The sequence below is a fragment of the Actinoallomurus acanthiterrae genome, from assembly GCF_054775715.1.
On record NZ_BAAHCO010000001.1, the window covers coordinates 9,016,556 to 9,921,767 of the forward strand.

At 71.2% G+C, this 905,212-nt stretch carries 829 protein-coding genes, 2 tRNA genes, 31 pseudogenes and 5 riboswitches (2 of these 867 cut by a window edge); of the genes and pseudogenes, 362 read left to right on the forward strand and 500 right to left on the reverse strand.

Annotation, left to right across the window (positions count from 1 at the left end; genetic code table 11):
• The 3 genes from hemE to ACYVF7_RS42425 form a co-directional block, all read left to right on the forward strand.
• A protein-coding gene (gene hemE, locus ACYVF7_RS42415; RefSeq protein ID WP_460351644.1) for a uroporphyrinogen decarboxylase crosses the window boundary here: on the forward strand, positions 1-172 show its final stretch. Its footprint begins 959 nt before the window's first position; only the last 172 of its 1,131 coding nucleotides appear in the window; its start codon lies off the left edge, out of view; the stop codon is at positions 170-172.
• Positions 173-279: 107 nt separating this feature from the next.
• On the forward strand, positions 280-990 hold the full coding sequence (locus tag ACYVF7_RS42420) for an AzlC family ABC transporter permease (protein WP_460351645.1): 711 nt from the start codon (positions 280-282) through the stop codon (positions 988-990).
• A 13-nt stretch (positions 991-1,003) separates the two neighbouring features.
• Positions 1,004-1,315 carry an AzlD domain-containing protein gene (locus ACYVF7_RS42425; protein ID WP_460351646.1) on the forward strand — a complete coding sequence of 104 codons (312 nt, stop codon included), beginning with the start codon at positions 1,004-1,006 and terminating at the stop codon, positions 1,313-1,315.
• A gap of 57 nt (positions 1,316-1,372) precedes the next feature.
• On the opposite strand, the gene ACYVF7_RS42430 is transcribed toward ACYVF7_RS42425, so the two are convergent.
• Positions 1,373-1,915 carry a CGNR zinc finger domain-containing protein gene (locus tag ACYVF7_RS42430; protein WP_460351647.1) on the reverse strand — a complete coding sequence of 181 codons (543 nt, stop codon included), beginning with the start codon at positions 1,913-1,915 and terminating at the stop codon, positions 1,373-1,375.
• Positions 1,916-1,962: 47 nt separating this feature from the next.
• On the opposite strand from ACYVF7_RS42430, the gene ACYVF7_RS42435 reads away from it, so the two are divergent.
• A complete protein-coding gene (locus ACYVF7_RS42435) occupies positions 1,963-2,892 on the forward strand; it encodes a 2-dehydropantoate 2-reductase (protein ID WP_460351648.1) in 930 nt (309 codons plus the stop codon).
• A 40-nt stretch (positions 2,893-2,932) separates the two neighbouring features.
• On the opposite strand, the gene ACYVF7_RS42440 is transcribed toward ACYVF7_RS42435, so the two are convergent.
• The 6 genes from ACYVF7_RS42440 to ACYVF7_RS42465 all read right to left on the reverse strand — a co-directional run bounded on the left by ACYVF7_RS42440 (position 2,933) and on the right by ACYVF7_RS42465 (position 9,117).
• Positions 2,933-3,934 (reverse strand): M24 family metallopeptidase, encoded by a 1,002-nt coding sequence (locus ACYVF7_RS42440; RefSeq protein WP_460351649.1) that lies wholly within the window; start codon positions 3,932-3,934, stop codon positions 2,933-2,935.
• On the reverse strand, positions 3,931-4,782 hold the full coding sequence (locus ACYVF7_RS42445; protein ID WP_460358414.1) for an oligopeptide/dipeptide ABC transporter ATP-binding protein: 852 nt from the start codon (positions 4,780-4,782) through the stop codon (positions 3,931-3,933). Before ACYVF7_RS42445 ends, ACYVF7_RS42440 begins: the two co-directional genes overlap by 4 nt.
• 108 nt (positions 4,783-4,890) lie before the next feature.
• On the reverse strand, positions 4,891-5,667 hold the full coding sequence (locus ACYVF7_RS42450; protein ID WP_460351650.1) for an ABC transporter ATP-binding protein: 777 nt from the start codon (positions 5,665-5,667) through the stop codon (positions 4,891-4,893).
• Positions 5,664-6,509, reverse strand: a complete 846-nt coding sequence (locus ACYVF7_RS42455; protein WP_460351651.1) for an ABC transporter permease — start codon at positions 6,507-6,509, stop codon at positions 5,664-5,666. Before ACYVF7_RS42455 ends, ACYVF7_RS42450 begins: the two co-directional genes overlap by 4 nt.
• The gene (locus ACYVF7_RS42460) at positions 6,506-7,531 is read right to left on the reverse strand and encodes an ABC transporter permease (protein WP_460351652.1); all 1,026 of its coding nucleotides are present in this window, start codon (positions 7,529-7,531) and stop codon (positions 6,506-6,508) included. The genes ACYVF7_RS42455 and ACYVF7_RS42460 overlap by 4 nt, the downstream gene beginning before the upstream one ends.
• Positions 7,528-9,117, reverse strand: a complete 1,590-nt coding sequence (locus ACYVF7_RS42465; protein ID WP_460351653.1) for an ABC transporter substrate-binding protein — start codon at positions 9,115-9,117, stop codon at positions 7,528-7,530. The genes ACYVF7_RS42460 and ACYVF7_RS42465 overlap by 4 nt, the downstream gene beginning before the upstream one ends.
• 144 nt (positions 9,118-9,261) lie before the next feature.
• Between ACYVF7_RS42465 and ACYVF7_RS42470 the strand changes: the two genes are divergently transcribed.
• Positions 9,262-9,918, forward strand: a complete 657-nt coding sequence (locus ACYVF7_RS42470) for an Lrp/AsnC family transcriptional regulator (protein ID WP_460351654.1) — start codon at positions 9,262-9,264, stop codon at positions 9,916-9,918.
• A gap of 63 nt (positions 9,919-9,981) precedes the next feature.
• On the opposite strand, the gene ACYVF7_RS42475 is transcribed toward ACYVF7_RS42470, so the two are convergent.
• From ACYVF7_RS42475 to ACYVF7_RS42485, 3 genes are all read right to left on the reverse strand, one after another.
• A complete protein-coding gene (locus ACYVF7_RS42475; RefSeq protein WP_460358415.1) occupies positions 9,982-10,332 on the reverse strand; it encodes a hypothetical protein in 351 nt (116 codons plus the stop codon).
• 434 nt (positions 10,333-10,766) lie between these two features.
• Complete coding sequence (dhaL, locus tag ACYVF7_RS42480) at positions 10,767-11,378, reverse strand: dihydroxyacetone kinase subunit DhaL (RefSeq protein WP_460351655.1); 612 nt, start codon at positions 11,376-11,378, stop codon at positions 10,767-10,769.
• Between the two features lie 17 nt (positions 11,379-11,395).
• Positions 11,396-12,400 carry a dihydroxyacetone kinase subunit DhaK gene (locus ACYVF7_RS42485; RefSeq protein ID WP_460351656.1) on the reverse strand — a complete coding sequence of 335 codons (1,005 nt, stop codon included), beginning with the start codon at positions 12,398-12,400 and terminating at the stop codon, positions 11,396-11,398.
• A gap of 159 nt (positions 12,401-12,559) precedes the next feature.
• Here ACYVF7_RS42485 and ACYVF7_RS42490 point away from each other — a divergent pair.
• A pseudogene (locus ACYVF7_RS42490) lies at positions 12,560-13,267 on the forward strand (IclR family transcriptional regulator); the annotation flags it as partial.
• 320 nt (positions 13,268-13,587) lie between these two features.
• On the opposite strand, the gene ACYVF7_RS42495 reads toward ACYVF7_RS42490, so the two are convergent.
• From ACYVF7_RS42495 to ACYVF7_RS42505, 3 genes are read right to left on the reverse strand one after another with little or no spacing between them, the layout of a single operon-like run.
• Positions 13,588-14,517: an RluA family pseudouridine synthase gene (locus ACYVF7_RS42495; protein WP_460351657.1), complete on the reverse strand. Its 930-nt coding sequence runs from the start codon at positions 14,515-14,517 to the stop codon at positions 13,588-13,590.
• On the reverse strand, positions 14,517-15,464 hold the full coding sequence (lspA, locus tag ACYVF7_RS42500; protein WP_460351658.1) for a signal peptidase II: 948 nt from the start codon (positions 15,462-15,464) through the stop codon (positions 14,517-14,519). The genes ACYVF7_RS42495 and lspA overlap by 1 nt, the downstream gene beginning before the upstream one ends.
• An 8-nt stretch (positions 15,465-15,472) precedes the next feature.
• Complete coding sequence (locus ACYVF7_RS42505) at positions 15,473-15,883, reverse strand: TraR/DksA family transcriptional regulator (protein WP_460358417.1); 411 nt, start codon at positions 15,881-15,883, stop codon at positions 15,473-15,475.
• A 612-nt stretch (positions 15,884-16,495) separates the two neighbouring features.
• Here ACYVF7_RS42505 and ileS point away from each other — a divergent pair.
• The gene (gene ileS, locus ACYVF7_RS42510; protein WP_460351659.1) at positions 16,496-19,681 is read left to right on the forward strand and encodes an isoleucine--tRNA ligase; all 3,186 of its coding nucleotides are present in this window, start codon (positions 16,496-16,498) and stop codon (positions 19,679-19,681) included.
• A gap of 42 nt (positions 19,682-19,723) precedes the next feature.
• Here the strand turns inward: ileS and dxs are convergent, their stop codons facing one another.
• The 3 genes from dxs to ACYVF7_RS42525 all read right to left on the reverse strand — a co-directional run bounded on the left by dxs (position 19,724) and on the right by ACYVF7_RS42525 (position 22,793).
• Positions 19,724-21,637 carry a 1-deoxy-D-xylulose-5-phosphate synthase gene (gene dxs / locus ACYVF7_RS42515; RefSeq protein WP_460351660.1) on the reverse strand — a complete coding sequence of 638 codons (1,914 nt, stop codon included), beginning with the start codon at positions 21,635-21,637 and terminating at the stop codon, positions 19,724-19,726.
• A gap of 55 nt (positions 21,638-21,692) precedes the next feature.
• The gene (locus tag ACYVF7_RS42520) at positions 21,693-22,328 is read right to left on the reverse strand and encodes a GntR family transcriptional regulator (RefSeq protein WP_460351661.1); all 636 of its coding nucleotides are present in this window, start codon (positions 22,326-22,328) and stop codon (positions 21,693-21,695) included.
• A 75-nt stretch (positions 22,329-22,403) separates the two neighbouring features.
• On the reverse strand, positions 22,404-22,793 hold the full coding sequence (locus tag ACYVF7_RS42525; RefSeq protein ID WP_460351662.1) for a nuclear transport factor 2 family protein: 390 nt from the start codon (positions 22,791-22,793) through the stop codon (positions 22,404-22,406).
• A 138-nt stretch (positions 22,794-22,931) separates the two neighbouring features.
• On the opposite strand from ACYVF7_RS42525, the gene ACYVF7_RS42530 reads away from it, so the two are divergent.
• The 4 genes from ACYVF7_RS42530 to ACYVF7_RS42545 all read left to right on the forward strand — a co-directional run bounded on the left by ACYVF7_RS42530 (position 22,932) and on the right by ACYVF7_RS42545 (position 26,540).
• Positions 22,932-23,498, forward strand: a complete 567-nt coding sequence (locus ACYVF7_RS42530; RefSeq protein WP_460351663.1) for a PadR family transcriptional regulator — start codon at positions 22,932-22,934, stop codon at positions 23,496-23,498.
• A gap of 2 nt (positions 23,499-23,500) precedes the next feature.
• Positions 23,501-24,265, forward strand: coding sequence for an SGNH/GDSL hydrolase family protein (locus tag ACYVF7_RS42535; RefSeq protein WP_460351664.1), 765 nt, complete (start codon positions 23,501-23,503; stop codon positions 24,263-24,265).
• Positions 24,266-24,419: 154 nt separating this feature from the next.
• Entirely contained in the window at positions 24,420-25,127 is a 708-nt protein-coding gene (locus ACYVF7_RS42540; RefSeq protein ID WP_460358418.1) for a DUF1707 SHOCT-like domain-containing protein, read from the forward strand.
• A 303-nt stretch (positions 25,128-25,430) separates the two neighbouring features.
• Entirely contained in the window at positions 25,431-26,540 is a 1,110-nt protein-coding gene (locus tag ACYVF7_RS42545; protein WP_460351665.1) for an epoxide hydrolase family protein, read from the forward strand.
• Positions 26,541-26,821: 281 nt separating this feature from the next.
• Here ACYVF7_RS42545 and ACYVF7_RS42550 read toward each other — a convergent pair whose 3' ends face one another.
• From ACYVF7_RS42550 to mraZ, 20 genes and pseudogenes are all read right to left on the reverse strand, one after another.
• Positions 26,822-28,045 (reverse strand): DEAD/DEAH box helicase, encoded by a 1,224-nt coding sequence (locus ACYVF7_RS42550; RefSeq protein WP_460351666.1) that lies wholly within the window; start codon positions 28,043-28,045, stop codon positions 26,822-26,824.
• Positions 28,046-28,578: 533 nt separating this feature from the next.
• A complete protein-coding gene (locus tag ACYVF7_RS42555; RefSeq protein ID WP_364393392.1) occupies positions 28,579-28,782 on the reverse strand; it encodes a cold-shock protein in 204 nt (67 codons plus the stop codon).
• A 461-nt stretch (positions 28,783-29,243) separates the two neighbouring features.
• Positions 29,244-30,923: a prolipoprotein diacylglyceryl transferase gene (locus ACYVF7_RS42560; protein WP_460351667.1), complete on the reverse strand. Its 1,680-nt coding sequence runs from the start codon at positions 30,921-30,923 to the stop codon at positions 29,244-29,246.
• 94 nt (positions 30,924-31,017) lie between these two features.
• A complete protein-coding gene (locus tag ACYVF7_RS42565) occupies positions 31,018-31,956 on the reverse strand; it encodes a DivIVA domain-containing protein (protein ID WP_460351668.1) in 939 nt (312 codons plus the stop codon).
• Between the two features lie 50 nt (positions 31,957-32,006).
• Positions 32,007-32,288 carry a YggT family protein gene (locus ACYVF7_RS42570; RefSeq protein ID WP_460358420.1) on the reverse strand — a complete coding sequence of 94 codons (282 nt, stop codon included), beginning with the start codon at positions 32,286-32,288 and terminating at the stop codon, positions 32,007-32,009.
• 21 nt (positions 32,289-32,309) lie between these two features.
• Positions 32,310-32,828, reverse strand: a complete 519-nt coding sequence (locus ACYVF7_RS42575) for a cell division protein SepF (RefSeq protein WP_460351669.1) — start codon at positions 32,826-32,828, stop codon at positions 32,310-32,312.
• A 101-nt stretch (positions 32,829-32,929) separates the two neighbouring features.
• Positions 32,930-33,628, reverse strand: coding sequence for a YggS family pyridoxal phosphate-dependent enzyme (locus tag ACYVF7_RS42580; RefSeq protein WP_460351670.1), 699 nt, complete (start codon positions 33,626-33,628; stop codon positions 32,930-32,932).
• A gap of 2 nt (positions 33,629-33,630) precedes the next feature.
• Positions 33,631-35,057, reverse strand: a pseudogene (ftsZ, locus tag ACYVF7_RS42585) (cell division protein FtsZ).
• A gap of 325 nt (positions 35,058-35,382) precedes the next feature.
• Positions 35,383-36,168 carry a cell division protein FtsQ/DivIB gene (locus ACYVF7_RS42590; RefSeq protein WP_460351671.1) on the reverse strand — a complete coding sequence of 262 codons (786 nt, stop codon included), beginning with the start codon at positions 36,166-36,168 and terminating at the stop codon, positions 35,383-35,385.
• Between the two features lie 126 nt (positions 36,169-36,294).
• A complete protein-coding gene (gene murC, locus ACYVF7_RS42595; protein WP_460351672.1) occupies positions 36,295-37,692 on the reverse strand; it encodes a UDP-N-acetylmuramate--L-alanine ligase in 1,398 nt (465 codons plus the stop codon).
• Entirely contained in the window at positions 37,689-38,786 is a 1,098-nt protein-coding gene (gene murG, locus ACYVF7_RS42600) for an undecaprenyldiphospho-muramoylpentapeptide beta-N-acetylglucosaminyltransferase (protein WP_460351673.1), read from the reverse strand. The genes murC and murG overlap by 4 nt, the downstream gene beginning before the upstream one ends.
• A 45-nt stretch (positions 38,787-38,831) precedes the next feature.
• Positions 38,832-40,085, reverse strand: a complete 1,254-nt coding sequence (gene ftsW, locus ACYVF7_RS42605) for a putative lipid II flippase FtsW (protein WP_460351674.1) — start codon at positions 40,083-40,085, stop codon at positions 38,832-38,834.
• A gap of 248 nt (positions 40,086-40,333) precedes the next feature.
• A complete protein-coding gene (gene murD / locus ACYVF7_RS42610; RefSeq protein ID WP_460351675.1) occupies positions 40,334-41,740 on the reverse strand; it encodes a UDP-N-acetylmuramoyl-L-alanine--D-glutamate ligase in 1,407 nt (468 codons plus the stop codon).
• Complete coding sequence (gene mraY, locus ACYVF7_RS42615; RefSeq protein ID WP_460351676.1) at positions 41,725-42,783, reverse strand: phospho-N-acetylmuramoyl-pentapeptide-transferase; 1,059 nt, start codon at positions 42,781-42,783, stop codon at positions 41,725-41,727. The genes murD and mraY overlap by 16 nt, the downstream gene beginning before the upstream one ends.
• Complete coding sequence (locus tag ACYVF7_RS42620; RefSeq protein ID WP_460351677.1) at positions 42,780-44,177, reverse strand: UDP-N-acetylmuramoyl-tripeptide--D-alanyl-D-alanine ligase; 1,398 nt, start codon at positions 44,175-44,177, stop codon at positions 42,780-42,782. Before ACYVF7_RS42620 ends, mraY begins: the two co-directional genes overlap by 4 nt.
• 93 nt (positions 44,178-44,270) lie before the next feature.
• Complete coding sequence (locus ACYVF7_RS42625) at positions 44,271-45,803, reverse strand: UDP-N-acetylmuramoyl-L-alanyl-D-glutamate--2,6-diaminopimelate ligase (RefSeq protein WP_460358421.1); 1,533 nt, start codon at positions 45,801-45,803, stop codon at positions 44,271-44,273.
• A 47-nt stretch (positions 45,804-45,850) separates the two neighbouring features.
• On the reverse strand, positions 45,851-47,614 hold the full coding sequence (locus ACYVF7_RS42630) for a peptidoglycan D,D-transpeptidase FtsI family protein (RefSeq protein WP_460358423.1): 1,764 nt from the start codon (positions 47,612-47,614) through the stop codon (positions 45,851-45,853).
• A 224-nt stretch (positions 47,615-47,838) separates the two neighbouring features.
• Positions 47,839-48,867, reverse strand: a complete 1,029-nt coding sequence (locus ACYVF7_RS42635; RefSeq protein WP_460351678.1) for a hypothetical protein — start codon at positions 48,865-48,867, stop codon at positions 47,839-47,841.
• A complete protein-coding gene (rsmH, locus tag ACYVF7_RS42640) occupies positions 48,864-49,931 on the reverse strand; it encodes a 16S rRNA (cytosine(1402)-N(4))-methyltransferase RsmH (RefSeq protein ID WP_460351679.1) in 1,068 nt (355 codons plus the stop codon). Before rsmH ends, ACYVF7_RS42635 begins: the two co-directional genes overlap by 4 nt.
• Positions 49,932-50,256: 325 nt before the next feature.
• Positions 50,257-50,688: a division/cell wall cluster transcriptional repressor MraZ gene (mraZ, locus tag ACYVF7_RS42645; protein ID WP_460351680.1), complete on the reverse strand. Its 432-nt coding sequence runs from the start codon at positions 50,686-50,688 to the stop codon at positions 50,257-50,259.
• A gap of 569 nt (positions 50,689-51,257) precedes the next feature.
• Between mraZ and ACYVF7_RS42650 the strand changes: the two genes are divergently transcribed.
• Genes ACYVF7_RS42650 through ACYVF7_RS42660 form a run of 3 tightly spaced genes read left to right on the forward strand, consistent with a single transcriptional unit; the run spans position 51,258 to position 55,934 of the window.
• Positions 51,258-52,232, forward strand: a complete 975-nt coding sequence (locus ACYVF7_RS42650) for an AAA family ATPase (protein ID WP_460358424.1) — start codon at positions 51,258-51,260, stop codon at positions 52,230-52,232.
• Between the two features lies 1 nt (position 52,233).
• A complete protein-coding gene (locus tag ACYVF7_RS42655) occupies positions 52,234-53,469 on the forward strand; it encodes a DUF58 domain-containing protein (protein ID WP_460351681.1) in 1,236 nt (411 codons plus the stop codon).
• Positions 53,466-55,934 (forward strand): transglutaminase family protein, encoded by a 2,469-nt coding sequence (locus ACYVF7_RS42660; protein ID WP_460351682.1) that lies wholly within the window; start codon positions 53,466-53,468, stop codon positions 55,932-55,934. The genes ACYVF7_RS42655 and ACYVF7_RS42660 overlap by 4 nt, the downstream gene beginning before the upstream one ends.
• 411 nt (positions 55,935-56,345) lie before the next feature.
• Here ACYVF7_RS42660 and ACYVF7_RS42665 read toward each other — a convergent pair whose 3' ends face one another.
• From ACYVF7_RS42665 to ACYVF7_RS42720, 12 genes and pseudogenes are all read right to left on the reverse strand, one after another.
• The gene (locus tag ACYVF7_RS42665; RefSeq protein WP_460351683.1) at positions 56,346-56,747 is read right to left on the reverse strand and encodes a DUF3040 domain-containing protein; all 402 of its coding nucleotides are present in this window, start codon (positions 56,745-56,747) and stop codon (positions 56,346-56,348) included.
• Positions 56,748-56,896: 149 nt separating this feature from the next.
• Complete coding sequence (locus tag ACYVF7_RS42670; protein WP_460351684.1) at positions 56,897-58,201, reverse strand: DNA polymerase IV; 1,305 nt, start codon at positions 58,199-58,201, stop codon at positions 56,897-56,899.
• A gap of 10 nt (positions 58,202-58,211) precedes the next feature.
• Positions 58,212-58,931, reverse strand: a complete 720-nt coding sequence (locus ACYVF7_RS42675) for a methyltransferase domain-containing protein (RefSeq protein WP_460358427.1) — start codon at positions 58,929-58,931, stop codon at positions 58,212-58,214.
• 72 nt (positions 58,932-59,003) lie between these two features.
• Positions 59,004-59,420 carry a transcription antitermination factor NusB gene (nusB, locus tag ACYVF7_RS42680; RefSeq protein ID WP_460351685.1) on the reverse strand — a complete coding sequence of 139 codons (417 nt, stop codon included), beginning with the start codon at positions 59,418-59,420 and terminating at the stop codon, positions 59,004-59,006.
• A gap of 3 nt (positions 59,421-59,423) precedes the next feature.
• The gene (efp, locus tag ACYVF7_RS42685; RefSeq protein WP_345431221.1) at positions 59,424-59,981 is read right to left on the reverse strand and encodes an elongation factor P; all 558 of its coding nucleotides are present in this window, start codon (positions 59,979-59,981) and stop codon (positions 59,424-59,426) included.
• A gap of 36 nt (positions 59,982-60,017) precedes the next feature.
• Entirely contained in the window at positions 60,018-61,085 is a 1,068-nt protein-coding gene (locus tag ACYVF7_RS42690; protein ID WP_460351686.1) for a M24 family metallopeptidase, read from the reverse strand.
• A gap of 259 nt (positions 61,086-61,344) precedes the next feature.
• Positions 61,345-62,391: an LLM class F420-dependent oxidoreductase gene (locus tag ACYVF7_RS42695; RefSeq protein WP_460351687.1), complete on the reverse strand. Its 1,047-nt coding sequence runs from the start codon at positions 62,389-62,391 to the stop codon at positions 61,345-61,347.
• Positions 62,392-62,486: 95 nt separating this feature from the next.
• Complete coding sequence (gene aroQ, locus ACYVF7_RS42700) at positions 62,487-62,933, reverse strand: type II 3-dehydroquinate dehydratase (RefSeq protein ID WP_460351688.1); 447 nt, start codon at positions 62,931-62,933, stop codon at positions 62,487-62,489.
• A 23-nt stretch (positions 62,934-62,956) separates the two neighbouring features.
• On the reverse strand, positions 62,957-64,024 hold the full coding sequence (gene aroB / locus ACYVF7_RS42705; RefSeq protein WP_460351689.1) for a 3-dehydroquinate synthase: 1,068 nt from the start codon (positions 64,022-64,024) through the stop codon (positions 62,957-62,959).
• The gene (locus ACYVF7_RS42710; RefSeq protein WP_460351690.1) at positions 64,021-64,521 is read right to left on the reverse strand and encodes a shikimate kinase; all 501 of its coding nucleotides are present in this window, start codon (positions 64,519-64,521) and stop codon (positions 64,021-64,023) included. The genes aroB and ACYVF7_RS42710 overlap by 4 nt, the downstream gene beginning before the upstream one ends.
• Positions 64,518-65,696: a chorismate synthase gene (gene aroC / locus ACYVF7_RS42715; protein ID WP_460351691.1), complete on the reverse strand. Its 1,179-nt coding sequence runs from the start codon at positions 65,694-65,696 to the stop codon at positions 64,518-64,520. Before aroC ends, ACYVF7_RS42710 begins: the two co-directional genes overlap by 4 nt.
• A 117-nt stretch (positions 65,697-65,813) precedes the next feature.
• Positions 65,814-65,921: pseudogene (locus tag ACYVF7_RS42720) on the reverse strand (transposase); the annotation flags it as partial.
• Between the two features lie 166 nt (positions 65,922-66,087).
• Between ACYVF7_RS42720 and ACYVF7_RS42725 the strand changes: the two are divergent.
• Positions 66,088-67,233 (forward strand): annotated as a pseudogene (locus ACYVF7_RS42725) (RNA-guided endonuclease InsQ/TnpB family protein); the annotation flags it as partial.
• Between the two features lie 926 nt (positions 67,234-68,159).
• On the opposite strand, the gene ACYVF7_RS42730 reads toward ACYVF7_RS42725, so the two are convergent.
• From ACYVF7_RS42730 to ACYVF7_RS42745, 4 genes are all read right to left on the reverse strand, one after another.
• Positions 68,160-68,681 (reverse strand): hypothetical protein, encoded by a 522-nt coding sequence (locus ACYVF7_RS42730; protein WP_460351692.1) that lies wholly within the window; start codon positions 68,679-68,681, stop codon positions 68,160-68,162.
• A 189-nt stretch (positions 68,682-68,870) separates the two neighbouring features.
• Positions 68,871-69,434: a prepilin peptidase gene (locus tag ACYVF7_RS42735; protein ID WP_460351693.1), complete on the reverse strand. Its 564-nt coding sequence runs from the start codon at positions 69,432-69,434 to the stop codon at positions 68,871-68,873.
• A gap of 10 nt (positions 69,435-69,444) precedes the next feature.
• A complete protein-coding gene (locus ACYVF7_RS42740) occupies positions 69,445-70,131 on the reverse strand; it encodes an SseB family protein (RefSeq protein WP_460351694.1) in 687 nt (228 codons plus the stop codon).
• Positions 70,132-70,152: 21 nt separating this feature from the next.
• The gene (locus tag ACYVF7_RS42745; RefSeq protein WP_460351695.1) at positions 70,153-71,316 is read right to left on the reverse strand and encodes a pyridoxal phosphate-dependent aminotransferase; all 1,164 of its coding nucleotides are present in this window, start codon (positions 71,314-71,316) and stop codon (positions 70,153-70,155) included.
• Positions 71,317-71,392: 76 nt separating this feature from the next.
• Between ACYVF7_RS42745 and ACYVF7_RS42750 the strand changes: the two genes are divergently transcribed.
• The gene (locus ACYVF7_RS42750; RefSeq protein WP_460351696.1) at positions 71,393-72,181 is read left to right on the forward strand and encodes a carbon-nitrogen hydrolase family protein; all 789 of its coding nucleotides are present in this window, start codon (positions 71,393-71,395) and stop codon (positions 72,179-72,181) included.
• Here ACYVF7_RS42750 and ACYVF7_RS42755 read toward each other — a convergent pair.
• The 3 genes from ACYVF7_RS42755 to ACYVF7_RS42765 form a co-directional block, all read right to left on the reverse strand.
• Positions 72,117-73,214, reverse strand: a complete 1,098-nt coding sequence (locus ACYVF7_RS42755; RefSeq protein ID WP_460351697.1) for an APC family permease — start codon at positions 73,212-73,214, stop codon at positions 72,117-72,119. The genes ACYVF7_RS42750 and ACYVF7_RS42755 overlap by 65 nt on opposite strands.
• Positions 73,196-73,495: a hypothetical protein gene (locus ACYVF7_RS42760; RefSeq protein ID WP_460351698.1), complete on the reverse strand. Its 300-nt coding sequence runs from the start codon at positions 73,493-73,495 to the stop codon at positions 73,196-73,198. The genes ACYVF7_RS42755 and ACYVF7_RS42760 overlap by 19 nt, the downstream gene beginning before the upstream one ends.
• 139 nt (positions 73,496-73,634) lie before the next feature.
• The gene (locus tag ACYVF7_RS42765) at positions 73,635-74,264 is read right to left on the reverse strand and encodes a DsbA family oxidoreductase (protein WP_460351699.1); all 630 of its coding nucleotides are present in this window, start codon (positions 74,262-74,264) and stop codon (positions 73,635-73,637) included.
• An 82-nt stretch (positions 74,265-74,346) separates the two neighbouring features.
• Here ACYVF7_RS42765 and ACYVF7_RS42770 point away from each other — a divergent pair, with 82 nt between their 5' ends.
• On the forward strand, positions 74,347-74,721 hold the full coding sequence (locus ACYVF7_RS42770) for an FKBP-type peptidyl-prolyl cis-trans isomerase (RefSeq protein ID WP_460351700.1): 375 nt from the start codon (positions 74,347-74,349) through the stop codon (positions 74,719-74,721).
• Between the two features lie 107 nt (positions 74,722-74,828).
• Here the strand turns inward: ACYVF7_RS42770 and ACYVF7_RS42775 are convergent, their stop codons facing one another.
• Positions 74,829-75,464 (reverse strand): NAD(P)-dependent oxidoreductase, encoded by a 636-nt coding sequence (locus tag ACYVF7_RS42775; protein ID WP_460351701.1) that lies wholly within the window; start codon positions 75,462-75,464, stop codon positions 74,829-74,831.
• Between the two features lie 120 nt (positions 75,465-75,584).
• On the opposite strand from ACYVF7_RS42775, the gene ACYVF7_RS42780 reads away from it, so the two are divergent.
• The 3 genes from ACYVF7_RS42780 (at position 75,585) to ACYVF7_RS42790 (ending at position 78,078) form a co-directional block, all read left to right on the forward strand.
• Positions 75,585-76,169 (forward strand): TetR/AcrR family transcriptional regulator, encoded by a 585-nt coding sequence (locus tag ACYVF7_RS42780; protein WP_460351702.1) that lies wholly within the window; start codon positions 75,585-75,587, stop codon positions 76,167-76,169.
• 119 nt (positions 76,170-76,288) lie between these two features.
• Positions 76,289-77,119 (forward strand): polysaccharide deacetylase family protein, encoded by an 831-nt coding sequence (locus ACYVF7_RS42785; protein WP_460351703.1) that lies wholly within the window; start codon positions 76,289-76,291, stop codon positions 77,117-77,119.
• A 95-nt stretch (positions 77,120-77,214) separates the two neighbouring features.
• Complete coding sequence (locus ACYVF7_RS42790; protein WP_460351704.1) at positions 77,215-78,078, forward strand: polysaccharide deacetylase family protein; 864 nt, start codon at positions 77,215-77,217, stop codon at positions 78,076-78,078.
• A gap of 132 nt (positions 78,079-78,210) precedes the next feature.
• Here the strand turns inward: ACYVF7_RS42790 and ACYVF7_RS42795 are convergent.
• Positions 78,211-79,023, reverse strand: a pseudogene (locus ACYVF7_RS42795) (alpha/beta hydrolase); the annotation flags it as partial.
• A gap of 82 nt (positions 79,024-79,105) precedes the next feature.
• On the opposite strand from ACYVF7_RS42795, the gene ACYVF7_RS42800 reads away from it, so the two are divergent.
• The gene (locus ACYVF7_RS42800; RefSeq protein WP_460351705.1) at positions 79,106-79,684 is read left to right on the forward strand and encodes a PadR family transcriptional regulator; all 579 of its coding nucleotides are present in this window, start codon (positions 79,106-79,108) and stop codon (positions 79,682-79,684) included.
• Positions 79,685-79,796: 112 nt separating this feature from the next.
• On the opposite strand, the gene ACYVF7_RS42805 is transcribed toward ACYVF7_RS42800, so the two are convergent.
• Genes ACYVF7_RS42805 through deoC (ACYVF7_RS42815) form a run of 3 tightly spaced genes read right to left on the reverse strand, consistent with a single transcriptional unit; the run spans position 79,797 to position 82,991 of the window.
• Positions 79,797-80,651 carry an aldehyde dehydrogenase family protein gene (locus ACYVF7_RS42805; RefSeq protein ID WP_460351706.1) on the reverse strand — a complete coding sequence of 285 codons (855 nt, stop codon included), beginning with the start codon at positions 80,649-80,651 and terminating at the stop codon, positions 79,797-79,799.
• Entirely contained in the window at positions 80,648-82,072 is a 1,425-nt protein-coding gene (locus ACYVF7_RS42810; RefSeq protein WP_460351707.1) for an aldehyde dehydrogenase family protein, read from the reverse strand. Before ACYVF7_RS42810 ends, ACYVF7_RS42805 begins: the two co-directional genes overlap by 4 nt.
• Positions 82,073-82,079: 7 nt before the next feature.
• Positions 82,080-82,991 (reverse strand): deoxyribose-phosphate aldolase, encoded by a 912-nt coding sequence (gene deoC, locus ACYVF7_RS42815; protein ID WP_460358430.1) that lies wholly within the window; start codon positions 82,989-82,991, stop codon positions 82,080-82,082.
• A gap of 364 nt (positions 82,992-83,355) precedes the next feature.
• On the opposite strand from deoC (ACYVF7_RS42815), the gene ACYVF7_RS42820 reads away from it, so the two are divergent.
• The gene (locus tag ACYVF7_RS42820) at positions 83,356-83,847 is read left to right on the forward strand and encodes a hypothetical protein (protein ID WP_460351708.1); all 492 of its coding nucleotides are present in this window, start codon (positions 83,356-83,358) and stop codon (positions 83,845-83,847) included.
• Here ACYVF7_RS42820 and ACYVF7_RS42825 read toward each other — a convergent pair whose 3' ends face one another.
• On the reverse strand, positions 83,848-84,714 hold the full coding sequence (locus ACYVF7_RS42825) for a bifunctional 5,10-methylenetetrahydrofolate dehydrogenase/5,10-methenyltetrahydrofolate cyclohydrolase (protein WP_460351709.1): 867 nt from the start codon (positions 84,712-84,714) through the stop codon (positions 83,848-83,850).
• Positions 84,715-84,737: 23 nt separating this feature from the next.
• Positions 84,738-84,820: riboswitch (ZMP/ZTP riboswitch) on the reverse strand.
• Positions 84,821-85,174: 354 nt separating this feature from the next.
• On the opposite strand from ACYVF7_RS42825, the gene ACYVF7_RS42830 reads away from it, so the two are divergent.
• On the forward strand, positions 85,175-85,480 hold the full coding sequence (locus ACYVF7_RS42830; protein ID WP_460351710.1) for a hypothetical protein: 306 nt from the start codon (positions 85,175-85,177) through the stop codon (positions 85,478-85,480).
• A gap of 294 nt (positions 85,481-85,774) precedes the next feature.
• On the forward strand, positions 85,775-86,518 hold the full coding sequence (locus tag ACYVF7_RS42835; RefSeq protein WP_460351711.1) for a TSUP family transporter: 744 nt from the start codon (positions 85,775-85,777) through the stop codon (positions 86,516-86,518).
• Between the two features lie 4 nt (positions 86,519-86,522).
• On the opposite strand, the gene ACYVF7_RS42840 is transcribed toward ACYVF7_RS42835, so the two are convergent.
• The 4 genes from ACYVF7_RS42840 to ACYVF7_RS42855 form a co-directional block, all read right to left on the reverse strand.
• Entirely contained in the window at positions 86,523-86,921 is a 399-nt protein-coding gene (locus ACYVF7_RS42840) for an NUDIX hydrolase (RefSeq protein ID WP_460351712.1), read from the reverse strand.
• Between the two features lie 105 nt (positions 86,922-87,026).
• On the reverse strand, positions 87,027-88,424 hold the full coding sequence (locus ACYVF7_RS42845) for a uracil-xanthine permease family protein (RefSeq protein WP_460351713.1): 1,398 nt from the start codon (positions 88,422-88,424) through the stop codon (positions 87,027-87,029).
• Between the two features lie 239 nt (positions 88,425-88,663).
• Complete coding sequence (locus ACYVF7_RS42850) at positions 88,664-89,653, reverse strand: AraC family transcriptional regulator (RefSeq protein WP_460351714.1); 990 nt, start codon at positions 89,651-89,653, stop codon at positions 88,664-88,666.
• A 72-nt stretch (positions 89,654-89,725) separates the two neighbouring features.
• Positions 89,726-91,435: a PucR family transcriptional regulator gene (locus ACYVF7_RS42855; RefSeq protein ID WP_460351715.1), complete on the reverse strand. Its 1,710-nt coding sequence runs from the start codon at positions 91,433-91,435 to the stop codon at positions 89,726-89,728.
• A 210-nt stretch (positions 91,436-91,645) separates the two neighbouring features.
• Here ACYVF7_RS42855 and ACYVF7_RS42860 point away from each other — a divergent pair, with 210 nt between their 5' ends.
• The 4 genes from ACYVF7_RS42860 (at position 91,646) to ACYVF7_RS42875 (ending at position 95,462) form a co-directional block, all read left to right on the forward strand.
• Positions 91,646-92,566, forward strand: coding sequence for an oxamate carbamoyltransferase subunit AllH family protein (locus ACYVF7_RS42860; RefSeq protein ID WP_460351716.1), 921 nt, complete (start codon positions 91,646-91,648; stop codon positions 92,564-92,566).
• Positions 92,567-92,779: 213 nt separating this feature from the next.
• Positions 92,780-93,205, forward strand: coding sequence for a hypothetical protein (locus ACYVF7_RS42865; RefSeq protein WP_460351717.1), 426 nt, complete (start codon positions 92,780-92,782; stop codon positions 93,203-93,205).
• Complete coding sequence (locus ACYVF7_RS42870; RefSeq protein ID WP_460351718.1) at positions 93,202-94,107, forward strand: aldose 1-epimerase family protein; 906 nt, start codon at positions 93,202-93,204, stop codon at positions 94,105-94,107. Before ACYVF7_RS42865 ends, ACYVF7_RS42870 begins: the two co-directional genes overlap by 4 nt.
• 155 nt (positions 94,108-94,262) lie before the next feature.
• Positions 94,263-95,462, forward strand: coding sequence for a DUF6986 family protein (locus ACYVF7_RS42875; protein WP_460351719.1), 1,200 nt, complete (start codon positions 94,263-94,265; stop codon positions 95,460-95,462).
• A 76-nt stretch (positions 95,463-95,538) separates the two neighbouring features.
• On the opposite strand, the gene ACYVF7_RS42880 is transcribed toward ACYVF7_RS42875, so the two are convergent.
• The 6 genes from ACYVF7_RS42880 to ACYVF7_RS42905 all read right to left on the reverse strand — a co-directional run bounded on the left by ACYVF7_RS42880 (position 95,539) and on the right by ACYVF7_RS42905 (position 100,182).
• Positions 95,539-95,859 carry a hypothetical protein gene (locus ACYVF7_RS42880; protein ID WP_460351720.1) on the reverse strand — a complete coding sequence of 107 codons (321 nt, stop codon included), beginning with the start codon at positions 95,857-95,859 and terminating at the stop codon, positions 95,539-95,541.
• A gap of 150 nt (positions 95,860-96,009) precedes the next feature.
• Complete coding sequence (locus ACYVF7_RS42885) at positions 96,010-96,588, reverse strand: nucleotidyltransferase family protein (RefSeq protein WP_460351721.1); 579 nt, start codon at positions 96,586-96,588, stop codon at positions 96,010-96,012.
• A 103-nt stretch (positions 96,589-96,691) separates the two neighbouring features.
• A complete protein-coding gene (locus tag ACYVF7_RS42890) occupies positions 96,692-96,832 on the reverse strand; it encodes a hypothetical protein (protein ID WP_460351722.1) in 141 nt (46 codons plus the stop codon).
• Between the two features lie 131 nt (positions 96,833-96,963).
• Complete coding sequence (locus tag ACYVF7_RS42895) at positions 96,964-98,061, reverse strand: XdhC family protein (RefSeq protein ID WP_460351723.1); 1,098 nt, start codon at positions 98,059-98,061, stop codon at positions 96,964-96,966.
• Positions 98,054-99,163 (reverse strand): vWA domain-containing protein, encoded by a 1,110-nt coding sequence (locus ACYVF7_RS42900; RefSeq protein ID WP_460351724.1) that lies wholly within the window; start codon positions 99,161-99,163, stop codon positions 98,054-98,056. The genes ACYVF7_RS42895 and ACYVF7_RS42900 overlap by 8 nt, the downstream gene beginning before the upstream one ends.
• Positions 99,164-99,270: 107 nt before the next feature.
• Positions 99,271-100,182: an AAA family ATPase gene (locus ACYVF7_RS42905; RefSeq protein ID WP_460351725.1), complete on the reverse strand. Its 912-nt coding sequence runs from the start codon at positions 100,180-100,182 to the stop codon at positions 99,271-99,273.
• 163 nt (positions 100,183-100,345) lie between these two features.
• Here ACYVF7_RS42905 and ACYVF7_RS42910 point away from each other — a divergent pair, with 163 nt between their 5' ends.
• On the forward strand, positions 100,346-101,809 hold the full coding sequence (locus ACYVF7_RS42910) for a glycoside hydrolase family 71 protein (protein ID WP_460351726.1): 1,464 nt from the start codon (positions 100,346-100,348) through the stop codon (positions 101,807-101,809).
• Here the strand turns inward: ACYVF7_RS42910 and ACYVF7_RS42915 are convergent.
• Positions 101,785-102,162: a winged helix-turn-helix transcriptional regulator gene (locus ACYVF7_RS42915; RefSeq protein WP_460351727.1), complete on the reverse strand. Its 378-nt coding sequence runs from the start codon at positions 102,160-102,162 to the stop codon at positions 101,785-101,787. The genes ACYVF7_RS42910 and ACYVF7_RS42915 overlap by 25 nt on opposite strands.
• Positions 102,163-102,227: 65 nt before the next feature.
• Between ACYVF7_RS42915 and ACYVF7_RS42920 the strand changes: the two genes are divergently transcribed.
• Entirely contained in the window at positions 102,228-102,794 is a 567-nt protein-coding gene (locus ACYVF7_RS42920) for an NADPH-dependent F420 reductase (RefSeq protein WP_460351728.1), read from the forward strand.
• 324 nt (positions 102,795-103,118) lie between these two features.
• Here ACYVF7_RS42920 and ACYVF7_RS42925 read toward each other — a convergent pair whose 3' ends face one another.
• The gene (locus ACYVF7_RS42925) at positions 103,119-103,499 is read right to left on the reverse strand and encodes a hypothetical protein (protein ID WP_460351729.1); all 381 of its coding nucleotides are present in this window, start codon (positions 103,497-103,499) and stop codon (positions 103,119-103,121) included.
• A gap of 84 nt (positions 103,500-103,583) precedes the next feature.
• Between ACYVF7_RS42925 and ACYVF7_RS42930 the strand changes: the two genes are divergently transcribed.
• Positions 103,584-104,942, forward strand: coding sequence for a hypothetical protein (locus ACYVF7_RS42930; RefSeq protein WP_460351730.1), 1,359 nt, complete (start codon positions 103,584-103,586; stop codon positions 104,940-104,942).
• Positions 104,943-105,182: 240 nt separating this feature from the next.
• Positions 105,183-105,410, forward strand: a complete 228-nt coding sequence (locus tag ACYVF7_RS42935; RefSeq protein WP_460351731.1) for a peptidoglycan-binding domain-containing protein — start codon at positions 105,183-105,185, stop codon at positions 105,408-105,410.
• A 147-nt stretch (positions 105,411-105,557) separates the two neighbouring features.
• Here ACYVF7_RS42935 and ACYVF7_RS42940 read toward each other — a convergent pair whose 3' ends face one another.
• Entirely contained in the window at positions 105,558-106,568 is a 1,011-nt protein-coding gene (locus tag ACYVF7_RS42940; RefSeq protein ID WP_460351732.1) for an aldo/keto reductase family protein, read from the reverse strand.
• Positions 106,569-106,611: 43 nt separating this feature from the next.
• A complete protein-coding gene (locus ACYVF7_RS42945; protein ID WP_460351733.1) occupies positions 106,612-107,511 on the reverse strand; it encodes a LysR family transcriptional regulator in 900 nt (299 codons plus the stop codon).
• Positions 107,512-107,595: 84 nt separating this feature from the next.
• Between ACYVF7_RS42945 and ACYVF7_RS42950 the strand changes: the two genes are divergently transcribed.
• Positions 107,596-108,150 (forward strand): NuoB/complex I 20 kDa subunit family protein, encoded by a 555-nt coding sequence (locus ACYVF7_RS42950; RefSeq protein WP_460351734.1) that lies wholly within the window; start codon positions 107,596-107,598, stop codon positions 108,148-108,150.
• Between the two features lie 87 nt (positions 108,151-108,237).
• Here ACYVF7_RS42950 and ACYVF7_RS42955 read toward each other — a convergent pair whose 3' ends face one another.
• Both ACYVF7_RS42955 and ACYVF7_RS42960 read right to left on the reverse strand, forming a co-directional pair.
• On the reverse strand, positions 108,238-108,387 hold the full coding sequence (locus tag ACYVF7_RS42955; protein WP_460351735.1) for a DUF397 domain-containing protein: 150 nt from the start codon (positions 108,385-108,387) through the stop codon (positions 108,238-108,240).
• On the reverse strand, positions 108,375-108,791 hold the full coding sequence (locus ACYVF7_RS42960; RefSeq protein ID WP_460351736.1) for a DUF5753 domain-containing protein: 417 nt from the start codon (positions 108,789-108,791) through the stop codon (positions 108,375-108,377). Before ACYVF7_RS42960 ends, ACYVF7_RS42955 begins: the two co-directional genes overlap by 13 nt.
• A 76-nt stretch (positions 108,792-108,867) precedes the next feature.
• Between ACYVF7_RS42960 and ACYVF7_RS42965 the strand changes: the two genes are divergently transcribed.
• Positions 108,868-109,605: an ABC transporter ATP-binding protein gene (locus ACYVF7_RS42965; protein ID WP_460351737.1), complete on the forward strand. Its 738-nt coding sequence runs from the start codon at positions 108,868-108,870 to the stop codon at positions 109,603-109,605.
• Positions 109,606-109,610: 5 nt separating this feature from the next.
• A complete protein-coding gene (locus ACYVF7_RS42970) occupies positions 109,611-111,401 on the forward strand; it encodes an ABC transporter permease (RefSeq protein ID WP_460351738.1) in 1,791 nt (596 codons plus the stop codon).
• Positions 111,402-111,475: 74 nt separating this feature from the next.
• Here ACYVF7_RS42970 and ACYVF7_RS42975 read toward each other — a convergent pair whose 3' ends face one another.
• Both ACYVF7_RS42975 and ACYVF7_RS42980 read right to left on the reverse strand, forming a co-directional pair.
• A complete protein-coding gene (locus ACYVF7_RS42975; protein WP_460351739.1) occupies positions 111,476-112,156 on the reverse strand; it encodes an ABC transporter ATP-binding protein in 681 nt (226 codons plus the stop codon).
• Positions 112,153-113,238, reverse strand: coding sequence for an ABC transporter permease (locus tag ACYVF7_RS42980; protein ID WP_460351740.1), 1,086 nt, complete (start codon positions 113,236-113,238; stop codon positions 112,153-112,155). Before ACYVF7_RS42980 ends, ACYVF7_RS42975 begins: the two co-directional genes overlap by 4 nt.
• Before the next feature lie 169 nt (positions 113,239-113,407).
• On the opposite strand from ACYVF7_RS42980, the gene ACYVF7_RS42985 reads away from it, so the two are divergent.
• Together ACYVF7_RS42985 and ACYVF7_RS42990 are read left to right on the forward strand one after the other, a co-directional pair.
• Entirely contained in the window at positions 113,408-114,628 is a 1,221-nt protein-coding gene (locus ACYVF7_RS42985; protein WP_460351741.1) for a sensor histidine kinase, read from the forward strand.
• Positions 114,625-115,260, forward strand: coding sequence for a response regulator (locus ACYVF7_RS42990; RefSeq protein ID WP_460351742.1), 636 nt, complete (start codon positions 114,625-114,627; stop codon positions 115,258-115,260). Before ACYVF7_RS42985 ends, ACYVF7_RS42990 begins: the two co-directional genes overlap by 4 nt.
• Positions 115,261-115,306: 46 nt before the next feature.
• Here the strand turns inward: ACYVF7_RS42990 and ACYVF7_RS42995 are convergent, their stop codons facing one another.
• The 11 genes from ACYVF7_RS42995 to ribD all read right to left on the reverse strand — a co-directional run bounded on the left by ACYVF7_RS42995 (position 115,307) and on the right by ribD (position 123,811).
• A complete protein-coding gene (locus ACYVF7_RS42995) occupies positions 115,307-115,435 on the reverse strand; it encodes a hypothetical protein (RefSeq protein WP_460351743.1) in 129 nt (42 codons plus the stop codon).
• 22 nt (positions 115,436-115,457) lie between these two features.
• On the reverse strand, positions 115,458-116,174 hold the full coding sequence (locus ACYVF7_RS43000; protein WP_460351744.1) for a TetR/AcrR family transcriptional regulator: 717 nt from the start codon (positions 116,172-116,174) through the stop codon (positions 115,458-115,460).
• A 34-nt stretch (positions 116,175-116,208) separates the two neighbouring features.
• Positions 116,209-117,432 carry an FAD-dependent monooxygenase gene (locus ACYVF7_RS43005; RefSeq protein ID WP_460351745.1) on the reverse strand — a complete coding sequence of 408 codons (1,224 nt, stop codon included), beginning with the start codon at positions 117,430-117,432 and terminating at the stop codon, positions 116,209-116,211.
• A gap of 138 nt (positions 117,433-117,570) precedes the next feature.
• Complete coding sequence (locus ACYVF7_RS43010) at positions 117,571-118,218, reverse strand: hypothetical protein (protein ID WP_460351746.1); 648 nt, start codon at positions 118,216-118,218, stop codon at positions 117,571-117,573.
• 117 nt (positions 118,219-118,335) lie between these two features.
• On the reverse strand, positions 118,336-118,764 hold the full coding sequence (locus ACYVF7_RS43015) for a PH domain-containing protein (RefSeq protein ID WP_460351747.1): 429 nt from the start codon (positions 118,762-118,764) through the stop codon (positions 118,336-118,338).
• Between the two features lie 24 nt (positions 118,765-118,788).
• Entirely contained in the window at positions 118,789-119,664 is an 876-nt protein-coding gene (hisG, locus tag ACYVF7_RS43020) for an ATP phosphoribosyltransferase (RefSeq protein ID WP_460351748.1), read from the reverse strand.
• Between the two features lie 46 nt (positions 119,665-119,710).
• Positions 119,711-120,223 carry a 6,7-dimethyl-8-ribityllumazine synthase gene (ribH, locus tag ACYVF7_RS43025; protein ID WP_360877966.1) on the reverse strand — a complete coding sequence of 171 codons (513 nt, stop codon included), beginning with the start codon at positions 120,221-120,223 and terminating at the stop codon, positions 119,711-119,713.
• Positions 120,220-121,428: a bifunctional 3,4-dihydroxy-2-butanone-4-phosphate synthase/GTP cyclohydrolase II gene (locus ACYVF7_RS43030; RefSeq protein WP_460351749.1), complete on the reverse strand. Its 1,209-nt coding sequence runs from the start codon at positions 121,426-121,428 to the stop codon at positions 120,220-120,222. The genes ribH and ACYVF7_RS43030 overlap by 4 nt, the downstream gene beginning before the upstream one ends.
• Positions 121,425-122,072 carry a nicotinamide mononucleotide transporter family protein gene (locus tag ACYVF7_RS43035; RefSeq protein ID WP_460351750.1) on the reverse strand — a complete coding sequence of 216 codons (648 nt, stop codon included), beginning with the start codon at positions 122,070-122,072 and terminating at the stop codon, positions 121,425-121,427. The genes ACYVF7_RS43030 and ACYVF7_RS43035 overlap by 4 nt, the downstream gene beginning before the upstream one ends.
• The gene (locus ACYVF7_RS43040; protein WP_460351751.1) at positions 122,069-122,668 is read right to left on the reverse strand and encodes a riboflavin synthase; all 600 of its coding nucleotides are present in this window, start codon (positions 122,666-122,668) and stop codon (positions 122,069-122,071) included. The genes ACYVF7_RS43035 and ACYVF7_RS43040 overlap by 4 nt, the downstream gene beginning before the upstream one ends.
• A complete protein-coding gene (gene ribD, locus ACYVF7_RS43045) occupies positions 122,669-123,811 on the reverse strand; it encodes a bifunctional diaminohydroxyphosphoribosylaminopyrimidine deaminase/5-amino-6-(5-phosphoribosylamino)uracil reductase RibD (RefSeq protein WP_460351752.1) in 1,143 nt (380 codons plus the stop codon).
• Positions 123,812-123,879: 68 nt separating this feature from the next.
• A riboswitch (FMN riboswitch) is annotated at positions 123,880-124,010 on the reverse strand.
• Between the two features lie 181 nt (positions 124,011-124,191).
• Here ribD and ACYVF7_RS43050 point away from each other — a divergent pair.
• Positions 124,192-125,214 carry an MBL fold metallo-hydrolase gene (locus ACYVF7_RS43050; protein ID WP_460351753.1) on the forward strand — a complete coding sequence of 341 codons (1,023 nt, stop codon included), beginning with the start codon at positions 124,192-124,194 and terminating at the stop codon, positions 125,212-125,214.
• Between the two features lie 280 nt (positions 125,215-125,494).
• On the opposite strand, the gene rpe is transcribed toward ACYVF7_RS43050, so the two are convergent.
• Positions 125,495-126,160 carry a ribulose-phosphate 3-epimerase gene (rpe, locus tag ACYVF7_RS43055; RefSeq protein WP_460351754.1) on the reverse strand — a complete coding sequence of 222 codons (666 nt, stop codon included), beginning with the start codon at positions 126,158-126,160 and terminating at the stop codon, positions 125,495-125,497.
• A 110-nt stretch (positions 126,161-126,270) separates the two neighbouring features.
• Between rpe and ACYVF7_RS43060 the strand changes: the two genes are divergently transcribed.
• Positions 126,271-126,864, forward strand: a complete 594-nt coding sequence (locus ACYVF7_RS43060; RefSeq protein ID WP_460351755.1) for a hypothetical protein — start codon at positions 126,271-126,273, stop codon at positions 126,862-126,864.
• A gap of 212 nt (positions 126,865-127,076) precedes the next feature.
• Here the strand turns inward: ACYVF7_RS43060 and ACYVF7_RS43065 are convergent, their stop codons facing one another.
• Positions 127,077-127,997 (reverse strand): LysR family transcriptional regulator, encoded by a 921-nt coding sequence (locus tag ACYVF7_RS43065; protein ID WP_460351756.1) that lies wholly within the window; start codon positions 127,995-127,997, stop codon positions 127,077-127,079.
• 126 nt (positions 127,998-128,123) lie between these two features.
• On the opposite strand from ACYVF7_RS43065, the gene ACYVF7_RS43070 reads away from it, so the two are divergent.
• Entirely contained in the window at positions 128,124-129,407 is a 1,284-nt protein-coding gene (locus ACYVF7_RS43070) for a pyridoxal phosphate-dependent aminotransferase (protein ID WP_460351757.1), read from the forward strand.
• A gap of 192 nt (positions 129,408-129,599) precedes the next feature.
• Here the strand turns inward: ACYVF7_RS43070 and ACYVF7_RS43075 are convergent, their stop codons facing one another.
• From ACYVF7_RS43075 to ACYVF7_RS43090, 4 genes are all read right to left on the reverse strand, one after another.
• Entirely contained in the window at positions 129,600-130,985 is a 1,386-nt protein-coding gene (locus ACYVF7_RS43075) for an RsmB/NOP family class I SAM-dependent RNA methyltransferase (RefSeq protein ID WP_460351758.1), read from the reverse strand.
• Complete coding sequence (fmt, locus tag ACYVF7_RS43080; protein WP_460351759.1) at positions 130,985-131,911, reverse strand: methionyl-tRNA formyltransferase; 927 nt, start codon at positions 131,909-131,911, stop codon at positions 130,985-130,987. Before fmt ends, ACYVF7_RS43075 begins: the two co-directional genes overlap by 1 nt.
• A 19-nt stretch (positions 131,912-131,930) precedes the next feature.
• Entirely contained in the window at positions 131,931-132,476 is a 546-nt protein-coding gene (gene def, locus ACYVF7_RS43085; protein ID WP_460351760.1) for a peptide deformylase, read from the reverse strand.
• 69 nt (positions 132,477-132,545) lie between these two features.
• Entirely contained in the window at positions 132,546-135,401 is a 2,856-nt protein-coding gene (locus tag ACYVF7_RS43090; RefSeq protein ID WP_460358433.1) for a primosomal protein N', read from the reverse strand.
• Between the two features lie 132 nt (positions 135,402-135,533).
• Between ACYVF7_RS43090 and ACYVF7_RS43095 the strand changes: the two genes are divergently transcribed.
• Together ACYVF7_RS43095 and ACYVF7_RS43100 are read left to right on the forward strand one after the other, a co-directional pair.
• Positions 135,534-136,616, forward strand: coding sequence for a hypothetical protein (locus ACYVF7_RS43095; RefSeq protein ID WP_460351761.1), 1,083 nt, complete (start codon positions 135,534-135,536; stop codon positions 136,614-136,616).
• A 10-nt stretch (positions 136,617-136,626) separates the two neighbouring features.
• Entirely contained in the window at positions 136,627-137,571 is a 945-nt protein-coding gene (locus ACYVF7_RS43100) for an ABC transporter permease (protein ID WP_460351762.1), read from the forward strand.
• Positions 137,572-137,637: 66 nt separating this feature from the next.
• Here ACYVF7_RS43100 and ACYVF7_RS43105 read toward each other — a convergent pair whose 3' ends face one another.
• The 18 genes and pseudogenes from ACYVF7_RS43105 to pyrR form a co-directional block, all read right to left on the reverse strand.
• Complete coding sequence (locus ACYVF7_RS43105; protein WP_460351763.1) at positions 137,638-138,006, reverse strand: MmcQ/YjbR family DNA-binding protein; 369 nt, start codon at positions 138,004-138,006, stop codon at positions 137,638-137,640.
• 34 nt (positions 138,007-138,040) lie between these two features.
• Complete coding sequence (locus ACYVF7_RS43110; RefSeq protein ID WP_460351764.1) at positions 138,041-138,238, reverse strand: hypothetical protein; 198 nt, start codon at positions 138,236-138,238, stop codon at positions 138,041-138,043.
• 129 nt (positions 138,239-138,367) lie between these two features.
• Positions 138,368-139,579, reverse strand: coding sequence for a cytochrome P450 family protein (locus ACYVF7_RS43115; protein ID WP_460351765.1), 1,212 nt, complete (start codon positions 139,577-139,579; stop codon positions 138,368-138,370).
• Between the two features lie 277 nt (positions 139,580-139,856).
• A complete protein-coding gene (locus tag ACYVF7_RS43120) occupies positions 139,857-140,597 on the reverse strand; it encodes an MBL fold metallo-hydrolase (protein WP_460351766.1) in 741 nt (246 codons plus the stop codon).
• Positions 140,598-140,725: 128 nt separating this feature from the next.
• Positions 140,726-141,919: a methionine adenosyltransferase gene (gene metK / locus ACYVF7_RS43125; protein ID WP_460351767.1), complete on the reverse strand. Its 1,194-nt coding sequence runs from the start codon at positions 141,917-141,919 to the stop codon at positions 140,726-140,728.
• 123 nt (positions 141,920-142,042) lie between these two features.
• Positions 142,043-143,226, reverse strand: a pseudogene (gene coaBC / locus ACYVF7_RS43130) (bifunctional phosphopantothenoylcysteine decarboxylase/phosphopantothenate--cysteine ligase CoaBC).
• Between the two features lie 169 nt (positions 143,227-143,395).
• Entirely contained in the window at positions 143,396-143,662 is a 267-nt protein-coding gene (gene rpoZ / locus ACYVF7_RS43135; protein WP_252782944.1) for a DNA-directed RNA polymerase subunit omega, read from the reverse strand.
• 14 nt (positions 143,663-143,676) lie between these two features.
• Complete coding sequence (gmk, locus tag ACYVF7_RS43140; protein WP_460358435.1) at positions 143,677-144,261, reverse strand: guanylate kinase; 585 nt, start codon at positions 144,259-144,261, stop codon at positions 143,677-143,679.
• Positions 144,262-144,319: 58 nt separating this feature from the next.
• Positions 144,320-144,646 carry an integration host factor, actinobacterial type gene (gene mihF / locus ACYVF7_RS43145; RefSeq protein ID WP_252782942.1) on the reverse strand — a complete coding sequence of 109 codons (327 nt, stop codon included), beginning with the start codon at positions 144,644-144,646 and terminating at the stop codon, positions 144,320-144,322.
• 826 nt (positions 144,647-145,472) lie between these two features.
• Positions 145,473-146,171 carry an orotidine-5'-phosphate decarboxylase gene (gene pyrF, locus ACYVF7_RS43150; protein ID WP_460351768.1) on the reverse strand — a complete coding sequence of 233 codons (699 nt, stop codon included), beginning with the start codon at positions 146,169-146,171 and terminating at the stop codon, positions 145,473-145,475.
• Positions 146,168-147,184, reverse strand: coding sequence for a dihydroorotate dehydrogenase (locus ACYVF7_RS43155; RefSeq protein ID WP_460351769.1), 1,017 nt, complete (start codon positions 147,182-147,184; stop codon positions 146,168-146,170). Before ACYVF7_RS43155 ends, pyrF begins: the two co-directional genes overlap by 4 nt.
• Complete coding sequence (locus ACYVF7_RS43160; RefSeq protein ID WP_460351770.1) at positions 147,181-148,059, reverse strand: iron-sulfur cluster-binding protein; 879 nt, start codon at positions 148,057-148,059, stop codon at positions 147,181-147,183. Before ACYVF7_RS43160 ends, ACYVF7_RS43155 begins: the two co-directional genes overlap by 4 nt.
• A pseudogene (gene carB / locus ACYVF7_RS43165) lies at positions 148,056-151,395 on the reverse strand (carbamoyl-phosphate synthase large subunit). Before carB ends, ACYVF7_RS43160 begins: the two are co-directional and overlap by 4 nt.
• Positions 151,395-151,592, reverse strand: coding sequence for a hypothetical protein (locus ACYVF7_RS43170; RefSeq protein WP_360877898.1), 198 nt, complete (start codon positions 151,590-151,592; stop codon positions 151,395-151,397). The pseudogene carB and the gene ACYVF7_RS43170 overlap by 1 nt, the downstream one beginning before the upstream one ends.
• Positions 151,589-152,704, reverse strand: a complete 1,116-nt coding sequence (gene carA, locus ACYVF7_RS43175) for a glutamine-hydrolyzing carbamoyl-phosphate synthase small subunit (protein ID WP_460358438.1) — start codon at positions 152,702-152,704, stop codon at positions 151,589-151,591. The genes ACYVF7_RS43170 and carA overlap by 4 nt, the downstream gene beginning before the upstream one ends.
• Entirely contained in the window at positions 152,701-153,981 is a 1,281-nt protein-coding gene (locus ACYVF7_RS43180) for a dihydroorotase (protein WP_460358441.1), read from the reverse strand. The genes carA and ACYVF7_RS43180 overlap by 4 nt, the downstream gene beginning before the upstream one ends.
• Positions 153,982-154,051: 70 nt before the next feature.
• A pseudogene (locus ACYVF7_RS43185) lies at positions 154,052-154,987 on the reverse strand (aspartate carbamoyltransferase catalytic subunit); the annotation flags it as partial.
• Complete coding sequence (gene pyrR, locus ACYVF7_RS43190) at positions 154,984-155,520, reverse strand: bifunctional pyr operon transcriptional regulator/uracil phosphoribosyltransferase PyrR (RefSeq protein ID WP_460351771.1); 537 nt, start codon at positions 155,518-155,520, stop codon at positions 154,984-154,986. The pseudogene ACYVF7_RS43185 and the gene pyrR, both read right to left, overlap by 4 nt.
• A 552-nt stretch (positions 155,521-156,072) precedes the next feature.
• Here pyrR and bldD point away from each other — a divergent pair.
• Positions 156,073-156,567 carry a transcriptional regulator BldD gene (gene bldD / locus ACYVF7_RS43195; protein ID WP_252782932.1) on the forward strand — a complete coding sequence of 165 codons (495 nt, stop codon included), beginning with the start codon at positions 156,073-156,075 and terminating at the stop codon, positions 156,565-156,567.
• Between the two features lie 898 nt (positions 156,568-157,465).
• A pseudogene (locus tag ACYVF7_RS43200) lies at positions 157,466-158,675 on the forward strand (Cmx/CmrA family chloramphenicol efflux MFS transporter).
• Positions 158,676-159,029: 354 nt separating this feature from the next.
• On the opposite strand, the gene ACYVF7_RS43205 reads toward ACYVF7_RS43200, so the two are convergent.
• The gene (locus ACYVF7_RS43205) at positions 159,030-159,413 is read right to left on the reverse strand and encodes an SAV_6107 family HEPN domain-containing protein (RefSeq protein WP_345431319.1); all 384 of its coding nucleotides are present in this window, start codon (positions 159,411-159,413) and stop codon (positions 159,030-159,032) included.
• Between the two features lie 342 nt (positions 159,414-159,755).
• Between ACYVF7_RS43205 and ACYVF7_RS43210 the strand changes: the two genes are divergently transcribed.
• The 7 genes from ACYVF7_RS43210 to ACYVF7_RS43240 all read left to right on the forward strand — a co-directional run bounded on the left by ACYVF7_RS43210 (position 159,756) and on the right by ACYVF7_RS43240 (position 165,655).
• Positions 159,756-160,220: a YbaK/EbsC family protein gene (locus ACYVF7_RS43210; RefSeq protein WP_460351772.1), complete on the forward strand. Its 465-nt coding sequence runs from the start codon at positions 159,756-159,758 to the stop codon at positions 160,218-160,220.
• 228 nt (positions 160,221-160,448) lie between these two features.
• Positions 160,449-160,510: riboswitch (guanidine-III (ykkC-III) riboswitch) on the forward strand.
• A gap of 10 nt (positions 160,511-160,520) precedes the next feature.
• On the forward strand, positions 160,521-160,835 hold the full coding sequence (locus ACYVF7_RS43215) for a DMT family transporter (protein ID WP_460351773.1): 315 nt from the start codon (positions 160,521-160,523) through the stop codon (positions 160,833-160,835).
• A 990-nt stretch (positions 160,836-161,825) separates the two neighbouring features.
• Positions 161,826-162,347 (forward strand): hypothetical protein, encoded by a 522-nt coding sequence (locus tag ACYVF7_RS43220; protein ID WP_460351774.1) that lies wholly within the window; start codon positions 161,826-161,828, stop codon positions 162,345-162,347.
• The gene (locus ACYVF7_RS43225; RefSeq protein WP_460351775.1) at positions 162,344-162,670 is read left to right on the forward strand and encodes a hypothetical protein; all 327 of its coding nucleotides are present in this window, start codon (positions 162,344-162,346) and stop codon (positions 162,668-162,670) included. Before ACYVF7_RS43220 ends, ACYVF7_RS43225 begins: the two co-directional genes overlap by 4 nt.
• 5 nt (positions 162,671-162,675) lie before the next feature.
• Entirely contained in the window at positions 162,676-163,263 is a 588-nt protein-coding gene (locus ACYVF7_RS43230) for a GNAT family N-acetyltransferase (RefSeq protein WP_460351776.1), read from the forward strand.
• A 258-nt stretch (positions 163,264-163,521) separates the two neighbouring features.
• The gene (locus tag ACYVF7_RS43235) at positions 163,522-163,893 is read left to right on the forward strand and encodes a DUF1622 domain-containing protein (protein ID WP_460351777.1); all 372 of its coding nucleotides are present in this window, start codon (positions 163,522-163,524) and stop codon (positions 163,891-163,893) included.
• A gap of 268 nt (positions 163,894-164,161) precedes the next feature.
• A complete protein-coding gene (locus ACYVF7_RS43240; protein ID WP_460351778.1) occupies positions 164,162-165,655 on the forward strand; it encodes a hypothetical protein in 1,494 nt (497 codons plus the stop codon).
• Between the two features lie 104 nt (positions 165,656-165,759).
• Here ACYVF7_RS43240 and metF read toward each other — a convergent pair whose 3' ends face one another.
• Complete coding sequence (gene metF, locus ACYVF7_RS43245) at positions 165,760-166,671, reverse strand: methylenetetrahydrofolate reductase [NAD(P)H] (RefSeq protein ID WP_460351779.1); 912 nt, start codon at positions 166,669-166,671, stop codon at positions 165,760-165,762.
• 49 nt (positions 166,672-166,720) lie between these two features.
• Between metF and ACYVF7_RS43250 the strand changes: the two genes are divergently transcribed.
• Positions 166,721-167,782, forward strand: coding sequence for a polyprenyl synthetase family protein (locus ACYVF7_RS43250; RefSeq protein WP_460351780.1), 1,062 nt, complete (start codon positions 166,721-166,723; stop codon positions 167,780-167,782).
• Positions 167,783-168,168: 386 nt separating this feature from the next.
• Here ACYVF7_RS43250 and ACYVF7_RS43255 read toward each other — a convergent pair whose 3' ends face one another.
• From ACYVF7_RS43255 to ACYVF7_RS43275, 5 genes are all read right to left on the reverse strand, one after another.
• The gene (locus tag ACYVF7_RS43255; protein ID WP_460351781.1) at positions 168,169-168,588 is read right to left on the reverse strand and encodes a hypothetical protein; all 420 of its coding nucleotides are present in this window, start codon (positions 168,586-168,588) and stop codon (positions 168,169-168,171) included.
• 254 nt (positions 168,589-168,842) lie between these two features.
• Complete coding sequence (locus ACYVF7_RS43260) at positions 168,843-169,019, reverse strand: hypothetical protein (RefSeq protein ID WP_460351782.1); 177 nt, start codon at positions 169,017-169,019, stop codon at positions 168,843-168,845.
• A gap of 79 nt (positions 169,020-169,098) precedes the next feature.
• Positions 169,099-169,782, reverse strand: coding sequence for a thiamine phosphate synthase (gene thiE, locus ACYVF7_RS43265; RefSeq protein ID WP_460351783.1), 684 nt, complete (start codon positions 169,780-169,782; stop codon positions 169,099-169,101).
• Between the two features lie 52 nt (positions 169,783-169,834).
• Positions 169,835-170,212 carry an Rv2175c family DNA-binding protein gene (locus tag ACYVF7_RS43270; protein ID WP_460351784.1) on the reverse strand — a complete coding sequence of 126 codons (378 nt, stop codon included), beginning with the start codon at positions 170,210-170,212 and terminating at the stop codon, positions 169,835-169,837.
• Between the two features lie 41 nt (positions 170,213-170,253).
• A complete protein-coding gene (locus ACYVF7_RS43275; RefSeq protein WP_460351785.1) occupies positions 170,254-171,420 on the reverse strand; it encodes an NAD(P)/FAD-dependent oxidoreductase in 1,167 nt (388 codons plus the stop codon).
• Between the two features lie 171 nt (positions 171,421-171,591).
• Here ACYVF7_RS43275 and thiO point away from each other — a divergent pair, with 171 nt between their 5' ends.
• From thiO to ACYVF7_RS43300, 5 genes and pseudogenes are all read left to right on the forward strand, one after another.
• Positions 171,592-172,707, forward strand: a complete 1,116-nt coding sequence (gene thiO, locus ACYVF7_RS43280; protein WP_460351786.1) for a glycine oxidase ThiO — start codon at positions 171,592-171,594, stop codon at positions 172,705-172,707.
• The gene (gene thiS, locus ACYVF7_RS43285; protein WP_433184715.1) at positions 172,704-172,904 is read left to right on the forward strand and encodes a sulfur carrier protein ThiS; all 201 of its coding nucleotides are present in this window, start codon (positions 172,704-172,706) and stop codon (positions 172,902-172,904) included. The genes thiO and thiS overlap by 4 nt, the downstream gene beginning before the upstream one ends.
• 175 nt (positions 172,905-173,079) lie before the next feature.
• Positions 173,080-173,838: a thiazole synthase gene (locus tag ACYVF7_RS43290; protein ID WP_460358443.1), complete on the forward strand. Its 759-nt coding sequence runs from the start codon at positions 173,080-173,082 to the stop codon at positions 173,836-173,838.
• A gap of 240 nt (positions 173,839-174,078) precedes the next feature.
• The gene (pknB, locus tag ACYVF7_RS43295; RefSeq protein WP_460351787.1) at positions 174,079-176,112 is read left to right on the forward strand and encodes a Stk1 family PASTA domain-containing Ser/Thr kinase; all 2,034 of its coding nucleotides are present in this window, start codon (positions 174,079-174,081) and stop codon (positions 176,110-176,112) included.
• Positions 176,113-176,275: 163 nt separating this feature from the next.
• Positions 176,276-177,135, forward strand: a pseudogene (locus tag ACYVF7_RS43300) (deoxyribonuclease IV).
• Between the two features lie 925 nt (positions 177,136-178,060).
• On the opposite strand, the gene ACYVF7_RS43305 reads toward ACYVF7_RS43300, so the two are convergent.
• The 5 genes and pseudogenes from ACYVF7_RS43305 to ACYVF7_RS43325 form a co-directional block, all read right to left on the reverse strand.
• Positions 178,061-179,758, reverse strand: a complete 1,698-nt coding sequence (locus tag ACYVF7_RS43305) for a sodium/solute symporter (RefSeq protein ID WP_460351788.1) — start codon at positions 179,756-179,758, stop codon at positions 178,061-178,063.
• 174 nt (positions 179,759-179,932) lie between these two features.
• Positions 179,933-180,283, reverse strand: a complete 351-nt coding sequence (locus tag ACYVF7_RS43310) for a hypothetical protein (protein WP_460351789.1) — start codon at positions 180,281-180,283, stop codon at positions 179,933-179,935.
• Positions 180,276-181,037 (reverse strand): LytR/AlgR family response regulator transcription factor, encoded by a 762-nt coding sequence (locus tag ACYVF7_RS43315; protein ID WP_460351790.1) that lies wholly within the window; start codon positions 181,035-181,037, stop codon positions 180,276-180,278. Before ACYVF7_RS43315 ends, ACYVF7_RS43310 begins: the two co-directional genes overlap by 8 nt.
• A 62-nt stretch (positions 181,038-181,099) precedes the next feature.
• Positions 181,100-182,299: a histidine kinase gene (locus ACYVF7_RS43320; protein WP_460351791.1), complete on the reverse strand. Its 1,200-nt coding sequence runs from the start codon at positions 182,297-182,299 to the stop codon at positions 181,100-181,102.
• A 148-nt stretch (positions 182,300-182,447) separates the two neighbouring features.
• Positions 182,448-183,063: pseudogene (locus ACYVF7_RS43325) on the reverse strand (sulfite oxidase-like oxidoreductase).
• Between the two features lie 244 nt (positions 183,064-183,307).
• Between ACYVF7_RS43325 and aroF the strand changes: the two are divergent.
• The 4 genes from aroF to ACYVF7_RS43345 all read left to right on the forward strand — a co-directional run bounded on the left by aroF (position 183,308) and on the right by ACYVF7_RS43345 (position 187,497).
• Positions 183,308-184,330: a 3-deoxy-7-phosphoheptulonate synthase gene (aroF, locus tag ACYVF7_RS43330; RefSeq protein ID WP_460351792.1), complete on the forward strand. Its 1,023-nt coding sequence runs from the start codon at positions 183,308-183,310 to the stop codon at positions 184,328-184,330.
• A gap of 238 nt (positions 184,331-184,568) precedes the next feature.
• Positions 184,569-185,501: a DMT family transporter gene (locus ACYVF7_RS43335; protein WP_460351793.1), complete on the forward strand. Its 933-nt coding sequence runs from the start codon at positions 184,569-184,571 to the stop codon at positions 185,499-185,501.
• A gap of 33 nt (positions 185,502-185,534) precedes the next feature.
• Positions 185,535-185,870 carry a hypothetical protein gene (locus tag ACYVF7_RS43340; protein WP_460351794.1) on the forward strand — a complete coding sequence of 112 codons (336 nt, stop codon included), beginning with the start codon at positions 185,535-185,537 and terminating at the stop codon, positions 185,868-185,870.
• A gap of 268 nt (positions 185,871-186,138) precedes the next feature.
• Positions 186,139-187,497, forward strand: a complete 1,359-nt coding sequence (locus ACYVF7_RS43345) for a sulfatase family protein (RefSeq protein WP_460351795.1) — start codon at positions 186,139-186,141, stop codon at positions 187,495-187,497.
• 113 nt (positions 187,498-187,610) lie between these two features.
• On the opposite strand, the gene ACYVF7_RS43350 is transcribed toward ACYVF7_RS43345, so the two are convergent.
• Positions 187,611-188,078 (reverse strand): MarR family winged helix-turn-helix transcriptional regulator, encoded by a 468-nt coding sequence (locus ACYVF7_RS43350; RefSeq protein WP_460351796.1) that lies wholly within the window; start codon positions 188,076-188,078, stop codon positions 187,611-187,613.
• Between the two features lie 73 nt (positions 188,079-188,151).
• Between ACYVF7_RS43350 and wrbA the strand changes: the two genes are divergently transcribed.
• Positions 188,152-188,808: an NAD(P)H:quinone oxidoreductase gene (gene wrbA / locus ACYVF7_RS43355; protein WP_460351797.1), complete on the forward strand. Its 657-nt coding sequence runs from the start codon at positions 188,152-188,154 to the stop codon at positions 188,806-188,808.
• Positions 188,805-190,232: an MFS transporter gene (locus ACYVF7_RS43360; protein WP_460351798.1), complete on the forward strand. Its 1,428-nt coding sequence runs from the start codon at positions 188,805-188,807 to the stop codon at positions 190,230-190,232. The genes wrbA and ACYVF7_RS43360 overlap by 4 nt, the downstream gene beginning before the upstream one ends.
• A gap of 4 nt (positions 190,233-190,236) precedes the next feature.
• Here the strand turns inward: ACYVF7_RS43360 and thiI are convergent, their stop codons facing one another.
• The 4 genes from thiI to ACYVF7_RS43380 form a co-directional block, all read right to left on the reverse strand.
• Complete coding sequence (gene thiI / locus ACYVF7_RS43365; protein ID WP_460351799.1) at positions 190,237-191,490, reverse strand: tRNA uracil 4-sulfurtransferase ThiI; 1,254 nt, start codon at positions 191,488-191,490, stop codon at positions 190,237-190,239.
• Positions 191,491-191,567: 77 nt separating this feature from the next.
• Positions 191,568-192,227, reverse strand: a complete 660-nt coding sequence (locus tag ACYVF7_RS43370) for an HAD-IA family hydrolase (protein WP_460351800.1) — start codon at positions 192,225-192,227, stop codon at positions 191,568-191,570.
• Between the two features lie 116 nt (positions 192,228-192,343).
• Positions 192,344-193,369, reverse strand: a complete 1,026-nt coding sequence (locus ACYVF7_RS43375; RefSeq protein ID WP_460351801.1) for a 6-phosphofructokinase — start codon at positions 193,367-193,369, stop codon at positions 192,344-192,346.
• Positions 193,370-193,529: 160 nt separating this feature from the next.
• On the reverse strand, positions 193,530-194,387 hold the full coding sequence (locus ACYVF7_RS43380) for a lysophospholipid acyltransferase family protein (RefSeq protein WP_460351802.1): 858 nt from the start codon (positions 194,385-194,387) through the stop codon (positions 193,530-193,532).
• A gap of 258 nt (positions 194,388-194,645) precedes the next feature.
• Here ACYVF7_RS43380 and ACYVF7_RS43385 point away from each other — a divergent pair, with 258 nt between their 5' ends.
• A complete protein-coding gene (locus tag ACYVF7_RS43385; protein WP_460351803.1) occupies positions 194,646-195,347 on the forward strand; it encodes a hypothetical protein in 702 nt (233 codons plus the stop codon).
• Positions 195,348-195,594: 247 nt separating this feature from the next.
• Here ACYVF7_RS43385 and ACYVF7_RS43390 read toward each other — a convergent pair whose 3' ends face one another.
• From ACYVF7_RS43390 to ACYVF7_RS43415, 6 genes and pseudogenes are all read right to left on the reverse strand, one after another.
• On the reverse strand, positions 195,595-196,293 hold the full coding sequence (locus ACYVF7_RS43390; RefSeq protein WP_460351804.1) for an endonuclease/exonuclease/phosphatase family protein: 699 nt from the start codon (positions 196,291-196,293) through the stop codon (positions 195,595-195,597).
• A gap of 62 nt (positions 196,294-196,355) precedes the next feature.
• Positions 196,356-197,298, reverse strand: a pseudogene (locus ACYVF7_RS43395) (ROK family glucokinase).
• A gap of 16 nt (positions 197,299-197,314) precedes the next feature.
• Positions 197,315-197,659 carry a hypothetical protein gene (locus ACYVF7_RS43400; protein ID WP_460351805.1) on the reverse strand — a complete coding sequence of 115 codons (345 nt, stop codon included), beginning with the start codon at positions 197,657-197,659 and terminating at the stop codon, positions 197,315-197,317.
• Positions 197,660-197,775: 116 nt separating this feature from the next.
• Entirely contained in the window at positions 197,776-198,210 is a 435-nt protein-coding gene (locus ACYVF7_RS43405; protein WP_460351806.1) for an SRPBCC family protein, read from the reverse strand.
• 75 nt (positions 198,211-198,285) lie between these two features.
• Complete coding sequence (locus ACYVF7_RS43410; protein WP_460351807.1) at positions 198,286-199,053, reverse strand: metallophosphoesterase family protein; 768 nt, start codon at positions 199,051-199,053, stop codon at positions 198,286-198,288.
• 245 nt (positions 199,054-199,298) lie between these two features.
• Positions 199,299-199,985, reverse strand: a complete 687-nt coding sequence (locus ACYVF7_RS43415; protein WP_460351808.1) for a copper homeostasis protein CutC — start codon at positions 199,983-199,985, stop codon at positions 199,299-199,301.
• A gap of 306 nt (positions 199,986-200,291) precedes the next feature.
• Here ACYVF7_RS43415 and ACYVF7_RS43420 point away from each other — a divergent pair, with 306 nt between their 5' ends.
• Entirely contained in the window at positions 200,292-202,052 is a 1,761-nt protein-coding gene (locus ACYVF7_RS43420) for an AMP-dependent synthetase/ligase (protein WP_460351809.1), read from the forward strand.
• A 47-nt stretch (positions 202,053-202,099) separates the two neighbouring features.
• Here ACYVF7_RS43420 and ACYVF7_RS43425 read toward each other — a convergent pair whose 3' ends face one another.
• Positions 202,100-202,678, reverse strand: coding sequence for a TetR/AcrR family transcriptional regulator (locus ACYVF7_RS43425; protein ID WP_460351810.1), 579 nt, complete (start codon positions 202,676-202,678; stop codon positions 202,100-202,102).
• Between the two features lie 73 nt (positions 202,679-202,751).
• On the opposite strand from ACYVF7_RS43425, the gene ACYVF7_RS43430 reads away from it, so the two are divergent.
• Positions 202,752-203,954, forward strand: coding sequence for an MFS transporter (locus tag ACYVF7_RS43430; protein WP_460351811.1), 1,203 nt, complete (start codon positions 202,752-202,754; stop codon positions 203,952-203,954).
• A 56-nt stretch (positions 203,955-204,010) separates the two neighbouring features.
• On the opposite strand, the gene ACYVF7_RS43435 is transcribed toward ACYVF7_RS43430, so the two are convergent.
• The gene (locus ACYVF7_RS43435; RefSeq protein ID WP_460351812.1) at positions 204,011-204,526 is read right to left on the reverse strand and encodes a DinB family protein; all 516 of its coding nucleotides are present in this window, start codon (positions 204,524-204,526) and stop codon (positions 204,011-204,013) included.
• 91 nt (positions 204,527-204,617) lie between these two features.
• Complete coding sequence (gene ftrA / locus ACYVF7_RS43440; protein WP_460351813.1) at positions 204,618-205,592, reverse strand: transcriptional regulator FtrA; 975 nt, start codon at positions 205,590-205,592, stop codon at positions 204,618-204,620.
• A gap of 72 nt (positions 205,593-205,664) precedes the next feature.
• On the opposite strand from ftrA, the gene ACYVF7_RS43445 reads away from it, so the two are divergent.
• Positions 205,665-206,126 (forward strand): rhodanese-like domain-containing protein, encoded by a 462-nt coding sequence (locus ACYVF7_RS43445; RefSeq protein WP_460351814.1) that lies wholly within the window; start codon positions 205,665-205,667, stop codon positions 206,124-206,126.
• Positions 206,127-206,140: 14 nt separating this feature from the next.
• Here ACYVF7_RS43445 and ACYVF7_RS43450 read toward each other — a convergent pair whose 3' ends face one another.
• A complete protein-coding gene (locus ACYVF7_RS43450) occupies positions 206,141-207,262 on the reverse strand; it encodes a glycosyltransferase family 4 protein (RefSeq protein WP_460358444.1) in 1,122 nt (373 codons plus the stop codon).
• A 176-nt stretch (positions 207,263-207,438) separates the two neighbouring features.
• On the opposite strand from ACYVF7_RS43450, the gene ACYVF7_RS43455 reads away from it, so the two are divergent.
• Positions 207,439-208,107: an acetate uptake transporter gene (locus ACYVF7_RS43455; protein ID WP_460351815.1), complete on the forward strand. Its 669-nt coding sequence runs from the start codon at positions 207,439-207,441 to the stop codon at positions 208,105-208,107.
• A gap of 38 nt (positions 208,108-208,145) precedes the next feature.
• Here ACYVF7_RS43455 and ACYVF7_RS43460 read toward each other — a convergent pair whose 3' ends face one another.
• The 7 genes from ACYVF7_RS43460 to ACYVF7_RS43490 form a co-directional block, all read right to left on the reverse strand.
• Entirely contained in the window at positions 208,146-209,588 is a 1,443-nt protein-coding gene (locus ACYVF7_RS43460; RefSeq protein WP_460351816.1) for a M48 family metallopeptidase, read from the reverse strand.
• 203 nt (positions 209,589-209,791) lie between these two features.
• Complete coding sequence (locus tag ACYVF7_RS43465; RefSeq protein ID WP_460351817.1) at positions 209,792-211,135, reverse strand: hypothetical protein; 1,344 nt, start codon at positions 211,133-211,135, stop codon at positions 209,792-209,794.
• 82 nt (positions 211,136-211,217) lie between these two features.
• On the reverse strand, positions 211,218-211,718 hold the full coding sequence (locus ACYVF7_RS43470) for a C40 family peptidase (RefSeq protein WP_460351818.1): 501 nt from the start codon (positions 211,716-211,718) through the stop codon (positions 211,218-211,220).
• Positions 211,719-211,775: 57 nt separating this feature from the next.
• A riboswitch (cyclic di-AMP (ydaO/yuaA leader) is annotated at positions 211,776-211,943 on the reverse strand.
• A gap of 273 nt (positions 211,944-212,216) precedes the next feature.
• Positions 212,217-213,194 carry a C40 family peptidase gene (locus tag ACYVF7_RS43475; protein WP_460351819.1) on the reverse strand — a complete coding sequence of 326 codons (978 nt, stop codon included), beginning with the start codon at positions 213,192-213,194 and terminating at the stop codon, positions 212,217-212,219.
• 34 nt (positions 213,195-213,228) lie between these two features.
• On the reverse strand, positions 213,229-214,284 hold the full coding sequence (locus ACYVF7_RS43480) for a C40 family peptidase (protein WP_460351820.1): 1,056 nt from the start codon (positions 214,282-214,284) through the stop codon (positions 213,229-213,231).
• 12 nt (positions 214,285-214,296) lie between these two features.
• A riboswitch (cyclic di-AMP (ydaO/yuaA leader) is annotated at positions 214,297-214,428 on the reverse strand.
• A gap of 185 nt (positions 214,429-214,613) precedes the next feature.
• A complete protein-coding gene (locus ACYVF7_RS43485) occupies positions 214,614-214,805 on the reverse strand; it encodes a hypothetical protein (RefSeq protein ID WP_460351821.1) in 192 nt (63 codons plus the stop codon).
• Positions 214,806-214,959: 154 nt separating this feature from the next.
• Entirely contained in the window at positions 214,960-216,204 is a 1,245-nt protein-coding gene (locus tag ACYVF7_RS43490) for an NYN domain-containing protein (protein WP_460351822.1), read from the reverse strand.
• Between the two features lie 269 nt (positions 216,205-216,473).
• Here ACYVF7_RS43490 and ACYVF7_RS43495 point away from each other — a divergent pair, with 269 nt between their 5' ends.
• The 3 genes from ACYVF7_RS43495 (at position 216,474) to ACYVF7_RS43505 (ending at position 219,375) form a co-directional block, all read left to right on the forward strand.
• Positions 216,474-218,225 (forward strand): DEDD exonuclease domain-containing protein, encoded by a 1,752-nt coding sequence (locus ACYVF7_RS43495; RefSeq protein WP_460351823.1) that lies wholly within the window; start codon positions 216,474-216,476, stop codon positions 218,223-218,225.
• 8 nt (positions 218,226-218,233) lie between these two features.
• Complete coding sequence (locus ACYVF7_RS43500; RefSeq protein ID WP_460351824.1) at positions 218,234-218,983, forward strand: rhomboid family intramembrane serine protease; 750 nt, start codon at positions 218,234-218,236, stop codon at positions 218,981-218,983.
• A 104-nt stretch (positions 218,984-219,087) separates the two neighbouring features.
• The gene (locus ACYVF7_RS43505) at positions 219,088-219,375 is read left to right on the forward strand and encodes an Lrp/AsnC family transcriptional regulator (protein WP_345431382.1); all 288 of its coding nucleotides are present in this window, start codon (positions 219,088-219,090) and stop codon (positions 219,373-219,375) included.
• Positions 219,376-219,416: 41 nt separating this feature from the next.
• Here ACYVF7_RS43505 and ACYVF7_RS43510 read toward each other — a convergent pair whose 3' ends face one another.
• Positions 219,417-220,112, reverse strand: a complete 696-nt coding sequence (locus tag ACYVF7_RS43510) for a TetR/AcrR family transcriptional regulator (RefSeq protein ID WP_460351825.1) — start codon at positions 220,110-220,112, stop codon at positions 219,417-219,419.
• A 190-nt stretch (positions 220,113-220,302) separates the two neighbouring features.
• On the opposite strand from ACYVF7_RS43510, the pseudogene ACYVF7_RS43515 reads away from it, so the two are divergent.
• From ACYVF7_RS43515 to ACYVF7_RS43525, 3 genes and pseudogenes are all read left to right on the forward strand, one after another.
• Positions 220,303-220,470, forward strand: a pseudogene (locus ACYVF7_RS43515) (alcohol dehydrogenase catalytic domain-containing protein); the annotation flags it as partial.
• Positions 220,471-220,502: 32 nt separating this feature from the next.
• The gene (locus tag ACYVF7_RS43520; RefSeq protein WP_460351826.1) at positions 220,503-221,186 is read left to right on the forward strand and encodes a zinc-binding dehydrogenase; all 684 of its coding nucleotides are present in this window, start codon (positions 220,503-220,505) and stop codon (positions 221,184-221,186) included.
• A gap of 65 nt (positions 221,187-221,251) precedes the next feature.
• Complete coding sequence (locus tag ACYVF7_RS43525; protein WP_460351827.1) at positions 221,252-221,929, forward strand: SDR family NAD(P)-dependent oxidoreductase; 678 nt, start codon at positions 221,252-221,254, stop codon at positions 221,927-221,929.
• 102 nt (positions 221,930-222,031) lie between these two features.
• On the opposite strand, the pseudogene qcrB reads toward ACYVF7_RS43525, so the two are convergent.
• The 4 genes and pseudogenes from qcrB to ctaE form a co-directional block, all read right to left on the reverse strand.
• A pseudogene (qcrB, locus tag ACYVF7_RS43530) lies at positions 222,032-223,683 on the reverse strand (cytochrome bc1 complex cytochrome b subunit).
• Positions 223,684-223,732: 49 nt separating this feature from the next.
• Entirely contained in the window at positions 223,733-224,806 is a 1,074-nt protein-coding gene (gene qcrA / locus ACYVF7_RS43535) for a cytochrome bc1 complex Rieske iron-sulfur subunit (protein WP_460351828.1), read from the reverse strand.
• Positions 224,799-225,611 (reverse strand): cytochrome bc1 complex diheme cytochrome c subunit, encoded by an 813-nt coding sequence (qcrC, locus tag ACYVF7_RS43540; protein ID WP_460351829.1) that lies wholly within the window; start codon positions 225,609-225,611, stop codon positions 224,799-224,801. The genes qcrA and qcrC overlap by 8 nt, the downstream gene beginning before the upstream one ends.
• 21 nt (positions 225,612-225,632) lie before the next feature.
• On the reverse strand, positions 225,633-226,292 hold the full coding sequence (ctaE, locus tag ACYVF7_RS43545) for an aa3-type cytochrome oxidase subunit III (RefSeq protein ID WP_460351830.1): 660 nt from the start codon (positions 226,290-226,292) through the stop codon (positions 225,633-225,635).
• A 164-nt stretch (positions 226,293-226,456) separates the two neighbouring features.
• Here ctaE and ACYVF7_RS43550 point away from each other — a divergent pair, with 164 nt between their 5' ends.
• Both ACYVF7_RS43550 and trpD read left to right on the forward strand, forming a co-directional pair.
• Positions 226,457-226,894, forward strand: a complete 438-nt coding sequence (locus ACYVF7_RS43550; protein WP_360877708.1) for a hypothetical protein — start codon at positions 226,457-226,459, stop codon at positions 226,892-226,894.
• 25 nt (positions 226,895-226,919) lie between these two features.
• Entirely contained in the window at positions 226,920-227,972 is a 1,053-nt protein-coding gene (gene trpD, locus ACYVF7_RS43555) for an anthranilate phosphoribosyltransferase (RefSeq protein ID WP_460351831.1), read from the forward strand.
• Positions 227,973-228,074: 102 nt separating this feature from the next.
• On the opposite strand, the gene ACYVF7_RS43560 is transcribed toward trpD, so the two are convergent.
• The 3 genes from ACYVF7_RS43560 to ctaC are packed head-to-tail and all read right to left on the reverse strand — an operon-like array spanning position 228,075 to position 230,948.
• Positions 228,075-228,470, reverse strand: a complete 396-nt coding sequence (locus ACYVF7_RS43560; RefSeq protein ID WP_433184576.1) for a cytochrome c oxidase subunit 4 — start codon at positions 228,468-228,470, stop codon at positions 228,075-228,077.
• Position 228,471: 1 nt separating this feature from the next.
• Entirely contained in the window at positions 228,472-230,148 is a 1,677-nt protein-coding gene (ctaD, locus tag ACYVF7_RS43565) for an aa3-type cytochrome oxidase subunit I (RefSeq protein ID WP_460351832.1), read from the reverse strand.
• Positions 230,145-230,948, reverse strand: a complete 804-nt coding sequence (gene ctaC, locus ACYVF7_RS43570) for an aa3-type cytochrome oxidase subunit II (protein WP_460351833.1) — start codon at positions 230,946-230,948, stop codon at positions 230,145-230,147. The genes ctaD and ctaC overlap by 4 nt, the downstream gene beginning before the upstream one ends.
• Positions 230,949-231,101: 153 nt before the next feature.
• Between ctaC and ACYVF7_RS43575 the strand changes: the two genes are divergently transcribed.
• Both ACYVF7_RS43575 and ACYVF7_RS43580 read left to right on the forward strand, forming a co-directional pair.
• Entirely contained in the window at positions 231,102-232,238 is a 1,137-nt protein-coding gene (locus ACYVF7_RS43575) for a cysteine desulfurase family protein (RefSeq protein ID WP_460351834.1), read from the forward strand.
• An 89-nt stretch (positions 232,239-232,327) separates the two neighbouring features.
• A complete protein-coding gene (locus ACYVF7_RS43580; RefSeq protein WP_345431458.1) occupies positions 232,328-232,555 on the forward strand; it encodes a sulfurtransferase TusA family protein in 228 nt (75 codons plus the stop codon).
• 123 nt (positions 232,556-232,678) lie between these two features.
• Here ACYVF7_RS43580 and ACYVF7_RS43585 read toward each other — a convergent pair whose 3' ends face one another.
• Together ACYVF7_RS43585 and ACYVF7_RS43590 are read right to left on the reverse strand one after the other, a co-directional pair.
• The gene (locus ACYVF7_RS43585; RefSeq protein WP_460351835.1) at positions 232,679-233,644 is read right to left on the reverse strand and encodes a carbohydrate kinase family protein; all 966 of its coding nucleotides are present in this window, start codon (positions 233,642-233,644) and stop codon (positions 232,679-232,681) included.
• A 186-nt stretch (positions 233,645-233,830) separates the two neighbouring features.
• Positions 233,831-234,184, reverse strand: a complete 354-nt coding sequence (locus ACYVF7_RS43590; RefSeq protein WP_345431398.1) for a HesB/IscA family protein — start codon at positions 234,182-234,184, stop codon at positions 233,831-233,833.
• A gap of 195 nt (positions 234,185-234,379) precedes the next feature.
• Here ACYVF7_RS43590 and nadA point away from each other — a divergent pair, with 195 nt between their 5' ends.
• On the forward strand, positions 234,380-235,531 hold the full coding sequence (gene nadA / locus ACYVF7_RS43595; RefSeq protein WP_460351836.1) for a quinolinate synthase NadA: 1,152 nt from the start codon (positions 234,380-234,382) through the stop codon (positions 235,529-235,531).
• Positions 235,532-235,807: 276 nt separating this feature from the next.
• Here nadA and ACYVF7_RS43600 read toward each other — a convergent pair whose 3' ends face one another.
• The 6 genes from ACYVF7_RS43600 to ACYVF7_RS43625 form a co-directional block, all read right to left on the reverse strand.
• A complete protein-coding gene (locus tag ACYVF7_RS43600) occupies positions 235,808-236,605 on the reverse strand; it encodes an ABC transporter permease (protein WP_460351837.1) in 798 nt (265 codons plus the stop codon).
• An 8-nt stretch (positions 236,606-236,613) separates the two neighbouring features.
• Positions 236,614-237,288 carry an ABC transporter ATP-binding protein gene (locus tag ACYVF7_RS43605; RefSeq protein WP_460351838.1) on the reverse strand — a complete coding sequence of 225 codons (675 nt, stop codon included), beginning with the start codon at positions 237,286-237,288 and terminating at the stop codon, positions 236,614-236,616.
• Complete coding sequence (pspAB, locus tag ACYVF7_RS43610) at positions 237,285-237,854, reverse strand: PspA-associated protein PspAB (protein WP_460351839.1); 570 nt, start codon at positions 237,852-237,854, stop codon at positions 237,285-237,287. The genes ACYVF7_RS43605 and pspAB overlap by 4 nt, the downstream gene beginning before the upstream one ends.
• A gap of 47 nt (positions 237,855-237,901) precedes the next feature.
• The gene (gene htpX, locus ACYVF7_RS43615; RefSeq protein ID WP_460351840.1) at positions 237,902-238,828 is read right to left on the reverse strand and encodes a zinc metalloprotease HtpX; all 927 of its coding nucleotides are present in this window, start codon (positions 238,826-238,828) and stop codon (positions 237,902-237,904) included.
• A 74-nt stretch (positions 238,829-238,902) separates the two neighbouring features.
• A complete protein-coding gene (pspAA, locus tag ACYVF7_RS43620; RefSeq protein WP_345431406.1) occupies positions 238,903-239,181 on the reverse strand; it encodes a PspA-associated protein PspAA in 279 nt (92 codons plus the stop codon).
• On the reverse strand, positions 239,178-239,984 hold the full coding sequence (locus ACYVF7_RS43625) for a PspA/IM30 family protein (protein WP_460351841.1): 807 nt from the start codon (positions 239,982-239,984) through the stop codon (positions 239,178-239,180). The genes pspAA and ACYVF7_RS43625 overlap by 4 nt, the downstream gene beginning before the upstream one ends.
• Before the next feature lie 124 nt (positions 239,985-240,108).
• Between ACYVF7_RS43625 and ACYVF7_RS43630 the strand changes: the two genes are divergently transcribed.
• Both ACYVF7_RS43630 and ACYVF7_RS43635 read left to right on the forward strand, forming a co-directional pair.
• Positions 240,109-240,696, forward strand: a complete 588-nt coding sequence (locus ACYVF7_RS43630) for a DUF3043 domain-containing protein (protein WP_460351842.1) — start codon at positions 240,109-240,111, stop codon at positions 240,694-240,696.
• A 24-nt stretch (positions 240,697-240,720) separates the two neighbouring features.
• Positions 240,721-241,722 carry an aldo/keto reductase family protein gene (locus ACYVF7_RS43635; RefSeq protein ID WP_460351843.1) on the forward strand — a complete coding sequence of 334 codons (1,002 nt, stop codon included), beginning with the start codon at positions 240,721-240,723 and terminating at the stop codon, positions 241,720-241,722.
• Between the two features lie 9 nt (positions 241,723-241,731).
• Here ACYVF7_RS43635 and ACYVF7_RS43640 read toward each other — a convergent pair whose 3' ends face one another.
• From ACYVF7_RS43640 to ACYVF7_RS43650, 3 genes are all read right to left on the reverse strand, one after another.
• Positions 241,732-242,889, reverse strand: a complete 1,158-nt coding sequence (locus ACYVF7_RS43640) for an MASE1 domain-containing protein (RefSeq protein WP_460351844.1) — start codon at positions 242,887-242,889, stop codon at positions 241,732-241,734.
• An 85-nt stretch (positions 242,890-242,974) separates the two neighbouring features.
• A complete protein-coding gene (locus ACYVF7_RS43645) occupies positions 242,975-243,187 on the reverse strand; it encodes a hypothetical protein (protein WP_460351845.1) in 213 nt (70 codons plus the stop codon).
• A gap of 33 nt (positions 243,188-243,220) precedes the next feature.
• On the reverse strand, positions 243,221-243,934 hold the full coding sequence (locus ACYVF7_RS43650) for a DsbA family protein (RefSeq protein ID WP_460351846.1): 714 nt from the start codon (positions 243,932-243,934) through the stop codon (positions 243,221-243,223).
• Between the two features lie 742 nt (positions 243,935-244,676).
• Between ACYVF7_RS43650 and ACYVF7_RS43655 the strand changes: the two genes are divergently transcribed.
• From ACYVF7_RS43655 to lipB, 12 genes are all read left to right on the forward strand, one after another.
• Positions 244,677-245,309 (forward strand): SCO2322 family protein, encoded by a 633-nt coding sequence (locus tag ACYVF7_RS43655; protein ID WP_460351847.1) that lies wholly within the window; start codon positions 244,677-244,679, stop codon positions 245,307-245,309.
• Positions 245,288-246,358, forward strand: a complete 1,071-nt coding sequence (locus tag ACYVF7_RS43660) for an energy-coupling factor transporter transmembrane component T (protein ID WP_460351848.1) — start codon at positions 245,288-245,290, stop codon at positions 246,356-246,358. The genes ACYVF7_RS43655 and ACYVF7_RS43660 overlap by 22 nt, the downstream gene beginning before the upstream one ends.
• Complete coding sequence (locus ACYVF7_RS43665) at positions 246,355-248,217, forward strand: ABC transporter ATP-binding protein (RefSeq protein WP_460351849.1); 1,863 nt, start codon at positions 246,355-246,357, stop codon at positions 248,215-248,217. The genes ACYVF7_RS43660 and ACYVF7_RS43665 overlap by 4 nt, the downstream gene beginning before the upstream one ends.
• Positions 248,218-248,584: 367 nt before the next feature.
• Positions 248,585-249,385: an ECF transporter S component gene (locus ACYVF7_RS43670; RefSeq protein WP_460351850.1), complete on the forward strand. Its 801-nt coding sequence runs from the start codon at positions 248,585-248,587 to the stop codon at positions 249,383-249,385.
• Positions 249,385-250,338: a bifunctional adenosylcobinamide kinase/adenosylcobinamide-phosphate guanylyltransferase gene (locus ACYVF7_RS43675; protein ID WP_460351851.1), complete on the forward strand. Its 954-nt coding sequence runs from the start codon at positions 249,385-249,387 to the stop codon at positions 250,336-250,338. Before ACYVF7_RS43670 ends, ACYVF7_RS43675 begins: the two co-directional genes overlap by 1 nt.
• Before the next feature lie 502 nt (positions 250,339-250,840).
• A complete protein-coding gene (gene cobS, locus ACYVF7_RS43680; RefSeq protein ID WP_460351852.1) occupies positions 250,841-251,632 on the forward strand; it encodes an adenosylcobinamide-GDP ribazoletransferase in 792 nt (263 codons plus the stop codon).
• Positions 251,633-252,256: 624 nt separating this feature from the next.
• Complete coding sequence (locus tag ACYVF7_RS43685; RefSeq protein ID WP_460351853.1) at positions 252,257-253,747, forward strand: leucyl aminopeptidase; 1,491 nt, start codon at positions 252,257-252,259, stop codon at positions 253,745-253,747.
• Positions 253,748-253,837: 90 nt separating this feature from the next.
• Positions 253,838-255,211 (forward strand): dihydrolipoyl dehydrogenase, encoded by a 1,374-nt coding sequence (lpdA, locus tag ACYVF7_RS43690; RefSeq protein ID WP_460351854.1) that lies wholly within the window; start codon positions 253,838-253,840, stop codon positions 255,209-255,211.
• Between the two features lie 46 nt (positions 255,212-255,257).
• Positions 255,258-256,724 (forward strand): 2-oxoglutarate dehydrogenase, E2 component, dihydrolipoamide succinyltransferase, encoded by a 1,467-nt coding sequence (sucB, locus tag ACYVF7_RS43695; protein WP_460351855.1) that lies wholly within the window; start codon positions 255,258-255,260, stop codon positions 256,722-256,724.
• Positions 256,725-256,750: 26 nt separating this feature from the next.
• Positions 256,751-257,638, forward strand: coding sequence for a TIGR01777 family oxidoreductase (locus ACYVF7_RS43700; RefSeq protein ID WP_460351856.1), 888 nt, complete (start codon positions 256,751-256,753; stop codon positions 257,636-257,638).
• Between the two features lie 189 nt (positions 257,639-257,827).
• Entirely contained in the window at positions 257,828-258,580 is a 753-nt protein-coding gene (locus ACYVF7_RS43705; protein ID WP_460351857.1) for a Type 1 glutamine amidotransferase-like domain-containing protein, read from the forward strand.
• 74 nt (positions 258,581-258,654) lie between these two features.
• Positions 258,655-259,338 (forward strand): lipoyl(octanoyl) transferase LipB, encoded by a 684-nt coding sequence (gene lipB / locus ACYVF7_RS43710; protein ID WP_460358447.1) that lies wholly within the window; start codon positions 258,655-258,657, stop codon positions 259,336-259,338.
• 100 nt (positions 259,339-259,438) lie between these two features.
• On the opposite strand, the gene ACYVF7_RS43715 is transcribed toward lipB, so the two are convergent.
• Positions 259,439-259,942, reverse strand: coding sequence for a DUF1877 family protein (locus ACYVF7_RS43715; protein WP_460351858.1), 504 nt, complete (start codon positions 259,940-259,942; stop codon positions 259,439-259,441).
• Between the two features lie 157 nt (positions 259,943-260,099).
• On the opposite strand from ACYVF7_RS43715, the gene lipA reads away from it, so the two are divergent.
• Positions 260,100-261,032, forward strand: a complete 933-nt coding sequence (gene lipA / locus ACYVF7_RS43720; RefSeq protein ID WP_460351859.1) for a lipoyl synthase — start codon at positions 260,100-260,102, stop codon at positions 261,030-261,032.
• 120 nt (positions 261,033-261,152) lie between these two features.
• Positions 261,153-261,959 (forward strand): glycoside hydrolase family 16 protein, encoded by an 807-nt coding sequence (locus ACYVF7_RS43725; protein ID WP_460351860.1) that lies wholly within the window; start codon positions 261,153-261,155, stop codon positions 261,957-261,959.
• Between the two features lie 122 nt (positions 261,960-262,081).
• Here the strand turns inward: ACYVF7_RS43725 and ACYVF7_RS43730 are convergent, their stop codons facing one another.
• Positions 262,082-263,344 carry a C39 family peptidase gene (locus ACYVF7_RS43730; protein WP_460351861.1) on the reverse strand — a complete coding sequence of 421 codons (1,263 nt, stop codon included), beginning with the start codon at positions 263,342-263,344 and terminating at the stop codon, positions 262,082-262,084.
• A 205-nt stretch (positions 263,345-263,549) separates the two neighbouring features.
• Between ACYVF7_RS43730 and ACYVF7_RS43735 the strand changes: the two genes are divergently transcribed.
• A complete protein-coding gene (locus ACYVF7_RS43735) occupies positions 263,550-264,248 on the forward strand; it encodes a DUF4191 domain-containing protein (RefSeq protein WP_460351862.1) in 699 nt (232 codons plus the stop codon).
• Between the two features lies 1 nt (position 264,249).
• Here ACYVF7_RS43735 and ACYVF7_RS43740 read toward each other — a convergent pair whose 3' ends face one another.
• Complete coding sequence (locus ACYVF7_RS43740; protein WP_460351863.1) at positions 264,250-264,714, reverse strand: RDD family protein; 465 nt, start codon at positions 264,712-264,714, stop codon at positions 264,250-264,252.
• Positions 264,715-264,849: 135 nt separating this feature from the next.
• Here ACYVF7_RS43740 and glnA (ACYVF7_RS43745) point away from each other — a divergent pair, with 135 nt between their 5' ends.
• Positions 264,850-266,274, forward strand: coding sequence for a type I glutamate--ammonia ligase (glnA, locus tag ACYVF7_RS43745; RefSeq protein WP_460351864.1), 1,425 nt, complete (start codon positions 264,850-264,852; stop codon positions 266,272-266,274).
• Between the two features lie 42 nt (positions 266,275-266,316).
• Here the strand turns inward: glnA (ACYVF7_RS43745) and ACYVF7_RS43750 are convergent, their stop codons facing one another.
• Both ACYVF7_RS43750 and ACYVF7_RS43755 read right to left on the reverse strand, forming a co-directional pair.
• Positions 266,317-266,772 (reverse strand): tautomerase family protein, encoded by a 456-nt coding sequence (locus ACYVF7_RS43750; RefSeq protein ID WP_460351865.1) that lies wholly within the window; start codon positions 266,770-266,772, stop codon positions 266,317-266,319.
• 47 nt (positions 266,773-266,819) lie between these two features.
• Entirely contained in the window at positions 266,820-267,521 is a 702-nt protein-coding gene (locus tag ACYVF7_RS43755; RefSeq protein ID WP_460351866.1) for an SDR family oxidoreductase, read from the reverse strand.
• Between the two features lie 119 nt (positions 267,522-267,640).
• Here ACYVF7_RS43755 and ACYVF7_RS43760 point away from each other — a divergent pair, with 119 nt between their 5' ends.
• The 7 genes from ACYVF7_RS43760 (at position 267,641) to ACYVF7_RS43790 (ending at position 272,627) form a co-directional block, all read left to right on the forward strand.
• On the forward strand, positions 267,641-268,132 hold the full coding sequence (locus ACYVF7_RS43760) for a winged helix-turn-helix transcriptional regulator (protein ID WP_460351867.1): 492 nt from the start codon (positions 267,641-267,643) through the stop codon (positions 268,130-268,132).
• A 40-nt stretch (positions 268,133-268,172) separates the two neighbouring features.
• Complete coding sequence (locus ACYVF7_RS43765; protein WP_460351868.1) at positions 268,173-268,931, forward strand: SDR family NAD(P)-dependent oxidoreductase; 759 nt, start codon at positions 268,173-268,175, stop codon at positions 268,929-268,931.
• Between the two features lie 109 nt (positions 268,932-269,040).
• Entirely contained in the window at positions 269,041-269,538 is a 498-nt protein-coding gene (locus tag ACYVF7_RS43770; RefSeq protein WP_460351869.1) for an HAD domain-containing protein, read from the forward strand.
• Between the two features lie 26 nt (positions 269,539-269,564).
• Positions 269,565-269,972, forward strand: coding sequence for an OsmC family protein (locus ACYVF7_RS43775; protein WP_460351870.1), 408 nt, complete (start codon positions 269,565-269,567; stop codon positions 269,970-269,972).
• 34 nt (positions 269,973-270,006) lie between these two features.
• Positions 270,007-270,789: a methyltransferase domain-containing protein gene (locus ACYVF7_RS43780; protein ID WP_460351871.1), complete on the forward strand. Its 783-nt coding sequence runs from the start codon at positions 270,007-270,009 to the stop codon at positions 270,787-270,789.
• A 106-nt stretch (positions 270,790-270,895) separates the two neighbouring features.
• On the forward strand, positions 270,896-271,729 hold the full coding sequence (locus ACYVF7_RS43785) for a phosphatase PAP2 family protein (RefSeq protein ID WP_460351872.1): 834 nt from the start codon (positions 270,896-270,898) through the stop codon (positions 271,727-271,729).
• Between the two features lie 13 nt (positions 271,730-271,742).
• Positions 271,743-272,627: a phosphatase PAP2 family protein gene (locus ACYVF7_RS43790; RefSeq protein ID WP_460351873.1), complete on the forward strand. Its 885-nt coding sequence runs from the start codon at positions 271,743-271,745 to the stop codon at positions 272,625-272,627.
• A 19-nt stretch (positions 272,628-272,646) separates the two neighbouring features.
• Here ACYVF7_RS43790 and ACYVF7_RS43795 read toward each other — a convergent pair whose 3' ends face one another.
• The 3 genes from ACYVF7_RS43795 to ACYVF7_RS43805 form a co-directional block, all read right to left on the reverse strand.
• Positions 272,647-273,711, reverse strand: coding sequence for a cobalamin-independent methionine synthase II family protein (locus ACYVF7_RS43795; protein ID WP_460351874.1), 1,065 nt, complete (start codon positions 273,709-273,711; stop codon positions 272,647-272,649).
• 90 nt (positions 273,712-273,801) lie between these two features.
• The gene (locus ACYVF7_RS43800) at positions 273,802-275,325 is read right to left on the reverse strand and encodes a N,N-dimethylformamidase beta subunit family domain-containing protein (RefSeq protein WP_460351875.1); all 1,524 of its coding nucleotides are present in this window, start codon (positions 275,323-275,325) and stop codon (positions 273,802-273,804) included.
• A gap of 61 nt (positions 275,326-275,386) precedes the next feature.
• The gene (locus ACYVF7_RS43805; RefSeq protein WP_460351876.1) at positions 275,387-278,386 is read right to left on the reverse strand and encodes a bifunctional [glutamine synthetase] adenylyltransferase/[glutamine synthetase]-adenylyl-L-tyrosine phosphorylase; all 3,000 of its coding nucleotides are present in this window, start codon (positions 278,384-278,386) and stop codon (positions 275,387-275,389) included.
• 91 nt (positions 278,387-278,477) lie between these two features.
• Between ACYVF7_RS43805 and ACYVF7_RS43810 the strand changes: the two genes are divergently transcribed.
• Positions 278,478-279,824 carry an FG-GAP-like repeat-containing protein gene (locus ACYVF7_RS43810; protein WP_460358450.1) on the forward strand — a complete coding sequence of 449 codons (1,347 nt, stop codon included), beginning with the start codon at positions 278,478-278,480 and terminating at the stop codon, positions 279,822-279,824.
• A 65-nt stretch (positions 279,825-279,889) separates the two neighbouring features.
• Here the strand turns inward: ACYVF7_RS43810 and ACYVF7_RS43815 are convergent, their stop codons facing one another.
• A complete protein-coding gene (locus ACYVF7_RS43815; RefSeq protein WP_460351877.1) occupies positions 279,890-281,476 on the reverse strand; it encodes an MDR family MFS transporter in 1,587 nt (528 codons plus the stop codon).
• Positions 281,477-281,594: 118 nt separating this feature from the next.
• Between ACYVF7_RS43815 and ACYVF7_RS43820 the strand changes: the two genes are divergently transcribed.
• A complete protein-coding gene (locus tag ACYVF7_RS43820; RefSeq protein WP_460351878.1) occupies positions 281,595-282,185 on the forward strand; it encodes a TetR/AcrR family transcriptional regulator in 591 nt (196 codons plus the stop codon).
• A 113-nt stretch (positions 282,186-282,298) separates the two neighbouring features.
• On the opposite strand, the gene ACYVF7_RS43825 is transcribed toward ACYVF7_RS43820, so the two are convergent.
• Entirely contained in the window at positions 282,299-282,550 is a 252-nt protein-coding gene (locus tag ACYVF7_RS43825) for a hypothetical protein (RefSeq protein ID WP_460351879.1), read from the reverse strand.
• A gap of 156 nt (positions 282,551-282,706) precedes the next feature.
• Positions 282,707-284,068: a type I glutamate--ammonia ligase gene (gene glnA, locus ACYVF7_RS43830; RefSeq protein ID WP_460351880.1), complete on the reverse strand. Its 1,362-nt coding sequence runs from the start codon at positions 284,066-284,068 to the stop codon at positions 282,707-282,709.
• A 295-nt stretch (positions 284,069-284,363) separates the two neighbouring features.
• Here glnA (ACYVF7_RS43830) and ACYVF7_RS43835 point away from each other — a divergent pair, with 295 nt between their 5' ends.
• Positions 284,364-285,806: an alkaline phosphatase family protein gene (locus ACYVF7_RS43835; protein WP_460351881.1), complete on the forward strand. Its 1,443-nt coding sequence runs from the start codon at positions 284,364-284,366 to the stop codon at positions 285,804-285,806.
• 114 nt (positions 285,807-285,920) lie between these two features.
• On the opposite strand, the gene ACYVF7_RS43840 is transcribed toward ACYVF7_RS43835, so the two are convergent.
• The 6 genes from ACYVF7_RS43840 to ACYVF7_RS43865 form a co-directional block, all read right to left on the reverse strand.
• Entirely contained in the window at positions 285,921-286,694 is a 774-nt protein-coding gene (locus ACYVF7_RS43840) for an amino acid ABC transporter ATP-binding protein (protein WP_460351882.1), read from the reverse strand.
• Positions 286,691-287,512, reverse strand: a complete 822-nt coding sequence (locus ACYVF7_RS43845; protein WP_460351883.1) for an amino acid ABC transporter permease — start codon at positions 287,510-287,512, stop codon at positions 286,691-286,693. The genes ACYVF7_RS43840 and ACYVF7_RS43845 overlap by 4 nt, the downstream gene beginning before the upstream one ends.
• 31 nt (positions 287,513-287,543) lie before the next feature.
• Positions 287,544-288,353 carry an ABC transporter substrate-binding protein gene (locus ACYVF7_RS43850; RefSeq protein WP_460351884.1) on the reverse strand — a complete coding sequence of 270 codons (810 nt, stop codon included), beginning with the start codon at positions 288,351-288,353 and terminating at the stop codon, positions 287,544-287,546.
• 74 nt (positions 288,354-288,427) lie between these two features.
• A complete protein-coding gene (locus ACYVF7_RS43855) occupies positions 288,428-289,945 on the reverse strand; it encodes a penicillin-binding transpeptidase domain-containing protein (protein WP_460351885.1) in 1,518 nt (505 codons plus the stop codon).
• A gap of 134 nt (positions 289,946-290,079) precedes the next feature.
• A complete protein-coding gene (locus ACYVF7_RS43860; RefSeq protein WP_460351886.1) occupies positions 290,080-290,928 on the reverse strand; it encodes an ABC transporter substrate-binding protein in 849 nt (282 codons plus the stop codon).
• Between the two features lie 9 nt (positions 290,929-290,937).
• Complete coding sequence (locus tag ACYVF7_RS43865; RefSeq protein ID WP_460351887.1) at positions 290,938-291,948, reverse strand: ArsR/SmtB family transcription factor; 1,011 nt, start codon at positions 291,946-291,948, stop codon at positions 290,938-290,940.
• Between the two features lie 55 nt (positions 291,949-292,003).
• Here ACYVF7_RS43865 and ACYVF7_RS43870 point away from each other — a divergent pair, with 55 nt between their 5' ends.
• The gene (locus tag ACYVF7_RS43870) at positions 292,004-293,236 is read left to right on the forward strand and encodes an MDR family MFS transporter (RefSeq protein WP_460351888.1); all 1,233 of its coding nucleotides are present in this window, start codon (positions 292,004-292,006) and stop codon (positions 293,234-293,236) included.
• Positions 293,237-293,368: 132 nt separating this feature from the next.
• Here the strand turns inward: ACYVF7_RS43870 and ACYVF7_RS43875 are convergent, their stop codons facing one another.
• Positions 293,369-294,760, reverse strand: coding sequence for a glycoside hydrolase family 16 protein (locus ACYVF7_RS43875; protein WP_460351889.1), 1,392 nt, complete (start codon positions 294,758-294,760; stop codon positions 293,369-293,371).
• A 233-nt stretch (positions 294,761-294,993) separates the two neighbouring features.
• Here ACYVF7_RS43875 and ACYVF7_RS43880 point away from each other — a divergent pair, with 233 nt between their 5' ends.
• The 3 genes from ACYVF7_RS43880 to ACYVF7_RS43890 all read left to right on the forward strand — a co-directional run bounded on the left by ACYVF7_RS43880 (position 294,994) and on the right by ACYVF7_RS43890 (position 299,262).
• Positions 294,994-296,241: an MFS transporter gene (locus ACYVF7_RS43880; protein ID WP_460351890.1), complete on the forward strand. Its 1,248-nt coding sequence runs from the start codon at positions 294,994-294,996 to the stop codon at positions 296,239-296,241.
• A gap of 187 nt (positions 296,242-296,428) precedes the next feature.
• Positions 296,429-297,352: a LysR family transcriptional regulator gene (locus ACYVF7_RS43885; protein WP_460351891.1), complete on the forward strand. Its 924-nt coding sequence runs from the start codon at positions 296,429-296,431 to the stop codon at positions 297,350-297,352.
• A gap of 65 nt (positions 297,353-297,417) precedes the next feature.
• Positions 297,418-299,262: an NAD+ synthase gene (locus ACYVF7_RS43890; protein ID WP_460351892.1), complete on the forward strand. Its 1,845-nt coding sequence runs from the start codon at positions 297,418-297,420 to the stop codon at positions 299,260-299,262.
• Positions 299,263-299,376: 114 nt separating this feature from the next.
• Here the strand turns inward: ACYVF7_RS43890 and ACYVF7_RS43895 are convergent, their stop codons facing one another.
• Positions 299,377-299,685 (reverse strand): helix-turn-helix domain-containing protein, encoded by a 309-nt coding sequence (locus ACYVF7_RS43895; RefSeq protein ID WP_460351893.1) that lies wholly within the window; start codon positions 299,683-299,685, stop codon positions 299,377-299,379.
• A 52-nt stretch (positions 299,686-299,737) separates the two neighbouring features.
• Between ACYVF7_RS43895 and map (ACYVF7_RS43900) the strand changes: the two genes are divergently transcribed.
• A complete protein-coding gene (gene map, locus ACYVF7_RS43900) occupies positions 299,738-300,505 on the forward strand; it encodes a type I methionyl aminopeptidase (RefSeq protein ID WP_460351894.1) in 768 nt (255 codons plus the stop codon).
• Positions 300,506-300,527: 22 nt separating this feature from the next.
• On the opposite strand, the gene ACYVF7_RS43905 is transcribed toward map (ACYVF7_RS43900), so the two are convergent.
• From ACYVF7_RS43905 to ACYVF7_RS43920, 4 genes are all read right to left on the reverse strand, one after another.
• Complete coding sequence (locus ACYVF7_RS43905; RefSeq protein WP_460351895.1) at positions 300,528-301,406, reverse strand: sugar phosphate isomerase/epimerase family protein; 879 nt, start codon at positions 301,404-301,406, stop codon at positions 300,528-300,530.
• Positions 301,403-302,419, reverse strand: a complete 1,017-nt coding sequence (locus ACYVF7_RS43910; RefSeq protein WP_460351896.1) for a Gfo/Idh/MocA family oxidoreductase — start codon at positions 302,417-302,419, stop codon at positions 301,403-301,405. The genes ACYVF7_RS43905 and ACYVF7_RS43910 overlap by 4 nt, the downstream gene beginning before the upstream one ends.
• A gap of 77 nt (positions 302,420-302,496) precedes the next feature.
• A complete protein-coding gene (locus tag ACYVF7_RS43915) occupies positions 302,497-303,444 on the reverse strand; it encodes a TIM barrel protein (protein ID WP_460351897.1) in 948 nt (315 codons plus the stop codon).
• 169 nt (positions 303,445-303,613) lie between these two features.
• Positions 303,614-304,633: a LacI family DNA-binding transcriptional regulator gene (locus ACYVF7_RS43920; protein WP_460351898.1), complete on the reverse strand. Its 1,020-nt coding sequence runs from the start codon at positions 304,631-304,633 to the stop codon at positions 303,614-303,616.
• Between the two features lie 380 nt (positions 304,634-305,013).
• On the opposite strand from ACYVF7_RS43920, the gene ACYVF7_RS43925 reads away from it, so the two are divergent.
• The 3 genes from ACYVF7_RS43925 to ACYVF7_RS43935 all read left to right on the forward strand — a co-directional run bounded on the left by ACYVF7_RS43925 (position 305,014) and on the right by ACYVF7_RS43935 (position 307,992).
• On the forward strand, positions 305,014-306,009 hold the full coding sequence (locus ACYVF7_RS43925) for a sugar ABC transporter substrate-binding protein (protein ID WP_460351899.1): 996 nt from the start codon (positions 305,014-305,016) through the stop codon (positions 306,007-306,009).
• 61 nt (positions 306,010-306,070) lie between these two features.
• Complete coding sequence (locus ACYVF7_RS43930) at positions 306,071-307,126, forward strand: ABC transporter permease (protein ID WP_460351900.1); 1,056 nt, start codon at positions 306,071-306,073, stop codon at positions 307,124-307,126.
• Complete coding sequence (locus ACYVF7_RS43935; protein ID WP_460351901.1) at positions 307,123-307,992, forward strand: ATP-binding cassette domain-containing protein; 870 nt, start codon at positions 307,123-307,125, stop codon at positions 307,990-307,992. Before ACYVF7_RS43930 ends, ACYVF7_RS43935 begins: the two co-directional genes overlap by 4 nt.
• Positions 307,993-308,025: 33 nt before the next feature.
• Here the strand turns inward: ACYVF7_RS43935 and ACYVF7_RS43940 are convergent, their stop codons facing one another.
• The 3 genes from ACYVF7_RS43940 to ACYVF7_RS43950 all read right to left on the reverse strand — a co-directional run bounded on the left by ACYVF7_RS43940 (position 308,026) and on the right by ACYVF7_RS43950 (position 312,365).
• Positions 308,026-310,092: an ATP-binding SpoIIE family protein phosphatase gene (locus ACYVF7_RS43940; protein ID WP_460351902.1), complete on the reverse strand. Its 2,067-nt coding sequence runs from the start codon at positions 310,090-310,092 to the stop codon at positions 308,026-308,028.
• A gap of 90 nt (positions 310,093-310,182) precedes the next feature.
• Positions 310,183-310,791: a TetR/AcrR family transcriptional regulator gene (locus ACYVF7_RS43945; protein ID WP_460351903.1), complete on the reverse strand. Its 609-nt coding sequence runs from the start codon at positions 310,789-310,791 to the stop codon at positions 310,183-310,185.
• Between the two features lie 14 nt (positions 310,792-310,805).
• Positions 310,806-312,365 carry an MFS transporter gene (locus ACYVF7_RS43950; protein WP_460351904.1) on the reverse strand — a complete coding sequence of 520 codons (1,560 nt, stop codon included), beginning with the start codon at positions 312,363-312,365 and terminating at the stop codon, positions 310,806-310,808.
• Positions 312,366-312,564: 199 nt separating this feature from the next.
• On the opposite strand from ACYVF7_RS43950, the gene panB reads away from it, so the two are divergent.
• Positions 312,565-313,407 carry a 3-methyl-2-oxobutanoate hydroxymethyltransferase gene (gene panB / locus ACYVF7_RS43955; RefSeq protein WP_460351905.1) on the forward strand — a complete coding sequence of 281 codons (843 nt, stop codon included), beginning with the start codon at positions 312,565-312,567 and terminating at the stop codon, positions 313,405-313,407.
• Between the two features lie 468 nt (positions 313,408-313,875).
• Positions 313,876-314,406: a hypothetical protein gene (locus tag ACYVF7_RS43960; protein WP_460351906.1), complete on the forward strand. Its 531-nt coding sequence runs from the start codon at positions 313,876-313,878 to the stop codon at positions 314,404-314,406.
• Here ACYVF7_RS43960 and ACYVF7_RS43965 read toward each other — a convergent pair.
• The 4 genes from ACYVF7_RS43965 to ppgK are packed head-to-tail and all read right to left on the reverse strand — an operon-like array spanning position 314,357 to position 317,588.
• A complete protein-coding gene (locus ACYVF7_RS43965) occupies positions 314,357-315,178 on the reverse strand; it encodes a helical backbone metal receptor (protein WP_460351907.1) in 822 nt (273 codons plus the stop codon). The genes ACYVF7_RS43960 and ACYVF7_RS43965 overlap by 50 nt on opposite strands.
• Positions 315,175-316,137 carry a ketopantoate reductase family protein gene (locus ACYVF7_RS43970; RefSeq protein WP_460351908.1) on the reverse strand — a complete coding sequence of 321 codons (963 nt, stop codon included), beginning with the start codon at positions 316,135-316,137 and terminating at the stop codon, positions 315,175-315,177. The genes ACYVF7_RS43965 and ACYVF7_RS43970 overlap by 4 nt, the downstream gene beginning before the upstream one ends.
• Positions 316,134-316,814, reverse strand: coding sequence for an NADPH-dependent F420 reductase (gene npdG / locus ACYVF7_RS43975; RefSeq protein ID WP_460351909.1), 681 nt, complete (start codon positions 316,812-316,814; stop codon positions 316,134-316,136). Before npdG ends, ACYVF7_RS43970 begins: the two co-directional genes overlap by 4 nt.
• Before the next feature lie 24 nt (positions 316,815-316,838).
• Positions 316,839-317,588, reverse strand: coding sequence for a polyphosphate--glucose phosphotransferase (gene ppgK / locus ACYVF7_RS43980; protein ID WP_460351910.1), 750 nt, complete (start codon positions 317,586-317,588; stop codon positions 316,839-316,841).
• A 78-nt stretch (positions 317,589-317,666) separates the two neighbouring features.
• Here ppgK and ACYVF7_RS43985 point away from each other — a divergent pair, with 78 nt between their 5' ends.
• Entirely contained in the window at positions 317,667-318,248 is a 582-nt protein-coding gene (locus ACYVF7_RS43985) for a hypothetical protein (RefSeq protein ID WP_460351911.1), read from the forward strand.
• A gap of 58 nt (positions 318,249-318,306) precedes the next feature.
• Here the strand turns inward: ACYVF7_RS43985 and ACYVF7_RS43990 are convergent, their stop codons facing one another.
• The gene (locus tag ACYVF7_RS43990; RefSeq protein WP_460351912.1) at positions 318,307-318,474 is read right to left on the reverse strand and encodes a hypothetical protein; all 168 of its coding nucleotides are present in this window, start codon (positions 318,472-318,474) and stop codon (positions 318,307-318,309) included.
• 57 nt (positions 318,475-318,531) lie between these two features.
• On the opposite strand from ACYVF7_RS43990, the gene map (ACYVF7_RS43995) reads away from it, so the two are divergent.
• The 5 genes from map (ACYVF7_RS43995) to ACYVF7_RS44015 all read left to right on the forward strand — a co-directional run bounded on the left by map (ACYVF7_RS43995) (position 318,532) and on the right by ACYVF7_RS44015 (position 323,901).
• Entirely contained in the window at positions 318,532-319,380 is an 849-nt protein-coding gene (gene map, locus ACYVF7_RS43995) for a type I methionyl aminopeptidase (protein WP_460351913.1), read from the forward strand.
• Positions 319,381-319,414: 34 nt separating this feature from the next.
• Positions 319,415-320,386, forward strand: coding sequence for a DNA polymerase ligase N-terminal domain-containing protein (locus ACYVF7_RS44000; RefSeq protein WP_460351914.1), 972 nt, complete (start codon positions 319,415-319,417; stop codon positions 320,384-320,386).
• A gap of 153 nt (positions 320,387-320,539) precedes the next feature.
• The gene (locus ACYVF7_RS44005) at positions 320,540-321,793 is read left to right on the forward strand and encodes a cytochrome P450 family protein (RefSeq protein ID WP_460351915.1); all 1,254 of its coding nucleotides are present in this window, start codon (positions 320,540-320,542) and stop codon (positions 321,791-321,793) included.
• 192 nt (positions 321,794-321,985) lie between these two features.
• Positions 321,986-322,726, forward strand: a complete 741-nt coding sequence (locus ACYVF7_RS44010) for a metal-dependent hydrolase (RefSeq protein ID WP_460351916.1) — start codon at positions 321,986-321,988, stop codon at positions 322,724-322,726.
• Between the two features lie 119 nt (positions 322,727-322,845).
• Positions 322,846-323,901 carry a S1C family serine protease gene (locus tag ACYVF7_RS44015; RefSeq protein WP_460358452.1) on the forward strand — a complete coding sequence of 352 codons (1,056 nt, stop codon included), beginning with the start codon at positions 322,846-322,848 and terminating at the stop codon, positions 323,899-323,901.
• Between the two features lie 9 nt (positions 323,902-323,910).
• On the opposite strand, the gene ACYVF7_RS44020 is transcribed toward ACYVF7_RS44015, so the two are convergent.
• The 3 genes from ACYVF7_RS44020 to ACYVF7_RS44030 form a co-directional block, all read right to left on the reverse strand.
• Positions 323,911-324,696 carry an SDR family NAD(P)-dependent oxidoreductase gene (locus ACYVF7_RS44020; protein ID WP_460351917.1) on the reverse strand — a complete coding sequence of 262 codons (786 nt, stop codon included), beginning with the start codon at positions 324,694-324,696 and terminating at the stop codon, positions 323,911-323,913.
• Between the two features lie 68 nt (positions 324,697-324,764).
• Complete coding sequence (locus ACYVF7_RS44025; RefSeq protein WP_460351918.1) at positions 324,765-325,331, reverse strand: retropepsin-like aspartic protease; 567 nt, start codon at positions 325,329-325,331, stop codon at positions 324,765-324,767.
• Positions 325,332-325,488: 157 nt separating this feature from the next.
• The gene (locus tag ACYVF7_RS44030; protein ID WP_460351919.1) at positions 325,489-326,106 is read right to left on the reverse strand and encodes a TetR/AcrR family transcriptional regulator; all 618 of its coding nucleotides are present in this window, start codon (positions 326,104-326,106) and stop codon (positions 325,489-325,491) included.
• A gap of 100 nt (positions 326,107-326,206) precedes the next feature.
• Between ACYVF7_RS44030 and ACYVF7_RS44035 the strand changes: the two genes are divergently transcribed.
• Positions 326,207-326,548, forward strand: coding sequence for a rhodanese-like domain-containing protein (locus tag ACYVF7_RS44035; RefSeq protein ID WP_460351920.1), 342 nt, complete (start codon positions 326,207-326,209; stop codon positions 326,546-326,548).
• Between the two features lie 319 nt (positions 326,549-326,867).
• Here the strand turns inward: ACYVF7_RS44035 and ACYVF7_RS44040 are convergent, their stop codons facing one another.
• From ACYVF7_RS44040 to ACYVF7_RS44050, 3 genes are all read right to left on the reverse strand, one after another.
• Positions 326,868-327,824 carry a TIGR03621 family F420-dependent LLM class oxidoreductase gene (locus ACYVF7_RS44040; RefSeq protein WP_460351921.1) on the reverse strand — a complete coding sequence of 319 codons (957 nt, stop codon included), beginning with the start codon at positions 327,822-327,824 and terminating at the stop codon, positions 326,868-326,870.
• A gap of 62 nt (positions 327,825-327,886) precedes the next feature.
• Positions 327,887-330,073: a cytochrome c oxidase assembly protein gene (locus ACYVF7_RS44045; protein ID WP_460351922.1), complete on the reverse strand. Its 2,187-nt coding sequence runs from the start codon at positions 330,071-330,073 to the stop codon at positions 327,887-327,889.
• Positions 330,074-330,692: 619 nt separating this feature from the next.
• Positions 330,693-331,991, reverse strand: a complete 1,299-nt coding sequence (locus ACYVF7_RS44050; RefSeq protein ID WP_460351923.1) for a helix-turn-helix domain-containing protein — start codon at positions 331,989-331,991, stop codon at positions 330,693-330,695.
• A 594-nt stretch (positions 331,992-332,585) separates the two neighbouring features.
• On the opposite strand from ACYVF7_RS44050, the gene ACYVF7_RS44055 reads away from it, so the two are divergent.
• The 4 genes and pseudogenes from ACYVF7_RS44055 to ACYVF7_RS44070 all read left to right on the forward strand — a co-directional run bounded on the left by ACYVF7_RS44055 (position 332,586) and on the right by ACYVF7_RS44070 (position 337,599).
• Positions 332,586-333,992 (forward strand): NCS2 family permease, encoded by a 1,407-nt coding sequence (locus tag ACYVF7_RS44055; RefSeq protein WP_460351924.1) that lies wholly within the window; start codon positions 332,586-332,588, stop codon positions 333,990-333,992.
• 136 nt (positions 333,993-334,128) lie between these two features.
• Entirely contained in the window at positions 334,129-335,604 is a 1,476-nt protein-coding gene (locus ACYVF7_RS44060) for a potassium/proton antiporter (protein ID WP_460351925.1), read from the forward strand.
• 99 nt (positions 335,605-335,703) lie between these two features.
• A pseudogene (gene ald, locus ACYVF7_RS44065) lies at positions 335,704-336,818 on the forward strand (alanine dehydrogenase).
• Between the two features lie 208 nt (positions 336,819-337,026).
• Positions 337,027-337,599: a histidine phosphatase family protein gene (locus ACYVF7_RS44070; RefSeq protein WP_460351926.1), complete on the forward strand. Its 573-nt coding sequence runs from the start codon at positions 337,027-337,029 to the stop codon at positions 337,597-337,599.
• Positions 337,600-337,636: 37 nt separating this feature from the next.
• Here the strand turns inward: ACYVF7_RS44070 and ACYVF7_RS44075 are convergent, their stop codons facing one another.
• On the reverse strand, positions 337,637-337,882 hold the full coding sequence (locus ACYVF7_RS44075) for a M1 family aminopeptidase (RefSeq protein WP_460351927.1): 246 nt from the start codon (positions 337,880-337,882) through the stop codon (positions 337,637-337,639).
• Positions 337,883-338,110: 228 nt separating this feature from the next.
• Here ACYVF7_RS44075 and ACYVF7_RS44080 point away from each other — a divergent pair, with 228 nt between their 5' ends.
• Positions 338,111-338,797, forward strand: a complete 687-nt coding sequence (locus tag ACYVF7_RS44080; protein ID WP_460351928.1) for an alpha/beta fold hydrolase — start codon at positions 338,111-338,113, stop codon at positions 338,795-338,797.
• Positions 338,798-338,799: 2 nt separating this feature from the next.
• On the opposite strand, the gene ACYVF7_RS44085 is transcribed toward ACYVF7_RS44080, so the two are convergent.
• From ACYVF7_RS44085 to ggt, 3 genes are all read right to left on the reverse strand, one after another.
• Positions 338,800-339,639 (reverse strand): oxygenase MpaB family protein, encoded by an 840-nt coding sequence (locus ACYVF7_RS44085; protein ID WP_460351929.1) that lies wholly within the window; start codon positions 339,637-339,639, stop codon positions 338,800-338,802.
• A 108-nt stretch (positions 339,640-339,747) separates the two neighbouring features.
• A complete protein-coding gene (gene cutA, locus ACYVF7_RS44090) occupies positions 339,748-340,071 on the reverse strand; it encodes a divalent-cation tolerance protein CutA (protein WP_460351930.1) in 324 nt (107 codons plus the stop codon).
• Between the two features lie 122 nt (positions 340,072-340,193).
• Positions 340,194-342,014, reverse strand: a complete 1,821-nt coding sequence (ggt, locus tag ACYVF7_RS44095; protein WP_460351931.1) for a gamma-glutamyltransferase — start codon at positions 342,012-342,014, stop codon at positions 340,194-340,196.
• Positions 342,015-342,237: 223 nt separating this feature from the next.
• Between ggt and ACYVF7_RS44100 the strand changes: the two genes are divergently transcribed.
• Both ACYVF7_RS44100 and ACYVF7_RS44105 read left to right on the forward strand, forming a co-directional pair.
• A complete protein-coding gene (locus ACYVF7_RS44100; protein WP_460351932.1) occupies positions 342,238-343,809 on the forward strand; it encodes an amino acid permease in 1,572 nt (523 codons plus the stop codon).
• A 46-nt stretch (positions 343,810-343,855) separates the two neighbouring features.
• Entirely contained in the window at positions 343,856-345,013 is a 1,158-nt protein-coding gene (locus tag ACYVF7_RS44105; RefSeq protein ID WP_460351933.1) for an MFS transporter, read from the forward strand.
• A gap of 58 nt (positions 345,014-345,071) precedes the next feature.
• Here ACYVF7_RS44105 and ACYVF7_RS44110 read toward each other — a convergent pair whose 3' ends face one another.
• The 3 genes from ACYVF7_RS44110 to ACYVF7_RS44120 all read right to left on the reverse strand — a co-directional run bounded on the left by ACYVF7_RS44110 (position 345,072) and on the right by ACYVF7_RS44120 (position 347,951).
• Positions 345,072-345,764, reverse strand: coding sequence for an L-2-amino-thiazoline-4-carboxylic acid hydrolase (locus ACYVF7_RS44110; RefSeq protein ID WP_460351934.1), 693 nt, complete (start codon positions 345,762-345,764; stop codon positions 345,072-345,074).
• Between the two features lie 185 nt (positions 345,765-345,949).
• Complete coding sequence (locus ACYVF7_RS44115) at positions 345,950-347,458, reverse strand: PH domain-containing protein (protein WP_460351935.1); 1,509 nt, start codon at positions 347,456-347,458, stop codon at positions 345,950-345,952.
• 85 nt (positions 347,459-347,543) lie between these two features.
• On the reverse strand, positions 347,544-347,951 hold the full coding sequence (locus ACYVF7_RS44120) for a PH domain-containing protein (protein ID WP_460351936.1): 408 nt from the start codon (positions 347,949-347,951) through the stop codon (positions 347,544-347,546).
• Between the two features lie 184 nt (positions 347,952-348,135).
• Between ACYVF7_RS44120 and ACYVF7_RS44125 the strand changes: the two genes are divergently transcribed.
• Together ACYVF7_RS44125 and ACYVF7_RS44130 are read left to right on the forward strand one after the other, a co-directional pair.
• The gene (locus tag ACYVF7_RS44125) at positions 348,136-348,984 is read left to right on the forward strand and encodes a siderophore-interacting protein (protein ID WP_460351937.1); all 849 of its coding nucleotides are present in this window, start codon (positions 348,136-348,138) and stop codon (positions 348,982-348,984) included.
• 181 nt (positions 348,985-349,165) lie between these two features.
• Positions 349,166-350,014, forward strand: coding sequence for a helix-turn-helix domain-containing protein (locus ACYVF7_RS44130; protein WP_460351938.1), 849 nt, complete (start codon positions 349,166-349,168; stop codon positions 350,012-350,014).
• 69 nt (positions 350,015-350,083) lie between these two features.
• Here the strand turns inward: ACYVF7_RS44130 and ACYVF7_RS44135 are convergent, their stop codons facing one another.
• Entirely contained in the window at positions 350,084-350,989 is a 906-nt protein-coding gene (locus ACYVF7_RS44135; RefSeq protein ID WP_460351939.1) for a helix-turn-helix domain-containing protein, read from the reverse strand.
• A 536-nt stretch (positions 350,990-351,525) separates the two neighbouring features.
• Here ACYVF7_RS44135 and ACYVF7_RS44140 point away from each other — a divergent pair.
• From ACYVF7_RS44140 to ACYVF7_RS44150, 3 genes are all read left to right on the forward strand, one after another.
• The gene (locus tag ACYVF7_RS44140) at positions 351,526-352,179 is read left to right on the forward strand and encodes a choice-of-anchor C family protein (protein WP_460351940.1); all 654 of its coding nucleotides are present in this window, start codon (positions 351,526-351,528) and stop codon (positions 352,177-352,179) included.
• A gap of 145 nt (positions 352,180-352,324) precedes the next feature.
• Positions 352,325-352,789 (forward strand): hypothetical protein, encoded by a 465-nt coding sequence (locus ACYVF7_RS44145; protein ID WP_460351941.1) that lies wholly within the window; start codon positions 352,325-352,327, stop codon positions 352,787-352,789.
• 402 nt (positions 352,790-353,191) lie between these two features.
• On the forward strand, positions 353,192-354,457 hold the full coding sequence (locus ACYVF7_RS44150) for an MFS transporter (protein WP_460351942.1): 1,266 nt from the start codon (positions 353,192-353,194) through the stop codon (positions 354,455-354,457).
• Here ACYVF7_RS44150 and ACYVF7_RS44155 read toward each other — a convergent pair.
• A complete protein-coding gene (locus ACYVF7_RS44155) occupies positions 354,396-355,136 on the reverse strand; it encodes a type 1 glutamine amidotransferase family protein (protein ID WP_460351943.1) in 741 nt (246 codons plus the stop codon). The two genes, ACYVF7_RS44150 and ACYVF7_RS44155, sit on opposite strands and share 62 nt — an antisense overlap.
• Positions 355,137-355,304: 168 nt before the next feature.
• On the opposite strand from ACYVF7_RS44155, the gene ACYVF7_RS44160 reads away from it, so the two are divergent.
• Complete coding sequence (locus ACYVF7_RS44160) at positions 355,305-356,249, forward strand: proline dehydrogenase family protein (RefSeq protein WP_460351944.1); 945 nt, start codon at positions 355,305-355,307, stop codon at positions 356,247-356,249.
• Positions 356,250-356,695: 446 nt separating this feature from the next.
• Here ACYVF7_RS44160 and ACYVF7_RS44165 read toward each other — a convergent pair.
• A tRNA-Ile gene (locus ACYVF7_RS44165) sits at positions 356,696-356,769 on the reverse strand.
• A 99-nt stretch (positions 356,770-356,868) separates the two neighbouring features.
• Complete coding sequence (locus ACYVF7_RS44170; RefSeq protein WP_460351945.1) at positions 356,869-358,263, reverse strand: cation:dicarboxylate symporter family transporter; 1,395 nt, start codon at positions 358,261-358,263, stop codon at positions 356,869-356,871.
• 132 nt (positions 358,264-358,395) lie between these two features.
• Here ACYVF7_RS44170 and ACYVF7_RS44175 point away from each other — a divergent pair, with 132 nt between their 5' ends.
• The 6 genes from ACYVF7_RS44175 (at position 358,396) to ACYVF7_RS44200 (ending at position 368,079) form a co-directional block, all read left to right on the forward strand.
• Complete coding sequence (locus ACYVF7_RS44175) at positions 358,396-360,033, forward strand: sensor histidine kinase (RefSeq protein WP_460351946.1); 1,638 nt, start codon at positions 358,396-358,398, stop codon at positions 360,031-360,033.
• Complete coding sequence (locus tag ACYVF7_RS44180; protein ID WP_460351947.1) at positions 360,030-360,704, forward strand: response regulator; 675 nt, start codon at positions 360,030-360,032, stop codon at positions 360,702-360,704. The genes ACYVF7_RS44175 and ACYVF7_RS44180 overlap by 4 nt, the downstream gene beginning before the upstream one ends.
• A 200-nt stretch (positions 360,705-360,904) precedes the next feature.
• A complete protein-coding gene (locus tag ACYVF7_RS44185; RefSeq protein WP_460351948.1) occupies positions 360,905-361,360 on the forward strand; it encodes an ATP-binding protein in 456 nt (151 codons plus the stop codon).
• A 269-nt stretch (positions 361,361-361,629) separates the two neighbouring features.
• Complete coding sequence (locus tag ACYVF7_RS44190; protein WP_460351949.1) at positions 361,630-364,533, forward strand: helix-turn-helix transcriptional regulator; 2,904 nt, start codon at positions 361,630-361,632, stop codon at positions 364,531-364,533.
• Positions 364,534-364,627: 94 nt separating this feature from the next.
• Complete coding sequence (locus ACYVF7_RS44195; protein WP_460351950.1) at positions 364,628-365,722, forward strand: alpha/beta fold hydrolase; 1,095 nt, start codon at positions 364,628-364,630, stop codon at positions 365,720-365,722.
• Positions 365,719-368,079: an FAD-dependent oxidoreductase gene (locus ACYVF7_RS44200; RefSeq protein ID WP_460351951.1), complete on the forward strand. Its 2,361-nt coding sequence runs from the start codon at positions 365,719-365,721 to the stop codon at positions 368,077-368,079. Before ACYVF7_RS44195 ends, ACYVF7_RS44200 begins: the two co-directional genes overlap by 4 nt.
• A 13-nt stretch (positions 368,080-368,092) precedes the next feature.
• Here the strand turns inward: ACYVF7_RS44200 and ACYVF7_RS44205 are convergent, their stop codons facing one another.
• The gene (locus tag ACYVF7_RS44205) at positions 368,093-368,884 is read right to left on the reverse strand and encodes a DeoR/GlpR family DNA-binding transcription regulator (RefSeq protein ID WP_460351952.1); all 792 of its coding nucleotides are present in this window, start codon (positions 368,882-368,884) and stop codon (positions 368,093-368,095) included.
• Between the two features lie 146 nt (positions 368,885-369,030).
• On the reverse strand, positions 369,031-370,431 hold the full coding sequence (locus ACYVF7_RS44210) for an FAD-binding oxidoreductase (RefSeq protein WP_460351953.1): 1,401 nt from the start codon (positions 370,429-370,431) through the stop codon (positions 369,031-369,033).
• A 511-nt stretch (positions 370,432-370,942) separates the two neighbouring features.
• On the opposite strand from ACYVF7_RS44210, the gene ACYVF7_RS44215 reads away from it, so the two are divergent.
• Entirely contained in the window at positions 370,943-372,106 is a 1,164-nt protein-coding gene (locus ACYVF7_RS44215; protein WP_460351954.1) for a MalY/PatB family protein, read from the forward strand.
• Between the two features lie 62 nt (positions 372,107-372,168).
• Complete coding sequence (locus ACYVF7_RS44220) at positions 372,169-372,741, forward strand: GNAT family N-acetyltransferase (protein ID WP_460351955.1); 573 nt, start codon at positions 372,169-372,171, stop codon at positions 372,739-372,741.
• A gap of 351 nt (positions 372,742-373,092) precedes the next feature.
• On the opposite strand, the gene ACYVF7_RS44225 is transcribed toward ACYVF7_RS44220, so the two are convergent.
• Positions 373,093-373,599, reverse strand: a complete 507-nt coding sequence (locus ACYVF7_RS44225; protein ID WP_460351956.1) for a hypothetical protein — start codon at positions 373,597-373,599, stop codon at positions 373,093-373,095.
• 328 nt (positions 373,600-373,927) lie between these two features.
• On the opposite strand from ACYVF7_RS44225, the gene ACYVF7_RS44230 reads away from it, so the two are divergent.
• Positions 373,928-375,082 carry a sulfite oxidase gene (locus ACYVF7_RS44230; protein WP_460351957.1) on the forward strand — a complete coding sequence of 385 codons (1,155 nt, stop codon included), beginning with the start codon at positions 373,928-373,930 and terminating at the stop codon, positions 375,080-375,082.
• A gap of 102 nt (positions 375,083-375,184) precedes the next feature.
• On the opposite strand, the gene ACYVF7_RS44235 is transcribed toward ACYVF7_RS44230, so the two are convergent.
• On the reverse strand, positions 375,185-375,373 hold the full coding sequence (locus ACYVF7_RS44235) for a hypothetical protein (protein WP_460351958.1): 189 nt from the start codon (positions 375,371-375,373) through the stop codon (positions 375,185-375,187).
• Between the two features lie 37 nt (positions 375,374-375,410).
• Positions 375,411-376,022, reverse strand: a complete 612-nt coding sequence (gene sigE / locus ACYVF7_RS44240; protein WP_460351959.1) for an RNA polymerase sigma factor SigE — start codon at positions 376,020-376,022, stop codon at positions 375,411-375,413.
• 406 nt (positions 376,023-376,428) lie between these two features.
• Between sigE and ACYVF7_RS44245 the strand changes: the two are divergent.
• Positions 376,429-379,617, forward strand: a pseudogene (locus ACYVF7_RS44245) (AfsR/SARP family transcriptional regulator); the annotation flags it as partial.
• Here ACYVF7_RS44245 and ACYVF7_RS44250 read toward each other — a convergent pair.
• Together ACYVF7_RS44250 and ACYVF7_RS44255 are read right to left on the reverse strand one after the other, a co-directional pair.
• Entirely contained in the window at positions 379,571-380,080 is a 510-nt protein-coding gene (locus ACYVF7_RS44250; protein ID WP_460351960.1) for a hypothetical protein, read from the reverse strand. The pseudogene ACYVF7_RS44245 and the gene ACYVF7_RS44250 overlap by 47 nt on opposite strands.
• Before the next feature lie 138 nt (positions 380,081-380,218).
• A tRNA-Asn gene (locus ACYVF7_RS44255) sits at positions 380,219-380,294 on the reverse strand.
• A 606-nt stretch (positions 380,295-380,900) separates the two neighbouring features.
• Between ACYVF7_RS44255 and ACYVF7_RS44260 the strand changes: the two genes are divergently transcribed.
• Positions 380,901-382,205, forward strand: coding sequence for an IS200/IS605 family accessory protein TnpB-related protein (locus tag ACYVF7_RS44260; RefSeq protein ID WP_460351961.1), 1,305 nt, complete (start codon positions 380,901-380,903; stop codon positions 382,203-382,205).
• 44 nt (positions 382,206-382,249) lie between these two features.
• Entirely contained in the window at positions 382,250-382,585 is a 336-nt protein-coding gene (locus tag ACYVF7_RS44265) for a hypothetical protein (protein ID WP_460351962.1), read from the forward strand.
• Positions 382,586-382,689: 104 nt separating this feature from the next.
• Here the strand turns inward: ACYVF7_RS44265 and ACYVF7_RS44270 are convergent, their stop codons facing one another.
• The 6 genes from ACYVF7_RS44270 to dnaG all read right to left on the reverse strand — a co-directional run bounded on the left by ACYVF7_RS44270 (position 382,690) and on the right by dnaG (position 390,403).
• On the reverse strand, positions 382,690-383,154 hold the full coding sequence (locus ACYVF7_RS44270) for a hypothetical protein (protein WP_460351963.1): 465 nt from the start codon (positions 383,152-383,154) through the stop codon (positions 382,690-382,692).
• A gap of 70 nt (positions 383,155-383,224) precedes the next feature.
• Complete coding sequence (locus ACYVF7_RS44275) at positions 383,225-384,499, reverse strand: amylo-alpha-1,6-glucosidase (RefSeq protein ID WP_460351964.1); 1,275 nt, start codon at positions 384,497-384,499, stop codon at positions 383,225-383,227.
• A gap of 257 nt (positions 384,500-384,756) precedes the next feature.
• A complete protein-coding gene (gene efeB, locus ACYVF7_RS44280) occupies positions 384,757-385,977 on the reverse strand; it encodes an iron uptake transporter deferrochelatase/peroxidase subunit (RefSeq protein ID WP_460351965.1) in 1,221 nt (406 codons plus the stop codon).
• A complete protein-coding gene (gene efeO, locus ACYVF7_RS44285) occupies positions 385,977-387,104 on the reverse strand; it encodes an iron uptake system protein EfeO (RefSeq protein WP_460351966.1) in 1,128 nt (375 codons plus the stop codon). The genes efeB and efeO overlap by 1 nt, the downstream gene beginning before the upstream one ends.
• Before the next feature lie 204 nt (positions 387,105-387,308).
• Positions 387,309-388,451: an RNA polymerase sigma factor RpoD gene (gene rpoD, locus ACYVF7_RS44290; protein WP_460358454.1), complete on the reverse strand. Its 1,143-nt coding sequence runs from the start codon at positions 388,449-388,451 to the stop codon at positions 387,309-387,311.
• 71 nt (positions 388,452-388,522) lie between these two features.
• The gene (gene dnaG / locus ACYVF7_RS44295) at positions 388,523-390,403 is read right to left on the reverse strand and encodes a DNA primase (RefSeq protein WP_460351967.1); all 1,881 of its coding nucleotides are present in this window, start codon (positions 390,401-390,403) and stop codon (positions 388,523-388,525) included.
• Positions 390,404-390,725: 322 nt separating this feature from the next.
• Here dnaG and ACYVF7_RS44300 point away from each other — a divergent pair, with 322 nt between their 5' ends.
• Positions 390,726-392,000, forward strand: a complete 1,275-nt coding sequence (locus ACYVF7_RS44300; protein WP_460351968.1) for an ABC transporter ATP-binding protein — start codon at positions 390,726-390,728, stop codon at positions 391,998-392,000.
• Positions 392,001-392,010: 10 nt separating this feature from the next.
• Here ACYVF7_RS44300 and ACYVF7_RS44305 read toward each other — a convergent pair whose 3' ends face one another.
• The 6 genes from ACYVF7_RS44305 to ACYVF7_RS44330 all read right to left on the reverse strand — a co-directional run bounded on the left by ACYVF7_RS44305 (position 392,011) and on the right by ACYVF7_RS44330 (position 399,233).
• The gene (locus tag ACYVF7_RS44305; protein WP_460351969.1) at positions 392,011-393,180 is read right to left on the reverse strand and encodes a glycoside hydrolase family 88/105 protein; all 1,170 of its coding nucleotides are present in this window, start codon (positions 393,178-393,180) and stop codon (positions 392,011-392,013) included.
• Between the two features lie 16 nt (positions 393,181-393,196).
• Positions 393,197-394,879: an L-lactate permease gene (locus ACYVF7_RS44310; RefSeq protein WP_460351970.1), complete on the reverse strand. Its 1,683-nt coding sequence runs from the start codon at positions 394,877-394,879 to the stop codon at positions 393,197-393,199.
• Between the two features lie 204 nt (positions 394,880-395,083).
• Positions 395,084-395,515, reverse strand: a complete 432-nt coding sequence (locus tag ACYVF7_RS44315) for a carboxymuconolactone decarboxylase family protein (protein ID WP_460351971.1) — start codon at positions 395,513-395,515, stop codon at positions 395,084-395,086.
• A gap of 96 nt (positions 395,516-395,611) precedes the next feature.
• The gene (gene sigJ, locus ACYVF7_RS44320) at positions 395,612-396,475 is read right to left on the reverse strand and encodes an RNA polymerase sigma factor SigJ (protein ID WP_460351972.1); all 864 of its coding nucleotides are present in this window, start codon (positions 396,473-396,475) and stop codon (positions 395,612-395,614) included.
• 22 nt (positions 396,476-396,497) lie between these two features.
• Positions 396,498-397,733: an NAD(P)/FAD-dependent oxidoreductase gene (locus ACYVF7_RS44325; RefSeq protein ID WP_460351973.1), complete on the reverse strand. Its 1,236-nt coding sequence runs from the start codon at positions 397,731-397,733 to the stop codon at positions 396,498-396,500.
• Positions 397,734-397,973: 240 nt separating this feature from the next.
• Positions 397,974-399,233: a deoxyguanosinetriphosphate triphosphohydrolase gene (locus ACYVF7_RS44330; RefSeq protein ID WP_460351974.1), complete on the reverse strand. Its 1,260-nt coding sequence runs from the start codon at positions 399,231-399,233 to the stop codon at positions 397,974-397,976.
• A 129-nt stretch (positions 399,234-399,362) separates the two neighbouring features.
• Here ACYVF7_RS44330 and ACYVF7_RS44335 point away from each other — a divergent pair, with 129 nt between their 5' ends.
• Positions 399,363-399,866, forward strand: a complete 504-nt coding sequence (locus ACYVF7_RS44335) for an NUDIX hydrolase (RefSeq protein ID WP_460351975.1) — start codon at positions 399,363-399,365, stop codon at positions 399,864-399,866.
• Positions 399,867-399,952: 86 nt separating this feature from the next.
• Positions 399,953-401,473: a M48 family metallopeptidase gene (locus tag ACYVF7_RS44340; RefSeq protein ID WP_460351976.1), complete on the forward strand. Its 1,521-nt coding sequence runs from the start codon at positions 399,953-399,955 to the stop codon at positions 401,471-401,473.
• 23 nt (positions 401,474-401,496) lie between these two features.
• Here the strand turns inward: ACYVF7_RS44340 and ACYVF7_RS44345 are convergent, their stop codons facing one another.
• Both ACYVF7_RS44345 and ACYVF7_RS44350 read right to left on the reverse strand, forming a co-directional pair.
• Positions 401,497-401,991, reverse strand: a complete 495-nt coding sequence (locus ACYVF7_RS44345) for a cupin domain-containing protein (protein ID WP_460351977.1) — start codon at positions 401,989-401,991, stop codon at positions 401,497-401,499.
• Between the two features lie 32 nt (positions 401,992-402,023).
• Positions 402,024-402,395, reverse strand: a complete 372-nt coding sequence (locus ACYVF7_RS44350) for a DUF4267 domain-containing protein (protein WP_460351978.1) — start codon at positions 402,393-402,395, stop codon at positions 402,024-402,026.
• A 90-nt stretch (positions 402,396-402,485) separates the two neighbouring features.
• Between ACYVF7_RS44350 and ACYVF7_RS44355 the strand changes: the two genes are divergently transcribed.
• Entirely contained in the window at positions 402,486-403,058 is a 573-nt protein-coding gene (locus ACYVF7_RS44355; protein WP_460351979.1) for a TetR/AcrR family transcriptional regulator, read from the forward strand.
• Between the two features lie 102 nt (positions 403,059-403,160).
• Here ACYVF7_RS44355 and ACYVF7_RS44360 read toward each other — a convergent pair whose 3' ends face one another.
• From ACYVF7_RS44360 to ppdK, 5 genes are all read right to left on the reverse strand, one after another.
• Entirely contained in the window at positions 403,161-404,735 is a 1,575-nt protein-coding gene (locus tag ACYVF7_RS44360) for a cellulose binding domain-containing protein (RefSeq protein ID WP_460351980.1), read from the reverse strand.
• Between the two features lie 285 nt (positions 404,736-405,020).
• A complete protein-coding gene (locus ACYVF7_RS44365) occupies positions 405,021-405,440 on the reverse strand; it encodes a PPOX class F420-dependent oxidoreductase (protein ID WP_460351981.1) in 420 nt (139 codons plus the stop codon).
• A 99-nt stretch (positions 405,441-405,539) separates the two neighbouring features.
• Positions 405,540-406,244 carry an Imm52 family immunity protein gene (locus ACYVF7_RS44370; protein WP_460351982.1) on the reverse strand — a complete coding sequence of 235 codons (705 nt, stop codon included), beginning with the start codon at positions 406,242-406,244 and terminating at the stop codon, positions 405,540-405,542.
• Between the two features lie 34 nt (positions 406,245-406,278).
• On the reverse strand, positions 406,279-407,292 hold the full coding sequence (locus tag ACYVF7_RS44375) for a YdcF family protein (RefSeq protein ID WP_460351983.1): 1,014 nt from the start codon (positions 407,290-407,292) through the stop codon (positions 406,279-406,281).
• 49 nt (positions 407,293-407,341) lie between these two features.
• Positions 407,342-410,002 carry a pyruvate, phosphate dikinase gene (ppdK, locus tag ACYVF7_RS44380; RefSeq protein ID WP_460351984.1) on the reverse strand — a complete coding sequence of 887 codons (2,661 nt, stop codon included), beginning with the start codon at positions 410,000-410,002 and terminating at the stop codon, positions 407,342-407,344.
• A 228-nt stretch (positions 410,003-410,230) separates the two neighbouring features.
• Between ppdK and ACYVF7_RS44385 the strand changes: the two genes are divergently transcribed.
• Positions 410,231-412,114, forward strand: a complete 1,884-nt coding sequence (locus tag ACYVF7_RS44385; RefSeq protein ID WP_460351985.1) for a glycoside hydrolase family 15 protein — start codon at positions 410,231-410,233, stop codon at positions 412,112-412,114.
• Positions 412,115-412,302: 188 nt separating this feature from the next.
• Here the strand turns inward: ACYVF7_RS44385 and secF are convergent, their stop codons facing one another.
• Both secF and ACYVF7_RS44395 read right to left on the reverse strand, forming a co-directional pair.
• Positions 412,303-414,495 carry a protein translocase subunit SecF gene (gene secF / locus ACYVF7_RS44390; protein ID WP_460351986.1) on the reverse strand — a complete coding sequence of 731 codons (2,193 nt, stop codon included), beginning with the start codon at positions 414,493-414,495 and terminating at the stop codon, positions 412,303-412,305.
• A 249-nt stretch (positions 414,496-414,744) separates the two neighbouring features.
• Complete coding sequence (locus ACYVF7_RS44395; RefSeq protein ID WP_460351987.1) at positions 414,745-415,146, reverse strand: hypothetical protein; 402 nt, start codon at positions 415,144-415,146, stop codon at positions 414,745-414,747.
• A gap of 279 nt (positions 415,147-415,425) precedes the next feature.
• Here ACYVF7_RS44395 and ACYVF7_RS44400 point away from each other — a divergent pair, with 279 nt between their 5' ends.
• The gene (locus ACYVF7_RS44400; RefSeq protein WP_460351988.1) at positions 415,426-415,686 is read left to right on the forward strand and encodes a hypothetical protein; all 261 of its coding nucleotides are present in this window, start codon (positions 415,426-415,428) and stop codon (positions 415,684-415,686) included.
• A gap of 278 nt (positions 415,687-415,964) precedes the next feature.
• On the opposite strand, the gene ACYVF7_RS44405 is transcribed toward ACYVF7_RS44400, so the two are convergent.
• Both ACYVF7_RS44405 and ACYVF7_RS44410 read right to left on the reverse strand, forming a co-directional pair.
• A complete protein-coding gene (locus ACYVF7_RS44405; protein ID WP_460351989.1) occupies positions 415,965-418,058 on the reverse strand; it encodes a hypothetical protein in 2,094 nt (697 codons plus the stop codon).
• Positions 418,059-418,233: 175 nt separating this feature from the next.
• Positions 418,234-418,644: an ATP-binding protein gene (locus ACYVF7_RS44410; protein WP_460351990.1), complete on the reverse strand. Its 411-nt coding sequence runs from the start codon at positions 418,642-418,644 to the stop codon at positions 418,234-418,236.
• Between the two features lie 235 nt (positions 418,645-418,879).
• On the opposite strand from ACYVF7_RS44410, the gene ACYVF7_RS44415 reads away from it, so the two are divergent.
• Entirely contained in the window at positions 418,880-419,701 is an 822-nt protein-coding gene (locus ACYVF7_RS44415; protein WP_460351991.1) for a helix-turn-helix domain-containing protein, read from the forward strand.
• A complete protein-coding gene (locus tag ACYVF7_RS44420) occupies positions 419,698-419,868 on the forward strand; it encodes a DUF397 domain-containing protein (RefSeq protein WP_460351992.1) in 171 nt (56 codons plus the stop codon). The genes ACYVF7_RS44415 and ACYVF7_RS44420 overlap by 4 nt, the downstream gene beginning before the upstream one ends.
• A 70-nt stretch (positions 419,869-419,938) precedes the next feature.
• Here the strand turns inward: ACYVF7_RS44420 and ACYVF7_RS44425 are convergent, their stop codons facing one another.
• Complete coding sequence (locus ACYVF7_RS44425; RefSeq protein WP_460351993.1) at positions 419,939-421,327, reverse strand: glycine--tRNA ligase; 1,389 nt, start codon at positions 421,325-421,327, stop codon at positions 419,939-419,941.
• A gap of 181 nt (positions 421,328-421,508) precedes the next feature.
• Complete coding sequence (locus tag ACYVF7_RS44430) at positions 421,509-421,892, reverse strand: nuclear transport factor 2 family protein (protein ID WP_460351994.1); 384 nt, start codon at positions 421,890-421,892, stop codon at positions 421,509-421,511.
• A 98-nt stretch (positions 421,893-421,990) separates the two neighbouring features.
• Here ACYVF7_RS44430 and ACYVF7_RS44435 point away from each other — a divergent pair, with 98 nt between their 5' ends.
• Complete coding sequence (locus ACYVF7_RS44435) at positions 421,991-422,911, forward strand: LysR family transcriptional regulator (protein ID WP_460351995.1); 921 nt, start codon at positions 421,991-421,993, stop codon at positions 422,909-422,911.
• Positions 422,912-422,915: 4 nt separating this feature from the next.
• Here the strand turns inward: ACYVF7_RS44435 and ACYVF7_RS44440 are convergent, their stop codons facing one another.
• From ACYVF7_RS44440 to ACYVF7_RS44485, 10 genes are all read right to left on the reverse strand, one after another.
• Positions 422,916-423,446, reverse strand: a complete 531-nt coding sequence (locus tag ACYVF7_RS44440; protein ID WP_460351996.1) for a DUF3558 domain-containing protein — start codon at positions 423,444-423,446, stop codon at positions 422,916-422,918.
• A gap of 103 nt (positions 423,447-423,549) precedes the next feature.
• Positions 423,550-424,593 (reverse strand): hypothetical protein, encoded by a 1,044-nt coding sequence (locus ACYVF7_RS44445; protein WP_460351997.1) that lies wholly within the window; start codon positions 424,591-424,593, stop codon positions 423,550-423,552.
• A gap of 226 nt (positions 424,594-424,819) precedes the next feature.
• Positions 424,820-425,554 (reverse strand): hypothetical protein, encoded by a 735-nt coding sequence (locus ACYVF7_RS44450; RefSeq protein ID WP_460351998.1) that lies wholly within the window; start codon positions 425,552-425,554, stop codon positions 424,820-424,822.
• Positions 425,555-425,569: 15 nt separating this feature from the next.
• The gene (locus ACYVF7_RS44455; RefSeq protein WP_460351999.1) at positions 425,570-425,881 is read right to left on the reverse strand and encodes a hypothetical protein; all 312 of its coding nucleotides are present in this window, start codon (positions 425,879-425,881) and stop codon (positions 425,570-425,572) included.
• A gap of 9 nt (positions 425,882-425,890) precedes the next feature.
• Positions 425,891-426,535 (reverse strand): hypothetical protein, encoded by a 645-nt coding sequence (locus ACYVF7_RS44460; protein ID WP_460352000.1) that lies wholly within the window; start codon positions 426,533-426,535, stop codon positions 425,891-425,893.
• A 561-nt stretch (positions 426,536-427,096) separates the two neighbouring features.
• Positions 427,097-428,200 (reverse strand): S8 family serine peptidase, encoded by a 1,104-nt coding sequence (locus ACYVF7_RS44465; RefSeq protein WP_460352001.1) that lies wholly within the window; start codon positions 428,198-428,200, stop codon positions 427,097-427,099.
• A complete protein-coding gene (locus ACYVF7_RS44470) occupies positions 428,160-429,584 on the reverse strand; it encodes a WXG100 family type VII secretion target (RefSeq protein WP_460352002.1) in 1,425 nt (474 codons plus the stop codon). The genes ACYVF7_RS44465 and ACYVF7_RS44470 overlap by 41 nt, the downstream gene beginning before the upstream one ends.
• Positions 429,585-429,596: 12 nt before the next feature.
• Positions 429,597-430,046 (reverse strand): hypothetical protein, encoded by a 450-nt coding sequence (locus ACYVF7_RS44475; protein ID WP_460352003.1) that lies wholly within the window; start codon positions 430,044-430,046, stop codon positions 429,597-429,599.
• 220 nt (positions 430,047-430,266) lie between these two features.
• On the reverse strand, positions 430,267-431,634 hold the full coding sequence (locus ACYVF7_RS44480; RefSeq protein ID WP_460352004.1) for a DUF1906 domain-containing protein: 1,368 nt from the start codon (positions 431,632-431,634) through the stop codon (positions 430,267-430,269).
• A gap of 112 nt (positions 431,635-431,746) precedes the next feature.
• Positions 431,747-432,034 carry an antibiotic biosynthesis monooxygenase family protein gene (locus tag ACYVF7_RS44485; RefSeq protein ID WP_460352005.1) on the reverse strand — a complete coding sequence of 96 codons (288 nt, stop codon included), beginning with the start codon at positions 432,032-432,034 and terminating at the stop codon, positions 431,747-431,749.
• Between the two features lie 48 nt (positions 432,035-432,082).
• Between ACYVF7_RS44485 and ACYVF7_RS44490 the strand changes: the two genes are divergently transcribed.
• The 5 genes from ACYVF7_RS44490 (at position 432,083) to ACYVF7_RS44510 (ending at position 435,257) form a co-directional block, all read left to right on the forward strand.
• A complete protein-coding gene (locus ACYVF7_RS44490; RefSeq protein WP_460358457.1) occupies positions 432,083-432,370 on the forward strand; it encodes a DUF6703 family protein in 288 nt (95 codons plus the stop codon).
• 61 nt (positions 432,371-432,431) lie between these two features.
• Positions 432,432-433,322 (forward strand): metal ABC transporter substrate-binding protein, encoded by an 891-nt coding sequence (locus tag ACYVF7_RS44495; protein WP_460352006.1) that lies wholly within the window; start codon positions 432,432-432,434, stop codon positions 433,320-433,322.
• A complete protein-coding gene (locus tag ACYVF7_RS44500) occupies positions 433,319-434,074 on the forward strand; it encodes a metal ABC transporter ATP-binding protein (RefSeq protein WP_460352007.1) in 756 nt (251 codons plus the stop codon). The genes ACYVF7_RS44495 and ACYVF7_RS44500 overlap by 4 nt, the downstream gene beginning before the upstream one ends.
• Positions 434,071-434,892, forward strand: a complete 822-nt coding sequence (locus tag ACYVF7_RS44505; protein WP_460352008.1) for a metal ABC transporter permease — start codon at positions 434,071-434,073, stop codon at positions 434,890-434,892. The genes ACYVF7_RS44500 and ACYVF7_RS44505 overlap by 4 nt, the downstream gene beginning before the upstream one ends.
• Positions 434,889-435,257 carry a Fur family transcriptional regulator gene (locus ACYVF7_RS44510; RefSeq protein ID WP_460352009.1) on the forward strand — a complete coding sequence of 123 codons (369 nt, stop codon included), beginning with the start codon at positions 434,889-434,891 and terminating at the stop codon, positions 435,255-435,257. Before ACYVF7_RS44505 ends, ACYVF7_RS44510 begins: the two co-directional genes overlap by 4 nt.
• 72 nt (positions 435,258-435,329) lie before the next feature.
• On the opposite strand, the gene ACYVF7_RS44515 is transcribed toward ACYVF7_RS44510, so the two are convergent.
• From ACYVF7_RS44515 to ACYVF7_RS44525, 3 genes are all read right to left on the reverse strand, one after another.
• The gene (locus tag ACYVF7_RS44515; protein WP_460352010.1) at positions 435,330-435,851 is read right to left on the reverse strand and encodes a hypothetical protein; all 522 of its coding nucleotides are present in this window, start codon (positions 435,849-435,851) and stop codon (positions 435,330-435,332) included.
• 230 nt (positions 435,852-436,081) lie between these two features.
• On the reverse strand, positions 436,082-436,846 hold the full coding sequence (locus ACYVF7_RS44520) for an SDR family NAD(P)-dependent oxidoreductase (RefSeq protein WP_460352011.1): 765 nt from the start codon (positions 436,844-436,846) through the stop codon (positions 436,082-436,084).
• 49 nt (positions 436,847-436,895) lie between these two features.
• The gene (locus ACYVF7_RS44525; protein WP_460352012.1) at positions 436,896-437,801 is read right to left on the reverse strand and encodes a LysR family transcriptional regulator; all 906 of its coding nucleotides are present in this window, start codon (positions 437,799-437,801) and stop codon (positions 436,896-436,898) included.
• A 106-nt stretch (positions 437,802-437,907) separates the two neighbouring features.
• Between ACYVF7_RS44525 and ACYVF7_RS44530 the strand changes: the two genes are divergently transcribed.
• Complete coding sequence (locus ACYVF7_RS44530; RefSeq protein ID WP_460352013.1) at positions 437,908-439,383, forward strand: MFS transporter; 1,476 nt, start codon at positions 437,908-437,910, stop codon at positions 439,381-439,383.
• Positions 439,384-439,420: 37 nt separating this feature from the next.
• The gene (locus tag ACYVF7_RS44535; RefSeq protein ID WP_460352014.1) at positions 439,421-440,113 is read left to right on the forward strand and encodes a siderophore-interacting protein; all 693 of its coding nucleotides are present in this window, start codon (positions 439,421-439,423) and stop codon (positions 440,111-440,113) included.
• A 90-nt stretch (positions 440,114-440,203) separates the two neighbouring features.
• On the opposite strand, the gene ACYVF7_RS44540 is transcribed toward ACYVF7_RS44535, so the two are convergent.
• Both ACYVF7_RS44540 and recO read right to left on the reverse strand, forming a co-directional pair.
• Complete coding sequence (locus ACYVF7_RS44540) at positions 440,204-441,028, reverse strand: isoprenyl transferase (RefSeq protein WP_460352015.1); 825 nt, start codon at positions 441,026-441,028, stop codon at positions 440,204-440,206.
• Between the two features lie 180 nt (positions 441,029-441,208).
• A pseudogene (gene recO, locus ACYVF7_RS44545) lies at positions 441,209-441,931 on the reverse strand (DNA repair protein RecO); the annotation flags it as partial.
• A 116-nt stretch (positions 441,932-442,047) separates the two neighbouring features.
• Between recO and ACYVF7_RS44550 the strand changes: the two are divergent.
• From ACYVF7_RS44550 to ACYVF7_RS44560, 3 genes are all read left to right on the forward strand, one after another.
• Entirely contained in the window at positions 442,048-442,476 is a 429-nt protein-coding gene (locus ACYVF7_RS44550) for a hypothetical protein (protein ID WP_460352016.1), read from the forward strand.
• Positions 442,477-442,583: 107 nt separating this feature from the next.
• Positions 442,584-443,621 carry a M4 family metallopeptidase gene (locus tag ACYVF7_RS44555; protein ID WP_460352017.1) on the forward strand — a complete coding sequence of 346 codons (1,038 nt, stop codon included), beginning with the start codon at positions 442,584-442,586 and terminating at the stop codon, positions 443,619-443,621.
• Positions 443,618-443,872, forward strand: coding sequence for a protealysin inhibitor emfourin (locus ACYVF7_RS44560; RefSeq protein WP_460352018.1), 255 nt, complete (start codon positions 443,618-443,620; stop codon positions 443,870-443,872). Before ACYVF7_RS44555 ends, ACYVF7_RS44560 begins: the two co-directional genes overlap by 4 nt.
• A gap of 79 nt (positions 443,873-443,951) precedes the next feature.
• On the opposite strand, the gene leuA is transcribed toward ACYVF7_RS44560, so the two are convergent.
• The 3 genes from leuA to ACYVF7_RS44575 all read right to left on the reverse strand — a co-directional run bounded on the left by leuA (position 443,952) and on the right by ACYVF7_RS44575 (position 447,437).
• Entirely contained in the window at positions 443,952-445,661 is a 1,710-nt protein-coding gene (leuA, locus tag ACYVF7_RS44565; protein WP_460352019.1) for a 2-isopropylmalate synthase, read from the reverse strand.
• A 182-nt stretch (positions 445,662-445,843) separates the two neighbouring features.
• On the reverse strand, positions 445,844-446,701 hold the full coding sequence (ddaH, locus tag ACYVF7_RS44570; protein ID WP_460352020.1) for a dimethylargininase: 858 nt from the start codon (positions 446,699-446,701) through the stop codon (positions 445,844-445,846).
• 121 nt (positions 446,702-446,822) lie between these two features.
• Positions 446,823-447,437: a zinc-ribbon domain-containing protein gene (locus ACYVF7_RS44575; protein ID WP_460352021.1), complete on the reverse strand. Its 615-nt coding sequence runs from the start codon at positions 447,435-447,437 to the stop codon at positions 446,823-446,825.
• A 162-nt stretch (positions 447,438-447,599) separates the two neighbouring features.
• Between ACYVF7_RS44575 and ACYVF7_RS44580 the strand changes: the two genes are divergently transcribed.
• Positions 447,600-448,238 (forward strand): hypothetical protein, encoded by a 639-nt coding sequence (locus ACYVF7_RS44580; RefSeq protein ID WP_460352022.1) that lies wholly within the window; start codon positions 447,600-447,602, stop codon positions 448,236-448,238.
• 274 nt (positions 448,239-448,512) lie between these two features.
• Here the strand turns inward: ACYVF7_RS44580 and era are convergent, their stop codons facing one another.
• The 8 genes and pseudogenes from era to ACYVF7_RS44620 all read right to left on the reverse strand — a co-directional run bounded on the left by era (position 448,513) and on the right by ACYVF7_RS44620 (position 454,231).
• A complete protein-coding gene (gene era / locus ACYVF7_RS44585; RefSeq protein ID WP_460352023.1) occupies positions 448,513-449,436 on the reverse strand; it encodes a GTPase Era in 924 nt (307 codons plus the stop codon).
• A 46-nt stretch (positions 449,437-449,482) separates the two neighbouring features.
• The gene (locus tag ACYVF7_RS44590; protein ID WP_460352024.1) at positions 449,483-449,812 is read right to left on the reverse strand and encodes a cytidine deaminase; all 330 of its coding nucleotides are present in this window, start codon (positions 449,810-449,812) and stop codon (positions 449,483-449,485) included.
• Positions 449,813-449,852: 40 nt separating this feature from the next.
• Positions 449,853-451,162: pseudogene (locus ACYVF7_RS44595) on the reverse strand (hemolysin family protein).
• Positions 451,159-451,641, reverse strand: a complete 483-nt coding sequence (ybeY, locus tag ACYVF7_RS44600; RefSeq protein WP_460352025.1) for an rRNA maturation RNase YbeY — start codon at positions 451,639-451,641, stop codon at positions 451,159-451,161. Before ybeY ends, ACYVF7_RS44595 begins: the two are co-directional and overlap by 4 nt.
• 2 nt (positions 451,642-451,643) lie before the next feature.
• A complete protein-coding gene (locus ACYVF7_RS44605; protein ID WP_460358459.1) occupies positions 451,644-452,087 on the reverse strand; it encodes a PhoH family protein in 444 nt (147 codons plus the stop codon).
• Between the two features lie 153 nt (positions 452,088-452,240).
• Positions 452,241-453,068: pseudogene (locus tag ACYVF7_RS44610) on the reverse strand (LAGLIDADG family homing endonuclease); the annotation flags it as partial.
• A pseudogene (locus tag ACYVF7_RS44615) lies at positions 453,057-453,764 on the reverse strand (PhoH family protein); the annotation flags it as partial. The pseudogenes ACYVF7_RS44615 and ACYVF7_RS44610, both read right to left, overlap by 12 nt.
• A 116-nt stretch (positions 453,765-453,880) precedes the next feature.
• Positions 453,881-454,231 (reverse strand): histidine triad nucleotide-binding protein, encoded by a 351-nt coding sequence (locus ACYVF7_RS44620; protein ID WP_460352026.1) that lies wholly within the window; start codon positions 454,229-454,231, stop codon positions 453,881-453,883.
• A gap of 310 nt (positions 454,232-454,541) precedes the next feature.
• Between ACYVF7_RS44620 and ACYVF7_RS44625 the strand changes: the two genes are divergently transcribed.
• On the forward strand, positions 454,542-455,081 hold the full coding sequence (locus ACYVF7_RS44625; RefSeq protein ID WP_433183962.1) for a SigE family RNA polymerase sigma factor: 540 nt from the start codon (positions 454,542-454,544) through the stop codon (positions 455,079-455,081).
• Entirely contained in the window at positions 455,081-455,731 is a 651-nt protein-coding gene (locus ACYVF7_RS44630; protein WP_460352027.1) for a hypothetical protein, read from the forward strand. The genes ACYVF7_RS44625 and ACYVF7_RS44630 overlap by 1 nt, the downstream gene beginning before the upstream one ends.
• 178 nt (positions 455,732-455,909) lie before the next feature.
• On the opposite strand, the gene ACYVF7_RS44635 is transcribed toward ACYVF7_RS44630, so the two are convergent.
• From ACYVF7_RS44635 to ACYVF7_RS44645, 3 genes and pseudogenes are all read right to left on the reverse strand, one after another.
• Positions 455,910-456,641 carry a 16S rRNA (uracil(1498)-N(3))-methyltransferase gene (locus ACYVF7_RS44635; RefSeq protein ID WP_460352028.1) on the reverse strand — a complete coding sequence of 244 codons (732 nt, stop codon included), beginning with the start codon at positions 456,639-456,641 and terminating at the stop codon, positions 455,910-455,912.
• Positions 456,642-456,865: 224 nt separating this feature from the next.
• Positions 456,866-457,444 carry an Lrp/AsnC family transcriptional regulator gene (locus tag ACYVF7_RS44640; RefSeq protein ID WP_460352029.1) on the reverse strand — a complete coding sequence of 193 codons (579 nt, stop codon included), beginning with the start codon at positions 457,442-457,444 and terminating at the stop codon, positions 456,866-456,868.
• A gap of 674 nt (positions 457,445-458,118) precedes the next feature.
• Positions 458,119-458,289 (reverse strand): annotated as a pseudogene (locus ACYVF7_RS44645) (hypothetical protein); the annotation flags it as partial.
• A 24-nt stretch (positions 458,290-458,313) separates the two neighbouring features.
• On the opposite strand from ACYVF7_RS44645, the gene ACYVF7_RS44650 reads away from it, so the two are divergent.
• Entirely contained in the window at positions 458,314-459,789 is a 1,476-nt protein-coding gene (locus ACYVF7_RS44650; RefSeq protein ID WP_460352030.1) for an MFS transporter, read from the forward strand.
• A gap of 257 nt (positions 459,790-460,046) precedes the next feature.
• On the opposite strand, the pseudogene dnaJ reads toward ACYVF7_RS44650, so the two are convergent.
• Both dnaJ and hrcA read right to left on the reverse strand, forming a co-directional pair.
• Positions 460,047-461,176, reverse strand: a pseudogene (gene dnaJ / locus ACYVF7_RS44655) (molecular chaperone DnaJ).
• Positions 461,177-462,190: a heat-inducible transcriptional repressor HrcA gene (gene hrcA / locus ACYVF7_RS44660; protein ID WP_460352031.1), complete on the reverse strand. Its 1,014-nt coding sequence runs from the start codon at positions 462,188-462,190 to the stop codon at positions 461,177-461,179.
• A gap of 135 nt (positions 462,191-462,325) precedes the next feature.
• Here hrcA and ACYVF7_RS44665 point away from each other — a divergent pair, with 135 nt between their 5' ends.
• The 4 genes from ACYVF7_RS44665 to ACYVF7_RS44680 all read left to right on the forward strand — a co-directional run bounded on the left by ACYVF7_RS44665 (position 462,326) and on the right by ACYVF7_RS44680 (position 465,792).
• Positions 462,326-463,129 carry an MBL fold metallo-hydrolase gene (locus ACYVF7_RS44665; RefSeq protein ID WP_460352032.1) on the forward strand — a complete coding sequence of 268 codons (804 nt, stop codon included), beginning with the start codon at positions 462,326-462,328 and terminating at the stop codon, positions 463,127-463,129.
• Positions 463,130-463,398: 269 nt separating this feature from the next.
• On the forward strand, positions 463,399-464,220 hold the full coding sequence (locus tag ACYVF7_RS44670) for a DUF3097 domain-containing protein (RefSeq protein WP_460352033.1): 822 nt from the start codon (positions 463,399-463,401) through the stop codon (positions 464,218-464,220).
• 102 nt (positions 464,221-464,322) lie between these two features.
• A complete protein-coding gene (locus ACYVF7_RS44675; protein WP_460352034.1) occupies positions 464,323-464,961 on the forward strand; it encodes a DUF4870 domain-containing protein in 639 nt (212 codons plus the stop codon).
• Between the two features lie 9 nt (positions 464,962-464,970).
• The gene (locus ACYVF7_RS44680; protein ID WP_460352035.1) at positions 464,971-465,792 is read left to right on the forward strand and encodes a DUF4870 domain-containing protein; all 822 of its coding nucleotides are present in this window, start codon (positions 464,971-464,973) and stop codon (positions 465,790-465,792) included.
• A gap of 10 nt (positions 465,793-465,802) precedes the next feature.
• Here ACYVF7_RS44680 and hemW read toward each other — a convergent pair whose 3' ends face one another.
• The 4 genes from hemW to lepA all read right to left on the reverse strand — a co-directional run bounded on the left by hemW (position 465,803) and on the right by lepA (position 470,937).
• Entirely contained in the window at positions 465,803-467,011 is a 1,209-nt protein-coding gene (gene hemW, locus ACYVF7_RS44685; protein ID WP_460352036.1) for a radical SAM family heme chaperone HemW, read from the reverse strand.
• Between the two features lie 506 nt (positions 467,012-467,517).
• Positions 467,518-467,889, reverse strand: coding sequence for an ATP-binding protein (locus tag ACYVF7_RS44690; RefSeq protein WP_460352037.1), 372 nt, complete (start codon positions 467,887-467,889; stop codon positions 467,518-467,520).
• A 258-nt stretch (positions 467,890-468,147) separates the two neighbouring features.
• Positions 468,148-469,014, reverse strand: coding sequence for an LLM class F420-dependent oxidoreductase (locus tag ACYVF7_RS44695; protein ID WP_460352038.1), 867 nt, complete (start codon positions 469,012-469,014; stop codon positions 468,148-468,150).
• 102 nt (positions 469,015-469,116) lie between these two features.
• Complete coding sequence (gene lepA / locus ACYVF7_RS44700) at positions 469,117-470,937, reverse strand: translation elongation factor 4 (protein ID WP_460352039.1); 1,821 nt, start codon at positions 470,935-470,937, stop codon at positions 469,117-469,119.
• Between the two features lie 212 nt (positions 470,938-471,149).
• Between lepA and rpsT the strand changes: the two genes are divergently transcribed.
• Positions 471,150-471,422: a 30S ribosomal protein S20 gene (rpsT, locus tag ACYVF7_RS44705; protein WP_460352040.1), complete on the forward strand. Its 273-nt coding sequence runs from the start codon at positions 471,150-471,152 to the stop codon at positions 471,420-471,422.
• 279 nt (positions 471,423-471,701) lie between these two features.
• Here the strand turns inward: rpsT and ACYVF7_RS44710 are convergent, their stop codons facing one another.
• From ACYVF7_RS44710 to ACYVF7_RS44725, 4 genes are all read right to left on the reverse strand, one after another.
• Positions 471,702-472,076, reverse strand: coding sequence for a hypothetical protein (locus ACYVF7_RS44710; protein WP_460352041.1), 375 nt, complete (start codon positions 472,074-472,076; stop codon positions 471,702-471,704).
• Positions 472,073-472,579: a hypothetical protein gene (locus ACYVF7_RS44715; RefSeq protein WP_460352042.1), complete on the reverse strand. Its 507-nt coding sequence runs from the start codon at positions 472,577-472,579 to the stop codon at positions 472,073-472,075. Before ACYVF7_RS44715 ends, ACYVF7_RS44710 begins: the two co-directional genes overlap by 4 nt.
• Positions 472,580-472,643: 64 nt before the next feature.
• Positions 472,644-473,603: a DNA polymerase III subunit delta gene (gene holA, locus ACYVF7_RS44720; RefSeq protein WP_460352043.1), complete on the reverse strand. Its 960-nt coding sequence runs from the start codon at positions 473,601-473,603 to the stop codon at positions 472,644-472,646.
• A 49-nt stretch (positions 473,604-473,652) separates the two neighbouring features.
• Positions 473,653-474,129: a PNPOx family protein gene (locus tag ACYVF7_RS44725; RefSeq protein WP_460352044.1), complete on the reverse strand. Its 477-nt coding sequence runs from the start codon at positions 474,127-474,129 to the stop codon at positions 473,653-473,655.
• A gap of 203 nt (positions 474,130-474,332) precedes the next feature.
• Here ACYVF7_RS44725 and ACYVF7_RS44730 point away from each other — a divergent pair, with 203 nt between their 5' ends.
• The 3 genes from ACYVF7_RS44730 to ACYVF7_RS44740 all read left to right on the forward strand — a co-directional run bounded on the left by ACYVF7_RS44730 (position 474,333) and on the right by ACYVF7_RS44740 (position 476,739).
• Entirely contained in the window at positions 474,333-475,355 is a 1,023-nt protein-coding gene (locus ACYVF7_RS44730; protein ID WP_460352045.1) for an LLM class flavin-dependent oxidoreductase, read from the forward strand.
• A 276-nt stretch (positions 475,356-475,631) separates the two neighbouring features.
• Entirely contained in the window at positions 475,632-476,177 is a 546-nt protein-coding gene (locus ACYVF7_RS44735; protein ID WP_460352046.1) for a hypothetical protein, read from the forward strand.
• A 37-nt stretch (positions 476,178-476,214) separates the two neighbouring features.
• Positions 476,215-476,739: a hypothetical protein gene (locus ACYVF7_RS44740; RefSeq protein WP_460352047.1), complete on the forward strand. Its 525-nt coding sequence runs from the start codon at positions 476,215-476,217 to the stop codon at positions 476,737-476,739.
• A gap of 588 nt (positions 476,740-477,327) precedes the next feature.
• Here ACYVF7_RS44740 and ACYVF7_RS44745 read toward each other — a convergent pair.
• Entirely contained in the window at positions 477,328-479,613 is a 2,286-nt protein-coding gene (locus ACYVF7_RS44745) for a ComEC/Rec2 family competence protein (protein WP_460352048.1), read from the reverse strand.
• 1,265 nt (positions 479,614-480,878) lie between these two features.
• Positions 480,879-481,667: a helix-hairpin-helix domain-containing protein gene (locus ACYVF7_RS44750; RefSeq protein ID WP_460352049.1), complete on the reverse strand. Its 789-nt coding sequence runs from the start codon at positions 481,665-481,667 to the stop codon at positions 480,879-480,881.
• Between the two features lie 287 nt (positions 481,668-481,954).
• Here ACYVF7_RS44750 and ACYVF7_RS44755 point away from each other — a divergent pair, with 287 nt between their 5' ends.
• Positions 481,955-483,232: a hypothetical protein gene (locus ACYVF7_RS44755; RefSeq protein ID WP_460352050.1), complete on the forward strand. Its 1,278-nt coding sequence runs from the start codon at positions 481,955-481,957 to the stop codon at positions 483,230-483,232.
• Between the two features lie 36 nt (positions 483,233-483,268).
• Positions 483,269-483,955, forward strand: a complete 687-nt coding sequence (locus ACYVF7_RS44760; protein WP_460352051.1) for a WXG100 family type VII secretion target — start codon at positions 483,269-483,271, stop codon at positions 483,953-483,955.
• A 55-nt stretch (positions 483,956-484,010) separates the two neighbouring features.
• Here ACYVF7_RS44760 and ACYVF7_RS44765 read toward each other — a convergent pair whose 3' ends face one another.
• From ACYVF7_RS44765 to hflX, 6 genes are all read right to left on the reverse strand, one after another.
• Entirely contained in the window at positions 484,011-484,508 is a 498-nt protein-coding gene (locus ACYVF7_RS44765; RefSeq protein ID WP_460352052.1) for a YbaB/EbfC family nucleoid-associated protein, read from the reverse strand.
• A 130-nt stretch (positions 484,509-484,638) separates the two neighbouring features.
• Entirely contained in the window at positions 484,639-485,490 is an 852-nt protein-coding gene (locus ACYVF7_RS44770) for a DegV family protein (RefSeq protein WP_460352053.1), read from the reverse strand.
• Between the two features lie 282 nt (positions 485,491-485,772).
• A complete protein-coding gene (locus tag ACYVF7_RS44775; RefSeq protein WP_460352054.1) occupies positions 485,773-487,068 on the reverse strand; it encodes an MFS transporter in 1,296 nt (431 codons plus the stop codon).
• A 53-nt stretch (positions 487,069-487,121) separates the two neighbouring features.
• Positions 487,122-487,817, reverse strand: coding sequence for a TMEM175 family protein (locus ACYVF7_RS44780; protein WP_460352055.1), 696 nt, complete (start codon positions 487,815-487,817; stop codon positions 487,122-487,124).
• 318 nt (positions 487,818-488,135) lie between these two features.
• Entirely contained in the window at positions 488,136-489,347 is a 1,212-nt protein-coding gene (gene hutI, locus ACYVF7_RS44785) for an imidazolonepropionase (protein ID WP_460352056.1), read from the reverse strand.
• A 514-nt stretch (positions 489,348-489,861) separates the two neighbouring features.
• Complete coding sequence (gene hflX, locus ACYVF7_RS44790; RefSeq protein ID WP_460352057.1) at positions 489,862-491,271, reverse strand: GTPase HflX; 1,410 nt, start codon at positions 491,269-491,271, stop codon at positions 489,862-489,864.
• A gap of 288 nt (positions 491,272-491,559) precedes the next feature.
• Here hflX and aceB point away from each other — a divergent pair, with 288 nt between their 5' ends.
• The 12 genes from aceB (at position 491,560) to ACYVF7_RS44850 (ending at position 509,708) form a co-directional block, all read left to right on the forward strand.
• Positions 491,560-493,161, forward strand: coding sequence for a malate synthase A (gene aceB / locus ACYVF7_RS44795; RefSeq protein ID WP_460352058.1), 1,602 nt, complete (start codon positions 491,560-491,562; stop codon positions 493,159-493,161).
• A gap of 39 nt (positions 493,162-493,200) precedes the next feature.
• Positions 493,201-494,643, forward strand: a complete 1,443-nt coding sequence (locus tag ACYVF7_RS44800; RefSeq protein WP_460352059.1) for an FAD-linked oxidase C-terminal domain-containing protein — start codon at positions 493,201-493,203, stop codon at positions 494,641-494,643.
• Entirely contained in the window at positions 494,643-495,809 is a 1,167-nt protein-coding gene (locus ACYVF7_RS44805) for an FAD-binding oxidoreductase (RefSeq protein WP_460352060.1), read from the forward strand. The genes ACYVF7_RS44800 and ACYVF7_RS44805 overlap by 1 nt, the downstream gene beginning before the upstream one ends.
• Positions 495,809-497,071, forward strand: coding sequence for a glycolate oxidase subunit GlcF (glcF, locus tag ACYVF7_RS44810; RefSeq protein ID WP_460352061.1), 1,263 nt, complete (start codon positions 495,809-495,811; stop codon positions 497,069-497,071). The genes ACYVF7_RS44805 and glcF overlap by 1 nt, the downstream gene beginning before the upstream one ends.
• Positions 497,072-497,074: 3 nt before the next feature.
• Positions 497,075-498,706, forward strand: a complete 1,632-nt coding sequence (locus tag ACYVF7_RS44815) for an L-lactate permease (protein ID WP_460352062.1) — start codon at positions 497,075-497,077, stop codon at positions 498,704-498,706.
• Between the two features lie 120 nt (positions 498,707-498,826).
• On the forward strand, positions 498,827-499,552 hold the full coding sequence (locus ACYVF7_RS44820) for a hypothetical protein (RefSeq protein ID WP_460352063.1): 726 nt from the start codon (positions 498,827-498,829) through the stop codon (positions 499,550-499,552).
• 89 nt (positions 499,553-499,641) lie between these two features.
• A complete protein-coding gene (locus tag ACYVF7_RS44825; RefSeq protein ID WP_460358462.1) occupies positions 499,642-500,313 on the forward strand; it encodes a response regulator transcription factor in 672 nt (223 codons plus the stop codon).
• Positions 500,310-501,806, forward strand: coding sequence for a HAMP domain-containing sensor histidine kinase (locus ACYVF7_RS44830; RefSeq protein ID WP_460352064.1), 1,497 nt, complete (start codon positions 500,310-500,312; stop codon positions 501,804-501,806). The genes ACYVF7_RS44825 and ACYVF7_RS44830 overlap by 4 nt, the downstream gene beginning before the upstream one ends.
• Before the next feature lie 93 nt (positions 501,807-501,899).
• Complete coding sequence (locus tag ACYVF7_RS44835) at positions 501,900-503,213, forward strand: bifunctional glycosyltransferase family 2/GtrA family protein (RefSeq protein ID WP_460352065.1); 1,314 nt, start codon at positions 501,900-501,902, stop codon at positions 503,211-503,213.
• A complete protein-coding gene (locus ACYVF7_RS44840; protein WP_460352066.1) occupies positions 503,210-505,405 on the forward strand; it encodes a glycosyltransferase family 39 protein in 2,196 nt (731 codons plus the stop codon). The genes ACYVF7_RS44835 and ACYVF7_RS44840 overlap by 4 nt, the downstream gene beginning before the upstream one ends.
• A gap of 165 nt (positions 505,406-505,570) precedes the next feature.
• Complete coding sequence (locus ACYVF7_RS44845; RefSeq protein ID WP_460352067.1) at positions 505,571-507,547, forward strand: WD40 repeat domain-containing serine/threonine protein kinase; 1,977 nt, start codon at positions 505,571-505,573, stop codon at positions 507,545-507,547.
• Between the two features lie 280 nt (positions 507,548-507,827).
• Positions 507,828-509,708, forward strand: coding sequence for a serine/threonine-protein kinase (locus ACYVF7_RS44850; protein WP_460352068.1), 1,881 nt, complete (start codon positions 507,828-507,830; stop codon positions 509,706-509,708).
• Positions 509,709-509,753: 45 nt separating this feature from the next.
• Here ACYVF7_RS44850 and ACYVF7_RS44855 read toward each other — a convergent pair whose 3' ends face one another.
• The 5 genes from ACYVF7_RS44855 to ACYVF7_RS44875 form a co-directional block, all read right to left on the reverse strand.
• Positions 509,754-511,403 (reverse strand): ABC transporter family substrate-binding protein, encoded by a 1,650-nt coding sequence (locus ACYVF7_RS44855; RefSeq protein WP_460352069.1) that lies wholly within the window; start codon positions 511,401-511,403, stop codon positions 509,754-509,756.
• Positions 511,400-512,197 carry an ABC transporter permease gene (locus ACYVF7_RS44860; RefSeq protein WP_460352070.1) on the reverse strand — a complete coding sequence of 266 codons (798 nt, stop codon included), beginning with the start codon at positions 512,195-512,197 and terminating at the stop codon, positions 511,400-511,402. Before ACYVF7_RS44860 ends, ACYVF7_RS44855 begins: the two co-directional genes overlap by 4 nt.
• Complete coding sequence (locus ACYVF7_RS44865; RefSeq protein WP_460352071.1) at positions 512,194-513,162, reverse strand: ABC transporter permease; 969 nt, start codon at positions 513,160-513,162, stop codon at positions 512,194-512,196. The genes ACYVF7_RS44860 and ACYVF7_RS44865 overlap by 4 nt, the downstream gene beginning before the upstream one ends.
• A 120-nt stretch (positions 513,163-513,282) precedes the next feature.
• A complete protein-coding gene (locus ACYVF7_RS44870) occupies positions 513,283-513,438 on the reverse strand; it encodes a DUF397 domain-containing protein (protein WP_460352072.1) in 156 nt (51 codons plus the stop codon).
• Positions 513,435-514,247 (reverse strand): helix-turn-helix domain-containing protein, encoded by an 813-nt coding sequence (locus ACYVF7_RS44875; protein ID WP_460352073.1) that lies wholly within the window; start codon positions 514,245-514,247, stop codon positions 513,435-513,437. Before ACYVF7_RS44875 ends, ACYVF7_RS44870 begins: the two co-directional genes overlap by 4 nt.
• A gap of 154 nt (positions 514,248-514,401) precedes the next feature.
• Here ACYVF7_RS44875 and ACYVF7_RS44880 point away from each other — a divergent pair, with 154 nt between their 5' ends.
• Positions 514,402-514,806, forward strand: a complete 405-nt coding sequence (locus ACYVF7_RS44880; protein ID WP_460352074.1) for an ATP-binding protein — start codon at positions 514,402-514,404, stop codon at positions 514,804-514,806.
• 237 nt (positions 514,807-515,043) lie between these two features.
• Here the strand turns inward: ACYVF7_RS44880 and ACYVF7_RS44885 are convergent, their stop codons facing one another.
• Genes ACYVF7_RS44885 through ACYVF7_RS44895 form a run of 3 tightly spaced genes read right to left on the reverse strand, consistent with a single transcriptional unit; the run spans position 515,044 to position 517,852 of the window.
• A complete protein-coding gene (locus tag ACYVF7_RS44885) occupies positions 515,044-516,078 on the reverse strand; it encodes an acyl-CoA dehydrogenase family protein (protein WP_460352075.1) in 1,035 nt (344 codons plus the stop codon).
• 2 nt (positions 516,079-516,080) lie between these two features.
• The gene (locus tag ACYVF7_RS44890) at positions 516,081-517,250 is read right to left on the reverse strand and encodes an acyl-CoA dehydrogenase family protein (RefSeq protein WP_460352076.1); all 1,170 of its coding nucleotides are present in this window, start codon (positions 517,248-517,250) and stop codon (positions 516,081-516,083) included.
• Positions 517,251-517,258: 8 nt separating this feature from the next.
• Positions 517,259-517,852 (reverse strand): TetR/AcrR family transcriptional regulator, encoded by a 594-nt coding sequence (locus ACYVF7_RS44895; protein WP_460352077.1) that lies wholly within the window; start codon positions 517,850-517,852, stop codon positions 517,259-517,261.
• 300 nt (positions 517,853-518,152) lie between these two features.
• Between ACYVF7_RS44895 and ACYVF7_RS44900 the strand changes: the two genes are divergently transcribed.
• Genes ACYVF7_RS44900 through ACYVF7_RS44910 form a run of 3 tightly spaced genes read left to right on the forward strand, consistent with a single transcriptional unit; the run spans position 518,153 to position 523,706 of the window.
• Positions 518,153-520,066 (forward strand): dynamin family protein, encoded by a 1,914-nt coding sequence (locus ACYVF7_RS44900; RefSeq protein ID WP_460352078.1) that lies wholly within the window; start codon positions 518,153-518,155, stop codon positions 520,064-520,066.
• Positions 520,063-521,646: a dynamin family protein gene (locus tag ACYVF7_RS44905; RefSeq protein WP_460352079.1), complete on the forward strand. Its 1,584-nt coding sequence runs from the start codon at positions 520,063-520,065 to the stop codon at positions 521,644-521,646. The genes ACYVF7_RS44900 and ACYVF7_RS44905 overlap by 4 nt, the downstream gene beginning before the upstream one ends.
• Positions 521,647-521,654: 8 nt before the next feature.
• A complete protein-coding gene (locus ACYVF7_RS44910; protein WP_460352080.1) occupies positions 521,655-523,706 on the forward strand; it encodes an Hsp70 family protein in 2,052 nt (683 codons plus the stop codon).
• Positions 523,707-524,051: 345 nt separating this feature from the next.
• Here the strand turns inward: ACYVF7_RS44910 and ACYVF7_RS44915 are convergent, their stop codons facing one another.
• On the reverse strand, positions 524,052-525,044 hold the full coding sequence (locus ACYVF7_RS44915) for a hypothetical protein (protein ID WP_460352081.1): 993 nt from the start codon (positions 525,042-525,044) through the stop codon (positions 524,052-524,054).
• Positions 525,045-525,149: 105 nt separating this feature from the next.
• On the opposite strand from ACYVF7_RS44915, the gene ACYVF7_RS44920 reads away from it, so the two are divergent.
• Positions 525,150-525,737: a TetR/AcrR family transcriptional regulator gene (locus ACYVF7_RS44920; protein ID WP_460352082.1), complete on the forward strand. Its 588-nt coding sequence runs from the start codon at positions 525,150-525,152 to the stop codon at positions 525,735-525,737.
• Between the two features lie 179 nt (positions 525,738-525,916).
• Here ACYVF7_RS44920 and ACYVF7_RS44925 read toward each other — a convergent pair whose 3' ends face one another.
• Positions 525,917-526,411, reverse strand: coding sequence for a hypothetical protein (locus ACYVF7_RS44925; RefSeq protein ID WP_460352083.1), 495 nt, complete (start codon positions 526,409-526,411; stop codon positions 525,917-525,919).
• A 72-nt stretch (positions 526,412-526,483) separates the two neighbouring features.
• Between ACYVF7_RS44925 and ACYVF7_RS44930 the strand changes: the two genes are divergently transcribed.
• Together ACYVF7_RS44930 and ACYVF7_RS44935 are read left to right on the forward strand one after the other, a co-directional pair.
• Complete coding sequence (locus tag ACYVF7_RS44930) at positions 526,484-526,609, forward strand: hypothetical protein (RefSeq protein WP_460352084.1); 126 nt, start codon at positions 526,484-526,486, stop codon at positions 526,607-526,609.
• A gap of 44 nt (positions 526,610-526,653) precedes the next feature.
• Positions 526,654-527,193 carry a GNAT family N-acetyltransferase gene (locus tag ACYVF7_RS44935; RefSeq protein ID WP_460352085.1) on the forward strand — a complete coding sequence of 180 codons (540 nt, stop codon included), beginning with the start codon at positions 526,654-526,656 and terminating at the stop codon, positions 527,191-527,193.
• A gap of 9 nt (positions 527,194-527,202) precedes the next feature.
• Here the strand turns inward: ACYVF7_RS44935 and dapF are convergent, their stop codons facing one another.
• A complete protein-coding gene (gene dapF / locus ACYVF7_RS44940; RefSeq protein ID WP_460352086.1) occupies positions 527,203-528,018 on the reverse strand; it encodes a diaminopimelate epimerase in 816 nt (271 codons plus the stop codon).
• A complete protein-coding gene (gene miaA, locus ACYVF7_RS44945; RefSeq protein ID WP_460358465.1) occupies positions 528,006-528,905 on the reverse strand; it encodes a tRNA (adenosine(37)-N6)-dimethylallyltransferase MiaA in 900 nt (299 codons plus the stop codon). The genes dapF and miaA overlap by 13 nt, the downstream gene beginning before the upstream one ends.
• Positions 528,906-529,334: 429 nt before the next feature.
• On the opposite strand from miaA, the gene ACYVF7_RS44950 reads away from it, so the two are divergent.
• Complete coding sequence (locus tag ACYVF7_RS44950; RefSeq protein ID WP_460352087.1) at positions 529,335-530,009, forward strand: carbohydrate-binding protein; 675 nt, start codon at positions 529,335-529,337, stop codon at positions 530,007-530,009.
• Between the two features lie 249 nt (positions 530,010-530,258).
• Positions 530,259-530,486, forward strand: coding sequence for an antitoxin (locus ACYVF7_RS44955; RefSeq protein WP_460352088.1), 228 nt, complete (start codon positions 530,259-530,261; stop codon positions 530,484-530,486).
• A 99-nt stretch (positions 530,487-530,585) separates the two neighbouring features.
• Here the strand turns inward: ACYVF7_RS44955 and ACYVF7_RS44960 are convergent, their stop codons facing one another.
• Both ACYVF7_RS44960 and miaB read right to left on the reverse strand, forming a co-directional pair.
• The gene (locus ACYVF7_RS44960) at positions 530,586-531,263 is read right to left on the reverse strand and encodes a class III extradiol ring-cleavage dioxygenase family protein (RefSeq protein ID WP_460352089.1); all 678 of its coding nucleotides are present in this window, start codon (positions 531,261-531,263) and stop codon (positions 530,586-530,588) included.
• A 180-nt stretch (positions 531,264-531,443) separates the two neighbouring features.
• Positions 531,444-532,934 (reverse strand): tRNA (N6-isopentenyl adenosine(37)-C2)-methylthiotransferase MiaB, encoded by a 1,491-nt coding sequence (gene miaB / locus ACYVF7_RS44965; protein ID WP_460352090.1) that lies wholly within the window; start codon positions 532,932-532,934, stop codon positions 531,444-531,446.
• A 193-nt stretch (positions 532,935-533,127) separates the two neighbouring features.
• Here miaB and ACYVF7_RS44970 point away from each other — a divergent pair, with 193 nt between their 5' ends.
• From ACYVF7_RS44970 to ACYVF7_RS44985, 4 genes are all read left to right on the forward strand, one after another.
• Entirely contained in the window at positions 533,128-533,910 is a 783-nt protein-coding gene (locus ACYVF7_RS44970) for an amino acid ABC transporter ATP-binding protein (protein WP_460352091.1), read from the forward strand.
• Between the two features lie 86 nt (positions 533,911-533,996).
• The gene (locus ACYVF7_RS44975) at positions 533,997-534,851 is read left to right on the forward strand and encodes a glutamate ABC transporter substrate-binding protein (protein WP_460352092.1); all 855 of its coding nucleotides are present in this window, start codon (positions 533,997-533,999) and stop codon (positions 534,849-534,851) included.
• 75 nt (positions 534,852-534,926) lie between these two features.
• Positions 534,927-535,616, forward strand: a complete 690-nt coding sequence (locus ACYVF7_RS44980; protein ID WP_360891604.1) for an amino acid ABC transporter permease — start codon at positions 534,927-534,929, stop codon at positions 535,614-535,616.
• A 5-nt stretch (positions 535,617-535,621) separates the two neighbouring features.
• Positions 535,622-536,566, forward strand: coding sequence for an amino acid ABC transporter permease (locus ACYVF7_RS44985; protein ID WP_460352093.1), 945 nt, complete (start codon positions 535,622-535,624; stop codon positions 536,564-536,566).
• 717 nt (positions 536,567-537,283) lie between these two features.
• Here the strand turns inward: ACYVF7_RS44985 and ACYVF7_RS44990 are convergent.
• From ACYVF7_RS44990 to ACYVF7_RS45005, 4 genes are all read right to left on the reverse strand, one after another.
• Positions 537,284-538,471, reverse strand: coding sequence for a Rieske 2Fe-2S domain-containing protein (locus ACYVF7_RS44990; protein ID WP_460352094.1), 1,188 nt, complete (start codon positions 538,469-538,471; stop codon positions 537,284-537,286).
• Positions 538,472-538,517: 46 nt separating this feature from the next.
• Positions 538,518-539,723 (reverse strand): monooxygenase, encoded by a 1,206-nt coding sequence (locus tag ACYVF7_RS44995; RefSeq protein WP_460352095.1) that lies wholly within the window; start codon positions 539,721-539,723, stop codon positions 538,518-538,520.
• A gap of 128 nt (positions 539,724-539,851) precedes the next feature.
• A complete protein-coding gene (locus tag ACYVF7_RS45000; protein WP_460352096.1) occupies positions 539,852-541,621 on the reverse strand; it encodes an FtsX-like permease family protein in 1,770 nt (589 codons plus the stop codon).
• 3 nt (positions 541,622-541,624) lie between these two features.
• The gene (locus tag ACYVF7_RS45005; protein ID WP_460352097.1) at positions 541,625-542,338 is read right to left on the reverse strand and encodes an ABC transporter ATP-binding protein; all 714 of its coding nucleotides are present in this window, start codon (positions 542,336-542,338) and stop codon (positions 541,625-541,627) included.
• A 193-nt stretch (positions 542,339-542,531) separates the two neighbouring features.
• Here ACYVF7_RS45005 and ACYVF7_RS45010 point away from each other — a divergent pair, with 193 nt between their 5' ends.
• From ACYVF7_RS45010 to ACYVF7_RS45020, 3 genes are all read left to right on the forward strand, one after another.
• Entirely contained in the window at positions 542,532-544,079 is a 1,548-nt protein-coding gene (locus ACYVF7_RS45010; RefSeq protein ID WP_460352098.1) for a sensor histidine kinase, read from the forward strand.
• Positions 544,070-544,714 carry a response regulator gene (locus ACYVF7_RS45015; protein WP_460352099.1) on the forward strand — a complete coding sequence of 215 codons (645 nt, stop codon included), beginning with the start codon at positions 544,070-544,072 and terminating at the stop codon, positions 544,712-544,714. Before ACYVF7_RS45010 ends, ACYVF7_RS45015 begins: the two co-directional genes overlap by 10 nt.
• A 480-nt stretch (positions 544,715-545,194) precedes the next feature.
• Positions 545,195-547,192: a S9 family peptidase gene (locus ACYVF7_RS45020; RefSeq protein ID WP_460352100.1), complete on the forward strand. Its 1,998-nt coding sequence runs from the start codon at positions 545,195-545,197 to the stop codon at positions 547,190-547,192.
• A 92-nt stretch (positions 547,193-547,284) separates the two neighbouring features.
• On the opposite strand, the gene ACYVF7_RS45025 is transcribed toward ACYVF7_RS45020, so the two are convergent.
• Positions 547,285-548,346 carry a helix-turn-helix transcriptional regulator gene (locus ACYVF7_RS45025; RefSeq protein WP_460352101.1) on the reverse strand — a complete coding sequence of 354 codons (1,062 nt, stop codon included), beginning with the start codon at positions 548,344-548,346 and terminating at the stop codon, positions 547,285-547,287.
• A gap of 142 nt (positions 548,347-548,488) precedes the next feature.
• On the opposite strand from ACYVF7_RS45025, the gene ACYVF7_RS45030 reads away from it, so the two are divergent.
• Positions 548,489-552,475, forward strand: coding sequence for a S8 family serine peptidase (locus tag ACYVF7_RS45030; RefSeq protein WP_460352102.1), 3,987 nt, complete (start codon positions 548,489-548,491; stop codon positions 552,473-552,475).
• A 67-nt stretch (positions 552,476-552,542) separates the two neighbouring features.
• On the opposite strand, the gene ACYVF7_RS45035 is transcribed toward ACYVF7_RS45030, so the two are convergent.
• The 7 genes and pseudogenes from ACYVF7_RS45035 to recA form a co-directional block, all read right to left on the reverse strand.
• On the reverse strand, positions 552,543-552,785 hold the full coding sequence (locus tag ACYVF7_RS45035) for a hypothetical protein (protein WP_460358657.1): 243 nt from the start codon (positions 552,783-552,785) through the stop codon (positions 552,543-552,545).
• Between the two features lie 121 nt (positions 552,786-552,906).
• A pseudogene (locus ACYVF7_RS45040) lies at positions 552,907-553,470 on the reverse strand (maleylpyruvate isomerase family mycothiol-dependent enzyme); the annotation flags it as partial.
• A complete protein-coding gene (locus ACYVF7_RS45045) occupies positions 553,467-554,459 on the reverse strand; it encodes a sigma-70 family RNA polymerase sigma factor (protein ID WP_460352103.1) in 993 nt (330 codons plus the stop codon). The gene ACYVF7_RS45045 and the pseudogene ACYVF7_RS45040, both read right to left, overlap by 4 nt.
• A gap of 233 nt (positions 554,460-554,692) precedes the next feature.
• Complete coding sequence (locus ACYVF7_RS45050) at positions 554,693-555,775, reverse strand: trypsin-like serine peptidase (protein ID WP_460352104.1); 1,083 nt, start codon at positions 555,773-555,775, stop codon at positions 554,693-554,695.
• A 198-nt stretch (positions 555,776-555,973) separates the two neighbouring features.
• Positions 555,974-557,554, reverse strand: a complete 1,581-nt coding sequence (rny, locus tag ACYVF7_RS45055) for a ribonuclease Y (protein WP_460358468.1) — start codon at positions 557,552-557,554, stop codon at positions 555,974-555,976.
• 519 nt (positions 557,555-558,073) lie between these two features.
• On the reverse strand, positions 558,074-558,871 hold the full coding sequence (gene recX / locus ACYVF7_RS45060; RefSeq protein ID WP_460352105.1) for a recombination regulator RecX: 798 nt from the start codon (positions 558,869-558,871) through the stop codon (positions 558,074-558,076).
• A 58-nt stretch (positions 558,872-558,929) separates the two neighbouring features.
• Positions 558,930-560,060, reverse strand: a complete 1,131-nt coding sequence (recA, locus tag ACYVF7_RS45065) for a recombinase RecA (RefSeq protein WP_460352106.1) — start codon at positions 560,058-560,060, stop codon at positions 558,930-558,932.
• 205 nt (positions 560,061-560,265) lie between these two features.
• Here recA and ACYVF7_RS45070 point away from each other — a divergent pair, with 205 nt between their 5' ends.
• Together ACYVF7_RS45070 and ACYVF7_RS45075 are read left to right on the forward strand one after the other, a co-directional pair.
• On the forward strand, positions 560,266-561,126 hold the full coding sequence (locus ACYVF7_RS45070) for an ATP-grasp domain-containing protein (RefSeq protein ID WP_460352107.1): 861 nt from the start codon (positions 560,266-560,268) through the stop codon (positions 561,124-561,126).
• A 192-nt stretch (positions 561,127-561,318) separates the two neighbouring features.
• Positions 561,319-561,609 (forward strand): hypothetical protein, encoded by a 291-nt coding sequence (locus tag ACYVF7_RS45075; protein WP_460352108.1) that lies wholly within the window; start codon positions 561,319-561,321, stop codon positions 561,607-561,609.
• 18 nt (positions 561,610-561,627) lie between these two features.
• Here ACYVF7_RS45075 and ACYVF7_RS45080 read toward each other — a convergent pair whose 3' ends face one another.
• The gene (locus ACYVF7_RS45080; RefSeq protein ID WP_460352109.1) at positions 561,628-562,938 is read right to left on the reverse strand and encodes a DUF2079 domain-containing protein; all 1,311 of its coding nucleotides are present in this window, start codon (positions 562,936-562,938) and stop codon (positions 561,628-561,630) included.
• A gap of 94 nt (positions 562,939-563,032) precedes the next feature.
• Here ACYVF7_RS45080 and ACYVF7_RS45085 point away from each other — a divergent pair, with 94 nt between their 5' ends.
• On the forward strand, positions 563,033-563,704 hold the full coding sequence (locus ACYVF7_RS45085) for a response regulator transcription factor (protein WP_460352110.1): 672 nt from the start codon (positions 563,033-563,035) through the stop codon (positions 563,702-563,704).
• A gap of 13 nt (positions 563,705-563,717) precedes the next feature.
• The gene (locus ACYVF7_RS45090; RefSeq protein WP_460352111.1) at positions 563,718-565,049 is read left to right on the forward strand and encodes a sensor histidine kinase; all 1,332 of its coding nucleotides are present in this window, start codon (positions 563,718-563,720) and stop codon (positions 565,047-565,049) included.
• Between the two features lie 271 nt (positions 565,050-565,320).
• On the opposite strand, the gene ACYVF7_RS45095 is transcribed toward ACYVF7_RS45090, so the two are convergent.
• Positions 565,321-565,515, reverse strand: a complete 195-nt coding sequence (locus ACYVF7_RS45095) for a DUF3046 domain-containing protein (RefSeq protein WP_460352112.1) — start codon at positions 565,513-565,515, stop codon at positions 565,321-565,323.
• 53 nt (positions 565,516-565,568) lie between these two features.
• On the opposite strand from ACYVF7_RS45095, the pseudogene ACYVF7_RS45100 reads away from it, so the two are divergent.
• Together ACYVF7_RS45100 and ACYVF7_RS45105 are read left to right on the forward strand one after the other, a co-directional pair.
• Positions 565,569-570,175, forward strand: a pseudogene (locus ACYVF7_RS45100) (ATP-dependent helicase).
• Between the two features lie 119 nt (positions 570,176-570,294).
• Positions 570,295-570,522 (forward strand): hypothetical protein, encoded by a 228-nt coding sequence (locus tag ACYVF7_RS45105; protein WP_460352113.1) that lies wholly within the window; start codon positions 570,295-570,297, stop codon positions 570,520-570,522.
• A gap of 39 nt (positions 570,523-570,561) precedes the next feature.
• On the opposite strand, the gene ACYVF7_RS45110 is transcribed toward ACYVF7_RS45105, so the two are convergent.
• Positions 570,562-572,385 (reverse strand): serine/threonine-protein kinase, encoded by a 1,824-nt coding sequence (locus ACYVF7_RS45110; protein WP_460352114.1) that lies wholly within the window; start codon positions 572,383-572,385, stop codon positions 570,562-570,564.
• Positions 572,386-572,479: 94 nt separating this feature from the next.
• Positions 572,480-573,670, reverse strand: a complete 1,191-nt coding sequence (locus ACYVF7_RS45115) for an ROK family transcriptional regulator (protein ID WP_460352115.1) — start codon at positions 573,668-573,670, stop codon at positions 572,480-572,482.
• Positions 573,671-573,886: 216 nt separating this feature from the next.
• Here ACYVF7_RS45115 and ACYVF7_RS45120 point away from each other — a divergent pair, with 216 nt between their 5' ends.
• From ACYVF7_RS45120 to ACYVF7_RS45145, 6 genes are all read left to right on the forward strand, one after another.
• Entirely contained in the window at positions 573,887-575,173 is a 1,287-nt protein-coding gene (locus tag ACYVF7_RS45120; RefSeq protein WP_460352116.1) for an extracellular solute-binding protein, read from the forward strand.
• A gap of 11 nt (positions 575,174-575,184) precedes the next feature.
• The gene (locus ACYVF7_RS45125; RefSeq protein WP_460352117.1) at positions 575,185-576,156 is read left to right on the forward strand and encodes a carbohydrate ABC transporter permease; all 972 of its coding nucleotides are present in this window, start codon (positions 575,185-575,187) and stop codon (positions 576,154-576,156) included.
• Entirely contained in the window at positions 576,153-576,995 is an 843-nt protein-coding gene (locus tag ACYVF7_RS45130) for a carbohydrate ABC transporter permease (protein WP_460352118.1), read from the forward strand. The genes ACYVF7_RS45125 and ACYVF7_RS45130 overlap by 4 nt, the downstream gene beginning before the upstream one ends.
• On the forward strand, positions 576,992-578,452 hold the full coding sequence (locus ACYVF7_RS45135; RefSeq protein WP_460352119.1) for a glycoside hydrolase family 3 protein: 1,461 nt from the start codon (positions 576,992-576,994) through the stop codon (positions 578,450-578,452). Before ACYVF7_RS45130 ends, ACYVF7_RS45135 begins: the two co-directional genes overlap by 4 nt.
• Before the next feature lie 107 nt (positions 578,453-578,559).
• A complete protein-coding gene (locus tag ACYVF7_RS45140; protein WP_460352120.1) occupies positions 578,560-579,027 on the forward strand; it encodes an RrF2 family transcriptional regulator in 468 nt (155 codons plus the stop codon).
• Between the two features lie 4 nt (positions 579,028-579,031).
• Positions 579,032-579,814 (forward strand): Fpg/Nei family DNA glycosylase, encoded by a 783-nt coding sequence (locus ACYVF7_RS45145; RefSeq protein WP_460352121.1) that lies wholly within the window; start codon positions 579,032-579,034, stop codon positions 579,812-579,814.
• 48 nt (positions 579,815-579,862) lie between these two features.
• Here ACYVF7_RS45145 and ACYVF7_RS45150 read toward each other — a convergent pair whose 3' ends face one another.
• The 16 genes from ACYVF7_RS45150 to ACYVF7_RS45225 form a co-directional block, all read right to left on the reverse strand.
• On the reverse strand, positions 579,863-580,330 hold the full coding sequence (locus ACYVF7_RS45150) for a Dps family protein (RefSeq protein ID WP_460352122.1): 468 nt from the start codon (positions 580,328-580,330) through the stop codon (positions 579,863-579,865).
• A 157-nt stretch (positions 580,331-580,487) separates the two neighbouring features.
• Positions 580,488-580,739 carry an SHOCT domain-containing protein gene (locus ACYVF7_RS45155; protein WP_460352123.1) on the reverse strand — a complete coding sequence of 84 codons (252 nt, stop codon included), beginning with the start codon at positions 580,737-580,739 and terminating at the stop codon, positions 580,488-580,490.
• Positions 580,740-581,049: 310 nt separating this feature from the next.
• Positions 581,050-581,421, reverse strand: coding sequence for a helix-turn-helix domain-containing protein (locus tag ACYVF7_RS45160; protein WP_252842683.1), 372 nt, complete (start codon positions 581,419-581,421; stop codon positions 581,050-581,052).
• A gap of 111 nt (positions 581,422-581,532) precedes the next feature.
• Positions 581,533-582,807, reverse strand: coding sequence for a CinA family nicotinamide mononucleotide deamidase-related protein (locus ACYVF7_RS45165; RefSeq protein WP_460352124.1), 1,275 nt, complete (start codon positions 582,805-582,807; stop codon positions 581,533-581,535).
• Positions 582,779-583,387: a CDP-diacylglycerol--glycerol-3-phosphate 3-phosphatidyltransferase gene (gene pgsA / locus ACYVF7_RS45170; protein ID WP_460352125.1), complete on the reverse strand. Its 609-nt coding sequence runs from the start codon at positions 583,385-583,387 to the stop codon at positions 582,779-582,781. Before pgsA ends, ACYVF7_RS45165 begins: the two co-directional genes overlap by 29 nt.
• Complete coding sequence (locus ACYVF7_RS45175) at positions 583,384-584,844, reverse strand: MiaB/RimO family radical SAM methylthiotransferase (protein ID WP_460352126.1); 1,461 nt, start codon at positions 584,842-584,844, stop codon at positions 583,384-583,386. Before ACYVF7_RS45175 ends, pgsA begins: the two co-directional genes overlap by 4 nt.
• 131 nt (positions 584,845-584,975) lie before the next feature.
• On the reverse strand, positions 584,976-585,782 hold the full coding sequence (locus ACYVF7_RS45180; protein WP_460352127.1) for a helix-turn-helix domain-containing protein: 807 nt from the start codon (positions 585,780-585,782) through the stop codon (positions 584,976-584,978).
• 326 nt (positions 585,783-586,108) lie between these two features.
• The gene (locus ACYVF7_RS45185; RefSeq protein WP_460352128.1) at positions 586,109-588,673 is read right to left on the reverse strand and encodes a DNA translocase FtsK; all 2,565 of its coding nucleotides are present in this window, start codon (positions 588,671-588,673) and stop codon (positions 586,109-586,111) included.
• 238 nt (positions 588,674-588,911) lie between these two features.
• Entirely contained in the window at positions 588,912-590,591 is a 1,680-nt protein-coding gene (locus ACYVF7_RS45190; protein WP_460352129.1) for a ribonuclease J, read from the reverse strand.
• 117 nt (positions 590,592-590,708) lie between these two features.
• The gene (dapA, locus tag ACYVF7_RS45195) at positions 590,709-591,647 is read right to left on the reverse strand and encodes a 4-hydroxy-tetrahydrodipicolinate synthase (protein ID WP_460352130.1); all 939 of its coding nucleotides are present in this window, start codon (positions 591,645-591,647) and stop codon (positions 590,709-590,711) included.
• A gap of 406 nt (positions 591,648-592,053) precedes the next feature.
• Positions 592,054-592,245, reverse strand: coding sequence for a hypothetical protein (locus ACYVF7_RS45200; RefSeq protein WP_460352131.1), 192 nt, complete (start codon positions 592,243-592,245; stop codon positions 592,054-592,056).
• Positions 592,246-592,467: 222 nt separating this feature from the next.
• Complete coding sequence (locus tag ACYVF7_RS45205) at positions 592,468-593,475, reverse strand: hypothetical protein (protein WP_460352132.1); 1,008 nt, start codon at positions 593,473-593,475, stop codon at positions 592,468-592,470.
• Between the two features lie 62 nt (positions 593,476-593,537).
• Positions 593,538-593,957, reverse strand: coding sequence for a tRNA (N6-threonylcarbamoyladenosine(37)-N6)-methyltransferase TrmO (gene tsaA / locus ACYVF7_RS45210; protein WP_460352133.1), 420 nt, complete (start codon positions 593,955-593,957; stop codon positions 593,538-593,540).
• Between the two features lie 157 nt (positions 593,958-594,114).
• Positions 594,115-595,083, reverse strand: a complete 969-nt coding sequence (locus ACYVF7_RS45215; RefSeq protein ID WP_460352134.1) for a zinc-binding dehydrogenase — start codon at positions 595,081-595,083, stop codon at positions 594,115-594,117.
• Between the two features lie 62 nt (positions 595,084-595,145).
• A complete protein-coding gene (locus ACYVF7_RS45220) occupies positions 595,146-595,607 on the reverse strand; it encodes a MarR family transcriptional regulator (RefSeq protein WP_460352135.1) in 462 nt (153 codons plus the stop codon).
• Between the two features lie 99 nt (positions 595,608-595,706).
• On the reverse strand, positions 595,707-596,666 hold the full coding sequence (locus ACYVF7_RS45225) for a DMT family transporter (RefSeq protein WP_460352136.1): 960 nt from the start codon (positions 596,664-596,666) through the stop codon (positions 595,707-595,709).
• On the opposite strand from ACYVF7_RS45225, the gene ACYVF7_RS45230 reads away from it, so the two are divergent.
• From ACYVF7_RS45230 to ACYVF7_RS45240, 3 genes are all read left to right on the forward strand, one after another.
• A complete protein-coding gene (locus ACYVF7_RS45230) occupies positions 596,665-598,062 on the forward strand; it encodes an aminotransferase-like domain-containing protein (protein WP_460352137.1) in 1,398 nt (465 codons plus the stop codon). The genes ACYVF7_RS45225 and ACYVF7_RS45230 overlap by 2 nt on opposite strands.
• Positions 598,063-598,375: 313 nt before the next feature.
• Entirely contained in the window at positions 598,376-598,987 is a 612-nt protein-coding gene (locus ACYVF7_RS45235; protein WP_460352138.1) for a CGNR zinc finger domain-containing protein, read from the forward strand.
• Between the two features lie 59 nt (positions 598,988-599,046).
• The gene (locus ACYVF7_RS45240) at positions 599,047-599,610 is read left to right on the forward strand and encodes a GNAT family N-acetyltransferase (protein ID WP_460352139.1); all 564 of its coding nucleotides are present in this window, start codon (positions 599,047-599,049) and stop codon (positions 599,608-599,610) included.
• Between the two features lie 149 nt (positions 599,611-599,759).
• Here the strand turns inward: ACYVF7_RS45240 and ACYVF7_RS45245 are convergent, their stop codons facing one another.
• From ACYVF7_RS45245 to ACYVF7_RS45255, 3 genes are all read right to left on the reverse strand, one after another.
• On the reverse strand, positions 599,760-600,479 hold the full coding sequence (locus tag ACYVF7_RS45245; RefSeq protein ID WP_460352140.1) for a hypothetical protein: 720 nt from the start codon (positions 600,477-600,479) through the stop codon (positions 599,760-599,762).
• A gap of 70 nt (positions 600,480-600,549) precedes the next feature.
• Positions 600,550-601,239, reverse strand: a complete 690-nt coding sequence (gene ung / locus ACYVF7_RS45250; RefSeq protein WP_460352141.1) for a uracil-DNA glycosylase — start codon at positions 601,237-601,239, stop codon at positions 600,550-600,552.
• A 52-nt stretch (positions 601,240-601,291) separates the two neighbouring features.
• Entirely contained in the window at positions 601,292-601,780 is a 489-nt protein-coding gene (locus ACYVF7_RS45255; protein ID WP_460352142.1) for a MarR family winged helix-turn-helix transcriptional regulator, read from the reverse strand.
• A 150-nt stretch (positions 601,781-601,930) separates the two neighbouring features.
• On the opposite strand from ACYVF7_RS45255, the gene ACYVF7_RS45260 reads away from it, so the two are divergent.
• From ACYVF7_RS45260 to ACYVF7_RS45270, 3 genes are all read left to right on the forward strand, one after another.
• Entirely contained in the window at positions 601,931-603,562 is a 1,632-nt protein-coding gene (locus tag ACYVF7_RS45260; RefSeq protein WP_460352143.1) for an MFS transporter, read from the forward strand.
• Between the two features lie 25 nt (positions 603,563-603,587).
• The gene (locus tag ACYVF7_RS45265; protein ID WP_460352144.1) at positions 603,588-604,454 is read left to right on the forward strand and encodes a 1,4-dihydroxy-2-naphthoate polyprenyltransferase; all 867 of its coding nucleotides are present in this window, start codon (positions 603,588-603,590) and stop codon (positions 604,452-604,454) included.
• 133 nt (positions 604,455-604,587) lie between these two features.
• Positions 604,588-605,187: a malonic semialdehyde reductase gene (locus ACYVF7_RS45270; protein ID WP_460352145.1), complete on the forward strand. Its 600-nt coding sequence runs from the start codon at positions 604,588-604,590 to the stop codon at positions 605,185-605,187.
• A 27-nt stretch (positions 605,188-605,214) separates the two neighbouring features.
• Here the strand turns inward: ACYVF7_RS45270 and ACYVF7_RS45275 are convergent, their stop codons facing one another.
• On the reverse strand, positions 605,215-606,309 hold the full coding sequence (locus ACYVF7_RS45275) for a sugar ABC transporter substrate-binding protein (protein ID WP_460352146.1): 1,095 nt from the start codon (positions 606,307-606,309) through the stop codon (positions 605,215-605,217).
• Between the two features lie 221 nt (positions 606,310-606,530).
• Here ACYVF7_RS45275 and ACYVF7_RS45280 point away from each other — a divergent pair, with 221 nt between their 5' ends.
• The 5 genes from ACYVF7_RS45280 to ftsH all read left to right on the forward strand — a co-directional run bounded on the left by ACYVF7_RS45280 (position 606,531) and on the right by ftsH (position 611,578).
• Positions 606,531-606,917: a TOBE domain-containing protein gene (locus ACYVF7_RS45280; RefSeq protein ID WP_460352147.1), complete on the forward strand. Its 387-nt coding sequence runs from the start codon at positions 606,531-606,533 to the stop codon at positions 606,915-606,917.
• Between the two features lie 20 nt (positions 606,918-606,937).
• On the forward strand, positions 606,938-607,693 hold the full coding sequence (locus ACYVF7_RS45285; protein WP_460358470.1) for an ABC transporter permease: 756 nt from the start codon (positions 606,938-606,940) through the stop codon (positions 607,691-607,693).
• On the forward strand, positions 607,681-608,718 hold the full coding sequence (locus tag ACYVF7_RS45290) for an ABC transporter ATP-binding protein (RefSeq protein ID WP_460352148.1): 1,038 nt from the start codon (positions 607,681-607,683) through the stop codon (positions 608,716-608,718). The genes ACYVF7_RS45285 and ACYVF7_RS45290 overlap by 13 nt, the downstream gene beginning before the upstream one ends.
• A 76-nt stretch (positions 608,719-608,794) precedes the next feature.
• Positions 608,795-609,541, forward strand: a complete 747-nt coding sequence (modA, locus tag ACYVF7_RS45295) for a molybdate ABC transporter substrate-binding protein (protein ID WP_460352149.1) — start codon at positions 608,795-608,797, stop codon at positions 609,539-609,541.
• A gap of 60 nt (positions 609,542-609,601) precedes the next feature.
• Positions 609,602-611,578 (forward strand): ATP-dependent zinc metalloprotease FtsH, encoded by a 1,977-nt coding sequence (gene ftsH / locus ACYVF7_RS45300; RefSeq protein WP_460352150.1) that lies wholly within the window; start codon positions 609,602-609,604, stop codon positions 611,576-611,578.
• Between the two features lie 28 nt (positions 611,579-611,606).
• Here ftsH and ACYVF7_RS45305 read toward each other — a convergent pair whose 3' ends face one another.
• The 3 genes from ACYVF7_RS45305 to ACYVF7_RS45315 form a co-directional block, all read right to left on the reverse strand.
• Positions 611,607-611,978: a type II toxin-antitoxin system VapC family toxin gene (locus ACYVF7_RS45305; RefSeq protein WP_460352151.1), complete on the reverse strand. Its 372-nt coding sequence runs from the start codon at positions 611,976-611,978 to the stop codon at positions 611,607-611,609.
• 2 nt (positions 611,979-611,980) lie between these two features.
• Positions 611,981-612,232: a type II toxin-antitoxin system Phd/YefM family antitoxin gene (locus ACYVF7_RS45310; RefSeq protein ID WP_460352152.1), complete on the reverse strand. Its 252-nt coding sequence runs from the start codon at positions 612,230-612,232 to the stop codon at positions 611,981-611,983.
• 123 nt (positions 612,233-612,355) lie between these two features.
• Entirely contained in the window at positions 612,356-613,615 is a 1,260-nt protein-coding gene (locus tag ACYVF7_RS45315; RefSeq protein WP_460352153.1) for a PP2C family protein-serine/threonine phosphatase, read from the reverse strand.
• 348 nt (positions 613,616-613,963) lie between these two features.
• Between ACYVF7_RS45315 and ACYVF7_RS45320 the strand changes: the two genes are divergently transcribed.
• Positions 613,964-614,698: a hypothetical protein gene (locus ACYVF7_RS45320; protein ID WP_460352154.1), complete on the forward strand. Its 735-nt coding sequence runs from the start codon at positions 613,964-613,966 to the stop codon at positions 614,696-614,698.
• 89 nt (positions 614,699-614,787) lie between these two features.
• Here the strand turns inward: ACYVF7_RS45320 and ACYVF7_RS45325 are convergent, their stop codons facing one another.
• The 4 genes from ACYVF7_RS45325 to ACYVF7_RS45340 all read right to left on the reverse strand — a co-directional run bounded on the left by ACYVF7_RS45325 (position 614,788) and on the right by ACYVF7_RS45340 (position 618,024).
• Positions 614,788-615,354 carry a Uma2 family endonuclease gene (locus ACYVF7_RS45325; protein ID WP_460352155.1) on the reverse strand — a complete coding sequence of 189 codons (567 nt, stop codon included), beginning with the start codon at positions 615,352-615,354 and terminating at the stop codon, positions 614,788-614,790.
• 271 nt (positions 615,355-615,625) lie between these two features.
• Positions 615,626-616,846, reverse strand: coding sequence for a WD40 repeat domain-containing protein (locus ACYVF7_RS45330; protein WP_460352156.1), 1,221 nt, complete (start codon positions 616,844-616,846; stop codon positions 615,626-615,628).
• Between the two features lie 150 nt (positions 616,847-616,996).
• A complete protein-coding gene (gene dapB / locus ACYVF7_RS45335; RefSeq protein ID WP_460352157.1) occupies positions 616,997-617,734 on the reverse strand; it encodes a 4-hydroxy-tetrahydrodipicolinate reductase in 738 nt (245 codons plus the stop codon).
• A complete protein-coding gene (locus ACYVF7_RS45340) occupies positions 617,731-618,024 on the reverse strand; it encodes a hypothetical protein (protein ID WP_460352158.1) in 294 nt (97 codons plus the stop codon). Before ACYVF7_RS45340 ends, dapB begins: the two co-directional genes overlap by 4 nt.
• Here ACYVF7_RS45340 and ACYVF7_RS45345 point away from each other — a divergent pair.
• The 4 genes and pseudogenes from ACYVF7_RS45345 to ACYVF7_RS45360 all read left to right on the forward strand — a co-directional run bounded on the left by ACYVF7_RS45345 (position 618,008) and on the right by ACYVF7_RS45360 (position 621,401).
• On the forward strand, positions 618,008-618,583 hold the full coding sequence (locus ACYVF7_RS45345; RefSeq protein ID WP_460352159.1) for an MFS transporter: 576 nt from the start codon (positions 618,008-618,010) through the stop codon (positions 618,581-618,583). The two genes, ACYVF7_RS45340 and ACYVF7_RS45345, sit on opposite strands and share 17 nt — an antisense overlap.
• Positions 618,584-618,656: 73 nt before the next feature.
• Positions 618,657-619,673 carry a proline racemase family protein gene (locus ACYVF7_RS45350; RefSeq protein ID WP_460352160.1) on the forward strand — a complete coding sequence of 339 codons (1,017 nt, stop codon included), beginning with the start codon at positions 618,657-618,659 and terminating at the stop codon, positions 619,671-619,673.
• A gap of 83 nt (positions 619,674-619,756) precedes the next feature.
• On the forward strand, positions 619,757-620,452 hold the full coding sequence (locus tag ACYVF7_RS45355) for a GntR family transcriptional regulator (protein WP_460352161.1): 696 nt from the start codon (positions 619,757-619,759) through the stop codon (positions 620,450-620,452).
• A 68-nt stretch (positions 620,453-620,520) separates the two neighbouring features.
• Positions 620,521-621,401, forward strand: a pseudogene (locus ACYVF7_RS45360) (ornithine cyclodeaminase family protein).
• Positions 621,402-621,473: 72 nt separating this feature from the next.
• On the opposite strand, the gene ACYVF7_RS45365 reads toward ACYVF7_RS45360, so the two are convergent.
• The 4 genes and pseudogenes from ACYVF7_RS45365 to ACYVF7_RS45380 form a co-directional block, all read right to left on the reverse strand.
• Entirely contained in the window at positions 621,474-622,802 is a 1,329-nt protein-coding gene (locus tag ACYVF7_RS45365; RefSeq protein ID WP_460352162.1) for a M16 family metallopeptidase, read from the reverse strand.
• Positions 622,799-625,156 (reverse strand): polyribonucleotide nucleotidyltransferase, encoded by a 2,358-nt coding sequence (locus ACYVF7_RS45370; RefSeq protein ID WP_460352163.1) that lies wholly within the window; start codon positions 625,154-625,156, stop codon positions 622,799-622,801. The genes ACYVF7_RS45365 and ACYVF7_RS45370 overlap by 4 nt, the downstream gene beginning before the upstream one ends.
• A 219-nt stretch (positions 625,157-625,375) precedes the next feature.
• A complete protein-coding gene (gene rpsO / locus ACYVF7_RS45375; protein WP_345431709.1) occupies positions 625,376-625,645 on the reverse strand; it encodes a 30S ribosomal protein S15 in 270 nt (89 codons plus the stop codon).
• A gap of 235 nt (positions 625,646-625,880) precedes the next feature.
• Positions 625,881-626,850, reverse strand: a pseudogene (locus ACYVF7_RS45380) (bifunctional riboflavin kinase/FAD synthetase).
• 77 nt (positions 626,851-626,927) lie between these two features.
• Here ACYVF7_RS45380 and ACYVF7_RS45385 point away from each other — a divergent pair.
• Positions 626,928-628,325 carry a glycosyltransferase family 39 protein gene (locus tag ACYVF7_RS45385; protein WP_460352164.1) on the forward strand — a complete coding sequence of 466 codons (1,398 nt, stop codon included), beginning with the start codon at positions 626,928-626,930 and terminating at the stop codon, positions 628,323-628,325.
• 65 nt (positions 628,326-628,390) lie between these two features.
• On the opposite strand, the gene ACYVF7_RS45390 is transcribed toward ACYVF7_RS45385, so the two are convergent.
• Positions 628,391-628,546 (reverse strand): hypothetical protein, encoded by a 156-nt coding sequence (locus ACYVF7_RS45390; RefSeq protein ID WP_460352165.1) that lies wholly within the window; start codon positions 628,544-628,546, stop codon positions 628,391-628,393.
• Between the two features lie 70 nt (positions 628,547-628,616).
• Between ACYVF7_RS45390 and ACYVF7_RS45395 the strand changes: the two genes are divergently transcribed.
• Positions 628,617-629,156, forward strand: coding sequence for a CGNR zinc finger domain-containing protein (locus ACYVF7_RS45395; protein ID WP_460352166.1), 540 nt, complete (start codon positions 628,617-628,619; stop codon positions 629,154-629,156).
• Positions 629,157-629,370: 214 nt separating this feature from the next.
• On the opposite strand, the gene truB is transcribed toward ACYVF7_RS45395, so the two are convergent.
• The 8 genes and pseudogenes from truB to rimP all read right to left on the reverse strand — a co-directional run bounded on the left by truB (position 629,371) and on the right by rimP (position 637,335).
• Entirely contained in the window at positions 629,371-630,234 is an 864-nt protein-coding gene (gene truB, locus ACYVF7_RS45400; protein ID WP_460352167.1) for a tRNA pseudouridine(55) synthase TruB, read from the reverse strand.
• On the reverse strand, positions 630,231-631,259 hold the full coding sequence (locus ACYVF7_RS45405) for a DHH family phosphoesterase (protein ID WP_460352168.1): 1,029 nt from the start codon (positions 631,257-631,259) through the stop codon (positions 630,231-630,233). The genes truB and ACYVF7_RS45405 overlap by 4 nt, the downstream gene beginning before the upstream one ends.
• A complete protein-coding gene (gene rbfA, locus ACYVF7_RS45410) occupies positions 631,256-631,738 on the reverse strand; it encodes a 30S ribosome-binding factor RbfA (RefSeq protein ID WP_460352169.1) in 483 nt (160 codons plus the stop codon). Before rbfA ends, ACYVF7_RS45405 begins: the two co-directional genes overlap by 4 nt.
• Before the next feature lie 76 nt (positions 631,739-631,814).
• Positions 631,815-632,114 carry a DUF503 domain-containing protein gene (locus ACYVF7_RS45415; protein WP_460358473.1) on the reverse strand — a complete coding sequence of 100 codons (300 nt, stop codon included), beginning with the start codon at positions 632,112-632,114 and terminating at the stop codon, positions 631,815-631,817.
• A 182-nt stretch (positions 632,115-632,296) separates the two neighbouring features.
• Positions 632,297-635,437: a translation initiation factor IF-2 gene (gene infB, locus ACYVF7_RS45420; RefSeq protein ID WP_460352170.1), complete on the reverse strand. Its 3,141-nt coding sequence runs from the start codon at positions 635,435-635,437 to the stop codon at positions 632,297-632,299.
• A 120-nt stretch (positions 635,438-635,557) separates the two neighbouring features.
• The gene (locus ACYVF7_RS45425) at positions 635,558-635,797 is read right to left on the reverse strand and encodes a YlxR family protein (protein ID WP_345431719.1); all 240 of its coding nucleotides are present in this window, start codon (positions 635,795-635,797) and stop codon (positions 635,558-635,560) included.
• A 40-nt stretch (positions 635,798-635,837) separates the two neighbouring features.
• A complete protein-coding gene (gene nusA, locus ACYVF7_RS45430) occupies positions 635,838-636,860 on the reverse strand; it encodes a transcription termination factor NusA (RefSeq protein ID WP_460352171.1) in 1,023 nt (340 codons plus the stop codon).
• Positions 636,861-636,871: 11 nt separating this feature from the next.
• Positions 636,872-637,335, reverse strand: a pseudogene (rimP, locus tag ACYVF7_RS45435) (ribosome maturation factor RimP).
• A gap of 243 nt (positions 637,336-637,578) precedes the next feature.
• On the opposite strand from rimP, the gene ACYVF7_RS45440 reads away from it, so the two are divergent.
• The 4 genes from ACYVF7_RS45440 (at position 637,579) to ACYVF7_RS45455 (ending at position 641,170) form a co-directional block, all read left to right on the forward strand.
• A complete protein-coding gene (locus ACYVF7_RS45440) occupies positions 637,579-638,085 on the forward strand; it encodes a hypothetical protein (RefSeq protein WP_460352172.1) in 507 nt (168 codons plus the stop codon).
• 61 nt (positions 638,086-638,146) lie between these two features.
• The gene (locus ACYVF7_RS45445; protein ID WP_460352173.1) at positions 638,147-638,602 is read left to right on the forward strand and encodes a ferritin-like domain-containing protein; all 456 of its coding nucleotides are present in this window, start codon (positions 638,147-638,149) and stop codon (positions 638,600-638,602) included.
• Positions 638,603-638,651: 49 nt separating this feature from the next.
• The gene (locus ACYVF7_RS45450; protein ID WP_460352174.1) at positions 638,652-640,025 is read left to right on the forward strand and encodes a threonine/serine exporter family protein; all 1,374 of its coding nucleotides are present in this window, start codon (positions 638,652-638,654) and stop codon (positions 640,023-640,025) included.
• A 140-nt stretch (positions 640,026-640,165) separates the two neighbouring features.
• Positions 640,166-641,170 carry an acyl-CoA dehydrogenase family protein gene (locus ACYVF7_RS45455; protein WP_460352175.1) on the forward strand — a complete coding sequence of 335 codons (1,005 nt, stop codon included), beginning with the start codon at positions 640,166-640,168 and terminating at the stop codon, positions 641,168-641,170.
• Here ACYVF7_RS45455 and ACYVF7_RS45460 read toward each other — a convergent pair whose 3' ends face one another.
• A complete protein-coding gene (locus ACYVF7_RS45460) occupies positions 641,171-641,335 on the reverse strand; it encodes a hypothetical protein (RefSeq protein ID WP_460352176.1) in 165 nt (54 codons plus the stop codon).
• A gap of 40 nt (positions 641,336-641,375) precedes the next feature.
• Positions 641,376-641,618 carry a hypothetical protein gene (locus ACYVF7_RS45465; RefSeq protein WP_460352177.1) on the reverse strand — a complete coding sequence of 81 codons (243 nt, stop codon included), beginning with the start codon at positions 641,616-641,618 and terminating at the stop codon, positions 641,376-641,378.
• A 79-nt stretch (positions 641,619-641,697) separates the two neighbouring features.
• Between ACYVF7_RS45465 and ACYVF7_RS45470 the strand changes: the two genes are divergently transcribed.
• The 5 genes from ACYVF7_RS45470 to ACYVF7_RS45490 all read left to right on the forward strand — a co-directional run bounded on the left by ACYVF7_RS45470 (position 641,698) and on the right by ACYVF7_RS45490 (position 647,395).
• Positions 641,698-642,327: a TetR/AcrR family transcriptional regulator gene (locus ACYVF7_RS45470; RefSeq protein ID WP_460352178.1), complete on the forward strand. Its 630-nt coding sequence runs from the start codon at positions 641,698-641,700 to the stop codon at positions 642,325-642,327.
• A gap of 86 nt (positions 642,328-642,413) precedes the next feature.
• Positions 642,414-643,463, forward strand: a complete 1,050-nt coding sequence (locus ACYVF7_RS45475) for a lysylphosphatidylglycerol synthase transmembrane domain-containing protein (protein ID WP_460352179.1) — start codon at positions 642,414-642,416, stop codon at positions 643,461-643,463.
• Between the two features lie 110 nt (positions 643,464-643,573).
• Positions 643,574-644,641, forward strand: coding sequence for an LLM class flavin-dependent oxidoreductase (locus ACYVF7_RS45480; protein ID WP_460352180.1), 1,068 nt, complete (start codon positions 643,574-643,576; stop codon positions 644,639-644,641).
• 23 nt (positions 644,642-644,664) lie between these two features.
• Complete coding sequence (locus tag ACYVF7_RS45485) at positions 644,665-645,741, forward strand: phenylacetate--CoA ligase family protein (RefSeq protein WP_460352181.1); 1,077 nt, start codon at positions 644,665-644,667, stop codon at positions 645,739-645,741.
• Between the two features lie 34 nt (positions 645,742-645,775).
• Entirely contained in the window at positions 645,776-647,395 is a 1,620-nt protein-coding gene (locus tag ACYVF7_RS45490) for an AMP-binding protein (RefSeq protein ID WP_460352182.1), read from the forward strand.
• Here ACYVF7_RS45490 and ACYVF7_RS45495 read toward each other — a convergent pair.
• The 3 genes from ACYVF7_RS45495 to ACYVF7_RS45505 all read right to left on the reverse strand — a co-directional run bounded on the left by ACYVF7_RS45495 (position 647,376) and on the right by ACYVF7_RS45505 (position 650,208).
• Positions 647,376-648,290, reverse strand: a complete 915-nt coding sequence (locus ACYVF7_RS45495; protein ID WP_460352183.1) for a DMT family protein — start codon at positions 648,288-648,290, stop codon at positions 647,376-647,378. The two genes, ACYVF7_RS45490 and ACYVF7_RS45495, sit on opposite strands and share 20 nt — an antisense overlap.
• A 177-nt stretch (positions 648,291-648,467) precedes the next feature.
• A complete protein-coding gene (locus ACYVF7_RS45500) occupies positions 648,468-648,881 on the reverse strand; it encodes a Zn-ribbon domain-containing OB-fold protein (RefSeq protein WP_460352184.1) in 414 nt (137 codons plus the stop codon).
• Between the two features lie 169 nt (positions 648,882-649,050).
• Positions 649,051-650,208, reverse strand: a complete 1,158-nt coding sequence (locus ACYVF7_RS45505; protein ID WP_460352185.1) for a thiolase C-terminal domain-containing protein — start codon at positions 650,206-650,208, stop codon at positions 649,051-649,053.
• Between the two features lie 115 nt (positions 650,209-650,323).
• Here ACYVF7_RS45505 and ACYVF7_RS45510 point away from each other — a divergent pair, with 115 nt between their 5' ends.
• The 4 genes from ACYVF7_RS45510 (at position 650,324) to ACYVF7_RS45525 (ending at position 652,792) form a co-directional block, all read left to right on the forward strand.
• Positions 650,324-650,848, forward strand: coding sequence for a hypothetical protein (locus ACYVF7_RS45510; protein WP_460352186.1), 525 nt, complete (start codon positions 650,324-650,326; stop codon positions 650,846-650,848).
• 172 nt (positions 650,849-651,020) lie between these two features.
• Entirely contained in the window at positions 651,021-651,635 is a 615-nt protein-coding gene (locus ACYVF7_RS45515) for a flavin reductase family protein (protein WP_460352187.1), read from the forward strand.
• A 4-nt stretch (positions 651,636-651,639) separates the two neighbouring features.
• Complete coding sequence (locus tag ACYVF7_RS45520; protein ID WP_460352188.1) at positions 651,640-652,617, forward strand: acyl-CoA dehydrogenase family protein; 978 nt, start codon at positions 651,640-651,642, stop codon at positions 652,615-652,617.
• 7 nt (positions 652,618-652,624) lie between these two features.
• Positions 652,625-652,792, forward strand: a complete 168-nt coding sequence (locus tag ACYVF7_RS45525) for an acyl-CoA dehydrogenase family protein (protein WP_460352189.1) — start codon at positions 652,625-652,627, stop codon at positions 652,790-652,792.
• 47 nt (positions 652,793-652,839) lie between these two features.
• Here the strand turns inward: ACYVF7_RS45525 and ACYVF7_RS45530 are convergent, their stop codons facing one another.
• On the reverse strand, positions 652,840-653,139 hold the full coding sequence (locus ACYVF7_RS45530; protein ID WP_360889720.1) for a hypothetical protein: 300 nt from the start codon (positions 653,137-653,139) through the stop codon (positions 652,840-652,842).
• Positions 653,140-653,411: 272 nt separating this feature from the next.
• Between ACYVF7_RS45530 and ACYVF7_RS45535 the strand changes: the two genes are divergently transcribed.
• Positions 653,412-654,809 (forward strand): hypothetical protein, encoded by a 1,398-nt coding sequence (locus tag ACYVF7_RS45535; RefSeq protein WP_460352190.1) that lies wholly within the window; start codon positions 653,412-653,414, stop codon positions 654,807-654,809.
• 62 nt (positions 654,810-654,871) lie between these two features.
• On the opposite strand, the gene ACYVF7_RS45540 is transcribed toward ACYVF7_RS45535, so the two are convergent.
• On the reverse strand, positions 654,872-655,990 hold the full coding sequence (locus ACYVF7_RS45540; RefSeq protein WP_460352191.1) for a hypothetical protein: 1,119 nt from the start codon (positions 655,988-655,990) through the stop codon (positions 654,872-654,874).
• Between the two features lie 155 nt (positions 655,991-656,145).
• Positions 656,146-657,177, reverse strand: coding sequence for an NAD-dependent epimerase/dehydratase family protein (locus ACYVF7_RS45545; protein ID WP_460352192.1), 1,032 nt, complete (start codon positions 657,175-657,177; stop codon positions 656,146-656,148).
• A 112-nt stretch (positions 657,178-657,289) separates the two neighbouring features.
• On the opposite strand from ACYVF7_RS45545, the gene ACYVF7_RS45550 reads away from it, so the two are divergent.
• Together ACYVF7_RS45550 and ACYVF7_RS45555 are read left to right on the forward strand one after the other, a co-directional pair.
• Positions 657,290-657,589 (forward strand): MarR family transcriptional regulator, encoded by a 300-nt coding sequence (locus ACYVF7_RS45550; protein ID WP_460352193.1) that lies wholly within the window; start codon positions 657,290-657,292, stop codon positions 657,587-657,589.
• Positions 657,590-657,747: 158 nt separating this feature from the next.
• Complete coding sequence (locus tag ACYVF7_RS45555) at positions 657,748-657,984, forward strand: EamA family transporter (RefSeq protein ID WP_460352194.1); 237 nt, start codon at positions 657,748-657,750, stop codon at positions 657,982-657,984.
• A 14-nt stretch (positions 657,985-657,998) separates the two neighbouring features.
• Here ACYVF7_RS45555 and ACYVF7_RS45560 read toward each other — a convergent pair whose 3' ends face one another.
• Complete coding sequence (locus tag ACYVF7_RS45560; RefSeq protein ID WP_460352195.1) at positions 657,999-658,448, reverse strand: MarR family winged helix-turn-helix transcriptional regulator; 450 nt, start codon at positions 658,446-658,448, stop codon at positions 657,999-658,001.
• 196 nt (positions 658,449-658,644) lie between these two features.
• Here ACYVF7_RS45560 and ACYVF7_RS45565 point away from each other — a divergent pair, with 196 nt between their 5' ends.
• On the forward strand, positions 658,645-658,881 hold the full coding sequence (locus ACYVF7_RS45565) for a hypothetical protein (protein ID WP_460352196.1): 237 nt from the start codon (positions 658,645-658,647) through the stop codon (positions 658,879-658,881).
• Here the strand turns inward: ACYVF7_RS45565 and ACYVF7_RS45570 are convergent.
• Positions 658,878-659,510 (reverse strand): hypothetical protein, encoded by a 633-nt coding sequence (locus tag ACYVF7_RS45570; protein ID WP_460352197.1) that lies wholly within the window; start codon positions 659,508-659,510, stop codon positions 658,878-658,880. The genes ACYVF7_RS45565 and ACYVF7_RS45570 overlap by 4 nt on opposite strands.
• An 87-nt stretch (positions 659,511-659,597) precedes the next feature.
• Here ACYVF7_RS45570 and ACYVF7_RS45575 point away from each other — a divergent pair, with 87 nt between their 5' ends.
• The 3 genes from ACYVF7_RS45575 to ACYVF7_RS45585 are packed head-to-tail and all read left to right on the forward strand — an operon-like array spanning position 659,598 to position 661,454.
• Entirely contained in the window at positions 659,598-660,329 is a 732-nt protein-coding gene (locus ACYVF7_RS45575) for a GntR family transcriptional regulator (protein WP_460352198.1), read from the forward strand.
• Positions 660,330-660,339: 10 nt separating this feature from the next.
• Entirely contained in the window at positions 660,340-661,035 is a 696-nt protein-coding gene (deoC, locus tag ACYVF7_RS45580; RefSeq protein ID WP_460352199.1) for a deoxyribose-phosphate aldolase, read from the forward strand.
• A gap of 5 nt (positions 661,036-661,040) precedes the next feature.
• Positions 661,041-661,454, forward strand: a complete 414-nt coding sequence (locus tag ACYVF7_RS45585) for an RpiB/LacA/LacB family sugar-phosphate isomerase (RefSeq protein ID WP_360889705.1) — start codon at positions 661,041-661,043, stop codon at positions 661,452-661,454.
• A 5-nt stretch (positions 661,455-661,459) separates the two neighbouring features.
• Here ACYVF7_RS45585 and ACYVF7_RS45590 read toward each other — a convergent pair whose 3' ends face one another.
• Positions 661,460-662,056: a hypothetical protein gene (locus tag ACYVF7_RS45590; RefSeq protein WP_460352200.1), complete on the reverse strand. Its 597-nt coding sequence runs from the start codon at positions 662,054-662,056 to the stop codon at positions 661,460-661,462.
• A 75-nt stretch (positions 662,057-662,131) separates the two neighbouring features.
• Between ACYVF7_RS45590 and ACYVF7_RS45595 the strand changes: the two genes are divergently transcribed.
• Positions 662,132-662,632 carry an NUDIX domain-containing protein gene (locus ACYVF7_RS45595; protein WP_460352201.1) on the forward strand — a complete coding sequence of 167 codons (501 nt, stop codon included), beginning with the start codon at positions 662,132-662,134 and terminating at the stop codon, positions 662,630-662,632.
• An 81-nt stretch (positions 662,633-662,713) separates the two neighbouring features.
• Complete coding sequence (locus ACYVF7_RS45600) at positions 662,714-664,135, forward strand: pyridoxal phosphate-dependent decarboxylase family protein (RefSeq protein ID WP_460352202.1); 1,422 nt, start codon at positions 662,714-662,716, stop codon at positions 664,133-664,135.
• A gap of 25 nt (positions 664,136-664,160) precedes the next feature.
• Here the strand turns inward: ACYVF7_RS45600 and ACYVF7_RS45605 are convergent, their stop codons facing one another.
• From ACYVF7_RS45605 to ACYVF7_RS45630, 6 genes are all read right to left on the reverse strand, one after another.
• On the reverse strand, positions 664,161-665,432 hold the full coding sequence (locus tag ACYVF7_RS45605; protein WP_460352203.1) for a protein kinase domain-containing protein: 1,272 nt from the start codon (positions 665,430-665,432) through the stop codon (positions 664,161-664,163).
• Between the two features lie 41 nt (positions 665,433-665,473).
• On the reverse strand, positions 665,474-666,508 hold the full coding sequence (locus ACYVF7_RS45610) for a LacI family DNA-binding transcriptional regulator (RefSeq protein ID WP_460352204.1): 1,035 nt from the start codon (positions 666,506-666,508) through the stop codon (positions 665,474-665,476).
• Positions 666,509-666,596: 88 nt separating this feature from the next.
• Positions 666,597-668,024, reverse strand: coding sequence for a GH1 family beta-glucosidase (locus tag ACYVF7_RS45615; RefSeq protein WP_460352205.1), 1,428 nt, complete (start codon positions 668,022-668,024; stop codon positions 666,597-666,599).
• Entirely contained in the window at positions 668,021-668,896 is an 876-nt protein-coding gene (locus tag ACYVF7_RS45620) for a carbohydrate ABC transporter permease (RefSeq protein WP_460352206.1), read from the reverse strand. The genes ACYVF7_RS45615 and ACYVF7_RS45620 overlap by 4 nt, the downstream gene beginning before the upstream one ends.
• Positions 668,893-669,858, reverse strand: a complete 966-nt coding sequence (locus tag ACYVF7_RS45625) for a carbohydrate ABC transporter permease (protein ID WP_460352207.1) — start codon at positions 669,856-669,858, stop codon at positions 668,893-668,895. Before ACYVF7_RS45625 ends, ACYVF7_RS45620 begins: the two co-directional genes overlap by 4 nt.
• 87 nt (positions 669,859-669,945) lie before the next feature.
• A complete protein-coding gene (locus ACYVF7_RS45630) occupies positions 669,946-671,256 on the reverse strand; it encodes an ABC transporter substrate-binding protein (protein WP_460352208.1) in 1,311 nt (436 codons plus the stop codon).
• A gap of 247 nt (positions 671,257-671,503) precedes the next feature.
• On the opposite strand from ACYVF7_RS45630, the gene ACYVF7_RS45635 reads away from it, so the two are divergent.
• The 3 genes from ACYVF7_RS45635 to ACYVF7_RS45645 all read left to right on the forward strand — a co-directional run bounded on the left by ACYVF7_RS45635 (position 671,504) and on the right by ACYVF7_RS45645 (position 673,638).
• Positions 671,504-671,920: a TIGR03668 family PPOX class F420-dependent oxidoreductase gene (locus ACYVF7_RS45635; RefSeq protein ID WP_460352209.1), complete on the forward strand. Its 417-nt coding sequence runs from the start codon at positions 671,504-671,506 to the stop codon at positions 671,918-671,920.
• Positions 671,921-672,115: 195 nt separating this feature from the next.
• The gene (locus tag ACYVF7_RS45640; RefSeq protein ID WP_460352210.1) at positions 672,116-672,652 is read left to right on the forward strand and encodes a hypothetical protein; all 537 of its coding nucleotides are present in this window, start codon (positions 672,116-672,118) and stop codon (positions 672,650-672,652) included.
• 14 nt (positions 672,653-672,666) lie between these two features.
• Positions 672,667-673,638 carry a hypothetical protein gene (locus ACYVF7_RS45645; RefSeq protein WP_460352211.1) on the forward strand — a complete coding sequence of 324 codons (972 nt, stop codon included), beginning with the start codon at positions 672,667-672,669 and terminating at the stop codon, positions 673,636-673,638.
• Positions 673,639-673,725: 87 nt separating this feature from the next.
• Here ACYVF7_RS45645 and ACYVF7_RS45650 read toward each other — a convergent pair whose 3' ends face one another.
• Together ACYVF7_RS45650 and ACYVF7_RS45655 are read right to left on the reverse strand one after the other, a co-directional pair.
• The gene (locus tag ACYVF7_RS45650; RefSeq protein ID WP_460352212.1) at positions 673,726-675,036 is read right to left on the reverse strand and encodes a Vgb family protein; all 1,311 of its coding nucleotides are present in this window, start codon (positions 675,034-675,036) and stop codon (positions 673,726-673,728) included.
• A 236-nt stretch (positions 675,037-675,272) separates the two neighbouring features.
• Positions 675,273-675,587, reverse strand: a complete 315-nt coding sequence (locus tag ACYVF7_RS45655; protein ID WP_460352213.1) for a hypothetical protein — start codon at positions 675,585-675,587, stop codon at positions 675,273-675,275.
• 658 nt (positions 675,588-676,245) lie between these two features.
• On the opposite strand from ACYVF7_RS45655, the gene ACYVF7_RS45660 reads away from it, so the two are divergent.
• From ACYVF7_RS45660 to ACYVF7_RS45670, 3 genes are all read left to right on the forward strand, one after another.
• A complete protein-coding gene (locus ACYVF7_RS45660) occupies positions 676,246-676,410 on the forward strand; it encodes a hypothetical protein (protein WP_460352214.1) in 165 nt (54 codons plus the stop codon).
• A 464-nt stretch (positions 676,411-676,874) separates the two neighbouring features.
• A complete protein-coding gene (locus ACYVF7_RS45665) occupies positions 676,875-677,435 on the forward strand; it encodes a hypothetical protein (RefSeq protein WP_460352215.1) in 561 nt (186 codons plus the stop codon).
• An 85-nt stretch (positions 677,436-677,520) separates the two neighbouring features.
• Positions 677,521-678,471 (forward strand): hypothetical protein, encoded by a 951-nt coding sequence (locus ACYVF7_RS45670; protein WP_460352216.1) that lies wholly within the window; start codon positions 677,521-677,523, stop codon positions 678,469-678,471.
• 11 nt (positions 678,472-678,482) lie between these two features.
• On the opposite strand, the gene ACYVF7_RS45675 is transcribed toward ACYVF7_RS45670, so the two are convergent.
• Entirely contained in the window at positions 678,483-679,079 is a 597-nt protein-coding gene (locus ACYVF7_RS45675) for an HAD family hydrolase (RefSeq protein ID WP_460352217.1), read from the reverse strand.
• 122 nt (positions 679,080-679,201) lie between these two features.
• Between ACYVF7_RS45675 and ACYVF7_RS45680 the strand changes: the two genes are divergently transcribed.
• On the forward strand, positions 679,202-679,873 hold the full coding sequence (locus tag ACYVF7_RS45680) for a TetR/AcrR family transcriptional regulator (protein ID WP_460352218.1): 672 nt from the start codon (positions 679,202-679,204) through the stop codon (positions 679,871-679,873).
• A 42-nt stretch (positions 679,874-679,915) separates the two neighbouring features.
• Here the strand turns inward: ACYVF7_RS45680 and ACYVF7_RS45685 are convergent, their stop codons facing one another.
• The 4 genes from ACYVF7_RS45685 to ACYVF7_RS45700 form a co-directional block, all read right to left on the reverse strand.
• The gene (locus tag ACYVF7_RS45685; protein ID WP_460352219.1) at positions 679,916-680,467 is read right to left on the reverse strand and encodes a ferritin-like domain-containing protein; all 552 of its coding nucleotides are present in this window, start codon (positions 680,465-680,467) and stop codon (positions 679,916-679,918) included.
• 235 nt (positions 680,468-680,702) lie between these two features.
• Positions 680,703-682,994 carry an MMPL family transporter gene (locus ACYVF7_RS45690; RefSeq protein WP_460352220.1) on the reverse strand — a complete coding sequence of 764 codons (2,292 nt, stop codon included), beginning with the start codon at positions 682,992-682,994 and terminating at the stop codon, positions 680,703-680,705.
• Between the two features lie 361 nt (positions 682,995-683,355).
• On the reverse strand, positions 683,356-684,510 hold the full coding sequence (locus ACYVF7_RS45695) for a sensor histidine kinase (RefSeq protein ID WP_460352221.1): 1,155 nt from the start codon (positions 684,508-684,510) through the stop codon (positions 683,356-683,358).
• Positions 684,511-684,571: 61 nt separating this feature from the next.
• Positions 684,572-685,666 carry a thiolase C-terminal domain-containing protein gene (locus ACYVF7_RS45700; protein WP_460352222.1) on the reverse strand — a complete coding sequence of 365 codons (1,095 nt, stop codon included), beginning with the start codon at positions 685,664-685,666 and terminating at the stop codon, positions 684,572-684,574.
• Positions 685,667-685,757: 91 nt separating this feature from the next.
• On the opposite strand from ACYVF7_RS45700, the gene ACYVF7_RS45705 reads away from it, so the two are divergent.
• The 3 genes from ACYVF7_RS45705 to ACYVF7_RS45715 all read left to right on the forward strand — a co-directional run bounded on the left by ACYVF7_RS45705 (position 685,758) and on the right by ACYVF7_RS45715 (position 688,243).
• On the forward strand, positions 685,758-686,552 hold the full coding sequence (locus ACYVF7_RS45705) for an SAM-dependent methyltransferase (RefSeq protein ID WP_460352223.1): 795 nt from the start codon (positions 685,758-685,760) through the stop codon (positions 686,550-686,552).
• Between the two features lie 121 nt (positions 686,553-686,673).
• Positions 686,674-687,165 (forward strand): Lrp/AsnC family transcriptional regulator, encoded by a 492-nt coding sequence (locus ACYVF7_RS45710; protein WP_460352224.1) that lies wholly within the window; start codon positions 686,674-686,676, stop codon positions 687,163-687,165.
• A gap of 109 nt (positions 687,166-687,274) precedes the next feature.
• On the forward strand, positions 687,275-688,243 hold the full coding sequence (locus ACYVF7_RS45715; protein ID WP_460352225.1) for a DMT family transporter: 969 nt from the start codon (positions 687,275-687,277) through the stop codon (positions 688,241-688,243).
• Here ACYVF7_RS45715 and ACYVF7_RS45720 read toward each other — a convergent pair.
• The gene (locus ACYVF7_RS45720) at positions 688,197-689,786 is read right to left on the reverse strand and encodes an amidohydrolase family protein (protein ID WP_460352226.1); all 1,590 of its coding nucleotides are present in this window, start codon (positions 689,784-689,786) and stop codon (positions 688,197-688,199) included. The genes ACYVF7_RS45715 and ACYVF7_RS45720 overlap by 47 nt on opposite strands.
• Before the next feature lie 61 nt (positions 689,787-689,847).
• Here ACYVF7_RS45720 and ACYVF7_RS45725 point away from each other — a divergent pair, with 61 nt between their 5' ends.
• From ACYVF7_RS45725 to ACYVF7_RS45735, 3 genes are all read left to right on the forward strand, one after another.
• Positions 689,848-690,360 carry a MarR family winged helix-turn-helix transcriptional regulator gene (locus ACYVF7_RS45725; protein ID WP_460352227.1) on the forward strand — a complete coding sequence of 171 codons (513 nt, stop codon included), beginning with the start codon at positions 689,848-689,850 and terminating at the stop codon, positions 690,358-690,360.
• Between the two features lie 394 nt (positions 690,361-690,754).
• Positions 690,755-691,813 (forward strand): LLM class flavin-dependent oxidoreductase, encoded by a 1,059-nt coding sequence (locus ACYVF7_RS45730; protein ID WP_460352228.1) that lies wholly within the window; start codon positions 690,755-690,757, stop codon positions 691,811-691,813.
• 47 nt (positions 691,814-691,860) lie between these two features.
• The gene (locus ACYVF7_RS45735) at positions 691,861-693,423 is read left to right on the forward strand and encodes an AMP-binding protein (RefSeq protein WP_460352229.1); all 1,563 of its coding nucleotides are present in this window, start codon (positions 691,861-691,863) and stop codon (positions 693,421-693,423) included.
• 63 nt (positions 693,424-693,486) lie between these two features.
• Here the strand turns inward: ACYVF7_RS45735 and ACYVF7_RS45740 are convergent, their stop codons facing one another.
• Entirely contained in the window at positions 693,487-693,804 is a 318-nt protein-coding gene (locus tag ACYVF7_RS45740; RefSeq protein ID WP_460352230.1) for a hypothetical protein, read from the reverse strand.
• Between the two features lie 76 nt (positions 693,805-693,880).
• Between ACYVF7_RS45740 and ACYVF7_RS45745 the strand changes: the two genes are divergently transcribed.
• The 6 genes from ACYVF7_RS45745 (at position 693,881) to ACYVF7_RS45770 (ending at position 697,929) form a co-directional block, all read left to right on the forward strand.
• Positions 693,881-694,009: a hypothetical protein gene (locus ACYVF7_RS45745; protein ID WP_460352232.1), complete on the forward strand. Its 129-nt coding sequence runs from the start codon at positions 693,881-693,883 to the stop codon at positions 694,007-694,009.
• 65 nt (positions 694,010-694,074) lie between these two features.
• A complete protein-coding gene (locus ACYVF7_RS45750) occupies positions 694,075-694,854 on the forward strand; it encodes a hypothetical protein (RefSeq protein ID WP_460352233.1) in 780 nt (259 codons plus the stop codon).
• A 361-nt stretch (positions 694,855-695,215) separates the two neighbouring features.
• Positions 695,216-695,773: a class IV adenylate cyclase gene (locus tag ACYVF7_RS45755; RefSeq protein WP_460352235.1), complete on the forward strand. Its 558-nt coding sequence runs from the start codon at positions 695,216-695,218 to the stop codon at positions 695,771-695,773.
• A gap of 81 nt (positions 695,774-695,854) precedes the next feature.
• Entirely contained in the window at positions 695,855-696,409 is a 555-nt protein-coding gene (locus tag ACYVF7_RS45760; protein ID WP_460352237.1) for a DinB family protein, read from the forward strand.
• A 159-nt stretch (positions 696,410-696,568) separates the two neighbouring features.
• Complete coding sequence (locus tag ACYVF7_RS45765; protein WP_460352239.1) at positions 696,569-697,189, forward strand: isochorismatase family protein; 621 nt, start codon at positions 696,569-696,571, stop codon at positions 697,187-697,189.
• 8 nt (positions 697,190-697,197) lie between these two features.
• The gene (locus ACYVF7_RS45770) at positions 697,198-697,929 is read left to right on the forward strand and encodes an SDR family NAD(P)-dependent oxidoreductase (RefSeq protein WP_460352241.1); all 732 of its coding nucleotides are present in this window, start codon (positions 697,198-697,200) and stop codon (positions 697,927-697,929) included.
• Between the two features lie 5 nt (positions 697,930-697,934).
• Here the strand turns inward: ACYVF7_RS45770 and ACYVF7_RS45775 are convergent, their stop codons facing one another.
• Positions 697,935-699,140: a serine hydrolase domain-containing protein gene (locus tag ACYVF7_RS45775; protein ID WP_460352243.1), complete on the reverse strand. Its 1,206-nt coding sequence runs from the start codon at positions 699,138-699,140 to the stop codon at positions 697,935-697,937.
• Positions 699,141-699,165: 25 nt separating this feature from the next.
• Between ACYVF7_RS45775 and ACYVF7_RS45780 the strand changes: the two genes are divergently transcribed.
• Entirely contained in the window at positions 699,166-700,077 is a 912-nt protein-coding gene (locus ACYVF7_RS45780) for a cyclase family protein (RefSeq protein ID WP_460358475.1), read from the forward strand.
• Positions 700,078-700,181: 104 nt separating this feature from the next.
• Complete coding sequence (locus ACYVF7_RS45785) at positions 700,182-700,853, forward strand: endonuclease V (RefSeq protein ID WP_460352244.1); 672 nt, start codon at positions 700,182-700,184, stop codon at positions 700,851-700,853.
• 32 nt (positions 700,854-700,885) lie between these two features.
• Here the strand turns inward: ACYVF7_RS45785 and ACYVF7_RS45790 are convergent, their stop codons facing one another.
• Positions 700,886-702,529 (reverse strand): penicillin-binding transpeptidase domain-containing protein, encoded by a 1,644-nt coding sequence (locus ACYVF7_RS45790; RefSeq protein WP_460352246.1) that lies wholly within the window; start codon positions 702,527-702,529, stop codon positions 700,886-700,888.
• 129 nt (positions 702,530-702,658) lie between these two features.
• On the opposite strand from ACYVF7_RS45790, the gene ACYVF7_RS45795 reads away from it, so the two are divergent.
• The 8 genes and pseudogenes from ACYVF7_RS45795 to ACYVF7_RS45830 all read left to right on the forward strand — a co-directional run bounded on the left by ACYVF7_RS45795 (position 702,659) and on the right by ACYVF7_RS45830 (position 710,555).
• Positions 702,659-703,057, forward strand: coding sequence for a Zn-ribbon domain-containing OB-fold protein (locus tag ACYVF7_RS45795; protein WP_460352248.1), 399 nt, complete (start codon positions 702,659-702,661; stop codon positions 703,055-703,057).
• The gene (locus ACYVF7_RS45800) at positions 703,054-703,392 is read left to right on the forward strand and encodes a VOC family protein (RefSeq protein ID WP_360889533.1); all 339 of its coding nucleotides are present in this window, start codon (positions 703,054-703,056) and stop codon (positions 703,390-703,392) included. Before ACYVF7_RS45795 ends, ACYVF7_RS45800 begins: the two co-directional genes overlap by 4 nt.
• Before the next feature lie 227 nt (positions 703,393-703,619).
• Positions 703,620-704,600, forward strand: a pseudogene (locus ACYVF7_RS45805) (class I adenylate-forming enzyme family protein); the annotation flags it as partial.
• Between the two features lie 398 nt (positions 704,601-704,998).
• Positions 704,999-705,121, forward strand: a complete 123-nt coding sequence (locus tag ACYVF7_RS45810; protein ID WP_460352249.1) for a hypothetical protein — start codon at positions 704,999-705,001, stop codon at positions 705,119-705,121.
• Positions 705,118-707,214, forward strand: a complete 2,097-nt coding sequence (locus tag ACYVF7_RS45815; RefSeq protein ID WP_460352251.1) for an acetate--CoA ligase family protein — start codon at positions 705,118-705,120, stop codon at positions 707,212-707,214. Before ACYVF7_RS45810 ends, ACYVF7_RS45815 begins: the two co-directional genes overlap by 4 nt.
• A 7-nt stretch (positions 707,215-707,221) precedes the next feature.
• Entirely contained in the window at positions 707,222-707,983 is a 762-nt protein-coding gene (locus ACYVF7_RS45820) for a glucose 1-dehydrogenase (protein WP_460352253.1), read from the forward strand.
• 58 nt (positions 707,984-708,041) lie between these two features.
• A complete protein-coding gene (locus ACYVF7_RS45825) occupies positions 708,042-709,889 on the forward strand; it encodes a sensor histidine kinase (RefSeq protein WP_460352255.1) in 1,848 nt (615 codons plus the stop codon).
• Positions 709,890-709,892: 3 nt separating this feature from the next.
• The gene (locus ACYVF7_RS45830; RefSeq protein WP_460352257.1) at positions 709,893-710,555 is read left to right on the forward strand and encodes a response regulator; all 663 of its coding nucleotides are present in this window, start codon (positions 709,893-709,895) and stop codon (positions 710,553-710,555) included.
• A gap of 22 nt (positions 710,556-710,577) precedes the next feature.
• Here ACYVF7_RS45830 and ACYVF7_RS45835 read toward each other — a convergent pair whose 3' ends face one another.
• The 3 genes from ACYVF7_RS45835 to ACYVF7_RS45845 form a co-directional block, all read right to left on the reverse strand.
• Positions 710,578-710,859, reverse strand: coding sequence for a hypothetical protein (locus ACYVF7_RS45835; RefSeq protein WP_460352258.1), 282 nt, complete (start codon positions 710,857-710,859; stop codon positions 710,578-710,580).
• A 94-nt stretch (positions 710,860-710,953) separates the two neighbouring features.
• Entirely contained in the window at positions 710,954-711,568 is a 615-nt protein-coding gene (locus ACYVF7_RS45840) for a hypothetical protein (protein ID WP_460352259.1), read from the reverse strand.
• Between the two features lie 193 nt (positions 711,569-711,761).
• A complete protein-coding gene (locus ACYVF7_RS45845; RefSeq protein WP_460352261.1) occupies positions 711,762-713,165 on the reverse strand; it encodes an amidase in 1,404 nt (467 codons plus the stop codon).
• Positions 713,166-713,261: 96 nt separating this feature from the next.
• Here ACYVF7_RS45845 and ACYVF7_RS45850 point away from each other — a divergent pair, with 96 nt between their 5' ends.
• Together ACYVF7_RS45850 and ACYVF7_RS45855 are read left to right on the forward strand one after the other, a co-directional pair.
• Positions 713,262-713,819, forward strand: a complete 558-nt coding sequence (locus ACYVF7_RS45850; protein WP_460352263.1) for a TetR/AcrR family transcriptional regulator — start codon at positions 713,262-713,264, stop codon at positions 713,817-713,819.
• 472 nt (positions 713,820-714,291) lie between these two features.
• On the forward strand, positions 714,292-715,737 hold the full coding sequence (locus ACYVF7_RS45855; RefSeq protein ID WP_460352265.1) for a GAF domain-containing protein: 1,446 nt from the start codon (positions 714,292-714,294) through the stop codon (positions 715,735-715,737).
• Between the two features lie 12 nt (positions 715,738-715,749).
• On the opposite strand, the gene ACYVF7_RS45860 is transcribed toward ACYVF7_RS45855, so the two are convergent.
• Complete coding sequence (locus tag ACYVF7_RS45860; RefSeq protein WP_460352267.1) at positions 715,750-716,271, reverse strand: YkvA family protein; 522 nt, start codon at positions 716,269-716,271, stop codon at positions 715,750-715,752.
• Positions 716,184-716,414 (reverse strand): DUF397 domain-containing protein, encoded by a 231-nt coding sequence (locus ACYVF7_RS45865; protein ID WP_460352268.1) that lies wholly within the window; start codon positions 716,412-716,414, stop codon positions 716,184-716,186. The genes ACYVF7_RS45860 and ACYVF7_RS45865 overlap by 88 nt, the downstream gene beginning before the upstream one ends.
• 236 nt (positions 716,415-716,650) lie before the next feature.
• Between ACYVF7_RS45865 and ACYVF7_RS45870 the strand changes: the two genes are divergently transcribed.
• Positions 716,651-717,307, forward strand: coding sequence for an enoyl-CoA hydratase/isomerase family protein (locus tag ACYVF7_RS45870; protein ID WP_460352270.1), 657 nt, complete (start codon positions 716,651-716,653; stop codon positions 717,305-717,307).
• A 289-nt stretch (positions 717,308-717,596) separates the two neighbouring features.
• A complete protein-coding gene (locus tag ACYVF7_RS45875; protein ID WP_460352272.1) occupies positions 717,597-718,016 on the forward strand; it encodes a hypothetical protein in 420 nt (139 codons plus the stop codon).
• A 91-nt stretch (positions 718,017-718,107) separates the two neighbouring features.
• On the opposite strand, the gene ACYVF7_RS45880 is transcribed toward ACYVF7_RS45875, so the two are convergent.
• The 3 genes from ACYVF7_RS45880 to ACYVF7_RS45890 form a co-directional block, all read right to left on the reverse strand.
• Complete coding sequence (locus ACYVF7_RS45880) at positions 718,108-718,947, reverse strand: TIGR03619 family F420-dependent LLM class oxidoreductase (protein WP_460352273.1); 840 nt, start codon at positions 718,945-718,947, stop codon at positions 718,108-718,110.
• Between the two features lie 144 nt (positions 718,948-719,091).
• Positions 719,092-720,696: a hydantoinase B/oxoprolinase family protein gene (locus tag ACYVF7_RS45885; protein WP_460352275.1), complete on the reverse strand. Its 1,605-nt coding sequence runs from the start codon at positions 720,694-720,696 to the stop codon at positions 719,092-719,094.
• On the reverse strand, positions 720,693-722,906 hold the full coding sequence (locus ACYVF7_RS45890; protein WP_460352277.1) for a hydantoinase/oxoprolinase family protein: 2,214 nt from the start codon (positions 722,904-722,906) through the stop codon (positions 720,693-720,695). The genes ACYVF7_RS45885 and ACYVF7_RS45890 overlap by 4 nt, the downstream gene beginning before the upstream one ends.
• A 120-nt stretch (positions 722,907-723,026) precedes the next feature.
• Between ACYVF7_RS45890 and ACYVF7_RS45895 the strand changes: the two genes are divergently transcribed.
• Positions 723,027-724,433, forward strand: coding sequence for an MFS transporter (locus ACYVF7_RS45895; RefSeq protein WP_460352278.1), 1,407 nt, complete (start codon positions 723,027-723,029; stop codon positions 724,431-724,433).
• A gap of 89 nt (positions 724,434-724,522) precedes the next feature.
• Here the strand turns inward: ACYVF7_RS45895 and ACYVF7_RS45900 are convergent, their stop codons facing one another.
• Together ACYVF7_RS45900 and ACYVF7_RS45905 are read right to left on the reverse strand one after the other, a co-directional pair.
• Complete coding sequence (locus ACYVF7_RS45900) at positions 724,523-725,578, reverse strand: hypothetical protein (protein WP_460352279.1); 1,056 nt, start codon at positions 725,576-725,578, stop codon at positions 724,523-724,525.
• Positions 725,579-725,697: 119 nt separating this feature from the next.
• A complete protein-coding gene (locus ACYVF7_RS45905) occupies positions 725,698-726,306 on the reverse strand; it encodes a hypothetical protein (RefSeq protein WP_460352281.1) in 609 nt (202 codons plus the stop codon).
• Positions 726,307-726,322: 16 nt separating this feature from the next.
• Between ACYVF7_RS45905 and ACYVF7_RS45910 the strand changes: the two genes are divergently transcribed.
• From ACYVF7_RS45910 to ACYVF7_RS45920, 3 genes are all read left to right on the forward strand, one after another.
• Positions 726,323-726,637: a hypothetical protein gene (locus ACYVF7_RS45910; protein WP_460352282.1), complete on the forward strand. Its 315-nt coding sequence runs from the start codon at positions 726,323-726,325 to the stop codon at positions 726,635-726,637.
• A gap of 435 nt (positions 726,638-727,072) precedes the next feature.
• Positions 727,073-727,843, forward strand: coding sequence for an SDR family NAD(P)-dependent oxidoreductase (locus ACYVF7_RS45915; protein WP_460352284.1), 771 nt, complete (start codon positions 727,073-727,075; stop codon positions 727,841-727,843).
• Between the two features lie 47 nt (positions 727,844-727,890).
• Positions 727,891-728,505: a hypothetical protein gene (locus ACYVF7_RS45920; protein ID WP_460352285.1), complete on the forward strand. Its 615-nt coding sequence runs from the start codon at positions 727,891-727,893 to the stop codon at positions 728,503-728,505.
• A gap of 3 nt (positions 728,506-728,508) precedes the next feature.
• Here ACYVF7_RS45920 and ACYVF7_RS45925 read toward each other — a convergent pair whose 3' ends face one another.
• Positions 728,509-729,150, reverse strand: a complete 642-nt coding sequence (locus ACYVF7_RS45925) for a PaaI family thioesterase (RefSeq protein WP_460352286.1) — start codon at positions 729,148-729,150, stop codon at positions 728,509-728,511.
• A 104-nt stretch (positions 729,151-729,254) separates the two neighbouring features.
• Here ACYVF7_RS45925 and ACYVF7_RS45930 point away from each other — a divergent pair, with 104 nt between their 5' ends.
• Positions 729,255-730,370, forward strand: a complete 1,116-nt coding sequence (locus tag ACYVF7_RS45930; RefSeq protein ID WP_460352288.1) for an alcohol dehydrogenase catalytic domain-containing protein — start codon at positions 729,255-729,257, stop codon at positions 730,368-730,370.
• Positions 730,371-730,463: 93 nt separating this feature from the next.
• On the opposite strand, the gene ACYVF7_RS45935 is transcribed toward ACYVF7_RS45930, so the two are convergent.
• Together ACYVF7_RS45935 and ACYVF7_RS45940 are read right to left on the reverse strand one after the other, a co-directional pair.
• Positions 730,464-730,967, reverse strand: a complete 504-nt coding sequence (locus ACYVF7_RS45935; RefSeq protein WP_460352289.1) for a hypothetical protein — start codon at positions 730,965-730,967, stop codon at positions 730,464-730,466.
• Positions 730,968-731,168: 201 nt separating this feature from the next.
• Positions 731,169-734,531, reverse strand: a complete 3,363-nt coding sequence (locus tag ACYVF7_RS45940) for an NACHT domain-containing protein (protein ID WP_460352290.1) — start codon at positions 734,529-734,531, stop codon at positions 731,169-731,171.
• Positions 734,532-734,853: 322 nt separating this feature from the next.
• Here ACYVF7_RS45940 and ACYVF7_RS45945 point away from each other — a divergent pair, with 322 nt between their 5' ends.
• Positions 734,854-736,473, forward strand: a complete 1,620-nt coding sequence (locus tag ACYVF7_RS45945; protein ID WP_460352292.1) for an ABC-F family ATP-binding cassette domain-containing protein — start codon at positions 734,854-734,856, stop codon at positions 736,471-736,473.
• Between the two features lie 82 nt (positions 736,474-736,555).
• Here ACYVF7_RS45945 and ACYVF7_RS45950 read toward each other — a convergent pair whose 3' ends face one another.
• Positions 736,556-737,404, reverse strand: a complete 849-nt coding sequence (locus ACYVF7_RS45950; RefSeq protein ID WP_460352293.1) for an LLM class F420-dependent oxidoreductase — start codon at positions 737,402-737,404, stop codon at positions 736,556-736,558.
• Between the two features lie 95 nt (positions 737,405-737,499).
• On the opposite strand from ACYVF7_RS45950, the gene ACYVF7_RS45955 reads away from it, so the two are divergent.
• From ACYVF7_RS45955 to ACYVF7_RS45965, 3 genes are read left to right on the forward strand one after another with little or no spacing between them, the layout of a single operon-like run.
• Positions 737,500-738,312 carry an alpha/beta fold hydrolase gene (locus ACYVF7_RS45955; protein WP_460352295.1) on the forward strand — a complete coding sequence of 271 codons (813 nt, stop codon included), beginning with the start codon at positions 737,500-737,502 and terminating at the stop codon, positions 738,310-738,312.
• Positions 738,309-739,559 (forward strand): LLM class flavin-dependent oxidoreductase, encoded by a 1,251-nt coding sequence (locus tag ACYVF7_RS45960; RefSeq protein WP_460352297.1) that lies wholly within the window; start codon positions 738,309-738,311, stop codon positions 739,557-739,559. Before ACYVF7_RS45955 ends, ACYVF7_RS45960 begins: the two co-directional genes overlap by 4 nt.
• Before the next feature lie 4 nt (positions 739,560-739,563).
• On the forward strand, positions 739,564-740,439 hold the full coding sequence (locus tag ACYVF7_RS45965) for a TIGR03619 family F420-dependent LLM class oxidoreductase (protein WP_460352299.1): 876 nt from the start codon (positions 739,564-739,566) through the stop codon (positions 740,437-740,439).
• Between the two features lie 124 nt (positions 740,440-740,563).
• Here the strand turns inward: ACYVF7_RS45965 and ACYVF7_RS45970 are convergent, their stop codons facing one another.
• The 4 genes from ACYVF7_RS45970 to ACYVF7_RS45985 form a co-directional block, all read right to left on the reverse strand.
• On the reverse strand, positions 740,564-741,652 hold the full coding sequence (locus tag ACYVF7_RS45970) for a DUF917 domain-containing protein (protein WP_460352301.1): 1,089 nt from the start codon (positions 741,650-741,652) through the stop codon (positions 740,564-740,566).
• Positions 741,640-742,722, reverse strand: a complete 1,083-nt coding sequence (locus ACYVF7_RS45975; RefSeq protein WP_460352303.1) for a DUF917 domain-containing protein — start codon at positions 742,720-742,722, stop codon at positions 741,640-741,642. Before ACYVF7_RS45975 ends, ACYVF7_RS45970 begins: the two co-directional genes overlap by 13 nt.
• Positions 742,719-744,281: a hydantoinase/oxoprolinase N-terminal domain-containing protein gene (locus ACYVF7_RS45980; RefSeq protein ID WP_460352305.1), complete on the reverse strand. Its 1,563-nt coding sequence runs from the start codon at positions 744,279-744,281 to the stop codon at positions 742,719-742,721. Before ACYVF7_RS45980 ends, ACYVF7_RS45975 begins: the two co-directional genes overlap by 4 nt.
• A gap of 127 nt (positions 744,282-744,408) precedes the next feature.
• Positions 744,409-745,752, reverse strand: coding sequence for a purine-cytosine permease family protein (locus ACYVF7_RS45985; RefSeq protein WP_460352307.1), 1,344 nt, complete (start codon positions 745,750-745,752; stop codon positions 744,409-744,411).
• Between the two features lie 162 nt (positions 745,753-745,914).
• On the opposite strand from ACYVF7_RS45985, the gene ACYVF7_RS45990 reads away from it, so the two are divergent.
• The 7 genes from ACYVF7_RS45990 to ACYVF7_RS46020 all read left to right on the forward strand — a co-directional run bounded on the left by ACYVF7_RS45990 (position 745,915) and on the right by ACYVF7_RS46020 (position 752,624).
• Positions 745,915-746,955, forward strand: a complete 1,041-nt coding sequence (locus tag ACYVF7_RS45990; protein WP_460352309.1) for a DUF917 domain-containing protein — start codon at positions 745,915-745,917, stop codon at positions 746,953-746,955.
• Positions 746,956-746,977: 22 nt separating this feature from the next.
• Complete coding sequence (locus tag ACYVF7_RS45995) at positions 746,978-748,540, forward strand: helix-turn-helix domain-containing protein (RefSeq protein WP_460352311.1); 1,563 nt, start codon at positions 746,978-746,980, stop codon at positions 748,538-748,540.
• 106 nt (positions 748,541-748,646) lie between these two features.
• Entirely contained in the window at positions 748,647-749,369 is a 723-nt protein-coding gene (locus ACYVF7_RS46000) for a hypothetical protein (protein ID WP_460352313.1), read from the forward strand.
• Positions 749,370-749,415: 46 nt separating this feature from the next.
• The gene (locus tag ACYVF7_RS46005) at positions 749,416-749,790 is read left to right on the forward strand and encodes a BlaI/MecI/CopY family transcriptional regulator (RefSeq protein ID WP_460352315.1); all 375 of its coding nucleotides are present in this window, start codon (positions 749,416-749,418) and stop codon (positions 749,788-749,790) included.
• Positions 749,787-750,803: a M56 family metallopeptidase gene (locus tag ACYVF7_RS46010; protein WP_460352317.1), complete on the forward strand. Its 1,017-nt coding sequence runs from the start codon at positions 749,787-749,789 to the stop codon at positions 750,801-750,803. The genes ACYVF7_RS46005 and ACYVF7_RS46010 overlap by 4 nt, the downstream gene beginning before the upstream one ends.
• Before the next feature lie 185 nt (positions 750,804-750,988).
• Positions 750,989-752,119 carry a NucA/NucB deoxyribonuclease domain-containing protein gene (locus ACYVF7_RS46015; protein WP_460352319.1) on the forward strand — a complete coding sequence of 377 codons (1,131 nt, stop codon included), beginning with the start codon at positions 750,989-750,991 and terminating at the stop codon, positions 752,117-752,119.
• Between the two features lie 4 nt (positions 752,120-752,123).
• The gene (locus tag ACYVF7_RS46020; protein ID WP_460352320.1) at positions 752,124-752,624 is read left to right on the forward strand and encodes a hypothetical protein; all 501 of its coding nucleotides are present in this window, start codon (positions 752,124-752,126) and stop codon (positions 752,622-752,624) included.
• A 200-nt stretch (positions 752,625-752,824) separates the two neighbouring features.
• On the opposite strand, the gene ACYVF7_RS46025 is transcribed toward ACYVF7_RS46020, so the two are convergent.
• A complete protein-coding gene (locus ACYVF7_RS46025; protein ID WP_460352321.1) occupies positions 752,825-753,706 on the reverse strand; it encodes a PhzF family phenazine biosynthesis protein in 882 nt (293 codons plus the stop codon).
• 72 nt (positions 753,707-753,778) lie between these two features.
• Between ACYVF7_RS46025 and ACYVF7_RS46030 the strand changes: the two genes are divergently transcribed.
• Entirely contained in the window at positions 753,779-754,669 is an 891-nt protein-coding gene (locus ACYVF7_RS46030; RefSeq protein ID WP_460352323.1) for a LysR family transcriptional regulator, read from the forward strand.
• 80 nt (positions 754,670-754,749) lie between these two features.
• Here the strand turns inward: ACYVF7_RS46030 and ACYVF7_RS46035 are convergent, their stop codons facing one another.
• On the reverse strand, positions 754,750-755,010 hold the full coding sequence (locus ACYVF7_RS46035) for a hypothetical protein (protein WP_460352324.1): 261 nt from the start codon (positions 755,008-755,010) through the stop codon (positions 754,750-754,752).
• On the reverse strand, positions 755,007-755,372 hold the full coding sequence (locus tag ACYVF7_RS46040) for a hypothetical protein (RefSeq protein ID WP_460352325.1): 366 nt from the start codon (positions 755,370-755,372) through the stop codon (positions 755,007-755,009). Before ACYVF7_RS46040 ends, ACYVF7_RS46035 begins: the two co-directional genes overlap by 4 nt.
• A 152-nt stretch (positions 755,373-755,524) precedes the next feature.
• Between ACYVF7_RS46040 and ACYVF7_RS46045 the strand changes: the two genes are divergently transcribed.
• Positions 755,525-756,367 (forward strand): helix-turn-helix domain-containing protein, encoded by an 843-nt coding sequence (locus ACYVF7_RS46045; RefSeq protein WP_460352327.1) that lies wholly within the window; start codon positions 755,525-755,527, stop codon positions 756,365-756,367.
• Complete coding sequence (locus ACYVF7_RS46050) at positions 756,364-756,456, forward strand: DUF397 domain-containing protein (protein WP_460358477.1); 93 nt, start codon at positions 756,364-756,366, stop codon at positions 756,454-756,456. Before ACYVF7_RS46045 ends, ACYVF7_RS46050 begins: the two co-directional genes overlap by 4 nt.
• A gap of 141 nt (positions 756,457-756,597) precedes the next feature.
• On the opposite strand, the gene ACYVF7_RS46055 is transcribed toward ACYVF7_RS46050, so the two are convergent.
• A complete protein-coding gene (locus ACYVF7_RS46055; protein ID WP_460352329.1) occupies positions 756,598-757,158 on the reverse strand; it encodes a TetR/AcrR family transcriptional regulator in 561 nt (186 codons plus the stop codon).
• A 118-nt stretch (positions 757,159-757,276) separates the two neighbouring features.
• On the opposite strand from ACYVF7_RS46055, the gene ACYVF7_RS46060 reads away from it, so the two are divergent.
• Positions 757,277-758,215, forward strand: coding sequence for a zinc-binding dehydrogenase (locus ACYVF7_RS46060; protein ID WP_460352330.1), 939 nt, complete (start codon positions 757,277-757,279; stop codon positions 758,213-758,215).
• A gap of 117 nt (positions 758,216-758,332) precedes the next feature.
• On the opposite strand, the gene ACYVF7_RS46065 is transcribed toward ACYVF7_RS46060, so the two are convergent.
• Entirely contained in the window at positions 758,333-759,502 is a 1,170-nt protein-coding gene (locus ACYVF7_RS46065) for an FAD-dependent oxidoreductase (RefSeq protein ID WP_460352332.1), read from the reverse strand.
• A 189-nt stretch (positions 759,503-759,691) separates the two neighbouring features.
• Here ACYVF7_RS46065 and ACYVF7_RS46070 point away from each other — a divergent pair, with 189 nt between their 5' ends.
• From ACYVF7_RS46070 to ACYVF7_RS46080, 3 genes are all read left to right on the forward strand, one after another.
• Positions 759,692-760,132, forward strand: a complete 441-nt coding sequence (locus tag ACYVF7_RS46070; protein WP_460352333.1) for a TetR/AcrR family transcriptional regulator C-terminal domain-containing protein — start codon at positions 759,692-759,694, stop codon at positions 760,130-760,132.
• A gap of 39 nt (positions 760,133-760,171) precedes the next feature.
• On the forward strand, positions 760,172-760,654 hold the full coding sequence (locus ACYVF7_RS46075) for an SMI1/KNR4 family protein (RefSeq protein WP_460352334.1): 483 nt from the start codon (positions 760,172-760,174) through the stop codon (positions 760,652-760,654).
• 88 nt (positions 760,655-760,742) lie between these two features.
• Positions 760,743-762,356 (forward strand): esterase-like activity of phytase family protein, encoded by a 1,614-nt coding sequence (locus tag ACYVF7_RS46080; RefSeq protein ID WP_460352336.1) that lies wholly within the window; start codon positions 760,743-760,745, stop codon positions 762,354-762,356.
• A 69-nt stretch (positions 762,357-762,425) separates the two neighbouring features.
• On the opposite strand, the gene ACYVF7_RS46085 is transcribed toward ACYVF7_RS46080, so the two are convergent.
• Positions 762,426-763,718 carry a M18 family aminopeptidase gene (locus ACYVF7_RS46085; protein ID WP_460352337.1) on the reverse strand — a complete coding sequence of 431 codons (1,293 nt, stop codon included), beginning with the start codon at positions 763,716-763,718 and terminating at the stop codon, positions 762,426-762,428.
• Between the two features lie 168 nt (positions 763,719-763,886).
• Here ACYVF7_RS46085 and ACYVF7_RS46090 point away from each other — a divergent pair, with 168 nt between their 5' ends.
• Positions 763,887-766,073 carry an MMPL family transporter gene (locus tag ACYVF7_RS46090; protein WP_460352338.1) on the forward strand — a complete coding sequence of 729 codons (2,187 nt, stop codon included), beginning with the start codon at positions 763,887-763,889 and terminating at the stop codon, positions 766,071-766,073.
• Between the two features lie 44 nt (positions 766,074-766,117).
• Here ACYVF7_RS46090 and ACYVF7_RS46095 read toward each other — a convergent pair whose 3' ends face one another.
• The 3 genes from ACYVF7_RS46095 to ACYVF7_RS46105 are packed head-to-tail and all read right to left on the reverse strand — an operon-like array spanning position 766,118 to position 770,151.
• On the reverse strand, positions 766,118-768,484 hold the full coding sequence (locus tag ACYVF7_RS46095) for a transketolase-like TK C-terminal-containing protein (RefSeq protein WP_460352339.1): 2,367 nt from the start codon (positions 768,482-768,484) through the stop codon (positions 766,118-766,120).
• Positions 768,485-768,493: 9 nt separating this feature from the next.
• A complete protein-coding gene (locus tag ACYVF7_RS46100) occupies positions 768,494-769,495 on the reverse strand; it encodes a 1-aminocyclopropane-1-carboxylate deaminase (RefSeq protein WP_460352341.1) in 1,002 nt (333 codons plus the stop codon).
• The gene (locus tag ACYVF7_RS46105; protein ID WP_460352343.1) at positions 769,495-770,151 is read right to left on the reverse strand and encodes a GntR family transcriptional regulator; all 657 of its coding nucleotides are present in this window, start codon (positions 770,149-770,151) and stop codon (positions 769,495-769,497) included. Before ACYVF7_RS46105 ends, ACYVF7_RS46100 begins: the two co-directional genes overlap by 1 nt.
• A 177-nt stretch (positions 770,152-770,328) precedes the next feature.
• On the opposite strand from ACYVF7_RS46105, the gene ACYVF7_RS46110 reads away from it, so the two are divergent.
• Positions 770,329-771,153, forward strand: a complete 825-nt coding sequence (locus ACYVF7_RS46110) for a HipA family kinase (protein ID WP_460352344.1) — start codon at positions 770,329-770,331, stop codon at positions 771,151-771,153.
• Positions 771,150-771,524: a DUF3037 domain-containing protein gene (locus ACYVF7_RS46115; RefSeq protein WP_460352346.1), complete on the forward strand. Its 375-nt coding sequence runs from the start codon at positions 771,150-771,152 to the stop codon at positions 771,522-771,524. Before ACYVF7_RS46110 ends, ACYVF7_RS46115 begins: the two co-directional genes overlap by 4 nt.
• Before the next feature lie 20 nt (positions 771,525-771,544).
• Here ACYVF7_RS46115 and ACYVF7_RS46120 read toward each other — a convergent pair whose 3' ends face one another.
• Positions 771,545-772,366, reverse strand: a complete 822-nt coding sequence (locus tag ACYVF7_RS46120; RefSeq protein ID WP_460352347.1) for an ABC transporter substrate-binding protein — start codon at positions 772,364-772,366, stop codon at positions 771,545-771,547.
• Between ACYVF7_RS46120 and ACYVF7_RS46125 the strand changes: the two genes are divergently transcribed.
• A complete protein-coding gene (locus ACYVF7_RS46125; protein WP_460352348.1) occupies positions 772,355-772,669 on the forward strand; it encodes a Zn-ribbon domain-containing OB-fold protein in 315 nt (104 codons plus the stop codon). The genes ACYVF7_RS46120 and ACYVF7_RS46125 overlap by 12 nt on opposite strands.
• A pseudogene (locus ACYVF7_RS46130) lies at positions 772,666-773,049 on the forward strand (LLM class flavin-dependent oxidoreductase); the annotation flags it as partial. The gene ACYVF7_RS46125 and the pseudogene ACYVF7_RS46130, both read left to right, overlap by 4 nt.
• Before the next feature lie 222 nt (positions 773,050-773,271).
• On the opposite strand, the gene ACYVF7_RS46135 reads toward ACYVF7_RS46130, so the two are convergent.
• Positions 773,272-774,015 carry an enoyl-CoA hydratase/isomerase family protein gene (locus tag ACYVF7_RS46135; protein WP_460352350.1) on the reverse strand — a complete coding sequence of 248 codons (744 nt, stop codon included), beginning with the start codon at positions 774,013-774,015 and terminating at the stop codon, positions 773,272-773,274.
• Positions 774,012-775,205 (reverse strand): CaiB/BaiF CoA transferase family protein, encoded by a 1,194-nt coding sequence (locus ACYVF7_RS46140; RefSeq protein WP_460352351.1) that lies wholly within the window; start codon positions 775,203-775,205, stop codon positions 774,012-774,014. The genes ACYVF7_RS46135 and ACYVF7_RS46140 overlap by 4 nt, the downstream gene beginning before the upstream one ends.
• A gap of 89 nt (positions 775,206-775,294) precedes the next feature.
• Between ACYVF7_RS46140 and ACYVF7_RS46145 the strand changes: the two genes are divergently transcribed.
• Positions 775,295-775,996, forward strand: coding sequence for a FadR/GntR family transcriptional regulator (locus ACYVF7_RS46145; protein ID WP_460352352.1), 702 nt, complete (start codon positions 775,295-775,297; stop codon positions 775,994-775,996).
• A gap of 313 nt (positions 775,997-776,309) precedes the next feature.
• Here the strand turns inward: ACYVF7_RS46145 and ACYVF7_RS46150 are convergent, their stop codons facing one another.
• Positions 776,310-776,516, reverse strand: coding sequence for an aldo/keto reductase (locus ACYVF7_RS46150; RefSeq protein WP_460352354.1), 207 nt, complete (start codon positions 776,514-776,516; stop codon positions 776,310-776,312).
• A gap of 50 nt (positions 776,517-776,566) precedes the next feature.
• On the reverse strand, positions 776,567-777,154 hold the full coding sequence (locus ACYVF7_RS46155) for a flavodoxin family protein (RefSeq protein ID WP_460352356.1): 588 nt from the start codon (positions 777,152-777,154) through the stop codon (positions 776,567-776,569).
• A 240-nt stretch (positions 777,155-777,394) separates the two neighbouring features.
• Here ACYVF7_RS46155 and ACYVF7_RS46160 point away from each other — a divergent pair, with 240 nt between their 5' ends.
• Together ACYVF7_RS46160 and ACYVF7_RS46165 are read left to right on the forward strand one after the other, a co-directional pair.
• On the forward strand, positions 777,395-778,123 hold the full coding sequence (locus ACYVF7_RS46160) for a TetR/AcrR family transcriptional regulator (RefSeq protein WP_460352358.1): 729 nt from the start codon (positions 777,395-777,397) through the stop codon (positions 778,121-778,123).
• 194 nt (positions 778,124-778,317) lie between these two features.
• Positions 778,318-778,839 carry a P-loop NTPase family protein gene (locus ACYVF7_RS46165; RefSeq protein ID WP_460352360.1) on the forward strand — a complete coding sequence of 174 codons (522 nt, stop codon included), beginning with the start codon at positions 778,318-778,320 and terminating at the stop codon, positions 778,837-778,839.
• A gap of 32 nt (positions 778,840-778,871) precedes the next feature.
• Here the strand turns inward: ACYVF7_RS46165 and ACYVF7_RS46170 are convergent, their stop codons facing one another.
• The 9 genes from ACYVF7_RS46170 to dxr all read right to left on the reverse strand — a co-directional run bounded on the left by ACYVF7_RS46170 (position 778,872) and on the right by dxr (position 790,467).
• Positions 778,872-779,048, reverse strand: a complete 177-nt coding sequence (locus ACYVF7_RS46170; protein ID WP_460352361.1) for a hypothetical protein — start codon at positions 779,046-779,048, stop codon at positions 778,872-778,874.
• Positions 779,049-779,289: 241 nt separating this feature from the next.
• Entirely contained in the window at positions 779,290-780,162 is an 873-nt protein-coding gene (locus ACYVF7_RS46175; RefSeq protein WP_460352363.1) for an RpnC/YadD family protein, read from the reverse strand.
• A gap of 78 nt (positions 780,163-780,240) precedes the next feature.
• On the reverse strand, positions 780,241-781,083 hold the full coding sequence (locus ACYVF7_RS46180) for a GNAT family N-acetyltransferase (RefSeq protein WP_460358480.1): 843 nt from the start codon (positions 781,081-781,083) through the stop codon (positions 780,241-780,243).
• A 227-nt stretch (positions 781,084-781,310) separates the two neighbouring features.
• A complete protein-coding gene (locus ACYVF7_RS46185) occupies positions 781,311-782,888 on the reverse strand; it encodes an alpha/beta hydrolase (protein ID WP_460352365.1) in 1,578 nt (525 codons plus the stop codon).
• Between the two features lie 273 nt (positions 782,889-783,161).
• Entirely contained in the window at positions 783,162-784,715 is a 1,554-nt protein-coding gene (locus ACYVF7_RS46190; RefSeq protein ID WP_460352366.1) for an alpha/beta hydrolase, read from the reverse strand.
• A gap of 180 nt (positions 784,716-784,895) precedes the next feature.
• Positions 784,896-786,542 (reverse strand): alpha/beta hydrolase, encoded by a 1,647-nt coding sequence (locus ACYVF7_RS46195; protein ID WP_460352368.1) that lies wholly within the window; start codon positions 786,540-786,542, stop codon positions 784,896-784,898.
• Positions 786,543-786,778: 236 nt separating this feature from the next.
• A complete protein-coding gene (gene ispG, locus ACYVF7_RS46200; RefSeq protein ID WP_460352370.1) occupies positions 786,779-787,936 on the reverse strand; it encodes a flavodoxin-dependent (E)-4-hydroxy-3-methylbut-2-enyl-diphosphate synthase in 1,158 nt (385 codons plus the stop codon).
• A gap of 111 nt (positions 787,937-788,047) precedes the next feature.
• Positions 788,048-789,229, reverse strand: a complete 1,182-nt coding sequence (locus tag ACYVF7_RS46205; protein ID WP_460352371.1) for a M50 family metallopeptidase — start codon at positions 789,227-789,229, stop codon at positions 788,048-788,050.
• The gene (gene dxr, locus ACYVF7_RS46210) at positions 789,226-790,467 is read right to left on the reverse strand and encodes a 1-deoxy-D-xylulose-5-phosphate reductoisomerase (protein ID WP_460352373.1); all 1,242 of its coding nucleotides are present in this window, start codon (positions 790,465-790,467) and stop codon (positions 789,226-789,228) included. Before dxr ends, ACYVF7_RS46205 begins: the two co-directional genes overlap by 4 nt.
• Positions 790,468-790,732: 265 nt before the next feature.
• Here dxr and ACYVF7_RS46215 point away from each other — a divergent pair, with 265 nt between their 5' ends.
• The 3 genes from ACYVF7_RS46215 (at position 790,733) to ACYVF7_RS46225 (ending at position 793,737) form a co-directional block, all read left to right on the forward strand.
• The gene (locus tag ACYVF7_RS46215; protein WP_460352375.1) at positions 790,733-791,854 is read left to right on the forward strand and encodes a trypsin-like serine peptidase; all 1,122 of its coding nucleotides are present in this window, start codon (positions 790,733-790,735) and stop codon (positions 791,852-791,854) included.
• Between the two features lie 64 nt (positions 791,855-791,918).
• The gene (locus tag ACYVF7_RS46220) at positions 791,919-793,202 is read left to right on the forward strand and encodes a trypsin-like serine peptidase (protein ID WP_460352376.1); all 1,284 of its coding nucleotides are present in this window, start codon (positions 791,919-791,921) and stop codon (positions 793,200-793,202) included.
• A gap of 49 nt (positions 793,203-793,251) precedes the next feature.
• A complete protein-coding gene (locus ACYVF7_RS46225; RefSeq protein ID WP_460352378.1) occupies positions 793,252-793,737 on the forward strand; it encodes a GNAT family N-acetyltransferase in 486 nt (161 codons plus the stop codon).
• A gap of 136 nt (positions 793,738-793,873) precedes the next feature.
• On the opposite strand, the gene ACYVF7_RS46230 is transcribed toward ACYVF7_RS46225, so the two are convergent.
• Entirely contained in the window at positions 793,874-795,979 is a 2,106-nt protein-coding gene (locus ACYVF7_RS46230; RefSeq protein WP_460352379.1) for an MMPL family transporter, read from the reverse strand.
• A gap of 111 nt (positions 795,980-796,090) precedes the next feature.
• On the opposite strand from ACYVF7_RS46230, the gene ACYVF7_RS46235 reads away from it, so the two are divergent.
• Entirely contained in the window at positions 796,091-796,846 is a 756-nt protein-coding gene (locus tag ACYVF7_RS46235; RefSeq protein WP_460352381.1) for a TetR/AcrR family transcriptional regulator, read from the forward strand.
• On the opposite strand, the gene ACYVF7_RS46240 is transcribed toward ACYVF7_RS46235, so the two are convergent.
• Together ACYVF7_RS46240 and ACYVF7_RS46245 are read right to left on the reverse strand one after the other, a co-directional pair.
• Positions 796,804-797,451, reverse strand: a complete 648-nt coding sequence (locus ACYVF7_RS46240) for a thiaminase II/PqqC family protein (protein ID WP_460352383.1) — start codon at positions 797,449-797,451, stop codon at positions 796,804-796,806. The genes ACYVF7_RS46235 and ACYVF7_RS46240 overlap by 43 nt on opposite strands.
• Positions 797,452-797,483: 32 nt before the next feature.
• Positions 797,484-798,170 carry an adenylate kinase family protein gene (locus ACYVF7_RS46245; RefSeq protein WP_460352384.1) on the reverse strand — a complete coding sequence of 229 codons (687 nt, stop codon included), beginning with the start codon at positions 798,168-798,170 and terminating at the stop codon, positions 797,484-797,486.
• 121 nt (positions 798,171-798,291) lie between these two features.
• Here ACYVF7_RS46245 and ACYVF7_RS46250 point away from each other — a divergent pair, with 121 nt between their 5' ends.
• Complete coding sequence (locus ACYVF7_RS46250; protein WP_460352386.1) at positions 798,292-798,903, forward strand: TetR/AcrR family transcriptional regulator; 612 nt, start codon at positions 798,292-798,294, stop codon at positions 798,901-798,903.
• The gene (locus ACYVF7_RS46255; protein ID WP_460352388.1) at positions 798,900-800,237 is read left to right on the forward strand and encodes a carotenoid oxygenase family protein; all 1,338 of its coding nucleotides are present in this window, start codon (positions 798,900-798,902) and stop codon (positions 800,235-800,237) included. The genes ACYVF7_RS46250 and ACYVF7_RS46255 overlap by 4 nt, the downstream gene beginning before the upstream one ends.
• A gap of 474 nt (positions 800,238-800,711) precedes the next feature.
• On the opposite strand, the gene ACYVF7_RS46260 is transcribed toward ACYVF7_RS46255, so the two are convergent.
• The 5 genes from ACYVF7_RS46260 to ACYVF7_RS46280 form a co-directional block, all read right to left on the reverse strand.
• Positions 800,712-801,911 carry an extracellular solute-binding protein gene (locus tag ACYVF7_RS46260; RefSeq protein WP_460352390.1) on the reverse strand — a complete coding sequence of 400 codons (1,200 nt, stop codon included), beginning with the start codon at positions 801,909-801,911 and terminating at the stop codon, positions 800,712-800,714.
• A gap of 268 nt (positions 801,912-802,179) precedes the next feature.
• Entirely contained in the window at positions 802,180-802,476 is a 297-nt protein-coding gene (locus tag ACYVF7_RS46265) for a hypothetical protein (protein WP_460352391.1), read from the reverse strand.
• Positions 802,477-803,042: 566 nt separating this feature from the next.
• Positions 803,043-804,533 (reverse strand): CoA-acylating methylmalonate-semialdehyde dehydrogenase, encoded by a 1,491-nt coding sequence (locus tag ACYVF7_RS46270; protein ID WP_460352393.1) that lies wholly within the window; start codon positions 804,531-804,533, stop codon positions 803,043-803,045.
• Positions 804,530-805,795: an aspartate aminotransferase family protein gene (locus tag ACYVF7_RS46275; RefSeq protein ID WP_460352394.1), complete on the reverse strand. Its 1,266-nt coding sequence runs from the start codon at positions 805,793-805,795 to the stop codon at positions 804,530-804,532. The genes ACYVF7_RS46270 and ACYVF7_RS46275 overlap by 4 nt, the downstream gene beginning before the upstream one ends.
• A gap of 97 nt (positions 805,796-805,892) precedes the next feature.
• The gene (locus ACYVF7_RS46280) at positions 805,893-806,168 is read right to left on the reverse strand and encodes a 4a-hydroxytetrahydrobiopterin dehydratase (protein ID WP_460352395.1); all 276 of its coding nucleotides are present in this window, start codon (positions 806,166-806,168) and stop codon (positions 805,893-805,895) included.
• Between the two features lie 38 nt (positions 806,169-806,206).
• On the opposite strand from ACYVF7_RS46280, the gene ACYVF7_RS46285 reads away from it, so the two are divergent.
• Positions 806,207-807,925, forward strand: coding sequence for a PucR family transcriptional regulator (locus ACYVF7_RS46285; protein WP_460352396.1), 1,719 nt, complete (start codon positions 806,207-806,209; stop codon positions 807,923-807,925).
• A 163-nt stretch (positions 807,926-808,088) separates the two neighbouring features.
• On the opposite strand, the gene ACYVF7_RS46290 is transcribed toward ACYVF7_RS46285, so the two are convergent.
• Together ACYVF7_RS46290 and ACYVF7_RS46295 are read right to left on the reverse strand one after the other, a co-directional pair.
• Positions 808,089-808,229, reverse strand: a complete 141-nt coding sequence (locus ACYVF7_RS46290; RefSeq protein ID WP_460352397.1) for a DUF397 domain-containing protein — start codon at positions 808,227-808,229, stop codon at positions 808,089-808,091.
• Positions 808,230-808,240: 11 nt separating this feature from the next.
• Positions 808,241-809,101 carry a helix-turn-helix domain-containing protein gene (locus ACYVF7_RS46295; protein ID WP_460352399.1) on the reverse strand — a complete coding sequence of 287 codons (861 nt, stop codon included), beginning with the start codon at positions 809,099-809,101 and terminating at the stop codon, positions 808,241-808,243.
• 346 nt (positions 809,102-809,447) lie between these two features.
• Between ACYVF7_RS46295 and ACYVF7_RS46300 the strand changes: the two genes are divergently transcribed.
• Positions 809,448-809,882: an ATP-binding protein gene (locus ACYVF7_RS46300; RefSeq protein WP_460352401.1), complete on the forward strand. Its 435-nt coding sequence runs from the start codon at positions 809,448-809,450 to the stop codon at positions 809,880-809,882.
• Positions 809,883-809,939: 57 nt separating this feature from the next.
• Here the strand turns inward: ACYVF7_RS46300 and ACYVF7_RS46305 are convergent, their stop codons facing one another.
• From ACYVF7_RS46305 to ACYVF7_RS46320, 4 genes are all read right to left on the reverse strand, one after another.
• Positions 809,940-810,836, reverse strand: a complete 897-nt coding sequence (locus ACYVF7_RS46305) for a septum formation family protein (protein ID WP_460352403.1) — start codon at positions 810,834-810,836, stop codon at positions 809,940-809,942.
• 549 nt (positions 810,837-811,385) lie between these two features.
• Positions 811,386-811,793, reverse strand: coding sequence for a DUF7919 family protein (locus tag ACYVF7_RS46310; protein ID WP_460352405.1), 408 nt, complete (start codon positions 811,791-811,793; stop codon positions 811,386-811,388).
• 7 nt (positions 811,794-811,800) lie between these two features.
• Complete coding sequence (locus ACYVF7_RS46315) at positions 811,801-817,974, reverse strand: RHS repeat domain-containing protein (RefSeq protein WP_460352406.1); 6,174 nt, start codon at positions 817,972-817,974, stop codon at positions 811,801-811,803.
• 501 nt (positions 817,975-818,475) lie between these two features.
• A complete protein-coding gene (locus ACYVF7_RS46320; RefSeq protein ID WP_460352408.1) occupies positions 818,476-821,979 on the reverse strand; it encodes a LamG-like jellyroll fold domain-containing protein in 3,504 nt (1,167 codons plus the stop codon).
• A 317-nt stretch (positions 821,980-822,296) separates the two neighbouring features.
• Here ACYVF7_RS46320 and ACYVF7_RS46325 point away from each other — a divergent pair, with 317 nt between their 5' ends.
• A complete protein-coding gene (locus ACYVF7_RS46325; protein WP_460352409.1) occupies positions 822,297-823,712 on the forward strand; it encodes a glycerophosphodiester phosphodiesterase in 1,416 nt (471 codons plus the stop codon).
• Between the two features lie 85 nt (positions 823,713-823,797).
• On the opposite strand, the gene ACYVF7_RS46330 is transcribed toward ACYVF7_RS46325, so the two are convergent.
• Positions 823,798-825,051: a hypothetical protein gene (locus tag ACYVF7_RS46330; RefSeq protein ID WP_460352411.1), complete on the reverse strand. Its 1,254-nt coding sequence runs from the start codon at positions 825,049-825,051 to the stop codon at positions 823,798-823,800.
• 648 nt (positions 825,052-825,699) lie between these two features.
• Between ACYVF7_RS46330 and ACYVF7_RS46335 the strand changes: the two genes are divergently transcribed.
• From ACYVF7_RS46335 to ACYVF7_RS46345, 3 genes are all read left to right on the forward strand, one after another.
• Positions 825,700-826,731, forward strand: coding sequence for a S1 family peptidase (locus tag ACYVF7_RS46335; RefSeq protein ID WP_460352413.1), 1,032 nt, complete (start codon positions 825,700-825,702; stop codon positions 826,729-826,731).
• Positions 826,732-826,924: 193 nt separating this feature from the next.
• On the forward strand, positions 826,925-827,377 hold the full coding sequence (locus tag ACYVF7_RS46340) for a hypothetical protein (RefSeq protein ID WP_460352415.1): 453 nt from the start codon (positions 826,925-826,927) through the stop codon (positions 827,375-827,377).
• Between the two features lie 16 nt (positions 827,378-827,393).
• On the forward strand, positions 827,394-829,829 hold the full coding sequence (locus tag ACYVF7_RS46345; protein ID WP_460352417.1) for a hypothetical protein: 2,436 nt from the start codon (positions 827,394-827,396) through the stop codon (positions 829,827-829,829).
• Here ACYVF7_RS46345 and ACYVF7_RS46350 read toward each other — a convergent pair.
• The 4 genes from ACYVF7_RS46350 to ACYVF7_RS46365 are packed head-to-tail and all read right to left on the reverse strand — an operon-like array spanning position 829,801 to position 831,986.
• Positions 829,801-830,454, reverse strand: coding sequence for a DUF7666 domain-containing protein (locus ACYVF7_RS46350; RefSeq protein WP_460352418.1), 654 nt, complete (start codon positions 830,452-830,454; stop codon positions 829,801-829,803). The two genes, ACYVF7_RS46345 and ACYVF7_RS46350, sit on opposite strands and share 29 nt — an antisense overlap.
• Complete coding sequence (locus tag ACYVF7_RS46355) at positions 830,451-830,690, reverse strand: zf-HC2 domain-containing protein (protein WP_460352420.1); 240 nt, start codon at positions 830,688-830,690, stop codon at positions 830,451-830,453. Before ACYVF7_RS46355 ends, ACYVF7_RS46350 begins: the two co-directional genes overlap by 4 nt.
• A complete protein-coding gene (locus tag ACYVF7_RS46360) occupies positions 830,687-831,259 on the reverse strand; it encodes a hypothetical protein (RefSeq protein WP_460352422.1) in 573 nt (190 codons plus the stop codon). Before ACYVF7_RS46360 ends, ACYVF7_RS46355 begins: the two co-directional genes overlap by 4 nt.
• Positions 831,243-831,986, reverse strand: coding sequence for a GNAT family N-acetyltransferase (locus ACYVF7_RS46365; protein ID WP_460352423.1), 744 nt, complete (start codon positions 831,984-831,986; stop codon positions 831,243-831,245). The genes ACYVF7_RS46360 and ACYVF7_RS46365 overlap by 17 nt, the downstream gene beginning before the upstream one ends.
• Positions 831,987-832,091: 105 nt before the next feature.
• Here ACYVF7_RS46365 and ACYVF7_RS46370 point away from each other — a divergent pair, with 105 nt between their 5' ends.
• The 3 genes from ACYVF7_RS46370 to ACYVF7_RS46380 are packed head-to-tail and all read left to right on the forward strand — an operon-like array spanning position 832,092 to position 834,627.
• Positions 832,092-832,622 (forward strand): PadR family transcriptional regulator, encoded by a 531-nt coding sequence (locus ACYVF7_RS46370; protein WP_460352425.1) that lies wholly within the window; start codon positions 832,092-832,094, stop codon positions 832,620-832,622.
• A complete protein-coding gene (locus tag ACYVF7_RS46375) occupies positions 832,619-833,290 on the forward strand; it encodes an ABC transporter ATP-binding protein (protein ID WP_460352427.1) in 672 nt (223 codons plus the stop codon). Before ACYVF7_RS46370 ends, ACYVF7_RS46375 begins: the two co-directional genes overlap by 4 nt.
• Positions 833,287-834,627, forward strand: a complete 1,341-nt coding sequence (locus ACYVF7_RS46380) for an ABC transporter permease (RefSeq protein ID WP_460352429.1) — start codon at positions 833,287-833,289, stop codon at positions 834,625-834,627. Before ACYVF7_RS46375 ends, ACYVF7_RS46380 begins: the two co-directional genes overlap by 4 nt.
• Before the next feature lie 23 nt (positions 834,628-834,650).
• Here the strand turns inward: ACYVF7_RS46380 and ACYVF7_RS46385 are convergent, their stop codons facing one another.
• Positions 834,651-836,144 carry a DUF2079 domain-containing protein gene (locus tag ACYVF7_RS46385; RefSeq protein ID WP_460352431.1) on the reverse strand — a complete coding sequence of 498 codons (1,494 nt, stop codon included), beginning with the start codon at positions 836,142-836,144 and terminating at the stop codon, positions 834,651-834,653.
• A 5-nt stretch (positions 836,145-836,149) separates the two neighbouring features.
• Positions 836,150-836,560 (reverse strand): HIT family protein, encoded by a 411-nt coding sequence (locus tag ACYVF7_RS46390; protein WP_460352432.1) that lies wholly within the window; start codon positions 836,558-836,560, stop codon positions 836,150-836,152.
• A 56-nt stretch (positions 836,561-836,616) separates the two neighbouring features.
• Here ACYVF7_RS46390 and ACYVF7_RS46395 point away from each other — a divergent pair, with 56 nt between their 5' ends.
• A complete protein-coding gene (locus ACYVF7_RS46395) occupies positions 836,617-837,321 on the forward strand; it encodes an ATP-binding cassette domain-containing protein (RefSeq protein ID WP_460352434.1) in 705 nt (234 codons plus the stop codon).
• Between the two features lie 8 nt (positions 837,322-837,329).
• Positions 837,330-838,010, forward strand: coding sequence for a hypothetical protein (locus ACYVF7_RS46400; protein WP_460352436.1), 681 nt, complete (start codon positions 837,330-837,332; stop codon positions 838,008-838,010).
• Positions 838,011-838,226: 216 nt separating this feature from the next.
• Here ACYVF7_RS46400 and ACYVF7_RS46405 read toward each other — a convergent pair whose 3' ends face one another.
• Positions 838,227-838,730 (reverse strand): DivIVA domain-containing protein, encoded by a 504-nt coding sequence (locus tag ACYVF7_RS46405; RefSeq protein ID WP_460352437.1) that lies wholly within the window; start codon positions 838,728-838,730, stop codon positions 838,227-838,229.
• 119 nt (positions 838,731-838,849) lie between these two features.
• Here ACYVF7_RS46405 and ACYVF7_RS46410 point away from each other — a divergent pair, with 119 nt between their 5' ends.
• Positions 838,850-839,317 carry a YflT domain-containing protein gene (locus ACYVF7_RS46410; protein ID WP_460352438.1) on the forward strand — a complete coding sequence of 156 codons (468 nt, stop codon included), beginning with the start codon at positions 838,850-838,852 and terminating at the stop codon, positions 839,315-839,317.
• Positions 839,318-839,561: 244 nt separating this feature from the next.
• Here the strand turns inward: ACYVF7_RS46410 and rlmN are convergent.
• Positions 839,562-840,653: pseudogene (gene rlmN / locus ACYVF7_RS46415) on the reverse strand (dual-specificity RNA methyltransferase RlmN); the annotation flags it as partial.
• A gap of 137 nt (positions 840,654-840,790) precedes the next feature.
• Here rlmN and ACYVF7_RS46420 point away from each other — a divergent pair.
• Positions 840,791-841,936, forward strand: coding sequence for a suppressor of fused domain protein (locus ACYVF7_RS46420; protein ID WP_460352440.1), 1,146 nt, complete (start codon positions 840,791-840,793; stop codon positions 841,934-841,936).
• A 67-nt stretch (positions 841,937-842,003) separates the two neighbouring features.
• Here the strand turns inward: ACYVF7_RS46420 and ACYVF7_RS46425 are convergent, their stop codons facing one another.
• Genes ACYVF7_RS46425 through rpsB form a run of 5 tightly spaced genes read right to left on the reverse strand, consistent with a single transcriptional unit; the run spans position 842,004 to position 846,124 of the window.
• Entirely contained in the window at positions 842,004-842,885 is an 882-nt protein-coding gene (locus tag ACYVF7_RS46425; protein WP_460352441.1) for a phosphatidate cytidylyltransferase, read from the reverse strand.
• Complete coding sequence (gene frr, locus ACYVF7_RS46430) at positions 842,885-843,442, reverse strand: ribosome recycling factor (RefSeq protein ID WP_460352442.1); 558 nt, start codon at positions 843,440-843,442, stop codon at positions 842,885-842,887. Before frr ends, ACYVF7_RS46425 begins: the two co-directional genes overlap by 1 nt.
• Before the next feature lie 14 nt (positions 843,443-843,456).
• The gene (gene pyrH, locus ACYVF7_RS46435; RefSeq protein WP_460352444.1) at positions 843,457-844,221 is read right to left on the reverse strand and encodes a UMP kinase; all 765 of its coding nucleotides are present in this window, start codon (positions 844,219-844,221) and stop codon (positions 843,457-843,459) included.
• A gap of 52 nt (positions 844,222-844,273) precedes the next feature.
• Positions 844,274-845,110, reverse strand: a complete 837-nt coding sequence (gene tsf, locus ACYVF7_RS46440) for a translation elongation factor Ts (RefSeq protein WP_460352446.1) — start codon at positions 845,108-845,110, stop codon at positions 844,274-844,276.
• Between the two features lie 36 nt (positions 845,111-845,146).
• Positions 845,147-846,124, reverse strand: coding sequence for a 30S ribosomal protein S2 (rpsB, locus tag ACYVF7_RS46445; RefSeq protein ID WP_460352448.1), 978 nt, complete (start codon positions 846,122-846,124; stop codon positions 845,147-845,149).
• A gap of 279 nt (positions 846,125-846,403) precedes the next feature.
• Between rpsB and ACYVF7_RS46450 the strand changes: the two genes are divergently transcribed.
• The gene (locus tag ACYVF7_RS46450; RefSeq protein ID WP_460352449.1) at positions 846,404-847,186 is read left to right on the forward strand and encodes a M23 family metallopeptidase; all 783 of its coding nucleotides are present in this window, start codon (positions 846,404-846,406) and stop codon (positions 847,184-847,186) included.
• Between the two features lie 451 nt (positions 847,187-847,637).
• On the opposite strand, the gene ACYVF7_RS46455 is transcribed toward ACYVF7_RS46450, so the two are convergent.
• Positions 847,638-848,696 carry a tyrosine recombinase XerC gene (locus ACYVF7_RS46455; RefSeq protein ID WP_460352451.1) on the reverse strand — a complete coding sequence of 353 codons (1,059 nt, stop codon included), beginning with the start codon at positions 848,694-848,696 and terminating at the stop codon, positions 847,638-847,640.
• A 550-nt stretch (positions 848,697-849,246) separates the two neighbouring features.
• Between ACYVF7_RS46455 and ACYVF7_RS46460 the strand changes: the two genes are divergently transcribed.
• The 3 genes from ACYVF7_RS46460 to dprA are packed head-to-tail and all read left to right on the forward strand — an operon-like array spanning position 849,247 to position 852,329.
• Positions 849,247-849,603, forward strand: a complete 357-nt coding sequence (locus tag ACYVF7_RS46460; RefSeq protein WP_460352452.1) for a YraN family protein — start codon at positions 849,247-849,249, stop codon at positions 849,601-849,603.
• Between the two features lie 2 nt (positions 849,604-849,605).
• Positions 849,606-851,159: a YifB family Mg chelatase-like AAA ATPase gene (locus tag ACYVF7_RS46465; protein ID WP_460358483.1), complete on the forward strand. Its 1,554-nt coding sequence runs from the start codon at positions 849,606-849,608 to the stop codon at positions 851,157-851,159.
• Positions 851,160-851,171: 12 nt separating this feature from the next.
• Positions 851,172-852,329: a DNA-processing protein DprA gene (gene dprA / locus ACYVF7_RS46470; protein WP_460352454.1), complete on the forward strand. Its 1,158-nt coding sequence runs from the start codon at positions 851,172-851,174 to the stop codon at positions 852,327-852,329.
• Positions 852,330-852,907: 578 nt separating this feature from the next.
• Here dprA and ACYVF7_RS46475 read toward each other — a convergent pair.
• The 9 genes from ACYVF7_RS46475 to ACYVF7_RS46515 all read right to left on the reverse strand — a co-directional run bounded on the left by ACYVF7_RS46475 (position 852,908) and on the right by ACYVF7_RS46515 (position 859,288).
• Complete coding sequence (locus ACYVF7_RS46475) at positions 852,908-853,219, reverse strand: DUF2469 domain-containing protein (protein WP_360898554.1); 312 nt, start codon at positions 853,217-853,219, stop codon at positions 852,908-852,910.
• A 27-nt stretch (positions 853,220-853,246) separates the two neighbouring features.
• A complete protein-coding gene (locus ACYVF7_RS46480) occupies positions 853,247-854,008 on the reverse strand; it encodes a ribonuclease HII (RefSeq protein WP_460352456.1) in 762 nt (253 codons plus the stop codon).
• Between the two features lie 75 nt (positions 854,009-854,083).
• The gene (lepB, locus tag ACYVF7_RS46485) at positions 854,084-855,139 is read right to left on the reverse strand and encodes a signal peptidase I (protein WP_460352458.1); all 1,056 of its coding nucleotides are present in this window, start codon (positions 855,137-855,139) and stop codon (positions 854,084-854,086) included.
• A 146-nt stretch (positions 855,140-855,285) separates the two neighbouring features.
• Complete coding sequence (rplS, locus tag ACYVF7_RS46490) at positions 855,286-855,636, reverse strand: 50S ribosomal protein L19 (protein WP_252807910.1); 351 nt, start codon at positions 855,634-855,636, stop codon at positions 855,286-855,288.
• A gap of 107 nt (positions 855,637-855,743) precedes the next feature.
• Positions 855,744-856,517, reverse strand: coding sequence for a tRNA (guanosine(37)-N1)-methyltransferase TrmD (gene trmD / locus ACYVF7_RS46495; protein ID WP_460352460.1), 774 nt, complete (start codon positions 856,515-856,517; stop codon positions 855,744-855,746).
• Between the two features lie 377 nt (positions 856,518-856,894).
• Positions 856,895-857,395, reverse strand: coding sequence for a ribosome maturation factor RimM (gene rimM, locus ACYVF7_RS46500; protein WP_460352462.1), 501 nt, complete (start codon positions 857,393-857,395; stop codon positions 856,895-856,897).
• A 55-nt stretch (positions 857,396-857,450) separates the two neighbouring features.
• Entirely contained in the window at positions 857,451-857,693 is a 243-nt protein-coding gene (locus ACYVF7_RS46505; RefSeq protein WP_252776333.1) for an RNA-binding protein, read from the reverse strand.
• A 1-nt stretch (position 857,694) separates the two neighbouring features.
• Entirely contained in the window at positions 857,695-858,162 is a 468-nt protein-coding gene (gene rpsP / locus ACYVF7_RS46510; RefSeq protein ID WP_460352464.1) for a 30S ribosomal protein S16, read from the reverse strand.
• Between the two features lie 178 nt (positions 858,163-858,340).
• Positions 858,341-859,288, reverse strand: a complete 948-nt coding sequence (locus tag ACYVF7_RS46515) for a LysR substrate-binding domain-containing protein (protein WP_460352466.1) — start codon at positions 859,286-859,288, stop codon at positions 858,341-858,343.
• 279 nt (positions 859,289-859,567) lie between these two features.
• Between ACYVF7_RS46515 and ACYVF7_RS46520 the strand changes: the two genes are divergently transcribed.
• Together ACYVF7_RS46520 and ACYVF7_RS46525 are read left to right on the forward strand one after the other, a co-directional pair.
• Positions 859,568-861,163, forward strand: a complete 1,596-nt coding sequence (locus ACYVF7_RS46520) for an aldehyde dehydrogenase (NADP(+)) (RefSeq protein WP_460352468.1) — start codon at positions 859,568-859,570, stop codon at positions 861,161-861,163.
• 84 nt (positions 861,164-861,247) lie between these two features.
• On the forward strand, positions 861,248-862,429 hold the full coding sequence (locus tag ACYVF7_RS46525; protein WP_460352470.1) for an L-talarate/galactarate dehydratase: 1,182 nt from the start codon (positions 861,248-861,250) through the stop codon (positions 862,427-862,429).
• Positions 862,430-862,723: 294 nt separating this feature from the next.
• On the opposite strand, the gene ffh is transcribed toward ACYVF7_RS46525, so the two are convergent.
• Positions 862,724-864,274, reverse strand: coding sequence for a signal recognition particle protein (gene ffh / locus ACYVF7_RS46530; RefSeq protein ID WP_460352472.1), 1,551 nt, complete (start codon positions 864,272-864,274; stop codon positions 862,724-862,726).
• A gap of 248 nt (positions 864,275-864,522) precedes the next feature.
• Here ffh and ACYVF7_RS46535 point away from each other — a divergent pair, with 248 nt between their 5' ends.
• Positions 864,523-866,178 carry an acetolactate synthase large subunit gene (locus ACYVF7_RS46535; protein WP_460352474.1) on the forward strand — a complete coding sequence of 552 codons (1,656 nt, stop codon included), beginning with the start codon at positions 864,523-864,525 and terminating at the stop codon, positions 866,176-866,178.
• A gap of 46 nt (positions 866,179-866,224) precedes the next feature.
• On the opposite strand, the gene ACYVF7_RS46540 is transcribed toward ACYVF7_RS46535, so the two are convergent.
• The 4 genes from ACYVF7_RS46540 to ACYVF7_RS46555 form a co-directional block, all read right to left on the reverse strand.
• Positions 866,225-867,655, reverse strand: a complete 1,431-nt coding sequence (locus tag ACYVF7_RS46540) for a hypothetical protein (RefSeq protein WP_460352476.1) — start codon at positions 867,653-867,655, stop codon at positions 866,225-866,227.
• Positions 867,656-867,863: 208 nt separating this feature from the next.
• Entirely contained in the window at positions 867,864-870,200 is a 2,337-nt protein-coding gene (locus ACYVF7_RS46545; RefSeq protein ID WP_460352478.1) for a [protein-PII] uridylyltransferase, read from the reverse strand.
• 2 nt (positions 870,201-870,202) lie between these two features.
• Positions 870,203-870,541 carry a P-II family nitrogen regulator gene (locus ACYVF7_RS46550; RefSeq protein WP_360898526.1) on the reverse strand — a complete coding sequence of 113 codons (339 nt, stop codon included), beginning with the start codon at positions 870,539-870,541 and terminating at the stop codon, positions 870,203-870,205.
• On the reverse strand, positions 870,538-871,968 hold the full coding sequence (locus ACYVF7_RS46555; protein ID WP_460352480.1) for an ammonium transporter: 1,431 nt from the start codon (positions 871,966-871,968) through the stop codon (positions 870,538-870,540). Before ACYVF7_RS46555 ends, ACYVF7_RS46550 begins: the two co-directional genes overlap by 4 nt.
• Positions 871,969-872,288: 320 nt before the next feature.
• Between ACYVF7_RS46555 and ACYVF7_RS46560 the strand changes: the two genes are divergently transcribed.
• Positions 872,289-874,637 (forward strand): ATP-binding protein, encoded by a 2,349-nt coding sequence (locus ACYVF7_RS46560; protein ID WP_460352482.1) that lies wholly within the window; start codon positions 872,289-872,291, stop codon positions 874,635-874,637.
• Between the two features lie 156 nt (positions 874,638-874,793).
• Positions 874,794-876,872 (forward strand): ATP-binding protein, encoded by a 2,079-nt coding sequence (locus ACYVF7_RS46565; protein WP_460352484.1) that lies wholly within the window; start codon positions 874,794-874,796, stop codon positions 876,870-876,872.
• A gap of 62 nt (positions 876,873-876,934) precedes the next feature.
• Here the strand turns inward: ACYVF7_RS46565 and ftsY are convergent, their stop codons facing one another.
• From ftsY to rsmD, 13 genes are all read right to left on the reverse strand, one after another.
• Positions 876,935-878,095: a signal recognition particle-docking protein FtsY gene (gene ftsY / locus ACYVF7_RS46570; RefSeq protein ID WP_460352486.1), complete on the reverse strand. Its 1,161-nt coding sequence runs from the start codon at positions 878,093-878,095 to the stop codon at positions 876,935-876,937.
• 430 nt (positions 878,096-878,525) lie between these two features.
• Complete coding sequence (locus tag ACYVF7_RS46575; RefSeq protein WP_460352488.1) at positions 878,526-879,173, reverse strand: DivIVA domain-containing protein; 648 nt, start codon at positions 879,171-879,173, stop codon at positions 878,526-878,528.
• A 10-nt stretch (positions 879,174-879,183) separates the two neighbouring features.
• Entirely contained in the window at positions 879,184-880,296 is a 1,113-nt protein-coding gene (locus tag ACYVF7_RS46580; RefSeq protein ID WP_460352490.1) for a globin domain-containing protein, read from the reverse strand.
• A gap of 37 nt (positions 880,297-880,333) precedes the next feature.
• On the reverse strand, positions 880,334-880,735 hold the full coding sequence (locus ACYVF7_RS46585) for a globin domain-containing protein (protein WP_460352492.1): 402 nt from the start codon (positions 880,733-880,735) through the stop codon (positions 880,334-880,336).
• A 129-nt stretch (positions 880,736-880,864) separates the two neighbouring features.
• Positions 880,865-884,527, reverse strand: coding sequence for a chromosome segregation protein SMC (smc, locus tag ACYVF7_RS46590; RefSeq protein ID WP_460352494.1), 3,663 nt, complete (start codon positions 884,525-884,527; stop codon positions 880,865-880,867).
• A 428-nt stretch (positions 884,528-884,955) separates the two neighbouring features.
• Positions 884,956-885,153, reverse strand: coding sequence for a hypothetical protein (locus ACYVF7_RS46595; RefSeq protein ID WP_345443759.1), 198 nt, complete (start codon positions 885,151-885,153; stop codon positions 884,956-884,958).
• A gap of 167 nt (positions 885,154-885,320) precedes the next feature.
• Positions 885,321-885,599, reverse strand: coding sequence for an acylphosphatase (locus tag ACYVF7_RS46600; protein ID WP_460352496.1), 279 nt, complete (start codon positions 885,597-885,599; stop codon positions 885,321-885,323).
• Positions 885,600-885,714: 115 nt separating this feature from the next.
• Positions 885,715-886,569, reverse strand: a complete 855-nt coding sequence (gene mutM / locus ACYVF7_RS46605; protein WP_460352498.1) for a bifunctional DNA-formamidopyrimidine glycosylase/DNA-(apurinic or apyrimidinic site) lyase — start codon at positions 886,567-886,569, stop codon at positions 885,715-885,717.
• 108 nt (positions 886,570-886,677) lie between these two features.
• The gene (gene rnc / locus ACYVF7_RS46610) at positions 886,678-887,361 is read right to left on the reverse strand and encodes a ribonuclease III (RefSeq protein ID WP_460358486.1); all 684 of its coding nucleotides are present in this window, start codon (positions 887,359-887,361) and stop codon (positions 886,678-886,680) included.
• 211 nt (positions 887,362-887,572) lie between these two features.
• Positions 887,573-887,749: a 50S ribosomal protein L32 gene (rpmF, locus tag ACYVF7_RS46615; protein WP_285569124.1), complete on the reverse strand. Its 177-nt coding sequence runs from the start codon at positions 887,747-887,749 to the stop codon at positions 887,573-887,575.
• A gap of 1 nt (position 887,750) precedes the next feature.
• Complete coding sequence (locus ACYVF7_RS46620; RefSeq protein WP_460352500.1) at positions 887,751-888,335, reverse strand: YceD family protein; 585 nt, start codon at positions 888,333-888,335, stop codon at positions 887,751-887,753.
• A 111-nt stretch (positions 888,336-888,446) separates the two neighbouring features.
• Positions 888,447-888,926: a pantetheine-phosphate adenylyltransferase gene (gene coaD / locus ACYVF7_RS46625; RefSeq protein ID WP_360903199.1), complete on the reverse strand. Its 480-nt coding sequence runs from the start codon at positions 888,924-888,926 to the stop codon at positions 888,447-888,449.
• Positions 888,927-888,955: 29 nt separating this feature from the next.
• Positions 888,956-889,522: a 16S rRNA (guanine(966)-N(2))-methyltransferase RsmD gene (rsmD, locus tag ACYVF7_RS46630; protein ID WP_460352502.1), complete on the reverse strand. Its 567-nt coding sequence runs from the start codon at positions 889,520-889,522 to the stop codon at positions 888,956-888,958.
• Between the two features lie 397 nt (positions 889,523-889,919).
• On the opposite strand from rsmD, the gene ACYVF7_RS46635 reads away from it, so the two are divergent.
• A complete protein-coding gene (locus ACYVF7_RS46635; RefSeq protein WP_460352504.1) occupies positions 889,920-890,645 on the forward strand; it encodes a hypothetical protein in 726 nt (241 codons plus the stop codon).
• A 317-nt stretch (positions 890,646-890,962) separates the two neighbouring features.
• On the opposite strand, the gene ACYVF7_RS46640 is transcribed toward ACYVF7_RS46635, so the two are convergent.
• Entirely contained in the window at positions 890,963-891,703 is a 741-nt protein-coding gene (locus ACYVF7_RS46640; RefSeq protein ID WP_460352506.1) for a TetR/AcrR family transcriptional regulator, read from the reverse strand.
• 106 nt (positions 891,704-891,809) lie between these two features.
• Between ACYVF7_RS46640 and ACYVF7_RS46645 the strand changes: the two genes are divergently transcribed.
• Positions 891,810-893,333, forward strand: a complete 1,524-nt coding sequence (locus tag ACYVF7_RS46645) for an MDR family MFS transporter (RefSeq protein ID WP_460352508.1) — start codon at positions 891,810-891,812, stop codon at positions 893,331-893,333.
• Here ACYVF7_RS46645 and ACYVF7_RS46650 read toward each other — a convergent pair.
• From ACYVF7_RS46650 to ACYVF7_RS46670, 5 genes are all read right to left on the reverse strand, one after another.
• Entirely contained in the window at positions 893,280-893,858 is a 579-nt protein-coding gene (locus ACYVF7_RS46650) for a hypothetical protein (RefSeq protein WP_460352510.1), read from the reverse strand. The two genes, ACYVF7_RS46645 and ACYVF7_RS46650, sit on opposite strands and share 54 nt — an antisense overlap.
• A gap of 141 nt (positions 893,859-893,999) precedes the next feature.
• Entirely contained in the window at positions 894,000-894,623 is a 624-nt protein-coding gene (locus ACYVF7_RS46655; RefSeq protein WP_460352512.1) for a HEAT repeat domain-containing protein, read from the reverse strand.
• A gap of 89 nt (positions 894,624-894,712) precedes the next feature.
• Positions 894,713-894,790: a putative leader peptide gene (locus tag ACYVF7_RS46660; protein ID WP_360903234.1), complete on the reverse strand. Its 78-nt coding sequence runs from the start codon at positions 894,788-894,790 to the stop codon at positions 894,713-894,715.
• A gap of 130 nt (positions 894,791-894,920) precedes the next feature.
• Positions 894,921-897,110 carry an ATP-dependent DNA helicase RecG gene (gene recG, locus ACYVF7_RS46665; RefSeq protein WP_460352513.1) on the reverse strand — a complete coding sequence of 730 codons (2,190 nt, stop codon included), beginning with the start codon at positions 897,108-897,110 and terminating at the stop codon, positions 894,921-894,923.
• A gap of 103 nt (positions 897,111-897,213) precedes the next feature.
• Positions 897,214-898,779, reverse strand: coding sequence for a DAK2 domain-containing protein (locus ACYVF7_RS46670; RefSeq protein WP_460352515.1), 1,566 nt, complete (start codon positions 898,777-898,779; stop codon positions 897,214-897,216).
• A gap of 330 nt (positions 898,780-899,109) precedes the next feature.
• Between ACYVF7_RS46670 and rpmB the strand changes: the two genes are divergently transcribed.
• Together rpmB and ACYVF7_RS46680 are read left to right on the forward strand one after the other, a co-directional pair.
• A complete protein-coding gene (rpmB, locus tag ACYVF7_RS46675) occupies positions 899,110-899,307 on the forward strand; it encodes a 50S ribosomal protein L28 (RefSeq protein ID WP_252776270.1) in 198 nt (65 codons plus the stop codon).
• Between the two features lie 180 nt (positions 899,308-899,487).
• A complete protein-coding gene (locus tag ACYVF7_RS46680) occupies positions 899,488-899,979 on the forward strand; it encodes a metallophosphoesterase family protein (protein ID WP_460352517.1) in 492 nt (163 codons plus the stop codon).
• Between the two features lie 137 nt (positions 899,980-900,116).
• On the opposite strand, the gene ACYVF7_RS46685 is transcribed toward ACYVF7_RS46680, so the two are convergent.
• A complete protein-coding gene (locus ACYVF7_RS46685; RefSeq protein WP_460352519.1) occupies positions 900,117-900,326 on the reverse strand; it encodes a hypothetical protein in 210 nt (69 codons plus the stop codon).
• Positions 900,327-900,787: 461 nt separating this feature from the next.
• On the opposite strand from ACYVF7_RS46685, the gene ACYVF7_RS46690 reads away from it, so the two are divergent.
• Positions 900,788-901,024: a hypothetical protein gene (locus tag ACYVF7_RS46690; protein WP_460352521.1), complete on the forward strand. Its 237-nt coding sequence runs from the start codon at positions 900,788-900,790 to the stop codon at positions 901,022-901,024.
• Positions 901,025-901,208: 184 nt separating this feature from the next.
• Here ACYVF7_RS46690 and thiD read toward each other — a convergent pair whose 3' ends face one another.
• From thiD to ACYVF7_RS46705, 3 genes and pseudogenes are all read right to left on the reverse strand, one after another.
• On the reverse strand, positions 901,209-902,021 hold the full coding sequence (gene thiD, locus ACYVF7_RS46695) for a bifunctional hydroxymethylpyrimidine kinase/phosphomethylpyrimidine kinase (protein WP_460352522.1): 813 nt from the start codon (positions 902,019-902,021) through the stop codon (positions 901,209-901,211).
• 10 nt (positions 902,022-902,031) lie between these two features.
• Positions 902,032-902,631 (reverse strand): cellulose binding domain-containing protein, encoded by a 600-nt coding sequence (locus ACYVF7_RS46700; protein WP_460352523.1) that lies wholly within the window; start codon positions 902,629-902,631, stop codon positions 902,032-902,034.
• Between the two features lie 87 nt (positions 902,632-902,718).
• Positions 902,719-903,632, reverse strand: a pseudogene (locus ACYVF7_RS46705) (thiamine-phosphate kinase).
• Between the two features lie 61 nt (positions 903,633-903,693).
• Here ACYVF7_RS46705 and ACYVF7_RS46710 point away from each other — a divergent pair.
• On the forward strand, positions 903,694-903,927 hold the full coding sequence (locus ACYVF7_RS46710; protein ID WP_460352525.1) for an Lrp/AsnC family transcriptional regulator: 234 nt from the start codon (positions 903,694-903,696) through the stop codon (positions 903,925-903,927).
• A gap of 95 nt (positions 903,928-904,022) precedes the next feature.
• Entirely contained in the window at positions 904,023-904,463 is a 441-nt protein-coding gene (locus ACYVF7_RS46715) for a DUF3515 domain-containing protein (RefSeq protein ID WP_460352527.1), read from the forward strand.
• 11 nt (positions 904,464-904,474) lie between these two features.
• Here the strand turns inward: ACYVF7_RS46715 and ACYVF7_RS46720 are convergent, their stop codons facing one another.
• Positions 904,475-905,212: the 3' portion of a LysR family transcriptional regulator gene (locus ACYVF7_RS46720; protein ID WP_460352529.1), read on the reverse strand. The gene runs 126 nt beyond the window's last position; 738 of the gene's 864 nt are visible here — the last part of the coding sequence; the start codon falls outside the window, past its right edge; its stop codon occupies positions 904,475-904,477.

Below are 905,212 nucleotides of genomic sequence, written 5' to 3' on the forward strand. Positions count from 1 at the left end.
CCCCGCGCTCCATGCCGAAACAGAGCGCATCCTGCGTGCCCTGAGCGGGGGGCCGTTCGTGTTCAACCTGGGACACGGCATCGTCAAGACCACGCCCCCGGAGCACGTCACCGCCCTGGCCGAGCAGGTGCGCGCCTGGACCACGCCCGTTCCGCCGGGCCTGCCGGGATAGTCACAGGAGCGACGGCCGACCGGACGGCACACGCAGGTATCCCGCCCTCGCGGCGGGCCGCAATTTCGTGCAAGACCACCACACTCCGGGCCTCCTAGCCTGCGGGTATGCATTCGGACATACGCTCAGCCGTCCGCGACGGGCTGGGGGTCGGGTTGGCCGTCGGCCTGTCGGGGCTGGCGTTCGGCGCCGCGGCGGTCGCGGCCGGGCTGGGAGTGGCGCAGGCCTGCGCCCTGAGCCTCGTGGCGTTCTCGGGGGCGTCACAGTTCGCGCTGATCGGAGTGGTCGCCGGCGGCGGCAACCTGATCGCGGGGGCCGTCGGCGCGGTCCTGCTCGGCGGCCGGAACGCCCTGTACGGCCTGCGGCTCGCACGGACGCTCGACGTACGCGGATGGCGCCGGCTGCTGACCGCCCAGGTCGTCATCGACGAGACGACGGCCGTGGCCACCGCGCAGCCCGGCCCACGGGCGGCCCGCGCGGGGTTCTGGGCCACCGCCGTCAGCATCTACACCACCTGGAACCTCGCCACCCTGCTCGGTGCGCTCGGCGCGGCCCGGCTGGGCAACCCGGAGACGTACGGCCTCGACGTGGTCGGGCCCACGGCGTTCCTCGCCCTGCTGTGGCCGCGGCTGACCTCCGGGGGCACCGAACGCGTCGTCGCGCTGCTCGCGATGGCGATCGCGGTCGCGACCACGCCGCTGCTGCCCCCGGGCGTGCCGGTCATGGTCGCCGCCGTCGCCGCGCTGGCCGGGCTCATCCGGCGCCGCACACCCTCATCCCGGCAGGCCGGCGAGCGCAGGGAACTCTCGGAAGTCTAGAAGGAGGAAGATCATGGCCGTCTGGATCGCCGTCGTGGCGACCGGGCTGGGCTGCTACGCGCTCAAGCTCACCGGGCTGGTCGCCCCGCAACGGGTACTGGACGACGAGCGGGTGCGGCGGTTCACCGCGCTGGTGCCGGTCGCGCTGCTGACCGCGCTGGTCGCCGTGCAGACGCTCGCGCACGGCCGCACCCTGGAGCTGAACGGTCCCCGTTTGGCCGGTATGGGCGCAGCCGTCGTCGCGCTGCTGCTGCGCGCCCCGTTCCTCGTCGTCCTGGTCGTCGCGGCCGCCGTCGCCGCCGGCCTCCGCGCCCTGGGCGTCTAGGACGTGTCCGGTGGATCTGGTTCGCCGCGCAGCCGGACGTAGATCCACCGGACACCCTTAGCCCGGTGTGCGGTAGCGAGCCATTTTCGTGCGGGCGCCGCAGGTTTCCATCGAGCACCAACGGCGACGGCCGGCCCGGCTTTCGTCGACGAAGAGCAGCCAGCAGTCTTCGTGGCCGCACTCGCGGATCCGGCTCGCCAGCGGGCTGCTGATCAGCGCTGCGCCATCTTGCGCGAGGAGGCCGAGCAGGCCTCGGACGTCGGTCTGCGGCGGGTGCAGCGTGAGTTCTCCCGCCTGCCGTTCGAGGTGGCCACCGGGAACCGGGCGAGTGGCCCAGTGGTTCACCACGTCCAGGTCCGCGTCCGGAGTGGTGAACAGGCCGTAGAGGGCCTCTCGTAGTTCCCGTGCCTCCAGGAGGTTCCTGGCGGAGACCTTGGGCGGATCATCGGCCATTCCCGCCTCCTGGAACCACCGGGCCAGGTCATCCGGGCCGCGGAGCCGTTCGAACGCCTGGCCGCCGCGTTTGCCCAGGGTCGCCGTGAAGTTCACCGATGGCCTGCCACCCAGCCAGCGGAATGCGAGTTCAGCCGCGCCCACCATGCGGTCAGCCTATCGTGGTTACCAGTTCAACCGGTAACGTCTGCGGGATGGGACTCAGAATCGCAGTGATCGGCGCCGGCGGCGTCGGCGGATACTTCGGCGGCCGTCTTGCCGCGGCGGGGCACGACGTCAGCTTCGTCGCGCGCGGCGAGCACCTCGCGGCGCTGCGGCGGGACGGCCTGATCGTGACGAGCGTGGCCGGCGATTTCGTGGTCGCTCCGGCGCGGGCCACCAACGACACGGCGGAGATCGGCGAAGTCGACCTCGTCCTGCTGGGGGTCAAGACGTGGCAGCTCGGGCCCGCGATCGCCGCGTTGAAGCCGCTGATCGGCAGCGAGACCGCGGTCGTCACAACGCAGAACGGCGTCGACGCTCCGCAGCAGGTGGCCGACGTCATCGGCCAGGGCGCGGTCCTGCCGGGTGCCGTGGAGGTCATCGCGTTCCTCGACGGGCCCGGCCGGGTACGCCAGATCGGTGGCGGAAAGCTCACGTTCGCCGAGTGGGACAGCCGGCCGACGGCGCGGGTGGCGAAACTGCGTGACGCCATAAGAGAAACGGGTCTTACCGCCGTGGTGGCCACGGACGTCTGGGCCGCACTCTGGGAGAAGTTCCTCGCGCTGGCGTCGCTCGGCGCCATCGGCGCGGTGACCGACGCCCCCTACGGCGTACTGCGTGCACACGAGGGCGTACGGCAGTTGATCGCGGACAGCATGACCGAGATCCAGCAGGTGGCGCGGGCGAAGGGCATCAGGCTCTCCGACGACATCGTGGCGGCGGAGATCGCGTTCCTGGACCGGCTTCCGGCGGACGGGACCACGTCGCTGCAACGCGACATCCGGTCCGGCAGGCCATCGGAGCTGGAGGCGTGGACCGGCACCGTCGTCCGCCTCGGCCGGCAGACCGGCACGCCGACCCCGGTCAACAGCCTGTTGTACGAGCTGGCGAGCGCGCGGGCGCAGGGCCTGTCCGCCCGCTGAGTACTCCATGTCCGGACCGCCCAACGCGATCGCGCACGCGCTAAGGGTCGACCACGGAGAGCAGGCGAGGCGTCTGGTTGAGCCGGCGGGCGCCGATGTCGGTGCAGACGACGACGTCCTCGATGCGCGCTCCGTACAGTTCGGGCAGGTAGACGCCCGGTCCGATCGACATGGTCATGCCCGCGTCGAGGACGGTTCCGTCCTCGGGCGTGAGGTACGGCGGCTCGTACTCGTCGAGGCCGATGCCGTGGCCGGTCCGGTGGAGGATGAACGCGCCGTACCCGCTGCCGGCGATGACCTCGCGGGCGATCGCGTCGATCTCGGCGGCCGTGACGCCGGGGCGCACCGCCTCGCAGGCGGCGGTCTGGGCGGCGAGCACGACGGAGTACATCGCCTCGAAGTCCTCCGGCGGCTCGGCCACCACGAACATCCGCGTGGCGTCGGAGCAGTGACCGCCGTACCGGCCGCCGAGGTTCACCCGGACGGCGTCACCGGGGTTGATCACCCGGTCGGACGGGCGGTGGTGGGGATCGGCCGAGTTCTCGCCCGCCGCGACGGCCACGGACATGATCTCCTCGTGCCCGCTCTCGAGCAGCAGGATCCGCAGCCGCCGCGCCATCTCGCGCTCGGTCGCGCCGGACCAGGTGAGGTCGCACGCCGCGACCAGCGCCCGGTCGGCCGCGATCGCCGCGCGTTCCAGCAGGTCGATCTCCTCGGCGGACTTGCGCATCCGCAGCGGCGCGAGCAGGGGCGCGGCGGAGGCGATCGGCGTCTCCGGGCCGAGCGCCTCCTGCAGGGCGAGCAGTTCGTGAGCCGGCATCTGCGGATCGACCGCCACCCGCGCACCGGCGGGGATGCGCGAGACCGCCTCGCCGAACGCGTCGGCGGCGTGGACCGGCGGGCCGTCCGGCGTGACGACGAGGAACCCGTGGAGCGTCGCCCCGGTGAGGTATCTCAGGTTCGACGACGGCCGCAGGACGAGCGCGTCGACGCCGTGCGCGGTGAGGAGGGCGCGGAGCCGGTCCAGGCGTTCTCCGCTCACTCGGCGGCCGAGCCCGCTGTGTCCGGGCCCGCTGTGTCCGCACCCGCTGTGTCCGCACCCGCTGTGTCGTAGAGCCAGCAGGCCACCCCGCCCAGTTGCACCGGTTCCCGGACGGAGCAGACGTCCATCGCGCTCGGGCAGCGCGGGTGGAACCGGCAGCCCGAGGGCGGCGCCGCGGGGTTCGGCACGTCGCCGGGGAGTTCGGCGGGCAGCGTGCCGGAGCCGTCCGGCGCGGGGATCGCGGCGAGCAGCGCCCGGGTGTAGGGGTGCTTCGGGTCGTCCCAGACCTCGGCGGTGCGACCGGTCTCCACGATCTTGCCGAGGTACATCACCGCGATCCGGTCCGCGATGAGCCGTACCACGGACAGGTCGTGGCTGATGAACAGCAGCCCGGCGCCGGATTCGACGGCGAGGGACCGCATCAGCCCCGCGACCTGTGCCTGCGCGGAGGCGTCCAGCGCCGAGATGGGCTCGTCTCCGATCAGCAGGGACGGCCGTGCGGCGAGGGCGCGGGCGATGGCGATGCGCTGCCGCTGCCCGCCGGAGAACTCATGCGGGTAGCGGCCGGCCATGTCCGCGTCGAGACCGACCCGCTCCAGGAGCTCGCCCGGTGTCGCCTTGTCGCCGATCCCGTCGGCGATCTGCCTCCCCACCCGGCGGCGCGGGTTGAGCGAGGCGTACGGGTCCTGGAACACCATCTGGATCCGGGTCAGTTCCGGATCGCGGCGGCGCAGGCCGAGCGGGCGCACCGGGCGGCCCTCGAAGGCGACCGAACCCGCGGTGGGGGCGGTGATCCCGCAGATCGCGCGGGCGAGCGTCGACTTCCCGCAGCCGGACTCGCCGACCAGGCCGACGACCTCGCCCGGGGCGACGGTGAGGCTCGCCCCGGCGACGGCCCGGACCGGCGCGGCCGGGGGTGCGGTGGTCGACGACCAGGTCCTCGACGGACAGAAGGGTCATGGGGTGCTCCGGTCGGGCAGCGCGTCCAGCAGGGCACGGGTGTACGGATCGGCGGGCTCGCGCATGACGCGCGCACGCGGCCCGGTCTCGACGAGGCGGCCGTCCCGCATCACGCTGATCACGTCGGCGACCGACGACATGACGCCGAGGTCGTGGGTGATGAGCAGCACGGCGAGGCCCAGGTCGTCGCAGAGGCCGCGCAGCAGCCGGAGGATGCCGGCCTGCACGGTGACGTCCAGGGCCGTCGTCGGCTCGTCGGCGATCAGCACCTGCGGGTCGCAGGCGAGCGCGATGGCGATCGCGATGCGCTGCCGCATTCCGCCGGAGAACTGGTGCGGGTACCGGTCGAGCGCGCCCTCCGGGTCGGGGATGCGGACCTTACCGAGGAGTTCCGCGGCCCGTTCCCGTGCCTGCCGCCGGTCCAGCTTCAGGTGGTGGCGGATGGGATCGGTGAGCTGACGTCCGATGGAGAGCATGGGGTGCAGGCTGGTCGACGGGTCCTGGAACACCATGCCGATCTCACTGCCGCGCCGCTTGTTCATCTGCTTCGGCGCGAGCGTCAGCAGGTCGGTGCCGCCGAGCGAGATCGTCCCGCCGGTGCGCGCGCCGTGCGGCAGGAGGCCGAGGACGGCCAGGCCGGTCATGGTCTTGCCCGAGCCGCTCTCCCCCGCCAGCCCGTGCACCCTCCCCGCCTCCAGGGCGAGGTCGATGCCGCGGATGAGGCGCCGCCCGCCCAGTTCGACGGTGAGCTCTTCGATGGCCAGGATCGTCACAGCGCCCGCTCCTTGATCGCCCTGGCGGTCCGCGGGTCGAGCGCGTCGCGCATGGTGTCGCCGAGGAAGTTGAACGCCAGCACCACCGTGAGAATGGCCAGGCCGGGGAAGACCCCGACCCACCACTTGTCGAACACCTGCGTGGCCGACGCGACCATCGCCCCCCACTCCGCGGTGGGCGGCTTGGCGCCGAGGCCGAGGAACGACAGGCCGGACAGCAGCAGGAGCTGGGTGCCGATGTCGAGGGTGGCGAGGACCAGGACCGGGCCGGTCACGTTGGGCAGCACGTCGGTACGGAGCGAGCGCCATACCGAGAAGCCGAGCAGCCGCCCGCTGATGACGAACTCGCGGGACCGGATGCCGAGCACCAGACCGCGGGTGACGCGCGCGTACGCCGGCCAGGAGACGACGAGGACCGCCAGCACCGCGTTGCGCAGGCTCGCGCCCAGCGACGCGGCCACGGCCATCGCCAGGATCACCGTCGGGAACGCGAACACCAGGTCCGCCACCCGCATGATCGTCTCGTCCACCCACCGACCGAAGTAGCCGGCGCAGGCGCCCAGCAGGCCGCCGACCACCACCGACAGCGCCACCAGCAGCAGGGTCAGCGGGATCGACAGCCGCGCGCCGTACAGCACCCGGCTGAAGACGTCCCGGCCGAGGTCGTCGGTGCCGAACCAGTGCGCGCCGCCGGGCGGGCTCAGCCGGGGGAACTTCTGCGCGAGCGGATCGTACGGGGCGAGCAGCGGCGCCGCGACCACGACGACCAGCCAGACGACGGCGACGACCAGGCCGGTCACGGCGAGGGGCCTCCGCCACGCCTCCGGAAGACGGCGGATCATGTGCTCCTCACTCTCGGGTCGATCACGCCGTACAGCACGTCGACGATGAGGTTGACCACGACGTAGATCGCGCCGACCACGAGCCCGACGCCCATGACCGCGGGCAGGTCGAGATTGGTCGCGCTCTTGTACGCGTACTGTCCGATGCCGGGCCAGGCGAAGATCGACTCCACCAGCACCGTGCCGGACAGCAGGCTGCCGAAGGCCAGGCCGGCCACCGTGATGATCGGGACCAGCGCGGCACGCAGCACGTACCGCAGCAGCACCACGTGCCCGGGCAGCCCCTTGGCGCGCGCCGCCCGTACGTAGTCCTGGCCGAGCACCTCCAGCACCGCCGAGCGGGTGAACCGGGTCAGCAGCCCGATGGTGTACGCGGCGAGCACCAGCGCGGGCAGTGCCAGGTGGCCGACGGCGCTGGCGAACACGTTCCACTGGCCGGACAGGGCCGCGTCCACCGTGTACAGGCCGGTGACGTGCGGCGGCGGTGTCATGGTGGGGGCGATGCGGCCGGAGCCGGGGGCCAGCCGCAGCCGGTAGAAGACGAAGTAGAACGCGAGCAGCGCCAGCCAGAAGGTCGGCACCGACACCCCGGCGAGGCTGGTCACCCGCAGGAACTGGTCGACGAGCCGGTCCCGGCGCAGCGCCGCGATCACGCCGAACGCGACGCCGACCACGAGCGACAGCAGCAGCGCGGCACCGGCCAGCTCGAACGTGGCGGGCACGAACTCCGACAGGTCGTCGTCCACCGGGCGGTGGCTCTGCTGTGACTCGCCGAGATCGCCGTGGGCGAGGTTCCGCAGGTACGTGACGTACTGGACCGGCAGTGGCTTGTCCAGGCCGTGCTGCTCGCGGAACTGCTTGACGATCGCCGGGTTGCCGAGGGCCTGCTGCCCCAGGTTGGCCGTGGCCGGGTCACCCGGCACCAGGTTGGTGAGGGTGAACGTGACCAGCGTGACCCCGACGGCCAGCAGTACGGAGACCGCCAGCCGCCGGGCCAGGAAGCGGATCAGCTGGTGTTTCACTTGCTGCCGAGGGCCGCGAGGTCGATGGTCCACACCGGGTTCAGCGCCACGCCGGTCACCGAGGCGGCGCTGACCACGTGCTGGCTCGGCTGGAACAGCGGAACGATGGGACCGTTCTGGTTCAGCTGCGTCTGGATCTGCTGGTACTGCTGGGCCCGGTCGCCGCCGACGGTCTGCGCGGCCTTGTCACCGGCCTGCTCCAGCGGCGTGGCGTCGCCCTTCTTCCAGCCCGCGCGCAGGCCGATGAGCTTGCCGGGCAGGAAGGCGAGGTAGTCGCTGGCGTCCGGGTAGTCCGGGCTCCACCACCACAGGCCCATCTCCTCCTTGCCGTCGCGGTAGTTCTGCAGCGCGGTCGCGATCGGCGCGGGAGCCAGGTCGACGGTGATGCCGACCTCCTTGAGGTTCGCCTGGATGCGCTCGGCGAGCGGCTGGAACGACAGCCCGTTCAGCGTGTAGTCGCTCGGGAACTCCAGCTTGACCTTCGGATTCGTGACTCCGCTCGCGGCGAGCGCGGCCTTGGCGCCGGCCACGTCGCGCCCGGTCGCCTGGCCGGCGGGCAGCGCACCGTTGATCATCGACGGCACGATCCCGGCGGCCTGGACCGAGCCCTCGCCGGCGAGCTGGAGCAGCCCCTGGTAGTCGACGCCCTTGCGGACGGCCTCGACGAACTTCGGGTTGGACGTGACCTTGCTGACGGCGCCGCTGTGGTTGGCCAGCAGGAAGAACACGCTCGCGGAGGCCCCCTTGGCGACCTGCAGCCCGCCGCCGATGCCCTGGGCCTGGTCGGCCGACAGGTCCAGCGCGATCTGGCTGTCGCCACGCTGCACGTTCAGCTTCTGCGTCGGCGCCTGGACGTTGCGGATCACGACCTTGCCGTACGCCGGCTTGGTCGTGCCCCAGTACTTGGCGTTGGCCTTGAGCACGACCTGCGTGCTGGCGTTGAACGACTCCAGCACGTACGGGCCGGACCCCTGCGACTGGCCGTTGAGGAACGACTCCGCCTTGTCGTCGGCGCCCTCGGTGCCACCGTGGGCCTTGACGACCTTGGAGTTGACGATGCCGAGCGCCGGGTTGGGCAGGATGAACGGCAGCGCCGGGTTCGGCTGCGCCGAGTGCAGCTCGATGGTCGTGTCGTCGACCTTCTTCACGGTCACGCCGTCCAGCAGGAACGACGGGTTGCCCTTGAGATCGCGGACCCGATTCAGGGAGAACACCACGTCGTCGGCGGTGACCGGGCTGCCGTCGGAGAACGTCGCCCCCTGCCGCAGCTTGAGCGTCAGCGTCTTGCCGTCCTTGGACTCCTGGTACGACTCGGCCAGCGCGGGCACCGGCTTGCTGACGTCGGATCCGGTGAAGGTCAGCAGCGTGTCGTAGAGCGCCCGGTCGACCAGCAGGCCGGTCTGCTCGTACATCCGGCCGGGGTCGGCGGTCTTCAGGTTGAAGGACGTGTCGATGACCAGCGCCTTGCCTCCGGACGCCGGGGAGGACGAGGAGGAGCCGCCGCCGGAGCACGCGGTCAGGCTGATCGCGGATGCCACGAGGACGGGCAGGATCGCCCGTCGGGGCGCGGAGCGCAGGCTCGGCATGTACAGCCTCCGAAGGTTTCGGTCAGGGTCGAAATACGACATTCAGAACATCTAGACGGATAGGTAGTGATAGTGCAGTGTTGTCCGCAAGCTGTCCACGACCGCCTCAAAAGTCGAGATGAACTGCTTCGGGAGCCCGCCTCAATGGACGAAACGTCGGACGGACCGTCCGCTGAACAGTGGCGGCCTGGACGAATCCCCACCGACCTGGACGTCATCAACCTGCGGATACTGGACGTCCTGCGGCAGGACGGCAGGATCTCGATCTCCGCTCTCGCGCAGCGGGTGGGCATCTCCCGCGCGAACGCCTACACCCGGTTCGAGGCGCTGCGCGCGAACGGTGTGATCGTCCGGTTCACCGCCCAGGTCGACCCGGTCCGCGCCGGGCTGGGCGTCTGCGCGCTGGTCTTCGTCACCGTCCGCCAGCAGATGTGGCGGCAGTTCCGGAGCCAGCTGGCGCTGATGCCCGAGGTGGAGTACTGCGCGATCACCACCGGCCAGCACGACGCGATGATCCAGATCAGGGTCCGCGACGTGGCCACCGTGCACCACCTCGTCACCCACCGGCTGGCGAGCATCCCCGCGGTCAAGGCGACCGAGACGGTGTTCATCCTGGACGAAGTGCTGCGCCGCCCCTACATCCTGCCCTCGGACGAACGCCCGCTGCCCGCCCCGTCACCCGCCGCCGAGACCGGCCCGATGCCGCTGGGCAGCATGCGATTCGTCCGCGCGGACGCCGGACGTGCCGACCTGGGCGGGCTGCAGGACCTGTCCCACGAGCCCGCCCGGCGAGAGCCCTGAGTCAGGCCTGGGCGTGTCCGGTGGGTCTTGTTCGCAGCCGAACGAAGATCCACCAGACACGATCTAGGCGGGGAGTTCCTCACACACGCTGACCTGGGGCGTGTCGTCCCCGTCGAACTGGAACTCCTCGACCAGCCGGAACCGCCCGTCCGGCAGCGACTCGATGCGGCTCGTGGCGCGCCCGGCCACCGGGGTCCGGTCGTCCTTGGTCACGTGCACGTAGCTGATCTCGACTTCGTCGTGACGCCGCGTTCCGACGAACCGGCCGCGCACGACCGTGTCGCCCTCATAGCTGCCCCAGATCACGCCGTCCGCCTCCCGGTAAAGGAACCGGGTGGGCGCGTCGGGGTCCACCCGGCTCGCGGTCGAGCTCACCATGGCGAACCGCCGACCATCCAGGTTGAGCTGCGTCATCTCGTTCACGGGGTGCATCGTGCCGGGTTTCTCGTGATCCGCAACCGGCGCTGAACGTTTCGTCCGATCCCCCGGCCCTCGCTTGGACGAACCACGCCCCATCCGGCGGACACCCGCCCATCCGTCTCGACACCAGCCGCCGGCGACCGCCAGCGGCCGATGGTCGCCGCGGTCGGTGGCGGCGCGGTCCGTGGTCGGCGCGGTCCGTGGTCGCCGCGGCTGGCGGTCGCCGCAGTCGGCGGTCGCCGCAGTCGGTGATCGGCGCAGTCGGTGATCGGCACCGTGGACGGTCGCCGCAGCCGGCGATCGCCGCAGTCCGTGGTCGGCGCGGCCGGCAGTCGCCGCGGCCGGCAGCCGCCCGGCCGGCCTGCGGCTCTCCCGGCGGCCGGCCGGGTCGCGTCCCGGACGGCGTCACCCGCCCGCCGGGACCCGGTTCACGCGGTCGCCGCGTCGAAGAACCAGGCGACGGTCAGCGCGCCGGGGTCGACGACGCCGCGCGCGTGCTCGCCGACATAGCTGGCCCTGCCGCGCCGGGCGAGCAGGTCCTCGGTGGACGCGGCACCCTCGTGGGCGGCCGCCGCCGCCTCGCGCAGCGCGGTGGCGACATCGGCGTCCCGTTCCGCCGCCTCGGAGAGGGCCTGGGCCGCCGGCACCATCGCGTCCACCATGGTCTTGTGCCCGACCTCGGCCTTGCCGAGCCGCTGGACGACGGCCACGGCGTTCCGCGCGGCCTCGCTCAGCGCCTCGGTGGTGACCTCGGGGCCGAGCGCCTTGGCGAACTCCCGGAACCACATGCCGAACAGCGGGCCGCTGGTCCCACCGGTGTTGAGGAAGGCGTTCGCGACGGCCGTGAAGACGGCGCCGGGCGTGTCCGCGTCGCCGGCCTCCAGGTTGGCCGTGACTCGGCGAACGGCGGAGCCGAGGTTCGTGCCGTAGTCGCCGTCGCCGGCCCGGCGGTCCAGTTCGGTGAGCTCGGCGCCGCGGCGTTCGACCTCCGCGATGAAGCGCTCGATCCAGGCCCGGGTGTCGATGGTGGTGGTCTCCATGTCCGTGCTCCCGTCTCTCACCAGCTCAGCGCCGGCGTACGGACCGGCGCGTCCCACAGGTCGACCAGTTCGTCGTCGGCGCGCACCAGCGTGATCGAGCAGCCGCGCATGTCGAGCGACGTCACGTAGGAGCCCACGAGCGACCGGATCGCCGCGACGCCGAGGTCGTCCAGGATCGCGATCAGCTCGCCGTGGACGGCCGACAGCTCCAGGTCGTGCGTCGATCCGAGGCCGTTGACGATGGCGATCACGGAGTCGCCGTGGCCGAGTCCCAGTGCCTTGACGATCGGGCGGGTGAGCTCGCCGACGAGGTCGCGGGCCGGCCCGTACGGCCGGCGCCCCACCCCGTGCTCCCCGTGGATGCCCACGCCGAACTCGATCTCGTCGTCGGCCAGGTCGAACGACGGCCGGCTCTGACCCGGCTGCGTGCAGGACGCGAGGGCGAGGGCCAGGGTGCGCGCCGATCCGGTCACCCGCTCGCCGAGCGCGGCGAGGTCGGACAGGGAGGCTCCGCGCTCGGCCGCGGCGCCGCAGATCTTCTCGACGGCGACGACCGCGGCGGTCCCCCGGCGTCCGGGGCCGCCCTCCTCCTGCCCGTCCGTGGCCAGGTCGTCGTCCACGAGGACGGTCCGCGTCTCGATGCCCTCGTCGGCGGCAAGCTCGGCGGCGATCTGGAAGTTCAGGACGTCGCCGGTGTAGTTCTTCACGATCAGGAGCACGCCCTGGCCGCGGTCGGCGGCCTCGATCGCCGCCTTGATCTGGTACGCGGTAGGGCTGGCGAACACCGCCCCGGGCACCGCCGCGTCGAGCATGCCCGCTCCGACGAAGCCGACGTGCAGGGGCTCGTGGCCGGAGCCGCCGCCCGATACGAGGGCGACCTTCGCGCCGTCCCTCACGCCGGCGCGCACCACGAACGCCGGATCGTCGTGGAAGCGGACCAGTTCCGGATGGGCGCGGGCGAACCCCCGCAGCGCCTCCGGCACAAGGTCGGCCGGATCGTTCACCAGTTGCCGTACGGGCATGGCTCCTCCTACACGCGTCAGGTCGGCCGCGAGAACCCGAAATTCGACATCTACGAAAACCATTCGATAATGCCGAATGGCCCGAATGTAAGGCGTCGACCCGCTGTTGTAAAGTGCGATCGGCAGGCGGGCCTGGGCGACGACCGGAAGAGGGCGCGGATGATCCAGTCCGTCGATCGGGCGATCCGGGTCCTGGGGGTGCTCCAAGCCGAGCGTCACCTGAGCCTGTCCGAGATCGCGGCCCGGCTGGAGCTGGCGCCCTCCACCGTTCACGGCATCATCAAGACGCTCCAGGCGCACGGGCTGGTGCTGCAGGAGCAGGGCTCCGCCCGCTACCGTCTCGGCCCGGCCGTGCTGAAGCTCGGCAACGTCTACCTCGACACCCTCGAGCTGCGTTCCCGCAGCCTCACCTGGGCCGCCGAGCTCGCCCGGACCACCGGCCACGCCGTACGCACCGCGGTGCTGCTCCCCGACGAGGTCATGATCGTCAATCACGAGCCGCGGCCGGACGGCTCACGGCAGATGCCGGAGGTCGGCATCGTCATCCCCGCGCACGCCAGCGCGCTCGGCAAGGCGATCCTCGCCTACGCGCCCGATCAGGCCCGGGCGCTCCTGGCGGGCGGCCCACTGCGCAGCATGACCCGTGACACGGTGACGGACCCGGCCGAGTTCCGCGCGCGGCTCGACCGCGTACGCGCCGACGCCCTCGCCACGGAACAGGAGGAGGCCGTCATCGGCGAGTGCGGGCTGGCGGCACCGATCTTCGACGGCCACCGGACGGTCGTCGGCGCGATCGGCGTGGTCGTCCCCGTGCCCGAATGGCCCCCCGGCGAGACCGTCGCCGGCGCCGTACGGGAGGCCGCCCGCCGGATCTCCCGGGAGCTCGGCGCGGCCGGGCTGGCCCATCCCGCCGGCCGATCACCCTCCGGCCGGGTGACGCCTCTGTGCCCGGTGGTCGTGCCGGGCCGACGGCCGCGGCGACCGGCCCGCGATGTGGGCGGCGCCCTGACGGCGGCGCGGGAACGCGCCTCTGTGCCCGGTGGTCGTGCCAGGCCGAGCGTCCGCCGCCCGGCGACGATCGTGTCCCCACCGGGCCGACGGCCGCAGCGACCAGCCCGCGATGTGGGCGGCGCCCTGACGGCGGCGCGGGAACGCGCCTCTGCGACGGAAGTCGCGGCGCGGTGGGCTCAGGATTCGCCGGCCACGACCTCGAGGGCGTGCGCGAGGTCGTCCGGGTACGGGCACTCGAACTCCACCCAGTGCCCCTGCGTCGGGTGCTCGAACCCGAGGCGTACGGCATGCAGCCACTGCCGGGTCAGCCCGAGCCGGGCGGACAGGGTGGGGTCCGCGCCGTAGAGGAAGTCCCCGACGCACGGGTGCCGCACCGCGGACATGTGCACGCGGATCTGGTGGGTACGCCCGGTCTCCAGCTTGATGTCGAGCAGGCTCGCCGCCCGGTACGCCTCGATCGTGTCGTAGTGCGTGACCGACGGGCGGCCTCCGGTCACCACGGCCCACCGCCCGTCGCCGGAGGGGTGCCGGTCGATCGGCGCGTCGATGGTGCCGCGCAGCGGGTCCGGGTGGCCCTGGACGAGCGCGTGGTAGCGCTTGTCGACGGTCCGTTCCTTGAACGCCCGCTTCAGCCGGGAGTAGGCGATCTCGCTCTTGGCGACCACCATCGCCCCGGTGGTGTTCGCGTCGAGGCGGTGCACGATGCCCTGGCGCTCCGCGGCGCCGCTGGTGGCGATCGTGTGCCCGGCGCCGAGAAGACCACCGAGCACGGTCGGGCCCGTCCAGCCCGTCGTGGGGTGGGCGGCGACGCCGATCGGCTTGCTGACGACGACGATGTCGGCGTCCTCGTACAGGATGGTCATGCCCGGAACCGGCTCCGCCTTCGGGGCCGGGGCGGCCGGCGGCGCGGGCAGGGTCACCTCGAGCCAGGTGCCCGCCTGCATGCGGTCGGACTTGGCGGCGGCACGCCCGTCGACGAGGACGTCACCGGCCGCGATGACCTCGGCCGCGCGGCTGCGCGACAGTCCGAAGAGCCGGGCCAGGGCAGCGTCGAGGCGCTCTCCCTCCAGGCCGTCGGGCACAGGGAGGCTGCGGTGCTCGCTCATCAGTGCTTCGCATCCCGAACGGAGGCCTCGCCGGCCGCGCGGCCGTTGTCCTTCGGCGCGCCACCCTCGGCCACGGCGTCGCCCGAAGCGGTGGCGCCGTTGGAGTCGGTGACGTCGTCGGAAGCGGTGACGCCATCGGAGGCGCTCTCGGCGTCCAGGCGACCGCCGTCAGAGGCACTCTCGGCCTCCGGGCGACCGCCGGCCGCGTCGTCTTCGCCGCCGGAGCCGGCCGGACCGCTGGGTCGCTCGCCCTCGTCGTTCGCTTCGCCGGCGGTCTTCGTCGTGCCGGAGGCGGGCTCGGCAGGCGCGTCCGGCTTCGTCGTGCCGGGGGCACGCTCGGCGAGCACGTGGTCCGCCCCGTCCGCCGCCGGGGCGCCGCCCTCGGCGTCGGCACCGTCGGTCCCGGAGTCGCGCCCGGCCCGCTGGTCCTTCTTCTCGTCGCGGTAGACGGTGCCGTCCACCTGCAGCCCGCGCGAGGCCAGCACCACGGCCAGGGCCCCGCCGCAGACGATCGCCGAGTCGGCGAGGTTGAACACGGGCCAGTGCGGCAGCTCGATCCAGTCGACGACGTGCCCCCTCAGCGGGCCCGGGGACCGCAGCAGGCGGTCGGTCAGATTGCCCAGCGCCCCGCCGAGCAGGAGGCCGAGGGTGATGGCCCACGGCAGGCTGCGCAGCCGCCGGGCGTACCGGAGGGTCGCCACGACGACGCCGGTGGCGATCACGGTGAAGACATAGGTCAGCCCGGTGCCGATGTTGAAGGCGGCACCGCTGTTACGGAGCACCCGCAACGTCAGCAGCCCGCCGATCAGCTCGACGGGCGGGCGGTCCTGCAGCGTCGCCACGACGATGACCTTGCTGATCGCGTCGACGGCGAGGGCGGCCGCCGCGACGACGACGAGCACGCCGATGCGCCGCGGCCGCTCGGCGGCTTCCTGCTCTGGGTTCATGGCGTCGCTCAGCGACGCTCCTCGCGCTGTTTGCATCTCACACATAGGGTCGCACGCGGAAACGCCTGCAGGCGCGCCTTGCCGATCGCCTGACCGCACGACTCGCACACCCCGTAGGTGCCCTGATCGATCCGGACGATCGCGCGTTCGTTCTGGGCGAGCAGGTCACGGGCGTTATAGGTGAGCGCCATCGCCTGCTCACGCTCGAACGTCTTGGCGCCGGCGTCGGCCTGATCGTCGCCGGCCCCCTCGGCGGCGTCGTTGATGCGCTCGGCGATCTGCGACTCCGCCGTCGCGATCTCGGCGGTCAGCTCCTTCATCTCCGCCTGCAACCGGCCACGGACCTCGGACAGCTCCGCACTGGTCCACAGGTCCTCCCCCTCGCGGACCGGAAGCCGTTGCGCGGTGGCCGTGGAGATCTGCTGAGCCTTGGCCGACCGGTGACGCGGCCCGGTGCGCGATGTGCGGGGCGCCTCGGCTGTGCGATTCTTATCTCCCGCACCAGTGGTACCGTCCATGTGGGCCCCCTCGCGCTGATCATGTTTTTCGGCAGTGCGGGCAGCATAGGTCGCGCTTCGCCAGACGGCAAATGACCAGCGGTTGTCACACTCCGCATATCGCCCATTACGCCATCAGCGCGTCGTGTTCCCTTGGCGTGTCATTGCCCGTTCTTGACCAGCGCGCCCTGTCCGAAACCCCCTCCTGCCCGCCTCCGCCCTCTTAACGGGAAGAAGTCACAGGCCCTGGTGCGTTATCGTCGCTATCGGCAGGGCATTGATGGGGACGCCTGCCGCCGTACGCAGCCTTGAGCGACCCGGAGACGGTGCGAGTCCGGGGGCGTGCACGGCGGTCTGATCACCCCTGAGCCGCCGGCGGAACGGCCACCAGGCCCAGTAGATCCGGCAGCCGACCGTAATGAGCGGGTCGTTCCTTCTTCTCGGAGCGGCCAAGGAGGGTGGTACCGCGGGGCTTCGCCGCCTCGTCCCTCCGGTTTCCACGTACAAGTTCGTGACGCCGGAGGTGCACCCGAAATGCCCGACGAGCCGCAGGCCGCGCCCGAGACGGGACGCGGCAGGCTGCGTACCCTCCCCGCGCAGGTCGACCTTCCCGCGCTGGAGCGGGACGTCCTGGCCCGCTGGCGGCAGGGCAAGGTCTTCCAGCGGTCCCTCGACCAGACCGAGGCCGGGCCGCAGTGGGTCTTCTACGAAGGACCGCCGACCGCCAACGGCATGCCCGGCGTGCACCACGTCGAGGCGCGCGTGTTCAAGGACCTGTTCCCGCGGTTCAAGACGATGAAGGGCTACAGCGTCCGCCGCAAGGCCGGGTGGGACTGTCACGGCCTGCCCGTCGAGGTGGCCGTGGAGAAAGAGCTCGGCATCTCCGGCAAGCGTGACATCGAGTCGTACGGCGTCGCGGAGTTCAACGCGCGCTGCCGCGAGTCGGTGCTGCGCCACGTCGACGCCTTCGAGGCGATGACCGAGCGCATGGGCTACTGGGTGGACCTCGCGCAGGCCTACCGCACGATGGACCCCGACTACGTCGAGGCCGTCTGGTGGTCCCTCAAGACGATCTTCGACAAGGGCCTGCTGGTCCGCGACCACCGCATCAGCCCGTACTGCCCGCGCTGCGGCACGCCCCTGTCCGACCACGAGCTCGGCCAGCCGGGCGGCTACGAGACCGTCGTCGACCCGTCGGTCACCGTACGGTTCCCGATCACCGACGGCCCGCTCGAAGGCACCGACCTGCTGGTCTGGACGACCACGCCCTGGACGCTGGTGTCCAACACCGCGATCGCCGTCCACCCGGACGTGACGTACGTCGTCGCCGCCCGTTCCGGCGAGCCCGGCCGCGTGGTGGTGGCCGAGCCGCTGTTCGCCCAGGTCCTCGGCGAGGGCTGGCACATCGTCTCCCGCGTCGCCGGCGCCGACCTCGTCGGCACGTCGTACCGGCGGCCGTTCGACCTGGTCGACATCCCCGACGCGCACCGCGTGCTGGCCGCCGACTTCGTCACCACCGAGGACGGCACCGGCCTGGTCCACATGGCGCCCGCCTTCGGCGCGGACGACTTCGCGGCCACCCGCGCGGCCGGCATGCCCATCGTGAACCCGATCAACCCGGACGGGAAGTTCGACCTGTCGGTGCCGCTCGTCGGCGGCGTGTTCTTCAAGGAGGCCGACCAGCGCCTCACCGAGAACCTCAGGGACCGCGGGCTGCTGTTCCGCTCGGAACGCTACGAGCACAGCTACCCGCACTGCTGGCGGTGCCACACGCCGCTGCTCTACTACGCGCTGCCCGCCTGGTACATCAAGACCACGGCCATCAAGGACCGGCTCCTGGAGGAGAACGAGCGCACCAACTGGTTCCCCGCCACGATCAAGGAGGGCCGGTACGGCGAGTGGCTGCGCAACAACGTCGACTGGTCACTGTCGCGCAGCCGCTACTGGGGCACGCCGCTGCCGCTCTGGCTGTGCGAGGACGAGCACGCCACCTGCGTCGGCTCCCTCAAGGAGCTCGGTGAGCTCGCCGGGCAGGACCTGAGCACGCTCGACCCGCACCGCCCGTACGTCGACGACGTCGTCTTCGCCTGCCCGGAGTGCGGCAAGGAGGCCCGGCGCGTCCCCGACGTGATCGACGCCTGGTACGACTCCGGCTCCATGCCGTTCGCCCAGTGGGGCGCGCCGCACCGGCAGCAGGAGACGTTCGAGGCGTCCTACCCGGCGCAGTACATCTGCGAGGCCATCGACCAGACCCGCGGCTGGTTCTACTCGCTGATGGCCGTCGGCACGCTCGTCTTCGACCGCTCGTCGTACGAGAACGTCGTCTGCCTCGGCCACATCCTCGCCGACGACGGCCGGAAGATGAGCAAGCACCTCGGCAACGTCCTCGAGCCGATCCCGCTCATGGACAAGCACGGCGCCGACGCCCTGCGCTGGTACATGGCCGCGGCCGGCCAGCCGTGGGCCGCCCGCCGCGTCGGCGACGCCCCGCTCGAGGAGATCGTCCGCAAGATCCTCCTGACCTACTGGAACACCGCGTCGTTCTTCGCGCTGTACGCGAACGCCTCCGGGTGGACGCCGGACGCGCCCGCCCCCGCGTACGCCGACCGGCCGCTGCTCGACCGGTGGGTGCTGGCCGAGCTGCACCGTACGGTCCGCGAGGTCGACACGGCGCTCGAGGGCTTCGACACGGCCGCCGCCGGCCGCCGCCTCGCGGAGTTCATCGACGACCTGTCCAACTGGTACGTCCGCCGCTCCCGCCGCCGCTTCTGGGAGGGGCCCGAGGCGTCCGGCGAGAACGCCGCGGCGTTCGCCACGCTGTACGAGTGCCTGGAGACGCTGACGCGGCTCATGGCGCCGATCGCCCCGTTCGTCACCGACTACGTCTGGGACGTCCTGCGGCGCGACGGCGACCCGGACTCGGTGCACCTGGCGGCCTGGCCGGAGGTGAACGAGACGCTCCTCGACGCCGAGCTGTCCGACCGGATGGCGCTGGTCCGGCGTCTCGTGGAGCTGGGCCGGTCCGCCCGGGCCGCGTCGGGCGTCCGCACCCGCCAGCCGCTCGGCCGCGCCCTCGTCGGCGCCGCTCGCTGGGCGTCGCTCCCCGACGAGCTGCGCGCGCAGATCGCCGACGAGCTGAACGTCCAGGGCTTCGACACGCTCGCCTCGATCGGCGGCGAGCTCGTCGAGTACCAGGTCAAGCCCAACTTCCGCGAGCTGGGCAAGCGCTTCGCCAAGCAGACCCCGAAGGTCGCGGCGGCCGTCACCGCCGCCGAGCCGGCCGGGCTCGTCCACGCCCTGCGCGACTCCGGCTCGGTCACCGTCGAGGCCGACGAGGTCGGCAAGGTGGAGCTGACGCCGGACGACGTGATCGTCACCGAGCGGCCGCGCAGCGGCTGGGCGGTGGAGAGCGCCGCCGGGGAGACGGTCGCGCTCGACCTGACCGTCACGCCGGAGCTGCGCCGCGCCGGGCTGGTCCGCGAGGTGATCCGCCTGGTCCAGGAGGCCCGCAAGAACACCGGCCTGGACATCAGCGACCGGATCGACCTGTGGTGGCGCACCAGCGACGCCGAGCTCGCGGCGGCGCTGCGCGAGCACGGCGACGAGGTGGCCGGCGAGGTGCTCGCGAGCACCTGGCAGGACGGCGAGCCGGACGCGGACCTGACCCCTGTCCAGGACGAGGAGCTGCGTCTCACCTTCTGGCTGCGCCGCTCCGCCTGACTCTGCTGAGATCGGCCCTCCGCTTCGAACCGGAGGGCCGATTCAGCGAAGAGTGGACGGCGCGTCCTGTGGCAGCCGGGTGAGGGTCTCCTCGGCCTGGCGGGCGATGTCCGCCGCGGTCAGGCCGACGCGGGCGAGCACCCGATCGCGGGCGGCGTGGTCGAGGAACTCCGTCGGCACACCGAGGTCACGCAGCGGCACGTCGACGCCCGCGTCGCGCAGGGCCTGCGCGACGGCGGAGCCGACGCCGCCGGCCCGTACTCCATCTTCCACCGTGAGCACCATGCGGTGCCGGGCGGCGAGGCCGGGCAGCGTGTCATCGACCGGTTTGACCCAGCGCGGGTCGACGACCGTCGCGGTGATGCCGTTGCCGGCGAGACGGTCGGCGACCTCCAGGCACAGCGGAGCCAGCGCGCCGACGGACACGATCAGGACATCCGCCGCCGGTTCGTCGGTGGCCGTCGCGGTGGTTCCCCGGAGGACGTCCATGCCGCCGATCCGGCCGACGGCCGGGACCGGTGCGCCGACCGTTCCCTTCGGAAAGCGCACGACCGTCGGCGCGTCGTCCACCGCGGTCGCCTCGCGCAGCTGTTCCCGCAGGCGTTCGCCGTCCCGGGGGGCCGCGATCCGCAGCCCCGGCACGACCTGGAGGACGGACATGTCCCATACCCCGTTGTGGGAGGCGCCGTCGTCCCCGGTGACGCCCGCCCGGTCCAGGACGAACGTCACCCCGCACCGGTGCAGCGCCACGTCCATCAGCAGCTGATCGAAGCAACGGTTCAGGAACGTGGCGTACACCGCGACGACCGGATGCAGCCCGCCCAGGGCGAGCCCGGCCGCGGAGGCGGCGGCGTGCTGCTCGGCGATGCCCACGTCGAACACCCGGTCGGGGTAGCGCCGGGCGAACGGTTCCAGCCCGGTCGACCGCAGCATCGCGGCCGTGACCGCCACCACGTCCGAGCGTTCGGCACCGATCCGCACCAGCTCCCCGGCGAACACCGAGGTCCAGTCCTCCCCGGCCACGCGCAGCGGCACCCCGGTGTCCGGGTCGATCACCTTGACCTGGTGGAACCGCTCGTCGGCCTGCTCGGCCAGTGCGTATCCGCGGCCCTTCTCGGTGATGCAGTGGACGATGACCGGGCCGGAGAACCGTTTGGCCCAGTGCAGCGCCTGCTCCACCGCCGCCCGGTCGTGGCCGTCGATCGGGCCGACGTACTTCAGGCCCAGGTCTTCGAACATTCCCTGCGGCGCGACGAAGTCCTTGAATCCCTTCTTGGCGCCGTGCAGAGCGTCGTACAACGGGCGGCCGATCACAGGGGTGCGGCCGAGGACGTCGCGGGTGAGTCGCAGGAACCGTTCATAGCCGTCGGTGGTCCGCAACGCCGCTAGATGGGTGGCCAGGCCGCCGATCGTCGGTGAGTACGAGTGCCCGTTGTCGTTGACGACGATCACCAGCGGCAACGACGGGTCGGCGGCGATGTTGTTCAGGGCCTCCCATGCCATGCCGCCGGTCAGGGCGCCGTCCCCGATCACCGCGACGACGTGCCGGTCACCCTCCCCGCTGAGCCGGTAGGCCTTGGCCAGCCCGTCCGCCCAGCTGAGGGCGGTGGAGGCATGCTGGTTCTCGACGAGGTCGTGCGGGGACTCGGCCCGGCTCGGATAGCCGGAGAGCCCGCCTTCCTGCCGCAGCCGCGAGAAGTCCTGCCGCCCGGTCAGCAGTTTGTGCACGTACGCCTGGTGGCCGACGTCGAAGATGACGCGGTCGGCCGGAGAGTCGTACACCCGGTGCAGGGCGATGGTCAGCTCCACGACGCCGAGGTTCGGACCCAGGTGGCCGCCCGTACGGGACACCGCGTCGATCAGGAATTCCCGGATCTCGGCGGCGAGCCGGTCCAGCTCTGCCGCGCTGAGCCCGCCCAGATCCGCTGGACCGCCGATCGACGACAGAACGCTCATGGACGACCACTGCTCCTTTGCTGGTTACGTGCGATGGTGAGCGGCCCGCGAGCCCTCAGGCGTCCGGGCCGCGCTTCGACCAGTCCCCCAGGACATGCGACAGGTGCCGGCGCATCAGCTCTTCGGCGAGCGCGCGGTCGCGCCGCAGGACCGCGTCCAGCAACGGGCGATGTTCGGCCGCGGAGTCGGCCAGGTCGCCGTCCGCGTTGAGGGCGCGCAGGTTGTGCAGGCGCGTCTGGTCACGCAGGACCGCCACGGAGTCGACCAGCCGCCGGTTGCCGGTCGCCTCCAGCAGAAGGATGTGAAAGTCGCGATCGGCCTGGAGGTTGCCGGCCAGATCGTGTTCCCCGGCCGTCTTCTCGATGAGCTCGACGAGCTGCGACAGCCGCTCCGCGCGGTCGCCCACGCCCAGCTCGGCGGCCCGGCCCACCCCGGGAACCTCGAGCATCATGCGCAGCTCGAAGATCTCGGCGAAGTCCTGCTCGGTGAACGACACCACCCGGAATCCCCGGTTGGGCAGCGCCTCGAGCAGCCCTTCGTCGACCAGCGCGAGCATCGCCTCACGCACCGGACTCGTGGACACCCCGAATCCCGTCGCCAACGACGCCGCCGAATACACCTCGCCCGGCACCAGGTCACCCGTGACCAGCGCCTCTCTCAGCGCTGAGAGTGCCTGATCACGCAGACTCATCCGCCGCAGCGAACCACCTGCCAAAGCCATGCGGAGTAAAATATCACCGATTACCGGTCACCGGTCAGCCACTGCTCATGACCGCGCCTCCTGCCGGATGCGGTCGAACTCCGCGCCCATGGCCTCGGCGAGCGCGGTGGCGGCCGACAGTGGCCGCACCATGACGGTGAGTTCGTCGATCAGGCCGTCCTCGTTCAGGCGCAGAAGGTCGCAGCCTTGTAGCTCGAGGCCCTTCACCTTCGCCCGGAACACCAGCACGTGGTCACGGCCGTCGGCGCTCGCGGCCTCCTGGACGTAGTGAAAGTCCTCGAACACCCGCGCCACCCCGCGCAGGATCGCCGCGGTGATCGCCTTGCCGGGATACGGCTTGAACGCCACGGGGCTGGTGAACACCACATCGTCGGCGAGCAGCGCCTCGGCCGCCGCCAGATCCCCGTTCTCCACGGCCTGCCGGAAGGGATGCATGCCCTGATCACCTCTACTCAATTCGTTGACTAGGCGGGGGTGACGCTAACGAGGCGGGCCCTCACGATCCAGGGGTGCCGCCCGTGGCGATAATCACATAGTTGACTATTCGCGTACATGAGTAGCTACGGTCAGGGCATGGCGTTGCGCAATGCCGTCCTGGCCGTGCTCCTGGAGGGTGAGGCATCCGGGTACGACCTGGCCAAGACCTTCGACGCGTCGGTGGCCAACTTCTGGATGGCCACCCCCCAGCAGCTCTACCGAGAGCTGGACAAGATGGCAGCCGACGGGCTGATCCAGGGCCGGGTCGTTCACCAGGAGCGCCGTCCCGACAAGCGGCTGTTCTCCCTCACCGAGGCCGGCCGCCGCGCACTGCACGAGTTCACCGCCGCGCCCCCGCGCCCCGGCGCGATCCGGGACGAGCTCATGGTGCAGGTGCAGGCGGTCGACGCGGGTGACGGCGAAGCCGTGAAGAAGGCCCTTCGCGAACGTATGAGCTGGGCCGAGGCCAAGGTCGCCCGCTTCGAACACCTCCGCAGACGCCTCCTGAACGGCCGTACCGAGGAGGAGCACCTCACGCAGGCCGCCCGCATCGGCCCGTACCTGACGCTGCTGCGCGGCCTGGAGTTCGAACGCGAGAACGTCCGCTGGACCCGCCAGGCCCTGGCCATCCTCGATCAGCGCACCAACATCCCCACGGAGTGACCATGCCGTACCAGCGCTATGTCGCGGTGGGCGACAGCCAGACCGAAGGCCTGAACGACGGCACCGAGAAGACCGGTTACCGGGGCTGGGCCGACCGCCTGGCCGAGAACCTCGCCGGTCGACATCCGGACTTTCGGTACGCCAACCTCGCCGTCCGAGGCCGCCTGGCCGCTCGGATCAGAGCCGAACAGACCGAAGCCGCCCTCGCTCTGAACCCCGACCTGATCACCGTCATGGCCGGCATGAACGACCTGGTCCGCCCCGGCTTCGACCCCGCCGCCGTGGCAGCCGACCTGGAGGCCATGCTGGAGGCCTTCACGGCCTCCGGCGCGACCGTGGCCACCTTCACCTTTCCCGACGTCGCCAAAATCGCGCCTCTGGTACGCCACCTGCGTCCCAGGGTCCTCGACTTCAACGACCGCATTCGCGCCATGGCCGACCGCCACGGCGCCACCCTGGTCGACACGTTCCACCACCCGGTCACCACGGACCCACGCCTGTGGAGCGACGACCGCATCCACGCGACCCCCCTCGGTCACGCCCGCATCGCCGCAGCCGTCGCGCATGCCCTGCAGCTCCCCGGCGCCGATCCGAGCTGGGCCGATCCCCTTCCACCGCTCCCGCCCCTGCCGATCTGGCGACGCGCGGCGGTCGAGGTCACCTGGGCCGGCACCTTCCTGGGCCCGTGGATCCTCCGCCGCCTCCGAGGCCGCTCCTCCGGCGACGGCCGCGTCGCCAAGCGCCCCGAACTGCAGCCCGTCAACTGAGAACGGATCGCCCACGCGTCGGCGTCGGTCCGGTGGGCCGGATTCCTCCGGCTCCCGTCTTGTGGCCGTGGGGCGGCTGGTCCTCACCGGGCGGGTGCGGAATGATACTCGCGTGGACCTTCCCGACAAGTCCGCCCCGGCCGACCCCGGGCGCATGCGCGCCTCGGACGCCGACCGGGACCGGACCGCCGACCAGCTGCGTGAGGCCCTCGCCGAAGGCCGTCTCACGGCCGAGGAACACGCCGAGCGTCTCGACGCCGTGTACCAGGCGAAGACCTACGCCGAGCTGGCGCCGATCGTGGCGGACCTCCCGGCGACAGGGGGCACCGCTCCCGCGGCCACGGTCCGCGACGACCTGCCGGCCCCGCAGGCGGGCTCCCCGAACATCGTGGCCATCTTCAGTGGCGCCGAGCGGAAAGGGCGCTGGCTGGTCGAGCCGCAGACCAACGTCGTCGCCGTGTTCGGCGGCGTCGAACTCGACCTCCGCCAAGCCGTGCTGGCTCAGCGCGAGGTCACCATCAACGTCTCGGCCATCCTCGGCGGCGTCTCGATCACCGTCCCGCCGGGCGTGCGGGTGCTCAGCTCGGTGGTCTCCATCCTCGGCGGCTGCCAGCTGCCGTCCGATGACACCGTCGGCCCGGACGCCCCGGTCATCCGGCTCACGGGGATGGCGTTGCTCGGCGGGGTCGACGTCAAACGCGCGGCGCCGGGCGTGAGTACGGGCGCCGCCGAGTCCGACCATCGTGACTTCCACATGCGCCAGCGCCACCTGCACCATGAGTTCCGGGAGAAGCAGCGGGCGGTCCACCGGGAGTTCCGGGAGCAGCAGCGAGAACTCCGCCGTCAGCGACGGTCCCGCTGAGCCCGTTCGTCCCGTTTGGTCATTTGAAGCGCGGGGCGTGCCCGTGCCGCGCCGGACGGCCTACGGTTCGGCCTGGTCGAGTCTCCACGCCGTCGTACGCTTCGTTGTCGCCGCCCGCGCGTCGCGATGTCGTTGAGCGCGAAGTCCGGCCGCACCACGGCCCCTTGGCGCGCCCGCTCCAGGATCCGCGCCGCGAGCTCGATCGACCGCGTCGACCATAGGATTGGAACGGAACGCTTCATTCCGTTAGACTGGGCTCAGAACAGAACAGAGCGTTCCGTTCTAAAATGGGAGAGGTCCGCCATGGCCGCGAAGACGAACACCGAGATCCGCCCCTACCGCGTCGAGATCGCTCAGGCCGACCTGGACGACCTGAACCAGCGCCTGAGCAGGGCCCGCTTCACCGACGTGATCGAGGGTGCGGACGGCGAGTACGGCACCGCGGTGTCCCGGGTGCGGCGGCTGGCGGAGTACTGGCGCAGCGAGTTCGACTGGCGCGCATTCGAGGCGAAGCTGAACGCCTACCCTCAGTTCGTGACCGAGATCGACGGCCAGGACATCCACTTCCTGCACGTGAAGTCCGGCCGGGAGGGCGCGCTCGCGCTGATCTTGACCCACGGCTGGCCGGGTTCGCAGGCCGAGTACCTGAACGTCATCGAGCCGCTGACCGCCGCCGGCTTCGACCTGGTGATTCCGTCGATCCCCGGCTACGGCTTCGCCGGCCCGACCAAGGAGCGCGGCTGGGGCCTGCGGCGCACGGCCGCGGCCTGGGTCGAGCTGATGGACCGGCTCGGCTACGAGCGCTACGGCGCGGTCGGCAACGACGGCGGCTCGATGATCTCGCCGGAGGTCGGGCGGCTGGCGCCGGACAAGGTGGTCGGCGTGCACGTCACCCAGCTGTTCTCCTTCCCCAGCGGCGACCCGGCCGAGATGGCCGACCTGACCGCCGAGGAGCAGCAGATGATGGGGCAGCTCCAGTGGTTCTGGGAGAACCTGGGCTCGTTCAACCAGGTGCAGTCACAGCAGCCGCAGACCCTGGCGCACGCCATGGCCGACTCGCCGGTCGGGCTGCTCGGCTGGAACATCCAGCTGCTGCCGGAGAACCTGGACGACGAGTTCGTCCTGGCGAACGTCGCCACCTACTGGCTGACCGGCACGGCGGGCTCGGCGATGCGCTTCTACCGCGAGATGACCCAGGAGGCGAAGGCGAACCAGCCCGAGGAACCGACGACCACCCTGACCGCGCTGGCCGGCTCGAAGAACGACTTCTTCGGGGTGCGCCGATTCGCCGAGCGCGACCACAAGAACATCGTGCGGTGGAACGTCTACGACACCCCCGGGCACTACAGCGCGCACCAGGCCCCCGAGATCCTGGCCAAGGACATCACGGAGTTCTTCCCCCAGCTCGGCTGACCACCCGGCGCCTCCTTGAGTGCGACCGTCGCGAGCTTCACGTCGCGGCGGTCGCCCTCCGTTGTGGGCCCTCCTCTCGGGCCCGTGCGATCAGATGAAAAGACGCTCTGACGTGACAACGGGAACAACACTGAGGATCCCGGTAGTAGTGGCTGAAAACCAACGGAGAATGTCCGACCAGGTCAGCGGCTACCTGGGCTCGGCCGTCGAGAGCTTCGCCCGACACGTTCAGGGCCCGTCTCAAAGCCCCGCTGTCCTACTGCACGGCTTTGAGAAGGGCCCTAGGCGCCGGCGGTGCGGGTTGCCGCGAGTCGCGAGGAGTGGCGGTTCTGCGCGCGGCGACGGCCCGGCCCCGTGCCGCCGTTTCGGGGACCTGTGGTGGCCGGAGAGGGCAGGGTGACGGGGATGCCGGAGGGCACGCGGGCGCCGGTGATGCGGCTGAGTTCGGCATCGCCGGACCGCACTCGCACGGACTGCGGCGTGATGCCGGCGGTGGCCATCATCCGGTCCATTTCGCGGCGCTGGTTGGGCAGGACCAAGGTGACCACGGTCCCGGATTCGCCGGCACGGGCGGTGCGGCCGCCCCGGTGCAGATAGTCCTTGTGGTCGTTGGGCGGATCCACGTTGACGACCAGGTCCAGTCCGTCGATGTGGATGCCGCGCGCGGCGACGTTGGTGGCGACCAGTACGGTGACGTCTCCAGTGCGGAACTGCTCCAGGGTGCGGTTACGCTGCGGCTGGGACTTGCCTCCGTGCAGCGCCGCAGCGCGTACACCTCCGGTGAGGAGCTTGCGGGTCAGCCGGTCGGCGGCGTGCTTCATGTCGACGAACATGATGACGCGGCCATCGCGGGCAGCGATGTGTGCGGTCGTATCGTGCTTGTCCGCCTCCGTGACGTACAGCAGATGGTGCTCCATGGTGGTCACCGCCCCCGCCGACGGGTCGACCGAGTGGGTCACCGGATCGGTGAGGAAACGGCGGACCAGACGGTCGACGTTGCGGTCCAGGGTCGCGGAGAACAGCATCCGCTGGCCCCTCGGGGCCACCTGGTCCAGCAGGGCGGTGACCTGCGGCAGGAAACCCATGTCGGCCATTTGATCCGCCTCGTCCAAGACGGTGATGCGCACGTGGTCCAACCGGCAGGCGCCTCGGTTGATCAGATCCGCGAGCCGCCCCGGGGTGGCGACCAGGATCTCCGCACCGTGTTTGAGCGCGGTGGCCTGTCGTGAGATCGACACGCCGCCGACGACCGTGGCCGATCGAAGGCCGATCGACTTGGCGTAGGGGGTGAGGGCATCGGTGACCTGCTGGGCCAGTTCCCGGGTGGGGACGAGCACCAGGGCCAGAGGTCTACGCGGCTCAGCGCGGCGGCCGGCGGTCCGGGCGAGCATCGCCAGCCCGAAAGCGAGGGTCTTTCCGGATCCCGTACGGCCGCGGCCGAGGACATCACGGCCGTTCAGCGCATCCGGGAGGGTCGAGGCCTGGATGGGGAACGGTTCCGTCACGCCCTGCCGGGTCAATGTGGACAGTAGGGCCGCTGGCATTTCCAGCTCGGAGAACGACGCAGCCGGAGGCAGGGGCGGCGTGGAGCTCACGGGGGGTGCGAAGTCGCTCTGCCGCCGGGCGGCCGGTTGACGAGAAGCCTTGGTACGAGAGCGGGAGGAGCGACTGTGGGACGGACGAGTGGGATGGGTCATGTGTAAGCCTTCCTGAAGCGGCGCGTTTCGAGGAAGGCTCCGCAGCCCATGGCCTGAAGCAATCGCAAGAACGAACCAAGGTGAGCCGCGAAGCAGCGCCAAATCCGAAGAGGCACGGCGTTAAGACGGCCGATGCCCCTCGCGGAAGGGCGTCTGAGGGCCGAACTCAGATGGGGCTGCACCGGCCTGCGGCCGGTGACAGGGGGCCCGTGTGGCGGATCTCCGCCAAAGGGCCGTACCCTGGACGACAGCCGTCGTTATCGCGAGAAACGAAAAAATTCCAGACCAGTAGGCAGGGCCCGAACCGTTGCGTACGAGCCCTGCGACATACCGTGTGATGCTCAGGCAGGAATAATGTTCTCCGCCTGGAGACCCTTCTGGCCCTGCGTGATGTCGAACTGGACCTTCTGGCCCTCCTGCAGCTCACGGAAGCCCTGAGCCGCGATGTTGGAGTAGTGGGCGAAGACGTCGGCGCCGCCGCCGTCCTGCTCGATGAAGCCGAAGCCCTTTTCTGCGTTGAACCACTTCACGGTGCCGGTAGCCATATCTGTTCCTTCCGGGGACATTGACGGAGCCCGCACTCTGCGAGCCTCGCGTCGCCGTAATGACTCCACCCGGATGACTCCGGTCAAACAAAATGCGCCCGAGGTAAGTACCAGCAGGCGCACATAAAGTCTATGGGAACCACAACTGCAACCTCGCTAGCCTACCACTGGTAGATGAGGCAAGCAACCTGTCACATAGCCCCGCCCGACCCCTGCCCGGCACTGGCTAGAGTCCTCGGCTACGTCCGGCGGGACCCCTGCCGAGGTCGGGGCAAGGAGCGTGAGGCCCTGAAAGCCGATGCCGAACAGGCCCACGAGCAACTGGAGGAGACGGTCGAGGCCTTGGCCGACATGCTCAGCTCAGAACGCCAAAGCCAGCGATCCGCCGGATCCAGGGCTCACTGAGGGCCGACGGCTGTGAGGCTGGCGCCGTGAGGCCGACGCCGTTGGGGCGGCGACGGTCAGTCGTCGTCGGGCTGGCAGACCAGGCAGGGAGTGCAGCCGCGCTCCCGTGCCTCCTCCCGCGGCAGGCTCTCGAGGTCGTCGGCGTCGTCGGCGATGTCCTCGATCAGTGCGCAGTCCGGCCGGTGGTAGCGCTTGGTGCCGCTCAGGATGCGTACGGTCGGGCCGACCGCGGACTCCGTGTCCTCGGCCTCGCCCGCGGGCTCAGCGGCCTTCTCGTCGGCCGCCTCGGCGGTGGCTTCCGCCGGCGAATCGGCGGCCTCTGCGGCCTCGGCGGGCTGGTCGTCCGTGGCGTCTGCGGTGTCCTCGGTCGCGACCTCGGCCTCGTCGTCCTCGAGGTCCTCGAGGTCCTCGGCGTGCTCGTCCGACGAGGCATCCTCGGGCTCGGATCCGGTCGTCGCGGTCTCGTCCGCCTCGGTCTCCAGAGCCTGGGTGTCCCGCGCCTGGACATCGGCATCCTGCGCCTCGGCGTCCGACGGCGCGTCCTCGGGCCTGGCGGCCTCGCGCTCGGAGTCGGCGGGCTCGGCGGTCTCACGCGGCGACGCGTCGCCGTCTGCGGCATCCGTCTCGGCGGCGTGCGGATCGTCCTGCGGCTCGACCGCCTCGGGCTCATCCTCGGTCCAGGCCGTACCGGACTCGACGTCGTCCTGCTGACCGGTGTCCGGGGATACTGTCTCGGCCGTCGCGGACTCGGCGGGCTCGGGCTCGGCGTGCTCCGGCTCTGTGGCGATGACCTCGTCGGTCCGCTCGTCCGTCGCGGTGGCGTCCGTCGCGGCGGTGTCGCTCTCCGTACGCTCCGGGCTCTCGGTGCGCTCCACGGGCTCGAACAGCGACCGGCCGCGCCGCCTCGAGCGCTCGACGAGCGACTCGGAGGCATCGGCCGTGGGGACGGTGCCGGGCTGCTCGGCCGGCTCGACGGTCGTGGCCTCGGCGGCGTCGTAGGCGTCCGTCGCCGACGGCTCGGTCGCCGTGCTCTCGCCGGCCGCGGTCGCGTCGGCCGTGAGGGCCTCGCGCTCCTCGGCGGGCCGCCGCTCGGCGGCGGGCGCATCCCGCGTGACCGGGATGTCGGTCCGGGTCACCTCGACCGGGTCGAGGGCGCTCTGCGGCCTGGTGGCGGTCGCCGTGGCCGTGCGCTCCTCCGCGGGCCGGTCGTCGGCCGGCTCGGTGTCGGTGAGGGCGGCACGCGCGGCGAGCGCTGTGTCGGGCAGACACGCGGTGCAGGCGGTGAACCCTTCCTCGCGCGCCTCGACGAAGGTGAGCTCTTCCTTGTCGCGCCCCGCGAGCTGACGGCAGGTCTCCAGGTGGTACCTCTTGCGCCCCGGGACGATCCAGACGGTCGTCTCGGCGGGCACGTCGGCCGGGGACGCGGACGTCGCCGGGACGAGCGGGGCGTCCTCTCCCGCTCCGACTCGCGCCTTGGCCTTGACCGGCCTGGCGGTAGCCCGGCCGGCGGACGTCTTGGCGTTCGCCGGGGCCGCGGCGGTGCCGAACAGCTCCTTGCGGCGGAGGAACACGCCGACGGCGAGGAAGAGGGCGGAGACGATGCTGATCCCGATGGAGACATAGATCAGCTTCAGCCCGTCAAGACCGAGAATCTCATGCCCGGTGTTGCCCGTGACGATGCCCGTCACAAGAAGAGCGATCGCCAGGACGACGAGCACGCCACTCAGGATGATCACACAGGTCTCCCTCTACCGACCGTCGTACCGGAGGTGCGCAGCCACGCTAGCGCAACTTCGGCCGCTACGGCCGCCTCGAACCGGCTAGATTCACTCAGCGCCGGTCGTGCGGGTTGTCGGCGGTGTGGAAGCTCCCGGTGGCCCCGTGCTGGGCGTGCTGCGGCTCACCCTGCGGCGGCTGCGGGAAGGGGTTCGCTCCGGTGTTGCCCGGCCCGACGCCCGGCTGCCCGTTGCGCGGCATCTCGGGGTGCGGCGGCGGAGGGGCGACGGCGGGCTGTGCCGGCTGCGGGCCCGTGTTGCCCGGTCCGAACGGCCCGGCGTGGCTGCCGGCCTCCAGCTCGCGCAGCTGGCCCTCGAGGTACGCCTTGAGACGGCTGCGGTATTCGCGCTCGAACGCGTTCAGGTCGTCGACCATGCGCTCGAGCTCCTCGCGCTGCTGGACGAGGGAGCCCATGGCCTGGCGGTGGCGCTCCTGCGCGTCGCGCTCGAGCGACTCGGCGCGGGCGCGGGCCTCGCTGACGATCTGCTCGGACTGCCGGCGGGCCTTGCCGAGGATGTCCTCGGCCTCGCGCCGGGCACGCCCCAGCGTCTCGTCGGCCTCGCGACGGGCGTCGGCGATCGCCTGGTCGGCGGTCTGCTGGGCCAGGGCGAGCACGCGCGCGGCGGTGTCCATGTTGTCCTCGCCGGGCGAGGACATCGGCGGAGGCGGCGGCGGTGCCTGCTGCGGGGCCGGGGGCATGCCGAGACCGCCCATCATCGGCTCGGGCTCGGGTTTCGGCTCCGGCGGCTTGGGCGGCTCAGGCAGATGCGCGATCTCCGGCTTGGGCTCGACGATCGGAGCGGCCATCGCCGGCACCTTGCCGCGAAGGCACTCGGCCAGCTTGGCGCGCAGCTCCTCGTTCTCCTGGATGAGCCGGTCGAGCTCAGCCTCGACTTCGTCGAGGAATGCGTCGACCTCCTCTTCGTCGTAGCCCGGCCGGAGCCGGGTGGTACTGAACTGCTTGTTCCGCACATCCGCGGGTGTCAGCGGCATCTGGTCTCCTTGGCGCGCTTGGAGTCTGTCCCCGAACGGACGGTACCCGATCAGAGTGCCTGGACAATGATGATCAAGAACCAGACCACGAAGAAGAGAACCGTGAAGCTCAGGTCGAGTGCAACGTTACCCAGCCGGACGGAGGGGATGAAACGGCGTAGGAGCTTGAGAGGTGGATCGGTGACGGTGTATGTGGCCTCCGCCAGCACCAACACCACCCCTCTGGGTCTCCACGACCGGGCGAACGCCTGGAGCGTCTCGAAGACCATCCTGCCGATGAGGAAGAGCAGGAAGAGGTACAGCGGGATGCTCAGGTAACTTCCAAGATTCACGAACACTCTCGCATGTGACTGTCAGCTCTGATTGAAGAACCCTCGTTCTGCCATTCGGGCCTTGTCCTCGGCGGTCACCTCGACGTTGGCTGGGGACAACAGGAACACCTTGTTCGTAACACGCTCGATGCTTCCGTGCAGGCCGAATATGAGACCAGCGGCGAAGTCGACAAGACGCTTGGCGTCGCTGTCGACCATCTCGGTGAGGTTCATGATCACCGGGGTGCCCTCCCGGAAGTGCTCTCCGATCGTGCGGGCCTCGTTGTAGGTCCTGGGGTGAAGCGTAGTGATACGAGCGAGGTCGGACACGGCCGACTCCCCAACTGGGGGCCGCCGCTCCGGCCCGAACGGCTTCGGCTCCTCCTCGGAGGGCGCCTGGACTCCGGTGGGCTGGCCTGCGGAATCGTCGGTTCCGCGCTCAGCCCGACGTCGCTCGACGGCCTCGTCGTCGTAGACGTCGTAGTCGTCGTAATCGTCGTCGTAGCGGTCGTCCTCCACGAGGCCGAGGTAGACCGCCATCTTGCGCATCGCGCTGGCCATACGCCCCCTCCGTCGTCCGCCGACAGGAGAATCCCTGCGGGAAGCTTCCGCTCGCCGATCGTTACGTTTGAACGCGGACGCCAAGGTCCACGGTGGGGACATTACCTGACGATTGCCCGTCGGCCTCCGAGCAACGCCGTACCGACTCGGACGTGTGTCGCACCACACGCGATCGCTTCTTCCATATCACCGCTCATTCCGGCAGAAATCATGTTCGCCCCGGGGTAAGACTTCTGCACCGCGGCGGCGACGTCGGCCAGCCGGGCGAACGCCCGCGCCGGGTCCCCGCCCAACGGCGCGACCGCCATGACGCCCCCGAGGCTGAGGCCGGGAGCCGAGGCGAGCGCGTCGGCCAGCGCCGGGACTCCGTCGGGACGGATCCCGCCCCGGCCCTCGGCGTCGTCGAGCGCCACCTGGACGAGACAGCGGATCGACCTGTCGGCGCCGACCGCCGCCCGCGACAGCGCCGTCACGAGGCGCTCCCGGTCGATCGAGTGCACGACGTCCACGTAGGACACCACCGAGCGGGCCTTGTTGGTCTGCACCTGGCCGACGAAGTGCCAGGTCAACGGCAGGTCGCGGCATTCGTCCGCTTTGGCGGAGGCCTCCTGGTCGCGGTTCTCGGCGACGTCGGTGACGCCGAGCCCGGCCAGCAGGCGCACGTCCGAGGCGGGGAAGGTCTTCGTCACGGCGATGAGCGTGACCTCGTCGGCCGATCGGCCGACCGCGGCACATGCCTTGGCGACGCGTTCGCGGACCGCCGCGAGGTTCGCGGCCAGTTCGGCTTCGCGGCTCGGCATCACTACTTCAGGAAGTCCGGGACGTCCAGGTCGTCGTCCTCGTCGAAGACGACGGGGCGGCGGCGGACCGGGTCGGTGCCGAGGCGCGCCGCGGTCGGCTCGGTGGCCGGCCGCGGCACCTTAGGGCGCGCCGCCTCACCGGCGGCCGGACGCGGCGTCGTGTCCGCCGGGCCGTCGCCCGGCTTGTCGGCCGACGGCTCGGGCTTGGGAACCTCCGCCTTGGGCGGGTCCGCCTTCGGCTGGTCCTGCTTCGCCTCGGCCGGCTTGGCCTCTCCCAGGCCGGACTCCCGGTGCGGAGCGGGCGCGCCGGACGGCGCCGGGGCGGGCGTCGGCGCGGGGACCGCGGCGACGCGGGGCGGCGCCGTTGGTGGTGGCGACGGTGGCGTCACCGGGCGTGGCGGGGTCACGTGCGAAGGTGCCGCGGCCGGGCGGGCCGGCGCCATGCGTTTGGGCTCCGCCTGGGGCACCGGGGCGTTGTGCGGCCGGATCTCGTCGAAGCCCGCGGCGATCACGGTCACCCGGACCTCGTCGCCCAGGGCGTCGTCGATGACCGCGCCGAAGATGATGTTCGCGTCGGGGGCCGCGGCGTTGGACACGAGCTGCGCGGCCTCGTTGATCTCGAAGAGCCCGAGGTCGGAGCCGCCGGAGATCGACAGGAGGACGCCGTGGGCGCCGTCGATGCTGGCCTCCAGCAGCGGGCTGGAGATCGCCATCTCGGCGGCGGCGACCGAGCGGTCGTCCCCGCGCGCGGAGCCGATGCCCATGAGCGCGAGCCGGCCCCCGACATGACCGACTTCACGTCGGCGAAGTCGAGGTTGATCAGACCCGGCGTGGTGATCAGGTCGGTGATGCCCTGAACACCGGAGAGGAGCACCTGGTCGGCCGCCTTGAACGCGTCGAGCACGCTGACCTGGCGGTCGGAGATCGACAGCAGCCGGTCGTTCGGAATGACGATCAGCGTGTCGACCTCGTCGCGGAGCGTCTCGATGCCGGCCTCGGCCTGCATCGCGCGCCGCTTGCCCTCGAAGCTGAAGGGGCGGGTCACCACGCCGATCGTGAGGGCGCCCAGCGACCGGGCGATGTTCGCCACCACCGGAGCGCCTCCGGTGCCGGTGCCGCCGCCCTCGCCGGCGGTGACGAAGACCATGTCGGCGCCCTTGAGCACCTCTTCGATCTCCTCGCGGTGGTCCTCGGCGGCCTTCCGCCCGACATCGGGGTTGGCGCCGGCGCCGAGGCCACGGGTGAGCTCGCGGCCGACGTCGAGCTTGACGTCGGCGTCGCTCATCAGCAGCGCTTGGGCATCCGTGTTGATGGCGATGAACTCGACGCCCTTGAGCCCCTCTTCGATCATCCGGTTGACGGCGTTGACGCCGCCGCCGCCGATGCCGACGACCTTGATGACCGCCAGGTAATTCTGCGGTGCTGCCACGACGAGGGGCCCTTCCGCTCGCTCTATCGAACCGGCCGGCGTGACACCGCTCCGGTGTTTCTTACTGAAGTCACGTACATCGTTTTGGGCCGGAACCCTCACCCTCAAGTTGAGACTTAGAGTTATGTCAACCTAGGGCTGATACGGACAGTAGGGGCGGCCCACTGCAGGGTCAACTAACCCGGCCCTGAGCACACCGGCGTGTCGCGCGACACCCCAGACATCCCATTTCATCCGATCCGGTGCGCGCCGTTCCCACCCGCCGCGCGAAGACAAGTGTCCCGCGCCGGAGGATCGTTCGCTACTCGGCCGGGTCCGGCCACCATTACTTCGTGGTGACGACCTCCGGAGAGCTGACATCGATCGCCGTCACCCCCCGCTGCGGCGACTCGCTCAGCAGGCCGTGCAGCAGCCGGAGTTTCTCCGGGCCGCGCTCCGGCGCGCCCCAGACCACGGTGACCCCGTCCTGCAGCCGCAGCGTGACCGCCTCCGGCGACATGACCTCCACGCCGACCACCCGCCGCCCGAGCCACGAAGGCAGGGACCGGATGACGGCCAGGCCGGCGCGCAGCGCCGGATCGCTCTGCGTGGGATTCGCCACGTCCAGCACCGGCAGCCCCCGCGGGCGGGCCGCGGACGTGAGCACCGTCACCCCGTACCGATCGATCTGGAGGAACCGGTTGCCGTGCTGGGCGACGACGATCGGCGTCCGTTCCCGTACGACGATCCGGACGGTGGTCGGCCACCGCCGCTCCACGCGGACGGTCTCGACCGCCTGAACCGCCTCCACTCGGTCGCGGACGACGTCGGTGTCGAGCCTGGCCATGGGCTCCCCCAGCCGCACCGCCGCCGCGGCGAGCACCTCGGCGCGCGGGACGAGCCGCTCCCCCGTGACGTCGATCCGCCGGACGACGAGCAGCCGGGATCCCAGCAGGACCCACGTCGCCGTGCCGAGCACCGCCGCGACGAATAGCCCGACGAACAGGACCTTCCACCGGCTCGTGCGCCGGCGGGACGGCGTCTCTACGCTCGAACCCGATATATCCGTATCGGGCGTGTCAGCCGAGAAGGGACGGTCCACCGCTTCCCGCGACGTGCCGTCGGGGTCCATGGCCACGCCTCCTCACTCGCTCCAGGCGGCGGACGCGCCGCGCGGAACGCCCCGAGGTCCCCGTCCGGCGCCCGCACCGCCACCAAGCGGACGGGGGCGCGTCGCCACGCCGCCGGAACCGGTCGCTCAGGCGCCGAGCAGCCGTAGGATCTCCGGACCGAGCCGGGTCACGTCGCCGGCACCCATGGTGATGATGACGTCCCCAGGAGCCGCCATGGCCGCGACACGCCCGGCCACCGCGCTTTCGTCCGGCTCGTACGTGACGCGCCCGTGCGGGACGGCCTTGGCCACGAGCTCGCCCGTCACCCCGGGGATCGGGTCCTCGCGGGCCGGGTAGACGTCCAGGACGACCGCCTCGTCGGCGAGCCCGAGCGCGGCGCCGAACTCGGTGGCGAAGAACTGCGTGCGGCTGAACAGGTGCGGCTGGAAGACCGCGACGATGCGCCCGCCGCCGAGCTCGTCGACGTAGTCGCGGGTGGCGCGCAGGTCGGCGGCGAGCTCGGTGGGGTGGTGGGCGTAGCTGTCGAAGACCTTGACGCCCCGGACCTCGCCCTTCGGCTCGAGCCGGCGCCGCGCCCCGCCGAAGCCGGCCAGTCCCTCGGCGACCTTGGCGGCGTCGACGCCCAGCTCGACGGCCACGGCGTACGCCGCCGCGGCGTTCTGGGCGTAGTGGCGGCCCGGCACCGCCAGCTCGAACTCCCGCCCCGCCACGGTGAACCGCGAACCGAGCCCACGAGGGGTGAATCCCTCGATGCGGTAGTCGGCGTCGGCGGCCTCCCCGTACGTCCGCACGGTGAGGCCGCGGCGGACGCCGATCTCGCCCAGCGCGCGGGCCCCGGGGTCGTCGGCGCACACGACGAGCAGGCCGCCCGTCTCGATCCGCGCGACGAAGTCGGCGAAGGTCTCCTTGACCTTCTCGAATCCGCCGTAGTTGTCCAGGTGGTCGGCCTCGACGTTGGTCACGATCGCGGCGTGCGGCGTGAACATGAGGAACGACCCGTCGCTCTCGTCCGCCTCCGCGAGGAACAGGTCGCCCGTGCCATCCCCGGCGCCCAGGCCGGTGGTGACGAGCTGGCCGCCGATGCAGTACGACGGGTCGGCCCCGGCGTGCTGGAGGGCGACGGTCAGCATCGACGTGGTCGTGGTCTTGCCGTGGGTGCCGGCCACGGCCACGGCGCGGCGATCCGCCATCAGGGACGCGAGCGCCGCGGCGCGGTGCAGCACGCGCAGACCGCTCTCGCGGGCGGCGGCCAGCTCCGGGTTCGTCTCGCGGATGGCGGTGGAGACGACCACGGTGGCGGCGTCGCCGACGTGCTCGGCGGCGTGCCCGACGTACGTCGTCGCGCCGAGCTCGCGCAGCTCGGTCAGCAGCTCGGAGTCCCTGGCGTCGCTGCCGGAGACCGGGATGCCGCGGCCCAGCATGATCCGGGCGATCCCGGACATGCCCGCGCCGCCGAGCCCGACGAAGTGGACCTTGCCCAGACGGTCGGCGGGAATGATCTCCACCGGCGTGACGAGACTCATGAGTGGGTTCCCTGCGACTGGGCGACGACGCGGGCGACCATGCGGGCCAGGGCGACGTCGGCGTCCCGCCGGCCCATGCGGGCGGCGGCCTCGGACATCGTGGCGACCTGATCGGGTGCGCCGAGGATGGGCAGCACGTGGGCGCGGATCCAGTCGGCGGTCAGCTCGCCGTCCTCGATCAGCAGGCCCCCGCCGCCCTTGACGATCGGCTCGGCGTTGAGCCGCTGCTCGCCGTTGCCGATCGGCAGCGGGACGTACGCCGCGGGCAGGCCCACGGCGGTCAGCTCGGCGCAGGTCATGGCGCCGGACCGGCACATGGCGAAGTCGGCCGCGGCGTACGCGAGGTCCATCCGGTCGCAGTACGGCAGCATGATGTAGGCCGGGTCGTCGGGCGTGAACTCCGGCTCGGCCAGGTTCTTCGGGCCGACGATGTGCAGGATCTGGATGCCGGCCGCCCGCAGTTGCGGCACGGCGTCCCCGACCGCCCGGTTGAGCGATCGGGCGCCCTGGGAGCCGCCGAAGACCAGCAGCGTCGGCAGGTCGGAGCGCAGGCCGAAGTGGGCCCGCGCCTTGTCGCCCATGCCGAGCCGGTCGAGGGTGGCGATCTCCCGGCGCAGCGGGACGCCGACGATCTCGGCGTTCGAAAGCGGCGTGTCGGGCGCGGCGACCGCGACGTGGTCGGTGAAGCGGGCGCCGAGGCGGTTGGCCAGGCCCGGCCGCGGGTTCGCCTCGTGCACGATGATGGGGATCTTCCGGCGCCGCGCGGCGAGGTAACCGGGGGTCGCGACGTAGCCGCCGAATCCGACGAGCACGTCGGCCTGCGTGCGGTCGAGGATGGCCGCCGCCGCGTTGATCGCGCCGGCGAGCCGGCCGGGCACCGTCAGCAGCCGGGGCGTGAGGGTCCGGGGCAGCGGCACCGGAGGGATCAGGGCGAGCTCGTAGCCCCGCTGGGGCACGAGACGGGTCTCCAGACCCCGCTCGGTGCCCAGGCAGGTCACCTGTACGCCGGGGTCCTCCCGGCGCAATGCGTCGGCAAGGGCCAGGGCGGGTTCGATGTGTCCGGCTGTGCCACCACCGGCCAGGACAACCCTCATGCTCGCGCTCCTGATCATTCTCGCTCCGTCACGGGTTCGACACCCTCAGCGCTTTGCCAGGCCCAGCCAGCTTAGAGCCATTACGGCCGGTCCCGGACCACGTGCGGCGAGGGCCTGCCGGGCGCCGGGCTCGCGTTTCGCGAACGACAGCAGCATGCCCAGCACGAACAACGTCGGGATGAGGGCGGACCCACCGTACGACACCAGAGGCAGCGGAATGCCGGTAATGGGCAGGACGCCGATCACCGCGCCGATGTTGATGATGGCCTGGACGATCAGCCAGGCGGTCGCCCCGGCCGCGGCCAGCCGCATGAAGGGATCCTTGACCCGGCGGGCGATCCGCAGCCCCGCGTACGCCAGCAGGCCGAACAGTCCGAGGACGATGAGGGTGCCGATCAGCCCGAGCTCCTCGCCGATGATGGCGAAGATGAAGTCGGTCTCCGGGTGCGGCAGGTAGTTCCACTTCGCCCGGCCCTCGCCGAGGCCGGTGCCGAGCAGCCCGCCCGAGGCGATGGCGTAGAGCCCCTGGATCCCCTGGTAGTTGATGCCGTACTGGTTGCCGGACTGGTCGAGGAAGCCGGTCAGCCGCGTCATGCGGTACGGCTCGACGACGATGAGGATGGCGACCAGGACGCTGGTCACACCGGCCATGCCGACGAACAGCCGGCCCGGCGCGCCCACGACCCACAGCAGCGCCAGGAAGATCGTCAGGAGCACCACGGTGGTACCGAGGTCGCTGCCGAGCATGACGAACAGCACGAGGACCCCGGCGCCCGGCAGGAGCGGGATCAGCAGCTGCCGCCAGTCGGTGAGCTGCCGCAGCTTCTCCTTGCGGGCCAGCAGGTCGGCGCCCCACAGCACCAGGGCCAGCTTGGCCGGCTCCGACGGCTGCAGCTGGAAGGGCCCGCCGAAGCTGATCCAGCGCTGCGCGCCGTTGACGCTCTGCCCGAGCCCGGGCAGCAGCGCCACGGCGAGGGCCAGCGCCGACAGCAGCATCAGCGGGTAGGCGATCGTGCGGAACACCTTGGGAGGCATCCGCCCGGCGATCCACATCAGCGGCAGGCCGATGCCGACCCACAGCGCCTGCCTCTCGAACAGGCTGAAGGCCGACCCGGTGTCCTGGTACTGCTTGATGCTCGACGCCGACAGCACCATGACCATGCCGAGCGCGAGCAGCAGCAGGGAGCTGCCGAGCACCAGGTAGTAGGAGGTGAGGGGCCGGTCGAGCAGGCCGGCCACGCCGGACGCCCAGGCGCGCGGCCCCGACCGCGGCTCCTCCTCGTCGTAGACCGCGCTCACGGCCGGCTCACCCTCCTCGGAGACCCGGCGCGCCGCTCATCCCGAGCGCTCCCCGAACCGTCGTCGATCCCGCTCACGATCGGCTCACCACCCTCGGAGACCCGGCACGCCACTCATCCCGAGTGCTCCCCGAACCGTCGTCGGCCCCGCTCACGATCGAATCACGCCCCTCGGAAACCCGGCCCGCGGCTCACCCCCGAGCCACCGGCCGCGATCGGCTCACTCTGCTCGGAAACCCACCGTGCCGCTCAGCCCGGGAGCCGCCGGACGGCCGCGGCGAACGCCTCACCGCGTGCCGGATAGCCGGCGAACATGTCGAACGACGCCCCGACGGGCGCGAGCAGGACGGTGTCTCCCGGCCGGGCCAGACGGGACGCCTCGGTCACGATGCGATCCATGGCACCAGTGTCGGTGTCGGCGACGTCCACGACCGGGACATCCGGGGCGTGTCGCGCGAGTGCGTCGGCGATCCGTCCGCGTTCGGCGCCCATGAGGACGACGCCTCGGAGCCGCTCGGCGCAGGAGCGTACGAGCTCGTCCACGTCGGCGCCCTTGAGGAGCCCGCCGGCGATCCACACGATCGAGCGGAACGCCGCCAGGGAGGCGGCCGCCGCGTGCGGGTTGGTCGCCTTGGAATCGTTGATGTAGTCGACGTCGCCCACGGTCGCGATGTGCTCGATGCGGTGCGGGTCGGGTCGGAACCGCCGGAGTCCCTCGCCGACCGCCTCGGGCGGCACGCCGTACGCGCGGGCGAGTGCCGCGGCGGCGAGGGCGTTGGCGACGTTGTGCGGGGCGAACGGCCGGACGTCGGAGAGCTCGGCCAGCTCCGCCGCCTCGCGTACGGGGTCGGCGGTGAAGGCCCGGTCGACGAGGAGGTCCTCGACGACGCCGAGCCGGCCGGGGCTGGGCACGGCGAGCGTGAAGCCGACGGAGCGCTCGGCGCGCTCCCCGAGGCGTACGGACCACTCGTCGTCGGCGTTCACGACCGCGAGCGTGCCGGGACCGAAGATCTTGCCCTTGGCGGCGGCGTACTCCTCGAGGGAGCCGTGCCAGTCGATGTGGTCGGGCGCGACGTTGAGCACGGTCGCGGCGAGCGGGCGGATCGAGCTCGACCAGTGCAGCTGGAAGCTGGACAGCTCCACGGCCAGCACGTCGTACGGCTCCGGGCCCGCGCCGTCGGCCCCGGCGACGACCTCGACGATGGGGGTGCCGACGTTGCCGACCGCGATCGTCCGGCGGCCCGCGGCCTCGAGCATCTGGGCCAGCATGCGCACGACGGTGGTCTTGCCGTCGGTGCCGGTGATGGCCAGCCAGGGCGGGGCGTCGGGGCCGCGCAGCCGCCAGGCCAGCTCGACCTCGCCGATGACCTCGACGCCGGCCTTGGCGGCGGCCTCGAGCAGCGGGGCCGTGGGACGCCAGCCCGGCGAGGTGACGACGAGGTCGGTCTCCGGTGGCAGGGTGTCGCCGTCGCCCAGGCGCGTCGTGACGCCCGGCAGGGTGGCCTCGGCGCGCAGGGCCTCGTCGTCGCGCGCGTCGACGAGCGTGACGCGGGCACCGCGGGCGGCCAGGACGCGGGCGGCGGCGCGACCGGACAGGCCGGCGCCCGCCACGCACACCCGCAGGCCGTTCCAGGCGGTCATCAGTTCGGCATCCATTCGAGATAGAACAGCGACAGGCCCGCCCCCACGCACAACAGGGAGATCAGCCAGAACCGTACGACGATCGTCGTCTCGGCCCAGCCGGACAGCTCGAAGTGGTGCTGCAGCGGCGCCATCTTGAAGACGCGCTTCCTGGTCAGCTTGAACGACCCGACCTGGATGATCACCGACAGCGTGATGAGGACCGGCAGCCCGCCGAGGATGATGAACAGCAGCTCGGTGCGCGTCATCACGGCCAGGCCGACGATCACGCCGCCGAGGCCGAGCGAGCCGGTGTCGCCCATGAAGATCCGGGCCGGCGGGGCGTTCCACCACAGGAAGCCGACGAGGGCGCCCAGCACCGCGGAGGCGACGACCGCCACGTCGAGCGGATCTCGGACGGTGTAGCAGTTCTGCGCGAGCCCGACGTAGAAGCAGCTGTTGCGCAGCTGCCAGTTGCCGATCAGGACGTACGCGCCGAGGATCGTGCCGACCGCGCCGCCGGCCAGGCCGTCGAGGCCGTCGGTGAGGTTCACCGCGTTGGACGTGCCCGCGATCATGATCAGCGCCCAGAGCACGAACAGGTACGGGCCGATCGGCGGGCCGAAGTCGCGCAGGAACGACAGGTACGGCATGGCCGGCGGGGCGCCGTACGCGTTGGGGAAGCGCAGCGACAGCAGCGCGAACACGACGCCGACGATGATGATGCCGATCATCTTCGCGCCGCTCCGCAGGCCCAGGCTGCGCTGCTTGAAGACCTTGATGTAGTCGTCGACGAACCCGACCATGCCCAGGCCGGCCATCAGGAGCAGCACGAGCAGGCCCGACACCGTGGGCGGGGTCGCCGTCACCGCGTGGGCGACGAAGTAGCCGATGAGCGCGGCGACGATGAACACGGTGCCGCCCATCGTGGGCGTGCCCCGCTTGCTCAGGTGCGCCTCCGGCCCCTCCTCGCGGATCATCTGGCCGTACCCGAGACGGCGGACCACGCGGATCCACACGGGCGTGCCGAGCAGTCCGAGGATCAGGGACAGGGCCGACGCGACCAGGATGGTCCTCACGCCTCATGCCCCCCTTCGGACATCTCCAGCACTGCCTGGGCGACCTTCTCCAGCCCGGCGACGCGCGAGCCCTTCACCAGCACGACGTCACCCGGCCGCAGTCTCTCGCCCAACGCGGCCACCGCCGCGTCGGCATCCTCGACCCGCACGCCTTCTCCGATCCATGACCCCACTTGTCCAGCACCTTCCAGCACGGACGCGGCGGTCTCGCCGACGGCGATCAGACCCGCCAGGCCGCCCCGCGCCGCGTGGACACCGATCCTCTCGTGCTCACTCACCGTGGTCGCACCCAGCTCCGCCATTTCGCCGAGCACGGCGAAGGCGCGCCGGCCGCGAGCCATGTGGACGAGGGTGTCCAGCGCCGACCGTACCGACTCCGGGTTGGCGTTGTAGGCGTCGTTGATCACGGTCACGCCATCGGGGCGCTCGGTCACCTCCATCCGCCAGCGGCTCGCCGGGGTCGCCTCCGACAGCGCCTCGGCGATGTCCGCGACCGGCATGCCGAGCTCGTGCGCGACGGCGGCCGCGGCGAGCGCGTTGCTCACCGTGTGCGCGCCGTACAGCCGGAGCGCGACGTCGGCCGAGCCCTTCGGGGTGACCAGCGTGAACCGCGGGCGGCCCGCGTCGTCCAGGGACTCGGCCGTAGCGCGCACGTCCGCCTCCGGCACGCGGCCGAACAGCGTGATCCGCGCCGGGGTACGGGCGGCCATGGCCCGGACGAGCGGGTCGTCGGCGTTGAGGACGGCCACGCCCTCGGGCGACAGCGCCTCGACGAGCTCGCCCTTGGCCTCGGCGACGACCTCCCGGCTGCCGAACTCCCCGATGTGGGCGCTGCCGACGTTGAGGACGACGCCGATGTCCGGAGGCGCGACGCGCGCGAGGTGGGCGATGTGCCCGACCCCTCGCGCGCCCATCTCCAGGACGAGGTAGCGCGTGCCCTCGTCGGCGCTCAGCACGGTGAGCGGGTGGCCGATCTCGTTGTTGAACGACCCGGGCGGCGCGACGGCCGGGCCGAGCCGGCCGGTGAGCCACGCCATCAGGTCCTTGGTCGAGGTCTTGCCCGCCGACCCTGTGACGCCGATCACGGTGGTGTCGGGGAGCCGGTCCACCACCGCGCGGGCGAGCGTGCTGAGGGCGGTCAGGACGTCGTCGACGACGATCGCGGGAACGCCGACGGGCCGCTCGGCGAGCACGGCCGCCGCGCCCGCCTCGACGGCCTTGGCGGCGAAGTCGTGTCCGTCCGCGTGCTCGCCGCGGAACGCCACGAACAGCGCCCCGGGCTCGGCCTTGCGCGAGTCGATGACGACCGGACCGCTCACGACCGCCTCAGGGGACGCACCGTCCATCCTCCCCCGGGTGATCTCCGCGATCCTCGCGAGCGAGAGTGGGATCAAGTCTGCTCCTTGCCGGATGTCCGAATGGTCGATTGCGGGGGCACACCGCCGTGCGTCGCGTGTGCGAGCGAGGCGTGCCGCGGCCGCGCGGGCTCAGTGGTCATCTCGCCTCTCCCGGCGCTCGCGCAGGACGCGGCGCAGGATCTCGCGGTCGTCGAACGGGAGGACCGCACCGCCGACATACTGCCCCTGTTCATGACCTTTGCCGGCGATGACGACGACGTCGCCGTGCCGGGCCCGGTCGGCCGCGAGGGCGATCGCCGCCGCCCGGTCGGGCTCCACGACGACGTGGGCCCGGTCGTTCTCCGGCACGGTGAGTATCCCCCCGACCATAGCGTTGAGGATGGCCCAGGGGTCCTCGGACCGCGGGTTGTCGTTCGTCAGGACGACGACGTCGGCGAGGCGTGCCGCGAGTTGTCCCATGACGGGGCGTTTGCCGGTGTCCCGGTCACCGCCGCTGCCGAGCACGATGATCAGCCGTCCGTCGTCGGCGACGAGCGGACGCAGGGTCTCCAGGACCGCCTGGACGGCTCCGGGCTTGTGGGCGTAGTCGACGAGGGCGGCGAAGTCCTGGCCCTCGTCGACGCGCTCCAGGCGGCCGGGGACCCCGGCCACGCCGGCGACGCCCCGCACCGCGACCTGCAGGGAGATCCCCGACTCGACCAGCGCCACGATCACGCCGAGGGCGTTGGCGACGTTGAAGGGCCCGGGCAGCGGCACGGTCGCGTCGGCCTCCACCCCGCCGGGGCCGACCACCCGGAAGTCGCTGCCGTCCGCCCGCAGCAGCACGTCCTCCGCCCGCCAGTCCGCGCCCGGAGCGCCGTCCGCGGAGAACGTCGTGACCGGGATCTTCGCGACCTGGGTGAGCCGCCGGCCCCAGGCGTCGTCGACGTTCACGACGCCGATCCGGGAGTACTCCGGGGTGAACAGCAGCGCCTTGGCGGCGAAGTAGTCCTCCATCGTCGGGTGGTAGTCCAGGTGGTCCTGGGAGAGGTTCGTGAAGATCGAGACCTCGTAGCAGGTGCCGCCCACCCGGCCGAAGTCCAGGGCGTGGCTGGAGACCTCCATGGCCGCCGCCGTCACGCCGCGCTCGCGCATCAGGGCGAACAGGCCGTGCAGGTCCGTCGCCTCCGGCGTCGTCAGCGCGCTCGGCAGCACCTCACCGCCAACCCGGATCTCGATCCCGCCGACCAGGCCCGTCTCGTGTCCCGCGGCCCGCAGCCCCGCCTCCAGCAGGAACGTCGTGGTCGACTTGCCGCTCGTGCCGGTGACGCCCAGCAGCGTCAGGTCGCGCACCGGGTCGCCGTACACCCAGGAGGCCACGCGGCCGAGCACCGCGCGGGGATTGTCCACGACGAGCACCGGCAGCCCCGACTTCTCGGCCCGGATCCGGCCCTCGCGGTCGGTGAGGATCCCGGTGGCGCCCGCCTCTGCGGCCTGCGCCGCGAACACGGCGCCGTGGAAGCGGCTGCCCGGCAGCGCGGCGTACAGGTCGCCCGGCAGGACCTTCCGGGAGTCGTGCGTGACGCCGGTGACCATTCCCCGCAGCGGCTCACTCCCCTCGCTCAGGCCGAGGAGGGAGGCGAGCCCGGACAGCGGGCGGGCGGGAACGGTCTTGGGTCGCATGAGATCGGGATCGGGTCTGTTGGACACGGCGGAGAGGTTACCGTCGGTCAGCGCTGGTCTGGGGAGATACGGATCTTCTGTGCCCGGCCCGAGCTCGGCGGGACGCGCCGGCTCTGCAGGGCGAAGCTCATGACGTCCTTGAACACCGGAGCCGCCACCTCACCACCGTAGTAGCCGTTCTGCGGCTTCTGCAGCACGACCTCGACGACGAGCTGCGGATTCTCCGCCGGAGCGAAGCCGACGAAGGTGGAGGTGTAACCGCCGCCCTGGTAGCAGCCGCAGCTCGGGTTGATCCGCTGGGCGGTGCCGGTCTTGCCCGCGACCCGGTAGCCGGTGATCTGCGCGGCGGGCGCCGTGCCCTCCTTGGTGGTGACCCCCTCGAGCATCTTGGTGAGCTCGGCGGCGGTGGTGGCGCTGATCACCCGGCGCTGGGCCGGCTTGGCGGTGGGCGTGACGTTGCCGTGGTCGTCCGTCGTGCCGGAGATCACGTTGGGGGTCACGCGGACCCCGTGGTTGGCGATCGTGGAATAGACGCTGGCGACCTGCAGCGCGTTGACCGACACGCCCTGCCCGAACGCGATCGGGTAGCGGTCGGTGCCCCACCACTGGTTCGGCGGCTTGAGCAGGCCGGGGTTCTCGCCCGGCAGGCCGACGCCGGTCTCCTGGGCGTACCCGAAGGCGCGCATGTACTGGTAGAGCTGCGACTCGGTCAGCCTCTCGCTGGCCATGATGGTGCCGACGTTGCTGGACTTGGCGAGGACGCCGCCGAAGGTGAGGCTCTCGGCCGGGTGCGTCTCGGAGTCGTGGAAGGTCCGGTCGAGCCGCGTGATGTGGTCGGGCACGGTGAACACGGTGTCGGGCGTCACGTGCCCGACCTCCAGCGCCGCCGCCGCGGTGACCACCTTGCTGGTGCTGCCCGGCTCGAACCCCTCGCCGATCACCCGGTCGCCCCAGTCGTCGGGCTTCCACTTCCAGTACGTGGACGGGTCGAAGGTCGGCGCCGTCGCCATGGCGAGGACCTGCCCCGTACGCGGATCCATGACGATGGCGGTGCCGCTCTGCGCCTTGGTCGCCTTGACCTGGCGGGCGATCGCCTCCTGGGCCTTCCACTGGATGTCCTGGTCGAGGGTGAGGCGCAGGCCCTTGCCGGGGATCGGCTTGCTCTGCTGGTCCTCGCCCATGGGGATGCGCTGCCCCTTCTCGCTCACCTCGACCTTCTGCCAGCCGCTGCGCCCCTTGAGCAGCTTGTTCATGCTGGACTCCAGGCCCGCGGCGCCGTCGTTCTGGGTGTTGACGAAGCCGACGACGTTGGCGGCGAGGTCACCGCCCGGATAGTCCCGGCGGTACTCCTGGAGCGTGCCGATCCCGGTGAAGTCCATCTGGGTCACCATGCGCGCGCGGTCGGGCGGCACGTGGTGGATCAGCTCCCGGTAGTGGTCCATCTTCGACCGGGGGGTCAGCTTCTGCGCCAGCGTCGCGGGGTTCAGGCCGAACATCGACGCGAGCGTCGTGGCGATCTTGTTATGGAGATCCGTCTTGTGCTTCTGCTCGTACTGCTGGATCAGCGACGGATCGGCATAGATCACCCGGGCGTCGACGGTCATCGCCAGCGGCTGCCCGCCGGCGAAGGTGATGGACCCGCGGACCGCCGGCAGGTCGATCCGGTTCAGCCGCTGCCGCACGGCCGCCTCGGCGTAGCCCTTGGACTCGATGCCCTGCAGCTGGACGAGACGCCCAGCGAACAGCGACAGCACGAACGCGACGAGCAGCAGGCCGACGTTCAGGCGCTTGACCGGATCACGGCGGATGATCCGGCGCCGCAGGAGCGCGCGGGGCCGCCGTGGCGCCGCCGCCGGCGGACGGCCGCGGGCGCGCCGGGCGGACTGCGCCGAACCGGCGCCCCCCCGCGCGCCCGAACGCGCCGATGACGCCTGGCCGCGGCCGCCCTGGCCGCGACCGGCCTGCCCGGGGCCGCTCGAGCGACGCGGGCCTCCGGGCGGTGAGGGTGCGGCCGGTCCGCGGCCACGGCGCGAGGTCACCGCGTGCCGCCTCCGGTCGCGCCCGGCTGACGCGTCGCCGTCTTCGCGTGCGGAGCCGTGCCGGTGGTCCGGCGCGGCGCCGTGGTGGTCCGGCGCGGGGGCGTGGGATCGGCCGGGGGCACGAGCGCGCCGGGCGCGCCGGTGACGGCTCCGGCCGCCGCGGCGGCCACCGCGGCGTCGGACACGCCCTGCGGGCGGGCGCCGCCTTCGATCAGCCGTCCCGTACGGGGGTCGATGAACGCCGGGCCCTGCGGGTCCTTCATGCCCAGGCCGAGGGCCTTGCTGTGCAGCACCTCCGGATCGTTCTCCCGGGCGATGTCGGCCTGGAGCGCCTGCTTGCGCTCGGCCAGCTGCCGGTTGTCACGCTGCAGCTCGCTGAGCGTGAAGGCGTCCTGCGCCAGGACGGTGTTCAGCAGCAGGAGGCTGACGAGGGCTCCACCGAGCAGGCCCACGATGAGCAGGACGAACGGCGCGCGGCCGCGCGGCGGGGCCGCCTCCTGCGGCGCCCGCCGCTGTGGGCGCGCCGCGGTGCCGCTCCCGGCGGTCCGGCGCGTCGGCGTCCCGGTCGCCGTCCGGGCGGCCTTCGTCGCCGTGGCGCCCGACGCCGGCGTCGCAGCCTTCCGGCCCGCCGCCGGTGCGCCGGTCCTCCCGGACGCGGCGCGGGCCTCCTTCGCCGAGGCGGGGCGGCGCGCGGTGGCCGTGCCGGTGGCCGCCGACCGCGAGGCCTCCTTGGCGCCGCCGGACCGCTGCTTGCCGCGCTTGGCCGCGCCGGTCCCCCGCGCGGCGGCGCGGCCGCCGGTGCCGGAGCCCTTGTCCGTCCTGCCGCCCTGCTTCGGCACGGCACCCGACGCATCCTTCGTGGTGTCCTTGGGCGCGCCCTTTGGAGCCGCCCTGGCGCGCTTTTCGCGCGGTGGATCCGCCCGGTCCTTCGTCGTGGCATCGGCGCCGTTCGCGGCACCGGTGCGCGTGGACGCCTCCCCGCGCCGAAGGCGCCGCCGGGTCTCCGGTGGAGTCGTGATGGTCATGCGATGCCTCCTGCTCCACTCCGCCCGCTCGGCGGCTCTTCACCGAGGGGCATCGCGCCGATGCCTCGCGGACGTGGCTCCTCCCGGATCCGCTCGGCGGCACGCAGGCGTGCCGAGGCGGCCCTGGGGTTGGTCTCGGTCTCCTCGCCGGACGGCTGCTCCCCTCCCCGGGTGAGGAGGCGGAACCGGGGCTGCCGCTCCGGCAGCGGTACCGGAAGGTCCGGCGGGGTGGTGTCGGTGGTGCGCGCGGCCAGCGCGCGCTTGACGATCCGGTCCTCCAGCGAGTGGTAGGACAGGACGGCGATGCGGCCGCCGACGGCCAGGGCGTCGAGGGCGGCGGGCATCGCGCGCTCGAGCGCGGCGAGCTCGCCGTTCACCTCCATGCGCAGTGCCTGGAAGGTGCGCTTGCCCGGGTGGCCTCCCGTACGACGCGAGGCGGCGGGAATGGCGCCGCGGACGACGTCGACGAGGCGGGCCGTCGACGTGAGCGGGGCGCGCCCCCGCTCACGGACGATCGCCTCGGCGACGCGCCGCGCGAACCGCTCCTCGCCGTACTCGCGCAGGATGCGCGTCAGGTCGGCGACCGAATAGGTGTTGACCACCTCTTCGGCGGTGAGCCGCTGGGTGCGGTCCATCCGCATGTCGAGCGGCGCGTCGTAGGAGTAGGCGAAGCCGCGCTCGGCCTCGTCCAGTTGCGGGGACGAGACCCCGAGATCGAACAGGACGGCGTGCACCCGGCGGACGCCGAGCTCGGCCAGGACCCGGGGCAACTCGTCGTAGACGGCGTGCGCGAGCGCGAACCGGCCGGCGTACGGCTCGAGCCGCTGCCGGGACCGCTCCAGCGCCGTCGTGTCGCGGTCGAGCCCGATGAGGCGCACCCGCGGGTGCGCGGCGAGCACGGCGGCGGCATGCCCGGCAAGGCCGAGGGTGGCGTCGACGTAGATCGCGTCCTCATCGGAGGGCACCGACAGAGCCGGGTCGAGCAGCGCCAGGATCCGGTCGAGCATGACCGGAACGTGGCCCTGCGTGCGCGAGCCCTCCTCGCGCTCATCGTCGCCGTGCATGAAACCCCCTCAGGACGCCACTGCTCGCGGACAGCGCTGACACCGCGTTCGCTGTCGCCCGTCACCCCTGAGAGAGAACAGATCAGGAACGATGTAGGCGGCCGGTGTGGCCGTCTGCCCCGTGGAAGACGCCACCCCTCCTGCTCGGCGGCTCACCGCTCAATGGCTTTCGCCGGCCCCCGTCGGAACTTCGTCCGGCCAGGTCCCCATCCGCTGCTCCGTGAGGAAGAGTCGTGCAACGGCCATCTGGCACCGGGGAAGGTGCGCCAGCTGGGAGCGGGTGGAGACCTCGCCGAACGGATTTCCGATCACCGGCGATGGTGCGTCAAAGAATCCCTGGCAGCACCTCCTCCGAGAGGTCGGAGAACTGCTGCTCCTGGTCGGCCAGGTAGGTCTCCCACGCGGAGGCGTCCCAGATCTCCAAGCGCGTGTTGGCCCCGATGACGGTGCAGTCGCGGGTCAGGCCCGCGTACCGCCGAAGCGGTTGCGGGATGGTGATCCGGCCCTGCTTGTCGGGGACCTCGTCTGAGGCGCTGGCGAAGAAGACCCGGCTGTAGTCCCGCACTGCCTTGGCGGTGACCGGTGCGGTGCGAAGCGCCTCGGTGATGCGCTGGAACTCGGCCTCAGGGAAGACGTAGAGGCAGCGTTCCTGGCCCTTCGTGATCACCAATCCCCCTGACAGCTCCTCGCGGTACTTCGCCGGCAGGAACAGTCGTCCCTTGTCGTCCAGGCGCGGTGAGTGAGTGCCGAGGAACATCGGCCCCCACCTCCCGCATCGCGGAGGGTCGATACACCGTCCCCCACGGCGCCCCACTGTACTCCACTCTCCCCCACGGTCAACGACCAAAACACCGGTCACACGGCATCTCGCCGCGCGAATGGCCAGGTCAGAAGTGGGCGCCGTCGTGGGGTGTCAGAGGGGCCGTCAGAGCCGACGAGCGCGTCGGTTCGGACCGCCGGTCACGCCCTCCGGAGGGCGTCCGGAGGCGGTGGTGGGGGGAAGTGGAGGAACGGAGGGAACACCGCCGGAGGAACCAGGGGAACCCGGCCGGAGGAACAGGGGGAACCCGGCCGGACGGACCGGAAGAACACGACCAGTCACCCGAAGGGTGGAGCAGCGGGAACACGGCCCGTCACCGGCGGCGACGCGGAGCGCTCCGGCACCCTCAAGACATCGCCGTGAACGGGCCTAACGACGTACTGTCAGTACCACACGGAATTGGTATGACCCAGTTACAAGTGACATATCGGGTGAGTGCCCGTCCGCGGGCGGTGGAGCGGCAATCCGCGCTCGCCGTTCGGGTGGCCGAGGAGGGGTAAGTGTCAGTGACCACGCACGACGGTGTAGGCGGCGGACTGGACGGGCTGGGCCAGATCTCGAAGAAGATCCTCGCGGCCATCGAGTCCGTCATCGAGGGGAAGCCCGACGTCGTACGGCTCGCGCTGACCGTCCTCCTCGCCGAGGGTCACCTGCTCATCGAGGACGTCCCGGGTGTCGGCAAGACGATGCTGGCCAAGGCGCTCGCCCGGTCGATCGACTGTTCGGTGCGACGGGTCCAGTTCACGCCCGACCTGCTGCCGAGCGACGTCACCGGGGTCAGCGCGTACAACCAGGAGCGCCGGGAGTTCGAGTTCAAGCCGGGGCCGGTGTTCGCGAACATCGTCGTGGGCGACGAGATCAACCGGGCCTCGCCGAAGACGCAGTCCGCGCTGCTCGAGTGCATGGAGGAGCGGCAGGTCACGGTGGACGGCCACACCCACACGCTGGACGCCCCCTTTATGGTGATCGCCACCCAGAACCCGGTGGAGATGGAGGGGACCTACCCGCTTCCGGAGGCGCAGCGGGACCGGTTCACCGCCCGGATCGCGATGGGGTATCCCGAACCGGGCGCAGAGCTGGAGATGCTCGACGTGCACGGCGGGCCGTCGCCGCTGGACCGACTCCAGCCGGTCGCACACGCCGCCGACGTCCGGTCGATGATCGAGGTCGTCCGGAGCGTGCACGTCGCGCCCGCGCTGCGCCAGTACGCCATCTCCCTGGTCACGGCCACCCGGGAGCATCCCGAACTCCGCCTGGGCGCCTCGCCCCGGGCCACGCTCCAGCTCGTCCGCGCTTCCCGCGCCTACGCCGCCCTCGACGAACGGGAGTACGTCCTCCCCGACGACCTGCAGCGCCTCGCGGTCCCCGTCCTCGCCCACCGGCTGCTGCCGACGGCCGACGCGCAGGTCCAGCGCCGCACTCCCGAGCAGGTCGTCGCCGAACTGGTCCAGCGCGTCCCGGTCCCCGGCCACCGGCGCTGACATGACGACGCTCAGCGCGCTGACCACCCGGGGGCGGTCGTTCATGGCCGCGGGGATCACCGCCATCGTCTGCTCGTTCGTGCTGGGCGAGCGCGACCTGCTCCGCGCCGGCCTGCTGGTCCTGTCGCTCCCTCTGCTGTCCGTCCTCGTCGTCTCCCGTACCCGCTACCGGCTGACCTGCTCACGCCGGGCGTCCCCCGCCCGGTTCCCGGCGGGGCAGGAGGCGCAGGTGCACGTCCTGCTGGAGAACGTCTCCCGGCTGCCCACCGGGATCCTTCTCCTGGAGGACCAGGTGCCGTACACGCTGGGGGGACGGGCGCGGTTCGTGATCGACCGGATCGAGCCGCACGGGGCGCGGGAGATGGCCTACCGGGTGCGCGCCGACGTGCGCGGCCGCTACCACGTCGGACCGCTGACCGTACGTCTCGCGGACCCGTTCGGCCTCGTGGAGCTGGCGCGGTCGTTCTCGGCCGCGGACGCCATCACCGTCACCCCGCCGATCGTGCCCCTCCCTCCGGGCCGGCTGACCGGCTCGTGGACGGGCGGCGGCGAGAGCCGGTCCCGCATGGTGGCCAGCGCCGGGGAGGACGACATCGCCCCGCGTGAATACCGTCACGGCGACGACCTGAGAAGGGTGCACTGGCGGTCGACGGCGCGCCGCGGCGAGCTGATGGTGCGCCGCGAGGAACAGCAGTGGCAGACCAGCGCCACCCTCTTCCTCGACACCCGGCGCACGGCCCACTGGGGCGACGGGCCCGGAGCGACGTTCGAACAGGCGGTCTCGGCGGCCGCCTCCGTCGGGCTGCGGCTCGGGCGGGACAACCTCGGCCTGCGGTACGTCACGGACGAGGGCGTCGCGCTCCCTCCGTCGGCGACGTTCGAGGGGGCGCTGCTCGATCTCCTCGCCGTCGTCCGCACGTCGACCGGCCGGTCGCTGCGGCCGGGCGTGGCGGCCCTCCGCGAGGCCGCGACCGCCGGCGACGGCCTCATCGTGGGCGTCTTCGGACGGCTGACGTCGGAGGACGTACGGGAGATGACCCAGGTCAGGCGCGGCGCCGCCGCCTGCGTCGCGGTGATCGTCGGGGAGAGCGGCACGGGCCCCGAGGTCCTGCGGATGCTCCGCGTGGCGGGGTGGCGGGTGGTCACCGTATCCTCGGCCGCCGCCCTGGAGACGGCCTGGGGCGAGGCCGGTGACTCCGGGTTCCGCGGTGAACCGGATCGGACGGAGGCGCGATGAGGATACGTCTCACGATCGTGGCCTGCGTGGCGACGCTGCTCGCCTCGCTCGCGCTGTACCCGCTGTTCAAGACGGCGACGTGGTTCGGCAGCGGGCTCGGCGCGGTGCTGACCGCCGGTCTGGCGGGCGTTCTCACCCGGAGGCTGCGGCTGCCGATCCTGGTCTGTCTCGTGATCGGCCCGGTGGCACTGCTGATCTACCTGACGGCGATGTTCGCGTCCGGTCCGGCGCTGCTCGGCGTCATCCCCACCCCCGCGTCGGTCTCCTACCTCGCCGCCCTGCTCCAGGACGGCTGGCAGGAGGTGTTCCAGTACGCCACGCCGGTGCCGGTCCTGCCGGGGATCGAGCTGATGAGCACCGGCGGCATCGGCCTGATCGCGTTCGTCGTCGACCTCCTGGCCGTACGGCTGCGCCGCGCGGCGCCCGCCGGGCTTCCCCTGCTGGCGATGTACGCCCTGCCGGCAAGGTTCCGCCAGGAGAGCACGGGATGGCTGGTCTTCCTGCCCGGCGCGGCCGGATACCTGGCGCTCCTCGTGACCGACGCACGGGACCGGCTGTCCGGCTGGGGCCGCCCGGTCTTCACCCGGCACTGGTCGGGCGAGAAGTTCGTGCACGACCGCCCCGACTCGAGACCGCTGGCCGCCACCGGGCGGCGCATCGGGCTGACCGCCGTCGCCATCGCCATCGTCGTCCCGCTCGCGGTGCCCGACATCCATCCTCGGTGGCTGCCCGGCAGCGGTGGGGACGGCCCGGGCGGACTCACCACCGTCACGACCCCGGACCCGCTCGTCAGTCTCAAACGCCAGCTGGTGCGGCAGGACGACGCCATCGTCCTCACCTACCGCACCACCGACGACCTGACCCCGGAGTACCTGCGGATGTACTCCCTGGACCGGTTCGATGGCGACGGCTGGACGTACTCCCCCATGCACGGGGACAAGGACGCGCGGGTCAACGGCAAGACCCTGCCCGCGGCACCCGGCCTGGGCGACAGCTCGATCCGCACGGTGAACACCAGGATCGCCGTCGACTCGCACGTGCGCGGCATGAACGTGCTGCCGACCCCGTACCCGCCGACCAAGGTGGCGATCAAGGGCGACTGGCGGGTGGACGCCCCCTCACTGATGATCTTCTCGCTGCGCGACTCGGCCGGCGGGCAGACCTACACGGTCTCGAGCGTCCGGCCGACGCCCACGTACCAGCAGCTGGAGACCACGTCGCCGATCCCGTCCGACGTCGCGTCGCGCTACCTCGCCGTACCCCGCGGGATCCCCTCGGACGTCGTCGACCTGGCGAACCGGCTCACCTCCTCGGCCTCGACGCCGTACGACCGCGCCGTGAAGCTCCAGCAGTGGTTCGTCCGGCCGGGGAACTTCACCTACAGCCTCGACGCGCCGTCCCCGCGCAACGTCGGGGCGCTCCGCGACTTCCTGTTCACCAGCCGGACCGGGTACTGCGAACAGTTCGCGGCGTCCATGGCGCTGCTCGCGCGGATCATCGGCATCCCCGCGCGCGTCGGCATGGGCTACACCGCGGGCACCCGGCAGTCGGACGGGAGCTGGATCGTCCGGACCAAGGACACCCACGCCTGGCCGGAGCTGTACTTCAGCGGCATCGGCTGGCTACGGTTCGAACCGACCCCGGCGGGCGGCGGCGGTCAGGGCAGCGCGACCGTGCCGGACTACACCGCGCCGCAACTTCTCCCCGGCGCCCCGACCGGAGGGTCCACGAACCGGCCCCCCTCGACCGGGTCGACGCCGGACGGCCGCTCGACCGCCGGTCCCGGCACGGGCCTGCGTCACCGCCCCGACCCGCTGGACCGGAACGGCGCGGCCGGCGCGTTCCCCCCGCCCGACCAGGGCGGGCCTCCGATCGGCCGGCTGCTCCTGATGCTTGCCGTCATCCTGATCCTGGCGGTCCCGGCGACGCTGCACCGTCTCGCGAGCGCCCGCCGCTGGGCCGGGGCGGCGTCCAACGCCGACGTCGCGCACGCGGCGTCGGGCGAGCCGAGGGACGCGACGTCGCGCCGCCTCGCGCGCGTCAGCCGCTGGGCCCGGCCGGCGTCCAACGCCGGCGTCGCGCACGCGGCGTGGGACGAGCTGAGGATCGCCGCCGTGGACTTCGGGCTGCCCTGGCAGGCCGGAGACAGCCCGCGGGCGACGGCCCGGCGGCTCATGGAGGCGCGACCTCTCGGCGAGCCGGCCGCGGACGCCCTCGCCCGGCTCGTCAAGGCCGAGGAACTCGCGCGGTACGCGCCGGCGCCGGGCCCCGCCACGGGCCTGCGCGACGACGCGCGGGCCGTGCGGGCCGCGATCGCGGCCGGGGCGGGCCGCCGGCGCCGCTGGCGGGTCCGGCTGCTGCCGCCGTCCGCGATCATGCTCCTGCGTCACGGGATCGGACGGGCGCTGGACGCCTTCGACCGGCTCGACTCCCTGACGCTGCGCCGCCGGCACTCTCCGAGCTAGGGCCTGTCTCAAAGCCCCGCTGTCCTACTGCGCGGCGCCCAGGCGGCGCCTCGCCGCGTTGTCGTCGGTCGCCAGCCAACACCAGGCTGACTCCCTCCTCCGCCTTGCGAGGCACCACCTGGACACCGCTCGCTACGGACGGGGGCTTCGAGACAGACCCTTGGGCCTGTCTCAAAGCCCCGCTGTCCTACGGACGGGCGCTTCGAGACACGAGGACGGGTCCGGTGGATCTTCCTCCGGCCGGCCCACCCGACACGAGGACGGGTCCGGTAGATCTTCCTCCGGCCCGCTCACCGGACGCGAGGGCGCGTCCGGTGGATCTTGGTCGGCCGACCCACCGGACACGCCTCAGCGGATCAACGAGTCACCGCCCGGCGGGCTGCCGGGCGGTGATGTGGGTCTCGTGGGGGCTCAGGGCTCTTCGTGACGGCGGCGCCAGCGCTCCTCGAGGCGCTCCATGAACCCGCCGCTTTTGGCCGACTTCGGCCGCTTACGGCCGCGCTTGCGCGGCGCCGGGGCCGCGGCGACGCCGTTCATGCGCTTCCAGCTCGTCAGGCCCCATGCACAGCATGTGACCATGAGCAGGAAGCCCGCCACGCTGATCACGATACTGATCGGCATGGTGTTCACGATGACGCCTGCCAACACCACGAACAGGCCCAGTGCGGAGCCGATCGCGGCCTTCCAGATCCTGCGCCTGTAATGCACCTGCGGATCGGTCGAGCGGACCGCCGAAGCGAACTTCGGATCCTCGGCGTACAGCGCGCGCTCGATCTGGTCGAGCATGCGCTGCTCGTGGTCAGAGAGCGGCACGGCGCCTCCCAAAGACAGCCCCGCGAGGGGGATTCCCACGCCGGACGGGGACATGGCTATCGGTGATATGCCCAGAATACGAGCCCTGACGACCGGGGGAAAGAAAACGTTCGACTGGGGATAGGCGGATCATGATTCAATGTCCCTGCTCACTGCCCGTAGTCACCATGATCACGGCTACCTCTGGGGCCATTCCGACCCTCTCGAGCGTGGCGATTATCACGCTCACGCTCGGCGCGGACCAGCGCTGCGGGGCGTACGGCCCCCGCGCCGAACTTCCTCGCGGCCAGGTCCATGGCCGCCTCGGCCTGCCGCCAGCCGGTCTCCGGCTCCCCCAGGGCGAGCTGCCGCGGCGTCGTCCCGGCCGGCATGAGATTCTCCACGCGCACGCCGACCAGCCGCAGCGGAACCCCCTCCAGGCCCGACGCCTCGTACAGGGCGCACGCGGTCGCGTAGATGTCGCGGGCCAGATCGGTCGGGTCCGAGAGGGTGCGGGCCCGGGTGATCGTGCTGAAATCCCCGCGGCGCAGCTTGACGGCGATCGTGCGGCCGACCAGTCCGGCGTTCCGCAGCCGCGCGCCCACCCGGTCGGACAGACGCAGCAGCTCCCGCCGGATCGCCTCCGGGTCGGCGATGTCGCGGTCGAAGGTCTCCTCCGCGCCGATGCTCTTGTCGGGAACGGCCGGCGTCACCGACCGCGGGTCCCGTCCCCAGGCGAGCGCGTGCAGGTGCTCGCCCACCGCCTCCCCGACCTCGCGCCGGAGCGTGTCGACGGGGGTCCGCGCCAGGTCGCCGACGGTGCGCAGCCCTAGGCGGCGGAGGATCTCCTCGGTACGCTCCCCCACTCCCCACAGCGCCGCGACCGGCAGCTGGTGCAGGAAGTCGACGACTCCGTCGGCGGGCACGACGAGCAGGCCGTCCGGTTTGCACCGGGTGGACGCCAGCTTGGCCACGAACTTCGTACTCGCGATCCCGACCGAGCAGGTGATGCCCTGCTGCGCGGAGACCTGCTCCCGGATCATCCGGCCGATCTCGGCGGGCCGGCCGAGGCGGCGCAGCGCGCCCGCCACGTCGAGGAACGCCTCGTCGAGCGCCAGCGGCTCCACGAGCGGCGTGATCGATCGGAAGATCTCCATGACGCCCGCCGACACGGCGGCGTACTTGTCGTGGCGCGGCGGCAGCACGACCGCCTGCGGGCAGAGCCGCCGGGCCCGGCTCATCGGCATCGCCGAGTGCACGCCGAACGTACGTGCCTCGTACGACGCGGCGGCCACGACACCGCGCGGCCCCGCTCCGCCGACGACGACCGGGCGGCCGCGCAGCTCCGGGCGCTCGAGCAGCTCGACGCTCACGAAGAAGGCGTCCATGTCCACATGCAGGACCGTGCAGCCAGTGTCGTCCCCCGGCGGCCCGGGCGGCGGCCCCGGCCGATGCAACTGCTGCTTCCTGCTCATGGCTGTGGACCTAGCGCCGGTAGGCCAGGGCGTGGAGCTGGGTGGCGACGTCCTTCAGGACGGGGTGCATGGACACGGCGCGCTCGAGGGCGACGAGCTCGTCGGCGGCACCGCGCTCACCGTCGATGATGCCGCTCGGCACGAGGTCGGAGAACACCCGGACGCCGTGCACCGGCCCCGCCCGCAGGCCCGCGCTCTCGATCAGCTCGGCCAGCATGCCCGAGGTGAACCGGCGCGGAACCGGATCGCGGTCCCCCCACCGGCCCTGCGCGCTCGACAGCACGCGGCGGGCGTCCTCGAAGTGCCCGGCGAGCGCCCGGTGGAGGACGGCGGCGACCTGGTTGGCGGCCAGCACGCTGACCGCTCCGCCGGGCCGGACGGTGCGGGCGATGGCGGCCAGCGCCGTGGCCGGGTCGTCGACGTACTCGAGCACGCTGTGGCAGATCACGAGGTCGGCGCTGTCCGGCCCGACCACGTCGAGCAGCCCGTCGGCGTCGCCCTGCACCGCGCGGACGACGACGCCGGCCTCGGCGGCCCGGCGCTCGAGACCGGCGAGGGCGTCGGGGCTGGCGTCGACCACCGTGACCCGGTGCCCGAGCTCGGCGAGCGGCACGGCGAACCCGCCCGTGCCCCCGCCCGCGTCGACGACGTCGAGCCGGTCCCGGCCCGACGCCTTGGCGCTCTCGTCGAGAACGTCGCGCAGGATCTCCCACACGACGGCGGTGCGCATCGACCGCGATCGCGGACGATCGGTCACGCCTGCCCCCTCCCGGCTCGGCGACTCTCCGCCCACACTAGACGTCTACAACGACAAGGACGGCTTGAGCTCCAGCAGCCGAGACAGCAGGCCGTTGACGAACTTCGGCGACTCGTCGGTGGACAGCTCGGTGGCCAGGGCCACCGCCTCGCTGACCGCGACGCCGTCGGGGACGTCGTCGCTCCACAGCAGCTCGTACGCGCCGAGGCGCAGGATATTGCGGTCGACGATCGGCATCCGGTCGAGCGTCCAGCCGACGGCGTACGTCGTGATCAGCTCGTCGACGCGCTCGCGACGCTCGGCGACGCCCTCGACCAGGCGCTCCATGAAGTCCTGCTCGGCGAGCCGATGCTCGGACTCCCGGATGCGCCGGTCCAGGACCTCGGCCGGTGCGTCACCGCGGATCTCGGCCTCGTAGAGGATCTCCAGGGCGCGCCTGCGTGCCTTGCTCCGTGCGGCCACGGATCAGGCTCGACCGAGGTAGTCGCCCGAGCGCGTGTCGACCTTGATCTTCTCGCCGGTCGTGATGAACAGCGGGACGTTGATGGTCGCACCGGTCTCGACCGTGGCCGGCTTGGTGCCGCCGGTGGAACGGTCGCCCTGCAGGCCGGGCTCGGTCTCGGTGATCTCCAGCACCACGGCCGCCGGCAGCTCGATGTAGAGCGGGGTGCCCTCGTTGAAGGCGATCACGGCGTTCTGCTCCGGCAGGAGGTAGTCGGCCGCGTCGCCGACCGTGGCGGCCGGGATGTGGGGCTGGTCGTAGGTCTCGGTGTCCATGAAGACGAAGTCCTCGCCCTCGCGGTAGAGGTACTGCATCTCCCGCTTGTCGACGTTGGCCACGTCGACCTTGGTGCCGGCGTTGAAGGTCTTGTCGACGACCTTGCCGGACAGGACGTTCTTCAGCTTGGTACGGACGAACGCGCCGCCCTTGCCAGGCTTGACGTGCTGGAACTCCTGAACGGTCCACAGCTGGCCGTCGAGGTTCAGCGTCATGCCGTTCTTCAGGTCGTTCGTCGTCGCCACAGTGTGTCGTTCTCCCGCTTCGGCGGTCTGCCGCGTCTAGATGACGAGCAGGTCCTTGGTCGTCTTGGTGAGCAGCTCCGGACCGTCCGCACGGACCACGAGCGTGTCCTCGATGCGGACCCCGCCGCGACCGGCGACGTAGACGCCGGGCTCGACGGTGATGGGAACTCGATCCATCAGTTTACCGGTCTTGTCATACCCCATGAGCGGTGCCTCGTGGATCTCCAGGCCGACACCGTGTCCGAGCCCGTGCGGGAAGTCGTCGCCGCGGCCGGCCGCGACGATGAGATCGCGGGCGGCGGCGTCGACCTCCTTGGTGATCGCGTCGGGGCGAGCGGCGGCGACGCCGGCGGCCTGCGCGGCCGCGACGAGGTCGTAGATCTCGCGTTCCCAGGCGCCCGCCGCGCCGACCGCGACCGTACGGGTCATGTCGGCGTGGTAGCCGCCCTGGCGCGCGCCGAAGTCCATGGTGACGAGGTCGCCGTGCTCGATCGCGCGGTCCGACGGGACGTGGTGCGGGATCGCGCCGTTCGGGCCGCTCGCCACGATCGTCGCGAACGCGGGCTGCTCGGCGCCGAGGTCGACCATGGCGCGGTCCAGGGCGACCGCGATCTGACGCTCGGTGACGCCGGGCCGGATCGTCGGCAGGACCGCGTCGAAGGCCCGGTCGGTGATGGCGCAGGCCTCCGCGAGGAGCGCGATCTCCTCCTCGTCCTTGACCTTCCGCAACTCCTCGACGGCATGGCCGAGCACGACCAGCTCCGGCGCGCCCGGCTCCGCGGCGAGCGTGTCGCGCGCCTCGACGGTGACGTCGTGCGCCTCGAACGCCAGCCGGCCCGGCACCTTGGCGGCGAGCGACCCGGAGGTGTCCCGGTCGATGACGCACTCGAGCTCCGGGCAGACCCGCGCGGCGGTCCCGGCGTACCGCCCGTCGGTCGCCAGCACGGCGGTGCCGTCGGCGCGGACGAGCAGGGCGGCGTTGGAACTGGCCAGCCCGGTGAGGTAGCGGACGTTGACCAGGCGGGTGATGAGCGCGGCGTCGGCGTCGCGGGCGGCGATGAGCCCGGCCAGCCGCGCGCGGCGGACCTCGTGGATCTCCGGCATGCCCCCGACTGTACGCCCGGCGGGTGACCTCGGAAGACACGCCCCGGATGGGCCCACGGCACCACGGACCCGCCCGCGGCGTCATGGGCCGCCCGAGGCGTCACGGCCCGTCCGCGGCGCCACCGCACGCCCGCACCGCCACAGGCCGCCCACAGCGCCACCGCACGCCCGCACCGCCACAGGCCGCCCACAGCGCCACCGCCCGCCCGAAGCGCCACGGGCCACCCGCGGCGTCACGGCTCGGACGCGACAGCGTGGCTCACACCGAGGCGGCGAGCTCCCGGATCTGCTCGATCAGCTTGACGCGGCCCTGGTGGTCGCCCGCCATCGGCGCGACGTTGAGGGTCGTGACGCCGGACTCCTTCAGCGCCGCGAGACGGTCGCGGACGAAGCCCTCCGAGCCGATCAGGGAGGTCTTCTGCAGGAGCTCGAACGGGACCTTGGCGGCGGCCTCGTCCTTCTTGCCGTCGAGGTAGAGGTCCTGGATCTCCTCGGCCTCCTTCTCGTAGCCGTACCGCCGGGCGAGGTCGTTGTAGAAGTTGCGGCCCTTGGCGCCCATGCCGCCGATGTAGAGCGCGGCCATGGGCCGGCCGAGGTCGAGCAGGCCGTCGACGTCGTCGCCGATCGCCAGGAACGCCTGCGCGACGATGTCCAACTCGCCGAGCGAAGGATCGCGCTTGGCCTTGCCGCGGGCGAGCGACTCACCCCAGACGTCGCCGGCCTTCTCCGGAACGTAGAAGATCGGCTCCCAGCCTTCGGCCAGTTCGGCGGTCATCTCGACGTTCTTCGGGCCGAGGGACGCGATGAAGATCGGGATGCGCTCGCGGACCGGGTGGTTGATGAGCTTGAGCGGCTTGCCGAGGCCGGTGCCCTCCTCGGCGGGCAGGGGCAGCTTGTAGTACTTGCCGTCGTAGCTGAGCCGCTCGCGGCGCCACACCTTGCGGCAGATCTCGATGATCTCCCGGGTCCGTCCGATGGGCGCGGTGTACGGGACGCCGTGCCAGCCCTCGATGACCTGCGGGCCGGACGCCCCCAGTCCGAGCACGAACCGCCCGCCGGAGACGTAGTCCAGGCCGGCCGCCGTCATCGCGGTGAGCGTCGGGGTGCGGGAGTACAGCTGGAGGATGCCCGAGGCGATCTGCAGCCGTTCGGTGCGCGCCGCGATGAAGCCCATCTGGCTGACCGCGTCGAAGCTGTAGGCCTCCGGCACGAAGACGATGTCGAGCCCGGCCTTCTCATAGTCCGCGAGCTCGTCGACGGTCTCCTTGAAACCGCCCGCGTAGTTGAGAGACATCCCGATGCGCATGCGCCGCACCCCAATCAGACCAAACCGACCAGTAACCGAATGAGATTCAGTTTTACCGTACCGGAGTCGGCCGGGGACGGCCCTAGCGGCCCCGGTCAGTCCGCGCTCTCCGCCAGGAGCTCGGCGATCGCCTGCAGAGCCAGGACGTACGAGAGGAGACCGAAGCCGGCGATCGTGCCGGTGGCCACCGCGGCGACGACCGAGGTGTGCCGGAACTCCTCCCTGGCGGCCGGGTTGGAGATGTGCACCTCGATCAGCGGGGCCGTGCGCTGGGCGATGGCGTCGCGCAGCGCGTACGAGTAGTGCGTGAACGCCGCGGGGTTCAGGACGACCGGGGCCCTGGCGTCGGCGGCCTCGTGCAGCCAGGACACCAGCTCGGCCTCGTCGTCGGTCTGGCGGACCTCGGCGTGCAGGCCCAGGCGCCGGGCCGTGTCGCGGCAGAGGGCCGTCAGGTCCTCGAAGTTCGCGGCGCCGTACACGTCGGGTTCGCGGCTGCCCAGCCGCCCGAGGTTCGGCCCGTTCAGGACGAAGACCTCACTCATCGACCGCCCGCCCTCTTCTCCGCTCAGTGGGTCACCCGCTCGTACGCCCGTACGAGCAGGTCCTCGTCCGGGTCCTCCAGCCGGCCCGGCACGGCGATGCCGTCGAGCACGACGAACCGCAGCCGCGCGCCACGCGCCTTCTTGTCGACGCGCATGGTGTCGCGCAGCGCCGGCCACACGTCGGGGCGGTAGGAGACGGGCAGGCCCACGGCGGACAGGATCGCCCGGTGCCGCTCGACGTCCGTGTCGCTGAGGCGGCCGGCCAGGCGGGCCAGCTCGGCGGCGTACACCATGCCGATGGAGACCGCGTCGCCGTGCCGGAAGCGGTACTCCTCGAGCTTCTCGATCGCGTGGCCGAGCGTGTGGCCGTAGTTGAGGATCTCGCGCAGGCCGCTCTCCTTGAGGTCCTCGGACACGACCCGGGCCTTCACGGCCACGGCGCGCTCGATGAGCTCCAGGGTGTGCGGCCCGTCGGGCCGGGCGGCGGCCTCCGGGTCCTCCTCGACGAGTTCGAGGATCCTCGGGTCGGCGATGAAGCCGGCCTTGATCACCTCGGCGAGGCCGCTGACGTAGTCCTCGCGCGGCATCGTGACGAGTGTCGTCAGGTCGCACAGGACGCCGGCGGGCGGGTGGAAGGCGCCGACGAGGTTCTTGCCCTCGGGGATGTCGATCGCGGTCTTGCCGCCGACCGCGGCGTCCACCATGGCGAGCAGCGTCGTCGGCACCAGCACGACCTTGACGCCGCGCAGCCAGCTCGCGGCGGCGAACCCGGCCAGGTCGGTGGTCGCGCCGCCGCCGACGCCGACGACGACGTCGGTGCGGGTCATGCCGAGCCGGGCGAAGCCGGACCACAGCCCGGCGAGCACCGCGACGTCCTTGCCGGCCTCGCCGTCGGGGACGGGGAACGCGTGGACGTCGTAGCCGGCCTCGGCGAGCACCCCGCACACGGGCCGGGCGATCTCCGGCAGTCCCTCGGGGTGCACGACGGCGATGGTGCGGGCCTCGCCGACCAGCGCGGGCAGCTGCCCGAGCACGCCGGTGCCGATCACGACGTCGTACGGCGCGTCGCCGCCGACGTGGACGCGGGTCACGACAGCCCCTTGACGATCTCGTCGGCGATGTCGGCCGGCTCCCGGTCGTCCGTGCCCACCGTGAGGACGGCGAGGCGCTCGTAGACGGGGCGCCGCTCCTCCATCAGCTTGCGGAACTGGCTGCGCGGGTTGAGCACGAGCAGCGGCCGCGCCGAGGCCAGCCCGACCCGCTTGACGGCGTCCGAGAGCCCGACCTCGAGGTACACAACGCGGTGACCGGCCAGGTCGGCCTGGGTGCCGGGGTCCAGGATCGCGCCGCCGCCGAGGGCGATCACGCCGTCGTGTGTCGCGAGGGCGTCCTGGACGGCCGCGCGCTCCAGCGCGCGGAAGTGCTCCTCGCCGTCGTCGACGAAGATCTCACCGATCGGCTTGCCGGCCGTGGTCTCGACGTCGTGGTCGGTGTCGCGGAACGCGACGCCGAGGCGCTCGGCGAGGAGCCGCCCCACGGTGGTCTTGCCGGATCCGGGCGGTCCGATGACGACGACCTTGGAATTCACTTGATCACCAGAGATGAGAGGTAGCCCTGCAGATTACGTGCGGTCTCCTCGACGGAGTCGCCGCCGAACTTCTCGACCACGGCCTCGGCCAGCACGAGCGCCACCATCGCCTCGGCGACGACCCCGGCGGCGGGCACCGCGGTGACGTCGCTGCGCTGGTTGATCGCCTTGGCCGGCTCGCCGGTCGTGACATCGACCGTGTCCAGCGCGCGCGGCACGGTCGAGATCGGCTTCATCGCGGCCCGTACGCGGACCGGATCGCCGGTGGTCATGCCGCCCTCGATGCCTCCGGCGCGGCCGGTGCGCCGCCGGATGCCCTCGGGGGTGTTCTCGATCTCGTCGTGCGCCCGCGAGCCCGGGCGGCGCGCGGTCGTGAAGCCGTCGCCGACCTCCACGCCCTTGATCGCCTGGATGCCCATGAGCGCCCCGGCGAGGCGCGCGTCGAGCCGCCGGTCCCAGTGGACGTGGCTGCCCAGGCCGGGCGGCAGGCCGTAGGCGAGGACCTCGACGACGCCGCCGAGCGTGTCGCCGGCCTTGCGAAGCTCCTCGATGTGGGCGACCATCGCGGCGCTCGTCTCCGGGTCGGCGCAGCGCACCGGGTCGGCGTCGATCCGCTCGAGGTCGTCGGGGCCCGGGAGGACGCCGTCGGGGGCGCCGATCTCACCGAGCGCGACCACGTGGCTGAGGACGCGGACGCCCGCCACGTCGTACAGGAACGCCTTGGCCACCTCGCCGATCGCGACCCGCGCGGCGGTCTCGCGGGCGCTGGCCCGCTCCAGGATCGGCCGGGCGTCGTCGAAGCCGTACTTCTGCATGCCCGCGAGATCGGCGTGCCCGGGCCGCGGCCGCGACAGCGGCGCGTTGCGCGCCTGGGCCGCCAGTTCGTCCGGGTCGACGGGATCGGCCGACATGACCGTCTCCCACTTGGGCCACTCGGTGTTGCCGACCTCGATCGCGACCGGGCCGCCCTGGGTGCGGCCGTGCCGGATCCCGCCGACGATCGTCACGCGGTCCTGCTCGAACTTCATCCGGGCGCCCCGCCCATGACCGAGCCGACGGCGGCGCAGCGCCTCGGCGATGTCATCCGAGGTCACGCGCACACCGGCGGGCAGCCCTTCCAGGATCGCGACGAGGGCCGGGCCATGAGACTCCCCCGCGGTCAGCCAGCGCAGCATGTGGTGAATCCTTTCATCCCCACGGAAGGCTACCGGGATCGTCGGTAGTGCTTCGCCGACCGGGTCGGCGAAGCAGGAGCCGGACCACAGGCGCTATGCACGCCACTAGTACTGCACGAGGTCTGGGAACACTTGGCGCAGGCGGCGGGATGAGACGCCCTTGAGGAAGTTCAACAGCTTGGACACGGCCACCTTCGGCGGGAAGTTGACCAACAGGTGCACATGGTATTGCCCCCATGATCTCCTTCGTAGGCGTCGCGTCCCGGTCGGTGAAGCCGCCGTGACGGTATTTCGACACGGAGACCGAATGCCGGCGAAGCAGAGAACACACCATCGACCAGTTATTACGTTCTGCTGTCGAATAATGACGAACTGTAGTACGGTGCTGGTCGTGCAGCTTCGGTACAGCTTCCGTCTGTACCCGAACGGGCCGCAGCGTGGGGCGCTGGCCAGGGCGTTCGGGTGTGCTCGCGTCGTGTTCAACGACGCGTTGCGCATCCGGAAAGACGCCCACGCCCAGGCACTGCCGTTGCCGACGGCGGCGGAGTTGTCCAAGCGGGTCATCACCGAGGCGAAGAAGACTGCCGAGCGCGAGTGGCTCAGTGAGGTCTCCGCCGTCGTGTTGCAACAGTCCCTGCGGGACCTGGAGGCGGGATACTCCAACTTCTTCGCCTCGCTCAAGGGCACCCGCAAAGGGCCGAAGATCGGCGAGCCTCGGTTCAAGTCCCGAAGGGACACCCGGCAATGCGTGCGGTTCACCGCGAATGCCCGATGGTCAATCACGCCGGGCGGCGACCTGCGCCTGCCGAAGATCGGTGATGTGCGGGTCAAGTGGTCCCGCTCCCTGCCGTGTGTGCCGTCCAGTGTCACGGTGATCAAGGACAGCGCAGGCCGATACTTTTGCTCCTTCGTCGTGGAGACCGACCCAGATGAGGCACTGTCCCAGACCACGCCTGAGGTCGGTATCGACCTGGGGCTCGGGCATTTCGCGGTGCTGTCGGACGGGCGCAAGATCGACGCCCCGCGTTTCCTGCGCCGGGCGGAAAAGAAGCTCAAACGCGCACAACGCACCCTTAGCCGCAAGACGGAGGGCTCGAACAACCGCGAGAAGGCCCGGCTCAAGGTCGCCCGCGCGCACGCGCGGGTGGCCGATGCGCGGCGTGAGTTCCACCACCAGCTCTCCACTCAGTTGATTCGCGAGAACCAAGCGATCGCGGTGGAGGACCTGGCGGTCAACGGACTCGCCCGTACGTGCCTGGCCAAGTCTGTCCACGACGCCGGATGGGCCCAGTTTCTGGCGATGCTGGAGTACAAAGCCGCACGGTATGGCCGCACGTTCGTGCGGATCGGCCGGTTCGAGCCCACCTCTCAGGTGTGCTCGGCCTGCGGCGTCAAGGACGGCCCCAAACCGTTGCACGTCCGGCAATGGACCTGCGGAGCGTGCGGGACCGTCCTGGATCGCGACATCAACGCGGCCGTGAACATCGGCCAGGCCGCCGGACTGGCGGTGACAGCCTGTGGAGCGCAGGTAAGACCGGAACTTCGTTCCGGCAAGCGCGGTGAAGCAGGAACCCACCGAGACGGTCAAACGACCGTGGTAGGAATCCCCGGCCCTAGCCGGAGGAGCGGAAGTCAACACCAGAAGTGTGACGATCTTTCTTCGATCAGCTGGGTGACGGGATGGCCGGGGCCGTGGGCCGGTTCGCTGGTCGACATCTCGGACGTGACCCGACAGAATCCCGCCGCGCGCGCCGCTGCAGCCCGACAGCGCGTCATGTTCGTCCCCGCCGAAGACGGCTGAGCAGAGGAGGCACCCGGTCGGGCACGGCCGGGTGGCGCGTCTCACGCTGCGGACACGTGCGCTCCGTCTTGATGAGATTCGAGCCGCTGGTCTCGCCGCCCGCCGGGAGCCGTCGAAGTCACGACCGACCGTGGGCAGGCCGCAGCTCGCGTGGAAGTCAGTGAAGGCCTTCTCGGCCGGAGGGCCCCCGCCACCGACGATGTCAGCAACGATCACGCACTTTACTATTTCCTTACGTCAATGCCCGGGCTGACGCGGCATCGTGAAACTCGCTGTCCCGCCGGTGCGCGTAGACCTTGGTGTCGACGGCGATCACAAGCGATCTCCGTACGCAAGCCCCCGCAGCTCGCTCCATGACGCAGTGCGCACCTCGGACTGTAGTCCGTCTCCACCGACCGACGCGTCGGGGAGGACGTAGTCGCATCTGTTGTCATGCCGCGCCAGACCCATGGACCCATAATGCCACAGTCGATGACTGTGTGAGCATGGATTGCTACGAAGCGTCATGACCGTCGCGGCTGAAGCCTCCCGCTGCCCGCGCGAGACCCCCATGCCTCTCTGCGCTTCGGGGCGACGCACACCCGAAAAGGGGTCCCATCGTGTCCTGGAAGGGCCATGAATGGCCCTTCCAGGACACGTACGGACTGCTGCCGCCGGTCGACTCAATGGTCGCGGCGGACCCGGCGGAATCGGCGGAAGCGCCCGTCGAAGAAATCGCGGCCGCGGACTCGCGTGTGCGCGAAGATGGGCGGGCGGCCGGCCGTCTCGACGCAGATGACCCGGCGGCCTTGGCGGTCGGCGCCGCGGAAGTCCGGGTCGAAGAAGCAGCCGAGGGCGTTCTCCGGGAATCCGATCGCCCCGGTGAACTCCAGGTGCCTGCGGGTCTTGAACGGCCCGTCGAAGAATCTGCCGTCAAAGAAGCGCCGGTTGTCGTCGTCTCTATCGGGGCCGATGTTGACGTTGGTCCCGCCGCCGTCCGTGACGGCGCTGGCGCTCGGGGACGGCTGAACGTGCGGGACGGCGTTCTGGTGTGCCGGGCGGACGGCGTCCGCCGCGGCGGCCGGCGCCGGGTTCCACGACGTCGCCGTCGTCAACACCCCGGCCGATCCGGCCGTGATCAGGATGATCCACGAACGAAGGCCGGTGATCGGGCTCTTTGTCCGCCCGTTAGCGCGAGGAGTCAATTGTTTCCCCATATCTGTTCGGCCCGGTAGGACGGGTTTCTTTCGGAGCACGCCAAGGGCGTACCCCAAAATTGAATACCCCTTCCGATCCGACGGGGAATCACGACTCACGTCGGGAAAAGGCAAACAGCGAGGAATGATATTCCGGCACCCGGACATCATTCGTTCTTCGGGCGCGGAATGGCCTGTTCAGGCGTGGCCGAGCACGGCCGCGAGCACGCCCGCGAGCATGAACGGCCCGTACGGCATCTCGGACTTCAGCTTCGCCCGCCGGCTCACCAGCAGCGCGGTCGCGTAGACGGCGGCGAGCACATATCCGGCGCACACCCCGATCACCCACGCGCGAAGGCCGAGCCAGCCGAGGTAGAGCCCCAGCACGCCCGCGAGCTTCACGTCGCCCAAGCCGATCTGGCTCGGCGCGATGAACCACTGCACCGCGTAGAGCGCGAACAGCGCCGCCATCCCGAGCAGCGCGTGCGTGAAGCGGGCGCCGCCCTCGTCGGTGAAGGGCGCCGCCAGGCCGAGCAGCGCCAGGCCCGCCGCGTACGACGGGAGCGTCAGCGGGTCGGGCAGCCGCTTCAGCGCGACGTCGATGAACGTCAGGACGACACCGGCCACGGCCAGGTAGGCGAAGGCCGGAAGGTCGGAGGCCGGGCCGATCCGCCAGGTCACCAGCCCGAGGACGGCGACGGCGGCCGTGATGACGCCGAGCCGTCGCCGGATCACCGGCTCGGCCCAGTCGGGGGTGGTCACCCCCGGCACTTTATCCGCGGACGAGCCCGATCTCGACGCCTCCGGCGACGTGGCCGCGGAGTCGTTCGGCGAGGCGGTCGGCGGCGGCGCGCACGTCCGGGGCGCCGGCGCCGTCGGCCAGGCGGAGACGCACGGCGAGCTCGGCCCGCTCACCGGGCTCCACGCGCACGCCCGTGATGCCGGGCAGGCCGTCGACCGCGGCGTGCACGGCCATGAGCACGTCGGGGTCCTCGTGCGGGGCGGTGATCGCGCCGCCGTTCGCGAGGACGTACAGCCGGGCCCCTTCGATCGCGTACGTCACGGGTCCCGCCACGTCGAGGACGAGCGCGTCGGCGGACTCGTCGACGGCGGCCTGGCAGGCCTGCCGGGCGTGCACCGCGACGGGCCGGGCGTCCGGGCGCCAGCGGGCGAGGCTGTCGGTGGAGGTGAAGGCGAGGACGGCGCGCCTGCCGTCGGCCCCGACGAGCGTCGGGAGGGCCATCTCGCTCTCCTTCTCCCGCCGCAGGCCGTCGACGGTCTCGTCCTCGGTCAGCACCGCGACGACCGGGACGAGGAGGCGGGTGTCGGCGAGCACCGCCAGCACGGCCTGCTCACCGGCGCGGCCCGCGGCGTAGTCGCCGAGGGCCCGCGCGACCTCGGGCGGTGTGCCGCCGTCGTCGTCGGGGAACTGCGGCTGCGGAATGCGATGTCCGGACACGGAAGACCAGCGTATCCCCGGTTACAGCCGGCGGAGCCGCTCGACGGCGTCGTCGATGACCTCGTCGCGCTTGCAGAAGGCGAACCGGACGTACGGGTCGCCGGCGTCGGAGTCGTAGAAGACCTGCGTCGGGATGGCGACGATGCCGGCCCGCTCGTGCAGGGCGCGGACGAACTCCCGGCCGTCGCCGAAGCCGAGCGGTCGCACGTCGGCCTGTGCGAAGTACGTGCCCTGCGGCCGGAACGTCGTGAGCCCGGCACCGGCCAGCCCCTCGCTCAGCCGGTCGCGCTTGGCCCGCAGCGACACGCGGAGGGCCTCGACCCATTCGCGCTCCTCGCGCAGGGCGTACGCGACCGCGCGCTGGTAGGGGGCGCTCGCGGTGAAGGTGAGGAACTGCTTGACCGTCTGCGCCGCCCGTACGAATTGCGGGGGCGCGGTGATCCAGCCGACCTTCCAGCCGGTGACGGAGAAGGTCTTCCCGGCCGAGGAGATCGCCACCGTGCGCTCGCGCATGCCGGGCAGCGTGGCGATGGGGACGTGCGCGGTCCCGTCGTCGAAGGTGAGGTACTCGTAGACCTCGTCGGTGACGGCGATGAGGTCGTGCTCCCGGCACACCTCCGCGATGATCTCCAGCTCTTCGCGGCCGAAGACCGTGCCGGTCGGGTTGTGCGGGGAGTTGAGGAGGAGGACCCGGGTGCGCGGCGTGACGGCGGCGCGAAGCTCGTCCGGGTCGAAGGTGAACCGCCCGGCGTCGGGTCGCAGGGTCACCGGCCGGCGCACGCCGCCGGCCAGCGCGATGATCGCCGCGTAGGAGTCGTAGTAGGGCTCGAACACGACGACCTCGTCCCCGCTCTCGACGAGGGCGAGGATCGTCGACGCGATCGCCTCGGTGGCGCCGACGGTCACGAACACCTCGTCGGCGGGGTCGTAGGCCAGGGCGTAGCGGTCCGCCCGCTGGGCGGCGACGGCCTCGCGCAGCTCCGGCAGCCCGGGGCCGGGCGGGTATTGGTTCGCACCGCCCGTGATGGCCTCGGCCGCGGTCTCGAGCAGCTTGGCGGGGCCGTCGGTGTCCGGGAAGCCCTGGCCCAGGTTGATCGCGCCGGTGCGGATCGCCAGCGCCGTCATCTCGGCGAAGACCGTCGTGCCGAATCCCCGCATGCGGGTGACGAGTGGATCGTTGCTCACCGGCTCAGCGTAGTGAACGCGGGCGTGCCGTCCCCGATCTCGTACGGTGGGGGGAGGACGAGATGAGGAGGCCGTGATGCGGATCGCCCTGTGCCAGATTCCCGTCGGCGACGACTCGAAGGAGAACCTGGAGCGGGTACGCGAGGCGCTCGCCGCCGCCCCGGACGCCGACCTGGCGATCTTCCCGGAGGCGACGCAGGTGCGGTTCGGCAGTGCCGTCACCGCGGCGGCCGAGCCGCTCGACGGCCCGTGGGTGACCGCCCTGGCCGAGGCGGCGCGCGAGCACCGTACGGCCGTGATCGCGGGCGTCTTCGAACCGGCGCCCGACGGCCGGGTGTACAACACCGCCGTCGCGCTCGACGCGGAGGGCGCGCCGGCGGGCGCCTACCGCAAGATCCACCTCTTCGACGCGTTCGGGTACCGGGAGTCGGACCTGATCGCACCCGGTGACACTCCCGTGGTGGTCGAGCTGTGCGGTGTCCGGATCGGCCTCATCACCTGCTACGACCTGCGCTTCCCCGAGCTGGCCAGGGCCCTCGTCGATCGCGGCGCCGAAATGCTGGTGATGATCGCCTCCTGGGCCCAGGGCACGTTCAAGGAGGAGCACTGGGTCACGCTCGTCCGCGCCCGCGCGATCGAGAACACCGTCTGGACCGTCGCGGTCGACAAGGCCCCGGACCCGCCGAAGGCGGAGGGGCCGACCGGGGTGGGCCGCAGTCTGCTCGTCGACCCGATGGGCACGATCCAGGCCGACCTGGGGCCGTTCCCGGCGGTGCGCGTCGTGGAGACCGACGACGCGGTCACCGAGCGCGTACGGCGGATCCTCCCCGTGCTCGCGCATCGCCGTCCCGAGGCGATGGGCTGACGCGGCGACGGCGCCGGAAGAACGCCAGGACCAGCCCCGCGGCGAGCCAGACGGCGGCCACGACCTTCGCCATCGTGGTCGCCGACACGATGATCCAGACGGAGACGGCGGCGCCGGCGACCGGCACGAGCAGGTGCGGCAGCCACGCCCGGCTCCGGCGGCGTACGACGAACAGGCCGATGACCGACGCGTGCAGCAGGGTGAAGGCCGCGAGGGCGCCCATGTTCACGATGGACACCAGTACGTCCAGGCCGTCCGAGCGCCAGGCCGCCCACAGGGAGACGACGGCCGCGACCCCCGCCGTGGTGAGCAGCGCGGCCCGCGGTACGCGGTGACGAGAATCGACTTTGGCGAGTGCCCCGGGCAGGCCGTGGTCGCGCGCCATCCCGTACATCAGCCGGGACGCCGCCGCCACCGCGGACATCGCGGAGAACGCCGGTCCGATGCCCTTGACGACGACGAACGTCAGGTGGAGCCATGGCCCGAACGCCGAGTCGGTCATCTTGTAGAACGCGGTGCCCTGTTCGGCCGGCGCGGACGCGAGGTGCTGCGGGCTCACGGGCATGAGGAGGCCGGCGAGGTAGGTCTGCGCGAAGAAGAGCAGTCCGGCCAGGCCAAGGCAGAACAGCACCGCGCGGCCGATCTGCCGCTCGTCCCCGGTGTTCTCCTCGGCGAAGGAGGCGATGCCGTCGAAGCCGAGGAAGGACAGCACGGCGACCGAGACGGCCCCCATGACGGCGCTCGCGGTCGTCCCGCCGATGCCGGTGAGCGGCGACGTCCACGGCCGGGCCGGCCCGTGGATGGCGATGATCACGATCGCGGCGACGATGAAGACCACCAGGAGGACGATCTCGACGACGAGGACGACGAACCCGACGCGGGCCGCGAGACGCACGCCGGCCAGGTTCAGGGCGGTGGTCCCCACGAAAGCCGCCGCAGTGAAGACCCAGGCGGGGATCGAGGGCACCTGCGAGTGCAGCGCGATCCCGCAGAACAGGTAGGCGACGGCGGGGATCAGCAGGTAGTCGAGCATCGCCATCCAGCCGGCCAGCAGGCCCGCCGGCCGGCCAGCCCCGCGCTGGCGTAGGCGAACACCGAGCCGGCGTTCGGCACCCGGCGTGACATCTGCGCGTACGACAGGGCGGTGAAGCCCATGGCGATCGTCGCCACGACGTAGACCAGGGCGACCGCGCCGGAGCTCTTGGCGTCGAGCACGCCGAAGACGCCTACGGGCGCGAGCGGTCCGATGAACAGCAGTCCGTAGACGATGAGGTCGCGCAGCGACAGGCTGCGGCGAAGGCCCTGCGGCTCCAAAGGGGATCTCCCGGGGAATTCGGAGGCATCCGTATGTCGGAATGTATCCGTCCGGAAAACGGAACGCCAAAGCGTTTTACCAGGTCAGAGGGTTACCATGACCTGAAACCGCCTCAGCGTCCGCAGGAGCCCCAGGAGTTCAGCCGACGTTGGACGCGACCTCGGCGAGCGCGTTCTCGAAGAACTCTCGCGACTGCGCGCCGGACACCGCCCAGGTGCCTTCGAAGACGAAGAACGGGACGCCGGTGATGCCGACGGTCCGGGCCACCTCGAGCTGCGCGGCGACCTCGGCCTCGCCCTCACCGGCGGCGAGGCGCTCGGCCACGCCCGGCAGCCCGGCCTCGGCGGCGAGCTCGGCGAGCGTGCCGTGGTCGTTCAGGTCGCGGCCCTCAGCGTGGTGGGCGCGGAACAACCGGCCGACGACGGCGTCCTGAACCCCGGCCTCGCCGGCCATCGCGACGACCCGGTGCGCATCGCGGGTGTTGGCCTGCAGCGCCTTCTCCGGCGCGTACGGCAGGCCCTCCGCCGCCATCAGCCCCCGCATCCGCTCGTGCATCTCGGCGACCCGCTCCGGTCCGCCGAACTTCTCGGCCAGGCTCGCCTCGACGAGCCCGCCGGCGGACGCGTCCGGGTCCAGCTGGTACGGCCGCCAGGCCACGGCGACCTCGCCGCCGAACCGCTCCACGGCGCCCGCGAACCGCGCCCGGCCCAGGTAACACCACGGGCATACGACATCAGAGAAGATCTCAATGTTCACAAGGAGTGCCAACGGGCGCACTCATGCGCGCATTCCTCGGCTCACCAGTGGATACGCTGGGGAACTCGATATCTCCAACACTGAAAGACATCCCATGGCGCTTGAGCGACCCGAGATCGACTTCCCCGAGGGCAACCCGCCCGCCGATCTGCAGATCACCGACATCACGGTCGGCGACGGTCCCGAGGCCAGGCCCGGCTCGACCGTCACCGTCCACTACGTCGGCGTGTCGCACTCGACCGGCGAGGAGTTCGACGCCTCGTGGAACCGCGGTCAGCCGTTCAGCTTCCCGCTCGGTGGTGGCAAGGTCATCCAGGGCTGGGACCAGGGCGTCGCCGGCATGAAGGTCGGCGGACGCCGCAAGCTGGTCATCCCTCCGCACCTCGGCTACGGCGACCGCGGCGCCGGCCGTGCCATCAAGCCGGGCGAGACGCTGATCTTCGTCGTCGACCTGCTGGGCGTCGGCTGACCGGTTCTCTGAGAGCTTGACCGACGGCCCCGTCGCCGATCCCTTTCGGCGACGGGGCCGTCGCACGCCTCGGGGCCGGCGGGCCGTCGTGTGCCTCGACCGTTCCGTCAGTTCGCGATCGAGATGTGCCGGCGCACCGTCGCGTCGTCGGTGAGCATGGCGAGGATGCCGGTGGCGAGGTCGGCGCGGGAGATCCGGAGCCCGCCCCGGACGTTGAGGTCGGTCGCGGTCCGGTAGCGCCCGGTGCCGTTCTTGTCGGTGAGCTGTGGCGGCCGGACGATCGTCCAGTCGAGGCCGCTGTCGCGGACCTCCTCCTCCGCGCGGCCCATGTCGGCGAAGCCGTGCCGGAGGATCCGTTTCAGGATCGGCTTCGCGACGTAGCGGGTTACCGGGCCGTCGCCGGCGTCGATGACCATCCCGGCCGCACTGATCATGATGAAACGGCGGACGCCGGCCTTGCCCATCGCCGCGATGATGCTGCGGGCGCCGTCCTGGCACACGGTCGTCGGGCCGGAGCCCCGGGGGCCCAGCGCGGAGACGACGGCGTCGGCGCCCGCGACGGCGGGCTCGATGGCCGCCGGATCCATCACGTCGGCCGTCACGACCTTCAGCCGGTCGTGGGAGGAGACGTCGAGCCGCGCGGGATCGCGGACCACCGCCGTCACCTCGTGGCCGCGTTCCAGCGCCTGCCGCACCAGCTGCGTGCCGGTGCCTCCGCTCGCCCCGAAGATCGTAAGTCGCATCACTCGTCGCCTTTCACCTGTCAGCGTCGGTCAGTGAGTACTCACTTACCTCGGATGACAGGTTGGTGAGTGCTCACTAACCACGATAATGTGAGAACGTCCGATCGACAAAGGGGGATCGTGGGAACCCGGGATCGCATCCTCGACGCCGCCGCCGGCCTCATGCGCGAGCGCGGCGTCACGCGTACCACCACCAAGGAGATCGCGAAGGCGGCCGGGCTCTCCGAAGCGGCCCTCTACAAGCACTTCACCGACAAGACGGAGCTGCTGCTCTACGTGCTGCGCGAACGGATGCCCGGTTTCGCCCGCGTCGACGCCCGCCCCGGCGCGGGCAGCGTCGAGGAGACCGTCGCCGAGCTCGCGCGCGCCACCGTGGACTTCTACCTCGACGCGCTGCCGATGCTGGGCTCGCTGCTGGCCGAGCCGCAGCTGATGGCCGCCCAGCGTGAGTCGCTCCGCAAGTACGGCGCCGGACCGGAGCACGTCGTCCGCCGGTTCGCCGATTATCTGCGCGCCGAGCGCGACCTGGGGCGGATCGCGGCCGACGCGGACCCCGATGCTGCGGGCGCCCTGCTGGCCGGCGCCTGCTTCCAGCAGGCATTTCTTCGCTACTTCGCCGAGGGCCCGTCGGCCAAGCCGGTGCCGGACGAGACGGTCTCCGCGCTCAGCGCCACGCTCGTCCGCGCCCTGGGCGTACGCGGCTGACAGAGCGGTCTCGCCAAACCGCCCGGATTCTTCACCGGATTGCCCGAACCTGGCCACCACATCCCTGCATCAACCCCTATGAAGGACTTTAAGATCCACTGAGGGGAAGCTGGGGATGGATGCGCGGAATACGGTTGATCGCGTCGTGCGTGCTGGCGGCGCTGCTCGGAGTGGTCTCCGGCCTGTGGCCTGACGTCCGGGCGCGGATGCACGCACCCGCCGCACAGGCGGCGGAACACCCGGCGATGGCGCAGGTTCTGGCGCCTCCCCAGTGGCCGGCTCCGAAGCCGGGCACCTGGCAGTTGTCCTACCAGCGGCACGGGGACGGCCTGCCACCGGTCGTCGACCGGATCGCGACCCAGGACAAGGTCGTCTTCATCACGATCGACGACGGCTGGGAGCACGACACCCGATTCGTCGACATCGTCCGTACCCAGCGGGTGCCGATCCTGGTCTTCCTCACGGACCAGGCGGCCCGGACGGGCTACGAGTACTTCTGGGCGCTGCAGCACGCGGGCGCGCCGATCGAGGACCACACGATGGACCACGCGGCGCCGTACAACGACATGCGGCGGCTGTCCTCCGCCGCCCAGCACCGGCAGATCTGCGACTCGGCCGACATCTACGCCCGCCAGTACGGCAGGCGACCGGAGATCTTCCGGCCGCCCGGCGGCTCGTACGACCAGGTCACCCGGACCGCGGCCCGCGACTGCCGCATGAAGTCGGTCGTCACCTGGTCGATCGAGTTCTACAACGGCCTGTCCGGCAAGTTGGCCCGGATGGACGGCGGCTCGGATCTACGGCCCGGCGACATCATCCTGATGCACTTCCGGCCGGGCCTGGCCCGGGACTTCGAGCGCCTGCTCACCTGGATCCGCCAGGCGGGACTGCGTCCCGCCGCACTGGAGAACTACCTGCCCCGTTCCCTCGGCGGCAAGGCGGCGGGGTGACCCATCCCACGTTCGCGTTTCGTTAAATCAGGTTGATCAACCGCCAGATCCGGACAGCTTCATAAATGTCCACCGTCGTTCCTGGGGGATTTCCGATGGCCCTTCGCCTACAACTCCGCACCCTCACCGCGGCCGCCGTCGCGGTGCTCACCGCGGGTGGTGTGGCAGCCTGCCATTCGGGCAGTCCGCACGAGCGGACCGCGGCACCGGTGGCGTCACATGGGCCCGGAGGCGGCGCTCCGAACGAGACGCCGACCACCGGCCCGCCCACGTCGGCCTCGGGGTCGCCGTCCACCTCCTCCTCCCCTTCGCCCACGCCGAGCGGCTCGACCCCGTCCGGCACGCCCTCGGGGCTCCCACGGTCGCGCAACGGCCTACCTCCGGTGATCAGCAACATCCCGGTGCAGGGCAAGATCGTCTTCATCACCATCGACGACGGCTGGGAGAAGGACGCCGACTTCGTCCGGCTGATCCGGGACCGGCAGATCCCGGTGACGCTCTTCCTGTCGAACATGGCCATCAAGAAGAACTACGGCTACTTCCGCGAACTGCAGCAGGCGGGCGCGCTCATCGAGGATCACACGATGACGCACCCGTACATGCCTCGGCTGTCGTACGCGCGGCAGAAGCAGGAGATCTGCGACGCGGCCACGATCTACACCACGCAGTACGGCGCGCGGCCGACGCTGATGCGCGCGCCGTACGGGTCGACCGACCACGACACGCTGCGCGCCGCGCGGGACTGCGGGATGAAGGCGATCTTCTTCTGGCGGGAGGTCGTCAGCAACGGGCAGATCGCCTACCAGCGGGCCGGCCGCCTGCACCCGGGCGACATCCTGCTGGTGCACTTCAACCCGAACATGACCGCCGACTTCAAGAAGATGCTCCGCACCATCCAGAAACAGGGCTTCCAGCCCGCCGCGATGCGGGATCACCTGCCGGCCGAGTTCTTCCAGTAGTCCTCGGTCAGGGGTGCAGTGCGGTGCGCAGCGCCCGGAGCCAGTGCGCGGTCGTCGCCTTCGCGATCGCGCTGTCCGGCGCGTACGCCTCGAAGAAGTGCCAGGCGCCCGGCACGTGGGCAGTTCGACGGGGACGTCCGCCTCGACCAGCCTCCGGGCGTAGTCCACGCCTTCGTCGCGGAGAGGGTCCATCCCGCAGGTGAGGACGTACGCCGGCGGCAGGCCGCGCAGGTCCTCCGCCCGGGCCGGCGCGGCGTACGGTGAGGCCTCACCGCGGTCCGGGCCGAGATAGGTGTCCCAGGTGTGGACGACGCCAGGACCATTGATGGTCCTCCGGTCGGTGACATTTCGGCATGAGGCGGTCGTGCCCCGGTCGTCGAGAACCGGGATCAACAGGCACTGGTAGGCGATGGGCGGCCCCTGCCGGTCCCGCGTCATGAGAGCCATGGCAGCGCTGAGGCAGCCGCCCGCGGACGCGCCCGCGACGGCGATCCGGCCCGGGTCGACGCCGAGTCCGCCGGCGCGGTCCGCCATCCAGGACAGCGCCGCGTAGCAGTCCTCGACCCCGGCGGGAAAGCGGTGCTCCGGCGCGAGCCGGTAGTTCACGTTGACGACGACGGCGCGAGCCTCGGCGCAGGTGTCGCGCGCCATCGGGCTCGGCCCGTCCAACTCGCCGTACGCGAAGCCGCCGCCATGGATATAGAGGACGCCGGGGAGGACCTCGCCCTCGGCGGCGTCGGCGGGTCGGATGACCTGCATGTCGATCTTGTTGCCGTCCGGTCCCGGGATGGTCGCGCCTTCAATGGTGACGCGGTGGTCCGGACCCATCCGCGGGGCCATCAGCGCGGCGAAGTTCGCGCGGGTGGCCTCGATGTCGGCGTAGGGGTTCGCCGGGCGCGCCGGGAGCCCCGCGAAGATGTCCGCGAGTTCGGGATGGACGTACATGAGCACCTCAACAGTCTCATTGATACGGTATCGAGGAGACGAAAGTATGGTCTCAGTGAGACGGTGTCAACGGGAGGCGCGTGTGGAGTTGAGCATGTCGGCGTACGTCGTGCTCGGCCTGATCGCCCGCCACGGCCCGATGACCCCGTACGAGCTGAAGGCGCGCGTCGAGGAGACCATCGTCCCCTTCTGGCCGATCCCTCACGCGCAGCTCTACCGCGATCCGCCCCGGCTGGCGGAGATGGGCCTGCTGACCGAGGAGACCGAGGAGGGCGGGCGGCACCGCCGCTTCTTCCACCTCACCCCGGCGGGCGAGCGGACGCTACGCGAATGGCTGGCGGCCCCGGCGGTCCCGCAGGCGGAGTTCCGTGACCCGGCCCAGCTCAGGCTGGCCTTCGCCGACCTCGGCGACCCCGCCGACCTGGTCAACCTCGCGCGGACCCAGGCACGGCAGCATCGTGAGCTGATGAGGGCGTACGAACAGCGGCGCGCCGCGCTCGAGCCGGACGACGCCTCCAGTGTGTCTCGCGAGCGCATGCTGTCCCTGGGGATCCTGCACGAGCAGGCCCACGCCGCCTTCTGGGAGACGATCGCCTCTGCGGAGGAGGACCCGGACGAGTTCGCCGGACCGACCCCGAAGGACCGCTGGCAGGACAATTAGCGGCCGGTAGGACAGGTCGACTACTCCTCCACGAAGCGCCGAGCCGCTTGGAAGTGGCTTTACGCCGCTGCGCTCCATGCCGGGTGCATGGAGCGCAGCGCGTCGAAGCGGATCAGATACCGACGGGGTGCCAGACGGTCTTGGTCTCCAGGAACGCCGTGATGCGGGCGGTGCCGGGGTCGGTGGTCCAGTCGTCGGCGGCCGGGTGGTGCACCCGCTTGAGGGTGTCGGCCGCCGCTCGTTCGCAGTCGGTGGCCAGGTCGGTGGGTGCGCCGGTCAGGTCGAGGGCGTTGACGTCCTGGTGGGAGGCCAGCCAGGGCGCCAGCTCGGCGCGCTGCCCGGTGAGGAGGTTGACGACGCCGCCGGGCAGGTCGCTGGTGGCGAGCACCTCGGCCAGGGTGATCGCTGGGAGGGGCGCGGGTTCCGAAGCCACGACGACCGCGGTGTTGCCGGTCACGATCACCGGAGCGAGCACCGACACCAGCCCCAGCAGCGACGAGTCCGGCGCGATCACGGCGACGACGCCGGTGGGTTCGGGGGTGGAGAAGTTGAAGAACGGCCCGGACACCGCGTTCGCCGACCCGGTCACCTGGGCGATCTTGTCGGCCCATCCGGCGTACCAGACCCACCGGTCGATCGCCGCCTCCACCTGTTCGGTGGCCGCGGTCTTGCCCAGCCCGGTCGCGCGCAGTTCCTCGACGAACTGGCCAGCGCGGCCCTCCAGCATCTCGGCGATGCGGTAGAGGATCTGCCCCCGGTTGTAACCGGTCCGCCCCGCCCAGCCGGACTGGGCCTTGCGCGCGGCCACCACCGCGTCCCGGACGTCCTTGCGCGAGGCGCGGGCGGCGTTGACCACGAACCTGCCCTTGGCATCATTCACCGCAAACGTCCTGCCGGACTCGGACCGGGGGAACGCGCCCCCGATGAACAACTTGTAGGTCTTACGGACACTCAGTCGCTCGCTCATCGCAGGTACGCCTCCAGTCCGTGCCGTCCACCCTCACGCCCGAAACCGGACTCCTTGTACCCACCGAACGGGGAGGCCGGGTCGAACTTGTTGAACGTGTTCGCCCACACCACCCCCGCCCGCAGACGCTCGGCCATCCACAAGATCCGTGATCCCTTGTCGGTCCAGATCCCCGCCGACAGGCCGTACGGGGTGTTGTTGGCCTTCTCCAGCGCCTCACCCGGCGTCCGGAAACTCAGCACCGACAAGACCGGACCGAAGATCTCCTCCCGCGCGATCCGATGCGAGGCCGCCACGTTCGTGAACACCGTCGGGACGAACCAGAACCCCCGCTCGGGCAGCTCACACGCCGGGGACCAGCGGGTCGCGCCTTCGGCCTCACCCGCCTGAGACAGCTCACGGATCCTCGCGAGCTGCGCGGCGGAGTTGATCGCACCGACATCGGTGTTCTTATCCAGCGGATCACCGACCCGCAGCGTCGCCATCCGCGCCTTCAGCCGATCGAGGAGCTCCTCGGCGACCGATTCCTGGACGAGCAGACGTGACCCGGCGCAGCACACGTGGCCCTGGTTGAAGAAGATCCCATTCACGATCCCCTCCACCGCCTGGTCCAGCGGCGCGTCATCAAAGACGATGTTGGCGGCCTTACCACCCAACTCGAGTGTGAGTTTCTTGGCCGTGCCCGCCACCGAGCGGGCGATCTGCCGGCCGACCTCGGTCGAACCGGTGAAAGCGACCTTGTCGACCCCGGGATGCTCGACCAGCGCACGGCCGGTCTCCCCCGCCCCGGTCACAATGTTCACCACACCGGGCGGCAGGCCCGCTTGGACGCAGATCTCGGCGAACGCCAGCGCACTCAGCGGCGTCGTCTCCGCCGGTTTGAGCACCACGGTGTTCCCGCACGCCAGCGCCGGCGCGATCTTCCACGCCAGCATCAGCAGCGGGAAGTTCCACGGGATCACCTGCCCCGCCACACCCAGCGGCTTCGGGTCGGCACCGAACCCGGCGTGGCCGAGTTTGTCGGCCCACCCCGCGTAGTAGAAGAAATGCGCCGCGACCAACGGCAGGTCCACATCCCGCGACTCACGGATCGGCTTGCCGTTGTCGATCGACTCCAGGACCGCCAGCTCGCGGGAGCGTTCCTGGATCAACCGCGCGATCCGGAACAGATACTTCGCCCGTTCCGCGCCCGGCATCGGACCCCACACCGTGTCGTAGGCGCGGCGGGCGGCCGCGACCGCGCGGTCCACGTCGTCGGCGCTCGCCTCGGCGACCTCGGCCAGGGCCTCCTCGGTGGCCGGGTTGATCGTTTTGAAGGAGTTCTTCGCCTCGACGAACTCCCCGTCGACGAACAGGCCGTACGACGGCTTGATGTCGACGATGTCCCGTGACTCCGGCGCGGGGGCGTACTCGAAAGTCATGTCTGCCTCAGTCGAGAGTGAAGTAGTCAGGACCGCCGTACACGCCGGTCGTCAGCTTGCGGCGCTGCATCAGCAGGTCATTCAGCAGGCTCGACGCCCCAAGGCGGAACCACTCCGGCGTCAGCCAGTCCGGCCCCGCCGTCTCATTCACCAGCACCAGGTACTTGATCGCGTCCTTGGTCGTCCGGATCCCACCCGCAGGCTTGACGCCCACCTGGCGACCGGTCCGCGCCCGGAAGTCACGCACCGCCTCGAGCATCACCAGCGTCACCGGCAACGTCGCGGCCGGACTCACCTTGCCCGTACTCGTCTTGATGAAATCGGCCCCAGCCAGCATCGCCAGCCACGACGCGCGGCGCACATTGTCGTAGGTGACCAACTCACCAGTCTCCAAGATCACCTTCAGGTGCACGTCACCGCACTCGGCCTTGACCGCGACGATCTCCTCGAACACCTTCTGGTAATCGCCCGCCAAGAACGCACCCCGATCGATCACCATGTCGATCTCCGACGCCCCATCACCGATCGCCCGGCGAGTGTCGGCGAGCTTGGCCTCCAACGGCGCACGCCCCGACGGAAACGCCGTCGCCACACTCGCCACCCCGACCCCGGTGCCCTTCAGGGCCCGGACCGCCTCACCCACCAGGTCGGAGTAGACACACACGGCCGCGACCCTCGGCACACTCACATCACCCGGATCCGGATGCGCCGCCTTCGCACACAACGCCCGCACCTTGCCAGGAGTGTCCGCACCCTCCAGCGTCGTCAAATCCACCATCGAGATCGCCAGATCGATCGCGAACGCCTTCGCCGACGTCTTGATCGAACGCGTCGCCAACCGCGCGGCCCGCTCCTCCGCCCCCACCTGATCCACCGCCGGCAGACCACGCAGGAAACCGCGGAGCTCGGCCGGCGACATGGCCGCCTCCGCGAAGGTCGACAGGTCAGGCACGTCTCCCCCTGTGTTCGAGTAACCGATCGAGGATAAGCGCCGCCGCGAGGAACATGACCACGTGCCGCTGCTCGATCCCCCACGATTCAACAGCCTGCGCCGAACAGACGGCAACAGCCCGGCGTCGGGGCCGCGAACACCGGGGCGTCTCAGAGTCGTGCGGCGTAAAATCACTTGGCTGTCATCAACGCATAGGCGGAGAAAAGACGTGCGCGTTCGTCCGGCGATGGCCGCGGCCGTCCTACTGGTCACAGCGGGTTGCGTTCATCACACGGCCAGGCCCGCCGGCCGGGCGGCTGTATCCCCGTCGCCGAGCACGCTCACCCCCACCGTGTCCGTTGACCTGCACGACACGGTTCGACGATGGTGGCGGCGCTCCGTGGCCATGCCGCGCACGGCGTACTCCGCCCCTAAAGGGTGCGGGCTGCAGCAGCCGGCCGACATCTGGCTGCTCGGAGGCGGTTTGAATACGGGCGGCCCGCACCGGCGCTGCGACGTCGCCGCGGGCCGACCGATCCTTGCGCCGGTCTATGTAGGAATCGCCGCCGCCGGCCTCCCATCGCCTTGGGAGCCGTTGCCCGATCCGGGTCCAATGGACGTACGGCTCGATGGCCGGCCCCTGACACCGACCGAGATAGCGAACGATCGGCCGTACCGCCTGCACGCGGTGCCCGGATCGGGGATGCGCGACGGGACGCTGGTCAGCGACCGCGGGTACTGGGTCCTCCTCCCCGGGCTCACCCGCGGGGTGCACACGCTGATCATCCGCATGCCGAGGTTCCGGGAGCGTCCGTACCTGGAGTGGACGCTCACCGCCGCATGATCAGCGAGATCCCAGGCCCAGTTGCCGGGCCGCCGCGTCCACGGTCTGGGCGAGGAGGACGGCGATCGTCATGGGGCCGACGCCGCCGGGGACCGGGGTGATGAGGCTCGCGCGGGTCGCGGCGGTCTCGAAGTCCACGTCACCGACGTTGCCGGGGTTGTACCCGGCGTCGATCACGACGGCTCCGGGTTTGATGTCCTCGCCGTGGATGAAACACGGCCGGCCGACGGCGGCGACCAGGATGTCGGCCTGCCGCACGATCGACGCGAGGTCGGTCGTGCGCGAGTGGCAGTACGTGACCGTGGCGTTCGCGGCGAGCAGCAGCATGCCGACCGGTTTGCCGAGGATGGCGCTGCGGCCGACCACGACGGCGTGCTTGCCCGCCGGGTCGACGTCGTACTCCTCCAGCAGGCGCATGATGCCGCCGGGAGTGCAGGGCACGAAGCCCGGCAGCCCGAAGCTCAGTGCGGCGAACGAACTCAGCGTGAGTCCGTCGACGTCCTTCTCCGGGGCGATGGCCTCGAACGCGGCTCGCTCGTCGATGTGCGACGGGACGGGGTGCTGGAGCAGGATGCCGTGCACCTCCGGGTCCTGCGACAGGGCGGTGACGGCGTCCACCAGTTCGGCCGTCGTCGTGGCGGCGGGCAGGCCCACGTGCCGCGAGACGATGCCGGCCTTCGCGGACCGGTTGCGCTTCATGCGGACGTAGGTCACCGAGGCGGGGTCGTCGCCGACCAGTACGGTCGCCAGGCACGGCGGCGTGCCGCTCTCGCGGGTGATCTGTGCGGCTCTGGCGGTGCTCTGCTCGACGATGCGGCGGGCGAGGCCCGCACCATCCATGGGACGGGCGGTCTGCGTCTGGGACATCGGCTGCTCCTGAACGGTCTTCACGACTCGGCCCAGGCGCACGGCACGACGTTTCCGGGCCGCTCCCCGGTGGTGCTCCACCTCAGCGCCAGTCACGACCCAAGACTCTGACTTTTAACAGCCGACAACGATCTGTGCAAACCGGCCGACGACGCGGCGGCCGGGCGAGGTCTCCGCGAGCCCGCGGGGCGACCGTCGCGACGGTCGTCCTGGCCGTCCTCGCCATGACGGGCGGAGTGGGAAGCGTGCCTGGCACCGACGGCGGCCCCCGTGCCCACTTACGGACAGATGCCAAATTCCAGAGTTTACGCCAGATTCTACACTTCTCACCTCTTATCCATTTTATTCCGAACTTAATCAGAAATTGCTCTACCCAGATCAGGGACCGGAAATCAAAGCTATAGCGCCCAAAATGGGACGCAAGGGGCCTTAGGGCTACTTCCGGCATCAAGGAGATAATATGCTTAAGGAGACTAGCGCTGCCGGCGGGCTGGCGCTCGCAGCCGCCGCAGGCCTGATATTCATGAGTTCACCGGCATCGGCGCAGATCCCGACCTGGAAACACCGGCATCACGCCCACAGCCGCAACGCCAACGTGAATGTCAACCGGGTCAACGTTGGGGTCAACGTCCGCAACAGTAATAACAATGTCGCAGTCGCGGACGGCGGCTTCCGCCGCGGCTTCGGCCGCGGCTGCTGGGGCGGCGGCGGCTGCGACTGGGGCGGCGGCGGCTGGGATTGGGGCGGCGACGGCTGGGACGACTGACACCAGACCAAAGTCGGGCGCCGGTGGACTCCACCCGGCGCCCGATTCGGTATCGGCTGCTCCTGAACGGTCTTCGTGACTCGGCCCAGGCGTAAGGAAACGACGTTTCCGGGCCGCTCCCGGGTGGTGCTCCGCCTCAGCGCCGGTCACGGCCCAAGATCCATCATGCTCAGAGTGATCGGCACACCCCCGGGCCTCCTCGTGATCGCGATGCACCCACGCCTCGAAAACACCTTGAGCCAGGCCGTACCACTGGTGGAGGCTCTCGACCGTGTTTCGTGAGGATGATCCGTCGTGACCGGTGGCTGGGCCGCCGATCTGCTCCTGGGCGGCATCGTCCTCCTGGGCGCGTCCGTCCAGCGGCTGGCCGGGATGGGTTTCGCGCTGGTCGCGGCGCCGGCGCTCGTGCTGCTCCTCGGCCCCTCCGAGGGAGTGCTGCTGTCGAACGCCGCCTCGGGTGTGATCAGTGTGATCGGGCTGGTGGACGGATGGCGGCGAGTCCGGCTGAGCGCGATGGTGCCGCTGGTCGCCGCGGCCGCCTGTACCGTGCCGGCCGGGGCCTGGGTCGCCGCTCGGCTGCCTCAGCAGGAGTTGCTCGCCGGGATGGGCGCGCTGGTGACCGCGGCGGTGCTCCTTGTGATCTTCGGCACGCGGGTGCCCGCGCTGAGAGGTTCCGGAGGTGCGGTCGCCGCCGGCGCCGCGAGCGGTTTCATGAACTCCTCGGCCGGGGTCGGCGGCCCGGCGATCTCGCTGTACGCGGTGAACGCCGACTGGACGGTACGGGAGTTCGTCCCGAACGCACAGTTCTACGGGGTCGCCGTGAACGCCCTGTCCCTGCTGGTCAAGGGCGTGCCGCGGCTCACCGGCCCTGCCTGGCTGCTGGTCACGGCCGCGCTCGCGGGCGGCGCCGTCGCCGGGCGCGCGCTCGGGGATCGCATACCGGAACGCCGTGCGCGGCGGATCGTGCTGCTGCTCGCCCTGGCCGGCGGCCTCACCACGCTGGCCAAAGGTCTGTGGGAGCTGACGGTCACCCCGTAGAAGATCAGGTCAGCCGTCCGGCGGCCCGCAGGTCGTCGAAGATGATCTGGTCCACCGGAGCGACGCGGTCGCGGTCGGCATAGGAGAGCCACACGACCTCCTCGATCTCGCTGCTGGGCGCGAGCGTGCCCTGGTAGTCGCCGGTGTAGCAGGTCATCCGGACCGTGACGCCGTCGGGATGACCGTGCGCCTGGGCCTCGTACGTCCCGAGGTGAGCGATGGTCTCCGGAACGATCGCGACGGTGAGCTCCTCCTCGATCTCTCGCGCCAGAGTCTGAGCATCGCTCTCCCCCGCCTCGCGCTTGCCGCCGGGAAGGTAGTAGGCGTCCTTGCCGTACGAGCGCGTGCTGAGGATCCTGCCGCCCTCGACCCGGATCCACGCCACCTTGTCGATGACCGACATCTCTCGCTCCGATCCTGGACGGCCGTGGTCCCTCCGCACCCTACCGAGGCGGGCTGCCGACGGCGGGTCGACGGCCCGTTGGGGTCCCGGCCGGCTTACCGGGCGTCATTCCGGCTCGCCGGGGTGGCGGCCGGGGGCGTCGGGCATGACGTCGCGTTCACCGGGGGCGATGACGCCGGCGCCGGTGTCGTGTGGGGCGCGCTGGACGGCGTTGAGGACGTGGTAGCCGAGCAGGACGGCGATGGTGCCGAGGGCGATGCCCTGCAGCGGGAAGTCCTTGGTGATCTTCAGCGTGACGTTGCCGATGGCCAGGATGATGCCCGCCGCGACAGGGACGAGGTTGACCGGGTCGCCGAAGTCGACGCGGTTCTCGATCCAGATCTTCGCGCCGAGCAGGCCGATCATCCCGTACAGCACGACCGTGATGCCGCCGAGGACGCCGCCGGGGGTCGCGGCGACCAGCGCGCCGAACTTGGGGCACAGGCCCACGAGGATCGCCACGATGGCGGCGACGTAGTACGCGGCGGTCGAGTAGATCCTGGTGGCGGCCATGACGCCGATGTTCTCGGCGTACGTGGTGGTGGGCGCGCCGCCGACCCCGGCGGCCAGGACCGTGCCGATGCCGTCGGCGGCGATGGCGCGGCCGATGTACGGGTCGAGGTCCGCGCGGGTCATCGCGGCGACGGCCTTGACGTGGCCGGTGTTCTCCGCGATGAGCGCGATGACCGGCGGCAGGGCGACGAGGACCGCGGAGGTCTTGAGATCGGGGGCGTGGAAGTGCGGGAGGCCGAACCAGTCCGCCGCCTTCACCTTGCTCAGGTCGACGCGGAAGTGGGAGGTGACCTTCCCGGTGCCGTCGGGCGCGGTGATCCGGCCGGCGGTCCTATCGAGGATCCACGACAGGAGGAAGCCGAAGACCAGGCCGATCAGGACGGCGATCCGCGCCCAGAACCCGCGCAGCACGACGGCGCACAGCACGACGACGGCGAGGGTGGCGAGCGCGACCCACTGGTCCTGCGGCCAGTAGACGTTCGCGACGACCGGGGCGAGGTTGAAGCCGATCAGCATGACGACCGCGCCGGTGACGACCGGCGGGAAGATCCGGTGGATGATCCCGGCGCCGAGCACGTGGATGACCACGCCGGCCACGGCCAGCACCGCGCCTGCGACGAGGATCGCACCGGTCACGTTCGCGGTGCTGCCGCCCGCCGCGCGGATCGAGGCGACCGCGCCGACGAAGGACGCGCTGGTGCCGAGGTAGCTGGGCACCTTCCCGGCGGTGATCAGCAGGAACATGACCGTGGCGATGCCCGACATCATGATCGCGAGGTTCGGGTCGAGGCCCATCACGACCGGGAACACGAAGGTCGCGCCGAACATGGCGATCACATGCTGGGCGCCGATGCCGACGGTGCGGCCCCAGGACAGGCGCTCGTCCGGCGCGACCACCTGGCCCGGCGGGGGTGTGCGCCCGTCGCCGTGCAGCTTCCAGCCGATCGCCATGGAGTCCCCCCGGGGGTGGTCGACAGTTCGCCTCCGAGGTCTAAGTCTGCACGAGGACGATCGCGCGCCCGCCGACGGCGTGACTTCCGGTGGCCGTCGCGTCACCGGACGAAGAACGGCCGACCCTCGCCGGACGTTGGAGGGTCGACCGTTACTCGAGTCTTGCCGCGGACGGCGCCGGCCGGGGAGGACCGCACGCGCCAACAGGGGGACCCCGCACGCCGATCTCGGTCGGGTGGTCAGGTGGTCAGGTTCCAGCGCCGGACCGCGCGGCGCAGGGCGCGAGCGTCGGAGTACCCCAGCTGTGCGGCCATGGCCGTACGCGAGGCCCCCTCCCGCAGCAGCCGGGCGGCCTGGTCGCGCCGTACGGCGTCGACCTCCTCCCGCCAGCTGGTGCCGTCCTCCTCCAGACGGCGCTGGAGACTGCGCGGGCTCATGGCCAGCCGCCCCGCCACCGCGCGCAGGGACACCGTCCGGCCACGCAGGTCGGCGGCGATGGCCTCCCGCAGCAGGTCACGCCATTCCGGCGCACGGCCGGGCGCCGCGGTGATCGCGTCGGCCTGCGCGCGCAGGATCTGGGCCAGCACGGGATCGGCGCCCGGCAGCGGCTGTTCCAGATCGGCCCGGGCGAAGGTCATCGTGGTCCGGTCCTGCCCGAAATCGACCCGAGGAGTCCCGAACGCCGCGACTAGGTCGCGGTGACTGCGCGGCGGATCCCCGCAGAAACCCACACGCACCGGCGAGACCTCCGCCCCGAGTGTGTCCCGGGCCCGGCGCAACAGCACCCCGAGCGCGAACTCACCGATCAACGCGTTGGTCTCCGGGAAGGGACTCCGGGCTTGATACCGGATCGTCAGCTGCCTGTCGTCGCCGGTCACGTCGACGTCGTCGACGCCGCCGTCATCGCCGACGACATGGACGTAACCGATGGCGGTGGTGAGCCCTTCGCCCAGCGTCGCGGCCGTCTCGAACAGGTAGTCGTGCAGATGCAGCCGCCCCCGGCTCCACCGGCCCGCCACCCGTAGACCGAGGTGGGGATCGGGAGACTCCAGGTGGCCGAGCCGCCACAGCTTGGTCAGCTGCCAGGTCGGCACCCGTACGGTGTCGTCGCCCAGCGCCCAGACCGGGAGCCCGACCCGGCGGCTCAACGCCGCGGTGTCGACGCCGAACTCCCGCAACGAATGCAGTACGAACCGCGCGAGAGCGGTTGAGACCGTCCCTTGTGTCACCGATCCCCCCAACACGGTGAAGGCAACGAAGCCGGAACCTACACCTGAAGGAGCGCCGCGGGCATGGTGGTCTCAGATCCCCCGCATGCGCAGGACGTGCAGCGCGAGGGTGAGGTTGAGGCGAAGGTGGGCGTCGTCGGTGAACGGGCCCAGCAGGCGCTCCAGTTTGCCGATGCGGTAGCGGAGCGTGTTGTAGTGGAAGTGCAGGCGGCGGGCGGTCTCGGCGACGTTGAGGTTGGTCTCCAGCAGCACCTGCAGCGTGCGCCGCAGGTCCACCGCCTCCGGGTCCTGGTCCCCCGCGAGCTCGCCGAGGGTCTCCCGGACGAAGGCGTGCAGCTCGGCGGTGTCCTCCACCAGGCTGAGCAGCCGGAAGACGCCGAGCTCATCGAAGTGCACGATGGCCCCGTCGCCGTGCATCTGCCGCCCGACCCGTACCGCCTTGACGGCCTGGTCGTAGGCGGACGGCAGGTCGGCGGACACCTCCGCGACGCGGCTCACCCCGACCGAGAAGGTCCGCTCCTGGTCGGCGAAGACCGCGGCGGCGTCCTTCGCCAGCGCTTGGACGTCGCACGCGTCGGCGGCGACCACGGCGACGACCTCGCCCGAGAAACCGGCCACGGCGCCGCTGCGGTCGCGGCGCCGGACCGCCGAGGTCCAGGCGGCGACGAGCCGGTCCTGGAGCACGCGTTCCTCCGGGCCGCGCGCGGGCCCGCGGTCGAGGGCGGCGACGACGACGGCGGAGGGGCGGCCGAGGTCCCAGCCGAAGCTCGTGCTGTGGGCGACGACGTGCTCGTCGTCGCCGGTGTTGCCGGTGAGCACGTCGCGCAGGAAGTCCGCGCGGTACTTGCTCTCCACGGCGGACACGGCCTGCTGCTTGGTGATGACGAGGGCGACGACGGTGGCGGCGCGTTCGAGGATGCCGGCGTCGGGTGCCGGCACTCCGATCGCCGCCATCCGGCCGTACGTGAAGCCGCCCGCCACGACGGGCACGGCGATGCGCCCGCCGAACTCCGCCGCCCCCGGGTCGTCGTAGGCGACCGGCCCGACGGAGGGAACGGGCCCGTCGGCTCCCCGGAGGAAGGGCGGGGCGGCGGTCGGCGGGACGGCGTCGGGCGGCGGGTCGCCGCCGTCCGGCGGCGTGGTCCCCAGCCGGGCGAGGAGTGCCTCGTCGCCGGAGGCCGCGAGCCGCCGGCCTTCGCCGTCCAGTACGGCGACGGCCGAGCCCAGGAGGGTGGCGACCTCGTCGGTGACATCCTGGAGTCCGCCGCCGCACAGCACGATCTGCAGGAGTGCCCGGTGCACCTCCTCGCCGCGCGCCAGGACCGCGGCCTGCCGGTTGAGGATGTCGGTGAGCACCTGGTTGAGGATGTCGTCGAAGCCGACGTCCTCGGGCAGCACGATGAGCGGAAGGTCGAGCCCGTCGGCCTGGTCGATCATCTCGGCCGGCAGGCGGTCGAGATAGCGGCCGGGTTTGACCGCGAGGGCCGCGAGGCCGCACGCGTCGAGGTCGCCGACCAGGTGATCGAGGGATTCAGGGGTGTTGCGGAGCGGATAGCCGGTGGTCAGCAGGAGCTCGTTGGGCTTGACCCAGGCGAGGACGTCCGGGACCTCCATGACGTTCAGGCGCTGTACGACGCGGCCGAGCCCGCCGGCCCCGGCGACGAGCCGGGCGTCCGCGAGCGTGGACAGGCCCAGAATCTCCCCGACGGACAGCCCGTAGGTCAGGGTGCCGGTGCCGTCGATTCGAAGCGTCGGAGGACGAGGTACCGAAAAAGACGACATGGCCGCCCCATCTGCCGAAGTGACCCCCCGGTAACGATCACACGATGACGAGAAATACGAACGCTGGCAACCATCGTTGGCAGAATTATCCATACGGCCATGGCCCGCACCGGATTACCTTCACGACCATGGCCGGGGGCGATCCCGGTGCCCCGTGCGGCGCGGACGGGCCCCGGGACGATCCGACCCAGCGCATCGCGGGAGGTCCGGATGAGGGTGTCCAGCACCGCCGGTCGGCGGCGCGGCCCACGTACCGCTCCCGCCTTGAGCCTGCCGGGCGCCGCCAGCCTCGGTGTCCGCGCCGTGCTCGGCGGCCCGCGGCGTGCCGCCCGCGCGGTCGCCGTGTTCCCCTCGGCGGCCTATCTCCGGGTCGACGGGCCTACCGAGCCGATCATCCTCGCGCTCGTCACCTCCGACGCCGTACGGCCGCCCAACGCCGTGGTCCTGGCGACACCGGCCCGTCAGGAGCCGTTCCGCGGCATCCGCGAGGGTGACGTCGCGTTCGTCGGGGACGGTGGCGTGGAGGTCACCACGCGGCTGCGGGTACGCATCCGTCGCTGGTGGGACCCCACCCCGGTGCTCGGGCCGCTGTCGCTGGCCCGGCTCGCGCACGGGGCCCGCGCGCTGGGCGAGCTGACCGGGCCGTGGGGCCTCAGCGGCCACCCGATGCCGGGCGTTCTCGCCGACAGCTGCGCGGACGGCGACCTCGCCCACGCGGTCGATTCGGCCGAGCGGATCGTCGGCCTCGGCCCGGGTCTGACGCCGAGCGGCGACGACGCGCTGGCCGGCCTCCTGCTCGCGCTGCGCCTGCTCGGCGGCGCCGTGCCCGGCGGCGGACGCGCCGTCTGGCTCGCCGACTGGCTGGGCGCCGCCGTCACCGCGTACGCGTGCGAGCGCACGACCGCCCTGGCCGCGACCCTGCTGCAGTGCGCCGCGCGCGGTCAGGCGAGCGTGGAGACCGCCGCGGTGCTGCGCGGCATCGCCGGCCAGGAGCCCCTCGAGCCCGCCGCACGCCGCCTCATCGACATCAGGCACACCTCCGGCGCCGACGTCGCCTGGGGCCTGCTCACCGGCTGCCGTGCCGCCCTGGCGCTCAGCGCCCCGCGGCCGGGCACCGACCAGGACGGCTGACCGCCGCCGCTCCCCCGGCGCGACGCTTTCGGTGGTTCCAGGACGCTGACCGCCGCCAGAGCGAGGCGGGCACGGTTCACGGGCGGCCGCGCTCCGCAGGACCCCGCATCGACGACAAGGCCGGCGTGCCGTCGGCCCACGCGCACCGGCCCAGCGCGGTTCGTCGCCATTGGCTCTTCTGGTGGCCGGTCGTGATCAATACGCTCGAGCCTCATGGACCTGCTGCGTTCCGCGTGGAAGGCCGGCCCCGCCGCCGATCTGGGCGGATCGGTGCTGGTCAGCGTCACCGATTTCACCGCCGACCGGCTGCTCGATCTGCCGGGGATCGCCCGTGCCGGGTACCGCCTGCGCCGGTACTGGCCGGAGCTGGAAGGCGCGGTGGGCATGTGGCTCTGGGCGCGACCGCTGGAACGGCGGGTGGGTTCGGTCTCCGTGTGGGCCGACGGCAGGGCGCTCCGTGGCTTCGTGAAACTACCGGCCCACGTGGAGATCATGCGCAGGTACCGGGTGCGCGGCTCGATCAGAGCCACGACCTGGACGGCCGGAGAGTTCGACGCCGAGGAGGTCTGGCGGTCCGCGCGGCGACACCTTGCGGCGGGTGCGACGTCGCCTCCGGAGTCGACGACAATCGACGCATGACACTCTCGGGGAACCAGTACGAGATCGCCGCCGGGCCGTACGCCGCCGTCGTCACCGAGCAGGGCGGCGCACTGCGCGCGCTCTCCCTGGACGGCCGGCCGCTGATCCTCACGCACGGCCCGGACGAGATGCCGCCCGCGGCCTCCGGGCAGCTGCTGGCGCCCTGGCCGAACCGCATCGACCGGGGACGCTATGAGTTCGGCGGCGACGCGTACCAGCTGCCCATCAACGAGCACGAACGCGACAACGCGATCCACGGCCTCGTCCGCCAGGAGTCCTGGGTGGTGGCCGAGCACGAGCCGCACCGGGTGCGTCTCACCCACCGGCTGCTCGGTCACACCGGCTATCCGTTCCGGCTGGACCTGGCCCTGGAGTACGCCCTCGACGCCGAGCGGGGCCTGACCGTACGCGTGTCGGCGCACAACGCCGGTTCGCGGCCCGCGCCGTACGGGCACGGCGCGCACCCGTACCTCACCCTCGGCCGCCCGCTGGACGAGTGCGACCTCACGATTCCCGCGGACCGGTATCTCGAGGTGGACGACCGCGCCATCCCCGAGGCGACCGCCCGGGAGGTGGCCGGCACCCCGTACGACTTCCGTGAAGGACGTCCGCTCGGCGCCACGGAGATCGACAACCCGTACACCGGGCTGCGCCGTGACGCGGACGGGCGCGCGTGGGTGCGCCTGGCGGACGGCACCCACGCGGTCGCGCTCTGGGTAGACGAGGCGCACCCGTGGCTGGAGATCTACACCGCCGACGAGACGCCCGCGGAGATGCGGCGTAAGGGAGTGGGCGCGGAGCCGATGACCTGCCCGCCGAACGCCTTCGTCACCGGCACGGATCTCATCACGCTGGAGCCCGGCGCCGAGTTCAGCGGCACCTGGGGCGTCGTCGGCTCCTGACCTTCCGTTCCCGTGGTCGGGGGAACCGGTGGGCGCGGACGGTGATCAGACTTTCGAGACGTGCGGCCGGATCGGGTCCGCTCAGCCGGTGATCGAACGTTGCCGGGCGGGCCGGATCGGTAACGTGTGACGCGGTGTCTTTGGGAAGGAACTCCGTGAAGCTGACCCTGTCCTCTGTCGACGACCTGAGCGCCCGTGTCGAAGAGGCGCGAGCCGAGTACGAACGCCAGTACCCCGGCGAGCCGGAGCAGCGGCGACCGGTGCACACCGTGGCCGTCCCGGCGGACCGCTTCACCGCCACGACCACCGCGGACCTCGGCAAGGAGGCGCTGCGGCTCCTCGACGCGCACGCGGCCGAGGGCACGGTGGCGGCCGCCGCGTTCGGCATCGACGCGGCGCTCGGCGACACCGTACGGGAGCGGGTCGCCGCCAAGCTCGCCCGCGACCCCGTGGAGGACCTGCGCATCGACTTCGCCGACGGGTACGGCGTCCGCGACGACGCCGAGGAGGACGGGCACGTCGCCGCCGCCGTCGAGGCGGTCGCCCAGGCGTACGAGACGCGGTCCCTGCCGTACTACTGGGGGCTGCGGGTGAAGTCGTTCGCGGACGGCGGGCACGAGCGTGCCATGCGCACCCTCGACGGCTTCCTCACCGGCCTGGCCGAGCGTCTCGGCCGGCTGCCGGGCGGCTTCGTGATGACGTTCCCCAAGATCGTGACACCCGAGCATGTGCGGATCTTCGGCGATTTCCTCGGCCGGTTCGAGGAGGAGATCGGCCTGCCGGAGGGGCTGCTGCGCTTTGAAGTGCAGATCGAGACCCCGCAGTCGGTCGCCGCTCTGCCGGACATCCTCTCCCTCGCCGGTAAGCGGTTGAGCGCCGCCCACTTCGGCGTGCGCGGCTACACGGCCGCCCTCGGGCTGGCCCCGTCGGAGCAGCGGCTCGACCACCCGGCCTGCGACCACGCCCGGCACGTCATGCAGGTCGCCCTCGCCGGCACCGGCGTACGGCTGGCGGACGGATCGGCGAACGTCGTCCCGGCCGGCGAGGAGACCAAGGACGTGCACAAGGCCTGGCGGCTGCACGCGAGCATGGTCCGCTACTCCCTGCTGCACGGCTTCTCCCAGGGCTGGGACGAGCACGCCGCGCAGTTGCCGAGCCGGTACGCCGCGGTGTACGCCTACCTGCTGAACGGCCTGGACGACACCGTCGAACGGCTCCGCGCCCACCGTTCCGGGCAGGGCGACGGGAGCGCCCTCGACGACCCGGCGACCGTCGCGGCGCTGACCGCCCGGCTGCGGAGCGCGGTCGACTGCGGCGCCGTCGACCGCGACACCGTACGCGAGCTGATCGACTGACCGGAGGGCCCACCGGCCGGTCGGTGGGCCTGCCGGTGCGTCGACCGCGATTCCGGACCGAATCTGGTCGGCCGGCCTACCGGTCCGCCACCGCGCCCGGGTGCAGTGCGGCACTCTCGTCGACGCGGCGGTCGTCGCCGAGGTCGTCCATGCTCATGAACTGCCGCAGGTCGTCGATCGCCATGGTCTGCTCGCGGATCTTGGCCATGATGTCGCGGAGCGTGTGCACGACGACGAGGGTGGCCTCCGCCTGGGCGAGGGTGGCGTGGACCTGTGCCAGCGCCGGATCGGGAGGCATCTGGTTGAGGGCGTTCTCGGCCTTCAACAGGTGGGAGGCGGCGGTGTCATTGTGGGTCACCCAGTGGTAGCCGGGTTCCTCCGGCCAGGCAGACGTCATAGCGGGCTGCTTACCTTCCCAGCCGGAGCGCGAAGCGCCCTGGCGATCTTGTCCGAACCGTACACGGCCCCCGTGCCTCGATAGGACGCGCGAGTCCCGCGGGCGGTTGGCACCGCGAACGTCTCGATCAGACCTCCGTCTCGGCCTCTCTCAGCTGAGGCGTTGGAGGTCCTCGGGAGTGTCGATGTCGTCCGCGGCGGCGACGTCGTCGCAGGGGACGGCGACGACGAGCTCCGGGTGGGCGCGCAGGAATCCCCGGGCGCCGACGTCGCCCGAGGCACTGGCCGCCGCCTCCGCGAAGTGCTCGTGGGCGATGAGGACCGGGTTGCGCGGCCGGCCGTCGTACGTGGCGACCGCGACTCGCGCTCCGGACTCGTGCGCCGCGCGCAGCCGGCGCACGGCCGCCGCGGTCACCCGCGGCTGGTCGACGAGCGCGATGACGACGGCCGGGCAGTCCGGCGCCAGCGCCGACAGCCCGGCGCGCAGCGACGACGCCATCCCGGTCCGCCAGTCCGGGTTGTGGATGACGACCGCGCCGGCCACGTCGACCGCGGCCGCGCCGGTGACCACCACGATCGGGGTGCAGCCCGCCTCATGGAGCATGCGCACCCCGCGGTCGACGAGCCGTACGCCGTCGATCTCGACCAGTGCCTTCGGTATGCCGAGCCGGCGCCCCTCTCCCGCGGCGAGCAACAGCCCCGCCGGTGCGCCAGCGTGCCTGATCCCCATCTCGGGAGCGTATCCATCCGCGTGGCCCCGGTCACGCGGGAGGACGGCACGCCCTGGGTTCCGTCCACGCGGCCCCTGTCCACGCGGCACGCCGGGAGATCGATCAGCGGTGGGCAGCCACGGGCGGAAGCACACCGTGGGTGGCACGGTCGGGAGCGGCCACCGCTCCACCGGCCACGGCGGCCCCGATCAGCACCGCGACGACGAGCCGGCGCGCCACGGTCTTCCGAGTGTTCTGCGACATGATCAACGGCCTTCTTCCCCGTTCGTCTGGACTCTTACGAGTCTCGGCCATGATCTACGCCCGCGCAGTAGGGCCAGATCGACTCTTGGACGGTGGGGCCAGCCCCACCAGTGCCACGGGGTGAAGTGACACTAACCCCCGTGGATCCGTCCGGCCGTTTCGCTGAGGGGGAGTCCGCTGCCGCCCCAGCGGAGCTGGATGAGCTCGGCCGCGACCGACACGGCGGTCTCCTCCGGGGTACGGGCGCCGATGTCCAGGCCGACGGGCGAGCGCAGCCGCGCGATCTCGTCGTCGGTCACGCCCGCGTCCAGGAGCCGTTTGACCCGGTCGTCGTGGGTACGCCGGGAGCCCATCGCCCCCACGTAGGCCGCCGGGGTGCGCAGCGCCACCTCCAGCAGCGGCACGTCGAACTTCGGGTCGTGGGTGAGCACGCAGATCACCGTGCGCTCGTCCACCTCGGTGTCGGCCAGGAAGCGGTGCGGCCACTTCACCACCACCTCGTCCGCCTCGGGGAAGCGCTTGGCGGTGGCGAAGATCGGACGGGCGTCGCACACGGTCACGCGGTAGCCGAGGAACCGGCCCATGCGGACGACCGCCGCCGCGAAGTCGATCGCGCCGAAGACCAGCATGCGGGGCGGCGGCGCGAAGGAGTTCACGAAGACGGACAGTTCGTCGCGGCGGCGTTCGCCGTCCGGTCCGTAGCGGCGGACGCCGGTGATCCCCTGGGCGAGCATCCCGCGGGCGTCGTCGTCGACGGCGGCGTCCAGGCGGTCGAGCCCCAGGGAGCCCGCCGCACGGTCGGGCCAGACGACGCGCCGGGCGCCAGTCTCGCGCGGGCCCGCGACGACGGTGGCGACCGCGACCGGCTCGTGCCGGTCGACCGAGGCCGTCACCTCCGCGAACTCCGGGAACGTCGCCGGGCCGACCGGCTCGACCAGCACGTCGAGGATTCCGCCGCAGGTCAGCCCGACGGCGAAGGCGTCGTCGTCGCTGACGCCGTAGCGCTGGACGACCGGCCGCCCCGTCTCCATGACCTCCCGCGCCAGTTCGTACACCGCGCCCTCGACGCAGCCGCCCGACACGCTGCCCACCGCCTCTCCCCCGGCGGAGACGGCCATCGCGGCGCCCGGCGGACGGGGCGCGCTGCGGAACGTGTCGACGACGGTGGCCAGGCCGAACGTCTCCCCCGCGGCGTACCAGGTACGGATCCCGTCGAGCACGTCACGCATCGCCGATCACTCCCGCCAGTTCCTCGAGCGCGGCCAGGCTGTGCCCGGCCACGAAGTCGTCGACGTACGGTAGTGCCGCCGCCATCCCCGCCGTAAGCGGTTCGTACCCAGGTCGGCCCTTGTGCGGGTTCGCCCACACCACCCGGTGGGCGAGTCGGCGCAGCCGCGCCATCTGCGCGGCCAGCAGCGTGGCGTCCCCGCGCTCCCAGCCGTCGGAGGCGAGGACGACGACCGCGCCCCGTGCCATGCCACGCTGGCCGAACCGGTCGAGGAACTCCTTCAGCTCCTCGCCCAGCCGGGTGCCGCCGCTCCAGTCGGGGATCGCGGACGACACCGCCGCCATCGCCGCGTCGGGTTCGCGCTGCCGCAGTTCACGGGTGACCCGGGACAGCCTCGTCCCGACGGTGAACACCTCGGTGCTGCGCGGGGCGCAGCGTACGGCGGCGTGCGAGAAGCGCAGGAGGACGTCGGCGTACGGGCTCATGGAACCGCTGACGTCGACCAGCAGCACGACCCGACGCGGGCGCGTACGGTGCGCGCGATGATGGAGCCGGGAGATCTCGCCCCCTCGCCGCAGGATCGAGCGGACGGTCCGGCCGGGGTCGAGGCGGCCCCGATGGGCCGGGGTGAACCGCCGGGAGCGGCGGCGCGCCGAGACGTCGTCGAGGAGCGCGATCAGCCGGTGCACCTCGTCCCGTTCTTCGGCGCTGAGCCGGGCGACGTCGCGCCGGCGCAGGACCTCGGCCGTGCTGGCCGCCGCGACGCTCGGGTCGCCGCCCGCCTCCTGCCCGGCGGCGTCGGCCGTCACGACCGGCCGCGCGGCGACGACCGGCGGCCGGGACATCCGGCGGACCGACGCGGACTCCCCGGAGAAGTACGCGGCGAAGCACCGGTCGTAGCGCGGCAGGTCGGAGGGGTCGGCGCACAGGGTGAGGCGGCCGGCCCAGTACACGTCGCGCGCGTCCGTCACGTCCAGGCTGTCGAGCGCGCCGATCATCGCCTGGAGCCGTTCGGGATCGGCGTTCACCCCGGCCGCCCGCAGCGTACGGGCGAAGCCGGTCATCGTCCCGACCACGTCACGCGAGGACTCCCGCTCTTCCACTCCGGCACCCGGCGTCCCGGCCAGGTCAGACGGGCGCTCCCGGCTCTCCGCGCCATCCGGTGGTCTGGGCTCCGGGGGCCCGGCGGGTTCGCTCGGCCCGGGCATGGTCAGGACCCGTTGAGCAGGACGTCGAGGCCCTTGACGACCCGTTCGGTGTCCTCGCGGTACTTCAGCACCGCGCCGAGCGTGACGGCGGCGGTGTCGGGGTCGAGGTCCCGTGCGCCGAGCGCGACGAGGGCCTCGGTCCAGTCGAGGCTCTCGGCGACGCCCGGGGTCTTGAGCAGGTCCAGGCCGCGCAGCCGGGCGGTGGCGCCGGCCACTTGACGGACGAGCCGTTCGGAGGCCTCCGGGAGCCTCCGTCGGATGATCGCGACCTCGCGGTCGAACGCGGGGTGCTCGAGCCAGTGGTAGAGGCAGCGGCGTTTCAGCGCGTCGTGGACCTCGCGGGTGCGGTTCGAGGTGACGATCACGACGGGCGGGTGCTCGGCCCGTACGGTGCCGAGCTCCGGGATCGAGATCGTGAAGTCGCTCAGCACCTCCAGCAGGAACGCCTCGAACTCGTCGTCGGCGCGGTCGATCTCGTCGACCAGGAGCACGCTCGGGCGGTCCGCCGACGAGGTCTCCAGCGCCCGCAGCAGCGGCCGGGCGACGAGGAAGCGCCGGTCGTACAGCTCCGATTCGAGGCGCTGGACGTCGGTCACGCCCGCGGCCTCCGCCGCCCGCAGGTGCAGGAGCTGGCGTGGGAAGTCCCAGTCGTAGAGCGCCTGCGCGGCGTCGAGGCCCTCATAGCACTGCAGGCGGATGAGGGGGACGCCGAGGACGGCCGCGAGGGTCTTGGCGAGTTCGGTCTTGCCGACCCCGGCCTCGCCCTCGAGGAAGAGGGGGCGGCTCATGCGCAGGCCGAGGAAGCAGGCGGTGGCGAGCCCTTCGTCGGCGAGGTACGCGTGCCGGTTCAGCGCCTCGCTCAACGCCGCCGGTGAAGCGAAGTCAGATGCCTGGATTGCGGTGGTCTGCGGCACGCCTCAAGGCTACTTCTCCGGACGGAACCGTCCAGGTTCGTCACTCACAGCACGCAAAGCACCCTTCTTGCTGTAAGTCCCGGAATCGCCGCATGGCGCCCACTACGCTCCGATGATCATGAAGCGAGCACTGCGACCGACGACCATCCGATTGAGATCTCCGTTGCCGGTCGCAGTGGCGGCGATCGCGGCCGTGGGGATCGCGGGGACCGCGTGCTCTCCGGCGCAGCGGGCGTCGCGGACGGCCGCCGGCGCGACGGCCGCGGCGGCGAACCCGGGGCCGCTGCCGTTCCGGCTGCCCGCGCAGAGCGTCCTTCGCTCCTCGAAGCACAAGGTGTTCGCGCACTACTTCACGCCGTACCCGGTCTCCTTGGACAACAAGGCCGCGGCGAGCGACTACTACACGAAGAACTACCTGTCGCCGACCGGCGAGAACGGCAAGCACGCCGCGTACGGCGGACTGCTCCGCGACCGTCCGATCGCCCGCGCTCCCCTCAGCGGCGACTGGCAGCTGGAGGACATGAAGACCGAGGTACGGCGCGCCGCCGCGGCCGGTCTCGACGGCTTCACCGTGGACCTGCTGTCCGTGAGCTCCTCCAGCGCCAACTGGTCGCGCGTGAAGCTGCTGATCAAGGCCGCCGAGCAGGTCGACCCGGGCTTCAAGATCGTCCTGATGCCCGACATGAACGGCCTCGCGAACGTCAGCGCCGACGCGCTCGCCGCCGCCGTCGCGAGCGTCGCCAAGTCGCCCGCCGTCTACCACCTCGCCGACAAGCGCCTCGTCGTCTCGCCGTTCAAGGCCGAGGGCAGGAGCGCGGCGTGGTGGTCGTCCTGGATGACGATCATGCGCGACAAGTACGACATCGAGGTCGCGCTCGTGCCGTGCTTCCTCAACTTCGGTTCGGGCGCCGACGCCTTCGCCGCCATCAGCTACGGCTTCTCCAACTGGGGCAACCGGAACCCGGCCGCCAACGCCGGCCTCGCCGCGAACATCGGCCGCGCCCACCGGCTCGGCAAGATCTGGATGCAGCCGGTCTCGGTCCAGGACGAACGGCCGAACCAGGGCAGGTACGACGAGGCCGGCAACACCGAGAACCTGCGGCTCACATGGAAGGCGGCGATCGACGGCGCCGACTGGGTGCAGATCCCCACCTGGAACGACTACTCCGAAGGCGCGCAGCTGTCGCCCTCGGCGAAGCACGGGTGGACCTACCTCGACCTGTCGTCGTACTACCTCACCCGGCTGAAGACCGGGAAGTACCCGGCGATCACCAAGGACGTCGTGTACGTCACGCACCGGATCCAGCCGGCCGCGGCCAAGCCGAAGTTCGCCGAGACCAGGCTCATGACGCTGCGCCCGGGCAGCACGCCCGCCCGCGACCAGGTCGAGGTGCTCACCATGCTCACCGCGCCCGCGAAGGTCACCGCGACCATCGGGGGCACCGCGCACACCTACAGCGCGCCGGCGGGCGTCCACGTCCAGACGTTCCCGCTGAAGGCGGGCACCAACAGCGTCTCGGTGACGCGGAAGGGCGCGGTCACGGCGAAGGTCACCTCACCGTTCGCCGTGACCGCCAAGCCCCAGGTCCAGGACGAGCAGTACTACGGGGTGACCAGCGGCCGGTAGGCCTCGGCCGCCGCGGCACGCTCCTGCGCCTCCACGACGACGTCGGCGTAGCGTTCGGTCCAGCGGCCGAGCGCGTCGATCGGCTCGAGCAGGCCGCGGCCGGCCTCGGTCAGCTCGTACTCGACCCGCGGCGGCGCCTCGGCGTACGTCCTGCGGGTCACCAGACCGTCGCGCTCCAGCCGGCGCAGCGTCTCGGTCAGCACCTTGCCGCTGATGCCCCCGATCACCCTGCGGAGCTCGACCGGCCGCATCGACCCGTCGCGGAGCGCGTAGACCACGACGGCGTTCCAGGTGTTCGTCAGCAGGTCGAGCGCCAGCCGGGTCTGGCAGTCGGCGAGGAGCTCCTCGATCATCCCTACGTCCTATCGCATCGGCCGGGCACCGGATGGTGCCCATCGGAATCCCTAGTGTCGCGTCCATGCGAATCGGGATTCTCGGATCGGGACACATGGCCGACGCGCTCGGCACTCAGTGGGCGCGTGCGGGGCACGAGGTGCTCATCGGCGCGCGCGACGGCGAGAAGGCGGCGCGGCTCGCCGCACGGATCGGGCCGGACGCGCGCTCGGGCGGACTCGGCGACGCGGCGGGCTTCGGCGACGCCGTGCTGCTCGCCGTGGCGTACGAGGGCGTCAAGGACGTTCTCGCGCAGGTCGGGGACGCCCTGCGCGGGCGAATCGTGATCGACTGCGTGAACGGCATCGTGCATCCGGGCGTCACGCTCGCCACCGGGAACGGCCCGTCCGTCGCCCGGCAGATCGCCGACGCGACCGGTGCCCACGTCGTCAAGGCGTTCAACCTGTGCCCGGACGACGTGTGGCGGATGACGCCGCCGCACTTCGACGGCCACCCGCTGGCCGTGCCGATCTGCGGCGACGACGCCGGCGGCCTCGACCGGGCGGGCCTGCTGGAGGCCACGGCGGCGTTCGTGATCGGCCTGCACATCTCCGGCGTCGACCCGCGCTCCGCCCTGCCTCCCCTCGCGTAGCCGGCCGGATCGGGCATACCGGAGCCGCATATTCGCGAATCGAATGACGGGCCGGCGCGTGGCCGCCTTCCCCCGTCCGTGGCCGGCGGAAACGCCGGGCATCACGACGTTGACGAGAGCACGACCCTCCTGACACCTCCGGCAGGACGACGACCGCAAAACGGAAGTTGACGGAGGGTCATGGTTCGACAGACCACTTACTCCCTCTCTCAAGGCACGGATGTCGGTCGGACTGGTTCGATTGACCTGCGGCACGGTTCGGACATTCAGGGGTAGGGGCGGCACGAGGACACCGGTTGGTCGGACTCGGCCCTCGATGATCGATCATTCGGTGGCGTCCGCTCGGCCGGGGATCGGCCCCACGGCCGACATGCCGGAGGAGCGACCCCTGCCGGGGTAATGCAGATGGCCATCAGGACGGAGACACGCCAGGCTGAGGAACTCGCGCGATATCTCAGTCACGCCGTGTGCGAGCTGCGGAAATCGAACGGTGATCCGGCGCGAGGGTGGCGAGAATGGCTTGACATCGAGGATCCGCACATCGGAGAGGCCGTCGTCGCGGAGTTGCGGGACATCCTCCGAGAGTGGCCGGACACCACCGATCCGGATCGGCTGAAGAAGGTACTGACGCATCGGAACCACAGCCGTGAGGTCTTGTGGCGTCTGCTCGCCGAGCCGGAGAGCGTCGAGCCTCCGCAACGCCATGTCGCCGGAGGGCGGAACGCCGGTCCGCGCAGACGGCTGCGAACGTGGCTCGCATCGCAGGCCTCCTGGATCTCACTCGCCGCCGTGGTGACGGTGGTGGTCCTGACGGCGGCCGTGGTCATTCCCCGCCTCGGCGACCGGCCCCTCCGGCATGGCATTCCGGATTTGATGCTGCAGACGGTCGCCATCTTCGTCCTGGCGTTCCTTCCCGGATGGATGTTCCTGCGATTTCTGCAAGGACGCGCCGGAGCGCTGTGGGACGAATACGTCATCCATCTGCATCGTCTGCAGTGGGATCGGCCGCGCAACCTGCCACGGCCGCCCCAGGCGTCCACGTTCTACGATCGCTGGCTCGCCGACGGCGGCCCCGCCGTCACCGGATTCCGCAGCATCTACCAGGAGAAGTTCGACGCCTACTACGGGCGTTCCATCTCCAAGAGCGTCCAGGAACCCGGCCGTCGCGTGCGGCCGGAGACACTCTTCCCCGTCTACCTGACGACGTTCGTCCTGGCCGTGTGCTGGACCGCCCTGCTCTGGGATCACCACGCGCGGTTCGCGCTGAACGAACCGGCGAGCGAGTCGCTGCGCCCCATGCTGGCCTTCGCCTTTCTCGGCGCCTATCTCTTCGTGATCCAGATGCTGATCCGCCGCTTCTACCAGAACGACCTGAAGTCCAGCGCATACCTCAGCGCGGTGCTGAGAATCGCCACCGCGCTGATCCTCGCGGCGGCGGTCTACCCGATACTGTCCTTTCACGGGCAAGGAGCACCGGTACGAGTGGCGGTCGCCTTCTTGATAGGGTTCTTTCCGGTCATCGGCATAGAATTCTTCCGGCAGTTCACCGCCAAGACACTGCGCCTCGCCGTGCCATCACTCAAGGTCAAATATCCGTTGAGCGATCTCGACGGCCTGAACATATGGTACGAGGCGCGGTTGCTGGAAGAGGGCATCGAGGACATGCAGAGCCTCGTCACCGCGAATTTCGTCGATGTCCTCCTCCATACACGGGTCCCCGCCGGCCGTCTCATCGACTGGGTCAACCAGTCCTATCTTCTTCTGCATTTGAACACGCTCGGAGATGAGAACACGCTCAGACGGCGCGCCGACACATCGGGCGGAACGGAGGGCACCACGGCCGATGTCCGGACCGTCCTCCGGTCTCTGGGGATCCGGACCGCGACCGACCTCCTCTGCGCGTTCACCGAGGAAGGGGTCGCGCGTCACGACGAGACGGACGGCACGCCGTCCACTCCCGGGGGATTCGATTTTCTCGCCGCGAACGACCTCGAACCGGCCAGGATAAGAGCGCTCGTTCGCATACTCGCGGACGATCCGGGCCTGCATCCGATCCTGAATTGGCAGAACAACGGCGTACCGCTGCACATCCCCGCCGCAATGGCCCCACGCCCGAAAAACGTCCTTCGCCTACCACCCCACACCTGAGCGAAGGAGTCAGAGCTCCGGTTCTTGATCGAACCGATGGCGTCAATCCGCGATCAAACAGAGGTCAGCATTCGGTTTTTTGGTAGATCATAAGTATCGGGGCCGGTTGCGACGGGTAGGGGCGCGATTGCGAGGGACTGCACGGATGGCGTCAGTTGTCACTGACCGAACCGGCGGTCCAGTCCAATACGGAAACAGGAGAGTCCAACCATGGCGACACCACCGTACAAACCGCCTCCGTTGACGAACCCTACGTTCAACGACCCTCGGGTGCGTCTGTGGCAGCAGCAGATGAAGGACCGCGGCTGGAACATCACGGTCGACAGTGACTACGGCGACGACAGTGAGAGGATCTGCAAGGCGTTCCAGAAGGAGAAGGGCCTGAAGGTGGATGGCATCGTCGGGCCGATCACCTGGAAGGCCACCTGGGAGGCGCCGGTCACGGCCGCCGCCTCGCAGAAGCACTGAACCATCGGTTGCGGACAACGGGCTAGGCCTGTGTGATGCAGGACGATTATCAGGGCCGGCCGCCCCTCATCGGGTGGTCGGCTCGCTCATGCCGTCTGGATCGCATGCCGGCGGGCCACACGACCCGCTCCGGGCCTGCCTGGAAGGTCAACGGCGCCAGGACGGCATGACGTCGAACATCGCCGCGGTCTTGGCGGGATCGCGGTCGACGAGCTCGTCGAGCACCTCGTCGATCCGCTTCATGATCGAGTCATCGAGACTCCGGCCGCTGACGGCGGCGTTCTCGGCGACCTGCTCCGGCCTCGAGGCACCGATGATCGCCGCTGCGACGTTCGGGTTCCGCAGGACCCACGCCACCGCGAGCTGGGCCATCGTGAGCCCGGCCTCCTCGGCGATCGGCCGCAGCCGCTGGACCCGTTCGAGCACCGTGTCGGACATGTAGCGGCCGACGAACCGCGAACCCCGCGCGTCATCGGCCCGCGACCCCGCGGGGACCTCCCGGCCGGGCAGGTACTTGCCGGTGAGAACGCCCTGGGCGACCGGGGAGAACACCATCTGGCTCAGGCCGAGACGCTCACACGCGGGCACGACCTCCGGCTCGATGACGCGCCACAGCATGGAGTACTGCGGCTGGTTGGACACCAGCGGCACCCCCAGCGGACGGGCGAGCTCCTGCCCCTTCTCGATCTGGGCGGCCGTCCACTCCGAGACCCCGATGTGGAGCACCTTCCCCTGCCGCACCAGGTCGGCGAACGCCCGGATGGTCTCCTCGAGCGGAGTGTCATCATCGAAGCGGTGCGCCTGGTAGAGATCGACGTAGTCGGTGCGGAGCCGCCGCAGCGAGGCATGGCAGCTCTCCATGATGTGCTTGCGAGAGAGTCCCCGGTCGTTCGGGCCCGGACCGGTCGGCAGGCACACCTTCGTCGCGATCACGAGTGACTCGCGGCGGACCCCGGCCAGCGCGCGGCCGAGCACCTCCTCGGCTCGCCCCTGGGAGTAGATGTCGGCCGTGTCGAACGTCGTGATGCCGGCGTCCAGCGCCGCCCGGACGCATGCCGCCTGCGCGTCCTCCGCGATCTGGCCGTCCAGCGTCAGCCAGTTCCCAAAGATGATCTCGCTGACCTTCAGGCCGCTGTGCCCCAGGTATCGATACTCCACGATGATCATCGTAACGATGACCGATCCAGGTCGGCGGAGGCGGTCACCTCGATCGGGCTCCGCTCGTTTCGGCAGCTCGGGCGAACTCGCCGATCATCGGGTTCTGCGCGCCGGCGAGCCACGCGGGCGCGCAGATCATCGGCGGTAGGCCGGACACCGGCACACTGACGACATGGGGGTTGTCGGGGCGTAGCGAGGCGACCGTCAGGTGGACCGCGTCCCCCTCGGCCGCCAGGATGATCGCCTCTTCGAGGGACGCGGAGGCGTAACGGGCGACGCGTCGGAGCGGCACGCCGCTCGGAGTGGTACGGGGAATCCAGAGGTCGGCGAGCCGCTCCGGCATACGGCTCGGGTAGAGCAGGTCATAGTCGGCCAGTTCCTCGACGTCGACGACGGCGCGCCGGGCCAGCGGATGCCCGGTCGCCACCAGCACCGCACGCTCGTCCCGCAGCAGCGTGGGTCCGACGCGTACGCCCAGGCCCCGGATCAACGAAGGGTCGGCGGGCAGCCAGCCGATGAAGACGTCCACCAGCCAGTCGTCGCCCCAGCGGGAGGGGTCGGTGTTGGGGTGCGCGGACCGCACCACGGCGCACTGAGGGTGGGCCCGCTCGAAGGCCCTGATCGGCCGGTCGGCCACGCCTTCGGGAAGACTCGTCGCGACGCCGACGCGCAGCACAGCGGGCCGTACGCTCCGCTGGGCCTCGGACAACGCCCGCTCCATCCGGTCGTACGCGGGCCGCAGCTCCTCCTCCAGCCGTTCGCCGAGCGGTGTCAGCCGGACCCGCCTGCTCGTCCGTTCGAACAGTGGAGCGCCGACCCGGCGTTCGAGCGCGCGCACCGCCTGGCTCACACGCGGAGTGGAGATGCCCAGGTGGGCCGCTGCCTGCCCGAAGTGCAGCTCGCGGGCCACCGCCAGGAACGCCTCGATCTCCCGGATCTCCATACACCCATTGTGTCGCCCTGCTTAACGATCGTGGCGCGATCCGTCGTTGATCACCGGTCTCGGGGCGACGAGCCTGGAAGGACTATGGGACTCGAAGAACAACTTCCCGGGGGATTCCTGCTGACGACGGTCGAGTCGGTGGCCGGCCTGGCGCGTAAGTCGTCGATGTGGCCGATGACGTTCGGCCTCGCGTGCTGCGGGATGGAGCTGATGGCGGTCGGCGATCCGCGCCACGACTTCTCGCGGTTCGGAATGGAGCGTCCGTCCGGCTCGCCGCGCCAGGCGGACCTCATGGTCGTCGCCGGACGTGTCAGCCAGAAGATGGCACCGGTGCTACGGCAGCTGTACGACCAGATGGCCGCGCCGAAGTGGGTCATCGCGATGGGCGTGTGCGCCTCATCGGGCGGGATGTTCAACAACTACGCGGTGGTGCAGGGCGTCGACCACATCGTGCCCGTCGACATCTACCTGCCCGGCTGCCCACCGCGCCCGGAGATGCTGCTGGACGCGATCGTCAAACTGCACGACAAGATCCAGAACACCAAGCTGGGCGCGCACCGGCGCGCCCAGATCGTCGCCGAGGAGCGAGCCCGAGTGACGGGGCTCCCGCTGATCGACGTGTCCTCGGCCCACGGCTGAGCCGCCAAAAGCAGAAACCCCCGCCGGGCTGTGTCGGCCCGGCGGGGGCCGGTGAGTGAAACAACCGGTTCGGCGGCGACGGCCGCCCTAGCCGGCCTGCTCGACGACGGCCACCTCGACACAGTCACCGCCGTTGGCCGTGCTGCGCGTGGCCTTCCGCCACGTCACCGCAAGTTCGACGCAGTTGCCGCCGTTCGCCGTGCTACGTGCGGCCTTCCGCCACGTCAGGTCGTCCATTGCTCCGACTTCCTCCGGATGAGCTCGATCGACTGCCGCCTGGGGAGGGCGTCCGCCCGGAACACTTCGAACATACGCCGCAGCATCGCCACGTCGTGTTGGCGCTCGACCACCTCTCCGCTGAGCTGACTGTCAACGTATGCCAGCTCTGTCCCGCCGTCGAGGGCCGCGATGGCGAAAGGGCCGGTGAACCCGGCGCACGTCTCGGCGCTCGCCGGCACGATCTGGACGATCACGTTTTCTCGCTCGGCAATGGCCGCCAGTTGCAGGAGCTGGTCGGCCATGACCTTGGCTCCGCCGACGTTCTGGCTCAGCACGCTCTCGGCGATGACCGCGACGAGGACAGGTGGGGAGTCCTCCCGGGTGAGGAGTGGTCGATTGTCGAGAAATCGACAGGACTTCATTTGACGCCATATTGGCTAACCGCTATCTATTGGCTAGCCGTTAGGGAGACATGCAAGACCGAGGATCTGAGGGTGCATGAACGAGTTCGGCGGTGTGCTGCAGGTCCGCGGCCTGTTCAAGGAGCATGGCCAGGGGCAGGGGCTGGTTCGCGCGGTCGATGGAGTCGACCTGGACGTACGAGCGGGACAGATGATGGCGGTGATGGGTCCCAGCGGCTGCGGCAAGTCCACCCTGCTTCACCTGCTGGGTGGCCTTGAGCGGCCCACCGATGGGCAGGTGTGGCTGGCCGGCCGGCGTATCGACACCGTGAACGAGCGGGGTCTGGCCCGGCTGCGGCGTCGGTCGGTGGGGTTCGTCTTCCAGGCCTTCCATCTGGTGGAGGAGCTGACGGCGGCGGAGAACGTCGAGCTGCCCGCGCTCTTGGCCGGACGCCCCGCGCGCGCGGCCAGGCGCCGCGCGGCCGTTCTGCTGGAGCGGTTCGGGCTCGCCGACCGCGCCCGGCATCTGCCCTGGCAGCTGTCGGGGGGACAGCGTCAGCGGGTGGCCATCGCCCGTGCCATGGCCAACGAGCCGCTGGTCCTGCTGGCCGACGAGCCGACCGGAAATCTGGACACCGCCGCGACGCTCGATGTGCTGCGCCTCTTCGCGGACCTGCGCGCCGCAGGGCAGACCCTCGTGGTCGTCACGCATGACGAGCGGGTCGCGGCCATCGCGGACCGGCGGGTATCCATGCGCGACGGGATGTTGGTCGACGACACCCGGCCGGCAGGCGGCACCAGACGGCTCGGCGACCTGTTCGGACTGGAGGGCTGAAGGCCGTGGGCCGCATCCTGCTCGTGTTCCGCCTGGTCCTGGCCGACGTACGCCGCCATCCCGCCCAGGCGGTGATGCTCCTGGTCTCGATCACCGCCGCCACCGCCATGCTGAGCCTGGGCATGTCACTGCACAGCGCGACCGAAACGCTCTATCGGCAGACCCGTGCCGCCACCGCGGGTCCGGACTTCGTGGCGTTCTCCCCTGGCACCGACCGGGCCGCGACCTCGGCCCTGACGTCGTTGGCGCACGCTCCCGAAGTCGTCGCCAGCAGCAGACCGTACCGCCAGTTCTATACGACCCTCACGGCGCACGGCACCAAGGCGAACGTCGTGGCGCAAGGCGCCGATGCGACACCGGGCCCGATCGACCGCCCCCTGGTGACCTCGGGCACCTGGGTACGCCCCGGAGGCGTCGTGGTCGAACGCGGCTTCGCCAACGCACTGGGCGTCCACGTCGGCGACCACATCACCGTCGCCGGCCGCTCGCTGCCGGTCGCCGGAATCGCCGTGACCGCGGCTTACACCGTCTACCCGTGGGCGCAGATGGGGGTCGAAGGGCCGAGCGACTCCAGCGGTCTGGTCTGGCTGAACGAACCGGACACTCGGGCGCTGGTCTCCGCGAACGTGTCGGTGAGCTCCGCCATCTACCTGAAGCTACGCGACCCCGCCGCGACCCAAGCGTTCCTGGACGCACACCGGGCGTCGGCGGATCCCGCCCAGACCACGACGCACTTCGTCACCTGGCAGTTCATGGCCGTCCAGGACTCGGTCATGCTCAAGGACAGCCAGCCGATCCTGGTCATCGGCAGTTGGCTGATCAGCTTCCTGGCCATCGCCGGCGTGGCCACGCTGGCCGCCGGACGCGCCGCCAAGCAGACCCGCCGGGTCGGACTGCTCAAGGCCGTCGGCGCCACACCAGGCCTCATCGCCGCCGTCCTGCTCGCCGAATACCTGACCCTCGCGCTGATCGCCGACGCACTCGGGCTGACCGTCGCCCGGCTGGTCGAGCCCGCCATCATCAATCCCACCGCCAGCCTGATCACCGCCGCCACCGGACCGACCGGCACCACCATCGCCGTCACGACCGTCATCGCCCTGGCCGTGGCGGCCCTCACCACCCTCGGCCCGACCATCCGGGCCGTGCGCACGGAAACCATCGCCGCGCTGGCCGACACCGCCCACCAGCCCCAGCACCGAGCCCACCTGACCCGAATCTCCGCGCTGCTGCCGACCCCGCTCCTGCTCGGGCTTCGCCTGATCGCCCGCCGACCCGGCCGCGCGTTCCTGCACGCGTGCAACATGACGGCCACACTGACCACCATCACCTCCCTACTGGTGCAGTACGCCCAGCCCGCCAGGGGCTACGGCCTGGACGGCTCTTCCAGCCTGACCAACCTGAAGGCCGACCAAGGACGGCACATGATGCTGGCCGTCACCGCCGCGCTGATCGTCCTCGCCGTCATCAACACCATCACCATCACCTGGACCACGGCACAAGAAGCCCGCCCCACGATGGCCATCGCACGCACCCTCGGCGCCACCCCCGGACAGATCACCGCCGGACTGTCCACCGCGCAACTGCTTCCGACCCTGCCCGGTGCCCTCACCGGCATCCCCATGGGCATCATCCTGTGCCTGCCTTTCAGCGCTCCGAACGCGGTCTGGCCGCCCGCGTGGTCGCTGCTCACCGCCGCACTCGCCGCCCTACCCGTAACAGCCGCACTCACCGCCGTACCCGCCCGCATCGCAGCCCGCCGATCCGTCGCACAGACCCTCAGCGCCGAAGCGACCTGAGCGTCGATCGGTTCATGGCACTTTCGGTCGCGCTGTGCGGCCCGCTCGCTGTGGCCGGATCGCCGGGTCGGGCCTCAGCGGGCCGCCGGGATGCGGAGGCGTCCGTCGTGGACTTCGGCGACCCGGTCGGCGGCGGCCAGGTGGGCACGGTCGTGGGTGACCAGGACGGTCGCGGTGGCCCGTTGGCGGGTGAGACGGGTGATCAGATCGATGATCGCGGCACCGCGTTCATGGTCGAGGGCGCTGGTGGGTTCGTCGACCAGGAGGACGGTGGGATCGTTCATCAGGGCACGGGCGATGTTGACCCGCTGACGCTGACCGCCGGACAGCCGGTGGGGACGGCGGTCGGCCTGGTCCGCCAGGCCGACCGCGTCGAGCAGTTCCATCGCCCGGAGCCGGGCCCTGGCCGGGGAGCGACCGTCGATCCGGGCCATGACCTGGAGCTGTTCGGCGGCGGTGAGTGAGGGGAGCAGGTTCGGCTGCTGGAAGACGATGCCGATCTTGTGGCGCCGCACGGCGGTCAGCTCGCCGCGGGTCAGCCCGGTGGTGACGGTGCCGTCGATGGTGACTGTGCCGGCGTCGGGGGTGATGAGCGTCGCGGCGACGGCCAGCAGGCTGGACTTGCCGGAGCCGGAGGGGCCGACCAGGGCGGTGAGACTGCCCTTGGGCACCTCCAGGTCGACGTGGTCCAGGGCGGTCAGGCGGCCGTCGCCGTCAGGGTAGGTGAGGGTGATGTCGGTCAGTGTGAGGCTCAACGGGCGCTCCCCAGGGCGGTCAGCGGGTCGACTGAGGTGATGCGGCGGACGGACAAGGCGGCCCCGAGCGCACCGAGCAGGATCATCACGGTCGCGGGGAGAAGGATGGTCGCCGGAGTGAGGATGAACGGGACGGCCGAGCCCGCCACGACGGCGCCGAGGGCGACGGCGATGACGGTACCGACGAGGGTGCCGCCGGTCAGCAGGGCGACGGCTTGGCCGAGGGCGTCGCGCAGGAGGTAGGCGGTGGAGGCGCCCAGCGCCTTGAGGATCGCGACGTCGGCGCTGCGCTGGATGGTCCATACGGTGAAGAAGGCGCCGATGACGAGCGCGGAGATGGCGAACAGGAAGCCGCGCATCAACTGCAGGGAGCCGTTCTCGGAGGTGTAGGAGCCGATCGCGGTCAGCGAGTCGCCCTTGGACACCGTCCTGGTGCCCGCCGCCGTGTCGGCGGCCTTCACGTCGGCGCGTGCGGTGGTCTTGAGGGCGATGACGGTGGCCGCCGGTTCGTCCGTGGAAGTGGGTGGTGCGGTCTTCCGCCAGGTGTCCAGGCTGGTCCAGACGACCGGAGTGTGGCTGAAGTGCGCGTCCCCCCGTACGGCGGCGACGGTCAGGGGCCGCCCTGCGAGCGTGAGGGTGCCGCCGGGCCGTACACCGAGGTCCTCGGCGGCGGACGTGGAGACCACCACCGAGCGTTCGTCGATCCGGTCGCCGTCCGGCGCGAGTGCGGTGCCGGGCCGCACGCCGAAGGCCGAGACGCCGGCGCTCCTGTCTCCGGCGACGGCCCGCGTGACGGTGATGCCGAGTGGCTCCGCGCTGGTCACGCCGGGCGTCTCGGCCCACTGCCGCCACTGCCGCGCGGTGACGGTGGAGTTCGAGTACGAGAGACCCTGTCCACCGCCGGGCGCGCCGAAGGCGATCCTGTCCGCGGGCAGGTTGCTGATCGCGGAGATGTTCTGCCGGCCCAGCCCGGCGGTCAGCCCGGACAGCAGCCCGACCAGCACGGTGATCAGCACGATGACGGTCCCCATCAGGGCGAAGCGCCCCTTGGCGAACCTCAGGTCTCTCCAGGCCACGAACACGGCTTGGACCTGCCCTTTCGACGGTGGAAGCGGTACACCTCCACCGTCGCCGCCCCGCCCGGCAACGGCATCCGGCCGAGGACGGGACTTCCTGGGCCGAAGGGTGGCGGCCGGGTTCTAACTTTCGATGGAGGCACCTGTGGGCCTCGGCTTCTAGGCTGGAGAGATCGTGAACAGCACCGCGCCCACCTTGGCCCTCACCGTCCGGGCCCTGACGTGGTGCTTGCACCTGCTGGTCGCCGGCTTGCTCGCCTTCGCCGCCGCCCGGGCCGTGGCCGGCGGCGGGCCGCATGCCGCCCCCGCCGTGGCGGCGGCCGCGGCGCTGGCGCTGGTGTACGCGGCCGGGCCGGTCCTGCCCCGTGTCCGGCGATCTCGCCGGGCGGCCATGCTGTGGCTCACCGCCGTAGGCGTCGTATGGCTGGTGCTGCTGACGCTGTCCGCCGACGCCGTCTGGGTCGCCTTTCCTCTGTACTTCCTGCAGCTGCACCTGCTGCCCCGCAGCGCCGGCCTCGCCGCGGTGATCGCCACCGTGCTCGCGGCGATCACGGCCTTCGCCGCCCACCAGGGCACCTTCAGACCGGCCGCCGCGATCGGCCCGGCCCTCGGCGCCGCCGTGGCGGTCGCGGTCGTGTGGGGGTATCAGGCCCTCTACCAGGAAAGCGAACGCCGCCGGAGGCTGATCGAGGAGCTCACCACCACCCGTGCCGATCTGGCCGCCGCCCAGCACACCGCCGGGGTGCTGGCCGAGCGCGAGCGCCTGGCCCGAGAGATCCACGACACCCTCGCCCAGGGCCTGTCCAGTATCCAGCTCCTCCTGCGCGCCACCGAACGCGTCCTTCCCGACCGGCCCGACACCGCCGCCCGCTATGTGGGCCAGGCCCGTCAGGCCGCAGTGGACAACCTCGCCGAGGCCCGCCGCTTCGTCGCCGCCCTCGCCCCGCCCGTGCTGGATGGCACCACGCTGGCCGGCGCGCTGGAGCGGTTGTGCGCCACCACCTCCACCCGCCATCCGCTCACCGCGCGGTTCCACCTGGCCGGCGACCCGGTGCCCCTGCCGACCGCGCACGAGGTCGCCCTGCTCCGCGTGGGCCAGTCCGCCCTGGCCAACGTCGTCCAGCACGCCCACGCCGTCACCGCCAAGGTGACCCTGGGCTATGTCGGCGACCACGTCACCGTGGACGTCCTCGACGACGGTGTCGGCTTCGACCCGGACCGACCGCCCGTCCCTCACCCGGAGGGCGGCGGTTTCGGGCTCGCGGCCATGCGTGCCCGTGTGCGTGCTCTCGACGGCACCCTCACGATCGAGTCCGCCCCCGGGCACGGCACCGTCCTGACCGCCCGGCTTCCCCTCCCCCGGTCCGCCGCACCCGAGGCCGAGGCGATCCCATGACCGACGCCACCATCCGCCTGCTGCTGGCCGACGACCACCCGGTGGTGCGGGCCGGGCTGCGCGCCGTGCTGGAGACCGAACCCGGCATCACGGTGGCGGCCGAGGCGGCCACCGCGGAAGAGGCCGTCGCCCGCGCCGCCGACGGCGATGTGGACGTCGTCCTGATGGACCTGCAGTTCGGCCGGGGAATGAGCGGCGCGCAGGCGACCGCCGCCATCACCGCCCGCCCCGGAGCCCCGCGTGTCCTGATCGTCACGACCTACGACACCGACGCCGACACTCTGGCCGCCATCGAGGCGGGCGCCACCGGCTACCTCCTCAAGGACGCTCCGCCCGAGGAGCTCGCCGCCGCCGTGCGCACCGCCGCGGCCGGCCGCACCACGCTGGCCCCCTCCGTCGCCGACCGGCTCATGAACCGGCTGCGCAGCCCGGCGATCGCCCTGACCCGGCGCGAGACCGAAGTCTTGGCCCTCGTCGCGGACGGCCTGTCCAACCAGGCGATCGGCCGGCGGCTCCACCTCACCGAGGGCACCGTCAAGTCCCACCTGGCCCACGCCTACGCCAAGCTCGGTGTCGAATCCCGCACCGCCGCCGTCGCCGTCGCCACCGACCTCGGCCTCATCCGCCGCTGATCGGGCCGCGTACGCGTCCGGGCGGTCACATGGTGCGCGGTCGCTCTCAGCCGCCGATGACCGCGACGGCGACGCGGCCCCACGCGTGCGGACGGGACAGCCTCGTGGTGCTGTTCGGCGCCAGGCAGGGCCGGCTGCCCACGGCCGCCCGGTCCGGCGGGCGGCGACCACCCACCGGTCCAAGCTGCGATAGATCACTATTCGGCGACCTGACTGCGCTCGATGAGGTCCAGAACCGCCTCCCGGGTCTGGCGCATGACGGCGACGGTCTCCTCGGCGGCTGCGGCGATGGCCGGGTCGCTGGGGGCGATGGGCGGTTCGACCAGCACGGCCACGGCGTCGGCGAGGACCTCGTCAGGGTGGTCGACACCGGACGGGGCGGTGGCCGGGTCGGACATGGCGGTGCCGAATCCGGTGAGTACGGCGTGCATGGCGTAGGCCTGGCCGGCCAGCGGACGATCACGGCGGATCAGACCGTGTCGGTGAAAGATCGGCATGACCGCCTCGCACAGGGCGCTGGGGCTGGTGCGGGCGAACAGGTCGCGGTCGCCGGCCTGCTGCGTGAGCAGCCGCAGCAGGTCGGCGTCGCCGCTGCCGAGGCGGTGCGCCAGCGGGAGTTTCAGTCCGGTACGGATCAGCAGCGGTGCCAGGCGGCGCGGCAGCACCGCTGCGGGGTCGGCGAGGAGACGGCCGATGATCTCATCCAGGAAGGCCAGCAGTTCGCGGGCGAACAGCCCGAGGATGAGATCCTCCTTGGCGGGCCAGTACAGGTAGACGGTGCCCTTGCCGACCCGTGCGGCCTGGGCGATCTCGCTGACCGTGACCTTGCGCACGCCGTGGTCGAGCACCAGCTCGCGTGCGCTGTCCAGGATGCGAGCGGCCTTACGCGAGCGGTGCTCGATCAGCTGGCTCACCTGTGCTGTCCTCTTCTTTCGGGCGCGAGACGGGTCACACGGCGGCGACGTCGAGCTCTTTGTTCGTGAAGTCGGGGCCCTTCATTATCTTGCCCATGGCCTGTCTGAGGATCGGCCTGGTCATCAGGCGGAGCATCACGGTGCGCATGATCTGCTCCTTGCGATCGTGGGGGGTGAAGATCCTGCGCATGATCAGGGCGCTGTCCTGTTCGATGTCGATGAACGGCCGCATCCGTGCCTCCCACGCCCGCAGCGCGCCGGGCAGGTCGTCGGGGTGGCGCTGCAGCATGGTGCCCAGTAGCTCGCCGCCGGCGATGCCGCTGGAGGCTCCCATGCCCGCGTACAGGGTCACGCACCAGGCGGCGTCGCCGACGAGGACGACCCGGCCGCGATGCCAGGTCGGCATCTTCACCTGGTGTACGGCGTCGAACAGGTGCTCCGGGGCCTGCTCGAACCGCGTGTACAAGGTCTCCAGCAGGGGGCCCGCGGGCTCCGGGCCGAACGCGGCGCGGATGGACTCGATCGGCGGGCGTGCGAACTCGGCGTCGATGTCGTCGGTGCGGTAGGAGAACAGCAGACTCGGGGCGTGATCGGAGAAGGGGAAGGTCCATGCCGAGCGTCCCGGCTCGGCCATGATCAGGCCCTCGTGCAGGCCGAAGCCCTCGATCGGCGCGTCGAGCGCGGTGGCGCCGATCATGTAGTTGAGCGGATGCAGGTACACCTCGGGGCCGAAGACCAGCTCGCGTACGGTCGAGCGCATCCCGTCGGCGCCCACCACCAGGTCGAAGCGCTCGGTGACGGTGGCACCGGAGGCGGTGTCGCGCAGGGTGACCTCCGCCGCGGAGTCGTCCTGGGTGATGCGGGTGGGCACGGTGGAGTAGCGGATCTCCACGTCGGCCGGCAGCGCGGAGAACAGTCCCTGTTCCACGTCGCCGCGCAGCAGCAGCCGGGGTCTGGTGACCACGCCGGGCATATTGGCCGGATTCATTCCTGGCGTGCGGCGCCCGGCCCGGTCCACCTCGTAGTTGACGAGCTCCGGATGGCCGCGGTCGCCGATCGCCTCCAGCACGCCCAGCCGCCGCGCGGAGGCGACCCCGGTGCCGAACAGCATGATGAAGTACCCGCTCGAGCGGCGCGCGGCGGCCCGCTCCACCAGCACCGGCTCCCAGCCCACCTGCCGTAGCCGCACCGCGGTGGCGATGCCCGCGACCCCGAGCCCGACCACCAGCGCACGGCCCCGCCCGACTGTGTCCTTCATGACGACTCCCTTCCTGTCGCCACCACAATAGTCGACGAACTGACCAAAACGGTTCTATTGGTCAGTCGCAGAGCGGTGGAGTCCGTCGCCGGGTGGAAAATGACGTCGATACCCGGGACGCGCCGGCGTATCCCGGGATTAGAGCCCGAACGCCTGCGTCACTCGGCCGGCCAGCTCGGCTTCGTTCATCGCGGTGTCGACCTCGATGACGGGCAGGTCGAGGCGCTTCGTCTCCTCGAAGAGGCGGTCGGTGAACATCCGGTCGCGTTCCAGCAGGTTGCGCCGGGCCCGTTCCGGATCGCCGGTCCTTTGGGGGATCTCCCAGCCACGGCCGTCGAACGCCGTCCAGCGGAACTCAGGAGTCGGCAGGAGCCAGACCGCGTTGTCCTGCGCGGCGAGCAGCGGCTTGACGAGGTGCGGCAACAGCCGGAAGCCCTCGGCGACGATGCCGGTCTCCGCCGGCAGGCGCAACAGGTCCTCGACGATCAGGCCGAAGCCCTCGCCCCGGAACCAGTGGAAGGTCTCGAGCATGGTCTCCGGAGACCGGTTCACCCAGCGCTCGTCCATGTCCATGGTCATGAACCCGCTCAGGTACGGGGCGTCCTCGGGCGTGCTGCGGCGGGCGTGGTCCGGCATCGCCTCGTCGGTCGAGTACACGTGCAGGCCGTGCCGGGCCGCGATGCGCCGGGCCATCGTCGACTTGCCCGCGCCGCTGCCGCCGCCGATCCAGTAGACGTGCCGCAGTCGCGCGCGCAGCGCCTCGGCATCGGCGGCCTCGTCAGCCATCACTCATCCCCCGTGTGACCCGATCCGATGCTGGGCGGAGCCGACGGCCACGATCGGCTCGGGACCGACCACGGCCATACGCACCTCAGCCAGTGCTATCACGGTCCTCGACTCCGGTCAGGGGCCGGTGGTCTCGCCTCGTTCGCGGATGAGGGCGGCCAGTTCGGCAAGGGCGCGGTTCGCGCGCTCGCCGTCGGAGGACTGGATGCCCATGACCGCCACGGTGGAGCCGTCGGCCAGGTCGAGGGAGGGCCAGGGCGCGCCCTCGTCCATGGACACGCCCAGCACCTCCGCCCACTCGTACTCGTGCGTGCGCAGGCCGTTGACGACCGTCACCCCGTCGGGGTCGGCCGTCACCCGGCTGCGGGCGAGCATGTGCAGGATCCCGGCGACGATCAGCCCGATCACGACCAGGCCGATCCGGTCGCCGAGACTCCACACGGCGGGCATGACCACGGCTAGGGCGATCATGCTGGCGACCACCACCGTCGCAAGGACGTACGGGACGATTCTGGCCCGTCGTGGCCGCCACGTCGCCGTGGTCATGAGGGAGCCGCCTTAACGCAGAGGTCAGTCGACGATCTTGGAGATCGGGATCTCGAGGATGTCGCGGGCACCGGCCGCCTTGAGCGCCGGGATCAGGGTGTTCACGCCGTGCTTGGCGACGACGCTCTCGACCGCGTGCATCTCACCGCCGGCCAGCGGGGTGACCGTCGGCGACGACATCGACGGGATGATGTCCAGGACCGACTGCAGCGCGCCGTTCTCGACGTTGAGCTTGAGCAGGACGTTGCCGCGGGCCCGGATCGCGCCCTGCAGCAGCAGCGCGATGTCCTCCATGGCCGCGCGCTTGTCGGCGTCCTCGTACGCCTCGCGGTTGGCGACCAGCTCGGTGTAGCTGGTCAGCAGGGTGTCGAGGATGCGCAGGCCGTTCTTGCGCAGCGAGGAGCCGGTCTCGGTGAGGTCGACGATCACATCGACGATGTCGGGGACCTTCGCCTCGGTCGCGCCGTACGACGGCACGACCCGCGCCTTGACGCCGTGCTTGGTGAGGAAGCGCTCGGTCAGGGCGGGGAACTCGGTGGAGATCCGTACCCCTTCCGGCAGGTCGGAGACGGTCTGCCAGGGCGCGTCGTTCGGCACGGCCATGATGACGCGCACCGGGTTGGACGTGGCCTTGGAGTACTTCAGCTCGCCGAGCGAGACGACGTCGGAGTCGGTCTCGGTGATCCAGTCGCGCCCGGTGATGCCGAGGTCGAACAGCCCCTGCTCGAGGTAGGTCGGGATCTCCTGCGGGCGCAGGACGCGGACGCGGTCGATCCGCGGATCGTCGATCGAGGCGCGGTAGTCGCGGTCGGAGCCACGGCGGACGGTCAGGTCGGCGGCGTCGAACAGCTCGAACGTCGCCTTCTCCAGAGAGCCCTTGGGCAGCACGAGTGACAGCACGGTTAATGAACCTTTCTGCGAGAGATGGGTATCGCGGCGTCGACGCTCAGGAGCCCAGATGCTCCGCGTCATGCCGCGCGTGACCGTGGTGCCGAAGACCTCGCAGGGTCAGTGCCGTATCAAGAGCGGCCACGGTCGCCTCCATCCCTTTGTCCTCGTGGCTGTGGTCCAGCCCGCATCGGTCCAATGCCTGGTCGAGCGTCTCACATGTTAGTACCCCATTGCCCACCGGGGTGCCTTCGTCCAGGGCAACCCTCGTCAAACCCGCGGTGACGGAGTCGCAGACGTAGTCGAAATGCGGGGTACCTCCGCGGATGACCGTTCCCAGGCAGACGACCGCGTCGTTGTCGCGGGCGAGCTGCTGGGCGACGACCGGGATCTCGAGCGCGCCGGCCACGCGCACGACCACCGGATCGGCGACGCGGCACTCCTTGGCCGTCGCGACGGCCCGTTCCAGCAGCTGGTCGGTGACCTGCGCGTGCCACCGGGTGCAGACGATGCCCAGTCGCAGCCCGGAGGCGTCGACGAAGGTCTCCTCCGGACGTCCGGCTCCGCTCATCCCAGATCTCCGATCGTGTGGCCGAGGCGGTCGCGCTTGGCGGCGAGGTAGCGCCGGTTGTGCTCGGTGACGGAGACGGGCAGCGACTCGCGTCCGCGTACCTCGACGCCGAAGCTCTCCAGCCCGGCGACCTTGGCCGGGTTGTTGGTCAGCACCCGGACGGACCGGACGCCGAGGTCGAGCAGCATCTGCGCCGCGTTGCCGTACTCGCGGGCGTCCACCGGCAGGCCGAGCTCGAGGTTGGCGTCGACGGTGTCGGAGCCGTCGTCCTGGCGCTGGTAGGCCCGCAGCTTGGCCAGCAGGCCGATGCCCCGGCCCTCGTGGCCGCGCAGGTACAGCAGCACTCCCCTGCCCTCGGCGGCGATCGCGGCCATCGCGGCCTCGAGCTGGGTGCCGCAGTCGCAGCGCTCGGAGCCGAGCACGTCGCCGGTCAGGCACTCCGAGTGGGCCCGGACGAGGACGTCCTCGCCGTCGCCCAGGTCACCGTACACGAGGGCGACGTGCTCGCCGTCGTCCACCTCGCTGGCGTAGCCGACCGCGCGCCACATGCCGTGGCGGTTGGGGATCCGGGTCTCGGTGATGCGCTCGACCATCCGCTCGGTCCGCTTGCGGTACTCCACGAGCTGTTCGATCGAGATCAGCTTGAGGTCGTGCTCCTTGGCGAAGATCTCCAGCTGCGGCAGCCGCGCCATCGTGCCGTCGTCGTTGACGACCTCGGCCAGCACTCCGGCCGGGGTCAGCCCGGCGAGCCGCGCCAGGTCGACCGCCGCCTCGGTGTGCCCGCGCCGCCGCAGCACCCCGCCCTCGCGGTAGCGCAGCGGGAAGATGTGGCCGGGCCGGACCAGCTCGTACGGCTCGGTCGCCGAGTCGGCGAGCGTACGGATCGTGTGGGCGCGGTCGGCGGCGGAGATACCGGTGTCGACGCCGTCGCGGGCGTCGACGCTGATGGTGTACGCGGTGCGCATCCGCTCGTTGTTGTGCGCCGTCATCAGCGGGATCTGCAGCCGGTCGAGGTCATCGCCCTCCATCGGCACGCAGATCACGCCGCTGCTGTAGCGGATCGTGAAGGCCACCACCTCCGGCGTCGCCTTGGAGGCGGCGAAGATGATGTCCCCTTCGTTCTCCCGGTCGGCGTCGTCGACGACGACCACTGCCTTGCCGGCCGCGATGTCCGCGATCGCATCTTCCACGCTGTCGAAACTCATGCCGCTACCACCTCGGGCTCGGTGTGCCGCCGCTGCCGGCGGTACTGCTTCAGCCAGTCACGGAAACCGGCGAGGACGAGAATGAAGAAGATCCCGTACGCCGCGCCGGAGACGTACAGTCCCGACTTGAACGCCAGGGGGACGCCGACCAGGTCGACGAGGACCCAGATGACCCAGAAGTCGACGAGCGCGCGGCTCTGCGCGAACGTCGCGACCGCGCTGCCGACGAAGATGTACGCGTTGGCCAGCGGCGACCAGGAGATCTGCAGCCAGGGGATGTTCGCGAAGAGGAGGGCCACCGCGGCGGTGCCCGCCGCGAGCACGCCGATGAGCGCGGTGCGCTCGCGCGGGGTGGCCGGGCGCACGGCCAGCTCCCGGTTCTCCCGGAGGCCGCGCAGCCACCGGACCCAGCCGTACGAGGCCAGCGCCAGGAACATCACCTGCTTGAGCGCGTTGCCCGGCGCGTGCGCGCTGAGCGAGGCGACGAGCAGGAGCGCCGCGCCGGCGATCTGCACGGGCCAGGTCCAGATCGTGCGGCGGATCGCCAGCCAGACCGTGCCCAGGGACAGGACGTTGCCCACCAGGTCGGTCCACAGGACCTTCTCGCCGAGGACGGTGACGCCCGCCTGTGTCCAGGAGCTCACCGTGCCCCTCCCGCCGTGACGAGCCGCTCGACGTACTTGGCGACGACGTCGACCTCGAGGTTCACCGGGTCGCCGGGGCCCTTGCGGCCCAGCGTGGTCAGCTCGAGCGTCGTCGGGATCAGCGCGATCGTGAAGGCGTCGTCGCGGGCCTCGACGACGGTGAGGCTGACGCCGTCGACCGTGATCGAGCCCTTCTCGACGACGTAGCGGGCCAGCTGCGGGGGCAGCTCGACGGTCACGACCTCCCAGCGGTCACCGGGCTCGCGGGAGACGATCCGGCCGACGCCGTCGACGTGGCCCTGGACGATGTGGCCGCCGAGCCGGTCGGTCGGCCGTACGGGGCGTTCGAGGTTGACCGGCGATCCCGGCTCCAGGCCGGCGAGGCTGGAGCGGTCGAGCGTCTCCTTCATGACGTCGACGGCGAACGCGTCGTCCTTGACGTCGGTCACGGTGAGGCAGACGCCGTTGACCGCGATGGACGCGCCGTGCACGGCGTCGGACACGACGAGCGGGCCGCGGACTGTGAGCCGGGCGGAGTCCCCCGCCGGTTCGAGCGCGACCACCTCGCCGAGTTCCTCGACGATTCCGGTGAACATTCAGTTCTCCCTTCGGGCCGCTACCGGCCGGGTGGGGGGTTCGGCGGCTTGCGGTACGGCGGTGACGCGCAGGTCCGGGCCGATCCGCGTGATGTCCTCGATCCGCAGGTGACGGGCCTCGGCGAGCGTGCCGACGCCTGCCGGGCCGAGCGCGGTGGCGCCGGAGCCGAGGAGCGTGGGGGCGAGGTAGGCGACGACCCGGTCGACCAGTCCGGCGGCCAGGAACCCGCCGGCCAGGGTCGGGCCGCCTTCGAGGAGGACCGAGACGATCTGCCGGTCGCACAGCTCCGCGAGGAGGGCGGCCAGGTCGAGCCCGCCGTCGCCGCGCGGCAGGCGGACGACGGCCGTGCGGGCCTCCAGCGCCGTGGCGTCGGCGTCCTCGGCGACGGCGATCAGGGTGGGAGCCTCGTCGTCCAGGACCCGGCTGGTCAGCGGCGTACGCGCCCGGCCGTCTACGACGACGCGCAGGGGCCTGCGCGACGTGAGCAGGTGATCGTGACGCTGCACGCCCCGTACGGTCAGGCGGGGGTCGTCGGCCAGCACGGTCCCGGCGCCGACGACGATCGCGTCACAGCGTGCGCGGAGCTCGTGGACGTCGTGCCGGGCCTCCGGGCCGGTGATCCACTGGCTGGTGCCGTCGGCGGCCGCGGACCGGCCGTCCAGCGTCGCGGCGAACTTCCAGGTGACGTGCGGCCGGTTCAGCCGGGTGCGGGTGAGCCACTCGGCGTTGGCCCGCTCGGCCTCTTCGGCGAGCAGCCCGCCCTCGACCTCGATGCCCGCCTCTGCGAGCCGGCGGGCTCCGCCGCCCGCGACCGGGTCGGGGTCGGCGACCGCGTAGACGACGCGCCGGACGCCGGCGTCGATGACGGCGAGGGTGCACGGGCCGGTACGGCCCTGGTGGTCGCAGGGTTCGAGGGTGACGACGAGAGTGCCGTCCTGGGCGCGGTCGCCGGCCTCCCGGAGCGCGACGATCTCGGCGTGCGGGCCGCCGGCGTAGGCGTGGTACCCCTCGCCCGCGACCTCTCCGGCGGCGTCGAGGACGACACAGCCGACGACGGGATTGGGGCTGGTCTCACCGCTGGCGCGGACGGCGAGCGCCAGCGCTCGGCGCATCGCCCGCTCCTGCGCGGGATGATCGGTCACCCGGGCCTCCCTCATCAGGCTCCGGGTGTGTGGCAAGGCCACAGATGCCATGCCCACGAAGGGCACGGCCGCGCGCTGCCTCCCATCCGGACTTTAACCGTCGGTCCCGGAGTTTCACCGGGTCAACCGGCCGATGGTTTCGGCCGGGTCGCGGACTGTCACCGCCGGTTCGGAATTTCACCGACCCCGGAGCACGCTTACTGACTCCCAACCAGTGTGCCACGCCGGACATTCCACGCCATATGTGAGGATGTCCACAGCTGGCCAAGCAAGCGCTCGCTTGGTTGGCATCGAAACTTGTGGACGCTAACAATGGCGCGGGCCGCCCGTGGTCCGATATAGATCGAATGTCGTTCTAGTGCGAAAGATGAGGCGGGCCGATGACGCAGCGGACGGAGTGGATAGAGCCTGGAGCGTTCCAGGTGGCGCCGGGCGTGCACCGCATCCCCCTGCCCCTTCCGAGCGACGGCCTCCGCGCCGTCAACGTCTACGCGGTCGAGGGCGAGGACGGGCTGGTCCTGATCGACGGCGGCTGGGCCCTCGAGGAGTCCCGGCGGCGGCTCGAGGCGGCGCTGAAGGAGATCGGGTACGGCCTCGGGGACATCACGCGGTTCCTCGTCACCCACGTCCACCGCGATCACTACACGCAGGCGGTGAGCATCCGCCGGGAGTTCGGGACGCGGGTCAGCCTCGGCATCGGCGAGCGCGCGACCCTCGAACTGCTCACCAAGCCGATCCGGCGTGAGGACTCCCCCCAGCTCGCGCAACTCCTGACCTGCGGCGCGCGACCGCTCGTCGAGCGCATGAAGGCCGCCTGGCGGGAGGGCGGCCACGACGTCCTCGAGTGGGAGATGCCCGACGACTGGATCGACGGCCGCACGGCGCTGCCGCTGGGCGGCCGGGACCTCCTCGCCGTCCCCACGCCGGGCCACACCCGGGGGCATCTCGTCTTCGCCGACCTCGACGACGGGCTGATGTTCGCCGGCGACCACGTCCTGCCCCACATCACGCCGTCCATCGGGTTCGAGAGCGTCCCGGGCGCCTCTCCCCTCGGCGCCTACCTGGACTCCTTGAGGATCGTCCGGGAACTCCCCGACCTGCGGCTGCTCCCCGCCCACGGGCCCGTCACCGACAGCGTGCACGCCCGCGTCGACGCCCTGCTGGCACACCACGCCGAACGCCTCGACGCCTGCGCGGCGGCGGTCACCGCGGGCTCGGGCACGGCGTACGAGACGGCCCGCGCCCTGACCTGGACCCGGCGCGAACGCCACTTCGACGACCTCGACATGTTCAACCAGATGCTGGCCACCACCGAGACCCAGGCCCACCTGCTGGTACTCGTCACCCAGGGCCGGCTCCGCAGCCACCCGAACGGCGACGGCGCCGTGGTGTTTGAGGCATAGGACCACGCCGTCACGGGCGACGAGGCGTACGGACGCGCCGTGACAGCCGCCGAGACGCAGGCGACGGCCTCATGGCCGGCGGAACCCGTGCCGCTCCCGCGCGACGCCGACCGGCGCCTACGCAGCGCGGGCGGCGGCCCGGTGAGCTCGCGACCCGCTCCCCCGACGGCGACAAGGCCGATGCGGCGTGGCGCGGCGCGGGCGACGCGGACGCGGTGCAATGCATAGGCGGTGCGGCGCAGCGTGGGCAGCGCTCACGGCTCGCGCAGGCAGGCGCGGTCTACGCGGTGTAGGCGGCGCTCGCCTGCTCGCGTAGGGAGCGGATGGCCTCGCCGCGGTCGTCGGCGGAGTAGACCGCCGACCCCGCCACGAAGACGTCCGCGCCCGCCTCGGCGCAGCGCTCGATCGTCTCGGCGTTGACGCCGCCGTCGACCTGCAGCCAGACGTCCAGCTCCCGGCCCTTGATCAGCTCCCGGGCGCGCCGCACCTTGGGCAGCACCACGTCGAGGAACGACTGGCCACCGAAGCCCGGCTCGACCGTCATCACGAGCATCATGTCGATCTCGGGCAGCAGGTCGGCGTACTGCTCGACGGCGGTGCCCGGGTTCAGCGCCAGCCCGGCACGCGCTCCCGCCGAACGGATCGCCCGCAGCGTACGGATCGGGGCGCTCGCGGCCTCCGCGTGGATGGTCACGCTGGACGCGCCCGCCTCTGCATAGCCGGGGGCCCACCGGTCCGGGTCCTCGATCATCAGGTGGCAGTCCAGCGGTAGCGGCGTGACCTTGAGCAGCGACTCGACCACCGGCAGGCCGATGGTGAGGTTGGGCACGAAGTGGTTGTCCATCACGTCGACGTGGATCCAGTCGGCGTTGGACACAGCCGTCACCTCGTCGGCGAGGCGGGCGAAGTCGGCGGACAGAATGCTGGGAGCGATTTGCACGGCCATGATGCGCTCAAGTGTAGAGAGCCGCCGAGCGTCATCCGCGCACATGGGAGGATCACGGGCGTCCGGCCACGTTGAGGATGGTCCGTGCTCCGGAGTCGGAGGTGATCAGCATGACCGACGCCCGGCGCGGCCATGCCGACGTCACATGGGTCGACATCCCCAGGCGCAAGACCTGGTGGGCGGTCGGCATCGGATGGGGCGTGCTGCAGCCGGTCATCCTCGCGCTGTGCCTCTTCTGGGGCGGAGTCGTGGGCGTATCCGTGACGTGGTCGCTGCTGCCGACTCTGCTGGGCATCCGGTCGAGCGTCTTCGGCCTGCCCTTCGGGTTCCTCACCGGACTCGCCGTCGGCCTCACCATCAACCACAAGGCCCGCATGTGGGTCCAGCGAGCGAGACTGCGCCGCCTGCGAAAACGCGGGCACAGGGCGACGGCACGCGTGGCCGCCGTGGACCGGCGGTACCGCTACAACCCCAAGGGACCGGGCAGCACCTCCTACGTCGTGCGCCTGGAGTGGATCGACCCCGAAACCGGGTCCGGGCACCGGTGCCGGCGCTGGTATCGCTTCACCGGGAAGGGATCCGCGGCGTTCGAGAGGGCCTGTTCCACCGGCGCCGAGGTCACCGTCCGGTATCCGCCGGGCCGGGCCTCCCGGGCCGTCGTCGACATCCCGTTCGCACCGGTCATGGCCGACCTGCTCGCCTGACGATCGCCCTGATCCGCGGGCGCCCGCCGCGTCGTCTTCGACACCCGGCGGGACGGAGCGATCCTGCGCAGGTCGTGGGCTGCCGTCAGCGCCCACCCGTTGATCGTGGAGTGGACGCGCCGGAGATCGGGGCGAGCGACGCCCGCCCGACCAGCTCGCGGGAGCCCACGGGGACCGGATGACCCGTTCCCGGGCGCCGACGGTGGCCGTCGTCAGCGCCGCCGGTCGACACGGTCGACGTCCACGGCGGCCGCGGCGGACTTCAGCGCCTGGACGGTGACCGCGACCGAGGGGCGGCGAACGCTCGCCGTGCGCACGACCGCGTAGACGTAGCGGGTCATCGCCCGGGGCAGCCGGCGTACGGCGATCCCCCGCACGTCGGCGGTGAGGGCGAGGCTGGGGACGGCGGCGATGCCGACGCCTCGGGCCACCAGGCCGAGGATCGTGCCGAGCCCCTCGAACTCCCACGGCACCGACGGAGCGCCGCCGACGTCGGCCAGGAGCTGGTCGAACGCCTGCCGTGACGGCTCACCGGGCGGGGCCGCCATCCAGGGCTCCTCGCGGAGCCGCCGCAGTTCGATCGAGACGGCCGGGTCGGCCGCCCAGTGGTCGGCGGGCACGACGAGGACGAGCGGGTCGTGCATCAGCAGCGAGAAGCGCAGGCTGCCGCCCCCGCGGGTGGGGAGACGGCCCGTCCAGTCGTCGATCAGCGCGACGTCGACCTCGCCGGAACGCACCTGCGGCAGCCCGTCCCCGGAGCTCTGGCGGAGCTGGAACGTCAGGCCCGAGTGACGGCGCAGGCTGTGCGCGAGGGCCGGCGCGAACGCGACCGCCGCCGTGGGGAAGGCGGTCAGGACCACATGCCCGGAAGGCTCCGGCTCGGCCATGTCCGCCTCGGCGAACTCGATCATCCGGAGGATGCGCTCGGCGTGGCCGGCGAGCCGGCGTCCGGCATCGGTCAGCTCGGCGCTGCGGGCGGTGCGGTCGAGGAGCGCCGTGCCGATCTCGCGCTCGAGCACGGCGAGCTGCTGGGAGACCGCCGACGGCGTGTAGCCCAGGGCCTTCGCCGTGGCGGCGATGCTGCCACGCTCGGCGAACTCACGCAGCAGTCGGAGCCGCCGGACGTCAAGCATAAGCTCATCTTACGCACAGCAGCGGAAAGCCTCGCTTGTGATGATGCCCTAGGAGACTCGACGATTGAGGGGCACGGCGCGCCGCAGCAACACCTCACACAACACCCGCATCCATCAGGAGCGAAGATGCCAGTCGCAGTTTCCGCGACTCTTGCCGCCAACGAGGCGCTCGACGACAGACGCCGGGCCGGCCTGCCGGTACTGCCCCTCGCATTCGGTGAGGCCGGCCTGAACGTTCACCCGTCGCTCGAGCGTGAGCTCGCCGCCGCCGCGGGCCGTGGCGCGTACGGCCCGGTCGCGGGCAGTGCCGCCCTGCGCGGCGCCGCCGCGGGCTACTGGCGCCGTCGCGGTCTGCGCGCGGACCCCGACCTGGTGGTCGCCGGCCCCGGCAGCAAACCGCTCCTGTACGCCCTGCTGCTCGCGATCGGCGGCAGCGTCGTCGTCCCGCGCCCCAGCTGGGTCAGCTACGCCGCGCAGACGCGCCTGATGGGCACCGAACCGATCTTCGTCGCGACCCTGCCCGGCGAGGGCGGGGTGCCCGACCCCGACGCTCTGCCGGAGGTCGTGGCGCGCGCTCGCGCCGCCGGGCAGCCCGTCCGCAGCGTCGTCGTGACCATCCCCGACAACCCGACGGGCACCCTGGCCCGGCCCGAGACCGTACGCCGACTCTGCGAGGCCGCCCGCGCGCTGGACCTGATCATCATCGCCGACGAGATCTACCGCGACCTCGTCTTCGACCAGGGGGCCGAGTTCCCGTGCCCGGCGCGGTTCGCGCCGGAGCGAACGGTGATCACCACGGCGCTGAGCAAGAGCCTCGCGCTCGGCGGCTGGCGCATCGGCGTGGCGCTGCTGCCGGAGGAGCTCAGCGGCCTGCGGGACCGGCTCGCCGCCGTCGCGAGCGAGATCTGGTCGAGCGCCTCCGGCCCTGTTCAGGAGGCTGCCGCGTACGCCTTCGGCGAGCCGACGGAGATCGTCAGCCGGATCGTGGCGAGCCGGCGGCTGCACGCGACGGTGGCGACCGCGGTGGCCGAGCGGTTCGCCGACGCCGGGGCGCGCGTGGCGATACCGCAGGGCGGCTTCTACTGCTATCCGAGCTTCGGCGAACCCGCGTTCGCGGATCTCGCCGACCGGTTCGGCGTCAAGACGGACGCGGACCTGGCGGAGTTCCTCCTCGACGAGTACGGCGTCGGCGTCCTTCCGGGAAGCGCGTTCGGTGACCGCCCCGAGGCGCTGCGCCTCCGCGTCGCGACCAGCCTGCTGTACGGCGAGACCCACGAGGAGCGCGAGGCCGCGCTCCTCACCCCGGACCCGCTCACGCTGCCCTGGATCGCGGACACGTTGGAGCGTGCCACCGAGGTGCTCGCGGACCTGTCCGCACCCGTCCTCGAGCCGGTTCCGATCTCCGCCTGACACCGCCCGGCCCGGGCCGTGACCACCAGCGGGCGCGGCCCGGGTCGGCGGGACCCGAGCTGACGGGCCGGATCGGCCGCAGCACTCCCGGGCCCGCCCCCGAATCAGGGACGACGGCGGAGCAGCGCGAGAAACATCGACGGACCCCAGCCGACAGGCCCGACCCGCCACAACCCCAGACCCGCCGCCGAATCAGGCACGACGGCGAAGCAGCGCGAGGAACATCGCGTCGGTGCCGTGCCGGTGCGGCCAGAACTGCGCGTACGGGCCGTCGCCCAGATTCGGCACCTCCGTGAGGTGGGCGGGGGCGTCCAGGCGTTCGACGTCGTCGCGGCCGCGCAGCACGTCGTCGACGACGACCCTGGTCTCGGCCAGGTGCGGCGAGCAGGTGACGTACGCGACGACGCCGCCGGGCCGTACCGACTCCAGTGCCGAGGTGAGCAGCCGCCGCTGCAGCGGGCCGAGTTCGGCGACCGCCTGCGGGCCGCGCCGCCAGCGCGCCTCCGGGCGGCGGCGCAGCGCTCCCAGGCCGGTGCAGGGCGCGTCGACGAGTACGCGGTCGAACGAGCCCGGCCGCCAGGCGGGCCGGGTGCCGTCCACCACGGCGGTGGCGCCCGCCGCGTCGACGCTGCCCGCGACGAGGCGGGCGCGGTGCGGCTGGACGTCGCAGGCGAGCAGGTGCGCGCCGCGCTCGCCCGCCAGGCCCGACAGCAGGCCGGCCTTGCCGCCGGGGCCCGCGCACAGGTCGAGCCAGCGGCGGTCGGGGCCGTCGAGCTCGGCGCGTACGAGGGCGAGGGCGACGAGCTGGCTGGCCTCGTCCTGGACCGCCGCGCGGCCCTCGGCGACCGCGGGGATCGCGCCGGGGTCGCCTTCGGCGAGGTAGGCGGCGTACGGGGAGTACGCGGCGGGCTCGCCGCCGAGCTCCTCGACGGTCGCGCGGCCGGGCCGGGCGACCAGCGTGACCCGTGGCCGGTCGTTGTCGGCGGCGAGGAGCGCCTCGATCTCGGCGGACCCGACGGCGTCGCGCAGCGCGTTCACGATCCAGCGCGGATGGCTGTGCACGACCGCGAGGCGTGCCGTCTCCTCCTCGGGCGCCACGATGGCCAGCCAGGCGTCCAGGTCGCGGGCGGCGACCTTGCGCAGCACCGCGTTCGCGAACTTCGCCTGGCCGGGACCGGCCACCGACCGGGCCAGGTCGACGGTCGTGCCGACGGCGGCGTGCGCCGGGATGCGGGTGCGCAGCAACTGGTGGGCGCCGAGCCGCAGGACGTTGAGCAGCGGCTGATCGATCTTGGCCACCGGGCGGTCGCTGCACACGTCGATGACGGCGTCGTACGTGCCGCGCCCGCGTAGGGTGCCGTAGGTCAGCTCGGTCGCCAGCGCCGCGTCGCGGCCGGTCAGGCCGCGCTCGCGGAGCAGGGACGGCAGCAGCAGGTTGGCGTACGCGTCGCGGTCGTCGACCGCCTGGACGACGTCGAACGCGGTGCGGCGCACGGGGTCGCGCGGACGGCGCGGCCGCTGGGCGGGACGACGGTCCGCCCCCGGTGCGGGGCTGCGGCGGGTATGCCGGGGAGGCATCAGATCAGCTCGTCCTCGTCGGTCGGGTGTACGCCGCGCGCCCAGTCCGCCGCGTCCATGCGCTGTTTGCCCTGCGGCTGGACGTGACCGAGCAGCACCGGGTGGGTGCCGGTGCCGGCGAAGACCTCGTGTTTTGAAGCACGCAGCCGGCCCGGGGCGAGCGGCTCGGCGTCCGGAGCGGGCCGGACCGGGCCCAGCTTCAGCCGCTCGCCGCGGAACGTCGTCCAGGCCCCCGGCGCCGGCGTGCAGGCGCGGATCCGCCGGTCGACGTGCAGGGCGGCCTGGCTCCAGTCGACGCGGGCGTCGTCCGGGGTGAGCTTGGCGGCGTACGTGACGCCGTCGGCGGGCTGCGGGCGGGGCTCGAGCGTGCCGTCCTCGATGCCGTCCATCGTCGCGACCAGCAGGTGCGCGCCGGTCTGCGCCAGGCGGCCGAGCAGGTCGCCGCTGGTGTCCTCGGGCAGGATCGGCTCGGTGACGACGCCGTACACCGGCCCGGTGTCGAGGTCCACCTCGATCTGGAACGTCGCCGCGCCCGTGATGTCGTCGCCGTGCAGCACGGCGTGCTGTACGGGCGCCGCGCCGCGCCAGGCGGGCAGCAGCGAGAAGTGCAGGTTGACCCAGCCGTGCCGCGGGATGTCCAGCGCCGTACGCGGGATGAGCGCGCCGTACGCGACGACCGGGCAGCAGTCCGGCGCGATCTCACGCAGCCGGTCGAGGAACTCCGGCTCCTTCACCTTCGCGGGCTTGAGCACCTCGACGCCCGCCTCGGCCGCCCTCTGGGCGACGGGGCTCGGCGTCAGCCGGCGCCCGCGACCCGCGGGCGCGTCGGGCCGGGTGACGACGGCGACGACCTCGTGCCGGGACTCCAGCAGCGCCTCAAGGGCGGGCACCGCGGTCTCCGGCGTTCCGGCGAATACCAGGCGCACTAGCGGTCTCCGTCCGCGCTCACAGGGCCTTACCGAACGTGCTGTGCGGCGACTCCTTGACGATGGGCTTCGGCTCACCGAACCACTCGGCCTCGCGGATCGCCTTCATCGCGGCCTTGCGCTGATCCTGGTCGAGCCGGTCGATGAAGATGATGCCGTCCAGGTGGTCGGTCTCGTGCTGGACACACCGGGCCAGCAGGTGGGTGCCCTCCAGCACGATCGGCTCGCCGTACATGTTGAAACCCTTGGCGACCACGCCGACGGCGCGCTTGGTCGGGAACACCAGGTTGGGCAGCGACAGGCAGCCCTCGTCGCCCTCCTCCTGCTCGTCCGACAGGTCGAGGGTGGGGTTGACGACGTGCCCGAGCTGGTCGTCGACGTAGTACGTGAAGACCCGCAGGCCAACCCCGAGCTGAGGCGCGGCCAGCCCGACGCCCGGCGCGTCGAGCATCGTGTCGGACAGGTCCTTGACGAGCGTCCGGAGCTCCTTGTCGAAGTCCTTGACCGGATCCGCCGCGGTCCGCAGGACCGGGTCACCGAAGAGGCGGATGGGCTTGACTGCCACGTACGGCTCCGTTTCGACGTGCTGGGGCTGGAACACCTCAGTCTACGGACGTCCGGACACCGGAAGCGCTCAGATCAGCTCCAGCGGGTCGATCTGAACCCGGACCACGTCGGCGGCCTTGCGCGCGCTGCGCGCGGCCTGGGCGGCCTTGAGGCATCGCGCCAGGGCCACGCCCCGGGCCCGGTCGACCCGGACGAGCGCGCGTTCCTGGCCGTCGCCGACCTCGACCGGCCCCAGCACCTCCGCGTCGGGCGGGAGCTCTGCCGCCTCCACCAGCTCGCGGATGGCCTGTGGGCTCCCGGTCAGGGACGCCATGCGCACGGCGGGCGGGAAGCCGAGCTCGCGGCGTTCGGCGAGCTCGCGTTCTGCGAACGTCACCGGGTCCCAGCGGATCAGCGCCTGCACGGGTGCGAGGGCGCCGTCGGCGAGCACGACGACTGGACCGCCGGGGCGTACGAGGGCGGCGGCGTCGGTCCAGCGGCGCATCGCCTCCTCCCCCGCCCGTAGGTCGGCGCGGCCGAGCAGCACCCAGCCGTCGAGCAGCAGGGCCGCGGCGTACCCGTCGGCGGGCACCGGCTCGGCGCCCGGCGTGGCGACGACGATCGCCGGTTCGGCGCCCACCGAGTCCAGCACGCCGTCCCGCCCCGAGGTGCGGACCGGCACACCCGGGAAGGCTCGGCCGAGCTCTTCGGCGGTACGCCGCGCCCCGACCACCACCGCCCGTACGTGCGGGCTCTCGCACTCCGGGCAGCGCCACATCCCGGCGATCCGCCCGCACCACCGGCAGTACGGCGCCGCGTGCCCCGAGGTCAGGGCCAGCGGCCCCTCGCACTCGGGACACCGCGCCGGGCCCCGGCAGCGGGCGCAGGCCAGGGCGGGAACGTATCCGCGTCGTGGCACCTGGACGAGCACCGGGCCCTTCTCCAGCCCCTGCCGGGCCGCCCGGAACGCCAGGTGCGGCAGTCGCGCCGTACGGGCGGCCTCGTCCCGGGCGAGCTCGGCGTCGTCACCGGCGGGCCGGACGTACGGCATCGACCGGCGCAGCCGGTCCCGGTCCGGGACGAGGGCGTGCGCCCAGCCGGTCTCGACGAGCTGGGTGGCGTCCGTCGTACGCGTGAACCCGCCGATCAGGGCGCCGGCGCCGGCCCGGTGGGCGCGCAACGCGAGGACCTCGCGGGCGTGCGGGTACGGGGCGTGCGGCTCGGCGTGAACGTCGTCGCCGTCGTCCCACAGGACCACGAGCCCCAGATCGCGCACTGGCGCGAACATCGCGGCGCGCGTGCCCACTACGACCTTCACCTGGCCGCGCAGAACGGTGAGCCAGCGGCGGTAGCGCTCGGCCGGACCGAGCTCGGCGGTGAGCGCGATGTGCCCCTCGACGCCCTCCTCCGCCCGCAGGGCCGCGTCGACCCGCGCCACCTCCCGGCCGTCGGCGACCACGATCAGGACCCCGTGCCCGCCGTCCAGCGCTGCGCGCGCGGCACGGGCGACGAAGGCGGTCCAGTCCGTCCCGGGGAGGGCGGCCCAGACGGCCCGGGGAGCACGCCCCGCGGTCAGCGCGGCGAGGAAGGACGGCCCCGCCCGATAGGCCTCCCACGGCCCCGGGTCAAGGGGCGCGGCCGTCTCCTGACCGGCCCCACCGCTCGCCGCCCCACTCCCCCGCCCGGACGCCGCCGGACCGGCCCCACCGCTCGCCGTTCCACTCCCCGGCTCGGACGCCGCCTGACCGACGGCGCCGCTCGCCGACCCGGAGGACGCCCGCTCGGCCGGATCGCTCTCCGCCTCCGACGCGGCCCGACCGGGCGATCCGCTCTCCACTCCAGCCGCCTCGCGCTCCGCGTCCGCACGTGGCCCGGGGTCTTCCGCCTCCGACACGGCCCGACCGGCCAATCCGCTCACCGCCACCGACACGGCCCGACCGGCCGACCCGCTCACCGCCACCGACACGGCCCGACCAGGCGATCCGCTCTCCACTCCAGCCGTCTCCCGCTCCGCGTCCGCACGTGGCCCAGGGCCCTCCGTCTCCTGCCCCACGTCGGCACGCGATCCGACGCCGTCCGCCTGTTGTCCCTCCTCGGCGCGCGGCCCGGTGGCGCCCGCCTGCGCTTCGGCCGTGTCTCCCACGGCGTCCGCGCCCTGGCCCGAGCCGCCGCTAACGCCCCCGGCATCCGCGCCCAAGCCCAGACCGCCGGCCTCGCCGCAGGCATCCACGCCTCGGTCCATGGCGCTGGCCTGACCGTCGGCCGTGCCCCGCCTCAACTCCGTGCCCCGCTCGTCGCCGCCGGTCTCCAGACCGGCCGACTCCGGCTCCGGATCCGCGCCGTGCCCGGCACCGCCCACCTCGAACCCGGCCGTGCCCGCCTCCACGCCGCCGGCCTGCCGACCAGCCGACTCCCGCTCCCCACCCGCGCCCTGCCCGGCATCACCGGCCTCTGTAGCAGCCGCCACCCGGGTCCCTCCCGGGATCCGCACGGTGGTCTCCGCCACGGCGGGCCTTCGTTCCGCTTCGACGCGGGCGTGCCGGGGCGGGACGGCGAGGCGGAGGACGTCGGCGAGGACGCCGGCGTAGCGGTCGGCCACTTCGCGGGCGAGCGCGGCGATCTCGGGGGTCAGCACCGGTTCAGGGGAGATCACGCGATCGAGGAAGGACAGCCGTCCGTCGTGGTCGCTCTCCTCGACGCGATCGAGCAGGAAGCCGTCGACCAGTTGACCGGCGAACCGCACCCGTACCCGGCAGCCCGGTACGGCCTTCTCGTCCAGGTCGGACGGGACCAGATAGTCGAACGGCCGGTCCAGGTGTGGCAGGGACACGTCGACGGCGACCCTCGCGACCTTCAGCGTCTCCGCGGGCCGCCGCGCGCCCTTCCGCGACGCCTTCTTGCGTCCAGCACGCGCCTCGGAGACGACAGCCGTCACGTCGTCCATTCCGGGGATCTGGGGAGTGGTCCCGGGCCCCCCGCCGTCGTTCGCCACTCCCCCGTCCTACCAGATCGCACGGACGCCGCCGCCGCCGCGAACCGGCGGGAACCCGTGATCCGGCCGACTCGTCACACGATCATGGTTTCCGAACAGAAGACCGAGACCGCCGGCCCGGAGCCCGATGTCGATCGGATCGACTTCGCTGATCTCTGCCGGGACCTCGACGGGATCGTGTGCGACTACCCGTACTGCGAACCCGCCTCCGTGCTGCAGGTGACCGCGTCGGATCTGCAGGACCGTACGGGGTCGGATCTGCAGGGCCGTACGGGGGACGGCGAGCACTCGGGCCGTGACGACGCCCCCGGTCTCCTGCTCGCCCTGCACGCGGCGTCCTGGTACGCCGTGTCGGGGCGGATCGACGATCCCGGGGTCGTCGACTCGATGATCGAGGCCGTGGAGCGGGCGGCGGCCCACTACGAGGCGGGTGCCTGCCCGCACCCCGGAGGCGAGGGCCACCCCGATCTGACGGACGACAGCCCCGACTCGATCGTGTCCCTGATCCTGCCGCTCTACGACGAGGAGGAGTGGCGGGACTACTACGGGACGGACTTCGCCGAGGGCGCGGAGGAACGCGCCGGCTGGTTCTGCCCCGGATTCCTCCGCGGCATCGCCGAGAGCACGCTGGTGACGCTCCGCGGTGGCCGGGACGAGCTGTTCGGTCCCCCGGACATCGAGGCCCTGGAACGCGTCTATCTGAGGCCCGACGGCCGGGTCGACGTCTCTCGCCTGACCCGCGACGCCGGCGACGCGTGGTACGGCGGCTCTCCTGGGCTGACGGAGAAGGCCAGTGTCCTGGCCGCCCACCGGCTGGCCCATGGCGCCCCTGCGGAGGAGCGGCTTCCGCTGTTGCTGACCGTCGGCTTCGCCGTGCGGAACGCCACCTGGGAGTCGATCCCCCCGAAGACGGCCGAGCTCTACCACCGGGCGCTCGAATCGGTGGATCAGGCCCCGCTCGCCGCGCCGTGCCCGCATACCGACGGACACCCCGATGCCGTCGTGGAGGCCAAGGACTGGGCGCGGCTCGCGCGGGCGCTGCACGACCCGGGCGAGAAGAAGGGAATGAAGGCGGACGAGGCCGCCGTGCGATGCCCGAGATTCGCCGCCGAGCAGGCCGCCGCGCTGCTCCGCGTCACCGGCGAGCACCTCGCGTCAATGGCGTAGGTTGGCGCGCATGATCCGTTTCGTGATCCGCCGAATCCTGACCGGCGGGTTAGTCCTCTGGATCGTCACGACGTGCGTCTTCATCCTCTTCTTCGCCACCTCTCGCGATCCGGCCGCCCGCTTCGCCGGAAAGCTGGCCACGCCTGAGACGCTCGCCCTGCTCAGACACCGGATGGGCCTGGACGACCCAATACCAGTGCAGTACTGGCACTTTCTCACTCGAACGCTCAAGGGCGACTTCGGCTACTCCTACGCTACGAGAACTCCCGTCGGCGACATGCTCAAAGACGCCCTTCCCGTCACCGTGTCCCTGGCGGCCGGAGGGTCCGCCCTGTGGCTGCTCGTGGGCCTGGTGTGCGGAGTCGCCGGCGCCAGGCGAGCGCACACGATCGTCGACCGCGGGATCGCGGTCGCCGTTCTGGTCGGCATCTCGGTACCCGCGTTCATCTCCGCGATGACGCTGCTCTATCTGTTCACCGCGGCACTGCCGGTCTTTCCGCAGAGCGGCTACGTCCCCATCGCGCAGAATCCGGTGCGGTGGTGCGAACACCTGATCCTGCCCTGGACGACGTTCGCGATCGCTCAGGCGGCCGTCTACACGCGGTTGACCCGGGGCTCGCTGCTCGAGGTCCTCGGCGAGGACTACATCCGCACCGCACGCGCCAAGGGCCTGGCCGAGAATCGCGTCATCTTCCGGCACGGCCTGCGGGCGGCGCTGACGCCGGTCGTCACGCAGTTCGGCGTCGACGCCGGCATGGCGCTGAGCGGCGCGCTGGTCACCGAGTCGGTGTTCGGCCTGCAGGGACTCGGTCAGCTGACCGTGCGGTCCATGGTCAGTGGTGACCTCCCGGTCATCATGGCCGTCGTGCTGATCGGCGCGTTCTTCACGGTGCTCGCGAACATCGCCGTCGACATCGTCTACTGCTTTCTCGACCCCCGCGTACAAGTCGCCTGAGCCGGTCCCCGACGCCGCGCCGACGCCGCCGGGAGCGAGACGGGAGCGCGTCGGCAGACGCTCCGGTCAGCGGCGGTGGGTGCCGGTGGCCGGGCTCGGTCCGAGACGTGCGGCGGCGACGCGCTTGGGCACGACCATGCGCCAGGCCTCCTCGACGAGTTCGCGCATCTCGTCTTCGTCGAGGGCGGCCAGGCGGACCTCGACCCAGTTGAAGCGCTGGTCGGAGAGCCGGGGCATAAAGAACTTCTCCGGCTCCGCGGCGATGAGGGCTTCGCGTTCCTCCTTGGGGAACGCGAAGCCCATCTCCTTCTCGTCGCGGGAGAACGCGAGGTAGACGATCTTGCCGACGCGGAACTTGATGCGGTCCCTGATCAGGTGCTCTTCGGTGCGCGGCAACGACGATGCCACGCGCCGTACGTCCTCGACCGTGACCATCCCCGCCCGTCCCTTCCTCACGGCCCCGTACGGCTCAGCAGTCCGGCGCGGAGCAGGTCAGCTCCAGCTCGTCAGGGGACTCCTCCGTACGGGCCCGGCCTGGCGGTCCCGCCGGGGCGTGATGGCGTTCGAGCCGGGCGGCCACGGCCAGGGCCCGCAGCGAGTGCGACCGCACCAGGTGCTGCCGGGGGCTCGCGGCCTGGGTCCTGCGCTGGGGAATGCTGTTGTTCACCGATGACCTCCAGGGGTTGGCGATGACACACGCTCATCGTGAGACGGCGTCTGTCCGTCCTACCTCACAGCAGAAGATCATTCGTGAATATTCCGAAACGTGAATAATTGTTCTCCTGCCTCGCGGCTCTCAGGCCGCCGTGAACGTGACGGGCAGGTGCTCGAGCCCGCGCAGTCCGCCGACCTGCCGGGGCAGCTCTCCGTACGGTACGGCGAGGGCGAGATCGTCGAGTCGCCGCAGCACCGTCCCGATGGCGATCCGCCCCTCCAGCCGGGCCAGCGGCGCGCCGAGGCAGTAATGCATGCCGTGCCCGAACGCCAGGTGGGCGTTGCCGGCTCGTGCGACGTCGAGACGGTCCGCCTCGGGGAACTCCGCCGGGTCGCGGTCGGCGACCGCCGTGGCGATGATGACGGTCGCGCCCCGGGGAACGGCCACTCCGCCGATCTCCAGGTCCTCCGCCGCGACGCGCAGCACGCCCGGGTTCACCGGGCCGTCGTATCGCAGGAACTCCTCGACGGCGCCCGGGAGAAGACCCGGATCGTCGCGAAGGAGCTTCAGCTGGCCGGGGTGGGTGAGCAACGCCGCGATGCCGTTGCCGATCAGATTGACGGTGGTGACGTCGCCGGCGACCAGCAGCAGGAAGGCCATCGCCACCAGCTCGCCCTCCTCGAGCCGCTCGTCCCGGTCCCGGGCAGTGATCAACGCGCCGAGCAGATCGTCGGCGGGGTCCGCCCGCTTGGCCGCCAGGAGCCCTTCCAGATAGGACCACATCCGCCGCCACGCCCGGTCCGCCGCCGCGGTGTCCGGCCGGTCCGGGCGCTGGGCGAGCAGGACGTTCGTCCACTCCTGGAAGCGATCCCGGTCCGTCAGGGGCACGCCGAGCAGCTCACTGATCACTGTGACCGGCAACGGCAGGGCGAAATCCTCGATCAGGTCCGCCCGCCCGGCCGGGACGATCGCGTCGAGCAGCCGATCCGTGATCTCCTGCACGCGTGGTTCGAGTTCCGCCACCCGGCGGGCCGTGAACGCCTTCGACACGAGACGGCGCAGGCGCGTGTGATCGGGCGGATCGAGGCGGATCATGTTGCGCATCGCGGAGCTCCGCTCCTCGGAGGGCAACAGCTCCAGGAGCCGAGGGTCCGTGGCGCCGCGGAGGTCACTCGTCAGGCGGGGATCCGTCAGCGCCTCCCGGGCATCGCCGTAGCGGGTCACCAGCCACGCCTCCAGCCCGACGGTGACGACCCGGCGGACCGGGCCGCCCTCCTGGAGCTCGCGATAGAACGGGAACGGGTCGGCCGCGAAGGCCGGATCCTCGTGCGGTAGAACGATCGGCTCACGCATCCGGTACCCCCCCGAACCGGTCACGACGGCGGCGACCGGGCCTCCGCCCACGACCGGAAGCGCACCGCCCGTACGCTCTTGGGTCTGCCCGCCGGAAACCGGCCTCAAGCTTGGTGGCCGGCGGCGGCGGGAGTGCTGCGGGCGGGCGGCGTCCTGGCCGTGAAAGGGCTCGGCGGCTACCACCTGGCGGCGCCGAGGACGCGGCTGCGAAAGGCGCGTCGACCCGGACCGCCGGCCGTTGGTCACGCCCCGGGCGATCGCGAGGGCCACGGCCGTCTCAGAGACTCAGCCCGGCGTCCCTCGCGGCGACCGTCACCGGGCCCGCGAACTCCCGGCGAGCGGCGTCCCGGGCGGTCTCGGGCGGAGTGCCGGGCCACAGATGGGTGAGCATCAGGCGGGCGGCGCCCGCGTCGGCGGCCTGCCGCGCCGCCTGCCGGGCGCTGGTGAGGAACGCCGCGTCCTCCGGCGGTACGACCTCCGGATAGGTCGCGTCGGCGATCAGCAGGTCGGCGTCCCGGGCGAGTTCGACCACCTCCGGGCTCGGGCCGGTGTCGCCGGTGTAGGCCAGGACCTTGCCGCCGGCGGCCACCCGTACGCCCGCGTTGGGCACCCAGTGCGGGAGCAGCCGGGTGTCGACGGTGAACGGCCCGATGCTCAGGCGCTCCCCGGCAGCGAACTCCCGCAGCGCCAGCGCGTGGTCGAGCATCCCGGGACGGTCCAGCGCCAGCACCGCGTCCAGGGCGCCGGGCAGCGCGTACACCGGCAGGGCCGGGACCGGCTCCGCCGCCAGGCCGCGAGCCCGCAGGAGCGGGTTGAGGTCGGCGCAGTGGTCCGGGTGCCCGTGGCTGATGACCACCGCGTCGACCTGGTCGGCCGTGACGTGCCGGAACAGTTCGGGCACCGTCGCGTACCCGAGGTCCAGCAGCAGCCGATGCCCGTCGTGCTCCACCAGGAACCCACTGCACGCCGCTCCGGCGGTCGGCCACGCGCCGCACCCGCCCAGCACAGTTACCTTCATGGCGAGCAGCCTAGGGATGTCGTTCGTGGCGAGCGGCGTCCAGAGATCCCCCGGGCACCCTGGAAACGCGTCGCGGCCGCCCCGGAGTCATCCGGGACGGCCGCGATGTGAAGCAGCGTGCTTCCCGGTCAGAGCCCGGCGGCCGCCTGCAGGGCCTCGGCGCGGTCGGTCCGCTCCCACGAGAAGTCCGGCTCCTCGCGGCCGAAGTGACCGTAGGCGGCGGTCTGGGAGTAGATCGGGCGGAGCAGGTCGAGGTCGCGGATGATCGCGGCCGGACGGAGGTCGAACACCTGGAGCACGGCCTTCTGGATCTCCTCCACCGAGACCTTCTCGGTGCCGAAGGTCTCGATGAACAGGCCGACCGGGTGGGCCTTGCCGATGGCGTAGGCGACCTGCGCCTCGCAGCGGTCCGCGAGGCCCGCGGCGACGACGTTCTTGGCGACCCAGCGCATGGCGTACGCGGCGGAGCGGTCGACCTTGGACGGGTCCTTGCCGGAGAACGCGCCACCGCCGTGGCGGGCCATGCCGCCGTAGGTGTCAATGATGATCTTGCGTCCGGTGAGGCCCGCGTCGCCCATCGGGCCGCCGATCTCGAACCGGCCGGTCGGGTTGACGAGCAGGCGGTAGCCCTCGGTGTCGAGGTCGAGCTCGGCGACGACCGGGTCGACGACGTGCTCCTTGATGTCCGGGGTCAGCAGGTCGCTGAGGCTGATGTCCGGGGCGTGCTGGGAGGACACGACGACCGTGTCGAGCCGGACCGCGCGGTCGCCGTCGTACTCGATCGTGACCTGGGTCTTGCCGTCGGGGCGCAGGTAGGGGACCAGGCCGCTGTTGCGGACGGCGGACAGCCGCTGGGCGAGCCGGTGCGCGAGCGTGATCGGCAGCGGCATCAGCTCCGGCGTCTCGCGGCAGGCGTAGCCGAACATCAGGCCCTGGTCGCCGGCGCCCTGCCGGTCCAGCTCGTCCGAACCCTCGCCCTCGCGGGTCTCGTACGCGTCGTCGACGCCCTGCGCGATGTCGGGCGACTGCGCGCCGATGGAGACCGACACGCCGCAGGAGTGGCCGTCGAAGCCCTTGTTGGAGGAGTCGTAGCCGATCTCGAGGATCTTCTCCCGGATGACGCCGGGGATGTCCACGTACGTCTCGGTGGTCACCTCACCCGCGACGTGGACCTGCCCGGTGGTGATCAGCGTCTCGACGGCGACGCGGCTGCGCGCGTCGTCCTTCAGCATCGCGTCGAGAATCGCGTCACTGATCTGGTCTGCGATCTTGTCCGGGTGACCTTCCGTCACGGACTCGGAGGTGAACAGGCGACGTGACACGTGGGTGCACTCCTTGCAGCGGCTGCTGACTGACGTAGCAGAGCGGATCTCGTACGGGTATCGGACGCGCAGTCTATCCAGAGGCGATTAAGGCATGCTCAAGCCACGCTGGACCCGTGCTCTTTACTGTAGCCGCCCCGTCACCTGGTCCCATACGACGTCGGCAAGGTCTTCTTTAGACCCTCGAGGTACGTCGACGGAGGTGCCGTCGGCGGACAGGATCACGGCGGCGTTGTCGGGCGCGCCGAAGGTCAGGCGCTCGCCCACCTCGTTGACGACCAGCAGGTCACAGCCCTTGCGGGCGAGTTTCTCCCGCCCGTTGCGGAGCACGTCGTTCGTCTCGGCGGCGAACCCGACGATCACCTGGCGGGGGCGGCGGGCGGCGACGAGCTCGACGAGGATGTCGGGGTTCTTGACCAGGGCGATCGGCTCGGGTTCGTCGGCGTCCGTTTTCTTGATTTTCACGTCGTGGTAGCCGGCGGCCGGAAGTCGGCCACCGCGGCCGCCATGACGACGGCGTCGGCGTCGGCGGCCGCCTTGAGCACGGCGTCGCGCAGCTCGAGCGCCGAGTCGGCCCGTATGACGTCGGCGCCCGCCGGGTCCGGCAGCGCGACGTTCGCGGCGACGAGGGTGACCCGGGCGCCGCGCGCGAGCGCGGTCCGCGCGAGGGCGTAGCCCTGCAGGCCCGAGGAGCGGTTGCCGATGAACCGGACCGGGTCGATCGCCTCGCGGGTGCCGCCCGCCGAGACGACGACGTGGTGGCCGGTGAGGTCGGCGGGGACGCCGCCACGCGCCAGGACGAGGCGGGCGACGTCGAACAGGGCCTCGGGATCGGGCAGCCGCCCCTTGCCGGAGTCGGCGCCCGTCAGCCGGCCGACGGCCGGCTCGATCACGAGGCAGCCGCGCGAGCGCAGGGTCGCGACGTTGGCCTGCGTGGCGGGGTGCTCCCACATCTCGGTGTGCATCGCCGGCGCGAACACGACCGGGCAGCGCGCCGTCAGCAGAGTGTTGGTGAGCAGGTCGTCGGCGAGGCCGTGCGCGGCCCTGGCCAGCAGGTCGGCGGTGGCCGGTGCGACGAGGACGAGGTCGGCGCCCTGGCCGAGGCGGACGTGCGGCACCTCGGCGACGTCCGACCAGACCTCCGTGGCCACGGGCTGACCGGACAGCGCCGCCCATGTCGGCTCGCCGACGAAGCGCAGCGCGTCCCGCGTCGGGATCACCCGGACGTCGTGCCCGGACTCGGTCAGCCGCCGCAGCAGCTCGCAGACCTTGTACGCGGCGATGCCGCCGCCGACCCCGAGGATCACCCGGGGACGCCCGGCCGGGTCGGGCCCCGCACTCACCGGCAGGCCCTTCGGTCAGGCCCCGCGCTCACCGGCAGGCCCTTCCGCCGGGCATGCCACGACGCCGTACGGCCGTCGCGGCAGACGGCCGCCCATCAGGGCGCGACACGCCCCAGGGCCGCCGGAGGACAACTCAGGCGCCTTCGATGGCCTCGGAGTGCAGCAGGCCCTCGCGGACCTCGCGCAGCGCGATCGACAGCGGCTTCTCCTGGACCTGGGTCTCCACCAGGGGACCGACGTACTCCAGGAGGCCCTCGCCGAGCTGGGCGTAGTAGGCGTTGATCTGGCGGGCGCGCTTGGCCCCCATGATCACCAGGCTGTACTTGCTGTCGACGATCTTCAGCAGGTCGTCGATCGGCGGGTTCGTGATGCCTTCGGCACCAGGGGCATTCGATGCCACTCCTGCGCCTTCCGCTAGTCGGAGTTCGGTGGTTGTGCAGCCAGCAAGGCTACCAGCTCCGAACAGACGTCCTGGACCGACGTGTTGACCAGTGTGACGTCGAACTCCTTCTCGGCCGCCAGCTCCGTACGGGCGGCGTCGAGGCGGCGCTCGATCACGTCGGGCGGCTCGGTGCCACGGCCGATCAGGCGGCGGACGAGCTCGTCCCACGACGGCGGCGCGAGGAAGACGAACAGCGCCTCCGGCATGGCCGCGTGGACCTGCCGGGCGCCCTGCAGGTCGATCTCGAGCAGGACCGGCACGCCGGCTTCGAGGTGCTCCAGCACCGCGCGGCGCGGCGTGCCGTACCGATTGCCCGCGAACTCGGCCCACTCCAGCAGCTCCCCCTCGGCGACGAGCCGATCGAACTCGGCGCCGTCGACGAAGAAGTAGTGCACACCGTGGACCTCGCCAGGACGAGGCAAACGGGTTGTCACCGAGACCGACAGCCACACCTCCGGGTGGGCTCGCCGGATCTCGGCGACGACCGTGCTCTTGCCGACGCCGGACGGCCCGGAGAGGACCGTCAGGCGCCTGGACGGGATGGAGCCGCCCGCCATGGGGGTGGCGGAAGCGGCCGCGGCGGTGTGCCCGCCGCGCCCGCCCGTGGCGAGTCGGTCAGCGATTTCCACCGCCGCCGAACTCACGCTCGAGAGCGGCGCGCTGGTTGGCACCGAGACCCCGCACACGGCGGGACTCGGCGATACCGAGCCGCTCCATGATCTGCTTGGCGCGGACCTTGCCGACACCAGGCAGTGACTCCAGCAGAGCCGACACCTTCATCTTGCCGATGACGTCGTCGGCCTGCCCATCCTTCAGAACCTCAGCGAGGGAGGTACCCCCGTGCTTGAGCCGGTCCTTGACCTCGGCACGCTCTTTGCGAGCCTTTGCAGCCTTTTCCAGGGCTGCGGCGCGCTGTTCAGGGGTTAGGGGCGGAAGCGCCACGCCGGGTCACCTCGTGTTTCCACTCGATTGAGTCGGACGGCTTGGGAACCTAGCGAGTTCAGGGCCCATAAAGCAACGTGAAAGCCCGTATAGCCCGTCATTAAGTTGCAGATGTTACTCTATGGGGTTCCCCGGTCACTCACTGTATTGAAAGTAGGGGGTTCTTACACCCCGAACCGTACGACGGCCTGGCTTTTCTTGCGAGGGGAAAACAGGCCAGTCAAGCGGCTCCCAACGCGACCCTGTCGGTCCGGCGATAGCGCGTGCGGACGGAGTGATCCGCCGGCGTCCCCCCGCCGGACACGAGACGAGTGAGTGACACACCTCACGGGTGGGTGCGGCCGGCGGGGTTCGGCGCGGGAGCCCGCTGAGGCGCGTCGGTCGCCTGTCCGGTGCGGCGGCGCACAGGCATACGGGGGCCGCGTAGGGCGTGCTGCCCGCCCGCGCGGTGCGGCAACGGGGTCTGCGGCCCGCAGGAGCCGCTTCAGGCGCGACGGACGACCTGTCCGACGGGACGGCGGTGCGCGGGCCCGCAGGAGCCGCTTCAGGCGCGACGGACGACCTGTCCGACGGGACGGCAGTGTGCGGGCCCGTGAGAGCCGCGTGAGGGACGTCGGTCGCTGTTCCACACGGCGGTCGTTCCGGCGTGCGGGAGCGTCTGAGCCGTCTCGGGTGCCTGGGCGATGCGGCGGTGGCGCGCCGGTGTGTGGGAGGCCCGTGGGGCGCGTCGCTCGCTCGCGGGGTGCGGCGGTGGGGTACCGACGCGCTCCCTGCGGCTCCCACACCCCGGTACGCGCCGCCGCATGGATCGGGCGGGCGTTGCGCCTCAGACGGCTCCCGTGCGCCGGAGGGCCGCCGCGATGCCCGCCGCCGCGGCGCCCGGGTCCGGCGCGCCGGTGATGGGCCGGCCGATCACGAGGAGGTCGGCTCCGGCGGCGAGGGCCTCCTCGGGCGTGGCGACGCGCGCCTGGTCCTGGGTGGCCGTGCCGGGCGGTCGTACGCCCGGTGTGATGAGCGTGATGCCGGGGCCGACCTCCGCGCGCACGTCCGCGACCTCGCGGGGCGAGCACACCAGCGCCTGGGCCCCGGCGTCGACCGCGAGAGCGGCCATACGGCGCACGACGTCCGACGCTGGACCCGTGAGTCCGACCCCGGCCAGATCGGCCTCCGACAGGGACGTGAGGACCGTTACAGCGGCGATCTTGGTCTGCGGGGCCGCCTCGACGGCCGCGCGGATCATGGCGGAGCCGCCGCCGGCGTGCACGGTGAGGTACGCGGGCTTCAGCCGGGCCACCGCGTGCGCGGCGCCCGCGACGGTCGCCGGGATGTCGTGCAGCTTCAGGTCGAGGAAGACCTGCACTCCGCTCGCCCCGCGGACGCTGGCGACGACGTCCGGGCCGTACCGCAGGTACAGCTCCAGGCCGACCTTGACCGTGCTGACATGTGGGGTCACCAGCGCGGCCCAGCGCGCGGCGGTCTCGAGGTCCGCCGCGTCGAGCGCGACGGCGATGGGAGCGGTGTTCACTGGGTGGTCTCCTGTTCGGTCGGCTCGGTCGCGCCCCCACCGGCGCCCGCCAGGCCGACGTTGGGGTCGATGCGGCGGAAGAGGCTCCCGGCCGGCTTGTGGGCGAGCCCCACGACGTCGGCGAGCCGGTCGATGCCGCGCTCCTTCAGCGCCGCGTCGAGCTCGCGCAGGACGCGTACGCAGGCGGACGGGTCGTGCAGGGTCGCCGTGCCCACCGCGACGGCCGAGGCGCCCGCGAGGACGAACTCCAGGGCGTCCAGGCCGGTCCGTATCCCGCCCATCCCGACGATGGGCACTTCGGGCAGTGCCGCGTGCACCTGGTAGACGCAACGGACCGCCACGGGGCGGATCGCCGGTCCGGACAGCTCCCCGGTGACCCCGGCGAGCCGCGGGCGGAGCGTGTCGGTGTCGATGGCCATGCCGTGCAGCGTGTTGATCATCGAGAGGCCGTCCGCGCCGGCGTCCGCGCAGGCCATGGCCACGCCGACGATGTCGGTGACGTCCGCGGACAGCTTGGCGAGCACGGGGAGGCGGCGCGGCGCGCTCGCCCGTACCGCGCGCACCAGGCGGGCGGCGGCCGTCGGGTGGGCCGCGAACATCGACCCGCGGTCCTCGACGTTGGGGCAGGAGGTGTTGATCTCGATCGCCGCGACGCCGGGGGCGTCGCCGAGCAGGCGGGCGACCTCGGCGTACTCGCCGACGCTGCCGCCCGCGATCGAGACGACCACGCGTGCGTCCCGCTCGGCGAGCCAGGGCAGGTCGCGGGTCAGGAAGGCCTCGATCCCCGGGCCCTGCAGCCCGGCGGCGTTGAGGACGCCGCTGGGGGTCTCGGTGAGCCGGGGCGCGGGGCGCCCGGCGCGCGGGCTGGGCGTGATGGACGGCGTCACCAGGGCGCCGAGCCGGCCGACGTCGAAGAAGCGGCCGAGTTCGCGGCCGGTGCCTCCGCAGCCCGCCGCGGTCATCACGGGGTTCGGCAGCGTGACGTCGCCGATCCGGGTCTCCAGATCGATCATGAGAGGGATCCGGGGAGCACCGAGCGGGGGGCGCCGTAGGCGTCGAACGGGATCGTGCCGAGGTCGTCCCAGCGCACCCGCTCGCCGCGGAACACCGGGCCCTCGACGCACGAGCGCGCCATCTGGGTGACGCCCTCGTCGTCGATCACGGGGAGCGCGCAGGCCATGCAGACGCCCGTGCCGCAGGACATCGGCTCCTCGACCGCCACCTGGGCGGGCAGGTCGTACTTCGCGGCGGTCCGGGTGACGGCGCGGAGGGTCTCCGTCGGCCCGCAGGCGTACACGACGTCGGCGGCGACCTCCTCGACGACGGCGGCCACCAGGTCCTCGGGCCGGCCCTGCTGCCCGAGCGAGCCGTCCTCGGTGGTGACGGAGGTGGAGTCGGCGGCGCGGCGGGCCGCGCGCGTGCCGTACACGTGCTCGGAGTCGGCGCCGCCGAGCACGAAGTGGATGGCGCAGTCGCGCTGGCGCAGCACGGCCGCGAGGGGGAACAGCGCCGCCCCGGAGTGCCCCTCGCCGACGAGGACGCAGCGCACGGGGTGGCGCGGCAGCGGGAAGGGGCGGCCGAGGGGGCCGGCGAGGTCGAGGATGTCGCGTGGGCGCAGCGCCGCCAGCCACCGGGTGCCGGCGCCGCGCACCGCCAAGACGATCTCGACGGTGCCGCCGTAGTCGGGTTTGACCTCACGGACGAAGAAACATCGCCGCGTCAGCATGCTCGACTCGTCGCCGCCGACGGCCAGGGAGACGAACTGGCCCGGCCGGAAGCGCTCGGCGACGCCCGGGGCCACCAGCGTGATCGCGTGGTAGGCCCCGGTCCGCCGTATCGTCAGGACCGTTCCGGGCACCTGGACCGGTGCGACCGGTGAGTCGGTCAACTGTCCTCCTTGTCACCCCAGAGGTGCTCCGCGTGCTCCTGCAGCGACCGAACGCCGACGACGCCGGCGGCGATGGCCTCGATGCCCTGGACCGCCGCGCCGAGCGCCTGGACGGTGGTGAGACAGGGCACGCCGCACAGGACGGCGGCGGTGCGGATCTCGTATCCGTCGAGCCGCGGCCCGGACTGTCCGGGGCTGCCGAACGGGGTGTTCACGATGAGGTCGACCTCGCCGTCGAGAATGCGCCGCACGATCGTCGGCTCGCCATCCGGCCCGGGGCCGGCGCTGTGCTTACGCACGATCTTGGCACGCACGCCGTTACGGCGCAGGACTTCCGCCGTCCCCTCGGTGGCCAGGATCTCGAAGCCGAGGTCGGCCAGCCGCTTCACCGGGAAGATCATCGCTCGCTTGTCCCGGTTCGCCACGGAGACGAACGCGCGGCCCTTGGTCGGCAGCGAGGCGTACACCGCGATCTGCGACTTGGCGTACGCCGTGCCGAAGACCGCGTCGATGCCCATGACCTCGCCGGTGGAGCGCATCTCCGGGCCGAGGATGGTGTCGACGCCGACGCCCTCCGGCGTGCGGAACCGGTCGAAGGGCAGCACCGCCTCCTTGACCGAGATCGGCGCGTCGAGCGGGAGGTCCCCGCCGTCGCCGGTCGCGGGCAGGATGCCCTCGGCGCGCAGCTTGGCGACGCTCTCGCCCATCATCACGCGGGCCGCCGCCTTGGCCAGCGGCACGGCCGTGGCCTTGGACACGAACGGCACCGTACGGGACGCGCGCGGGTTGGCCTCCAGGACGTACAGGACGCCCGCCGCGAGGGCGTACTGGACGTTCATGAGGCCGCGCACGCCGATCTCCCGGGCGAGCGCCTCGGTGGAGGCGCGGATGCGGCCGATGTCCTCGTGCCCGAGGGTGATCGGCGGCAGCGCGCACGCCGAGTCGCCGGAGTGGATGCCGGCCTCCTCGATGTGCTCCATGACGCCGCCGAGGTACAGGTCCTCGCCGTCGTACAGCGCGTCGACGTCGATCTCGATGGCGTCGTCGAGGAACCGGTCGACGAGCACCGGGTGCTCGGGGTTCCACTGCCCGCCGCCGGCGCGCTCGATGTACGACTTCAGGGTGTCCTCGTCGTAGACGATCTCCATGCCGCGCCCGCCGAGGACGTACGACGGCCGGACGAGCACCGGGTAGCCGATCTCGGCCGCGATCGCGGCCGCCTCCTCGTAGGTGGTGGCGGTGCCGTGCTTGGGCGCCGGCAGCCCGGCGCGGGCCAGGACCTGCCCGAACGCGCCCCGCTCCTCGGCGAGGTGGATGCTCTCCGGCGACGTGCCGACGACCGGCACGCCGGCGTCCTTGAGCTTCTGCGCGAGCCCGAGCGGCGTCTGCCCGCCGAGCTGCACGATGACCCCGGCGACCTCGCCGGTCTCCTGCTCGGCGTGCACGACCTCCAGGACGTCCTCGAGGGTGAGCGGCTCGAAGTAGAGCCGGCCGGAGGTGTCGTAGTCGGTCGAGACGGTCTCGGGGTTGCAGTTGACCATGACGGTCTCGTAGCCGGCGTCGGCCAGCGTGAACGAGGCGTGCACGCAGCTGTAGTCGAACTCGATGCCCTGCCCGATGCGGTTCGGCCCGCTGCCGAGGATGATCACCTTGGGCTTGTCGCCCGGCGGCACCTCGGTCTCCTCGTCGTAGGTCGAGTACAGGTACGGCGTGCGGGCCTCGAACTCGGCGGCGCAGGTGTCGACGGTCAGGTAGACGGGCCGGATGCCGAGGGCGTGCCGCAGCTCGCGGACGACCTCGGCGGAGGTGCCGCGGATCTCGGCGATCTGCTCGTCGGAGAAGCCGTGCCGCTTCGCCTCGCGCAGTGCCTCCGGGTCGAGCTGGTCGCCCGCCACGGCGGCGGCGACCTCGTCGAGGGAGGCGATCTGGTCGAGGAACCACGGGTCGATCCGCGTCGCCTCGTACAGCTCCTCGACGGTCGCGCCCGCCCGCAGGGCCTGCTGGACGTCGCGCAGCCGCCCGTCGCGCGGCCGGCGGGGCCCGCTCGATGAGCTCGGCCTTCTGCGCGGCCCGCTCGCCCTCCGTGAGCGCCTCGGGGCCCGGAGCCCAGGAGAAGGAGCCTCCGGCCTTCTCCAGGGATCTGAGGGCCTTCTGCAGCGCTTCGGGGAAGGACCGGCCGATGGCCATGGCCTCGCCGACGGACTTCATGTGGGTCGTCAGCGTCTTGTCGGCCGCCGGGAACTTCTCGAACGCGAACCTCGGCGCCTTCACCACGACGTAGTCGAGGCTCGGTTCGAAGCTCGCGGGCGTCTCCTCGGTGATGTCGTTGCGGATCTCGTCGAGGGTGTAGCCGACGGCGAGCCGGGCGGCGATCTTGGCAATCGGGAAGCCGGTCGCCTTGGACGCCAGCGCGCTGGAACGTGACACGCGCGGGTTCATCTCGATGACGATCATCCGGCCGGTGGCCGGATCGATCGCGAACTGGATGTTGCACCCGCCGGTGTCGACGCCGACGGCGCGGATGACGTCGATGGCGACGTCCCGCATCCGCTGGTACTCCCGGTCGGTGAGCGTCATGGCCGGCGCGACGGTGATCGAGTCGCCGGTGTGCACGCCCATCGGGTCGACGTTCTCGATGGAGCAGACGACCACGACGTTGTCGTGCCGGTCGCGCATCAGCTCCAGCTCGAACTCCTTCCAGCCGAGGATCGACTCCTCCAGGAGCACCTCGCTGGTCGGGCTCGCGGCCAGGCCCGCGCCGGCGATGCGGTGCAGGTCGGCCTCGTCGTAGGCCATGCCGGACCCGGCGCCGCCCATCGTGAACGACGGGCGGACCACCATCGGGTAGCCGAGGGTCTCGGCGGCGGCCAGGCAGTCGTCCATCGAGTGGCAGATCACGCTGCGCGCGGACTCGGCGCCGATGTCGGCGACGATCCGCTTGAACCGCTCGCGGTTCTCCCCCGCCTGGATGGCGTCGACCTTGGCGCCGATCAGCTCGACGCCGTACCGCTCCAGGACGCCGGACTCGTGCAGGGCCACGGCGGTGTTGAGCGCGGTCTGCCCACCGAGGGTGGGCAGCAGCGCGTCGGGGCGCTCCTTGGCGATGACCTTCTCGACGGTCTCCGGGGTGATCGGCTCGACGTACGTCGCGTCGGCGATCTCCGGGTCGGTCATGATCGTCGCGGGGTTGCTGTTGACGAGGGCCACGCGCAGGCCCTCCGCCTTGAGGACACGGCACGCCTGCGTGCCGGAGTAGTCGAACTCGGCGGCCTGGCCGATGACGATCGGGCCCGAGCCGATGACGAGGACGGATTTCAGGTCGGTACGGCGCGGCATCAGGTTCCCTGTCCGGACGCGACCACGAGGGCCACGAGGGCCAATGCGGTCAAGACGGCTGCGGCGGCGGTGAGGATGAGGGCGAGCGGAGACGGCGGACGGGCCCGTACGACGGCGTCGTTCGGATCGACGGGCACGTGCCCGTGCGACGCGGAATCCGAGGCGTGGTCGGCCTCGTGGCCGGAGACGTCACTCATTTTGTTTCCATCAACTCGCAGAACCGGTCGAACAGGCCGGTGGCGTCGTGCGGGCCCGGAGCGGCCTCCGGGTGGTACTGGACGCTGAACGCCGGCCGGTCGAGCAGCCGCAGCCCCTCGACGACGCCGTCGTTGAGGTCGACGTGGCTGACCTCGGCGCGGCCGTACGGCGTGTCGAACGGGCCGTCCAGGGGCGCCTCGACCGCGAAGCCGTGGTTGTGGCTGGTGATGTGCACCCGCCCGTTGGCACGGTCCTGCACCGGCTGGTTGACGCCCCGGTGGCCGAAGCGCAGCTTGTACGTGCCGAGGCCGAGCGCCCGGCCCAGCATCTGGTTGCCGAGGCAGATGCCGAACACCGGCGTGCCGGAGTCCAGCACGCCGCGCATCGACTCGACGGCGTAGCCGCAGGCGGCCGGGTCGCCCGGCCCGTTGCTGTAGAACACGCCGTCGGCCCCGACCGCGAGGATCTCCTCGGCGGTCGCGGTCGCGGGCAGCACGTGCACCTCGCAGCCGCGCTCGGCCATGCGCCGCGGGGTCATCGCCTTGATGCCGAGGTCGATCGCGGCCACCCGGAAGCGCACGTCCCCCTCGGGGCGCACGACGTACGGCTCGGGCGTGGACACCACGCGGGCCAGGTCGGCGCCGATCATGTCCGGGCTGGCCAGCACGCGCTCCAGCAGCGCCTCGGGGTCGGTCTCGGCCGTGCTGACCCCGGCCCGCATGGCGCCCTTGTCGCGCAGGTGGCGGGTGAGCGCCCGCGTGCCGTTGATCGCGATGCCGACGACGCCGTACTCGCGAAGCTCGTCGTCGAGCGAGCGGCGCGCCCGCCAGTTGGAGACGATCCGGGACGGCTCGCGGACGACGTACCCGGCGACCTGGACGCGGCCGGACTCCGGGTCCTCGTCGTTGACGCCGGTGTTGCCGATGTGCGGCGCGGTCATCGTGACGATCTGCTGGCGGTACGACGGGTCGGTCAGCGTCTCCTGGTAGCCCGTCATGCCGGTGTTGAAGACGATCTCCCCGAACGCCTCGCCCTCGGCGCCGTACGCGGTGCCGTGGAACGTCCGGCCGTCCTCCAGGACGAGCAGCGCGGGCTTGGTCGCGGAACTCAAATGACCTTTCCTTCCAGGACGGTGGGACGGCCGCGCAGGAACGTCGCGCGCACCCGGCCCGGCAGCGTGAGCCCGGCGAACGGGGTGTTGCGGCTCTTCGAGGCGAAGGCCGCCGGGTCGACGGCCGTGCGGGGGGCCGGGTCGTACAGCGTCACGTTGCCCGGGGCGCCGACCTCGATCGGCTGGCCCTGGCCGGTGATGCGGCCGATGCGCGCCGGCCGTACCGACATGCGGTCGGCGACGCCGGCCCAGTCGAGCAGGCCGGTCTCGACCATGGCCTCGTGGACGACGGACAGGGCCGTCTCCAGCCCGATCATGCCCATCGCGGCCGGCGCCCACTCGGTCTCCTTGGCCTCGGCCGGGTGCGGGGCGTGGTCGGTGGCGACGCAGTCGATCGTGCCGTCGGCGAGGGCCTCGCGCAGCGCCTCGACGTCGGCCTTGGTGCGCAGCGGCGGGTTCACCTTGTAGACCGGGTCGTACGTCTCGGCGAGTTCGTCGGTCAGCAGCAGATGGTGCGGCGTGACCTCGGCCGTCACCTGCCAGCCCTTGCTCTTCGCCCACCGCAGGATCTCCACCGAACCGGCGGTCGAGACGTGGCAGACGTGCAGGCGGGAGCCGACGTGCGCGGCGAGCAGACAGTCGCGGGCGATGATCGCCTCTTCGGCGACGGCGGGCCAGCCGGCCAGGCCGAGCCGCCCGGAGACCTCGCCCTCGTTCATCTGCGCGTGCTCGGTGAGCCGCGGCTCCTGCGCGTGCTGGGCGACGACGCCGTCGAAGGCCTTGACGTACTCCAGCGCGCGGCGCATCAGCACCGCGTCGGACACGCAGTGGCCGTCGTCGGAGAACACCCGGACCCGCGCGGCCGAGTCGGCCATCGCGCCGAGCTCGGCGAGGCGCTCGCCCTCCAGGCCGCGCGTGACCGCGCCGACCGGGTGGACGTCGCAGTGCCCGGCCTCCCGGCCGAGGCGCCACACCTGCTCGACGACGCCGGCCGTGTCGGCGACGGGCTCGGTGTTGGCCATCGCGTGGACCGCGGTGTAGCCGCCCGCCGCGGCGGCGCGGGTGCCGGTCTCGACCGTCTCGGCGTCCTCCCGGCCCGGCTCGCGCAGGTGGGTGTGCAGGTCGACCAGGCCCGGCAGCGCGATCAGGCCGCCGGCCTCGACGACGGTCGCCTCCGGCGCGGTCACGCCCGCGCCGATCTCGGCGACGACGCCGTCGCGGAGCAGGATGTCGGCGGGCGCCCCGCCGAGGATCCCCGCGCCCTTGATGAGGAACATCACGCCTCTTCCCTTCTCGATGCGTCGCCGGTGCGTGCCCCGTCGCCGTCGCGCGACACCTCACTGCGGCCGGAGACGTCGCCGCCGATGGCCGGCTGGAGCCGCCCAGCAGGAGGTAGAGCACGGCCATCCGGACGGTGACACCGTTCGCGACCTGCTCGACGATGGTCGAGCGCGGCGAGTCGGCGACCTCCGCGGCGATCTCGACGCCGCGGTTCATCGGGCCGGGGTGCATGACGATCGCGTGGTCCTGGAGCGCGGCCAGGCGGCGGGTGTCCAGGCCGTACCGCCGGCTGTACTCGCGGACTGTCGGGAAGAAGGCGTCGGACATCCGCTCCTGCTGGACCCGCAGCATCATCACGACGTCGCTCTTGGGCAGGACCGCGTCGAAGTCGTACGCGACCTCGCACGGCCACGTGTCGACCGCGACGGGGAACAGCGTGGGCGGCGCGACGAGCGTGACCTCCGCGCCGAGGGTGTTCAGCAGCAGCACGTTGGAGCGGGCGACCCGGCTGTGCAGGATGTCGCCCACGATGGTGACCCGGCGGCCGTCGAGGTCGCCGAGCCGCCGGCGCATGGTGTACGCGTCGAGCAGCGCCTGCGTCGGGTGCTCGTGCGTGCCGTCGCCGGCGTTGACGACGCTGCCGCGCACCCAGCCGGCGAGCCGCTGCGGCGCGCCGGAGGCGTTGTGGCGGATGACGACGCCGTCGGCGCCCATCGCCTCCAGGGTCAGCGCGGTGTCCTTGAGGCTCTCGCCCTTCGACACGCTGGAGCCCTTGGCCGAGAAGTTGATGACGTCCGCCGACAGCCGCTTGGCGGCGGCCTCGAACGAGATGCGCGTGCGCGTGGAGTCCTCGAAGAAGAGGTTGACGACGGTGCGCCCGCGCAGCGTGGGCAGCTTCTTGATCGGGCGATCGGCGATCCGGGACAGCTCTTCGGCGGTGTCGAGGATGAGCAGCGCGTCGTCCCGGGTGAGATCGGCCGCCGAGATCAGGTGGCGCTTCACTTGGGGACCTCCAGCACGACGGCGTCCCGGCCGTCGGTCTCGGCGAGCAGCACCTTGACCTTCTCGCGGGTGCTGGTCGGAAGGTTCTTACCGACGTAGTCGGCGCGGATGGGCAGCTCGCGGTGGCCGCGGTCGACCAGGATGGCGAGCTGCACGGCGCGCGGGCGGCCGAGGTCGTTCAGCGCGTCGAGGGCCGCCCGGACGGTGCGGCCGGAGAAGAGGACGTCGTCGACGAGGACGACGACGCGGTCGTCGACCCCCTCGGGCGGCAGTTCGGTGCGGCCGAGGGCGCGCGCCGGGCGCAGCCGCAGATCGTCGCGGTACATCGTCACGTCGAGCGAACCCCACGGGACGGGGGTGCCTTCGACATCGGTGATCCGCTCGGCCAGCCGGGCGGCGAGCGTGACCCCCCGTGTCGGGATTCCGAGCAGGACGATGTCGCGGCCACCCTTGGTGCGTTCGAGGATCTCGTGGGCGATCCGAGTGAGCGCGCGCCGGATGTCGGGGGCCTCGAGAACGGTCTTGTGACTCACATCACTATCGGGTGACGGTCCGTGCGCGGGCACGGAGGCAGCACTCACCTCGATAACCTCCTTTCCCGCCTCTCTGGACGGGTCTTAAAGGACGTCGGGCGCTATCACGGTAGCAGCCCGGACGTACACGCCCCGCACCGGCACCGTCACGTTTTCGCTGGTGACGACGCTGCGCAAGCGCGCCGCCGGACGCCGGGCCGGGGATATGGCAAGCTTTTACCCAACGGTCGGCGGCCACCGCGGCGCCGGCCCACCGGGTCCCACGAGCCCCTGCGGGCAAGGGGTTCCGGACCCTCCGAGCCCCTCGTCGGAGCCCCTCAGAGCGCCGACTGTTTCGCCGCTTTTTTCCAATCAGCTTGACCTGGGGCTCTACCCGTTTTACCGTCACTGTCCGTAACCATCCCTGGAGATGGACCCCTCGGGCAGTCGGCCCCCCGGCCGGCTGAGAGTGCGCCTGCATGGGCACACCCGTCTCGGGGCGGCGGGGGTTCCCCGTCCGGGTCCCCTCCCGGGGCCACTATCGACGACGAGAAAGTGAGCCTGGGGGCCGCGATGCCGTCTGAATACGCTAAGGCTCTCGGCGCGAGACTTCGCGCCATCCGTACCCAGCAGGGCCTGTCCCTGCACGGTGTGGAAGAGAAATCACGTGGCCGCTGGAAGGCCGTCGTCGTGGGTTCGTACGAGCGGGGCGACCGCGCCGTCACCGTTCAGAAGCTGGCCGAGCTCGCCGAGTTCTATGGCGTGCCGGTGTCCGAGTTGCTCCCCGGCGGAGCCGCGCCGAGTCCGCTCGGCCCGACGCCGAAGCTCGTGATCGATCTCGAGCGACTCCAACAGCTTCCGAAGGACAAGGCCGGTCCCCTCGCCCGTTACGCCGCGACGATTCAGAGCCAGCGGGGCGACTACAACGGAAAGGTCCTGTCCATCCGGCAGGAGGATCTGCGTTCGCTGGCGGTGATCTACGACAAGTCACCGACGGAGCTCACCGAGGAGCTGATTGGCTGGGGCGTTCTCGATCCTGAGGCACGCCGCGCCGTCGAGGCGTTCTGATCCGATCTCCTGGTCATGCGGTCCCCTCGGATCGCCGCATGACCGATGCGTCGTGACGGAGCCCGTCCGGCATGCCACCGGACGGGTTTCTTCATACCCGCACGCGCCTCCCGGGGCGTGCTCCCCGACGTCACCGCGCCCTCTCAGCGCTGCCTGTGGCCGTCGGCGGGCGGAGGACCCGGACACGCCGACCGGTCTTCGCCGCCGGGACGATCTGGGCCACCACGACGGGCACGCCGTGCTGTGGGTGATCCGCAAAGGGCAGGACTAACGGGTGCCGGTGCCCGTCCCACCGGCGGTGGTACGGACCTTGACGGCGTACCTGCTGACGCGGCACGCCACCGCCCGGCCGCGAGCACCCTTCTGCAGCGCCGGGCGCCGACTGCCGACCATGCCGAGCCCGGCGTACGCGCGGCGGCAGGGCAACGGGGGGCGGATCCCGAACAGGGCCGGCCGCCAACACCGACGCGGCCTGCCGACTCAGCGGGCCCCGCGTGGTGGCCACGGTGACCTGGCCGTCCGCCAGGATGACGCCCGGCCGACGCGTGCACCGGGCCCAGGCGCGTAACGCGGTGGACGAGCAGGGCCGCCCGTCGCTACTGTGCGCACCATGTCGGGTCCTGAGGCGTCCAGACGCTAGCCGCCGGTCCATCGGTGGCTTCTCGTGATGTCCCGCGGCAGCGCCGTGGCTGAGGCCGCGCGCCCTTTCGCCGCCGGATCACCGTCGTACGGACCGGTTCTCCCCGGGAGGCCCATGACCTCGGCCGTCTTCGCGCCGAGCCTGGCCTCCTTCACCCGGTAGCGCCCGCCCCATCCCCCGCCGCGTCACGCGGTCGGTCCCGGATGCCGCGCCGGCGCGCCGTGTCCTCGTTCCGACGCGGTTGTGGAGTGTCCGCTCATGCCCTTCGTCATCTACGTCCTCGGCCTCGCCGTGTTCGCCCAGGGGACGTCCGAGTTCATGCTGTCCGGGCTGATCCCGGACATCGCCCGCGACCTGAAAGTGCCCATCCCCGCCGCCGGCGCGCTGACGTCGGCGTTCGCCGCGGGAATGATCGTGGGAGCGCCGCTGATGGCGGTCCTCAGCCTGCGCTGGCCCCGGCGGAGGGCTCTGCTCGCCTTCCTGATCGCGTTCGTGCTCGCGCACGTCGTCGGAGCGGTCACCAGCAGCTTCTCCGTGCTCCTGGCGACCCGGGTGCTCGGGGCGCTGGCGAACGCCGGTTTCCTCGCCGTCGGCCTCGCGACGGCCACCGCTCTGGTCCCGCCGAATGCCAAGGGGCGGGCGACGTCCGTCCTCCTGGGCGGCATCACGCTCGCGTGCGTCGCCGGTGTGCCCGGCCGGTGCCGTGCTCGGGCAGGCGCTCGGCTGGCGGTCGGCGTTCTGGGCCGTGGCCCTGATCTCCCTGCCGGCCGTCTTCGCGGTCCTCCGCTCGGTGCCGGGCACCTCGCGGGCGGCCGACGAGGCGCGTCCCAGCGCCCGGCGCGAACTGCGGGCCCTGCGGAGCCCGCGGCTGCTGGTCGTGCTGCTGCTGGCCGCGCTGGTGAACGCCGCCACCTTCTGCACGTTCACCTATCTGGCCTTGGTCGTCACCGCCGTCAGCGGCTTCTCCGAGGACTGGGTGCCGGGGACGCTGGCACTGTTCGGCCTCGGGTCGTTCGCCGGGGTGACGATCGGCGGACGCCTGTCCGACACGCGGCCGATGCGGGTCCTGGTTCCGGGCGGCATCACCCTGCTCACCGGGTGGGCGCTCCTGGCGGCGACCGCCGCCAGCCCGGTCGCCGCGCCGGCGCTGATCTTCGTCCAGGGAACCCTTTCGTTCGCCGTCGGCTCGACGCTGATCGCCCGGATTCTGTACGCGGCGACGGAGGCGCCCTCCCTCGGCGGATCCTTCGCGACCGCGGCGCTCAACGTGGGCGCGGCGGCCGGCCCCGCCGTCGGCGGCGCCACCATCGCCACCGGCCTCGGCTACCGCTCGCCGCTGTGGATCAGTGCCCTGCTCGTGGCGGCGGCGTTCGGCACGGCAGGCCTCGCCCAGGCCGTACGGCGCCTGCAGGCCGCAACACGCGAGGAGGCACAGGCCTCCCGGCCCACCGGGCGACCGGTTCGGTGACAGGGGTGCCCTCCGCAGGGGGCACGTGCCTCCGGAAGGGCTCGCCGCCGTAGTCACCGGGCGTTCGACACATAGCCCGCACCGCGCGGCGCAAGGTTCGCGCCGCGTGCTGCGCGTCCCAAGATTCGCATCGCGGCGCGCGGCCCGCAGGCACAGCGCACGGCGCGGCGCGGGGACCGGCGCGGGGCGCGCAGCACACGGCTTGCGGCAGGCGGCGTGCGCGGACAGAGCGCCGCCTGGCGGCGGCCGGGTGGCGTGAGCGGCCGCGCGGGTCCCGTCGCTTCGGGGGGAGGTCCACGACGGGACCCGCGGGCACGAACCGTGCTCCGGTGAAGAGCCGGTCCCCAGAGGGGTCTAGCCGGCGGCGGGCAGCATGGGCTGGCCCGGGACGCCGAGCGTGGTCTCGACGAGCGACACGAAGATCTCCGCGTCGCGTAGGAGCTCATCGGCCTCATCCGCGGTGACCGCGCGCGGCAGGCCGGCCTCCGCCGCGGCGCGTTTGTCGGCGCCGGCGGCGAAGAACGCCGCCCACTCGCGCAGTGCGGGCTCGGCCTCGGGGAGCAGCACCCAGACGCTGCGCGGTCTACCACGGGTGCGCGATCCGGGATCGGCGCGCTCGGCGAGCACGGCGGCGGCGGCGCGCAACGCCGCCAGGTGGGCCGCGACATAGCGCAGCGCCGGGGCGGCCGACTCCGCGGCCTCGATCAGGCCGCGCCGGGCCGTCTGGAGGAGTGACATCGCCGATGCGGCGGGCCTGCGCCGTGGCGCGGGACGAAGGGGGGCGGCAGTTGACGACCTTGCGGACATGACATGCCTCCTTCCGCTGCGGGCCCGAGGGCCCAGGGGGGCCGGGCGAAGCGCTTCCCCTCGCCCCGCCCGGCCGTCGTATCTCGCCCGGCATGCGCTGCCCGCGAGAGACGATCCCCTCGGCGCGGGCCGCGAGTCCCGCGCCGTACTCGAACACAAGTTCGAGCATGTACCTCAGTAAAGCGTCCGGCGCCGCATTCGTCAACGCGTTCGAATAGATGTGTCGTCGCAGTTCGGAACCTCTTACCTCGCCGCCGGCCGTAGGGTGCTGCCATGCACCCCAACGTCGAGCACGTCGCCGCCCGTCTGCGCGAACTGGGCGCCACCGGTCAGGTCCGCGAGCTTCCGGAGGCCGCCCCGACGGCCGCCACCGCAGCGGCTCAGCTCGGCTGCGACGTCGGCGCCATCGCGAACAGCCTGATCTTCGCCGCCGACGGCGAGCCGCTGCTCGTACTGACCAGTGGAGCGCACCGGGTGGACACCACCGGGCTCGCCGAGCGGATCGGCGTCGCCCGGATCAAGCGGGCGGACCCCGAGTTCGTACGGGCGGCCACCGGACAGCCCATCGGAGGCGTCGCACCCCTCGGCCACCCTCAGCCGGTCCGCACGCTCGTCGACGAATGGCTGGCCAAGTACGACGTCGTCTGGGCCGCCGCCGGACACCCGCACACCGTCTTCCCCACCTCGTACGAGGAGCTGCTCCGCCTGACCGGCGGCACGCCGACCGACGTCGCGTAGTCCACCACCCCACCGGAGAGATGCAGCCTTGAAGAAGCCGGGCCGAAGGGGCTGAACTCCGTGCCTATCGCGTGGAGAGATTCCGCACCGGTGTCGCGTCACGGCCGGTGGCACGTGGCGACGAGTCGGAGTGCCGTGGGCTGTCTGGTGCAGGGCGGCCGGCTCTTGATGACCAAGGCCACCCACGCTGGGCTGCCGAGCGCGCCGGGCGATGTGCGACAGTGGACGGTAGAGCCCGACAGGCTCCTGGACGAGGTGCGCCGTACCCAGTCATGACAAGACGACGCGGGGAGTCTTGTCATGGCATGGATCATTCTGGTGGTGTCCGGGATGCTGGAGGCGGTATGGGCGACCGCGCTCGGCAAATCGGAGGGGCTCACCCGCCCTGTGCCGAGCATCGTTTTCGGCCTCGGGCTGGTGCTGAGCATGACGGGCCTGGCCTTCGCGCTTCGGACGGTGCCCGTGGGCACCGGCTATGCGGTCTGGGTCGGCATCGGCGCGGTGCTCACCGTGACCTACGCCATGCTCTTCGACGGTGAATTCGCCGGCCCGCTCAAGCTGCTGCTGCTGGCCGGCATCGTCGGATGCGTGGCCGGGCTGAAGCTGACCCACTGAGTCAGTAAGGGATGCGCACGGTGGCTGGGCACCCGCCCCCGGCGACCGGCCAGCGCCTTCACGCGGGCGCGTGAGGCCGGCGGCCTCCGGGACGGCGGCGCGGTCGCCGGCGGGGTGCGGGCTGCGGCCGGCGGGCTGCGGCCGGCGGGCACCGCGCGGCGCGGACGCTCGTCGGCCTGGACTACGAGAACGCCGCGCAGCCACCACACCACTGGCGGATGCCGTAGCCCACAGCCCGACGCATGGGGGCCGGCGTGACCGGAGCCGGACGGTCGGTCACGGCATCGGGCCCGCGTCGTCGGGGACAACGGCCGACAGGCGGTGATACAACGGTCACCGGAGGCTTGAGCGCACTCTCCGGAGCTGGTGCCCTATGGCTGGACAGGACGGTCTGCGTGCCAGTGCGGCACGCGACAAGGACTTCGTCGGCATCGACACGGCCGCGATGGCTCAGCTGATCCAGCAGATGACGAGTGCTTCGAACGCCATCACCGCCTGGCTGCGCACGAACGCAGCGCTCCCCCCGAGCGTCCCGCGCACCGGACTGCGCCAGGCCGCGGCGGTCGAGAGCTGGGTCAGTGCGCAGCCGGGGATGCTGGGCCGGCGACGGGCCTACGCCGACGCACACCTGAGCAAGGGCGCCGCGGACATGCCCCGGGTCGGCGTGGGCCGGCTCGGTGGCCGTCCGGGCCGTACGACGCGGCCGGCGCCGGACACGCGGTCGGCCACTTCCCTGACGCGCACGCCGCGACCCGAGCGGGGGCCGCCGACGCCGCCGCGATCCACGGGGCGCTCAGCGCCCACCGTCCGATCCCGGCCGACGTCTGGAAGCGGCTGTCGGCCAACGCCGACGACCCCGACTACGTCAAGGGCCTCTACTCCCGTCTCGGCCCGGCCGGCAGCGCCGACCTGATCGCCGCGGCGCTGGGCCACGAGGCGCGCCTGGCCGCCGTCCGGGAGTCGCTGGGCCTGGCGAGCCATCATCTGCGGATGGACGAGAAATGGCTTCGCGAACTCCTCGACGAGGCGTCGCGGAAGGGCGTGCACGACGACGTCGTCCACATGCTGGAGCACGCCGGGCTCGACCGCCGCGCGAAGATCGCTCTCGGCCACATCGGGCTGACCCACCTGGCCGCGATCCCGCCCGGGCACCGGATCCCCACTCCGCGCCCGCCGCACGAGGCGATGGTCCGCCCGGCCGCGACAGACCCCGAGGCGGCAACCGAGCTCTACGCCCGTCACTCCGGAACCGTGCACCGCGCCTTGGCGGCCTGCCCGGACTCGGCGACGCTGCAGCACCTCGCCGGCCACGCCACAGCCGCGTCTGCCGCAGCCGGTCATGCCGCGGCCGCCCATCCGGCCGACGCCCACCATGGGACCACCGACGCCCAGGCCGCCGTGGCCGACACCCCCACCCACGTCGCGACCGACGCCCCCACCCATCTCACGGCCGCCCATCCGACCGGCGTCCACGGCGCGGCCACCGCGGACGCGGCAAAGGAGGACGCGTGACCGCCTATCCGCCCTCCCCGGCCACTCTCCGCCCGCCGACGGAGCCGCCGGCCGGTCCGCCGGGCAGTCCCGCCCAGCGGCCGAACCCGGAGTATGCCGAGCTGTACGCCGCCTACGAACGCGCCTACGCGAGCGCGGATACGCTGGAGGCCGCGCTGGACCCGCCGGTCCGTACGGCCGGCGACGCCTGGGTGGGGCCCGCCGCCCGGATCTGGCAGCAGCAGCTCGAGACGGAGCGCGGTCAACTGAAGAAGGCGGCGGCCCAGATTCTGTGGGACATTTACGGCGCACTGTCGAAAGTCCCGCCTTATCTACCAAAGTGAGCCACGTGAGATCAACCTTCGGAGCCCGGCGGGACGCCGCGCCGCAGATACGGGAGATCGACAAGCGGACGTTCTTCCGGCGGCTCGACGCCATGCTGGCGACCTACGCGGCGGCGATGGAGCCGCCGACCGAGCAGATGCCGGGTCGGCGCACCATCATGGAGCGCCACACCGCGTACCCCGGTTTCCGCGCGTTCGTCGCCGGGCGGCGGCGCGACGTGAACGGCTTCGCGTACGGCTTCCACGGCGAGCCGGGGCAGTGGTGGCACGACGTGGTCCACGCGGCGCTCACCGAGACCGGTGGCGCCGCGCACGCCCGGCAGTGGATGGACGACACGTTCGAGGTCGCCGAGCTACACGTCCACCCGGACAGTCAGGGCCAGGGGCTCGGCCGGAGGCTGATCACCACCCTGTGCGCGGAGCGCCCGGAGCGTACGGTCGTGCTGTCCACGCTCGACGCCCAGACGCCCGCCCGCAACCTCTACCGCTCGCTCGGTATGACGGACCTGCTCACCCGTTTCCAGTTTCCCGGGGGCGGGCCGCTCTACGCGGTGATGGGCGCGCGCCTCCCGCTGACCTCCAGGCGGTCGTAGACCTCGCGCGTCGCCGTCGACTTGCTGAACGTGAACTGATCCACCGAGATCGCCACCTGCGGCGCTGCGCGCCGACCGGCCACCGACCTGCACACGAGCGGTTGTCATTGGTCGTTTCGGTCCGCCCCGGCCGCCCTTCGAGGACCCACAGACGGCCACGGCGAACGCCCCACTGTTCCAGCCCTACGGCTCGTTGGGGGTTCGAGTCACCCAGGTGCCGAGCACCGGCATGATGCCGCGACCGGGTATGACCGCCACGTGGACCTCGCGGGGATAGCCGAGGTGGTCGGTGCGGGTGTCGACCTCGTCGGGGTGGCGGTCATCGTCGTCGGTGCCCTCGTTGTGACGGCCGTGTTCGCGGGTCGTCTCCGCCGCGGCCGGCTCCCGGGCGCGTACCGGCTCTACCGGCAGAACCTCGGGCGGGCGATCCTGCTCGGGCTGGAGTTCCTGGTCGCCGGTGACATCATCCGTACCGTCGCCGCGTCCCCGACGTTCACGAGCGTCGGGGTGCTGGCGCTGATCGTCGCGGTGCGGACCTTTCTCAGCTTCTCGCTCGAGGTGGAGCTGGAGGGCACCTGGCCGGGGCAGCGACGCCGGGCGGCGCGTCCGCCGGACGCACCGGAGGCGTGACAGCGACCGCCGGAAGTCACGCATGGGCGCCGCGCAGTCGTACGCGCCACCTCGAACATGGCCACCAGGTCGGACTCCCTCGGAATGTGGGTGTTCACCGGGAGGTCGCCGTGCTCGATGCGGCGACGTGGCACAGCCGCGATCTGCAGTCTGCACGGTCGGGTCGAGCTGTTCTCCGGTTCGATCTCGCAGATCGTCCGCCTGCCACCGAATCGCACAGAAACCTGCCGTAATCTGACGTTACCCTCGGTACGACTAGCCTGCTTTGATGCGATTTGTCCATCGATACGGAGTTTTCTCCCTCGCCATGCTCGGTGGGATCGTGCTCCGGATGCTGGCGATGCTCGGCTATCGGCCCGCCCTGTGGTTCGTGGGCGACTCGTACACCTACGTCGCGATGACGCTGCGCTCGGCGCTACGGCCGGAGCGCCCCGGCGGCTACCCGCTGATGCTGCGGGCGCTCGAGCCCTTTCACAGCTTCGTGGTGGTAGTCGGGGTACAGCACGTGTCGACGCTGGCCACGACTGTGATGATCTATGTCCTGCTGCGGCGGCGCGGACTGCCCGACTGGGGAGCCACCCTGGTCGTGCTGCCCGTACTGTTCGACGCCTACCTGATCCAGCTCGAGCACCTTCTGCTGTCCGACACCGTGTTCATATTCCTGGTCGTGTCGGCGCTCACCGCGCTTCTATGGCATGAGCGGCCCACCGCTCCGCTCGCGACCGCCGCAGGCGTGTTGCTGGCACTGGCCACCCTGACGCGAACCATCGGGTTCGCCCTTCTGCTCCTGCTGCCATGCTGGCTGATCGTGCGACGCGCGGGCTGGCGGACCCTCGCCGTCACGGCGTTGACGACAGTGCTGCCGCTGGTCGCGTACGCCGTCTCATACCACTCCCGTTACCAGCGGTACGCGCTGAGCGGCGCGGGCGGGGTGTTCCTGTGGTCGCGCGCGATGTCGTTCGCCGACTGCGCGAAAATCCACCCTCCCGCCGGAGAGACGGCGCTGTGCCCCGTGCCCGGACTCCCGCGCATGCGGCCGGAGACCTACGTCTGGAACGCGTCCTCGCCGATCAACAGACTTCCCACGTTCCGGTTCACCGATTCGAACAACACACTCGCAGAGGACTTCGCGGAGCGAGCGATCCTTGCCCAGCCCGGCGACTACCTGTCCACGGTCGCTCACAGTGTCGCCCGAACCTTTCGCTGGAGCCCCACAGAGGACTACGGCGTCGCACTGCGCTATGAGTTCCATCCGACGGAACCGGCACCTCCGGTCGAGCACTCCAGCACCATGGACAACGCCCGAAACGACATGGCGGCCTATGACCACCAGCCGCCGCAGGCACCACGTGTCGTCGAGCCCTACGCGGGCTGGATCCGCGGATATCAGCACCACGTCTTTCTGCCCGGACCGATCCTCGGTCTCATGCTGCTAGGCGGGCTGGCCGGAATCGTCGCCGCCTGGCGCTCCTGGGGCGGGCCCGCGCTTCTTCCGTGGGCGGCGGCGATGGTGCTGCTCATCCTGCCGCCGGCCACGATCGACTTCGACTACCGGTACGTCCTGCCCGCGATTCCCCTCGCCTGTCTGAGTCTCGGCATCGGCCTCGCGCGAGGTGTACGGGCACCCGCACCCTGGGACGAGACCGGCTCATGTGACCGGCCGGCGGCCGACGCTCGGCGAGATGCCAGAGCGACACCCTGTCGGCCGCCCGAGACGGATCTCACCCCCGATCCCACAGATCCGCGCGCGGACCTTCGATGAGCGCCTTTTAGGCGGCCGAGCATGGACAGAGGCCCTGTACCGTCGTGGTACAAAGCCTCTGAACTGGTGGGCGATATGTGCCCGACTAGGGGCCTGAGCAGCGCTTACAGCACCGACAGGTTGCGACGGCTGCCGCTGACCTCCAGGCGGTCGTAGACCTCGCGCGTCGCGGTCGACTTGTTGAACGTAATGAAGTGGATGCCGGGCACGCCCTCGTCCAGCAGCGTCCGGCACAGCTCCGCGGCCTGCTCGATGCCGAGCCGGCGCACCGCCTCCGGGTCGTCGCCGACGGCCTCGAACCGCTCGGCCAGCTCCGGCGGGAACGGCGCGCCGGACAGCTGCTCGGAGCGTTCGATCGTGCTGAGCTGGGTGACCGGCATGATGCCCGGGATGATCGGCACGTCACAGCCGTGCGCGGCGACGCGGTCGCGCAGCCGCAGGTAGTCCTCGGCCCGGAAGAACATCTGCGTGATGGCGTAGTCGGCGCCGGCCCGGCACTTGCGCACGAAGTGCTGGGTGTCGCTGTCGATGTCCGTCGACCGGGGGTGCTTGTACGGGAACGCGGCGACGCCCACGCTGAAGTCGCCGGCCGACTTGATCAGCCGCACGACCTCCTCGGCGTACTCGACGCCGTCGGGGTGCTTGACCCACTCCCCCATCGGGTCGCCGGGCGGGTCGCCGCGCAGCGCGAGCAGGTCGCGCACGCCGACGGCGGCGAACCTGCCGATCAGCTGCCGCAGCTCGCGGATCGAGTGGTCGACGGCGGTGAAGTGCGCGACGGGAGTGAGTGTCGTGTCGGTCGCGATCCGCTCGACGATCTCGACCGTACGGTCGCGGGTGCCGCCACCGGCCCCGTACGTGACCGAGACGAACGTCGGCTGCAGCACCTCGAGCCGGCGGATCGCCTGCCACAGGTTGCGGGCACCCTGCTCCGTCTTGGGCGGAAAGAATTCGAAGGAGAAAGTGGTCTCGCCCGCGGCGAGCACTTCCCGGATCGTGGGGCGAGCGGACGTCATGCACACCAGGGTAACGGGACGGGCGTTAAGGCCCACTAGTCTCAATCGTATGACCCCCAGTCGCGTTCGTAAGGAGGTCGACGAGGCGCTGCACGCCTTCGTCGATCGACAGCGCCCGGTTCTGAGCGACGTCGGCTGCGACCTGACCCCGATGCTGACCGCGCTCGACGCGCTGCTGGCCGGGGGGAAGCGGCTGCGGCCGGCGTTCTGCTACTGGGGCTGGCGCGGCGCGGGCGGCGAGGACCGGCCGGAGATCTTCGCGGCGGCGGCCTCGCTCGAGCTTCTCCAGGCGAGCGCGCTGATCCACGACGACGTGATGGACGGCAGCGACACGCGGCGCGGTCAGCCCGCCGCCCATCGCCGGTTCGAGGCGCTGCACGCCGAGTCGGGCTGGCGCGGCTCGGCCGAGGCGTTCGGCGCGGGCGCGGCGATCCTCCTCGGCGACGTGTGCCTGTCCTGGTGCGACGAGATGTTCCAGAGCAGCGGCCTGTCGCCGGAGGCGCTGCGCCGTGGACGGCCCGTCTTCGACCTCATGCGCACCGAGGTGATGTGCGGGCAGTACCTCGACCTCGTCGGGCAGGCGCGAGGCTCGGGCGTGGACGCGAGGGCCATGGTGGAGGCGGCGCTGCGGGTCGTCCGGTTCAAGGCCGCCAAGTACACCGTCGAGCGGCCGTTGCAGCTGGGTGCCGCGCTGGCCGGTTCCGGGGCGATGGCGGAGCTGTCGGCGTACGGCATGCCGCTGGGGATCGCGTTCCAGCTGCGCGACGACGTCCTGGGAGTGTTCGGGGATCCGGCCGAGACCGGCAAGCCCGCGGGCGACGACCTGCGCGAGGGCAAGCGGACCGTCCTGATCGCGCTGACCCTCGAGCGGGCGGATCCGGCGCAGGCGTCGACGGTGGAGCGGCTGCTGGGCGACCCCGCGCTCGGTAGCGACGGGGTGGAGCGGCTTCGATCGATCATCGTGGAGACCGGCGCGCTGGACGCCTGCGAGCGGATGATCGAGCGGTACGCCGACGAGGCGTCCAGCGCGCTGGCGAGCGCGCCGCTCACGGCGGAGGCCCGCGCGGCCCTGTCGGAGCTGACGATCGCCGCCACGGCCCGCAAGGTCTGACCCCTCCCGACCTGGACCTCCGCACAAGATCCAGATTCTCCGGACAAGCGGGGTTTGGGTGCTCAAGAATGGGGGCATGACAGATCGATTGCACGCATGAAGCTCGACACGCCGTACCCGCCGCGTATCGCCGAACCCGTGGCCCGAGTGTGCGCATCCGCGCCCGCGCCGCGACGGAGCCCCCGCAGCCGGAGACTGATTCTCGCGCTGGCCTTGGTGGCGGTCGCCGGGTTCCTGCTGGGTCTGGGCCTGCCTGCCCATCCCTGAGTCTCACCTGACGCGGCGGCGCGTTCCCTCGAGCAGACGCCGGCCAGACCGGCCACCAACCCGACACAACGAAGAGCCCCCGGAGAGCGGTCCGGGGGCTCCTGTCATGCGGGGAGGACTCAGAACACGCGCTTCGGCGTGACCGTCTCCGGCTTGCCATTGCCGATGCTGATGACGACCTTGGTCGCCGTCTTCTTGGAGACCAGGTTCACCGCGGAGCCCTTACTGAGGCCCTTGACGACGACCGTCGCCTTGCCGATCACGATCTTGCCCCGGTAGGCGGTGACCTTGAGCGTGACTGCGGTCTTCGAGAGGTTGACGGCGGAGCCCCTCACCTTGGTGCCCGCCGCACGCTTCGGGTTGAAGGTGACCGTTCCAAGCGCCTGCGCCTTCTTGCCGGACGCGAAAACGTGGAAGTGCTTCACCACCTGCTTGGGCTTGGGCTTGGCGGCGGTGGCGGCCTCGGCGGTGCCGGCGGCGCCCATGAGGGCGACGCCCGACACGATCGTGGCGGCGATCGTCTTGCGGACGAGCGACATGCGCTTCTCCTTGCGTGAAGGGGGATTCGGCCGTGTCCCGGGCGACCCTTGCCCGCGGCCGGACGCGAAGCTACCAAGCTCGTCGATCTTGCTGGAAGGTCCCAGGACCAAGTTGAGCCGGAAGTCCCCTACAAAACCCACCGGAATAGCCAGAAAAGCTGCTCAAAGCCGCTGACAGCAAGGGTGAATCACGGTTTTCCAGCCCGCCGGGACAAATGGGTCACGAGGACTCTGGCGTGACCCGACCGGGTCTGTTACCAGTGCGGCGGGCGGTCCTCCAGCAGGCGGGCGTCGTCGTCATCGTCCAGGGAGTAACCGCCCCAGCCGAGCTCGGACTCGTCGCGAGTCTGGTCGGGCAGCACCGCCAGATCGTCGTCGTCGGCCAGCTCAACGAAGCGCTCATCGTCCGGGTTGCCGATCACGCGTCCCATTGTCGCGCATCGCACGGGTACTCCGAGACCGGGTCGGCCGGGGCACGTCGCCATCCCGACGGCGGCGACCCCAGGGAGGTCAGTACGCCGGGTCGGCGGCGTGGAGGCGGCGGGCGAACTCGGCTGCGGCGGCGCGCGGATCGTCCGCTTCGGTGATCGCGCGGACCACGACGACGCGGCGCGCGCCCGTCGCGAGCACCTGGTCGAGGTTGCCGGCGTCGATGCCGCCGATCGCGAACCACGGGCGGGTGGAGCGGTGCCGGGCCACGTACTCCAGCAGGCCGAGTCCGGGCGCCGGACGGCCCGGCTTCGTGGGCGTCGGCCACGTCGGGCCCGCGCAGAGGTAGTCGACGCCGGGCTCGGCGGCGGCGGCCGACGCCTGTGCCTCCGAGTGGGTCGACCGGCCGATGAGCACGTCCTGGCCGACGACGGCGCGCGCGGCCGGGACCGGGAGGTCGTCCTGCCCCAGGTGGAGCACGTCCGCGCGTACGGCGTGGGCGATGTCGGCCCGGTCGTTGACCGCCAGCAGCGCGCCGTGCTTCTCGCAGGCCGCGCGGAAGGCCGAGAGGTACTCGATCTCCTGCCGCGCCTCCAGGCCCTTCTGCCGGAGCTGCACGATGTCGACGCCGCCGGCGAGGGCCGCGTCCAGGAACTCCTCCAGGTCGCCCTGGCGCTCCCGTGCGTCCGTACAGAGGTAGAGGCGGGCCCGGTCGAGCCGGGCCCGCAGGGTCACGGCGCGTTCAGAGGGCAGGTGACTGGGCACTGGGTGGCCTTTCGGTCATTCCGCGGGCACCCCGCCACCCGCCCTGAACGGATCAGAGAGCGAGCGCCTGGGCGCGCCGGTTGATCTCCTTGACGCGGTGCTGGGTGAGCGCCTCGACGGGCGTGCCCGGCAGGGAGGCGTCCTCGGTGAACAGCCAGCGCAGCGCCTCGGCGTTGTCGAAGCCGGAGTCGGCGAGCACCGTGAGCGTGCTCTGGAGCCCCTTCAGCGGCTGTTCGCCGGAGATGAACGCCGCCGGGACGCAGAGGCCGTCGGCCCGCTGCACCCCCAGGAGCTTGTGGTCGCGTAGAAGCTGCTTCACTCGCTTGAGATCGAGGCCCAGCCTGTCGGCCGCCTCGCGCAGGGTGAGCCACTCGCCCACCAGTGCGTCGGTCTTCCGGTCGATCTCGATTTCGGCAACGGTGTGCGTCACGGAACCCTGCCTACCACCTTCGGCACCTTCTGAAACCTCACTCACGGGGCAGCATCTCTGACCGGAATGGCGGGATCCGCCAGCGCTGACCGGTCGATCCGCTTCTGAGCTGCGATGATACGCCTCGCTTGTACCAGGTCGCGCGGCCGGTCGACCGTCACGATCGCGGCGAGCCGATCGCCGGTGAGCCAGCAGGCCGCCCAGCCGCCCGCCGCCGGGTCCCCGCGCCAGATCATCGTGTCGGCGACCGGATGATGCCCGGCGTACTGCACCATGTGCCCGAACTGCTCCGACCAGAAGTACGGCACCGGGTCGTAGACCCGTTCGCCGCCCAGGAGATTGGCGGCCGCGACCTCCGGGGCGTTCAGCGCGGTGTCCCAGTGCTCGACGCGCAGGCGCCGCCGGAACATCGTGGACCACCACGCGGCGCAGTCGCCGACCGCGAACACGCCGGGGCGGCCGGTGCGCAGCCGCTCGTCGACCGCGATCCCGTCGTCGAGGGTGAGACCGGAGCCTTCCAGCCAGGCCGTCTCGGGGCGGACTCCGATGCCGGTCACGACCGCGTCCGCCTCGATCGAGCCGCCGCCGGCCAGATCGAGGCCGCCGCGTTCCACGGTGGCGACCTTGACGCCGTGGCGGAGTTCGACTCCGGCGTCGGCGTACCAGGCCGCCGTCTTCGCGCCCACCTCGGCGCCGACGGCGGCCGCGAGCGGCGTGTCGGCGGCCTCGACCACGGTGACCCGGCAGCCGGCCTTGGCCGCCGCCGTGGCGACCTCCGCGCCGATCCAGCCGGCACCGACCACGGCCACCCGGGCGCCGGGGCGCAGGACGGCGCGGAGGGCGCGGGCGTCGTCGATCGTGCGCAGCACGTGCTGCGGGCCGTCGCCGGGCAGCCGGATCGGCGACGCGCCCGTCGCGATCACCAGGCCGTCGAAGCCGAGAGGGCCCGCGGTCGTCTCCAGGACGTCGGTGAGGCCGGTCACACGGTGACCCAGGAGCAGCTCGCAGTCGAGCGCCGTCCAGTCGGCGTCGACGGTCGTGTCGTCGACCTCGCCGCGCAGGACGGCCTTGGACAGCGGCGGCCGGTCGTACGGGCGGTGGGGCTCGGCCCCGACCAGGGTCAACCGGCCCGGGTAGCCCTGTGCCCGCAGGGCCTCGGCGGTCCGGACGGCGGCCAGTCCGCCACCAGCGACGATCACCCGTTCCATGGTCGTGACCTTATAGTCTGAATACGTAAGCGTAAGCGCGGGAGTCCGGCGCACCGGGCTGAGAGGGCGGCACAACGGCCGCCGACCGCATGAGTCCACACCGGCGGGCGCCTCCCGCCGACGCGGGCTCTGGACCTGATCCGGATCATGCCCGGCGAAGGGAGCGCATGCGTGCGACACGTGGTCATCGTGGGCGGCGGAGTGATCGGTCTCGGGATCGCGTGGCGATCCCTGACCCGTGGCGTCCGCGTCACCGTCGTCGATCCAGAACCGGCGAGCAAGGCGTCGCGCGTCGCCGCCGGGATGCTGACCCCCGTCACCGAGCTCGGGTACGGCGAGGACGCCCTGCTGCGTCTCGGGATCGTCTCGCGCGACCGGTTCCCCTCGTTCGTCGCCGAACTGGAGGAGGTCTCCGGCGTCGACACCGCGTTCCGGCGTGACGGGGTACTGCAGGTCGCCCTCGACGCCGACGACCTGGCCGTCCTGGAGGAGCTGCGCCGGTTCCAGGAGTCGCTCGGCCTCGCCGCGGAGACGCTCACCGGCCGGGAGTGCCGGCGCCGGGAGCCGATGCTGGCGCCGTCGGCGCGCGGCGGGCTGTTCGCGCCCGACGACGGCTCCGTCGATCCGCGTCGCCTGTTGGCGGCGTTGCTCGCGGCCGTCGACCGGCTCGGCGGGACCCTCGTCCGCGACCGCGTGGCCGAGATCCTGATCGACGACCGTGCCGCCGGGGTACGCCTCGCCGGCGGCGACTCCCTCGCCGCCGACCAGGTCGTCCTGGCCGCCGGTCCCTGGAGCCACGAGATCAAGGGGCTGCCGCCGGACGCCGTCCCCCCGGTCCGCCCGGTGAAGGGCCAGGTGGTGCGCCTGCGCAGCGCGGTCCCCTTCCTCAGCCGTACGGTCCGCGGCCTGGTGCGGGGCTCCTCCGTCTACCTGGTGCCCCGCGCCGACGGTGAGCTCGTCATCGGCGCGACCCAGGAGGAGATGGGCTACGACACGACGGTCACCGCGGGCGGGCTGTGGGAGCTGCTGCGGGACGCCCGCGAGCTGGTGCCCGGCGTGACCGAGCTGGCGTTCGAGGAGGTGAGCGCCGGCCTGCGACCCGGCTCTCCGGACAACGCCCCGGTGCTCGGGCCGTCGTCCGTGCCCGGTCTGCTCCTCGCCACCGGTCACTTCCGCAACGGCGTGCTCCTCACCCCGGTGACCGCCGACGCCCTCGCGGAGACCATCGCGACCGGAGAGCCGCCCGAAGTCATCCGGCCGTTCTCAGCTGGAAGGTTCCACGATTGAAGATCACCGTGAATGGTGCCGAACGGGACACCCCCGACGGGTCGTCCGTGGCGGGCGTGGTCGCGTCGCTGACCGAGCGACCGGCCGGGGTCGCCGTCGCGCTGAACGACGAGGTCGTACCGCGCGCCGACTGGAAGACCACGATTCTGCGCGAGGCGGACCGCATCGAGGTGCTGACCGCCGTCCAGGGAGGTTGACATGCAGGAACACGCCGAAGGCGGCCCCACGGACGCCCTCGACGCCGTGACCGGCGACCGCACCGCCGGCTCCGCAGGAGCCACCGAGGGCCGCGCCGGTGCGGACGCGGTCGGCCGTGTCTCTCCCGACCAACCGGCCCCGACCGGCCTCCCGGCGGCCCGGCCGGAGCCGCTCATGATCGCGGGCGAGAGCTTCGAGTCGCGGCTGATCATGGGCACGGGCGGCGTGCCGAGCATGCACGTCCTGGAAGAGGCGCTGACCGCGTCCGGCACCGAGCTGACCACCGTCGCGATGCGCCGCGTCGGCGCGGACGCACCCGGCTCCGTGCTCGACGTGCTCCGCCGGTGCGGCATCCGGATCCTGCCGAACACCGCCGGGTGCTTCACGGCGGGCGAGGCGGTCCTCACCGCCAAGCTGGCCCGCGAGGCCCTGGGGACCGACTGGGTCAAGCTCGAGGTGATCGCCGACGAGCGGACGCTGCTCCCCGACCCGATCGAGCTGCTCGACGCGGCGGAACGGCTCGTCGACGACGGGTTCGTCGTACTCCCGTACACCAACGACGATCCGGTGCTCGCCCGGCGGCTCGAGCAGGCCGGCTGCGCCGCGGTCATGCCACTCGGCTCCCCCATCGGCTCCGGGCTGGGCATCCGCAACCCGCACAACATCGAGCTGATCGTCGAGCAGGCCGGGGTGCCGGTGATCCTGGACGCCGGCCTGGGGACCGCCAGCGACGCCGCCCTCGCCATGGAGCTCGGCTGCGACGCCGTCCTGCTCGCGACCGCCGTCACCCGGGCCCAGTCGCCGGCGCTGATGGCCGAGGCGATGCGGCGCGCGGTGGAGGCCGGCCGGCTGGCCCGCCTCGCGGGCCGGATCCCCAAACGCCGCTACGCCCACGCGTCCTCGCCGTGGGAGGGGCTGAGCTCGGCCGGGTGAACGGGCCGCTCTCGTGCCCCTCTCGGCCGGGTGAACCGGACGTCCTCGTGCCCCTCGGAGCCCGGAACGCCTCCGCCTCGCGTACCGTCTAACCGGAATCCGTTCCGAAGAGGTTCGGCTCGCCGGTGGGCGGCTCAGCAGGCGGTTCGCCGGGGAGAATGGTCTCGATCGTACAAGGATTGATGCTTTGATCCGGAGTGATGACGAGTATGCGCCGCGATCCCTAATACACTCCCCCTGATGGATACGACGGTTGCGGACCCCCTCGTCGGGCAAGTGCTCGACGGGCGCTACCTCGTACGGTCACGTGTCGCCCGCGGAGGCATGGCCACCGTTTACGAAGGTCACGACACGAAGCTCGACCGTACGGTGGCGCTGAAGGTCATGCATGGGAACCTCGCCGGGGACGAGGAGTTCGTCCGGCGTTTCATCGGCGAGGCCAAGCACGCCGCCGCCCTGTCCCACCCGAACGTCGTCGCGGTCTACGACCAGGGCACCGACAAGGGCTACGTGTTCCTCGCGATGGAGTACGTCCCGGGGCGCACCCTGCGCGACCTGCTGACCGAGCGCGGCCGGCTGGGCCCGCGCGAGGCGCTGCAGGTGATGCAGCCGGTGCTGTCCGCGCTGGGCGCCGCGCACCGCGCCGGGCTGATCCACCGCGACGTGAAGCCCGAGAACGTCCTGCTCACCTCCGACGGGCAGGTCAAAGTGGCCGACTTCGGCCTGGCCCGGGCGGAGACGGCGAGCAAGCAGACCAAGACCGGCATGATCATCGGCACGGTCGGATACCTCGCTCCCGAGCAGGTCATCTCCGGTGACGCCGACGCCCGCACCGACGTCTACGCCGCGGGCATCATGCTGTTCGAGCTGCTCACCGGCCGCCAGCCGTACGACGGCGGCACACCGCTGGCCGTCGCCTACAAGCACGTCAACGAGACGGTGCCGCTGCCGTCGAGCGTCATCGCCGGCCTTCCGCCGCAGCTCGACGCGCTCGTCGCGAGCGCCACCAACCGCGACCCCGCGCGCCGGCCCTCCGACGCCGACCACTTCCACGCCGCGGCCGGCGAGATCTACCGCCTGCTGCCGCCGCAGGTCGACGCGGCGCTGGCCGGAGTCGCGCCGGCGCCGCCGCCTCCTCCCGCCGCGCTTCCGCCCGCCGCTCCGGTCGGCGCCACGGCCGCCGACGGCTCGACGCAGATGTTCGGCCACCAGCCGGGCGGCTACCCGCCGCCGCACGCGGGAACGCAGGCGTTCGGCCCGCACACGATGGCGATCCAGCACCAGCCGCCGCCACCGCCTCCCACGATGCGGGACCGGCTGCTGCGGCCGCCGGGCCTGTACGGGCTGATCGCCGCCGGACTCGTCGTCGTGCTGCTGCTCGGCGGGGTCGTGTGGTACCAGACCGTGGGCAACAAGGAGCGCGTGCCCACGCTGGTGGGGCTGACCGAGGAGCAGGCCCGCGTCAACGCCGCCAACGTCGGGTTCAAGATCAAGATCGGATCCTCGCGCTACGACCCGAAGGTCCCCAAGGACAAGGTCGCCGAGGTCCAGCCCGCCGCGGGCACGGAGGTCAAGAAGGGCACCCTGCTCACGCTGGTCCTGTCCAGGGGCAAGCAGCCGGTCAAGATCCCCGACGTCAAGGGCAACACGGTCGACGCGGCCAGGCAGCAGCTGCAGCAGCTGGGGCTCACGGTCAACGACAATACGGCCAAGCTGGGCAGCACCACCGTGCCGAGCGGCTCGGTGATCAAGACTCGGCCGGCGGCCGGCACCATGCAGAGCCCGGACGACCCGATCACCCTCGTCGTCAGCACGGGCATGCAGATGCCCAGTGTGATCAGTCTCAAGCGCGAGGTCGCCGCCCAGAAGCTCCAGAAGCTGGGCCTCAACGTCCAGTGGCAGGAGCAGGACCCGGCCGATGGCCAGCAGCCGAACACCGTGATCGACCAGAACCCTCCCGCCGGCCAGACCGTCACCAAGGGCCAGGCCGTCGTGGTCAAGGTCACCAAGGCCAAGCAGAAGTGCGCACCGCTGGACTTCATCTGCCAGTGGCAGGACCGCCACAAGGGCGACAACGGCGACAACCAGGACGGCCAGCCGGCCCCCGTGCCCAATGTCGTCGGCCAGCCGATCGTTCAGGCGGCCCAGACGCTCATGGACAACGGCTTCCAGCCCCAGGTCACCGGCGGCCAGGCGGGCGACGTCGTCACCGGCGAGGACCCGCCTCCCAACACGCCGCTGCCGAAGGGCACGATCGTCAAGATCTGGCACTGACCGCCCGCCTCCCCGGCGCACACCGGGGAGGCGACGCCGGTCGTCGTCCGGTCACGCAGCCGGACGCCGCCCTGCCGCAGGCCCTCCTCACCGCCGTCGGCGGACTGACCCCGTGTCGGCGCTCGGCCGAGGAACGCCGACACGGCACTAAGCTGGACCGGTCATGGCCACTGCACCCATCAACCCGATCGGCGCGCACGTGCCGGTGGCGGGCGGGCTCGCGACCGGCGGGCTGCGCTACGCCGCCGAGATCGGCGCCGAAGCCGTCCAGGTGTTCGTCAGCAACCCCCGGGGCTGGGCCCGGGCGGCCGGCAAACCCGACGAGGACCGGCGGCTGCGCGAGTACGGCGCGGAGCACGACCTGCCGGTGTTCGTGCACGCGCCCTACCTCATCAACCTCGGCTCGCCGAGCCCCGAGACGATCGCCAACTCCGTCGCCTCGATCCGGCACGCCCTGCAACGCGGCGCCGCGATCGGCGCCCGCGGCGTGGTCGTGCACACCGGCTCCGCGGTGTCGCAGCCGCGCGAGGACGCGATGCGGCAGATCCGCGAGCACCTGGTGCCGCTGCTCGACGAGATCCCCGACGACGGCCCCGACCTGCTCCTGGAGCCGATGGCCGGCCAGGGCGCCATGCTGTGCGCCACCGTACGGGACCTGGGCCCGTACCTCGACGCCGTCGACCGCCACCCGCGCGCCGGGGTCTGCCTCGACACCTGTCACGCCTTCGCCGCCGGGCACGACCTCACGGCGCCGGGCGGCGTGGCCGAGACCCTCGACGCGCTCGCCGAGAGCGCCGGGGCCGGCTCGAACTGATCCACGCCAACGACAGCAAGGACGCCTGCGGATCCTGCAAGGACCGGCACGAGAACATCGGCGCGGGCCTGATCGGCGCGGCTCCGTTCGCCGAGCTGTTCCGCCACCCGGTGAGCCGCGGGGTGCCCCTCATCATCGAGACCCCGGGCCGCAGCGCCGAGCCGCACCGCGCCGACATCGACACCCTCAAGAAGCTCCGCGACGCGTGACCCTGGCGGTCCGTCCCGAGGCGTCTGGCTGAGCCTCGCGGTCCCGCTCAGGCCTCTGCGGGTATGAGCCTCGCCCCGTCGCGATCGGGCCCCTGGGCGAGCCTCGCGGTCCCGCGCACGCCCGTCTGGGTGGCCTCGTAATCCCGCTCCCTGCGCCCGCCGGCGGCGGAGGGCGTTCGGCGAGCGCACCGTCCGGGTCCGCCAGCAGGATGAGGCCTCTGCGGGTGTGAGCCTCGCCACCGCCACTCGAGCCCCCCTGGGCGAACCTCGCAGCCCCGCGCACGCCCGTCTGGGTGAACCTCGCGGTCCCCGCTCACGGCCCTCTGGGTGAAGCTCGTCATCCCACTCAGGCCGGGTGGATCTCGCAGCGCCGTTCAGACCTCTCTGGGTGAGCCGGTCCCGCTCGCGCCCTCTCGGTGGGTGAGCCCGGCAGTCCCGACCTCGCCCCACTGGGCGGGCCTCGTGGTCCCCGCCCGCACCCCTCACAGCCCCGCCCGCACCCCTCGCAGCCCCGCCCGCACCCCTCGCAGCCCCGCCCGCACCCCTCGCAGCCCCGCCCGCACCCCTCGCAGCCCCTCTCGGCGGGCCTCGCGGCCGGCCGTGGCCTCTCCCCCGTCGACCTGGCGAGGGAGAGGCGCCCGGCCCCCTGCGCGCCCGATGCGGGCACGGCCCCGGCATGAAAAAGGCCTGGGTGCCGCTGAACAACCCCCCGACCGTTCAGCAGCACCCAGGCGCGCCGCCTGGCGTCCACCCCCCCGAGTCGGAGCCTGGCGGCCGTCCCGAGAACGTTGCTGTGTCCGAAACCCTAGAGTCCTCGCGCAGCCCCGCGAAACCCATATTGGCCTCGCCTCGGCAAACGGTCAGTAGCGAGCGGTATACGTTCCGTAATCGAATGCCGAGCGGTCGGTGCGACGCGACGAACGGTTCACGGCGGCCCCTTCGGCAGGAGGTCCTCGGGCAGGTGCATGCGGGCCATCGCCCGGTCCGTACGGTCGGGGATCCACCCGGGGGTGAGGAGCGAGACCCCGACCGTCACCGCGAACGCCAGCGGAACGGTGACGATCGCCGGCTGCTCGATGAGGGTGCCCAGCCAGCCGGACCCGGCGCCGGGGTCGGCGAGGATCCGCGCCAGCCCGGCGGCGGTGGTCGGCACGCCGCCGGCGAGCAGCCCGGCGAGCGCGCCGGGCGGGGTGATCCGCCGCCACCACACGCCGAGGACGAGCAGGGGGCACAGCGACGAGGCCGCGACGGCGAACGCGACGGTCACCAGGGCCGCGGACTGCGGGGTGCAGGCCCAGGGCGCGAGCAGCAGCGGCACGGCCACGGCGACGAAGACGGCGGTCTGGAAGCCGCGTACACCGCCTCCGAGGCCCCGCGCGATGCTGCCCGACACGGCGACCACGACGCCGCACGACGTGGAGGTGAAGGCCGCGAACGCGCCCGTCGCGACGAGGGCGGTGAGCAGGTCGCCGGTGACGCCGGGCACGATCCGGTGCGGCAGCAGGAGCAGCGTCGCGTCGGTCTCCCCGGTCATCAGGAGCTCCGGCGTGTAGAGCCGGCCGAGCGTGCCGAACAACGCCGGGAACAGCGAGAAGACCGCCAGCATGAGGACGACGAGCCCGGCGGTGCGCCGGGCGGCGCGCCCGGACGAGTTCGTGTAGAAGCGCACCATGATCTGCGGGAGGCCCATCGTGCCGAGGATCGTCGCCAGGAGCACGGAGTAGGTGGCGGCGAGCGGGTGCTCCCGGCCGCCGGCGAAGGGCGTCGCCCAGCGGTCGCCGCGCAGCAGCGCGATCCGGGACGTGTGGGGCACCGCCGCGCCCGCCGGGAACCGGAGCCGGGTCCCGGTCCGCACGCGGTGGCGGCCCGCCGGGAGGCGCAGCCGCTCACCGGTGTGCCGCCGGCCGTCGAGGACGCCGGTGACCACGACGACGGCCGGCGCCGTCAGGTGGATGCCGGCCGCGGTGTCGGCCGTCACCGTGGTCTCGCGGTGGAAGTACGGGGGCCGGGCGGCGTCGGCGTCGTTCTGCAGCCGCCAGACGGCCAGGAAGACGAGCGCGGGAATGGCCACGGCGGTCAGCTTCAGCCAGAACTGCACGGCCTGGACGCCGGTGATGCTGCGCACCCCGCCAGGGAGGACGAGGACGACGACGGCGGCCATCACCACGAGCCAGCCCATCCACACCGGCAGGCCGCTGATCACCGCGAGGGTCACGCCGGCCCCCTGGAACTGCGGCAGCAGGTAGAACCAGCCGATGACGAGGACGCAGGCGCTGACCGCGCGGCGCACCCGCCGCGAGCCCAGCCGCCATGCGGCGAAGTCCGAGAGGGTGTACGCGCCGGAGCGCCGCAGCGGGGCCGTCACGAGGGCGAGCAGCACGACGTGACCGGCGGCGGCGCCGATCGGCAGCCACAGCATGTCGGCGCCGTACGCGAGCACGAGACCGGCCATGCCGAGGAAGGCCGCCGCGGAGACGTACTCGCCGCTGATCGCCGAGGCGTTCCACCAGGGCGACACCTCGCGGGCGGCGGCGTACAGGTCGGATACCTGGGCGGGCCGGCCACGCGCCGGCACGGCCGCCAGGGATGCGATGAGCAGGGCCATCGCGAGCATTGTGATCATGTGTTCTCCTCGCCGGGCGGCGAGTCCCACCACCTTCCGGGGGGTTCGGCGTCGCGCGTCGCCGCGCTCGCCTCCTCACTCACTTCGCGGACGGCTCGTCCCTCGCCGTCCACGTGCTGGTCGCCGGCCCCCTGCCGGGCGCCCACCTCCAGCCGCGGCCGGCGCGGGCCCGGGTCACTCGTGCCGGGCCATGGCGGCGAAGTCGCGTTCGGCGCGCTCGGCGAGGCGTACGTGCCGGCGCGCGACGGCGACCCACACAACCGGGATGACCACGCACAGCACGAGCCAGGGCAGGCGCACGCCGAACAGCCGCACCCGCGACAGCGCGGGCTCCCACGCGAACAACAGCGGCAGCCCGCCGGTGATCAACGCGACGATCGCGCAGGTCACGGCGGCGTGGCCGGCCTGGACGCGCATGAGCGCGCGGACGGGCGCCGCGTCGACGCGGCTCCGGTCACCGGTGACACGGCGCAGGGGCCGCCTGGAGCGTCCGCGCGGGCTGGTGACGGTGACGCGTTCACTCATCTGGCAACGCGGGCCTGTGCCGGAAGCGGCGGATGAGCAGGTCGCGCACCTCCCGCGTGTGGCGGCGGCTCACCGGCAGCAGCAGGTCGCCGACCTGCACGAGCGCGCGGCCCTCGTCGAAGCGGAGCTCGGTGATGTGCGCGGCGGCGACGAGCGTCTTGCGGTGGATCCGGATGAAGCCGGCGGTCCGCCAGCGCTCGGCGAGGGCTGCTAGGGGCATCCGGAGGAGGTAGCTGCCGTCGGCGGTGTGCAGACGGATGTAGTCGCCCTGCGTCTCGGCGTGGGTGACGTCGGCGCGGGAGATCAGGCGGGTACGCCCGCCGAGCTCCACCGGGATCACCTCGTCCGTCTCCGGCTCGTACGGCGTGATCTCCCGGTGGACGGCCTCGTCGACGCGGCGGACGGCCTCGCCGAGGCGGTCGGGGTCGATGGGCTTGAGGATGTAGTCGACGGCGCCGAACTCGAAGGCGGTGACGGCGAACTCGTCGTGGGCGGTGACGAAGACGATGGCGGGCGGGTCGGCGAAGCCGGCGGCGAGGCGGGCGAAGTCGAGGCCGTCGAGCGCGGGCATGCAGATGTCGAGGAACACCGCGTCGAGCCGCTCACCGCTCTTGATCATCCGTCCGATCTCGCGGAGCGCCTCGGCGGCGTCGCGGGCCGGCTTGACGTGCTCGATCCGCGGGTGTCGGCGGAGTAGGTAGGTGAGCTCCTCCAGGGCGGGGGCCTCATCGTCGGCTGCGAGCACGCGAAGCATGGCAGGAGACTCCCTCTTTTACCGTGAGTATGCAACTCGTTTCACTAAGTAGTTGATTTCTTTTACCCTGCGGCGACACCCGGGTGGCTCTTGGGTACGCGGAGGCCGACCTTCATCCCCGCCCCGACGGCCGTCTCGATGACCAGTCCGTACTCCTCTCCGTAGACCTGACGCAGGCGGAGGTCGACGTTCACCAGGCCGATGCCGCCGTACGCCGCGTCCTCTCCGTCCGCCAGGAGGGCGCGCAGCTTTCCGGGGTCCATGCCGACCCCGTCGTCCTCCACGCTGATCTCCGCCTCGGCGCCCGCGTCCCGTGCCGTGATCCGTACGTGCAACCGTTCGGTCCCGTACTGCATGCCGTGCCGGATGGCGTTCTCGACGAGCGGCTGCAGGGACAGGAACGGCACCGCGACCGGCAGCACCTCGGGCGCGATCTCGACGGTGAACCGCAGCCGCTCGTCGCCGAAGCGGGCCCGCTCGAGCAGCAGGTACCGGTGGATCGACCGCAGCTCCTCGGCCAGCGTCGTGAAGTCCCGCCGGTCTCGGAAGGAGTACCGCGCGAAGTCGGCGAAGTCGAGCAGCAGCTCACGAGCGCGCTCGGGGTCGGTGCGGACGAACGAGGCGATCGTGGTCAGCGAGTTGTACACGAAGTGCGGGGAGATCTGGGCGCGCAGGGCCCGCATCTCCGCCTCCATGAGCCGCGTCTTGGACGAGTCCAGCTCGGCCAGCTCCAGCTGCCCGGAGGCCCAGCGGGCGACCTCCCCGAGCGTCTGCAGGCGCTCGTCGCGGACGCCCTCGCCGTAGGCGGCCAGGGTCCCGGCGACGCGCCCCTCGATCGTCAGCGGCGTGATCACCACCACCCGGAGCGGGCAGCCGGGGTCCCCGCAGTCGACCTGCGCCGGCGCCGCGACGCGAGGCCGCCCGGTGCCGAGCACCGGGGAGGCGAGCCGGAGCACCTGCCCCGCGTGCTCGCCCCCGGAACCCTCCCAGGCCAGCAGCCGCTCGGTGTCGGTGACCGCGACGGCCGGAACACCGAGGAGCTCCCGCAGGTGACGGGCGGCGCGCCGCGCCGACTCCTCGCTCAGGCCGGTGCGCAGCGAGGCCGACGCGAGGGAGATGGTGTGCAGGACGGCGAACGACGCCTCACCGCCCGGCACATCGCGAGAGTCACGGCGGCGGGCGGACCCCAGAAACCATCCGGCGGCGGCCGCCATCAGGGCCGCCGTCGCGGCGAGTACGGCCTCGACCGAAATTCCTAACATGACCACAGACGGTAATGCCACGGTCACGGAAACGGGGGTTTTTCGGCAACTCCCAAGGGCGTGTCTGACAGATCCCGTTCGTAGCGAGCGGCGTCCAGGCGTCGTCTGGACGCCGCGCAGCCGGACAGCGGATTTGTCAGGCACGTCCTCAGGCCGGGAGGTCGTCCTCCTGGTAGGAGTAGCGCTGCTCGCGCCACGGGTCGGCGACGTTGTGGTAGCCGCGCTCCTCCCAGAAACCGCGGCGGTCCACCGTGAGGTACTCGATGGCGCGCACCCACTTCACGCTCTTCCAGGCGTACAGGTGCGGCACGACCATCCGCAGCGGCGCCCCGTGGTCCGACGTGAGCGGCTCGCCGTCCCGGCGCGTGGCCAGCAGCGTCGTCTCGGCGAGGAAGTCGGTCATCCGGAGATTCGCGCTGTAGCCGTACTCCGCCCACACCATGACGTGCGTGGCCTCGCGCCGGCGGCGCCAGCCGTACGAGGGTGGCGGTGAGGATGCCCTCCCACCCCACGTCGGGGACGGTGAACTTCGTGACGCAGTGGAAGTCGGCGGTGACCTTCGCGTGCGGCATCGCCGCGACCTCCGGCCAGGTCCACCGGTATTCGCGCCCGGCCTCGGTGGCGCCGTACACGCGCAGGTCCCAGCGCTCGGGCCGGAACTTCGGCACCGGACCGTAGTGCAGGACGGGCCAGCCGCGCGGGACGTACTGCCCCGGCGGGAGGCGATCCTCAGGCCCCACCGCGTCGTCCTCGCCTCTCCGAATCCCCGCTCATGGTCATCGGCCATCCTGCCACCCCCCGCCGACGGTACGCGCCGAACCCCTCCCCTACCGGCGCTCCGTACATCGGCTAGGCTGTGCTTCGTGAGCAACGTCTTCTCCTTTACCTATGGCGGGCCCGGGACACGGGTGGCTGCCAGGAGGACGCTGCGCTAAAAGGCAACCACTGACAGATGCCCCGGGCCCGATGGGTCCGGGGCATCTGTCGTTTTCAGGGAGAGGGAGCACCATGGTCGTGGTCATGTCCGCCGAGGCGGAGGAAGCACATATCCAGGCGGTCGTCGCGCTGGTGGAGAAGGCGGGCGGCGACGCGTTCGTCAGCCGGGGCGTCAACCGCACGATCATCGGGCTGGTCGGCGACGTCGAGCAGTTCGGGACGCTGAACCTGCACGCCCTGCCCGGCGTCACCGACGTTGTACGGATCTCCGTCCCGTACAAGCTCGTCAGCCGGGAGAACCACCCGGACCGCTCCGTCGTCCGGGTCGGCGGGGTCCCGATCGGTCCCGGCACCATGACGCTCATCGCCGGGCCCTGCGCGGTCGAGACGCCGGAGCAGACCCTCGAGGCGGCGCGCATGGCCCAGACGGCCGGCGCGACCCTCCTCCGAGGAGGCGCTTTCAAGCCGCGCACCTCCCCCTACGCCTTCCAGGGACTCGGCGAGAAGGGCCTGCGGATCCTGGCCGACGTGCGCGCCGAGACCGGCATGCCCATCGTGACCGAGGTCGTCGACGCGCACGACGTCGAGCTCGTCGCCTCCTACGCCGACATGCTCCAGGTCGGCACCCGGAACATGCAGAACTTCGCGCTGCTGCAGGCGGTCGGCGGCGCCGGCAAGCCGGTCATGCTCAAGCGCGGCATGAACGCCACCATCGAGGAGTGGCTGATGGCGGCCGAGTACATCGCCCAGCGCGGCAACCTCGACATCGTGCTGTGCGAGCGCGGCATCCGCACGTTCGAGAAGGCCACCCGCAACACCCTGGACATCTCGGCCGTCCCGGTCGCCCAGCGGCTGTCGCACCTGCCCGTCATCGTCGACCCGTCGCACTCCGGCGGGCGGCGCGACCTGGTCCTGCCGCTGACCCGCGCGGCCATCGCGATCGGCGCCGACGGCGTCATCATCGACGTGCACCCGCACCCGGAGAGCGCCCTGTGCGACGGCCCGCAGGCCCTCGTGGACGGCAACATACAGGAGCTGGCCGCGACCGTACGCGACCTGCCGCCCGTCGTCGGCCGCACCCTCACCCAGGTCTGACGCCTGTGCCGCGGCGCGCCGTCCGAACCCCGGGCGGCGCGCCGTGGCGGGCGGGCGGTACTCTCCCTGGCATGGCGTACTACACCGCCCAGCTCGGGCCGCCCCGGTTCTGACCGGGGCCACCGCACGCACGCCCGGCATCGCCGGGCGATTTCTCTGACGCCGCGCTGACGCGGCTTTTTCGGCGCGCCCCGGATTCGCGTACCCGAATACGGTTCACCAATCTGGAGCGTTCTCCTTGACCATCTCTGAGGTCTCCTCCGCCGTGCCCGTACGCCGGAGGCTCGGCGGATCAGCCGACATCGTCCTGGCCGCCGCCCTGTGGGGCACGACCGGCACCGTCCGCAGCTTCGTCCACGCCAGCCCGGTGGCGGTCGGCGCCGCACGCCTGCTCGTCGGCGGCGCGTTCCTCTTCGCCATGGCCCTGCGCGGCGGCGGCCTGCGGCCCCTGCTGGCCCGCGGCACGCGGACCCGGCTGATCCTCCTGCTGGGCGCGGTGCTCGCCGCCGTCTACCAGACGGCGTTCTTCAGCGCCGTCGCCCGTACGGGCGTGGCCACCGGCACGGTCGTCACGATCGGCAGCGGACCCGTCTTCGCCGGACTGCTGTCCCGGCTGCTGCGCATGGGCACGCTGACCCCGCGCTGGCTGCTGTCCACGGCGGGCGCGGTCGCCGGCTGCGCGGCCCTCACCCTCGGCGGCCAGGCCGCCGGCGTGGAGCCGGTGGGCGTCGCGCTGGCCCTGCTGTCCGGTTGCGGCTACGCGTCGTACGCCACCGTCGCGTCGTACCTCATCACCCGAGGCGACGACAGCCGCGCGGTGCTCGGCACGCTGTTCGGCGGATCCGGGGTGCTGCTGCTGCCGGTCCTCCTGGTCGCGGGCTCCGGCTGGCTGCTCACCGGACCCGGCGCGGCGGCGACGCTCTACCTCGGCGTGATCACGACCGGGGTGGGCTATCTGCTGTACGGCCGGGGCCTGCGGACGACACCGGTCGCCGCCGCGACCACGCTCACCCTGGCCGAGCCCGCCGTCGCGGCCGTCCTGGGGCTGGTCGTCCTCGGCGAGCACCTCGGCCCGGTCGCCCTCGCCGGCCTTGCCCTCCTCGCGGCCAGCCTGATGATCCTCACCCTGCCGGCCCGTTCGCCGAGCAGACGAAGGGCGCCGGAGGCCTGATCCCCGAGAGCTTCGGCCACATCCCCCACTGAGTTGAACGGTTCCGGCGACACGTGGTTCGTGGCACTCCCCGACCGGGAGGGCACCGCGGACGCGGCGGCGGCCCTGCGGTCCCGGGCATCGCAGGAGGTGCCTCACCCATCGGGGCGGCCGTGGCTCATCGGGTGCTGGTCACCGGACGAACTATGGCTCGCCCGCGCCGGCGACGTGAGCGTGGCGGTGCTGGGGCAGTGTCCCGGCACCGCCGGCTTCACCGAACAGGTCGCCGGCGTGCGTTCGGCGGCCGACGGGCGTCCCGTCGACGAGCCCGACCCGCCCGGTTACTACCACTCCATCCTCAGCGTCCCGCCACGCTCCTCCCAGGCATAGAACGTCGCATTTCACGGCCGACGCGCCACGTGTCGCCAATATCGGCGCTTCAGGGCGCACAAATCCGCGTGCCCGAAATGGCCGTCTTCTCGGTGTTTTACTCCCATGATCGTGCCAGCCCGTTCCGATGGTTTTCCAAGACTCTTACGACAGCCTGACCGGAGTCGACGAAAGGTCTGACATGAAACGGATCCTGGCACTAACGGCCGCAGCCTGCCTTGGGCTCTCCGCCTGTGGCGTGGCGGCTGCCGAGCGGAGTTCGAACCAAGTGGCAGCCCCCAAGAAGGCCCCGCCCAACATCGTCTTCGTCCTCACCGACGACCTCGCGATGAACCTCGTCCCGTACATGCCGCACGTCCAGCAGATGCAGAAGCAGGGGACCACGTTCGGCAATTACTTCGTGACGGACTCGCTGTGCTGCCCGTCGCGGACCACGACGTTCACCGGGCGCTTCCCGCACAACACCGGCGTCTTTACGAACGGGGGCAACGACGGCGGTTACAAGACGTTCAACGCCCGCGGGAACCAGAACCACACCTTCGCCACCGCGCTCCAGGCGGCCGGCTACCGCACCGCCATGATGGGCAAGTACCTCAACGGCTACCAGCCGACGGACCCGGTGCCGCCGGGCTGGAGCGAGTGGGACGTCGCGGGCAACGGCTACCCCGAGTTCAACTACTCGCTCAACGAGAACGGCCGCGTCGTGAAGTACGGCCACCAGCCGAAGGACTACCTGACCGACGTCCTGAGCCAGAAGGGCCAGCAGTTCATCGGCCAGTCGGCCAAGGCCGGCAAGCCCTTCGTGCTGGAGCTCGCCACGTTCGCCCCGCACGGCCCGTACGTCCCGGCCCCGCAGGACAAGGACAAGTTCCCCGGTCTGAAGGCCCCGCGCGGACCGGCGTTCAACGAGGCCGACATGTCCGACAAGCCGGCATGGATCAAGAACCACCAGAAGCTCACCGCGAAGCAGATCACCAAGCTCGACACCGTGTTCCGCAAGCGCGCGCAATCCGTGCAGGCCGTCGACCGGATGATCGGCAATCTCCAGACGGCGCTGAAGAACAACGGCGTCGACCGTGACACCTACCTCGTCTTCAGCTCGGACAACGGCTTCCACCTGGGCGAGCACCGGCTCGCGCAGGGCAAGATGACCGCCTACGACACCGACATCAAGGTGCCGCTGGTCGTCAAGGGCCCGGGTGTCTCGGCGGGCCACACGACGAACACCCTCGCGCAGAACACCGACCTGTGCCCGACCTTCGAGGACCTCGCCGGAGTGAAGGTCCCGGCAGCGGTCGACGGCCGGCCCCTCACGCCGTTCTTCAAGGCCGACTCCACACGGAAGAGTCGCGACGGGGTCCTCATCGAGCACCACGGCCCCGACCACCTCGCAGGCGACCCGGACCTGCAGACGGCCGCGAGCGGCAACCCGCCGAGCTACGAGGCGGTGCGGACCGGGCATGAGGTGTACGTCGAGTACACCGACGGCGAGCGGGAGTACTACGACCTGAGCCGCGACCCGAACGAACTCGACAACGCCGTCACCCGCCTTCCCGCGGCCCGGCTCAAGCAGCTCACCACACTGCTGCACCGCCTGGAGAAGTGCTCGGGCAAGACCTGCCACTGACCTCTTCTCCGTACCTGCCCGGGCGAGACGACGTCTCGCCCGGGCAGACGGCTGTGGGTGAGACCCCGCCTCGGTTTCACCTCGGATGAGGAAGCACCGCGACGACGGCCTTCTCACGCACCGTCCCGGCGGCCGTGTGCGGGGCGGAGGCGCCGGGTGTCGACGTTGCCGGTCAAGGTCTTGAGGACGCCGGGCAGGTCCGCCACCGTCTGGGCGGGCAGGCCGGCCACGGTCTCCTCCGCCAGCGCACACCACAGCTTCTTGACCTGGTCGGCCAGCGCCTTGCCGCTGTCGGTGAGTTCGACAACGCTGGCGCGCTTGTCGGAGGGGGCGGGGCTGCGGCGGATGTGACCGGAGGCCTCGAGTTTGCGGGACATGAGCGTGACGCTGGGCGGCTCGCAGCCGAGCGCCTCGCTGAGCTGCGCCTGGATCATGGGGCCGGTCCGGGCGAGTTCGAGCAGGAGCGCCTCCTGGCCGGGGTGCAGGCCGAGCGGGGCCAGCAGGGCCGCGGTCCTGGCCCGGTGGCGCAGGCTCAGGAGCCGGATGGCCTGGTTGAGGGCGTCGGCTTGCTCGAAGTCCACGGGCTCTCCTTGACGAACTAGTTATGCGCATAACATTATGCGCGTAACTAATTCTACTCCAGAGGGAGCCGACATGACCGTGAAGGTCGCCGTCATCTACTACAGCGCGACGGGCACCGTGCACGCGCTCGCGCAGGCCGTCGCCGAGGGCGCCGGCTCGGCCGGGGCCGAGGTGCGGCTGCGGCGGGTCGCCGAGCTGGCGTCCGACAGCGCGATCGACCAGAACCCGCAGTGGCGGCGGCACGCCGACGCCGCCGCGGCGATCTCCCAGGCCTCGGTCGAGGACCTGGCGTGGGCCGACGCGTTCGCGTTCGGAACGCCGACCCGGTTCGGCACGCCGGCCGGGCAGCTCAAGCAGTTCATCGACCAGGCTGGGGGGCTGTGGCGGGAAGGCGCGCTGGCCGACAAGCCGGTGACGGCCTTCACCTCGGCGTTCAACCGGCACGGCGGCAGCGAGGCCACGATCCTGTCGCTGGCCAACGTGTTCTACCACTGGGGGGCGCTGATCGTCCCGCCCGGATTCACCGATCCGGCCGTGTACGCCGCCGGCGGCAACCCCTATGGCACGTCGTCCGTGACCGGCCCGGCCGGAGACGGCCCCGATGCCACGGCGCTGGAGGCGGCCCGGTATCAGGGACGGCGGCTGGCCCAGACCACGATCCGGCTGCTGGGAGACGGCCGCGTCAGCGCGGCCGACGGGAACGCGTTGGCCGGAACGACCTCCGCATGAACAGCACCACCACCGCGACCCGGCGAGCCGGGCCGCTCACCGGCCCCGCCTGGGTGATCTTGGCGCTGGCGTGTGCCGGCCAGTTCATGGTGATCCTGGACGCGTCCATCGTCAACGTCGCCCTGCCCTCGGTCCAGCGGGATCTCGGCTTCACGACCACGGGCCTGGCCTGGGTGGTGAACGGCTACCTGCTCACGTTCGCCGGCTTCATGCTGCTGGGCGGCCGCGCCGCCGACCTGTTCGGCCATCGCCGGACGCTGGTCGCCGGGCTGTTCTTGTTCTCCGCGTCGAGCCTGGTCGGTGGCCTGGCGACCGTTCCGCAGGTCCTGGTGGCGGCCCGCGTCACGCAGGGTGTGGGAGCCGCCATGCTGGCCCCGGCGACGCTGGCCGTGATCAACACCGGCTTCGCCGAGGGCCACGAGCGTGCCCGGGCGTTCGGCGCCTGGTCCGCCGCAGGCGGCGTGGGCGGGATGGCCGGCGCGGTCGCGGGCGGCGCCCTCACGACCGGTCTGTCCTGGCGGTGGGTCTTCCTGATCAACGTGCCGATCGGCGCGGTGCTGATCGTGGTGGCCATGACGTCGCTGGCCGGCACGCGAACCGGCCGGCGGGAACCACTCGATCTCGCCGGCGCGGTCACCGGGACGGCGGGCCTGGCGGGGCTCATCTACGGGGTCATGCAGAGCACCGATCACGGCTGGACGTCCGTGCCGGTCATCGGGCCGGCCGGGGCGGGCCTGCTCCTGCTCGTCCTCTTCACCGTGGTGGAGGCGCGCTTCGCCGCGCGGCCGCTGATGCCCCTGCGCCTGTTCAGGATCCGGGGGGTGACCGTCGGCGGCGGCATGCTGCTGCTGTTCGGCGGGATCGCCATCGCGATGTGGTACTTCACGTCGCTGTTCCTGCAGAACGTACTGGGCTATGGCGCGCTTCGAGCCGGGCTCGGGCAGACACCCGCGGCGGTGACGTTCATGGTGATCGCGCGATTCGCCGCCGGCCTGCTGCCGCGGACCGGTGTGCGCACTCTGGTGCTCGCCGGCTGCGCCTGCTTCCTGGCCGGCTTCGGCTGGCTCTCCCAGGCCCACGCCGGCAGCGGCTACGTCACCGGCGTGCTCGGGCCCACGCTGCTCGTCGCGGTCGGCATCGGGCTGACCTTCCCCACCCTCATGGCCGCGACGACCGCCGACGTTCCCGAGGGCGACGCGGGGATCATCGGCGGCCTGGCCAACACCGCGAGCCAGGTGGGCGGGTCGGTGGGCCTGGCGGTGCTCGCGACGGCCGCCGGTGCCCGAACCCGGGCGGCGGCCGGCGGGGGCTCCCCGGCCGCGGCCCTCGCCGCCGGCTACGACCGGGTCTTCCTCATGGCCGCCGGGCTCGGCCTGGCCATCGCGGTGGTCGCCGTGCTGCTGCCGCGGCACCGGAGCCGCTGACCCGTCAGGCGCTGTGCTCGCCGTACGAGGGGCTGTGCTCCTGGAGGTTGGCGGCGAGCTGCTCGGCCATCTCCCCCGCGTCGAGCCGCTTCTCGATCTGGCGAAGGTCGTCGATCTTGGCGCGGGTCTCGGCGCGGCGGGGGGTGAGCACGGTGCAGCAGTCCTCGTCGGGCAGCTCCGAGATGCTCAAGGTGTGGATCTTCCGCGCCTCGGCCATGATCTCGGTCTTGTCCATGCCGATGAGCGGGCGCAGGATCGGCAGGTTCACCGCGTCGTCGAGCGCGGTGATGTTCTGCATGGTCTGGCTGCTGACCTGGCCGAGCGAGTCACCGGTGATCAGGGCGGCGCCCCGGAGGTTGTGCGCGACGACCTCGGCGGTCTTCAGCATCAGCCGGCGCTGCGCGATGATCTGGAGCCGGTCGGCGCCGGAGGACTTGATCTGCTGCTGCGCCTTGCCGAACGGCACGACGAACAGTCGTGAGCCGCCCTGGAACTTGTCGAGCTCGCGCACCAGGGCGTACGCCTTGTAGATCGACTCGGGGCCGGTGAACGGCATCCCGGAGAAGTGCAGGAAGTCGACCCGCAGGCCGCGGCGCATCATGCGGTAGGCGGCGACGGGCGAGTCGATGCCGCCCGACATCAGCACCAGCGCCCGGCCGCTCATCCCGACCGGCAGGCCGCCCGCGCCGGGCATGCCGTCGGTGAAGACGAACACCTCGCGCTGGTCGACCTCGATGAACACCGCGAGGTCCGGGTGCTTGAGATTGACCGGCAGGTCGTAGCGCTCCTTGACCTTCGCGCCGACGAGGGCGTTGAGGTCGGAGGAGGTGATCGGGAAGCGCTTGTCGCGGCGGCGCGCCCGGATGGCGAACGCGCCCTTGCGAGCGAGCGCGGGGTGCTGCGCGACCAGGTCCAGGGCCGCCTGGACGGTCGCGTCGACATCCTTGGCCACCCGCCAGGCGCGGTGCACCCACACGATGCCCATCACGTCGGTGAGCCGCCGGGCGACGGCGTCGACGTCGGCCAGCTCGCCGCTCTCGGCGCGGACGACGATGACGCCTTCGCGCTGCCAGACCTGGATCTTGATGCCGAGCCCCTTGACGGCGGCGCGGATGTTGTTCTGCAGCCGCCGCTCGAACAGCTCGCGGTTCTTACCCTTGAGGACGATCTCGCCCAGTTTGAGTAGAACGCAGGGCTCACCGGCGACGGCGGACCGCTCGGCGTTCTGGGGCTGCGTCGCGGTTTCGAGCGTGGGCATGCGTCCTACCTCCAACGGACACTGACGGGTGCCCCTCAAGTGTCGCGCACGATGGCGACTACCCGTACCAACCCGGGCTACGCGCCCGGCCTTCCCGTTCCGTGATGCGTGGTGACCGAGATGCCCTCGGCGGTCGTGCCGGCGTGTACCTGAGCCAGGGACGGCACGCGAGCGACCACCAGGTCGGGCCGGTCGTCCCAGGCCTGCCCGACGCCGATACAGTCCATCCCCGCGGCGCGGGCCGCCTCCGCGCCGGCCACGGCGTCCTCCACGACCAGGCAACGCGCCGGGCTCCGGCCCAGCAGGCGCGCGGCGCGCAGGTAGCCCGCAGGATCGGGTTTGCCGGCCGGTACGTCTTCGGCGGCGACCAGGACCTTCGGCAGGGGCAGACTCACGGCGGCCAGCCGGGCGGTGGCGACCGCGCGGGTGCCCGACGTCACGACCGCCCAGGCTTCGGGATGGAGCGAGGCCAGCAGGGCATCGGCTCCCGGCAGCGCCCGCAGCCCCGTCGTCTCGCGTTCCTCACGAGCGACGATCTCGGCGGTCTCCGCCTCGGCGTCCAGATGGGGCGTCAGGATCTGGATCAGATCGATGTCACGCCGCCCGTACGACAGGGCCACCGCCCGATCGCCGTCCACACCATGGGCGACCGCCCAGTCGCGCAGGATCCGCTCGATCACGCCGAGCGAATCGACCAGCACTCCGTCGAGGTCGAACAGCATTGCCTCATACGCCATGCCCGCCATGATGCGCTCGATGTCGCAGCGGCTCGAACGCGGCACCGGCCCGTGGCACGCCGCGTGCCACGGGCCGGTGATCAGGGCCGTACGGGCCGGGTCGCCCCGGCCGCCGGTCAGCCGAAGAAGACCTCGGCCTCTTCGTACCGCTGGACCGGGACGGTCTTGAGCTCGTCGGTGGCGGCGCCCAGGTCGACCCGGACGATCTCGGTGCCCTGCAGGCCGACCATCTTGCCGAACGCCCCGTCGTGCACGGCGTCGATCGCGTGCACGCCGAACCGGGTGGCCAGCACCCGGTCGAACGCGGTCGGGGTGCCGCCGCGCTGGATGTGCCCGAGGACGGTCGTACGGGCCTCCTTGCCGGTGCGCTTCTCGATCTCCGCGGCGAGCCGCTCGCCGATGCCGCCGAGGCGCACGTGGCCGAAGGCGTCGAGCTCCTGCGTCTGCGTGTCCATCTGGCCGTCGACCGGGTGGGCGCCCTCGGCGACCACGATGATCGGGGCGTAGCGCGTCTTGAAACGGCTCTCGACGTACCCGCAGACCTTCTCGATGTCGAACGGCTTCTCCGGGATGAGGATGACGTTCGCGCCCGCCGCCATGCCGGCGTGCAGCGCGATCCAGCCCGCGTGCCTGCCCATGACCTCGCAGATCAGCGCCCGGTGGTGCGACTCGGCCGTGGTGTGCAGCCGGTCGATGGCCTCCATCGCGATGTTCACCGCGGTGTCGAAGCCGAAGGTGTAGTCGGTGGCGTTGAGGTCGTTGTCGATCGTCTTGGGGACGCCGACGACCTTCACGCCCCTGTCGTACAGCTGGCGCGCCACGCCGAGGGTGTCCTCCCCGCCGATGGCGATGAGCGCGTCGACGCCCAGCCCGGCGAGGTTGTCCTTGATCCGCTCGACGCCGCCCTCGATCTTGATCGGATTCGTCCGGGACGAGCCGAGGATGGTCCCACCGCGCGGCAGGATGCCACGCACCGCCTGAACGTCGAGCGGCACGGTGTCGCCCTCGAGCGGACCACGCCAGCCGTCACGGAAGCCGACGAACTCGTATCCGTAGACCTGGACGCCCTTGCGGACCACCGCGCGGATGACGGCGTTCAGGCCGGGGCAGTCACCGCCACCGGTCAGCACTCCGACACGCATGCCTAACTCCTCTTCGTAACCCTGGGTTCACCCGACCAGACTAGTGGCGCGGGTAGGACGTATTAGACGCGGTGCGCCCTCAGGACACGACCATCCCGATTGGTCTAGACCATATCGGATTGAGAGGGCTCTGATCAGCCCTTCAGGGGTCTTAGTATCGTCACTCTCCGCGCGTGGCGCCACGCGCCCGCGGCTTGGAGGCCACCCGCTCGGCGTCGCGCCCCTCCGGTCCGCCGGTGTCGTCCTGCCGTTCTCGCGGCCCGCGAGCGCCGGGCTCCCGTTCCCCCGGCGCGCCCGAATCGGCCTCGGGCACCTGCGATCCGCCGTCGCCCGCCGCCTCGGTCGTCTCGTCCTTCTTGACGTCGGAGGCGTACCGGTCGACGTACTCCTGGCCGGACAGCCGCATGATGGCGTACATGATCTCGTCGGTGACCGCCCGCAGCACGGCCCTGTCGTGCGCCATCCCGTAGTACCGGGAGAAGTCGAGGGGCTCGCCGAACCGCACCTCCGGCCGCGGGCGCAGGCGTGGCAGCGTCCGCCCGGAGGGCATCAGCTCGAACGTGTTGATCATCGCCATCGGGACGACCGGCGCCCGCGACTCGAGAGCGAGCCGGGCCACCCCGGTCTTGCCGCGGTAGAGCCGGTTGTCCGGCGCGCGCGTGCCCTCGGGGTAGATGCCGAGCAGCCTGCCCTCCGACAGGACGCGGAGGCCGGTCCGCAGCGCGGCCTCGCTCGCCCGGCCGCCCGTACGGTCGATGGGCACCTGCCCGACGCCCCGGAAGAACATCCGGCTGATGAGGCCCTTCACGCCGGTTCCGGTGAAGTACTCCGCCTTCGCCAGGAAGGTCACCTTGCGCGGCAGCGGCAGGGGCCCGAAGAAGTGGTCGGCGAACGACAGGTGGTTGCAGACCAGGATCGCGGGGCCACGGCGCGGCACGTTACGCGTCCCCTGCGCCCGTGGTCGCCAGACCAGGTACAGGAAGGGACCCAAGATCGCTTTGACGACCCAGTAGAACAACGTCCCGCCTTCCCTGACCCCCTGCCGTTAACCCGTCCGTGGGATGATAATCATCTTCCCATCTCAGGCCGGACACACCCACATCCACACACGGCACGTTTTCGTCATTGCGCGGCGCGGGGGCCGTAGGCTCATCTTGAAGCGTCGGCCGACGGCAGTTTCGAGGGGAGGCGCCATGGCGTTGACGCCGTACGTCCGGTCGCGCGCGACCGACGTGCCGCACGACGACCTGGCCACGATGCGACGGGAGACCGGGGTATGAGTCGGCGCGGCAACGGGCTCACGGCGGACTCCTACATTCCGCTGGCCGACCTGGCTCCCCAGCTCGCCGACGCGATGCTGGCCGCGCTCCGGGAGGCGGGCATCGCCGCCTACGCGGCGCCGGCACCGGGCAAGACCGGCGGCTACCTCGACGTGCGGCTGCCCGAGGAGCCCACCGACCGGCTGTACGCCGACGCGGCGGCCAAGCAGGAGGCCGAGGACATCCTCGAACGACGCCTCCCCGAGCTGCGCGCGGACTACGCCAACTCGCGCGACGAGGACGAGATCTTCGCCGAGATCGTGGCGGGGTTCGACCTGCCCTCGGACGGCGACGAGGTGCCCTGGCCCGCCGAGGAGAACATCGACGAGGGGCCCGAGGAGTCCACCGGCGGGTCCGGCGACGACACCGGTCCGGAGCGCACCGCGACGGCCCGGGTGGTCAAGCCCGCCTCCGAGGACGAGGAAGAGCACTTCATCCCCCCGCCCCCGCCGCCGCTGCCGAAGGCGGACCCGATGACCAAGTTCGCGTGGATCGCGCTGCTGGGCGGGCCGGTGTACCTGGTGCTGTCGGTGTTCCTCGGCTGGGCGGTCCCGAGCTGGGCGGCGTTCACCGCGGTCGCGGCGTTCATCGGCGGCTTCGTCGCACTTGTCCTCCGCATGGGCGACGACCCTCCGGACGACGACGGCGCCGTCGTCTGATCTACGCAGGCCCCGCGCGTGAGCGGGCGCGCGTCGTCTGGACTGAGGAGCGCAGGGAGCGAAGCGACCGGAGCGACGAGGGAAGACGGCGCATTGGGCGCCCGCTCCCGCGCTCGCGAAGCGGGCGCCATCGAACAGAGCGGGCGCGCGTCGTCTGGACTGAGGAGCGCAGGGAGCGAAGCGACCGGAGCGACGAGGGAAGACGACGCGTGGGGCGCCGCGAACCGCGCTCGCGAAGCGGACGCCGTCAGACACGAAGTTCGGCGAGTACGGGGCGGTGGTCGGTGGCGGCCGGGTAGTCGGCGAGCAGGTCGGGGTCGTCCGGCACTCCGCAGCGGAGGACCTCGATGCCCTCGTCGGCGAAGACGCCGTCGATGCGGCGCCTCGGGTTCGCCGCGCTGTAGGTCTCCGGCAGCCCGTACGGCGCGGTCGCGCCCGCGTCCTGGAAGCGCCCGGCGAGGAGCTCCCAGGCGGGACCGCCCGGCTGTTCGTTGATGTCTCCGGCGAGGACGACGGGCGCGCCGGTCTCGGCGCGGACCCGGTCGAGTTCCTCGGCGACCTCCTCCGCGTGCCGACGGCGCGGCTCGGCGGCGAGGTCGAGGTGGACGCTGGCGGCGAGCAGGCGGACGCCGCGGACGTCGAACAGGCCGACGGCGAGCCCGCGCCGGTGCAGGCCGGGCACGGGCGACAGCAGGCGGTGCCGCCCGCCGGCGGCCGTGGTCCGGGGCCCGGCGTACAGCTCCAGCCCGGCGGCCCGTTTGAGCGCGATCGGGACGAGCGCCGCGCGCCGGGCGAGCCAGATCCGTCTCCGCCGCCAGAACAGGAAGCGCGGAGCCTCCTGCACGCAGAGGATGTCCGGCCGCAGACGCCGGACGACGCGGACCAGCGCCGCCCGGTCGTCCCGCATCGACCGGATGTTGTAGCTGACGAGCCGGACGGTGGCCATTCAGGAGGCCGGTGGATCTACGTCCGGCTGCGCGGCGCTACGAACACGATCCACCGGACCCCCTACCGGGAGCGGGCGAGGTCGGCGGCGCCGACGATGCCGGCGTCCGGGCCGAGCTCGGCGATCCTGATGTCGGCGAAGGGCCGGTGGCCCCGGCCGGTCAGGGCGTTCTCGAACGCGGCGCGCGCCGGCTCGAGCAGCAGGTCGCCCGCCTCCGACAGGCCGCCGCCGATGACGAACGCCCCGGGGTCGAGGATGGCGGCCAGGTCGGCCAGGCCCTGCCCGACCCAGCGGGCGACGCTGCGGAAGCACTCCAGCGCGGCGCTGTCGCCCTCGCGCGCCGCCTCGGTGATCTCCGGGCCGCTGATGCCCTCGGGGCTGCCGCCGAGCTCGAGGAGCCGCCGCGAGCGCCGGGGACACCCGGGCGAGCTCCCGGGCCTCGGCGACCAGGGCGTTGCCGGAGGCGTACTGCTCCCAGCAGCCGCGGTTGCCGCAGCCGCAGCGCCGGCCGTCGGGGACGACGCGATAGTGCCCGAACTCGGCGCCGATGCCGAACCGGCCGCGGTAGAGCTCGCCGCCGAGGATCAGGCCACCGCCGATGCCCGTGCCGAGGGTGATGAGGACCATGTGGTCCTCGCCCCGGCCGGCGCCGAACTTCGCCTCGCCCCAGGCAGTGGCGTTCGCGTCGTTCTCCACGACGACGGGCAGGCCGACCTCGCCCTCGACCTTCTTCTTGATGGGCTCGTCGCGCCAGGCCAGGTTGGGCGCGAACAGCACCGTGGACCGGCTCTCGTCCACGAACCCGGCCGCGCCGAGGCCGACCGCCTCGACCTCGCCGAACCGCGCCTTCAGGATGTCGACGACCTCCGCGATCACGCGGGCCGTCTCGTGCGGGCTGGTGGACGGCGTCGGGCGCCGTACCTTCTCCAGGATCCGCCCATGGTCGTCGACCACACCGGCGGCGACCTTCGTACCGCCGACATCAACACCAATGGTCAGCGTCATGGACGCTTCTCCTCCGTCAACCCGTCGCCGTGCCGGCGCCCGCCGGGTCGTCGCCCGCCGCGCGGGGGCGCGGCCGCGTGCGCTCGAACCCTGCCATCGCCTCGCGGACCGCCGAGTAGAGCTGCTCACCCGCCGCCATCACGTGGGAAAGGACCTCCGGCCCCGACTCCCGGGACGCCGCGATCGCGCGGCACACCGGGCAGTAGCGGCACTCCGCCGCCCCCGTGTGCTCGCCCCAGGCCTCGCTGGTCGCCTCGCTCCACACGTCATCCTTGGGCGCGCCGCCGGTGTTCCACTTCCGGCGGAGCGTGTCGACGAGACGCACGGCCTCGAAGAGCACGGATGGTGGCTGCTCACTCATTGGTCATCATCTACCTATCGTTCGGCGTGAAACCGTACCGCCCCGCGGCGTATGCCCGCGCCATGGGGTGCCCGCGCCGGTCGCGGCCTCGCCCATCGTCGGATCCTGTCGCATGGCTATTCCTCGACGCGTCGTTTGAGCCCCTTGAGGGCCGTGTCGATGATGCGCTTCTCCGCCTTCCGCTTGACCATGCCGATCATGGGAACGCGCACGTCGACGGCGAGCTCGTACGTCACCTCGGTCTCGCCGCCGTGCTCGGCGAGCCGGTAGGCGCCGGTCATTCCGGTCAGCATCGTGCCGCGCTCCGCGAGGTGCCAGTGCACCGCCTCGTCGTCGTCCCAGTCATAGGCCAGGACGTAGGTGTCCTTGATCGGTCCGGCCTCCAGCGTGATCCGCACCTGTTCGGCGCGGTCGTCGTCCCCGGTGGCGACGACCTCGGCCGCAGTGATTCCTTCCGCCCATTCAGGGTATTCCGCAAAATCGGCGATAACCGCCATGATCTCCGGCTTGCCAGCCTTGATCGTGATGCTGGAGCTCGTACGGTCCGCCATGAACGTTTCCCTCTTTCAAGCTGATTATCGGGCGGAAATGGGCGTCGCGTCACTGCCTTGAGCGGAGCGTAGCGGCTACCACTCGAGAACGTACGGAACCCCGCGCGCGCGGAAGTGTCCGACGTTCACGCATTCTGTCCGCCCGATGCGGGTCCGGCGGACGAGCGGCTGGTGGACGTGCCCGAACAGCACGTACTTCGGCTGTGTCTCGTGGATCATGCGCAGGACCGCTTCACTCCCGCGTTCGAAACGCCGCGCGACCGTGTCGTACAGCAGCTCGGGCACGGCGGGCGGAATGTGGCAGCACAGCACGTCGACCTCGCCGACCGCGGCGACCTTGGCCGCGAAGACGTCGTCGTCGAGCTCGTACGGGGTGCGGTATTCGGTGCGCAGTCCGCCGCCGACGAAGCCGAAGCGCAGGCCGTCGAGCTCGACCGTCTCTCCGTCGAGCACCCGCTGGCCGGCCCGCAGGCTCTCCGGCCACAGGCGGGGGATGTCGACGTTCCCGTAGGTGAGGTACGCCGGCACCGGCATCGCACCGAACAGCTCCTTGTACTGCCGGCGCACCGCGGCCTCGATGTACGGCCCGGCGTCGCCCTCCAGCGTCGCCCACATCGACCGGGAGAACGCCCGTGCCTCGTCGAAGCGCTTCTGGGTGCGCAGTCCGATGAAGGTCTCGGCGTGCTCCTCGCCGAACAGCTCGGCGAAGATGCCCTTGCCGTGGTCCTCGTAGTCGATGAACAGGATCAGATCGCCGAGACAGATGAACGCGTCGGCCCCGTCACCGGCACGGACGAGCGCGTCGGCCCGTCCGTGCACGTCGCTCACCACATGAACCCGCATGCGCCAACTGTATGACCTGCCGGCCGTACGGCCGGTGGCCGCAGCCCGGCACCGAGGCTCGGCATTCGCCCGGCCGGACCGCCGTACGACACGTGACCGGCCGCCGGTACCAAGGCTCAGCACTCACCCAACCGGACCGCCGTACGACACGTGACCGGCCGCCGGTACCAAGGCTCAGCACTCACCCAACCGGACCGCCGTACGACACGTGACCGGCCGCCGGCGACCAGGGGCGGTGCCTGGGCTCAGCGCTCGGCGGCGGCGTCGACGAGGGAGCGCCATTCGCGGACGCGGACGGCGTCGACGGGCGCCTGTCCCGCCACGGGCGGGCGTACGGCGTCCTCGACCTGGAAGGCGCGCACGCCGGCCGCCGCGAGGACCGCCACGTGCCGGCGCCGCAGGCCGCCCCCCACGAGCATGAGCCGCGCGTCGCGGGCGGCCCGGCGTACCAGCGTGTCGATCCCGGGCTCGACGCCGCCCGCCGCTCCGGCGCACAGGACGGAGTCGAGGCCGCGCAGCACGCGGATCTCGCGCCAGGCGGCCGTGGAGTCCGCCACGTGGTCGATCGCGCGGTGGAACGTCCACGGCAGCGGCCGCACGGCGTCGGCGAGCCGGGCGGTCGCGGACAGGTCGATGATCCCGTCGGCGTGGAGGAAGCCGAACACGAAGCCGTCCGCCCCGGCGGACGCGTGCGCGCAGGCGGCCCGGCAGAGCCGGGTGAGCTCCGGCTCGGTCGTGCGGAAGCCGCTCTTGGCCCGGAGCATCACCCGGATCGGGAGCGACGTCGCCTTGCGCATCGCGGCGACCGTCTTGGGATCGGGCGACAATCCGCCGGACTGCCGCTCGGCGACGGCCACGATCCGGTCGGCGCCTCCCGTCTCGGCCGCCTCGGCGTCCACCTCGTTCATCGCGATCACCTCGAGCAGCGCCATCGTCTCCCCCCGGGTCCGGCCCCCACGACCACCGCGGCCCGTATTCTGGCCCCGCTCGGCCCGCGATGCCTCTGACCTGGCCCGCCTTTGGCGTTTCCCGGCGATCCCGTTACCGGACGGGGGCCCGTGGCACGTTTCGCGCCGAGCACTCCCGGACGACGGGAAGGGGAACAGCGATCAACGGGCTCGTTCACGCGTGGTAAGAAGAAATGCGAGACGCGTCACGCGTCGAAGGCTACCGATCAGTATCTTGAAGCGGTAGCGTCCGTGCGAGCGATGGCCGCCGCACTCAGCTGAGGAGTAGTCGTGCGTGAGTACAGCGTTCCCGCGCAGGTGACGATCGTCGACTCGGCGAACCTCACCGGCACGCTCTTCTCGCGGGCCGCCGAGGAGCCGGATCGCGTCGTCCTTCGCCGCAAGGACGGCTCGGGATGGCGCGACGTCACGGCCCGGGAGTTCGCCGACGAGGTCACCCGTGTCGCCAAGGGGCTGATCGCCGCCGGCGTGGAGCCGGGCGACCGCGTCGCCATCATGTCGCACACGCGGTACGAGTGGACCGTCGCCGACTACGCGATCTGGACCGCCGGCGGCATCACCGTGCCGATCTACGAGACGTCCTCGGCGTCGCAGGTCGAGTGGATCCTCGGCGACTCCGGCACCAAGGCGATCTTCGTCGAGGCCGACGACCACGAGAAGGCGGTCGAGAGCGTCCGGGAGCGGCTGCCCGAGCTGGCGCACGTCTGGCGGATCGACGCCCTGCCGACCGGCGAGGTCTCCGACGAGGACCTGGCGGAGCGGCGCGAGTCGCGGGCCGCCGCCGACCTGGCGACGATCATCTACACCTCGGGCACCACCGGCCGCCCCAAGGGCTGCGAGATCACCCACGCCAACCTCCTCGCGACGGCGCGGAACGTCACCGAGGGCGCGCTCACGGAGGTCTTCGGCCTCCGCGACGGCTCGACGCTCCTGTTCCTCCCGCTCGCCCACGTCTTCGCGCGCCTCATCGAGGTCGGCTGCATCGAGGCCGGGGTCACCCTCGGCCACACCCCCGACGTGACGAACCTCGTCGACGACCTGGGGTCCTTCCAGCCGACGTTCCTGCTCGCGGTGCCGCGCGTGTTCGAGAAGGTCTACATCGGCGCCGAGCAGAAGGCCGTCGCCGACGGCAAGGGCCGCATCTTCCGCATCGCTGCCGACACCGCGATCGCCTTCAGCCGGGCCGAGTCCCCCGGCCTCGGACTGCGGCTCAAGCACGCCCTGTTCGACCGGCTCGTGTACGGCAAGCTGCGCGCCGCGGTCGGCGGGCACGTCACCCACGCGGTGTCGGGCGGCGCGGCGCTCGGCGAGCGGCTCGGCCACTTCTTCGACGGCGTCGGCATCAGCATCCTCGAGGGCTACGGCCTGACGGAGACGACGGCCCCGATCGCGGTCAACATGCCCAGCGGCAACCGCATCGGTACGGTCGGCAAGCCGATCCCGGGCACCACGGTCCGCATCGCCGACGACGGCGAGGTCCTCGCCAAGGGGCCGAACGTCTTCACCGGCTACTGGCACAACGAAGAGGCGTCCAAGCAGTCCCTGGAGGACGGCTGGTTCCACACCGGCGACGTGGGCGAGCTCGACGGCGACGGCTACCTGAGGATCACGGGCCGGAAGAAGGAGATCATCGTCACGGCCGCCGGGAAGAACGTCGCGCCCGCGCCGCTGGAGGATCGCCTGCGCGCCCACCCGCTGATCAGCCAGTGCATGGTGGTCGGCGACGGCCGGAAGTTCATCGGCTGTCTCGTCACCCTCGACCCCGAGGCGCTGGAGCAGTGGAAGCAGCAGCACGGCAAGCCGTCGCTGTCGATCGCCGAGGCGGTCGAGGACCCGGACGTGCTCAAGGAGATCGACGCGGCGGTCGCCGACACCAACACCACGGTCTCCCGGGCGGAGGCCATCAAGAAGTACCGCCTCCTCGACGTCGACTTCACGGAGGAGTCCGGGCACCTCACCCCGACGCTCAAGGTCAAGCGAAACCTCGTGGAGCGCGACTTCGCCGCCGAGATCGAGGCGCTCTACGCCTGACCGGCGACCCGATGGCCCGGGCGTGAACCGACCGCCCGGGCCGTTGGTCAGACCGCCGCTTTCCGGGCGGCCGCGGACCGGGCGAAGTCGATCAGGTGGGCGCGCATGGCGTCCTCGTCGTCGGCGCCCGGCCCCAGGATGAGCCGGGCCATCTGCGGCACCGCGTTGGGCCAGGTGGCCATGCCGCAGATCGTCAGGAGCGTGCGGCCGACGTCGACCGACGGCTCGGCGCCCAGACCGGTCGCGAGCCGCTCCAGCTTCCCGCGGTAGTGCTCGCGCCGCCCCTCCTCGAACTCCCGCTTATCGCCGTACTGCAGCGCCTCCCACAGCATCAGGCGCAGCAGGTCGGGGTGGGCGCGATGGTAGTCGTACATCCGCGCGACGTAGTCGCCGACGTCGTCGACGTCCTGGGCGACCATCTCGACGACCTCGTCCAGGACAGTGCCCATGACGGCGTCGAACAGCTTCTCCTTGTTGCCGAAGTGGCCGTAGATGCGTTCCTTGTTGACGCCGGCGCGCTCGGCGATGCGGTCGACGCGGGCCCCGGCGATGCCGTAGGCCGCGAACTCGGCCCGCGCGGCCTTGAGCAGGGCTTCTTTGGTGGAGGCGGCGGTGTCTCTCGGCATGCCCTGAGCCTACCATCACCCCACCCAACTGGTTGGTTGACAGCCAACTAGTTGGTTGGCTACTGTCCCGGCCATGACGACGTTGATCTCCTCGAACCGCGCCGCCGCCCCGGAGGGCGGCACCCCGGCGAAGACGGCCCACGCCCCGTTCCTGCCGACCCTGATGACGTTCGTGGCGACGGCGCTCCTGGCCACCGGCCAGTTGTACGGCGTGATCCCCCTGCTGGGCGCGATGGGCCGGGAGTGGCACGCCTCCACCTCCGCGCTGACGTGGATGGCGAGCGCGTTCGGCTTCGGATACGCCGCCGGGTTCCTCGTGTTCGGGCCGCTGTCGGACCGCTTCGGGCGGCGCCGGATCATCGTGACTGGCATCGCCGCGACGGCGGTGACGACCGCTCTGGTGAGCCTGGCCCCCGGTCTCGGCGCGGCGATCGCCCTGCGGGTGCTGCAGGGGGTGACGACGGCCGCCTTCGCGCCCGTCGCCTTCACCTACATCGCCGAACGCGCCGAGCAGCGTCACCGCGCCACGCTGTTGTCGGCGGTGATCGGAGCGTTCCTCGCGTCGGCGGTGTTCGGTCAGCTCGCGGCCCAGGGCATCGCGGCGGTGGCGGGCTGGCGCGCGGTGTTCGCCGTCTTCGCGGTGGCGTTCGCCCTGGTCGCGGCGGCGCTCCAGAAGGTCATGCTGCCCGGCCGCCCCGGCACCGCGGGCTCCCCGCTGGACGCGTACCGCGCCATGCCGAGGCTCCTGGCCCACCGGCGGCTCATCCCCCTCTACCTGGCCACGCCGGTCGTCCTCGGCTCGTTCGTGGCCCTCTACACCGGCCTGGCCCTGACCGGCGCGGCCGGCGGAGCGGCGGCCCTGCTCGCGCTGCGCGCGGCGGCGCTGCCGGCGATCCTCGCGATCCCCTTCGTGACGCCCGCGCTGCAGCGCTTCGCCGGGGCGCACCGGGCGACCGGCGCCCTGGCGCTGACCGCCGTGGCCGCCGCGCTCATCGGATTCACCCACCCGGGCACGCTGGGCCTCGCCATCCTGCTGAACGCCTTCGTCGCCGGCGTCGGGCTCACCGCTCCGGCCCTCATCGAGACCATCGGCGGCCACGCCGGTCCCGCGAGGGGCACCGCGGTCTCCCTGTTCACCTTCATCCTGTTCGTCGGCGCCAGCGTCGGCCCGCAGGTCGCCGGGGCGCTGAGCGCCCACGGCCTGCCCGCCCTCGCGTACGTCCTCGGTGCCCTGCTCGCCCTCGGCGCGACGCTCACCCTGACCGCCCGCCGCTGAACCGGCACCGGGTCCGGGATCCCCGAGGGGACCCCGGACCCGTTCCGTGCCGGAGGTCAGCCCATGGACTTCGCGCCGTCGAGGGACTCGCGGATGATGTCCGCGTGGCCGGCGTGCTGCGCGGTCTCGGCGACGATGTGGAGCAGCACCGTGCGCGCCGACCACCGGGCTCCCGGCTCGAACCATGGCCGCTCCGGCAGCGGCTGGGTGGCGTCCAGGTCGGGCAGCGTGGCCACGATCTCCTCGGTGCGGCGCGCCACCTCGTCGTACGCCTCGAGCAGCCCGGCGAGGGTCTCCCCCTCGCCCATGCGGAACTTCTCCATCCAGTCCGCCGGATCGCCGGCGTCCATGGCGCTCGGTCCCTCGACGATGAAGCCCGCCCACCGCCGCTCGACCTCGGTGACATGTTTGATCAGGCCGCCGAGGCACAGCTCGCTGACCGTCGTGCGCCGGGCGGCCTGCTCGTCCGTCAGGTCGCGGAGCGTGAACCGCAGGAAGTGCCGGCTCTTCCGCAGGCCCGCCAGGAGGTCCGCCCGCTCGCCCGTCAGGGTGGTCTCGCCGTTCGTCGTCATGGTCGCCGCCTTTATGGCCGTCTGGATTGTCCGTCGGAGACGACGTTACGCCGCCATGCGGTCAGTTTCCGGCCTCAATTGGCGGGTCCCGTCACACCGTCGCCGTGAAGGCGCGGCGGTAGGCCGACGGTGACGTGCGCATCGCCCGTACGAAGTGCGAGCGGTAGGTGACCGGACTGGCGAACCCGACGGTGCGGGCGATCTCGTCGACCGGCGCGGTGGTCTTCTCCAGGAGCGGCAGGCTCGCCTGGACGCGCTGATCGATCAGCCAGCGGGTGGGGCTGGTCCCGGTGCAGCGCGCGAAGTGGCGCAGGAACGTGCGGGCGGACATGTGCGCGCGGCGCGCGAGGACGTCGACGGTGATCTCCTCGCGCAGGTTGGCCATCGCCCAGGTCATGGCCTGGGCGATCCGGTCGTCGCCGGCGTCCCTGGGCACGGGCGCCTCGATGAACTGCGCCTGCCCGCCGTCGCGATGCGGCGGGACGACGAGCCGCCGCGCCACCGCGTTGGCGACGCTCGGCCCGTGGTCCCGGCGGACCAGGTGGACGCACAGATCGAGGCCTGCCGCGCTTCCGGCGCTGGTCAGCACGTCACCGTCGTCGATGTAGAGGACGTCGGGATCGACCCGGACGAGCGGGAAGCGGCGGCGCAGCAGGTCGGCGTACTGCCAGTGGGTGGTCGCCGGGCGGTGGTCCAGCAGACCGGCGGCGGCCAGCGCGAACGCCCCCGAGCAGATGGACACGATCCGGGCGCCCCGGTCGTGCGCCCGGCGCAACGCGGCCACCAGTTCCGGCGAGCACTCGCCCCGTACGTCGCTCACGCCCGGCACGATGACGGTCTCGGCCGCGGCGAAGACGTCCAGGCCGTGCTCGGTGTGGACGGTCGCACCGCCGACGATGGGCACCGGGCCGGGCCGCTCGGCGCACACCGTCAGGCGGTACCACGGCACGTCCAACTCCGGCCTCGGCAGGCCGAACACCTCGGTGACGATGCCGGTCTCGAACGGTGACATCCCCTCGTAGGCGAGCACCGCGACCGTCGAACCGGGCTTCGGCTGGATCCGCATGGCGGGATCCTATCGGTGGGCGGCATCCACGCCACTGTCGGCGGACGCACGCCGTCGGCCACGATCGTGGGCATGTCGAATGTTCTCGCCACCGCGCCGGCTCCTCCCGAGGAGGCCGCCCGCCACTTCGCCGCACGTCTGGCCTTCGAGACGGACGTGTCCGACGTCCACGCCGACCTGGAGGCCGGCGTGCCCGGCCTGGTCGTCGTCGACTCCCGCAGCACCGAGTCCTGGGAGCAGGGCCATCTGCCGGGGGCCGTGCACCTGCCGACCGCGCTGATCGCCGAGCGGGCGCCCCTGCTCGTCCCCCGCGACGCGACCGTCGTCACCTACTGCTGGGGCCCCGGGTGCAACGGGGCGACCCGCGCCGCGCTGGCCTTCGCCTGCCTGGGTCACCGGGTGAAGGAGATGATCGGCGGCTACGAGTACTGGGCGCGCGAGGGGTTCGCCGTCGAGACCGCGACCGGGCGGGTCAGCACGCCCACCGACCCCCTGACCGCCCCGGTGGCGACGGGCGCCTTCTGCGGCTGCTGATCAACGGGTCGTCGTCACAGGAGGGCGGAGAAGCGGGCGGCCTGGACCTCCCAGCGCCACTCGCGCTCCACCCAGGAACGCCCTCGCTTGCCCATCGCCTGCGCCGCGGACGGGTCGCGCAGCAGGCCGATGACGGCCTGGGCGATCGCGCGGACGGAGCGGCCGTCGACCACGACGCCGGTCTCGCCGTCGAGGACGGCGTCGGGCGCGCCGCCCGAGTCGCCCGCCACCACGGGGAGCCCGGTGGCGGACGCCTCTAGGTAGACGATGCCGAGCCCCTCGACGTCGAGGCCGCGCCGGCGGGTCCGGCAGGGCATGGCGAACACGTCGCCGGCGTCGTAGTGCGCCGGCAGCTCTTCCCAGGGGACGGCGCCGGTCAGCCGTACGGCGTGGGCGACGCCCAGCTCGACGCGGAGCCGTTCCAGGTCGACGCGGTACGGGCCGCCGCCGACGATCAGCAGGGCGGCGTCCGGCACCGCGCGCAGCACGTGCGGCCAGGCGTGGATCAGCGCGTCCTGGCCCTTGCGCGGGACCAGGCGGGAGACGCACACGACGACGGGGCGGTCCGCCAGGCCGTGCCGTGCCCGGATTTCCTCGCCGCCCGCGCCGGGACGGAAGACCGTCTCGTCGACGCCGGGGGCCAGCCGCCGCGTCCGCGTGACCGCCGCGGGCGACAGCGCGCGGGCCATCCGGCTGAGGGTGTAGTCCCCCAGGTAGGTCAGGACGTCCACCTCGTCGCCGATGCGGTGCAGCAGCCGCCGCGACCCGGGCAGGGCCGCCCAGCCCGCCTCGTGGCCGTGCGTGATGCCGACGAACCGCTCGACGCCCGACCGCCGCAGCGGCGCGGCGAGCAGTCCGAGGGGCGCCGCCGCGCCGAAGACGACCGAGTCGCAGCCCTCCGCCCGGACGATCTCGCGGGCGCGCCGCAGCACCGCGGGCACCGGGAGCATCAGCGTCGTCGGGTGCCGGACCACCGGGAACGGCTGCGCGGCGTCGAACTCCGCCGCACCCTCCCACGCGGGCGCGTACACGACGAGCGAACCCGGCGGCCGGCGAACCGCCAGGTTGTGCACGAACGCCTGAATGCCGCCCGGCCGGGGCGGGAAGTCGTTGGTCACGACGAGCGTCTTCCTCATCATTTCCAGCATCGCATGAGTGATCAGATTGACCTGACGCACCCCCGTGACCAATGCGAAACAGGGAGTTAGTGTTAGGACGCGTCATTTGTGGCCGCCCATCCCCGCCGGGCCCGCGATGTTACGGACCTGACGAGGCACGGCGGTGGGAGCTTCACGACGAGGAGGAGCCACCCATGACCGAGACCCCCCAACCCCCTGCCGGCCCACTATCCGGGATCGCCGACCCCGCCCCGCTCGGGCTCGCGGCGTTCGCCCTCACCACCTTCCTTCTCTCCGCCAAGAACGCCGGGTGGACCGACGGCACGGACGCCTGGCTCGGATACGCGTTCGCCTACGGCGGGCTGTGCCAGCTGCTCGCCGGCATGTGGGAGTTCCGCAACCGGAACGTCTTCGGCGCGACCGCCTTCTCGACGTACGGCGGGTTCTGGATCGGCCTGGCCCTCTACGTCCACTGGGTCGTGCCGACGGCCGCCGCCACCGCGGCGGCGACCAAGGCGAACCCGGAGGACCTGATCCAGAACGATCTCGGCTGGATCCTGCTGGCGTTCGCGATCTTCAACACGTACATGCTCCTGTGGAGCACCCAGGTGACCACGGCGGTGTTCGCGGTGTTCCTCACCCTGGAGCTGACCGAGATCATCCTCTTCATCGGCAACCTCTCCCACAGCAGCGGCACGGTGAAGCTCGGCGGCTGGATCGGCGTCCTCACCGCCCTGGTCGCGTGGTACACCTCGGCGGCCGGCGTGGCGAACGGAATGGGCGGCCGGCTCGCCCTGCCCGTCGGCGGGCCGCTCGGCGCCCGCCCGGCCGTCGGCGCGACGGCCAGCCCCGTCACCGAGTAGCCGTCACGTCCACCGCCCGTACGCCCTGGGCCCCGAGCTCAGCGGCGTGCGGGCGGCGGCACGGGGACGTGGTGCAGGCGCGCCCACGCCCGTCCCATCGCGATGCGCTGCGGCCCCGAGGGATGGGTGTTCCACAGCGCGTAGGCGAACGGGTTCGGCGACAGGTCGTCGAGGTCGCTCACGCTGAGGGACCGCTGCATCGCCGTGAACGTCGCCGGGTCGCGCGTCAGGTCGAGAGAGTGCACGTCGGCCCGTGCCTCGATGCGGCGGCTGATGAGATTCTCCGCGGGCCCGGCGATCTGGGTCAGGACGGTCACCGCGGCCAGCAACAGCGCGGTGGAGCGCGGGTCGGCCGCCGAGCGCACGCCGGCGCGGCGCAGCAGCCGCGGCGAGGTCATCACCAGGTAGAGGACGCAGGCGCCGGCCGCGACCCCGATCCCGCCGACGAGGGTCCCCGTCAGCACGTCGTTCCGCTTGGCGTGGCCGAGCTCGTGCGCGACGACGGCTTCGACCTCCTTCCTCGACTCCGACACGAGCAGGGTGTCGTAGACCACGACCCGCCGGGTCGACCCGAATCCGGAGACATAGGCGTTCAGCGTGGTGGTGCGCTTGGAAGCGTCGGCGACCAGCACGTCGCGGACCGGCACGCCGTCCGCGCGGGCCATCCGGAGCAGATCCGTCCGCAGCGGCCCGGCGGGCATCGAGCTGAAGGAGTTGAACAGCGGCTCGACGACCACCGGGTAGGCGTACGAGACCGCCGTGACGAGCAGGAACCCGCCCGCGGCCGCCGCCGCCCACCAGTGCCGGGGGAAGCGGTGGATCAGCAGGTGGAGACCCACGAGCGCCACGATCCAGATGACGAGGCTCACCCCGAATCCGGTGAGCTGGTCGGTGAGCCACGACCCCCAGCTCTGGGTCGACAGGTGATACCGCCGCAGCACGGACTCCGACCATGCTTCGAAGGGCAGCTCGATGAGCCGGGTCAGCATGGACAGCACGACCGCGACGGCGGCCACCCGCACGGTCCGCCGCCACAGCGGGACGTCCGCGGTCGATCGGCGCGACCCGGTGACCAGGCCGAGCAGCCGGGCGCCCCAGGGCGTCAGGCCCAGGACGAGGACGACGACCAGGCCGACCACGAGCGAGGTGTACGCGGGAGGATCCAGCGCGGCGGTGAAGGCCTCGCTGCGCGCGATCTGGTCCCGGGTGAAGTCGAGCGCCGGGTCGGCGGCGATCCGGCCGCCGGGCAGCGGATGCCAGGGCGTCACCACCGCGGCCACGGCGACCAGCAGCGCGCCGAGCACCGCCGCGGCGACGGCGGCGGTCCGCCGGGAGCCCTCCGACGGCGCCGCGCGGCCGGGTTCGCGATCGGACACGAGAGCGGTCGGCGACGCGCCGCCCGGCTCCGTCACGCGAGCTCCGTTCGCGGAGAGCCGCCCCGCCGGCTCCGCGGTGGGCTCCGTACCACCCGGCTCCGTCACCTGAGCTCCTTCCGCGGAGAGCCGCCCCGCCGGCTCCGCGGTGGGCTCCGTACCACCCGGCTCCGTCACCTGAGCTCCTTCCGCGGAGAGCCGCCCCGTCGGCTCCGCGGTGGGCTCCGTACCACCCGGCTCCGTCACCTGAGCTCCTTCCGCGGAGGGCCGCCCCGTCGGCTCCGCGGTGGGCTTCGTACCGCCCGGCTCGGTCACTTGAGCTCCTTGCGTAGGTAGGCGCGCCACTGCGCGGCGAACTCGCTCGAACCGATGCCGAGCACGGCCCGCAGGGCGCGGTCCTCGATCTGCGGGTCCCCCGCCTCGCCGGGCTCCGTCGCCGCGGTCCGGTACAACCTCACCAGCCGGCCCTCACCATAGCGTTCCGCGATCATCCGGCACGCCAGCCATGCCTCCTCGTACGCTGCGGACAGGCGCTCGCCCGAGCCGCTGAACGCGCTCCGGCCCGGTGGCGCGGCCGGCACGTCGCCGGCGGCCACCTCCGCGGCGAGCTCGCGTCCCGCCGCACGCGTCGAGACGCCGGCCTTCTTGTAACCGACGTAGTCGGCGAGTCCTTCGATCAGCCACATGGGGGTGCGGCTGTCGCGGGCGCCGCCCATCGCCACGTGCACGAGCTCGTGGGTGAGCACGACGTGCCGCCCCAGTCCGTTCAGGCGGTCGAACGCCGTGGGGGTGATGATGACGCGGTCCGCGCCGTGCTCCGAGTCGCCCGCAGGCGCGCCGCTGACGGTGGCGAGCGCGGCGATGTCGCCGAGGTTCCGGACGTCACCGACGAGCTCTTCGGCCTCCTGCTCCGTCGCCGGCGCCAAGGCGACGATCCGGCGTGACCATCCGTCGCCGACGACGTCGGAGACCAGGCCGACGCCCGTGTCGAGCCGGCGGGCGATGTCGCGCAGCTCGGCGGTCCGCGTCTCCGGCCCGTCGGTGGCGCCGGTGCCGTCCGCGACTCCGGAGTCGTCCTCTCCGATGACGAGGCTGCGCCGGCCCTGGATGACGGTGAGGGTGCCGCCGTCCCAGATCTGCGGGTCGTCGCGCAGGCCGTGCGTGGACCCGTCGCCGGACAGGAGCCAGCCCGCGTCCTTACGACGGGCGAAGGTGAGGTACTGGGTGTAGGCGACGTCGGCCGCGTCGAAACCGCGCAGCCGGTAGGTGAGCGTCAGCCGGGCCGTCCAGCCGTCGTCGGCGGCGGCCGCGGCGCGGGTGTCCGCGAGCGACTCGCGCCAGGTCGCCAGGGGGATCTTCGTCAGGTTGTCGAACAACGTCTCCTGCCCGGCGCGGAACGCCTGGGCCGACGGGTCGACGGTGGCGAGGAACGCCGCGCGGTCGTGGGCGAGGACCGCCCGGGAACGCCGCTGCAGGATGGCCGTCACCGTGGCCGTGCTGGGCGTGGGCGCCGCCGTGGCGCTGCGCAGCGACGCGGCGGTACGGCCGGCGCTGTGGTGCAGCGCGACGTAGCCGACCGCGATGACCAGGTGCAACACGATCGCCACCCCGGCCAGCGCGGCGACCCGTGCCTGCCAGGAGCCCGCCGACGACATGCGCGCGATAGTAGCGGGCGAAACTGAGAAGCCGGGGCCGCCCACCTGGACGACCCCGGCGAATCGAGCCGGTTCAACCGGCTCAGTACGGGCGAGCCGCGCCGTAGAACTCGCTCCGGTACCAGCTGTTCTTCATGTCGATCCTGACCTCGCTGATCCGCGTGCCAGTGTGCGCCGCGTGGATCATCCAGACCTTGTGGCCCTTCACCTTGGAGATGATCCCGGTGTGGTTGTTGTGGTCGAAGTACACCAGGTCACCGACCGCGAGGTTCTGCCACCGGATGTGGCGCGTGATATGCCGGTGCTGGTTGCCCGCGGTACGCGGCAGGCGGACGCCCGCCTTGCGGTAGGAGTACTGCACCAGACCGGAGCAGTCAAAACCCTTTCTGGGGCTAGAGCCTCCCCAGCGGTACCACTTGCCGATCTGCTTACGGGCGACGGCGACCGCCTTCAGACCGACCTCGTGACGCTGGCTCCAGGACTTGTGCTTCTTCTGCGCCGTGACGGTCGCCTGGGGGGTCGCGGCGTGCGCGGCGGGGACCGTCAGGGCGACGGGTGCGAGGACCGCACCCGCGGCCACCATGCCTCCGGCGAGGCGAAGGCGCAGGGACGAAGCGGTCGAGGGGTTGCGAGACAGGGGTCTCTCCTTCCACTACGCCTACCGGGTTAGCTGTCGGGTTCGGGCGTGGAAGCCGCCCTACGGCATGCCTGTGGGAGAACAGGCGCCCCGATTCACCCCCGTGAAGCCGCGCTCGTGCGCGGTTGGTTCCCCGGTTCCGCGTGCCCGCGGATTAGGCGCTCACGGCCACCCGTGGCCCCCCATGGACCACGTCGGTGATGACCGTTTCTCTGCATTCCTGACAAACCGGACCTGGCCCACCATCGGGGCGCTGTCCCTAGCGCCGCCGGTGGCGGAAACGCGTCCGGTCGAGCGGCGCATGGCGTGCGCCGCGGGTAACTCTCCGCACCGTGACCCGGTGCGGAAGATCGCGATGACGTGGCGGGCGTGCCGGATGCTCTCCGTGTCCCGGGAGTCTCCGCCCGGCCCGCCCTCGTCCGCTGTTCAGTTGCCCGGCGGTCCTCAGAGCAGCCGGCCGCCGCCCACCCAGGTGGAGGAGTACCAGGCGTCGCTCAGGTTGGAGATCTTCACGACGTCGCCGGTGTGCGGGGCGTGGAGGAACTTGCCCTTGCCGATGTAGATCCCCATGTGCCCGAGGTCGTGGAAGAAGACCAGGTCGCCGGGCTGCAGGTCCGCCTTGGACACCCGCCGGCTGGCGTCGTACTGGTCCGGCACCCAGTGGTTGAGCTTGATGCCGACCTTGGCGAACGCCACCATCGTGATCCCGGAGCAGTCCCAGACGTTCGGGCCCGCCCCGCCGAAGACGTACGACTTACCGAGCTGGGCACAGGCGAACTTCAGCACGATCTCCGCCTTGCCCGTGGCGAGGATCGAGCAGTTCTCCTTGGAGCTGCCGGGGTCGATGTTCCCGCCGAGCTTGTCGATCAGCCTCAGCTGCTTCTTGACGGCCGCGTCGGCCTGCGACTTCTGCTGCTCGAGCTGGGTCTTCTTCGCCTTGAGCTGCTGGGCCGCCTGCACGCGCAGCGCCTGCTCCCGCTCCAGCCGCTGGGCGGAGGCGAGGTACTGCTGGAACTCCGCCGAGCGGTTGTGCGCGATCTGCGTGAACGCCGACATCTGCGAGAGCACGGCGTCCGGGTCCTTCGAGCCGAGCAGCTGGGGGATCGAGCCGTTGTCCCCGGTCTTGTAGGCGTCGACGGCCAGCTGGGCGACCCGCAGCCGCAGCGCCTGGAACGTCTTACGCTCGGCCTGCACCGACTTGGAGAGGGCGTTGACCCGGCCCTGGGCGGCCTTGTAGTCCGACTTCGTCTTGTTGTACTGGTTGCCCAACTGGTCGACCTGGTCGTTGAGCTTCGCCAGCTGCTTCTTCGCCGCGCTCAGCGAGGAGGCGGGGTCGGCGTGCGCCGGAACGGCGGGCAGGGACAGCCCGGCGACGGCGATGAACCCGGCGGTCGTCACCGACCAGCGCGCGGTTCTGGACATGATCGTACGCTCCTTGGCCATGGCAATCGTGTCCTTAGAGCGCGCCCGCGCCGACGTAGTGCGAGCTGTACCAGGGGTTGCTCAGGCTGTCGATCTTGACGTACGACCCCGTGTGCGGCGAGTGGATGAACTTGCCGCCGCCGACGTAGATGCCGACGTGCCCGAGGTTGTCGAAGAAGACCAGGTCGCCGGGCGACAGGTTGGCCCGCGAGACCCGCTGGGTCGCGTTGTACTGGTCGGGCACGACGCGCGGGATGCTCACCCCGGCCTCCGCGTAGGCCTTCATCGTGAAGCCGGAGCAGTCGTAGCGCGGGCCGTTGCCGCCGTAGAGGTACGGGACACCGCACTTGCTGTAGGCCCACACCAGCACGGTGCGCGCCTTGCCGGTCGCCGATCCCGTGTAGCCGCCGCCGCAGTTGCTCGGCATCGGACCGCTGTCGTCACCGCCGCCGCCGGTGTCGGCAGCGGGGCCCAGCTTCTTGATCAGGGCCTTCTGCTGCCCGATCGTCTTCTCGATGTTCTTCTTCTGGGTGAGCGCGGCGTTCTTCTTCTGCGCCAGGTCGGTGGCGGCCTGCTTGGCCTGCGACTCCTGCCGCTGCAGCAACTGCGCGGCGTTCAGGAACTGGGTGAGCTCCGTGGAGCGGTTCTTCGACACCTGCGCGAACGCCGACATCTGGTCGAGCACGGACTGCGGGTCCTTGGCCGACACCAGGGTCGGGATGTCCGCGTCGTTCCCGCCGTTCTTGTACGCCGACGCGGCCATCTGCGCGACGCGGACCCGCAGGTCCGCCCAGGACTGCCGCTGCTGCTTGACCGAGGCGTTCAGTGCCTTGAGACGCTTGTCGGCCGCCTCCCACTGGGACTTGGCCTTGTTGTAGACGTTGTCCTGCTGGTCGGCCTGTGAGTTCAGCTTGGTCAGCTTGGCCTTCGCCTGGCTCAGCGTCTGCTTCGGTTTCGCCTCCGCCGTACCGGCGGGCAGAACCAGGGCCGCCGAAGCGGCGATACACAGGGTGGCCAGGACGCGACCGCCGATGCCGCCGCCCACCGACCATCCGACGGCTGAGCCGTCGGCACTGCGCTGTGTTGCCACGATTGCGGCACGCCCCTCTCCCACTGACCGCCTACCGGGTTAGCTGACGGATTCGGGCGTGGAAGGCGCCCTACGGAGCGTGTGATGCTCCGATTCACCCCGGAAACCTGGTTCCCCGGCTCGTCGTGTCGGTGAGAGGCCGGCGCCCGAATCCCGGGCGACCTCACCGAACGTGACGACTCGGCGGTAGCCGACGCCGTCGCCTGGGGGGCGACGAACCAGCGACCGGCTCAGCGCGTGAGACTAGTCAAGTCTCACGCTGGTAACAACCGCTTCTCCTGGAATTCCAGCAATTCATGTCATTCACACAACACTGCGCGCGCGAATCGTCACGATGCGCGGTCGACGATGATCGTCATCCGCAGGGGCGAGACGAGCCCCTCGGCGGCGAGAACTCCCAGCGCCCGACGCTCCAGTGGCCCGATCTCCAGGCCCGACGCCGGGATCAGCGGCATGGCGGAAACAACGCAATCGTTGCAGGCGACGTTGCGTACCTCACACTTCTCGCAGTCGATGAGCACGAATTCCTCCTCGTGTCTTCGTCATGACGAGACGTTAAGAGGCCCCACTGACAAATCCGGAGCGAGGACGACGCGGCGAGCGGAGTGGGCGGCCGGGCAGCGCCCTCTGGCGCGCCTCCGGCACGGCGAAGGCCACCCGCGCGGCCGAAGAGGCTCAGGTGCGGCCGAGGCGGCGCAGGAGGAGGGATGAGGGGGCGGGCCGGGCGTCGGCCCGCCGGGCCGAGTCGCAGACCTCCTGGTCGGAGGAGATGACCACGACGGCGCGCCCGCTGGGCTCCGCGCGTACGAGCTGGGCGATGAGCTCGTCGGCGGTCTGGCCCGGCGCGCTGAACAGCACGCGCACGCCGCGGGGCGCCTGGACCGCGACCGGGGCGTTCAGCTCCGCGCCGTCGAACACGCATGTCACCTCCGCCTTGGTCTGGGCGTGCAGCACACCCAGGCCCGACACCAGGCGGGTCCGCTGGTCGGCCAGTGGCAGGTCGCCGTAGCCGGTCTTGGTGACGTTGTATCCGTCGACGATGAGGTGGACCTGCGGGAGGGTGAGCAACTGGTCGAGGAGTGCGGGGTCGCTGTCGGCGAGGGCGCGTCCGGGCAGCGTGCGGTGCCCGGGGCGGCTCGGCGTGATGCCCCCGACGCTGTCGGCGGGCCGGGTGATGCCGGGCGGCAGCGCGATCTCGTCGCGGAGGCCCTTGGCGGCGTCGGTGAGGGCGTCCAGGAGGACCCGCAGCCGGGCCTCGTCGACGCTGCGGCCCTCCCGGGCGGCACGCCGGGAGCTCTCCGCGGCGGACTCGGCGTGGGACAGGCGGCTGCGCAGCCGGCGCAGCTCGGCCTCGGCGGTGGCCGCCGCGACGGACGCGGCGGTGCGCTCCTCGCCGAGGCGGCGGTCGAGGTCCTCCGCGCGCGCGTGCTCGCGCTTGGCCTTGCCCCGTGCCTCGTGCAGGCGTTTGCGGAGCTCGGTGTTCTCGCCGCGGAGCTCGCGCAGCTCCGCGCGGAGCCGGTCGGCCTCCTCGGAGCGGGTGGCCTTCGCGGCGGCGATCTGCTCGCGGAGCTCGGCCACCTGCCGGATGACCTTCGCCTCCTCGGCCGCCGCCGCCGACTGCTCGAGGTCGCGGCGCGCGGTGTCCACCCGCTCGGTCCAGCCGGCCGGGCGGAGCAGGTAGGCGAGGGCGGCGACGGTAACGGGGTCGGCGGCCGGGGGCACCGTCCCCGCCAGGATCGCCTCGCCCAGCACGGGCTCGCTCTCCCGTACGACGTCGGCGACGCGCTCACGGAAGGTGGCGTCGTCCTCGAGCTGGGTGGCGATGAGGGTGGCGGCGAGCCGGGCGCGGCGGCGCGGCTCGAAGCGGGCGACGCGCCGGAGCGGTGGGGGGATCTCGTCGGGCCGGAGCGCGCCGATCACGTCGGCCGCGGCCTCGACGACGCGCTGCCGGACCGCTTCGGGGAGCGGCTGATCGAGGTGTTCGCCCGGGCCGGTGTCGATGATCTACTCCTCACGAGTCGCGCGGATGGGGCTGGTGCGGGACGCGTGCACCGGGCTCCGTGTCGCCGTCGCTGCCCAGCGTAGACGCCCTGGCGACCTTCGGTCCGCAATCCCCTTGACGAATACCCCGCAGTATCCGGCACCGGTCCGTCACAGGGTTTGTCGGTCGACGCGCGTACGGTGCCGCCATGGCCTCCGTCGGCCCTGCCGTGCAGGGCACCCTCGATGACCTCGGCACCCCGTTGGCCGGCGTCACCTTCGTCGTCGTCGACCTCGAGACCACCGGGGGCTCGGCCAAGGCGGACGCGATCACCGAGATCGGCGCGGTCAAGGTGTGCGGCGGCGAGATCGTCGGCGAGTTCGCCACGCTGGTGGATCCGGGGATGCCGATCCCCCCGTTCATCTCGGTGATCACCGGCATCACGCAGCAGATGGTGGTGGCCGCTCCCCCGATCGGCGAGGTCCTGCCCTCGTTCCTGGAGTTCGCCAGGGGCGCCGTGCTGGTCGCGCACAACGCGCCGTTCGACATCGGCTTCCTGAAGGCCGCCTGCGCCGCGCAGGAGCGTCCCTGGCCGACGCCGGCGATCGTGGACACCGCCGACCTCGCACGCCGTCTCCTGACCCGCGACGAGGTCCCCAACTGCAAGCTCGCCACCCTCTCCCGTTTCTTCCGGACCGCCGTCGAGCCCTGCCACCGCGCGCTCACCGACGCGCGGGCCACGGTCGACGTCCTGCACGGGCTGCTGGAGCGCGCCGGCGCGTTCGGCGTCGACACCCTGGAGGAGCTGACCGGGTTCACCCGCGCGCCGACGCCGGAGCAGCGCCGCAAGCGCCACCTGGCCGCCGACGTGCCCGCCGCGCCCGGCGTCTACCTCTTCGAGGACGCCCGCGGCGAGGTGCTGTATGTCGGCAAGAGCGGCCGGCTGCGCAGCCGCGTCACCTCGTACTTCACCGCGTCGGAGACCCGCCGCCACGTCCGCGAGATGATCGGGATCGCCGAGCGGGTCCGGACCATCGTGTGCGCCAGCCCGCTCGAGGCGGAGGTCCGCGAGCTGCGGCTCATCGCGGCGCACAAGCCGCGCTACAACCGGCGGTCGCGTCACCCGGAGCGGGCGGTCTGGCTGAAGCTCACCGCCGAGACGTTCTCCCGGCTGTCGATCGTCCGGGAGGTGCGCGACGACGGCGCCGTCTACCTCGGCCCGTTCGGCAGCGTCCGGACGGCCGAGGAGGCGCGTGCCGCCGTGCACGACGCCGTCCCCCTCCGCCAGTGCACCCAGCGGCTCACCCTGCGGCTCATCGAGAGCGGCCGCGCCGCCACCTGCGCGCTCGCCGAGCTCGGACGCTGCGGGGCGCCCTGCGAGGGCCGCCAGCAGCCGGAGGAGTACGCCCGGCACGCGTCCCACGCCCGCACGATCCTGGAGGGCGACGTCCGGCCGGTCGTCGCCGCCGCGCGGGCCCGCATCGACCGGCTCTCCGCGGAGCTGCGCTACGAGGAGGCCGCCGTCCAGCGCGACCGGCTCGCCGCCTTCGTCCGCGGCGCCGCCCGCTGCCAGCGCCTGTCGGCCCTGGCCGGGCTCGCGCAGCTGGTCGCGGCCCGCCCGGCCTTCGACGGCGGCTGGGAGCTGCACGTCGTCCGCCACGGCCGGCTCGCGGCCGCCGGCACCGTCCCGCCGAACGCCCACCCCGTCCCCTACGTCGAGGCGCTCGTCGCCACCGCCGAGACCGTCCGTCCCGGCATCGGGGCCACCCCGCGGGCCTCCGCCGAGGAGATGGAATGCGTCCTGCGCTGGCTGGACGCACCGGGCGTGCGCCTGGTCGAGGTCGACGGCACGTGGACCTGCCCGCCCCACGGCGCCGAGAGCGTCCGCCGGTGGATCGAGAATGCCGTTCAGGGCCCCGATTCCCGTAAGGTTGACCGCGCCGGTCGGCCGATGCGATAGGAGCAGGTGTGGCGCTGCCGCTGTACGACAACCAGCCGACGCGGCGCGCGCCCCTGGTCACCTACTTCCTGATCGCCGCCAACGTGGTCGTCTTCCTGCTCTCGCCGATCGCCTCGATCGGGCACCACGACGAGAGCGCGGAGCAGCGCAGGTGCGCACAGGTGACGTTCCTGCTGAAGCACGGCGCGGTCCCGAACGAGCTGCTCTCCGACCGGCAGAACCCTGTGCCGGAGGAGGTCGCCGCCGCCTGCCACCCGAAGCCGTACCACAAGCGGCCGTGGCTCTCGGCGCTGTCGTCGATGTTCCTGCACGGCGGCGTCGCCCACATCCTCGGCAACATGGTCTACCTGTTCATCTTCGGCGCGGCGACCGAGGACCGGCTCGGACGGCTCCGGTTCCTGGTCTTCTATCTCCTCGTCGGCTACATCGCGGCGTACGGCTTCGCGATCACCTACCCCGACTCGAGCACCCCGCTCGTCGGGGCGTCCGGCGCCATCGCCGGGGTGCTCGGCTCGCACCTGGTGCTCTACCCACGGTCGCGGACGATCGCGCTGATCCTGTCGATCTTCCCGTTCCGGCTGCCCTCGTGGGCGCTGCTCGCCCAGTTCTTCGTGTTCCAGTGGCTCAGCCTCGGCGACAGCCAGAGCCAGACCGCGTACGTCGCGCACATCTACGGCTTCGTCGCCGGGATGATCGTCGGCCTGCTCGTGCGGCGCGGCACCGTCGCCCGCAAGTCGGCCGCCCTGAGCTGGCAGTGATGCGCCGATACACGACGCGCGCCCGCGAACGGGCGTCGGAGGGCCTCTACTAGTCTTGCCTCGGGCGACCCCACGCCGCGCGTAACCACCGCAGGAGGCATTCCGTGATCACCGCCATCGTGCTCATCAAGGCCGACGTCTCGCGCATCCCGGAGGTCGCCGAGACCATCGCCGGGCTCGACGGCGTGAGCGAGGTCTACTCCGTGACGGGCGAGTTCGACCTGGTCGCGCTCGTGCGCGTGCGCCAGTACGAGCAGATCGCGGACGTCATCCCCGGCGCCCTCAACAAGGTCTCCGGCGTGACGCACACCGAGACCCACATCGCCTTCCGCACGTACTCCCAGCACGACCTGGAGGCCGCTTTCGCGCTCGGCCTGCCCGACGCGGACTGAGCCGTCGTACCGCAGCGGGGCGTGGCGGTCTCGGCCTGGGGTCAGCTGCTCTTGCCCGGCTCCGGTGCGGTGATGCCCGCCGGGCCGGCGCGGAGCATGGCCTTGTAGAGGGCGTCGTGCTCGGGCGAGGCGGGCAGGGGGCCGCGGGCGGGAGCCTCGAAGGACTGGATCAACAGGGCGACGACGCGTCGCCAGGCGTCGGGAGCGGCGTCCCCGGTGGCGTTCACGACCCCGGCGTTGGCCATGTGCAGCAGTACCAGATCCGAGGGGTCGAAGTCCTCGCGTAGGCGGCCTGTGGCCTTGGCGCGGTCGATGAGCTCCACCATCGCCTCGTACGCCTCGTTGCGGCGCCGTTCCAGGGCCTTGGCGGTGGGGAAGGTCATGGTCAGCACGTCGGCGAAGCCGTAGTCGGCGGCCTGCATCGCACAGGCGGTCTCGAGGTAGCCGATGAAACCGTGCCAGGGATCGGGGTCGTCGAGGGCGACGGCGACGGCATCGGCATAGGCGTCCATGCGGTCGGAGAAGACGGCGTCGACCAGCTCCTCCTTCGCGGGGAAGTGGCGGAAGATGGTGGCGATCCCCACTCCTGCCTCGCGGGCCACGGAGGCCATGGAGGCGTTCAGGCCATCGCGCCCGAACACCGCGCGCGCGGCCGCGATGATCCGCCCCCGGTTGCGCTCGGCATCGCTCCGCAGCGGCTGGGCGGTGTCGTCAGGGTGCTGGGCGCCAGGGTTCATGTCACCCAGTCTAACGAACCGGATAGGCCTATCCGGATCTGTGCTACTCTCGTGGCAACGAAACGGATAGGCCTATCCGAATCAAAAACGGATAGGTCTATCCGGAACAATCACGACTCCGAACCTGGAAGTGATGATCATGAGAGCCGTAGCCCTGGCGCAGGTGCCGGGCACTATCGAGGTGACCGAGATGGATCCTCCCCACCCGCAGGCAGGTGAGCTGCGGGTGAAGGTGGTCGCGTCCTCGGTCAACGGGTTCGATCTGAGCACTGTGGCCGGAGCGCTGCAGGGCATGATGGAGCACCGCTTCCCGCTGATCCCGGGCAAGGACTTCGCCGGCACCGTCGACGCGGTCGGTCAGGGGTTGACGGCTTCGCGGTCGGCGACGCCGTGTTCGGTGTGGTCACCAAGCCCTACCTGGGCACCGGATCGCTGGCCCACTACGTCACCGTCCCCGCCGCCATCGGCGTCGCCCACCGACCCGACCAGGTCTCGGTGCGCGACGCGGGTGCGCTCGGGCTGGCCGGCGCCGCCGCCGTCGACGGCCTGGCCGCGCTCGGCCCGATCGAGGGCGCGACCGTGCTGATCTCGGGCGCGACCGGTGGCGTGGGCGCGCTCGCGGTGCAACTGGCCACGGCGCGCGGCGCGCGCGTGATCGCCACCGCGAGGCCGGGCCCCGAGGCCGAGTTCGTCGAGGCGCTGACCGACGCCGAACTGCCCCTGGTCGACTACACCGGAGACCTGACCGCGCAGGTACGCGAGATCGCCCCGCACGGGGTGGACGCGGCGCTGCACCTGGCCGGCGACCTGGCCGAGCTGACCGCCCTCGTACGCGACGGCGGCGCGGTCGCCTCCCTGCTCGCCGTCCCCGAGGCCCCGGCGGACCGCACGCTGCGCACCACCATGGTCCTGGCCGGCCCGACCGCCGAGACGCTGTCCACACTCGCCGGGCACGTCGCCGCGGGGACCCTGTCGGTGCCGGTGACCGCCGTGCACGACCTGGAGCAGGCCGCACAGGCGTTCGCCGCGTTCCGCGCCGGCGCCCTCGGCAAGATCGCCGTCACCATCGCCTAGGTCGCGGTCACCGACCGCCTGACAACACCGTTCTCTCTCAATCAGGTTTTCCCGAAAGGACTGCTGTGACCAGCATCGCCATCGTCGGAGCCGGCCCTCAGCTGGGCCTGGCCATCGCCCGCACCTTCGGCTCGCACGGCTTCGACGTCGCTCTGATCTCCCGTAACCGCGCCAAGCTCGACGATCTCGTCGGCCGGCTCACCGCCGAGGGCATCACCGCCGCCGCGTTCCCCGCGGACGTACTCGACCGCGACGCACTCGGCCAGGCCCTCAAGGACGCCGCCGCGCGGTTCGGCGGGATCGACGTCCTGGAGTACTCCCCGGTGGGGACGCTCGGCTCGACCATTCTGACCGTTCCGTCCGAGACCGACCCATCCCACGTGCAGCACGAGATGGAGTTCCAGCTGTACGGAGCCATCGCCGCCACCCGGGCGGTGCTGCCCGCGATGCGCGAGGCCGGCGCGGGCACCCTGCTCTACACCACCGGCGCCGGTTCGATCGACCCCGTGCCGCAGGTCGGCAACGTCAACGCGGCCGCCGCGGCGCTGCGCAACTGGGCGATCAACCTGCACAAGGAACTGACCGGCACCGGCATCCAGGCCGCCCACGTCGGCATCGACGTGTCGATCGGCATGTCGGTCGTTCCCGGCTTTCCGACGGCCAAGCCAGAGGAGATCTCCCCCGTCTACTGGGAGCTGCACACCACCCACCGGGACGAAGCCGAGCGCGTCTTCAGCCGCTGACACCGCTCCGGCCGTCCTGATCCGGCTCTCGGGATCCCCGAGACGCGAATCGGCCCGCCACCCGGATCCGGGTGGCGGGCCGATCACGTGAGACGGCGGCCGTCAGTGGCGGCTGATCGCCTTGCTGTCGCCGGGCGCGACCTCTTCGTCGTGGTGCGAGCTCGTGTCGTCGTGACCCTCGCCATGGCCGTTGACGGACCCGCCGTCCTCGGCCAGGGCGCGGTTGAGGCCCTTGCGCAGCTTGCCCAGCGGCCCGCGCGAGGACGGCGCCGGGACGCCGTTCTCGTCCTCTTCCTCCAGGTTCAGCTCGGGCAGCGGAACCTTGCCGACGAGGACGGCCGTCTGCTCGTCGCCGGCGGCTCGTGCACCTCGATGAACTCACCGCTCGGCAGCCGCTTGATGATGCCGGACTCCACGCCGTGGTGCGCGATGTCCGCGTCCTTGCCCTGCAGACCCAGGCAGATCCGCTTGGTGACGAAGAACGCGACGGCGGGCCCAATGAAGATCGCGAACCGGAAGAACCAGGTCGTCGCGTACAGGGACACGTGGAACTTGTCCGCGATGACGTCGTTGCCGCCGGCCAGCCACAGCAGACCGTAGAAGGTGACGGTGGTCATGCCCACGGCCGTACGGAACGGGGCGTTCCGCGGACGGTCGGCGATGTGGTGGATCCGTTTGTCACCGGTCGCCCACTGCTCGATGAACGGCCACAGCGCCGCGCCGGTCATGATCAGACCCAGCGGCACGAGCGCCGGTATGAGGACGTTCCACGGGATCGTGTGACCCCACAGGTTGGTCTCCCAGTTGGGCATGATGCGCAGCGCGCCCTCGAGGAAGCCCATGTAGTAGTCCGGCTGCGAACCCGCGGTGATCGCGTCAGGCGTGTACGGGCCGAACAACCAGACCGGGTTGATCTGGAAGAAAGTCGCGAGCAGCGCGATGACCGCGAAGGTGAACATGAAGAAGGCGCCGGCCTTGATCATGAACACCGGGTAGAACGGCTTGCCGAGGACGGTCTTCTCGTCGCGCTTCTTGCCGGGGAACTGCGTGTGCCCCTGGTGCCACAGGATCATGAAGTGCGCGCCGACCAGCGCCAGCAGGATGCCGGGGATCAGCAGCACGTGCACCGTGTAGAGGCGCGGGATGAAGTCCTGACCGGGGAAGTCGCCGCCGAACGCGAAGTAGAACAGGTACGTGCCGACCAGCGGGATCGACTGCATGACGCCCTGGGTGATCCGCAGACCCGTGCCGGACAGCAGGTCGTCCGGCAGCGAGTAGCCGAACAGGCCCTCCAGCAGGGCGAGCGTGAACAGGCCCAGGCCGATCAGCCAGTTGACCTCACGGGGCTTGCGGTACGCGCCGGTGAAGAAGACGCGCAGCATGTGCACCGTGAGCGAGGCCACGAACATGATCGCGGCCCAGTGGTGGATCTGCCGCATGAGCAGACCGCCGCGCACGTCGAAGGTGATGTGCAGCGTCGAGCTGTACGCCTCGCTCATCTTCACGCCGACGAGCTTGGTGTAGTGCCCGTTGTACACGACCTCCGACATGCTGGGCTTGAACCACAGCGTCAGGAACGTGCCGGTCGCCAGCAGGATGATGAAGGAGTAGAGCGCGATCTCCCCCAGCATGAACGACCAGTGGTCGGGGAAGACTTTCTTCATCTTCCCGCGGAGGAATCCCGCGGTGCCGAAGCGCTCGTCGAGCCAGCCGATCGGGGCGTCGACCGCCTTCGGAGGTGCTTGCGTCGTCATTGTTCGCTCACCGATCCTCGCTCACCGAGTCGGTCGTCGATGAGGTTTGTCATGCCTTCGGCCTCCCCCGCTCCCAGAAGCTGGGTCCGACCGGCTCGTGGAAGTCGCTCGTCGCGATCAGGTAGCCCTCGGAGTCGAGCCCGATGGGCAGCTGCGGCAGCGGCCGAGCCGCCGGGCCGAAGATCACCTTGGCGGCGTCGAGCGCGTCGAACGTCGACTGGTGGCACGGGCACAGGATGTGGTGCGTCGTCTGCTCGTACAGCGCGGCCGGGCAGCCGACGTGCGTGCAGATCTTGGAGTAGGCGATGATCCCGCCGACGTTCCAGTTCTCCCGGCCCTTCTTGACCTTGAGCTGGTCCTCCGGGACGTTGATCAGCAGCACCGTGGCCTTGGCGAGCTCGTCGAGGTTGTCCTCGGCGCCCTCCGGGATCACGGTGATGATGCTGCCCGGCGAGTTGAAGTCGGACGGCTTCAGCGGCTGACCGGTGCCGTCGACGACGAGGCGGGTGCCCTTCTTCCACGAGGTGTGGCGGAGCTTCTTCTCCGGCAGCGGGCCCATGTCGCGCAGCAGGATCACCGGGATCAGGCCCAGCGGGGCGGAGGCCAGCAGCAGCGTGCGCCGCAGGAGCGGCCGCTTGGTGAGGCCGCTCTCCTCGGTGCCCTGCAGGAAGTACCGGTTGAAGACCTGCCGGTCCTCCTGCGGTGAGGACAGCTCGTGCCGCTCCTGGACGATCTCCTTGGTCGTCATCAGATGACGGACCCAGATCGTCATGCCGATCGCCATACCGAGGAAGATCACCGTCAGCGCGCTGCCCAGCGCGTAGTTCGAGTGCATCGCCCGGTCGACGTCGTCGTTGCCGACGTGGCCTGGCCAGACGGCGTAGAAGACGATGAACGCGACGCCCGCGAGGAACGTCAGCGTGAAGAAGAACGCGACCGCGCGCTCGGCCCTGCGTGCCTTGGCCGGGTCGAGCACGTACTGGTCGTGGTCGCCCTCCCCGCCCTTCTCCTCGGACGGCAGCAGGTCATGACCCTGCACCTGCGGCGGCGTGCCGATGACGCGCTTGGGCGTGCGCTCCTCCTCCTCGGAGGGCGCGCCGTGGTTGTCGTTGGTATCAGACATTGTTCTTCTTCTTGGGCTTCCTGGCGGTGATCCACATGGCCGCGATGATGATCAGTCCGAGGCCGAGCAGCCAGCCTGCGAGGCCCTCGGCCACCGGGCCGACGCGGCCGAGGCCGTTGCCGCCCGGGTTCGGCTCGGAGCGGGTCTGGGTGACGTACGCGATGATGGCGCGCTTCTGCGCGGGCGTCAGCGTCGTGTCGTTGAAGACCGGCATCGCCTGCGGACCGGTGATCATGGCCTCGTAGATCTGCCGGGGCGTCGCCTTGTTCAGCGGCGGAGCGTACTTGCCTCCGGTCAGCGCGCCGCCCGAGCCGGCGAAGTTGTGACACTGCGCGCAGTTGGCCCGGAAGAGCTTCCCGCCCATGGCCGCGTCCCCGGTCTCCGGGTTGGCCTGGTCCGCCGACGGGACCTCGGGGCCGCCGCCGAGAGAGGCGATGTACGCGGCGATCTGCCGCGTCTGCTCCTCGTTGAAGACCGGCTTCTTGCGCGGAACCTGCGCGCCGAGGCTCATGGCGGGCATCCGCCCGGTGCTGACCTGGAAGTCGACCGAGGCCGCGCCGACGCCGAGGAGGCTGGGCGCGTTCTTCGTGCCCTCGGCGTTCGCGCCGTGGCAGCTCGAGCAGGCCTGGTTGAACAGCTGCTTGCCCTTGGCCACGTCCTGGTCCGACGCCGCGGCGGCGGCCGCCTGTGCCCGGTCAGAGCTCGGCGAAACACCGGCGTAGGCGACGCCGATGATCGCGAGCGCGGCCAGCACAACGGCGTAGCCCGCCCACGGGCGCCGTCGCCATGCGGTGATCCATTTCACGAAAAGATCCCTCGTTCTGGGTCAGGTGAAGATCTTGTCGATCCCGTAGATGGTGAAGAACAGCCCCACCCAGACCGCATCGACAAAGTGCCAGTAGTAGGACACGACGATGGCGCTCGTCGCCTGCTCATGTGTCCAGCGCTTCGCGGCGTACGTGCGTCCAAGCATGAAGATGAACGCGATCAGTCCACCGGTCACGTGCAGGCCGTGAAAGCCCGTCGTCAGGTAGAAGACCGAGCCGTACGCGCTGCTGGAGATCGTCGTGCCCTCGCCGATGAGAGTGCGGTACTCATTCAGCTGGCCGGCCACGAAGACCGCGCCCATCAGGAAGGACAGGACGTACCACTCGCGCAGACCCCACCGCTTGAGGTTGAAGAGCGACCCCAGGCGCCTGACCTGCCCGCGCTCCGCGGCGAACACGCCCATCTGGCAGGTCACACTGGACATCAGCAGGATGAAGGTGTTGGCCGAGGCGTACGGGATGTCCAAGTGGGCCTGGGGCCACGGGCCGCCGTCCCCCTTGGTCACCGACCGGATCGTGAAGTACATCGCGAACAGCGCCGCGAAGAACATGAGCTCAGACGACAGCCACACGATCGTGCCCACGCTTACGAGGTTGGGCCGGTTGGCGTGGGACCGGGGTGCCGTTTCTGTCGCGGTTGCTGTTGCCACGGGCAGCATTATTGCGGCACCTCTCGGTGCTTCGTGCAGGACCCCCCTGTGGAGGCGATTCCGCTCCTCACGAGGCGCATCCGGGCACGCCGGGGCGGGCGGCCGGACCGGCGGTGTCATCTCCCGGTAGCATCGGCTCGTATCCCGCGACCACGTCACCCATGGATGAGCCGATGAGCACCGAAGAGACCATGAAGGTCCTCGTATACAGCGACGACGCGAACACCCGCAATGAGGTCATGCTCGCGATCGGCCGCCGTCCCGCGCCCGGCCTGCCGAAGGTCGAGTTCGTCGAGGTCGCGACGGAGCCCGCGGTGTTTGTCCACCTCGACCGGGGCGACATCGACGTGGTGATCCTCGACGGTGAGGCGCGCCCGGCCGGCGGCATGGGCATCGCCCGGCAGGCCAAGGACGAGATCTACCACTGCCCGCCGATCATGGTGATCATCGCCCGCCGCGACGACGGCTGGCTGGCGACCTGGTCCCGCGCCGACGCCGTGGCGAGCCAGCCGATCGACCCGGTCGCGCTCGCCGAGGGCGTCGCCGACCTGATGCGCCGCCGCCTCGAGGGGCACGTCGGCGACTCCGACCCCCGCCTTTCCCTCCAGTAGCCGTCCGCTCCCCGAAGGGGCACCCATGGACCCGCGTACGACGTGGCCCGCGCTGCTCAACGCGCTGATCGACGGAGAGTCGCTGTCGTCGGACGAGACCGTCTGGGCGATGAACGAGATCATGTCGGGCCAGGCGACCGACGTGCAGATCGCCGGTTTCGCCGTCGCGCTGCGCGCCAAGGGTGAGACCGTCGCCGAGGTCGCCGGGCTCGCCGAGGGCATGCTCGCGCACGCACGGCCCATCACCGTCCCGGGGCCGGCGGTCGACCTCGTCGGCACGGGCGGCGACCGGGCGCACACCGTCAACGTCTCCACGATGGGCGCGATCGTCGCGGCGTCCGCGGGCGCGCGCATGGTCAAGCACGGCAACCGCGCCGCCTCGTCCTCCTGTGGGGCGGCGGACCTCCTCGAGGAGCTCGGCGTCGTCATCGACCTGCCCCCGGAGGCGACGGCGCAGGTCGCGGACGAGGTCGGCATCACGTTCTGCTTCGCGCCGCTCTACCACTCCGCGCTGAAGTACGCGTCCAAGACGCGGGGCGAGCTGCGGGTTCCGACCGTCTTCAACTTCCTCGGACCGCTCACCAACCCCGCGCGTCCCACCGCTCAGGCGGTCGGGGTCTTCCACCCGCGCATGGCGGGGATCATCGCCGGGGTGTTCGCCGAGCGGGGCTGCTCGTCGCTGGTGTTCCGCGGCGACGACGGGCTGGACGAGCTGACGACCACGTCGACGTCGATCATCTGGGTGGTCCGCGACGGCACCGCCACCGAGACCGTCTTCGACCCGGCCGACCTCGGCATCCCCCGCGCCACCCCCGACGACCTGCGCGGCGCCGACGCCGCCCACAACGCCAGGGTGGCCCACGCGGTGCTGGGCGGCGAGCACGGGCCCGTGCGCGACATCGTGGCCCTGAACGCCGCTGCGGCGCTCGTGGCCGCGGAGGGCACCCCGCCGGCGGACGCGCTGACCGCGGCCCTCGCCGACGCGTACGCCCGCGCCCTGCGGGCGATCGACTCCGGAGCGGCCACCGCCCTGCTGGACCGCTGGATCGCCGCCACGCAGCGCCGAGCGCGTTCCTGACACGTCCCCCGTACGGCGGCGTGAACGACGCCCTGGCCCCCTTTACAGCCGAAGGCCGGCACCGCGTCCGCGGTGCCGGCCTTCCGTGCGTACGGGGGCTTCTCAGTGCGAGAAGTGGCCCCGGTAGTACTCGAAGACGAACCCGATCGCGGCGAGCACGACCCCGAGCATGCCGATCATCAGCAGCCACCAGCCGAACACGGCGCCGAGAGCGGCGGTCGCGGCGGCCAGCGCCGTGAACAGCGGCCACCAGCTGTGCGGGCTGAAGAAGCCCAGCTCGCCGGCGCCCTCGGCGATCTCCGCCTCCTTGTCGTCCTCCGGCCGCGGGTCGATCCGCCGGCCGGTGAACAGGAGGTAGAAGCCGGTCAGCCCGGCCAGCCCGATCGTCAGGGCCAGGGCCGTCGTACCGGTCGGGTCGTGCGACCACAGCCAGTAGATGACGTCCATGATCGCGAAGAACAGGGCGCAGAAGACGAACAGGTAACCCTCGATCTTCATGTCAGTCCTCCGCCCCGGCGGCGGCCTTCACCGCGGGCTTTTCCTCGTGCGGGTAGTGCAGGTCGAACGCCGGCCGCTCGGAGCGGATCCTCGGGATCGACGTGAAGTTGTGCCGCGGCGGCGGGCAGGAGGTCGCCCACTCGAGCGAGGCGCCGAAGCCCCACGGGTCGTCGACGTCGACCCGCTTGCCGCTCTTGGCGGTGATGAAGACGTTCCACAGGAACGGGATCATCGACACGGCGAGGATGAACGCGCCGATCGTCGAGACGACGTTCAGCGAGGTGAACTCCTTGGCGTAGTCCGGGACCCGGCGCTGCATGCCCTCCGCGCCCAGCCAGTGCTGGACCAGGAAGGTGGTGTGGAAGCCAATGAACAGCAGCCAGAAGTGGATCTTGCCGAGGGTCTCGTTGAGCATCTTCCCCGTCATCTTGGGCCACCAGAAGTAGAAGCCCGCGAACATGGCGAACACCACGGTGCCGAACAGCACGTAGTGGAAGTGCGCGACGACGAAGTAGGAGTCGTTGAGCTGGAAGTCCAGCGGCGGCGAGGCCAGGATGATGCCGGTCAGACCGCCGAACAGGAACGTCACCAGGAAGCCGAGCGACCAGAGCATCGGCGTCTCGAACGTCAGATGCCCGCGCCAGATCGTGCCGACCCAGTTGAAGAACTTCACGCCGGTCGGGACCGCGATCAGGAACGTCATGAACGAGAAGAACGGCAGTAGCACCTGGCCGGTGGGGAACATGTGGTGCGCCCACACCGTCACGGACAGGCCCGCGATCGCGATCGTGGCGCCGACCAGGCCGATGTAGCCGAAGACCGGCTTACGGCTGAACACCGGCAGGATCTCGGTGATGATGCCGAAGAACGGCAACGCGACGATATAGACCTCGGGATGGCCGAAGAACCAGAACAGGTGCTGCCAGAGCATCGCACCGCCGGTGGCCGGGTCGAAGACGTGCGCGCCGAGCTTACGGTCGGCCTCCAGGGCCAGCAGCGCGGCGGCCAGCACCGGGAACGCCATCAGCACGAGGACCGAGGTCAGCAGGATGTTCCACGTGAAGATCGGCATCCGGAACATCGTCATGCCGGGCGCCCGCATGCAGAAGATCGTGGTGATGAAGTTGACGCCACCGAGGATCGTGCCGAGGCCGGAGAGCGTCAGACCCATGATCCACAGGTCGCCGCCGACCTCCGGGGACCGGACGATGTCCGAGAGCGGCGTGTAGGCGTACCAGCCGAAGCTGGCGGCGCCGCCCGGCGTGAGGAACCCGATGAGCGTGATGCTGCTGCCGAACAGGAAGAAGTAGAAGCTCAGCATGTTCATGCGCGGGAACGCCACGTCGGGCGACCCGATCTGCAGCGGCATGATCACGTTGCCGAAGCCGATGAACAGCGGCGTCGCGAACATCAGCAGCATGATCGTGCCGTGCATCGTGAACAGCTGGTTGAACTGCTCGGCGCTCATGATCTGCAGGCCCGGCTTGGCCAGCTCGCTGCGCATGAGCAGCGCCATGATGCCGCCGATGCCGAAGAACACGAACGACGTGATCAGGTACATGTACCCGATCACCTTGTGGTCCGTGGACGAGAGCCACGACACGAGGACGCGGCCCTTGCTCGGCCGCGGCCGGAAGGCCGGGGCGGAGGGGGTGGAATGAGTGATGGTGGTGGTCACTGAGCGCTCCCGCTCGCCTGGTGGCTCGAGATGAACTGCTGGAACTCCTGCGGCGAGACGATCTTCACCTGGAAGAGCATCCGACTGTGGTCGACACCGCAGAACTCAGCGCAGCGTCCCTCGAACGTTCCCGTCTTGGTCGGGGTGACCTCGAAGTCCTCGCCGCTCTTGGCTCCGGGGAGGATGTCCCGCTTGAAGATGAACGAGGGTACCCAGAAGGAGTGGATGACGTCGGTCGAGAGGAGGTGGAACCGCACCTTCTGTCCGACCGGGATCACAAGCACGGGCTTGTCGTTGCCGTCGGGGGACGTGGGCTGACCGACGATCGGCTTGGTGTGGTACTGCGGATAGTCGAACTGCCAGCTCCACTGGAAGGCGGTCACGTTCACCTGGGTGACCTGACTCGTCGACGTGCTGCTGCTGACCTTGTTGAGATACGTCTCGTCGCGCGCGGTGAAGTAGAACAGCACCGCGATGATGATGAACGGCACGACGGTGTAGAGCATCTCGATCGGCAGGTTGTACCGCACCTGCGGCGGCAGCTGGTCGGAACGCTTGCGGTGGAACAGCACCGCCCAGATGATCAGCCCCCAGACCAGCGCACCCACGGCGAACGCCGCGATCCAGGACCCCTGCCAAAGGGTCACGACGCGCTTGGCCTGCTCGGTAACCGGCGTCGGCAGACCGAGACGCTTTTCCTGGTCGGAGCACGCCGTCGTGGCGAGCGCCAGCATCGAGAGCGCCGCAGCGCCCAGCAGGATGCGCCGACGCGGGCTCGGCGCTCCAGTGCGCGCGGGCATGTGCCGCTTCCTACGGCGGGTCGGACTCACGGATTGCCTTCCCACGATGAAGCCCGAATCACCGGGCGATCAGTTCGATGTTCACGCTTGTCGACCAAACATTAGCGTGAGGGTCGCGGACACCCATGTGGGACCCCCATTAGTGTCTGTTCCGTGGCCTACTTCGATGCGGCGTCCACCGAACCTCTGCATCCGGCGGCCCGGGAGGCCCTGATCACAGCCCTGGACGGCGGCTGGGCCGACCCGCAGCGGCTCTACGGCGACGCGCGGCGCGCCCGGCTCCTGCTCGACCAGGCGCGAGCCAAGATCGCCGTCGCGTTCGGCGTACGGCCCGACGAGACGTTCTTCACGACCTCCGGCACCCAGGCGGTGCACCTGGCGATGCTCGGCGCGCTGTCGGCGCGCCGGCGGACCGGCCGGCACCTCGTCGTCAGCGCGGTCGAGCACTCCAGCGTGCTGCACACCGCCGCGCTGCACGAGCGGGACGGCGGGAAGGTGACGACGGTCGGCGTCGGCCGTACGGGACGCGTCGACCCGGAGGAGTTCACGGCGGCACTGCGCCCCGACACGGCGCTGGCCTGCCTGCAGTCGGCCAACCACGAGGTCGGCACCCTCCAGCCCGTCGCCGAGGTGGCCGAGGCGTGCCGGGCGGCGCGGGTCCCGCTGTTCGTCGACGCCGCCCAGTCCGCTGGGCGCGCCGAGGTCCCGGCCGGCTGGTCGCTGCTGGCCGCCAGTGCCCACAAGTGGGGCGGTCCGCCGGGCGTCGGCGTGCTCATCGTCCGCAAGAACACCCGGTGGCGGTCGCCGCTACCGGAGGACGAGCGGGAGGGCCGCCGGGTCCCCGGGTTCGAGAACGTCCCGGGCGCGGTGGCCGCCGCGGCGGCCCTGGGGGCGTACGCCGCGGAGCTGGACCGCGACGGGCCCCGGCTGTCCGCGCTCGTCGACCGGATCCGCGAACGCGTGCCCCACCTCATCGAGGACGTCGAGGTCATCGGCGATCCCGTGCTCCGCCTCCCCCACCTGGTGACCTTCTCGTGCCTGTACGTCGAGGGCGAGGCGCTCCTGACCGAACTCGACCGACTCGGTTTCGCCGTTTCTTCCGGCAGTTCCTGTACGGCCGATACGCTGCGTCCCAGCCATGTTCTGGAGGCGATGGGGGTGATTACCCATGGGAACGTCCGGGTATCGCTCCCTCGCGGCACAAGCGCGACGGATGTCGACCGGTTTCTGGCGGTTCTTCCCGGCGCCGTGGCCCGCCTCCGCCGTACGGCAGGGGTGACCAGTCAGTGAATAGGGAGATCATGCGATGGGGCTGAGGCGCCGCCGGGCCGAGCGGGAGACCCCCCGGGAGGCGACCCCCCCCGGCGTACCACGGACCCATGCCGGTCCTGACCATCGACGCGCTGGGCCGCAAGTGCCCGATTCCCATCATCATGCTGGCCGAGCGCATCCACGAGGTGCCGGTCGGCCAGATCATCGCCGTGCAGGCCGACGACGTCGCCGCCCGCACCGACGTTCCGGCCTGGTGCCGCATGAAGTCCCAGGACTTCGTCCGCGAGGAGACGCTCCCCCGCGGCTGGGCGTTCCACATACGCCGTAATTACTGAACCGAGCGCGGTTCGCGGGCGCCCGATGCGTCCTGCGCCGTCTCGTCGCCGCTCCGCGGTCCAGATGATGGGGTGCGCTCGCTCCGGTCCGGTCGTGAGCGGAGCGAGCGCTGGAGGGGCGGCTCAGAGGTGCTCGGCGACCTCGCCGGCGGCGTCCTTGCCGTACGCGTCGGCGAAGCGCTCGACGAAGTGCTCGCCGTGCAGGGTGTACTCCTGGGGTCCGGCGACCTCCAGGGCGTGCGCGGCGAGGAGGTTGCCGGCCTGGGCAGCGCGCTCGAGGGACAGGCCCCAGGACAGCGCCGTGAGGAAGCCGGCACGGAACGCGTCCCCGACGCCCGTCGGCTCGACCTTCTTGACCTCGGGGGCCGCGTCGACGTGCAGGCTCGGCTCGCCGGCGCGGTCGATCCGGACGCCCTTCGGGCCGAGCGTGGTCACGCGGACCCCGACGCGGGACAGGATCTCCTCGCTCGACCAGCCGGTCTTCTGCTCGCAGAGGGACTTCTCGTACTCGTTGGTGAACAGGTACGCGGCGCCGTCGATGAGCTCACGCACGTCGTCCATGCGGGCGAGCTGCTGCGAGGGGTCGGCCGCGAACGGGATGCCGCGGGACCGGCACTCCTCGGTGTGCCGGATCATCCCCTCGGGGTCGTCGGCCCCGATGAGGACCAGGTCGAGACCGCCGACCCGGTCGGCGATCGGCTGCAGCTCGATCTGGCGGGCCTCGCTCATCGCGCCGGCGTAGAAGGACGCGATCTGGTTGTGGTCCTGGTCGGTCGTGCACAGGAACCGGGCCGTGTGGTGGAGTTCAGACACGTGCACCGAGGACGTGTCGACACCGTGCCGCTCCAGCCAGGAGCGGAAGTCGGCGAAGTCGTCGCCCACCGCGCCGACGAGGATCGGGCGCTGGCCGAGGAGGCCCATGCCGTAGCAGATGTTGGCCGCCACGCCGCCGCGCCGGATCTCGAGCTCGTCCACGAGGAACGACAGGGAAACGGTGTGCAGCTGATCGGGGATGAGCTGGTCCGCGAACCGGCCCGGGAAGCTCATCAGATGGTCGGTTGCGATGGAGCCGGCAACAGCGATGCGCACGACGTCGATCTCCTCGTCGGTTCGGCGACCCCGTCATTGCCGCGAGGCCGTCTCGAATGGCGGTCCAAACCCGGCAAGGCTACTGCCTCACCGGCTCCGAACACGCCAGATGCCCGTGTCCGGGGGACCCGGTCACGGGCATCATCGCGCACAGCCTTTAAGCCTCGATGTCAGGAGGCCTTAAGGCTAGTGGAACGAGTCGCCGCAGGCGCAGGAGCCACCGGCGTTCGGGTTGTCGATCGTGAAGCCCTGCTTCTCGATGGTGTCCACGAAGTCGATCGTGGCGCCCGTGAGATACGGCACGCTCATCCGGTCGACGCGGACGTTGAGGCCGTTGAAGTCCTGGAGGAGGTCACCGTCCACCTCGCGGTCGTCGAAGTAGAGCTGGTAGATCAGGCCCGAGCACCCCCCCGGCTGGACCTGCACGCGAAGCGCAAGGCCTTCCTCGCCCTGCTGCTCGAGCAGGCTCTTGGCCTTCGCCGCCGCGGCGTCGGTGAGGACCACGCCCTGCTGCGTGCTGGTCTCGGCTGGAACCGTCATGTGCAGACTCCCGATTGGCTCGGTCGCTCCGTGGCGGCCGTCGTCGTTGCTTGCCTCTTCGCACAACGTACCCGCTACAGGGAGGCATTCCCCAATGGGCGGGTTCTTTCACGACGGTCTCAGGCGGCTTGACCACCGCCGCGTACGATGACGTATCGTCAGAAAGACGATAAGTCTGCCCAAGGGAGCCTCCCAGTGACGATCGACATCGGCAGTCCCCTGCTGCTCCTCGGCCGCGGGGCCGACCCGGCGAGCGAACGCGGCGTCAACTGCCCCGGCGACCTGCCGCCCGCCTCGGACCCGGCCCTGGTGGAGCGGGCCCGCGCGGCGAAGGCCGCCCTGGGCGACCGGCTGTTCGTGCTCGGCCATCACTACCAGCGCGACGAGGTCATCCAGTTCGCCGACGTGACGGGCGACTCCTTCAAGCTCGCACAGGAGGCGGCCGCCCGGCCGCAGGCCCCGTACATCGTCTTCTGCGGCGTGCACTTCATGGCCGAGTCCGCCGACATCCTGACCTCGCCGGACCAGCGGGTCGTGCTCCCGGACCTGGCCGCCGGCTGCTCGATGGCCGACATGGCGACCTACGACCAGGTCGAGGAGTGCTGGGAGGTCCTGGAGGACGCGGGCATCGCCGACGACGTCGTGCCGATCACGTACATGAACTCCTCAGCCGACATCAAGGCGTTCGTCGGCCGCCACGGCGGCACGGTCTGCACGTCGTCCAACGCGCGCCGCGCCCTCGAGTGGGCGTTCTCCAAGGGTTCGAAGGTGCTGTTCCTGCCCGACCAGCACCTGGGCCGCAACACCGCCGTGCTGGAGATGGGCCTCTCACTGGACGACTGCGTCGTCTACAACCCGCACCGGCCGGACGGCGGGCTCGCCACGGACGACCTGCGCGACGCCACGATGATCCTGTGGCGCGGGCACTGCTCCGTGCACGGGCGGTTCAGCAAGGAGTCCGTCGACGACGTACGGGCGCGGATCCCCGGCGTTAACGTCCTCGTGCACCCCGAGTGCCGCCACGAGGTGGTGCAGGAGGCCGATCACATCGGGTCGACGGAGTACATCATCCGCATGCTCGACGAGGCGCCCGCCGGGTCGGCATGGGCCGTCGGCACCGAGCTGAACCTCGTGAAACGCCTCGCCGACCGGCACCCGGACAAGACGATCACCTTCCTCGACAAGACGGTCTGCTTCTGCTCGACGATGAACCGCATCGACCTGCCGCACCTGGTCTGGGCACTGGAGTCCCTGGCCCGGGGCGAGGTCGTCAACCAGATCACCGTCGACGCGGAGACGGCCCGCTACGCCCGCGCCGCCCTCGACCAGATGCTCGCCCTCCCGTAGAGATCCAGCCGATCCCCGGCGGTTGCCACGCCCTATCGGCGACCGCCGGGGACCTCGGCTTCAGCGAAGTCCGAGACGGTTGCGCAAAGCTCTTCGTACGCCGCGCAGGAGAGAAGCACCGCCTCCGGACGGCCGTATCAGCCGAAGATGACGGGCTCGGCATCCGCGCCCTCCCGTACGAGGCGCGCGACGAACTCGGGCAGCCGTCTGCGCGCCTCCGACAGATTGTATACGGCCATAAGCGGAATGTAGCTGGATCGGGCGGTCGCATGCGCCCTAAAGGCGGAGGCGGTGGGCTTCGTCGAAGAGGGCGGACTCGGCGAGGCGGGTGGTGACGTAGGCGGTCACGGCGGCGGCCGCGAGTTGCATGTACATCACGACGATCTGGTAGCGGATCGCGGTCAGGGGGTCGACGCCGCCGAGGATCAGGCCGGTCATCGCGCCGGGCAGGGTGATCAGGCCGACCACCTTGGTCGAGTCGATGACGGGCAGCAGGGCGGTGTGCAGCGCGTCGCGCGTGTGCGGCAGGAACGCCTCACGGGCGGTCAGGCCGAGGGACAGGCGGGCCTCGATCGCGGCCCGGCCGGTGGTCACCGCGTCGCGTACGCGCCGCAGGGCGAGCCCCGCGGCCTGCATCGAGGCTCCGATGATCATCCCGGCCACGGGGACGACGACGCGGGCCTGGGCCTGGATGACGTCGAGCAGGACCAAGGCCAGCAGGGTGGTGCCGCCGCCCGCGGCCAGGCCGGCGGTGGCCGCCACCCGTGACCGGGGGACGCCGGAGCCGCGCCGCCCGGCGACCTGGCCGGCGATCAGGACCATGATCGCGGCCCAGGCGAACGCGCCCGGCAGCCCGGCGTACCGGAAGATCGCGAGGAGCAGCGCCCCGACGGCGATCAGCTGGACGCCCGCGCGGACGACGGCGACGATCAGCTCGCGGGTGATCCGGAGCCGGGCCCGCGCCACGATCGCGAGCGCGACGGCGACGAGGGCGAGCGACGCGACGACGCCCGGCCACGACGGGACGTGCACCTCGTGGCTCACGGCGACGCCCGGCCACGACGGGACTTTCATCTCGTGGCTCACGGCGACGCCGCGGCCCTCAGGTAGCCGACGTCCCCGGGAGGGCCCTGCTCCTCGAGGCGGCCGGCGCGCAGGACGAGCACGTCGTCGGCGAGCCTCCGGGCCTGACCGGTGTCGTGGCTGACCAAGACGGCCGTGCCCCCTGCCGCGCTCAGGTCGCTCACGACGTCCTCGATCGCCTCGGCGCTGGCCCGGTCGAGGGCGGAGGTGGGCTCGTCGAGGAGGAGGACCTCGGGGTGGAGCGCCAGTGCCCGGGCCAGGCAGACCCGCTGCGCCTCGCCTCCGGACAGTCCGGCGGTCGGCCGCTCGGCGAAGGCCGGTGGCAGGCCGGCCGTGGCGAGGAGAGAACGGGCCTCCTCCTCCGCCAGGTCGGGGCGGCCCACCCGGAGGTCGTCCAGGACGGTGTCCGTCAGCAGGGTCGGCTGCTGGGCGACGAGACCGACGCGGCGGCGCAGCGCCAGGACGTCCAGCGCCGGGAGCGGCGTGCCGTCCAGCAGGACGCGGCCGGTGGTCGGGTCCAGCATCCGGTTGAGCAGGCGCAGCAGCGTCGACTTGCCGGCGCCGCTGGGCCCGGCGATCGCCGTGCAGCCTCCGGACCGGATGGTCGCGGTGATGTCCTGGAGGATGGCCGTGTCGCCGCGGCGCACGCCCACGGCCTCCAGGACGAAGGTCACAGCCCGGGCGCGCCCCATACCGGGAACCACCGGCCCAGGTCGTCCTCGACCGGCAGGTCGGCGCCGACCGCGCCGCGCACCTGCAGCTCGAGGGCGTTGTCGCGTTTCTCGCCCGGCAGCGGGGCGAAGGGGTAGAAGGTGCCGCGCTTGTAGAGGTAGACGAGGCCGAAGCGCTTGGCGTCCGGCCCGGTGAACGCGACCAGTGAGCACAGCAGCTGCGGGCCGAATCCGCCGGACTCCAGCGCGGCGTTGACCGCGTGGAGGTCGGTGACGAGCCCTTCCAGGTCGTCGGCCGCGTGCCGGGCGACCAGCCACGTGTAGCCGTAGGAGTCGGAGGTCAGCTCGACCTTGGGCCCGTCGCCGGCGTCGAGGAGCTCGCGTACGTCCTTCTCGATCTGCGCGAACGCCGCGCCCTCGGCCGCCCGGAAGCAGACGGCGCCCACCCCGGTCGGGGTCAGCCCGGCCGCGGCCTCCAGGGTGATGGCCGCGGTCGGCAGCGCGAACAGCCGGTCGAGGTCGGGCTTCTTCGGCTTCGACCGGCCCAGCAGCGTGTCGAGGAACCCCATGTCAGACTCCCTGGCCCGGCGGCGGTGCGTACCCCGCGTCGCGCATCTCAGACTCCCTGGCCGAGCTGCGCGGAGATCTTGGCGAGCTGCTGCAGCCGCTGGTCCAGCGACGGGTGGGTGGAGAAGAGCGTCGAGATACTGAAGCCCTTGGTGAAGGCCGGCGCGAAGTAGAAGGCGTTGAACGGCTCGGCGGCCCGCAGGTCCTTGGTCGGGATCCGGGACATCTCACCGGTGACCTTGGTCAGGGCCGCCGCCAGGGCGGACGGCCGACCGGTGAGCAGCGCCGCGGCGCGGTCCGCCGACAGCTCACGGTAGCGCGACAGCGCGCGGGTCAGCAGGAAGCTGATGGCGTAGACGGCCGCGCTGACGCCGATGACGATCAGCAGCACCATCGCGGTGCTCTGGTCGTTGTTGTTGCGGTCGCGGCTGCTGAAGCCGCCCCACAGGCCCCACTCGAGGCCGAAGCGGGTCAGCAGGCCGGCCAGGATGCCGAGGAACGACGCGATCGTCATGACCGCGACGTCGCGGTGCGCGACGTGGGACAGCTCGTGGGCGAGCACGCCTTCGAGCTCGACCGCGTCGAGCCGCCGGAGCAGGCCCGTGGTGACGCACACCACGGCGTTCTCCTGGTTGCGGCCGGTGGCGAAGGCGTTGGGCACGTCGGTGTCCGCGATCGCCACCCGCGGCTTCGGCATATCGGACATGGCGCAGATCCGGTCGATCACGCCGTGGAGCTCCGGTGCCTCCTCCGCCGACACGATCCGCCCGTGCATGGCGAAGAGGGCGAGCCGGTCGGAGAAGAAGTACTGGGCGAGGAGGAAGGCCACGGCGATGACCAGGACGACCAGCCAGAGCCGTGGCACGAACACGAAGAAGAACCCGACGAAGGCGACGTAAAGCAACCCCAGCAAGAACATCGTCAGCAGCATGCGCGATGTGAGCCCTCGGTCGGGCGCGAAGCGCGAGCGCTCCATTGTGTCCCCTTCCTCCCCGTCCGACACGCTTTGCAGTTACAACGTCCGGACTAGCCCGCTTTGTGCCTGCGGGATCAGTCGGGGATGAGACCCTCGTCGCCCAGCATCGCGCGGACCTCGTCCATGGTCGCGTCCGCGGGCGGGAGGATCAGGTCCGACGGCTCCAGATCCTCCGGCGGCAGCGGCTTGCCCACCTTGCGCACCCGCTCCAGCAGCGCGTGCAGCGCGCCGCGGAACTGCGCCTCGTCGCCGGACTCGATCGCCTTCTCGAGCTCGGCGTCCAGGTCGTTGAGGGCCGACAGGTCGCCGTCGGCGACGTCGAGCTGGCCCTCGCCCATCAGCCGGACGATCACTGGCCCTCCCCCGGCTGGTGCGGCCGCTGAGCCTGCTGCGGGGCGTGCTGCTGGGGCTGGGGCTGAGCCTGTCCCGGCGCGGCGTCGAGCTGCTTGGGCGCCTCGGCCATGCCGAGCTCGGCCTTCATCCGCTCCAGCTCGAGGTCCACCCCGGGGCCGGAACCCATGCGGTCCAGCTCGGCCTGGATGTCGTCGCGCGGGCCGGAGTAGTCCTCCAGAGCACCCGAGGCGAGCAGGTCGTCGATGGCGCCGGCGCGCGCCTTCATGTTCTCGGTCTTCTCCTCGGCGCGCTGGATCGCCAGGCCGACGTCGCCCATCTCCTCGGAGATGCCGGAGAACGCCTCGTTGATCTTGGTCTGCGCCTCGGCCGCGGTGTAGGTGGCCTTGATGGTCTCCTTGCGCGTACGGAAGGAGTCGACCTTGGCCTGCAGGCGCTGGGAGGCGAGTGTGAGCTTCTCCTCCTCGCCCTGCAGCTGCTGGTACTGCGCACGCAGGTCGCCCAGCTGGCTGTCCAGGCCCGCCCGGCGTTCCAGCGCCGCGCGGGCGAGGTCCTCCCGGCCCACCTGCAGCGCCTTCCTGCCCTGGTCGGTCAGCTTGTTCTGCTGCTGCTCGAGCTGGTTGATCTGCAGCTCCAAGCGCTTGCGGGACGTGGCGACGTCCGCGACGCCGCGCCGTACCTTCTGCAGCATCTCAAGCTGACGCTGATAGGAGTAGTCAAGGGTCTCCCGAGGATCTTCCATTCTGTCCAGCGCCTTGTTGGCCTTGGACTTGAAGATCATCGACATACGCTTCATCACGCTCATCGCGCGTGGCCGGTCCCTTCTCTGCTGATGCCTCGCAAACGCTGCTGGGGTTCGCTGACCACCCTACGCGTTAACGCTCAAGACAGTCATTATGTTCGCCGCGAGCGCCGGTAGGCTGATCTGCGTGTTCCGACGTCGTACTGATACCGCCACCGAGGAGCCCTCCACCACCCCCGAGGTCGTCAAATCGGGAGGGAAGGGCCGCCCCACGCCCAAGCGCAGCGAGGCACAGAAGCGCAACCGCCAGCCGATCACCGCGCCGCGCACCCGCAAAGAGGCCTACGCGCAGGCCCGCCAGCGGCAGTCCAAGGACCGCCAGAAGGTCAAGGAGGGCATGGCGCGCGGCGACGACCGCTACCTGCCCAAACGCGACCAGGGCCCGGCCCGCCGGCTCGCCCGCGACTTCGTCGACTCGCGGCGCACGTTCGGCGAGTTCTTCATGTACCTCACCCTGCTGATCCTCCTGGTCGCCATGGTCGCGCCGCTGACGATCAAGGGCTACGTCTACACTTTCGCCTGGCCGGTCATGCTCGTGCTGATCATCGGTGAGTCGATCCTCCTCGGCCGCCGGGTGAAGAAGCTCGCGCTGGAGCGCTTCCCCGACGACAACCTGCGAGGGCTCGGCTTCTACACCGCGACCCGCTCGATGCAGATCCGCCGGTTCCGGATGCCGCAGCCGCGCCTGAAGCCGGGGCAGAAGGATCAGGTCTGACCCTGCCGTTCTAGGGTTTCGAGCATGGAGTTCCGTCATTTGGGCCGCAGCGGCCTCAAGGTCAGCGAAATCTCGTACGGCAACTGGATCACGCACGGCTCCCAGGTGGAGGAGGACGCCGCGAAGGCGTGCGTCCAGGCCGCCCTCGAGGAGGGCATCACCACCTTCGACACGGCGGACGTGTACGCCGGCACACGCGCGGAGGAGGTCCTCGGCCGGGCGCTGAAGGGACAGCGGCGCGAGTCCCTGGAGATCTTCACCAAGGTCTACTGGCCCACCGGTGACGGCCCGAACGACCGCGGCCTGTCCCGCAAGCACATCTTCGAGTCGATCCACGGCTCGCTGCGCCGCCTGCAGACCGACTACGTCGACCTGTACCAGGCGCACCGGTTCGACCACGAGACTCCGCTCGAGGAGACCCTCAAGACCTTCGACGACCTCGTACGCCAGGGCAAGGTGCTCTACATCGGCGTGTCGGAGTGGCGCGCCGAGGAGATCGCGCGGGCCCTGAAGATCGCCGACGAGATGGGCTTCGACCGGATCGTGTCGAACCAGCCGCAGTACAGCATGCTCTGGCGGGTGATCGAGACCGAGGTCGTCCCGCTGTGCGAGAAGGAGGGCGTCGGGCAGATCGTCTGGTCGCCGATCGCCCAGGGCGTGCTGACCGGCAAGTACCAGCCCGGCGCCGCCCCGCCCGCGGGGTCGCGCGCCACCGACGAGAAGAGCGGCGCGGCGTTCATCCGGCGGCTCATGGACGACGAGGTGCTGACCCGCGTGCAGCGGCTCAAGCCGCTCGCCGAGGAGGCGGGCCTGTCGATGGCGCAGCTCGCCGTCGCCTGGGTCCTGCAGAACCCCAACGTCTCCTCCGCCATCATCGGCGCGTCCCGCCCGGAGCAGGTGCGCGACAACGTGAAGGCGGCCGGCGTCACGCTCGACGCCGGACTGCTGCAGCGCATCGACGAGATCCTCGAGCCGGTCACCGAGCGCGACCCGGCCAAGACGGTCAGCCCGTCGCAACGCCCCTAGGGCGGCTCCTCACGCTCGGGGGTGCCGCCGTACGGTCGGTTCGTCCGCGCCGCCCCCGGCGGCCGGTGCCGTGCCGCCCGGGCCGGTCTCCTGGTCCGGGCGGAGGGCTCGCGCCACCGCTCCATGCCGGGCGCGGAGAACGTCCAGGACCATGCTCTTGAGCGTCAGCTGGCCGCGCTCGAGCTCGGCGGCCATGGCTGTGAGGTGCTCGGCCACGTGCTCCAGGTCCTTCCGCGCGAGGTCGCGTTCAGTGATCACCGCGGCGAGCAGGAACGTGGTCAGCGCGACGGTGCCGTTGAACAGCTGCAGGTTCAGCATGGCGTGCAGCAGCCCGCCGTTCACGAACGGATGAGAGTGGTGCACCGCGGCGAACGTCGCGCTGACCGAGACGACGAGGACGCAGGACGCGGCGCCGAGATGCCCGAAACGGAAGGCGGCCCAGATCAGGAAGGGGAAGACGAGGAACAGCAGGTGAAGCGAGACCACGGTGACGAAGACCGTGACGGCCAGCGTGCCGGCGAGCAGCACCACGGCCTCCGCCCAGCGGGCCGCGCCGAACCTGGGCAGGCCCGTATGCCGGACCGCCATCACCAGCGGCACGACCACGAGCACGCCCATCGTGTCGCCGGTCCACCAGACCGCCAGCGTCGAGGGCGATCCTGCGGCGTGCACCGCGCCGGCCAGCGCCAGCGCCAGCGTCCCCGCGGCGGCGCTGACGAGCATGCCGGCGAACGCTCCGAGGAAGATCAGCGCCAGGGCGTCTCTCAGCCGGTCCATCTCGCAGCGGAAGCCCACCGCGCGCAGGAGGAGGACGGAGCACACGGGGGCCAGCGTGTTGCCCGCGGTGATCATCAGGACGGCGGGCAGCGTCGGGCCGAGCCCGGCGTTCACCGCGAACGCGGCCAGGGCGATGCCCGGCCAGGTCCGCTGGCCGAGCAGCATCAGACAGCAGACGGCGACGCCGGTCGGCAGCCAGAGCGGGGTGACCTGCTGGTGCACGAGGGCCAGCAGCAGCCCGATCCTCGCCGTCCCGTAGTACAGGGCGGCGGTGACCAGGATCCACAACGCCGCGCAGGCCGCCTGCCGAAGCCGTGCACAGCCGATACCGGCGACGGCGTACACCGACCTGTCCCATCGGCGGGGCGTCGTGCGCGCATGACCCGCCATGATGCTCACCCTACTCCGCCGACATGGCGAGAAAGGGACGGAGGCGCAGGTCAGAGCCGCTGGACGCGACCCCGGCTCTCCGTGATCAGCCGTCTTCGGGGTGCAGGCTCATCGGGCCGTACTCCTTGCGCCCGTCCTCCAACAGGGTGACCTGATCGACGCCCGCCGCCAGAAGGCCCCGCCAGTTCTCCCCCACCCAGGACTCCGCGTCGGCCTGCGTGGTCCAGGTCTCGTCGCCGAAGCCGGAGGGCTCCACCGGCGTCCCGTCGGCCTTCTCGTACCGCCAGCTCCAGGGCATCGTTCTCCTCACTCTCGTCCGGGCTCGTCCGGCTCAGCCGGCGGCCTCGACCGCGCGCCGCAGCCCGTCCGCGCTCAGCATGTCACTCGTGGTCAGCTTCGTGTTGTTCACCATGACGGTCGGCGTGCCACTGATGCCGCCTTGGATGGCCTGCCGGCTCCACGTTCCCACGTCCGAGGCGTACCGCTGGCCGCGAACGCAGGAGGCGAAGCCGGAGCCGGTGATCCCGGCAGCGGCACCGTACGACACCAGGTCGGCGATGGGGTACCCGTTCGAGCTCTCCGCCGGCTGGTGCGCGAAGAGCTGGTCCTGGTAGGCGAGCCAGCGGACGCCGTCGGGGGCACACCAGGCCGCGGCCGCCGCTCGCGTGGAACTGCTCGCCATCGGCTCGGTGCTGAAGATCACCATGGGGTGGTAGACGACCTTGGCCTTGCGTTCCCTCGCGAGGCTCTTGAGGGTCGCGTCGTTGGCGTCGTGGACCGTCTTGCAGGGCGGACACTGGAAGTCCTCGTAGACGTCCACCACCGGACGGGACACCCCTGAGGCGGCCATCGTCACGGTGCCGCCGGTGTCCATGGTGACCGTGACGCCGCCGGGCAGCGTGCCCGCCCGATCGCCGCCGCCGTCCTTGCGGAACAGCAGGAAGCCGGCGACCGCCACGCCGACGACGAGAACCAGCCCGCCCGCGACCAGTCCGATGATCAGCCCACCCCGGCCACGGGACGGCGTGCCGTACGGCGCCGGCATGCCCGGCCCGTACGCGCCGTACGGCGCACCCGGACCGTACGGCCCCGGCGGCGGTCCGTAGGCCGGGCCGGCGCCGGGAGGCGGGTACGGACCCGATCCCGGGTCGGTGGGCGGATACGGACCCGATCCCGAGCCGGGAGGCGCGTACGGTCCCGGCCCCGGGTCAGAGGGCGGATACGGGCCCGGTCCGCCGCCGGGAGGCGCGTACGGTCCCGGCCCCGGGTCAGAGGGCGGATACGGGCCCGGTCCGCCGCCGGGAGGCGCGTACGGTCCCGATCCCGGGTCAGAGGGCGGATACGGGCCCGGTGCGGCCCCGGGGGGCGGGTACGGGCCCGGTCCGGGCGGTGTCTCGTACGAGGATCCCCCGTGCTGCGGCCCGTAGGGCGAGGACCCCGGCTGCGGACCTCCGGGCGAGGGGGTGCCCTCCGGCGGCTGCCAGGGATCTTGGGGGATGTCACTCATGATCCGCAGGCTACCTCTCCGGGCGGTTTTGACGTGTTCAGCCCGCCATGGTCAACTCATCGACAGCAGCACACGCGCCGTCGCGGGGGAAGCCGGTCCAAGTCCGGCGCTGACCCGCAACCGTAGGCCGCCCGGGCGTTCGCCGGGCCGCGAGCCGGAATGCCCGCGCCGACGCGAGCGGCTCCGCTGTTCCGTCGTGGTCTGCGGATGGAGTCCGGGCGCGTCCGGCACTTGGCGCGCCCGCTTCACCGTGGACCGCCCTGCCCTGAGAAAGGCGTCCATGCCGAAGATCGCAGCCGGTCTCCTCGCCTCAGCCCTGATGTTCGCGCCCATGCCCGCCGCGCGCGCCGACGCCGTGGCGTTCTGGGGGTACTGGCAGGCGAAGGGCGACAAGTGGGCCTTCGCCACCACGGGCCCGGCCCAGGCCCATCCCAAGGACGGCGCGGTCGAGGGCTGGCGGTTCGCCAAGTCCAGCGGCAACACCGGCACCCCGCCGCGCGACAAGCCGGACTTCGCCGCGATCTGCAGCCCTGCTTCGGCTCCGGCGGGCAAGAAGCGCGTCGCCGTCGTGGTCGACTTCGGCGACGCGGCCGACGCCCCGAAGGACCAGCATCCGCAGGCGGCCGTACGGAACTGCGCGACGGTCCCGGAGGCCGCCACCGGTACGGACGTGCTCACGGCGGCGGGCCTGCGGACGCAGGCCGACAAGAGCGGGCTGATCTGCGCCATCGACGCGTTCGGGCCGTGCGGCAGCCCTGCTCGGATCACCCTGCACGCGACCGCGTCGCCGGCCGCCGGGAAGAAGGACAAGGGCGGGTCCGGCACGCCGGTCGGCCTGTACGCCGGGGTCGGGCTCGTCGTGATCGTCGCCGCGGGTGGCGGGGCGGTCGCGTGGCGCCGGTCCCGCCGGTGAGCCGGCGGCTGCATCCCGGCGCCTGGTGGCTGTGGGCGCTGGGGCTCGCGACGGCGGCCACGCGGACGACCAACCCCCTGCTCCTCCTGCTGGTCGGCGCGGTCACCGGAACGGTCGTGGCGGTTCGCCGCACGGACGACCCATGGGCCCGGGCGTACGGGATGTTCCTGCGGATCGGGCTGGTCGTGGTCGTCATCCGGGTGGTGTTCGGCGCGGTGTTCGCGGCGCAGGTCCCGGGAACGACGCTGGTCACGCTCCCCTCGGTGACCCTGCCGTCGTGGCTGGCGGGGATCCGCGTCGGCGGGCCGGTGACCGCCGAGGGCCTGGCCGTCGCGGGGTACGACGCGCTGCGGCTCGCGACCGTCCTGGTCTGCGTCGGAGCCGCCAACGCGCTGGCGGCGCCGAGCCGGCTGCTGAAGTCCGTTCCCGGGGCGCTGTACGAGGTGGGCGTCGCGGTGGTGGTGGCGATGACGTTCGCGCCCCAGGCGGTGACGCACGTACGGCGGGTGCGGAACGCGCAGCGCCTGCGAGGCCGCTCCGCTCGCGGCATCCGCGGCCTGGGGCGGCTCGCCATGCCGGTCCTGGAAGGCGCGCTGGACCGGTCGGTGCAGCTGGCCGCCGCGATGGACGCGCGCGGGTACGGCCGCACGGCCGCCGTGCCGCGGGCGCGCCGGCGGGCCACCGCCGCGCTGGTCCTGGGCGGGCTGCTCGCGGTGTGCGCCGGACTGTACGGGCTGCTGGACGGGCAGGCGCCCGCGCTGCTCGGCACGCCGATGCTGATCCTCGGGTCGGTCTGCGCGGCGGCCGGGCTGTGGCTCGGCGGCCGCCGCTCGCCGCGGACCCGCTACCGTCCGGACCCCTGGGCGCTGCCCGAGTGGGTGACCGGCGGCTCCGGCGTGCTGGCCGCCGCCGCGATGACCGTCGCGGGTCTCGCCGGCGCGGACGGCCTGCGGCCCCCGCCGGGGACCGCGCCCGGGCTTCCGCCGCTGCCGGCCGCCGGAGTACTGCTCGCCCTCGCCCCGGTCCTCCTCCGAGGGGGCAGAGCGTGATCCGTTTCGACCGGGTCGGCTTCCGCTACGGCACGACGCCGGTCCTCACGGACGTCGATCTCGAGATCGAAGAGGGCGAGCTGTGCCTCGTCGCCGGGCGTACCGGCACGGGCAAGTCCACACTGCTGCGCGCCGTGAACGGCCTGGTCCCCCACTTCACCGGCGGCGTGCTGACCGGCCGGGTGACCGTCGCGGGGCGGGACACCCGCGATCATCCGCCACGTGAGCTCGCCGACGTCGTCGGCTACGTCGGGCAGGACCCGCGCGCCGGGTTCGTCTCCGACATCGTCGAGGAGGAACTGGCGTACGGGATGGAATCCCTCGGCCTGCCCCCGGACGTCATGCGCCGGCGTGTCGAGGAGACGCTGGACCTGCTCGGGCTGGCCGGACTGCGGGACCGGCCCCTCGGCACGCTGTCCGGCGGCCAGGCGCAGCGGGTGGCGATCGGCTCGGTGCTGACCACCCATCCGAAGGTGCTCGTTCTGGACGAGCCGACGTCCGCCCTGGACCCGGTGGGGGCCGAGGACGTCCTGGCGACCCTGCAGCGCCTGGTACACGACCTCGGCCTGACGGTGATCCTCGCCGAGCACCGGCTCGAACGGGTCGTTCACCTGGCCGACACGACGGTGCTGCTGTCCGGCGACGGGTCACCGCCCGTCCACGGCCCGACCGCGGAGATCATGGCGGAGTCCCCGGTGGCGCCGCCCGTCGTCCGGCTGGGCCGCCTGGCGGGCTGGTCGCCACTCCCCCTGTCCGTACGAGACGCCCGGCGCGCCGCCGCCCCCCTCCGCGCACGCCTCGCCGACGCACCGCCGCCCGGACGAGACGCCCCGCGGACCGGCGCTTTCCCCCGCGAGGGTCACTCCGACGCGCCGCCCGGACGAGACGCCCCGCATACCGGCGCTTCCCCCCGCGAGGGTCACTCCGACGCGCCGCCTGGGACGCCGCCCGTACGGGAGGCCCGCCATACCGGCGTTTCCCCCCACGATGCTCGCGCCGAACCGCCGCCTGCGGCGCCGCCCGGACGAGAGGCCCGGCATACCGGTGCCTCGCTTCGCGGGGGTCGCGCCGGTGCGTCGTCGCCCGAGGGTGAGGCCGCACAGGTGCCGGCCTCTGTGCGTGGGCTGGAGGTCCGGTACGGCCCGGTGACGGCGCTGCGCGGCGTCGATCTGTCCGTCACGCCAGGAGAGGTGATCGCGCTCATGGGGCGGAACGGGGCCGGCAAGTCCTCGCTGCTCAGCGCCCTGGTCGGCCTGGTCCGCCCGGCCGGCGGGCGGGTCCGGGTCGGGGGCGTGGTGCCGCATGAGACGCCGCCGCGGGTCATGGTGCGGAAGGCCGGCCTCGTGCCGCAGGACGCCGCCGACCTGCTGTACGCCGAGACGGTCGCGGCCGAGTGCGCCGCCGCCGACCGTGACATGGGGGCGGAGCCGGGCGCCTGCCGCGCCCTTCTCGACCACCTCGCGCCCGGGGTCGACGAGACGCTCCACCCGCGCGATCTCTCCGAGGGCCGGCGGCTGGCGCTCGCGCTGGCCGTCATCCTCACCGGGCGGCCGCCGCTGATCCTGCTCGACGAGCCGACGCGCGGCCTCGACTACACCGCCAAGGGCCGCCTCGTGGAGATCGTCCGCGACCTCGCCGCCGACGGCCACGCGGTCGTCCTGGCCAGTCACGACGTCGAACTGGTCGCCGAGATCGCGACGCGGACGGTCGTCGTCGCCGAGGGTGAGATCGTCGCCGACGGGCCGACCGGCGAGGTCGTGGTGGGCTCTCCCGCGTTCGCCCCGCAGGTCGGCAAAATCCTGGCCCCGGTCCCGATCCTCACGGTGGACCAGGCGCGGGAGGCGATGGCATGGGAGTGAGCCCGATCTCCGCGGGCGCGGTCGGGGGCCGCGGCATGGGCGTGGGCCCGATCAGCCGGCGCGTGCGGTCCGGGGATGGCGGCTTGGACGCGAACTCGATCAGCCCGCAGGCGCGGTCCGGGGACGGCGGTATGGGTATGAGCCCGCTCTCCGCGGATGCGGTCAGGGGCCGCAGCCTGGACGCGAACCCGATCAACCCGCGGGTGCGGTCCGGGGGTGGCTGCACGGGTGTGAGCCCCATCAGCCCGCGGGCGCGGTCCGGGCTTGGCTGCATGGGCGTGAGCCCGATCAACCCGCGGGTACGGCCCAGGGGTGGCTGCATGGGCGTGAGCCCCATCAGCGCACGCGCGCGATCCGGGGCGGCGGCATGGGTGTGACGGCGGTTCGCCTGCGGGCGCGGTCCGGGGTCGCGCTGTTCCTGGTGTCGGTCGCGGGCGCGGCGGCGTTCTGCTGGCCGCTGTTCGTGACGCCCGGCGCGCGGATCGCCCAGTCGAGCGTCGCGCCGTGGATGTTCGTGTTGCTCCTACCCCTCCTCCTCGCGGTGGCGCTCGCCGAGGTGGCCGAGGGCGGCATCGACGCGAAGGCCATCGCGCTGCTGGGCGTGCTCGGGGCGGTCGGCGCGGCGCTGCGGCCGCTGGGCACGAACGTCGCGGGCTTCGAGCCGATGTTCTTCGTCCTCGTGCATGGCGGGCGGGTGCTGGGGCGCGGGTTCGGCTTCCTGCTGGGGGCGGTGGCGATGTTCGCCAGCGCGCTGATCACGGCGGGCGTCGGTCCCTGGCTGCCGTACCAGATCCTCGGGGCGGCATGGGTGGGGTTCTTCGCCGGGTGCCTGCCGCGCGCCCGGGGGCGGGTGGAGATCGCGATGCTGGCGGGGTACGGGGCGGTGGCCGCGTTCGCCTATGGCTGGTTGCAGAATCTGGGATTGTGGCCGTTCCTTGGGGGAACGTCGAGTTCGATCTCCTATCACCCGGGTGCTCCGCTCGGCGACAATCTCGGGAGGTTCGTCGCGTTCAGCCTCACCACCTCGCTGGGCTTCGACCTGCCACGGGCGATCTTCACGGCGATCCTGGTGGCCGTCACCGGCCGTCCGGTGCTGCTCGCACTGCGCCGGGCCGCACGCCGGGCGGCGTTCGAGGCCTCGGCCGGGTCCGATGACCGGAGTGTGTGATGGACGGCATGGAGGTCCACCTGCTCGGCACGGCCGGGCCGCGCGGCTGGCCCGAGCCGGGCTGCCGCTGCGCGTCCTGCACCCGGATGCGCGCCGCGCACCGCCGGATCGAGCCGACCCGCGTACTCCTCGACGGCGTGCCGCTCGACCAGTGCCGCCGGCGGGAGGTGCCCGGAGGGTACGACGTCCGAACGCCGCGCGGACACCGGGTCCTGTTCGCGGCCCGTCCGGGCGCCCGTCCCGAGCCCGCCGGGCCCGAACCGTACGACGCCGTGCTCCTCGACCTGATCGGCGACCCGTCGTACCTGGGGCGGCTCCGGCGCGCCGGAGCGGTGACCGACGTGACGCGGATCGAGGCCGTCCACGTCGACCACCGCATCGCCTCCCCGGCCGAACTCGACCGCCGGGTGGGCCTGTGGACCCGCCCGCCGTCCGGACCGTGGCGGTCGCTGATCCTGGGCGGCGCCCGGTCCGGGAAGTCGGAGGAGGCCGAGCTGCGGGTGATGACCCACCCGGACGTGACGTACGTCGCGACCGGGATCATGCACGCGGACGACCCGGAGTGGCGCGACCGGATCACCGCGCACCGACGGCGCCGTCCCCGCTGGTGGGAGACCGCCGAGACCATCGACTTGGCGGGCCTGCTGCGCGGCACGGCGGGCACGCTCCTCATCGACGGCATGGGAACCTGGCTGACGGCGGTGTTCGACGCGCTGGGCGCCTGGGAGTACCCGCAGGCGGTCGTCCCACGCCTGAACGAGCTGGTCGACGCCTGGCGGTCCACGCGGGCCCACGTCGTCGCGGTCAGCGACGAGGTCGGCCTGTCGGTCGTCCCCGGCACGGCGAGCGGGCGCGCGTTCCGTGACACGCTGGGACGCCTCAACCAGCGCCTGGCCGCCGAGTCCGAGGAGGCCGCCCTCGTCGTCGCCGGCCGCGTCATCGACCTGCCGTGATCGGACAGACGCCATGAGACCCGGGCACGACCACGGACGGCCCAGCGCGCGGGACACCACGAGACCCGGACGACCCCGCGAGCGGGGAGGACGTCGCAGGCAGGACACCATAGACCGGGACACGACCGCGGACATCCCCGCGAGCGCGATGGCCGGCGGACGCGGGCACGAGTGCGGACGCCCCTGCGAACAGGACGCCATGAGGCCCAGGCATGACCGCGACGACCCCGCGACCGCGGAAGGACACGACCGCGGAGAACGCCGCGGGCGCGATGGCCGGGAGCCCCGGAAACGAGCGCGGACGGTGCCCACAGGCATCGAGGACCCGCGAGCAGGACGCCGGGAGACCGCGCACGACCACGGACGGTACGCCCGGAGACCGGGCACAAGCGCGGACGACACCCGCGAGCCCGAAGACGCCGCGAGCAGGACGCCCGCAGACCGGGCACGAGCGCGGACGGCACCGGCTGGCCCCGGGGACGCCGCGTGAGCGGAGGATGGCATGAGATCTGACGCGAAGCGGATCGCGGGCGGCGACGGGCTGCGGCTCGCGGTCTCGCTGCTCACCGTCGTGCCGGTCCGGTGCGACCGCGTCGACCGGGAGACCGCTCGCCGGGCGATGACGCTCGCCCCCGTGGCCGGGCTCATCGTCGGTGTGGCGGCGGCGCTGGTGCTCACCGTGGCGGGCCTGCTCGGGGCCGGGCCGCTGCTCGGCGCGGCGCTGGCCGTCGCGGCCGGCGCGCTGCTCACGCGCGGCCTGCACCTGGACGGGCTCGCCGACCTCGCCGACGGGCTGGGCAGCGGGCGTCCCGCCGACGACGCCTTGTCGATCATGAAGCGGTCCGACATCGGGCCGTTCGGGGTGATCACCCTCCTGCTCACCCTGCTGATCCAGGTCGCCGCTCTGGCGCAGGCGCCCCACCGGGCGGTCGCGGTGACGGTCGCCGTGGTCACCGGGCGGCTCGCGGTGACCTGGGCCTGCCGCGAGGGGGTGCCCGCCGCACGTCCGGAAGGGCTCGGCGCGCTGGTCGCCCGGACGGTACGGCGCCGGGACGCGGTCGCCGTCACGGCGGCCGTCGTGGTGGCCGCGGCCGTCGCGGGTCTGCTCGCCGGAGGCGTACGGCCGGCCGTCCTCGCTCCGGTCGCGGTTGCGGCCGGGCTCCTGGCCGCGGCGGCGCTGCTCCGGCACGCCGTACGCCGCCTCGGGGGCGTCACCGGTGACGTCCTCGGCGCCCTCGTCGAGACGTCGGTCACGGCCGCGCTTCTCGTGATGTCCGTCGCGTGGAACGGCTGATGGCCACGCCGTCCGCCATGGCGGCCGTACGGGTGCTGGTCGCCCCGCGGTCGAGGAGCCGTCCGCGGCGTTCCGGCGCGTCCGGGCGGATCCCGGCCTCGGTACCGTCCCGCAGTTCCCGGAGCTCCCTCTCGAGGTGGACGAACGGCATCGCGGCGCGCTGCCGAGCCGCCGACGGACTCGCGGCGGGCGGGCCGAACTCGTCGACACGCGTCGCCTGAGCGATCCGTGGTCCGGGCGACTTCCGCGCTCCGGCGTGCGGCTTGAGGGCCGGGATGCGCCGTCGAGGGTGGCGCGGGAGCGTCCGTGTGGAGCTCCCGCGCCGGTCGCGGAACGCGCCGTGGCCGCGAGGCCATGCGGCGGTGTTCCGCGGGCCGTCGTCCTGGGAACGAGTCGCCGCTAGCCGCTTCCCCTCGGCCAGAGGCGACCCTCGATCTCCCAGGACGACGGGGTCGAGGGAACCGGTCCGCGAACGCGCGTGGCAGGACGTGACCCGCGGCCGGCCATCCGACGAATGGTATTCGACGAGCCGGCGACGTACGTCGTTCCCAACACCCGCCGAAGATCACCGAACTCCGGGCCATTCGAACAAAGAACTGCGGGGCAGGACTACCATCGGGCTGTGTGACGAACCTCAGCCTTACCAGTGCGGAATCCGCTTCTCTTGATGTCGACGCCATCGTGATCGGTGTCGTGTCCGACGACTCCGGCCCGGCGTTGGCGCCGGGCGCCGCAGGGGTCGACCAGGCCTTCCAGGGCCGGTTGATCGACGCGCTCGGCGGGCTGGGTGCCGCCGGCAAGGCGGGGGAGGTCACGAAGGTCCCGACGCTCGGCAACCTGGCCGCTCCGCTCGTGGTGGCCGTCGGCCTGGGCGAGGCGTACGACGGCGAGGCCCTTCGCCGGGCCGCGGGTGCCGCGCTGCGCTCGCTCGCCGGCTCCGGTTCGGTCGCGGTCCTGCTGCCCGCCGCCACCCCGGACGAGGTGGCCGCCGTGGCGACCGGCGCCCTGCTCGGCAACTACGCCTACTTGAACTACCGGACCGGTGACGGTCACAAGCGGCCGGTCGAGGAGATCACGGTCGTGTCCGAGGCCGTGGCGACCGCCGACGCCCAGGCCGCGCTCGAGCGCGCCCGGACCCTCGCCGACGCCGTGACCCTGGTCCGCGACCTGGTCAACACCCCGCCGTCCGACCTCAACCCCGAGGCCCTGGCCGACGCCGCGCGCCAGGTCGGCGAGGAGTCCGGCCTGTCGGTCGAGATCCTCGACGAGAAGGAGCTGGTCGAGGGCGGCTTCGGCGGGATCGTGGGGGTCGGCCAGGGCTCGGTCAACCCGCCGCGCCTGGTCCGGCTCGCCTACGAGCACCCCGAGGCGGCAAAGACCGTCGCGTTCGTCGGCAAGGGCATCACGTTCGACTCCGGTGGCCTGTCGCTGAAGCCCGCCGACTCCATGGACTGGATGAAGTCCGACATGGGCGGCGCCGCCGCGGTGCTCGGCGCGCTGAAGGCGATCGCGGCGCTCGGCCCGAAGGTCAAGGCCGTCGGCTACCTCGCCATCGCGGAGAACATGCCCAGCGGCACGGCGCAGCGTCCCTCCGACGTTCTCACCATCTACGGCGGCAAGACCGTCGAGGTGCTCAACACCGACGCCGAGGGCCGCCTCGTCATGGCCGACGCGATCGTGCGGGCCGGCGAGGACGAGCCCGACCTGATCGTCGACGTCGCCACCCTGACCGGCGCCCAGCTCGTCGCGCTCGGCACCCGCACGGCCGGCGTCATGGCCAACGACGACGACGTGCGCGAGAAGGTCGTCGACGCCGCGGGCCGCGCCGGCGAGTCGGCCTGGCCGATGCCGCTGCCCGACGACATGCGCAAGAACCTGGACTCGGCCGTCGCCGACATCGCCAACATCAGCGGTGAGCGCTGGGGCGGCATGCTCACGGCCGGCATCTTCCTCAAGGAGTTCGTGCCGGACGGCGTGCGCTGGGCGCACCTCGACATCGCCGGCCCCTCCTTCAACCAGGGCCAGCCGTACGGCTACACCCCGAAGGGCGGCACCGGCGCCGCCGTGCGCACGCTCGTGCAGGTCGCCGAGGACGTCGCCGCCGGGGCGCTGTGACGGCCGGACGGCCGGAAGTGGAAAGATGCGTGCCGGAACAGAAATCGCGCCGGGCCGAAGGCGCCCGCGCGGGCATCGAAGGAGCGTCCTGTGTCGAATAGCCCCTACGACATCGTCGTCCTAGGTGGCGGCAGCGGCGGATACGCGTGCGCCCTGCGGGCGGTCGAGCTGGGCCTGAGCGTCGTGCTCATCGAGAAGGACAAGCTGGGCGGCACGTGCCTCAACCGCGGCTGCATCCCGACCAAGGCGCTGCTGCACGCCGCCGAGGTCGCCGACCAGACGCGCGAGTCGGCCACGTTCGGGATCAAGGCCCGGTTCGAGGGCATCGACCTCCCGGGCGTGCACGCCTACAAGGACAAGGTCGTCAGCACGACGGTGAAGGGCCTGACGGGCCTGATCAAGTCCAAGGGCATCACGATCGTCGAGGGTGAGGGCCGCCTCACCGGCCCCACTACGGTCCAGGTCGGCGACACGACGTACGAAGGCCGGCACATCGTGCTGGCCACCGGCTCGGTTCCCAGGTCGCTGCCCGGCCTGGAGATCGACGGCGAGCGCGTCATCTCCAGCGACCACGCGCTGGTCCTCGACCGGATCCCGCAGTCCGTGGTGGTCCTGGGCGGCGGCGTCATCGGCGTGGAGTTCGCGAGCGTCTGGCGCTCCTTCGGCGCCGAGGTGACGATCGTCGAGGCGCTTCCGCACCTCCTGCCGCTGGAGGAGGAGTCCAGTTCCAAGCGGCTGGAGCGTGCGTTCCGCAAGCGCGGCATCAAGTTCGAGCTCGGCGCGCGGTTCGAGAGCGTCAAGCACACCGAGTCCGGGGTCATCGTCACGCTCGAGGGCGGCAAGGCCCTCGACGCCGACCTCCTGCTCGTCGCCGTGGGCCGCGGCCCGGTCTCCGAGGGCCTGGGCCTGGAAGAGGTCGGCGTCCAGACCGAGCGCGGCTTCGTCAAGGTCGACGAGTACTGCCGTACGACCGTCCCGACCATCTCCGCGGTCGGCGACCTGGTCCCGACGCTCCAGCTGGCGCACGTCGGCTTCGCCGAGGGCATCCTCGTCGCCGAGCGGCTGGGCGGCCTGGACCCCGCGCCGATCGACTACGACGGTGTGCCGCGCATCACCTACTCCGAGCCCGAGGTCGCGTCGGTGGGCATCACGTCCGCGATCGCCCGGGAGCGGGGCCACGACGTCGTCGACTTCACGTACGACCTGGCCGGCAACCCCCGGAGCAAGATCCTGGGCACGCAGGGCGAGGTCAAGGTCATCGCTCAGAAGGACGGCCCCGTGCTGGGCGTGCACATCGTCGGCAGCCGCGTCGGCGAGCTCATCACCGAGGGCCAGCTGATCTACAACTGGGAGGCCCTGCCGTCCGAGGTCGCCCAGCTCATCCACCCGCATCCGACCCAGTCCGAGGCGATCGGCGAGGCTCACCTCGCGCTCGCCGGCAAGCCGCTGCACGTCCACGGCTGACCCGTCATTACCCGATAAGACGTATCTAGAGGAGTCGCAGAGAACCATGCCGGTCTCCGTAACCATGCCCCAGCTCGGCGAGAGCGTGACCGAGGGCACCGTCACCCGCTGGCTCAAAAAGGAGGGTGAGCGCGTCGAGGCCGACGAGCCGCTTCTCGAGGTGTCGACGGACAAGGTCGACACCGAGATTCCGTCGCCGGCCGCGGGTGTCCTGAGCAGCATCACCGTCGCCGAGGACGAGACCGTGGAGGTCGGCGCCGAGCTGGCCGTCATCGCCGAGGAGGGCGAGGCGACCGGCGGTGCCGCTCCGCAGCAGGAGCAGGCCCAGCCTGAGCCGGCCCCGGCACCGCAGCCGCCCGCGCAGCCTGAGCCGCCGCAGCAGCCGGCCGCGCCGTCCTGGCCGCCGCCGGCCCCGGCCGCGCAGCCGGCCGCCGCCGCGCCGCAGCCGGAGCCGCGGCAGGAGGCCCCGGCTCCCGCGCCGGCCCCGCAGCCGGAGCCGGCCGCCGAGCAGCCGTCCGGCGACAGCCCGTACGTCACGCCGCTCGTCCGCAAGCTGGCGGCCGAGCACGAGGTCGACCTGGGCACCGTCAAGGGCACCGGCGTCGGCGGGCGCATCCGCAAGCAGGACGTCCTCGAGGCCGCGCGGGCCAAGCAGGCGCCGCCGCCGCCCGCCCCGGCTCCGCAGGCCGCCCCGGCGCCCGCCCAGCCCGCTCCGGCTCCGGTCGCGGCGCAGGCCCCGGCGGCTCCGGCGGCCCGTCCGGCCGTGACGGTGCCGGCGGAGGTGTCGCGCCTGCGCGGGACGACCGAGAAGATGTCCCGGACGCGTCAGTCGATCGCCCGGCACATGGTCGAGTCGCTGCAGGTGTCGGCGCAGCTGACGACGGTCGTCGAGGCGGACGTCACCAAGATCGCGCGGCTGCGTGACCGCGCCAAGGCGGACTTCCAGTCGCGGGAGGGCGTGAAGCTCAGCTTCCTGCCGTTCTTCGCGCAGGCGGCCATCGAGGCGCTGAAGGTGCACCCGAAGCTCAACGCCGTCATCGACTCCGAGACCAACGAGGTGACCTACCACGACGTCGAGAACCTCGGCATCGCGGTGGACGCCGAGAAGGGCCTCATGGTCCCGGTGATCCACAACGCCGGCCAGCTGAACCTCGCCGGCCTGGCCCAGCGGATCGCCGACCTCGCCGAGCGCACCCGCACCAACCGGGTCAGCCCGGACGAGGTGACCGGCGGCACGTTCACGATCACCAACACCGGCAGCCGGGGTGCGCTGTTCGACACGCCGATCCTCAACCAGCCGCAGGTCGGCATGCTGGGCACGGGCACGGTCGTGAAGCGCCCGGCGGTCATCGAGGACCCGCAGCTCGGTGAGGTCATCGCGGTGCGCTCGATCGTGTACCTCGCGCTGACCTACGACCACCGCCTGGTGGACGGCGCCGACGCCGCCCGGTTCCTCACGACGGTGAAGAACCGCCTCGAGGAAGGAAACTTCGAGGCCGAGCTCGGCCTTTAGACACAGCCGAAAACTAAGCTGCGATCGTGCAGATCGCCATCACCGGTTCGACCGGACTCATCGGTACGGCCCTCGTCCGCGCACTGCGCGACGAGGGCCGTACCGTTCTCAGGCTCGTACGACGACGGCCCGCGGCCGACGACGAGATCCGCTGGGACCCGTTCGGCGAGGTCGACACGGCCTCGCTGGAGGGCGTCGACGCGGTCGTCCACCTCGCCGGCGCGGGCATCGGCGACCGCCGGTGGAACGCCTGTTACCAGCAGGAGATCCGCGACAGCCGCGTCGAGGGCACCCGTACCCTCTCCCGCGCCCTGGCCGCGCTCCGCGACGGGCCGGCGGTCCTGGTGTCCGGGTCGGCGAGCGGCTACTACGGCGACACGGGCGACCGTACGGTGGACGAGGACTCGCCCTCGGGCGAGGGGTTCCTCGCCGCGCTCTGCCGCGAATGGGAGGCCGCCACGGCCCCTGCCGCCGAGGCCGGGATCCGGGTGGTCCTCCCCCGCCCCGGGATCGTCCTCGCCCGCGAGGGCGGCGCTCTCGGCCGGTTGCTGCCGGTCTTCCGCGCCGGGCTCGGCGGGCGGCTCGGCTCCGGCCGCCAGTGGATGAGCTGGATCTCCCTCGCCGACCAGATCGCGGCGCTGCGCTTCCTGATCGACGGCGACATCGCGGGCCCGGTCAACCTCACCGCCCCCGCCCCCGTCACCAACGCCGCCTACACGACCGCCGTGGGCCACGCGCTGCACCGCCCGGCGTTCTTCGCCGTACCGCCCGCCGTGCTGCGGCTGGCGCTCGGCGGACTGGCCGACGAGGGCGCCCTCGTGAGCCAGCGCATCCTGCCCGCCCGCCTCACGGTGGCGGGATTCCGGTTCCGGCATCCGGACCTCGACACCGCGCTCGCCGACCTCCTCTCGTGACCTCCGCGCCGGAAGGTGTCGTCTCGCCCAGGAAGTAGCAAGAAACGTCCCACCCTCGCTGCGCCGCCCGGCCCGCGCCCGTACCGTGACGGGTGACCGCACCGGGTGAGGGTGAAGAACGATCGCGAGGGCGTCGCACACGAGCGACCCGGCACAGTCGACGGGGGGAACGAGGAGGGTGAGCGAGTCATGAGTACCGACGGTGAACCGCACATCGTGGCGATCGGGGGTGGCGGCTTCGTACCCGACGGCCGTTACGGTGTGACGCCGGGGCCCCTCGTGCGCTACGCGCTGGACCTCACCGGGCAGGACCGCCCCAGAGTGTGCTTCCTCGCGACGGCGCTGGGCGACTCCACCGAGGCCGTCGCCCGCTTCTACGCGGCCTTCGCCGGGGTGGACGCCGAGGTCACCCACCTGGCGCTGTTCCCGATGCCGAACCACGAGGACCCGGCTGCGCACCTGCTCGCCCAGGACTTCGTGTACGTCTCCGGCGGGAGCGTCGCGAACCTTCTGGCCCTGTGGCGGGTGCACGGCCTCGCCGACGCGTTCGCGAAGGCCTGGCGGTCGGGCGTCGTCCTCTGCGGGCAGAGCGCGGGCGCCCTGTGCTGGCACGTCGGCGGCACGACCGATTCCTTCGGCCCGGAGCTGCGGCCGCTCACCGACGGGCTCGGCCTGCTGCCCTACGCCTGCGGCGTCCACTACGACAGCGACGAGCAGCGCCGGCCGCTGCTGCAGCGGCTCGTGGCCGAGGGCACGCTGCCCGACGCGTACGCCGCCGACGAGGCGGTCGGGCTGCACTACGTCGGGACGGAGTTCGTCCAGGCCGTGACCTATGTGGCGGGCCAGGGCGCGTACCAGATCGGCGCGGACGGCGCGGGCGGGGTCAAGGAGACGCGGATCGAGCCTCGGCTGCTGGCCTCCTTCGATGAGGTCGTACGCTGAGGGGCGTGAGCGCCAGCGAAGAATCCCCCACCACGGTCCTCGGCGAGCGCCCGGCGGCCGTCGGCACGAGCGACCTGGTCTTCATCCACGCCGGTTTCGGCGAGCGCGCCGTCCCGTACGAGGCGGCGTGGGAGCTGCAGCGCCGTCTGCACGAGCGCCGCGTCGCCGACGAGATCCCCGACGTCTGCCTGCTGCTGGAGCACCCGCCGGTCTACACGGCGGGCAAGCGGACCGAGCCGCTGGACCGGCCGATCGGGGACCCCGGCGCACCCGTGATCGACGTCGACCGGGGCGGGAAGATCACCTGGCACGGTCCCGGCCAGCTGGTCGGCTACCCGATCGTCAAACTGCGGGAGCCCGTCGACGTCGTCGCCTACGTCCGTACGATCGAGGAGGCGCTGATCGACACGTGCGCCGACCTCGGGCTGGCCACCAAGCGGGTCGAGGGCCGCAGCGGCGTGTGGGTGCCGGGTGTTCCCGACCGCAAGGTCGGCGCGATCGGCATCCGGGTCTCACGCGGCGTCACGATGCACGGGTTCGAGATCAACTGCAACTGCGACATGGGATGGTTCGACCGGATCATCCCTTGTGGCATCCGCGACGCGGGCACCACGTCGCTCTCCGCCGAGCTCGGCCGCGACATCACCGTCGCCGAGGTCCTCGGCCTGGCCGAGCAGAGGATCGCCAAGGTGCTCGGCGCCACGGAGACCGCGCACCGCTCACTGGAGGCGATGCTCGGCGGCCCCGTCCCGTCCTGACGCGTCGCGCCCGGGTCGGCCCATCGGTCCCTCGCCCGAAGGCCGCCCCATCGCTTCGTGACCGGCCTGCCCCTCGCCTGGGGCCGTCCCTTGCGCGGGGTCAGCCCATCGCCTTGTAGATGGCCTGGCCCTCCGCCGAGGCGGCCTCGAAGAAACGGGTGAGCCGCTCGTACACCACGCGCAGCTCCCCGTCGCGGATCGCCGCGGCGGGCTCGCCCACCCAGTCCTCGGCGCCCTGGACGCCGAGCTCGGCCATCCGCTCGGCGTCATAGCGACCCGAAATCGACGCGAACTCGGTCGCGGCGAGGTGGTCGGCGGCCAGCTTGACCCGCTCGGCCGTCAGGTAGATGACGTCGACACCGAGCTCTTCGGCACCGTCCTCGGTGAGCAGCCGCCCACCGCACACCACGTCGGCGGCCGGGTGTGGGCCGTCCCACGGGTCACCGGTGAGCAGGTAGTGCAGTGCCTGCCACGCACCCGCGACGGGAAGCACGGGATGCTTCTCCCGCCAGTTCCCGCCTCTGAACACCGCGCGTGCGCGGGTCCCCGGATCGCCTGCGCCCTCGGCCTCCGGAAGCCTGAGGTACGTCATGGCCACTCGCACGCCTGACCTCCGTCATACGCCCTCTGTACGCGACACCCACGTCACCTTAGAGAGATCCACAGCTACGTATGGTGAGAACGACATAAAACACCCCGGAGATAGTCCTCTATGCCAACCACTTGCGCAACACGGGCGAATCCGGACATACCCTGAACAAGTGACAGCCGTATCTCCTGAGGGCCGGAAGTTGCTGCGTGTCGAGGCGAGGAACGCCGCGACACCGATCGAACGCAAACCACCCTGGATCAAGACCCGGCTGTCGATGGGCCCGCAATACCGCGAACTCACCGACCTGGTCCGCTCCGAAGGCCTGCACACCGTCTGCCAGGAAGCCGGCTGCCCCAACATCTACGAATGCTGGGAAGACCGCGAAGCCACCTTCCTCATCGGCGGCGACCAATGCACCCGCCGCTGCGACTTCTGCCAGATCGACACCGGCAGACCCGCCGCCTACGACCCCGACGAACCCCGCCGCGTCGCCGAATCCGTCACCACCATGGGCCTGCGCTACGCCACCGTCACCGGCGTCGCCCGCGACGACCTGCCCGACGGCGGAGCCTGGCTCTACGCCGAAACCGTCCGCCAGATCCACCACGCCATCCCCGGCTGCGGCGTCGAACTCCTCATCCCCGACTTCAACGCCACCCCCCACCTGCTGGCCGAGGTCTTCTCCGCCCGCCCCGAGGTCCTGGCCCACAACCTGGAAACCGTCCCACGGATCTTCAAACGCATCCGCCCCGGCTTCCGCTACGAACGCTCGCTGAGCGTGCTGACCGCCGCCCGGGAGGCGGGGCTGGTCACCAAGTCCAACCTCATCCTCGGCATGGGCGAAACCCGAGAAGAGGTCACCGAAGCCATGCGGGACCTGCACGAGGCCGGGTGCGAACTGCTGACCATCACCCAGTACCTGCGCCCCTCCCCCCGCCACCACCCCGTCGAACGCTGGGTCAAGCCCGAAGAGTTCGTCGAGCTGAAGGACGAGGCCGAGACCATCGGCTTCACCGGGGTGATGTCCGGGCCCCTGGTGCGCTCCAGCTACCGCGCCGGCCGCCTCTACCAGCAGGCCATCACCGCCCGCCAGGCCGACTAGGCGACTTCCCTACAAGCTCAAGAATTGCGCGGAAAGTAGTCACATCACCACGGTCGGCTGCGATCATGGTCTGGGAGATCCCCTGGGGAGGGGACCCGACTGATCGGAAAGGACGACCGAATGCGGCCTACCCTCCGTGCCGCCGGCTGCGTCATCGCCCTGGCGGGCGTCGTGGCGGGCACTCCGCGATCGGCGCGGGCCGCCGATCCGCTGCCCCCGGGGCACTGGTCGGTCAGCTGGCAGGACGAGTTCGACGGCTCCACCCTGAACGCTTCGAAGTGGAGCATGTGGAGCGCGTCGTACTCGGACGCCTGCCGGGGCAACAAGCCCGATCACAAGCTGGAGTACAACCTGCCCGCCAACCTGTCCGTGGCGAACGGCAGGCTGACGATCACGGCGCGGCGGCAGTCCCACACCTCGCCGGGCGGCACGCCGTACGAGTGGACCTCGGGTCTCATCGCGACCGGGGACGCCTGCGGTCATGCCCCCTCGGCGGGCGCCTTCGTGAAGAAGGGGGACTACATCCAGATCCACACCAGGCTTCCGGGCCGACTCGGCATGTGGCCGGCGTTCTGGACCTGGAACGCGGGCGGCAACGAGGTCGACGTCTTCGAGTACCACCCGGACAACCCCGGGATTCTGGAGCTGACCAACCACACCGGTCAGGGCGCCGCCAAGTATCACGAGACCGGGTCCGACGTGTCGGCGGGCTGGCACCACATCGGCGCCTACCTCGGCGCCTCCAGCGTGGACTGGTACTACGACGGCAGGCTCGCGTTCTCCGACAAACGTGGCTTCCAGAGCGACGGGGCGTATCTCGTCGTCGACCTGGCCGTCGCCGACGGGCGCTACCACGCCGCGCCGCCCGCGAACGTGGACTCGGCTCAGATGCTGGTGGACTCGGTGAAGGTGTTCCGCCGCTCCTGACCGCCCACCCGCATTCCCGCCGACCCGGTCGCGGCCGGCGGGTCGGCCCTCCAGCGGACAGACGAACGCCCCGGCGCGCCGCCGGGGCGTTCCTCTCTTCCGGGGGGACAGAAGTCTCTATGTCACCAGTTCTTGTCGAGTCCGGGGACGTTCGACGGGAGCCGGTGGCCGCGCGGGTACATGATGTAGGCGATGCCCCCGCTGGAGGAGCTCCGCAGCCAGACGTTCTCGAAGTTGGCGCGCGGGTAGACGTGGCGCACGGCCGCGTCCGAGGGTGACGCCGGGTCATTGACGATCGGGTCCCCGCTCTTGGTGAACCCGACGATCACGAACAGGTGGCCGTTCGTGCTGTAGCCGGCGCCCGGCATCTCGGCGGCCTTGAACGACTGCGAGGTCGCGACGGGGATGCCCGCCTTGATGAACTGCTCGAGCTCGGCGACCGTGCGCAGGCGCGTCACGAAGCCGTTCAGGCCGAACCGCCCGGCGTACGCGGGGTTGAACGGCCAGTTCCCGGCGCCCTTGTAGTTGTAGTCGTAGGTGTTGCGGGCGGCGTAGTCGACCTGCGGGTCGGCGTACGACGGGTCGACCCAGGACAGGTCGCGCTTCGACGGCCCGCGCTTCCAGTACGCGACGATCATGGACGTCGAGGTCGGGCTGCACCACGCCTCGCCGCCGTTGTCGTACTCGGGGTACTGCCCGTCGTGGATGTCCTGGGAGTAGGCCGGGACCTTGAGTTCGATGCCCTCGGCGCCGCCGAGCGGGCTGACCGGCACCGTCGTACGGGACGGCAGCAGCGAGGCCATCGCGCCGACCGAGCGCAGCACGGGCCGTACGTGCTTGCCGGGCAGCCGGTAGAGCGTCACGCGCAGCTGGTAGGAGGTCAGGGAGTTCTTGGCGACGAAGGTGTCGATGTCGACGTTGCCGTCGTCGTCCTTCTGCCCCGGCACCGAGGTGCGGTGGATGTCGCCGCCCGCCTTCGGGTCGTCGGCGGCCCAGCGGCCCATGACGTACCACTTGGTGTCGGCACCCGCGCCGGTGTGCCCGCGCATCTCCACCTGCAGCCAGCTGCCGTGCGGCGTGCTCGCGGTCCACGACGCGACCAGCTGGCTCGCGCCGAAGCCGATCGGCACGGTCGGGGAGGTCCAGCGGGCGTAGTCCCAGGTCTTGGTGCCGCCGCCGTACGGGTCGGTGTACGTGGTCGTGCCGACCGGGCGCGCGATCGTGAGGGCGCCGGGCCCGTACGGGCGGACGCCCTCCGAGGAGCCGGCCGCGAAGTCACGGGCCGACGTCCACTGGTGGTAGGCGACGCGCGGCTGATCGGCGGCGCTCACCGCGGCCGAACCGGTCGCCGGGGTCGCCGCCACCGTGGCGAGACCGACGGACACCAGAAGCGGAACCTTCCATACCGAAGCACGCATATCGGGCCAGGCCATGACGACTCCAAGAGCATCGGGAACCTGCTTCGGGACGCTAGGGCGGCGCACTCGATCATGTCAACGCTTTACGGGCCCTGTGGCTGGATCGAAATTTGTTAACGACCGGCATGGCCCGCTTTCGACTCGGCACCCGAACCCTCGTATCCTTCCATCCATGGCAAAGAAGCCCCAGGACGGCGCGCAGGACGAGCGCCCCGGTCGCCTCAAGCAGATCCGCATGGTCGCCTCGTTGGTCCACCAAGCCAACCCGAAGGCGATGCCGATCGTCTTCGCGGCGGCGATCGGCACCCTCGTCCTCTTCGTGGTCCTCGGGCTGGTGCTCGGCCAGGCGCTCTTCATGATCCCGCTGGGCGTCCTGGTCGCGATCGCCGTCGGCATGATCATCTTTGGTCAGATGGCGCAGCGCACCCAGTACTCCATGATCGAAGGGCAGCCGGGCGCCGCCGCGTCCCTCGTGGAGAACATGCGCGGCCGCTGGGTCGTCACCCCGGCCGTCCAGGCCAACCGCAACATGGACGTCGTGCACCGCGTCATCGGGCAGCCGGGTGTGATCCTGCTCGCCGAGGGGCCGCCCTCACGCGTCGGCAAGCTCATCGGCGCCGAGAAGAAGCGCATCTCCCGGGCCGCCTCCGAGGTGCCCATCTACGACGTCCAGGTCGGCTCGGAAGAGGGCCAGATCCCGATCAGCAAGCTGCAGCGCCACTTGACCAGGCTCCCGCGTAACCTCAAGAAGGAGCAGGTCAGCGAGCTGATCGATCGGCTCAACGCGCTGCCGCAGGCGATGCAGATGCCCAAGGGACCCATCCCGAAGGGCGCCCGCATGCCGAAGGGGCCCAAGCCCCGTACCCGTTAGCTCAGCGGCGTACGACGACACCGCCGGCCGCACGGTCGTGCAGGCCGCGGTAGTCCCGGTCCCAGATCAGCGCGGGCACGACCAGCACCAGCAGCAGCGCGCGCACGAACGCCCAGAGCGGGCCCAGCGGACCGCCGTCCGTACGGACCACGCGAAGCCCGCACAGCGCCTTGCCCGCCGTCGTGCCGATGAGGCCGGTGAGCAGCCAGGTCAGCACGCCGAACACCCCGAGCGTGAGGAGACTGCGGGCCTGCGCGCTCCAGTGCAGCGCGCCCGCAAGGGCGGTGGCGACGAGCAGCGCGATCAGCCAGTCGATCACCAGGGCGCCCAGCCGCCGGCCGTACCCCGCGACGGCGCCCGCACCCTCCTTGGGAAGGCCGAGGCGCTCGCCCGGGTACCCGAGGTCCGCGCCCGCGGCGCGGGCCCCTTCGATCCATGATCCGGCCGAGCGCCGACGTTCACTCATACCCGTAAGTTATCCGGGCAACCCCTCCGGGCCGATTCCAGGCCCTCCGTAACACACGCGAAACACATGGGACACGGCTCGGAAACGGCGGGCACCTAGCGTTCTAAACGCAAAAAAGCGCCCCAAGGAGGTTGGATGTTCAACAGCGCCGAAGAGGTCCTGTCCTTCATCAGGAACGAAGGGGTGCAGTTCGTCGATGTCAGGTTCACGGACCTGCCGGGCACGACGCAGCACTTCACGTTCCCGGTGGAGAACTTCGGAGAGAACGTCTTCACCGACGGGCTGATGTTCGACGGTTCGTCCATCCGTGGGTTCCAGGAGATCCACGAGTCGGACATGCTGCTGCTGCCGGACCCGTCGACGGCTGTGCTCGACCCGTTCCGCCAGCACAAGACGCTGAACATCACGTTCTTCGTCCACGACCCGCTGACCGGCGAGCCGTACACCCGTGACCCCCGCAACGTCGCCCGCAAGGCCCAGGACTACCTGCGCGGCACCGGCATCGCGGACACGGCGTTCTTCGGCCCGGAGGCGGAGTTCTACATCTTCGACGACGTGCGCTTCGAGACGAAGCAGCACGAGTCGTACTTCCACATCGACTCCATCGAGGGCGCGTGGAACACCGGCCGCAAGGAAGAGGGCGGCAACCTCGGCTACAAGCCGCGGTACAAGGGCGGCTACTTCCCGGTGCCGCCGATGGACCACTTCACCGACCTGCGCTCGGAGATGGTCCGCCAGCTGATCGAGTGCGGCATCGAGACCGAGATGCAGCACCACGAGGTCGGCACGGCCGGTCAGGCGGAGATCGACATCCGCTTCGACACGCTGCTGACCATGGCCGACAAGATGATGCTCTACAAGTACATCGTGAAGAGCGTCGCCCGGTCGGCCGGCAAGACGGTCACCTTCATGCCCAAGCCGATCTTCGGTGACAACGGCTCCGGCATGCACTGCCACCAGTCGCTGTGGAAGGACGGCTCGCCGCTCTTCTACGACGAGGTCGGCTACGCGGGCCTGTCGGACATCGGCCGCTACTACATCGGCGGGCTGCTCAAGCACGCCCCGTCGCTGCTGGCCTTCACCAACCCGACGGTGAACTCCTACCACCGCCTGGTCCCGGGCTACGAGGCGCCGGTCAACCTGGTCTACTCCCAGCGCAACCGCTCGGCCTGCGTCCGCATCCCGATCACCGGGTCGAACCCGAAGGCCAAGCGCCTGGAGTTCCGGGTGCCGGACCCGTCCGCCAACCCGTACCTCGCGTTCGCGGCCATGCTGATGGCCGGCCTCGACGGCATCAAGAACAAGGTCGAGCCGCCGGAGCCGGTGGACAAGGACCTGTACGAGCTGCCGCCCGAGGAGGCCCGCAACATCCCGCAGGTGCCGGGCTCGCTCGAGGCCGTCCTGAACGCACTCGAGGCCGACCACGACTACCTTCTCGAGGGCGGCGTGTTCACGCCGGACCTCATCGAGACGTGGATCGCCTACAAGCGCGAGAACGAGCTGGACCCGATCCGGCTCCGCCCGCACCCGCACGAGTTCGAGCTCTACTACGACGTCTGATCCCACTCGACGTCCGCGTGAGGCCGTCGACCGTTCGTCCGTTCAGGGCGCGGTCGGCGGCCTTTCGCCTTCCGGTCGGTAGGGGGTCGGGCGGTTCTCCTTCACCCAGCGCCGCTCGGCCTCGCTCCCCTGCGGGGGCGGCGCGATTCCGTCCGTCATCCAGAGGTCCCGGGGCGTTTCGTCGACGTGGAACTCGTAGTACAGGCCGCGGTCCTTGGTGTGGGGGGCGAGCAGCCGGGCGAGGGCCTCGCCGGTCCGCTTGCGCCCGGCCGGGTCCGCGGCGTGCCGGGCGATGTGCTCGATTACGAAGCGCACGGCGTTCCGGGAGGGCTCGCCTCCGACGTAGAAGGAGGACGCGTCGATCTCGTGGAAGAGAGTGACGACGTAGAACTTCGGCAGCCCGCGGTCGGTGTAGAACCCGGTGATGTCGTCGGCGAGTCGCTGCTTCTGCTGCGGGGTGTAGGTGCCGGGCGGATGGTAGACGTGCCAGAGCGGCATGATTTTCTCCCAGGTCGGGTCGGGTGGAGCGCGGAGAGCGCTGTGGGTCAGCGGCCGATGCCGATGCTGAGGCCCTCCACGGGGCCGGAGAGCGCGGCCTTGATGTCGCGGGTGACGTCGTCGACGAGCACTTCGCTGTCGCCGCGTTCGACGCCGTCCAGGACGATGCGGGCGACGTCGGCGGCGGAGATCTTCTGGACGGGGATGGCCGCGACCATGTCGGTGTCCGCGAAGCCCAGGTGGACGCCGACGACCTGTGTGTTCTGCGCGGCGAGCTCGATGCGCAGGGAGTTCGTCAGGGACCACAGGGCGGCCTTGGAAGCTCCGTAGCCGCCACCTCCGGCCGACCAGGACAGCAGCGAGTGCATGTCGACCAGGACGCCGCCGCCGTTGTTCGCCAGCACCGGGGCGAATGCCTGGGCGATCCGCAGCGGGCCGAACACGTTGGTGTCGAACATGTCCTTGACCTGCGCGATGTCCGACGTGAGGAGCGGTGCCCGGTACAGGACACCGGCGTTGTTGAAGACCGTGTCGACATCCCGGGCGCGCTCGGCCAGGGCGGCGACCGAGGCGTCGTCGGTGACGTCCAGGGCGAGGACCTCCACCCGCGCGTCGTCGCTCGGGCCGGGCTCGCGCGCGGTGGCGTAGACCTTCTTCGCTCCCCGGGCCAGCAGCTCTTCGACGAACGCCTTGCCGATGCCCCGCCGACCCCCGGTGACCAGGGCGACAGAACCTTCGATCGCAGTCATGTGCGTCCTCCTCGACATGTCCGGGCGGCCTGTACGGCCACCTGACTAATGTTAATGAAAGCCAGCTACCACGCTACAACTCTGGCTTATATCCACACAAGTCAGGTTACGATCGAGACATGAGTGACCTGCTGGAGGACCGCGACGCCTGGTCCATGGCCAACTGCTCGATCGCCCGCACCCTGGCCGTCGTCGGCACCAAGTCCGCGCTGCTGATCATGCGGGAGGCGTTCTTCGGCACCCGCAGATTCGACGACTTCGCGCGACGGGTGGGCATCGGCGAACCCGCCACCGCCGCCCGCTTGAAGGAACTGACCGCCGCGGGACTGCTGGAGCGCTTCCCCTACCAGGAACCCGGCCAGCGGACCCGCTCCGCCTACCGGCTGACCCCGAAGGGCCGCGACCTGTATCCCGTGATCATGGCGCTGCGGCAATGGGGCGACACCTGGGCCGCCGACGAGCACGGACCGCCGCTGATCGTCCGCCACCGGGACTGCGGTGCCCCCGTGCACGCCGTACTCCGCTGCGAGAACGGCCACGACATCGTCCCCGGGGACTCGGTCGTCGACGCGGGCCCGGGCCTGATCCGCGCCGACGCCGAGAGCGTCTGACCACAAAGCGCTTCCGCAGTGAACGACGATGGAGGGGCACATGGTCATCGACGGCAAGGTCGCGGTCGTCACCGGAGCGGCGGTCGGCATCGGGCGGGCGATCGGTGAACGCCTCGCGGCTGAGGGGGCGGCCGTGTGCCTCACCGACCTCGACGAGGCCAACGGGGCGGAGGCGCTTCGCCGCATCGTCACCGCAGGCGGCCGGGCGATCTTCCGGCGCGCCGACGTGCTCCAGGACGCCGAGGTCGAAGACGTGCTCGCGCAGGCGGTCGACGCCTTCGGCGGCCTGGACATCCTGGTCAACAACGCGGGCGGCGGCGGCCACATCCCGCCGCACTTTCCCGCCGCGTCACCGCGGCGCTGGGGCACCATCCTCGATCTCAATCTGCGGGCGGCGCTGCTGGCCACCCAGCTCGCCCTGCCGGCGATGCGGCGGCGTGGCGGGGGCGCGGTGGTCAACATCGGTTCCAGCGCCGGTCTGGGCCGCGACGTCGGCCGCTCGCCCGAGTACGCCGCCGCCAAGGCCGGCCTGATCCGCGCCACGTACTGCCTGGCCGCCCTGCACGAGACGGACGACATTCGTGTCAACTGCCTCGTCCCCGACTGGGTGGCCACCGAACGCGCCCAGCGTGAGATCGCCGCCCTGCCGCCCGAGGAGCAGGCCGGTCTCGCGCCTCTCGTCGAACTCCGCACCCTCTGCGACGAGGTCATCCGGCTGGTCAGGGACGACAGCGCCGCCGGCCACGTCACGATTCTCGACCGCGGCAGCCCGCCCCGCACCCTGCGCCCGGAGCCGTGAGAGCGCATGCCGTACGGCAGGGCCCGAGCCCACTGGGCGCTGAATTGATCAATTGTTCTTTCGGCGGGCACTGGTCCAGACCGGGGCGACTGGCATAGCGTCCGAAGTCATGGACACGCCGCTGGTGCTTCTCGACGTGGACGGTGTTCTCAACCCTCTACAACGCTCCCCCGGTTATCAGCGGTACCGTGCCTCGCCCAACGGCGCCGTCTACCGGCTGCTGCTCAACCCCGCGCACGGGCCGCTGCTCACCGGGCTCGCGGCGGACACGGGCTCGGAGATCGTCTGGGCGAGCTACTGGACGGACGCGGCCAACGACTGGATCGGCCCGCGGGTCGGGCTTCCCCGGCTGCGGCATGTTCCGATCCCGCCGCATGACCCGGCGTTCTCGCTCGGCGCGTGGAAGGCCCGGCACGTGGCCTCCTGGGTCGGTAAGCGGCCGTTCGTGTGGCTGGAGGACGAGCCTGACGTCCCCGACGTGCTCGCCGGGGACTCCGGGCTGGGCCCGTACCTCATCGTCCCGGTGGATCCGCTTCACGGGCTCACCGAGACGCACGTGGCCCAGGCGCGTACGTGGCTGGAACAACTCACCGCGGACCATGGTTAGTGACCAGCGACTACAGAGGAGGGGCCATGGCTTCGGTTCGGGTGGAGCGCACGGATGACGGGGGCTTCGTCGCCCGCAACGACCGCGGCGCGGAGGTCGCCTTCGGCGACGCCGGCCAGGACGGCGTCTTCACTCCGGTGGAGCTGCTGCTCGCCGCGCTCGGCGGCTGCGAGATCGTGACGGTGGAGCCGCTGACCGCCAAGCGCGGCCACCGGCTGGTGAAGCTCGCCGCGACGGTGGCGGCGGAGAAGGTCGCGCCCACCAAGCTCGGCACGATCACCGTCACGTACGACGTGGAGCTCCCTGAGGGGGACGAGAAGGCCGCGCAGGTCTTCGCCGACGTGGCGCACCGCGTGCACGAGAACCACTGCACGGTCGGCCGCGCGCTGCGCGAGGAGACCCCCTCCGAGCAGGTGCTGCCCGACCTGTCCTGAGCCCCATGACCCGCCGGAGCCGTATCGTGTGGCCGTGGACGGCCTCGAGCGGTGGCGGCGCGCCGTCGCCGCGTGGAACGCCTCCGGTGGACCGCGCGTGCGCCGGGAGGCGCGGCCGGCGGTCACGGAGACCGCCGTGCCGCCCGGCAGCCGGTCCTTCGCCCGGGAGCGCGAGGCGCTGCCCGATCGCGGCACCGTGCTGGACGTCGGCTGCGGCTCCGGCGGCGCCTCTCTTCCGCTCGCCGGGCACGCCGGTCTGATCGTCGGCGTCGACCGCGAGGAGCACCTGCTGGCCGCGCTGCGCCGCAACGCCGAGAGCGTGGGGGTGCCGATCCGGACCGTACGCGGCTCGTGGCCGGAGGTCGAGGCGCCACCGGCGGACCTGGTCGTCTGCCACCACGTGCTGTACGGCGCGGCGGAGCTGGCGCCGTTCGCCGCGGCGCTCACCGGGCACGCCCGCCGCCGGGTCGTCATCGAGATCCCCGAGCGGCATCCGCAACACGCGCTGAGCCCGCTGTGGGAGAGGTTCCACGGCGTCGCGCGGCCCGCGCCGCCGACGGCGGCCGACGCGGTGGAGGCGCTCCGCGCCGCTGGTGTGCGCCCTCGTATGGAGACGTGGGTGGACGAACGGGGATGGGGCGGCTACCCCGACCTGGCCGCCCTCGCGGACCGGGTGCGCCGTCGCCTCGGCCTGCCGCCCGAACGGGCGGACGAGGTGACGGCGGCGTTGCGGGACCTCGGCGTGGATTCGTCCGGGAGTGTGGCGTTTCCCGGCACGATCGGCCGTACGCTGGTCACGATCTGGTGGGACCGATAGCGGCCGGTATCCCCCCTGAGGACTAGGCCCGTACTCTCCTGGGCCGAGTCACAGACCATTCCTGGAGATGATCACAGAATGGTGTGGCTCGTCCAAGATTGACATCATGGCCCAGCTCGTCGCCCCCCGCCCTCGTCCCACACGCCGACCGCCCAGCGCCCCCTCCTCGGCGTCGTCGGCGCTGCGGCTGTGGCGGGAGATCGCCCTGGCCGCGGCGTTCTACTGCGCGTACACGCTCGTCCGGCTGCTGATCCCGCACGACGAGCCGGCGGCGTACGCGCACGCGACGCAGATCCTGCGGCTGGAGCACGCGCTGGGCATCGACGTCGAGCTGAACCTCAACCACGCGCTGATGCGGGAGCCGTCGCTGGCCCGGCTCGCGAACTACTTCTACGCCACCGCGCACTTCGCGGTCACGCTCACGGTGCTCGTGTGGCTCTACCGGCGGCGGCCGCAGCACTTCCGCCGGCTGCGCACCTCCCTCATGGTGGCCACGGGGATCGCGTTGATCGGCTTCTGGGTGTACCCGCTGGCGCCGCCGCGCTTCCTCGGCGACCGTGGGTTCATCGACCCGGTGACGGCGCTGCACACGTTCGGCCTGTATTCGTCGCCACAGGCGGGTTCGCTGACCAATCAGTTCGCGGCAATGCCCTCAATGCACGCGGGCTGGGCATTGTGGTGCGCGGTCGCGGTGGTGACGCTTTCGCGCCGTCCATGGGTACGGGCGATCGCGACCCTTTACCCAATTGTGACAATTTTGGTGATCTTCTCGACCGCCAACCATTACCTGCTGGACGCGGCGGTCGGCATCGTGATCACGGCCGGTGCACTGGCCACCTGCATGTTCCCGTATCGCAAGGTGTCCGCGACCTGGCGACTGAAAGATCACAAAGTGACAAACAAGACAAGGAATAGTGACGGCTCACCCGATTCGATCTGAGACCATGGGGATCATGTCGAGGTCGGCCGTTGCGCCAGTCGCCACGGGCGACACGACGGGGGCGCGCGCGGAAGGGCAGACCGCGAAACGCCCCCGGTTCTATCGCGAGATTCTGCTCATCGCGCTGTGTTACAGCGCGTACTCCCTGGTCCGCAATCTGGTGCCGCCCAACCACACGGCGGCGCTCCAGCGCGGGCACGACATCCTCCACCTCGAGGGGCTGCTGCACCTCAACGTGGAGCTGTCGATCAACCGGCTCTTCACCGATGTGCGGTGGCTCGGCGTCAGCGCCAACTACTACTACGCGAGCCTGCACTTCGTCCTCACGATCGGCGTGCTCGTCTGGCTCTATCTGCGCCACCCGGAACGCTATGTGTTCTACCGGCGACTGATCTTCGCGACGACGGTGCTGGCCCTCATCGGGTTCTGGCTGTATCCGCTCGCGCCGCCGCGCATGGTGCCCGGCTTCGTCGACACGGTGCAGATGTTCCACACCGGCGGCCTGTACGAGTCCGGCGCCTCGCCGGTCGCCTCGGTGTCGAACCAGTACGCCGCCATGCCGTCGCTGCACACGGGGTGGTCGCTGTGGTGCGCGATCGCCATCGCCGACGTCACGCGGCCGAACAGGTTCCGGTGGCTGGCCTACTGCTACCCGGTCGCGACCGTCCTCGTGATCCTGGGCACCGCGAACCACTACATGCTCGACGCCATCGGCGGTGTCGTCACCCTCGGCGCCGGCTACGCGGCCACGCGCACGGTACGGGGGATCATCCCCCGGCTCGGCCCGGCCGCCCGCATCTTCTCCACCGACACGGGCGGCACGTCGAGGGCCACCTGGCCGGTCCCGGCTTCCAGCCCCGAGCCTGCGGGCGGCGAGCGCGGTTCGACGGCCGTCTGACCGGGTCTGACCCCCGGCTTCAGATCCCGAGCTTGTGGGCGGCGAGCGCGGTGCCCTCCACCCGGGCGCGGATCTTGGCGAAGGCGGTCTCCCGGGAGGTCGAGGTGTCGTCGGCGAACGGCGAGAAGCCGCAGTCGTCACAGGTGCCCAGCCGGTCGGGCGGCACGTGGCGGGCGGCGGCGATCACCCGCTCGTACACCTCGTCCGGCGTCTCGACCCGGGGATCGATCGGGTCGGTGACGCCGATGAAAACGCGTGCCCCCTCGGGCAGGTGGTCGGCGACGACGGCGAGGGCCCGGTCGGGCTCGCTCTCTCCGGCCATCTCCAGGTAGAAGGCGCCGGCCCGCAGCCGGAACAGCTTGGGCAGCAGCTCCACGTAGTCGACGTCCAGGCTGTGCGTGGAGTCCTGGTCGCCGCCCGGGCAGGTGTGCACGCCGATGCGGGCCCGCTCGGCCTCGGTGAACCGCTCGAGCACCGCGTTGCCCAGGGCGATGAAGTCGTCCAGGACGCCGCCGCTCGGGTCGAGCTTGAGGGACAGCCGGCCCTCGGTGAAGTCGAGCTGGACCAGGTGCGCGCCCGCGTCGAGGGCGCCTCGGATGTCGGCTTCGGCCTCGTCCACGAGGTCGGCGAGGAACCGCTCGCGCGGGTAGCCGTCGAGGCCGTCTCCCGGGTAGAGCAGGCTCAGGGCCGATGGGGCGATGACGGCCTGCTTGACCGGCACGGTGGCGTGCCGGAGCGCGGCCCGGAGGTAGCGCTCGGCGTGCACCCGGTACCGGAACGGGCCCGCCGTGATGCGTGGCAGTTGCCGCTGATGCCCGTCGGCGAAGGGGATGACGGCGCCGTCACCCGCGAGATTCGAGGCTCCGTCGAGCGGATAGGTGGCGAAACTCGGCTTGGACTGCTCGCCGTCGGTGACGACCGGGGAGCCGATCTCCTCCAGGCGCCGGATGGTGTCGCTGACCGCCTCGTCCTGTGCCTTGGCGAGATCGGTGTCGTCGATCTCGCCGGCGGCATGGGCGCGCATCGCGGCCAGAAGCTCGGGGGAACGGGGGATGCTGCCGATCGGTTCGGTAGGCATTGCCATGCGCTCAGCCTAGAAAACGGAGCGCGGTCGCACAATTACCATCCATTATCGGAATAGGATCGCGCCGAATTCACGAATTAGGTCTTTAAGTTAATCGAGATCCGCGCCCTGGGCCGCGCCGAGCCCGGCCGGTTTGATCTTTTTCACGTTGTCCCGCGCCGGATGGGACCGGCCGGCGGGGCCGGCGGCGAAGGCGCGCAGGACGTTCTCGGTGACCTTGGAAACGAAGGTCGCCGCCTTCCCGGTGACGCCGTGGCCGCAGGCGCTGCCGCGCATCGAGCAGACCCAGCGCATCGTTCCCGTCGCGAACACCCCGGCCCCGCTCTTGGCGGTGTAGTACGTCGCGTCGGAGGTCGTCGTGGACGTGCCGCACCCGACGGTGGAGTGGGCCAGCACCTCGATCGGCCGCGGCGTCGGACCGCCCCTCGTGACCGCGTCGGACTCCGGGCCGATCACGCCGGGGAACTCCTCGCCCTTGCGCGCGCCGGTGCCCGCGAACACCCAGTTGTCCGGCTGGTACACCTTCCACGCCCCGTCGGCGGGGAAGCAGGTGTACATGATGCCGATCAGGTCGCTCTCGGGCCGGGGCTTCGGCGACAGGCGCCAGTCCTGGGTCTTCTCGGCCGGATCCTTGATCGGATCCTCGTCGGCGCTCTTGTAGCAGACGACGAGGCGGTCCGCGCCGAGGGAGGTCGCCTCGAACCGGATGTGCCGGTTCACGGCGTTGGCGCCCAGGAACGCGATGTTCATCCCGGCGTCGCGGGCCTTCGTCGCCTCGTCGCGCATCGCGCTCGACCAGTACTCGTCGTGGCCCAGGGTCACCAGCGCCCGGGCGCCGTCGAGCAGCCGCGGGTCGTGGTGGAGGTCGTTGTCGGTCTCGTACGCGAGGGGCAGCCCGGTCTTCTCGGCGAGCGCGACGGCGGGCTGTTCGAAGGCGAGGAACTTGACCGCGCCGTTCCCGTCGTAGGGGCGGTCGAAGCTGACCGCCCGGGACCGGCCGTCGAAGCCACCCGGCCCCTTGTACAGGTCACGGCCGCCCCACATGTTGTACGCCTGCCAGGTGGTCGTGCCATTGAGGATGACGACCTTGCCGGCGGTGGTGGCCGACCGCACGGTGACCGGCACGAACCGCTGGGCTCCGGAGTCGGCGTCCAGCCGCAGCAGGTAGGAGCCCTCGGGCCAGTCCCGGGTCGAGACGGTGAGGGAGGGCTTCCACGGCGCGGTGATCGTGTGGGTGGCGCCGGCCGTCTTCGCGTCCGCCTGCTTCTGCCCGGCCTGGTGCGGGGAGGCCCACACCTTCCGCGCCTGGGCGCCGGCGTACCAGCCCATGCGGAATGCGTTGACGGTGTAGCCCTTGGCGGTCGTCGACACGAACAGCCGGAAGGACTCGCCCGGCAGCACGCTCACGCGGTCGGCGAAGCCCTCGATGGCGTGCTCGGCGCCGGCGTTGCGAACCTTCCAGTCCTTGGTGCCCGGCCGCGCGTTCTCGGCGACGGCGGGCGTGGGCGCGGTCGTGGCGGCCCGGTGACGGGTCGGTGCCTTCCCGCCTCCCCCGCCGCATCCGGTCAGCAGCGCGAGAACGGCGAGAACGGCGACGGCCCGGTTAACGATCACGCGCCGGATTCTCCCGCACAGCGGGCTCCACGCGGCCAGGGATTAACCTAGCGTTGACTCTTCATGAACCTCCGCCGTCCCCGTAGAAGACGCGCTCGACGACGGCCCGGGCGTGGCGGGCGTGGCGCCGGTAGTCCTCCAGCATGTCGCCGGAGGCGGGGTAGCCGAGGATGCCGGCCACGGCGGAGCGGGCGCGGTGGTGCTCGGTCGGCAGCGTGTCGGAGGCCCGTCCGCGTACGAGCATGACGGCGTTGCGGATGCGCGTCGCGAGCCGCCAGGCGTCGCCGAGCTGCACGGCGTCCTCGCGGTCCAGCAGGCCGGCCGCCGCCGCCGCGTCGAGCGCCTCCAGGGTGCGTGTGGTGCGCAGCTGCGGGATCTCATGCGCGTGCTGGAGCTGGAGCAGCTGGGCGACCCATTCGACGTCGGACAGGCCGCCGGGCCCCAGCTTGGTGTGCAGGCGGCGGTCGACGCCACGGGGCAGCCGCTCGGCCTCCATGCGGGCCTTCAGCCGGCGGATCTCCCGCAGCGCGCGGTCGTCGATCCCGCCCTGCGGCCACCGGAGCGGGTCGATCAGCTCCCGGAAGCGCGCGCCGAGCTTCTCGTCGCCGATGACCGGGGCCGCGCGCAGCAGCGCCTGGCTCTCCCAGGGCGAGGACCAGCGACGGTAGTAGGAGGCGTAGGAGTCGAACGTGCGCACGAGCGGGCCCTGCCGCCCCTCCGGCCGCAGCCCCGGGTCGATCACCAGCGGCGGATCCGGCGCGGGCAGCGCGAGCAGCCTGCGCAGCTCCTCGGCGACCGCGTGCGCGGCGGCCGGTGCCTCCTGCTCGGCACCCGGCAGCGGGTCGTGGACGAACATGACGTCCGCGTCGCTGCCGTAGCCGAGCTCGTACCCGCCGAGGCGGCCCATCGCGACGACCGCGAACCGTGTCGGCAGCGGCGAGCGGCGCTCCATCTCGATCTTGGCGATGGCGGCCGACAGCGCCGCCTCGAGCGTGACCATCGCGATGGCGGTCAGCGCCTCGCCGGTCGCGCGGACGTCGAGGCGGCCGAGCAGGTCCGCCACCGCCACGCGCAGCAGCTCGCGGCGGCGGATGCCGCGCACCGCGGTGACCGCGTCCGCCGCCGGATCGAGTTGCAGGCGGGTGGCGGACGCGCCCATGTGCCGGCCCACCGCGGCCAGCGCCTCGGTGCGCAGCGCGTCCTGCGACCGCGGCGTCAGCTCGGCGTCGCCGGCCAGCAGGGTGACGGCCTCGGGCGCGCGGAGCAGCAGGTCGGTGGCGTAGCGGCTGGAGGACAGCACGTGCGCCATCCGCTCGGCCACGGTGACGTCGTCGCGCAGCAGCCGGAGGTACCACGGGGTGGTGCCGAGCGCGTCGCTGACCTGCCGGAAGCCGAGCAGCCCGGCGTCGGGGTCCGGGCCGTCGGCGAACCAGCCCAGCATGACGGGCAGCAGCGTCCGCTGGATCGCCGCGCGCCGGGAGACCCCGGACGTCAGGGACTCCAGGTGCCGCAGCGCGCCGTCCGGGTCGGCGTAGCCGAGCGCCTCCAGCCGCGTGCGGGCCGCCTCCCGGGTCAGCCGCGCCTCGTCTCCCGGCAGCCGGGCCACGGCCAGCAGCAGCGGCCGGTAGAAGAGCTTCTCGTGCAGGCGCCGGACCTCGCGGGCGTGCCGCCGCCACTCGGCCGTGAACTCCCCCACCGGGTCGGTGCGAAAGCCCAGCGCCCGGCCCAGGCGCCGCAGGTCGGCCGGGTCCTCGGGCACCAGGTGGGTGCGCCGCAGCCGGTGGAGCTGGATGAGGTGCTCGACGCGCCGCAGGAACCGGTAAGCGTTCGCGAGCGCGGCGGCGTCGGCCCGGCCGACGTACCCGCCCCAGGACAGCTTCTTGAGGGCGATCAGCGTGTTCGGCCCGCGCAGGCCCTCGTCCGTACGCCCGTGCACGAGCTGGAGCAGCTGGACCGCGAACTCCACGTCCCGCAGCCCGCCGGGGCCGAGCTTGAGCTGGCGTCCCACCTTGGCCGGGTCGATGTGCTCCTCGACCCGGCGGCGCATCGCCTGGACGTCCTCGACGAAGTTCTCCCGCTCGGCGGCCCGCCAGACGAGCGGGGCGAGGGTCGCGGCGTACTCCTCGCCCAGCTCCCGGTCCCCCGCGACCGGCCGGGCCTTCAGCAGCGCCTGGAACTCCCAGGTCTTGGCCCAGCGTTCGTAGTAGGCGCGGTGGCTGGCGAGCGTCCGTACGAGCGGCCCCGCCTTGCCCTCCGGGCGCAGCGCGGCGTCGACCTCCCACAGCGCGCCCTCGGCGGTGCTCGCCGAGCAGGCCCGGATCATCCCGGAGGCCAGCCGGGTCGCGGCCCGCAGCGCGGCCGTCTCGTCCTGGCCGGGCGCGGCCTCGGCGACGAAGATGACGTCGACGTCGCTGACGTAGTTCAGCTCGCGCCCGCCGCACTTGCCCATGCCGATCACGGCGAGCCGGCAGGTGTCGGCCTGCTCGCCGAGCTCGGCGCGGGCGATGGCCAGGCCGGCCTCGAGTGCCGCCGCCGCGAGGTCGGCGAGTTCGGCGGCGACCTCCTCGACGTCCGCGGCGCCGGTCAGGTCGCGGCCCGCCAGGTGCAGCAGGGCCCGCCGGTACGCGGCCCGGAGCGCGACCAGCGCGTCCGGCCCTCCGGCGCGTGGCGCGGGGTCCGCCGGATCGGCGCCGACGGCGTCCAGCAGCGCGCTCCGCAGTTCGTCGGCGGTCGGGCGCTGGAGCGCCGCCGGGCCGGTGAGGACCCGCCAGTGGCCGGGATGCCGCACGAGGTGGTCGCCGAGCGCGGTGCTGACGCCGAGAACGGCGATCAGCCGGGCGAGGGCGTCCGGGTCGGCCGTCAGCTCATCCCGGAGGTCGGCGCGCTCCAGCAGCCGGAGCAGGCCCGCGAGAGCCAGGTCCGGATCGGCGGCGGCGCCGAGGGCGTCGAGGAGGCCGTCGCCGAGCCCGTGGCCCGTCAGGCGGCGCTCGGCCTCGGCGACGTCGGTGATCCCGAGCCGAGCCAGCCGGGCGGTCGTGGTCTCCGTACGGCGTTCGCTCACGGGACAAAGGTAATCACGAGCTCACGCGAACAACCGCCGCGGACGCCGCGTCACTTAAATCATGAAAAACCTTCAGAAGGAGGAACGCTTGGTGAAACTTCTCACCACAAGTGCCGCCGCCGCCGTGGCAGCCGCTGTCGCGGTCGGCCTCGCGTCGGCGGCGGTGGCGGCACCAGGCCGGTCGGTCACGCCGCGAGGCGCCGCCCCGGCGGCCGCGAAGGCGGCCAAGCCCGGCGACTTCAACGGCGACGGCTACCCCGACCTGGCGATCGGCGCGCCGGACGCCACGGTCGGCAAGGCCACGAAAGCAGGAGCCGTCGCGGTGGCGTACGGCTCGAAGAACGGGCTCAGCACGGCGCGGCGCCAGGTCATCACGCAGAACAGCGCCGGCGTACCGGGCACCGCCGAGAAGGGCGACCACTTCGGTGCGACACTCGCCGTCGGCGATTTCAACCGGGACGGCTACTCCGATCTGGCGATCGGCGCGCCCGGCGAGGACATCGGGAACAAGAAGGACGCCGGCTCGCTGACGATCGTCTTCGGTTCCAAGAACGGCCTGTCGAGCAAGGCGGTCGCGGTGGACTCCGTCGGCGGCAACACGCTGACGGCCGGCGATTTCAACCGGGACGGCCGTACCGACTTCGCCACCGCGGCCATGGACGGCACGAAGATCTGGGTCGTTCCCGGGACCACGTCCGCCAAGCCGAGCGCTGTCGGGATCAGCCCCGGCAAGGACGGCCACGTCGACACCATCGCGGCCGGCGACGTGACCGGCGACGGTTACGCCGACCTGGCGGTCAGCTGGTGGTGGGACGACCCCGCCGACCAGGGCACCACGAGCGTCTTCGCGGGATCGGCCAAGGGCCTGGGCAAGAAGGTCGGCCCGACGATCGAGCTCGGCGACACGCACAGCGTCGCCGCGGGCGACCTGAACAAGGACGGCCGCGCCGACGTCGTGATCGGCGGGCTCGACGCCGGCGGCTACCAGGTCTACCCCGGCACCAAGAGCGGGATGGACCAGGCGCACGGCAAGTCCGGCAGCGAGGGCAGCGACCCGGTCGCGGTCGGGGACGTCAACGGCGACGGGTACGCGGACGTCGCCTCGCGCTCGTCGACCGAGGACAGCACCGAAGACGCGGTCGCGACGCGTCTCGGCTCCGCGGGCTACCTGTCGCCGAGCGTCGGTACCCTGACCGAGTCGAAGGCCGGCATCACGCCGAACCACAACAACGGGTTCGGGCTGTCGCTCGCGCTCACGGACGTGAACGGCGACGGCCGGGCGGATCTCATCACCGGCATCCCCGGTCTGGACGACTTCGCCGGGGCCATCGCGGTGACGCCCGGCACCGCGTCCGGGCTCGGCACCGGAACGAAGCTGATCAAGGCGAGCGCGTTCGGTCTCGGCGCCGGATCGCGTTTCGGCACGCTCCCCCGCTGACGGGAGCTCCGGACTAGCGAAAGGGGGGCTCCCTGCGGGAGCCCCCCTTTCGTCGTGAGACGAGATCAGATCGCCGGTTCGGCGATGGTCTCGACGGCCTGCTCCTTCGGGCCCTTGGGCCCGGAGCCGCGCAGCGGCACCTCGCGGACGAACCATGCGACGATGAACGCGGCGAAGGCGACGACCGCTCCGCCGATGACCGTCCCGTGCAGGCCGCTGGTGACACCGGCCTCGAACGCCTCCCGGACCGGCGCGGGCAGCGTGTGCAGCATCGCCGGCGTCAGGTGGGCGCCGCCAGAGGAGATCTTGTGGGCGGCCTCGGCGCCGAGCCGGTCGCCGACGGTGTGCTCGAGGCGGTTGGTGTAGATCGACCCGAACAGGGCCACGCCGAGCGAGCCCCCGACCGTACGGAACAGAGTGACCGAGCCGCTCGCCGCGCCCATGTCCCGCAACTCGGCGCTGTTCTGGGTGATGAGCGTGGTGTTCTGCATGATGAAGCCCATGCCGAGACCGACGCCGAGCGTCAGCGCGGAGCTCATCGCCGTGCTGGTGTCCACCTTGAGCATGAGCAGGACGAGCATGCCCACGGTCATGATCGCGCCGCCGATGATCGGGTACAGCTTGTAGCGGCCGTTGCGGGCGATGAGCTGGCCGGTGGTCAGCATGACGACGAGCATGCCGAACATCAGCGGCAGGAGCAGCAGGCCGCTCGTCGTCGCCGAGGCGCCCTGGACGTCCTGCATGTAGTACGGGAGGAAGTTGACCGCGCCGAACATCGCCGCGCCCACGAAGAAGCTGAGGATCTGCGCGACCGTGAAGTTGCGGTTGCGGAACAGGCGCGGAGGCAGGATCGGCTCGGCGGCGCGGGCCTCGGCGAAGACGAACAGGACCAGCGCCACGACCGACGTGACCGCGAGCCCGATGATCTGCGCGGACCCCCAGTCGTACTGGGTGCCGCCCCAGCTCGCCACGAGGGTGAGGGAGACGACGCCGACCGTCAGCAGGAACGCGCCGATGAAGTCGATCTTCGCCTTGATGTGCGGCGTGTGCAGGCGCATGCCCAGACCGGTGACGAGCAGGGCGACCGCGCCGATCGGCACGTTGACGTAGAAGGTCCAGCGCCAGCTGAGGTGGTCGGTGAGGAACCCGCCGATCAGCGGGCCGCCGACGAACGCGATCGGCATCATTCCGCCGATGATGGCCTGGAAGCGGCCGCGCTCCCGCGGCGGAACCAGGTCACCGATGATCGCGAACGCGCCGACCATCAGGCCGCCGGCGCCCAGGCCCTGCAGCGCCCGGAACCCGATGAGCTGGTTCATGCTCTGCGACAGCCCGGACAGCATCGACCCCGCGAGGAAGATGACGATGGACGCCATGAACATGCCCTTGCGGCCGTACAGGTCGCCGAGCTTCCCCCAGATCGGCGTCGCGGCCGCCGTGGCGAGGGTGTAAGCGGTGACGACCCACGCCAGATGGCTGAGGCCGCCAAGATCACCGACGATCGTCGGCAGCGCGGTGCCGACGATCAGGTTGTCGAGCATCGCGAGGAACATGCCGAGCATCAGGCCGATGATCGCGATGTAGATCGATCGCGTGCTTCTCGACTCCGCCGCGCCCGGTGGCGCTGAGTCCGCAGTCGTCGTCCCCGACATGGGTAGCCTCTCTCTGATGGCCTAGGTGCTTACTTGCCGACCGGCTAGTGAAACTTACTTGCCGTACGGTAAGCTAAAAACTAGCCGGTCGTCAAGTTAGTTTGAGTGGAGATTGATCATGGGCGAACACCGCGGCGACACGCGGGCGAAGATCCAGGCGGTCGCGATGGAGCTGTTCGCCGAACAGGGTTACGAGAAGACCTCGCTACGAGAGATCGCCGAGCGGCTCAACGTGACCAAGGCGGCGCTCTACTACCACTTCAAGACCAAAGAAGACATCATCGTCAGCCTGTTCGACGATCACATGGGCCGGCTCGACGAGCTGATCACCTGGGGCCGGGAACAGCCCCCGACCCTGGAGACGCGACAGGAGCTGGTCCGCCGGTACGCCGGCCAGTTGTACGGCGGCGGGCCCGGGATCATGCGCTTCTGGCACGAGAACCAGGGCACCATGCGCGACCTCGCCGTCGGCGAGAAGCTCAAGTGCCGCATGAAGGACCTGCGGGAACTGCTCATCGACCCGAAGGCGCCGCTCACCGACCAGCTCAAGTCGGTCATGGCGATCTTCAGCCTGAACGCGGCGCTCTTCGCGTTCGAGGACTACGACATCGCGGAAGAGGAACGGCGCGCCACCGGCATCGCCGTCGCGCTGGAGCTGGTCTCCGGGTCCGGCGACGCCCAGGGCTGCGATCACGGCACCGAGAGGTAGCGGCGGCGCTCGCCGGGATCTCGAAAATGTCTCGCCGAACCCTGCTTTTTACAGCAAAGAATTCTCCCCCCCGAGCAATGGTCTCGGCGCGGAGAATTCTCAGTGCGGGCAGGTCAGCGCTCCCACAGGGTCCAGTGGCCGTTTGCCTCCGGGTAGCACGAGAATTGGGTGTAGCCGCCGTTGTCCGCCGGATTGGAGGTGTCCTGGATTCCGTCCACCTGGCAGGCGAACTGGTTCGGGTACCCGCCTCCGACTATCGTCCACTGCCCGGGGGCGGCGAGAGCGGTGCCCGAGGTCAGTGAGACCGTGGCCAGGGCGGCACCGGCGATCAGACCGGCAGCGGCGATAGAGCGCCAGGACTTCATGTATCTCTCCTCTGACGGGAGCCGGGGCCGAAACGGCCCGGCTCCTTGCGTGTCGGTACATGGAGTCAGATGCTCACTACAGTGGCGTAAGTTCGCGCTGTTATGGGATTTTCGGTAAATGTGCTGATGAGGAGAGATCAGCGGGCCGAGCGGCGCTTACAGGACCGACAGATAGCGGCGGCGCTCGTACTCGGTGACCTGGCGGCGGTAGTCCTCCCACTCCGCGCGCTTGTTGCGCAGGAAGAAGTCGAAGACGTGCTCGCCGAGCACCTCGGCGAGCAGCTCGCTGCGCTCCATCGCCGCGATGGCCTCGTCCAGGCTCTGCGGCAGCGGCTCGATGCCCATCGCGCGGCGCTCGGCCGCGGTCAGCGCCCACACGTCGTCCTCGGCGCCCGGCGGCAGCTCGTAGCCCTGCTCGATGCCCTTCAGGCCCGCGCCCAGGATCGCGGCGAAGGCGAGGTAGGGGTTGCAGGCCGTGTCGGGCGCGCGGAACTCGATGCGCGTCGCGTGGCCCTTCTGCGGCTTGTACATCGGGACGCGGACCAGTGCCGAGCGGTTGTTGTGACCCCAGCAGATGAACGGCGGCGCCTCGCCGCCGGCTCCCGCGGACGCGCCGACGCCGCCCCACAGGCGCTTGTAGGAGTTGACCCACTGGTTGGTGACCGCGGTGATCTCGGCCGCGTGCCGGAGCAGTCCGGCGATGAACGCCCGCCCGATCTTGGAGAGCTGGAACTCCGCGCCGGGCTCGTAGAAGGCGTTGCGGTCGCCCTCGAACAGCGACATGTGCGTGTGCATGCCGGAGCCGGGCTGGTCGGTGAACGGCTTGGGCATGAAGGAGGCGTGCACGTCTTGCTCGAGCGCGACCTCCTTCATCACCAGGCGGAACGTCATGATGTTGTCGGCCGTGGTGAGCGCGTCGGCGTAGCGCAGGTCGATCTCCTGCTGGCCGGGACCGCCCTCGTGGTGGCTGAACTCGACGGAGATGCCCATCGACTCGAGCATCATGATCGCGTTGCGCCGGAAGTCGTGCGCGGCCCGGTGCGGTGTGTGGTCGAAGTAGCCGCCGGAGTCGACGGTCGACGGCTCGCTGCCGTCGTCGGGGCGGTCGCCCAGAAGGTAGAACTCCAGCTCGGGGTGGGTGTAGAAGGTGAACCCGAGGTCGGCGGCGTGGCCGAGGGTGCGCTTGAGGACGTAGCGCGGGTCGGCGAAGCTCGGCGAGCCGTCCGGCATGAGGATGTCGCAGAACATCCGGGCCGTGCCCGGCGACTCCGCGCGCCACGGCAGCACCTGGAACGTCGACGGATCCGGCTTGGCGAGCATGTCGGCCTCGTAGACGCGGGCGAACCCCTCGATGGCCGACCCGTCGAAACCGATGCCCTCGGCGAACGCCTGCTCCAGCTCGGCGGGTGCGACCGCCACGGACTTGAGGAATCCGAGCACGTCGGTGAACCACAGCCGGATGAAGCGGATGTCGCGCTCCTCAAGCGTGCGGAGCACGAACTCCTGCTGACGGTCCAAAACTTGATCCCCTTATGCAACCTGCGGCGACAACTCTGACCTCGTATCAGTGTGCCGCGTCCATGTTTCGGTCACGTTACAACGCTCCGGTGTCCGACCGGCCGTGAGGAGGAGCGTCCAGACCTCCTGCCTCGGAGGATGTCTCCCCCGCCCTCGGTTTGCCGTTTCTTGACCGACCGTACGCCCCTGTTCCGGACCGCGTTCAACCGCCGGACGCGTGCCGCACGCCGGATGTCCGTCCCCGGTCGGTACACGTAGGCGTTGCCGATCTCCGGCCCTCACCGAGGGAGCCTCAATGCGAAAACGCCTTATCGCCGGCACGGCCGCCGGGCTCGCCGCCGCGGCACTCGCCGCACCGACGACCGCGCAGGCCGGCCCGACCGCACGGCACGTTCTGCTGCTGAGCGTCGACGGCCTGCACGAGTCGGACCTCGTCCGCTACGCCGCCGCGCATCCGACGTCCGCCCTCGCCGGGCTGCTGCGGCGCGGGACGTCGTACCCGCACGCCAGGACGACGACTCCGTCGGACTCCTTCCCCGGGCTGTTGTCGATGGTGACCGGCGGCACCCCGCGCAGCACCGGCGTCTATTACGACGACAGCTACGACCGGTCGCTGTCCGCCCCCGGATCGGCCTGCACGAGCAAGGGCACCGAGGTCGTCTACGACGAGTCCGTCGACCGGGATTCGACCAAGGTCGACGGCGGAGGCGGGCTCGACCCCGCCAAGTTCCCCCGCGACCCGGCGAAGAACTGCGCGCCGGTCGCCCCGCACGCGTACCTGCGGGTCGACACCGTCTTCGAGGTGGCCAAGAAGGCCGGCCTCCGCACCGCGTGGAGCGACAAGCACCTCGCCTACGACATCGTCAACGGGCCGTCCGGCACGGGCGTCGACGACCTGTACACGCCCGAGATCGCGTCGGTGCCCGCATCCGGCACCGCGGGCAATGACGACCTGAAGGTGGCCGGGATCCTGCACGAGGTGGACGGTTACGACCACACCGGCACCCACCGCGCCGACGTGCCCGCGATCTTCGGCATGAACTTCCAGGCCGTGAGCGTGGCCCAGAAGGATCCGGCCGGCGGCTACCAGGCCGGCGGCGCACCCGGCGCCGAGCTGACCGCGGCGCTCGACCACACCGACGCCTCGATCGGCCGCATCGTCGCCGAACTGGGGCGCAGGAACCTGCTCGGCTCGACCGACGTGATCGTCACCGCCAAGCACGGCCAGTCGCCGATCGACAGGAGCAAGCTCAAGATCATCGGCACGGACGTCGTGCCGGGCATCGTCAACGCGGTCAAGCCGGGGCTCGTCGCCCAGGCGACGCAGGACGACGTCGGGCTGATCTGGCTGACCGACCAGTCGAAGACGGCCGCGGCGGCGGCCGCGCTGCGCGAGCACGCGGCCAGTGCGGGGATCGCCAGGGTGCTGGCAGGCGAGGACGTCGTCCGCCGGTTCGGCGACCCGCGCCGTGACCCCCGGGTGCCGGACCTGGTCGTGATCACCAAGCCCGGTGTGATCTACACCAAGCCGGGCAAGAAGATCGCCGAGCACGGCGGCTTCAGCGCTGACGACACCCACGTCGCCCTGGTCGCCGCGGGTCCGGGCTTCCGGCACACGACGATCGGCGGGCACGTACGGACGACGCAGATCGCACCGAGCATCCTGACGCTGCTGGGCCTCCGGCCCGACGCCCTGCAGGCGGTACGGATCGAGGGCACCCGCCCGCTGCCACGGTGACGCACGCCTGAGGTGTTCACCGGCACCCGCCCGCTGCCACGGTGACGCGCGCCTGAGGTGTTCACCGGACCGGGTGAGCCGTTCGTCTGAGCGGCTCACCCGGCGATGGGCCTCTCAGTCCTCGACGTCGGCGGCGGCCGGGTCGAGGACGCGGGACAGGAACCGGCGGGTCCGCGCGTGCTCCGGGTCGCCGACGACCTTCGACGGCGGCCCCTCCTCGACGATGACGCCGCCGTCCATGAACACGACCCGGTCGGCGACCTCGCGGGCGAAGCTCATCTCGTGGGTGACGACCAGCATGGTCATCCCTTCGAGGGCGAGCTTGCGCATGACGGCGAGCACGTCGCCGACGAGCTCGGGGTCGAGCGCGGAGGTCGGCTCGTCGAACAGCATGACCTCCGGGCCCATGGCCAGCGCGCGGGCGATCGCCACGCGCTGCTGCTGGCCGCCGGACAGCTGCGCCGGGTACGCGTCCACCTTGTCCGCCAGGCCCACGCGGGCGATGTTCTCCCGCGCGACGCGCTCGGCTTCCGCCGCGGAGCGCCGCAGCACCTTGCGCTGGGCGATGGTCACGTTGCCGAGCACGGACAGGTGCGGGAACAGGTTGAACTGCTGGAACACCATGCCGATGCGGCGGCGCGCCGCGTCGATGTCGACGTCCGGGTCGGTCAGCTCCACGCCCCCGACGTACACCTCTCCGGCGGTGGGCTCCTCCAGGAGGTTCACGCAGCGCAGCAGCGTGGACTTGCCGGAGCCGGACGGCCCGATGATGCACACGACCTCGCCGCGCCGGACCTCGAAGTCGATGCCTTGCAGCACCTCCAGGTCGCCGAACGCCTTGTACAGCTCGACGACCTGGACCGCCGCGCCGTCGTTCACGACCGTCACCGCTGCCCCCTCTTCTGCCGGGCCTCCAGCCGCCGCGCCAGGTGGCTGAGCGGGATCGTGATGATCAGGTAGCAGATGGCGGCGACGATGATCGGCGTGGCGTTGCCCTGCTGGCCGGCCACGTCCTGGGCCATCTTCGCCAGCTCCCGCTGCTGCAGCGTGATGCCGAGGAACAGGGCCAGCGAGGAGTCCTTGAACAGCAGGACCAGCTCGTTGGTCAGCGGCGGGATCACGATCCGCAGCGCCTGCGGGACGATGATCGTGCGCATCGCCCGCCCGTGCGACATGCCGAGCGTCCGCGCCGCCTCCATCTGGCCGCGCGGCACGGCCTCGATGCCGGCCCGGATCGTCTCGGCCATGTACGCCGCCGAGACCAGCCCGAGGGCGAGGGCGGCCTGGCCGTACACGCCGCCGGGGATGTTGACCCCCGGGAAGGCGAGCGGGATGCCGTTGCCCACGAAGATGAAGATCAGCAGCGCGGGCAGCCCGCGGAAGACCTCGATGTAGGCGAGGGCGAACCAGCGGTACGGCGGCACCGACGACAGCCGCATCAGCGCCAGCAGCAGCCCGGACACCAGGCCGAGCCCGAACCCGGTAAGCGTGAACAGCAGGGTGTTCCGGAGCCCGACCGTGATGATGTCGGGGAACAGCGTCTTGGCGACGTGCCACTCGGCGAAGTTGGTCTTCAGCGAACCCCAGTCCGCCAGCGACGCGAGCAGCACGACGGCGACGATGAAGATGCCGTACTCGCCGCCCAGGATGAGCCGGCGGCGCTGCCTCCGGGTCAGCCGCGGCGCCGCCTCCGCGTGTTGAGTCATCTGCGGCCTCTCGGATCGATCAGCGGCGCGCTCAGGCGTTCGCCGGCATCGGGCCGATCCACTTTTCGTAGATCTTCTTGTACTCGCCGTTCTGCCGCGACTCGTCGATCGCCTGGTTGATCAGCGCGAGCAGCTTGGGGTTCTTGCCCTTGCGGACGGCGAAGCCGTACTGCTCGCCGGTGTTGAGACTGGCCGCCACGGCGTACTTGGCGTTCGCGGGGTCCTTGAGCCAGCCCTGGACGACCGGGTAGTCCTCGACGATCACGTCGACCTGGCCGCTGCGCAGGCCGTTGAGCAGGCTCGTGGAGTCCTTGAAGGACTTGGAGTCGATGCCCTTGGAGTGGACGTAGTCCTCACCCGTGGTGCTCGCCTGGGAGCCGACCTTCAGCTTCTGCGCCTTCACCGCGTCCAGCGACGTGAAGCTCAGGCCCTTCTTGGCCATGATCGCCTGAGTCGCATTGAAGTACGGCTTGGTGAAGTCGATGAACTTCGCCCGCTCCGGCTTGATCGTCATACCCGCGGCGGCGACATCGCACTTCCCACCGTTCAGCGCGACCCCCGTCTTGATCGTCTCGAACGGCGTGTCGACCACCTGCTGGGTCACACCGAGCTTCTTGGCGACCAGGTCGATCATGTCGACGTCGAAGCCGACGACCTTGCCGCCCTGGGCCGACTGGAACGGCGGGTACGGCAGGTGGGTGCAGGTGGTGAGCTTGCCCTTCTTCACCAGCTTGGCGCCCTGCACCGTCGCCCCGTCTCCCCCACTGCTGCAGGCGGTGAGGGCGAGAGCGGCCGCACAGAGCCCTGCGGTGGCGGCGGCAAGCCGGCGACGAATAGCCACAATTCCTCCATAAGCCATGAAAACAACTGTCCGACTATGTCATATCAGTCACCACCTGCAGATACTCCAGCGGGTCACGACTTGATCACAGTCAGGAAGCGGGCCGCCACCGGCGCGGCCACCTGCCCGCCGTCGCCGCCGTGCAGGACGAACACCGCGAAGGCCAGATCCCCCCGGTAGCCGATGAACCACGCGTGGGTACGGCCCTGGGCATCATATTCGGCGGTCCCGGTCTTGCCCGACGTGCCGGCCGGAAGCCCGGCGTGCGCCGCGGTCCCCCGCGTGACGACCGCGCCCATCATCGACCGCAGCCCCGTCACCGCCGCCGACGGCAGCGGCCGGACCGTCCCCTTCGCCGCGAGGCGCGCGGGCACCAGGCGCGGAGAGCGGTACGAGCCGTCGGCCACGGCCGCGGCGACGACGGCCATGGCGAGCGGGCTCGCCTGGACCTTCCCCTGACCGATGGACGCCTCGGCCAGTCCATTGGCGCCGTCCAGGTCCGGGAAGTCGCCGGAGTACGCGTCGCTGCCCGGGTCGAAGTGGGCGCCGAACCCGAAGGCGGCGGCGCTCGCGCCGAGCCGCCCGGCGCCGGTGCTCACCCCGAGTGTGGCGAAGGTCGTGTTGCAGGACTCGGCGAACGCGTCGGCGAGCGGCACGCGCCCCAGGGCGAGGTCGCCGTGGTTGTGGATGGTCCGTTGCCCCGCCACCGTGACAGCCGGGCAGTCCACCGGGCTGGACGGCGTCATGCCGCCGTCCAGCAGGGCCGCCGCCGTCACCACCTTGAAGGTCGACCCCGGCGGATACAGGCCCAGGAACGCGCCCTTGGCGACCGGCAGCCGGTCGGCGACCGCCAGGATCTCGCCCGTCGACGGACGGATCGCGACCAGCGCGGCCGACGCCGACCCGACGGCCGTGTCGGCGGCGGCCTGCGCGCGCCGGTCGATGGTCGTACGGAGAGGATGGGCGTCCTTCCCGCCGAAGGTCTTGAGCCGCACGGCCACCTGCCCGGGATTCCGGATCTGCACCGCCCACCCGGGACTCCCTTCTTCGGAGTCGTCGGCGAGACCGGCGAGGTACGGCTGCACGCTGCTGTCGCCGGGCAGCGGCCTGCCGTCCGCGGCGACGGGGGCGGCCGACGCGGACTCGATCCGGGTGAGGAACCACTCCCCGCCGTCGGCCAGGGCGGGATGCAGGGTGGCGGGCGACCACTGCACCCGCCAGGCGCCGTCCAGCCGGGCGAGCCGCAGGGTCGCGTGGAAGCTCCACTCGCCGACGCCGTCCAGTCCGCGGGTGACGGCGTAGTCGACGGACGCCTCGTCCCCGTGCCGCACCGGACGGCCCGGGGTGAAGTTCACCCAGTCCACGTGCAAGGCCCGTGACAGGGCCCGGTGCCGGTCGGCGAAGTCGTCGGGCGGGTCGGCGACCAGCCGCCCCATCGCGGCGAAGTCGCCGTTCTCCCAGGCGCGGAAGTAGGCGCTCGCGGCCTTCTCCGGCGTCGCCGGACCGCTCGGCCGGCGTAACGCGGCGCAGGAGAAGGCGGCCACCACGACCAGCAGGATCACCCCGGCCGCGAGCACGGCGACCTTACGCATTCGGACCCCCGGCGACGACGTCTGAGTCGATCAATAAGTCGATCATTCGCCGCCACGCGAAGGCGATGGTCTGACCGCTTCCGGTCGGCTCACCCGGCGGGCCGGGACTCGTCAGCCTGCGGCGTCGGGTGGCATCAGCCTGCGACGTCGCCGCGTGGCATCGGGCCCATCCAGCGCTCGTACGTCCGCCGGTAGGTGCCGTCTCGCCGGATCTGCGCGATGACCTGGTCGAGCAGCCGTACGAGGGCGGGGTTGTGGCCCTTGCGCACGGCGAAGCCGTACTGCTCGTGGGTGCGCAGCCCCGGGATGAGGACGAAGCCGGCGTTGGCCTCGTCGGTGAGCCAGTAGCGCACGACCGGGTCGTCCTGGACGAGCACGTCGATCTGGCCGGTGCGCAGCGCGTCGAGCTCGGTCGTGGCGTTCTCGTACGCCTTCGGCTGCCATCCCTGGCCGCGCGCGTACGCCTGCCCGGTCGTGCCGGCGACCACGCCCACCCGCAGCCCGCCCGGCCCGAACGCGCCGGGCGTGACGCGCTCGCCGCGGCGGGCCATCAGCACCTGCCCGGAGTCGAAGTACGGCCGGGAGAAGTCGACCTCCGCCGCCCGCTGCGGGTTGATCGTCATCCCGGCGGCCGCCACGTCGCAGGCGGCGACCGCGAACGCCTGGCCGGAGGTGATCGCGGTGAACCGGGTGTCGACGATCCGCTGCCGGACGCCCAGCCGCCGGGCGACCAGGTCGATCAGGTCGACGTCGAATCCGACGATCGCCTTGCCCCGCTGGAACTGGAACGGGGCGTACGGCAGGTGGGTGCAGGTGGTCAGCGCGCTCCGGGTGACCAGGTGGACGCCTCGCAGGGTCTGGCCGGCCGGCGCGCAGGCGGCCAGCAGGCAGGCCGCCGCCATCGCGGGCAGGGCGGACGCCCGCGAAAGAGTGGTCAGGTGCACGATGCCTCCGAGGGGGTTCCATCCATCCCGCTCACGCATCAGAGTCAATCAGTCGCACTCAGTGACGTCCATGTCGATCACGCCGCCCGCCTCCGCGAGCGCGTCACCCGCCGCCGTGCGCGCGTACAGCACGCGCCGCCCGACCCGGCGGCCCGTCACCAGGCCGCAGGCGCGCAGAACGCCGAGGTGCTGACTGATCGCCCCCGGCGTCACCGCGAGCCGCCGGGCGAGGTCCGTCGTCGACGCGGGGCCCGCGAGCGCGAGGAGCAGTCCCGCCCTGCGCCGGCCGATCAACGCGGCGAGGGCGTCCGGGGGCGCCGCCGGGGCCGTCTCCCACAGCGTCGCGACACCGTTCGCCGGGTAGCTCAGCATCGGCCGGTACGGCGGGGTCATCACCGAGACGGAGGGCCAGACGAACGCGCTGGGCACCAGGATCAGCCCGTGCCCGGCCAGAGCGCCCCGGTAGTGCCACGTGCGCTGGACGGCGAGCCGGTCGCCGTGCCAGCGGACCCCCTCGTGGAGCCCGGCGAAGAGCCCCTCCGCCCCCCGCTCGGTGAGGGCGCGGGACCGCCGGAGCACGTCGGTCTCCAGCAGCGCCTGGATCCTCGGCCAGTATTCCTCGAGCGCCACCTCCCAGTAGGCGCCGAGCAGGTCCGTGACGTGCGCGAGCGTGCGCTCGGGCTCCTCGATCATCGCCCGGCGCCGCTCGTCGAGCGGGGCGGTGCCCTTGCTGCGCAGCCCGACGTGCCGGATCTCCTCGACGACCAGGTGGGCGGGCGTGGCCCGGACCAGGGCGAGCTCCGTGGCGAAGTCGGGCAGCGGGGACTCCGGCGGCGGCGTGAGGAAGTCGGGGATGTATCCCTCGGCGGGGACCAGCGCGTGCAGCGGCGTCAGATCGAGCCGGCGCAACCGGGGCCGTACCGCGCGCACCCACGGCATCTGCAGCGCGCGCCGCGAGGGGTCGGCCAGCACGCGCAGGCTGTGCGCGAGCTCCCAGAGCGGCGAGAACGCGAACCGGACGCGCGCGACGTCGTCCGGGGTGAAGAGGAACTCGATCATTTAGGCACCGCTAAAAGATTTTCACGCGGGCCCACCGGTTGTCGACCATTCCCCCATGACGTCCGTCGAGGAGATCCCCGTTCCCCCGCCCACCCGTCTCCCCGCGTTCCTGTACACGCGTGTGGGCGGCCTGCCGCGCGCCTTCTGGGTGCTGTGGACCGGCAGCTTCGTCAACCGGCTCGGCACGATGGTCGAGCCGTTCCTCGCCTTCTACCTCACGGGGGTGCGCGGCCTGTCGGTGGCCGCGACCGGGCTCGTGCTCGCGCTGTTCGGTCTCGGCTCGATCGTGTCGCAGATCGTCGGCGGGGTGCTCGCCGACCGGGTCGGGCGGCGCGCCACCCTGACCGGCGGGATGCTGGCGACCGCGGCGGCGATGCTCGCGCTCGGGTACGCCACCACGACGCCGGTCCTGATCGCGCTGGTGTTCGTGCTCGGCCTGACCATCGACGCGTACCGCCCCGCCTCGCAGGCGCTGCTGGCGGACCTGATCGGCCCCGCCGAGCGGACCCGCGCGTTCGGGCTGCTGTTCTGGGCGATCAACCTCGGCTTCGCGGTGGCGATGGTGCTCGGCGGGACGCTGGCGCGCGCGGGGTTCACCTGGCTGTTCTGGGTGGACGCGGCCACCTCCGTGGTGTGCGGCGTCCTGGTCTGGCGGGCGGTGCCCGAGACCCGGAAACGGCGCGCGGAACGCGAACCCGGCGGCTTCGCGGACGTGCTGCGGGACCGGGTCGCGGTCGCCTCGGTGCTGGTCGTCCTGTGCTACGCGTTCGTCTACCTGCAGGCGTACTCGACGCTGCCGCTCGCGATGCGGCACGCGGGCCTGGCCCCGTCGGCGTACGGCTACGCGATGGCGGTCAACGGCATCGGGATCGTCATCGTCCAGCCGCTGATCGGCGCCTGGCTCGGCCGGCGCGACCACAGCCGGGTCCTGGCCGGGGGCGTGGCCGTGGTGGGTGCCGGGTTCGGGCTGACCGCGCTCGCCTCGTCGGCGTGGGCGTTCGCGGCGGCGGTCCTGGTGTGGACGCTGGGCGAGATCCTCTTCGCGTCGGTGTCCAGCGCGATCATCGCGGACCTCGCGCCCCAGCACCTGCGCGGCCGGTACAGCGGGCTGTACGGCACGGCGTTCTCGATCGCGTCGTTGCTGGGCCCGCCGGCGGGCGGCTGGCTGCTCGGCGTGGCCTCCTGGTCGCCGTGGCTCGTCTGCGCGCTCCTGTGCGGGACGGCCGCCGCCGGCGCGCTCGCGCTCGGCCCGGCCGTACGACGCCGGCGGCAGGCCCTCACTTCTTGAGAACCCGCGCGGGGTGGACTGCGGCGCCCTGATCGGGCGCTCATTCCGCGCGGGCTCTCAGTGACTCGGCATGGGCGCGGGCGCGGGGCGGGCGGGGCGGGATCCGAGTCTCGCGCCCCGCGCCCGCACGTCTCAGTGGCCGAAGTCGAACCAGTTGACGTTGACGAAGTCGGCGGGCTGGCCGCTGGTGAAGGTCAGGTACACGTCGTGCACGCCGGTGACCCCGGCGATGTTGGCGGGGACCGTGCGCCAGCTCTGCCAGCCTCCGGTGTTCGCGACGGCGAAGCTTCCGATCGGCGCGTTCGCCCGGTCGTCGAGGCGCACCTCGACCAGCCCGCTCACCCCGCCGGCGGCGCCGCTCGCGACCCGCGCGTAGAACTGCGTGGCGGCGGTGGAGCCGAAGTCGACGCCCTTGTACAGCGCCCAGTCGCCGTTGGCGATCGAGCCGACGTCCTGCCCGCCGCCGCTGTCGGTCGTCGTCTCGGTGCTCAGGCCGGACTGCTGGTCGTACGACTCGGCCTGGATCGGGGCGTACGCGTCGTGGCTCCCCGACGGGGGCGGGGTGGTGCCTCCGCCGCCGGTCTGCCAGGCCGCGACGTAATCGACCAGCATGGGGCTGCCGGGGACGGTGCCGGAGTCCGGGCCGCCGCCGTACGCCGCCGGGAAGCCGCCGCCCATCGCGACGTTGAGGATGATGAAGTATCCGTGGTTCGTCGCGTTGGCCCAGGTGGTGGCGTCGACCTGGTCGGCGCGGACGGTGTGGAAGTTCACGCCGTCGAGGTAGAAGCGCATCTGCTCGGGGCTCGTGCTCCGGTCCCACTCGAGGGCGTACGTGTGGAAGTCGGCCTGGCAGGTCGTCGGTGAGCAGGCCCGCTGGCCGCCGATACCGGTGGTCTCGTTGCACGGGCCGCCGGGACTGGTGCCGCAGTGCATCGTGGCCCACTCATTGTTGATGCCTTGAACGTTCTCCATGATGTCGAGCTCGCCGATGCCCGGCCAGTTCCACCAGTTCCCGCGGTAGGGGGCGCCCAGCATCCAGAACGCGGGCCAGTAGCCGTGCGCCGCAGCGCCCGTGACGTTCGGCATCTGGATCCGCGCCTCGACCCGGAGCTTCCCGCCGGCGGGCGGCTGGAAGTCCGTACGACGGGTCTCGATGCGGCCGGAGGTCCAGTTGCCGGCGCCGTCGCGCTGCGGCGTGATCCGCAGGTTCCCCGAGCCGTCCAGGGAGACGTTGGACGTCGAGGAGGTCATCGTCTCCACCTCCCCGGTACCGAAATTCGCGGGGCCGCCGGGATAACTCGTCCCGGTGGTGTACTGCCAGTTCGCGGTGTCGACGCCCGAGCCGGCGGGGCCGTTGAAATCGTCGGTGAAAACCGTCGTCCAACCGGGTGGGGCGCCGGGCGCGGACGCGTGGGCCGGGCGGGAGACGGCCGTCGCGGCGGCGCCCGCGACGGCCAGGGCGGACAGCAGGGAGAGAAGGGCACGGGGCACGCGCCGGCCGTGCCTGACGGAGGACGCACTCATCGGGACCTCTCTTCGAGAGCGGGGCGGGGGGCCATGAGCGCGCAGTCAGGAGGCTGCGGCCTCACTGTCCCTCTTTCGACAAATGAGGTCAAGGCATGAACGCATGCCCGTTGAGTCCGAATTTCTGCGTTCAACTAGTAAACGAAACTGATCCTCGGGGAGGGGTTGACCAGACCAGTCCGGAATGTCTAACTTCAGGTGGTTAATCCCCTCCGGGACGGCGTACGAGCTGAATGGTGCAGGGTCAGAGCTCCTGTGTCCTGGCGCGCGGACTGTCCGTTCTCCGGGAACGGAACTTCCGCTGGTTCTTCGTCGGTCAGTGCACCTCGATGCTCGGCGACGGGATGGTCGCGCCGGCGCTCGCCTTCGCCGTCCTCGGTCTCACCGGCCGCGCCTTCGACCTCGGCGTCGTCCTCGCCGCCGGGTCCGCCTCCCAGGTCCTGTTCACGCTGGCCGGCGGGGTCATCGCCGACCGGCTCCCCCGGCACACGCTGATCCTCGGCACCGACCTCGTCCGCGCCGTCGTCCAGGGCGTCTCGGCGACCCTTCTGATCACCGGATCCGCGCGGATCTGGCACCTGCTGCTCTTCCAGACGGTGCACGGGATCGCCGCCGCGCTGTCCGGACCGGCCGTACCCGGGATCGTGCAGGCGACGACCAGGCCGGAGCAGCGGCAGCCCGCCAACGCCCTGCGCGTCCTGGCCCTCTCGACGTCACTGCTCACCGGGCCCGCGGTCGCCGGCGCCCTCGTCGTCGGCGTCGGCCCCGGGTGGGCGATCGCCGCCGACTCCGCGACCTTCGCCGTCAGCGCCGCCTGCCTGTCCCGGGTCCGCCTGCGGCGGGCCGGTCACGAACGGGCGCGACGGTTCACCCGCGACCTGGCCGACGGCTGGCGGGAGTTCCGGTCCCGGCGCTGGGTGTGGAGCGTCATCGTCGCCGCCTCCCTCGTCAACCTGCTCTACGGCGCGTTCTCCGTGCTCGGCCCGACGATGAGCGCCCGGTCGTTCGGCGGGGCGGGGGCGTGGGCGCTGATCTCGGCGACGTTCGGCGCCGGCTGCCTCGGCGGCGGCATGATCGCCCTGTGCGTACGGCCGCGGTTCCCGCTGCGCTCCGGCGTGGCGATGATGGCGCTGTTCGCCTTCCCGACCCTCGCCCTCGCCGCCGGTCTCACGGTGACCGGCATCGCGGTGGCGGCGTTCTGCGGCGGCGTGGTCCTCATGGTCTTCAACACGCTGTGGGAGACCGCCCTGCAGCAGCACATCCCGGCGACCGCGCTGTCGCGCGTCAGCGCCTACGAATGGGCGGGCGCGATCGCCTGCCAGCCGCTGGGCCTCGCGCTGGTGGCGCCCGTGGCCGGCCAGTTCGGCCTGCACACCACCCTCTGGACGGCGGGGACGCTCCAGATCCTCGTCGTCCTCACCCCGCTGCTCTTCTCCGAGGTACGGACGCTGGGGTCCCGGCCCGGCGACCGGCCCGCCTGACCGTACGGGGGACGCGGGTCACCGTCCGCACTTCCGTCGGCCCGGGCATCCCCCCTGCGGCTCCGCCCTCTCCGCGCCCAGGACCTGCCAGAAGGCGGTATCGGGACGAACCGTTGACCGGTAGATTCACGGTGCACGTCATGATCGAGAGATTGTTCACCTACAGGTTCACGATCCGGGGGAACGGATGGAGCTTCGGGATATCGAGATCTTCTTGACCCTCGCCGAGGAGCTGCACTTCGGCCGCACCGCCGAGCGGCTCCACATCACCCCGTCCCGCGTCAGCCAGGCGATCAAGAAGCAGGAGCGCCAGATCGGCGCGCCGCTGTTCGACCGCACCTCCCGCGTCGTCCGGCTTACCCCCCTCGGCGAGCAGCTGCAACGGGACCTGAGCGCCGGGTACCGGCGGATCGGGGAAGGGATCGAGGCCGCGAAGGCCTCCGTCCACGGCACCTCGGGGACGCTCACACTGGGCACGATCGGCCCGTTCTCCCTGCATATCGGCGGCGTCCTCGACCTGTTCCAGACCCGCCACCCCGATGCCCGGGTGCTGCACCGCGAGGTCCAGCCGCCGTCCCCGCTGGATCTGCTCAGGTCGGGCGAGGTCGACGTGGCGCACCTGTGGCTGCCGGTCCGCGAACCCGACCTGACCGTCGGCCCGCTGACGCACACCTCTCCGGTCCTGCTGATGGTCTCCTCCACCCACCCGTTCGCCGGACAGGACTCGATCTGCCTCGAGGACCTCGGCGACTGCGCCGTGGTGCAGGGCAAGTCGATCCCGGCCTACATGGAGGAGACCTTCAACCCCTACCGCACTCCCGCCGGCCGCCTCATCCGTCGCGGTCGTAAGGTCTCCACCTGGCAGGAGGCGCTCAACGCCGTTTCCTCCGGCCAGGCCGTCGCCGGGGTCACCGCCGAGGTCACCGACTTCTACCCCTGGCCGACTCTCGCCTTCGTCCCCATCCGCGACGCCGCCCCGTGCCAGTGGGCCTTGGTCTGGCGCACCGCCGCCGAGACCCCGCTCATCCGCGCCCTCGCCCAGGCCGCCGCCGACTTCGCGAAGACCGCCCATGACGACGCCCCGGCCACCGTCCAGGAACATCTCGCTTAGGGCCTGTCTCGAAGCCCCACTGTCCTACGGACGGGGATTTCGAGGCAGGCCATAGGCTCGGAGGAGTGGTACAGCTTCGCATCGCACTCGCCCAGGTGAACGCGACCGTCGGCGACCTCGCGGGCAACGCCGGCCGCACCGTCGACTGGGCCCGGCGCGCCGCCGGCCGCGGCGCGCACCTCGTCGTCTTTCCCGAGATGTTCCTCACCGGCTACCCGGTGGAGGACCTCGCGCTGCGCAGGTCGTTCGTGGACGCGTCGATCGCCGCTCTGGAGGCGACCGCCCGGCGGCTCGCCGACGAGGGGCTCGGCGGGCTGCCGGTCGTGCTCGGCCACCTCGACCGGCGCGCCGACGTCGTCGACCGCGTCGGCCAGCCCGCCGGCGCGCCGCTCGACGCGGCGGCAGTGCTCCACCAGGGCCGGGTCGTCGTCCGTACCGCAAAGCACCACCTGCCCAATTACGGCGTCTTCGACGAATACCGCTACTTCGTCCGCGGCGACCGGCTGCCGGTGTTCCGGCTGCACGGCGTCGACGTCGCCGTGGCGATCTGCGAGGACCTCTGGCAGGAGGGCGGCCCGGTCACCGTGACCCGCGAGGCCGGCGCGCAGCTGCTGGTCGTCCCGAACGCCTCGCCGTACGAGCGCGACAAGGACGACGTCCGGCTGGCGCTGTGCGCGCGACGGGCCCGTGAGGCGGGCTGCGCCCTCGCGTACGTCAACCTGGTCGGCGGGCAGGACGAGCTCGTCTTCGACGGCGACTCGGTCATCGTCACCGGCGAGGGCGAGCTGATCGCCCGCGGTCCGCAGTTCGAGGAGGACCTGCTCGTCGCCGACCTGGAGCTGCCGCCCGCGCCGGCGGAGTTCACGCCGGGCGAGACGCCCGCCGACGGCCACGACGGGACGACCATCACGATCGAGCGCGTGCTGCTGTCCGCCGATCCGGTCGAGCCGTACGCCCCGGAAAAGCCGCCCTGCGCCGAACCCCTCGGTGACCTCGGCGAGGTGTACGGCGCGCTGGTGCTCGGCGTGCGCGACTACGTCCGCAAGAACGGCTTCCGCTCGGTGATCCTCGGGCTGTCCGGCGGCATCGACTCGGCGCTGGTCGCCACGATCGCCGCCGACGCGATCGGCCCCGAGAACGTCCGCGCCGTCCTCATGCCGAGCCGCTACTCCAGCGACCACTCGATCACCGACGCCGAGGACCTCGTCAAGCGGCAGGGCCTCCACGCGCGCACCGTGCCGATCCGCGGCATGGTCGACGCCTACGAGGCCGAGCTCGAGCTGCACGGGCTCGCCGCCGAGAACCTCCAGGCGCGTGTCCGCGGCAACATCCTCATGGGCCTGTCCAACGAGCACGGCCACCTGGTGCTCACCACCGGCAACAAGAGCGAGCTGGCCACCGGCTACTCCACGCTGTACGGCGACTCCGCCGGCGGGTACGGGCCGATCAAGGACGTCCCGAAGACCACGGTGTTCGCGCTGTCCCGCTGGCGCGACGAGCGGACCGACGGCGGGCACCCCTTCGTGCGCCCCTCCGAGGCCCCGCCGATCCCGCGGAACATCATCGACAAGCCGCCGTCCGCCGAGCTGCGCCCCGGCCAGCTCGACACCGACTCCCTCCCGCCGTACGACGTCCTCGACGCGCTCCTGGACGACTACGTCGAGAAGGACCTGGGCCGCGACGAGCTGATCGCGGCGGGCCACGACCCAGGGCTGGTCGAGCGGGTCATCCGACTGGTCGACGCGGCCGAGTACAAGCGCCGCCAGTACCCGCCCGGGCCGAAGATCACCCCGAAGAACTTCGGCCGCGACCGCCGGCTCCCCATCACCAGCAGGTGGCGCGAGATCGTCGCCCCGCACACCACCGACCCCGCCCGCGTGGCGAAGGAGCAGACCGCGAAGGACGCCTGAGCGGGCTCAGAAGGCCGCCTGACCTCGATCATCGGTCTCGAGTGCGTCCGGGCGGAGCGGGCCGGGTCTGACGGTCGGCACCTGGCGGCCGGGCCGTCGGTCATCCGGCCGAAGTCATCCCGCGGCTTTGCGCACGCCGTCGGCCAGGGTGTTCGCGACGGCTTCGCCGGCGGCCGTGTCAGGTGGGCTGACCTGGTCCAGCAGTGCGTCGAGTGACAGCTCCAGAACCCCGGCGACGGCGACGACCGTGAAGAAGGCCGGGGTGGGGATACGGCCCCTCTCGATCTTCCGCAGCGTCTCGGGGGAGATCCCGGCCCGGAGTGCCACGTCGGTGATGCTGCGCGAACCCCTGGCCTCGCGCAGCAGGTCGCCCAGCCGTTCCCCGCGCAGGCGGTCGGCGATCGACAGCGGTTCTCGTACCATGGGCCCAATACTAATACCGGTATAGTTATTGGAATCCAGAAGGAGGCAGGAGTTGATCGAGCTCAAGACCGCCGCCGAGATCGAGGTGATGCGTGCGGCCGGCCGGGTCGTCGCGGCGGTGCACGCGCAGGTCCGCTCGCACGCGGCCGTCGGAGTGTCCCTGCGCGAGCTCGACGAGCTGGCCCGCCAGATCATGCACGAGGCCGGGGCCGGATCGTCCTTCCTCGGCTACCACCCGTCGTTCGGCGCCACTCCCTACCCTGGCGTGATCTGCACCTCGGTGAACGAGGTCATGCTGCACGGCCTGCCCACCGGCTACCGGCTCCGTGACGGCGACCTGCTGAGCGTCGACTGCGGCGCCCACATCGATGGCTGGCATGCCGACGCGGCCGTCAGCTTCTGCGTCGGCCGGGACCGCCAGGGCGACGGCGACCTGATCGCGACGGCCGAGCGCATGCTGGCCGCCGGGATCGAGAAGGCCGTGCCCGGCGCGCGGCTGGGCGACATCGGCCAGACCATGTCCCGCATCGGCCGCGCGGCCGGCTACGGCATCCAGAACGACTTCGCCGGCCACGGCATCGGGCGGGCCATGCACGAGGGCCCGTTCGTGCCCAACGAGGGCCGCCCAGGGCACGGCATGCGGCTCCGCCCCGGCCTGGTCATCGCCATCGAGCCGAGCCTGATGTCCGGAGGCGGGGACGACTATCAGATGGCCGAGGACGGCTGGTCCCTGTGCAGCGGTGACGGCAGCCGCACGGTCCACGTCGAGCACTCGGTGGCGGTCACCGACGACGGACCGGTCGTCCTGACCCTCCCCTGACGCCCGCGAGGCTGAGCGGGGCTCAGGACGAGGCCGTCGCCGTCAGCTCCTTGGAGACGCGTTCCAGCATGAAGGCGGAGGACTCGCGGGCGCGTTCCTCCCAGGCGAAAACGCAGACCGTGGCGACACCGTCGAACTCCAGCTCGCGGAGCGTGCCGAAGAAGACGTCCCAGTCGACCTCGCCCTGGCCGACGTCCAGATGCTGGTGGACGCGAGCCGGGGTGCCGGGCGGGTTGAGGATGTAGCGCAGACCCGACGAGCCCTTGTGATCGAAGGAGTCGGCGATGTGGACGTGAGCGAGCTTGTCCCCGGCGTAGCGCATCATCGAGGCGATGTCGGCTCCCGGGTCCTCGCCGGACAGGTGGAAGGTGTGCGGCGCGCAGTACAGGTAGTTCACCCACGGCTTGTTGATGGCCCTGACCAGGTCCACGGCCTGGTCGTTGACCTCACAGAAGTCGTCGGGATGCGCTTCGAGGTTGAGCGCGATGCCCTCCCGTTCGAGGATCGGCAGCAGCTCGTCCAGCGAGCGCCAGAACGCGGCCTCGCTCTCGGCGGCCCGCTCGGGGCGGCCGTTGAACTCGGAGTTCATCAGCGTGCACTCGAGCTCGACGGCGACCTCGATCATGCGCTTCCAGTAGCGCACGGCGGCCTGCCGCTCGGTCTCGTCGGTGCTGGACCACTTGTACAGCGGGAGGATGGAGGCCAGCTCCACACCGGTCTCGCGCAGGGCCGTTCTGAGCTCGGCGACCTTCGCGTCGTCGGCCCGGGGGTGCAGGAAGAACGGCATGAAGTCGGGCCGGGGCGACAGCTCGATGTGGGAGTAGCCGAGGTCGGCGGCCGTGCGCACCACTTCGGTGAGGGGCAGGGCCCGGAACATGTACGGGTCGAGGGCGATCTTCACTGCTGCGCTCCCGTGTAGAAGGCGGGGCGGGCTTCCAGGTCGACGGCGACGATCTCCTGCGTCTTCAGCGCCTCCACGGTGGCGTCGCCGACCGCGGTCGCCGCGTATCCGTCCCAGGCGGTGGGACCGGTGGCGGTGCCGGCCGAGGCGGCGTCGACCCAGGCCTGGATCTCGGTGTCGAAGGCGTCGCCGAACCGATCGCGCCAGTCCGAGACGATCGGGGTGCTCTCGCGCCCGTCCTGGCGTACGGCGGGCCGGGCGGGGTCGGGCAGCCGGGCGGCCCCGGTCTCGCCGACGATCTCGCAGCGGATGTCGTAGCCGTACTGGCAGTTGACGAAGACCTCCACGTCGATGCGGACACCGCCGGAGGTCGCGAACAGCATGATCTGCGGGTCCTGGAGGTGCTCGAACCGCCGGCCGGTCGGACGGGGAGTGAGCACCTGCGCCGAGACGATCTCCTCCCCCAGTAGCCAGCGCAGGACGTCGACCTCGTGGATGGCGGTGTCCAGCATTGCCATTTCGGAGGTGTAGGACACCGGTACCGTGGGGTTTCGGTGGGCGCAGTGCACCATCAGCGGTGTGCCGATCCCGTCGGCGTCGACGAGTTCCTTCAGCCGCCGATATCCGGCGTCGTAGCGGCGCATGAAGCCGACCTGGACGAGCCGCCCGCCGTGCGCGACCTCGGCCTCCAGGATGCGCAGGCAGTCGGCCGCGGCGGTGGCGAGAGGCTTCTCACAGAAGACCGGCTTGCGGGCCGCGATGGCGCCCAGCACGTACTCGGCATGTGTCGGCCCCCATGAGGTCACCAGCACGGCGTCCACCTCGGGACTGCCGATCACCTCGGCGCCCGAGGCGTACGCCCGGGCGCCGGTCTCGGCGGCGAGCCGCTCGGCCCGGTCGGCGGTGAGATCGGTGATCGCGACCACCTCGGCGCCGGTGACGACGGTCGTCAGCCGGCGGGTGTGTTCCTGGCCGATCATTCCGGCCCCGATCACTCCGACGCGCAAGGTCATCGTGTCCTCCTCTTCGGTCGTTCGGTCTTGGTACGGGTGGGAATCGGATGCCGGAACGGTCGCTCGGGGCGGCGAGCTCACGCCCCGTAGCGGATCGCGGGGCGGCGGCTTCCGGACAGGCCCTGGCGGCCCAGGTAGTCGCGGGTGCGCACGGCGATGGGGAGCGGAACGTCCGGCGCGCAGGGGTAGAGGTCCTGCTCCACGATCATGAAGAGTTCGGCGTCGAGCTTCGACAGCTCGGCGACGACGTCGGCGGGGTCGGGAACCCCGGCCGGGGGCGAGACGCACACGCCGCGCCGTACGGCCTCGCCGAAGCCGAGGTTCTCCGCGTCGACCTGGGCGAGCACCTCCGGGTCCATCTGTTTGATGTGCACGTAGCCGACGCGCTCGCCGTACCGGCGGATCAGGTCGACGGCGTCGCCGCCCCCGTAGGCGACGTGGCCGGTGTCCAGGCACAGGTTGACGTAGCGGGAGTCGGTGCCGTCCAGGAGGCGTTCGATCTCGGCCTGGGTCTGGATGTGGCTGTCGGCGTGCGGGTGGACGACGAGCCGGACGTTGTACCGTTCCAAGAGGATCTTGCCGAGTTCGTCGGCGGCGGTCGTGAGGGTGCCCCACCGGCCGGGCGTGAGGGTGGGCTCCTCGGTGAACTCGCCGGTCTTCTCGTCGCGGAACATCGGCGGGATGAAGACCAGGTGGTGCGCGCCGGCGGCGGCGGTCAGCTCGGCGACGCGGCCGACCTCGGCGAGCATCGTGTCCCACTCCTGCGGGCGGTGCAGGGCCCCGAAGGTGGTGCCGCCGGAGACGCTCAGGCCACGCGAGCCGACCTCCTCGGCCAGCCGCTCCGGGTCGGTCGGCAGATAGCCGTACGGGCCGAGTTCCAGCCACTGGTATCCGGCCTGCGCGAGCTCGTCCAGGAAGCGGGTGAAGTGGACCTGGCGCTCGTCCTCGGGGAACCAGACGCCCCAGGAGTCGGGCGCCGAGCCGAGGCACAGGTTGCCCACGACGGGGCCGGAGATCGTCGTCATCGCGTGAGTCCTTTCGAGGTGAGCAGGCTCAACCTGCGGCGGGGAAGCCGACCCCTGGCGCTGGCCTGACGTACTGACGTGGAGCGCTCTACTAGAGCGCTCTAGCTCTCGCTCACTATGAGTGGGGTCACTCGGCGATGTCAAGGGTCGGAAACGCGCGCGTTACGTGTCAGCGCGCGGCGGTCGTGCCGCGGACGACCAGGTGCGGGGGGATGATGAGCTCCCTGTCGGCGATCTCGTCACCGGACAGCCGCGCGACGGCCCGGTCCACGGCCAGGTTCGCCATGCGACCGGCGTCCTGGCTGACGGTCGTGAGGTTGACGTGGGACAGGCGGGACAGCCGGCTGTCGTCGAAGCCGATGACGGAGATGTCCTCGGGAACCGCGGTCCCGGCCCGCAGGAGCGAATCGAGCAGGCCGGCGGCGCCGTCGTCGTCGTAGGTGATCACGGCGGTGGGGGATTCGCCGTCCTCCAGGAGCAGCCGCGCCGCGCCGGCCCCGGATTCGGCCGTCTGGCCTCCGGGGACGATGCGGATGCAGTTGCCGAGGCCGTGCCGCCGCATCGCATTGCGGTAGGCGCGCCGCCGGTCGGTCGCCTTCGGGCTGCGGCCTCCGTCGATGTGCGCGATGTCGCGGTGCCCGAGTTTCACCAGGTGGTCCACTGCCTGGCGCATCCCCGCATCCTCGTCGGTGTGCACCAGGTCGATCGACGACTCCCGCAGCCGGCGCCCGACGGCGATGACCGGCAGCCGCCGCCCGAGATCCTCCAGCAGCGCCGCCGGGGACTCGGGGCCGAGCATGATGAGCGCGTCGCAGCGATAGCCCAGCAGCGTCTCGACGGCGCGCCGCTCGTCGCGGCGGGGGGTCAGCGCGCTGAGGACCACCTCGTAGTCGGCGCTGTCGGCCGCGGCGTAGATCCCCTCGATGAGATCCGTGTGGAAGGCGTGCTGCACGTTGAACGTCACGCCGAGGAGCCGTGAGCTGTTGCGGGCCAGCAGCCGCGCGCGCGTGTCCGGCCGGTAGCCGATCTCCGCGGCCGCCTTGAGCACCCGCTCCCGCGTCTCGTCGCTCGCGCCGGCGACTCCACGGATGACGATCGACACCAGCGCCCGGGACACTCCGGCGCGCGCGGCGACATCCTCCAGCGTGGGCCGCTTGGCGCCTCTGCCTCTTGCGGATTGCCCGGTCACGGCCCTCCCCTTCGTGTCCAACATGTTGCGACAAGTTGCCGCCGACGTGTTGACATGTTCGTGTGACGCTCATCATAGTGATGGCACTAGAGCGCTCTAAGCGCAATATCCAGAAGGACATCCGTGACCAGGAAACATCCTCCCGGTGACGGTCTACCACCTAGAGCGTTCTAGCGACAGTGACTCCCGCGACCCGGGAGCGCCCACGACGCATCGCGCCGCCCGCCTCCGAGAGCGGCGGGGCAACGACCCCGATACGCCCCGATACAGCGAACACCCCACCAGTCGAACGCGATCCGTGATCAGCGGTTGACTCACCGTCCGCTGACACGGCCACCGGCCCACACCCGAACGACGGAACACGATCAATGGAGACGTCCATGCGGAGAACCAAGCGAGCGGCGGGGACCGCTCTTCTGGCAGCGCTCGCCCTCACCGCTGTCGCATGCAGCAGCACCGGCGGCAAGAAGGCGCAGGCACAGGCGGAGGGGGTCACGGCGGGCAAGGCCGGCACGCCTCGCATGAAGATCGCGATGGTCACGCATGAGGCCCCGGGTGACACGTTCTGGGACATCGTGCGGAAGGGCGCCCAGGCCGCTGCCGCCAAGGACAACGTCCAGCTCGTCTACTCCGCCGATCCGGACGCCGGCAAGCAGTCCACCCTCGTGCAGAACGCCATCGACAGCAAGGTCGACGGCATCGCCGTCACCCTCGCGCACCCCTCAGCGATGTCCGGCGTGGTGCAGAAGGCCAAGGCCGCGGGAATCCCGGTCGTCGCCTTCAACTCCGGACTGGACGACTGGCAGAAGACCGGGGCGCTGGAGTACTTCGGCTCCGACGAGCACCTCGCGGGAGAGACCGCCGGCAGGCAACTCGCCGCGGAAGGCGCCAAGCACGTCCTGTGCGTGCCGCAGGAGCAGGGGCAGGTCGCCCTCGAGGCGCGCTGTGACGGCGTCGCGAAGGGCTTCTCCGGCAAGACGGACAAGGTGTACGTGACCGGCACCAACATGCCGTCGGTGCGGACCACCGTCGCCGCCAAGCTGCGGGAGGACAAGACCATCGACCGGGTGATCATGCTGGGTGCCCCGTTCGCCCTCACCGCGGTGCAGTCGGTCAAGGACGCCGGAAGCAGCGCCAAGGTCGCCACCTTCGACATGAACCCCGAACTGGTCCAGGCGGTCCAGAAGGGCGACGTCGAGTGGGCGATCGACCAGCAGCCGTACCTCCAGGGCTACCTCGCGGTCGACTCCCTGTGGCTCTACAAGACCAACGGCAACGTCATCGGCGGCGGGAAGACGACGCCCACCGGGCCGTACGTCGTCAACAAGAGCAACGTCGCCGACGTCCTGAAGTTCGCAAGCCGGGGGACGCGATAACGACCCTCCAGGGCGCCCGCCCCGGGCGCCCTGGACTCTCCCCCGGACCATGGAGGTTTTGATGAGTCAGACACTGGATGCCGGCATCCGGCCGCCAGTACGGGACGAGCGGTTCACCCGCAAGCCGCTGTCCGCCCGGCTGCTCGGACGGCCGGAGATCGGGTCGCTGGGCGGCGCGATCGTCATCTACGTCTTCTTCTTCGCCGTCGCCGAGCCGTTCCGCGGGCTCGACTCTCTGGCGACGATCCTGTACGCGAGCTCCACGCTCGGCATCCCGGCGGTCGGGGTCTCCCTCCTCATGATCGGCGGCGAGTTCGACCTGTCGGCCGGCGTCGCGGTCACCAGCTCGGCGATGGTCGCCTCGATGCTCAGCTTCCAGCTCACCGCGAACATCTGGGTCGGAATCGGTGTCTCGCTGCTGGTGGCCCTCGCGATCGGCGCCCTGAACGGCTACCTGGTCGTCAGGACCGGGATCCCCAGCTTCCTGGTCACGCTGGCGACCTTCCTGATGCTGGAGGGCCTGAACCTCGCGATAACCAAGATCATCACCGGCAACGTCGCCAGTCCAAGTATCTCCGACATGAGCGGCTTCGCGTCGGCGCAGAAGGTCTTCGCCTCCGAGTGGGACATCGGCGCGCTGTCGCTCCGCATCAGCGTCCTGTGGTGGCTGGTGTTCGTCGCCATCGCCACCTGGGTCCTGCTGCGCACCCGGACCGGCAACTGGATCTTCTCGGCGGGCGGCGCCGCCACCAGCGCCCGGGCCGTGGGCGTGCCGGTGCGGCGAGTGAAGATCGGCCTGTTCATGGCCGTGGGCTTCACGACCTGGTTCACCGGCATGAACCTGCTGTTCTCCTTCAACACCGTCCAGTCCGGTGAGGGCGTCGGCAACGAGTTCCGGTACATCATCGCGGCGGTGATCGGCGGCTGCCTGCTCACCGGCGGGTACGGCTCGGCGGTCGGCGCGGCGATCGGCGCGTTCATCTTCGGGATGACCACCCAGGGCATCGTCTACGCCGGATGGAACCCCGACTGGTTCTTCTTCTTCCTCGGCGCGATGCTCCTCTTCGCCACCCTGTTCAATCTCTGGGTCCGCCGCCGGACGGAGGCCAGCCGATGACCACCACCGAGACCCCGCTCGTTCGTCTGACCAAGGCGGGTAAGCACTACGGCAACGTCATCGCCCTCGCGGACGTGTCGATGGACGTGGACTCCGGAAAAGTGACCTGCGTCCTCGGCGACAACGGTGCCGGGAAGTCCACTCTGATCAAGATCATTGCGGGCGTGCATCCGCTGGACGAGGGCACCTACGAGGTCGAGGGCGAGCAGGTCCGCTTCGGTTCGCCCCGCGACGCCCTGACCCGGGGCATCGCCACCGTGCACCAGGATCTGGCCGTGGTCCCGCTGATGCCGGTCTGGCGCAACTTCTTCCTCGGCTCGGAGGCCCGCAAGGGCGCGGGCCCGCTCAGCCGGCTCGACATCGGCTTCATGCGGCACACCACCAAGACCGAACTGGCCGACATGGGCATCGACCTGCGCGACGTCGACCAGCCCATCGGCACTCTGTCCGGCGGCGAGCGCCAGTGTGTCGCCATCGCCCGCGCCGTCTACTTCGGCGCGAAGGTCCTGATCCTCGACGAGCCCACCGCCGCACTCGGCGTCAAGCAGGCCGGCGTCGTACTCCGCTACATCGTCCAGGCCAGGGATCGCGGGCTCGGCGTCATCTTCATCAGCCACAACCCGCACCACGCCTACCCGGTCGGCGACCGCTTCCTGCTGCTCAACCGCGGCCGCGGCATCGGCTACCACGCCAAGGGCGAGATCACCCGCGACGAGCTCACCGGCCTGATGGCCGGCGGCGCCGAACTGGACGAACTCAGCCACGAACTGGAGCGCACCAGCTCCGACCCGAAGATTCAGCAGGTCGCCGCCGAACTGGAAAAGGAGGCCGCCGCGACGGGCGAACGGTCCACGGAGAAAAGCTGAACCTCGCCCCGCCGATTTCCGCCCTGCCACGAGTCAGGGGCGGTGGTGGGCCTCGCCGGGCCAGGAGCCTTCCAGGCCGTCGCCCTGGCCCGGCAGGTCCAGCTCGCACCAGACGACCTTGCCGTCGCCGCTGGGACGGGCACCCCAGCGCTTGGCGAGCCGGTGGACGACCTGCAGGCCGCGGCCGCCCTCGTCGTCGTCGGCCGCCTGACGGGCCCGGGGCAGGGCGTCGGAATCGTCGCGGACCTCGCAGACGAGCGTACGGTCGCGCAGCAGCCGCAGTTCGATGTCGCCGGTGGCGTACCGCAACGCGTTGGTCACCAGCTCCGACACGACCAGCTCGGTGCTGAAGGACAGCTCCCCGCACTCCCAGCGTTCGAGCGTCTCGCGCACCCGGACGCGGGCGTCGCGCACCGCGGTCGGCAGCGCGGGCAGTTTCCAGGAGGCGATCTCGCCGTCGGGCAGCCGCCGCAGGCGGGCGATGAGCACGGCGATGTCGTCCCGGTCGTGGTCGGCGTACGCGCTGTCGAGGGTGGCCTTGGCGAGCTCCTCCAGCGGCCGGAACAGCGCGTCCGCGCCGAACAGTCCCTGCAGCCGGGAGAGGCCGTCGTCGATGTCCTGGCCGCGGTTCTCCACGAGGCCGTCGGTGTAGAGCACGAGAACGCTGCCGTCCCCGATGGTGAACGTGCGGGTCTCGATCATCCCCTCGCCGACGCCGAGCGGGGGCGCGGGCGGAACGTCGAGGAACTCGCTGGTGCCGTTCGGGCGCAGCAGCAGCGGCGGCAGGTGCCCGGCGGAGGCGATCTCGCAGGTGCCGTCGGTGGCGTCGTACACGGCGTAGACGCAGGTGGCGAAGGCGGGCTCCCGCTCGCCGAGCTCCCGCATCAGCGCGTCGAGCTGCTGCAGGCCGTCCGCGGGTGACAGCTCCAGGTTGACGAGGGTCCGCAGGGCGGTGCGCAGCCGCCCCATCGTGACGGCGGCGCGCACGCCGTGCCCGGCGACGTCGCCGACGATGAGGGCGACGCGGCCGCCCGGCAGGGCGATCGACTCGTACCAGTCGCCACCGACCTCGATCAGCTGGTTGCCCGGGAGGTAGCGGTGCCGGACCGCCACGCTGGACGGGGCGGTCAGGCCCGTGGGCAGCATGCTGCGCTGGAGGGTCAGCGCGGTCGCGCGCTCGCGGCTGTAGTGGCGGGCGTTGTCGATGTAGAGGGCCGCGCGGGCGGCGAACTCCATCCCGATCTCGACGTCGTACGCGTCGAAGGCCCGGTGGGCGGCGCTCCGGGTGCAGACGACGAACCCCAGCGTGGTCCCCCGTGCGATCAGCGGCAGCAGCACCATGGAGCTGTCGGCCAGGAGCTTGGCGACGGGCTTGCGGCGCCACAGCCGGGCGATCCGCTTGGCCGCCTTGGCGTCGAGGTGCGGCTCCAGCACCGGCTCGCCGGTGGCCATGCAGCGGGTGTACGGCGTGTCGGGCGGGTAGGTGAGGACCTCCCCGGTGGGGAAGGCGGCGTTCCACTTCGGATCCGAGGCGTCGGTGGCGAGGGCCACGCGGCGCAGCACGGTGGTGCCGTCGGCGGCGATCGAGGGGTGCTCGTCGGCGGCGACGATGCTCTCCTGGATGAGGACGCCGGCGGCGTTGCAGAAGTGGGGCACGACGAAGTCGACGAGCTCCCGCGCCATCTGGTCCAGGTCGAGCGTCGCCCCGATCCGGACTAGCGCGTCGTCGAGCATGGCCCGGCGCATCAGCGCCGGATCGGTGAAGCGTTCCAGGTCCATCACGGCGACCCGGATCATCATCAGATCGGTCGGGTCGTCGCCGGTGGCGTGCATCGGCTGGACGGTGACCACGGCGTTGCGCGCCCCGTCGTCCCCGGTCCGCACGCCGAGGACGGCGGTCCGCTCGTGACGGCTCGCGAGGGCGTCGAGGAGCCCGGTCAGGGCCTCCTTACTCTCCTCGGTGAACAGGCCGGTCACGTCCGTGCCGACGACCTCCTCCGGAGGCCTGTCGAGGACGCCGGAGGAGTTCTGCCCGCACTGGAGGACCTCGCCGGCCCGGCCGATACCGAGCACGAGGGTCCTTGCCGAAGAATCGGCCATCCGCCGGAGTCCTTCCTTTGGCCCATCAGCCCTCGAGTAAAAGTATGACCAAAAGGGGACTGGAGGGAAGGAAGATCACGCCCTTCATGGTCAGGGCCGCCCGAGACCGGCGATGAGTTCGTCGACGACCCGCTCGGCGAAGTCCTCCGGGACCGGTCCGGCGCCGACCGCCCTCGCCCGATGGGCCATGGCTCCGGTGAGGATCCACAGGGCCAGCTCGATGTCGAGGTCGGCGCGCAGTTCTCCGGTGGCGATGCCGCGTCGCAGCACCTTCCGCATGACCTCGCGCCGGGGTTCGATGACCTCGAGGTTGAACCGGGCCACCAGCTCCGGATAGCGCTCGGCGCTGCTGAGAATGCTCCAGTAGCAGTCCACGCGCTTCTTCTGGGTCTTGTCCGCGATCAGGGCCTGAGCCACGACGATCAGGTCCTCGCGGACCGACTCGCCGCGCGGCTCGGCGATCGGCTCCTTCAACGCGGCGAGCGCGTCGATGATGAGAGCCTCTTTGTTCGGCCAGCGGCGGTAGATCGTCGTCTTGCCGACTCCCGCCCGCGCGGCGACGGCCTCGATGGAGACGCCGGCCACCCCGCCCTCCTCCGCGAGGAGGTCCAGGGTGGCGTCGACGATCGCCTTGTCCGCGCGCTCGCTGCGCGGCCGGCCTGGGGGCCGCGCCGCGAGCTGATCACTCGTCTGCGTCATCGCGCATCACCGTCTCATACCTCGACGGCTTCGCGCTGCTCGACCGGCGGGATCTCGGCCTCCCGTTCCGGCTGGCCGGGCATCCACTTCAGGACGACGAGCGCCCCGGCGAAGGCCACTGCGGCCGAGATCGCGGACGTGATGTGCATGGCGTGCACGAAGGAGTCGTGCGCCGGCGGGAGGATCGCCCGGCCCGCCGCGCCGAACTTCTCCGCCACGCCCGTGGTCGTGCCGATGTCCGCTCCGGCGACGTCGCGCACGCGCTCGGGCAGCGCGGTCAGGTGCGGCTTCAGGCCGCTGCGGTAGATGGAGGAGACCAGGGAGCCCAGGACGGCGACGCCGAGCGCGACCGCGACCTGGCGGGCGATGTTGTTGATGGCCGACCCGGACCCGGCCTGCTCCCTCGGCAGCACCGACATGACGGCGGTGGTGGCCGGGGGCATCACCAGGGCCATCCCGGAACCCTGCACGAAGAAGGTGATCTCCAGGATCCAGATCGGGCTGTGGACGGCGGTGAAGTGGTAGCTGAGCAGCGCCAGCGCGACCATGGTCAGGCCCGTCGCGGCGACCAGCTTGGCGCCGTACCGCTTGACCAGTCCGGCGCTGCGCGGTGAGAAGATCATCTGGCCGACGGCGAGGGGCAGCGTGAGCAGGCCCGCCTGCAGCGGCGAGTAGCCGCGGACGTCCTGCAGGTACAGCGAGATGAACAGGAAGACGCCGCCGAGCGCGAAGAAGACGAGGGCGATGGCGCCGACGGACGCCGACAGCCGACCGTCACGGAACAGCCGGACGTTCAGCGAGGGGTGCTCGATGCGGGACTCGTACCAGACGAACAAGGCGAGCAGCGCGACTCCGGCGAGCACGGGGCCGAACACGGTCGGCTCGGTGACGGTCGCCTTGTCGCCGCCCTCGATGATCCCGTACGTCAGGAGGATCAGGCCGGCGATCGACAGCAGCACGCCACCGAAGTCGATCTTGGCGCGCACGGCGTTCTTGGACTCCGGCACGACGATCGCGATGCCGATCACGCCCGCGATGACGATCGGGACGTTGATGAGGAACACCGAGCCCCACCAGAAGTGGTCGAGCAGCAGGCCGCCGGTGATGGGCCCGACGGCGATCCCGATGCCGACCGCGCCGGCCCAGACGCCGATGGCCCGGCCGCGCTCCTGCGGCTCGAAGACGTTCGTGATGATCGACAGGGTCTGCGGCATGACCGCCGCGCCGCCGAAGCCCATGGCCGCGCGGGCGAGGATGAGCTGACCGGGGGTCTGGGCGTACGAGGAGAGCAGCGAGGCCAGGCCGAACAGCAGCATGCCGATGATCAGCATGCGCTTGCGGCCGATCCGGTCGCCGAGCACGCCGAACGTGAACAGCAGGCCGGCGAAGACGAGGGTGTAGGAGTTGATCGCCCATTCGAGCTGGCCCTGGGTGGCGCCGAGGCCGTCGCGTGGGTCCGCGATCGTCTTCAGCGCGACGTTGAGGACCGTGTTGTCGAGCACGATCACGAGCAGGCTGACGATCAGGACGCCGAGGATCGTCCAGCGTCTCTTGTGGATGGTCTGCGGATCCATGAGGCCCTTCAGAGATATCGATACGATGCTGTTGCGTTTCTTAACGCTGCCAACCTTAGGTTATTCCCGATCCGATACGCAACCGTAGCGTTTCATATCAGACAGCGGGAAGGTCCGGGCTGTACGGGTCGTTGACCTCGTGGGATCATCGATCTCGTCCGGGGACGCCACCGTGGCGCCTCGAGGCAGGAGGTTTCCGATGTCTGTATCGACCGGTCGGCCGACCACCCTGTACGGCGGCCAGACGGGGCGCCGCGTCACCGTCCGCGACATCGCGGCGGCGAAGGAACGCGGCGAGAAGTGGCCCATGCTCACCGCGTACGACGCGCTCACCGCGCGGGTCTTCGACGACGCCGGAATCCCGGTGCTGCTCGTCGGCGACTCCGCCGGAATGGTGGTCTTCGGCCACGAATCCACGATCCCCGTCACCGTGGACGATCTCATCCCCCTCACCGCGGCGGTGGTGCGCGGCACCTCCCGCGCCATGGTCGTCGCCGACCTGCCCTTCGGCGCGTACCAGACCGGCGTGCCCGAGGCCCTGCACACCGGCGCCCGGTTCCTCAAGGAGGCCGGCGCGCACGCGGTCAAGCTCGAAGGCGGCCGGCGGGTGCTCCCCCAGGTCGAGGCGATGGTCGCGGCCGGCATCCCGGTCATGGCGCACCTCGGGCTGACGCCGCAGTCGGTGAACGCCTTCGGCGGCTACCGCGTCCAGGGACGCGGCGAGGACGGCGAACGCCTCATGGCCGACGCCAAGGACCTCGAGGCCGCAGGCGCCTTCGCGGTCGTGCTCGAATGCGTCCCCTCCGACCTGGCCGACCGCGTCACCGCCGCGCTGTCGATCCCGACCATCGGCATCGGCGCGGGCGCTGGCACCGACGCCCAGGTGCTCGTGTGGCAGGACATGGCCGGCCTCACGCCGCACACCGCGAAGTTCGTCAAGAAGTACGCGGACGTGGCGGGCGTCCTGCGCGGCGCCGTCCAGGAGTACGCGGCCGAGGTCGTCTCGGGCGCCTTCCCCGGCCCCGAGCACGCCTACCGCTGACCCGCACGGCATTCACCACCGCCCCCGGTCCGCCGGGGCTTGACGGTGCACGTCGCCCGTCGTCGCGTCCGCCGCTCGCCCCGGTCCGCCGGGGCGAGCGGGGGACGTCCGCTTCTCGGGGTACGGCGGGAGAGCGGCGAGGGGCGATCGACCGGCGCCGTTGAGGGCGGGCGGTGCCCCGGCCCGCTCGCCACATCGCCATCGTGATCGCCTCCGCCGGCGAGGACGGACGAGCACGGGCCCGCGAGCGGCGGCGACACGGCAGTCCGCATCCGGCCGCCCGCACTCGCGTCGGGTCCGTGCGGGACCTCGGGCCACTGCGCCCTCACGGCACCTGACCTGGAGTCTTTTTACCCGTTTGTCACACTTCGCCGTTAAATAACTACATATTCGTCTGCCGGTTCCATTGCCGTCAGGGACGACTGTCCGGATGGTGGGGCAAACCCCCCGCTATCGGAAGGCATCTCCATGCCGCGAGTCCTGACAGTCGCCCTGACCACCGTTTCGATGACCGTGGCCCTGGTCGTTCCCGTCTCGGCCGTCGTCACCCCGGCGTACGCCGCCACCTGCTCGCAGAGCTACCTGCCGCTGCCCGACCCGTCCTGCCAGCCGGGCGCGACCAACCCGGACGTCACGCAGTCCACCATCAACTCGACGATCTGCGTGTCCGGCTGGACGAGCACGGTACGGCCGCCGACGTCGTACACGAACCCGCTCAAGGTCAAGCAGATCGCCGAGTACGGCTACAGCGACACGAGCACCGCCGACTACGAGGAGGACCACCTGATCCCGCTGGAACTGGGCGGCGCGCCCAAGGACCCGAAGAACCTGTGGCCCGAGCCGCGCTACGACGCCGGCGGGTCCACCTCGGCGGACAAGGACACCGTGGAGAACGCGCTCAAGAAGAAGGTCTGCGCCGGCACGATGACGCTCGCCAACGCGCGGCACATCATGGCGACGGACTGGAGGCAGGGCCAGAGCGCCCTAGTGATGCGCTGAGGACGCGCCGCGCCTCGGTGAGCGAGGGCCCGTACCACTCCAGGTGACGGCCGCTCACCAGCGCCACCGGGACGCCGGGGAACATCTCCGGCCCGTCAGTGGCGGAGAAGGCGTACGGCTCGTCCGGCAGTACGACGAGGTCGGGCCGCCGGTGCAGCATCTCCTCGACCGACGTCTTGGGGTACCGCTCGGCGGCCTGCGCGTAAACGTTGCCGACGCCCAGCCGGGCGAGGAGGTCCCCGGCGAAGGTGTCGCGGCCGAGCACCATCCAGGGGCGCCGCCAGACGGGCACGACCGCGACCGCGCCGGACGGCGGGAGGTCGCGCAGGACGTCGGCCCAGGCGGAACGGGCACCCGCCAGCCAGGCGGGAGTGCCCTGCCCGCACGCGGCCAGCGTCCGTTCGAGGCTGGTCAGCGCCTCCGGGAGGGTGCGGATCACGGTGACCCACACGGGGAGGCCGGCTGCCCGCAGGGCGTCGAGGTCGGCCTCCCGGTTCTCCTCGAAGTTGGCCAGCACCAGGTCCGGCGCGAGTTCGACGACCTTCCGCAGGTCGGGGTTCTTGGTCCCGCCGACGCGTACGACGTCGAGGCCGGGCGGCTCGACGCACCAGTCGGTGGCGCCGACCAGCAGGTCCGGCGCCGTGCACGCGACCGCCTCCGTGAGGGACGGCACGAGCGAGACGATCCGGCGGACCCCGCGCGGAGCCCGGAACAGCACTCCCAGGTCGTCGACCATCGGGGGCACCGGGACACCGCGCGGCGGTCCGGTCATCGGGGGGCGGCCTCGTCCAGCGCGGCCAGGAACTCCTCCGGGGTCATCAGGCCGGGCTGCCGGCCCTCGCGGGCCATCCGGTTCGCCAGCCGCCGGAGCAGCTCGTTGACCGGGGTGGGCACGCCGTGTTCGCGGCCGAGCAGGATGATCTCGCCGTTCAGGTAGTCGGCCTCGATCGTGCCGGTCCCCCGCTGCAGGCTCTGGAAGGAGGAGCCGCCGGAGCGCTTGCGTCCGCGGACCGGGCGGACCTGGCTCGCGATGCCCACCCCGCTCGGCGCGTCGATGCCCGCGGCGCGCAGGCACGCCCTGCCCTCGTCCCGGGCGAGCCGGGCGATGTCCGCGCCCTGCTCACCGGGGCCGATGACGACCTCGACGGCGTTGCCGAGGTTCGTCAGGAGCTTGCCGTACTTGTAGCGCATGACGTCCGGCCGGGCCTCGGACGCGAACGTCGCGCCCGCGAAGGCCGCCGCGAGGGACTTCGCGGTGTCGTCCACGCCCTCGGGGTACCGGCCGACGTCGAGGCCGCCCGTCTGGGGCGCGAGGTACGCCTCGACGACGCCGGGTTCGAGGAACGCCGACGGCAGCAGGACGCAGACGCCGTACACGTTGGGGAACAGCCGCAGGGCGAGGCGTTCGTTCTCCACGCCGTTCTGGGCGGACGCGACGACGATGTCCGGCGGCGCGACGGCCGCGAGATCGGCCAGTGCGGGCAGGGTGTCCTGCGTCTTCATCGTGAGCAGCACGACGTCGCCGGGCTGGAACGTCACCGCCGACGGCCGGTCGACGACCGGGACCGGCACCGTGACGCTCTCCTCCGGGGTGTCGAGGCGCAGGCCCCGGTCACGGACGGCCTCGTAGTGCGCGCCGCGGGCGATGAGCGTGACGTCGTGACCCTGCTGGAACAGGCGTGCCCCGATGACGCCGCCGACCGCGCCCGCGCCGTAGACGACGACCCTCATACGTCGGTCACCCGGAGGCCGGCGTGGGCCTTGTAGCGGCGGTTGATGGAGATCAGGTTCGCGGTCAGCGCCTCGATCTGGTGGGCGTTGCGGAGCCTGCCGCCGTAGACGCCGCGCATGCCCTTCACGCGCGCCGCCAGGGCCTGGACGGTGTTCGTGGCCTCCCGGTCGTCGCCGAGAACCAGTACGTCGAGGTCGACCTGGTCGATCTCCGGGTCGAGGAGGACGACGGCCGAGACGTGGTGGAAGGCCGCCACGACGGTGCTGTCGGGCAGGACGGCGGCGGCCTGCTGCGCGGCGCTGCCCTCCTCGACCGGCAGCGCGTAGGCGCCCTGCTTGTCGAAGCCGAGCGGGTTGACGCAGTCGATCACGATCTTGCCGGCGAGCTCCTCGCGCAGCGACTCGAGGGTCGCCTTGTGGCCGTCCCAGGGAACCGCCACGATCACGACGTCGGCCTCGCGGGCGACGGCGGCGTTCTCCGCGCCCCGGGCGGTCGCCCCCTCCCCCAGGCTGTCGGCGGCCTGCTGGGCGCGTTCGGCGTTGCGGGAACCGATGATCACTTCATGTCCGGCGAGGGCGAACCGGCGCGCCAGTCCCTTGCCCTGGTCGCCGGTGCCGCCGAGGATGCCGATGGACAGCCCACTGACATCCGGCGCATCTGCGTGCTGAGTGCTCATAGTGGACGATCCTGCCAGGGCACCTCAGACCGGCTCCTTCCCGGGTATCGCGGCCATGGCGGCGCCGATGATGCCGGCGTCGTTGTGCAGCTCGGCGGCCACCACCGGAGTCCGCACCTGTTTCAGGTACGGCAGGAAGCGGTCGGCCTTCTTGCTGACCCCGCCGCCCAGGATGATCAGCGACGGCCACAGCAGGTCCTCGATGCGGTGCATGTACTCGCCGAGCCGCTTCGCCCAGTCCTCCCAGTCCCAGTCGTGGACGTCGCGGGCGTGCGCGGAGGCCCGCCGTTCGGCGTCCTTGCCGCGGATCTCGATGTGCCCCAACTCGGTGTTGGGCACGAGCCGCCCGTCGACGAACAGCGCGGTGCCCACGCCGGTGCCGAGCGTCAGCATGAGCACCGTGCCCGGCCGGCCGCGCCCCACGCCGAACGTCATCTCCGCCACGCCGGCCGCGTCGGCGTCGTTGAGCAGCGTCACGGGCACCCCGGCGGTCTCCGCGAACAGGTCGCGCGCGGCCAGGTCGACCCACGCCTCGCCGAGGTTGACCGCCGTACGGACGACCCCGCCGGTGACCACGCCCGGGAAGGTGACGCCCACCGGGCCCGTCCAGCCGAAGTGCGTGACGATCTCGGCGACGATCCGTGCCACCTCGTCGGGCGGCGCCCCCTCCGGGGTCACCAGGCGCAGCCGCTCCTGCGCGAACTCGCCCTTCTCCACGTCGACCGGCGCGCCCTTGATACCGGACCCGCCGATGTCGACACCGAGTATCTCCATATCGCTATACCTACCTGACATCGCCGACGCTTAACAAAGGGCACGTGATCTCGCTGCCCGTACGGCACCATGGGGGCCATGGACGCGAGTCAGGTGGCGGCTCTGCGGGAGCTGCTCGCGACGACCGGCTGGCCGGAGCGCACCAGGGAGTTCGCCTGGTCGCTGCGTTCGTCGGCCCGGGAGCCCGGCGGTCTGCTGGTGTTCGGCCCACCCGACGACGAGCCGTGGCACCTCGCCGCCCACCTCGACGACGAGAGCCGGCTCGGCGGCGTCCCGGAGCTGTCGCCCACGCTGGTGCGCTGGGAGCCGCCGCCCGGCGCCCCGCCGCACCTGCGGATCGGCCTGGAGCGCCTGGAGGCGGCCCGGCGCGGAGAGACGCTGATCGTCGTCTCCGAGGAGGAGTCGGCGGCGCCGCTGCTGGAGCGGGTGGACGACGCGCGGCGCGTCGGCGCGACGATCTTCGCGCTGGACACCGGCGACCGGGAGCTGGAAGGCCTCGCGCACGAGGCGCTGACCGTGCCGGCCGACGACCGGCTGGTGTCGTTCGACGCGGCCCAGCACCTCGTGAGCGCGGCCGCCGGGGAGCCGCTCCCCAAACGGGGCCTGCGCGACCGCCTGGCCCGCCTCCTGGAGACGATCAGCGGCCCGACCGTTTCCTGAAGGCTGTTTCACGAGCGCCGCGCAGCCGCGCCGCGGGCTCGTGAAACAGCTCCCGGTCTCAGCTCTTGCGGCGCCACTCCTCGTTGCGCTCCGCGGCGCGCTCGAACGCGTGCGCCGCCTCTTCCTCGGTGGCGTAGGGGCCCATGCGGTCACGGTTCGGGCAGCCGGGCCCTTGCTCGACCCTGCGGTGCTTGAGGCAGAAGAACCACTTGCCCTCGTCACTCATCGCGCTCTCCGATCATGCTGTCATCGTGCCCCGGCGGGCTGACTACACTCCAACAGCATGACGACGCAACTCCACCCCGGTCACGTCTCCCCGATGCGCAAAGTGCCGGCGGACATCCCCCGGCCGGAGTACGTCGGCAAGAAGGTGCCCCGCACCGGTGAGCCGGACGTGAAGACGCCCGAGATCATCGAGCGGATGCGGGTCGCCGGGCGCATCGCCGCGCAGGCGCTCGAGGAGGTCGGCAAGCGGATCCGGCCGGGCGTCACCACCGACGAGCTCGACCGGATCGGGCACGAGTTCATGCTCGACCACGGCGCGTACCCCTCGACGCTGGGCTACCGGGGCTTCCCCAAGTCGCTGTGCACCTCGCTGAACGAGGTGATCTGCCACGGCATCCCGGACGACACGGTCGTCCGGGAGGGCGACATCATCAACATCGACATCACCGCCTTCAAGGACGGCGTGCACGGGGACACCGACGCGACCTTCCTGGTCGGCGAGGTGGACGAGGAGTCGCGGCTGCTCGTCGAGCGCACCCGCGAGGCGATGACGCGCGCCATCAAGGCCGTCCGCCCGGGCCGGCAGCTCAACGTCATCGGCCGGGTCATCGAGTCGTACGCCAAGCGGTTCGGCTACGGCGTCGTCCGCGACTTCACCGGACACGGCATCGGCACGACGTTCCACTCCGGGCTGATCGTGCCGCACTACGACGACCCGCACGCGACCACCATCATCGAGGCGGGGATGACGTTCACGATCGAGCCGATGCTGACGCTCGGCACGATCGACTACGAGATCTGGCCGGACCGCTGGACGGTCGTGACGAAGGACCGCAAGCGCACCGCGCAGTTCGAGCACACGCTCCTCGTCACCGACACGGGCGCGGAGATCCTCACCCTCCCGTGAGATAGGGCGGTTCGGCGCGGGTACGTACCGCGCCGTGGCCGACAGACTCGGGACGTACCGCAGCAAGCGCGACGCGCGCCGTACGCCGGAGCCGGTTCCGGGCGAGGGGCCGCTCCCCCGTGGGAACGACGACACGTTCGTGATCCAGGAGCACCACGCGCGGCGGCTGCACTGGGACTTCCGCCTCGAACGCGACGGCGTGCTGGTGTCCTGGGCGCTGCCGAAGGGCGTGCCGGACGATCCGCGGACCAATCACCTGGCCGTGCACACCGAGGACCACCCGCTGGAGTACGCGTCGTTCGCCGGGAAGATCCCGAAAGGCGAGTACGGCGGCGGCCAGGTCACCATCTGGGACCGCGGGACGTACGAGACCGAGAAGTGGACCGACCGCGAGGTCAAGGTCGTCCTGCACGGAAACCGGGTCTCCGGCCGATACGTCCTGTTCCCGACGAACGGCAAGAACTGGATGATCCACCGGATGGACCCGCCGGTCGACCCCGACGCCGACCCGATGCCCGAGCGGGTCGGCCCCGTACGGCCCGAGGTCCGCGAACGCCTTCCCCGCCGCGCGGAGGCGTACGGCTTCGAGTTCGCGTGGGGCGGGCGCCGGTTGATCGTGTTCTCCGACCGCGGCACGACGCACGCCCAGGACGCCGATGGCGAGGCCGCCGAGGTCCCGTCCGGGCTCGGGGAGTCGCTCGCCGCCCATCGGGTCGTCCTGGACGGCGAGGTGACCGTCATCGAGGACCGCGAGACCTACATGATCTTCGACGTGCTCCACCTGGACGGCCGTTCGCTGTTCGACGAGCCGTACGAACGGCGTCGGGAGCTGCTGGAGGGCCTGCGTCTCGCCGGGCTCCGGTGGCAGACCGCGCCCTGCTTCGACGACGGCGAGGCGGTGCGGGCGGCCGCCCGGCAGCAGGGCCTGCCGGGAATCGTCGCCAAGCGTCTCGACGCGCCCTACCGCCCGGGGAAGGCCGACTGGCGTCTCATACCGGCGGAGTGAGGGACGACGCCCCGATCCGTCGTCGCGACCCAATCCTGTCAAACATTCTGTCCGAATCAGGACGAATCAGCATTAAAACGGAAATCTCCCTAGCCGGAATGTCAGTGACTAATTACGCTACGGTCGTCATTCCCATGCATCTGGAGGCAATACGTGGGCGGTTCCCGCTTCCCCTTCCCCACGCCGGGAGAGCCGATCCTTCACACCTACGCCCGGCTTCGTGACGCCGGGCCCGTGGTCCCCATCGAGCTGCCGGGGAACGTTCCCGCCTGGGCGGTGAACAGCTACGAGGCGCTCGCCGACGTCTTCGCACGCGACAACAAGGTGTTCTCGGCAGACCCCCGGCACTGGATCGCCCTGCACGACGGAACGGTCCCCGCGGACTGGCCGATGCTCCCCCTCGTCTCCGGCGACCACCTTCAGGTCAAGGACGGCGTGGACCACCGGCGGCTGCGGACGCTGATCGCCCGGGCCTTCACGGCCGCCCGGGTGGAGGCGATGGCGCCCCGGATCGCCGAGATCACGGCCGAGCTCATCGACGGCATCGCCACGGCCGGAGACGGCGTCGACCTCGTGCCCGCTCTCACCGAGACGTTGCCGATGTCGGTCATCTGCGACCTGTACGGCGTCCCTCACGCCGAACGGGCCCAACTGCGCGGCTGGACGACCACGCTGCTGTCGCACACCGCCACCGGCGAGCAGGCCGCCGCCGCCAATGCGGCGCTGAACTCCTACCTGGCGTCGCTGGTCGACCTCAAACGGCGCGAACCGGGAGACGACCTGACGACCGGGCTCGTCCGGGCGCACGACGACGAGGACCGTCTCTCCAACGACGAACTCGTCAGCGCCCTGTGGGTCATGCTCATCGCCGGCCACGAGACGACCGTCCACCTGCTCGGCAACGCCATCGTGACGCTGTGCGCCCACCGGGATCAGCTCGCCCTGGCGATCGAACGGGACCTGTGGCCCCAGGTGGTCGAGGAGACCCTGCGCTACCGCGGCCCCGTGCTCGGCTCGCCGTTCCGCTACACCATGACCGACACGGTCCTGGCGGGCGTGCCCATCCCCGCCGGTGAGGCCCTCTGGCTGAGCCTGGCGCACCACGGGACCGAACACGGGCGGTACGGCGACGCTGCCGACCGGTTCGACATCACCCGCGAGCAGAGCGGTCACCTGGCGTTCGGGTTCGGCCCGCACTTCTGCGTCGGCGCGCCGCTGGCCCGGCTGGAGAGCCGCATCGCCCTGGAGGCGCTGTTCGGGCGCTTCCCGGAGCTCAGCCTGGCGACCGGCGCCGACGCCATTCACTACAACCCGTCGTTCATCACGTACGGACCGTTGTCCCTGCCGGTGAACCTCGGCCCGGCGCGGGAGCGCGCCGCGGAGGAGCGCCTGCCGGAGCCCGCCTGACCTTTCGCTGGGCGCGCTCCCCGGGACGCGCACAGCTCCCCCCGGACCCGGTCTCGACCGGGTCCGGGCCATCGCGTTTCCACACTCCGGACTGATTCGAGTCGATCGTGGAACCGCTCCGGCGCGTCGCGCGTCCTTACTCCCCGAAGCGGGCTACAGTCCGCGCGTGTCAACAAAGCGGGTGATCTTCACATGATGGGCCATACGCACGCGCTGGCCGGGGCTGCGGCCTGGCTCGGGACCGTGCCGTTCCTCGCCGACTACGGCATGCGGATGACCCCCGGGCAGATCGCGGCCGGCGCCGTGGTCTGCGCCGGGGCGGCGCTGCTTCCGGACCTCGACCACCACGACGGGACGATCGCCAACACGTTCGGCCCGGTCACCCGCGTCCTGTGCAAGGGCATCAGCGTGGTGTCCGGCGGGCACCGGCACGCGACGCACTCGCTACTGTTCTGCGCACTCATGGCGGTCGGCGCCGACCTGCTGTCGCAGCACGTCGTGCAGGCGTGGTGGGTGATGCTGTTCCTGCTCATCGGCCTGGGGTTGCAGGGGATCGGGATCGGCGTTCCCAAGAAGGAGCACTTCGACGCGCTGCTCAACGCCTTGATCGCCGGCGGGCTGACCTTCTTCATGGCGAACATGAAGTTCGCCGGGCCCGGACTGGGGACGCACGGCTACACGCTGGGGTGGGCCGGATTCGCGGTGGGGCTCGGCTGTCTCATGCACGTCATCACCGACTCCATCACGCCGCAGGGCTGCCCCGTGTTCTGGCCCGTCCCCTGGCGACTCGCGATCCCGCTGGTGCCCCGCACCAACGGGAAGGTCGAGCTGTGGGTGGTCACGCCCCTGCTCACGCTGGGCATCGTGATCCTCGGCATCCGGTCGTCGGCCGGTTCCTTCGCCGCGCACTGGCTCACGCACAACGGCGGCTGACACGACGTTCACACGCGCCGTCGGCGGGCACACCTGGTGCCCGCCGACGGCGTTTCCGTTGGCGCGCTCCACACCGCTTCACCCGGTGACCTGCTGGGAAGAGCAAATATGTGGGACACATGACACGGTGCGGCGCGGCCGTGATCACCGGGCTGGCGCTGGTCGCCGGGTGCGGTGACGGCGACGCCGGCAAGACGAACGCGGCCGCGACCTCTCCGGCCCCCGGCGCTCCACCGCCGGTCCAGGGATACGCCGGCCAGCTGGAACAGACGTACGAGCAGGTCGTCAAGGCGGTGCTGCCCTCCGTGGTCCAGATCGACACCGACTCGGGGCTCGGGTCCGGCGTCATCTACGACAACAAGGGCGACATCGTCACCAACGCCCATGTCGTCGCGGGGGCCAACCGGCTGACGGTGACCACCGCGACCGGCAAGAAGGCGCTGCCCGCGACGCTCATCGGCCAGTACGCCCCGGACGACCTGGCGGTCGTGCGGGTGAGCAACGGGGCGCTGAAACCGGCGCGCTTCGGCGACTCCAGCCGCCTGACGGTGGGCCAGATGGTCCTCGCCATGGGCAATCCGCTCGGCCTGTCGGGCAGCGTGACCAACGGCATCGTCTCCGCGGTCGGGCGCACGGTGTCCTCGCCGCGCGAGGGCGCCTTCCCGGGCGCGACGATCGCCGGAGCGGTGCAGACGAGCGCGCCGATCAACCCGGGCAACAGCGGAGGCGCGCTGGTGACCCTGAACAACGAGGTGATCGGCATCCCCGCCCTGGCGGCGTCCGACCCGCAGATCGGCGGCGCGGCCGCGGGCATCGGCTTCGCGATCCCCAGCAACATGGTCAAGCTGATCGCCGATCAGCTCATCAAGTCGGGCCGCGTGACCAACTCGGGCCGGGCCGCGTTCGGCGTCACCATCCGGAACGTCGCCGACCTGGCGGGCAACGTCGTCGGCGTCGGGGTGGTGTCGGTGACGAAGGGCGGCCCCGCCGACCGGGCCGGGATACGCCCCAACGACATCATCGTCTCGGTCAACGGCACCAAGACGCCGACCACCTCCGAACTGTCGGACGTCCTGGCCGTGCTGAAGCCCGGCGACAAGGCGCAGGTCGTGGTCCAGCACCCGGACGGCGCCAAGACCACGACCACGGTCACTCTGGGCCAGCTGCCCGGCTGACCCGGCTGACTAGGCGTCGGCGAACCCGGCCAGCACGCGGTCAGTGGCCTCGCGCAGCCGGTCACGGACCTTCGGGTCGTACGCGTCGCCGTGCGCCCTGGAACGCCTCACGCCGTCGAAGAACCCGCCCGTTCCGGCATCCTCGGTGACGAGCCGCAGCACGGCGTCGCCGCCCTCCTCGACCGTCGACCACGGGGTGACGCCGGCGTCGCGGACCATGGCGGTGTCCATGTAGGTCGCGGGGTGAATGCAGTTGACCGCGACGCCGTCCAGCTCATCGGCCAGGTCGAAGGTCCAGGCGGCGAGCGCCAGCTTGCTGCGGCAGTACGCGAGGGTGCCGTTGTAGCGGCGGTCCATCGTCAGGTCGTCGAAGTCGATCGTGTCCTGGCCGAGGGATCCCTCGTTGACGATCCGGGCGCCCGGTCCCAGCGCGGGCAGCAGCAGGCGCGTGAGCAGCACGGGCGCGAGGTAGTTGACGGCCCAGTGCACCTCGTGCCCGTCGGCGGTGAGCCGACGGTCCGTACCGCTGCCGACGCCCGCGTTGTTGATCAGCACGTCCAGCCCTGCGCCGTTCTCCGCGGCGAGGTCGGCACGGACACGGCCGGCGAGGTCGCGGACCTCGGCCAGCGACGCGAGGTCCGCGACGTACGGCCGGCCGCCGGTCTCCGCCGCGACCGCGTCGAGTTTCGCTCGATCACGGCCGTGCAGCAGAACGGTCATGCCCCGCTCGGCCAGGTGCCCGGCGAGATACCGTCCCACGCCGGCCGTCGATCCGGTGATCAGTACTGTGGTCATGGTCCGATCCTCGTACGCGGTGCCGTTCCGGTACCAGGGCACGCCGATCCTGGTACAACGGCCACCACTCACGGCCGGAAGTTGATCCGGTCGTGCTGGAAGTCGAGGGTGACGCTGCTGAAATGACGGAGTTCGTCCGAGCCGAGCAGCCCGGACACACCCATGCCGAGGTCGACGACGGCGAGCGAGTGGGCCCGGAGCGGGATGCCGCCGATCGTCCACTGCCGCACCTTGACGATCGGCACGGTTCCGCTGCCGGTGACGCCCTGGACCCGGTGCTGCTGCCCCGTACGCGGCAACCCGAGCCGGCGGACGAGGCTGCGGTCCACGGAGGAGTTCGACGAGCCGGTGTCCAGGACGAACTCGTACGGGCCGCGGCCGTTCACCCGCACCGGGACGAAGACCAGCGTGCCGTCGCCGCTGTTGACGACCCGCATGGGGAGCGAGAAGGCGGTGCCGGTCTCCATCGGCGAAGGCACCGCCCCCAACGGCGAGGACAGCGACGATATGGGAACCGAACCGGCGGGCGCGGAAGAACTCGCGGAGGCGGCGGGCCGGGCCTGTGTCTCGGCGCAGCCGACGGTGACGGGCAGCGCGGCCGCCAGCAGCAGCCTGATGATCATCGTGCGGGACACAGGGACGGACGTTCCCGTCGGTGGGCGCGCTAACCCGGGTCGCCGAAGAAGCTGGCCGGATCTTGGCGGCCGGAAATGGACCGCCGAGGTCAGGCGTCGTGGCCGGGCGGATGACGCGGGCGGCCAGACCTTGACGGCCGGGGATGGACCGCGGAGATCAGGCGTCGCGGGCGGGCGGGATGACGCGGGCGGCCAGGTCCAGGACCCCCGCGCGGATGCGCTCCCAGTCGTGGCCGTCGGCGCGCAGCGCGTGGACGAGGTCCGCCGACAGCGCGGCCAGGAGCACGTGGGACAGGTGGTCGGCGTCGGCGCCCGGGTCCGCCGCACCGATGAGGATCGCCAGGTGACGATGCCAGAACCGGTAGCTTCCGATGCGGTAGCGCGCTCCCGGCACGGCGGTCTCGGACAGCCGTAGTACGTCGAGGTGGCCGCTGAGGTAGTCGACGTAGGCGTCGAGGAACGCCGTGATCCGCTCCACCGCCAACACCCCGGGGCCGAGTGGCGGCGGGCCCGACAGGATCCCTTCCTGCAGTTCGCGCTCCCGATCGTCGAGGAGGGCCACGGCGAGACCCGACTTGTCGCCGAAGCGCCGGAAGACCGTGCCCTTGCCGACACCCGCCTCGCGGGCGACGGCGTCCATGCTCACGCCGTCCACGCCGTGCTCGGCGAACAGCTTGGCCGCGGCGTCGAGCACGAGCCGCCGGTTGCGCGCGGCGTCGGCGCGTTCGGTCGGCCTCCGGGCCGCCAGCGACGACAGCTCGACGTCCTCCGGCATCCGCACTCCCTCACTCGGTCGATCCCTCGACATTCGGACCATAGTCCGGTAGCGTCCCCGACATCAACCGGACTACGGTCCGATTATCGAAGGGATCACCATGACCGCGCTCATCTCCCGCGAGGACCTGCGTACCGCCATCGAGGCCGGCACGGTGACCGTCGTCGACGCGCTGCCCGAGTCGTACTACGCGCAGCAGCACCTGCCCGGCGCGCTCAACCTGGTCGAGGACGAGGTCGACGCCCGCGCGGCGGACCTACTGCCGGACCGGAACGCCCCGATCGTCACCTACTGCTCGAACGCCGCCTGCGGCAACAGCGAGGCGGTGGCGACCCGCCTGACGGCCCTCGGCTACACCGACGTCCGCAAGTACCGCGACGGCATCCAGGACTGGGCGGAGGCCGGCCTGCCCGTCGAGTCCGGAGCTCCCGCCGCCCGCTGACCTGCCGCCACCGCCGAGCGGCCGCGGCCCGGCCGACCCGGCCGCTCAGGTGTCCGTCCCCTCCGGACCGGCGCCTCGCGGCACACAGAGGGTCACCCCGGCCCTCCGCCCGGCCACTCAGGTCCCCTCCAGCACGGCCCGCCCCGCCGCTAGGCGTCCGGCCGCTCAGGCGTCCCCGGCCCGGCGCCTCGCGGCGAACAGAGGGTCACCCGGCCCGCTTCCGTCCGGCCGCTCAGGTGCGGCCCGCCCTCGTCCTGCCGCTGGGCGTGCGGCCACTCGGGCGTCCCCGGCCCGGCCGCACGCCGGCCCGGGCACGCGCTCAGGCGCCGGTCTCGGCCGCCCGTACGCGCTCGATGACGGGGGCGAAGGCGTCCATGTACGAGCCGTGCACCGTGTAGTACGTGAAGCCGTAGCGCTCGCGATAGCGCAGGATCCGCTCGGCCATCTCGTCGACGGTGCCGATCAGGACGAATGGCGTCTCGAGGATCTCGTCGGCGCTCAGGACGCGCCCGAACCGCTCGCTCACCTCCTCGGCGGCCGCCCGCCGGTCCTTCGTCTCCAGCACGAGCTGGACGAGCGCCTGCCACTCGACCTCGTCCGCCCGCTCGCCCGCGCATTCGCGCGCGTAGCGGACGCGGTCGTCCGTCTCGGCCGCCGTGGCGAGGCGGAACGTCCCCGGAGGCTGTCCCTTGACCTGGTACGTCCCGGCGATCCCGACGATGTCGGCGCGCTCCGCGGCGACGCGCAGGATCCGGTCCCCCGTGCCGCCGATCAGCAGCGGCGGCCCGGAGCCGTCGAACCCGCGCCGCTGCACCGGTGCGAGCGCCGGAAGCCCCATCGCCTCGCGGAGCGCGGCCTGCTGTTCGTAGCCGTCCGCGGCGAAGAGCCGGGCCAGTTCGCCGATGGTCGCCTCGAGGCGGTCGGCCCGGGCGCCGAAGGGCTCCCACGGGATGCCGGCCTCGTCGAACTCCCATTTCATGTGCCCCGCGCCGAGGCCCAGCTCCAGCCGGCCGTCCGTGAGGACGTCCGTGGTGGCCACCTCCCGCGCCAGCAGGGCCGGATTCCAGAAGGCGGCGTTCAGCACGAGCGTGCCGACCCGGAGGCGCTCGGTCGCCGCGGCCGCGGCGACCAGTGCCGGGAACGGCGCGGGCATGCCGAGGTGGTCCGCGGCGAACACCGTGTCGTAGCCGTACCGCTCGCCCTGCCGGCAGGTCTCGACGAGCGCCGCGTGGGATTCGAGGCCGAGGAGGTTGAAGGAGAACCGGAAGCCGCTCATGACGATCACCCTGACTCACGACCGTACGGCGGGCAAAGCCCTTCGCCTCAGGGCGAAAACGGTCAGTCCTGGCTCTGTGCCCGCTTGTCCAGCGACGCCAGGTAGGCGTTGTAGTCGGCCAGCTCGTCGTCCTCCTTGCGCGCGGCTGCCCGGTCGTCGCGCCGCTCCTGGCGGCGCGCCACGCGCTGGTCCTCCGCGAACCACTGGAACACCATCGCGAGCAGCACGATGAACGTCGGGATCTCCCCGAACGCCCACGCGATGCCGCCTCCGGTGTGCTGGTCGGAGAGGATCGACGGCCCCCACGGCCGGTGCAGCGAGTTGTACCAGCCTGCGGCGATCGGCTGCCCGAGCTCCATCAGCGCGATGCCGAAGAAGGCGTGGAACGGCATGGTGACGAACAACAGGATGATCTTGGCGATGAACGGTATCCGGCGCGGCGTGGGATCGACCCCGATGAGCACGTAGAAGAACAGCGTGCCGGCGAGCAGGAAGTGCACGAGCATCGCGAGGTGGCCGACGTGGGCGCGCATGAGGTAGCCGAACAGCGACGTGAAGTACAGCACGTACGTGCTGCCCATGAAGATGATCGTCGCGGTGGCCGGGTGGGCGATGAACGCCATCCCCCGGCTGTTCAGGATCGCGGTCAGCCATTCGCGCGGACCCCGGTCGCCGCGGATCGCGGCCGGCTTGAGCGCGCGCAGCGCCAGCGTCACCGGGGCGCCCAGGACCAGGAAGATCGGGGTCAGCATGGACAGCACCATGTGCTGGATCATGTGCACGCTGAACAGCACCGGAGCGTACGTCGCGGCGCCCGTCATCGTCACCGCCACCACCGTGGCCAGGCCGACGAACCAGGCGGCGGTCCGGGTCACGGGCCAGCGGTCACCGCGGCGGCGCAGCCGCGTCACCCCGGCGATGTACAGGCCGCCGAGTACGACGACGAGGACGGCGAAGAACAGGTCTGGGCGCCACAGCGTCGCCAGCCGGGTGAGGTTCACCGGCGACGGCATGTCGAAGCCCAGCAGGCTGCGCACGGGGGTCTCGTCGGTCGCGGGCGCCGGCGGGGCCGTGCGGGCGAGCGCGACCGCGACTCCCATCGTCGCGGCCATCACGAACGCCTCGACGGCGACGAGCCGGATGAACGGCCACGGCGGGCGGACGACCGCCGGCCGCGCGTACCCCTTGGGGTTGTGCGCCATGATGGCGGGCAGCGTGCGTTCGCGGTGCAGCCAGCCGAGCACGCCGAGCGTCGTGAACAGGGCCGCCTTGACCAGGACCAGCCGACCGTAGTCGCTGGTGAACAGCTGGGTCGGAGTGGGGACGCGGGAGATCGCGTTGGCGACGCCGCTGACCCCGACGGCGACGAAGCACCACAGCGCCATCCGGCTGAACCGGTGGGCGGCCACCCCGAGGTGGTCGCCGTCGTGGGCGGCGTGCCAGCCCAGGATCAGCAGCCCGCCCACCCAGGGCGCGAGCGCGACGACGTGCATGGCGAGGCCGCTGATGGCCAGCTCGTGGTTGGGTGAGGACGCCGAGTGGCCGGTCAGCGGGGGCGGCAGCAGCGCGACGAGGGCGGCGACGAGCAGGCCGGCCGCGCTGCCGGGCGTCGCGGCGGTCCGGGCCAGCAGGGCGATCATCGCGGTCAGCAGCACGACGATCATCAGCGCCGTGCCCTGCGGCAGCTGACCGACGTAGCTGGAGAGCTCGTTCCCGCCGGCGACCTTGGCGACGGGCTCGCCGAGGATGTCGGAGACCGTGAAGATCAGTGTGGCGGCGGCCCCGGCCGCCCAGACGGCGGCGATCCAGGAGGCGCCTCGTATGTAGCGCACGGCCTGCGGGTCGAGCACGCCCTTGACCGAGGGCAGCAGGACGACGGCGCCCAGCAGCACGCCGACGGTGAGGGTGCCGCCGAGGTCCATGGTCAACCGGGCGACCGGGAGACCCCACCGGGTGAGCGTGCCCGCGTCGGCGAGTCCGCTGATGACCTTCTCGCGGACCGCCCCGCCGGCGACCAGCGCGACGAGAAGGGCGGCGATGCTGGTGAGCCCGACGAGCGCCGCCGCGATGTACGGCCGGTGGCTACGCACGGGCGACCGCGGCCCGGAGTCGAACGGCTGGGCGAGACGCACCGGCACGGGCTCCGACCGAGCCGGGGCAGACGTCGGCGGAGCCGGGGCGGGCGTCGAGCGCGCCGGGGCGGACGTCGGGCCAGCCGGAGCGGGCACCGGCCGAGCCGAGGTAGGCATCGGCCGAGCGGCCGGAGCGGGCGTCGGCGGAGCCCGGGCGGCGCGCGGGCGGCGAGAGGTTCATCATGGCGAAGGAGGCGGTCTCTCCGGGTCGGCAGGTGTTCCCGGGGCGCTCATCACTCTGGGCGCGCTCCGCGTGCGGCCTCGTGCCCCGGCCGCCGCTCGCCCGCTCGTCAGGATCGCTCCCCGGACCTCCTCAGCTTATTCACCCTCCGCCGCCCGGCGGATACGGGTCGCCTGTACCGCTCCTGACCTCCTCCGGCCGCGCGGTCCCGCACAGGCCAGCACCCGGTGGACACGGGTCGCCCGGGATGCTCCTGGCCTCCTCCGGCCGCCGGATCCCGCACAGGCCAGCACCCGGTGGATACGGGCCGCCCGGGATGCACCTGCCCCCTCCGGCCGCCCAGACCCGCACAGGCCGGCGCCCGCCGGATACGGGTCACCCGGGATGCTCCTGGCCCCCTTCCGGCCGCCCGGTCCATCACAGGCAGACATCCGGTGGATACCGGTCGTCCGAGATGCTCCTGACCTCCTCCGGCCGCCCGGTCCCGCACCGGCCGGCGCCCGCCGGACACGGGTCGCCCGAGATGCTCCTGACCTCCTCTGGGCGCCCGGTCCCTCACAGGCCGGCGCAGGCCAGCGCCCGCCGGTACGCGTCGGCCCGCTGCTGTGGTGAGCCGGCGTCCGACAGCAGCTCGGCGAGCCGGAACCAGCCCTGCGCCGCCTCGCGGGAGGGCCCGATCTCCCTGAGGCAGGTCATGGCACGCTCCAGCGTGGCCGCCGCCTCGTCCGGGCGGCCGAGCCGCAGGGTCGCCTCGGCGAGTGCGATCAGGGCTCCGGCGGTGGCCGGCCGCGCGTCGTTGCCCAGGAGTTCCAGCGCTTCGTTCGCCCGGTCGGCGGCCCGCTGCGCCTCGCCCGTCGCGAGCTCCGCGCGGGCGAGTTCGGTGAGGCACCAGGCGACGTCGAGGTCCGCAGCCCCGGTCGCGGTCAGCTCGTGGAGGGCGCGTTCGAGCTCGTCGCGGGCGCGCTGCGCGTCCTGCGGCCGGGCCAGCAGCATGAGGGTGGCGTACTCCCTCCGCAGCCGGCTCACGTCGCGCAGGTCCGCCGCCTCTCCCAGGAGGGACAGCGCCCGCTCCCCGTACGTCGCCGCCGTGTCGAAGTCGCCCTGGTGCTTGGCGACGAGGGCGGTCTCCCAGTAGGCGGCCATGCGGGCGGCCGGGCTGCCGGTCGCCTCCGCGTGGTCCAGCAGCCGGTCGGTCAGCTGCCGGGCACTGACCAGGTCGCCGCGTTCGAGGTAGACGCCGACGAGGGTGCCGCCGAGCTTGACCGTCTCGTCGCTCCACGGTCCCTCTTTGGCGGTGACCCGCGCGAACGCGCGCTCGGCGAGGGCCGCGCTCTCCGCGAGGTCGCCCTTCTCCCGGTGGCAGCGGGCGGCGGCGACGTTGACCCGGATCCATTCGTCGGTGTCGTACTCCGGGGACAGGTCCGACCCGAGGGCGGCGAACTCCCGCAGCGCCTCGTCCAGCGCACCTGCCGCCTCGAGGGCGAGCGCGTGTCCCCACCGGGCCCGGCGCGCCGACTCGGGCAGCGCGGCCAGTGCCGGGTCGGCCAGCAGTTCGGCGAACCAGTCGCGCGCCTCGGTCGCCCGGCCGTTCCGCAGGGCGGTCTCGGCACGGTCGAGGGTCGTCTGCAGCCGCTCCTGCGTGGCCTCGTCGATGCCACTGGAGAGGTAGGACGCCGAGCAGCCGAGCTTGCGGGCAAGGAGTCTGACGACATCGGGGGTCGGGGTTCGCTTCCCGCTCTCGATCAAGGAGACGTAGCTGTCGGACAGCTCGGGAAGAGCCAGCTGCGCCTGGGAAAGACCCTTGCGCATCCGCGCCCAGCGGATGCGTTGTCCGAGCGATTGGTGACTATCCACTTTGACCCACTTTAACGAAAACAATCAACTGAGAATCAGGAGGGTTTGTTGAATCCACGGCGTGGACCACGGAGCCTCGCGGGCTTCGCCCCCGCTGACGGGACGTTCTCCCGCCGACCAGCGATACTTCGACGATCACGCCCCCTAGCAGCGGCCGACCGATCGACCCGCTCGGCCCGATCTACGGCACTGAAGATACTTGTACCAGAAAGGATAGTTTTCGCCGCCTTCTTACAGAAGACTCTTGGAGGACATTCGAAACCCGGCCGCGGCGATCCGCGCCGGGAACGCCCGCGGTGTGCGGCCGATCCACCCACCGGCCCCGGCAAAGCAGGACGACGATTCGCCCCATTTCACACATAGATCCGAAATCGCCGCACGCTCGCACGGACCGTACGAGCGGGGCGGGTGCCGCACCCTACCGGCCGCCCGCCTGCGAGGGATCCGTAACTTACATACCGATGAGTCCGGAAGACCACGTCAACGACTAGTCTTCCGACGTCACCCCTGCGGCCCGCGACCCGTGCGATCCCGTTCATGATCGATTCGTCGGAGGCCGCGCTGAGTCGCGACCCCTGCGAAACGGAGCCCCGAATGACGACGCGGCTGGAGGCCGGAGGTCCCCTCGACCGCTTCTTCGACCTGACCGCACGCCGGACCACGGTGGCGCGCGAGGTACGCGGCGGCATCACCACGTTCGTGGCGATGGCCTACATCATCCTGCTGAACCCGATCATCCTCGGCGGCGCGGAGGACGTGAACCACGCGCACCTGTCGATCCCGCAGCTGACCACCATGACCGCGCTGTCGGCCGCGATCTCCACCCTCATCATGGGCCTGGTCGGCAACGCGCCGCTGGCCCTCGCGTCCGGGCTCGGCATCAACGCGGTCGTCGCCTTCCAGGCCGCTCCGCACATGACCTGGCCGCAGGCCATGGGCCTCGTCGTGCTCGAGGGCGTGGTCATCGTGATCCTGGCCGTCACCGGGTTCCGCGAACGGATCATGAACGCCATCCCCCTGGCGCTCAAGCACGCCATCGCCGCGGGCATCGGCGCCTTCATCGCCCTGATCGGCATGGTCGACTCCGGTTTCGTCGGCAAGGGCGACGGCACTCCCCTGACCCTCGGGTCCGGCGGCCACCTCGCGGGCTGGCCGGTCGTCGTGTTCGTCATCGGCCTGCTGCTGATGATCGTGCTGTACGTCCGCCGCGTCCCCGGGGCGATCCTGCTGAGCATCGCGGTCGCCACGGTGCTCGCCGTCGTCATCAACAGCAACACCACGATCGCCGACAAGGCGTGGGGCACGGTCGTGCCGAAGCTGCCTTCCAAGCTCGTCTCGTCCCCCGACTTCGGGCTGCTTGGCAAGGTCGACATCTTCGGCGGCTTCGGCCGGGCCGGCGTGCTCACGGCCCTGGTCGTGCTGTTCACCCTCGTGCTGAGCGGCTTCTTCGACGCGATGGGCACGATCCTCGGGCTCACCGAGGAGGCCGGGCTGCTCGACGAGGAGGGACGCGTGCCGCGACTGGGGCGCATCCTCGCCGTGGACGGCACGTCGGCGATGATCGGCGGCCTCACCAGCTCCTCCGCCGGCACCGTGTTCGTCGAGTCGGCGGCGGGCATCGGCGAGGGCGCCCGCACGGGGCTGGCCAACATCGTCACCGGGCTCCTCTTCACCGCGACGCTGTTCCTCACCCCGATCGCGGCCGTGGTCCCGGCGCAGGCCGCCGCGCCCGCGCTCGTGATCGTCGGCGCCCTGATGATGACCCAGGTCGCCAAGATCGGCTGGTCCGACCTGGACATCGCGATCCCGGCCTTCGTCGCGATCGTGATGATGCCCTTCACGTACTCCATCACCAACGGCGTCGGCGCGGGCGTCATCGCCTACACCCTGATCCAGACCGCCCGCGGCCGGTGGGCCGGCTGGCTCCTGTGGGTCGTCTCGGTCGTCTTCGTCGCCTACTTCGGCATCAACGTGATCGAGCGGATCTTCGGCATCTCCTGACGCCGCATCTGACCGCCCCGGGAGCCGACGGACCCGGGGCGGTCAGGCGTATGGATACCGTTAAGGCCATAGGTGTGCCGGGAAGTCTGGTCGGCGCTGTCGTTGTCGTCCCCTTTTTCAGGAAGAGGCAGCCGCCGTGGCAGACGTCGAAGCGTTCGGGCTCGCCGTTCTCGTGATCGCCCTCATCGGCACGGTCGCCGTGCTGTCCAACCGGTTCAGCGAGCGCGCCCGGATCCCGGCACCGGCGATCTTCCTGGTGTGCGCGGCGATCGCCTCCGACCTGTGGCCCAGTCTCGGCTCGGTCTCCCTGCCGACGATCGAGAAGATCGTCACCGTGGCGCTCGCCGTGATCCTGTTCGACGGCGGCATGCACATCGGCCGGCGCCGTTTCCGCTCGGCGGCCGCCGCCACGGTCTGGATCGGCGTCGCCGGGACGCTCATCACCACCGCGGCTCTCGCCCTGCTCGCCCATTACGCGTTCGGCATGGACTGGCGCCTGGCCGTGCTGCTCGGCACCGCTCTCGCCCCGACCGACCCGGCCGTGGTCTTCTCCGTGCTGGGCCGCCGGGAGATCGCCGGGCGCACCGGCACCCTCCTGGAGGGCGAGTCCGGGGCCAACGACCCGGTCGGCATCGCCCTGCTCGTCGCCGTGCTCGGCGCGACCGGCGGCGGACTGTCGGCGGTCGGCCATGTCACGGTCGGGTTCCTCCAGCAGATGGTGATCGGGGCCGCCGTCGGCGTGGCCGGCGGGATGCTCCTGCTGGCGTTCATGCGGCGCGTCCCGCTCCCCAGCGAGGGCCTGTACGCGCTGCGGGTGCTGTTCGGCGCGCTGGTGATCTACGGGCTGGCGACCGTCGCGCACGGTTCGGGCTTCCTCGCCGTCTTCGCGGCCGGCATCCTGCTCGGCGACGAGCGCGCCCCGTACAAGAGGGAGATCGAGCGGTTCCACTCGTCGCTGGCGAGCCTCGCCGAGATCGTCGCCTTCATCATGCTCGGCCTCACGATCAGCCTGCGCGGCCTCGGTGACGGCGGAGCGTGGTGGATCGGCCTCATCATCGCCGCCGTGCTGGCCTTCGTGATCCGGCCGGTGTTCGTCGGGCTCCTGCTGTGGCCGGTGCGCCTGCGGCGGAACGAGCGGATCTTCGTGCTGTGGACCGGGCTGAAGGGGGCGGTGCCGATCCTGCTCGGCCTGTTCATCCTGCAGGAGGGACTGCCCGGCGTCCGGCGCGCGTACGAGATCATCTTCGTGGTGGTCGCCTTCTCGGTGACCGTCCAGGGCGGCCTGGTGCCGGAGCTCGCCCGCCGGCTGCGCATCCCCCTGCGCGTCGTCGAGCCCGAGCCGTGGAGCCTGGGCGTACGGTTCCAGGAGGAGCCGGAGGGCCTGCACCGATACCAGGTGAGGGCGGGCTCGGCCGCCGACGGCATGACCGTCGACGAGCTGCCCTGCGGCGAGGACGTCTGGATCAGTTTCGTCATCCGGGGCGGCCGCCTGGTCCCGGTGCGCGGCGACACGCTGATGCGGGCGGGAGACGAGGTGCTCGTCCTGGCCCCCGGCACCCCGGACCTGGAGGCCGTCTTCACCCGCCGGCGGGACGACTCCTCGGCGAGCTGACACTGTGTCAGCATCCTTGGGGATGCGGATACAGATTGGTGCCGCCTCTGCGGCCGTCGCCCGGTCACTCTTAGGGGAGAAGCACCCTGAGGAGGAAACGTGAAGGTCGGCGTACCCCGCGAGATAAAGAACCACGAATACCGCGTGGCCATCACGCCCGCGGGCGTGCACGAACTGGTCCGGCACGGCCACGACGTCCTCATCGAGCGCGGGGCCGGCGCGGCTCGTCGATTCCGGACGAGGACTTCATCGGCGCCGGGGCCAAGATCCTGGAGACCGCGGACGACGTGTGGGCGGCCGGCGACCTGATCCTCAAGGTCAAGGAGCCCATCGCCGACGAGTACCACCGGATGCGGAAGGGCCAGACGCTCTTCACCTACCTGCACCTGGCGGCCTCGCGCGCGTGCACCCAGGCCCTGCTCGACGCCGGCGTCACCTCCATCGCGTACGAGACCGTCCAGCTGCCGAACCGGTCGCTGCCGCTGCTCGCCCCGATGTCGGAGGTCGCGGGCCGGCTCGCGCCGCAGGTCGGCGCGTACAACCTGATGCGCTTCAACGGCGGGCGCGGCGTGCTCCCCGGCGGGGTTCCCGGCGTCGCCCCGGCGAAGGTCGTCGTGATCGGCGGCGGGGTGTCCGGGCTGAACGCCGCGCAGATCGCCGTCGGGATGGGCGCGGACGTCACCGTGATGGACGTCAACGTCGACCGGCTCCGCCACATCGACGCGATCTACCAGGGCCGCCTGAAGACGCTGGTGTCGAGCGCGTACGCGATCGAGCAGGAGGCGCTCGGCGCCGACCTGGTCATCGGCGCGGTGCTGATCCCCGGCGCCAAGGCCCCGACGCTGATCTCGAACGAGCTGGTGTCCCGGATGAAGCCGGGCTCGGTGCTCGTGGACATCGCGATCGACCAGGGCGGCTGCTTCGAGGACTCCCACCCCACGACGCACGCCGACCCGACCTACAAGGTCCACGAGTCGGTCTTCTACTGCGTCGCCAACATGCCGGGCTCGGTGCCGAACACCTCGACGTACGCGCTGACGAACGTCACGCTCCCCTACGCCGTCGCGCTCGCCGACAAGGGCTGGCGTACGGCGCTGCGGGACGACCACGCGCTGGCGCTCGGCCTCAGCACCCACGACGGCGCGCTGGTCAGCGAGCCGGTCGCCGAGGCGCACGGCCTCCAGGCGACCGCGCTGGAGGACCTGCTCGCCTGACGGCCTCGCTCACGAGCGCCCCGGCCGGCCGATGGGCCGCCGGGGCGCTCGCGCGTTCTTCGCCGTGCCGAGGACCGCCGGGGCGCTTCCGAGTCCTCCCGGCTCCACGGGAAGGCCGGGCGGCCGCAGGGAACCGCGGGCTCCCGGCGAGGACGCTTCGCCGAGGCGGACGCGGAGGGCCCGTTCCGCGTCCCGTATCGTGCCACCCATGGGGGAATTGATCCTGTTGCGACACGGTGAGACCGAGTGGAGCCGCACCGGAAGGCACACCGGCCGCACCGACGTCGCCCTGACCCCGCGCGGTGAGGAGCAGGCCAAGGCGCTGGCGCCGCTCGTCGCCGCCCGCGACATCGCGCTGACCGTGGCGAGCCCGGCCCAGCGCGCCCGGCGTACGGCCGAGCTGGCGGGGCTGACCGGCGTCGAGACCGACGACCGGCTCTGGGAGTGGGACTACGGCGCGTACGAGGGCCGCACCACGCCCGCGATCCGCGAGGAGCGGCCCGGCTGGTACCTGTGGACCGACGGAGTCCTGGAGGGAGAGACCGTCGACCAGGTCGGCGCCCGGGCGGACGCCGTCATCGAGCGCGTCCGGCCGTCCCTCGCCGAGGGCGATGTCGCGCTGGTCGCGCACGGGCACGTGCTGCGGGTGCTGACGGCCCGGTACCTCGGCCTGCCGGCCGCGGACGGCCGGCTGTTCCGCCTCGACACCGGGACGCTCTCCACGCTCGGCACCGAGCACGACCGTCCCGTCATCGGCTCCTGGAACGTCCCCGCCCGCTGAGTCCCGAGCGAGGCCATGGAGAAGCAAATCGGCCGGCTCAGCCCGCGATGCGGTGTTTCGCCCAAAAGGACGTCAGGTCGGTGGACGTCCTGGCCTGCGCCGCCGCCTTGAACTCTGCGGTCGTCGAAACCCCGTACCGGTGTGACCGTACGTAGCCGCGAAGCAGGGTCGTCATGGCCGCGTCGCCCAGCACGCGGCGCAGGTCGTGCAGGGCGCACTTGCCGTACTCGTAGACCACGATCCCGTAGCGGCTGGAATGCTCGTCCTGGTCCCAGTAGCTCATCGAGTTGCTGATCTTCTCGGCCGGCGACGTCCACCTCCCCCGGCGCCAGCATCCGGAGCCGCTGATGCCCCGATAGAGGTCGGTGGCCCGGATCGGCGGTGGATGCCCAATAGAGGATTCACGGCCGGCGCACCGCGGCCCGTCGACCCGGCGGCGGGGAGAGAGCGGTCTGGAGATGATGATCGCCGGAGACCCGGCTGCGTGTTCTCAGGACGTAGGCTCGCCATCGTGGACGATCTTCGTATGGCCGACGTCGGCGACGTGCGCCTGGCCTACCGGACGTACGGGGCGCCGACGGCCCCGCCGCTCGTCCTGCTGCACGCCCTCGGTGAGGACGGCGGGACCTGGCGGGCGACCGCTACGGCGCTCGCCGCCTCTCATCGGGTGTACGCGGTCGACCTGCGCGGGCACGGCGCGAGCGGCCGGACCGCCGCGTACTCCTTCGAGCTCATGCGCGATGACGTCGTGGCGTTCCTCGACGCCCTGGGGCTGGAGCGGGTGAGGCTCGTCGGGCACTCGATGGGCGCCACCGTGGCGTACCTGCTGGCCGGGAGGCACCCGGAACGCGTGGACCGCCTCGTCCTGGAGGAGCCGCCACCGCCCGTCCCCGCCGATCCACCGAGGCACGTCCCGGCGAACCCGGAGGAGACCGAGGCGTTCGACTGGGCGGCGGTGGACGCGATCTACCGGCAGCGCAACGACCCCGACCCGGCCTACTGGGACGCGCTGGCCGCGATCACGGCGCCGACGCTGGTCGTCGCGGGTGGGCCGAGCAGCCCCCTCCCCCAGGACCAGATGGCGAGGCTAGCGGAGACGATCCCCGATCACCGGTTGGCGACCATCGACGCCGGGCACCTCGTCCACGAGGAGAGACCCGGGGAGTTCGCCGCCGCGCTCGCCGCCTTCCTCGCCTGAGCTCAGGAGGCGGCGGCGAGGTCGGTGTTCCCGTCCCGGGTCAGGCGGCGGGCTCGGCGGGCGTCAGGCGAGTAGATCCACTGCTCGGGCACCACCTGAGTGCCCCGGTACAGCGCCTTCAGCGTGGTCGTCGCCCACAGGTCCTCGAGCGGCGTGGCCGGCAGGCCGTACATGCGGCGCGCCCAGCGCGGGAGGGTGGCGACGACGAGGGTCGCGATGCTCGGCGCGGCCAGTTTGAGCGGCAGCATCCGGCGCGGGACGGTCGGGTTGTACAGGCGCCGCAGCCCCTGCTTCGCCTCCTTGCAGGCGAAGATCCTGGGCCGCATCTCCTCGTAGTACGCCCGCATCTCGGCGACCGAGGCGGGGATGCCGGCGGGGTCGAGGCCGACGACGGCGCCGGAGCGGCGCTGCTCGTCGACGAACGCGTCGGCCTCCTCCGGCGTCAGCGGCACGCCGGCGCGCAGGGCGATGTCGAGGTAGGAGTCGACCTCGCCCATGTGCACCCAGAGGAGGTTCTCCGGCTCGTCGATCCGGAAGATCTCCCCGGTGACCGGGTGGTAGCCGGTCAGCTTGGAATGGAGGCGGCGCACCCGGCGGCCCGCGTGCTCGACCTCCTCGAGGGTGCCGTACGTGCGGACGCGGACGAACTCGATCGTGCGGCCCAGCCGCGACCAGGCCGCCCGGGGGTCCATGAGGTCGGAGTTCTGCGCGGTGCCCCACATGGACGGCGGGTGCAGCGCCTGCAGGATGAGCGCCCGGAAGCCGCCCACCATCTGGACCGGCTCCCCCATCACCTTCCAGGTCACCGAACCGGGGCCGAACAGCCCGTAGTCCTCACTCATCGCCACCGCCTCGGGGAGATCCTGCCGGCGCGGTGGGACACGCGCCTATGCAAGTAAATGATTATTTCCCCGGATCAAGGTTTTCACACGCCGACGGTGGCCGGGCGGTCAGATCGTGGTCTGCTCGCGGACCCAGGCGAGGTAGTCGCCGCTGCCGGCGATGACCGGGGTAGCGATGATCTCCGGGGTGTCGTAGGAGTGCTGCTCGGTGATCTGCGCGGCCAGCGCCTCGAAGCGCTCGGCGGTGGTCTTGAACACCACCATCCACTCCTCGGCCGATTCGATCTCGCCCTCCCACCAGTAGGTGCTGGCGATGGGGCCGACGAGCTGGGCGGCGGCGGCGAGGCGCCCGGTGACCGCCGAGCGGGCGAGCTCGGCCGCCTCCTGGCGTGAGTCGGTGGTCGTCGTCACCTGGACGTACGCCTCGGCCATCAACGGCTCCCTTCCCCGCTCGATGGTAGTCCCGGCCGCCGCTCGCCTCCCGTAGTGATCACGTAATCATTCCGGAACGATCACGTGAGCGGCAGCGGGCGTCGGTGAGACGACCCGCGCGCTCATCGGCTCGGGCTGACGACCATGGCGCTGCCGCCGTGCCGGCGTACGGGTTCGGCGACGGCCTGGAGCCTGCCGCCGCCGAGGAACTCCACGCCGGCCGCCGCGCCGATCACGCCCGCGGGCGGGCCCGGGAACACCGCGAGGTCGTGCCCCTTGGCCTTGAGTGCGGCGCCGTACTGGTCGATGAAGGCCTGCTCGGCGAAGGTCTGCGCCGTGTTGCGCTGGGTGGCGCGCGGCGCGGCCACCGCCTGCGGCAGCGTCATGCCCAGGTCCACGCGGTTCAGCAGGATCTGCAGCACCGTGGTGATGATGGTGGATCCGCCCGGGGAGCCGACCGCGAGGAACGGCCGCCCGTTCTTCAGCACGATCGTGGGCGCCATGCTGCTGCGCGGCCGCTTGCCCGCCGCGGGCAGGTTCGGGTCGGGGTAGCCGGCCGGGGTGGACGACGTGAAGTCGAAGTCGGTCATCTCGTTGTTGAGGAGGAACCCGCGGTGCGGCACGGTGATCCCGCTGCCGCCGAACTGCTCGAGCGTCAGCGTGTAGGAGACGACGTTGCCCCACCGGTCGGCGGTCACGAGGTGGGTCGTCTGCGGTCCCTCGTACGGCAGGTTCTGGCCGGCACCCTGCGGGGTGGCGCAGCCGTGGCCGTTCAGGTCGCCCGGCGGCACCGGGCTCTTGGCCGCCTCGTCCGGCTTGATGAGGCACGCCCGCGAGCTGGCGAACCCGTCGGACAGCAGCGTCTTCAACGGCACGTCGACGTACGCCGGGTCGCCGACGTACGCGCCGCGGTCGGCGTAGGCGAGCCGGGACGCCTCGAGGTAGGTGTGCAGGGCCTGGACCGGGTCGTGGAAGTCGAACTGCTTCATGATGTTCAGTGCCTCGCCCACGGTCGAGCCGCCGGAGGACGGCGGGGCCATGCCGTAGACGTCCAGCCCCCGGTAGTTCACGTGGGTGGGAGCGCGCCGCAAGGCGCGGTAGGCGGCGATGTCGGAGGTCTCCATCACGCCTGGCCGGATGTTGAGCGTGGTGGCCGGGTCGACGGGCGGCTTGCGCACCGTGCCGGAGATCTCGGTGCCGAGCCCGCCGCCGTAGAACCAGTCGACGCCGCGCCGGGCGATCTGGCGGTAGGTGTCGGCGAGGTCCGGGTTACGGAAGGTCGATCCGACGGCCGGCGGCTTCCCGCCGGGCAGGAACAGCTCCCGCGTCGGCACGATGGCCTTGAACCGGTCGGCGTTGAGCGCCGTCTGGTCGTAGAACTCCTGGTCCACCGTGAAGCCGTGGTCGGCCACGCCGATCGCGGGCCGCAGCAGGCTGCCGAGGCTACGGCTGCCGAAGCGGCGCAGGGCGCTGTCCCACGTGGCGAGGGTGCCGGGCACGCCGACCGACAGGCCGCTCGTCACGGCCTCGTTGAACGACAGCGGCTTCCCGGTCTTCGGGTCGATGAAGAAGTCCTTGGTCATCTTCGCCGGCCCGGTCTCCCGGCCGTCGACGGTGGAGACCTTGTGGGTCCGCGCGTCGTAGTAGGTGAAGAAGCCTCCGCCGCCGATCGCCGCGACGTACGGTTCGGTCACGCCGAGCATCGCCGCGGTGGCGACCGCCGCGTCCACCGCGTTGCCGCCGCGCCTCAGCACCTCGAGGCCGGCCTTGGTCGCGTCGAGGTCCACGCTGGAGACCGCACCGCCGTATCCGACCGCCGTCGCCTGTTTCCCCTGGGGAGGGGCCACGGCCAGATGCCCGGGCGCGGTGCGCGCATCGGCCGGCGCGGTGAGGGTCGCCAGGGTGAGGGCGGCGAGCCCGAGAACGGCGTTTCTGCGGCGCATGGAGTTCTCCTGACCCACGGTGAACGCTTGCGCCCACCTTGCCACCCCGCCGCTTCGACCACCACCGATCGGCCGATCACGGCCGAACCACCACGAGATCTCGGATGTGCCGCTAAGCCGCCATGACCTTGTGATTTAGCTGCGATTTGTACATCCTGGGGTGCTCTAGGACTTGTTGGACGGTATGGGCTCTGCCAGCCGGAACAAAGGGGGACCAGGGGAGTTGAGCGTTCAGGCGCCGTTCCGGAACAACCTGCTCCGCCGCCTCCCGGTCGAGGAAACCGTCAGCCCGCACTACGGGGGCCGCCACCGCCTCTCCCTCGTCTACAAGACGCGCGACCTGATCGTGCTGGGCCTCGGCGTGATGATCGGCGCCGGCATCTTCAAGATCGCCGGTGAGCAGGCCGCGACCACGGCCGGTCCCGCCGTGATCGCCTCCTTCGTCGTCGCGGGACTGGCCTGCCTGCTGTCCGCGCTGTCGTACGCCGAGCTGTCGTCCACGATGCCGGTCGCGGGCAGCGCCTACTCGTTCACCTACGTCGCCTTCGGCGAGATCTGGGCCTGGGTGATCGGCTGGGCGCTCATGCTGGAGCTGCAGCTCGCCGCCGCCGTGGTCAGCCGGGCCTGGTCCCTGTACGCGACGCGGCTCATCACCGACCTCGGCGCCCTCTCGGGCGTCTCCGCCATCCACGTGCCGTCGTTCCTGTCCGGCGTCGTCGGGCAGGAGACGGGCTTCGACCTGTTCGCCCTGCTGCTCCTCCTCGTCCTGGCCGTGGTCGTGGCCATCGGCGCGCGGCTCAGCCTGTACACGCTGTGGTTCATGGTGCTGGCCAAGGTCATCGCGATCGGGCTGGTCATCGCCGGCGGCCTGCTGTTCTTCCACCCGTCCAACCTCAAGCCGTTCGTGCCGCCCGCCCGGCCCGTCAGCACGAGCGGCGACCGGACCGTCCTGGACGTGCTGATGGGCGGCGCGCCGCACGCGTTCGGGCTGTTCGGCATCTTCGCCGCCACGTCGGCGATCGCGTTCGCCTACATCGGCTTCGACCTGATCGCCACCGCGGCCGAGGAGACCCAGGACGCCCCCCGCCGCGTCCCCCGAGGGATGATCATCAGCCTGCTCATCACGATCGCCCTCTACATCGGCGTCGCGATCGCGATGGTGGGGATGGTCCCGTACTCCAAGCTCAACCCCTCCACCCCACTGGCCAGCGCCTTCGCCGCCGTCGGCTCCAGCGCGATGGGCCTGGTCATCGACGTCGGCGCGGTCATCGGCCTGGCCACCGTCGTCCTCGTCGTCATGGTCGCCCAGACCCGCGTCATCTTCGCGATGGCGCGCGACGGTCTGCTGCCCTCCTCCCTGGCCGTGATCAGCAGCCGGTACAAGGTGCCGACCCGCGCCGCGCTCCTGGTCGGCATCACGGCGATCGCGCTGTCCCAGGTCGACGTCTGGACCTTCGGGAAGATCAGCGTCCTCACGCTCCAGCAGATGATCGTGATCGGGACGCTGTTCGCCTTCCTGTTCGTGTCGGCGGGCGTGGTGGCGCTCCGCCGCAGCCGCCCGGACCTGCCGCGCGGCTTTCGGGTGCCCGCCGTGCCGGTGACGCCGATCCTGGCGATCGCCGCCACCGGCTGGCTGATGCTCAACCTGCACCTGCGCACCTGGGAGTACTTCGCGATCTGGATGGCGCTCGGGCTCGCCGTCTACCTGCTGTACGGGCGGACCAACAGCCGCCTGCGGCACGTCCTCGACGGCCGCCCGGTCCGCGATCGCGCCCAGGGCCGCCACCGCCGCTGACCGCCCCCGGCTGGTGTCCGTCACCCATGTCCGCGATCATTGCCTGGTGTCTGTGACGTCCGTTTCGACCGGTCCAACGCGCCGGGATCGCCTCGCCCGGGTCGCGGTCGCCGCCGTCTTCGCGCTGCACGGCATGGCGGCGGGAAGCTGGGCGGCCCGCATCCCGTGGGTCAAGGAGGCACGGCACCTGTCCTCCGCCGACCTGGGACTGGCGCTCATGGGCGCGGCGATCGGCGGACTCACCGCCATGCCGATCGCCGCGTGGCTGAGCGCGCGGGTCGACAGCCGCACCCTGACCCGCGCGATGGTCGTCGCCGTCGCGGTCACCCTGCCGCTGCCGGCGTTCGCGGTCGGCATGCCGTTGCTCTTCGGCGCACTGTTCCTGTTCGGCGCGACCGGCGGCATCCTCGACGTGTCGATGAACGCCCAGGGCGTCACGGTCCAGGGACGCTACGGTCGCTCGATCATGTCCGGGCTGCACGGCCTGTGGAGCATCGGCGGTCTGATCGGCTCCGCGTCCGCCGGCCTGGTCGCCCGGGCGAACATCGCGGCTCCGGCGCACCTGCTGACCGTCGGCGTCGTCATCGCCGTCGTCGGCACCCTCTGCGGCACCCGGCTCATCCCCGCGCCGCCCTCGGCCCCCGGGAAGGTGTTCGCGCGGCCGGACCGCGCGCTGCTCGTACTCGGCGTCATCACCTTCTGCAGCCTGTTCGGCGAGGCCGCCGCGGCCGACTGGAGCGCGGTGTACCTGCGGACGGTCACGCACACGACCCCGGACGTCGCCGCCTGGGGCTACGCCGGGTTCTCCCTGTCCATGGCCGCGGCCCGCCTGGTCGGCGACCGCGTCGTCGAACGGCTCGGCGCTCCCCTGGTCGTCCGCGCGGCGGCCCTCATCGGCGCACTGGGCCTGGCCGTCGGACTCCTCGTGCCGGTCACACCGGTGGTCATCGTCGCCTTCATCCTGCTCGGGCTCGGCATGGCCACGGTCGTCCCGCTGACCTTCAGCGCCGCCGGCCGCACCCCCGGCCGGGACCCCGGCACGGCGGTGGCCGCCGTCGGAACGGTCGGGTACGGCGGCTGGATGATCGCCCCGCCGGTCATCGGCTTCGTGGCTCAGGCGACCTCGCTCACCACCGCACTCGCACTCGTGGCGATCATGACCGCCCTCATCGCCCTGCCCGCCCACGCCCTCCGCGAGGGCTGAGACCCCGGTCCGGGGCGGACCGTACGAACGGCGCCCGCCCCGGGACCGGGACCCGGTCTCAGCCGTCGCCGGACTCTCGGGGGCGGGTCCGGATGAAGTGGAAGGGGCAGTTGGCTCCACCCAGCCCGATCGTCGTGGTCCGCTCGAACCGGAAGCCGTGCCTCTCCGGATCGATCGCCTCGATCCAGTTCGCGTCGAACGCGCAGAGGGCGGGTGTCAGCTCCGCCGCGGAGTTGGCGGCGAGCACGTCGTGGTAGAAGCAGCCGTGGATCTCCAGCAGATACTCACGGTCGTCGTCGACCGGACGCTCGAACGTGAACGTCCGGCCGTAGGCGTGCTCCTCCTGGGCCTTGCAGACCTCGACCATCGCGCTGAAGGGGTCGGGGGCGGCGTCCAGCATCGCCAGCGTGCCCTCGCGGACGACGTGGCCGAGTGGTTCGACGAGCGCCGCCCGTACCGCCTCGAAGGCCGCGTCGCGGCCCAGCCGCGGCAGCAGCGGCTCGTACGCCGCCACCACGGCCAGAGTGAGACGGAGGTTGTGGCGCGAGGGCTCGTCGACGGCCATGGGGGCGTTCGCCGCCGTCAGCTCCGTGTGCCGGGCCCGCATGGCGGTGAGGAGCTCACCGGGCAGCCCGTGTTCCCGGAGCGTCGCGGCGATGTGGTCGAACAGGGCGTCGACGAGATCGTCGATCGCCCGCTCGGGGTCGTGGACGTGGCCGTCGCCGGTGAGTTCGAAGTGGTCGGTGTCCATGCCTGGTCCTCTCGGGACGGGCTCGGTCCCGAACACGGATCCGACGATGGTGGACATGCCGGACGTGCTCGCGACCGAGCGAGCACGCCGGCGCACTCCACCGACCGACCAGGCGCCGACGAACTTCAAGGGTTTCTGACGGCGCGATCATGGCACGGGCGGCGCGGCACCGTCCAATCCAGGCCCTAGGGTTCCAGGAAGGGCGTCAGCAGGCCGGGGAGCGCCTCTTCGGCGACCCGGAGGGCCTCCTCCACCTGCACGTCCTGGACCTCCACGCGCTGCCGCCCCGCCGCGGTCGTCGCGACGAGCGTGGCCAGGCCGCTGCGCCGCTGGAAGAACGACCGGCGCAGGTTCCAGCCGATGATCCCCTCGCACGACAGCACGCTGCGGCGCCGGACGAGCGAGCCCCGGCGGGCGACGAGGGCGCCGTTCACGACGGCGTGCCCGAGGGCGTGCGCGCGGTCGGCGGCCACCAGGGCCGCGAGGGGTACCGGCACGATGGCCGCCTGCCACGTCCACGCGGGCACCGCCCCGACGCCCCACAGGGCGAGGAGCGCCACGAGAACGAGGAGGGTGACGCCCAGCGCGCGGGAGAAGCGGCGGCGCGTGGCGCGCGGGCCGTGTCCGGTCAGGGGCGCGGTGAACGGGGCGTCGTTCCGCATGACGGCGCCGGCCACCCGGAGCGCCTCGGGTCGCGGCGCGGGCGGTAGCAGCAGCGACCCGCCGCGCTCGGCGCCCCGTCCGACCCGCAGGCCGGTGGTGATGGCGATGCACCGGGCGGCGCCCACCGCACGCAGCAGCAGGGGCTCGCTGAACTCGACGCCGCGCAGCCTCCGCTCCTCGATGGTGATCGAGCGGGTCGTGATGAGCCCGCGCGTGACGTGGAGCGTTCCCGCGCTGCCTCGGGTGAGCCGGAAGCCGTGGAAGGCCAGGAGGTATCCCAGGGTCGAGGCGACCGCGACGACCACGAGCAGCGCGACCACGACGACGATGACGTCCACGGCCAGCGGGGTCCGCTGGAAGCGGTCCGCGAGCGCGCTGAGCGCCCCGATGCGCCGGGGGTCCACGTGCGCCTCGTTGAGCGAGCGCCACACGACCCCGGCGACGACGCCGACCGTGACGAACCCCGTCAGCGTGAACGGGCCGTACCGCAGCCATTCGGGCCGCAGGCGCGCCAGGAGCGTCTCCCGGGGAGGCTCGGCCGCCCGTACGGCGGACGACGCCTCCGGAGCGCGGGTGTTCGCCCGGTGCAGGAGCTCCTCGCGCAGCCGGGCGGCCTCGGTGGCGTTCAGGGCGTCGAGCTTGACGCCGTCGTTCTTACGGTCGGTACGCCCCGTGCCGATCTCCACCTTGGCCAGGCCGAGCGAGCGGTGCAGCGCGTGGGCGGTGACGTCGACCGTACGGATCCGGTCGCGCGGGACGGTCAGGACCTGCCGCCGCAGGAGCCCCTTGCGGACCTGGACCTGTTCGGCGGTCACGCGATAGGTGGTGGTGAACCAGCGCAACAGCCCGCCGAGGATGACGAGGCCGGTGGCGATCAGGCTCCACCAGGACCCGTGCCCGCCGGCGCTTCCGGCGACCACCAGGCCGAGGAGGAGCGGCCAGGCGCGCAACAGTTCCTGCACCGGGTGGATCAGGAGCATGCGGGTGGACAGCCGCCGCCACTCGCCGGCGCCGGGCTCGATCGCCGTCATGTGGCGTCCGTACGGTCGGCGGCCGTGCCCTCGGTCAGCCGGTCGACGAGCCGCTCCGCCGTCTCCTGGTCGAGCCCGCGGATCTTCAGCGGGCGGCCGCCGAAGCCGTGGTCACGGTGACGTTGGCGAGGCCGAACAGCTGCTCCACCGGTCCGCGCTCACTGTCGACGGTCTGGATCCGGGAGATCGGGGCGATGCGCCGCTCCTGGTCGAACCAGCCAGACTGGGTGTAGACCGCCTCGGGAGTGACCTCCCAGCGGTGCACGCGGAACCTCCACTGGGGCATGACGATGACGTGCGCGGCGCCGAGCACGCCGGTGAGGATCAGCCCGCCGACGTGCCACGAGGCGTCGCCGCCGTCGTTGATCAGCCAGATGACCTGCGCGGCGGCCACGATCAGCCAGCCCGCCAGCGCGCGCACGGTCCAATAGCCGATCGCCTTCGGGCTGACCAGTTGTCGTGGCGGCCGGAGCCGCACTTCGGTTGACTCCACGACAGGATCCTGGCAGAGCCTTCGTCTCCCCTATAGAGCGCCCTGTCCCCGATTTTCCATGACAGATGTCATCGAGGGCCTCTCGTGCTCCCGCCCGTACGGACGTGACGAGTGTCACGCAAGCGGTAGCGTCAGCAACGATATATCGGAATAAAGTTAGGCATACCTAAGTGAGGAGCGACAGATGGCGAACGAGAGACCGGCCGGGCGGGGCCGACGGTTGAACCACGGACGCGTCCGCCGCGTCGAGTGGATCTCCCCGCACATGATCCGGGTGGTGATCGGCGGGGACGGCCTCGCCGGCTTCACCGCCGGGTCGTGCACCGATCACTACGTGAAGATCCTCTTTCCCGTGCCGGGCGTGGCGTACCCCGAGCCGTTCGACATGGAGGCCGTACGGCGCGACCTCCCGCGGGACCAGTGGCCGCGGACCCGTACGTACACCGTGCGCTCGTGGGACCCGGAGGCGGTGGAACTGACCATCGACTTCGTGCACCACGGCGACCGCGGCCTGGCCGGGCCGTGGGCCGCCCAGGCGAAGCCCGGCGACGAGGTGCTGTTCCAGGGCCCCGGCGGCGCGTACGCACCGAGCGAGAAGGCCGACTGGCACCTGCTCGTCGGCGACGAGAGCGCCCTCCCGGCCATCGCGGCGTCCCTGGAGAGGCTCCCGCAGGGCGCGCCGACGCGGGTGTTCGTCGAGGTGGCCGGCAAGGAGGACGAACTCCCGCTCGACACGCCGGGCGACGCGCGGATCGTGTGGCTGCACCGCGGCGACGGGCAGATCGGCGACGCTCTCGTCTCGGCCGTACAGGACCTGGAGTTCCCGCCGGGCGAAGTCCACGCGTTCGTGCACGGCGAGGCGAACTTCGTCAAGCGGCTGCGGCGCCACCTGCGCGTCGAGCGGGGACTCCCCCTCGAGCAGCTGTCCATCTCGGGGTACTGGCGTTGCGACACGGACGAGGACGGCTGGCAGGCGGGCAAGCGGGAGTGGAACCGCCGCATCGAGGAGGAAGAGGTCGCCGCGACCGCCTGAGCGGCCCCGGACCGGCCGGAGGCCGACTCGTCCGGCGCACGATCCACGCCATTCTTCCGCCATCCAGCGACATTTCGATCGAGGTTGGCCGTCAGGTCTGTTCACCAGTGGTCATCAATGGCAGACTCTGCCCGCATTATGGTGATCGGAGGTGGATACGGTGGCGGTTGCGGTGCATTCGGTGAGCAGACCCACCGTCCGCCGCAGGATCGTGGGAGCGCAGCTGCGCCGCCTGCGCGAGGCGGCCGGGGTCACCCGCAAGGAGGCCGCTGAGGCGCTCCACGCTCCGGAGAACAAGATCGGCCGCGTGGAGCAGGGCCGGGCCGGCCTCGACGAGGACGACGTCGTCGCCCTGCTGAAGCTGTACGGCATCGATGACCGCGGCGAACGCGACGCCCTGCTCGCCATCGTCCGGGAGGCCAGCCGGCCGGGCTGGCTCCAGGCCTACAGCAACGCGATGCCCGCCTGGTTCCGCCCGTACGTCGATCTGGAAGAGGCCGCGCAGGTCATCCGGACGTACGAGGTGCAGTTCATCCCGGGCCTACTGCAGACCCCGGAGTACACCCGCGCCGTCGTCGCCCAGGGCATGTCCGATCCGCCGGCCGAGGAGATCGACCGCCGGGTCGAGCTGCGGATGCGCCGGCAGCGGCTTCTCCACCAGTCGCATCCGCCGCGTCTGTGGGCCGTGATCGACGAGGCGGCGCTGTGGCGGCCGATCGGCGGCGTGGACGTCGCCCGCGCCCAGCTGCGCGCGCTGCACGAGTCGGCGCGGCGCGAGAACGTCACGGTGCAGGTCATGCCGTTCCGGGTCGGCGGTCACGCCGGCGAGGCCGGGGCGTTCACGATCCTGCGGTTCCCCGAGCCCGAACTGCCCGACATCGCCTACATCGAGCAGCTCACCGGTGCGATGTACCTCGAGAAGGACGACGACATGGACCACTACACCGCGGCGATGGAGCGCCTGTGCGTGCAGAGCGCCTCGCCGGAGGAGTCCATGGACCTGATCAGCAAGATCATCCGCGAGCTCTGAGCGCCGCTCGGGGCACGGCTCGGGGACGCGGGAAGTCAGAACGCGCGGGAAGTCAGAACGCGCGGGATATCAAAGGTCGCGGAGAATTTCGCCGAGGGTGTCGCGGATGCGGGTGGCCGGCTCGGCGTCGATACACAACCGCTCCATCACCGCCAGATAATTATCCACATCATCCCGCTTATCCAAGTACAACGCACTCGTCAACTGCTCCAAATACACCACATCCGGCAAATCCGGCTCAGCAAACCGCAAAATACTGAACGGACCACCCGCCGCCGCATGCCCACCCAGATGAAACGGAACCACCTGCAACGTCACATGCGGCAACTCCGTCACCTCGATCAAATACTCCAACTGCCGCCGCATCACCGCAGCCCCACCCAACGGCCGCCGCAACGCCGCCTCATCCACCACCGCCCAAAAATGCGGCGGATCATCCCCCCGCAACAACGCCTGACGCCGCATCCGCAACCCCACACGCCGCTCGATCTCATGACCCGGCGCATCCGGATGCCCCAGCAACGTCACCGCCCGCGCATAATCCTCCGTCTGCAACAACCCAGGCACGAACTGCACCTCATACGCTCGGATCCGAGACGCCGCCTCCTCCAACCCGATGTACACCTCAAACCACGACGGCAAAATGTCCGAATACGAATGCCACCAACCCGGCTCATTCGCCCGCTCCGCCAACGCCAGCATCGCCGCACGCTCATCCTCCGAGCGCACCCCGTACAAGCTCAGCAGATCCGCGACATCCCGCGCCCGAAACCGAACCCGCCCCAACTCCATCCGGCTGATCTTCGAATGCGAAGCCCGGATCGCCTCACCGGCCTCCTCACACGTGATCCCCCGCGCTTCACGCAACCGCCGCAACTGCGCCCCCAGCACAATACGCAGCACCGTCGGGCCACCACGATGATGACCGAACAGGCTGCTCACGGCCGTCTCGCCGTCAGGCTGAGAACCGATCATGCGCTCCCCTCAGAACACCGGAATCCGCTTAGTTTCCCACGGGCCGTGACGGATACAAGCCTCAAAGTAGCGTCGCCCCGTCGAACCGGCGTAGAACGTCGAGCGTGGCATCCGCGCCGCCCGATGCCGGAGGGATGAGCCGCGACCGCCGGGACCGGGGAGGCGCAGCGGGATCGCCGCGCCGAACTGCGAGGCAACCGAATCCGGCCGTCCCCGCCACCGCGAACGCGCCGCCGAGCGCGACGCATTGCCCAAAGTACGCTATTACCTTCCACTTTGGCCACATCCGGCCAAAACGGGAACCCTTCCCGTTGCTTCGGGTGAGCAAGAAGGCCTCACGCGACGACGAAATCGGCACGCCACGTAAATAATCGCCAACGCAGCGTACATATCACGGCCATCTTGTGACGCTTCGGATACAGAGCAAGATCATTTGGTTACATTCCGTTGCCAGGTGGATTCGATCGGGCGCGCTGCCGCCCATTCCGGCCCATCGGTTCGCCGCGTACAGACCACGTCAGCAACCAGGAGGAACCATGGCCGTTCCGTTGCCCGCAGGTCCGCGCGTCGCGCGATGGCTCACCGCCTTTTCCGCGGCCGGCGCACTCACCCTGTGCATGGCCTCCATCCGGCCCGCCCAGGACCGGCGAACCCCGGTGCCGCTCTTCGCCAACGGCGGATTCGAGAGCCCGATGGTCCCCGCGAACACCTTCATGAGGTTCGGCGCCGGAAGCGCCATCGACACCTGGAAGATAACCGGCGGAAACGTCGACCTCATCGGCAGCGGCTTCTGGCAGGCCGCCGACGGAAACCAGTCCCTCGACCTGGACGGCGACACCCCCGGAATGGTCGAACAGCCGATCGCGACCCGATTCGGCGGCTGCTACACCGTCGCCTTCTCCCTCGCCGGGAATCCGGACGGCGGGCCCGCGCTCAAACGCGGGTACGTGCGGGTGACGCAGAACGCCATCGGCCGCCACCCGACCGTCCAGAAGAACTTCGCCTTCGACACCACGGGCAAGACGCGGACGGACCTCGGTTACGTCCAGCAGCGTTTCCGGTTCCGCGCCCTCGCTCCGACGGTGACGCTCACGTTCGCGAGCACCACGGGCGGCGGGTACGGCCCCGTGATCGACGCCGTCTCGGTCATCCCGGCCCACCCGCTGGACTGCCGCTTCGGCCGCCCCTGACACCGGAGAGAACGACGCCACCGCAGGGCGTCTCGCGTCCTTTAGGACTCAGGACCCAACGAAGGTTGGGTCTGCGCGATCTTGTGCCTCGATGGGGCGGATTCAGAGGATTGGCCGTCAACCGACTGTGCCCAAGGAGGAACACATGGTTGATGGCCGGAACGCGCTCCGCAAGATGGGGGCCATCGCGGCGACCACGGCAGCGATCACAGTGGCGCTGCCGCTGGCGTCGGCGTACGCCGATTCCAAGGCGGTCTGGGTCTACCAGACCGCCCTGGCGACCAAGGGCTCGGGCTACGTCTGGTTCCACGACGGAACCGTCAGCGACACCTCCAAGTGGTCCCTCACTCTCCGGGACGTCAAGAAGGACCGCTGGTGCGCCGAGATGAAGATCATCATCGACAGGCCGGGCAAGGACACCCAGATCCGTAGCAACCGCGCGTGCGGCAAGGGCCACAAGGGCGGCACGCTGCAGAGGTTCAAGGGCTCGCACAGCAACGCCTTCGTCAGAGGCGTCAAGGTGCAGCTCTGCAGGGTCGAGGAGGTCGCCTACTCCAACGAGAAGTGCGTGACCAAGCAGTACGTGAAGAACCCCTACTACCACTACTGACAGACGACGCGCGGAGCCCCCTGGCGATCCCAGGGGGCTCCGCGCTTCTCGTCTCCGGTGTCCGACGGCCCCGCCTGTCCTGTTCACCCCTGGGCGGCCGCCGCCGGTGACCCTCGGAACTCCCGAGGCTCGGCGGCGAATCGCCTTGTCCGCCACGACGGCCGATGGTTAGGCTCCCCGGCGGACGATCCTTCAGAGGAGCTGAGATGCCCGGCCGACCGAGCACGCGCTGACGTTCAGTCATTCCTGAGCTGTCACCGCGTGCCGTATCCGAACTGCGGCACAGCGCACCTTCCCCTGCCCGGATTTCGCGGGCCGGGCCCCGCTCTCAGCGACTCGAGGACCCTCTGTGCCGTTCGCATCTCCCGCCGTGCGCCCGTGCCCGCCCGTGCGAGGCCGCCGGTGACGGCCTCCGACCCGACTCCGCCGAGCCTGTGGCGGGACGGTGACTTCCGTCGGTTCTGGACGGGCCACACCGCCTCACAACTGGGGGCTCAGGCCGGCCAGGTCATCCTGCCGCTCATCGCCATCGTCGCGCTGGGCGCCGGGAGCCGGCAGATCGGCGTCCTCCGCGCCGTCCAGCAGGCGCCGATCCTGCTGCTCTCCCTCTTCGCCGGCGCCTGGGTGGACCGCAGGCGCTCCCGCACCGTGATGGTGCTGGCCGACGTCGGCCGGACGGTGACGTTGGCCGTCATCCCTGTCGCCCACCTTCTCGGCGTGCTCGACGTTCCGCTGCTTCTGCTGGTCGCCTTCCTCGTCGGTTCCCTCACCGTGTACTTCGACGTGGCCTACCAGACCTCGCTCGTACGGCTGGTGGAGCGCGGCCGGCTCGCCCACGGCAACAGCGTGCTCGAAGGCAGCAGGTCCGCCGCGCAGATCGCCGGCCCCGCGCTCGGCGGCGCGCTCGTCTCGCTCCTCACCGCGCCGATCGCCATCCTGGCCGGCTCGTTCCTCTTCGCCCTGTCCTTCCTCTCGATCCGGCGGATCCGCCGTCCCGAGCCGATGCCCGAACCGGCCGTACGGCAGGCGGCCGTACGGCGGCAGATCCACGAAGGCCTGCGCCTCGTCGCCGGCGACGCCTCGTTGCGGGCCGTGGCCATCTCCTCGGCGCTCTTCCAGTTCTCCTTCGCCGCCGTGATGACCGTCTACCTGCTCTTCCTGCCGCGCACGCTGCACCTGCCGGGCGCCGCCGTCGGACTCGTGCTGGCGGCGATGGGCCCGGGCGCGCTGGTCGGCTCCCTGCTGTCGGCCAGGCTGCCGGCGCGGTACGGCCACGGCGTCGTGCTGGTGTCCGCCGCGGCACTGGCCGACGGCGTGCTGCTGTGCGTCCCGGCGATGCACGGCTCCTCCACCGTCACGATCGCCGCGCTCATGGCCGTCGACTTCCTGTTCGGCGTCTTCAGCCAGCTGGTGGACGTCACCGTCGTGACCGTGCGCCAGGCCATCACCCCCATCCCGGTCCAGGGCCGGGTCGTCGCGACGATCAACTTCGTCGGCATGGGCCTGACCCCGCTCGGTTCCCTTCTCGGCGGCTATCTGGCCGGCACGCTGGGGCCCCGTACGAGCCTGCTCCTGACCGTCGGCGCGCAGCTGCTGTCCCCGCTGTTCATGGCCCTGTCCCCGCTCGCCCGCCTGGGAAAGGACCTGCCTGGTACGGCGGACGCCTGATCCGGGCCGGCCGTTCCGCGTGTCGGGCGCAGCCGCCGGCACTGGCGGGTCGACGTTCGTGCCTACAACTGGGCGACAGGTCGCCGCCGCTGGCCCGAACGGCGGAGAACACCCGCTCGACCGTGCTCTCCTTCTCCCCGACCGGCGCCACGTAGTGGATCACGTCGCGGGCGGCGGCCTCGCCGAGCGCCTGGTCGATCACCCAGGCGGCCAGGTACTGCGACGCCAGGCAGCCACCGGCCGTGGCGATGGTGCCGACCGCGTGGAACGGCGCGTCCAGAACCTCGACGCCGCATGCCTCCACCCAGGGACGGCTGATGGTGTCCGTGCACGCGGGCATCGACTCGAGCAGGCCGAGGCGCGCCAGAACCAGTGCCCCGGAACACTGCGAGCCGATCAGCTGCCGGGCCGGGTCCAGCGGGATCGACGCGATCAGGCGGTCATCGGCGACGACGTCCCTCGTTCTGATCCCGCTACCGACCAGCACGACGTCGGCCTCGGGAATGAAGTCGAAGGATCGCTGTCCGGTCACCTCGACGCCGTTCATCGAGGTGACCACAGGCGTCGGCGTCGTGATGTGGGCCGTAAGCCCGTCGCGACGGCAGCGATTGATGATCGCGGCGGAGATGAAGCTGTCCAGCTCGTTGAACCCGTCGAAGGTCAGAACGGCGACCTGCACCTCGGTCCCCTTCCCAGAGGTCGATGACACGCTGACCAGACAGTAAGCCGACCATCCCGCCGGGCTCCACTCTCCCCCAGCGGACGCCGAGGGACGGCAAGGTCACGGCACTTCTAAAAATAAGCTCCATTGGTGATAGATTCGCGGTCCTCGGACGAAAGGACGACGATGACCGTGATGGAGCAGGCCGCCCAGGCGATGCGAGCACTGGCCCTCGACGAGGGCCTCAAGGAACGGGTCGCCGCGAATCCCGCACTGCGCGAGCCGGCCTGGCGGGTGGCCGAACGATACGTCGGTGGCCGGACCATTCCCGAGGCGCTCGCCCGGGCCGCCCTGCTCAACGCGGAGGGCAGGTCCGTCACCATCGACTACATGGGCGAGAGCTGCCGGGACGCCGACCTGGCGGTGGCCGAGACCGAGGTGTTCCTGGACCTGTCACGGCAGGCCGCAGCCCGCGGGACGGACTGCTCGGTGTCCCTCGACCTCTCCCACATCGGCTCCGTGGTGGACCGGGAGCCGGGACTGGCCAACGCCACCCGGCTGGCGGAGGCCACCGCCGCCGCGGGCCAGGAGATGATGATCTCGATGGAGGGATCCGATCGTACGGACCTCATCCTGTGGACCCACGAACGCCTCTGCGAGCGCTTCGACCACATCGGCGTCACCATCCAGGCCCGCCTGCACCGGACTGCCGAGGACCTGCCCCGCCTGCTTCAGCGACCTGGCCGCATCCGCCTGGTAAAAGGCTCCTACCTCGAACCCGAGAACGTCGCCCGTCCCCGCGACAGCCGTGAGCTGCGGGCGGCCTACCTCGAGTACGCGACCCTCCTGCTGGACAGCGGCCACCTCTGCTCGATCGCCACCCACGACCTCGACCTCCTCGACGAGCTGCGACGGCACATGCGGCGGGACTCCGGCGCGTACGAGATCGAGGTGCTGCTGGGACTCGGCGCCGATCGACTGCGGACGATGCATGATGGCGCGCATCCGGTCCGGGAGTACATCGTGTTCGGCACCCAGTGGTGGCTGTACGTCTGCAACCGCATCGCCGAGGACCCGACCCGCCTGTTCCAGGCCCTGACGGACGCCACTGGAACGGCCGTCACCCCCTAATCCGATCAGATGACAGGACCGGACACACGGCCAGTGCACCGTGGCCGGTGGAGTAGAGAAGCGATCGAGGGAACGTGTCCACGTGCGGACACCACCACGCGGCGCACAGCCCCGCACGAGGATTCAAGGGTCGTCCCCACGCCAGCCGCCCAAAGCGGCGAGCACCCAGGCGGGGCGAAGCCCCACACCCGGGGGTCCGAGGGTCGCCCCCCGAAAGACGTAGCGGTCCGAGCGGCGAGCACCACCAGGCGGGGCGAAGCCCCACACCAGGGGTCGGGGGTCGTCGCGAAAGACGTAGCGGTCCGAGACGAAGCCGCTCAAAGCGGCGAGCACCACCGGGCGGGGCGAAGCCCCGCACCGGGGGGTCCGGGGGGTCGTCCCCCCGGACGGCATAGCGGGCCCCTGCGAAGACGAGCGCAGCTCGTCGAGTAGGCAAGGCCGCCCCGTGGGGCGGGTGGGACTCGAACCCACGACCAAGGGATTATGAGTCCCCTGCTCTGACCGGCTGAGCTACCGCCCCCGAATGGTGAGCATCAAGCCCCACTACCTTGCCCGCCCGCAGACGCCCGCGCAACTCGACACTTCTCGAGCCGCGCGGGCGTCCGGTGGGGGAAGGGGGTCAGGCTCCGGCGCGTGCGGGTGCCGCCGTGTCGGCGGCGGGTGCCGGGGCGGGGACGGTACCGGTTTCGGCGGGCGGTTGGTCGTCCAGGAGGGTGGTCTCGTCGAAGGGGAACCGGCCGGCGAGGACCTCGCGGGCGCGGTCGCGGTCGAACTCCTTGGTCCATGTTCCGACGACCACGGTGGCGACGGCGTTGCCGGCGAAGTTGGTGACGGCGCGGGCCTCGGACATGAAGCGGTCGATTCCGACGATGAGGCCGACGCCGTCGACGAGGTCGGGGCGGTGGGCCTGCAGGCCGCCGGCGAGGGTGGCCAGTCCGGCGCCGGTGACGCCGGCCGCGCCCTTGGAGGCGACGACCATGAAGACAAGCAGGCCGACCTGCTGGCCGATGGACATCGGTGCTCCGGTGGCCGAGGCGATGAACAGCGATGCCATCGTGAGGTAGATGGCGGTGCCGTCGAGGTTGAAGGAGTACCCGGTCGGCACGGTGATGCCGACGACGGACCGGTCGACCCCGAGGTGTTCCATCTTCGCGATGAGGCGCGGGAGCGCGGTGTCCGAGGAGGACGTCGAGAAGATCAGCAGGAATTCGCGGGCCAGGTAGCGCAGCAGGGCGAAGATGTTGATCCGCGCCGTGAGCCAGAGGACCGTCCCGAGGACGACGAACACGAACAGCGCGCAGGTCACGTAGAAGGCGATCATGACTTCCGCGAGGCTCTTGAGCGCGTCGACGCCGGTGGCTCCGACGACCGCCGCGATCGCGCCGAACGCACCGACGGGGGCGGCCCACAGAACGATCGAGAGGATGCGGAAGACGAGGCGCTGGAGGTGCTCGACGCCGCGGAGGATCGGCGCTCCGGCCCGCCCCATGGACTGCACCGCGAAGCCGGTGAGCAGGGCGATCAACAGTGTCTGCAGCACCTGCCCCGAGGTGAAGGCGGAGAGCAGGGTGTCGGGGATGCTGCCGAGCAGGAAGTCGACCCCGCCTTCGGCCTTGCCCGTCGCCGCCTGCGTTTGACCGGCGTGCTTCAGCGCGGCGGTCAGGTGCATGCCCGCTCCCGGGTGCACGATGTTGCCGACGATGAGCCCGATCGCGAGGGCAAAGGTGGACATCACGAGGAAGTAGCCGAGCGCGAGCCCGCCCACGGCGCCGACCTTCGCCGCCTTCGCCACCGAGCCCACCCCGAGCACGATGGTGCAGAAGATGATCGGCGTGATCATCATCTTGATGAGGTTGACGAAGCCGGTCCCGATGGGCTTCAGCTCGACGGCGAACTTCGGCGCGGCGAAGCCGACGATGATGCCGGCGATGACCGCCGCGATCACCATCAGGTAGAGCAGATGGGTACGGTCCCGACGTCCTCCGGGTGTCCGGCGCACAGCCTCGGCAGCCATGTCCGCTCCTTCATTTCGGGGGGATTTGCCAGGGACTATGCGCAGGATCGAAGGTCGAGTCACCGTTACGTTCATTTCGTTCACGAAAACCGCCGTTCACACCAGCGCAACGCACAGTGCACACTTGCGTACATGCGTTGGGTCTCCCGACCTGCGGGTCGGCGGCATCGGAGCCTGGCGAGCCGGCTCTTCGTCATGCAGATCATCGTGGTGGCCGCGGTGGTCGCGGGCGGGTCCGTGCTCGCCTATCTGTACGCCGCAGGGCACACGGAGGAGACCGCACGGCGGCAGGTGACCGCCGTCACGGCGGGGGTGGCCGACTCACCGACCGTCGTCGCGGCCGCCGAGGGGCCGGATCCGTCACGGGTGCTGCAGCCGTACGCCGAGCAGGTGCGGCGGGACACCGGGGTGGCCTTCGTGACGATCATGAGCCCGGCCGGCATCCGGTACACCCATCCCAATCCGGAGCTGATCGGGCAGTCCTTCCTCGGCCACATCGAGGAGGCACAGGCCGGTCACGCCTTCACCGAGACCTTCACCGGGACGCTCGGGCCGTCGGTACGGAGGGTCGCCCCGGTCTTCGACTCGCGGCATCGGGTGGTGGCGCTGGTCGCCACCGGCATCACGGTGCAGATCGTCGACCGGCAGGTCCGGGAGCAACTGCTCGCCCTGGTCCTGCTCGCCCTGCTGGCGCTCGGCGTCGGCGGCGCGGGCACCTTCCTGGTCAACGCGCGGCTCCGACGCCACACCCATGGCATGGACGCGGCGCAGCTGAGCCGCATGTACGAGTACCACCACGCGATCCTGCACACCGTACGGGAAGGGCTGCTGCTGCTCGATCCCCACGCCCGGGTGGCGCTGGCCAACGGCGCGGCGCGCGAGCTGCTCCGGCTGCCCGACGACGTGGAGGGGCGCGAGGTGGAGACGCTGGCCCTGCCGGAGACCCTCCGGGCGTCACTCGCCTCCGCGGCGCCGTGTGTCGACGAGATCCACGTGACGCGCGAGCACGTCGTCGTGGTGAACAAGTCGGCCGTGACCTCCGGCTCACGGGATCTGGGCAGCGTGGTGACGCTCCGGGACCACACCGACCTGCAGGAGCTGAGCGGCGAGCTGGACTCGGTGCGGGGGTTCGCCGAGTCGCTGCGGTCGCAGGCGCACGAGGCGGCCAATCGGCTGCACACCGTCGTCTCCCTCGTCGAACTGGGCCGTCCGGAGGAGGCGGTCGAGTTCGCCACCGCCGAGCTGGAGCTGACCCAGCGCCTCACCGACCAGATCGTGAACGCGGTGGCCGAGCCGACGCTGGCCGCGCTGCTGCTCGGCAAGGCCGCGCAGGCGAACGAGCGCGGCGTCGAACTGGTCATCACTCCCGACACACGCATCGACGACACGGTGATCATCGACACGCTCGGCTCCCGTGACCTGGTGACGCTCCTGGGCAATCTGATCGACAACGCCGTCGACGCGGCCGGGGACGGGGGCGACGCCGCCGGTGCCGCCTCGTCCAAGGTCTTCGTGACCGCCCGTACGACAGGAGACGACCTGGTCATCCGCGTCGCCGACACCGGGCGCGGGGTCGGCGACGACGCCGTCGAGGACATCTTCAAACGCGGCTGGTCGACGAAGGGCGGGGACCGCCCGTCCGGGCGCGGGCTCGGGCTCGCCCTGGTCGCCCAGGTCACCGCCCGGCACGGGGGGCGGATCGAGGTGGGCCGTGAGGTCGGCGCGGTGTTCACCGTGACGCTGCCGGTGGCGCGGAAGGCACCGGCGTGATCAGCGTTCTGGTGGTCGAGGACGACCCGGTCGCGGCGGAGGCGCACCGGATGTACGTCGAGCGGGTGCCGGGGTTCACGGTCGTGGGAGTCGTGCACTCCGGGGCGGACGCCCTGCGGACGCTGGAACGCCGGCCGGTCGACCTTCTTCTCCTCGACTTCTTCCTCCCGGACTGCCACGGCCTCCAGCTGTGCCGGCGGCTGCGCGCGGCGGGGTCGCGGGCCGACGTGATCGCGGTGACGTCGGCCCGTGACCTGACGACCGTGCGTTCGGCGGTCTCGATCGGCGTCGTGCAGTACCTCCTCAAGCCGTTCACCTTCGCGACGCTGCGCGCCAAGCTGGAGCGGTACGCGCGGTTCCACGCCACGGTCGCCCGGCCCGGGGAGGCGGCGGACCAGAACGAGGTGGACCGGGCGCTCGCCACGCTGCGCAGCGCGGACCGCCCGGCGCTGCCCAAGGGGATGAGCGCGTCGACGCTGGAGACGGTGACGACCACCCTGCGCAGTACCGATGAGGGACTGACGGCCGGCGCGGTGGCCGCGGCCGCAGGCATCTCGCGGGTCACCGCCCGCCGGTACCTCGAGTACCTCGTCGACGGGGGTCAAGCGGCCCGGACCCCGCAGTACGGCCAGGTGGGCCGACCCGAACTTCTCTACCGGTGGTCCCACTGACCGCGCATCTGCACGTGCATTTGATTGTGCATCAGTTCTTGCATCGGAACGCGCTCCGAGGGAAGATAGCCGATCAAGCCCACTCGGCATGTCCGAGTCGTCTGGAGGCCACCCAGATGCCCCTATATCGCACGAGCTGTACGTCTGCCCGGCAGGAACGCGCAGAGGAGCCCCCCTCAGCGGCGTTCACGCGCGACAGTGTGCACGTACTGCCTCAGCTCGCGGCGTACGGCCCCGCCCTCGGGCCTCTCCAGGACGCCATGTGCCCCCTTCGGGCCACCGGCGCCTCCCCCGGCATCGCACGCGAGTTCACGATCGCGACCCTGCGGGCCTGGGGACTGGCGGACCTGGTGGACGACGCGACCGTCATCGTATCGGAGCTGGTCACCAACGCTCTGCGCTATGGGCTCCCGGTGGGCTTCGGGGCCGCCGACGACCGGCCGATCCGGCTGACGCTGGTCCGCCACGCCGGGCTCGTCGTGTGCGTCGTCGCGGACGCCAGCCGCCAGGAACCCCTAGTGCGGGACCCCTGCGACATAGCCGAGAACGGCCGCGGGCTCCACGTGATCGACGCCCTCAGCCGTACGTGGGGCTGGACGCCGCTCCCCAGGACCGGCAAGGCGGTATGGGCCGCCCTCGCCGTCCCCGCCGCCTGAGCCGTTCCCGCAGCCCCCATTCCCCGGTCCATCCCACGGGACCGGGCCGTCGTCCCATCCGATCGGGCGTGTCCGTCGCCGGCCTCCGACGGCAGCCCCGGGATGCTTCTCCGAGTAACAATCTGATTACCTGCCCCCCGACGTGCGGCTGAGCAGGCACCCGCCCTGACAAGGCCGAGGACGCGAAAAGGTATGGCTCGGTAAACTGCCGCTGGCGGCCCGGTGGGCCGCAGCAGGCCGCGAAGCACCGCCACCCTAGAGGAAACGGTATGGATCGTCGTGTCGGCGGGGCGACCGGTGCATCGTCGACCGCGGGCATGACGGGAGACGTCGACCCCCCGCTGGTCGGACGCCGCGACGTCCTCGATGGCTTCAGGCAGCTCCTTCAGGGCGCCGCTGACGGCACCTTCCGGTTCGTGGGCGTGGCCGGTGACCCCGGTGCGGGGAAGACACGGCTGCTCGACGAGCTGGCCGCCGAGGCCGGGCGGCGCGAGCTGCCCGTCCTGTCCGGCCGGGCCACCGAGTTCGAGGAGATGCCGTTCAGCGCCGTGCTCGACGCGTTGGACGACCGCCTGGAGACGATCGCCAAGGAGCTGCCCGACCGGCTCGGCGCACAGGCGGCGGGTCTGCTGGCCACGATCTTCCCCGCGCTCTCCGGGGCCGCGAGCGGCGACGTCGAGACGCTGGCGCCCGCCACCGGTCGATACCACCTGTACCGCGCGGTCCGGCGGCTGCTGGAGGAGCTCGCCGGGCCCGACGGGCTCGTGCTCATCCTCGACGACGTGCACTGGGCGGACGAGTCGACGGTCGAGTTGCTCGACCACCTGGCGCGCCATCCGCCGCGCGGACGGTTGCTGGCGGCGGTGGCCTACCGGCCCGCCCAGGCGTCGCCCAGGCTCGCCGCGCTGATGGAGATCGCGGTCCGGATCCCGGTGAACCCGCTCAGCGAGGCGGAGGTCGGCGAGCTCCTCGGCCCGCAGATGAACCGGGCGCGCCGCAGGGAGCTGTACGAGGCCAGCGGCGGTAACCCCTTCTACCTCGACGCGCTCGCCCGCATGAAGACGGGCCTCGGGACGCTCGACGGCAGCGGCGAGCCGGCCGAGATCGGCGAGCTTCCGCCCGCCGTGCGCGCGGCCCTCGGCATGGAGCTGAGCGGCCTGTCCGCCACCGCGCTGCGCGTCGCGCAGGCGGCCGCCGTCGTCGCCGACGAGTTCGAACCCGGCCTCGTCGCGGTGACCGCCGACACGTCCGAGGACCTGACGCTGGAGGCGATCAACGAGCTGGTCGCCCGTGACGTCGTACGGCCGGCGGCGCCGGGCCGGTTCCGGTTCCGGCATCCGCTCGTGCGGCACGCGGCCTACGAGTCGGCGGCGGCGGGCTGGCGCCACGCCGTGCACGCCCGGATCGCCGCCCGGCTCGCGGACCTGCGCGCCCCGGCGACCGCGCGCGCCCCGCACGTCGAGCGTTCCGCCCGGATCGGCGATCAGACGGCCATCGCGACGCTCGTCGAGGCGGCCCGTACGGTCGCCGCGCAGGCCCCCGCGACGGCCGCGCACTGGCTGCAGGAGGCGCTCCGGCTCGTTCCGGACACCGTGGACATGCGGCTGGAGCTGCTGCTGGAGCTCGCCCGCGCGCAGGCGGTCAGCGGCCGGATCGCCGAGGGCAGGGACACCGCGCGAGAGCTGCTGCGCCTGCTGCCGACCGACGACTTCGGGCGCCGCGCCCGGGCGGCCCGGCTGTGCGGCATCATGGAACGCCAGCTCGACCGCCCGCACGAGGCCCGCGCGCTCCTGCTCGACGAGCTCCGGCGGATCCCCGACACCCAGGCCCCGGCAGCCGTCGAGCTGCGCGTACGGCTGGTGACCGAAAGCCTGATGCGCAGCGACTTCCGCGCCGCGCAGGCCGTGCTGGACCTGATGCCGGAGACCGCCGACGGCTGGGAGCCCAGCCTCGTACTGGCGGTCGCCGCCGTACGCCCGATGCCCGCCTACGCCGCGGGTCGCATCGACACCGCCGCCCGCTACGCGACGGTGACCGCCGGGCTGATGGCGGCGGCGCCGGACGACCACCTCGCCGACTGGCTCGACACGGACATCTGGCTGGGCTGGCTGGAGCTGATGATGGGCCGGTACGCCGACGCCCTCCAGCACTTCGGCCGGTTCCTGACGGTGGCCCGCACCACCGGGCAGAGCTCGATGCTGCCGCACATCATGGCCGGCCAGGCGCGGACGCTGACGATGCTCGGGCGGCTGGAGGAGGCGGCGGCCGCCGCCGAGGAGGCCGCGGAAGTGGCCCGCCTGCTGCGCTCGAACGAGTCGCTGGGCTTCGCGATGACGCAGCAGTGCCTGGCGGCGAGCTGGTCCGGCGACCACGAGACCGCCCTGCGGCTCGGTGAGGAGCTCGCCGGCCTCGGGCTCGGCCGCGGTGAGTGGTGGGCCGCCATGGCCCTGTACGCGCGGGGGATGGCGCTGGTCCACGCCGGGCGCCTGGATGAGGGCGCCGACCAGCTCCTCGCCGCCTGCGGCGACATCAGCGATCCCCGCCTCGACCCCGGCACGCTGATCGCCTGCTGCGAGACGCTGGCCGACGTCGACGCCACCCGGGGACGGCCCAAGGACGCCACGACATGGGCGGACCGCGCCGACCTGCTCGCCCGGCCCGGCCTGGAGACGAACGGCGGGTTCGCCATGCTCGCCCGCGCGCACGCGCTGGCGACCTCCGATCCGAGCGTGGCGGCCGAGCAGGCCCAGGCGGCGGCCGCAATCCTCGACGAGGGCGGCATGCGGATCCAGGCCGGGCGGGCCAGGCTCCGCGCCGGGATCGCCTACACGGCGGCCGGCGAACGCGCCCAGGCCCGGGCCGAGCTCGGCGCCGCCGCGGAGACCTTCGCCGAGTGCGGCGCCCGTACTCTCCACGCCCAGGCCGTCCAGGCACAGCGCAGGGTCGGCGTGCGGGTGCCGGGCGCGACCGGCCGGTCGGCCGGCCCGCACGGACTGTCCCGCCGGGAGTTCGAGGTGGCGACACTGGTCGCCGAAGGCTGCACGAACCAGCAGATCGCCGAGCGCCTGTTCCTCAGCATCCGGACGGTCGAGACCCACCTGTCGCACATCTTCGCCAAGCTCGGCGTGTCCTCACGCGTCGGCATCGTCAGCGCGCTGAACCAGAACCCGTAGTCGCCCGTCTCAGGGAATCAGGGTTTACCACGATGATGCACGCACCCCCCTGACTGCCATTGTGGGGCGCGGAGGCAGGGAGGTGGAAAAAGTCATGGAACGTATCCCGGCGCGATACACCCTCGAGGGCGTGTCCGACGCCGAGGTGTCCGTGCATCCGTTCGCGACGGAGGACGGTCTCGGGCTCAACCTGACGCGCTTTCGGCGCGGCGACTGCGACGACGTCGTGCTGCTGCTGCACGGCCTCACGGCCTCCATCGACATGTTCGTCATGCCCGAGCACCAGAACCTGGTGAACACCCTGCTGGACAACGGGTTCACCGACGTCTGGGCACTCGACTTCCGGATGAGCTCCCGGTTCCCGTACGACGCCGAGACGCACCGTTACACGCTGGACGACATCGCGGCCTGGGACCACCCGGCCGCCCTGCGGGAGCTGCGCCGCCACATCGGCGACCGGCGGGTGCACGTGGTCGCGCACTGCCTCGGATCGATGTCGTTCTCGATGAGCCTGTTCGGCGGCGCCCTCGACGGCGTCGCGAGCTTCGTGAGCAACAGCGTCTCGCTGGTCCCGCGCGTGCCCGCCTGGTCACGGTGCAAGCTCGTGGCCGGCCCCGGTCTGTCCGAGTACGTCATCGGGCTGTCGTACATGGACTCGCGCTTCGGCGAGGCCCCGCCCCTCACGCGCGGCTGGATGGTCTCCCGTCTCGTGTCGCTGTTCCACCGGGAGTGCGACGTGCGCGACTGCCACATGATCAGCTTCATGTGGGGCAGCGGACACCCGGCCCTCTACGAGCACGACAACCTGGCACCAGTCACCCACCGTCGCATCGCGGACCTGCTCGGCCCGACGGGCGTCCACTACTTCCGGCACATCCGCAAGATGGTGGCGGCCGGTCAGGTCGTCAAGTACGACCCGGGCGACCCGCGGCACGCCGATCTGCCCGACGCCTACCTGTCGCGCGCGGGCGAGGTCACCACGCCGGTCCTCCTGCTGTCCGGTGACGTCAACCGTGTCTTCCCCGGCGCGAACGCCGCCTGCCACGAGGCGCTCGAGCGGGCCCGGCCCGGGCTTCAGGAGTTCGCCTCCCTTCCCGGCTACGGCCACATCGACCCCTTCATCGGTAAGAACGCCCACGTCGACGTCTTCCCCAAGATTCTCGACTTCCTGAAACGGCAGGCCTCATGACCATCGAACACACCGATGTCGTGGTGGTCGGCTCCGGGTTCGGCGGAGCCGTCGCCGCCTATCGGCTGGCCGATGCGGGCCTGTCGGTCGTCGTGCTGGAGCGCGGCCAGGAGTACCCTCCCGGCACCTTCGCCCGGACGCCGGCGCAGATGAGCCGCGCCTTCTGGGACCCGTCGGACGGGCTGTACGGGCTGTACGACGTCTGGGGATTCCGCGGATTCGACTCGGTCGTCTCCAGCGGCCTCGGCGGCGGTTCACTGATCTACGCGAGCGTCCTGCTGCGCAAGGACGAGGAGTGGTTCGTCAAGGAGCAGGCGCTCCCGGACGGTGGGTACGAGACCTGGCCGGTGAGCCGGGAGGATCTGGACCCGCACTACGACGCGGTCGAGGGCATGCTCGGGGGCACGCCCTACCCGCTCGACCATCCGGCCTACTCCGACACCGCCAAGGCCCACGCGATGCAGGATGCGGCGGCCGAGCTCGGGCTCGACTGGCAGCTGCCGTCACTGGCGGTCAGCTTCGCGTCGAGACCGGGGGCCGAGCCCGGGCTCGGGCTGCCGATCGCGGACCCGCCGTACGGCAACCTGCACGGTGTGGAGCGCCGCACCTGCCGGCTGTGCGGCGAGTGCTACCTGGGCTGCAACGACGGGTCCAAGAACAGCCTCGACCACACCTACCTCTCCGCGGCGAAGCAGCGCGGCGCGGACCTGCGCACCCTGCACGAGGTGCGCGGGATCCGGCCGCGCCCGGAGGGCGGCTACGAGGTCGACTACGCCCACCACGACCCGCTGGAGAAGGCCCGCAAGGTGACACTGCGGACCATCTCCTGCGACCGCCTCATCCTGGCGGCCGGGACGTACGGCACGACGTACCTCCTGCTGCGCGCCCAGGAGAGTCTCCCGGGGCTGAGCGACGCGCTCGGCACCCGTTTCACCGGCAACGGCGACCTGCTCACCTTCCTGATGCGAGCCAAGGACCGGGCCCGGATCCGCCCGCTCGACGCCAGCCGTGGCCCGACGATCACCAGCGCGATCCGGCTCCCCGACGAGGTGGACGGCGTGCCGGGCGCGGGGCGCGGCGCCTACATCGAGGACGGCGGCTATCCGGCGTTCGTCGACTGGATGGTCGAGGAGGCCGACGTCACGCACGAGGTCGCGCGGGCGGTCCGGCTGGCGTTCGAGCGGTTCGTCGCGTTCATCTCCCGCGCGCCGGACACCAACCTGTCCAGCGAGGTGTCGGAGATGATCGGCGACGGGGCGCTGTCGGTGAGCTCACTGCCGCTGCTCGGCATGGGCCGCGATGTCCCGGACGGCGTGCTGCGCCTGCGGGGCGGCAAGCTGGACGCCGACTGGACGACGAAGACCAGCGAGGAGTACTTCGACCGGCTGCGCTCCACGATGAAGCGGATCGCCGCCGTGCTCGGCGCCTCGTACGCCGACAACCCGATGTGGTTCCGCAAGCGGATCATCACGGTGCACCCGGGGGGCGGGGCGCCGATGGGACGTCATGCGGGCGAGGGGGTCTGCGACCCGTACGGGGAGGTGTACGGCTTCCCCGGCCTGTACATCGCGGACGGGGCGGCCCTTCCCGGCGCGGTCGGGCCGAACCCATCGCTGACGATCGCGGCGCTGTCCGACCGGATGAGCACGCGGCTGCTGGAGAACGCCGGGCGCCCGCGTGCGGAGCGCCCGGTCGGAGGGGCGGTGAACGGCACGACGGGCACTGCGGAGGTTCGCAGGGGTGCCTCCCAGCGCACGTCGCTGTCGTTCACTGAGGAGATGAAGGGGTTCTTCGCCGAAGGCGTGAACGCTCCCGGGGCGGGGGAGCAGTCGGGGCGGGAGCACGGGCAGAAGCTCGGGTTCCGGCTCACGATCACCGTCGACGACGTGGACCGCTTCCTGGAAGAGCCCGAGCACACGGCACGGGCCGAGGGATGGATTGACGCCGCTGTCTGCGGGGGCCGGTGTCATGTCCAGCGGGGCTGGTTCAACCTGTTCTGTCCGGGAGATGCGCCGGACCGCAGGCTCATGCGGTATCGGCTGCATTTCACCGACGCCATGGACCGGCCCCGCACCCTCTCCGGGTGGAAGGACATCCGGCACCGGCCGGCCTCGCGCGTCTGGCCGGACACCACGACGCTGTTCTTCCGGATCTTCGAGGGACACGTGCCCGAGGGCGGGGACGACGACGCGCCGATCGCGGGCGCGGGCATCCTGCGGCTGGGCTTGGACGACTTCGCCAAGCAGCTCGCCACCTTCCGCACGGAGGGTCCGGACGGCCTGGCCGCCCTGGAGCGCTTCGGCGGGTTCTTCCTCAGCGAGCTGTGGGACATTTACCGCCCGAAGATGTTGAGTTAACACTGATCATTGATCACAGGGTCGCGACCTCGTACGCGACCTTGTGCTCGTCCAGGTCGCGTACGGCCTCGGGGGACGCGCCGTCGTCCACGATCACCTGGTCGAACGCGCTGAGCGGCGCCAGCCGGTGCAACGCCACCCGGCCCATCTTGGAATGGTCGATCAGGAGGACGTTGCGCGCGCCGGCGTCCAGCATCGCCCGCTTCACCGAGACGATGTGCTGCTCCTGGTGGTAGGCGAACCCGCCCGCCACCGCGGAGGTGGAGACGAAGCACAGGTCGACGTGGAGCGCCTCGATGGCGTCGACGCAAGAGACCCCGAGGAAGGAGTCGTGCAGGGGGTCGTAGTCGCCCCCCAGGGCCATGAGGCGGATGTCGCGCACCTTGGCGAGCAGGTTGATCGCCTCGAGGAAGTTGGTGACGATCGTGAGCGGCGTGATCCCCTCGAGCCGGCGGGCCAGGGCCAGCGCCGTGGTCGAGTCGTCGAGCATGACCGCCATCCCCGGCTCGATCAGCCGGACGGCCCGCTCGGCGATCGCGTCCTTCTGCGCCTGCATCGACTTCATGCGGTACGCGACGTTGCTCTCGAACACCCCGGACGGCTGCGCGGTGACCCCGCCGCGGAACTTCCGGACGACGCCCTGACGCTCGAGCTCGTCCAGGTCGCGGTGGATCGTCATCAGGCTCACGCGGAACCGCTCGGCCAGGTCCGCCGCGGTCGCCGAGCCATGCGAGAGGACATGGTCGGCGATGGCCGCCTGCCGCTTGGCGGGCCCGCTACGGACGCTGTCACCGTCCTTGGTCATGAGGCGATCCTAACAATCAGATGTTGTAAGTTCACAGGCGACGACGCGAAATCGGGGGCGAGTGCGGAGCGCGTGGACGACGGCTGGGTCGGCACGACACTTTTCGTTGTCCACCACGGCGAGACAGTCTGGCACGACGGGAAGCGCTACGCGGGAAGCTCCTGCCAGGCGAAGACCTTGCCGGGGTTGAAGATGCCCGCCGGGTCGAGGGCCTGTTTGATCGCCTGATGCATGCCGAGCACGACCGGCCCGACCTCCTCGGCCATGCCGCGGCGTTTCAGCAGCCCGACCCCGTGCTCGCCGCTCACGGTGCCGCCGATGCCGATCGCCTCGTCGACGATCCGCTCGAACGCTGCCTGGGCCCGCTCCCGCGCCGCGTCGTCGGCCGGGTCCGTGATCATCAGCGGGTGCAGGTTGCCGTCGCCGGCGTGCGCGACGTTCGCGATCAGGATGTCGTGCTCGGCAGCGATGCGCTCGATGCGGCCGAGCATCTCCGGGACCAGCATGCGGGGCACGCAGATGTCCTCGGTCAGGACCGGCCCGAGGCGTTCGACCGCCGGGTACACCAGCCGGCGCGCCGCGAACAGCGCCTCCGCCTCCTCCGGATCGGTGGAGCGGGCGCTCCAGGTCGCTCCGGCGGACTCGAAGCAGCGCAGGATGGTGTCGGCCTCCTCCTCGCCCGCCTGACCGGGCGCGTCGGTGCGGCCGAGCAGCAGGACGTTGCCCTCGTCCGTCAGTCCCATGTGCCGCCACTCGTCGACGGCGCGCAGGCAGTACCGGTCGATCAGTTCGAGCGCGCTGGGGACGACGCCGGCGGCCGCGACCGCGCTGACCGCCTCCCCCGCCGCCACCAGCGTGTCGAAGTAGCCCACGACCGTACGCTCGGCCGCGCGGGCGCCCCGGAGCCGTACGGTGATCTCGGTGATGACGCCGAGCGTGCCCTCCGAGCCGACCATGAGACCCGTCAGGTCGTACCCGACCACGCCCTTGGCGGTGCGCCGGCCCAGCCGCACGACGTCGCCCCGCCCGACGACGGCCTCGAGCCCGAGCACGTAGTCCCGGGTCACGCCGTACTTCACGCAGCACAGACCGCCCGCGTTGGTCGCGACGTTGCCGCCGATCGTCGACCACGGCGCGCTCGCGGGATCCGGCGGATACCAGAGCCCGTGCGCGGCGCAGGCCGCACGCAGGTCGTCGTTGACGACGCCGGGCTGCACGACCGCGATACGCTCGGCCGGGTCGATCCGGATGATCTCGTTCATCGCCTCGAACGACAGCACCACGCAGCCGTCGATCGCGTTGGCGCCGCCGGACAGGCCGGTGCCGGCTCCACGCGGGACCACCGGCACACCCCGCTCGGCACAGCGAGCGACGACCTCACGGACCTCCGCCGTCTCCCGTGGTCGCACCACGGCCACCGGCTTGTCGTACGGCGCCCACTCCGCCTCGTCGTGCGCGTAGGAGGCCATCACGTCCGGGTCGCGAACGACCCTGCCACCGGGAAGAGCCCGTTCCAGCTCCGCCGCCAGATCACCCGACACCGTCATACGCCGCACCCTACGCCCGCCCGCCGCGCCGCCTGGGCACGCCCGCCGGGGCCCCGGTGCGCGGCCCGGTCCGGCCGCCCAGCCCCACGATGCGCGACCCGGTCCACCCGCCGGGACCACGTGCGCGGCCCGCTCCGGCCGTCCCGACACCGCGTATGACCGCCCCCGCCCCATCGTGCGCGGACCCGGAACCGGCTCGCCCGACCCCGCGTATGGCCGGCCCTGAGCCCACCGGGCGATTCCCGAGCACGGCCGGCCGGACTCCACCGAGCCGAACCCCCGAGCACGGCGGCCCCCTGGCGAACCGCCGGATGCGGCCGGCCCGGCTCCGGCCCCGATCACGGTCGCGGCTTGCCCACGGTCACGGTCCCTATGGGTGCGGCCCGCCCGACCCCGGGTGCGAGCGCCCGGGGTCGGGCGGGCCGCACCCGGGCACCCGACCCCGGGTGCGAGCGCCCGGCTCTCGCCCAGCAGACTCGTGCCGACGACGATTTATCCCGAAGGACGTGCGATGCCCCCGAATCCCCTCACCGCGTACGAGCTGACCGATCTGCGCGAGCGGCGCAGCGTCAAGTGGAGCGAGTACCCGCCAGACGTGCTGCCGATGTTCGTCGCGGAGATGGACACGCCGCTCGCCGAGCCGATCGCCGCCGCGCTGACCGGAGCGATCGCGCGTGGCGACACCGGGTACGCGGCCGCCGGGCGGCTTCCGGAGGCGTTCGCCGACTTCGCCGCCGACCACTACGGCTGGCGGCCGGCATCGGACGCCATTCGCCTGGTCCCCGACGTCATGTACGGCATCCGGGAGGTCGTAGAGATCCTCTCCGAGCCCGGTGACCGCGTCGTGGTGAACACGCCCGGCTATCCGCCGTTCTTCTACTGGCTCGAGCGGGTCGGCCGCCAGGTCGTGCGCAATCCCCTAGTGTCCGGCCCGGACGGGTTCCGTCTGGACCTGGACCGGCTGGAGCGCGACTTCGCCGCCGGAGCACGGGTCTACCTGCTGTGCAGCCCGCACAATCCCACCGGACGGGTCTTCACCCGTGAGGAGCTCCTGGCCGTCGCTGCCCTCGCCGACCGGTACGACGTGCGGATCGTCGCCGACGAGATCCACGCGCCGCTGACCCATCCGGGCGCGCGGCACATCCCGTTCGCCTCGCTGGACGCACCGGCCGCGGCGCGCGCCATCGTCCTCGCCTCGGCGTCGAAGGCGTGGAACCTCGCCGGTCTCAAGGCGGCGCTGGCCGTCCCGGGCCCCGACGCCCGCGCCGACGTCGCGGCGATCCACGTGGAGGTCAGCGAGGCCGCCGGGCTGTTCGGCGTGATCGCCTCCGAGGCGGCGTTCACCCACGGACGCCCGTGGCTGGCCGACCTGATCGGCGCGCTCGACGCGAACCGGCGGCTCGTGGGCGACCTCCTCGCCGCCCACCTTCCCGGCATCGGCTACCACGTGCCCCAGGCCACCTACGTGGCCTGGCTCGACTGCCGGACGCTCGGCCTGGGGGACGACCCCGCGCAGGCCTTCCTGCGGGACGGCAAGGTCGCGCTCTCCCCCGGGCCCACCTTCGGCGAGGCGGGCCGTGGCTTCGCCCGCTTCAACTTCGCGACGGCACCGGACCGCGTCACCGAGGCCGTACGTCGCATGGCGGCCGCCCTCGACCGGGCCGGCGCGCGATGAGACAGGCGACCGCCGCGGCCTGAGCAGTCGCCGCGCCCGCGCTTCCCGCTGAAAGGACCCCGTTGGCCGAACACGTCTTCCTCACGACGGAGCGCCTCGTCCTCCGCCCCTTCACCGAGGCCGATCTCGACGACGTACTCGCGCTGCACGGCGACCCGGAGGTCATGCGCTTCATCGACGGAGGGCGCCCGGCCTCCCGGACCGCCATCCGCGACGAGGCGCTCCCCCGGCTGATGCGGCACCACGCCTCCTTCGGGGGTTTCTGGGCGGCCGAGGACAGGACGACCGGGCGTTTCCTGGGCTGGTTCGAGCTCCGTCCCCTCGCCGACGACCGTCCCGAGGTCGTCGAACTGGGCTACCGGCTGCACCGGTTCGCGTGGGGCCGGGGCCACGCCACGGAAGGGGCCCGCGCCCTCGTCCGCAAGGGCTTCACCGAACTGGGCGTGCGTCGGGTCGTCGCCCAGACCATGGCGGTGAACACGGCCTCCCGGCGCGTGCTGGAGAAGACCGGTCTGACCTACGTCCGGACGTTCTACGAGGACTGGCCGGATCCGATCGCGGGCGCGGAGCACGGCGAGGTGGAGTACGCCCTGACCGAGACCGACTGGCGCCGACGGCTCGGGCAGGCACCCTGACCAAGGCCGACCGAGCGCGACGGCACCGGCAGGCGCCCGGGGACGAGGACACCCGCGCCGGACGCCCGCTGAGCCGCCGACCGCCCAAGGATCCCGGGGACACCCGGTGAGCCGCCGACCGGCCGATGCGCCCTGAGACGAGGACACCCGCCCTGGACGCCCACTGAGCGCCCGACCAGCCGAGGCGCCCCCACCGGGCGCCCGGTGTGGGCGCCAGCCGGCCAAGGCGCCCAGAGGCGAGGACACCCCGCCCTGGACGCCCGCTGAACCGCGGCCGGCCAAGGCGGCCTGACCGAGCTGGACGCCCGGTGAGCCGCGGCCGGCGGAAGCGCGGCTCTTTCCCCCGGGCCGCTATCTACTGCAGTGGCCGGTCACCCGCCGCGAGTTCTTCACGATCCCGTGGTCTTCGTCGTCGACGCTCAGCCCCGCCTTCGCGTACGGCCTCTTGCAGACGATGCGCACCGTGTCGCCATCGCACGCCACGGCCGACTTCCCGGCCACCCCGTTGATCGCGCAGTAGTGCTCGCCGCCGATCGACAGCGCGGGAAGCGCCTCGAAGCCGTTGCGGATCCTCTTGGCGCCCTTGTTCGTCAGGATGATCACGGACTTGGCCTTGTGCCCGTCCTTCGTACGGACCACGCAGGCCTGCCCGTAGAGGCTCCGGAGGGTCTTCGCGTAGGAGCCCTTCGGGAAGGCGCGGCTCTGGGCTCCGCAGGTCCAGTACTTGGTCTTCATGCCGTTCGTGAACCGGTACGGGACGCCGGGGCGCGCCGCTGTGGCGGAAGGCGGCGTGGCGGCGGAGGCTGCCGGCGTGGTCCCGAGGACGGCGGTTCCGGCCACGGCGAGCGCCAAGAGCACTCGGCGCGGCGACCTCCGGGATGGTCTAGGGGGTTCGGCGTCAGGCATCGGCATCGCTCCCAGCTCGTGTTGATCTTGGGGAATTCGCACGAATTCTTTCGCCCATCCGCCGCGCCGACAAGGTCCGGCGGCGGCCAGCGGGGAGGCCGTGGCGCACGACCCGGCGCCGCGCGGCGCGGGGTCGATCTCCGACGCCTTCCTCTTGGCGTGGGTCCTGGAGCGCCGCAGCTTTCTCAACTATATTGGTCGGAAAACTTTTTCAAGGGAGTCGCACGTGGGCGTCACCGGAGAAGGGGACTGTCGGCCGTCACGACGCACGATGCTCCGCATGTCCGCCGGCCTCGGTTCGGCGATGGCCGTCACGGCCACCGAGCCGGCCCGCGCCGCCGACGGCCCGATCGTCAAACCACTGCCACCCGCACTGTTCATCGTGTACGGGACGAACGCCGAGATGCGCTGGGAGGCGATGCGCGGGCAGGGGTATCTGACGCCGACCGATCGCTTCTTCGTCCGCAACCACACCCGCACCCCGTTGATCGACGTCCGTACGTGGCGGCTCCGTCTGTTCGGGCGCGGGCTGCGCGGCTCCCCCGCCCTCGGCCGGCCGGTCGAGTTCTCCTACGAGGACCTGCTCGGCATGCCGGCCCGGACCATCGACGCGTTCATCGAGTGCACCGGGAACGGCCGCGGCTTCTACGCGACGCAGCAGCACCAGTCGGTCCCGGGCACACCGTGGCGGCTGGGCGGCGTGGGGGTCGCCCGCTGGCGCGGCGTCCCGCTGGCTCACGTCCTCGAACGCGCTGGGCTCACGCACCGGGCGGTCGACGTCATGCCACGCGGCCTCGACCCCGACTTCGTCGACGCCGGACGGAACCTCGGGCGGGTGCGCAGACCGTTGCCGATCGCCAAGGCGCTCGACGACGTCCTCCTGGCATACGAGATGAACGGCCGTCCGCTGCCTCCGGACCACGGATTCCCCGTACGGCTCGTCGTCCCCGGCTGGGTGGGCGTCGCCTCGATCAAGTGGGTCGGCGACATCGAGGTCTCCGACGCGCCGCTGTCCTCCCCCTGGAACACCGTCTACTACCGGATGTTCGGCCCCGGATACCCGCCAGAGGGCAGCGCCCCGGTGACCCGGCAGGTGCTCAAGAGCGCGTTCGAGCTACCGTGGAACGCGCGGTTCGACGCCGGGCGGACCACCGTGCTGCGCGGCCGCTCATGGTCCGGCGACGGGGCGGTGCGCCACGTCACGGTCAGCACCGACGGAGGCGGGACCTGGCGACGGGCGGCCCTTCACGGACGGCGCGGCGCCCTCGGCTGGGTCCGCTGGGAGCTCCCCTGGCGCCCACCGGCCCCGGGATCGTACGAGCTGCTGGCGCGGGCGGCCGACATCACGGGTGCGACGCAGCCGGACGTCGCGCCGTACAACACGCTCGGCTACCTGTTCGGCGCGGTCGTACGCCATCCGGTGACGGTGACCTGACGGCGTCCCCGGCCGGCGGTTCGCGGCTGGAGCGCCTTCCATGCCCGAGACGTCGTCTGGACGCGCACTCGGCCAAGCCTCGCTCGCGCCCGAGACACGTGCCTACGACGTCGTCCGGGCCGTACGGCCAGCGTGCAGCCGGTTGCGCGTCCGGCCGCGCCGCCGCTCGTGTCCGGCGCCCACGACGAACGCGCTGCGGCTCTCGTCTGGGGCGCGGACGATGTCCACGACGTCGTCCAAGCCGAGTAGCCGCGGCCCTGGGACACGGCCGGTGCCCAGCACCTCGCTCAAGCTCGCCGCGGGCTCGTGCCCCGGACGCGGGCGGTGTCTACGGCGTGGTCCAGGCCGGGTTGGTGCGCATGCGACTGCGGCGCGGCTTGCGGCGGGCGGCGCGCTCCTCGTACGCCTGCCGCTCCGGGGCCCGGTGCGCCAGTGCGTCGCGAAGCTGGGCGCGGCCGCGGTGGATGCGGCTGCGGACCGTTCCCATCTTGACGCCGAGGGTCGCGGCGATCTCCTCGTAAGACAGGCCCTCGATGTCGCACAGCACGACCGCGGCGCGGTACTCCGGTGCCAGCGCGTCCAGGGCCATCTGGATGTCGTCGTCGAAGTGCCGGTCGTCGTACACCTGGGCAGGGCTCGGCTCGCGTCCCCGCAGGCGCTCGGCCGCGTCATCGGCGAGGCCCTCGAACCGGATGCGCTGCCGTCGGCGGACCATGTCGAGGAAGAGGTTGGTGGTGATCCGGTGCAACCACCCCTCGAACGTGCCCGGCGTGTAGTTCGACAGCGAACGGAACACGCGCACGAACACCTCCTGTGTGAGGTCCTCGGCGTCGTGCTGGTTCCCGGTCAGCCGGTAGGCGAGGCGGTAGACGCGCGCGGAGTGTTCCCGCACGATCTCGTCCCAGCTGGGCGGCGTCCACGCCACGGTGTCACCCTTCACCTGTCACCCCCGATATCACTGTTTCGCGTCAAAGTCTGTCCTGCCGGGGGTAAGAGCGGTGTAAGGGAATCCCGCCGCGGACGGCGCCTTCGGGTGACCCTTCGGCCGGACCCTTTCCTCCGACGCTGTCCAGCATCGCAGCCGGGACCTTGTCCGACGTCGCCCGTCAGGTGGGTGTTGCCGGGTCCGGCGTCGGCCGAGCGGCGGAGGGCGGGACGCCGCCCTCATCCTCAGGGGGGAGAAAACGAACCGGCCGCTCTTGATCACCTTCGGGGTTGTCGGCATTCTGGGCGCGGGCGGCTCCTCCCCGCCGACCGCCCGGGAGCCGCGATGGATATTCGCTTTCTCGGCCCGTTCGAGCTCGTCGACGGCGAACGCCGGATCCGGATCGACGCGCCTAAACAGCGTGCCCTGCTCATCGCCCTGGTCCTGCGCGCCAACCGGGTGGTGCCGACGGAGGAACTCGCCGAGCGGATCTGGGGGGACGACCCGCCGTCGAGCGCGCGGCTCACCCTCCAGGGGTACGTGCTGCGGATCCGCCGGGCGCTGGCCGGCGTGCCGGATGTGGCCATCGTCACCGAGCCGGCGGGATACCTGCTGCGCGTGGACCCCGAGCGGATCGACGCGCACCGGTTCACCCGGCTGGTCGAGGAGGCGGACCGGGCGGCGGCGGGCGGCGACGCGGACGCCGAGGCCGGCCTGCTCCACGAGGCCCTCGGGCTGTGGCGCGGGGAGCCCCTGACCGATGTGGGCTCCGGCGTCCTGTGGCGCGAGGAGGCGCCGGCTGGCCGAGATGCGCGCGCGGGCGGTCGAGCGGCGCATCGACGCCGATCTCCGCGTCGGACGGCACCTGGAGCTGATCGGCGAGCTGACCGCGCTCGTGACGGCCCACCCCTTCCGCGAGGAGCTCCGCGCCCAGTTGATGCTCGCCCTGTACCGGGCCGGGCGCCGTGCCGAGGCCCTCGAGGCGTACCGGGACGCCCGGGCCGTCCTCACGCGGGAGCTCGGGGTCGAGCCGGGGCCGCGGCTGCGCCGGCTGGAGCACGCCGTCCTGACCGCCGACCCCGCCCTGGATCCGGCGCCGCGGGAGGAGCACAGCCCGTTCGCGCTGCCGCCGGACGTCCCGCACTTCGTCGGCCGGGACGCCGAGCTGGCGCGGCTGCTCGCGCCCCCTCGTACGGACGCCGGTCCCTCCGTACGCGCCGTGGCGGGCATGGCCGGGGTGGGGAAGACGACGCTCGTCGTACACGCCGCCCACCGGCTGGCCGACCGGTACCCCGACGGGCGGATCCACGTCGACCTCGGCGGCACCACCGGCCATCCGATGGACCCGGCGGCCGCGCTCGACCGGTTCCTGCGCCTGCTCGGCGTCTGGGGCGGCCGGATCAGAGGCGGCGTGGACGACCGGGCGGCGCTGCTGCGCGACCGGCTCGCGGGCCGCCGCGTACTCCTCGTCCTCGACAACGCCGTCGACGAGGCGCAGGTACGACCCCTGATCCCCGGCACACCGGGCTGTGCCGCGTTCATCACCAGCCGGTCACCGCTCATCGGGCTGGAGTACGCCGACCTGATCGACCTCGACGTCCTCGCCCCGGACGACGCCATCGACCTGCTGGCCGGGGTGATCGGCCGGCGGCGGATCCTCGCAGAGGAGGACCGCGCCCGCACTCTCGTCGCGCAGTGCGGCCACCTGCCCCTGGCCGTACGGATCGCGGCGGCGCGCCTGGCCGGGCGCCCCGAGTGGACCCTGGACCGGCTCGCGGGCCAGCTCGCCGACGAGCACCGGCGGCTCGACCGCCTGGCCGCCGGAGACCTGGAGGTCCGCTCCAGCATCGCGCTGAGCCAGGACGCCCTGCCTCCCGCGCACCGGCGGCCGTTCCACCTGATCGGACTGCTCGACCTGCCCGACGTGACGCCCTGGATGGTCGCCGCTCTCCTCGACCGGCCGGTGCCCGAGGCCGAGGACGTGATCGACGCCCTGGTCGACGCCCGCCTGCTGGAACCCGGCCGGGCGGGCGCCCCGGACGGCCCCCGCTACCGCTGCCACGATCTTGTCCGCCTGTTCGCCCGCGAACAGGCCCTCGGTGCCGAAGCCCCGGAGGCGCGGGACGCGGCCGTGCTGCGGGTACTGCGGGCGCTGCTGGACCTCGCCGAGCGGGCCGACGAGGCGCTCCCGAGCCGTCGGCTGCGCCTACCGGACCCGCCTCCCCGCCCGAACCGGCCGACGTCCGCCGAAGCCACCCCGGCCGACACGACCCCCATGGATGCGGCACCCGCGGATACGACAGCGACGAGCGCGACGGCCCCCGGCGCGATCCCGGCGGACACGTCAGGGGCGGGCGCGACGATCGGCGACGCGACGCCCGCGGATGCGACAGCGGCGGGCACGGCGTCCACCGACGCGACGCGCGCGGATGCGACGCGCGCGGATGCGATGGCCGGGAGCGCGGCGGCTGCGGGCTCCGGGGCCTCGGATGCCAACGACGCCGGCGTGACCGCCGGTGATGCCGCGGCCGGCGGGGCGACGGCTGCGGGTGTGGCGGAGGCGCCGCTCGCGTGGTTCGAGGCGAACCGGCAGGTCCTCGCCATGGCGGTCCACCGGGCGGCCTCCGTGGGCGCGGCGGAGCTTTCGTGGCGGCTGGCCGCATCCCTGCTGAGCTTTCACGACCTGCGCGGACACTGGGACGACTGGCGCCGTACGCACGAGGTAGCCCTGACGGCGGCGCGGGCGTGCGGCGACCGGTGGGGAGAGACCGCGATGCGCTACGGCCTCGGGCTCCTCGCGACCGCGCAGGACCGGTACAAGGACGCGGACAGGCACCTGACCGCCGCCGTCACCGGGAGCCGGGAACTCGGCGCGCCGGTCCGTGCGGCCCGGGCCCTGAACGCGCTCGGCGACGTCCACCACATCTGCGACCGGTTGGACGACGCGTTCGCCTGCTTCCAGGAGGCCATGCGGATCGCCGAACGGCACGACGACCCCACGGGACGGGCCAACAGCCTGCTCAACCTGGGTCTGGTCCACCGTGACCGGGGAGACCCGGCCGCCTCCCTCGCCCACCTGGACCGGGCGCTGGAGACCTTCCGCTCGGCGGGCGACGAGTACGGGGAGGCGCATGTCCTGCGCTTTCTCGCCGCGACGCACTATCACTCCCGTACCGACCTCGCGGCCGCGCACCGGCACGCGACGCGTGCCATCGGGCTGTTCCGGCGGTTCGGTGACGGTCTCGCCGAGATCCGGTCCCTCCGCCTGCGGGCGATGGTCCTGACCGCCGAAGGCCACCCGCGGGCGGGGATCGACCTTCTCGACCGCTGCCTCACGGCGTTCCGCGAACAGGGTGATCTCTTCGGCGAGGCGTCCACGCTGTGGGCCCTCGGCGGAGCGGCTCACGACGCCGACGACACCGTACGGGCGGTCGCGTGCCTGGAGGAGGCCCTGGACCTCTTCCGCCGCCTCGACGTGCCCCTGTGGGAGGCGCGGACGCGGTCCCGGCTGGCGGCGGTGCTCGGGGAGGGTGCCGCCCCCGTGGACGGCACCCTCCCCATCGTCACCGGTGGGGCACCGCCGCAGCCGTCCAGCCCAGGTAGTGGCTGAAGTGGCTCACGCTCGACGCGTGCCCGATCTTGCCGCCGATGCTGGTCGAGTAGAACCCGCCGTTGCCGTCGGCGATGCCGACGTGCCCGTAGGAGCTGATGTTCCAGTACACGAAGGACCCTGCGGGGGGCTTGGTGCCGCTGTGGTGGGTGGCGCCGTTCCAGTGGGCGATCGCCGAGGCCCACACCCCGGTCGTGCCGTAGGCGTTCTCGACCGCCTTCTCGCAGTAGTGCTCCCAGCCGGTGCTGCCGACGTGGTTCTTCATCCACTGGACGGCTCCGGCGGCCGACCCGTCGCCGGCGCTGAGCGGGGACGCCTGCCCGGCCGTGGAGACGCTGACCGGCGTGGACACCGTACGGGCGGGCGCGGCGTGGGCGGTCGCGGGGATAGCGGCGGCGACGAGGACGGTGGCGGGGATGATTGCGGCTCCGGTACGCAGCCGGTGCCAGGAAGGACGACGCATCTGCCAACCTCCGGGGTTGAGGGGGAATGCGTCGGCAAGCGTCGCAACCGCCGCTTGTGCGTCGCTTGTGCGGCCCGTACGGGCGAGCCGCCCCGGGGTACGACAAAGGGCCGGACTCGATGAGCCCAGCCCTCTCGTTGGCTCCCCCGACTGGACTCGAACCAGTAACCTGCCGGTTAACAGCCGGACGCTCTGCCAATTGAGCTACGGGGGATCACACTGATAAGGCCGCCCACACCGCTGGCCGCCCCAACGCGCACAAGGTTAGCGCATAACGCACGTGTTCGTTTCCTCGACTGGCCCGCGCTCTTCGGGGTAGTCAACAGTTCGTCTCCGAGGCCGTAAGTGTGCACGAGAACGATCGAGCGCCCCGACCGGCACCGGCTGGCCGCATATGAACACTTCTACTAACACGATGCGTCCAAATGATTACACTGAGTTGACGCTACAACCGGAGTGCCGCTAGCCTTCGAACGTGCGTTCAGCCTCGCGTCCCGTTTCCTCCCCGGTCGGCGGACCTGGCCGTGGGGTCGCCGCGCCGTTCGTGGCCTCGGGACCGTCGGGTGTTGCGATCCGTGATCGGCTCAAGCATCTGACCGCTCGCGATGAGAAGGTGTTGCGGGCGGTGGGCGTGCATCTGGGGGCGTTGGCTTCAGGTGATCTGAAGGCCAGGTGCGCCGACGGCCTGGGCCACGACAGCGACAGGTGGGCGGCGCGTAAGCGAGAATTGACCGCCGAATCGTCGTCGCGGTGGGCCGGATCGATCACGAAGGCCAGTCATGATCAGTGGGCGTTAGCGCGTCGTAACCAAGTCGCCCACGTGCGCTCCCTCGATGCCGGCATCGCCACGCTGAAGCATCGGCTGTCCCTGCCGGTCGGGCAACCCGGGACCAAACGCGCACCGGGTGGGTACCGGTCGGCGGAGGAGTGGCACGCCAAATCCCGCCGCCTGGCCACGCTCCAGGCCCGGCACGCGGCGGTGGTGGCGGACTGGCGGGCCGGGCGGGTCCGCATCGTACGCGGCGGCAAACGGCTGGCCAACACCCGCCACCACCTGGAGCGAGCCGAGCTGACCGAGGAGCAGTGGCGGGCGCGGTGGGAGGCGGCGCGCTGGTTCCTGGCCGCTGATGGCGAGAGCGGGAAACCGTTCGGCAACGAGACCATCCGCATAACCCCCAACGGGCAGATCTCCATCAAACTGCCCGCACCCCTCGCGGATCTGGCGAACGCCGCCAACGGCCGGTACATCCTGACCGCCCAGGTGACCTTCGCGCACCGGCATGTCGAATGGGCGGACCGGATCGCAGGGAACCGGGCGGTGGCCTACCGCATCCACCACGACCCGGCCCGGGACCGCTGGCATGTCACCGCGTCCTGGCAACGCCCACCGGTCACAACGGTCCCGTTGCGGGCTGCCCTGGCGCACGGTGTGGTCGGGGTGGACACCAACAACGATCACCTCGCCGCCTGGCAACTGGACATCCACGGCAACCCGATCGGCGCGCCCCGCCGGTTCTTCTTCGACCTTTCCGGGTCAGCCGATCACCGCGATGCCCAGATCCGCCACGCGATCACACGACTACTGCACTGGACCAAACGCTGCGGAGTAGCGGCGATCGCGATCGAAGACCTGAACTTCGAACAAGAAAAGACCCGGGAGAAACACGGTCGCCGCAAGCGCTTCCGCAACCTGATCTCCCGGTTCCCCACCGCCCGGCTAAAGGCCCGGCTGGTGGCGATGGCCAGCGGCCACGGTATGGCGATCGTGGCCGTAGACCCGGCCTACACCTCCAAGTGGGGCGCCCAGCACTGGCAGAAACCCATGACCACCCCCAACCGCACGATCACCCGACACGATGCCGCCAGCATCGCAATCGGACGACGCGCCCTGGGACACCCGATCCGGCGACGGACGATACCGCCCCCTGCTCACCAGAGCGATGAGCAGGGGCATCGGACCGCCCAGGCCCCATCAGGTCTCCCAGGACGTGAGGAACCCCGCCCCCGCATCCCCGGACCACGACCACGAGTCGTGCCGCCCGGGCGTGGAGCGAACGCGGGCGACCAGCACGCCCACCACCGTTCGGGACGTGCCGGTGAACAGGAACCCATACCTGCACACTGAAAGGGAACGGTATGTCCTACGGCGACTAAGCAGAGGAGTTGATCATGAAATACCGCGCTGTGTTCCTCGCAGGGGCGGCGGCCGGATACGTACTGGGGACGCGTGCCGGCCGGGAGCGCTACGAGCAGATCAAACGACTGTCCCGGCAGGTCGCTGAGAACCCCACCGTGCAGGAGGCCGCGGGCGTCCTGCGCGCCCAGGCCGGTGAGCTGGCCGGGACGGCCCGGCAGAAGGTCGGAGACAAGGTCCAGACCGTGAGCGGCAAGGTGCAGGAGAAGGTCCCCGGCATCCACCGGACCGGCCAGTCGGCCCCCACCAGCCTCACCGACCGCCCCGGTCACGCCGCCCGCTCCGGCGACGAGCCCGCCGACATCACCTGAACCGGCGGCCCGGCCGGCCACGCCTGGGCCGCCGACCGCCCTGATCACGCCCGGACCGGCCGCGAGACCGGTCCGGGCGTATTCGTCCGCCGGGGCCGCCGGCCCTACAGGCCCGTCTGCCGGCGGATCTCCTCGAGTGCCTGCTCGGCTTGGGCCAGCAGGCCCGGGTCGTCGGGGTCGAGGCCCCGGTCGAAGACGAACGTCCAGCCCAGGATGCCGTCGGCCGTGGGCGGCCGGCGGCCGACGATCCGCACTCCCCCGGCGGGCAGCTTGACGTGGGTGCTGACGACGACGGTGGCGGTGACGCGCTCGCGGACGGCCTCGGGCACCGAGCCGGGCTCCGCCAGCCGTACGGTGTGGCGCCGGCCGCCGACCTCACGGACCAGCAGGACGCCGTCCTGCCAGGTGGCCTGCTCCACCTGCTCCCACGGCAGCCGGATGTGCTCGTCTGCTCCGGGGAGGTAAAGGGCGGCATCGGTCGCGACGGTCTCGCCGCCGACCGCCAGGACACGCTCTCCCCGCTCGACGGCCACGCCGTCCGGCACGTTCTTGCGCCACGTCAGTCGCATGGCAGGTCACGCTATAACGTCCCGATCAGGGCGCGCGGCTCGCATGGCAGATCACGCTCCAACGCCGCGATCATGGTGCGCGGCGCGCGGTCAGCAGATCGAGCACCAGCGCCGCCGACCAGCTGAAGTCGTGGCTGCCACGGCCACTGCCGTCGAACGGATCGAAGTACTCCCGGAACCCGGACTGCCGCACCAGCCGGACCGTCGACCCGAACAGCAGGTCCGCGACCGTGCCGAGCCCGTGCGCACGGGCCCCGGCCCACAGCAGCCAGTTGGTGTTGACCCAGGTCGGCCCCCGCCAGTACGCGCCGCGGTCGAACGCCTCCGACTGGATGTCGCAGGTCGGCACCGGATAGCCGGCCGCTCCGGCGAAGTGCGCCGACAGCAGCAGGTCCGCCAGCGAACGCACGATCTCCTCGGGCAACTCCGGGTCCAGGAGCGGGGCGAAGCCGGCGACGGTCGTCTCCTCGATCAGCCGCCCGGTCCGCAGGTCGCGGGCCCGGAAGCAGCCGGCCGACTCGTCCCACAGGCGCTCCAGGAGGGCGTCGTGGATGCGCTCTGCGGCCTCCCGGTAGGGACGCGGATCGGCCCCGACCAGGTCGGCGAGCTCGGCCAGCGCGTGCGTGGACGCCAGGTAGACCGCGTTGAACAGCGGATCTTCGATGACGAAGGGGTGGTCGTCCCGGAGGTACTCCGCGCGGTATCCGGCGGCCCGCATGCCGGCGACCAGCGCGACGTACCGGTCGTGGTCTCCGCCCGCGTACGCCGCGCCGCGTGAGTCCACGGCGGCCAGCGGCGGATCCCACGCCGGGCTGTCGTCCAGCCCCGACTCCCACGGGTGGCACAGGCTCACCAGGCCGCTGCCGCCGATGTCACGGTCCCGGGCGAGGTAGGCGTGCTGGGCCACCAGGCAGGGGTACAGCGGTGTGAGGAAGGACCGGTCCGCGCCGCCGGCCGCCCGTACGACGTGCAGGGCGGTGAGGGCCTGGAGCGGCGGCTGGGTGAGCCCGGAGGTGTCCACTCCGCGCGGAGCGGCGGGCTGTTCGGCGCTGAGCCACAGCTCGGGCCCGGGGAAGTACGCGCGGCGCGGCTCGGTCGAGCTGAAGACGATGTGCGGGACCAGGCCCGTCGCCCACTGGCCGCGGAACAACGACAGCAGCTCCGTCTCGGCGCGATCGGGGCGATGGTGGGCGAGGCCGATGCCGGTGAAGGCGGAGTCCCAGCTCCACTGGTGCGGATAGAGCCCTGGAGAGGGGACCGTGGCCGCACCGGTCCAGTTCGCGTCCAGCACGCGGGCTGCGGCCGCCCAGAGGGCCGTCTCGTCGCCGATGAGCCGAGGCCCCATTGGGACAGCGTACGGCCCCGTGGCGTTCCCGGCGATGCCCGGACCCGGCGAAACCACCCGGACAGCGCACAACCCCGCCCACACCCCGACCGACGGAACCACCCGGACGGCGCACGACCCCGCCCACACCGGGACCGGCAGAACCACCCGGACGGCACACGACCCCGCCTACACCCGGCGGCACCCGGACCCGGCAGGACGGTGCACAACCCCGCCCACCACCCCGCGACGCCCGGTCCTCAGCGAGCATCGCGGGTTCAGCCGAAGAGGCCCTCGCCCCAGTAGCCGCCCTTGCGGACGCCGGGCGGGCACGCCCAGATACCCGAGCCGACGTGCTGGACGTACTCGTTCATGGCGTCGTTGCCGGCGAGCTTGGTCTGCAGAGGGACGAACTGCTTGCGCGGGTCCCGCTGGTAGGCGATGAAGAACAGGCCGGCGTCGAGGCGGCCGAGCCCGTCCGTGCCGTCGGTGAAGGAGTAGCCGCGCCGCAGGATGCGGACGCCGCCGTTGCTGTCGGGGTGGGCGAGCCGGACGTGGGAGGTGGCGGGCAGTTTGGCGAGCGGCACCGGGTCGTGCTCGCTCTTGGCGCCGTACGCGTTGCCCTCGCCCTTGGTGCGGCCGAAGATGTCCTGCTGCTCCTGCAGGGACGTGCGGTCCCAGGTCTCGATGTGCATGCGGATGCGCCGGGCGACGACGTACGAGCCGCCGGCCATCCAGGCCGCTCCGTCGGAGCCGGCGGCCCAGACGTGCTGGTCGAGGGCCTTGGCCTCGGTGCCCGCGATGTTGCGGGTGCCGTCCTTGAAACCGAACATGTTCCGCGGCGTCTGCTTGTCCGGCGTCGTCGAGGACGTCTTGCCGAAGCCGAGCTGCGACCAGCGTACGGAGACCACGCCGAAGCCGATGCGGGCGAGGTTGCGGATGGCGTGCACGGCGACCTGTGGGTCGTCCGCGCAGGCCTGGACGCAGATGTCGCCGCCGGTGCGGGTGGGGTCGAGGTTGTCGGCGGCGAAGTGCGGCAGGTCGATGAGGGCGGCCGGGCGCTTGGCCTTGAGGCCGAAGCGGTCCTTGCCGTCCTTCTCGAACAGCGTGGGCCCGAACCCGACCGTGAGGGTGAGCCGCGCCGGGGGCAGGCCGAGCGCCTCCCCGGTGTCGTCGGGCGGTGAGTCGCCGAGGCCGCCGGCGGCCGAGCCGTACGGGTGCCCGCCGGTGAACGCGGCGGCGGCCGCGGTCCACTCCTTCAGCATCCGGATCAGACGGTTGCGATCGTCGGTGACGACGTCGAAGGCGGCGAAGTGCAGCCGGTCCTGCACGGGGGTGGCGATCCCGGCCTGGTGGGCGCCGTAGAAGGGGACGGCCTCCTCGTCGGCGGGCCGGTCGTCGTTCGCCTGGGCGACGCTGACGAGACCGGCGCCGGCGGCGGCGCCCGCCGCCAGCGTCACACCGGAGTACCCGAAGAGCCTGCGCCTGCTGAGCTCCATTACTTGGCCACCACCCCGGCGAGCTTCGACAGCGGCTCTCCGAGCGCGTTCACCTCGTCGGAGAGGTCCTTGCGGTCCTTGGCGCCGACCTTGTCGTAGGAGACGTAGCCGTCGCCCTTCTGGAACTTGGTCAGCAGCTTCTGCACCTTGGCGAACTCGGTGTCCAGAGTGGAGGCGAGGTCGGCGTCCTTCTCCTGAACGACCGGCTTGAGCAGCTCGTACACCTTCTGCGCGCCGTCGACGTTGGCCTTGAAATCGACCAGGTCGGTGTGGGAGAAGGTCTCCTCCTCGCCGGTCACCTTGCCCGTCGCCACCTCGTCGAGCAGCTCCTTGGCGCCGTTGGCCATCGAGGTGGCGGTGATCGCGGCGGTGCCGACCTTGGCCTTGAGGGTCTGCAGGTCCTTGATGAGCTGGTCGGCGTACGGCCCCTCAGCGGAGATCGAGCCGGTCTTCCACAGCGCCTTCTCGATCTGGTGCCAGCCGGTCCACTTCTCGCCCGCCTTGAGGTCGGCCTCGCGCAGGTCGACCTTCGGGTCGATGTCCCCGAAGGACTCGGCGACCGGCTCGATGCGCTCCCACCCGACGCGGGAGGGGGCGTACAGCTCCTTGGCCTTCTCGGCGTCGCCCTTCTTCACGGCGGCGGCGAACTCCGTCGCCTTGGAGAGGGTGTCGTCGACCTGCGCGGCGACGTAGGTCCGGTAGGCGGCGACGGCCTGGTCCAGGCGCGGGTCGGCGGCCTTGCCCTGGCCGGTCACGGTGATCGGCTGTGACGGGCCCTTCCCGGTCATCCCGGCGCTGCACATGACCTTGTACGTGCCGGCGGAGAGCTGGACGGTGACCTCCGCGCCGGTGCCAGGGCCGATGTTCTCGCGCTCTGAGACGATCTTGCCGTCCGGCGCGAGGATCTCCAGCTCGTTCACCTGCGAGCCCTTGTTGGTGACCTTGAACGTCACGGCTCCGGCCGCCGCGCTCTTGGCGCCGACGTCGCAGGAGGAGTCGGTGGCGGTGACCTCGATCGCCCCGGTGCCGCCCTTCGCACCGCCCTTGTCGTCCTTCCCGCACGCCGACAGCGTGGCCAGGGAGACGAGAGCGGCGCTCGCGGCGGCGAGCACGTGGACATGACGCATGGGGTCTCCAGTGAGGCGAAGTGCGGTCAGACGCCGGTTGTGGCGGGCATGGGCCGGGGACACCTGATAAGGCATACCTAACTTAGCTTTACCTAACCTCACCTCGTCAAGCGGCAGCGGGGCCGGTGTGGTGTGAACATCACCACGCCGGCCCCGCTGGAGACCGCCTGCCTCCGGAGGGACGGGCCGTCCGGAGAGCCGCCCTTACTCCAGATACTCCCGGAGCATCTGCGCGCGCGTCGGGTGCCGCAGCTTCGCCAGGGTCTTCGACTCGATCTGCCGGATACGCTCCCGCGTCACCCCGAACTCCCGGCCGACCTCCTCGAGGGTCCGCGGGTGGCCGTCCGTCAGGCCGAAGCGCAGCTGGATGATCCGCTGCTCCCGGTCCGACAGCGACCCCAGGATGCCGCCGAGCTGGTCCTGGAGGAGGATGAACGCCGCCGCCTCCATCGGCACGACCGCGTCGGCGTCCTCGATGAAGTCACCGAGGTCGGAGTCCTCCTCGCCGATCGGCGACTGCAGGGACACCGGCTCCTGGGCGACACGCTGGATCTCGACCACCCGGTCGGGCGGCAGCCCCATCTCCACCCCGATCTCCTCGGGAGTCGGCTCCCGACCGAGATCCTGGTGGAGCTGGCGCTGGACGCGCACCAGCTTGTTGATGGTCTCGACCATGTGCACCGGGATCCGGATGGTCCGGGCCTGGTCCGCGATCGCGCGGGTGATCGCCTGGCGAATCCACCACGTCGCGTACGTCGAGAACTTGTACCCCTTGGTGTAGTCGAATTTCTCGACCGCACGGATCAGCCCGAGATTCCCCTCCTGGATCAGATCGAGGAACAGCATGCCGCGGCCGACGTAGCGCTTGGCGATGGACACCACCAGGCGCAGATTGGCCTCGATCAGTCGTTGCTTCGCCCGTACTCCGTCATGGGCGAGCAGTTCGAGGTCCGAGCGTTCGCCGGGAGCGATGATGGCCGCGCGGGCCATTTTCTCCTCGGCGAACAGTCCCGCCTCGATCGATTTAGCGAGTTCTACTTCTTCTTCTGCCGTGAGCAGCGGTACGCGTCCGATCTCGCGCAGGTAGATACGGACCAGGTCGCTTGTCGGCGCCCGCCTCCCGAGGTCGTCCCCATCAGCTCGCGCGGAGTCCTCGTGTCCGCTCGCGGACTCGAGAACCTCCACCCCCTGATCCGCGAGCATCCGGACGACCCGGTCGGCCGAGTCCGCCGGCAGGTCGGAACGATCGATCGCGGCGGCGACGTCGTCCACCGTTATTCCACGTTCTCTGCCGCGTGCGACGAGGTCCGCCACCTGTTCAACCGGCGGCGTCTCGCTTGGCAGCACCGAAGGGCCCACGGTGACAGTGTGCGGCAAGGGCCCCGGATTCCGGGGGACCCATTTTTGAGTCCCAGGGGTCACAGAGAGCTGATTGCTCGCTCCCGCAACACCTTTCGCTGCAGCTCAAGGGCCATGAGGTCGCCGAACAGGCGGTTGTACTCGTCTTGGAACTCGACCGGATTCAGCCGCCGGAGTTTCGACTGCAGTTTAGTGATCTCTCGTGTGACCTGGATCTCCTGCAATCTGGACAGCATCGCGGCGGCATATCGGTCGTCCGGATCTCCGGCGGAGCGGAGCGGCTCGACGGCAAGACCGGTTATCAGGTCTCTGACCTCGTCATTCGGCGCGGCGTCGCGCAGCCGCCCGGCCCACTCCGGCCCGCCGCCCGCCGAGGCGACGCCGCCCTGCTCCGCGATCAGCGCCCGTACGGCGCCATGGCCCGGGACGATCAGCGCCTCCTCGGGCATCGCGTCGAAGGCCGGCCCGAGCAGCGCCGGCCGCTGCACCGCGAGCTTCAGCGTCTCCCGCTCCACCTGGACGACCGGGTCGTACGGGTCCTGGGCCGGACGCCGCGGCGCCGTGGCCGGCTCGGGCCGCCGGGCGCGCGCGTCGCCGCGCCGGGACTCACCGGGACGGCCCGTGGCGTGCTCGCGGACCCGCCGGAGCACGAACTGCTCGTCGAGGAAGCCGGTCCACTTGTCCAGGTCGATGGCGTAGCGGTCGCGCATCCCCCGGTCCCTGATCCCCGCGATGATCGGCGCGGCGGCGTCGATCGCGGCGATCCGGCCCTCGGTGGTGTCGAGGTCGTACTTGGCGATGGTCGCCTGGATCGCGAACCGGAACAGCGGCACGCGGGAGGCGACCAGGTCGCGCACTGCCGCGTCGCCGTGCTTCAACCGCAGGTCGCAGGGGTCCAGGCCGTCCGGCTGCACGGCGACGAAGGTCTGGGCGGCGAACCGGTGCTCCGTCTCGAACGCCCGCAGCGCGGCCTTCTGCCCGGCGGCGTCGCCATCGAAGGTGAAGATCACCTCGCCGCTGGCCTCGTCCTGGTCCATCAGCAGCCGGCGCAGGATCTTGATGTGCTCGTCGCCGAAGGAGGTGCCGGAGGTGGCGATGGCGGTGCCCACGCCCGCCAGGTGGCAGGCCATGACGTCGGTGTAGCCCTCGACGATGACCGCCTGCCGCCGCTTGGCGATGTCCTTCTTCGCCAGGTCGGCGCCGTACAGCACCGAGCCCTTCTTGAACAGCGGCGTCTCGGGGGTGTTGAGGTACTTCGGGCCGTCGTCGCGCTCCTCCAGGCGGCGCGCGCCGAACCCGATGACGTCGCCGGTGAGGTCGCGGATCGGCCAGATCAGCCGGCCGCGGAACCGGTCGATGGGCCCACGCCGCCCCTGGCTGGCCAGCCCGCCGGTGATGAGCTCCTTGTCGGCGAACCCCCGGCCGCGCAGGTGGCGGACGAGCGCCTCCCATTCGTTCGGCGCGTAGCCGACGCCGAACCGCTCGGCGTCCTCCCGCCCGAAGCCGCGCTCGGCGAGGAACCGGCGGCCGATCTCGGCCGCCGGGGTCATCAGCTGCTCGGCGAAGAACTCCGCCGCGGCGCGGTGCGCCTCCACCAGGCGGGTCCGCTCGCCCTTCTGCCGGCCGGGGGCGTAGCCGCCCTCGCTGTAGCGGAGCTGCACGCCGGCCTTCGCGGCGAGCCGCTCGATCGCCTCGGCGAACGAGAGGTGCTCCATCTTCTGGATGAAGCCGATCGCGTCGCCGCCTTCGCCACAGCCGAAGCAGTAGAACATCCCGTTCGAAACGTTGAAAGATGGCGACTTCTCGTCATGAAACGGACAGAGGCCTTTGAGCGCGCCGCCGCCCGCGTTGCGGAGCTGGACGTACTCCCCCACGACCTCGTCGATCGGCGACCGCTCACGTACGAGGGCGATGTCTTCATCACGTATCCGGCCTGCCACGTCGGCAGTCTAGTCGCGACCTCGGACACCGGCGGCCGTACCGGACACCCCGGCGAAGCCACCTGAGCCGCCCACCGGAGCCGCCGGGGACGCCCCAGCGAAGCCGGCGGGGACGCCCCACCGGAGCCGCTCATCGGCCTTCCTCAAAAGCGTCAAAGCACTATGGACAAATCACGGAACGGCGCGATGTACTTACTCAACTTCGGCGGCCCATGGCGGATGCCGCCGTCACTCGGCATCGAGTGGTTCGGGGGCCGCGAACAGAGCACGTGCGAGCGACGGTGGGCACGCCACGGGTCGTCCCGTGACGCGAGGTGAAGCGATGACGGAAGTCGTCCTCGATGCGGTGAACAAGGTCTACCCGGACGGGTTCCACGCCGTACGGGACGTGAGCCTGCGCGTTCCCGACGGCGAGCTGTTCGTGCTCCTCGGCCCGTCCGGCTGCGGGAAGTCGACGCTGCTGCGCATGGTCGCGGGCCTGGAGGAGATCACCGCCGGCGACCTGTACCTGGGCGGCCGGTTCGCCAACCACCTCGCGCCGCGCGAACGCGACCTCGCGATGGTCTTCCAGAACGGCGCGCTATACCCGCATCGCAACGTCCGGGGCAACATCGCGTTCCCGCTGGAGATCTCCGGCGACGACTCGGCGGCCGCCGGCGAGCGCATCGTCGAGCTGTCGCGGGCGCTCGGGATCGAGGAGACGCTGCACCGCCTGCCGTCGACGCTGTCCGGCGGCCAGCGGCAGCGGGTCGCGATGGGCCGGGCGCTGATCCGCGAACCCGGGATCTTCCTGATGGACGAGCCCCTGTCCAACCTCGACGCGGGCCTGCGCACCGAGCTCCGCATGGAGATCGGCGCGCTGGTCCGCTCCCTCGGCGTGACCACGCTCTACGTCACGCACGACCAGACCGAGGCGCTCACGCTCGCCGACCGCGTGGCCATCATGCGGCAGGGCGTCCTGCAGGATGTCGGCACTCCGCAGCAGGTGTACGACGACCCGGCCACGATGTTCGTGGCGGCCTTCCTCAGCACGCCGCCGATCAACCTCGTGCGGGTCTCGGTCTGGGCGGACCAGAGCGAGGGGATCGTGCTCGGCCTGGGGAACAATCGGCTGGTCCTGCCGTGGAGCGACCCCCGGTCGTCCGCGCTCGTGTCCCGCCACGGCACGTACGTGACGGCGGGGCTCCGCGCCGACGCCCTGCGCCCGGCGGCGGACGGCCTGCTGGCGGGGCGGGTCCGGGCGCTGGAGTTCCACGGCTCGGAGTGGCTCGCCTACGCCGAGGCCGGCCTGCCGCACGTCGACGCCGAGGCCCCGTACGAGAACGACGCGCCGCCGCCCGCTCAGACGCGGCGGGCCAACGGGCACGGCGACGGCGGCATGCTGCGCCGGATCCTGCGGACCGCCGGGATCGTCGCCGACGAGGCCCCCGCCGAGCGGATCTCGCACGGGGGCACCCACCGCCGGTCCGACGTGGTGTTCCGGCTGGAGTCACGGTCCGGCGTCACCGCGGGCGACACCGTACGGCTGGCCGTCGACGTCGACCGCGTCCTGCTGTTCGGCGACGACGGCCGCCGCATCGACCCGGTGCGCCGCTGAGCCCTGTGGGTCACGTCGTGAGCCGGGCCACCTCCGTTCCGGCGAGCAGGAAGCCGCCCACGCCGAAGTCGGTCGTGCCGTCGTACGTCACCGGCTGGCTCGACTCCGGTTCGTAGCCGACGCCCTGGACGTAGCCGAGAACGCCGTCCGGGTGCACCGCCGTGGCGACCATGCCGTTCCACGCCCGTGCGACCACCGGAAGGTAGGTGGCCCGGTCGAGCAGGCCCGCGTTGATGCCGTACGCGATCCCGTAGGCGAACAGGGCGGTGCCGCTCGTCTCAGGGCCCGGCAGGTGCGCCGGGTCGCCGAGGTCGACGTTCCAGAAGCCGTCGGAGCGCTGGACCTTCCGCAGGGCCGCGGCCATCGCCTTGAGCCGGGCCTGGTACTCCTTCGCCCGGCCGGCGGGCAGGATCGGCAGGACCTTCGCGAACGCCGCGAGGGCCCAGCCGTTCCCGCGCGACCAGTAGACGCTCTTGCCGTTCGGCGACTTGGTGCCACCGGGCAGCACGAACCGCTTGTCCCGCCACCAGAGGGCGTCGGCCGCGTGGTACAGGCCGTGACCGCCCTCGACGTTCTTGGTGTGGGCGTACAGCGCGTCCATCTTGTCCCAGTACCGGGTGTCACCGAGGAGGCTCCCGACGCGGGCGAAGGGCGGCATCGCCATGTGCAGGGCGTCGACCCACCACCAGTCGTCGTCCTTGGCCGCGTCGGGGCCTTCCACCATGAGCCGGAGGGACTCCTCGATCGCCGCGACCTTCTCCTTCGCCGGCTCGACCTCATTGAGGTCGAGGTACGCCTGCCCGGCGCACTGGTTGTCGGCGAGCCGGGTGCTCACGCCCGTGTTGAGGCCGTACGACCACTTCTCCGCCCAGGTCCGGGCGTAGTCGAGGTAGCGGCCGTCTCCGGTGAGGCGGTGCAGCGCCAGATCTCCGCTGAAGTACGTCGCGCGGGCCCACTTGTCGTCGCCGGGGTCGGTGTGCGCGCCGATCCAGTGGTCGTTGACCCTGCGGAGGATGGCGATGACCTCGGCCCGGCTCGGCAGCACGGGTGACGGGGCGGCCCGCCCGGCGCCCGCCGTCGCGGGCCGGCCGCCCACGGCGGACAGCGCCAGCCCGGAGCCGCCCGCCAGGGCCGCCGCCGTCAGGAAACGTCGCCGGTCCATCGCGAACCGTCTCGTCACATCACCCTCCTCGAGATCAAGGGACCATCCAGCCGAGCACCGGTGTGGACTGGAGCCAGACGAGCACGCACATCAGCAGGAGCAGCAGCGCGCTCCAGCCGAACACCCGCCGGAACAGCGTGCCCTCCGCGCCGACGATGCCGACGGCGGCGGTGCCGATCGCGAGGTTCTGCGGGGAGATCATCTTGGCCATGACGCCGCCGGAGGTGTTCGCCGCGCCGAAGAGCACCGGCGACACGTTCAGCTGGTGCGCCGCCGTCACCTGGAGGTTGCCGAACAGCGCGTTGGAACCCGCGTCGGTGCCGGTGATCGTCACGCCGAACCAGCCGACGACGGGCGACAGGAACGCGAAGAGCCCGCCGGCCTTGGCCAGCCAGACGCCGAGCGTGGAGATCTGCCCGGACAGGTTCATGACGTACGAGAGCGCGAAGACGCACAGGATCGTGAAGATCGCCCAGCCGAACTGACGGACCGTCTCGGCATACGCCTTCAGGCCCGTGAGCGGGCTCATCCGCAGCGCGGCGAGCGTCAGCAGCCCGGAGACGAACAGCAGGGTGCCGGTCGCGCCCATCCAGTTCAGCACGTACGTGGCGGCGACCGGCTTGCCCGAGGGGCCGGTGATGTGCTGCAGTCCGGGCCACTTGAAGACGTGCCCGACCGGCACGCCGATTACGGTGCCGACCGGCTTGCCCGGGGTGACGGCCAGCCGGTTCTTGACGGCGTCGATCTGCGCGAGCGAGAACAGCGCGATGACGATGGCGTACGGGGCGAACGCCCGGACGACATCGGCCTTCGAGTCGCCGTCCGGCGGGCCGATCCGGCGCTCGAACGCCGGGTCGTCGACCGAGCCGCCCGCGATGACCGGCGCGGCGACCGGGGTCCCGCTCTCGCCCGGCCGCCACACCCGGCCCAGCAGGATGATCGCGCCCGCCGAGGCCAGCGCGGCGAAGATGTCGCAGAGCCGGTACGACCAGTAGTTGGAGAACACGAACTGACAGACGCCGAACGTCACACCGGCGGTGAGGGCGGCCGGCCAGGCCTGGCGCAGCCCTCGCCGGCCGTCGGCGACGCCCACGAGGATGAAGGGCACGAACACCGCGAGGATCGCGGTCTGCCGGCCCGCCATCGAGCCGAAGTCCTCCGGCTTCAGGCCGGTCGCGGTGCCGAGGATGGTGATCGGGTTGCCGAGGCCGCCGAAGGCGACCGGCGCGGTGTCGGCGATCAGCGCCAGCGCGGCGGCCTTGATCGGATCGAAGCCGATCGCGATGAGCATGACGGAGCAGATCGCGACCGGGCCGCCGCCCCCGGCCAGGGCCTCGAGCAGCGCCCCGAACGAGAAGGCGATCACGATCGCCTGCACCCGGCGGTCGTCGCTGACGGCGGCGAACGCCCGCCGCAACACCGCGAAGTGCCCCGACTTGACGGTCAGGTTGTAGATCCAGATGGCGTTGAACGTGATCCAGAGGATGTTCAGGACGCTGAGCACGGCGCCGTACAGTCCGGCGTCGAGCGTCTGGGCCAGTGGCATGGAGTAGGTGAACAGCGCCACCCCGATGGCGAGGACGAGGGCGACGAGGCTCGCCCAGTGCGCCTTCCAGCGGAGCCCGCCGAGAAGGACGAGCAGCGCGATGAGCGGGAGAAGGGCCAGCAGGGCGCTGACCGTGAGGGAACCGGTGGGATCGAGGTTCTGGTGGAACAACGGGCACCTCCCGGAGGGTGGGCGTGCACCTGTGAGGGTGAGATCATCGTCGCACCACCTCCGAGACAAGAGAAGTCAGAGATCCGAGCAATATTTTCGGATTCGCGCTCTGGTGGGCGAAGTTGTCACCCTGACGGCGAATTGATCCGATGTATGGTAACGGCGCGCCGTCCGATGGACGACGCGCCGTTACCGGGGCAGGTGTCAGTCGCGGTTCGGGGGCGGGGTGTGCATGGTGCCGGCGACGCGGTTCCACATGTTGATCTGCGCGACCTGGGCCACGAGGAACGCGGCCTCGTCCTCCTTGAACGCGTCGGTCACCGCGGACCAGATCTCGTCCGTGACCTCCTCCGGACCCTTCGTGGCGGCCTCGGCGTAGGCCAGCGCGGCCTGCTCGGCCTCGGTGTACAGCTGCGACTCCCGCCAGGCGGGCAGCTGGATGATCCGGTTGAGGTTCTCGCCGAGCTCGAGCGCCTCGTGGGTGTGCATGTCGATGCAGAACAGGCACTTGTTCATCTGCGAGGCGCGGATCTTGACGAGCTCGCGGATGGTGGCGTCCAGCGGGCCCTTGCGGATCGCCTGCTCCGCCAGAAGGAAGGACTTGTATACCTGGGGTGCCAGTTCGGCGACGTTCAACCGCGACATCGTCGTCGGCCTTTCTCTCGGGTGTCCGTGTCGTCGCCAGGGAGACGAGACGGCCCCCGCCGGTGTGACCGGATCCGGCGGAAAAATTCAGGGGGTCAGGTCGACGTGCGCGAGCTTGTCCGGATTGAGCATTCGCTGCACCGCCAGGATCCGGCCGTCGGCCGCGATGTCGAACGTGTCGACGAGCCAGAGATGCCCGCCGCGGTAGACCGCGAGCGCCGGCTCGCCGCCGACCTCGCAGGGCACGACGACGCCGGACGGGCTCCAGCGCCGGCGGACGCGGTCCAGCACCTCCGCGATCCGCTCGCCGCCGAGGATGAGCTTGCGCGCCGCCGAGACCTTGCCGCCGCCGTCGGTGACGTAGACCGCGTCGGGGTGCAGGAGCTTGATGAGCTGATCCAGGTCCCCCGCCTCGTAGGCCGCGCGGAACACGGTGAGCACCCGATCGCGCTCCGGGCGGCTCGCCCGCGGTCGCTCCTTCGCGGCGGCCACGCGGCGGCGGGCCCGGGAGGCGAGCTGCCGGCTCGCCGCCGGGGTGTTCCCGAGCACGGCGGCGACCTCGTCGAAGGGCACCTCGAAGACGTCGTGGAGGACGAACGCGACCCGCTCCGGCGGCGTGAGCTCCTCCATGACGAGGAGCATCGCGGTGCTCACCGACTCGTCGACGAGCACCGGCTCGGCGGCGTCCGGCCCGGTCAGCAGCGGCTCGGGCAGCCACGGACCGACGTAGGTCTCCCGGCGCACGCGCGCGGACCGCAGGATGTCGTACGACCTGCGGGCCGCGACCGTGACCAGCCACGCGCGCCGGTCCGCCACCTGGGACAGGTCGGCGGCCGTGGCGCGCAGCCACACGTCCTGGACGACGTCCTCCGCGTCGGTCACGGTCCCGAGCAGCCGGTACGCCACCCCGAACACCGCTGGCCGATGCTCCGCCCACTCCTCCTCGGTCACACCGCGACGGTACTCCGGGGACTCAGAGCAGATCGCCGAGGGGCACCCCGGGGTCGGCCAGCCGCGCGGCGTCCACCGGCTTACCCGACCGGATCAGCGCCTGGATGTCCCCGGTGACGTCCCAGATGTTGACGTTCATGCCGCCCACGACCCTGCCGCCCGACAGCCAGAACGCGATGAACTCCAGGTCGTCGGTGTCACCGGCGACGTACGCGGCCGAGTCCGACCCGCGGTAGACGACCTGGTCGTAGCCGCCGGCCCATGCGCCGGACGCCTCCATGCCGAGCTCGTACTGGTCGGTGTAGAAGTACGGGACGCGGTCGTACTCCACCGGCTGCCCCAGCATCGAGCGTGCCGCCGCCGGGCCGCCGTTGAGGGCGTTCGCCCAGTGCTCGACGCGGATCCGCCGGCCCAGCAGGGGGTGGTGGGCGTTGGCGACGTCGCCGGCGGCGTAGATGTCGGGGTCGGAGGTGCGCAGCGACGCGTCGACGACGATGCCGTCCTCGACCTCCAGGCCCGCCTCCTCCGCCAGGGCGGTGTTCGGGACGGCGCCGATGCCGACGATCACGACGTCGGCCTCCACCTCCGCGCCCGCCGTGGTGACCACGGACGAGTCCGTGATCTTCTCGACGCCGCCCTGGACGAACTCCACGCCGTGCCGGCGGTGCAGGGCCGCGAAGACCTCGCCGAGCTCGGTGCCCAGGGACCGGCGCAGCGGCGTGCTCGGCGCGATCACCCGGACCTCGTTGCCGTACCCGCGGGCCGCCGCCGCGGCCTCCAGCCCGATCCAGCCGGCACCGACCACCGCGACGCGCCGGTTCCCCGACTCCAGCGCCGCCCGCAGCCGCTCGGAGTCGGGCGCGGTCCGCACGTAGTACACGTTGTCGAGGTCGGCGCCGGAGACGGCCGGCCGCCGGACGGAAGCGCCGGTGGTGAGCAGGAGCTTGGTGTAGCCGACGCTCTCCCCGTCGGCGAGCCGCACCTGACGCGCGGCGCGGTCGATGCCGGTCACCCGGACACCGAGCCGCAGCTCGACGTCGTTGTCGGCGTACCACGCCTCCTCATGGACGTACGCCTTGTCCAGGGGGTCCTTGCCCGTCAGGAACTCCTTGGTCAGCGGCGGTCGCTCGTACGGCCGCAGCGTCTCCTCACCGATGAGGACGACGCGTCCGGTGAAGCCCTCCTCCCGCAGCGTCTGCGCGGCCTTGGCCCCTGCCAAGCTCGCTCCAACGATGACGTGGGTCTCCCGGACGGGCATGTGTACCTCCATATTCGACTCAGCGTCTGCCCAGTATCCTCCTCCGCCACGGTAGGTCCCGATGCGCTCACCCGGCGAAACCGTCGGTCGAGGATCTCCCGGCCCCGTCGGCTCGAGGAGCACGCGATGCCGTCCGCCGACGCCCCAGTGCGCCGGCCGACGATCTCCCTGCCCCGCCGGCCGGCGACCCGATGCGTCCACCGGGGATTTCCCGTGCCGTCGGTCGGCGACCCGGTGCCGTCAGCCGAGGAGTTCGTGGTGCCAGGCCAGTGCCGAGGTGTCGGTGAGGGAGGCGACCTGGTCGACGACGACGCGCAGCCGCGCGCCGTCGTCGGCGGCCTCGGCGTAGAAGCCGCGGAAGACCGGGTCGAGCACGGCCGGGGCCTTCCGCCCGACCGCGTCGGCCAGCTCGGCGACGAGCTCGCGCTGCCGGGCCTGCCGCGCCCCGTGGTCCGCGCGGCCCATCACGTACTGCGCCGCGACGCCCTTCAGCACCGCGCACTCCAGCCGCTGCTCGCGCGGCACGACCAGGTCGCCCGCGTAGCGGGTCAGCGGACCCGTGCCGTACGCCTCCTGGGTGGCCCGTTCGGCGGCCCGGCAGAACCGGCCGATCAGCTCGCTCGTGAGGTTCTTCAGCGCGGCGGCGGCGCGCAGGCTGCCGTCGTAGACGCTCGGCCAGTACGGCTCGGCGAGCAGCGCCGCGAACCGCTCCTCCAGCTCGGCGACCTCGGCGTCGCAGTAGGACCGGGCGGTCAGCTCGCAGACGGCGCGGCGTTCGGCGGGGTCGGTCAGCCGGTCGAGGCGGATGTGCCCGGCGTGCAGCCCGTCCTCCAGGTCGTGGACGGAGTAGGCGACGTCGTCGGACCAGTCCATGACCTGCGCTTCGAAGCACGCCCGGCCGTCCGGCGAGCCCTGCCGGATCCACGCGAAGACCTCGCGGTCGTCGTCGTACACGCCGTACTTGGCGCCGTTCGCCTGCTCGGGAAGCGTTCCGAACGGCACGCGCCTCGGCCAGGGGTACTTCATCGCGGCGTCGAGGGCGGCACGTGTGAGGTTGAGGCCGACGCTGCGCCCATCCGGCGCGAACGACTTGGCCTCCAGCCGGGTCAGGAGACGCAGGCTCTGCGCGTTGCCCTCGAACCCGCCGCACGCCGCGGCCACCTCGTCGAGCACCGCCTCGCCGTTGTGGCCGAACGGCGGGTGGCCGAGGTCGTGCGACAGGCAGGCGACCTCCACCAGGTCGGGGTCGCAGCCGACGGCCTTGCCGAGCTCCCGGCCGATCTGGGCGCACTCGAGGGAGTGGGTGAGCCGGGTGCGCGGGCTGTGCTGCCCGCGCTGGTCACCGGCCGCGGGCTCGACGACCTGGGTCTTGGCGGCGAGCCGGCGCAGCGCGGCGCTGTGCAGCACGCGGGCACGGTCGCGCTCGAACGGCGTGCGGCCGCGCCGCTTCGGCGGCTCAGGCGCCCAGCGCGTCCGGTCGTCCTCGCTGTAACCGCTCATCGGAGTCCGAGCGTATCCGTCCAGGGTGGATACGGCGGATCTTGTCCGTGGCGCACGGCCGAACAGAGCTCCACCGGATCCCCCTGATAACCGGACGAAGATCCACCGGACACGTTCTAGTCTGCGGCCATGCCCGATGAGTCGTACCGGCGCCGCAGCGCGCGCGTGATCCTGCTCGACGACGCCGACCGCGTCCTCCTGCTCAACCTCTACCACGATCACCGGAAGCCCCGCCGTGGTCACTACTGGCTCACCCCCGGCGGAGGCGTCGACGCGGGTGAGGCGCTCCACGAGGCGGCGGCTCGGGAGCTGCGGGAGGAGATCGGGCTCGTCGTCGCCCCGGAGGACCTCGGGAGGCCGGTCGCGACGACCTCCGGGTACGCCGAGTTCAGCTGGGCGAAGGGCACCTTCCGCGACGACTTCTTCTTCCACCGGGTCACCGCGCACGACGTCGACCCCAGCGGCCTGGAGCCGCATGAGCTCAAACAGGTCATCGGGCACCGGTGGTGGACCGTGGACGAGCTGGCCACGACTACGGAGGACGTCTATCCCCGCGGCTTCGTGCCCCTGCTGCGGGACCTCCTGGCCGGCCGGGTCGCGCCCGAACCGGTCCTTCTGCCCTGGCATCACTGAGCGGGCCGGTGAAACGCGAGGCCGGGATTCCAAGATCCCTAGGTTAGGGTCCTTTTCGTCCCCGTTCGCACGTCTTGAGGGCGCCCATGCTCACCACGTTCCGCGCCGCGGTCGCCGTCGTCCTGCTCGCGGGCTTCTACGTCCTCGTGGCCGCCTTCACGGCCGGGACGGTCGTGTTCGACTTCTACGCGGTGAAGTACGGCCACGCGGGCGGCTTCAAGGTCGCGGCGCTGGCCACGCTGGGGGTCCTGGCGATGCTGCGCGGCGTCTTCGTCGTGGGCCGCCGTAAGGCCGAGGAGCTGCCCGGCGTCGCCGTGTCGCCGCGGGACGAGCCCGAGCTGTGGCGGACGGTCGCCGAGCTGGCCCAGCAGGTCAACACGCGGGTGCCCGACGAGATCCGCCTGGTCCCCGAGGTGAACGCCGCGGTGAGCGAGAACACCCGGCTGCTCGGCCTCATCCCGGGCCGGCGGTACATGTACATCGGCATGCCGCTGATGCTGAGCCTCACCGCCGACGAGATGCGCGCCGTGCTCTGCCACGAGCTCGGGCACTACAGCGGATCGCACACCCGCCTCGGCGGCATCACCTACCGGGGCCGTACGGCGCTGATCCGCACGATCGAGCGCCTGCGCGACCACGCGATCATTCGTACGGTCTTCCTGCTGTACGCCAAGCTCTACCTGCGCGTATCGCAGGCGGTGTCCCGGCGGCAGGAGCTGGAGGCCGACGCCTCGGCCGTCGCGATCGCCGGGCGGCGGCCGATGGGCGACGCGCTCCGGAAGGTCCGCGCGAGCGCTGCGGCCTGGGACTTCTACCTCGCCTCGTACTGCTCGCTGATCGGGCCCGCCCAGGCGCGCCCCGCCGACCTGTTCGCCGGGTTCTACACGCTGCTGCGGGAGCCGAGCCGCCAGGAGGAGCTCGCCAAGGTCGCGAACTCCCCCGAGGAGCGCTCGCCGTACGACTCGCACCCGAGCCTGGCCGAGCGCCTCGCCGCGATCGCGGTGCTGCCGGAGCCCGACGTCCGCCCCGACGCCCGGCCGGCGCTCGCGCTGCTCGCCGACCCGCAGCGCGCCGCGCTCGCCACGCAGGCGTCGATGCTCACCGAGGAGGCGCAGCGCCTGCCCGTCCTGGAGTGGCCGCAGATCGTCGAGCGGGGCCTGTTCACCGGCGCGAACGCCGAGGCGATGAAGGACGTCTTCACCGCGGCGGGTCAGGCGGCGAACACCCCGCAGCCGACGGTCGACACAGTGCTGCGGATCCTCGCGGGCGGCGGCGCCGGCGACCTGGGCACCCGCCTGCGGATGGCGGGCTGGCAGGGCGACGACGCTCCCGCCCTCGTGGCCCGCGTCCTCGCCCGCGCCTTCGAGGGCCTGCTCATCCAGGCGGGCCGCGCCCGTTACACCTTCTCCTGGTCCGACGTCGCCCGCCTGGTCGACGGCGGCGGCGCCGAGGTCGATCTGACCGATCTCGTACGGCGCGCGGTCGACGATCCCCGCCAGGTGAACGCCCTGTACGACGGCCTGATGCGCCTCGGCATCACTCCCGCATCCGTCCCGGCGCCGGTCCCCGGCGGGATGGTGCCGCCGCCCGCCGGCGTCGGGGCCTGACGGGGCGGCGGGGCCCCTGGCGATCATGACCGGACGTCGTTCCACACCGGGCTGGAGAGGAAATAGGTGTCGTAGAGCTCCTGGACGTCCAGGAGGCTCTCGGGCGGCACCTTCCCGTAGGCGATGCGCTCCAGGTGCCGGAAGTACTCGAACCGCTCGACGCCGGGCGTGATGACGATGAGGATGTCGGCGTCCTCGCCCGGCGCGGCGGCGAAGGCGTGCGGGGCGTCGGGCGGCACGACCACCAGGTCCCCGCGCTCGGCGGTGACGACCTGGTCGCCGGACAGGAGCTGGGCCATGCCGTCGAGCATGTAGAAAAGCTCGGCGGAGTTTCCGTGCCGGTGCGGTTTGGCCCCGTCCGCGCCGTTCGCCAGGGTGACCCGCTGGGTCGACAGCGCGCCGCCGGTGGAGCCGCTGTCGGCCAGCAGCCGGATGGTGGTGGGAGCCTGGCCGATCACCTCGGCCTCGGCGGAGCGGACGACGACGGCCTCGTTGAACTCGGGCGTGATCAGGGACATGACACTGACTCCTTGTCGGGGTTTCGCAGGTCTCAGACGGCGAACATCAGCGCGGCGCTGATGAGCACGGCCACGGCGGTGGCGAAGTGGACGCCGAACGCCACGGCCTTGGTGCCGCCGTGCCGCAGGACGATCACGGTGTCGGTCAGGGGAATGATCGCCACCACAAGCATGTACCAGCCGACGGTGTGCGCGTTCGAGAACGCGAGTAGGGCCGCGCCCACGAGGCTGAGGGTGAAGTCGCGCTGACCCTTGATCGTCAGGTACGCGGGGTCGCCGTCCTCCTTGGCCGCCACTCCGTAGCCGGCGGCAGCGGGCCGCGGGACCGTCAGGAACCGCAGGCCGATGAAGGCGAAGAGGGCGACGAGGACGATGGCGAAGCCGTAGGCGATGGGGGTGAGCATGACGATCTCCGTTTTTCTAGCAACGCTAGGAACGAGAACGACACTAGCAGAGGCGATGACAGATTGGCTAGCGGTGCTAGAATTCGGGTCATGTCGATCCAGACGCGCCGGGAGCGCGAGCGGGCAGAGCGGGAGCGGTTGATCGTCACGGCGGCCCGGGAGCTGGCCGAATCCGAAGGCTGGGACGCGGTGACCACCCGCCGGCTCGCCGCCGAGATCGAGTACAGCCAGCCGGTCCTCTACAGCCACTTCAAGGGCAAGGACGCCATCATGGCGGCCGTCGCCGTCGAGGGCTTCGCCGACATGGCCGCCGAGCTGCGCGCGGCCCGCACGGCGGAGTCCGACTCACGGCGAGCCCTGGCCGCGGTCGGCGCGGCGTACGCGGCGTTCGCCGAGCGGCGGCCCGCGCTGTACGACGCGATGTTCACGCTCGCCGTGGACCTGCCGTTCGCCACACCGGAGGCGCCGCCCGCCCTACGGGAGGCGTTCGGCGAGCTGTTGGAGGCGGTCCGGCCGCTGGCGGGTGATGACGATCTCGGGACCCTGGCCGAGACGTTCTGGAGCGGGCTGCACGGGCTCATGACACTGATGCGCAGCGGCCGTCTCCGCCGCGAGGATCACGACAAGCGCCTGGCGATCCTCATCGGCCGCTTCTCGGATTGAAGGGCGACGGTGGAGCGGGCGATGAGCCCCGGCGGCCGTTCCCGCCCGAGGCGGGAGGGGCGGGAACGGCCGAGGGGCTCTCCCTCCTCGATGGCCTCCGTGTCAGCCCGTGAACCCCTTGAAGATGTTGGTGAACTCGTACGTGCTCTGGCTGATGCCGCTGCAGGTCGGCGAGACGGAGCCGTTCGGGCAGCCGCCGTTGTCGCGGCCGACGGACCAGAAGCCGATGTACCCGACGTGGTTGCTCTGGGCGTAGCTCAGCACCTGGCGGGCGACCGCCTGGGTGGTGGTCGGGCCGGTGTCGTTCTTACCGATCATCGGGGTGAGGCCGAGCATCGCTTTGAGGTCGGCGTCGCTCTTACCGGTCCAGATCTGCTTCATCTGGCCGAGTGTCGCGTTCGCGGCCGAGATGATGGCGTCGCCCCACGATCCGGAGTACCCGAAGTCCATGAGCATCGGGTTGACGGTGACGTTGAGGCCACGGGAGGCGGCGTCCTGCAGGATCTGCACCGAGAACGGGTCGACGCCGTAGTCCTGGGCCTGCACCCGCAGCGTGTACGTGACGGCGGTCCCGCGTTCGCTCTGCAGCTGCTTGAGCGCGGTGTTGACCTGCGCGACCGGGATGGACGCCTCGACGTCCACGTCGATGTGGTTGCTGCCGACGGCATCGAGGGCCTTCTTGTACGCGGCGAGCAGCGCGGAGGAACTGCCGCAGGTGTTCTCCAGGTACGGCCCCATGGCGCCGCCGGTGGCCACGGTCACGTCGCCGCCGACGCTCTTGAGGTCGTTGACCTCTCCGATGACGCGGGAGTCGTTCAGGGAGATCGTGCCGCCCCAGGACGGGTTGCAGCCGGTGCTGTCCGCGAGCGCGAACGCCAGGGTGAAGTGCTTCTGGCCGGTCGCCGTCGCCACGTCCTTCAGCGTCGGGGTGGCCATCGTGATGTCGACGTACGGCGAGAACCTGCCGCCTCCGCCGCCACCCCCGCCGCTTCCGCTGTCGGTGGTGGCGCTGACCGAGGCGCTGAACGCCGAGGCGTTCCCGGCGGCGTCCTTGGCCCGCACCTTGAAGGAGTACGAGGTTGACGCGCTCAGCCCGGTCACCGTGGCGCTGGTTCCCGACACCGTCGTGGCCAGGGAGGAGCCCTGGTAGACGTCGTAGCCGGTGACGCCGACGTTGTCCGTGGACGCCGTCCAGGACAACGACACGCTCGATGAGGTGTGCCCGGTCACCGCCAGCCCGGTGGGCGTGCTCGGCGGCTGGGTGTCCGAGCCACCACCCCCACCACCGTCACAGGACGCGCCGTTGAGAGTGCAGCCGGTCGGCGTACCGCTGCCGGACACCACGAATCCGAACGTCGTCGACGCACCCGCCGCGACGGAAGCGTTGTAGTCCCGGTTCTTGAACGTGTAGTGCGAGCCCGACTGGGTCAACAGCGCGTCCCAGTACGTACCGACCGACGACCCCGAGGGCAGATCGAACGCCACCGACCACCCATTGATCGCCGACGAGCCATTGTTATTGATCGTGAACTGCGCCTGGTAGCCGCTCCCCCAGTCCGACGTCTTGGCGAACGTCGCGGTGAGCGTGCCGGCGGCCCGGGCGGGGCGGCCCGTGAGGGCGGTGAGGACGAGGAGACAGGCGGCGAGGATGGTCAGGGCACGTGGGCGAGCACGCACGGGTCCTCCTTGCGGGGCACCCGCGCACAGGCGCGGGCGGGGGTCGCGTCCGGCAGTAGGAACCCTGTCGCTGTCGTCGGGCGAGCCCCCGGGGCGTACGCCTGCGCCTTACGTGAAGCGGCAGTCGCTCCGAGTGGACCCGATGTGAACGACGGCCGTCAATACTCTTAAGAAAGTTTCTTGTTAGTTATGGAGCGGTTCTGGCGGACCGCTCGTCAGTGGCTAGACCAGGCCAGCGTCGACATGTCCGGAAAGCCTGATCGAGCGGTCCGAAATGCGGCTCCGTCAGCCGACGTTCCGGGCGAGCAGGTCCGGATGGTCGGGGTCGATGTGCCAGCTGTTGACCCGTCGCGGGTGGATGCGGATCACCTCGTTGCTGAAGAAGCCGGGCGCCAGGGGAGGTTCCTCGACGGCGAGCGTCTCGGCGCGGCCCCGGATCTCGACGCCCCGCCCCCAGCCGGGCCTGACCGCGCCCGGCTCGTCGGGCGTCATGTCGTCGACCACGAACGCGACCACGGGGTTGTTCTGGACATTGCGGTACTTCTGACTGGCGCTCAGGTTCGGGCCGCCGATGTCGATCGTGCCGTCGTCGTTCAGCCGGAAGCCGACCGGCCGTACCTGGACGGCGCCGTCGGGGGCGACGGTCGCCAGGCGGCCGAGGCTCTGCCCGGCCAGATATGCGCGTTCCCTGTCGGTGTAGACCATGACGCCGACGCTAGAACCTCGAGCGGAGTTGAGGTCAATCAGGAGTCGCCGCGCCGGCGGGTTGCCTCTCGTCGCGGTCCACCTCACCGAGGCGGGCGGTCACAGCATGGCCCGGTCCAGGGGGCGGGGCAGGAGGCTGAGCGCGCCGGTCTCCCGTAGCCGTACATACGTCTGGACCACGGTCCGCGTGTCACCCGGACGGGCGATGTCGAGCAGGACGCCACCGCCCCGCACCTCCTTGCGCGGTGCGGCCAAGTCGTCCGGCAGGAGGCTCGCGCGCGTCCGGGAGAGGTACCCGGCCCACCCCACGCACGGGTCGCCGACCTCATACCCCGCCTCGTCCTCCAGGGCGTCCAGCACGTCATCGTCCGTCACGTCACCGAAGTCGGGCTCCCAGACCTCGGCGACGGCGACGAGGAGTTCCGCGCCGGGAGGCTCGGCGTTCGCCGGTGAGCGGATACCGATCACCAGCGACTGGAGCAGGAACTCGGGGCTGCTGCCCGCCAGTCCGCTCGCCTCGACCTGCCAGCCGGGTGCGCCCTCGGCGACGAGTCGCAACGCGGTGCCATTGCCCTCCCACCAGTCGTCCCCGGCCTGGGCCGCCCACAGCGCAGCACGCAGGCGACGTTCGTCCGCCGACACCTGCGAAGCCGGGCCGGCCTCGCGGACCACGTGCCACATCCCGGGGAGGCCGGCTTCCGGAAGCAGCCGGACCAACTGATCCAGCGTCGCCTTCCAGCGCTCGGCCAGCGCCTCGACCGACTCCTGCCGAGGCCCCCAGAAGCCCCGCACCAGACGTCGCATCCTCCGCCTCCGTCGCTGAGAAGGAAGAGGTCGATCAGGAGTCGCCGCGATAGCGGCCGATGAAGACGTAGTACAGGTAGCCGCCGGTCTCACGGACGATGTAATTGAACTGGGTGTCGCGAGTGCCGACGGTCGGCCCGCTGCGGGTCGGCGAGGTGACCGCCTTGATGCCGTTGTCGTCGGCCATCGTCCGGCTGCGGAGCGCGTGCCAGGGGTCGGTGACGATAACGGCGGTGTGCCAGCCCTCCTGCTTGTACGCCTTCCCGACGTCGATCATGCTCTGCAGGGTGTCGCTACCGCTGCGCACGGCCACGATCCGGCCGCTCGGCACGCCGTGCTTGATGAGCCACTCCTTGCCGGTACCGGCCTCGGTGTAGTTGTCGCCGGGCTGCTTGCCGCCGACGGTCACGATGTGCGGCGCGACGCCTTCGCGGTACAGCTTCAGGGCGTGCAGCAGCCGCCATTCGAGGACGGCAGAGGGCTTTCCGTTGTACTGCGCCGCCCCCAGCACGATGATCGCGTCGGAGCGCCGGTGGTCGTCCTGCCGCGCCACCCACCAGACGCGGAACCCGGCGAACAGCGGCGTCCCGATGATCAGGATGAGCAGCAGGTAGAGGACCCGGCGCACCCACCGCCAGCCGGAGCGACGGCGCGGCACATCTCCCCCGCGGTCCCCCGCACGCCGGGCCGGGGGACGCTCGTACGGCTCGTCGTCGGTCGCGGGCCCGGTCGAGGGACGCCCGAGAACGCTCGTCTCGTACGCCTCGTCGTCGGCCGCCCGCCCGGTTGAGGGACGCCCGAGGACGCTCGTCTCGTCCGTACGGCCATCGGTCGAAGGGCGCTCGAGGACGCTCGTCTCGTTCTCTCGAGGGTCTTCGTCGTCGCCCGGCCGGCCGGGCAGGTCCTGACGCGTGGGGTCCGGCCGCCACTGCGGCAGGTCGCTGCGGGTACGCGCTGGCTCGGCCGGGACGCCGGACGCGTCCCGGCCGACCTCGACCGTCGGCTCGACGCCGTCAGACCGCTCGGTGATCGTTCCTCCGTCTCGCACGACCCGTTAGACGCCGTCGGCGGGTCGGTGGTTCTAAGGCGTGTCCGCCCTAGCGACTGTCGCTTCCTGCCGACTCTATAGCCGCCCGTCCAGCCTCGAGCCGCGCCACCGGGACGCGGAACGGGGAGCAGGACACGTAGTCCAGGCCGACCTGGTGGAAGAAGTGCACCGAGTCCGGGTCGCCGCCGTGTTCGCCGCAGATGCCCAGCTTGAGGTCGGGACGGGTCTTGCGGCCCTTCTCCGCGGCGACGCGGACGAGGCGCCCGACGCCGTCGACGTCGAGGGTCTCGAACGGGGAGACGCCGAAGATGCCCAGTTCCAGGTAGCGGCTGAAGAACGCCGCCTCGACGTCGTCGCGTGAGAATCCCCACGTCGTCTGGGTGAGGTCGTTGGTGCCGAAGGAGAAGAACTCCGCCGCCTCCGCGATCTGCCCGGCCGTGAGCGCGGCGCGCGGCAGCTCGATCATGGTGCCGATCGGCGCCTCGACGCCGATCTCCCGCAGCACCTCCTCGGCCTGGTCCCGGATGAGCTCGAGCTCCTGGACGGCGACGACCAGCGGAATCATGATCTCGGGGTGCGGGTCGCGGCCGGCGGCCTTCTGCTCCGCGGCCGCCTCGGCGATCGCGCTGACCTGCATGGCGAACAGGCCGGGGATGACGACCCCGAGCCGTACGCCGCGCAGGCCGAGCATCGGGTTCTCCTCGTGGAGCCGGCGTACGGCGTCGAGGAGCCGGCTCTCGTCTTCGGACGCCTCGCCGGTGGCCACCTTGACCGACAGCTCGGTCAGGTCGGGCAGGAACTCGTGCAACGGCGGGTCGATCAGCCGGATCGTGACCGGCTGCCCGTCCATGGCCTCGAAGATCTCGGCGAAGTCCTGCTTCTGCAGCGGCTTGAGCGCGTCGAGGGCGGACTGCCGGTCCTCTTCGCTCTCGGCGAGGATGAGGTCCTCGACGAGCCGCCGCCGGTCGCCGAGGAACATGTGCTCGGTACGGCAGAGGCCGATGCCCTTCGCGCCGAACCGGCGGGCCCGCGCGGCGTCGGCCTCGGTGTCGGCGTTGGCCCGTACGTCGAGGCGGCGGCGCGCGTCGGCGTGGGTCATGATCCGGTGGACGGCCGCGACCAGTTCGTCGCCGTCGTCCAGCGACAGCGTGCCCTCGAAGTACTGCACGACCGGGGAGTCGACGACGGGGACCTCGCCGAGGTAGACCGCGCCGGACGACCCGTCGATCGAGAGGACGTCGGCCTCGGAGATCGTCACGCCGCCGGGCCCGATCACCTTCCCGGCCCGTACGTCGACCTCGAGCTCTTCCGCGCCGCAGACGCAGGTCTTGCCCATGCCCCGGGCGACGACGGCGGCGTGCGAGGTCTTCCCGCCCCGAGAGGTCAGGATGCCGCGGGCGGCGATCATGCCGTCGAGGTCATCCGGGTTGGTCTCGCGGCGGATGAGGATGACGTCCTCGCCCTGCTCGGCGAGTTCGACGGCGCGCGCGGAGGAGAAGACGGCCTTGCCGACCGCCGCGCCGGGCGAGGCGTTCATGCCCTGAGCGATCTTCTCGGTCTTCGCGTCGTCGGCGAACCGGGGGAACATCAGCTGGACGAGCTGTTCGCCGGTGACCCGGCTGACCGCCTCGTCCTCGTCGATGAGGCCCTGCTCGACGAGCTGGCACGCGATGCGGAACGCCGCCGCGGCGGTGCGCTTGCCGACGCGGGTCTGCAGCATCCACAGCTTGCCGCGCTCGATCGTGAACTCGATGTCGCACAGGTCGCGGTAGTGGTTCTCCAGCGTCTCCATGATCTGCAGGAGCTCGTCGTAGGAGCGCTTGTCGATGCCCTCCAGGTCCGCCAGCGGCACGGTGTTGCGGATGCCGGCGACGACGTCCTCGCCCTGGGCGTTCTGGAGGTAGTCGCCGTAGATGCCCTGCTGGCCGCTGGCCGGGTCGCGGGTGAAGGCGACGCCGGTGCCGGAGTCCATGCCCAGGTTGCCGAAGACCATCGCGACGATGTTGACCGCGGTGCCCAGGTCGGCGGGGATGCGCTCCTGGCGGCGGTACAGGATGGCGCGGGGGGCGTTCCAGGACTCGAACACCGCCTTGACCGCCAGGTCCATCTGCTCGCGCGGGTCGGTCGGGAAGTCGCGGTCGGCGTGCTCGCGGACGATGCCCTTGAACGTCTGTACGAGGCCCTTGAAGTCGGCGGCGTCCAGGTCGAGGTCATCGTGGATGCCCTTGGCGCGCTTGGCGTCCTCGAGCGCCTCCTCGAAGTGTTCGCCGTCGATGCCGAGCACCGTCTTGCCGAACATCTGGATGAGCCGCCGGTAGGAGTCCCAGGCGAAACGCTCGTCGCCGGCCCGCTCGGCCAGACCGTGCACGGACTCGTCGTTGAGGCCGACGTTGAGGACGGTCTCCATCATCCCGGGCATGGAGAACTTCGCGCCGGACCGTACGCTCACGAGCAGCGGGTCGTCGGCCTGGCCCAGGCGCTTGCCCATCTTCTGTTCGAGCGCCGCGAGGTAGCGGCCGATCTCGTCGTCCAGCCCGTCCGGAACGGCTCCGTGCTCAAGGTAGTGCCGGCACGCGTCAGTGGTGATCGTGAATCCCGGCGGGACGGGAAGACCGAGATTGGTCATCTCGGCCAGGTTCGCGCCCTTGCCCCCCAGCAGATCCTTCAGGTCCTTGTTGCCCTCGGTGAAGTCGAACACGTACTTCGGCATGGGACGCTCTTTTCTCCTCCGGTCCACGCTGAATGCGGCGATGCTACCCAGCTCTCGGTGAAACGATCGTCACTGTCAGCGTCCGTCGGCATTTGCGCAGGTCAGCACGCCTATAGTGGTCTATTCCAATACCGACATTCCCCCCATTCCGCCCAATAGCCCTCGGGGGACCGGCGTCTCGGCCGTCATGATGTGCGTACGCCCTCGCGGCTGGGGGATGATGTGCCGATGAGGCCGGTGACCAATCCTGGGGCGGGTGAGGCGTTCGCCCCCATAGCCGAATACGGGTTCTTGTCCGACACGGAGACCACCGCACTGGTGGCCCCGAGCGGCAACATCGAGTGGATGTGCCTGCCGCGTATGGACTCCCCCAGCGTGTTCGGCTCGCTACTCGATCGTGACGCGGGCTACTTCCGGGTCGGGCCCGCCGGCGTCGAGGTGCCCGCGGCACGCCGCTACATCCCCGGCACGATGGTGCTGGAGACGACCTGGTGGACCCCCGGGGGCTGGCTCGTCGTCCTCGACGGCTTCCTGATGGGGCCGTGGCACCACGAGGACCAGCGGTCGCACACCCATCGCCGCGCCCCGACCGACTACGACGCCGACCACGTGCTGCTGCGGATGGTCCGCTGCGTGAACGGCCAGTCGCAGGTGCGCCTCGACTGCATGCCGATCTTCGACTATGGCAAGGACGCCGCCCGGTGGGAGCACACGGGCGCGGGATACCACGAGGCGGTGGCGCGGGGCAACGGCCTGGAGCTGCGGCTCACCAGCGACCTGAACATCGGGTTCGAGGGCTCCCTCGCGACCGCCCGTACGCTCCTCAAAGAGGGCGAGACCCGGTTCGTCGCGCTGTCGTGGAGCGAGCACCAGCCGCCGCAGTCGTACGAAGAGGCGCACGAGCGGCTGACGTGGACCGTCCACCACTGGCAGCACTGGCTGGACCGCGGCCGGTTCCCCGACCACCCCTGGCGGGCGCACCTGCAGCGCAGCGCGCTCACGCTCAAGGGCCTGACGTACGCGCCGACGGGCGCGGTCGCGGCGGCGGCGACCACCTCCCTGCCCGAGACCCCGGGCGGCGACCGCAACTGGGACTACCGCTACACCTGGATCCGCGACTCGACGATGGCCCTGTGGGCCTTCTACACGCTCGGGTTCGACTGGGAGGCCAACGACTTCTTCCACTTCATCACCGACATGGCCGAGGCCGCCGACGGGCACCTGCAGATCATGTACGGCATCGACGGCCGCGCCAAGCTGGAGGAGGCCACGCTCGACCACCTCCACGGCTACGACGGGGCGCGTCCCGTGCGCATCGGCAACGGCGCGTACGTCCAGGAACAGCACGACGTCTGGGGCGCGATCATCGGCTCCATCTACCTGTACGTCCGCAAGCGCGACCGCTTGGACGACCGGCTCTGGACGATAATCGTCAAGCAGGTCGAGGCCGCCCTGGCCAACTGGCACAAGCCCGACCGCGGCATGTGGGAGGTGCGCGGCGAGCCGCAGCACTTCACCTCGTCCAAGCTCTTCTGCTGGCTCGCCGCCCACCGCGGCGCCCAGCTCGCCACCGTCCGCGGCGACGGCGAGCGGGCGGAGCGCTGGCAGCGCGCCGCCGACGAGATGCACGCCGACATCCTGGAGAACGCCGTCGACGAGCGCGGCGTCTTCGTCCAGCACTACGGCACGAAGGCACTCGACGCGTCCGTGCTGCTCATCCCGATGCTCGGCTTCCTGCCACCGGACGACAAGCGGGTCCGCGAGACGGTGTTCGCGATCGCCGACGAGCTCACCCAGGACGACCTCGTCCTCCGCTACCGCGCCACGGAGACGGACGACGGGTTCGACTCCGAGGAGGGCACCTTCACGATCTGCTCGTTCTGGCTGGTCTCGTCACTCGTGCTCATCGGCGAAGTGGACCGTGCCAAAGCGCTGTGCGAGAAGCTGCTGTCGTACGCCAGCCCCCTGCAGCTGTACGCCGAGGAGATCGACGCCCACAGCGGCCGCCACCTGGGCAACTTCCCGCAGGCGTTCACGCACCTCGCCCTGATCAACGCGGCGATGCACGTGATCCGCGCCGAACAGGCGCAGCGCGAAGTCCCGATGATCTGACCGGGCCTGGTCGGCGAGTGCCGAATTTTCGAACATAACAGACGCAGCAAAGAACGAGAAAGGCCTCAGTTGCGGCCATAAGCGGGCATTGACCGCATAGAACCGCGAATCCTACGGTCGGGGTCCGGCCCCGCCAGGCCCCGGCGGCTCGGTCTCCGGTTCACCCGGAGACCGAGCCGCCCATTGGATCAAGCAGACGCTTCCGATCGGCGCTTCGAGCTCCGCGTGCGGCCCTCCAGGACGAGCGCCGTCGGGGTCGCCGTGAAGACGCTCGACCAGGTGCCCACGAGGATCCCGGCCAGCAGCGCCACCGCGAAGTCGGTGAGCGAATCACCGCCGAGCAGGGCCAGCGCGGCCAGGATGAAGAGCGCGCCCATGCCGGTGTTGACCGTACGCGGCACGGTCTGCAGGGCCGCGCGGTTCGCCGACCGGGCGAGCGGCTCCTTCGGATCGGACCGCCACAGCTCCCGGATGCGGTCGTAGACCACCACGGAGTCGTTCACGGAGTAGCCGATGATCGTGAGCAGCGCCGCGAGGAACACCCCGTCGACGGGCCGGCCCGTCCAGGCGAACAGCCCGGTCACGATGACGACGTCGTGCAGCATCGCCAGCACCGCCCCCGCGCCGAACGTCCACCGGAACCGTACCGCCAGGTAGATCAGCTGCCCGCCCAGTGCGGCGCCCAGCGCGATCACCGCCTTCTTCCGCAGCTCACTGCCGAGGCTCGGCCCGACCCGCTCGTCACGCTGCTTGGTGACGACGCCTCCGTGGCGCTGGACGGCCTCCTGAATCCGGTGTTCCTGGTCATCGGTGAGGTTGCCGGTGCGCACCGAGATGCCGTTCTTCCCGGACTCCTGGACGACGGCGTGCGGGAACCCCGCCCCGGAGACGGCGCGGCGGGCGGTGTCCGCGTCGACGGTCCTGCTCGTGGAGTACTCGACGATGCGGCCGCCGGTGAACTCCACCCCCAGGTTCAGGCCGCGTACGACAATCCCGGTCACCGCCAGGGCGACGGCGACGCCGGAGACGGACAGCCACAGACGCCGCCTCCGCATCAGGTCCGGATCACGCCGCTCGATCCAGCGCCGGACCCGCCCGGTGCCGGCCAGCCCCGTCACGGACGGCCGCGCCATCACCGCCCGCCGGCCGGTCGCCCACTCGGCGAGCACCCGGGTCACCAGGAGCGCCGACACGAACGAGGCGAGCACCCCGATCGACAGCGTGATGCCGAACCCGCGGACCGGCCCCGAGGACAGGAAGAACAGCAGGCCCGCGGCGAGCAGCGTGGTCATGTTCGAATCCGCGATCGCCGACCAGGCGTTCCGGAAGCCCCGGACCAGCGCCGCCCGTACACCCCGGCGCGGCATCGCCGCCTGCTCCTCGCGCGCCCGCTCGAAGACCAGGACGTTCGCGTCGATCGCCATGCCGATGGCCAGCACGAACCCGGCCAGCCCCGGCAGGGTGAGCGTGGCGCCCATGGCGCTCAGCGCGGCATAGGAGATCAGCGCGTACGCGGCGAGGCCCACCGCGGCGATCAGGCCCACCAGGCGATAGACCCAGATCACGAAGAGCGCCGTGAGGACGACCCCGATGACCGCGGCCCGGGCGCTCGCGTCGATCGCCTCGGCGCCGAGCGTCGGCCCGACCGTACGCTGCTCGATGACGTCGACCGGCACCGGCAGAGCGCCACCCTGGATCAGCGCGGCCAGGTCCTTGGCTTCCTTCTCCCCGAACTCCCCGGTGATCTGGGTGGTTCCGCCGGGGATGCCGGTGCCGCAGCGTACGCTCGGATCCACCTGCGGCGACGAGATCACCTTGTCGTCGAGGAGAATGGCGATCCGGCGCGCCGGATCGCCCGGCAGCGCACAGGCCGCCTTCGCGGTCAGCCGCTGCCACGCCGCGTCATGCCGGAAACCGACCGTGACGAACCAGCCGCGCAGGTTCTGCGGGTCGAACCCCGCCTGGGCTTTGCCGACGTCCTTGCCTGCCAGCGTGGCCCACCCGACGTTCAGCGGCCGGCCCTTCTCGTCGAGCATGGCGCGCCCGCCGGTGTCCGCCACGGAGTGGAACGACAACTGCGCCGTACGGCGGATGACCCCAAGGGCCTGCCGGGAGTCCTGAACTCCGGGGAGTTCGACGATGATGCGCTTGTCGCCGGAGCGGGTGAGCCCCGTCTCCGAGACGCCGAGAGCGTCGATCCGCTTGCGCAACACCTCCACGGTGCGGTCGGTGGCCCCCCGATCGGCCTTCGCGTACGGGGAGTCGTGGGTCTGCAGCACGATCTGGGTGCCCCCGCGCAGGTCCAGGCCCAGGCGCGGAGAGGTGGTCAGGGTGATGAACAGTGAGGCGGCGATCACGGCGAACGCCAGTAGCGCTCGCACCGCCGTGGCACGAGAAATGAGATGCCTCCATACGGACCGGCCCGGAACCCGGGCCTACGGGTGAACCCCGCCACGCACGTCAGGCGCGACCGCCGGGACCTTGGAGCCGCGGAAGTCATCGTGGTCTCAGCAACGGCAATCCACGGCGCAACGGCGCTGCCCGATCCGCTAGAGACCAAAGGCGGCTGAGGTCAGAGGTGCGCGCGCCGGTGGCGGGTCCCGCGACGCGTCATGCGTGGCGGGTGATTGTCAGAAACCCGTGATGGAAGGCGGCCCACGGCCGCGCGGAGTGAGCGGCGACGCCTGGCGCGGTGCGGCCGGAAGGTCGGCGACCATCCCGAGCCGACGCCAGGACGTGCCGGTCGCCGTACGACCGGGCACGACGGCGACCGCGCCCGATGCGGCGTGCGGTGAAGACGGCGCCGAGGCGCCCACTGCGGCCCAGGTACGGAGCGCGCTGTGCTTCGTCGCCAGGCCGACGGCGCTCGACACGGTCGCCGCCGTGCCATAGGCCGACGCCGACACCGCCGACAGGGACCTGGCCGACCCGGCGTACGCCGACGCCGTACCGGCCCCGGTGGGAACCGCGAACCCGATGACCCCGAGCAGCAGAGCCAGGACCCGGAGGCCACGGATTACGCGCTTGTTCACGCCCGTCCCTCCGCCGCTGATGATCTCCCCGCGCCCACCGTAACCGATGACCGTCCCGGAGACATCCCTTCCGGTGGTCCCGGACGCAGCGGTGCCGTTCACGCGACCGCCCAGCCGGAAACTGCGATTGGTAGCGGTCATGGGCAGAACCCCGGGCGATCTTGTTCTGCCCCACAGGGCATAATGCTTCGCATGGCGACCTGAAGAGCACCATCCCACCGGCAGCGCTGGCGCAAAGTCTGCACCTTCGACACACTGCTCGACGATGGCGGCCACCGAATGTGCGCGACCTGCCGCAGCCCGGTCCGCTCGTACCAGTACCGCTACTACCCCGCCACCTCCGACTCGTACGAACGATGCGTCGGGTTCGCCTGGTGCCCAGGGTGCAGCGTCTTCACCGGCACGATGGTCCACGTGCCCCGCAAGAGGGTGCTCAAGGACGCCCTCATCGGGCTCCCTCCGGGCGAGCGGAACCGGCTCAAGCGCAACGAGGCCGATCTGATCGAATACCTGGACGGCCACGCCGAAAGTGCCGACTAGAGCTGGTCGTCGATGGCCCGGATTCGCTCGCGAGAGGTGGTCGGTCGGTGAACTGGCCGGCTGCCTTGCGCAACAGCGGATGCTCGACCTGATCCAGCGGCACTCGAGCCGCCCGGACCGGCAATTCCAGATCCTGACGCAGGCATCGCAACGTCGGGCGCACGCCCATACCGCTACTCGCCCCAGTCGCCGACGCCGCCAAGCTGTTCGATCCGCTCTGGCGACAGGCCGGTCAACTTCGGAGCCGTGGTACCTAAGTACCTAAGGTCAGACATGACTTAATCGCGTTTGAGGATGCCGGTCAGCCCGGCGACCACGGCGGTGGTGAGGAGCCATCCGGCCGCCGTGAGCGCCCAGGACCAGTACATGGCGGCACCGTGAGCCTGCCAGGCCTTCTGCTGGCCCAGGTCCACGATCGGCAGCAGCACGTCGAGGGTGTAGCCGAACGCGTTGAAGCCCGGGCCGTGCGCGTCGGCGCGGGTCAGCTCGTGCGGATAGGCGTCCGTGAAGATCCAGGTGCCGAGAGCGAGCAGGCCGGCCAGCCAGACGGCGGCCAGCCAGGTGCGGTAGCCGTAGCCGACGGTCAGGTACAGCAGCCAGTTGGCCAGCTTCCCGGAGGGACCCAGAACTTGGCGGCGTCGCCACTGCTTGGCGAGCGCCACCTGCCGGGCGGCGTCCTCGCGGCCGGCGCTGCGGTACGCGGCGGCGAGCTGGTCGTAGATGTGCGGGACGTAACCGCCGGGATGACGGGTCAGCCAGCGGAGGCGGGCCCGTACGTCGATCTTGTCGTTCGCGAGCGCGTTGTAGACGAATCCGTGCAGTCGCACGGTGGTGGGCCAGGTTCGTTCGTCGTCCTCGAAGATGCCGACCTGGGCGTTGGTGAGGTTCACGACGCCGTCCGGCCGTCGGCTTGGCAGCAGCAACAGCGCCGTGGCCCGGCCGCCCTCCAGGTCCAGCGCCTGCCCGCCCGGGGCGGAGAGCACGGAGCCGGCCAGGTGGAGCAGGCCGCCGATGCGGGCGCCGGACAGCTGAATCTCTCCTTCGGCGGTGAAGCCGCGGCGCAGGTACAGGTCGTTCTCGACGGTGAGCCGGAAGGCGCACAGGGCCCGGCCGCCCGGGTTTTCGATCGTGGCCCCTTCCAGGGAGAACACCTCACCGATACGAGCGTTGAGCATCCGGATCTCGCCCTGCGCGGTGAACCCGTTCTGACAGGACATGCCCCGCTCGACGGTGAGTGAGTCGGCGAGCAGCGCGACGCCTCCGGGATTCGTGAGCCGCGCGCCGTCGAAGGTCAGCTGTCCGCCGACGCGAGCGCCGGTGAGCTGCACTTCTCCTTCGGCGACGAACGTCTCGTCACAGTCGACGCTCTGGTCGACGGTGACCCGGTCGAGCCGGAGCGCGCAGCCACCGGGGTTGGTGAGAGCCGCCCCGGTCAGTGACAACCAGCCCCCGATACGAGCGCCGACCAGCCGGATCTCCCCCTCGACGGTGAACCCGTCCCGGCCGTCCAGGTTCTGCTTGACGGTCAGGCCGTCGGCCATCAGGGCGTCGCCTCCCGGATTGGACAGCCGGGCGCCGATGAAGGACAACCGGCCGAGGTGCGCTCCGGGCAGGCGCACCTCACCTTCGGCGGCGAAACCGTTCCGGCAGGTCATGTTCTGCTCGACGGTGAGGCCGTCACCGGTCAGCGCCCGCCCGCCAGGGTTCGACAGCCGGGCACCGACGAAGGACAACCGGCCACCGATCCGCGCGCCGGGCATGTGGATCTCGCCGACGGCCGTGAACCCGTCCCGGCACCACATGCTCTCGGTGACGGTGAGCGTCTCCGCCCGCAGCGCATAGTCACCGGGACCGGTGAGGCGGGCCGTCTTCAACGAAAGGCTCCCACCGATGCGAGCCCCGCCCAGGGTGACGGCCCCTTCGGAGACGAGGCCGTCGAGGTTGAGATCGCCGACTGTGCGCAGCTGGTCCGCGGTCAGCCCCGGCAGATGGCAGCCGGGCAGGCGAATGGCCGGTGCGGACGCCTCCCGCAGATTGACCTTCTGCTCGAAACGGCAGTCGGCCAGCGAGAGCGGGCAGACCAGTTCGACCGCCTCGAGGTCGAGTTCGCCGGTGATGCGCGCTCCGCGAAGCTTCACCGCCCGCAGCCGGCCGCCGTCCGGTGTCCGTAGTCCGGTGAGCAGGTCGATCAGCACCCCGGCCCGTACGGTCCGCTCGGCTCCCCACGCCGCCGCGTTCGCGGGATCGTCGTACTGGGCGTCACCGGTTCGTAGGTCGACGAGTGTTCCGGTGGCGGCGGCGCGCACGAGTTGTCGTTCGGCGGTGTCCGGCTCCTCGCTGCCGGCCTGTGGATCGACGTACGGCGTGGTCATCGCGGCGGTGCTCCCGGGGGACTCGGCTGGTCGAAGTGTCCGCGCCCGGCGGGGCGGCGGTCCGGAGAACCGCGCGCACTCGAACACCGCCGATCCGCGGCATGCGACGCGAACGCCGGAGATCGTTCAGCAATCCCGACCAGCCGTCAAGAATGGAGAAGGGCCGAGGGAGCCGTCAGGTCCCGATCTCGTACGGCGGCGTGGCCGCTCCGGCGGATTCGTCGCAGCCACCGACGATGGCCCACACCGTCTTGCCGCCCTGTTCGTCGAGCTTCCAGCCCCAGTCCTTCGAGCAGGCCGCCACGAGGAGCAGGCCTCGTCCGTCCACCCGGTCGAGGGCGGGCGACCGTCGGTCGGGCGAGGCCTCGCTGTTGTCCCTGACCTCGATCAGGACGGCCTCGCCCTGGCGGGAGAGAGCGATGCTGAAGACGTCGCCGAGCTTCATGGCGTTCGTGACGAGTTCGGCGGCGATGAGCAGGGCGTTGTCGGCGGCCTCCGGGATGTTCCAGTCGGCCAGCGCGAGCCTGGTCAGGACGCGAGCCTGCTCGGCGGCTATCGGATGCGGCGGAAGAGGAAGCCGGTACACCTCAGGCTTCCGCCCCGTCTCTCCGTCTTCCCCTTCGACGCTTGGTATCGCTGACACTCCGCAGCCCTCCTCGATCCCGGTCCTCACGGTGAGAGCCGCTCGATGGCCGTTCACCGAATCGCGTGACCAGACTCACACGCTCGGTTACGCTTTGCGACGAACCGCTCTACACCGCGGCACTACCCGACGACCGATCGACCCGACCTGGACGCGGTTTACCCCCCGGAGGCCCGCCATGGTGGCACGACGCGACCCGTACGAATCCCCCGCCATCCGAGCGTTCGCCGCGGAGCTGGAGGTCTGGCGCCGCATCGCAGGCCTGTCAAAGGCCGAACTCGCCGAGGCGCTCGGATACACACCACAACTGATCGGCCAGCTCGAAGCCGGCAAGAACATCCCCTCGAAGAAGTTCGCCGAGGACACCGATACGTACTTCGACACCAACGGCGTCTTCGTACGCCTATGGAAACTGATCAACGACACCCGCCACCTCGCCGCCCTGCCCCCGGGGTTCTCCGACTACGTCGCCCGGGAGGGCGAGGCATCGAGGATGTACTTCTTCGAGCCCAGCGTGGTCAAGGGCCTCTTTCAAACCCCGGGATATGCCTACGAGGTGCTGAAATCCGGCCGTTCCGAGGACGAGATCGAGCAGCTCGTCGCCAAGCGCATGGAGCGTCAGGAGATCCTGCGCCGACCGGGACCGCCGCGCATCGTCGCCATCTTCGACGAGGGGGTCGTTCGCCGCATGATCGGCGGCCCGCGGGTCATGCGAGAGCAGATCGGCCGCCTCATCGAAGAGGCGAGTCGGCCCCACGTCACCCTGCAGATCGTCCCAAGCAGCACGGGCGCCTACGCCGGGCTGCCTGGAGCCTTCACCATCCTGGGCTTCGACGACGCCCCCGACCTCGTCTACACCGAAGGCCACGTGGGCGGTCAGGTCATCGCTGACCCGCAGACGGTCCGTGAGTACGCGCTACGCTACGACCTGATCAGGGGCGCGGCGATCTCTGCCGACGATTCCCTGAAACTGCTGCACGAGGTATTGGAGAGCCTATGAGCGCACCAAGCCCGTCAACCTCCCCATGGCGCAAGAGCAGCCGTAGCACCGACACTGGCGGCGACTGCGTCGAAATCGCCGTCTGGCGGAAGAGCAGCCGTAGTGGCCACACCGGCGGCGACTGCGTAGAGATCGTGGTTCTAGGTTCCGCGACCTGCCTCCACTAACCCGAACCACCAAGACGACGAGCCCCTGTCCCTTGCGGGACAGGGGCTTATCGCGTATTTCGCCGGTGGGTCAGCAGCCGAGGAGGCGGGTGGCGAGGAAGGCCTCGACCTGGTCGAGGCCAATGCGTTCCTGGGCCATCGAGTCGCGCTCGCGGATCGTCACCGCGTTGTCCTCGAGGGTGTCGAAGTCGACGGTGACGCAGTACGGCGTGCCGATCTCGTCCTGGCGGCGGTAGCGGCGGCCGATCGCGCCCGCGTCGTCGAACTCGACGTTCCAGTTACGACGCAGCTGCGCAGCGAGGTCCTTCGCCTTCGGCGACAGGTCGGCGTTGCGGGACAGCGGCAGCACCGCGACCTTGACCGGCGCGAGCCGGTGGTCGAGCCGCATGACCACGCGCTTCTCCATCTTGCCCTTGGCGTTGGGCGCCTCGTCCTCGTTGTAGGCGTCCATCATGAACGTCAGCACGCACCGGTCGACACCGGCCGCCGGCTCGATGACGAACGGGACGTAGCGCTCTTCCTTCTCCTGGTCGAAGTAGGAGAGGTCGGCGCCGGAGTGCTTGGAATGCGTGGACAGGTCGAAGTTGGTACGGTTGGCGATGCCCTCCAGCTCGCCCCACTCGCTGCCCTGGAAGTTGAAGCGGTACTCCACGTCCACGGTGCGCTTCGAGTAATGGGACAGCTTGTCCTTCGGGTGCTCGTACAGCCGCAGGTTGTCCTTCGAGATACCGAGATCGACGTACCACTGGAGGCGGGTGTCGATCCAGTACTGGTGCCACTCCTCATCCGTGCCCGGCTCGACGAAGAACTCCATCTCCATCTGCTCGAACTCGCGCGTACGGAAGATGAAGTTGCCCGGCGTGATCTCGTTCCGGAACGACTTGCCGATCTGGCCGATGCCGAACGGCGGCTTGCGCCGGGCCGCCTGCTGAACGGCGGCGTAGTTGATGAAGATGCCCTGCGCGGTCTCGGGCCGCAGGTAGGCCAGGCCGGACTCGTCCTCGACCGGGCCGAGGTAGGTCTTGAGCAGACCGTTGAACATCTTCGGCTCGGTGAACGCGCCCCGGGTGCCGCAGTTGGGGCAGACGATGTCGGCGAGGCCATGCTCCGGGGCCCGGCCGTGCTTCTCCTCGTACGCCTCGGTGAGGTGGTCGGCGCGGTACCGCTTGTGGCACGACTGACACTCGGTCAGCGGGTCGACGAACTCCCTGACGTGACCGCTGGCCTCCCACACCTCGCGGGCGAGGATCACGCACGAGTCGAGGCCGACGACGTCGTCACGGCCCTGCACCATGGACTTCCACCACTGGCGCTTGACGTTGTTCTTCAGCTCGACGCCGAGCGGGCCGTAGTCCCAGGACGCGCGGAGTCCGCCGTAGATCTCGCTCGACGGAAAGACCAGGCCTCGGCGCTTGCTGAGGTTGACGATGGTCTCCATCAATTCGGAACGACGGGCCATGAGTGATCTCCATCCGGCTGGCGGTCGGCGGGTTCCCCGCGAATATGACGTACGGCGCCAGCGGCCGCCCTATGGGGTCCGGCCACGGCGCCTGTGTTCATCAGCTTAGGACACCTCCACCGGTCCCGCGCTCGAATACCCCGCTACGCGCCGGGGCGCCCGCCCCGGCGCGGTTCGCGCCTCAGACCATGCCGTTGCCGTTGGCCGACGTTTCGGGCACCGGCTGCAAGACGTCCCAATGCTCGACGATCTTGCCGTCCTCCAACCGGAAGATGTCCACCGCGGCCATCCCCCGGTCCTTAGGCGAGGTCGTCAACAGACTGTGCAGGACGACCAGGTCGTCCTCGGCGATCACCCGCCTGACGTCGAGGCGCAGCTCCGGGAACCGCTCACCGAACCCGGCGACGAACGCGACGAACGCCTCCGGCCCGTCCGGTGCCTGCGGGTTGTGCTGGACGTACCGGGGCCCGATGTACGCGGCGACGGCCTCGGCCGCCCGCTTCTCGTTGAACGCCAGCTCGGCGAAGTCCCGGACGATCTGCTTGTTCCGCTGCTGATCAGACAAGGTGTCCCTTTCAAGGAATCGATCATTCGCGTCAACTTCAGCAGCGAACCCACCGCAGAGGGAAAGACCGGTACGGTCGACGGCCATACCGTACGGGTATGACCGATGATCTCGAGGTGCGCGAGCTGCGCTACTTCCGAGCCGTCGCCGAGGAGCTCAACTTCTCCAAGGCAGCGGAACGCCTGGGCATGGCCCAGCCGCCGCTGTCCCGCGCGATCCGCCAGTTGGAGCGCCGACTGGGCGTCCCGCTCTTCGAGCGCACCACCCACAACGTCACCCTGACCCCCGCCGGCCTGACCCTGCTGGAAGAGTCGGCCCGCGTACTGGACGCGATCTCCGCCGCCACCCGCCGAACCCGCCGCGCCCGAAACGCCCCCCGCCTCATCGTCACCGCGAAACCAGGCGTCGCCACCGACCTACTCCGCCGCATCCTCGAACAGTCCGACGTACCGGCCGCGGAGATCGTCCTGAGCGGCTTCGGCGAGCAGACGACGATGGTCCGCGACGGACGCGCGGACCTGGCCATCATCGGCTCCCCCTTCGACAACGAGGGCCTGGAGATCGAGCCACTCCTCTCCGAACCGAGAGTCGCGGCCCTCCCCGTCCACCACGAACTCACCCACCGCCCCACCCTGAGCTGCCGCGACATCGCCGGCCTCCCCGTCCCCCGCTGCCCCTCATCCAGCGCAGCCGTACACGCCTACTGGTCCGGCCGCGACATCTCAGCCCGTACGGACGAGGCTCCAGCAACCGGCCCCACCGTCTACGACAGCGCCCAACTCCTCGAAGCCGTCGCCCTCGGCCAAGCCGTCGCGCTGATCCCCCGCTCCCTCGCGGAACGGAACGCCCGCGACGACATCGCCTACCGCACCGTGCAGGACGCCAGCCCCTACCTGCTGGGCATCGCCTGGCGCGCCGGCATCCGCTCCACCCCGATCGCCCACCTGGTCCGTACGGCGATCGAAGTCGCCGCCGCGGACAGCGAGGAGGTGCCTGGGCGGGAGTTCTCCGGCGTCTGATCCGTCAGAGGTGATGCATCAGGTTCTCGGCCAGCAACCGGGCGATCTGTTCCCGCTTGACGTGCCGGTTCGCCGCCGGCCGCGTCCCGGTGTACGTCACGCGCGCGACCACGTCGTATCGGTGCAACAGCACTTCCATCGTCCCCGGCCGGGCGTGCCAGCAGGCCTTCCCGTCGACGTTCTTGATGGGGATCAGCCGAGTCCGGCCGGCCTCCTGACGCCTCATTCCCTCATACGAGCGCCGTGCCGCGTGCACGTCTTCGCCGTACCGTCGCGACTTGAAGACCGTCACTCCCACGGTGAGGGAGATCCCACCGCCGGACCGCCAGTCGCATCCCCACTGGCCGGGACTCGGCGCACCACCCGTCCCCCGGTCGCTACCGGTGAGTTCCCGCACGAGGGAACGGTCGAGCAGCCGACATGGATCCTTCACGACCGTGCGCTGGTACGTGCCCCCGCAACCGACGAGGAACAGGACGAGGCCGAACACCCCGACCACCAGGCCACCCCCGGCAAGGGCCACCCGTCCGGCCACAGCACCACCCCGATCATCCCCTACGTCCCCGATATCATGGAATGATCTTGCACCGCAACCACGCCGTCAAGGCTATGTGAAACACGCCATAAGTCCGGCCACATCAGCGGAACCGTACGGCGGCCAGGGCGGATCGGACGGCCTCCGTGGCGGTACGCGCCGCCTCTTCCTCCTTGCCCCGACCGTCGAGGGTATGGGCGACCCTGACCACGACATTCCAACGACGGGCGACGACGGCCGCTGTGGCGAAATCTCCCTTGTCAGAGGCAGTGGCGAGTAGCGTCGCTTCATCACCGATCTTGGAGACCGGCACAGCCCCTTGGGTGTCTACCGGATGAGAATCGCTGTCGAAATGATCACGTGCCTCATCGGCGTCGCTGCTCCAACCAACACGGTGAAAAAGCTCGTACTCGACTGTCAGCTCGCCGACACCGTCGTGGCTCTGCCCCTCACCGCCCGAGGTCTCCGTCCATTGACAGGAGCGTCGCCCGGAGGCCTGCCCGAACGATTGATCGACTCGGGCTCCCGGGACGAACCGGCGGGCAATGGTGTCCAGCGTCGAACAGGGATCGGGGAGCGAAACCGCATGTGAGCGGCCTGGCCAAGAGTCACTCTGCCACGGCGGCTCAACGAGGACCATCGCCACCGCAGCCGCCGTCAAGATCGGGCTGCCGATCAAGAAGCGCAGGCTGAACCTCGGCCGCCCCACCGCGCCCGTCCCGGCCAGGGAACACAACTCCGCCAGACCTTGGTCGAAAGAATGGTCACGCCGAAACCAGACCCTCAGTGGTCCATACAACTGCACGGGTGCACCACGGCGTCGATGCAGGAATACCCACTCGAGAAGCCATCCTCGACGGATTTCGATCTGGGTGACTTCCGACGGCGGGATAGTGACCGGCTTGCCGTGCGACCGCGCGGAGATGATTCCTTCGGCTCGCAGCGTCGTCCGGCCGAACAGCACAGGCAGTGGCCGGCCAACCAGGATGATAAAGATCAGCAGGGAGGGCCCGAAGAACTCCACGGCATGATCGAGCATCGCCATACCCGAGAACAGAACCGACACGATCAGTGCGGCGACCACCAAAACGAGCGCAGCCCACCGGAAGACACGCGCCGGACGCAGGACAATCACAGGTTCGACCACGTAGAACTCGCCTCAGTGAGCGTTTCGAATCGTGCGGGTATCTGATCGCCGGTTTAACGAATCAGGCCTCGCTTCTTTACTCCTTGCCCAGTGCTTCCTCTACCACGAACGCCACCGCCTTTCTAGCCGGGACGCACGATGACAGCATCTCCCAGTAAAGCAGGCAGCCTAAAGGCAGCGATAATGCGGGCACTCGAATGCCATAGCTCTAACACATACGACATTTTTAAGAATTTCCCGTCGCTTTGGGCCAATGACCGCCGGGGAAAGAAGCATTGTCCATCGCCTCGCCATGAATTGAGCCCATTTGTTGAGCCTGCGCCCCAAGGCATAGGGAAGCCGCCGCTACCGCACCGAATATCATCGCTGCCGTTACACCACAGTCAGCGACGCCCGCCAGGAAGCCCGGCAAGGAAAATACACCAGAGACCAGGGCAACTATAGCGCCAGCAAGTGCACCGAGGAAGTTATATATAATAATACCAAGAGCGCCATAGAAGGTAAGTCCAGCGAGCGCGCAGACGTAGAGGCTGGTGGAAATAGAACTCGATACCGTCTTGACTCGTCCCGCAGCGGATGATTGTGACGTTATGGCCGCCCGATAGTCATCCTTTGCCGCCCCATTCCACTTACTCGACCCGAGTGCACCTGGACTAACGGATCCTTCGACTGTACTCGCCTTTATTCTTACATCTTGCCATTTCCATCCAGCCTCAAAGAAAAGAATCGGAGCGAAAACACTCTCCAGCAACTCTTCCGACTTTCGAATAATCCATTCGGACATTCGTGTAAGCTTTTCCGCCATCCAAATTATGGTCGACTTTACACCGTCGGGCAGATACCAATGACTAGCAGCATGCCTCGCTGCTGGCATAACTTGCTGATTCTTGGCGCCAATCTTGGCCGTTCCCGTCTTAATTCGCTGAATAACCGCTTCATATTGCGCCTGAGAGAAAGCCATGACCATTCTCCTAACCTAGAAACGCTTCTTGAAAAGCTGTTCGCCTTCGCTTTCGGCCTTCTCGTATGCAGTCGCGACATCACGCAAGGATTGAGCAATCTCTTCAGTCCGTTGATGACCTTCCTGACAACGGGCTCCCACCTCATGGGCCGCCTTACCGTAAGCGGTAATAAAGAGCTGAAATATTCCAGCCTCGACCCGCTTGATGCGCAACTCTTCGATCTTGCCAGCTATTCCGCTTAGTTCACCGCTCTGCTTATCCCAGACGCGAGCTTCGTCGCGAAGTTCTCCGGTGTGTACCGAATAGCCATTCTTTTGATGGGTCATTATTGATCCCTATTCCTCAACAAGCCGACGTGGATCGGCTAGCAGGTCCATAGCACTTCCGAGGAGATCTTCGAGGCCGGCAACAGAATATCTAGTGCTTAGATTCTTTGCCAGACTAGACCGGGCTGCGGCTAGTGCTTCACCAAGTGCCTTCGAGACTTCTGATCCCGACCGCGCACTTGCCCACTGGAGATCAATGACACACGATTTGATGCCATTAGCATCGAGTACCAGGCAAGCTTTTCTTCCGATGCTCCAGCCTGTGCTCTTACGCCTCACGGATCCTGGGAGCGCTGGCGCTTCTGAAATCTTGTCAGCAGCCTGAATAAACTCCTCAGTCAAGTCCTCCAAGGTCCGAGGAACCGTCTCTTTCTTGTCTCGATGGAAGGCGGCAGGCAGTTTATCCGAGGGCATGGAGGAAGCCGGACTACTTAGGTAGCGCTTAAGACGGTTTGCTTTGTCATACCAGCCTGCCTCTCGCAGGGCATCGGCCCAGACGGCCACCCGATTATCAACAGCAGCCCGGAATGCATAAACAACAGCATCACCAAGTTTTTCTGGACCAACCCTATCTCGCCAGTCGCTGACTATCTGTATCCTCTCTGGCAACCCATTCCGATCGAGGAACACTCGAACCGCAGCTGCGTCGTCCATGCCATCGCTATGGCGCGGAGCCTTATCGAATGCTCCGGCGATGAGCCGATGAATGGCCGATGCATGCAGCTGAAGGTTTGCTAGCTCGTGGATACCCTGGTCAGTCATCGGGCGTCCCCTGTGTGCGTCGGACCAGATCTTGCGACACGCGACCACGCGACCATGAATAGGCCAAAGGCGCCAAATACTGCCAGCAACCATGGACCGTTCGAAGACCTCGAAGCGCTATCCAACCCAGTAAGGCCAACCACAATCGCTATGATATTAACCACAAGCCGTAGAATGCGTCGCCAATGCAGGGGAACACTCGGTCGAGTTAGTACTGACACGCTTACGACTGCCATGATTGCTCCAAGCGCTGCAATAATTTCTGCACTCACTCCACCAAGTGTCATCCCCTTAGTGAGGCTTGGATCATTAATCCATATTAGCGACACTCCGCAAAGGTCAATAAACGTAACACCCCCCCACATCAATGCAGTTGTGCGATCACCGCTTCCACGCTCCAAGCCACTTCCTCCGTTCACCTAACTAACCTGCGTAGCGTAAGTGCGAGTTAGGCTACCTACGACGCATCTGAAACACAAAGAGACCGGCAACCACCATACAAATAGGAAGAGCAATGAGCGCCATCCACCGCCACGGAAGTCCGGAACTAGGGTGAAGATGATGCTCGCTGCCAGGTTTTTGACTTGGTCTACCGGATGCCACCGGACGTTCATTTACAGAGCTGCCCCATGCCGAAAAAACTGGATTCGGCGCTTCGCTCGAAACTTTATCCACAAGAGCGTGATATGGGCGAATCAGGCCATAGCCGGTCTTTTCATCCCTCCCGGCAGATCCTACGTCGCGAGCGGTTGCGATTATCCGTTGAACCACTTCGCGCGCCGACATATCTGGATACTTAGAGCGCACGAGCGCCACAACGCCTGCAGTAAGCGCCGACGATCCGCTTGTTCCATCGAGCTTAGGGATAAAGGTACCGTTCTTTCCGATAGATCCGACATGAACACCTGGCGCAGCTACAGCTACGTATGGAGCCGGCTGCGAGTCGAACCAAGGGCGAAACTCGTAATCGACCGCCCCCACAGCCAGGAAACCAGGGCAGAGCGCCGGCTCAGAGTGCATCACTTCCGTACTCGCGTCATTGCCAGCGGCCGCTATAAGAACTATGTCTCTTTCGATAGCCCGTGAGATTGCTCGTTGTATTTCGACATTGCAGCCACCGGCAGCAGACGGGCTCGCCAGCCCCTGAGATACGTTGATGACATCCGCGCCTCTCTGGACGGCGTAGTCGATCGCGGGAGCAAGGTCTTCTACGTCGGCACGGATACTGATAATCTTGGCTTCGGGTGCGATACCCACCATGCCGACCCCAGCGCCTTGGCCGGCAATCAGCGCTGCCATAGCGGTGCCGTGGCCGAAACCCTTATCCGAGTCGATTAGCCCCTTGCCCTTCGGACCTACGATGTTGGTGCCGGGTAGTACGGCACCCCGTAGATCGGGCAGCGTAGCGTTAACGCCTGTGTCGATCAGTGCAACCGTTACACCACGACCTTTACTGATCGGCCAAACTTTGTCCTGGATGTCCCAGGTTCCGAACCACCATTCCTCTTCACGCGGACTAGGAGTGGCGGTTGCCCAAGTCATCGACATCGTCGACATCAGCAAAACCGATACCGAAAGCGCCCATACTCGCTTCATCCAGGTCGGAGACGTCCGTGACGAGCGAACCAGCTGCTTCTTCCGCCATCGCATCGAATCGCGCATCGACGATCCGAGAGAGAGGGTCATCCGCGAGGTCGATGCTGGATTCTGTACTGAACGGCGCACCGATCTCCCCGCCTGTTTCGTCCCTTACAAGGTTCAGCAGTTCCTGCAGCTCATCCATACTAAGAAACTCGTCGGCGTCCTGCTCGCGCTCGGCGACGCGGTTCCGGGCCTCACCGATCAGTCCATGGACCGCCTGCTCACCACCGGTCCACACATCCTCATCCTCGGAAAGCCAAGTCGTGCGCGTCCGCTTCTTTTCATCGCTACGTCCCGAGCCTGAAGCGAATGGCATCCCGTTCTCGCTGACCTGTCTGCCGCTGGCGGCTACACGTCCCTGCAGCCCACTTGGGGGTCCACCCATGTAGCCAGTGCCGGGAACACCGTTGCCCCCCAATGGTGTTATTCCTGGCCCGAACCCGTTCCCTGCTGGTGTGCCCAGCCCCGAGGTTCCGATTCCGCCCCCTCTTGTACCGACTACCGGGCTCATGGGATCGCCGCCCAGACCGGGTGCGCCACCACCGCCCATGGAGTCACCGCCTGGTGTGATACCGGCCAGGTCAGTGCCGTTGGAACCGTGGCCAGGGAATGACGTCCCTGGAAGTGGTGAATTCCCGCTGGGGTAATTCTGTCCCGGCGCTTGGCCACCACCGTGAGGAAGTGACAGATTGGGACGGTGGCTCGTCGGTACCTGCGCGCCGCCACCCCCAGGGATGCCGCCTCCCGATCCACCGCTCGGCGCGCCGCCACTTGGCTGCTGCTCGGGAGCGTTGTCATACGAGTGGCCCAGCTTGGGCAGGTTCTTCTCGATCTGGGGCGGCATGCCGTCCCAGGTCTGGCCGATGCGCTCGTTGAGGTTCCTCATGACCTGGTCGGCCGCGGCCCTCGCAGCCGGGGAGTCGGTGTTCTTCTCAGGCCACTTGATGTTCCGGTACATCGGGAGGATCGATCCGCCGTACCACTGGAGGGTCTTGGCGGTCTCGTTGCTGCGAACGACGAGCTCACCTGCGGTCGCGTAAAGGCGGCGCAGCGCCTGCTGGGCGGCATCCGCAGCAGGGCCGCTCCAGTGATCGGCCAGGACCTTGGCCGCATCCCACAGCGCGTTCTGCGCCTTGATGATCGCGTTGCCGATTTCGTCGTAGGCACTGGCCGCGTTGGTGATCTTGCCTGGGTTGGTGCCAGCGATCAATTTCTGGACGTCTTCCGGGGTGCCGTAGGAGCCAGCCCCCTGGGGCCGTCCGCCGCTCTTGATGACGTAGGTCTTGTGGTCAACGGCCATGGTGGTCCCGCGTCAGTCGGCCGACGGCACGTTAGGCCAGGTCGGGTTGTCTTTCGATGTCGTCCGCCGCTCCTGCGCACCGATCTGCCGAGAGTGGTCGGTCAGAACATGTTCGGTACCCGTGTAGTGCGCGGCCGTCTTGCGCAACGCATGGACAGCTGCGCGGTACTCCTGAACAAATTCCTGGAAGACCGAGGTGATGTGGTCGTGCGCGGCTTGCCCAGTGGCGGCGAGAGCCTGGCCCGCGTCCCAGTTGCCGAGATCGGTCCCGGTGACGGGGCCGTCGGTCTGCAGCTTGTTGAAGGCACCGGTGCTGCCGAGGGCCTCCAGCGCCTCTTCGAGGATCGACGCTGCGTGCCCGATCTTCGATGGCGCCCATTTGACGTCCGGGTCGCCACCGCCGACCCATACCTTGGGGTACTGGGATCCCGGCTGCTTGGGCCCATCGTTGAGCGCCGGCATTCGACCGCCCCCCTTCTTGACTTGTGCACCCCCGTGCAATGCGAAGGGTTGTCAAGGTACAGAAGGACCAGCTGTCATGTCGATGACCCAAAGGCCGGAATATGCCTACCTGCCCGTTATGACACCTCGAATCCGCAGGTAAACAGTTGGTGACCACATCTGGCCCCGATTGCATCCTGTCTGGTAAGGAGATTTCGGTCCGTCGCATTGACGTGTTCAGTCAGCGGACGTAGCCGTCGACGGCGTCGTTGTCGATGTTCAGCGTGTAGCCGCCGTGCTTCTCCAGGTGGTCGCCGCGGTACTGCTTGATGCGGCGGTGCCCGGGCCACCACCTGTGCTCCATGGCCTTGTCGCCTCGCGGGTCGGCCTTCTCGTCCCAGTGGGCGAACCAGACGGCTGTGGGCTTCCTGATGCCCTTCGCCTCCGCTAGATCTCGGATGCCCGAGGTGAGGCTGCTGTAGATGCCCGGCACGTACCCGAGGCGGCGGAGTTTCCGGGTCCAGGCGTTGATGAAGGCGAGGACCGCCTGCCGGCAGACCGGGTCGTGCCGGCTGTACGCCTCCAGATCGAAGTAGATGGGGGTGTGTCTGCTCAGGCCGAGGAGGCGGGCGCGGCGGACGGCGTCTTCGGCCGAGGCCTTGCCGTCGTCGGTCGCGCTGTCGGGAGTGAAGTTGATGCGGTGCGGGCCGCACGGTGCCTGCGGGCCGACGTAGGTCGGGATCAGCCGCCAGCCCATGTTCCGTACGGCGGCGACCCAGTCGTGGGTCAGCCGGCCGTCCGGGCAGGAGCGGGAGACGCCGCCGATGTAGATGTTGGCGGCGACGAATTCCCCGCGCCAGGCATGCATGGCGTCGAGGGACGGTGCGTTGCAGGTGTCGAAGCCGTCGCCTTTGATCCAGCCGCGCCGGTGGGCGACCCCGCTGCGCCGCTCGGCCGACCCTCCGGCCGCGCCTCCCGCCGCGCCTTCGGCCGGAGGCGGGTCCACGGTGATGCGGGCGAGGATCCGCTCCAGATCCTCCTCGCTCCGGCCGTACGAGCCGGTGATCAGCGCGCCGGCCTCCGGGATCGCGATGCGGATCTCGTGGGCGGCCGGGTCCTTCACCCGCAGGCCGGGTGGTCGTCCGGTGCGTTCGCCGCCGGAGCCCGCCATCAGGCTCTTCACGAGGGCGCTGGTCTGTTCCGTGAGGGGTTCGACGTGGACGGTCGTGGTGCGGCCGACGGCGTGGGCCGGGCAGCGCTGGTTCTCACCGGCAGGGCCGAGGTAGAGCGCGTGCCGGTCGAAGCGGAGGCAGTCGGTGGAGCCGCGGCCGAGGCGGTGGATCTCCCAGCCGGCCGGCACGGGGATTCGCAGCCCCTGATAGTGAACGTCCGTGTCCGCCGAGACCGGCGATGCGGGACCCTGATGGTGGACGTCCGGGGCCGGCGACGCGGGACCCTGGTGATGGACGTCCGAGGCCGGCGATGCAGGACCCCGGTGATGGACGGCCGTGTCCACCACTGTGGGGAGGCGCGGCCCCTCCGCCTGGGCGGGCGGTGCGCCCGGGAGCAACGTTCCGAGGATTCCGGCGAGCAGCATGGCACGTCGCATGGCGTCCCCCCACGATCGTCGTCCGTACGACCGATGATCGGCAGGGGGAGCACGGCGGCCGTGCGGCGCGCGCGGGACCGGGGAGATCTTCGCCTTGAAACGGTCTCCCGCTTTACTCCGCGGGGTCGACCGTCTCGTACGCGCCCGCCTCGTCGATGGCGAGGGCGGACAGGGGGATCAGGGCCAGGCGTACGTCGTAGGCGCCGAGGGCGCGGCGGTAGTAGCCGGCGCCGTCCCAGTCGGTGACCATCGCCCACAGGTCCGGGTCGTCGACGGCGCGTGCCAGGCGGCCGGAGCGGTGCCCGGGGCTGCCTGCCAGGGAACCGAGCACCTCGTGCGCGGTCTTGACGAACGTCTCGGTGTCGGTCTCGGGGACGCGGTAGCGGGTGATGGCCAGCACCCGTCCATCATGCCGGTACGCGAGGCGATCTCCCCGCGCGGGACTCCGATGCGCGACGATGGGAGCGTGGGTTCCAATCTCCAGAAGCGTAGCGCCGTCTTCTTCGTATATCTCCATCAGCTTCCCCGCTGGGTTCCGCTGGTGGTGCTGCCCGCGCTGCTGATCGCGGGGCTGGCCGTCCCGGGCGTGGCCGGCGGAATCCTGCTGGCCGTGCTGGCGTTCCTGCTGTGGTTCGCGTTCCTGGCGGCACCGGCGCGGAGCCCGTCACATCGCGTGGTCCGGGTGGTGTTTCCGCTGCTCATCCTGGTGATGGCGATCGAGAAGCTAGTGAGCTGACCGGCACACCCGGACATACCTGATTTTGACAATCATTTTCATATTCATCCATACTCGTTACGTGCGATACCGACGAGTCCTGCCTCTGTTGCTGGGCACCGCGCTGCTCGCGACCGCCTGCGGCGCGCGGGCGAACGACCACGGCGGTCCGAAAATCGTCGCGGCGTTCTATCCCCTGGCGTGGCTGGCGGGGCAGGTCGCCGGGCCCGACGCCACCGTTCAGAACCTCACCAAGCCCGGCGCCGAACCCCACGACCTCGAGCTCACCCCGCGTCAGGTGATCGACGTGGGCGAGTCCAAGCTGGCCTTCTACATCAAGGGCGTGCAGTCGGCCGTCGACAAGGCCGTGCACGAGCACGCCAAGAAGCACTCGCTCGACGCCGCGTCACTGGTCAAGACGCTTCCGGCGCCGCAGGACGAGGCCGCCCACGCGCCCGAGGATCCGCACCTGTGGCTGGACCCGAACCGGTTCGCCACCGTCGCCACCGCCCTGGGTGAGCGCCTCGCCGCGATCGACCCCGCCCACGCCGCCGGATACCGGTCGCGCGCCGCGCAGGTCGTCACCAAGCTGAACGCCCTGGACGGGGAGTTCCGTACGGGCCTGCGCGACTGCGCCCGCAAGGAGATCGTCACGAGCCACTCGGCGTTCGGTTACCTGGCTCAGCGGTACGGGCTGACGCAGGTCGGCGTGACCGGCCTCGACCCGGAGGCCGAGCCGTCTCCTGCCCGGGTGGCGAGCCTCACCCAGCTCGTACGGCGCACGGGGGCGACCACCGTGTTCACCGAGACGCTCGTGAGCCCGAAGACCGCCCAGACGCTCGCCACCGAGGCGGGCGTACGGACACAGGTGCTCGACCCCGCCGAAGGCGTGAAGCCGGGGTCGCACGACGACTACTTCTCGATCATGCGCCGTGATCTGGCGACGCTGCGACCCGCCCTAGGATGCCGATGACCGTTCCGTTCCGCATGACAGGCGGCGAAGTACGGCTGGACCGCCGGCCGGTGCTGCGCGGCCTCGACCTGACCGTCGAGCCGGGCGAGGTGCTCGCCGTGATGGGGCCGAACGGCTCCGGGAAGTCCACGCTGATCCGCTCGTTGCTCGGGTTGATCCCCCTGTCCGCCGGGCGGGTGGAGCTGTACGGCGTGCCGCCGGCGAGGTTCAAGGACTGGAAGCGCGTCGGGTACGTCCCGCAGCGGCTGTCGGTCGGCGGCGGCGTGCCCGCGACCGTACGGGAGGTCGTGTCGTCGGGCCGGATCGCGCGGCAGTCGCGGTTCCGGCCGTTCTCGGCGGCCGACCGGGCGGCGGTGGACCGGGCCCTGGAGGCCGTCGGCATGGCCGATCGCGCGCGCGACTCGGCGCAGGAGCTGTCCGGCGGCCAGCAGCAGCGCGTGCTCATCGCCCGGGCGCTCGCCGGTGAGCCGGACGTCTTCGTGATGGACGAGCCGACGGCGGGCGTCGACGCCGCCAGTCAGGAGACCCTCGCCCGTACGCTCCGCGAGCAGGTCGCCCAGGGCCGTACGGTCGTGCTGGTCGCGCACGAGCTCGGGCCGATGGAGCCGTTGATCACCCGTTCCGTGGTCCTGGAGAACGGCCGGATCGCGCATGAGGGCGCTCCGCCCACGCCGAAGGGCGAGTGCGCCCGGCCCGGCCATGACCACGTCCACCCGCACGCCCCGGCCGAGGAACCGCACCTGCTGTCATGATCGAACTCCTGTCGTACGACTTCCTGCGCCGCGCGCTGATCGCCGCGGTCCTCGTCGGCGTCGCCGCGCCGGCGGTCGGCACGTTCATCGTCCAGCGGCGGCTGGCCCTGCTCGGCGACGGCATCGGGCACATCGCGCTGACCGGCGTCGGTCTGGGCCTGCTCACCCGCAGCTCCCCCACGATCCTCGCGCTCGTCGTGTCCGCGCTGGGCGCGGTGGCGATCGAGCTGCTTCGGGTGCGGACGCGCACGGGCGGCGACGTCGCGCTCGCCCTGCTGTTCTATGGCGGGCTGGCCGGCGGCGTGCTGTTCGCCAACCTGTCCGGCGGCAGCGCGAACCTCGGCAGCTACCTGTTCGGGTCGATCAGCAGCGTCAGCACCGGCGACCTGTACATCATCGCCGGCCTGGCCGTCGCCGTGATCGTCATCCTGCTGTTGTTCGGGCGGGAGCTGTTCGTCCTGTGCCAGGACGAGGAGGTGGCCCGCGCGAGCGGCCTGCCGGTCCGGTTCCTGTCCCTGCTGATCGCGGTGACCGCCGCGCTGACCGTGGTCGTCGCGATGCGCGCCGTCGGCCTGCTGCTGGTCAGCGCGCTGATGGTGGTGCCGGTCGCGGCGGCGCAGCAGCTGACGCGCGGGTTCAAGGCGACGATCGGGCTCGCCGTCGTGGTGGGCGTCCTGGCGTCCGTCGGCGGGCTGTGGGTCTCGGTGGACGCCGACTTCGCCCCCGGCCCGACGATCGTGCTCCTCGCGATGGCCGTCTTCCTGGTCGCCGTCGGAACGGGAAGACTGGTCCGTATGCGCCGAACGGACGTATCGTGAGCGGCCGCCGCGAAGACGTGCGCCGGGCGCTCTCCGGCTGTGAGAGCTTCCGCAGCGCGCAGGACATCTACACCGACCTGCGGGCGTCCGGCTCGCGGATCGGCCTGACCACGGTGTACCGGGCGTTGCAGGCGCTCAGCGAGACCGGCGAGGTCGACGTGCTGCGCACCGACGACGGCGAGGCGATCTACCGGGCGTGCCGGACGGACGAGCACCACCATCACCTGGTGTGCCGCGTCTGCGGCCGTACGGTCGAGGTCGAGGGGCCGGCGGTGGAGACCTGGGCGGCGGCGGTCGGCGCCGAGCACGGCTTCAAGGACGTCACGCACACGGTCGAGGTCTTCGGCACCTGCTCCGAGCACTGAGCACCGCGGCCGCGAACGGTTGAAAGGACCGGTCGCGGTCGGCCGGCGGCGCGGAGACCCTGGTGACGCCGATCAGCCGACCGGGGCGGGGACCCCGGTGACGCCGATCAGCCGACCGGGGCGGGGACCCCGGTGACGCCGATCAGCCGACCGATGCGGAAGATCCTGGTTGCGCTGGTCAGCCGGCCGGGCGACGAAGCAGACGGCGCAGAACACGAAGGCCCCGGCGTAGATCAGCCAGGCGACGCGGGAGAAGAGCGGCCGCACCCGCTCCCGAGCCGGTCCGCCGGCCCAGCGGCGCTGCTGCACGACGGCGGTCCGCGACGGCCCCTGATCGCTGTCGTCGGCCACGAACCCGAGCTCCCGGAGGGCGTCGACGAAGGCGGCCACGTCGACCGGCTCCCCCACCGCCCGTTCCGCCTCCGCCGCGGCGGCGGCGACGGTGTCACCGCGTTGCAGCGCCCGGATCACGACCGCGCCCACGGCCGGAATCGCGACGTAGCTCCCCGATTCCGGGTCGCCGACGAGAACGTCGTCGCCCTCGTCCACCAGCGTCAGCGGTCGCAGGTGAACCACCGCATCCGCGATCTGCATCCGTGCCGCCTCCCGCCGAGTGATGAGGGCAGCCACTGTCGCCCGGCCCCCTTGCAGGGCCCCTTGCAGATGGCTTGCGGGCCTCATGCACCCGACGCGTCCGCCCGGCCGGCGCACACGGGCGTACGGTCCAGCCGGCGCGTACGGTCCAGCCGACGCGCACGATCCGGCCGCCGGCGTACGGTCGAGGCCGAGGGGCCGTGAGGATCTGGGCGGCGGCGCGCCCGCGTTCAGGCTTCCTCGGGGTCGTGTCCGAGCACGGAGCGTCCGCCGTCGAGGGGGACGGTCGCGCCGCTGATGAAGCTCGCGTCGTCGGAGAGCAGGTAGGCGACGGTGGCGGCCACCTCCTCCGGCCGTCCCACCCTGCCGAGGGGATGCAGCAGGCGCATCTCATGCTCGATCCGGGTGGCCGCCGCGGGCTCCTGCCCGCGAAGGAACGCCTCGTAGCGTTCGGTGGCGATCGACCCGAGAGCGACGGCGTTGACCCGGATGCCGCGCGCCCCGTAATCGACGGCGAGTGATCGGGTGAGCCCCTCCGTGGCGGCCTTGGCCGTCGCGTACGGCAAGGACCCCCGGACCGGCCGCTGCGCCTGGTGGGAGGAGACGTTGACGATCGCCCCGCCGGTCCCGGCGTCGAGGAAGCGGCGGATCGCCGTCATGCATCCGGCCACGGCGGGGCCCAGGTTCGACGCGATGAGGTCCAGCACCTCGCGCGCCGATGGCAGGTCCAGCGAGGCCGGGCCGAACACGGCGGCGTTGTTGACCCAGCCGGCGAGGGTGCCGGCGGCCTGCGCGAGGTCCGCGGCCTGCTCCGTGACGGCCTCGTCGGCGGCGTCGCCGGCGACCGCGATCACGCGGGGACGGGTAGGGGTCCAGGCGAGCGCCGACGGGTCGCGTTCGATCACGACGACGTGATTCGCGTCTTCGAGGAGTCGTTCGACGACCGCGCGTCCGATGCCACGGCCGCCTCCGGTGACGACGTAGGAATGACTCACATCGACCCCTCTCGTCAAGATCACGACCCTATCGGCCCATGCCGGACGGTCAGCGTTCGGCGACGACGTCGCGTACGCAGCGACGCAGCCAGGCGTGGGCGGCGTCGGCCTCGTAGCGGCGGTGCCAGGCCATGGCGATCATGTTGGAGGGCGTCTCGACGGGCAGGTCGAAGGCGACCAGGCCGAACCGCTCGAGGACGGGCCCGTGAATGCGGCGGCCCGCGCGTCCGACGAGGTCGGTCTCGGCCAGCATGACCAGCGCCGAGGAGAACGTCGGCGCCGACGCCACCACCCGGCGGCGCAGGCCGCGTTCGGCGAGCCGCTCGTCGATCGGTCCCTCGAGTCTGCCCCGCCGCGACACCGTCAGGTGCTCGGCCGCGGCGAACCGCTCGGCGGTCGGTTCGCCGTCGAGAAGCGGATGCCCGGTACGGACCACGCCGACCGGCTGATCCTCGATGAGCGGTTCGACCCGTACCTCCGGCGGCACGCCGTCGATGACGCCGATCTCCAGGTCGACCCGGCCGTCGCGCAGCCCGGACGTGTCCTCCGGTCCCTCCGGGAGGAATCGCAGGGCCGCGCCCGGCGCGTCCCCGCGGATCCGGCCGAGCAGCGCGGGCCCGACCACCGTGATGATCGAGTCGTCGGCCTGCAGGGTGAACGTCCGTTCCAGGGCCGCCAGGTCGAGATCGCGCGGCGAGAACACCGCGGCCGCGCGTTCGACCAGTTCGTGGACTTCCGCCCGGATGGCCAGCGCCCTCGGGGTGGGGACCATCGCCTGCCCGGACCGCACCAGCACCGGGTCGCCGAGCGCCTTGCGGATGCGCGCGAGCGTACGGCTCATCGCCGGGCTCGACAGGTGCAGGCGCAGGGCCGCGCCGCCGACGCTGCCCTCCTCCAGCAGGGCGTCGAGGGCGACGAGAAGGTTGAGGTCGAGCTTGGAATGCGTGACGCGCACTTATCACCTGCAAAAAGTGCATTTGAGGGCAAGTACCTGCGCAGCTTAGCGTGTTACTCGTTCGAGGCCTCGAACCTCCCGTCCGCACCGACCCGAGGTTCGTCACATGACCGTTCAGACTCCCCTGGCCGCGCCCGCGGATCAGGGCCACCCCCGCCGTACCCTCATCCTCGCCCTGATGGCCGCCTGCGCGACGATGACCGTCGCGCTCGTGGCGGCCATCAACCTCGCCGTGCCGAAACTGGCGGCGAGCTCCCTGCACCCGTCCGCGGCGCAGCTGCTCTGGATCGTCGACGCGTTCGTCATCGTCTTCGCCTGCCTGCTCATTCCGGCGGGCGCGGTCGGCGACCGGTACGGCCGCAAGGGCGCCCTGCTCGCCGGCCTGGCGGTCTTCGCGGCGGGTTGCGTCGCCTCGGCGCTCGCCCCGAACGTGGGCGCGCTGATCGCCGGCCGCGCTGTCACGGGCCTCGGCGCGGCGCTCGTCATGCCCGCGACGCTGTCGCTCACCATCCAGGTCTTCCCGCCGCGGCTGAGGGCGCAGGCCATCGCCTCCTGGACCGCGGCCACCGGCGTCGCCGGGATCATCGGCAACATCGGCGGCGGTCTCGTCCTGGAGTACCTCCCCTGGCAGGGGCTGTTCTGGGCGGTCGCGCCGATCATGCTGGTCCTGCTGGCGCTGTCCGCGCGGATCGCACCCCGTTCCGAGCGGCACCCCGCCGACCTCGACCTCGTCGGCTGCGGCGTGCTGGTCCTCGCGTTCGTCGCCCTGCTCTACGGCATCATCGAAGGACCGGAACTCGGCTGGTCGTCCTGGCCGGTGCTGGGCGCGTTCGCCGCGTCGGCGCTGGTGCTCGGCGTCTTCGTCGCGTACGCGCTGCGCGCCGCGCACCCGCTGATCGACCCGCGGATCTTCCGGGTCGCCCGGCTGCGCTCCGGCGTCGCCGGCATCACGGTCACGTTCTTTGGCCTGTTCGCGCTGTTCTTCGTCAACGCGCAGTACCTGCAGTACGTGAAGGGCTTCTCGCCGCTGCTGACCGGCGTGGCCATCGGCCCGCTCGCGCTCGGCATGATGGTCGTCTCGCGGCGCAGCGTCGCGCTGGCGGCCCGGTTCGGCGGCCGGCGCGTCGTCCTGGCCGGGATGCCGGCCATCGCCTGCGGTCTCGGCCTGCTGTCGACCACCGGCCCCGGCACGCCGTACGCCCTGTACGCCGCCTACCTGGTGCTGATGTCGGTCGGCATGGGACTGGCCGTTCCCGTCCTGTCCACCGCCGTCATCGGCGGGTTGCCCCCGGCGCGGGCGGGCCTCGGCTCCGGGCTGAACGGCGCGGCGCGCGAGGTGGGCAGCGCGCTCGGCGTGGCCGTGCTCGGCACGATCCTCAGCAGCCGGTTCGCCGCGGGACTGCCCGCCGGTGTGCATGCCCACGCGATCGGCCAGGCTCTCGCGCGGACCGGCCCGGACGCGCACGCGCCGATCCTGTCGGCGTTCACCGACGCGATGGCGGCCGGGTACCGGGTGATCGCCCTCATCGTGCTGGCCGCCGCCTTCGTGGTCGCGTTCTGGTACCGGCCGGCGGAGAAATGATCTAAAGTCGCGATATATCTCGTATGGAGGTGGATCCATGCCGCTCAGCCCTGCCCGCGGTGTCGGGCGCGCCCTGGCCGACCGCCTGTTCGTCCGCGGCACCGTGGCGGACGTCGACCAGATCACCCGCCGGATGCGCCGGATCACCGTGACCGCGCCGGGGCTCTCCTGGACCCCGGGCCAGCAGATCCGGGTGGCCGCCGACGGGCTCCTGACCCGCCGCACGTACTCGGTCTGGGACTACGACGGATCGTCCCTGGAGCTGTGCGTCCTCGACCACGGCGACGGACCGGGCGCGCGCTGGGCCCGTACGGTCCGGCCCGGCGACGACGTCGTCTTCGGCGGGCCGGAGGGCGGCTTCGTGACGCGGCCGTCGCCGTACCACCTGTTCGCGGGCGAGGAGACCGCAGCGGTCGCCTTCGGGCCGATGGTCCGCGCGCTCGACGACGCTCCCGCGTACGGCGTCATCGAGGCCGACGCGCCGGACGACCGGCTGCCGGTGGACCTCACCTGGCGCTACCGCGAGGGCGCGCCCGCCGCCTCGTCGGCCACGCTCGTCGCGGCCGTCCGCGACCTCGACCTGCCGGACGAACCGGGCACCGCCTACGTCGCCGGCGAGGCGCGCACCGTCCAGGCCGTCCGCGACCATCTCGTCCGCGAGCGCGGCTGGCCCCGGCGCTCGGTGCTCACCAAGCCCTTCTGGACACCGGGCAAGAAGGGCCTGGAATGAGCCTGGACCGTGTCCGGGACCCGTTCAGCGCGCGGATACGGGTGTTGCCGGGCGAGTTGCTCGCCGGCCGTCCTGCGGTCCTGGATCCGTTCAGCGTGCGGAGACGGGCTCGCCGCCGTCCCGGCTCGTCTCGGGGAAGGTGACCTCGTTCGGTATCGCTCCGCCGAAGCGCCGGTCGCGGCGGGCGTACTCCTCGCACGCCTGCCAGAAGTGCCGGCGGTCGAAGTCCGGCCACAGGATGTCCTGATACACGAACTCGGCGTACGCGGCCTGCCACACCAGGAAGTTGGAGCTGCGCCGCTCGCCCGACGGGCGCAGGAACAGGTCCACCTCCGGGATCTCCGGACGGTACAGGTAGCGCGCGAAGACCTTCTCGTTGATCTTCTCCGGGCGGAGCTTCCCGGCCTGGACGTCGCGAGCGATGGCCGCGGCGGCGTCCGCGATCTCGGCCCGGCCGCCGTAGTTGACGCAGAACTGCAGGGTGAGCACCTTGTTGTTCGTCGTCATGCGCTCGGCGTCCTCGAGCTCCTTGATGACGCTGCGCCACAGCTTCGGGCGGCGACCGGCCCAGAGGACGCGGACGCCCATGGAGTTCAGCTGGTCACGGCGGCGGCGGATCACGTCGCGGTTGAAGCCCATGAGGAACCGCACCTCGTCCGGCGACCGCCGCCAGTTCTCCGTGGAGAAGGCGTACGCCGACAGGTACGGCACGCCGAGCTCGATCGCCCCCATGATCACGTCGAAGAGGGAGTACTCCCCCATCTTGTGGCCCTCGGTGCGCGGCAGGCCGCGTTCCTTGGCCCATCGCCCATTGCCGTCCATGACGACGGCGACATGCCGGGGGATCAGATCCTTCGGGATGGCGGGCGGCCGTGCGCCGCTCTCGTGCGGGTCCGGCGGCTGTACGCCCCTCATGGTCCGGTGGTCTCCTCACTCAATGGTCATCGTTCAGCGCCCGCCGTGGAAGGGCGCGGCCTCGTCCCGCGGCCAGCCGCCAAGCGCCTCGTGTCCGGGCCCGACGGTCGCACTCGGCTGCTCACTCACTCCGCGACCAGCCTCGTCCCTCGGCCGGTCACTCCGTTCGTTCGGCGCCTCGCGCTCCACGTGCTTGAGGGAGCGGATCCCGTGCTCCAGATGCCACTGGAGGTAGGCCGCGACGAGGCCGCTGCACTCGAGCCGATGCCGCGACTCGCTGCGGTCCGCGCGCTCCCAGTCGCCGCGCAGCAGAGCGATCATCAAACCGACCGTCGCCTCGGCGGGACTGGCGGACCCGGGGGGACGGCAGGACCCGCACACCATACCGCCGGCCGCGATCGCGAACGCCCGGCCGGTGCGCTCGCCACAGCGCGCGCACTCCTCCAGCGACGGGGCGTACCCCGCGATGGCCAGCGAGCGGAGAAAATAGGCGTCGAGGACGAGGCGGGGATCGTGCCCGCCCTCCACGAGGGTGCGCAGCCCGCCGATGACCAGCAGGAACTGCCGGAGCGCCGGATCCTTCTCGATGGGGGTGAGCTTCTCCGCGGTCTCCAGCATCGCCGTGCCCGCGGTGTAGCGCGGATAGTCGGTGACGAGGCGCTCGCCGTACGGGCGGAGCGTCTCGGCCTGCGTGATCAGGTCAAGGGAGCGGCGCTCGTACAGCTGCAGGTCGACGTGGGTGAACGGCTCCAGCCGGGCGCCGAACCGGGACTTGGTCTTACGGATGCCCTTGGCCGCGGCCCGGACCCGCCCGCTGCGGCGGGTGAGGATCGTCACGATGCGGTCTGCCTCGCCCAGCTTCTGGGTACGCAGGACGACGCCTTCGTCACGATAGAGACTCACCCGTCCATTGTCCCGCAGATGCCGGGTGGAACCGGCAGGAACCCGCTACGGTCCAAGGTCGTTGACTTGACGATCACACCCAGAGGCTCGTACGAGCCGATGTCTCAGGAGACAACGTGACCTGCTTCTTCGACGCTTCACACGGCCCGGCCACCCAGGACATCACGTGGACGCCGCAGTGGGGGTCGCCACGCCCCGTACGCTGCTGTGCGGCGTGTGCGCAGCGCTGGATGGAGTACCTCCAGGCACAGAGCGGATACCCGCAACCGGGCTACCCGCAGCAGGGTTACGCCCAGCCGCACGGCTACCAGCAGGGGTACCCGCAGCAGGCCTACGGCTACCCGGACCGTGACTACGACCACCACCACGGGCAGCGCCAGTACGGTCTCGGCACGGTGGCGGCCGCGGGTGCCGCGGGTTTCGTCGGCGGCATGGTCGTCAACGAGCTGCTGGACGACGATGACGACCACGAGCATGTCGAGGTCATCGAGCACGTCGTCCACGAGGACAACGACTACGACGGTGGCTACGGGGGCGATTGGTGACAAAGCGCCCACCGTTGCATAACGGAAGCGTCCTCTGACGGAACGTGACCGGATGCGGCCCGTGTAACGCATGGCCGGGGGGGCACGCGCGTGGGACCGTTGGCCCCATGAGATGCGCAATCATCCCGCCACACGTCCTGGACCACATCGCCGAGCACCATGAAGAGGAGCGGCTGCGCGAGCTCGCTCAGCGCACCCTGGTCATCGACCACGGGCAGCGCCAGACGCGCGCGGCCGCTCAACTGATCTCCGAAGCGGAGCCGACCACCGGGCCGGCGACGGCGAAGCGGACGATCCACGACGCCAAGCACCACCAGACGCTGCCCGGCAAGACCGTTCGGTCCGAGGGCGGTCCCGCGACGGGCGACAAGGCCGCCGACGAGATCTACGACTGGCTCGGGGTCACCTTCGACTTCTACCGCAGCGCGTACGGGCGCGACTCGATCGACGGCGCCGGGCTGCCGCTGGTCGCGACCGTGCACTACGCCGTCAACTATGACAACGCCTTCTGGGACGGCTCCCAGATGGTCTACGGCGACGGCGATCAGCAGATCTTCACGACGTTCACCGGGCCGCTCGACGTCACCGGTCACGAGCTGACCCACGGGGTCACCCAGTACTCCGGCGGGCTCGACTACTCAGGGCAGAGCGGCGCCCTCAACGAGTCGCTGTCGGACGTCTTCGGCTCGCTGGTCAAGCAGTACCACCTCGGCCAGACCGCGGACCAGGCCGACTGGCTCATCGGCCAGGGCATGTTCGCCGCCGGGGTGCACGGCGTCGCGCTCCGCTCGATGAAAGCCCCGGGCACCGCGTACGACGACCCGAACCTCGGCAAGGACCCGCAGCCCGCCGACATGGCGCACTTCGTCAAGACGTCGCGGGACAACGGCGGCGTGCACATCAACTCCGGGATCCCCAACCGCGCGTTCTACCTCGCCGCGACCGCGATCGGCGGTCACGCGTGGGAGAAGGCCGGGCGGGTCTGGTACGAGACGATCACCAGCCGCCGGGTGCCCACGGGCGCGGATTTCGCGACGTTCGCCGGCATGACCCACGAGACGGCGGGCAAGCTCTTCGGCGTGAACAGCGCGGAGAGCGACGCCGTACGCGCGGCGTGGACGACCGTCGGCGTGGAGATCGCGTGAAGGTTGCCGTCACCCGCAGCGGTGGATTCGCCGGGATGGTCCGCCGCGCCGAGCTCGACTCGGCGGACCATCCCGCGGCTGCCCGGCTCGTCGACGAGATCGACTTCGGTGGTGTGCCCGAGCCGGCACCGGCCGCCGATCGATTCGTGTACGACGTCGAGGTCGGCGATCGGACGGTGCCGGTCGCGGAGGCGGACCTGCACGGCCCGCTCCGCGATCTCGTCGACTACGTCCTGGCCAACGGCCGCTGATCGCCCCTCCTGAGGGCGCGGGCGGCCGGGCCGTCCGCCCACCGGATCGCGGCGGCCGGACGGCGGGTCTTCGATGGGGTCAGCGGGCCGCGCGGTTGACGGCCGACAGCACGGCCTTCAGCGAGGCGGTCACCGTGTTGGCGTCGATGCCGACGCCCCAGAACACCTGGTCGCCGACCTGACACTCGACGTACGCGGCGGCCTTCGCGTCGCTGCCCGCCGACAGGGCGTGCTCGGTGTAGTCGAGCACCCGGGCCTCGATGCCGACCGTGGCCAGGGCGTTGGTGAACGCGGAGATCGGGCCGTTGCCGATGCCCTCGATCTCGCGGATCTCGCCGTTCATCCGCAGGTCGACGTTGAGGACGTCCTTCTCGTCGACGCGGGAGCTCGCGCGATGCGCCAGCAGGCCGGCGCGCGGCCCGTTGGTCAGGAACTCCCGCTCGAAGATCTCCCACATCTGCTCCGGCGTGACCTCGCCGCCCTCGCCGTCGGTGTGCTCCTGGACGACGCGGGAGAAGTCGATCTGCAGCTTGCGCGGCATGTCGAGCGAGTGCTCGGTCTTCATGATGTAGGCCACGCCGCCCTTGCCGGACTGGCTGTTGACCCGGATCACCGCTTCGTACGACCGGCCGACGTCCTTCGGGTCGATCGGGAGGTACGGCAGCGCCCAACGGAACTCGTCCACCGGCACACCGGCCGCCGCCGCGTCGCGCTCCAGCGCGTCGAAGCCCTTTTTGATGGCGTCCTGGTGGGAGCCGGAGAAGGAGGTGTAGACGAGGTCGCCGGCGTACGGGTGGCGCTCGTGCACCGGGATCTGGTTGCAGTACTCCACGGTGCGGCGGATCTCGTCGATGTCGGAGAAGTCGATCCGCGGGTCGACGCCCTGGGAGAAGAGGTTCATGCCCAGCGTGACCAGGCAGACGTTGCCGGTGCGCTCGCCATTGCCGAACAGGCATCCCTCGACACGGTCGGCGCCCGCCATGATCGCCAGCTCGGCGGAGGCCACGCCCGTGCCGCGGTCGTTGTGCGGGTGCACCGACAGCGCGACGTGCTCGCGGCGGGACAGGTTGCGGCTCATCCACTCGATCTGGTCGGCGTAGACGTTCGGCGTGGACCGCTCGATCGTGGACGGCAGGTTGAGGATAATCTCGCGGTCCGGGCCCGGCTCCCAGGTGTCCATGACCGCCTCGCACACCTCGTGCGCGAACTCCAGCTCGGTGTCGATGAAGATCTCCGGGCTGTACTCGTAGCCGAAGTCGCAGTCGCCCAGGTACTTCTCGGCGTACTTCATGACGTGCTGGGTGCCCTGCACCGCGAGGGCCTTGCACTCGTCCCGGTCGATGCCGAAGACCACACGCCGGAACAGCGGCGCCGTCGCGTTGTACAGGTGGACCGTCGCCCGGGGCGCCCCGGCCAGCGACTGTACGGTCCGCTCGATCAGCTCCTCGCGCGCCTGCGTGAGGACGGAGATCTGCACGTCGGCGGGGATCCGGCCCTCTTCGATCAGCTGGCGGACGAAATCGAAGTCGGTCTGGCTCGCCGACGGGAAGCCGACCTCGATCTCCTTGTAGCCCATGCGGACCAGCAGCTCGAACATGGCCAGCTTGCGCGCCGGGCTCATCGGGTCGATCAGCGCCTGGTTGCCGTCACGCAGGTCGGTGGACAGCCAGCGCGGCGCCTCGGTGATCGTCTTGCTCGGCCAGGTACGGTCCGGCAGATCGACCGGCTTGAACGGGGTGTACCGGCCGAAGGGCATGGGACTGGGCTGTTGATTGATTCGAGGATTCATGAAAGAGGTGCTCCCGGAACAGATGCCTGCGGCCGACGGTCACGCCGAAGCCCCGCGGCGAGGGAGCCGACCTGTTACAGGCCCCCGCCGCGGCCGCTAAGGAGGAGCAGCTCGCACAGCACGTCGTACAAGCTAACAGATCGCACCCAGAGCATCCCAACCGGTCCCACCTGATGAGACGGTCACGGGATGAGGACGGATAGGCAGGTCACGCAGCCTTCCATCTTCTCGAACTCGCTGATGTCCACGACCGACACGTCGTAGCCCTCGTCGCGGAGTTGCTCGGCGGTACGCGGGGCGGACGCGGCGATGAGCACCTGCTTCTCTCCCAGGACGACCACGTGCGCTCCGGAGGGTTCCGGCGCCACGCGCAGGCCTGGCAGCGCCGTGGTGTCGACACAGTCGGGGTTGCCGATGAGCGTGCCGTCCGGGAGGGCCGTCATCGCCGTCTTCAGGTGCAGACAGCCGCCGAGCCCGACCGAGACGACGTGCCGGCCACGGGTGCCGAGGAGCCGGGGCAACTGGCAGATGGCGTCCTCGTTCGTCCGGCCGGAGCGCCCGACGTAGACGGTCGTGCCGACCTGCAGCACGTCACCGCCGTCGAGAGTGCCCTCCCCGTCGATCCGGGCGACCTCGAGCCCCAGCTCGGCGATCGCCCCCTCCATGGACTCCACCTCCGGGCGGCGCTCCGGCGCACCGGGCCGGGCGAGCACCGCCAGGCCGCCGCAGACCACGACGGTGTCCTCGACGAACACCGCGTCCGGCAGGTCGTCGGCCGACGGCAGCTCACGGACTCGCCAGCCCGCCGACTCCAGGGCGGCGACGTACGCCTCGTGCTGACGCGCCGCCAGATCGGCGTCGACCGGGGTCCGGTCGATGTGGGTCACGAGCCCGTCGCCCAGGCGCGGGCTCGGACGCCGAACGAGGGCGGTGCGCACGGTCGGCTCCTCGGATTCCAGCACGGACGGCTCCTGCCAGGTCACGGCGCTCCCCTCGTACGGGGGCGCCTCCGGTCGTCGCACTTCGGACACGGCGCTCATGTGTCCAGCCCTCTCGGCGCCTTCGGAACGACGCTCGCTCGCGCGGCCCCTAGGCGGTCGCGCCTTCGGGTCGACGCTCGCTCGCGCGGCGCCCTCGGTGGTCGCGCTTTCCGGGCGGCGCTCACTCGCGCGCGGCCCCCTCGGTGGTGGCGATGACGCCGAACGCGTGCGCCGGCGTGAGGCCCAGCCAGCCGGCGACCATGCGCAGGGCCTGGCGCTCCGCGTCGCTGAGCGCCCCGTCGGCCAGGGCGATGCGGACCGCCTGGGCCAGGAACCACTCCCGGGCCTCGGTCGTGAGCTGCGCCCCGGCCGTGGCGATCGGGTCCTGCACATCGCGGGGCGGGTTCTCGAGGTCGACCTGGAGCGCGTCGTCGTCGAAGTCGGTCGCGCCGTACCCGCGAACCGCCTCGACCGCGCGGCCCCGCGCTCGGGAGTCGGCCGAGTCGCCCGCGCCGAGGACGATCACGGTGGCGGCGCGCATCGCCACGGGGAGAGCGGCCTCCATCTGCTGGACCGTCGGCAGGCGCAGGGCACCGAGGTTGAAACGGTTACGGCAGGTCGTGCACTCGACGATCTCCCCCACGCGGGTCAGGGGGATCACCGGCAGGAAGAAGAGCGTGAACCACCGGCGAGCCACCCGGTGCCGGTAGTTCCGGTCACCTCCACAGTGTGGACAGTGAAAGTCACCTTCGCCCACGGTTCGGAAGAACACGGCGAACCCGAAGATCAACAGCACGGGCGACCTCCTCCTCTATCAACCCGATATCGGAGAATATCCACCTTGGTACCGCGCTCCGGCAGAGCGGCGGTGGCTCCCGCCCCGTCGATGCCGGTGACGACGGCGAAATCTCCGATGTTTCCCGGCCTCCTGCGTCGCCGGACGTTAGGCTGCCGCGCCATGACCACCCCGCCTGATGACGACCGCCGGCCCGACGCCTCGCCGTCCAGCCCTCCCCAATCCGACACCCGGAGGGTACGCGCGGCGGCCCCGGACGCCACAGCGGGTCCGGAGGGCACGGCCTCGCCGAGACCGCCTCAGATGTGGTTCACGCCGCCGGCTCCGGCCGCCCCGGAGCCGCCGTCCACGGCGCCCGTGCCGACGCCGGCCAAGAGCCTGGGCGAGTACGTCGACGTCCTGCTGATCGCCTCGGCGGCCCTGCTCCTCCTGTCGATCTTCCTGCCGTGGACCACGTGGAGCACGCCGGACCTCGGCCGGAGCGTCCTTCAGGGCATCACCCCGGCGCAGAGTCACCTCTCCTACGGGATGTCCGGCGCGCAAGGAGAGATCGTCCTTTTCGCCGGCATGGCCGCGCTGACCCTCGCCCTCGCGGGCCAGGCCGTCAACGAACGCTTCATCCCGTACGCGGCGATCCCGGGCGCCCTCGCCCTCATGGCGGTCTTCCACCGAGGCGTGACCCTCGGCGACGGCGGAGTGACCGAGTCGATCGCCTGGGGATTCTGGATCGCCGTGCTCGCGTCGGTGGCCGTCCTCGCGCTCGGCCTGGCCGCCCTCGCGCGCCGGCACCCGCAGTCGTGACACCGCTCCCCGGGCCCCGGCCGTAACCGCCCGCCCGGCCGTAGCGGCCCGGTCGGCCCCGCGCCGCACACTCGGTCATAGTGGCCCAGCGGACCTCCGTTGCCCGCTCGTCGTAGCGGCCCGGTCGCCTACCCGGTCATGGCGGCCCGGCGAACCTCCGCCACCCGATCCGTCGTAGCGGCCCGGTCGGCCCGGCCGCGCACCCGGCCATAGCCGCCCAGCGGACCTCCGCCACCCGCTCGTCGTGGCAGCCCGGTCGGCCCGCGGCGCGCGGTCAGTCGTAGAAGCCCAGGCGGCGCAGCTGTTTCGGGTCCCGCTGCCAGTCCTTCGCCACCTTGATCCGCAGGTCGAGGTAGACCTTGGTGCCGAGCAGCGCCTCGATCTGCTTGCGGGCGCGGGTGCCGACGTCCTTCAGTCGGGCGCCCTTGGGCCCGATGACGATGCCCTTCTGGCTGGGCCGCTCGACGAAGAGCCACGCGTGGACGTCGATCAGGTCGGCGCGGTCCTCACGGGGCCTGATCTCCTCGACCACCACGGCGATCGAGTGGGGAAGCTCCTCCCGTACGCCTTCCAGCGCGGCCTCGCGGATCAGCTCCGCCACGAGGATCTGCTCGGGCTCGTCGGTCAGCTCGCCTTCGGGGTACAGCGGCATGCCCTCGGGCAGCCGAGCCACCAGGAGGTCGCTGACCACGTCGAGCTGGTAGGCCGACTCGGCGGAACACGGCACCACGTCGGCCCACTCGCCGAGCCGGGAGACCTTCAGCAGCTGCTCGGCGACCTGCTTCCGGTCGGCGAGGTCGGTCTTGGTCACGATCGCGATGACCGGGGTCTTCTTCACCTGGGCGAGCTCCGCCGCGATGAAACGGTCACCCGGCCCGACGGGTTCGTTCGCGGGAACGCAGAACCCGATGACATCGACCTCGGTCAGCGTGGAGCGGACCAGGCTGTCCAGCCGCTCCCCCAGCAGCGTACGGGGCTTGTGCAGCCCCGGCGTGTCGACGATGACCAGCTGCGCGTCCGGCCGGTGCACGATGCCGCGGATGGCGCGACGCGTGGTCTGGGGCTTGCTGCTGGTGATCGCCACCTTCGTCCCGACCAGGGCGTTCATCAGTGTGGACTTGCCCACGTTGGGGCGCCCGATGAAGCAGGCGAACCCGGATACGAAACGAGTGCCGGTCGATGTCTGGGGCGAGGTCACACCGTCGATTGTCCCGTATTCCCCGCCCCGCTCCGACAGCACGCTCTCAGTCGGTCAGCACGGCCCGTACAGCGCCGTCCGGACCGGCGACGAGCACCGGTGCCTTCGCGGCGAGGTCACGGACCGCCGCCACGTCGGGAGCGGCGTCGTCGGTGACGACCGCGGCGGCCTCGAGGCTCTCCGCCCCGCTGGACACCGCCATCGCCACCGCCACCTGCAGCGCCGTCAGCTTCAGCGAGGGCAGATCCACCGTCGCGGCCGCGTACGTACGGCCGGTCTCGTCGCGGACGGCGGCGCCCTCCGCGGAACCCGCACGGGCCCGCGTGGACCGGGCCAGCGTGATGATCTTCGCGTCTTCGGGATCGAGCTCGCTCACGCGCCCCAGCGTACTCATTCCTCTCAGAGCCACGGGCGGGTCAGGCGTCGGCGTTCTCGCGCTCCTGCTCCGGTTCGGACTCCTCCGCCGGAATCCGCTCGACCAGCACGGTGCCGATGCGGTTGCGCCGGCGGCGAGGCTCTCGGCTGTCAGGCGCAGGCCCGCGACCGTCGCCTGCGACCCGGCGATCGGCACCCGGCCCAGCGCGTGCGCCAGCAGACCGCCGACGGTCTCCACCTCGTCCACGTCGATCTCCACCTCGAACAGCTCCGCGAGGTCCTCGACCGGCAGCCGCGCCGTGACCCGGGCCGAGCCGTCCGGCAGGCGCTCGACCCGAGGCGGCTCCTGGTCGTACTCGTCGGTGATCTCACCGACGATCTCCTCGAGGATGTCCTCGATCGTGACCAGCCCCGCCGTCCCGCCGTACTCGTCGATGACGATCGCGCAGTGGATCTGACGGGCCTGCATCTCGCGGAGCAGCTCGTCGATCGGCTTGCTGTCCGGGACGTACGTCGCCGGTCGCATGATCGAGTCGACCTTCTCGACCGACTCGCCCTCGCGGTACTCGTGACTCCGGCGGACGATGTCCTTCAGATAGGCGATGCCGACCACGTCGTCCTCGTTCTCCCCGACCACCGGGATCCGGGAGAATCCGCTGCGCAGCGCGAGCGACAGCGCCTGCCGCAGCGTCTTGTCGCGCTCGATGAAGACGATGTCGGTGCGCGGCACCATCACCTCGCGGACGAGCGTGTCGCCCAGCTCGAACACCGAGTGGATCATCTGGCGCTCGTCCGGCTCGATGAGGCGCCGCTGTTCCGCGAGGTCGACGAGGTCCCGCAGCTCCGCCTCTGACGCGAACGGGCCCTCGCGGAAACCCCGGCCGGGCGTCAGGGCGTTGCCGAGCAGGATCAGCAGCCGCGGCAGCGGCCCCAGCACCCGGGCCAGCGGATGGATCACCGCCGCGCCGGCCAGCGCGATCTTGTCGGGGTGCTGGCGGCCCAGCGTCCGCGGCGAGACGCCCACCGCGATGTAGCTGACGACGATCATGACGGCGGCGGCGGTGACGTACGCGCGCCAGTTCGCGCCCAGCCAGGTGATGCAGACGTCCGCGACGAGGACCGTCGCGGTCAGCTCGCAGCTCACCCGCAGCAGCAGCAGGAGGTTGAGGTAGCGCGGCGGGTCGGCGACGACCTCGGCGAGCTGGCGGGTGCCCCGCCGCTCCTCGCGTACGAGCTCCTCCACCCGGACCCGGGAGATCCGGGCCAGCGCGGTCTCGGCGCTCGCGAACAGACCGGCGACCGCCACCAGCGCGACGGCGAAGACGATCAACCAACCTTGGACGGCGGTCATGAGGAGGGCCGGGCGCGAGCCTCTCGCCACGAGGCGAGCAGCTCGGCCTGCAGGCCGAACATCTCCTTGTGCTCTTCGGGCTCGGCGTGGTCGTAGCCGAGCAGGTGCAGGATGCCGTGCGTGCACAGCAGGTGCAGCTCGTCCTCGGCGCTGTGCCCCGCCTTCTTGGCCTGCTTCGCCGCGACGGACGGGCACAGCACGACGTCGCCGAGCAGCGCCGGGTCCGGCGGGGCGTCGTCGGCGCCTCCGGACACGTGGCCCGGCCGCAGCTCGTCCATGGGGAAGGAGAGCACGTCGGTCGGGCCCGGCTCCCCCATCCACTTCTCGTGCAGCTCGGTCATGGCGTCCTCGTCGACGAGGAGGATCGACAGCTCCGCGAGCGGGTGGACCTGCAGCTGCTCCAGCACATGCGCCGCGAGGGCCTGGAGCGTGGCCTCGTCGGCCGGAGCCCCGGACTCGTTGAGGACCTCGATGCTCATGATCAGCGCCCCCGCTTGCGGGAGCCGCCGCGGCCCTGCGGGAGCTGAGCGGGCTGGGCGTCGTAGCGGCTGTACGCGTCGACGATCGCGCTCACCAGCTTGTGGCGGACGACGTCCTTGCTGGTCAGCGTGCAGAACGCGATGTCGTCGAGGCCCTCGAGGATGTCCTGGACGACCCGCAGCCCGCTCTGCTGCCCGGACGGCAGGTCCACCTGGGTGACGTCACCGGTCACGACGACCTTCGACCCGAAGCCGAGCCGGGTCAGGAACATCTTCATCTGCTCCGGCGAGGTGTTCTGCGCCTCGTCGAGGATGATGAAGGAGTCGTTGAGGGTGTTGTGCGTCAGCAGGTGGTCCTGGGTGACGTACAACGAGTCCTCTGCGGCCACCTGGATGCACACGCACTCCTCACGGCCCGCCGGCTCGATCTCGTCGATGAACCGCATCGGCCGCCCGCCGCCCCCGGCAGCGCGGTACTTCTCCCGCTTCCTGGTGAGCCGGAAGGGCTCGACGCCCTCAGGGAGACGGATGTCGACGATGTGGGCGTCACTCCGGTAGCCGACGTCACGGCCGTTCGCCCGTCCGGGCTTGCGGCCCTCGGCCAGGCGACGCCGCGTGTAGGCCACCCCGCCCAGCGACCGGACCAGTGCGATGACGTCGTCCCGGAGCAGGATCGATGTCGTCGTGAACTGGATGCGGCAGGTGCGATCGGCTTGCGTGACCGGCCCGCCGTCGCTGTCCAGGAGACCCTGGAGCATGGCGAGCCGGACCTCGGCGCTGTTGTGGAGGTACGCGTCCGGGATGAACTTCGTCGCCGACCGCGTGCCGCACAGTCCGAGTTCGCGCGCGACCGCGGTCACCGGGTTCGCGATGGTGATGACCTGGCCAGGCTCGGTGACGCGGTTCAGCGTGTAGTCGACGCCACCCTTGTGGCGGACCTCGACACCGGGGAGGAGCGCTTCAAGCGCGACGACGAGTTCAGGGTCGGTCGTGCCGAAGGAGGGCGTCGTGGAGCCGGTCAGGCAGCCGTCCCCCAGCAGCAGGCCCAGCGCGTACGGGTCCATGGGGACCTCACGCGCCGGGAACTGCACCGGGGCCGTGAGCAGCGGGAGCTCATAGCGCCGGGCGTGCGCCGCACGCAGGTTACCGATCATCTCCCGGGTCTCCAGAACCCGCCACGGCTTGTCGCGGCGCTTGTCCGCGGCGGTCCGGACCGTCCACAGATGCTCGCCGCAGCACAGGGTCCACGCGCCGTCCTGGGCGGTGACGCGGTAGATGTCCTTCTCGCCCTGCGGATACACGCCGAGGACCGGGGTCGGCTCACCGTTGGAGCCGATGACGAGGTCACCGACCTGGAGGTCGCCGATGGGACGCCAGCCGTCAGGCGTCAAAACCGGCATAAAGGTGGGTTGCGCGCGGCCCCGCATGTATGCCAGGGGCGCGACCTCGATGGTGCCGGCGGCCATGAGGCGGGGGATGGAGTCGGGGTCGACCATGTCGTGCAGCGCGTCGTACAGCGGGCGCAGGTACGGGTCGATCTTCTCGTACAGGGTGCCCGGCAGGAAGCCCAGCCGCTCGCCGGCCTCGACGGCGGGCCGGGTCAGGATGATGCGGTTGACCTCCTTGGCCTGCAGCGCCTTCACGGCCTTGGCCATGGCCAGGTAGGTCTTGCCGGTGCCGGCGGGCCCGATGCCGAACACGATGGTGTGCCGGTCGATCTCGTCGACGTAGTGCTTCTGGTTGAGGGTCTTGGGGCGGATGGTGCGGCCCCGCGACGACAGGATGTCGAGCGTGAGCACCTCGGCCGGCCGCTCCACCGTCTCGGCGCGCAGCATCGCGATGCTGCGCTCGATGGCGTCGGGGGTGATGGTGGTGCCGCTCTTGAGCAGAGCGAGCAACTCCTCGAAGAGCTTGGCGGCGAGGTCGGTCTCTTCGGCCCGGCCGGTGATCGTGATCTCGTTGCCACGGACGTGGACGTCGCTGTCGAACGCTCGCTCCACGACCTCGAGAAGCTCGTCGCGGGAGCCGAGGAGGGCGACCATCGAGTGATCGTCCGGAATCACGATCTTTATCTGCGCGCGCGCGCCGTCGGGCGCGGTGTCGGTCTGAATTGATTCGGCCATAGCGCGGCCTTGCGGCCTCTTCGCCCCTGCTTTCCGGTCACGTCGGGTCTTCGGCTGCGTCTCACCCATGTTACCGGCCCGCACCACTCATTTTCCGATCATGTGGGGACCGTCGCTCATCCCGGAGGCCAGCCCAGCCCGCGGCCTCCGAGGACGTGCGCGTGCACGTGGAACACGGTCTGCCCGGCGCCCGGACCGGTGTTGAACACGACGCGGTATCCGGCCTCGTCGACGCCGTCCGCGACCGCGACCTCGTGGGCCTCCCGGACCACCTGCGCGAGGAGCTCCCCGTCGGCGGCGGCGAGCGCCGCGGCGGTGGGGTGGTGCTCACGCGGGATGACGAGGACGTGCGTCGGCGCCTGCGGGTTGATGTCCCGGAACGCGATCGTCCGATCGGACTCGCGCACGATGTCCGCGGGCACTTCTCCGGATACGATCTTGCAGAACAAGCAGTCCTGTTCCGTCAATGAACTCTCCTTCGCCGGGGTCAGCGCATGTTATCGCGGCGAGGACCCCCTGGTCGTCTACGAATCGTTACGCACGCGGGCGTGTAAGGATGGCCAAGGCACTCCCTCGTCTGGTTATCGTTGCTCTCACGCGAACCCCCAGCGCCGGATCCGCAAACAAAATCCAAGCCGGGTGACGTTCGCGCGAACCTGCTGGGTCACGGCGTTCGTCCAATGAGACGACAACCGATGACAGCACTGACGGGCGGATAAGGCGAGACGAGGAATGCCCTTTCGTAAACCTGACGGCGAGGGCACGCGTCCTACTGATGTGACCGAGACCCTCGTGGCCAGAGGAACGACGGGCGCGGTGACCGTTGCCTGGGACGCTGACCAGGCGGTTACCGCGCTTTACAGCGCTCATTACCGCTCCCTCGTACGGCTCAGCGCCCTCCTCGTACGCGACCTCGCGACGGCGGAGGAAGTGGTGCAGGACGCCTTCGTCGCCATGCACGGGGCATGGCGGCGGCTGCGCGATCCAGAGAAGGCTCTGTCGTACCTCCGGCAGTCGGTGGTCAACCGGTCACGATCTGTATTGCGGCACCGGGCCGTTGTGGAGAAGTACGCTCCCAAGGGCCTGCCCGACGCGCCGAGCGCCGAGAACGGCGCGATCGTGGAGCTCGAGCGCTCCGCGGTGGTCAAGGCGCTGAGCGGGCTGCCGACCCGGCAGCGGGAGGCGCTGGTGCTGCGTTACTACGGCGATCTCTCCGAGGCGGAGATCGCCAATGCCATGGGGATCAGCCGGGGGGCCGTCAAGAGCCACACCGCGCGCGGGATGGCCGCGCTACGCAGCGTTCTGGAGCAGCTTTAATGACCGAACCCTTCGACGAGTACGGCGAGCACCTGCGCCGTGTCTTGCACACGGAAGCGGAAGCGGTCACGCCCTCTCCAGATGGGCTTGAGCAGATCCGCGCCAAGATCGGCAAGAAGCGCGAGCGGCGCTTCCTGGCCTGGTTCGCCATACCGTGGCTACGTCCGCTGGCGGCCGTAGCCGCCGCGATCGTCGTCGCGGGAGTCGCGGTGTCCGCGACCCCGGCGATCAAGACCTTCGTGCAGACGGGGCACTTCAGCCCCGACGACCATCAGGACGGCGGCACGTCCGTCGCGGGCGGGCAGCATGCGGTGACCGCACCGCCTCCGGTCAACCCCTCCCACCCTGGAACGAGCGCGTCGCCCCGTCCGACGGCGGTCCCGACGACGTCCGACGGCACGCACGTCGTCACCGGCCGTAAGTGTCCGCCGGGTGAGGGCACGATCAAGCCGCCGCCCGGCTCGACCGGTGCGAAGACGGCGACCGCGGGTCCGACGCCGCGGGTCACGTGCGGTCCGGCGTCGGCGACGTCGCCTCCGGCCTCACAGGACACGCCCACACCGCCCGTGTCGTCGCCGACGCAGTCGGCGACGACGAGCGTCGCGCCGACCAACGGCGCCCAGCAGCCGTCGACACAATCGTCCCCGTGACGGGCGCCGGCGACCGGCGCTGCTGAGCGGCACGATCGCCCTCGTGGCGTGGGGCTTCCAGCGGCCGACGCGGCTGAGATCTACCAGGGCGTCGGCGCTGCTGAGCGGCATGGTCACCCCCGTGACGGGCACCGGCGCGGTGCGGCCGAGCAGCACGGCCGCCCTCGTGGCGTGGGGTCTACCAGCGCCCGACGCGGCTGAGCAGCACGGCGGCCGCCGCGACGCCCGCGGTGGAGGTGCGCAGGACGGTCGGGCCGAGGAGGACGGGTGTTCCGCCCGCGGACTGGAACGCGGCGATCTCGTCGTCGGTCAGCCCGCCCTCGGGGCCGACGACCACGACGATGTCACCGGTGTCCGGGACGTCGATCCCGCTCAGCGGCCGCTCGGCCTCCTCGTGCAGGATCACGGCGAGCGCCGCGTCGGCGATACGCTCGGCCGCCGCGGCCGTACCGGCGGGCTCGGTCACCTCCGGCAGCCATGCCCGGCGGCTCTGCTTGGCCGCCTCGCGCGCCGTACCGCGCCACCGTGCGAGCGCCTTGGCGCGCCGGTCGCCCCGCCACTGCGTGACGCAGCGGGCGGCCGTCCACGGCACGATCACGTCGACGCCCACCTCGGTCATCGTCTCGACCGCGAGCTCTCCCCGGTCTCCCTTGGGCAGGGCCTGTACGACGACGATCCGGGGTTCCGGACGGGGGACCCGCCTGCGTGCGACGGCCTCCAGGTGGAGGCTGTCACGCTCGGCGGAGACGACGACGCATTCCACGAGCCGCCCCTCCCCGTCGCTCAGGTCGACCCGCTCCCCCGCCCGGAGCCGGCGTACGGCGGCCGCGTGGCGCCCCTCGGGCCCGTCGAGGAGGATCCGATCGGAATCGAGGCGCGCGGGCTCGGCGAGGAAGAGGGGTGGGCTCATGGGACCGATCGTAGGCGTGCCGCGGTGCCGGGAGCGCGCCTGAGCGGTCTCCGAACCGGCCGGCCGGTCTTGCCCAGTAGGCGTGCCGCGGTGTCGGGAGCGCGCCTGAGCGGTCCCCGTACGGTCCGGCCGGTCTTGCCCAGGTCGATGTGCCGGCTCCGTTCCTGCGCCGTGCCGACGGCCGATGGGGCACCGGTCGTCGGGCAGCCGCCCAGGCGCGCGTGTCAGGACGCCGAGGACAGGCCGAGCCGGGTGCCCGCCGCAGGGCTGAGCGTGCCGGCCGCCTTGACCGTGTGCAGGATCGGGGCGGTCTCGAGGGTGTGGATTCCGGCGAGGGCGCCGAGGCGTCGCGTGAGGTAATGGTGCAGATCGGCCGGGTCTGAGCAGAGCGCCTGGGCGAGGAGGTTCGTGGGGCCGGTCGTGGCGGCGACGACGGCCAGTTCGTGGTGGCCGGCGAGCGTGGTCGCGACGTGGTCCAGGTGGGCCGGTGCGACGGCCATCCACAGCAGCGCCTGGGTGGTGGCTCCGAGGACGGCGGGGTCGACCTCGACGTCGAAGAAGACCGTGCCGCGGGCGCGCAGGTCGGCGATGTGGCGGGCGACGGTGGCCTGCGACCAGCCCGTGGCCGCGGCCAGATCGGCGTACGAGGCCCGGCCGTCCTGGCGGAGCGCGGCAAGCAGCTCCTGATCCGCGCGCGCCGGAGGTGCAGGCCGGACCGTACGGGACCGGGCTGACGCGCCGCCGGGAGAGGAAGAGCGGCCCGTACGGGGACGGGTCGACCCGTCGCCGGGATCCGCGTCCACCCGCGGCGGAGGGGCAGAGCGTGCCGTACCGGAATGGGCCGACGCGTCACCGGGATCCCCGTCCGCGTGCGGCGGAGATCCGGGGCGGGCCGCGTGGGAACGGGCCAGCCCGTCGCCAGGGTCCCCGTCCGCCCGCACCAGAGGGGCAGGGCGTGCCCTACGGGAATGGGCGGCGCGTCGCTGGGATCCCCGTCTGGGCGGGCCGTACGGGGGTGGGAGGCCGGGCCGGCCGGTGCGTCGCCGGGGTCCCCTGCGGGCCACAGTTCGCGTTGCTGGCGGTCGGTGAGGGACTGGGTGGCTCCGCGCCAGGCGGTGGGGCCGCCCAGGTAGGTGTGCAGCACGCAGTGGGCGGAGACTGCGGTGATCCCCGCCCGGCGCGGGATGTCGCGCAGCAGCAGGGCATTGGAGACCTCGACGCCGTGCGGCGCGTGGATGAGAGTGAAGATCTCCGTGCCGCCCGAGACCAGCTTGACCCATGAGGTGTCCGGCCGCCGGGCGAGGGAGTGCGCGAGGGTCTGCGCGGTGGCCGGGGTCGTGGTGAGGCGGACCATCCACTGGGTGTGCCCGGCCTGGCCTGTCTCGGCGAGGCCGACCACGCGCAGGCCCGCTTCGGCGCGCAGCCGCCGGTATCGGCGCGCCACGGTCTGGGTGGACACGCCGAGGACCGTGGCGATCCGGCTGAACGGCGCCCGTCCGTCGATGTAGAGGGCGTGGATGATGCACCGGTCGAGATCGTCGAGCATGCACTGATCTTGCATCAATGACGCTTCGGATGGAAACAATCCGCCGATCTCCCGCCGTGGATGGAACGGCTGATTCCGGCCTCGCACGCTGGGTCGCGACATCGGGCGTGACCGGAAGGAAGATCGATGGAGATACGAAAAGGGACAGCGGCGTACCGCTTCCGCTGGCTCGCGCTGGGCGCCCTGCTGGTCGCCGAGGCGATGAACCTGCTGGACGCGACGATCGTGCAGGTCGCCGCGCCGGTGATCCACGCCGAGCTGGGCGGTGGCGAGGCCGACATCCAGTGGTTCAGCGCCGCTTACACGCTGCCGTTCGCGATGCTGCTGGTCACGGGGGGCCGGCTGGGCGACATGGTGGGGCGCAGGCGCGTGTTCGCGATCGGGGTGGCGGGCTTCGCGCTCGCGTCGCTGTCGTGCGCGCTGGTGCCCGGGGCCGGGGCGCTGATCGTCGCCCGAGCGGTCCAGGGCGTCGCCGCCGCGTTGATCATCCCGCAGACGATCGGGCTGATCCGCGCCATGTTCGACGGGGCGGAGCTGGCCAAGGCGATGGGGAGCATCGGGCCGGTGATGGGCCTGGCCGCGATCTGCGGGCCGGTGCTGGGGGCGGTGCTCACGCACGCCGACCTGTTCGGCTCCTCTTGGCGTTCGGTGTTCCTCGTCAACCTGCCGCTCGCGGCGGTCGTGCTGGCCGTGGTCCCGAGGATGCGCGAGGACAGGGCGGCGGCGCGGCCGCGCCTGGACCTGCTCGGCACGGTGCTGGCGATCGCCGGAGCCGGGCTGGTCGTCCATCCCCTGATCCAGAGCGGGACTGCCGGTGTACGGGCGGGCGGCTGGGCCGAGATGGGCGCCGGGGCCGTGGTCCTGGTGGCGTTCGGTCTTCAGCAGCGGTACGCCGCCCGTCGCGGTGGCCGGCCGCTGGTGGAGCCGAGCTTGTTCCGCGACCGGGGCTTCCCGGCCGCGCTGGCGACCTCGACGCTGTTCTTCGCCGTGATGAACGGGCTGATGCTGGTCGTCGTGGTGCAGGTGCAGGTCGGGCTGGGTGACGACGTCCTCACCGCCGGGCTGACGCTGCTGCCGTGGTCCTGCGGCATGGCGATCTCCTCGTGGGTCTCGGGGACGCGCCTGGTGCCGCGGTACGGGTCGCGGATGATGTTCGTGGGGCTGGCCGTCATGATCGCCGGTCTCCTCGCCGCGGTCGCCGTCTACGCCGGCGCCCGGCCGGGGGCCTACCCCTGGGCGCTGCTCGGCGCGCTGGGGCTGTGCGGGATCGGGAACGGGCTGTTCACCGTGCCGTTCTTCACCACCGCCCTGACCCGGGTACGCCCGCATGAGACGGGGTCGGCCGCCGGGCTGCTCAACGCGGTCCAGCAGTTCGGCGGCACGTTGGGCATCGCCCTGCTGGGCACCGTCTTCTTCCGCTCCCTGGCGACGGGGTCCCGGACGGGCGCGGCGTCGCTGCACGCCGTCGGACTGACGTTCTGGCTCGCGGCGGGGCTGCTCGTCGCGGCGGCCGTCACGGCGGCGCTGATGCGCACGCGCGAGACACCGCCGGAGCGGGAGCCGGAGCCGGAGAATCGATCCGCGGCACCTGCTAACGGATGACCGAAGCCCCGCCCACATGGCGGAGGCCCGCCCACGTGACGGAGGCCCGCCCACGTGACGGAGGCCCGCCTGCGTGGCGGAGACCGGCCTACGTGACGGAGACCTGCCTGCGTGACGGAGACCCGCCCGTGTGACAGGGACGGGCTCGCGTAACGAAGGCCGGCCCGCGTGACACAGACCCGCTCGCATGGCGAAGGTCCGCTCACGGGTGACGAATGCCCCGTCCGGTCAAGGCCGGACGGGGCATTCGCGATGGCTCAGCGGCCGTTGAACGCGTCGCGGAGGCGGGAGAAGAAGCCCTGCTGGCCCGGGGAGAACTTGCCCGGCGGGCGCTCCTCGCCGCGCAGGCCGGCCAGCTTGCGCAGGAGCTCCTCCTGCTCCTCGTCGAGCTTGGTCGGCGTCTCGATGTTCACGTGGATCATCAGGTCGCCGCGGCCGTTCTCGTTGAGGTGCTTGATGCCCAGGCTGTACATCGGGATCACCTGGCCGGACTGGGTGCCGGGCCGTATGTCGATCTCCTCGGGGCCGTCGAGGGTCTCGACGGTCAGCGTGGTGCCGAGCGCGGCGGCGGTCATCGGGACCTGGACGGTGCAGTGCAGGTCGTCGCCCTGCCGTTCGAAGATCGGGTGCGGGCGCTCCACGATCTCGAGGAACAGGTCGCCGGCCGGTCCGCCGCCCGGGCCGACCTCGCCCTCACCGGCGAGCTGGATGTGGGTGCCGTTCTCGACGCCGGCGGGGATGCGCACCTTGATCGTGCGGCGGGTGCGGACCCGGCCGTCGCCGGAGCACTCCGGGCAAGGGTTGCGGATCATGGTGCCGTAGCCGCCGCACTGGGGGCAGGCCCGCGACGTCATGACCTGGCCGAGGAACGACCGGGTGACCTGCTGCACCTCGCCCCGGCCGTGACACATGTCGCACGTCTCGGGGTGCGTACCCGGTGCCGTGCCGGCGCCCGAGCAGTTGTTGCACACGACGGCGGTGTCGACCGTGAGCTCGCGTGTGGTGCCGAACGCCGTCTCGGACAGGTCCAGTTCGACGCGCACGGTGCCGTTGCGGCCCCGGCGGGCCCGGCTGCGCGGCCCTCGCTGGGTGGTGGTGCCGAAGAAGGCGTCCATGATGTCGCTGAACGGGAATCCCGCGCCGAAGCCGCCGGCTCCGCGCCGGCGCCCGCGGCGAACGGGTCGGCGCCCAGGTCGTACATCTCGCGTTTCTTCGGATCGGAGAGCACCTCGTACGCCTGGGTGATCTCCTTGAACCGATCCTGCGTGGCCGGATCGGGATTCACATCCGGGTGCAGCTCACGCGCGAGCCTTCGGTAAGCCTTCTTGATCTCGTCCGCACTGGCGTCCCGGCGCACCCCGAGGGTCGCGTAGTAGTCGTTCGCCACTTACGACCCCGCCAGAATCTGACCGACGTAACGTGCCACTGCGCGCACTGCTCCCATCGTCCCGGGGTAGTCCATCCGCGTCGGACCGAGAACGCCGAGCCGGGCCACGGCCTGGTCGCCCGCGCCGTACCCGGTGGCGACCACCGAGGTCGTGCGCAGGCCCTCATGCGGGTTCTCGGTGCCGATCCGCACGGTGAGGCCGGAGGGGTTCTCCGCCTCGCCGAGCAGTCGCATCAGGACGACCTGTTCTTCCAGGGCCTCCAGCACGTCACGGAGGCTCTGGGACAAATCGGCGCGGGCGAGGTTCGCCGCGCCACCGATGATTATCTTCTCTTCGTGCTTCTCCACGAGGCTCTCGAGGAGGACCGACAGCACCGTCGCGGCTAGGGGCCGCTCGCCGACCGCAACGTGCTCCGGCAGGTCGGCCAGGGCGTCGGGCACGTCGGTGAGCCAGCACCCGTCGAGACGCGCGTTGAGCAGCGCCCGCAGGTGCGCGATGGCCTCGTCGGAGACGTCCTCGTGGGTCTCGATGGCCCGCTGCTCGACGCGGCCGGTGTTGGTGATGACCACGAGCAGGAGCCGCTGGGTCGCGATCGGCACCAGCTCCACGTGCCGTACCGACGAACGCGTCAGCGAGGGGTACTGCACGACGGCGACCTGCCGCGTCAGCTGTGCCAGCAGCCGGACCGTACGGCTCACGACATCGTCGAGGTCGTAGGCGTTGGCGAGGAACGTCTCGATGGCGCGCCGCTCGGCCGCCGACAGCGGCTTGATCGTGGACAGCCGGTCGACGAACAGCCGGTATCCCTTGTCGGTCGGCACACGTCCCGCGCTCGTGTGGGGCTGGGCGATGTAGCCCTGCTCCTCGAGCACGGCCATGTCGTTTCGGATCGTGGCCGGCGAGACACCGAGATTGTGCCGGTCGACCAGCGCCTTGGAACCCACCGGCTCGTGGGTGGACACGTAATCTTCGACGATGGCTCGCAGCACGGCCAGTTTTCGATCGTCGAGCACGCACTCACCTCCCGTGTCCGCGGCCCTTCAATCTGGCACTCTTCTCCTCTGAGTGCCAAGTGTACGGCTCGGCGGCGCGCACGAGGAGACGCCGGTGGATCACGTTCTCGCGTCGAGCATGGCAGAGTCACTTCTGTGACCTGGCACGAGATTGCGGAACGTTGTTTCCAGCGCCGTTATTCCGACTTCGACGTGACCGTGGGGGTCGTCGTCGGGGCCGAAGGCGCCGTCGTCATCGACACCCGCGCGAGTGTCGCACAGGGCGTGCGGCTGCGCGACGACGTTCGACAGCTCGGCGTCGACGATCCCATCGTCGTCAACACCCACGGCCATTTCGACCACTGCTTCGGCAACGCCGCGTTCGCCGCGGAGCGGTGGGGACACGCGTCGTTGCCGGACTACCTGGCCCACACCGCGCGGCCGATGCTGACGCGGGAGTTCCCCGGGTGGGCGGAGAAGGTCGAGACCGACCTGCTGCTCGCGCCGGACCACCTCGTCACCGACCGCGCCGAGCTCGACCTGGGCGACCGCGTCGTCGAGCTGCGCCACTTCGGCCGGGGCCACACGGACGGCGATCTCGTGGTGTGGGTCCCCGACGCGCGGTGCGCGTTCACCGGCGACCTGATCGAGCAGTCGGGCCCGCCGTCGTACGGCGGCGACTCCTTCCCGCTGGAGTGGTCCGGCACCCTGACCGAGCTGCTGCGGGCCGTAGACGGCGTGCTCGTGCCCGGGCACGGGGAGCCCGTCGATACGGACTTCGCGGACCGCCAGCGCGAGGAGATCGACCTGGTGGCCCACCGGGTGCGGGAGACCCACGCCGCGGGCCTGGGCGTCGAGGAGGCCCTCGGCTCCGGCGACTGGCCGTACCCGGCCGAGGCGCTGCGCGAGGCCGTCCGGCGCGGCCACGACCACCTGGACCCGCGCCCTGGATCGGGATGAGCCACCGGAAGGACCCGACGCCAGGCGACCGGACCGGTGAGGCATCAGCGCGAGCCGCCTGGGCGACGAGGGTTTCTAGGTGAGCCACCCGGACCGGCCTGACAAGCGATCATGACGAGCCGCCCGAGCGATCCGGGCGACGAGGGCCAGGGCGGGCCACTCGGACGATCGGGCCGACGAGGGAGCAGGGCGAGTCGCTCGGACGATCGGGCCGACGAGGGCGCTTGGACGGCTGACCCGCTCGCCCCGTGACCGGTACGGTGCGACGGGTGCGGAGCAAAGACTATGGACGCGACGTTCTGTCCGGCGACTGGCGCCGCCCGAAGAAAGGGCAGATCCCGGAGGTCGCCGCCGAGCGCGGACTGGTCGCCGAGGACCCGTCGAGCGGTTTCTGCGGCGCGGTCGTCGCCTGTGAGAAGGACGCGGTGACCTTGGAAGACCGGTTCGGCAAGCGCCGGGTCTTCCCTCTCGCCAAGGCCGGGTTCCTCATCGACGGCAAGCCGGTGACGCTCGTCCGTCCCGTACGGGCGGCGGGGACCGCACGGTCGGCGTCCGGTTCGGTCGCCGTGCCGAACCTCCGCGCCCGCGTCGCCCGAGAGAGCCGGATCTACGTCGAGGGCCGCCACGACGCCGAGCTCGTGGAGAAGATCTGGGGGCACGACCTGCGGGTCGAGGGCGTCGTCGTGGAGTACCTCGAGGGCGTCGACCACCTCCCCGACATCGTCGAGGAGTTCGGCCCCGGGCCGGAACGCCGGCTGGGCGTGCTCGTCGACCACCTCGTGGCCGGTTCGAAGGAGAGCCGCATCGCCGGCGAGGTTTCCTCGCCGTACGTCCTCGTCACCGGTCACCCGTTCATCGACATCTGGGAGGCCGTGAAGCCGTCCGCGCTCGGCATCCCGGCGTGGCCCCGGGTGCCGCGCGGGACGTCCTGGAAGGAGGGCGTCATCGCCGCCCTCGGCTGGCGGGGCGAGCCGGGTGAGGTGTGGCAGGCGATCCTCGGCCGGGTCCGCGCCTACACCGACCTGGAGCCCGCGCTGCTCGGGCGGGTCGAGGAGCTGATCGACTTCGTCACCGTCCCGCAACAGGACTGAGGAAGCCGCAACCATCCCGCGTCGGCGTACGTCTCATACACTGCGACCTCTTTCGGTCACCGCCCGACATTTCCTCATGTTCCGCTAGAAGGGACACCACCAATGACCTATGGCCAGCAACCGGGCTACGGACGGCCCGGCCTCGGCGGACCGGGTTACGGCCCCGGCCCGGGAGGCCAGGCGTACGGACCGGGGCACGGAGGCCAGGGCCATGGACGGGTACCGGCCCAGGGCCACGGGCCGTCGCCCTACGCCCAGCCCGGGTACGCGCCGGGAGGCTACGACCAGAGCGGGTACCAGCAGCAGCCGTACGCTGCGCCGCACGGGCAGCAGGCCCCTCCGTCCGCGGGCTACGGCCCGCCCCAGCCCGCGAAGCGGCGCCGCGAGCCGACGCCCACCGGCGGGCCGGTCACGGACGAGGACGAACGCTGGGCCGTTCCGGCCTACGTCGGGATCTTCGTCGCCGGGTTCATCGCGCCCGCCATCGTCTACCTCCTCAGGGGCCGTTCCTCGCGGTTCGCGCGCTTCCATGCGATCCAGGCGCTCAACCTGTCCATCGCGATGACCGCCTGCAACGTCGCCGCCTTCGCCGTGACCTACTTCATCGGCCCACAGGGGCTGCTCATCACGCTGGCGGTGCTGGCCATCGAGTACTTCTGCGTCGTCAAGGCCGCGATCGGCGCGAACCGCTGCGAGTGGTACCGCCTGCCCTCGATCGCCGCCTGGCCGATCCTGCGATAGGGATGTCGGGTGAGCGAGCCACAGGACCCCCGGCCCTCTTTCGAACCGCCGGACCCGGCGCTGAGCGACTCGCCCTCCACTCCTCCGCCTCCCGCCGGTCCCCCGCCCGGACCGTCATGGCCGGGAGCGCACGACACCCCGCCCGGCCAGCCGCCTCCGGCCGGTCCCCTGCCCGGACCGCCGTGGGCGGAACCACACGACACGCCGCCCGGCCGGCCGCCTTATGACGCCTCCGGGGGCCCGCCGTACGGCGGGCCCCCGACGCCACCGGGCCCGTACGGCACCCCGGCCGAACCCCCGATGCCACCGGGGCCGTACGGACTGCCCTACGGCGGCCCGCCGGCAGGGCCCGGGCCGTACGACGCGTCACCCGGTCCACAGGCGCACGGTCCCGGGTACGGCGGTCCTCCGCACCCTCCCGTCCCGTACGGCGGGCCTCCCGTCCCGTACGGCTACGGGCCGCCGGCGCACGCCGCCCCGGGAATCACGGCGGCCGACGACACGACGTGGGCGCTCATGGCGTACGTCGGGCAGTTCGCGATCGGGTTCATCGCGCCGCTCGTCGTCTACGCGTCGCGCAAGGACCGGTCGCCGTTCGTCCGCCAACATGGGGCGCAGGCGCTGAACCTCGCGCTGACCAGCCTCATCCTCACGTTCGGCAGCATCCTGCTGATCGTCATCACGCTCGGGATCGGCGCGATCGTCGTCCTCCCGGCGCTCGTGGCGTACGGCGTGGCGCACCTGATCTATCTGATCATGGGCGCGGTACGGGCGAGCAAGGCCCAGCCGTACGTGATCCCGAAGTGGCTGTGCTGGCCGATGATCAAGTGATCGCGGTCCGTCAGGGCGTCAGGTCCCGGACGACCGCGTCGGCCAAGAGCCGCCCGCGCAGGGTCAGCACCGCGCGTCCCGCCTCGTAGGCCTCGGCGACGAGCAGGCCGTCCGCGACCGCGCGGCGTACGGCGGTGGCGTCGAGCAGGTCGAGGGGGCAGCCGTCGGCCAGGCGGAGTTCGAGCATCACGCGTTCGAACCGCCGGTCGGCGGAGTCCAGGATCTCCCGGGCGTGCGCCGGTGTGGTGTCGGCCGCGAGGCGGGCGGCGTACGCGGCGGGGTGCTTGACGTTCCACCAGCGGGTGCCGCCGACGTGGCTGTGCGCGCCCGGGCCGACCCCCCACCAGTCGCCGCCGGTCCAGTACAGCAGGTTGTGCCGGCAGCGGGCGTCGTCGTCCGCCGCCCAGTTGGAGATCTCGTACCAGTTCAGCCCGTGGGTGCCGAGGGTCCGCTCGGCGGCGAGGTAGCGGTCGGCCATGGCGTCGTCGTCCGGCGCGGCGACCTCGCCCCGGCGCACCTGGGCGGCCAGCCGGGTGCCCTCCTCGACGATCAGCGCGTACGCCGAGACGTGATCGGGACCGGCCTCGAGTACGGCGTCGAGGCTGGCCTGCCAGTCGGCGTCGCTCTCCCCCGGGGCGCCGTAGATGAGGTCGAGGTTCACGTGCTCGAACCCGGCCTCGCGCGCCCACCGGACGCACTGCTGCGGCCTGCCGGGCGTGTGCGTACGGTCGAGGACGGCCAGCACGTGTTCTCGGGAGCTCTGCATCCCGAAGGACATGCGCGTGAAGCCCGCCTCCCGGAGTCCGGCGAGGTAGCCCGGATCGACCGTTTCGGGGTTGGCCTCGGTGGTCACCTCGGCGTCGGCCGCCAGCCCGAACTCCTTGCCGATCGCCTCGAGGATCCGCCCCAGGTCGTCGGCGGGCAGCAGGGTGGGCGTGCCGCCTCCGACGAAGACGGTCTCGACGGGGAGGTCGGCGTCGCCGAGCACGCGGCGGGCGAGACGGATCTCGGCGATGGCCGTGTCGGCGTACGCCTCGCGTGACGCGCCTCGCAACTCGGTCGCCGTGTAAGTGTTGAAATCGCAGTAGCCGCAGCGGGTCACGCAGAACGGCACGTGCACGTAGAAGCCGAACGGACGGTCACCGAGCCCTTCGAGGGCGCTGCCGGGCAGCGCGCCGTCACTGGGGACCGGATCTCCATCGGGCAGAGTCGAGGGCACCCCTCAAGTCTGCCGCCACCGGACGGATGCCCGGGACGGCGTACGACGCCGGGCGAGGGCGGTCACGGGCGCGAACGACGGTCCGACCCGGTCACCAAACGACTCTCGGCGAGGACGGTCACGGAGCCACGGACAGCGGCCCGGCTCCGTCACGGACCCGCAAGACGACGGACGACGCCCTCCGACGGTGGTCGTGGGACCACACACCCCGGCCCGACCCGGTCACCGAGCCACAAGACGCGGCCCGCCGGGGCACGCAACCGCAAGACGTGGCTCGGCCCGGTCGCAGAACTGCAAGACGGAGTCCGGCCCGATCACGAAACCACAAGACAGGCCCGTCGGGGCACAGGACCGCAAGACGGGGCCCGGCCCGGTCGCGAAACCGCATGACGGAGTCCGGCCCGATCACGGAACCGCAGGACGGCGGCCCAGGCTCGGCCACAAGCCGGTCACCGGGGGCGAGCCGGCTCGCGGCAGGGGTGTCGGCGCGGTCGGCGTAGGTGCTCTCAGTACCCGAACTCCACCCACACCGTGGTCCGGCCGGCGCGCCGGGTCACGCCCCAGCGGTCCGCGAGGGCGTCGATGAGGAGCAGCCCGCGCCCGTGCTCGGCATCGATGCCGGGTTCGCTCGTACGGTGGGGTTCTCCGTCGATCATGCCGTCGTTGACGACCTCGGCTCGGATCCGGTGGTCCGCGACGGCGAGCCTGATCGTGAACCGGCCGCCGGCTCCGCTGGGGGTGTGCCTGACCGCGTTGGTGGCGAGTTCGCTCACGCTCAGGCCGACGACGTCCAGAGCGGGGTGGTGGGAGCCGAGTGTATCCCGCACGAATCCACGGCCCACCGCGACCGACCGCTCCGTTCCGGGCAGTGCGATCACTCCGATGAGCGTCATTTCGGCCGGAGCGCTGCCGCCCGGGACACACGGATCGCGGGGGTACGCTTCGGGTCGCGCTATGGCAGCATCCACAACTCCTCCCTAAAACAGACGGAGTGACCCCATTCCCGTTATGGCGGGCGAGAACCCGGATCGCCGATTCCGGTCTTTCGGACGGAGTTGATGAGCGGCCCCTTATCGGCCGCACAGCCTGCCCATCGGGCGTCCGACCTCGCCGCGGTGAGGTTCATCACAACGGCGTCAAGAACCACTCCGGTCCAGCCCCAGGCCGACGGCGAGCTCCCGCCACTCCGTACGGGGCAGCCCGCTCCGGTCGTCGGTGAGCACCTGGAGGACCGCGTGGTCGGCGCCCGCGTCACGATGAGCGGCGATCCGCCGCCGTACCGTCTCGACGTCACCGCACGCGACGGCCGCGTCGATCAGTCGGTCACTGCCGCCCTCGGCGAAGTCGTCCTCGGTGAAGCCCAGTCGCAGCAGGTTGTTCGTGTAGTTGGGCAGCGTCATGTAGAAGCCGAGGTGCCGCCGTGCCGTCGCGCGCGCCCGCTCGGGATCGGTGTCGAGCACCACCTTGATCTCGGGGGCCAGCATCCGGTCCGGGCCGAGGATCTCCCGCGCCTGCGCCGTGTGCTCGGGCGTCACGAGGTACGGGTGGGCGCCGGCCGCGCGGTCCCGGGACAGCGCGAGCATGCGCGGCCCGAGCGCGGCCAGCACGCGCTCGGATCGCGGAACGCCCGCGGCGTCGAGCCCGTCGAGGTAGGCGGCCATCGCCGAGTACGGCCTGCGGTAGCCCTCGGCGAGGCCGGCGTGGCTCGCGCCCAGGCCCAGCAGGAACCGTCCGGGATGGGCCGCGGACACCTCCTTGTGCCGCGCCGCGACGCCGGCCGCGTCGTACTCCCAGATGTTGAGGATCCCGGTGGCGACGACCACCCGGGAGGTCGCCTCCAGCACCGGCTCGGCGTGGTGCACCCCCGGGCTTCCGCCGAGCCAGAGCGCGTCGTACCCGAGCTGTTCCAGCTCCGCCGCCGCCTCCCGGATCTCGCCGGCGGCGTTCGGATCGTCGTTGCGCAGCCCGAAACTCCAGATGCCCACCCGGCCGACGTTCACCATCGTCTTCCTCCAACCGACTCGGCCGACCACTGTCACAGGTCAGCCTGCCCCGGTGGAGCCGATCCGAAGACGCGTGAACCGATCCCTACGGCGGCGCGGTGGCTACTTCTTCTTCTCGGTGGCCGCGCCGGTCGACAGCGCGGCGACGAAGGCCTCCTGCGGGACGTCGACCCGGCCGATGGTCTTCATCCGCTTCTTGCCTTCCTTCTGCTTCTCCAGCAGCTTGCGCTTACGGGAGATGTCACCGCCGTAGCACTTGGCGAGGACGTCCTTGCGGATGGCGCGGATGTTCTCCCGGGCGATGATCCGCGCGCCGATCGCCGCCTGGATCGGGACCTCGAACTGCTGCCGCGGGATGAGCTCCTTGAGCTTGGCCGTCATCATCAGGCCGTACTCGCGGGCCTTGTCCTTGTGGACGATCTGGCTGAAGGCGTCCACCGACTCGCCCTGCAGCAGGATGTCCACCTTGACCAGGTCGGACTCCTGCTCGCCGCTCGGCTCGTAGTCGAGCGAGGCGTATCCGCGGGTGCGCGACTTCAGCTGGTCGAAGAAGTCGAAGATGATCTCGGCCAGCGGGAGGGTGTAGCGGATCTCGACGCGGTCCTCCGACAGGTAGTCCATGCCGAGCAGGACGCCGCGCCGGCCCTGGCACAGCTCCATGATCGCGCCGATGTGGTCGCTCGGCGACAGGATGGTCGCCTTCACGATCGGCTCGTACACCGCGCCGATCTTGCCCTCGGGGAACTCGCTCGGGTTGGTGACCCGGTGCTCCTCGGCGGTCTCCATCACCACGCGGTAGACGACGTTCGGCGCGGTGGAGATGAGCGACAGGTCGAACTCCCGCTCCAGCCGCTCGCGCACGATCTCCATGTGCAGCAGGCCCAGGAAGCCGCAGCGGAACCCGAAGCCCAGCGCCAGGGACGTCTCCGGCTCATAGATCAGCGCGGCGTCGTTGAGGCGCAGCTTGTCGAGCGCGTCGCGCAGCTCGGGATAGTCGTCTCCGTCCACCGGATAGAGGCCGGAGAACACCATCGGCTTTGGATCCTGATAGCCGCCGAGCGACTCCGCCGCCGGGCCGGACGCGCTCGTCACCGTGTCGCCCACCCGGGCCTGACGGACGTCCTTCACGCCGGTGATGAGGTAGCCCACCTCGCCGACGCCGAGGCCGGTGACCGGCTTGGGCTCCGGCGAGATCACGCCCACCTCGAGGGTGTCGTGCGCGGCCTTCGTGGACATCATCAGGCTCTTCTCGCGCCGCGACAGGTGCCCGTCGACCACCCGCACGTACGTGACGACGCCCCGGTAGGTGTCGTACACCGAGTCGAAGATCATCGCACGGGCCGGGGCGTCCGGGTCGCCCACGGGCGCCGGGACCGTCGCGACGACGTTGTCGAGCAGCTCCGCGACGCCCTCGCCCGTCTTGCCCGACACGCGCAGCACCTCGGAGGGGTCGCAGCCGATGATGCCGGCGAGCTCCGCGGCGTACTTGTCCGGCTGCGCGGCGGGCAGGTCGATCTTGTTGAGGACCGGGATGATGTGCAGGTCCGCCTCGAGCGCCATGTAGAGGTTGGCCAGCGTCTGCGCCTCGATGCCCTGCGCGGCGTCGACGAGCAGCACGGCCCCCTCGCACGCCGCCAGCGAACGCGACACCTCGTACGAGAAGTCGACGTGGCCGGGCGTGTCGATCAGGTTGAGGACGTGGTCCTTCCACGGCAGGCGCACGGCCTGGCTCTTGATGGTGATGCCACGCTCGCGCTCGATGTCCATCCGGTCGAGATACTGAGCGCGCATCTGACGCTCCTCGACCACACCGGTGAGCTGAAGCATGCGGTCGGCGAGCGTCGACTTGCCATGGTCGATGTGCGCGATGATGCAGAAGTTGCGAATCACCGCGGGATCGGTCTGGTTCGGTACGGGCGGCACCGGGTTCCTCAAGAAGTGGCGGATCTAGCGTCTTCCATGGTCCCATGCCGGGCGCCATGCTCCCGCCGCGCGCCGCCCGACGCGCTCTTCGCGCCCCAGCCGGCCGTTCGGTTTGGGGAGGGGCGGGTGAGGTTGGTAGTCTGTTCCACTGCGTGTGGGCGCGATAGGTCCCGCGCCCCCATCCCATCGACTTAAGACCTGAGGCTTCTTTCGTGGCGAACATCAAGTCCCAGATCAAGCGGAACAAGCAGAACGAGAAGGCTCGCCTGCGCAACAAGGCGGTCAAGTCGGAGCTGAAGACCGCGATCCGCAAGTTCCGTGAGGCCGCCGAGGCCGGTGACGTCGAGGCCGTCCAGGCCGAGCTGCGTCACGCTTCGCGCAAGCTCGACAAGGCCGTGAGCAAGGGCGTCATCCACAAGAACCAGGCTGCCAACCGCAAGTCGGCGATCGCCAAGCGCGCCGCCGAGCTGCAGGCCGCCAAGTAAGACCGACCGACGCGTCACCGACGCCGTGCCCGCTGGTCCGGGCGCGGCGTCGCTGTGCTTGCCTGCGCCTGGGCACCCGGTCGCGACCGGCCGTGTCGCCGTCGGCGAGGCCGGCCCTCGGCGCCGCACCGTCGGTCACCATGAGCGCCTGCCCTCTCGCCGCCGGTCCCGGCTTGGCCATCGTCTCCTGAGCACGTATGTGCCCCCGGCGGCACCCGGGCCCGCGCTCGTCCTCGCGTGTCAGCCCACGCCCCGCCGCCGCTGATCATCCCCGGCCGCCTACGACCTCTCGGCGATCGCCCCGTGGCCGCGCCCACGCTCGCCCTCCCGGGCCCCCGGCATCCCAAGACCCGGCGCATGCTCCCCGGCCACGTACGACGTCCCCGGACCGGCGATCACTCGCAGACCTCCGACGACGCCACACGCCCGCACTCTGCCGCCACCTTCCCCGGCGTCCCAGGCCGACGCACGATCTCCGGTCGCGTACGGCCTCCCCGCGACGTCCCGGACCAGCGACCACCCGCTCCGCCGCCCGCACCCGCGCACGCTCCCGGCCGCGTACGGCCTCCCGGTGACACCGCCGGCCTGCGATCGCTCGATCTCTCCCCAGCCGTACGCGATCTCCGGGTGGCGATGGCCGCCCGACGTGGTCACGGGTGCGTCGCCGTCATCGCCCGTTCGACGTCGGTCCAGGTCCGCGTGGCCTCCACCCAGTCCGGTGGCGAGGCGCCCTGCGGGCCGAACAGGTAAAGGTGCGGCACCAGGCCCCGTAGCGCGTTGTGCACGCCGAGCCGATCGTCGATCATGTGGGTGATGTGGAGTTCCGCGCAGTGAACGGCCTTGTCGGCGCGTTTGCGGCAGAACCGTACGTTCCCGCGCGGGACCCCCGTACGCCGGTAGAAGTCGTTGTGATCGAGCCAGTCCAGGGTGCGCCGCTGGACGCGTTCCCCGCACTTGGAGATCACCCATACCCGTCCGCCGAACCGTGCGACGAGCCGGGGCAGCACGTCGAACGCGCCGGGCGTGGGCGGAGTGCGCATCGCCTCCTCGAACCCGCCGCTCAGGAAGACGGTGTCCTCTTCTCCGGGTTCGGCCGCGCCTCCCTGGATGACCCGGCCGAAGTCCACGCCGAGACGTGGTTCTCTGATCTTGTTCATGAGGATCAGATTGCGGTACGGGACGGTCGGAGCGAAACGGATTTATCGCGCTCTGGGCGGGTGGTCAGCGGCCCGCGCGGGCGGCGACGATCTGGGCGACGGCCTTCTCCAGCGCGTACGCCGGATCGGCGCCACCGCCCTTGACCTGAGCGTCCGTCTCGGCGACCACCTGCAGCGCCCGCGCCACCCCGGCCGGCTCCCAGCCGCGAAGCTGCCCGCGCACCCGGTCGACCTTCCAGGGCGGCATGCCGAGCTCCTTGGCCAGTCCGGCCCCGCGCAGGCCGCGCGGCGCGCCGCCGACCTTGGCGAGGGAGCGCACGCCTTGGGCCAGCGCGCTCGTGATCAGAACCGGCGCGACACCGGTGGCCAGCGCCCAGCGGAGCTGCTCGAGGGCCTCGGCGAGCTTTCCCTCCACGGCCCGGTCGGCCACGGTGAACCCGCTGACCTCCGCGCGTCCCCGGTGGTATCGGGCGACGGCCTCGTCGTTGATCCTGCCGCCGGTGTCGGCGACGAGCTGGCTGCACGCGCTGGCCAGCTCCCGTAGATCCGTGCCGACCGCGTCGAGGAGGGTACGGGCGGCGTCCTCCCCGATGCTGCCGCCGGCCCGTCGGACCTCGGCACGGACGAAGCTCACGCGGTCGCCCGGCCGTGTGATCTTCTGGCAGGTGACCTTACGGGCGCCCGCCTTGGTGAACGCGTCGAGCAGCGCCTTGCCCTTGGCTCCGCCCGCGTGCACGACGACCAGGTCGATGTCGTCGGCCGGGTTCGCGGCGTACCGCCCGATCTCGGCGGCCAGGTCCTTGCCGAAGTCCTGGGCCGAACGGAGGACGACCACGCGCCCGCCACCGAACAACGAGGGCGACGTCAGCTCCGCCAGGGCGCCCGGTGCCAGAGTGGCCGGGGTCAGCTCATGGACCTCGACGTCGGGCTCCCGGGCGCGGGCCGCGGCGACGACGTCGCCGATCGCCCGGTCGACGAGCAGCTCCTCGTCGCCGACGACCAAGGTGAGACGTTCCGAAGACACGCAAGCAGCATGCCATGTCGCGGCATGCCGCATGACCCGCCCGCGGCCGTCAGGACGGGGCGTCCCACCGGTTCGGGCGGAAGGCGACGGCGCGCATGTCGCCGATGTCGTCGTTCTTCGGGTCCTCAGGCAGCCCCGTCAGCCGGGCGAGCGCCCACCAGGTCAGCGGACGGACCTCCTTGTACTCGATGAGCACGGCCCGGCGCTCCTCGTGGGACAGGAAGCGATGCTCCGGCTCGAGGAGGCGGAGGTGCCCGATGCGGATCTCGAGGGCACGGCCCGCCCGGAGGTTCTTCACCCAGTCGGCACGGTTGCCGCACCCGGAGAACACGATGACCTCGCCGGTCTCATGGTCGAGCTGCACGACCTCCAGCACGGTCTCACGCCGCAGCCCGCTCAGCCGCCCCTGGTGTGCGAGATAGAGGAACCGTTTTCCCAGGAGGAAACCGAGGTCCCGGTGGTAGAACCACAGCGGGGTACGCGCGATGCGGGGCAGGAGTCCGTGCGGTTGGGGGGCTCGGGACATTCCTCGGGGCATTGTCCAATGATGCCCGGTGATCAGGACATCTCGGCACAAGCGAACGGTGTCGATACGGAACCGGGATGCCTGGCGTTCCCCGCGCTCGCCGGCGTCTCGGAGCGGTGGATGGGCGGGCCGCTCCGGCCAAGTCCCCGTGCCCGGATCGGTCGGGTCCGGAATCCAGGGAGCCGCCTGCAAGTTGTTCGAATGTGCTCGAACTCAATGACGTACGCCTGTCCGTGCTCGATCTCGTGCCGGTGGACACGCAGACCACCCCCGGTGCCGCGTTGCGAGCCAGCATCGAGCTGGCCCGCGCGGTGGAGCGCCTCGGATATCACCGGTTCTGGGTCGCCGAACACCACAACATGCCCGGCATCGCCAGCTCTTCGCCGCCGGTCCTGATCGCGCATCTCGCCGAGGCGACGTCCACGCTCCGGGTCGGCTCGGGCGGGGTGATGCTGCCCAACCACGCGCCTCTGGTCGTGGCGGAGCAGTTCGGCATGCTCGAAGCACTGCACCCCGGCCGCATCGACCTCGGCATCGGCCGGGCGCCCGGCACCGATCAGGCCACCGCGTACGCGCTGCGGCGGACCGCCGACCTGGACGTCGAGGACTTCCCACGGCACCTGGCGGAGCTGAGGGCGCTCCTCGCGGGTTCGTCCCTCGGCATCCGGGCGGTGCCCGCGGCCGAGAATCCGCCGGAGGTCTGGCTGCTGGGCTCGAGCGGCTACAGCGCGCAGCTCGCGGGTGCGCTCGGGCTGCCGTTCGCGTTCGCCCACCATTTCAGCGCGCGGTTCACCGAGCCCGCGCTGGAGCTGTACCGCTCGACGTTCCAGCCGTCCGAGTCGCTGTCCCGGCCGCGTGTCATGGTGACCGCCGCCGTCGTCGGCGCCGAGACGGACGAGGAGGCGGAACGGCTGGCCGCTCCCATGGGCCTGTCGATGCTGCGACTCCGGGCCGGGCGCCCCGGTCTGCTGCCGACGCCGGAAGAGGCGCTGGCCCACCCGTACACCCCTCAGGAACGCGAGGCCATCGGCGCGATCACGGAGTCGCACGTGATCGGCGGCCCGGAGACGGTGCGCAAGGGGCTCCTCGAGTTGCTGGACCGCACCCGCCCGGACGAACTGATGATCTCTACGAACGTCGGTGATCCGGCCGCGCGACTGCGCTCGTACGAGCTGGTCAGGGAGGCTCTCACCACGGGTGGCTCGCCGGAACCGGCCGCCGTCTGAGGCCGTTTCACCGGGACCGGAGACCTAATCCGATTAGGCCTCCGGTCTCTTCACCACATAAAGACCGACGAACATACTGACCGTCTGATCCGGTCGCGCATCGCGGGGAATGGCGCACGTCGAAAGGTCTTCGTGGTGAAATTCAAAAGCTCCGGCCGTCGCCTGAGCCCGCTTCTTGTCGTCGCGGCCATAACGTCACTGGCCGCTTGCTCATCCCCGGCCGAACCGTCATCGGCGGTCGCCCGCGCCGACGAGGGATCGACGAATGGCTCCGCCGTGAAACTGGACGTCAAGCCGCGGGAGGTAGCGGCCGTCAAAGAGGTCGAGACCTACGACGATGTGCCGACGATGACCGCTTCATCGGACCTGGTGATCCGTGGCCGGGTCGCCCGGATCACTCCTGGCCGCCACATCGGCAGCAGCGGCATGGACGGGCAGCGCGTACGGGACGTGGTGATCACGGTCGAGCAGGTCTTCCTCAACAAGACCGGCACCACACCGGCCACGGTGACGCTAGACGAGTGGGGCTGGGACGACCGCGGGCACGGCTTTCAGATCGAAGGCGTCAACTGGAGCGGGACCGGAGACGAGAACTACTACTTCCTCCGCAGGATCGACGAGGGACCGGCGCGGTTCCGGCTGGTCAGCACGCAGGGCCGCGTGTCGGTCAAGAGCTCTCGGCTGACCCCGACCGCGGCGGAGGACAACCCCATTCACGAGGCGGTCGAGAGGCAGTCGGAGACCGCCTTCCGCACCTCCTTGCGAAAGGCCTCCAACGACTATCACGCCGGCCGCCTCCGCGCCGTCCCGGTGTCTCGATAGCGAACGCCAAGACTCAGTCGATCCTCACGGAAGGCACATGACGACCATGCGAATCTCTTCGGCGCGCATCGCGGCCATCGCCGGCTGCACGGCGGTCATCGCGGTGTTCGGGGCTCCGGCGTCTTATGCGGACCACCAGTTCAAAGGTACGGGAATCCCGGACAACAAGACCCAGGACTTCCAAGGGCACAGCCTGACCGCTAAGGGCACGGCGGCGATGAAGCACGGCAAGCAGCAGCTGGAGCGCAGCAAGATAACGACGAAATGGGGAAGCGGCGACATCCACTTCTTCGACGGGAAGTACGGAAACACCGGCTGGTTCGGCCAGACACGGTGCGAGGTTCGTAACGGCCCGAAGTGCGGAAGCTTCAGCATCCATTTCAACCAGTCCGCGATGGGGTCCCGCTCGACGAGCGCGTGGGAGAGCCTCGGCTGCCACGAGGTGGGCCACACCGGAGACCTCGGCCATCGGAAGAGCAGCAAGTCCTGCATGATCGACGGCAACTCCTTCCCACGGAACTACGACGCGCACGACATCTGGGCGATCAACAAGACGGTCTGACGGCCGTCGCCCAGCCGAACCGCGGGCGCCTCCTCGGCACCGGCCGCCGTACGCGACCCGGCAACGTCGGCCGACGGCGACGGCCGGCGGCGGCGGCCGGCGGCGACGCCCACACGGCTAGTCGACACCAGCCGCCGGCGCCATGCAGGCGGCTGCTCGGCGCCGACTGGCGACGCGGACGCGACTCGTCGGCACCGGCCACCGGCAACGTGCACGCGGCACCCGACACCGCCGGACATTCGGGCGACGTCCGCCACCGGCAACGTGCACGCGACCCGGCGACACCCGCCACCGTCGGACATTCGGGCAACGCCCGCCACGTGCACGCTGCTCGGCGGCACCCGCCACCACCCCAGACCTGCAGGCGACGCCCACCACCCGCCACGTGCACGCAGCTCGGCGACACCCGCCACCACCGGACCTGCGGGCGGCTCGGTGAAGCCGACCGCCGACGACGTGCACATGACTTGTCGGCAGCGGGCCGCTGGCGCGCGCACGCCGACCGGCGTGGACTCGGCGGTGGCGCCCGGTCTTCCGGGAACGGCCGCACGCTCCTCACACGGCAGGACATAGAGCCGCGTGATCTCGTCATCCGGATCCCGGTCGCCGGGTGACGACCGTGGGGCCGTCGCGGGAGCCGATGACGGCGATGTCGCCGTCGCGGTCCGTGCGGTAGCTGCGCAGGCCGAGGCGTGCAAGCAGGGCCATCGTCGCGGGTGCAGGATGACCATAATCGTTGTCGACCCCGACCGATGTGACGGCGATGCGCGCGTGCGCGGCGCCCAGGAAGCCGGGGTCCTGATGGGACGATCCGTGATGCGGGACCTTCAATACATCGGCGTGCGGCGTCCCGGCGGCCAGCAGTCTCCGCTGTGCCTCGATCTCGACGTCTCCGCAGAGGAGCACGCTCAGGCCCGGCCAGCGGGCGAGGAGCACCACGCTGGCGTCGTTGACCAGCGTTCCGGGGTCGCGGGTCGACACGCGCAGGGTGGTCAGGGGGCCGATGACGCCGAGCGTCAGCGGCCCGACCGTCCAGACGTCACCGACGCCCGCCGGGCGGACCCGCCTCCCGGCGAGCAGACGACGCTCCTCCCCCTCGCTGTCCGGACTGATCACGGTCTCGCCGACCGCGCGCCCGCGCAGGACACCACGCACGCCGTCCACGTGGTCGGCGTGCGGGTGGGTCAGCACGAGCAACGGCACGGCGCGGATCCGAAGGTCGCTCAGGCAGCGGTCGATCGGCCGTGGTGCGGGCCCGGTGTCGATGACCACCGCCCGGCCGGGCCCCGCCGCCAGCACGAGCCCATCGCCCTGGCCGACATCGCACGCCACGAACCGCCAGCCGCGTGGCGGCCAGCCAGGTGCCCAGACGTGGACGATCAAGGCCACGACGGCGACCCCGGCCATCGCGGCGGCGACGACCCTGCGCGCCCCCGGCCGGCGGAGTGTGAGCGCGCCGACGATGAACACCACCGCCAGCAGCGCCGCCCCGAAGGTCCCGGAGGGCCAGCCGACCGCGGCGTACGGCGCGCGGGCGCACACCCGTGCGACGCCTGCGATCCAGCCGACCGCCAGCCCTGCCGGTACGACGATCAGCCGGGCGATGGGCAGGGACATCGGCGCGACGGCGGCGGCCAGCACACCGAGCAGAGTCGCGGGCCCAACCGCCGGGGCGGCCAGGAGATTGGCCGGCACGGCGACGAGGCTCACCTCTCCGTCGAGCAGGACGAGCACCGGCGCGCAGGCGACGTGCGCCGCGGCGGACACCGCCAGTGGCTCAGCCAGCATCGCGGCCACGCGGCGAGGTACACGCCCGGGCACGCTCCCGGGCAGCCGCCGGGCCAGACTCCGCCGCCACGAGGGCGCGAGCGTGAGAATGCCGGCGGTCGCCAGCGCCGACAGCGCGAAGCCGTACGAACGGGCGAGCCCCGGATCGAGCAGGACCAGCACGAGAACGGCCGCGCAGAGCGCCGGAACCCCACGGCGCTCCCGGCCGGTCACGACGGCGAGCAGGGCGACGGAGCCCATGACGGCCGCGCGAAGGACGCTCGGCGACGGTCGTGCGACGAGGACGAACCCGAAGACCGTCGCCCCGGCGAACAGCGGAAGGGCGCGACGGCCCAGCCCCGTGAGGCGGCCCACCATCAGGACGGCGCCGATCAGCAGGGAGAGATTCTCGCCGCTGACCGCCATGAGATGGGTGAGCCCGGCCCTCTCGAACGCGTCGGCGAGCTCAGGGTCGAGGAGCGACGTGTCACCGTCCACCAGACCGGGCAGAACACCCCGCTGGTCGGCCGGGAGCCGGCCCACCGCCGCCCGCAGCCGTGATCGGATGACGCTCGCCCACCGCTGCGGGAGCGACGGCCCGCCGACGACCGTCGGCGGCCCGCGAACCAGGCCGACGGCCGCGAGCAGTTCACCGCGACGCGGGACGACGAGCCGCGCGGTGAGGCGGACGTGCTGGCTCGGCACCAGCGGTTTCCATGCCTTGTCGCCGGCGAGCAGGAGAACGGGCACCCGGACCCGCCGCCGCTCCACCTCCTCCACCCGCACCGGCACCAGAACGGTCGTGCGCCGACGCGCCGACCTCGCCTTCACCGACACCACCGGGTCGCCGGTCACCACCGCGTCGAGGCTCACCATGGCCTCCCGCACCGCCAGTGCTCGGACCGGCCCGGACCCCACCGCCGTCAGCCGGAACCCGACCCCCGCCGCCGACGCCGCGACGCACACCAACGCGCCCGCCATGACCCGCCGAAAGGCCACACGATCGAAGGCCGAGCGGCTCCCGGCCGGCAGGTAATCGGCCGGCAGATCCCCAGCCGACATGTCCCCCGGCGGCAGGTAATCGGCCGACAGGTCATCGGCCGACATGCCGCTGACCGACCGCCCCTCTGTCGCCCCACCCGTGACCGACCGCCCCGCCGCCGACCCATCCGTGACCGCCTGACCTGCCACCGACCCACCCGTCACCGCCCGTCCCACCGTCGAACCACCCGTCACCAGCCGGCCCGCGATCGCCCCTCCCCGGCTCAAGCGACCTCTGACCAACCGGGCCCTTGTCAACCTGCCTCTGGCCAACCGGACCCTGGCCAAGACGCCGCCGATGTGGGAGGTCTGGTCTCGGACCGAGATGGCCGCCAGGAACACCGTCCCGAGAGCCGCGACCGCCGCGGTCGTGTACGCCACGGCAGCGTCGGTCCCGAGTAACAGCAGGGCAGCCAGCCAGGTACCGGCCGCCGGGCCGACCAGCCGCAGGTCATGACCGCCGCCTGTCGGCGGACCGCTCCCGGCCTCCTCGCCGTCCCTCGGTGCCGGGCCCCCGACCGCCCCACCATTCCCCGGCATCGCGTCCCCAACGGGCGACCCGCCTCCGGCCGCCCCACCGCCTCCCAGCACCCGGCCCTCCACCGCTCCTCCACTCTCGCCCGGCATCCGACACCCGGCATTCGGCATTCGGCATTGGCACCTCCGGCCGCCCCACCATTTCCCGACATCGGACCCCGACCGACCGTTCTCCGGTACCGCGCTCCCCTGCGGACGCCCCACCTCCGGCCGCCTCACCGCCTCCCCGCGCCCGGGCCTCCACCGCTCCGCCTTTCCCCCGACACCGCCACCTGCCGGCGGCACGCCCCCACCGCTCCGCAGCACCCGCCCTCGACGCCCCGTTTCCCTGGCATGCGTTCCTCGGCCGACCCACCGTTCGCTGACGATTCCGCCGTCCGCCCCCGTCGACGGCGCACCCCACCGCTTGGCCGTTCCTCGGGCGCCCGGCCGCTCGTCGATGGCCCACCGCGACCTCCCTCTCGTTCTCCGGCGCCGGTGCCCCTGAACCGCCCCGCCACCCGCCACCTCGCCACCCCGCCACCCCGCCGCACCACCACCCCGCCGCACCGCCGCTCCGCGGCACCGGACTTCCGACCGCTTCTGCGGCACCAGGCCCTCGACCGCCCCGGCCGCTTTCGGCACGCCGCCGACCGTCCGCGGTACGCCCCCGGCTGCTCCGCCGTTCCCCGGCACCGGGGCGCCCATCGGCGGCATAGCCGCACCGCCCCGCCGGGCCGCGGGCTGCCCGCACGCGACCGGCGGCTCGCTCCCGCGGTTCGGAAAGGGCCGGTGAACCGCCCGTGACAGAGCGCTCATACGATCACCAGTCCTTTGAGGTCGCCGAACTTGGCGGCTCCGATGCCGGACACCTGACGCAGCTCCTCGACCGAACGGAACGGTCCGTGCTGGGTGCGGTAGTCGACGATGCGCTGGGCCAGCACAGGGCCCACGCCGGGGAGCTGGTCGAGTTGGGCGGCACTGGCGGTGTTGAGGTCGACCGGCGTGCCGCTCGGAGCCGTGGCGCCGGGTGGGGCGGCGGGCGCGGGTGGGACGTCCACTCCGACGAGGATCTGCTCACCGTCCACGACGCGGCGGGCCAGATTGAGCGTGCCCGTCTCGGCTCCGGGCCGGACCCCTCCGGCCGCCTTGATCGCATCGATGACCCGGGCACCGGCGGGCAGGCTCACCACGCCCGGATGCCGTACCTTCCCGGCGACGTCGATCAGCACCGGCGACGACGAGGAGGAGGAGGTCGGCGTGGCGGCCACGGTCGGCATGGCGGGGCTCGGCGCCGACGCGTCCATTGGGACGGTCCGGTGCGCGGCGGGACTGACGACGACCGGTGGGGCGGCCGACCGGGGCTCCGGACGTGACCACCAGAGGTACGCACCCGCCACGAGCGCCGCGACGAGACCGACGACCGCCAGCACACGGATGCCCGGGACGCCCGGGTCGAGCCGCACCCGCCGCCCGGGATCCTGGGGCGAGGCCCGTAACACCGCTCCCGGCGGTTGCGGATCCGCGTCGTCGGACCCGAACGACTGCGGCGGACGGAAGACGTCACGTAGTCGATCAAAGGCGCTGCCATCGGAGCCGGACATGCGTCCGACGCTAACGGAACGATGACCCACCGCGACCGATCCGATGCGGACTGTGGATAACTCCCCGCGAGCGGCGAAAGGACGGCCATGCGGACCGGGCTGAGTGGGCGATAACGGGCCTGGACGATGCCGAGGAGTCATGCAGGCCTCATCGGACGATCTGTGACCGATGCCGTTGACGACTCCGCGAACATGAGTCATGAAGAGTACGTCAGCCGGGGAACCGGAGATCTCATCCTGTGGTCTAATTCCGGCATTAGCGACATTTGACCTGCGATCGGAGTCTGATGAGCGAGAACCGCATCGACATGCTGTTGAACGGCTCATCCGACTGGACGGCGGGCGCGAGCTCCAATGCGGGCGCGGGCTCCAATATCGAATCCGCGGATCCCTCCTGGGCGACCTCCCAGGGAGGCGCCCAGAACACCACGGCGCCCGACCGATACACGGTCCCGAGCGGGACGGACGCCGGAAAGGGCCAGCTGCCGTCCGACTCCGACGCACAGGTGTTCGTCGACGGGCACGAGGTCGCCGCCGGTGACGACGGCCTGAACGTCGACGTCCTGGCCGATGGCTCCGCAAAGGTGTCCCATCCCGGCACCGCATCGGACGCGGGCGGCACGGGACAGCACGGGGGCGCCCCCGAGAAGGGGCACGGCCAGCAGAGCGACGGTCGGCCGGGAGCCGAACACGCTCACCACGGTGGCGGTTCGACCGGCAAGGACGCCACGCCCGGCACCGGCAAGGACGGCCACCCTTCCGGCAAGGGACAGGACCAGCAACCGCAGCACATCAAAGGTGAGGGCGCGCACGCCGCCGAGGCGGACGTCTCCGAGCATGGATTCGGGAAGCACGCACCCCAGGTCGTCACCACCAAGAACCCCGACGGCAGCCTCGACATCCTGGTCCGCAAGGGTCCGCACAACCCGCACGACATCCGCGTCCACGTCGATCCCGGCAAGCACGTCACGATCGACCTGTCGCGCGGCAAGCACGGAGACGTGAAGGTCAAGGTCGACAAGGCCAAGCCGGGTGACGGTACGTCGAAGGACGGTAAGGGCAAGGCACCCGGAGCCGACCCGAACGGCAAGGACGGGACAGGCCAGGACGGTAAGGGCAAGGACGGCGACAAGGCCTCCTCGCCGAAGATGCCGTCGGCCGGAGGCGGCAGCCCTTCAGGGGGCGGCGGCGGTCCATCGGGGGGCGGTGGCCCTTCAGGCGGTGGGGGCGGTTATCCGACCACTCAACAGCCGCCGAAAGGCGCGGGCGGCGGGCAGCGCAACGGCGATCCTCAGGCGATCAAGAAGCTCGGCGACGACATCGACCGCGAGGCGGGCGGGACGATGGACACCGCTCACGAGAAGGCGTCCAACATCAACGTGAGCTGGCCGGCGTTCGGCGTGCTCGGTTTTCCGCTGAACATGGCGCACAACTCCGTACGGAACAGCGCGGCCGGCTACGCGCAGCAGGGCCGGTCCATGCTCACGAGCTGGCAGCAGACTCTCGGCACGAACGCCAAGACGTGGCAGGACGGCGAGAACGCCAGCACCGTCCAGACGCAATAGTGACGGCAGGCTCGGTCACATGAGGAGAGCGACGACATGAGCATGTTGGAAGCGGGCAAGTGGATGTGCATGGCGGCCATCGCGGAGACGATGTACGCCGCATGCGTGATCCCTGGCGCCTACCCAGCGGTCATCGAGATGGGCCTGGCGTACTCCGATCCCGGTCAGATGGACAACGCGGGCACCGACTGGAAGACGACCGCGCATCAGCTCGAGCAGGTCGGCACGAAGTTGGACGAGCTGGCCAAGGGGGTGCCCGCGGACAAGTGGCAGGAGGGCGGCCGCGAGTCGTTCCAGACGGCGCTGGACAAGTACAAAGAGGAGCTGGCGAAGGTTCACCAGTTCACCGATAGCGTCGGCGGGATGCTGAAGATCGCCGGATACGCGTTCTTCGCGTTCGCGACGCTCGCCTTCGCCATCGGGACGCTCCTGGCGGTGTGGGCGACCAGCATCCTGGCGACCGCGTGGACCATCATCGGCGGGGCCGCGCTGGAGGCCGCGGGCAACGCCGTCGCCGGGGTCTGCGACACCATCCTGTCCGCTTCCTGCATCAGCCTGAAGACCGCCCTGATGTCGATCGCCGGCATCATCGGCGGCGGCATGGCGGTCTACATGTACTCCCAGCACAAGGCGATGAACCCGACGGGGAGCGGCCCGGTCAACTTCCAGCAGGCGACTCTCATGCCGGCGACCCCGAACGTGCAGATGCCCCAGACGAGCTGATCTCCGGCCAGGCCCAGCGCCAGGCAGGTCGTCCTGCCCGGCGCTGGGCGGGTGCTCACAGGCCGAGACGTTTACGGACGGCGTCGAGCTCGCCCATGACATCCTGCATCGTACGGTCGTAGGCGGCCTGCGCCTCCTTCATCTTGGCGACGGCGGCGTCCCGGTCACCGACGAGCTTCATCGGATTGTCCGCCTCGCCGAAGACCCCGCTCATGGCCTCCGCGACCTGACGCTGCAGGTCCTGCGCCGCCTCGTGGACCGTCGCCTTGATGGTGGCCGCGAGATCCTTGGATCCCATGCGCATGGCCCGTGGATCGATGTCGAGATCGGTCAGCCCGCCGGCCATGGTGTACGTCGCCTTGACGCGTCCGTCGGCTCCCTCCGCCTGCCCAACGAGGTCGGCCAACTGCTCCTGCATCTCCTGGACGCGCGCCATTCGTTCATGCGCCCCGCTGAGCAGCTTGTCGACATCGATATTGGCGAAATCCCCGAAGCCCTCCACGGCATCCCCCTTTATATTCACCCGACTGCCGATTATCGCCTCAAACACCATCCGGACTCCACAGAACCGCATGCCCCCGATTCCGCGGCCGCACATCCCACCGCCGTTCGCCGCGACGAAGTTCGTGCCGCTGCCCGCGCCATGACGGCATGCGACGCCGCCACCACCGATCGCGGATGACTCATTGCTCCCGGCGGGACACGACCACGCCGAGCATTCCCGGGCCGACATGCGCCCCGATCACCGGCCCGACCTCCCCGACGTGCAGGTCGTGCAGGTGGGGGATGCGTTCCCGCAGGTGACCGGCGAGGGCGGCGGCCCGTACGGGCGCGGCCAGGTGCTGGACGGCGGCGTCGACGGGGCGGTCGCCGGCGAGTTCGACGGCCAGTTCCTCCAGCCTGGCGAGCGCTCGCGAGGTGGTGCGGACCTTCTCGAGCGGCGCGATGCGCCCATCGGTGATGCGCAGCAGCGGCTTGATCATCAGTGCGGAGCCCAGGAGGGTCGCCGCCGCGCCGATCCGGCCGCCCCGACGCAGATGCTCGAGCGTGTCGACATAGAACAACGAGCGGGTCGCCCGGATCCGGCGTACGGCGGCGTCGGCCACGGCGTCGAGGTCGCCGCCGGCGACCGCAGCCCGGGCGGCGGCCAGGACGGAGAAGCCGAGCCCCATGCCGAGCGATCGGCTGTCCACCACGCGAACCGGGATCGGCGCCTCCTTGGCGGCCAGCCGCGCCGACTCGACGGTGCCCGACATCTCCGCGGACAGGTGGACGGACACCACCCCGGAGGCCCCCGACTCCGCCGCCTTGCGGAAGGCGTCCGCGAAGCTCTCCGGCGACGGCCGGGACGTCGTGACCGGCCGCCAGTCGCGGAACCCGTGGGCGGCCTCGGCTGCCGTACGGCCCCGGCCCTCCTCGAACGTCTCCCCGCCGACTCCGACCTGCAACGGCACGACGGTGACGCCATGCGCCCCGACCAGTTCCTCAGGGAGATAAGCGGTGGAATCAGTGACGACCGCGACCGCTGCTGCCATACCGGGAGTGTAGGGCGATAGACGACATAAACGGCTGAACCCGGAAGGCCGCGCGTCGCCGTCGCCGAGACGTGACAGCCGGGTCTCGGCGACCATGATGGTGCCTCAGCGACTCATTCGCGACGAGGTGACATGCCGGGAGGCCGGATAGTCCGTCGACGGCTCTCGATGACCGCCGGCGCCGCTCACACCGGATAGTCGGTGGGACGGTTCTCCGCGACCGCCCGACACCGCTCACACCGAACAGTCCGTCGACGGCTCTCCGCGACCGCCCGGCGCCGCTCACACCGAATGCTCCGTGGACGGTTCTTCGTGACCGATGCCGGCCGCCGCGGCGGAGTCATGTTGCACCCCAAGCGGGAGGCTTGGCTCCAGCAGGCGTATGGCGACGACGGCGAGGCCGTCGATCACGCCGAGGGCGGCCCACGGCAGGGCGCGGTGGAGGTCGAACAGCGTGGCGAAGAACGTCGGCGCGATGATCCCGGCGATGGTGAAGGAGTATTGGTAAGCGGCCATGTAGCGCCCCCTGAACTCAGGGGGAGACATCGCGGTCGCGAGTGCGATCGAGACGGGGGCGTGCAGCGCTTCGGCCAGGGTGAACAGTGCGGTGGAACCGACCAGCACGGGGATCACCCAGGCGTGGCGGCCCGGGACGAGACCGGACAGCAGGAGACACCACACGGCCCACAGGGCGGCCGCGGTCATGACGGCTCGGGTGCGCCGGTAGCCGGCGAGCCGTTTGACGACGGGTGCGGCCAGCACTGAAACCAGCACCGTGTTACCCACGAAGAGCGCGGATGTGATCCACGCCGGCTCTCGCAGGCCCGTGAGTACGAAGGTGGGCAATCCCAGGCCGAGCATCATGCTCGTCATCGCCAGGACCGTGTTGATGCCGGTCAACGCGAGGAACGGGCGGTCCCGGAGGAGCGTTCCATATCCGGACCTGGCTTGTCCGGTCTCGTGGCGGAACCGTGGTGCGCGAACGAGGACGGTGATCGCGGCGGCGGCCACGGTGAAGCAGGCGGCCGCGCCGTAGGCGACGGCGCGGTACGCGACGGCTCGACCGTCCGCCACGACGGCACCGGTGATCAAGCCGCCCACGCCGAGCCCTGCGGTGCGGGTCGTGTTGGTCCAGGCGAACCAGGAGTCGGTGCTCAGGGTGGAGGTGCTCGCGTCGGCGTAGTCCGCGACCGCGGTGAAGATGCTCGACCAGAAGAACCGCGCGCCGACGGCCACCAGGCTCGCAGCGAGGAAGATGCCGACCGGCTCGTCGACCCGGCTGTAGGCGAGGTAGCCCAGCGCCTGCATGACCTGGGCGGCGACGACCACCGGTAGCGCGCCCAGCCGGTCGGCCAGCGCACCGGCCCAGACGGGGACCGGCAGCGTGACGACGTTCGCGACGCTGATCAGGATGCCGAGGAGGCTCAGCGGCACATCGGTCAGCCGGGTGAAGAACACCAGGGACAAGGGGAGGAAGAGCCCGTTGCCGACCGCGTCGACGAGCAACGCGCCGATCAGAACGACGCCTCCGCGTGCCTTGCCCGAACCGGCCGTCTCCGAGGTCGCCTTATTGATCACGATCGCTCAGGGTATGTCCGCGCGCGATTCCCTTACTGCGAACGGCGGGCCGATCAGCGAGCGCCGGGTGACGGGTCCGCGTCTTCCTCCTCTGAGTCGGCGACCGGGGCGGGGCGCTGGACTCGGGAGGTCGGGGACCGGCGGCCGATGATGAAGTAGAGGATGATCGCGGCATTGAGGAGCAGCGAGCCGACCGGGCTGACGAAGGCGAGCAGGGCGGCGAGGGAGTAGCTCACCGGCCCGACCAGCGATCTGCGGCGGGCCTCGCGGGCGAACTCCCGTGCGGCCGGGTGCAGCAGGTACGGCCGCGCGCACAGGTGGTTCCACAGCAGGGTGAACCAGACGGCCGTCACCGTGACCGACACCGAATAGAACACGGCGGCCGGGGCGGCGTCGTGGCCGGCGAGGTGGTTGCCGAGCGTCGCGGTCGGCAGCGGCAGGTAGGCCAGGGTGGCCAGCATGCCGAGGTTCAGGAAGAGCAGGCCACGGTCGACCCGCCGCACCTGGTGGAACATGTTGTGGTGGTGGATCCACGCGATGCCGATGACGAGGAAGCTCACGGCGTACGCCGCGAGCGCCGGCCACTCGTGACGCAGTGCCGGCCACACTTCTTCCCCGGCGGGCGGGGCCTTCACCTCGAGGATGAGGAGCGTCGCGGCGATCGCGATCACGCCGTCGCTGAACGCCGCCAGCCGTCCGGGGGCGATCGCCTCGGCCATCTCCTCAGTCTCATCAACGCGCTCGGACACGACAGGCGACTCCAACGACGGGAAACGGTGGAGCCGCATCGTACGCGGACGGGGGTGTCCCGGGCCCCCTGGGTTCGCCGGCGGCTCGATCGGTGGTCCACCTCTCGGCGGTCGCCGTCGCCCAAGGCGACGGGCATCCGGCCACGCCGCCAGCAGGCGGTGCTGGAGGGGCGAGCGCAGCAGGGCCGTCCACACGGTCGGATGGACGACGCGACCCGGCGACCGGAGATACGGCCGTACCCGTCGATGGCACGGCGGACTCGCGGACCGAACACCCACCGTACGCGGGGAGTTGCCCGGCCGCGCGAGTCAGGGACCTTACGGCTGGACCGGGACGCCGCCGCGCCAGACGCGCAGCGCGCGGAGACCGAAGGCCCAGGCGAACGCGCCCTCGTGGTCGGCGTCCCACAGCACGATGTCGGCGTACATGCCCGGCACGAGCGCGCCCCGGTCGGAGACCCGGAGGGCGGCCGCGCCGCCGAGGGTCGCCGCGCGGAGCGCCTCGTTGACGCTGAGGCCGAACATCGCGACCGACAGGCCGATCACGAGCGGCATCGACGTGATGCCGCACTGGCCGGGGTTGTGGTCGGTTCCGAGGGCCAGGGTGACGCCGCGGTCGAGCATGGCGCGGACCGGCGGGGTGCGGCCGTTGTGCAGGGCGCTGCCGGGGCAGACCGTCGCGGCGACGCCGCCGTGGTGCAGTGCCTTGATGTCGTCGTCGTTGGCCTCGGTGAGCAGGTCGGCCGAGGCGCAGCCGACCTCCGCCGCGACCTGGGCGGCGCCGACCCGCTCGTTGGCACAGGCGTGCAGGCGCGCCTTCAGGCCGACGCGCTGGCCGGTCATGAGGAGGACGCGGGCCTCGTCCGCGGTGAAGTGGCCCTCGTCGCAGTAGACGTCGATGCTGTCGGCGCCCGCCGCGGCCGCGTCGCCGGCCCACAGGCGGACCGCCTCGATGTAGTCGCGGCGGCGGCCGAAGTACTCCGGCGGCAGCATGTGGGCGGCGAGGAACGTCGCGTGGATGCGCGGCATCGAGGGCTCTTCCTCGAGCGAGCGCAGCATCCGGACGTCGGCCAGCTCGCCGTCGCGCGTGAGGTGGTATCCGGTCTTCGCCTCGACCGTGGTCGTACCGGCGCAGATCCACTGCCGGAGCCGCTCGCGCACGTTGTTGCAGAGCGTCCAGGGATCGCTGCCACGGGTCACGGTGACGGTGGAGGCCACTCCGCCGCCCGCCGCGACGATCTCGTTGTTGCTCGAACCGCTCGTCCGCATGGCCAGCTCGGCCCAGCGGTTACCGGCGTACACCGGGTGCGAGTGCGCGTCGATGAGACCCGGGGTGACCAGGCCGCCACCGAGGTTCTCGACGTGGTCGACATCGACGATGTCGTCGATGACGCCGGGGACGCTCTGCGGAAGGTCCGAGGCGGGACCGGCCCATACGATCCGGTCGTCGTGCACGAGAATGGCGGCGTTGCTGCACACATCGGTGCCGGTCCACAGCCGACCGATATTCGTCAGCAAACGCACGGTCATCGCGTCACCGCCCGATTCTGCGGTCGCGCGCCGGTGAAGGGTGTCCGGACGCCATGCAGCGGGTCACCTGCTCTCGCTCGATTACGCCGGCGGCATTGCCGACGGACCCAAGTCGGATAAGGGGTGATCAGCCGACCACCTGGAGCAACGAGCCCGGGGATATCGGTTTCGTCACCGTAGTGCACGAAAGGCCACGCTGTACAGCCTCACGCCACATACCACTCCCAAACCGCCCAGCGGCACGACTGCTACAGGTGCATTGACGATACCTCACTCCCAACCCCTCGCCGCCCCGAACAACGGAATCGACAAGAGGCCGGGCGCGCCGAACGGCGAGACCCGAATTCGGACCCCGCCGTCCGGCCTTACGGTCAGGCGGACATGGTGAGATACGGCTCCAGCTCGCCGGCCGTACGCCGGTCCGAATACTCGCCCGCCGCGTGCACCTGACAGGCCCGTGTGGTGACGTACGGCTTCACCTCACCGGCCGGGCCCATGGTCAGGTCAGGTCAGGTCAGGCGGGCATGGTCACGTACGGCTCCAGCTCGCTGGCCACGCTCGCGGGGACGCGGGCGTGCAGGGCCGTGCCGTCGGCGGTGTGCTCCTGAGAGAGCACCTCGCCCAGGTCGTGCACCCGGGCCACGAGGTCGCCACGCTCGTACGGGACGAGGGCGTGCACCTCGTGGTCGCCGCGCGGGAGCTGCTCCTCGATCGCCTCGAGGAGGGCGTCCAGGCCCTGGCCGGTGCGCGCCGAGACGACGACGCTGCGCGGCTCGTGGCGCCGCAGCCGGGCCAGGGAGATGGTGTCGGCCACATCGGCCTTGTTGATCACGATGAGCTCGGGCACGTCGTCCGCGCCGAGCTCGCGCAGCACCTCGCGGACCGCGGCGATCTGCGCCTCCGGGGCCGCGTCGGAGCCGTCGACGACGTGCAGGATCAGGTCGGCGTCCGCGACCTCTTCCAGCGTCGAGCGGAACGCCTCCACCAGCTGGTGCGGCAGGTGACGGACGAACCCGACCGTGTCGGTGATCGTGAACGCCCGGCCGCTCGGCGTGCTCGCACGCCGGACCGTGGGGTCCAGGGTGGCGAACAGCGCGTTCTCGACGAGGACGCCGGCGCCGGTGACGCGGTTGAGCAGGCTGGACTTGCCGGCGTTGGTGTACCCGGCGATCGCCACCGAGGGGACCTGGCGGGCGCGCCGCCGGGACCGCTTCGTGTCGCGGGCCTTGCCCATCTCGTTGATCTGGCGGCGCAGCCGGGCCATGCGGGAGCGGATCCGCCGCCGGTCGAGCTCGATCTTGGTCTCACCGGGGCCACGGCCGCCGATGCCGACGCCGCCTGCGGCGCGGCCGCCGACCTGGCGGGACAGGTTGCCACCCCAGCCGCGCAGGCGGGGAAGGAGGTAGTCGAGCTGGGCCAGCTCGACCTGCGCCTTGCCCTCACGACTGCTGGCGTGCTGGGCGAAGATGTCGAGGATCAGGGCGGTCCGGTCGATCACCTTGACCTGGACGATCTCCTCCAGCTGGCGGAGCTGGCTCGGGGTCAGCTCGCCGTCGCAGATCACGGTGTCGGCGCCGGTGGAGATCACGACGTCGCGCAGCTCGGCCGCCTTGCCGGACCCGATGTAGGTCGCCGGGTCGGGCTTGGAACGCCGCTGGACCATGCCCTCGAGGACGTCGGATCCGGCGGTCTCGGCCAGCAGCGCGAGCTCGCGCAGGGAGTTCTCGGCCTGAGCCTCGTCGCCGTCCGTCCAGACCCCGATGAGGACCACGCGCTCCAGTCGCAGGGCGCGGTATTCGACCTCGGTGACGTCGCTGAGCTCCGTCGACAGGCCGGCCACGCGCCGCAGCGCCTGGCGGTCCTCCAGGTCCAGCTCGCCGGTCAGCGGCGTCTGCTCTGGCTCTTCGTAAGGAAAGTTCGTCATGTTCCCCCATGTCAACGCCGGAACGTCGCCGGATCTTCCCTGATGCTGCCATGCCCCGGCCCCGAGCACACCTACTTATTCCGGACACGGCCGTGTCCGGTCCTGAGTGTCCGTTCCCCACCGGGGCAGGGATATCCCTGGGCGCCCGGCGGCACGGGGGCCCCCAGGGCACGCCGGGCAGGGAGACCCCGGCGCCGTTGACCGAGCTCACGTTGACCGAGCTGCGGCGAGCTTAATATCGTTTCCGTTAAGCAGAAGAATAATTTCGCCATACGAAAGGTGGCCTCGATGCCCGGACCTGACGGCGTGGAGCTGACCGGCCCCGTCCACGAGCGATACGACGAGATCCTCACGCCCGAGGCGCTGGGCTTCCTCGCCGCCCTGCAGCGGGAGTGCGGCGCCCGCCGCGAGGAGCTGCTGCGCAAGCGCGCCGACCGCCAGGAGGAGCTGACCCGGGGCGGCACCCTGGACTTCCTGCCGGACACGGCGGATGTCCGGCAGGACGACACCTGGCTGGTCGCCGCGCCGGCGCCGGGCCTTGAGGACCGCCGCGTCGAGATCACCGGTCCGACCGACCGGAAGATGACCATCAACGCGCTCAACTCCGGCGCCAAGGTGTGGCTGGCCGACTTCGAGGACGCCAACACGCCGCTGTGGGAGAACATGGTCGGCGGCCAGCTCAACCTCCGCGACGCCCTCGACCGCACGATCGACTTCGAGACGGGCGGCAAGTCCTACCGCCTCAGGCCGGACGAGGAGCTCGCCACCATCGTCGTCCGCCCGCGCGGCTGGCACCTGGACGAGAAGCACCTCCTCGTCGACGGCAAGCGCATGTCGGGCTCGCTGTTCGACTTCGGCCTCTACTTCTTCCACTGCGCGCGGCGGCAACTCGCCAAGGGCAAGGGACCGTACTACTACCTGCCGAAGATGGAGAGCCACCTGGAGGCGCGCCTCTGGAACGACGCCTTCAACCTCGCCCAGGACCTCCTGGAGATCCCGCGCGGCACGATCCGGGCCACGGTCCTCATCGAGACGATCCCGGCGGCGTTCGAGATGGAGGAGATCCTGTACGAGCTGCGGGACCACTCCGCGGGGCTGAACGCCGGCCGCTGGGACTACCTGTTCTCCGTCATCAAGAAGTTCCGCGCCCGCGGGCGGCAGTTCCTGCTGCCGGAGCGCAACGCGATCACGATGACGGCGCCGTTCATGCGCGCGTACACCGAGCTGCTCGTCCGTACCTGCCACAAGCGCGGCGCGCACGCGATCGGCGGCATGGCCGCGTTCATCCCGTCCCGCCGCGACGAGGCGGTCAACAAGGCCGCGTTCGAGAAGGTCCGGGCCGACAAGACCCGCGAGAGCGGCGACGGCTTCGACGGCTCCTGGGTCGCCCACCCCGACCTCGTCCCGGTCTGCCGGGAGATCTTCGACGGCGTCCTCGGCGACCGGCCGAACCAGCTCGGCCGGCTCCGCGAGGACGTGTCCGTCTCGGCCTCGGACCTGCTCGCCGTCGACAAGACCCCCGGCGAGATCACCGAGGCGGGGCTGCGGGGCAACATCAGCGTCGGCCTGCAGTACATCGCCACCTGGCTCGGCGGCAACGGCGCGGTCGCCATCTTCAACCTGATGGAGGACGCCGCGACCGCCGAGATCTCCCGCTCGCAGATCTGGCAGTGGATCCACAACGACGTGAACCTCGCCGAGGGGCCAAAGATCACCCGTGACCTGGTCGAGCGGATCATCGACGAGGAGCTCGGCAAGATCCGCGAGTCGTACGGCGACGCGTTCGACGAGCAGCGGTTCGCCGAGGCGGTGAGCCTGTTCAAGGAGGTGGCGCTCGCCGACGACTACGCCGACTTCCTCACCCTCCCGGCGTACGAACGCATGCCATGACCCTCGCCGATCTTCGGAAAAAGGGTGAGTATGGGTGGTATGGCACGGCTTGACCCACTCGCGGACCGGCTCGGAACGATCGTCGGCGCGGGGAGCGTCCTGACGGATCCGGCCGAGCTGGCGACCTACGACTGCGACGGCCTGACCTACCACCGCGCCACACCGGGGATCGTGGTGCTGCCGGACACCGCCGAGCAGATCGCGGCGATCGTCCGGGCCTGCGCGGCGGACGGCGTGCCGTACGTCGCGCGCGGCTCGGGCACCGGCCTGTCCGGCGGCGCGCTCCCCCGTACGGACGGCGTGCTGATCGTGACCTCCAGGATGCGGCGCGTCCTGGAGGTCGACGCCGCCAACCAGCGCGCGGTCGTCGAACCCGGGGTGATCAACCTCGACGTGACCCGGGCCGCGCGGCCGTACGGCTACTACTTCGCGCCCGACCCGTCGAGCCAGCAGGTGTGCTCGATCGGCGGCAACGTCGCGGAGAACTCCGGCGGCGCCCACTGCCTGAAGTACGGCTTCACCGTCAACCACGTCCTGGCCTGCGAGGTCGTCACCCCGGACGGGGAGATCGTGGAGCTGACCGAGGGTCCCGGTTACGACCTGCTCGGCGCGTTCGTCGGCTCGGAGGGCACCCTCGGCATCACCACCAAGGTCACCGTACGGCTGACGCGCCTGCCGGAGACCGTGCGGACGCTGCTGGCCGGGTTCGACACGATCGAGCGGGCCGGCGAGGCGGTCTCTGCGATCATCGCGGCCGGGGTCGTGCCCGCCGCGATCGAGATGATGGACGCCCTGTCCATCGAGGCGGCCGAGGCGGCCGTGCGCTGCGGCTACCCGCCGGGCGCGGGCGCGGTGCTCATCGTCGAGCTGGACGGGCCGGCCTCGGAGGTCGAGGCGCAGTTCGCCCGGGTGAAGGAGCTGTGCGGGGAGGCGTTCGAGATCCGGGTCGCCGCGGACGACACCGAGCGCGGGCTGATCTGGCGGGGCCGCAAGTCGGCGTTCGCCGCCGTCGGGCGGATCAGCCCGGACTACATCGTGCAGGACGGCGTCATCCCCCGCACGACGCTGCCGGAGGTCCTCGCGCGGATCGACGCGCTCTCCCGCGAGTACGGCGTGCGCGTCGCGAACGTCTTCCACGCCGGCGACGGCAACCTCCATCCGCTCGTGCTGTTCGACGGCGCGGAGCCGGGCGCGGGCGAACGCGCCGAGGAGGTCTCGGGGAAGATCCTCGACCTGTGCATCGAACACGGCGGTTCGATCACCGGCGAGCACGGCGTGGGGATCGACAAGGCCAAGCACATGCCCCGGATGTTCACCGGCGAGGACCTGGACACGATGCAGATGGTGCGGTGCGCGTTCGACCCGGCGGGGCTGTGCAACCCGGGCAAGGTGTACCCCACGCCCCGGCTGTGCGGCGAGGTCCCCGGCCGGCGCACGGGGGTGCATCCGCTGGTCGAGAGCGGGAAGGCGGACCTGTTCTGATGGCGGCCCTGGACGCCCTGGCGAAGGCGTGCGAGGCCCGCCCGGGCGAGGTGGCCGACGCCGTGCAGGGCATCACGCCGGCGTACGTCGCCGCGCCCGCCACGGTCGCCGAGGCGGCCGACCTGATGCGCACGGCGGCCGAGCACGGGCTCACGGTCGTGCCGCGCGGCGCGGGCACCAAGCTGCACTGGAGCGCGCCGCCGGACGGCTGCGACCTGCTCGTCGACACCCGCCGGCTGAGCGGGATCGTCGAGCACGCCGCCGGGGACCTCGTCGTCAAGGCCGAGGCGGGGCTCGCGCTGGACGGCCTGCGCGACGTCCTTGCGGGCGCGGGACAGCAGCTCGCCCTCGACCTCCTGCCGCCGGGCGGCACCGTCGGCGGCGTCCTGGCGACCGGCGTCGCCGGGCCGCGCCGGCTGCTGTACGGCTCGGCCCGCGACCTGCTGATCGGCATCACCGTCGTCCGCGCCGACGGCGTCGTCGCGCACGCGGGCGGCAAGGTCGTCAAGAACGTCGCCGGGTACGACCTCGGCAAGCTGTTCACCGGCTCGTACGGGACGCTCGGCCTGATCGTCGAGGCGGCGTTCCGGCTGCATCCGCTGCCGCGCGCGACCGCGTACGTCTCGGCCACGGCCGCCGATCCCGCGCAGGCCCTCCAGATGGCCCAGGCCGTGCTGCACTCGACGCTCGTGCCCGCCGCGATCGAGGTGGACGGCCCCGATCCGATCACCGTCGCGGTCCTGCTCGAGGGCGTGCCCGACGGGGTGCCGCCCCGGGCGGAGGCCGCACGGAGCCTCATCGGCGGCCGGATCGGTGAGAGCCCGCCCGAGTGGTGGGCGCGGCTCCCCGACGGGGAGGTCCTGGCCGAGGTCCGGGCCCTGCCGACCACGCTCCCGGACCTGTTCGCCGCGCTGCCGGACGGCCGGGCGCGGATCCGCGGCTCCGCCGGGCGCGGCGTGTGGCACGCGGCCCTGCCCGCCGACGGCGCGGACGACGCGCTCACGCGGCTGCGCCGCCACGGCACCGCCGTCGCGCTCACGGCGCCGGCGGGCGTACGGCTCGACCGGTGGGGACCGATCCCGGCGCTGCCGCTGATGCGCCGCGTCAAGGACCAGTTCGATCCCGGGCACCGCCTGGCGCCGGGCCGCTTCGCAGGGGGCATCTGATGGAGGAGTTCCGGGAGCTGCTGGACGACTGCGTGCACTGCGGGTTCTGCCTGCCGACCTGTCCGACGTACGTGCTGTGGGGCGAGGAGATGGACTCCCCGCGCGGCCGCATCCACCTCATGGACCAGCTCGAGCGCGGCGGCCCGCTGACCGCGTCGACCGTCGAGCACTTCGACCGGTGTCTCGGCTGCATGGCCTGCGTGACGGCGTGCCCGTCCGGGGTCCGGTACGACCGGCTCATCGAGATGACACGGGCCCGGGTCGAGGACGAGCACCCCCGGTCGCGCGGGGAGCGGCTGCTGCGCGAGGCGATCTTCGCGGTGTTCCCCTATCCGCGGCGGCTGCGGGCGCTGCGCGGGCCGCTGCGCGCGTACCGGCGGCTGAACCTGAACCTGACGCCCCTGCTCGAACGGGTCTCCCCCACGCTCGCCGCGATGGAACGCCTGACGCCGCCGACCGCCCAGCACGTCCGCCTGCCCGAGCGCGTCCCCGCCCAGGGTGAGCGCCGCGCCGTCGTCGGGATGCTCACCGGGTGCGTGCAGCGGGAGTTCTTCCCCGGCGTCAACGCCGCGACCGCCCGCGTGCTCGCGATGGAGGGCTGCGACGTGGTCCTCCCGAAGGGCCAGGGCTGCTGCGGGGCGCTGTCGCTGCACACCGGACGGGACGAGGAGGCCAGGGCGTTCGCTCGCCGGACGATCGAGACGTTCGCGGACGTCGACGTCGTCGTCGTCAACTCCGCCGGGTGCGGGTCGGCGATGAAGGACTACGGCGCGGTGTTCGCCGGCGACCCGGAGTGGGCCGAGCGCGCCGCCGCGTTCTCGGCGAAGACGCGGGACCTCGCGGAGTTCCTGGCCGACCTGGGCCCGCGCGCCACCCGCCACCCTCTGGAGCTGGCGGTCGCCTACCACGACGCGTGCCACCTCGGCCACGCCCAGGGCGTCCGCGCGCAGCCCCGGCGGCTGCTCGGCGACATCCCCGGGCTGGAGGTCCGGGAGGTCGCCGACCCGGAGATCTGCTGCGGATCCGCCGGGGTGTACAACCTGCTGCGGCCGGAGGCGGCGGGCGAGTTGGGCGACCGGAAGGCGCGGAATGTCGCGGCCACCGGCGCGGACCTGCTCGTCGCCGCGAACCCCGGCTGCACCCTGCAGATCACCACCGCCCTGCGCAGGCAGGGCGCGGACCTCCCCGTGGCCCACACGGCGGAGGTCCTGGACGCGTCCATTCGGGGGATCGACAAGGAGACATTCCTCTCCCGGAGGTGAGCGATGTTCCAGCAGGTGCTCGACCCCGTCGCCCATTCACTCGCCTGGAGTTCGCTGGTCGCCGCGCTGCCGCTGCTCACGCTGTTCGTGCTGCTCGGCGCCGTGCGCATGCGAGCCTGGACGGCCTCGCTCGTCGCCCTCGCCGTCGCGCTGGCCGTGGCGATCTGGGCGTACGGGATGCCGGTCGGGCAGGCGGCCCTGGCCGGGACGGAGGGGGCGGCGTTCGGCCTCTTCCCGATCCTGTGGATCGTGATCAACGCGATCTGGGTCTACACGATGACCGTGGAGACCGGCCACTTCGACGTGCTGCGGCGGTCGTTCGCGCGGGTCAGCGACGACCAGCGGATCCAGGCGATCATCATCGCGTTCTCGTTCGGGGCGCTGCTGGAGGCGCTCGCCGGGTTCGGCACACCGGTCGCGGTCACGTCGGTGATGCTCATCGCGCTGGGCTTCCGGCCGCTGAAGGCGGCGGTGCTGGCGCTGACGGCGAACACCGCGCCGGTGGCGTTCGGGGCGATGGCCACGCCGATCCTGACGCTCGGGAAGGTGACGTCGCAGTCCAGTGACACGCTGGGCGCGATGGTCGGGCGGCAGACGCCGATCCTCGCGCTGTTCGTGCCCCTGATCCTGGTGAGCATCGTCGACGGGCGCCGTGGCATCCGGGAGACCTGGCCGGCCGCGCTCGGCTGCGGGGTCGCCTTCTCGGTCGCGCAGTACGCCACGTCGAACTTCGTCTCGGTGCCGCTGGCCGACGTGGTCGCCTCCCTGGTGTCCGCGGCGGCCGTGGTGGCGATCGTACGGCCGCGCCTGCGGCCGGGGAGGCAGGCGGTGGTGGCGGGCGGCGCGGCGGACGAGCCGACGCCGGAGTTCGCCCGGCGCGTGGCCCGCCCGGACGACCCCCGGGAGGTCCTGCGGGCCTACCTGCCGTACGCGATCATCATTCTGGTCTTCGTCATATGCCAGATAACGGCGGTCAAGAACGCCATCGACAAGGCGACGCGGACGGTGCACTGGCCGGGCCTGCACCTGGTGAACGCTGCGGGCAAACCGCTGTCCCTGCAGACCTTCACGCTGAACTACCTCACGACTCCGGGCACCCAGATGCTGGTCGCCGGGCTGCTCACCATGATCATTTTGCGGATATCGGTCCGCCGCGCGGTGCGCGCCTATCGGGACGCATTGGTGCAACTGCGGTGGGCCATCGTGACCGTGACCCTCGTTCTGGCGCTGGCCTTCGTGATGAACGCGTCCGGGCAGACGATCACATTGGGCACCTGGATGGCGGGCGCTGGGGCGTTCTTCGCGTTCCTCTCCCCCGTCCTCGGCTGGCTCGGCACCGCGGTGACCGGCTCCGACACCTCCTCCAACTCGCTGTTCGGAGCGCTCCAGGTCGCCGCCGCGGGCAAGGCCCACCTGTCCCCGGTGCTGCTGGCGGCCGCCAACAGCTCCGGCGGCGTGCTCGGCAAAATGGTCTCCCCGCAGAATCTGGCGATCGCCGCCGCGGCGGTCGGACTGGACGGCCGGGAGGGCGACATCTTCCGCCGAGTGATCATTTGGAGTCTCGTCTTTCTCGGCGGGATGTGCGTCCTTGTCCTTTTGCAAGCGAACGCCATTCTGGACTGGATGGTGCCCTGACCGTCCGTCATCACCGGGGTAATTCTCCCCTTCGACACACTTTGCTATCTTTCAACCTCATCTATCGCGCGGCGCGGGCCCAGGCCCGCCCCCGCGCGCCGTCGGGGGACCGGGAGATCAATGCCAACGAGTCACCGCTCACACCGGCGCAAGAAGGCCAGGAACACCGCCCGCCTCGCCATCGCGGGCGGTGCCACGGGCGTCGTCGGAGTGGTCGCCCTCGCCGGGTTGATGTTCACTCTCCGGACGCACGGAAGCCGGACCGAGGACGAGCCGGGCACCGTGGCGTCCACCACGAACGCCGCCGGGGTACGGCCCGGGCACAGCCGTACGCTCGCCCAGCTCAAGCTCGGCCCGAAGCTCGACCTGTCCACCCCTGACGGCTACCTCTACGACATCGCCGCGGTCGGGGCCGGCACCGGCGACAAGCCGCTCTCCGGCACCAAGACGCCGCCGCCGGCGGGCGCGACCCTCGCCTACGCCGACTACGTCATCACCAACACCGGCACCGATCCCGCGCTGCTCGACTTCCCCGCCGACCTGTTCGTCAAGCGCTCGGCCCTGCCGGACAGTGTCGCGGCCACGGGCCGGTGCATGCCGCAGCCCGGCGCGCCCTCGGACATGTGCACGCTGCCCGACAGCACCGAGGTCATCGACACGCTCGGGTTCGCGCCGCCCAAATCGCAGGAGGGCGACCAGTACATCCCGGCGGGAGCGAGCTACCTGGTCCGGGTCGCCACCGACATGGGCGTCAAGAAGGAGACCCAGCCGGGCGACATCGGGCTGTACGTCTGGAACCCGCGCTTCGTCGCCAACCGCCAGGCCGTCCAGGTCGAGTTCCCCTGATCCCGGTGAGAGTTCCATGAGAAATACGTCCCGGCACCGGCCGCGCCGGTCGGCCGCCCGCTGACCCCCGGTACCGTCGGATCGTGCGCATCCTGGTCGTGGACGACGAACCCGCCGTCCGAGAGTCGCTCGCCAGCAGCCTCGCCTTCGAGGAGTACGAGGTCGAGACCGCCGTCGACGGGCTGGACGCCCTGGAGAGGCTGGACGCCGTCAAGCCGGACCTCGTCCTGCTCGACATCCTCATGCCCCGCCTCGACGGCCTCACCACCTGCCGCCGGCTCCGCGCCCGGGGCGAGACCGTCCCCGTGCTCATGCTGACCGCCCGGGACACCATCGGCGACCGGGTCACCGGCCTCGACGCCGGCGCCGACGACTACCTCGTCAAGCCGTTCGAGCTCGACGAGCTCCTCGCCCGGGTCCGCGCGCTGCTGCGGCGCAGCGTGCTCACCACACGCTCGGCCGACCCCGGCGACGTCATGGAGTACGCCGGCGTCCGGATGAACACCCTCACCCGGGAGGTCACCCGCGACGGCCACGGCCTCGACCTGACCCGCACGGAGTACACCCTCCTGGAGATGTTCCTGTCGCACCCGCGCCAGGTGCTCACCCGCGAGCAGATCCTCGAGACGGTCTGGGGCTTCGACTTCGAGCCCGCGTCCAACTCCCTCGACGTCTACGTGATGTACCTGCGGCGCAAGATGAGCGATCCGCGCCTCATCCACACCGTGCGCGGCGTCGGCTACGTCCTGCGGGAACCATGATCAAGCGGTTGTCGCTGCGCGCCCGGCTGTCCGTCCTGACGAGCCTCGCCGTCGCCGTCGCCGTCGCGGCCTGCGCCCTCGGCTGCTGGTTCATCGTCCGCGACCAGCTCATGAACCAGCTCAACGGGTCGCTGTCCGGCCCCCGGGCAGGCTTCGGACCACCGGGAGGCGGCCTCCACGGACCGCCGCGCCGGGGGCCCGTCTCCGTCGCGAACATCTGCCAGCAGACGGACAACGGCAGCGATGATCCGGGCCGGGAGTACGTGCCCACGATGCATGTCGTGTGGGCCAACGGCACGTCCTGCAGCCCGCAGGACACCACCGACCCGCTGGTCCAGACCGCCAGTGACCTGGACGTCGCCCGCGGCCGACGCGATCGGGTCTTCCGGGACGGCCGCACAGAGAGCGGCGTCGCCATGCGGGTGTTCACCCGGCACGACCCTGAAGGCGCTGCGGTGTCCATCGCCAAGCCGCTGGGCCCGGTCGACGAGAAGCTGGACAGCCTCACCGTGCTGCTGGTCATCGTCTCCGCCGTCGGAGTGGTCGGCGCGGCCACCGCCGGCCTGCTCATCGCCCGCGCCGGGCTGCGGCCGGTGGACCGGCTCACCGGCGCGGTGGAGCACATCGCCCGCACCGAGGACCTGGCCACCACGATCCCCGCCGACGGGCACGACGAGATCGCCCGGCTGAGCCGGTCGTTCAACAGCATGACCCGCGCGCTCGCCAGCGCCCGCGAACGCCAGCAGCAGCTGATCGTCGACGCCGGGCACGAGCTGCGCACGCCGCTGACCAGCCTGCGCACCAACATCGACCTGATGCTGCGCAGCGAGACCACCGGCCGGCCGCTGCCCGCCGCCGACAAGCAGAAGCTCCTCACCAACGTCAAGGCGCAACTGCTCGAACTCTCCCACCTGGTCGGCGACCTGCTCGACCTGTCCCGGCCCGAGTCCGCCACCGGCGTCCGGGTCGAGGAGGACGTCGCCCTGCACGAGGTCGTCGACAAGGCCGTACGCCGCGCGCGGCTGCGCGGCCCCGGCCTGAACGTCGACGCGGTCGTCTCTCCCTGGTACGTCCGCGGCGACGCCCCCTCCCTCGAGCGGGCCGTGGTGAACCTCCTCGACAACGCCGTGAAGTTCAGCCCGCCGGACGGCACCATCGCCGTACGGCTGGACGGCGGCGAGCTCATCGTACGAGACCAGGGCCCGGGCATCCCGCCCGAGGACCTGCCGTACGTCTTCGATCGCTTCTGGCGCTCCCCGTCCGCCCGCGGCCTGCCCGGCTCGGGCCTGGGCCTGGCGATCGTCGCCCGCGCGGTCGCCGAGGCCCGCGGCGAGGTCCGGCTGGGCCCCGCGGACGGCGGCGGCACCCTGGCCTGGCTCCGGCTCCCGGGCCAAGCGGCGCCACCGGACGGCACCGAGCCCGACCCCGACGAGCCCTGGATCGGCGCCGCGAACCCCGCCGACCGCACCGTCGACGCCGACCCCCGGCGATAGCCACCCCCCGAATTCTCGATGAGAGCCGGTTTCTCATCTCCGGTTAAGAAACGGCTCAGGCGGCTCCCACGATGAGTCGGGAGCTTGGTCAGCATGAGCGAGCTGACGACTTCCGTGGATCTTCCGGGGTCCGGGCCGGGGCGCGGCGAGGCCGCGCGCTCCCGGCGCGGCCCCCTGGGGCAGCCCCCGGGAATCATCGACGAAGAGCCCCGCGACCCGCTCATCGAGGTCGCCATCCCCGTCTACAACGAGGCGCACGTGCTGGCGGCCAGCGTGCGCCGGCTGCACGCCTACCTGCGCGAGACGTTCCCGTACCGTTTCGTGATCACGATCGCCGACAACGCGAGCACGGACGGGACCTGGGAGGTCGCCGAGCATCTGGCCTTGGAGATCGCCGAGGTCGACGCCGTGCACCTGGACCGGAAGGGACGCGGCCGGGCGCTCCGGCACGTCTGGAGCACCAGCGTCGCCGACGTGGTCGCCTACATGGACGTGGACCTGTCCACCGACCTGCACGCCTTCCTGCCCCTGATCGCGCCGCTGGTGTCCGGCCACAGCGACCTGGCGATCGGGACCCGCCTGTCCCGGGGGTCCGCCGTCGTCCGGGGGCCGAAGCGGGAGTTCATCTCCCGCACGTACAACCTGCTGCTGCGTACGACGCTCGCCGCCCGCTTCTCCGACGCGCAGTGCGGCTTCAAGGCCGGCCGTACCGAGATCGTGCGGGCGCTGCTGCCCGCGGTGGAGGACGAGGCCTGGTTCTTCGACACCGAGCTGCTGCTGCTCGCCGAACGGAACGGCCTGCGGATCCACGAGGTGCCCGTGGACTGGGTGGACGACCCGGACAGCCGGGTCGACGTCGCCCGAACGGCCGTGGACGATCTGCGCGGCATGGCGCGTGTGGCCCGGCGGGTCCTGTCCGGGGCCTTCAACGTGCCGGTCCCCGCCCGTACGCGGGACGCGCAGCTGCCGACCGGCATGCGCCGGCAGCTGCCGAGCTTCGCGGTCATCGGGGTCATCAGCACCGTCGCCCAGCTCGCGCTGTACGCGCTGCTGCGCTTCTTCATGCCGGTCATCGCCGCCAACGTCGTCTCGTACTTCCTCGCGGCGATCGCCAACACCGCCGCGAACCGCCGGTTCACCTTCGGCGTCCGCGGGCGGCGAAGCGCCGTACGGCACCAGCTCGAAGGCGGCGTCGCGTTCCTCGTCGGCCTCGTCGTCAGCACCGCCGGCCTGGCCGTCTTCGATACCGTCGCGCCGTCCGCCCCGCGCCTGGCCGAGGTCGGCGCCCTGTTCGCGCTCAACCTGTTCGCCGCCGTCATACGCTTCGTCCTGCTGCGCGCCTGGGTGTTCCACCCGCGCCGCGCCGCCGAGGAGACGGAGCCCGTCCTGCAGGAGCAGTCCCGTTGACCACCCAACTGTCCGAACCCGCCGGCGCTCCGCAGGCCCCGCCCAGGAACCGGCTCGGCCGTCTCGCGCTCGGCCCCACCGGCGACCCCGCGTGGACCCGCCCCGCCCTCTGGGCCGTCCTCGCGCTGGCCGCCGCCCTGTACGGCTGGGGGCTGTCCGGGGGCGGCTACGCCAACAGCTTCTACTCCGCGGCCGTCAAGAGCGGCGCCCAGAGCTGGAAGGCGTTCTTCTTCGGCTCGCTGGACTCCGCGTCGTTCATCACGGTGGACAAGCCTCCGATGGCCCTGTGGGTTCAGGAGATCTTCGCCCGGATCATCGGGTTCGGAACGTGGAGCCTGCTGCTGCCCGAGGTCATCATGGGCGTCGCGGCGGTCGCCGTCGTGTACGCCACGGTCCGGCGCGCCTTCGGACCGGTCGCGGGCGTCATCGCCGCGCTGGTGATGACGCTGACGCCGATCACCGTGGCGATCAACCGGGACAACAACCCGGACACGCTCCTCGTCCTGCTGCTGGCACTGGCGGCGTGGGCCTGCCAGCGGGCGCTGGAGTCCGGGCGGCTGCGCTGGCTGCTCGCCTCGGCGTTCTTCGTCGGCTGCGGTTTCAACACCAAGATGCTGCAGGCGTACATCCTGCTGCCCGCGCTGGCACTGGTGTACCTGCTGTTCGCCCAGGGCGGGTGGCTCCGCCGGATCGGGCACCTGCTCGCCGCCGGCGTGGTCCTCGCGGTGTCGAGCCTCTGGTGGACGGTCATCGTCGATCTGATCCCCGCGAGCAAGCGGCCCTACATCGGCGGCAGCACGGACGGCACCGCCTGGAACCTCATCATCGGCTACAACGGCATCGGCCGCATCACCGGCAATGAGGGCGGCGGCCCCGGCGGAGGCGGCGGAGGCGGCCGCATGCCCGGCGGTGGCGGGCGCGGTGGGCCCGGAGGCGGCGGCGGCTTCTCCGGCCAGTCCGGCATCGGGCGCATGTTCAACGAGGTCCTCGGCGGCCAGATCTCCTGGCTGCTGCCGCTCGCGGCGCTCGTCCTGGTCGGCGGCCTGGTCCTGTACTGGAAGCGGCCTCGTACGGACCTGGCGCGCGCGGCCCTGGTGATGTGGGGCGGCTGGCTGGCCCTCCACTTCGTGGTGTTCAGCTTCGCGAGCGGCATCATGCACCCCTACTACACGACCGCCATGGCCCCCGCGATCGCCGCCCTGACCGGCATCGGCGCCGTCGAACTGACCCGCGCGTACCGGGGCGGCGGGGCCTGGACCTGGGTCCTGCCCGCCGGTGTCGCGGTCACCGGCGCGTGGGCGTTCGCCCTCCTGCGGCGCTCCCCGAACTGGAACCCGTGGCTGGCCTGGACCGTCGCCGGCCTGACCGTGGTCGCCGTGATCGGCCTGCTCGCCGCGCGTCTCGGCCCGGGCACGCTCGCCCGCTTCGGCGTCCTGGCGGGCGTCATCGGCCTGGTGGCCGGGCTCGCCGGACCGGCGGCCTTCGCGGTGTCCGCCGCCGGTGGCCGCACGAACGGGAGCAACCCGACCGCCGGCCCGAACTCGGGCGGCATGGGCTTCCCGGGCATGCGCGGCGGGATGCCGGGCGGCGGGCAGCTGCCCCCCGGTATCCGGGAGAGGCTCGAGCAGGGCGGCGGCTTCCCCGGAGGCGGCTTCCCGGGCGGGGGCTTCCCCGGCGGCCCAGGCGGTGCCGGAGGCCAAGGCGGCTCGAGCGGCCAGGGCAATCCCGGCGGTCAAGGCAACGCCGGCCGGATGCCCGGCGGCCAGAACGGACGGCAGGGCGGCCCCGGCGGGGGCGGTCCCGGGATGGGCGGTGAGGTCAGCTCGCAGATGATCTCCTACCTGGAGAAGAACCAGGGCAGCGCCACCTGGCTCGTCGCGGTCAGCAACTCGCAGAGCGCCGCGTCGATCATCCTGCAGACGGGCCGGCCGGCGATCTCCATGTTCGGCTTCACCGGCAGCGACAAGGCGATGACCGCGCAGAAGCTCCAGGAGCTGGTCAAGGCCGGGAAGCTGCACTACGTGATGACCGGCGGCGGCTTCGGCGGACGAGGCGGTCCCGGCGGAGGCGACTCGGACGTGACCTCCTGGGTCACCAAGAACTGCACCGCCGTGCAGCCCTCGCAGTACGGCGCCTCGACCGGGAACGGTTCCACGCAGACCACCGGGTCGTCCCTCTACCGCTGCGGTTGAGAGACATCGCGGGCCCGGGCACCTCCCCGCTCCCGGGCCCGCAGCCGCGCGTCCCGGCCTCCGCATCACACGTCCTCACCGAGGCGCTTGATTCTTCACGGAAGGTCCGTTTCCTGAAAGGATTGCTCAGGAAAACACGGACGTTCTTCTGCGGAGAGGGTAGGAGTGAACAGCGGTGAGCTCCTCGGGGGACGGTACCGGCTCCGCCGGCGTCTGGGCCGGGGCGGTATGGGCGAGGTGTGGGCGGCGCACGACGAGGCGCTGGACTGCCCGGTCGCACTCAAGGTCGTCCTCTCGGGCGAGCACGCCGATCCCGGTTTGGTCGAGCGACTTCGGCGGGAGGCTCGTACCGCTGCCGCACTGCGACGGCATCCGGGCATCACGGTGGTCCACGACATCGGGGATCACGACGGCCGGCCCTTCGTCGTCATGGAGCTCTTGGACGGTCGCGATTTCAACGCGCTGCTCGCCGAGCATCCCGGCGGGCTGACGGCCGGTTCCGCGGTCTCGCTCATGGCCGAAGTCGCCGAGGCGTTGGCCTACGCCCACGGGAACGATGTGGTGCATCGCGATATCAAGCCGACCAACCTCATGCGTCTGGCCGATGGCGGGGTAAAGATCTGCGACTTCGGTCTCGCCCGTTACGCCGGGGCGACCAGCGGTCTCACCATGGCCGGCGGGGTGCTGGGCACTCCGGCGTTCATGGCCCCCGAGCAGTGGCGGGCGGATCACGCCGACGCCCGCACCGACCTGTACGCGTTCGGTGCGACCCTGTACGCCCTGCTGACCGGGGCCCCGCCGTTCCCCGGCCCGTCCGTCGAGTTGTTGCGCGACCAGCACCTCAACAGCCCGCCGCCGTACCTGCGTGACAGGCGTCCGGAGGTCTCGCCCGCGCTCGATGACCTGCTGCAGCGCCTGCTGGCCAAGAACCCCGCCGACCGGCCGGGCGATGCCACCGAGGTCACCGCGGCCCTCCGTGACGTCCTCGACCACCTCGAATCCCCGGAGGCGACCTCCTCCGCGCCGCCCGCGCGCACCCCGATGATGCTGCCGACAGCCGCGATCGCCCCCGCCACGGCCCCGGACCACGAGGCCGCACGGCAGGACACACCGCGGTCCGGTCCGAGCCGGCGCACCTTGATCCTCGGCGGTCTCGGCTTCGCTGTCGCCGCCACTGGCGCCTCAGCGGCCGCGTTCCTCGTTCCCGACCGCCATGTCGCCGCTGGAAGCAAGGCCGCCCACACCACGAACCAGGACAGCACCAGCCCGCTCAAATCCTTCACGCTCCCCGGCTACACCGGGGGCGTGCACGCGGTGGCGTTCAGCCCCGACGGAAAGACCCTCGCCGGCGGCTGCGACGACCATGCCGTCCGGTTGTGGGACGTCGCCACCCACACCGGCATCGCCACCTTCACCGGTCACACCAACGCCGTGCACTCGGTGGCGTTCAGCCCTGACGGCAGGACCCTCGCCAGCGGCAGCGAAGACAGCACCATCCGGTTGTGGAACGTCGCCACCCACACCGCCTTCGCCACCCTCACGGCCAACACCGACGTGGGCGCGGTGGCGTTCAGCCCCGACGGCAGGACCCTCGCGGGCAGCTACGAGTTCGGCCACATCATGCTGTGGGACGTCGCGTCCAAGGCCGAGACGGCCTGGCTCACCGGTAAGGGCATCGGCGGGTGGTCGGTGGCGTTCAGCGCCGACGGGAAGACCATCGCCGGCGGCTGCGTCGACAACACCATTCTGCTGTGGAACGCCGCCACGCACGCCAACATCGCCGCTCTCAAGGTCGGGCCCATGGGCTACATGAACTCGGTGGCGTTCAGCCCTGACGGCAAGACCCTCCTCAGCGGCGCCGACGACAACACGGTCCGTCTGTGGAACATCGCCACCCACGCCAACGTCGCGAGTCTGGCCGGCCACACGAGCAACGTGCAGTCCGTGGCCTTCAGCCGGGACGGCAAGATGTTCGCCAGCGGCAGCGGCGACGGCACCATCCGGCTGTGGGACGTCGCCACTCAGTACAACATCGCCACCCTCTCCGGCCACACGGGCGCCGTGCACTCGGTCGCCTTCAGCCCCAGCGGCAAGACCCTCGCCAGCGGCAGCGGCACCGCCCGGGTGTGGATTCTGTCCTGACGGCGTGGCCGAGAATGCCTGGCTCAATCTGCTGGCCGACACCCTCGTCCGGCAACTCCACCGCTTCGACGCGGGTATCACAGCGCTACCACCGCTCCACCGCAGACGCTGAGCATGCTCGCCGAAAGGTCTAACAAACGCTAATGTCTGTATTCTTGGGATGGATCACATGCCACCAGGGTGGCCGGGCTGCGGTTCCCGGTGAGGTGCCGGTTCGCCCCTGGCCGAGTCGACACAGATCACCCGGGTAGTGCGGGATGAGGACGGATGGTGGCGATCAATGGCGGAGGCTCGCCCACTGGGATTGGGTGACCCGCCCCGGCTCGGTCGATACCGGTTGGAGGCCAGGCTCGGCGAGGGTGGGCAGGGCATCGTCTACTTGGGACGCGACTCCGACGGAGGCCGGGTCGCGGTCAAGCTGCTGCGGGCCCAACTTGGCGAGGACGAAGCGATGCGGTCGCGGTTCGCCCGCGAGCTGGCGGTCATCGAGCAGGTCGCCGGGTTCTGCACCGCCCAGGTGCTGGACGCCGACGTAGCGGGGGACCAGCCGTACATCGTCAGCGAGTATGTCCCCGGTCCCTCCCTGCACGATCTCGTGCGCGAGCATGGGCCGCGGGCGGGCACGGAGCTGGATCGGCTGGCGATCGGTACCGCTACCGCGATGGCGGCGATCCACCGGGCCGGGATCGTGCACCGTGATTTCAAACCGGCCAACGTCCTGATCGGACCCGACGGGCCACGGGTCATCGACTTCGGTATCGCCCGCGCCCTAGAGTCCGGCGCCGACTCGACCACCGCCAGCGGTGTGGTCGGCACCCCGGCCTACATGGCCCCCGAACAGATCGCCGGTCAGCGCGTCACCCCAGCCGCCGACGTGTTCGCCTGGGCCGCGACGATGGTATTCGCCGCGACCGGACGATCCCCGTTCGGCGGCGATTCGATCCCGGCGGTCATGAATCGCATCAGCCATCATGCAGCCGACCTGTCCGGGGTGCCGGTCACGCTGCTGCCCCTGCTGGAACGCTGCCTGGCCAAAGACCCGACGGGGCGGCCGGCAGCGCAGACGCTGCTGCTGGAGTTGATCGGCGACGAGGCGGCCCCAGCAGCCCCGCACGACGAGACCGCTCATGACGGGCCCGGCCGGGAACCGGAGCGGTTCCCCGCAGCGCCACCACCTCCCGGGCCCGTACCGCCGCCGGTGCGGTCGCCGCCACCGTTCCAGGGGCTGCCGCCTTCCGCACCGCGGCGAAGGACGGCCGGGCGCCGTACCGGACTGATGGCGCTTGGCGCGGTCGGCGGGGCACTTCTGCTGGGAGCGGCGGCGGTCGGTGCGTGGGCGTACGCCCCACGGGCGGAAGGTTCGCTCGGGCTGCCGGCCGACGGGACCACCATCCTGCGCGCCGCCTCAATAGGGACACGCGCCTTCGCCAGCTTCGACTACCGCAGCATCGACACCGACATGCAATCGGCGCACGCCACGATGACCCCCGGCATGCAGCGGCGCTACGACTCCCAAATGACCACGAGCATCCGCCCGGCCGCAGAACGAGACAAGGTGGTCAACCAGGCGACGGTGGTCGCGGACGGGCTGGAGTCCGCTCGGGGGACGACCGCCACGGTTCTGATCTTCGTAAATCAGCAGACCGCCACCCGGGCGCGGACACCGACCGCGAACAACATCGGCGTCCGGGCCGGCATGGTCCGCCAGGACGGGCAGTGGCGGCTCGACCAGATCACCCCCCTGCCCGCCTCCACCAGCACCACGAAGGCTTCGTGGCCCGGCTCGGCGACGTCCTCGGTGCTCAACGCCGCGAAATCGTGCGTCACCGCGTTGAGCTCGGTCGATTACCGCTACCTCGACGGCACCCTTGCGGCCGTCTCCAAATGCGGCACCGGCGAATTCCGCGACCAATGGAACAAATCCCAAACGAATTTCCGATCCACCATCATCGCCAATCGGGTCACCAGCCACCTCTCCGGCATCAACACCGCCCTCACCGAATCGACAAGCCCGTCCCAGGCCACCGTGCTCATCCTCGCGGCCACCCAGGTGAGAACCGTGAATGCGCCCTCACCAGCCACCAAAATCAGCCGATATAAGGCGACGATGACCCGCACCGGCGATAAGTGGCTGCTCGCAAAAGTCGACATCATCACCTGACCAGCCCGTTCAGCGAAGCGCCGCACCGAGCACCGGGTCGGCGACCTATCTACGGAAGCCGACGTCGGTCCAGACGGGGTCGGACAGGCCGAAGGCGCCCCAGTTGGCGAGGGAGCTTCGTACCGGGACGATCTGCGGACGCTGGTAGAGCGGCAGTGAGTGGACCTCGGCCCAGATCATCCGGTCCGCCTCGTTCGCCGCGCGCCGCGCCCGTACGGGGTCGAGTTCGCCGACGGCCCGGGCGAGCGTCCGGTCCAGCCGGGCGGAGCCGATCCGGGCGAGGTTCTGCCGCACGTCGTCGCCGCGCGGCCGGGCGTACACCGACTCCAGGTTCGAGATCGGGAACGACGTGTCGTGCCAGGTGAAGGGCGCGAGGTCGTACGCGCCGGGCACGAGGTACCGGTCGAAGAAGTCGCCGTCGGGGACCGGGCGGAGCAGCAGGCGCACGCCGGCCTCGCGCAGCATCGCCTGGATCAGCTCGCCGCTCTGCCTGCTCACCGCCGCGCTCTCCGGGAAGAGATAGCGGAGGGTCAGCGTCCGGCCGTTCTTCCGGCGCACTCCCCCGGCCGGTGCCCAGCCCGCCCGGTCGAGCAGTCGCCGGGCCCCGCCGGGGTCGTACGCTCCCACCTGCCCGGCGTTGTCCCGGTAGCCCTGCTGGGTGTTGACGTACACGTGGTCGTTCATCACGTCGGCGCGTCCGCCGAGGCCGCGCAGCGCCGACCGGGCGACGGCGGCGCGGTCGATGGCCATCGCGACCGCCCGGCGCACGTCCGGATCCGACAGGGCCGGGCCGGCGCTGTTGAAGGTGAGCTGGACGAAGTCCGGCCCGGCCGCCCGCCGTACCGACACGCCGGTCGTCCCCGCGACGCGCCGGTACGCCGTGGCGTCGGCACCGGCGTCGAAGCCGTCGATCTCACCGTTCAGCAGGGCGCCGGGCATGGCGTCGCGGGCGAGGTGGCGGAAGACGATCCGGTCGAGTTTCGGCCCGACACCCCACCAGGCCGGATCGCGGACGACCGTGACGGCCTCGGCGGTCCGGTCGATCCGTTCGGGCCGGAAGGGGCCCGCGGTGACGGGGAGCCGGTTCAGCCAGGCGTGGTCCCACCGGTCCGGCGTGCCGATCGTCGTGGCCGGGTAGAGGGGGCTGAAGAGTTCGCGCCATTCGCCGAACGGCCGGGCGAACGTCACCACGACCTGCCGGTCGTCGCGCCCGCGTGCGACGCCGCGGATCCGGTCGTACCCGGTCGAGGTGGCGATCGGGAAGGCCGGGTTCCGGCCGCGGGCCGCCCGCCAGAGGGCCTGGAAGTCCCGGTAGCCGATCGGCGTGCCGTCGGACCAGCGGGCTTTCGGGTTGATGTCGTACACGACGACCTGGTGCGGGCGCGTCCGGGCGATCCGCGCGCCGGTCAGGTAGTCCGGGTCGGGGCGGACCGCGCCGTTCGCGTCGCCGCGGAACAGCCACGGCATGGTCGTGCGCAGGACGGTGACCGCGTCGAGGTTCGGCCCGCCGAGGTGCCAGTAGTTCCACTGGGTGCGGAACTCCCCGGTCGCCAGGCGGAGGGTGCCGCCCTCCCGTACGGCGGCACGCGGCACCGGGCCGATGTCGTACGGGGCGAGCGCCTGCGGCGCGCCGGGACGGGCAGCGGCACAGCCGCTCAGGACGATGAGGACGACCACGACTCGGATGAACCTCATCCACGCTCCCGGAACGCGCTCAGGCCGGCCCCGGCCAGGTCGACGGCGAGCAGGATGCCGATCAGGAGGATCACCGGGGGCAGGAACAGCCACGGGAAGACGGTCGCGGCCGGCGCGCCGTCGGCGAGGAGCGTGCCCAGAGAGACGTCCGGCGGGTGGACGCCGAAGCCGAAGTAGGACAGGCCCGACTCGCCGACGACGGCCGCGCCCGTGTTCAGCGTGGCGTCGGCGAGCAACAGCGACGCCAGGTTCGGCAGCAGGTGGCGGAGGACGATCCTCGGCGCCGACGCGCCCAGCTGGCGTGCCGCGAGGACGTACCCCTCGTCGCGCAGGGAGCGCGTCGCGGCCCGGACCGCCCGCGCCGTCATCATCCACATCAGGCCGGTCAGCAGGAGGGCGGTCGCGACCTGGCCGGTGAACTCCCCGGACACCACCGCGGCCACCAGGAACGGCGGGAACACCAGCAGCAGGTCGGTGACCCCCAGCAGGAGACGGTCGGCCCACCCGCCGAGGTATCCGGCGACCGCGCCCGTGGTGGCGGCCAGGCCCGTCGCGCCCGACGCGACGAGCAGGCCGGTGATCAGCGACCGGCGAAGGCCGCGCAGCGCGACCGCGTACATGTCCCGGCCGCTCGCCGTCGTGCCGAGCCAGTGATCTGCCGAGGGCGGATCGCCGAACGCGGTGACGTCGACGTCCGTCCAGCTCCACCGGGTGAGGTACGGCCCGGCGCCCGCGAGGACCCCGAGCAGGGCCAGCAGCGCGAACCCGGCCAGAGGCCGTCCGTACGTCCTCACGCGCGGGCCCTCGGGTCGAGAACCGCGACGGCGAGGTCGGACAGCAGTCCGGCGCACAGGACCACGACGGCGGCGAAGCAGCAGTACGCGGCGACCGCGTTCACGTCGCCGCGATGGACGGAGTCGATCAGCCACTCCCCCATGCCGTGCCAGCCGAAGACCTTCTCGGTGCAGGCCGCTCCGGCGAGAAGGGTCGCGCACCCGTACGCCGACAGCGGGACCACGGGGATCACCGCGACGCGCAGCGCGTGCCGCGTCAGCGCTCTGCGGCGGGTCAGTCCCTTGGCGACCGCGGCCCGGACGAAGCCGGCGCCGGCGGTGACCCGCAGGGTGCCGCGGAGGTAACGGCCGACGACGGCCGCCCGGCCGAGCGCGATCGTCAGCGTCGGCAGTACGAGATGCTGGAGGCGTTCGGTCGGGTGGTGCGCGGAGCCGGGGGTGTACTCGCCCGTCCACGCGAAGATCCTGGTCCCGGCCCGGGAGTTCGCCCACTGCGCCGCCACCTGGGCCAGGACGGCCAGGGCGACGAGGGGAATCGCGAGGATCGTGAAGGTGCCGGCCGTGACCAGGCGGTCGAGGACGACGTGCCGGTCGAGCGCGCCGACGACGCCGAGCGCGGCCCCGAGGACGTTGCCCAGGAGCACGCCCGCCAGCAGCAGGCGCAGGCTGGCGCCGACCCGCCGGCGCGTCTCGGCCCCGGCGGGAGCGCCGTCCAGGGTGGTGCCGAGGTCGCCGCGCGGCACGCCGGACGCCCACGTGACGAACCGCGTGAGCAGCGGGGTCCGGTCGTTCGCGTTGAGCTCGTCGAGCCGTTTCTCGACGGCGGAGGGCGGCGGAGGCGGATTGCGCGCCTCCAGCTCCGCCCGGGGGTCGAGCGCCGTGGCGGCCAGGAGGTAGGCGAGACCGATCGCGGTGGTGACGAGGAGCACCTGACCGGCCAGCCTGCGCAGCAGAACGCCCGCCATGGACACCTCCTCCGCGAATCGACCCGACCACGGGAAGTTATCGGCTCGTCACTCTTCGCGCAGGCAGTTGGTGAGATGTCCGGAACGGCGGGTGGGGCCGTCGCCCCACCCGCCGTCGCCTCAGCTCCTACGGCCGACGGCTCGGCGCACGGTCGCGCGCGCCACTTCGACGCAGTTGCCACCGTTGCCGCCGCTCCGGGCGGACTTGCGCCACGTCGCCACCTCGACGCACGCGCCGCCGTTGCCGCTGCTCCGGGTCGACTTTCGCCAGTTCACGTCCATTTCTTGGCCACTTCCTTGATGAGGTTGAGAGATGCCTGACGCGGCAGCGCCTCGGCTCGGAGGCACTCCCACATCCGTTTCACGATCGCCAGGTCCTCCGCGCTCTCGGCCAGTTGGCCGTACAGCGCGGTGTCGAGGTAGACGAACTCGTCGCCGTCCATCGTCGCGATGACGAAGGGCCCGGCCAGGCCGGCGTACGCGCCGACATCGCTGGGGATCACCTGCACGACGATGTCCGAGCGCGTCTCGCACAGCTCGACGAGATGCATGAGCTGCTCGCGCATCACCGTCGGCCCGCCGATGACCCGGTGGAGAACGCCCTCGTCCACCACCGCGACGAACATCGGCGGGTCGTCGCGGGTGAGGATCCGCTGGCGTTCCAGCCGGGTCCGCACCTGCGCCTCGATGTCCAGCGACGCCGGCTGACCGCTCTTCTCGAACACCGCGCGGGCGTAGTCGGGGGTCTGCAGCAGCCCCGGGATGAGGAGCGCCTCGAACCAGTTGAGGGCCGTCGCCTGTTCTTCGATGATTCTCCATCGGTCGAGCCAGTCCGGGATCAACTCGCGTTCGACGAGTTCTTTCAGCAGCCGCTTGAGCGCCCCGCCCGTTTCCAGGGCGTCGTCGCAGCGTTTGACGAAATCCGTTTTCGGTTTCCGTCGCGCGGTCTCCACCATCCCGACGGCGGACTCCGAATAATTGATCGCCTGAGCCAGCTGAAGCTGGCTCATCTTCCGATACTCACGCCATGAACGTAACTCAGCGGCGAAGTACTCCAACCAAGTACGGCCGTCATTGAACCTCACAGCTCCCTCACAACAGGCTCACAGACCGGGCGCTCGCGCTCACGGTAACCGGGTCTTTGGGTCGAGACTACGTCTCTCCAGGTAGACGTGGGAGGGGAAATCTCTCACCGTCAGGAAGGCGTAAGAGATGCCATCTTCACCTCGTTCGAGCTGCATGCTCATCGCCGCTCTGCCCAGCGCGGCGGGCCGAGCCCGGGCCTATACGCGGTGGGCGTTGCGCACCTGGCGGCTGGAGACCATGATCGAGACTGCGGAGCTCCTGGTCAGCGAGCTGGTGACCAACGCGGTGAAGGCCACCAGCGGCCGGGGCGGCTCGCACCGCGCCGCGCGGAGCGAGACGGGTTCGTCGATCTATCTCTGTCTCTCGACGTTCTCGGAGAAGCTGCTGATAGAAGTGTGGGACAGAAGTGACGAATCACCGCATAGGCGCACAGCCTCGGACGATGACGAGAACGGCCGCGGACTCGTTCTCGTCCAAGCCCTCTCCAAGGACTGGGGATATGAAACGTTGTACTCAGGTGGAAAAATCGTATGGTGCGAATGCCTGATCCTCGAGTGACGACCGAGCCGCCTCCACCCTTCACGATCACGCCCCGGACGGTGGCGCCCCGGAATCCATGTCGCCACTATTAGGCTTGATAGCCAAATAAAAAGCGATATACCACTTTAGGATAAGCCGACGCTAATCATCGACGGAGACGCTGAAACAGACAGGCCCCGCGCATAACGCGGGGCCTGTCATCTTTACACGGAGCTCGCGGAACGACTCAACCGCACGGTTCCGAAAGTAGAGATTTCAGTCAAGAAGGAAGGCTGCGATCTCGGCGTGCTGGGCGCGGGCGGGGCCGTCGAACGCGGCGAGCCACTGGGCGCGTTTGTAGTAGCGGTGCAGCACGTGCTCCCAGGTGAAGCCGATCCCGCCGTGCCCCTGGATGGCGTTCTCGCAGGCGAAGACCGCCGCATCCCCGGCGAACGCCTTGGCCGCGAGGCAGGCCTGGCGCGCCATCGGGTCGTCCTCGGCGACACACCACGCCGCCCAGTAGGCCAGCGAACGGGCCTCCTGAAGCCGTACGTAGACGTCGGACGCCTTGTGCGACACGGCCTGGTAGACGCCGATCGGCTTGCCGAACTGCTTGCGCTCCTTGGCGTAGGCGACGAGCAGGTCCAGCGCGCGCTGGGCGACGCCGACCGCTTCCAGGGCCGCCGCGGCGTACGCGCGGTCACGGATCCGGCCGAGCAGCTCCGCGGCGGCGTCCCCGCTCGCCAGCGGGCGCGCGGGGGCCCCGTCGAACCGCACGGTCGCCGGCCGCCGCGTGCCGTCCAGCGCGCGGTGCGGAGCGACCGTGGCCGCGGAGGCCTCGACGGCGTAGAGCCCGTCGGCGGCCGTGACGACGAACAGGTCGACCGCGGCGCCGTCCGGCACGAGGATCTTCTCGCCGGTGAGCCGCCCGCCGGAGACCGTCGCGCCGGCCGGGTCCAGCAGCCCCTGCGGCACGCCGGGCTCGGCCCACGCCAGCGTGGCCGTCAGCCCGCCCTCCGCGACACGCTTGGCCGTCTCGTCGTCGAGCGCGGGAGCCGCGAGGACGGCCGTGGAGAAGTACGGCGCCGCGAGCGGCCGGTAGCCGGTCTCCTCCAGCAGCACGGCCTGGTCGAGGAAGGTCAGCTCGGTGTCGAGCCAGCCCATCTCCGCGAGCTTCGGCCACACCTCGGCGTCGACGCCGGTCTCGGAGTCGGCGAGCCGCGCCAGATCGACGTCGTCGTAACGGTCCGCGAGGAACTCGCGGGCGAAACCGCGCAGCTGCTCCTGCTCTTCGGAGAACGCGAAGTCCATGATCAACGTCCCTTCGGCAGGCCGAGGACCCGCTCGGCGATGATGTTGCGCAGGATCTCCGAGGTGCCCGCCTCGATCGTGTTGCCCCGGGCCCGCAGCTGCCAGTACTGCCAGAACCCGTTCCACGGCGCCTCGTCGCCGGTGACCTGGGCGTGCAGGCCGAACACCGACTGGGCGAACGAGGTCAGGCGCTGGTTGGCCTCACTCCAGGCGAGCTTGACGCCCGACCCCTCCGGGCCGGGGATCCCGGTCTCCAGCAGGGTCGTGAGCGACCGGTAGTTGGTGAAGCGCAGCGACTGCATCTCGATCCACTCGCGGGCAACGGCGTCGCGGACCAGCGGGTCGTCGGCGGGCCGCCGGCCGTCCGGGCCCGGCTGCCGTACGAGGTCGACCAGGTGGTTGACCATGCGCTCGAGCTCCGCGGACAGGGCGAAGCCGAGCGTGCCGCGCTCGTGCAGCAGCGTGGTCATCGCGACCTTCCACCCGTCACCGGGCCGGCCGAGGATCGACTCGCGCGGCACCCGGACGTCGTCGAAGAAGATCTCGTTGAACTCCGGGTCGCCGGTGATCTGGTGCAGCGGCCGTACGGTCACGCCGGGCGCGTGCATGTCAACGATGAGGTAGGACAGTCCGGCGTGCTTGGGCGCGTCCGGGTCCGTACGGACGACGAGGATGCACCAGTCGGCCTTGTGCGCGTAGGACGACCAGACCTTCTGCCCGTTGACCACCCAGTGGTCGCCGTCGAGGACAGCGGTGGTCCGGCCGGCGGCCAGGTCCGAGCCGGAGCCGGGCTCGGAGAAGCCCTGGCACCAGATCTCCTCGCCCGACAGCAGCGGTTTGAGGTAGCGCTGCTTCTGCTCGCCGGTGCCCCAGGCGATGATCGTCGGGCCGGCCATGTTCAGGCCGATGACGCCCGGGTGCCCGGGGGCGTCGGCGCGGGCCGACTCCTCCAGGTAGATGGCCTGGTACGTCGGGGACAGGCCACGCCCGCCGTACTCCTCCGGCCAGGTCAGCCCGACGTAACCGGCCGCGTAGAGCCGGCCGCCCCACGCCCGCTGCTCGTCGAAGTCGCCCCGACCCGCCTCGATCGCGCGGCGCGGCGCGTTCTCCTCGAGCCACGAACGGAGCTCCGCGCGGAACGCGGCCTCCTCGGGTGTGTCGCGAAAGTCCACGCTGCCTCCTACATGCCGATCGCCCGGCAGTACAGCCGGGTGAGCTGTTCGACGTCGCCGTCGTCGTGGGGCCGGCCGAGGACGTACCAGGTGTACGCCGTCCGGCCGATCATCGTCGCGAGCGCGACCGCGGCCGTACGCGGGTCGACGTCCTCGGGGACCAGACCGGCCCGCTGCCACTCCCGGATGGCGCGCTCCTGCCGGTCGTAGAAGACCCCCCACGCCCGCAGGTACGTCTCGCGCATCGCCGGGGAGAACGTGGCGACCTGCTCGAAGACCGCCATCAGCCGGGCGTTGTCCCGGTAGGCGCGCAGGTAGGCGCGGTTGGCGCTGGCGATGCGCGCCGCGGGGCCGTCGCCGTTGAGCGGCTCGGCCCGCATCACGGTGAGCAGGCCGCTCAGCATCTCGTCGATCAGCTCGGCGAAGACGGCGTCCTTGTCGGCGAAGTGCGTGTAGAAGCTGCCGTACGCGACGCCGGCCCGGTCACAGATCTCACTGATCTTGGCGTCGAGGAAGCCATGCTCCTCGAACACCTCCCGGGCGGCCGTCAGCAGCGCGGCGCGGGTGCGCTCGGCGCGTGCCTGGCGCTTCACGGGGGTCATGGCGCACATCGTAACCGAAACCGATTCGGTAATCGACAAGTCGACCGCCGACCGCGCACGCGAGCTTGCGACGTTGTGCCGTTCAGTGCCGCGCGGGCGACGGGCACGTCGCGCGGTGCGATGTGCGCGGCAGGCCAGGGTCGCCTGCCACGACTCTCTGAATCCCCGTAGGGCGTGCAACCCAGCGGATAGGATCCACAGCGAGAATTCGGAATCTGCCGGGAACCGCCTCCAGCGCTTCGGCATCCGATTGGTGCGCGGCTTCCATAGTGCCGCCGGGATTCTAAGGGTAGAACGCGAGTGACCAGGTTCGATACTCTGCGCCAAGAGGTTCTCGCGTTGTTTCGGGAAGTCTCCCGTATCGCCACCGTCCGTGGTGCGAAGACAACATCGGACCGTCTGGATGCAGCCAGACAGCGGCTCGAACGCGGGCAATTGACGGTGATGGTCTTCGGCGAGTTCAAGCGAGGGAAATCGAGTCTGCTGAACGCCCTCCTCGGGGAGGTCACGGAGCCGGTTCTGTTTCCGGTGTTCGAGGACATCGCGACGAACACCGTCACAACCGTGACCCACGGTGACCGGGAACGGATCGAGATCCTGCTCTCCGGAACGGCAGATGACACCACCCGCGAAATCCGGGAGATAACGCGTGCGGAGATCGCGCGCTACGTCACCGAAAGCGCGAACCCGCACAACACCAAGCACGTCGAAGCCGTGCGGATCGAGACTCCGAATCCCAGGTTGGCCTCCGGATTGACGCTGATGGACACACCCGGCGTCGGCGGCATCTACGAAGCGCACACTGCTGTCGCCCTGGCCTTCCTGCCCACCGCCGATGCCATCATCTTCGTCGTCGATGCCACCCAGCCGTTGCTGAACAGCGAGATCGAGTTCCTGCGCAGCGCCGCCCACGCGATCACGGACACCGATGACGCTTTCATCTTCGTTCTCACGAAGATCGATGCGGAGGCCGACTACCAGGAGTTGATGGCGAATGACCTGGCGCAGCTGAGCGAGACCATCGGCCACCCGGCCAAGCAACTCCGGATCGTCCCGGTGTCCAGCAACGCCCATCGCGACTATCTGCTGGACGGCGACGAAGAGGATCTGTTCCTAGGAAACTTCGCCCAGTTGGAAGAAGTGCTCTGGAGCACTCTGGCGAGACGGCGCGTGCGGACGTTGCTCGGCGGCGCGCTCCGTGACCTGGACGCGAGCGCCCAGTCCCTGATGCGCCCCCTGGACGAAGAACTCGCCGCGCTGACCACGACGGCTGCAGGAGAACTCGAGCAACTTGGCGTCGAGGCCCGGCTCCGCCGTGAACGGCTCGACGCCATGGGACGAGACCAGGCCACCTGGCGGGAGGAATTGGCCGAGGAACTCCGACTCTTGGGCCGGCGCTGCAAACGCATCGCGGCGACCGGACTCGAGGAGCTGTGGCTGCGGATCCGTGCAGGCTACCTGTACGACAAGGAACTGCTGCGCGATCCTGAACGCCTCATGGGCCGCATCGCCGCGGATGCCGCCGCTCTGGCCGCGTCGGTGGGAGAGCGTGCGGCGCGCGACGCCGCAATGCTCCAGCAGGAGTTCACTCGGCGATCGGGCGTCGATCTGGGTCCCGCACACATGGGGAGCCTCCCCGCGCCACCAGTGCCAGGCCTGACACTGGACGCGTGGCTGGGCGGGACCGAGCAGAACTGGCGGCCCCGGCAGTTGTTCAGCGTCGCTGGCGACCTGTCCGGAGCGGCGGCATTGGGCGCCTTGCTGGGTTCCTTCCTCGGCCCCGCAGGAATAGGTTTTGGCGGGGTTCTCGGGCAGATCGCCGGAATAGTCGTCGGCTATCGCAAGGCGCTGGCGGCGGCCGAACAGGCGGAGTTCGAGGCTCGACGTCGCGCTGTTCAGGACGAGCTCGCCCCGGTACGCCGGGCGCTGGAACTCCACATCCTGGAAAGCCTGGACGATCTGATTGCCTCGTACGAGCGTGCCACCATACGCGAGCTCGATGGCCGTATCGCGCAGGAACGGGAGAGCGCGGAGGACGCCCTCCACCGGATCGAGTCCACCCGCGCGGCGACGGCAGATGAAGCCGAGCGACAACATGCCAAGCTGGAGACCGAACGCGCGCCTCTGCTGCTACTCCGCGACCGGATCGCGGCGCATGTCACGTCCGTCGAGGAGTTGTGGCGGGCGACAGGGGCGATGGGGCATGCGGAATGACCCTGAGAGACCGGCTCTCCGCGACCTTCGAGACGGCACGGTCCCGGCTTGGCGAGGCGCCAGCGTTGGCGCCGGCTCGCCACGCCCTGGACCTGCAGGCGGCGGCGATGGCCGAGCCGCTGCGGGTCGCGTTGATCGGCCGGGTGAGTTCAGGGAAGTCGACGCTGGCCAACGCGTTGATCGGCGGTTACCTTGCGCCGACCGGCGTGGCCGAGCTCACCTACAACGTGAACTGGATCCACCACGCCCCTGAATCCAGCCTGACCGTACACTTCCGCGACCCCACGCGCCCGCCCGAGCGGCGAGACCTGATCGATCTCGAAGCACTGGCCGTACGCGCCCGTACGGTCGACGACCCCGCCCAGGCACGGTTCTTCGAACAGATCTCGTACCTCTATGTGACCGACCCGAGCCCTTACCTGAAGTCCTTCGACCTCATCGACACGCCGGGCCTCGACTCGATCTTCGGAGACGATGCCCTCAGCACGCTCCGGCTGCTCGCGCGTACCGGTGAGGACGTTCGAAATGCGACGATCTCTCAGGTCGCCACGTCGGATGCGCTCATCCTGGTATTCGCGCGCGGCCTGCACGGCACCGATCAGGACGTGCTGGCCGGCTTCCAGACACCGGGCACGGCCGGGCCGCTCAACACGATCGGTGCGTTGACCAAGATCGAGCTGTACTGGGACCCGCGCAAGGGAACCGATCCGATCGAGGTCGGCCAGCGAGTCGCCGAGCAGATCATGTCGCGTCCAGAGGCACGGCGACTCCTGTATCGCCTTGTCCCGGTCGCCGGACTGATGGGCGCGGCCGCGATGACCATGGATGCGACCGAACACGCGGATCTCGTCGAGCTGGCGCGGCTGGCGCCCGACAGGCTTGTGCGCCGTGTGCGCCGGGGGCCGAGCTTCGCGACGGGCGAATTCCCCGATGTGGCCGTCTCCGCGCCGAGACGCGCGGCGCTGCTGCGCCGCTTCTCCGGGTACGGGATCGTACTGGCCTGCGAACTCATTCGCGCCGGGGTCTGCGACGTGGAAGAGCTCCGCACGGAACTCTACGACCGCAGCGGGTTGTCGGGCTTCCGGCGGCTGCTGGTGGAACACTTCGGCGGCCGCACCGATCTCCTCAAGTTGAATCGGATCTGCCACATGGTGCTGTCCCTGCCGCAGCGCCTCGCGCCGCGCCTCAGCGGGCAGGACCGCGCCACGCTGACCGCCGCGGTCGGCGACTTCATGGCGATCCTGCAACGCGAGGAAGGACTGTCCCGCGAGCTGAAGACCCTGCGTGACCACTATGAGGGGCTGCTGGACCTTAATGAGGCCGACGTGGAGGAGATGCTGCGAGTGACGGGGGAACGCGGCTCCTCCATCAGGGACCGGCTCGGACTACCGGCCACGGCCACCTGGAAAGAACTCGCCGCCTTCGCCAGAGATCGGCTCTCTCACTGGGCCGCGCTGGGGCTCGACCCCGGCTACAGCGGTCCCACCCGGACGGCCATTCGCGTGGTCCGTCGGGCCTACGATCGGCTGGTCGAGGAGATCGACGCGCTCGATCACGCCACGTCCGATGACGATGACTAGGAGGCCGCATGAGCGAGCCTATTCTCACAGTGGACGTCGGCACATCGGCGACATCCGGTGCCCTGCTGACCGGAAACGGAGTACGTCTCGTCAAGGAACCATCGGGGCTGCACGCCTGGCCCTCCGCCGTATGCCAGGACGGGGAACGGCTGCTGGTCGGGACGGCGGCGGACCGCCGCAAGCGAGTACGTCCCGCGCATTACCAGGACGAGTTCAAACGCGAGCTCGGATCGAGCACACCGATCGTGCTGGGAGACCGGAGTTATCAGCCGCACGATTTGGTGACCGCGATCGTCGCGGCGGTGAAGGCCGAAGCCGAGCGGCTGCACGGCGAACCCGTCTCCCGGGCCGTACTGACCATGCCGGCCAGTTACGAGCCGGGCGATCCGCGCCGCGAACTCCTGCTGAAGGCGGGGGAGGCGGCGGGATTCCGTATGACGGAACTGCTGGCCGAACCCGTGGCCGCTGCGCTGGCCCCGCTGTCCAGCGATCCGTTCGGCCCAGGTGACCTGGTGCTGGTGTACGACTTCGGCGGCGGCACGTTCGATACGGCGCTGGTCCGGATCGGCGATTACGGAACCCATGACGTCCTGGGCAGGGACGCCGTGGACGACGTCGGCGGCAGAGACATGGACGCCGCGCTCTTCACCGAGGTGCGGCGCATCGGCGGCGATCACCTGGCCGGACTGCTGCGACCGGCGGCCGATGGAGAAGCGGCGCGTACCGCCCAGCGCATCCGGCTTGAGCTGGTGGACTTCGTCCGACAGCTCAAGCATCAACTCAGTGACACGGACCGCGTCGAGGACTACTTCAGCCCGGCGGACCTGCTGGTCGTGCTGAATCGGAAGCGCCTGGCCGAACTGGCCGCCCCGCTGCTGGCACGCACTCTCGTATGCTGTCGCGGCCTGCTGACCCGCGCGAAGATCAATATTTCTCAGGTCACGGCGGTGCTCCTTGCCGGCGGAACCTCCCGGATGCCAATGGTCGCCGAGTACGTGAGCCGCGAGCTGGGACGGCCGGTTCGATTTGCCGAAGACCCCGAGTTGGCCGTCGTTTACGGTGCGGCGGCCTGGGCGCGCCAGATACCGACCCGGCGCGCGGGACCCACTCCCCCCGGTCAGACCGATCTCGCGTTGCGATGGGAGTTTCCGGCCGGAGTGGCCAACCTGCTGCGGTGGCGCATCGCGGTCGGACAGGCGTTCGGGGTCGGCACCGTCATGGCGGAGGCTCGCCTGGAGAGCGGTGCGATCTGGGAATTGCACAGTGACGTCTCAGGGGTGGTGCAGCGCCTCCACGTCCAGCAGGGTCGGCCGATCGTGTCCGGCGATTGGCTGGTCACGGCAACGGCGCCGGCGGATTCGGAGATCACCCGGTTCCGGGAGGCCGCCGAACGGGAGATGGCCAGGCTGCAGGCACGGACGGAACGCGAGGCCAGGCTCCTGCGCGCCGCTGCGGCGAGCGACGCCGAGGAGGTCCTGGCCGAGGCCGGAGACGAACGCGACAGGGTGATCGCCGCTGCCGATCAGCGGCTCGCGGAGCTTCGCGCCGCCATAGAGCGGGAAGAGCAGACCCTCGATGGCCTGGAAGCGAAGATGGCAGAGGCGCGCATCGAAGCCGGCCAGGAGGTCGACAAGCTGACCGCCGCGACCGAGCGTGAGGTGGCCATGCTCCGCGCCACGGTCGCACACGAAGTCGCCGAGAAGCGCGCCGCGGCCGAGCGGCACATCGCGAAGCTGCGCACCACCACCGAGCGGGAGGTCGCCCAGCTGCGGGCGTCCACCAAGCGGGAGCGCGACGAAATCCTCATCACGGCCAAGCGCTACGCCGACGAGATGCGGGCCCAGGCCCAGCGCATCCTCGAGGAGAGCGAGGCCCAGCGCGCCCGGGCCGAGGCGGAGTTCGAGATCCAGCTCGCGGCGCGGCGGGAAGAGGCGGAGCGGCAGGACGCCGAGCGGCACGCGGCCGCGGTGAGCGCCACACAGAGGCTCGTGGCCGAGGCCGAGCTGCGGGCCGCCCTTGCCGAGCAACGCGCGATCAAGGCGACCGAGCAGACCAAGTAGACACGGCGGGAGACCAACGGACCGCGCCAAGCAGCTCGTGGCCGACACCCGAAAGAACAAACCGTGCGAAAAAAGCGAACGCGGGATCGGCCAGGCGGCCCGGCGGGCCGCGGCGAACCAGTCGGCGTGCAGCTCACCCTCTGCCACGAGGACCGCCGGGCCGCGCAGGTGACTCGTCGTGCCGTGCCCAGGTGCGTCGGTGCGTTCTCCTCGAGCCACGAGCGGAGCTCCGTGCGGAACGCGGCCTCCTCGGATGTGTCGCGAAAGTCCACGCGAGGCCGGGGGCGCCGGAGTGCCGGGTGACTTCCCGGAGACGCCCGGCTCACCTCGGGTCTGGGGGCCGGGTCACGAGCCGGCGGGGACGGGCGTGGGAGCGTGCCGTTCGGGAGCGCTCGCCGACCGGACGCGCCGGTTGCGCAGTGCCCCGGCGCCGACCAGGAGGAGGCCGGCCGCCGACCAGGCGAGCAGGACCGTGAGCGGGCCGCCCGCCCGCGCGCCGTCGAAGAACGCGACCGACCGCAGGAGCGTGCCGCCCGCTCCGGCGGGCAGGTCCTGGCCGATCGTCCCCCACGGCCGGGGCAGCAGCTCAGGTGCGGAGGTGACGCCCGAGAGCGGGTTGGCGACGAGCATCATCGTGACCGCGCCCAGGCCGATCCCGGCCCGACCGAGCACCGCGCCGAGTCCGGCCACGGCGCTCGCCACCGCGAGACTGGTCAGCCCCACCACGCCGGCGACGGCCACGTACGAGCCCGGCATCACCGACAGGCCGCCCATCACGATCGCGGCGGTGACGAACCCCGCCCCGGCCGCGAACACCACCAGGCCGATCCACCGCCACTCCGCGGAACCGACCAGGAGCGTCAGGAGGATGCCGCAGATCAGGCTCGACATGACGAGCGGCAGCACGAGAGCGCCGAACGCGGCACCTCGCGGATCGTCGCGATCGGCCGGTACGACGTCCTGCGGGGCCGGCACCCTGGCCCCGGACAACTGCTGGGACATCTGGGTGAGCAGCTGCGCGACGGTCGGGCTCGCGGCGGAGGCGACGAGCACCCGCGGCCCGCCCTGCGTGACGACGATGGCGCCGTACGCCTCGCGGTCGGCCAGCGCCCGCCGGGCGGCGGCCTCGTCGGGCCGCAGCTTCACCTCGAACGCCCCGGGACGCTCGGCGCCGAGTCGCTGCGCGACGGATGCGGCGGCCGGGGCGGGACCGGCCACGACGACCGGCACGTGGCGGGGTGCGATACGGGCGGCGGGCCAGGCGAACGTGGCCACCATGAGCGCCTGTACGGCGACGGCCAGCAGGCCAACGAGGACGGCGCGAAGAGAGGTCTTCATCGTCCCACTCCAATAAAGCGGATGTTCGTTCTCTTATCGACCCCCCACGATCACAAGCCTCACCGGGGTTTGTCAAGAACGAATGTTCGTTTTATTATGGGAAGCGTGCCCAAGGTCAGCGAGGAGCATCTCGAACAGCGTCGCCGGCAGATCCTCGACGCGGCCCGGCGGTGCTTCGGCCGCAAGGGTTTCCACCAGACGTCCATGCAGGACGTCTTCAAGGAGTCGGGACTTTCGGCCGGCGCCGTCTACCGCTACTTCAAGAGCAAAGAAGAGATCGTCCACGCCATCGGCGTGGAGAACCAGGGCATCATCGCCGGTCTGCTGAAGGAGATCCTCAGCGAGGACGCCCTGCCCCCGCTGGAGGAGGTCGTCGGCCGGCTCGTCCAGCGGATCGAGACCCTGCTGGAGGACGAGGGCGCGCTCCGCGTCGCACCCGCCGCATGGGTCGAGGCGATGCACAACCCGGCGATCGGCGCCATCGTCCGTGACCTGTTCGCCGACACCCGCCAGTGGTGGGTGAAGCTCGCCGAGCGGATGCGCGACGCGGGACGCCTGCCCGCCGACGCGGATCCCTGGGCCGTCGGCGCCACGCTGTTCTGCCTCGTGCCGGGCTTCGTCCTCCAGCGGCTCATCCTGGAGGACGTCGACGCCGACACCCTGCGCGAGGGCATCCGCGCATTGACCCGCTAGACAGCCTCTCGTCCGACGGCAACGGCCGACGAGGGCATTGGAATGCCGTCCAGCTCGACGGCTTCCTATTGCGATGAGGGCGCGAGGGCCTCACAACGTCACTCATCGTGCCATCGCGCGCACGGATCCGGAGCGACTGAACGTTCATCCGACCCCGTCCGATGGTGGTGGCGGCGACGTCAAACGTCCAAGGCGGACAGGACCACGCGGGGCTGGGCCGTGTCGGTCCGGTCCACCGCCACTTGGCGTTGGAACGGCTTGGCATCCGGGTCGTCTCCCCAATAGCGCGGAGCGGAGAGGGAGGCCGACCCGAAGCCGCAGCTCGGTCCGTTCACGAACGAGGGCCTATCGCCCGAGGAGCGATCTGCCGCGGGTTCGGCCAGGTCCGCCGTGGTCAGGAAGGCGCGCAATCCGGCGGAGGTCGTCTGAAAGGAGACCTGCAGGCTGTACTCGCCGAAGATGGGATGCAGGTCGGAGGAGAAGTGAACCTCGGTCGCGTCGGCCGGGATCGTGAACCCGAAGTGCGCGGCGGCCTCGGCGAGGGAGACGTTGCTGCCCGGACAGGCCCGCGGATCTGTCACCTCGGGTCCCATGGACTTCCTGGGGTCCCAGGTGAGCACGGACCATACGACGGACACCACGCCCAGGAGGACGGCGCATGCGGTCGCTGTCAACAGCCAGCACCCGACACGACGAGGCAAGACCATCCGACCTCCGATCGCTGTCCGTACGCAAGAGTACGGACGATGACGAGGGCGGTTCGAGGCGAAAGCGGTCACATCCCCTGCGGCGTCAGCGCGGTGTGCGATGTGGGCGTGAAGGGCGTCGACACCGAGACCCTCCGCGAGGGCATCCGCGCCCTGACCGGCTGAAAAGGGATTGCACCGAGGTCAGGGCTCACGTTTGGCTGGGCGACATGGCCGAACTACGTACCGATCGCCTCATCCTCCGTCCATGGCGTGCTTCCGACCTTGAACCGTGGGCGGCGATGAACGCCGATCCCGAGGTTCGAGAGCACTTGGGCGACCTGCTCACCCGCGAACAGAGCGACGCCTCCGCGGCGCGGTTCCAGGCCGAGCTCGACCAGCGGGGCTACGGGTTCTGGGCGATTGAGGTGCGGGCCACGGGCGAGTTCATCGGCTTCGCGGGCTTGGACCAGCTGGAGGCCCACATGCCGTTCACCGGAGTGGAGATCGGCTGGAGGCTCGCCCGGCCGGCTTGGGGCCATGGCTACGCCACCGAGGCCGCGCGGACGGTCCTGGCCTACGGCTTCGACAGCCTTGAGCTTCCCGAGATCGTCGCTGTGACAACGGCCACCAACGTCCGTTCGCAGGCGGTGATGCGCCGGATCGGCATGACCCGGAATCCTGCCGACGACTTCGACGACCCCACCGCGCCCGAAGGGCCGCTGCGCCCGAGCGTGCTGTTCCGCATCGCCCCTGGTACGAGGACCTGAGGGCGACGCTCAGCGGGCGGCGAGCCAGTCGGGACGCAGTTCGCCCTCGGCGACGAGGACCGCCGGGCCGCGCAGGAAGCTCGTCGTGCCGTCCAGGATGACGGTGACGACTCCGCCCGGGACGACGATCTCCCAGGTGCCCGTCGTGCGTCCCTCGGCGTGGGCGGCGGCCACGGCCGTCGCGACCGTGCCCGTACCGCACGAGCGCGTCTCGCCCGACCCCCGCTCGTACACGCGCATCTCCACCCGGCCGTCGTCGAGCGGCCGGAACAGCTCGACGTTGACGCCCTCGGGGAAGGCGGCCGGGTTGAAACCGGGGGCGCGCGTCAGGTCGAGGCCGGCGACCGGCTCGTCGATCGCGCAGGCCAGGTGCGGGTTGCCCATGGAGATCCGCAGCCCGGCGTACGACCGGCCCGAGACGACCGCCCGGCCCTTCCCGAGGAGCTCGGGGGCGCCCATGTCCACCGTCACGTCGCCGGTCGCGCCCAGGCTCACCGCGCGTACGCCCGCCCGTGTCCCGACGGCGAGGTCGCCGGGGGCGGCCAGGCCGGCGTCGACCAGGTAACGGGCGAAGACTCGCACGCCGTTGCCGCACATCTCGGCGATGCTGCCGTCGGCGTTGCGGTAGTCCATGAACCACTCGGCACCGAGGTCGTCGCGGCCCAGCGCCTTGGAGCGCAGGACACGCAGCACGCCGTCGGCGCCGATGCCCGCGCGCCGGTCGCACAGGGCGGCCACGAGAGACGGCGTCAGGTCGAGCGAGCCATCCGGATCCGGCACGATCACGAAGTCGTTCTCCGTGCCGTGTCCCTTCACGAAGCGCATGGCCCGATCGTATCCAGCGCCGTCTCGACGGGCGCGTCGTAGGGGACCCAGCGCACGCGGGGATCACGGCGGAACCACGACTCCTGACGGCGGGCGAACCGCCGGGTGGCCCGGATCGTCTCCTGCTTCGCCTCCTCCTCGGTCCACTCCCCCGACAGGAACCGCAGCACCTGGGCGTAGCCGAGCGCGCGGCTAGCGGTCAGCCCCTCGCGCAGCCCGTCCGGCTCGAGGCGGCGGACCTCGTCGACGAACCCGGCCTTCCACATCCGCTCGACCCGTACGGCGATGCGCTCGTCGAGCTCCGGCCGGGGCACGGTCAGGCCCACCTGCACCGAGTCGCCGGTGTCGGCGTACGACGGCATGGAGGCGGTGAAGGGCCGGCCGGTCATCTCGATCACCTCGAGGGCCCGTACGACGCGGCGGCCGTTGCTGGGCAGGATCGACGCGGCCGCGGCCGGGTCGAGCCCGGCGAGGCGGGCGTGCAGCGCGGCGGACCCGTGCTCGGCGAGCTCCTCCTCCAGCCGCGCGCGCAGCTCCGGGTCGGTGCCGGGGAACTCCAGGTCGTCCAGGACCGCCCGGACGTACAGGCCGGAGCCGCCGACGAGCAGCGGCACCCGCCCGCGCCCGCGGATCTCGGCGACCGCCCGGCGCGCCGTCTCCTGGTACTCGGCGACGCTGGCCGTACGGGTGACGTCCCACACGTCGAGCAGATGGTGCGGCACTCCGCGCCACTCCGGCTCGGCGAGCTTGGCGGTGCCGATGTCCATGCCGCGATAGAGCTGCATGGAGTCGGCGTTCACGATCTCGCCGCCGAGCCGCAGGGCGAGCTCGACCGCGAGGTCGGACTTGCCCGCGGCGGTCGGCCCGACCACGGCGATCACCTTCATCTCCCCCACCGGCTTAATTCTGCCGTTTCCTCCGGGGTGCTTCCTCCGCATACGAGCGAGCGAACCCCCTGACCGAGGCCCCACGACGGACGGAGCGCGTTTCGGATCGGCTCCCGGACTGGATCAGGACGCCCTTATCCGGCCGATCGCCGCTCACCCCGAGGACGAGGCCCAGTACGCGAGGTAGACCGGTCAAGTTCCCCCGGACCAGACGTCAGGACCGCTTGTCGGCCGAACGACCGCGGTCTACCATCAAGGCAACTTTTAGGAAACTTTCTTAAGAGTCAGCCCGGAGCGCTCCCAGGTCACCCCGCCCTCCGACCCCCTCATCAGGCCGGTCGTGGACCGGCCATCACGTGCATGCGTCAGCCCGCCGACACCGTACGGCGGTGCCCCCGCCATCTCCCGCACCCCGCCCCTGGAGGATCGATGCTGCTTCGCACGTGGCTCCCCGGCTTGCTCGCCGCAGCCCTGTTGACCGCTCTCACCGGCACCGCCGCGGAAGCCGGCACCATCCCGCCCGGTGCCGCCCGCAACTCGGCCCATCCCGCGGCCACCTGCACGGTGACCAGCACACTCGCCGGCGACCACTTCACCGCCGTACAGGTCGCCCAGACCGCCAAGAACAACGGCTTCACCGGCAACGGGCTGGTCGTCTCCGTGGCCGTGGCGCTCGCCGAGAGCAGCGGCTGGACCCGCGCGGTGCTGGTCGACTCGGACTGCAGCCGCGACCGCGGACTGTGGCAGATCAACTCGTACTGGCACTCCGAGGTGTCCGACGCGCAGGCGTTCGACCCGAACGGCGCCGCGCAGGCCGCCTACCGGATCTCCTCGTCCGGTAACGACTGGACGCCGTGGACGACCTACACCAACGGCGCCTACCAGCAGCACATGGCCGAAGCCCAGCAGGCGGTCAACCAGATCGGCGGCGGTGGCGGCAGCACGGGCTGCGGCGGGCTGTCGGCCTGGAACTCCGGCACGGCCTACACCAGCGGCGCGAGCGTGTCGTACAACGGCCACCGCTGGACCGCCAAGTGGTGGACCCAGGGTGACGTGCCCGGCGCGAACGCGCAGAACGTCTGGACCGACAACGGTTCCTGCTGACGCGACGCCCTCCCGCGGCGCGATGGTGCGCTCGGCTCCGGTCTGCTCCGGAGCCGAGCGCACTCGTTCTCTGCCAGATCGGCACAGGCCAGGGCGGCACAGACCGCACGGTCACCGAGGCACGGATCACTCTGGAGCGCGCGTCGCCGCCGACGGGGTTCCCCTGCCGGATATGGGGGCAGATGGCCGATAGGGGCGCCGAGGGCCGGTGTCCCGGCATGAGGCCTCACGGGAGCTCGAATGTCCCTCATGGACAAGGTGAAGAACCTTCTCGGCCAGCACGGCGACAAGGTGGAAGAAGCGATCGAGAAGGCCGGCGACATGGCCGACCGCAAGACCGGCGGGAAGTACTCCGGTCAGATCGACACGGCTCAGGAACAGGCACGGCGATTCGTGGAGCGCTCCGGCGGCGAACACGAGCCCGAAGACCGCGGCAGCCCAGGAGGCGCCGATCCGACGGGCGGCCGACCGTCATAACCCGCCGCCGACCGCCATAGCCCGCTCCGCCGACCGGCACGGCCCGATGCGGCCGTCAAGACGTGACCCGCTGCCGGTCGGCGGAGCGGGCCGCGACCGTCACCGCGTGCGGCGGGCCCAGCTCGCGACGAGGTACCCGACGCCGTACGGGGCCTCGTCCGCCAGCAGCTCCGCGTCGAACGGGGCCTCTCCGGCCGCCCCGGCGAGGACCTGCCACGGCGCGCGTCCGGCCGCCCGCAGTTCCGCGGCGAGGCCGATGTCGAGCCCGGTGAGCGCGGCTTGGTCCGCGTCTGCCAGGGCCGTCGCCACCGCCGCGTCGAACCCGGCGGCGCGCGGATCGAAGTAGCCGGGGGCGGCCTGCGTACGGCATGCCGACCCGTCGCCCATGACCAAGAGCGCGACCGTACCGGCGAGGTCCGCGAGCTCCGCGCCGAGCCGGAGGCACGCCGCCGCGGAGGCGTCCTCCGCGACGCTCCGGTACACCGCCGCCCGGTCGCCGACGAGCCACCGGCCGATCGTCAGGGAGAGCGGCAGCACGGGCTCGCCCGGTCCGACCGTCAGGTCGACGCCGTACGGGCGCAGGGTGCCCGCCGCGTCGGCGCCGAAGTCATGGGTGCGCGGTCCGGAGCCGACCACGACGAGGACGTCGGCGTCGCCGAGCCTGCGCACGGCCACGCCGCACGCCGCCCGCAGGCCGTCGAGCTCGACCGCCGCGCCGCTCGCCACCTCGGGAACGAGCAGCGGCGGATGCGGGCAGACCGCAGCGGAGATCAGCACGTGACCACCCCGTGCGCGACGGTCACGGCCAGAAGGACACCGACGGCGGCCACCCCTGAGAACGCGGTCACGGCCAGAAGGACACCGACAGCGGTCAGCATTCAGCCGCCCCCTGAGTACGCGGTCGCGGACAGGAGGACACGGACGGCGATCAGCACTCGGCCGCCTCTGAAGACGCGGTCACGGGCAGGTGGAGACCGGCGGTGTGGCGGGCCGGCCGATGCCCGGCATGCCGAGCGGCACGCCCTTCGGCGCGGCGGTGCGGCGTTCCCACGCGTCGCCCGCCCGGGTGCGCCGGACGGCGCGGACCGGCCCGTCGGCGACCAGGTGGTGCGGGGCGGCGTAGGTGACGTCAACGGTGACCATGTCGCCCGGGCGGGGCACCTCGGTCTCCCCCTCGCCGAGGCCGAAGTGGACGAGCCGGTTGTCCGGCGCCCGCCCGGACATGCGGTGCGTGCGCTGGTCCTTGCGGCCCTCGCCCTCGGCGACGAGCACTTCGAGGGTGCGGCCGAGCTGCTTCTTGTTCTCCGCCCAGGAGATCTCCTCCTGCAGGGCGATCAGGCGCTCGTACCGCTCCTGGACGACCTCCTTGGGCACCTGGCCGGCCATCTCCGCCGCCGGCGTGCCGGGCCGCTTGGAGTACTGGAACGTGAACGCCCCGGAGAACCGTGCCTCGCGCACCACGTGCAGCGTCTGCTCGAAGTCCTCCTCGGTCTCGCCCGGGAAGCCGACGATGATGTCCGTGGTGATCGCGGCGTCCGGGATCGCGGCGCGGACCCGCTCGATGATGCCGAGGTAGCGCTCCTGCCGGTACGACCGGCGCATCGCCTTCAGCACCGGGTCGGACCCGGACTGCAGCGGCATGTGCAGCGAGGGCATGACGTTGGGCGTCTCGGCCATCGCGGCGATCACGTCGTCGGTGAAGTCGCGCGGGTGCGGGGACGTGAACCGGACGCGCTCCAGCCCGTCGATCTCCCCGCAGGAGCGCAGCAGCTTGGCGAACGCGCCCCGGTCGCCGAACTCGGCGCCGTAGGAGTTGACGTTCTGCCCGAGGAGGGTGATCTCGCAGACGCCCTCGGCGACCAGCGCCTCGACCTCGGCGAGGATCTCGCCGGGCCGGCGGTCCTTCTCCTTGCCGCGCAGCGACGGCACGATGCAGAAGGTGCAGGTGTTGTTGCAACCGACCGAGATCGACACCCACGCGGCGTACGGGGACTCGCGGCGCGTCGGCAGTGTGCTCGGGAAGGTCTCGAGCGCTTCCTTGATCTCGACCTGCGCCTCTTCCTGGACGCGGGCGCGCTCCAGCAGCACCGGCAGCGAGCCGATGTTGTGGGTGCCGAAGACGACGTCCACCCAGGGGGCGCGCTTGACGATCGTGTCGCGGTCCTTCTGCGCGAGGCAGCCGCCGACCGCGATCTGCATGCCGGCGTGGCCCTCCTTGACCGGCCGCAGGTGGCCGAGGTTGCCGTACAGCCGGTTGTCGGCGTTCTCGCGTACCGCGCAGGTGTTGAAGACGACGACGTCGGGCGTCGCGCCGTCGTCCGCGCGGGCGTAGCCGGCGTCCTCGAGCAGCCCGGCGAGGCGCTCGGAGTCGTGCACGTTCATCTGGCACCCGTACGTGCGGATCTCGTACGTGCGGTGCCGATCGTCGAATGTCGTGGGCGCGCTCATCTCATAGGAAAGAGTACGCGCGCCGGGCGGTGGACGGAGACTCCGCGACACCGGCCGCCGCACGCACGGGCATTCAAGATCGACTTCTATAGGTCGGATATGTCCCGCCGCAGGCAGGCGCGAGATACAACGTGATCGGATCGGTACCTCATCTCTGGGGCTACCGCAGGCGTTTGACGTACGCTTTGCGCACATGACGGACAGCGGCAAGGAGGCCCGGGAGGCCGAGGTGAGTGGCGGCGGACCGCTCGTCGTACTTGAGAATGTCAACAAGTACTTCGGCGAACACCATGTCCTCAGGGACATCGATCTCACCATCCATCGTGGCGAGGTCGTGGTCGTGATCGGCCCGTCGGGCGGCGGCAAGTCGACGCTGTGCCGCACGATCAACAGGCTGGAGCCGATCGACGGCGGCACGATCCGGATCGACGGCAAGGCGCTACCCGAAGAGGGCAAGGCACTGGCGCAGCTGCGCGCCGACGTCGGCATGGTCTTCCAGTCGTTCAACCTGTTCGCGCACAAGACGATCCTGCAGAACGTCACCCTGGGCCCGATCAAGGTCCGGAAGGCGGACAAGACCGAGGCGGAGCAGCGCGCGATGGAGCTCCTCGAGCGCGTCGGCATCGCCTCGCAGGCCGAGAAGTACCCCGCGCAGCTGTCCGGCGGACAGCAGCAGCGCGCCGCGATCGCCCGCGCCCTCGCGATGCGGCCCAAGGTCATGCTGTTCGACGAGCCCACGTCGGCACTGGACCCGGAGATGATCAAAGAGGTCCTCGACGTCATGACCGACCTGGCCGCCGACGGCATGACGATGGTCGTCGTGACCCACGAGATGGGCTTCGCCCGGGCGTCGGCCAACAAGGTCGTGTTCATGGCGGACGGCCAGATCGTGGAGGAGAACACCCCCGGTGAGTTCTTCACCAACGCGCGGAGCGACCGCGCCAAGGACTTCCTGTCGAAGATCCTGACGCACTGACGCGCGCTCACGGTTCTCGACGGACTCAGACCCGAGGAAGAGGAACCGCGGGGAGCGGTTCTCCACAACAGCAGCAGGGGAAGATCATGCGAGTACGTCATTTTGGCTTCGCCGCCGCCGCGCTTGCGACGGCCACGATGAGCATCTCCGGGTGCGCGGCGAAGAAGAACACCACGGTGGTCGACAAGGCCAAGGACGGCAAGAAGATCGTCATCGGCGTCAAGTACGACCAGCCCGCCCTCGGCATGAAGACCGGCAGCGGGGTCGAGGGCTTCGACGTCGACGTCGCGAAGTACATCGCCAAGAAGCTCGGGGTCAAGAGCGACAGCAAGATCGAGTTCAAGGAGGCCCGGTCGGCCAACCGGGAGACCTTCCTGCAGAACGGCACGGTCGACATGGTGATCGCCACCTACTCGATCACCGCGGAGCGTAAGCCGAAGGTGACCTTCGGCGGCCCGTACGTCGTCACCCACCAGGACCTCATGGTCCGGGCCAACGACAACTCGATCACGAGCCTGCAGTCCCTCAAGGGCAAGAAGCTGTGCGCGGTGTCCGGGTCGAACTCCTGGAAGAACATCACCTTGGGCACCAACAAGCTCAACGCCAAGGTCGCCGCGGTGACCGTCCCGGCCCAGGGCTACGAGGAGTGCATCACCAAGCTCAAGGGCGGATCGGTCGACGCGGTCTCCACCGACGCGACCATCCTCGCCGGCTTCGCCGTCCGTGAGGGCTCGGCGGTCAAGGTCGTCAACGCGCCGTTCACCGACGAGAAGTACGGCGTCGGCCTCAAGAAGGGCGACACCAAGACCTGCAACGCCGTCAACGACGCCATCAAGGCCATGTACTCCGACGGCACCGCCAAGCAGCTGTGGGAGAAGTGGTTCGGCAAGGCGAACCTCCCCTTCGACGCCAACGTGCCCAGCGCTGAAGGCTGCGCCTGAGCCGTAGGCACACGGGTTCCGCGCCGGTGGGCCGCACGGGCTCACCGGCGCCGCTCGTAAGAAGGTAGGAGTGAGATGAACTGGGACGTACTCCTCGACTTCAGTCCGCTCGCGGACAACAGCGGCAAGCTCCTGTCCGCGTTCTGGGCGAACATCGAGATCTCGGTGACGGTGGGCATCCTGTCGCTGGTGATCGGCACGCTCATCACCGCGATGCGGGTCTCGCCCGTCCGGGTGATGCGGATCGCCGGCGCGTTCTACGTCAACACGCTGCGGAACACCCCGCTCACGCTGGTCCTGCTGTTCTGCAGCCTCGGGCTCAGTGACACGCTGAAGTTCAGGATCTCGAACACGTCGACCGTCAACTTCTTCTGGCTGGCGGTCCTCGGCATGTCGTTCTACACGGCGGCCTTCGTGGCCGAGTCGCTGCGGGCCGGCATCAACACCGTGCCGATGGGGCAGGCGGAGGCGGCGCGGGCGATCGGGCTGACCTTCACCCAGTCGCTGCGAATGGTGATCATGCCGCAGGCCTTCCGCGCGGTCATCGCGCCGCTCGGCAGCGTCATGATCGCAATGATCAAGAACACCACGGTGGTCCTGGTCGCGAGCTACTACGAGGCCGCCTCGCTGATGAAGGACATGTTCGAGCAGTACGGCGCCACGCTGCCGATCTTCATCGGATTCGCGGTCGGCTTCATGTGCCTGACCCTGCCGACGGGCTTCTTCTTCAACTGGCTGGCCAAGCGGATGGCGGTGGTCCGGTGACAACCATGACGGAGACCAAGCCGGCGCCCCGGCGGGCCAAGAAGTCCGAGTCGTCCGTCCTGTTCGACGCGCCGGGCCCCAAGGCGCGGCTGCGGAACAACATCCTGACGCTCGTCTCGGCGATCGTGATCCTCGGGATCATCTACGTCGTCGTCGCCCGGTTCGACAAGGAAGGCCAGCTTCAGGGCAAGCTCTGGAAGCCGTTCATCCAGGGCTCGACCTGGACGGACTTCATCCTCCCCGGCATGTGGGGCACGCTGAAGGCGGCGTTCGCCGGGGCCGTGCTCGCCCTCCTGTTCGGCGTGGTCTTCGGGCTGGCGCGGATGTCGGACCACCGGTGGATCCGGGTGCCGGCCGCGACGATCATCGAGTTCTTCCGCGCCATCCCGCTGCTGATCCTGATCTTCTTCGTCTTCAGCGGGCCGCCGACGATCGCCAACGCGCTGAACCGCGAGTTCCCCGAGGTCACCGCGTTCACCGCGCTGGTCTTCGCGCTGATGCTCTACAACGGCTCCGTGCTGGCGGAGATCTTCCGTGCGGGCATCAACGCGGTGCCGCGCGGCCAGTCGGAGGCCGCGTACGCGATCGGCCTGCGCAAGAACGGCGTGATGCGGCTCATCCTCATCCCGCAGGCGACCACCGCGATGATGCCGGCGATCGTCAGCCAGCTCGTCGTCCTGCTGAAGGACTCGGCGCTGGGCTGGATCATCTCGTACGAGGACCTGCTGAACACGGGCTACCGGCAGATCCCCACGCAGTACGGCAACCTCATCCCGGCCGCGATGGTGATCGCGCTGCTCTACATCGCGATGAACCTGTCCCTCAGCTTCCTGGCCACGTGGCTGGAGAAGCGGAGCCGGCGCAGCCGTAAGACCTCCGCCAAGACGCTCGGCACCGGCACCACCGTGCCCGGCGCCGGGATGGGGCAGGACGCCGTGATGCCCACCTGAGCCAAGGGACACAGGACGGGCCGGTGCTGAACCACCGGCCCGTTCGCTTTTCATGACGCCCGCACGCGTGTGAACGAGGAAATCGGACCCATGCTGGAACGGATCCGCTCGAAGTCGGATGATCAAGAGGTCCTCGAATTATGGTTCTGGCCCGGATTTCGTGATGGTCACGGCCGGCGGTCGTTTCGGGGCGTCCCGTCCTCGGGCAAGCCGGGATCGTCCGCAGGACTTTGCTCTGCTTACCTCGGGTATGCATCGGACCGTTCCAGGTGTCTACCCGAGGTAAGCAGAGCAAATGGCGCAGGGAGGCGGAGTGGCGGGGGCGGGACGGCTGCGGCCAGCCATGGACCGCTCGGCGGGAGTGAGTGGGCAGGACCGCCCACTCCGTGCCGTCCACCGCTGAGTAGGCCTGGGGCGCGGTGCCGGGGTCGCCCTCCGGTCGGTTTCCCCAGGCCTCTCGCCGAACCCGCCGTACGTCAGGGGACGATCCCTGGCACCCCCGATGTTGGGTGTCGCGATCGCACGGCGCGGCGCCCTCATCAGGGAGTAGGTGAAGGGAGCGGGACGGCGTCGAGGTGGCGGACGAGGTGCTCGGCGGTTTCCTGGAGGTCGATGAGCGGGTGCCGTATGCAGTGGCGGGGACCGATCTGCCAGGAAAAGTGTCCGGGGCGTACCCAGACGTTCAGGCCGGACAGCTGCAGGACGGAGATTCCGCGCTCATCGCTGTTGCGCCACCCGGAGAATCCGCGCTTCGTCAGGGCGCGCAGGAGGCAGCGGGCGGCGGTGTCGGGCTCGACCTTGAAGGTCAGGCCGGGCCAGGTGGCGGGCAACGGCAGCGCGAACCAGACGGTCCTTTACGGGGATCTTGATCAGCGGTGCAGGCGCCGGTCCTCCGGTCACCCGGCCGTTCTGGTCAAAGGTGGAGCCGTGACAGGGGCAATGAAAACCGGATCCCACGTAGGAGACCGGGCAGCCCTGGTGGGTGCAGGTGGCGTTGAATGCCGTGAAGGTGTCCGTCGTCGGGTGCAGCAGATAGGCGCGGGCGCCGTTCGGCGCGGTGAAACTCTTCGATGATCCGACGGGGACGCCGGCAACCGCAGCGATCACCATTCCGGCACCGGCCGTCCCCGGGCTCGGCGAGGCGTCCGGCGCGGTGGGAGTCGGCGACGGGCCGGCGTGGCTCACCGCAGCGCCGGACGGGCGCCGCGCGAGCGCCAGGACGCTGCCGATGGGGACGGCGGCCGCGGCGACCGCTGCCGCGATCATGCCGCCCCGCACGAGGGCGCGTCGCTCGACGTCGCCCTGTACGGTCACGTTCTTGTGCGTCGTGGGCCGCGCCGGCAGGTCCAGCGTGTGACGCACCGCCGCACGCAGCCAGGCCGTCACCGAGAACACGCCGCCGTCGCCCGCTATCAACAGTGGGCTCCATGCGAAGGCGAAACCGATGTCGGCTCCGTAGTAGTACGGCCGGGTGGTCCAGCTCACCGTCAGGAAGAAGCTGAGCGCGAGCACGACGCCGCCGAGGGCTGCAACTCGGGTGAACAGTCCCAGTAGGGTGCCTAGCCCGACCGCAACCTCACCGAAGGCGATCGCCAGCCCCGTGACGGTCGAGTAGCGGGCACTCAGCGACACCACAGCGCCGACCGGAGACGTCGCAGCGGCGTGCAGCATCTGGGCGTGGACGCCGAGTGGTGAGGCGTCATCCAGGTAGTGCGGGTCGAAGATCTTGGAAAGACCGGCGTACAGAAAGGTGACACCGAGAAAAGCGCGTAGCGGCAGAAGCACCCACGCCGGCGACTGCAGTGGGGAATCCATCCGCAACCGAGCCCGCAAACCACTCAGCGGTCCCGCGCGGCGCGATGTGGTGGAGAACGAGGATGACGGCAAGAGGATCAGCCCTTCCATGCGGAGTCGGGGCACCAGGTAACGGCGTCGTCAAGTCAAGAGGCGATTACCTGAGTGACTTCCCGCCTGGGCCTGTTACGGAAAGCAGGCCGAGGCACATTTCGTCGCTGGTGCCGTCTCCCCAGACCACGTATCGCGGGGGAAGCTTGCTCAGTTCCGGGAGTTTCCGACGCAGCGTGGCGTCATGGGTGCAGGTGACCCGTACCGTGTCTCCGGGCTTGACGTCGACGGGCGTGGGCAGCGGCGTGAGCTTCTGATTGTCGAAGTCGAATGACGAGACGTCGAGCAGGGTACGGGCTTTGGGGGTTCCAGGGTCGAGTTCCACCTTGATCGAGCGTCCGAGCAGGTGCATGTGTCCCAACCCCGCGTACACCGTCATGGGTCGCGGTACCGGGTAGTCGCAGTGCTGGGTGTTGCCGGGCACCGGCTTGCCTTTGCTGCATCGGCTCACCAGTTGCGCCTCCTGGGAGCCTGGGCCGACGCCGAAGCGCTTGGCGACGTCCGCGATGGCTGCGGCGCGGTCGCACAGCGGACCGGACTCGCCGCTGGCACAGGGCAGTTCTATCGGCGCTTCCAACGGCACCATGGCCAGCGGCTTGGTGGCGGCTGTGCCGTCAGTCAGTCGCAACCGGACTCTGGGCTGGTCCGATGCGCCGGCACGGCCGCCGGTGGCGAGCAGGTTGTAGTGCACCTGAAGGACGAGCAGGCTGCCGGGCTTCAACGGGAATCCGACGTCCTGCTTCAGAAGCGTCTCTTTGTGATTCGGCGTCCAGGTGTCGACCCACGCCCCACCTTGCCCCAAGCCGTCGCCACCGAAGCAGGTCCAGCCCTGGCCCGGCGTCGCGGCGTCCTTGGCGCGTGCTTCTGCCGCGCTCTCGGGTGGGATCGCGTAGGTGATGGCGTGGTGCACGATCGACGGGTTCCCGGGCTCGAACTGGGCTCCGGTCAGGTACGCGGGCTTGGTCAGGTGCGGATCGATCACCAGGCACCGGTATTCGTCGGTGCCACCGTTGGGAGCGGACGGCGTATAGGGCTGCGGCGCAGTCAGGTTCACGAATCGCTCGCCGGCCCGCAGTGGTAGCGCCTGTGCCACGGAGGAGGGCATGTGCATCGGACTGGTGTGCCGGCCTCCGCCGTCGGCAGTGGTGGCGGATCCGGAGCCCGTCTCGTTCGAACCACACGCGGCGGCCACCAGCGTCATCGCACCCGCTACCAGAGCGAGTATCCGCAATCGAGTTATCTGTTTCGTCATGATGCCCTTCTCGTCTTGAATTCTGTGCACGTGAACGTACGCAGCCATTCCTTACAATGCGCTTTCATCGTTGTCGGCCTTGACCCTGATCATTGGACCTGGGCCTGAACTGCCTGGACCGGGAAGGGTCAGAGTGTTTCGGCTGCGGGGTGGCGGGCGCCGATGCGGGCTGGGATGGCGGTGAGCCCGGCGACGGCGAGCACGGTTCCCACCAGGACGGCGAGGAGCCACCACAGGGGCGGGACGGTGAGGATGCCCTGCCTGAGGATCTTGTTGAGGAGGACGCCTGTGGGGATGCCGAGGGTGGTGCCGATCAGCGCGGGAAGGGCCTGGGCCGCGGTCAGTCCGGCGCTGACCTGCTGGGGGGTCGCACCGAGTGCGCGTGCCAGCGCCGACGAGCGTCTGGCGTCGAGGACCGTCGCCCAGGTGATGAAGAGCGTGTTGACGGCCGCCAGGATGACGAGCAGGACGGTGATCATCGCCATGACCTGGTTCATCCGGTCGATGCGGGGATTGTCGACCTCGGAGGAGAGGTGGTCGGCCAGGAAGGAGTAGTTGGTCAAGATCGCCACGATCCCGGTGACTGTGACGGCGATGCTGAGCACGTTCAGGATGCCGCGGCGGGGTCGGCGGGAGGCCAAGCGCAGGCCGAGGAGCAGCGGGATCGGTAGCCGTGCCGAGAGGGCGATCAGCCAGGCCCGGCGCCGGGGCGGGCGGGCGGCGTCGGTCAGCGCGGCGACTGTGCTGGTACGGGCGGCTCGGATGGCGGGAACGAGTGTCGCGGCCACCGCCACCGCCAGGGCGACGGTGACGACGAGCCCCATCGTGGACAGCGTGACCGATGGTGTGTCCGGAGTCCCGACCAGCCCTGCGCCCGCACTGGCGAACAGGGGAGCGGTCAGCCATCCGGCCACCAGCCCGGCCACCGCCGCCGACAACGCCAGGGCCAGATGCTCGGCCAGTAGTACGGCGGCGACCAGCCCGGGCGTGCCGCCGACCGCCTTGAGCAGTCCGACCCGACGGGTCTGCTCCACCATCCGGCGGCCGACCAGTACGGCGACCCCGGCCATCGCGAGCAGGCCGAACAACCAGCTGCCGACCTGCAGTACGAGCTGTTCGTTCTTTACCACCAGGTTGTCCACGTCCCTGATCTGCTGCCAGGACGATTCGGTGGCGGAGTCACTGGAGTGCGCGGCCACGAATGCCGGAGCCGCAGCGGGATCGGCAAGCTTCAGGTTGAGGAGATAGGACAGTGAATCGGGTGTGGTGGCCAGGCTCTGGGCGGCGGTCCGGGTGAGCCACACGAGGCCGGGTGAGGGGCTCCTCGAGCCGTTGAGCCATGATCTTGGGAGAACGGCGCAGCCGGTGTTGCAGAGGCTTGACGGGTAGGCCGGGATGGCGGCGGTGACGGCGGTGCCGACGATGTGGAATGTCCGCCCGCTCAAAGTGACCTGATCGCCGACGTGGACGCCGAGCGCGTCGGCGAAGCTGCGCTCGAACACCACCCCGCCCGCGCTCACCCAGCTGCCCTGTGTGAGCGTGGGCTGGTCGACGGCGGCCGGTGTCCGGTCGCGGCCTGCCGCCGTCACCGGCGTGGTGTGGCCACCGGCGTGGAGGATGGTCGAGGCGACCGGGTAGGGCCCGCTGTGGCCGGTGACGGCGGAGGCGTGGATCAGTGCGCCGGCGGACTGGCCGGGACGCATGCTGACCACCAGGTCCGGCCCGGCCGTCGCCGTCCGGGTGTGCTGGTAGGGCTTTTCGGTCACCCCGTAGAGGGCGAGTCCGACCGTCAGTGTGGTGGTGGTGACCGCGATCACCAGGAGGATCATTACGGCCTCGGTCGGGTGCCGCCGCAGGTCACGGGCGGCGAGCCGGAGAATCACCAGGATACGGCTCACGTCTCAGTCCCTCCGCGCCGCAAAGGCGCCGGTGGTTCCCCTGACCTCGCTCACGAGCACCCCGTCGCGCATCGAGATCAGCCGGTCCGCCGTGGCCCCGATCTGCGGGTCGTGGGTGACGATGACCAGCGTCTGCCCGGCTACCCGCAGGCTGTCGAACAGTGCGAGCACCTCCTGGGTGGCGGTGCTGTCGAGGTTGCCGGTGGGCTCGTCGGCCAGCAGGACCAGCGGGTCGGGGCTCAACGCGCGGGCGATCGCGACCCGCTGGCGCTGCCCGCCGGACAGCGCCGAGGGCAGGAAGCCGGTCCGGTCGGCCAGGCCGACGCTCCCCAGCAGTTCCAGGGCCCGCGCTCGTGCCGCTCGCGGCGAGCGTCCGGCCAGCAGCGCCGGGAGCTCGACGTTCTCCACGGCGGTGAGCTCCTCCATGAGGTGGAAGGACTGGAAGATGAAGCCGACGGCCTCGCGCCGGAGCTGCGCCAGGGCCCGTTCGCTCATCTGGTCGACGCGGCGTCCGGCCAGCTCGATCTCGCCCTCATCGGGTCGTTCCAGCCCGCCGAGCAGGTACAGCAGTGTCGACTTCCCGCAACCGCTTGGGCCCATCACCGCCAGCGTCTCGCCCTGGGTGACCTCCAGGTCGACGCCGTCCACAGCGTGGACCAGCCCTGCCGCCCTGCCGAACCTCTTGCGCAACCCGCGGGTGCGTAGTACCGGTGTCATGGTTTGTCCCTTCGCAGGGTCCGGTGTTCCCGAACCGACGATCACGCTAGGTAATGGACGATCCACGGCGATACACAGCTGGGTGGCATCTCGGAAGTGGAGCTAGGTACACCTCCACTTCGGCACTCAGGACCCCAGCAGGCCCGGTCGGTGGCCCTGCACAATGAACGGGACGAACCCGGCCAAGGAGAGCATGGTGAGTGGTGGATCGACCGCCCTGAACACGGGGGCGCCCCGGCACGGGATCGGTGCCGCTGCCCGCGGCCTGGCGTACGGCCTGGCGTTCTGTGGCCTGACGCTCGCCGGAGCCGCCATTCTGCTCGCGGCCCCGGCTCTGGTCTTGGACGTCCTGCTCCCTGGTGCGCCGCTCAGTGGTGGGCCGTCCAGCGGCGACCGCCTCCACCTGTGGCTAGGGCTGGTGGTCACGCTGGTTCCCTGCACCGCGTTGGGCGTGCGATGGGCCGCCGGTCGGGCCGGACCGACGGCGGGGGCCACCCTGCTGGTTCCCCCGGTTCTGACGATCGCCGCCATCCTGACCTACGGTGGCCCGCCGCCCGGTGGCGATCACGGAGCCGTGTGGCTGGCGATCCCCCTGGTCCTCTGCGGCGTGCTGGGCATCCGGTGGGTGGCGTGGGCGACCAGGTCACTGGTCGGTGCCTGCTGCGGCGTGCCCATCGCCGCTCCCTACCAGCCTGTTCCGGGCGCCAGGCAGATCGCCCGCTGGCTGCTCACCGACACCGCGACCGGGCGGGACCTCCTGTGGACGGCCGTGAACGCAGGCGGCGGCTGCGTCCTGGTCACCGCGCCGCCCGGGCTGATCCTCTACGGGCTGAGCGCCATCGCCGCGCTCGACACCCCCGTGCAGCACACACTCCGGCACACCCGGCCCCCTGTGCTCCCCGGACCACCTCTCCCGCCGCCGCCGTACACCGAGCGGCTCACCGACTGGCTGGCCACCCCGCTCAACCCCGGCGGCCTCACCGCCTGGCTCGCCATTCCGCTCGGTCTGGCCATGGTGGCGCTCGGGCTGTACCTCGGTCCGAGGCTGCTGCCGGTCTACGGCCGATTCGCCCGCTCGATGCTGGGGCCGAACCGCCATGCCGAACTGGCGTTGCGGGTCCGTCACCTCGCCCAGACCAGGTCTGACACCCTCGACTCCGGCGCGGCCGAGATGCGCCGGATCGAACGGGACCTGCACGACGGCGCGCAGGCGCGGCTGGTGGCGATGGGCATGACCCTGGACGCCGCTGAAGGACTCGTCGAGGCCAGCCCCGCCGCGGCGCGGGCACTGCTGACCGAGGCCAGGGACTCCTCGGTCAAAGCGCTCGAAGAGCTGCGCGACCTGGTCCGTGGCATCCACCCGCCGGTGCTGGCCGACCGCGGCCTGGTCGACGCGCTCCGGGCGCTGGCCCTGGACCTGCCGCTGCGGGTGGAGTTCTCCGGTGAACTGCCCGACCGGCCACCGGCGCCGGTCGAGTCAGCGGCGTACTTCGCGGTCAGCGAACTGCTGGCCAACGTGTCCAAGCACGCGGGCGCCACTCACGTGTGGATCGACGTCGGTTATGGTGGCGGAACGCTTCGGATCGGTGTCACCGACGACGGCCGTGGCGGTGCCGACCCCGCCCAGGGCACCGGTCTGCGCGGCCTGGAGCGGCGGCTCGCCGCCTTCGACGGTGTACTGGCCGTCAGTAGCCCGCCCGGCGGGCCCACCATGGTGAACCTGGAGATTCCGTGCGCGTAGTCATCGCCGAAGACCTCTTCCTGCTGAGGGACGGCATGACCCGCATGCTCCGGGCACACGGGCTGCGGGTCACCGCCGCCGTCGACAACGGACCCGATCTCCTCGCCGCCGTGGCGGCGGACAAGCCGGACGTGGCCATCGTGGACGTACGGCTCCCGCCCGGCTTCACCGACGAGGGCCTACGGGCCGCGCTGGAGGCCCGCCGCCAGGTGCCCGGCCTTCCGGTGCTGGTGCTGTCACAGTACGTCGAGCAGCTGTACGCCCGTGAGCTGCTGGCCGGAGGCACCGGCGGCATCGGCTACCTGCTCAAGGACAGGGTGCTGCGCAGCGCCGAGTTCGTCGATGCCGTCCGCCGAGTCGCCGCCGGCGGCACCGCGATGGACCCCGAAGTCATCGCGCGCCTGCTGGACCATAACTCCGCCACCGCTCCCATCGCCGCGCTCAGCCCGCGCGAACGCGAAGTGCTCGCCCAGATGGCGGAAGGCCGGTCCAACGCCGCCATCGCCCAGCGACTGGTCATCACCGAACGGGCCGTCGTCAAGCACACGGCCTCCATCTTCCTCAAGCTCGGCCTCCAGCCCTCCGACGACGACAACCGCAGGGTCCTCGCCGTCCTCGCCCACCTGAACCGCTGACCCTCCGCCGAAACGGCCTCATCCCACCCGTCTCGGCCGCCAGGGGGATGCTGATCGCCGCGCCCCAGGCGTATTCCCCAGGTCCAGCCCAGCGCAGCCCAGACCGCTCTGGGGAGGACCTCCGGAGCGGGGCGCGCTGGACCGGCAGGCGGTGATCCCGGCCACGTATCGGGACGTGCGATCTCCTGATCGCCGACCTGGCCGCTCCGGCCACGGGCGAACTCGCCCACGCTGAACTGGAAGAACTCCGCGAACAGTGGGCGACACCGCGCAGCCCGATGGACCGGGCGTGCGTCACCGGTGCGCCGACCCGATCCGACCCCGGCGCGGGCCTGTCCAGCGAGAGCCTGTCGGCGAGCTGAGCCGACGGAACACGGACGGGCCGGTGGTGATCCACCGGCCCGTTTGCGTTTCATGATCGTAGCTGTCAAGTCACCGTTCGAGGTCCCATCGGCGTCCTGTTTGCGAGACGATTCCGATATGACCGCTCGCGCTACCGCTCCCTATGGATCCTGGTCCTCTCCGATCTCCGCCGCCGACGTGGCCCGTGCGCGACTGCGGATCAGCTTTCCCACCATTCACGGTGATCGCGTGTGGTGGCAGGAGACCCGCCCGGAGAAGGGCGGCCGGACCACGATCGTGCGGTCCGGTGTCGATCTGCTGCCCGCGCCGTGGAACGCCCGCACGCGCGTGAACGAGTACGGCGGGCGGTCCTACCTCCCCCTCCCCGACGGGGACGTCGTCTTCGCCAACTATGAGGACCAGCGGCTCTACCGCCTCACCCCCGGTGAGCTGCCCCGGCCGTTGACGCCTGAGCCGGCCCAGCCCACCGGCCTGCGGTACGCCGACTTCGCCCTGGCCCCCGACGCGCAGCACGTCTGGTGCGTCTGTGAGGGCCACACGACCGGGGGCGTACGCCGGGCGATCGTCGCGGTGCCCGTCGACGGCGGCGCCGCCGACGACGCGCAGGCGATCCGGGAGCTCGTCAGCGGCGCCGACTTCTACGCGTTCCCCACGCCGTCGCCGGAGGGCGGCCACCTCGCCTGGATGCAGTGGAGCCACCCCCGGATGCCCTGGGACGGCACCGAGATCCGGGTCGCCGCCTTCGACGAGACCGGGTCGCTCGACCGGCCGCGTACGGTCAAGGGCGGCCTCAGCGAGTCCGCGCTCGCGCCGACCTGGCTGAGCGAGTCCCGGCTGTACGTCGTGTCGGACTGGCCGGGCTGGTGGAACCTCTACGAGGTCGGCCTGCACGGCGAGTCGCCGCAGGCGCTGTATCCGGCCGAGGAGGAGTTCGCCGGGCCGCTCTGGAACCTGGGCGGCCGCCCGTACGCCGTCCTGGACGACGGCCGGATCGCGGTGCTGCACGGCCAGGGCGACCAGCGGCTCGGCCTGTACGACCCGGAGACGGCCGAGCTGGTCGACTTCGACCTGCCCTACACCGACTGGAAGCCCCAGCTGTCCGGCGACGGGACGAGCATCGTCGGCATCGCGGGCGCCCCCGACATCCCGTGGTCGGTGGTCGTCGTGGACGCCGACAGCGGCGAGTCGAAGGTGCTGCGCAGCGAGCTCGACACCCCGCCCGAGGCGGCCTACCTGCCGCTGCCGCGCGCCCAGGAGCTCGAGGGCCCGTTCGGCCGCCCGGTGCACGCCTACGTCTACCCGCCGTCCAACCCGGGCTTCCAGGCGCCCGAGGGCGAGCTCCCGCCGTACGTCGTGTTCGTGCACGGCGGCCCGACCGACCACACGACCAGCGTGCTCGACCTGGAGATCGCCTACTTCACCAGCCGGGGCGTCGGCGTCATCGACGTCAACTACGGCGGCTCCACCGGCTACGGCCGCGCCTACCGGGAACGGCTGCGCCGCCAGTGGGGGGTCGTGGACGTCGAGGACAGCGTCGCGGCCGCCGAGGCGCTCATCCGCGGGGGCACCGCCGACCCCGAGCGGCTCGCCATCCGCGGCGGCAGCGCCGGCGGCTGGACCACGCTGTGCGCGGTGACGCACAGCGGCCTGTTCAAGGCCGGCACCTCCTACTTCGGCATCTCCGACCCGCAGAACTGGCTCAAGGAGACCCACGACTTCGAATCCACGTACCTGTACGGGCTGATCGGCCCGATCCCCGGCTTCGAGCGCACGTACGAGGAGCGCTCCCCGATCGCCCGCGCGTCCGAGGTGACCTGCCCCGTCCTGCTCCTGCAGGGACTGGACGACCCGGTCGTCGCCCCGGCGCAGTCGGAGCGGTTCGCCGAGGCGATGGCGCACAAGAAGATGCCCTACGCGTACCTGGCGTTCGAGGGAGAGTCGCACGGGTTCCGGCGGGCCGACACCGTCGTCGCCTGCCTGGAGGCCGAGCTCGCCTTCTACGGCCGGACCCTGGGGTTCGAGCCGAAGGACGTGCCCTCGATCGAGCTCACCGTCGGCCCGCCGAGCGGCACCGAGGAGGTCGCCGAGCCGGCCGACGCCCAGGCTACCGACTGACCCCCGCCGCCCCCGGACTCCGCCGTCGACGGCACCAGCGACGACTCGACCCTGTGCCACGCCCCGCGGTTCGCGGCACCGGCGGCGGTCGGTCAGCCGGTGCCGGGGCGATCCGGCCGGGTGGCGTCACCGGGTATCGGGGCGCGGGTGTCGTCGGCCGGGCGGGCGGTGGGCGGGGTCACCCATCCCTGGAAGGCCGCCTGCAGACCGGCCTGGAACCGTGTTCGCGCGCCGAGCCGGGTCATCAGATCCCGCACGCGGCGCTGCAGCGTGCGGTAGCTCAGGCCGACCTGCCGGCTGATCGCCTCATCGCCCAGGCCGGCCGTGAGCATCGCCACGAGCTGGGCCTCGAACGGCGTCGGGCCGGCCCCGGGTGCGTCGGCGGTGTCGTCGCCGGGCACCCGCAGGGGCAGTGCCAGCCGCCACAGCGTCTCGAACAGCGCGCACAGGGCGTCGAGTAGCTCCGAGGAGTGGACGATCGCGCAGCTCTCGATGGCCGAGGCGTCGATCCGCAGCGGCACGATGGCCAGCCGGTCGTCGGCGACCATCATCTTCATGGGAACGCCTGACATGACGCGCGCCTGCTCCCCCGCGGCGGCGATCGGCTCATGGTGCCCCTTCCACCATCCGTCCACCTCGAGGCTGGCGCGGTCGTAGACCGCCCGGTACACGATCCCTCGGCGGAGCATCTCGAGCTCGACCTGGTTGGGCAGGTGGGGCTGGTTCACGTACGGCGGGCGGTCGAAGACGAGGACCTCGTGACGGGCGCCGCGCTGCAGTTGCTCGGTCCGCTGCATCACCGCCTCGCGGCCCGCGACGATCTCGACCAGTTCGGCGGGGTGCCGGGTGCCCAGCGCCCGCTGGTACGTCTCGGCGAGCTGCCGCGCGGCGGCCCGGACGCGGCTGAGCTCCGCCTCGCGTTCGAGGACGAGGGTCTCCAGGGCGACGTCCGGAGGGGCGGCGATGTACTTCTCCAGCTGGCCGGACATCCGGCTCACCAGCCCCGCGTCCTCGAGCACGCGAAGTGAGGCCCTGACCTGCTGCGGAGACAGGCCGGCCGATGCCCCGAGCGCGTCGGTCGACGCTCCGGGCACCTCGATGAGGCTGCGGTAGACGGCCTCGTCCGCGGAATCCAGGCCGAGAGCATCCAGCACAAAGTCGATCTTGCCAGGGTTGACCGCTCAGCGGGCCAAAGCACGTCAATGACGTGAATGCGCCGCACTGTGGATCTTCCGCCTGCGACGTCACCACGGTGATCATCCAACTGCCCCACATCACCCCACGAAGGAGTTCCCGTTGAAGACTCTCCGCCGGCGCATACGCGTCACCACGGCGGCGGCGGGCGTCCTGCTGGTGGCCGTCGCGGCCCCCGCCCCGGTCTCCGCGGCCACCGCTTCGGCGGCGCCGACGACCGCGGCGCCGGTGCCCGGATCGCGTCCTCTCGCCAGTGCGTCGTCCGGCAAGCGGATCACCCTGATCACGGGAGACGTGGTCGCGTACGACGCCCATGCCGGCAAGGGCGAGGACGTGAAGGTCACCGCGGCGCGGCGTACGGACGGCAGGCCGGTGGGCTTCTTCCAGCGCCGGCAGGGAGACGCCCTGTACGTCATCCCGTCGGACGCGCTCGGTCTGATCGGCACCGGGCGGCTGGACAAGAGCCTGTTCGACGTCGCCTACCTGGCGCGGTCCGGCTATGCCGACGACGCGTCCGCGCGCATCCCGGTGATCGCGCAGTACGGCGGCGCGGTCCGGGACGCCAAGGCGCTGTCCCGGCAGGCCGACGCCCTGCCGGCCAACACCTCCTCCCGGCCGCTGACGGCGATCCACGGGGCCGCGTTCGGCGTGGCCAAGTCCGCGGTGCGGACGTTCTGGGACACGATCGCCCCCGCCGCCGGTGACGCACAGCCGAAGGCGCTGGCCGACGGGCTCAGCAAGATCTGGCTGGACCGCAAGGTGACCGTCACCCTGGACGAGAGCGTGCCGCAGATCGGCGCGCCCGAGGCCTGGAAGAAGGGCCTGGACGGCAAGGGCGTCAAGGTCGCGGTCGTCGACACGGGCATCGACCTGCACCACCCGGACTTCGCCGGCCGGATCGGCGACACGGCCAACTTCAGCGCCGAGAGCAGCGTTCAGGACGGCCACGGGCACGGCACGCACGTCGCCTCGATCATCGCCGGCAGCGGTGCGGCGTCGGGCGGCCGCTACAAGGGCGTCGCCCCGGGTGCCACGCTGCTGGCCGCCAAGGTCCTCGACAACCGCGGCAGCGGTGCCGACTCGCAGGTCATCGAGGGGATGCAGTGGGCGGCCGAGCACGGCGCCAAGGTGATCAGCATGAGCCTGGGCAGCGAGCCGACCGACGGAACCGACCCGGCGAGTCAGGCCGTCAACGATCTCACCCGACAGTACGGGGCGCTGTTCGTCATCGCCGCGGGCAACTCCGGTCCGCAGGCGGGGACCGTCGACTCGCCGGGCACCGCCGACGCCGCCCTCACCGTGGCCGCCGTCGACAAGCAGGACAAGCTCGCCGACTTCTCCAGCCGAGGCCCGCGCGTGGGCGACTTCGGTCTGAAGCCCGACATCGCGGCGCCCGGTGTGGACATCGTGGCCGCCCGTGCCGCCGGCACGAACATCGGTACCGCGGTGGACGCGAACTACACCACCCTCAGCGGAACCTCGATGGCAACGCCGCACGTGGCCGGCGCGGCGGCGATCCTCGCGCAGCAGCACCCGGACAAGTCCCCCGCGTGGCTCAAGTCCGTGCTCACCGGCACCGCCCGCGACGACGGCTACGGGACCTTCGAACAGGGCGCCGGCCGCGTCGACGTCGCGCAGGCCGTGACCGGGCAGGTGCACGCCGACGGCGACCTGAACTTCGGCCTGCTCTCCTACCCGCAGTCCGGGCCCGTGACCAAGACGATCACCTATGTCAACGACGGCGCTCAGCCCGTCACGCTCACCCTGGCCCTCACGCTCAAGGCGCACGCCGGCGGCACCCCGGACAAGGGGATGCTGTCCGCCGACCACGACACGGTGACCGTGCCCGCCGGCGGTTCGACGGCCGTCAAGGTCACGCTCGACCCGGCGAAGGGCCCGGCGACCTGGTATGAGGGCGCCGTCCGCGCCACCGGATCCGGCGTGCGCGTCACGACGGCGGTCGGCGCGTACGAAGAGGCCCGGAAGGTGAGGCTGAGCGGACACGTCATCCCGCCCGACGGTGCCACGGACCTGACGTACAGCGGCTGGGCCTTCATGCGCGTCGACGGTCGCGACGACCTCGACTACGGCGTGAGCATGGACGCGGGCCAGGACGCCGCCGCCGACGTCTACCCCGGCGCCTTCACCCTCACCACCTACGTCACCTGGCGGGACGCCGACCACCGGATCAACTCCGCGCTGGTCACCGCCCCGGAGGTCGACGCGGACCACGACACCGCCGTGACACTCGACCTCCGCAAGGCGCGGAAGGTCAGCGTACGGACGCCCAGGCCGACGGAGGGCTACGCCGCGGAGTTCGGCCTCCGGCGGGTCCCGGCGACCGGGACCGGCTACCTGACGCTGACCGCCGATATGCCGTACGGCTCGCTGAACATGTGGATGCTGCCGACGAGGAAGGTCACCCAGGGCACCTTCCTGGCGTTCAGCCAGCACCTGCTCGGTGCCCCGCCGGTCACCATGCGGGGACAGTGGCGCGGAGCACCGGCCCTGCACCCGGAGTACCAGCCGTACTGGAAGGACCAGTCCGGCGCGGTGCCCATGCTGAACGGCCGCCTCCGCCTTCCCGTGGTCGACGGCGGCCGCGGAAGCGCGGCGGACCTCCACGACGTTCGCGGGAAGCTCGTCCTGCTGTCCCTCGACGACATCTGCACCACCACCTGTACGGCCGACGCCCTCGACCGCGTCAAGAACGCCGCGCAGGCCGGGGCAGCCGGCGTCCTCGGCTTCGGTGGCACCGCACGGTCGTTCTTCGACCCGGCACGGGCGTGGCCGCTGTACCCGATCCCGACGATGAGCCTGACCGCCGAGGAGGGCCGGGCGCTGCTCACCGCCGTACGCGCGGGCAAGGCCGACGTCGACGTCACGGGCGTTCCGAACACGCCGTACGTCTACTCGCTGAAGTTCTACGAGAACGGCCGCGTCCCGGACCGCCTCCGCTACTCGGTGAGCGGGAAGGACCTCGTCGAGACCGCCGACAGGTTCCACCTCGACCGTACGGGACGCGTCGACGAGACCTGGTACGCGACGCACCGCGGCGAACCCGGCTCCCCCGGCGACCTCGACCTCGACTCTCCCGCTCCCGGCAGCCGCACCGAGTACGTCGGCCCCGTCTCACCGGACGTGCTCTGGCAGCGCGACGTGGCGTTCACCTACGACGACCCTGGCGGGGACTACAACCACCGCAACGGACGGCAGTACACCTACGTCGACGCGTACACCAGGCCGGGCCACCGGACGGCGGACTGGGGCGCCCAGCCCGTCGTCCCCGGCGACGACCCGCCGACGGCGAGCCTCAACGCGAATTTCCCCGGCTCCCGGCAGTGCTTCCCCTGCCGCACCGGTGACCTGCTCGTCACGGCTCTGCCCGTGGTCGGCGCCGGCTCCGCGTCGAGCGGCAAGAGCGCCTTCTCGTGGAGCGCGAACGGAGTCTCGCAGTACGGCGGGAAGGACGAGCAGCACCTCTACCGCGCCGACGGCACCGAGGTGCCGCTCGTCGAGCAGAAGGCCATCCTGGGGATCTTCGCCTTCCCCGTGCCCACCTTCACCCTGCCCGAGGGCGAGGCCTCATACCGGCTCACCGACAAGTACCACACCCCGAACCCGCTCCAGCGATACGCCACCGACGTCGAGACGGCGTGGACGTTCCGCTCGGCGCGGCCGAAGGGAGGGATGACCTCCCTGCAGGACGGCCTGTGCGTGGGCTGGCTCGTGACCCAGGCCATCAAGCCCTGCGCGCCGATGCGCACCCTCAACCTGCGGTACGACCTGGGCCTCGATCTGGACAACCGGCTGCCGCGCGGCACACACAAGATCCGGATCGGCGGCTACCACGGCTCATTCGGCGACTCCGGTGCCCAGCTCACCCGCCTGAAGCTGTGGGCCACCTTCGACGACGGCGCCCACTGGACGCAGGTCCCGACGAGGGCCGAGGGATCCGGGTTCACGGCGGCGATCACCAACCCCGCGGCCGGGGCGGGCCGGGACGCGGTCGGGCTACGCGTGCAGGCGACTGACAGCGAAGGCAACACCATCGACCAGACGACCCACCAGGCCTACGGCCTCAAGTAGCGTCGACGGCACCGCGGGGCGGCCGGGTCCGGCCGCCCCGCGGAAGGCCGATTCGGCGGTGCGGGGATCAGAGGGTTCCGGCCGGAGACGGACCGGGCGCTTCCCGCATCTGCGGCGGCAGGGCGAGGTCGCCCGGGTGCGGAATGCTCGCCTGTGCCTTCGACGGGGACAAGAGCCCGGGCACCACCCCGACGAGCGCCATCACGGCCGCCACCACCATCGCGTACCGGAACCCGTGCATGAACGACGCCGACGACGTGTAGCCGCCGTAGTGGGAGAAGACCGCCGCGAGGACCGCGACGCCGAACACGCCGCCGATCGATCATTAAAGACCAGAATCGTGACTGAAACTCATCGATCGTCGCGGAGGAACTGCCGGCGTGCCGGTTTGCCGGCCGCATCCATGCCGACGGGGCTGCGGCCGAGGAAGGCGATGAGCCGGTCGCTCGGGCCGGCCACGGTGCCGCGACGGGCGCCGCGAACAGCGGGTGACGCAGGCCGTCGTCGACCACCAGCGGTGACAACGTCAGCAGGTCGACGGCCAGCTCGGCCGGAATCGGCCGATCGCTGCCGCAGGCCACGGAGATGTCCCACCCGTGCACCGCGATCTCGATGGCACCGGTGATCGCGACGAGCTCGGCCGCGATCGGATGCCCGGCCACGACGATCCGGTGACGGGGGTGACTTGCCGCCGTCCAGGCGTGCAGGAGCCGTCGTGTACCGCCTCGGAAGGCGGCCACGAGGCGGTCGGCCGCCGGATCGCCCTCGCGGTCCTCGTCCTCCGCCTCGGACGGGACCAGGTCCACGCGGCCGAGCTCGATCCCCTCCAGCATCGCGTCGACCGAGTCATTGACGTGCCGGAGCAGCGCGTGGACGTCCCAGCCCGCGCAGGGCGTCGGACGAGACAGGCATCCGGCCCCGACCGCCTCCATGCTCTCCAGGCCGTAGCGGACCGCCCGCTCCAGCAGTTCGGCCGGACGGCTCGGCGGCGTCATGCGCTCGCGGGCACGCCGGCGCCGTCAAGGGTGACCGGCAGGCCGAAGGAGCCGAAGAGGCCGGGGTCGTTGAACGAGATGATCCGCGAGATCCTCATGTCGGTGATGGTCAGCACCTGCACGGCGTGCGCCTGGTAGGCGCCGTCGTCCGCGCGCCGGTATACCGCGGCCGCGGGCTGCCCGTTGGCCGTGACGCGGACCATGCGGGTCACGCCGGGGCCGGCGAAGACCTTCGCCGCGATGAACCGGCCGACCGCCGCACGGCCGGTGAACCACGTCGTGTTCGGAGGCATCTCCAAAGCGACGTCAGCGCGCAGCAGCCGAATGAGGGCGCTGATGTCGGCGTTCTCGAAGGCCGACATGTACTGGTCGAGCAGCGCTCGGTGACGGGGCTCGGCGGGCTCGGCGAGTTCGTCCTCCACCGGCGCCATCCGTTCGAGCTGGGCCCGCGCGCGTTGCAGCGCGCTGTTGACCGCGGCCGTCGTCGTGCCGAGCAGGTCGGCGACCTCCGCCGCCCGCCAGGCCAGCACGTCACGCAGGATCAGCACGGCCCGCTGCTTCGCGGGCAGATGCTGCAGCGCGGCGATGATCGCGAGCCGGACGCTGCCGCGGGACGCGACGATCACGGCCGGATCGGCCGTCGACGGGTCGCCCAGCGGGTCGGGCAGGGGCTGCACCCACTCGACTCCCGGCAACGCCGGGTACAGAGGCTCGCCCGGGTCGTCGCTCGGCTCGCCGAGGCCGGACGGCAGCAGGCGGCGGCTCCGATGCTCCAGCGCGGTCAGGCAGGCGCTGGTCGCGATCCGGTAGAGCCAGAAGCGCAGCGACGAGCGCCCTTCGAAGTTCTCGTACGACCGCCAGGCACGCAGATAGGTCTCCTGCACCAGGTCCTCAGCGTCGTGGAACAAGCCGAGCATGCGGTAGCAATGGACCAGCAGCTCAGGCCGGAATGGATCCGCCAGGCGGATGAGCTCCTCGCTGCTCGGCATCACCGCCACCTCTCCGCGTCCGATACGCCGTCGATGATCCGCTCGTGTGACCAGCCGATGGCGACCGCGCAACCCTGCCGCTCCCCTGGTCTCCGGTATGCCCTCACCTAATAAAGACCCGGCGGGCGGGCGAAACTCATCGCGCGTGGTTCAGGGCGGCGAGCATGTGCCGGACCCCGTCGCGGCGGACGTGGATGGCGCGCGCCGGGAGGCGCTCACCCGCGCCCTCGCCGTCAGCCCAGCTTCTCGGCCCGGGCCCGGAGCGCGGCGACGTCGTCGTCGAACTGCGCGGAGTAGGAGCGATCGTGGCGCCGGCCTCCGGCGTGGTAGCCGCCGACGATGCCGATCACCCATCCCTGCCGCTGATGGGGGTCGTACCTCCACAGCCACGGGCTGCCGCTCGTACCTCCGTAGAAACCGCCGCAGGCGAAGGTGTTCTGCCAGCGGAACCGCCTGCGGGCCACCGTGTCGCAGTAGATCGGCCGGTCCGCGGCGGAGTAGTGCAGGGTGGGGTAGCCGATGACGCGAATGGCGGCCGGGAGACGGACGTTCGGGGCGAGCCGGTTGGCCCCGGTCACGTCGGCGATGTCATGGCCGGCCCGATCGCGGCGCAGGGTGACGAAGCCGAAGTCCTCGTCGACGTCGCCTCGGCGGGTCCAGCCCTCCGGGACGTAGAGGCGTTTCGCCGTCCAGACGCCGTACGGCGCGCGGGTCCGTTCGTACCCCGGGACGAAGGCCAGGTGGGAATGGGAGTTCGCCCGGCGCCGGTCGTGGTCGTACGCGTCGAGGCAGTGCGCGGCGGTCAGCAGCAGGTTGCGCCGCGCGCTGCGGATCACGCTCGCCGTGCAGAAGTGGTCCCGTGCCCGCCGGGAGGTGAAGAACAGCACCCCGACCGACGGCACCCCGTGGAACGCGTGCGCGACCCGGCCCGCCGCCGAGGCACGCGCGGCGACGTGTTCGCGCGGCGATGCCTCCGTGTCCTCCCCGGCGGGCGTCGCAGCGGCCATCCGCGCCGGCGTCCAGTACAGCTCCGTCGCCAGCGCCTCGATCGCGGACACCTCGCGAACCGGCGCTTCCGGCACCGGCGCCTGCCGGACCCGCGCTTCCCGAATCGGTGCCTTCCGGACCGGCGCCTCCAAGATCGGCGCATCCAGGACCGGTGCCTCCCGGACCCGCGCTTCCCGGACCGGTGCCTTCCGGACCGGTGCCTTCCGGACCGGCAGACCTCGGGCGGGGGGCGCGTACAGGACGGGCGACACGGCTCCGAGCACGATCGCCGTCGTCACCCCGGCGCGCAACGCGCGCGTGCAGCCCATATCCGCACATCCCGTCCCGGCGGAACAACGCCCCCGTCGATAATCCGCGTGCAAGGACCTACGGCAACGTACTAACGGCACGAGGACGGAGCAAGGATCACCGCTGGTGCCGCGGAACATCGGCCGGTCCGGCTCCGAGCGGCCCAGGCGGCCCGCAGCCGATCCCGCCGGTGCCGCCGGGCCCCGGCCGGGCGGCCCTCAGCGGGCGAACTCGGTGGCGCGCGACTCGCGGACGACGGTGATCCGGATCTGACCGGGGTAGGTCAGCTCCTCCTCCACCTGCTTGGCGATGTCGTGCGCGATGACCTGCGCCTGCAGGTCGTCCACCGCGTCCGGGCGCACCATCACCCGGATCTCGCGGCCGGCCTGCATGGCGAAGACCTTCTCGACGCCCTCGCGCGTCGTCGCGATCTCCTCGAGGCGTTCCAGCCGCTTGACGTACGCCTCCAGGGACTCCCGCCGGGCGCCCGGGCGGCCCCCGCTGATGGCGTCCGCCGCCTGGGTCAGCACCGCCTCGACCGTGCGCACCTCGACCTCGTTGTGGTGCGCCTCGATGGCGTGCACGACGTCCTCGTCCTCGCCGTACCGCCGGGCGATCTCCGCGCCGATGAGCGCGTGGCTGCCCTCGACCTCGTGCGTCAGCGCCTTGCCGATGTCGTGCAGCAGCGTGCAGCGCCTCAGCAGCGGCACCGGCAGCTTCAGCTCGGCCGCCATGATCCCGGCCAGGTGCGCAGACTCGATCAGGTGTGCCAGGACGTTCTGCCCGTACGACGTGCGGTACCGCAGCCGGCCGAGCAACGTGATCAGCTCCGGGTGCATGTCGGTGAGGCCGAGCTCCACCAGGGCGTCCTCACCGGCGCGTACGCACAGCTGCTCGACCTCGGTCTTGCTGTGCTCGTAGATCTCCTCGATCCGCTGCGGGTGGATCCGCCCGTCGAGGACGAGCTTCTCCAGCGTGAGGCGGCCCACCTCGCGGCGTACGGGGTCGAAGCAGCTGAGCAGCACGGCTTCGGGAGTGTCGTCGATGATGAGGTTCACGCCGGTCGTCGTCTCGAACGAACGGATGTTCCGGCCCTCCCGGCCGATGATGCGGCCCTTCATCTCCTCACTGGGCAGATGCAGCACCGACACCACCGACTCGGCGGTCTGTTCGCTCGCCACCCGCTGGATCGCCAGCGTGACGATCTTGCGGGCGCGCTTCTCGCCCTCTTCGCGCGCCTCGTTCTCGATCTCGCGGGTGACCAGCACGGCCTCGCGCTTGGCCTGGTTCTCGATCAGGGAGACGAGCTCGGTCTTGGCCTGTTCGGAGGTGAGCCCGGCGGCCTGCTCCAGTACCCGCTGCCGCTCCTCGTCGAGCCGGTCGAGTTCGGCGCGGCGTTCCTTGAGCCCCTGCTTCGTGTCGGCCAGCTCGCGGGCCCGCTCCTCGAGGCGGCGCACCTCGCCGTCCAGCCGTTGCTCCCGCTCGGCGAGCCGGGCCTCGCGGCGTTCCAGGTCCTCCCGGAGTGCCCGCAGGTCCTCCTTGAGCGACTTGATCTCGTCCTCGACCTCGGACCGGGCCGTCGCGGACGCCTCGCGGGCCTTGACCTCCGCGTCGCTGACGATCTCCTGGGCGTCGGCGCGGGCCTTGGCCACGATCTCGTCGGCGCCCCGCTGCGCGTCGACCTGTTCCTCGTTGACGGCGACCCTGCGCGCGGCGGCGTCGAGACGGCGTAGCACGACGAGGACGAGGACGGCGAGCGCCAGGATCACGACCAGTGCCGCACCTATCACGACGTACATCACGGCGCTGACCCCTTTCCTCGACGCTGCGCCACCAGGGGGCACCCGGTGCCGGCGATGCGACGCGAGGGGTTACGGACACGCGATGCGGTCTCACCGGGACGGCCGCGACCGGCGCCTCCGGGCGAGCGCCGGACGCGCAGGATCAAAGGGGGCTCCGGACCGTTCCAGAACCCTGCTATGCGAACCACCGGCATCGGCGAGCCGGGGACACAACACCTTTCACGTGGTCGAACGCGGTCAGTCCTATGGCAATCCGCACTGCGCGGAGTAACACCTCACTGCGGTAACCGTAAGCGGCCAAGAGGTAATGGGCAAGGAAAGACCACGCGTTCCGGACGATTCGCTAGATCTTTCTTGTCACGGTCCATGTCACGGGCATGTCAGGGACGGGGTACCCCTGACAGTGCTCCGACTCGTCGGCCAGACGAGCGGTGAAGGCGTAGGGCCGGTGGCGGCCGCACGCGTCGACCGGCCCCACCGGGGACGGCGAACGCCGCGACGACGGCACGCGGACGATCAGTCGTCAAAGGACAGGTCAGGAAGGTCGTCGGCGCCCTCGGCCTCGAGCGCCTCACGGACCACGCGGTACGCGAGACCCCCGGAGTAGCCCTTGCGCGCGAGCATGCCCATCAGCCGCCGGGTGCGCTTGACCGGATCCAGGCCCCGGGTGCCCGGCAGTCTGCGGGCGACGAGCTCGCGGGCCGCCGCCTCCTCCTGCTCCGGGCCGAGCTCCTCCACCGCCTCGCTGACCGTCTCGTCGGCGACGCCGCGCCGCCGCAGCTCGGCCGCGAGCGCCCGCCGGGCCAGCCCGCGACCGGCGTGGCGTGACTCCACCCAGGCCCGCGCGAAGGCCGCGTCGTCGATCAGCCCGACCTCGGAGTAACGGCTCAGCACTCGCTCGGCGACGTCGTCGGGCACGCCCTTGCGGCGCAACGCGTCGGCGAGCTGCGCCCGGGTCTTCGGGGCGAACGACAGCTGCCGCAGGCAGATCTCGCGCGCCACCGCCTCGGGGTCGGCGGGCGGCCCCTGCGCCGCCGCGCTCCCGGGCGTCGGCCCCTCGGGCGTCGGCCCCTCGGGAAAGCGCCCAGTCGCGGATCCTTCGCCGGAGCGCCCGGACGTCGCCCCCGTGGGACGGCGCCCTCGTCTCCGGCCCCGCCGCGCCGATCCGCCGCGGGCGGACTCGCCGCCGCCGTCGTCGTCCTGAGCGGTGGCGGCGTCACCAGGGAAGATCTCCGCGCCGGAATCGGCCCGTCGCGGAGCGGGACGCCGCCACCCCTCAGGAGTGTTCGCGGAACGCTCGTCAGGAGCGCTCATGAGACACCCCACACATCACGGGTCGGCCCCTCGGGTCCTTCCGAAGGACGACCCGGGATCACACGTCTCCCGGCTTCGGGGTCTTCGCCGCCCGCTTGGCCGGTGCGGGCTTGGCCGCAGCCGCCGATGCCGCCGCCGACGCGGCCGCCGCCGGAGCCGCGGGAGCGCCCGCCGGCTCGGCCTCGGCGTCGAGCCGCGGACCCACGCCGAGCTTCTCCTTGATCTTCTTCTCGATCTCGTCGGCGATGTCCGGGTTCTCCTTGAGGAACCGCCGGGCGTTCTCCTTGCCCTGACCGAGCTGGTCGTTCTCGTAGGTGTACCAGGCGCCGGACTTGCGCACGAAGCCGTGCTCGACGCCCATGTCGATCAGGCCGCCCTCGCGGCTGATGCCGACGCCGTAGAGGATGTCGAAGTCGGCCACCTTGAACGGCGGGGCCATCTTGTTCTTGACGACCTTGACGCGGGTGCGGTTGCCGACCGCGTCCGTGCCGTCCTTCATCGTCTCGATCCGCCGCACGTCCAGCCGCACCGACGCGTAGAACTTCAGCGCCTTGCCACCGGTGGTCGTCTCCGGCGAGCCGAACATGACGCCGACCTTTTCCCGCAGCTGGTTGATGAAGACCGCGGTGGTCTTGGTCTGGTTGATGGCGCCGGTGAGCTTGCGGAGGGCCTGGGACATGAGGCGGGCCTGGAGGCCGACGTGGCTGTCGCCCATCTCGCCCTCGATCTCCGCGCGGGGCACGAGGGCCGCGACGGAGTCGATGACGACGACGTCGATCGCGCCGGAGCGGATCAGCATGTCGGTGATCTCGAGGGCCTGCTCACCCGTGTCGGGCTGGGAGACAAGGAGGGCGTCGATGTCGACGCCGATCTTCTTCGCGTACTCGGGGTCGAGCGCGTGCTCGGCGTCGACGAACGCGGCGATGCCGCCCGCCTTCTGCGCGCTGGCCACGGCGTGCAGGGCGAGGGACGTCTTACCGGAGGACTCCGGACCGTAGATCTCGACCACGCGGCCGCGCGGGTAACCGCCGATGCCCAGGGCGACGTCGAGGGCGATCGAACCGGACGGGATCACCTCTACCGGGGGGCGCCCCTCCTGGCCCAGCCGCATGACGGAACCCTTGCCGAACTGCCGCTCGATCTGCGCGAGCGCCGCTTCGAGGGCCTTCTCGCGATCGTTTGCTGCCATGTGAGGTGTCCCTGTCGGGTCGGTGCCTGCTGTTGTCGGGAGCGACGTTACGGGGACCCGCCGACATTTTTCGAGGGCCCGGCCACCACTGTGGACAATGTCGTCGCTTCCTTCACTCTAGCCGAACACACGTTCGATCATGAACGGACGCGCCGATTCACCGGGGAAAGACGGGGTGTCTTGCCCTACGCTGAGGGTCAGGATCATGCCGGTGACCATCCTCATGTGCGCCGACCCGCTGAATCCCCGGCGGGTCGATGAGCACTTCGCCCGAGAGGCCGAGGCCGTACGCGCGCTCGGCGGGTCCGTCGCGCTCATCGACCACGACGCGCTGCAGCGCGGCGACGCGGCCGCGGCCGTACGCCAGGTGCCCGACGGCCTGGGGACCACGTGGTACCGCGGCTGGATGACCACCTCGACGCAGTACGCCGCGCTCGCGGCCGCCCTGGCCGCCCGGAACGTCGTTCTGGCGGTCCCGCCCGACGGCTATGAGAAGGCGCACGAGCTGCCCGGCTGGTACGACACCTTCGCGGGCGTCACCCCGGCGAGCGTATGGCTGTCCCTGTCCCCCGGCGCGACGCCGGCGGCGGACAAGCTGGCCGAGCTCGTACGCCCGCTGGGCTCTGGGCCGGCGGTCGTGAAGGACTACGTGAAGTCGCGCAAGCACGAGTGGGACGAGGCCTGCTTCATCCCCGAGCTCGCCGACGTGGAGCGGCTGCACGCGGTCGTCGCCCGCTTCGTCGAGCGGCAGGGCGACTTCCTCGCCGGCGGCATCGTCATCCGCGAGTACGAGCGGTTCGAGGACGGCGAGGCCCGCGTGTGGTGGGTCGACGGCGAACCTGTGCTGATGGGGCCGCACCCGGACACACCGGACCGCCACCCCCGCCCGCAGGCGGACCCGATCGCCCCGTGCGTACGGGCGCTGGGCTGCCGGTTCATCACCACGGACCTGGCCCGGCGGGCGGACGGGGTCTGGCGGGTGGTCGAGGTCGGCGACGGACAGGTCAGCGATCTGCCGTCGGTCGCCGAACCGGCGGATCTGTACCTGAGCTTCCCGATCAGGTAGTGCCCCGCCGGGAACCCCGGCTCTACACTTGCCGGGCCATTGATCCCTTTCGTGGAGGCTCGCGGCAATGCGCCCGAATGTCCCCCGGCGGCTCGCGCGCTCCGGCGCCGCGTACCTCACCGTCGTGAGCGTGCTGTCGCTCTCGCTCGTCGCCTGTTCCTCACGTCCGACGAACGCCTACTGCGTCGACATGTGGGCGCCGCCGGCTCCTCGTACCGCGTCGTGTCCGACTGGTACTGCGACAACGGCGGCTCGGGCGGCCGCTATCGCTGGTACTACCGAGGTCGGTACCGCAGCGGGTACGTCTCCCGGGGCATCTGGACCCGTCCGCGCGGCAGGATCGTCTCGCGCGGCGGCCGCGTCCTCCAGGGCGGCTCCCGCAAGACCACGACGCGGTCGAAGAGCACCACACATCACTCGACCGGCGGGTCGACCCACCACGGATCGACAAGTCGCAGCCGGACCCGCACCCGACGGCACTGAGGGTTCCGTCGCACGCGGTCAGGGCCTGCCGTCGGTCCGGCGGTAGATGGTGATGCCGGTGGCCCGGGCCACGACGCCGTAGCCCAGTGAGGGCAGGTCCGCGATCATCGACCGCTCGTACGGCGCGCCGGTGGTCGCGACCCATTCGGGGCGGAGCTTCGGGGTGGGCGCGCTGAGGAAGCGGAACACCCGGCAGCGGCCGGTGAGCTGCGGTGCGATGCGGTTGGCGGCGGCCACGTCCGCTCCGTCGGGGATGATCCTCAATAGTGCTTCGGCGGTCCTGACCTGTTGCGGCACCCGCCAGGAGGCAGGGTCGAGCACCCTCCAGAGTGGTTGCGGAACGCACATCGCGATGACGAGGGCGAGGATCGGTGCGACACGGGCGCCCCGCAGTACGGTGGCACGGTCGCTCCCTCGCATCCGGGCCAGGCCGTCGGCGAAGGCGATGAAAATGATGGGCATCAGCACGGCGTTGTAATGGAACCGGGTGCCCCAGAAGACCGGATTGGTCGTCCAGAATCGCGCGAGCAGAGACGGAGTCGTGAGGAGTACCAGCGGAGAGCGCAGCGCGAAGAAAAGGGTAGGCGCGAGCAATGCCAGTACGGTCTCTTCCTTGGTCGCCGGAACCGGCAAGGAGGAAATGGATCCCGCGGTCTTTCCGTACGGATAGGAATGGCGCGGGTTGAACGCCGGGATGACGACGAGGACGGCGAGCGCGCCGGCCGCGACCGCGGCAGCGGTGACGAGCGCGCCGAGGCGGCGCTGACCCTGCCAGAAGATGTACACCCCGATCGCCGCGACGATGAACGTCTGGTCCTCCTTTACCAGCAGGAGCGGCAGCGCCCAGCCGGCGGCGGCGTGCCGGCGTCGCCGGGCGAGCAGTTCCACGCTGCGGGCGAGCAGTGGCACCGCGAAGGCGATCTCGTGAAAGTCGAACACGACGGCCTGCTGAATCCCCCAGGACAGGCCGTACGCCAGGCCGAGGCAGACGCCGGCGCGGTGCCCGCAGAAGTCGATCGCGAGGCGCGTCACCGGCACGGCCGACAGCGCGAGCAGCGCCGCCTGAAGGACCAGCAGTGTGACCGGGCTCGGGAATGCCCGGTAGAACGGCGCCGCGAGGATGAGGATCGGATGGAAATGGTCGCCCAGCAGATTGAAGCCGGGCCCTTTAAGATCGGCGATCGGCGGGCGCAGATGGGCGTACGAGCGGACCGCCTGTTCGAAGATTCCAAGATCGTATCCGGTGCTCCGCATTTGCCGATGACGGTTCACCGAAAGCGCGGAATAGGCGGCGAACAGCAGGCAGGCGAGCAGCCGCGGAGATGACATGGCGGGCAGACTGGCCGACCGGCGCTGAATTCCCGCTGAAGCAACCTGAAGCCGCTTTCAGGAATGCACGGCGCCATGCCGCCATAATGGCCCGATGCGGTTGTTGCTGGTGGAAGACGACGAACGGCTGGCGACCACGCTGACCCATGGCCTGCGCGCCGAAGGGTATGCGGTCGACGTCGCCCATGACGGCCGGGAGGGGCTGAGTCTCGCGCTGACCCATCCCTACACGGCGGTCGTCCTGGACATCATGCTGCCGGGTCTCAACGGCTTCGCCGTCTGCGCGCGGCTGCGCCGGAGCGGCAGCACGGTGCCGATCCTCATGTTGACCGCGAAGAACGGCGAGTACGACGAGGCGGAGGCGCTCGACACCGGCGCCGACGACTACATCTGCAAGCCGTTCTCCTACGTCGTCCTCCTCGCCCGGCTGCGCGCGCTGCTGCGCCGCGGCGGCGCGACCCGCCCGGCGGTCCTGACCGCCGGCGACCTGCGACTCGACCTCGCCGCCCGCCGATGCCGTTACGGCGCGACGGAGATACGGCTCACCGCGAAGGAGCTCGCCGTGCTGGAGTGCCTGGTGCGCCGGCCGGACGAAGTGGTCGCGAAGATCGACATACTCGACGAGGTCTGGGACCAGGCGTTCGACGGCGACGTGAACATCGTCGAGGTCTACGTCCGCACCCTTCGCCGCAAGCTCCCGTCCGGGCCGGCGATGATTCAGACCGTGCGCGGCGCCGGCTATCGGCTGGTGACCGCCCATGGTTAGGCGGCTCAGGCCGGTGCGGGTAAGAGCCGCGCTGAGCGCGGCGCTCGCGGCCGCCGTCGTCTTCGGTGCCGGCGGCTGGTTGGTCCGCGACGTCGTCCGCGGCCAGTGGATGACCGCGGCGCGGGAGCAGGCTACGCGCGACGCCTTCTCGCTGACCTACAGCTTCGAATCGGGGGCCACCACGCCGCGCGGCACCGACTTCTCCTACACCGTCGTCCTCGCCGATGGGCGGCGCGCCATGGTGGCCGGTACGGTCTTCGGCGATGATCTGGACCGGCCTCTCCCCGCGTTCCCGCCGCGGGTCGGGTGGGGCATCCACACGGTCCCCGGGAAGGGCCGGTTCATCGTCGGCACCACCGAGGTGCTGCCCGCGGACCGGATCGAGAAGCTGACCGGCAGCGGCGGCCTGGCGCAGCGCCTGACGGTGTACGTGCTCGTTTCGACGGCCGACGCCAGGACGGCCGTCGCCACGATCGATCGCCTGCTCGGCTGGGGCCTGCCGTTCGCCGTCCCGTTCGTCGGCCTGATCGCCTGGTTCGTCACCGGCCGGGCCCTGCGGCCGGTTGAGGCGATCCGGGCGAAGATGGCCGCCATCAGCGCCCACGCGCTCGACCAACGGGTCCCCGTACCGGCCACCGGCGACGAGATCACCCGCCTCGCGCTGACCACCAACGAGACCCTCGACCGGCTCGAACACGCCCACCACCGGCAGCAACGCTTCGTCGCCGACGCCTCCCACGAGCTGCGGACACCGCTGGCGGGCCTCCGCAACTCGCTGGAGATCGCGCTGGCCTACCCGGAGCGAACGGATTGGCCCAGCACGGTCGCCACGGCGCTGGCCGACGTCGACCGCCTGCAGCGCCTGGCCGAGGACCTCCTCTTGCTCGCCTCGCCCGCCCAGGCGACACCGACGACCTCGGACCTCGCCGACATCGTCGAGGAGCAGGTGGCCGAACGCGCCCACACCGGTGACGGCCCCGCGTTCACCGCGCGCACGACCCGCCCCGCCCTCGTACGCGAGAGCGAGACCCGGCTCGCCCGGATCGTGCGCAACCTGCTCGACAACGCCGCCCGGCACGCCCGTACGGAGGTGACGGCGGCCGTCGCCGTCACCGACGGCGGCGTCACGCTGACCGTCGCCGACGACGGTCCAGGCGTCCCGCCCGAGGATCGTGAGCGGATCTTCGAGCGCTTCGTCCGCCTCGACGACGCCCGCACCCGCGCGGACGGCGGCGCCGGGCTCGGCCTGACCATCGTCCGCGAGCTCGTCACCGGCCTGGGCGGAACCGTCCGCGTCACGGGCCGCTCCACCTTCGTCGTCACACTTCCCGGCGACCAGGCGTGATCGTCGCGCGGTCGAGCCCGTACGACCGAAGCCGCGCGGCCGGCCCGCTGACGGCTGAGCAGCGGCTCTACGGGACGCCGGACGCGGCGCGGACGGCCCGCCGAAGGCTCGGCGGGGGCGCTGGAACGCGGCGCCACCGGGCCGCCGGAGCCTCAGCGGAGGCGCTGCGCGATGTCGAACGCGGCCCGGACGCCCGCCGAAGACTCAGCGGAGGCGCTGAATCGCTGCGTGGCCGGCCGACCGGAGGCGCTGGAGGATGGGCACGGAAGCCTCAGCGGAGGCGCTGCTGGACGTCGAAGGTGGCGCAGACGGCCCGCCACACGTCCTTGGCGGCGACGCCGTCGGCGAGGGCCTTCTCGATCGTGCGACCGTCCAGCTCGGCCATGACGTAGTCCTTGGCCACGCTCTCGGCGTAGCCCTCGCCGAACTGCTGGTTCATCCGATCCCAGAACACCGTGAGTCGCACGGTCCCCACGCTACCCGGCACTGTCGCCGGTGGACGATTCCGTCGGTGGGGCGATGCACACTGGCAGGATGACGCCGATCGACCGTTTCTCGGCCGCCACCCGTGCCTGGTTCGCGGGGGCGTTCGCCGCGCCGACGGCGGCCCAGGCGGGCGCCTGGGAGGCGATCTCCCAGGGTGACAACACTCTGGTCGTGGCGCCGACCGGGTCGGGCAAGACCCTGGCCGCGTTCCTGTGGTCGCTGGACCGGCTGGCGTCGACGCCGCCGCCGGAGGATCCGAAGCGGCGCTGCCGGGTGCTGTACGTCTCCCCGCTCAAGGCCCTCGCGGTCGACATCGAGCGCAACCTCCGCGCCCCGCTCACCGGGCTGCGGCAGACCGCGCGGCGGCTGGGGCTGGCCGAGCCCGACATCGGCGTGGCCGTACGTTCCGGCGACACGCCCGCCGACGAGCGCCGCCGGTTCGCGACCAGACCGTCCGACATCCTCATCACGACGCCGGAGTCGCTGTTCCTGATCCTGACGTCGCAGGCGCGTGAGGCGCTGCGCGGGGTCGAGACGGTGATCGTCGATGAGGTGCACGCGGTGGCGGCGACCAAGCGCGGCGCGCATCTGGCGCTGTCGCTGGAGCGCCTGGACGCGCTGCTGGAGCGGCCCGCCCAGCGGATCGGGCTGTCGGCGACGGTGCGACCGGTGTCGGAGGTCGCGGCCTTTCTGGGCGGCGTGCGGTCCGCGACGGTGGTGCAGCCGCCGCACGAGAAGGAGGTCGAGCTGCGGATCTCGGTGCCGGTCGAGGACATGACCGAGCTCCCTCCGGATCCGCGCGCCGAGGACGACTCCCCGCTGCAGGGGCGCAACATCTGGCCGCACGTCGAGGACGCCGTGCTCGACCTGATCGGGGCGCACCGGTCGACGATCGTGTTCGCCAACTCCCGACGGCTGGCGGAGCGGCTGAGCGGCCGGCTGAACGAGCTCGCTTGGGAGAGGCGAGCCGCCGAGCGAGCGGAGTGGTCGGCCGCCACCTCCGAAGGTCCCGATCCGGCCGACCGCGTAGCGAGTGAGAAGGCGAGCCCGACCCATGAATGGGAGAGGCAGAACGGCGAGGCGCTTCCGCAGGACTCCTCCCCCGCCGAGATGATGGCGCAGGCGGGGGCGTCGCGCGGCGCTCCGGCGGACGTCGTGCGCGCGCACCACGGCTCGGTGTCGAAGAGGAGCGGGCCGGCATCGAGGAGTCGCTGAAGGCCGGGCGGCTGCCCGCCGTCGTGGCGACGTCCAGCCTGGAGCTCGGCATCGACATGGGCGCCGTGGACCTGGTCGTGCAGGTCGAGTCGCCGCCGTCGGTGGCGGCGGGGCTGCAGCGGATCGGCCGGGCGGGCCATCAGGTGGGGGCGGTCTCGAAGGGCGTGATCTTCCCGAAGTACCGCGGCGACCTCGTGCAGACGGCGGTCGTGGCCGAGCGGATGCGCGACGGGCGGATCGAGGAGCTGCGGTACCCGCGCAACCCCCTGGACGTGCTGGCCCAGCAGATCGTGGCGATGACCGCGATGGACGAGTGGCCGGTCGACGAGCTGGAGACGCTCGTACGGCGGGCCGCGCCGTTCGCGACGCTGCCGAGGTCGGTGCTGGAGGCGACGCTCGACATGCTCGCGGGCCGGTATCCGAGCGACGAGTTCGGTGAGCTGCGCCCGCGCCTGGTGTGGGACCGCGTGGCCGGGGTGCTGCGCGGCCGGCCCGGCGGGCAGCGGCTGGCGGTGACGAGCGGCGGCACGATCCCGGACCGCGGGCTGTTCGGCGTGTTCCTCGTGGGCGAGAAGTCCTCGCGGGTCGGGGAGCTCGACGAGGAGATGGTGTACGAGTCGCGGGTCGGCGACGTCTTCGTCCTGGGCGCGAGCTCGTGGCGGATCGAGGACATCACGCCGGACCGGGTGCTGGTGTCCCCCGCTCCCGGGCAGCCGGGGAAGCTGCCGTTCTGGCACGGCGACGCGCCGGGGCGGCCGGCGGAGCTGGGCCGGGCGCTGGGGGCGTTCAGCCGGGAGCTGTCCACGCTGGAGCCGGAGAAGGCCCGCGAACGGCTGCGCGCCACCGGCCTGGACGACTGGGCCGCCGGCAACCTCCTCGCCTACCTCGCCGAGCAGCGGGAGACCACCGGCTACGTCCCCGACGACCGTACGCTCGTGGTCGAGCGGTTCCGCGACGAGCTCGGCGACTGGCGGATGGTCGTGCACTCGCCGTTCGGGGCGCCGGTGCACGCGCCGTGGGCCCTCGCGATGGCCGCGCGCCTGCGGGAGCGGTACGGCGTCGAGGCGCAGGCGGTGCACTCCGACGACGGCATCGTGCTGCGGGTGCCCGACACCGGCGCCGCGTTCGACGAGACCGGGGCGGCCCCGCCGGCGGGCGACCTGGCGGTGTTCGACCCGGCGGAGATCGAGCGGATCGTCACCGACGAGCTGGGCAACTCCGCGCTGTTCGCCTCGCGGTTCCGCGAGTGCGCGGCGCGGGCCCTGCTGCTGCCGCGCCGCAACCCGGGCCGCCGCATGCCGCTGTGGCAGCAGCGGCAGCGCGCCGCGCAACTGCTGTCGGTGGCGAGCCGGTACCCCTCGTTCCCGATCGTGCTGGAGACGGTGCGGGAGTGCCTGCAGGACGTCTTCGACGTGCCGGGCCTGGTGGCGCTGATGCGGGAGCTGGCGAGCCGCAAGGCGCGGCTGGTCGAGGTCGAGACGCCGGTGCCGTCGCCGTACGCCCGGTCGCTGCTGTTCGGGTACATCGGCGCGTTCATGTACGAGGGGGACGCCCCGCTGGCCGAGCGGCGCGCGCAGGCCCTGGCGCTGGACTCGACGCTGCTGGCCGAGCTGCTGGGCCAGGCGGATCTGCGGGAGCTGCTCGACCCCGAGGTGGTCGCCGAGGCCGACCGCGAGCTGCGGCGGCTGACGCCCGAGCGGCGCGCCCGGGACGCGGAGGGCGCGGCCGACCTGCTGCGGGAGCTCGGCCCGCTCGGCACCGACGAGCTCGTCGAACGCGGCGCCGACCCGCGGTGGCTGGTGGAGCTGGAGGAGGCCCGGCGGGCGATCCGGGTGCGGATCGGCGGCGTGGAGCGCTGGGCGGCGATCGAGGACGCCGCGCGGCTGCGCGACGCGCTGGGCGTCCCGCTGCCCGTGGGGGTGCCGGAGGCGTTCCTGGAGCCGGTGGCCGACCCCCTCGCCGACCTGCTGAGCCGGCACGCCCGGACGCAGGGGCCGTTCCACGCCGCCGACGTCGCGGCGCGGTTCGGCCTGGGCGTCGCGGTGGTGACCGACGGGCTGCGGCGGCTCGCCGCGGCGGGCCGGGTGGCCGAGGGCGACTTCACCCCCGGGGAGCGCGGTACGGAGTGGTGCGACGCCGGGGTGCTGCGGATGCTGCGCCGCCGGTCACTCGCCCGGCTGCGGGCCGAGGTGGAGCCGTCGCCGCCGGAGGCCCTGGCGCGGTTCCTGCCGGCCTGGCACGGCATCACCGCGCGCGGCTCCGGACCGCGCGGCATCGACGCGCTGGTGCACGCGATCGAGCAGCTGCAGGGCGCGGCGGTGCCCGCCTCCGCGCTGGAGTCGCTGGTCCTGCCCGCCCGCGTGCCCGGCTACTCCCCCGCGATGCTGGACGAGCTGACCGCCTCGGGCGAGGTCGTGTGGGTGGGACAGGGCGGGCTGCCCGGCGGTGACGGCTGGGTGTCGCTGTACCTCGCGGACACGGCCCCGCTGCTGATGCCCGAGTCCGCGGAGATCACGCTGACGCCGCTGCACGAGCGCGTGCTGGAGTCGCTGTCCGACGGCGGCGCGGTGTTCTTCCGCACGCTGTCCGACCGCGTCGGTTCCCAGAACGACCAGGAGCTCGTGACCGCGCTGTGGGACCTGGTGTGGGCGGGACGCCTCACCAACGACACCCTCGCCCCGCTGCGCGCCCGGCTCGGCGCGGGCCGGACGACGCACCGGCCCCGTACGCGCCGCAGGCCGGCGATGCCGTCGCGCACCGGCCCGCCGACCGTCGCGGGCCGCTGGTGGCTGCTGCCCGAGCCGGAGACCGACGCGACCCGGCGCGGCCACGCGCAGGCCGAGACGCTGCTCGACCGGTACGGCGTCGTGATCCGCGGTGCGGTCATGGCCGAGCGGACGCCGGGCGGGTTCGCCGCCGTGTACCCGGTGCTGCGCGCGTTCGAGGAGTCGGGCCGCTGCCGGCGCGGCTACTTCGTCGAGGGGCTGGGCGCGGCGCAGTTCGCGCTGCCCGGCGCGGTGGACCGGCTGCGCGCGACCCGGCCGGACGCCGACGCGCCGCGCGCCGTCGTGCTCGCGGCGACCGACCCGGCCAACCCCTACGGCGCGGCACTGCCCTGGCCGGAGCGGCCCGGGGAGGTCGCGAGCGGGCACAAGCCGGGCCGTAAGGCCGGGGCGCTCGCCGTGCTGGTCGAGGGCCGTCTGACGCTGTACGTGGAGCGCGGTGGCAAGACGCTGCTGTCGTGGGGCGAGGAGGACCTCCAGCCCGCCGTCGACGCCCTCGCCCTCGCCGTACGGGACGGCGCGCTCGGCCGGCTCACGGTCGAACGCGCGGACGGCACGTCGATCGTCGACTCCCCGCTCGCCGCCGCCCTGGAGGCCGCCGGATTCCACCCGACACCACGCGGACTCCGGCTCCGGGCCTGAACACCCGCCTGAGGAGCGGAAGGTCGGCGGTTCGACGCCACGCGGTCTCCGGCTCCGAGGCTCACCCGGGCCCACCCCGGTCCGGGCCGCGGCACGGTGTCCCGCGCTACGGTTGCGCCGTGGCGCGTCCCTACACCTTCATCGATCCGGCCGAGCTGACGTCGGAGCAGGCCGTACAGATCCGGGTCTGGCGCGTGGATCAGGAGATGACCTGGCGCGGGGTCGCTCAGGCCGCGGCCGACGCCTGGGGATCGGATCACGGCAGCAACCAGATCGCCGGCGAGGAGTTGTGCCGCGCGGCCGCCCTCGCCCTGGGCGAGGATCCCTCTTCGGATCCCTGGAACTAGGGCCGCGAGGCCGGCGGAGGGCGGGGCGTCCGCGAGCGGTCAGCTGCAGTGGGTCCAGCCGCTCGACCACCTCGCCGTCGCGGAGGAGCCTCCCCACCGTACGCACTTGCCCTTGGCGGGCAGCTTCACCGGCCCGGCGAAGAAGGGGGTGGTGGCCGACCTGGTTCCCTGGCCACCGTCCTTGACCGCGAGCGACGCGGTCATGGCCGTCTTGTCGCCGTTTGACTTGGGGACCATGGTGACGACGCAGTTCGCGCCGTTGCCGCTGTTGTAGAGCAGGTAGGCGGTCGCCTGCCCGAGGCCGTGCTGGTCGATGACCGCGAAGCCCCCGCCGCAGAGTCGCTCGGCGGTGTACGGGTTGGGCTTGGCCTTCTTCGCGGTCGGCGAGTGCGATGGCGTCTTCTTGTGCGTCGGCCGGTGAGACGGCGTGTGGGAGGGCCGCTTCTTCCTGGCCTTGTGCGACTTGTCGGTGTTCTCCGCGGTCGGGGTGCCCGAGCCGCCGTCGCCGTGGTCCATCGCGGCCCAGACCACGCCCCCGCCCCCCAGCAGCAGGACGGCGGCGGCGATCACGGCGATGACGCCGCCCACGCCGCGCCTCCTCGGCGCGGGCTCCCCTCCGCCATAGGCGGGCGGCGCGACCGGGGGCAGGTTGTAGGTGCCGCCGTCGGCCGGGTGGTAGGCACCCGGCGGCGGTCCGGAGGGCCCCGGCCCGTACGAGGGCATTCGCTGGGTGGGCGGCGTGGCGGGCATCCGCGCCGTGCCGCCGGGTGCGCCGGCCGGTGGCAGGACCTCGGTCGCGCCACCGGGCGGACCGGCGGGCGGGATCACCTCGGTGGCGCCGCCGGGCCGGCCGGGCGCGGGCCCGCGGTCGGCGGGGTCGAGGGAGGTCCGCAGGTCGGTCGCGTCGCCGGTCCCCCCGGTGCCGGGCGCCCCTCCGGAAAGCCCGGCCGCTCCGAGGCCGGCGGCTCCGAGGCCAGCCGCGCCGGCTCCGGCTCCGGCAACGCCGGACGCTCCGAAGTCGGAGGAGGTGCCCTGCCCCATCAGCGCGTCCATCAACTGCCGCGCGGTGGGACGCCGTGCCGGGTCCTTGGCCATGGAGGCGGCGACGATGTCGCGCAGCCGTCCGTCGAGGGTCCCGAGGTCGGGCTCCTCGTGGAGGATGCGGTGGATCACCGTGGGGATCGACTTGTTGCCGAACGCGGGGGTGCCCGTGGCGGCGAACACGATCGTGACGCCCCACGCGAACATGTCGGTGGCCGGGCCGACGCGGCCCTCGGTGAGCTGCTCGGGGGCCATGAACGCGGGGGTTCCGACGATCTGGCTGGCGGCGGTGGTGCCGGTCGCGTCGAGGGCGCGGGCGATGCCGAAGTCGATCACGACCGGGCCGTCGGGGCCCATGAGGACGTTGCCGGGCTTGAAATCGCGGTGGACGACGCCGGCCTGGTGGATGGCCGCGAGGGCGGTGGCGGTGTTGATGGCCAGCCGGTCGAGCGCGGCGCCCTGGCGGGGTCCCTCCTGCCGGAGCTGCTGCTGCAGGGACGGTCCGGGGACGTACTCGCTGACGATGTAGGGACGGTCGTCGGCCAGGCCCGCGTCCAGGACCTGCGCGGTGCAGAACCGGGCGACCCGCTTGGTGACCTCGACCTCGCGGACGAACCGCGCGCGGGCTCCCTCGTCCTCCATCAGCTGGGCCTGCAGGACCTTGATCGCGACGTTCTCGCCGGTGGTGCCGCTGCCGAGGTAGACGACTCCCTGCCCGCCCTCGCCGATCCGCCCGGACACCTCGTACGCCCCCAGCCGCCGGGGATCCCCGTGCGTGAGCGGCTGGACATTCGGCACGGCGGCCTCCCGATCGATCGACATGGACGCCGCAGAACCTATCAACGTCGCTCAAATGATCTGAACACGACGGCGGAACTCACTCGAAGCGCAACGCTGCGTCACGACCGGGAAGCGCTCAGGCGGACGACGCGGAGAAGACGTCCTCCCGGGCGCGGTCGAGGGCGGCGAGGATCGCTCCGCGCAGGACGGGGTTGCCCTCGACGCGGGTCAGCGCGACGCGCGGCCGGGTGGGGCAGATGCGCCCGACGGCCTCCTCGATGAGCCCGGCGAGCCGCTCCCCTCCGGCCCTCCCGATGTCTCCGGCGATCACGACCAGCTCGGGGTCCAGCACGATCGTCACGGACGCGACGCCGTACGCGAGGCGCGTGGCGAGCTCGCGCATGAACGGGTCGCCGTCCTCTCCGGCTCCGGCCGCCGTCCGCACGCACTCGGTCGCGGTCGGGGCGGCGAAGCCGTGCCGGTCGGCGAGCTCGCGAATCGCGTCGGCGCCGGCGAGCGCGCCGAGGCCGCCGCCGAGTGCGGGCATCTCCCAGGTCAGCGACTCGGTGTCCTCATCGGGGAGCGGCATGCCCGGCACGGGGAGGTAGCCGATCTCCCCGGCGCCGCCGGAGACACCGCGGTGCAGGCGGCCGCCGAGCATGACGGCGAGGCCGATGCCGCGGGTCGCCCACAGCAGGGCGAAGTCGTCGACGTCCTGGGCCGCACCGTCGGCCCGCTCGGCGAGCGCGGCGAGGTTCACGTCGTTCTCGATGGTGACCTCGAGCCGCAGGTCGCGGCGGAGCGCCTGGAGGATGCCCGCGTGCCAGTGCGGCAGGTCGTAGATGAACTGCACGTCCCCGGTGCGCGGGTCGATGACCCCGGGGGTGCCGAGGACCAGCGCGTGCAGCTTGGCGAGCGGGATCCGGGCCGAGCGGCACGCCTTGACGACGACGTCGTGGATGACGGACACCGGGTCGTCCGCGCCGTTCGGGTCGACGGTCACCTCGGCGGCGAGTTCCCCGGTGATGTCGGCGACGCCGGCCGTCACGCGGTTGGGGCCGACCTCGAGGCCGGCGACGTACGCGCTGGAGGGCACGACGGCGTACAGAGCGGCGTTGGGCCCTCGGCCGCCGGCCTGTTCGCCGACGACGGCCACGAGGCCGCGCTCTTCCAGCCGGGAGAGCAGCTGAGACGCGGTGACCTTGGACAGGCCCGTGTGCTGTCCGATCTGCGCCCGGGTGAGCGGGCCCGAGCTCACGAGAAGATCCAGGGCGGATCGGTCGTTGAGCTCGCGCAGCAGCCTTGGGGTCCCCGGGCGACTCTGCATCCCCGACTCCCTTCCGTATCGATTCGCTAACGACCTATTACTTAGGAAAGTTTCCTGTTAGTTTAGCCGCAAGCAAGTCCACATCCCAACTCTAGGCACGAGACACTACGGCCCCGACCGTAGAAGCGCTCCACCACCAGCGCAAACGAGGCACCGCACGTCGGATACCGTGCGGCGACGGATGCCCCGGTGGGCGTGACCGAAGGGAGTCCCATTATGCGGTTCACCAAGGCCACCGCCACAGCCGCCGTCCTCGCGGTCGCCGTCGCGGGCTGCGGCGGCAAGGACAAGAAGGACACTTCGGCCGGGGGCAAGGACCCGGCGAAGATCGTCGTCTGGCAGATGGGCGACGGCAGCCCCGAGCAGACCAAGTTCCTCGACGGGGTCAAGGCCGAGTTCCAGCAGAAGCACCCGAAGACCGACGTCCAGGTGCAGTACATCCCCTGGCCGCAGGCCACCCAAAAGTTCCAGACCGCGATCGCCGGCGGCTCCGGCCCCGACGTGACCGAGGTCGGCAACACCGACGTGCAGTCCTGGATCGAGCAGGGGGCGTTCGCCGACATCAGCGACAAGATGAGCGGCTGGACCGAGGGCAAGGACCTCAACCAGGGCGCCCTCGCCAACGACAAGGCGGACGGCAAGACGTACGCCGCTCCGTGGTACGGCGGCGTACGGGCCGTCTGGTACCACAAGGACTGGTTCAAGGCACTGGGCATCCAGCCTCCGACGTCCTGGGCCGACCTCGTCGCCGCGGCTAAGACGATCCAGGACAAGAAGGGCGTGCCCGGCATCGCCGCGCCGAGCGACTTCACGAACGGCATCCTCAGCTTCGTCTGGGCCAACGGCGGCGACGTCGCTTCCAAGCAGGGCGGCAAGTGGACGGGCACGCTCTCGCAGCCCCAGGCCAAGGAGGCCGTCGAGTTCTACGCGGGCCTCGTCAGCAAGGACAAGGTCGCCCCGGACAAGTACGTCGGCAAGAACGAGCTGCAGGGCCCCCAGCAGGACTTCGCGCTCGGCAAGGTCGGCATGTACATGGACGGCAGCTGGGCCCTCCCGCAGCTGCAGAAGGTCAACGCCAAGGACGCCGCGAACTGGGGCGTCTTCCCGATCCCGGGCAAGACCGGCGGTCTCGCACCGGTCTTCTCCGGCGGCTCAGACCTGGCGGTCTGGAAGGACAGCAAGTACAAGGACGTCGCGTTCGACTACCTGACCGTCCTGGACAGCAAGAAGAACGCGCAGGCCTTCGCCTCCACGCTGAAGTTCCTGCCGCAGTTCACCGACGTCCTGCAGAGCGCGACGTACAAGAACGACCCGATCATGGGCCCCTTCGCGCAGGCCGCCTCCGCCGGCGTCCGGTTCACGCCCACCAGCAAGGGCTGGGCCGACTACGAGGGCGCCAAGAAGGTGCTGCCGAACGCGGTCAAGGCCATCATGCAGGGCAAGTCCCCCGACGATGAGCTGAACAAGGCCGACCAGCAGGCCGGTTCCCTGCTCAACCAGTAAGGGACCGCTCCATGCTCGACACCGCTCAGCCGGTGCGGCGGGCGCCGGGCCGGGACACCTCCCGCCCGGCCCGGCGCCAACGCCGCCCACGCTCCGGGCCGTACCTGCTCATCCTGCCGGCGCTCCTGGTCATCGGCGTGCTGCTGATGTGGCCCGTCTTCCAGATCGGCCGGATGTCGTTCGAGAAGGTCGGCGTGCGCCAGCTCCGCGGGGAGCCGGCCGAGAACGTCGGCCTCGCCAACTACCGGCAGATCCTCGGCGACGGGTTCTTCTGGACCACGTTCCGGCACACGGTCCTGTTCGCGGTCGTCGCCGTGACCGCGACCCTGCTGATCGGGACGCTCGTCGGCCTGCTGATCAACCGGCTCGGCAAGAGGATGTCGGCCTTCGTCGCGGGAGGCGTGCTGATCGCGTGGGCGACCCCGCCGATCACCGCCGCGATCATCTTCTCCTGGCTGTTCGGCACCACCGGCGGCCTGGTCAACTGGTTCCTCGACCTCCTGCCGGACGCGCTGGTGGGATCGGGCTGGGCGAACTACAACTGGTTCGCCACGCCGTTGCCCACCTACACGGTCCTGACGATCTGCGTCGTGTGGATGTCGTTCCCGTTCGTCGCGGTCTCGGTGCTCGCCGGGCTGCGGACGGTGCCGGGCGAGCTGTACGAGGCGGCGCGCGTCGACGGCTCCAGTGCGTGGCAGAGCTTCTGGAAGATCACCTTCCCGCTGCTGCGCCCGATCTTCAGCGTCCTGATGGTGCTCTCGGTGATCTGGGACTTCCGCGTGTTCACCCAGCTCTTCGTCATGTCGGGCCTGGCCAACCGCGACGCGTTCAACCTGTCGCTGTACGGCTACTCCGAGGCGTTCGGCTCGCTCAACGCCAGGTACGGCCTCGGCTCGGCGATCGCCGTGGTCCTCACTCTGATCGTGCTGCTCGTCACCGCGATGTACGCGCGGATGGTCATCCGTCAGGAGGGGACGGCATGAGGGCCCCGCTGTGGCGCCGTGTCGCGCTGAACACCGCCGGCATCGCCGTGTTCCTCGTCTCGGCCTTCCCGGTGTTCTGGATGATCTCCACGGCGTTCAAGCCGAACGGGGAGATCTTCAGCTCGACGCCGCATCCGCTGCCGGAGCACCCCACCCTGAAGCAGTTCAGCTCCGTGGTGGACGGCGGCATCGCCGGGGTCTCCTTCTGGGACTACTTCGTGAACAGCGCGGTCGTGGCGATCGCGACCGTGGCGATCTCCGGGCTGCTCGCGCTCCTGGCGGCGACGGCCGTGGCGCGGTTCCGCTTCCGGTTCCGCACGACCTTCCTGATCATGCTGCTCGTCGTGCAGATGATCCCGTGCGAGGCGCTGGTCATCCCGCTGTTCATCGATCTCAAGCGGATGGACCTGCTGAACAGCCTGGCCGGCCTGATCGCCGTGTACGTCGGGTTCGCGCTGCCGTTCGGCATCTGGATGCTGCGCGGGTTCGTCGCGGCCGTGCCCAGGGAGCTGGAGGAGGCCGCGGCGCTCGACGGCGCCGGCCCCGTGCGGATCTTCTTCCGGGTACTGCTCCCCCTCGTCGCGCCCGGCCTCGTGGCGACGAGCGTCTTCTCCTTCATCACCGCCTGGAACGAGTTCGTCTTCGCCTTCACGTTCCTCAAAGACCAGGACAAGGCCACCTTGCCCATCATGTTGCAGTTCTTCTTCGGCCGATCCGGAAACGATTGGGGCCCGATCATGGCGGCGTCCACGCTGCTCACCCTGCCCGTCGTCGCGTTCTTCCTCCTCGTACAGCGCCGGATGGTGTCCGGCCTGGTGGCAGGGGCGGTGAAGGGATGAGCGACCCGTCTCTCGAGCGCCTCGCGAACGCCACGCTGCTGGCCCCCTTCCCGGGCGCCACTCCGCCGCGCTGGGTCCTGGAGGGCCTGGAGCGAGGCATGAGCGGAGTGACCCTCTTCGCCATCAACGGCAACGTGCCGGGCACCGGCGAGTTGGCGGAGCTCACCGCGGCGTTGCGGGGGCACGCCGATCCGCTGATCTCCATCGACGAGGAGGGCGGCGACGTCACGCGGCTCGCGCATGACACCGGCAGCCCGTACCCGGGCAGCGCCGCGCTGGGCGCCTTGGACGATCCCGCCGTCACCCGGCGGGTGTATCGCTCGCTCGGTGCCGAACTGCGGGAGGTGGGGGTCAACCTGGACTTCGCCCCGTCCGCGGACGTCAACACCGCCGACGACAACCCGATCATCGGAACCCGGGCGTTCGGCTCCGATCCCGAGATCGTCGCGCGGCACGTCGCCGCGGCGGTCGCCGGGCTGCAGGAGGCCGGGGTCGCCGCGTGCGCCAAGCACTTCCCCGGCCACGGCGCGACCTCCCAGGACTCCCACCTGGAGATCCCGACTGTGGACGCCGACATGGCGCTGCTGGAACGGCGCGAGCTCGTCCCGTTCCGCGCCGCCATCGAGGCCGGAGTCGCCTCCGTCATGACCGGCCACCTCCGTGTCCCGGGCCTCACCGGCGACACTCCCGCGACCCTCTCGCACGCCGCGGTCACCGGGCTGCTGCGCGGCGCCCTCGGGTACACGGGGCCGGTCGTCACCGACGCTCTGGACATGCGCGCCGCCAGCGACGCGATCGGCATCCCCGAGGCGTCCGTCCGTGCCCTCCTGGCGGGTTCGGATCTCCTGTGCCTGGGCCCGAAGGAGTTCGAGGACAGCGTGCGCGCCATCCGCGAGCACATCGTCGAGGCCGTACGCCAGGGCCGGCTGCCCGGCGAGCGGCTCGAGGAGGCCGCGGCGCGGGTCGCCGAGCTCAAGGCGTGGCTCGCCACCGCCGGGACCGCCGAGGTCGACCGCGCCGTCGGGCTGGATGCCGCCCGCCGGGCCATCCGGGTCACCGGCACTCCCTCGGTCTCCCCGAACCCCTTCATCGTCGAGGTCCAGGCGCCGTCGAACATCGCGGTCGGTCCGGTCCCCTGGGGTTTCGGCCCCTGGGCGCCGGAGGCGGTGCCCGTGGAGGCCGGCGACGTCGACCCCGATGGTCTCTTGGAACGTGCCCACGGGCGCTCCCTCGTCATCGTCGTACGGGACGCGCACCGGTACGCCGGGCACCGCGCGCTCGTCTCGACGCTGCTGACCGCGCGCCCGGACGCCGTCCTGGTGGAGATGGGGCTGCCGGTGTGGCGGCCCGAGGGGGTGGCGTACATCGCGACGTACGGTGCGACACGCGCCAACGCCCGGGCTGCCGCCGAAGTGATCGGCCTGTTGCAACCTGTCTCGGGGGACGCCCTAGCCTGACCTCGCGGACCGAAATGGGCGGCATGTCGGTGAAAAAAACCCGAACACCGGTCGGAAAAAGGGGATGGCTGGCGTGATCAGCTCCACCGAGGCGGGATAATCGGAGCATGCGATTGTCCGCCCGGGTCGATTACGCGCTGCGCGCGGCCGCCGAGCTAGCCGTCGGCGGTGAGCGCCCCGTGACGGCCGTGCAGCTGGCCGAGGCTCAACAGATTCCACCGAAGTTCCTCGAGAACATCCTCAGCCAGCTGCGCCGTTCGGGTCTCGTGCGCAGTCAGCGCGGGCCGGAGGGCGGCTACTGGCTCGCCCGTCCGGCGGACCAGATCTCGCTGGCCGACATCATCCGGGCCATCGACGGCCCGCTCGTCGGTGTGCGCGGCGAGCGCCCGGAGCACCTGGGGTACGAAGGCCCGGCGCGCGCCCTGCAGGTCGTGTGGATCGCGCTGCGGGCCAGCGAGCGGGCCATCCTCGAGCAGGTGACCCTCGCCGACGTGGCGTCCGGCGAGCTGCCGCCCGCCGTGCACAAGCTGACCGAGGACCCCGCGGCCTGGGACTCCCCCGCCTTCCGAAACTGAGGCGATGCCGGAAGGGGACGTCGTCTGGGCGGCCGCGAAGCGCCTGCACGAGGCGCTCGCCGGGCGCGTGCTCACGCGCAGCGACTTCCGCGTGCCGCGCTACGCCACGACCGACCTGACCGGCCGCTCCGTCCTCGAGGTGGTGTCCCGGGGCAAGCACCTGCTCATCCGGGTCGACGGCGACGTCACCGTGCACACGCATCTGCGGATGGAGGGCGCCTGGCGGATCCGGCCCGCGGGCACGCGGCCTCCCCGCGACCACCGGCTGCGGCTCGTCCTGGCGAACACCGAATGGCAGGCCCTCGGGTTCTCCCTCGGCATGGTCGACGTCGTACGGACCTCCCGGGAGGATCAGGTCGTCGGCCATCTGGGCCCCGATCTGCTCGGCCCGGACTGGGACCCGGCCGAGGCCGTACGCCGCCTGCGCGAGGGCCCGGAGCGGGCGATCGGCGAGGCACTGCTCGACCAGACCCGGCTCGCCGGCATCGGCAATCTCTACAAGGCGGAGACGCTGTTCCTGCGGGGCGTGGACCCCTGGTGTCCCGTGGGCGAGGTCCCCGACCTGGAGGCGCTGGTCGAGCTCGCCCGCCGGCTGATGGACGCCAACAAGGACCACGTGGGTCAGGTCACCACCGGCGACCGCCGGCGCGGCGCCGAGACCTGGGTCTACGGGCGGGCGGGCCTGCCCTGGCGCTGCGGGACGCCGATCCGGCGGGCGGACCAGGGCGACCGGCCCGAAGAGCGGATCACGTTCTGGTGCCCCTCCTGCCAGCCACAGTGCTCATGAAAGCGGCATGGCGGCGGGATTCCTCCGCCGCCATGCCGCCCGCTTTGCTCAGCGCTGGGCCTCGAACATCCAGTGCTCCTTCTCCAGGTCCTGCGCGACCGTGATCAGCAGGTCCTGGGTGACCAGGTCCGAGTCGTCGGTGGTCTCGATGCGGGCCCGGAACCGCTGGATCATCTCGGCGAGCATGTCGGTGATCGCGGCGACCACCTTGTCGTCGTGCAGGTAGCCGGCGTCCAACTGGTGGACCTTGGTCGTCTCGGCCACCGTACGCGCCCGGCCGTCCGGGTTGAAACCGATCGCCACCGCCCGCTCGGCGATGGTGTCGGCGTGGTCGCGCGCGATGGCGACGACCTCGTCGAGCTGAAGGTGGATGGAGCGGAAGTGGCGCCCGGTGAGATTCCAGTGCGCCTGCTTGGCCAGCAAGTGCAGCTCGACCAGGTCCACCAATGATTCCTGCAAGGCGGCACCGGTGACCTTGCGTGCCTCGTCGGATAGCGGGCTCTTCACGGTCGACATCGCCAGGTCCCCTTCTCAATCACGTCGAATCCCCTGTCAGAGGCGACCCTTCCCGGCGATGACCGGTGTAATCGTGCTCCCGTTCGCAGGCGGACCTCCCGACCGACGCCCGGCACCACCGACGCCGCGAACCGGCTTCGGTGAGCGCCGCATACGTTCATCGGCGTTCCCGCAGCAGGTCGAGACGCTGTTTGTACTCATCGGCGTCTATCTCGCCGCGAGCCAGCCGCTCGGCCAGGATCTCCTCCGGGCGCACCGGGCCACCGCCGTGCGTGTCGGGCCGACCGATGTGCCGGACTCCGCCGAGATAGCGGACCAACGCGATGATCCCAACGATGATCAATCCCCAGAAGAGGATCATCGTCACACCCGTGATGAACCAGTACCCGGGACCGTAATCCCACATCATCACCAAGCCCCCTTTCCGGGAGGTCGGTGTCCGGACGTCTTCGAGCCTGCGCCCGTGGGTGCCGAGCTCGCAGGGCCGTTGGGCCCGAGATCGGCATCGATGGTCCCCGGGACCGGACCGGGTGATCTCAGCGGCACTCCTCGGCGTTCGAACGCCACCGCGACAACTGTGGCGTGTCCGAGTGATGGTCCGCGATGGGCGCTCGCGGCAGCCGGCACCCGCAGCCCTCGGTCGCAGGCCCGACGAGCGGACGCGAACGCCCCGGCCGCGGAGTTCCGCGGCCGGGGCGCCTATGCGTCTGGAAGGGGCGTCAGGCGGCGACCATGTCGGCGCGAAGGGCGTTCTCGATCGTCTCTGGGGTGGCGGGAATGGCGTCGGCCGAGATCCGGTCGCCGTCGAGCCGCTCGTGCTCCGGCGGCGCACCGGCCATCACCGGCTCCTGCTGCAGCTCGGCGAGCGCCAGCTGATCGGAGACGTCTCGCAGCACGTGCGAGAGCGGCACGCCGAGGGCTTTGCAGATCGAGGCGAGCAGCTCCGAGGAGGCTTCCTTCTGTCCCCGCTCAACCTCGGACAGATAACCCAGCGACACGCGGGCCGCCGCGGAAACTTCCCGGAGGGTACGGCCTTGGCGCAGCCGCAGCTGCCGGAGTACGTCGCCGAGCAGCTGACGAAGCAGGACCATGTCTCGCTCCCTCCGTGTGTCCTGACTCATCTACCGGTTCCACCGTACCTGTCTTCACGATGCACGTGGCAGACCGAAACTTTCATGTTCGCTTCCAACGTAACGCTGTAATCACCCCGGCTCTTCCCCGTCGCCCGCCGTGACGGACCAACGCTCGCAGGATTCCAGTGTGAGCAGATGACGACGCAACAGGTCAAGTGCATGGACGACCGTCATCCTGCGGATCGGGCCGCGGGCGCGCTCGCCGTCGCCGCTGACCGGCAACCGGACGGACTTAACCCTCGGATCAGCGCCGGAATCGGCCACCGCGACGTGAACGGTGCCGACCGGCTGCCCATCCTGCGGATCCGGCCCGGCCACCCCCGTCACGGCGACCCCGTAGGACGCGCCGAGGCGCTCGCGGACACCGGCCGCCATCGCGGCGGCGACGTCGGGGTGAACCGCCCCGTGGGCGGCCAGCAGGTCCGCCGGCACGCCGAGGAGCAGATGTTTGAGGGGGGTCGCGTACGCGACCACACCACCTAGGAACGTCGCCGAGGAGCCCGGCATTCCCGTGAGCTCCGCGCCGAGCAGGCCTCCGGTGAGGGACTCGGCCACGGCGACGGTGGCGTTCCGCTCGGCCAGGAGACGGTGGACCACGCGGTCCAGGGCGACGTCCTCCTCGGCGTACACGGCCCCGCCGAGCAGCTCCCGGGCCATCGCCGCGGCCTCGGCCAGGCGTTCGTCGGCGTCGGCCTCGATCCGCACCCGGACCTCGCCCGCGGACGGGTAGTACGCGACCCGTACGCCGGGAAGCGCCTCGACCTGCGCCAGCCGCCCCGCCACCACCGACTCCCACACCGTCGCGGTGCGCAGCACGTGGGCGGGGACCGGCGTGCCGCCCAGCTCGGGCAGCACCGACTCCTCGACGATGGCGCGCATCTCGTGCGGCACACCCGGCACGGCGTACACGACCCCGCCCGGCAATGTCACGCACAGGCCCGGCGCCGTACCGGCCGGGTTGGGCAGCAGCCGGGCGCCCTCGGGCACGTCGGCCATCCGCAGCGCCGACTCCCGCAGCGGGACGCCACGGGTCGCGGCCCGCTCCCGCAGCCGTGCCTCGAGGACCGGGTCACGGCGCAGGCCCACCCCGGCCGTACGGGCCAGAGCGTCCCGTGTCACGTCGTCGACGGTGCCACCGAGGCCGCCGGTCACGATCACCGCGTCGGCGCGCTCGACGGCCTCCTGAAGCGCCCTGGTGATCGTCTCGGTGTCGTCGGGGACGACCACGTTACGGACGACCTGGACGCCCGCCTCCGTGAGGCGGCGGTCGAGCCACCCGGCGTTGCCGTTGACCGTGTCGCCGCGCAGTAGCTCGTCACCGACCGTCAGCAGCTCGACTCGCACGCCCGTCCTTCCAGAGTTTCCAGGCCTTGACGAGGTAGTCGAGGCCGGTGACGACGGTGACCACCGTGGCGGCCCCCATGACGATCCAGCGCAGCGGGTCGATCGGGCCCGGCATGATGTACAGCCCGATCGCGATCACCTGCAGCATGGTCTTGAGCTTGCCGCCGCGGCTGGCGGCCATGACGCCGTACCGGATGACGACGAACCGCAGCAGCGTGATCCCCACCTCGCGGACCAGGATCACGATGGTCACCCACCACCAGAGCCGGCCGAGCAGCGAGAGGCAGATCAGCGCCGATCCGGTGAGCGCCTTGTCGGCGATCGGGTCGGCGATCTTGCCGAAGTCGGTGATGAGGTTGCGCCGGCGGGCGAGCTCCCCGTCGAACCGGTCGGTGAGCGACGCGACGGCGAACAGCGCGAGCGCGGCGATCCGCCACCAGGTGCCCTCGAGGAACATCAGCCAGACGAAGAACGGGACGAGCAACAGGCGCACGACGGTCAGGACGTTCGCGATGTTGAGCACGCCCGCCTGCGGGGCCGCCGGCTGGGCGATCGGGTCGTCGCCGGCGGAGGTCGTCATGGCCCGTCCACGACGGCGAGAAGGTCGACGCCCATCGCCTCGACGACGCGGGCCCGGACGATCCGCCCGACCGGCGCCTCGCCCTTGAGGGTCACGCCGCCGTCGATCTCGGGGGCCTGGTGCGCGGCCCGGCCCTCGCCGGGCTCCTCGACCAGGACCTCCACGACCGAGCCGATGCGTTCTTCGGCGCGCTGGGCCGTGAGCTCCTCGGCGAGCGAGGACAGGTCGGCGACGCGGGCGTCGATCTCGGCGGCGTCGAGCTTGCCGTCGAAGCCGACCGCCTCGGTCCCCTCCTCGTCGGAGTAGCCGAACACGCCGATCGCGTCCAGGCGGGCGGCGCTCAGGAACTGCGCCAGCTCGTCGACGTCCCGCTCGGTCTCGCCGGGGAAGCCGACGATGAAGTTGGACCGCACGCCGGCCTCCGGGGCGAGGGCGCGGGCCTGCTCGAGCAGGCCGAGGAACCGCTCACGGTCCCCGAAGCGCCGCATGCGGCGCAGCAGCGGGCCGCTGGCGTGCTGGAAGGACAGGTCGAAGTACGGCGCGACGCCGGGCGTCGTGGCGATGGCCTCGATCAGCCCGGGGCGCGTCTCCGCGGGCTGGAGATAGCTCACCCGGACGCGCTCGATCCCGGGGACGGCGGCGAGCTCCGGCAGCAGCGTCTCGAGCAGGCGGAGATCGCCGAGGTCCTTGCCGTACGAAGTGGAGTTCTCGCTGACGAGGACGACCTCACGGACGCCCTGGGCGGCCAGCCAGTGCGCCTCGTCGAGGATCTCCGTGGGACGGCGCGAGACGTACGCCCCGCGGAAGGCCGGGATGGCGCAGAACGAACATCGCCGGTCGCAGCCGGAGGCGAGCTTGAGGGGCGCGGCCGGACCGCTGCCCAGCCGGCGGCGCATGACGCGCGGGCCGCTCGCCGGGGCGACGCCCTCGGGCAGGTCCGGACCGGAGTCCGACGGCGGCACGGGACCGGAGTCCTGGACGGTGCCGTGACCGGGCACCTGGACCTCGGCTCCGGACCGCTCCACCGGGCTGAGCGGCAGCAGCCTGCGACGGTCCTGCGGCGTGTGGGGCCGGTGCCGGCGCCCGGCCATGACGTCGTCGAGACGCTCCCCGATCGCGCCATAGTCGTCGAAGCTCAGGACCGCGTCGGCCTCGGGCAGCGACTCGGCGAGCTCCGCGCCGTAGCGCTCGGCGAGGCACCCGGCCGCCACGACCTTCGCGCCCGAGTCGGACGCGGCGAGCAGGGTGTCGATCGAGTCCTTCTTCGCGGCGTCGATGAAACCGCAGGTGTTGACGAGGACCACCGAGGCGTCGCCGGATTCGTCGAGCGTCCAGCCCGCACTCTCCAGACGGGCCGCGAGCTCCTCGGAGTCGACCTCGTTGCGGGCGCAGCCGAGGGTGACGAGGGAGACCGTGCGGCGTTCCGCCGAATGGGTGGAATGGTCGGCGGTGCTCACGCGCGGCGCTCCCCTCTCGCGGGGCGCGCGCCAGGCGCCGCCGCAGGCTCAGTACGCGGGCTGGACATGCTCCATACGGTACTGGCCCTCAGGAAGCGGACGGCCCTCAGCGTCTCCGCTGATCCGGCCGGTCAGCCTTTCTGTGGATCTCCCGGGCCGAAGTTGAGGCGGACGACCTGGCCGTCCTGGCCGGGTGAGCCGAGATTCTTGCCGTTGACGGTCAGGTGCACGCCACCGCCGTTGCCGATGACCAGGCTGATGCGCTTCTTGGCCGTCCACTCCTCGGACTGGCCGGGGCGGATGACGCCGCTGAACAGCTGCTTGCCCTTGGAGTCCTGGACGCTGAGCCAGCTCGCCCGCGTGGCCTTGAGGCGGACGGTGACCTCCTTGCGCGGCGCCTGGGCCACGGCCGCGCTGTGCGACGGCCGGATCGCGGTCTGGGTCGGGGCGGCCGGCGCGGCGGCCCGCTCGGCGGACTTGTGCCGCTCCTCGCCGGTCGCGACCCGGAAGATCCCGTAGATCACGACGATGGCCAGGGCGGCCGCCATGGCGGCGCTCCAGTTCGGCGAGCGCCGCTCGAGGATCTTGACGGGGGTCTTGGCCTCGAACACCTCCCGGGCCGGGACCGCCTGCGGCGACCCGCCGTGCGCGTCGTCGTACTCCTGGACCAGCGGCTCGGGATCGATCCCGACGGCGCGCGCGATGCTGCGGATGTGCCCGCGGGAGTAGAAGTTGCCGCCGCACATGCTGAAGTCGTCGCGTTCGATGGCGTGGATGACCGTCTCGCGGATGCGGGTACGGCCGGCGACCTGCGGAACGGTGAGACCCGCCTCCTGGCGGGCCTTCGCGAGGACGCCACCGATGGTCACGGCACCTCCTTCATCGGCACCGGGATCGAGGGCGCCGTGCTGAACGGCTCCCCCGTTCGCCTCGGTCACGGCACCTCCTTCGTCGGCGCCGTGACCAGGGGTGCTCTGCCTAATCGTTCCCTCGCTCCGCTCGGTCACGGCACCTCCTTCGTGACCAACGGTGCTCGGCTGGATGGTTCCCCCGCTCGGCTCGGTCACGGCACCTCCTTCGTCGGCGGTGCCCTGCCTAGCGGTTCCCTCGCTTCGCTCGGTCACGGCGCCTCCTGGGAACCTCGTGGCGGTCTTCAGGTGCCACGCCGCCGGTCGCCTCCCCGATCCGCGATCATTCTATGAAGGCCGGACATGAGACGCGACGTGCAACGCGGTATAAGTCAGCTACCCCAAGATCTCGATCGCTACTCACCGCGAAGGGTCGCCAGGACACCTGGCAGCTCGTCAGGTTTGACCAGCACGTCACGTGCCTTCGACCCCTCGCTGGGCCCCACTATGTTGCGGCTTTCCAGCAGGTCCATCAGGCGGCCCGCCTTGGCGAACCCAACGCGCAGCTTCCGCTGCAGCATCGAGGTCGAGCCGAACTGCGTGGAGACGATCAACTCGGTCGCCTGGATGAGAAGCTCCAGGTCGTCGCCGATGTCCTCGTCGATCTCCTTCTTGCGCGTCTCCGCCACCGAGACGTCGTCGCGGTAGTCGGGCTCGGCCTGCTTCTTGCAGTGCTCGACGACCTCATGGATCTCCTTCTCGGAGACGTAGGCGTTCTGCAGCCGCATGGGCTTGCTCGCGCCCATCGGCAGGAACAGGGCGTCCCCCTGGCCGACCAGCTTCTCCGCTCCGGGCTGGTCGAGGATGACGCGGCTGTCGGCGAGGCTGGACGTCGCGAACGCCAGCCGGGACGGGACGTTCGCCTTGATCAGGCCGGTGACGACGTCGACGCTCGGCCGCTGGGTGGCGAGCACGAGGTGGATTCCGGCGGCGCGGGCGAGCTGGGTGATGCGGACGACCGAGTCCTCCACGTCGCGGGGCGCGACCATCATCAGGTCGGCCAGCTCGTCGACGATCACGAGGAGGTAGGGGTACGGCGTGTAGACCCGCTCGCTGCCCGGCGGCGCGGTGAGCTTCCCGGCGACGACGGCCTTGTTGAAGTCGTCGATGTGGCGGTAGCCGGAGGCGGCCAGGTCGTCGTACCGGCGGTCCATCTCGCCCACCACCCACTGCAGCGCCTCGGCCGCCTTCTTGGGGTTGGTGATGATCGGCGTGATCAGGTGCGGGATCCCCTGGTACGAGGTGAGCTCGACCCGCTTCGGGTCGACCAGCACCATGCGCACCTCGTCGGGGGTCGACCGCATGAGGATCGAGGTGATCAGGCCGTTGATGCACGTCGACTTACCGGCGCCGGTGGCACCGGCGATCAGCATGTGCGGCATCTTCGCCAGATTGGCGATGACCGTGCGGCCCTCGACGTCTTTGCCCAGGCCGACCACCATCGGGTGGTGGTCGTTCACGGCGACCGAGGAGCGCAGGATGTCGCCGAGGCTGACGATGTCCTTGTCGGTGTTGGGGATCTCGACGCCGATCGCGGACTTGCCGGGGATCGGGGAGATGATCCGCACGTCGGCGCTCTTGACGGCGAGCGCGATGTTCTTGGCCAGTGCGGTGATCCGCTCGACCTTGACGGCGGGGCCGAGCTCGATCTCGTACCGGGTGATCGTCGGTCCCCGGGTGAAGCCGGTGACCTGCGCGTCGATGCCGAACTGGTCGAGCACCTCCGACAGGGCGTTCACGACGACGTCGTTGGCCTTGGTGCGCGGCTTGACGGTCGAGCCGGCCTTCAGGATGCCGGGCGTCGGCAACGTGTAGGACCCGTCGCCCGCGGTGGTGGTCGACAGCTGGAGCTGCTCGGTGATCCGCGGCGCGGGCGTCGGGTCGGGCGGCGGGGGCAGGGCCGGCGGCTCTGAGGGCGCCAGCAGCTCGTCGGCGAGGCTGGGGCCCTCGTCCTCCTCGAAGATCTCGTCGGCGCGCGTGGTGCGGTCCGAGACGACCGGCGTGTCGTACGGCTTGTGGTGCTCGCCGAGCTCGACGTCGTCCTTGCGAGACCGTTTCTTGTTCTTTGCCGCGGGCTCCGCCGTCTCGGAGCGCTCCAGCGGCTCGCGGAGCATCATCCGGTCGCGCAGCTCGGCGAGCCGGTCCGGCACCCGGTGCACGGGCGTGGCGGTGACCACCAGGAGGCCGAAGCCGACCAGCAGCAACAGCAGCGGCACGGCGACGAAGGCGGTGACGGTGCTCGTCAGCGGCGCCGACAGCAGCCAGCCGATCAGGCCGCCGCTGTCCTGCAGCGCGCGCTCGCCCTTGCTGGGGTACGGCGTGCCGTGCCCGATGTGGACGATGCCGACGATGCCCCCGACCAGCGCCGTACAGCCGATGAGGATCCGGCCGACGTCGCCGTTGCGCTCCGGGTGGCGCAGCAGCCGCCAGGCCGGGAGCAGGCAGATCAGCGGCAGCACCATCGCCAGCGTTCCGAAGCAGTCCCGGATGAGCCGCCCGAGGTACTTGAGGGCCCAGGTCTCCGGGTCGAACCAGGTGGCCGCGGCCAGGACGATGGCCAGGCCGAAGAAGGCCAGCCCCTGCCCGTCGCGGCGATGCTCCTCGTCGAGTTCGCGGGCGCCGCGCCCGAACATGCGCGCCACTCCGCCGACCGCGCGTGCCACGAGCAGCCACACCTGGGCGACGAACTGCCAGAAGCCCATGAACAGGGCGCTGATGGGATCGGGCCGCTGTGGCGCGCGGGGGCGCGCCGCCGGTTTGGAACCGCCCGACTGGCGTTTGCGCGCCGTCGAGCCGCGTGCGGTCGTCTTCGTGGCCGGCTTCTTGCCGGCCGCCGGTTTACGGGCGGCGGGCTTTCGCGCCGCACCGCCACGCGTACCAGAGGAGGAGCCCTTCGCGCCTCCGGGCGTACGTGTGGCCATGATGGCGAGGGTAGCGGCGGCCCGCCCGCCGACCTGTGAATTCGGAACGGCGTGTCGCTGAACAGCCCTGAACGGCCCTGATCAGGCCGAACCGGTCCGATCCCCGCAGACGAGCCGAACCAGTCCGGCCCCTGCATGCGAACCGGACCGGTTCGATCCGGTTCCTGCGGACAGGCCGAACCGGTCCGGTCCCTGCGGACAGGCCGGTCCGGCCCTCGATGGGCCGGACCGGTCGGGCTCAGACCTCGACAATCACAGGGATGATCATCGGGCGGCGGCCGAACTTCTCGTTGACCCAGCGGCCCACGGTCCGGCGTACGAGCTGCCGGAGCTGGTGGATGTCGTTGACGCCGTCGGCGGCGGCGGTGTCCAGCGCGTCCTCGATGCGCGGAATGACCTCGTCGAAGCTGTCGATCCCGGCCCCGCGAGCGTGGATCTCCGGACCGCCCAGAGGCTTGCCGCTCTCGGAGTCGACGACCACGATGATGGAGACGAACCCCTCGTCGCCGAGGATCCGGCGGTCCTTGAGCGACGTCTCGGTGATCTCACCGACCGACAGGCCGTCGACGTAGACGTATCCGGCGCGGACCGCCCCGGCGACCGCCGCCTTGCCGTCGACGAGGTCCACCACCACGCCGTCCTCGGCGATGATGACGTTCTCGGCGGGGACGCCGGTGAGCTCGGCCAGCCGGGCGTGGGCGCGCAGGTGACGCCACTCGCCGTGGACCGGCATGAAGTTGCTCGGCCGCGTCATGTTCAGCACGTACAGCAGCTCGCCGGCCGGGGCGTGCCCGGAGACGTGCACGAGCGCGTTGCCCTTGTGCACGACCCTTGCGCCCCAGCGGGTGAGGCCGTTGATGACGCGGTTGACGGCGTTCTCGTTGCCGGGGATGAGGGACGACGCGAGGATCACCGTGTCGCCCTCCTCGATCCGGATCTGGTGGTCCCGGTTGGCCATCCGCGACAGCGCCGACATCGGCTCGCCCTGCGAGCCGGTGCAGACCAGCACCACCTTCTCGGCGGGGAGATCGTCGATCTCCTTCTGGTCCACCATGATCCCGGCGGGCACCTGCAGGTAGCCCAGGTCGCGGGCGACGCCCATGTTGCGGACCATCGACCGGCCGACGAAGCAGACCTTACGGCCGCTGGCGTGCGCGGCGTCCAGGATCTGCTGGACGCGGTGCACGTGCGAGGCGAAGCACGCCACGATGACGCGCTTCGCCGCGACGCGCAGCACGTCGCTCAGCACGATGCCGATCTCGCGCTCGCTGGTGACGAAGCCGGGGACCTCGGCGTTGGTGGAGTCCGACAGCAGCAGGTCGATGCCCTCCTCCCCGAGCCGGGAGAACCCGCCCAGGTCGGTGAGCCGGCCGTCGAGCGGCAGCTGGTCCATCTTGAAGTCGCCGGTGACCAGCACAAGGCCGGCCGGCGAGCGTACGGCGACCGCCAAGGCGTCCGGGATCGAGTGGTTGACCGCGAGGAACTCGCAATCGAACGGTCCAAGGACCTGCCGGTCGCCCTCCGCCACCCGGAGCGCCACCGGGCGGATGCGGTGCTCGGCGAGCTTGGCCTCGAGCAGGGCGAGGGTCAGCCGCGAGCCGATGACGGGGATGTCCGCGCGCTCCCGCAGGAGGTACGGCACAGCGCCGATGTGGTCCTCGTGCCCGTGCGTGAGGACGATCCCCTCGATGTCGTCGAGGCGGTCACGGATGTAGTCGAAGTCCGGCAGGATCAGGTCGACCCCGGGCTGCTCCGTCTCCGGGAACAGCACACCGCAGTCGACGATGAGCAGCCGGCCGTCGTACTCGAAAACCGTCATGTTGCGGCCGATCTCGCCGAGACCGCCCAGCGGCACGATGCGCAGGCCCCCTCGGGCGAGCGGCTTCGGCGAACTCAGGCCGGGATGCGGATGGCTCATCAGTGCCGCTCCCCCTCACCGGACCGTGCGGGGGCATGGTCATGCGCGTTGGTCACGCGCCCTCCTACCTATCAGCGGCTCGCCTTTCCGGCGATGCCTTGGTAACCAGTGGTCCGCTCACGGACCCTCCACGATCTTGACGCCGCCGGCCACGAGGTCCTCTCGGAGCGCGGCGGTGAACTCCGGCGTCGCGTCCACCAGGGGCGGGCGGACCGATCCACCGGGAAGCCCGAGCAGGGACAGCGCCGCCTTGGTGGCGATGACGCCCTGCGTACGGGTCATGATGGCGGTGATCACGGGCACGAGCCTGCGGTGGATCTCGGTGGCCCGCCGCGTGTCCCCGCCGAGGAACGCGTCGATCATCTCGTGCAGGTCGGCGCCGACGACGTGACCGACCACACTGACGAAGCCCGCGGCGCCGACCGACAGCCACGGGAGGTTCAGCGCGTCGTCGCCGGAGTAGAAGACCAGATCGGTCTCGGCCATCACCTTCGAGGCCCCGAGCAGGTCGCCCTTGGCCTCCTTGACCGCGATGATCCGCGGGTGCTCGGCCAGCCGGAGCTGCGTCTCGACCGCGATGGGCGTGCCGGTGCGGCCCGGGATGTCGTAGAGCATCACCGGCAGGCCGGTCGCGTCGGCCACCGTGGTGAAGTGCCGCAAGAGGCCTTCCTGCGGCGGCTTGTTGTAGTACGGCGTGACGACCAGGAGCCCGTGGGCGCCGGCCCGCTCGGCCTGGCGCGCGAGCTTGAGGGTGTGCACGGTGTTGTTCGTGCCGACCCCGGCGACGACCGTCGCGCGGTCGCCGACCGCCTCCAGGACGGTGCGCAGCAGGCGCTCGTCCTCCTCGTCGCTCGTCGTCGGCGACTCTCCCGTCGTCCCGCTGACGACGAGACCGTCATTGCGCTGCTCGTCAACGAGGTATGCGGCCAGCCGTGCCGCCCCGTCGTAGTCGGCGGTGCCGTCGGAGGCCATGGGGGTGACCATCGCGGTCAACATCCGGCCGAAGGGCGCGGACTCGTCACGTCCCTGCGGCAGGGCGCTCGTGCTGGGTGCCATGTTCCGAACTTACCGGGCATCGGCAGCGGTCGGGAGCCGCGGGGACCTCCGTGTCGTCCGTGCCGGGTTTCGTCCCGTGGTGCGGAACCCGCCGTGACCCGGAGCCCGCCACCTGCGCGGACGGCCGTGAAACGAGAGGCGCCGCCGGAACGCGCTCGGGGGTACGCGTTCCGACGACGTACATTCAGCATCGGATTTCAGAAAACCGGCGTTACCGGAGAACCTTGAGCGCCTCTCGTACGTTGGAGTGAGTGGGACGGGGTTCCGCCGGGGTCTGGCGGGGCTGGCGGAGCCTCTCCCGGCGGAGGATGCGCGCCTCGGTGGCAGGGGTCTGGGGCTCTCCGCGTCGGTCACCCACCCGACCGGCGCACCGGCCACCGAGGCGCGCGCATCCACGCGTCGCCCGTCAGACGTCCGGCCGCGCGTCGGCGTGCTGTCGGAGCTTTACTTCGAGTTCTTCCTTGCTCCGGGCGCGCAGGCAGTCATTGCGTCGTACCGCCCACCAGTGCCCGGAGCCCCCCAGCCCGAACCTCCAGCCCGCATAATCGGCCGTGAGCTGCTGGAGCTGACGGGCCGCTCCCTGGACAGTGTCCTCCATGTGCATCTCTCCCGAACCTCCCACACCGCCAGCCGAGGCGATCCGTGCCACGGTCGACGGAAATCCTTCCCCGTGAAAGGGCGGTTCGATCACATGGCCGAGAGCGGTCAGGGGAACCACGGGGAAGTGCTCCGACCTGCAAAGACGAGCAATTTAACCGCCTTTAGCGGTATGTAACGCAATCGTCAGATTTGGTTGTCCATGGGAATGACGCAGGCCGGCTCAGCGCGGCTCGCCGAGCCAGCCCGCGCGGTACGCCGCCCACTCCCGGGGGTCGGTCGTCCAGTCGGCGTACACCGCGACCCCGTACGGCCGCCGCGGCGGACGGCGCAGCCCGGCGACGCCCTGCCGTACGCCCCGCAGCGCGGTCGGCAGGTCCTCGGCCCACGGGGTCGGTGACCGATAGGTCGGCACGCCCATGAAGACGGTGACGCGATCGCCGATGAGCGACAGCACCCGCTCGGTGTGGTGGGCGAAGTGCCATCCGGCGAGCGCCCGGGTCGGTGCCTCGGAGTCGTACGTCATGATCGCCACCTGGTCGACGCGGTCCGCGACGGCCCGCAGATACGCCGTCGTCGGCCGCGGCGGGTAGTGGTCCTTCCCGCGCGGCAGCATCAGCCGGAACAGCGGCTGCGTCCAGTCGGCGAGCGTCGGCTGCTCGAGCGAGGCCGACAGTAGGCGGCCCCGGGCCCGGGTGAGCTCGCGCGTGCGCGTCAGGAGGTCGAGGAAGTTCCGGTCGTCGGGGAAGATGGGCTCGATGTCGTAGTGGATACCGGCGAACCCCAGGTCCAGAAGGGCACGGTCGGCCTCCAGGATCGCGGCCCGCGTCGCCGCCGCGCGCAGGTCCAGCGGGCCGCCGCCGGAACGCTCCACCTGCCCGACGTACGCCTGAGCGCGCACGCCGGGCGCCAGCCGGCGCAGCGCGGCGAGCAGCTCACGAGCGTGGGCGTACCGCGACGGCGGGATCTCCCCGTCGCCGGTGAGCGGCCCGACGTGGAAGAACACGTCGGTGATGCGGTTCCGGGTCAGCGTGTCCGCCAGCCCGCGGTACTCGGCCTCGGTGTGCGCCTCCCCCACCCACTGGTGCCGGCCCCACAGCGCGTTGGCGGTGCCGCCGTACACCGGCGGTTCCCGCTGCCAGGCGAACCACGTGCGCGCGAAGAAGATCGCGGATATGCCGAGCAGGACCGCGCAGGCCCAGGCCGCCGTACGGACGAGTCGCCGCGTCATGACCCTCCCTTGATCAGGAGTTCGGACGCGGCGGACCGTCCGATGGTTCGCCGGGATCGTGATCAGCGTTCGGCGGCGTCCTGGGCGAGGACGGGCTTGACGTCGACGACGGGCGTGCCGTCCAGGGCCTCGAGGTCCTTGACCAGGAAGCGCGGCCCCTCGATCGCGAGGATCGTCACCCGGTGCAGGCCGATCGGGTTGGGCCGGTCGGGCGAACGCGTGCTGAAGACGCCCTGGGGCGGCCGGGCCAGGTCGCCGCGCGGGTGCACGACCAGCACGTCACGCGCCGACCGGTCGAACCACGTCAGCAGGATGACCTCGTCGCCCACCCGAAGGTCGCGCAGTCCCTCGCGGACGTCCTCCTGGAACACCAGCCAGGCGTTCGGCGCGCCTTCGTCCCCCTGCCGGGGAGCGGTCGCGCGGTCGGTCAACGGCGACTCGACCCGCCCGATGGGGCGCACCTCGTACGAACTGTCAGTCACGTCTCTCCTCGTCGTCGCGTGGCGACGCCATCATGGCGGCCGGGAGGACGGCGGTCTCCGCTTTCGGCGACGATGAAGCGGGAGACCGCCGGCGGCGTCTTTCGCCCCGGTTTCGCGGCGACCGCGGGTCCATCCGCGGCACGACCGCGCCGGTCGGTCAGGGAAGCAGGAGGGCCTTCCCGAGGACCTCGCGGGCCTCGATCGCACGATGCGCGTCGGCGGCGCGGGCGAGCGGGAAGGTCCGCCCGATGACCGGCCTCATCCGGCCCGCCGCCGCCTCCTTCAGAGCCCGCTCGGCGAGCCGATGGAACTCCTCGGGACCGAACTGCACGTCCTGGATCCCCCGCACGGTGAGCCCTCGCCGGGCCGCCTCCTCCGTGTCGATCCCGGCGAACCCGCCGCTGGGCGCCCCGTGCGCGGAGATCCGTGCCCCGTCCGCCGCGACCGCGACCGCCGCCCCGCCGATCTCGCCGCCCGCGCCGTCGAACACCACCGCGGGGCCCGTGCCCCCGGTCGCCTCGCGCACCCGGTCCGTCCAGTCCGGCTCGGTGTAGTCGACCACGGCGTCGGCGCCGAGTTCCGCGGCCAGGTCGAGCTTGCGCTTGCCCCGGGCGGCCGCGATCACGTGCGCGCCGGCCGCCACGGAGAGCTGCACGAGCAGCGAGCCCATGCCGCCCGCCGCCGCGACGACGAGCACCCACTCCCCCGGCCCGACCCGCGCCGCCTCGAAGACGCCCGTCCCGGTCACCCCGTCGTGCAGGAGCGCCGCCGCCTGGGTCAGGTCCAGGGCGTCCGGCACCGGCAGCAGCCCCTCGGCCGGCACGACGACGTGGGAGGCGTAGCCCCCGTCGGGGGTCCGGGTGAGGACGCGCCGCCCGATCCACGTGTCGTCCACGCCCTCGCCGACCGCGACGACCTCGCCGGCCCCGCCGCCGCCCGGCACGTACGGCGTCTTCACGTTGAAGTACTCACCGCCCCAGCCGGACCGGATCTGCGTCTCGACGAACAGGGTGTCCGCCGCGGACACCGCCACCACGACCTGCCCGGGCCCGGGCTCGGGATCCGGCCGGTCGACCGGGACGAGCTCCTCGGGGCCGCCGAACCGCCGCACCTCGATCACCTGCATGGGTCACTCCCCTCGTACGACTTCCGTCGTCGACGAGCGTGAAACATGAACCTTGGTTCAGGTCAAGTGGGCTCGGCCCGCAACCGGGCGAGCGTCTCCGGCGTGAGCCGCCGGGCCAGCGTCTCGAGCAGGGCGGTGACTTCGGCCACATCTCCCGCGTCGTCCGTGCCGAGCGCGGCGGCCAGCGCGTCGTCGATGGGCGTCGAACGGACCACCGCGACCCGCTCGGAGACCTCCGGCGCCTGCCGTACGAGCATCCGCCGCCGGTCCCGCGGGTCGGGCGCCGTGACGATGGAGCCCGCCTCACGAAGCCGGGCGACCGCGCCCGACACCTGACTCTGCGGCAGGCCCGTACGGGCGGCGATCTCGCCGATCGCGCTGTCGGGGTGCGCCACGATGTCGCTCGCCACGATCAGGACCGTGCGAACGCTGGTCGAGTACTCCGGCAACCCCTCAGTCGGCATGGCCTCCTCGCCGATCTTCATGAGGGTCCGGCCCAGCAGGAACAGCTCCACTCCGTTCATGTCGGCATCTTATATCGATTTCGATGCATCTTGATTAATGTATCTATTTCGATGCTTCACCCCGTCCGAAGGCCTTCGCCGCCCGCCTGCACGAGGTCCTCACCGCCCGAGTGTGACCTCGCGGGGCGCCTCCGGGCGAGCGGTGGGTGCGGCGGCGCGCGCGATCCGGGCGCGCTGGGCGGCGAGGACACAGACGAGCACGCCGGCCGCCGCGACGACCGTGCTCGCGCCCGCGTGCTCGCCGAGCAGCAGCCAGGCCCAGGTCAGCGTGAGCAGCGGCTGGGCGAGCTGCACCTGGCTCGCCCGCGCGACCCCCACCTTCGCGAGCCCGGCGTACCAGGCGAAGAACCCGAGGAACATCGACACGCCCGACACGTACGCCAGGCCCGCCACGGCCGCGCCGCTCCAGTGCACCGGCGTGGTGGCCCACAGAGTCACCAAGACGGGGACCGTGATCGGCGCGACGAGGACGAGGGCCCACGACACGACCTGCGGGCCGGGCATCTCGCGGGCCAGCCGCCCGCCCTCGGCATAGCCCAGGCCGCACGTCAGCAGCGCCCCGAACAGCAGGGCGTCGGCGACGGAGAAGCGCCCCACGCCGTTCCGCAGGGTGAACGCCACGATCAACGCCGCACCCGCCACGCTCGCCGCCCAGAACAGCGGCGACGGGCGTTCACCGGCCCGTACGACGGCGAACACCGCCGTCACGACCGGGAGCAGGCCGACCACCACGGCCGCGTGCGAGGAGGACGAACCGTGGACCAGGGCGAGCGTGGACAGGACCGGGAAGCCGAAGACGATGCCGCCGGCGACCACGCCGAGCGAGAGCCACTGGCGCCCGCGCGGACGCGGGGCGCGCATCAGCCGCAGCGCGACGACGGCGAGGACCGCCGCGATCCCCGCCCGGCCGACCCCGATCAGATACGGGTCGAACCCGCGCAGCGCGAAGGAGGTCGCCGGGAACGTGAAGGAGAAGGCGAGGACCCCGAGCGCGGCGGCGCCGAAGCCCGCCGGCAGCGCTACCGGGCTCTGGCGAGTAGCGTTATCCTTATTCCTCATGAACAACGATAGCAGTATCGCCACTCTGGCCGCCGAACTGCGGGCCGAGGTGGCGAGGCTGCGCCCCGGCGACCGGCTGCCGTCGAGCCGCTCGCTGATGACCCGCCACCAGGTCAGCCCCGTCACCGTCGCCCGCGCCATCCGGACGCTCGCCGCGGAGGGCCTCGTGGTCGCCCGGCCCGGCAGCGGCACGTATGTCGCCGAGCCGGCCCTACCCGCTCCGGCCGAGCCGGTGGACCTCGACTGGCAGGCCGTGGCACTCGGCGACCGCACGGTCGACGCCGACGGCGTCGTGAGCCTGCTCGCCCAGGCGCCCGAGGGCGTGGTGGCGCTGAGCGGCGGCTACCTCGCACCGGGGCTGCAACCGGTACGCGCGCTGGCCACCGCCGCCGCGCGGGCGGCCCGCCGCCCCGACGCGTGGGAGCGCCCGCCGCTGTCGGGCGTGCGCGAACTGCGGGAGTGGTTCGCCCGGACGGCCGGCGGAGACGTCACCGCCGCGGACGTCACGATCACCAGCGGGGGCCAGGCCGCGATCAGCCTGATCCTGCGCGCGTTGCTGCCGCCCGGGGCGCCGCTCCTCGTCGAGTCGCCCACCTACCTGGGCGCCCTGGCCACCGCCCGCGCCGCCGGGCTGCGCCCCGTCCCCGTGCCCGTCGACGAGGACGGCCTGCGGACCGACCTGCTGGCCGACACGTTCGCCGCCACCGGGGCCCGCGCGCTGATGTGCCAGCCGACCTTCCACAACCCGACCGGCACGGTGCTGTCTCCCCCGCGCCGCGCGCAGGTGCTCGACGTCGCCCGCGCTGCGGGAGCGTTCGTGGTCGAGGACGACTACAGCCGCCACCTGGCGATCGACCCGCCTCCCCCGCCGCTCGTCGCCGGCGACCGGGACGGCCGGGTTGTGCACATCGCGTCCCTGACGAAGGCCACCGCGCCGAGCCTGCGGGTCGCCGCCGTGATCGCCCGGGGACCGGTCGCCGAACGCATCCGGTCCGCGCAGATCGTCGAGTCGTACTTCGTCGCCCGCCCGCTCCAGGAGACCGCCCTGGAGCTCGTCACCTCGCCCTCCTGGCCGCGCCACCTGCGCACCGTCAGCGAGGCGCTGCAGCGGCGGCGTGACACCCTCATCTCCGCGCTCGCCGCGGCCGGCCTGCCCCCCGCCGTACGGCCGCGCGGAGGCCTGCACCTGTGGGTCGGTCTTCCCTCGGGCGTCGACGACGTCGCCCTCGCCGAGGCGGCGCTCCGCGCGGGCGTCCTGGTCAGCCCCGGGCGACGCTACTTCCCCGCCGAGCCGCCGAAACCGCGCATGCGGCTCAGCTACGGCACGGCGGCCGGGGAGACGGAGCTCACCGAGGGCGCGGCCCGCTTCGCCCAGGCGCTCGCCGACGATTCCTGACGACACGGAAACCGGTCATCGCAGTACGCTGGTGTCGACGTGGGAGTTGCATGAGCGAGCGAAGCGAAAGCACAGCGCGCCTGGCCACCCCTCCGTTGGAGGAGGGCGCATGAGTGAGCGGAGCGAGCGAATCGAAAGCACGGCGCGTCCCGTCACTCCCCCGGCGGAGGAGGGCGCATGAGTGAGCGGAGCGAGCGAATCGAAAGCACGGCGCGTCCCGTCACTCCCCCGGCGGAGGAGGGCGCATGAGTGAGCGGAGCGAGCGAATCGAAAGCATGGCCCGTCCGGTCACGCCTCCGACGAAGGAGGGCGCATGACCGGCTCGGAGAGTTCGCTGCTGCTGCGGGACTTCGTCAACACGTACGACGTCGACTGCGACATCGACGACTTCGGCGCGCCGTGCGACCTCAGCGGCTGGCTGATCGAGCGTGAGCTGACGCCGCCCGGCACCCGCGCGGGCGAGTCCGACCTGGCTCTGGCGATCACCTTTCGCGAAGGTCTCCGGACCGCGATGCTCGGCCACCACGACCCGGCCCCCACGGTTCCCCCGGCCGATCTTGCCCAACCAACCGACCCCGACCGACCTCCCGGCCTCACCCAACCAACCGACCCCGACCGACCTCCCGGCCTCGACCGGATCCTGGCCGCCCTGCCGCTCCGCGTGTCGCTCGACGGCCCGGCGCTGATCCCGCTGCGCGACGGCGTCCGCGGCGGGCTCGCGATCCTCGCCGTGGCGGTCATGCGCAGCGCCGCCGAGGGCGACTGGCCCCGGCTCAAGGTGTGCCGGGAGGCGACGTGCCGGTGGGCGTTCCTCGACACGTCGAAGAACCGCTCGCGCAGCTGGTGTTCGATGCGGATGTGCGGCAACCGGACCAAGACCCGCGCCTACCGCGCGCGCCGCCGCACCACCGCCCCCGACGCCTGACGCCCCCCGGACCCGATCGTGGCCGGCGGGCGCACGGTACGGTCGTCGGCGTAAGGGACGTGACGGGAGCGAGGGTCGAGACACCGATGGGCGTGGTGGGGGTACGGGCGGCGTACCCGGGTGACGTGGCCGCCGTCGCGGAGATCCAGGTGCGGGCCTGGCGCGAGGGGTATCGCGGTGTGATCCCCGATGCCGCGCTGGCCGAGATGACGGGCGCGGAAGCGGCCGCCCTCTGGCGTGAGCGCTGGGCGGAGGCGGTCGCCGCGCCGCCGAGCCCCCGGCACCGGCTGCTGGTCGCGGTGGACGAGGGTGTCATCACCGGGTTCGCGGCGCACGCCCCGGCGGGCGATCCCGACCAGGATCCGCAGACGGCCGGCGAACTGCTGACCCTGCTCGTCGACCCGGCGCATGGGCGGGCCGGGCACGGCAGCCGCCTCCTCGCCGCGACGGTGGACCATCTGCGCGAGGACGGCTGCACCACCGCCGTCACCTGGGTCTTCGCCGCGGACGACACGCTGCGGGGCTTCCTGACGTCGGCGGGCTGGGCGCCCGACGGCACCCACAGCAAGGTCGACATGGGCGAGCCGGTCGCGATGGTGCGCCTGCACACCGCCCTCGCCTGACCCGACCGCATCGGCTGCGGCGGCCCGTCCCGGCCGCATTGCGGCCGGGACGCCACATCCTGCGGACCCGGCCGCCGGCGGTACGCCGCCCGACCGGTCCGGCCGCACGCCGCGGCGACGGGCCGTGGACGGCACCCGCGCTCTGCGGCCTATTGGAGCGTCGCGCCCGCCTTGCGGTACGTCTGCCGCGCCAGCCGCTCGGCCTCCGCACGGGTGGCGTTCAGGCCGCCTACCTGGCAGGACGCGAGGTATCCGGCACCGACGAAGTCGACCTCCCATACGCGCAGCCGCACGGCGCCGGAGGTCTCGTCCGTCTCGCGGACCCGTCCGCCCTCCCCGATGGCGTACGGATCGTCCGCGACGATCGTCGCGGTGGTCGAGGTCCCGCCGACATTCGTCTTGACCGATCGGCAGGTCTTCGGGAGCGCCTGGGTGACGAACCGTCTCGTCTGCGCGTCGGAGGACGCGGAGAGCAGAACGGTGGAGAACGTCTGACCTTGGCCGAATGACAGGAACGCGATCGGTGTCCGCCCGACCGCCCCGCGGCCTGCCAGGCCGTGGGCCATGCAACCCGGCGCGGGGGTGACGGCGGCCGCGGAGGGGCTGGATTCCCCAAGCCGGGAGAGCACCGTGTCGGCGGCACCGCTCTCGCTCTTGACGTTCGTGGCGTCCGCGGGCGGCTTGATCAAGGCACGTTCGAGCTGCTCGGCCGTGTAACGCACGCTCGGCGAGACGGAGACGGAGGCGGATGGTCGGGCCGGGGGCGACCCGGCCTTCGGTCCATCGTGGTGCCCGCCGCCATCGCAACCGGCCTGCGTCATCATCGCCGTCGCGGCGATGATGACGGTAGCCGCGGCCTTCGTCCTCATCACTCGCCCCCTCGCCCGCCGAGCGCGTCCCACAAGAGGACGCGCCGACGTCCGGCGGGGTTGCCCGGTCCTAGGCCGGGGTGTCGAGCGTCCAGTCGATCTCGGGCAGGCCGGCGTCGGCCAGGGCCTTGTTGACCGCGCTGAAGGGGCGGCTGCCGAGGAAACCCCGAGGGTTCATCGGGCTGGGGTGCCCGGCCTCGAACACGACGTGCTGCGCGCCGGTGACGAGGTCGCGCTTCTTGCGCGCGTAGGCGCCGAACAGCACGAACACCACACGCTCGCTCTTGGCGTCCAGCGCGCGGATCACGGCGTCGGTGAACTCCTCCCAGCCCTTCCCTCCGTGGGAGCCCGCCTTGCCGCCGCGGACGGTCAGCACCGCGTTGAGCAGCAGCACGCCCCGCTCGGCCCACGGAGTCAGGTCTCCGGTGGACGGGACCGGGACGCCGAGGTCCTCGTGGAGCTCCTTGAAGACGTTGCGCAGCGACGGCGGGATGCGCACCCCCGGCCGCACGCTGAAGCTCAGCCCGTGCGCCTGGCCGGCCCCGTGGTAGGGGTCCTGGCCGAGAATGAGCACCCGGGCGTCGTCGGGCGCGCACAGGCGGAAGGCGCTGAACAGGTCGGGCAACGGCGGGTAGACGGTGCCCGCGTCGTACTCGGCGGCCACGAAGTCGCCGAGACGGCGGGTCGCGTCGGGGTCGAGCAGCGGCTCGACGCGCTCGCGCCAGGCGTCGGGAAGGAGCTCCAGCAGGTCGATGGACATGCGCCGCAACCTAACACCACCCAGGGACGGATTCCGGTGATCTCCCGCGCCGTCAGAGGCGCTCGGCGCGCGCCGGGGGGCCTGGCGCCTCCTCGTCGTCCACCGTCTGGAAGCGCAGGACGGTGGCGAGGAGGAAGCCGCGTACGATCCGCTCGTCGGCCGGCGGCAGGTGGTCGAGCATAGGCTCCATGTGGCTGCCCGCCGCGTCCTCGGCCTGCTCGAGCTGCCGGCGGCCCGTCTCGGTCAGCCCGAGGCGGACGAGGCGGCGGTCGGAGACGTCGCGCCGCCGTTCGATCCAGCCCGAGCGCTCGAGGTGGTCGACCGTGTGGTTGAGTGTCGAGGGGGCGACTCCGCAGCGTTTGGCGAGCTCCCGCTGGGTGAGCGCCGACCCGCGTTCGAGGGAGGCGAGCACGGCCAGGCCGTGGGGGGTGAGGCCGTAGCTTCCCATGAGGCGTTGCCAGCGCATGGCGACGACGTGGCCGGCGACGGCCAGCAGGCGGGACAGCGACATGCGTTCGAGGTCGGCCTCAGAGGTGCGCACGGCACACATTCTCCGTGCTCGGGGCTCATAGGGCCAGCGGGATCGGGAGCCGTAGAGGTCTGCGGAGGGGGCCCGGCGAGGGCCGGGAAGAGCGGGGGTAGCTTTGACGCCGAACGATTCACGATCGAACGAACCGCTCTGGAACCCTCGATGACCTTGCGCTCGGCTCCTCTCCTGCCCGCGTCCGCGACCGGCTCGCCCGGGCGTCGCCGGTGGCTGGGAATGGTGGTCATCAGCCTCGGGGTCTCGCTGATCATCGTCGACGCGACGATCGTCAACGTCATGCTCCCCAGGGTCGTCGGCGATCTGCGGCTGACCACGACCGGCGCCGAGTGGATCACCTCGATCTACTCGCTGGTGTTCGCGGCGCTGCTGATCCCGTTCGGGAGGGCCGGCGACGCGTACGGCCGGCGCAGGATGCTCGTCCTCGGCACCGTGGTGTTCGTCGCGGCGAGCCTCCTCGCCGCCCGCTCCGGAAGCGGCGCCGAACTGGTCGCGTCCCGGCTCGTGCAGGGCGTCGGCGCGTCGATGATCCTCCCGGCGGCGCTCTCCACGGTGACGGCCGTGTTCACGGGGCGGGACCGGGCGGTCGCGTTCGGGATCTGGGGGGCGCTCATCGGGGGCATGGCCGCGCTGGGTCCGCTGCTCGGCGGCTGGCTCGCGACGTCGTACGGCTGGCGGTGGGCGTTCGGCGTGAACGTTCCGCTCGGCGCGGCGATCGTCGTCGGCACGCTGCTGCTCGTCCCCGAGACACGCGATCCGGCGGTCCGCCGCGTCGGCGACTGGCCGGGCACGGTGCTGAGCACGGCCGGCCTCGCGGGCGTCGTCTTCGCGCTGATCGAGGGGCAGCGGTACGGCTGGTGGTCGGCCACCCGCCTGTTCTCCGCCGGTCCGGTCCACTGGCCCGGCGGCGGGATCTCGCCGATCCCGGTGGCCCTGGCGGGCGGGGTCCTCGCGCTGGTCGCGCTGGTCGCCGTCGAGCGAGCGCGGGCGGCGGCGGGGCGGCCGGTGGTCCTGGACCTCTCGCTGTTCCGCATCCCCGACTTCCGGCGCGGCAACGCGGCGGCCTCGCTGATCAGCGTCGGCGAGCTGGGGCTGATGTTCGTGCTGCCGCTGTTCCTCCAGGACGTGCACGGCAACTCCCCCCTGCAGGTGAGCGTGGCGATCCTGCCGCTGGCCGTGGGGACGTTCGTCGCCGGCGGGCTGTCGGCGCGCCTGTCGCGGCGTCTCGGCGCGGCGCGGATGCTGCAGGCCGGCATGGCCCTGGAGGTGGCCGCGGCGGCGTTGATCGGCCTGACCACGCGCGCGGACACCACGGGGTTCCAGCTGGCGCCGTGGATGCTGGTGTACGGCATCGGCCTGGGCCTGACGACGGGGCAGCTCACCCGGATCGTGCTGCGCGACGTCCCGTCCGCCAGCGCGGGTCTCGCCTCCGGGACCCAGTCGACGGCGCGCCAGGTCGGGTCGGCGCTGGGGATCGCGCTGATCGGCGCGGTGTTCGCGGTCGGGCTGAGCCACGCGATGACGGCGCGGCTGCGCGACGCGGGGCTGCCGGCCGGGCGGGGCGCGGCGTACGCCGAGCGGTTGCGCGACAGCGCGGGCACCTTCGCCCGTGACCTGCGCCACGAGGATCCCCGGCTGTCCCGGGCCGCCGACGAGAGCCTGGCCGTCGCGACCGACCGCGCGGCCTTCGCCACGGCGGGCCTGCTGGCCGTCGGTCTGCTGCTGACCCTGAGGCTGCGTCGCGGCGCCGATCCGGATCGGGAAGAATCACCCGCATGATCATCGGCTCCGAGAAAGGTCGATAGTGGCGACCCTCTCCCAGTGGGTCGCCGGGTCGCGACCCCGAACCCTTCCCAACTCCATCGTTCCCGTCGCCGTCGGCACCGGCGTGGCGATCGGTTATGACCACTTCGTGTGGTGGCGGGCGCTGCTGGCGCTGTTCGTCTCCCTGCTGCTGCAGATCGGGGTGAACTACGCCAACGACTACAGCGACGGCATCCGCGGCACCGACGAGGTCCGGGTCGGGCCGATGCGGCTGGTCGGCCAGAAGGTCGCGCCGCCGAAGCAGGTGCTCGCCGCGGCGTTCGGCTGCTTCGCGCTCGCCGCGGTGGCCGGGCTCGTGCTCGCCGCGGTCACGAGCTGGTGGCTCATCCTGATCGGCGCGGTGGCGATCGCGGCGGCGTGGTTCTACACCGGGGGCTCGCGCCCGTACGGCTACCGGGCGCTGGGCGAGCTGTCGGTCTTCGTGTTCTTCGGTCTCGTCTCCGTGGTCGGCACGGCGTACGTGCAGCTGGAGAGCCTGCCGTGGGCGGCGTGGGTGGCCTCGATTCCGGTCGGGCTGCTCTCGTGCTCGATGCTCGTCGTGAACAACCTGCGCGACATCCCCACGGACACCGCGTCCGGCAAGCGCACCCTCGCGGTGCTGCTCGGCGACCGGCGTACGCGCCTGCTGTACACCGGGTGCGACGTCGCGGCGTTCCTGTCCGTGGTCATCGTCGCGTTCTCGCGGCCGTGGGCGGTGCTGGCGCTGGTGTCGGCACTGTTGGCGATCGCGCCCAACCGCCGGGTGCTGCGGGGCGCGAAGGGGCCCGCGCTGATCGCCGTGCTCGGTGAGACCGGCCGCCTGCAGATCATCTTCGGCGCGCTCTTCGCGCTCGGACTGGCCCTCTAGACGGGATTCGCGGCCGGGCGCTCCGCATCCGTGACCCATGTCACACGGCCAGGGGAATAGTTGAAGCTTCAACCAGCGTTCTGGCCTGGCGTCGGTGGAACGATCCACCGGACCTGTCGAAGGAGGAGTGACCGTGAGCGACCTGCTGAGCATCGACCCCACCACCCAGGACCTGTTGTTCCGCGAGGCACGTACGGCGAACGCTTTCACCGACGAACCGGTGTCGGAGGAGCAGGTGCGCGCCATCTACGACCTCGTCAAGTGGGCGCCCACCGCGATGAACACCCAGCCCCTGCGCGTCGTGCTGGTACGCACCCCCGAGGCCCGTGAGCGCCTCGTGACGCACATGGCCGAGGGCAACAAGGCCAAGACCGCGGCGGCGCCGCTGGTGGCGATCCTCGCCGCCGACAGCGACTTCCACGAGCACCTACCAACGATGTTCCCCCACAAGCCGGACGCCAGGGACGGCCTGCACGGCGTGCCGGAGGTCCGTTCCAGGATGGCCGGGTTCAACGGCGCGATCCAGGTCGGCTACTTCATCGTCGGCGTGCGCGCCGCCGGGCTGGCGGCCGGGCCGATGGCCGGCTTCGACGCCGAGGCGGTCGCCAAGGAGTTCTTCCCGGGCGGTGGCCACCAGGTGCTGGCCGTCGTGAACATCGGCAGGCCCGGCCCGAACGCCTGGTTCCCGCGCAACCCGCGCCTGGAGTACGACCAGGTGGTCACCACCGTCTGACCTCTCGGGCGGCGGCGGCCCGGCCTCTCAGGTGAGGCCCGCCGCCCGGCAGGCCGCCGCGACCTTCGGGGTGCAGATGGCGGGCACGGTCCAGAACCCGTCCTTCACCACCGTCTCCCGGATGTTGGACCGGTCGACGGCGACCGGGCTGATGATCGAAGCGGACACGGAATGGCCGGTCGCGTTGGAGACGGTGCGGTTGGACGGCGGCCGCTTCCCGGAGCCGAGGGCGACCGCCGCCCGGACGGCGTTCGCCGCCTCCTGCCTGATCGGCTTGTACACCGTCATCGTCTGGGTGCCCAGGAGGATCCGCTGGACGGCCTCGAGCCCGGCGTCCTGGCCGGTGAGCGGCGTGCCCCGCCGGACCCCGGTCTCGCGCATCGCCACGCTGACGCCACCGGCCATGGTGTCGTTGGCACAGTAGACGCCCACGATGCGAGCCGGGCCGAGCATCATGAAGGCAGCGGACGCCTCGGCCGCCGCGAGATCGGGCCGCCAGTCCGGGGTGTCGTACGACCGGGCGATCTTGACCTTGCCCCGGAGCACCGACAGTGCCCCCTTCTTGAACTCGGCGGCGTTCGGGTCGGTCGGCGAACCGTTGATCATCACCGTGTCGCCGCGCCTCGGATGGCCGCCCTTCTTGATGGCGGCGAGCAGCGCCCGGCCCTGTTCCCGGCCGACCTGCACGTTGTCGAACGAGGTGTAGGCGTCCACCGGCCCGGCGGGAAGGCGATCGTACGCAACGATCTTCACTCCCCTCCGGTGCGCCCTGGTCACCGCCGCCGCGACCGCCTTGTCGTCGACGGGGTCGAGGATGATGACCTTCGCACCATTGACGATCATCATGTCGATCTGCTGGAGCTGCAGGTCCACCGCGTCGTTCGCGAGGCCGATGAGGAACCGGCACTTCGGGCACTGCGCGGCGAGCTCCTCCTGGACGTAGCGGCGATCGCGGTCGGTGCGCCCGCCCCCTCCCGGCAGCAGCAGACCGACCGCGAAGCCGCGCTCGGCGGAGGCGGACGCGAAGGCGCCGAGATCCCGGCCCTGTTCGACGCTTCCACAGGCGGCCGTCCCGCACAGCGCGCCGAGCGCGACGGCGCCGCCAACGAGTCGTGCTCTCATCACGCCCCCGAACACCGGCGCCGCCCGGTCCGACGCGCCCCGGTCCGAAAAGACATCCCCGCAGGTCACAAGCGTACGCACCTCGTCGCCACGGTTGGGCACCCCACCCTCGGCCCACGCCCACCGGCTCGCTTCTGCGAGGAGCCCGAGCACCGGTCTCGCGTATTTGCGAGCGACACGGAGGGTGATTTGTCGCTTCTGCGGCGTCTACACTGATCTACGTGACGGCGTTCCGGATCAGCGAGGTCGCGTCCCTGCTCGGCGTCAGCGCCGACACGGTGCGCAGGTGGATCGACTCCGGAAGACTGCCGGCACGGCGCGACGAGCAGGGCCACCGGATCGTCTCGGGAGCCGATCTGGCGGCCTTCGTCCGCTCCCCCGCCGACCGGAACGGCACGGCGCCGTCCTCGGCCCGCAACCGGCTGCGCGGCATCGTCACCGAGGTCGTACGCGACGGGGTGATGGCACAGGTCGAGATCCAGGCCGGGCCGTTCCGCGTCGTGTCCCTGATGAGCCGGGAGGCGGCCGACGAGCTCGGCCTGGAACCCGGCGTGGTCGCCGTGGGAGTCGTCAAGTCCACCAACGTCGTGGTGGAGCTGCCCCAGTGACAGGCCGCCGGGCGCCGTGGATGCTGGTGCTGCCGGCGCTCCTCGGCCTCGCCTTCCTGGTCCTCCCCCTCGCCGGTCTGCTGGTACGCGCGCCGTGGTCCACGCTCGGCACCCGCCTGGCCCGGCCCGAGATCCTCGACGCCCTCCGGCTGTCACTGCTCAGCGCGACGCTCGCGACCCTGCTCTGCCTGCTCGTCGGGGTCCCTCTGGCCTGGGTGCTGGCCCGGGTGGACTTCCCCGGCCGGCGGCTGGTCCGCGCGCTCGTCACCGTCCCGCTCGTGCTCCCGCCGGTGGTCGGCGGCGTCGCCCTGCTGCTCGCCCTCGGGCGCAACGGCCTGGCCGGGCGCTGGCTGGACCACTGGTTCGGCGTGACGCTGCCCTTCACGACCGCGGGCGTCGTGGTGGCCGAGGCGTTCGTGGCCCTGCCGTTCCTGGTGATCAGCGTGGAGGGCGCGGTCCGCGCCGCCGACCTGCGCTATGAGGACGCCGCGGCGACGCTCGGCGCGACCCGGTGGACGACGTTCCGCCGCGTCACCCTGCCCCTGATCGCGCCGGGGGTGGGCGCGGGGGCCGTGCTGTGCTGGGCGCGGGCGCTCGGGGAGTTCGGCGCCACGATCACCTTCGCCGGAAACTTCCCGGGCCGTACGCAGACGATGCCGCTCGCGGTCTACCTGGCGCTGGAGAACGACCCGCAGTCCGCGATCGTGCTCAGCCTCGTGCTGCTGGCAGTCTCGGTGATCGTGCTGACCGGGCTCCGGGGACGATGGGTCTCGTGATCGACGCCCGTCTCGTCGTACGGCAGGGAGCCTTCACCCTCGACCTGGCGCTGACCGCCGCGCCGGGCGAGGTCGTCGCGCTGCTGGGCCCGAACGGCGCGGGCAAGACCACGGCGCTGCGCGCGCTCGCCGGCCTGACTCCCCTGTCGGAGGGGCACATCGACGTCGACGGGAAGCCGTGGCACGACCGGCCCGCCGAGCGCCGCCCGGTCGGCGTCGTGTTCCAGGACTACCTCCTCTTCCCGCACCTGTCCGTGCTGGAGAACGTCGCATTCGGACCTCGCTGCCAGGGCATGCGCCGGCACGAGGCGCGGCGGCTGGCCGCGGAGTGGCTGGACCGGGTCGGCCTCGCCGACCAGGCCGCCCGCAAGCCGCGCACCCTGTCGGGCGGGCAGGCGCAGCGGGTCGCGCTGGCCCGCGCGCTGGCCGTACGGCCCCGGCTGCTGCTGCTCGACGAGCCGCTGTCCGCCCTGGACGCGCACACCCGGCTCGGCGTCCGCGCCGGGCTGCGCCGCCATCTCGCCGACTTCGAGGGGACCGCCGTCCTGGTCACCCACGACCCCCTCGACGCGATGGCCCTGGCCGACCGGCTCGTCGTGATCGAGAACGGGAGCGTCGTGCAGGAGGGCGCCCCGGCGCACGTTGCCCGCCACCCGCGGACCGACTACGTGGCCCGCCTCGTCGGCCTCAACCTCTACCGGGGGACGGCCCGCGGCCACACCGTCGCCCTCGAGGGCGTGCGCTTCGACGCGGCGGAGGCCCTGGACGGCGAGGTCTTCCTGGCGTTCCCGCCGTCGGCCGTCGCGCTGTTCCGTACGCGCCCCGACGGCAGCCCGCGCAACCTCTGGCAGGCGACGGTCGGCGGCTTCGAACCCCACGCCGACCAGATACGGATCTACCTGGAGGGTCCGGTTCGCGCTGCCGCCGACGTGACGCCCACCGCGCTGGCCGAGCTCCGCCTGGCCGAGGGGGACCCGGTGTGGGCGGCGGTCAAGGCCGCCGAGACGCACGCATATCCGGCCTGACGGCGACGCGCGCATATCTGCGCCGACGGCGCGTTGTGCCCGGTAATAGTGGATGGGCCGCCCTAAAGTGGCCCGCATGCCCCCCAAGCCAAGCGTCGCTGCCTTCCTCGCGGTCGCCCTGGCGCTGGCCGGATGCGGCGTCGCCTCCGGCGACGAGCGCTTCACGCTGAAGGTGCTCGCCGCGTCCTCGCTGACCGAGGCGTTCGAGGAGCTCGGTACGGCGTACAACGCGGCCGACCGGCGCGTGACCGTGCGGTTCGAGTTCGCCGGCTCGCAGGATCTCGCGATGGACGTCGGGGACCGTGAGTCGGCCGACGTGCTGGCCACCGCCGACGGGGCGTCGATGGACCCGGTGGCGACGAAGGTCTCCGGCCGCCGTCTGTTCGCCTACAACTCCATGACCATCGCCGTCGCCCCCGGCAATCCCCGGCACGTCCAGGGGCTCGCCTCGCTCGCCGACCGCCGGCTGCGCGTCGTCCTGGGCGGGCCGATCGTCCCGGTGGGCCGCTACGCCGCGCAGGTCCTGGCCAAGGCGGGCGTCACGGTACGGCCGAGGTCGGAGGAGGCCGACGCGCGCACGGTGCTCACCAAGGTCCGTACGGGCGAGGCCGACGCGGGCATCGTCTACGTGACCGACATGCGGTCGGCCGGGATCTCGGCGAGCAGCGTCCCGATCCCGGCGCAGCAGAACGTCACCGCCACCTACTTCGCCGCCGCCGTACGCGCCGGCGCCCACCGGACGGCCGCGAAGGCGTTCGTCGCCTGGCTCGGCTCCCCCACTGCCAAGACGATCCTGCGTAAGTACGGCTTCCCGACTCCGTGACCCAGGCGTAAAAACCCCCGGATAGCCTTAACCGGAAATAGTCCTGTTAAGGAGCGTGAAGTGGCCGGAGAGTCATCGCAGCGGCGCGAGTCCCCCGCCCCGCCGCGGAAGGACCCGAAGAAGCCCTGGCGCTCCGAGGGCGTCCCCGACGGGCAGCGCCCGCAGCCGCCCGGCCAGGGACGGCTGCGGCCGCCGAACCGCCTGTGGATCTTCTGGCTGCTGCTCGCGCTGATCTTCGGGTCGAGCTACCTGTCGGCGTTCATGTCCGGCCAGAAGGCCGAGATCACGGTCCCGTACACCGAGTTCACCAAGCAGGTGCAGGCCGGGAACGTCAAGGACATCTACACCAAGGGCTTCTCCATCCAGGGAGAGCTGAAGGGCTCGCAGCCGCAGCCCGACGGCAAGGGCAAGAAGTACCGCGACTTCCGGACCGAACGGCCCTCCTTCGCCCAGGACCAGGTCTACGCCGACATGGTGGCCAAGGGCGTGGTCATCCAGGCCAAGCCGATCAACGAGCCGCGCGGACTCCTCTCCAGCCTCGTGATGTCCCTGCTGCCCACGCTGCTGTTCGTCGGCCTGTGGGTGGCCGCGATGGTGTGGATCTCCCGGCGGGCCGGTGGCGGTGGGGGTGTCCTGGGCAGCCTGAAACGGACGCCGAAGCCGGTCGCCGCCGACGCCAAGCGGGCGACCTTCGAGGACGTCGCCGGCATCGACGAGGTCGAGAACGAGCTGACCGAGGTCGTCGACTTCCTCAAGCACCCGGACAAGTACCGGCGGCTCGGCGCGAAGATCCCGCGCGGAGTGCTCCTGACCGGCCCGCCCGGCACCGGCAAGACGCTGCTCGCGCGCGCCGTCGCCGGTGAGGCGGACGTCCCCTTCTACTCCGCCGCCGCCTCGGAGTTCGTCGAGATGGTGGTCGGCGTGGGCGCGGCCCGCGTACGCGAGCTGTTCGAGGAGGCGCGCAAGACGGCCCCGTCGATCATCTTCATCGACGAGATCGACACGATCGGCCGGGCGCGCGGCGCCGGCAGCTTCGGCGGGAACGACGAGCGCGAGCAGACGCTCAACCAGATCCTCACGGAGATGGACGGGTTCAGCGGGTCGGAGGGCGTCGTCGTCATCGCCGCGACGAACCGCCCGGACGTGCTGGACGCCGCCCTGCTGCGCCCGGGACGGTTCGACCGCCAGATCGCCGTCTCCCCGCCCGACCTGGACGGCCGGGTGCAGATCCTGAAGGTGCACACCAAGGGCTTGCCGCTCGCCCCGGACGCCGACCTGATCGCGATCGGCAAGATGACGCCGGGCATGACCGGCGCCGACCTGGCCAACCTCGTCAACGAGGCGGCGCTGCTGGCGGTCAAGCGCGAGCGCGACACGATCGGCCGGACGGAGTTCACCTCCGCGCTGGACAAGGTGCAGCTCGGCACCGCGCGCGGCATCGTGATCCCCGAGGAGGAGCGCCGCCGCACCGCGTACCACGAGTCCGGGCACGCGGTGCTGGGCATGCTGTTCCCCGGCGCGGACCCGGTCCGCAAGATCACGATCGTGCCGCACGGGCGGGCGATGGGCGTGACGGTGTCGACCCCTGAGGGCGACCGGTACGCCTACGACCGCGACTACCTGCGCGGCCGGATCATCGGCGCGCTCGGCGGGATGGCCGCCGAGGACGTCGTCTTCGGCGTCGTCACGACGGGCGCGGAGAGCGACCTGGAGCAGGTGACGCGGATCGCCCGCTCGATGGTCGGCCGGTGGGGCATGTCGGAGAAGGTCGGGCGGCTGTCGGTCCTGCCGTCGGACGGCGGGGACCCGGCCGGGGGGCAGTACCTCGCCCCGGAGACGCTGAACGCCGTCGACGAGGAGACCCGCCGGATCGTCGACGAGTGCTACGCCGAGGCCGTCCAGACGCTCCGCGAGAACCGCGGCAGGCTGGACGCCCTGACCGAGGCCCTGCTGGAGAAGGAGACTCTCGACGAGCTCGAGGCGTACGCCGCGGCCGGCGTCGACCGCCGCCCGGAGCCCACGGAAGTGGGTGCCTGACCCGGCTCGAGTAGGGGCCTGACCCGGCTCAGACGTGCAGCACCGAGACGTCGTATTTCTGCACCATCGCGTCGTGGGTTACCAGGGTCAGCCCCTCGGACTGTGCCTGCGCCACGAGCATCCGATCGAATGGATCCCGGTGGATGGAGGGCAGCCTTCCGGCGGCCATGGCATGGCGTGCCGTTATCGGAAGCTCCCGCAGGTCGCAGGCTGCCACCTGCTCCGGAATGTCGGCGGGTCCCAGCTTGCCGGTCGCCTGCTTGATCGCCAGCTCCCATATGCTCGCCGCACTCACGAAGACGTCAGGCTCCGTATCGATCTGGTCCTTGACCTCGTCCGCGAGCTCCGGCGCGTCGATCAACCACCAGAGGACGACATGCGTATCGAGCAGCAACCTCACGGCTAAAGTCCGAACTCTGCGGTGATAGCGGCGTTCGTCTCCTCGGAGTCCCAGTCGTCGGCAAGAACGAGTCTGCCGCGCAACGAGCCCCGTCCCTTGCGATGGACCTGAGCGGACAGAGGCACCACCTTGGCCACCGGCTTCCCCGCACGGCTGATGATGACCTCTTGGCCTGCCTCCACTCGGTCGATGATCCGGGACAGATGTGTCTTGGCCTCGTGGATGTTGTACTGCTCGTCCGTCCCCTTGGACATGAGCACCTCCCGCATGACCAGACTAAGTCTAGTCCGCTTAGCCAGAGAGTACGCTGACCTCGACCGCATCACGCGTTTCGAGCGAGATCCAGCAGCCCTCCGGCGGACGACGCCCTGGTCGGCTCAGAAGCCGTACTGGCGCTGCGGGTCGTCCGGGTGCCACTCCACGAGGACGGTCGTGGCGTCGTCGGCCAGGCGGCCGTGCTGGAAGTCGAGGATGGCGCGGTTCAGGCGGCGTAGCGTCTCGGAGGCGGGCATGCCGGCCGCGCTGTGCCGGATGACGAAGTCGCCAAGGCGCCGCACACCGAACTGCGTGCCGTCGGCGGCCCGCCCCTCGACGACACCGTCGGTGTAGAGCAGGAGGCGGTCGCCGGGCTGCAGGTGCTCGGTGTGGACGGGCGGGGGCGCCGCCAGGTCCAGGTCGTGCCGGTCCTCGGGCAGGCCGAGCGGCAGCCGCGGCCGGCGGAACAGCTCCTTGATCACCTTGTTGTCCCGAATCAGCAGCGGCGGCGGATGCCCGCAGGCGATCCAGCGGAACCGGCCGGTGGTGACGTCCAGGTCGCACAGCAGCGCGGTCGCGAACCGCGAGCCGCCGAACTGGCCCGCGATCGCGTGGTCGGCGCGGGCCACGAGGTCGGTGAGGTCGCCGCCGGCGCGCCGGGTGTTCCGGCAGCTGGCCATGGCCACGCTGGCGATCAGGCCGGCCGGCAGGTCGTGCCCGACGGCGTCGAACACCGCGAGGTGCAGGTTGTCGCCGAGCAACGAGTAGTCGTACGCGTCACCGCCCACCCCGTACACGGGTTCGATCGCGGCGGCGATGATGACGTCGTCCGTGGCGAACGTCGGCGGTGCCATGAACGCCCAGACCATCTCGGCCTGCAGGGCCATCTGCTGCGTCCGCCGTACGTGGGCGTGGGCGTCGCTGTAGGCGCTCTTGCTCACGACGACGAGCCCGGCGAGGGAGGCGAGCGTACGGCAGCGGTCGAGCGTCGCCTCGCTCACGTCGTCGACGATGAGCTCCAGGACGCCCAGCCGTTCGGTGCCGTCCATGAGGGGCAGCCACACGTGGTGCCGCCCGTCCGCGTCCGCGGCGCCGGGCTGGACCTCGATGGTCCGGAAGGCCCGACCGGCGAGGGTCGAGTCGATCGGCAGCTCCGGCGTGGGCCCATCGTCCGCTCCCGGCATGGCCCGCAGGTACTGCTGCCCGAGGTCGGCGAGGTAGATCGTGGCGCCCTGGACGCCGAAGGGCCGCGCGCACTCGGCCAGGGCGTCGGCGACGGCGCCCGGCCGGAGCAGATGCGACCGGCCCAGCAGCTCCGCGATGGCCTTCCCCGCCACTCCGTCCATCTCGTCGCTGCCGGGCCTCCGCGCGGTCGACGTCATCGCGGCCGACCTCCCCGGCAGACTCCGGTGCCCTCGGCCGCCGGATGCCTCCAGGCGGCGGCGTTCGGGCATGCGTGCTCACAGGATGCACAGGTCACGACAGGGAATCCCCTCAGGCACATGCGGGATGGACCAGAACCCGGTGGCCGCGTCGTGACCACATCGTCGGCCGCAGGCGGCGGCCGTGCCCAACGCCTACCCGCAGGACATTTGCGATAAACCGGTACGGTCGCCCACTGACGGTGCCGATGACTCGCAGGACACGCGGCGGGTCGAAGTGCACACGGATGCCCAACGGCGCGACAATGTTCGCCGCAGCGAACACTTCCCCCGTACGGAGTTCATCCTGTGGGCCTCGCCGACCTCGACAACGCCGATCTCGTCACGGGTCCTCCCGATGGCGATCAGGCTCTCTGGCTCGTGACGGACGACTGGGCACCGGAGCGCGAGGCCCTCGAATACGTCCAGCTCATGATCAAGGTGGCCGCGGCGCTGGCGCACGCCGAACGGCTCGGCGGGGAGGGACGCCGCTCGACCGTCCTCGTGCACAGCACCGGCGAGCCGCCCGGGAGCGTGCTGCAGTTCCTGTGGGATCGGGACATCGCGGCGACGATCGGCAGCGCCCTGCGCCCGCGCCCGGCCACCGGACGGCCGGCCCGCTTCCCCAACCTGCCCGACGGCACACCGGACCTGGCGACGCTCCAGGGCGCGAACGCCGACCGCTTCGCCGCCCAGCACGGCCTCGACGGCTCGGTCGAGTCCCTGGAACTCCTCGACGACGCGCTGGAAGAGCGGCGCCGCCTCCACGGCCTGCGCGCCGACGACGAGGACGAGAAGTTCACCGACGGCGACCTGACCGTCCTCGCCGGCGCGTACGCGGGCGAGGTGCTGCGGCGGCACACCCGGGAGGCCACCTGGTGGTTCGGGCCGCCAGGACGCTCGGGACCCCTGCACCTGCGAGCCGGCCTCGGCCACGGCACCCGCGTCGACGTCCTCGGCCGCGTCCGCGCCTACCTCCGACACGGCTCCCGCGAGTCCGTACACGTGCTGGTCGAAACGCTTCTCACCCGCCTCAACGCCTGAGGCACGTCGCGCCGGAGGAAAAGCCGTCGCTCACCGGCCGTGGATGGGAGTCGGCGTGCAACTCACCCGGGCGACCCGACCAACGTCACTCAGACGGAGCCGAGGTCGATCTCCACTGGGAAGGGGGCCAAAACCTTGACCACGCCGGTGAATACATCTCCATCCCGGTACACCCTGGTCGCCGGGTCCAGAACATAGGTGTACAGCAGCGGGACACCGGTAGGGGCCTGCTCGACCCTCCAGTAGAACGCGATGCCGGCCTTGGCATATTGGTCAACCTTCACGACCCGATCGGTGGTTTCCGAGCCCGGTGAGACCACTTCGACCACCAGTAGTACATGCTCGGGACGCGTCGGCGTGACATCGATCGTGTCCGCGCGGTACACGACGACATCCGGGCGGCGATTGGTGAGCGGCACGTCCTGCAGCCGAACGTCGAAGTCGGTGTCGGCGTTCCACTCCGGGCGCCCCGCGTCGTCCAAGGCGTTCGCCAGGATGCGAGCCAGGCGCTTGTGACGCTTGGACGCACTGGGACTCACGACGACCATCCCGTCTACGACTTCGATGCCCTCGCACTGCTCCTCGGGCCAGGAGTCGTACTGCTCCGCCGTGATCTGCTCATGCATCCATGCAGGAGCGATCATGTCGGCAGTCATGTCCTACCTCCTGAGCCTGCTCAGCGGACCCGGCCCTGACCAATAGGGTACTGTCTCCGGCCCGGCTCCGGATGGCCCCGCCGACTGGCCGGCACCGCCACGTACCGGCGCGCCAACGGCGCCATAAGGCCGGGACAAGTGGCCATGACATCTGCGTCGACCGGACGCGTCCGCGCCTATCTCCGGCACGGCTCCCGCGAGTCCCTGCACGCGCTGATCGAAACGCTGCTCACCCGCCTCAACGCCTGACCGCGCCCGGTGAAGGCCGAGTTCATCCCCGCAGGTCGCGGTCCAGGAACCAGGCGGTGATCTCGGCCGGGTACGTCTCGATCGTGACCAGCGTGTGCCCGTCGGAAGTGAAGGCGGCCACCAGGAGGCTCGGATCCTCCATCGGGCGTGTCCACAGCGCACGCCCCCGGCCGTCGATCACCGTGGCGGCCTCTTCCGAGGCGAACAGGGCGCGTGGCCCGTCCGGCGACCAGGTGATGGCCCGGCACGTTCCCTCGGCCGGCACGCGCCCGGTCGATCGCCCAACGAGTTCCACGCCGCCGTCGCCGCCGACGGCGACCGTGTCACCCTCCGGTGAAAGCACGAGCGGGCCGGCGCCGGGCAGGTCCGTACGGTGCCGGACCACCACCTCCCCGCCGGGCAGCCGGTGAATCAGGACGTCACCGTCCGGTCCGACGTAGGCGAGGCGGGCACCGGCGTGATCCAGCACGGCGCCTCCGGCGACGACCGTGGCCATGGTGAACATGACGTCGCCGCTTTCTCCGTCGGCCACCACGACGTTCCGTTCCACGGTCTCGTCCCATGGAGAGGCGGAACTCACGGCCACGATCAGCCTCCCGTCCCCGCTGAAGCCGATGTGGGAGTACCCCGCCCCCTCCGTGCCCGTCCGCCACGAGCCCGCGGCCCACAGTCGTTCCGGTCCCGGGACGCGCCAGACGATCACCTGCCGGTCGAACCTGCCCGCGACCGCGACGAGCGAGCCGTCCGGGCTGACGGCCACGTCCTCGCCCCAGCCGATGTAGTGATCGTCCTCTTGGACGCCGTCGGTCTCCCACGCTCCGGTCTCGGCGTCCAGCACCTCCAGCCCGCCGCTGGAGCTGTTGCCCTCGGCCTCAGAGACGAGCGCCGTCCAGCGCAGGTCCGGACTGGTCCCGATCGCGTTGAAGCCGCTGAAGAAACCCTCGTCACCCACGGCTGAGGTGCCATAGAACTCCTCGTACGCGTCGGGATCCGCCATGTCGCGCATCTCGAAGTCTCCGTGCAGGACGCGGTGGTCGGCCAGGAGAAAGCACGGCGCCCACTCGCCCCGGGAACGCCGCTCCCACCAGCGGTGCGGCATCGGGCGCCGACCCGGCCAGCCGGCCAACTCCTCGATCAGCGCCCGGACCTCGTCCTCCGGCAGGTCTTCGGCATGGCGGGTGATCTCGTCCCACGCCTCGAACTCGCGACCGTCGCCGGCCATGGCCTGCCACTGTTCGATCATCGGGCGAGCTTCCCCTCGTTCGCGCAGACCTGTCCGGGCAGACTCGCTGCGGCTTGCCCTGGCTGCCTGGCCTCGGGGCGTGCGCGCGACCCGCAAGAAGCACGACGGCCGCCAGATCCCCGCTGGGGCAGGCGGCCGGTCGTACGGCGATCAGAGGCCGAGCAGCGACTCGATGCCGATGGTGAGGCCGGGCATTTCGCCGACACGGCGGACGCCGAGCAGGACGCCCGGGCTGAAGGACTCGCGGCTCAGCGAGTCGTGCCGGATCGTCAACGTCTCGCCGTGCCCGCCCAGCAGCACCTCCTGGTGCGCGATCAGCCCGGACAGGCGGACGGCGTGCACGTGGACGCCGTCGACGTCCGCGCCCCGCGCGCCGTCCAGGCCGGTCGTGGTCGCGTCCGGGGACGGGCCGACACCGGCCTTCTCCCGCGCGGCCGTGACCAGCTCGGCGGTGCGCCGGGCAGTGCCGCTGGGGGCGTCCGCCTTGTTCGGGTGGTGCAGCTCCACGATCTCGACCGAGTCGAAGAACGGGGCCGCCTTCTGGGCGAAGTGCATCATGAGCACCGCGCCTACGGCGAAGTTGGGGGCGATCAGGATGTTGGTCCCCGGCCGCTCCGCCAGCCACCCGCGTACGGTGGCGAGCCGCTCGTCGTCGAACCCGGTCGTGCCCACGACCGCGTGCACGCCGTGCTCGGCCAGCCAGCGCAGGTTGTCCATGACCGCGTCGGGATGGGTGAAGTCGATGGCGACCTGTGCGGCCTCGAGGGGCTCCCGGGAGTCGCCGGCGTCCACCGCCGCGACGAGCTCGAGGTCGTCCGCGGCCTCGACCGCGCGGCACAGCTCGGCACCGACGCGCCCGCGCGCGCCCAGCACCCCGACTTTGATCATTCTTCGTTCCTCCTGCTCGTACGGGCCTCGCCGAGCCTATCGCCGACCGGGGGAAGCCCTCCTATCAGCACGTCGAGGAAGACCTCGAACCTCGGTGGCGGATCCGTCGGCGGACCGCCCTGCTCGTTCGCCAGCCACCCCAGCAGGGCGGTGCTGAAGACGTACCAGCACTGGACCGCGGGCTCGATGCCGGCCTCGGTGAAGACGTCGACGACCCGCCCCCGGAACCGCCGGTAGGCCGCCTCGGAGGTGTCGCCGTGGACATGCAGTGGGTTGGCCGCCCGGACCATCCTCGGGATCGGTTTCTTCAGCTATCCCTTCTTTCTGTCGCTGTACCTGGAGAACGTCCTCGGATACTCGGCCCTGCGCACGGGCGTGGCCGCCCTGCCGGTCTCGGTCGGCGTCCTCATCGGAGCGCAGCTCAGCGGGCGCTCGTCGAACAGGCACGGCGTACGGCCGGTCGCGGCGTTCGGATCGGCGGTGACGGCGATCGGCCTCCTGGGCCTCGCCGGGCTCGACGCCCACAGCGCCTACCTCACCGGCGTCTGCCTGCCGGGCGTGCTCGTGGGCCTGGGCACCGGACTGGCCATCACGCCGATCACGATGGCGGCCACGAGCGGCGTCCCGGCGACGTCGGCCGGGGTCGCGTCCGGCCTCTTCAACACGACACGACAGGTCAGCGGCGCCGTCGGCCTGGCCCTCCTGGCGACGGTCGCCGCCGCCCCCGGAGGGAACACGGACGCACAGGCGGCCGGCTACGCCAGGGCGTTCCTCGTCGCCGCCTGCTTCGCGGCACTCGCGGCTCTCAGCGCCCCGCTACTCCAGCGCGCGCAGCGGCAGTCGTCATGACACTCCTGGGGTAACCCCTTGTACTATTTACCATTGCAATATTACTGTCCCCTTGACCTCGAACGGAGGCAGCGTGATCAGTGAAGGCATCTCCGCCGTCGACTACCACGCCGGCGGCGAGCCGTTCCGGATCGTCACCAGCCTGCCCGAGATCGCCGGGGCGACGGTGGCGGAGAAGCGCGTCGCGGCGATGACCGACGGGGAGGTCGACGGACTCCGCCGGCTCCTCTGCTCGGAGCCGCGTGGTCACGCCGACATGTACGGAGGCTTCATCGTGCCCCCGGACGACCCGGGAGCGCACTTCGGTGTGCTCTTCTGGCACAAGGACGGTTTCTCCACCGCATGCGGGCACGGCACCATCGCCCTCGGCGTGTGGGCGGTCGAAAGCGGTCTGGTGCCGGCCGACCCCACGGGCGTCACCAACGTCGTGGTCGACGTGCCGTCGGGCCGTGTCACGGCCCAGGTCTCGACCACCGGCTCCAGGGTCACCGCGGTCGACTTCGTCAACATCGCCAGCTACGTCCTCCATGACGAAGTCGTGGTGCCGACGTCCCGCGGGCCGGCCCGGTGTGTGATCGGTTTCGGTGGCGCGATCTACGCCCAGGTGCCGGCCTCGGCACTCGGTCTCGCGGTCGATGTCGCCTCTCTCCCCGCTCTGATCGAGGCCAGTCGCGAGATCAGGACATGGCTCAACGCGACCGCCTATGCCGATCACCCTCTCGACTCACGGCTCAGCGGCATATACGGGGTGATCTTCTTCGAAGATCTCGGGGCCGACGCCGACGGGAACCCCCGACAGCGCAATGTGACCGTCTTCGCCGACGGCGAGGTCGACCGTTCGCCCTGTGGTTCGGGGACGTGCGCACGGGTCGCCACGCTCCACGCGACCGGCGGGCTCAAGCAGGGCCAGGCCCTCGTCCACTCCTCGATCGTCGATTCGACGTGGCTTGCCCGGGTGACGGACACCATCGAGGTCGCCGGGCGCGACGCGGTGATCCCCGTGGTGACCGGGCGCGCCTTCCGGACCGGGGAGCACAAGTTCGTCGTCGACCCCGAGGACGACATGGTTCCGGGCTTCGTGCTTCGCTGAGGTCGGCGATGATGACAAGGCCGGGGGCGACCGGGCCGAAGATCCGGGCAGAGCCGATCACACGCAAGCTCGATGGAGACACGATGCATGCCGTCTTTTCCACGGGAGATCTGCAGTTCTCATCGGTATCCCGGGAAAGCAGTCTGCGTCAGCAGGTCACCGAGGCCATACGTGCTGCGCTGATCGCCGGGCGGATGCGGCCCGGCGTCGTCTACTCCGCTCCGGTTCTCGCCGAGATGCTCGGGGTGTCGGCCACGCCGGTGCGTGAGGCCATGCTCGATCTGGCCAGAGAGGGGCTCGGCGAGGTCGAGCGCAACAAGGGCTTCCGTGTGACCGAGGTGTCCGACCAGGAACTGGACGAACTCGCCGAAGCGCGAATCCTGCTCGAGGTCCCCACGATGGGTGCCGTCGCCGAGCGCTACGACGAGTCGATGAACGCCGTGTTCGGCACGCTCCGGCAACTCGCGCGCGACCTCGAGACGGCCGCCGAGGCCGATGAGCTCATCACGTACATGCGGCTGGACACCGAGTTCCACACCACCTTTCTCGCGCTGCACGGCAACACCGAGGTCGTCAAGGTGGTCCGGCAGTTGCGCGGTCGCAGTCGCCTCTACGGTCTCGAAGCCCTGGCGCGCTCCGGCCGGCTGTTCCAGTCGACACGCGAGCACATGCAGATGATCGACCTCGCGACCGCGAAGGACCGGCCCGGTCTCGAGGCTCTCACCCGCACCCACATCGAGCACACACGGACGATCTGGGCGTCAGGGCAAGACGGCTAGCCCACAGTCAGGAGAAGACCATGGACGTGATCACCATCGGTCCTGAGGAGATCCGCTCCGCCATCCCCATGTCGGATGCGATCGACGCGGTGCGGGCCGGATTCGTCGCAATGCGGCGAGGCGAGTTCGAGATGCCGACGCGGACGGCTCTCAGAGACGGCGCCTTCCTGGTCATGTCGGCCCACCACCGCCCGACCGCATCGACGATGGTCAAGACGCTGAGTCTCAACTTCACCGACCGCACGCCGGCCATCGTCGGCACCGTGGTCTGGAGTGAACTCGGTCACGCTCGTCACCTGGTCGCCGATGCCGCCGAGGTGACCCGCATCCGAACCGGCGCGATCGTCGGCGTCGCCACCGACCTGCTCGCCCCGGCAAGGCCGGCACCTGCGCCATCATCGGTGCCGGCGGACAGGCCGCCGACCAGATCCGCGCCGTGCACGCCGTCCGCCCGCTCACCGGACTCGAGATCGTGGGCACCACCCGCGATCGCGCCGAAGCACTGGCCGACGTCATTCGCGCCGAACTGCCCGTCACCGACATCGTCGCCGGCACCGATGCCGACAAGGCCGTCCGTGATGTCGACATCGTCTGCTGCGCGACCACCTCGACGACGCCGTTGTTCTCCCTCGACTCCCTGGCCGACCGCGCACACGTCAACGCCATCGGCTCGTTCCGCCCGACCATGCGGGAGCTCCCCGACGAACTGCTCGCCGACGCGACCGTCGTGATCGACGAGCGGGAGGCCGTCCTCGAAGAAGCCGGCGAGGTCATCCACGCCCTCCGGCAGGGTGCGATCACCGAGGGCCATCTCATCGAACTCGGAACCGCCCTCACCGACGGCGTGCCGCCCCGTGCCGGACGTACGGTCTTCAAGACCGTCGGCGTGGCCATGCAGGACTGGGCGATCGCCCACCTGCTCGCCCAGCGCTATCTTCCGAACGAATGAGGCCGTTCCCGTGAACGCCGAAGGGGCTTTCCGGCTCGTCGGGACGAGCCGGAAAGCCCCTTCGGTGATGCTTCAGAGGGTGAAGTCGCGGCCCTCGAAGGGGCCGATGACCGTCAGGGTCATCGAGCGGCCCAGGATGTCGCGGCCGACCGTGCGGACGTCGTCCAGCGTGACGGCCTCGATGCGGCCCAGGATGTCGTCGACCGAGAGCAGGCTGTCGTAGACCAGCTCGCTCTTGCCGATGCGGCTCATCCGGGACCCGGTGTCCTCAAGACCCAGCACGAACGATCCTCGCAGCTGGCCCTTGCCGCGCTCGAGCTCCTCCTCGGTGATGCCGTGCTCGGCCACCTTGGCGACCTCTTCGCGGCAGATCTCGAGGACCTCGTCGACCTTGGCGGGCAGGCAGCCGGCGTACACCCCGAAGATGCCGGTGTCGGCGTACTGGGTGTTGTAGCTGTACACCGAATATGCCAGGCCGCGCTTCTCGCGAATCTCCTGGAACAGCCGGGAGGACATCCCGCCGCCGAGCGCGGCGTTCAGGACGCCGAGGGCGAAGCGTCGCTCGTCGGTGCGGGTGATCCCGACGGTGCCGAGGATCAGGTTGGCCTGCTCCGTCGGCCGATCGAGTGACCGTACGCCGGGGGTCGGCGCCGCGCCGGGGCCGCCTATCCGCGGCTCGGTGGGCCGCTGCCCGGCGTCGCCGAGGACGCCCGCGAACGCCGCCTGGACCTGCCGTACGACCTCGTCGTGGTCGATGTTGCCGGCCGCCGAGACGACGAGGTTCTGCGGGACGTAGCGGTCCCGGTAGTACCGCGCGATGCGGTCCCGGCCGATGCCGCTGATCGACTCGACGGTGCCGAGGATCGGGCGGCCCAGCGGCGTGTCGCCGAACAGTGCCGCGGAGAACTCGTCGTGCACCGCGTCGGTGGGGTCGTCGTCGTGCATGGCGATCTCTTCGAGGATCACCCCGCGCTCGGCGTCGACGTCCTGCGGCTCGATGAGCGAGTCGATCACCATGTCGGAGACGACGTCGATGGCCAGCGGCATGTCGGAGTCGAGCACCCGCGCGTAGTAGCAGGTGTACTCCTTGGCGGTGAAGGCGTTCATCTCACCGCCCGCCGCGTCCATCAGCGAGGAGATCTCCAGCGCGGTGCGCTTGCGCGTGCCCTTGAACAGCAGGTGCTCGAGGTAGTGGCTCGCGCCCGCGTCCTCGACCGACTCGTCACGCGAGCCGACGCCGGCCCAGATGCCGAAGGCCACCGACCGGACGGTCGGCACGGTCTCGGTGACGACGCGCAGCCCACCCGGCAGGACCGTCCGCCGGACCACCCCGGCGCCGTCGGCGCCGGGGTGTACGACGTAGGTGGAGCCGGGCTCCTGCTCCCTGGCGAGGACCGTCATGAGTTACGGTCGCTGTCGCCGCCACGGCCGCTGCCGCCGCTGCTACGGGTGCGACGCCGGCGAGGGCGCTCACCCCCGTCGCGGCTCTCCCGGCGCTCCGGGCGCTCGGCCCGCTCGCCGTCCTCGGCGGGCGCCGGCGCCTCGTCGGAGTCGGAGGCGGGAGCGGCCTCGGCGGCCGCGGCCTCGCGCTCGACGACCTCGACCGGGACCAGCGACAGCTTGCCGCGGTTGTCGATCTCGGTGACCTCGACCTGGATCTTCTCGCCGACCTTGATGACGTCGTCGATGTTCTCGATCCGCGCGCCGCCGTGCAGCTTGCGGATCTGGGAGATGTGCAGCAGGCCGTCCTTGCCGGGCAGCAGCGACACGAAGGCGCCGAACGTGGTGGTCTTCACCACGGTGCCGAGGTAGCGCTCGCCGACCTCGGGCATGTGCGGGTTGGCGATCGAGTTGATCGCCTGCCGCGCGGCCTCGGCGGACGGGCCGTCGGTGGCGCCGACGTAGATCGTGCCGTCGTCCTCGATCGTGATCTCGGCGCCGGTGTCGTCCTGGATCGAGTTGATCATCTTGCCCTTGGGGCCGATGACCTCGCCGATCTTGTCGACCGGGACCTTGATGGTGATGATCCGCGGCGCGTTCGGGCTCATCTCGCCCGGGGCCTCGATGGCCTCGTGCATGACGTCGAGGATCGCCAGCCGGGCGCCCTTGGCCTGCTTGAGCGCGGCGGCAAGGACGTTCGCCGGGATGCCGTCCAGCTTCGTGTCGAGCTGCAGGGCCGTGATCACGTCGCGGGTGCCGGCGACCTTGAAGTCCATGTCGCCGAAGGCGTCCTCGGCGCCGAGGATGTCGGTCAGCGTGACGTACTCGTCGCCCTCGTTGATGAGGCCCATCGCGATGCCGGCCACCATCTCCTTGAGCGGGACGCCGGCCGACAGCAGCGACATGGTGCTGGCGCATACGGAGCCCATCGAGGTGGAGCCGTTCGAGCCGACCGCCTCCGACACCTGCCGGATGGCGTACGGGAACTCCTCACGCGTCGGCAGCACCGGGAGCAGTGCGCGCTCGGCGAGCGCGCCGTGGCCGATCTCGCGCCGCTTCGGCGAGCCGACGCGGCCGGTCTCCCCGGTGGAGTACGGCGGGAAGTTGTAGTTGTGCATGTAGCGCTTGGTGCGCTCGGGGTTGAGCGTGTCGATCATCTGCTCCATGCGGAGCATGTTCAGCGTGGTCACGCCCATGATCTGGGTCTCGCCGCGCTCGAACAGCGCCGAACCGTGCACGCGCGGGATGACGCCGACCTCGGCGGTCAGCTGGCGGATGTCCTTCACGCCACGGCCGTCGATGCGGACCTTCTCGGAGATGACCCGCTCGCGGACGAGCTTCTTGGTCAGCGCGCGGAACGCGGCGCTGATCTCCTTCTCCCGCTCGACGAAGTCGGGGCCGACCTTCTCGGCCGCCAGGGCCTTGACGCGGTCCAGCTCGGTCTCGCGCTCCTGCTTGCCCGCGATCGTGAGCGCCTGGGCCAGCTCGGTGCGGACGGCCGCCTCGACGGCGCCGTACACGTCGTCCTGGTAGTCCAGGAAGATCGGGTACTCGGCCGTCTCCTTGGCCGCCTGCTCGGCGAGGCTGCTCTGCGCCTGGCAGAGGACCTTGATGAACGGCTTGGCGGCCTCCAGGCCCTCCGCGACCGTCTCCTCGGTCGGCGCGACCGCGCCCTCGGCGACGAGCTTCAGCGTGCCGGTCGTCGACTCGGCCTCGACCATCATGATCGCGACGTCGCCGTCCTCGAGCACCCGGCCGGCGACGACCATGTCGAAGGTCGCCTTCTCCAGCTCCGGGTGGGTGGGGAACGCCACCCACTGGCCCTCGATCAGCGCGACGCGCACGCCGCCGATCGGGCCGGAGAACGGCAGGCCCGCGAGCTGGGTGGACATCGACGCGGCGTTGATCGCCACGACGTCGTACAGGTGCTCCGGGTGCAGCGCCAGGATCGTCTCGACGACCTGGATCTCGTTGCGCAGGCCCTTCTTGAACGAGGGGCGCAGCGGCCGGTCGATGAGCCGGCAGGTGAGGATCGCGTCCTCGCTCGGCCGGCCCTCGCGGCGGAAGAAGGAGCCGGGGATGCGCCCGGCGGCGTACATCCGCTCCTCGACGTCGACGGTCAGCGGGAAGAAGTCGAGGTTCTCCTTCGGCTTCTTCGACGCGGTGGTCGCGGACAGGACCATCGTCTCGTCGTCGAGGTAGACGACGGCCGAGCCGGACGCCTGGCGGGCCAGCCGGCCCGTCTCGAAGCGAATCTTGCGTTGGCCGAATGCGCCGTTGTCGATGACGGCTTCGGCGATCTTCACACCATCCACGATGTGAAACCTCCTTGGGTCAGGTGGGAAATCCCGCATCCGTACCCGGAGGTGCAGCGCTCTGGTAAGAGGTGCCGGTCTTCGATCGAAGCCGTCGGATCGTCTGTGATCCGAGGGCCACTACCGAGGACCGGCCCCCGACACACCGTACGGGCGGCCGCGGGCTGTTGTGGAGTTATACGAAGAGAGGGAGCGGCATGCGCCGCTCCCTCCCGGACGTTATCGGCGGAGGCCGAGACGCTCGATCAGCTGCCGGTATCGGTTGATGTCCTTCTTCTGCAGGTACTGCAGAAGCCGGCGGCGGCGGCCGACCATCAGAAGCAGGCCACGACGGCTGTGGTGGTCGTGCTTGTGGGTCTTCAGGTGCTCGGTGAGCTCGTTGATCCGCTTGGTGAGCAGCGCGACCTGAACCTCGGGCGACCCGGTGTCACCGTCGACGGTGGCGTACTCGGCCATGATCTGCTTCTTGGTGGCGGTGTCCAACGACACGGCTCTCCTTCTCTATCGGGTACGCGGTATGGAGTTCGAATGCACCCGGAAACCATGCGTACCCACAGTCTCCTGGGTGGAGGGGCCGCGGCTCGGTGAGCCGCCTCGCCGTACGCGGGGCAGCCGACTACTGCCGGTCACTTCCCCAGCGGCAAATCACGGTACCACGACATGCCGAGCAGCCCATTATCAAGCTCAACGACGCCGTCCGCCGGGATGTTCCCCACGGGCCAGGTCAGGACGCGGTGATCTCCCGCGCCCGCGCGACGTCGTCGTGCATCCGCTCGATCAGCGCCTCGATCGAGTCGAACTTCAGCGTGTCGCGCAGCCGGGCGGTGAAGTCGACGCTCACGTGCTCGCCGTACAGGTCGAGGTCGTCGCGGTCCAGGGCGTACGCCTCGACCGTGCGCTCCTGCCCCTCGAACGTCGGGTTGGTGCCGATGGAGATCGCCGCCGGCCAGCGCGCGTCGGGAGAGCCCGCCGAGTCGTCGCCCCGCGCCCGCCCGTACCCGGCGCAGTTCAGGTCAGCCGGCGTACACCCCGTCGCTCGGGATCGCGGTGTGCGGCAGGGTCTCCAGGTTGGCGGTCGGGAAGCCGAGCTCACGGCCGCGCCGCGCGCCGCGGACGACCACGCCCTCGACCCGGTGCGGACGGCCCAGCAGCTGCTCGGCGCCCTCGATGTCCCCGGCGGCGAGCCGCTCGCGGATCCGCGTCGAGGAGATCGGCTCGCCGTTGGCGACGAGCGGGACGCCCTCCGCCTCGAAGTCGTACTTGTCCCCCAGCTCCCGCAGCAGCGCGACGTCTCCGCGCGCCTTGTGGCCGAAGCGGAAGTCCTCCCCCACGACCACGCGCGCCGCGTGCAGCCGGTCGACGAGCACCGACTGGACGAACTCGTCAGGCACCATCCGGGACAGCTCCAGCGTGAACGGCAGGATCATGACCGCGTCGGCGCCCAGGCCCGCCAGCAGCTCGGCGCGCCGCTTCGGCGTGCACAGCAGCGGCGGGTGCGTGCCGGGCCGCACGACCTCGTCCGGATGCGGATCGAACGTGATCACCACCGACGGCAGTCCGAGCTCACGTGCGAACTCCGACGCCCGGGCGACGATGCGCTGGTGCCCCCGGTGCACCCCGTCGAACACTCCGATGGTGACGACGGACCTGCCCCAGTCGGCGGGCACCTCGTCGAGGCCATGCCAACGTCGCACCTGTCCACCCCTTCTCGCGGTCTCCCTTAGCCTGCCACACCGATGACAACGGGTCGGTTCCGGCTCATGATCGGCCCATGCCCATCGCCTGGAGACCCGTGCTGGCCGTCAGTGTCGCGGCCGGCGTCGTACTGACCGTGCTGAGCGCCCGGTACGGCTACCACCGGGATGAACTGTACTTCCGCGCCCTCGGTGCGCACCCCGCATGGGGGCACCCGGACCAGCCGCCGCTCGTCCCGCTGTACGCGGCCGCCGCCGGAGACTCGCTGATGCTGCTGCGCCTGCCCGCGACACTGGCGTTCATGGCGGGCGTGGTGCTGACCGCCCTGATCGCCCGGGAGATGGGCGGCGGCCCGCGCGCCCAGACGGTCGCGGCGCTGGCGTGGGCGGTCACACCGGCGCTCGCGGTCGGCGGTCACCTCATGCAACCGACGATCTTCGACGTCGTGGCCTGGGCCGCGGTGACCTTACTGGTCACCCGCTGGGTACGGGTCCGCGACGACCGTCTCCTGCTCGGCGTCGGCCTGGTCACCGCGGTCGCGCTGCAGATCAAGTTCATGATCGTGTTCTTCCTCGCCGCGCTGGCGGTGGGAGTGGTGGTGGCCGGGCCGCGGGCGCTACTGCGCCGCCCGCTGCTGTACGCCGGTGCGGCGGTGGCCGTCCTCGCCTGGCTGCCGGGCCTGTGGTGGCAGGCCCGGCACGGCTGGCCGCAACTGGAGATGGGCCGGGTCATCGCGGCCGAGGGCTCCGACGGCGGCCGGCTGGGCTTCCTACCCTGGCAGGTGATCGACACAGGTCTCCTCACCGCGCCGATCTGGATCGTCGGGCTGGTGCGGCTGTGGCGGGGGCCGTGGCGGCTGTTCGTCTGGGCCTACGCGTTCCTGCTGCTCGTCTTCCTGATCACCGGCGGCAAGCACTACTACACGATGGGCGCCTACCCCGCGCTGTGGGCCGCCGGCGCGCAGGTCGTCGAGCGGTGGCGGCTGCGGCCGGTGATGTTCGGAGTCGCGGCGCTCACGACGATCGGGCTGCTGCTGCCGGTGTATCCGCTGCGCGTCCTGCACGCGACGCCGGAGGCGGCGATCAGCTATGACGTCCGCGAGACGGTGGGCTGGCCGGAGCTCACCGCGGCGGTGGCGAAGATCTACCGTCCCGGCTACGTCATCCTGGCCGGCGACTACGGCGTCGCGGGAGCGATCGACCGGTACGGCGCGGCGTACGGCCTGCCGAAGGCCCACAGCGGCCACAACGGCCTGTGGTACCTCGGGCCGCCGAAGAACGACGGCGCTCCCGTGATCGTCCTGCCCGCGGCGCGGGAGTTCCTCACGCGGTACTGGTCCGACGTCCAGGTCGCCGGCCGGGTCGACGACGGCGTACGGATCGACAACGAGGAGCAGGGGCAGCCGATCTGGATCTGCCGGGGTCAGCGGGTGCCCTGGGACCGGCTCTGGCCGCGGCTCAAGCGGCTCGCCTGAGCCTAGGGGGGTGTCCGGTGGGTCTTGTTCGCCGCGCAGCCGGACGAAGATCCACCGGCCACCCCCTAAAGGGCCCCGTCGGAGGCGTACGGGCGCAGGCGGACCTGGATCTCGCCGCAGACGCAGCGGCTGTAGGTGACGACGCCCTCGGAGGTGAAGTGCCTCGAGAGGACCTCGTAGACGTCGGACTCGGGCCAGCCGCAGGTCGGGCAGTCACTCACCGGGATTCCGCCTGTAATCGAATAGATTTGGATGACGCTTACATCCAAGCACATCGTGGAAGATGGATCAATGCGGATTACGGGCTACAAAAGCCATGGCGTCGGGGCCGCCGCCGCCCTCGTCAACGCGGTCACGAGCCGCGACGGCGACGGCGGTGACGAGGCGTTGCGGGCGGTCCTCGGCGAGCACGGGTTCTTCGTGCAGCGCTTCACCTCGGCGACCGCGGCCGAGCTGCGGCCCTGGGCCCGCACGCTCCGCTCCTTCTTCGAGGCCGAGAGTCTCGACGCGGCGGTGGGGCTGCTGAACGGCCTGCTGTCCGACGTGCCGATGCATCCGCACCTGGCGGACCACGACCAGCTGGGGCTGCACGTCCACTACGCGCCGCCCGAGGTGGACCTCGCGCACCGGGTCCGCGCGACGACGCTGATGAACCTCGCCGAGCTGCTGTGCGACCACGGCATCGACCGGATCGGCGTGTGCGCCGCGGCCGACTGCGACCGGGTCTACGCCGACGACTCCCGGGGCGGGCGGCGCCGGTTCTGCTCCGACGCCTGCGCCAATCGAACGAACGTCGCCGCCTACCGCGCCCGCCGCCGCACCGTCACCTGAGGGCGAGACGCCCGCTCAGAGCACGCGGGAGCCGCTGGAACAGAACGCGAGGCGCCGCGTCAAGCCGGATGCCCGCTCAGAGCACGCGAGAGCCGCCGGAACAGAACGCGAGACGCGTCGAGCCGGATGCCCACTCGGAGCACGCGGGAGCCGCCGGAACAGAACGCGAGACGCGTCGAGCCGGCTGCCCGCTGAGGGGACGCCCGGCGACCGGTCAGGGCACGAAGACGGCGAGAGGCTTGGCGACGGGGCCGTGCTCCTCGACCAGGGCCAGCAGGGTGCCGTCGGGGCCGAAGACGCCGATGGGCCCCTGGCCGAGCCCCGTCGCGGCCAGCCGGCCGCCGTGCGCGATCTTCCGCGCGTCGTCCTCGGAGACGTCGAGCCGGGGGAACGCGGCGGCGACCGCCTCCTCCATCGGCAGCACGGTGAGCTCCTCGGAGAGCCGGTCGATCGTGTGCGCCATCGACAGGTCGTACGGGCCGACGCGGGTGCGGCGCAGGGCGGTCAGGTGACCGCCGACGCCCAGGGCCGCCCCCAGGTCGCGGGCGAGCGCTCGGATGTAGGTGCCGCTGGAGCAGGTGATCGTCGCGGTCACGTCGAGCAGGTCGCCCTCGCGGCGGAAGTCGCCGAGCCCGAACTCGTACACGGTGACGGTGCGCGGCTTGAGCTCGACCTCCTCGCCGGCCCGGGCCCGCTTGTACGCGCGCTCGCCGTTCACCTTGATCGCGCTGACCTGCGGGGGGATCTGCTCGATCGGCCCGGTCAGGTCCACGACGGCGTTCCGTACGGCGTCCTCGGTCACCTCGGCCGCCGAGGCGGTCGCGGTGGGCTCGCCCTCGGCGTCGTCGGTGTTGGTGGACTGCCCGAGGCGGATGACGGCCTCGTAGGTCTTCTCGGTGAGCGCCAGGTGCCCGAGCAGCCGGGTGGCCTTCTCGACCCCGACGACCAGCACGCCCGTCGCCATGGGGTCGAGGGTGCCGGCGTGCCCGACGCGTCGGGTGCCCGCCAGCCGGCGCATCTTGCCCACGACATCGTGGGACGTCCAGGCCGGCTTGTCGACGATGACAAGTCCGTTCATGGGCGCGCGGCTACCTCGATCTGGGTCAGGAGCTCGCGCAGCCGGGCGACGGCCTGCTCGACCTCGCCGTGCAGGGTGAAGCCCGCCGCGGTGGGGTGGCCGCCGCCGCCGAGGGCCACGCAGGCCATGCCGACGTCGATGCGGCCCTTGGACCGCGTGGACACCTGCCAGGCGCCCTCGTCGTCCTCCTTGAAGACGACGGCGACCTCCGCCTCGTCCGTACGGCGGACGACGTCGATGACGCCTTCGAGCAGGTCGTACGAGAGGCCGTGCGCGGCGCGGTCGGCTCGCGTCACGGTCGTCCAGACCATGCCGAGACCGTCCGCGACGTCCGGCTCCAGCCGGGCGCGGCCGAGCGCGGCCGCGAGCACGGGCAGGTATCCGAAGGGGGCGCGGTCCCAGACCTCGCGGGCGACCCGCTCGGGCCGGATGCCCGTCGCCAGCAGCCGCTGCGCCAAGGCGTGGACCTCGGGGGTCGTGGTCCGGTACTTGAACGAGCCGGTGTCGGTGACCAGCCCGACGTACAGGTCGAGCGCGATGTCGTGGGTGAGCGGGACGCCCAGCCGGTCGATGAGGTCCTCGACGATCACGGCGGTGGCCGCGGCGCCGGGGGCGACCAGGTGCGTGGTGCCGAACCGGGTGTTGGACGCGTGGTGATCGACGACGATCAGCTCCCGCGCCTTCCCTGCGTTGGCCGCCAGGCTGCCGAGGCGGTCGCTGCCCGCCGCGTCGAACGTGATCATCACGTCCGGCTCGGCGGGGAAGTCGGCCGGGTCGGTGAGCAGGTCCAGGCCGGGCAGGAAGCGCAGGATCCGCGGCACGACGAACGCGTCGCCGAACGAGGCCGTGAACGGCTTGCCCAGCGCGCGCAGCGCCTGCGCGAAGGCCAGCATCGAACCCAGCGCGTCGCCGTCGGGCCAGACGTGGCAGGCGATGCACACCTCGTCGGTCCGCTGGATCGACTCGACCGCCCTGTCCCACTCGTCGGCGGCGATGGCTGGGACCCTACCCGGCGCGGAGTTCACGACCGGGAGTATCCCGCGTCGTCGCCACCGTCGCTGTCGGTTTCGTCAACATCGTCCTCGATCAAGGTCTCCCGGTACGGGTTGGCGTCACCCGCGGGCCGGGCCTTCTCCGCCGCCTTGGCGACCCGCTCGTCGGCGGCGCGCGCCTTGGCGAGCAGATCGTCGATCTGGCGGGCGTTGTCGGGAATCGCGTCCGGCACGAAAGTGAGGCTGGGCGTGTGCCGCACGCCCGTGCGCTTGCCCACCTCCGAGCGGATCACACCCTTGGCGCTCTCCAGCGCCGCGGCGCTGTCGGCGCGCTCGGCGTCGCTGCCGTACACGGTGTAGTAGACCGTCGCGTCCCGCAGGTCGTTGGTCAGCCGCGTGTCCGTCACGGTCACGAAGCCGAGCCGCGGGTCCTTGATCCGCCGCTCCAGCATCTCCGCGACGATCTGCTGAATGCGATCGGCGAGCTTGCGAGCCCTCGCGGGGTCGGTCACAGTTCCTCCATTGTCGTTCGGCCGCCCGACCGGCCTGGGTCGGGGCGGGCCCTCACCGATGCCTCGCGAACGTCACTCACGACTCCTCTTCATTGAAGAGCCGCTGCCTGGCGGACAGGAGCTCGACCTCCGGCCGCCCGGCGATGAGACGCTCGCACGCCTCGAGCACCTCGACGCAGTTGCCCGCCGTGTCGGACACGACCGCGACGCCGATCTCCGCCCGCCGGTGCAGGTCGAGGTTGCCGGTCTCGGCCGCCGCGACCGCCGGAAACCGACGTCGTACCTCGGCGACGATCGGGCGGACAACGGCACGCTTCTGTTTGAGCGAGCGTACGTCGCCGAGCAAAAGGTCCAGAGTCAGCGATCCCACATACACAACGGTCACCCCGCGCGATCCGTTCCGGTCATCCGCATTTCAGTCACCGGCGCAGGGACGGCCGACAGCGAGATGGCGTGCGACAGAGCCGCACGCCACCGTGGAGCCCACGCGGAACGGATGACATCCGTCCGCGTGGGCTCACGCCGTCTCGAAATCAGGCCGTCCGGGGCCTTCGAGGGTCAGACGCGCGGCTTCTCCCGCATCTCGAAGGTCTCGATGATGTCACCGAGCTTGATGTCGCCGTAGCCGATCCCGATACCGCACTCGAAGCCCTCGCGGACCTCGGTCGCGTCCTCCTTGAACCGGCGGAGCGAGGACACCGTGAGGTTGTCGGAAACGACCACACCGTCCCGGACCAGCCGCGCCTTGCTGTTGCGGTTGATCGTGCCGGACTGGACCATCGAACCGGCGACGTTGCCGATGCGCGGCACCTTGAAGATCTCGCGGATCTCCGCGGTGCCGAGCCGCACCTCTTCGTACTCGGGCTTGAGCATGCCCTTGAGTGCGGCTTCGACCTCCTCGATCGCCTGGTAGATGACCGAGTAGTAGCGGATGTCGACGCCCTCGCGGTCCGCCAGCTCCTGCGCGTTGCGCTCGGGACGGACGTTGAAGCCGATGATGACCGTGCCCTCGGACGTGAGCGAGAGGTTCACGTCGTCCTGGGTGATCGCACCGACACCGCGGCGGATGACGCGCAGACCGACCTCGTCGCCGACGTCGATCTTGAGGAGCGCGTCCTCCAGGGCCTCCACCGAACCGGACACGTCGCCCTTGATGACGAGGAGCAGCTCCTGCACCTCGCCCTTCTCGAGGTCCTTGAACATCTCCTCGAGAGTGCGACGCCCGCGGCTGCGGAGCAGCTCGGCGTTGCGCTTGCGGGCCTGACGGCGGTCGGCGATCTGCCGGGCCATCCGGTCGTCGTCGACGACGATGAAGTTGTCGCCGGCGCCGGGCGTGGCCGACAGGCCGAGCACCAGGACCGGACGGGACGGCAGCGCCTCCTCGACGTTGTTGCCGTTCTCGTCGAGCATCGCCCGGACGCGGCCGAAGGCCTCACCACAGACGATCGAGTCGCCGACCCGGAGCGTGCCGCGCTGCACGAGCACGGTCGCCACGGAGCCGCGGCCCTTGTCGAGGTGCGCCTCGATCGCGACGCCCTGCGCGTCCTGGGCCGGGTTGGCCCGCAGGTCGAGCTCGGCGTCGGCGGTCAGCACGACCGCCTCGAGCAGGTCGTCGATGCCCAGCCGCTGCTTCGCCGAGATGTCGACGAACTGCGTCTGGCCACCGAACTCCTCGGCGACGAGGCCGTACTCGGTGAGCTGGGCGCGCACCCGCTGCGGGTCCGCCCCCTCCTTGTCCACCTTGTTGACCGCGACGACGATCGGCACACCGGCCGCGTTCGCGTGGTCGATGGCCTCGGTGGTCTGCGGCTTCACCCCGTCATCGGCGGCGACCACCAGCACGACCAGGTCGGTCGTCTCGGCGCCACGGGCACGCATGGCGGTGAACGCCTCGTGACCCGGGGTGTCGATGAAGGTGATCTTGCGCTCCTGGCCGTCGACCTCGGTCGCGACCTGGTAGGCGCCGATGTGCTGGGTGATGCCGCCGGCCTCGCCGGCGACCACGTTGGCATTGCGGATGGCGTCGAGCAGCTTGGTCTTACCGTGGTCGACGTGACCCATGACGGTCACGACCGGCGGACGCGACACGAGGTGCTCGTCGCCGCCCTCGTCCTCACCGAACTCGATGTCGAAGGACTCGAGCAGCTCGCGGTCCTCGTCCTCGGGGCTGACGACCTGGACGTTGTAGTCCAGCTCCGCACCGAGCAGCTGCAGGGTCTCCTCGTTGACCGACTGCGTCGCCGTCACCATCTCACCGAGGTGCAGCATCACCTCGACGAGCGACGCCGGGTTGGCGCCGATCTTCTCGGCGAAGTCGGTCAGTGAGGCGCCCTGCGGCAGCCGGATGGTCTTGCCGCTGCCACGGGGAACACGCACGCCGCCGATCGCCGGCGCCTGCATGTTGTCGAACTCTTGACGCCGCTGCTTCTTGGACTTGCGGCCCCGCGCGGGACGCCCGCCCGGACGGCCGAACGCGCCCTGCGTGCCACCACGGCCGCGACCGCCGCCACCGGGGCGCGGGCCGCCGAAGCCGCCACCGCCACCCGGACGGCCGGCACCGCCGCCGGCACCCGCCGGACGGCCGAAACCGCCGCCGCCACCGGGACGACCGCCGCCACCGGGACGACCTCCGCCGCCGCCACCGCCGGGACGGCCACCGCCGCCACCGCCGGGACGACCGCGCCCACCGGGACCGCCGGGACCGCCGGGGCCACCGGAGTCCCGCTGCGGACGGGACGGCATGTTCATCGGGCTGGGCCGCGGGCCGCCAGGCCGAGGCGGCATGCTGCCCGGGTTCGGACGGGGACCGCCCGCGCCCGGAGCACCCGGACGGCCGGAAGCCGCCGGACGGTCGCCACGCGGCGCACCACCCGGACGGTCACCACGCGGCGCACCACCCGGACGGTCACCACGCGGCCCACCGGGACGGTCACCGCGCGGACCCGCGGGGCGATCGCGGTCGCGGTCGCCACGCTGGCCGGGCGGACCCGGACGGGGACCCGGCTTGGGCGCCGAGCCCATGCCCGTGTTGGTCGAAGAGAACGGGTTGTTGCCCGGACGGGGACGACCCCCGCCGGGGCGCTGACCGGGCGCCGCCGGACGCTGCCCGCCGGGGCCACCGGAACCACCGGGGCCGCCGGAACCACCCGGACGGGGACCCGGCTTCGGCCCAGGACCCGGACGGCCGGCGCCGGGCGCCGGACGGGGACCGGGCTTCGGCCCAGGGGCACCGCCCTGCGGGGCCGGCGCGCCGCCCTGCGGGGCGGGGGCACCGCTCTGCGGGGCGGGACGGGGCGCCGCGGGACGCGGCGCGGGCTGACGGGGACCCGGCTTCGGGGCCTCGGGCGCCGCGGGGCGCGCGGCCTCCGCCTTGAACTCGGGCCGCAGGTCCGGCCGGGGCTGCTGCTCCGGTCGGGGCTGCTGCTCCGGCTTGGGCTCCTGCCTCGGCGCGGCCGGCTTCGGACCCGGAACCGGCCTGTTGCGCGGACCCGGCTTCGGAGCCGGGGCCGATCCTCTTCTGTCGGCGGACGGCTTCGCCGGTCCGCCACCGAAAGCTTCTTTAAGTCTGCGTACAACCGGCGCCTCGATCGTCGAGGACGCCGAACGGACGAACTCGCCCATTTCGTTGAGCTTGGCCATGACGGCCTTGCTCTCGACACCGAACTCCTTGGCGAGCTCGTACACCCGGACCTTTGCCACTGCACTCCCTACTCGGCCCGGGGAAACGCGTCCTCGGACCGTCGCTACCTTGCGGTAATCATCGCTGCGTGCTCATCGAGCGCTCATAGCAATCTCGACCTGCTTCCGACTAGACGTCGCTTACAAACCGTCCTGCTGTGACTCGAACCAGTGCCGGAGCGCACTGACGTCGAGCGGCCCCGGCAGGCGGAACGCCCGCGGAAACGCCCGACGACGCTCGGCCAGCTCAAGACATGCCAGGTCAGGGTGCAGGGAGGCGCCCCGGCCCGGCAGTCGCCCGTGCGGATCGGGGGCGATGGAGCCCTCGATCACGACCAGGCGCAGCAGGTCGGACTTGGCCGCACGAACCCGGCAGCCCACACACGTGCGCTGCGGGGCCGCTCGGCCACGATTAATGAGTCTACCGCGTCGACGCGTCTGCGGGACCGGCCGCATGCTCCCCTTCGGTGGATGATCCGGTCTCCGTGTCGGGCCGGATGTCGATCCGCCAGCCGGTGAGACGGGCGGCGAGGCGGGCGTTCTGCCCTTCTTTTCCGATCGCCAGGGAGAGCTGGTAATCGGGCACGATGACCCGCGCGACCCGCCCCTCTGCGTCGACGACCTCAACGTGGTTAACCCGCGCCGGAGACAGGGCATTCCCGACGAACTCGGCGGGCTCGTCGGACCAGTCGACGATGTCGATCTTCTCGCCGTGCAGCTCGTGCATAACGTTTCGGACTCGGCTGCCCATCGGCCCGATGCAGGCGCCCTTGGCGTTGACCCCCTGCTTGCGGGACCGCACCGCGATCTTCGTGCGGTGACCGGCCTCACGGGCGATCGCCGCGATCTCCACGGTGCCGTCGGCGATCTCCGGGACCTCGAGCGCGAAGAGCTTCTTCACCAGGTTCGGGTGGGTCCGGGACAGCTTCACCAGCGGTCCGCGGTGCCCCTTCTTGACCTGCACGACGTAGGAGCGGATCCGCTCGCCGTGGTCGTAGTTCTCGCCGGGGACCTGCTCCTCCGGAGGCAGGACGCCCTCGAGCTTGCCGAGGTCGACGAGGACGTTGCGCGGGTCCTTGCCCTGCTGGATCACGCCCGCCACGATGTCGCCCTCACGCCCGGCGTACTCGCCGAACGTCAGCTCGTCCTCGGCGTTGCGCAGGTGCTGCAGGATGACCTGTTTCGCGGTGGTCGCCGCGATCCGGCTGAAATTGGTCGGCGTGTCGTCGTACTCCCGAACGCCGACGCCCTCCTCATCGGTCTCCGTCGCCCATACGGTGACGTGACCGGACTTCCGGTCGAGCTCGACGCGCGCCTTGAGCGCCGCGCCCTCGGTCCGGTGGTACGCGATGAGCAGTGCTTCCTCGATCGCCTTGACCACGAGGTCGAGAGAGATGTCCTTCTCACTCTCGAGACTCCGCAGGGCCGTCATGTCGATGTCCACGAGGCCTCCCCCTAGTCCTCGTCGCCGGCGGCGCCGTCGTCGTCGCCCCGGCGGTTGAACTCCACCTGGACCCGGCCGCGGGTGAGCTCGGCATAGCTCAGCCGGTGCTCGCGGCCGTCGCTGTCCAGGACGACGGCTGTGTCGTCGGCGCTCGTGACCCGGCCGGTGATCTCCCCGCCCTCGGTGAGCGTCGCGCGGACGAGACGGCCGACCGCGCGCCGCCAGTGCCGCGGCTGGGTGAGCGGCCGGTCGACGCCCGGCGAGGTCACCTCGAGGACGTACGCTCCGGAGCCCATCGCGTCGCTTTCGTCGAGGAGCTGCGAGATCTCCTGGCTGACGTCCGCGACGCCGTCGAGGCTGACCCCGCCGTCGGCGTCGATGATGACCCGCACCTGCCGGCGCTTCCGGCCGGGGTCACGATCACGTCCTCAAGGTCGAACCCGGCGCCGGCGATCACGGGTTCGAGCAGCCGCATGAGCGCGGCCCGGGTCTCGTGCCCGGACCCGCGCCGGCCCGCCTGAGCGCTGCCACGGCGGCCGTCCACGCTCATGTGGGCCCTCCTCCATGCCTGATGGGACGGTGGCCGCCCGATGCGCCCACTCCGCACCCAAGACTATCCACAGCCGAGGGGGCCGGGTGCCCGCATCGCCAGCAGCCGGGTACACCCTTGTGGAATGCTTGCGCAGCGAAGTGGATCAGATCATGAACGGAGTCACGCTTGGACGCGCTGCGGTTCCCGGGTCCCACGCGGCGCGCGGCGATGCTCGGCGGCTCCGCTGCGGCGCTGACCGCGATGGCCGGATGCACCAGTGTGGGCCAGGCGAAGGCGCCTCCCCCGGGCCCCGATGTGTCGGTGCTGACCACCGCCATCGAGAGCGAGTCATCCCTCATCGCCCTGTACGAGGCGGTGCTCGGCGCGCACGGGACCCTCGCCGACCGGCTCAAGCCGCTGCACGATCACCACACGCAGCACCTCGCCGTCCTGCAGCGCCACTACGTCCCCGGCACGAAGACCGGCACCGCGACGCCCACGCCACGCGCGACGGTCACCGCGCCGGGCAGCGAGTCCGGGGCCCTCGCGGCGCTGCGGTCCGCCGAGCGCAAGGCCGCCGCGGCCCGCGCCGACGACGTCCGCCGCGCCGGCCCGGCGCTCTCCCAGTTGCTCGCCTGCATCGGCGCCTGCGAGGCCGGCCACGCCCAGGCCCTGGCCGGAGGGCTCCGATGAGCGGGCCGCGGTGGCGCGCGGCGCCCCGGAGACGAGCAGAGGTCACGGCGAGGAACATGCGATGAGCGGTGCACAGGACACGGTGGCGGCGCTGCAGGCGGCGCTCGCCGCCGAGCACGTCGCCGTCTTCGGCTACGGCGTGCTCGGCGGCCACGTCGCACCCGGGCAGCAGCAGAACGTCACGCTGATCTGGACCGCCCACCGCAGCCGGCGCGACCGGCTGCGCACCTACATCCAGTCCGGCGGCGGCCGTCCGGTGGCCGCGGCGGCCGCGTACCGGCTGCCGTTCAAGGTCACCTCGGCGAGCAGCGCCGCGCGGCTCGCCGCCGCGCTGGAGGACGGCGTGGTCGCGGGGTACGCGGTCCTCGCCGGGGCGAGCGACCCGAACCTCCGCCGCTACGCCGCCCAGGCGATGCAGGAGGCGGCGGTGCGCGCGGTCCGCTGGAGGGGCTCGCCACCTGCGGAGGCCTTCCCGGGCCTCCCGTCGAACGCCCTCTCTCCCAAACCCGCGGAGTAGATGCCGTAACCTGCCCGGGACAACCGATATGGGGGTTACGGACTGAGTTATGGGCGTGGCGGCGAATCGACTGCGAGAGACGTGGCGGACGCTGATGGGCGAGAGCTCCGCCGAACCGGCAGAGGAGGAGCCCGGCGACGCTTTCTCCCCACGGGCCCTCGACCTCGTCCTGCGGGTCGGTGAGCTGCTGCTGGCCAGCGGCGAGGCGACCGAACGCGTGAACGAGTCGATGCTGAGCCTCGCCGTCGCGTACGAGCTGCCCCGCGCCGACGTGGCGGTCAGCTTCACGGTCATCACGGTCAACGTCCACCCCGGCAACGGCGCGCTGCCGGTGACCGGGGGCCGCGCGATCCGGCGCCGCTTTCCCGCCTACTGGCGGCTCGTCGCCCTGCACTCGCTCGTCCAGGAGGCCTCCCTCGGCATGCTGGACGTCGAGGAGGCGCACCGGCGGCTCACGGAGATCAAGCGGATGCGGCCGCCGTACCCGGCCTGGCTGATCATCCTCAGCCTCGGCCTGATCGCCGCGTCCGCCAGCGTCATGGTCGGCGGCGGGCCGCTCGTGGCCGGCACGGCGTTCGTGGCGACGGTCCTGGGCGACCGGGCGGCCGCCTGGCTCGCCCGCCGGGGCGTCGCGGAGTTCTTCCAGCTCACCCTGGCCGCGGCCATCGGCGCCGCCAGCGCGTCGCTGGTGATCGCGGTCGGCGCTCCGGCCTCCCACGCGTCGGCCATCGTCACCGGCGCGGTCCTGGCCCTCCTGCCGGGACGGCCGCTGGTCGCCAGCATCCAGGACGGCATCACCGGCGATCTGATCAGCGCGGGGGCCCGGCTGCTGGAAGTGTTCTTCATCGTGGCGGCGATCGTGTCGGGGCTCGGCGTGGTCGTGTACGCCGCCGTGCGCATCGGAATCCCGGTCGACGTCAACCCGCCGGCCGCGCCCGTGTCCCTGCTGCCGGTGACGGTGATCGCCGCGGCGGCCGTGTCGCTGGCGTTCGCCGTGACCCTCGCCGTGCCGCGCCGCGTGCTCGCCGCGGCCGCGCTGGGCGGCGCGCTGATCTGGGTGGTGTACGTCCTGGCCCGCAGCGCCGACGTGCAACCGGTGCTCGCCTCGGCGATCGGCGCGGGCCTCGTCGGCCTCCTCGGGAACCTCATCGCCCGCCGCCGCCAGGAGCCCGCGCTCCCGTACATCGTGCCCGCGATCGCGCCGCTGCTGCCGGGCACGGCGCTGTACCGGGGAATGATCGAGCTGAACCTCGGGCTGCCCCAGGACGGCGTACTGAGCTTGATCGGCGGCATCTCCGTCGCGCTGGCCCTCGGCGCCGGCGTCAACTTCGGCGGCGAGTTCGTGCGCGCCTTCCAGCGGGTGGGCCTGGGCGCGTCCGGCCGTGGCGCCCGCCCCGCCGCCCGCCGCACCCGCGGCTACTGATCCCGGCCGTCCGACGCCGCCCGGCCGCCGATCGGCGCGGAGCGGCCGGGCGGGCCGCCTGCGGTGAGGTCGCCAGGACGCGCCGAGTCCCGGGAAACCGCCACTCTCGTCTTGAGCAAGCGTTTGGCTATCATCGTCGGGTGAGCGACGAACTCGACGATCTGCGAGCGACCGTCCGTGCCTTCCTCGCCCAGGAGTGCCCGCCCACGGCCGTACGGCGGCTCATGGCCGACCCCACGGCCCATGACGCGGCCCTCTGGGGGCGGCTCGCGGCCGAACTCGGGCTGACCGGGCTGGCGGTCCCGGAGGAGCACGGCGGCGCGGGATGCGGGCTCACCGAGCTCGCCGTGGTGTGCGAGGAGTTCGGCCGCGCGCTGACCCCCGTCCCGTTCCTGGCCACCGCGGTGCTCGCGGCGTACGCCGTGCGCGACGGGCGGCTGCTCGCCGGGATCGCGGACGGCTCCCTGATCGCGACGGTCGTCCTCGACGGGGATCTCACCGCGGACGGAGGCCGGCTGACCGGCACGGCGCCGTACGTCCTCGACGGGCACCTCGCCGACGTCATCGTCTGCGGGGCGGGCGACGGCGTGTACGCGGTCCGGGGCGTGGACGTCGCGCGGACCCCGTACGTGACGCTCGACCAGACGCGGCGGCTGGCCCGCCTGCGTTTCGACGGCGCCCGGGCCGAGCGGATCGACGGCGACCTGACCCGCGCGGGCGACGTCGCCCTGACCGCGCTCGCCGCCGAGCAGGTCGGCGGCGCGCAGCGCTGCCTGGAGACGGCCTTGGAGCACGCGAGGACCCGGGTCCAGTTCGGCCGGCCGATCGGCGCGTTCCAGGCGATCAAGCACCGGCTCGCCGACGTGCTGCTGCGCGTCGAGTCGGCGCGGTCGGCGGCGCGTGAGGCCGCGCGCGTCGCCGACGAGGATCCGGGCTCGCTTCCGGTGTACGCCGCGCTCGCCGGGTCGTACTGCGCCGAGGCGTACCTGCACGCGGCGGGCGAGACGATCCAGGTCCTCGGCGGCATCGGCGTCACCTGGGAGCACGACGCCCAGCTGCATTTCAAGCGGGCGACCGCGTCCGCGCGCCTCTTCGGCGGCCCCGAGTCCCACCGCGCCCGGCTGGCCGCCGCCGTCGGCCTGTGACTACCTCCGCGTCCCGGCCTTCCGGTAGATGATCGTCAGCACCACCGCGAGGACGATGAGCGCGACGACCACGATCGCGGCCTTGATCAGGAGGTCCATCGCGAGTTCGCGGACGATCCGATCCCCGTCGCCTTCCGCCGATCGGCCGAGCGCGCCGGGGTTCATCGGTCCGGCCTTCGGTCGTCCCGCGCGTCCTCGAGGTATCTCAGGACGGCGCGGGCCGCCGCCCGCCGCGCGCCGCCGCCCCTCCCCCGTGGGGAACCGGCCGGACGGCCGCGCCCGCCCCCCTCCGAGAACGCCCGCAGCAGCGGCTCGGCGGCCCGGCGGGCCTCCGGCAGCCGGCGCGCTTGAGGATCACCAGCACGGTGAACCCCACGATGACCAGCAGCACGACGGCTCCCACGATGAGCGCGAACCTGATCAGCAGCAGATTCATGACGGTGCCCACGATCACTCCCCTCTCCGATCGGCTTTTTTAGCACGACCCTGCTAAAAAGAATTTAGCACGAGGGTGCTACAAAGGCGTCATGCCGAAGAAGGTCGATCCAGAGGCCCGCCGCCAAGAGGTCGCCGAGGCGGTCTTCCGCGTCGCCCGCCGCGACGGGCTGGAGCACGCGTCGCTGCGCAACGTCGCCGCCGAGGCCGGGCTGGCCATCGGCTCGGTACGGCACTACTTCGCGGGCCAGTCCGACATCATGATCTTCGCGATGCGGCACTTCGTGGACCGCGCCGGCGCGCGCCTGATGGAGCATGTGCGCGACCGGCCGGACCCGGACGCGCCCCCCGGCCGGCACGTCGCCGTCTTCGCGGCGGCCCTCGCGGAACTCCTGCCGCTCGACGCGGAGCGCCGCGAGGAGACCGAGGTCTGGCTGGCCTTCACCGTGAGCGCGCGCACCCGCGAAGAGCTGCGGCCGTACGCCGAGCGGCTGTACGACGAGACCCGCGACCTGGTCCGGAAGGTGGTGGCGGCCGCCGAGCGGACCGGCGTGCTCCGGGACGGCCTGGACCTGGACGTCGAGACGGAACGCCTGTACGCGTTGGTCGACGGCCTGGCGCTGCACGGCGTCCTGCAGCCCGGCCGGCTCGACGCCGACGCCATGCGGGCGACGCTGCACCGGCACCTCGGCGAGATCATGCCGCGGCCGGACGATCGGTGACCTGGGCCACACCCCTCGGCCCGCCGGGAATGCGGGCCCGCGCGCGGCTCGTTCCCCGAGCGAGACCCTCCGTGAGGTACCCCCCTGTGACCGATCTCCTCCCGACACCGACCACGACGTCGCCTCCCGTACCGGCCCCGCCGGCGCGGCGCCGGTGGCTGCCATGGGCGGGCCGGGCGGCGATGCTCGGGGCGATCGGCGTCTCGGCCTGGGCGTTCCGCGACCAGTTGCCCGACGCCGGGGCGCTGTGGCACGTGGCTCTCCGCGTGAACCCGGGCTGGCTGGCCGTGGTGGTGCTCACACAACTGGCGTCCATGGCGATGTTCACCCGGGTGCAGCGGAGGCTGCTGCGCGCGGGCGGGGTCCGGATGTCCCTGCCGCGCGCACTGCGGATCACGTACGCGGGCAACGCGCTGTCGACGACGCTTCCGGTGGGGCCCGCGGTGAGCGTGGCGTTCAGCTTCCGGCAGTTCCGCCACGCCGGGGCCACGCCACGGCTGGCGACCGCCGTGATCGTGGTGGGCGGCGTGGTGATGAACGCCGGTTACGCCGTCGTCGGCCTGACCGCCCTGCTCGCCGAACCGCACTCCCGGTCGTTCGCGATCACGGCGCTGGCGGTCCTGGCGGGCGTGACCGGGGCGTTCGCGCTGCTGTGGAACCGGCGGCGGGCCGCGGTGAGCGGCCTGGCGCTGCGCGCCTTCGGGCCGCTGCTGCGGCACCGGCTCGCCGTACCGCTCACCGAGATGTGGCAGGGCCGGGGCGCTCTGCGCCTGAGCCCGCGCGACTGGGGCGTGCTCGGCCTGATGGCCGTGCTGAACTGGGTCTTCGACATCCTGTCCCTCGCGACGGCCGAGCGCGCGGTCGGCGTGCACACGCCGCTGTACGCCGTCACTCTCGCGTACTTCGCCGCGCAGGCCGCCGGCAGCGTGCTGCCCTTGCTGCCCGGCGGGCTGGGGGCGATCGAGGCGAGCCTGGCCGCGTCACTGGTCGCCTTCGGGGCGCTCGCCGTCCCGGCCGGCGTGGCGGTGGCGCTCTACCGGCTCGTGTCCTTCTGGGGCGTGGTCGGCGCGGGCTGGCTCGCCTGGCTGACGATCAAGATCGCCGAGGACGACGCGACACGGGTGCGCCCGGTCTGACGCCGCCGCGTTCCCCGGCCGGACCACGTCCCATGGCTTGTTGCCGTACGATCCCGCTGCTACGCTTCCCAAGCGAGCGCTTGGTCATATTCGGAGCACATGCCGGAGGCGTGATGTCCCTACGGGTCAGCGTTGGTTACGAGCTCGAGGTGCGCGGGCGCACGCGCGAGGTCGAGCGACGGGCCTTCGAGAACGTCGTCGACCAGGTCGTCCTGGCCGACCGCCTCGGCTACGACACGGCGTGGTTCGTCGAGCACCACTTCACGCGCGGGTTCTCCCACTCGTCCGCGCCCGACCTCGTCCTCGCCGCCTGCTCCCAGCGGACTGAGCGCATCCACCTCGGCCTCGGCGTAGTGCTGCTGCCGTTCCAGCACCCGGTCCGCACGGCCGAGCGGGTCGCGACCCTCGACGTCCTCAGCGGCGGGCGGGTCGAGTTCGGCACCGGCCGCGGCGCGTCGCCGCTGGAGTACCAGGCGTTCCAGCGGCCCTTCGAGCAGTCCCGGCAGATCTGGGAGGAGACCCTCGAGGCGGTGCTGGCGATCTGGAACGCCGACGGCGAGCCGGTCACCCGGTCCGGCGAGTTCTTCGAGGTCCCGAACGTCGCGGTCTACCCGCGTCCGGTTCAAGAGCCGCACCCGCCGGTCTGGGTGGCCTCGACCTCGCTGGACGGCTACCTCGCGGCGGCCCGCAAGGGCTACAACCTGCTCGGCATGACGATGCTGAAGGGCCTCGACGACGTCGCGGAGGACATCGCCGAGTACCGGAAGTGCCTGGCGAGCAACGGGTTCGACCCGGACACCCGGCGCGTCGCGCTGATGATCCCCTGGCACGTCGCGCCGTCGAAGGACGAGGCGATCGCCACGGCCGCCGACGCGATCCTGTGGTACATCCGCCGCCAGGTGAACCTCGTCACGCCTCCCGACTACTACGACGCCCGGCACGCGACCCACCGGGTGCTGGGCCAGCTCGCCGCCGGCCTGCCGCCCGAGGAGGCCATGGAGACGCTGCGGGAGCACCACATGGTGGTCGTGGACGACGTCGAGGGCTCCCGCAAGGCCGTCGAGCGCATCCAGGCCGCCGGCGCGACCGACCTGATCCTCCAGGCCCAGGTCGGCGGCCTGGCGGGTGAGCACGTCACCGGCTCGATGCGGCTGTTCATGGACGAGGTGATGGCTTGACCGAGCCAGGCGAAGGAGGCCGCATGACCTGGACCACCCGCGAGGCCCTGACGACCCCCCGCGACGCGGCGGGATTCCTGCTCGTCTCCCCCGAGGCCGACCTGGTCGTACCGCTGACCGCCGAGGACCGCGCGGCCGCGCTGGAGATCGCGACGACGACGCTGCGCGCGGCGGGCGTCGGCCCGTCCGACCGGGTCGTGGTCGCCCTGGGCAACGACGGCGAGGCGACCGGCACCCTGGTCGCGCAGGCGTGCGCGGAGATCGCCCAGGCCGCGGCCGCGCCCGGCCCTCGGGGACGGCTGCGGCTGCACCACGCGCTGGAGGCCGTACGGGCCACGACGCTCATCGCGACGCCCACCGGGGCGATGGACCTGCTCGCCCGGCTGCACCTGGAGTTCCTCCTCGACCCGCTGGACCTCGGGCTGCGCCGCATCCTGCTCACCGGAGAGCTGCCCTCCCCGGGCGCGTACGGGCAGCTCGCGTCCGAGTTCGAAGCGGAGGTGGGCGAGCTGTACGCCGACCCGTTCTTCGGGCTGCCGACGGCGCACCGGTCCGCCCGCGACTCCGCGTACACCCCGGCCCGCGGGGGCCTGCTGGGCGTGGCGCCGCTCGGCAAGGACGTGCTGCTGGAGCCGCCGTACGCCGCCGGGAGCGCGGAGATCGTGGTCACCCCCGCCTGGCACTCCACGCTGGCCGGGACGACCCTGCGCACCGGGCAGGTCGTGCGCCTCACCGAGGGCGCGGGGATCCCCACCCCGGAGCACACCGTGGGCGAGCACCTCCTCGTGCGCGGGCGGTGGCTGTCGATCCCGCGCGTGGCCGCGGCCCTGGCCCGGATCGACGGCATCGCCCACTGGGACCTGCGCGTCGCCCGCGAGGGGACGCTGGACGCCGCCACGCTGCACGTCACGTTCAACCGCGCGACGCTCGTGAAGAACCCGATGTGGCGGTCGCGCATCCACCAGGCGCTGGTCGCGGTGACCCCCGTGACCATCGAGGTCGTCGTCGAGGACGACGTCGCCGAGCAGGCCCGGCCGGGTTCGGTGACCGATCTGCGCGGCCACCATCTCGGCCGCGACCGGTCGGCCGTCGTGGAGTGACCCGGCCCGTTCTCCGACCAACGGGAGGCGCGTCATGGAACCGGTGCCGGACTGGGGGACGATCCCGCGGATGCTGCGCGACCAGGCGGCGCGCCATCCGGACGACGTGGTGGTCGCGGAGGGCGCCACGACGCTGACGGTGCGCGCGCTCCGGGAGGAGGCCGCGAGAGTGGCGCGGGGGCTCATCGCGCTCGGCGTCGAGCCCGGCGACCGCGTCGCCGTCTGGGCGCCGAACTCCGCCGCCTGGGTCGTCATCGCGTACGGCGTCTGGGACGCCGGCGCGATCGTCACGCCGCTCTCGACGCGGTTCCGCGGGATCGAGGCCGCCGGCATGCTCCGCCGGACCGGGGCGCGGGTGCTCTTCGTCGACGAGGGGTTCCTCGGCTTCTCCTACCTCGGCGCGCTACAGGAGATCTGCGGCGGCCCGTCCGGCGGGCGCCCGTTCGGCGACCTGCCGACGCTGCGGCACGCCGTCACCCTGGCCGGGACCGGCGCGCCGCCGTCGGCCGTCTCGTACGAAGACCTGCTGCAGCGGGGCGAGGACGTCGCGGACGCCGAGGACCGCGCGCTCGCGGTACGCCCCGGCGACCTCGCCGAGATCATGGCCACCTCGGGCACGACCGGCGCGCCGAAGGGCGTCATGCTGCCCCACGCGCAACTGCTGCGCGGCTACTGGGACTGGGCGTCGATCGTCACGCTCGGCCCGGACGACCGCTACCCGATCATCGCGCCGTTCTCCCACGGATTCGGGATCAACGCCGGGCTGCTGGCCTGCGTGCTGAAGCGGGCGACGATGATGCCGATCTCGGTGTTCGCGCCCGACGCCCTGATGGACCTGATCGAGCGCGACCGGATCAGCGTCCTGGCCGGACCGCCGACGCTGTTCCACCGGATCCTGGAGGAGCTCGACGGCCGGGACGTGTCCTCGCTGCGCGTGGCGATCTGCGGGGCGGCGGCGGTGCCGCCGGAGCTGATCCGCCGGCTGATCGAGCGGGTCGGCCTGGACCGGATGATCAACGCGTACGGGCTGATGGAGGGCACCGTCGTGTCGATGACACGGGCCGGGGACCCCGTCGAGGTGATCGCCGCCACCACCGGGCGTCCCGTGCCCGGGGTGACGGTGCGCGTCGTGGACGACGAGGGCGAGGACCTGCCGGCCGGTGGGCGCGGGGAGATCCTCATCGGCGGCTACGGCGTCATGCGCGGCTACTGGGACGACCCGGAACGTACGGCGGAGGCCGTGGACGCCGACGGGTGGCTGCACACGGGCGACATCGGCGAACTGACCGCCCGGGGCGACCTGGCGATCGTCGACCGGAAGAAGGACATGTTCATCGTCGGGGGGTTCAACGCCTACCCGGCGGAGATCGAGGCGCTGCTCCTGCACCATCCGGCCGTCGCACAGGCGGCCGTGGTCGCGGTACCCGACGAGAGGCTGGGCGAGGTCGGCTGGGCGTTCGTGGTCCCGGCGGCCCCGGTCGAGCCGGCCACGATCATCGCCTGGGCGCGCGGCCACATGTCGAACTACAAGGTCCCCCGGCAGGTGGTCCTCGTCGACACGCTGCCCGCCAACGTCAACGGCAAGGTCGACAAGCCGGCCCTGCGCGCCCGTACCCGTACGGCGAGAACGCTCCTCAGCCGACCTGGTCCGTGACGAGGGTGGGGGCGCCCAGCACCTCGACCGGCTCCTCGTCGTGCCGGGGCATGACCACCACGACGGCGATCGAGGCCGCGAACCCGGCCGTCCGCAGCGCGAGGCGGAGGGGATCCTGCGGCAGCGGCTCCCCGAAGACCGCGGTGCCCGCCATGACGGTGTACACGCTGCCGACGACGCTGGAGACGGGCACCACGATGGAGGCCCGGCCGCGCTGCAGGCCCGTCTGGAACAGCAGCAGGCCCGCGCCCGACAGCAGGAAGTACAGGTAGGGGTACGGAGAGGCGAGGGTCCGGCCGAGGAAGCCGCCCGAGTGGTCGGCGAGGAACCCGGCGACGCCCTTCGTCTGCAGCCCGCCGGCGCCGTACAGCAGACCGGAGGCGGCGCCGTACAGCACTCCGGGCACCGGACGGCCGGTGCGCCGGCCACTGCGCATCGCCGAGACGAACGCGCCCAGGCCGAGGACGACGGTGCCGGCCGAGACGGCCAGGAGCACGCCGGTGTCGGCGTGCACGCCGAGCCGCGTCGGCTCCATGGACAGGCATACCAGCATCAGCGACAGCGCGAGCACGCCGAGTCCGGCCCATTCGCGCGGCGTGGTGCGCTCGCCCAGCACGGTGGCCGAGAAGACCACGAGCAGCGCCAGTCCGGCGAGCTGGATCGGCTGCCCGACGCTCAGCGGCACCAGCGCCATGACCCCCACCTGGCAGAGCAGGCCCATGGCCATCACGAGGAAGCCCGTCATCCAGGCGCGGCTGCCGCCCAGGACGCGGACGAGGTGGCCCACCCGGTGCGCGCTGATCGGCGGCAGGTCGCGCAGCGCCCGCTTCTCAAGAACGAAGCCGGCGTTGTACAGGACCGTCGCGATCAGCGCGAGGATGATGCCGAAGAACAAGCAGCCTCCTGGGCTACGGGGGAACGCGGGCGATATGGGGCGCCGGGGTGATCAGGTGGCGCCTGCGAGCTGGTAAGCGGCGCGCTAAGACACGGCCTACGGCAGACGAAAATACCGGATCGACCTCAATGTGGCGCACTCACCCGGCGAAAAGGCCCGACCGGCGCGGCGAAATTCTCACCGCGGTCGCCACCGTACGAGGGTGAGTTCCTCGTCCACATCCGTGAAGACGGCCTGGACCGGCATGCCCGGCGTCACGTCGGCGGGGTCCGCGCCGGTCAGGTCGCCGTACATGAACAGGTCGTCGGCGTCGTCGAGCCGCACGTGCAGGACCGCGTAGGGCACCTCGTCGGCGAAGGCGCGCATGAAGATCTGGTGGTTCACGATCCAGCTCGCCACCCGCCCGGTGCCGCTCACCGGGGTCCAGGTGCTCTCGCGCGACCGGCAGCGGGCGCAGATCGCGCGGGGCGGGAAGCGCAGTGTCCCGCACCCGCCGCACCTCTGGACCAGCAGTTCGTGCCGGCGGACGGCCTCCCACCAGGGCGCGGAGTCGCGGTCGGCCTGCGGCCTCGGCCGCTCGGCGAGGCTCACCGGCCGACCCGCGGGATCAGGGCGGAGGTCCCGGCGAGGACGTGGCCGGGCTGAGCCGTCGGCGGAGTCACCTCGGCGCCGATCACCGGTCGGCCCACAGGATCAGCGGCGGAGGTCCCGGCGAGGATATGGCCGGGCTGGGCCGTCGAGGGCGTCACCTCGGTGCCCCTCACCGGTCGGCCCGCAGGATCAGGGCGGAGGTCCCGGCGAGGACGTAGCCGGGCTGAGCCGTCGACAGGGCCACCTCGGCGCCGCTCACCTGCCGGTCCCCGGCCATGCCGCGCAGCTGCGCGACGGCCTCGGCCACGTGGTTGATGCCGTGCACGTATCCCTCCGAGAGGAAGCCGCCGTGGGTGTTCACCGGCAGCGGGCCGTCCAGCCGGGTCGCGCCGGAGGCGGCGTACGGGCCGCCCTCCCCCTTGGGGCAGAAGCCGTAGTCCTCCAGCTGGACGAGGACCGAGTAGGTGAAGCAGTCGTACAGCTCGGCCACGTCGATGTCCTCGGGCCCGACGCCCGCCATGGCGTAGAGCCGGGGCGCGACCCGGGCGGCCTCCGAGACGGTGAAGTCGCCGCCCTGCCCGGAGAAGAAGCTGTCGCCGCCGCCCCAGACCGCGCCGGAGATCAGGACCGGCGGGCCGGCCAGGTCCCGGGCGCGCTCTGCGGAGGTGACGACGACGGCGCAGGCGCCGTCGGTCTCCAGGCAGCAGTCGAGGAGGCGGAGGGGCTCGGCGATCCAGCGGGAGGCCAGGTAGTCGTCGAGCGTGATCGGGTCGCGTTTGAGGGCGCGCGGGTTCTTCACCGCGTTGGCGCGCTGGCCGACCGCGATGTGGCCGAGCTGCTCGTGCGTCGTGCCGTACTTGATCATGTGCGCCCGGGTGAACATCGCGAACTGCTGCGGCGGCGCGAAGTAGCCGTACGGCGCCTGGTACTGCGCGTCGAAGATCGGCGCGACGCCCCGTCCGGTGCCGCCCATGCGGAACTCCGACCGGGCGTTGATCGCGCGGTAGCAGACGACGGTGCGGGCCACCCCGCTCGCGACCGCCATGGCCGCCTGCCCGATCACCGCGTGCGACACGCTGCCCCCGCCGAACTGGTCGAGGTACCAGCTCACCTCGGGGACGCCGAGGGCGGGCGCGACGACCCAGGGCGGCGTCGAGTCGCCGACGCGGTGGGTCGCGAGGGCGTCGACGTCGTCGACGGTCAGCCCGGCGTCGTCGAGCGCGGCGAGGATCGCGTCGATCGCGAGCGTGAGCGTGGAGACGCCGGAGTCCTTGCTGAACGGCGTGTACCCGACCCCGGCGATCGCCGCTCGATCCCGCAACGCCACGCCTCCTCTACCAACCAAGCGCTCGTCCAACTTCCTTGAACCGTAGAGCCCGCCGTCCCCGGCTGTCAATGATCACTAGGGTGGACCGGCACGTCGCCGAACGGAAAGACCGAGGATGGCCGAGGAGAGCGCCCGCACGGGGCTGCGGCTGTGGTGGGCCGCGGTCGCACTGACGGTGCTGCCGCTCGCCCTCGGCATGGCGGCCACCCTCCTGGGCGCCTCGACCCGCTTCGAGTTCGCGATCATGGCCACGAAGGTCTGCCAGGGATGGCGGGCGGAAGTGCGGCTCGCGAGCGAGCCCGCGTGGGTGGTCCTGAAGGCACTGCCCATCGTCGTCGTGGGCCCCGCCTTCGCCGGGTGGGCGCTCTGCCGCCGCCGTGGCCCGCACCGGGCGGCGGCGTGGATCGGCTGGACGGCCCCGGCCTTTCTGGCGGTGATCGCGCTGACCGAGCCGGCGCTGGTCGCGTTCGACGGCGTCCAGAACTGCCTTGACGCCTGGGGGCCGATGCTCGGCATCTCCCTCTGGCCGCTGTACTACCTGCTGCCCGCCGGCTGCGCCGTGGCGGCTCTGCGCGGGCCACGGCGGAGCGCCGCCGTCCTCCCTGGCCGGCCCGCGAAGTCGACGGGTGTGCCGGAATAGGGAGCGGTAAGCCTAGGACTTTCGGCCGATTTCACCTCCGGACTGGAATCTCGGGCACGTCGCGGCGCTTTACTGAGACGTGGAGCAGGGGCGGCGAGCGGCCAACTTGACACTCGTCAAGGCTGCCGCCTATCGTCCAAGCAAGCGCTTGGCTAAGAGAAAGGATCCGGTCATGCCCGACGGCGCGACCGCCGCAACGTCGATCCCCCGAGGTTCGGCCGCGCGATCCTCCGGCCAGAACACGCCACGGCGCGCGCCCCGCTCGCCCAACGGAACGCCGCATCCGGGCACCGCCGACCAGATCAGTGACATCGACAAGATGCGCTTCCGCAATATCCTCGGCCGCTTCGCCACGGGCGTGGTCGCCATCACCGCGATCGACCCCGAGACGGGCCGGCCCACCGGCCTGGCCGCCAACTCCTTCACCTCGGTGTCGCTGGACCCCGCTCTCGTCGCCTTCTGCGTCGCGCACACCAGCTCGACGTGGCCCAAGCTGCGGGGTGCCGACCGCCACTGCGTCAACATCCTCTCCGAGCCGCAGCGCGAGGTCTGCCTGCAGCTCGCCACGAAGGGCGCGGACAAGTTCGCCGGCCTGGAGTGGACCAAGTCCCCGAACGGCAGCCCGGTGATCGACGGGGCCCTCGCCTGGCTGGAGTGCTCGGTCGAGGCGGAGTACGCCGCCGGCGACCACGTCATCGTCGTCGCCCAGGTGCACCACCTGGACAAGCATCACGACGGCGATCCGCTCGTCTTCTACAAGGGCTCCTACGGCCGCTTCGACGGCTGAGCCCATGGACGCAGGGTTCCGGGCCGAGGTGCGCCGCTGGCTCGAGGCCGAGCTCACCGGGGAGTTCGCCGAGGCCCGCGGCCTCGGCGGCCCCGGGCGCGAGCACGAGGGATTCGCGCTGCGCCGCGCCTGGGAACGCCGCCTCGGCGAGGCCGGCTGGACCTGCCTCGGCTGGCCCAAGGCGTACGGCGGGCGCGACGCCACGCTGGAGGAGCAGGTCGTCTTCCACGAGGAGTACGCCCGCGCGAACGCGCCCCAGCGCGTCGGCCACATCGGCGAGGGACTGATCGGGCCGACGATCATCGACTTCGGCACCGAGGAGCAGCGGCGGCGCTTCCTGCCGCCGATCCAGCGCGGCGACGAGCTGTGGTGCCAGGGGTACTCCGAGCCCGAGGCGGGCTCGGACCTGGCCAACGTGCAGACCCGAGCCGAGTTGCGCGACGGCGAATGGGTGATCACCGGGCAGAAGGTCTGGACCTCCCTCGCCCACGTCGCGGACTGGTGCTTCGTCCTCTGCCGTACGGAGCCGGGCTCCGTACGGCACCACGGCCTGTCGTACCTGCTCGTGCCGATGCGGCAGCCCGGGGTCGAGGTACGGCCGATCGTCCAGCTGACCGGCACCAGCGAGTTCAACGAGGTGTTCTTCGACGGCGCCCGCACCGACGAGGCGAACATCCTCGGCGCCCCCGGTGACGGATGGCGCGTCGCCCTCGCCACCCTCGGGTACGAGCGCGGCGCCTCCACCCTCGGCCAGCAGATCGGCTTCCGCCGGGAGTTCGAGCAGGTCGTCGCCGCCGCCCGGCGCACCGGAACGATCGAGGATCCCGTGCTGCGCGACCGGCTCGTCCAGTCCTGGATCGAGCTGGAGATCATGCGCCTGAACGCGCTGCGCACCATGTCGTCCCTGGCGGCCGGCGAGCCCGGACCGGAGGTGTCGATCGCCAAGCTGTACTGGTCGGAGTGGCACCGCCGGCTGAGGTGAGCTCGCCGTGGCCGCCCTCGGCGACGAGGCCCTGGTCGCCGACGCCGGACCGTACGAGCTGTCGGAGCTGCAGCGGCTCTACCTGTTCAGCCGTGCCGACACCATCTACGCGGGGTCCAGCGAGATCCAGCGCAACATCATCGCCGAGCGCACTCTCGGCCTCCCCCGGGCCTGACGGTCGGGTCGGCACTGGAGGCCGTGGTCGCCTCCAGCGCCGTCTCCTCAGTCGTGCTCCCCCGTTGTGGCGAGCACCCGTATGACGCGTTCGACAGCGTCGTCGAGATCATCGACGCGTGCGATCCGCTCGGCCCACGACCACCAGTACCACCAGCCGTCGGCGGAGTTCTCGGCGAGAATGTGCTCGGCGAGAACCGACACCTGTGGGTTCACCACGTGCAGGCTCGGTGGTCCGACTCGTGGAACCGTCAGCCGTACGGCGAAGCCCCGCCCCCGGAGCTCGTCGCCGAGGCTTTCGAGATATGTGATGCGTGTCCGCGCTAAAGCGGCGGTCTCATTCGACACGATCGGATCACCCCTCCTGAAACGGATCCGGCCCGACCGAGGACAGCATTCCGATGTGATGTACGCCACGCAATGCGCAGCACCGAACATCCATGAACTTCCCCCGTGCACGTTCACGCAGGGTGAAGAAGGTCCGTTCCGGTGGCACATTTCCTCTCCCGACCGGCATGCTCGCAGGAATCGATTTCGCCGCGATGTTCCGGCCTGCGCCAACTCGGCGGGCCGCGCGTACGTCATAGACGGCGGTACACGGATAGGAATGAGGGGCACACATGACACTCGACGCGGGATCACGGTCACCGGCCGCGGAGGACGGGTGGCGTCTCCGGCACTTCCCGGTGGGCGTGTTCCTGGTCGTCTTCGGCGGGACCCGGGTCGCCTCCCTGCTCGACTGGTCCAGCCGCCACCGCGACGCCGCCCGGATGCTCGGAGTGGGCGACGGGCCGACGACGGCCCTGCTGGGCGTCTCCGCGGTCGCCGAACTGCTGCTCACCGTCGCCGCCGTCCTGGCCGTCGGCCGCCGCCGGGCCGTCTGGCTGCTGGTGGCGCTCGCCGGGTGGCTCCTCGAGTTCCTGGTGCTGGCGGTCGTCGCCGGTGTCTCCGGGGACGGTTCGCGGCTGGCCGAGCACGGGGTGTTCCTGGTGGCGTTCGGCGTCCTGTTCGCGGTGACCTATCGATCGATCAGGGCCACGCGGAGCGCCGACGAGCCCGCTCCGCCGACCCCCGCCCTCGCGCTGCCGGCGCTCGCCGGCCTCACCCCGGCCGGCTCCTCTGTCGCGCCCGAACCTCCGAGGGCCCCGCAGAGCGCCGCCGCCATGGCCGCACCCGAACGGCCGGCGCCGAACCCCGGGTGGGGGGCGCCGGGACGGGGAGCACTGAAGCCCTCGGCGACTCTGGCCTTGCCGCAGCCACCGGAGGCGTCGCAGAGCCCCTCCCCCGCTCCGGCCGGACCGGTGCCGGAGTCCCCGGAGGCGCCCGAGAAGCCCGCCGTACGGCCCGCCGCCGACGCCACCCGCCGGGACCTCAGGATCCCGAGGCGCGACGCCGAGCCTGCGAAGACCGACGAACCGGCCCGCGACGCCGAACCTGCGGAGACCGACGAACCGGCCCGCAACGCGGACAACCGCGACAACGACCGCGTGGAGGCCGACGAACGGGCCGGCGACGCCCACAACCGCGACACCGGCCCCGGGGCGAGCGACACCACCCGCCGGGACCTCACCGAGCCCCCGAACGACCGGAACCGCGCCAAGCCCCCGAACGGCCAGGACCGCGCCAAGCCCGTGAACGACCGGGACCGCGCCGAGCCCGCGAACGACGACGCCCGTCGCGACGTCACCCCGCCCGCGAGCGACACCACCCGCCGGGACCTCACGGAGCCCTCGAGCGACACCACGCACCAGGACCTCGCCGAACCCGCGAGCGACCGAGACCACGCCGAGCCCGCGAGCGACCGGGACCGCGCCGAGCCCGCGAGCGACAGCCGGGACGTCGAGTTCGGCAAGAAGAAGACCGTCGGGGGCGCCACGAGGGCCGACATCCCCGTCCGCGGCCGGGACGCCGAGCCGCAGGCCGCCGACGACGACGCGGAAGCCACCGACGACGAGGCCGAGGCCGAGGCCGACGAGACGATGTTCGACCGGGACGGAGGCGACCCGGGACGGTCGTGATCGCCGGGGATCGCCGGTGTCCTGGCCCCGGCGATCCCCGGCCATATCAGGTACGGCGCCGCCTACGACGGGGCGGTGGTCCCGCCCCGCAGCCGTGCCACCAGTTCCAGGAAGTCGCGCCGGGCCCGGTCGGGGTCCTCGCCCTGGAGCAGTTCCTCGACCAGGTCCGCCAGCGGCCAGGCCACGAGGACGCCGTACCGGGCGAAGTAGAGCGCGACGGTGCGGATCCGGTAGGCGTCGGCGGTGTCGAGCCAGGCGCTGCCGACGAGGCGCCAGATCCAGCGCCGGGAGCGGCGCGCGTCGTTGACCTTGACGACCGACGTCACGTCGATCAGCGTGGTGCCGTCCGGGCCGCCGACGATGATGTCGTTGTCCTCCCAGTGGGAGCCGAAGACCGGCCAGGCGACGCCCCACGGCCGCCCGGGCGGAGGATGGCCGGCGAGCCGTCGCATCTCGTCGAGGCCGCCGGAGGTGTGCAGGCGCCGCACGAGTTCGACCACTTCGGTGACGGCCTCCTCGTCCACCGCGGCGTGGACCTGCTCGACGGTCGGGACCCCGTCCCGGAACAGCCCGAAGAACGGCTGGTCGATGGGGTCGTTCCGGAAGGTGTACGCGAACATCGCCAGGAGCCAGCACAGGCGTGCCACGCCCTTCTCCGCCCCGACCTGCCCGAATGGCGCGTGCGTCGCGAAGTAGGCGCGCATCCGGTCGAACAGCTCGCCCAGCACCGGCTCAACCGGAGAATAGGCGAATCTCGCGAATTGCGCGGATCCGTCCTCGGCCACGTATTCGTGCACGCCGTGCTCGGACCCGAGATCGAGCCATCCGGTGAGGGTCGGCCGCAGATCCAGCGCCGTCCGGCGCTCGGCCTCCCGAAGGCGAATATGTGTCGGATACAGCGCGGCCTGCCGATGCGCCCACTCCCGGCCGGCGAGGCCGATCCGCACCAGTCCGTACAACGCCGAATAGGGCGGTGCCGCCTGGACGAGCGTGGCCATCCGCATCCCGAACGCCCGGTCCACCTGAGCCCAGTGCCGCCTGCCGACCCGCCCCGCCGGCCGTAGGACCGGAAGGCCCTTGGTCTCCGCCGCCGGCCGCTGCGCGACCTCGCCGGTGCCGGTCATGCGCTCGGCGCACCATTCCCCGAGCTCGCCAAAGTACAAATGGGAGATCAGCGACACAGGACGACTATAGCGGTGTTTTACCTAATGTCACTCCTCGTCACCGATGCGGTTCGTCGCTTACCTGGAGCGAATTGTCCGATAAAGGACGGCCCACGTATTCGCCCTGTCCTACGCTTGCACTCACCGGGCATTTCCGGTAATGGCGCGTTCCGTCAGCGGCGGGCGGTCAGCAGTTCGCGGAGCCGGCCGCCGGGCGGGTGCGGGGCGAGGGGCGGCGTCGGGAGGCCGGCGCCCGTGCGAAGGCCGTCGACGAACTCTCGTAGCGCGTCGAGCGACGAGTGCCGTGGAGTCCAGCCGAGATCCTGACGCGCCCGGCCGATGTCCATGATCGGGAGTCGCAGGACGGCGTCGAAGAGGCCGGGCGAGGCCGGTACGAGATTGAGGTGCCAGCCCGCCCAGATCGCCCTGCGGACCAGCGTCGCCGGGACCCGGACCGGGCGGGCCCCGAGCAGTTCGGCGAGTTCGGCGGTGCCGACGACCGGATCGGCGGCGACGTTAAACGCCCCGCGCGCATCGCCCAACGCGGCCAGCCGGTACGCCTCGGCGGCGTCGGCGGTGTGCACCGCCTGGAACCGCAGGCCCGGGATGTCGGGAACGACCGGCAGCCGCTGGGCGGAGAGGTTCGGCACCAGCGGTCCCGCGAAGATCCGGCGCTGCTCCTGGGCGGCCTCGCGTTTGAAGATGAACCCCGGCCGCAGGCGTACGACCCGCCGGTCGGGGTGGGCGGCCTCGAAGGCGTCCAGCAGGCGTTCGACGTACGCCTTCTCCCGGGTGTACGCGGCGCCCGGCCAGCCGTGGGTGGGCCAGGACTCGTCGACGGCGCGATCCTTCGGGCCCGGCGAGTAGGCGCCCACCGAAGAGGCGCACACCAGGGCGGGCACGCCGGCCGCGGCCACCGCGTCGAAGACGCGCGTGCTGCCGATGACGTTGGTCCGCCAGGTCGCCGCGGAGTCGTGGGTCGGGTGGAACGCCCACGCCAGGTGGACGACCGCGTCGGCGCCACGGAGCAGGGGGACGAGGTCGCCGGTCGCGACGTCGGCGGCCGCCCACTCGGTCTTCGGCGCCGTCCAGTCGGGTTCGCGCCGGGCGAGGCCGAGCACCGAGTCGACGGCGGAGTCTCTGCCGAGGGCCTCGACCACGCTGGTCCCGACGTTCCCAGTCGCCCCCGTTACGACGATGCGCATGCTGATGCGCCTACCCAGGCCAGACTCCCCCAATCCCCCACCCCCGCGAACAGGCAACGCATAAAACCGGGTCGTTTCTGGTTCCCGATATGTTCGGCGATGATCGCCAGGGGTGCACCGCCACAGGAGGCGGCGACCTTGGATAGTTTGCGAAGCGCTGGTCGTCCTGTCGGGCTCACCCGGCCTCGGCGTCACCGAGCTCGGGCGGCGGGTGGGGCTGAGCCAGCCCGCCGCCGCCCGCATGGTCGACTCGCTGGAGGGCCACGGCCTGGCGCTGCGCCGCGCCACGTCCGGCCGGTCGGTCGCGGTCGACCTCACCCCGGGACGGCGCCGACGCCGCGCGGCGGATCCTCTCCTCCCGCGGCGATCGGCTGAACGCGCTGGTCGGTCGGCTGGACGACGCGGACCGTAACGCGCTCACCGGTCTCCTGAGGAGACTCCTCACCCTGATCTACGAGGACGTCCCGCACGCCGACCGCCTGTGCCGGCTGTGCGACCGGACCGCCTGCGTCGCCGCCGGAGCGACATGCCCGGTGGGCGCGGCCGAGCGGACCCGCGCGGGCACCTGAGGTGGGCGTCGCGCTCGCCCTGGCGGCGGCCCTCTGCTACGGCACGACCCACTTCGTCGCGGGACTGCTCTCCCGGACACGGCAGCAACTGGTCGCCCTCGCGTCCGTCCTCGCGTCGCTGTACCCGGCGATCGTCGTGCTGCTGTCCGTCGTCCTCCTGCGCGAGCGGCCGACCCGCGCGCAGGCCGCGGGCCTCGGCCTCGCCGCCGTCGCGCTCGTCTGCTGCACCCTCGCCTGAGGCCCCGCAGGGCGTCAGGGAGCCTCGCCGAACGTCAGGCCGGCCGTGCCGGCGATCCGGTCGAGGGCCCGGCGAAGCGCCGCCGCCTCCGACGGCGCCAGCCCGCTCAGCAGCTCATCGTCGTTCTGCCGGGCCAGCTCGAGGGTCCGCTCTCGCAGGTCACGGCCTGCCGCCGTGAGCTCGATGAGCTGACGACGGCGGTCGGCGGCGTCCCGGACACGGCGCACCGCGTCGAGCCGTTCGAGCTCGTCCAGCATATCGACGACCACGCTCGGGGTGACGCCGATCGCCCGGGCGAGCTCGAGCTGGGCGCGTGGGCCGCCGGCGAGGAGCTCGAGGACCGCGCAGTGCCGGGGGCGGATGCCGAGCGGGGCCAGCCGACCGGCGAACCGCGTGTTCGCGTACTGCCCGAGCTTGCCCAGCACGAAGCTCACCGTCCCCGTCACCGAATCTTCCGCCGTCACGTCGTCGATGCTACCGTCGACCATATGATTCGGTACCCGAATGATATGGTCGCCTCACAAAATGTCCGCAGACTCAGCGGGTTCGTCGCGGTGAGCACCGCGCTGGCCTCCGGCTACTTCGCCATCGCCGGCCTGGTGGACCCGGGCGGGCTGGTCCCAGGAGGAGGCGCGGCTTCCCCGGACGTTCGCGGAGTACGTGGCAGTTCGCAGCGTTGTACTCCTGGGCGCGATGATCTGGCTGCTGGGCGTACGCGCCTGGCGACCTTTCGGCCTGCTCTTGGCCCTCAACGGCGCCGTCCAGCTCGGCGACGCCGTCATCGGCGCGGCGCACGGTCAGGTGCCGCAGACGGTCGGCCCCGTCGTGTTCGCCGTCGCCCTGTTCGCCACCGCCCGCCGGCTCGGCGGACTAACGACCCGACCCGGCGAACGCTAGAAGACCAGACGCGCGACGGCGGTCATCGTGCCGGGGGCGACCTCGGTGAAGCCGCCGTCCCGTACGGCCACGTCGGACTCGGCGACGCTCCCGGCCCAGTCGCCGGCCTCCAGGACACGGACGCGCAGGCCCGGCCACTCGCCGCGGGCACGCAGCAGGAGCTGGGCGGCGTGCCCGCACTGCGCCGCCGCCTTCCCCGTGGTCATGCCGACGTGCGGATTGAGAGTGACCAGGGCGTACGGCGGCTCGGGCGGGGGTTTCGGCTCTTCGTCGCGTGGCAGGTCGGTGCCACCCACCTGCAGCTTGGAGATCTCCGGCGGAACCTCGGTGACCGGCCCGGGGACGAACGCCCGCGCCAGCGCGCCGTCGTGGTCCACAAGCACGCCGGGCAGCCCCGCGAGGGCGTCCCAGCGGGCGCCGCGCGCCCGTCGCGCCACCTTGCGGATGCGCCGCGCCTCCCAGCCCGCCACCGCGTCGTGCCACTCCCCGTCCGGAGCCGAGCGCGGGTCGGCGAGCAGCCGGACGACGGCCATCGCCGCGGCCTCGCAGATCGCGAGGTGCGACGGCGGCGCGGCCTTCTCGATACGCAGGGCGAGCTGCATCGCCCAGGCGGGCTCCTCCTCTGTCACGCCCCAATGTCTACCAGCCGGTGAAGGCGGCCCTCATCTCGATTGCAGGGCTAGATGTATATACAGATAGTCGTATAGCCTCATCTCATGAGCCGCGAGACGCGTGACTTCACCCCTCGGTACTACGCCATCGAGCAGGCGCTGCGAGCCCGCGTCGCCGCCGCCCGGCCGAATGATCCGCTGCCCTCGGAGGCGGAGCTGTGCGAGGAGTTCGGCGTGAGCCGGATGACCGCCCGGGCCGCGGTGCAACGCCTGGCCGCCGACGGTCTGGTGTACCGGGAGCCGGGGCGGGGCACGTTCGTGGCGCCGCCGCCCGCCCACCGTCGGGCCGACAGCCTGGTGCGGTTCAGCGCCGAGATGCGACGCCGCGGCAAGATCCCGTCCTCGCGGGTGGTGGACGCCCGGATACGGCCCGCCGAGGGCGCGGAGGCCGACCGGTTGCGGCTCGGGCGGGACGCACGGGTGGTGGCGATCCGCCGGGTCCGGTCGGCCGACGACGTGCCGATCGCCGTCGAGGAGGCGCTCTTCCCGCCCACGCTGACGCGGCTCCTGGAGGCCGACCTGGCCGGAGGTTCGCTGCACGAGGCGGTGGTCGCGCTGGGACGCGTGCCGACCCTGGGCCACGCGTCCATCTCCGCCGATCGTGCCACCGCCGAGGACGCCGCACTGCTCGCCGTGGATCCGGGCGCTCCGCTGCTCGTGGAGCATCGGCTGATCCTCGACCAGGACGGCGTCCCGCTGGAGCTCACCGAGTCCCGGTACGCCGGCGACCGTTACGCCCTCGACGTCACGTTCGACGTCGAGCCTCCCAACCGCTGAGGAGAAGCCCATGTCCTGGCCCGCCGTCGAGCACGTCGCGAAGATGATCGACCACTCCCTCCTCCGTCCCGACCTGACCACCGACGACGTACGGGCCGGCTGTGCGCTGGCCGCCCGCTACGACGTGGCGTCGGTGTGCGTCCGGCCCGCGGACGTCCCGCTCGCCGTTCGCGCTCTCGACGGCACCGCCGTGGCGGTCGGCACCGTCGTCGCGTTCCCGCACGGCTCCTCCACCTCCCACGTGAAGGCGGGCGAGACGGCCGCGGCGGTCGGTGACGGGGCGCGCGAGATCGACATGGTGCTGAACATCGGCAGGCTGCGCGCCGGCGACGACCGGTACGTCGCCGATGACATTCGTGCCGTCGCCGAGCAGACGGCGGCTCGGGGCGCTCTCCTCAAGGTCATCCTGGAGACCGCGTATCTGACCGACGCGGAGAAGATCCGCGGCTGCCGGATCGCCGAGGAGGCGGGGGCCGACTACGTCAAGACGTCGTCGGGCTTCGCCCCGGGCGGCGCGACCCTCGACGACCTGCGCCTGATGCGGAGGTCGGTGTCGGCGCGGGTCGGCGTCAAGGCGGCCGGAGGCGTCCGTACCCTCGACGTCCTACTGGAGATGGCCGCCGCCGGAGTGACCCGCTTCGGAGCTACGGCCACCGCCGGGATCCTCGACGACCTCGCGCGGCGCCGTAGCGGCGTGACAGGGTGAGCGGTATGAAGGTGGTCTTCGGTGCCGACGACGCGAACGACTGCACCCGCGCGGTGATCGAGCACCTCCGCGCCGTCGCCGATCTGCGGGTCATCGACGATCTGGAGAAGTGGCCCGACTTCTCGCGGGAGGCGGGCCGCGCGGTCGCCGCCGGCGAGGCCGACTACGGCGTGCTGATGTGCTGGACGGGCACCGGCACGTCGATCGCGGCCAACAAGGTCCCCGGCGTACGCGCCGCGCTCGCCTGGGAGCCGTGGATCGCACGCAACGCACGCCTCTGGAACGACGCGAACGTCCTCGCGCTCAGCCTGAAACGCCTGGCCCCCGACGTCGCCGTCGAGTGCGTCAAGGCCTTCCTCGAGACGGAGCGAGAGGACCCCGAGGAGACGCCGAACATCGACCTGATCCGGGACCTCTGACCGCGTTACCCGGTATGCGCCGTCACACCGGCCGACTCGAGCATCCGGCACATGTCGTGGAAGCCCTCCACGCACGCGGCACGGACGTTCGGGTATCCGCCGGAGGTCTCGGCGAACAGCAACAGGAAGCCTGGATCGACGGCGGCCGGACGCTCGATGTGGGCCTCCACGACCTCGGCCCCGTCGGCCCGTTCGAACCGGCAGTGCTCACCGTGCGGCGAGAGCCACCAGTGCGCGCCGTCGACCTCGATCCGCTCGAACGCCTCGTCTTCGTCCCAAGCGGGCCCAGCCTCGGCGCGACACCTCTCGATGAGCCGCCGCGCGGTCCGGCGGAAGTCGGCGACGAGGGTCTCCAGTTCGGCGCGGCACCGGGTCAGCTCGGGCTCGCCGACGAGCCGTACGACGCGGATGGACGGCGGCCGGCCGGGCCACACGAGGACGAGGAGATCGTCCCGTGCGAGCTCCGCTCGCAGCCCGGCGGCCAGGGCCGTGGCCCCGGGCATGTCGACGGTCGCGTCGAGCGGGAAGACGGCGGACCGGCCTCGCGTGACCGCCCGGCGGATCTCCTCCGACGGCGGAACGCCGTGCCGTCTCTCTCCCATGGGACGTCAGCGTAGATGTGAGAAGCTGCCCAGGTGATTCAGATCTCCAGTCGCGTGGTCTACCGGAACCGGTGGATGACCGTCCGGGAGGACGACATCCGGCATCCGGACGGCTCCCCCGGCATCTACGGCGTCGTCGACAAGCCCACGGCGGCGCTGATCATCCCGATGGAGAACGACGGCTTCCACCTCGTCGAGCAGTTCCGTTACACGCTCTCGCGCCGGTCGCTGGAGTTCCCGCAGGGCACCTGGCCGGACGACCGCGAGACGAGCAGCGAGGAGCTCGCCCGCGCGGAGCTCGTCCAGGAGACGGGCCTGCGCGCGGCGAAACTGGAGCGGATCGGCTCCTTCGCGATCGGGCCGGGGTTCACCAACCAGCGCTGTGACGCCTTCCTCGCCACCGGCCTGACGCAGGGTGAGGCCGCCGACCGCGACCCGGAGGAGCAGGGGATGACCCACCGCTGGGTCTCCCGCGCGGACCTCGAGCGGATGATCCGCGACGGGGAGATCGTCGACGGCTGCACGATGGCCGGCTACGCCCTGCTCGGACTCCACGACGGAGGCTCCCCGCTGTAGCGTGCGCCCGCCGGCTCGAGGAAGGCCGATTCGGGCGATTGGCCATCGACCGCAGGGCGAGGCGCGTGATCTGCTCCTCCCATGGCGGACCCCATTCACGAGCGTGACCTGACCGGTAAGGCCCTCGATCTGGTGGCGGAGGCCGCCGCGCCGTACCTCGAGTCCCTGACGACGCGGCCGGTGAGCGACCCGGAGGCCGGGGAGCTCCTCGGCGAACTGGGTGGGCCGCTGCCCGAGCACGGCGACGGCACGCTGCCCGGCGTCGCGCGGCTGCTGCGGACGGGCACGCGGGCGGCCACGCACTCCGCCGGGCCGCGCTTCTTCCACTTCGTCGTGGGCGGCGCCACTCCGGCCGCGCTGGCCGGCGACTGGATCGCCTCCCTGCTCGACCAGAACCCCGGCAACTGGGCGGCGTCGCCGTTCGGCACGCACGCCGAGACGGTGGCGCTGGGGTGGCTGAAGGACCTGTTCGGGCTGCCGGAGTCGTACGGCGGAGTGCTCACGACGAGCGCGACCTCCGCGAACTTCACGGCGCTGTCGGCGGCGCGGTTCTGGTGGGCGGAGCGGCACGGCGTGGACGTGACCGTCGACGGCCTGGCCGGGCTGCCGCCGATGCCGGTGTTCTCCAGCGGGTACGTCCACGTCAGCACCCGCAAGGCCCTGCAGATGCTCGGCCTCGGACGCGACACCGTCCGCAGGTTCGCCCGGGACGACGCCGGGCGGGTCGACCTCTCGGCGCTGGACCGGGCCCTCGCGGAGACCGACGGCCCGGCGGTGATCGTGGCGAACGCGGGCGAGGTCAACACCGGTGACTTCGACCCGGTCGACGAGATGGCCGAGCTCGCCGAGCGACACGGCGCCTGGCTGCACGTGGACGGCGCGTTCGGGCTGTTCGCGGCGGTGTCGCCGCGGACCCGGCACCTGGTCGACGGGATCGAACGGGCCGACTCGGTGATCAGCGACGGGCACAAGTGGCTGAACGTCCCGTACGAGAGCGGCTTCGCGTTCGTACGGGACGCCGCGCTGCTCGGGCGGGCATTCGGGGCGTGGGACGCGCCGTACCTGCCGGGAGACGGCGACGACCACGTCAATTATCAGTTCCTCGGCCCGGACTCCTCGCGCCGCGCGCGGGCGCTGCCGATCTGGGCGACGCTTCGGGCGTACGGCCGGGAGGGGTACCGGGCGATGGTGGAACGCCATCTCGACCTCGCCGGGCATCTCGGCCGGTTGGTCGAGGAGGCTCCGGATCTGGAGCTGCTCGCGCCGGTCCGGCTCTGCGTGGTCTGCTTCCGGTATCGGCGGCCGGGCGTCGAGGACCTCGACGAGCTGAACGCCCGCCTCGGCGCGGAGCTGCTCGCCGACGGCCGGGTGTTCGCCGGCACGACGGTGTACCGGGGCATGACCGCCCTGCGACCGGCGATCGTGAACTGGCGGACCACGGAGGCCGACGTCGAGTTGCTCGTCTCGATCGTCCGGGAGATCGGCTCACGACTCGCCGGGTGAGGCTCGCCCGCTTACCAAGCGGCGCTCACACCTGGGGCAGCTCGCGGAGGAGCGTGTCGGCGCGGCTCTTGGTCAGGCCGCCCTCGCTGAGCCGGGTGAGGATCTTCTGCCGGAGGTCGGTGACCCGCTGCCGCAGGTCGACGCGCTGGCCGGCGGCCACTTCGTTCGTCAGGTTGGTGATGACGTTGTCGAGGTCGACGGCCACGTCGGCGCGGACCTCCCGGACCGCCATGCCTTCGTCCACGGTGCGGCGCATCCGGGTCAGCGCGTCGACCGTTCCCGCGGGCGTCGGCGCCGTGCGGGCCCGGACCGGCCGGGTGGTGGCGGGAGGCGGCGGGGTGGCCGCGCGAGTGCCCGTGGCCGATTGCGCGGACCGGCTCTCGGGTGTGGCGATGGGGGTGGCGGGCCCGGACGAGGAGGAGGACGCCCTCACTCCGGACGGCGAGCTCAGCGCGGTCTTCCGGCCGCCGTGGCCGGCGCTCAGCACCGCGGCGATCACCACCGCCGTCAGCACGGCGGCGGCCCCGGCGGCCAGGGGCACCCGGCGCCGGCGGACCGCTGGCGCGGTGAGGACCCGCGTGATCGGGTGCGGGAGTCGCCTCGGCGTGACGGCGTCGGGGTCGACGGCGGTCTCGTCGCCCGCTCCCAGCTCCCGGGCGATCTCGGCGGCGGCCGGTCGTTCCGCCGCGGACCGGGCGACGCAGCGGGCCTGCAGGCCGCCGAGGGTCTCCCCCGGCCTGGGCCGGCGGCCCTTCGCCGCCTCGAACCACACGATCCCGAGGGAGTACACGTCGGCGGACGGCGACAGGTCGTTCTCGGGCGGGAGGTAGTCGGGCGTCCCCATCCGCGCGTCGCCGGCGATGCCGAAGTCGAGGACCTTCACCCCCGACGACGTGAGGAAGATGTTCGTGGGCTTGATGTCACGGTGGACGATGCGCGCCTCGTGCGCGGCGGCCAGCGCCGAGGCGATCTGGCCGACGACCCGCTCGACGTCGGACACGGGGTGCACGTCGGCGAGGGTGGAGCCGGTCAGCAGCTCCATGACGATGTACGGGGTGCCGTCGGACTCGCCGTAGTCGTGCACGGTGACGATGTGCGGGTGGGACAGCGCCGCGGCGGAGCGGGCCTCGTCCCGGAACCTCCTGCGGAACTCCGGGTCACGCGCCAGCTCCGGGTCGATCAGCTTGACCGCGACCTGCCGGACGAGGACCTCGTCCCGCGCCAGCCAGACGGATGCCATGCCACCACGGCCGATCCGCTCGCGGAGGCGGTACCGGTCGGCTAGAAGCGACTGCATCAACGCAGTTTTCCCCAAATCTCGTGATCCGCACGAGCTTTCTAGTGTGCCCCGGATTTCGCGCCGCCGAGGGAGGATTCGCGGGCCACCAGATGGGTGTCCAGGATGACGACCGGGTGCTCGATCTCCTCGCCGCGGATGCGGGCGACGAGCAGTCGCGCCATCTCCCGGCCCATCGCCTCGAGCGGCTGGTGCACCGAGGTCAGGGACGGGTCGCTGTGCCGCGCGGTCGAGGAGTCGTCGAACCCCGCGACCGCGACCTCCCGGGGGATGTGGATCCCACGCTCCTTGAGCACCCGCATCGCCCCGACCGCCATCGGGTCCGACGCCGCGAAGACGGCGTCGAGGTCCGGGGCGCGGTCGAGGAGCTCGCGCATCCCCCGCTCCCCGGACTCCTCGCTGAAGTCGCCGTGCGCGACGGGGCCGGTGAGCCCGGCCGCGGCGAGGGCGTCGTGGTACCCGTCGAGACGGTCGACGCCCACCTGCATGTCCTGTGGACCGGTGATGGTGCCGATCCGGCGGCGCCCCAGGCCGATGAGGTGCTCGACGGCCTGGCGGGCGCCGCCCCGGTTGTCGGCGTCCACGCAGCTCACGGGGTCCACGCCGACGGGCCGGCCGCCGAGCACGGTCGGCACGCCGTTCTCCTCGAGGTGGCGTGGCAGCGGGTCGCCGCCGTGCAGCGAGATCAGCAGGACCCCGTCGACGTGCTGGCCGGTGAGGTAGCGCTCGAACCGCGCGTGCTCGTCCTCCGACTGGGCGATGACCAGCAGCAGTTGCAGCCCGGTGTCGGCGAGTCCGGCGCTGATCCCCCGGATGATCCCGGCGAAGTACGGCTCGCCGAAGACGCGCTCCTCCGACTCCGACACGAACAGCGCGACCGTGTCCGTACGGCGCGTGACCAGGGCGCGCGCCGCACGGTTGGGGACGTACCCGAGCTCGTCGATGGCCCGCAGCACGGCCTCGCGCGCCTCCGGGCTGACCTTCGGCGAGCCGTTGATGACCCGGGAGACGGTGCCACGGCCGACGCCGGCGAGCGCCGCGACGGCTTCCAGGGTCGGTCGCGGCCCGCTCGTCACGTGTCCTCCCGCCGCGGCGGGAGGGCCGCCTTCACGTCCGGCGGGAGTGCCCGGGAGGGCGGGCGTCGCGTTGCTCGGTCGACAGTGCTCACCTGCTCATTGTGCCGAGCCCGCCCTGCCCGATGACCGAGGAGTACCACTGGGCGCTGGTCTTGGGGATCCGCGCCTGGCTCAGGAAGTCGACGTAGACGAGCCCGAACCGCTTGGCGTAGCCCCAGCCCCACTCGAAGTTGTCCATCAGCGACCAGGCGAAATAGCCGCGCAGCGGGACACCGGCGCTGATCACCGTGTGGCAGGCGCGCAGGTGCGCGTCGATGTACGCGACGCGGTCGGGGTCGTCGACGTGGGGACCCTCGCCGTTCTCGCCGTCCGCGACGACGTCGTCGAACGCGGCGCCGTTCTCGGTGACGTACAGCGGGACGGACGGGTACTCCTCCGCGACGCGCGTGAGGACCTCGGCGAGCCCGGATTCGTCGATCTCCCAGCCCATCGCGGTGACCGGCCGGCCGACCTGGACGAAGCCGACGTGCTCGCTGCCCGGCCACGGCGACGCCTGGGCGAACGGCGAGGTGATCGCGGGTGCGGCGCCCTCCTGGCCGGTGACGAAGAAGCGGTTGTAGTAGTTGATGCCGAGCTGGTCGACCGACCCTCCGATGAGGTCCAGGTCGCCGTCCTGGATGCCCAGGTCGAACCGGTCCACGTCGGCGAGGACGTCCTCGGGGTACCGGCCGTGCAGCAGCGCGTCGAGGAAGAAGCGGTTCTGCAGCCCGTCGATGCGCCGGGCGGCGTCGACGTCCTCGGGCGCGTCGCTCGCCGGCGACACGGCGTACAGGTTGACCGACGCTCCGACGTTCCGTCCCTCGCCGCGCAGGGCCCGCGCCGCGAGGCCGTGGCCGAGCAGCAGGTGATGGGCGGCGCGGAGGGAGGCCTCCGAGTCGCGGCGGCCCGGCGCGTGGTCGCCGGACGCGTACCCGAGGAAGGCGGCGCACCACGGCTCGTTGATCGTCGTCCAGTTGACGACGCGGTCGCCGATGGCGTCGCACACGAGCTGGGCGTACTCGGCGAACCGGTACGCCGTGTCCCGCGCGGGCCAGCCTCCGGCGTCCTCGAGGGCCTGCGGCAGGTCCCAGTGGTAGAGGGTCGGCCACGGCTGGACGCCCGCCTCGAGGAGGGTGTCGACGAGCCGCCGGTAGAAGTCCAGGCCCTTGGCGTTGGCCGGCCCGGCGCCGTCGGGCAGTACGCGCGACCAGGAGATCGAGAAGCGGTACGCCGTCAGCCCGAGGGAGGCCATCAGCGCGACGTCCTCGCGGAACCGGTGGTAGTGGTCGGTCGCGACGTCGCCGGTGTCCCCGCCGAGGACGTTCCCGGGTGTGTGGGCGAAGGTGTCCCAGATCGACGGGCCGCGCCCGTCCTCGGCGACGGCGCCCTCGATCTGGTACGCCGCCGTGGCCGCGCCCCAGACGAAGTCCGTCGGGAATTTGATCTCGGTCTCCGCCCGTGATTTCTGGATCGTCATGCTTTCACGGCCCCTTCCATGATTCCGCCGATGATCTGGCGGCCGAACACGACGAAGACGACGAACAGCGGGATGGTCGCGACGAGGGTGCCGGTGAACATCAGCGTGTAGTCGTTGAAGTAGGCGCTGTTCAGCAGCGCCAGCGAGTACTGCACCGTCGGGTTGTCCGGATTCAGCACGGCCCGCGGCCAGATGAACTCGTTCCAGGTCGACATGAAGGTGAACAGCGCCAGCACGGAGGCGGCGGGGCGCAGCACGGGCAGCACCACGCTCCAGAAGATCCGGAACGTCGACGCGCCGTCGACGCGGGCCGCCTCGATGAGCTCGTCGGGGATGGCCTGCGAGGCGTACTGCCGCATCATGAACACGCCGAAGCCGGTGACGAGGAAGGGGACGATCACCGCCTGGAGCTTGCCGGTCCAGTGCAGGTGCACCATCACCATGTACAGCGGGATGAGGCCCATCTGCACCGGCACCATCATCGTGGCGACGATGATGAGCAGCAGCGCGTTGCGGCCCCGGAAGCGCAGCTTGGCGAAGGCGAAGCCGGCCAGCGACGCGAAGAACACGGTCGAGGTGGCGACGACGGCCGAGGCGACCGCGGAGTTCACCAGCGCCTTGGCGAAGTGGGCCTGCTCGTTGTCGAACAGGCGGCGCAGGTTGTCGCCGAGGTGCTGACCGGCGATGAACGGCGGCGGCACCGCGCCGACGACGGCGTTGGTCCGTGTGGCGACGACGAACATCCAGTACAGCGGGAACGCCGACAGGACGATCGCGAAGATGAGCACGACGTACGTCAGCGGGCTGGCGTCCCAGAGACGCGCGGAGCCCGCGACGGCCTTCCGGGAACGCCGGAGGATTGCCTCCTTCACTTCTCACCACCTCCGGCGAAACGGCGGATCAGCAGGAAATTGACGAGAGAGAACACGAGGATCATCAGGAAGAGCATCCAGGCGACGGCGGAGCCGTAGCCGTACTGGAACCGGTTGAAGGCGTTCTCGAACATGTACATCGTCACCGTCTGCGACTGACGCAGCGAGCCGCCGTTCATGTACCCGAAGTTGAACAGCAGCGGCTCGGTGAACAGTTGCAGGCCCCCGATGGTGGAGATGACCGACACGAAGAGGACCGTGGGGCGCAGCAGCGGCACCGTGATCCGCCAGAACTGCTGCCGCCGTGACGCGCCGTCGATCGCCGCCGCCTCGTACAGGTCGCGCGGGATCGCCTGCATGCCGGCGAGGAAGATGAGCGCGTTGTACCCGGTCCAGCGCCAGTCGACCATGGTCGAGACGGCGACCCAGGCGGCCCAGCGGTTCGCCTGCCAGTCGATCTTGTGGATGCCGAAGAAGTGCAGGATCCAGTTGGCCATGCCGTAGTCGCGGCCGTAGATCTGGGTGAACACGATCGCGACCGCCGCGACCGACGTGACGAGTGGCAGCAGCACGCCCATCCGGAACAGCGTCTGGACGCGCAGCCGCCGGTTCAGCGCGTTGGCCAGCCAGAGCGCGAGCAGCAGCTGCGGCACGGTCGCGATGACGAACATGCCGAAGGTGTTGACGACGGCGTTCCAGAACTGGTCGTCGGACAGGAGCCGGGAGTAGTTCCGCAGGCCCACGTACTTGTGGCCGCCGATGATCTCCCAGCGGTGCAGGGAGACCCAGAACGTGTAGCCGAGCGGGAACAGCCCGAACAGCAGAAAGAGCAGGTAGAACGGCGAGATGTACAGGTAGGGCGAGACCTTCAGGTCCAGTCGCGAGAGCCGGGCACGCCAAGCGCCCCGCCCCGGCGGCGCGGCGCGCGAGGCGACCGGGGTGGGCCGCAGGTCGACAGCCATTCCGAGGTCCTTTCACGGAGACGGGCGAGCGTGGAGACGGGCGGCGCCGGTCGACGTCCTGGGGAAGACCGGCGCCGCCCGCCGATCTCAGCTGCCCGAGGCCTTCTTGGCGTCGGACACGGCCTTGCTCCAGGCGGAGCCCGCCGAGAGCTTGCCCTGGGCGACCGCGCGCAGGTCCGCCTCGACGGCCGTCCGGACATCCTGGTTGTCGGCGCCGAGGTACACCGGCTTGAGGCTGGTCGCGGTCGACCCGTAGATCTGGCCGACCGGGGCGTTGTTGAAGTACGGGTTGTTGAACGCCTTGACCGCCGGGTCGTTCAGTGCCTGCAGTGAGGACGGCAGGTTGTTGGCCGCCTTGAACGCGCCGATCTGGCCCTGCGCGCTGGTCAGGAACTGAACCAGCTCGGCGGCCTCCTTCGGGTGCTTGCTCTGCGTGGGCACGGCCAGCCAGGAGCCGCCCCAGTTGCCGCCGCCGCCCGGCACGCCGGCGACGTCCCACTTGCCCTGCTGCCCGTCACCGCCGAACTGCTTGATGAGCCCGAGCATCCAGGCCGGGCAGGGCGCGGTCGCGAAGGCGTCCTTCTTCAGCGCCTGGCTCCACGGGTCGGACAGGAACTGCACGCCGTTGGCGAGGCCCGCCTGGGACATCTTCACGGTCTCGTCGAACGCCGCCTTGACGGCCGGGTTCGACTCCATGACGAACTTGTTGCTCTGGTCGAAGTACGTCTGGTTGGAGCCCTTGCCGGCCTCCTGCATGAGGATCGTGTTGTAGTACGTCTCGGGGCTGTCGATGAACTTCGACTTGCCGCCGGCCTTGGACGTGTACTTCTGGCCGACCTTGATGAAGTCGTCCCAGGTCGGCCACAGCTTGGTGACCGCGTCACGGTCGTCGGGCAGGCCCGCCTTCTTGAACAGGTCCTTGCGGTAGCACAGCGCCATGCTGCCGACGTCCGTGCCGAGGCCGATCAGCTTGGACCCGTCGGGGCTCATACCTCCCTGCCACTTCCACGGCAGGAAGTTGCCCTGCAGCGAGCTCGCGCCGTACTGCTTGAGGTCGACGAACTTGTCGGGCTGGGCCTTGAACTTGACCATGATGCCCTCTTCGATCGCCACCACGTCGCCGGCCCCGGCGCCGGCCGCGATCCACTGCTGGAGCCGCGGGGTGTAGTCGTCGAGCTTCGGGACGTTGCGTTCGGTGACCTTGATGTTCGGGTGCTGGGCCATGAACTGCTTGTAAAGGTCCTGGTAGCCGAACGTGCCGAAGTCGTCGACCGTCAGCGTGATCTTCTCGTTCGCGCTGTTGGAATCGCTCTTGCCGTCGTCCCCCGAGCATGCCGTCGCCGCCGCGAGCGCGGCGGACAGCACGATCGCCAGGGCGCCGACTCGCCCGTGACGCATGTTGACCCTCATGACGGACCCCTCTCAGGTCGTCTCACATAGGCGGGGTTCTGCCCGGGCTCCTCGGTGAGCCCGGTGGTGTGTGGGAGCGCTCCCACGAAGCGAATCCGGGAGTCATGGTGAGTGTCAATAGCCCGCAACACATTCGTTACGCGGGCGTCACAGCGCCTTCTCCGGCCCGCGACACGGCGCGTTCCCGGCCCACCGCCTGACGCCGGACGGCCGACACCCGTGGCAACCTCGGAGGATGAGGCTTCCGGAGCAGATCGCGCGCGCCCGTTTCGCGTCCGCGCGGGCCGTACGGCTGGCCACGGTGGACGAGGAAGGGCGTCCGCATCTGGTCGTCGTGACGTTCGCGGTCGAGGGCGACACGATCTACTCCGCCGTCGACGCCAAGCCGAAGCGCACCCGTGATCTCAAGCGGTTGCGCAACATCCAGGCCGACCCTCGCGTCGCCGTACTGGCCGACCACTACGAGGACGAGTGGTCCCGCCTGTGGTGGGTCCGCGCCGACGCCACCGCCGAGATCGTCGAGGACCCGGCCGCCATGGCCGGGCCGGTCGCCCTGCTCCGCGAGCGCTACCGCCAGTACCGCGCGCATGCCCCCGAGGGCCCGGTCATCGCCATGACGGTCCACCGCTGGACCGGCTGGTCCGCCTCCTGATCACAATAATGCGGCGGAAATCACGGTAACCTCGGAATTCTAGTTCCGGAATTTGCAGCCCTCATAATCGGGCTTTGCTCCAGCCGTTTAGTCAATTATTTAAGGTGATCTCCCGTAAGCCGCAATGGCGACATCGATAGAACGCGTCGCATGACCGCGACCGGAACGCCTTTCATGCCGCATATAGGGGGACACATGCATCGCATTGGGTACGCAGTTGGTGGCGCGATCGCCCTGGCGATCGCCGCCATGCCGCAAGCGGCGGACGCGGCCGACACGACCGTGACCTTCGGTGTCACCACCGGAACTCTCACGATCTCGGCACCGGCGGCCGTCTCCCTGGGCAACGGCACACCCGGCGGAACCATCACGGGGAACTTCAGCGGAGGTGGCGTCAACGGCGTCACCGTCACCGACACGCGCGGCCTCAACCCCGCGCCGTGGACGGCCACGGTATCCTCCACGGATTTCTCTCCCAGCACCGGCACGGGCACCATTCCAGCCGGGAATGTGACGTACACCCCGAATACGGCCACGACGACCGGTGACGGAACGTTCACCGCGGGAACGGCGGGGCCGCTGAGCTCGACCGGTTTCACCGCCTACAGCCACACCGGCGGCACCGGGGGCAACACCGCCAACTGGATTCCCACCCTGGTGGTCAACGTGCCCGTCACCGCCCACGTCGCCACCTACACCGGAACGGTGACCCACTCGGTGGTCGCGGGTTGATCAAGCTTGCCGCCGTGACGCTGCTGACCGCGCTGTCCCAGAGCACGGTCAGCATGGCACTCCAGGCAGACGCGGTCGCGGGCGGGAAGGGCTCCGGGGGCTTCGGCATCCGGCTGGCCGAGGCCCCCGTGGCCCGGCGTCACGACCCGCGTGCGCGCACCGGCATCGTCGACCATCTCGCCCCCGGCACCACCATCAAACGGCGGGTGGAGCTCTCCAGCACCTTCCGGAAGGCGCTGCACGTCCAGTTGTACTCCGCGGCCGCCACGATCGCGCATCACAAGTTCACGATCACCCCCGATCGCACTCCGAACGAGCTGACGACCTGGACCTCGCTCGACCAGCCCACGGTGACCTTGCCGGCGTTCGGCAAGAGGACCGCGCGCGTCACGATCCGGGTACCGGCGAAGGCGTCACAGGGCGAGCGGTACGCCGTGATCTGGGCGCAGGTCACGGCCCGGCCCGACGCCAGGCACAACGTCGGCGTCGTCCACCGGGTGGGGATCCCCATCTACCTCGACATCGGCCCGGGCGGCGAGCCGCCGTCGGACCTGCGCATCGAGAAGCTGACCCCGGCCCGCGCCGAGGACGGCCGGCCGCGGCTCGTCGCCCAGGTCCACAACACCGGCGGCCGAGCGCTCGACGTGAGCGGAACGCTCTGGCTGTCCGACGGCCCCGGCGGCCTCCGGGCCGGTCCGTACGCCGCCACGCTCGGCGTCACGCTGCGTCCCGGAGACACCGCGCCGGTGATGGTGGTGCTGGACAGGCGGATACCGAACGGCCCGTGGAAGGCACGGCTGACACTGCAGAGCGGCATGGTCAGCCGGACGGTATCGGCCACCGTCACGTTCCCGGAGAAGGGCACCGGCACGGCGATCACGCTGAGCTCGGAGTCCGCGTACGCGGTCCCGGCGATCGCCGGCCTCGTCATCGTCGTGGGCGGCGTGCCACTGTTCCTGCTTCGCCGGCGGTCGAGGAGAAGGTGAGGCCGCCGGCTCTCCGGCGGGGCGAGCCACGGTCCCACCGGACGTGAGGGGCCGGCATCGCGCGAGCGGCTGCCGGCAGGCCCGTTTTCACAGCACCGCTTTGGCGATCTTGTCGACGTAGTCCTCGGTGAACCAGAGGTTGCTGTCCGGTCCGACCGTGACGTCGAACGGCCCGGAGAGGCTGGTCGGGACCGCGTACTCGCTGATCGTCCCCGACGTGGTGACGCTGGCGAGGTTATTCGCGACCTGCTCCACGAACCACAGGTTGTTGTCCGGGCCGGCGGTGATGCCCCACGGGAAGCTGTTCGGGTCGCTCAGCGGGTACTCGGTGAACGATCCGCCGGTGGTGACGGAACTGACCTTTCCGTTGCCATCGGTGTACCACAGGTTTCCGTCCGAACCGGTGGTTATCTCGATAGGCATCGCTCCGGTGCTGGGGGCGGTGTATTCGGTTACCGACCCGGAGGTGGTGATCTGGGCGACTCCGCTGGTGAGGGCCTCGGTGAACCACAGAGCGCCGTCCGGACCCGAAGTGATGCCCAGCGGGTAGGCGCCGCTGGTCGGCACGGAGTACTCGGTGAAGATCCCGGAGGTCGTCAGCTTCGCGATCTTGTTGCCCTCGAGCTCGGTCAACCACAGGTTGTCGTCCGGCCCGGCGGTGATGCCCCACGGGTAGGCGCCGCTGGTCGGCACGGAGTACTCGGTGATCGTCCCGGAGGTCGTTATCTTCCCGACCTGGTTGGCATTGGCTTCGGTGAACCACAGGGCACCGTCCGAACCAACGGTGATGTCGGTCGGCCCCGCATCGGTGGTGGGCAGTGAGTACTCGGTGAACAGACCGCCGGTGGTGAGCTTTCCGATCTTGTTCGCGTAGTTCTCGGTGAACCACAGGTTGTCGTCCGGGCCGGTGGTGATGCCGATGGGCGTCGCCGGGCTGGTCGGTATGGATATCTCACTGATCGTCGGTGTCTTTCGAGCCTGCAGCGTCTTTGGGGCCTGGAATGCCCGTTGAGCCTGCAGTGCCTTCAGAGCCTGTGCCGGCGCGCCCCCGCCGGCCGGGCGCGCGGGAGGGTAGTGACACCGGATATGCCGGTGCTGCGGCATGCGCTTCAGCTTGAGGCACAGCTTCACGTGCGGAGGTAGGGGACGCTGACTGGGCGGGGCGGCGGACGCCGCGGGCACAAGTGCGCTTATCCCCAGCGCCAGCGCCATAGCCGCGAACAGGTATCTGAATGGTCGAATGCGGTAACGCATGACATCCCTTCCACCGAAGAGCAGGAAATAATGCGGACAGGCCGCCGGGATGCGATTGAACGATGTGAAGGGTCGCGACGTTGGACCGCCGCGAGTCGACTCGGCATCAGATGTACGCCCTGACGGCCCCGGGCCGAACGGCACTGCGAGTCCCGCCCGACCCGGCGATCCAGATATCTCCCAATGCCGCCATGGTCTACATTCACGCCTGGTCATGAGTCGGTCAATTCAGCGGGCCGGATCGACACAAAGCAGGGCGGTTTCCGTGGAAGAATTCCGCGTCGTTACAAGCCAGGAACCGTGGTGGCGAAAATGGATTTTCGGTCGGTAACGCTGCCAGGCGACTCCACCGAGTATCCGCCGGATCCCGACGCGGGCCGTCAGGCGACCGAATGGGAGACCGTGGCGGTGTAGGTGCCCGCGACGGCCGATGACGGAACGGTGACGACGAGCGTCGGTGCCCAGCTCGTGCTACTGGTGCCCGCCGCCTTGGACGCCGAGAACGCGGTCACCGTCGTGGACAGCGGCACTCGCTGTGCCGCGGTGTTCTGACCCGGGGTACGGGCGCCGGCTCCCGTGAAAGCCGTGGCCGGTCCGGACCAGTACGCGATGTTGCCGTTCGTGATGGTCTCGGCCGTCGTGCCGCCACCGGTCGTGAGGTTCGTGGACGAAACGGTCGCCGTCCAGCCAGCCACCCCGGCCGGCCGTCGGCCACGGTCACCGTGCCCATGGAGGCGCTGACCGTGCCGCCGGGAAGTCCGCTGCCCAGGCTCGCCGTGGCAGGGACGGTGATCGTCAACGTGTTCGCGAGTGCCGCGACCATCGACCGGCGCGCCGCGCGGGAGCCGTCGGCCGCGCACGAGCGGTCGGGTCGCGCCCCGGGCGGGCCGCCTGGGATGAGGCGGGCTCGACCGGGGCGCAGGGCGAACCGCCCGGTCGTCCCGAGATCGGCGGGCGCAGGGCGGTGCCGCCGGGCGGGCAGCGCCAGTCGGCCGGCCGGGGTCCGAGGGCGACGTTGCCGGTGTGTGACGGACCTTCGATCCCGCGCCGCTCCCGCGTCCCGGACGGACCGATGGTGGAGCCTGGATGTCGCCGAGGTGATGGTGGTGGACCGTCGGCGCCGTCCGGCATGCGAGGCCCGCCGGTGCTGGCCGGCACGTGAGGCGGACCGGCCGGCGGCCGGCGATCCGGCGCCAGACCGCTCGCGCAGCGGCTGGCGAAGGACCGGGCCCGGCGCGTTCGCCCGGCTCAGGCTCGAGGAGATCGGACGATGACCGACCGGCCGGGCCGGCCTGCGGCGGGTCGCTGGACGCTGCCGGGTCGGGTGAGTCGCTCGCCGCGGATTCCCGCGGTGTGACCGCCGGGTTCGCGGACGGCGACGACGTGTCGGTCCGGCCATCGGACGCCGGCGAGCCGGCGGCGGACCGACCCGACCGGCTCATCCCGTCGGTCCGCGTCGACGCGGGCGTCGTCGGAGGGCACCAGGCCGTCGGCGACCGCCAGGGCCGCGGCGCATGAGAGTGGTCCGGTGCCGGCACCGGGGAGGCGGCGGCCGGAGCGCCCGCGCCGAGAACCAGCGCGATCCACGCGATCAGCGATGGACCGCGTCCGTGGCTCTTCCTCATCCCGGTCCTCGAAAAGTTCTCGTGAGCGCCGCATACGCGCATCCACGGTGCACGAAGGAAACCAATGGCAGCTTAGACACCAAGACAGAACCGTGTTCTCCAATCGCTCCCGTGGACCGCAAATGCCGTTTAAAGAAACAGTCTGATCCGGCATCATCGACCGACTGTGCCAGGTCCCCGGCCGACGGCATATCGGACCAATCAGCCAAAGGCAGCGATCATCCGGGGCCATCCAGGCCCCGATCGACGAATTACTGGACATTTACTCGAATGGTTTTCAAATTCCGGCCGCCGAGCAGGATAGGCTCACGCAAGCGCCCGCGCCAGGCGGATTGTTTCGGTGGAGGAGATCGACAGTTGCCCAGAAACCGCCTCGGCATTCCGTCGGCGAGTGCCGCCGTGGTGGTCGCGATGCTCGTCGCCCTGCCCGCGCACGCCGGCACCTGCACGTCGCCGACCGCGTGCCCCACCACGACGACCGTCGCGGTGACGGCGCCCGGCGGGCTGACCATCAGCGTGCCCGCCAGCCCGGTCAGCCTCGGGAGTGGCGCGCCGAGCACCCAGATCAGCAGGGCACTCGGCGCCACCACGGTCACGGATCAGCGGGCCCAGCTCACCGCCACGTGGACGGCGAGCGTGACGGCCACGAACTTCACCTTCGGCGCCAACACCGTCGCCAACACCGCCGTCCTGTACTGGTCCGGATCCGCCACCGCCACCACCGGAAACGGAACCTTCGTTCCCGGGCAGGCCAACGCGGCGGCCGCGCAGTCGCTGAACGTGTCCCGGACCGCGTTCAGCAAGACGGCCGGAGCGGGAGACAACTCCGCCACCTGGAAGCCCACCATCGTGGTCAACGTCCCTGCCGGGGCGGCCGTGGGCACCTACTCCGGCACGGTGAGCCAGTCCGTTGTCTGAGCCGCGTTGGCCCTCCGCAGCAGCGCTCCTCGCCCTTCACCTGTTCGGCGCCGCGCCGGCGACCGCGCACGCCGTCAGGAGGCACGTGCGTCCCGCGGACGAGGGCGCCATCGGCGTCAGCCTCGTCGGCACTCCGTCCGACCGGGCGGACGATCCACGAGCGCGCCTCTTCATCGTCGACCACGTCAGCCCCGGCACGACGTTCACCCGGCGCCTGCGGGTCGACAACACCTCACGAACGCTCCAGCGGGTGACGCTCTACGCCGCCGCCGCCGGAATCAGCGGCCACCGCTTCACCTTCGCGCCGGGCGCCACCGGTAACGAGCTGAGCTCGTGGATCACGCTCGACCGTTCCCGGCTCGGCCTGAGGGCGCACTCCGGCGAACCGGTCACGGCCACCGTCGCCGTGCCGCCGTGGGCGACGAAAGGCGAGCGGTACGCCGTCATCTGGGCCCAGGTGTCCTCCGTCACCCGGAGCCGTGAGGCGAACATCGCCTTGGTCAACCGGGTCGGGATACGCGCCTATCTCGACGTCGGCCCGGGCGGCGAACCGCCGTCGGACTTCACGATCGGCGACGTACGGTCACGGCGGACCCGAGACGGGCGGCGGACGGTGGTGGCGACCGTCTCCAACACCGGCCGGCGCGCCATCGACCTCGGCGGGTGGCTGTCCCTGGCGGCCGGCCCCGGCTGCCTGCGCGCCGGCCCCCTCCCGGTCCCCCGCGGCACGACCCTGGCGCCCGGCGATCGGGGACGGATCGCCGTGCCCCTGGGCGCGGACCTGCCGGACGGACCGTGGACGTTCCGCCTCACCCTGCGAAGCGGCCGGATCGAGCACACGGCGACCGGCACCGTCACCTTCGCGAAGAAGGCCGGCACACCGGGCGTACCGCCGTCGTTCGTCGCCCGCTTCCTGAGACCGGCCGTCGCGCTCGCCGGATTCCTGACCGCCGCACTGATCCTTCTTCTCGTCCGCCTGCGCCGCCTCCGCGCCCGTGCACGCGTCCCCGGCCACCGGCCCTCTCGGACCGGATGATCGCGGCGTCGCTACGCGGTGAGGAGCCCGCGTACCTGCTCGGCGGAGCGGAAGACCTCGGCGCGCATGCCGACCTCGCGGGCGGCCACGACGTTGACCTCGGTGTCGTCGATGAACAGGCAGTCGGCCGGGGTGACGCCGAGGCTTCCGGCCGCGATCTCGAAGGCGCGGTGGTCGGGCTTGGCCACCCCGATGGCGCAGGAGTACGTCCGTGCGTCGAAGTGCGCGAGCCACGCGCCGTGCTTCTTCTCGAACATCGGGACCAGGTCGGCGATGATGTTCGACAGCAGGCCGAGGCGGTACCCCCGGCCGGCGAGCTCGCCGACGAGGGCGACCATGGCCGGGTCGGTGTCCGTCCAGCTCGCCAGGTCGGCCTCGGTCAGCGCGTCGATCGTGTCCGGGGCGTACCGCACGCCCATCCGGTCGCCGACCGCCGCCCAGTACTCCGCGCTGGTCTGTCCCGCGTCGTACGGCTTGCGGAGCGCCCAGTAGGCGTCCCAGAGGACCTCGGGCCGGACGCCGGCGATCCGTTCGATACGGCGCTTGGCCTCGGGCGTCTGAGGCAGCGCGATGACGCCGAACAGGTCGAATACGATCGCGGACGGCATGCGGGTCCTCTCCTCCAGCGACGGCCAGGCGGTGACGCGAGCCTAGCCTGCTCAACCCAGACGGACCGCACGGGAATCGGACAGTTGAACAAGCGGTTGGGTGGGCACGTCATAATGAGGGGGTGACGACCACGAGCAAGGACAACGGACGGCAGCGGGCCGAAGCCCGCACCACGGGGGGCGCCCGCCGCCGCGCCAAGGGCTCGTCGACGCTCGCCTCCGAGCGCCGTGAGCATCTCGTGAAGCTCGCGGCGGAGCTGTTCGCCCAAAAGGGATACCAGGCCACGACGGTCCGCAACATCGCCGACGAGGCCGGCATCCTGTCCGGAAGCCTCTACCACCACTTCGACTCCAAGGAGTCGATCGTGGATGAGATCCTCACGTCCTTCTTCGACGAGCTGGCCGCCGCCAACCAGGCGGCCCTCGCCAGGGGTGGCGACCCACGTGAGGTCCTGTCCGACCTGGTGCGCATCTGCTTCGGCACGCTCGTCCCGCACCGCGCGGCGATCATGGTCCTGCAGAACGACTGGAACTACCTCAAGCAGTTCGAGCGGTTCGACTACCTCGCCAAGGCCGAGGCCGACACCGAGCGCCTGTGGGTCGAGCAGATCAAGCGGGGGCAGGAGACCGGGCTGTTCCGTGAGGACATCGAGCCGAAGCTCACCTACCGGATGATCCGCGACACGATCTGGGTGACCGTCCGATGGTTCCAGCCGGAGGGCCGGCTGGACGCCGACGGCCTCGCCGACCACTACATCAAGGTCCTGTTCGACGGCATCTCACTGCACCGCTGAACCGCTCCCGGGCGCCCCGGGTCGGGGCGCCCGCGGGCGTGGTCAGTTCAGCTTGTTCAGCTCCTCCGGGAGACGTTCGAGCAGGCCCCGCAGGTCGTCGGCGTGCTCCTCCTCCTGGGCGAGGATCGTCTCGAAGATCCGCTTGGTCGTCGGGTCGTCGTCCCCGAGCCACTGGACGATCTCGGTGTAGGACATGATCGCGACGCGTTCCGCGACCAGGTCCTCCTTGATCATTTCGACCAGGTCGAGGCTGCCGGCGTACTCCGCGTGCGCGCGGGTCGCGAGCGTGTCCGGGTCGAAGTCCGGTTCGCCGCCGAGCTGGACGATGCGTTCGGCCAGCATGTCGGCGTGCGACTGCTCCTCCGCCGCGTGCTCCTGGAACTCCTGGGCGACCGCCTCGGCGTGGATCCCCGTGGCGGTGAAGAAGTGCCGTTTGTACCGCAGCACGCACACGATCTCGGTGGCGAGGGCCTCGTTGCAGACCTGGATGACGCGGTGGAGATCGGCGCCGTACGCGTCGGTGACCGGCCCCTTGTCGATCTCGGTCTTGGCGCGCTCGCGGATGGTCTTGATGTCGGTCAGGAATTCGGCCATGGGTGTCGTTACCTCCTTCCCCTGACCTACCTCAGCGCACACGGTCTACACCGGCCGCCGCGCACCACTCGACGCGTACGAGGGTGGCCCGGGCAGGCGCGCGCTACTCGACGGTTCTGGCTCGATTTTCGTGAGTGAACGGCTCCGGACCAGGCGAACCCGTCCGCTCACCGCCCCGCCTCCCATGGCCCTTTGCTCTGCTTACCCTGAGTACACATCTGGCACGGTCCACCGCCTACTCGGCGTAAGCAGAGCAAAGGCCTTCGGGAACACATGCAGCCTTGCCCGGGGCCCGGGCGACCGTTACCGCGACCGCCACGAAATGTGAGTCAAAACCACTCGACGCGCGCGAGGATGGCCCGGGCCGATGCGCGCTACTCGACGCGTACGGGGGCGGTCCGGGCCGGCGCGGCGGCTCGGCGTTCGGCAGCAGGCGGGCGAGCGGGGCGGGCAGCCACCAGTTGGCCTTGCCGAGGAGCTCCATGATGGCCGGGACCAGCACCATCCGGACCACGGTCGCGTCGATGAGCACGGCCACGCCGAGCCCGAGGCCCATCTGCTTGACCGCGATGTCCGCGCCGAGGAGCACCGCCAGGAACACGCACACCATGATGGCCGCCGCGGCGGTGATCACCCGGGCCGTACGGGCGAGGCCGCGGGTGACGGCCTCGCGCGTCGCCGCGCCCCGGTCGTACTCCTCGCGGACCCGCGAGATGAGGAACACCTCGTAGTCCATCGACAGCCCGAACAGGATCGGGAACATGAACAGCGGCACCCACGAGGTCACCGGCATGCCCGTCGGGAAGCCCAGCTGGTGCCCCAGCCATCCCCACTGGACGACGGCCGTGAGCACGCCGTACGCCGCTCCGATGGACACCAGGTTCATCAGTGCCGCCTTGAGGGCGATGGCCACCGACCGGACCAGCACCAGGAGCAGGATCAGCGACAGGCCGACGACGACCGCGATCAGCCACGGGAGCCGGGAGATCACCGCGTCCGCGAAGTCGATGGTGGCGGCGCTGGGCCCGCCGACGTAGACGCGCGGGCCGCCCGCGTCGTGCCGCGCCGCCATGGCCGCGCGCAGCGTGTGGACGAGCTTGGGCGTCGCGGCGTCCTGCAGCCCGGTCCTCGGGTACGCGACGAACATGGCGGTGGCGCCGTCCTGGCTGGTCCGGACGGGGGTGACCGAGGCGACGCCCGGGGTGTTCCGGACGGTGTCCGCCACGGGCTGTACGTCCCCGGGCAGGCGGGTCACGACGATCAGCGGCGCGTCGTATCCGGCGCCGAACCCGTCGGCGAGGATGCGGTGCGAGGCGTAGGCGCTCGTGTCGTGGGGCTGGGTGCTGGAGTCGGTGAAGCTCAGCCGCATCGACAGCGCCGGCACGGCGATCACCAGCAGCGCGGCCGCCGAGACCACGACCGCGGTCACCGGCCGCCGCTGGATCACGCCGGCCCACCGCTCGGACAGCGGGCGCCGCCGCCGTCGGCGGGCGAGGAACGGCAGGCCGAACCGGTCGATGTTCCGGCCCGTGAAGCCGAGCAGCGCGGGCAGCAGTGTGACCGCGGTGATCATCGTCATGAGGACGGTGAGGGACGCGGCGACGGCGACGGCGTTCAGCAGCCGCTGCCCCATGACGAACAGGCCCAGGAGCGCGACGACCACGGTCGTGCCCGCGAACAGCACCGACCGCCCGGCCGTCGCGATCGCGACGACCGTCGCCTCCTCGGGGTCGGCGGCATGCGCTTCGGGGTCGTCCCCGTGCAGCGCCTCGCGGTAGCGGGTGACGATGAACAGCGCGTAGTCCACGCCGACGCCGAGGCCGATGAGGCCCGCGACGATCGGGCTGAAACCCGGGGCCGGCAGAACGTGGCCGAGCAGTTCGATGCCGGCCAGGCCGGTGCCGATGCCGAAGACCGCGGTCACGATCGGCAGGCCCATCGCCAGCAGCGACCCGAACGCGATGAGCAGCACGATGACGGCGGCGAGCAGGCCTATTCCTTCGGTCGGCCCGCCCCCGGGCGTCTCGGCGCTCACCACCGCGCTGCCGCCGAGGGCGAGCGTCAGCCCGTCCCCGGACCCCTCGCGCACGTCGGAGATCATCGCCGTGACGGCCTGCTTCGGCACGTCGTCGGACCCCTTGTCGAGCTGGACCGGGGCGAACGCCGTCCGGCGGTCCGGCGACACCTGACCGGGTGCCGCGTACGGCGAGCTCACTGATGTGACGTGCGGGGCGTGGGCGAGTTCTCCGAGCACCTTCTCCACCTGGGGCCGTACGGCGTCGATCCCGCCGTCGGCGCGGATGGCGAGGGTGAGCGTGTCGCCTTCCTGGGTCGGGAAGTGCTTCTTGATCAGATCCTGGGCCTGGGATGACTCGGCCTTGCCTCCGGAGAAGTCGTTGTCGGCCGCCGCGGCGAAGCTGAAACCGACGGCGAGGACGGCCGCGGCGCCGACGATCCAGGCCAGCAGGACCAGGCGCCTCCGGCGGTAACAGAAACGGGCCAGCCGCGCGAGCGGTCCGTCGTACATGGGGATCACCTCGTAAACGTTTTAATGGCGTCCCGAGAGTGACGGCGAACCGTATGGCGGCGCGTCCGTCCGGCGATGACACTGCGAAGGCGGTCGTACTCCCCCGGGCGTACGGCGGAGTCGGTAGCGTCCGCCCCCGCCGTCCGCCGTGCGGAGCAGGGTCCGGCGACCGCATGGTCCGGAGCCGGTAGGGGCCGGTAGGGGCCGGTAGGGGCCGACGCCGACCGGCCAGGCGTCCGCGGCCGCTTCCAGAGCCGGGAGGCGGGCGGACACCGGAAGGAGCCGGGCCCGGAGCCGCGGTCAGGCGCCCGCTGACGCCTCCAAAGCTGGAAGGCGGGCGGGACACCGGAAGGAGCCGTGGTCAGGCGCCCGCTGACGCCTCCAAGGCCGGGAGGCGGGCGGACACCGTGAAGCCTCCGGCCGGCCCCCTCCGCGTGGCGAACGTACCGCCCGCCGCCTCGGCGCGCTCGCGCATGCCGTTGAGCCCGTTGCCGGCGCACATGCCCTCCGACGGCCCCGCGCCGTCGTCGGTGACCTCGACGAGGAGCTCACGGTCGCCGTACGTCAGCGTGACCCGCGCCGCGGCCAACGGTCCGGCATGGCGCAGCACGTTCGTCAGCGACTCCTGGACGATGCGGTACGCGGCGTGGTCGGTCTCGGCGGCCAGCGTCCCGCTGCCGCTGAAGTGGGCGTCGACCGTGAGGCCGGCCGCGCGCATGGCCTCGAACAGGGCGGGCAGCCGGGCGAGACCGTGCTCGGCGAGAGGCACCGCGCCGGCACCGTCGCGGAGCATGCCCAGGGTCGCGCGGATCTCGGCCAGGGCCGCCTTGCCCGTCGTCCGGATCGCCGACAGCGCGGCCCGGGATCCGTCGTCCCCGTCGCCGAGCAGGTGCAGGGCGCTGCCGGCCTGCACGGTGATCGTGCCCATGCTGTGCGCGATCGTGTCGTGCAGCTCCCGGGCGATCCGCAGGCGTTCCTCCGCGACGCGCCGGGCCGCCTCCCGCTCCTGGCTCTCCTCGGCCTGCCGCAGCCGCTCCCGGGTCTCGGCGGCCAGCTCACGGCGGCTGCGCACGTACTCGCCGAAGAGGATGGTCCCGGCCAGCAGGGTGACCTGCGGCAGGGTGTCGCTGAGCGTCTGCATCACCGACTCGTCCTTGAGCCCCAGGGTCACGACGTACCCGGCGATCAGGTAGAACACCGTGATGCCGGTCCCCCAGCGCCACTTCCCGGCCAGGGCGGCGAAGTACAGCTGGACCGACAGCGCGTACGCCGGAGAGAACCCCGGATAGTTGGTCGAGTAGTAGACGAAGAGCAGGGCGGAGGAGGCGAGGAGGACGCCGAGCGGCCACCGCCGGTGCAGCGGGATCGGCAGCGCGATCAGCGCGGCCATGAGGTACGCCCCGAGGTCCACCGGCCTCGAACGGGGCTCGTGCGCCACCGACACGGTGATGCACAGGCCGATCACCTCGCCGATCGTCAGGATCACGTCGATCAGCACGGCACGGGACAGGCGCATGCGCGAACCGTACGCCGCCCGACCGCCCCTGGATATGGTGCTGGCCCCCTGACGAGGAACGTCAGCGCACCAGGACGGCGGCGCTGCCGTAGGAGCCGCCGAAGCCGGTGCAGAGGGCGACCTCGGCGCCGGCGACCTGGTTCACTCCGTCGCCGCGTAGCTGGCGCACCGCCTCGGCGACGTTGTTGAGGCCGTGGACGTAGCCCTCCGAGAGCAGTCCGCCGTGCGGGTTGACGGTGCCGAGGCCGTGGTGCAGCGTCTCGGCCAGGTCGGACCGGGCGCACAGCCCGAAGTCCTCCAGTTGCCGGGGGACCAGCCAGGAGTACGCGTCGTAGAGCAGGGCCACGTCGATGTCGGCCGGCGTCATGCCCGCGGCCGCGTAGAGCGGGCCGGCGACGTGGGAGGAGAAGATCCTCGTCACGTCGTCGGTCTTGTCCATCGCCGAGGCGCCCGGTCCCCCGCCGCGGACGACGGCGTGGACGCGCGGTGCGCCCGGCGCGCGGTCGGCGGCGGTGATGACGAGGGCGCAGGCGCCGTCGGTCTCCTGGCAGCAGTCGGCGCGGCGCAGCGGCGAGGCCACCGGCGGGCTCGTCCAGTAGTCCTCCTGTTCGCGGCGCAGCGCCCGCGGGTTGGCGGCCGCGTGCGTACGGGAGCTGCGCACGACCGCGCACAGGTCCTTCTCGGTCAGGCCGGTGTCGTGCAGGTACCGCTGGGCGGCAAGCGCGAACTGCGGCACCGGTCCCGCGAGGCCGTACGGGTGGGTGAACTGCTCCTCGACGCCCTCCCCCAGTTTCAGGGAGAGGGTGTTCATCCGCCGCCCGGACCGGCCGTTGAGGGCGCGGTAGACGAGGACGGTGCGGGCCAGGCCCGCGTCGATGAGCATGGCGGCGTCACCCAGGATCGAGGCGGACTGCGTGCCGCCGCCGTAGATCTCGTTGTGCCAGCCGAGGTCGATGCCCAGCTCTCGGGCCACGTGGATCACCGGGGCGGAGTCGCCGAGGTGGTAGCTGAGGATCGCGTCCGGTCGCTGTCCGGCCTCCTCGATCGCCTGGCGGGAGGCCTGGACCGCGAGCTGCAGCTCGGTCCGGTCCGACCGCCGCGACAGGTCCGTCATGCCGACTCCGGCGATCGCCGCCTTCCCGGAGAACCCCTGCATCGCGTCAGTGTGTCATAGACAAGCGCTTGTTCGGCAGCCTGACATCCCCTATGGCCCACGTTGACGATCTTGTCAGGGCATACTGTCTGCCGTGGCAGGCGACGAGGCGACCCCTCCCTCTTTCGACGTGACCATCCCGAGCTCGGCGCGGATGTACGACTACGCGCTCGGCGGCAAGGACAATTACGCCGTCGACCGGGAGACCGCAGAGCGCATCTTCGCCGCGTTCCCCGATCTGCGCGAGCTGGTGAAGGCCAATCGCGGCTTCCTGACCCGGGCCGTGCGGTTCATCGCCGAACAGGGCGTGCGGCAGTTCGTCGACCTGGGCGCCGGAATCCCGACCTCGCCGAACGTCCACGAGATCGCCCGTGAGGTCCACCCGGACGCCTGCGTCCTTTACGTGGACCACGACCCCATCGTCGCCGCCCACAGCAGGGCGCTCCGCGCCGACGGGGGCGGCGTCGCCGTCATCGAGGCGGACATCCGCGACCCCGACACCGTCCTGTCCCGGATCGAGGACAAGGGCGTCATCGACTTCGCCGAGCCGGTCGGCATCCTCTTCATCGACGTGCTGCACTTCGTCACCGACGAGGAGGACCCGGCGGGGATCGTCGCGCGGTTCCGGGACCGCATCGCGCCTGGGAGCCACCTCGCGCTCTCCGCCGCGTGCAGCGACGGAGTCGACCCCGAGAGCGCCGAGAAGGTCACCGCGGCCTACAAGAACGCCACGACGCCCCTGGTCCCGCGCACGCGCGCCGAGATCGAGCGATTCCTCCGGGGTTTCGAGCTCGTCTCCCCCGGACTGGCGAACATGGCCACCTGGCGCGCCGACGGGCCGGAGATCGCCGGCGGCCTGGCGGGCGTCGCCCGCAAGCCGGCCTCGTGAGCCGCCCCTGAGGGCATCGCTCTCGCCGGGTTCGCTCGTCGAATAAAATTCGGCGAAGAGGGCGATGAGCCGACGCGGCGCGTACGGTGTTCGGCTCGTGGCGGACGAACGGAGATCTGCGATGGACGCGGTGGACCAGGCGATCCTGCGCCGGCTGCAGCGGGACGGCCGGCAGACGAACCGGGAGCTGGCCGAGGCGGTGGGGATCGCGCCGTCGACCGCGCTGGAGCGGACGCGGGCGCTCCGCGCGCGGGGCGTGATCACCGGCTTCCACGCGGCGGTGGACCCGGCGACGCTGGACCGCAGCGTGCAGGCGCTGATCTCGATCCGGATCCGTCCGCAGTCCCGCGAGGCGATCGAGAACACCCGCGACAGCATGGCCGCGCTGCCCGAGACGCTCGGCGTGTTCGTGGTGACCGGCAACGAGGACATCCTGGTCCACGTCGCGGTCCCGAGCACCACCTACCTGCGCGACTTCGTGCTCGACCGGCTGGCCCGGCGCAAGGAGTTCGTCGACGTGCGGACGACAGTCGTCTTCGACTACGTCCAGCCGGTGGAGCAGTCCGAACTTCCGGTGTCCGAAGACCGGTATCGCCGAAGCCCCTACGCCTGAACCGCCGCGAGCCGACATCCGACCGAACGAACGGTGCTCCGCAGCCGCTGGTCCGAACGATCGTCGGCCAGATGTTCCGCTGGCCGCATGTTCTCCTAGCGTCGAGGGCATGGATCAACGAAATGACCTCTCCGGCGTGGCCCTGGTGCTCGCGGCCGGAGTCCTCTGGGGGACGGTGGGTCCCGCGCAGGTGTTCGCCGACTCGTCGGCCGGGCCCGTGGCGCTGGGCGGCTCGCGAATCCTGACGGGCGGCATGGTGCTGGCCGTCGCGGTCCTGCTGACGCGCCCGGGCGCGTTCCGTACGCTCACGCGGCCGTCGTGGCCTCCCCTGCTGGCGGCCTCGTGCGCCACGGGGATCTTTCAGGCGTCTTTCATGACCTCGGTCGACCGGACCGGCGCGGCGGTGGCCACCGCGGTCGCGTTCGGGATCGCCCCGGTCAGCACCGGCCTCGTCGAGCGGATCGCGCTCGGCACCCGGCTGACGCGAGCGTGGGCGATCGGCACCGCCACCGCCATCGTCGGCTGCGCCCTGGTGATGACGCCGGACGGGCCGATCCACGTCGACCCGTACGGCGTGCTGTTCGGCGTCGTGAGCGGCTGCTGCTTCGGCGTGTACACCGTGTCGGCCAAACGGCTCACCGGCGACGGCGTGAACATGACGGCGGCCGTGGCGGTGACCCTCCTCATCGGCGGCACCTTCCTGGCGCCCTGGACGCTGTCGCGGCTGCCGGACCTCGGCACGGCGCGCTCGCTGCTGCTCGTCGGCTGGCTGGGGCCGGTGACCGCCGCGCTGGCGTACTCGTTCTTCGTCGCCGGGCTGCGCCGGGTCGCCGCGTCGACCGCGGGCACGCTCTCCCTGGCCGAGCCGCTCGTCGCCACGGTGCTGGCCATGGTGTTCCTGGGAGAGCGGATGTCCGTGCCGGTGGCGGCCGGCTCCGTGCTGCTGCTCGGCGGGCTGGCCGTCGTCTCGCTCCCCGGGCGCCCCTCCCGGCGCGCGAAGCGCACGGAAGGGGCCACGGACGTTCAGCCCGTCACAGTTCGTACTGAACGGCGGCGCGTTCGGCGAGAATCGGCTTGATGTACTCGTCGATGACCGCGCGGTGCACCGGGTGGTCACGGTAGACGAGGTAGGCGTCCCGGTCGGCGAAGTCGGCGACCACGGCGAAGTCGAAGTTGCCGGGGTTCATCCCGGCGTCATCGCCCACGTGGTAGGCCGCGATCTCGGGGATGGCTCCGGGCAGGGCGTTCAGCCGGTCCACCATCGCCCGCTTCCGCTCGTCCGTCGCGTTCTCGTTCCAGCGGAATATCACCACGTGCCGGAATCCGGCCATGTCGCCTCCTTGATCGATGCTTCGCAGGAGACGATACGAGAAGGGCTCACCGCAGGGGCCTTCACCCCTCCAGGTGCGTCGCCGTGCGTTCGGCCAGGTCGAAGGCGCGCTGGAGATCGGCACGCACCAGCCGGCCCGCTTGACGACCTCACCGGCGACCAGGACGGTGTCGACGTTGCTCAGGTCCGCCGCGGTCACCGCCGCGGTGATCGGGTCCCGGAGCGGTACGAGGTTGGGGGTGTCCGTCCGGAGGAGCAGGAGGTCCGCCTGCTTGCCGGGGCGCAGCGACCCGATGCGGTCCTCGAGGCCGAGGGCGGCGGCGCCGTCGATCGTGGCCATCCGGAGCACGTCCGCCGCCGAGATCGCCGGGTCCCCGGCCCTCCCGAAGGCGAACGCCGCGCGCATGAGGCCGAACATGTCCCCGCCGACGCTGGTGACGGCGTCGGCGCCGAGGCTGGTCCGGACGCCGAAGGCGCGCAGGCGGTCGATCTCCGGGCGCCCCAGCCGCATCTGCTCCTCCAGGATCGGGGCCACCGAGGCGGTGCCGCCGCTGTCGGCCATCAGCTTGAACTCGTCGTCGGTGACGCCGTTGACGTGGATGTACGTGGTGTCCGGGCCGAGCAGGCCGCGGTCGCACAGCCGCGCGATCGGCCCAGGGCCGTTGACGTGGACGCTGATCCGCAGGCCCAGGTCGCGGGCGAGACACCAGTCGGCCTCGGCGTCCTCTATGCTCCCGATGCCCGGGCCCCAGGCGGCGAGCGTCGTCGTGACCCGGCCGCCGACGGCGTCGCGGACGCGGCGCACCTCGTCGGGCCGGCGTTCGTCCGGCGCGGGGTGGGCGTAGCCGAAGACGGCGCGGATGCCGGATTCGCGCAGCGCGTCGAGGGCCGCGTCGGTGTGCTCGGGCGAGCGCTGGATGTGGGACCAGTCCAGCAGTGTGGTGATCCCCGCGTTGAGGCATTCCAGGGCTCCCGCGAGGTCGCCGGCGTAGACGTCCTCGGGCCGGAACCGGGGTGCGGCCCCGTACACGATCGCCTCGAGGTACTCACCGAGAGAGGCGTACGGGGCGGTGGACCGGAGCACGCTCTGCCAGGTGTGCCGGTGGGTGTCGACGAAGCCGGGGAGCACGAGGTGGTGCCGTGCGTCGATGACCTCGGCGCCCTCGGCGGGCAGGTCCGGGCCGACCGCGGCGATCACGTCGTCCTCGACGAGCAGGTCGGTCGCGGGGGTGGCGTGCGGCGTGGGGTCGGTGTCGACGACGAGCCCGCCCTTGATCAGAATGCGCGACATAAGTTCCCTTTCCAGAAAGCTTTTTTGAAAGCTATCAGGATGAGGTACTACGCTCAAGCCCATGGAACGCCCTGATCGCGTGGACGCGATGCTCGCTGCCTGGCGGGCAGAGCGACCCGAGATCGCCACGCTGACCCTCGAGCTGATCAAACGGATCGGGCGGCTGAACGCCTTCGTCGCGGAGGCGAGTCAGCGGGCCCTGGAGGGCTTCGGCGTCACGTACGCGGAGTTCGACGTGCTCGCGACGCTCCGGCGGTCCGGCGGTCCGTATCGCCTGAAGCCCGGTCGGCTGGCGGAGTCATCCATGCTGACGACCGGCGGCACCAGCAACATCCTCCAGCGCCTCAGCGCAGCGGGCCTGGTGCGCCGCGAGCCGGACCCGGACGACCGACGCAGTTCGTGGGTGTGCCTCACTCCGGAGGGACTGGAGCTGACGGACCGGATCGTCGCCGCCACCGGCGGGGCGCACGAGGCGCTGTTCGAGCGCATCCCCGAGGAGACCGGGCGGGCCCTGGCGGACCTCATGCGCGAGGTGCTCCTCACCTTCGGCGACGACGCGCCGAACACCCCCTGACCAGCGCGAGCGGCGCGCTGGGCGCCGCGAACCACGCTCGCCGAGCGAGCGCCATCAAGCAGGAGGGCGACCGGGATACCCCGGCCGCCCTCTCCGCGGAGCCCCTCAGGCCCAGGACACGCCGCCCATCGCAGCCTCCTTCCCCCGGACTGATCGCGGTCGCCGCTCCCGCTTAGAGGCTAGGGAAACGATCACTGCACGCAAATACGTCTTTTGACATATTTTGTAGTCATCACTACATGTATGCGGCATTTCACCGCAGGTATCCGGCAACGCCGCCCCGGATAGCCGACCCCGGAGAGGGCTCCATCACAGGCGATATGCCTGCTACGCTACCAAGCGAGCGCTTGGTACGACGGTACGCGGTCGCACGGAAGAAGGAGCCCTATTCACCATGAAGTTCTCCACCTTCCACCTCTTTCACCGATTCGAAGGACAGACCGTCCAGGAGGTGTACGACTACCAGCTCGAGATCGCCGAGCTCTGCGAAGAACTCGGGTTCGACGGGATCTGGGTGGCCGAGCACCACTTCCGCGACTACGGCCTCGTCCCGAACATCTTCACACTGCTGTCGTACCTCGCCGCGCGGACCGATCGGCTCCGCCTCGGCACGGGGATCGTCGTGCTCCCGCTGCACAACCCGGTCCACGTCGCCGAGGAGGCGGCAATGGTCGACCTGCTGTCCGGCGGCCGGCTGGAGATGGGCATCGGCCGCGGCTACCAGAGCGTCGAGTTCGAGAGCTTCGGCATCGACCTGGGCGAGGCCCGGGAACGCTTCAACGAGGCCCTCGACATGATCACCGCCCTGTGGACCCAGGAGAACGTGCACTTCCAGGGCAAGTTCTACGGCACGGGCAACGAGGTCACCCTCATGCCGCGACCGGTGCAACAGCCGCACCCGCCCCTGCACGTGGCCGCGGTCAGCCCCGAGACCGTCGAGATGTACGCCGCGCGCGGGCTGCCGATCCTCGCCGACCCCGCCGCGCCGTTCAAGAAGATCGCCAAGGCGGCGGAGACCTGGCACGAGACGGCCCGGGTCAACGGCGTCGACACCGACGGGATCGAGCTCGTGGCCAGCCGGTCGGTGTACGTCGCGCCGACCGTCGAACAGGCCCGCGCCGACCAGGCGCGCTTCGAGAGCTCCTTCGACCGGTCGCGCATCTTCAACCGGCAGAGCGCGCCGATCGACTCCCGGACCGGCCAGGTCGCCAAGGGCTTCGAGTACTGGCAGGACCGCTACCTCAAGGGCGGCGAGGTCGGCGCCGACTTCCGCTGGGAGCAGCTGGAGGTCATCGGCGACCCCGACCGCGTCATCAACCAGATCAAGATGATCGAGGAGTTCGGGTTCAGCAACCTGCTGTGCGACTTCGGCAGCACCCGGCCCGTACCGATCGAGGACATGAAGAAGGTCCTGCGCTTCTTCGCCGCCGAAGTGATGCCCGCCTTCCGGTGACCCCGCGCGCAGACGGATAGACCCGACGAGTTGGAAGGCAGGACGCGATGTCCGTACACGGGGTGACCCTCGGCGACGTTCTCGGCGAGCATCGGCGCGGCCGGCCCCACGGCCTGGCGGTCGTGGACGCGGACGTGCGCCTGACCTACCCGCAGCTGGACGAGCGGGTGAACCGGCTCGCCGCCGCGCTGGCCGCCGACGGGGTCGCCCCGGGCGAGCGCGTGCTGTGGCTCGGACGCAACTCCTTCCGGATCCTCGAGCTGCTGCTGGCCTGCGCCCGGCTCGGCGCGATCTGCTGCCCGGCCAACTGGCGGCAGAGCGCCGACGAGCTGACGTTCGTCCTCGACGACCTGCGGCCCGCCATCGTCGTCTTCGAGGAGTCCGAGGCGGCCGCGCAGGCGCGTTCCCGGACCGAGACGGCCGGGCAGGCGCGCACCCGGACCGAGGCCGCCGGGCAGGCGGGTGCCCGGACCGGCGCGGGGGCCCGCTGGATCGCCGCCGGCGAGGAGTACGAGGCATACCTCGCGGCCGGGGCGCCGGCGGAGCCGGCCGTGGAGGTCACGCCCGACCGCCCTGTGCTCGCCCTCTACACGGCGGCGTTCGACGGGCGGCCGGCGGCGGCGCTGCTGAGCCACTCGGCGCTGATCGCGCACTCGATGGCGATCCTGCACATCCGGCAGATGGAGGACGGGTTCACCTACCTCGACTGCGGGCCGCTCTTCCACGTCGGCACCATGATGTTCTGCCTGGCCACGTTCCAGCTCGGCGGCACGAACGTCTTCACGCCCGCGTACGACGCGAAGGAGGTCTGCCCGGCTGATCGAGGCCGAGCGGTGCACGCAGGCGTTCCTGTTCGGACCGATGATCGACCAGCTCGTCGAGGCGAACTCCGGAGGCACGTACGACCTGTCGTCGCTGCGCTTCGTCTCCCACTCCCCCGAGTGGGACGCCATGATCACCGTCGACGACAGTCCCTGGTGCGCGTCGAAGATGGGCGGCTATGGGCAGACCGAGGTCGGCGGCATGCTCACCTTCCTGGGGCTGGCCCCCGGCGGGCAGGGGTACGCCGGCCCTCCCCGCTCGCCCACGTACGGATCCTCGACCCGGCCGGGGACGAGGTGCCGCCCGGCGAGACCGGCGAGATCTGCGCCCGCGGTGCCGGCGTGTTCAGCGGCTACTGGAACCGGCCGGAGCTGAACGCGGCCAAGACGGCGGGCGGCTGGCACCACACCGGTGACCTCGGCCGCCGGGAACCGGACGGCACCCTCACGTTCATCGGCCCGCGGCTACGGATGATCAAGTCGGCCAACGAGAACATCTACCCCGCCGAGGTCGAACGCGCCCTCAAGTCGCACGAGGCCGTCACCGACGCGGCCGTGATCGGCGTGCCGGACCCCGAATGGGGCCAGAACGTCAAGGCGATCATCGTCCGGAAGGAGGGCGCGTCGCTGACGCCCGAGGAGGTCGTCGAGCACGTGCGCAACCAGATCGCCTCGTACAAGAAGCCGCGCCACATCGAATTCGCCGAGTTCATCCCGAAGAAGGGCTACACGCCCGACTACGACGCCCTCGACGCGGCGTACGGCGGAGGCGGCTACCCCGGCATGTGACGCAGCCGCCCCCGGGCGACGGCGATTCGTCACTCGCCGGGCGCGGCTCCCCGCTCGGACCAGTCAAGCGTGATTTTCGATCTCTTCGAAGATATCGATGTCAGTCTTTTGCTGCCATTCCGGAAGCGCGTCCCAATCCGCGACGTAGGATGATTTCGGTTCGGGGATGTGCTTGTAAATCTGGGCGATCCAGCACAGCGCGACAAAGCGGCCCTTTTGTTCTCGAGACGACGTATCCGGGTTTGGGATCGCCTGGATAGTGCTTGCGCACTCCGGTGATCCACGCTTCCCGGAAGATACGGCCGTGATCGCCGACGGTCTCCTTCGCCGCCAAGGCGGATGCACCGGCTGCGCCCTCAGCAAGAACTGTAGTACTTGCATGCCCCTCGTCACCCTGTACCGGCGTGCCAGCGCCCCGCTGGGCGCGTACTGCCAGCACCAGGAGAGGAGGTGAACCATGTCACCTGTGCCCGTACAGATCCGGAAGAAGCCGACGGACGAGGAGGCCGTCCCGATCGCCGACCTGGACGACATCGCCAGCGCTACCGTCATGCTCGGCTGCGGTGACGACAACCCGTACAAGTAAACGATCTACCGGGGCGGCTCCCGATATCTGGGACCGCCCCGGGACCACCTCAGTAAGGTGCCGCCATGACAACGAGAATCGGCTGGGAAGAGGCTCGGCCGTTCATCGAGCAGCAGATCGGCCCGATTCACACCGTAAAGCAGGTGAACGAAGGGTTCAATTCTGAAATCGCGGTCATAGTACAGACCCAGGACGAGACTTTTTTCGTTAAGGGACTTCGTCAGGACCATCCTCGCGCCTGGACGCAGGCCCGCGAACGCGCCGTCAACCCTTTCGTCACCGGGATATCGCCCCGCCTCTGCTGGACTGCCGAAGACGGCGGCTGGAACCTGCTCGGATTCGAGCTCATATCAGGTCGGCACGTCGATTACGCTCCGACATCAGTGGATCTTCCCGCGATCGTACGGATGCTCCGCCGACTCCAAGAGGTCTCCTGCCCCGACATCGAAATGAAGCAAGCCGAACAACGCTGGGCGGCCTACACCAACAGGTCCGAACTGTTCGCCGGTGACCAACTTCTTCACACGGACTGGACGCAAGGGAATGTCCTTATCAAGGATGGTCGCGCTTACCTCGTCGACTGGGCTTGGCCCACCAAAGGTGCTGGATGGATCGACCCAGCATGCTGGACGGTATGGCTCATTGCCGGTGGCCACGACCCTCAGAGCGCTGAAGTATGGGCCTCGAGAATTCCATCATGGAACACCGCCCCTAGGGAAGCGCTTGACGTCTTCGCTCAGGTTCAGGCGGACATGTGGGCAAGGATCGCGGATGACTCGCCGGACTCATGGACACGAGGCATCACGGAGGCGGCCCAACTGTGGGCGAAATATCGCAGCGAATGAAATGGAGGTCATCGTGAGTATCGAGTCGACGCCGAACATCCACCCGGGTGACTTTGCGCTGGAGGCCCGGCTCCTGGCGGATGCATACGCCGTTGCTCTATGAATCAGCCGACGGCTTCCGGATGGCCGGGTCCACACAAATCCATTTTCTTCGAGTACAGATCACCGAACTAGTCGACGTACTCAACGAAAGGCAGCTGCGCGACTGACCCGCGGCTACAGATGATCAAGTCGACCAACGAGCGCTCGCCCCGCTTCGCGACGCGTTCGCCGCCCGGATGACGAAGCGCCACACCTCATGACCCGCCGTCCCTAGGCTGCCCACTGCGACGGGCTCACCACCATCGAGGAGAGAGCGACAGTGAAGTACATCGAGGTCGAGCAGAAGTTCGCGCTTTCCGAGCCGGACAAGCTCAAGCAGGAGCTAGAGGAACGCGGCGCCAAGCGCGGCCCGGCCGTCCGGCAGGTAGACACCTACTACAACGCCCCACACCGCGACTTCCTCGCCCCCCTCGTGGTCTCCGAGTGGCTGCGCCTCCGCGAGACCGACACCGGAGCCTCGGTCAACTACAAGCGGTGGCTCCCCGAGGACGCCGAGATCAAGACGCACTGCGACGAGTACGAGACACCCGTCGAGGACGTCGAAGCACTGCGCCGGACGCTGCTCGCCCTCGACTTCACGAAGCTGGTCATCGTGGACAAGACCCGCGAGGAATGGGCCATCCCGGGTGAGGCCGCCGTCGCGTTCGACACCGTGGCCGACGCCGGACACTTCGTCGAGTTCGAGTTCAAAGGCGAAGCCGAGAGCGTCGAGGAGGCCATCACACGTCTCCAAGAGTTCATCGACGGACTCGATGTGAGCCTCGGCGACCGGATCAATCGGGGCTACCCCCACATGCTCCTCGGCCGGGAACGCTAGAGAGGCCGTGCCGCATTCGAGTAATGGGCAATTGCCCACTATGGTTGCGGAGGAACCAAGGAGCAGAAGGGCCCTCAGGACGTGGACACGACGAGCCGCCGCAGAAGAAGCGAGATCCTCGGCGGCGACGAGGACGGCCGCTTCACCTTCCCCGCCGTCGGCGCCGAGCGGACGATGCTCGCCGACGTCCTCGCCGCGCAGCGGGCCACGCTGGAGCTGAAATGCGCGGGCCTGAACGCCGAACTGGCCCGGCGAGCGGTGGAGCCCTCCACGCTGTCGCTGCTCGGCCTGGTGCGGCACCTCGCCGACGTCGAGCGCCGCTGGTTCAGGACGGTCCTGGCCGGCCAGAACGCGCCGGCCCGCTTCTCCTCCGCCGAGGACCCCGACGGCGACTTCGACGGCGCCACGCCGGACCCCGAAGTGATCGCCGGCGCCTGGCGGGCGTGGCGGGAGGAGGTCGCCTTCGCCGACGCCTACGTCGCCGAAGCGCCGCACCTCGACGTCGAGGGCCACGACGCCTGGCGCGGGCGGGTCTCGCTGCGCTGGGTGCTCATCCACATGATCGAGGAGTACGCCCGGCACAACGGCCACGCCGACCTGCTTCGCGAACGCACCGACGGGGCGAGGGGGATCTGAGCGAGGGAACCGGCATGCGCGGCGTGCGCGGTGCGGGCGCGACCGCCGTGCGCCGTGCGCCGTGCGCCGTGCGCCGTGCGCCGTGCGCCGTGCGCCGTGCGCCAGCCATGATCGATCACGGACTACCCAAGCAAGTGCTCGCTCGCTTATCGTTGCGGCATGCCGATCACCCTGGCGGACCTCGCGGGCCCGCGGCACACCGTCGTCCTGGTGATGGAGATGCAGCGCGGCGTGGTGGGCGATCTCACCGGTTTTCCGGAGCTCGCCGAGGCCTGCGCGAAACGCGACGTCATCCGCAACACCGCCCGGGTCGCGGCCGCCGCCCGGGCCGCTGGTGTCCCGGTCGTGCAGTGCACCGCGGCGTTCCGGGCCGACCGGGCGGGCAGCCACACCGACAACGCCCCGTTCATCCGGAGGCTCCTGCGGAACCCGGCGCACATGCTCGAGGGGACGCCGGCGATCGAGGTCGTCCCGGAGGTGTCCGATCCGGCGGACCTGGAGTCGCGCCGATACCACGGCTTCTCGCCGTTCACCGGGACCTCGCTGGACCAGACACTGCGCTCCCTCGGCGTCCGTACCGTCGTCGCCACCGGGGTGTCCCTCAACCTCGGCGTGCCTGGCCTGTGCCTGGAGGCCGTGAACCTCGGCTACCGCGTCGTGGCCGTCACCGACGCGATGGCGGGCGTCCCCGCCGAGTACGCCGACGCGGTCCTGACCCACACGGTCGGCCTGCTCGCCGCCCGCGTCACCGCGGACGAACTCGTAAAAGCCTGGAACTAGGAGGCCGGATGGAAGGGTTGTCGCTCGCCGGGCGCACCGCGCTGGTGACCGGAGGCGCCGGTGGGATCGGCACGGCGATCTGCGCGGACCTGGCCGCGCTGGGCGCCCGGGTCATCGTCGCCGATCTCGACGAGGGCGCGGCGCGCAAGACCGCCGCGGGCCTTCCGGACGCGGTCGCCGAACGGGTCGACCTGGCGGACCCGGCGAGCATCGACGACCTGGCGGCCCGCGTCGGCTCCCCCGACATCCTCGTGCACAACGCGGGCATCAGCGTCGTCGAGCCGTTCACCGACAGCGACCCCGCCGCCTGGGACCTCATGTGGCAGATCAACCTGCGGGCGCCCATGTACCTCACCCGCCTGATGCTGCCGGGGATGCGCGACTGGGGCCGCCTCGTCTTCATCTCCTCCGACGGCGCGCGGGCGGGGTCGGGCGGCGAGGGCGCGTACGCCGCGACGAAGGCCGGATTGTTCGGGCTGGCCAAGACCCTGGCGCGGGAGGCCGCCCGGCAGGGCGTCACCAGCAACGTGGTGTGCCCCGGGCCGACCGACACCGCGATGCAGCACGCGGTCGCCGAACGCCATCCCGGGCTGCTGGAGAAGCTCGCCCGGCAGATCCCGCTGCGCCGCATCGGTCGGCCCGCCGACGTGGCGGGCCTCGTCGCGTTCCTGTGCACCGACCGGGCCGGCTACATCACCGGGCAGACCCTGTCCGTCAGCGGCGGCATCACGATGTGCTGACCATGTCAGAGACTCCCGTACGCCGCCTCCAGCAGGCGGTAGGCGCGGACGCCGCCGGAAACCTCGTCGCCCATGCGGTTCGGGATGTAGGCGAGGGCCAGGCCCGTCTCGACGTCGCCGAGGCTGATCGAGCCGCCCAGGCCCGTGTGCCCGAACGCGGAGTCCCAGCCCGCCCTGGGCGTGAGGAACACCAGCGACGGCCGCATGAAGCCGAGGCCGAACGAGCTGTCGATGTACATCACGCGGTCCGATCCGGCCACCCGCCGTACGACGGCGTCGCGCAGCGTCGTACGGCCGACGATGCGGCCGCCCAGCAGGTCGCGGTAGAACTCGGCGAGCGCCCGCGCCGTGGTCACCATGCCGAGCGCGGGCCAGCCCGCCCGCAGCATCTCCGGGTTGTTGTTGCCGCCGGGCAGGCTGTTGATGTTCGGGTTGTCGAAGGTCCGGTTGAGCAGGCTGTTCGGGTCCCGGAACCCCGCCGTCATCTTGGCGAGGGGGTCCTCGGGGCTGAGGGGCATGGGCACCTCGCCGGTCGAGCTTTGCCCGCCCTTACGCGCCGCGCCGCCCTTGTCGACCTTCCGGCCCGCGCTGAGCCGGGCGGCGCGCTCGATCACGTCGTCCGGTGCGCCGATGTGCAGGTCGAGGCCGAGCGGCCCGGCGATCTCGTCGCGGACGAACTCCCCGACCGTACGGCCGGAGCAGCGGCGGACGATCTCGCCGGCCAGCCACCCGTAGGTGATCGCGTGGTACCCGTGCGCGGTGCCGGGTTTCCACTCCGGCTCCTGCGCCGCGAGCAGCGCCGCCATCGCCGCCGGGTCGTGGGCCTCGGCGACCGGCACGGCGCGGCCCAGGGTGGGCAGTCCCACCTGGTGCGACAGCAGGTGCTCGGCGGTCGCGTCCTCCTTGCCCGCCGCGCCGAACTCCGGCCACCACGACGTCACCGGGGCCTCCAGGTCGTACAGGCCGCGTTCTGCGAGCAGCAGCGCCGCCGTGGCCGTCACGGCCTTGGTGCAGGAGAACGCCAGGCACGGGGTGTCACGCAGCCACGGCCGGCCGGAGCGGCGGTCCGCGAGCCCGCCCCACAGGTCCACGACGCACCGGTCGCCCACGTAGACCGCGACGGCGGCGCCGAACTCCTCACCTCGCGCGAAGCCGTCGGCGAACGCCGTCCGGACCTCTTCGAACGCCGGATCGCAGTGACCTTCGATCATGTGCCTGACTCCTGGAGGGGACGAAATTGTGAGCGAGTCTAATAACTGGGGACGGTGGGGGGACGACGACGAGCGCGGCGCGCTGAACCTCCTCACCCCCGACGTCGTGCGGGCCGCCGCGTCCTGCGTGCGGGAGGGCCGGCCGCTGAGCCTGTCGCTGCCGATCCGCGGCGCCACGTCCTCGCCCGCGCCGACCACCGTTCCGCACCTGCGCGGCCGTCCGCTGCCGCAGCACTTCATGTCGGTGGACGCGGGCGACTACGCCGCCGGCGCCCGCCCGATCGGCGCGGGCCTGAAGATGGCCGACGACGCGATCGTCGTCACGCCGCACGGCACCACCACGCACATGGACGCGCTGTGCCACATGTGGGCCGGCGACGAGCTGTACAACGGGCATCCGGCCGGGCGGGTCCGCTCGTACGGCGCGACGCGGTGCGGCATCGACAAGGCGGGTCCGGTGGTCGGGCGCGGCGTGCTGTTCGACGTCCCTCGCCTGCGGGGCGTCGATCACCTGGCCGCCGGGGACCGGATCTCGGGCGACGAGCTCGCGGCGTGCGGCGTGGACGTACGGCCCGGGGACATCGCCGTGATCCGCACCGGATGGCCGCTGACCTGGCAGGACTCGCCGGAGGCGTACTGGGCCGGGCAGCCCGGCCTGTCGGCCGACGGCGGGCGCCGGCTGGCGGAGTGGGACGTGGCGATGGTGGCGTGCGACAACGCCGCGATCGGCGGTCTCAACGGGCGCCAGCTCGCCGACGAGGGCCTCGACGACGACCTCCACCTGATCTTCCTGTGGCGGCACGGCATCCACCTGGCCGAGATGCTCTGGCTGGAGGAGCTGGCCGCCACGGGCCGTACGGACTTCCTGTTCGTGGCCGCGCCCCTGGCCATCGAGGGCGGCACGGCCAGCCCGATCAACCCTGTCGCGATCCTCTGACCACCACGCCGTTCTCCACCGTCACCGGTAACGATGTGAGCGTCCGGGCTCGCGGCGACGGAACTATAGTTTTACGCTCGTTGACCGGACTTGAGCGGAGGAGCGTGGAACTTCCGGATCTCCCTTCCTGGCCGACCACGGTGCGCGAGGCCGAGGCCGTCCAGGACCGGCTGCGCACGTGCGTCGACCTCACCGCGCCGGGCCCGGCGTCCGTACGGACCGTCGCGGGGCTGGACGTCGCGTACGCGGAGGACCGGCTCGCCGCGGCCGTCGTCGTCCTCGACCTGGACGGGCTGGAGGTGGTCGAGGAGATGGTCGTCCTCGACCGGCCCTCGTTCCCGTACGTGCCGGGACTTTTCGCGTTCCGCGAGCTGCCGGCGCTGATCGAGGGGTTGCGCCGGCTGAGCGTCACACCCGACCTGCTGATCTGCGACGGTCACGGGCTGGCGCACCCGAAGCGCTTCGGTCTCGCCTGCCATCTGGGCGTGCTCACCGGCCTGCCGGCGATCGGGATCGGCAAGACGCGGCTGGTCGGCGCGTACGACGAGCCGGGCGCCGACCGCGGCTCCTGGAGCAACGTGACGGACGGCGACGAGGTCGTCGGCCGCGCGCTGCGCACCCAGACGGGCGTACGGCCGATCTTCGTCTCCGTCGGTCACCTCACCGACCTGGAGACGGCCTGCGAGGTGGCCCTGCGGCTCACGCCGCGCTACCGCCTGCCGGAGAGCACCCGGCGCGCGGACCGCCTCTCCCGCCGCGCGCTCGCCGGGCGCTGACGGAACCTGCCGTCGGGGCGCCCCTCGCCCGCTTACAGGGACTTGAGGAAGCGGGCGGCGATGGGGGCCGCCGCCTTGGCGCCGAAGCCGCCGTCCTCGACGACGACGGCGAACGCCACGTCGCCGCGGAAGCCGATGAACCAGGCGTGCGTCTTCGGCTTCTTGTCCTTGCCCTGCGCGGCGCCGTACTCGGCCGTGCCGGTCTTGCCGGCCGTGCCCGCGGGCAGCCCGGCCGGCTTGGCGGTGCCGGAGGTCACCACGGCGCGCATCATGTCCGCCAGGCTGCTCCTGACCGAGGAGTCGAGCCGGGAGGCCTTGGCCTTCTGCGGCACCGCCGGCTGGGTGACGAGCACCGGGGGCCGCCAGGTGCCGTCGGCGACACCGGCCGCCACTCCGGCCATCGAGAGGGCGTTGGCCAGGTCGCGGCCCTGACCGAAGCCGGCGACCGCCTTCTCGGCGTCGCTCGTCGGCGTGGGGAAGCTGCCCGGCCGCACGGTGACGCCGGGATCGATCTTCTGGTTGAACCCGAAGGTGCTCGCCGCGCTCGCCAGCTTCGGCGCGCTGAGCAGCTTCTGGGTCTGCAGGGAGAAGGCGGTGTTGCAGGACTGGGCGAGCGCGTCCTTGAAGGTCATGTCGGCGGCGCCGCCCTCGTCCTCGGAGTTGTGGATCACCTGCCCGCCGATGTTGGCCTTCTTCGGGCACTGCACCTTCGACGAGGGGGTGAGCCCGGCCTGGAGCAGGGCGTACGCCGTGACCACCTTGAAGGTCGAGCCGGGCGGATAGATGCCCTGCATCGCCCGGTCGAAGCCGCCCGGGATGTTGCCGACTCCCAGGATCTGCCCGGTCGCGGGACGCAGCGCCACCATGGACGTCGGCTTCTTCTGGCCCTTGAGCGCGTTCGAGAGCGCCTGCTGGATGTGCAGGTCGAGGCTGGTCCTGACGTCCTGCCCCGGCTTGCCGGTGAACCCGCCGACGGCCTTGACCGTGCGGCCGGACGCGTCGGCGGTCGAGATGGTCGTCGTGGGCGTGCCGGCCAGCCGCTTGTCGAAACGCTGCTGGATGCCCGACTGCCCGACGACGTCCCCCTTGGCGTACGGCGTGCCGAGCTTCTTGGCCTGCTTGGTGGTCAGGGGCGCGGTCATGCCGACGAGCTGCTGGACCGAGCCGGACACGTCGGCGCCGTCGATGGCGCTTCCGTCGGCGGCGACGACCTTGCCGCGCTGCTGCCACTTGGACGAGGTCGTCAGGTGCTGGCCGGCGTGCAGGTCGGGGTGGATCGCCTCCGGGCCCCACGCGACCTTCCACTCACGGTGGCTGGTGACCAGACGAAGCCGTCCCTGGTACTTCCAGGTCCCCGCGGGCAGGGTGAATACGGCGCTGAAGGGCGCGGTCGCCTGCTTGCCGTGCTTGGTGACCCCGCCGAGTGAGGCCTCGACCTTCGTGACGCCCAGACCGGTGCGCAGGCCCTGGTAGTACTGGTCGAAGTCGGCCGGTGGCGTGGCCGTCGCGGTCCGCATCGCCGTCAGGTCGCCGTGCCGCCACCCGGCGAGGAACTCCTCGGCGGTCGCCTCCGGGCTCCCCTTCGTGCGGAGCAGGACGTACGCTCCGCCCCCTGCGGCCGCTACGAGCACCACTGCGACGACGGCGACGATCAGCCAGAGTTTCTTGTGTCCCATCAGCCCCGAGTTTCCCCTACGTTAACGTCCCCCGCCCGGACAATCGTAGTGGCCGCCGTCAAAGCGGGCTGGACATCGAAGATCACCACGTCTTGCCCGCCTACCAAGCGTGCGCTAGCTTGGCAATCGATGGACCCGCGCCCGCTGCCCCGGCCGAGCGCGCTGACCGCGCCCTACTGGGAGGCGTGCCAGCGCGGAGAGCTCGCCGTCCAGCGCTGCCGGGCGTGCGGACGCCGCGTCCACCTCCCCGAGCCCGCCTGCCCGCACTGCGGCGGAACGGACCTGCCGTACGAGCCAGTGTCCGGGCGCGGCGCGGTGCACACCTTCAGCGTCGTCCACCGGGCGTTCCTTCCCGGGTTCACGACGCCGTACGTCCTCGCCTGGATCGACCTGGAGGAGGGCGTCCGGGCGTTCGGTGGCATCGTCGGCGACATCGCCCCGGAGGAGGTGCGCGTCGGCATGCCCGTGCGCGTGCGCTTCGACGAGCTCCCCGGATTCGGCCGCATCCCCAACTGGAGGCCAGCGTGAAGATCGGCAACGTCCTGTATCCGGTGAGCGACGTCGACCGGGCCGTCGCCTTCTACCGCGACGGGCTGGGGCTCGCGGTGAAGTTCACCGATGGCGGGCGATTCGCCGCGCTGGACGCCGGCGGCACGACGCTCGCCCTGGCCGGACCGGCCGAGGACGTCACCGGCGGGGATCCCGCCGCGTCGTTCAAGGTCCCCGACGTGGCGGCCGCCGTCGAGCGGCTCACCGCCGCGGGCGCCCGGCTCGTCGCCGGTCCGGACGAGGGACCGCACGAGACCAGGGCCGTGCTCCGCGATCCCGACGACAACCCCCTCGTCGTCTACGCGCCGCGCTGACCGCTCACCCACGACCGCCCCGGTGACCACCCGACACCTGTTCTCCGCGATCGGCGCCATGACCGGCTCCCGTGACCGCCCGACGCCCATCCCTCGACGAGGCCCGGACAACCGCTCCCATCGATCAGCCCCCTCCCCCGCACCAGGAGACTCCAGTGGCGCGATCACCATTCGGCAACTACGGGTACGCGATCCTCACCGCCGGCGCGCTGCGCACCCCGGACAAGGTGGCACTCACCTACTGCGGCGAGACCAGCCTCACCTACGACGGGCTCAACCGGAAGGTCAACCGGGTGGCGCACGCGCTGCTGGAGGCGGGGATCGGCCCCGGGCAGCGCGTCGCCTCGCTGATGAACGAGACGCTGAACGTCGCCGAGGTGTACCTGGCGCAGATGAAGCTCGGCTCGGTCGTCTGCGCGCTCAACCCGTACTGGCCGGAGGACACCCTCGCCCAGGTCGTCGAGCACTCCGAGTGCACCGCGTTCGTGTACGACGCGAGCGTCGAGAAGCTCGTCGCGGCCGTACGTCCCCGGCTTCCGGGAGTGCGCCGGTGGCTCCGGGTGGGCGGGCCGGCCGAGGACGCCGTCGACCTCGACGCGCTGGCGTCCGCCGCCACCGAGGACGAGCCCGTGCTGGGCGGGCACGGCGACGACCTGATGGCGCTGTTCTACACCTCGGGCACGACCGGCCTGCCCAAGGCCGTCCGGCACACGCACTCCTCCAGCCTGGCCTCGGCGCAGATCTGGCTGGACATCCCCCACGCCGCCGACTCGGTCATGGGCACCGGCGCGATCATCTGGGGCATCGGGTTCCCCGCGCTGGTCGGCCCGGCGTTCTACGCGGGCATGCGGCTCGTCCTCGAGCAGGACTGGGGACCGGCCAACTTCCTCAAGGTCGTGCCGCGCGAACGCGTGACCCACGTCAGCCTCATCCCCAGTTTCTTCTCCGCCCTGCTCGGGTCCGACGACCACGCCGACGTGGACCTGTCGTCGCTGTCGGCGATCGTGCTCGGCGGCGAGCCGCTGCTCCCGTCCCTGCGCGAGAGGATCATGAAGCGGCTGCCCGGGGCGGCGATCCTCAGCTACTACGGCCAGACCGAGGCCCCGTACACCTGCATCGGGCGGCAGGACGACGGCAGCCAGGACATCTCCTCCGTGGGCCGGGCCCGCACCTCCACGGCGGTGCGCGTCACCGGCCCGGACGGCGAGCGGCTCGTGAACCAGGTCGGCGAGATCAACCTGACCGGGCCGAACCTCATGCAGGGGTACGACAAGCTGCCGGACAAGACCGCGCAGGTCCTCCGTGACGGCTGGTACGTCGGCGGCGACCTGGGGACCGTCGACGACGACGGCTTCCTGACCGTGCTCGGCCGGCGCGAGGACGCCATTCTCAAGGGCGGCGTCTGGTCCCAGCCGAGCGGCCTGGAGGACGCGGCGATCGAGCTCGACGGCGTGAAGGAGGCGGGCGTCGTCGGCGTCCCGGCGCAGGCCGACGGCGAGGACGCGGTCGAGCAGCGGATCCTCGTGGCGGTCGTCCCCCGTGCCGGAGCCGTCCTCGACGCCGACGAGGTGAGGGCCCGGCTCGCCTGCCGCTGCCCGCACACCAGGTGCCCGACCTCGTCGTCGTGGCGGACGAACTGCCGCACACCCAGGACGCGTCCGGCGGCCCGGGCAAGCTGCTGCGCCGCGAGATCCGCGCCCGATACGCCGACCTGCTGGAGCGCCTGTGAGCAACGCTATGGAGTCGCCTGTGGTGACCGCCGAGCACGTGGTGAAGGAGTTCGTGTCCGGCTTCGGGATCGCCGTGCCGCGCGGGGCGACGTCCGGGTCCGCCGAGGCCGTCGCCGTCGCCGCGGGCGGGCTGACGCCGCCGCTCGTCGTCAAGGCGTACGGTCCCGGGCTGGTGCACAAGAGCGAGGCCGGTGCCGTACGGCTCGGGCTCGGCTCGCCGGTCGAGGCGGCGCGGGCCGCGGCCGAGATCCGGGCGGCGCTGGCGGGATCGGGTGTCGCGGTCGAGGGCTACCTCGTGGAGGAGCAGGCACCGCCCGGCGTCGAGGTGATCGTCGGTGCGGTCCGCGACCCGTCGTTCGGGCCCGTGCTGCTGGTCGGTCTCGGCGGGGTCTGGACCGAGGTGCTGCGCGACACCGCGCTGCGGCTGTGCCCCGTCACCGAGGACGACGCCCGGCAGATGCTCGCGGAACTGCGCGGCGCGGCCCTCCTCGACGGCTTCCGCGGGTCGCCCGCGGTCGACCGGGACGCGCTCGTCAAGGTGCTGCTCGCGGTCGGCGGCCCCGGCGGCGTGGTCGAGAGCCTCGGCGAGGGGTTCACCGAGTTCGAGCTGAACCCGGTCATCTGCACGCCCGAAGGGGCGGTCGCGGTGGACGCCCGCCTCCTGGGCCCCGCCGGCGTGACCCCGCCCGAACACCCGGAGGCTCCGGCGGCGCAGGACTTCGACCGGCTGTTCGCGCCGCGCGGCGTCGCGGTCGTGGGCGCCTCCACCAAGCGGCCGAACTTCGGCAACATGTTCCTCGGCTTCTACCGCGCGGCGGGCTACGCCGGTCGTCTCGTCGCCGTTCATCCGACGGCGGACGAGATCGACGGGGTGCCCTGCGTGCCGTCCCTGGACGGGGCCGACGTGGACTACGCGCTGGTGGCGGTCCCCGCCGAGCGCTGCCCGGACGTCGTGCGCGAGGCCCGCGGCATCCCCTTCGTGCAGGTGATGAGCGGCGGTTTCCGGGAGACCGGCGCCGCGAGCCTGGAGGATGAGCTCCTCGCCGCCGCCCACGACGCGGGCGTGCGCCTGCTGGGTCCCAACTGCATGGGCGTGTACTCCCCGGCGGGCGGCCAGACGTTCATCGGCGGGCGGCCGGGCCGCCCGGGACGGATCGCGCTGATCTCGCAGAGCGGCGGGCTCGCCGGGGAGGTCATCAAGGTCGGCGAGCACCGCGGCCTGGCCTTCTCCAAGGTCGCCACGGTCGGCAACAGCGCCGACGTCGGCCCCGCGGAGCTGCTGCGCCACTTCGCCGCCGACGACGACACGTCCGTGATCGGCCTGTACCTGGAGGACCCGCGCGACGGCCGGGCGCTGTTCGAGGCGCTGCGCGCGGTGTCCAAGCCGGTCGTCGCCCTCGTCGGCGGGCGTTCCGCGCAGGGCCACCGGGCCGCCGCGTCGCACACCGGGGCGATGGTCGGCGACGCCCGGGTCTGGGAGGCCCTGGGAAAGCAGGCCGGGCTGCCGCTGGTCACCGCCCAGGACGACCTGATCGGCGCCCTCGACCTGCTCGACCTGCACGCCGGGCGGGAGGTGCCCGTCTCCCCCGACGTCCTGGTCATCGGGCCGAGCGGCGGAGCCAGCGTGCTCGCCGCCGACGCCCTCGACCGGGCCGGGCTGCGGCTCGCCCCGCTGCCCGGCGTCGACCTCGGCCTGCCCGTCGGCGCCGTCCCCGGCAACCCCCTGGAGATCCCGGTGGGCCCGCGCGGCAAGCCGGACCTCGTGCGGCAGGTCGTCACGGCGATCCAGCGGGCCGCGGACCGGCCGTACCCGGACGTGATCACGCACGTGAACGTGCAGAGCTTCTTCACCTTCGGCGACAGCGCCGACCCGCTCCTCGCGTACGCGCGCGGCGTCGGGGAGCTGCAGCGCGAGCTGGCCGGCACGCGGGTCATCCTCGCGCTGCGCAACGCCGAGTACGCCCCGCCCGGCGTGGAGGACGAGCTGCGGTCGATCGCCCGGGCGGCGGGGATACCGACCTATCGGAGTGTGGAGGCGGCCGCCACGGCCGTGGCGGTGGCCAAGGTCCGCGACCAGCGGCGGAGAGCGTGAGGTGGCCATGGGCAGGCTCGACGGCAAGGTGGCGCTGATCACCGGCGGCGCCCGCGGCATGGGCAAGGCCCATGTACGGCGGTTCGTCGCCGAGGGCGCCAGGGTGGTGTTCGGCGACGTCCTGGAGGAAGAGGGCGGCAAGCTCGCCGCCGAGCTCGGGGACGCGGCGCGCTTCGTGCCGATGGACGTGACCCGGCCGGAGGACTGGCGGACCGCCGTGGACACCGCCGTCACCACCTTCGGCGGCCTCACCGTCCTGGTGAACAACGCCGGGATCATCAGGCACCGGACGATCGAGGAGATGACCCTGGAGGAGTGCACCCGGATCATCGAGGTGAACCTCATCGGGCAGTGGCTCGGCGTGAAGTCGGTCATCGAGCCGATGCGGGCGGCCGGCGGCGGGTCCATCGTCAACGTCTCCTCCACCGAGGGCTTCATCGGTGCGTCCGGACTCGCGGCGTACTCCGCCAGCAAGTTCGGCGTCCGCGGGCTGACGAAGGCGGCGGCGCGCGAACTCGGCGCGTACGGCATCCGCGTCAACTCCATCCACCCCGGGGCCATCCTCACCGCGATGTCGATGGACCCGGACGTGGTCGCCGCGACCGCCGACAGCGCCGAGGCGTTCTTCAACGCGCTGCCGCTGAAACGGATGGGCAAGCCGAACGAGGTGCCGGCGCTGGTCGTCTTCCTCGCCTCCGACGAGTCCGGCTACTGCACCGGCAGCGAGGTCCTCATCGACGGCGGCATGCTCACCGGCGCCGGCTACTGATCGAGGACCCGACTTTCGTCAGTACCGGCGCGGAGGCCCAGGCAGGTACGGTTCGGCCGTGCACAGGTCGGTCAGGGACGTGCTGCTCTGGGGGTTCTTCGCGCTCAGCATGCTGGCGGAGCGGGTCGCCCAGGGCGGGGTCGGCGCGCCCTGGGCCGTGGCCGCGGCGGGGCAGGCCGCCGTCGGCGTCATCGTCGCGATCGCGCGGTCCCGCCCCCTCACCGCGCTGTACGCGGCGGCGGCCCTCCCGCTCCTGCAGTGGGCGTACGTCGTGGTGCGCCCGGGACCGTTCTCGCTGTCGTACGTCGTCGCGCTGCCCGTCATGGGCTACCTGGCGGGCCGCCGGCTGCCGCGCGACCGGCCCGTGCTGCTGTCGTTCGTCGCGATCGCCCTCCTGGAACTCGCCCTGGCCGTGGCCGTCGGGACCGTCGAGGGCTCGGCGACCCGGTGGGTGGTGACCTGGTTCGACCTGACCCTCGCGCTGGTGTTCCTGGTCATGTGCCCGTGGCTGATCGGCCGCTACCGGCGGCTCCAGCAGGAGCTCGTACGGGCCGGGTGGGAGCGTGCGGAACGCCTCGAACGCGAACAGCGGATCGTCGCCGACCGTGAGCGGCTGCGCGAGCGTGCGCGCATCGCCCAGGACATGCACGACTCGCTCGGCCACGAGCTCAGTCTGATCGCCCTGCGAGCGGGCGCCCTGGAGATGGCGTCCGACCTCCCCCAACGCCATCGCGCCGCCGCCGGGGAGCTCCGCGCGGGCACCGCGTCCGCGACCGAGCGCCTCCGGGAGATCATCGGCGTGCTCCGTGAGGGGCCCGGCGTGGATCCGGCCGTGCCGCTGACCCCGGCCCGGGAGAGCGTCACCGACCTGGTCGAACGCGCCCGCGCGTCGGGCCTGCCGGTCGAGCTGCGGGACGAGCGCGAGGACGGCGGGCCCGTGCCCCTGCCGGACATGTCCGGCCACGCCGTCCACCGGGTCGTGCAGGAGTCGCTCACGAACGCCGCCAAGCACGCCCCCGGCGCGGCGGTGACGGTCCGCCTGACGCGATCGGAGAACGAGACCGTCGTGACGGTGACGAACGAGCCGCCGCCCGCCTCGCCGAGGCCAGGGGCGAACGGACCGCACTCCTCACAGAAGCCGGGGACGAGCGGATTGCAGTCCGCATCGCCGAAGCCAGGGGCGAACGGTTTGCAGTCCGCATCGCCGAAACCGGGGACGAACGGTTTGCAGTCCGCATCGCCGAAGCCGGGGGCGAACGGGCCGCAGCCCGCCTCACAGAAGCCAGGGGCAAAGAGGTTGCAGCCCGCATCACCGAGTCCTGCGGCGGACGAGCCGCCCGGCCGTTCGCCGGACGCGCCCGGCGGCGGCCTGGGCCTGGTCGGGCTGCGCGAGCGCGTCCGGCTCGCGGGCGGCTCGCTGCGCGCGGGCCCGTACGGCGGCGGGTTCGAGGTGCTCGCCCGGCTGCCGCACGCGCCGCCCGCCAGGTCGCCCGGCGACGGCGCGGCGGGCGGCATCGATTCGGCCCAGGGCCTGGCGCGAGCGCGCGGGCAGGTCCGGCGCGGGCTGGTCACCGCGTTGACGGTGCCGCTGTCCATCGCGGCGAGCCTGGCGATCGCCCTGCTCGGCTACTACCTCTACACGACGGAGAACTCCGTCCTCGACCCGGCGCGCTTCGACCGGCTGCGGGTCGGTCAGGCCCGCTCGTCGATCGACCTGCCGGCGGTGGAGATGATCGACTCCCCGGTCGGCTCCGGCCCGGTGCCGCCGCGCGGCGCGTCGTGCCAGTACTACCGCTCGGACGACAATCCGCTCGGCGTGGGAGACGTGTACCGGCTGTGCTTCGCCAGCGGCCGGCTCATCGCCAAGGACGTCATCTCGCCCGCCGACCGGATGCGAAGGGACTGATCGATGATCCGGGTGCTCCTCGCCGACGACGAGGCCATGATCCGTGCAGGCGTCCGCGCGATCCTCGCCACGGACTCCGGCATCGAGGTGGTCGCGGAGGCGTCCGACGGGCGGGAGGCCGTCGAGCTGGCCCGCTCGCACCGGCCGGACGTCGCGCTGCTCGACATCCGGATGCCGCGGCTGGACGGGCTCAGCGCCGTACCGGAGATCCGGCGGGCGGTCCCGGACACCGCCGTGATGATGCTGACGACGTTCGGGGAGGACGAGTACATCGCCCGGGCGCTCGGCGACGGGGCGGCCGGTTTCCTGCTCAAGGCGGGCGACCCGCGCGAGCTCATCGCGGGCGTACGGGCCGCCGCCGACGGCGGGGCGTACCTCTCACCCCCGGTGGCCCGGCGCGTCATCACCGAGCTGAACCGGGGCCGCCTGTCCCGTGGCGCCGAGGCGCGGGCCCGCGTCGACACGCTGACCGGCCGGGAGCGGGAGGTCCTCGCCCTGGTCGGCACCGGCCTGTCGAACGCGCAGATCGCCCGCCGCCTGCACCTCGTCGAGGGCACCGTCAAGGCGTACGTGAGCGCCGTCTTCACCCGCCTCGGCGTACGCAACCGCGTCCAGGCCGCGATCCTCGCGTACGAAGCGGGCCTCGTACGCGAGGACGGTCCGTGAGGCCGGGGCCTCCCGCGGGTCGTCACCGTACGAAGACGACGTCCGGATGACGCGGTGACGGGCCGTCGAGCAGGCGCTGCGGCCGGTGGCGCAGGTGCTCGTCGAAGAACGCCCCGATGTAGGCGCGCTCGGCGGCGACGATCCGCGTGGAGTCGACCGTGCCGATCCACCCGTCGATGAGGCCTTCGGCACGTCGAAGCGCCGCGCGATCTGCGGCATGGTCGCCTCGTCGTCGGTGAAGGTGTAGTGCCGGCGACCCGGCCGTGTCGATCAGGGCCGCGACGCCAGGGGCATGGCGGGACACGTCGTGTCGTGTCCGGACGACGGTAGGAATCGGCGGCGGGTCGCCACAGTGAACGATCGGCGGTGATCGCCCTGACTTTCGTCAGGTGCGGGTCTCAGCGCTCGGCGGCGTTGCGGAGGGCCAGGGTCGTCCGCGCCAGTTCGTCGGCGGAGGGGGCGGAGCCCGCCACCACGCCCACCGTGGAGCCGTCCGCCCACGCGCACCCGGCTCCGCCGCGCGATCCGGGGGCGCAGCGCAGGGTGCCGCCGAGCGGTCCGGCCGGGTAGTCCTTCGGGCCGGAGAGCGGCATGGCCGCGAGGGCGGAGTCGACCTCGGCCGCAGGCGGGTTCGAACGCAGTTCCTGGGCGATGGTCGGGTGGTCGCCGGCCGCCAGGCCGATGAAGGCGATCCGCTGGTGGGCGTCCCCGTGCCGCTGGAACACCGCGATCTTCATCTTGGCGGCGAACACCGGGTTCTGCTGGGCCTGGGCCTTGCGGATGTCCTGGATGACGCGCTGGGCGTCCGCGCTGGTCAGCCTGGTGTAGTCGGCGAAGGAGTCCGGGACCCTGATCGTGCGCTGCGCGCCCGCCGTCGGCGAGGGACTGGCCGTCGTCCCGTACGCCGCCGTCCGCGCGCCCGAGGACGACCCGCACCCGGCGGCGCCCACGATGACGAACGACAGCGAGGCGAGCACACCGACATGGCCCCTGAACTGCCCGAACGCCGCCATACCCGCCAAGCTACGCGGCCCCGCGACCACCGATTATCCGCAAAGGGAACAGATCACTTAAACGTGCCCCCAAGGCGGTCATGATCGCCGAGGGTCTCCCCGGTGCCCGGAAACCCTCGGCAGAGCGCCGCGCCCCTCGGTGCCCGCCGTCAGGCCGGGCGGCCGGATCGGTCGGCGACCGCTCGCCGGTCCGCTAGGCCAGGTCTGCGACGCTGCTGGGGAGCTCCACCGGGCGGCGGTCGGGCCAGCGTTCAGCGGCCTCGAGCTGGGCGGCGAGCGACAGGAGGGTGGCCTCGTCGTTCTTCCGGCCCAGGAACTGCGCGCCGATCGGCAGGCCGGCGGTGCTGAGCCCGGCGGGCACGCCGATGGCCGGCCAGCCGAGGACGTTCCAGGCCCAGCAGAACGGGCACGCCGCCGCCGCGAGCTTGCCGGTCGCCCACCAGCCGCGGCCGCTGAGCGCGCCGATGCGCAACGGGAACTGGGCGGTGGCCGGGGTCAGGACGACGTCGGCGCGCTCGAAGATCTTCCCGATCCGGCGGCCCATGCGGGGTTCGGCGCGGCGGCTGGCGGGTACGAGCCGCCGTCCGATGTGGCGGCCGAGGAACGCCTCCGTGCGGGTGGCGGGTTCGGGGTCGGCGTCGGGGGTGGCGTCGAGCCAGTCCGCGACCCCGGCGGTCCCGCGCGGCAGGAAGGCCAGGCCGATCAGGCCGTAGTCCGGGTCGGCCGGGAACACGTCGTGTCCCAGGTCCGCGAGGACGCCCGCGAGGCGCAGCACCGCCGCCCGGATCTCCGGGTCGACCGCGGACGGCACGCCGAACGGCGAACGGAACGAGACGGCGATCCGCAGCCGTCCGGGCTCCCGCGCGGCGGCCTCGCGGTAGGGCTCGGCGGGCGCGGGCGGGCGGTAGACGTCGTCAGGGTGGTTGCCGGTCAGCACGTCGAGGAGCAGCGCCGCGTCCTCGACCGTACGGGTGAGGGGGCCGGCGACCGCGATGCCGTAGAACGGGTCGACGTGCGGCCACACGGAGACGCGGCCGCGCTGGGGTTTGAGGCCGACGAGCCCGGTCCAGGCGGCGGGGATGCGCAGGGAGCCCGCGCCGTCGGAGCCGACCGCCCCGGAGACCAGGCCGGCCGCGACCGCCGCCGCCGAACCGGCACTCGACCCGCCCGGCGTGCGATCGGAGTCCCAGGGGTTGCGCACGATCCCGAAGCCGAGGGTCTCCCCGGTCGGCCACTGCCCGATCTCGCTGGTGTTGGTCTTGCCCACGATGATCGCGCCGGCCGCGCGGAGTTTGCGGACCACCTCGCTGTCGGCCGTCTTCGGCTCGTGCCTGCCGCGGCAGCCGAAGGGGGTGATGTGCCCGGCCAGGTCGGTGTCGTCCTTGATCGCTACCGGGACCCCGAGCAGCGCGGGGCGCTCCTCTCCGTGCCATCGGTCGGCCCGGTCCGCGTCTTCCAGTGCCTGGTCGGCGCAGGCGACGCGGAAGGCGCCGAGGGTGTCGCGCTCGATCCGCTCGAGGGAGTACTCCACGAGCTCGCGGGAGGAGACCTCACCCGCGGCGAGTCGGGCGGCGTCTTTGGCGAGTCCTTCGATCACAGGAACCCCCCGAGGTTCACATTCGTTCGTTCGAACGAACGATAATCCCGAACGGGCTTCGGTGAAAAGGGCCCAATACGCCAGACTTGACCCGAGATGGAAGACACACGAGAACGCATCCTGCTCGCCACCCTTCGCCTGATCGGCGAGCACGGCGTCGGCGCGGTCACCAACCGGCGGGTCGCGACGGCCGCGGGCGTCGCGCTGGGGTCGCTGACCTATCACTTCCCCAACCAGGCCGAACTCCTGCGGGAGACCCTCAGCCGCTACGTCGACGAGGAGATCCAGCGGATCAGCAAGATCGCCGCACGACTCCAGGGCATCACCCCCGAACAGGCCGTCGTCGAGACCGAGCGCGCCATCGCCGACCTGCCGCGCGGCCCCGAGGAGGTCGCCACCCTCGAGCTGCACCTGCACGCCTCGCGCGACCCGCTGGTGCGGGAGGCCGCCGTCCGCTCGATGGAGGCGTACGACCGGCTGGCGACCGCGATCCTGACCGCCCTGGACATCCCCGACCCGGAGGCCAAGGCGCCCACCGTCGTCGCGCTGCTCTACGGCCTCGCCGTGCGCCGCCTGGCCACCGGCGACTCCTCGGGAACCGCGGAGGCCCTCCGCCTCCTGCTGTACGGCGCGGCCGCACCCCGATCGGACTGACGGGAGGCGGGCGGCCTCGATCGGACCGGCCGAAGACGACACCGACCGGTCAGCCGAAGACGACCTCGATCGGACCCGCCGAAACGACCCCGATCGGTCAGCCGAAGACGACCCCGATCGGGTCGGCTGAAGGTGGGCCGCACCCCGATCGGACTGATCGAAGGTGGGCCGCCCGCCGCCGGGGCCTCCTCTCCCGGCGAGCCCAACGGCGGCGGGCGCGTGCGCGGTGCACCGGATCCGTCCCCTCTCACGGGTCCGGGCGAACCTGCACGTACGACCGCGGCCCGGAGCGGAAAGGTGACGCCCCGTTGCGGTCGCGGAACGTACGCTAGACGGCCCAGGGTTGCAAACAGGTTGCAACCGCTCGATGACCGAAGGCGATGATCGCAGGTCGCCAGTTTGGCCGAACCGCTTGCGGCCGGGGTCTCCAGCCCCAATGCTCGGGGCAGACACGCCCCCATGGAGAAGCACCATGCGAAGCAGCCACGTGTGCGACAACCCAGCGGACTGTGATCGCCGGACCGCCGTGCTGTGTGAGGCGGCGGTCACGGCATCGGTCCTCACCGGCCGCCCGCCGATCCGCGAGTCGTGGCGCCGTTCGCTGGCGGCGGGCGTCGACCCGGAGATGTGCGCGGCGCCTCAGGCGATCGACGCGGCGAGGGTCGCGGACGTCCGGTCCGCCCACCCGCTGGACCGGCACCTGCCGCAGCTCCGCGACACGCTGCGCGGCGTGGCCGACGCCACGACCCACCTCATGGTGATCACCGATGGCGACGCGCGGGTGCTGTGGAGCGAGGGCCCGAGCGACGTACGGCGGTGCGCGGACGCCGTCGGGCTGATCGAGGGGTTCCGCTGGTCGGAGGAGGTCATCGGGACGAACGGCATCGGCACGGCGCTGAGCACCGGCGCCCCGACGTACGTCCGGGCCACCGAGCACCTGGTCCGCGTGCTCCACCCGTGGTCGTGCGCGGGCGCGCCCATCGTCGACCCGGACACCGGCAAGGTGATCGCCTGTGTGGACATCAGCGCGACGGTCGACGCCCTGCATCCGGCCGTCGTCGCGCTGGTGGAGGCAGCCGCCCGCCTCACCGAGGCCTGGCTGACCCTGGAGATGAACCACCGCGACGAGTGCCTGCGCGCCCGTTACATGCGCCACGTGCGCGGGGACACGCGGGCGCTGGTTACGACGACGGGACGCATCCTGGCCGCCGCCCCCGACGGCTGGCGCGGCGGGCGGGTCGTCGTTCCGGAGGCAGGCGCCCGGGTGGCGCTGCCCGACGGCCGGACCGCCGTGGCGGAGACGCTGGGCCAGGCCTACCTGCTGCGCGCCACCGGCTCGGAGGACCGGTGCTCGCTCACCCTGCGGCTGCTCGGCGACGAACAGCCCTGCGCCTTCCTCGACGGCCGGCGCATCCCGCTGTCCCTGCGGCACGCGGAGCTGCTCGCGCTGCTGGCACTGCATCCGAGCGGGCTGACGGGCGAGCAGTCGTCGCTGTACATCTACGGTGACGAGGGCAATCCGGTGACCGTCCGGGCGGAGATCCACCGGCTCCGCGGGCAGCTCGGGAACATCGTCCGGGCCAAGCCCTACCGCCTCGACTGCGACGTCGAGGCCGACTTCCTGACCGTACGGCGGCTGCTGGCGGCCGGTGACATCGCGGCGGCCGCACGCCTGTATCCGGGGCCGCTGCTCCCCCGCTCGGAGTCACCGGCCGTCCACGCCGAGCGGGACGAGCTGACCGCCCAGCTGCGCCGGCAGGTCCTGCACCGCGGCGACGCCGAGGCACTGTGGTGCTACGCGCAGGTGGCGGACGACGACCTGGAGGTCCTCGCCAAGCTGGCGGGCGCGCTGCCGCCCGGGGATCCGCGCCGGGTCTCCGCACAGCTCCGGTGGGACCGCGCCCTGCGCGACGACTGAACGCGGGCCGGCTCAGGTGCGGGTGAGACGGCGGACGGCCTCGAGTCCCTGCTCGTCGCCGGGCCAGTGGCGGGCGACCGCCTCCGGTCCGGCCCGGCGGATCACCGAGCGCAGCACGACGGCGACGAGGATCGCGTCGTCGGCGTAGCCGAGGACCGGGATGAAGTCGGGGACGAGATCGATCGGCATCGCCAGGTAGGCGAGCAGCAGCCACAGCCGGATCCGCACGCCCCGGGGCAGCGTGGGATCGCGCGCGAGCCGGGTGACGAGCCGCAGGAGGTCGGGCAGCAGCCGTACGGCGGCCGGGAGGTCGGTCGGGGCGGGTTGGTCGGGAAAAGCACCGAGCGTGGCGCCCTTCGGCCGCGCCAGCGCCAGGAAGCCGACGAGGAGCAGCCAGAGCAGGAGCAGACCGGCCGCCGCCGCGAGGAGGCCGGTGAGGACCTCCCTCAGGAGGCCGGCTCGGACGGGTTCGGCGCGTCCTCGACCATGTCGTCGAACTCGCCGTCCTTGACGCCCAGGATGAACGCCTCCCACTCGGCGGGCGTGTAGTACAGCGCGTCGCCGTCGGGCTTGGCGGCGTCCCGCATCACGACCATGCGGTCGGCGTGCTTGTGCTTGATCGGCACGTCTGCGCCGTCGACGAACAGGATCTCGACGGAGCCGGATTCCTCGCTCATGCCGTCCTTCTTCTGCTCGGGGGAACGCTCGTGCCGCCGCCAGGAGGCGACGCACCCCAGGTTATCGGGCGGGCGTGTCGGCGCGGGTCCGAATACCGGCGCTGCTGCGGCCCGCAAACTCCTCGGAGCACCGTCCGCGGGCGCCGTACGCGGACGATCCACGTCTTTCACCCGACGGCACGGAGGTGAGATGCTCATCCCAACAGTTACTCGCCAGTAGCAAAAGGGGAGACGGCATGATCGAGCTGCGCCGGGACGGGGACGTACGGATCCTTCGCTTCGACGAGGGAGAGAACCGCTTCAGCCCCGGCTTCCTCGACGAGCTCGAGAAGATCCTCGACGAGCTCGAGGCCACCGAGGGGCCGAAGGCCCTGGTGACGACCGGCACCGGGAAGTTCTACTCGAACGGCCTCGACCTCGACTGGCTGGGGCGGAACCCCGACGAGTGGGGGCCCTACCTGGACCGGATCCACGCCCTTTTCGCGCGGTTCCTCACCCTTCCGATGCCGACGGTCGCGGCGCTGAACGGCCACACGTTCGCGGCCGGGGCCATGCTCGCGCTGACGCACGACCACCGCGTCATGCGGACCGACCGCGGGTACTTCTGCCTGCCCGAGGTCGACCTCGGACTGTCCTTCACCCCCGGCATGGCCGCCCTGGTCCAGGGCCGGCTGCCGAAGGCCACCGCGCACGAGGCCATGGTCACCGGCCGGCGGTACGCGGCCGAGGAGGCGCAGGACGCCGGCATCGTCGACCGGGCCGTCCCGGAGGCCGAGGTCCTGGCCACGGCGGTCGGCCTCGCCACCCCGCTGACCGGCAAGGACGGCGGAACCATCGCCAAGATCCGCACGGTGATGTACGAGGCGATCCTGGCCGCCCTCCGGGCGACCTGACGCGGGGCACCCCGATCCCCCTTTACACAGGATTTCCTATTGGTATAGTCGGAAATACGACCAGCGCTCCTGCGGCAGCCATCGCGGGCTGGTCTTGGACCGTCTCGGCGACTTCGCGCGTCCGGTCGCGTGAGACGGTCGGCGGGGCGGCCTCGAGTGGCAGCGAGGCCGCCCCGCCCTCGTTCCATTCCACTCTCGTGGAGAAAGTCACAAAACCCGAAGCGTCATCCCGCTACCATCCCTTGGTCTCGAATAAGCCAGTCGAGTATTCGACGGAGGTACGCGGAAAATGAGGTCGACCAGGCGGATTCTTTCGGCCGGGGCTCTGGCGGGCGCGGCGATGGTGGCCGTACTCGGCACGCCGGCGTCCGCGAGCGCGAAGGCCGGAGCCGACGGTGTCGCGGCCAGCGGAGCGATCCACTACAACGTCGTCAAGGGCGCCACGAGTTACGGCTGTTACGCGGCGATGGACGCCGAGAAGTCAAAGGGCTTCTGGTACGTCCGCGGCCGTTACTATCGATACCCGAAGGCCTCGACGTGCTATTTCGCACTCGTCCGCCAGCGGCACGGCCACCGCTATTCCTGGCACTACTCCGACAATGGCCAGAACGTGTGGGTCTACGGCGGATGGCACAAGGACTCCGGCTACAAGGCCTGGTCGTGCGCCACGACCGACACGCTGAGCACCAAGTGCACCAAGTCCTGGTGACCTCGCGCGCCGACGGGAGAGACCGGCCGAGCCGCACGTGACAGGGGCCGCCGCGTCGTGTCACCCCGAGGGGACATGACGCGGCGGCGAGTCAGCGGCCGCCGATCTCGTACTGTTCGGCGAAGCGTTTCAGTGCCTCGAGGGCTTCGCCGGTGCGCGTCCAGGGCCGTACGATCAGGCGGTCCACGCCCAGTGCGGCCCACGCGCCGACCTCGTCCGGGCCGGACAGCCCGTACGCGTGGGCGGTGATCTCGAAGGGCCGGTCGTCCGGCCGGTCCGCGAGGAGAGGGCGAAGCCGGTCGAGCTGCGGACGGATCGATGGAACGGTGTGCGGCATGCTGATCCACCCGTCGCACCGGGTGGCGGCGCGGCGCAGCGCGGCCGGTGACTCACCGCCCGCGAGGATCGGGATGCCGCGCGGCTTCGGCTCGAAGGCGACCTCGTCGAAGTCGAAGAACTCTCCATGGTGTTCGACGACGTCCTCGGTCCACAGGCGGCGGGCGACGTCGATGGCCTCGTCCAGCCGCCGTCCCCGGCTCGCGAAGTCGATCCCGGCCGCGTCCCACTCCCCCGCGTACCACCCGGCACCCACCCCCGCGATGGCGCGCCCACCGGAGACGTGGTCCAGCGTCGCGAACGCCCGCGCGGCGACGAACGGGTGACGCAACGCGAACAGGTGCACGGCCGTGCCGAGCCGGATCCGTTCGGTGACGGCGGCCAGCGCGCACAGATAGGCGGGCGCGTCGAACAGCGGCGTGGACGGCACGATGCCGGGCCGGTCGGTCCCCGGGTACGTCGCGGTCGAGAGGTCGGTCGCGAAGACCAGGTGTTCGGGCATCCACACCGACTCGAAGCCGAGCCTGTCGGCCTCGACGGTCAGGTCCCGCCAGATGCCCGGATGCACGAGACCAAGGGGGACGCCGAACCTCACCGCACGACCCTCCCGTCGAGCAACTCCCGCCGGACACCCCAGCGCACGACACCAAGGAAGACCCCGAACCTCACCGGATGACCCTCCCGTCGAAGAGCTCCAGCCAGACGCCTCGGCACACGGCACGACGGCGGACGCCGAACCTCACCGCGTGACCCTGCCGTCGAGGAGGTCCCGCCGTACGGCCTCGGGGTCGCGTTCGGCCGGGTCGCCGTATCCGCCGCCGCCGGACGTCTCGACGACCAGGGCCTCGCCCGCGCGCAACGGTGAGCGGGTCGCCTTGGCGGGGAGCGGTTCGCGGGTCCCGTCGAGGCGCTCGCGGTGGTAGCCGCCCGCCCCGCCGGGCCCGCCGTCCGCGGCTCCGGCGGGCGGGTGGCGCAGCCGGTCGCCGCGCGTGTCGACCCGCGCGTCCTCCAGCACCCGGATGACCGTGCGGGTGCCGAGCCCGCCCCGCCAGCGGCCGAGTCCTCCGGAGTCGGGGACGAGCGCGACCTCCTCGACCCGCACCGGCAGCCGGGCCTCGATCGGCTCGACCTGCGGGATGATGTTGCGGCCGCCGCCGAACAGCGCGCCGGTCGCGTCCGGCCCGTCCCGCCCGTACCGCGCGCCCATGCCGCCGAGATCGAACGCCATGTGCAGCCACGGGCTCGTGGCGCCGCTGAGGCTGAAGGCCTGCAGGATGCCGGAGGCGGCCGCGCCACGGCCGGGCAGCGCCCGGGTGAGCGCCGCGAAGATCGCCTCCTCGGCGGCGGCGACCGTTCCCCACCGGCCCCCGCCCGGGTACGGCTTCGTGCAGTTGACCAGGCTTCCCTCGGGCATCCGCACGTCGACCGGCGCGAAGCAGCCCTCGTTCATCGGCAGCGACGGGTCGACGAAGCAGCGCAGCGCGTACAGCACCCCGCCGAGCGTCTGTGAGAAGCCCGAGTTGACCGGCTTCGGGACCTGGGGGTCGGTGCCGGTGAAGTCGACCAGCACCCCGTCCCCGTGAACGGTCACCGCGACGCGGACCCAGTGCCGCTCGTCCCCGTCCTCGACGGCGTACTCGCCCTCGTAGGTGCCCTTCGGCAGCCGCGCGAGCTCCGCGCGCATCCGCTTCTCGGTGTGCGCGAGATAGGCGTCGATCCCGGCGCCGAGGCCCGGTCCGGCGGCGAGTTCCTCGAGGCGGCGGGCGGCGACGTTGGCGCCGGCGACGAGCGCTCGCAGGTCGCCGAGCAGTCTGTCGGGGGTACGGCTGTTGGCGGCGAGCACCCGCGTGAGCCCGTCGTCCCAGCCGTCGGCGGTGGCGATCCGGACCGGTGGCAGCTGCAGTCCTTCGAGGAACACGTCGGTGGCGTCGCTGGCCATGCCGCCGGCCGACAGGCCCGACAGGTCGGCGACGTGGATGAGGGTGCCCGTGAAGTAGGCGGGTGTCCCGTCGAGGAAGACCGGCCGGAAGACCAGCAGGTCGTTGGCGTGGATCCCGCCCTGGTACACGTCGTTGAGGCAGAAGACGTCGCCCGGGCTCATGGCGTCGAGCGGGTAGGCGTCGATGACGTACGGGAGGGCGCTGCGCAGGCTCGCGCACTGGATGAGCGCGGTGGACAGCGAGTGCGCGACCAGGCGTCCGCGCGCGTCGAGGACGGCCGCCGCCGCGTCCGCGCCCTCGACGATGAAGGTGGAGTACGCCGAGCGGACGACGACGATGCTCGCCTCCTCAGCGGCGACGCGCAGGGCGTTGCGGAGGATCTCCGCGGTCAGGTCGTCGGTCACCTGCGGTCTCCCTTCTCTACGGGCACGGCCTTCTCCACCGACACGGCCTTCTCCACGGGACCGGCCTTCTCCACGGAAACGGCGCCGTGCTCGTCGACCAGGCCGGTCCAGCCGGGCGGCACGAGCAGCGACGCCTGCGGTTCGGTGATGACGCACGGGCCGGTGAACCGCTCCCCGACGGCGCAGGCGGTCCGTTCGCGCACCGGGACGTCACGGAACGCTCCCTCGAACCACACCCGCCGGACGCGGTCCGGAGCCGGCCTGGGCGCGTCCGTCGCGCGGACCTCCGGCGCGCCGGCGGGCAGGGACACGCGCGCCCGGGCGACGGTGAGCTCCGCCGGGTCACGCAGGTCGATGCCGTACGACTCGCGGTACCGGGCGTAGAACTCCGCGACGGCGGCCTCGACGGTCTCGCGGGTCACCGGTCCGGGGAGCAGCTCGACGGTGAAGGCGTGCGCCTGTCCCGCGAACCGGAGCCCGACGGAGCGCACGACCCGGCTTCCCTCTTCGCGCTCGCCGAGGTCGCCCCGGCCTCCCGCCTCACGCTCGCCGAGATCGACACGGCATCCCGCCTCACGCTCGCCAAGGTCGACCCGGCCTCCCGCGTCGCGTACGCCGAGGTCGGCGCGGCAGGCCGTCTCCAGGTCGGCGAGCACGGCCTCGAGCGCCGCCGGGTCGGCGTCGGCCGTGCGTGCCAGGAAGGTCCGCGACCGCTCGATGGCCAGGTCGGCGTGGAGCAGTCCGGCGGCCGACCCGACACCGCAGCGGGCGGGCACGAGCACCCGGCGGATGCCGAACCGCTCCGCGAGGCCGACGGCATGGGTCGGGGCCGCGCCGCCCAGCGCGACGAGCGTGAAGCCGCGCGGGTCGATGCCGCGCCGGACGGTGACGACGTGCACCGCCGTGCCCATCTGCGCGCCGGCGATGTCGTGGATCGCCGCGGCCGCCTCGACGACCTCCACGCCGAGCGGCTTGGCGACGTGCCGGGCGATGGCCTCCTCGGCGAGGTCGGGGCGGAGCCGGAGGTCGCCGAGGCCTTCCGGGTCGAGGTAGCCGAGCATCAGGTCGGCGTCGGTGACCGTCGGCAGCGTGCCGCCCCGCCCGTAGCACGCCGGGCCGGGCGCGGCGCCGGCGGAACGCGGTCCGACCCGGAGCGCACCGGACTCCACCCAGGCGATCGAGCCGCCGCCCGACCCGACCTCGGCCAGGTCGATCGCCGGGACCTTGATGGGCACGCCGGTGCCCGGCCGCCGTCCGCCGAAGCTGCCCGTACCGCCGACCTGGAATTCGTGGGTGACGCCCGGTCGGCCGCCCCGTACGAGGCCCGCCTTGGCGGTCGTGCCGCCCATGTCGAAGGAGATCAGGTCGGTCAGCCCGCGCCGCGTGCCCTCCCGGGCCGCCGCGACGACGCCGGCCGCCGGGCCCGACTCGATCGTGTAGACGGCGCGGGAGGCGGCCAGTTCGGCGGGCAGGACGCCGCCCGCCGATTCCATGACGTGCACCGGCGCGGTGATGCCCAGCTCGCTCAGGCGGTCGCGCAGGCGGCGGAGGTAGGCGGCCATGACGGGGCCGACGTACGCCGACATGAGCGTGGTCGTCGCCCGCTCGTACTCGCCGAGTTCCGGCCAGACCTCCGAGGAGATGACGACGGGCGTGCCGCCGGGGAGCCGCTCGGCGATGAGGGACGCCAGCCGCCGCTCGTGCGCGTCATCGACGTGGGAGTGCAGCAGGCAGATCGCCACGGCCGCGACGCCCAGTCCCGCGATCCGCTCGGCGACCCGCCGCGCGGCGGTCTCGTCGAGCGGGGTGAGGACGGTGCCGTCGGCGGCGAGGCGCTCCGGCACCTCGAACGTGTGCGTCAGGGGAACCGGCGGCTCCCCCGGCGAGAACGCCAGGTCGTACCGCTCCTCCTCGACGCGTGCCTGGCGGCCGAGCGCGAGCATCGAGCGGAAGCCGCGCGTCGTGACGAACGCGACGGCGGCGCCCCTGCGTTCGAGGATGACGTTGGTGGCGAGCGTGGTCGCGTGCGTGAACCGGTCGACGGACGCCGGCGCGACCCCGGCGTCGGCGAGCACGCGGCGGACGCCGCGCAGCAGTCCCTCGGTCGGATCGTCGGGGGTCGTCAGGGTCTTGGCCACGTGGACGCGGCCGTCCGCGACCAGGACAACGTCGGTGAAGGTGCCTCCGATGTCACTGGCCAGTGCCGCCACGCAGAACCTCCACCCAACCTAGCGCCCGCTTGGTGAGCGTAAGGAGCCGCCGAACCGCTGTCAACGCCCCTACCTGTCAGGTAATCGACCAGATGACCTCCCGCACGCGAAGGTTGCCGCATGACGACGACCTTGGAACGCCCGGTCCACCACAGGACGGCCGCCCCCGGATGGGCGCCCTTGCTGGTCCTGCTGACGGGCACGTTCATCACCACCCTCGACTTCTTCATCGTCAACGTGGCCATCCCGGCGACCCAGCGGGACCTGCACGCCGGACCGGCCGCGATCCAGTTCATCGTCGCGGGGTTCGGCCTGGCACTGGCCGCGGGCCTGATCACGGGCGGGCGCCTCGGCGACCTGTACGGGCGGCGGCGGATGTACGTCCTCGGCCTCGGCCTGTTCACGCTCGCGTCACTGGCGTGCGGCCTCGCCCCGACCGCCGGCTTCCTGATCGGCGCGCGCGTCGTGCAGGGCGCGGCGGCCGCCCTGCTGATGCCGCAGGTCCTGGCCATCGTCAACACGGTCTACGTCGGGGAGCACCGTGCCCGGGCGTTCAACGCGTACGGGCTGGCGATGGGCCTCGGCGGAGTGTTCGGGCAGCTGATCGGCGGGCTGCTCATCCACGCCGACGTCGCCGGGCTGGGCTGGCGGACGATCTTCCTGATCAACGTGCCGATCGGCGCGGTCGCGGCGCCGATCGCCCTCCGGGTGGTGCCCGAGTCGCGGGCCGGAAACGGCACCCGCCTCGACCCTGTCGGCGCGACGCTCGTCACGGCCGGCCTGGTCCTGGTCGTCCTTCCCCTGGTGATGGGGCAGCAGCAGGGCTGGCCGCTGTGGACCTGGCTCTGCCTGGGCGCCGCGCCGGCCGTGCTGGCGGTGTTCGTCCTCCACCAGAGGCGGATCGGCGAACGGGCGCTGGTCCACCTCCCGTTGTTCCGCGGGCGGTCCTTCGCCGCCGGTGTCGGCCTCGCGCTGGTCAGTCAGCTGGCGGTGGCGTCGTTCTTCCTCGTGCTGGCGCTCTATCTGCAGGACGGCCACGGCCTGTCCGCCCTCCGGTCGGGCCTGATCTTCGTGCCGCTCGGCGTGGGCTACTTCGCGTCCTCGAGCCTGGCGGCCAGGGCCGCCGCCCGGCTCGGCCACCGGGTCCTGGCGGTCGGCGCCCTGACCATGGCGGCGGGGTACGGCCTGCTCGCCGCGACCGCCGCGGAGACCGGCACCGCCGGGAACGCCGGATGGCTCATCCCCGGGCTGGTCGTCTCGGGCGTCGGCATGGGACTGCTGCTCTCCCCGCTGGCCGCCGTGGCCCTGTCGGAGGTCGGTCACCGGCACGCCGCCTCCGCGTCGGGCGTCGTGTCGACCGCCCTGCAGTCCGGAGGCGCGATCGGGGTGGCGGTCGTCGGGGCGGCGTACTACGGCGTGCTCGGCGCGGGCCGTCACACGGCGGCCTTCACCGTGAGCCTCGTCATCGCCGCGGCGATCTGCTGCGCGACCGCGCTGATCGTCAGGCTGCTGCCGTCCGGGCGGTGAGCAGCCTCCGGGGTCGACCGCCTCGCGCGGATACGGCCCTCGCCGACAGGACGTCGGTGAGGGCCGTATCGACGTTGGTCAGGCCACGGTCAGCGGCGGGTACCCGCGGTGGCGCTCGGGTACTTCTTCGTGGTCGGCAGCGCTCCGGGGCCCTGATGCTCGACGGAAGGCATGCGTGCCTTCATGCCACGAGTCGAGGGTACGCCCTTGGCCGGTGCGCCGCCCTTAGCGGCTTTCGCGGTCTTCGGCCAGGCTCTGGTCTCCCAGAATCTCCAGCCCTCCCGGATGGTCGGGAACGTCGCGACACCGGAGTTGACCCGCAGCCGGCCGCAGTTGTGGAAGATCCGCCACTGGTCGAAGCCGACCCGGAGACCGAACACCCGGTACCGCAGATGCCCGATCATTCCCTTGCTGACGTGGGTGGTGTACTGGTGACCACTCTCTACCGTGTGCTCTTCTTCGATCTCCGGACGCAGGTTCTTCCTGATGCGTGCGATGAAGTTCTGAATGTTGAAATCGACGCCCACTTCTTTTTCGAGCTCGACGTGCAGCCGGACCAGATGCACCCGCCTGATCCAGACCTGCATGTCGCCGCCCGGACCATCGACGTAATACGAATTCGGGACGTACAGGTCGACCGGCTTCTGGAAGCTGACGGAGAAGAAGACCCCCGGCTCACACGGCGGCACCACGAACGTCTTCAACCGCGGACGATGAGGGATCGGGAAGGCCGTCGGCGTCGGCGTCACCGTCCCGCTGGGCGACGCGCCGATCGCGACGTTAACGCCGGACGCGGTACTGGAGGCCGACGCCGACGCGCTGGGTGAAGCGGTCGCGGTAGGCGACGGACTGGCCGTCACGGTCGCGGTGGGCGACGGGCTGACCGTCGTGGTCACGGACGGGCTCGGCGTCGCGCGCCGTGTCCGGTTCGCGATGACCTCCCGCGTCCCAGGATGGCGGCGGAGCGCCCTGCGCACCTTCGGCCAGGCGTCCGGACCGGGCTCATGGGTGCCGGGCCACGGATCCTGACCGGCCGCGGCCGCCGTGGGCGCCGGGCCCCCTGGAGACGCGGTCGCGGGGGCGAGTGAGGACACGGCCGCGGCGACGACGACGCCCAGAGAACCGGTCGCGACCGAAACCGTCACCCTCTTCGCCACCGAGGGTGGGACCGCGGCGTTTATGCGAAAATTGCGCATGGTGCATCATTCCTTTGAAAGGCGGTTTCCCGCCTGGGAGTGCCGTACCGATAGTCATCAGGCTCGGATCACCGGCGGATGCCCGCGGCCCCCGCGGCATGACGGCGCAGCAGCCCGCCGTGCCCCTGGGTCACCGTACGGAAGAGGCGGTTCTGACGTGCTTTAGGAGCACCCGTTACCGCGCCGGGAGCACCCGTTACCGCGGACTTTTCGGTCTTCGGCCAGGCTCTGGTCTCCCAGAACCTCCAGCCCTCCCGGATGGTCGGGAACGTCGCGACACCGGAGTTGACCCGCAGCCGGCCGCAGTTGTGGAAGATCCGCCACTGGTCGAAGCCGACCCGGAGACCGAACACCCGGTACCGCAGATGCCCGATCATTCCCTTGCTGACGTGGGTGGTGTACTGGTGACCGCTTTCCACGGAGTGTTCTTCTTCGATCTCCGGACGCAGGTTCTTCCTGATGCGTGCGATGAAGTTCTGAATGTTGAAATCGACGCCCACTTCTTTTTCGAGTTCGACGTGCAGCCGGACCAGATGCACCCGCCTGATCCAGACCTGCATGTCGCCGCCCGGACCATCGACGTAATACGAATTCGGGACGAACAGGTCGACCGGCTTCTGGAAGCGGACGGAGAAGAAGACCCCCGGCTCACACGGCGGCACCACGAACGTCTTCAACCGCGGACGATGAGGAATGGGGAAGGCCGTCGGCGTCGGCGTCACCGTCCCGCTGGGCGACGCACCGATCGCGACATTGATCCCGTCCGCGGTGTTCGTGGCGGACGGCGACGCACTGGGTGACGCGGACGCGCTGGGCGACGCGGTCACGGTGGGCGACGGGCTGGCGGTGGCCGTCGCGGTCGTGGTCACGGACGGGCTCGGCGTAGGCGTCGGGCGCCTGGCCCGGTTCGCGATGACCCCCTGCGTCACACGATGGCGGTGCAGCGCCCTGCGCACCTTCGGCCAGGCGTCCGGACCGGGCTCATGGGTGCCGGGCCACGGATCCTGACCGGCCGCGGCCGTCATGGGTGCCGCATCCTCCGGCGCGGCGGGGACGAGAGACGAGGCTGCCGCGGCAACAATGACGCCCAGAGAACCGGTCGCGACCGAAACCGTCACCCTCTTCGCCACCGAGGATGGGACCGCGGCGTTTATGCGAAAATTGCGCATGGTGCATCATTCCTTTGAAACGCGGCTTCCCGCCGCGAGTGCCCGCTGACCGAAACGCCGTTAAGACGCCCCCGCTCATTCTTTGCAGCGAAGATCAAGTCACTCTCCGTGGCAGACGGTAGCATGGCGTCACGGGAAATCACGGAAGGCGCGTCGCGCGTTTTTGTGTCGACCATTAATGGAAATTCCGCCGTTTTGCTGTTGATCCGTCCCGGAACGTACCGAGCTAGCGACCGCTTGGTAGGATGCGGCGTCGCTCGTCTCGGGAGGTCGCGTGCTGGCCGGAAAGATCGCAGTCATCACCGGGGCCGGTCCCGGGCTGGGCCGCACTCTCGCCGCACTGATGAGCGAGCAGGGCGCGCGCGTCGTGGTCTCCGCCCGGTCCCGGGCCGCCCTCGAGAAGACGGCGGTGGAGACGGGAGCCCTGGCGGTGCCCGCGGACGTACGCGACGCCGAGCAGGTCGAGGCCCTCGCCCGGACGACGATGGAGCGCTTCGGACGGATCGACGTTCTGGTGAACGCCGCGTTCCCCGGCACCCACCGCAAGAACGTCCTCGACATGGACCCGGACTACCTCGAGCTCTGGCGCTCGGCGGTGGAGACGGCGACGTACGGCACCCTGCTCGCCTGCCGCTACCTCGCCCCGTACATCATTGACTCCGGCGGCGGTTCCATCGTCAACGTGACCTCCATGTCGAGCCGGACGGGCTACGCCGGGCGGAGCGACTACGCGACCGGCAAGGCCGGCGTGCACCTGCTGTCGCACTGTCTCGCCGACGAGCTCGGCCCCTCGGGCGTCCGGGTCAACTGCGTCGCCCCGGGCTGGATCGCCAGCGACGCCCTGACGGAGTGGATGGAGACGCGGGCGCGGGCCGAGGGCACGACGTTCCAGGCGATCCACGACCACGACGTGAGCCGGATGGCGCTCCGGCGGATCGCCACAGAGGAGGATGTCGCCCGCGCCGTGATCTTCCTGGCGAGCGATCAGGCCAAGGCGATCACGGGAGCCACGATCGACGTGAACGGCGGCCAGCAATTCACCTGACGCCCGACGAACCGATCTCGTCGGAGTCACGTCTTACGATTGTGATCGTGCCGGGGTCGTACACATGGTCGCGCCTCTCCGAGGCCGACGTCGTCGAGTTGCGCGACATCGTCTCCGACCGATCCACCGTGCTGCGCCGCCCACCGCCCGACCTGCTGGCGATGGACGACATCGTCCGGATCGAGGCCCTCGCCTTCCGTGAGGGCACCGGCTCGCAGGCGGAGCTGTTCGGCGCGCTGGACACCGATCCGCTGCGCGTCCTCGCCGGGATGAACTGGCTGATCGCCTTCTGGGCGGTGCTGTGGGACCTGCGCGCGAGCGAGCCCGCCGGCGACCTGGTCCGCACGCTCGACTACGACGGCCCGTGGCGCAAGGGCGCCGGCCCCGAGCAGGAGCAGGTGTGGCGGTCGATGAGCCAGCGGGTGCGCACCGGGGTGTTCGCGGCGCTGACCGGCAGCCCCGAATCCCACCGCGTGTACACCGCCGAGGTCCGACGGCTGGCGCCGGACGTCTTCCTGCACGTGACTTTAACCATCATGGATGGGTTGAGCCGCAACCTGACCCGGCAGGGACTCGAGCTGGCCGGGATGGCGGCCGAGCTGGAGACGCACACCGAGCCCGGCCATTCCCCGGGCGGACCGTCCTTCACCCCGCCCCGCTGAGACCTAGGTCGTCGGCATGATGAAGACGGCCGTGGCCTCCGCGGTCGTCCGCCCGTCCGGTCCGATGATGCGGCTGTCGACGAACGTCTTGCGGCCGTCCACTCGCACGGCCTTGGCCTCGGCGGACAGCGGCACGCCCAGCGGCGTGGGCCGGCGGTAGCGCAGGTCCAGCCCTGCCGTCATGCCGGGAGTACCGTTGGCCGACGCGGCGCATCCGGACAGGTGGTCGAGGACCATGGCCGACACGCCGCCGTGCACGAATCCCGGCGGCCCCTCGTACAGCAGGCCGAGCGTGAACTCACTGCGCGCGGTGCCGTCGTCGTCGACCCGGATCTCGATCGGCGGGGCGAGCGTGTTGAGCTGTCCGGTGACCGGGCTGCCCAGTTGGCGGACCACGCCGCCGTCGCCCACCTCGGCGCTCGGCGGGATGCCGTTCCCCGCGGCGGCGAGCCGCGCGGTCAGCAGCTCGATCTCGCGGGTGACGGCGGCGATCTCCATCTCGTCGGCCCGGCTCAGGATGACCAGTTCCGACAGCTCTCGCACTCGGGCCGCGAGCTCCGCGAGCCCGGCGACTCTTCCTTCGTCGATCTCTTGGCGCTCACGCTCTTCGAAGACACGCTGCATGGCCGCCCAGGCCCCGGTCATCCGGCCTCCCCGCCTCGATACCGAACTGAATTCTAGACGGCTGAGATCGATTACGTCTCGGCCTCGCCTCGACCAAGCAAATGCTTGGTGTTAACGTCCGTTCCATGGTTGGAGATCTGACGGCCCGCGCGGCCGTGGTCCGCGAGTTCGGCGCCCCCATGGAGATCACCGACATCCGGGTCTCCCCTCCCCAGAGCGGTGAGGTCCTCGTGAAGATCGCCGCATCGGGGGTGTGCGGCTCCGACATCAAGGCACTCGACGGGCACAGCCCCGTGGCACGGCAGCCACCGCTGGTCCTCGGCCACGAGAGCGCCGGCGTGATCGCCGCGGTGGGCCCCGGCGTCACGAGCGTACGGCCGGGCGACCATGTGATCATCGCGATGAACGGCCCCTGCGGGCGCTGCCGTAACTGCTCGCGCGCCCAGGTCCACCTGTGCTCCGGACCCGCCCGGCTGAACGCCATCATGGGCCTGATGGCCGACGGCACCACCCGCCTCACGGTCGACGACGTCCCCGCCCGCCCGATGATCGGCATCGGGTCGTTCGCGGAGTACGCCGTGGTCGGGGAGGCCGCCTGCGTCAAGGTGAGCGCCGATGCGCCGCTCGACCTGCTCGCCCTGACCGCGTGCGCCGTCGTCACCGGCGTCGGCGCCGTGCTCAACACCGCCCAGGTCGAGGCCGGGGCGAGCGTGCTGGTCGTCGGCTGCGGCGGCGTCGGCCTCAACGTCGTCCAAGGCGCGTTCCTGGCGGGCGCCACGACGATCATCGCGGCGGACGTCGTGCCCGCCAAGCTGAAACTGGCCGAGGAGTTCGGCGCGACGCACACGGTCCTCGCCGACGACCTGCCCGCCCAGGCCGGCGAGATCGTCCGGGGCGGCACCGACTACGCCTTCGACGTCACCGGCAACGTGGACGTCCTGGCCAAGGCGTTCGCGGCGACGCAACCGGGCGGCACGACCGTGATGGTCGGCAGCCCGCCCGCCGGCAGGCCCCTGTCCGTCGCCCCGCAGACGCTGTTCGCCTCACGGCGGCTGATGGGCACCCAGGGCGGCGACGCCGTGCCCCGCCGCGACCTCCCGTTGCTGGTCGACCTGCATCGCCAGGGCCGCCTCAACCTGGAGGGCCTCGTCAGCGAACGGGTGCCCCTGGAAAAGATCAACGACGCCGTCGACCACGTACGCGGCGGCGCCGTCGCCCGCTCCGTCATCGTCTTCGACTGAGGTCCGGCCAGGCGTCCCGGCCGCCCCGCGGACGGCGGCGGCCAGGCCGGCCACCGCCGTCGGCCTCCCACGCAGGCGGAGATCAGGCTGTGATCAGATCTTCTTGAGATCCTTCGCCCGTAGGTAGACCTGGCAGTATTTGCTGCTCTGCCCGTCGATGTAAAAGGCGACCCTGAAGGCCAGCTCGTTGCCGTCGTCCTTCCGGAAACCGATAGGCGGATAGCCGCTCTGCGGGCCGACCTGCCACTTGCTGTTCTCGGTCGCCTTCTTGTGGAGCAAGCCGACACCGCTGACATGTACGACTCGATTGTAATACTGAAGCACAATGTCGGCTTCGACGGTGCTGTTCTTATGATTTCCGGCGGCCTTCGAAATGGCATACCGCCATCGCACGACGGTGGTCTCTCCCTTCTTCGGCTTGCCTACGGTCTCGATGTAGCCCTTCGCCCAGCGACCGTGGGTCTTGCACGTCTTCCACGCCCGATAGTGCGCTTTCGGCTTCGCGGCGGTGCCCACCGCACCCGCCGGCGATGCCACCCCGGCCCCGAGCCCGATCACGGCCGCGCCGGCCACGAGAAGACGTGTTGAAGAATGCATGTTCGCTGCGAATCCTCTCTCATCGAATTACTGCGAGAAGCGCTTTAAGTGGAGCATACGCATGCGTATGGAAGTCCCGCAAGATCAACTTTGGGGCTCTTGATGTCAATGACACGGCGAGACCGGATTCAATGACCGATCGCAATACCCTCGACAATTCGCGTTCACCGAGAATTCACGTCGACCCGTTAGCGGTCCTGCTCAGTACGTCCCGCCGACGTGGACCCGGCGGCCGAGTGCCTCCCGGTTCCGGACGTCCTGCCCCTGCTCGATGTAGACGGTGAGCCGCCGAAGCCCGGCGAGCGGTGCGAGGTCGATACCTGGAGCGACGTTCTTGATGTAGAGCTCTCGCAGCTTGCGCAGCCCCTTCAGCGGGGTCAGGTCGACGACACCGCCGCAGTGGCGCAGCCAGATGGTCTCCAGGTCGACCAGCCCGGCCAGCGGCGTCAGATCGTCGATGCCGGTGTCCTCCAGATCGAGGAAGCTCAGACCCGTGAGCTCCGCCAGCGGGGCGAAGTCGGTGATCCCGCGGCAGCCCCACAGACCGAGGCTCGTCAGATCCAACCTGGTGAGGGGACGAAGATCACCCACCCAGGGCGAGTGGTTGAGCTGGAGCAGACGGAGCATCGGGGCGCGTCGCACGAGTTCGTCCAGCCCCGAGTCGATGGACGAACCGGGGATCTCCAGCTCCGTCAGGCGGTCCAGCGAGGGCAGCGAGTCGAGCTCGGTCAACGCGGGGCAATCGTGGAGGCCGAGGGTCTCCAACGTGGTCTGCGCCCGCAGCGGGGACAGATCCGTGACCTCCTCGAGATGCCCGACGCGCAGTGTGCGCAACGCGGGAAGGTCGCGCACGAAACCCACGTCGCGCAGACCTGAGGTGCGCAGCACGAGGCTCGTCAGCCGCGGGAGCCGGCACAACGGTGCGACGTTCCCGACGGCGGCCGACGCGGAGATCTGCAACCGTTCGAGACTCTCGGCGCAGCCGGCCAGCGGAGACAGATCACCGGACTCGAGCCCCGCGACCCGCAGTTCGACGAGCGGTAGCCCGAGGTCGTGGAGGAAGGACAGGTCGGACAACGCGCCTCTGAACGAGGTGAGGGACCGGAGGCGTGTGACGTGCCGGACGGCGGGAAGCAGCCGGGACGCCGGCACGGAGAGACCCACGAGTGGGGCGTCGGCCAGGACACGCCGGGCGTACTCGTCCGGGTCGAAGTACTCCCAGCCCTTGACGAGCTCCTCCTGCACCGGCTCCCGGGGATCGGTGCCGTAGCCGGAGAGCATGTCGAGGGCTCTGGGTCCGTTCACGAGCCAGGCGGTACGGACGACGGCGCGCGCGGCGGCGGGCGTCAGGCCGTCGAGGGTCGGGGGCAGGCGATCGAGAATCGTCTCGCCGACGTTCGACAACGAGCGCGCCGAGGCGAGGTCGCGGGGCGGGACGAGATCGTCCAGACACGTGTCGATGGCGCCGCGCAGCTCGACGGGGATGGCCGGGAGGGTCTCCAGGCAGCCGGCGACGAGCAGCTTGAGGCGGCGCGCGTTGCGCGGCTCCGCGTCGATCCGGCGGAAGAGTCCGGTGAGCAGCTCGGTGCGCTGCGGGGCGTTGGCGTGGCCCGCCGCCATGATGATGGTCTCGCGCCACTGGTCCTTGTGCGCCTGGGCGATCAGGGGCTCCAGGTCGCCGTCGTCGGCGAACTGCTTGGCGGTCAGGTACTCCTGCACGGTGCGGTGCACGAAGTCGATCCGCCCGGGGACCGGCTCGCGCAGCACGCCGCTGCGCTCCAGCAGGTGGTCCAGCACCGCCGCGCCGTCGGCCGGCGCACTCGGCATGGTGGCCAGCCGGGTGCCGATCCACCGGACCACCGCGTCCTTGGGCAGCTCGGTCCGTCCGGTGACCGACAGCCGCCAGGCCAGGTCCTGCAGGATGAGCATCTTCTGAGCGCGCTCGAGAACGATGTCGTCGTCGAGTGCGATCTGCCGTTCGACGTCCCGGCGTTCGAGCAACAGGTCCAGGGCCGCCGCGTACAGCCCCATCCGGTCGCGCGGCAGCTGTTTCTCCCGGTCGAGGTTGAGCGCGCACAGCATCGCGGCGAGCAGGGGACTGCCGGCGAGGGCTCGCAGGTGCGACGCCGACTCCATCCGCGCCAGCAGCGCGGTTTCAAAGCCGGGCAGCTGTTCCGGTGCGCAGGGCAGGTCGCCCGCGTCGCGTACGGCCTCGTGCCAGTGCCGGATCAGCTCCTTGACGTCCGCCGGGGTCATCCGTTCGAGCAGGGCGGTGGCGAATCCCTCCCCCGCCAGCCAGTCCGAGCTCGCCGCGGCGGGCCGGGAGGTGACGACGACCCGCAGACCCGGGTACGCGGCGAGCAGCCCGCCGAGCCAGGAGCGTACGGCCCTGCGCCGCGCGCCGGGCAGCTCGTCCACGCCGTCCACCATGAGCAGCGCCCGGCCGCCGCCGAGCACCCGGTGCGCCCAGCCGGCCGGCATCAGCCCGGCGATCGGGTCGGCGACGCCTTCGAGGAACCGCTCCGGCGGTGGCAGCGGCCCGCTCGTGTGGCTGCGCAGCTTGATGAGGAAGGGAATGCAGCCGTTCCAGTCGGCGAGGTCCCCGGTGAAGGTGCCCCGGGCCGCGGAGATCGCCAGCCAGCGCAGCAGCGTGCTCTTGCCCGAGCCCGCCTCCCCGCGGATCAGCGTGAGCGGCGCCCGGCCGAGCGCGGTCTCGACGCGCAGCGTCGCCGCGACGGCCTCCCGCTCGTCCTTGCGCCACTCCTCGATGCCGAGTGCGTCGCGGGCTGACCGCCGGGGCCGTCCGCGTTCCGCCGTGTCCTCGTCGGTGGACACGCTGAGGCTGATGTACGCGACGCTCAGCGTCGTACGAGGTCGGTAGCGCTCGACCCGTACGCCGAACAGCTCGAGTACGTCGAGGGTCGTGCTGACGTGTTCGAGATACCTGCGCCGAAAGGCCTCATCGGTGGCGGTGCCCTCCGGCGCCTCCAGGGTGCGGACCGGCAGCCGCTCCAGTAGCTGGGACACCTGGTCGGCGACGGCGGACAGCCGGGAGAGGGTCTCGGTGGACGCCCTCGGCCCGAACTGCGGCAGTTGCTGGACGATGCGCACGAAACAGTCGCAGCACTCGTCCAGGACGACGTCGTACAGCCGCGCCCCGGCCTCCCCGAGCTGCCCCTCGATCGCGCGGCGCGGCAGCCCGCCCCGTACGTGCGCGGCGAGGCGCGTGGCGTCGAGGTCGGTGGCGAGCACGGCCCGGTCGGACAGGTCGGCGTCGGCGAGGGTCTGGACGACCTCGGCGAGCGCGGCGGCCTTGTCGTTCTCGCGCAGCCCGCCGTACTCGTGCCCGCACAGGGTCAGCAGCCGCTCGGCCACCTGGTCGGCGATGTCGGCGATCTGGCGCTCGAACCGGCGGCGCACGATCCGGTCGGGAAACCTCACCTGAACCAGGTCGGCGAGGTCGCGCTTCCGATCGCGTTCGGCGGACCACCCGGCCAGCCACGCCTGGGCGAGGTGACGGCCCAGCGCCTGACCGACGGCAACGGCCGCGGCCTCCACTGCCATGCGAAGCCTCCCGAGACAGCCCGACGGGCATTATGACGGACTACGCCGCCTTAGACGCCCCTTCTCGCCACAAGGCTCCCGTCCGGAGACCGCGTGATCGTCGCCATCTGTGCGGGCCGCTGTAGACTCGCGGGCGACGATTGCCGATCGGGGAGACCGAACGTGGCGGGTGACGTAGACATCGCGGGCTGATGCCCGCTGTGAAGGCCACTGGCCGGTGCGAAGAAGAGGCACCGCCGTCCGTGGCCGGATTCCGTCCGCCCTCGCCCGTTCTCCGCCGGGCCGCTCCGGCGCGCCCGCGGCACACGCAAGGTCTTCGTGCATGTCCGACGCTTTCATCGTCTGTTCCAACCTGTCCTTCTCCTGGCCGGACGACACTCCGGTCTTCACCGACCTGTCATTCGCCGTGGGGAGCGGCCGCACCGGACTGGTCGCGCCCAACGGCTCCGGCAAGAGCACGCTTCTCAAGCTGATCGCCGGGGTGTACCGGCCCACGGCGGGTTCCGTCTCGGTGGACGGCGTCCTCGGCCATCTCCCCCAGGATCTGCCCATGGCCGGCGACCGGACCGTGGCCGAGGTGCTGGGCATCGCGCCCGTCATCCAGGCCATCGACGCCATCGAGTCCGGGGACGCCGCCGAGGAGCATTTCACCACCATCGGCAACGACTGGGACGTCGAGGAGCGCACCCGCGCCCAGCTGGACCGGCTCGGCCTCGGCGGCGTCTCCCTCACCCAGCGGCTGAGCGCGCTCAGCGGCGGCCAGGTCGTCTCCCTCGGCATCGCGGGGCAGCTCCTGAGACGCCCGGACGTCCTGCTGCTCGACGAGCCGACCAACAATCTCGACATCGACGCGCGTCACCGGCTCTACGACGTCCTGGAGGAATGGCGCGGCTGTCTGCTGCTCGTCAGCCATGACCGGGCGCTGCTCGATCGCGTCGACCGCATCGCCGAGCTCGACCGGGGAGAGATGCGCATGTACGGCGGTGATTTCACGGACTACGAGGAGGCCGTGCGCGTCTCCCGCGAGGCCGCCGAACGCAGCGTGCGGACCGCCGAGCAGGAGCTCAAGCGCGAGAAGCGGGAGATGCAGCTCGCCCGGGAACGCGCCGAGCGCCGGGCCGGCAACGCCGCCCGCAACCTCAAGAACGCCGGCCTGCCGAAGATCGTCGCCGGCGGCCTGAAGCGCAGCGCCCAGGAGTCGGCGGGCCGGTCGGGCCGGACGCACGCCGCGCGGGTCGACGACGCCCGCGCCCGGCTGGACGAGGCGGGCCGGGCGCTGCGCGACGACCAGAAGATCGCTCTGGAGCTGCCCGGCACTCGCGTCCCGGCCGGCCGGACCCTCTTCCTCGGCGAGGGGCTCCGGGTGCGCTTCGGCGACCGGGAGCTGTTCGCCGGGGACGGCGCCGACCTGGTGATCCGGGGTCCCGAGCGGATCGCGCTGACCGGCCCGAACGGCGTCGGCAAGTCCACCCTCCTCCGTCTGGTCACCGGTGACCTGGCCCCGGACGGCGGTACGGTCCAGCGGGCCGACGGCCGGATCGCCCACCTCACGCAGCGGCTCGACCTGCTCGATCTCGACCGTACGGTGGCGGAGAATCTGGCCGCGTTCGCGCCAGGCATGGCGGAGTCGGACCGGATGAACCTGCTGGCCCGCTTCCTGTTCCGCGGGGACCGTGCGCATCTGCCGGCGGCGGTGCTGTCGGGCGGCGAGCGGCTGCGCGCGACGCTGGCGTGCGTCCTGTGCGCCGAGCCGGCACCACAGCTGCTGTTGCTCGACGAGCCCACCAACAACCTGGACCTGGTGAGCGCCGGGCAGCTGGTGAGCGCGCTGGGCGCGTACGAGGGCGCGTTCCTCGTGGTCAGCCACGACGAGCGTTTCCTGGACGAGATCGGGATCGGCCGCCGCCTGGAGCTGCGCGACGGCCGGCTGCTGGAGACGTGACGACGAGGCGCGTCACGGGGTCCGGTCGGCGTGTGCGGCCGCGTACGCCACCGGCTCCGGTCTGTGTACGCGGTCACGCGTGTCACGGGGTCTGGTCGGCGTGGGCCGGGACGTACGTCTCGGCGTAGGTGTCGAGGACGGGGAGGACCTCCTCGCGCGGGCCTGACGGGACGCGGAGGACGACCTCCTCGATGCCGAGGGAGGCGTAGTAGTCGAGTTTGCCGGCGCTGGGCTCGGTGCCGAAGGGGATCACCGGCACCGGGTCCCGGCCGGCGCGGCCGCACGCGTCCCGGAGGGCGGGCAGCGCCTCGCGGATGCCCGCGCCGCCGATGGGCAGCCAGCCGTCGCCGTACTCCGCGATGTGCCGGAACAGCGTGGGGCCCGGCGCGCCGCCGAGGAGGACCGGGATGCGGCGCGCCGGTTGCGGCCATGCCCAGGAGGGCGCGAAGCGGACGTACTCCCCCTCGTACGATGCCTCCTCCTTCGTCCAGAGTGCGCGCATGGCGAGGACGTGCTCTCGTGCCTGGTCGCGGCGGCTCTTCCAGAGCACCCCGTGGTCGGCGGCCTCTTCCCGGTTCCAGCCGAAGCCGACCCCGAGGGCGACCCGGCCGCCGCTGAGGAGGTCGAGCGTCGCCACGGCCTTGGCGGTGACGATCGGCTCCCGCTCGGCGATCAGGCAGACGCCGGTGCCCAGCGTGATCCGCGACGTGACCGACGCGGCGGCGGCCAGGGCGATGAGCGGGTCGACCGTGCGGGAGTACTCCTCCGGCAGGACCGGGTCGCCGGTCGGCGGCGGGGTCGCGCGGCTCACCGGGATGTGCGTGTGCTCAGGCACGTACAGGGAGGCGAATCCGCGCCGCTCGGCCTCCACGGCGAGCTCCGGGACGGGCATCGCCCGGTCGGTGGCGAACATCGTGACACCCAGCCTCATCGGCCCTCCGAAGGTTATTCGACCAAGCGATTGCTCGGTCATTCTAAGTTGTTGTAGCGTGCGCTTGTTCGGTTGGTACGGACGAGAGGGGCGCCATGCCGTTCGCGGACCTCGCGGACCCGGGCCGGCCGGGAGGTGACGTGCGGCTGTTCTACACCGACGACGGGACCGGCGACCTGCCGCTCCTCCTCGTGCACGGCTGGGGCTCGGACTCCCAGGAGTGGACCTGGCACCTGCCGGACCTGGCGACGCGGTACCGCGTGATCGCGGTCGATCTGCGCGGGCACGGGAGCTCGTCGGTGCCGCCGAGCGGGTTCCACCCGCGCGACATGGCCGACGACCTGATCCGGCTGCTCGACCATCTCGACATCCCGCAGGTGATCGGGGTGGGCCACTCGATGGGCGGCCAGATCGTCAGCATCCTCGCCGTCGAGCACCCCGACCGCGTACGGGCCGTCGTCTGCGTGGATCCGGGCTACGGCCACACGCAGGACGTCGCGGAGGACGCCCCCGCGCGCGTACGGGCGCTGAGGGCGGACGCCGGCGCCTCGCTGCGGATCGACAAGTGGTGCTACACGCCCGTCACGCCACCCATGATCAAGGCCTGGCACGCCCGGCGGCTGCTCGCCATGCCGCCGCACGTGCTGGCCGAGGCGTTCGCCGGGCTCTTCCTCGGCGACGGCTCGATCGGTGTCCGGCCCGCGTCCGACGACTACCTCGCGCGCCGGGAGTGCCCGGTGCTGACGTTCTGGTTCGACCCCGCCCAGGCCGCCTGGGAGGAGTCGCTGTTCAAGCATCCCGCCTCGACGACCGTGACCTGGCCCGGCTCGGGCCACCGCCTCCACGAGGAACGACCCAGGGAATTCCTGCTCGTCATGAACCGATGGATTAAAGGGGTAACGCAGTGAAGTTCGCCATCTTCCTCAACCCACAGATTCCAGGGTCGGGTTACAGCGCCGAGGAGAACGCCAAGGCGAAGCGGCCCATCGGGCGGGACACCGAGTCGTACCAGAAGCTGCTGCACGAGGTACGGGAGATCGCGGTCCACGCCGACCGGATCGGCTTCGACGCCCTGATGATGACCGAGCACCACTTCCACTCGGAGGGCATGGAGTTCTCGGTCAACCCGCTGATGTTCCTCACCGACCTGGCCGCCCGTACCGAGCGGATCCTGCTGGCGCCGCTCGGGCTCGTGCTGCCCGCCTGGGACCCGATCCGCGCCGCCGAGGACGTCGCGCTGCTCGATCAGTTCTCCAAGGGACGGCTGCGGCTCGGCGTCGCGCGCGGCTACCAGAACCGCTGGATGAACGTCCTCGGCCAGCGCTGGCACGCCGCCGCCGCGCGGTCCGACGGATCGGCGTCGGACAACCGCAACTTCGACGTGTTCGGCGAGATCCTCAAGATCATGAAGATGGCGTGGACGCAGGAGACGCTGAAGTACAAGAGCGACGTCCTCGACTACGAGGTGCCGTTCCCGCACGACGGCATCACGGGCTGGCCGGCCACCGAGTGGACGCGGACCTTCGGTGCGCCGGGCGAGATCGACGACGAGGACGTGATCCGCTCCGTCGCCGTGTGCCCGCGGCCGTACCAGAACCCCTACCCGGAGCTGTGGCAGCCGTTCACGATCAGCGACCGGTCCGTCATCCGCGCGGCGCAGGAGCACATCCTGCCCTGGCTGTTCACGCCGAACCCCGACGACCACGCCGCCAAGGCCCGCCTCTACCAGGAGGAGTCGGCCAAGTGCGGCCGGAACTACAAGCTCGGCGAGCACACCGGCATCCTCAAGATCGTCGGCATGGCGGACACCCGTGAGGACGCCATCGAGACGTACGGCCGGAACATGCCCAAGGACTTCGCCGCCTTCTTCGGGCCGTTCGGCTACCTGGAGGTCATGCGCAAGAAGGAGGACGACAAGCACGTCCCCATCAGCCCGGAGAAGGGCGATTTCAAGCGCATGAACGACGTCGAGATGGCGCTGCTCGGCGGCCCGGACGACGTCAAGCGCGGCATCCAGCGGATGCTCGACCGGATGCCCGACCTCGAATGGTTCGGCCTCTACATGCAGGGCCAGCAGGGCGTGCTGCCGCTCGACACCGTCAAACGCAACCTCGAGCTGTTCGCCACCAAGGTCATCCCCGAGTTCGCGGACTGACCCGGTGGAGTTCTGGCTGGCCGGGTTCTGCGAGACCGGCGAGTACCTCGGGCTGGCGCAGGCGGCGGAGCGCCTGGGCTACGACACCCTGACCGTCTCCGACCACATCTTCCACGCCGACTACGAGTCCCGGTACCCGTACTCCGAGACGGGCGACCCGCCGTACGACGCGAACACCCACTGGCCGGACGCGTGGGTGACGATCGGCGCGATGGCGGCGGTCACCGCACGGCTGAACTTCGCCACCAACGTGTACGTCGCCCCGGCCCGCGACCTGTTCACTGTGGCGAAGGCCGTCTCGACGGCGGCCGTGCTGTCGGGCGACCGCGTACGGTTCGGCGTCGGCGTGGGCTGGTGCGCGGACGAGTTCCGGCAGACCGGGCAGGACTTCCACACGCGCGGGCGGCGGCTCGACGAGATGCTGCCGGCCCTGCGGACGCTCTGGCGGGGCGGGCCGGTCGAGCACCACGGGCGCTGGTACGACTTCGGCCCGCTCAGCGTCTCCCCCGTCCCGTCCGCTCCGGTTCCGGTGTACGTCGGCGGCGACAGCGACGCGGCACTGCGCCGGACGGCGCGCTTCGCGGACGGCTGGATCGGCAACCGGATCTACTCGGAGGACCAGCTCTCCGAGCTCCTGGAACGCCTGACCCGGCACCTCGCCGAGCACGGCCGCAAGCTCGACGACCTGCGGGTGATCGCGCCGATCGGCGCCATGCCGAGCCCCTCGCTGTACCGCAAGTGGCAGGAGCGCGGCGTCGACGGCACCCTGGCGGCTCCCTGGTGGCTGGCCACGGCCGAGGAGAAGCAGCGCTGCTCCGGCCTCAGCCTGAAGATCGCCACCCTGGAGCGCTTCGCCGAGGAAGTGATCGCGAAGATGTGAGGGGTCAGCTCAGGGTCCAGGACTGCGCGGTGGCGCGGCCGATGGAGTCGCTGATCGCCTGGTAGGTGTCACGCGCCCGGCGAGCAGCCGTCCGGCCTGAAAGTTTCACGTGTGGGGCCGCGGGTCACCTGATCTCCTCGACGGGGACGTACGTGTCGGGGAGGCCGAAGGCGGCCGGGCCGAACGTCTCCAGCGCCGCGGGCGTCCGCATCAGCTCCGGTGTGGAGATCGTGTAGACGGTGATCCGCATTCCGTACCGCAGCGACTCGGTCGTCACCGGCCGCCCCGTCTCGCTGTCCAGCGTGCAGATCAGGTCGGGGACCATGGCGCGTACCTCCCCGTCGATGCGGGCGATCAGGTACTCGTTCTGGAACACGATCTCCAGCCGCTCCGCGCCGGTGAAGGACTCCAGCGTGGCGGCGCCGCGCGTGAAGCCCTCGATCGTGCGCCGCTCGACGTCGATGACCTTGCCGTGGAACAGCACCGATCCGTGCCGGTAGATGGTGGCCGCGAGCAACTCGCCGAGCGCGTCGAACGGGTCGCGATGCTCCGCCTGTGCCTCGCGCAGCGTCCGGCCGATCGCCTGGGCGACGCCGAGCGTGCCCGGGATCGCCGTCCGGCGCACCTGGGCGGCGGTCATCGGGTACATCGACACGTACGACGCGCCGCCCATCCGGATCGTCACGCCGCGCGCGAGCCACTCCATGCGCCGGTTGTCCGTGGTCTCGACCAACGCCGCGTCGCCCTTTTCGTCGGCGACCACCATCGGTGAGCCGGGCACGCCGTAGATGTGGAAGGTCTCCATCTGCAGTTCGGGAAAAGCCCGGCCCATCCCGTCGGCATCGACGACCGGCAGGTCCAGCAGCGCCCCCACGTACAGCGGGATCATCGAGTTCACTCCCCCGCACTCGACCGGCATCGTCGCCACCGCACTGCGGGAGAGCCGAGCCTCGAGCGCCCGCAGCGCGGTCACATTCTCCGTGCCGCTGGGCAGCTTCTCGACGATCACTGTGGGCGCCCCCATCATGAGTGTCGGGACGACCAGGTCGTCGGCGTCCAACTCGTCGGCGGTGACCACCCGGATCCGGCGCCCGGCGGCGAGCTGCCGTTCGGCCAGCAGCCGCCCGATGTAGGGGTCACCGCCGCCGCCGGTGCCGAGTACGGCCGCGCCGAGCGCGAGGTCCCGCAGGTCGTCGCCGGTCAGTTCCCGCATGAGATCTCCACGGGCACGTACTCGTGGTCGTAGCCGAAGTAGCCGGGGCCGACGAGGTCGAGGCCGGCGGGGGTACGCCATCGCGGGTCGCAGGGTGCGCCGACGACGCTGACGCGGAATCCGTAGCGGAGTCCCTCGGTGGTGACCGGATCGCCGCTGTCCGTCTCCAGCACGCAGATCAGATCGGGCACCCCGGCCACGACCACGCCGTCCCGGCGGGCCACGAGGTTCTCATTCTGGAAGTCCAGCTCCAGCGTGCGGCCCTCGTGCGCGCCGACGCCCGTCAGCGACGCGGTGCCGCAGGCGAAGCCGCCGGAGGTCCGTCGTTCAACGTCGGTGATCTTGCCGGTGAACAACACGTACCCGTCGAGGACCTCGGCCGTCGCGCCGACCGGATCACGGTGGCCGCGTGCCTCTCGGACCACCCGCCCGAGCCGTTCGACGAGGCCCAGGGTGCCGGGCACCAGCGCGTCCCGCAGCTGGTCGCCGCGCATCACGTACTGGACGGTCATCGCCCGGCAGCCCATCTCGATGGTGATGGACCGCGCCAACCGCTCGGCCCACCGGTTGTCGATCGTGCGCAGCAGCGCGCCGTTGCCCTTCTCGTCGGCGAGCGCGAGCGGGCAGGTGGAGACTCCGGCCAGAGTCGGGAGCAGCATCTGCAGCTCGGGGAACGCGCGGCCCATGCCGTCGGCGTCCAGCAACGGCAGGCCCGTCTCGGCGGCGGCCACGAACGGGATCGTGGAGTTGATCCCGCCGGCCTCGACGCACGCGAGATGCGTGATCTCCGCGTCCAGCACCTCTCGCAGCGCTCGCAGCGCGGTGTAGATCTCCCCGCCGCCGGGCATCTTCTCGACCATGACCGTCGGCGCGCCCATCATCCCGACGGGCACCACGATCGCGTCGTCCGGCACCTCGTCGATGTCGACCAGTGTCACCGGGCCGTGCCGCCGGATCGCCTGTTCGGCCAGCAGCCGCCCGATGTAGGGATCCCCGCCGCCGCCGGTGCCCAGGATGGCGGCCCCGCGAGCGATGTCGGCCATCTCGTCGGCCGTGACCAGCCTGCTCATTCGGTGACTCCCCGGGCGGTGAAGTCCAGATCTCCGACGGCCTTGACCCGTACCCGCACCGCGTTGCCCGGCAAGTACGCGATCGGCACCTCTTCGACCTCGACGATCTGCACGCTCTCCGGGCGGGCGCCGGCCGTGACGGCCTGATTCACCGCCTCGGCCTTGGCCTGGTCGAGGACCTCGTCGCGGGCCTGCCGCCCGAGCGCGAAGATCCGGTCGACCTCGCCGCCGACCTGCGCGATGGCGGCACCGATGGCATTGGCGACGGCGAAGTGGTCGGGCCGGTGGACATCGCCGAAGCCCGGCAACGTGTCCGGGACGAGGACGGAGCCGCCGCCCACGATGACGACCGGCACGGGCTCGGCCGACGTCCGCATCCGGTCGACGACCTCGGCGACGTCGTGGGCGATGCGGTCGATCGCCCCGGCCACCAGCCTTCGGTCGAGGTGGCGGACCAGGGAGGCGTCGCCGATGTCGGCGTGGCCGGCCGCCACGATGACATCGGTCGCGGTGAGCGTGTCGCCGCCGAACACCAGGGCGCGCCGGGTCAGTTCGTGGCCGACGCTGTCCGGCCCGATCGACAGGGCGGAGTCGGCGCGGACCCGGCTCCCGCCGCCGATCCCGATCGACAGGACGTCCGGCATCCGGAAGTTGCTGCGCACGCCGCCGATGTCGACCTCGGTCGCGGCCTCGCGGGGGAAGCCGCGGGTGAGCATGCCGACGTCGGAGGTCGTGCCGCCGATGTCGACCACCGCGCAGTCGGACAGCCCGGACAGCAGCGCCGCGCCGCGCATCGAGTTGGTCGGCCCGGAGGCGAACGTGGCGACCGGGTACCTGCGGGTGAACTCGACGTCCATCAGCGTGCCGTCGTTCTGGGAGAGGTACAGCGGCGCGGTGATGCCGACGGTGGCCAGAGCACTGGTGAAGGCGTCGACGATCGTGTCGGCGAGGTCGCGGAGGCAGGCGTTGACGATCGTCGCGTTCTCTCGCTCCAGCAGGCCGATGCGACCGATCTGGTGGGAGAGGCTGATGTGGACGTCGGGCAGCGCGCCGGCCACGATCTCGGCCGCCTGCATCTCGAAGTCGGCGCTGACCGGGGAGAAGACCGAGGAGATCGCGACGGACCGCACCCCGGCGGCGCCGATCGCGTCGGCCACCCCCTTGATCTCCTGGGGGCGCAGGTCGGAGATGGTACGGCCGTCGAACTCATTGCCTCCGTGGCACATGTACCCGTGGTCCCCGATCGCGGAGCGGAGGCGATCGGGCCAGTCGACCATCGGCGGCAGCGCCTTGGTGGCCGGCAGGCCGAGGCGGATCACGGCGGTCGGCGCCAGGCGGCGGCCTTCGACGATCGCGTTGGTGAAGTGCGTGGTGCCGATCATGACGGCCTGGATGTCGGCCGGGGAGAAGGCGTTGCCCTTCGCCAGCCCGCGCAGCGCCGCGACGACGCCGCTGGTCACGTCGCTGGTCGTGGACGTCTTGATCTCGGCCAGCACCGTCAGCCCGTCCATGAGGACGGCGTCGGTGTTGGTGCCGCCGACGTCGATTCCGATACGCACGTTCCTTCTTCCTTCTCTAGGGGTTTATGCCCGGCCGAGGAGCCGGGCCGAACCGCCGGTCGGGCGTTCACGGAATGCGTCGCCGGGGGTCAAAGGACCATCTCCCACGGAATGCGTCGCCCGGGGGTCAGGGGGCCGTCTCCTGCTCGGTGGTGCCCACCCCTCGGGTGAGGCCGAGGCGGCCCGCCACGAGGTAGCCGGCGAACGCGACGATCAGGGAGTTCAGCGCGGGTACGCCCCAGGTGACGAACTTGCCGATGAGGAAGGCGCCGGCCCAGATCACCAGGGTGGCCGGGACCCAGGCGGGAGCCTGGCGGGGTACGGTGTCGCCCGCCGCGTCCAGGTCCCCCCGCCACCGGCGTACGAGGAAGTACTCGGCGACCATGATCCCGGCGACCGGCGGGACGGCGATGCCGAGGATGATGAGGTAGTCCTGGAAGCTGTCGAGGATCCCCGCCGCGGCCAGCAGTGTGCCGGCCACGCCCAGCCCGATGGTGACGAACCCACGGTTCACGCGGCGGCCGAAGAGCGTGTCGATGATGTTGACGAAGCCGAGCGACGACGAGTAGAGGTTCCAGTCGTTGATCTTCAGGGTGGCGGCGACGAGGATCACGGTGCCGACGGTGCCGCTGGTGGAGGTGACGATCGCGACCACGTCGCCGGTCCGCAGGGCGTGCGCGAGCAGCACGCCGATCAGCCCGATGACGTACTCGCCCAGGGTGATGCCCAGGACCGTCTGCTTGATGACGTCGGGGATGCTGCGGTTGTAGCGCGTCATGTCCGGCGTGATCACCGCTCCCACGATGAATCCGCCGGCGACCATCGTCGTTCCGGCCACCATGCTCAGATGCGGCCCCGGGGCCGGGGACGTGACCAGGGAGCCGAGCGAGTGCTTCGTCAGTTCGGTCACGATCGACCAGCCGGCCAGCGCGATGAACAGGGGGACCGTCACGTACGCGATCCACTGCATGCTGACGAACCCGTACACGACGGCGAGCGTGATGAACGCGCCCGCGACCAACGTCCACACCCACAGCGGCGGACCGCCGAGCAGGCTGTGCAGGCCCTGGGCGAAGACCGCGTTCTGGATGCCGAACCAGCCGATGAGGCTGATCGTGATCATCAGGCCGATCAGGCCGGCGCCGTACCGTCCGAAGCCGGTCCAGCGGGCCAGCACCGACGTCGACATTCCCTCACGCACTCCCATGATCCCCAGCAGGATCGCCACGATCTCGAGGATCGCCGCGCCCAGGGTGATCGCACCGACCGCGCCCCAGAAGGACATGCCCACGCCGAGTGTGGCGCCCAGGAGGAACTGCGACAGCGCGGACAGTTGCCCGAAGCGTTGGGTCGCGATGGAGAACCAGTGGTACCGCGCCTGGGCCGGCACGCGCTGGAGGGCGTAGTCATCGCTGCCGATCGCGGCCTCGTCTGGGGCGTCGCCGACGATGGGGGCATCGGTTGGGGTCATCGGTCCTCCCACGGAGTCGTTGCCGAGCACGGTAGGCACCGGGCAGCGTTCCGGGAATGGGCAGGCTGCACCATCACCGACGAGCACATGTGCACGTCGCACCGCTGACACCATCGTTTCGGCGGTAACATCGCCCGCATTGTGATGATTACGGTGGGCGATGTGGCCGACCTCGCGGCGGGAGCCACCCTCCTCGGTTCCGGCGGGGGCGGCGACGCGCAGAACGCCGCCGCGATCGTCCGGTGCGTGCTCGAACGCCTGGGCCCGGTGCGCCTCCTGAAGCCGGAGGACCTCGATCCCGTCGCCTGGCTGGCCTCGGTAGGGGCGATCGGCGCGACCACCGTGATGCTCGAACGACTCCCCGGCGAGACCGAGTTCACCAGGGCCGTCCGGGCCCTCGAACGACATCTCGGCATCGAGGTGACGGCGCTGCAGGGAGTGGAGGCCGCCGGCGTCAACGCGCTGCTCCCGGTGGCCGCCGCGGCCTGGCTCGGCCTGCCGCTCGTGGACGCCGACGGGACGGGCCGGGCGTTCCCGCGGATCGACCAGACCGTCTTCACCCTCGCCGGCCTGCCCATCGTGCCGCTCGCGCTCGCCGAGCCGTCCGGCGCCGAACTGCTGATCACCGGGGTGGACGGAGCGGACGCCGAACGCCTGGCCCGGGCCGTGCTGCCCGCACTCGGCGGATGGGCGGCCGGCGCCCAGTACGTGATGCGTGCCGCCGACTCCCGGCGGCACGCCCTCTCCGGCACCTTCAGCCGCGCGATCCGGCTCGGCCGGATCCTGCGGCGCGGGCAGGACGACCCGCACGCGCGCGACCGGCTGCCGGCCGGCATCGGCATCCGCCGGCTGTTCACCGGCACCGTCCTGGAGGTACGCCAGCGCGGCCGCGGCGGGGCACTCAGTGGCACGGTCACGATGAAGCACACCGACGACCCTCAGCGGACGCTGCGGCTGGAGATGGCGGACGAGTATCTGCTCGCCATCGACGACGGGTCCGTCACGGCCCACGTGCCAGAGATCATCGCGGTGCTGCACGCGCGGACCTGGCACCCCATCTCGGCCGAGCGGATCGCGTCCGGCCAGCACGTCGACGTGCTCAGCCTTCCGGCACCGCCGCCCCTGCTGACCCCGGCGGCCCTGCGGCTCGTCGGTCCCGGCGCGTTCGGCCTCGATCTGCCGGTGACCCAGGATCGGTCATGACCTTCGCCCCGGAAGAACCCTCATGACCGCCGTCACCGTGGGTGACCTGCTGACCGATGAGACGCTGCGCGACGGTGAGATCATCGGTGGCCGGGCCGGACTCGACGCAGCCGTGCACCACGTCGCTCTCGTGACGACGGGCTCCGAACTCGACGACGCGCCGCACGGGACCGCCGCGGTCCTCGACCTGGGCGGTGCGGTCGGCGCGCTCCGGCGGCAGCACCTCGTGGACGTCATCTGCCGTCGGCTGAGCAGCCGCGGGGGGCGGCTGCTGGTCGTGGCGGGCGGCCCGTTCACCCCGGCGTTGTCCACCGTCCGGCTGGCCGACCGGCTCACGCTCCCGGTGGTCGCGGTCCCGGAGGCGGCACCACCGCAGCTGACCGCGCGGCTGCTCGCGATCACCTACACGCCGGATCTGGCCCTCGGCCGCCGGCTGGCCGCCGGCGCCGCGCGCCTGCGCACGGCCGGGTCCCTCGACCGCGTCCTGTCCGTCCTGGACACGGTCCTGGACGCGCGCACATCGCTGGCCACCACCGACGGCACCCCACTGGCCGGGACACCGCCGCGCCATCGGTTCACCGTGCCGACCGGGTCGCCGGTGCCCGCGGTCGACCGCACGGACCGCGTGTCGACCGCGTTCTGCCCGGTGCCCCGGGCCGAGGGCGGGCCACGGCTGTGGATCGTCTGCCAGTGCGAGCGGTCCGGTCCGCTCTGGCGCGCCACGGCCCTCGGCCTGCTGGACATGGCCGCGGCGTACGTCTGTGCCTGGTTCGCGGCGGAGCGGCTGAGCGCCGAACGTGACGCCCGGGTCAGAGGCGGCCTGCTGGGCGAGATCCTCAACGCCGACGGCCCCCTTCCGCCGCATGTCGCGGGACAGGCCGCACGCCTCGGATGGCGACTGGACGGCTGGCACACCGGCATTCACTTCACGCTGATCGGAATGGTCCCGCCGGTGCCCGCCCCGATCACCCCCATTCTCGCCGCCGAACTCGCGGAGCACGGCATCGACGTGCCGCTGGTGGAACGCGCGGACGGCTGGTCGGCATGGCACACCGGGGAACGACCGCCACAAGACACCGCGTCGCTCGCCGCGACCGTACGGGCGGCGCTCGACGGCTATCACGCGACACCGAACGTCCCCCCGATCGTGGCGGGCACCGGACGCGCCGCCCCCGGACCGGACGGCTTGGCCACCACCCTCGCCGAGGCACGCCAAGCCTCTCTGGTGGCCGCCGCGACCCGCCGTGCGGGCACGGTGCAGCGCGGCGACCGGCTCGGCGCGAAACGGATGCTGCTCGACTGGTACGGCTCACAGGCGGTCCACGAAGAGGCCGAGCGCATGCTGGCCCCCCTGCTGTGCGAGGGCCGCGAGAGGCTGCTCGAGACGGTCGAGAGCTACCTGGACAGCGGGTGTTCCCACTCCGAGACCGCGCAGCGGCTCGGAGCACACCGCAACACCGTCAGCAGGCGAATCCGCCGAGCCGAAACGCTGCTCGGCGTCCGGCTGGCTGATCCGGACGACCGGCTGGCCATCCAGCTCGCCTTCCGCATGCGGCGCATCACCGTCGACGCCCGGCACGACTGACAGAGAGATGATTTAGAGGAGCACCTCCGACTACACCGAATGACCGACTTGCCCGGCACGCTACTCTTCTCCTAAGCGGCTTAGTTTTATGTCTCGGAGGTGCACGGTGGCGAAGAACGGCGGGGCGGCGGCGCGGCGGAGCGCACGGGAACGGCTGGCGGCCGAGCGGGCGGCCGCGGAGCGCAAGAGGAGACGCCGCCGGGCCCTGACCTGGACGGCGTCCGGGGTCGTCGCCGCCGCGCTGGTCGCCGGAGGCGTGTGGGCGGCGACGTCCGGCGGCGGGTCCGGCAAGGCGAAGACGACGGCGTCCGGCGCGACCGGGGCCCGCGAGGCCGCGGCCGCCGCCACGGGGCTCCCGCCGTGGCCGCGCCCGGACGACACGGCCGACCGCGCCCGCACCGAGGGGCTCGCCGTGGCCGCCATGGAGGGCACCGCCCGGCACTTCCACACCCACCTGGACATCCTCGTCGACGGCAAGGCCGTGACCGTCCCGGCGAACCTGGGCATCGCCGCGTCCGGCGACGCGATGTCCGAGCTGCACACCCACGACACCACCGGGGTGCTGCACATCGAGGCGCCCACCGCCGGCAAGCAGTACACGCTGGGTCAGCTGTTCACCGAGTGGAACGTCCGGCTGAGCGCCACCGGACTCGGCGGCCTCAAGTCGGACGGCACCCGCACGCTGACGGCCTACGTCGACGGCAAGAAGCAGACCGGCGACCCGGCCGCCGTCGCGCTGACGCCCCACCGGGAGATCGCGCTGGTCTACGGGCCGGCGAACGCCGCCGTCAAGCCGCCCTCCGGCTACACGTTCCCGGATGGCGAGTAGCCGCCACAGGTACTATCCGGCTTAGGTGACCGAGCGAGGAGGGCGGATGCCGCGGTTCGGGGAGCTTGAGGCGTCGATCATGGAGGTGGTGTGGTCGGCGGACAAGGCCATCACGGTCCGGGACATCCGTGACCGCCTCGGCCGCGAGCCGGCGCCCGCCTACAACACCGTGCTCACCGTGACGGAGATCCTCCACCGCAAGGGCTGGCTGGCCCGGGAGAAGCACGGCCGGGCCTTCCGCTACTGGCCGGCGGGCAGCCGGGACGACTACACCGCCCAGCTGATGGCCGAGGCCCTCGACTCCGCGCACGACCGGGCGGCCGCGCTCGTACGGTTCATGGAGCGGATGGAGCCGGGAGAGATGGCCGAGATCCGCCGCGCGCTCGAGACGGCCAAGGACGCCGGGCGGCGGCCGCGATGACCGTCACGCTGCTCCTCCTCGGCTACGCACTGCTACTGGCGACCGCCGGGACCGCCCTGCTCCGGCGCGCGTCGTGGCCGTCGCGCGCTCCCCGCCTGGCCATCGTCGCCTGGCAGGCGCTGTCCGCCTCCATCGTCGGCTCGGTGATCCTCGCCGGGCTCACCGCGACCACGGCGGCCACCCGGGCCGGCGACGTCCCGGGACGGTGCTACGGACCGGTCGAGTGGCCGTGCGCACCCGACACCATCTCGCTCGCCGCGATACCCGTCGCGACCGGCGCGGTCATGGCGCTCGCCGTCGCGGCCCGCGTCCTGTGGTGCCTGATCGCCGCGTACGGCGCCGCCGCCCGCGAACGCCGTCTCCGCCTCGACGGGCTCACGCTGGTCGGCCGCCCCGACCCCCGGCGCGGCGTGACCGTGATCGACCACGACGCACCCGCCGTCTACTGCGTCCCCGGCCACCGGGGCCGGATCGTGGTGACCAGCGGCGCACTGGCGGCACTCGACGAGGAGCAACTGGCCGCCGCACTCGCCCACGAACGCGCCCACCTGCGCCAACGTCACCACCTCGCCCTGACCGCCGCCCAGGCCCTCGCCCGGGCGTTCGGCCCGCTCCCCGTCTTCACGGCCGCCAGAGAGCAGATCGCGTTCCTCGTCGAACTGGCCGCCGACGACGCCGCGGCGAAAGGCTCCGGCCGCCTCACCGTCGCCGAGGCCCTGCTCACCCTGGCCGAGGCGATCCCGGCCGCCGCGATGGCCCCCGCGCTGGCGGCGGGCGGCACGGCAACGGGCGCCCGCGCCCGCCGCCTCATCGCCGGCCCCCGTCCGCTCGGCCGTACCCGCGCCCTGCTGGGCCTCGCCATCGCGACCGCCATGCTGACCGCCCCGCTCGCAGCCGCCGGACCGACACTGACCGCCGCCATGGCCTGCTGCAGCTCGCCCGCCACCGCCGGCGCCCCGGCGCACCCCGGCCACGCCCTTTGCCGCCCGGGCTGTTCCGGGCTTCCAGCCTGAGCCTCCAGCCGACATCCGGGCGGCGGTGCCGCTCGCGCCGACGCCGTCCCTGGAACCAGCACGACGCCAGGTTTCGGCTCGCCGCAAATGCGGCCCGATAACCGTCCCGCAGACAAGGTGAGACCGCCGCCTTCCGCCATTCCCACGGTCTACCTGTGATGACTCTGATGTCAGAGTTTTCCACGATGTTGGTGGAACTGCCTGATTCGTACTTTGAGCCGTCAATGTCCACTTCAGTCACGGAGGTTGACTTGGCTCATCAAATACGGCTCGGCAGGATCGGAGCGGTGATCGGTGCCGGTGCCGTGCTGCTACCGCTCACCGCAGGTAACGCGCTGGCCAGCGCCGCCGGTGGTCAGGGGACCACGGACGGCAAACGCATTGAGGTGTCCGCGTCCGTCCCGGAGCTGGTCGCCGCGGATGATGATGCGCAGATCGCCGCCGCCTGCAATCGGTTCACCCGCACGCAGATCTGTCAGAAGGTGAAGCTGACCATCAGACTGTGGGTCAACAGGAAAATCGTGGGTGTGGCCCGCCTCGACATGACGCAGGCGATCGTGTTCAGCACCACCAGCAACAAGTTCCGCGAAACCCTGGTCGTCAGGCCGACCGTGGTGACCGGAAGCGCCCGCATCCTGCGTACATTCGGGCTTACCGCGTCGTGCGGACAGGGCTGCAAGGCCAAGGCATCGCTGCCGCGCGGGAAGGCGTTTCGGCCCGGAGTCGGCATCAAGGGCAAGGCCACCTTCGCCGACGGTGTGAAACAGCGGAAGATCCACCGGTCTGCGGTCACCACCACCTTTATCTACGTCGCCCCCGGATTCACGCCCAGCATCAGCAGGTTCACCTGGCGGCCAGGGGTCGGCCACCGCTGCGACAACAACCTGTACTTCCCTGAGAAGAGGCGCTACGTCCCCGGCTGCGTCATCCCGCGTTTCACACCCACGATGACGACCATGCGAGGGTTGCCCACCATCCGGGCCAACATCCGCCGGATACAGACCAACGGCCCCGATCACTACGGCCGGCCCGGCAGCGGCCACCCGCTGCACCGCCTCTGGAACGCGAGCAAGCAGCCGAAGAACCGGCAGGCCGTCTGCGGCAAGAAGGTCGTCGGTAACCCACCTCAGCCCGGGCTGGAGTGTGACGAATACCCCTTCGCCAGCACTGAAGAAGGCGGAACCAAGCTACGCCCGGCTGACCGGGGTACCGCCTGGGTGCCCAGCGGGGAGCAGCGCAAGCAGGGCGGGCTGATCACCAAGGGATACCGCAACGACCGCATCATGCCGGGCGACGGCTACTACGTGTCAGTCTGATGCCGTGAACACCACCCGCCTGCGCCTCCAGATCGGCTACTCCCAATTCACCCTGGAAGGCGGCGGCTGGGATCCCGACCAGGTGGCTTACACCGGCGGCAACGGCCTCGCCTGGGCCACCGATGCGGCCGTGGTCGTGATGACCGGCGTGGACAGTGGCCACGTCCCGGTCACCATCGGGATCGGTGACCGCCGTCCCATACCGGATCTGGATAAGTGGGACGAGGCCGTCGAGGTCGGCTTCACGGTGGCCGAGGGCACCCTGGTGATCTGTTCGCCGCCCGGCGAATACCTCGAGGAGGTTCCCATGCCCGCCGGCACTTACCGGATGCGGATCCACGCCCGGGGCAGGGACGCCGGGCGGGAGGCACAATTCATCGACAACGACGCGGGTGAGCCGATGGTGGAGGAGCACCTGATCCTCCTGTGGCCCGCCCCCCTCGCGGAGGAAGAACGCCTGAAGGCGACCGACACGGTCGGCGCCGAAAACCGCGGTCAGACCTGATCCGCCCACCGCACGCCACCCGCCGACAGCGCCCTGCCCGAAACGGGCGCAGGTGGTGGCCGGTTGTTCGCCGGCCACCACCGGATCCTGTGCGCCGCCACCGGCCGCGACACCGCTCGGCACCGGGAGGACGCACTGGTCCGTCGTCTTTTCGCGGGTCGATCGCCTGCGCGACGGTGCCTCCGTGGGGGCAGGTCTCGTCAGTCCGTGATCGGGGCGGCGGTGCCGCTCACCCGGATGCCGGCGTCGGCTCCCGGCGTGATGTCGACGAGCAGGCGGCTCGGGCGGCCCATGTCCTCGCCCTGATGGATCGTCACGCGGGCCGGTGGGGCGACGAGTTCCAGGGAGCGCAGGTACGCGCCGAAGGCGGCGGCGGCAGCGCCGGTGGCGGGGTCCTCGAACACCCCGCCCGGCGGGAAGGGGTCACGGGCGTGGAAGACGGTGTCCGTCTCGCGCCAGACCAGGTGCACGGTCGTCCAGCCGCGCCGGGCCATGAGGTCGCCGAGCGCGTCCTGGTCGTAGTCCAGGTCGGCGAGCCGCTCGCGCGTCGCGGCGGCGAGGACGAGGTGGTCGTTGCCCGCGTTGGCGATGCGCGGCGGGAAGGCCGGGTCCAGTTCAGCGTACTCCCAGCGCAGAGCGGTCAGCGCCGCGGCGAGGTCGGCGTCGTCCACCGGGCGAACCGCCGGGGCGACGCTGGTGAGCGTGGCGAAGACGCGGCCGTCCTCCTCTCGCGTCGCGACCGCGACCTCTCCCGCCGAGGTGCGGAACACCAGGTCTCCCGTCCCCTCACGCTCGGCCAGCGCGACGGCCGTGGCGATCGTCGCGTGACCGCAGAACGCCACCTCGGCCAGTGGACTGAAGTACCGGATCCGGAAGCTTCGCTCCCCGTCCTTCGTCAGGAACGCCGTCTCGGAGTAGCCGACCTCGGCGGCGATCTCCTGCATCCGCGTCTCGTCCATGCCGCGCGCGTCGAGGACGACACCGGCCGGGTTGCCGCCCTTCCCTTCCACGTCGAAGGCGGTGTAGCGGAGGACGGCCGACGGCAGGTCGCGGCCCTGGCTTTCCAATGCGGTGTGCGTCATGTCCATGATTCTGCTGGCTGGGATACCATCGCGTCCAACGATGAAAGTCGATGAAGGGGATCGCGTTCTTCGATGGACACCCGTCTGCTCCGGAGCTTCCTCGCGGTCGTCCGCACCGGCGGGATCACGGCGGCCGCCGCCGAGCTCGGCTTCGTCCAGTCGACGATCACCACGCACGTCCAAGCGCTCGAGCGCCTCACCGGAACACCCCTGCTCGACCGGCACCCCGGCGGCGTCTCCCCCACGCACGCGGGCACGCTGCTCGCCGAGCGGGCCGAGCAGATCCTCGACCTCGAGGACCGCATGCTCGCCGAGCTCGCCGCCGATGCCGACCTTCCCGCCGGTCCCGTACGGCTCTGCGCCCCGGAGTCCGTCTGCGCCTACCAACTGGCACCGCTCCTGCCCAGGCTTCGCGCCCGCTTCCCGGACGTCGACCTGTCGCTGTTCCCCGCCGACACCCGCACCGCGCTGACCGCGATCGCCGACCGCCGGGCCGACCTCGCCCTGACCCTGGAGCCGTCGGTGAACACGGCCCAGGCCGACGTCGTGGACTTGGGCGTTCAGGAGCTGTCGCTCGTCGCACCCGCCACGACGGACCTCCCCCGTGACCGCCCCCTCACGCCCGCGGAGCTCGCGGCGACGGGCGTCCTCCTGCTGGAGGAGGGCTGCGCCTACAGCGACGAGCTCGCCGCCGCGATCGCCACCACCGGAGCCCCGGTGACCCGGCCTCGGTTCGGCGGGGTCGAGACGGTGAAACGCTGCGTCGCGGCCGGTCTCGGCGTGGCCCTGCTCCCGACCGTGACCGTCGCCGAGGATCTCGCCGACGGCCGGCTCGTACGACTCCGGCCGCCGGACCTCGCCGAGCAGCGCCTTTGGCTCCTCCGCCCCCGCTCGCGGTGGGTCTCCCCCGCCGTCCAGGCCGTCCACACCCTGCTGAGGGAGAGCGTCAAACCCGCACCCTGAGGACCGCCCCGGTCAGCGTCGGCGGGTGCCAGGTAGGCCGCCGTCCCTGGAGTCGGCGCGAGCGCTGAGGACTGCTCCAGTCAGCGTCGGCGGGTGCCGGGCGGGCCGCCATCCCCGGATTGGGCGCGAGCGCTGAGGACTGCTCCGGTCAGCTCGTCCGGATCGGCCACTTCGATGAGCCGCCACCGGCCGCGTACGGGGAGCGCCGCCCACCAGTGCCGGGTATACGGACCGAACCACAGCACGGTGTCGGGGAACCGACGGCGGAGGATCACGGTCAGCTGCGTCTCCGACAACGCGCCGGGCGGCCATGGATCGATGAGCGTCGGCGGCGCGCTCATGCCCTCGTCTCCGGCACGACCCCGTCGAGGCGGAGGACGGTGGCGATCCGGACGGCTGCCGCGTCGATCTCGGTGGCAGGGCCGAGCGGTTCGTACTCGGGCGGTGCGTCCCGGGTGGAGCCGGACCAGACCCACCACCACAGCAGGTGTCCGGCGTCGTCCGCGCGGCACACGACCGCCTGGCGCAGCCCCGGGCTCATCGCCGCGCCCACCGGATCATCTCCGTCGGGATCGGCCGCCCGGTTGACCGCCCACACCATGGCCGCACCGACGGCCTCGGCGGCCAGGCCCCGGATGGTCAGGGCGCGGACGAGTCCGCCGACGAGTGAAGTAACCGTAGTGACTTGTCCCGGAATTGTCATTTTGCGCGACCCCGTTCCTCGGATTCCTTCCGATTTCCGGTTACAGAATCGCGTGGAGCGGTTACGCTCAGCCATCAACGACAAGCAACTGCAAATCACCTCCGCTCCATCGATTTCCACCAGGCCCGGAGGTTGATAACCAGGGAGGTCTCATGGCCCGGCCGCAGCGCGACCTCAGCCCCGACTCACTTATCGGTCATTTCGGTCTGGAGATTCGCACATTCCGTAATGACGCCAGCCTCTCCCAGAGCCAACTGGCCGACGCGCTCGGCTGCACCGGCCAATGGGTCGGCGCCGTCGAACTCGCCGAGAAGGCCCCTTCCGAGGCATTCGCCCTCGACCTCGACACCTACTTCCAGACCAACGGCTCCTTCCACCGCCTCTGGAAAACGATCAAACGAGCCCCCCACCGCACCGTGCTGCCTGAGTGGCTGGAGCAATGGGTCGAGACCGAACAGGAGGCGCAGACACTAAAGAACTGGGAACCGCTCGTAGTTCCCGGCCTCCTCCAGACACCCGACTACGCTCGCGCGATGCTCCAAGGCAAGCCTGGGATCACCGAAGACGAAGTGGAGGGCCAGGTCTCCGCCAGGATCGAGCGCCAGCGGATCCTCTCTGGCGATAGCCCGACTCTCCTGTGGGCTGTCATCGAAGAGGGGGTTCTTCGGCGCCTCGTCGGAAGTTCCGAAGTAATGCGCGACCAACTCGGAGCACTCCTGACGGCTACGGCACTAAAACACATTTCCGTCCAGATCGTTCCTTCTGACGCCGCCAGCACCGCAGGCCTGTCAGGAGCGTTTTGGATCGCCGCCAAGGAAGGCGAGCAGGCTACCGCGTACATAGACGACGCCATCGAAGGGCGGGTGACGGATCATCCGCACGAGGTGGCACAGGTCATCAACCGATACGATTCCATCAGGGCGGAGGCCCTACCCGCGCAGGCCAGCATGGACCTTATCGCGAAGGTGAGGGACGAACGGTGGATGCAGACGTGACCCCTATCAACTGGCGTAAGGCAAGTCGCAGCTCTTCGAACGGCGGGGCGTGCGTCGAAGTTGCGGTCGTGGCGGTCCGTACAGCCTGAGGGATTTCGCGAACGCGGCGAGAGCGGTCAAATCGGCCCCGCCGGGCACGCCGCGTCGTTCCACGCCGTCTACCTGGACGAGAAAATTATCGTCCCAGTAGACACCGCAGAACGAGATGCCTCACCGGGCGGGGTTGACGATCAGCGATCCGTTGCTCCCGTCATGACGGGCACGATGTCCTCGCGTATCTGCGTCTCGTCGGGCGGGCTGCCGTGCAGCATCACGTGCAGGAAGATCAACGCCGGCCCGGCGTCGGCACGGGTCTGCAGGTCGGGTACTGAGCCGATCACGCGGCGCAGGCGTTCGCGGTTGTCCTCCCGGACCGGATCGACCTTGGCCTCCCGCACCACGCCGGCGAGTTCCGAGGCCGGGTCGGTCAGCAGCACCGCCAGCAGCGGCGCGCGGCGATGGACGAGGCCCTCGGCGATCTTCATCAGGCCCGTCACCAGGTCCTCGTGCGGGTCGTCGGTCGGTTCCACTTCCCGTACCGACGCCGCGGCGCGCAACGCGTCCACGACCAGGGCGTGCTTGTTCGGCCAGCGCCGGTACAACGAGCCGAGACCGACCCCGGCGTTGCGGGCGACCTCGGCGACGCGCAGCCCGTCATAGCCGCCGCCGTCCAGCAGGGCCAGCGTCTCGCGCAGCACCGCTTGGTCGACGGCCGGGTCACGGGGCCGTCCCGGAGTCTTGTCGTTGCCCATCCCGGACCAGCTTAACGGAAACGTTGACTTCCGTATTTGTGCGTCGCTATAACGGTAACCACCGTTACCGGTAATCTTCGTTACCGGAATAGCCCCCGATCACACACTGGAGACCACCATGCGAGCCGTCGTCACCGACCCTGCGGACACCGCGCGCCTGCGTCTGGCCGAGGCGCCACAGCCGGAACCCGTGGCGAACCAAGCCCTGATCAAGGTCGAGGCCTTCTCACTGAACGCCGGCGAAATCCGCAGCGCGCTGGAGGCCGCCGGCAGCTACGTGCCCGGCTGGGACTTCGCCGGCGTGATCGAGGAGACCGCGGCCGACGGCAGCACTCCGCCCAAGGGCACTCGGGTCTACGGCTTCGTCCCGCAGGGCGCCTGGGCGGAGTACGTCGTCGCCGGCGCGGCCCTGATCGCCGAGATCCCCGACGGCGTCTCCGCCGCCCAGGCCGCGGCACTGCCGGTCGCCGGAGTGACCGCTCTGGCCGCCCTCGAATCGGCCGGCACCCTGCTCGGACGCCGGGTGCTGATCACCGGTGCTGCCGGTGGTGTCGGGCGCTACGCCTGCCAGCTGGCCAACCTGGCCGGCGCGAAGGTGATCGCCATCAGCCGCCGGCCGACCCTTCCGCAGCAACTGCGCGAGGACGGAATTCTCGACCCTACCGTGTTCCCCACCATCGCCGAGGCCAGGGAGGCCGGACGCTACGACGTGATCCTCGACGGCGTCGGCGGCGACTCGCTGGCCACCGCGCTGGCCTCCCTTGCTCCCGGCGGCGTCTGCGTCAGCTTCGGCAACGGCAGCCGCCGACCGGCCGGCTTCGACCCCGTGGACTTCTACTACACGCCCGGTGCTCGCCTGCAGGGGCTGTGGCTCGGCAACCTCATGGCCGCCGGCACCGACTGCGGTCCGATGCTGTCCCGGCTCGTGGACCTCGTGAGCCAGGGTCGGTTGCGTTCCCCGATCGACGACGTGCTGCCCTGGACCGAGGTCGGCCATGCCGCCGAACGCCTCGCCGGTCAGCGCGTCGACGGAAAGATCGTCCTGGAAGTCCGCTGATCGTGACGTCCGGGCCAAGACGCACGGCTTTCACTGAGCCCTCGGCAAGCGCGCCCGGGGGCCCGGAGCTGCCTCACACCAGGGGCCGCCACCCATGGCCCCGGGCAGTGCCGGCCCTCAGCGGGTGTCGACGGATGTCGTCTTGGCGGCGACGAAGCTCTTCAGCTTCGCCTTGCCGTACTCCACCGCCGCGTTCCCGCGTTCGAGCAGGTCGGCCTGGTACTCCCCCAGCACCGACGCCAGGTCGCGCTCGCCGCGCCAGGCCTCCGACAGGCGCGCGGCCAGTCGTACGGCGTCGTGCATGGCGGTGTTCGCGCCGTTTCCGCCGGTGGCCAGCGTCAGGTGCGCGGCGTCGCCCAGGAGCGTGACCCTTCCCACCGGCCACGGCGGCATCGGCCGGTCGAAGATCCGGGATCGGCCGGCGGCGCTCAGGTCGGCGGAGCGCACCAGGTCCAGCAGGTCGGGATGCCAGCCGTCGATGAGCTCCAGCACCAGGTCTCGCGCGTCCTCGAGGCGCGCTCCAGCTGCGGCCGGGTGCTCCGGCGGGACCATCAGCACCCACCGTACATAGCTTTCCCGGTCGGGCATGTGCAGCTCGGGGGCGAGTTCGGCGGCGGCCTCGGAGGGTTCGCGGTCGAACTGCATGCGGCCCAGCATCAGCGTGACCTCAGGGCCTTTGACCATCGTGCCGCGCCCCGGCACGAGCCGTAGGAAGCGGTCGGTGAGGGGCGTACGGCCCATGGCCCCGCAGAGGTCCGAGTCGACGAGCCGGACCTCGGGTGCCAGGTGCCGCCGTACGGCGGAGTTCCCGCCGTCGGCGCCGACGAGGACCTGCCCGGTCGCCTCCGTGCCGTCGGCGAAGCGCGCGGTCACGGTCCCGTCGGCTTCGGTGACGCCCGTCAGCCGCTTGCCGTACGCGATCCGCTCCTCCAGCGCGCCGAGCAGGATGCGCCGCAGCACCTGCCGGTCGATCGCCCGGGCGCCCGCCGGTGGCCCCTCCAGGTCGCTGCTGAGCACGTTCAGCTGCTCGTCGAACATGAGCCCTGGCCCGGTCAGGCCTCCGCTGGTGACCTCGACCAGTTCGTAGAGCCGCCGCGGCAGGCTCGCGCGCAGCGCGTCCATCGCGGGCTGCCCTAGCCCGATCCGGTAGCCCTGGAGCCGCTCTTCGGGCCCCTCGTCGGCCTCGTACACCCGCACGTCGATGCCCGCGTGGACGAGCGTGTGCGCGAGCGTCAGCCCGCCGAGCCCCGCCCCGATCACCAGTACCCGGCCCAGACCTTCGGTCATGACATCCCTCCGCTTTCCAGGTGAACAACGTTCACGTGTACATTGTTCACCTAGATCGAGGCGATCTGTCAACCGGCCAGGAGGAGTGCATGGGGCAGCGGCGCACCGAGGTGCTGCAGGCGGCGATCGAGCTGCTCGACGAGGTCGGGCTGGACGGCCTCACCATGCGGCTGCTGGCGGGCCGGCGGGGTGCGGGCGAGCGCGCTGTACCGGCACTACCCCAGCAAGCAGGCGCTGCTGGACGCGATGGTCGCGCACCTGATCGTCCCCCCGGGCGGGGCCGCCCCGCCGATCGAAGGCCCCTGGGACGAGCGGCTTCGCGCCGTCGCGATCGGCGCGCGCGAGGTCATGCTGGCGCACCGGGACGGCGCGCGCCTCCTGACCGGCTTCCAGCAGCCGAGCGACGAGGCCGTCGCCGCCTTCGAGGGCCTCGTCGCCGCCTTGGTCGCCGCCGGTCTGTCCAAGGACAACGCCACCGTCGCCGTGGACACCGTCATGGCCTACGTCAACGGTTCGACGATGGAGGAACAGACCCGGAAGGCCGACACCTGGCCGCGAGAGAAGCGCGACCGTACCTTCCTCGCAGGCCTCGAACTGATCATCACCGGCATCAGAGGCTCACTGCCGTGACCTGGGAGGCCACGAGGCGGGATCGCTAAGGTGCGAGATATGAGCGCTGTCGCATCGGTGGTATCTCTCGTCGAACTGCTGCGGGGCAACCCCGGATCCTGCCGGTGGACGGGCGGGCTGGACCCGGTGGACCTCGCACGGGCCGAGCGGGAGCTCGGCACGCCGTTCCCGCCCTCCTACCGCTGTTTCCTCGCCGAGGTGGGCTCCTGCGAGGTGGCGGGCACGGACTTCCTCGGTGTCTACCGGACGCCGGCCATGGGCGACGCGCTCCTCGGTACGGTCGGCGGGACTCTCGACGCACGGACGGATCCCCGTTTCCCACCCGACCTGCTGATCATCCAGTACGACGGGATGGGCGGGCTCGTCTGCCTCGACCTCTCACGCCGGGACCGATCCGGGGAGTCGCCGGTCGTCGTCTGGGACCCGGGCTCGGCCGGCCGAGGTGGTCCCGAACGGCTCGCCGACGACTTCGGCTCGTACGCGCTGCGGCAGTGCACTCGGGCACTCACCAGCGGCGGTTAACCGACGCGTCGCCCGGACGACGCGAGCCGTCCACCCGTGATCGGGACAATCCGCAAAGCAGATTCGCACCGTCCATGGGAGACCTCGGATGAACCGTCGCGCCGTCGCGGCCACCGCCGCCGGAACACTGGCCCTGTCCCTTTCCGGTGCCGGGATCGCCACCGCCGGCACGTCCGGCCCCGCGCTGCGGGCGCGGGACGACGCCTACCGGGTACGGGCCGGGCGGGCCCTCGACGTGCGCGGCCACGGTCTGTTCCGCAACGACAGCGGGCGGCCGATCACGTTGATCTCGCACACCTCCCCGGCGCACGGGTCGCTGAGCCTCAATCCTGACGGTTCGTTCCGGTACACGCCGGCCGCCGGATTCACCGGGACCGACACCTTCCGCTACACCGTCAGCGACGCGGTCCGGCTGTACGCCACTCACCTGCCGCCGCTCGCCACGATCGGCGGAGTGAAGATCACCGCCGGCGCGTACGGGTCCGCGCTCGCTCCGGTGCCGGGCTCGCGGGACGAGTTCTACGGGCTGACCGACCGGGGACCGAACGTCGACGGCCCGAACGGCGAGAAGATCCTGCCGCTGCCCGGGTTCACCCCGTCCATCGGGCGGTTCCGCCTGCGGGACGGCAACGCCGTGCTCGAGCGGACGATCCCGCTGCGCGCCGCCGACGGCACCCCGTACTCCGGCCGCGTGAACCCCCAGGCGACCACCGGGGAGAACCTCGTCGACCTGAACGGGAACCCCCTGGCGCCGAGCGCGAGCGGGTACGACTCGGAGGGCCTGGTCGCGATGCGGGACGGGTCCTTCTGGGTGTCGGACGAGTACGGGCCGTTCATCACGCACTTCGACCGGACCGGCCGCGCGATCGAGCGGCTGTCCCCCTTCGACGGCTCCCTCCCTCGCGAACTCGCGAACCGGGTGCCGAACAAGGGCATGGAAGGGCTGACCATCACCCCCGACGGCAGGACGCTCGTCGGCATCATGCAGTCGGCGCTGCAGCAGCCCGACGTGACCGCCAAGCCGAAGAACATCACGACGCTGCGCATCGTGACGTACGACCTGCGCACCCGGGCGACGCACGAGTACGTCTACCTGCTCGACGATCCGAAGAAGAACAGCGGGGCGGTCAGCGAGATCACCGCGCTGTCCGGCACGAGGTTCCTCGTCGACGAGCGTGACGGGAACATGGAGCCGGGCGCGTACAAGAGGCTCTTCACGATCGACCTGGCGGGTGCGACGGACGTCGGGCCGCGGGCGTCCGTGCCCGGCGCCGTGTACGACGCGGCCAAGGGCGGGCTGCTCGTCGGCGCGGACCACAAGACGATCGACGCGTACGTCGGCCCGGACGACACCGCGACGTCACGGTCGGACCTGGCCGCCGTCGGCGTCACACCGGTCCGCAAGAGCCTCGGCCTCGACCTCGGCGGGCTGCTGACCGGTCTCGACCCGACAGGCGGCTTCTTCGGGCACGACAAGGTCGAGGGCGTCGCCACGACCGACGGCGGGCGCACGCTCGTGATCAGCAACGACAGCGACTTCGGCGTCGACGGCGTCACGAACGCCACGCCCCCGTACGCCCTGCACGTCAAGACGCTGCCGGACGGCCGGCAGGACGACGGCGAGTACCTCGCGATCGACACGACCCGGCTGCCCGCCGCCACGAGCACCGCCACCGTCACCATCACGGTGACCGCCCGCTGACGCGGCCCCGCCAAGCCCGGCCCCGCTCAGCCCAAGCGCCCCCGAGCAGCCCGGGTCCCGACGACCCGGTCAGCTCTCCAGGAACGCCGTCAGCGCGCGGGCGAGGAGGTACGGGTCGTCGGCGCCGCACAGCTCGCGCGCGGAGTGCATGGACAGGATCGGCACGCCGACGTCGACCGTGGTGATGCCGTGGCGGGCCGCGGTGATCGGGCCGATGGTCGTGCCGCACGGCATCGCGTTGTTCGACACGAACGCCTGCACGGGCACGCCGGCCCGGTCGCAGGCGGCGGCGAAGATGCCGCGGCCGACCCCGTCGGTGGCGTACCGCTGGTTGACGTTGACCTTGAGGATCGGCCCGTGGTTCGGCATCGGGCGGTGGGTCGGGTCGTGGCGCTCGGGGTAGTTCGGGTGGACGGCGTGGCCGGTGTCGGCGGAGACGCAGATCGTGCCGGCGAACGCCCGCGCGCGGTCGTCGTACGAGCCGCCCCGCGCGTAGATCGACCGCTCGAGGATCGCGCCGAGCAGCGGGCCGCCCGCGCCGGTGTCGGCCTCGCTGCCGTTCTCCTCGTGGTCGAACGCCGCGAGGACGGGGATGTACGGCAGGCCGGGTGAGGCGGCGGCCGCGGCGAGCGCGGCGGTGCCCGCGTGCACCGACAGCTGGTTGTCGAGCCGCGCGGCGGCCAGGAACTCCTGGTCGCGGCCGAGGTACGCGGGCGGCTGCACGTCGTGGGTCATCAGGTCCCAGCCGACGATCTCGGATGCCTGGATCCCCGCCTCCTCGGCGACGAACCTGATCAGCGCGCCCTCGTCGACCGCGCCGAGGGCCCAGATCGGCTGCGTGTGCCGCTGCCGGTCCAGCTGGAGGCCCTTCTCCCCGATGGACCGGTCGAGGTGGATGGCCAGCTGCGGCACCCGCAGCAGCGGCCGGTCGACGGCGACCAGGCGTGTGCTCCCGTCGCGCAGCGCTATCCGGCCGGACAGGCCGAGGTCGCGGTCGAGCCAGCTGTTGAGCAGCGGCCCGCCGTAGATCTCCACGGCGACCTGCCGCCAGCCGTACGCCCCGGAGTCCGGGAGCGGCTTGACCCGCAGGTTCGGCGAGTCGGTGTGCGCGCCGACGATCCGGAACGGGGTCTCGGGGCGGGCGTGCTCCGGGACGTGCCAGGCGACGATCGCCCCGCCGCGTATCACGTAACGCCCGCCCGCCTCGCCGGTCCAGGCGTCCGTCTCCGCCGCCTGCCGGAACCCGGCCTTCTCCAGGCGCTCGGCCGCACTCGCCACCGCGTGGTACGGGGACGGGCTGGCGGCGATGAAGTCGGCGAGGTCGTCGGTGTGGCCACGGTCGAACCGGGACTGGGCGCTCATGAGACCAAGGATAGGGAGGGCCGGACGGACGGTGGTGTAGGCAGCACCACCGCCGCCGGGTGGTCACCTCCCGCCGGGCCGGGGGTTCACCGGCTGGGAGCCGAATCCCCGGATTTCTACCGTCATCAGCGAGGACATGAACCCGCCGGACGGTGAAGGGGACCCACCATGAAGGACAACGTGGCCGCGCGATTGGGCGGCTGGAGCGCCCGCCATAGAAAGACCGCGATCTTCGGGTGGCTGCTGTTCGTGGTCGTGGCCGTGCTCATCGGCGGCATGGCCGGGGAGAAGCAGCTGACCAACGCCGAGCAGGGCACCGGCGACTCCGGGCGCGCGGTCCGCATCCTGGAGGATGCGGGCGTCAAGAGCCCGGCCACCGAGATGGTGCTCGTGCACAGCGCCGCTCCGGACGGGTTCCGCGCGGCGATCCCGGACGTGACCCGCGCGATCCGCGACAGCGGCCGGGCCGCGACCGTACGCGAACCCCTGGTCTCCCGCGACCGCCGGGACGCGCTGGTGCAGTTCGACATGGCGGGCGACCCGAAGACGGCGGCCGACCGGGTGGCACCGGTCCAGGCCGCGGTGGCGCAGGCCGGGGCCCGGCATCCGGACGTCCGGGTGGAGGAATTCGGGGACGCGTCCGGCGAGCGGTGGTTCAACAAGACGCTGGGCCAGGACTTCTCCCGCGCCGAGCTGACCGCCGTGCCGCTGGCGCTGGGCATCCTGCTGGTCGCCTTCGCGGCACTGCTCGCCGCGATCATGCCGGTGGCCATCGCGCTGACCGCGTTCCTCGCGGCGAACGGGCTGCTCGCCGTCGTCAGCCACGCCATGCACATGGATGGTTCGGCGAACTCGGTGATGCTGCTGATGGGCCTGGCCGTCGGCGTCGACTACTGCCTGTTCTACCTGCGCCGGGAGCGCGAGGAGCGGGCCGCCGGACGGGACCGGGAGACCGCGCTGCGCATCGCCGCCGCGACGTCCGGCCGGTCGGTGCTGGTGTCCGGGTTGACGGTCATGGTGGCGATGGCCGGGATGTTCCTGTCCGGGATGCTGTTGTTCGAAGGCTTCGCGGTCGCGACGATCCTCGTGGTGCTCATCGCGGTGATCGGCTCCGTGACGGTCCTGCCGGCCCTGCTGTCGCTGCTGGGCGACAAGGTGGAGTTCGGGCGCGTCCCGTTCCTGCACCGCAGGCGGTCGACCGGCCGGTTCTGGAACGCGGTGCTGCGCCCCGTCCTGGCCCGCCCGGGCATCGCCGCCGCGCTGGCCGCCGGGTTCCTGCTGGCGCTGGCCGCCCCGGCGCTCGGCATGCACACCGAGAAGCTCCGGATGGAGCAGCAGCTCCCGAAGAACGCCGCCCTGATCCAGACCTACCACCACATCAACGCGGCCTTCCCCGGCGGCCCCGACCCCGCCCTCGTCGTGGTCAAGGCGTCCGACGTCCAGGCGCCGCGCGTACGGAAAGCGATCCGGTCGCTGCAGGACGCCGCGCGGCAGAGTGGGGAGTTCGGCCGGCCGGTCCGTACGCAGGTCCATGCGGCGGCGAACGTCGCCACGATCAGCGTGCCCCTGGCCGGGAACGGCTCCGACGCCACGTCACGGCACGCCCTCGCGACCCTGCGGCAGCGCCTGGTGCCCGCGGCGTTCGGTGGGGTCGCCGAGGCGCACGTCACCGGCACCCTGGCCTCCTCCACCGACTGGAACACCCAGCTGCGGCGCAGCATCGTGCCGGTCTTCGTCTTCGTGCTGAGCATCACGTTCGTGCTGATGCTCATCTCGTTCCGCTCGATCCCGATCGCCGCCACCGCGATCGTGCTCAACCTGCTGTCGGTCGGCGCGGCGTACGGGGTGATGGTGGCGATGTTCCAGCACGGCTGGGGCGCCGGTCTCGTCGGCACCCACGGCGTCGGGGCGATCGAGTCGTGGCTGCCGCTGTTCGTGTTCGTCGTGCTGTTCGGGCTGTCGATGGACTACCACGTGTTCGTGGTCTCCCGGATCCGCGAGGCCCGCGACCGCGGCACGCCGACGACGCAGGCGGTGGCGCAGGGCATCCGCGCGACGGCCGGAGCCGTGACCAGCGCGGCCGTCATCATGGTCGCGGTGTTCGCGGTCTTCGGCACCCTGTCGATGCAGGATTTCAAGCAGATGGGCGTCGGCCTGTCCATCGCCGTGCTGCTGGACGCCACGATCGTCCGCGCGGTGCTGCTCCCGGCGGTGATGACCCTGCTCGGCGACGCGAACTGGTACCTCCCGCGATGGCTGTCCTGGCTGCCCGGCCTGTCCCACGACTCCCACGACGAAGCGCCCGCCACCGTCCCCGACCTCAAGCGGCCGGCGTACGTCCCCGCCGACCGCTGAGCGTCTTCCCGAGGGGCCGGATCGGATCCGGCCCCTCGTCCAATTCAGCCGAGCGCGAGGGCGGCCAGGGCGGCGTTGACGATGGAGCCCGGGAGCAGGTCGTGCAGTTCGTACAGCTCGGCGATCGCCCCGGACTGGCCGAACTGGTCGACGCCGAGCGGCACGCACGGCACGCCGAACGCCGAGCCGAGCCAGGCGAGCGCGTGCGACGCGGCGTCGTGGACGGTGACGATCGGCGCCCGGACCGGGAAGGCGGCGCGGAGCGCGCCCGCCTCCGACGGGGTCGTCGCCGTACGGACGCCCTGGCGCAGGGTCCGCTGCCACGCGGAGTAGAGCCGGTCCGGGGAGGTCACGTCGACGACGTGCGCGGCGATGCCCTCCTCTTCCAGCTCGCGGGCGGCGGCCAGCGCCTCGGGCAGGACGGCGCCCGAGGCGGCCAGCTGCACCGCGGGGCCCGCGACCTCCGACCGGTGCAGCAGGTACGCCCCGGCGAGCACCTGGCGGCGCAGCACCGCGTCCCCGAGCCGTTCCCGCGCCTGCTCGAACGGTGTCTGGTCCAGGGGCCGGGTGGTCAGGCGGAAGTAGTACGCGCCGTCCTCGGCCGGAACCGCGGTGGTCGTCTCCGACGGACCGGCGGCGATCCGGCCGAGCGCGTCGCACAGCAGCCAGTCCAGGGCGGTGGCGTAGGCGGGCTCGACGTACGTGACGTTGGGCAGCTCCAGCCCGATCGACGCGGTGATCGTCGACTGGTGCGCCCCGCCCTCGGGCGCGAGCGTCACCCCCGACGGCGTGCCCGCGACGACGAACCGCGCCCCGGAGTAGACGCTGTAGATGAAGGCGTCCAGGCCCCGGCAGACGAACGGGTCGTACACCGTGCCGACCGGCAGCAGCGGCTGCCCGTGCAGGTCGCCGGCGAGCCCGAGCTGGCCGAGGAGCAGGAAGAGGTTCATCTCCGAGATGCCCAGCTCGATGTGCTGGCCCGTCGGCCCCTCGGTCCACTTCAGCAGCGGATCCACGCTCCACGCCCGCTGCTCGGCGGGCGCGAACACGCCCTTGCGGTTGATGAACCCGGCGAGGTTGGTCGAGGTGGCGACGTCCGGCGCGGTCGTGACCAGGTACGGCGCGACCTCCTCGGCCCGGGACAGGTCGACGAGGATCTTGCCGAAGGCGTCCTGCGTCGAGACGGGCCGCGACGTCCGCACCCCGGTCGCCGCCGGAACCGCCACGCCGAGCGCGCCGGGAGCGGGCGTACGGCGCAGCGCCTCACGCCGCTGGTTGCACAGGATGCCCTCGGGGGTCGCCGGGTCGAACCGGGCCCACTCGTCGCCGGGCACCCGCAGGGAGCCGCGCAGCGCGTCGATCTGCTCGCCGGTGAGCAGGGCGGAGTGGTTGCGCGGGTTTCCGGCGATCGGCAGGCCGTGGCCCTTGACCGTGTACGCGAACACCACGCTGGGCCGGTCGGTGACCGCCTCGCACTGGGCGTAGGCCTCCAGCATGGCGACCAGGTCGTGGCCGCCGAGGTCCTGGACGAGCCCGGCGAACTCGTCGTCGGGAACGTCCGCGACGGCGGCGGCGACCTCGGCGGGCGCGCCGTCCAGGAACGTCTCGCGCAGCTTCGCGCCGGTGAGCCCGAACAGCGCCTGGTAGTGCTCGTTCGGCATCGCGTCGATCCAGCCCCGCACGGCGGCGGGCGCCTCGCGCAGCCGCCGGCCGTACTTCACCTCGACGACGTGCCAGCCGGCCGCCTCGAACTGCCCGCGCCACTGGGCGATCCGCACGCCGGGCACGACGCGGTCCAGCGACTGCCGGTTGAAGTCGACGACCCACATCACGTTGCCGAGGCCCTGGGTGGCCGGGTCGGCGATGGCCTCCCAGACGTTGCCCTCGTCGAGCTCGGCGTCACCGAGCAGCGCGATGAACCGCGCCTTCGCGGCGGACTCGCCGCGCCAGTGGGCGTCGACGTAGCGGCGGACGGCCGCGGCGAACAGCGGCGCCGCCGCGCCCAGGCCCACCGAGCCGGTGGAGAAGTCGACGTCGTCGGGGTCCTTGGTGCGGCTCGGGTACGACTGCAGGCCGCCGCGGGCGCGCAGGGTCGTGAGGTAGGAGCGGTCGAGGTCGCCGAGGAGGTACTTGATCGCGTGGAACACCGGGGAGGCGTGCGGCTTGACGCTCACCCGGTCCTCGGCGTTCAGGTGCGCGAACCACAGCGCGGTCATCGCGGTGACGAGCGACGCGCTCGACGCCTGGTGCCCGCCGACCTTCACGCCGTCACCGGTGTCGCGTTCCCGGTTGGCCGCGTCGACGATGCGCACGGCCAGCCAGAGCACGCGGCGCTGGATCTCCTCCAGCACGTCCAGGTCGACGCCGGCCAGGTCCACACCCGCGACCTCATTGTCACGAACGTCCTGCATGTCAGCCCCTCACTGGAAGAGTGCGCTATATCCGTTCAGCGCGGGTTGTCCTCCCAGATGAGCGTAGAGGACGGTGGATCCTGCCTCTATCTCCTGATTCGTCACGAGATCGACAAGTCCGGCCATGGACTTGCCCTCGTACACCGGGTCGGTGATCATCCCTTCGAGCCGGGCCGCGAGCCGCATCGCCTCCAGGGTCTGCTCGTCGGGGATGCCGTAGGTCCCGGCGTGGTACCGCTCGTCGAGGATGACCTCGTCGTCGCGGATCTCCGTGCCGATCAGCGAGGCGGTGTTCCGGGCGATGCGGGTGATCTGGTCGTGCGTCTCCTTGGGCTTGGCGGAGCCGTCGATGCCGATGATCCGCCGCCCCTTCCCCGCGAAACCGGCGACCATCCCGGCCTGGGTGCTGCCGGTGACCGAGCAGACGACGATCGTGTCGAAGTGGACGCCCAGCTCGCGCTCCTGCTCCTCCACCTCGCGCGCCCAGCCGGCGAAGCCGAGCCCGCCGAGACGGTGGTCCGACGCGCCCGCCGGGATGGCGTACGGCTTGCCGCCGCGGTCGCGGACGTCCTGCAGGGCCTTCTCCCAGCTCTCCTTGAACTCGATGCCGAAACCGGCCTCGACCAGCCGTACGTCGGCGCCGAGCAGGCGGGACAGCAGGATGTTGCCGACCCGGTCGTAGACGGCGTCGGGCCAGTCCACCCAGCTCTCCTGCACCAGGACGCAGTTCAGGCCGAGCCGGGCGGCGACGGCGGCGACCTGCCGGGTGTGGTTGGACTGCACGCCGCCGATCGACACGAGCGTGTCGCAGCCCTGGGCGAGCGCGTCGGCGACCAGGTACTCGAGCTTGCGCGTCTTGTTGCCGCCGTAGGCGAGCCCGGAGTTGCAGTCCTCCCGCTTGGCCCACAGGTTCACCGCGCCCCCGAGGTGCTCGGTCAGCCGGGGCAGCGGGTGCACCGGCGAGGGGCCGAACAGCAGCCGCTCGCGGGGGAAGTCGTCCAGCGTCGTCATCAGGTCTCCTTGTCGAGAAGGTCGCCGAGCGTGGCCCAGATCTCGGCGGTGGCGGCCACGGCCGCCTCGGCGTCGCCCGCGGCGCAGGCGTTGATCAGGCGGTCGTGCAGGGCGATCGACCGCCGCCCCGGAAGAGAGCCGAACCGCAGCCGCTCCAGCCGCCGGATCAGCGGCAGGTAGCGCTCGATCGTCGCGGCCACCGCGCGGTTGCCCGCCGCGGCCACGGGCACGTCGTGCAGTTCGTCGTCGGCGGCCAGCGCGGCCTGGACGTCGCCGGTGTCCAGGGCGGCGGCGAACCGCGCGTTGGCCGCGCGCATCGTCTCGACGTGCCGCTCCGTCAGGACCGGCACCGCCGTGCGCACGGCCAGCTCGTGCATGGCCCGGACGACGACGTACGCGTCGCGGACGTCGCGCACCACGAGCGGGGTGACGCGGGTGTAGGCGTGCGGCTTGGTCTCGACGAGTCCTTCGTCCGCGAGGCGGGCGAGCGCCTCACGGACCGGCGTGCGCGACAGGCCGACGCGCTCGGCCAGCTCGCCGTCCCGGATGATCTCCCCGGGCGCCAGGTCGCCCTCGACGATCGCGTCGCGCAGCATGCGGTACGCCTGGTCGCGGAGCAGGGAGCGGTCGAGCCGGGGAAGCCGTTCTGAGGGCATACCAATATATTAGATATTGGTTTGTTCGATGCGTCAACACCCTGTGTGGCATCTGCATCATGCCTGCTCGGCGGGCGTTCATAAGATCTTTCTCGGCACCGGGGCGTGTGCGTGCGCGGGGCCGGCATGCGCGTACGTCGTGCACGCGTGCCGGCACACGCCCGGTACGGTTGGCGCGTGCTGACCAACGTCACGGCCACGCGCTACGTGACCCCCCTCCGAGAGGGCGGGTCCCTGCCCGCCATCGTCGAGGCCGACGACCTGGGGACGTACGTCGTGAAGTTCCACGGCGCCGGGCAGGGTCGCAAGGCGCTGATCGCCGAGATCATCGCGGGCGAGCTCGGCCGGCGGCTCGGCCTCCGGGTGCCCGACCTGGTGACCGTGGACGTCGATCCGGTGATCGCCCGGCACGAGCCCGACCCCGATATCCAGGACCTGCTCAAGGCGAGTCCCGGCCGCAACCTCGGCGTCGACTACCTGCCCGGCTCGCTCGGCTTCGACCCGCTGGCCTGGACGCCCGAGGCCGACTTCGCCGCGTCCGTCCTGTGGTTCGACGCGCTGATCGGCAACGTCGACCGGAGCTGGCGCAACCCGAACCTCCTCGTCTGGCACGGCGACGTCTGGCTGATCGACCACGGCGCCAGCCTGTACTTCCACCACGCGTGGGCCTCGGCGGACAAGCTGGTCTCCCGCCCGTACGACGCGAGCGACCACGTGCTGGCGACCTTCGTCGACGACGCTGGGCTGGCCCGCGCCGGCCGCGACCTCGGCCCGAAGGTCACCGAGGACCTGCTGCGCGAGGTCGTGGCGCTCGTTCCGGAGGAGTGGCTGACCGACGAGCCCGGCTTCGACTTCCCCGCCGACGTCGCGGAGGCGTACGTGAAGCACCTGCGCACGCGCCTGACGACGCAGGACGTCTGGCTGCCCGAGGTCGGCGAGGCCCGGCCCGCCATTCCCCATTCCGGGCAGCGCCCGCCGGCCCGACCGAAGTGGCTGTCATGAAGATCTTCGAGTACGCCGTGCTGCGGGTGATCCCCCGGGTCGAGCGCGGCGAGACCATGAACGTCGGCGTGATCCTCTACTGCCAGGCCGACGACTTCCTCGGCTGCCGGACGCACGTCGACGAGGCGCGGCTGCGCGCGCTGACCCCGGACCTCGACGTCGACGGCGTACGGGCGGCACTGAAGGCGGTCGACGACATCTGCTGCGGCGGGCCGCGGGCGGGCCAGGCCGCAGGCGAGTCCCTCGGGGCCCGCTTCCGCTGGCTGACCGCGCCGCGCAGCACCGTCGTCCAGCCCGGTCCGGTGCACTCGGGACTCACCGCCGACCCGGCGGCCCAGCTCGACCGTCTACTCGACGTCCTCGTCCGCTGACCGCCGCCGGCCCCGGGCCGTCACGGGCGGGTCCGGCGGGCCTGCGCCTGGATCTCGGCCGGGTCGAAGGCGTTGATCTTGTTCACGAGTTCGCCGGTGAAGACGGTGTTCACATCGACGTTCTGGGTGATGAGGCCGGCGCGCTTCATGTAGTCGATGTTGCGCTGCAGCTCCGAGGCCTTGAGGATGCCCCACTGCCGCTCTCCGCTCTGCACACCCAGAGTCCGCATGCGGACCTCGAGCACCTTGGCGTCGTTGTCCCGTGCCTTCCGCGGTGGCAGGGCGGCGTTGCGCGCCTCCGGGTGAGCGGCGTAGAGATCGTCGATCGCCGCCTTGGGATTCGCCTGGGCGAAGACCACTCCCTTGGCCACGGCGCGGCCGATCCGGGCGAACAGGTCGGGGCTCTTGCGCAGGTTGGCGGCGGTCGCCACGAGTCCCCCGCCCGCGAGCGTGTCGATCTGCGGCATCGGGATCCTGCGCAGCGGGATGCCGCTGTTCTCCAGGATCTGGAACTGGGTGTCGAACAGGGCCACGGCGTCCACGGAGTGGTTCTTCACGGCGGTCGCCTGCTGCGGACCGGTGCCGATCCCCACGAAGGTGACCGCGTTCTTGGGGATTCCGGCGTCCTGCAACGCCACCTGGACGTTGGTCACGGCGGCGCTGCCCAGGGACGCCGCCCCGATCTTCTTGCCGCGCAGGTCCCGCAGGCCTGGCGGATGCTGGCCGAGCAGGGGAAACGCAGCGTCCAGCGCTGCCCGACGTGCGAATCCGTGCAGTTCTACCCGCGGGCGCGCTGGGTCCGCTGCGGCGGCTCCGTCGAACAGGCCGCCGTGAGCGGCCACGGAACGATCTACAGCTACACGGAGGTTCACCGCCCGCCCGCCGGATTCACCGACCTGGCCCCGTACGCCGTGGCGCTCGTGGACCTGGACGAAGGGACACGGGCCATGGGCAGAGTGATCACCGACGACCCCGAATCCGTCCGGATCGGCCGGCGCGTCGTCACCGTTCTCGAGGAGACCGCGGACGGCCGGGTGCTCCCTCAATTCGCCCTCGCGGACGAGGCCCACGGCTCCGGTCTCGCGGACGGTGCCGTACCCGAACCGCCCGCCTCCGGAACCGATGCCGCGGAGCGACGTCGATGACCGCCGTGGAGGACGGCGCGACGCGACCGCCGGCACTCGGAGTCGCCCTCGACTTCGGGTCCACCCGGCCGCTGCCCCCACAACTGCGCGCGGCCGGAGAACTCCTGTCCCGTGCGGCCGAGGCCGGACTCGAATCGGTCTGGGTCGGCGAGAGCTACCATTCGTCGCCGCAGCCGTTCCACCTGCCGTCCCCGCTCATCACGCTGTCCCACCTGGCCGCGCTCACCCCGCTGCGGCTCGGCACCGGCGTGCTCCTCGCGCGCACCTACGACCCGGCCCGCCTGGCACGCGAAGCCGCCCTCGTCGACCAGATCAGCGCAGGACGGCTGACCCTCGGTGTCGGACTGGGCGCTCCAGCTCTGCGCGCGGCCTTCGGCGGTCCCGACCAGCCGGGCGGAACGGCGATGGACCGGCTCCTCACCGACCTGCGCGAGGCCTGGTCCGAGACGGCGCCGCACCCGGCCGTGCCCCCGCCGTACCGCCGAACGAGCCCAGGAGGGCGTTGCGCTGTGCGGCGGTCAGGCGCGTGCCCTCACGGGCGCTCGCGCGTCGGGTCTTCGTCGTCAAAAGGGCACCTCTTCCTCCTCCGCAGGGATTGTCGGCTACGGATCGCGGGTGAGAAAGGTCGTGATCCCCCGTTGGAAGTCGTCGAAGGCGACGGGAGGCCCCCCGGCCTGCGCCTTCGCGGCGGCCCACGCCGGCGCGAGCACGGCTCCGACAGCGTGCTTGGCGGCCCGGACGGCCGCGCTGGGATGGCGGGTGATCGTCAGCACCAGCCGACGCGTCGCCGTGGCCAGCTCCTCGTCCGGCACGCAGCGGGTGGCGAGCCCGAGGCGCACCGCCTCGGCCGCGGAGACGAGCCGGCCGGTGTACAGGAGCTCCCGCGCGACGCCCGGTCCGGCGAGCACGGCCAGCCGCGCGGCGAAGGCGGGGCTGACGAGGATGCCGAGCCGCGCGATCGGCATCCCGATCCGCGCGCTCTCCGCCATGACCTGCAGGTCACAGGCGAGGGCGAGCTGGCAGCCCGCCCCGGCGGCGACGCCCTCGACCTGGGCGATGACCGGCACCGGCAGGTCCTCGATCGCGGTGAAGGCGGCCTCCATCGCGGCGAAGCTGTCGGCGACGCCGGTGACGTCCGCCTCGACCCACTCCCGCATGTCCGAGCCCGAGCTGAACATGCCGCCCCGGCCGCGGACGACCACGGCCCGCAGGTCGTCGTCGCGGGCGAGGTCACGGAACGTCCGTTCGAGCTCCCGCCAGTCCCGGCTGGACAGCGCGTTGCCACGACGCCCGTCGCCGACGGCCACCTCGGCGACCTCGACGTCACGGTGCAGTCTGACCTTCATCGGATGGCCCCCTCCTCCCTCATCGCGGCGATCTCCTCCGCGGTCAGGCCGAGCTCGGCGAGGACCTCGTCGGTGTGCTCGCCGAGGCCGGGCGGGGCGGACCGTACGGCCGGCGGCTGCGCCGACAGCTTGATCGGCGAGCCCAGCATGCGCAGCCGTCCCGCTCCCGGGTGCTCGGTCTCGACGACCATCTCCCGGGCCAGCACCTGCGGATGGGAGAGCGCTTCGGGCACAGTGTTGATCGGCCCGGCCGGAACGCCCGCCTCGGTGAGGATCTCCGCCCACTCGGCGCTGGTCCGGGCGGCCAGTGCCTCCTCGAGGAGGGCCAGCAGCTCCTCCCGGTTCCGTACCCGGTCCGGGTTGGTGGCGAAGCGCGGGTCGTCGGCCAGGTCCGTACGGCCCACGGCGTCCACGAACCGGCGCCACTGCCCGTCGTTGCCCACGGCGACCATGACGTTGCCGTCGGCGGTGGGCAGCGCCTGGTAGGGCACGATCGACGGATGGGCGGAGCCGTACCGGCGGGGCGTCTCCCCCGTGGCGAAGTAGCCGCCCGCGACGTACGTCAGCCAGGCGACCTGGCCGTCGAGAAGCGAGATGTCGACGTGCTGGCCACGGCCGGTCTGCCGCCGGGCGTTGAGCGCGGCGAGGACGCCGATGACCGCCCACATCCCGGCCCCGAGGTCCGCGCCCGACGTGCCCATCCGCACCGGCGCGCCGTCGGACTCGCCGGTCACGCTCATGATCCCGCTCATCGCCTGCGCGATGGCGTCGTACCCGGCACGTTCGGCGTACGGGCCGGTGTGGCCGTATCCACTGATCGACGCGTACACCAGGCCGGGGTTGCGGGCCGACAGTTCCTCGTAGCCGAGGCCGAGGCGGGCGGCGGTGCCCGGCCGGAAGTTCTCCAGGAGCACGTCGGCGCGGTCGGCGAGCCGCTGGACGGCGTCACGGCCCTTCTCCGTCTTCAGATCCACGCTGATGGAGCGCTTGTTGCGGTTGACGGACAGGAAGTACGCCGCGTCGTCCCCCTGGAACGGCGGCCCCCATTGGCGGGTGTCGTCGCCCTTCCGGGTGTCCTCGACCTTGATCACGTCCGCGCCGAGGTCGGCCAGGATCATGCTGGCGAAGGGGCCGGACAGGATCCGGGACAGGTCGAGCACCCGCACGCCGGCGAGCGCGCCGTTGAACATCGCGTCTCCAAATTGGTTGGACCAGTGGACCTCAATACCAATGAGGTAGAGTGTCGTCAACCATCCCCAGAGGCGTCAAGAGGGGCGAAGTGTCCGAATCTCTCCGTCCCCTGGCCCGGCCCCGCCTGTACGAACAGGTCGCGGCCCGGCTCCGCGCGTACGTCGCCGACCAAGGTCTGCGAGCCGGGGACCGGCTTCCCCCCGAACGCGAGCTCGCCGAGCGTCTGCGGGTCAGCCGCACCTCCGTCCGCCAGGCGATCGTCGCCCTCGAGGTCCAGGGGCTCATCGAAGTCCGGCACGGCGGCGGCAACTACCTGCTGCGGGACCGCCTCGAGCCCGAGCCGATGGAGAATCTCCTGGCCCGCAAGCGACGGCTTCCCGAGATCCTCGAGGCGCGCGACGCCGCCGAGACCAAGCTGGCGTCCCTCGCCGCCGAGCGCCGCACGGCCGCGGACCTCGCCGCCATCGACGCCGCCCTGGCCGCGATGCGGGCCGCCATCGAACGCGGCGAACTCGGCGTCGCCGAGGACGAGCGGTTCCACGGCGCGGTCATCGCGGCAGCCCGCAGCCCGCTGCTCGCCGACTTCATGACCCATCTGTCCCGGGAGATCGCCGAGAGCCGGCGCGAGTCCCTGCGCCAGCCCGGCCGCCCGGCGAACTCACTGCGCCAACACGAGAAGGTCGCCGACGCCATCCGCACCGGCGACCCCGCCGCCGCGGCCGCCGCGATGCACCACCACGTCCAGAGCGTCGGCGACGTCAAGCTCCTGAACTGGTCCCCCGACGTCTGACCCGCCACCGGCTACTGTGCCTGGTGGTCGTGGCGTGGGGGGCGTTGTGCCAGGGCCTGGGCGCGTGCGGTGACCTCGTCCGTGGACACGGCGCACAGGCCGCCGAGCACGTCCTCCAGCGCGGCCAGCCAGAGTTCGTAGTAGGCCTAGGGCTCCTCCGGCGCCGCCGTGGCCTCCCAGGCCGCGATCCGGGCGACCAGCGCGGCCTGGAATTCCGGCCAGGAGAACGCCCCCGCCTCATACAAGCTGACGGCCATGCCGAAAGCGCGGTTGAGCGGGCCCACGTTGGTCTCGTAAACCCACGTGGAACGCCTCACCTTCCCCGACGGCGGCACCGCTCGGTGCCCCAGCCGTACATCTCGGCGGTGTCGAAGAAGGTGACGCCCAGGTCGTGAGCGCGGCGGAGGGCGGCGACGCCGGCCTCCTCTTCGGTGGATCCGTAGGCCATCGTCAGGCCCATCGCGCCGTAGCCGATCGCCGAGACCTCAAGGCCCTGGCTTCCGAGCGTCCGGTTCTGCATGGCGCACTCCTCTGAAAGAAACTAGAAGGCCTTTTTGGCGGACCGTTGTGTCAGTGCGCTGCGGCGGTCAGTCCGGCGCGGTGGATCCGGGTGTGCTCGGCGACGCGCCGGCCGAGGTGGCGGGCGGTGTTCAGGTCTGCGTCGTGGACCGCGGGTGTGTCGTTGAAGCTTTGTGCGCCGGCGCCGAGGTAGAAGCCGAGGCGGTTGTCGTCCTGGGGGCTGGATGTGGTGGTGTTCCAGCCCGGCAGGAGGTTCAGGCTCACCCAGAGCATCCCGTGCTGGGCCGCCAGGAGCGAGAGGTACTGCAACGTATGCATCTTGTCGCCGCTCATGGAGCCGGAGTTGGTGAATCCCGCCGCGAGCTTGTCGCTCCAGGCGCGGGTCATCCACCGCTTGCTGCTGGACTCGGCGAAGGCGTGGAACGCCCCGGACGCGGTGCCCATGTAGGTGGGGGTACCGAAGATGATGGCGTCTGCGGCGTCCATCAGTTCCCAGTCGGCGTCGCTGAGGGAGGCGACGTCCACGCGGTGGACGTGCGTCCCAGCGATGGAGCGCGCGCCGTCGGCAACGGCCGTGGCGATCTGCGCCGTGTGGCCGTAGCCGGAATGCGACGCGATGACGATCGAGATATCGAACACGGGTGTTCCTCTCCTGCCGCGATGGCGGCGTGTTCAGTGGTGTGCCGGCGGACGATGAGCTGCCCGCTGCGGCGGTCGGCCGCACTGCTCCACGCTTCGGGTACCGGGGGCCCGGGCGAGGCGTGGCGCATGCCCAGGTGTCGCGGGCCGACACCGACCACGATCAGTGTGGATCACCGTTCCGCTTATGAGCGTATCACCGATAAGTCAGTGATACGCAAAATGAGATATCGTTGTTCCATGAACGAGGGACGACGCGCCGCGCGGCGCCAGGTACTGCAGGTGGCCGCCAAGCTTTTGGAGGAGAACGGCAGCGAAGCGGTCTCTACGCGCGCTGTCGCCGCAGCCGCGGGCATCACGGCCCCCGCGCTCTACCGGATGTTCGCTGACAAGGACGGACTCCTGGCCGAGCTGGCCGCCTACGGATTCGAGATGTACCTGGCCGAGAAACGGGAGGCACTGGCGCTGACCCCCGACGACCCGGTGGCCGACCTCTACCGTGGCTGGGACCTGCACGTCGACTTCGGAGTGCGGCACCCCGCGTTCTACATGCTCATGTACGGCACTGTGCAGCCCGGGCGGCGGCCCCCGGCCGCAGACGAGGCGCACGCCCTGCTGGTGGAACTGCTGGGCCGGGCGGCCGACGCCGGGCGCCTTCGGGTTCCGGTGGAGCAGGCGACTCGCGTCATCCACGCGGCGACAACGGGTGCCACGCTGGCGCTGATCGGCGAAGAGCCCTCGGAGCGGGACCTGACCCCTTCGGCACGGCTGCGGGACACCGTCATCGCCTCGGTCACTACGGACTCGCCCGCCTCATCCGGGTCGGACCTGGCCTCGCGCGCACTCGCCCTCGATGCCGCGCTTGAAACCGCGCTCACCACCGGGCCCCTGACTGCGGGCGCCAGGGTACCTCTGCGAAACACGGAGACGGCTCTGCTGCGCGAATGGCTGCAGCAGCTTGCAGGCTGAACCGGCCGGCAGGACGCGTGACGAAGGTCCGGTGATCGCCACCGCGAAACGGGACGAACGCCACCCTGCCTCTCGATGTCATCCCCTTCACCGAGCGATCCGTCCGGACCGAGCGGGACATCCTCAGTTCGTGCACGCGGGGCGCGAGTTGTTAGCGTGCGTCTTCATCCAAGGCACGAAAGTCAGGCAGACAGGTGGACAGGATTCTCATCGCGGGCATCTCCGGAGCCGGGAAGACGACGCTCGCACGGAGGCTGTCCGAACGGTACGGCCTGCCGCGCTATGAACTGGACGCACTGCACCACGGCCCCGGCTGGGTCAGGCGCTCGGAGTTCGAGTCCGATGTGAAGGAGTTCAGCGCGCGGGATCGCTGGGTCACCGAGGACCAGTACCACCGGGCACTCGGCGACCTGCTGTGGGAACGCGCCGACACGGTCGTCTGGCTGGACCTGCCCCGCCGTACGGTGATGTGGCGGGTCATCCGGCGGTCCATCGCCCGCTCCATCACACGACGGCCGCTATGGAACGGCAACCGGGAGAGCTTCCGCGACTGGCTCGACGCCGACCACCCCATCCGCTGGGCCTGGACCCAGTTCGACCGCCGCCGGCGAGAGACCACCGAACGCACCACCCGCCACCCCGCCGTCACCGTGATCCACCTGCAGACGGCCCGCCAAGCCCGCCGCTGGCTCACCGAGGCAGGCCGACGCCTCTGATCGATCGCCGCAACAACCGCGTGAGGTGACGATCAGTCGAACACGTCCTCGAGGGACTCCGCTCGCGCGGCTCGGTCCATCCAGAATGCGAGATAGCCCAACTCCGCGCAGGTCTCGATGCGCTCACGGGCGTCTTCCGGCAAGTCGATCTCTCTAGCGGCCAAAACCGCGAAAAGGGCGCGGGCCCACCCCTTCCGAAGGCCGTCCATCGCGCCCTCCGTCCACCCCTCTGCCCACCCTGTCGCCTTGCCGTGCCCGAAATGTGCACGCGCAAAAGGGCTGTAGACGGGCCACCTGCCAGGCACTATTTCCTCCATGATGCGTCGGACCGCCGAGGCGGTCATATGGCAAGCAGCCTCATGGCTGCAGCAGGGAATGCCGCGAGCACCGGTTGTCCGTCAATCGCGGTGATCGGCAGGGACGAGCACCGCTCGTCGCTGAAAGCGCGGCTCAGTCGAACAGCGCGTCGACGGTCTGGACGACCCCGGCCTTTTTGAGCCACGCATCGATCTCCTGAAGGTCCGTGCAGGCGTTGATGCGAGCACGAGCACTCTCCGGAACTTCGATGCCCCGCGCTTCCAGAACCGTCAGAACGGCGTGAACCTCTCCTTCCGCGCGACCTTCCACGCGGCCCTCTGCCTTGCCGCGGCCGAAGTGTTGTTTTGCGAAGGGGGTGTAGACGGGCCAGGACGTAGAAGACACGAGCTCCTCCAGGATGCGTCGGACCGCCTCCGCGGCCATGTTGTAAGCGTACTCAAGGTATTGCGGACCGTAACGGGGCTCAACCAGTTCGAGGGCGTCGACGAACGCCTTCAGCACCGACTCCTGCCGGCCGTGCATCATCACCCCCATCGCAGCCAGCTCGGGGTGGGTCGCGGCCTCGGCCGGGTCGGTGATGACCGGCACGTCGCCCGGGCCGAGCACCACGGCCCGGAAGACATAACCGGGGAGTTCGGTGACGATCGGCTCGGCGTAGTACGCCGCCGCGTCCGCTTCCGGGCATACGCAGAGCACGGTCACGGGTCGGCGCAGCAGTATCCACAGCTCCGCGGCGTACCGGGGCAGCTGTCGTCGCTTTGAGACGGTCTTCTCCTGCTGGACTTCCACGATGATCCCGTGTCGTACCTGTTGAGAAGGACCTACCGTGATCACCGTGTCCGGCTTGAAGTCCTGCGACGGCCGGTCGTTGAAGTCATTCGACTCGACTTGCACCGCAGTGGCCTCGGGCACATCGATGCCCTTCAGCTCGCGAAGGACCTTCACGGCGAACTCCGGGCGCTTGCGGAACATATCGTTGATCGCGTCATGTCGGGGGGACGGCATGTCACGGAACGCTACAACATGATCGCTGTTAGTGACGCATGTTTTTCGAACTTCGATTCGAACCGACCCTGGCAGGGGTCAGAACATCACGGACATGAAGGTGTCGACGTCGTGGAAGCCGACGCGGCGGTAGGTGGCGCGGGCCGGGGTGTTGAAGTCGTTGACGTACAGCGTCACCGCGGGGGCGATCGAGCGGAGTGCCTCGGTGACGACGGCGGCCATGCCGTGCACGGCGTACCGGCGGCCGCGCAGCTCAGGGTGGACCCAGACGCCCTGCACCTGGCAGGCGTACGGGGTGACGGCGCCGATCTCGGCCTTGAACACGACGCGGCCGTCCTCGATGCGTGCGAAGGCGCGGCGGGCGCGGATGAGCTCGGCCACTCGTGCGCGGTACAGCACTCCCCCGTCGCCGGACTGCGGGGAGACCCCGACCTCCTCGGTGAACATCGCGACGCACGCCGGGTACAGGATGTCGAAGTCGTTCATGGTGACGCGGCGCACGGCCGGGTCGGACTCGACGGGCGGTGGTGCCACCGTCGACATCACCGGCTGCGCGGCGCGGACGGCGCGGGGTGAGCCCCAGGACGGGCGCAGGGTGTTCCACATCTCGGTGACCGCGGGCACCGAGCCGACGATGGAGGAGCAGCGGCGCCCTTGGGAGCGGGCGCGGTCGGCGAAGTGGCGGGCGGCCTCCCGGTCGGCCGCGACCGGGACGAGGTTGGCGCCGGAGTAGCAGAGGGACGTCAGGCGGCCGCCGCGGTGGAATCCCCAGACCTCGGCGCCGAGCCGTCCCGGGTCGACGCCGGCGCCGTACACGCGGGATCCGACGAACACGTTGGAGACCGGATCGGCGTCGAGGATCTCCAGCACTGCGTCACGGTGGCGGTCGTCCAGGAGGCGCACCGGGGACGTGCGCAGCATCGGACTCACGTTGTCTCCCGAACTGTGGATCCGGTCTTCGGTGACGCGGATCGCCGTGACGACACGTTAGCTCCGCTCACCCTGTAAGGGTACGGGAGGCTCCCGCCAAGATCGGCAACCAGGTCCGGCACGCCGCCGTTCCCAGCAGAACGCGAAGGACCCCCGGCCGGAGCCGGGGGTCCTCACAACCGGATCAACCAGATCAACAAAACTCGCGCGTCACCGGGTCACGGACGGCCGATGAGCGGGCGGGCGGGCGCCTTGGGGGCGATCGACCGGGCCGCGCTGTCGGTCGGGACCGGGTCCGGAAGCGCCTTGCAGGTCACGTCCGGTCCGCTGCCCGGCTTGTTCTTGGGCAGCGTGCCGGTGCTCAGGTAGGCGGCGACCTTGTCGTCGAGGCACGCGTTGCCGTTGAGCGTGTTGGCGTGGGTCTTGCCGCCTTCCTCGGCGACCAGGCGGGAGGGCAGCAGCTTGTGCATCTCGACGCCACCCGGGTACGGCGTCGCCGCGTCGAGCGTGGACTGCACGAGGAGCGCGGTGGCCATGCCCTTCGCCTTGATCTTCAGCGCCGGGCCGCCCTGGAACGGCCAGTACGCGATCGGCGCGTTGAACCAGACGTTGCTCCACGTGTTGAAGTGGTAGCCCTGCTTGTAGAGCTTCGCGGCATCGCCCCGCCACTTGCTCCAGCTGCGAGGCCACTTCGCGTCCGCCGCCTGGACGGCGTTGTAGACGGCGAAGCCGTTGTCGTCGGCGGTGTGGATGTAGTTCGTGTAGAGGCCGACGAGCCCGGAGGCGTCGTTCTTGGTGGCGAACGCCGAGAACGCGTCGGCGACCGGCTGGTACCAGCCGGTGCTGTAGCCGGCGTTGAGGAAGGTGTCGTCGAGCTCGTCGCCGCCGAGCTTGCCGCCGATCGGCTTGGCGAACGCGGCGGAACGGACGCTGTAGTACTTCTTCTCCACCGCCGCGGCGGTCGTGCCGAGGTGGTAGCGCGAGTCGTACTTGGCGACCCAGCCGAAGAAGAACTTGATGTTCCGCTCGAACGCCTTGTCCTGCGACAGCTGCGCGTCGTACCAGACCTCACGGACGTCGACGTTGCCGTCGAGCACCATGTGCTTCACGCGCTTGGGGAAGAGCGTGCCGTACGTCGCGCCGAGGTAGGTGCCGTACGAGAAGCCGTAGTAGCTGATCGTCTTCTGGCCCAGGGCGGCGCGGATGGCGTCGATGTCGCGGGCCGCGTCGGTGGTGCGCAGGTGCGGCAGCAGCCAGCCGAACTTCTTGGCGCAGTCCTTGGCGTACGCCTTGGACCTGGCCTTCCAGGCCGCCTCGGCCTTCGCCGAGTGGGGGACGTAGTCCGCGCGGATCGGGTCGGAGTAGTGCGGGTCGCAGGTCAGCGCCGGCTTGCTGGATCCGACGCCGCGCGGGTCGAACCCGATGATGTCGTACTGCGCCGGGATCTCCTTGTGGCCCACCCCCGTGAACCAGCTCGCGAGCGAGCCCGCGAGGTACAGGCCGCTGCCGCCGGGGCCACCGGGGTTGGCGATCAGAGCGCCCTTGTAGTGCTTGGTGTCGGTGTGCTTGAGCCGCGACACCGCGATCGAGATCTTCTTGCCCTTCGGGTGCCGGTAGTCCAGCGGCACCGTGAGCTGCCCGCACTCGGCCTTGGCGAGGGAGGGCTGGTCGGTCGGGCACTTCGACCAGGCGATCTTGGCGGCGGCCTGCGCCGTCTCCGCCTGCGCCGGAACGACCACCGCAGCGCCGGAGAGTCCGACGCCCGCCGCAGCGGTGATGACCACGAGTCTCTTCACATGACCCCCTTGCGCACGGGCTCACGAACGGGCCCGCACTGGTAGGAATGCGAAGAATTGTGGCGCTAGGGAGAAAAGGGACGGAAGAGACTCAAGCAACTGTTGTTGGATCGTGACGGCTCGACCGTTGCGGCCGCCGAAAAGTGCCGTCCCCGGCGACCGGAACGGCCACCGGGGACATCTACCGGAATCGCCGGGACGCCGGCGTCAGCGCCTCACGGCCGGCTCCGCGCCTCACGGCCGGCTCCGCGCCTCATGGCCGGCGTCAGCGCCTCACGGCCGGCGCAGCACCGGCGGGAACCACTCCGTGGTCAGCTCGCGCGCCGCCGCGGTGGACGGCGGCACCGGCTCCGGCAGGCGGGCGCAGTGGGACTGGTTCGCCGGAAGGGCGCCGGTCGCGAGGAAGGCAGCGAACTTGTCGTCGACGCAGGCGTTGCCGCGTTCCACGATGCCGTGCGTACGGCCGCCGTCTTCGATCACCAGCCGGGACCCCTTGAGCCGCCGGTTCATCTCCAGCCCGCCCGTGTACGGGGTCGCGGCGTCGTCGGTCGCCTGGAAGAGCAGGACGGGAGGCAGGGCCGAGACGCCGCCGATGTCGATCGGCCGGCCCGCCCTGGCCGGCCAGAAGGCGCACGGCGCGTTGTACCAGGCGTTGGACCACGTCTCGAACCGGAACCCCTGGGCGTACAGCCGCCGGTTGTCCTGACGCCACCGGGCCCAGTCCCGGGGCCACGCGACGTCGGTGCACTGCACGGCGTTGTAGACCGCGAAGCCGTTGTCGTCCGTCGTCGCGCCGAACGTCGTGTAGGCGTTGATCAGCGGCGCCGTGTCACCGGCCTTGTAGCGGGCCAGCGCGCTCGCCAGGAGCGGCCAGTACGACCCGAGGTCGATGTACCCGGCGATCAGAAAGGCGTCGTCGAGTTCGTCGGCTCCCACGACGCCCCCTGCCGGAGCGGCCGCGAGCTTCTCCCGGGTCGCGTAGTAGAAGTCGCGGACCGCCCGCTGGGTGGCGCCGAGGTGGTAGATCGCGTCGTACTTGGCGATCCAGCCGAAGAGCGCGTCGATGTTCCGCTCGAACGCCCGGTCCTGGTCGAGGTTGTCGTCGTACCAGACGCCGCTCGGCCGGACGTTGCTGTCCAGCACCATGCGCCGGACCCGGGTCGGGAACAGCGTGGCGTACACCGCGCCGAGGTACGTTCCGTACGACGCCCCGAAGTAGTTGACCCTTCTCTCGCCCAGCGCGGTGCGGATGGCGTCCATGTCCTCCACGGTGTCGAGCGTCCGCATGTGCGGCAGCACCGACCGGTACTTCTGCCCGCACGCCGCGGCGTAGGCCGCCGACCGCCGCAGCCAGTCCGTCTCGATCGACGCCGTGCGCGGCACGTAGTCGGGCCGTACGGGCTTGAAGTAGCCCGTGTCGCAGCTGAGCGCGGGACTGCTGGCGCCGACGCCGCGCGGGTCGAAACCGACCACGTCGTACGCGGCCTTGAGGTTCGCCGGAAGACGGCTCGCGACGCGCAGCGCGAAGTCGCGGCCGGCGCCGCCGGGCCCGCCCGGGTTGACCAGCAGTGCGCCCTGGTAGCCGGTCGTCCCGGTGTGCCTGGCCCGGGACAGGGCGAGGGTGATCTGCGGACCGCGGGGAACGGCATGGTCGAGCGGCACCTTCAGCGTGGCGCACTCGAGTCCGCTGAGGCTCTCCTCGGCGCACGGCGACCAGGTCAGGCCCGCGGCGGGCTGGGCGGGACGCGCCTGCGCCGTGAGCGGCGCGAGGCTCAGCGCGACCAACCCGGCTCCGGCCACGGCCGACGTGATGGCGAGCGTGTTCACGTAACCCCTTTCACACGGGGAGCGCAGGCGCTCCCCGCCGTGCGTGACGCACGATGGTGGTGATTCCGGAACGCGGCCGGGAGGGGCGGCCATGACCGGCCAGGTCAAAGCGCCGCCGCGAAACTGCGAGAGCCCCCGGTCGACAGGACCGGGGGCTCTCGAGACTCTACTCAGTGCGCACTACTTCGCGATCGCCGCCGCGTCGGCTTTCGCGGAAGTCGCCTTCGCGGAGGCGCTGCCCGGCACGGGCAGCGGCGGGGCGTCGCAATGCGCGTCCGCGCCGGGCCTGTTCGGCGGCAGCGCGCCCCAGCCCAGGTAGGCGGAGACGAGGTTGTTCGCGCAGGTGTCGCCGTTCGGGGTCAGCGCCACGCCGTGGTTGATCCCGCCGTTCTCGACCAGCAGGCGGGAGTTCGGGAAGCGCTTGTGCACCTCGACGCCACCGGCGTACGGGGTGGCCGCGTCGTTGGTGGCCTGGACGATGAGGATCGGCGGCAGGCCCTTCTTGCCCTTGATGGTCACCGGGGTGCCGCCGGGCACCGGCCAGTACGCGCACGGCGCGTTGTACCAGGCGTTGCCCCAGGTCAGGAACTTGTTGCCCTGCTTGTAGAGCCGCCAGTTGTCGCGATCCCACTTCTTCCAGTCGGTGGGCCACTGCCGGTCCACGCACTGCACGGCGTCGTAGACCGCGTAGTTGTTCTGGGTGAGGAAGTCGTTGGTGGGGAAGCCGCCCCACGCGTCGAGCAGCGGCTGCGCGTCATGCTTGACGAAGTAGTCCGACAGCGCCTGCGCGTGGTCCGTCCAGGTGTAGTCGCGGTAAGCGTCGGCCTGGAACGTGTCGTCGAACTCGTCCGGGCCGAGCTGCCCGTTGACCGGGTTCTTGGCGAGCGCCGCGCGGGCCTTGTAGTAGTTCGCCTTCACCGCGTCGTGCGTCGCGCCGAGGTGGTAGACCGAGTCGTACTTCGCGATCCAGGTCAGGAAGGTCTCGAAGCGCTTCTGGAACGAGACGTCCTGGTCGAGGTTGTCGTCGTACCAGACCCCGCTGGGCCGTACGACGCTGTCCAGGACCATGCGGCGCACGTGGGTCGGGAACAGCGACGCGTAGACCGACCCGAGGTACGTCCCGTAGGAGTAGCCGTAGTAGCTGGTCTTGTGCTGGCCGAGCGCGGCGCGGATCGCGTCCATGTCGCGCGCCCAGTTGGCGGAGGTCATGTACTTCAGCGCTGAGCCGTAGCGGCGGCCGCAGTCCCGCGCGTACGCCTTCGCCTTCGCCCGCCAGGCCAGTTCCTCCTTCTTGGAGGCCGGCGTGTAGTCGGGGCGGGCCTTGCCGGGCGCCTGGAAGGACGGGTCGCAGATGATGCCCTTGCCGCTGCCGTCGATCGAGCTGGCGCCGACGGCGCGCGGGTCGAAGCCGATCCAGTCGTACGTCGCGCCGACCGACGTCGGCAGGCCGTACGTGCCCTTGGCGAAGCGGGTCGGCAGGTCACGGCCGTGACCGCCGGGGCCGCCCCGGTTGAGCAGCACGATGCCCTGGTAATGCTGGGTGTCGGTGGCCTTGGCGCGCGTCAGCGCGAGCGTGATCTGCCGGCCGTGCGGATGGGCGTAGTCGAGCGGGACCTTCAGCGTGCCGCACTCCAGGCCCTGCAGCTTCGTGCCCTCGATCGGGTCGTTGGCCGGGCACGGGGTCCACGCGACTCCGGCGGCCACCGCCTGCGCGGACTCTCCCGCCGGGGTCGGCGTGGGCGTCGCCTGCCGCCCGGCGGCTCCCGCCGTCCCCACTCCGGTGAGGGCCAGGCCGACGGCGGCCGTGACCACTACGAGTTTCTTCACTTGTCCCCTCCTCCGCGCGGACTCCCCACTGAGCCCCGCAATTCGGTGGATGCCGGGGCATTGTGCGCGTGTGGCGGGTGGGGTGATCAAGAGTTAGGAATCAAGGATGCCGAATCGTGACAAATGCTGATACATCCGCTTTGGCAGCAGACAAGGTAATTCGTCGGTGAACCGGAAAAGGTGACGGCCCTCCCGGAGCAATTCCGGAAGGGCCGTAAAAGGCGTCTGTAAAGGCCTCAGGAGACGGAGACGTCGGCGCCCGGACCTTCGCCGGTGACGTCGATGCCCATCTCCTCGGCGATGCGGACGGCCTCCTCGATGAGGGTCTCGACGATCTGCGACTCGGGCACCGTCTTGATGACCTGGCCCTTCACGAAGATCTGGCCCTTGCCGTTGCCGGAGGCCACGCCGAGGTCGGCCTCGCGCGCCTCGCCCGGGCCGTTCACCACGCAGCCCATGACCGCGACCCGGAGCGGCACCGGGAAGTCCTTCAGCGCGGCCGTGACCTCGTCGGCCAGGGTGTAGACGTCGACCTGCGCACGCCCGCAGGAGGGGCAGGAGACGATCTCCAGGCCGCGCTCGCGGAGGTTCAGCGACTCCAGGATCTGGATGCCGACCTTGACCTCCTCGACCGGAGGCGCCGACAGCGAGACCCGGATGGTGTCGCCGATGCCCTCGGCCAGCAGCGCGCCGAACGCCACCGCCGACTTGATCGTGCCCTGGAACGCCGGGCCCGCCTCGGTCACGCCGAGGTGCAGCGGGTAGTCGCACCGGGCGGCGAGCTGGCGGTACGCGTTGATCATCACGACGGGGTCGTTGTGCTTGACCGAGATCTTGATGTCCCGGAAGTCGTGCTCCTCGAACAGCGAGCACTCCCACAGCGCCGACTCCACGAGCGCCTCGGCGGTCGCCTTGCCGTACTTCTCCAGCAGGCGCTTGTCCAGGGACCCGGCGTTCACCCCGATGCGGATCGGCACGCCCGCGTCCTTGGCGGCCCGGGCGATCTCGCCGACCTTGTCGTCGAACTTCTTGATGTTGCCCGGGTTGACCCGCACCGCCGCACAGCCCGCTTCGATCGCGGCGAAGACGTACTTCGGCTGGAAGTGGATGTCGGCGATGACCGGGATCTGCGACTTGCGGGCGATCGCGGGCAGCGCGTCGGCGTCGTCCTGGGACGGCACCGCCACCCGTACGATCTGACAGCCGGACGCTGTCAGCTCGGCGATCTGCTGCAGCGTCGCGTTGATGTCGGCGGTCAGGGTCGTGGTCATCGACTGGACCGACACCGGAGCGTCACCGCCGACCGGCACCGACCCGACCATGATCTGGCGCGACTTACGGCGCGGAGCGAGCGGCCTGGGCTTGGCCTGCGGAATTCCAAGATCGACGCTCATCGGCAACGCGGCGCGGAGCCCATGCCCCGTACGCCGCGCCCTCCTTCCAGTGGGTGCTCGGCAGTAAGACCAAGCCTAGGCAACTGGCGGGGATGCTGCACACGCCAGGGCCTACTGGGGAAGTTTGAGGGGATTTATTAGGTCGGCAAGGATCAACAGAACACCTAGACCCACCAGCAGGACGACGAACGCGTACGTCACGGGCATGAGCTTGGTCAGGTCGACCGGGCCCGGATCGGGCCGGGCACGCAGGCGGAAGATCCACGCCTTGATCCGTTCGTAGCAGATGACCGCCAGGTGGCCGCCGTCCAGCGGGAGCAGCGGGATGAGGTTGAGCAGCCCGACGAACAGGTTGAGTGACGAGACCAGCAGCAGGAACATGCCCATCTTCGTGCGCCAGGTGTCGCTGGAGGAGAACACCTGGCCCGAGACCTGGGCGCCACCCACGACGCTGCCCGCCTGGCCGCCCGGAGTGTTGGCCCGCTCACGGGAGAACAGCTTCGGGATCGCCTTCGGGATGTCGACGACGATGCCGCCGATGGAGGCAGCCATCTGGCCGGTGAACCGGCCCGCGAAACGCAGCGACGCCACCGGCCCCAGGGTGCGGATGTGCGGAGCCGGCTCAACCCCGAGATAGCCGTGCCCGCCCGACCGGCCGATCCGGACCCACACGGTCCTCCGGGATCCCTGCCGTTCGACCAGGACCGGCACGGCGGTGCCCGGCGGGGTCCGCTGGATCAGGCCGGCCAGGCCGTTCCACTCGCGCACGGGCGTCCCGGCGAACGAGACGATGCGGTCACGCGGTCGCAGGCCCGCCGCGGAGGCGGGCGAGACCGGATCGCGGGTCGTGCAGGTGCCACCGCTCGCCGGGACACACGGCGTGACCCTGCGTACGAGGGTGGTGGCGTCCCTGCCGTCCGGGACGCCCACCGCCACCGCGAGGACGAACAGCAGCAGGAACGCGAGGACGATGTTGATCACAACGCCCGCCACGATGACGATCGCCCGCCGCAGCGCCGGCTGGCGGTAGAACGCCCGCGGCTCGTCGGCGGGCGCGATCTCCTCCAGCGGGGTGTAGCCGACGATCTTCACGAAGCCGCCGAGCGGGATGCCCTTGACCCCGTACTCCGTCTCGCCCCGGCGACGCGACCACAGGGTCGGACCGAAACCCACGAAGAACTGCGTCGCCTTCATGCCGAAGCGCTTGGCCGTCATGAAGTGCCCCGCCTCGTGCAGCACCACCGAGAGGAGCAGCGCGAGGATGAAGGCCAGCGCTCCGAGCAGATAGGTCAACCAGACGTCAGCTCCCGTGCCCGGGTCCGCGCCCACCGGTCGGCGGCGAGCACGTCGTCCACGGTGAGCCCGCCGCCCGGATCGTCCCTGATCAGAGGGTCCGGACCGTTCGTGTGCTCGGACACTACCCGCGAGACCGTATCCACAATCGCCGGGAACGCCAGCCTTCCGGCGAGAAAGGCGGCGACGCACTCCTCGTTCGCGCCGTTGTACACCGCGGGGAACGTTCCCCCGGCCTCGCCGACCTCCCGGGCCAGCCGCACGGCGGGGAACGCCTCGTCGTCCAGCGGGAAGAACTCCCACGTGTACGCCCGCGACCAGTCGAGGGCGGGCGCGGCGTCGGGCACCCGGTCGGGCCACCCGAGGCCGAGGGCGATCGCCAGGCGCATGTCCGGCGGGCTCGCCTGGGCGATCGTCGACCCGTCCGCGAACTCCACCATCGAGTGGACGATCGACTGCGGGTGCACGACCACCGCGATCCGGTCGAACGGCACGTCGAACAGCAGGTGGGCCTCGATGACCTCCAGGCCCTTGTTGACGAGCGTCGCGGAGTTGACCGTGACCAGCGGCCCCATCGCCCACGTCGGATGGGCGAGGGCCTGCTCGGGCGTGACGTCGGTCAGCTCGGCGCGGGTCCGCCCCCGGAACGGCCCGCCGCTGGCGGTGACGACCAGCCGGCGCAGCTCGCTGCGGGCCCCTCCGCGCAGGCACTGGGCCAGCGCGGAGTGCTCGGAGTCGACCGGCACGATCTGGCCCGGCTTGGCCCGGCGCTTGACCAGCGGACCGCCGATGATGAGCGACTCCTTGTTCGCCAGCGCGAGCGTACGCCCGGCGTCGAGGGCGGCCAGCGTGGAGCTCAGACCGGCCGCGCCGTCCACGGCGTTGAGCACGACGTCGCACGGCCAGGCGGCGACCTCGGCGATCGTGCCCGGCCCGGCGAGGAGCCTGGGCAGGCGATAGTCCCCTGAGGAGTAGCCCCGCTTCTGGGCCTCGGCGTAGAGCGCGAGCTGAAGGTCCTCGGCCACCGACCCCTTCGCGACGGCGACCACGTCGGGCCGCAGGTCGAGGACCTGACGGGCGAGCAGATCGACCCGGCCTCCCCCGGCGGCCAGCCCGGCCACCCGGAAGCGGTCGGGGTTGCGGCGGATCACATCGATGGCCTGGGTGCCGATCGACCCGGTCGAACCGAGGATCACGATATCTCTGCGGGCGGCTGCGGACGGACTGTCGTCAGGCATCACGCCCCCCATTGTCCCCTGCCCCGAATCGCCCTCGACCGACGGAGGGCACCGGCGGGTACGCGCAGCGGGCGTCGGCCGTTCGGCGGAGGTACGTGGGCGGTGGCGTTGATGGGCCGATCGCGATAACGCCGTGAATCGGAGCACGCCGTCCATATGGCGATTTCTCTCCGTAGTCAGGTGAACACGCTTCGCGCTAGTGTTCCGGCCACGTCTCTCGATCGCGGTCGTTCCCCCGTGGCGGCCGCAGAAGGGCACAAGGGTCATGAAGAACTCCCCTCGCGTCGCGGCCGCGTCGGCGGCGGTCGGCGCGCTCCTGTCGGTCCCCCCGGCCCAAGCCGCACAGGCCGATCCGGCACGCCCCGCCCTCCGCGCGGCGGCCTCCCCCGGCGCCGGCCGCACCGGCTCCCATCCCGTACGCGCGGGGCACAGGGCTCCCGGCCACGGTCACCCGGGCGCGTCCTCCGGCCTCGCCCGGTCCGCGACCGCCGGCCTCGTACGCTCCGGGGCTCCCGCCCTCGGTGACCAGGACGTGTCTCCGGCCGTCCACCCGATGGCGGCGTCCCGGGTCGCGTTCGATCGGCTCGAGCGCTGGTGGACGCCCGACCGCATGCGCAGCGCGAACCCGTTGGACGACCTCGCCGCCATCCCGATGACGACCGGGCGGCCCGTCCCTGCCGGACGCCCGTCCGAGACGCCGGCGACGAAGCCGTCCACCGGGGCCGCCTGGGTCTCCGGCGGCAAGGTGGTGCAGACCGCCGGCCGGGTGTTCTTCACCTACCAGGGGCACCCGGCGTCCTGCTCGGGCAACGCGGTCACCAGCGCGAACCAGAGCACGGTCATCACCGCGGGGCACTGCGTGCGGCTCGACGGCGCCTGGCACACCGACTGGGTGTTCGTGCCCGGCTACCACGACGGTCAGGCGCCCTACGGCAAGTGGACCGCCATGCGGACGCTCACCACGGCCCAGTGGGAGGCGCGTGAGGACCTCGACTACGACGTCGGCGTCGCCACCGTCGCCCCGCTGAACGGCCGTCGGCTGACCGCCGTCGTCGGCGGCCAGGGCATCGCGTTCAACCAGGGCCGCCACCATTCGATGCACGCCTTCGGCTACCCCGCCGGGGCCCCGTACGACGGATCGAAGCTGACCTACTGCAGCGGAACGCCGAAGGACGACCCGGGCAAGACCCACGACCTCGGGCTGACGTGCGACATGACCTCCGGCTCCAGCGGCGGTCCCTGGTTCCTGGGCTTCGACGAGAGGACCGGCGTCGGCACGCAGAACTCCGTCAACTCCTTCAAGTACGACGCGATGCCGAACGTCATGTTCGGGCCGTACTTCGGCACCGCCATACAAGCCCTCTATGACAAAGCACAGAACACCTGATCGAGGGCCTCGCTTTACGCCAAGTCACGATGCCACCACGCACGGTCCTGCACACTTTCGATCCATGCCCAAGTCCGCCCGCGTCGTACGCGCCGTGTCCACCATCGGAGCCCTCCTCAGCACGCTCGGCATCGGAGCGCCCGGTCCCGCGCCGGGCGTGGCGGGGGTGACCGACCACGTGATCGCCGCCAAACGCTCGGCGATCCTGCGGTACTGGACCGTACGCCGGATGCGGCACGCCGTGACCCCGCCGGATCGGCCACGGCACCGGCCGCCGGCGGTGAGCCCGCGGGTCACGGCCGACGTCGGCTCCCCCGCCGGCTCCCCCTTTGACACCGCGGGTCGGCGGGCCACCGCCCCGGCACCGCACCCGCGCCCGCACACCACCGCCGCCACAGACGGGCAGGCCACCACCGCGCCGGACGGGCACGCCGCCACCATGGCGATCCGGCGCCCGCACACCGCCACTACGGCGGACCGGCGCACCGCCACCAGAACGATCCCTTACCCGACGGGCACCGCGCCGGTCCGGAACACCACCGGCGTCCCGGACCGGCAGGCCGCCACCGTCCCGGCCCGGGACACCACCGGCACCCCGGACCGGCAGGGCGTCGCCACGACCGGCCGGCGGGTCGTCGACGCCGCGGACCGGGGCACCGTCCGTGGTGCTCCCGGCTCGCCCTGGAGTTCGTCCGGCGCGGTGCGGGCCACGACCGGCAAGGTGTTCTTCACCATCAACGGCGGCGACTTCGTGTGCTCGGCGGGCACCATCGCCGGTGACAACCGCGACCTGGTCATCACGGCCGGGCACTGCGTGCAGGACGCCGCGGGGGCCTGGGCCCGCAACTGGCTCTACGTCCCCGGGTACGACCAGGGTCGCCGGCCGTACGGCGCGTTCACCGCCCGGCACCTGTTCGTACCGACCGCCTGGTCCGGACGGCACGACGAGAACAACGACGTCGCGATCGTGGCGCTGGCCGCGGCCGGCGGTCGCCACGTCACCGACGTGGTCGGCGCCCAGACCGTCGCGTTCGATCAGCCGCGAGGCGCCGTCGTCTACGGCTTCGGCTACCCCACCGGCGGCCACTATGACGGTGAGCGGCTGGCCTACTGCAGCGGCCGGACCTATCCCGACCGCCATCGGCTCACGCAGGACCAGGGCCTGCGCTGTGACATGTCCGAGGGGGCGAGTGGCGGCCCGTGGCTGGCCGGTTTCGACCCCGTGACCGGCAGGGGCGTGGTCACCTCGGTGAACAGCTTCAAGTACTCCGACGATCCGGCGACGATGTACGGCCCGTATTTCGACGCGGCCGTCCGCCGGGTGTACGAACAGGCGCAGCATGCGTGACCCGCAAATCCCCCACGCACGGTCGGCGGATTCTCTACTGTGGCCCGGCATGGTCAACAGCCCCCGCGTTGAACTGGTCGAGACCTCCTTCGACGACCCGATCGTGACGGGTCTCCACGTCGAGCAGGCGGCCGAGCTGGCCGCCCGGTTCGGCGCGGACGCCGACCGCCCCGCGCCGGCCGAGCCCGGAACGGTCTTCCTGGTCGCCCGTGAACGCGGCGAGCCGATCGGCTGCGCCGGGGTGCGGTGGGTCATGGCGGCGGGCGGGCATCCGTCCGGCGTGCAGGGCGCCGAGGTCGGCCAGATCTACGTCCGGCCGGAGCATCGCGGCATGGGTGTCACCCGGTTGCTGCTGCGCGGGGCCGAGGATCTCGCTCGCCGGCGCGGCTGCCGGATCGCGCGCCTGAAGGCGGCCGATCTCCGGGACGCGGGTCTGTACGAGTCCAGTGGATACGTACGCATTCCGCCCTTCGGATCCCATCCGCCGCGAAGCCTCTGCTTCGAGAAGACGCTCCGGGCGGAGACCCGCCCCTGACCCCCGTGACCGGCCGGCGTGGTCGCCCCGTCAGAACGGGGAACCCACACCGGCCGGGCCTGTCGGCACGTATCCGCCGGTCCTGCGAGGCCGGTTCCCGCTGTCCGTACTCCGGACGCGGATCCCGCCGCTCGGCTCAGCCGGACTCGCGGAGGGCGACGCGGGCGTGCAGACGCCGTAGCGGGGCGGGCAGCCACCAGTTGGCCCGGCCCAGCAACCGCATCGTCGCGGGCACGAGCAGCGCCCGGACGAGCGTGGCGTCGACGACCACGGCGACCAGCAGGCCGACGCCGATCAGTTTGATGAAGGAGATGCCGGACGTCGTGAACGCGGCGATCACGACGGCCAGCAGGAGGGCGGCGTTGGTGATGATCCGGCCGGTGCTCTGCAGCCCGGCGGCCACGGCGGCGGTGTTGTCCTGCGTCCGCTGCCATTCCTCCCGGACCCGGCTGAGCAGGAACAGTTCGTAGTCCATCGACAGACCGAACGCGACGGCCAGGATCAGCACCGGCTGCGACGCCTCGACCGTGCCGGTGGAGGTGAAGCCGAGTACGCCCGAGAGGTGGCCGTCCTGGAACCCCCAGACCATCACGCCGAAGGCGGCGCTCAGCGACAGCACGTTCATGACGAGGGCCTTGAGCGGCAGTAGGACCGATCCGAGCGCGGCGAACAGCAGCGCGAACGTCACCGCCCCGACGAAGAGCGCGGCCCAGGGCAGGACGCGTCCCAGGCTGCCCAGCAGGTCCACCAGCTGAGCGGTCTCCCCGCCGACGTACGCGGCGCCCGGCGAGGGCAGCGACCGGATCCGCCGGACCAGGTCGCGGGCGTCGCCGGACTGCGGGTCGGCGCCGAACCGTACGGCGATGTGCGTCGCGTCCCGTCCGGTGTCGGCGACCGCCGCCGCCGTGACTCCGGGGACGCCGCGCAGCCGGTTCACGTAGCCGTCGAGCTGCGGACGGGAGACGGAGCCGGTGACGACGACGTCGATCGGGGAGAGCGCGCCGTGCGCGAAGTCGCGGTCGAGGGTCGTCGCGACCGTACGGCTCTCCGCGCTGTTCGGCAGCGAGCGGACGTCGACGCTGCCGAAGCGGATGCCGAGGAAGGGCGCTCCGAGGGCGAGCAGCACGAGCGTCACGCCGACCGCGTACGCCACGGGCCGGCGCATGACGCTGTGCGCGATCCGGAACCACGGCCCGTGCTCCGCGCCGTCCGCCCGCCGCTTGGGCAGGACGCGGAGCGCGTCGACGCGCCGCCCGAGGACCGCGAGGAGGGCCGGCAGGACGGTGAGGGCGGCCACCATGTCGACGAGGACGACCGCGATGCCGCCGAGGCCCATGGACCGCAGGAACATCTGCGGGAAGAGCAGCAGGCCGCCGAACGCGATGGCGACCGTGACGCCGGAGAAGGCGACGGTGCGGCCGGCGGTCGTCATCGTGCGGGCCAGGGCCTCCCGCTCAGAATCGGTACGGCCGAGCTCCTCGCGGAAGCGCGTCACGATGAAGAGCGAGTAGTCGATGGCCAGCCCGAGTCCCAGCATGGTGATGATGTTGATCGCGAACGTGGACACGTCGGTCGTCATGGTGATCAGGCGCAGGACGGTGAACGCGCCGAGGATGGCGACGCCGCCGATCGTGAGCGGCAGGAGCGCGGACACCACGCTGCCGAAGATGACGACGAGCAGGACCAGCAGGATGGGCATCGAGATCGTCTCGGCCCGCGCCAGGTCCTTCGAGGTCTGGTCGTGGAGCTGGCTGTTGACGGCGACGGTGCCGCCGCGCAGGGTCGTGAGGCCGGGCGCGGCGAACCGGTCGCGGACCTTCTCGTAGGTCGTGACGCGTGCGGGGACGTCGGCCCCGGCGAGCCGTACGGCGACGTAGGTCGCGTGCCGGTCGCGGGAGACCAGCGCCGGCGAGCCGGTGTTCCAGAACGTCGTGACGCCCCGGACCTGGTCGCGGGGCAGCCGGTCGAGGGTTCGGGTGACGGCGTCGCGGAAGGCCGGGTCGTCGACCGTGCGCGTCGCGCTCTCGTAGAGCACGACCAGGTCTCCGGCGGGCGGGCCGATCCGTTCGTTGATGAGCGCGGTGGCCCGCGCCGACTCCGAATGTGGATCCTCGAAGCCGCCGCCCTTGAGCGCCCCGAAGACCTGGGTGCCCCACACGACGGCGAGGACGGCGAAGACGGCGGCCGCGCCCAGGACCCACCGGCGTCGGCGGTGGGTCAGGCGGGCGAGTGATTCGAGCATGGTCGGCTCCCCCGGAGTAACCTGTTATCGACGATCAGAAGAGTTAACACCGTTTATTCGTTAACAGCGTTTACCGAAGCACACATCGTTAACGAATGTCAAGGGAGCAGCGTGACGACCCGCCGCGAACGCATGCGCGAGGCCACCGTGCGCGAGATCCAGGAGGCGGCGCGCCGGCACCTGCGGGCCCACGGCCCCACGGGCATCTCCCTGCGGGCCATCGCCCGCGACATGGGCATGACCGCGCCCGCCCTCTACCGCTACTACGCGAGCCTGGACGACCTCATCGCGGCCATGATCGAGGGCTACAAGGGCGAGATCCGCGAGACGATCGAGGCGGCCCGGGACACCCTGCCGGCCGAGAATCTCAGCGGCCGGCTCGCCGAGGCGTCGCGGGCCTTCCGGCGCTGGGCGCTCGACCACCGGCCGGAGTTCACGATGATCTTCGGGGCTCCGCTCCCGGGGTACGAGCCGCCGGCGAAGGACGCCGACCCCTCCCCCATAGGCTTCGGCGCCGTCTTCTTCACCATGTTCGCCGATCTATGGGAGCGCGCGCGGTTCGCCGTGCCCGCCGACGAGGACATCCCGCCCGCGCTGCGCGACCAGCTCCTGCACTTCGCCAAGGCGTGCGGCCTCGACCGGACCGGTATCCCGCTCGGCCTGATCCGCCTCTACGCCGGAGCGTGGGTGCGGCTGTACGGCCTCGTCGCGATGGAGGCGTTCGGGCACGTGAAGTTCATGCTGGACGACGGCGAGCCCCTCTTCGAGGCCGAACTCGCCGACATGTTCACGTCCCTCGGCTTCGAAGCGCCCGCTCCCCCGGGTCAGAGCCCCTCGGCGAGCGCCGACCAGAACTCCGACTCGTAGGCGTGGAGCATGCGGGCGGCGCGCAGCGCCTCCCGCGGGTCCTCCCCGGCCGCCAGCCCCTGCTCGATGACCGCCGTCGCCTGCTCGGCGAAGCCGGGCGGCGGCGCGGCGAAGTAGCGGAAGAAGGCGACGCCCTCCTCGGCGAGGTCGTACCGGGAGGCGAGGGCGTCGGCCGTCCGGCCGCAGTACGTCCCCCACTCCTCGAGGTTGGCCAGCATCGCGAGCGCGAGGCCGCTGCGGGTGCCCGACAGGGCGCTCCACGCGAGGTACGCCGGGTAGGCCTGCGCGAGCGGACGCGGCTCGTACGCCCGCAGGTCGTCCTCCGTCAGCCCGAGGGCGGCGGCGAAGCCGGACAGCAGGCCCAGCGCGGTGCCCTCGCCCCCGGCGAGGGCGAGGAAGAGATCGCCTGACGGCGGGTCGGGGAAGCGGGCGGCGAAGAGGGCGAAGCTGCGGCGGTCGCTGCGCACGATGTGCCACTGCTCCCCCGCGAGCCAGGTCAGCCGCTCTCGCGGCACGGCCGAGGCCTCCAGCAGGTCGAGGAAGCGGTTGCCTCCCGGCGGGTTCTCCGCGCGGGCACGGCGGACGAGGTCCTCGGCGGCGGTCATGGCATCAGCCGAACATCAAGGTGCCGCCCGCGTCAATCGGGACGCGCGGAGTCGTCCTCTTCGAGCGGCCGGACGGGGTGGTGCCCGTCGAGGCCCAGGCGTTCGCGGATCTCCCGCTGCACCGTCTCCGGGTCGTGCTGCGCGTCGACCCCGAAGACGAACTCCTTACGCCGGAACAGCTCCAGCACCGGGTTCGTCTTCTCGTGGTAGTCGCGCAGGCGGGCGGCGAGCGCCTCGGGAGTGTCGTCCTCCCGGGTGACCAGCTCGCCGCCGCAGACGTCGCAGCGACCGGGCCGTTTCGGCCGGTCCTCGATGAGGTTGTAGTCCATGCCGCACACGGAGCAGAGCCGGCGGGCGAGGACCCGGCGGCGGACCTCGGAGTCCGGCAGGTCGAGGTAGATCACGCCGTCGATGTCGTAGCTCTCGAGGAAGAACTCGGCCTGGCGCCGGTTGCGCGGGAACCCGTCGATGATGAAGCCGTAGTTCCAGTCGTGCTGGTCGAGGCGGTCGCGGACGATCCGCTCGACGAGGTCGTCACCGACCAGCTCCCCGGCCGCCATGATCCGGCGCACCTGAGCACCGATCTTGGTGTGGTTCTTCACATGCCATCGGAAGATGTCGCCGACGCTGATCTGCACGAGGTCGTACTCGCGCGCCAGCATGGCGCCCTGGGTGCTCTTGCCGCTTCCCGGTACTCCCATGACCACGTACTTGCGCACCGTCCGCAGGATGGCACAACGCGTGCGCCCCTGTCAGCCGGCCGGGGACTTGACACGCCGACCCGGAGGAGCGTAGTAACAGTGTTATTGACCAATAACGCTGTTTTTGAGGGGGCCTTCGATGGCAGCGACGCCTTATGCGCGGGCCCAGGGACATGGACAGTCCGCCCTGCGTACGACCCTGCTCGACATCGCGGGCGAGCTCCTGGCGACCGAGGGGCCCGAGGGGCTGTCCATGCGGCGCATCGCGTCGGCCGCGGGCTGCTCGACGACGGTCCTGTACACCCTCTTCGGCGGGAAGGACGGGCTGGTCGAGGCGCTGTACGTCGAGGGGTTCTCCCGCTTCGCTCGGCGCTTCGAGGCCGTCCGCGAGGACGACCCGCTCTTCCGCCTGTACGCGCTGGGCCACGCCTACCGCGCCACCGCGCTCGCCGCGCGCAACTACTACGACCTCATGTTCGGCCGGCCGATCCCCGGATGGGAGCCGAGTCCGGAGGCGATGAACGTCGCCCAGGAGACCTTCGGCCACCTCGAACGCGCCGTCGCCACCTGTCTGGAGGAGGGCCGCATCCCCTCGGGCGATCCGAAGGTGATCGCCGAGTCGCTCTGGTCGGTGGCCCACGGCGTCGTGAGCCTGGAGCTCGCGGGACACCTGTCCGACCCGGACGCCGTGTTCACGGCGGCCATCACCGCCATCGGAGTCGGCTTCGCGCCGACGGAGGAGGAGCAATGACCAGTCGTTTTCTGAGCGGCGCGTTCGCGCCGGCCACCGACGAGGTGACCGCCTTCGACCTGCCCGTCACCGGGCGGGTTCCCCCCGAGCTGAACGGCCGCTACCTGCGCAACGGCCCCAACCCGCTCGGGCTGGAGGACCCGGAGGCGTACCACCTGTTCGTCGGCGAGGGCATGGTGCACGGCGTCCGGCTGCGCGACGGCCGCGCCGAGTGGTACCGCAACCGGTGGGTCCGGTCGCGGGACGTCGCGAGCCGGCTCGGCGAGGAATGGCCCGGCGGCCCCGACGAGGAGGACTTCGACTTCGCGGCCAACACGCACGTCCTCGCCCACGCGGGCCGCACGCTCGCACTGGTCGAAGCGGGCCCGCGCCCGTACGAGCTGTCCTATGAGCTGGACACGGTCGGCCCGTTCGACTTCGGCGGCACGCTGCCGGGGGCCTACACCGCGCACACGAAGCACGACCCGCGCACCGGCGAGCTGCACGCGGTCGCGTACCACTTCGGCTGGGAGTACATCCAATACCTCGTCGTGGACGCCCAGGGCGCCGTCACCCGCACGGTGAACGTCCCGGTGCAGGACGGCCCGATGATGCACGACTTCGCGCTCACCGAACGCCACGTGATCCTGTACGACCTGCCGGTGACCTTCAGCATGGACCTCGCGGCCGGCGGTGCTCGGCTGCCGTACGCCTGGAACCCCGCGCATCCGGCACGCGTGGGGATCATGCCCCGGGACGGCGACGGCTCCTCCGTGCGCTGGATCGACATCGATCCGTGCTTCGTGTTCCACACCCTCAACGCGTACGAGGACGGGGACCGGCTCGTCGTCGACGTGGCGCGGTATCCGGAGATGCTGGTGGGCGGCCGGCTGGAGGAGGTCCCGGCGCCCGCCCTGGACCGCTGGACGATCGACCCCGCGGCCGGGAAGCTCTCATCCCAGCGCGTCGACGACCGGCCGCAGGAGTTCCCCCGGGTCGACGAGCGTCTCGTCTCCGAGCCGCACCGCTACGGCTACACGGTGAGCGCGGCGGAGCTGCTCCGCACGAAGGCCGGCGAGGCGCTGCTCAAGCACGACTATATGACGGGCGTCGCCGAGGTCCGGGAGTTCGCGGCGGGCGCCGCCGTCGGAGAGGCGGTCTTCGCCCCGCGCTCGCCCGACGCCGCCGAGGACGACGGCTATGTCATGGCCCTGGCGTTCGATCCCGAACGCGGCGCCACCGACCTCGTCATCCTCGCCGCGCAGGATTTCACCGGCGAACCGGTCGCCCGCGTACACCTGCCGACCCGAGTTCCGGCTGGCTTTCATGGCAGTTGGGTGCCTGACCAAAACTGAGTGCTAATCCCGGAGAATCGTATACGACCGGCAATTCTCCAGGGTTTTGCCCTGCCTTGTGGTTTCCCACACTGACGCCTCACCAGACCCCCGGTAGAAATGGAGGCCGAACGGAGCCGAGAAGTTTGGGGGGACGTCATGGCCCGTTCCACACCGACATTCGATCCGAGGGGCCTCACCATCGAGCAGTGCTGGGGTGAGGCATGCGTGATCTGCCACAAGAGGTGGCCCCGGCCCCGTGTGCACGTCGGCCGGCTGCCCGACGACTCTCGCGTGTTCGCCTGCGACGAATGCGCCCCCGCGCTGCGCATTCCGGTCCAGCAGACCCGGGGCCGGCGCGCGAAGATCAGAGCCTAACCGGAAAAGGACGTCCTGGGTCCGGGGGGAGCCCGGGACGCCCGATGAGAGACGCGCGCTCGGCGGGGGCGGCCGAGCGCGCGTCTCCTCTTTTCGGTCATCCGCCCCGGGCACTGATCAGTGTCGGGCGGCCTGCCAGGCGCGGGTCCAGGCGGCGTAGTCGGCGCAGTCCTCGCCCGGTCCGCCACAGTCCTTCGTGGGCGTACGGGCAAAGATGATCTTGTTGAGGTACGACCGGTCGCCGACGTGGTAGGCGGTGCAGAACTGGGCGCGCAGCCGGTCGTGCCCGCAGGCCTCCGGATTGGCCGGGGCGACGCCGTCCCACTCCGCCACCTGCTGCTGGACCTCCGGGGAACTCACCCAGTTGAGCCACTGGTACATGCAGTTGGGATGACTCCCACGGGCCCCGATCATCCAGGCGTCCATCCAGCCGGTGACGCCCTCGCGCGGGGTCACCCCGGCGACGGACCGGCCGCTCCGGCTGAGCACGTCCACCTGGTAGGGCCAGACCTGGCCCAGGGCGGCCTGCCCGTCGGCGAACGGCGCGATGGCGTCGGACGGGTTGAGCCAGTACGTGCTGACGTACGGGTGCTGCTTGGCGATGACCGACTGCGCCGCGGCGAGCTGCTTGCCGGTCAGCGCGAACGGGTTCTTGATCTTCAGCTTCGGATCGTGCGCCTTGAGGTAGAGGGCGACGTCGCCGAACGTCAGCGGGCTGTCGCGGACCACGAGACGGCCGGCGTACTTCTTGGCCTCCGCCGGATCGAACAGCGCGCCCCAGCTGTCCGGTGCCGTGCGCACGACCTTCTGGTCGTACATCAGGAGGTTGGCCCCCCAGGTGAAGGGCACTCCGTAGGACTTGCCGTCCTTGGTGAGCTGCGCGCGAAGGGCCGGTTCGAGGTCCTTGTAACCGTCGATCAGGTCGGGGTTGACCGGCACGACCTGGCGGTCCGCCACGAGCTGCCCGGCGATCTCCGGCGGCGCGGCGATGCCGTCGTAGCGGAGATTCGGCTTCGACATCAGCTGGAGCATCTCCTGCGCGTTGGCCGCGTACTTGACGTCCACCCGGCACCGGGCCTTCTTCTGGAACGGCGTGACCCAGTCGACCCGGGGGTCGTTGGAACCGTCCTCGGCGTAGCCGCTCCATGTCAGGAGGGAGACCGAGCCCTCACCCGGTCCCATGGTGTCGGCCGCGCGGACCTCGCGCACGCGGTGGCCGCCGCCCCCACTGCCACCGCCACCGCTGCAGCCGGCCAGGCCGAGCACGGCGGCCAGCACGGCCGACACGGCTGCCGCGCGCCGTCGTGAAACCCTCATCCCGCTCCCGTCTCATGGAACACGTCTCTCGCGAGCGTAACGACATGTGCGGGTGAGTGCGGACCGGACCCACGATCAGGAGAAATGGAGGTCCGGGCAACCGTGCCGGGGGCTACACGGTTGCCCGGACTCCTGCGGCCTCAGGAGAGCGCCCCTCTGCGGTCACGCCTGTCACGGAGGTGTTGGAGGGGGAGGCGGCGTGACCGACAAATGCTCGCCTGAGACCGCGGCTCGGGTGCGACGGTCTCGGGTCGCGTACGGCGGCGGGTCATCGGAACGACCCACCGGGTCGGGAGGCGGCGGGAAGCCTGCCCGGTGCGGCGCCCGGCGACGCGCCGCGGGTCTGATAGGGGATGCGGGGACGCGCTTTGAGCGCCTCGATGGACTCGACCAGCTCCTTCACCGTCGGAGCCTCGATGAACTCGCCGGGCCCCCGGTCGTTGGGAGGGAGTGCCCACCAGTGGCCGGTGGCGTCGCCGAACCAGATCGTCCACTCCGGGTAGCGCGCCGCCAACACGGCGAGCAGTGAGAACGGCGTCTGGTCGGGCGAGTCGTCGGCAGACATGGGGTGCTCCCTGGCAACCGGGGAACTTCTGAAGTTTGCGCCAACAGCTATCGACAAACGCAGTGTGTCGTATGCCACAGAGCAGGTCAAGAGCTCCGGCTAGTATTTGTAGTTTTGGCTGTCAAGCTGCCGGCTCAGGGCAAACCAATACTCGCGGAAGCTGAGACTTTTTCAAGATGATCGGATGCTCGCGGCGGACACGCGAAGATGATCTTGCTCAACCCCCTGTGGACGGGCCCCTCGGCCCCATCGTGGCCCAGCCTGCCGCCCGAGACCACCCTCCGCCACCCCGCTTTGACCTCCAGGTGACAACCACCCGATTTAACGCCGTCCGGAAATCCCGCTGAACGTGAATTGAAAACAGGCCGCCGATATGAAAATTCAGCGACCTGCGCAATGAACCGGGCATCAAGCTCTTTAATGTCGAATGACGGCACCCGGGACGAGTGGCTTGGAACGCACCATGCCGCCCCTTCGTCGCCGGGACGCCGCGAAGCGTCCCCCAGCCGGCCCGGACGTGCGTGATCGCGCCCGCCGGCCTGCGGGCGCGATCACGCCGACGCCGGTCAGCCGTTCGTGGGGAACCCCAGGTTGACGCCGCCGTGGGACGGGTCGAGCCACCGGGAGGTGACGACCTTCCCGCGCGTGTAGAAGTGCACGCCCTCGGTGCCGTGCACGTGAGTGTCGCCGAACAGCGAGGCCTTCCAGCCGCCGAAGGAGTAGTAGGCCATCGGCACCGGGATCGGGACGTTCACGCCGACCATCCCGACCTCGACCTCGTTGGTGAACCGCCGGGCGGCGCCCCCGTCGTTGGTGAAGATGGCGGTGCCGTTGCCGTACGGGTTGGCGGCGATCAGCTCCATGCCGGTCTCGTACGACGACGTCCGTACGACCGACAGGACGGGACCGAAGATCTCGTCCCGGTAGCAGTCCATCTCCGGCGTCACGTGGTCGAGGACCGTCGGGCCGAGCCAGAAGCCGTCACCGCCCGGCAGGGCGTGCTCGCGCCCGTCCACGGCCAGCGTGGCGCCCTGGGCGACGCCGCCGTCGAGGTAGGACGTGACCTTGTCCCGGTGCGCCCCGGTGACCAGCGGGCCCATCTCGGAGCCGTCGCGGTCGCCGGGTCCGACGGTCAGCTTCGCGACCCGCTCCTTGATCTTGGCGATCAGCTCGTCGCCGACCGGGTCGACGGCGACGACCGCGGAGATCGCCATGCAGCGCTCCCCCGCCGAGCCGAACCCGGCGGAGACGGCCGCGTCGGCGGCCAGGTCCAGGTCGGCGTCGGGCAGCACGATCATGTGGTTCTTCGCGCCGCCGAGGGCCTGCACCCGCTTGCCGTGCGCGGTGCCGGTCTCGTACACGTAGCGCGCGATCGGCGTGGAGCCGACGAAGCTCACCGCGCTCACGTCCGGGTGGGTGAGCAGCCCGTCGACGGCCGCCTTGTCCCCGTGCACGACGTTGAAGACGCCTTCGGGGAGCCCGGCCTCCTTCCACAGCTCGGCGATGAGGACCGCGGCCGACGGGTCCTTCTCCGAGGGCTTGAGCACGAAGGTGTTCCCGCAGGCGATGGCGAGGGGGAACATCCACATCGGCACCATGGCGGGGAAGTTGAACGGCGTGATCCCGGCCACCACGCCCAGCGGCTGGCGGATGGAGTAGGAGTCGACCCGCGTGGAGACGTTCTCCGAGAAGCCGCCCTTGAGCAGGTGCGGGATCCCGCAGGCGAACTCCACCACCTCCAGGCCGCGGGCGACCTCGCCGGCCGCGTCGGCCCGTACCTTGCCGTGCTCGGACGTGATCACGGCGGCGACCTCGTCGCGGTGCTGGTTGATCAGTTCACGGAACGCGAACAGCACGTTCGCGCGCCTGGTGAGGGACGCGTCCCGCCACGCGGGGAACGCCTCGCGGGCCGCCGCCACGGCGGCGTTCACCTCGTCGGCCGAGGCGAAGTCCACCCGTCCGGCGACCTGCCCGGTCGCCGGGTCGTACACGTCTCCCTGACGCTCGGCGGTCCCGGTCCAGGGCTTGCCGCCGATCCAGTGGGTGATCTGCTTCATGACGAGATCGCCTCCAGGGCGTCGACGAGGATTCCGAGCCCCTCCCTGCCCTCGTCCTCGGTGAGCGTGAGCGGCGGGGCCATCCGGATGGTGTTGCCGTACAGGCCGCCCTTGCCGATGAGCAGGCCGCGGGCCTTGGTCTCCTCCAGCATCCGGACGGCGAGTGCCGGCTCGGTCAGCTCGATCGCGAACATCAGGCCCTTGCCGCGCACCTCGGTGACGATCGGCAGCCGGGCGCCGGCTTCCCGGAGGCCGTCGATGATCTGCTCGCCGACCTTGGCGGCGTTGGCCTGCAGGTCGTGGTCGAGGATGTAGTCGAGCGTCGCGTTGGCGGCGGCGGTGGAGATCGGGTTGCCGCCGAACGTCGACAGGCCGGTCGCGTGCAGCGAGTCCATCAGCTCGCCACGGGCGACGAGGCCGCCGATGGCGAAGCCGTTCCCGAGCCCCTTGGCGAACGTCATCATGTCGGGCGTCACGCCGTGGTTCTGGATGCCCCAGAAGTTCTGGCCGGTCCGGCCCCAGCCCGTCTGCACCTCGTCCGCGATGAACAGGATGCCCTCTTCGGCGAGGACCTCCTGGTACGCCGCGTACAGCCCGTCCGGCGGAACGGTGTAGCCGCCGACGCCCTGGATCGGCTCGGCGATGATCGCGGCCACGTCGCCGGCCGTCACGGTGGCGAGGTTGTGCCGCAGGTCCGCCACGCAGACCTCGATGTAGTCGGCGTCCGAGAGCCCGCGGAACTGCGGCAGGTGCCGGTCACCGCCGTGCAGGAAGTTCACGGTCAGCGGCGACAGCCCGTTGTTCTTCCAGGTGCGGTTGCTGGTGATCGCGGTCGCGCCGAACGAGCGGCCGTGGTAGCTCTGCCGCATGGCGAAGACCTGGTTGCTCTTGCGCGCGTACGTCGCGAGCAGCAGGGCCGTCTCGTTCGCCTCGGTCCCGGAGTTGGTGAAGAACACCTTGGCGTCGTCGATGCCGGAGAGGCGGGCGATCTTCTCGGCGAGCTCGACCTGGCCGCGCATCAGATAGAGCGTCGAGGTGTGCACGACCCCGGTACGGAGCTGGCGCTCGACGGCCTCGCGCACCTCGGCGAGGTCGTAGCCGAGCGTGTTGGTGACGATCCCGGCGAAGAAGTCGAGGTACGAGCGGCCGTCCGCGTCGGTGACGCGGTTGCCCTTCCCGCTGACGATCTCGATGGGCTCGTCGTAGTAGAGGGCCATCCAGTTCGGCATGACCGCGCGATGACGTGCAAGCAAGTCCGACATAACACGAGTCTTCCCGCTGAACACCCCAAAGCGCCACCCGACAGACTGTCAACGTCGATACGCCACATCTGTCAACGTGTCGGGCGTGCCGCCGACTTCAGAGCTCGTTGAGGCGGCGGGCGAGCCGGAAGTCGTACTCCGTCAGGCCTCCGGCGACGTGCGTGCTCTGCGTCAGGGTGACCTTGTTCCACCGGATCGCGATGTCCGGATGGTGGTTCAGCTCCTCGGCGACCTCCGCCACCCGGTTGACGAACACCATCGCCTCCTTGAAGTCCTTGAACGTCACGGTCTTGACGATCGCGTCCTCGGCGCGCTCCCAGCCCGGGGTCGTCGCCAGCTCGCGGTCGATGGCGTCGCTGTCCAGCCGATCCATCTGGCTCCTCCTACCGTGGGTTCCGTAGCATCACAATTGTGCTGCCCACTCTGGCCGACGTCTTGCGGCTCGACGCGGTCCGGCGGGGCGAGCCCCGGATCATCGCCGGCGCGGACCACCTCGACAACCGCGTGCGGTGGGTCCACTCCGCCGAGGTCACCGACATCGCCCACCTGCTGCGCGGCGGCGAGCTCGTGCTCACCACCGGCATCGCGCTGCCGGACGATCCGGCCCGCCTCCGCACGTACGTCGCCGAGCTGGCCGACGTGGGCATCAGCGGCCTCATCGTCGAGCTGGGCCGCAAGTACGCGCGCGAGCTGCCCGACGCGTTCGTCGCGGCGGCCGAGGAGCACGGCCTCCCGCTCATCGCCTGGGCCCGGGAGACGCCCTTCGTCGACGTCACCGAGGCCGTCCACGCTCGGATCATCGACGCCCAGCTCGCCGAGCTGCGCGCCTCGGAGAAACTGCACGAGGTGTTCACCCAGCTGTCCGTCGACGGCGCGCCGCCGGCCGAGGTGGTCCGCCAGGTGGCCGGCCTGGCAGGGCATCCCGTCGTGCTGGAGAACCTCGCCCACCAGGTGCTCGCCGCCGAGATGGCCGGCTCCGACCCCGCCGAGCTGCTGACCGGCTGGGAGATCCGCTCACGCGCCGTGAGTCCCGAGGAGCGCACCGCGTACGACGAGTCCTCGCGCTGGCTGATCACGGTCGTCGGCGCGCGCGGCGAGGACTGGGGACGGCTCATCATCACCTCGATGGACCCGCCGTCACCCCGCGACGTCGTCCTCATCGAACGCGCGGCGACCACCCTCGCCCTCGGCCGGCTGCTCGACCGGCACGCCGAGAGCCTCGAACGCCAGGCCCACGGCTCGATCATCAACGGCATCCTCGCCCACGCGTACGCCGACCCGCAGGAGGCCGCCGCCCGCGCCCGCGCACTCGGCGTACCGCTCACCGGACGCCGCCTGCTCGGCATCGTGGTCCTCCCCCGGGCGTCCGCCCGGCCCGCCCCTCTCCCGGCCCTCGGCCTGAAGGACGACGACGCCACGTCCTCCACCGACTCGATCGCCGACCTGGCCGAGGCGACCGCCGCCGCCTGCCGGGAGGCGAACCTGCCCGCCCTCGTCGGCACCCTCGACGAGAGCTCCCCGCAGGCCCGCGTCGGCGTGCTCGCCTCACTCCCCTCCCGCGCCGTCGAGGACGACGTCCTGTGCGAGGTCGCGCGCCGCCTCCGCGCCCACCACTGCGGAACGGCCGGCCGCACGACGGATCCGGGAGGCCGGACCGCACGCCCGAGCGGCGGCGCGGAGGCGTTCGTCATGGCCGTAGGCTCGACCGTGGAGTCCGTACGCGACGTCCGCCGATCGTTCCTGGAGGCCGAACAGGTCGCCGACGTCGCCGCCGAACGCACCGACCGCCGGCTCTTCTACCGCCTGCCCGACCTGCGGCTGCGCGGGCTACTGCACCTGCTGCGCGACGACGCGCGCCTGCAGACGTTCACCGAACGCGAGCTGGGACCGCTACTGACGTACGACGCGCAGCGCGGCAGCGACCTCGTCCACGTGCTCGGCCTCTACCTGGGAAGCGGTCGCAACAAGGTCCTCACCGCCCAGCGCGCCCACCTGTCCCGCCCGGCGCTGTACGAGCGGCTCCGCCGCATCGAACGCGTACTCGCCGTGGACCTGGAGGACGTCGAGTCCTGCGCCTCCCTCCACGTCGCCCTACTAGCCCTCGACGCCGTCCGCAAAGACCACCCCTGACCCCACGGCGGCCCGCGACGTCCGCCGCGAGCGGGCCGGTGATCCGGCCGGGCAGCCGGATTGGTGCAAGGACGACCTGCCGACCGAGCCGAGCAGGCCTCGGATGGGCCGGCGATCGGACGGACCGGCGCGGGTGCGAGGCACCCGCGCCGGTCCGTGCCGGTCAACCGGCCGAACGACCGGTGAGCGCGGCGGCCTCCTCCGGTGCCAGACCGTCGAGAGGGGCGACTTCGACGCAGCCTCCCGAAGCGTTGCTGCGGATGGATTTGCGCCACGGGAGCCTGAGCTGATCGATGCGGGTCATCTGGGCCTTTCCTAGGGTCGAGACGCCGCCAGCCGACGAAGGACGGCGGCGGATTCGTCGATGCCGACCGCCTCAGCGACAAGTCGGTTGAACACGAGCGAGTAGGCATGGACGTCGGCGTCGTCCTCGAGGTACAAGGCGCTACTTAAGGCTTCGATGTACCCAACATCCGGCATGAAACGCTCCGGGAACTCCAGGATGGCGAAGGTGCCCGCCGCGCCTGGATGCGCGCCGACGTCGTGCGGCAGGACCTGAATGGTGACGTTGGGGAGCTCGGCCAGCTCGGCGAGACGAGCGTATTGGGCCCGCATGACGTCCACACCGCCGATCATGCGGCGCAGGACGTTCTCGTCGATGACGCACCAGAGCTCCAGCAGGGGCTTTCGCTCGGTGAGATTCACTTGCCGGTTGAGGCGCACCTCGACCCGCCGCTCGACCTCGGAGTCGGGGGCGAGCTGCATGAGCCCGGCTCGGATCACCTCCCGTGCGTAGTCCTCGGTCTGCAGCAGGCCGTGGACGACCAGCGCGTCGTAACACCTGAGCGACCGGGCTTCGGTTTCCAGGGCGATGTAGGTGGCGTACGCGGCGGGCAGGGTGTCGGTGTAGCGATGCCACCAGCCGCGTTCTCGTGCGCCGCGGGCCAGCTCCACGAGGTCGGCGCGGCGCCGGCCGTCCACCTTGTAGGTGTTGAGGAGCCGTTGGAGCTCGACGGGTTTGATCCGTCGTACGGCGGTCTCCATCCGGCCGAGCGTGGCGCGGCTCCACTTGAGCCGTTCCGCCGCCTGGTCGAGGGTGAGACCGGTCTGTTCGCGAAGACGCCTTAGCTCGATCGCGATCCGGCGTTCGCGGATGGTCGGTGAGGGATCCGGCACGAGCCCAGTGTGGCGACGTCACTCAGTGCAATCAATCGGTTTCGGATTGTTACCGAACGGTACATCGTGAGAATTCTCAGCGAACCGCTTGCGCGGATGAGCAGCGCGGAGCACTATGCGTAAGAACCCGAACACGCCATGTGATCGAGGGGGTCGCTCGAGTTGGGTACGGCAGGGAACCACAGGCGCGCCGCAACGTCCTCGGCCGCTTGAGTCACCACCGCTCCGGCAGAGCCGGCCCCCGACCCACCCCTCGGGTCCGTGTCGTGCTCCCGGGACCACTGGGAGATCGGCCATCTCCCCTGGCCCTCGGCACTCACCCCATCCGACGGGAGGGCGCACCACCGTGACCGCCACGCTCCACGAGACGACGTCGACCGCCACCACCGCCATGATGTGCTGGCGCCGCACGTTCCCCGGCCGCCCGGACCAGGCTCGGCTCGTCCGCCGGTTCGTGGCCTTCCTCCTCGACGACTGCCGCCGCGCCGACGACGCGGTCCAGGCGGTGGCCGAGCTCGCCGGCAACGCCCTCATCCACACACGCTCCGGCCGGCCCGGCGGCACGTTCGTCGTCGAGGTACGCCGCTGGGACGACGGCCTCGCCGTCTCCGTCACCGATCAGGGCGGGTCGCTCGAGGACAGCGGCCCGCACCGAAGACCGCAGGACGACGACCTCGCCGAGAACGGCCGCGGCCTCCCCATCGTCGCCGACCTCGCCACCCGCGTCACCTGGACCGGCGACCCCGACCACGGCCACACGGTCACCGCCACCTTCACCTGACCGCCCCGTGCCCTCCGCGCGTGTTCACGGTGCTCTCCAACCGGTAGCGTCCTGGCGTCACAAGGTGGTGGTCAGCTTCTTGTGATCCTCTCGTCTCCCCAGACAGAGGACCAGGCGGTCGCGGATCTTCCAGCTTTCCTCAGTCGGGTTGATGTACGTGAGGCTCACGGGATGCCTCCCCGCATCCTGTTTCGGCAGACCCGTACGGCGACAGCCCTCGTCGCTCTTTCGCTTGACCTTGCCGAGGCCCGGCCACGCGCCGTCCGGCAGGCTGAACGTCGAGAAGACTTCAAACTGATGCGGCTCGAAGCAGCTGATGACGGTCACGGAGTACATCGTCGCCCCCGGTGGCTGATCGAAACAGTCACCCTTACCCAAGTCGTCCACATCCCGCCAGGAGGCGTACGTCGTCGTCAACTTCGCGCCGTCCTTCCGCTCGATCGAGCACACCACATGCCGAACCCCGTGCCGCCATGCGGTGGTGTTCGGGTAGGCGAAGTGAATCGCGAGTGCGACACCGTCAGGCTGATGGCTCGGCGCCTTCGCCATGCGCTTCCTGCACTCGGCGTCCGCCTGCGCCTTGACCGCGCCGTCCCCCGGCCAGGTATGGCCGGAGGCATCGAACACCGCGCCAACCTGACCGTCATGCGGCTCGCCACATGACCGAGCGACACTGGTCTTGATCAGCTTCTGCCCGTGCGGCTGGTCGTAACACTGCCCGACCGACAGAGTCAGCGCCGCCGGCGTATCGTCCGGCCCGTCTGCGTGATCGGGCGCGGTCGCGTCGAAGCCCCAGGCGATGACGGCCAGCGCCACGAGGTTCATGAACAGGGCGTAGAACAGCAGCCCGGCCCCACGATCCGTACTACGGCGAATCTTCTGGAACGCCACTACGACGAAGACCAGAGACACCGGGATCAGCCCGACGGTGGCGAACACCGCCGCCGCGACCACCGCCCGACTCCGGCCCTGCCCGGGAAGCCGAACCGGCTCAAACGAGGGAGAGGTTGTATTCACAGATTCCGCTATCTAATTTATTGGCACGAACTTCGAGCCGTCGACCCGATGCACAAAGCAAGCCTTACACGCGACAGCCGAAAGACGTAACAACAAGGAACTTCTTCGATCTCAGCCCCTCAGAAGCTACTCCGAGTCGCACACTTGCCGATTCACCAAGAAGAACTGAAGTTTCTCGAAGAGCACGGTAACCGCCTCGCCGATTTCGCAATGCAAGGCCTTGCCCAGAAATCATTCGTTTTCTCCGGGTAAGCGATTCTTATTACGAGCATCCGCCACGCGAGACTCGCACTAAGATTCGCCCCCGCAGCTAGCCACTCGCGAAACCCTTCGAGAAATTTCCACTCGGTCGCGGCATCTACGCCGGTCATCGATCTTGTCCCCACACACAATTCGACTAGCTGAACGAACAACGAGCCGGGGCACTGTCAGGTCAGCGAGTCGATACACAGTAGCCAAACGCGATCTTGCAACATCCCGAAAGTCCTAGGAGGATACCAGTAGCGCATCAATAAATGGTTGTGGCGGACAATACCTGTGCTCCAGAATATAATGGATGATGAGAGTTGGCGCCACAAAAGAGGTGCCGTTCGGCGATGCGACATGGATCTCTCCGGTCCCCAGCCAGGCAATTTCTCCGGTTGAAGATTCTACCTTGACCGGAGACTCCACCTCACAGAACTCGCAATAATGAAGTCCACGCATAACATTCTTTGGGTTCTGCGCTAGATGAATTAGTTTTTCGATTACATCGACAGGAGTCGCGGACTGCGGGAACTCGCATCCAGCCCCTAGCCATCCCACATTTAGCATCCCCGATGTCCGCCGCTTCGATATACCGGTTCCGTGCTCAGATAGGTATCTGTATGGAGAAAGATCCGGGTATGTAGTCATCCCACCTCTACCTAACTTCCGTACATGCAGCCCAGTGACAGTCTCCCATTCGAGGCTTGAGGAGATCGCTTAGAGATGTCGGAACATCGACCGTCTGCGACTCTCGCAGAATGGTCAATCCCACAGGAGCTTTGAGCGTATAGTTGGGCACCTCATCCCCCGGCCCGTATACTGTCACAGGCGCCCTACCTGTACCTCGCTCGATACCCAGGCCTACCACGTCCGGAATCGTCTTACCGTGTTCAGCGTAGACGATCAGCCTGGTGCCCGACGGGACCACCGTGGCACCTGAGCCATATCTGTATTCTCCACGCCCGGCGAAGACAATCGCGCGGTCGGGACGACCTCCTTCGAGAACCCGTCCTGCTGCGCCATGGCCGGCTCTAGCGCGTGCACTCGGCGATGTCGCCGCGCTAGGACCAGTTGTGTCATCCGTGGCGGCCTTTGCTCCGGCCGACGCCTCGCCGCCCGCAGCGTCCTCCTCACCACGAGCCACAGCGGAGGCCACCTTGCCGAGGGCACCTTTGACCTTGGAGGCGGCCTTAGCGATGGCGTTGGTGGCGACACGGCCCCCGGCAGTGGTGGCCAGTTTTCCGAGGATCGCGCCGCCGGCCTTACCAGCTCCCCAACTGGCAACAGCGGTCAGTGCGCCGACAGCCTCGGCTTTAACCGCTCCACCCAGGGTCTGCTGATCAGGTGGAGTGGATACCACGTAGCCGGCGTAATTGCCCGCCATGCCGCCGACGACCAGACAGCCGAGACTGCCTGCACCACCTGTTGCGGCTTCGCACCCTACAGTGACGACGACCGTGACCGTGACATTGATGATCGTCGCCTTGTGCTTGTTCCAGAAGTTCCGGGCACCACACAGCCAGCTGCAGTGATGCTGAGTCGGAGCCGGAGGCGAAGACTGTGGCCCACCCGAGTGGTCACTGGAATCGTTGTTACCCCCGCCGGTAGTGCTGGGGTAACACTCGCCTTGGGTCTGGCAGGTGGGAATGTGCAGCCCGCTCGGGTCGCTGTGGGTGGTGGGGTCGTTGTCGGCGTAGGCGTAGCCGTTCCACGACTGTGGATCGGATTGGTCGAACACCGGGTCCACGGACAGGAACCGGCCCGTGTTCGTGTCGTACTCTCGCGCGCCGAGCTGCGTCAGTCCGCCGAGGGCCGTGTCGATCGTGCCGCCGACGAACCCGCGAGTACCCGGCCAGACCGTGGGCTGGTCGCCGCGAATCTGCCCGAACGGGGTAAAGCGACGGCGCGTGACCGTCTGAGTGGCGTCGTCGCTCACCGAGACGTCGCTCGTGCCGTGCGGGTCCGAGACCAGCCAGGTCAGCGACGCGGTGGTGCGTGCGGCGATCGTCTGGCCGCCGAAGGAGTAGTACCGCGTGCAGTCCGCCGCCTTGGCGCCGGTGGCGAGCCGTACCTCCTCACCCGCGAGGTAGAGGGTGCTGGCGTCCGGCGCGTGCTGGATCAGGCGGTTGCCGTCGGCGTCGTACACGAAGGACGTCGTCTGTCCGCCCTTGTCGACGCTGGACAGGTGGCCTTCGAGATCCCAGGTGAAGTCCTGCTCGGGTTGCTGCTGCGGACCTGTCGAGCCGATCTGGCGGGTCTTGGTGTTCCCGTCGTCGTCGTAGGTGAACGAGTCGGTCTGGCCGTCGCGCGCCCCGCCGGTCGTGGTGACCGAGGAGAGGCTGTGCGGATGGGGTTGGTCGGCGGCGGGATAGGTGTAGGTCTGCGTGACGTCTTTGGCGGTGGCGCCTGTGACGTCGTGGTCGACCGAGCTCGTCCGGTCGCCGACCGCGTCGTAGCGGAACGACTGCCAGTACGGCGCGGCACCGCCGATGACGGACGAGGCGTTGTCCTTGGTCGGCTCGGCGGCGCAGTCGTCCGTGGCCGTCCACGCCTCGTTCAGTCGCTGCAGATGGTCGTAGGAGAAGCACTGGACATCGGGCGTCTGCCCGGTCGGCGTGTCCGCGATCTTCGTGACCTTGCCCGCGTCGTCGTACTTGTAGTTGACGTTGTCGACGGGGGTCGGTGCGGTCTCCTTCTCGTCGGTCGTCTGCATCAGGCGGTTGGTGCCGTCGTCGATGGTGTTCGTGCGCAGCAGGCGTTTGCTGCTCCCACCGGTCCACATCATCTGCTGGATGAGCTGGCCGATCTTGTCGTACGTGGAGCCGGTTACGTAGGTCGACAAGCCCTGGAGGGTCTTGACGTCACCGAGCTCGTCGTAGCCGTAGGTCAGCGTCTCCGTCGGCAGCCCGCCGGCACGCGGGATCGTCGTCCGGTACAGCGTGCCGTCGAGGTTGTACTCCGTTGTGGTGCTGTACGTCCCGGTGAGCTTGCCCTCGACGGAGGGAATGGTCACCGAGGTGGTCTTGGGCCGGTAGGCGTCGTCGTAGGAGCCGACGGCGTTGACGTAGTCGGCGGTGCTGCCGTCGCTCTGCTTGACGTGCCGGGTCGAGGAGGCGGGCTGGCCGAGGTCGGGCTTGCCCGTCGTCGCGTCGACCGCGGTGTCATAAGCCCATTCGGCGAGCTTGAAGCCGTTGGTGTCGTTCTCGTACTCGGCGGTCTTGCGGGCCAAATCGTCGTAGGTGAAGAACAGCTTGTGGTGGCGGGCGTCGGTGACCGTCTCGACCAGGTCCCGGTTGTTGTACGTGAAGGTCGTGGTGCCCTTGTCCGGGTCATCGACCTGGCTCTGACGCCCGACGAGGTCGTAGTGGTACGTCCAGGTGCTTCCGGCGGCGTCCTTGACGGTGCCGAGGCGACCGGCAGTGTCGTACGTGTAGTGGACCGCGTCGTGATCGCCGGTGGCGTCGTCGCCCTTGTACTGGTCGGCCTCGACCGTACGGCCCTGAGCGTCGGTGATCGTCGTCGTGGGCGTTCCACCGTTGGGTGGGATGACGCTGATCCGCTCGCCGTCGTACTCGGTGGTCGTGCGCCACTTCTCGTTGGCGTGCGCGCGGAGGATCTGCGCGGTCGGCCATTCCATGCCGTTGTACGTCGTCAGCGTCTGGCTGGGGACGTCCGCGGAGCTCTTGGGGGTGTACAGCGTCGTCCCGGGGTCGTCCTCGTTGTAGTAGTCGCTGTCCGTCGCGGTGACGAGGCCGCGGCTGTCGTAGAACGTGTCGGTGAGGACGCGTCCGCCGCCCGGTGCGGGTCCCTGTGACTGCCGCTTTCGCAGTAGGCCGTCGTACAGGGCGTAGCCGGTGGTGTAGCTCGTTCCGTCATTGCGGAGTGTGCTGGTGGAGACCGCCGTCGCGCCGTTCGTTCGGATCAGATAGTCGAATTTCAGGCTCGGCGTCAGGTTGCTCGCTCTTCCGGGCAGCCATACGGAGATCAACCGGCCGAGCCCGTCGTACTTCAGATTGGTGGTCTTGTTGTTCTGGTCGACGGCCTGGGTCGACAGTCCCCACGACGGGTCGACGGTGGTGGTGTCGACGTGTTTGAGCGCGTTCGTGACGGTCGTCTTGGTGACCAGGCCGGTCGTCGGCGTGTAGGCGGTGACCGTCTTCTTGCCCGCCGGGTCGGTCGCGGTCAGCGGACGCCCGTAGTCGTCGAACGTGCTGGTTCCGGTCGTCGAATAGTGCGGACCGGAGGTGCCGCCGACGTCCCAGCCGTCGAGCCGCTCGGCCTTGGTGACGTTGCCCTTGGTCGGCGCCTCGTTCCAGGACTTCCCGTCGTTGGACTTGCGAACGTCGGAGATGACGTCGTCAGGGCGCTTCGTCGCGGCGTCACAGGCCTTGGAGACCGCCTCCACCCGTGACGGGTAGGACATCAGCCACTTGGAAGCGTCCCGGGCATAGGTGGTCCGGGTGCAGCTCTCGTCTCCGGTCTTGGCGACGTCACCGAGGTCGCTCTGGGTCGTGACCATTCCCTGGTCGTCGTACGTGGTGTCGGTCTCGGTACGGCGCCAACTGCCGTCGCTCATCTTCTTGCGCTCGTGTACGGCACCGACCTCGACGATGTCGGAGGTCGTCGTCCCCCACGAACGGACCCGCTTTCCGGTCTGCTTCGACCACGGGTCGTTGATGGTGCCGGTCAGCGCGTCGGAGCCGTCATAGTGGATCTCCTCCCGCTGGAGGCCCTCGAACTGATCCGAGTCGGGGGTGTCTCCCTCGGAGTCGGTGACCTTGGCCTTGCGGGCCGATCCGTCGGACTGCTTGTCGCCGTCCATGCCCTGGAAGTAGGTGAAGGTGGACTTGGACTGCGGCCCCGACGCGTCACCGTGGACGATGGTCGCATGCGCGAACCCGCGGAACTGTGACCAGGTCTTGTACTTCTCCTTGGTGAGGCCGTCATCGTCGTCGTAGTGCCACGCCGGGTCGCTGTACGAGTAGGTGGTCACGTCGTCGGGGGCGCCACCCGTCAGGTCGCGTTCGGCGACCTGTTGGACGACGTACTTGTGGAACCAGTCCCGTTTCGGAGTCGTGTTGCCTTCGGGCGTCCAGTACTGCGGGAAACAACGCTTGGCGTTGGAATCGGGACTGGGCGTGTGGCCGGCGGTGCAGTCCTGGGGGGCGTAGGTGATCGACGTCTGCCCACCGGTCTCGTTGCTGATCGCGTCCACCCGCCACTTGGTCAGCGGCGGAAGACCTTCGGTGGTGTCCACCCGGTTGTCCAGCTGGATGCCGTCGAAGACGACGTCCGGCATCGTGACCGCTGTACCGACATTGCCCTGGTGAGTGATTGAATGCAGCCACAGTGCGGGAGCGGTGCCGTCGCCCGGTGCCTGCATCTGCTGATGGAGGGTCCAGGTGTCGACGTCCTTGTAGTCCGAGCCGGACAGGATCTGCGTGGTCACCCACGTCAGCCGTTTCCGTGACCAGAAGGTCGGCGCATAGTTGTCGTTGCACGCGTCGCCGGAGTTGCAGTTCTGGTCGAACGGAACGTCGGGCCAGTACTTCGCGTTGTCCTTGGTGAACTTCGACTCCGCGCAGTCGAAGCCGGACGTTGGAATGCACCGCTCATCGGTGTGGAACGTCACGCGTGCCGGCGCCGAAGCGGAGAAGATGGAGTCGGCACGTACGGCGTAGTCGATGCGCTTGAGGTAGCCGCCGCGGATGTACTTCGTGACCGTACCGTTCGGCTTCCCGTCGGTCAGCTGAGTGACGTATCGCCGGTAGTAGTTGGGCTCTTGGGTGTACCAGAACGTGCTCGCCGTACCGTGCGGATCGACGACGTAGTCGAGGTTCCAGCGCCACGCCTGGTCGCAGAAGGAGTCCTCGGCCGTCGACTTGTGGCACGGGTCGCTGGAGTCGTCGCCGTAGACCGGCACCGTGAAAGTCGAGTTGGTCTCGTCCTTGCCCTTCTCCCAGCCGGGCAGGCGGTTCATTCCGAAGTAGTACTGCGTCCCGTCCGTGGTCGTGACGCGCCAATACTCGCCGTCGTTGTCGCCGTTGACGGCACCGGTGAATTTCTCGACCTTCGAACCGTCGTCGTTCTTCGGCTGCCAGGCTCCAGTCGCGTCGTCGCGGATCAGTTCGGTGGACTGCCCGTTGAGCGACAGGGTGGCGTTGTCGTAGCCCCAGCACTCGTCGTTGTGCTTAGGACTCGCACCGTCGTCGGCGCACGAGTGATATCGGCGCTCGATATAGCCGGGCGAATAGTCGAAGCCTTCACCGGCCCACGACGTCTGGTTGTTGGTCTCGACGGTCTTGCCGTCGATGGCCTGCGAGGAGTACGACAGCGCGACCTGCGGCGTTGGCCCACCTGGGGACGGCGGCAGCCGCAGCGGGTAGGACCAGGAGAATCCACCGGTCTGGTTGCTGACGCTCCAGGTCGACGACGGTGACAGCGACGTCGCCGTGTAGTCGCCTGCCGAGCCGGACGGGGCAGCCGTGGCCGCGAGGACCACTGCGGGAGCTGCCGTTTGCCCTGCGGCCGGCGCCGGGGTGTCGACATCGGCTGTCAGCGTGCCGGCCTTGACGTCATTGGCGGTCTTCAGTTCCGTACGCAGCTGGCAGGCGGGCTGATCGGGCGTCGTCAGTGCGCAGTCGGGCAGTTTCACCAGCCGCAGGCGAGAGGCCCAGTCGCCGCCGAAGGCGTAGCGGAACGCCGAGTAGTCGACGCGAACGGCCACCCGCGCGGGCGTGTTCTGCCCGTCCCGCCGGGCAAGCCGTAGTGCCAGCCCGTTGATGTGCGCCCGCGTCGTGGTGTTCTGGTCGATGACCTCGACGGCCATCTGATCCGGCGTGGACGGCTGTTTCGCTGTGTTGTTCTTTGCAGCACCAGCCGGTCCGACCCACACCGGTAGCCGTCCGGCCCGCGTCTGGCGCGGTACCGCCGCAGCGGTCGTCCGGTGGTTCGCAGAGCCGACGAGATCTGCGGTCGCGACGCCCGGCTTCGGCCATGCGACCGACGGGGGCGCTTTCAGGGCATGCGCAGATGCGCGATTCGGTCCGGCCGCCCTGGCTTTCACCGCATGCCCGGGCACCGAATGCTGCGTCTGCGCCTTCCGGTGGCGCCAAGTCGGCGAAGTCGCCGCTCCGACCGGCGACGAGGCCAGCAGCGATGCAAGGACCGCCAACACCATGGCGACGGCGATCCGAGGGACCGACCTCCCCCACCGGTGCGACTGGAACACGCCCCGCCAGGACCTGGACACCGTAGACCTCCGAACAAGCGCTAGAGCAAGAGAAGAGACAAGGGGCGGTCGTATCGACCGGTGGTCGGAAAGGACGGGTCAGCCGCTCGCAGTGGGAGAAATGCCGCGGTGGAGGGCGTCAACCTGATCTTTGGTCAACGTGCCGGTATACGCACGGACGTCGTCGATACCATCGGGCCAGGGGTCGACATTGAGCCCCTTGTACCAGTCACCGCCGATGATCAGTTTCCCGCCGGCATTCCAAGCGCCGCTGTAGTCCGCTGACCCCGCGAAGTACCCGTTGACATACAGAATCAGCTTGTGATCGACCGCGTCGTAGACGCCGATCAGATGGGTCCAAACACCTTCGTCCGACGCGTCGAGCGGCTCAAGTGACTGAGCATGCGTCCAGACGGTGCTATCCGCGTCCGGGCTCACGGCGGAGAACGACCAGTGCGGCACCTGGACACCGTTCTCGGTGAACATGCGGTACCCGAGGAAGAAACCACTCATCCTCGAACCGGCCTGACTGACGGCGGTCGCGGTCTGCGTCGGAAGAGACCCATCGGCGGTGTCGGGCACGCGCACCCACGCGGAGATCGCGTAGCTTGAGTCGGTTCGCAGGACCGGTCCGGACGTTGTCGCTCTGGAAGTGGCCGTACCACCGAGGACGAGGGCGTTACCGTCGGCACCATCGGTGTCCCAGGTCGTTCCCGTTCCGAGTGTGAGCGGGTGTCCGCTGCCCGAGGCATCGGCCGTTCCGGTGGCGCTATCCAGCTTCCACCATCCTGAGAGGGACGGCTGGTTCGCCAGATCGTGGATCTCTGGATCCCACCCGGAATCGTCGCCCAGGTCGCTGACCACGCGGTCCCAGATCTTGATGTCATCGATGTCGCCGGCGAAGTAGTCCCGGAAACCGCCTTGATACTTGACGCGGCCGACCTCCAGGGGGCCGCCGGCGTCCCATGCGGACGTCACGGTGGGGGCCGCCTGCTGCAACGTCCCGTTGACGTAGAGGCGGAGTTGCTTCTTCCCTCCCGGAGCTCCCGTGTCATACACGCCGGCGAGGTGGGTCCACGTGCCGACCGTGGGCGGGTCGTCGGACGTCGCGCGGGCAAAGTCGGTGTCGTTGGCCTCGCTCAGGTGCTTGTTGAACACCCACCGGTTGAGGTCATGGGAGTAGTAGAGCTGGAAGCCGCTGTTGACACTGCCAGCCTGAGCGACGACCGTCGCCGTATGACTACTGTCGGTGAGTCGTACCCACGCTGAGACGGTGAAGCCGGCATCGGTATGCGTCACCGGGCCGCTCGTCTCCCCGTAGTTGGTGGAGCCGTTGAGGTGACCACCGCCGCCGATCCGCCCGCTGCCCCACGTCGCTCCACCGGTCCACGTGATCGTGTGGCCGCCGGACGCGGAGTCGGCAGCCGTGTTGCCTGAGCCGTCATCCAGCGCCCAGTGGCCGACCGGAGCCCCGGAGGCCGACAGAAATTTCACGTAGAAGTCATACTCGGCATACCTTTTGCCGACGTTACCGGCCGCGTCGACCGGATAGACGAAGAGTTTGTTCACCCACTCGTGTTTCGGGGTGATCTGAACGGGTGTCGACGCCGGCACCGTTGCGGCGGTTGCTTGGTCGGCGGAGTCGAGTGCGTACTTGTACGCCGTGATGCCGGTCTCGGCGCTGCCGGGTGAGAAGGTGAACGTTCCAGTACGTCCGACTCCGCCGTGCCAGTCGGCCGGATCTGTGGGATCGTCATCCGGATAGTCCGTCGAGGTGATCTGTGGGACCTGATCGGGGCCCGTAGAGTCGACGCCGATCTCACACCAGGAACTCCAGGCACTGTTGTCCGTGCCGTCCCAAGCCCACACGTGCCAGCGATAGACCTCTCCGTCTTTGAAGGAGGTCGCGGGAACATCGACGGAGACCGTACTCGGCGAACCGCTTGGAATGAAGGAGCTGTAGAGGCGCGAACCGACCATTTCCCATGTTTTGTTGGTCGTGTTGTAGTGGTTCACCTCGTACTCGGCCCGAACCTGATCGTCCGAGTCGTGGGACTTGATGTCCTTGTCCGGGTCGTACAGTTGAGTCTTGAGCGTAAGTTTCTTGGCGGGATTGTTGTTCGGGTTGATGACCGGACGCTTGGGGCCTTGCGTACATTCCGTACCCGGGTTGGTCGCCTGCCCGTATGGGGTCTTCGGGACCGTGTTGTACTTGATCACGAGATGCGGATTCGAACTGAAGCCCTTCCAGCCCCACTCACTGCTGTTGGTGTCATCACGATCTTTCAACCCGAGCGTCGTATTCGGCAGACCCTTCCTTGCCGCCGTCACGACAGCCGAGGTCACATTGAATTCGTCATCGTCATCCGGACAAGACGAGTCGTGGCCCGCGTCCTTCGCGACGCTGTCGAGTGGGCTGCCCCACGACGGCTGGCGGTTCCACGTCGTGTAACCGTGAATGCCGCCGGTGAAGTAGATCTCGGTGGCGCTGGGCGTCTTGGTGCAGCCGTACGAGTACGTCTGCTCGATACGGAACGTCGCTTTGAGGATGTGCTTCCCGTTGACGTTGTCCGAGTCCATCCGGAAGAACGATCTCTTGATGCCATGGGCTCCGGTGTCCGGATCGGTGTAGGCCCCCACCTCCGGCCTGTGGCCGGAGTCCCAGTAGTTTTCCGTTGAATGGGCCTGGTCGACCATGACCCAGTGCTGCTTGCTTCCCGACCACTCCGGGGTCGGATCGCTCAGGGCGATCACCACGGGAAAACGGGTGTCGGAGGCTTCCAGCATCTTCTGGTCGGGAACCACTGCCATGGTTCCGGTGCCGACCTCCAGCGGCAGCACGCTCTCGTGCGCCCGTTCGGCGGGACCGGCCTTCGTCGTAGAATCCCGCATCCGCGCCGGTGGTAGATGGGAGACGGATCCGCCGTTCGCCGCGGTCGCGTCGATACCACCCGACGCGTTGCCGCGGAAGGAGAGGCCGCTGCCTTGCAACCCGAACGTGAGGCGCCTCAGTGCCGGGTCGGCGGCCGCCTTCCGACTCTTGATGACGATCTCTTGGGATACGTTCAGCGCGGAGACCGTGAGCCGTAGATCCACGCCGGGGCGCACTGCGTAGGTCGCCGTGTTCCCGGAGAGCGTGGGTTTGGGCAGCCTTCCGGGCCAGGTGAGCGCTATGGAGCGTCCGCGGTCGGCGCTCTGGAGCAGCGGCGCCCGACCTCCGGCGGAGAGTCGGATCCGGAGCGGAACGGCTTTGGGCATGACCGTTCCGTCATTGGCCGCTCGCAGGGTCGGGTCGACGGGCTGCCATGTGCCGTCAGGTCCCTTCACCCAGCGCGGCAGCAATGACTCGTCCGAACTGAACGTGCCGTCCGGCTGGGCCATGACCTGGCGGGTCTCGGTGCGCTCAGGGAGGACCTCGACCGGCGAGTCGTTCTCCTTCGCCTTGTGCACCGCGGCCGCTTCAGCGCGTTCGATGGACAAGGCTTGCTGCGCGTGACGCGGCACCGGCCGGCTCGATGCTCCGACGGCGGCGAGGCTCGGCGTGCCCAGGTTCACCGCGATCGACGCCGAAAGCGTGACGACGGCGGCACCTGCGGAGACCACGCCCGGAGAACGCCGTTTCCGCCCACCACTAATACCGCGCACACCAGGCAACTTGGCCCCTCACAAGGAGTCAGAGTGAGCAAAACGATCAGAACGTAACGTCCCTCCTGCAAGTTCCCTAGAGTCGCATGAGTGATCTAGATCACCTACTTTGCGGGTAAATGCCCCGCTTCGTTCCTTAATTTGCGGTGACCAGGGCAGGTCACTCATCGCAACGAGAGGAGCACGAATCTCGTTTTGATATCGCAGCGGACAATTGCCGCAGCGCCGTCTAACCTCTGCTGCTTGTGCGAAGAACGATGTTGAGCCTGGCGGCCGTGGGACTCACCGTCATCGGTGCTGCCACGGCGGTCCAGGCCGCTCCCCTCTCCCCTCAGCGATCAGCGGCTCGCCCGCTGCGCCTCGTAGATCTTCCCCAGCGCTTCTTCATCGCCCATCGGAACGCCGGAGCGTTTCTCGCCCCGGAGAACACCGAGCAGGCCCTCAAGGCCGGCGTCGCCGATCCGGACGCCGATCTCCTGGAGTTCGACATCCAGGTGCTCAAGGACGGTGTCGGCGGGGTCATGCACGACCCGACCGTCGACCGGATCACCTCTGCCACCGGGAAGGTCGCCGACTACGACAGTGCGGACTTCCAGAAGCTGGTCATCGACTCACCGTCCTGGTTCGGCGGCAAGGCCGCCCCGACGCACCCGATGCTGTTCGAGCAGGTGCTGGACGAGTTCGCGGGTAAGAAGCTGCTACTCGCCCATCCGAAGGACAGCGCGGCGATGAGGCTGGTCGTCGCCACGATCACTGCGCGCGGCCTCACCGACAAGGTGATGATCCAGACGTTCTCCCGCTCCGACGCCGTCCTGGCCGAAGAGGCGGGCATCACCACGCAGGTGATCGTGGGCGGTGCTCAGCAGGCCACGATCGACACACCGGAAGCGATCAAGGCGGACGGTCTCAAGCGGGTCTCCGTGTGGTCCGCGCTGCCCGACAGCCTGATCTCCTCCTACGTCCACGCGGGGTTGATCGTGACGTGTTACGACGTCAACCGCCAGTATCGCCGGGACCAGCTCTACCAGCTCGGCGTACGGGGAATCGACACCAACGACCCGCCGTACGTGCGTGGTGACGTCGCACGCTACCGCCGTACCCGCGACTCGTTCGGCACGCAGAACTGGTGGTACGGGCAGATCAGCCAGTCGCAGTTCCCCGAGGGCCTCGGGGCGCGGCAGCGCGGCCGGTTCGCCGCGCCCAACTGGTGGCGCGTCGACGCCGGCGACTATCCCCTCCTGGCTCTGCAGGGCTGGGCGGTCCTGCCCAGGTCGTACACGCTCCGCATGAACATGCGGTGGGACGCTCTCGGCAAGGACAAGACCCGCTGGGGCGGGACGTACTTCTCCGCGATCCGGGACTCGGCGTTCAGCAGCGCCGACTCGTCGCTGAACGGCGGCTACCTGGCCGTTCTGCGCGGTGACGGCACCCTGATCCTCTATCGGAAGGACGCCGGGCACACGACGCAGCTGAAGAGCGTCAAGACGCCGGCGCTGAAGAAGGGCACCGTCGCGAAGCTGCGCGTCACGGTGTCGAAGTCGTCGATCACCGTGACCCGGTATGACGGCGCCGACAAGTCGGTCACCGTCAAGGATGCGCGTTACCGCGGCAGGTATCTGTACCTGGGCCGCTACGCGAACCCCGGTCACCAAGGCCCCGGTCTCTCCTTCGGCGGCGTCGTCGTTCAGTAGGCCTGGCCCCGCACGTCCGGATCGTCGAGTCGCGGATCATCGCCGTATCGCGAGGCGATGATCGCGCCGGCTCGACAGGCGGCCCTCACTTCGTGACGGGGACCAGCTCGGTGTCCGGAGTGACGAGGCGGTCGGCGGGCTTCGGGCGGCGCCGGTTCCAGGGCATGGCGAGCACGAGCAGCGGGATGATCGCGACCGAGCTCATCGCCCACCAGCTGTGGTTCTCCCACCATCCGGTGTCGTCGAACTGCGTCAGGTAGATGTACCCGATGCCCGCCCAGACGGCGCCCAGGGTCATGGCGGGCCGGCTCCAGCGGGTCGGCCGCGCGCAGAGGAACGGGACGAACCACAGCAGGTACTGCGCGCCCATCCGCGGCGTGACGATCATGAAGGCCAAGAGGATCGCGGAGGTCTGGTCGATGCGGTCCGCCCGCCACCACAGCCATATGACGAGGGCGATGGTGGAGTAGAGGATCAGCTGGCCGACCTTGGCGGCCATCGGCGCGAGGGTCCAGTTGCCGTGCGTCATCAGGGCGGTCCAGCCCCACTCGCCGACGATGGGGCGTACCTCGCCGAGGTAGCGGGCGACGTTGAGCATGTCGGCCCACGAGGAGCTGACGACCAGGGGCAGCGTCGCCAGGAAGAAGACGGGGACGGCGCCGGCCGCGACCAGCCCGTACAGCCGCTGCCGCCAGTTCGGCAGCATCGCGAGGACCACCGGAAGCAGGATGATCGGCCAGCTCTTCGCCGACAGCGCGAATCCGAACAGGGCGCCCGCCCACGCTCCGTTCAGGCCGGTCCCGCCGTTCTCGGCGCCGGTCCGCGCCGAGCGCGCGAGGAGATAGGCGGCGACGAGGAAGACCAGGGAGATCGGCTCGACCTGGGCGTGGATGACCGCGACCATCAGGGCGATCGGGTTGCAGGCGTACTGGAACCGTGCCGCCGCACCGTGTTTACGCCCGGCGAGGCGACCGACCAGGACGATCACCACGACGTCCGCGATGATGGTGCAGAGCCGCCCGGCGATTTCCCACGGCAGGCCCGTGGCCAGTGCGAGGGCGTAGAAGTACGGGATCATCGGCAGGAAGTGCCACGATCCCTGGCTCGCCAGGACGGGGTCCTGGTGGTGCAGGATCGCCTGACCGGCGGCCCTGAAGCCCTCGTTGAAGTCGACCGGCTGCCAGGAGTCGGTGGACGCCGAGATCAGCAGGGTCAGCCGCAGTCCGATGCCCACGCCGAGGGCGGTGCGCAGCGAAGGTCGCCAGTCGCGCCACTGCGCTACCGCGGCCAGAAGAAGGCCCGCGACCAGGACAAATGCTGTGAATTCCGGATGGTCCATTGCTAGCCAAGACTCTCACATACCGACGCCGTTACCACGCTCGGCCCAGGGACTCACAGCGAACTCTCAGGTTCCCTTGACCTTCACAGCCCCGGCCCTCACGCCGGTGAAGGAACAGCACGCCACACCCCGCCGGGAAGGTCGCTCATCCGGACCGCGGCAGGCGGCCTGAGGAGTACCGGCCGTCGGCCGCGGCGAGACCGCTCGGCCGCGGCCGCCTCAACGGTACCGCCGGCCCCCGTGGTCGATGTGCCCGACCGGACGGACCGCGCGGCGCAAGGTTCCCGACGAAGAGGCCTCGTTTCGCCGCTGCCGCAACCGGCTCGCCGCTGCCGCGACCGGCGGCCGGCCGCTCGCGGGCAGCGTCGTCGACGAGGGACTTGACCAGGGCCTTGACTTCGCGGCCCCATCCGCGCACGTCCAGCTCGGATACCGAGTAGTATGCGCCTGCTTACGGGTTGACCGATTCCGGACTAACGTTTGACCTTGCGGCTTTTGACTACGTTTGTGAGGATCTGGCGCAGGCCAGGTAATCGGATCTCGACCCCGCCCGGGCGGTCCCCCGCCGCCCGTGAGCCGAGCGCCATTGCCACGCCGTCCCTCGGACACGCCACCGGGGCGTGTCCGCCACCCCTGAGGGAGGCTCGTGTGAGATTCACTGCTCCCCGACGCGCTGGACTGATCGCAGCCGCCACCACCCTGATCGGCGGCTCGCTGCTCGCGGCATCGGCCCAGGCGTCCGTTTCGCAGCCGGATCCGTCGCACACCGCCACGAAACTCGCCCAGCGGCTCGGATCCCGCTCGGCAGGTTCGTACCTCGACCACTCCACGAAGAAGCTCGTGGTGACGGTCACCTCGAAGTCCGACGCCGCGGCCGTACGCAAGGCGGGCGCCGTCCCCCAGGTCGTCCCGTACAGCGGAGCCAAGCTCCAGTCGGCGATCAACGTCCTCGACCGTACGGCGAAGGTCCCGGGCACGGCCTGGGGCATCGACCCCACGACCGACCAGGTCGTCCTCTCCGTCGACAACTCGGTGACCGGGTCCAAGCTCGTTCAGGTCACCTCCGCCGCGCAGCAGCTCGGCGGCGCCGTCCGCATGGAATACGTGCCCGGCGTGTTCAGCACCAAGATCTCCGGCGGTGACGCGATCTACGGTGGTCAGTACCGCTGCTCCCTGGGCTTCAACGTCGTCAGCGGCAGCACGTACTACTTCCTGACCGCGGGTCACTGCGGCAACATCGCGTCGAGCTGGTACAGCAACTCGAGCCACACCTCGCTGATCGGCACGACCCGGTCCAGCACCTTCCCCGGCCACGACTACGCGATCGTCACGTACGCCAGCGGCGTCTCGCACCCGGGCCAGGTCGGCAGCCAGGACATCACCTCGGCCGGCAACGCGTACGTCGGCGAGTCGGTGTCCCGCCGGGGCAGCACCACCGGCATCCACAGCGGATCCGTCACCGCGCTCAACCAGACCGTGAACTACTCCGAGGGCACGGTCACCGGCATGATCAAGACGAACGTCTGTGCCGAGGGCGGCGACAGCGGCGGCCCGCTGTACTCCGGCAGCACGGCGGTGGGCCTGACCTCCGGCGGCAGCGGCAACTGCACGTCGGGCGGGACGACCTTCTTCCAGCCCGTCACCGCAGCGCTCAGCGCGTACGGGGTGAGCGTCTACTGAGCCCCCTGGCTGAGCCCCAACTCGCGGGCCCCCGGAAGTGCGGCATCTTCCGGGGGCCCGCCCCTTTTCGGCGACGCGTAAATGAGTCGACCGGCCGGGCGCAAATGGCAGGAAAGCACACCCCCGGACGCCGGAACGGGATACCAGCCAATTAGGTAGAGTCCGGCGATGCCCGGCATGCCACAGTTAGATCATGGCTCAGGACTCCGGCGATGGACGGCCCGACTGGTGGCCGCTGCTCAACGCACCGACCGAGGTCATTCGGCAACTTAAAAACGAGCCTCTCCTCCTCGTCGGTATGGGCACCGCCGTCGTCCTGGCCGTGATAGCCGTTTACGCCCCCGATCGCGGCCGGTTCTACGCGCTCCTGCTGACCGGCCTCGTTCTCATTCTCTGCCTCATCCGGGCATTCACCATCCGCGCGCGCCGACGGCACCGGAAGGACAAGGACGCTCCTCCTCCGACCAGCGAGTCCGATATCCGGCTCGGCGGCAGGAGCGAAGTGGAGGATGTGGACGTCAACACGTGGGGTCCCTCGGCGCGGACCACGTTCAGGTCCGGGCGAGGATCCAAGATCAAGGGTTCTCGCTTCAACACGGGCATGCGGAATCACCCCGACGAGGCTCCACCTCCCGGCGACGACTGATTCAGGGAGTGCGGAGATGTCCGTGGACCTTTTCGTCGGCCGCCGCGAGGAACTGCAGGGTGCGCTCGCGACCCTGCAGGCCTCCGGGGATGGGATCGTTCAGGACCTGATCGGTGTCCACGGCATCGGAAAGACGATGTTCCTGGAACGGCTGGCGGACGAGGCGCGCAGACTGGACCGTGTTCAGGTCTTCACCTTCGACATGGCACGCCACGGGCTGGGCGAGGGTTTCTTCGACGACTTCGGATCCACCGCCACGGCGCAGGTCCTGTGGGCGACGTTCGACTGCTCGCGGCGGCTGATGCGTCGCCTCGTCGACCACGCCGGGACGGATGGCTTCAACCGGTTCCGGCTCGCTTATCAGCAGCAGAGCAGGCTGGCCGACAGCTTCTTCGTCAAGACCGACGTCTCGCTGGGGCGCGGGTCACACTTCGAGGACAACGAGATCGTCAGCGCCGTCAGCCTGGGAGACGAATACATCCGGCAGCGCATCCGGGAAATGCAGAGCGCGCTCGACGAGGCGTTCGTCAGCGACTGGACGGCCTACACCAGGCACCGCCGGGTGCTCATCACGGCCGACACCTTCCAGGGCGTCGCCGACGATGAGATGGGTCACTGGATGGCGCGTACCGCGCTGCGCCTGCCGAACACTCTGCTCGTGCTGGCGCGCACGCCGTCCGCGCACGTACTCGCCGATTCGGACCGCTTTCACAAGCACCATCTCACGGCTTTCAGCCCGGACGAGGTGCACGAGTACCTCGTCCGGCGCTTCCCCGACGAGAGACCGCGACCGCAGGTCACCGACGTGGTGCACACGTTCACGGACGGGCACCCGGGCGGGGTCAAGCTCGCCGCGGATCTGATCGGCGAAGTGGGCCCCGCCGTGCTCGACGTACGGCGGCTGCGGCGGATGCTCGAGCACCTTCCCGAAGCGCCGAACGAACGCTGGGCGGAACTCGTGCACCTCATCCTCCAGGCCGTCGACGAGCCGCAGCTGCGGGAGGCCGTCGACGCGGCCGCGCTGACGACGTCCTTCGACGGGCCCCTCCTGGCGCAGCTCCTGGAGGACGACGGCGTCCCCCAGCGCCGGATCGGCGATGTGATCTCCAAACTCCGGGCCTACCGCCTCGTCAAGCCGGTGCCGGTCGTGGCGGGCGAGCCGTCGGACCGCTTTCGCATGCATGAGTTCATCCGCGTGTCGGTCGCGGGGCGACTGCGCACGACGGACAAGGAGCGATGGCAGCACTATCACCGCCTCGCCGCCCGGTACTGGTTCGAACGCCTCGAACAGTGGGAGGACGAAGCGTACGAGAGCTACGGCTCGTGGTTCCGCTACGAGGACACCGAATGGCAGGCGGCCAAACGGGAGTGGCTCCGCCACTCGAGCCGGTTCGCCGAACGGCGAGAGATCACCCGTACCCGCTTCACCCTGGTCTTCCTCGACGCCTTCTGGTGGTGGGGGGTCTACCTGCCCTTTCCGCTCAACCGCCGGCTGCTCGACGACTGGGAACGCAGCGCGGCGATATGGCAGGCCTACGCCCAAGGGCGACCGCTGCCGATCGAAGAGAGCGACTCACCGGATCGGCAGCTCCTGGAGGCGCTCACCTTCCTACTGGACAATTACCCCACCGGATATATCAAGCCGCAGGACGCGCCCTGGGACGAGCTGCGCGACCAGATTCTCCTCATCAAGGACCTGTGCGAACTGGGCCGGCCGCACCGCCGGGGGCTGTCCGACGCGGAACAGCTCGAAAGGGCGCGGACGGGCGCGCTGATCGACGTTTTCCTCGCGCACACCCGTCGATTCCGCGACCCCGCCGACCCGCGAGCCGACCTGTACTACCAGAGGTCGCTCGAGGCGTTCGACCGGCTGGGGGACGACTGGAACGCGGCGTGGATCCTGCTGGAATCCGCCGACCTGGCCGTCGAACGAGGCCGGCCGGAAGAGGCGGTGGAGTTCGCGTCGAAGTCGGCCGAGCGGGCCCGCGACCTCGCCGCCCGTACGGACGAGTGGGACCACGAGATTCTCGCCAATCTGCACCGGATACGAGCCGACGCGTCCATTCTGAGCGGCGATGTGCGCGCGGCCGCGGTCGCCTACAGCCGGGCGGTGTGCCATGCCTACTCGTTCCACGGCGACCCGCACCCGCCGGATGAGTACACCCAGCAGTTCTACATCGAGATCACGACGAGAGCGGTTCAGGCCATCGAGGCGCTGCCGGACGGCGCCGACCGGGACCGGTTCATCGCCACGCTGCGCGGCGAGCTCCCGCCCGGATGGGCGACCGAGCCCATGCTGGGCGCGCCGCTCTTCCCGCGAGGACCGGCCGAGGATGAACTGCGCACCAAGAAGTCGCCCTTCATGACCGAATGGCGGCTGCTCGCGGAGGACCTCCCCGATCCGATGACCGGCCTGACCGACCTCATCGACCGCGACCGTCCGACCGCTTGAGAAGATCGAGCCGCAGTCTGGTCGCCAGCCAATCGGCCTGCCAGGTGCGTTCCGCCGCGTAGGGGTCGTCCGACTCGGCGGTGGTGCGCTGGTCGGCCGCCCGAGCCGCGATGTAGGCCGTCGACGCGACCGGGTACGCCTCGAGCGCCTCGATCGCGTCCGACACGTAGCCGCACAGCGTGACGGCCTGCCAGGCGCCCTTCGCGGACGCCTGCTCGGCGCACTGGGCGGCGGCCTCGGCGACGTCCGCGTCTTCGGCGTCCCGGAGGCGGCGCGCCGGCTGACGCAGGCCGGCCTCCGCGAGCTCGGCCGCCGCGTGACCGGCCGTCCGGGCGACGCACGCGGCCGCCAGGTCGCGCGCCGCCGCCGGCGTCCACGCCTCGACGCGGGAGAGCAGGCGGGCCCGGCGCGCCATGACCTTGTGCCGTGACTCCTCGACGGGCGCGGCGAGCTCCACCTCCCACAGCTCTTCGCCGAGCCAGTACGGAAGGTGGGCGAGCGCACAGGCGTGGAAGCCGCTTCGACACGGCTCCGTGGCATCCGCGGTCACCCATTCCCCGACCGGCCAGACATATCCGGTGAACGGGCTGACGGCGCCCGGGCGCAGGAACTTGAAGTACGTCATGGCGTCGGCCGGAGAAGGGCGACGAGGTCACGGCGGAGGTCCGCCGGCACCGGCTCGCGGGCGGCCCGGGCCAGCGCCGTCAGGGCGATCCGCGCCTTGTCGTTCTGGACCATGCAGGGCGGGCAGAACAGCAGGTGCTGCTCGTACGCGTCCCGGTCGCGGTCGTCCATGTCGCCGTCCCACCACCGGCTCATGAGCCCCGCGACGAGGTCGCAGCTCATGTCCGCGGCCCTCATCCTCGCGCCACCTCCTCATCGACGTACGCGACGTACGCCTCCCTCGCGGCGTCCAGGGCCGGCGCCTGCCGGTCCGCCGGACGGTTGACGATCCGCTCTGCCTGCGCGGCGGGCAGGTGCGCGACGTCGCGCGCCACGAGCAGGACCCGGAGGCTCAGCGGGATGCGGCGCAGGACGGTCAGCACCTGGGCGGGAGTGGGCTCGGCGCCCTCCGGCCAGGGGACCGGCTCGTCGGCCCACCAGCCCGCCCAGCGGTCGTCCGCGGCGAGGAACGCGCCGCGTCCCGGCAACGGGGGCGTCCGCGCCGTGTCGAACTCACCGCGATCGTCCAGCGCGAAGATCACCCGCTCCAGCAGGGCGGCGCGCAGGGATCCGGTGACCAGGCCGGAGCGGATGTCCTCGATCAGCGTGGCCCAGGCGCCGCTCAGCGCGCCGTCTCCGGCGCCCTGCGCCGACGACACCCGGAACAGCAGGTCGGCCACCGGGTGGTCGCGTTCGAGCAGTTCGGAGACCGCCGACGCGTCGCCACGTCTGATCCGTGCGCACGTGTCCTCATCCACGACGGGCAAGCGGCACCTCGCTCAGGCGTGACATCGGCCAGAGCGGCACGTCATCGTGCCATGACTCGATCCGCTTCCGGAGCGCGAGATATTCCTCGTCGGAGCGAACGGCCTCGGCGCCCTCGCACTCGGCCAGGTAGCGGTCGAGGAAACGCACGAGGTGAGCGCCGGGAACGGCGGGCCGGTCGAGCACATGGCCGATCAGCAGCATCCCGTGGACCCGCGGCAGGCCCCGGCCCAGGGCGGGCTGGAAGTACGGCACGGGGAGCAGCCGCCAGCCGAGCCGTTCGTACATCCGTAGCCGCGCCGCCGGATCCCCGTACGGACCCGCTTCGTAACACCGGGGATCCTCGACCTCCGCCAGGACGGCGACGGGACGGGCGCTCTCCCGCCAGCGGGGCAGCGTGTCGGACAGCAGCGCGCTGCCCGTGCCCCGGCCCCGCTGGTCCGAGCGCACGGCCAGGTAGCCGAGGAGAAGCACCTCGCTCGCGGCGTCGTACTCGGCGAGGGCGACGCCCACCGGCTCGCCGGACCGGAGCGCGATCGTGCCGAACCGGCCGGGGAAGGGGGTGCGGAAGGCCGTCCGCATGGCATCGAGGGCGTCGAGCTCCGCAGGTCGAAACGACGGCTGCAGCACGTCCCGATACGTCTGGTCGAAAACGCCGTCATCCACGTCCGCGCAGTCCACGAACACGATCCCGTTCGGGCCGCGGCGGCTGATGTTCGTCGGTGCCACGGGCTCATCGTCGCCTGCTTCGACGGCGTTGGCCAGCCCGTGTCCGGGTGCGAACGATGTGCCATCTATTCACTCAATGAATACATCGAGTGTATAGTCACCGTCATGTCGACCGGGCACATCCTGCTCGGGCTGCTGACCGAGCGGCCGAAGCACGGATACGAACTCAAACGCGAGCACGACGAGCGGCTTCCGGGCGCGCGGCCGCTCGCGTACGGGCAGGTCTACGCGACTCTGCAGCGACTGGAGCGGGACGGCCGGGTGACGGTCTCCGGCACGGTTCAGGAGGCCGGTCCCGAGCGCACCGTCTACGAGATCACCGAGGAGGGGACGGAGGAGGTCCGCCGCTGGCTCGGCGAGGTCGAGCCACCCGCGCCGTACGTGTCCAGCCCGTTGTTCAGCCGGGTGGTGATGGCGCTGGTCGCCGAGGGCGCGGCCGATGCCTACCTCCTTCGGCAGCGGGCCGCGCACCTCGAACGGATGCGGGAGCTGACGGCCCGCAAGCGCACGGCAGGGGTCTCGGTGGGCGAGCTCCTGGCCGCGGACTACGCCCTGCACCACCTCGACGCCGACCTGCGCTGGATGGAGACGGCCCGGCAGCGCATCGACGACCTCATTCAGGAGATCCGCTCATGACCCTGCTGGAAGCCCGCCACATCGAGAAGGCCTTCGGCCGCACGCACGCCCTGCGCGGCGTCTCCCTGGCCGTCGAACGCGGGGAGACGGTCGCGATCACGGGCCCCAGCGGCTCGGGCAAGTCGACGCTCCTGCACTGCCTGAACGGGATCATGTCCCCCGAGGCCGGTGAAGTGCACTACGCCGGGCGGCGGATCGACGATCTCGACGACGCGGCCCGCACCCGGCTCCGGCGGGAGGACTTCGGGATCGTCTTCCAGCTCGACCGGCTCGTTCCCGAGCTGACCGCCGTGGAGAACGTCGCGCTGCCGCTGCTGTTCGCCGGGCGGGGCCGCGCCGAGGCGACGACGGTCGCACACGGCCGGCTCGAGGAGGCGGGCGCCCTGGACGTCGCCGAGTCCCGTCCGGCGGAGCTGTCCGGGGGCCAGCTCCAGCGCGTGGCGATCGCCAGGGCGCTCGTCACGACACCGAAGGTCATCTTCGCCGACGAGCCGACCGGCGCGCTCGACTCGGTCTCCGGGGAACGGGTGCTGTCGCTGCTGATGGGCGCCGCGCGGGCGAATGACGCCACCGTCGTGATCGTGACGCATGACAACCAGGTCGCGGCGCACGCCGACCGGGAGATCGTGCTGCGCGACGGCGCCCTGGTCAGTGGAGTGATGGCATGAGGGCGCTCCTGACCGTGGCGGGAATGCTCAACCACGGCGGTTCGCCGCCGGAGCGCGCCCGCGTCCGGCTGATGGCGACCGGGGCGGGGCTGGCCACCTGGTTCCTGTTCGGCGCGGCCAACGTGCTCGCCCTGCACGGGCAGCTCGACGACCACTTCGGCCCGATCGCCGACCCGGGCACGCGGGGCGGCACCGCCTTCGGGATCGCGCTGCTGCTCCTGCCGGTCACGGCGTTCCTCTACCAGTCGGGGCGGCTGGCCGCCGCCGACCGGGAGCGGCGACTGTCGGCGCTGCGCCTGGCGGGGGCCATGCCGCGCGAGGTCCGGATCCTCGGGGCGATCGAGGTGACCCGTACGGCCGCCCTCGGCACCGTCGTCGGGGCCGCGTCATACCTCCTGCTCCAGCTGAGCGCCCGCAGCCTGCTGCCTCCGGGATCGCGGGCCGACGTCGACGTACCGCCTCTGTGGGGGCTGGCCGCCATGGCGATCGTGATCGGCGCGGCGGCGGTCTCCGGGCTGCTCGCCGGCCGTCACGTCATCGCCACGCCGCTCGGCGTGACGCGGCGCGCCAACGTGCGCCCGCCCCGCTGGTACGGCCTCCTGCTCCTCCTGCCGCCGTGCACGGTCTCGCTCGCCATCTGGCTGCTCTACACCTTCGTGGATCTCGGCGGCTCCCGCGACACCGTGCGTACGGTGGTACTCCTGAGCCCGCTCCTCCTGCCGGTCGCGCTGATGTGGTCCGCCGGGTGGGTGGTCTGGTTCGCGGCACGGTGGGTCGCGCGCAGGGCCGGGTCGGCGGAGACCCTGCTGGCGGCACGCGCTCTGGAGGCCGACGCCCGCCCGTGGGGCCGGACACTCGCCGTCGTCGGCCTCACCGTCTCGATCGGAACGGGGGTCGGCCTGTTCGAGGCGGACTTCCTGACCGTCCGGAACTTCGATCCGTTCTGGGTGACGAGTTTCACGCTCCTCAGCCTGGCCCTGCTGGTGGCGATCGTCGTGGCGGCCGCCGCCCTCCTCGTGCACCAAGCCGAGTCGCTTCTCGAACGCGGCCCGGTGATGGCCGCGCTCCGCGCCGGCGGCGCGTCCGAACGGGAGCTGCGCCGTGTGCTCACCCGTCAGGGCCTCATCGCCTCCGTGCCCGTCTGTGGCCTCGCCGTGGCCGCCAGCCTGGTGACGATGGCCGTGAACCTGTGGCTCCAGGGCACCTGGTCCCTGTGGACGATCGGGCACTCGCTGCTCCTGGGCGGCCTGAGCGTGCTCGCCACCGTCCTGGTCACAAGGGTCTCCCGGCGCCGGTTGCGCCGCGCGATCGCGCCCGAGCGTCTTCGCACCGAGTGACTCGGGGAGGAGCGCCCGGCGGTTCACCGGGTAGCGCGCAGGTCGGGCGTGACGCCGGGGCGGTTCAGGACGACCCAGCCGTCCCGGTTCAGGACCACCTGGTAGCCGTTGCGCCGCAGGTACCGTACGCGGTCGCGCTGCGCGGCCACCCACGGGAAGGGGAACGTCGTACGGGCCGTGTCGGCCACGACCCAGGGCGCCCAGCGGACCTTGGTGTCCCACAGCAGCACGCGGTCCCGCCCGGACAGCTGGGGCCCGACGACGTTCGCGGCCTCGACCAGCACGCTGCGGGGTACGGCCGCGACCGCCGCGGCGGCGGCCCGCGCGTGCGCGTCGCGCCGGTAGAACGCCGATTCGAAGAAGTGCTTGAACGAGAAGCGCGGAACGACGAGGACGGCGGCGAGGAGCGCCGCGACCGGCCAGACGAGGTCCACTCGCAGCCGCCGCCCGCGCAGACCGGGCGGCCGGAGCCGGGACAGCCGGCAGGCTCCGTCCACGCCGGCCGCGATGAGCAGGGCGGTCAGCGCGACGTTGTAGTGGAACCTCGGCTCCCACCAGTTCCCGAAGCGGTTCGCGAGCATCCGCTCGGCCAGCAGGGGCAGCACCGCCAGGGTGATCGGTGAGGCCAGCGGTACGAGGAGCAGCGGCAGGATGAGCCAGCCCATCGTCGACGCCTTGACGCTCGGCGTCACGAGCAGCTTCAGCGCGGTCCACGGGTGCGTCAGGGCGTACAGGGCGGCGTGCGGCAGGTCCTTGCCCAGCGCGTCGTAGGCCCAGTAGTAGTCCGCCGCGCCGCCGAACGCCGGAATCAGCACCCGGGAGGCCAGCCAGGTCCACACCAGGCCGCCGCCCACGAAGGCGGCGGCGAGACGCCGCTCCCCCGGACGCGTCAGCAGGTAGAGCCCGAAGCCGGCGACGAGCAGGCCCATGTCCTCCTTGACCAGCAGCAGCGCGCCCGCGGCCAGCGCGCACTGCCCGCGCCGCCCGGCGTCGTGCCGTTCGAGCATCAGCATGGACAGCACGGGCGTGAACGCCATCTCGTGGAAGTCGAACGCGACCGTCTCGGCCACCGGCCAGGCCAGCGCGTACACGCCCGCGACGCAGTGCGCCGCCCACGCGCCGAACCGCCGCCGCGTGAACGCCCACAGCGGCACGATCGTCAGCGCCAGGAGCACCGCCTGCGCGATCAGGAGCGTCTGCGGCCCGTCGTGGATCCAGTACAGCGGCGCGAGGACGGCGAGGATCGGCGAGAAGTGGTCGCCGAGCACGGTGAAGTGCGGACCGAAACCGTTGTGCACGCCCTTGACGATCGCGACCGGCAGATGGAAGCGGCTGTAGGAGCGCACCGCCTGATCGAAGATCACCAGGTCGTACGTGGTGGTGCGGAAGGCCCAGTGCCGCACCAGGGCGAACACCGAGTACACCATCGCGGCGGCCACGGTGAGGACGCCGACGGTCACGGCTTCGCGTCGGGGGCGTCCCGGCCGTACCTCCGGGCCGGCGGTCTCGGCGGACATCGTGATCATCCGAGCGCACCGCGGAGACGGTCGGCGTACGCGCGGGCCTCGTCGTCGGAGTCGTACTTGGTCCGGGGCCAGAAGAAGCCGCGCAGGCCGTCCTTGCGGTTCCTGGGCACGACGTGGACGTGCAGGTGGGACACGCTCTGGCTGACCCGGTTGTTCAGCGCGACGAAGGACCCGGCGGCGGCGAGCGCCGTCTCCATGGCGACGGACAGCCGCTGCCCGGCGGCGAACAGCGGCTCGATGAGGTCGGCCGGCAGGTCCGCGAGGGTCTCGTAGTGGGTTCGCGGCACCAGGAGCGTATGCCCCTTGAACAGCGGCCGGGTGTCCAGGAACGCGACGACGGGACCGTCGTCGAGCACCACGTGAGCGGGCCGCTCCCCCTTCACGATCTCGCAGAACAGGCAGTCCATGGTGGGTATTCTTCCGCTTACGGCCGTCTTATTCGGCGCGAATAGGCTCCTGGCCTGTGCGCTTTGATCAAGTCGCCTTCCGCTATGGCCGTCGTGCATCGTGGGTGCTGCACGACGTGACGCTGACCGTACCCCGTGGCCGGATCATCGAGGTGAACGGCCGCAATGGAGCGGGCAAATCAACGCTCCTCCGGCTCGTCGCCGGGGTCGTGCCGCCGGTGCGGGGACGCGTCACCGGCCGCCCGCCCGCCGTGGGGTACGCGCCGGAGCGGTTCCCGGCCGGTCAGCCGTTCACCGCGCGGGCCTACCTCGGGCACATGGCCGCCGTACGCGGCGTGCCGCCGGCGCGAATCGGCGACTGGGCGGAACGGCTGGGCTTCACCGAGCTCCTGGACGTCCGCCTGCCCGACCTGTCCAAGGGCAGCGCGCACAAGGCCGGGCTCATCCAGGCGCTGCTCGCCGCCCCCGGGCTGCTCGTCCTCGACGAGCCGTTCGCGGGCCTCGACGCGCGGACGCGCGGGGCGCTGCCGGCCCTGTTGGCCGAACTCGCCTCCGCGGGCTCGTCCATCGTGGTCAGCGACCACCAGGGCGACCTCCGGGAGGCGCCCGGCGTGATGCGCTGGCAGGTCGCCGGGCAGACGGTGACCGAAGGAGACCTCACCGAGGAGCACGCGGTGGTCGAGGTGGTCCTGCCCCGCTCCCAGGCCGAGGACCTGGTGACCCGCCTCAAGTCGGACGGCTACGAGGCGAGGTGCCGATGATCGCGGCGATGCGGTTCCAGCTCGAGGGGTACGCGCGGTCGGCGCGGATCCTGCACCCGGTGCTCGCCTTCATGCTGCTGCTGGCGATCGTCTTCTCCTCCCCTCTCGGCGGCACCCCGGCCCAGATACGGGCCGGCGCGCTGACCACGATCGGCGACCTGACCGCGCTGAGCTTCCCGATCTGCGCTTGGGCGGCGCGCGGGCTGCTCGACAACGAACCCGACGCCCAGCGGCATATCGGGGTGATCGCCCTCGGATGGTCGCGGGCGACGGTCTGCGGGCTGATCGCGGCCTCGGGGTTCACGGCCTGCCTGGCGCTGGTCGCCTCGGCGTACCCGCTCGCGGCGGCGGTGCTGTACGGGGTCCGGCCCTCCGTGCTGCTGCCGGCGATCGCGCTGATCCTGCTGTCGGCGCTGGCCGCGACGGCGCTCGGGGCGCTCACCAGCCGGGCGATCCTCCCCTCCCCCGGCTGGTCGATCCTCGTCCTGCTCGGCGTCTACGTGGCCGACCTGCTGCTGGGACTCGGTCCGCTGCGGGTCCTCACCGTCCCGATGATCGAGTGGATGGGGGCGGCCGGTCGCGGCGCGTCCGCGTTCACGAACGGCCTGCCGTGGTTCGCCCTGCGCACGCTCGCGTGGACGGCGCTCGCCACGGCGCTGTACGTACGCCTCCGGCGCACCCGCGCCTGACCGCCGCCAGGTGGTCCGTACGGCGGCTCCGGGGCACCCCTGAGCCGAGGCCGGGTGACCGACGTGCCGTACACCGGCGCCCGGGGGCATCCCTCAGCCGAGACGGTCGGGCTCGGCGGCCAGGTGCTCGACGTGCCGTGCAGCGGCTCTCAGCGGCGTCCCTCGGCCGAGAGCCAGGTGACCGACGTGCCGTACACCGGCGCCCGGGGGCATCCCTCAGCCGAGACGGTCGAGTTCGGCGGCCAGGTGCGCGAGGAAGCCGTCGACGTCGGGCTGGCTGTACCCGGGCCGGAGCCGGGTCGTCGCGAAACGCGCCGCCCGTACGTCCGCCGACCGTGCCGTACGGCCGCGCAACGCGACGAGCATCGTGTCGAGGAAGGCGTCGACGTCCCGTTCGTCGTAGCCCTCGGTCAGCCGGGTCGTGACGAACCGGACGTTGCGCACCAGCCCCGCGAGGCGGTCCGCCTCGGCGGCGGCCAGCCGGCGCCGCCTGGCGTTCTCCTTCGCCTCGAACTCGCGCAGGTACTCCTCGAGCCGCTGGTCGACGGCGCTTCCCTGGTAGCCGCGCAGGGTGACGGCGAACCGCACCTCGCCGATCTCGGCGGCGGTGACCGGCGGCGCGAACAGCTGCGCGCGGCCCAGAGTCCCCTCGACGCGGGCGATGAACGCGTCCACCTGGTGACGGTGATAGCCGCGAAGGGCGATCGGGAACTCCGGCATAGCCGCATTCTCACGCAAATCAAGGTGGCGACGGCACCGCATGCCCGAAAAAGGGGTGTAGGGGCTGGACCTGGGGAAATCTGTCAGGGAGGTCGTCACACGGACCAGGGGGGCTGAGTATGACGACGGAGAACGCAGCCGGACCACAGAAAGTGGTGCTCGGCGGCTACACGAACCACGCGGCCGCGCAACGCGCGGTGGACGTCCTGGCGGAACGCCACTTCCCGGTGGAGCACGTCTCGATCGTCGGTTCCGGGCTGAGGTTCGAGGAGCGGATCCTCGGCCGGTGGACGCTCGGCAAGGCACTGCTGGCGGGCGCGGGCTCCGGCGCCTGGATCGGCCTGTTCATCGGCGTGATCTTCTGGATCGTCAGCCCGTGGGTGGTGGGCGCGGTGATCTCCGCGATCATCCTCGGCGCGATCTTCGGTGCGATCTTCGCGGCGGTGGCGCACATGGTGCGGCGGCAGACGTTCGCGTCGGCCAGCGCCGTGGTGGCCGAGCGGTACGACGTGCTCGTCGACGCGGAGTTCGCCACCGAGGCCAGGCGTCTGCTGGCCGCCGTACCCGCCACCGACCAGCCCCACTGACCCGGCGGGACGGTCTACTGGAGCACGGGAGGCCGGTCGTCCCCGGACGGCCCGGGGGGGTGAGACGCGAGCCTACTGTCCACTCGGGGCGGGAAGCCGGTCGTCCCGGCGGGAGGTCGGCTGTCTACTCGGCGGCGGGAAGCCGGTCGTTCGGTGGGACCGGGCGGTCCGGCAGGATGGGGAGCGCCCGGTCCGGCAGAGCCGCGAGGGGCTGCTCCGGCAGGGCGGAGAGGGGCTGCTCCACGCTCTTGGCCGCCAGCTGACCGCACGCTCCGTCGATCTCCTGACCGCGCGTGTCCCGTACGGTGACGGGGACGCCGTGGGCCTCCAGGCGCCGGACGAACTCCGTCTGGTCCGACGGCCGCGACGCGGTCCACTTCGAACCCGGCGTCGGGTTCAACGGGATCAGGTTGACGTGCACCGGGTGGCTCTTGATCAGCCGGCCGAGCAGGTCGGCGCGCCACGCCTGATCGTTGATGTCCCGGATCAGGGCGTACTCGATCGAAACCCGGCGCCGGGTGCGGTCGGCGTACGCCCACGCGGCGTCGAGGACCTCCCGGACCTTCCAGCGGGTGTTGATCGGCACGAGCTCGTCGCGCAGCTCGTCGTCGGGCGCGTGCAGGGACACCGCCAGCCGTACCTTGAAGTCGAGGTCGGCGAGCTGGTTGATCTTCGGGACGAGGCCCACCGTGGAGACGGTGATGTTCCGCTGGGAGATGCCCAGCCCCTGCGGGCTCGGGTCGCTGAGCCGGTGGATCGCCCGGACGATGGCGGAGAAGTTGGCGAGTGGCTCGCCCATGCCCATGAAGACGATGTTGCTGACCCGGCCCTTGCCGCCGGCGATCTCGCCGCGGTCGAGCGCCCGGGCGCCCGCCATCACCTGCTCGACGATCTCGGCGGTCGACAGGTTGCGGGTGAGCCCCGCCTGGCCGGTGGCGCAGAACGGGCAGTTCATGCCGCAGCCGGCCTGGGAGGAGACGCACATCGTGACCCGGTCCGGATAGCGCATGAGGACCGACTCGACGAGCGTGCCGTCGAACGCCTTCCACAGCGTCTTGCGCGTGGCGCCGTTGTCACAGGTCAGATCGCTCACCGAGGTGAGCAGGGAGGGCAGCAGCTCGGCGACGAGACGGTCCCGGACGGCGGCCGGCAGGTCCGTCATGTCCGACGGATCGTCGGCGAGCCTGCCGAAGTAGTGGCGCGACAGCTGGTCGGCGCGGAACGGCTTCTCCCCGAGCGCACCAACGGCCTCCCGCCGCTCGTCCCAGGACAGGTCGGCGAGGTGACGCGGAGGCTTCGCCCGGCGCGGAGCGGCGAAGGTGAGCTGAGCGGGCATGTCCGTTCCAGTGTGGCAGACGCCAGGGGGCGCTTCGTACGTCGGCGCGTCTGCGCGCGAACCTTACCGGGAGTGCATTTCATCGGGGAGGACGTCAATGCCGCGGTGGGGGCCGCACACTCACTACAGTCCCCTCTATGCCGGTATTGCGCAGAACGCCGCAGGAGACGCGTGTCCTGATCAGTGACACCAGCCCCTACGGAAGCCGTGTCCTCGAAGTGGAGTCCGATCACGTCGCGACGGCGGCGTACCTCCGCAGGAGCGACGGGCACACCGTGGCCGCGGCCTGGGTCGCCAACCACCAGGACGCTTCGTCCCACCCCGACCTCGCGCGGCTGAACGCCGGGCTGGTCCCCGCCATGCCGTCCGGCCACACCAAGCACCCCAAGGGACGGTCGGCGCCCGACCCGCGGTCGCTCACGGTGGTCTGGTTCGAGGAGGGCGACGGCGCGGCGCTGCTCGAGGACGGGCAGCCTCTGTGCGTGATCCCCGGCTGGTCGGACATGGACCGCGGACTGCCCGGGTACAGCCGGGAGGCCGTCGGCCAGGGCCCGTTCGCGTTCGCGCTGGACGACGAGATCGAGGATCTGGGGCCGCGCATCCTGCAGGCGCAGGCGTTCTGGGACTGGCGGAAGGGGGACGGCGCCTGGGAGGGGTTCCAGCAGTCGGTGCTGGGGCATCTGCTGGGCCGGCTCGGCCCCGGCGGGTACTACTGGCACGACGTGGGCCGGCAGTGGCGGGCACGTGCGGGGAAGGGAGCGGGCTCCGCGGGCGAGCAGCCCGTCGTCGGGGTCTCGGAACGCCCCGCGATGGAAGACCGCCCCTACCGGGTGCTCAGCACGGTCGGCATGAGCTGCCAGCGGATGCCCACCGTCGAGCTGTACGAGGACGACGTGGCCGACCACGCCCGCATCGAGCTCGCCGTGGCGACCACGCTGCCCAGCCAGCGCGCCGGCAGCATCTTCCCCTGGCTGGCGCAGTATCCGTGGCGCGCGGTCACGTCGTTCGCCGCGGGCGACAACGTCAAGTGGTACCACGAGGCGAAGACCTTCCCGCTCGGCCCGAGCTGGGAGGGCGTGCTGCTGCTCGACGACCCCAGCCGTCTCAAGGGGCCGGCCGCGCCGGACATGAGCGGCTTCTCGTTCGGCGGCGACCCGGTGCACTGGCTGTGGCTCGTGCCGATCACCGAGGCGGAGCGGCAGTTCGGCAAGGACGAGGGCCCGGACGCGTTGATCGAGCGGCTGTCCCGGAAGGGACGCAGCTGGGTCGTCGGCGAGGACTGACCGCCGTGGGCGGCCCGGCGCTCCGGGTCGCCCACCGTACGGCTGGGGCGTGTCCGGTGGATCTCCGCTAGGCGGGGACGAACGCCTGGAAGAGCAGCCACACGACGGGGACGGTGGCCAGGAGGGAGTCGAGGCGGTCCATCACGCCGCCGTGCTCCGGCAGGAGGGTCCCCATGTCCTTGATGCCGAGATCCCGCTTGATCATCGACTCGATGAGGTCGCCGAGCGTGGCCGAGCACACGGCGGCGGCGCCGACGATGACCCCCTGCCACCAGGTGCCGTGCACCAGCCAGGGCATCAGCACCCCGCCGACCGCCATACCGGTGAGGAGCGATCCGCTGAACCCCTCCCAGGTCTTCTTCGGGCTGATGGCCGGGGCCATCTTGTGCGCGCCCAGGAAGGAGCCCGCGAAGAAGCCACCGGTGTCGCTGGCGACCGTCAACGCGATGAAGACGATGATGCGGTTCGGGCCGTCGTCCGCGTGCAGCATCAGGACCACGAACCCGGCGAGGAACGGGACGTACGCCACGGTGAACACGCTCGCCGTGGCGTCCCGGACGTAGCCCTCCTGGCCTCCGGTCAGCCGCCACAGCAGGGTCGCCAGCACCGTCAGGGCGAACGTCGCGACCAGGCCGGTGGTCCCCCAGACGTACGTGCAGACCAGCATCGCCAGGCCGCCGGCCATGACGGGGGCCCGATCGATGCGGATGTCCCGCGTCGCGAACGCCCGGATGAGCTCCCAGACGGCGACGCCGAGGAAGACCACGACGACGCCGAGGAAGATCTCCTTGACGGTGTAGAGGGACACCAGCACGAGGGCACCGAGCCCCAGGCCGACCCCGACGGCGATAGGGAGATTCCGGCCCGGCCGGCGCTTCTTCTTGCCCGTTTCTTCCGCCTGTGCCTCCGGGATCTCCGGTGCGGGCGTCGGGGCCTGCTCGAGTCCCACTAGACCTCGAGCAACTCGGCTTTCTTGTGCTCGAGCAGCTCGTCGATCTTGCCGACGTGCTTGTGCGTGAAGTCGTCCAGCTCCTTCTCCGCGCGGCGCACGTCGTCCTCACCCGCGTCGCCACCCTTGGCGAGCTTGTCGAGGGCGTCCTTGGCGTGCCGGCGGATGTTGCGGATCGAGACCCGCGCGTCCTCCGCCTTGTGCCCGGCCACCTTGATGAACTCCTTGCGGCGCTCCTCGGACAGCTCCGGGAACACCACACGGATGATCTTCCCGTCGTTGCCCGGGTTGACACCGAGGTCGCTCTCGCGGATGGCCTTCTCGATCGCGCTCAGGGAGTTCGCGTCGTACGGCTGGACGATGACCATGCGGGCCTCGGGCAGCGTGAACGACGCCAGCTGGTTGATCGGCGTCGGCGTGCCGTAGTACTCCGCCGTGATCTTGTTGAACATCGCGGGCGTCACCCGGCCGGTACGGATGCCGTTGAAGTCATCCTTGGCGACCGTGACGGCCTTCTCCATCTTCTCCTCGGCTTCGAGGAGGATCTCGTCGATCACCTTCGGCTCCTTGTTCAGCTCTCCGCCGGACTTACCAATGTGCCGATCTTCTCACCGCGGACGGCCCGCACGATATTGCCTTGCCCCATCAGGTCGAAGACCACGATGGGCAGGCCGTTGTCCATGCAGAGGCTGATCGCGGTGGCGTCCATGACCTTCAGGCCGCGCTGCAGCACCTCGCCGTACTCGAGCCGGTCGAACCGGAAGGCGTCCGGGTTCTTCTTCGGGTCGGCGTCGTACACGCCGTCGACCTGGGTGCCCTTCAGCACGGCGTCCGCGCCGATCTCCAGCGCCCGCTGCGCCGCGGCCGTGTCGGTGGAGAAGAACGGCTGGCCGAGGCCGGCGCCGAAGATCACCACACGGCCCTTCTCGAGGTGGCGGATGGCCCTGCGCGGGATGTACGGCTCGGCGACCTGGCCCATCGTGATCGCCGTCTGCACCCGCGTGTCCAGGCCGAGCTTCTCGAGGAAGTCCTGCAGCGCGAGGCAGTTGATCACGGTGCCGAGCATGCCCATGTAGTCGCTGCGCGAGCGGTCCATGCCCTGGGCGGACATCTGCGCGCCGCGGAACATGTTGCCGCCGCCGCAGACCACCGAGACCTGCACGCCCTCCCGCACCACCTCGGCGATCGCCTCCGCGATGTGCTGGACGACCGCGGGGTCGATGCCGAGCGCCTCGCCGCCGGCGAACGCCTCGCCGGAGAGTTTGAGGAGCACCCGCTTCCAGCCATGGTGGGACGACGGAGCCGCCGTCGTGTCGGTGGTCTTACTGTCCTGCACGGCGGCGGCTCCTTCGTCTCACTCTCAGCGGCTGGGCGTCCTCGGGCGGGTCTTAGAGCTGCCCGACCCGGAACCGGGCGAACTGCTTGACGTTCACCCCGGCGTCCTGGAGGACCTTACCGACAGACTTCTTCGGGTCCTTCACGAAGGGCTGCTCCACGAGGACGAAGTCCTTGAAGTAGGCCCGCACCCGACCCTCGACGATCTTCGGGATCGCCTGCTCGGGCTTGCCCTCGTCGCGGGTGATCTGCTCGGCGAGCGCCCGCTCCTTGGCGACGACGTCGGTGGGGACGTCGTCGTTGGTGAGGTACTTCGGAGACATCGCGGCGATCTGCTGCGCGATCTCCTTGGCCACCTCGGGCGCCTCGGTGTCGAGCTCGACCAGCACGCCGGTGGCGGGCGGCAGCGACGGGTCGGACTTGTGCAGGTAGCTGGCGACGTACGCGCCCTTGAAGTGGGCGAAGCGGCCGAGCTCGAGCTTCTCCCCGATCTTGGCGCTGTTCTCGTCGATCAGCTGCTGGACGGTCTTGCCCGTCTCGATCTCGGCGGCCAGCAGGGCGTCGCGGTCGGCCGCATCGCTCTTCGCGGCGAACTCGACGATCTGGTTCGCCAGCGCGATGAAGCCCTCGTTCTTGGCGACGAAGTCGGTCTCGCAGTTGAGCTCGAGGATCGCGCCGTCGCCGGAGCCGTTGAAGAACTCGGCGACCAGGCCGTTGGCGGCGGTGCGCTCGGCGCGCTTGCCGACGTCCTTGGCGCCCTTGAGACGGAGCAGCTCGACCGCCTTGTCGAAGTCGCCCTCGGCCTCCTCAAGGGCCTTCTTACAGGCCATCATCCCGGAGCCGGTGGTGTCCCGGAGCTTCTTGACGTCGGCGGCGGTGAAGTTCGCCATTGTGGTCTTGTCTCTCTCGTCGTCGGTCGTGGGCCGTCAGGAGTCCTGACCGGTCTGCGGCTGCTCGGCCGGCGCGGCCTCCGGAGCCTCAGCCTCGGCCTGCGGAGCCTCAGCCTCCGGGGCCTCAGTCTGCGGAGCCTCAGCCTCGGCCTGCGGAGCCTCAACCTGCGGAGCCTCAGCCTCCGGGGCCTCAGCCTGCGGAGCGGCCTCGGCCGTCTCGCCGGACTCGTTCTTGCTCTGCAGGAGCTCGCGCTCCCACTCCGTGAGGGGCTCCTCGGCACCGACCGGGGCGGGCTTCTCGTCACCGGACGGCGCGGCGCCGGCGCGGGCCATCAGGCCGCCGGCCACGGCGTCCGCGACCACGCGGGTCAGCAGGCTGACGCTGCGGATGGCGTCGTCGTTGCCCGGGATCGGGTAGTCGACCTCGTCCGGGTCGCAGTTGGTGTCGAGGATCGCCACCACCGGGATGCCCAGCTTGCGGGCCTCGTTGACGGCGATGTGCTCCTTCTTGGTGTCGCAGATCCACACCGCGCTGGGCACGCGCGCCATGTCGCGGATACCGCCGAGGGTGCGCTCGAGCTTGTCCTTCTCACGCTTGCGCATGAGAAGCTCCTTCTTCGTCATACCCGAGCCGGCGACGTCGTCGTAGTCGAGCTCCTCGAGCTCCTTCAGACGGGTGAGGCGCTTGTGCACCGTGGAGAAGTTGGTGAGCATGCCACCCAGCCAGCGCTGGTTGACATACGGCATCCCGACGCGCTGCGCCTGATCGGAGATCGACTCCTGCGCCTGCTTCTTCGTACCGACGAACAGGATCGTGCCGCCGTGGGCGACCGTCTCCTTGATGAAGTCGAAGGCGCGGTCGATGTAGGACAGCGACTGCTGCAGGTCGATGATGTAGATGCCGTTGCGCTCGGTGAAGATGAAACGCTTCATCTTCGGGTTCCACCGGCGGGTCTGGTGACCGAAGTGGACGCCGCTCTCGAGCAGCTGCTTCATGGTGACGACGGGTGCCATGCCCGTGTTCTCCTGTCCGGCCCAGTCGTTCTCTGGGCCACGTCCCGGTTGTTTGCCTGCGCCCGTGCGCCCCTGCCATGACGAGTGGTCATGGACCGAGAGGGTCGCCCCACCGATGCCCGGTGGCCGGCGGACGCGTGAATTCGGTCATGCGACCGTTGAGGCAAGTGTACCGGCGGCTCACCCCCTCGTGGACTCCACGCCTCCAACGCCGGGGTTTTCCCCAGGTTTCGTCGGGGTCCTGTCGCGGGGCGGGCGGGGGCGCGCATGCTCGGTGTCATGGTGTGGTCCGGGTTTCTCCTGGTCATGGCGGCTTCCGGCGGGGCGGACGCGGGCTGGCAGTGGCCGTTACGCCCGCCACCGCCGGTTCTGCGCCGTTTCGACCCGCCCGCCCATCCGTGGGAGGCCGGGCACCGGGGCGTCGATCTCGCCGCGCCTCCCGGCCGTCCGGTCTTCGCCACCGGCGCCGGGCGGGTGACCTTCGCCCACGATCTGGCGGGCCGCGGTGTGGTGACGATCACTCATGGCGCACTCCGCACGACCTACCTGCCCGTACGCCCGGTCGTACGCCCCGGGCAGATCGTCGCGGCGGGCGCACGGATCGGCGTCGTGGAGGCGGTCCTGGGCCACTGCGGGCAGGAGAGCTGCCTGCACTGGGGACTCCTGCGCGGCGGCTCCTACCTCGACCCGCTCTCCCTCCTCGGCCTCGGCCCCGTACGCCTCCTGCCCTGGTGGCACGCTCCTCCCCCGGCCGCCGTTACCGGGCAGCGGGCGTCGCCGCGGGCCGAAGCCGACCCCGGCGGCCGCGGGCCGGCGTCCCCTCGGTATCCCGCGACGGCCCGGCCGTCCGCCGCATCCGGGAGGACACGGCCGACCGCCCCTGTGCGGGTGCTCCCGGCACGACGGGTGCTCCCGGCTCCGGCGACACGACCGGTCAGCGCCACCACGGGCATCGGCGCGTCGATCGGCCCGATCGCGGTCGCCGGAGCGGCGGCCATTGCGCTGTTCCGGCTCCTCGCTCACCGCCGCCGCCGGCGGCGCCCACGCGGACGGGGCCGCTGATATGCACGCGCCCGGGTGACCGGTCCTCGCTGACGGCCGCAGCGCGCCTTACCGGCCATCCGAGGTGAGCGGCGTCGACATCCGTGAGACATAGGCGGGTCCACTCACCCGCGCCGGCCGACCGGCGGGTGTCGCCGAGCCTGCTGCTGAAACGCTCCGCGCACAGCACGGAACAGCCGTCGCATCCGCCACGCGGCCTGCCGCTGACCCGCGCCGACGGGCTGTGGCGACGAGCCGTGGCGACGAGCCGTGGGACGAGCCGTGGCGACGGGCTGTGGCCGCAGACGACTCCACCATGGGACGACCGCGTAGACGCCGAACGCGCCGAGACGGACTCCGCCTGCGCACTGGTCCGCCCGACGGGCACGTGTGCTGGGCGACCGACGACGCGTCCGGCACCGGGGCTCATCGCCGCCCTCCGCCGAGGGTTCGGGACCCCAGGCCGATCCCGTCATGCCCGGGGGTGGGCCTGCCGGTAGGCCGCCTTGAGCCGCTCCGCGGTGACGTGGGTGTACACCTGGGTCGTCGCCAGGGAGGAGTGGCCGAGGATCTCCTGGACGCTGCGCAGATCCGCGCCGCCCTCCAGGAGGTGGGTGGCCGCGCTGTGCCGGAGGCCGTGCGGCCCCATGTCGGGCAGGCCCAGCTCCGCGAGCCGCCGGTGCAGGTCACGCCGGACGACGGTGGGATGCAACCGGCCGCCGCGAGTGCCGACGAACAGCGCGGGTCCGCTGCGGTCGCGCACGAGGCCAGGGCGTCCCCGGCGCAGCCACGCGTCGACGGCCCGGGCCGCCGGCGCGCTCACCGGGACCGTCCGTTCCTTGTCGCCCTTTCCGATCACCCGGATGGTGCGCCGGGCGAGGTCGACGTCGTCAACGTCCAGCCCGCACAGCTCCCCGACCCGGATGGCGGAGCCGTAGAGCAGTTCGAACACGGCCTGGTCCCGCAGCGCGACGGCGTCCGAAGCGGGCTCCTGACCGTCCGTACGCTGCCCGGAGTCGCTCGTACGGCCATCGCCCGAGGCGGGCTCTCCGCGACCGGCAGTCTCGCCCCGGGAGTCGCTCGTACGGTCATCGGCCGCCGCCGTCCGGCCACGGGACGGTCTGCGGTCGAGCAGCGCGGTGGCCTCGTCCTGGCGCAGCACTCGCGGGAGCGTCCGCCCCTGCTTGGGAGTGCCCAGAAGGGCGCCGGGATCAGTCGGCAGCAGCCCACGGCGATGGGCGAACGCCGTGAACACGCGCGCCGAGGCGGTCCGGCGGGCGAGCGTGGCGCGCGACCGGCCGAGCGCGTGCTGCGCGGCCAGCCACGTCCGCAACATTCGTACGTCCAGACCTGCCACATCGCGCAGTCCCATGCGGTGGGCGTGCGCGAGCAGATCGGTGACGTCTCCCAGATAGGCACGGACGGTGTGCGCGGACAGACCGCGCTCGGCGCGCAGGTGCCGTTCGAAATCGGCCAGCACCGGACCGAACGCCTCAGCGGACTCCGCGCCGATCTCCTCGTTCGCCGCCATCTGCTCTCCCGCGGACTCGTCACCGACCGGAACCTGCGGCGCATGCGCCCCGTGGGACGCGAGCACCGCTCGATGTCCCACCGTGCGCGAGCCGACCCGGTGAATCAAGCGACCGCACCGGCCCGGCCCGGTTATCCACAGAACGCGATTCGTACGACACGGGTGGTGACCGATCCGGCAGCGTCGACATCGGAGGTGAGCGCATGAGCGAGCGAATCATGAGCACAGCGCGCCCGGCCATTCTTCCGGCGCCAGGAGGTCGGCCGGGATGGGTTGGCCGGGCAAGGCCGGGAGATCGGCCGGGGTCGGTTGACCGGGCAAGGCCGCGAGATCAGCCGGGGTCGGTTGACCGGGCAAGGCCGCGAGATCAGCCGGGGTCGGTTGACCGGGCAAGGCCGCGAGATCAGCCGGGGTCGGTTGACCGGGCAAGGCCGCGAGATCAGCCGGGGTCGGTTGACCGGGCAAGGCCGCGAGATCAGCCGGGGTCGGTTGGCCAGGCGAGGCCGGGAGATCAGCCGGGATGGGTTCGCCGGCCTTGGGAGGAGGCCGCATGAACGCGAAGGACACGCTCGGGCGGCAGGGCGAGCAGGCGGCGGCCGATCACCTGACCCGGCTCGGCTGGCAGATCCTCGATCGCAACTGGCGATGCGGCGAGGGCGAGCTGGACATCGTGGCCCGCGACGGCGGGGAGCTGGTCGTGTGCGAGGTGAAGACCCGCTCCAGCACCGCCTTCGGCACCCCCGTCGAGGCGATCACGCCGGCCAAGGCCGCGCGATTACGACGCCTCGCGGTCCGCTGGCTCGCCGCCCACGGCGTCGCTCACGCCACCGCCCGCATCGATGTCATCGGCCTGCTCGCCGACGGGCCCGGCCGCTTCACCGTCGACCATTTGAAGGGAGTGTGCTGACGATGGCCCTGGCCCGTACCCGTGCCGTCGCGCTCCTCGGCGTGGATGGCGCTCTCGTCGACGTCGAGGCGGCCATCACCAGCGGCGTTCCGGGCCTGCACCTCGTGGGCCTGCCCGACGCCGCGCTGAACGAGGCCCGTGACCGCGTCCGCGCGGCGATCCTCAACAGCGGTGAGCAGTGGCCCAACCGGCATGTCACGGTCAGCCTTTTTCCCGCGAGCATGCCGAAGCGGGGTAGCGGCTTCGACGTTGCCATCGCCGTCGCACTGCTGGGCGCGGAGGGCGCTTTCCCCGCCGAGGCCTGTGCGGGCATGGTGCTGATCGGCGAGCTGGGGCTCGACGGGCGGGTCCGTCCCGTGGCCGGGGTGCTGCCCGCCGTGCTCGCGGCGGCCGACGCGGGCGCCCACACGATGGTCGTGCCGAGGGCCAACCTCGCCGAGGCATCGCTCGTGCCCGGGGTGAAGGTCATCGGGATCCGCACGCTGCGGGCCCTGGTGGCCCGCCTCCGTGACCTGCCGCCCCCGGACGACGAGCCGGAGGCGGGTGAGGAGGGGACGCCCCCGCCGCCCAACGGCCTGGCCGCCCGCTCCCGGGCCCGGCGCGGCGATCTCGACCTGGCCGACGTACGGGGGCAGGCCGATGCGCGCAAGGTGCTGGAAGTCAGCGCTGCGGGCGGCCACCATCTCCTGCTGACCGGCCCGCCCGGCTGCGGGAAGACCATGCTGGCCGAACGACTGCCCACCCTCCTGCCGGAGCTCGACCATGACGCCGCCCTGGAGGTGACCGCCATCCACTCGGTCGCGGGCGGTCTCCCGACCGGCCAACCGCTGATCACCGATCCGCCGTTCTGCGCTCCGCACCACACGGCGTCCCGGGCCGCTCTCGTCGGCGGCGGGAGCAACCGACTCATCCAGCCCGGGGCGGTGTCGCTGGCGCATCGAGGGGTCCTCTTTCTCGATGAGAGCCCTGAGTTCGCCGGCGGGGTGCTGGACGCCTTACGCCAGCCCCTGGAGGTGGGCGAGGTGGTCATCGCCCGGTCGGGGGCGACGGCCCGGTTTCCGGCGCGGTTCACGCTGCTGCTGGCGGCCAACTTCTGCCCGTGCGCGGCGGCGAATGACCGCGACTGCACCTGCCCGCCCTCGACCCGGCAGCGGTACCTCGCCCGGTTGTCGGGGCCGTTGCTCGACCGGATCGATCTGAAATCGGAGCTGAAGGAGGTGTCCCGTGCGGACCTGCGGTACGACCTGCACGTCGCCGAGTCCAGCACGACGGTCGCGGAGCGGGTGCTGGTCGCCCGCCACCGTGCCCGCGAACGCTTGGCGGACCTCCCCTGGCGCACCAATTCCGACGTGCCCGGCCGCGAGTTGCGACGCCGCTTCGCCCCACCGCACGGGGCGCTGGCGGCACTCGACCAGCCGCTGGCCGACGGACGGCTCAGCGCACGCGGCCTCGACCGCGTCGTCCGCGTCGCCTGGACCCTCGCCGATCTCGCCGGAAAGGACGCTCCGACCGCCAGTGAGGTCGACGAGGCGTTCGGTCTCTGGCAGGGACGCTGACCGGGAGGAGACATGATGATCTCAGCTGACGAACGCCGTGCCCGCGCGCTCCTGACACGCATCGCGGAGCCCGGCGATGAGCTGTTAGGCCGGATGGTCGCGGCGGAGGGAGCCATCGGAGCGCTGGACGTCATCCGCTCGGACGCCGTGCCGGAGTCCCGTCCGGCGGGTTCGGGCAGGGGCGACCCAGGCCGGCGGGTCGCCGCGTGGCGGGCCCGGCTGCCCGATGCCGATCCGGAGCGCCTTCTCGCCGAGTGCGACGCGCTCGGCGGGCGTCTCGTGTGCCCGGGAGACGCGGAATGGCCGTCCCAGCTCGACGATCTCGGGGACCGGCGGCCGTACGCGCTGTGGGTGCGCGGCGATCAGGATCTGCGATTCTCCTGCCTGCGGTCCGTGGCGATCGTGGGATCCCGGTCGGCCACGTCCTACGGGGTCAACGTCGCCGCCGAGATGGGCGCCGAGTTGGCCGACCGCACGTGGACGGTCGTCAGCGGGGGCGCCTTCGGCGTCGACGCGGCGGCGCATCGGGGAGTGCTCGCCGCCGACGGCCTGACGGTCGCGGTGTTCGCCTGCGGATTCGATGTGACCTATCCCAGCTCCCACGACGGGCTCTTCACCGAGATCGCGCGCTCCGGCCTGCTGGTCAGCGAGTTCCCGCCGGGCACACCGCCCAACCGGAGCCGCTTTCTGGTGCGCAACCGGACGATCGCGGCGCTGACCCGCGGCACCGTGGTCGTGGAGGCGGCGCGCCGGAGCGGAGCGATCAGCACCGCCCGTCATGCCCGTGATCTTCGCCGCGCCGTGATGGTCGTCCCCGGGCCGGTGACCTCGGTGGCCTCCGTCGGCTGCCACGTCATGCTGCGGGAGTGGGGTGAGGCCGTCTGCGTCACCGACACCGCCGAGATCCTCGACCTGGTCGGGCTCGTCGGCGACGACCTGGCACCCGAGAAACGCGGACCGGTCCTCGACCGCGACCGGCTGGCCCCCGTGACGAGGGACGTCCTGGAGGCGATTCCCGCACGCGGCGGAGCGGGTACGGCGCGGATCGCGGTGACCTCCGGTGTCGATCTCGACACCGCGCTCGCCAGTCTGGGCGCCCTGTCGGCGGGCGGCTTCGTCGAGCGCTGCGCGAAGGGATGGAAGCTCCGCCGCCGACCTCCGGACTCCTGACGGGCGCGGACGCGGCCGGCGATCTGCGGGGCCACAGCGGGGAGCGGCCCACGATCGGGACGATCTCTTCGGTCGCCCTAGATCTGCCCGCCACGATTCCGGATCGGCGACCGGGATCCGTACGCCACGGGTCCTGGTCGGCGATCGGGACCCGCAACCGGGCGGCCCGCTGAGCCCGGCGACCGCGCCCCAGGCCCGGGCGATCCTCCGAGCCCCGCGACTCCGACCCGCGATGGAGCCGCCCTCCGAGACCGACGACTCCGACCCGGAACGCAGCCACTCTCCGAACCCGACGGCTGGGATCCGCATGGGGGCGATGTTCCGCGCCGCTGTGGCGGGCCGCGTGGGGGCGATGTTCCGCGCCGCTGTGGCGGGCCGCGTGGGGGCCGCTGGCACGGGTGCGGGGCCCTCTCGGGGTGGGCGGGCCGCTGAGCCCGGCGACCGCGACCCGGAACGCGCCACCCCGCGAGCCCGGCGACTCCGAGCCGCACGCCGCGGCTCCGCCCTTCGGAAGCGGTCAACGCGGGGGCGGGCGGCACTTCGGTGCCGCCCGCCCGTGTCGCGTTGTCGGGGGTGTGTCAGTTGTCCGGCAGCTCCAGGTCGCTCTTGGCGAGTTCCTCAACGTTGACGTCCTTGAACGTCACGACCCGAACGTTCTTCACGAAGCGCGCGGGGCGGTACATGTCCCACACCCACGCGTCCTGCATGGCCACCTCGAAGTAGGTCTCGCCATTGTCGGTGCTGCGCACCTGCAGATCGACGGTGTTGGTGAGATAGAACCGGCGCTCGGTCTCGACGACGTACGTGAAGAGGCCGACGACATCGCGGTATTCGCGGTAGAGCTGGAGCTCCATCTCGGTCTCGTACTTCTCGAGGTCTTCTGCGCTCATGCTCGCGTTCCCTCCCCGTGCCGCGGCTCAGGCGACGTCCGCCTGGTCGGCGGTGTCCTCATAGTGTGACGCCTCCCAATCGATCTCCCCAGCCTCTGAGGCGCCCTTTTCCGGCCCGGCCTCCGTCGTGGCCACCCGGGCCACGTTGACGAAGGAGAGCCGATGTTCGGGACAAGGTCCATGCTCCTCCAACGCCACGGCGTGCGCGCGGGTGACGTACCCCTTGTGAACGCCGAAGCCGTACATCGGATAACGCTCGTGCAGCCCGGTCATGATCCGGTCCCGGGTCACCTTCGCCACGATCGACGCGGCGGCGACGCAGGCCGCCACCCGATCGCCCTTCGGCACCGGCAGCGTCGGCGCGATGATGCCCGGCACCGGGAATCCGTCCGTGAGGACATAACCGGGGAGCACTCCGAGGGCCGCCAGCGCTCGCCGCATCCCGGCGATGTTGCAGCGATGCAGGCCGATCCGGTCGATCTCCTGGCACGGGATGACGAGAGCGTGCCAGGCCAGGGCCGTGGTCGTGATCTCCTCGTACAGGCGCTCCCGGCGGGCTGCGGTGAGCAGTTTCGAGTCCGCCAGCCCCTCGATGCGGCGACGACGCTCCGGTCCGAGGATGACGGCCGCGACGACCAGCGGCCCGGCGCACGCGCCGCGGCCCGCCTCGTCGACCCCGGCCACCGGCCCGAGACCGGCGCGTTCCAGCACCCGCTCGTACGCGTACATTCCGACGTCACGTCGAGGGGTGAGGCCACGAGGACGGTGAGCTCGGACATCGATGTACACATCAGGCAGGGTACGTCGCGTGAGGGCGCGACCGGGCCGGAACGCCGGGCGTGGCGGGCCCATTCGCGTGAACGATCACTCCGGGGTGCGGCGGAAACGGCGGCGGCCGCGTAGGCGTGGTGCGGGCCCGGGGCGGAGGAGGCGTCTGCGCAGCAGGGTGACCGGAATGGCGCCGGCGAAGCCGAGTGCCAGCGGGACGGCGGGCAGCGTGGCGTTCGCGAGGGCCAGGCCCGGTTGTCCGAACGTCTTGGGGATCGGCATCGTCTTGACCCGGGTGACGGGCCAGACGACGACGAACGCGCGGCCGACGACGTGGCTCTCGGGAATCGTGCCGCCGCCGGGGTCGCCCAGGTGGCCGCGGGAGTCGTAGGAGACCTCACGGTGGTCGCCCATCACCCAGAGCCGCCCCGGAGGCACGGTGATCTTGAACTTGGCGTCGGACGGCTTGTTCTGCTCGTGGGTGTCCGGGTCCGTGTAGAGGTACGCCTGCTCGTCGAGCGGGTGACCGTTCACGGTCACGCGGCCCTGGGCGTCACAGCAGGCCACGTGGTCGCCGGGGACGCCGATGACCCGTTTGATGTAGTCCTTCTCGCCCGGGACGACGCCGAAGGCGCTGCCGATGGCCCGCAGGACCTTGGAGACCGGGTTGCTCGGCGCGGAGTACTGGACCTCGGGGTCCCAGGAGTCGAGCCCGTTGAAGACGACGACGTCGCCGCGCTTGATGTCCCGGGTGTGGTAGACGATCTTGTTGACCAGGACCCGGTCGCCGACCTTGAGGGTGTTCTCCATCGACTGCGACGGAATGTAGAACGCCTGGACGGCGAACGCCTTGATGACCATGGCCAGGGCGAGGGCGACGCCGATCAGGATCGGCAGCTCCTTCCAGAAGGAGCCCTGTTTCTTCTTCTTCCGCGAGCCCTTGCCGTCACCGGCGGCGGGGTCGTCGTCCGGTCCGGACGATCCCGGCGCGGCGGCGTCGGTGGCCTCCGCCGTCTCCGCGGTCGCCGCTCGCTCGTCCCCCGGATCCCGATCCGCGGGGCGCGCGCCTTCCCGGCCATTCTGCGATGCCTCGTGGCGCGTGTCGCCGGCGGTGGCCGCGGGCTCGCGCAGGCCCTGCTCGTCGTCAGTCATCAGGGGAAGCCTAATGCCCCGAGGCCGTGGGGATGGCCAACGTCAGCGTGTCGTCTGCGGTGTACCGGGAAATCCCCTTTCCCGGCAACGAAAAGACCCCGGCGCGCCGATGGGCGTGCCGGGGCCGGAAGCGGAAATAACGCCGCTCAGTTGTCGCGCTTCTCCTTGATGCGGGCGGCCTTGCCGCGCAGCTCGCGGAGGTAGTAGAGCTTGGCGCGCCGGACGTCACCGCGGGTGACGACCTCGATCTTGTCGATGGACGGGCTGTTGAGCGGGAAGGTCCGCTCCACGCCGACGCCGTAGCTGACCTTGCGGACGGTGAACGTCTCACGGGCGCCACCGCCCTGGCGCCGGATCACCACGCCCTGGAAGACCTGGATGCGGCTCCGGTTGCCCTCGGTCACGCGCACGTGAACCTTGAGCGTGTCACCCGGGCGGAAGTCCGGTACGTCAGACCGCATCGCGGCCTTTTCGATCTCCTGGATCAGGGTGTGCATGACTGCGGTTCCTCGTGGTGAAAACGCGCGCGACATTGGGACGCCGACGCGCGATGGGGTCTTCTGGAAAGTCTGGACACGCCCAGCATGGAAACCGGGGTGACGTCTCAGTGTGCCATAGGTTCGGCGTCAACCGGAAAACCGGCCTCGGTGAGGGCCTGCCGGTCGGCCTCGTCCAGCCGGTTTCGGGCGATCAGCTCGGGCCGCCGTACGGCGGTGCGGTGCAGGGCCTGATCGCGCCGCCACCGGGCGATCGCGGCATGGTTGCCGGACATCAGCACCTCGGGCACGTCGCGCCCGCGCCAGGTGGCCGGCTTGGTGTAGACGGGGCCTTCGAGCAGGGCCTCCATGCGGCCCGGCGCGAACGAGTCGTCGCTCACGGATTCGGCGTTGCCGAGGACTCCGGGCAGCAGCCGGGTGACCGCCTCGACGATCACGAGGACGGCGACCTCACCGCCGGCCAGGACATAGTCGCCGATGCTGACCTCGTCGACCGGCATGCGTTCCCGGGCGTCCTCGATGACGCGGGCGTCGATCCCTTCGTACCGTCCGCACGCGAACACCAGCCAGGGCTCGGCGGCGTACTCGGCGGCGAGTTCCTGCGTGAAGGGACGGCCGCTCGGCGTCGGGACGATGAGACGGGCGCGGGCGGGAGGGGGCACGACGGTGTCCAGCGCCTCGCCCCACGGCTCCGGTTTCATCACCATGCCGGGGCCGCCGCCGTACGGGGTGTCGTCGACCGTGCGGTGGCGGTCGTGCGCCGAATCCCGGAGATCGTGTACGTGCACGTCGACGTCGCCGCGCCGCCGCGCCTTGCCCAGCAGGGAGACGTCGAGGGGGGCGAAGTACTCGGGAAAGATCGTGACGATGTCGAGTCTCATGGGCGCTCCGTGGATCCTGTCTTCAGTGTGCGCGCCTGTGCCGGGACACGCGAACTCCAGCGGCCTTCCGCCGCGCGCCGCCGTCGCGACCACGGGACGCGCCTACGCCGGCGGGCTCCCGCCGCGTGGCACCGTCGTGGCCCGCCCGAACGCGCGAACACCGGCGGTCTCCCCCGGCGTGGCACCGTCGCGACCGCTCAGACGCGCGAACCTCGGTGGTATGCCGCCGCGCGCCGCCGTAGCGACCGCCGGATGCGCGTACGCCGATGGCCCTCCGCCGCGCGCCGCTATCGCGAACACCGGACACGCGGACGCCGGTGGCCTTCCGCAGCGCGCCGCCGGGGCGTGCGCCGGTCGCGGGCCCGCGGCGGCGTGGCTCACTCGAGCAGGCCGGGAGGAGGGTCGAGGACGATCCGCCCGCCGGGCACGTCGACCTCGGGGACGAGGGCGCGGACGAACGGCACGAGCGCGTCGCCGCCGGGGCGGCGGATGACCAGGAGGTCCTGGCCGAGGTGCTCGACGTCCACGACCTCCCCGATCTCGGTGCCGTCGGTGGTCACGGCGAGCAGGCCGATGAGCTCCTGGTCGTGGAACTCGTCCGGGTCGTCGCTGGGCGCGATGTCGGCGGAGTCGATCAGCAGGAGGACGCCCCGCAGGGCCTCCGCCGCCGTACGGTCGTCGACGCCGGTGAACCGTACGAGGAGGCGGCCGGCGTGCGGTCGTACGGACTCCACGGTCAGCGGGCCGAGGCGAGAGGGGTCGGTGGCAAGCGATGACCCTGGCGCGAATCGCACGCCAGGGTCATCGGTGCTCGTCTCGACGCTCACCTCGCCGCGGACCCCGTGGGCCCGCCCGATGCGGCCGACGGCGAGCAGCATCAAGCCGCTCCGCCGGTGGTCGGGCCGCTCCGGCGAAGAGTGACGACCGTGAGCACTATCTGGCCTCGTTGAGGTCGAGAAGGTCGACGCGGATGTACCGGCCGCCGGCGAGGGCACCGATGACGGTGCGCAGGGCTTTGGCCGTACGGCCGTTGCGGCCGATGACCTTGCCGAGGTCATCGGGGTGCACGCGCACCTCGAGGACCCTGCCGTTGCGGAGCCGGCGGGCGCGCACCCGGACGTCGTCCGGGTGCTCGACTATTCCGCGCACCAAGTGCTCGAGCGCCTCCTCGAGCACTTTAGGCCTCGCTCTTGGCTTCGGAGGTCTCCTCGGTCGGCGCCGACTCCTCCGCCTCGCTCTTGGCCTTCTTGGGCTCGGCCTTCTTCTTGGACTTGGGCGTGGTCGCCTTGCCCTCGGCGTCGCCCAGGGTCTCCTTGACGGCGGCCTGGAAGACCTCCTGCTTGTCCGGCCTCGCCTCGGCGACCTTCAGCGTGCCCTCGGAGCCCGGCTCGCCCTTGAACTTCTGCCAGTCGCCGGTGACCTTGAGGATCGCCAGAACCGGCTCGGTCGGCTGGGCGCCGACGCCCAGCCAGTACTGCACCCGCTCGGAGTCGACCTCGATGAGCGAGGGCTCCTCCTTCGGGTGGTACTTGCCGATCTCCTCGATCGCACGCCCGTCACGCTTGGTGCGGGAGTCGGCGACGACGATCCGGTAGTACGGAGCCCGGATCTTCCCCAGACGCTTGAGCTTGATCTTGACTGCCACGGGTGTGGTGTTCTCCAGATTCGAAATGATGAGCGATGGTCACCGGGTGGGGACCGGAGCCGCCGCTCGGAAGGACACCGGCGAACAGGTGAGAGAGGGCCCTGCCCGGTCCGGTTTTCCAGCCTGCCATTCTGCCAGACGATGGCGGTGAAGTGGCAATCGATCGCTCTCCGTCGTGTCAGCGCGCCGATTCGGCGGCCTCCGCGTCGCCGAATCTAGGGCGATCGGGGCGAAGCGGCAGGTCTTCGCGGCGAAGGCGGGCGAGAAGAAGGCTCAGTGCCGGGTTGTCGTTGCTCCTCCGCCACGCCGAACAGAGCTCCACGGGGGCGGTGCCGGGCGGCTCCAGCGAGCGGAAGACCACGTCGTCCGGGTGGAGCCGCGTGGCCGCCGCCGGCACGAGCGCGACGCCCCACCCGCCGCCGACCAGTCCGAGGATGCTGTGCACCTGGCTGAGGTACTGCGCGAACACCGGGGCCACCCCGGCCTCGCGGAAGACGCTGATCAGCAACTCGTGGAAGTACCGCGCCTCGATCGGCGAGTACATGATGAACCGCTGCCCGTCGAAGTCGGCGACGCGCAGCGGGCGGTCCGGTTCGGCCAGCGGATGCCCCGCGGGCAGCGCGGCGACCAGCGGCTCGCGCGCCACCAGCCGCGAGTCGAGGTCCGGACGGGTGACCGGGGGCCGGACCAGGCCGAGGTCGAGCGTTCCTTCGGAGATCGCCTCCAGCTGGTCCATGGTCACCATCTCGCGCAGCACGACCTCGACGCGCGGCAGGACCTCCCGCGCGGCCTCGAGCAGGACGCCGAGGGCGGTGTACGCGCTCGCGGCGGTGAAGCCGACGGTGATGCTGCCGGCCTCGCCGGCCGACACCTGACGGGCCGCCAGCGCCGCGTGCTCGGCCTGCCTGATGAGCCGGCGTGCCTCGACGAGGAAGGCCCGGCCGGCGCGCGTGAGCCGTACCGAACGGTTGGTGCGGTCGAACAGCCGTACGCCGAGGTCGTTCTCCAGCAGCTGGATCTGCCGGCTCAACGGGGGCTGGGTCATCCGGAGCCGGGTGGCGGCCCGGCCGAAGTGGAGCTCCTCGGCGACGGCGATGAACCCGGTCAGCTGGGACAGCGTGAACATCGATACTCCACTTGTATCAATGGATGCGATTTTTGAGTTGGACGTGGATCAGTCGTGCAGCCTAGCTTCGTACGAACGCGGGATCGGGACCGGGTACGCCGTCGACCGGCGGAATTCGTCCTGCCGTACTGTGCGATCCGTAATCGTCGTCCGGTTACGCGGTGGGCGTCGTCAAGGCGGGCATGAAGGTCGTCGGCCGGCCGCCGGACCCCCGCTGACCGGCCTCGGCGACGGCGAGCCTGCGGAGCTCGCGACCCTCGTGAAGAAGGTGAGCTGACGATGACCGTGCAGGATGTGACGCTTTCCGGACACCAGTTGATCGGCGCGCGGGACGTCCCCGGGACCGGTGAGGAGTTCCACGGCGTCGACCCCCGCAGCGGCGAGCGCTTGGAGCCCGCGTACCGCTTCGGTACGGCGGCCGACGTCGAGCGCGCCGCCGCGTTGGCATGGGAGGCGTTCGGCGCCTACCGCGACACCGACCAGGAGACCCGGGCGGCGTTCCTCGAGACCGTCGCCGACCGCGTCGACGGGCTGGGCACGACGCTGACCGACCGGGTGACCGCCGAGACGGGCATCCCGGAGGCCCGCGTCAAGGGGGAACTGGCCCGCACCACCAACCAGCTGCGGCTGTTCGCCCGCGTCGTACGGGAGGGCAGCTGGCTGGGCGCCCGCATCGACCCGGCGATCCCCGACCGTACGCCGCTCCCCCGCCCCGACCTGCGGCAGCGGAAGATCCCGCTGGGGCCGGTCGCGGTGTTCGCGGCGAGCAACTTCCCGCTGGCCTTCTCCGTCGCGGGCGGCGACACCGCGTCCGCGCTCGCCGCCGGCGCCCCCGTCATCGTCAAGGCGCACCCCTCCCACCCCGGCACGTCGGAGCTGGTCGGCCGGGCGATCCAGGCCGCGGTCGCCGAGCACGGGCTGCCCGAGGGCACCTTCTCGCTCCTGCACGGAGGCCGCGAGCTGGGAGTGGCCCTCGTGACCGACCCCCGGATCAGGGCCGTCGGGTTCACCGGGTCCCGGCAGGGCGGTCTCGCGCTCGTCGCGGCCGCCGCCGCCCGTCCCGTCCCGATCCCGGTGTACGCCGAGATGTCCAGCGTGAACCCGGTGTTCCTGCTGCCCGGCGCGCTCCGCGAGAAGGCCAAGGACCTCGGCCCGGCGTACGTCGCCTCGCTGACCACCGGCGCCGGCCAGCTCTGCACCAGCCCCGGCCTGGTCTTCGCCGTCGAGGGCGACGGGCTGGACGCCTTCGTCGAGTCGGCGGGCGCGGCACTCCAGGAGACCGCGGTGGCGCCCATGCTGAACCCCGGGATCCAGCAGGCGTACGACGCGGGCGTCCGGCGGCTCGGGGCGCTCGACGAGGTCGCCGAGGTGGCGCGCGGCGGCGAGGATCAGACCATCGCCTGCGGTGGACGTGCCGCGCTGTTCGTCACCGACGGGGACGCATTTTTGGCGAATCCGGCGCTGCAGGAGGAGGTCTTCGGCGCCGCGTCGATCGTCGTACGGGTCCGGGATCACGCCCAGCTCCTGGAGATCGCCGAGTCCCTGGAAGGCCAGCTCACGGCCACCGTCCACGCCACGCCGGACGACCACGGGCAGGCCGCCGGGCTGCTGCCGAAGCTGGAGCTGATCGCCGGGCGCGTCCTGTTCAACGGCTGGCCCACCGGCGTCGAGGTCGGGAACGCCGTGGTGCACGGCGGCCCCTTCCCCGCCACGTCCGCCCCGGCCACCACCTCGGTCGGCACCAGGGCGATCGAGCGGTTCCTGCGCCCGGTCGCCTACCAGGACGCCCCGGCCGACCTGCTGCCCGCCGAACTGCGCGACGGCAACCCGCTGGGCATCTGGCGGCGCGTCGACGGCGAGCTCGGCCACGACTGACCGGCACCGGCTCCGTCCAGGGACGGCCTCGCCCGAGAGACGCGGGGCCGCCCCATTCCCCTGCCATCATCCGAAGGAGTTCACGTGCCCCCCTCACAGGCAGACGCGACCCCCGCCGCCTTCCAGGCCGGCGAGGCGACGCTCGACCGGATCTCCTGGATCCGGCTGTCCTCGGTCACCCTGCCGCTCGCGACGCCGATCAGCGACGCCAAGGTCCTGACCGGCAGGCAGCGGCCGATGACGGAGGTCGCCTTCCTGTTCGCCGAGATCGGTACCGAGGGCGGGCACGAGGGCATCGGGTTCGGCTACTCGAAGCGGGCGGGGGGGCCGGGCCAGTTCGCGCACGCCAAGGAGATCGCCCCGGTCCTCATCGGCGAGGACCCCAGCGACATCGGCAAGATCTGGACCAAGCTGGTCTGGGCGGGCGCGTCGGTCGGCCGCAGCGGCCTGTCCACCCAGGCCATCGCCGCGATCGACGTGGCGCTGTGGGACCTGAAGGCCAAGCGGGCGAACCTCCCCCTCGCGAAGCTGCTCGGCGCCCACCGCGACTCCGTGCGCTGCTACAACACCTCGGGCGGGTTCCTGCACACGCCCATCGAGCAGGTGCTGGAGAACGCCGACGCCTCGCTGGCGCGCGGCATCGGCGGCATCAAGATCAAGGTCGGCCAGCCCGACAGCTCCCTGGACCTGAAGCGCCTCGAGGCCGTCCGCGAGCACCTCGGAGACAACGTGCCGCTGATGGTCGACGCGAACCAGCAGTGGGACCGGCCGACCGCCCAGCGGATCGGCCGGGCGCTGGAGAGGTTCGACCTGGTCTGGATCGAGGAGCCGCTCGACGCCTATGACGCGGAGGGGCACGCGGCGCTCGCGAGGTCGCTCGACACGCCGATCGCCACCGGGGAGATGCTCACCAGCGTCGCCGAGCACTGGGAGCTGATCCGGGTCGGCGCCGCCGACGTCATCCAGCCGGACGCGCCGCGGATCGGCGGCATCACCCAGTTCCTGAAGCTCGCCGCGCTGGCGGACCATCGGCACCTGCAGCTCGCGCCGCACTTCGCGATGGAGATCCACCTTCATCTGGCGGCGGCGTACCCGCACGAGCCGTGGGTGGAGCACTTCGAGTGGCTGGAGCCCCTGTTCAACGAGCGGCTGGAGATCCGCGACGGCCGGATGCACCTGTCCGGCAGGCCGGGACTCGGCTTCACCCTGAGCGACCAGGCCCGCGCCTGGACGGTCGACCAGGCGGAGTTCGGCGACCGCCCCTGACGAGCCGGATTCCGGCAGACCGGAACCGCCGCCTCCTCGTCGGCGCCCGTACGGCGCCCTGACCCGAGAGCCCTCGGCGCCTTCGTGGCGTCGGGGACTCTTCGCGTTCTCCCTGACACCGACCGTGACTCGCCGGGCGGTTCTGGCGTCATTCATCCGGATTGAGCCCTGGGTACCTGTCGTGATGATCCTCGCGGCCGACGGCTTCGCGTGATCGCGCACCCGCGTCACACGCCCGACGGCCGCCCTTTCGCCCGGATTCCTCCGGGCGAAAGGGCGGCCGTCGTTCTCGTACTACTTCTTCTTGCCCTGCAGCTTGGACAGGTCGGGCATCTGGAAGCCGGGCGGAAGCTGGCCCGGCACCCCTCCGCCGAGGCCCGGCGGGAGGCCCTGCGGCGCGCCGTCCGTGCGCTGCGCCTTGCCGGTCGTCTGCTGGGCGCGCTTGCGGGGGTCGCCGCTGCGCTGCTTGCCCTTGGCCTTGCCCTTCTTGGCCGCCGCCTTGGCCTGCTTGCGGCGGGTGCCCGGCATGCCGGGGATGCCCATGCCGCCGGCCACCTGACGCATCATCTTCTGCGCGTCGAAGAACCGGGTGACGAGGTTGTTGACCTCGGTGACGGTGACGCCGGAGCCGCGCGCGATGCGGGCTCGCCGCGAACCGTTGATCATCTTGGGGTTCTGCCGCTCGTCGGGCGTCATCGAGTTGATGATGCCGCCGATCCGGTCGAGGTCGCGGTCGTCGATCTGGTCGATCTGCTGCCGCATCTGCCCCATGCCCGGCATCATGCCGAGGAGGTTCTTGATCGGGCCGAGCTTGCGGATCATCTGCATCTGCTCGAGGAAGTCCTCGAGGGAGAAGTCCTCACCCGAGGCGAACTTCGACGCGAACTTCTCGGTCTGCTCGGCGTCGAACTTCTTCTGGGTCTCCTCGATCAGGGTGAGGATGTCACCCATGTCGAGGATCCGGCCCGCCATCCGCTCCGGGTGGAAGACGCCGAAGTCCTCGAGCTTCTCACCGGTGGACGCGAACATGATCGGCCGGCCGGTGATGTGGCGGACGGACAGGGCCGCGCCGCCGCGGGCGTCGCCGTCGAGCTTGGTGAGCACCACGCCGTCGAAGCCGACACCGTCCATGAACGCCTGGGCGGTGGTGACGGCGTCCTGACCGATCATCGCGTCGACGACGAAGAGGATCTCGTCGGGCCGGACCGCGTCGCGGATGTCGGCCGCCTGGCGCATCATCTCCTCGTCGATGCCGAGGCGGCCGGCGGTGTCGATGATGACGACGTCGTGCTGGGCGCGCTTGGCGTGCTCGATCGACTGCCGGGAGACCTCGATGGGATCGCCCACGCCGTTGCCGGGCTCGGGGGCGTACACCGCGGTGCCGGCCCGCTCGCCGAGGACCTGCAGCTGCTGCACGGCGTTGGGCCGCTGGAGGTCGGCGGCGACGAGCAGCGGCGCGTGCCCCTCGCTCTTGAGCCAGCGCGCCAGCTTGCCCGCCAGGGTGGTCTTACCGGAACCCTGCAGACCCGCGAGCATGATCACGGTCGGCGGGGTCTTGGCGAACCGCACATGGCGCGTCTCGCCGCCGAGGACGTTGACGAGCTCCTCGTTGACGATCTGGACGACCTGCTGGGCGGGGTTCAGCGCCCGGGAGACCTCCGCGCCGGCAGCCCGCTCTTTGATCTGCGCGACGAAGTCCTTGACGACGGGCAGCGCCACGTCGGCCTCGAGCAGGGCGACGCGGATCTCGCGCGCGGTCGCGTTGATGTCGGCTTCGGACAGCTTGCCCTTGCTGCGCAGCGTGGAGAAGACCGTAGTCAGGCGGTCGGAAAGCGTCTCGAACACGTGTCTGGACCAGTCCTAGGGTGCTTCGGGGATCGACCATCAACACTATCCGCTCAGCGGCCGTCGGATGCCGACCACCACGGATCACTGTGACACGGCGTTCGCGGTATCACCAGTGGCGCCGGCGCGGCGGCATGGACGGCCGCACACCGCCGAACGTGTGATCGGCCACATCCCGGAATGCCACCCCGCTCTCGACACTTCCCCAAATCAGGTGAACAAGCCCGTTTAAGGGGGAGGAAGTCCGCATGGACCCGCAGGTGGAGGCCGCACAACTCCTGGTCCGCTGTCTGGAGGCGGAAGGCGTCGAGTACGTCTTCGGCATCCCGGGCGAGGAGAACATTCACTTCGTCGACGCTCTCAACGAATCCTCCATCCGCTACGTCCTCGTACGCCACGAGCAGGGCGCGGCGTTCATGGCCGAGATCTACGGACGGCTGACCGGCCGGGCCGGCGTCGCCTCGGCGACGCTCGGGCCGGGCGCGATCAACCTGCAGCTCGGGGTCGCCGACGCGACGACCAACAGCACGCCGGTCGTCGCCATCTCGGCGCAGGTGGGCCTGGACCGCATCTACAAGGAGTCGCACCAGATCATCGACCTGGTGTCGCTGTTCCGGCCGATCACGAAGTGGTCCGACATGGCGCCGACGCCGGTGGCGCTGCCGGAGATGGTCCGCAAGGCGTTCAAGACGGCGCAGACCGAACGGCCCGGCGCGGTCTACCTGGCGATCCCCGAGGACGTCGAGTCGGCGAAGGTCGACGCGTCCCTGAAACCACTCCCGATCAACGTCGTACGCGCGAACGAGCCCTCCTCCTCCCAGATCGCGCGCGCTGCCGACATCATCGCGCTGGCGCGCCAGCCGATCGTGCTGGCCGGCCACGGCGCCACGCGCGACCACGCGAGCCACGAGCTGGTCCGCCTGTCCGAACGGCTCGGGCTCCCCGTGGCGACGACGTTCAACGGCAAGGGCGTCTTCCCCGACGATCACGACCACGCGCTCGGCGCGGTCGGCTTCATGCGCCACGACTACGTCAACTTCGGCTTCGACGAGGCGGACGTCCTCATCTGCGTCGGGTACGAGCTCCAGGAGTTCGACCCGGTCAAGATCAACCCACACGGCGACAAGAAGATCATCCACATTCACCGGTTCCCCGCCGAGGTGGACGACCACTACCCCGTCGACGTGGGCATCCAGGGCGACATCCGGCACAGCCTCCGGACGCTCACCGACGCCGTGCGCCGCCGCTTCGACATGCGCGGCACCGGCGAGAAGATCCGGCGGATGATCCACGAGGAGTTGGACCGCGGTCGCGTGGAGGACCGGTTCCCCATGTCCCCGCGCCGCATCGTCACCGACATCCGGGAGGCGATGGGCCGGCACGACATCGTCCTGGCCGACACCGGCGCGGTGAAGATGTGGATGGCGCGGATGTACCCGACGTACGAGCCGAACACGCTGCTGGTGTCGAACGGCCTGTCGTCGATGGGCTTCTCGGTGCCGGGCGCGATCGCCGCCAAACTCGCGTACCCCAAACGGAAGGTGCTGGCCGCCACCGGCGACGGCGCCTTCCTGATGAACTCCCAGGAGCTGGAGACCGCCGTACGGGAGAACATCCCGATCACCGTGCTGATCTGGGAGGACAACGCGTACGGCCTCATCGAGTGGAAGATGGACCTGGAGATGGGCCGCGACTCGAACGTCGCGTTCGGCAACCCGGACTTCGTGAAGTACGCCGAGAGCTTCGGCGCGAAGGGCTACCGGGTCGAGTCGGCGGACGCGCTCCTGCCGACGCTGCGCGAGGCCCTCGAGCAGGACACCGTGTCGGTGATCACCGTTCCGGTCGACTACTCGGAGAACCTCCGGCTCACCTCGAAGCTCGGCGAGCTCACCGACCCGTTCTGACCCGGCGGACGTCCCCGGAGAAGTCTCCGGGGACGTCAGGGTCTTCTCAGCCGGCGGTGGCGGGCGCCGTGTAGAGGACGGCGGTGGGGTTCTGCGGGGTCAGGGTCGCGGGCGTGGGGCCGGCGATGAACGACGTGCCGGGCTGGTCGTTCCGGCCGAGGAAGAACGCCCGGTTGATCGCCTGCACCTTGATCGTGGCGCCGGTGTCCTTGCTCGTGGCGGGCACGCGGATGCCGGTGATCTCGGCGATGTCGGACGGCTTCGTCCCCGGCGGGAGCTGGACCGTCGTGGCGGCGGGGAGGTCCCGGTTGATGGAGCGGTCCGGGAACAGGTGGTCCGAGCGGTACAGCGTCGGGTCGCCCTTGAGCTTCACGCCGATCGACAGGCCCACCCAGTCGGTGCCGTTCGGCGGGTCGACGGTCTGTTTGCGCACGACGAGGTAGAGGTAGTCACGCGGGTCGGCGATGAGGGTCTGGGAGGTCGTCGGCGGGTCCGCCGCGACGCGGCCCTCCCGGCGCGCCTCCGCCGCCACCACCCAGTACGTCCACGGGTTGCGGTCCATGACCTGTTCGCGGGCCTCGGTGGCCGCGTCGAGGCTCTGCGCGGTGGACAGCGAGAACCGCATCGGGTCGTCGACCTTGTCGCAGATGTTGTTGTTCAGCGTGCAGGTCTGCAGGAGCGGGTGGTCGCCCTCGTACGTGCCCGCGAACTGCTGCGTGACGTGGTTCGGCGCCTGGAAGACGGCGGTGCCGGGGACCCGCTTGCCCTGGGCGTCGACCTCGACCTGGTAGATCCATTCGATGTCGGACGTCCGGCCCCAGCGGGCCATGAGCTGCGGCGTGGACGTGCCGCCGTCCTCGTTGCTCCAGATGTAGGAGTACGTGAGCAGCCGGTGTCCCGGCGTCTTGGCCGGGACGTCCTCGTGCCAGGCGACCAGCGGGGTGTCGGTGGCGTTGTTCTGGAACGGTCCGGTGGAGGTGCCGCCGGTGCCGTTGCGGCCGTACAGGACGGGTGCGTGCGCCATCTCGGTGTACGACGGCGACCCGGCCGCGACCGTACGGAACGCCAGGCCGGACACCCGTACGCTCTTGCCCGGCGAGCGGTCGGCGGCGACGCTGAGCCGGAGCGTGTGACGGCCCGCGGGCAGCTGCCCGAGGGCGAACTCCCGCTTGATCGGGAAGGCCGCGGGCACGACGTCGTCGGTGGCGTACCGGCCGTCGACGAACAGCGACAGGACCGCCGACTCGTGGCCCTTGACGGCCCAGGACACTCCCGGGGCCGCGGCGGTGACGGTGACGAACGCCTCTCCGGCGTGACCGGTACGGAAGGTCACCGTACGGTCGTGGCCGCGCTGGACCGTGGGGACGCCGCCGGCGAGGGCGGGTGTCGCCGCGGCGCCGGACAGGGCGAGGACGAGGGCGGGCACGGCAGCGCGGGTGACGGCCGATCTGCCCTTGGTGACATGGACGTTGGACACAAGACCTCCTGGGGATCTCCAACGTCCAGCAGCCTCATGGTCACCACGCGCACCGTCAATGCACAACACGGGTATTTCGGGCGCTCTTCACCCGGCCGTCAGGAGCGCGCAGGTCAGCGCACGACGTCGAGGACGCTGCGGCGGATGGTCTGGCGCAGGGCGAGGTCGGCGAGCGGATTCCCGTCCTCGTCGACGATGCCTGGGCAGGTCAGCGCACGACGTCGAGGACGCTGCGGCGGATGGTCTCGCGCAGGGCGAGGTCGGCGAGCGGATTCCCGTCCTCGTCGACGACGTAGAAGACGTCGACGGCCTCCGCGCCGAGCGTCTCGACGCGGGCCCCGCGCACCTGGACGCCGCAGGAGCCGAGGGCGTGCCCGATCCGCCACAGGAGGCCCGGCCGGTCGTGGGCGCGCACCTCCATGACCGTCGCGGTGCTGGAGGCGTCGTCGAGGAGGGTGACGCGCGGCGGCGGCACCGGGACACCCTTGCGGGGCTTGTACGACCGGGCGCGGCGTTCCAGCCGGGCCGCGACGTCGAGGCGCCCGGCGAGGACGCGGCGCAGGTCGGCCTCCAGGGCCGCCGGGTCGGGTCCGGAGCCGTACTCGGGGACGGCGATGAACTCCAGGACGGCCGTCTCCGTACGGCCGTCGCCGTCCGACCCGTGCGCGACCGCCGCCCAGGACACCGTACGGGCGCCGCGTACGGCGAGGCGGTGCAGCGCGAGCACGCCCGCCGCCTGCCAGAGCAGGCCGGAACGGTCGGGCGCGACCATCGTGATCCGCGAGCCGGTGACGCGGACGGCGCCGCCGCCGTGGCGGGCGAGGGCCAGTTGCTCGGGGGTGGGGTCGGGCGCCACGGGCGGCGGCGCGCCGGCGAGCACCGCGGCGACCCGGCGGGCCAGTTCGGCGACGAGGCGGGCCTTCCAGGCACCCCACGCGGCCGGTCCGGTCGCCTGCCCGTCGGCGATCGCGAGGGCGGCCAGGGTCTCCAGCACGACGGGGTCGCCGACGGCCTCGGCGACCGCCTCGATCGTGACGGGGTCGTCCAGGTCGCGCCGGGTCGCGGTCTCCGGCAGCACCAGGTGGTGCAGGACGATCGCCTCCAGCGCCCGAACGTCGGCCGCGTCGAACCCGAGGCGCTGCCCGAGGTCGCGGGCCATGACCGCGCCCGTACGGGAGTGGTCGCCGGGCCAGCCCTTGCCGATGTCGTGCAGGAGGGCGCCGACGAGCAGGAGGTCCGGCCGGGCGACGTCGCGGGTGTGCGCGGCGGCGCGGGCGGCGGTCTCCACGAGGTGCCGGTCGACGGTGAAGGTGTGGACCGGGTTGCGCTGGGGGCGGTTGCGGACGCGTTCCCAGTCGGGCAGGAGGTGGACGATCAGGCCGGCCTGGTCGAGCGCCTCCCACACGCCGATGGCTGCGGGGCCGGCGCCGAGCAGGGTGACCAGCGCGTCGCGGGCCTGCGGCGGCCAGGGGACGGGAAGCGGCGCGGCCTCCTTGGCCATCTTCTCGACGGTCGCGATGGCGAGGGGCAGGCCCGCCTGCGCGGCCGCCGCGGCGGCGCGGAGCACGAGCACGGGGTCCTTGCCGGGGTCGGCGCCGAGCGCGAGCACGACCTCCCCGTCCTGCTCGACGACCCCGTCGGCGAGCGGCCTGCGGACGGGGCGTCCCGGCGGGGAGCAGAAGCGGCCCACCGTACGCCAGGCGTGGTCGGCGGCGTACGTGACCGTACGGGCGGCCTCGGCGACGGCGCGCAGCAGGGCGTGCGCGTCCAGGAGGCCGAGCGCGCCGGCCACGGCGTCCTGTTCCTGGAGCACGAGGCGGTCGCCCCCGCGCCCGGTGTGCTCGTGCAGCGCGTGCCGGACGTCGAGGAGCAGGGCGTACGCCTCCCGCACCCGGGCCGTCGGAGCGGGCGCCACCCAGGCCGCCGCGACCGCCTGCATCGCGTGGACGTCGCGCAGCCCGCCGCGCGACTCCTTCAGGTCGGGTTCGAGCAGGAACGCCAGTTCGCCGTAGCGGCTCCAGCGGGACCGGGACATCTCCCGCAGCTCCAGCAGACGGCGGCGGGCGTCGGCCCGCCAGTCGGTCAGGACGGCGTCGCGGAGTTCCCGCGTCAGCGCCGGGTCACCGGCGACGTGCCGGGCCGAGATCAGGCCGAGGGCGGCCTTCATGTCCTCGCGGGCGACGGCGCGTCCCTCCTCGGGGGTGCGCACCGAGTGGTCCAGGCGCTTCCCCGAGTCCCAGATCGGGTACCAGACGCGGTCGGCGAGGGCGGAGATGTCCGGCCGGCCTCGGTGCAGGAGGACCAGGTCGAGGTCGCCGCCCGGGGTGAGCTCCTCACGTCCGTGGCTGCCCACGGCGACCAGGGCCACGTCGGCCTCGGCGCCGAGCAGGCGGGCGAGCTCGCGGTCCAGCTCCCGGGTGCGCGCGGCCCGTGCCGCCCCGAGCGCGGCACGGGCCTCGTCCGTCGCGGAGACCCTGGAGACCTCACGGCCCGGCGGGACGACCTCGCCCGCCGGGCCGTGCGCTCCCCCGATCACGTCCGCCACGCTTACAGCGCCTCCGGCCCGGTCTCCCCGGTACGGACGCGGACGACGGTGTCGACTGGGACCGACCAGACCTTGCCGTCGCCGATCTTGCCGGTCTGGGCCGCCTTGACGATGACGTCGACGATGTCGTCGGCGTCCTCGTCGTCGACGAGGACCTCGACCCGGAGCTTGGGAACGAGGTCGACCTTGTACTCCGCGCCCCGGTAGACCTCGGTGTGGCCGCGCTGGCGGCCGTACCCGCTGGCCTCGCTGACCGTCATGCCGTGCACGCCGAACGTCTCGAGCGCCGCCTTGACGTCGTCCAGCTTGAAGGGCTTGATCACCGCGGTGACGAGCTTCATGCCTCCGCCTCCACCTTCTTGTCGCCCGGCTCCACGGACGTCGGACCGCCGTTGGATGCCGCCTCATCGCCGGCGGTCGGCTTGCCGACGGTGAGCGTCGCCAGGATGCCCGATCCGGGGGTCCCGCCGTGGGAGGGGCTGATCTCGTACGCGGTCTCGGCATGCTCGGCGAGGTCGATGCCGGACACCTCGTCCTCCTCGCTGACGCGCAGGCCCATGATCTTGTCGAGGACCTTGGCGATGACCCAGGTGACGACGAAGGAGTACACGGCGACCATGACCACGCCGATCGCCTGCTTGCCGAGCTGGCCGAAGCCCCCGCCGTACAGCAGTCCGGCGGGCCCGTCGCCCTTTGCCGGGGTGAGGATGCCGGTCACCGTGGGAGTCGCGAGGAAGCCGATGAGCAGGGCGCCCGCCGCACCGCCGACCGCGTGCACGCCGACGACGTCGAGCGAGTCGTCGAAGCCGAACTTGTTCTTCAGTCCGACGGCCACCGAGCACAGCGCACCGGCGATGACGCCGAGGACGACCGCGCCGACCGGGTTCACCGAGGCACAGGCCGGGGTGATGGCGACGAGACCGGCGACGGCGCCGGAGGCCATGCCGAGCGCGGTCGGCTTGCCGTAGCGGATCCTCTCGGTGATGATCCAGCCGAGCGCCGCCGCGGCCGTGGCGACCTGCGTGTTGACGAACGCCACGGACGCCTGGGCGTTGGCCGCCAGCGCGGAGCCCGCGTTGAACCCGAACCAGCCGAACCACAGCAGGCCGGCGCTGAGCAGCACGAAGGGGACGTTGTGCGGCCGCATCGGCTCCTTGGGCCAGCCGACGCGCTTGCCGACCACCAGGGCCAGGGCGAGGCCGGCCATACCGGCGTTGATGTGGACCGCGGTGCCGCCGGCGAAGTCGAGGGTGCCGATGTGGTCGGCGAGGAAGCCGCCGTCCTTGGTCGTCGACAGGTCACCGAAGAAGAACACCCAGTGGGCCACCGGGAAGTACACGACCGTCGCCCAGATCGCGACGAACACGCACCAGGCGCCGAACTTGATCCGGTCGGCGACGGCGCCGCTGATGAGCGCCGGGGTGATGATGGCGAACATGAGCTGGAACGCCACGAACGCCAGCTCGGGCGACGTGCCGGAGGCGGAGATCAGCGTGTCCTTGAGGCCGATCTTGCCGAGACCGCCGATGAACCCGTAGTTCCCCACGTCCTTGGCGAACGCGAGCGAGTAGCCGTAGAAGACCCAGAGGACGCTGACGATGCCGATGGTGGCGAAGTTCATCATCAGCATGTTGAGGACGCTCTTCTGCCGGACCATGCCGCCGTAGAAGAATGCGAGGCCGGGGGTCATCAGCAGGACGAGGGCCGCGCTCGCGAGCAGCCAGGCGGTGTCGCCCGAATTCATGAGTTTGAGAACGTCCGGCGGCATGCGGGCCGTCCCTTCGGTGAGGTGTCGATACTGCTCTGGAGCTTCGAGCAGCGCGGTTTCACCAGCGGGGCATGAGTGTTTCGGCGGTGTGAAACCCTTCGGCCCGATGTTTCAGGTGTGTTTCGGTTTTCTCACGGCATATGGCCGTAAATGACCAAAAAAGAGATCACAACTGTCACAGCGGTCTCCTGGACCTCGGAGGCCGCTTCGGTCACCGCCGCGTAGGACGGACGGGTCGCCGCGGGCCGACGGGCGCGCATACGCTGTGACCTGGGCCGTAAGCCGGAGCGGATCGCTCCGGGTGGGCCCGAGGCGGAGCCATGGCGGGGGTATCCAACACCGTACGGCCCGGACAGATGCACGGACTGCCGGCCGAGGTGACGAGTTTCGTGGGGCGTCGGCATGAGGTGGCCGAGGTCAAGCGGTTGTTGTCGGTGTCGCGGTTGGTGACGTTGACGGGTGTTGGTGGGGTGGGTAAGACCCGGCTGGCCGGTCGGGTGGGGGCGGTGCTGCGGCGGGCGTTCGCCGATGGGGTGTGGCTGGTGGAGCTGGCGGATCTGAACAATCCTGATCTGCTGGTGCCGGCGGTGTGTGAGGCGTTGCGGATCCGGGATCATTCGGCGCGTCCGGCGCTGGAGGTGCTGATCGATCATCTGCGGGACGCCCAGGCCCTGGTGATCTTGGACAACTGTGAGCACATGGTGCCGGCGTGTGCGGTGCTGGCGGACGCGTTGTTGCGGTCGGCGCCGGGGCTGCGGATTCTGGCGACGAGTCGCCAACCCTTGGGTGTGGGGAGTGAGCAGACGTTGTCGGTGCCGACGTTGCCGGTGGTCTCCGGGGATGCGGTGGTGGCGGGAGATGCGGTGCGGTTGTTCGCCGAGCGGGCCGAGGCGGTGGTGCCGGGATTCGCGGTGACCGAGGACAACCGGGAGATCGTGGAGCGGATCTGCCGCAGGCTGGACGGGTTGCCGTTGGGGATCGAGCTGGCGGCGGTGCGCCTTCGGGCGTTGTCGGTGCAGCAGCTTCTCGCCCGGTTGGATGATCGGTTCCGCCTGTTGACGTCGGGGTCGCGGGCGGTGTTGCCGCGGCATCAGACGTTGCGGGCGTTGATCGATTGGAGTCATGGGCTGTGCACCGAGGCCGAGCGGCTGGTGTGGGCGCGGATCTCGGTGTTCTCCGGCGGCCTGGACCTGGAGGCCGCCGAGCAGGTGTGCGCCGGGGACGGCATCGCGCGTGAGGACATGCTGGATCTGGTGGGCGGGCTGGTCGACAAGTCCGTGCTCGTGCGCGAAGAGCATCCGGGGGCGGTCCGGTACCGGCTTTTGGAGACCATCCGCCAGTACGGCCGGGAACGCCTGGTCGCCTCCGGCGCCGAAGACCTCATCCTGCGACGCCACCGCGACTACTACCGGGATCTGGTCGCCCGCATGGACGAGGCGTGGTTCGGCCCCGACCAGGTCACCTGCTTCGACCGGCTGCGGCTGGAGCACGGCAACATCCGCGCCGCCCTCGACTACTGCCTCGCGACACCGGGAGAGATCGATGCCGGCCTCGCCATCGCCTCCAGGCTGCGGTTCTACTGGATCGCGGCCGGGCTCGTGCACGAGGGCCGGCGCTGGCTCGAGGCGCTCCTGAGCAGCGATTCGACGTCACCCGCCGCCCGCGCCGCTAGCCTGTGCGTGCACGCCCGGCTGGCCGTCCTGCAGAGCGACTTCGCGGCCGCCGACCCGATGCTGGACAGGAGCCGCGCGCTCACCGACCCGGTCGAGGACCCGGTGACCTTCGCCCAGTGCCAGTACGTCGCGGGCCTCGCCGCGCTGATCCGGCACGAGCTGGACGAAGCCGTGACCCTCCTGGAGGACGCCCTCGCCCGCCACCGGCAGCTGGGACATCCGGCCGGCGTGGCGAACTCCCTCATGTACCTCGCCACCGCCTACTCCCTCCTCGGACGCTCCGAGGAGGCCGTCGCGCTGTTCGAGGAGTGCCGGCGGCTCTGCGAGGCCCGCAACGACCGCTGGTTCTGCTCCTACACGCTGTCCGTCTTCGGGATCGAGATCTGGCGGCAGGGCGATCTGAAACGCGCGACAGAGCTCGAACAGCAGGCCATCCGGCTCAAGCGGCCCTTCGACGACCGCCTCGGCACCGCGCTGTGCATCGACGTCCTGGCCTGGATCGCCGCCGACGAAGGCGACCCGGAGCGTGCCGCCCGGCTGCTCGGCGCACTGCGGAACATCTGGCGCCTGGTGGGCGGCCCGCCGTTCGGCTACCTCACGGAGTACCACGACGACTGCGAGACGGCGGTCCGGGACCGTCTCGGCGCCGAGCGGTTCGACGCCCTGTTCCGGGAGGGCTGCGGCATGTCGCTCGATCGTGCGGCGGCCTCCGCCCTCCAGGAAGACGACGTGCGGTCCGCGCCGCACGCGGCGAAGGGAGCGCCCTCGCCGCTGACCGGCCGTGAGATGGAGGTGGCGAAGCTCGTCGCCAAGGGGCTGAGCAACAAGGAGATCGCGGCCGCGCTCGTGGTCGCCCAGCGGACCGCCGAGGGACACGTGGAGCGCATCCTGCGCAAACTCGGCTTCACCTCACGCGCCCAGATCGCCGCGTGGATCGCGGAACTCGCCGATGAGGCCCCCGAGCACGACTCCGTACGCCGCCCAGGCCACCGGTGACTCGAGCGGCGAGCGGCCGATAGGGACTGGACCGCGATATGTGGTCGGTACGGAACGACCGGCCGCGGAGCGACAAGGGCGAGCGCGGCTCGGGACCTGAGGTCGATCGACGGCCCCACCCCCCTCGCCCCGCTGAATCTCCTACCCTGGAGAGAAATGCCCGATCAGGACCTTTTGGCCAGGGATCACCTGCCCACCGACGGCTCGAGCTTCGTCGGCCGCAAGCGCGAGATGTCCGAGGTGCGACGGCTCCTCCCGCGCACACGCCTGCTCACGCTCACCGGCCCGGGCGGCGTCGGCAAGACCCGACTCGCCCTTCGGGCCGCCAGGGCCGTACGCGGCTGGTTCCCCGACGGAGTCGAGGTCGTGGAGCTGGCCACCCTCGAGGAGGGCGGCCTGCTCGGGCCGGCCGTGGCCGCGGCCCTGGGCCTCCGGCAGGGGGACCGCCAGATCATCCCCCTTCTCGCCGACTACCTGGCCGACAAGCGGACGCTGCTGGTGCTGGACAACTGCGAGCACTTGCTGCAGGCGTGCGCGGACCTCGTGAACGACCTGCTGCGGGCCGCTCCGCGCCTGCGCGTGCTGACCACCAGCCGGCACCGGCTCGGGCTGACCGGCGAGCAGGTGCTGGCCATCCCCTCTCTCGCGGTCGCCGACGAGCACGACCCCGTGCGCGAGATCGCCCGGTGCGAGGCGGTGCGGCTGTTCAGCGACCGGGCCGCCACCGTGAACCCCGACTTCACCGTCAACGCCACCAACGCCCCCGCCCTCGCCCGCATCTCCGCACGCCTCGACGGCATCCCCCTCGCCATCGAACTCGCCGCCGCCCGCCTACGCACCACCCCCATCGACCAACTCCTCCGCGAACTCGACGACCGCATCACCACCCTCACCGGCGGCAGCACCACCGCCCTCCCCCGCCACCGAACCCTCCGCGCCACCATGGACTGGAGCCACGACCTGTGCTCCCCCGCCGAACAACACCTCTGGGCCCGCCTCGCCACCTTCCCCGGCGGCGTCGACCTCGACACCGCCGAAGAGATCTGCTCCGGCGGGGACATCGCCACCGAGGACGTGTTCGACCTCTGCGCCGATCTGGTGGACAAGTCGGTCCTGACCGCCGAACGGGCCGGTGCAGGCACGCGTTACCGCATGCTCGACAGCATCCGCGCGTACGGGCGTGAGCTCTTGGACGCACCCGAGGAACGCCGACTGCTCGAGCGGTACTGCGTCCACTACGGGGCACTGGCCCAGCGGTGCCGGATCGACCAGATGACCGCCGATCAGCTCGACCGCTTTCGGACATTGCAGGTCGAGCTGCCCAACCTGCGTATAGCCATCGAGGGATGCTACGGCCACCCGGCCTCGGCACCCTCGGGGTTGGAGATCGCCTCGTCGATGTGGGGGTTCTGGCTGCTCGCCGGGGCCCTCACCGAGGGTCGCCACTGGCTGGAGCGCGGGCTGGACCTCGTGCCCGCTCCCGTGGACGCCCGGATCACCGCATTGTGGGTCGACGCCCTGCTCGCCCTCTACCAGCGTGATATCCCCGGGGCTCTCGCGCGGATCGACGAGTGCCGCCCGCTCGCCGACGCGGCCGGGAACACGACGGCCTCGGCGTACGCCACGATGGTGTCCGGCATCGCCGCGCTGTCCACCGGGGACGGCCGTCGCGGGCTCGCCCTGATGAAGGAGGCCCGGGACCGTCACTGGGCCACCGGTGACCTCGACGCCGTCGGACTCAACCTCTACCTGGCGTCGATGTTCTGCGTCTCGGAGGATCCGAACCTCGCCGCAGCACTGGGCGAGGAGCTCGTGGCCCTCTGCGACGCCAAGGACGCGCCCCTGTTCCGGGCGTACGCGCTGTTCGCGATCGGCGTCGCCTCATGGAAGCAGGGCGACTGGCGGCAGGCGGAGGCGATGATGCGCCAGGTCGCCGGCCCCTGGGCCGTGATCGAGGACCGCTGGGGGCTCGCCCAGTTCCTGGAGGTGCTGGCCTGGACCGCGGGCGCCCGCGGCGCCCACGAGCGGGCGGCCCGCCTGCTCGGCGCCGCGGACCGCGTCTGGCAGGAGATCGGCTTCTCACCGACCCAGCTGCCGTACCACGTCAGCTCCCACCAGCGGTGCGAGACGCGCGCCCAGGAGGCTCTCGGGCGCAGGGCGTTCAGCACGGCGTTCCGTGGCGGGGCCAGACTGACCCTGGCCGTCGCCGTCGCCGACGCCCTCCGCGAGGATTGACCGTCCCGACCGCCGACGCGACGCCGGAGCCGCGGGGCTTCGGCGTCGCGGCCGTTCGGGGGTCAGCCGCCCAGGATGGCGTCGACGAAGCCCTCGGGGTCGAAGGGCGCCAGGTCGTCGGGGCCCTCCCCCAGACCGACGAGCTTGACCGGGACGCCGAGCTCACGCTGGACCGCGATGACGATGCCGCCCTTGGCGGTGCCGTCCAGTTTGGTCAGCGCGATGCCGGTGACGTCGACGACCTCGGCGAACACGCGGGCCTGGCGCAGGCCGTTCTGCCCGGTCGTCGCGTCGAGCACGAGAATGACCTCGTCGACCTGGGCCTGCTTCTCGACGACGCGCTTGACCTTGCCGAGCTCGTCCATCAGGCCGGTCTTCGTGTGGAGGCGGCCCGCGGTGTCGACGATGACCGTGTCGACGCGGTTCTCGATGCCCTTCTTCACCGCCTCGAACGCGACGCTCGCCGGGTCGGCGCCCTCGTCCCTGCGCACGACTTCGGCGCCGACCCGGGAACCCCAGGTCTGCAGCTGGTCGGCGGCGGCGGCACGGAACGTGTCGGCCGCCCCGAGGAGGACGGACCGGCCGTCGCCGACGAGCACCCGCGCGAGCTTGCCGCAGGTGGTCGTCTTGCCCGTGCCGTTGACGCCGACCACGAGAATGATCGCCGGCTGGGCGCCGTGCGGCTCGGTGCGCAGGGAGCGATCCAAGTCCTTGCCGATCTGGGCGAGCATCTCGTCCTTGAGCAGTCCGCGGACCTCATCCGGAGTCCGCGAGCCGTAGACCTTCACCTTGGTGCGCAGGTCTTCGACGATCTGCCGGGAGGGTGCGACGCCGACGTCGGCCTGGACGAGGGTGTCCTCGATCTCGTCCCAGGCGTCGTCGTCCAGCGTTTCGCGGGACAGCAGGGTGAGCAGGGTCTTGCCCAGGGCGTTCTGGGAGCGGGAGAGCCGCGCCCGCAGCCGTACGAGGCGGCCGGCGGACGGCGGCGGCACCTCGATCTCGGGCGGGGCGGGCGGCGCCTCGGGGACCGGCGCCCGGGCGGGCGGCGCGACGGTCTCTTCTTCCTCGATGACGGCGGTGCCGCCGCGAGGGGCCTCGGGCGTCGTGGGCGCTTCCGGTGCCCGCGGCGGCGGTGCCGCACCGCGTCGACCCCGGACCAGGAAGAACCCGCCCGCCACGACGGCGAGCACGACGATGGCGATGGCGAGAATCACGTATTCCATAGCGTGTCCCAGTCTCGCAGAAGGATCCGGCTGCCCACCCGGTCCCTACCCGCTCACCGCCCGTAGGTGCGGCCCCGTACCCCCGCCCGATCCGTACCCGCTCACCAACCGCAGGTGCGGCCCCGTACCCCCGCCCGATCCCTACCTGCTCACCAACCGCAGGTGCGGCCGTACTTCGCCCGGTCCCACCCGTCCACCATCCGTCGGTGCGATCACACCCCGCCCCGCCACCTGGTCGGCGCGATAGGCCCGCCTGGCCAGCGCGGGGGCCGCCTGGCCGGCACATGGGGGCCGCCTGGCCGGCGCGTTGAGGCCGCCTGGCCGGCGTGCGGCCGGCGGCCCGGTCCCGAGGAGGATCCCGGGCGGCAACGCCACCGCGAAATCGGCGAGCGAATCATCGCCGAGCAGGGCCAGTGCCGCCGGGGACGGGTCAGTCCATGCGGGGAAGTGCCGCGCGGGTGTGGGAGACCGCGTCGCGCTCGGACGTCTCCCACTCCTCGACATTGCGCAACAGCGCCTCGAGATAGGTGCGAAGGTGGGTCCGGTAGACGTCGCTGAACGTCCGCAGATAGGCGATCTCGCGTTCGAGCTTCTGCCGTTCGTCCCCGGACATCGGCTCGGTCGACGGCGTGACCGCCGCGGCGGCGTTCGACGCCTGCCGGTGGGCCTCCTCCAGGACGAGGGAGGCGCGGGACCGCGCGTCGGAGAGGATCTCCTCGCGGCCGCGCCGAGCCTCTTCGGCGATCTCCCGGCTGTACCGCTGCGCGTCGGCGACGTACTGGTCCGCGGTCTGCTGTGCGTTCGACAGGATCCGCACGGCCTGGATGTGGGCGTCCTCCGGCTGGACCGCGTTCGCGCCCGGCACGTTGCCCTTCATGCGTTCCCGCAGCCGGCCGACCTCGTTCTCCAGGGCCGCCTTCTCGTTGAGTACGCGGACCAGCTCCTGCTCGACCTGGCCGAGGAACGCCCTCACCTGGTCCTCGTCGAACCCCCTGCGGCCCAGTGGAGCGCGATGGAAGTTCACCGACTGCAACTCCGCCGGGGTGAGACGGGCGGCATGGATATCGGGGGAGGTCATTGGTCTCCTCTTATGCGTCCGCGTACTTGTCGGTTCGGATGCGATCGTGGCTCAGCCCCAGCCGCAGGAGCCGGTCGACGGTCGCGTCGGTCATTCCGGGGGAGCCGCAGACGTAGGCGTCATGGTTCTGCCACTGTCCGTACCGTCCGATGACGTCGGCGAGCGTGCCGCGCTCGGCAGTGGGGCCGGGATCGTGGTCGGAGACCGTGGGGATGACGGTGAGCCAGGGCCACCCGGCCGCCCGCTTCTGCAGGTCGTCCAGGTCGTACAGCCCGTCGACGTATCGCGCGCCGAAGAACAGGTGGACGCGCGGCGGAGTCGGACGCGCGGCGATCTGCTCGAGAATCGCCTTGAGCGGTGCCAGGCCCGTGCTCCCGCCGATGAGGAGCACGTCACGTCCTGACCGTTCGTCGAAGGTCATCGTGCCGACCGGCGGACCGAGCTTGATCCAGTCGCCGACGGCGAGCGCTCGGACGAGGACCGGGCTGACCGGTCCGCCGTCGATCAGTTGGACGTGGAAGTCCAGGGTGTTGTCTGGCCGGGGGGCGTTCGCCATCGAGTAGTAGCGCCACATCCGCATCCGGGCCGGCACCTCGAGCGAGACCGCCTGTCCGGGCTGGTACGCGAATGGCCGGTCGGGGAGGACCCGCATCATCGCCAGGTCGAAGCGCCGGCGTTCGTGCGCGACGACCTGGGCGTTCCACCAGGACGGGCGTGTCGAGGAGTCCTCCTGGGCCGCCTCGATCATGACCTTCGAGAGCAGGTTGTAGGCGTCCGTCCAGTCCTGCGCGAGTTCCTCGCTCCACGAGGGACCGGAGAAGTAGCGGAGGGTCGCGACGAGGCTCGCCCCGACTTCGGGATAGTGCAGGGCCTCCACTCCGAATTTGCGGTGATCCCGGCCGAGTTGCTGCACGAACGGAACGATCTCCGAGAGGTTGTCGACCTGCGACACGATGCGTCCCAGCGCGGACAGCAGACGATCGCGCTGATGGCTCATGCCGACGGGGAACATCTCCCGCAGCCGCGGATTCCGCAGGAAGAGATCAGAGTAGAAGAACAGCGCCACCTGGTCGCCGTGCTGCGCCACGTGAGCGAAGTTGTCTTTCAGACGTTGAGCATCCACACATTCTCCCGAAGTCGGGTGGGCCGGCGCGCCGGGGCTAGTTCTGGCCGGCGGCCTGCACCATGACGTCGGCGACCACGCCGTACGCCTCCACCCAGTCCTTCTCCAGCTCGGCGCTCCAGTCGTCGGCGCTGAAGTACCTGAGCGTCGCGACGAGGCTGGTGCCCACCTCGGGGTAGTGCTGCGCGGTGACGCCGAACCCGCCGTGCGCGCGGCCCAGTTCCTGGACATACGGAACGAGCCGCTCCGGGTCGTCCACGAGCGCCACGATCTGCACGAGTGCCTCCAGCAGGACCTCCTGCTGGCGCTGCATCGACGCCGGGAAGAGGGAGCGGTATTGCGGATTGCGCTGGAACAGGTCGGCGTAGAAATACTCGGCCACGTCCATGCCGTGGGTCGCTACCTGCGCGAAGTTGCCTTTGAGACGCTGCGGGTCCACGTTGACCTCCTGGAGTTTTTGCGCCTTGAGGTGACCGGCGTGACTCTAGCGAGACCAGGGCAAAATGTGACGAAAGTAACGATATGTGGGAGCTAGGACCCTCTTGACAACGGATCCGGAAGCCTTATCTCAGGCCGGCTCGTGTTCGCGAAGGCGCTGGCTGACGACCTGGGTCACGCCGTCGCCGCGCATGCTGACGCCGTAGAGGGCGTCCGCGGACTCCATCGTCCGCTTCTGGTGGGTGATGACGATGAGCTGCGACGACGCACGCAGTTCCTCGAAGATGGAGAGGAGCCGCTGGGTGTTGGTGTCGTCCAGCGCGGCCTCGACCTCGTCCAGCACGTAGAACGGCGACGGCCGCGCCTTGAAGATCGCCGCCAGGAAGGCGACGGCCACGAGGGAGCGCTCGCCGCCGGACAGCAGCGACAGCCGCTTGACCTTCTTGCCCGGAGGCCGCGCCTCGACCTCGATCCCGGTCGCGAGCATGTCCTCCGGGTCGGTCAGCGACAGCTTGCCCTCCCCGCCCGGGAACAGCCGGGAGAAGATGCCGGTGAACTCCCGCTCGGTGTCCGCGTAGGCGGCGGCGAACACCTGCTGGACGCGGTCGTCGACCTCCTTCACCACGGTGAGCAGGTCCCGGCGGGTCTTCTTCAGGTCCTCCAGCTGGGAGGTCAGGAAGGCGTGACGCTCCTCCAGCGCCGCGAACTCCTCCAGGGCCAGAGGGTTCACCTTGCCCAGCTGGGCCAGCTGGCGTTCGGCCTGCTTGGCGCGCTTCTCCTGCTTCGCCCGGTCGTACGGCTCGGGCGTGGCGTCCTCGGGGGCGTCCGGGGCCGGGGGCACCGCCTGATCCGGGCCGTACTCGGCGATCAGCACCTCGACCTCGAGCCCGTATTCCTCCATCGCGCGCTCTTCGAACTGCTCCAGGCGCAGCCGCTGCTCGGCCCGCGCGACCTCGCTGCCGTGCGCGACGTTGACGAGCTTCTCGTGCTCGGCCGTGAGCTCCCGCACCCGGGTCCGGACGGTCTTCAGCTCCTCCTCGCGGGCGGCACGCGCCTCCTCGTGCGTCTCGCGCTCGGCGACGGCCGCGCTGATCGAGACCTCGATGGCGGCCAGCGCCCGCTGGGCGCCGGCGACGACGGCCTGCGCCACCTGGGCGTCGCGTTCCCGGCGCCGGCGGCGCTCGGCGGCGTGGGCGCGTTCCTCGCGCTCACGGGCGGCGGCCCGTTCCAGCTGGTCGGCCCGGCCGGCGATGGCGGCGACCCGCTCCTCGGCGGTGCGGACGTTCAGCCGCGTCTCCATCTCGGCCGACCGCAGCTGCTGGCAACGCTCGTTCAGCTCGTCGCGGCGGGCGGTGTCCTGATCGTCCTCCTCGACCGGCTCGGCCTCGGCGATCTCCAGGCGCTCGCGCAGCTCGGCGGCGGCCATCAGGTCGCGGTCACGGGCCTCCTCGGCGGCGCTCAGCGACCGGGCCAGGCGCTCGGCCTCCTGCCGGGCCGCCTGGGCCGCGGCCTGCAGCCGCGCCACCTGCTTGGCCTCCTGCGCCGCCTCGGCCGCCGCCTCCCGCATCCGGGCGCGTACCTTGTCCAGGCCCGCCTGAGCGCGGTTCACGCCGGTCTGGGCCTCGCCGACCGCCGCCTGCGCGGCCTCCAGCACCGCCTGAGCGCGCTGCTCCTCCGCGACGGCCTCTTCCAGGGCGACGGCGGTGCCCTCGGCCTTCGCCTCGGCGGCGGCGAGCCCCTCGGCGGCCTCGTCGCGTGCGGAGCGCATCTGCAGCAGGCTCTGCCGCTTGCCGCCGCCGAGCGCCCAGTGGGCGCCGAGCAGGTCGCCCTCGCGCGTCACCGCCCGCAGCTCGGGCTGGTGCCGTACGAGTGCGGCGGCGGCGGGCAGGTCGTCGACCACCACGACACCGGCCAGCAGGTGGCGGACCGCGGCCCGTACCGGCTCAGGGGCGGTGACCAGGTCGACCGCCAGGCGCGCGCCGTCCGGCAGAGCGGGACCCCTGTCGGGCGCGGGTTGGTCGGGAAGGCGCGCGCCGACGACGACGCCGGCCTGCCCGGCGTCCTCGGCGCGCAGCAGGGTCAGTGCGGCCTCGGCGGTGTCGAGCGAGGCGACGGCGACGGCCTCGGCGGCCGCGCCGAGCGCCGTGGCGACCGCGATCTCGGCGCCCGGCTCGACCGACAGCAGGGACGCCATCGTGCCGAGGACGCCGTCGAGGTCGGCGGCGAGCAGGATCTCCCCGCCGTCGGCCGCGCTGCCCATCGTCTGGTCCAGGGCTTCGACGCGGGCCTGCAGCGCCGTGACGTTCTTCTGCGCCGCCTGGTCGGCGCCCCGCGCGGCGGCCACCCGGTCGCGCGCCTGTTTGAGCAGTCCCCGGGGCTCCTCGACGGCCTCGCGTGCCTGCTCGGCGGCCTCCTTGGCCTGCTCGAGGACCTCCTGGGCGCGCTCGTGCTCGGCGGCCAGCTCCGGGTCCTCCGCGGCCTCGGTGTCCTGCTCCTCGTACTCGGCCTGGGCCGCCGCCGCGCGCTCCCGCGCGTCGGCGAGCGCCTCCTGGAGCCGGCCGATCTCCGCCTCGGTGGCCTGCACCTTGCTGCCCAGGGCCTCGACCCGGCCACGCAGCCGGGCGAGCCCCTCGCGGCGGTCGGCGGCCGCCCGCGCGGCGTCCTGCAGGCGGTACTCCTCCTCTTTCAGGGCCGACTCGGCGGTGGCACGCTCGTCCACGGCCTCGGCCAGAAGGTCCTGCGCCGCCTCGAGCCGGGCGCCCAGGACCTCCTCCTGCTCCCGGATCTGCGCGGCCTCACGCTCCATGTCCTCCGGGTCGCGGCCCCGGCGCTCCTCCGCCTGCGCCTCGACCGCGTTGCGGTGCCGCTCCGCGGCGAGCTCGCCGACGCCGCGCAGGCGCTCGCGCAGCGAGGACAGCTGGTACCAGGTGTCCTGGACCTTGGCGAGGACCGGGGCCTGCTCGGCCGCCTCGGTCTCCAGAGCGGCCTCCCGCTGCTGGGCCTGGCTCAGGGCCTGCTCCACCGCCGTACGGCGCTCGCGGATGCTCGCCTCGTCGGCCGCCTCCTGCTCCAGCTTGGTGGTGAGGGCCACCAGGTCGTCGGCGAGGAGCCGCAGCCGCGCGTCGCGCAGCTCGGACTGGATGACCGCCGCCCGCCGGGCGATCTCCGCCTGCCGGCCCAGGGGCTTGAGCTGGCGACGCAGCTCGGTGGTGAGGTCCTCCACGCGCGTGAGGTTGGCCTGCATCGCGTTGAGCTTGCGGAGGGCCTTCTCCTTGCGCTTGCGGTGCTTGAGGACGCCGGCGGCCTCCTCGATCATCGCCCGCCGACCCTCGGGGCCGGAGTGCAGGACGCGGTCGAGCTGTCCCTGCCCGATGATGACGTGCATCTCCCGGCCGATGCCGGAGTCGGACAGCAGCTCCTGGACGTCCAGCAGGCGGCAGGGATCGCCGTTGATGGAGTACTCGCTCTGCCCGGACCGGAACATCAGCCGGCTGATCTTGACCTCGGTGTAGTCGATGGGCAGCGCGCCGTCGGAGTTGTCGATCGTGAGGACGACCTCGGCGCGGCCGAGCGGCGGGCGCGAGGAGGTGCCCGCGAAGATCACGTCCTCCATCTTGCCGCCGCGCAGCGACTTGGCGCCCTGCTCCCCCATCACCCAGGCGAGCGCGTCGACGACATTGGACTTGCCCGAGCCGTTCGGACCGACGACACAGGTGATCCCGGGCTCCAGGCGCAGCGTGGTCGAGGACGCGAAGGACTTGAAACCCCGCAGTGTGAGGCTCTTCAAGTACAAGCGTCCACCGATCCTTTCTGCCACCGCCGGCGGGTGGACCGCCCCGCGCCGGGCCCACGGCGCCCGGCCATCCCCGCACGATACCGTCCGGCACCTTCCGGGCCGGGTATCCGACTTTCACCAATGTGCCATGGTCGGACGCCGCACGTGGCATGTCTCCGGCGGATTCCCCACCGTGGCGGACAGCCTCGCGCAGGTACGCCGGACGCGGGCTGTGGTATCCGTCACAACGGGGCGAACGGACGGCCCGGTTCGAAGACCGGCCGGAATTCCCCGTACGGACCAGGGAATTCGATCATGAAAATGTTTCCCCGGACATTGCATGACGACCGGCTCGGCCGAATATGCATGCACCGCGGAACGGTGACGACGGGGCGAACAAAAAGGGACGTCAGGTCGACGTCCCTTTTAAACGAGCGACGCTGACGTCAGGTCAGCGCCGGTTCGCGATCCTTGACGGCAAGCGCCATGACTTCATTGTCAGCAACAGCGGCAAGCGCGTCGTTTTCGGACTGGAGCCGTACGAGCTCGGCCTCCAGGTCACGGACACGTTGCTGCAGGCGCCGCATCTCCGCAACCATGCGGGGGTCCGGACCGCCGACGTGGCCGAGTAGAGCCTTCGCCATGATTAAGGGTCCTCCACGCTGAGTGACCAGCAGGAATGGTCGCGCACGAAGAGCTACTTGAGGTGCGCGTAACAACTAGGGTCGCACCGGCAGGAGAGCCGGTCAAGACAGATGTCACAGACCCGTAACAACCTGTCCGTACAAGTTTAGCAGACCTCCCAGACCGATCACCGTTCGGCGAAGCCTTGAAGACCGCCACGCGGCTCGGTCCAGCGTTCTGATACACCGGTGACCCTTCCCGGCGCCGTTCCACCACGCAACAGCTCCAAAAGCACTTCGCATGCCTTACGCGGCCCCTCGGCGATCACTTCGACCCGGCCGTCCACGAGATTGCTCGCCGAACCGGTCAAGCCGAGTTCCAGTGCGCGGGAGCGCACCCACCACCGGAAGCCGACGCCTTGCACCCGGCCCCGCACCCAGGCGGTAAGCCGTACGTCATCATCCATTCCCCTGATCGTAGGCGTGTACACCGCGTAGCCCATCGAGCACGAAAAACACCGTTTCCGGACAGCCCGGAAGGGCCGCGGCCTTCCCGACCGGCCTCTCGGCCTCGGCTCGGGGTCAGTAGTGCGCACGGCGGGGACGTGGCTGGCAGGTGGGGCAGGTGAAGGAGGAGCGGTTCATGAAGGCGTCGCGGCGGATGGGGCCGCCGCACCGCGCGCAGGGTTCGTCGCGCCGCCCGTAGACGTTGAGCGACCGCTCGAAGTAGCCGCTCTCGCCGTTCACGTTGACGTAGAGGCTGTCGAAGGAGGTGCCGCCCGCCTTGAGGGCCGCGGCCATGACCTCGCGCACCCCCGTCAGCAGGCGCGTCACCTCCGGCCGGGTGAGGGTCTCGGTCGGGCGCGCCCAGTGCAGCCGGGCAAGCCACAGGGCCTCGTCGGCGTAGATGTTGCCCACGCCGCTGATCAGCGACTGGTCGAGGAGCGCCCGTTTCACCCCGGTGTGCCGGCGCCGCAGGGCCCGGTAGAACGTCTCCTCGTCGAAGGCGTCCTCGAGCGGATCCGGGGCGATGTGCGCGATCGGCTCGGGTACGTCGTCCACAGTCGGGGCCAGCATGAGGTGCCCGAAGGTGCGCTGGTCGATGAAGCGCAGGTCCGGCCCCCCGTCGGCGAAGGTGAACCGGGCGCGCAGGTGCTTCTCCGGCGGCCGCTCCGGATCGTCGACGATCAGCTGACCGCTCATGCCGAGGTGGGCCAGCAGCGCCTCGTCGTCGCCGACCGGGAGCCAGAGGTACTTCCCGCGCCGTCGCGCCGCCGTGACGGTCCGGCCGGTCATCCGCACCGCCAGATCCGCGGGACCCTCCACATGCCGGCGCGCGGCGCGAGGATGCAACACCTCGGCCGACCGGACCGTACGGCCGACCACCCAGCGCTCGACGCCTCGCCGTACGACCTCCACCTCGGGAAGCTCGGGCACGGCACACCTCCAACTCGACGTACGGACCGGCACCACCACTGGACCCGACACCAGTCGCGGCGTCCCGGGGGAACACCTTCGGCGGCGACGCGGGTCAGCGGGCGTGCGTCACTCCTGGGGCTTCTCGCCGGAGCGTTCGCGGATCGCCCGCCACGCGGCCTCGGCCGCCTGCTGCTCGGCCTCCTTCTTGCTGCGCCCCTCGCCGCGGCCGTACTCCGTACCGCCGACGACCACCACGGCGCGGAACGTCTTCTGGTGGTCCGGGCCGCTCTCCTCCACGTGGTACTCGGGAACGCCGAGCTCCTCCGTGGCGGTCAGCTCCTGCAGGGAGGTCTTCCAGTCCAGCCCGGCGCCCAGGCTGGCCGAGCGGGTGATCAGCGGGTCGAACAGCCGGTGGACCAGCTCGTCGGCGGCCTTGAGGCCGAGGTCGAGGTAGACCGCGCCGATCAGCGCCTCGAGCGTGTCGGCGAGGATCGAGGACTTGTCGCGCCCTCCGGTGCCCTCCTCGCCGCGGCCGAGCCGGATGTAGGCGCCCAGGCCGAGCGTGCGGGCCACGCCGGCGAGGGCGCGCATGTTGACCACCGCGGCCCGGAGCTTGGCGAGCTGTCCCTCGGGCAGGTCCGGATGGTTGCGGAAGAGGGTGTCGGTGACGATGAGGCCGAGCACCGAGTCGCCGAGGAACTCCAGGCGCTCGTTGGTCGGCAGTCCGCCGTTCTCGTAGGCGTAGGACCGGTGGGTCAGGGCGCGTTCGAGGAGCGCCGCGTCGGGGCTGACGCCGAGGGCGTCTTCCAGCGGACCACGGTCGGACGCCGAATGATCGGTCTTCACGCGGCCCCCACAACGGGGGTCGCGTCGTTGGGCATTCTCACGGTTCTTCCTCCGAGGAAGGGTCCGCGAGGGCGAGGCGCACGCCGGGTGTCTCCGGCGTCCGCCACGGCCTCGGGCGAGTCTTCATCGCAAGACGGGTCGGGGGCGGCGTGGTGGCCGCCCCCGGGTACGTCGCTCAGGCCACGTCGATGACCTGTCGGCGGTTGTACGTGCCGCAGGTCGGGCACGCGGTGTGCGGCAGCTTCTCGTCGCGGCACTGCGGGCAGCGCACGAGAGTCGGCGCCTGGGTCTTCCACTGCGAGCGACGGTGCCGCGTGTTGCTGCGCGACTTCTTCCGCTTAGGTACGGCCACGTCAGCCCTCCTGGTCTTCTTGTCGTTGATCCAACATGCCCTGCAATGCCGCCCACCGGGGGTCGACGGCCTCATGATCGTGGTCCGGCTCGGCGTCGGCCAGCCGCACCCCGCACTCCGAGCACAGGCCGGGACAGTCGTCCTGGCACAGCGGGGACAGCGGCAGTGCGAGCACCATCGCGTCCCGGACCACCGGCTCGAGATCGATGAGATCTCCCTCGAGACGGAACTCGTCATCCTCCGCGCTCTCGCCGGAGCGAGTGTCGGAGTAGACGAAGAGCTCCTGGAAGTCCACCTCGATGGACGAGGTGACCGGCTCCAGGCAACGCGCGCACTCTCCCGTGAGAGGTGCCCGCGCCGTGCCCGAGACGAGCACGCCCTCCATGACCGCCTCGAGCCGAAAGTCCAGCTCGATGTCGGCGCCCTCGGGGACACCGACCATCTCGACGCCGAGATCCGCCGGAGCCGCCACGGTCCTGGAATCCTCGCGCATCGATCCCGGTCTGCGGCCCAGCGCGATCGTGTCGATCACGAATGGAGCCCGGGGATCGATGCGGGTCAGGTTCTTCCTGCTTCCGTGAGGCATGGCGCATCACCGCCGTCGTACAAGGTCGATTGGCAAGGTTACCAACGCGCGGGCGTTCTCCCCAACTCGGCCGCCCGCCGTCACCTGGCGGGTGGTCCGTTCAGAACCGTTCTAAGACTGCTCGAAGCGCCGGATGAGCCGCCGCTCGACCGGCTCGGGCACCAGACCGGAGACGTCTCCGCCGTACTGCGCGACCTCCTTGACCAGGCTGGAGGACAGGAAGGAGTACAGCGGGTTCGTGGCCATGAACATCGTCTCCACCCCGGCCAGCTGGTGGTTCATCTGCGCGATCTGCAACTCGTAGTCGAAGTCGCTGACCGCGCGCAGACCACGGACGATCACCGGGATGTCGCGCTCGCGGCAGAAGTCGACCGTGAGTCCGTGGAACTTCTCCACGACGACGTTGCCGTACTGCTTCGTCACCTCGGCGATCATCTCGACGCGTTCGTCGACGGTGAAGAGGCTCTTCTTGGAAATGTTGATGAGGACCGCGACGACGACCTCGTCGTACAGCCGGGACGCCCGGCTGATGATGTCGAGGTGTCCGTTGGTTACGGGGTCATAGGAGCCCGGACAGACAACACGGCGCACGAGGAGAGCACCCTTCGCTGAGGAAGCCGTCAGTGACCTGCGGCGTGACCGTACCAAAGCGTCCCTTCGCCGTAGCGACGGGCCCTGCTCTCCTCATACCCCGCCGGCCAGCGCACCGGTCCGTCCCGTGTGGCCCGCTCGATCGCGACCAGCGCGTCCGGCGCCAGCCAGCCGTGATCACGCAGGTCATCGAGCATCCGGGTGACGACCTCGTCGCTCACGGCGTACGGCGGGTCCGCGAAGATCAGGTCGTACGGCTCGAGCGGCGGACGCCGCACCACCCGCTCGACGCGGTCGGTCACCAACTCGGCGCCGGGCAGTCCGAGGGCGTCGATGTTGGCCTTGATCACCTTGGCGGCGCGCGGCGCCGACTCGACCAGCAGCACGTGCGCCGCCCCGCGCGACAGCGCCTCCAGCCCCACCGCCCCGGACCCCGCGAACAGGTCGGCGGCCCGCAGGCCGGTCAGGTCGCCGAGCAGCGAGTGGATCGAGGCGAACAGCCCTTCGCGGGCGCGGTCGCTGGTCGGCCGGGTGTCACGGCCGGAGGGAACCGAGATGCGCCGGCCCCCGGCCGTTCCTGCGATGAGTCGGGTCACCCCTCCAGTCTGCCCAGCCATCGCGCGCACCGCTCCACGCCCCGGCCCCGAGCCGGTCGGCGACGGGGGCGCTCCCCGCGGGCTCATCGGCGGACGTCCGCTCCCGGACGAACGAGCCGAGCGGCAGGAGCACGGCGACCAGGGCGGCGATCGGCATGATCGGCCCGACTTCGTGCCCGTGCGTAAGGGGCGACCGGGCGATCATTCCCACGGACTACCGTTCGTGACAGACTAATCGCGGTTCGTACGGTGCGTCCGAGTCCTTCCGGCGCACGCGACCGGGAGGGGGCCAGAAGGTGCCGTCGGCCTGCGAAGGCGTGTCCACGTCACCGGGGGCCCGTGCGCCGCCCTGTCTCCCGGTCTCGCCCCCGCTCCTTCGACCTGGAGAAATCCCCCCATGCGAACACGCACGAGGCTGGCTGCGACGGCCGGCCTGACGATCCTCGGCGGCACCGCCCTCAGCGGTGTCGCCCACGCCGAGACCGGCGGGCTCGGTCTCGGCGGCGACCTGACCACTCCCGTGACCAGAACGGTGTCCGGCGTCGTGAAGACGACGGACCGGACCACTCGCACCGTGCGGAATGCGACGTCCGGCACCTCGTCCAGCACCGCACGGCGCTCCACCGGCTCCGGCCTCAGCGTGAACCTGCCGGTCGGCGTACACCTGTCGGCGCGCCGCGCCTCCGTTTCCGCCGGCGTGAACGCGTCTCTGGGCCGCGCCCGTCTCGGAGCCTCCCTGGGGCTCTGCGCAGGGTGCTCGGCCCCCCGTCCGGCACCGGGCTCGCCGCCGGCACCGGGCCAGCCGACCCCGCCGGGCCAGCCCACGCCGCCAGGCCAGCCGAGCCCACCCGGCTCCCAGCCGCCCGGCGGTCAGCCACCGGGTGCCCAGCCGCCGGGCTCCGCGCCGCCGGTCGCGCAGCCTCCGGCGACCCACCCGCCGTTGCCGCCCTTGGGCGCCCCGGCCGGCAAGGGAGAGCTGTCGACGGTCGGCGCGCCGCGTCTGCCGCATCTGCCGTACACCGGCGGACCGTTCGGAGCGCTCGCGTTCCTGGGTGTGATCGCCGTGGTGACCGGGGCGGCGGCCGTCATCAGCGCCCGCCCGAAGGCACGCCTCAGCGCCTGAACGCCCGGGACCGGAGGGCGCCTCTCGAGCGAAGGCGCCCTCCGGTCCTCGCGCGAATGCGGCGTCTGGACCCGTCCCTCAACTCCGAACGCGCAAACCTCGCCCCCGCCCCCGGGCGCTTCGCCCCGGGACGGCACCTTCCGGACCCACCGGACGCGGAGCCTCAGCATCGAGATCCCTGCTCTGGTGAGGCACTCTGCGCGCCCGTACCGCGCCGGCGCCGCCCCTGCCCCGACCCGTCGGACGCGGAGTCTCAACGCCGAAATCCCCGAGCACCCCACCCTGCTTGCAGGCACACACCGCGCCGGCGCCGTCCCTCAGCCGTACTGCCGCTCGATTCCGTCGAGCATCCAGTTCAGGCCCTGTTCGAACTCGCTTCCGGTGAACCGGAGGCCTTCTCTGAGCAGGGGGGTGATGGTCACGAACTCGCCGCTGTCGGCGAGACCTTGAAGGTAGGGCCGGACGAGCGCTTCGCCTTCGAGGCCGCCGGCCTCGGCGTGCCGGGTGATCTCCCGCTCCCGGACCTCGCGGCTGACGAAGCCGAGGACGTAGTCGTCGACCGCCGCGATGACCCGCCATGCGTCGAGGGGCTCCAGCCGCAGGCCGGCGAGCGCCGCGACCGACTGCTCGAGATGCCGCAGGCCGTTCGGGCCGATCATGACACGGGGCTTCTGGGTAACCAGGTCGATCTGCCAGGGGTGGCGAAGGCCGACCTCTCGCTCCCGGCAGGCGATCATCGTGATCGCCTGCCGCCATTCGGCCGGCAGCCCTTCGCGGATGACCACCTCGCCCGCGATCTCGTCGGCCATGAGGTCGAGCAGGTCGGCCTTGCTGTCGATGTAGGAGTACAGGCTCATCGTGCGGGCGTCGAGCTCGGTCGCGATCCGCCGGATCGAGACGGCGGCGAGCCCTTCGGCGTCGGCGATCCGCAGTGCCGCCGCGACGATCGCCTCGCGCGACAGCGTCGATCGCCGCTTGCCGGATTCTCGTGCCCAGACGGGGGTCGCCGGCCGCGCTTTCGCTCGATCACGGTCGCTGACCTGCTCCGAAGCACTCACGCCCAAAAGGTTATCCGGCCATCTCCGTTGTTGATCGATACAGCGTACGATTCGCCGATACGCTGTACGAAATGCCGATACAGCGTACGACGAAGGAGTCAGGGGCATGACCTCCGTCACCGACCGGCCGCAGGGGGACGCGGTCTTCGATCCGGAGCTTCGACGGCTGGCCGCCGTCGTCGTCCTCGGCGCGATGATGACGATCCTCGACGCGACGATCGTCAACGTGGCGATCAACACCCTCGGCCGCGACTTCCACACCTCCCTGTCCACCATCCAGTGGGTGATGACGGGCTACACGCTCGCCCTCGCCATGACCATCCCGCTCACCGGCTGGGCCGTTCAGCGGTTCGGTGGCAGGACGATGTGGATCACCTCGATCGTCCTGTTCATCGCCGGTTCCGTGCTCTGCGGCGCCGCCTGGTCGGTGACCAGCCTCATCGCGTTCCGCGTCGTGCAGGCGATCGGCGGGGGCATGCTCATGCCCGTCGGGCAGACGATGCTGGCCCGCAAGGCCGGCCCCGAGCGGATGGGCCGGGTGATGAGCGTCGTCGCGGTCCCGGCCATGCTCGGGCCGGTCCTGGGCCCGGTGCTCGGCGGACTGATCGTCGACGACCTGTCCTGGCGCTGGATGTTCTACGTGAACGTGCCCGTCTGCGCGCTCGCGCTCCTGGCCGCGTTCGCCTGGCTGCCCCGCGACACCGACCGGCAGGCCGGCACCCCGCTCGACGTTCTCGGCCTCGTGCTGCTCTCTCCCGGCCTGGCCGCCCTCGTCTACGGCCTGTCCCAGACCGGGAACGGCCACGGCGTCACCGACCCGCAGGTGTACGGCTGGGCGGGCGCCGGTCTCGCGCTCATCGCCCTCTTCGTCGTCCGCGCGTTGACCCGGGGCGACCGCGCACTGGTCGACGTGCGGCTCTTCCGGGACCGGGGGTTCACGGCCTCGGGCGTCGCGCTGTTCGTCTACGTCGGGGCGCTGTTCGGCGTGACGTTCATGGCGCCGCTGTACCTCCAGACGGTGCGCTCCGACAGCCCACTGCACGCCGGGCTGCTGCTGGCCCCCATGGGGATCGGCGCGGCGCTCAGCATGCCGGTCGCGGGACGGCTCACGGACCGTGTCGGCTCCCGCGTGCTGGCCGTGTCCGGGCTCGTCGTCGTGCTGGCCGGGCTGTCGGCGTACACCCGGTTGGGCGCCGACACGAGCAGGCTTCTCCTGGGCGCGGCCATGCTCGTGGTGGGGATCGGCCACGGCATGATGATGCCGTCGCTGATGGCGGCCGCGTACCTTCGCCTGAACAGGGCGGCGGTGCCGGCGGCCACGACGGCGAGCAACATCGTCGTACGGGTCGGCAGTTCCTTCGGCGTCGCCGCCCTGGCGGTGGCTCTGCAGATCTCCATCCGCCACGAGGTCCCGGGCGCGAGCGGGAGCCTCGCCTCCGTGAGCCGGGTACGGTCACCGGACCTGCCGTCCCGCCTGGCCCACGCGTTCGGCGCCGGCTTCTGGTGGGCGTTCGCGATCGCCGCGGCGGCGGTCGTGCCGATCCTGCTCCTCCCCCGGCGCCGGCCGCCGGCGGTCTCAGTAGTCGAGGGCGACGGCCCCGTCGCTGAGCCGGTGGACGACCGCGCCTAGGTCCTCGACGTCGATGAGGGCGCCGCGCAGCCCGTACACGAACGCGGCGCCCTCGAACCGCTCGGCGGTCCGGCGCAGACGCTCGGCCCGGCCCGCGTCGTCGCCGGCGAGCTCCTCCGCGTCGGCGACGTCGACCAGGAGGTACGGCCGGGGCCCCTTCTCGGCGACGCGCAGCCGTGAGACACGCTCCCAGGGGACGAACACGTCGTACCCGCGCCGCGCGAACACCCGCAGCCGTACGCCCGCGGCCGTGAACACGGGCGGGGTCCGCAGCAGCCGGAACTCCGCGCGGGCGAGGAACGCCATGCCGACGGCGGAGCCGAGCAGCCCGAGCCCGAGGAGCGGGAAGATGACGAACACGGCACCGGCCGCGGCCTGTTCCGACAGCCGCCGCATCGCGATCAGCAGGTACCCCACCGTGACGAGCATGAGCAGCGCGCCGACGGCCGAGACGGCGGCCAGGGAGGCGATCAGATAGGCGGGCGCCGCGGCGATGGGGACCGGAAAGTCGCTCTTCTCCTCCACTGCGGGAGCGTAACCACGGAAGGAAGATCGCGGCCAGGTCTTCCCCGGCGCGTCGGCCGACCGTGATCGACATCGCGGATTCACACACGACACTCAGGCAAGAAACGGACGCCGGCCGTCGGCGTCCCGTCGTCCGCCCGGTCAGGGCCGGGGCGGGGGCACGGCGAGGGCCCAGCGGGCCTCGGCGCGTACGCCCGGGTCCGGGTCGGCCAGAGCGGTCGTGAGGGCCGAGCGGGCGTAGTGCCGGTCGGCGGCCCAGCGGGCCAGGGCCTGGACGGCGGCGCGGCGGACGGCCACGACGTCGTCGTCGAGCACGCTGGTCAGCGGTCCGACCGCCGCGCGGGGCCCGAGTGTGCCGAGAGCGGTCACCGCGCGTTCACGGATCCTCCAGGACGGATCGGTCAGGGCGATCTCGCCGAGTTCGGCCGTGGCCTTGAGGACGACCAGGCCGCGGATCGTCTCGGCGCGGCCGGCGTCGTCGCGGCGCAGGGCCGGCGCGTAGATGTCCCAGGCGGCGGCCCGCATGGCGCGCACCAGCTCCGTGGCCACCTCGCGTACGTAGGAGTCGTCGGCGGCGTCCGCCGCCTCGACGAGCGCGCGGACGCCCTCCTCGCCGATGAGCACCTCCCGCTCGTCGATGAGGGCTCCGGCGGCGGCGCGGCGGACGCGGGCGTCCCGGTCGCCGAGCGCGCGGGCGAGCCGGTTGCCGGTCTCCTCGTCGGTGCGCGATGCGCTCGGCAATACCGGCAGGTCGATGACGGTCATGTGTTCCTCCGGAGAGTCTGACGGGCGTCGGGAGAACTCGTCCTCCCCGCGCGGGACGGGGCCGCGACGCGCGGCCCGGGAACGGGGACTCAACCGCGACAGAGAGCGCTGGCCTGACGCCGCAGGTCGACGTGGAGCCGCGCGATCAGCGGATCTCTCCGGTACACCGTTCGATCGTGAACCCGCCTTCCCTATTTTGTCAACCGACTCAGTGGGAAATCCCTTCGACAGTGAGACCGGCAGAAGCGGGGCTCAGGTCTTCTCCGGGGCGACGGCACCCCACCGACCTGGCCGGGGTCAGGTCTTCTCGAGGTACTCCGCGCGTTCCTCGTCGATCAGGGCGGCCAGCTCGGCCGCGAGCGCGGGATGCTCCGTGAGCTCCGGGTCCTGCTCGACGAGCGCGCCGGCCTCGGCGCGCGCCTCCTTGATGATGTCCTCGTCCTTCAGCAGGGTCAGCAGCCGGAGGCTGGACCGCCGCCCGGACTGGCTCTCCCCCAGGACGTCACCCTCGCGACGCTGCTCCAGGTCGAGCCGCGACAGCTCGAAGCCGTCGAGCGTGGAGGCGACCGCGTCGAGGCGTTCGCGGGCCTTGGACCCCTCCTCCGCGTCGGTGACGAGCAGGCACAGCCCCGGGTACTTGCCACGGCCGACCCGACCGCGCAGCTGGTGCAGCTGGGACACCCCGAACCGGTCGGCGTCCAGGACGACCATGACCGTGGAGTTGGGCACGTCGACGCCGACCTCGATGACGGTGGTGGCGACGAGGACGTCGACCTCGCCGGCGGCGAACCGCCGCATCAGGGCGTCCTTGTCGTCCGGGTGCAGCCGGCCGTGCAGGACGCCGATCCGCAGGTCGTTCAGCGGGCCCTCGGAGAGCTTGGGAGCGACGTCGAGCACGGCCAGAGGCGGGCGCCGTGCCTCCCCGTCCGTCTCCCCGGCGGACAGGTCGCCCTCGTCGCCCTCCGTCTCGCCGATGCGGGGACAGACGACGTACGCCTGCCGGCCCTGGACGACCTCCTCGCGGATGCGCTCCCAGGCGCGGTTCCAGTACGCCCGGTTGGCGGTGGGGACGACATGGGTGGCGATCGGGGACCGCCCGGCCGGCAGCTGGGTGAGCGACGAGGTGTCGAGGTCGCCGTACACGGTCATGGCGACGGTGCGCGGGATCGGGGTGGCGGTCATGACCAGGACGTGCGGGCGGCCGCCGGTGGCCTTCTCCCGCAGCGCGTCGCGCTGCTCGACGCCGAACCGGTGCTGCTCGTCGATCACGACGAGGCCCAGGTCGGCGAACTGGACGTGCTCCTGCAGGAGCGCGTGCGTGCCGACGACGATGCCGGCGGTGCCCGAGGCCGCGTCGAGCAGGCCCGCACGCCGGGCCTTGGCCCCCTGCGAGCCGGTCAGCAGGGCGACGCGGGTGCCGTGCTCGGCGCCGCCGAGCCGGCCCGCCTCGGCGAGCGGCCCGAGCATGCTCACGATCGACCGGTGGTGCTGCTGGGCCAGGACCTCGGTGGGGGCGAGCAGCGCCGCCTGCCCGCCCGCGTCGACGACCTGCAGCATCGCGCGCAGGCCGACGATCGTCTTGCCGGCGCCGACGTCGCCCTGCAGCAGGCGGTGCATGGGGTGCTCGCGGGCCAGGTCCGCGGCGATCTCCTCCCCGACGGCCCGCTGCCCCTCGGTGAGCGTGAACGGCAGCAGCTCGTCGAACTCGGCGAGCAGACCGTCCTCCCGCGATGCCCTCGGCGTCGCCGGGAGCGCCACGGCGTCGCGCCGTCGCTGGGCGAGGGCGGTCTGCAGGACGAACGCCTCGTCCCACTTGAGCCGTTTCCGCGCGCGGCCGGCCTCGGCCATGTCCGCGGGCCGGTGGATGCCCTGGTACGCCTCGGCGAGCCCGACCAGCCGGTGCCTCCTGCGCACCGGCTCCGGCAGGGCGTCGGTCCCCACGTCCACGGTGTCGAGAGCCATCCGGACGCAGTCGCCGATCTGCCAGGAGGTCAGGCCCTTGGTCGCCGGGTACACGGGGATCAGCTCCTCGGCGAACTCCCGCGCCGCGTCGGCGCCCTCCCGCGCGCTCACCGCCTTGTACTCCGGATGGACCAGCTGCCGCTTGACCCCTTGCCCGGCCCGGTAGAACGAGACCTTCCCGGCGAACAGCCCGCGTGTGCCCGGGGGCAGCTCCCGCTCGGGGATGTGCGCGCCGTTGCCGAAGAAGGTGAGGGTCAGGCGCCCCCGGCCGTCCGTCACGACGACCTCGAGGATGTAGCCGGGCCGCTTGGTGATCCGCCGCCCCTGGACCTTCTCGACCTCGGCCATCACCGTGACGTACTCGCCCTCGGCGAGGCCGACCAGATCGGTCAGCTCACCCCGCTGGGCGTAGCGGCGCGGGTAGTGGCGGAGCAGGTCGCCGGCCGTGTGCAGGTCGAGGGCGACCAGCTTCTTGGCCGCCTTCGCACCCACCACCTTCGTCAGCGGCGTGTCGAGTGTCGTCACGGAACCTTCCTATTACCAGCCTGACTCCCTCTGTTCTACCGGCTCGGCCGGACAGGGAGCGGCGAACCGGTCACCCCGACCGGACAGAACGCTCCGGCGGGGTCTACTCGACTCCGATGAGGAGCGGATGACGATCCTGCCCGCCAAGGTAGACGGCGACCTCGACGTCGGGCCGTACGGCGTGCAGTCCCTCGCGGACCCGGTCGGCGAGGTCCTCCGGCGCGCCGTCGCCGACGATCAGCGTCACCAGCTCGCTCCCGGCCGACAGCATCCGGTCCACCACGGCCGCGGCGACCGCGGGCGGATCCGCGCCGATGACGGCGACGTCGCCGTCGATCAGGCCGAGGACGTCGCCGGGACGGCACATCCCGACGCTGGTGACCGCCTCCCCCCGTGCGGTCTCCAGCCGCCCGGACCGCGTCGCGCCCGCTGCGTGGGTCATGGCGATCACGTCGTCCTCGAAGCGGCGCAGCGGGTCGTGGACCGCGAGCGCCGCCAGGCACTGCACGGACGCCTTCGCCGGGACGACCGCGGCGCGTACGCCGTCCTCCCGGGCCCGCCGCGCGGCCGCCTCCGCGACGGCGAGGACGGTCTCGTCGTCGGGCAGCACGATCACGTCGTCCCCGGCGGCCGCGATCGCCTCGCCCAGCTCGGCGAGGGCGGGGGTGTGACCGGGAACCCGGCGTACGACCCGGGCGCCGTGCTCCTCCAGCAGGCCGGCGAGCCCCTCGGCGGCGGTCACCGCGACGACGCCCCGGCCGGTACGGCGGGCCGGGCGGTGGTCCGCGGCGTCCAGGTACGACACCCGGAGGCGGTGCGGGCGGCCGGCGCGCATTCCGGCCTCGATCGCGGCCCCGGCGTCGTCGGTGTGCACGTGGACGTTCCACAGGCCGTCGCCACCGACCACGACGAGGGAGTCGCCGAGCGCGTCGAGCTCCGCGCGCAGGTCCGTGACCGCGCCCTCGCCGGCGTCGAGGAGGTACATCACCTCGTACGCCCCGCCGTCCGGTCCCGCCGCCGGAGGGGCCTCCGGCGGGTGGTCCTGGCTCCGGCGCGGCACCTCGTACGTCTCGGGGAACTCCCCGCTGACGACGGCGGCCAGGCTCTCGAGGACGACGCACAGCCCGGCGGCACCGGCGTCGACCACGCCGTTACGGGCGAGCACGTCCAGGCGCTCCGGGGTGTGCCGCAGGGCGTCCCGGGCCCGCTCCGCCGCCGCCCACGCGGCGACGGGAGGGTCGGCGTCGTGGGGAGTCGCCTGCGCCGCCTCTCGCAGGACGCTGAGCATGGTGCCCTCGACCGGATGGGCCACGGCCCCGTACGCGAGGTCGGCGGCGTTCCGCAGCGCCGCGTCCAGGCCGCCGCCGGCGCCGAGCACGTCGGCCATGCCGCGCAGCATCTGGCTGAGGATCACGCCGGAGTTGCCGCGGGCGCCGAAGAGCGCGCCCTGGGCGAGGGTGCGCCACACGGTCGCGGCGTCCGTGTCCTCGGGCAGCCCGTCGAGGCGTTCGGCCGCGGCCAGCAGCGTCAGGTGAAGGTTGGTCCCGGTGTCGCCGTCGGGCACGGGGAACACGTTGAGCGCGTCGATCCCGGCGCGCGTCCGGCCCAGCGCGTCCGCCGCCAGCCGGCACCAGCGTCGTACCGCCGCGGCGTCGAGAACCTCGCCCACGCCACCTCCCAGACCCGTCAGACTAGACTTACTCACTCGGTGGTCTCCACCACACCGGTGCGATCGGCACAGCGGCTCGGCGGGCGTCGAGCGCGACGCCGCAGCGTCGGCTACGGCTTCGCCCAAACCCCCCGGACGAATGGGCGCGACGGCCCGTACGCGCGTCGTAGCCGCGCCGGGCTCGGGCGGCGGCCCCGCGCGGAGACCGGCTCGATTCGCCTCTTCGGGCGGGTGTCGGCTAGTCTTAACGAGTTGGGTCCCCTCGGGGACCCTTTTGACGAGCGCCCGACTCCGGGCTTCCACCCTTCCAAACACTTTGGAGCGCATCCCATGGCTTCTGTCTGCGAAATCTGCGGCAAGGGGCCGGGGTTCGGCATGCGCGTCTCTCACTCGCACCGCCGCACCCCGCGCCGCTGGAACCCGAACATCCAGCGGGTGCGAGCGGTCGTCGGCCGCACCACCAAGCGGATCAACGTTTGCACGTCGTGCATCAAGGCCGGCAAGGTCACCCGGCCCGTCGCACGCTGACGACGCGTTCCCGAGCGCCGCGAGGCGCCCTCGGACTGTGCTCTCACCGGGCACACTGATCGGCCGGTCCGTTCCACACACGGACCGGCCGATTTCATGCCGTACCGGCTTTCTCCTCGTGCCGCCGCATCTCCTCACCGCGGGAGCATGCGACTGCCGGGTCCGGGCATCATGCACCGCATGAGAGTCGTGGCGCTCGCGGACACGCACGCTCCCCGGCGCTGGCGGGGCTGCCCGCCCGCGGTGGCCGCGCACCTGCGGGACGCCGACCTGATCCTGCACGCCGGGGACGTCTGCGTTCCCTCGGTCCTCGACGAACTCGCCGCTTACGCGCCCGTACACGCCGTGCTCGGCAACAACGACGGCGCGGACGTCGCGGCGTGGGGAGCGCCGGAGACCCGGGAGTTCGACCTGGCGGGCCTCCCGGTGGCGATGATCCACGACAGTGGTCCGGCCAAGGGCCGGCTCGCCCGCATGCGCCGCCGGTTCCCGGAGGCCCGCCTGGTCGTCTTCGGGCACTCGCACATCCCGCTCGACGAGGCCGGCGAGGGGCTGCGAATCTTCAACCCGGGCTCGCCGACCGACCGCCGGCGCCAGCCGCACGGCACGATCGGCCTGCTCGACATCGACGATGGCCGCCTGCTCGGCGCGAGGATCGTCCCCGTCACCTGAGCGGGGCGGCCACCACTCCAGGCCGTCAGCCGAGCCGGGCGCTCACGCCCAGACCGTCATCTGAGCCAGGTGTTCACCGCCCCGGGCCGTCAGCCGAGCCGGGCGCTCGGCCCCGGACCGTCACCTGAGCCGGGCGCTCACCACCCCCAGTCGCCGCCACCGCCCCAAGTGTCCCAGCAGTCTCCCCAGTTGTCGCAGCCGTCGCCCGCGTGGCCGGCGTGGCCGGCGGCTACGTGGTGCGGTGCCGCCGCCATCGGGGGCGTACGGGCCCCTCCACAGGCGAGTGCGATGGCCCCGGCCAGTGACAGCCCCGCGATGACGATGGCCGGCTTCTTCGGTGTGCGCATGATGGACACCTCCTTGCGTCGTAGGTGACGCCGGGCCCTCCCGACGACGCTCAGGGCAATTGCCCGTTTATATCCTTCCGCCTTGCGGCCGACTCGACAATGTCCGCCCATGCGGAATCGACCAATGAAACCGTCGCGATGCACTATTTGACCCCTCAAGGGGCACATCGCGCGACATTCTTTATTTACGATCTTCGCGCCCTTGACACCCCGCGATGGCGGCGGCGAATCCGCCCGTGCAGCGCCGAACCGCCGCCCGAGCGCCGGTCCCCGGCACCCCTCACCAGGCCACCAAAGGGCACACTGAGCACGCGCCAAGTAGAGGTGAAATCTCATCCTTTAGCTACTTATGGGTTGATTCGAGGCGTGATGCGGGGTCGAGTGTAGGTGGATAGCACCGCATATCGGCTAATGGCCTGGCGCGTGCAACACCTAGTCCGGCAACCACAAAGAGGTGTCCAATGAGAATTCCGAAGCGGATCGCCCTCGCCATCACAGGAGCAGCCTTCGCCGGAGCCACGGGCCTCGCCCTGGGCGCAGCCGCGCCGGCCGGTGCTCAGCCCGTCAGCGCAGCGCCCCAGCAGGTCACCACCGGGCACGTCGCCACCCACCTCATCAGCGACGGCTGGGGCTGGGGCTGGGACGACGACGACTGGGGCTGGGACGGCGGCTGGGATTGGGGAGACGACTGGTGCTAGCCGGTCCCCAGCGAGAGATCATCTGACCTGACCCACCGAACGGCGTCGCCAGGACGCCGTTCCCCGACATCGGGGTCCCGCGCGACAGGCGCGGGACCCCGCACGGGTCAGGGCCGGGCGACGGCTGGGCGCGGTGATACTCCCGCGTGCCGAGGCCGGGCGACCCGCTGGGCGCGGTAATCCGTCAGGGCCGGGCGGCCGGCTGGGCGCGGTGGTACTCCCAGGCGTGATCCACTGGGCCGATGCCGCCTCCCAGGGGGAAGCCATGCTCGATCGCCCCGGTGACGTACTCCTTGGCCCGTCCGACCGCGGCGACGACGTCCTCCCCGCGCGCGAGGTGGGAGGCGATGGCCGACGCGAGCGTGCATCCCGTGCCGTGCGTGTGCATGTTGTCGAGCCGGCGTCCGGGGAAGCGGTGCTCCGTCGTACCGTCGAAGAGCAGGTCGACCGGCTCGCCGGGAAGGTGACCGCCCTTGATCAGCACCCAGCGCGGGCCGAGTTCCTTGACCGCCTCCGCCGCCCTGCGCATCCCGCTCTCGTCCTCGACCTTGACGCCGGTCAGCTGCTCGACCTCCCAGAGGTTCGGGGTGACGACGGTGGCGACCGGGAGCAGCGCCCCGCGCACCGCGCCGACGGCCTCCGGGGCCAGCAGCGGGTCGCCGTGCTTGGACACGCCCACCGGGTCCACCACGACCGGGGCGTCGACGTCGGACAGCGCCTCGGCCACAGTCTCCACGAGCACCGAGGAGGCGAGCATGCCGGTCTTGACGGCCTGGGCGCCGATGTCGGACAGCACCGAGTCGAGCTGGGCGCGTACGGCCTCGGCGGGAAGCTCCCAGTAGCCCTGGACGCCGAGGGAGTTCTGGGCGGTGACCGCCGCGATCACGCTCATCCCGTGGACGCCGAGGGCGAGCATCGTCTTCAGGTCGGCCTGGATGCCGGCACCGCCTCCGGAGTCGGAGCCGGCGATCGTCAGGACCCGGGGCGGTGTGGTCATGCCGCCAACTCTACGGTCGGCAGGCCTTCCCGTTGAAGCTGCAGCCGGCCGGCGCGGTGGCGGTCCCGGTGGCCGTGAACCGCACCCTGACCGTCCGGCCCGGAGCGATCGAGGGCCGGGTGGCGAGGTTCCGGACGACGAGGACCGTCCCCGTGCGGCCCGCCCTGCCGCCGGACACGGCGCTGATCCTCGCCTGGGCATAGCGGAGCACCAGCGTCCAGCCCTTGACCGTGGTGGTGCCACGGTTGACGATCGTCGCCTCGCCCTGGAACCCGCGCGCGGACGCCGAGACCGTGCGGACGGTGACGACGACGCCGGAACGAGCGGCGCCACGGCTGACCCGCCCGTCGTTGCCCGTCGTGTGCCCGCGCGGCTGGTCGGGCGGTCCCGAGACCGTTACGATCGGCGACGCGCCCCCGGACGGCGTGCCGCCCGCGAAGTTCAGTGAGATCTGCTGCGTGCTGAAGGCGGAGACGATCGCACCGAGCGCCAGGACACCGGCGACCGTCGGCAGGAGCGGCATCTTGCCGATCCGCCAGTCCCGGCCTGGGCGGTCGTCCCCCGGATCCACCCGCGCGCCGTCCTCCGGCTTCCTGGTGTGTCGTCCCATCCCGTCCCTCTCCGGTCTCGGGATGTATACCAAAAGCACACGACCCATGCCTACCAGACCGCCGATGCGATCAGCGACAACTCACCGCTACGACAGACGGAAATGGTCCCACCCGCCAGGGCCGTATGTCTTCCCGTCGACCACCACCTCGGCGGGTCCCTCGACCACCCGGCCGATCGTCCGCCACTCGGGAGGCAACGTCAATCCTTGCGGAAACGTCGCCGCGAACGCGTGGTCCTCACCTCCGGTGAGCGCCAGCCGCAGGCCGTCCGGTACGGGCGGGACCGGCACGGCCGCGCCGTCGATCTCGATCCGGACCCCGGAGGCGTCGGCGACGTGCCCGAGGTCCTGGACGAGGCCGTCGCTCACGTCGAGCATCGCGGTCGCGCCGAGCTCCCGGGCCCCCAGCGCCGCGGCGTACGGCGGCCGTGGGCGCCGGTGCGCGTCGATCAGGTCGGCCGGCTCCGCCGTCCCTCGGACAGCAGCTCCACGCCCGCTGCGGCGTGTCCCAGGCGTCCCGCGACCGCGACGACGTCGCCGGGCCGCGCGCCGGACCGGGTGAGCGCCGGGCCGTCCAGGGCGCCGAGCGCGGTGACCGCGAGCAGGACCGTCTCGCCGCGGACGATGTCGCCTCCGGCGATCGACGCCCCGACCTGCGCGCACTCGTCGCGCAGTCCGTCGCACAACCCGTCGACCCACTCCAGCGTGGTGTCCGGAGGAGCGCCGAACCCGAGCAGCAGCGCGGTGGGCCGGGCGCCCATCGCCACGACGTCCGCGAGGTTCTGCGCGGCGGCCTTTCGCCCGATGTCGTACGGCGGGGACCAGTCGCGGCGGAAGTGACGCCCTTCGAGGAGCAGATCGGTCGTCGCGACGACGCGTCCGCCCGGGGCGCGCACGATCGCGGCGTCGTCCCCGGGCCCCAGTTCGACCTCGGGCCCGTGGCCCAGACGTGCGGCGATTCGCGCGATCAACCCGAACTCGCCGAGTTCCCCGATGGTGATGACCCACCTCCGATCAAGACACGGTACGGTTACCGCTGACGGCAGCTTCAGGGAGGACGTGATGGTGCAGGCCTACATCCTCATCCAGACCGAGGTCGGCAAGGCTGCCGACGTGGCCCGCGAGATCTCCGGCATCTCCGGGGTCACCCTCGCCGAGGACGTCACCGGGCCGTACGACGTGATCGTCCGTGCCACGGCCAACAACGTCGACGAGCTCGGCAGGCTCGTGGTCGCGCAGATCCAGTCCGTCGAGGGGATCACACGGACCCTGACCTGCCCCATCGTCCACATCTGAGTTCGGTGCCCTCCCTGCTGCCAGTCTGCACCACTGGACCTTCGCCGGCGGCGGGCGGTCCGTCCGCGAAGCGGATCCAGTGGGCGCCTCCGATCGTGGCGGCGCTGTCGGTGTTCGCGGCCGGGTGCGGGGCGGGCGAGGTCGAGGTGCCCGCTCCCAGTCCGCCGGCGTCGGCCGTGTCGCTGTGCCGTACGCTGCGCGACCGGCTGCCGCAGCGCCTGCACGGGCTGAAACGCCGGGACACCACGCCACGCTCGCCCTACGTCACCGCCTGGGGGTCCCCGGCGATCGCGGTGCGCTGTGGCGTTCCGCGGCCGGCCGGGCTGCAGAATCTCACGGCCCAGCTCGCCGTGATCAACGGAGTGTCCTGGCTGCCGCAGCCGCCGGACCGGCCGGTGACGTTCACCGCCGTCGGCCGGCACGCGTACGTCGAGGTGACGGTGCCGGGAAAGTACGCCCCGCCGGGCGACGTGCTGAACGAGCTCACCGGCGCGATCAAGGCGACGATCCCCGCCAACTCCGACGCCACCCTGTAGCGGCGCCCCCGTTACAGGCCGACGTGCCGTGCCGCGGCGACGAGGGCCGGGAGGGCGCCTCCGGCCTCGCGGCGCCACAGCAGCACCACCTCGATCGGCGGCATGGGTTCGAGGATCGGCCGGAACACCACGCCCGGGGGGACCTGCGCCGCCGGCCGGACGCACAGGGTGTAGCCCTCGCCCGCCGCGACGAGCGCGGGGACCAGGTCGTGGCCGAATGCGGCCGGGCCGAACCTCGGGTGCAGGCCGCGCCCGACGAACTGGTCGACGAAGTGCGCCGCCTCGGCGGTCCTCGGCAGGATCAGCGGCTCCTCGGCCAGGTCGGCGAGGGAGAGGGCGTCCCGGCCGGCGAGCGCGTGGCCGCGCGGCAGCAGCGCCCGGATCGGGGCCCGGTGGACGACCAGGCGGGAGACCCCCTCGGCGACCGGCGCCGGCCGGTAGCCGAGCCCCGCCTGTATCTCGTCCTGGACGATCTGCGTGACCTGCTCGGCCGTGCGCATCCGGGCCATTCGCACGCGGACGTCGGGGGCGAGGCCGCGCAGACCGGCGAGGATGGCCCGCAGGACGTCGGACAGCCCGTCGGCGACCGCGAGCCGCAGCCCGCCGACGTCTCCCGCCACCGCGTCGGCCACCGCCGTCAGCGCCTCGTCGAAGACGCCGAGCAGGCCCTCCGCGTGTGCGGCGAAGACCTCGCCGACGGGGGTGAGCCGCATGCCGCGCGCCGTCCGCTCGAACAGCGGCGCGCCCAC

Excerpts from the sequence above, each read along its gene's own strand:
- ACYVF7_RS45215 (WP_460352134.1), bottom strand. The coding sequence starts at position 595,083 with ATGCAGGTGATCGAGGTGCGGCGGTTCGGCGGCCCCGAGGAGCTCGTC.
- ACYVF7_RS45690 (WP_460352220.1), bottom strand. The coding sequence starts at position 682,994 with ATGTACGACGGACCGCTCGCGCGGCTGGCCCGTTTCTGTTACCGCCGG.
- ACYVF7_RS46600 (WP_460352496.1), bottom strand. The coding sequence starts at position 885,599 with ATGGATGATGACGTACGGCTTACCGCCTGGGTGCGGGGCCGGGTGCAA.
- ACYVF7_RS42925 (WP_460351729.1), bottom strand. The coding sequence starts at position 103,499 with ATGGCGTTGCGGAGGCTCGACGCTCTCCGGCTCGGCGAGCAGACGCCA.
- ACYVF7_RS44125 (WP_460351937.1), top strand. The coding sequence starts at position 348,136 with ATGGCGAACGAGAGACCGGCCGGGCGGGGCCGACGGTTGAACCACGGA.
- ACYVF7_RS44085 (WP_460351929.1), bottom strand. The coding sequence starts at position 339,639 with ATGAGTGAGGACTACGGGCTGTTCGGCCCCGGTTCGGTGACCTGGAAG.
- ACYVF7_RS46520 (WP_460352468.1), top strand. The coding sequence starts at position 859,568 with ATGACCGTGCAGGATGTGACGCTTTCCGGACACCAGTTGATCGGCGCG.
- ACYVF7_RS45005 (WP_460352097.1), bottom strand. The coding sequence starts at position 542,338 with ATGACACCGGTACTACGCACCCGCGGGTTGCGCAAGAGGTTCGGCAGG.
- ACYVF7_RS44760 (WP_460352051.1), top strand. The coding sequence starts at position 483,269 with ATGAGCATGTTGGAAGCGGGCAAGTGGATGTGCATGGCGGCCATCGCG.
- ACYVF7_RS42675 (WP_460358427.1), bottom strand. The coding sequence starts at position 58,931 with ATGCGCACCGCCGTCGTGTGGGAGATCCTGCGCGACGTTCTCGACGAG.
- ACYVF7_RS42495 (WP_460351657.1), bottom strand. The coding sequence starts at position 14,517 with ATGAGCGAGCACCGCAGCCTCCCTGTGCCCGACGGCCTGGAGGGAGAG.
- ACYVF7_RS44725 (WP_460352044.1), bottom strand. The coding sequence starts at position 474,129 with ATGTCCCGAGCCCCCCAACCGCACGGACTCCTGCCCCGCATCGCGCGT.
- ACYVF7_RS43065 (WP_460351756.1), bottom strand. The coding sequence starts at position 127,997 with ATGCTTGACGTCCGGCGGCTCCGACTGCTGCGTGAGTTCGCCGAGCGT.
- recX (WP_460352105.1), bottom strand. The coding sequence starts at position 558,871 with ATGAGCGCTCCTGACGAGCGTTCCGCGAACACTCCTGAGGGGTGGCGG.
- ACYVF7_RS42565 (WP_460351668.1), bottom strand. The coding sequence starts at position 31,956 with ATGCCGCTGACACCCGCGGATGTGCGGAACAAGCAGTTCAGTACCACC.
- ACYVF7_RS45155 (WP_460352123.1), bottom strand. The coding sequence starts at position 580,739 with ATGATGTGGGATTACGGTCCCGGGTACTGGTTCATCACGGGTGTGACG.
- ACYVF7_RS44190 (WP_460351949.1), top strand. The coding sequence starts at position 361,630 with ATGGATCGTCGTGTCGGCGGGGCGACCGGTGCATCGTCGACCGCGGGC.
- ACYVF7_RS44075 (WP_460351927.1), bottom strand. The coding sequence starts at position 337,882 with ATGAGCTACTGGGACCAGGACGAGCATTCCAGCCGCTACGGGATCGTG.
- modA (WP_460352149.1), top strand. The coding sequence starts at position 608,795 with ATGCCCCCCAAGCCAAGCGTCGCTGCCTTCCTCGCGGTCGCCCTGGCG.
- rpmB (WP_252776270.1), top strand. The coding sequence starts at position 899,110 with ATGGCTTCTGTCTGCGAAATCTGCGGCAAGGGGCCGGGGTTCGGCATG.
- ACYVF7_RS43375 (WP_460351801.1), bottom strand. The coding sequence starts at position 193,369 with ATGCGTGTCGGAGTGCTGACCGGTGGCGGTGACTGCCCCGGCCTGAAC.
- ftsY (WP_460352486.1), bottom strand. The coding sequence starts at position 878,095 with ATGGAATACGTGATTCTCGCCATCGCCATCGTCGTGCTCGCCGTCGTG.
- ACYVF7_RS43155 (WP_460351769.1), bottom strand. The coding sequence starts at position 147,184 with ATGATCGATCTGGAGACCCGGATCGGCGACGTCACGCTGCCGAACCCC.
- ACYVF7_RS43655 (WP_460351847.1), top strand. The coding sequence starts at position 244,677 with ATGCCGAAGATCGCAGCCGGTCTCCTCGCCTCAGCCCTGATGTTCGCG.
- ACYVF7_RS44300 (WP_460351968.1), top strand. The coding sequence starts at position 390,726 with ATGACGGAAGTCGTCCTCGATGCGGTGAACAAGGTCTACCCGGACGGG.
- ACYVF7_RS45385 (WP_460352164.1), top strand. The coding sequence starts at position 626,928 with ATGCCCATCGCCTGGAGACCCGTGCTGGCCGTCAGTGTCGCGGCCGGC.
- ACYVF7_RS44885 (WP_460352075.1), bottom strand. The coding sequence starts at position 516,078 with ATGGACTTCGCGTTCTCCGAAGAGCAGGAGCAGCTGCGCGGTTTCGCC.
- ACYVF7_RS42915 (WP_460351727.1), bottom strand. The coding sequence starts at position 102,162 with ATGATCGAGGAGCTCCTCGCCGACTGCCAGACCCGGCTGGCGCTCGAC.
- ACYVF7_RS44850 (WP_460352068.1), top strand. The coding sequence starts at position 507,828 with ATGGCGGAGGCTCGCCCACTGGGATTGGGTGACCCGCCCCGGCTCGGT.
- ACYVF7_RS43940 (WP_460351902.1), bottom strand. The coding sequence starts at position 310,092 with ATGGCCGATTCTTCGGCAAGGACCCTCGTGCTCGGTATCGGCCGGGCC.
- ACYVF7_RS46175 (WP_460352363.1), bottom strand. The coding sequence starts at position 780,162 with ATGCCGTCCCCCCGACATGACGCGATCAACGATATGTTCCGCAAGCGC.
- ACYVF7_RS46275 (WP_460352394.1), bottom strand. The coding sequence starts at position 805,795 with ATGTCGGACTTGCTTGCACGTCATCGCGCGGTCATGCCGAACTGGATG.
- ACYVF7_RS44815 (WP_460352062.1), top strand. The coding sequence starts at position 497,075 with ATGTTCCAGCAGGTGCTCGACCCCGTCGCCCATTCACTCGCCTGGAGT.
- ACYVF7_RS46035 (WP_460352324.1), bottom strand. The coding sequence starts at position 755,010 with ATGAGCGCGCCGCCGACGCTCATCGATCCATGGCCGCCCGGCGCGTTG.
- ACYVF7_RS45285 (WP_460358470.1), top strand. The coding sequence starts at position 606,938 with ATGCTGGTGCTGCCGGCGCTCCTCGGCCTCGCCTTCCTGGTCCTCCCC.
- ACYVF7_RS44370 (WP_460351982.1), bottom strand. The coding sequence starts at position 406,244 with ATGCGACGTCTGGTGCGGGGCTTCTGGGGGCCTCGGCAGGAGTCGGTC.
- cutA (WP_460351930.1), bottom strand. The coding sequence starts at position 340,071 with ATGGCCGAGGCGTACGTCCAGGTGACGACGACCACCGACTCACGCCAG.
- rimM (WP_460352462.1), bottom strand. The coding sequence starts at position 857,395 with ATGCTGCTCGCCGTCGGCCGCATCGGGCGGGCCCACGGGGTCCGCGGC.
- ACYVF7_RS43435 (WP_460351812.1), bottom strand. The coding sequence starts at position 204,526 with ATGACGACGAACGGCGAGACCACCCTGACGGGCGAGCGGGCGGACCTC.
- ACYVF7_RS42865 (WP_460351717.1), top strand. The coding sequence starts at position 92,780 with ATGGACCTGCTGCGTTCCGCGTGGAAGGCCGGCCCCGCCGCCGATCTG.
- ACYVF7_RS43015 (WP_460351747.1), bottom strand. The coding sequence starts at position 118,764 with ATGACCACGGCGACGTGGCGGCCACGACGGGCCAGAATCGTCCCGTAC.
- ACYVF7_RS46030 (WP_460352323.1), top strand. The coding sequence starts at position 753,779 with ATGGACACCCGTCTGCTCCGGAGCTTCCTCGCGGTCGTCCGCACCGGC.
- ACYVF7_RS42535 (WP_460351664.1), top strand. The coding sequence starts at position 23,501 with ATGCCGTACCAGCGCTATGTCGCGGTGGGCGACAGCCAGACCGAAGGC.
- ACYVF7_RS44335 (WP_460351975.1), top strand. The coding sequence starts at position 399,363 with ATGCCCGATGAGTCGTACCGGCGCCGCAGCGCGCGCGTGATCCTGCTC.
- trmD (WP_460352460.1), bottom strand. The coding sequence starts at position 856,517 with ATGAGACTCGACATCGTCACGATCTTTCCCGAGTACTTCGCCCCCCTC.
- ACYVF7_RS44455 (WP_460351999.1), bottom strand. The coding sequence starts at position 425,881 with ATGACCCATCAAAAGAATGGCTATTCGGTACACACCGGAGAACTTCGC.
- ACYVF7_RS45865 (WP_460352268.1), bottom strand. The coding sequence starts at position 716,414 with ATGAGCGAGGAATCCGGCTCCGTCGAGATCCTGTTCGTCGACGGCGCA.
- ACYVF7_RS46255 (WP_460352388.1), top strand. The coding sequence starts at position 798,900 with ATGACCAGTCGTTTTCTGAGCGGCGCGTTCGCGCCGGCCACCGACGAG.
- ACYVF7_RS44425 (WP_460351993.1), bottom strand. The coding sequence starts at position 421,327 with ATGGCCCGTCGTTCCGAATTGATGGAGACCATCGTCAACCTCAGCAAG.
- ACYVF7_RS44905 (WP_460352079.1), top strand. The coding sequence starts at position 520,063 with ATGACCCTGAGAGACCGGCTCTCCGCGACCTTCGAGACGGCACGGTCC.
- ppdK (WP_460351984.1), bottom strand. The coding sequence starts at position 410,002 with ATGCCGAAGTACGTGTTCGACTTCACCGAGGGCAACAAGGACCTGAAG.
- ACYVF7_RS42845 (WP_460351713.1), bottom strand. The coding sequence starts at position 88,424 with ATGGCGATCGGCTGGAAGCTGCACGGCGACGGGCGCACACCCCCGCCG.
- ACYVF7_RS46700 (WP_460352523.1), bottom strand. The coding sequence starts at position 902,631 with ATGGGACGACACACCAGGAAGCCGGAGGACGGCGCGCGGGTGGATCCG.
- ACYVF7_RS45395 (WP_460352166.1), top strand. The coding sequence starts at position 628,617 with ATGCGGATTACGGGCTACAAAAGCCATGGCGTCGGGGCCGCCGCCGCC.
- ACYVF7_RS42485 (WP_460351656.1), bottom strand. The coding sequence starts at position 12,400 with ATGCCCGTACGGCAACTGGTGAACGATCCGGCCGACCTTGTGCCGGAG.
- ACYVF7_RS45575 (WP_460352198.1), top strand. The coding sequence starts at position 659,598 with ATGAGCCGCGAGACGCGTGACTTCACCCCTCGGTACTACGCCATCGAG.
- ACYVF7_RS44140 (WP_460351940.1), top strand. The coding sequence starts at position 351,526 with ATGGCCGTTCCGTTGCCCGCAGGTCCGCGCGTCGCGCGATGGCTCACC.
- ACYVF7_RS45445 (WP_460352173.1), top strand. The coding sequence starts at position 638,147 with ATGAGCGGTGCACAGGACACGGTGGCGGCGCTGCAGGCGGCGCTCGCC.
- ACYVF7_RS44415 (WP_460351991.1), top strand. The coding sequence starts at position 418,880 with ATGGTGGCACGACGCGACCCGTACGAATCCCCCGCCATCCGAGCGTTC.
- ACYVF7_RS43930 (WP_460351900.1), top strand. The coding sequence starts at position 306,071 with ATGAGTCAGACACTGGATGCCGGCATCCGGCCGCCAGTACGGGACGAG.
- ACYVF7_RS45710 (WP_460352224.1), top strand. The coding sequence starts at position 686,674 with ATGGACGCGGTGGACCAGGCGATCCTGCGCCGGCTGCAGCGGGACGGC.
- ACYVF7_RS46465 (WP_460358483.1), top strand. The coding sequence starts at position 849,606 with ATGGCCCTGGCCCGTACCCGTGCCGTCGCGCTCCTCGGCGTGGATGGC.
- ACYVF7_RS45770 (WP_460352241.1), top strand. The coding sequence starts at position 697,198 with ATGGAAGGGTTGTCGCTCGCCGGGCGCACCGCGCTGGTGACCGGAGGC.
- ACYVF7_RS43455 (WP_460351815.1), top strand. The coding sequence starts at position 207,439 with ATGACCGAGACCCCCCAACCCCCTGCCGGCCCACTATCCGGGATCGCC.
- ACYVF7_RS43790 (WP_460351873.1), top strand. The coding sequence starts at position 271,743 with ATGTCGAGGTCGGCCGTTGCGCCAGTCGCCACGGGCGACACGACGGGG.
- ACYVF7_RS44420 (WP_460351992.1), top strand. The coding sequence starts at position 419,698 with ATGAGCGCACCAAGCCCGTCAACCTCCCCATGGCGCAAGAGCAGCCGT.
- ACYVF7_RS43290 (WP_460358443.1), top strand. The coding sequence starts at position 173,080 with ATGATCGCGGGCGAGAGCTTCGAGTCGCGGCTGATCATGGGCACGGGC.
- ACYVF7_RS44630 (WP_460352027.1), top strand. The coding sequence starts at position 455,081 with ATGACCGAACCCTTCGACGAGTACGGCGAGCACCTGCGCCGTGTCTTG.
- ung (WP_460352141.1), bottom strand. The coding sequence starts at position 601,239 with ATGTCCATCGACCTGCTGGAGCTCCTTCCCGACGCCTGGCGCGAGCGC.
- ACYVF7_RS46150 (WP_460352354.1), bottom strand. The coding sequence starts at position 776,516 with ATGCAGAACCGGACGCTCGGAAGCCAGGGCCTTGAGGTCTCGGCGATC.
- hutI (WP_460352056.1), bottom strand. The coding sequence starts at position 489,347 with ATGACCGTGCGTTTGCTGACGAATATCGGTCGGCTGTGGACCGGCACC.
- cobS (WP_460351852.1), top strand. The coding sequence starts at position 250,841 with ATGAGATCTGACGCGAAGCGGATCGCGGGCGGCGACGGGCTGCGGCTC.
- ACYVF7_RS46655 (WP_460352512.1), bottom strand. The coding sequence starts at position 894,623 with ATGACCGTCATCGACCTGCCGGTATTGCCGAGCGCATCGCGCACCGAC.
- ACYVF7_RS42965 (WP_460351737.1), top strand. The coding sequence starts at position 108,868 with ATGAACGAGTTCGGCGGTGTGCTGCAGGTCCGCGGCCTGTTCAAGGAG.
- ACYVF7_RS43860 (WP_460351886.1), bottom strand. The coding sequence starts at position 290,928 with ATGCGTGAGCGGGATGGATGGAACCCCCTCGGAGGCATCGTGCACCTG.
- ACYVF7_RS45750 (WP_460352233.1), top strand. The coding sequence starts at position 694,075 with ATGACAACGAGAATCGGCTGGGAAGAGGCTCGGCCGTTCATCGAGCAG.
- ACYVF7_RS45230 (WP_460352137.1), top strand. The coding sequence starts at position 596,665 with ATGAACAACGATAGCAGTATCGCCACTCTGGCCGCCGAACTGCGGGCC.
- ACYVF7_RS46115 (WP_460352346.1), top strand. The coding sequence starts at position 771,150 with ATGAAGATCTTCGAGTACGCCGTGCTGCGGGTGATCCCCCGGGTCGAG.
- dprA (WP_460352454.1), top strand. The coding sequence starts at position 851,172 with ATGATGATCTCAGCTGACGAACGCCGTGCCCGCGCGCTCCTGACACGC.
- ACYVF7_RS43210 (WP_460351772.1), top strand. The coding sequence starts at position 159,756 with ATGCACCCCAACGTCGAGCACGTCGCCGCCCGTCTGCGCGAACTGGGC.
- ACYVF7_RS43415 (WP_460351808.1), bottom strand. The coding sequence starts at position 199,985 with ATGGCGCTGCTCGAGGTGATCGCGATGAACGAGGTGGACGCCGAGGCG.
- ACYVF7_RS45140 (WP_460352120.1), top strand. The coding sequence starts at position 578,560 with ATGCGATTGTCCGCCCGGGTCGATTACGCGCTGCGCGCGGCCGCCGAG.
- ACYVF7_RS42895 (WP_460351723.1), bottom strand. The coding sequence starts at position 98,061 with ATGCGTGACGTGCTCGACGGGATCCGTACCTGGTACGCCGCGGGGGAG.
- ACYVF7_RS42575 (WP_460351669.1), bottom strand. The coding sequence starts at position 32,828 with ATGGCCAGCGCGATGCGCAAGATGGCGGTCTACCTCGGCCTCGTGGAG.
- npdG (WP_460351909.1), bottom strand. The coding sequence starts at position 316,814 with ATGAGCACTCAGCACGCAGATGCGCCGGATGTCAGTGGGCTGTCCATC.
- ACYVF7_RS43795 (WP_460351874.1), bottom strand. The coding sequence starts at position 273,711 with ATGGCAATGCCTACCGAACCGATCGGCAGCATCCCCCGTTCCCCCGAG.
- ACYVF7_RS46460 (WP_460352452.1), top strand. The coding sequence starts at position 849,247 with ATGAACGCGAAGGACACGCTCGGGCGGCAGGGCGAGCAGGCGGCGGCC.
- ACYVF7_RS43275 (WP_460351785.1), bottom strand. The coding sequence starts at position 171,420 with ATGGAACGGGTGATCGTCGCTGGTGGCGGACTGGCCGCCGTCCGGACC.
- ACYVF7_RS42695 (WP_460351687.1), bottom strand. The coding sequence starts at position 62,391 with ATGCGCATCGGGATGTCTCTCAACTACGCGGGCGGTTTCAAGGAGACC.
- ACYVF7_RS43580 (WP_345431458.1), top strand. The coding sequence starts at position 232,328 with ATGCCGGTCCTGACCATCGACGCGCTGGGCCGCAAGTGCCCGATTCCC.
- ACYVF7_RS44465 (WP_460352001.1), bottom strand. The coding sequence starts at position 428,200 with ATGTCGACGATGTCGATGACTTGGGCAACCGCCACTCCTAGTCCGCGT.
- ACYVF7_RS45695 (WP_460352221.1), bottom strand. The coding sequence starts at position 684,510 with ATGCGCCTGTCCCGTGCCGTGCTGATCGACGTGATCCTGACGATCGGC.
- ACYVF7_RS45070 (WP_460352107.1), top strand. The coding sequence starts at position 560,266 with ATGCCGGTGACCATCCTCATGTGCGCCGACCCGCTGAATCCCCGGCGG.
- ACYVF7_RS42890 (WP_460351722.1), bottom strand. The coding sequence starts at position 96,832 with ATGTCGCAGAACACTCGGAAGACCGTGGCGCGCCGGCTCGTCGTCGCG.
- ACYVF7_RS44355 (WP_460351979.1), top strand. The coding sequence starts at position 402,486 with ATGTCGATCCAGACGCGCCGGGAGCGCGAGCGGGCAGAGCGGGAGCGG.
- ACYVF7_RS43985 (WP_460351911.1), top strand. The coding sequence starts at position 317,667 with ATGGACGCGAGTCAGGTGGCGGCTCTGCGGGAGCTGCTCGCGACGACC.
- ACYVF7_RS43645 (WP_460351845.1), bottom strand. The coding sequence starts at position 243,187 with ATGCCCTGGAGCTGGCGGTACGAGAAGGCCGACGGGACGCCGGTGGAG.
- ACYVF7_RS43510 (WP_460351825.1), bottom strand. The coding sequence starts at position 220,112 with ATGAACCCTGGCGCCCAGCACCCTGACGACACCGCCCAGCCGCTGCGG.
- ACYVF7_RS44865 (WP_460352071.1), bottom strand. The coding sequence starts at position 513,162 with ATGGCGGGCGTTCTGCTGCGCAGGCTGGCCGGTCAGGTGCTCCTCGTC.
- ACYVF7_RS46180 (WP_460358480.1), bottom strand. The coding sequence starts at position 781,083 with ATGCTGCGCACGTCCCCGGTGCGCCTCCTGGACGACCGCCACCGTGAC.
- ACYVF7_RS46055 (WP_460352329.1), bottom strand. The coding sequence starts at position 757,158 with ATGGGCAACGACAAGACTCCGGGACGGCCCCGTGACCCGGCCGTCGAC.
- ACYVF7_RS46140 (WP_460352351.1), bottom strand. The coding sequence starts at position 775,205 with ATGTTCAACGGCGCGCTCGCCGGCGTGCGGGTGCTCGACCTGTCCCGG.
- ACYVF7_RS45590 (WP_460352200.1), bottom strand. The coding sequence starts at position 662,056 with ATGGGAGAGAGACGGCACGGCGTTCCGCCGTCGGAGGAGATCCGCCGG.
- ACYVF7_RS43090 (WP_460358433.1), bottom strand. The coding sequence starts at position 135,401 with ATGGACGACGTGACGGCTGTCGTCTCCGAGGCGCGTGCTGGACGCAAG.
- ACYVF7_RS46565 (WP_460352484.1), top strand. The coding sequence starts at position 874,794 with ATGCCCGATCAGGACCTTTTGGCCAGGGATCACCTGCCCACCGACGGC.
- aroQ (WP_460351688.1), bottom strand. The coding sequence starts at position 62,933 with ATGAGTGAGGTCTTCGTCCTGAACGGGCCGAACCTCGGGCGGCTGGGC.
- ACYVF7_RS45595 (WP_460352201.1), top strand. The coding sequence starts at position 662,132 with ATGACCGTCCGGGAGGACGACATCCGGCATCCGGACGGCTCCCCCGGC.
- ACYVF7_RS46090 (WP_460352338.1), top strand. The coding sequence starts at position 763,887 with ATGAAGGACAACGTGGCCGCGCGATTGGGCGGCTGGAGCGCCCGCCAT.
- ACYVF7_RS45875 (WP_460352272.1), top strand. The coding sequence starts at position 717,597 with ATGAGGTCGACCAGGCGGATTCTTTCGGCCGGGGCTCTGGCGGGCGCG.
- ACYVF7_RS46685 (WP_460352519.1), bottom strand. The coding sequence starts at position 900,326 with ATGCGCACACCGAAGAAGCCGGCCATCGTCATCGCGGGGCTGTCACTG.
- ACYVF7_RS42790 (WP_460351704.1), top strand. The coding sequence starts at position 77,215 with ATGGCCCTTCGCCTACAACTCCGCACCCTCACCGCGGCCGCCGTCGCG.
- ACYVF7_RS43205 (WP_345431319.1), bottom strand. The coding sequence starts at position 159,413 with ATGTCACTCCTCCAGACGGCCCGGCGCGGCCTGATCGAGGCCGCGGAG.
- ACYVF7_RS42580 (WP_460351670.1), bottom strand. The coding sequence starts at position 33,628 with ATGCCGAGCCGCGAAGCCGAACTGGCCGCGAACCTCGCGGCGGTCCGC.
- ACYVF7_RS44170 (WP_460351945.1), bottom strand. The coding sequence starts at position 358,263 with ATGGCTGCCGAGGCTGTGCGCCGGACACCCGGAGGACGTCGGGACCGT.
- pgsA (WP_460352125.1), bottom strand. The coding sequence starts at position 583,387 with ATGACGACCTCCGCCGGCGACGACCCGATCGCCCAGCCGGCGGCCCCG.
- ACYVF7_RS42770 (WP_460351700.1), top strand. The coding sequence starts at position 74,347 with ATGGCGCTTGAGCGACCCGAGATCGACTTCCCCGAGGGCAACCCGCCC.
- ACYVF7_RS45635 (WP_460352209.1), top strand. The coding sequence starts at position 671,504 with ATGAGGCTTCCGGAGCAGATCGCGCGCGCCCGTTTCGCGTCCGCGCGG.
- ACYVF7_RS45010 (WP_460352098.1), top strand. The coding sequence starts at position 542,532 with ATGGTGAGTGGTGGATCGACCGCCCTGAACACGGGGGCGCCCCGGCAC.
- ACYVF7_RS45520 (WP_460352188.1), top strand. The coding sequence starts at position 651,640 with ATGGACGCAGGGTTCCGGGCCGAGGTGCGCCGCTGGCTCGAGGCCGAG.
- ACYVF7_RS45930 (WP_460352288.1), top strand. The coding sequence starts at position 729,255 with ATGGTTGGAGATCTGACGGCCCGCGCGGCCGTGGTCCGCGAGTTCGGC.
- ACYVF7_RS45260 (WP_460352143.1), top strand. The coding sequence starts at position 601,931 with ATGACCTTGCGCTCGGCTCCTCTCCTGCCCGCGTCCGCGACCGGCTCG.
- ACYVF7_RS45950 (WP_460352293.1), bottom strand. The coding sequence starts at position 737,404 with ATGAGGCTGGGTGTCACGATGTTCGCCACCGACCGGGCGATGCCCGTC.
- ACYVF7_RS46060 (WP_460352330.1), top strand. The coding sequence starts at position 757,277 with ATGCGAGCCGTCGTCACCGACCCTGCGGACACCGCGCGCCTGCGTCTG.
- ACYVF7_RS44175 (WP_460351946.1), top strand. The coding sequence starts at position 358,396 with ATGCGTTGGGTCTCCCGACCTGCGGGTCGGCGGCATCGGAGCCTGGCG.
- ACYVF7_RS43750 (WP_460351865.1), bottom strand. The coding sequence starts at position 266,772 with ATGCCGCTCTGGCACGTCTACCATCCGCCCGGCACCTACACCCCGCAG.
- ACYVF7_RS46595 (WP_345443759.1), bottom strand. The coding sequence starts at position 885,153 with ATGGCGAAGGCTCTACTCGGCCACGTCGGCGGTCCGGACCCCCGCATG.
- ggt (WP_460351931.1), bottom strand. The coding sequence starts at position 342,014 with ATGCGCCGCAGAAACGCCGTTCTCGGGCTCGCCGCCCTCACCCTGGCG.
- ACYVF7_RS46315 (WP_460352406.1), bottom strand. The coding sequence starts at position 817,974 with ATGGCCGTCGAGGTCATCGACCAGAACACCACGACGCGGGCGCACATC.
- ACYVF7_RS44935 (WP_460352085.1), top strand. The coding sequence starts at position 526,654 with ATGGCCGAACTACGTACCGATCGCCTCATCCTCCGTCCATGGCGTGCT.
- ACYVF7_RS44985 (WP_460352093.1), top strand. The coding sequence starts at position 535,622 with ATGACGGAGACCAAGCCGGCGCCCCGGCGGGCCAAGAAGTCCGAGTCG.
- ACYVF7_RS42655 (WP_460351681.1), top strand. The coding sequence starts at position 52,234 with ATGACGACGCTCAGCGCGCTGACCACCCGGGGGCGGTCGTTCATGGCC.
- ACYVF7_RS46450 (WP_460352449.1), top strand. The coding sequence starts at position 846,404 with ATGGTGTGGTCCGGGTTTCTCCTGGTCATGGCGGCTTCCGGCGGGGCG.
- ACYVF7_RS46290 (WP_460352397.1), bottom strand. The coding sequence starts at position 808,229 with ATGACCCGCATCGATCAGCTCAGGCTCCCGTGGCGCAAATCCATCCGC.
- ACYVF7_RS45190 (WP_460352129.1), bottom strand. The coding sequence starts at position 590,591 with ATGAGCCATCCGCATCCCGGCCTGAGTTCGCCGAAGCCGCTCGCCCGA.
- ACYVF7_RS44275 (WP_460351964.1), bottom strand. The coding sequence starts at position 384,499 with ATGGGGCCTCGGCTCATCGGCGACGAGACGGCCCTCTGGGCGGCCGCA.
- ACYVF7_RS44955 (WP_460352088.1), top strand. The coding sequence starts at position 530,259 with ATGGACAAGGTGAAGAACCTTCTCGGCCAGCACGGCGACAAGGTGGAA.
- ACYVF7_RS43305 (WP_460351788.1), bottom strand. The coding sequence starts at position 179,758 with ATGATCACAATGCTCGCGATGGCCCTGCTCATCGCATCCCTGGCGGCC.
- ACYVF7_RS44230 (WP_460351957.1), top strand. The coding sequence starts at position 373,928 with ATGTCCGCCGGCCTCGGTTCGGCGATGGCCGTCACGGCCACCGAGCCG.
- ACYVF7_RS45735 (WP_460352229.1), top strand. The coding sequence starts at position 691,861 with ATGTCCGTACACGGGGTGACCCTCGGCGACGTTCTCGGCGAGCATCGG.
- ACYVF7_RS45115 (WP_460352115.1), bottom strand. The coding sequence starts at position 573,670 with ATGCAGAGTCGCCCGGGGACCCCAAGGCTGCTGCGCGAGCTCAACGAC.
- ACYVF7_RS43495 (WP_460351823.1), top strand. The coding sequence starts at position 216,474 with ATGGCCTCCGTCGGCCCTGCCGTGCAGGGCACCCTCGATGACCTCGGC.
- ACYVF7_RS46005 (WP_460352315.1), top strand. The coding sequence starts at position 749,416 with ATGCCGCGGTTCGGGGAGCTTGAGGCGTCGATCATGGAGGTGGTGTGG.
- ACYVF7_RS46080 (WP_460352336.1), top strand. The coding sequence starts at position 760,743 with ATGAACCGTCGCGCCGTCGCGGCCACCGCCGCCGGAACACTGGCCCTG.
- ACYVF7_RS44855 (WP_460352069.1), bottom strand. The coding sequence starts at position 511,403 with ATGAGGTTCATCCGAGTCGTGGTCGTCCTCATCGTCCTGAGCGGCTGT.
- ACYVF7_RS44135 (WP_460351939.1), bottom strand. The coding sequence starts at position 350,989 with ATGATCGGTTCTCAGCCTGACGGCGAGACGGCCGTGAGCAGCCTGTTC.
- ACYVF7_RS45895 (WP_460352278.1), top strand. The coding sequence starts at position 723,027 with ATGACGACGACCTTGGAACGCCCGGTCCACCACAGGACGGCCGCCCCC.
- ACYVF7_RS43360 (WP_460351798.1), top strand. The coding sequence starts at position 188,805 with ATGAACAGCACCACCACCGCGACCCGGCGAGCCGGGCCGCTCACCGGC.
- ACYVF7_RS44970 (WP_460352091.1), top strand. The coding sequence starts at position 533,128 with ATGACGGACAGCGGCAAGGAGGCCCGGGAGGCCGAGGTGAGTGGCGGC.
- ACYVF7_RS46350 (WP_460352418.1), bottom strand. The coding sequence starts at position 830,454 with ATGACGTACTTCAAGTTCCTGCGCCCGGGCGCCGTCAGCCCGTTCACC.
- map (WP_460351913.1), top strand. The coding sequence starts at position 318,532 with ATGACGACGCAACTCCACCCCGGTCACGTCTCCCCGATGCGCAAAGTG.
- ACYVF7_RS42920 (WP_460351728.1), top strand. The coding sequence starts at position 102,228 with ATGCGAATCGGGATTCTCGGATCGGGACACATGGCCGACGCGCTCGGC.
- ACYVF7_RS45535 (WP_460352190.1), top strand. The coding sequence starts at position 653,412 with ATGACACTCGACGCGGGATCACGGTCACCGGCCGCGGAGGACGGGTGG.
- ACYVF7_RS42750 (WP_460351696.1), top strand. The coding sequence starts at position 71,393 with ATGCGGATCGCCCTGTGCCAGATTCCCGTCGGCGACGACTCGAAGGAG.
- ACYVF7_RS45870 (WP_460352270.1), top strand. The coding sequence starts at position 716,651 with ATGATCGAGCTGCGCCGGGACGGGGACGTACGGATCCTTCGCTTCGAC.
- ACYVF7_RS42430 (WP_460351647.1), bottom strand. The coding sequence starts at position 1,915 with ATGGTGGGCGCGGCTGAACTCGCATTCCGCTGGCTGGGTGGCAGGCCA.
- ACYVF7_RS45185 (WP_460352128.1), bottom strand. The coding sequence starts at position 588,673 with ATGGCCACACGTACGCCCGGAGGCGCGAAGGGCTCCTCCTCTGGTACG.
- glcF (WP_460352061.1), top strand. The coding sequence starts at position 495,809 with ATGGAGGAGTTCCGGGAGCTGCTGGACGACTGCGTGCACTGCGGGTTC.
- ACYVF7_RS46555 (WP_460352480.1), bottom strand. The coding sequence starts at position 871,968 with ATGCCGCCGGACGTTCTCAAACTCATGAATTCGGGCGACACCGCCTGG.
- ACYVF7_RS45740 (WP_460352230.1), bottom strand. The coding sequence starts at position 693,804 with ATGCAAGTACTACAGTTCTTGCTGAGGGCGCAGCCGGTGCATCCGCCT.
- ACYVF7_RS43310 (WP_460351789.1), bottom strand. The coding sequence starts at position 180,283 with ATGAGTGAACGCGTCACCGTCACCAGCCCGCGCGGACGCTCCAGGCGG.
- ACYVF7_RS46405 (WP_460352437.1), bottom strand. The coding sequence starts at position 838,730 with ATGCCGGAGTTCCCGATCGCCCTTCGCGGCTATCACCGTCACCAGGTG.
- ACYVF7_RS45045 (WP_460352103.1), bottom strand. The coding sequence starts at position 554,459 with ATGCCGAGCAGCGAGGAGCTCATCCGCCTGGCGGATCCATTCCGGCCT.
- ACYVF7_RS43370 (WP_460351800.1), bottom strand. The coding sequence starts at position 192,227 with ATGGCGTATGAGGCAATGCTGTTCGACCTCGACGGAGTGCTGGTCGAT.
- ACYVF7_RS44950 (WP_460352087.1), top strand. The coding sequence starts at position 529,335 with ATGCTGCTTCGCACGTGGCTCCCCGGCTTGCTCGCCGCAGCCCTGTTG.
- ACYVF7_RS45050 (WP_460352104.1), bottom strand. The coding sequence starts at position 555,775 with ATGGGCTGCACGCGCGCGTTGCGCGCCGGGGTGACGACGGCGATCGTG.
- ACYVF7_RS43240 (WP_460351778.1), top strand. The coding sequence starts at position 164,162 with ATGCGATTTGTCCATCGATACGGAGTTTTCTCCCTCGCCATGCTCGGT.
- ACYVF7_RS43215 (WP_460351773.1), top strand. The coding sequence starts at position 160,521 with ATGGCATGGATCATTCTGGTGGTGTCCGGGATGCTGGAGGCGGTATGG.
- ACYVF7_RS46375 (WP_460352427.1), top strand. The coding sequence starts at position 832,619 with ATGACCCTGCTGGAAGCCCGCCACATCGAGAAGGCCTTCGGCCGCACG.
- ACYVF7_RS45235 (WP_460352138.1), top strand. The coding sequence starts at position 598,376 with ATGACCGGCTCGGAGAGTTCGCTGCTGCTGCGGGACTTCGTCAACACG.
- ACYVF7_RS44040 (WP_460351921.1), bottom strand. The coding sequence starts at position 327,824 with ATGAGCGGCTTCCGGTTCTCCTTCAACCTCCTCGGCCTCGAATCCCAC.
- ACYVF7_RS42475 (WP_460358415.1), bottom strand. The coding sequence starts at position 10,332 with ATGACGCAGCTCAACCTGGATGGTCGGCGGTTCGCCATGGTGAGCTCG.
- efeB (WP_460351965.1), bottom strand. The coding sequence starts at position 385,977 with ATGGAGCTCAGCAGGCGCAGGCTCTTCGGGTACTCCGGTGTGACGCTG.
- ACYVF7_RS44490 (WP_460358457.1), top strand. The coding sequence starts at position 432,083 with ATGCGCGACGATGGGAGCGTGGGTTCCAATCTCCAGAAGCGTAGCGCC.
- pspAB (WP_460351839.1), bottom strand. The coding sequence starts at position 237,854 with ATGGGGTTCCTCGACACGCTGCTGGGCCGGTCGAAGCCGAAGAAGCCC.
- ACYVF7_RS43635 (WP_460351843.1), top strand. The coding sequence starts at position 240,721 with ATGGAGTTCCGTCATTTGGGCCGCAGCGGCCTCAAGGTCAGCGAAATC.
- bldD (WP_252782932.1), top strand. The coding sequence starts at position 156,073 with ATGCCGTCTGAATACGCTAAGGCTCTCGGCGCGAGACTTCGCGCCATC.
- ACYVF7_RS44330 (WP_460351974.1), bottom strand. The coding sequence starts at position 399,233 with ATGAGCGGTTACAGCGAGGACGACCGGACGCGCTGGGCGCCTGAGCCG.
- ACYVF7_RS46170 (WP_460352361.1), bottom strand. The coding sequence starts at position 779,048 with ATGGACGGCCTTCGGAAGGGGTGGGCCCGCGCCCTTTTCGCGGTTTTG.
- ACYVF7_RS42840 (WP_460351712.1), bottom strand. The coding sequence starts at position 86,921 with ATGTCGGTCATCGACAAGGTGGCGTGGATCCGGGTCGAGGGCGGCAGG.
- ACYVF7_RS44605 (WP_460358459.1), bottom strand. The coding sequence starts at position 452,087 with ATGCGGTTCATCGACGAGATCGAGCCGGCGGGCCGTGAGGAGTGCGTG.
- ACYVF7_RS45935 (WP_460352289.1), bottom strand. The coding sequence starts at position 730,967 with ATGCATTCTTCAACACGTCTTCTCGTGGCCGGCGCGGCCGTGATCGGG.
- ACYVF7_RS42885 (WP_460351721.1), bottom strand. The coding sequence starts at position 96,588 with ATGGGGATCAGGCACGCTGGCGCACCGGCGGGGCTGTTGCTCGCCGCG.
- ACYVF7_RS45850 (WP_460352263.1), top strand. The coding sequence starts at position 713,262 with ATGGAAGACACACGAGAACGCATCCTGCTCGCCACCCTTCGCCTGATC.
- ACYVF7_RS46635 (WP_460352504.1), top strand. The coding sequence starts at position 889,920 with ATGCGAACACGCACGAGGCTGGCTGCGACGGCCGGCCTGACGATCCTC.
- ACYVF7_RS45745 (WP_460352232.1), top strand. The coding sequence starts at position 693,881 with ATGTCACCTGTGCCCGTACAGATCCGGAAGAAGCCGACGGACGAGGAG.
- ACYVF7_RS43965 (WP_460351907.1), bottom strand. The coding sequence starts at position 315,178 with ATGACCGGACCGCCGCGCGGTGTCCCGGTGCCCCCGATGGTCGACGAC.
- ACYVF7_RS44715 (WP_460352042.1), bottom strand. The coding sequence starts at position 472,579 with ATGAACAAGATCAGAGAACCACGTCTCGGCGTGGACTTCGGCCGGGTC.
- ACYVF7_RS43835 (WP_460351881.1), top strand. The coding sequence starts at position 284,364 with ATGCGAAAACGCCTTATCGCCGGCACGGCCGCCGGGCTCGCCGCCGCG.
- ACYVF7_RS43590 (WP_345431398.1), bottom strand. The coding sequence starts at position 234,184 with ATGACGGTTCCAGCCGAGACCAGCACGCAGCAGGGCGTGGTCCTCACC.
- ACYVF7_RS42880 (WP_460351720.1), bottom strand. The coding sequence starts at position 95,859 with ATGACGTCTGCCTGGCCGGAGGAACCCGGCTACCACTGGGTGACCCAC.
- ACYVF7_RS43935 (WP_460351901.1), top strand. The coding sequence starts at position 307,123 with ATGACCACCACCGAGACCCCGCTCGTTCGTCTGACCAAGGCGGGTAAG.
- ACYVF7_RS44805 (WP_460352060.1), top strand. The coding sequence starts at position 494,643 with ATGGCGGCCCTGGACGCCCTGGCGAAGGCGTGCGAGGCCCGCCCGGGC.
- ACYVF7_RS44505 (WP_460352008.1), top strand. The coding sequence starts at position 434,071 with ATGATCGAACTCCTGTCGTACGACTTCCTGCGCCGCGCGCTGATCGCC.
- ileS (WP_460351659.1), top strand. The coding sequence starts at position 16,496 with ATGCCCGACGAGCCGCAGGCCGCGCCCGAGACGGGACGCGGCAGGCTG.
- ACYVF7_RS44265 (WP_460351962.1), top strand. The coding sequence starts at position 382,250 with ATGAAATACCGCGCTGTGTTCCTCGCAGGGGCGGCGGCCGGATACGTA.
- ACYVF7_RS46040 (WP_460352325.1), bottom strand. The coding sequence starts at position 755,372 with ATGACAATTCCGGGACAAGTCACTACGGTTACTTCACTCGTCGGCGGA.
- deoC (WP_460352199.1), top strand. The coding sequence starts at position 660,340 with ATGTCCTGGCCCGCCGTCGAGCACGTCGCGAAGATGATCGACCACTCC.
- ACYVF7_RS42990 (WP_460351742.1), top strand. The coding sequence starts at position 114,625 with ATGACCGACGCCACCATCCGCCTGCTGCTGGCCGACGACCACCCGGTG.
- ACYVF7_RS43815 (WP_460351877.1), bottom strand. The coding sequence starts at position 281,476 with ATGTCGGGGACGACGACTGCGGACTCAGCGCCACCGGGCGCGGCGGAG.
- ACYVF7_RS45510 (WP_460352186.1), top strand. The coding sequence starts at position 650,324 with ATGGCCGAGGAGAGCGCCCGCACGGGGCTGCGGCTGTGGTGGGCCGCG.
- ACYVF7_RS42530 (WP_460351663.1), top strand. The coding sequence starts at position 22,932 with ATGGCGTTGCGCAATGCCGTCCTGGCCGTGCTCCTGGAGGGTGAGGCA.
- ACYVF7_RS46355 (WP_460352420.1), bottom strand. The coding sequence starts at position 830,690 with ATGAGGGCCGCGGACATGAGCTGCGACCTCGTCGCGGGGCTCATGAGC.
- ACYVF7_RS44530 (WP_460352013.1), top strand. The coding sequence starts at position 437,908 with ATGACCGTTCAGACTCCCCTGGCCGCGCCCGCGGATCAGGGCCACCCC.
- ACYVF7_RS44740 (WP_460352047.1), top strand. The coding sequence starts at position 476,215 with ATGACGACCATGCGAATCTCTTCGGCGCGCATCGCGGCCATCGCCGGC.
- ACYVF7_RS46515 (WP_460352466.1), bottom strand. The coding sequence starts at position 859,288 with ATGTTCACGCTGTCCCAGCTGACCGGGTTCATCGCCGTCGCCGAGGAG.
- ACYVF7_RS43755 (WP_460351866.1), bottom strand. The coding sequence starts at position 267,521 with ATGACTGCGATCGAAGGTTCTGTCGCCCTGGTCACCGGGGGTCGGCGG.
- ACYVF7_RS45135 (WP_460352119.1), top strand. The coding sequence starts at position 576,992 with ATGAGCGACCCGTCTCTCGAGCGCCTCGCGAACGCCACGCTGCTGGCC.
- ACYVF7_RS44990 (WP_460352094.1), bottom strand. The coding sequence starts at position 538,471 with ATGGAAGGGCTGATCCTCTTGCCGTCATCCTCGTTCTCCACCACATCG.
- miaA (WP_460358465.1), bottom strand. The coding sequence starts at position 528,905 with ATGAAGGTGATCGCCGTGGTCGGGCCGACCGCCGCGGGCAAGTCCGAC.
- ACYVF7_RS44350 (WP_460351978.1), bottom strand. The coding sequence starts at position 402,395 with ATGCTCACCCCCATCGCCTACGGCTTCGCCATCGTCCTCGTCGCCCTC.
- ACYVF7_RS43050 (WP_460351753.1), top strand. The coding sequence starts at position 124,192 with ATGACGCAGCGGACGGAGTGGATAGAGCCTGGAGCGTTCCAGGTGGCG.
- ACYVF7_RS43425 (WP_460351810.1), bottom strand. The coding sequence starts at position 202,678 with ATGCCGAGAGACACCGCCGCCTCCACCAAAGAAGCCCTGCTCAAGGCC.
- ACYVF7_RS45470 (WP_460352178.1), top strand. The coding sequence starts at position 641,698 with ATGCCGAAGAAGGTCGATCCAGAGGCCCGCCGCCAAGAGGTCGCCGAG.
- ACYVF7_RS45205 (WP_460352132.1), bottom strand. The coding sequence starts at position 593,475 with ATGACGCGGCGACTCGTCCGTACGGCGGCCTGGGCCTGCGCGGTCCTG.
- ACYVF7_RS44820 (WP_460352063.1), top strand. The coding sequence starts at position 498,827 with ATGCCAACGAGTCACCGCTCACACCGGCGCAAGAAGGCCAGGAACACC.
- ACYVF7_RS43650 (WP_460351846.1), bottom strand. The coding sequence starts at position 243,934 with ATGCCGGCGCCGTACGGCACGCCGTCCCGTGGCCGGGGTGGGCTGATC.
- ACYVF7_RS43180 (WP_460358441.1), bottom strand. The coding sequence starts at position 153,981 with ATGTTCCTCATCAAGGGCGCGGGGATCCTCGGCGGGGCGCCCGCCGAC.
- ACYVF7_RS43030 (WP_460351749.1), bottom strand. The coding sequence starts at position 121,428 with ATGAGTTTCGACAGCGTGGAAGATGCGATCGCGGACATCGCGGCCGGC.
- aroC (WP_460351691.1), bottom strand. The coding sequence starts at position 65,696 with ATGCTGCGCTGGCTGACCGCGGGGGAGTCTCATGGCCCGGCCCTCGTC.
- ACYVF7_RS45340 (WP_460352158.1), bottom strand. The coding sequence starts at position 618,024 with ATGGTCCGGGCGGCCAACCCACTGCATGTCCACGGCGACACCTCCGAG.
- dhaL (WP_460351655.1), bottom strand. The coding sequence starts at position 11,378 with ATGGAGACCACCACCATCGACACCCGGGCCTGGATCGAGCGCTTCATC.
- ACYVF7_RS44540 (WP_460352015.1), bottom strand. The coding sequence starts at position 441,028 with ATGAGGGGCGTACAGCCGCCGGACCCGCACGAGAGCGGCGCACGGCCG.
- ACYVF7_RS43735 (WP_460351862.1), top strand. The coding sequence starts at position 263,550 with ATGGCAAAGAAGCCCCAGGACGGCGCGCAGGACGAGCGCCCCGGTCGC.
- ACYVF7_RS45290 (WP_460352148.1), top strand. The coding sequence starts at position 607,681 with ATGGGTCTCGTGATCGACGCCCGTCTCGTCGTACGGCAGGGAGCCTTC.
- ACYVF7_RS43770 (WP_460351869.1), top strand. The coding sequence starts at position 269,041 with ATGGACACGCCGCTGGTGCTTCTCGACGTGGACGGTGTTCTCAACCCT.
- ACYVF7_RS44975 (WP_460352092.1), top strand. The coding sequence starts at position 533,997 with ATGCGAGTACGTCATTTTGGCTTCGCCGCCGCCGCGCTTGCGACGGCC.
- ACYVF7_RS45830 (WP_460352257.1), top strand. The coding sequence starts at position 709,893 with ATGATCCGGGTGCTCCTCGCCGACGACGAGGCCATGATCCGTGCAGGC.
- ACYVF7_RS43075 (WP_460351758.1), bottom strand. The coding sequence starts at position 130,985 with ATGCCTCCCCGGCATACCCGCCGCAGCCCCGCACCGGGGGCGGACCGT.
- ACYVF7_RS42470 (WP_460351654.1), top strand. The coding sequence starts at position 9,262 with ATGGACGAAACGTCGGACGGACCGTCCGCTGAACAGTGGCGGCCTGGA.
- ACYVF7_RS45640 (WP_460352210.1), top strand. The coding sequence starts at position 672,116 with ATGCATCGCATTGGGTACGCAGTTGGTGGCGCGATCGCCCTGGCGATC.
- ACYVF7_RS44385 (WP_460351985.1), top strand. The coding sequence starts at position 410,231 with ATGAGGCCGGTGACCAATCCTGGGGCGGGTGAGGCGTTCGCCCCCATA.
- ACYVF7_RS45730 (WP_460352228.1), top strand. The coding sequence starts at position 690,755 with ATGAAGTTCTCCACCTTCCACCTCTTTCACCGATTCGAAGGACAGACC.
- ACYVF7_RS43560 (WP_433184576.1), bottom strand. The coding sequence starts at position 228,470 with ATGAAGATCGAGGGTTACCTGTTCGTCTTCTGCGCCCTGTTCTTCGCG.
- ACYVF7_RS45460 (WP_460352176.1), bottom strand. The coding sequence starts at position 641,335 with ATGAACCCCGGCGCGCTCGGCCGATCGGCGGAAGGCGACGGGGATCGG.
- ACYVF7_RS45855 (WP_460352265.1), top strand. The coding sequence starts at position 714,292 with ATGCGAAGCAGCCACGTGTGCGACAACCCAGCGGACTGTGATCGCCGG.
- ACYVF7_RS45940 (WP_460352290.1), bottom strand. The coding sequence starts at position 734,531 with ATGGCAGTGGAGGCCGCGGCCGTTGCCGTCGGTCAGGCGCTGGGCCGT.
- wrbA (WP_460351797.1), top strand. The coding sequence starts at position 188,152 with ATGACCGTGAAGGTCGCCGTCATCTACTACAGCGCGACGGGCACCGTG.
- efeO (WP_460351966.1), bottom strand. The coding sequence starts at position 387,104 with ATGCGTCATGTCCACGTGCTCGCCGCCGCGAGCGCCGCTCTCGTCTCC.
- ACYVF7_RS46135 (WP_460352350.1), bottom strand. The coding sequence starts at position 774,015 with ATGAAGGTCAGACTGCACCGTGACGTCGAGGTCGCCGAGGTGGCCGTC.
- ACYVF7_RS44450 (WP_460351998.1), bottom strand. The coding sequence starts at position 425,554 with ATGGCTTTCTCTCAGGCGCAATATGAAGCGGTTATTCAGCGAATTAAG.
- ACYVF7_RS43550 (WP_360877708.1), top strand. The coding sequence starts at position 226,457 with ATGAGCACCGAAGAGACCATGAAGGTCCTCGTATACAGCGACGACGCG.
- ACYVF7_RS45995 (WP_460352311.1), top strand. The coding sequence starts at position 746,978 with ATGACCGCCGTCACCGTGGGTGACCTGCTGACCGATGAGACGCTGCGC.
- ACYVF7_RS43990 (WP_460351912.1), bottom strand. The coding sequence starts at position 318,474 with ATGAGTGACGAGGGCAAGTGGTTCTTCTGCCTCAAGCACCGCAGGGTC.
- sucB (WP_460351855.1), top strand. The coding sequence starts at position 255,258 with ATGCCGGTCTCCGTAACCATGCCCCAGCTCGGCGAGAGCGTGACCGAG.
- ACYVF7_RS46535 (WP_460352474.1), top strand. The coding sequence starts at position 864,523 with ATGGACCCGCAGGTGGAGGCCGCACAACTCCTGGTCCGCTGTCTGGAG.
- ACYVF7_RS43705 (WP_460351857.1), top strand. The coding sequence starts at position 257,828 with ATGAGTACCGACGGTGAACCGCACATCGTGGCGATCGGGGGTGGCGGC.
- ACYVF7_RS43465 (WP_460351817.1), bottom strand. The coding sequence starts at position 211,135 with ATGTCGTCGGCGGGCTCCTGGCAGGCACGGGTCGCCGCGCTGGCCGGG.
- ACYVF7_RS44515 (WP_460352010.1), bottom strand. The coding sequence starts at position 435,851 with ATGCAGATCGCGGATGCGGTGGTTCACCTGCGACCGCTGACGCTGGTG.
- ACYVF7_RS45685 (WP_460352219.1), bottom strand. The coding sequence starts at position 680,467 with ATGGCCGAATTCCTGACCGACATCAAGACCATCCGCGAGCGCGCCAAG.
- ACYVF7_RS46560 (WP_460352482.1), top strand. The coding sequence starts at position 872,289 with ATGGCGGGGGTATCCAACACCGTACGGCCCGGACAGATGCACGGACTG.
- murG (WP_460351673.1), bottom strand. The coding sequence starts at position 38,786 with ATGAGGGTTGTCCTGGCCGGTGGTGGCACAGCCGGACACATCGAACCC.
- ACYVF7_RS46710 (WP_460352525.1), top strand. The coding sequence starts at position 903,694 with ATGGTGCAGGCCTACATCCTCATCCAGACCGAGGTCGGCAAGGCTGCC.
- ACYVF7_RS44205 (WP_460351952.1), bottom strand. The coding sequence starts at position 368,884 with ATGACCAAGGACGGTGACAGCGTCCGTAGCGGGCCCGCCAAGCGGCAG.
- ACYVF7_RS44695 (WP_460352038.1), bottom strand. The coding sequence starts at position 469,014 with ATGGTGAACGTCGGCCGGGTGGGCATCTGGAGTTTCGGGCTGCGCAAC.
- hflX (WP_460352057.1), bottom strand. The coding sequence starts at position 491,271 with ATGACGAACTTTCCTTACGAAGAGCCAGAGCAGACGCCGCTGACCGGC.
- rpsB (WP_460352448.1), bottom strand. The coding sequence starts at position 846,124 with ATGGCACCCGTCGTCACCATGAAGCAGCTGCTCGAGAGCGGCGTCCAC.
- ACYVF7_RS45330 (WP_460352156.1), bottom strand. The coding sequence starts at position 616,846 with ATGATCGAACAGTGGCAGGCCATGGCCGGCGACGGTCGCGAGTTCGAG.
- ACYVF7_RS42540 (WP_460358418.1), top strand. The coding sequence starts at position 24,420 with ATGCGCGCCTCGGACGCCGACCGGGACCGGACCGCCGACCAGCTGCGT.
- murD (WP_460351675.1), bottom strand. The coding sequence starts at position 41,740 with ATGGATGCCGAACTGATGACCGCCTGGAACGGCCTGCGGGTGTGCGTG.
- ACYVF7_RS45715 (WP_460352225.1), top strand. The coding sequence starts at position 687,275 with ATGGATCAACGAAATGACCTCTCCGGCGTGGCCCTGGTGCTCGCGGCC.
- ACYVF7_RS43725 (WP_460351860.1), top strand. The coding sequence starts at position 261,153 with ATGCGGCCTACCCTCCGTGCCGCCGGCTGCGTCATCGCCCTGGCGGGC.
- ribH (WP_360877966.1), bottom strand. The coding sequence starts at position 120,223 with ATGAGCGGAGCCGGACGTCCGGAGGAGACCTTCGTCGACGCCTCCGGG.
- ACYVF7_RS46680 (WP_460352517.1), top strand. The coding sequence starts at position 899,488 with ATGAGAGTCGTGGCGCTCGCGGACACGCACGCTCCCCGGCGCTGGCGG.
- ACYVF7_RS44915 (WP_460352081.1), bottom strand. The coding sequence starts at position 525,044 with ATGAAGACCTCTCTTCGCGCCGTCCTCGTTGGCCTGCTGGCCGTCGCC.
- ACYVF7_RS43385 (WP_460351803.1), top strand. The coding sequence starts at position 194,646 with ATGAGTCGGCGCGGCAACGGGCTCACGGCGGACTCCTACATTCCGCTG.
- ACYVF7_RS46015 (WP_460352319.1), top strand. The coding sequence starts at position 750,989 with ATGTTGGTGGAACTGCCTGATTCGTACTTTGAGCCGTCAATGTCCACT.
- ACYVF7_RS44200 (WP_460351951.1), top strand. The coding sequence starts at position 365,719 with ATGACCATCGAACACACCGATGTCGTGGTGGTCGGCTCCGGGTTCGGC.
- ACYVF7_RS45365 (WP_460352162.1), bottom strand. The coding sequence starts at position 622,802 with ATGACGGTCCTCGCCAGGGAGCAGGAGCCCGGCTCCACCTACGTCGTA.
- ACYVF7_RS43255 (WP_460351781.1), bottom strand. The coding sequence starts at position 168,588 with ATGTCGCTCGTCCGCAAGACGATCGCCGCCACGATCGTGTCGGGCGTC.
- ACYVF7_RS46330 (WP_460352411.1), bottom strand. The coding sequence starts at position 825,051 with ATGGACCATCCGGAATTCACAGCATTTGTCCTGGTCGCGGGCCTTCTT.
- ACYVF7_RS42455 (WP_460351651.1), bottom strand. The coding sequence starts at position 6,509 with ATGATCCGCCGTCTTCCGGAGGCGTGGCGGAGGCCCCTCGCCGTGACC.
- ACYVF7_RS42860 (WP_460351716.1), top strand. The coding sequence starts at position 91,646 with ATGAGGGTGTCCAGCACCGCCGGTCGGCGGCGCGGCCCACGTACCGCT.
- ybeY (WP_460352025.1), bottom strand. The coding sequence starts at position 451,641 with ATGAGCATCGAGGTCCTCAACGAGTCCGGGGCTCCGGCCGACGAGGCC.
- gmk (WP_460358435.1), bottom strand. The coding sequence starts at position 144,261 with ATGGCGGGCGGCTCCATCCCGTCCAGGCGCCTGACGGTCCTCTCCGGG.
- ACYVF7_RS43765 (WP_460351868.1), top strand. The coding sequence starts at position 268,173 with ATGGTCATCGACGGCAAGGTCGCGGTCGTCACCGGAGCGGCGGTCGGC.
- ACYVF7_RS42785 (WP_460351703.1), top strand. The coding sequence starts at position 76,289 with ATGCGCGGAATACGGTTGATCGCGTCGTGCGTGCTGGCGGCGCTGCTC.
- ACYVF7_RS43220 (WP_460351774.1), top strand. The coding sequence starts at position 161,826 with ATGGACGAGAAATGGCTTCGCGAACTCCTCGACGAGGCGTCGCGGAAG.
- ACYVF7_RS46045 (WP_460352327.1), top strand. The coding sequence starts at position 755,525 with ATGGCCCGGCCGCAGCGCGACCTCAGCCCCGACTCACTTATCGGTCAT.
- ACYVF7_RS46345 (WP_460352417.1), top strand. The coding sequence starts at position 827,394 with ATGTCCGTGGACCTTTTCGTCGGCCGCCGCGAGGAACTGCAGGGTGCG.
- ACYVF7_RS44755 (WP_460352050.1), top strand. The coding sequence starts at position 481,955 with ATGAGCGAGAACCGCATCGACATGCTGTTGAACGGCTCATCCGACTGG.
- ACYVF7_RS44195 (WP_460351950.1), top strand. The coding sequence starts at position 364,628 with ATGGAACGTATCCCGGCGCGATACACCCTCGAGGGCGTGTCCGACGCC.
- ACYVF7_RS46340 (WP_460352415.1), top strand. The coding sequence starts at position 826,925 with ATGGCTCAGGACTCCGGCGATGGACGGCCCGACTGGTGGCCGCTGCTC.
- miaB (WP_460352090.1), bottom strand. The coding sequence starts at position 532,934 with ATGAGCGCGCCCACGACATTCGACGATCGGCACCGCACGTACGAGATC.
- ACYVF7_RS42755 (WP_460351697.1), bottom strand. The coding sequence starts at position 73,214 with ATGCTCGACTACCTGCTGATCCCCGCCGTCGCCTACCTGTTCTGCGGG.
- ACYVF7_RS45775 (WP_460352243.1), bottom strand. The coding sequence starts at position 699,140 with ATGATCGAAGGTCACTGCGATCCGGCGTTCGAAGAGGTCCGGACGGCG.
- ACYVF7_RS45910 (WP_460352282.1), top strand. The coding sequence starts at position 726,323 with ATGGGGAAGGCCGTCGGCGTCGGCGTCACCGTCCCGCTGGGCGACGCA.
- ACYVF7_RS45820 (WP_460352253.1), top strand. The coding sequence starts at position 707,222 with ATGGGCAGGCTCGACGGCAAGGTGGCGCTGATCACCGGCGGCGCCCGC.
- ACYVF7_RS43670 (WP_460351850.1), top strand. The coding sequence starts at position 248,585 with ATGGGTGTGACGGCGGTTCGCCTGCGGGCGCGGTCCGGGGTCGCGCTG.
- ACYVF7_RS44480 (WP_460352004.1), bottom strand. The coding sequence starts at position 431,634 with ATGCGACGTGCCATGCTGCTCGCCGGAATCCTCGGAACGTTGCTCCCG.
- ACYVF7_RS44460 (WP_460352000.1), bottom strand. The coding sequence starts at position 426,535 with ATGGACGACGCAGCTGCGGTTCGAGTGTTCCTCGATCGGAATGGGTTG.
- ACYVF7_RS44995 (WP_460352095.1), bottom strand. The coding sequence starts at position 539,723 with ATGACGAAACAGATAACTCGATTGCGGATACTCGCTCTGGTAGCGGGT.
- ACYVF7_RS43875 (WP_460351889.1), bottom strand. The coding sequence starts at position 294,760 with ATGAGTGCGTCCTCCGTCAGGCACGGCCGGCGCGTGCCCCGTGCCCTT.
- ACYVF7_RS46065 (WP_460352332.1), bottom strand. The coding sequence starts at position 759,502 with ATGACCGAAGGTCTGGGCCGGGTACTGGTGATCGGGGCGGGGCTCGGC.
- ACYVF7_RS44010 (WP_460351916.1), top strand. The coding sequence starts at position 321,986 with ATGATGGGCCATACGCACGCGCTGGCCGGGGCTGCGGCCTGGCTCGGG.
- ACYVF7_RS46575 (WP_460352488.1), bottom strand. The coding sequence starts at position 879,173 with ATGACCTCCCCCGATATCCATGCCGCCCGTCTCACCCCGGCGGAGTTG.
- ACYVF7_RS45160 (WP_252842683.1), bottom strand. The coding sequence starts at position 581,421 with ATGGTCCTGCTTCGTCAGCTGCTCGGCGACGTACTCCGGCAGCTGCGG.
- rny (WP_460358468.1), bottom strand. The coding sequence starts at position 557,554 with ATGTACGTCGTGATAGGTGCGGCACTGGTCGTGATCCTGGCGCTCGCC.
- ACYVF7_RS46230 (WP_460352379.1), bottom strand. The coding sequence starts at position 795,979 with ATGCTCGAATCACTCGCCCGCCTGACCCACCGCCGACGCCGGTGGGTC.
- panB (WP_460351905.1), top strand. The coding sequence starts at position 312,565 with ATGTCTGTATCGACCGGTCGGCCGACCACCCTGTACGGCGGCCAGACG.
- ACYVF7_RS45120 (WP_460352116.1), top strand. The coding sequence starts at position 573,887 with ATGCGGTTCACCAAGGCCACCGCCACAGCCGCCGTCCTCGCGGTCGCC.
- ACYVF7_RS43970 (WP_460351908.1), bottom strand. The coding sequence starts at position 316,137 with ATGAGGGTCGTCGTCTACGGCGCGGGCGCGGTCGGCGGCGTCATCGGG.
- ACYVF7_RS45225 (WP_460352136.1), bottom strand. The coding sequence starts at position 596,666 with ATGAGGAATAAGGATAACGCTACTCGCCAGAGCCCGGTAGCGCTGCCG.
- ACYVF7_RS43040 (WP_460351751.1), bottom strand. The coding sequence starts at position 122,668 with ATGTTCACCGGAATCGTCGAGGAACTCGGCGAGGTGGTCGCGCTCGAA.
- ACYVF7_RS45450 (WP_460352174.1), top strand. The coding sequence starts at position 638,652 with ATGGGCGTGGCGGCGAATCGACTGCGAGAGACGTGGCGGACGCTGATG.
- ACYVF7_RS43315 (WP_460351790.1), bottom strand. The coding sequence starts at position 181,037 with ATGCTTCGCGTGCTCGCAGCCGACGATGAGGCCCCCGCCCTGGAGGAG.
- ACYVF7_RS46215 (WP_460352375.1), top strand. The coding sequence starts at position 790,733 with ATGAAGAACTCCCCTCGCGTCGCGGCCGCGTCGGCGGCGGTCGGCGCG.
- ACYVF7_RS43115 (WP_460351765.1), bottom strand. The coding sequence starts at position 139,579 with ATGCGTGAGCCGATCGTTCTACCGCACGAGGATCCGGCCTTCGCGGCC.
- deoC (WP_460358430.1), bottom strand. The coding sequence starts at position 82,991 with ATGTCGCCGGCCGAGCTCCGCGGTTTCCTGCGTGGTCTGCCGGCGGTG.
- thiD (WP_460352522.1), bottom strand. The coding sequence starts at position 902,021 with ATGACCACACCGCCCCGGGTCCTGACGATCGCCGGCTCCGACTCCGGA.
- ACYVF7_RS46475 (WP_360898554.1), bottom strand. The coding sequence starts at position 853,219 with ATGAGCGCAGAAGACCTCGAGAAGTACGAGACCGAGATGGAGCTCCAG.
- ACYVF7_RS44210 (WP_460351953.1), bottom strand. The coding sequence starts at position 370,431 with ATGACGGTGTCGGGTGATCTGGCGGCGGAGCTGGAACGGGCTCTTCCC.
- ACYVF7_RS43250 (WP_460351780.1), top strand. The coding sequence starts at position 166,721 with ATGACCCCCAGTCGCGTTCGTAAGGAGGTCGACGAGGCGCTGCACGCC.
- ACYVF7_RS44800 (WP_460352059.1), top strand. The coding sequence starts at position 493,201 with ATGGCACGGCTTGACCCACTCGCGGACCGGCTCGGAACGATCGTCGGC.
- ACYVF7_RS43070 (WP_460351757.1), top strand. The coding sequence starts at position 128,124 with ATGCCAGTCGCAGTTTCCGCGACTCTTGCCGCCAACGAGGCGCTCGAC.
- ACYVF7_RS46260 (WP_460352390.1), bottom strand. The coding sequence starts at position 801,911 with ATGAGGGTTTCACGACGGCGCGCGGCAGCCGTGTCGGCCGTGCTGGCC.
- ACYVF7_RS45585 (WP_360889705.1), top strand. The coding sequence starts at position 661,041 with ATGAAGGTGGTCTTCGGTGCCGACGACGCGAACGACTGCACCCGCGCG.
- ACYVF7_RS45080 (WP_460352109.1), bottom strand. The coding sequence starts at position 562,938 with ATGTCATCTCCGCGGCTGCTCGCCTGCCTGCTGTTCGCCGCCTATTCC.
- ACYVF7_RS46420 (WP_460352440.1), top strand. The coding sequence starts at position 840,791 with ATGCCGGTATTGCGCAGAACGCCGCAGGAGACGCGTGTCCTGATCAGT.
- ACYVF7_RS43390 (WP_460351804.1), bottom strand. The coding sequence starts at position 196,293 with ATGGCCACCGTCCGGCTCGTCAGCTACAACATCCGGTCGATGCGGGAC.
- ACYVF7_RS46095 (WP_460352339.1), bottom strand. The coding sequence starts at position 768,484 with ATGCAGGACGTTCGTGACAATGAGGTCGCGGGTGTGGACCTGGCCGGC.
- ACYVF7_RS44635 (WP_460352028.1), bottom strand. The coding sequence starts at position 456,641 with ATGAGCCCACCCCTCTTCCTCGCCGAGCCCGCGCGCCTCGATTCCGAT.
- mraZ (WP_460351680.1), bottom strand. The coding sequence starts at position 50,688 with ATGTTCCTCGGCACTCACTCACCGCGCCTGGACGACAAGGGACGACTG.
- ACYVF7_RS45720 (WP_460352226.1), bottom strand. The coding sequence starts at position 689,786 with ATGTCGCGCATTCTGATCAAGGGCGGGCTCGTCGTCGACACCGACCCC.
- aceB (WP_460352058.1), top strand. The coding sequence starts at position 491,560 with ATGCCCGGACCTGACGGCGTGGAGCTGACCGGCCCCGTCCACGAGCGA.
- ACYVF7_RS44405 (WP_460351989.1), bottom strand. The coding sequence starts at position 418,058 with ATGACCACGCCGTACGTCGATCCACAGGCCGGCAGCGAGGAGCCGGAC.
- lepB (WP_460352458.1), bottom strand. The coding sequence starts at position 855,139 with ATGACTGACGACGAGCAGGGCCTGCGCGAGCCCGCGGCCACCGCCGGC.
- ACYVF7_RS43600 (WP_460351837.1), bottom strand. The coding sequence starts at position 236,605 with ATGAAAGTCCCGTCGTGGCCGGGCGTCGCCGTGAGCCACGAGGTGCAC.
- ACYVF7_RS44325 (WP_460351973.1), bottom strand. The coding sequence starts at position 397,733 with ATGCCCGTCCGGGAGACCCACGTCATCGTTGGAGCGAGCTTGGCAGGG.
- ACYVF7_RS42810 (WP_460351707.1), bottom strand. The coding sequence starts at position 82,072 with ATGACTTTCGAGTACGCCCCCGCGCCGGAGTCACGGGACATCGTCGAC.
- ACYVF7_RS43475 (WP_460351819.1), bottom strand. The coding sequence starts at position 213,194 with ATGTCCAGAACCGCGCGCTGGTCGGTGACGACCGCCGGGTTCATCGCC.
- ACYVF7_RS46240 (WP_460352383.1), bottom strand. The coding sequence starts at position 797,451 with ATGACCGCCGCCGAGGACCTCGTCCGCCGTGCCCGCGCGGAGAACCCG.
- ACYVF7_RS43410 (WP_460351807.1), bottom strand. The coding sequence starts at position 199,053 with ATGCGGGTTCATGTGGTGAGCGACGTGCACGGACGGGCCGACGCGCTC.
- ACYVF7_RS45355 (WP_460352161.1), top strand. The coding sequence starts at position 619,757 with ATGCATGCCGTCTTTTCCACGGGAGATCTGCAGTTCTCATCGGTATCC.
- ACYVF7_RS44055 (WP_460351924.1), top strand. The coding sequence starts at position 332,586 with ATGACGACGCGGCTGGAGGCCGGAGGTCCCCTCGACCGCTTCTTCGAC.
- ACYVF7_RS45220 (WP_460352135.1), bottom strand. The coding sequence starts at position 595,607 with ATGAACGGAGTGGAGCTGTTCCTGCTGGGCCGGACCCTCATGAAGATC.
- ACYVF7_RS42420 (WP_460351645.1), top strand. The coding sequence starts at position 280 with ATGCATTCGGACATACGCTCAGCCGTCCGCGACGGGCTGGGGGTCGGG.
- ACYVF7_RS43950 (WP_460351904.1), bottom strand. The coding sequence starts at position 312,365 with ATGGATCCGCAGACCATCCACAAGAGACGCTGGACGATCCTCGGCGTC.
- ACYVF7_RS45970 (WP_460352301.1), bottom strand. The coding sequence starts at position 741,652 with ATGCGGGAACTGACCGGCGACGACCTGCGGGACCTCGCGCTCGGCGCG.
- ACYVF7_RS44555 (WP_460352017.1), top strand. The coding sequence starts at position 442,584 with ATGAGATGCGCAATCATCCCGCCACACGTCCTGGACCACATCGCCGAG.
- ACYVF7_RS42825 (WP_460351709.1), bottom strand. The coding sequence starts at position 84,714 with ATGTCCCAGACGCAGACCGCCCGTCCCATGGATGGTGCGGGCCTCGCC.
- ACYVF7_RS46620 (WP_460352500.1), bottom strand. The coding sequence starts at position 888,335 with ATGCCTCACGGAAGCAGGAAGAACCTGACCCGCATCGATCCCCGGGCT.
- ACYVF7_RS45675 (WP_460352217.1), bottom strand. The coding sequence starts at position 679,079 with ATGCCGTCCGCGATCGTATTCGACCTGTTCGGCGTCATCGCGCTGCCT.
- ACYVF7_RS43060 (WP_460351755.1), top strand. The coding sequence starts at position 126,271 with ATGACCGACGCCCGGCGCGGCCATGCCGACGTCACATGGGTCGACATC.
- htpX (WP_460351840.1), bottom strand. The coding sequence starts at position 238,828 with ATGGAGCGCTCGCGCTTCGCGCCCGACCGAGGGCTCACATCGCGCATG.
- ACYVF7_RS45605 (WP_460352203.1), bottom strand. The coding sequence starts at position 665,432 with ATGCAGTCGCTTCTAGCCGACCGGTACCGCCTCCGCGAGCGGATCGGC.
- ACYVF7_RS43260 (WP_460351782.1), bottom strand. The coding sequence starts at position 169,019 with ATGGGACGCGTGATCGGCAACCCGGACGATGAGCGCTTCGTTGAGCTG.
- ACYVF7_RS42525 (WP_460351662.1), bottom strand. The coding sequence starts at position 22,793 with ATGCATCCCTTCCGGCAGGCCGTGGAGAACGGGGATCTGGCGGCGGCC.
- ACYVF7_RS46270 (WP_460352393.1), bottom strand. The coding sequence starts at position 804,533 with ATGAAGCAGATCACCCACTGGATCGGCGGCAAGCCCTGGACCGGGACC.
- ACYVF7_RS43760 (WP_460351867.1), top strand. The coding sequence starts at position 267,641 with ATGAGTGACCTGCTGGAGGACCGCGACGCCTGGTCCATGGCCAACTGC.
- rsmH (WP_460351679.1), bottom strand. The coding sequence starts at position 49,931 with ATGCACGGCGACGATGAGCGCGAGGAGGGCTCGCGCACGCAGGGCCAC.
- ACYVF7_RS43925 (WP_460351899.1), top strand. The coding sequence starts at position 305,014 with ATGCGGAGAACCAAGCGAGCGGCGGGGACCGCTCTTCTGGCAGCGCTC.
- ACYVF7_RS44045 (WP_460351922.1), bottom strand. The coding sequence starts at position 330,073 with ATGCCTACCTCGGCTCGGCCGGTGCCCGCTCCGGCTGGCCCGACGTCC.
- ACYVF7_RS46385 (WP_460352431.1), bottom strand. The coding sequence starts at position 836,144 with ATGTCCGCCGAGACCGCCGGCCCGGAGGTACGGCCGGGACGCCCCCGA.
- ddaH (WP_460352020.1), bottom strand. The coding sequence starts at position 446,701 with ATGAGCGCCGTGTCCGAAGTGCGACGACCGGAGGCGCCCCCGTACGAG.
- ACYVF7_RS44580 (WP_460352022.1), top strand. The coding sequence starts at position 447,600 with ATGACCACCCCGCCTGATGACGACCGCCGGCCCGACGCCTCGCCGTCC.
- ACYVF7_RS46075 (WP_460352334.1), top strand. The coding sequence starts at position 760,172 with ATGAGCGCTGTCGCATCGGTGGTATCTCTCGTCGAACTGCTGCGGGGC.
- ACYVF7_RS45625 (WP_460352207.1), bottom strand. The coding sequence starts at position 669,858 with ATGGCTGTCGACCTGCGGCCCACCCCGGTCGCCTCGCGCGCCGCGCCG.
- ACYVF7_RS44035 (WP_460351920.1), top strand. The coding sequence starts at position 326,207 with ATGACCGCGCTCATCTCCCGCGAGGACCTGCGTACCGCCATCGAGGCC.
- lspA (WP_460351658.1), bottom strand. The coding sequence starts at position 15,464 with ATGAACCCAGAGCAGGAAGCCGCCGAGCGGCCGCGGCGCATCGGCGTG.
- ACYVF7_RS43470 (WP_460351818.1), bottom strand. The coding sequence starts at position 211,718 with ATGGTGGCCGCGGGTGCGGTCCTCGCACCCGTCGCCCTGACGGTCCCC.
- ispG (WP_460352370.1), bottom strand. The coding sequence starts at position 787,936 with ATGAGCGTCGATCTTGGAATTCCGCAGGCCAAGCCCAGGCCGCTCGCT.
- ACYVF7_RS43625 (WP_460351841.1), bottom strand. The coding sequence starts at position 239,984 with ATGAGCGTGATGAAGCGTATGTCGATGATCTTCAAGTCCAAGGCCAAC.
- dapF (WP_460352086.1), bottom strand. The coding sequence starts at position 528,018 with ATGCGCTTCGTGAAGGGACACGGCACGGAGAACGACTTCGTGATCGTG.
- ACYVF7_RS44910 (WP_460352080.1), top strand. The coding sequence starts at position 521,655 with ATGAGCGAGCCTATTCTCACAGTGGACGTCGGCACATCGGCGACATCC.
- ACYVF7_RS45600 (WP_460352202.1), top strand. The coding sequence starts at position 662,714 with ATGGCGGACCCCATTCACGAGCGTGACCTGACCGGTAAGGCCCTCGAT.
- ACYVF7_RS43120 (WP_460351766.1), bottom strand. The coding sequence starts at position 140,597 with ATGAAGGTAACTGTGCTGGGCGGGTGCGGCGCGTGGCCGACCGCCGGA.
- ACYVF7_RS44500 (WP_460352007.1), top strand. The coding sequence starts at position 433,319 with ATGACCGTTCCGTTCCGCATGACAGGCGGCGAAGTACGGCTGGACCGC.
- ACYVF7_RS44145 (WP_460351941.1), top strand. The coding sequence starts at position 352,325 with ATGGTTGATGGCCGGAACGCGCTCCGCAAGATGGGGGCCATCGCGGCG.
- ACYVF7_RS46265 (WP_460352391.1), bottom strand. The coding sequence starts at position 802,476 with ATGTCTGCCGACGACTCGCCCGACCAGACGCCGTTCTCACTGCTCGCC.
- aroF (WP_460351792.1), top strand. The coding sequence starts at position 183,308 with ATGGTCGTGGTCATGTCCGCCGAGGCGGAGGAAGCACATATCCAGGCG.
- ACYVF7_RS42635 (WP_460351678.1), bottom strand. The coding sequence starts at position 48,867 with ATGACCATCACGACTCCACCGGAGACCCGGCGGCGCCTTCGGCGCGGG.
- rpe (WP_460351754.1), bottom strand. The coding sequence starts at position 126,160 with ATGGCCGTGCAAATCGCTCCCAGCATTCTGTCCGCCGACTTCGCCCGC.
- ACYVF7_RS43915 (WP_460351897.1), bottom strand. The coding sequence starts at position 303,444 with ATGACGACGATCTCCGGCCCCGTCGTGGGCAACCTGTGCCTCGGCTCG.
- ACYVF7_RS43825 (WP_460351879.1), bottom strand. The coding sequence starts at position 282,550 with ATGAAGTCCTGGCGCTCTATCGCCGCTGCCGGTCTGATCGCCGGTGCC.
- ACYVF7_RS44270 (WP_460351963.1), bottom strand. The coding sequence starts at position 383,154 with ATGCGACTGACGTGGCGCAAGAACGTGCCGGACGGCGTGGCCGTCGAG.
- ACYVF7_RS46645 (WP_460352508.1), top strand. The coding sequence starts at position 891,810 with ATGACCTCCGTCACCGACCGGCCGCAGGGGGACGCGGTCTTCGATCCG.
- thiI (WP_460351799.1), bottom strand. The coding sequence starts at position 191,490 with ATGCCCACGCTCGAAACCGCGACGCAGCCCCAGAACGCCGAGCGGTCC.
- ACYVF7_RS42555 (WP_364393392.1), bottom strand. The coding sequence starts at position 28,782 with ATGGCTACCGGCACCGTGAAGTGGTTCAACGCAGAAAAGGGCTTCGGC.
- ACYVF7_RS44250 (WP_460351960.1), bottom strand. The coding sequence starts at position 380,080 with ATGCGTCGTCCTTCCTGGCACCGGCTGCGTACCGGAGCCGCAATCATC.
- ACYVF7_RS43100 (WP_460351762.1), top strand. The coding sequence starts at position 136,627 with ATGATCCGTTTCGTGATCCGCCGAATCCTGACCGGCGGGTTAGTCCTC.
- ACYVF7_RS45630 (WP_460352208.1), bottom strand. The coding sequence starts at position 671,256 with ATGCGTCACGGGCGAGTCGGCGCCCTGGCGATCGTGCTGTCCGCCGCG.
- ACYVF7_RS43675 (WP_460351851.1), top strand. The coding sequence starts at position 249,385 with ATGGACGGCATGGAGGTCCACCTGCTCGGCACGGCCGGGCCGCGCGGC.
- ACYVF7_RS44160 (WP_460351944.1), top strand. The coding sequence starts at position 355,305 with ATGACCGTGATGGAGCAGGCCGCCCAGGCGATGCGAGCACTGGCCCTC.
- ctaC (WP_460351833.1), bottom strand. The coding sequence starts at position 230,948 with ATGCCCGCGCGCACTGGAGCGCCGAGCCCGCGTCGGCGCATCCTGCTG.
- ftrA (WP_460351813.1), bottom strand. The coding sequence starts at position 205,592 with ATGCGGATCCAGCCGAAGCCCGGTTCGACGGTCGCGGTGCTCGCCTAC.
- ACYVF7_RS42960 (WP_460351736.1), bottom strand. The coding sequence starts at position 108,791 with ATGAAGTCCTGTCGATTTCTCGACAATCGACCACTCCTCACCCGGGAG.
- ACYVF7_RS42625 (WP_460358421.1), bottom strand. The coding sequence starts at position 45,803 with ATGCGACCCAAGACCGTTCCCGCCCGCCCGCTGTCCGGGCTCGCCTCC.
- ACYVF7_RS46455 (WP_460352451.1), bottom strand. The coding sequence starts at position 848,696 with ATGGCGGCGAACGAGGAGATCGGCGCGGAGTCCGCTGAGGCGTTCGGT.
- ACYVF7_RS42955 (WP_460351735.1), bottom strand. The coding sequence starts at position 108,387 with ATGGACGACCTGACGTGGCGGAAGGCCGCACGTAGCACGGCGAACGGC.
- ACYVF7_RS43005 (WP_460351745.1), bottom strand. The coding sequence starts at position 117,432 with ATGAAGGACACAGTCGGGCGGGGCCGTGCGCTGGTGGTCGGGCTCGGG.
- dxr (WP_460352373.1), bottom strand. The coding sequence starts at position 790,467 with ATGCCTGACGACAGTCCGTCCGCAGCCGCCCGCAGAGATATCGTGATC.
- ACYVF7_RS42805 (WP_460351706.1), bottom strand. The coding sequence starts at position 80,651 with ATGAGCGAGCGACTGAGTGTCCGTAAGACCTACAAGTTGTTCATCGGG.
- ACYVF7_RS45925 (WP_460352286.1), bottom strand. The coding sequence starts at position 729,150 with ATGACCGGGGCCTGGGCGGCCATGCAGCGTGTCTTCGAAGAGCGTGAG.
- ACYVF7_RS44215 (WP_460351954.1), top strand. The coding sequence starts at position 370,943 with ATGCCCCCGAATCCCCTCACCGCGTACGAGCTGACCGATCTGCGCGAG.
- ACYVF7_RS45490 (WP_460352182.1), top strand. The coding sequence starts at position 645,776 with ATGGAACCGGTGCCGGACTGGGGGACGATCCCGCGGATGCTGCGCGAC.
- ACYVF7_RS42425 (WP_460351646.1), top strand. The coding sequence starts at position 1,004 with ATGGCCGTCTGGATCGCCGTCGTGGCGACCGGGCTGGGCTGCTACGCG.
- ACYVF7_RS43880 (WP_460351890.1), top strand. The coding sequence starts at position 294,994 with ATGGTGCAGGGTCAGAGCTCCTGTGTCCTGGCGCGCGGACTGTCCGTT.
- ACYVF7_RS43945 (WP_460351903.1), bottom strand. The coding sequence starts at position 310,791 with ATGACGCAGACGAGTGATCAGCTCGCGGCGCGGCCCCCAGGCCGGCCG.
- ACYVF7_RS45245 (WP_460352140.1), bottom strand. The coding sequence starts at position 600,479 with ATGAGGACGAAGGCCGCGGCTACCGTCATCATCGCCGCGACGGCGATG.
- ACYVF7_RS45200 (WP_460352131.1), bottom strand. The coding sequence starts at position 592,245 with ATGGAGGACACTGTCCAGGGAGCGGCCCGTCAGCTCCAGCAGCTCACG.
- ACYVF7_RS44365 (WP_460351981.1), bottom strand. The coding sequence starts at position 405,440 with ATGGTCTACACCGACAGGGAACGCGCATATCTGGCCGGGCAGAGCCTC.
- tsf (WP_460352446.1), bottom strand. The coding sequence starts at position 845,110 with ATGGCGAACTTCACCGCCGCCGACGTCAAGAAGCTCCGGGACACCACC.
- dapB (WP_460352157.1), bottom strand. The coding sequence starts at position 617,734 with ATGATCAAAGTCGGGGTGCTGGGCGCGCGCGGGCGCGTCGGTGCCGAG.
- ACYVF7_RS44930 (WP_460352084.1), top strand. The coding sequence starts at position 526,484 with ATGACGAGGGCGGTTCGAGGCGAAAGCGGTCACATCCCCTGCGGCGTC.
- recA (WP_460352106.1), bottom strand. The coding sequence starts at position 560,060 with ATGGCAGCAAACGATCGCGAGAAGGCCCTCGAAGCGGCGCTCGCGCAG.
- ACYVF7_RS44830 (WP_460352064.1), top strand. The coding sequence starts at position 500,310 with ATGATCAAGCGGTTGTCGCTGCGCGCCCGGCTGTCCGTCCTGACGAGC.
- ACYVF7_RS46220 (WP_460352376.1), top strand. The coding sequence starts at position 791,919 with ATGCCCAAGTCCGCCCGCGTCGTACGCGCCGTGTCCACCATCGGAGCC.
- trpD (WP_460351831.1), top strand. The coding sequence starts at position 226,920 with ATGGACCCGCGTACGACGTGGCCCGCGCTGCTCAACGCGCTGATCGAC.
- ACYVF7_RS43910 (WP_460351896.1), bottom strand. The coding sequence starts at position 302,419 with ATGACCTTGCGCGTCGGAGTGATCGGGGCCGGAATGATCGGCCAGGAA.
- glnA (WP_460351864.1), top strand. The coding sequence starts at position 264,850 with ATGTTCAACAGCGCCGAAGAGGTCCTGTCCTTCATCAGGAACGAAGGG.
- ACYVF7_RS44535 (WP_460352014.1), top strand. The coding sequence starts at position 439,421 with ATGCCGCTCAGCCCTGCCCGCGGTGTCGGGCGCGCCCTGGCCGACCGC.
- ACYVF7_RS45310 (WP_460352152.1), bottom strand. The coding sequence starts at position 612,232 with ATGTCCAAGGGGACGGACGAGCAGTACAACATCCACGAGGCCAAGACA.
- ACYVF7_RS42670 (WP_460351684.1), bottom strand. The coding sequence starts at position 58,201 with ATGAGCAGGAAGCAGCAGTTGCATCGGCCGGGGCCGCCGCCCGGGCCG.
- ACYVF7_RS42950 (WP_460351734.1), top strand. The coding sequence starts at position 107,596 with ATGGGACTCGAAGAACAACTTCCCGGGGGATTCCTGCTGACGACGGTC.
- ACYVF7_RS43320 (WP_460351791.1), bottom strand. The coding sequence starts at position 182,299 with ATGTTAGGAATTTCGGTCGAGGCCGTACTCGCCGCGACGGCGGCCCTG.
- dapA (WP_460352130.1), bottom strand. The coding sequence starts at position 591,647 with ATGGCACCCAGCACGAGCGCCCTGCCGCAGGGACGTGACGAGTCCGCG.
- ACYVF7_RS44340 (WP_460351976.1), top strand. The coding sequence starts at position 399,953 with ATGCTCACCACGTTCCGCGCCGCGGTCGCCGTCGTCCTGCTCGCGGGC.
- ctaE (WP_460351830.1), bottom strand. The coding sequence starts at position 226,292 with ATGCTGCCCGTGGCAACAGCAACCGCGACAGAAACGGCACCCCGGTCC.
- murC (WP_460351672.1), bottom strand. The coding sequence starts at position 37,692 with ATGAGTCTCGTCACGCCGGTGGAGATCATTCCCGCCGACCGTCTGGGC.
- ACYVF7_RS44030 (WP_460351919.1), bottom strand. The coding sequence starts at position 326,106 with ATGCCGGAGGACGTCGAGCTGTCGTCGCTGGCGGCCCGGAGGCCGACC.
- ACYVF7_RS42435 (WP_460351648.1), top strand. The coding sequence starts at position 1,963 with ATGGGACTCAGAATCGCAGTGATCGGCGCCGGCGGCGTCGGCGGATAC.
- ACYVF7_RS43430 (WP_460351811.1), top strand. The coding sequence starts at position 202,752 with ATGACGACGTTGATCTCCTCGAACCGCGCCGCCGCCCCGGAGGGCGGC.
- ACYVF7_RS46280 (WP_460352395.1), bottom strand. The coding sequence starts at position 806,168 with ATGGATCGGCTGGACAGCGACGCCATCGACCGCGAGCTGGCGACGACC.
- ACYVF7_RS45545 (WP_460352192.1), bottom strand. The coding sequence starts at position 657,177 with ATGCGCATCGTCGTAACGGGGGCGACTGGGAACGTCGGGACCAGCGTG.
- ACYVF7_RS45315 (WP_460352153.1), bottom strand. The coding sequence starts at position 613,615 with ATGACGTCGACCGCGCGGAGGCCCGGCAGCGACGAGATGGACGGAGTG.
- leuA (WP_460352019.1), bottom strand. The coding sequence starts at position 445,661 with ATGAATCCTCGAATCAATCAACAGCCCAGTCCCATGCCCTTCGGCCGG.
- ACYVF7_RS43820 (WP_460351878.1), top strand. The coding sequence starts at position 281,595 with ATGGGCGAACACCGCGGCGACACGCGGGCGAAGATCCAGGCGGTCGCG.
- ACYVF7_RS44650 (WP_460352030.1), top strand. The coding sequence starts at position 458,314 with ATGGAGATACGAAAAGGGACAGCGGCGTACCGCTTCCGCTGGCTCGCG.
- ACYVF7_RS46690 (WP_460352521.1), top strand. The coding sequence starts at position 900,788 with ATGAGAATTCCGAAGCGGATCGCCCTCGCCATCACAGGAGCAGCCTTC.
- ACYVF7_RS44070 (WP_460351926.1), top strand. The coding sequence starts at position 337,027 with ATGGGGGAATTGATCCTGTTGCGACACGGTGAGACCGAGTGGAGCCGC.
- ACYVF7_RS44765 (WP_460352052.1), bottom strand. The coding sequence starts at position 484,508 with ATGGTGTTTGAGGCGATAATCGGCAGTCGGGTGAATATAAAGGGGGAT.
- ACYVF7_RS42945 (WP_460351733.1), bottom strand. The coding sequence starts at position 107,511 with ATGGAGATCCGGGAGATCGAGGCGTTCCTGGCGGTGGCCCGCGAGCTG.
- ACYVF7_RS46100 (WP_460352341.1), bottom strand. The coding sequence starts at position 769,495 with ATGACGACGCTGGACGACTTCCCCCGCGAGCGGCTGCTGTTCGGCCCC.
- qcrA (WP_460351828.1), bottom strand. The coding sequence starts at position 224,806 with ATGTCTGATACCAACGACAACCACGGCGCGCCCTCCGAGGAGGAGGAG.
- ACYVF7_RS46085 (WP_460352337.1), bottom strand. The coding sequence starts at position 763,718 with ATGAGCGCCCAGTCCCGGTTCGACCGTGGCCACACCGACGACCTCGCC.
- ACYVF7_RS45145 (WP_460352121.1), top strand. The coding sequence starts at position 579,032 with ATGCCGGAAGGGGACGTCGTCTGGGCGGCCGCGAAGCGCCTGCACGAG.
- ACYVF7_RS42830 (WP_460351710.1), top strand. The coding sequence starts at position 85,175 with ATGCTTAAGGAGACTAGCGCTGCCGGCGGGCTGGCGCTCGCAGCCGCC.
- ACYVF7_RS43865 (WP_460351887.1), bottom strand. The coding sequence starts at position 291,948 with ATGATCGAGTTCCTCTTCACCCCGGACGACGTCGCGCGCGTCCGGTTC.
- ACYVF7_RS42855 (WP_460351715.1), bottom strand. The coding sequence starts at position 91,435 with ATGTCGTCTTTTTCGGTACCTCGTCCTCCGACGCTTCGAATCGACGGC.
- ppgK (WP_460351910.1), bottom strand. The coding sequence starts at position 317,588 with ATGGAGATACTCGGTGTCGACATCGGCGGGTCCGGTATCAAGGGCGCG.
- ACYVF7_RS44880 (WP_460352074.1), top strand. The coding sequence starts at position 514,402 with ATGCTCATCGCCGCTCTGCCCAGCGCGGCGGGCCGAGCCCGGGCCTAT.
- ACYVF7_RS44770 (WP_460352053.1), bottom strand. The coding sequence starts at position 485,490 with ATGGCAGCAGCGGTCGCGGTCGTCACTGATTCCACCGCTTATCTCCCT.
- ACYVF7_RS45700 (WP_460352222.1), bottom strand. The coding sequence starts at position 685,666 with ATGCAGGGGTTCTCCGGGAAGGCGGCGATCGCCGGAGTCGGCATGACG.
- ACYVF7_RS45945 (WP_460352292.1), top strand. The coding sequence starts at position 734,854 with ATGTCCGACGCTTTCATCGTCTGTTCCAACCTGTCCTTCTCCTGGCCG.
- pknB (WP_460351787.1), top strand. The coding sequence starts at position 174,079 with ATGGATACGACGGTTGCGGACCCCCTCGTCGGGCAAGTGCTCGACGGG.
- ACYVF7_RS43400 (WP_460351805.1), bottom strand. The coding sequence starts at position 197,659 with ATGAGTGAGCAGCCACCATCCGTGCTCTTCGAGGCCGTGCGTCTCGTC.
- ACYVF7_RS45975 (WP_460352303.1), bottom strand. The coding sequence starts at position 742,722 with ATGAGCAGGCTGGTCACGGCCGACGAGATGGCCGACATCGCTCGCGGG.
- ACYVF7_RS45515 (WP_460352187.1), top strand. The coding sequence starts at position 651,021 with ATGCCCGACGGCGCGACCGCCGCAACGTCGATCCCCCGAGGTTCGGCC.
- ACYVF7_RS44980 (WP_360891604.1), top strand. The coding sequence starts at position 534,927 with ATGAACTGGGACGTACTCCTCGACTTCAGTCCGCTCGCGGACAACAGC.
- truB (WP_460352167.1), bottom strand. The coding sequence starts at position 630,234 with ATGAACGGACTTGTCATCGTCGACAAGCCGGCCTGGACGTCCCACGAT.
- metF (WP_460351779.1), bottom strand. The coding sequence starts at position 166,671 with ATGACGTCCGCTCGCCCCACGATCCGGGAAGTGCTCGCCGCGGGCGAG.
- ACYVF7_RS42660 (WP_460351682.1), top strand. The coding sequence starts at position 53,466 with ATGAGGATACGTCTCACGATCGTGGCCTGCGTGGCGACGCTGCTCGCC.
- ACYVF7_RS44470 (WP_460352002.1), bottom strand. The coding sequence starts at position 429,584 with ATGGCCGTTGACCACAAGACCTACGTCATCAAGAGCGGCGGACGGCCC.
- ACYVF7_RS46550 (WP_360898526.1), bottom strand. The coding sequence starts at position 870,541 with ATGAAGCTCGTCACCGCGGTGATCAAGCCCTTCAAGCTGGACGACGTC.
- ACYVF7_RS45150 (WP_460352122.1), bottom strand. The coding sequence starts at position 580,330 with ATGTCGACCGTGAAGAGCCCGCTATCCGACGAGGCACGCAAGGTCACC.
- rplS (WP_252807910.1), bottom strand. The coding sequence starts at position 855,636 with ATGCACACCCTGATCCAGGAGATCGAAAAGGCCGCGATGCGGTCTGAC.
- ACYVF7_RS42520 (WP_460351661.1), bottom strand. The coding sequence starts at position 22,328 with ATGAGTCTGCGTGATCAGGCACTCTCAGCGCTGAGAGAGGCGCTGGTC.
- ACYVF7_RS45985 (WP_460352307.1), bottom strand. The coding sequence starts at position 745,752 with ATGACCCCAACCGATGCCCCCATCGTCGGCGACGCCCCAGACGAGGCC.
- ACYVF7_RS44345 (WP_460351977.1), bottom strand. The coding sequence starts at position 401,991 with ATGTCCCTGATCACGCCCGAGTTCAACGAGGCCGTCGTCGTCCGCTCC.
- ACYVF7_RS46370 (WP_460352425.1), top strand. The coding sequence starts at position 832,092 with ATGTCGACCGGGCACATCCTGCTCGGGCTGCTGACCGAGCGGCCGAAG.
- ACYVF7_RS45110 (WP_460352114.1), bottom strand. The coding sequence starts at position 572,385 with ATGTCGATCGATCGGGAGGCCGCCGTGCCGAATGTCCAGCCGCTCACG.
- ACYVF7_RS44400 (WP_460351988.1), top strand. The coding sequence starts at position 415,426 with ATGTGCGCGACCTGCCGCAGCCCGGTCCGCTCGTACCAGTACCGCTAC.
- ACYVF7_RS43895 (WP_460351893.1), bottom strand. The coding sequence starts at position 299,685 with ATGGTACGAGAACCGCTGTCGATCGCCGACCGCCTGCGCGGGGAACGG.
- ACYVF7_RS45955 (WP_460352295.1), top strand. The coding sequence starts at position 737,500 with ATGCCGTTCGCGGACCTCGCGGACCCGGGCCGGCCGGGAGGTGACGTG.
- ACYVF7_RS44110 (WP_460351934.1), bottom strand. The coding sequence starts at position 345,764 with ATGGACACCGACCACTTCGAACTCACCGGCGACGGCCACGTCCACGAC.
- ACYVF7_RS46380 (WP_460352429.1), top strand. The coding sequence starts at position 833,287 with ATGAGGGCGCTCCTGACCGTGGCGGGAATGCTCAACCACGGCGGTTCG.
- ACYVF7_RS44020 (WP_460351917.1), bottom strand. The coding sequence starts at position 324,696 with ATGACCACAGTACTGATCACCGGATCGACGGCCGGCGTGGGACGGTAT.
- ACYVF7_RS44895 (WP_460352077.1), bottom strand. The coding sequence starts at position 517,852 with ATGACCCCCGTGAAGCGCCAGGCACGCGCCGAGCGCACCCGCGCCGCG.
- ACYVF7_RS45615 (WP_460352205.1), bottom strand. The coding sequence starts at position 668,024 with ATGACGATCCAGAAATCACGGGCGGAGACCGAGATCAAATTCCCGACG.
- ACYVF7_RS43845 (WP_460351883.1), bottom strand. The coding sequence starts at position 287,512 with ATGACTCAACACGCGGAGGCGGCGCCGCGGCTGACCCGGAGGCAGCGC.
- ACYVF7_RS45085 (WP_460352110.1), top strand. The coding sequence starts at position 563,033 with ATGCGGTTGTTGCTGGTGGAAGACGACGAACGGCTGGCGACCACGCTG.
- ACYVF7_RS44015 (WP_460358452.1), top strand. The coding sequence starts at position 322,846 with ATGACACGGTGCGGCGCGGCCGTGATCACCGGGCTGGCGCTGGTCGCC.
- ACYVF7_RS43450 (WP_460358444.1), bottom strand. The coding sequence starts at position 207,262 with ATGAGGAAGACGCTCGTCGTGACCAACGACTTCCCGCCCCGGCCGGGC.
- ACYVF7_RS45725 (WP_460352227.1), top strand. The coding sequence starts at position 689,848 with ATGGAACGCCCTGATCGCGTGGACGCGATGCTCGCTGCCTGGCGGGCA.
- ACYVF7_RS46390 (WP_460352432.1), bottom strand. The coding sequence starts at position 836,560 with ATGGACTGCCTGTTCTGCGAGATCGTGAAGGGGGAGCGGCCCGCTCAC.
- ACYVF7_RS42465 (WP_460351653.1), bottom strand. The coding sequence starts at position 9,117 with ATGCCGAGCCTGCGCTCCGCGCCCCGACGGGCGATCCTGCCCGTCCTC.
- ACYVF7_RS46025 (WP_460352321.1), bottom strand. The coding sequence starts at position 753,706 with ATGACGCACACCGCATTGGAAAGCCAGGGCCGCGACCTGCCGTCGGCC.
- ACYVF7_RS43170 (WP_360877898.1), bottom strand. The coding sequence starts at position 151,592 with ATGAGTGACGTCTCCGGCCACGAGGCCGACCACGCCTCGGATTCCGCG.
- ACYVF7_RS42690 (WP_460351686.1), bottom strand. The coding sequence starts at position 61,085 with ATGCCGGAGATCCACGAGGTCCGCCGCGCGCGGCTGGCCGGGCTCATC.
- ACYVF7_RS44675 (WP_460352034.1), top strand. The coding sequence starts at position 464,323 with ATGACCTATGGCCAGCAACCGGGCTACGGACGGCCCGGCCTCGGCGGA.
- dxs (WP_460351660.1), bottom strand. The coding sequence starts at position 21,637 with ATGAGCGTTCTGTCGTCGATCGGCGGTCCAGCGGATCTGGGCGGGCTC.
- ACYVF7_RS42545 (WP_460351665.1), top strand. The coding sequence starts at position 25,431 with ATGGCCGCGAAGACGAACACCGAGATCCGCCCCTACCGCGTCGAGATC.
- ACYVF7_RS46250 (WP_460352386.1), top strand. The coding sequence starts at position 798,292 with ATGGCAGCGACGCCTTATGCGCGGGCCCAGGGACATGGACAGTCCGCC.
- ACYVF7_RS43010 (WP_460351746.1), bottom strand. The coding sequence starts at position 118,218 with ATGGCTGACGAGGCCGCCGATGCCGAGGCGCTGCGCGCGCGACTGCGG.
- ACYVF7_RS42590 (WP_460351671.1), bottom strand. The coding sequence starts at position 36,168 with ATGGACCCCGACGGCACGTCGCGGGAAGCGGTGGACCGTCCCTTCTCG.
- ACYVF7_RS46105 (WP_460352343.1), bottom strand. The coding sequence starts at position 770,151 with ATGCCCTCAGAACGGCTTCCCCGGCTCGACCGCTCCCTGCTCCGCGAC.
- ACYVF7_RS43870 (WP_460351888.1), top strand. The coding sequence starts at position 292,004 with ATGACGTCCGTCGAGGAGATCCCCGTTCCCCCGCCCACCCGTCTCCCC.
- ACYVF7_RS43095 (WP_460351761.1), top strand. The coding sequence starts at position 135,534 with ATGGTTTCCGAACAGAAGACCGAGACCGCCGGCCCGGAGCCCGATGTC.
- ACYVF7_RS46225 (WP_460352378.1), top strand. The coding sequence starts at position 793,252 with ATGGTCAACAGCCCCCGCGTTGAACTGGTCGAGACCTCCTTCGACGAC.
- ACYVF7_RS43445 (WP_460351814.1), top strand. The coding sequence starts at position 205,665 with ATGTCGAATGTTCTCGCCACCGCGCCGGCTCCTCCCGAGGAGGCCGCC.
- ACYVF7_RS43775 (WP_460351870.1), top strand. The coding sequence starts at position 269,565 with ATGGCTTCGGTTCGGGTGGAGCGCACGGATGACGGGGGCTTCGTCGCC.
- ACYVF7_RS44435 (WP_460351995.1), top strand. The coding sequence starts at position 421,991 with ATGACCGATGATCTCGAGGTGCGCGAGCTGCGCTACTTCCGAGCCGTC.
- ACYVF7_RS46410 (WP_460352438.1), top strand. The coding sequence starts at position 838,850 with ATGACGACGGAGAACGCAGCCGGACCACAGAAAGTGGTGCTCGGCGGC.
- ACYVF7_RS46010 (WP_460352317.1), top strand. The coding sequence starts at position 749,787 with ATGACCGTCACGCTGCTCCTCCTCGGCTACGCACTGCTACTGGCGACC.
- ACYVF7_RS44835 (WP_460352065.1), top strand. The coding sequence starts at position 501,900 with ATGAGCGAGCTGACGACTTCCGTGGATCTTCCGGGGTCCGGGCCGGGG.
- ACYVF7_RS46400 (WP_460352436.1), top strand. The coding sequence starts at position 837,330 with ATGCGGTTCCAGCTCGAGGGGTACGCGCGGTCGGCGCGGATCCTGCAC.
- ACYVF7_RS45790 (WP_460352246.1), bottom strand. The coding sequence starts at position 702,529 with ATGGGACACAAGAAACTCTGGCTGATCGTCGCCGTCGTCGCAGTGGTG.
- ACYVF7_RS42870 (WP_460351718.1), top strand. The coding sequence starts at position 93,202 with ATGACACTCTCGGGGAACCAGTACGAGATCGCCGCCGGGCCGTACGCC.
- ACYVF7_RS45325 (WP_460352155.1), bottom strand. The coding sequence starts at position 615,354 with ATGACTGCCGACATGATCGCTCCTGCATGGATGCATGAGCAGATCACG.
- ACYVF7_RS43885 (WP_460351891.1), top strand. The coding sequence starts at position 296,429 with ATGGAGCTTCGGGATATCGAGATCTTCTTGACCCTCGCCGAGGAGCTG.
- ACYVF7_RS46310 (WP_460352405.1), bottom strand. The coding sequence starts at position 811,793 with ATGACTACATACCCGGATCTTTCTCCATACAGATACCTATCTGAGCAC.
- ACYVF7_RS43785 (WP_460351872.1), top strand. The coding sequence starts at position 270,896 with ATGGCCCAGCTCGTCGCCCCCCGCCCTCGTCCCACACGCCGACCGCCC.
- ACYVF7_RS43855 (WP_460351885.1), bottom strand. The coding sequence starts at position 289,945 with ATGCGTAAGGTCGCCGTGCTCGCGGCCGGGGTGATCCTGCTGGTCGTG.
- ACYVF7_RS45130 (WP_460352118.1), top strand. The coding sequence starts at position 576,153 with ATGAGGGCCCCGCTGTGGCGCCGTGTCGCGCTGAACACCGCCGGCATC.
- ACYVF7_RS45020 (WP_460352100.1), top strand. The coding sequence starts at position 545,195 with ATGACCGCTCGCGCTACCGCTCCCTATGGATCCTGGTCCTCTCCGATC.
- ACYVF7_RS45275 (WP_460352146.1), bottom strand. The coding sequence starts at position 606,309 with ATGAGAGCACGACTCGTTGGCGGCGCCGTCGCGCTCGGCGCGCTGTGC.
- ACYVF7_RS44745 (WP_460352048.1), bottom strand. The coding sequence starts at position 479,613 with ATGTCGGCCGATGACCTGTCGGCCGATTACCTGCCGCCGGGGGACATG.
- ACYVF7_RS43740 (WP_460351863.1), bottom strand. The coding sequence starts at position 264,714 with ATGAGTGAACGTCGGCGCTCGGCCGGATCATGGATCGAAGGGGCCCGC.
- ACYVF7_RS44750 (WP_460352049.1), bottom strand. The coding sequence starts at position 481,667 with ATGTCCGGCTCCGATGGCAGCGCCTTTGATCGACTACGTGACGTCTTC.
- ACYVF7_RS44475 (WP_460352003.1), bottom strand. The coding sequence starts at position 430,046 with ATGCCGGCGCTCAACGATGGGCCCAAGCAGCCGGGATCCCAGTACCCC.
- ACYVF7_RS44115 (WP_460351935.1), bottom strand. The coding sequence starts at position 347,458 with ATGACGGCGATCGAGCCCGGCGCCGGCGAGTGGCGGCGGCTGTCCACC.
- ACYVF7_RS46160 (WP_460352358.1), top strand. The coding sequence starts at position 777,395 with ATGAACGAGGGACGACGCGCCGCGCGGCGCCAGGTACTGCAGGTGGCC.
- ACYVF7_RS43960 (WP_460351906.1), top strand. The coding sequence starts at position 313,876 with ATGCCGCGAGTCCTGACAGTCGCCCTGACCACCGTTTCGATGACCGTG.
- ACYVF7_RS43640 (WP_460351844.1), bottom strand. The coding sequence starts at position 242,889 with ATGGCGGGTCATGCGCGCACGACGCCCCGCCGATGGGACAGGTCGGTG.
- ACYVF7_RS42775 (WP_460351701.1), bottom strand. The coding sequence starts at position 75,464 with ATGCGACTTACGATCTTCGGGGCGAGCGGAGGCACCGGCACGCAGCTG.
- ACYVF7_RS45765 (WP_460352239.1), top strand. The coding sequence starts at position 696,569 with ATGCCGATCACCCTGGCGGACCTCGCGGGCCCGCGGCACACCGTCGTC.
- ACYVF7_RS45840 (WP_460352259.1), bottom strand. The coding sequence starts at position 711,568 with ATGGCGGCGTTCGGGCAGTTCAGGGGCCATGTCGGTGTGCTCGCCTCG.
- ACYVF7_RS45125 (WP_460352117.1), top strand. The coding sequence starts at position 575,185 with ATGCTCGACACCGCTCAGCCGGTGCGGCGGGCGCCGGGCCGGGACACC.
- ACYVF7_RS43405 (WP_460351806.1), bottom strand. The coding sequence starts at position 198,210 with ATGGCGGACCGTACGAGCTCCAGCATCACGATCAAGGCTGGCAAGCCG.
- ACYVF7_RS43105 (WP_460351763.1), bottom strand. The coding sequence starts at position 138,006 with ATGGTCACGGTCGAGGACGTACGGCGCGTGGCATCGTCGTTGCCGCGC.
- ACYVF7_RS45485 (WP_460352181.1), top strand. The coding sequence starts at position 644,665 with ATGACCTGGACCACCCGCGAGGCCCTGACGACCCCCCGCGACGCGGCG.
- ACYVF7_RS45795 (WP_460352248.1), top strand. The coding sequence starts at position 702,659 with ATGGACCCGCGCCCGCTGCCCCGGCCGAGCGCGCTGACCGCGCCCTAC.